The 919864-nt window shown below is 68.0% G+C and carries 777 protein-coding genes, 7 tRNA genes, 6 rRNA genes, 8 pseudogenes, 7 riboswitches and 1 other annotated feature (2 of these 806 running past the window's edge); of the genes and pseudogenes, 285 read left to right on the top strand and 513 right to left on the bottom strand.

Translation table 11 applies throughout. From position 1 onward, the window contains the following. Nucleotides 1–1478, top strand: partial view of a 3-hydroxyacyl-CoA dehydrogenase NAD-binding domain-containing protein gene (locus tag ACUYM2_RS07570; protein WP_481599519.1) — the 3' portion only. 688 nt of this gene lie to the left of the window's left edge; only the last 1478 of its 2166 coding nucleotides appear in the window; the start codon falls outside the window, past its left edge; it ends in the stop codon at nt 1476–1478. A gap of 112 nt (nt 1479–1590) precedes the next feature. Here ACUYM2_RS07570 and ACUYM2_RS07565 read toward each other — a convergent pair whose 3' ends face one another. From ACUYM2_RS07565 to ACUYM2_RS07510, 12 genes are all read right to left on the bottom strand, one after another. Further along, entirely contained in the window at nt 1591–1923 is a 333-nt protein-coding gene (locus tag ACUYM2_RS07565) for a VOC family protein (protein WP_481599518.1), read from the bottom strand. Nucleotides 1924–2017: 94 nt separating this feature from the next. Beyond that, the gene (locus ACUYM2_RS07560) at nt 2018–3613 is read right to left on the bottom strand and encodes an ABC transporter ATP-binding protein (protein ID WP_481599517.1); all 1596 of its coding nucleotides are present in this window, start codon (nt 3611–3613) and stop codon (nt 2018–2020) included. Next, nucleotides 3610–4362: an energy-coupling factor transporter transmembrane component T gene (locus tag ACUYM2_RS07555; RefSeq protein WP_481599516.1), complete on the bottom strand. Its 753-nt coding sequence runs from the start codon at nt 4360–4362 to the stop codon at nt 3610–3612. The genes ACUYM2_RS07560 and ACUYM2_RS07555 overlap by 4 nt, the downstream gene beginning before the upstream one ends. Before the next feature lie 3 nt (nt 4363–4365). After that, nucleotides 4366–5196, bottom strand: a complete 831-nt coding sequence (locus ACUYM2_RS07550; protein WP_481599515.1) for an ECF transporter S component — start codon at nt 5194–5196, stop codon at nt 4366–4368. A gap of 125 nt (nt 5197–5321) precedes the next feature. Further along, nucleotides 5322–6353, bottom strand: coding sequence for a nucleoside hydrolase (locus ACUYM2_RS07545; RefSeq protein ID WP_481599514.1), 1032 nt, complete (start codon nt 6351–6353; stop codon nt 5322–5324). 59 nt (nt 6354–6412) lie between these two features. After that, the gene (locus tag ACUYM2_RS07540) at nt 6413–7390 is read right to left on the bottom strand and encodes an aldo/keto reductase (RefSeq protein WP_481599513.1); all 978 of its coding nucleotides are present in this window, start codon (nt 7388–7390) and stop codon (nt 6413–6415) included. Nucleotides 7391–7470: 80 nt separating this feature from the next. After that, nucleotides 7471–7689, bottom strand: a complete 219-nt coding sequence (locus ACUYM2_RS07535) for a helix-hairpin-helix domain-containing protein (RefSeq protein ID WP_481599512.1) — start codon at nt 7687–7689, stop codon at nt 7471–7473. Between the two features lie 95 nt (nt 7690–7784). Beyond that, the gene (locus ACUYM2_RS07530; RefSeq protein WP_481599511.1) at nt 7785–8342 is read right to left on the bottom strand and encodes a hypothetical protein; all 558 of its coding nucleotides are present in this window, start codon (nt 8340–8342) and stop codon (nt 7785–7787) included. Nucleotides 8343–8439: 97 nt separating this feature from the next. Further along, a complete protein-coding gene (dxs, locus tag ACUYM2_RS07525; RefSeq protein ID WP_481601433.1) occupies nt 8440–10413 on the bottom strand; it encodes a 1-deoxy-D-xylulose-5-phosphate synthase in 1974 nt (657 codons plus the stop codon). A 144-nt stretch (nt 10414–10557) separates the two neighbouring features. Continuing rightward, nucleotides 10558–13371: an aconitate hydratase gene (locus ACUYM2_RS07520; RefSeq protein WP_481599510.1), complete on the bottom strand. Its 2814-nt coding sequence runs from the start codon at nt 13369–13371 to the stop codon at nt 10558–10560. A gap of 172 nt (nt 13372–13543) precedes the next feature. Beyond that, on the bottom strand, nt 13544–14896 hold the full coding sequence (locus ACUYM2_RS07515) for a class I SAM-dependent RNA methyltransferase (protein ID WP_481599509.1): 1353 nt from the start codon (nt 14894–14896) through the stop codon (nt 13544–13546). Then, complete coding sequence (locus tag ACUYM2_RS07510; RefSeq protein ID WP_481599508.1) at nt 14893–16869, bottom strand: APC family permease; 1977 nt, start codon at nt 16867–16869, stop codon at nt 14893–14895. The genes ACUYM2_RS07515 and ACUYM2_RS07510 overlap by 4 nt, the downstream gene beginning before the upstream one ends. Nucleotides 16870–17024: 155 nt before the next feature. Between ACUYM2_RS07510 and ACUYM2_RS07505 the strand changes: the two genes are divergently transcribed. Both ACUYM2_RS07505 and ACUYM2_RS07500 read left to right on the top strand, forming a co-directional pair. Next, nucleotides 17025–17696 carry a potassium channel family protein gene (locus ACUYM2_RS07505; RefSeq protein WP_481599507.1) on the top strand — a complete coding sequence of 224 codons (672 nt, stop codon included), beginning with the start codon at nt 17025–17027 and terminating at the stop codon, nt 17694–17696. Then, the gene (locus ACUYM2_RS07500; protein ID WP_481599506.1) at nt 17697–18464 is read left to right on the top strand and encodes a potassium channel family protein; all 768 of its coding nucleotides are present in this window, start codon (nt 17697–17699) and stop codon (nt 18462–18464) included. A 61-nt stretch (nt 18465–18525) separates the two neighbouring features. Here ACUYM2_RS07500 and ACUYM2_RS07495 read toward each other — a convergent pair whose 3' ends face one another. From ACUYM2_RS07495 to dut, 4 genes are all read right to left on the bottom strand, one after another. Then, nucleotides 18526–19230: a DUF3159 domain-containing protein gene (locus ACUYM2_RS07495; RefSeq protein ID WP_481599505.1), complete on the bottom strand. Its 705-nt coding sequence runs from the start codon at nt 19228–19230 to the stop codon at nt 18526–18528. Continuing rightward, on the bottom strand, nt 19227–19625 hold the full coding sequence (locus ACUYM2_RS07490; protein WP_481599504.1) for a single stranded DNA-binding domain-containing protein: 399 nt from the start codon (nt 19623–19625) through the stop codon (nt 19227–19229). Before ACUYM2_RS07490 ends, ACUYM2_RS07495 begins: the two co-directional genes overlap by 4 nt. Further along, entirely contained in the window at nt 19618–20334 is a 717-nt protein-coding gene (locus ACUYM2_RS07485) for a DUF3710 domain-containing protein (protein ID WP_481599503.1), read from the bottom strand. Before ACUYM2_RS07485 ends, ACUYM2_RS07490 begins: the two co-directional genes overlap by 8 nt. Nucleotides 20335–20414: 80 nt before the next feature. Then, a complete protein-coding gene (gene dut, locus ACUYM2_RS07480; RefSeq protein WP_481599502.1) occupies nt 20415–20945 on the bottom strand; it encodes a dUTP diphosphatase in 531 nt (176 codons plus the stop codon). 132 nt (nt 20946–21077) lie between these two features. Between dut and ACUYM2_RS07475 the strand changes: the two genes are divergently transcribed. Further along, nucleotides 21078–21563, top strand: coding sequence for a DUF3093 domain-containing protein (locus ACUYM2_RS07475; RefSeq protein WP_481599501.1), 486 nt, complete (start codon nt 21078–21080; stop codon nt 21561–21563). A 61-nt stretch (nt 21564–21624) separates the two neighbouring features. On the opposite strand, the gene ACUYM2_RS07470 is transcribed toward ACUYM2_RS07475, so the two are convergent. Then, nucleotides 21625–21924, bottom strand: coding sequence for a DUF4193 domain-containing protein (locus ACUYM2_RS07470; protein ID WP_138769577.1), 300 nt, complete (start codon nt 21922–21924; stop codon nt 21625–21627). Between the two features lie 324 nt (nt 21925–22248). On the opposite strand from ACUYM2_RS07470, the gene sepH reads away from it, so the two are divergent. Next, complete coding sequence (gene sepH, locus ACUYM2_RS07465) at nt 22249–23655, top strand: septation protein SepH (protein WP_481599500.1); 1407 nt, start codon at nt 22249–22251, stop codon at nt 23653–23655. A 27-nt stretch (nt 23656–23682) separates the two neighbouring features. On the opposite strand, the gene ACUYM2_RS07460 is transcribed toward sepH, so the two are convergent. Genes ACUYM2_RS07460 through ACUYM2_RS07450 form a run of 3 tightly spaced genes read right to left on the bottom strand, consistent with a single transcriptional unit; the run spans nt 23683 to nt 28462 of the window. Continuing rightward, on the bottom strand, nt 23683–24963 hold the full coding sequence (locus tag ACUYM2_RS07460; protein ID WP_481599499.1) for an alkaline phosphatase family protein: 1281 nt from the start codon (nt 24961–24963) through the stop codon (nt 23683–23685). Between the two features lies 1 nt (nt 24964). After that, entirely contained in the window at nt 24965–25708 is a 744-nt protein-coding gene (locus ACUYM2_RS07455) for a DUF5998 family protein (protein ID WP_481599498.1), read from the bottom strand. 45 nt (nt 25709–25753) lie between these two features. After that, nucleotides 25754–28462, bottom strand: coding sequence for a bifunctional acetate--CoA ligase family protein/GNAT family N-acetyltransferase (locus ACUYM2_RS07450; protein ID WP_481599497.1), 2709 nt, complete (start codon nt 28460–28462; stop codon nt 25754–25756). Nucleotides 28463–28561: 99 nt separating this feature from the next. Here ACUYM2_RS07450 and ACUYM2_RS07445 point away from each other — a divergent pair, with 99 nt between their 5' ends. Then, nucleotides 28562–31084, top strand: coding sequence for a DNA gyrase/topoisomerase IV subunit A (locus ACUYM2_RS07445; RefSeq protein ID WP_481599496.1), 2523 nt, complete (start codon nt 28562–28564; stop codon nt 31082–31084). A gap of 73 nt (nt 31085–31157) precedes the next feature. On the opposite strand, the gene ACUYM2_RS07440 is transcribed toward ACUYM2_RS07445, so the two are convergent. After that, on the bottom strand, nt 31158–31541 hold the full coding sequence (locus ACUYM2_RS07440; protein ID WP_481599495.1) for a VOC family protein: 384 nt from the start codon (nt 31539–31541) through the stop codon (nt 31158–31160). A 64-nt stretch (nt 31542–31605) separates the two neighbouring features. Here ACUYM2_RS07440 and ACUYM2_RS07435 point away from each other — a divergent pair, with 64 nt between their 5' ends. Then, complete coding sequence (locus ACUYM2_RS07435; RefSeq protein WP_481599494.1) at nt 31606–32124, top strand: DinB family protein; 519 nt, start codon at nt 31606–31608, stop codon at nt 32122–32124. Between the two features lie 64 nt (nt 32125–32188). Here the strand turns inward: ACUYM2_RS07435 and ACUYM2_RS07430 are convergent, their stop codons facing one another. The 5 genes from ACUYM2_RS07430 to ACUYM2_RS07410 form a co-directional block, all read right to left on the bottom strand. Then, complete coding sequence (locus ACUYM2_RS07430) at nt 32189–33103, bottom strand: glycine betaine ABC transporter substrate-binding protein (RefSeq protein WP_481599493.1); 915 nt, start codon at nt 33101–33103, stop codon at nt 32189–32191. 95 nt (nt 33104–33198) lie between these two features. Further along, the gene (locus ACUYM2_RS07425) at nt 33199–34047 is read right to left on the bottom strand and encodes an ABC transporter permease (protein ID WP_481599492.1); all 849 of its coding nucleotides are present in this window, start codon (nt 34045–34047) and stop codon (nt 33199–33201) included. Nucleotides 34048–34052: 5 nt separating this feature from the next. Next, nucleotides 34053–35387, bottom strand: coding sequence for a quaternary amine ABC transporter ATP-binding protein (locus ACUYM2_RS07420; protein ID WP_481599491.1), 1335 nt, complete (start codon nt 35385–35387; stop codon nt 34053–34055). 437 nt (nt 35388–35824) lie between these two features. After that, nucleotides 35825–37153 carry a DUF2254 domain-containing protein gene (locus ACUYM2_RS07415; protein ID WP_481599490.1) on the bottom strand — a complete coding sequence of 443 codons (1329 nt, stop codon included), beginning with the start codon at nt 37151–37153 and terminating at the stop codon, nt 35825–35827. Continuing rightward, complete coding sequence (locus ACUYM2_RS07410; RefSeq protein WP_481599489.1) at nt 37150–38475, bottom strand: APC family permease; 1326 nt, start codon at nt 38473–38475, stop codon at nt 37150–37152. The genes ACUYM2_RS07415 and ACUYM2_RS07410 overlap by 4 nt, the downstream gene beginning before the upstream one ends. Nucleotides 38476–38647: 172 nt before the next feature. Here ACUYM2_RS07410 and ACUYM2_RS07405 point away from each other — a divergent pair, with 172 nt between their 5' ends. Together ACUYM2_RS07405 and ACUYM2_RS07400 are read left to right on the top strand one after the other, a co-directional pair. Further along, entirely contained in the window at nt 38648–39838 is a 1191-nt protein-coding gene (locus tag ACUYM2_RS07405) for an FAD-dependent monooxygenase (protein ID WP_481599488.1), read from the top strand. A gap of 94 nt (nt 39839–39932) precedes the next feature. Next, a complete protein-coding gene (locus tag ACUYM2_RS07400; protein ID WP_481599487.1) occupies nt 39933–41141 on the top strand; it encodes a cation:proton antiporter domain-containing protein in 1209 nt (402 codons plus the stop codon). Here ACUYM2_RS07400 and ACUYM2_RS07395 read toward each other — a convergent pair. From ACUYM2_RS07395 to ACUYM2_RS07380, 4 genes are all read right to left on the bottom strand, one after another. Beyond that, the gene (locus ACUYM2_RS07395) at nt 41136–41615 is read right to left on the bottom strand and encodes a universal stress protein (protein ID WP_481599486.1); all 480 of its coding nucleotides are present in this window, start codon (nt 41613–41615) and stop codon (nt 41136–41138) included. The genes ACUYM2_RS07400 and ACUYM2_RS07395 overlap by 6 nt on opposite strands. Before the next feature lie 155 nt (nt 41616–41770). Further along, nucleotides 41771–45241, bottom strand: a complete 3471-nt coding sequence (gene cydD / locus ACUYM2_RS07390) for a thiol reductant ABC exporter subunit CydD (protein WP_481599485.1) — start codon at nt 45239–45241, stop codon at nt 41771–41773. Nucleotides 45242–45247: 6 nt separating this feature from the next. Continuing rightward, nucleotides 45248–46297, bottom strand: a complete 1050-nt coding sequence (gene cydB / locus ACUYM2_RS07385; protein ID WP_481599484.1) for a cytochrome d ubiquinol oxidase subunit II — start codon at nt 46295–46297, stop codon at nt 45248–45250. Between the two features lie 34 nt (nt 46298–46331). Next, nucleotides 46332–47930, bottom strand: coding sequence for a cytochrome ubiquinol oxidase subunit I (locus ACUYM2_RS07380; RefSeq protein WP_481599483.1), 1599 nt, complete (start codon nt 47928–47930; stop codon nt 46332–46334). A 314-nt stretch (nt 47931–48244) separates the two neighbouring features. Between ACUYM2_RS07380 and ACUYM2_RS07375 the strand changes: the two genes are divergently transcribed. Together ACUYM2_RS07375 and ACUYM2_RS07370 are read left to right on the top strand one after the other, a co-directional pair. After that, nucleotides 48245–48631, top strand: a complete 387-nt coding sequence (locus tag ACUYM2_RS07375) for a BlaI/MecI/CopY family transcriptional regulator (protein ID WP_346959021.1) — start codon at nt 48245–48247, stop codon at nt 48629–48631. Nucleotides 48632–48636: 5 nt separating this feature from the next. Next, on the top strand, nt 48637–49641 hold the full coding sequence (locus tag ACUYM2_RS07370; RefSeq protein ID WP_481599482.1) for a M56 family metallopeptidase: 1005 nt from the start codon (nt 48637–48639) through the stop codon (nt 49639–49641). Between the two features lie 36 nt (nt 49642–49677). Here ACUYM2_RS07370 and ACUYM2_RS07365 read toward each other — a convergent pair whose 3' ends face one another. Beyond that, on the bottom strand, nt 49678–51786 hold the full coding sequence (locus ACUYM2_RS07365) for a DNA gyrase/topoisomerase IV subunit B (protein ID WP_481599481.1): 2109 nt from the start codon (nt 51784–51786) through the stop codon (nt 49678–49680). Between the two features lie 226 nt (nt 51787–52012). On the opposite strand from ACUYM2_RS07365, the gene ACUYM2_RS07360 reads away from it, so the two are divergent. After that, nucleotides 52013–52234: a DUF7455 domain-containing protein gene (locus tag ACUYM2_RS07360; protein WP_175321658.1), complete on the top strand. Its 222-nt coding sequence runs from the start codon at nt 52013–52015 to the stop codon at nt 52232–52234. A gap of 184 nt (nt 52235–52418) precedes the next feature. Here the strand turns inward: ACUYM2_RS07360 and ACUYM2_RS07355 are convergent, their stop codons facing one another. The 4 genes from ACUYM2_RS07355 to ACUYM2_RS07340 form a co-directional block, all read right to left on the bottom strand. Further along, a complete protein-coding gene (locus tag ACUYM2_RS07355) occupies nt 52419–53744 on the bottom strand; it encodes an RNA polymerase sigma factor (RefSeq protein ID WP_481599480.1) in 1326 nt (441 codons plus the stop codon). Nucleotides 53745–54020: 276 nt separating this feature from the next. Continuing rightward, the gene (locus ACUYM2_RS07350; protein WP_481599479.1) at nt 54021–55388 is read right to left on the bottom strand and encodes a DUF4192 family protein; all 1368 of its coding nucleotides are present in this window, start codon (nt 55386–55388) and stop codon (nt 54021–54023) included. Between the two features lie 65 nt (nt 55389–55453). Beyond that, a complete protein-coding gene (locus ACUYM2_RS07345) occupies nt 55454–56785 on the bottom strand; it encodes an MFS transporter (protein WP_481599478.1) in 1332 nt (443 codons plus the stop codon). Between the two features lie 34 nt (nt 56786–56819). After that, entirely contained in the window at nt 56820–57758 is a 939-nt protein-coding gene (locus ACUYM2_RS07340; RefSeq protein ID WP_481599477.1) for a proteasome assembly chaperone family protein, read from the bottom strand. A gap of 331 nt (nt 57759–58089) precedes the next feature. Between ACUYM2_RS07340 and ACUYM2_RS07335 the strand changes: the two genes are divergently transcribed. The 5 genes from ACUYM2_RS07335 to ACUYM2_RS07315 all read left to right on the top strand — a co-directional run bounded on the left by ACUYM2_RS07335 (nt 58090) and on the right by ACUYM2_RS07315 (nt 64280). Then, nucleotides 58090–59616: a leucyl aminopeptidase gene (locus ACUYM2_RS07335; protein ID WP_481599476.1), complete on the top strand. Its 1527-nt coding sequence runs from the start codon at nt 58090–58092 to the stop codon at nt 59614–59616. Nucleotides 59617–59927: 311 nt separating this feature from the next. Next, nucleotides 59928–61313 carry a dihydrolipoyl dehydrogenase gene (lpdA, locus tag ACUYM2_RS07330; protein ID WP_481599475.1) on the top strand — a complete coding sequence of 462 codons (1386 nt, stop codon included), beginning with the start codon at nt 59928–59930 and terminating at the stop codon, nt 61311–61313. Between the two features lie 123 nt (nt 61314–61436). Continuing rightward, nucleotides 61437–63152, top strand: coding sequence for a 2-oxoglutarate dehydrogenase, E2 component, dihydrolipoamide succinyltransferase (gene sucB, locus ACUYM2_RS07325; protein ID WP_481599474.1), 1716 nt, complete (start codon nt 61437–61439; stop codon nt 63150–63152). A 96-nt stretch (nt 63153–63248) separates the two neighbouring features. Continuing rightward, a complete protein-coding gene (locus ACUYM2_RS07320) occupies nt 63249–63599 on the top strand; it encodes a hypothetical protein (RefSeq protein ID WP_481599473.1) in 351 nt (116 codons plus the stop codon). A 252-nt stretch (nt 63600–63851) separates the two neighbouring features. Next, the gene (locus ACUYM2_RS07315) at nt 63852–64280 is read left to right on the top strand and encodes an OsmC family protein (protein ID WP_481599472.1); all 429 of its coding nucleotides are present in this window, start codon (nt 63852–63854) and stop codon (nt 64278–64280) included. 72 nt (nt 64281–64352) lie between these two features. Here ACUYM2_RS07315 and ACUYM2_RS07310 read toward each other — a convergent pair whose 3' ends face one another. Beyond that, nucleotides 64353–67955, bottom strand: coding sequence for a S41 family peptidase (locus tag ACUYM2_RS07310; RefSeq protein ID WP_481599471.1), 3603 nt, complete (start codon nt 67953–67955; stop codon nt 64353–64355). A gap of 73 nt (nt 67956–68028) precedes the next feature. On the opposite strand from ACUYM2_RS07310, the gene ACUYM2_RS07305 reads away from it, so the two are divergent. After that, the gene (locus ACUYM2_RS07305; RefSeq protein ID WP_481599470.1) at nt 68029–68922 is read left to right on the top strand and encodes a TIGR01777 family oxidoreductase; all 894 of its coding nucleotides are present in this window, start codon (nt 68029–68031) and stop codon (nt 68920–68922) included. A gap of 24 nt (nt 68923–68946) precedes the next feature. Here the strand turns inward: ACUYM2_RS07305 and ACUYM2_RS07300 are convergent, their stop codons facing one another. Next, the gene (locus ACUYM2_RS07300) at nt 68947–70653 is read right to left on the bottom strand and encodes a serine/threonine-protein kinase (RefSeq protein ID WP_481599469.1); all 1707 of its coding nucleotides are present in this window, start codon (nt 70651–70653) and stop codon (nt 68947–68949) included. A 107-nt stretch (nt 70654–70760) separates the two neighbouring features. Here ACUYM2_RS07300 and lipB point away from each other — a divergent pair, with 107 nt between their 5' ends. The 4 genes from lipB to ACUYM2_RS07280 all read left to right on the top strand — a co-directional run bounded on the left by lipB (nt 70761) and on the right by ACUYM2_RS07280 (nt 73835). Further along, nucleotides 70761–71429: a lipoyl(octanoyl) transferase LipB gene (gene lipB / locus ACUYM2_RS07295; protein WP_481599468.1), complete on the top strand. Its 669-nt coding sequence runs from the start codon at nt 70761–70763 to the stop codon at nt 71427–71429. After that, nucleotides 71426–72433 carry a lipoyl synthase gene (gene lipA / locus ACUYM2_RS07290; protein WP_481599467.1) on the top strand — a complete coding sequence of 336 codons (1008 nt, stop codon included), beginning with the start codon at nt 71426–71428 and terminating at the stop codon, nt 72431–72433. The genes lipB and lipA overlap by 4 nt, the downstream gene beginning before the upstream one ends. Before the next feature lie 90 nt (nt 72434–72523). Beyond that, nucleotides 72524–73285: a DUF4191 domain-containing protein gene (locus ACUYM2_RS07285; RefSeq protein WP_481599466.1), complete on the top strand. Its 762-nt coding sequence runs from the start codon at nt 72524–72526 to the stop codon at nt 73283–73285. A 163-nt stretch (nt 73286–73448) separates the two neighbouring features. Beyond that, the gene (locus ACUYM2_RS07280) at nt 73449–73835 is read left to right on the top strand and encodes a DUF3817 domain-containing protein (RefSeq protein WP_481599465.1); all 387 of its coding nucleotides are present in this window, start codon (nt 73449–73451) and stop codon (nt 73833–73835) included. A gap of 29 nt (nt 73836–73864) precedes the next feature. On the opposite strand, the gene ACUYM2_RS07275 is transcribed toward ACUYM2_RS07280, so the two are convergent. Further along, nucleotides 73865–74302 (bottom strand): RDD family protein, encoded by a 438-nt coding sequence (locus tag ACUYM2_RS07275; protein ID WP_481599464.1) that lies wholly within the window; start codon nt 74300–74302, stop codon nt 73865–73867. A 298-nt stretch (nt 74303–74600) separates the two neighbouring features. Between ACUYM2_RS07275 and glnA (ACUYM2_RS07270) the strand changes: the two genes are divergently transcribed. The 5 genes from glnA (ACUYM2_RS07270) (at nt 74601) to ACUYM2_RS07250 (ending at nt 78977) form a co-directional block, all read left to right on the top strand. After that, nucleotides 74601–76025: a type I glutamate--ammonia ligase gene (gene glnA / locus ACUYM2_RS07270; protein ID WP_481599463.1), complete on the top strand. Its 1425-nt coding sequence runs from the start codon at nt 74601–74603 to the stop codon at nt 76023–76025. 811 nt (nt 76026–76836) lie between these two features. Beyond that, nucleotides 76837–77598 carry a hypothetical protein gene (locus ACUYM2_RS07265; RefSeq protein ID WP_481599462.1) on the top strand — a complete coding sequence of 254 codons (762 nt, stop codon included), beginning with the start codon at nt 76837–76839 and terminating at the stop codon, nt 77596–77598. Nucleotides 77599–77739: 141 nt separating this feature from the next. Next, a complete protein-coding gene (locus ACUYM2_RS07260; RefSeq protein WP_481599461.1) occupies nt 77740–77928 on the top strand; it encodes a hypothetical protein in 189 nt (62 codons plus the stop codon). 302 nt (nt 77929–78230) lie between these two features. Then, a complete protein-coding gene (locus tag ACUYM2_RS07255; RefSeq protein WP_481599460.1) occupies nt 78231–78662 on the top strand; it encodes a hypothetical protein in 432 nt (143 codons plus the stop codon). A 30-nt stretch (nt 78663–78692) separates the two neighbouring features. Continuing rightward, entirely contained in the window at nt 78693–78977 is a 285-nt protein-coding gene (locus tag ACUYM2_RS07250) for a DUF6221 family protein (protein ID WP_481599459.1), read from the top strand. A gap of 61 nt (nt 78978–79038) precedes the next feature. Here ACUYM2_RS07250 and ACUYM2_RS07245 read toward each other — a convergent pair whose 3' ends face one another. The 5 genes from ACUYM2_RS07245 to glnA (ACUYM2_RS07225) all read right to left on the bottom strand — a co-directional run bounded on the left by ACUYM2_RS07245 (nt 79039) and on the right by glnA (ACUYM2_RS07225) (nt 86366). After that, nucleotides 79039–79554: a GNAT family N-acetyltransferase gene (locus ACUYM2_RS07245; RefSeq protein ID WP_481599458.1), complete on the bottom strand. Its 516-nt coding sequence runs from the start codon at nt 79552–79554 to the stop codon at nt 79039–79041. 59 nt (nt 79555–79613) lie between these two features. Further along, the gene (locus tag ACUYM2_RS07240) at nt 79614–80363 is read right to left on the bottom strand and encodes an amino acid ABC transporter ATP-binding protein (RefSeq protein ID WP_481599457.1); all 750 of its coding nucleotides are present in this window, start codon (nt 80361–80363) and stop codon (nt 79614–79616) included. Next, on the bottom strand, nt 80360–81817 hold the full coding sequence (locus ACUYM2_RS07235; RefSeq protein WP_481601432.1) for an amino acid ABC transporter substrate-binding protein/permease: 1458 nt from the start codon (nt 81815–81817) through the stop codon (nt 80360–80362). Before ACUYM2_RS07235 ends, ACUYM2_RS07240 begins: the two co-directional genes overlap by 4 nt. Before the next feature lie 187 nt (nt 81818–82004). Further along, nucleotides 82005–85016 carry a bifunctional [glutamine synthetase] adenylyltransferase/[glutamine synthetase]-adenylyl-L-tyrosine phosphorylase gene (locus ACUYM2_RS07230; protein ID WP_481599456.1) on the bottom strand — a complete coding sequence of 1004 codons (3012 nt, stop codon included), beginning with the start codon at nt 85014–85016 and terminating at the stop codon, nt 82005–82007. A gap of 9 nt (nt 85017–85025) precedes the next feature. Continuing rightward, a complete protein-coding gene (gene glnA / locus ACUYM2_RS07225; protein ID WP_138769615.1) occupies nt 85026–86366 on the bottom strand; it encodes a type I glutamate--ammonia ligase in 1341 nt (446 codons plus the stop codon). 274 nt (nt 86367–86640) lie between these two features. Between glnA (ACUYM2_RS07225) and panB the strand changes: the two genes are divergently transcribed. After that, complete coding sequence (gene panB, locus ACUYM2_RS07220) at nt 86641–87570, top strand: 3-methyl-2-oxobutanoate hydroxymethyltransferase (protein WP_481599455.1); 930 nt, start codon at nt 86641–86643, stop codon at nt 87568–87570. 12 nt (nt 87571–87582) lie between these two features. Here panB and ACUYM2_RS07215 read toward each other — a convergent pair whose 3' ends face one another. Continuing rightward, on the bottom strand, nt 87583–87747 hold the full coding sequence (locus ACUYM2_RS07215; protein WP_346959047.1) for an SPOR domain-containing protein: 165 nt from the start codon (nt 87745–87747) through the stop codon (nt 87583–87585). Between the two features lie 88 nt (nt 87748–87835). Between ACUYM2_RS07215 and map the strand changes: the two genes are divergently transcribed. Both map and ppgK read left to right on the top strand, forming a co-directional pair. Continuing rightward, nucleotides 87836–88714, top strand: coding sequence for a type I methionyl aminopeptidase (map, locus tag ACUYM2_RS07210; protein WP_481599454.1), 879 nt, complete (start codon nt 87836–87838; stop codon nt 88712–88714). A gap of 64 nt (nt 88715–88778) precedes the next feature. Next, nucleotides 88779–89582, top strand: a complete 804-nt coding sequence (gene ppgK / locus ACUYM2_RS07205; protein ID WP_346959049.1) for a polyphosphate--glucose phosphotransferase — start codon at nt 88779–88781, stop codon at nt 89580–89582. Nucleotides 89583–89738: 156 nt separating this feature from the next. On the opposite strand, the gene nrdR is transcribed toward ppgK, so the two are convergent. From nrdR to ACUYM2_RS07190, 3 genes are all read right to left on the bottom strand, one after another. Continuing rightward, nucleotides 89739–90230: a transcriptional regulator NrdR gene (gene nrdR / locus ACUYM2_RS07200; protein ID WP_138769622.1), complete on the bottom strand. Its 492-nt coding sequence runs from the start codon at nt 90228–90230 to the stop codon at nt 89739–89741. Nucleotides 90231–90391: 161 nt separating this feature from the next. Further along, nucleotides 90392–91747, bottom strand: coding sequence for a histidinol dehydrogenase (gene hisD / locus ACUYM2_RS07195; RefSeq protein ID WP_481601431.1), 1356 nt, complete (start codon nt 91745–91747; stop codon nt 90392–90394). 144 nt (nt 91748–91891) lie between these two features. Continuing rightward, nucleotides 91892–92449, bottom strand: a complete 558-nt coding sequence (locus tag ACUYM2_RS07190) for a hypothetical protein (RefSeq protein ID WP_481599453.1) — start codon at nt 92447–92449, stop codon at nt 91892–91894. Nucleotides 92450–92661: 212 nt separating this feature from the next. Between ACUYM2_RS07190 and ACUYM2_RS07185 the strand changes: the two genes are divergently transcribed. Further along, nucleotides 92662–93120 carry a flavin reductase family protein gene (locus ACUYM2_RS07185; protein WP_481601430.1) on the top strand — a complete coding sequence of 153 codons (459 nt, stop codon included), beginning with the start codon at nt 92662–92664 and terminating at the stop codon, nt 93118–93120. A 39-nt stretch (nt 93121–93159) separates the two neighbouring features. On the opposite strand, the gene dnaE is transcribed toward ACUYM2_RS07185, so the two are convergent. The 23 genes from dnaE to dinB all read right to left on the bottom strand — a co-directional run bounded on the left by dnaE (nt 93160) and on the right by dinB (nt 121270). After that, complete coding sequence (gene dnaE, locus ACUYM2_RS07180; protein ID WP_481599452.1) at nt 93160–96723, bottom strand: DNA polymerase III subunit alpha; 3564 nt, start codon at nt 96721–96723, stop codon at nt 93160–93162. A 63-nt stretch (nt 96724–96786) separates the two neighbouring features. Further along, entirely contained in the window at nt 96787–97743 is a 957-nt protein-coding gene (locus tag ACUYM2_RS07175) for an RluA family pseudouridine synthase (RefSeq protein ID WP_481599451.1), read from the bottom strand. Further along, entirely contained in the window at nt 97736–98407 is a 672-nt protein-coding gene (gene lspA / locus ACUYM2_RS07170; protein WP_481599450.1) for a signal peptidase II, read from the bottom strand. The genes ACUYM2_RS07175 and lspA overlap by 8 nt, the downstream gene beginning before the upstream one ends. 142 nt (nt 98408–98549) lie before the next feature. Further along, on the bottom strand, nt 98550–99227 hold the full coding sequence (locus ACUYM2_RS07165; protein WP_481599449.1) for a DivIVA domain-containing protein: 678 nt from the start codon (nt 99225–99227) through the stop codon (nt 98550–98552). Nucleotides 99228–99377: 150 nt separating this feature from the next. Then, nucleotides 99378–99686 (bottom strand): YggT family protein, encoded by a 309-nt coding sequence (locus ACUYM2_RS07160; protein ID WP_481599448.1) that lies wholly within the window; start codon nt 99684–99686, stop codon nt 99378–99380. 151 nt (nt 99687–99837) lie between these two features. Then, on the bottom strand, nt 99838–100368 hold the full coding sequence (locus ACUYM2_RS07155; RefSeq protein ID WP_481599447.1) for a cell division protein SepF: 531 nt from the start codon (nt 100366–100368) through the stop codon (nt 99838–99840). Nucleotides 100369–100483: 115 nt separating this feature from the next. Continuing rightward, the gene (locus tag ACUYM2_RS07150; protein ID WP_481599446.1) at nt 100484–101227 is read right to left on the bottom strand and encodes a YggS family pyridoxal phosphate-dependent enzyme; all 744 of its coding nucleotides are present in this window, start codon (nt 101225–101227) and stop codon (nt 100484–100486) included. Next, nucleotides 101224–102042, bottom strand: coding sequence for a purine nucleoside phosphorylase YfiH/LACC1 family protein (locus tag ACUYM2_RS07145; RefSeq protein ID WP_481599445.1), 819 nt, complete (start codon nt 102040–102042; stop codon nt 101224–101226). Before ACUYM2_RS07145 ends, ACUYM2_RS07150 begins: the two co-directional genes overlap by 4 nt. A gap of 134 nt (nt 102043–102176) precedes the next feature. Then, nucleotides 102177–103391, bottom strand: coding sequence for a cell division protein FtsZ (ftsZ, locus tag ACUYM2_RS07140; protein ID WP_481599444.1), 1215 nt, complete (start codon nt 103389–103391; stop codon nt 102177–102179). A gap of 285 nt (nt 103392–103676) precedes the next feature. Then, complete coding sequence (locus ACUYM2_RS07135) at nt 103677–104582, bottom strand: cell division protein FtsQ/DivIB (protein ID WP_481599443.1); 906 nt, start codon at nt 104580–104582, stop codon at nt 103677–103679. Next, nucleotides 104575–105987, bottom strand: a complete 1413-nt coding sequence (murC, locus tag ACUYM2_RS07130) for a UDP-N-acetylmuramate--L-alanine ligase (protein WP_481599442.1) — start codon at nt 105985–105987, stop codon at nt 104575–104577. The genes ACUYM2_RS07135 and murC overlap by 8 nt, the downstream gene beginning before the upstream one ends. Before the next feature lie 70 nt (nt 105988–106057). Next, nucleotides 106058–107203: an undecaprenyldiphospho-muramoylpentapeptide beta-N-acetylglucosaminyltransferase gene (murG, locus tag ACUYM2_RS07125; RefSeq protein ID WP_481599441.1), complete on the bottom strand. Its 1146-nt coding sequence runs from the start codon at nt 107201–107203 to the stop codon at nt 106058–106060. Between the two features lie 6 nt (nt 107204–107209). Continuing rightward, entirely contained in the window at nt 107210–108775 is a 1566-nt protein-coding gene (gene ftsW / locus ACUYM2_RS07120; RefSeq protein WP_481599440.1) for a putative lipid II flippase FtsW, read from the bottom strand. Nucleotides 108776–108777: 2 nt separating this feature from the next. Continuing rightward, entirely contained in the window at nt 108778–110364 is a 1587-nt protein-coding gene (gene murD / locus ACUYM2_RS07115) for a UDP-N-acetylmuramoyl-L-alanine--D-glutamate ligase (protein ID WP_481599439.1), read from the bottom strand. After that, nucleotides 110361–111470 carry a phospho-N-acetylmuramoyl-pentapeptide-transferase gene (mraY, locus tag ACUYM2_RS07110; protein WP_481601429.1) on the bottom strand — a complete coding sequence of 370 codons (1110 nt, stop codon included), beginning with the start codon at nt 111468–111470 and terminating at the stop codon, nt 110361–110363. Before mraY ends, murD begins: the two co-directional genes overlap by 4 nt. Further along, entirely contained in the window at nt 111467–112990 is a 1524-nt protein-coding gene (locus tag ACUYM2_RS07105; protein ID WP_481599438.1) for a UDP-N-acetylmuramoyl-tripeptide--D-alanyl-D-alanine ligase, read from the bottom strand. Before ACUYM2_RS07105 ends, mraY begins: the two co-directional genes overlap by 4 nt. Before the next feature lie 6 nt (nt 112991–112996). Further along, a complete protein-coding gene (locus ACUYM2_RS07100; protein WP_481599437.1) occupies nt 112997–114658 on the bottom strand; it encodes a UDP-N-acetylmuramoyl-L-alanyl-D-glutamate--2,6-diaminopimelate ligase in 1662 nt (553 codons plus the stop codon). A gap of 112 nt (nt 114659–114770) precedes the next feature. Then, on the bottom strand, nt 114771–116573 hold the full coding sequence (locus ACUYM2_RS07095) for a peptidoglycan D,D-transpeptidase FtsI family protein (protein ID WP_481599436.1): 1803 nt from the start codon (nt 116571–116573) through the stop codon (nt 114771–114773). Between the two features lie 45 nt (nt 116574–116618). Then, a complete protein-coding gene (ftsL, locus tag ACUYM2_RS07090) occupies nt 116619–117278 on the bottom strand; it encodes a cell division protein FtsL (RefSeq protein WP_481599435.1) in 660 nt (219 codons plus the stop codon). Beyond that, the gene (gene rsmH / locus ACUYM2_RS07085) at nt 117275–118276 is read right to left on the bottom strand and encodes a 16S rRNA (cytosine(1402)-N(4))-methyltransferase RsmH (RefSeq protein ID WP_481599434.1); all 1002 of its coding nucleotides are present in this window, start codon (nt 118274–118276) and stop codon (nt 117275–117277) included. The genes ftsL and rsmH overlap by 4 nt, the downstream gene beginning before the upstream one ends. A gap of 211 nt (nt 118277–118487) precedes the next feature. Continuing rightward, on the bottom strand, nt 118488–118916 hold the full coding sequence (gene mraZ / locus ACUYM2_RS07080) for a division/cell wall cluster transcriptional repressor MraZ (protein ID WP_138769645.1): 429 nt from the start codon (nt 118914–118916) through the stop codon (nt 118488–118490). A gap of 412 nt (nt 118917–119328) precedes the next feature. After that, complete coding sequence (locus ACUYM2_RS07075; RefSeq protein WP_481599433.1) at nt 119329–119700, bottom strand: DUF3040 domain-containing protein; 372 nt, start codon at nt 119698–119700, stop codon at nt 119329–119331. 331 nt (nt 119701–120031) lie between these two features. Further along, the gene (dinB, locus tag ACUYM2_RS07070; protein WP_481599432.1) at nt 120032–121270 is read right to left on the bottom strand and encodes a DNA polymerase IV; all 1239 of its coding nucleotides are present in this window, start codon (nt 121268–121270) and stop codon (nt 120032–120034) included. A gap of 73 nt (nt 121271–121343) precedes the next feature. On the opposite strand from dinB, the gene ACUYM2_RS07065 reads away from it, so the two are divergent. Together ACUYM2_RS07065 and ACUYM2_RS07060 are read left to right on the top strand one after the other, a co-directional pair. After that, nucleotides 121344–121886 carry a hypothetical protein gene (locus ACUYM2_RS07065; RefSeq protein ID WP_481599431.1) on the top strand — a complete coding sequence of 181 codons (543 nt, stop codon included), beginning with the start codon at nt 121344–121346 and terminating at the stop codon, nt 121884–121886. Further along, nucleotides 121883–122977: a polyprenyl synthetase family protein gene (locus ACUYM2_RS07060; protein ID WP_481599430.1), complete on the top strand. Its 1095-nt coding sequence runs from the start codon at nt 121883–121885 to the stop codon at nt 122975–122977. Before ACUYM2_RS07065 ends, ACUYM2_RS07060 begins: the two co-directional genes overlap by 4 nt. Nucleotides 122978–123075: 98 nt before the next feature. Here ACUYM2_RS07060 and ACUYM2_RS07055 read toward each other — a convergent pair whose 3' ends face one another. Beyond that, nucleotides 123076–123429, bottom strand: coding sequence for an Rv2175c family DNA-binding protein (locus ACUYM2_RS07055; RefSeq protein WP_481599429.1), 354 nt, complete (start codon nt 123427–123429; stop codon nt 123076–123078). A gap of 358 nt (nt 123430–123787) precedes the next feature. Between ACUYM2_RS07055 and ACUYM2_RS07050 the strand changes: the two genes are divergently transcribed. Together ACUYM2_RS07050 and ACUYM2_RS07045 are read left to right on the top strand one after the other, a co-directional pair. Next, the gene (locus tag ACUYM2_RS07050; protein ID WP_481599428.1) at nt 123788–125185 is read left to right on the top strand and encodes a lytic transglycosylase; all 1398 of its coding nucleotides are present in this window, start codon (nt 123788–123790) and stop codon (nt 125183–125185) included. A gap of 98 nt (nt 125186–125283) precedes the next feature. Next, entirely contained in the window at nt 125284–127377 is a 2094-nt protein-coding gene (locus ACUYM2_RS07045; protein WP_481599427.1) for a protein kinase domain-containing protein, read from the top strand. A gap of 105 nt (nt 127378–127482) precedes the next feature. Here ACUYM2_RS07045 and ACUYM2_RS07040 read toward each other — a convergent pair whose 3' ends face one another. Continuing rightward, on the bottom strand, nt 127483–128850 hold the full coding sequence (locus ACUYM2_RS07040) for a class II 3-deoxy-7-phosphoheptulonate synthase (RefSeq protein ID WP_481601428.1): 1368 nt from the start codon (nt 128848–128850) through the stop codon (nt 127483–127485). A 140-nt stretch (nt 128851–128990) separates the two neighbouring features. Further along, complete coding sequence (locus ACUYM2_RS07035) at nt 128991–129731, bottom strand: lysophospholipid acyltransferase family protein (RefSeq protein WP_481599426.1); 741 nt, start codon at nt 129729–129731, stop codon at nt 128991–128993. 111 nt (nt 129732–129842) lie between these two features. Between ACUYM2_RS07035 and ACUYM2_RS07030 the strand changes: the two genes are divergently transcribed. From ACUYM2_RS07030 to ACUYM2_RS07020, 3 genes are read left to right on the top strand one after another with little or no spacing between them, the layout of a single operon-like run. Beyond that, the gene (locus ACUYM2_RS07030) at nt 129843–130697 is read left to right on the top strand and encodes an alpha/beta hydrolase (protein WP_481599425.1); all 855 of its coding nucleotides are present in this window, start codon (nt 129843–129845) and stop codon (nt 130695–130697) included. Next, nucleotides 130694–131497, top strand: a complete 804-nt coding sequence (locus ACUYM2_RS07025) for an alpha/beta hydrolase (RefSeq protein WP_481599424.1) — start codon at nt 130694–130696, stop codon at nt 131495–131497. The genes ACUYM2_RS07030 and ACUYM2_RS07025 overlap by 4 nt, the downstream gene beginning before the upstream one ends. Beyond that, nucleotides 131490–132023 carry a hypothetical protein gene (locus ACUYM2_RS07020; RefSeq protein ID WP_481599423.1) on the top strand — a complete coding sequence of 178 codons (534 nt, stop codon included), beginning with the start codon at nt 131490–131492 and terminating at the stop codon, nt 132021–132023. The genes ACUYM2_RS07025 and ACUYM2_RS07020 overlap by 8 nt, the downstream gene beginning before the upstream one ends. A gap of 42 nt (nt 132024–132065) precedes the next feature. Here the strand turns inward: ACUYM2_RS07020 and ACUYM2_RS07015 are convergent, their stop codons facing one another. Beyond that, complete coding sequence (locus ACUYM2_RS07015; protein ID WP_481599422.1) at nt 132066–133154, bottom strand: ROK family glucokinase; 1089 nt, start codon at nt 133152–133154, stop codon at nt 132066–132068. A gap of 187 nt (nt 133155–133341) precedes the next feature. On the opposite strand from ACUYM2_RS07015, the gene ACUYM2_RS07010 reads away from it, so the two are divergent. Continuing rightward, the gene (locus tag ACUYM2_RS07010) at nt 133342–135162 is read left to right on the top strand and encodes an AMP-dependent synthetase/ligase (protein ID WP_481599421.1); all 1821 of its coding nucleotides are present in this window, start codon (nt 133342–133344) and stop codon (nt 135160–135162) included. A gap of 84 nt (nt 135163–135246) precedes the next feature. Here ACUYM2_RS07010 and ACUYM2_RS07005 read toward each other — a convergent pair whose 3' ends face one another. Beyond that, nucleotides 135247–138642 (bottom strand): pyruvate carboxylase, encoded by a 3396-nt coding sequence (locus ACUYM2_RS07005; protein ID WP_481599420.1) that lies wholly within the window; start codon nt 138640–138642, stop codon nt 135247–135249. A 330-nt stretch (nt 138643–138972) separates the two neighbouring features. On the opposite strand from ACUYM2_RS07005, the gene ACUYM2_RS07000 reads away from it, so the two are divergent. Continuing rightward, entirely contained in the window at nt 138973–139827 is an 855-nt protein-coding gene (locus tag ACUYM2_RS07000; RefSeq protein WP_481599419.1) for a ParA family protein, read from the top strand. A 114-nt stretch (nt 139828–139941) separates the two neighbouring features. Here ACUYM2_RS07000 and ACUYM2_RS06995 read toward each other — a convergent pair whose 3' ends face one another. The 5 genes from ACUYM2_RS06995 to gcvH (ACUYM2_RS06975) form a co-directional block, all read right to left on the bottom strand. Further along, nucleotides 139942–140538 carry a MerR family transcriptional regulator gene (locus ACUYM2_RS06995; protein ID WP_481599418.1) on the bottom strand — a complete coding sequence of 199 codons (597 nt, stop codon included), beginning with the start codon at nt 140536–140538 and terminating at the stop codon, nt 139942–139944. Nucleotides 140539–140802: 264 nt separating this feature from the next. Then, nucleotides 140803–141306: a bifunctional nuclease family protein gene (locus ACUYM2_RS06990; protein WP_476863606.1), complete on the bottom strand. Its 504-nt coding sequence runs from the start codon at nt 141304–141306 to the stop codon at nt 140803–140805. Further along, a complete protein-coding gene (gene ftsR, locus ACUYM2_RS06985) occupies nt 141306–142022 on the bottom strand; it encodes a transcriptional regulator FtsR (RefSeq protein WP_481599417.1) in 717 nt (238 codons plus the stop codon). Before ftsR ends, ACUYM2_RS06990 begins: the two co-directional genes overlap by 1 nt. A gap of 23 nt (nt 142023–142045) precedes the next feature. Continuing rightward, nucleotides 142046–142519, bottom strand: coding sequence for an FHA domain-containing protein (locus ACUYM2_RS06980; protein WP_481599416.1), 474 nt, complete (start codon nt 142517–142519; stop codon nt 142046–142048). A gap of 147 nt (nt 142520–142666) precedes the next feature. Beyond that, nucleotides 142667–143053, bottom strand: coding sequence for a glycine cleavage system protein GcvH (gene gcvH / locus ACUYM2_RS06975; RefSeq protein WP_138769663.1), 387 nt, complete (start codon nt 143051–143053; stop codon nt 142667–142669). 153 nt (nt 143054–143206) lie between these two features. Between gcvH (ACUYM2_RS06975) and ACUYM2_RS06970 the strand changes: the two genes are divergently transcribed. Continuing rightward, nucleotides 143207–144076 carry an Fpg/Nei family DNA glycosylase gene (locus tag ACUYM2_RS06970; protein WP_481599415.1) on the top strand — a complete coding sequence of 290 codons (870 nt, stop codon included), beginning with the start codon at nt 143207–143209 and terminating at the stop codon, nt 144074–144076. Nucleotides 144077–144167: 91 nt separating this feature from the next. Here the strand turns inward: ACUYM2_RS06970 and ACUYM2_RS06965 are convergent. The 10 genes from ACUYM2_RS06965 to ACUYM2_RS06920 form a co-directional block, all read right to left on the bottom strand. Beyond that, nucleotides 144168–144244, bottom strand: a tRNA-Pro gene (locus ACUYM2_RS06965). A gap of 140 nt (nt 144245–144384) precedes the next feature. After that, a complete protein-coding gene (gene der, locus ACUYM2_RS06960; RefSeq protein WP_346959094.1) occupies nt 144385–145935 on the bottom strand; it encodes a ribosome biogenesis GTPase Der in 1551 nt (516 codons plus the stop codon). Further along, complete coding sequence (locus ACUYM2_RS06955; RefSeq protein ID WP_481601427.1) at nt 145932–146630, bottom strand: lysophospholipid acyltransferase family protein; 699 nt, start codon at nt 146628–146630, stop codon at nt 145932–145934. Before ACUYM2_RS06955 ends, der begins: the two co-directional genes overlap by 4 nt. 49 nt (nt 146631–146679) lie before the next feature. Further along, nucleotides 146680–147423: a (d)CMP kinase gene (gene cmk / locus ACUYM2_RS06950; RefSeq protein WP_481599414.1), complete on the bottom strand. Its 744-nt coding sequence runs from the start codon at nt 147421–147423 to the stop codon at nt 146680–146682. Further along, a complete protein-coding gene (locus tag ACUYM2_RS06945) occupies nt 147423–148532 on the bottom strand; it encodes a prephenate dehydrogenase (RefSeq protein WP_481599413.1) in 1110 nt (369 codons plus the stop codon). Before ACUYM2_RS06945 ends, cmk begins: the two co-directional genes overlap by 1 nt. Nucleotides 148533–148535: 3 nt before the next feature. Further along, nucleotides 148536–149732, bottom strand: coding sequence for a pseudouridine synthase (locus ACUYM2_RS06940; RefSeq protein ID WP_481599412.1), 1197 nt, complete (start codon nt 149730–149732; stop codon nt 148536–148538). A gap of 110 nt (nt 149733–149842) precedes the next feature. Next, nucleotides 149843–150424, bottom strand: a complete 582-nt coding sequence (gene scpB, locus ACUYM2_RS06935; RefSeq protein WP_481601426.1) for an SMC-Scp complex subunit ScpB — start codon at nt 150422–150424, stop codon at nt 149843–149845. A gap of 113 nt (nt 150425–150537) precedes the next feature. Continuing rightward, nucleotides 150538–151386, bottom strand: coding sequence for a segregation and condensation protein A (locus ACUYM2_RS06930; RefSeq protein ID WP_481599411.1), 849 nt, complete (start codon nt 151384–151386; stop codon nt 150538–150540). Between the two features lie 8 nt (nt 151387–151394). Next, complete coding sequence (locus ACUYM2_RS06925) at nt 151395–152294, bottom strand: ParA family protein (protein WP_481599410.1); 900 nt, start codon at nt 152292–152294, stop codon at nt 151395–151397. 311 nt (nt 152295–152605) lie between these two features. Next, a complete protein-coding gene (locus ACUYM2_RS06920; RefSeq protein ID WP_481599409.1) occupies nt 152606–153973 on the bottom strand; it encodes a cation:dicarboxylate symporter family transporter in 1368 nt (455 codons plus the stop codon). Nucleotides 153974–154107: 134 nt separating this feature from the next. Between ACUYM2_RS06920 and ACUYM2_RS06915 the strand changes: the two genes are divergently transcribed. Beyond that, nucleotides 154108–155841 carry a sensor histidine kinase gene (locus tag ACUYM2_RS06915; protein ID WP_481599408.1) on the top strand — a complete coding sequence of 578 codons (1734 nt, stop codon included), beginning with the start codon at nt 154108–154110 and terminating at the stop codon, nt 155839–155841. Next, the gene (locus ACUYM2_RS06910; RefSeq protein WP_481599407.1) at nt 155838–156557 is read left to right on the top strand and encodes a response regulator; all 720 of its coding nucleotides are present in this window, start codon (nt 155838–155840) and stop codon (nt 156555–156557) included. The genes ACUYM2_RS06915 and ACUYM2_RS06910 overlap by 4 nt, the downstream gene beginning before the upstream one ends. A 106-nt stretch (nt 156558–156663) precedes the next feature. On the opposite strand, the gene ACUYM2_RS06905 is transcribed toward ACUYM2_RS06910, so the two are convergent. Further along, nucleotides 156664–158580 carry a propionyl-CoA synthetase gene (locus tag ACUYM2_RS06905; RefSeq protein ID WP_481599406.1) on the bottom strand — a complete coding sequence of 639 codons (1917 nt, stop codon included), beginning with the start codon at nt 158578–158580 and terminating at the stop codon, nt 156664–156666. 173 nt (nt 158581–158753) lie between these two features. Here ACUYM2_RS06905 and ACUYM2_RS06900 point away from each other — a divergent pair, with 173 nt between their 5' ends. From ACUYM2_RS06900 to ACUYM2_RS06885, 4 genes are all read left to right on the top strand, one after another. After that, on the top strand, nt 158754–159395 hold the full coding sequence (locus ACUYM2_RS06900) for a GntR family transcriptional regulator (protein ID WP_481599405.1): 642 nt from the start codon (nt 158754–158756) through the stop codon (nt 159393–159395). A 10-nt stretch (nt 159396–159405) separates the two neighbouring features. Next, entirely contained in the window at nt 159406–160926 is a 1521-nt protein-coding gene (locus ACUYM2_RS06895) for an MmgE/PrpD family protein (RefSeq protein WP_481599404.1), read from the top strand. Further along, nucleotides 160926–161828 carry a methylisocitrate lyase gene (gene prpB, locus ACUYM2_RS06890; RefSeq protein WP_481599403.1) on the top strand — a complete coding sequence of 301 codons (903 nt, stop codon included), beginning with the start codon at nt 160926–160928 and terminating at the stop codon, nt 161826–161828. Before ACUYM2_RS06895 ends, prpB begins: the two co-directional genes overlap by 1 nt. Before the next feature lie 61 nt (nt 161829–161889). Beyond that, nucleotides 161890–163029 carry a bifunctional 2-methylcitrate synthase/citrate synthase gene (locus tag ACUYM2_RS06885; protein WP_481599402.1) on the top strand — a complete coding sequence of 380 codons (1140 nt, stop codon included), beginning with the start codon at nt 161890–161892 and terminating at the stop codon, nt 163027–163029. A 78-nt stretch (nt 163030–163107) separates the two neighbouring features. Here ACUYM2_RS06885 and ACUYM2_RS06880 read toward each other — a convergent pair whose 3' ends face one another. From ACUYM2_RS06880 to ACUYM2_RS06775, 22 genes are all read right to left on the bottom strand, one after another. Next, nucleotides 163108–164004 (bottom strand): hypothetical protein, encoded by an 897-nt coding sequence (locus ACUYM2_RS06880; RefSeq protein WP_481599401.1) that lies wholly within the window; start codon nt 164002–164004, stop codon nt 163108–163110. Nucleotides 164005–164163: 159 nt separating this feature from the next. Continuing rightward, complete coding sequence (locus ACUYM2_RS06875) at nt 164164–164652, bottom strand: 8-oxo-dGTP diphosphatase (protein WP_481599400.1); 489 nt, start codon at nt 164650–164652, stop codon at nt 164164–164166. A gap of 35 nt (nt 164653–164687) precedes the next feature. Further along, complete coding sequence (locus tag ACUYM2_RS06870) at nt 164688–165506, bottom strand: hypothetical protein (RefSeq protein WP_481599399.1); 819 nt, start codon at nt 165504–165506, stop codon at nt 164688–164690. A 2-nt stretch (nt 165507–165508) separates the two neighbouring features. Next, on the bottom strand, nt 165509–166147 hold the full coding sequence (locus tag ACUYM2_RS06865) for an RNA polymerase sigma factor (protein ID WP_481599398.1): 639 nt from the start codon (nt 166145–166147) through the stop codon (nt 165509–165511). A 35-nt stretch (nt 166148–166182) separates the two neighbouring features. Further along, nucleotides 166183–167871, bottom strand: a complete 1689-nt coding sequence (locus ACUYM2_RS06860) for an HNH endonuclease signature motif containing protein (protein ID WP_481599397.1) — start codon at nt 167869–167871, stop codon at nt 166183–166185. Nucleotides 167872–168161: 290 nt separating this feature from the next. After that, a complete protein-coding gene (gene xerD, locus ACUYM2_RS06855; RefSeq protein ID WP_481599396.1) occupies nt 168162–169223 on the bottom strand; it encodes a site-specific tyrosine recombinase XerD in 1062 nt (353 codons plus the stop codon). Continuing rightward, nucleotides 169223–169885, bottom strand: a complete 663-nt coding sequence (locus tag ACUYM2_RS06850; protein WP_481599395.1) for an NUDIX domain-containing protein — start codon at nt 169883–169885, stop codon at nt 169223–169225. Before ACUYM2_RS06850 ends, xerD begins: the two co-directional genes overlap by 1 nt. Nucleotides 169886–169912: 27 nt before the next feature. After that, a complete protein-coding gene (locus ACUYM2_RS06845; RefSeq protein ID WP_481599394.1) occupies nt 169913–171679 on the bottom strand; it encodes a CTP synthase in 1767 nt (588 codons plus the stop codon). Between the two features lie 72 nt (nt 171680–171751). Beyond that, the gene (recN, locus tag ACUYM2_RS06840) at nt 171752–173488 is read right to left on the bottom strand and encodes a DNA repair protein RecN (protein WP_481599393.1); all 1737 of its coding nucleotides are present in this window, start codon (nt 173486–173488) and stop codon (nt 171752–171754) included. Nucleotides 173489–173491: 3 nt separating this feature from the next. After that, complete coding sequence (locus ACUYM2_RS06835; RefSeq protein ID WP_481599392.1) at nt 173492–174529, bottom strand: NAD kinase; 1038 nt, start codon at nt 174527–174529, stop codon at nt 173492–173494. Between the two features lie 46 nt (nt 174530–174575). Beyond that, on the bottom strand, nt 174576–175382 hold the full coding sequence (locus ACUYM2_RS06830) for a TlyA family RNA methyltransferase (protein ID WP_481599391.1): 807 nt from the start codon (nt 175380–175382) through the stop codon (nt 174576–174578). Continuing rightward, nucleotides 175379–175627 carry a hypothetical protein gene (locus ACUYM2_RS06825; RefSeq protein WP_481599390.1) on the bottom strand — a complete coding sequence of 83 codons (249 nt, stop codon included), beginning with the start codon at nt 175625–175627 and terminating at the stop codon, nt 175379–175381. The genes ACUYM2_RS06830 and ACUYM2_RS06825 overlap by 4 nt, the downstream gene beginning before the upstream one ends. A 10-nt stretch (nt 175628–175637) precedes the next feature. Then, nucleotides 175638–176630: an HAD-IIA family hydrolase gene (locus tag ACUYM2_RS06820; RefSeq protein WP_481599389.1), complete on the bottom strand. Its 993-nt coding sequence runs from the start codon at nt 176628–176630 to the stop codon at nt 175638–175640. 6 nt (nt 176631–176636) lie between these two features. After that, nucleotides 176637–178664, bottom strand: coding sequence for a tetratricopeptide repeat protein (locus ACUYM2_RS06815; RefSeq protein WP_481599388.1), 2028 nt, complete (start codon nt 178662–178664; stop codon nt 176637–176639). Between the two features lie 403 nt (nt 178665–179067). Beyond that, nucleotides 179068–179184, bottom strand: a 5S ribosomal RNA gene (gene rrf / locus ACUYM2_RS06810). A gap of 249 nt (nt 179185–179433) precedes the next feature. Then, a 23S ribosomal RNA gene (locus ACUYM2_RS06805) occupies nt 179434–182567 on the bottom strand. 558 nt (nt 182568–183125) lie between these two features. Further along, nucleotides 183126–184650 (bottom strand): 16S ribosomal RNA (locus ACUYM2_RS06800). Together the 16S, 23S and 5S rRNA genes form the textbook arrangement of a ribosomal RNA operon. Nucleotides 184651–185163: 513 nt before the next feature. After that, complete coding sequence (gene tyrS / locus ACUYM2_RS06795) at nt 185164–186477, bottom strand: tyrosine--tRNA ligase (RefSeq protein WP_481599387.1); 1314 nt, start codon at nt 186475–186477, stop codon at nt 185164–185166. A gap of 105 nt (nt 186478–186582) precedes the next feature. Then, a complete protein-coding gene (locus ACUYM2_RS06790; protein WP_481599386.1) occupies nt 186583–188811 on the bottom strand; it encodes a HelD family protein in 2229 nt (742 codons plus the stop codon). A gap of 174 nt (nt 188812–188985) precedes the next feature. Continuing rightward, the gene (locus tag ACUYM2_RS06785) at nt 188986–189549 is read right to left on the bottom strand and encodes an adenine phosphoribosyltransferase (RefSeq protein ID WP_481599385.1); all 564 of its coding nucleotides are present in this window, start codon (nt 189547–189549) and stop codon (nt 188986–188988) included. A gap of 9 nt (nt 189550–189558) precedes the next feature. Next, nucleotides 189559–190251 carry a hypothetical protein gene (locus ACUYM2_RS06780; protein ID WP_481599384.1) on the bottom strand — a complete coding sequence of 231 codons (693 nt, stop codon included), beginning with the start codon at nt 190249–190251 and terminating at the stop codon, nt 189559–189561. A 61-nt stretch (nt 190252–190312) separates the two neighbouring features. Next, the gene (locus tag ACUYM2_RS06775; RefSeq protein ID WP_481599383.1) at nt 190313–190954 is read right to left on the bottom strand and encodes a DNA-3-methyladenine glycosylase; all 642 of its coding nucleotides are present in this window, start codon (nt 190952–190954) and stop codon (nt 190313–190315) included. A gap of 102 nt (nt 190955–191056) precedes the next feature. On the opposite strand from ACUYM2_RS06775, the gene ACUYM2_RS06770 reads away from it, so the two are divergent. Further along, entirely contained in the window at nt 191057–192640 is a 1584-nt protein-coding gene (locus tag ACUYM2_RS06770; protein WP_481599382.1) for a DNA-3-methyladenine glycosylase 2 family protein, read from the top strand. Continuing rightward, nucleotides 192637–193152, top strand: a complete 516-nt coding sequence (locus ACUYM2_RS06765) for a methylated-DNA--[protein]-cysteine S-methyltransferase (RefSeq protein WP_481599381.1) — start codon at nt 192637–192639, stop codon at nt 193150–193152. Before ACUYM2_RS06770 ends, ACUYM2_RS06765 begins: the two co-directional genes overlap by 4 nt. Nucleotides 193153–193160: 8 nt before the next feature. Here the strand turns inward: ACUYM2_RS06765 and ACUYM2_RS06760 are convergent, their stop codons facing one another. The 10 genes from ACUYM2_RS06760 to argC form a co-directional block, all read right to left on the bottom strand. Then, the gene (locus ACUYM2_RS06760; RefSeq protein ID WP_481599380.1) at nt 193161–193913 is read right to left on the bottom strand and encodes a maleylpyruvate isomerase family mycothiol-dependent enzyme; all 753 of its coding nucleotides are present in this window, start codon (nt 193911–193913) and stop codon (nt 193161–193163) included. A gap of 27 nt (nt 193914–193940) precedes the next feature. Next, complete coding sequence (locus tag ACUYM2_RS06755; protein WP_481599379.1) at nt 193941–194489, bottom strand: pyridoxine/pyridoxamine 5'-phosphate oxidase; 549 nt, start codon at nt 194487–194489, stop codon at nt 193941–193943. A 138-nt stretch (nt 194490–194627) separates the two neighbouring features. Continuing rightward, on the bottom strand, nt 194628–196055 hold the full coding sequence (gene argH, locus ACUYM2_RS06750; protein WP_481599378.1) for an argininosuccinate lyase: 1428 nt from the start codon (nt 196053–196055) through the stop codon (nt 194628–194630). Nucleotides 196056–196060: 5 nt separating this feature from the next. Beyond that, nucleotides 196061–197266: an argininosuccinate synthase gene (locus ACUYM2_RS06745; protein WP_481599377.1), complete on the bottom strand. Its 1206-nt coding sequence runs from the start codon at nt 197264–197266 to the stop codon at nt 196061–196063. A gap of 59 nt (nt 197267–197325) precedes the next feature. Continuing rightward, entirely contained in the window at nt 197326–197856 is a 531-nt protein-coding gene (locus ACUYM2_RS06740) for an arginine repressor (RefSeq protein WP_481599376.1), read from the bottom strand. Continuing rightward, nucleotides 197856–198866, bottom strand: coding sequence for an ornithine carbamoyltransferase (argF, locus tag ACUYM2_RS06735; RefSeq protein ID WP_481601425.1), 1011 nt, complete (start codon nt 198864–198866; stop codon nt 197856–197858). Before argF ends, ACUYM2_RS06740 begins: the two co-directional genes overlap by 1 nt. Before the next feature lie 8 nt (nt 198867–198874). Beyond that, nucleotides 198875–200089, bottom strand: coding sequence for an acetylornithine transaminase (locus tag ACUYM2_RS06730; RefSeq protein ID WP_481601424.1), 1215 nt, complete (start codon nt 200087–200089; stop codon nt 198875–198877). A 53-nt stretch (nt 200090–200142) separates the two neighbouring features. Beyond that, nucleotides 200143–201075, bottom strand: coding sequence for an acetylglutamate kinase (gene argB, locus ACUYM2_RS06725; RefSeq protein WP_481599375.1), 933 nt, complete (start codon nt 201073–201075; stop codon nt 200143–200145). Between the two features lie 36 nt (nt 201076–201111). Next, on the bottom strand, nt 201112–202278 hold the full coding sequence (gene argJ / locus ACUYM2_RS06720) for a bifunctional glutamate N-acetyltransferase/amino-acid acetyltransferase ArgJ (RefSeq protein ID WP_481599374.1): 1167 nt from the start codon (nt 202276–202278) through the stop codon (nt 201112–201114). Then, complete coding sequence (gene argC, locus ACUYM2_RS06715; protein WP_481599373.1) at nt 202275–203306, bottom strand: N-acetyl-gamma-glutamyl-phosphate reductase; 1032 nt, start codon at nt 203304–203306, stop codon at nt 202275–202277. The genes argJ and argC overlap by 4 nt, the downstream gene beginning before the upstream one ends. A gap of 173 nt (nt 203307–203479) precedes the next feature. Here argC and ACUYM2_RS06710 point away from each other — a divergent pair, with 173 nt between their 5' ends. The 4 genes from ACUYM2_RS06710 to ACUYM2_RS06695 all read left to right on the top strand — a co-directional run bounded on the left by ACUYM2_RS06710 (nt 203480) and on the right by ACUYM2_RS06695 (nt 211111). Beyond that, entirely contained in the window at nt 203480–204583 is a 1104-nt protein-coding gene (locus ACUYM2_RS06710) for a fatty acid desaturase family protein (protein ID WP_481601423.1), read from the top strand. A gap of 108 nt (nt 204584–204691) precedes the next feature. After that, nucleotides 204692–205657, top strand: a complete 966-nt coding sequence (locus ACUYM2_RS06705; RefSeq protein ID WP_481599372.1) for a quinone oxidoreductase family protein — start codon at nt 204692–204694, stop codon at nt 205655–205657. 93 nt (nt 205658–205750) lie between these two features. Then, complete coding sequence (locus tag ACUYM2_RS06700) at nt 205751–209683, top strand: Pls/PosA family non-ribosomal peptide synthetase (protein WP_481601422.1); 3933 nt, start codon at nt 205751–205753, stop codon at nt 209681–209683. A 66-nt stretch (nt 209684–209749) separates the two neighbouring features. Continuing rightward, nucleotides 209750–211111: a M1 family metallopeptidase gene (locus ACUYM2_RS06695; RefSeq protein WP_481599371.1), complete on the top strand. Its 1362-nt coding sequence runs from the start codon at nt 209750–209752 to the stop codon at nt 211109–211111. A gap of 43 nt (nt 211112–211154) precedes the next feature. On the opposite strand, the gene ACUYM2_RS06690 is transcribed toward ACUYM2_RS06695, so the two are convergent. Genes ACUYM2_RS06690 through pheS form a run of 3 tightly spaced genes read right to left on the bottom strand, consistent with a single transcriptional unit; the run spans nt 211155 to nt 215493 of the window. Beyond that, complete coding sequence (locus ACUYM2_RS06690; RefSeq protein ID WP_481599370.1) at nt 211155–211832, bottom strand: 4'-phosphopantetheinyl transferase family protein; 678 nt, start codon at nt 211830–211832, stop codon at nt 211155–211157. Nucleotides 211833–211885: 53 nt separating this feature from the next. Next, on the bottom strand, nt 211886–214429 hold the full coding sequence (gene pheT / locus ACUYM2_RS06685; RefSeq protein ID WP_481599369.1) for a phenylalanine--tRNA ligase subunit beta: 2544 nt from the start codon (nt 214427–214429) through the stop codon (nt 211886–211888). A gap of 2 nt (nt 214430–214431) precedes the next feature. Next, the gene (pheS, locus tag ACUYM2_RS06680) at nt 214432–215493 is read right to left on the bottom strand and encodes a phenylalanine--tRNA ligase subunit alpha (protein ID WP_481599368.1); all 1062 of its coding nucleotides are present in this window, start codon (nt 215491–215493) and stop codon (nt 214432–214434) included. A gap of 231 nt (nt 215494–215724) precedes the next feature. On the opposite strand from pheS, the gene ACUYM2_RS06675 reads away from it, so the two are divergent. Then, nucleotides 215725–216195, top strand: a complete 471-nt coding sequence (locus tag ACUYM2_RS06675) for a hypothetical protein (protein ID WP_481599367.1) — start codon at nt 215725–215727, stop codon at nt 216193–216195. Between the two features lies 1 nt (nt 216196). Continuing rightward, nucleotides 216197–216835 carry an SIMPL domain-containing protein gene (locus tag ACUYM2_RS06670; protein WP_481599366.1) on the top strand — a complete coding sequence of 213 codons (639 nt, stop codon included), beginning with the start codon at nt 216197–216199 and terminating at the stop codon, nt 216833–216835. Nucleotides 216836–216888: 53 nt separating this feature from the next. On the opposite strand, the gene pcp is transcribed toward ACUYM2_RS06670, so the two are convergent. Next, nucleotides 216889–217530 (bottom strand): pyroglutamyl-peptidase I, encoded by a 642-nt coding sequence (pcp, locus tag ACUYM2_RS06665; protein WP_481599365.1) that lies wholly within the window; start codon nt 217528–217530, stop codon nt 216889–216891. 91 nt (nt 217531–217621) lie between these two features. On the opposite strand from pcp, the gene ACUYM2_RS06660 reads away from it, so the two are divergent. Then, nucleotides 217622–218776: an Rv2578c family radical SAM protein gene (locus ACUYM2_RS06660; RefSeq protein ID WP_481599364.1), complete on the top strand. Its 1155-nt coding sequence runs from the start codon at nt 217622–217624 to the stop codon at nt 218774–218776. Between the two features lie 60 nt (nt 218777–218836). Here the strand turns inward: ACUYM2_RS06660 and ACUYM2_RS06655 are convergent, their stop codons facing one another. The 4 genes from ACUYM2_RS06655 to ACUYM2_RS06640 are packed head-to-tail and all read right to left on the bottom strand — an operon-like array spanning nt 218837 to nt 222188. After that, nucleotides 218837–220210 (bottom strand): NAD(P)(+) transhydrogenase (Re/Si-specific) subunit beta, encoded by a 1374-nt coding sequence (locus tag ACUYM2_RS06655; protein ID WP_481599363.1) that lies wholly within the window; start codon nt 220208–220210, stop codon nt 218837–218839. Then, nucleotides 220207–220545 carry an NAD(P) transhydrogenase subunit alpha part 2 gene (locus tag ACUYM2_RS06650; RefSeq protein ID WP_481599362.1) on the bottom strand — a complete coding sequence of 113 codons (339 nt, stop codon included), beginning with the start codon at nt 220543–220545 and terminating at the stop codon, nt 220207–220209. Before ACUYM2_RS06650 ends, ACUYM2_RS06655 begins: the two co-directional genes overlap by 4 nt. Then, nucleotides 220545–221702, bottom strand: coding sequence for an NAD(P) transhydrogenase subunit alpha (locus ACUYM2_RS06645; protein WP_481599361.1), 1158 nt, complete (start codon nt 221700–221702; stop codon nt 220545–220547). The genes ACUYM2_RS06650 and ACUYM2_RS06645 overlap by 1 nt, the downstream gene beginning before the upstream one ends. 42 nt (nt 221703–221744) lie before the next feature. Then, nucleotides 221745–222188, bottom strand: coding sequence for a (deoxy)nucleoside triphosphate pyrophosphohydrolase (locus tag ACUYM2_RS06640; RefSeq protein WP_481599360.1), 444 nt, complete (start codon nt 222186–222188; stop codon nt 221745–221747). Nucleotides 222189–222375: 187 nt separating this feature from the next. On the opposite strand from ACUYM2_RS06640, the gene ACUYM2_RS06635 reads away from it, so the two are divergent. Next, entirely contained in the window at nt 222376–223584 is a 1209-nt protein-coding gene (locus tag ACUYM2_RS06635) for an MFS transporter (protein ID WP_481599359.1), read from the top strand. A gap of 45 nt (nt 223585–223629) precedes the next feature. Here the strand turns inward: ACUYM2_RS06635 and ACUYM2_RS06630 are convergent, their stop codons facing one another. Next, nucleotides 223630–224550: a cation diffusion facilitator family transporter gene (locus tag ACUYM2_RS06630; protein WP_481599358.1), complete on the bottom strand. Its 921-nt coding sequence runs from the start codon at nt 224548–224550 to the stop codon at nt 223630–223632. A 230-nt stretch (nt 224551–224780) separates the two neighbouring features. Here ACUYM2_RS06630 and ACUYM2_RS06625 point away from each other — a divergent pair, with 230 nt between their 5' ends. Then, on the top strand, nt 224781–225047 hold the full coding sequence (locus ACUYM2_RS06625; RefSeq protein ID WP_479782660.1) for a GlsB/YeaQ/YmgE family stress response membrane protein: 267 nt from the start codon (nt 224781–224783) through the stop codon (nt 225045–225047). A gap of 112 nt (nt 225048–225159) precedes the next feature. Here the strand turns inward: ACUYM2_RS06625 and ACUYM2_RS06620 are convergent, their stop codons facing one another. From ACUYM2_RS06620 to infC, 4 genes are all read right to left on the bottom strand, one after another. Continuing rightward, nucleotides 225160–226056 carry a TrmH family RNA methyltransferase gene (locus ACUYM2_RS06620; RefSeq protein WP_481599357.1) on the bottom strand — a complete coding sequence of 299 codons (897 nt, stop codon included), beginning with the start codon at nt 226054–226056 and terminating at the stop codon, nt 225160–225162. Nucleotides 226057–226121: 65 nt separating this feature from the next. Then, nucleotides 226122–226592 carry a 50S ribosomal protein L20 gene (gene rplT, locus ACUYM2_RS06615; protein ID WP_175323251.1) on the bottom strand — a complete coding sequence of 157 codons (471 nt, stop codon included), beginning with the start codon at nt 226590–226592 and terminating at the stop codon, nt 226122–226124. 119 nt (nt 226593–226711) lie between these two features. Beyond that, nucleotides 226712–226906, bottom strand: coding sequence for a 50S ribosomal protein L35 (gene rpmI / locus ACUYM2_RS06610; protein ID WP_009358635.1), 195 nt, complete (start codon nt 226904–226906; stop codon nt 226712–226714). 114 nt (nt 226907–227020) lie between these two features. Beyond that, the gene (gene infC, locus ACUYM2_RS06605) at nt 227021–228091 is read right to left on the bottom strand and encodes a translation initiation factor IF-3 (protein WP_481599356.1); all 1071 of its coding nucleotides are present in this window, start codon (nt 228089–228091) and stop codon (nt 227021–227023) included. A 403-nt stretch (nt 228092–228494) separates the two neighbouring features. Between infC and ACUYM2_RS06600 the strand changes: the two genes are divergently transcribed. After that, nucleotides 228495–228881, top strand: a complete 387-nt coding sequence (locus tag ACUYM2_RS06600) for a DUF1844 domain-containing protein (protein WP_481599355.1) — start codon at nt 228495–228497, stop codon at nt 228879–228881. Between the two features lie 132 nt (nt 228882–229013). Here ACUYM2_RS06600 and ACUYM2_RS06595 read toward each other — a convergent pair whose 3' ends face one another. The 8 genes from ACUYM2_RS06595 to ACUYM2_RS06560 form a co-directional block, all read right to left on the bottom strand. Further along, on the bottom strand, nt 229014–230336 hold the full coding sequence (locus ACUYM2_RS06595; RefSeq protein WP_481599354.1) for an MFS transporter: 1323 nt from the start codon (nt 230334–230336) through the stop codon (nt 229014–229016). A 63-nt stretch (nt 230337–230399) separates the two neighbouring features. Further along, nucleotides 230400–231290, bottom strand: a complete 891-nt coding sequence (locus ACUYM2_RS06590) for an SseB family protein (protein WP_481599353.1) — start codon at nt 231288–231290, stop codon at nt 230400–230402. 13 nt (nt 231291–231303) lie between these two features. After that, on the bottom strand, nt 231304–232050 hold the full coding sequence (gene priA, locus ACUYM2_RS06585; RefSeq protein WP_481599352.1) for a bifunctional 1-(5-phosphoribosyl)-5-((5-phosphoribosylamino)methylideneamino)imidazole-4-carboxamide isomerase/phosphoribosylanthranilate isomerase PriA: 747 nt from the start codon (nt 232048–232050) through the stop codon (nt 231304–231306). Between the two features lie 76 nt (nt 232051–232126). Next, nucleotides 232127–232285 carry a hypothetical protein gene (locus tag ACUYM2_RS06580; RefSeq protein ID WP_481599351.1) on the bottom strand — a complete coding sequence of 53 codons (159 nt, stop codon included), beginning with the start codon at nt 232283–232285 and terminating at the stop codon, nt 232127–232129. Further along, on the bottom strand, nt 232286–233044 hold the full coding sequence (gene hisH / locus ACUYM2_RS06575) for an imidazole glycerol phosphate synthase subunit HisH (RefSeq protein ID WP_481599350.1): 759 nt from the start codon (nt 233042–233044) through the stop codon (nt 232286–232288). It abuts the gene before it with no gap. Continuing rightward, the gene (gene hisB / locus ACUYM2_RS06570) at nt 233041–233661 is read right to left on the bottom strand and encodes an imidazoleglycerol-phosphate dehydratase HisB (protein WP_481599349.1); all 621 of its coding nucleotides are present in this window, start codon (nt 233659–233661) and stop codon (nt 233041–233043) included. The genes hisH and hisB overlap by 4 nt, the downstream gene beginning before the upstream one ends. Before the next feature lie 67 nt (nt 233662–233728). Continuing rightward, complete coding sequence (locus ACUYM2_RS06565; RefSeq protein WP_481599348.1) at nt 233729–234847, bottom strand: histidinol-phosphate transaminase; 1119 nt, start codon at nt 234845–234847, stop codon at nt 233729–233731. A gap of 88 nt (nt 234848–234935) precedes the next feature. Further along, nucleotides 234936–235328 carry a LysM peptidoglycan-binding domain-containing protein gene (locus ACUYM2_RS06560; protein ID WP_481599347.1) on the bottom strand — a complete coding sequence of 131 codons (393 nt, stop codon included), beginning with the start codon at nt 235326–235328 and terminating at the stop codon, nt 234936–234938. Between the two features lie 389 nt (nt 235329–235717). Here ACUYM2_RS06560 and lexA point away from each other — a divergent pair, with 389 nt between their 5' ends. Then, nucleotides 235718–236467, top strand: coding sequence for a transcriptional repressor LexA (lexA, locus tag ACUYM2_RS06555; RefSeq protein WP_481599346.1), 750 nt, complete (start codon nt 235718–235720; stop codon nt 236465–236467). Between the two features lie 261 nt (nt 236468–236728). Here lexA and ACUYM2_RS06550 read toward each other — a convergent pair whose 3' ends face one another. After that, nucleotides 236729–238864 carry an ATP-dependent DNA helicase gene (locus ACUYM2_RS06550; protein WP_481599345.1) on the bottom strand — a complete coding sequence of 712 codons (2136 nt, stop codon included), beginning with the start codon at nt 238862–238864 and terminating at the stop codon, nt 236729–236731. Further along, the gene (hflX, locus tag ACUYM2_RS06545; RefSeq protein ID WP_481599344.1) at nt 238857–240440 is read right to left on the bottom strand and encodes a GTPase HflX; all 1584 of its coding nucleotides are present in this window, start codon (nt 240438–240440) and stop codon (nt 238857–238859) included. Before hflX ends, ACUYM2_RS06550 begins: the two co-directional genes overlap by 8 nt. Before the next feature lie 548 nt (nt 240441–240988). Between hflX and ACUYM2_RS06540 the strand changes: the two genes are divergently transcribed. Further along, complete coding sequence (locus ACUYM2_RS06540) at nt 240989–241603, top strand: class I SAM-dependent methyltransferase (protein WP_481599343.1); 615 nt, start codon at nt 240989–240991, stop codon at nt 241601–241603. Here ACUYM2_RS06540 and dapF read toward each other — a convergent pair. The 6 genes from dapF to ACUYM2_RS06510 form a co-directional block, all read right to left on the bottom strand. Then, nucleotides 241584–242540, bottom strand: a complete 957-nt coding sequence (gene dapF, locus ACUYM2_RS06535; protein ID WP_481599342.1) for a diaminopimelate epimerase — start codon at nt 242538–242540, stop codon at nt 241584–241586. The genes ACUYM2_RS06540 and dapF overlap by 20 nt on opposite strands. A 117-nt stretch (nt 242541–242657) precedes the next feature. After that, nucleotides 242658–243527: a tRNA (adenosine(37)-N6)-dimethylallyltransferase MiaA gene (miaA, locus tag ACUYM2_RS06530; protein ID WP_481601421.1), complete on the bottom strand. Its 870-nt coding sequence runs from the start codon at nt 243525–243527 to the stop codon at nt 242658–242660. Between the two features lie 115 nt (nt 243528–243642). Continuing rightward, the gene (miaB, locus tag ACUYM2_RS06525; RefSeq protein WP_481599341.1) at nt 243643–245184 is read right to left on the bottom strand and encodes a tRNA (N6-isopentenyl adenosine(37)-C2)-methylthiotransferase MiaB; all 1542 of its coding nucleotides are present in this window, start codon (nt 245182–245184) and stop codon (nt 243643–243645) included. 71 nt (nt 245185–245255) lie between these two features. After that, nucleotides 245256–245900: a regulatory protein RecX gene (locus ACUYM2_RS06520; protein ID WP_481599340.1), complete on the bottom strand. Its 645-nt coding sequence runs from the start codon at nt 245898–245900 to the stop codon at nt 245256–245258. Further along, a complete protein-coding gene (gene recA / locus ACUYM2_RS06515; RefSeq protein ID WP_138769744.1) occupies nt 245887–246936 on the bottom strand; it encodes a recombinase RecA in 1050 nt (349 codons plus the stop codon). The genes ACUYM2_RS06520 and recA overlap by 14 nt, the downstream gene beginning before the upstream one ends. Before the next feature lie 228 nt (nt 246937–247164). Further along, nucleotides 247165–247383 carry a DUF3046 domain-containing protein gene (locus ACUYM2_RS06510; protein WP_056740635.1) on the bottom strand — a complete coding sequence of 73 codons (219 nt, stop codon included), beginning with the start codon at nt 247381–247383 and terminating at the stop codon, nt 247165–247167. 41 nt (nt 247384–247424) lie between these two features. On the opposite strand from ACUYM2_RS06510, the gene ACUYM2_RS06505 reads away from it, so the two are divergent. Beyond that, entirely contained in the window at nt 247425–247946 is a 522-nt protein-coding gene (locus ACUYM2_RS06505; protein WP_481599339.1) for a MarR family winged helix-turn-helix transcriptional regulator, read from the top strand. 72 nt (nt 247947–248018) lie between these two features. Here ACUYM2_RS06505 and ACUYM2_RS06500 read toward each other — a convergent pair whose 3' ends face one another. The 7 genes from ACUYM2_RS06500 to ACUYM2_RS06470 form a co-directional block, all read right to left on the bottom strand. Further along, nucleotides 248019–248471, bottom strand: coding sequence for a helix-turn-helix domain-containing protein (locus tag ACUYM2_RS06500; protein ID WP_479779530.1), 453 nt, complete (start codon nt 248469–248471; stop codon nt 248019–248021). 137 nt (nt 248472–248608) lie between these two features. Further along, on the bottom strand, nt 248609–249139 hold the full coding sequence (locus ACUYM2_RS06495; RefSeq protein WP_481599338.1) for a CinA family protein: 531 nt from the start codon (nt 249137–249139) through the stop codon (nt 248609–248611). Further along, entirely contained in the window at nt 249136–249774 is a 639-nt protein-coding gene (gene pgsA, locus ACUYM2_RS06490; protein ID WP_481599337.1) for a CDP-diacylglycerol--glycerol-3-phosphate 3-phosphatidyltransferase, read from the bottom strand. The genes ACUYM2_RS06495 and pgsA overlap by 4 nt, the downstream gene beginning before the upstream one ends. Nucleotides 249775–249799: 25 nt before the next feature. Continuing rightward, nucleotides 249800–252739, bottom strand: coding sequence for an FtsK/SpoIIIE family DNA translocase (locus ACUYM2_RS06485; RefSeq protein ID WP_481599336.1), 2940 nt, complete (start codon nt 252737–252739; stop codon nt 249800–249802). Nucleotides 252740–252987: 248 nt separating this feature from the next. Continuing rightward, nucleotides 252988–254676, bottom strand: a complete 1689-nt coding sequence (locus ACUYM2_RS06480) for a ribonuclease J (protein ID WP_481599335.1) — start codon at nt 254674–254676, stop codon at nt 252988–252990. 60 nt (nt 254677–254736) lie between these two features. Continuing rightward, entirely contained in the window at nt 254737–255645 is a 909-nt protein-coding gene (gene dapA, locus ACUYM2_RS06475; RefSeq protein WP_481599334.1) for a 4-hydroxy-tetrahydrodipicolinate synthase, read from the bottom strand. A 58-nt stretch (nt 255646–255703) separates the two neighbouring features. After that, nucleotides 255704–256201 carry a hypothetical protein gene (locus tag ACUYM2_RS06470; protein ID WP_481599333.1) on the bottom strand — a complete coding sequence of 166 codons (498 nt, stop codon included), beginning with the start codon at nt 256199–256201 and terminating at the stop codon, nt 255704–255706. Nucleotides 256202–256374: 173 nt separating this feature from the next. On the opposite strand from ACUYM2_RS06470, the gene ACUYM2_RS06465 reads away from it, so the two are divergent. Beyond that, nucleotides 256375–257610, top strand: coding sequence for a heparan-alpha-glucosaminide N-acetyltransferase domain-containing protein (locus ACUYM2_RS06465; RefSeq protein ID WP_481599332.1), 1236 nt, complete (start codon nt 256375–256377; stop codon nt 257608–257610). Here ACUYM2_RS06465 and ACUYM2_RS06460 read toward each other — a convergent pair. The 7 genes from ACUYM2_RS06460 to ACUYM2_RS06430 form a co-directional block, all read right to left on the bottom strand. Beyond that, nucleotides 257607–258116, bottom strand: a complete 510-nt coding sequence (locus tag ACUYM2_RS06460) for a hypothetical protein (protein ID WP_481599331.1) — start codon at nt 258114–258116, stop codon at nt 257607–257609. The two genes, ACUYM2_RS06465 and ACUYM2_RS06460, sit on opposite strands and share 4 nt — an antisense overlap. Next, nucleotides 258116–258874 (bottom strand): 4-hydroxy-tetrahydrodipicolinate reductase, encoded by a 759-nt coding sequence (gene dapB / locus ACUYM2_RS06455; RefSeq protein ID WP_481599330.1) that lies wholly within the window; start codon nt 258872–258874, stop codon nt 258116–258118. Before dapB ends, ACUYM2_RS06460 begins: the two co-directional genes overlap by 1 nt. Before the next feature lie 77 nt (nt 258875–258951). Beyond that, nucleotides 258952–259419, bottom strand: coding sequence for a molybdenum cofactor biosynthesis protein MoaE (locus ACUYM2_RS06450; protein WP_481599329.1), 468 nt, complete (start codon nt 259417–259419; stop codon nt 258952–258954). Then, nucleotides 259409–259921, bottom strand: a complete 513-nt coding sequence (locus ACUYM2_RS06445) for a MogA/MoaB family molybdenum cofactor biosynthesis protein (RefSeq protein WP_481599328.1) — start codon at nt 259919–259921, stop codon at nt 259409–259411. The genes ACUYM2_RS06450 and ACUYM2_RS06445 overlap by 11 nt, the downstream gene beginning before the upstream one ends. Further along, a complete protein-coding gene (moaC, locus tag ACUYM2_RS06440) occupies nt 259918–260445 on the bottom strand; it encodes a cyclic pyranopterin monophosphate synthase MoaC (protein WP_481599327.1) in 528 nt (175 codons plus the stop codon). Before moaC ends, ACUYM2_RS06445 begins: the two co-directional genes overlap by 4 nt. Next, nucleotides 260433–261650 carry a molybdopterin molybdotransferase MoeA gene (locus tag ACUYM2_RS06435; protein ID WP_481599326.1) on the bottom strand — a complete coding sequence of 406 codons (1218 nt, stop codon included), beginning with the start codon at nt 261648–261650 and terminating at the stop codon, nt 260433–260435. Before ACUYM2_RS06435 ends, moaC begins: the two co-directional genes overlap by 13 nt. Nucleotides 261651–261676: 26 nt before the next feature. After that, nucleotides 261677–263338 carry a molybdopterin-dependent oxidoreductase gene (locus tag ACUYM2_RS06430; RefSeq protein ID WP_481599325.1) on the bottom strand — a complete coding sequence of 554 codons (1662 nt, stop codon included), beginning with the start codon at nt 263336–263338 and terminating at the stop codon, nt 261677–261679. 80 nt (nt 263339–263418) lie between these two features. Between ACUYM2_RS06430 and moaA the strand changes: the two genes are divergently transcribed. Both moaA and ACUYM2_RS06420 read left to right on the top strand, forming a co-directional pair. Further along, a complete protein-coding gene (moaA, locus tag ACUYM2_RS06425) occupies nt 263419–264555 on the top strand; it encodes a GTP 3',8-cyclase MoaA (RefSeq protein ID WP_481599324.1) in 1137 nt (378 codons plus the stop codon). Between the two features lie 7 nt (nt 264556–264562). Beyond that, on the top strand, nt 264563–264829 hold the full coding sequence (locus tag ACUYM2_RS06420; protein ID WP_481599323.1) for a MoaD/ThiS family protein: 267 nt from the start codon (nt 264563–264565) through the stop codon (nt 264827–264829). A 268-nt stretch (nt 264830–265097) separates the two neighbouring features. Here the strand turns inward: ACUYM2_RS06420 and ACUYM2_RS06415 are convergent, their stop codons facing one another. From ACUYM2_RS06415 to ACUYM2_RS06380, 8 genes are read right to left on the bottom strand one after another with little or no spacing between them, the layout of a single operon-like run. Beyond that, the gene (locus tag ACUYM2_RS06415) at nt 265098–266003 is read right to left on the bottom strand and encodes an alpha/beta hydrolase (RefSeq protein WP_481599322.1); all 906 of its coding nucleotides are present in this window, start codon (nt 266001–266003) and stop codon (nt 265098–265100) included. Then, nucleotides 266000–266677 carry a TetR/AcrR family transcriptional regulator gene (locus tag ACUYM2_RS06410; RefSeq protein WP_481599321.1) on the bottom strand — a complete coding sequence of 226 codons (678 nt, stop codon included), beginning with the start codon at nt 266675–266677 and terminating at the stop codon, nt 266000–266002. Before ACUYM2_RS06410 ends, ACUYM2_RS06415 begins: the two co-directional genes overlap by 4 nt. Next, nucleotides 266674–268281: a class I adenylate-forming enzyme family protein gene (locus tag ACUYM2_RS06405; RefSeq protein ID WP_481599320.1), complete on the bottom strand. Its 1608-nt coding sequence runs from the start codon at nt 268279–268281 to the stop codon at nt 266674–266676. Before ACUYM2_RS06405 ends, ACUYM2_RS06410 begins: the two co-directional genes overlap by 4 nt. Beyond that, nucleotides 268278–269561, bottom strand: coding sequence for a branched-chain amino acid ABC transporter permease (locus ACUYM2_RS06400; RefSeq protein WP_481599319.1), 1284 nt, complete (start codon nt 269559–269561; stop codon nt 268278–268280). Before ACUYM2_RS06400 ends, ACUYM2_RS06405 begins: the two co-directional genes overlap by 4 nt. Further along, nucleotides 269558–270433: a branched-chain amino acid ABC transporter permease gene (locus ACUYM2_RS06395; protein ID WP_481599318.1), complete on the bottom strand. Its 876-nt coding sequence runs from the start codon at nt 270431–270433 to the stop codon at nt 269558–269560. The genes ACUYM2_RS06400 and ACUYM2_RS06395 overlap by 4 nt, the downstream gene beginning before the upstream one ends. Next, entirely contained in the window at nt 270430–271227 is a 798-nt protein-coding gene (locus ACUYM2_RS06390; protein ID WP_481599317.1) for an ABC transporter ATP-binding protein, read from the bottom strand. Before ACUYM2_RS06390 ends, ACUYM2_RS06395 begins: the two co-directional genes overlap by 4 nt. After that, nucleotides 271224–271988, bottom strand: coding sequence for an ABC transporter ATP-binding protein (locus ACUYM2_RS06385; protein ID WP_481599316.1), 765 nt, complete (start codon nt 271986–271988; stop codon nt 271224–271226). The genes ACUYM2_RS06390 and ACUYM2_RS06385 overlap by 4 nt, the downstream gene beginning before the upstream one ends. 57 nt (nt 271989–272045) lie before the next feature. Continuing rightward, nucleotides 272046–273245, bottom strand: a complete 1200-nt coding sequence (locus tag ACUYM2_RS06380) for a substrate-binding domain-containing protein (protein ID WP_481599315.1) — start codon at nt 273243–273245, stop codon at nt 272046–272048. Between the two features lie 397 nt (nt 273246–273642). Between ACUYM2_RS06380 and ACUYM2_RS06375 the strand changes: the two genes are divergently transcribed. Continuing rightward, nucleotides 273643–274128, top strand: a complete 486-nt coding sequence (locus tag ACUYM2_RS06375) for a DUF1579 domain-containing protein (RefSeq protein ID WP_481599314.1) — start codon at nt 273643–273645, stop codon at nt 274126–274128. A gap of 118 nt (nt 274129–274246) precedes the next feature. Here the strand turns inward: ACUYM2_RS06375 and ACUYM2_RS06370 are convergent, their stop codons facing one another. The 6 genes from ACUYM2_RS06370 to ACUYM2_RS06345 form a co-directional block, all read right to left on the bottom strand. Continuing rightward, nucleotides 274247–275590, bottom strand: a complete 1344-nt coding sequence (locus tag ACUYM2_RS06370) for a M16 family metallopeptidase (protein WP_481599313.1) — start codon at nt 275588–275590, stop codon at nt 274247–274249. A gap of 119 nt (nt 275591–275709) precedes the next feature. Further along, complete coding sequence (locus tag ACUYM2_RS06365; RefSeq protein WP_481599312.1) at nt 275710–277959, bottom strand: polyribonucleotide nucleotidyltransferase; 2250 nt, start codon at nt 277957–277959, stop codon at nt 275710–275712. Nucleotides 277960–278204: 245 nt separating this feature from the next. Next, nucleotides 278205–278474, bottom strand: coding sequence for a 30S ribosomal protein S15 (gene rpsO, locus ACUYM2_RS06360; RefSeq protein ID WP_290258342.1), 270 nt, complete (start codon nt 278472–278474; stop codon nt 278205–278207). A 193-nt stretch (nt 278475–278667) separates the two neighbouring features. Then, entirely contained in the window at nt 278668–279924 is a 1257-nt protein-coding gene (gene kynU / locus ACUYM2_RS06355) for a kynureninase (RefSeq protein ID WP_481599311.1), read from the bottom strand. Continuing rightward, nucleotides 279921–280775 carry a tryptophan 2,3-dioxygenase gene (gene kynA, locus ACUYM2_RS06350; RefSeq protein ID WP_481599310.1) on the bottom strand — a complete coding sequence of 285 codons (855 nt, stop codon included), beginning with the start codon at nt 280773–280775 and terminating at the stop codon, nt 279921–279923. The genes kynU and kynA overlap by 4 nt, the downstream gene beginning before the upstream one ends. A 29-nt stretch (nt 280776–280804) precedes the next feature. Then, nucleotides 280805–281806, bottom strand: coding sequence for a bifunctional riboflavin kinase/FAD synthetase (locus ACUYM2_RS06345; protein WP_481599309.1), 1002 nt, complete (start codon nt 281804–281806; stop codon nt 280805–280807). 235 nt (nt 281807–282041) lie between these two features. On the opposite strand from ACUYM2_RS06345, the gene ACUYM2_RS06340 reads away from it, so the two are divergent. After that, nucleotides 282042–282863, top strand: a complete 822-nt coding sequence (locus ACUYM2_RS06340) for a DUF937 domain-containing protein (RefSeq protein ID WP_481599308.1) — start codon at nt 282042–282044, stop codon at nt 282861–282863. A gap of 164 nt (nt 282864–283027) precedes the next feature. Further along, nucleotides 283028–283459: a hypothetical protein gene (locus ACUYM2_RS06335; protein ID WP_481599307.1), complete on the top strand. Its 432-nt coding sequence runs from the start codon at nt 283028–283030 to the stop codon at nt 283457–283459. A gap of 35 nt (nt 283460–283494) precedes the next feature. Here the strand turns inward: ACUYM2_RS06335 and ACUYM2_RS06330 are convergent, their stop codons facing one another. After that, the gene (locus ACUYM2_RS06330) at nt 283495–284064 is read right to left on the bottom strand and encodes a P-loop NTPase family protein (protein ID WP_481599306.1); all 570 of its coding nucleotides are present in this window, start codon (nt 284062–284064) and stop codon (nt 283495–283497) included. Nucleotides 284065–284384: 320 nt separating this feature from the next. Here ACUYM2_RS06330 and ACUYM2_RS06325 point away from each other — a divergent pair, with 320 nt between their 5' ends. Next, nucleotides 284385–284714 carry a hypothetical protein gene (locus tag ACUYM2_RS06325; RefSeq protein WP_481599305.1) on the top strand — a complete coding sequence of 110 codons (330 nt, stop codon included), beginning with the start codon at nt 284385–284387 and terminating at the stop codon, nt 284712–284714. A gap of 355 nt (nt 284715–285069) precedes the next feature. On the opposite strand, the gene ACUYM2_RS06320 is transcribed toward ACUYM2_RS06325, so the two are convergent. Then, nucleotides 285070–286791 (bottom strand): HNH endonuclease signature motif containing protein, encoded by a 1722-nt coding sequence (locus tag ACUYM2_RS06320; RefSeq protein ID WP_481599304.1) that lies wholly within the window; start codon nt 286789–286791, stop codon nt 285070–285072. 261 nt (nt 286792–287052) lie between these two features. Between ACUYM2_RS06320 and ACUYM2_RS06315 the strand changes: the two genes are divergently transcribed. Then, complete coding sequence (locus ACUYM2_RS06315) at nt 287053–287661, top strand: NUDIX domain-containing protein (protein ID WP_481599303.1); 609 nt, start codon at nt 287053–287055, stop codon at nt 287659–287661. Nucleotides 287662–287774: 113 nt separating this feature from the next. Here the strand turns inward: ACUYM2_RS06315 and ACUYM2_RS06310 are convergent, their stop codons facing one another. From ACUYM2_RS06310 to truB, 4 genes are all read right to left on the bottom strand, one after another. Then, a complete protein-coding gene (locus ACUYM2_RS06310) occupies nt 287775–288155 on the bottom strand; it encodes a MarR family winged helix-turn-helix transcriptional regulator (RefSeq protein ID WP_481599302.1) in 381 nt (126 codons plus the stop codon). Nucleotides 288156–288477: 322 nt separating this feature from the next. After that, nucleotides 288478–288969, bottom strand: coding sequence for a hypothetical protein (locus tag ACUYM2_RS06305; RefSeq protein WP_481599301.1), 492 nt, complete (start codon nt 288967–288969; stop codon nt 288478–288480). A gap of 22 nt (nt 288970–288991) precedes the next feature. Next, the gene (locus ACUYM2_RS06300; protein ID WP_481599300.1) at nt 288992–289345 is read right to left on the bottom strand and encodes a hypothetical protein; all 354 of its coding nucleotides are present in this window, start codon (nt 289343–289345) and stop codon (nt 288992–288994) included. A gap of 2 nt (nt 289346–289347) precedes the next feature. After that, nucleotides 289348–290331, bottom strand: a complete 984-nt coding sequence (gene truB / locus ACUYM2_RS06295) for a tRNA pseudouridine(55) synthase TruB (RefSeq protein ID WP_481599299.1) — start codon at nt 290329–290331, stop codon at nt 289348–289350. A gap of 81 nt (nt 290332–290412) precedes the next feature. Here truB and ACUYM2_RS06290 point away from each other — a divergent pair, with 81 nt between their 5' ends. Both ACUYM2_RS06290 and ACUYM2_RS06285 read left to right on the top strand, forming a co-directional pair. After that, nucleotides 290413–291576, top strand: a complete 1164-nt coding sequence (locus ACUYM2_RS06290) for a pyridoxal phosphate-dependent aminotransferase (RefSeq protein ID WP_481599298.1) — start codon at nt 290413–290415, stop codon at nt 291574–291576. Between the two features lie 94 nt (nt 291577–291670). Next, nucleotides 291671–291868 (top strand): hypothetical protein, encoded by a 198-nt coding sequence (locus ACUYM2_RS06285; RefSeq protein WP_346959306.1) that lies wholly within the window; start codon nt 291671–291673, stop codon nt 291866–291868. A 79-nt stretch (nt 291869–291947) separates the two neighbouring features. Here the strand turns inward: ACUYM2_RS06285 and ACUYM2_RS06280 are convergent, their stop codons facing one another. From ACUYM2_RS06280 to ACUYM2_RS06255, 6 genes are all read right to left on the bottom strand, one after another. Then, nucleotides 291948–292295: a CU044_2847 family protein gene (locus ACUYM2_RS06280; protein WP_481599297.1), complete on the bottom strand. Its 348-nt coding sequence runs from the start codon at nt 292293–292295 to the stop codon at nt 291948–291950. A gap of 160 nt (nt 292296–292455) precedes the next feature. Beyond that, on the bottom strand, nt 292456–292980 hold the full coding sequence (gene rbfA, locus ACUYM2_RS06275) for a 30S ribosome-binding factor RbfA (protein WP_481599296.1): 525 nt from the start codon (nt 292978–292980) through the stop codon (nt 292456–292458). Nucleotides 292981–293227: 247 nt separating this feature from the next. Continuing rightward, nucleotides 293228–296101, bottom strand: a complete 2874-nt coding sequence (infB, locus tag ACUYM2_RS06270) for a translation initiation factor IF-2 (RefSeq protein WP_481599295.1) — start codon at nt 296099–296101, stop codon at nt 293228–293230. 152 nt (nt 296102–296253) lie between these two features. Further along, nucleotides 296254–296622: a YlxR family protein gene (locus tag ACUYM2_RS06265; protein ID WP_481599294.1), complete on the bottom strand. Its 369-nt coding sequence runs from the start codon at nt 296620–296622 to the stop codon at nt 296254–296256. A 178-nt stretch (nt 296623–296800) separates the two neighbouring features. Beyond that, nucleotides 296801–297781 carry a transcription termination factor NusA gene (nusA, locus tag ACUYM2_RS06260; RefSeq protein ID WP_346959300.1) on the bottom strand — a complete coding sequence of 327 codons (981 nt, stop codon included), beginning with the start codon at nt 297779–297781 and terminating at the stop codon, nt 296801–296803. Then, on the bottom strand, nt 297781–298395 hold the full coding sequence (locus ACUYM2_RS06255) for a ribosome maturation factor RimP (protein WP_481599293.1): 615 nt from the start codon (nt 298393–298395) through the stop codon (nt 297781–297783). The genes nusA and ACUYM2_RS06255 overlap by 1 nt, the downstream gene beginning before the upstream one ends. A 115-nt stretch (nt 298396–298510) precedes the next feature. Between ACUYM2_RS06255 and ACUYM2_RS06250 the strand changes: the two genes are divergently transcribed. The 3 genes from ACUYM2_RS06250 (at nt 298511) to ACUYM2_RS06240 (ending at nt 301575) form a co-directional block, all read left to right on the top strand. Then, nucleotides 298511–299650 carry a ferritin-like domain-containing protein gene (locus tag ACUYM2_RS06250; RefSeq protein WP_481599292.1) on the top strand — a complete coding sequence of 380 codons (1140 nt, stop codon included), beginning with the start codon at nt 298511–298513 and terminating at the stop codon, nt 299648–299650. Between the two features lie 93 nt (nt 299651–299743). Beyond that, nucleotides 299744–300475, top strand: a complete 732-nt coding sequence (locus ACUYM2_RS06245; RefSeq protein ID WP_481599291.1) for a VIT1/CCC1 transporter family protein — start codon at nt 299744–299746, stop codon at nt 300473–300475. A gap of 23 nt (nt 300476–300498) precedes the next feature. Further along, on the top strand, nt 300499–301575 hold the full coding sequence (locus tag ACUYM2_RS06240; RefSeq protein ID WP_481599290.1) for an aminoglycoside phosphotransferase family protein: 1077 nt from the start codon (nt 300499–300501) through the stop codon (nt 301573–301575). On the opposite strand, the gene ACUYM2_RS06235 is transcribed toward ACUYM2_RS06240, so the two are convergent. The 10 genes from ACUYM2_RS06235 to dxr all read right to left on the bottom strand — a co-directional run bounded on the left by ACUYM2_RS06235 (nt 301572) and on the right by dxr (nt 312581). After that, nucleotides 301572–303020, bottom strand: a complete 1449-nt coding sequence (locus tag ACUYM2_RS06235) for a pyridoxal phosphate-dependent decarboxylase family protein (protein WP_481599289.1) — start codon at nt 303018–303020, stop codon at nt 301572–301574. The two genes, ACUYM2_RS06240 and ACUYM2_RS06235, sit on opposite strands and share 4 nt — an antisense overlap. A gap of 92 nt (nt 303021–303112) precedes the next feature. Further along, on the bottom strand, nt 303113–303907 hold the full coding sequence (locus ACUYM2_RS06230; protein WP_481599288.1) for a sulfite exporter TauE/SafE family protein: 795 nt from the start codon (nt 303905–303907) through the stop codon (nt 303113–303115). A 21-nt stretch (nt 303908–303928) separates the two neighbouring features. Next, nucleotides 303929–305740: a proline--tRNA ligase gene (locus ACUYM2_RS06225; RefSeq protein ID WP_481599287.1), complete on the bottom strand. Its 1812-nt coding sequence runs from the start codon at nt 305738–305740 to the stop codon at nt 303929–303931. A gap of 377 nt (nt 305741–306117) precedes the next feature. Further along, nucleotides 306118–306999, bottom strand: a complete 882-nt coding sequence (locus ACUYM2_RS06220; RefSeq protein WP_481601420.1) for a GNAT family N-acetyltransferase — start codon at nt 306997–306999, stop codon at nt 306118–306120. After that, nucleotides 306962–308128, bottom strand: a complete 1167-nt coding sequence (gene ispG, locus ACUYM2_RS06215; protein WP_346959291.1) for a flavodoxin-dependent (E)-4-hydroxy-3-methylbut-2-enyl-diphosphate synthase — start codon at nt 308126–308128, stop codon at nt 306962–306964. The genes ACUYM2_RS06220 and ispG overlap by 38 nt, the downstream gene beginning before the upstream one ends. Before the next feature lie 60 nt (nt 308129–308188). Further along, nucleotides 308189–308482: a YciI family protein gene (locus ACUYM2_RS06210; RefSeq protein ID WP_481599286.1), complete on the bottom strand. Its 294-nt coding sequence runs from the start codon at nt 308480–308482 to the stop codon at nt 308189–308191. Nucleotides 308483–308510: 28 nt separating this feature from the next. Beyond that, nucleotides 308511–309020 carry a hypothetical protein gene (locus ACUYM2_RS06205; RefSeq protein WP_481599285.1) on the bottom strand — a complete coding sequence of 170 codons (510 nt, stop codon included), beginning with the start codon at nt 309018–309020 and terminating at the stop codon, nt 308511–308513. Beyond that, nucleotides 309017–309769 (bottom strand): MarR family transcriptional regulator, encoded by a 753-nt coding sequence (locus ACUYM2_RS06200; RefSeq protein ID WP_481599284.1) that lies wholly within the window; start codon nt 309767–309769, stop codon nt 309017–309019. Before ACUYM2_RS06200 ends, ACUYM2_RS06205 begins: the two co-directional genes overlap by 4 nt. Before the next feature lie 255 nt (nt 309770–310024). Beyond that, nucleotides 310025–311356, bottom strand: a complete 1332-nt coding sequence (locus ACUYM2_RS06195) for a M50 family metallopeptidase (protein WP_481599283.1) — start codon at nt 311354–311356, stop codon at nt 310025–310027. A gap of 40 nt (nt 311357–311396) precedes the next feature. Continuing rightward, nucleotides 311397–312581: a 1-deoxy-D-xylulose-5-phosphate reductoisomerase gene (gene dxr / locus ACUYM2_RS06190; RefSeq protein ID WP_481599282.1), complete on the bottom strand. Its 1185-nt coding sequence runs from the start codon at nt 312579–312581 to the stop codon at nt 311397–311399. Nucleotides 312582–312719: 138 nt separating this feature from the next. Here dxr and ACUYM2_RS06185 point away from each other — a divergent pair, with 138 nt between their 5' ends. Continuing rightward, a complete protein-coding gene (locus ACUYM2_RS06185; RefSeq protein WP_481599281.1) occupies nt 312720–314222 on the top strand; it encodes a lipase maturation factor family protein in 1503 nt (500 codons plus the stop codon). 74 nt (nt 314223–314296) lie between these two features. Here ACUYM2_RS06185 and ACUYM2_RS06180 read toward each other — a convergent pair whose 3' ends face one another. The 3 genes from ACUYM2_RS06180 to ACUYM2_RS06170 are packed head-to-tail and all read right to left on the bottom strand — an operon-like array spanning nt 314297 to nt 317350. Continuing rightward, nucleotides 314297–315829, bottom strand: coding sequence for a tripartite tricarboxylate transporter permease (locus ACUYM2_RS06180; RefSeq protein WP_481599280.1), 1533 nt, complete (start codon nt 315827–315829; stop codon nt 314297–314299). Next, entirely contained in the window at nt 315822–316343 is a 522-nt protein-coding gene (locus tag ACUYM2_RS06175) for a tripartite tricarboxylate transporter TctB family protein (RefSeq protein WP_481599279.1), read from the bottom strand. Before ACUYM2_RS06175 ends, ACUYM2_RS06180 begins: the two co-directional genes overlap by 8 nt. Nucleotides 316344–316345: 2 nt before the next feature. After that, the gene (locus ACUYM2_RS06170) at nt 316346–317350 is read right to left on the bottom strand and encodes a Bug family tripartite tricarboxylate transporter substrate binding protein (protein ID WP_481599278.1); all 1005 of its coding nucleotides are present in this window, start codon (nt 317348–317350) and stop codon (nt 316346–316348) included. Nucleotides 317351–317522: 172 nt separating this feature from the next. Here ACUYM2_RS06170 and ACUYM2_RS06165 point away from each other — a divergent pair, with 172 nt between their 5' ends. Beyond that, entirely contained in the window at nt 317523–319133 is a 1611-nt protein-coding gene (locus ACUYM2_RS06165; protein ID WP_481599277.1) for an ATP-binding protein, read from the top strand. After that, entirely contained in the window at nt 319130–319870 is a 741-nt protein-coding gene (locus tag ACUYM2_RS06160) for a response regulator transcription factor (protein WP_481599276.1), read from the top strand. The genes ACUYM2_RS06165 and ACUYM2_RS06160 overlap by 4 nt, the downstream gene beginning before the upstream one ends. 72 nt (nt 319871–319942) lie before the next feature. Here the strand turns inward: ACUYM2_RS06160 and ACUYM2_RS06155 are convergent, their stop codons facing one another. The 7 genes from ACUYM2_RS06155 to ACUYM2_RS06125 are packed head-to-tail and all read right to left on the bottom strand — an operon-like array spanning nt 319943 to nt 327966. Then, complete coding sequence (locus ACUYM2_RS06155) at nt 319943–320782, bottom strand: HpcH/HpaI aldolase/citrate lyase family protein (RefSeq protein WP_481599275.1); 840 nt, start codon at nt 320780–320782, stop codon at nt 319943–319945. After that, nucleotides 320779–321357, bottom strand: coding sequence for a MaoC family dehydratase (locus tag ACUYM2_RS06150; RefSeq protein ID WP_481599274.1), 579 nt, complete (start codon nt 321355–321357; stop codon nt 320779–320781). The genes ACUYM2_RS06155 and ACUYM2_RS06150 overlap by 4 nt, the downstream gene beginning before the upstream one ends. Continuing rightward, nucleotides 321354–322115 carry a CoA transferase subunit B gene (locus ACUYM2_RS06145; RefSeq protein WP_481599273.1) on the bottom strand — a complete coding sequence of 254 codons (762 nt, stop codon included), beginning with the start codon at nt 322113–322115 and terminating at the stop codon, nt 321354–321356. The genes ACUYM2_RS06150 and ACUYM2_RS06145 overlap by 4 nt, the downstream gene beginning before the upstream one ends. Nucleotides 322116–322117: 2 nt before the next feature. Beyond that, nucleotides 322118–322921, bottom strand: a complete 804-nt coding sequence (locus tag ACUYM2_RS06140; RefSeq protein WP_481599272.1) for a CoA transferase subunit A — start codon at nt 322919–322921, stop codon at nt 322118–322120. A gap of 20 nt (nt 322922–322941) precedes the next feature. Then, on the bottom strand, nt 322942–324105 hold the full coding sequence (locus ACUYM2_RS06135; protein WP_481599271.1) for an acyl-CoA dehydrogenase family protein: 1164 nt from the start codon (nt 324103–324105) through the stop codon (nt 322942–322944). A 56-nt stretch (nt 324106–324161) separates the two neighbouring features. After that, the gene (locus ACUYM2_RS06130) at nt 324162–326351 is read right to left on the bottom strand and encodes an acetyl/propionyl/methylcrotonyl-CoA carboxylase subunit alpha (protein WP_481599270.1); all 2190 of its coding nucleotides are present in this window, start codon (nt 326349–326351) and stop codon (nt 324162–324164) included. Nucleotides 326352–326358: 7 nt separating this feature from the next. Then, the gene (locus tag ACUYM2_RS06125; RefSeq protein ID WP_481599269.1) at nt 326359–327966 is read right to left on the bottom strand and encodes a carboxyl transferase domain-containing protein; all 1608 of its coding nucleotides are present in this window, start codon (nt 327964–327966) and stop codon (nt 326359–326361) included. 110 nt (nt 327967–328076) lie between these two features. On the opposite strand from ACUYM2_RS06125, the gene ACUYM2_RS06120 reads away from it, so the two are divergent. Next, nucleotides 328077–328757 (top strand): SACE_7040 family transcriptional regulator, encoded by a 681-nt coding sequence (locus ACUYM2_RS06120; protein ID WP_481599268.1) that lies wholly within the window; start codon nt 328077–328079, stop codon nt 328755–328757. Nucleotides 328758–328926: 169 nt separating this feature from the next. Here ACUYM2_RS06120 and ACUYM2_RS06115 read toward each other — a convergent pair whose 3' ends face one another. The 3 genes from ACUYM2_RS06115 to pdhA are packed head-to-tail and all read right to left on the bottom strand — an operon-like array spanning nt 328927 to nt 332512. Beyond that, on the bottom strand, nt 328927–330327 hold the full coding sequence (locus ACUYM2_RS06115; protein WP_481599267.1) for a dihydrolipoamide acetyltransferase family protein: 1401 nt from the start codon (nt 330325–330327) through the stop codon (nt 328927–328929). Beyond that, on the bottom strand, nt 330324–331334 hold the full coding sequence (locus ACUYM2_RS06110) for an alpha-ketoacid dehydrogenase subunit beta (protein ID WP_481599266.1): 1011 nt from the start codon (nt 331332–331334) through the stop codon (nt 330324–330326). Before ACUYM2_RS06110 ends, ACUYM2_RS06115 begins: the two co-directional genes overlap by 4 nt. After that, nucleotides 331334–332512, bottom strand: coding sequence for a pyruvate dehydrogenase (acetyl-transferring) E1 component subunit alpha (pdhA, locus tag ACUYM2_RS06105; RefSeq protein ID WP_481599265.1), 1179 nt, complete (start codon nt 332510–332512; stop codon nt 331334–331336). The genes ACUYM2_RS06110 and pdhA overlap by 1 nt, the downstream gene beginning before the upstream one ends. A 196-nt stretch (nt 332513–332708) precedes the next feature. Here pdhA and ACUYM2_RS06100 point away from each other — a divergent pair, with 196 nt between their 5' ends. Continuing rightward, the gene (locus tag ACUYM2_RS06100) at nt 332709–333182 is read left to right on the top strand and encodes an Lrp/AsnC family transcriptional regulator (protein WP_481599264.1); all 474 of its coding nucleotides are present in this window, start codon (nt 332709–332711) and stop codon (nt 333180–333182) included. A 126-nt stretch (nt 333183–333308) separates the two neighbouring features. On the opposite strand, the gene ACUYM2_RS06095 is transcribed toward ACUYM2_RS06100, so the two are convergent. Together ACUYM2_RS06095 and ACUYM2_RS06090 are read right to left on the bottom strand one after the other, a co-directional pair. Continuing rightward, a complete protein-coding gene (locus ACUYM2_RS06095) occupies nt 333309–334925 on the bottom strand; it encodes a solute symporter family protein (RefSeq protein WP_481599263.1) in 1617 nt (538 codons plus the stop codon). Next, entirely contained in the window at nt 334922–335302 is a 381-nt protein-coding gene (locus ACUYM2_RS06090; RefSeq protein WP_481599262.1) for a DUF485 domain-containing protein, read from the bottom strand. The genes ACUYM2_RS06095 and ACUYM2_RS06090 overlap by 4 nt, the downstream gene beginning before the upstream one ends. 241 nt (nt 335303–335543) lie before the next feature. Between ACUYM2_RS06090 and ACUYM2_RS06085 the strand changes: the two genes are divergently transcribed. The 4 genes from ACUYM2_RS06085 to ACUYM2_RS06070 all read left to right on the top strand — a co-directional run bounded on the left by ACUYM2_RS06085 (nt 335544) and on the right by ACUYM2_RS06070 (nt 339411). Then, nucleotides 335544–336761: a sensor histidine kinase gene (locus ACUYM2_RS06085; RefSeq protein WP_481599261.1), complete on the top strand. Its 1218-nt coding sequence runs from the start codon at nt 335544–335546 to the stop codon at nt 336759–336761. Nucleotides 336762–336864: 103 nt separating this feature from the next. After that, nucleotides 336865–337584 carry a LytR/AlgR family response regulator transcription factor gene (locus ACUYM2_RS06080; protein ID WP_481599260.1) on the top strand — a complete coding sequence of 240 codons (720 nt, stop codon included), beginning with the start codon at nt 336865–336867 and terminating at the stop codon, nt 337582–337584. Continuing rightward, nucleotides 337581–337937: a hypothetical protein gene (locus tag ACUYM2_RS06075; protein ID WP_481599259.1), complete on the top strand. Its 357-nt coding sequence runs from the start codon at nt 337581–337583 to the stop codon at nt 337935–337937. Before ACUYM2_RS06080 ends, ACUYM2_RS06075 begins: the two co-directional genes overlap by 4 nt. Before the next feature lie 7 nt (nt 337938–337944). Further along, nucleotides 337945–339411 carry a sodium/solute symporter gene (locus tag ACUYM2_RS06070; protein WP_481599258.1) on the top strand — a complete coding sequence of 489 codons (1467 nt, stop codon included), beginning with the start codon at nt 337945–337947 and terminating at the stop codon, nt 339409–339411. Between the two features lie 41 nt (nt 339412–339452). On the opposite strand, the gene ACUYM2_RS06065 is transcribed toward ACUYM2_RS06070, so the two are convergent. The 6 genes from ACUYM2_RS06065 to rpsB form a co-directional block, all read right to left on the bottom strand. Next, a complete protein-coding gene (locus ACUYM2_RS06065; RefSeq protein ID WP_481599257.1) occupies nt 339453–340031 on the bottom strand; it encodes a DivIVA domain-containing protein in 579 nt (192 codons plus the stop codon). Nucleotides 340032–340131: 100 nt separating this feature from the next. Beyond that, on the bottom strand, nt 340132–341052 hold the full coding sequence (locus ACUYM2_RS06060; RefSeq protein ID WP_481599256.1) for a phosphatidate cytidylyltransferase: 921 nt from the start codon (nt 341050–341052) through the stop codon (nt 340132–340134). Further along, the gene (frr, locus tag ACUYM2_RS06055; RefSeq protein WP_346959260.1) at nt 341052–341609 is read right to left on the bottom strand and encodes a ribosome recycling factor; all 558 of its coding nucleotides are present in this window, start codon (nt 341607–341609) and stop codon (nt 341052–341054) included. Before frr ends, ACUYM2_RS06060 begins: the two co-directional genes overlap by 1 nt. A 75-nt stretch (nt 341610–341684) precedes the next feature. Then, a complete protein-coding gene (pyrH, locus tag ACUYM2_RS06050; protein ID WP_146335261.1) occupies nt 341685–342422 on the bottom strand; it encodes a UMP kinase in 738 nt (245 codons plus the stop codon). A 139-nt stretch (nt 342423–342561) separates the two neighbouring features. Further along, the gene (tsf, locus tag ACUYM2_RS06045; protein ID WP_481599255.1) at nt 342562–343398 is read right to left on the bottom strand and encodes a translation elongation factor Ts; all 837 of its coding nucleotides are present in this window, start codon (nt 343396–343398) and stop codon (nt 342562–342564) included. Between the two features lie 135 nt (nt 343399–343533). After that, nucleotides 343534–344457: a 30S ribosomal protein S2 gene (gene rpsB / locus ACUYM2_RS06040; protein ID WP_481599254.1), complete on the bottom strand. Its 924-nt coding sequence runs from the start codon at nt 344455–344457 to the stop codon at nt 343534–343536. A gap of 509 nt (nt 344458–344966) precedes the next feature. Here rpsB and ACUYM2_RS06035 point away from each other — a divergent pair. Beyond that, entirely contained in the window at nt 344967–345509 is a 543-nt protein-coding gene (locus tag ACUYM2_RS06035) for a M23 family metallopeptidase (RefSeq protein ID WP_481599253.1), read from the top strand. Between the two features lie 58 nt (nt 345510–345567). On the opposite strand, the gene ACUYM2_RS06030 is transcribed toward ACUYM2_RS06035, so the two are convergent. Both ACUYM2_RS06030 and ACUYM2_RS06025 read right to left on the bottom strand, forming a co-directional pair. Further along, nucleotides 345568–346758 carry an acyl-CoA dehydrogenase family protein gene (locus ACUYM2_RS06030; RefSeq protein WP_481599252.1) on the bottom strand — a complete coding sequence of 397 codons (1191 nt, stop codon included), beginning with the start codon at nt 346756–346758 and terminating at the stop codon, nt 345568–345570. A 233-nt stretch (nt 346759–346991) separates the two neighbouring features. Further along, nucleotides 346992–348482 carry a molybdopterin-dependent oxidoreductase gene (locus ACUYM2_RS06025; protein ID WP_481599251.1) on the bottom strand — a complete coding sequence of 497 codons (1491 nt, stop codon included), beginning with the start codon at nt 348480–348482 and terminating at the stop codon, nt 346992–346994. Nucleotides 348483–349315: 833 nt separating this feature from the next. Between ACUYM2_RS06025 and ACUYM2_RS06020 the strand changes: the two genes are divergently transcribed. From ACUYM2_RS06020 to ACUYM2_RS05975, 10 genes are all read left to right on the top strand, one after another. After that, a complete protein-coding gene (locus ACUYM2_RS06020; RefSeq protein ID WP_481599250.1) occupies nt 349316–351034 on the top strand; it encodes a glycoside hydrolase family 15 protein in 1719 nt (572 codons plus the stop codon). Nucleotides 351035–351093: 59 nt separating this feature from the next. Continuing rightward, entirely contained in the window at nt 351094–352119 is a 1026-nt protein-coding gene (locus ACUYM2_RS06015; protein WP_481599249.1) for an SDR family oxidoreductase, read from the top strand. Between the two features lie 56 nt (nt 352120–352175). After that, on the top strand, nt 352176–352505 hold the full coding sequence (locus ACUYM2_RS06010) for a hypothetical protein (protein WP_481599248.1): 330 nt from the start codon (nt 352176–352178) through the stop codon (nt 352503–352505). 277 nt (nt 352506–352782) lie between these two features. Next, nucleotides 352783–353241, top strand: a complete 459-nt coding sequence (locus tag ACUYM2_RS06005; protein ID WP_481599247.1) for a hypothetical protein — start codon at nt 352783–352785, stop codon at nt 353239–353241. After that, nucleotides 353238–353939: a gluconate 2-dehydrogenase subunit 3 family protein gene (locus ACUYM2_RS06000; RefSeq protein WP_481599246.1), complete on the top strand. Its 702-nt coding sequence runs from the start codon at nt 353238–353240 to the stop codon at nt 353937–353939. Before ACUYM2_RS06005 ends, ACUYM2_RS06000 begins: the two co-directional genes overlap by 4 nt. A gap of 68 nt (nt 353940–354007) precedes the next feature. Further along, nucleotides 354008–355576: a GMC family oxidoreductase gene (locus tag ACUYM2_RS05995; protein ID WP_481599245.1), complete on the top strand. Its 1569-nt coding sequence runs from the start codon at nt 354008–354010 to the stop codon at nt 355574–355576. A 53-nt stretch (nt 355577–355629) separates the two neighbouring features. Continuing rightward, complete coding sequence (locus ACUYM2_RS05990; protein ID WP_481599244.1) at nt 355630–357423, top strand: thiamine pyrophosphate-requiring protein; 1794 nt, start codon at nt 355630–355632, stop codon at nt 357421–357423. A gap of 2 nt (nt 357424–357425) precedes the next feature. Next, entirely contained in the window at nt 357426–358547 is a 1122-nt protein-coding gene (locus tag ACUYM2_RS05985) for an enolase C-terminal domain-like protein (RefSeq protein ID WP_481599243.1), read from the top strand. Between the two features lie 36 nt (nt 358548–358583). After that, nucleotides 358584–358979 (top strand): low affinity iron permease family protein, encoded by a 396-nt coding sequence (locus ACUYM2_RS05980; protein ID WP_481599242.1) that lies wholly within the window; start codon nt 358584–358586, stop codon nt 358977–358979. 127 nt (nt 358980–359106) lie between these two features. Beyond that, nucleotides 359107–360486 (top strand): sensor histidine kinase, encoded by a 1380-nt coding sequence (locus ACUYM2_RS05975; RefSeq protein ID WP_481599241.1) that lies wholly within the window; start codon nt 359107–359109, stop codon nt 360484–360486. On the opposite strand, the gene ACUYM2_RS05970 is transcribed toward ACUYM2_RS05975, so the two are convergent. After that, on the bottom strand, nt 360426–361139 hold the full coding sequence (locus tag ACUYM2_RS05970; RefSeq protein WP_481601419.1) for a response regulator transcription factor: 714 nt from the start codon (nt 361137–361139) through the stop codon (nt 360426–360428). The genes ACUYM2_RS05975 and ACUYM2_RS05970 overlap by 61 nt on opposite strands. Nucleotides 361140–361314: 175 nt before the next feature. Here ACUYM2_RS05970 and ACUYM2_RS05965 point away from each other — a divergent pair, with 175 nt between their 5' ends. Then, entirely contained in the window at nt 361315–362382 is a 1068-nt protein-coding gene (locus ACUYM2_RS05965) for a S1C family serine protease (RefSeq protein WP_481599240.1), read from the top strand. Then, nucleotides 362382–364526 (top strand): transglycosylase domain-containing protein, encoded by a 2145-nt coding sequence (locus ACUYM2_RS05960; RefSeq protein WP_481599239.1) that lies wholly within the window; start codon nt 362382–362384, stop codon nt 364524–364526. The genes ACUYM2_RS05965 and ACUYM2_RS05960 overlap by 1 nt, the downstream gene beginning before the upstream one ends. A 62-nt stretch (nt 364527–364588) precedes the next feature. Here the strand turns inward: ACUYM2_RS05960 and ACUYM2_RS05955 are convergent. The 5 genes from ACUYM2_RS05955 to ACUYM2_RS05935 form a co-directional block, all read right to left on the bottom strand. After that, nucleotides 364589–364662 (bottom strand) — tRNA-Ile (locus tag ACUYM2_RS05955). Between the two features lie 101 nt (nt 364663–364763). After that, on the bottom strand, nt 364764–365963 hold the full coding sequence (locus tag ACUYM2_RS05950; protein ID WP_481601418.1) for a glycosyltransferase: 1200 nt from the start codon (nt 365961–365963) through the stop codon (nt 364764–364766). Nucleotides 365964–366071: 108 nt separating this feature from the next. Continuing rightward, complete coding sequence (locus tag ACUYM2_RS05945; protein ID WP_481599238.1) at nt 366072–366977, bottom strand: DMT family transporter; 906 nt, start codon at nt 366975–366977, stop codon at nt 366072–366074. After that, on the bottom strand, nt 366977–367681 hold the full coding sequence (locus ACUYM2_RS05940) for a CDP-alcohol phosphatidyltransferase family protein (protein WP_481599237.1): 705 nt from the start codon (nt 367679–367681) through the stop codon (nt 366977–366979). Before ACUYM2_RS05940 ends, ACUYM2_RS05945 begins: the two co-directional genes overlap by 1 nt. Before the next feature lie 55 nt (nt 367682–367736). After that, nucleotides 367737–368651 (bottom strand): phage holin family protein, encoded by a 915-nt coding sequence (locus ACUYM2_RS05935; RefSeq protein ID WP_481599236.1) that lies wholly within the window; start codon nt 368649–368651, stop codon nt 367737–367739. 228 nt (nt 368652–368879) lie between these two features. Here ACUYM2_RS05935 and ACUYM2_RS05930 point away from each other — a divergent pair, with 228 nt between their 5' ends. Beyond that, complete coding sequence (locus tag ACUYM2_RS05930; protein ID WP_481599235.1) at nt 368880–370103, top strand: multidrug effflux MFS transporter; 1224 nt, start codon at nt 368880–368882, stop codon at nt 370101–370103. Nucleotides 370104–370210: 107 nt separating this feature from the next. Continuing rightward, nucleotides 370211–370618, top strand: coding sequence for a hypothetical protein (locus ACUYM2_RS05925; protein ID WP_479779384.1), 408 nt, complete (start codon nt 370211–370213; stop codon nt 370616–370618). An 89-nt stretch (nt 370619–370707) separates the two neighbouring features. On the opposite strand, the gene ACUYM2_RS05920 is transcribed toward ACUYM2_RS05925, so the two are convergent. The 7 genes from ACUYM2_RS05920 to ACUYM2_RS05890 all read right to left on the bottom strand — a co-directional run bounded on the left by ACUYM2_RS05920 (nt 370708) and on the right by ACUYM2_RS05890 (nt 378522). Then, a tRNA-Asn gene (locus ACUYM2_RS05920) sits at nt 370708–370780 on the bottom strand. A gap of 148 nt (nt 370781–370928) precedes the next feature. Further along, nucleotides 370929–371001: transfer RNA gene (locus ACUYM2_RS05915), tRNA-Asn, on the bottom strand. A 75-nt stretch (nt 371002–371076) separates the two neighbouring features. After that, nucleotides 371077–373050, bottom strand: coding sequence for a DNA primase (dnaG, locus tag ACUYM2_RS05910; protein ID WP_481599234.1), 1974 nt, complete (start codon nt 373048–373050; stop codon nt 371077–371079). A gap of 52 nt (nt 373051–373102) precedes the next feature. Beyond that, complete coding sequence (locus ACUYM2_RS05905) at nt 373103–374392, bottom strand: deoxyguanosinetriphosphate triphosphohydrolase (RefSeq protein WP_481599233.1); 1290 nt, start codon at nt 374390–374392, stop codon at nt 373103–373105. Further along, nucleotides 374385–375563 carry a tRNA dihydrouridine synthase DusB gene (gene dusB / locus ACUYM2_RS05900; RefSeq protein ID WP_481599232.1) on the bottom strand — a complete coding sequence of 393 codons (1179 nt, stop codon included), beginning with the start codon at nt 375561–375563 and terminating at the stop codon, nt 374385–374387. Before dusB ends, ACUYM2_RS05905 begins: the two co-directional genes overlap by 8 nt. Before the next feature lie 93 nt (nt 375564–375656). Beyond that, on the bottom strand, nt 375657–377072 hold the full coding sequence (locus ACUYM2_RS05895) for a YibE/F family protein (RefSeq protein WP_481599231.1): 1416 nt from the start codon (nt 377070–377072) through the stop codon (nt 375657–375659). A 76-nt stretch (nt 377073–377148) separates the two neighbouring features. Next, on the bottom strand, nt 377149–378522 hold the full coding sequence (locus ACUYM2_RS05890; protein WP_481599230.1) for an FAD-binding oxidoreductase: 1374 nt from the start codon (nt 378520–378522) through the stop codon (nt 377149–377151). A 249-nt stretch (nt 378523–378771) separates the two neighbouring features. Here ACUYM2_RS05890 and ACUYM2_RS05885 point away from each other — a divergent pair, with 249 nt between their 5' ends. From ACUYM2_RS05885 to ACUYM2_RS05875, 3 genes are read left to right on the top strand one after another with little or no spacing between them, the layout of a single operon-like run. After that, nucleotides 378772–379557 (top strand): alpha/beta hydrolase, encoded by a 786-nt coding sequence (locus ACUYM2_RS05885; protein ID WP_481599229.1) that lies wholly within the window; start codon nt 378772–378774, stop codon nt 379555–379557. Beyond that, complete coding sequence (locus ACUYM2_RS05880) at nt 379557–380396, top strand: DUF1295 domain-containing protein (protein ID WP_481599228.1); 840 nt, start codon at nt 379557–379559, stop codon at nt 380394–380396. The genes ACUYM2_RS05885 and ACUYM2_RS05880 overlap by 1 nt, the downstream gene beginning before the upstream one ends. Nucleotide 380397: 1 nt before the next feature. Beyond that, complete coding sequence (locus ACUYM2_RS05875) at nt 380398–381276, top strand: lysophospholipid acyltransferase family protein (RefSeq protein WP_481599227.1); 879 nt, start codon at nt 380398–380400, stop codon at nt 381274–381276. Nucleotides 381277–381364: 88 nt separating this feature from the next. Here ACUYM2_RS05875 and ACUYM2_RS05870 read toward each other — a convergent pair whose 3' ends face one another. The 3 genes from ACUYM2_RS05870 to ACUYM2_RS05860 all read right to left on the bottom strand — a co-directional run bounded on the left by ACUYM2_RS05870 (nt 381365) and on the right by ACUYM2_RS05860 (nt 384883). After that, on the bottom strand, nt 381365–382372 hold the full coding sequence (locus ACUYM2_RS05870) for a GNAT family N-acetyltransferase (protein WP_481599226.1): 1008 nt from the start codon (nt 382370–382372) through the stop codon (nt 381365–381367). 2 nt (nt 382373–382374) lie between these two features. Next, nucleotides 382375–383760, bottom strand: coding sequence for a glycine--tRNA ligase (locus ACUYM2_RS05865; protein ID WP_481599225.1), 1386 nt, complete (start codon nt 383758–383760; stop codon nt 382375–382377). Between the two features lie 109 nt (nt 383761–383869). After that, on the bottom strand, nt 383870–384883 hold the full coding sequence (locus tag ACUYM2_RS05860; protein ID WP_481599224.1) for a DMT family transporter: 1014 nt from the start codon (nt 384881–384883) through the stop codon (nt 383870–383872). Between the two features lie 33 nt (nt 384884–384916). On the opposite strand from ACUYM2_RS05860, the gene ACUYM2_RS05855 reads away from it, so the two are divergent. Continuing rightward, the gene (locus ACUYM2_RS05855; protein ID WP_481599223.1) at nt 384917–385153 is read left to right on the top strand and encodes an RNA-binding S4 domain-containing protein; all 237 of its coding nucleotides are present in this window, start codon (nt 384917–384919) and stop codon (nt 385151–385153) included. A gap of 39 nt (nt 385154–385192) precedes the next feature. Here the strand turns inward: ACUYM2_RS05855 and ACUYM2_RS05850 are convergent, their stop codons facing one another. Then, entirely contained in the window at nt 385193–385855 is a 663-nt protein-coding gene (locus ACUYM2_RS05850) for an alpha/beta hydrolase (RefSeq protein WP_481599222.1), read from the bottom strand. 70 nt (nt 385856–385925) lie between these two features. On the opposite strand from ACUYM2_RS05850, the gene ACUYM2_RS05845 reads away from it, so the two are divergent. Together ACUYM2_RS05845 and ACUYM2_RS05840 are read left to right on the top strand one after the other, a co-directional pair. Beyond that, complete coding sequence (locus ACUYM2_RS05845; protein WP_481599221.1) at nt 385926–386801, top strand: SGNH/GDSL hydrolase family protein; 876 nt, start codon at nt 385926–385928, stop codon at nt 386799–386801. Between the two features lie 116 nt (nt 386802–386917). Further along, the gene (locus tag ACUYM2_RS05840) at nt 386918–387427 is read left to right on the top strand and encodes a hypothetical protein (protein WP_481599220.1); all 510 of its coding nucleotides are present in this window, start codon (nt 386918–386920) and stop codon (nt 387425–387427) included. 96 nt (nt 387428–387523) lie between these two features. On the opposite strand, the gene ACUYM2_RS05835 is transcribed toward ACUYM2_RS05840, so the two are convergent. Together ACUYM2_RS05835 and mmsB (ACUYM2_RS05830) are read right to left on the bottom strand one after the other, a co-directional pair. Beyond that, nucleotides 387524–389008: a CoA-acylating methylmalonate-semialdehyde dehydrogenase gene (locus ACUYM2_RS05835; RefSeq protein WP_481599219.1), complete on the bottom strand. Its 1485-nt coding sequence runs from the start codon at nt 389006–389008 to the stop codon at nt 387524–387526. A 32-nt stretch (nt 389009–389040) separates the two neighbouring features. Continuing rightward, complete coding sequence (gene mmsB, locus ACUYM2_RS05830; protein WP_481599218.1) at nt 389041–389943, bottom strand: 3-hydroxyisobutyrate dehydrogenase; 903 nt, start codon at nt 389941–389943, stop codon at nt 389041–389043. A gap of 166 nt (nt 389944–390109) precedes the next feature. On the opposite strand from mmsB (ACUYM2_RS05830), the gene ACUYM2_RS05825 reads away from it, so the two are divergent. Further along, nucleotides 390110–391009, top strand: coding sequence for a LysR family transcriptional regulator (locus ACUYM2_RS05825; RefSeq protein ID WP_481599217.1), 900 nt, complete (start codon nt 390110–390112; stop codon nt 391007–391009). 92 nt (nt 391010–391101) lie between these two features. Here the strand turns inward: ACUYM2_RS05825 and ACUYM2_RS05820 are convergent, their stop codons facing one another. From ACUYM2_RS05820 to ACUYM2_RS05810, 3 genes are all read right to left on the bottom strand, one after another. After that, complete coding sequence (locus ACUYM2_RS05820) at nt 391102–392484, bottom strand: MFS transporter (RefSeq protein ID WP_481599216.1); 1383 nt, start codon at nt 392482–392484, stop codon at nt 391102–391104. A gap of 172 nt (nt 392485–392656) precedes the next feature. After that, entirely contained in the window at nt 392657–393793 is a 1137-nt protein-coding gene (gene metX / locus ACUYM2_RS05815) for a homoserine O-acetyltransferase MetX (RefSeq protein WP_481599215.1), read from the bottom strand. An 11-nt stretch (nt 393794–393804) separates the two neighbouring features. After that, a riboswitch (SAM riboswitch) is annotated at nt 393805–393920 on the bottom strand. 59 nt (nt 393921–393979) lie between these two features. After that, the gene (locus tag ACUYM2_RS05810; protein ID WP_481599214.1) at nt 393980–395296 is read right to left on the bottom strand and encodes a bifunctional o-acetylhomoserine/o-acetylserine sulfhydrylase; all 1317 of its coding nucleotides are present in this window, start codon (nt 395294–395296) and stop codon (nt 393980–393982) included. Between the two features lie 63 nt (nt 395297–395359). Then, a riboswitch (SAM riboswitch) is annotated at nt 395360–395475 on the bottom strand. A gap of 158 nt (nt 395476–395633) precedes the next feature. Between ACUYM2_RS05810 and ACUYM2_RS05805 the strand changes: the two genes are divergently transcribed. Beyond that, nucleotides 395634–396272, top strand: a complete 639-nt coding sequence (locus tag ACUYM2_RS05805) for a VOC family protein (protein WP_481599213.1) — start codon at nt 395634–395636, stop codon at nt 396270–396272. Between the two features lie 101 nt (nt 396273–396373). Here the strand turns inward: ACUYM2_RS05805 and ACUYM2_RS05800 are convergent, their stop codons facing one another. Both ACUYM2_RS05800 and ACUYM2_RS05795 read right to left on the bottom strand, forming a co-directional pair. Next, nucleotides 396374–397387 (bottom strand): isopenicillin N synthase family dioxygenase, encoded by a 1014-nt coding sequence (locus ACUYM2_RS05800; RefSeq protein ID WP_481599212.1) that lies wholly within the window; start codon nt 397385–397387, stop codon nt 396374–396376. A 137-nt stretch (nt 397388–397524) separates the two neighbouring features. Continuing rightward, complete coding sequence (locus tag ACUYM2_RS05795; protein ID WP_481599211.1) at nt 397525–398301, bottom strand: CPBP family intramembrane glutamic endopeptidase; 777 nt, start codon at nt 398299–398301, stop codon at nt 397525–397527. 80 nt (nt 398302–398381) lie between these two features. On the opposite strand from ACUYM2_RS05795, the gene ACUYM2_RS05790 reads away from it, so the two are divergent. Beyond that, the gene (locus tag ACUYM2_RS05790) at nt 398382–399038 is read left to right on the top strand and encodes a histidine phosphatase family protein (protein WP_479786029.1); all 657 of its coding nucleotides are present in this window, start codon (nt 398382–398384) and stop codon (nt 399036–399038) included. Here the strand turns inward: ACUYM2_RS05790 and ACUYM2_RS05785 are convergent. The 5 genes from ACUYM2_RS05785 to tdh form a co-directional block, all read right to left on the bottom strand. Next, nucleotides 399035–400468 carry a phenylacetate--CoA ligase family protein gene (locus ACUYM2_RS05785; RefSeq protein ID WP_481599210.1) on the bottom strand — a complete coding sequence of 478 codons (1434 nt, stop codon included), beginning with the start codon at nt 400466–400468 and terminating at the stop codon, nt 399035–399037. The two genes, ACUYM2_RS05790 and ACUYM2_RS05785, sit on opposite strands and share 4 nt — an antisense overlap. Before the next feature lie 32 nt (nt 400469–400500). Continuing rightward, complete coding sequence (locus ACUYM2_RS05780; protein WP_481599209.1) at nt 400501–401712, bottom strand: amidohydrolase family protein; 1212 nt, start codon at nt 401710–401712, stop codon at nt 400501–400503. Between the two features lie 11 nt (nt 401713–401723). Next, the gene (locus ACUYM2_RS05775; RefSeq protein ID WP_481599208.1) at nt 401724–402839 is read right to left on the bottom strand and encodes an NAD(P)/FAD-dependent oxidoreductase; all 1116 of its coding nucleotides are present in this window, start codon (nt 402837–402839) and stop codon (nt 401724–401726) included. A 99-nt stretch (nt 402840–402938) separates the two neighbouring features. Continuing rightward, entirely contained in the window at nt 402939–404153 is a 1215-nt protein-coding gene (locus ACUYM2_RS05770; protein ID WP_481599207.1) for a glycine C-acetyltransferase, read from the bottom strand. Between the two features lie 56 nt (nt 404154–404209). Next, nucleotides 404210–405256: an L-threonine 3-dehydrogenase gene (gene tdh, locus ACUYM2_RS05765; RefSeq protein ID WP_481599206.1), complete on the bottom strand. Its 1047-nt coding sequence runs from the start codon at nt 405254–405256 to the stop codon at nt 404210–404212. Nucleotides 405257–405403: 147 nt separating this feature from the next. Between tdh and ACUYM2_RS05760 the strand changes: the two genes are divergently transcribed. Continuing rightward, nucleotides 405404–406333, top strand: a complete 930-nt coding sequence (locus tag ACUYM2_RS05760; protein WP_481599205.1) for a LysR family transcriptional regulator — start codon at nt 405404–405406, stop codon at nt 406331–406333. Here ACUYM2_RS05760 and gatB read toward each other — a convergent pair. The 4 genes from gatB to ACUYM2_RS05740 all read right to left on the bottom strand — a co-directional run bounded on the left by gatB (nt 406330) and on the right by ACUYM2_RS05740 (nt 411324). Then, complete coding sequence (gene gatB, locus ACUYM2_RS05755) at nt 406330–407835, bottom strand: Asp-tRNA(Asn)/Glu-tRNA(Gln) amidotransferase subunit GatB (RefSeq protein WP_481599204.1); 1506 nt, start codon at nt 407833–407835, stop codon at nt 406330–406332. The genes ACUYM2_RS05760 and gatB overlap by 4 nt on opposite strands. Beyond that, complete coding sequence (gene gatA, locus ACUYM2_RS05750) at nt 407835–409427, bottom strand: Asp-tRNA(Asn)/Glu-tRNA(Gln) amidotransferase subunit GatA (RefSeq protein WP_481599203.1); 1593 nt, start codon at nt 409425–409427, stop codon at nt 407835–407837. Before gatA ends, gatB begins: the two co-directional genes overlap by 1 nt. 4 nt (nt 409428–409431) lie before the next feature. Then, a complete protein-coding gene (gene gatC / locus ACUYM2_RS05745) occupies nt 409432–409728 on the bottom strand; it encodes an Asp-tRNA(Asn)/Glu-tRNA(Gln) amidotransferase subunit GatC (protein ID WP_481599202.1) in 297 nt (98 codons plus the stop codon). A 138-nt stretch (nt 409729–409866) separates the two neighbouring features. Beyond that, on the bottom strand, nt 409867–411324 hold the full coding sequence (locus ACUYM2_RS05740) for a CitMHS family transporter (RefSeq protein ID WP_481599201.1): 1458 nt from the start codon (nt 411322–411324) through the stop codon (nt 409867–409869). 180 nt (nt 411325–411504) lie between these two features. Between ACUYM2_RS05740 and ACUYM2_RS05735 the strand changes: the two genes are divergently transcribed. Both ACUYM2_RS05735 and ACUYM2_RS05730 read left to right on the top strand, forming a co-directional pair. Beyond that, nucleotides 411505–413244: a sensor histidine kinase gene (locus tag ACUYM2_RS05735; protein WP_481599200.1), complete on the top strand. Its 1740-nt coding sequence runs from the start codon at nt 411505–411507 to the stop codon at nt 413242–413244. Further along, nucleotides 413237–413908, top strand: coding sequence for a response regulator (locus ACUYM2_RS05730; protein ID WP_481599199.1), 672 nt, complete (start codon nt 413237–413239; stop codon nt 413906–413908). Before ACUYM2_RS05735 ends, ACUYM2_RS05730 begins: the two co-directional genes overlap by 8 nt. A 19-nt stretch (nt 413909–413927) precedes the next feature. Here the strand turns inward: ACUYM2_RS05730 and ACUYM2_RS05725 are convergent, their stop codons facing one another. The 21 genes from ACUYM2_RS05725 to ACUYM2_RS05625 form a co-directional block, all read right to left on the bottom strand. Next, on the bottom strand, nt 413928–414449 hold the full coding sequence (locus ACUYM2_RS05725; protein ID WP_481599198.1) for a hypothetical protein: 522 nt from the start codon (nt 414447–414449) through the stop codon (nt 413928–413930). A gap of 137 nt (nt 414450–414586) precedes the next feature. Beyond that, nucleotides 414587–415099 carry a GNAT family N-acetyltransferase gene (locus tag ACUYM2_RS05720; RefSeq protein ID WP_481599197.1) on the bottom strand — a complete coding sequence of 171 codons (513 nt, stop codon included), beginning with the start codon at nt 415097–415099 and terminating at the stop codon, nt 414587–414589. 127 nt (nt 415100–415226) lie between these two features. After that, nucleotides 415227–416057, bottom strand: coding sequence for an inositol monophosphatase family protein (locus tag ACUYM2_RS05715; RefSeq protein WP_481599196.1), 831 nt, complete (start codon nt 416055–416057; stop codon nt 415227–415229). Continuing rightward, entirely contained in the window at nt 416054–418357 is a 2304-nt protein-coding gene (ligA, locus tag ACUYM2_RS05710) for an NAD-dependent DNA ligase LigA (RefSeq protein ID WP_481599195.1), read from the bottom strand. Before ligA ends, ACUYM2_RS05715 begins: the two co-directional genes overlap by 4 nt. Nucleotides 418358–418516: 159 nt before the next feature. Further along, nucleotides 418517–418783, bottom strand: a complete 267-nt coding sequence (locus tag ACUYM2_RS05705; RefSeq protein ID WP_481599194.1) for a hypothetical protein — start codon at nt 418781–418783, stop codon at nt 418517–418519. A 165-nt stretch (nt 418784–418948) separates the two neighbouring features. Further along, nucleotides 418949–420214, bottom strand: coding sequence for an LssY C-terminal domain-containing protein (locus ACUYM2_RS05700; RefSeq protein WP_481599193.1), 1266 nt, complete (start codon nt 420212–420214; stop codon nt 418949–418951). Between the two features lie 105 nt (nt 420215–420319). After that, nucleotides 420320–424765, bottom strand: coding sequence for an FtsK/SpoIIIE domain-containing protein (locus ACUYM2_RS05695; RefSeq protein ID WP_481599192.1), 4446 nt, complete (start codon nt 424763–424765; stop codon nt 420320–420322). Then, complete coding sequence (locus ACUYM2_RS05690; RefSeq protein WP_481599191.1) at nt 424762–425466, bottom strand: hypothetical protein; 705 nt, start codon at nt 425464–425466, stop codon at nt 424762–424764. The genes ACUYM2_RS05695 and ACUYM2_RS05690 overlap by 4 nt, the downstream gene beginning before the upstream one ends. Before the next feature lie 71 nt (nt 425467–425537). After that, nucleotides 425538–427220, bottom strand: a complete 1683-nt coding sequence (locus ACUYM2_RS05685) for a serine/threonine-protein kinase (RefSeq protein WP_481599190.1) — start codon at nt 427218–427220, stop codon at nt 425538–425540. After that, nucleotides 427217–428986: an FHA domain-containing protein gene (locus ACUYM2_RS05680; protein ID WP_481599189.1), complete on the bottom strand. Its 1770-nt coding sequence runs from the start codon at nt 428984–428986 to the stop codon at nt 427217–427219. Before ACUYM2_RS05680 ends, ACUYM2_RS05685 begins: the two co-directional genes overlap by 4 nt. Next, entirely contained in the window at nt 428973–429986 is a 1014-nt protein-coding gene (locus tag ACUYM2_RS05675; protein WP_481599188.1) for a PP2C family protein-serine/threonine phosphatase, read from the bottom strand. Before ACUYM2_RS05675 ends, ACUYM2_RS05680 begins: the two co-directional genes overlap by 14 nt. Then, nucleotides 429983–431383: an RDD family protein gene (locus tag ACUYM2_RS05670; protein ID WP_481599187.1), complete on the bottom strand. Its 1401-nt coding sequence runs from the start codon at nt 431381–431383 to the stop codon at nt 429983–429985. The genes ACUYM2_RS05675 and ACUYM2_RS05670 overlap by 4 nt, the downstream gene beginning before the upstream one ends. Beyond that, a complete protein-coding gene (locus ACUYM2_RS05665) occupies nt 431380–433884 on the bottom strand; it encodes a transglutaminase-like domain-containing protein (RefSeq protein WP_481599186.1) in 2505 nt (834 codons plus the stop codon). The genes ACUYM2_RS05670 and ACUYM2_RS05665 overlap by 4 nt, the downstream gene beginning before the upstream one ends. Continuing rightward, nucleotides 433881–435212 (bottom strand): DUF58 domain-containing protein, encoded by a 1332-nt coding sequence (locus ACUYM2_RS05660; protein ID WP_481599185.1) that lies wholly within the window; start codon nt 435210–435212, stop codon nt 433881–433883. The genes ACUYM2_RS05665 and ACUYM2_RS05660 overlap by 4 nt, the downstream gene beginning before the upstream one ends. Before the next feature lie 67 nt (nt 435213–435279). After that, nucleotides 435280–436251: an AAA family ATPase gene (locus ACUYM2_RS05655; protein WP_481599184.1), complete on the bottom strand. Its 972-nt coding sequence runs from the start codon at nt 436249–436251 to the stop codon at nt 435280–435282. Between the two features lie 97 nt (nt 436252–436348). Further along, entirely contained in the window at nt 436349–442363 is a 6015-nt protein-coding gene (locus tag ACUYM2_RS05650; RefSeq protein ID WP_481601417.1) for an Ig-like domain-containing protein, read from the bottom strand. 261 nt (nt 442364–442624) lie between these two features. Next, the gene (locus tag ACUYM2_RS05645) at nt 442625–448834 is read right to left on the bottom strand and encodes an Ig-like domain-containing protein (protein WP_481599183.1); all 6210 of its coding nucleotides are present in this window, start codon (nt 448832–448834) and stop codon (nt 442625–442627) included. A gap of 149 nt (nt 448835–448983) precedes the next feature. Further along, a complete protein-coding gene (locus tag ACUYM2_RS05640; RefSeq protein WP_481599182.1) occupies nt 448984–450378 on the bottom strand; it encodes an adenylate/guanylate cyclase domain-containing protein in 1395 nt (464 codons plus the stop codon). Then, nucleotides 450368–450964 carry a PH domain-containing protein gene (locus ACUYM2_RS05635; protein ID WP_481599181.1) on the bottom strand — a complete coding sequence of 199 codons (597 nt, stop codon included), beginning with the start codon at nt 450962–450964 and terminating at the stop codon, nt 450368–450370. The genes ACUYM2_RS05640 and ACUYM2_RS05635 overlap by 11 nt, the downstream gene beginning before the upstream one ends. After that, the gene (locus ACUYM2_RS05630) at nt 450957–451874 is read right to left on the bottom strand and encodes a biotin--[acetyl-CoA-carboxylase] ligase (RefSeq protein ID WP_481599180.1); all 918 of its coding nucleotides are present in this window, start codon (nt 451872–451874) and stop codon (nt 450957–450959) included. Before ACUYM2_RS05630 ends, ACUYM2_RS05635 begins: the two co-directional genes overlap by 8 nt. 191 nt (nt 451875–452065) lie before the next feature. Then, complete coding sequence (locus ACUYM2_RS05625; RefSeq protein WP_481599179.1) at nt 452066–452971, bottom strand: SDR family oxidoreductase; 906 nt, start codon at nt 452969–452971, stop codon at nt 452066–452068. A gap of 392 nt (nt 452972–453363) precedes the next feature. On the opposite strand from ACUYM2_RS05625, the gene ACUYM2_RS05620 reads away from it, so the two are divergent. The 4 genes from ACUYM2_RS05620 (at nt 453364) to ACUYM2_RS05605 (ending at nt 458662) form a co-directional block, all read left to right on the top strand. Beyond that, on the top strand, nt 453364–454947 hold the full coding sequence (locus ACUYM2_RS05620; RefSeq protein ID WP_481599178.1) for an acyl-CoA carboxylase subunit beta: 1584 nt from the start codon (nt 453364–453366) through the stop codon (nt 454945–454947). Between the two features lie 5 nt (nt 454948–454952). Beyond that, nucleotides 454953–455192 carry an acyl-CoA carboxylase epsilon subunit gene (locus ACUYM2_RS05615; protein WP_481601416.1) on the top strand — a complete coding sequence of 80 codons (240 nt, stop codon included), beginning with the start codon at nt 454953–454955 and terminating at the stop codon, nt 455190–455192. 53 nt (nt 455193–455245) lie between these two features. Next, a complete protein-coding gene (locus ACUYM2_RS05610; RefSeq protein WP_481599177.1) occupies nt 455246–456955 on the top strand; it encodes a DUF885 domain-containing protein in 1710 nt (569 codons plus the stop codon). A 243-nt stretch (nt 456956–457198) separates the two neighbouring features. Continuing rightward, on the top strand, nt 457199–458662 hold the full coding sequence (locus tag ACUYM2_RS05605) for a dicarboxylate/amino acid:cation symporter (RefSeq protein WP_481599176.1): 1464 nt from the start codon (nt 457199–457201) through the stop codon (nt 458660–458662). 62 nt (nt 458663–458724) lie between these two features. Here ACUYM2_RS05605 and ACUYM2_RS05600 read toward each other — a convergent pair whose 3' ends face one another. Then, entirely contained in the window at nt 458725–459312 is a 588-nt protein-coding gene (locus tag ACUYM2_RS05600) for a hypothetical protein (RefSeq protein ID WP_481599175.1), read from the bottom strand. 182 nt (nt 459313–459494) lie between these two features. Between ACUYM2_RS05600 and ACUYM2_RS05595 the strand changes: the two genes are divergently transcribed. The 6 genes from ACUYM2_RS05595 (at nt 459495) to ACUYM2_RS05570 (ending at nt 466774) form a co-directional block, all read left to right on the top strand. After that, entirely contained in the window at nt 459495–459950 is a 456-nt protein-coding gene (locus ACUYM2_RS05595) for a YbjQ family protein (protein WP_481599174.1), read from the top strand. 38 nt (nt 459951–459988) lie between these two features. Continuing rightward, complete coding sequence (locus ACUYM2_RS05590) at nt 459989–460696, top strand: TetR/AcrR family transcriptional regulator (RefSeq protein ID WP_481599173.1); 708 nt, start codon at nt 459989–459991, stop codon at nt 460694–460696. 1 nt (nt 460697) lies between these two features. Next, nucleotides 460698–463247, top strand: coding sequence for an MMPL family transporter (locus ACUYM2_RS05585; RefSeq protein WP_481599172.1), 2550 nt, complete (start codon nt 460698–460700; stop codon nt 463245–463247). 106 nt (nt 463248–463353) lie between these two features. Beyond that, nucleotides 463354–464043, top strand: a complete 690-nt coding sequence (locus tag ACUYM2_RS05580) for a Maf family protein (protein ID WP_481599171.1) — start codon at nt 463354–463356, stop codon at nt 464041–464043. Nucleotides 464044–464167: 124 nt separating this feature from the next. Next, entirely contained in the window at nt 464168–466009 is a 1842-nt protein-coding gene (locus ACUYM2_RS05575) for an acetyl/propionyl/methylcrotonyl-CoA carboxylase subunit alpha (protein WP_481599170.1), read from the top strand. Between the two features lie 33 nt (nt 466010–466042). Beyond that, on the top strand, nt 466043–466774 hold the full coding sequence (locus ACUYM2_RS05570) for a glutamine amidotransferase (RefSeq protein ID WP_481599169.1): 732 nt from the start codon (nt 466043–466045) through the stop codon (nt 466772–466774). Nucleotides 466775–466914: 140 nt separating this feature from the next. On the opposite strand, the gene ACUYM2_RS05565 is transcribed toward ACUYM2_RS05570, so the two are convergent. Then, nucleotides 466915–468327, bottom strand: coding sequence for an MFS transporter (locus ACUYM2_RS05565; RefSeq protein WP_441418414.1), 1413 nt, complete (start codon nt 468325–468327; stop codon nt 466915–466917). A gap of 285 nt (nt 468328–468612) precedes the next feature. Between ACUYM2_RS05565 and ACUYM2_RS05560 the strand changes: the two genes are divergently transcribed. From ACUYM2_RS05560 to ACUYM2_RS05550, 3 genes are read left to right on the top strand one after another with little or no spacing between them, the layout of a single operon-like run. Next, entirely contained in the window at nt 468613–470076 is a 1464-nt protein-coding gene (locus ACUYM2_RS05560; protein ID WP_481599168.1) for an MFS transporter, read from the top strand. Continuing rightward, on the top strand, nt 470077–472266 hold the full coding sequence (locus ACUYM2_RS05555) for a molybdopterin oxidoreductase family protein (protein ID WP_481599167.1): 2190 nt from the start codon (nt 470077–470079) through the stop codon (nt 472264–472266). Beyond that, nucleotides 472263–473813, top strand: coding sequence for an FAD-dependent oxidoreductase (locus ACUYM2_RS05550; RefSeq protein ID WP_481599166.1), 1551 nt, complete (start codon nt 472263–472265; stop codon nt 473811–473813). Before ACUYM2_RS05555 ends, ACUYM2_RS05550 begins: the two co-directional genes overlap by 4 nt. 100 nt (nt 473814–473913) lie before the next feature. On the opposite strand, the gene ACUYM2_RS05545 is transcribed toward ACUYM2_RS05550, so the two are convergent. Continuing rightward, nucleotides 473914–474294, bottom strand: a complete 381-nt coding sequence (locus tag ACUYM2_RS05545; RefSeq protein WP_481599165.1) for a hypothetical protein — start codon at nt 474292–474294, stop codon at nt 473914–473916. A 78-nt stretch (nt 474295–474372) separates the two neighbouring features. Here ACUYM2_RS05545 and ACUYM2_RS05540 point away from each other — a divergent pair, with 78 nt between their 5' ends. After that, nucleotides 474373–474684 carry a hypothetical protein gene (locus tag ACUYM2_RS05540; RefSeq protein WP_481599164.1) on the top strand — a complete coding sequence of 104 codons (312 nt, stop codon included), beginning with the start codon at nt 474373–474375 and terminating at the stop codon, nt 474682–474684. Here ACUYM2_RS05540 and ACUYM2_RS05535 read toward each other — a convergent pair. Beyond that, nucleotides 474681–475220, bottom strand: a complete 540-nt coding sequence (locus tag ACUYM2_RS05535) for a flavodoxin domain-containing protein (RefSeq protein ID WP_481599163.1) — start codon at nt 475218–475220, stop codon at nt 474681–474683. The genes ACUYM2_RS05540 and ACUYM2_RS05535 overlap by 4 nt on opposite strands. 185 nt (nt 475221–475405) lie before the next feature. Here ACUYM2_RS05535 and ACUYM2_RS05530 point away from each other — a divergent pair, with 185 nt between their 5' ends. After that, on the top strand, nt 475406–476863 hold the full coding sequence (locus ACUYM2_RS05530) for a benzaldehyde dehydrogenase (protein WP_481599162.1): 1458 nt from the start codon (nt 475406–475408) through the stop codon (nt 476861–476863). An 85-nt stretch (nt 476864–476948) separates the two neighbouring features. Here the strand turns inward: ACUYM2_RS05530 and ACUYM2_RS05525 are convergent, their stop codons facing one another. Together ACUYM2_RS05525 and ACUYM2_RS05520 are read right to left on the bottom strand one after the other, a co-directional pair. Next, nucleotides 476949–477674 carry a hypothetical protein gene (locus tag ACUYM2_RS05525; protein WP_481599161.1) on the bottom strand — a complete coding sequence of 242 codons (726 nt, stop codon included), beginning with the start codon at nt 477672–477674 and terminating at the stop codon, nt 476949–476951. A gap of 21 nt (nt 477675–477695) precedes the next feature. After that, complete coding sequence (locus ACUYM2_RS05520) at nt 477696–479111, bottom strand: NAD(P)H-quinone dehydrogenase (protein WP_481599160.1); 1416 nt, start codon at nt 479109–479111, stop codon at nt 477696–477698. An 82-nt stretch (nt 479112–479193) separates the two neighbouring features. Between ACUYM2_RS05520 and ACUYM2_RS05515 the strand changes: the two genes are divergently transcribed. Next, complete coding sequence (locus tag ACUYM2_RS05515) at nt 479194–480012, top strand: purine-nucleoside phosphorylase (RefSeq protein ID WP_481599159.1); 819 nt, start codon at nt 479194–479196, stop codon at nt 480010–480012. Between the two features lie 40 nt (nt 480013–480052). On the opposite strand, the gene ACUYM2_RS05510 is transcribed toward ACUYM2_RS05515, so the two are convergent. After that, nucleotides 480053–480532 (bottom strand): RrF2 family transcriptional regulator, encoded by a 480-nt coding sequence (locus tag ACUYM2_RS05510; protein WP_481601415.1) that lies wholly within the window; start codon nt 480530–480532, stop codon nt 480053–480055. A 328-nt stretch (nt 480533–480860) separates the two neighbouring features. Between ACUYM2_RS05510 and ACUYM2_RS05505 the strand changes: the two genes are divergently transcribed. Further along, entirely contained in the window at nt 480861–482615 is a 1755-nt protein-coding gene (locus ACUYM2_RS05505; RefSeq protein ID WP_481599158.1) for a phospho-sugar mutase, read from the top strand. Here the strand turns inward: ACUYM2_RS05505 and nirD are convergent. Beyond that, nucleotides 482612–482995, bottom strand: coding sequence for a nitrite reductase small subunit NirD (gene nirD / locus ACUYM2_RS05500; protein WP_481599157.1), 384 nt, complete (start codon nt 482993–482995; stop codon nt 482612–482614). The two genes, ACUYM2_RS05505 and nirD, sit on opposite strands and share 4 nt — an antisense overlap. A 298-nt stretch (nt 482996–483293) precedes the next feature. On the opposite strand from nirD, the pseudogene nirB reads away from it, so the two are divergent. The 6 genes and pseudogenes from nirB (at nt 483294) to ACUYM2_RS05470 (ending at nt 490438) form a co-directional block, all read left to right on the top strand. After that, nucleotides 483294–486011, top strand: a pseudogene (gene nirB / locus ACUYM2_RS05495) (nitrite reductase large subunit NirB). A 1-nt stretch (nt 486012) separates the two neighbouring features. Then, nucleotides 486013–487047 (top strand): uroporphyrinogen-III C-methyltransferase, encoded by a 1035-nt coding sequence (gene cobA / locus ACUYM2_RS05490; protein WP_481599156.1) that lies wholly within the window; start codon nt 486013–486015, stop codon nt 487045–487047. A 101-nt stretch (nt 487048–487148) separates the two neighbouring features. Further along, nucleotides 487149–488285, top strand: coding sequence for a uroporphyrinogen-III synthase (locus ACUYM2_RS05485; protein WP_481601414.1), 1137 nt, complete (start codon nt 487149–487151; stop codon nt 488283–488285). 147 nt (nt 488286–488432) lie between these two features. Next, on the top strand, nt 488433–489308 hold the full coding sequence (locus ACUYM2_RS05480; protein ID WP_481599155.1) for an FAD-dependent oxidoreductase: 876 nt from the start codon (nt 488433–488435) through the stop codon (nt 489306–489308). A gap of 114 nt (nt 489309–489422) precedes the next feature. Beyond that, on the top strand, nt 489423–490151 hold the full coding sequence (gene deoC / locus ACUYM2_RS05475; RefSeq protein WP_481599154.1) for a deoxyribose-phosphate aldolase: 729 nt from the start codon (nt 489423–489425) through the stop codon (nt 490149–490151). Nucleotides 490152–490213: 62 nt separating this feature from the next. Then, nucleotides 490214–490438, top strand: a complete 225-nt coding sequence (locus tag ACUYM2_RS05470; RefSeq protein WP_481599153.1) for a hypothetical protein — start codon at nt 490214–490216, stop codon at nt 490436–490438. A gap of 165 nt (nt 490439–490603) precedes the next feature. On the opposite strand, the gene ACUYM2_RS05465 is transcribed toward ACUYM2_RS05470, so the two are convergent. Both ACUYM2_RS05465 and mfd read right to left on the bottom strand, forming a co-directional pair. Further along, on the bottom strand, nt 490604–491431 hold the full coding sequence (locus tag ACUYM2_RS05465) for a metal-dependent hydrolase (protein ID WP_481599152.1): 828 nt from the start codon (nt 491429–491431) through the stop codon (nt 490604–490606). Nucleotides 491432–491437: 6 nt separating this feature from the next. Beyond that, nucleotides 491438–495070: a transcription-repair coupling factor gene (gene mfd / locus ACUYM2_RS05460; RefSeq protein WP_481599151.1), complete on the bottom strand. Its 3633-nt coding sequence runs from the start codon at nt 495068–495070 to the stop codon at nt 491438–491440. 221 nt (nt 495071–495291) lie between these two features. Between mfd and ACUYM2_RS05455 the strand changes: the two genes are divergently transcribed. The 4 genes from ACUYM2_RS05455 (at nt 495292) to ACUYM2_RS05440 (ending at nt 498141) form a co-directional block, all read left to right on the top strand. Then, nucleotides 495292–496803, top strand: a complete 1512-nt coding sequence (locus tag ACUYM2_RS05455; RefSeq protein WP_481599150.1) for an SDR family oxidoreductase — start codon at nt 495292–495294, stop codon at nt 496801–496803. A gap of 49 nt (nt 496804–496852) precedes the next feature. Continuing rightward, nucleotides 496853–497350 (top strand): DUF2505 domain-containing protein, encoded by a 498-nt coding sequence (locus tag ACUYM2_RS05450; protein ID WP_481599149.1) that lies wholly within the window; start codon nt 496853–496855, stop codon nt 497348–497350. Nucleotides 497351–497353: 3 nt separating this feature from the next. Beyond that, on the top strand, nt 497354–497575 hold the full coding sequence (locus ACUYM2_RS05445; RefSeq protein WP_481599148.1) for an SCO4848 family membrane protein: 222 nt from the start codon (nt 497354–497356) through the stop codon (nt 497573–497575). Nucleotides 497576–497730: 155 nt separating this feature from the next. Beyond that, entirely contained in the window at nt 497731–498141 is a 411-nt protein-coding gene (locus ACUYM2_RS05440) for a VanZ family protein (RefSeq protein WP_481599147.1), read from the top strand. Nucleotides 498142–498163: 22 nt separating this feature from the next. Here the strand turns inward: ACUYM2_RS05440 and sufU are convergent, their stop codons facing one another. From sufU to ACUYM2_RS05385, 11 genes are all read right to left on the bottom strand, one after another. Then, on the bottom strand, nt 498164–498637 hold the full coding sequence (gene sufU, locus ACUYM2_RS05435) for a Fe-S cluster assembly sulfur transfer protein SufU (protein WP_481599146.1): 474 nt from the start codon (nt 498635–498637) through the stop codon (nt 498164–498166). 12 nt (nt 498638–498649) lie between these two features. Next, a complete protein-coding gene (locus tag ACUYM2_RS05430) occupies nt 498650–499963 on the bottom strand; it encodes a SufS family cysteine desulfurase (RefSeq protein ID WP_481601413.1) in 1314 nt (437 codons plus the stop codon). A 704-nt stretch (nt 499964–500667) separates the two neighbouring features. Further along, nucleotides 500668–503310 (bottom strand): helix-turn-helix transcriptional regulator, encoded by a 2643-nt coding sequence (locus tag ACUYM2_RS05425; protein ID WP_481599145.1) that lies wholly within the window; start codon nt 503308–503310, stop codon nt 500668–500670. 60 nt (nt 503311–503370) lie between these two features. Further along, a complete protein-coding gene (locus ACUYM2_RS05420) occupies nt 503371–506106 on the bottom strand; it encodes a helix-turn-helix transcriptional regulator (RefSeq protein WP_481599144.1) in 2736 nt (911 codons plus the stop codon). Between the two features lie 224 nt (nt 506107–506330). Continuing rightward, entirely contained in the window at nt 506331–509015 is a 2685-nt protein-coding gene (locus ACUYM2_RS05415) for a helix-turn-helix transcriptional regulator (protein WP_481599143.1), read from the bottom strand. 10 nt (nt 509016–509025) lie between these two features. Next, nucleotides 509026–511698, bottom strand: a complete 2673-nt coding sequence (locus ACUYM2_RS05410) for a helix-turn-helix transcriptional regulator (RefSeq protein ID WP_481599142.1) — start codon at nt 511696–511698, stop codon at nt 509026–509028. A gap of 266 nt (nt 511699–511964) precedes the next feature. Then, a complete protein-coding gene (pth, locus tag ACUYM2_RS05405; RefSeq protein WP_481599141.1) occupies nt 511965–512552 on the bottom strand; it encodes an aminoacyl-tRNA hydrolase in 588 nt (195 codons plus the stop codon). Between the two features lie 100 nt (nt 512553–512652). Then, on the bottom strand, nt 512653–513276 hold the full coding sequence (locus tag ACUYM2_RS05400) for a 50S ribosomal protein L25/general stress protein Ctc (protein WP_481599140.1): 624 nt from the start codon (nt 513274–513276) through the stop codon (nt 512653–512655). 310 nt (nt 513277–513586) lie between these two features. Then, a complete protein-coding gene (locus ACUYM2_RS05395; protein ID WP_481599139.1) occupies nt 513587–514567 on the bottom strand; it encodes a ribose-phosphate diphosphokinase in 981 nt (326 codons plus the stop codon). A 5-nt stretch (nt 514568–514572) separates the two neighbouring features. Continuing rightward, complete coding sequence (gene glmU / locus ACUYM2_RS05390) at nt 514573–516063, bottom strand: bifunctional UDP-N-acetylglucosamine diphosphorylase/glucosamine-1-phosphate N-acetyltransferase GlmU (protein ID WP_481599138.1); 1491 nt, start codon at nt 516061–516063, stop codon at nt 514573–514575. A gap of 209 nt (nt 516064–516272) precedes the next feature. Beyond that, a tRNA-Gln gene (locus ACUYM2_RS05385) sits at nt 516273–516344 on the bottom strand. Between the two features lie 198 nt (nt 516345–516542). Between ACUYM2_RS05385 and ACUYM2_RS05380 the strand changes: the two genes are divergently transcribed. Beyond that, the gene (locus ACUYM2_RS05380; protein WP_481601412.1) at nt 516543–517142 is read left to right on the top strand and encodes a TetR/AcrR family transcriptional regulator; all 600 of its coding nucleotides are present in this window, start codon (nt 516543–516545) and stop codon (nt 517140–517142) included. Nucleotides 517143–517244: 102 nt separating this feature from the next. Here the strand turns inward: ACUYM2_RS05380 and ACUYM2_RS05375 are convergent, their stop codons facing one another. From ACUYM2_RS05375 to ACUYM2_RS05355, 5 genes are all read right to left on the bottom strand, one after another. Next, complete coding sequence (locus ACUYM2_RS05375) at nt 517245–519074, bottom strand: ABC-F family ATP-binding cassette domain-containing protein (RefSeq protein ID WP_481599137.1); 1830 nt, start codon at nt 519072–519074, stop codon at nt 517245–517247. A 90-nt stretch (nt 519075–519164) separates the two neighbouring features. Beyond that, nucleotides 519165–520127 (bottom strand): 4-(cytidine 5'-diphospho)-2-C-methyl-D-erythritol kinase, encoded by a 963-nt coding sequence (locus tag ACUYM2_RS05370; protein WP_481599136.1) that lies wholly within the window; start codon nt 520125–520127, stop codon nt 519165–519167. A gap of 58 nt (nt 520128–520185) precedes the next feature. Then, nucleotides 520186–521097: a 16S rRNA (adenine(1518)-N(6)/adenine(1519)-N(6))-dimethyltransferase RsmA gene (gene rsmA, locus ACUYM2_RS05365; protein ID WP_481599135.1), complete on the bottom strand. Its 912-nt coding sequence runs from the start codon at nt 521095–521097 to the stop codon at nt 520186–520188. 140 nt (nt 521098–521237) lie between these two features. Further along, nucleotides 521238–522428 (bottom strand): ubiquitin-like domain-containing protein, encoded by a 1191-nt coding sequence (locus ACUYM2_RS05360; protein ID WP_481599134.1) that lies wholly within the window; start codon nt 522426–522428, stop codon nt 521238–521240. A 281-nt stretch (nt 522429–522709) separates the two neighbouring features. After that, on the bottom strand, nt 522710–523627 hold the full coding sequence (locus ACUYM2_RS05355; RefSeq protein ID WP_481599133.1) for a TatD family hydrolase: 918 nt from the start codon (nt 523625–523627) through the stop codon (nt 522710–522712). A gap of 161 nt (nt 523628–523788) precedes the next feature. Between ACUYM2_RS05355 and ACUYM2_RS05350 the strand changes: the two genes are divergently transcribed. Genes ACUYM2_RS05350 through ACUYM2_RS05340 form a run of 3 tightly spaced genes read left to right on the top strand, consistent with a single transcriptional unit; the run spans nt 523789 to nt 528823 of the window. Continuing rightward, nucleotides 523789–524952 carry an AAA family ATPase gene (locus tag ACUYM2_RS05350; protein ID WP_481599132.1) on the top strand — a complete coding sequence of 388 codons (1164 nt, stop codon included), beginning with the start codon at nt 523789–523791 and terminating at the stop codon, nt 524950–524952. Between the two features lie 14 nt (nt 524953–524966). Continuing rightward, complete coding sequence (locus ACUYM2_RS05345) at nt 524967–526367, top strand: DUF58 domain-containing protein (RefSeq protein ID WP_481599131.1); 1401 nt, start codon at nt 524967–524969, stop codon at nt 526365–526367. Beyond that, nucleotides 526364–528823, top strand: a complete 2460-nt coding sequence (locus ACUYM2_RS05340; RefSeq protein ID WP_481599130.1) for a transglutaminase TgpA family protein — start codon at nt 526364–526366, stop codon at nt 528821–528823. The genes ACUYM2_RS05345 and ACUYM2_RS05340 overlap by 4 nt, the downstream gene beginning before the upstream one ends. Here the strand turns inward: ACUYM2_RS05340 and ACUYM2_RS05335 are convergent. Beyond that, nucleotides 528820–530319, bottom strand: a complete 1500-nt coding sequence (locus ACUYM2_RS05335; RefSeq protein ID WP_481599129.1) for an NAD-dependent succinate-semialdehyde dehydrogenase — start codon at nt 530317–530319, stop codon at nt 528820–528822. The genes ACUYM2_RS05340 and ACUYM2_RS05335 overlap by 4 nt on opposite strands. 197 nt (nt 530320–530516) lie before the next feature. Next, entirely contained in the window at nt 530517–531434 is a 918-nt protein-coding gene (rsmI, locus tag ACUYM2_RS05330; protein ID WP_481599128.1) for a 16S rRNA (cytidine(1402)-2'-O)-methyltransferase, read from the bottom strand. Between the two features lie 68 nt (nt 531435–531502). Between rsmI and ACUYM2_RS05325 the strand changes: the two genes are divergently transcribed. Both ACUYM2_RS05325 and ACUYM2_RS05320 read left to right on the top strand, forming a co-directional pair. Continuing rightward, a complete protein-coding gene (locus ACUYM2_RS05325) occupies nt 531503–533257 on the top strand; it encodes a dolichyl-phosphate-mannose--protein mannosyltransferase (protein ID WP_481599127.1) in 1755 nt (584 codons plus the stop codon). A 61-nt stretch (nt 533258–533318) separates the two neighbouring features. Continuing rightward, nucleotides 533319–535148, top strand: coding sequence for an AMP-dependent synthetase/ligase (locus ACUYM2_RS05320; protein ID WP_481599126.1), 1830 nt, complete (start codon nt 533319–533321; stop codon nt 535146–535148). A 74-nt stretch (nt 535149–535222) separates the two neighbouring features. On the opposite strand, the gene ACUYM2_RS05315 is transcribed toward ACUYM2_RS05320, so the two are convergent. Both ACUYM2_RS05315 and ACUYM2_RS05310 read right to left on the bottom strand, forming a co-directional pair. Beyond that, nucleotides 535223–536599, bottom strand: a complete 1377-nt coding sequence (locus ACUYM2_RS05315) for a TIGR01906 family membrane protein (RefSeq protein ID WP_481599125.1) — start codon at nt 536597–536599, stop codon at nt 535223–535225. A 124-nt stretch (nt 536600–536723) separates the two neighbouring features. Beyond that, nucleotides 536724–537716: a stage II sporulation protein M gene (locus tag ACUYM2_RS05310; protein WP_481599124.1), complete on the bottom strand. Its 993-nt coding sequence runs from the start codon at nt 537714–537716 to the stop codon at nt 536724–536726. A gap of 244 nt (nt 537717–537960) precedes the next feature. Between ACUYM2_RS05310 and ACUYM2_RS05305 the strand changes: the two genes are divergently transcribed. After that, on the top strand, nt 537961–538767 hold the full coding sequence (locus ACUYM2_RS05305; protein WP_481599123.1) for an RDD family protein: 807 nt from the start codon (nt 537961–537963) through the stop codon (nt 538765–538767). Between the two features lie 27 nt (nt 538768–538794). On the opposite strand, the gene ACUYM2_RS05300 is transcribed toward ACUYM2_RS05305, so the two are convergent. From ACUYM2_RS05300 to ACUYM2_RS05280, 5 genes are all read right to left on the bottom strand, one after another. Continuing rightward, complete coding sequence (locus ACUYM2_RS05300) at nt 538795–540033, bottom strand: L,D-transpeptidase (RefSeq protein WP_481599122.1); 1239 nt, start codon at nt 540031–540033, stop codon at nt 538795–538797. Nucleotides 540034–540094: 61 nt separating this feature from the next. Continuing rightward, complete coding sequence (locus tag ACUYM2_RS05295) at nt 540095–541318, bottom strand: L,D-transpeptidase (RefSeq protein WP_481601411.1); 1224 nt, start codon at nt 541316–541318, stop codon at nt 540095–540097. Between the two features lie 142 nt (nt 541319–541460). Beyond that, entirely contained in the window at nt 541461–542948 is a 1488-nt protein-coding gene (gene ahcY / locus ACUYM2_RS05290; RefSeq protein WP_481599121.1) for an adenosylhomocysteinase, read from the bottom strand. Nucleotides 542949–543081: 133 nt separating this feature from the next. Beyond that, entirely contained in the window at nt 543082–543330 is a 249-nt protein-coding gene (locus ACUYM2_RS05285; protein ID WP_481599120.1) for a hypothetical protein, read from the bottom strand. Nucleotides 543331–543412: 82 nt separating this feature from the next. Beyond that, entirely contained in the window at nt 543413–543802 is a 390-nt protein-coding gene (locus tag ACUYM2_RS05280) for a DUF3499 domain-containing protein (RefSeq protein ID WP_481599119.1), read from the bottom strand. 198 nt (nt 543803–544000) lie between these two features. Between ACUYM2_RS05280 and ACUYM2_RS05275 the strand changes: the two genes are divergently transcribed. After that, nucleotides 544001–544504: a metallopeptidase family protein gene (locus tag ACUYM2_RS05275; protein ID WP_481599118.1), complete on the top strand. Its 504-nt coding sequence runs from the start codon at nt 544001–544003 to the stop codon at nt 544502–544504. Nucleotides 544505–544531: 27 nt separating this feature from the next. On the opposite strand, the gene ACUYM2_RS05270 is transcribed toward ACUYM2_RS05275, so the two are convergent. The 3 genes from ACUYM2_RS05270 to ACUYM2_RS05260 are packed head-to-tail and all read right to left on the bottom strand — an operon-like array spanning nt 544532 to nt 550243. Beyond that, on the bottom strand, nt 544532–546265 hold the full coding sequence (locus tag ACUYM2_RS05270; protein WP_481599117.1) for a DUF5719 family protein: 1734 nt from the start codon (nt 546263–546265) through the stop codon (nt 544532–544534). Next, nucleotides 546258–549668: a glycosyltransferase family 2 protein gene (locus ACUYM2_RS05265; RefSeq protein ID WP_481599116.1), complete on the bottom strand. Its 3411-nt coding sequence runs from the start codon at nt 549666–549668 to the stop codon at nt 546258–546260. The genes ACUYM2_RS05270 and ACUYM2_RS05265 overlap by 8 nt, the downstream gene beginning before the upstream one ends. 29 nt (nt 549669–549697) lie before the next feature. Continuing rightward, entirely contained in the window at nt 549698–550243 is a 546-nt protein-coding gene (locus tag ACUYM2_RS05260; protein WP_481599115.1) for a WhiB family transcriptional regulator, read from the bottom strand. A 373-nt stretch (nt 550244–550616) separates the two neighbouring features. Between ACUYM2_RS05260 and ACUYM2_RS05255 the strand changes: the two genes are divergently transcribed. Then, a complete protein-coding gene (locus ACUYM2_RS05255; RefSeq protein ID WP_481599114.1) occupies nt 550617–551348 on the top strand; it encodes a TIGR03089 family protein in 732 nt (243 codons plus the stop codon). Between the two features lie 29 nt (nt 551349–551377). On the opposite strand, the gene ACUYM2_RS05250 is transcribed toward ACUYM2_RS05255, so the two are convergent. After that, on the bottom strand, nt 551378–551950 hold the full coding sequence (locus ACUYM2_RS05250) for a GtrA family protein (protein WP_481599113.1): 573 nt from the start codon (nt 551948–551950) through the stop codon (nt 551378–551380). A gap of 252 nt (nt 551951–552202) precedes the next feature. Here ACUYM2_RS05250 and ACUYM2_RS05245 point away from each other — a divergent pair, with 252 nt between their 5' ends. From ACUYM2_RS05245 to ACUYM2_RS05220, 6 genes are all read left to right on the top strand, one after another. Then, nucleotides 552203–553351, top strand: a complete 1149-nt coding sequence (locus tag ACUYM2_RS05245; RefSeq protein WP_481601410.1) for a 5-(carboxyamino)imidazole ribonucleotide synthase — start codon at nt 552203–552205, stop codon at nt 553349–553351. Between the two features lie 74 nt (nt 553352–553425). Continuing rightward, on the top strand, nt 553426–553950 hold the full coding sequence (gene purE, locus ACUYM2_RS05240; RefSeq protein ID WP_481601409.1) for a 5-(carboxyamino)imidazole ribonucleotide mutase: 525 nt from the start codon (nt 553426–553428) through the stop codon (nt 553948–553950). 11 nt (nt 553951–553961) lie between these two features. Continuing rightward, nucleotides 553962–555599, top strand: a complete 1638-nt coding sequence (locus tag ACUYM2_RS05235) for an LCP family protein (RefSeq protein ID WP_481599112.1) — start codon at nt 553962–553964, stop codon at nt 555597–555599. Nucleotides 555600–555667: 68 nt separating this feature from the next. Next, complete coding sequence (manA, locus tag ACUYM2_RS05230) at nt 555668–556939, top strand: mannose-6-phosphate isomerase, class I (protein WP_481599111.1); 1272 nt, start codon at nt 555668–555670, stop codon at nt 556937–556939. Between the two features lie 3 nt (nt 556940–556942). Then, on the top strand, nt 556943–557914 hold the full coding sequence (locus tag ACUYM2_RS05225) for a lipid II:glycine glycyltransferase FemX (RefSeq protein WP_481599110.1): 972 nt from the start codon (nt 556943–556945) through the stop codon (nt 557912–557914). 158 nt (nt 557915–558072) lie between these two features. Beyond that, a complete protein-coding gene (locus tag ACUYM2_RS05220; RefSeq protein ID WP_481599109.1) occupies nt 558073–559062 on the top strand; it encodes a hypothetical protein in 990 nt (329 codons plus the stop codon). A 3-nt stretch (nt 559063–559065) separates the two neighbouring features. Here ACUYM2_RS05220 and glpX read toward each other — a convergent pair whose 3' ends face one another. Further along, a complete protein-coding gene (gene glpX, locus ACUYM2_RS05215; RefSeq protein ID WP_175322845.1) occupies nt 559066–560088 on the bottom strand; it encodes a class II fructose-bisphosphatase in 1023 nt (340 codons plus the stop codon). 212 nt (nt 560089–560300) lie between these two features. Here glpX and ACUYM2_RS05210 point away from each other — a divergent pair, with 212 nt between their 5' ends. The 3 genes from ACUYM2_RS05210 (at nt 560301) to ACUYM2_RS05200 (ending at nt 563115) form a co-directional block, all read left to right on the top strand. Next, complete coding sequence (locus ACUYM2_RS05210) at nt 560301–560990, top strand: DUF4245 domain-containing protein (RefSeq protein ID WP_481599108.1); 690 nt, start codon at nt 560301–560303, stop codon at nt 560988–560990. Nucleotides 560991–560999: 9 nt separating this feature from the next. After that, complete coding sequence (locus tag ACUYM2_RS05205) at nt 561000–561614, top strand: carbonic anhydrase (protein ID WP_481599107.1); 615 nt, start codon at nt 561000–561002, stop codon at nt 561612–561614. A gap of 64 nt (nt 561615–561678) precedes the next feature. Beyond that, a complete protein-coding gene (locus ACUYM2_RS05200; protein WP_479779204.1) occupies nt 561679–563115 on the top strand; it encodes a class II fumarate hydratase in 1437 nt (478 codons plus the stop codon). Nucleotides 563116–563250: 135 nt separating this feature from the next. On the opposite strand, the gene ACUYM2_RS05195 is transcribed toward ACUYM2_RS05200, so the two are convergent. The 3 genes from ACUYM2_RS05195 to ACUYM2_RS05185 all read right to left on the bottom strand — a co-directional run bounded on the left by ACUYM2_RS05195 (nt 563251) and on the right by ACUYM2_RS05185 (nt 565030). Next, entirely contained in the window at nt 563251–563919 is a 669-nt protein-coding gene (locus ACUYM2_RS05195; RefSeq protein ID WP_481599106.1) for a VWA domain-containing protein, read from the bottom strand. A 106-nt stretch (nt 563920–564025) separates the two neighbouring features. Next, nucleotides 564026–564496 (bottom strand): NUDIX hydrolase, encoded by a 471-nt coding sequence (locus ACUYM2_RS05190; protein ID WP_481599105.1) that lies wholly within the window; start codon nt 564494–564496, stop codon nt 564026–564028. Nucleotides 564497–564505: 9 nt separating this feature from the next. Continuing rightward, complete coding sequence (locus ACUYM2_RS05185) at nt 564506–565030, bottom strand: prepilin peptidase (protein ID WP_481599104.1); 525 nt, start codon at nt 565028–565030, stop codon at nt 564506–564508. Between the two features lie 94 nt (nt 565031–565124). On the opposite strand from ACUYM2_RS05185, the gene ACUYM2_RS05180 reads away from it, so the two are divergent. After that, the gene (locus ACUYM2_RS05180; protein WP_481599103.1) at nt 565125–565772 is read left to right on the top strand and encodes a GNAT family N-acetyltransferase; all 648 of its coding nucleotides are present in this window, start codon (nt 565125–565127) and stop codon (nt 565770–565772) included. A gap of 199 nt (nt 565773–565971) precedes the next feature. Here the strand turns inward: ACUYM2_RS05180 and ACUYM2_RS05175 are convergent, their stop codons facing one another. Further along, nucleotides 565972–567411 carry a PhoH family protein gene (locus ACUYM2_RS05175; RefSeq protein WP_481599102.1) on the bottom strand — a complete coding sequence of 480 codons (1440 nt, stop codon included), beginning with the start codon at nt 567409–567411 and terminating at the stop codon, nt 565972–565974. A 235-nt stretch (nt 567412–567646) separates the two neighbouring features. After that, the gene (locus tag ACUYM2_RS05170) at nt 567647–568408 is read right to left on the bottom strand and encodes an isoprenyl transferase (protein WP_346959534.1); all 762 of its coding nucleotides are present in this window, start codon (nt 568406–568408) and stop codon (nt 567647–567649) included. Nucleotides 568409–568560: 152 nt separating this feature from the next. Here ACUYM2_RS05170 and trhA point away from each other — a divergent pair, with 152 nt between their 5' ends. Then, nucleotides 568561–569304, top strand: coding sequence for a PAQR family membrane homeostasis protein TrhA (gene trhA, locus ACUYM2_RS05165; RefSeq protein WP_481599101.1), 744 nt, complete (start codon nt 568561–568563; stop codon nt 569302–569304). Between the two features lie 103 nt (nt 569305–569407). On the opposite strand, the pseudogene ACUYM2_RS05160 reads toward trhA, so the two are convergent. The 4 genes and pseudogenes from ACUYM2_RS05160 to mca all read right to left on the bottom strand — a co-directional run. Then, nucleotides 569408–569985 (bottom strand): annotated as a pseudogene (locus tag ACUYM2_RS05160) (HAD family hydrolase); the annotation flags it as partial. After that, nucleotides 569982–572189, bottom strand: coding sequence for a thioredoxin domain-containing protein (locus tag ACUYM2_RS05155; RefSeq protein WP_481599100.1), 2208 nt, complete (start codon nt 572187–572189; stop codon nt 569982–569984). The gene ACUYM2_RS05155 and the pseudogene ACUYM2_RS05160, both read right to left, overlap by 4 nt. Next, nucleotides 572164–572547, bottom strand: coding sequence for a hypothetical protein (locus ACUYM2_RS05150; RefSeq protein WP_481599099.1), 384 nt, complete (start codon nt 572545–572547; stop codon nt 572164–572166). Before ACUYM2_RS05150 ends, ACUYM2_RS05155 begins: the two co-directional genes overlap by 26 nt. 81 nt (nt 572548–572628) lie before the next feature. Then, nucleotides 572629–573534, bottom strand: coding sequence for a mycothiol conjugate amidase Mca (gene mca / locus ACUYM2_RS05145; RefSeq protein WP_481599098.1), 906 nt, complete (start codon nt 573532–573534; stop codon nt 572629–572631). Between the two features lie 96 nt (nt 573535–573630). On the opposite strand from mca, the gene ACUYM2_RS05140 reads away from it, so the two are divergent. Both ACUYM2_RS05140 and greA read left to right on the top strand, forming a co-directional pair. Further along, on the top strand, nt 573631–574089 hold the full coding sequence (locus tag ACUYM2_RS05140; protein ID WP_481599097.1) for a DUF4307 domain-containing protein: 459 nt from the start codon (nt 573631–573633) through the stop codon (nt 574087–574089). A 235-nt stretch (nt 574090–574324) separates the two neighbouring features. Beyond that, complete coding sequence (gene greA, locus ACUYM2_RS05135) at nt 574325–574819, top strand: transcription elongation factor GreA (RefSeq protein ID WP_346959484.1); 495 nt, start codon at nt 574325–574327, stop codon at nt 574817–574819. Between the two features lie 60 nt (nt 574820–574879). Here the strand turns inward: greA and ACUYM2_RS05130 are convergent, their stop codons facing one another. The 4 genes from ACUYM2_RS05130 to ACUYM2_RS05115 all read right to left on the bottom strand — a co-directional run bounded on the left by ACUYM2_RS05130 (nt 574880) and on the right by ACUYM2_RS05115 (nt 579155). Next, on the bottom strand, nt 574880–575473 hold the full coding sequence (locus ACUYM2_RS05130; RefSeq protein WP_481599096.1) for a rhomboid family intramembrane serine protease: 594 nt from the start codon (nt 575471–575473) through the stop codon (nt 574880–574882). A gap of 9 nt (nt 575474–575482) precedes the next feature. Then, complete coding sequence (gene ilvA / locus ACUYM2_RS05125) at nt 575483–576721, bottom strand: threonine ammonia-lyase (RefSeq protein WP_481599095.1); 1239 nt, start codon at nt 576719–576721, stop codon at nt 575483–575485. 3 nt (nt 576722–576724) lie between these two features. Continuing rightward, nucleotides 576725–577945 carry an AI-2E family transporter gene (locus ACUYM2_RS05120; RefSeq protein WP_481601408.1) on the bottom strand — a complete coding sequence of 407 codons (1221 nt, stop codon included), beginning with the start codon at nt 577943–577945 and terminating at the stop codon, nt 576725–576727. Between the two features lie 202 nt (nt 577946–578147). Further along, on the bottom strand, nt 578148–579155 hold the full coding sequence (locus ACUYM2_RS05115; RefSeq protein ID WP_481599094.1) for an aldose 1-epimerase family protein: 1008 nt from the start codon (nt 579153–579155) through the stop codon (nt 578148–578150). A gap of 83 nt (nt 579156–579238) precedes the next feature. Here ACUYM2_RS05115 and galT point away from each other — a divergent pair, with 83 nt between their 5' ends. Genes galT through ACUYM2_RS05100 form a run of 3 tightly spaced genes read left to right on the top strand, consistent with a single transcriptional unit; the run spans nt 579239 to nt 582913 of the window. Continuing rightward, nucleotides 579239–580468, top strand: a complete 1230-nt coding sequence (gene galT / locus ACUYM2_RS05110; RefSeq protein ID WP_481599093.1) for a galactose-1-phosphate uridylyltransferase — start codon at nt 579239–579241, stop codon at nt 580466–580468. Next, a complete protein-coding gene (gene galK / locus ACUYM2_RS05105; protein WP_481599092.1) occupies nt 580465–581625 on the top strand; it encodes a galactokinase in 1161 nt (386 codons plus the stop codon). Before galT ends, galK begins: the two co-directional genes overlap by 4 nt. 52 nt (nt 581626–581677) lie before the next feature. Further along, on the top strand, nt 581678–582913 hold the full coding sequence (locus ACUYM2_RS05100) for an acetyl-CoA C-acetyltransferase (RefSeq protein ID WP_481599091.1): 1236 nt from the start codon (nt 581678–581680) through the stop codon (nt 582911–582913). A gap of 76 nt (nt 582914–582989) precedes the next feature. On the opposite strand, the gene ACUYM2_RS05095 is transcribed toward ACUYM2_RS05100, so the two are convergent. Then, nucleotides 582990–583913, bottom strand: coding sequence for a Bax inhibitor-1/YccA family protein (locus ACUYM2_RS05095; RefSeq protein ID WP_481599090.1), 924 nt, complete (start codon nt 583911–583913; stop codon nt 582990–582992). Between the two features lie 522 nt (nt 583914–584435). Here ACUYM2_RS05095 and ACUYM2_RS05090 point away from each other — a divergent pair. Genes ACUYM2_RS05090 through ACUYM2_RS05075 form a run of 4 tightly spaced genes read left to right on the top strand, consistent with a single transcriptional unit; the run spans nt 584436 to nt 588560 of the window. Further along, nucleotides 584436–585710 (top strand): branched-chain amino acid ABC transporter permease, encoded by a 1275-nt coding sequence (locus ACUYM2_RS05090; protein WP_481601407.1) that lies wholly within the window; start codon nt 584436–584438, stop codon nt 585708–585710. Nucleotides 585711–585718: 8 nt separating this feature from the next. Then, entirely contained in the window at nt 585719–586687 is a 969-nt protein-coding gene (locus tag ACUYM2_RS05085; RefSeq protein WP_481599089.1) for a branched-chain amino acid ABC transporter permease, read from the top strand. Next, the gene (locus ACUYM2_RS05080) at nt 586684–587790 is read left to right on the top strand and encodes an ABC transporter ATP-binding protein (RefSeq protein WP_481599088.1); all 1107 of its coding nucleotides are present in this window, start codon (nt 586684–586686) and stop codon (nt 587788–587790) included. The genes ACUYM2_RS05085 and ACUYM2_RS05080 overlap by 4 nt, the downstream gene beginning before the upstream one ends. Next, the gene (locus tag ACUYM2_RS05075; RefSeq protein WP_481599087.1) at nt 587787–588560 is read left to right on the top strand and encodes an ABC transporter ATP-binding protein; all 774 of its coding nucleotides are present in this window, start codon (nt 587787–587789) and stop codon (nt 588558–588560) included. Before ACUYM2_RS05080 ends, ACUYM2_RS05075 begins: the two co-directional genes overlap by 4 nt. Before the next feature lie 490 nt (nt 588561–589050). On the opposite strand, the gene ACUYM2_RS05070 is transcribed toward ACUYM2_RS05075, so the two are convergent. From ACUYM2_RS05070 to ACUYM2_RS04955, 24 genes are all read right to left on the bottom strand, one after another. After that, nucleotides 589051–590403: an ABC transporter substrate-binding protein gene (locus tag ACUYM2_RS05070; protein WP_481599086.1), complete on the bottom strand. Its 1353-nt coding sequence runs from the start codon at nt 590401–590403 to the stop codon at nt 589051–589053. 280 nt (nt 590404–590683) lie between these two features. Then, nucleotides 590684–590757, bottom strand: a tRNA-Leu gene (locus tag ACUYM2_RS05065). 46 nt (nt 590758–590803) lie between these two features. Then, complete coding sequence (locus tag ACUYM2_RS05060; RefSeq protein ID WP_481599085.1) at nt 590804–591781, bottom strand: N-acetyltransferase; 978 nt, start codon at nt 591779–591781, stop codon at nt 590804–590806. 136 nt (nt 591782–591917) lie between these two features. Continuing rightward, the gene (locus ACUYM2_RS05055; protein WP_481599084.1) at nt 591918–593375 is read right to left on the bottom strand and encodes an NAD(P)/FAD-dependent oxidoreductase; all 1458 of its coding nucleotides are present in this window, start codon (nt 593373–593375) and stop codon (nt 591918–591920) included. A gap of 34 nt (nt 593376–593409) precedes the next feature. After that, the gene (locus ACUYM2_RS05050) at nt 593410–594861 is read right to left on the bottom strand and encodes a S8 family serine peptidase (protein WP_481599083.1); all 1452 of its coding nucleotides are present in this window, start codon (nt 594859–594861) and stop codon (nt 593410–593412) included. A 140-nt stretch (nt 594862–595001) separates the two neighbouring features. Then, nucleotides 595002–595952: a Ppx/GppA phosphatase family protein gene (locus tag ACUYM2_RS05045; RefSeq protein ID WP_481599082.1), complete on the bottom strand. Its 951-nt coding sequence runs from the start codon at nt 595950–595952 to the stop codon at nt 595002–595004. Then, nucleotides 595949–596575 (bottom strand): DUF501 domain-containing protein, encoded by a 627-nt coding sequence (locus ACUYM2_RS05040; protein ID WP_481601406.1) that lies wholly within the window; start codon nt 596573–596575, stop codon nt 595949–595951. Before ACUYM2_RS05040 ends, ACUYM2_RS05045 begins: the two co-directional genes overlap by 4 nt. 180 nt (nt 596576–596755) lie before the next feature. Further along, nucleotides 596756–597514, bottom strand: coding sequence for an FtsB family cell division protein (locus ACUYM2_RS05035; RefSeq protein ID WP_481599081.1), 759 nt, complete (start codon nt 597512–597514; stop codon nt 596756–596758). A gap of 112 nt (nt 597515–597626) precedes the next feature. Then, nucleotides 597627–598907, bottom strand: coding sequence for a phosphopyruvate hydratase (gene eno / locus ACUYM2_RS05030; protein ID WP_481599080.1), 1281 nt, complete (start codon nt 598905–598907; stop codon nt 597627–597629). A gap of 128 nt (nt 598908–599035) precedes the next feature. Then, on the bottom strand, nt 599036–599689 hold the full coding sequence (locus tag ACUYM2_RS05025) for a MazG nucleotide pyrophosphohydrolase domain-containing protein (protein WP_481601405.1): 654 nt from the start codon (nt 599687–599689) through the stop codon (nt 599036–599038). 76 nt (nt 599690–599765) lie between these two features. Next, nucleotides 599766–600941, bottom strand: a complete 1176-nt coding sequence (locus ACUYM2_RS05020) for an adenosine deaminase (RefSeq protein ID WP_481599079.1) — start codon at nt 600939–600941, stop codon at nt 599766–599768. 32 nt (nt 600942–600973) lie between these two features. Next, nucleotides 600974–601702 (bottom strand): DedA family protein, encoded by a 729-nt coding sequence (locus ACUYM2_RS05015; protein ID WP_481599078.1) that lies wholly within the window; start codon nt 601700–601702, stop codon nt 600974–600976. Nucleotides 601703–601883: 181 nt separating this feature from the next. Then, the gene (locus ACUYM2_RS05010) at nt 601884–602546 is read right to left on the bottom strand and encodes a DedA family protein (RefSeq protein WP_481599077.1); all 663 of its coding nucleotides are present in this window, start codon (nt 602544–602546) and stop codon (nt 601884–601886) included. Between the two features lie 169 nt (nt 602547–602715). Continuing rightward, complete coding sequence (locus ACUYM2_RS05005) at nt 602716–604053, bottom strand: thymidine phosphorylase (protein ID WP_481599076.1); 1338 nt, start codon at nt 604051–604053, stop codon at nt 602716–602718. Further along, nucleotides 604050–604481: a cytidine deaminase gene (locus ACUYM2_RS05000; RefSeq protein WP_481599075.1), complete on the bottom strand. Its 432-nt coding sequence runs from the start codon at nt 604479–604481 to the stop codon at nt 604050–604052. Before ACUYM2_RS05000 ends, ACUYM2_RS05005 begins: the two co-directional genes overlap by 4 nt. 14 nt (nt 604482–604495) lie before the next feature. Continuing rightward, the gene (locus ACUYM2_RS04995) at nt 604496–605836 is read right to left on the bottom strand and encodes an ABC transporter permease (protein ID WP_481599074.1); all 1341 of its coding nucleotides are present in this window, start codon (nt 605834–605836) and stop codon (nt 604496–604498) included. Next, entirely contained in the window at nt 605833–607248 is a 1416-nt protein-coding gene (locus tag ACUYM2_RS04990) for an ABC transporter permease (protein WP_481599073.1), read from the bottom strand. The genes ACUYM2_RS04995 and ACUYM2_RS04990 overlap by 4 nt, the downstream gene beginning before the upstream one ends. Beyond that, complete coding sequence (locus ACUYM2_RS04985; protein WP_481599072.1) at nt 607241–608854, bottom strand: ABC transporter ATP-binding protein; 1614 nt, start codon at nt 608852–608854, stop codon at nt 607241–607243. Before ACUYM2_RS04985 ends, ACUYM2_RS04990 begins: the two co-directional genes overlap by 8 nt. Nucleotides 608855–609024: 170 nt before the next feature. After that, entirely contained in the window at nt 609025–610134 is a 1110-nt protein-coding gene (locus tag ACUYM2_RS04980; RefSeq protein ID WP_481599071.1) for a BMP family lipoprotein, read from the bottom strand. A 307-nt stretch (nt 610135–610441) separates the two neighbouring features. After that, on the bottom strand, nt 610442–611467 hold the full coding sequence (locus ACUYM2_RS04975) for an NADP-dependent oxidoreductase (protein ID WP_481599070.1): 1026 nt from the start codon (nt 611465–611467) through the stop codon (nt 610442–610444). Next, a complete protein-coding gene (locus ACUYM2_RS04970) occupies nt 611464–611895 on the bottom strand; it encodes an organic hydroperoxide resistance protein (protein WP_481599069.1) in 432 nt (143 codons plus the stop codon). Before ACUYM2_RS04970 ends, ACUYM2_RS04975 begins: the two co-directional genes overlap by 4 nt. 69 nt (nt 611896–611964) lie before the next feature. Further along, on the bottom strand, nt 611965–612357 hold the full coding sequence (locus ACUYM2_RS04965; RefSeq protein ID WP_481601404.1) for a MarR family winged helix-turn-helix transcriptional regulator: 393 nt from the start codon (nt 612355–612357) through the stop codon (nt 611965–611967). Nucleotides 612358–612590: 233 nt separating this feature from the next. Further along, a complete protein-coding gene (locus ACUYM2_RS04960; RefSeq protein WP_481599068.1) occupies nt 612591–613790 on the bottom strand; it encodes an amidohydrolase in 1200 nt (399 codons plus the stop codon). A gap of 91 nt (nt 613791–613881) precedes the next feature. Next, nucleotides 613882–615039: a mannose-1-phosphate guanylyltransferase gene (locus ACUYM2_RS04955; protein WP_481599067.1), complete on the bottom strand. Its 1158-nt coding sequence runs from the start codon at nt 615037–615039 to the stop codon at nt 613882–613884. A gap of 306 nt (nt 615040–615345) precedes the next feature. Between ACUYM2_RS04955 and sdhC the strand changes: the two genes are divergently transcribed. The 5 genes from sdhC (at nt 615346) to ACUYM2_RS04930 (ending at nt 619838) form a co-directional block, all read left to right on the top strand. Continuing rightward, on the top strand, nt 615346–615726 hold the full coding sequence (sdhC, locus tag ACUYM2_RS04950; protein ID WP_082575171.1) for a succinate dehydrogenase, cytochrome b556 subunit: 381 nt from the start codon (nt 615346–615348) through the stop codon (nt 615724–615726). 3 nt (nt 615727–615729) lie between these two features. Then, entirely contained in the window at nt 615730–616212 is a 483-nt protein-coding gene (locus tag ACUYM2_RS04945) for a succinate dehydrogenase hydrophobic membrane anchor subunit (RefSeq protein ID WP_481599066.1), read from the top strand. Nucleotides 616213–616332: 120 nt separating this feature from the next. Next, complete coding sequence (sdhA, locus tag ACUYM2_RS04940) at nt 616333–618132, top strand: succinate dehydrogenase flavoprotein subunit (RefSeq protein WP_476861851.1); 1800 nt, start codon at nt 616333–616335, stop codon at nt 618130–618132. A gap of 1 nt (nt 618133) precedes the next feature. Then, nucleotides 618134–618916 carry a succinate dehydrogenase iron-sulfur subunit gene (locus ACUYM2_RS04935; protein ID WP_481599065.1) on the top strand — a complete coding sequence of 261 codons (783 nt, stop codon included), beginning with the start codon at nt 618134–618136 and terminating at the stop codon, nt 618914–618916. A gap of 151 nt (nt 618917–619067) precedes the next feature. Continuing rightward, nucleotides 619068–619838: an alpha/beta hydrolase family protein gene (locus ACUYM2_RS04930; protein WP_481599064.1), complete on the top strand. Its 771-nt coding sequence runs from the start codon at nt 619068–619070 to the stop codon at nt 619836–619838. On the opposite strand, the gene ACUYM2_RS04925 is transcribed toward ACUYM2_RS04930, so the two are convergent. From ACUYM2_RS04925 to glyA (ACUYM2_RS04880), 10 genes are all read right to left on the bottom strand, one after another. Further along, nucleotides 619795–620841, bottom strand: a complete 1047-nt coding sequence (locus tag ACUYM2_RS04925) for a YihY/virulence factor BrkB family protein (RefSeq protein WP_481601403.1) — start codon at nt 620839–620841, stop codon at nt 619795–619797. The genes ACUYM2_RS04930 and ACUYM2_RS04925 overlap by 44 nt on opposite strands. Nucleotides 620842–620896: 55 nt before the next feature. Beyond that, nucleotides 620897–621574 carry a 2'-5' RNA ligase family protein gene (locus ACUYM2_RS04920; protein WP_481599063.1) on the bottom strand — a complete coding sequence of 226 codons (678 nt, stop codon included), beginning with the start codon at nt 621572–621574 and terminating at the stop codon, nt 620897–620899. A gap of 4 nt (nt 621575–621578) precedes the next feature. Next, the gene (gene trpS / locus ACUYM2_RS04915) at nt 621579–622700 is read right to left on the bottom strand and encodes a tryptophan--tRNA ligase (protein WP_481599062.1); all 1122 of its coding nucleotides are present in this window, start codon (nt 622698–622700) and stop codon (nt 621579–621581) included. Nucleotides 622701–622716: 16 nt separating this feature from the next. Further along, entirely contained in the window at nt 622717–623550 is an 834-nt protein-coding gene (locus tag ACUYM2_RS04910) for an exodeoxyribonuclease III (RefSeq protein WP_481599061.1), read from the bottom strand. Nucleotides 623551–623560: 10 nt separating this feature from the next. Continuing rightward, nucleotides 623561–624133 carry a hypothetical protein gene (locus ACUYM2_RS04905; protein WP_481599060.1) on the bottom strand — a complete coding sequence of 191 codons (573 nt, stop codon included), beginning with the start codon at nt 624131–624133 and terminating at the stop codon, nt 623561–623563. Nucleotides 624134–624204: 71 nt separating this feature from the next. Continuing rightward, the gene (locus ACUYM2_RS04900) at nt 624205–625065 is read right to left on the bottom strand and encodes an ABC transporter permease (RefSeq protein ID WP_481599059.1); all 861 of its coding nucleotides are present in this window, start codon (nt 625063–625065) and stop codon (nt 624205–624207) included. Beyond that, nucleotides 625062–625925 carry an ABC transporter permease gene (locus tag ACUYM2_RS04895; protein WP_481599058.1) on the bottom strand — a complete coding sequence of 288 codons (864 nt, stop codon included), beginning with the start codon at nt 625923–625925 and terminating at the stop codon, nt 625062–625064. The genes ACUYM2_RS04900 and ACUYM2_RS04895 overlap by 4 nt, the downstream gene beginning before the upstream one ends. Further along, the gene (locus tag ACUYM2_RS04890; RefSeq protein ID WP_479779152.1) at nt 625918–626868 is read right to left on the bottom strand and encodes an ABC transporter ATP-binding protein; all 951 of its coding nucleotides are present in this window, start codon (nt 626866–626868) and stop codon (nt 625918–625920) included. The genes ACUYM2_RS04895 and ACUYM2_RS04890 overlap by 8 nt, the downstream gene beginning before the upstream one ends. A gap of 182 nt (nt 626869–627050) precedes the next feature. Continuing rightward, nucleotides 627051–627974 (bottom strand): bifunctional methylenetetrahydrofolate dehydrogenase/methenyltetrahydrofolate cyclohydrolase, encoded by a 924-nt coding sequence (locus ACUYM2_RS04885; RefSeq protein WP_481599057.1) that lies wholly within the window; start codon nt 627972–627974, stop codon nt 627051–627053. Between the two features lie 4 nt (nt 627975–627978). Further along, nucleotides 627979–629280 carry a serine hydroxymethyltransferase gene (glyA, locus tag ACUYM2_RS04880; protein WP_481599056.1) on the bottom strand — a complete coding sequence of 434 codons (1302 nt, stop codon included), beginning with the start codon at nt 629278–629280 and terminating at the stop codon, nt 627979–627981. A gap of 169 nt (nt 629281–629449) precedes the next feature. Next, a riboswitch (ZMP/ZTP riboswitch) is annotated at nt 629450–629535 on the bottom strand. 31 nt (nt 629536–629566) lie between these two features. Here glyA (ACUYM2_RS04880) and purU point away from each other — a divergent pair. Next, nucleotides 629567–630427: a formyltetrahydrofolate deformylase gene (gene purU, locus ACUYM2_RS04875; RefSeq protein WP_481599055.1), complete on the top strand. Its 861-nt coding sequence runs from the start codon at nt 629567–629569 to the stop codon at nt 630425–630427. A gap of 70 nt (nt 630428–630497) precedes the next feature. Next, nucleotides 630498–630911, top strand: a complete 414-nt coding sequence (locus ACUYM2_RS04870; protein WP_481599054.1) for a class I SAM-dependent methyltransferase — start codon at nt 630498–630500, stop codon at nt 630909–630911. A 169-nt stretch (nt 630912–631080) separates the two neighbouring features. On the opposite strand, the gene ACUYM2_RS04865 is transcribed toward ACUYM2_RS04870, so the two are convergent. Next, nucleotides 631081–631584: a DUF2231 domain-containing protein gene (locus tag ACUYM2_RS04865; protein ID WP_481599053.1), complete on the bottom strand. Its 504-nt coding sequence runs from the start codon at nt 631582–631584 to the stop codon at nt 631081–631083. Nucleotides 631585–631672: 88 nt separating this feature from the next. Here ACUYM2_RS04865 and ACUYM2_RS04860 point away from each other — a divergent pair, with 88 nt between their 5' ends. Next, nucleotides 631673–632191, top strand: a complete 519-nt coding sequence (locus ACUYM2_RS04860) for a gamma carbonic anhydrase family protein (protein ID WP_481599052.1) — start codon at nt 631673–631675, stop codon at nt 632189–632191. 197 nt (nt 632192–632388) lie between these two features. On the opposite strand, the gene ACUYM2_RS04855 is transcribed toward ACUYM2_RS04860, so the two are convergent. Further along, entirely contained in the window at nt 632389–634113 is a 1725-nt protein-coding gene (locus ACUYM2_RS04855; protein ID WP_481599051.1) for a flavin monoamine oxidase family protein, read from the bottom strand. Continuing rightward, a complete protein-coding gene (locus ACUYM2_RS04850; protein ID WP_481599050.1) occupies nt 634110–635648 on the bottom strand; it encodes an amino acid permease in 1539 nt (512 codons plus the stop codon). Before ACUYM2_RS04850 ends, ACUYM2_RS04855 begins: the two co-directional genes overlap by 4 nt. A gap of 160 nt (nt 635649–635808) precedes the next feature. Between ACUYM2_RS04850 and ACUYM2_RS04845 the strand changes: the two genes are divergently transcribed. Then, on the top strand, nt 635809–637563 hold the full coding sequence (locus ACUYM2_RS04845) for a PucR family transcriptional regulator (RefSeq protein WP_481599049.1): 1755 nt from the start codon (nt 635809–635811) through the stop codon (nt 637561–637563). On the opposite strand, the gene ACUYM2_RS04840 is transcribed toward ACUYM2_RS04845, so the two are convergent. Further along, nucleotides 637542–638357 (bottom strand): nitrilase-related carbon-nitrogen hydrolase, encoded by an 816-nt coding sequence (locus ACUYM2_RS04840; RefSeq protein WP_481601402.1) that lies wholly within the window; start codon nt 638355–638357, stop codon nt 637542–637544. The two genes, ACUYM2_RS04845 and ACUYM2_RS04840, sit on opposite strands and share 22 nt — an antisense overlap. Before the next feature lie 390 nt (nt 638358–638747). Between ACUYM2_RS04840 and ACUYM2_RS04835 the strand changes: the two genes are divergently transcribed. From ACUYM2_RS04835 to ACUYM2_RS04805, 7 genes are all read left to right on the top strand, one after another. Next, complete coding sequence (locus ACUYM2_RS04835; protein ID WP_481599048.1) at nt 638748–639938, top strand: ROK family transcriptional regulator; 1191 nt, start codon at nt 638748–638750, stop codon at nt 639936–639938. 130 nt (nt 639939–640068) lie between these two features. Beyond that, nucleotides 640069–641625 carry a multiple monosaccharide ABC transporter ATP-binding protein gene (mmsA, locus tag ACUYM2_RS04830; RefSeq protein WP_481599047.1) on the top strand — a complete coding sequence of 519 codons (1557 nt, stop codon included), beginning with the start codon at nt 640069–640071 and terminating at the stop codon, nt 641623–641625. A gap of 43 nt (nt 641626–641668) precedes the next feature. Beyond that, entirely contained in the window at nt 641669–642937 is a 1269-nt protein-coding gene (mmsB, locus tag ACUYM2_RS04825; protein WP_481599046.1) for a multiple monosaccharide ABC transporter permease, read from the top strand. Between the two features lie 62 nt (nt 642938–642999). Beyond that, nucleotides 643000–644100: a substrate-binding domain-containing protein gene (locus ACUYM2_RS04820; protein ID WP_481599045.1), complete on the top strand. Its 1101-nt coding sequence runs from the start codon at nt 643000–643002 to the stop codon at nt 644098–644100. Nucleotides 644101–644326: 226 nt separating this feature from the next. Continuing rightward, on the top strand, nt 644327–645736 hold the full coding sequence (locus ACUYM2_RS04815; protein WP_481599044.1) for an ABC transporter permease: 1410 nt from the start codon (nt 644327–644329) through the stop codon (nt 645734–645736). A 2-nt stretch (nt 645737–645738) separates the two neighbouring features. After that, nucleotides 645739–646446 carry an ABC transporter ATP-binding protein gene (locus ACUYM2_RS04810; protein ID WP_481599043.1) on the top strand — a complete coding sequence of 236 codons (708 nt, stop codon included), beginning with the start codon at nt 645739–645741 and terminating at the stop codon, nt 646444–646446. Between the two features lie 27 nt (nt 646447–646473). After that, entirely contained in the window at nt 646474–647544 is a 1071-nt protein-coding gene (locus ACUYM2_RS04805) for a Gfo/Idh/MocA family protein (RefSeq protein WP_481599042.1), read from the top strand. A gap of 1205 nt (nt 647545–648749) precedes the next feature. Here ACUYM2_RS04805 and ACUYM2_RS04800 read toward each other — a convergent pair. Next, a complete protein-coding gene (locus ACUYM2_RS04800) occupies nt 648750–648905 on the bottom strand; it encodes a hypothetical protein (RefSeq protein ID WP_481599041.1) in 156 nt (51 codons plus the stop codon). 552 nt (nt 648906–649457) lie between these two features. Between ACUYM2_RS04800 and ACUYM2_RS04795 the strand changes: the two genes are divergently transcribed. Both ACUYM2_RS04795 and ACUYM2_RS04790 read left to right on the top strand, forming a co-directional pair. Further along, complete coding sequence (locus tag ACUYM2_RS04795) at nt 649458–650768, top strand: serine/threonine-protein kinase (RefSeq protein ID WP_481601401.1); 1311 nt, start codon at nt 649458–649460, stop codon at nt 650766–650768. Next, nucleotides 650765–651319 (top strand): mucin-associated surface protein, encoded by a 555-nt coding sequence (locus ACUYM2_RS04790; protein ID WP_481599040.1) that lies wholly within the window; start codon nt 650765–650767, stop codon nt 651317–651319. The genes ACUYM2_RS04795 and ACUYM2_RS04790 overlap by 4 nt, the downstream gene beginning before the upstream one ends. An 80-nt stretch (nt 651320–651399) precedes the next feature. On the opposite strand, the gene ACUYM2_RS04785 is transcribed toward ACUYM2_RS04790, so the two are convergent. Then, nucleotides 651400–653613, bottom strand: a complete 2214-nt coding sequence (locus tag ACUYM2_RS04785) for a catalase (protein ID WP_481599039.1) — start codon at nt 653611–653613, stop codon at nt 651400–651402. Between the two features lie 282 nt (nt 653614–653895). Here ACUYM2_RS04785 and ACUYM2_RS04780 point away from each other — a divergent pair, with 282 nt between their 5' ends. Beyond that, complete coding sequence (locus tag ACUYM2_RS04780; protein ID WP_481599038.1) at nt 653896–654498, top strand: SRPBCC family protein; 603 nt, start codon at nt 653896–653898, stop codon at nt 654496–654498. Nucleotides 654499–654624: 126 nt separating this feature from the next. Here ACUYM2_RS04780 and ACUYM2_RS04775 read toward each other — a convergent pair whose 3' ends face one another. Then, the gene (locus ACUYM2_RS04775; protein ID WP_481599037.1) at nt 654625–656844 is read right to left on the bottom strand and encodes an NADP-dependent isocitrate dehydrogenase; all 2220 of its coding nucleotides are present in this window, start codon (nt 656842–656844) and stop codon (nt 654625–654627) included. Between the two features lie 272 nt (nt 656845–657116). Here ACUYM2_RS04775 and ACUYM2_RS04770 point away from each other — a divergent pair, with 272 nt between their 5' ends. Then, nucleotides 657117–658091 (top strand): trypsin-like serine peptidase, encoded by a 975-nt coding sequence (locus tag ACUYM2_RS04770; RefSeq protein WP_481599036.1) that lies wholly within the window; start codon nt 657117–657119, stop codon nt 658089–658091. Between the two features lie 360 nt (nt 658092–658451). Here the strand turns inward: ACUYM2_RS04770 and purH are convergent, their stop codons facing one another. After that, nucleotides 658452–660137, bottom strand: coding sequence for a bifunctional phosphoribosylaminoimidazolecarboxamide formyltransferase/IMP cyclohydrolase (purH, locus tag ACUYM2_RS04765; protein WP_481599035.1), 1686 nt, complete (start codon nt 660135–660137; stop codon nt 658452–658454). Between the two features lie 199 nt (nt 660138–660336). On the opposite strand from purH, the gene ACUYM2_RS04760 reads away from it, so the two are divergent. Continuing rightward, nucleotides 660337–661689: an MFS transporter gene (locus ACUYM2_RS04760; RefSeq protein WP_481599034.1), complete on the top strand. Its 1353-nt coding sequence runs from the start codon at nt 660337–660339 to the stop codon at nt 661687–661689. Between the two features lie 84 nt (nt 661690–661773). On the opposite strand, the gene ACUYM2_RS04755 is transcribed toward ACUYM2_RS04760, so the two are convergent. Both ACUYM2_RS04755 and purN read right to left on the bottom strand, forming a co-directional pair. Beyond that, nucleotides 661774–662706: a hypothetical protein gene (locus ACUYM2_RS04755; RefSeq protein WP_481599033.1), complete on the bottom strand. Its 933-nt coding sequence runs from the start codon at nt 662704–662706 to the stop codon at nt 661774–661776. A 129-nt stretch (nt 662707–662835) separates the two neighbouring features. Further along, on the bottom strand, nt 662836–663405 hold the full coding sequence (gene purN, locus ACUYM2_RS04750; RefSeq protein ID WP_481599032.1) for a phosphoribosylglycinamide formyltransferase: 570 nt from the start codon (nt 663403–663405) through the stop codon (nt 662836–662838). A 39-nt stretch (nt 663406–663444) separates the two neighbouring features. On the opposite strand from purN, the gene ACUYM2_RS04745 reads away from it, so the two are divergent. Further along, nucleotides 663445–663876, top strand: a complete 432-nt coding sequence (locus tag ACUYM2_RS04745) for a hypothetical protein (protein WP_481599031.1) — start codon at nt 663445–663447, stop codon at nt 663874–663876. Between the two features lie 31 nt (nt 663877–663907). Here ACUYM2_RS04745 and ACUYM2_RS04740 read toward each other — a convergent pair whose 3' ends face one another. Then, complete coding sequence (locus ACUYM2_RS04740; RefSeq protein WP_481599030.1) at nt 663908–665230, bottom strand: cell division protein PerM; 1323 nt, start codon at nt 665228–665230, stop codon at nt 663908–663910. 165 nt (nt 665231–665395) lie between these two features. Here ACUYM2_RS04740 and ACUYM2_RS04735 point away from each other — a divergent pair, with 165 nt between their 5' ends. From ACUYM2_RS04735 to ACUYM2_RS04705, 7 genes are all read left to right on the top strand, one after another. Continuing rightward, a complete protein-coding gene (locus ACUYM2_RS04735) occupies nt 665396–665863 on the top strand; it encodes a DUF4383 domain-containing protein (protein WP_481599029.1) in 468 nt (155 codons plus the stop codon). A 314-nt stretch (nt 665864–666177) separates the two neighbouring features. After that, nucleotides 666178–667614 (top strand): flotillin family protein, encoded by a 1437-nt coding sequence (locus ACUYM2_RS04730; protein WP_481599028.1) that lies wholly within the window; start codon nt 666178–666180, stop codon nt 667612–667614. Then, on the top strand, nt 667607–667855 hold the full coding sequence (locus ACUYM2_RS04725; RefSeq protein ID WP_481599027.1) for a hypothetical protein: 249 nt from the start codon (nt 667607–667609) through the stop codon (nt 667853–667855). Before ACUYM2_RS04730 ends, ACUYM2_RS04725 begins: the two co-directional genes overlap by 8 nt. 133 nt (nt 667856–667988) lie before the next feature. Next, the gene (locus ACUYM2_RS04720) at nt 667989–669200 is read left to right on the top strand and encodes a glycosyltransferase family 4 protein (RefSeq protein ID WP_481599026.1); all 1212 of its coding nucleotides are present in this window, start codon (nt 667989–667991) and stop codon (nt 669198–669200) included. Nucleotides 669201–669385: 185 nt separating this feature from the next. Beyond that, complete coding sequence (locus tag ACUYM2_RS04715; protein WP_481599025.1) at nt 669386–671173, top strand: putative bifunctional diguanylate cyclase/phosphodiesterase; 1788 nt, start codon at nt 669386–669388, stop codon at nt 671171–671173. A gap of 91 nt (nt 671174–671264) precedes the next feature. After that, on the top strand, nt 671265–673367 hold the full coding sequence (locus ACUYM2_RS04710; RefSeq protein ID WP_481599024.1) for a putative bifunctional diguanylate cyclase/phosphodiesterase: 2103 nt from the start codon (nt 671265–671267) through the stop codon (nt 673365–673367). A gap of 187 nt (nt 673368–673554) precedes the next feature. Beyond that, complete coding sequence (locus ACUYM2_RS04705) at nt 673555–675438, top strand: putative bifunctional diguanylate cyclase/phosphodiesterase (protein WP_481599023.1); 1884 nt, start codon at nt 673555–673557, stop codon at nt 675436–675438. Nucleotides 675439–675762: 324 nt separating this feature from the next. On the opposite strand, the gene ACUYM2_RS04700 is transcribed toward ACUYM2_RS04705, so the two are convergent. The 7 genes from ACUYM2_RS04700 to ACUYM2_RS04670 form a co-directional block, all read right to left on the bottom strand. Further along, entirely contained in the window at nt 675763–676065 is a 303-nt protein-coding gene (locus ACUYM2_RS04700; RefSeq protein ID WP_481599022.1) for an excalibur calcium-binding domain-containing protein, read from the bottom strand. A gap of 91 nt (nt 676066–676156) precedes the next feature. Then, nucleotides 676157–677005, bottom strand: a complete 849-nt coding sequence (locus tag ACUYM2_RS04695; RefSeq protein WP_481599021.1) for an SDR family NAD(P)-dependent oxidoreductase — start codon at nt 677003–677005, stop codon at nt 676157–676159. A gap of 488 nt (nt 677006–677493) precedes the next feature. Continuing rightward, nucleotides 677494–677610: ribosomal RNA gene (rrf, locus tag ACUYM2_RS04690) — 5S ribosomal RNA — on the bottom strand. A 248-nt stretch (nt 677611–677858) separates the two neighbouring features. Continuing rightward, nucleotides 677859–680992 (bottom strand): 23S ribosomal RNA (locus tag ACUYM2_RS04685). A gap of 519 nt (nt 680993–681511) precedes the next feature. Continuing rightward, nucleotides 681512–683036, bottom strand: a 16S ribosomal RNA gene (locus tag ACUYM2_RS04680). A gap of 670 nt (nt 683037–683706) precedes the next feature. Continuing rightward, nucleotides 683707–684081: a MarR family transcriptional regulator gene (locus ACUYM2_RS04675; RefSeq protein WP_481599020.1), complete on the bottom strand. Its 375-nt coding sequence runs from the start codon at nt 684079–684081 to the stop codon at nt 683707–683709. Then, entirely contained in the window at nt 684078–685250 is a 1173-nt protein-coding gene (locus ACUYM2_RS04670) for a TerC family protein (RefSeq protein WP_481599019.1), read from the bottom strand. Before ACUYM2_RS04670 ends, ACUYM2_RS04675 begins: the two co-directional genes overlap by 4 nt. Before the next feature lie 378 nt (nt 685251–685628). On the opposite strand from ACUYM2_RS04670, the gene ACUYM2_RS04665 reads away from it, so the two are divergent. Next, entirely contained in the window at nt 685629–686522 is an 894-nt protein-coding gene (locus ACUYM2_RS04665; RefSeq protein WP_481599018.1) for a glucose 1-dehydrogenase, read from the top strand. Nucleotides 686523–686646: 124 nt separating this feature from the next. Here ACUYM2_RS04665 and ACUYM2_RS04660 read toward each other — a convergent pair whose 3' ends face one another. Both ACUYM2_RS04660 and ACUYM2_RS04655 read right to left on the bottom strand, forming a co-directional pair. Further along, a complete protein-coding gene (locus ACUYM2_RS04660; RefSeq protein WP_481599017.1) occupies nt 686647–688266 on the bottom strand; it encodes an alkaline phosphatase D family protein in 1620 nt (539 codons plus the stop codon). 120 nt (nt 688267–688386) lie between these two features. After that, on the bottom strand, nt 688387–688581 hold the full coding sequence (locus ACUYM2_RS04655) for a hypothetical protein (RefSeq protein WP_481599016.1): 195 nt from the start codon (nt 688579–688581) through the stop codon (nt 688387–688389). A 99-nt stretch (nt 688582–688680) separates the two neighbouring features. Between ACUYM2_RS04655 and ACUYM2_RS04650 the strand changes: the two genes are divergently transcribed. After that, nucleotides 688681–690510 carry an AfsR/SARP family transcriptional regulator gene (locus tag ACUYM2_RS04650; protein WP_481599015.1) on the top strand — a complete coding sequence of 610 codons (1830 nt, stop codon included), beginning with the start codon at nt 688681–688683 and terminating at the stop codon, nt 690508–690510. A gap of 125 nt (nt 690511–690635) precedes the next feature. Here ACUYM2_RS04650 and ACUYM2_RS04645 read toward each other — a convergent pair whose 3' ends face one another. Further along, on the bottom strand, nt 690636–690839 hold the full coding sequence (locus tag ACUYM2_RS04645; protein ID WP_066274236.1) for a cold-shock protein: 204 nt from the start codon (nt 690837–690839) through the stop codon (nt 690636–690638). Between the two features lie 544 nt (nt 690840–691383). On the opposite strand from ACUYM2_RS04645, the gene ACUYM2_RS04640 reads away from it, so the two are divergent. Then, entirely contained in the window at nt 691384–692289 is a 906-nt protein-coding gene (locus tag ACUYM2_RS04640) for a hypothetical protein (RefSeq protein WP_481599014.1), read from the top strand. A 71-nt stretch (nt 692290–692360) separates the two neighbouring features. On the opposite strand, the gene ACUYM2_RS04635 is transcribed toward ACUYM2_RS04640, so the two are convergent. From ACUYM2_RS04635 to ACUYM2_RS04625, 3 genes are all read right to left on the bottom strand, one after another. Beyond that, complete coding sequence (locus tag ACUYM2_RS04635) at nt 692361–693641, bottom strand: acyltransferase family protein (RefSeq protein WP_481599013.1); 1281 nt, start codon at nt 693639–693641, stop codon at nt 692361–692363. Nucleotides 693642–693799: 158 nt separating this feature from the next. Beyond that, nucleotides 693800–694300, bottom strand: coding sequence for an SRPBCC family protein (locus ACUYM2_RS04630; protein ID WP_481599012.1), 501 nt, complete (start codon nt 694298–694300; stop codon nt 693800–693802). Between the two features lie 133 nt (nt 694301–694433). Continuing rightward, entirely contained in the window at nt 694434–695297 is an 864-nt protein-coding gene (locus ACUYM2_RS04625; RefSeq protein ID WP_481599011.1) for an SDR family oxidoreductase, read from the bottom strand. A 98-nt stretch (nt 695298–695395) separates the two neighbouring features. Here ACUYM2_RS04625 and ACUYM2_RS04620 point away from each other — a divergent pair, with 98 nt between their 5' ends. From ACUYM2_RS04620 to ACUYM2_RS04600, 5 genes are all read left to right on the top strand, one after another. Then, nucleotides 695396–695791: a winged helix-turn-helix transcriptional regulator gene (locus ACUYM2_RS04620; RefSeq protein ID WP_481599010.1), complete on the top strand. Its 396-nt coding sequence runs from the start codon at nt 695396–695398 to the stop codon at nt 695789–695791. A 175-nt stretch (nt 695792–695966) separates the two neighbouring features. Continuing rightward, complete coding sequence (locus ACUYM2_RS04615) at nt 695967–696344, top strand: TfoX/Sxy family protein (protein ID WP_481599009.1); 378 nt, start codon at nt 695967–695969, stop codon at nt 696342–696344. Nucleotides 696345–696526: 182 nt separating this feature from the next. Further along, on the top strand, nt 696527–696979 hold the full coding sequence (locus ACUYM2_RS04610) for a DUF4383 domain-containing protein (protein ID WP_481599008.1): 453 nt from the start codon (nt 696527–696529) through the stop codon (nt 696977–696979). A gap of 186 nt (nt 696980–697165) precedes the next feature. After that, on the top strand, nt 697166–698755 hold the full coding sequence (locus ACUYM2_RS04605; protein ID WP_481599007.1) for an alkaline phosphatase D family protein: 1590 nt from the start codon (nt 697166–697168) through the stop codon (nt 698753–698755). 170 nt (nt 698756–698925) lie between these two features. After that, nucleotides 698926–699120: a hypothetical protein gene (locus tag ACUYM2_RS04600; protein ID WP_481599006.1), complete on the top strand. Its 195-nt coding sequence runs from the start codon at nt 698926–698928 to the stop codon at nt 699118–699120. Nucleotides 699121–699182: 62 nt separating this feature from the next. Here the strand turns inward: ACUYM2_RS04600 and ACUYM2_RS04595 are convergent, their stop codons facing one another. From ACUYM2_RS04595 to ACUYM2_RS04585, 3 genes are all read right to left on the bottom strand, one after another. Next, on the bottom strand, nt 699183–699803 hold the full coding sequence (locus ACUYM2_RS04595) for a hypothetical protein (protein ID WP_481599005.1): 621 nt from the start codon (nt 699801–699803) through the stop codon (nt 699183–699185). Nucleotides 699804–699886: 83 nt separating this feature from the next. Continuing rightward, nucleotides 699887–700582 (bottom strand): class F sortase, encoded by a 696-nt coding sequence (locus ACUYM2_RS04590; RefSeq protein WP_481599004.1) that lies wholly within the window; start codon nt 700580–700582, stop codon nt 699887–699889. Nucleotides 700583–700605: 23 nt separating this feature from the next. After that, on the bottom strand, nt 700606–701379 hold the full coding sequence (locus ACUYM2_RS04585; RefSeq protein ID WP_481599003.1) for a hypothetical protein: 774 nt from the start codon (nt 701377–701379) through the stop codon (nt 700606–700608). Nucleotides 701380–701969: 590 nt separating this feature from the next. On the opposite strand from ACUYM2_RS04585, the gene ACUYM2_RS04580 reads away from it, so the two are divergent. Further along, on the top strand, nt 701970–702392 hold the full coding sequence (locus tag ACUYM2_RS04580; RefSeq protein ID WP_481599002.1) for a TfoX/Sxy family protein: 423 nt from the start codon (nt 701970–701972) through the stop codon (nt 702390–702392). Nucleotides 702393–702394: 2 nt separating this feature from the next. Next, the gene (locus tag ACUYM2_RS04575; RefSeq protein ID WP_481599001.1) at nt 702395–703660 is read left to right on the top strand and encodes a flavin-containing monooxygenase; all 1266 of its coding nucleotides are present in this window, start codon (nt 702395–702397) and stop codon (nt 703658–703660) included. Nucleotides 703661–703669: 9 nt separating this feature from the next. Here the strand turns inward: ACUYM2_RS04575 and ACUYM2_RS04570 are convergent, their stop codons facing one another. Next, complete coding sequence (locus ACUYM2_RS04570) at nt 703670–704026, bottom strand: hypothetical protein (protein ID WP_481599000.1); 357 nt, start codon at nt 704024–704026, stop codon at nt 703670–703672. Between the two features lie 179 nt (nt 704027–704205). Next, a complete protein-coding gene (locus ACUYM2_RS04565) occupies nt 704206–705261 on the bottom strand; it encodes a 2,3-butanediol dehydrogenase (RefSeq protein ID WP_481598999.1) in 1056 nt (351 codons plus the stop codon). A gap of 247 nt (nt 705262–705508) precedes the next feature. Here ACUYM2_RS04565 and ACUYM2_RS04560 point away from each other — a divergent pair, with 247 nt between their 5' ends. Then, nucleotides 705509–706084, top strand: coding sequence for an HNH endonuclease signature motif containing protein (locus ACUYM2_RS04560; protein ID WP_481598998.1), 576 nt, complete (start codon nt 705509–705511; stop codon nt 706082–706084). 182 nt (nt 706085–706266) lie between these two features. Here ACUYM2_RS04560 and ACUYM2_RS04555 read toward each other — a convergent pair whose 3' ends face one another. Next, on the bottom strand, nt 706267–707205 hold the full coding sequence (locus ACUYM2_RS04555; RefSeq protein ID WP_481598997.1) for a LysR substrate-binding domain-containing protein: 939 nt from the start codon (nt 707203–707205) through the stop codon (nt 706267–706269). Nucleotides 707206–707444: 239 nt separating this feature from the next. Between ACUYM2_RS04555 and ACUYM2_RS04550 the strand changes: the two genes are divergently transcribed. From ACUYM2_RS04550 to ACUYM2_RS04540, 3 genes and pseudogenes are all read left to right on the top strand, one after another. After that, complete coding sequence (locus ACUYM2_RS04550) at nt 707445–708563, top strand: PrpF domain-containing protein (protein ID WP_481598996.1); 1119 nt, start codon at nt 707445–707447, stop codon at nt 708561–708563. Nucleotides 708564–708806: 243 nt separating this feature from the next. Next, nucleotides 708807–710063 (top strand): annotated as a pseudogene (locus tag ACUYM2_RS04545) (SLC13 family permease). 216 nt (nt 710064–710279) lie between these two features. Further along, nucleotides 710280–710636, top strand: a complete 357-nt coding sequence (locus ACUYM2_RS04540) for a TDT family transporter (RefSeq protein ID WP_481598995.1) — start codon at nt 710280–710282, stop codon at nt 710634–710636. A gap of 359 nt (nt 710637–710995) precedes the next feature. Here ACUYM2_RS04540 and ACUYM2_RS04535 read toward each other — a convergent pair. The 6 genes from ACUYM2_RS04535 to ACUYM2_RS04510 form a co-directional block, all read right to left on the bottom strand. Continuing rightward, nucleotides 710996–712260 (bottom strand): IS3 family transposase gene (locus ACUYM2_RS04535; RefSeq protein ID WP_481598994.1). Its coding sequence is split into 2 segments (ribosomal slippage): nt 710996–711987 and nt 711987–712260, totalling 1266 coding nucleotides; the frame shifts between segments, so codons are not numbered across the junction. After that, nucleotides 711857–711991: a sequence feature (AL1L pseudoknot), on the bottom strand. (Overlaps the previous gene by 135 nt.) A 90-nt stretch (nt 712261–712350) precedes the next feature. Continuing rightward, nucleotides 712351–712665, bottom strand: a complete 315-nt coding sequence (locus ACUYM2_RS04530; protein ID WP_481601400.1) for a M48 metallopeptidase family protein — start codon at nt 712663–712665, stop codon at nt 712351–712353. Nucleotides 712666–712679: 14 nt separating this feature from the next. Continuing rightward, complete coding sequence (locus ACUYM2_RS04525) at nt 712680–715625, bottom strand: type I restriction endonuclease subunit R (protein WP_481598993.1); 2946 nt, start codon at nt 715623–715625, stop codon at nt 712680–712682. After that, nucleotides 715622–716860: a restriction endonuclease subunit S gene (locus tag ACUYM2_RS04520; RefSeq protein ID WP_481598992.1), complete on the bottom strand. Its 1239-nt coding sequence runs from the start codon at nt 716858–716860 to the stop codon at nt 715622–715624. The genes ACUYM2_RS04525 and ACUYM2_RS04520 overlap by 4 nt, the downstream gene beginning before the upstream one ends. Continuing rightward, nucleotides 716857–718692, bottom strand: coding sequence for an N-6 DNA methylase (locus ACUYM2_RS04515; RefSeq protein WP_481598991.1), 1836 nt, complete (start codon nt 718690–718692; stop codon nt 716857–716859). The genes ACUYM2_RS04520 and ACUYM2_RS04515 overlap by 4 nt, the downstream gene beginning before the upstream one ends. A gap of 868 nt (nt 718693–719560) precedes the next feature. Beyond that, nucleotides 719561–722716, bottom strand: coding sequence for a DEAD/DEAH box helicase (locus tag ACUYM2_RS04510; RefSeq protein WP_481598990.1), 3156 nt, complete (start codon nt 722714–722716; stop codon nt 719561–719563). Nucleotides 722717–722817: 101 nt separating this feature from the next. Between ACUYM2_RS04510 and ACUYM2_RS04505 the strand changes: the two genes are divergently transcribed. From ACUYM2_RS04505 to ACUYM2_RS04490, 4 genes are all read left to right on the top strand, one after another. Continuing rightward, nucleotides 722818–723591 carry a GIY-YIG nuclease family protein gene (locus ACUYM2_RS04505; protein WP_481598989.1) on the top strand — a complete coding sequence of 258 codons (774 nt, stop codon included), beginning with the start codon at nt 722818–722820 and terminating at the stop codon, nt 723589–723591. Nucleotides 723592–723938: 347 nt separating this feature from the next. Next, nucleotides 723939–724823 carry an HAD family hydrolase gene (locus tag ACUYM2_RS04500; protein ID WP_481598988.1) on the top strand — a complete coding sequence of 295 codons (885 nt, stop codon included), beginning with the start codon at nt 723939–723941 and terminating at the stop codon, nt 724821–724823. Continuing rightward, nucleotides 724789–725313, top strand: a complete 525-nt coding sequence (locus ACUYM2_RS04495) for a hypothetical protein (protein ID WP_481598987.1) — start codon at nt 724789–724791, stop codon at nt 725311–725313. Before ACUYM2_RS04500 ends, ACUYM2_RS04495 begins: the two co-directional genes overlap by 35 nt. A gap of 170 nt (nt 725314–725483) precedes the next feature. Beyond that, the gene (locus tag ACUYM2_RS04490) at nt 725484–725642 is read left to right on the top strand and encodes a hypothetical protein (protein WP_481598986.1); all 159 of its coding nucleotides are present in this window, start codon (nt 725484–725486) and stop codon (nt 725640–725642) included. A 211-nt stretch (nt 725643–725853) separates the two neighbouring features. Here the strand turns inward: ACUYM2_RS04490 and ACUYM2_RS04485 are convergent, their stop codons facing one another. Together ACUYM2_RS04485 and hisC are read right to left on the bottom strand one after the other, a co-directional pair. After that, complete coding sequence (locus ACUYM2_RS04485) at nt 725854–727266, bottom strand: amino acid permease (RefSeq protein WP_481598985.1); 1413 nt, start codon at nt 727264–727266, stop codon at nt 725854–725856. Nucleotides 727267–727321: 55 nt separating this feature from the next. Next, nucleotides 727322–728419 (bottom strand): histidinol-phosphate transaminase, encoded by a 1098-nt coding sequence (hisC, locus tag ACUYM2_RS04480; RefSeq protein ID WP_481598984.1) that lies wholly within the window; start codon nt 728417–728419, stop codon nt 727322–727324. Nucleotides 728420–728512: 93 nt separating this feature from the next. Between hisC and ACUYM2_RS04475 the strand changes: the two genes are divergently transcribed. The 4 genes from ACUYM2_RS04475 to ACUYM2_RS04460 all read left to right on the top strand — a co-directional run bounded on the left by ACUYM2_RS04475 (nt 728513) and on the right by ACUYM2_RS04460 (nt 733612). Continuing rightward, a complete protein-coding gene (locus ACUYM2_RS04475; protein ID WP_481598983.1) occupies nt 728513–729016 on the top strand; it encodes an Lrp/AsnC family transcriptional regulator in 504 nt (167 codons plus the stop codon). Nucleotides 729017–729136: 120 nt separating this feature from the next. After that, complete coding sequence (locus ACUYM2_RS04470) at nt 729137–730822, top strand: thiamine pyrophosphate-binding protein (RefSeq protein WP_481598982.1); 1686 nt, start codon at nt 729137–729139, stop codon at nt 730820–730822. Nucleotides 730823–730857: 35 nt separating this feature from the next. Next, entirely contained in the window at nt 730858–731823 is a 966-nt protein-coding gene (locus ACUYM2_RS04465) for a lipid kinase (RefSeq protein ID WP_481598981.1), read from the top strand. Nucleotides 731824–731941: 118 nt separating this feature from the next. After that, nucleotides 731942–733612: an alpha-amylase family glycosyl hydrolase gene (locus ACUYM2_RS04460; protein WP_481598980.1), complete on the top strand. Its 1671-nt coding sequence runs from the start codon at nt 731942–731944 to the stop codon at nt 733610–733612. A gap of 168 nt (nt 733613–733780) precedes the next feature. Here the strand turns inward: ACUYM2_RS04460 and ACUYM2_RS04455 are convergent, their stop codons facing one another. Beyond that, nucleotides 733781–734593 (bottom strand): hypothetical protein, encoded by an 813-nt coding sequence (locus ACUYM2_RS04455; protein ID WP_481598979.1) that lies wholly within the window; start codon nt 734591–734593, stop codon nt 733781–733783. A gap of 133 nt (nt 734594–734726) precedes the next feature. On the opposite strand from ACUYM2_RS04455, the gene ACUYM2_RS04450 reads away from it, so the two are divergent. The 3 genes from ACUYM2_RS04450 to ACUYM2_RS04440 all read left to right on the top strand — a co-directional run bounded on the left by ACUYM2_RS04450 (nt 734727) and on the right by ACUYM2_RS04440 (nt 737479). Further along, nucleotides 734727–735962, top strand: a complete 1236-nt coding sequence (locus tag ACUYM2_RS04450; protein ID WP_481598978.1) for a ScoMcrA-related endonuclease — start codon at nt 734727–734729, stop codon at nt 735960–735962. A 278-nt stretch (nt 735963–736240) separates the two neighbouring features. After that, on the top strand, nt 736241–736519 hold the full coding sequence (locus ACUYM2_RS04445) for a hypothetical protein (RefSeq protein WP_481598977.1): 279 nt from the start codon (nt 736241–736243) through the stop codon (nt 736517–736519). A 66-nt stretch (nt 736520–736585) separates the two neighbouring features. Further along, on the top strand, nt 736586–737479 hold the full coding sequence (locus tag ACUYM2_RS04440; protein ID WP_481598976.1) for a potassium channel family protein: 894 nt from the start codon (nt 736586–736588) through the stop codon (nt 737477–737479). Nucleotides 737480–737653: 174 nt separating this feature from the next. Here the strand turns inward: ACUYM2_RS04440 and ACUYM2_RS04435 are convergent, their stop codons facing one another. Further along, nucleotides 737654–738034 carry a VOC family protein gene (locus ACUYM2_RS04435; RefSeq protein WP_481601399.1) on the bottom strand — a complete coding sequence of 127 codons (381 nt, stop codon included), beginning with the start codon at nt 738032–738034 and terminating at the stop codon, nt 737654–737656. A 310-nt stretch (nt 738035–738344) separates the two neighbouring features. Between ACUYM2_RS04435 and ACUYM2_RS04430 the strand changes: the two genes are divergently transcribed. After that, entirely contained in the window at nt 738345–739103 is a 759-nt protein-coding gene (locus ACUYM2_RS04430) for a DinB family protein (protein ID WP_481598975.1), read from the top strand. 111 nt (nt 739104–739214) lie between these two features. On the opposite strand, the gene ACUYM2_RS04425 is transcribed toward ACUYM2_RS04430, so the two are convergent. Beyond that, on the bottom strand, nt 739215–739634 hold the full coding sequence (locus ACUYM2_RS04425) for an ester cyclase (RefSeq protein WP_476893073.1): 420 nt from the start codon (nt 739632–739634) through the stop codon (nt 739215–739217). Between the two features lie 296 nt (nt 739635–739930). Here ACUYM2_RS04425 and ACUYM2_RS04420 point away from each other — a divergent pair, with 296 nt between their 5' ends. After that, nucleotides 739931–741181, top strand: a complete 1251-nt coding sequence (locus ACUYM2_RS04420; RefSeq protein WP_481598974.1) for a DDE-type integrase/transposase/recombinase — start codon at nt 739931–739933, stop codon at nt 741179–741181. Here the strand turns inward: ACUYM2_RS04420 and ACUYM2_RS04415 are convergent. Further along, nucleotides 741175–742026 (bottom strand): SNF2-related protein, encoded by an 852-nt coding sequence (locus ACUYM2_RS04415; RefSeq protein ID WP_481598973.1) that lies wholly within the window; start codon nt 742024–742026, stop codon nt 741175–741177. The two genes, ACUYM2_RS04420 and ACUYM2_RS04415, sit on opposite strands and share 7 nt — an antisense overlap. Nucleotides 742027–742074: 48 nt before the next feature. Between ACUYM2_RS04415 and ACUYM2_RS04410 the strand changes: the two genes are divergently transcribed. Continuing rightward, complete coding sequence (locus ACUYM2_RS04410) at nt 742075–743163, top strand: ADP-ribosylglycohydrolase family protein (protein WP_481598972.1); 1089 nt, start codon at nt 742075–742077, stop codon at nt 743161–743163. Between the two features lie 278 nt (nt 743164–743441). Then, entirely contained in the window at nt 743442–744116 is a 675-nt protein-coding gene (locus ACUYM2_RS04405; protein WP_481598971.1) for an SDR family NAD(P)-dependent oxidoreductase, read from the top strand. A gap of 123 nt (nt 744117–744239) precedes the next feature. Here ACUYM2_RS04405 and ACUYM2_RS04400 read toward each other — a convergent pair whose 3' ends face one another. From ACUYM2_RS04400 to ACUYM2_RS04355, 10 genes are all read right to left on the bottom strand, one after another. Beyond that, complete coding sequence (locus ACUYM2_RS04400) at nt 744240–744452, bottom strand: hypothetical protein (protein ID WP_481598970.1); 213 nt, start codon at nt 744450–744452, stop codon at nt 744240–744242. Nucleotides 744453–744638: 186 nt separating this feature from the next. Next, nucleotides 744639–745526: an NAD-dependent epimerase/dehydratase family protein gene (locus ACUYM2_RS04395; protein WP_481598969.1), complete on the bottom strand. Its 888-nt coding sequence runs from the start codon at nt 745524–745526 to the stop codon at nt 744639–744641. Nucleotides 745527–745577: 51 nt separating this feature from the next. Then, nucleotides 745578–746624 (bottom strand): ABC transporter permease, encoded by a 1047-nt coding sequence (locus tag ACUYM2_RS04390; RefSeq protein ID WP_481598968.1) that lies wholly within the window; start codon nt 746622–746624, stop codon nt 745578–745580. Next, nucleotides 746621–748135, bottom strand: a complete 1515-nt coding sequence (locus tag ACUYM2_RS04385; RefSeq protein ID WP_481598967.1) for a sugar ABC transporter ATP-binding protein — start codon at nt 748133–748135, stop codon at nt 746621–746623. The genes ACUYM2_RS04390 and ACUYM2_RS04385 overlap by 4 nt, the downstream gene beginning before the upstream one ends. A gap of 76 nt (nt 748136–748211) precedes the next feature. Continuing rightward, nucleotides 748212–749192 carry a sugar-binding protein gene (locus tag ACUYM2_RS04380; protein ID WP_481598966.1) on the bottom strand — a complete coding sequence of 327 codons (981 nt, stop codon included), beginning with the start codon at nt 749190–749192 and terminating at the stop codon, nt 748212–748214. A gap of 134 nt (nt 749193–749326) precedes the next feature. Further along, nucleotides 749327–750847 carry a four-carbon acid sugar kinase family protein gene (locus ACUYM2_RS04375; protein ID WP_481598965.1) on the bottom strand — a complete coding sequence of 507 codons (1521 nt, stop codon included), beginning with the start codon at nt 750845–750847 and terminating at the stop codon, nt 749327–749329. Further along, on the bottom strand, nt 750844–751521 hold the full coding sequence (locus tag ACUYM2_RS04370) for an aspartate/glutamate racemase family protein (RefSeq protein WP_481598964.1): 678 nt from the start codon (nt 751519–751521) through the stop codon (nt 750844–750846). Before ACUYM2_RS04370 ends, ACUYM2_RS04375 begins: the two co-directional genes overlap by 4 nt. 122 nt (nt 751522–751643) lie before the next feature. Next, entirely contained in the window at nt 751644–752420 is a 777-nt protein-coding gene (locus ACUYM2_RS04365; protein ID WP_481598963.1) for a DeoR/GlpR family DNA-binding transcription regulator, read from the bottom strand. Between the two features lie 36 nt (nt 752421–752456). Next, a complete protein-coding gene (pdxA, locus tag ACUYM2_RS04360) occupies nt 752457–753479 on the bottom strand; it encodes a 4-hydroxythreonine-4-phosphate dehydrogenase PdxA (protein ID WP_481598962.1) in 1023 nt (340 codons plus the stop codon). Next, the gene (locus ACUYM2_RS04355; RefSeq protein WP_481598961.1) at nt 753476–754813 is read right to left on the bottom strand and encodes a four-carbon acid sugar kinase family protein; all 1338 of its coding nucleotides are present in this window, start codon (nt 754811–754813) and stop codon (nt 753476–753478) included. Before ACUYM2_RS04355 ends, pdxA begins: the two co-directional genes overlap by 4 nt. A 218-nt stretch (nt 754814–755031) precedes the next feature. Between ACUYM2_RS04355 and ACUYM2_RS04350 the strand changes: the two genes are divergently transcribed. Together ACUYM2_RS04350 and ACUYM2_RS04345 are read left to right on the top strand one after the other, a co-directional pair. Beyond that, entirely contained in the window at nt 755032–756009 is a 978-nt protein-coding gene (locus ACUYM2_RS04350) for an aldo/keto reductase (protein ID WP_481598960.1), read from the top strand. Nucleotides 756010–756075: 66 nt separating this feature from the next. Further along, a pseudogene (locus tag ACUYM2_RS04345) lies at nt 756076–756911 on the top strand (aldo/keto reductase). 150 nt (nt 756912–757061) lie between these two features. Here ACUYM2_RS04345 and ACUYM2_RS04340 read toward each other — a convergent pair. After that, on the bottom strand, nt 757062–757916 hold the full coding sequence (locus tag ACUYM2_RS04340) for a class II fructose-bisphosphate aldolase (RefSeq protein ID WP_481598959.1): 855 nt from the start codon (nt 757914–757916) through the stop codon (nt 757062–757064). Nucleotides 757917–757935: 19 nt separating this feature from the next. Next, complete coding sequence (locus ACUYM2_RS04335) at nt 757936–758847, bottom strand: NAD(P)-dependent oxidoreductase (protein WP_481598958.1); 912 nt, start codon at nt 758845–758847, stop codon at nt 757936–757938. A 159-nt stretch (nt 758848–759006) separates the two neighbouring features. Here ACUYM2_RS04335 and ACUYM2_RS04330 point away from each other — a divergent pair, with 159 nt between their 5' ends. Further along, the gene (locus ACUYM2_RS04330; protein ID WP_481598957.1) at nt 759007–759708 is read left to right on the top strand and encodes a FadR/GntR family transcriptional regulator; all 702 of its coding nucleotides are present in this window, start codon (nt 759007–759009) and stop codon (nt 759706–759708) included. Nucleotides 759709–760098: 390 nt separating this feature from the next. On the opposite strand, the gene ACUYM2_RS04325 is transcribed toward ACUYM2_RS04330, so the two are convergent. Continuing rightward, nucleotides 760099–760479, bottom strand: a complete 381-nt coding sequence (locus tag ACUYM2_RS04325) for a VOC family protein (protein ID WP_481601399.1) — start codon at nt 760477–760479, stop codon at nt 760099–760101. A gap of 310 nt (nt 760480–760789) precedes the next feature. Between ACUYM2_RS04325 and ACUYM2_RS04320 the strand changes: the two genes are divergently transcribed. From ACUYM2_RS04320 to ACUYM2_RS04310, 3 genes are all read left to right on the top strand, one after another. Next, the gene (locus tag ACUYM2_RS04320; protein WP_481598956.1) at nt 760790–761548 is read left to right on the top strand and encodes a DinB family protein; all 759 of its coding nucleotides are present in this window, start codon (nt 760790–760792) and stop codon (nt 761546–761548) included. Nucleotides 761549–761608: 60 nt separating this feature from the next. Then, nucleotides 761609–762082, top strand: a complete 474-nt coding sequence (locus tag ACUYM2_RS04315) for a hypothetical protein (RefSeq protein ID WP_481598955.1) — start codon at nt 761609–761611, stop codon at nt 762080–762082. A 147-nt stretch (nt 762083–762229) separates the two neighbouring features. Next, nucleotides 762230–763303, top strand: coding sequence for a glycerophosphodiester phosphodiesterase family protein (locus tag ACUYM2_RS04310; RefSeq protein ID WP_481598954.1), 1074 nt, complete (start codon nt 762230–762232; stop codon nt 763301–763303). Between the two features lie 167 nt (nt 763304–763470). Here ACUYM2_RS04310 and ACUYM2_RS04305 read toward each other — a convergent pair whose 3' ends face one another. Further along, entirely contained in the window at nt 763471–763890 is a 420-nt protein-coding gene (locus ACUYM2_RS04305) for an ester cyclase (protein ID WP_481598953.1), read from the bottom strand. A gap of 285 nt (nt 763891–764175) precedes the next feature. On the opposite strand from ACUYM2_RS04305, the pseudogene ACUYM2_RS04300 reads away from it, so the two are divergent. Beyond that, nucleotides 764176–764271 (top strand): annotated as a pseudogene (locus ACUYM2_RS04300) (sigma-70 factor domain-containing protein); the annotation flags it as partial. A gap of 88 nt (nt 764272–764359) precedes the next feature. Here ACUYM2_RS04300 and nagB read toward each other — a convergent pair. The 7 genes from nagB to ACUYM2_RS04265 form a co-directional block, all read right to left on the bottom strand. Then, on the bottom strand, nt 764360–765136 hold the full coding sequence (gene nagB / locus ACUYM2_RS04295; RefSeq protein ID WP_481598952.1) for a glucosamine-6-phosphate deaminase: 777 nt from the start codon (nt 765134–765136) through the stop codon (nt 764360–764362). 37 nt (nt 765137–765173) lie between these two features. After that, on the bottom strand, nt 765174–766361 hold the full coding sequence (locus tag ACUYM2_RS04290; RefSeq protein WP_481598951.1) for an ROK family transcriptional regulator: 1188 nt from the start codon (nt 766359–766361) through the stop codon (nt 765174–765176). 52 nt (nt 766362–766413) lie between these two features. Then, nucleotides 766414–767466 (bottom strand): SIS domain-containing protein, encoded by a 1053-nt coding sequence (locus ACUYM2_RS04285; RefSeq protein ID WP_481598950.1) that lies wholly within the window; start codon nt 767464–767466, stop codon nt 766414–766416. A gap of 5 nt (nt 767467–767471) precedes the next feature. Further along, complete coding sequence (locus tag ACUYM2_RS04280) at nt 767472–768320, bottom strand: carbohydrate ABC transporter permease (protein WP_481598949.1); 849 nt, start codon at nt 768318–768320, stop codon at nt 767472–767474. After that, nucleotides 768317–769075 (bottom strand): carbohydrate ABC transporter permease, encoded by a 759-nt coding sequence (locus tag ACUYM2_RS04275; RefSeq protein ID WP_481598948.1) that lies wholly within the window; start codon nt 769073–769075, stop codon nt 768317–768319. The genes ACUYM2_RS04280 and ACUYM2_RS04275 overlap by 4 nt, the downstream gene beginning before the upstream one ends. Before the next feature lie 196 nt (nt 769076–769271). Continuing rightward, on the bottom strand, nt 769272–770567 hold the full coding sequence (locus tag ACUYM2_RS04270; protein WP_481598947.1) for an extracellular solute-binding protein: 1296 nt from the start codon (nt 770565–770567) through the stop codon (nt 769272–769274). Beyond that, nucleotides 770542–771483 (bottom strand): BadF/BadG/BcrA/BcrD ATPase family protein, encoded by a 942-nt coding sequence (locus ACUYM2_RS04265; RefSeq protein WP_481598946.1) that lies wholly within the window; start codon nt 771481–771483, stop codon nt 770542–770544. The genes ACUYM2_RS04270 and ACUYM2_RS04265 overlap by 26 nt, the downstream gene beginning before the upstream one ends. Before the next feature lie 435 nt (nt 771484–771918). On the opposite strand from ACUYM2_RS04265, the gene ACUYM2_RS04260 reads away from it, so the two are divergent. The 6 genes from ACUYM2_RS04260 to ACUYM2_RS04235 all read left to right on the top strand — a co-directional run bounded on the left by ACUYM2_RS04260 (nt 771919) and on the right by ACUYM2_RS04235 (nt 778015). Continuing rightward, a complete protein-coding gene (locus ACUYM2_RS04260) occupies nt 771919–772431 on the top strand; it encodes an SRPBCC family protein (protein WP_481598945.1) in 513 nt (170 codons plus the stop codon). 164 nt (nt 772432–772595) lie between these two features. Then, entirely contained in the window at nt 772596–774377 is a 1782-nt protein-coding gene (locus ACUYM2_RS04255; RefSeq protein ID WP_481598944.1) for a hypothetical protein, read from the top strand. Nucleotides 774378–774592: 215 nt separating this feature from the next. Next, nucleotides 774593–775177, top strand: coding sequence for a histidine phosphatase family protein (locus ACUYM2_RS04250; RefSeq protein WP_481598943.1), 585 nt, complete (start codon nt 774593–774595; stop codon nt 775175–775177). Nucleotides 775178–775332: 155 nt separating this feature from the next. Further along, on the top strand, nt 775333–776436 hold the full coding sequence (locus ACUYM2_RS04245) for an oxidoreductase (RefSeq protein WP_481598942.1): 1104 nt from the start codon (nt 775333–775335) through the stop codon (nt 776434–776436). Nucleotides 776437–776553: 117 nt separating this feature from the next. After that, nucleotides 776554–777135, top strand: a complete 582-nt coding sequence (locus ACUYM2_RS04240; RefSeq protein ID WP_481598941.1) for a histidine phosphatase family protein — start codon at nt 776554–776556, stop codon at nt 777133–777135. A gap of 148 nt (nt 777136–777283) precedes the next feature. Next, complete coding sequence (locus ACUYM2_RS04235) at nt 777284–778015, top strand: YoaK family protein (protein ID WP_481598940.1); 732 nt, start codon at nt 777284–777286, stop codon at nt 778013–778015. A 57-nt stretch (nt 778016–778072) separates the two neighbouring features. On the opposite strand, the gene ACUYM2_RS04230 is transcribed toward ACUYM2_RS04235, so the two are convergent. The 7 genes from ACUYM2_RS04230 to ACUYM2_RS04200 form a co-directional block, all read right to left on the bottom strand. Next, entirely contained in the window at nt 778073–779965 is a 1893-nt protein-coding gene (locus ACUYM2_RS04230) for an FAD-binding monooxygenase (protein WP_481598939.1), read from the bottom strand. Between the two features lie 207 nt (nt 779966–780172). Next, a complete protein-coding gene (locus tag ACUYM2_RS04225; RefSeq protein ID WP_481598938.1) occupies nt 780173–781537 on the bottom strand; it encodes an MFS transporter in 1365 nt (454 codons plus the stop codon). A 111-nt stretch (nt 781538–781648) separates the two neighbouring features. Continuing rightward, nucleotides 781649–782416, bottom strand: coding sequence for an amino acid ABC transporter ATP-binding protein (locus tag ACUYM2_RS04220; protein WP_481598937.1), 768 nt, complete (start codon nt 782414–782416; stop codon nt 781649–781651). Next, nucleotides 782413–783459: an amino acid ABC transporter permease gene (locus tag ACUYM2_RS04215; protein ID WP_481598936.1), complete on the bottom strand. Its 1047-nt coding sequence runs from the start codon at nt 783457–783459 to the stop codon at nt 782413–782415. The genes ACUYM2_RS04220 and ACUYM2_RS04215 overlap by 4 nt, the downstream gene beginning before the upstream one ends. A gap of 30 nt (nt 783460–783489) precedes the next feature. Next, nucleotides 783490–784392 carry an ABC transporter substrate-binding protein gene (locus ACUYM2_RS04210; protein ID WP_346960383.1) on the bottom strand — a complete coding sequence of 301 codons (903 nt, stop codon included), beginning with the start codon at nt 784390–784392 and terminating at the stop codon, nt 783490–783492. Nucleotides 784393–784472: 80 nt separating this feature from the next. After that, a complete protein-coding gene (locus ACUYM2_RS04205; RefSeq protein ID WP_481598935.1) occupies nt 784473–785744 on the bottom strand; it encodes an alpha-hydroxy acid oxidase in 1272 nt (423 codons plus the stop codon). Nucleotides 785745–785790: 46 nt separating this feature from the next. Then, entirely contained in the window at nt 785791–786126 is a 336-nt protein-coding gene (locus ACUYM2_RS04200; protein WP_481598934.1) for a cupin domain-containing protein, read from the bottom strand. Nucleotides 786127–786374: 248 nt separating this feature from the next. On the opposite strand from ACUYM2_RS04200, the gene ACUYM2_RS04195 reads away from it, so the two are divergent. Beyond that, a complete protein-coding gene (locus ACUYM2_RS04195; RefSeq protein ID WP_481601398.1) occupies nt 786375–788093 on the top strand; it encodes a RecQ family ATP-dependent DNA helicase in 1719 nt (572 codons plus the stop codon). Nucleotides 788094–788109: 16 nt separating this feature from the next. Here the strand turns inward: ACUYM2_RS04195 and ACUYM2_RS04190 are convergent, their stop codons facing one another. Further along, nucleotides 788110–788427 (bottom strand): acylphosphatase, encoded by a 318-nt coding sequence (locus tag ACUYM2_RS04190; RefSeq protein ID WP_481598933.1) that lies wholly within the window; start codon nt 788425–788427, stop codon nt 788110–788112. Nucleotides 788428–788583: 156 nt separating this feature from the next. Between ACUYM2_RS04190 and ACUYM2_RS04185 the strand changes: the two genes are divergently transcribed. Then, nucleotides 788584–788850 carry a YegP family protein gene (locus ACUYM2_RS04185; protein ID WP_481598932.1) on the top strand — a complete coding sequence of 89 codons (267 nt, stop codon included), beginning with the start codon at nt 788584–788586 and terminating at the stop codon, nt 788848–788850. Nucleotides 788851–788934: 84 nt separating this feature from the next. On the opposite strand, the gene ACUYM2_RS04180 is transcribed toward ACUYM2_RS04185, so the two are convergent. Next, complete coding sequence (locus tag ACUYM2_RS04180) at nt 788935–789669, bottom strand: hypothetical protein (protein WP_481598931.1); 735 nt, start codon at nt 789667–789669, stop codon at nt 788935–788937. Between the two features lie 7 nt (nt 789670–789676). Continuing rightward, nucleotides 789677–790402, bottom strand: coding sequence for a hypothetical protein (locus tag ACUYM2_RS04175; protein ID WP_481598930.1), 726 nt, complete (start codon nt 790400–790402; stop codon nt 789677–789679). Between the two features lie 199 nt (nt 790403–790601). Here ACUYM2_RS04175 and ACUYM2_RS04170 point away from each other — a divergent pair, with 199 nt between their 5' ends. Next, entirely contained in the window at nt 790602–791837 is a 1236-nt protein-coding gene (locus ACUYM2_RS04170) for a mechanosensitive ion channel family protein (protein ID WP_481598929.1), read from the top strand. 391 nt (nt 791838–792228) lie between these two features. Here the strand turns inward: ACUYM2_RS04170 and ACUYM2_RS04165 are convergent, their stop codons facing one another. Both ACUYM2_RS04165 and ACUYM2_RS04160 read right to left on the bottom strand, forming a co-directional pair. Next, the gene (locus tag ACUYM2_RS04165) at nt 792229–793119 is read right to left on the bottom strand and encodes a pullulanase X25 domain-containing protein (RefSeq protein ID WP_481598928.1); all 891 of its coding nucleotides are present in this window, start codon (nt 793117–793119) and stop codon (nt 792229–792231) included. 136 nt (nt 793120–793255) lie between these two features. Next, nucleotides 793256–794122 (bottom strand): DUF1295 domain-containing protein, encoded by an 867-nt coding sequence (locus ACUYM2_RS04160; RefSeq protein ID WP_481598927.1) that lies wholly within the window; start codon nt 794120–794122, stop codon nt 793256–793258. A 159-nt stretch (nt 794123–794281) separates the two neighbouring features. Here ACUYM2_RS04160 and ACUYM2_RS04155 point away from each other — a divergent pair, with 159 nt between their 5' ends. Together ACUYM2_RS04155 and ACUYM2_RS04150 are read left to right on the top strand one after the other, a co-directional pair. Continuing rightward, nucleotides 794282–794722 carry a DUF2177 family protein gene (locus tag ACUYM2_RS04155; protein ID WP_481598926.1) on the top strand — a complete coding sequence of 147 codons (441 nt, stop codon included), beginning with the start codon at nt 794282–794284 and terminating at the stop codon, nt 794720–794722. Nucleotides 794723–794807: 85 nt separating this feature from the next. Next, complete coding sequence (locus ACUYM2_RS04150; protein ID WP_481598925.1) at nt 794808–795782, top strand: aldo/keto reductase; 975 nt, start codon at nt 794808–794810, stop codon at nt 795780–795782. A gap of 78 nt (nt 795783–795860) precedes the next feature. Here ACUYM2_RS04150 and ACUYM2_RS04145 read toward each other — a convergent pair whose 3' ends face one another. After that, complete coding sequence (locus ACUYM2_RS04145) at nt 795861–796961, bottom strand: adenosine deaminase (RefSeq protein ID WP_481598924.1); 1101 nt, start codon at nt 796959–796961, stop codon at nt 795861–795863. Nucleotides 796962–797009: 48 nt separating this feature from the next. Here ACUYM2_RS04145 and uvrA point away from each other — a divergent pair, with 48 nt between their 5' ends. Both uvrA and ACUYM2_RS04135 read left to right on the top strand, forming a co-directional pair. After that, nucleotides 797010–799583, top strand: a complete 2574-nt coding sequence (gene uvrA, locus ACUYM2_RS04140; RefSeq protein WP_481598923.1) for an excinuclease ABC subunit UvrA — start codon at nt 797010–797012, stop codon at nt 799581–799583. A gap of 276 nt (nt 799584–799859) precedes the next feature. Beyond that, entirely contained in the window at nt 799860–800540 is a 681-nt protein-coding gene (locus tag ACUYM2_RS04135; RefSeq protein ID WP_481598922.1) for a transglycosylase family protein, read from the top strand. 113 nt (nt 800541–800653) lie between these two features. Here ACUYM2_RS04135 and ACUYM2_RS04130 read toward each other — a convergent pair whose 3' ends face one another. Beyond that, on the bottom strand, nt 800654–801226 hold the full coding sequence (locus tag ACUYM2_RS04130) for a hypothetical protein (protein WP_481598921.1): 573 nt from the start codon (nt 801224–801226) through the stop codon (nt 800654–800656). 145 nt (nt 801227–801371) lie between these two features. Here ACUYM2_RS04130 and ACUYM2_RS04125 point away from each other — a divergent pair, with 145 nt between their 5' ends. The 6 genes from ACUYM2_RS04125 (at nt 801372) to ACUYM2_RS04100 (ending at nt 807196) form a co-directional block, all read left to right on the top strand. Next, nucleotides 801372–802277: an MSMEG_6728 family protein gene (locus ACUYM2_RS04125; protein WP_481598920.1), complete on the top strand. Its 906-nt coding sequence runs from the start codon at nt 801372–801374 to the stop codon at nt 802275–802277. Nucleotides 802278–802373: 96 nt separating this feature from the next. Beyond that, a complete protein-coding gene (locus ACUYM2_RS04120) occupies nt 802374–803321 on the top strand; it encodes an SDR family oxidoreductase (RefSeq protein ID WP_481598919.1) in 948 nt (315 codons plus the stop codon). A 42-nt stretch (nt 803322–803363) separates the two neighbouring features. Beyond that, nucleotides 803364–803798, top strand: a complete 435-nt coding sequence (locus ACUYM2_RS04115; RefSeq protein WP_481598918.1) for a DUF1622 domain-containing protein — start codon at nt 803364–803366, stop codon at nt 803796–803798. Nucleotides 803799–803859: 61 nt separating this feature from the next. Further along, nucleotides 803860–804639 (top strand): isocitrate lyase/PEP mutase family protein, encoded by a 780-nt coding sequence (locus tag ACUYM2_RS04110; protein WP_481598917.1) that lies wholly within the window; start codon nt 803860–803862, stop codon nt 804637–804639. Beyond that, a complete protein-coding gene (locus tag ACUYM2_RS04105) occupies nt 804639–805373 on the top strand; it encodes a YqjF family protein (RefSeq protein ID WP_481598916.1) in 735 nt (244 codons plus the stop codon). Before ACUYM2_RS04110 ends, ACUYM2_RS04105 begins: the two co-directional genes overlap by 1 nt. An 86-nt stretch (nt 805374–805459) precedes the next feature. Then, complete coding sequence (locus ACUYM2_RS04100) at nt 805460–807196, top strand: HNH endonuclease signature motif containing protein (protein ID WP_481598915.1); 1737 nt, start codon at nt 805460–805462, stop codon at nt 807194–807196. 855 nt (nt 807197–808051) lie between these two features. Here the strand turns inward: ACUYM2_RS04100 and ACUYM2_RS04095 are convergent. From ACUYM2_RS04095 to ACUYM2_RS04075, 5 genes are all read right to left on the bottom strand, one after another. Then, nucleotides 808052–809884, bottom strand: coding sequence for a gamma-glutamyltransferase family protein (locus ACUYM2_RS04095; RefSeq protein ID WP_481598914.1), 1833 nt, complete (start codon nt 809882–809884; stop codon nt 808052–808054). Between the two features lie 3 nt (nt 809885–809887). Then, entirely contained in the window at nt 809888–810031 is a 144-nt protein-coding gene (locus ACUYM2_RS04090) for an MFS transporter small subunit (protein ID WP_481598913.1), read from the bottom strand. Between the two features lies 1 nt (nt 810032). Further along, entirely contained in the window at nt 810033–811427 is a 1395-nt protein-coding gene (locus tag ACUYM2_RS04085) for an OFA family MFS transporter (protein ID WP_481598912.1), read from the bottom strand. A gap of 257 nt (nt 811428–811684) precedes the next feature. Then, nucleotides 811685–814183 (bottom strand): Tex family protein, encoded by a 2499-nt coding sequence (locus ACUYM2_RS04080; RefSeq protein WP_481598911.1) that lies wholly within the window; start codon nt 814181–814183, stop codon nt 811685–811687. Between the two features lie 23 nt (nt 814184–814206). After that, a complete protein-coding gene (locus ACUYM2_RS04075) occupies nt 814207–814851 on the bottom strand; it encodes an SOUL family heme-binding protein (protein ID WP_481598910.1) in 645 nt (214 codons plus the stop codon). Nucleotides 814852–815004: 153 nt separating this feature from the next. Here ACUYM2_RS04075 and ACUYM2_RS04070 point away from each other — a divergent pair, with 153 nt between their 5' ends. Beyond that, nucleotides 815005–818613 carry a TM0106 family RecB-like putative nuclease gene (locus ACUYM2_RS04070; RefSeq protein ID WP_481598909.1) on the top strand — a complete coding sequence of 1203 codons (3609 nt, stop codon included), beginning with the start codon at nt 815005–815007 and terminating at the stop codon, nt 818611–818613. A 170-nt stretch (nt 818614–818783) separates the two neighbouring features. Here the strand turns inward: ACUYM2_RS04070 and ACUYM2_RS04065 are convergent, their stop codons facing one another. From ACUYM2_RS04065 to ACUYM2_RS04050, 4 genes are all read right to left on the bottom strand, one after another. Further along, the gene (locus ACUYM2_RS04065; protein ID WP_481598908.1) at nt 818784–819854 is read right to left on the bottom strand and encodes an alkene reductase; all 1071 of its coding nucleotides are present in this window, start codon (nt 819852–819854) and stop codon (nt 818784–818786) included. A 90-nt stretch (nt 819855–819944) separates the two neighbouring features. Continuing rightward, the gene (locus ACUYM2_RS04060) at nt 819945–820490 is read right to left on the bottom strand and encodes a PKD domain-containing protein (RefSeq protein ID WP_481598907.1); all 546 of its coding nucleotides are present in this window, start codon (nt 820488–820490) and stop codon (nt 819945–819947) included. Between the two features lie 375 nt (nt 820491–820865). Further along, nucleotides 820866–821513 (bottom strand): DUF6318 family protein, encoded by a 648-nt coding sequence (locus ACUYM2_RS04055; protein WP_481598906.1) that lies wholly within the window; start codon nt 821511–821513, stop codon nt 820866–820868. A gap of 281 nt (nt 821514–821794) precedes the next feature. After that, on the bottom strand, nt 821795–822439 hold the full coding sequence (locus ACUYM2_RS04050) for a TrbL/VirB6 family protein (protein WP_481598905.1): 645 nt from the start codon (nt 822437–822439) through the stop codon (nt 821795–821797). A gap of 256 nt (nt 822440–822695) precedes the next feature. Here ACUYM2_RS04050 and ACUYM2_RS04045 point away from each other — a divergent pair, with 256 nt between their 5' ends. Further along, complete coding sequence (locus tag ACUYM2_RS04045; RefSeq protein ID WP_481598904.1) at nt 822696–823130, top strand: pyridoxamine 5'-phosphate oxidase family protein; 435 nt, start codon at nt 822696–822698, stop codon at nt 823128–823130. 41 nt (nt 823131–823171) lie between these two features. Continuing rightward, nucleotides 823172–823651: a very short patch repair endonuclease gene (locus ACUYM2_RS04040; RefSeq protein WP_481598903.1), complete on the top strand. Its 480-nt coding sequence runs from the start codon at nt 823172–823174 to the stop codon at nt 823649–823651. Nucleotides 823652–823664: 13 nt separating this feature from the next. Here the strand turns inward: ACUYM2_RS04040 and ACUYM2_RS04035 are convergent, their stop codons facing one another. Continuing rightward, complete coding sequence (locus ACUYM2_RS04035) at nt 823665–824327, bottom strand: TetR/AcrR family transcriptional regulator (protein ID WP_481598902.1); 663 nt, start codon at nt 824325–824327, stop codon at nt 823665–823667. Nucleotides 824328–824446: 119 nt separating this feature from the next. Here ACUYM2_RS04035 and ACUYM2_RS04030 point away from each other — a divergent pair, with 119 nt between their 5' ends. Beyond that, a complete protein-coding gene (locus ACUYM2_RS04030; RefSeq protein ID WP_481598901.1) occupies nt 824447–824704 on the top strand; it encodes a hypothetical protein in 258 nt (85 codons plus the stop codon). Nucleotides 824705–824712: 8 nt separating this feature from the next. Here the strand turns inward: ACUYM2_RS04030 and ACUYM2_RS04025 are convergent, their stop codons facing one another. The 10 genes from ACUYM2_RS04025 to speB form a co-directional block, all read right to left on the bottom strand. Next, the gene (locus ACUYM2_RS04025; protein WP_481598900.1) at nt 824713–825957 is read right to left on the bottom strand and encodes a 5-methylcytosine restriction system specificity protein McrC; all 1245 of its coding nucleotides are present in this window, start codon (nt 825955–825957) and stop codon (nt 824713–824715) included. Beyond that, a complete protein-coding gene (locus ACUYM2_RS04020; RefSeq protein ID WP_481598899.1) occupies nt 825944–828172 on the bottom strand; it encodes an McrB family protein in 2229 nt (742 codons plus the stop codon). Before ACUYM2_RS04020 ends, ACUYM2_RS04025 begins: the two co-directional genes overlap by 14 nt. Before the next feature lie 115 nt (nt 828173–828287). After that, nucleotides 828288–828542 carry a hypothetical protein gene (locus ACUYM2_RS04015; protein WP_481598898.1) on the bottom strand — a complete coding sequence of 85 codons (255 nt, stop codon included), beginning with the start codon at nt 828540–828542 and terminating at the stop codon, nt 828288–828290. 163 nt (nt 828543–828705) lie between these two features. Next, entirely contained in the window at nt 828706–829140 is a 435-nt protein-coding gene (locus tag ACUYM2_RS04010) for an acyl-CoA thioesterase (RefSeq protein ID WP_481601397.1), read from the bottom strand. A gap of 113 nt (nt 829141–829253) precedes the next feature. Beyond that, complete coding sequence (locus tag ACUYM2_RS04005) at nt 829254–831185, bottom strand: ABC transporter ATP-binding protein (protein WP_481601396.1); 1932 nt, start codon at nt 831183–831185, stop codon at nt 829254–829256. A 131-nt stretch (nt 831186–831316) separates the two neighbouring features. Beyond that, the gene (locus ACUYM2_RS04000) at nt 831317–833050 is read right to left on the bottom strand and encodes an ABC transporter ATP-binding protein (RefSeq protein WP_481598897.1); all 1734 of its coding nucleotides are present in this window, start codon (nt 833048–833050) and stop codon (nt 831317–831319) included. 224 nt (nt 833051–833274) lie between these two features. Beyond that, a complete protein-coding gene (locus tag ACUYM2_RS03995) occupies nt 833275–835353 on the bottom strand; it encodes an MDR family MFS transporter (RefSeq protein ID WP_481601395.1) in 2079 nt (692 codons plus the stop codon). A gap of 94 nt (nt 835354–835447) precedes the next feature. Next, entirely contained in the window at nt 835448–835933 is a 486-nt protein-coding gene (locus ACUYM2_RS03990; protein WP_481598896.1) for a MarR family winged helix-turn-helix transcriptional regulator, read from the bottom strand. 161 nt (nt 835934–836094) lie between these two features. After that, nucleotides 836095–837762, bottom strand: coding sequence for a thiamine pyrophosphate-binding protein (locus tag ACUYM2_RS03985; protein WP_481598895.1), 1668 nt, complete (start codon nt 837760–837762; stop codon nt 836095–836097). Continuing rightward, complete coding sequence (gene speB / locus ACUYM2_RS03980; RefSeq protein WP_481598894.1) at nt 837759–838847, bottom strand: agmatinase; 1089 nt, start codon at nt 838845–838847, stop codon at nt 837759–837761. The genes ACUYM2_RS03985 and speB overlap by 4 nt, the downstream gene beginning before the upstream one ends. A gap of 409 nt (nt 838848–839256) precedes the next feature. Here speB and ACUYM2_RS03975 point away from each other — a divergent pair, with 409 nt between their 5' ends. Continuing rightward, nucleotides 839257–840084: a DUF559 domain-containing protein gene (locus ACUYM2_RS03975; protein ID WP_481598893.1), complete on the top strand. Its 828-nt coding sequence runs from the start codon at nt 839257–839259 to the stop codon at nt 840082–840084. A 161-nt stretch (nt 840085–840245) separates the two neighbouring features. Here ACUYM2_RS03975 and ACUYM2_RS03970 read toward each other — a convergent pair whose 3' ends face one another. Beyond that, nucleotides 840246–840821, bottom strand: a complete 576-nt coding sequence (locus ACUYM2_RS03970; protein ID WP_481598892.1) for a helix-turn-helix domain-containing protein — start codon at nt 840819–840821, stop codon at nt 840246–840248. A 280-nt stretch (nt 840822–841101) separates the two neighbouring features. On the opposite strand from ACUYM2_RS03970, the gene ACUYM2_RS03965 reads away from it, so the two are divergent. Further along, complete coding sequence (locus tag ACUYM2_RS03965; protein WP_481598891.1) at nt 841102–842628, top strand: sodium:solute symporter family protein; 1527 nt, start codon at nt 841102–841104, stop codon at nt 842626–842628. A gap of 110 nt (nt 842629–842738) precedes the next feature. Here the strand turns inward: ACUYM2_RS03965 and ACUYM2_RS03960 are convergent, their stop codons facing one another. Then, nucleotides 842739–842972 (bottom strand): hypothetical protein, encoded by a 234-nt coding sequence (locus tag ACUYM2_RS03960; protein ID WP_481598890.1) that lies wholly within the window; start codon nt 842970–842972, stop codon nt 842739–842741. Nucleotides 842973–843296: 324 nt separating this feature from the next. On the opposite strand from ACUYM2_RS03960, the gene ACUYM2_RS03955 reads away from it, so the two are divergent. Then, a complete protein-coding gene (locus ACUYM2_RS03955; RefSeq protein WP_481598889.1) occupies nt 843297–844484 on the top strand; it encodes a VIT1/CCC1 transporter family protein in 1188 nt (395 codons plus the stop codon). Next, nucleotides 844484–845434, top strand: a complete 951-nt coding sequence (locus tag ACUYM2_RS03950; protein ID WP_481598888.1) for a matrixin family metalloprotease — start codon at nt 844484–844486, stop codon at nt 845432–845434. Before ACUYM2_RS03955 ends, ACUYM2_RS03950 begins: the two co-directional genes overlap by 1 nt. Before the next feature lie 21 nt (nt 845435–845455). Here the strand turns inward: ACUYM2_RS03950 and ACUYM2_RS03945 are convergent, their stop codons facing one another. Together ACUYM2_RS03945 and ACUYM2_RS03940 are read right to left on the bottom strand one after the other, a co-directional pair. Continuing rightward, on the bottom strand, nt 845456–846589 hold the full coding sequence (locus ACUYM2_RS03945; RefSeq protein ID WP_481598887.1) for an LOG family protein: 1134 nt from the start codon (nt 846587–846589) through the stop codon (nt 845456–845458). A gap of 9 nt (nt 846590–846598) precedes the next feature. Continuing rightward, on the bottom strand, nt 846599–847093 hold the full coding sequence (locus ACUYM2_RS03940; protein ID WP_481598886.1) for an SRPBCC family protein: 495 nt from the start codon (nt 847091–847093) through the stop codon (nt 846599–846601). A 53-nt stretch (nt 847094–847146) separates the two neighbouring features. On the opposite strand from ACUYM2_RS03940, the gene ACUYM2_RS03935 reads away from it, so the two are divergent. After that, on the top strand, nt 847147–847941 hold the full coding sequence (locus ACUYM2_RS03935; protein ID WP_481598885.1) for a gamma-glutamyl-gamma-aminobutyrate hydrolase family protein: 795 nt from the start codon (nt 847147–847149) through the stop codon (nt 847939–847941). On the opposite strand, the gene ACUYM2_RS03930 is transcribed toward ACUYM2_RS03935, so the two are convergent. After that, a complete protein-coding gene (locus tag ACUYM2_RS03930; protein ID WP_481598884.1) occupies nt 847938–849218 on the bottom strand; it encodes an MFS transporter in 1281 nt (426 codons plus the stop codon). The two genes, ACUYM2_RS03935 and ACUYM2_RS03930, sit on opposite strands and share 4 nt — an antisense overlap. A 172-nt stretch (nt 849219–849390) precedes the next feature. Between ACUYM2_RS03930 and ACUYM2_RS03925 the strand changes: the two genes are divergently transcribed. The 3 genes from ACUYM2_RS03925 (at nt 849391) to ACUYM2_RS03915 (ending at nt 850798) form a co-directional block, all read left to right on the top strand. Then, the gene (locus ACUYM2_RS03925; RefSeq protein ID WP_481598883.1) at nt 849391–849840 is read left to right on the top strand and encodes a MarR family winged helix-turn-helix transcriptional regulator; all 450 of its coding nucleotides are present in this window, start codon (nt 849391–849393) and stop codon (nt 849838–849840) included. Between the two features lie 119 nt (nt 849841–849959). After that, nucleotides 849960–850319, top strand: a complete 360-nt coding sequence (locus ACUYM2_RS03920) for an ArsR/SmtB family transcription factor (protein ID WP_481598882.1) — start codon at nt 849960–849962, stop codon at nt 850317–850319. Then, nucleotides 850316–850798, top strand: coding sequence for an SRPBCC family protein (locus tag ACUYM2_RS03915; RefSeq protein WP_481598881.1), 483 nt, complete (start codon nt 850316–850318; stop codon nt 850796–850798). Before ACUYM2_RS03920 ends, ACUYM2_RS03915 begins: the two co-directional genes overlap by 4 nt. Here the strand turns inward: ACUYM2_RS03915 and ACUYM2_RS03910 are convergent. From ACUYM2_RS03910 to ACUYM2_RS03900, 3 genes and pseudogenes are all read right to left on the bottom strand, one after another. Continuing rightward, a pseudogene (locus ACUYM2_RS03910) lies at nt 850756–850953 on the bottom strand (triosephosphate isomerase); the annotation flags it as partial. The gene ACUYM2_RS03915 and the pseudogene ACUYM2_RS03910 overlap by 43 nt on opposite strands. Next, nucleotides 850953–851051: pseudogene (locus ACUYM2_RS03905) on the bottom strand (GntR family transcriptional regulator); the annotation flags it as partial. The pseudogenes ACUYM2_RS03910 and ACUYM2_RS03905, both read right to left, overlap by 1 nt. Before the next feature lie 59 nt (nt 851052–851110). Beyond that, a complete protein-coding gene (locus ACUYM2_RS03900; RefSeq protein ID WP_481598880.1) occupies nt 851111–851413 on the bottom strand; it encodes a DUF4193 domain-containing protein in 303 nt (100 codons plus the stop codon). Nucleotides 851414–851640: 227 nt separating this feature from the next. On the opposite strand from ACUYM2_RS03900, the gene ACUYM2_RS03895 reads away from it, so the two are divergent. After that, on the top strand, nt 851641–852396 hold the full coding sequence (locus ACUYM2_RS03895; protein ID WP_481598879.1) for a ZIP family metal transporter: 756 nt from the start codon (nt 851641–851643) through the stop codon (nt 852394–852396). Nucleotides 852397–852744: 348 nt separating this feature from the next. Here ACUYM2_RS03895 and sucD read toward each other — a convergent pair whose 3' ends face one another. The 5 genes from sucD to ACUYM2_RS03870 all read right to left on the bottom strand — a co-directional run bounded on the left by sucD (nt 852745) and on the right by ACUYM2_RS03870 (nt 859538). Beyond that, nucleotides 852745–853647: a succinate--CoA ligase subunit alpha gene (gene sucD, locus ACUYM2_RS03890; protein WP_481598878.1), complete on the bottom strand. Its 903-nt coding sequence runs from the start codon at nt 853645–853647 to the stop codon at nt 852745–852747. Nucleotides 853648–853659: 12 nt separating this feature from the next. Further along, complete coding sequence (sucC, locus tag ACUYM2_RS03885) at nt 853660–854829, bottom strand: ADP-forming succinate--CoA ligase subunit beta (protein ID WP_481598877.1); 1170 nt, start codon at nt 854827–854829, stop codon at nt 853660–853662. A gap of 225 nt (nt 854830–855054) precedes the next feature. Beyond that, nucleotides 855055–855762: a hypothetical protein gene (locus ACUYM2_RS03880; RefSeq protein WP_481598876.1), complete on the bottom strand. Its 708-nt coding sequence runs from the start codon at nt 855760–855762 to the stop codon at nt 855055–855057. Between the two features lie 55 nt (nt 855763–855817). Continuing rightward, on the bottom strand, nt 855818–858403 hold the full coding sequence (gene pcrA / locus ACUYM2_RS03875) for a DNA helicase PcrA (RefSeq protein ID WP_481598875.1): 2586 nt from the start codon (nt 858401–858403) through the stop codon (nt 855818–855820). Between the two features lie 262 nt (nt 858404–858665). Further along, the gene (locus ACUYM2_RS03870; RefSeq protein ID WP_481598874.1) at nt 858666–859538 is read right to left on the bottom strand and encodes an inositol monophosphatase family protein; all 873 of its coding nucleotides are present in this window, start codon (nt 859536–859538) and stop codon (nt 858666–858668) included. Nucleotides 859539–859645: 107 nt separating this feature from the next. On the opposite strand from ACUYM2_RS03870, the gene ACUYM2_RS03865 reads away from it, so the two are divergent. Then, nucleotides 859646–860299 (top strand): hypothetical protein, encoded by a 654-nt coding sequence (locus ACUYM2_RS03865; RefSeq protein WP_481598873.1) that lies wholly within the window; start codon nt 859646–859648, stop codon nt 860297–860299. Nucleotides 860300–860496: 197 nt separating this feature from the next. On the opposite strand, the gene ACUYM2_RS03860 is transcribed toward ACUYM2_RS03865, so the two are convergent. Continuing rightward, on the bottom strand, nt 860497–861570 hold the full coding sequence (locus ACUYM2_RS03860; protein WP_481598872.1) for a hypothetical protein: 1074 nt from the start codon (nt 861568–861570) through the stop codon (nt 860497–860499). Between the two features lie 198 nt (nt 861571–861768). On the opposite strand from ACUYM2_RS03860, the gene ACUYM2_RS03855 reads away from it, so the two are divergent. Then, entirely contained in the window at nt 861769–861921 is a 153-nt protein-coding gene (locus ACUYM2_RS03855; RefSeq protein ID WP_481598871.1) for a hypothetical protein, read from the top strand. 122 nt (nt 861922–862043) lie between these two features. Here ACUYM2_RS03855 and ACUYM2_RS03850 read toward each other — a convergent pair whose 3' ends face one another. From ACUYM2_RS03850 to ACUYM2_RS03840, 3 genes are all read right to left on the bottom strand, one after another. Next, on the bottom strand, nt 862044–863579 hold the full coding sequence (locus ACUYM2_RS03850) for a putative bifunctional diguanylate cyclase/phosphodiesterase (protein ID WP_481598870.1): 1536 nt from the start codon (nt 863577–863579) through the stop codon (nt 862044–862046). After that, a complete protein-coding gene (locus ACUYM2_RS03845) occupies nt 863569–864105 on the bottom strand; it encodes a DUF7793 family protein (protein ID WP_481598869.1) in 537 nt (178 codons plus the stop codon). Before ACUYM2_RS03845 ends, ACUYM2_RS03850 begins: the two co-directional genes overlap by 11 nt. A 349-nt stretch (nt 864106–864454) precedes the next feature. Further along, nucleotides 864455–865234, bottom strand: a complete 780-nt coding sequence (locus ACUYM2_RS03840) for a DUF998 domain-containing protein (RefSeq protein ID WP_481598868.1) — start codon at nt 865232–865234, stop codon at nt 864455–864457. A gap of 85 nt (nt 865235–865319) precedes the next feature. Between ACUYM2_RS03840 and ACUYM2_RS03835 the strand changes: the two genes are divergently transcribed. From ACUYM2_RS03835 to ACUYM2_RS03825, 3 genes and pseudogenes are all read left to right on the top strand, one after another. Next, nucleotides 865320–865392 (top strand) — tRNA-Arg (locus tag ACUYM2_RS03835). 1 nt (nt 865393) lies between these two features. Continuing rightward, nucleotides 865394–865855, top strand: a pseudogene (locus ACUYM2_RS03830) (DUF6314 family protein); the annotation flags it as partial. Nucleotides 865856–865873: 18 nt separating this feature from the next. Beyond that, nucleotides 865874–866332, top strand: coding sequence for an NUDIX hydrolase (locus ACUYM2_RS03825; RefSeq protein ID WP_481601394.1), 459 nt, complete (start codon nt 865874–865876; stop codon nt 866330–866332). On the opposite strand, the gene ACUYM2_RS03820 is transcribed toward ACUYM2_RS03825, so the two are convergent. Then, nucleotides 866329–868242 (bottom strand): ABC transporter ATP-binding protein, encoded by a 1914-nt coding sequence (locus ACUYM2_RS03820; protein ID WP_481598867.1) that lies wholly within the window; start codon nt 868240–868242, stop codon nt 866329–866331. The genes ACUYM2_RS03825 and ACUYM2_RS03820 overlap by 4 nt on opposite strands. After that, entirely contained in the window at nt 868239–869909 is a 1671-nt protein-coding gene (locus ACUYM2_RS03815) for an ABC-F family ATP-binding cassette domain-containing protein (protein WP_481598866.1), read from the bottom strand. Before ACUYM2_RS03815 ends, ACUYM2_RS03820 begins: the two co-directional genes overlap by 4 nt. Nucleotides 869910–870141: 232 nt before the next feature. Here ACUYM2_RS03815 and ACUYM2_RS03810 point away from each other — a divergent pair, with 232 nt between their 5' ends. Genes ACUYM2_RS03810 through ACUYM2_RS03795 form a run of 4 tightly spaced genes read left to right on the top strand, consistent with a single transcriptional unit; the run spans nt 870142 to nt 873059 of the window. Next, the gene (locus tag ACUYM2_RS03810) at nt 870142–870870 is read left to right on the top strand and encodes a hypothetical protein (RefSeq protein WP_481598865.1); all 729 of its coding nucleotides are present in this window, start codon (nt 870142–870144) and stop codon (nt 870868–870870) included. Beyond that, entirely contained in the window at nt 870867–871607 is a 741-nt protein-coding gene (locus ACUYM2_RS03805) for a hypothetical protein (protein ID WP_481598864.1), read from the top strand. The genes ACUYM2_RS03810 and ACUYM2_RS03805 overlap by 4 nt, the downstream gene beginning before the upstream one ends. Next, nucleotides 871604–872347, top strand: a complete 744-nt coding sequence (locus ACUYM2_RS03800; protein WP_481598863.1) for a hypothetical protein — start codon at nt 871604–871606, stop codon at nt 872345–872347. Before ACUYM2_RS03805 ends, ACUYM2_RS03800 begins: the two co-directional genes overlap by 4 nt. Beyond that, the gene (locus ACUYM2_RS03795; RefSeq protein ID WP_481598862.1) at nt 872340–873059 is read left to right on the top strand and encodes a hypothetical protein; all 720 of its coding nucleotides are present in this window, start codon (nt 872340–872342) and stop codon (nt 873057–873059) included. Before ACUYM2_RS03800 ends, ACUYM2_RS03795 begins: the two co-directional genes overlap by 8 nt. A gap of 196 nt (nt 873060–873255) precedes the next feature. Here the strand turns inward: ACUYM2_RS03795 and ACUYM2_RS03790 are convergent, their stop codons facing one another. From ACUYM2_RS03790 to ACUYM2_RS03750, 9 genes are all read right to left on the bottom strand, one after another. Further along, complete coding sequence (locus tag ACUYM2_RS03790; protein ID WP_481598861.1) at nt 873256–876282, bottom strand: alpha-mannosidase; 3027 nt, start codon at nt 876280–876282, stop codon at nt 873256–873258. A 121-nt stretch (nt 876283–876403) separates the two neighbouring features. Then, nucleotides 876404–877273 (bottom strand): formate dehydrogenase accessory sulfurtransferase FdhD, encoded by an 870-nt coding sequence (gene fdhD, locus ACUYM2_RS03785; protein WP_481598860.1) that lies wholly within the window; start codon nt 877271–877273, stop codon nt 876404–876406. Nucleotides 877274–877357: 84 nt separating this feature from the next. Further along, nucleotides 877358–878878: a molybdopterin molybdotransferase MoeA gene (locus tag ACUYM2_RS03780; protein WP_481598859.1), complete on the bottom strand. Its 1521-nt coding sequence runs from the start codon at nt 878876–878878 to the stop codon at nt 877358–877360. Continuing rightward, a complete protein-coding gene (locus tag ACUYM2_RS03775; RefSeq protein ID WP_349627252.1) occupies nt 878875–879162 on the bottom strand; it encodes a DUF6457 domain-containing protein in 288 nt (95 codons plus the stop codon). The genes ACUYM2_RS03780 and ACUYM2_RS03775 overlap by 4 nt, the downstream gene beginning before the upstream one ends. After that, entirely contained in the window at nt 879146–879871 is a 726-nt protein-coding gene (gene mobA, locus ACUYM2_RS03770; RefSeq protein ID WP_481598858.1) for a molybdenum cofactor guanylyltransferase, read from the bottom strand. Before mobA ends, ACUYM2_RS03775 begins: the two co-directional genes overlap by 17 nt. Before the next feature lie 53 nt (nt 879872–879924). After that, nucleotides 879925–880425 (bottom strand): HNH endonuclease, encoded by a 501-nt coding sequence (locus ACUYM2_RS03765; protein ID WP_479778858.1) that lies wholly within the window; start codon nt 880423–880425, stop codon nt 879925–879927. A gap of 232 nt (nt 880426–880657) precedes the next feature. Then, entirely contained in the window at nt 880658–881431 is a 774-nt protein-coding gene (locus ACUYM2_RS03760; RefSeq protein WP_481598857.1) for an NlpC/P60 family protein, read from the bottom strand. Between the two features lie 264 nt (nt 881432–881695). Further along, a riboswitch (cyclic di-AMP (ydaO/yuaA leader) is annotated at nt 881696–881854 on the bottom strand. 147 nt (nt 881855–882001) lie between these two features. Next, on the bottom strand, nt 882002–882820 hold the full coding sequence (locus ACUYM2_RS03755; RefSeq protein WP_481598856.1) for a M23 family metallopeptidase: 819 nt from the start codon (nt 882818–882820) through the stop codon (nt 882002–882004). 4 nt (nt 882821–882824) lie between these two features. Beyond that, nucleotides 882825–883038: riboswitch (cyclic di-AMP (ydaO/yuaA leader) on the bottom strand. A gap of 150 nt (nt 883039–883188) precedes the next feature. Next, on the bottom strand, nt 883189–883881 hold the full coding sequence (locus ACUYM2_RS03750) for an iron-dependent transcriptional repressor DtxR (protein ID WP_481598855.1): 693 nt from the start codon (nt 883879–883881) through the stop codon (nt 883189–883191). 328 nt (nt 883882–884209) lie between these two features. Between ACUYM2_RS03750 and serC the strand changes: the two genes are divergently transcribed. Continuing rightward, nucleotides 884210–885340, top strand: coding sequence for a phosphoserine transaminase (gene serC, locus ACUYM2_RS03745; protein WP_481598854.1), 1131 nt, complete (start codon nt 884210–884212; stop codon nt 885338–885340). A 29-nt stretch (nt 885341–885369) separates the two neighbouring features. Here the strand turns inward: serC and ACUYM2_RS03740 are convergent, their stop codons facing one another. The 3 genes from ACUYM2_RS03740 to ACUYM2_RS03730 are packed head-to-tail and all read right to left on the bottom strand — an operon-like array spanning nt 885370 to nt 887751. Further along, complete coding sequence (locus ACUYM2_RS03740) at nt 885370–886725, bottom strand: MFS transporter (RefSeq protein ID WP_481598853.1); 1356 nt, start codon at nt 886723–886725, stop codon at nt 885370–885372. A gap of 42 nt (nt 886726–886767) precedes the next feature. Then, nucleotides 886768–887358, bottom strand: a complete 591-nt coding sequence (locus tag ACUYM2_RS03735; protein ID WP_481598852.1) for a DUF3027 domain-containing protein — start codon at nt 887356–887358, stop codon at nt 886768–886770. Nucleotides 887359–887367: 9 nt separating this feature from the next. Further along, the gene (locus tag ACUYM2_RS03730) at nt 887368–887751 is read right to left on the bottom strand and encodes a cold shock domain-containing protein (RefSeq protein WP_175322024.1); all 384 of its coding nucleotides are present in this window, start codon (nt 887749–887751) and stop codon (nt 887368–887370) included. A 176-nt stretch (nt 887752–887927) separates the two neighbouring features. On the opposite strand from ACUYM2_RS03730, the gene ACUYM2_RS03725 reads away from it, so the two are divergent. The 6 genes from ACUYM2_RS03725 to ACUYM2_RS03700 all read left to right on the top strand — a co-directional run bounded on the left by ACUYM2_RS03725 (nt 887928) and on the right by ACUYM2_RS03700 (nt 895120). Next, entirely contained in the window at nt 887928–888161 is a 234-nt protein-coding gene (locus tag ACUYM2_RS03725) for a hypothetical protein (RefSeq protein WP_481598851.1), read from the top strand. A 10-nt stretch (nt 888162–888171) separates the two neighbouring features. Beyond that, on the top strand, nt 888172–890670 hold the full coding sequence (locus ACUYM2_RS03720) for a helicase-associated domain-containing protein (protein ID WP_481598850.1): 2499 nt from the start codon (nt 888172–888174) through the stop codon (nt 890668–890670). After that, nucleotides 890667–892313, top strand: a complete 1647-nt coding sequence (locus tag ACUYM2_RS03715; RefSeq protein WP_481598849.1) for a DNA repair helicase XPB — start codon at nt 890667–890669, stop codon at nt 892311–892313. Before ACUYM2_RS03720 ends, ACUYM2_RS03715 begins: the two co-directional genes overlap by 4 nt. A gap of 67 nt (nt 892314–892380) precedes the next feature. Then, the gene (locus ACUYM2_RS03710; protein WP_175322020.1) at nt 892381–893091 is read left to right on the top strand and encodes a response regulator transcription factor; all 711 of its coding nucleotides are present in this window, start codon (nt 892381–892383) and stop codon (nt 893089–893091) included. 2 nt (nt 893092–893093) lie between these two features. After that, the gene (locus tag ACUYM2_RS03705; RefSeq protein WP_481598848.1) at nt 893094–894677 is read left to right on the top strand and encodes a sensor histidine kinase; all 1584 of its coding nucleotides are present in this window, start codon (nt 893094–893096) and stop codon (nt 894675–894677) included. A 155-nt stretch (nt 894678–894832) separates the two neighbouring features. After that, nucleotides 894833–895120 (top strand): WXG100 family type VII secretion target, encoded by a 288-nt coding sequence (locus ACUYM2_RS03700; protein ID WP_481598847.1) that lies wholly within the window; start codon nt 894833–894835, stop codon nt 895118–895120. 42 nt (nt 895121–895162) lie between these two features. Here the strand turns inward: ACUYM2_RS03700 and ACUYM2_RS03695 are convergent, their stop codons facing one another. From ACUYM2_RS03695 to ACUYM2_RS03670, 6 genes are all read right to left on the bottom strand, one after another. Continuing rightward, entirely contained in the window at nt 895163–896236 is a 1074-nt protein-coding gene (locus ACUYM2_RS03695; protein ID WP_481598846.1) for an RNase H family protein, read from the bottom strand. Nucleotides 896237–896599: 363 nt separating this feature from the next. Beyond that, nucleotides 896600–898237 (bottom strand): chaperonin GroEL, encoded by a 1638-nt coding sequence (gene groL / locus ACUYM2_RS03690; protein WP_346960625.1) that lies wholly within the window; start codon nt 898235–898237, stop codon nt 896600–896602. A 298-nt stretch (nt 898238–898535) separates the two neighbouring features. Continuing rightward, entirely contained in the window at nt 898536–899807 is a 1272-nt protein-coding gene (locus tag ACUYM2_RS03685) for an ABC transporter substrate-binding protein (protein WP_481601393.1), read from the bottom strand. Between the two features lie 47 nt (nt 899808–899854). Then, on the bottom strand, nt 899855–900058 hold the full coding sequence (locus ACUYM2_RS03680) for a cold-shock protein (protein WP_175322015.1): 204 nt from the start codon (nt 900056–900058) through the stop codon (nt 899855–899857). A gap of 173 nt (nt 900059–900231) precedes the next feature. Then, nucleotides 900232–900879, bottom strand: a complete 648-nt coding sequence (locus ACUYM2_RS03675; RefSeq protein ID WP_481598845.1) for a LytR C-terminal domain-containing protein — start codon at nt 900877–900879, stop codon at nt 900232–900234. A 91-nt stretch (nt 900880–900970) separates the two neighbouring features. Further along, nucleotides 900971–901294: a DUF3263 domain-containing protein gene (locus tag ACUYM2_RS03670; protein WP_481598844.1), complete on the bottom strand. Its 324-nt coding sequence runs from the start codon at nt 901292–901294 to the stop codon at nt 900971–900973. Nucleotides 901295–901406: 112 nt separating this feature from the next. Between ACUYM2_RS03670 and ACUYM2_RS03665 the strand changes: the two genes are divergently transcribed. Continuing rightward, the gene (locus ACUYM2_RS03665; RefSeq protein ID WP_481598843.1) at nt 901407–902186 is read left to right on the top strand and encodes a uracil-DNA glycosylase; all 780 of its coding nucleotides are present in this window, start codon (nt 901407–901409) and stop codon (nt 902184–902186) included. A 26-nt stretch (nt 902187–902212) separates the two neighbouring features. After that, nucleotides 902213–903052, top strand: coding sequence for a siderophore-interacting protein (locus tag ACUYM2_RS03660; protein WP_481598842.1), 840 nt, complete (start codon nt 902213–902215; stop codon nt 903050–903052). A gap of 18 nt (nt 903053–903070) precedes the next feature. Here the strand turns inward: ACUYM2_RS03660 and ACUYM2_RS03655 are convergent, their stop codons facing one another. Together ACUYM2_RS03655 and ACUYM2_RS03650 are read right to left on the bottom strand one after the other, a co-directional pair. Continuing rightward, the gene (locus ACUYM2_RS03655; RefSeq protein ID WP_481598841.1) at nt 903071–904567 is read right to left on the bottom strand and encodes a threonine/serine exporter family protein; all 1497 of its coding nucleotides are present in this window, start codon (nt 904565–904567) and stop codon (nt 903071–903073) included. Nucleotides 904568–904598: 31 nt separating this feature from the next. Continuing rightward, nucleotides 904599–905672 (bottom strand): lipid II:glycine glycyltransferase FemX, encoded by a 1074-nt coding sequence (locus ACUYM2_RS03650; protein WP_481598840.1) that lies wholly within the window; start codon nt 905670–905672, stop codon nt 904599–904601. A 137-nt stretch (nt 905673–905809) separates the two neighbouring features. Between ACUYM2_RS03650 and ACUYM2_RS03645 the strand changes: the two genes are divergently transcribed. Continuing rightward, entirely contained in the window at nt 905810–906364 is a 555-nt protein-coding gene (locus tag ACUYM2_RS03645; RefSeq protein ID WP_481598839.1) for a TspO/MBR family protein, read from the top strand. Nucleotides 906365–906374: 10 nt separating this feature from the next. Here ACUYM2_RS03645 and ACUYM2_RS03640 read toward each other — a convergent pair whose 3' ends face one another. From ACUYM2_RS03640 to ACUYM2_RS03615, 6 genes are all read right to left on the bottom strand, one after another. After that, the gene (locus ACUYM2_RS03640) at nt 906375–907787 is read right to left on the bottom strand and encodes an L-serine ammonia-lyase (protein ID WP_481598838.1); all 1413 of its coding nucleotides are present in this window, start codon (nt 907785–907787) and stop codon (nt 906375–906377) included. Nucleotides 907788–907885: 98 nt separating this feature from the next. Next, nucleotides 907886–909202 carry a serine hydroxymethyltransferase gene (gene glyA, locus ACUYM2_RS03635; protein ID WP_481598837.1) on the bottom strand — a complete coding sequence of 439 codons (1317 nt, stop codon included), beginning with the start codon at nt 909200–909202 and terminating at the stop codon, nt 907886–907888. Next, entirely contained in the window at nt 909199–909582 is a 384-nt protein-coding gene (gene gcvH / locus ACUYM2_RS03630; protein ID WP_346960096.1) for a glycine cleavage system protein GcvH, read from the bottom strand. The genes glyA (ACUYM2_RS03635) and gcvH (ACUYM2_RS03630) overlap by 4 nt, the downstream gene beginning before the upstream one ends. Before the next feature lie 454 nt (nt 909583–910036). After that, entirely contained in the window at nt 910037–911200 is a 1164-nt protein-coding gene (gene gcvT, locus ACUYM2_RS03625; protein WP_481598836.1) for a glycine cleavage system aminomethyltransferase GcvT, read from the bottom strand. 12 nt (nt 911201–911212) lie between these two features. Next, nucleotides 911213–914113: an aminomethyl-transferring glycine dehydrogenase gene (gene gcvP / locus ACUYM2_RS03620; protein WP_481598835.1), complete on the bottom strand. Its 2901-nt coding sequence runs from the start codon at nt 914111–914113 to the stop codon at nt 911213–911215. Nucleotides 914114–914152: 39 nt separating this feature from the next. Then, a riboswitch (glycine riboswitch) is annotated at nt 914153–914268 on the bottom strand. Nucleotide 914269: 1 nt separating this feature from the next. Then, nucleotides 914270–914368, bottom strand: a riboswitch (glycine riboswitch). A gap of 267 nt (nt 914369–914635) precedes the next feature. After that, a complete protein-coding gene (locus ACUYM2_RS03615; protein ID WP_481598834.1) occupies nt 914636–915175 on the bottom strand; it encodes a TetR/AcrR family transcriptional regulator in 540 nt (179 codons plus the stop codon). Between the two features lie 68 nt (nt 915176–915243). Here ACUYM2_RS03615 and ACUYM2_RS03610 point away from each other — a divergent pair, with 68 nt between their 5' ends. Further along, complete coding sequence (locus tag ACUYM2_RS03610; protein WP_481598833.1) at nt 915244–916812, top strand: MFS transporter; 1569 nt, start codon at nt 915244–915246, stop codon at nt 916810–916812. 9 nt (nt 916813–916821) lie between these two features. Here ACUYM2_RS03610 and ACUYM2_RS03605 read toward each other — a convergent pair whose 3' ends face one another. The 4 genes from ACUYM2_RS03605 to ACUYM2_RS03590 all read right to left on the bottom strand — a co-directional run bounded on the left by ACUYM2_RS03605 (nt 916822) and on the right by ACUYM2_RS03590 (nt 919209). Next, nucleotides 916822–917295, bottom strand: coding sequence for an SRPBCC family protein (locus tag ACUYM2_RS03605; RefSeq protein ID WP_481598832.1), 474 nt, complete (start codon nt 917293–917295; stop codon nt 916822–916824). 10 nt (nt 917296–917305) lie between these two features. Further along, complete coding sequence (locus ACUYM2_RS03600; protein ID WP_481598831.1) at nt 917306–917662, bottom strand: ArsR/SmtB family transcription factor; 357 nt, start codon at nt 917660–917662, stop codon at nt 917306–917308. 109 nt (nt 917663–917771) lie between these two features. Further along, entirely contained in the window at nt 917772–918254 is a 483-nt protein-coding gene (locus ACUYM2_RS03595) for a Dps family protein (RefSeq protein ID WP_479785536.1), read from the bottom strand. Nucleotides 918255–918390: 136 nt separating this feature from the next. Then, a complete protein-coding gene (locus ACUYM2_RS03590; RefSeq protein WP_481598830.1) occupies nt 918391–919209 on the bottom strand; it encodes a sigma-70 family RNA polymerase sigma factor in 819 nt (272 codons plus the stop codon). 223 nt (nt 919210–919432) lie between these two features. On the opposite strand from ACUYM2_RS03590, the gene ACUYM2_RS03585 reads away from it, so the two are divergent. After that, a protein-coding gene (locus ACUYM2_RS03585; protein WP_481598829.1) for a flagellar protein FlgN crosses the window boundary here: on the top strand, nt 919433–919864 show its 5' portion. It continues 84 nt past the right edge of the window; 432 of the gene's 516 nt are visible here — the first part of the coding sequence; the start codon lies at nt 919433–919435; the stop codon falls past the right edge of the window.

Genomic DNA, 919864 nt, shown 5'->3' with positions numbered 1-919864 from the left:
TCGCCTGGGCCGCCCGGGTAATCGCCGGCGCCGCCGTCCCCGAGCGCGCCAACGCCGTCGACCCCTCCGCGCCGGACGTTGCCGAACGCTGGGCCGGCGCCGTAGCAGCCGGCCGCGCCTTCGTGGAGGCGAAGACCTCCAACGCCTCCCCCGCCCCGGCCAAGGTGCTGGACGTACTGGAGGCCAACCGCACCATGACGCAGGCCGAATCGGCAGAACTGGAATGCCGGACGCTTGCTGACCTGATGCAGACCGACGAGTTCCGCTCCACGGTGTACGCCTTCCTGGACCTCGTGCAGCGCCGTTCCAAGCGCCCCGCCGGCGCCCCGGACCGCAAGCTCGCCCGCCCGGTCACAAAGATCGGCGTCGTTGGCGCCGGCCTGATGGCCAGCCAGCTCGCGCTGCTCTTCGCACGCCAGCTCAAGGTGCCCGTGGTCCTGACGGACATCGACCAGGCACGCGTGGACAAGGGCGTGGACTACGTGCACGCCGAGGTGGACAAGCTGCTGGCGAAGAAGCGGATCAGCGCGGACGCCGCCAACCGGACCAAGGCCCTGGTCAGCGGCTCCGTGTCCAAGGAAGCCTTCGCCGACGCCGACTTCGTGATCGAGGCCGTCTTCGAGGAGCTCAACGTCAAGAAGCAGGTGTTCAAGGAGGTCGAGGCGATCGTCTCACCCGAGTGCATCCTGGCGACCAACACGTCCTCGCTGTCCGTCACCGCCATGGCGGAGGACCTGCAGAACCCTGAACGGCTGGTGGGCTTCCACTTCTTCAACCCGGTGGCCGTGATGCCGCTGCTGGAGATTGTCCGTGCGCCGAAGACCGACGACGCCGTGCTGGCCACCGCGTTCGAGCTGGCCAAGGGCCTGAAGAAGTCCGCGGTGCTGGTCAAGGACGCCGCCGCGTTCGTGGTCAACCGGCTGCTGCTGCGGCTGATGGGTGAAGTGACGGCAGCCTTTGATGAGGGCACCCCTGCCGAGGTCGCGGACAACGCACTGCGCCCGATGGGCCTGCCGATGACGCCCTTCACCCTCGGAGCCATGGTGGGGCTCCCTGTCGCGCAGCACGTCCAGGAGTCGTTGCACGCCGCTTTCGGTGACCGATTCACGGTGTCCAAGAACCTGCAGGTCCTGATCGACAACGGGATCACCTCGCTCTGGGACCCGGCCTCAGTGAAAGCCGGCAAGCCGGTGATCCCGGCGGAGACCCTGGCCCTGATGTCCTTCGGCGATTCGCCCTCCACCGCCGAGGAAGTGCTGCGCCGCACGCAGGACGCCCTCGCCGAGGAAATCGGCCTGATGCTGGCCGAAGGCGTGGTGGCCGGGCCGGAGGACATTGACCTCTGCATGATCCTCGGTGCGGGCTGGCCGATGTTCCTGGGCGGCATCACCCCCTACCTGGACCGGGTGGGCGCCTCCGAGCGGATCAACGGCAAGAAATTCCTGGCACCCGGCGTGGCGTCGGAACCGGCCGCCTAGCAGCCCAGGACGAAGGCGCCGCCGTCCCCGCCGTTATGGCGCGGGCGCCGGCGCCTTCGTTCGTTGCGCTTGGTCCGACGGAACCCCCGCTGCCGTCAGCACTCGCAGATCATCAGCACGTTGCCATCCGGGTCCTTGAAGTTGAACCACTGCCGGTGCGGATCTCCGTGACCTCCGCACCGGCGCCCTGCAGGTGGACGTGCGCTGCCTGGATGTCCCCCGTGTTGAGATGGAACGCGGGCACCCGGAAGACCGCGTCAGCGGAGAAGATTTTGCTGTCCAGGACCAGGCTGGCACCGTTCATCGGCAGCACATAGAGGTGGCCGAAGAGGATGTCGCCGTCCGCCGGGAAACCGAGCAGGCCGCTGTACCAGTCCCGGGCCTTGGCAATGTCGCTGACCGGGACGAAGACCGTCCCAATCTCGCGGGCGATCGGGTTTACCATCGATTCCTCCTGGTTGACGGCTTGGCCGCCGGGATACGGGAAAACACCAAGGAATATACAGCGCCGGGCGGTATGTGGCCGGTAACCGGCACCGTCAGAGTTCCCGCAGGCTCCCGCCGTCGAGAGCCAGGACGCGGTGGGCGTTGGTGCGCGCGTAGGCGAGGTCGTGCGTGACCAGCACGATGCCGGCTCCTCGCGCCGCCGCCGCGGCAACGGCGTGCTGCAGGCGCTCAAGGCCTTGCCGGTCCAGTCCCACGGTGGGCTCGTCCAGCGCGATGACCGCGGGCCTGCGGGCCAGGACCGTGGCCAGGGCCAGGAGCCGCTGCCGGGATGAGGGCAGCTCGGCCGGGTGCTCCTGCGCGGCGTCGGCGAGCCCGACGGCGGCCAGGGCCTCCTGCGCCCGCACGTCCGCCGCTGCGCCGAGGAGCCGGCGCAGCCCGAAGCTGACTTCCCGCAGCACCGTTCGTTCGAAGAGCTGGTCGCGCGGGTGCTGGAACAGGAGGCCGACCGAGGCTGCGATGCGGCCGGTCGGGATCCCCTGGATGCTTCTTCCGCCGACCAGCACCTCCCCGGTCCGGGGTTGCAACAGCCCGTTCAGGTGGCGCAGCAGCGTGGATTTGCCGGCACCGTTGGGACCGGTCACGGCAACGATTTCACCGGCCCGGACGGTCAGGTCCAGGTCCTGCAGCAGGGCCGCCCGGGGCGCATCCCGTGCGGGACGGCCGGGTGTATTCCTGGCGGATGCCTGCGCCGGACCGTAGCCGAAGCCAATCCTCCGCAGTTCAAGGAGCGGGGCCGCGGCGGCAGACCGAGCGGGCAGGTGCGCCGGGGTTATGGATGCGGGGCGGGCCTCCGTCACGACGCCGGCGTCGCGGACTGCGGGGCCGCCGGCCAGCTCGGCGGGCTTCCCCTCCGCTGTGGCCGTGCCGCCGTCCAGGACGATCCAGTGCCCGGCACGGCGGGCCAGCGCGCCGGCCCGCTGGCTCAGGAGGACGACGGCGGTGCCGGCGTCCAGCAACTGCTCCACCAGCTCCTCCAGCTGGCCGGCCCCTGCCGGGTCCAGGGAGGCCAGCGGATCGTCGAGGACCAGCACTTCGGGCCCGGCGATCACCGCGCAGGCGACGGCCAGCCGGCGCAGCTCACCGCCGGAAAGTTCCGCCGGGTCCCGGCCGAGCATGCCGGACAAGCCGGTCCGTTCGGCGGCGCGGGCCACCTGCCGGGTCATTTCCGGGCGGGGTACACCCCGGTTTTCCAGGCCGAAGGCCAGCTCTTCCGCCACGGTGGAGCGCACCGAGGACAGCATGGCGCCGGCATCCTGCGGCACGTAGCCCACGCGGCCGGACCAGGCAGCGGGGTTGATCCGGGGGTCACCGGGGCCGCCGTGGAACTCCAGGCGGTCAGCGCCGAGGGCCAGGCTGCCGCGCAGGGACCCGGAGTGGCCGGCCCGGATCCAGCCGGCGAGCAGCTTGCCGAGGGTCGACTTGCCGCTGCCGGAGCCGCCCAGCACGGCGGTCAGGGACCCGGGCAGGACGGAGAGCTGCACGTCCCGCAACACCGCGCCGGCGTCCCCGTGGAAGCTGAAGCTGCCGATCCGGGCTGCGGCCGCCGGCACCGCCGCGGAACTGTACTGCCCGCTGCACCGGTGCTGCCCGGGACCGGATCCGGCGGCGGCGGGGCCGGTCCCGGTCATGAGGGCATCCCTGCCGGCCAGGACGTGACCAGCCGCAGGACCACGGCGGCTGCGGCGAGCAGCAGCGCCCCGGCCCGGAAGATCCGCTGCCCGACAGGGTCCTGCACCTGCCGGTAGCTGGTCCGTGGACCGGGGGCACCGAAACCGCGCGCGTCCAGGGCCTGTGCCCGGAGTCCGGCATCTTCAACCAGGCCCAGGACCAACGGAACCGCCTGCAGCCGGGCGGCCGCGAGGCGGGACAAAAGCCCGCGGCGGACCACCAGGCCCCGCGCTTCCTGGGCCTGCCGGATCCGGGCCAGCCGGCCGGCCACGGCGGGAACCAGGGTGAGCGTGGAGGCCAGCACAAAGCTGAACTGCGGCGGGAGGCGCCGCAGTGCCAACGCCGTCGTCAGGTCCGGGACGTTGACGGTGAAGGAAAAGAGCAGAAGCGACAGGACGCACGCGGCCGTCCGCGAGGCGAGCTCCAGGGCGAACCCGAGCCCCTCGGCGGTGACGCGGGCAGGCCCCCACTGTGCCAGCACCGTGTGGCCCTCGGGGAAGAACAATCCGTGCAGCACCAGCAGGGACAGGAACAGCGGCGCCAGGATGACCGCTGCGGCCCCCAGCACCCGCCCGGCCACGCCCGCGCGTGCGGCGAGCAGCACGGCGGCCAGCGCCACCGCGGCCGACAGCAGCCAGCTGCCGGCCGCGGTCGTCAGCACGGCTGCGCAGCCGGCGGCGGTCAAGGCGGTGAGCGGGTGCAGGCGCATGGATTAGTCTTCGTGCGCCGCCGGTGCCTGGCCGGCGAGCACCCGGAAGCGGCGGACAAAGGCGAACTGGAACGTGGTGCGCCGCGGCAGGGCGTAGGCCAGCAGCGCGGCGATCGTGAAGACGATCGCCTTGTCCATCGGGTCAGAGATGAGGGCCTGCTTGGTGATGGCGGCCAGCAGGGTGTCGCCCATGGCGCGGAAGGCGCTGACGATCGCGCCGGTGCCCAGCCCCGCGGTTCCCCCGTAGACGAACGCCGCGATCGGGGCGGAGACGACGCCGGCGAGGATGCCGGTGAGGAAGCCTGCCACGGGAGCGAAGTAGAAGCGGCGGAAGAGTCCGGCGCGGGCGGCCAGCCCGGCGAGGAAGCCGATCAGCGCCGCTCCGGCAGCGAAGGGCAGCACGGTTGGGTTGAAGAAAGACCAGACGATGCTGCCGAGCACTCCGGTGGCGGCGCCGGCGGCCGGTCCGGCGAGGACGGCGATCAGGACCGTGCCGATCGCGTCGAGGTAGAAGGGCAACCCGGTGCTGCCCATCAGCTGGCCGAGAACCACGTTGAGCACGATTGCCACCGGCATCAGCACCAGGGTGGAGGTGGGCAGGACGGGCAGCACGGCCACGAGCAGCAGCACCGCGCCAAGCAGGAAGCCGCCAAGCGCCACCAGGGCGGAGAAGCTGGCCGGACCGTTGGCGATGTCCGCAGGCTGGCCGAGGACGAGGAAAACGTAGGTGGCGGCGATGGCCGCGGCACCGGCAAGTTCGAGCAGCCGGCGGCGGCCCGGAGCCATGCCGGAGCGGGCGTCGGCGTCGGGCAGGGTCAGGGGTTGCTGTGACACGGGAGAAGTCCTTCGGCTGGGGTTTGCTTTCGTCCGCCTCATGTCACCTCGGCGCAGCTATCATCTTAGCGATCCGGCGGGCCCGCCTGGACCACGGGCGCCCCGGGCGCGGCCGGCGGCCGCCGCTAGCGGGCGGCGAGGGAGCGCGCCAGCTTGCCCACGGAGGAGATCAGCTCGTCGAAGCATTGCCCGGGGTCGTTGCCGGTGACGATCCTGGCGTTCGGCGGCAGTCCCCAGAGGCCGCGGAAGTCGGCCACCGTGGTGCCGGCCAACAGCGGGGACTCTGTCTCGACGTCGACCGTCGCCAGCCGGGTGCTGAAGGGGGTGCGTCCGACGGCGGCGCAGGCGGCGAACGCGTCGTGCATGTGCGCCACATAGCCCTGGTCGTAGAGCCGGTGGAACTCCATGTAGAAACGGATCGCGTCCGACAGGCACGCGACCAGCGGGCTGCTGGAGCGGCTGCGCAGCCCTTCGGGCTGGTCCGGGAGCACCAGTTCGGGTTCCGGCGCCCCGGCGGCCTTGCCGAGCCGCCGCAGGTGCTCCGGCAGCATCTCGATCCGCTCCGTGGTCTCCAACGCGCAGACCACCGGCAGCTTGTCCTCGGGCAACCCGCGGTAGGCCGCGTAGACCTCCTTGGCGGCGTGCGGGTCCACGGCGGTGTTCCACTCCGCCGTCGGCGTGGTGTTGCCCTGGTAGTAGAAGCTGCCGCCCATGATCACCAGGCCCTTGAGCAGCCTCGGCAGCTCAGGTTCGCGGCGCAGGGCCAGGGCAAAGTTGGTCAAAGGTCCGGTGATCAGTCCGGTGATTTCCCCCGGATGCGCCCTGGCTTCCTCCACCCAGACGTCCACGGCGTGCCGGGCCGAGATCGCCTGGCCGGGTGCCGGCAATTCGGCGTGACCAATCCCCTGCGGGCCGTGGGTTTCCTCGGTCGTGACGAGCGGAATCTGCAGCGGGACCTCGGCGCCGACGGCGACCTCGACTCCTTCCCGCCTGCACAGCTCCAGCAGGGACAGGCTGTTCAGCGCCACCTGGCGGGCCCCGACGTTGCCGGCGGTGCAGGTAATGGCCTGCAACCGGACCTCGGGCCGGGACAGCAGGTACACGATGGCCAGGGCGTCGTCGATTCCGGTATCGACGTCCATCAGGACGCGTTGCATGGCGGCCCCCGCCCCGGGCGGTGAAGCGTTCAACACGGTAGGGCTCACAGCAGTGCGGCTCAGAACAGGGCGACCTTCGGCGTGCGCGGGAAGATCTCATCGAGTTCTGCCAGCTCTGCGGCGTCCGGCACCCAGGCGACGGCGGCGGCGTTCTGGCGGACCTGTTCGGGACGTGTGGCGCCGGCGATCACGCTGCTGACGGAGGGCTGGGCGGCGAGCCAGGAGAACGCGACCTGGATCTCGGTGAGGTTCCGTTCGGCGGCGAAGGCGGAGAAGGCGCCCAGCTGTTTCCAGTCGGCGTCGTGGACAAGGTTGGTCCGGGTGTGGCTCAGCCGGGATCCTTCCGGCGCCTCCCCCTCGGAGTACTTGCCGGTGAGCAGGCCGTTGGCCAGCGGGAAGTAGGGCAGCACGCCCAGGCCGTACGCCTCGGCGGCCGGGGTGACCTCCAGCTCGGCGCGGCGGTCCAGCAGGTTGTAGTGGTTCTGGCTCGAGATGAAGCGTGCTCCGCCGCGGCTGCGGGCGACGAACTCGGCCTCCGCTATCTGCCAGCCGGCCCGGTTGGAGTGGCCGATGTAGCGGACCTTGCCGCTGGTCACGAGCTCGTCGAGGGCGGCGAGGGTCTCGTCGATGGGCGTCATCGGATCCGGCGTGTGGAACTGGTAGAGGTCGATCCAGTCCGTTCCCAGGCGGCGCAAGGAGGCCTCGGCAGCCTTGATGATGTAGCGGCGTGAGCCGCGGGCACCGAAGTCGTTGCCGTTGGAGCCGCGCATGTCCATGCCGAACTTGGTGCCGATCACGGCGTCACCCCGGCGCCCGCCGAGCGCCTTCCCCAGCATGGTTTCGCTGAGCCCGGGCTCCCGGCCGTAGGCGTCGGCGACGTCGAAGAAGGTGATCCCGGCGTCCAGGGCCGCATGCACGACGGCGTCGGTCCCCTCCTGCGTCTCGGTGGCCGTGTTGGCCCGGCCCAGATTGTTGCAGCCAAGCCCCACCACGGAGACGGTCAGTCCGGAATTTCCTACGCGTCGGTATTCAGTCATGGGAAGTAGCCTACAACGGCCCGGGACTGCTCCCGGTCAGGCTCCCTGGCGCCGCTACCGGACGCCGCTACCTGGCGTTGCTATCCCGCGGGCAGTTCCAGCCCGTGTTCGTCCATGGCGTCCTGGAGTTGCGCTAGGGTGCGCGGGCAGACGCCCGGCATCCCGGCCAGCCGGCGGCGGCCCAGCTGCACCAGGTGCTCCAGGGTTTCCACCCCCGCGTGCGCCAGGGACTTGCGTGCCGGCGCCGCCAGCCCTGCGGGAAGTGGAGTGCTGCCTGGTCGAGGAGATTTACGCGTCATTGCTTTACCTTCCAGTCGCTTGCCCCCAAAACTGATGTGAGCCGTGCCCGGCTCCTAACAGGTGGTGCCCGGAGCAGGTGGTGCCTGCCAGGTGCCTAGAGCGTGAAGCTGTTGGCCGGTTTGGCCGAGTGCTTGAGCGCGAAGTCAGTGCTGCCGAACGGGGCGGCGCCGATGCTCAGCTTGGTGAAGTCGAGGTCCTCACCGCGGATGCAGACCTTGATCGCATTGACGGTCTTGTTGACGTCCGGAGTGAGGCAGAAAATGTTGAGCTTGGCGTCGGCGAACTCGGAGCGGTCCACCACGCCGAGGCCGCGCCAGGCAAGGTGGCTGATCAAGGCGTCCTTGGCTTTTTCCTCAAGGTAGCGGTCGCGGCTGGTGCCGTCCTTGGTCTTCAGCGCGTACTGCGCCACCACCCAGAACTGTTCCTCGTCCGGGATCTCCGCGTAGCCGTCCTCGGCGCACTGCGCCGCGAAGGCCTCCATCAGTCCCTCCCCCGCGGCGGCGTCGGCAGCCTCGGTCTCCTCGGTTTTGCTCTGGTGGCCGACGACGCCGTGGTTCATCACGAACTCGTGGTAGTCCTCGTCGATCCAGGCCTCCCTGAAGTGCAGGACTCCTTCTTCGTCGCGCTTGTAGACCCGGATGATGCCGCTCATGCTAAATCCCTTCGTAAACCGTCCGCGGTCAGTGCCGTCGAAGGGTGGTTGCTGTGCCTTGACGGCCTGGTCAAGCTCTTGGGGCGCCGCGTCCCGATCACAGGATTGGCAGGCTGCCGGTGCTGGGGTGCTGCTGGCCGGGCAGCGGCCGCGCGAACGGCACCTTGGTCCCGAGGACCTGCGCGACGACGTCGTGGGTGATTTGCTGGGCGGTCAGCCCGACCCGCTCCAGCACCTGGCTGCGGGTGCCATGGTCGAGGAACTCCACCGGCAGGCCCACCTCGTTGAGCGCGGTGTCCACTCCGGCGCCCCGCATTTCCTGCCGGATGCGGGAGCCGACGCCGCCGGCCCGGACGCCGTCCTCGATGCAGATCACGAGGCGGTGGTGTGAGGCGAGGGCGATGACGGACTTGGGCACCGGGAGGACCCAGCGCGGGTCCACCACCGTGGAGCTGATGCCCTGGGCGCCGAGCCGGTTGGAGACGTCCAGCGCGAGTTCGGACATGGCGCCGACGCTGACGATCAGCACATCGTTGTCGCTTGATCCGGCCGGGCGGCGGGCCAGCACATCCACGCCGTCGCTGAGCCGTTCGAGGGCTTCGACTTCCGCGCCGACGGTGCCCTTCGAGTAGCGGATCACGGTGGGGGCGTCTTCGACGGCGACGGCCTCGCGCAGTTCCTCGCGCAGCCGGGAGGCGTCGCGCGGCGCTGCCAGGTGCAGGCCGGGAACGATCTGGACCATCGCCATGTCCCACATGCCGTGGTGGCTGGCGCCGTCGGGCCCGGTAACCCCGGCCCGGTCCAGCACCACGGTGACGCCGGCCTTGTGCAGGGCGACGTCCATCAGCAGCTGGTCGAACGCGCGGTTCAGGAAGGTCGCGTAGACGGCCACCACCGGGTGCAGTCCCCCGAACGCCATGCCGGCCGCGGAGGTGAGGGCGTGCTGCTCGGCGATGCCGACGTCGAATACACGCTCCGGGTGGCGGGCGGCGAACTTGTGCAGTCCCACCGGGATCAGCATGGCCCCGGTGATGCCGACAATGTCCTTGCGTTCATCGGCGATGTCGGCAATCTCGTCCGCGAAGACGGCGGTCCAGGACTTCGCGCCGCCGGCCTCGGTGGGTTCGCCGGTTTCCGGATCGATGATCCCGACGGCGTGGAACTGGTCCGCCTCGTGGGCGCGGGCAGGGGCGTAGCCGTGGCCCTTTTCGGTCATGGCGTGGACGATCACGGGTCCGGCGTAATTCTTGGCCGTGGCCAGCGCATTTTCCATGGCCTGGAGGTTGTGGCCGTCCACCGGGCCGATGTACTTCATGCCCAGGTCCTCGAACATGCCCTGGGGCGCCCACCAGTCCTTGATGCCCTTCTTCATGGCATGCAGGCTCTTGTAGGTGAACTGCCCGGCGGGGCCGCCGCTCTGCAGCCGCTTCTTCCACCAGTCCAGGGCGCCTTCGTAGGCCGGCGCGGCCCGGAGCGAATCGATCGTGGGGCGCAGGGACGCGAGATAGTCGGCGACGCCGCCCACGGTCGGGGCGTAGGAGCGGCCGTTGTCGTTCACCACGATCACGACGCGGCGCTTCTTGTCAGCGGCGATGTTGTTGATGGCTTCCCAGGCCATGCCGCCGGTCAGCGCGCCGTCCCCGACGACGGCGATCACGTAGCGGTCCCCGTCGCCGGTCAGCTGCCGGGCACGGGAGATGCCGTCGGCCCAAGACAGTGAGGACGAGGCGTGCGAACTTTCGACGATGTCGTGCTCGGACTCTGCCCGGTCCGGGTAGCCGGACATGCCGCCCTGCTGGCGGAGCGTGCTGAAGTCCTGGCGCCCGGTGAGGAGCTTGTGCACGTAGGACTGGTGGCCGGTATCGAAGACGATGCTGTCGCGGGGGGAATCGAAGATCCGGTGCACCGCAATGGTCAGTTCAACGACGCCGAGGTTCGGCCCGAGGTGTCCTCCCGTCTGGGAGACGTTGCCGATCAGGAACTCCCTGACCTCGGCTGCCAGCTGGTCCAGCTGCGCCGGTGACAACTTGCTCAGGTCCTGCGGATTCCGGATGGTCTCCAAAATTCCCAACGGCCCCTCCTTGCGGGTAGTAGACATGCCTTTTAACTCTAACGCCTCTTCGGCGCGGCCTGGTGCCGGGCGGGTGCGGTAAAACGAAAGCCCCGGTCCGTCAGGGACGGACCGGGGCTTTCGCGGGATGCTGCCGGAAGGCCGTTAGTTAGCGGAGATCTGGCGCAGCACGTACTGCAGGATGCCACCGTTGCGGTAGTAGTCGGCTTCGCCCGGAGTATCGATGCGGAGGACCGCATCGAAGGACGTGACGGTGCCGTCTTCGGCCGTGGCGGTGACCTTGAGGGTCTTCGGCGTGGTGCCTTCGTTGAGGGCGGTAACGCCCTCGACTGCGAAGGTTTCCGTGCCGGTCAGGCCCAGGCTGGCGGCGTTCTGGCCGGCCGGGTACTGCAGCGGCAGGACGCCCATGCCGATCAGGTTGGAGCGGTGGATGCGCTCGTAGCTCTCCGCGATGACAGCCTTGACACCCAGCAGTGCGGTGCCCTTGGCGGCCCAGTCACGGGACGAGCCGGAGCCGTACTCCTTGCCGGCCAGGACGACCAGGGGGGTGCCGGCGGCCTGGTAGTTCTGCGCGGCGTCGTAGACGTAGGCCTGCGGGCCGTCGGCCTGGGTGAAGTCACGGGTGAAGCCGCCCTCGACGCCGTCGAGGAGCTGGTTCTTGATCCGGATGTTGGCGAAGGTGCCGCGGATCATGACTTCGTGGTTGCCACGGCGCGAGCCGTAGGAGTTGAAGTCCTTGCGTTCCACACCGTTGGCCAGCAGGTACTGGCCGGCCGGGGTGTCCGACTTGAACGATCCGGCCGGGGAAATGTGGTCGGTGGTGACCGAATCGCCGAGCTTCAGCAGCACACGGGCCGCGGTGATGTCCTGGACGGGCTCCGGCTTCGCTTTCATGCCCTCGAAGTACGGGGGCTTCCGGACGTAGGTGGACTTCTCGTCCCAGGCGAAGGTGTCGCCGGCCGGGGTGTCGAGCGCCTTCCAGCGGTCGTCGCCTTCGAAGACACCCTCGTAGCCGCGGGCGAACATGCCCTTGTCAATCGAGGAGTCGATGACCTGCTGGACCTCGACCGGGTTCGGCCAAATGTCCTTCAGGAAGACGTCGTTGCCGGCCTCGTCCTGGCCCAGGGCGTCGTTCTCGAAATCGAAGTCCATCGTGCCGGCCAGGGCGTACGCGATGACCAGCGGCGGGGAAGCCAAGTAGTTCATCTTGACGTCCGGGTTGATCCGGCCTTCGAAGTTGCGGTTGCCGGAGAGCACGGCAGTGACGGAAAGGTCGTTGGCCTGGATGGCCTCGGAAATCTCCGCGTCGAGCGGACCGGAGTTGCCGATGCAGGTCGCACAGCCGTAGCCGACGATGTAGAAGCCGAGCTTCTCCAGGTACGGGGTCAGGCCCGACTTGTTGTAGTAGTCCGTGACGACCTTGGAACCCGGGGCCACGGAGGTCTTGACCCACGGCTTCGAGGTGAGGCCCTTGTCCACGGCGTTGCGGGCCAGTAGTGCGGCGGCCAGCATCACGGACGGGTTGGACGTGTTGGTGCAGGAGGTGATCGATGCGATCGAAACCGCGCCGTGGTCCAGCTCGAACTCGCGGCCGTCGGCGGTCTTGACGGTCACCGTCTTGGACGGCCGGCCGTTGGACTTGGGACCGTGGCCGTGCGGGGCCTGCTCCGTGAGGTGGGTCGCGGAGGCGGTGAACGAGGGCGAATCCGAGGCCGGGAAGCTTTCGTCGATTGCTTCGTCCAGGCTGCCGTCCGGGAGCTCTTCCTTCACGTAGTTCCGCAGGTCCTCGCGGAACTGGGCCTTGGATTCGGTGAGGATGATGCGGTCCTGCGGGCGCTTCGGGCCGGAGATCGACGGGACGACCGTCGACAGGTCCAGCTCGAGGTACTCGGAGAACTTGATCTCGCGGGAGGGATCGTGCCAGAGGCCCTGTTCCTTCGCGTAGGCCTCCACGAGGGCCACGTTCTCGTCCGAGCGGCCGGTGAGGCGCAGGTAGTCGAGGGTGACGTCGTCGATCGGGAACATCGCGGCGGTGGAGCCGAACTCGGGGCTCATGTTGCCGATGGTGGCGCGGTTCGCCAGCGGCACTGCCGCGACGCCCTCGCCGTAGAACTCCACGAACTTGCCGACCACGCCGTGCTGGCGCAGCTGCTCGGTGATGGTGAGCACAACGTCGGTGGCGGTGGCGCCGGCCGGGATGGACCCGGTCAGCTTGAAGCCGACCACGCGCGGGATCAGCATGGAGACGGGCTGGCCCAGCATGGCCGCCTCGGCTTCGATGCCGCCGACGCCCCAGCCGAGCACGCCCAGGCCGTTGACCATCGTGGTGTGCGAGTCGGTGCCGACGCAGGTGTCCGGGTAGGCGCGGAGCGCGCCGTCGATTTCGCGGGTCATGACCGTGCGGGCCAGGTACTCGATGTTGACCTGGTGCACGATGCCGGTGCCCGGCGGAACGACCTTGAAGTCATCGAACGCGGTCTGGCCCCAACGCAGGAACTGGTACCGCTCCCCGTTGCGCTGGTATTCGATCTCCATGTTGCGCTCCAGTGCGCCGGAGTTACCGAAGGCGTCGATCTGGACGGAGTGGTCGATGACCATTTCCGCCGGCGCCAGCGGGTTGACCCGCTTGGGGTCGCCGCCGAGTTCCTTGACGGCCTCACGCATGGTGGCCAGGTCGACAACGCAGGGCACGCCAGTGAAGTCCTGCATGATCACGCGCGCCGGCGTGAACTGGATTTCAGTGTCGGGCTCGGCGTTGGGATCCCAACCGGCCAATGCGCGGACGTGATCGGCCGTGATGTTGGCGCCGTCCTCGGTCCTCAACAGGTTTTCAAGCAATACCTTGAGGCTGAACGGAAGGTTTTCTGCACCTTCAACGGAGTTCAACCGGAAAATTTCGTATTCGGTACCGGCTACATTAAGTTTGCCTTTTGAACCGAAGCTGTCCACAATGCTCATCGCAGGACTCCTCTCGCAACAGTTTCATCTTTGTCGCGCCGCAGACCCCTTGCTAGTTAGGTCAACCTAACTAGCACTTTTCCTTGTTCGCACAAGGATCGGTACTTGGGTGCAGGAGGTCAGCCGTAATTACGGAGCGCGACGTCGGACTACTCCGCCCATCCTAGTGGCCTCAGCCCCGGGGAGTCAGTAACGCCACAGTCTCCATGTGGTGGGTGTGCGGGTACAGGTCGAAGGCGCGCAACTCCTGAAGCCCCCAGCCGGCCTGCTGGAAGTAGCCCACGTCGCGGGCGAAGGACGCCGGATCGCAGGAAACGTAAGCGATCGCGCGGGGTCCGGCCGCGACCAGCTGGTTCACGACCGCCTTGCCGGCGCCTGCCCGGGGCGGGTCCAGGACGAGGGCGTCGAAGTTGCGCGGTTTCTGCCGCAGTACCCGCTCCACTTTCCCCTGGATGATTTCAACCTGGGCGGCGCCGTGCAGGTTCTTGCGGGCGTCCCGGCTGGTGCCGGGTGCGCCCTCCACGGACAGGACAGAGCCGGTGACGCCGACGGCGTCGGCGAGCGGTGCGGTGAAGAGTCCGGCGCCGGCGTAGAGGTCCGCCACCACGGACCCGGCGGCGAGGTAGCCGCCGTCGTGCAGCAAGCCGGTGACGGCCCCCACCAGGGTGTCCGGGGCGTCGCGGTGGATCTGCCAGAACCCGTCGCCGGTGACGCGGTAGTCGTGGCCGGCCGCGGTTTCCTGCACCCAGGTGCGGCCGCGCAGCTGGGTCACGGCGCCGGTACCGGGGTCCGCCTGCGCCACCGAGACGTCGCCGGGCAGCTGGGCGACGATGGCGCTGAGCCGTTTGGCACGGGTGCCGGCGGCCGGGACCAGGAGCACCAGCGGCCGCGAGCCGTTGGCCGGAGCCGCGACCTCCACCCGCTCGATCCCCTGCAAGTCGATGTCCCAGAGCCTCAGCGCGTTGATGCCCTCGACGGCCAGCGGCATCTCGCGGACCGGGAAGACCGCGTCGGAGCGGTGGGCGTGCATGCCGAGTTTTCCCCCGGGCGTCACGGCGAATCCGGCGCGGGTCCGCCAGGCCAGTCCGGTCGCGGTGCCGCCGGTGCCGGCCGCTTCCCCCACGGCTTCGACCGTGATGGGCATGTCGATCCCGGCCAGCCGGCGCAGTTGTTCGGCCAGGACGTCGGCCTTGAGGCCGCGCTGGCGCTCCAGCGTGATGTGGCCCAGTTCGGCGCCGCCCACGGGCGGATGGCCGTGGGACCAAGAGCGCTGCGCGTCGGCCGCGTGCCAGAAGTGGTCCACCCGGTCCGGGGAGGGCTCCAGGACCTCGACGACGTCGGCGCGCCAGAACTTGGCAGACTCGCCGTCGTCGGTTAGCCGGATCCGGACCTTTTCGCCGGGGATGGCGTGCCGGACAAAGATCACCCGGCCCTCGTGCCGGGCCACGCAGTGGCCGCCGTGGGCGACGGGGCCGACGTCGACGACGAGCTCGGTGCGGGCGGGGGTCCGGGTGTCGGTGCTCATTGGATATCCTGCAGTTTCTTGGCTTCTTCGGACGATTTCAGCTGCCACGGCACGCTGGCGACCATAACGCCGGGTTCAAAGTGCAGCCGGGTCTTGATCCGCAGCGCCGTCTGGTTGTGGACCAGCTGCTCCCACCACTTGCCGACGACGTATTCGGGGATGTACACGACGATCAGGTCGCGCGGCGAGTCGCGCCGCATGTTCTTGATGTACTCCATGATCGGCGTGACCGTCTCACGGAACGGGCTGGCCAGCACCGTCAGCGGCACCGGGATCTCCAGTTTTTCCCAGTCCGCCAGCGTCTGCTCGGTCTCCTCCGGGCTGATGTCCACCGTGATGGCGTCCAGCCGGGAGGGCCGGGAGGCGCGGGCGTAGGCCAGCGCCCGGAGCACGGGCTTGCGCACGTGCGAGACGAGCAGCACGGCGTGCACCCGGGTGGGCAGCGCTCGGGGCGAGGAGTCCTCGTCGACGGCGAGCTCCTTGGCCACGTTGTCGTAGTGCGCGCGGATGCTCCACATGATCAGGAAGAGGATGAACATGGCCAGCAGGGCGATCCAGGCGCCCTGCTCGAACTTGGTGATCAGCACAATCACAAGGACCAGCGCCGTCATGCCGAAGCCGATCGTGTTGATGGTGCGCGATTTGATCATCCGCAGTTTCGCTGCCGGGTCCTTGGCGAGCTTCAGCTCGCGGCCCCAGTGCCGGACCATACCCAGCTGGCTGAGGGTAAAGGAGATGAAGACGCCCACGATGTAGAGCTGGATGAGCTTGGTGACGTCGGCGTCGAACGCGATGATCAGTACCAGCGCGCCGGCGGCCAGCGCCAGCACACCATTGCTGAACGCGAGCCGGTCACCGCGGGTGCGGAGCTGGCGCGGCAGGTAACCGTCCTGGGCGAGGATCGAGCCGAGGACCGGGAAGCCGTTGAACGCGGTGTTGGAGGCGAACACCAGGATCACGCCGGTGGCGGCGACCACGATGTAGAACGGGATGGAACCGGCGCCGAAGACCGTCTGCGCGATCTGGCTGATGGCCGGGTTCTGGATGTAGCCCTCGTCCAGCGGCTTCCCGTTGAGCAGGAATTCGGTCGCCGGGTCCTGCACAATGTGCACCTTGGTGGCGTTGGCGAGGTAGATGATGCCGGCCAGCATGCTGGCGGCAATCACCCCGAGCAGCAGCAGCGTGGTGGCCGCGTTCTTGCTCTTGGGCTTCTGGAAATTCGGCACGCCGTTGCTGATGGCCTCGACACCGGTCAGGGCGGCTGCACCGGAGGAGAACGCGCGCAGCAGCAGGAACGCCCCCGCCAGACCCACCAGCCCCTCGTCGAAACCGGCAGCAGGGACAATCTCAAACGCCGCCGAGGGCGCCCGGCCGAGCTGGCCGGTGACGGCCTGGAAAATGCCCACGGCGGTCATGCCGAGGATCGAGAACATAAAGATATAGGTAGGGACTGCGAAGACGCTGCCGGCCTCGCGGATGCCGCGCAGGTTCACGAGGGCCAGGATCACGACGCCGATCGTGGCGATCGCGGCCTGCTGGCCGTGCAGCGACGGGACGGCGGTGGTGAGGTACGCGGCGGCCGAGGACATCGACACCGCGACGGTCAGCACATAGTCCACCAGCAGCGCCGAGGCTACCGTGAGGCCGGCGTACTTGCCGAGGTTGACGTTGGCGATCTCGTAGTCGCCGCCGCCGGAGGGGTAGGCGTGGACGTTCTGGCGGTACGAGGCCACCACGGTGAGCAGCACCACCATCACGGCGAGCCCCACCCAGGGCGAGAACGCCACAGCGCTCACGCCGGCCAGCGCCAGGGTCAGCAGGATTTCATCCGGGGCGTATGCCACCGAGGAGAGCGCGTCGGAGGCGAAAATGGGGAGCGCAATCCGCTTGGGCAGCAGGGTGTGGGCCAGACGGTCGTTCCGGAAGGGCCTGCCTACCAGCACCCGCTTCACGGCGTTGAAAATTGTCAGCACCAGACAAAGCTAGTCTGATTCGGACGCGATGTCATGACGACAGAACAGGCCTGACGGCCGCCGCCTTGCCGCGCCGCCGCCGGACCGGCTCCGGACCCCCGGTGGCCGGTAGAGTTTTACGCAGCAACAGACACAGAAAGCTTGAGGAGGCACGGGTGGCGCACTTCGTGATCATGGGTTGTGGCCGCGTTGGGGCAACCCTGGCGCACACACTGGAGGACGCCGGCCATTCGGTCGCGATCATCGACCAGGACGACCGTGCCTTCCGACGGCTCCGGACCGGCTTCTCCGGCCGCAAAGTCACCGGCGTCGGCTTCGACCGGGAGACGCTCAAGCAGGCCGGGGTCGAAGAGGCCTACGCCTTCGCCGCCGTGTCCAGCGGCGACAACTCGAATATCCTGGCCACCCGCGTGGCCCGCGAGACCTTCCATGTGCCGCACGTCGTGGCGCGGATCTACGATCCGGGGCGCGCCGAGATCTACCAGCGCCTGGGCATTCCCACGGTCGCGGCGGTGCGCTGGAGCGCGGACCAGGTGCTGCGCAGGATCCTCCCGGAGCAGCACCTCGCCGGCGACTTCCGCGACCCTTCCGGCCGGCTGGTGCTGGCCGAGGTGGACGTGGAGTCCGGCTGGATCGGGCACCCGGTCACCGCACTCGAAAAGGCCGCCGACATCCGCGTCGCTTACCTCACCCGTTTCGGCGAGGGCATCCTCCCGGGCCCCGGAACGTTGTACCAGGACGGTGACACCGTGCACGCCATGCTCAGCGTGGACCGCACCTCCGAGGTCGCCCACATTCTTGCCCAGTCCCCCGCCAAGGAGTCCTAAGTGAAAGTTGTTATCGTCGGGGCGGGCAGTGTCGGTTCCTCGATCGCCCGTGAGCTGCTGGCCCACAAACACGAGATCCTGTTGATCGACCTCAAGCCCGAGGTGATCGGCCGCAGCGGGCTGCGCGGCGCGCACTGGCTGGTCGGCGACGCCTGCGAGCTCAGCACGCTCAAGGACGCCCGGCTGGAGGACGCCGACGTCGTGGTCTCCGCCACGGGCGACGACAAGGTGAACCTGGTGGTGTCGCTGCTCGCCAAGACCGAGTTCGGCGTGGGACGGACCGTGGGCCGGGTCAACAACCCGAAGAACGACTGGATGTTCGACGATTCCTGGGGCGTCGACGTCGCGGTGAACACCCCGCAGCTAATGACCGCCCTGGTCGAGGAAGCCGTGGAGATCGGTGACCTGGTCCGGCTGCTGACCCTGCAGACCGGGGTGTCCTCGCTGGTTGAGTTCACCGTTCCGCACGATTCGCATGTGATCGGCCTGACCGTGGGTGATATCGACTGGCCTGAGGACGCGACGCTGGTCGCGATCCTGCGGGACCAGGCGCCCATCACGCCCAGCCGGGACGACGTGATCGACGGCGGCGACGAGCTCTTCTTCGTCACCACGATCGCCGCGGAGGACGGGCTGCGGGCACTGCTCTCGGCGCCGGATTCCGGCATCGACGCTGCCAGCGAGTCAACCGGGGCCGGGCAACTGGCCGGCGCGGACCAACACGGCCGCGAGACCCAGCCCGCCGGCGACGACGGTTTCGACGGCTGATCCGCCCAAACCAGCTCGCAGTTGTTGTCGTTTTGAGCCTCAAAGCGACAACAACTGCGAGTTAGTTGGGCCCGGCAGACCCCTCAGCCGACGCCGGGGCCGGGCGGGTGAGCAGCCACGCCACCCACATGCCAAGGATGTACAGCGGCGCGCCCATGATGAGCCGGGTGGTCGCGAGGCCGGCGAGGCCCTGTTCCCCCATCAGGTACAGCGGTACCTGGACGAGCAGGCGCAGGGCGAGGACCGAGATGATCACCCAGGTGCCGATACGGTACGCCTTCACCCGGGACGGGTGCTTGCGCCAGTCCAGGCCTTCGTTCCGGATAAATCCGAACAGCAGCCCGGCGAAAGGCCAGCGCACGGCGATCGAGACGGACATCGCGAGGATGTAGCCGAGGTTGGTGAAGAACCCCAGGACGTAGAAGTCCTCCGCCTTGCCGGTGGAGTTCGCCAGCCAGGCTGACAGCCCGACGCCGACGATGCCGGCCAGCGCCTGTGTCAGCGGCTTGCGCTGGACCAGCCGCGCGACGGTGAACGCCGCGGCCACGGCCAGCGCGCCGATCAGGGCCAGCGGGAGCTCCCGGGTGAGCGTGAACGCAATCAGGAACACCAGGCCGGGGAGGATACTTTCGGCGATGCCCTGGACACCGCCGGCGCTCTTGAGCACGTCGATATTTCCGTTGCTGGAGCGGTGCAGGCCCGCCTTGGCCGCGTAGCCTTCGGCGAGCTGGGCCACGGTGGGCTGCGGGTCTTCGGGCGTGCTCATTGCTCCTCCTTGCGGGAGAGTATTTCGTAGCGCGGGTTGAACATGGTGGGCAGACCGTCCCGGACCGTGACCATGCCCTCAAGCCGGACCTCCAGTCCGGCGTTGACGCCGGGGATGCGGCGCCGTCCCAGCCAGACCACCCGGAGCCGGTCAGCGGCCACGGCGGGCCGTTTGCGGCCGGCCCGGGGCTGGGCGGTCTGGACGGAGGACGCCGCCGGCCGCGCCTTGGCAGGCGGGGCGTCGTGGTCGGTCACGATCGCGGTGAAGGCGGCCACCTCACTGGCCGGGGCGTACGTCACGGACTCAATGAAGCCGCGGCACAGCACCCGTCCGCGCTCCGGCAGCCCCCGCACGGGGACGGCGTCGGCGGGCTTCCTGCCGGGGGCATCAACCAATCTGGGTAGTCTCCGGTCCGCGCTCGGGCTGTTCGAACTCCGGGGCGCCCTGCGGCGCCGAGACGCCGGAATCCCGGGGAAGGCGGAGCTGGAGCAGGTCGCGCGGCGGCATGGGGTTCTCGCCCCGCACCACAACGATCTGGCGGAAAAGCTCTTCAAGGCCGGCGGCGGCAGCACGGTCCAGTGCCGCGTCGCCGCCGAGCACACCGCGGAGGAACCAGCGGGGGCCGTCGACGCCGATGAAGCGGGCCACCCGGTAGCTGTCGCTGCCGTCACCGGCGGGCAGCTTGGCTACGAGCTCGATGCCGAAGTGGCCCTCGATCTCTTCAACCTGTCCGCCCTGGCTGCCGACGGACTGGCCGATCTGCTCGCGGATTTCGTCCCAGAGGCCCTCGGAACGGGGCGCGGCGAACGCCTGAAGCTGGAGGCTTGAGCTGTCCAGGTCCATGGTCACGGCCACCACGCGCTGGGTGGCCTCCTCGACCTCCAGCCGGAGCTGCAGTCCTTCGCGCGGGGCAATCAGCAGGGCGCCGAGGTCCACGTAGCCGTCCTGGTTGTCAATTTCCGAGACGTCGTAGGGACCGGCGCTGCGGAGTGCGCCGTCGTTTGCCTCGTCCGACGCAGCGGTTCCCACAATTGCGTCGTCCGGGGTCTCCCCGGTGTCCGTCATCTGCTCCTGCTTGGCTTTTCTGCCACGCCCAAAAACCATGGGGTTTGTCTCCTTAGTTGTGATCCTGCGCGAAAGGCCCGACGGCCGCGCAGGGAACAGCTGCGTCAAGCGGACGGGGCTCAGGCCCCGGGGGCGCCGAACCCGCCGGTGGAGCCGAAACCGCCGCCGCCGCGGACTGAGTCGCCGAGCTCCTGGACGGGCACAAACTCCGCGTACTCCACCCGCTGGATGACCATTTGTGCAATTCTATCGCCGCGCCGCAGTTCAATCGCCTCGTCGCGGTCGGTATTCAGCAGTGTCACGGCGATCTCTCCGCGGTAACCCGCGTCCACCGTGCCTGGCGCGTTGACCACGGTCAGTCCGTGCTTGGTGGCGAGGCCGGAGCGCGGGTGGATGAGGGCAACGAAACCGTCGGGCAGTGCGATGGACACACCGGTCGGCACCAGCCGCCGCTCCCCCGGCGCGAGGACCACGTCCTCGCGGGCGCGAAGGTCCGCGCCGGCGTCGCCCGGGTGGGCATACGACGGCGGCTGCAGGCCGTCGTCGAGCATTTTCAGCTGCACGGTCAGGGTGGGGGCTCCGTACGCGGGAAGGTGGCCGGCTGCGGGCTCTGCCGGCGCGGTGTTCACGGCAGTGGTTTCTTCAATCACAGTTCCCCACTGTAACGCCCGCGGGGAGGATAGGCCTACCGCACGGCCCTCCCCGGGCGGCCGGGCGACGGCGGGCTGGCCACGGCGAACGGCGAAGGTGAAATGGCCCGGGAAAAGTGGAAAGCTGGGCTCATGCCCGAATCCACTGCAGCCGTGCCTGCCTCCAACAGCACCCCCAACGACGCCACCGTCCTGTTCAGCGAAAAGCTGTGGCCGAATTTCTGGATCTGGCTGGTGGCTGCCGGGCTGGCCGGAGCCGGGATCCTGGTGTTCGCGCCGATCAGTATCGCCGCCGGTATCACCGCGGCCGTGGTGCTCTTTGCGATTCAGGCGGTGTTGCTGGTCGTGTCCACGCCGTCCATCTCGGTCACGGCCGCCACCTTGCGCGTCGGGCGGGCGACAATCGAGCGCCGCTTCGTCGGCACCGCCCGGGCTTTCCGCGGCGCCGAGGCCACGGCGGAGCGCGGCACCCGGCTCAACGGGCTCGCCTTTATGTGCATCCGCGGCTGGATCGACCCGGTGGTCCGGATCGAAATCACCGACCCCTCGGACCGGACCCCTTACTGGCTGACGTCCACCCGGCACCCGGACGAACTCGTCGCCGCTCTGTCCCGCTGATCGCCGAGCTGCCCGCGCTGACCGCAAGCCCTTACCGGGCTCAGGGCCCCCTGCGGAGCCGTCAGCCCTCGCAATCCTTGCAGTACTTCAGGCCGTCCTTTTCGCGGGCGATCTGCGAACGGTGGCGGACGAGGAAGCAGGAGGCACAGGTGAATTCGTCTGCCTGGGCGGGCAGCACCCGCACCAGCAGCTCCTCGCCGGACAGGTCGGCGCCCGGGAGTTCGTAGCCTTCAGCGAGGTCGGTCTCGTCTTCATCGACCACCGCGGAGGGCTTGTCCGTACGCCGCGACTTCAGCTCCTCGATGGAATCCTCGTTGAGGTCTTCCTCGGTCTTGCGCGGCGCATCGTAGTCTGTCGCCATTAGTAGTTGCTCACACTCCGCATTCGTTGGGTTGGATCGCCGCCTCCGCGCCGGCGGGGCTGGTAGCCCCGGTGCGGCCCGGGTTTGGTTCACCGATGTCAACGCCGGACAAGTGCTTTTTGTGCCCGATGTCGGGTCATTTTTGCGCACATCCCCTGCCAAACACCAGAGGCCAGTGGTCCGGCGGCAGCCCGGCCGGGCCGGGACGGGACAAATGGGCCGGAAAGTCGCGGAAAATCACGGCGCGCCCTCCCTCCTAACCCGAATTGCGGCCCATCGGTGGCAGAGTTTCGAATGTTAGTAATGCCAGGGTGGAGGATTTGTATGCAGGATCTACGGCTTGTAGGCGTCCACGACGACGGAGAGCATCTCCTGTTGAGTGGCACCGGCGGCGAGATGTTCCAGCTGCCGATCGATGAGGCACTTCGGGCGGCTGCCAGCCGGACGCCGGCGAGGGCCGCTTCCGGCGTGGGCGCCGAACCCATTGCCATGTCCCCCCGCGATATCCAGGCCAGGATACGCAACGGCGCCACCGCGGCCGAGGTGGCTGAGCTCTCCGGCATTCCGCTGGCCAAGGTGCAGCGCTACGAGGGCCCCGTGCTCGCCGAGCGCGAATACGTGGCCCAGCAGGCCCGCAAGGTCGAGGTGGCGGCCCCGTCCGCAGGCCATGACAGCTACCGTTCCTTCTTCGGCGACCAGCCTGCCAGCCTGGATGACATGGTCACGCACAGGCTCCGGGCGCACGGGATCGAGCCCTCCTCCGTGGAGTGGGATTCCTGGCGCCGGCCGGACGGAAGCTGGAATGTGGTGGCGCGGTTCGAAACGCAGCCCGGCGCCCACGCGGCTATCGGTGAAGAGCCGCCGGCCATGTGGACGTTCAGCCCGGCGCGCAAGTCGTTGCAGAACGCCAACCGCTGGGCGCAACAGCTCAGCGAACTTGAACCGATGGACGGCCCGGTCCCGGCCCGCCGCCTCTCGGCCGTTTCGGACCGACCCTTTGACTTCGAAACTGACGCGGACGCAGCCGCGCGCAGCGCCACCGCGCAACTGAGCGTCGTCCAGCAAAACGGCATCCAGCAGGAAAACGACGCCGACGGGCTGCTGGACATGCTCCGTACCCGCCGCGGCCAGCGCCTCGGCCTGGACGAAGACGCCGACGACGCCCTGGCGCTGTTGCTGACCAACGGGGTGCCCGCAGCCCACCCTCGGCCCTCCGAAGTCCCGTCGCTTGACGAGGCCGGGGATGACGCGGCGGAGATTGAAGCGACCGCCGAGGACGCCCCGGCGGAGAAAGCTGCCCCGCCCGCGGCGTCAGCCGAACCGCACTCGATTCCCAACCCCGACGTCCTTTCCCGTCGCAGGGATGCGCGGCCGTCCATGCTGTCCCGCCTGAGCCTTGCGCCGCGGCACCAGGACACCAGCGACGACGATGCGCTGAAGCTTCACGACGGGGTCAGCACCGAAACCCGTGAAATCACCATCGCTGCCTCACAATTGCGACCGGTGCGGACCGGCCCCACGTCCAGTCCTGGATTGGATGAACTCCTGGGCGGTGGACCGTCGCGGCGCGCGCAGCACGACTCCGTGGCGGCTCCCGGCCCGGACGCATCCCGCGCCGAATTATCCCGCGCCGACCGGGAGCCCGAAACGCCGGAACGCCAGCCGTCCAAGCCCAAGCGCTCCAGCGTGCCCAGCTGGGATGAAATCGTCTTCGGGACCCGCAGCGACTAAGGCCGCTGCCCGCCGGGACGATCCGGCTTAGCGGCGCGCAGCCTTCCCGGCAGCTTTTCCGCCGGCGGCCCTGGCGCCCGATTTCCCCTCGGCTTTGAAGCACAACAGCGGCACCTCCCGCTCCGCTTTGGTCAGCGAGCCGTGCTGCCCAACCACCTCGAGCGCCCTGGCCTGGACCCGGCGGGTGTCGTAGAAAGCCATCGCGTCACGCGCGGCGATCATCACATCACCGATCCGCGGTCCAACCCCGCTACGGAGCTCACCGAACAGTCCGGCGGCCACGGCTTCGTCCCGGGTGAAGGCCCAGATCCGGTCGCCGAAGCGCGACCGCCAGGCCTCCAGCAGCCGGTGCCGGGCGGCGTCGTCCGCTCCGTCAAGGTAGAGATGCACCATGCGCGGCTCCCCCGCCGTGTGCCGGACCCCTGCGATAAGGTCCGCCTCGGCGGAATAGTCGATCCGCTGGGATGCCGGCACATCCAGCATGCCGTGGTCTCCCGTGACCAGCACGGTGGTGCCGGCCGGCAGGGTGGCATTGAGCCGGCGTACGGTGGCGTCGAGCTCTTCGAGCTGGTGTTCCCACTGAGGCGACTGGCAGCCGTACCGGTGCCCGGCCTTGTCCAGTTCGTGGACGTAGAAGTACATCAGCGATCGCTCCGCGCCGGCCATGGCTTCCGCGGCCGCCGCGGTCCGGGCGTGCGAGGTGGTGCCGGCCACGAACCGGCCGCCCCTCAGCGCTGCCCGGGTCATGGCCGAATCACTGAACCGCGGCAGGGCGACGGTGCTGACATCGACGTGCCTGGCGGCCCGTTCGAAGACGGTGGGCAGGGGCTGCCATCGCAGCGGGTCGACGCCGTCGTCCCAGTTGCCCAGCATGTTGACCACCCGGTCCTGGTCCGGGTCCAGGACGTCGTAGCCGACCATCCCGTGTTGCCCGGCCGGCTGCCCGGTTCCGAAACTGGCCAGCGACGCGGCCGTGGTGGAAGGGAAGGCCGCGTCGAGCCAGACCGGCACGGCGCCCTGGCCGGCTTGCAGCACGGTGCGCAGGAACGGGGTGTGCGCGGTCTTCTGCTTGAGCAGCTGGCGGCCCAGGCCGTCGGCCAGCACGACGCAGACGTGCTTCGCGGCGGGTAGGTTCAGCCGGTTGTCGAAACCGGGGACGCCCAGGCTGGCCGCGGCACTGCTAAGCACCTCCGCGATGGAACGTTCCCCGTAGGCCGGGGGCGAGGGCAGCCCGGCCGGGGCGCCGGTCGGCGGGGCAGGCGGCTGCGGGGAGGCTACCGGGGACTCTGCGGCTCGGTCCGGCCCCATCTCAGCGCTGGTGGCCGCGGCTGAGGCGGTTGCCGAAAACGCCGCTGCGGGGGCGCTGAGGAAGGGCGGAGACCCCATGCGGGACGGCAGCGGTCGATCCAGTGTTCACGGCACGGAGCGCCCGGGCGAAGAGCTTGGCGTCCTGGACAGCCTGCAGGCCGTCCGCTTCGGCGCTGATCCGCAGGACGATGTCCTCTTGCGCGATCGTACCGCTGTAACCGTGGTCGGCCTCGCATTGCGGATCGCCGCAGCTGGCGGGGCCCATGTCGAGGCGCTGCCCGCCGGACCAGGCGATCGAGAGGGTCAACTCACGCACCGGGTCCGAGGGCTTATAGTCCTGCGGCTGGGCGTACACGTAACTGAGCACCACCGAACGGATTTGCGTCACGGGAACGGATTCGGTGGAGACCTGGGCGACGATCTGCTCACCGGCTTCGTCAAGCTGTTGGTCGTCGACGTGGGTGATGACCAGCATGTCCTCGGTCAGCACCAGCACGGTGATGTGCCGGCGCACCTCGGCCCGGTCGAAGTGCGTCTCCAGGTGGACCAGGTGGGCGACGCAGTCGCGGCCGTCCAGGGCGTCGGCGACGACATCGGCCACCAGGCGGGGGTAGAAGCCTGCCTGCTGGAGGGCGCCTTCCAGGCTCTGGCCCTGCGCGCTGTGGTCGTGCAGGCCGTGGTGCGGCGAGCCGTGGCGGCCGGGGACGGACGCCTGGGGCTTGGATGCTGGAGGCTGGGAACTCATGGCTTCCATTTTCACAGATCGGCCGGGGACATGCTAACTGCGCCGCTAGCTGCGCATCGCGCGGCGGGCCGTGTCGGTGCGCTGCGCGGCGTTGGCAATCCGGACGTCGGCAGCGAGGATGACCGCACCGTCGGGGCCGGCCAGGACCGGGTTGAACTCGACCAAAACGATCTCCGGGTGGTTGTCCTTGAGCCGGGTCAGCCGGGCCGCGAGGTCCTCGAGCGCGCCGGCGTCGACGGCGGGCAGGCCCTGGTAGCCGAAGAGCTTGCGGGAGGCGCGTGGCGCGCGGATGAAGTCGTGGACATCGGAGCCGGAGAGCGGGGGGACGCGGTGCGCCCAATCATCGAGAAGGTTGACGGCGTCGCCGGCCAGCCCGAACGACACCACCGGGCCCAGCAGCGGGTCCTCGATGGCGCGGAAGGTACAGGCCTGGCCCACCGGGGCCATGGACTGGACCTCCAGCGACGGCGAGCCGTAGCGCTGCAGCGATTTCCGCATCTGGGCGATGTTGCGGCGGAGCGAGTCGGCGTCCTGGATGTCCAGGCGCACCCCGCCGAGGTCCAGCCGGTGCCGCAGCGCCGGGTCTGTGGTCTTGAGCGCCACCGGCCAGCCGAACCGGTCCGCTGCCGCGACGGCGTCGTCCTCACTCTCGAAGCCCTCGGAGGGCAGCACGCGGATGCCGTAGCGGCCCAGCAGCTTCGCGGCGGAGCCGGGGTCCAGCCGGACCAGCTGCTCGCCGCCCACGGGCCGGAGCAGTTCCTCGAGGTCCTCGTGGGCGCCCTCTGGGTCGCAGCCCTCCGGTTCCACGAAGAGCCCCTGGTCGCGGACCACCCACTGCGCGTAGCGGACCACGGCCGCGAGGGCGGCGACGGCGGCCCCCGGGTTTGAGTAGCAGGGCACGCCGGGGGCGGCCTCCGGCGCGGCGTCGTCGGCCGCTGCCCCGACCATGCCCTCCACGTAGATGGAGGGGTCAAGGAGGCCGGTGAACGCCGCGACCACCGGTTTCCCCGCCGCCGCCGAACACTCGGCCAGCACCGCGCCGATCTTTTCGACGGTGAGTCCGCGGGCCGGCAGCAGGGCCACCACGACGGCGTGGACCGACTCGACGGTCAGCGTTTCCTGCAGGCTGCGCCGCAGCGCCGGCAGCGCCCGGGACATGCCGGCATCCAGGTCGACGTCGGCGACAACGCGTTCCACGCCCAGGCCGGCCGCGGCGGCGCTGTCCGCCACCACCTTGCCCAGCGCGCGGGAGTTGCTGAACACGGCCACGCCCGGGCCCTGGGGCAGCGGCTGGCTGGAGACAATCTGCGCCACGTCCATCAGCTGTTCGATCGTTTCCACCCGGATCACCCCGGCCTGGCGCATCATGGCGTCCAGGGCTTCGGGAGGCGCCTGCGTGGTGCGCACGGCGTGCCCTGGGGGCAGGTTCAGGCCCATGGCGTCCGACTTGGCCACGATCACCGGTTTGGTCCGCGCCAGCCGCCGGGCCAGCCGGGAGAATTTGCGCGGGTTGCCGATGGATTCGAGGTAGAGCCCGACGGCGGTCGTGTCGGCGTCGTCTTCCCAGAACTGCATCATGTCGTTGCCGGACACGTCGGCGCGGTTGCCGGCCGAGAGGAAGGTCGAGATGCCCACCCGGCGGCGGCTGGAGGCTGCGTAGAGCGAGATGCCGATCGCCGCGGACTGGCTGAACAAGCCGAGGCCGCCGCGGCGCGCCAGCGACGGCGCCATCGAGGCGTTAAGGGACACGGCGGGGTTGGTGTTGACGATGCCCAGCGAGGCAGGGCCGATCACGCGCATGCCGTTGGAGCGGGCCTGGCGGACCAGGTCGCGCTGCCGGGCGAGGCCGCGTTCGCCGTCGTCCGCGTAGCCGGCGGTGGCCACCACAATTCCCTTGACCCCGGCCTCCCCGCACTCCTGGACCACCTTGGGCACCTCGTCGTACGGGACCGCGATGATGGCGAGCTTGACCGGGCCAGGGACCTCCGAGAGTTTGGCGAAGGACAGCATGCCGGCGAGTTCGAGTGCCTCGGGGTTGATCGCGTAGACCGGGCCGGTGAAGCCGCCTTCGATGATGTGTTCCAGCAGCTGGTAGCCGACGGTGCCCCATTTACGGCTGGCGCCGATCACGGCCACGGAGGACGGGGCCAGCAATTCCTGGATGCTGCGCGCCTCGGCGCGGTGCTCGCGGGATTCCATCACGGCCCGCGACTTGTCCGTGGGGTCGATGTTGAACTCAAGGCTGACGACGCCGTCGTCGAAGTGCCGCTTGACGTCGTAGCCGGCGTCCGAGAAGACCATCAGCATCTTGCGGTTCTCCGGCAGCACCTCGGCGCTGAACTTGCGGATGCCGTTTTCCCGGGCCGCGGCGGCCAGGTGTTCGAGCAGGATCGAGCCGATGCCGCGCCCCTGGTGCGCGTCGGCGATGTTGAAGGCGACCTCCGCCTCTTCGGGGTCGTCGAGCCGGTCGTAGCGGCCGATGCCCATGATTTCGCCGCCGATGGTGATCACCAGGGCAACCCGGTCCTTGTAGTCGACCTCGGTGAAGCGCTTGAGTTCCTTGGCGGAGAGCTTGGACTTGAACGCGAAGAAGCGCATGTAGATGGACTTCTGCGACTGGCCCACGTGGAAGGCCTGTACCGCGTCGGAGTCGGCAGGGTGGATGGGGCGCAGGTGCGCTGTCCCGCCGTCGCGCAGCACGACATCGGCTTCCCAATGTTCCGGATATACGCCGTCCGCGGGCTGATCCACCATAGGCTTAGCCTAGCCATAAACTTGAGCTGCCCGCCGTCATCGCGCCTCAACAGCCACGCAACATCAACTGAGTAACCCGTAGAAGGACCCACCAGCCTCATGGCACGCCGCCAAACCACGCCCCCGGCAGGGGAAGCCAGCCCGGATTTCACCGAAAATATCGTCGACATCGACGTCACTTCCGAAATGGAAGGCTCGTTCCTGGAGTACGCCTACTCGGTGATCTACTCCCGGGCCCTCCCCGACGCCCGCGACGGCCTCAAGCCCGTGCAGCGGCGCATCCTGTACATGATGAGTGAGATGGGCCTGCGCCCGGACCGCGGCCATGTCAAGAGCGCCCGCGTGGTGGGCGAAGTGATGGGCAAGCTACACCCGCACGGCGATACCGCGATCTACGACGCCATGGTGCGGATGGCGCAGGACTTCTCCCTGCGGCTGCCACTGATCGACGGGCACGGCAACTTCGGCTCGCTCGACGACGGCCCGGCCGCGCCGCGGTACACCGAGGCCCGGCTGGCGGCGGCGGCGCTGACCCTGACGGACCACCTCGACGAGGACGTGGTGGACTTCGTCCCGAACTACGACAATCAGCTCACCCAGCCGGACGTGCTCCCGGCCGCGTTCCCGAACCTCTTGGTCAATGGCGCCACCGGCATCGCCGTCGGCATGGCCACCAACATGGCCCCGCACAACCTCGGTGAAGTGGTGGCGGCGGCCCGGCACCTGATTGCGCACCCGGACGCCTCACTCGAGGACATCATGAAGTTCGTCCCCGGCCCCGACCTGCCCACCGGCGGCCGGATCGTCGGCCTGGACGGCATCCGTGACGCGTACGCCACCGGCCGCGGATCCTTCAAGACCCGGGCCAAGGTCGAGGTCGAACAGCTTTCGGCACGCCGCACCGGCCTGGTGGTCACCGAACTGCCGTACATGGTGGGCCCGGAAAAGGTGATCGAGAAGATCAAGGACGCGGTCAACGGCAAGAAGCTGACTGGCATTAGTGACATCGTGGACCTCACCGACCGCAAGCACGGCCTGCGGCTCGTTATCGAGCTGAAGAACGGCTTCAACCCGAACGCCGTGCTCCAGCAGCTCTACCGCTTCACGCCGATGGAGGACTCGTTCGGCATCAACAACGTCACGCTCGTCGACGGGCAGCCGCAGACCCTGGGCCTGCTGGAACTGCTCTCCGTCTACGTCAACCACCGCATCAACGTGGTGCGCCGCCGCACCGCTTTCCGCCTGGGCAAGAAGAAGGACCGCCTGCACCTGGTCGAGGGTATGCTCATCGCGATCGTGGACATCGACGAGGTGATCCAGATCATCCGGTCCTCTGACGAGGCCGCCGCCGCCCGCACCCGGCTGATGTCCATCTACGACCTGTCGGAGATCCAGGCCAATTACATCCTGGAACTCCGGCTGCGGCAGCTGACCAAGTATTCCCGGATCGAGCTGGAGAAGGAACAGGACGAGCTGCGCCGCGAGATCGCGGAGCTCCAGGCCATCCTGGACTCCCCCGAGCTGCTGCGCGGGCTGGTCTCCGACGAGCTCGGCGAGCTCGCGGACAAATACGGCACCCCGCGCCGGACTGTGCTGCTCGAATCCGAGGCCGTCTCCCCCACAATCGCCGCGGCCCTCACCGCCGCGCCGGGTGCCAAGGGCAAGGCGGCGCCGCTGGCCCTGGAGATCGCGGATGACCCCTGCTGGGCGATCCTGACGGCGTCAGGGCAGATCGCGCGCACGGCCAACCAGGACAGCCTCGCCGAATCCGGCCCGCGGGCCAAACACGATGTCTTCCGTTCGGTGGTCAAGACCTCGGCGCGCGGCGAGATCGCCGCGATCACGTCCCAGGGCCGGATGCTGCGGCTCCAGGTGATGGACATGCCGGTGCTTCCGCCCACGTCCGGGACGCCCAACATGGCCGGCGGCGTCCCGGCCAAGGACTTCATCACGCTGCTCAAGAACGAGTCGCTCGTGGCGTTCGCGCCGCTGGACCAGGTCCTCGCGATCGGAACCGCGCAGGGTGTGGTCAAGCGCGTCCAGCCGGACTACCCGTTGAACCGCGAGGACTGGGAAGTGATCGCGCTCAAGGACAAGGACACCGTGGTGGGCGTCGAGCCCGCCGCCGCCGATGACGTAGAGCTGGTCTTTGTGACGCGCCAGGCCCAGCTGCTGCACTTCAGCGCCTCGGCGGTCCGCCCGCAGGGCCGCACCGCTGGCGGCATGGCCGGGATCAAACTGGCCGCCGGCGACAGGGTGCTGCACTTCGGCACGGCACGCTCCGACGACGCCGCCGCCGTGGTGGTCACCATCGCCGGCACCGAAGGGGCACTGCCCGGCACCGCTCCCGGCGCGGCCAAGGTCACCGCGCTGGCTGAGTACCCGGCCAAGGGCCGCGGCACCGCCGGCGTCCGCGCGCACCGCTTCCTCAAGGGCGAGGACACGCTGCTGCTCGCCTGGGCCGGGCACGGCCCGGCGAAGGCGTCCTCGCTGGCCGGGGTGGCGCGCTCGCTGCCGGGCGAGCACGGCCGCCGCGACGGCTCAGGCATCCCGCTCTCCCAGGCCATCGACGCGGTCGGCCCGAGCATGGCCTGGTCCGCGGAGGATGCCTCGGACAGCTGACCATGCGGTACCCGGCCCGCAACGAATCCCGGGCCGCCGCTCCTACGCGGCCGCCCGGGATCAGTTCAGAACGCTACATCCCGGAGTTGATGTTCAGGATGTTGCCCTCACTGTCCAGGAACCACGCCGCGGTGCTTCCGTCCGGCAGGGTGGCAATGCCGTCCTCGGTCTTCAGGCCCGGGAAATCGTAGTCCTCGAAGACGACCCCGGCGGCGCGGAGCTCGGCGACGGCGGCCCGAACGTCGGGAACCATCCAGCCCATCTGGGTATTTTTGGCAGATCCCGCGTTGGGCGTCAGGTACACCAGGAATCTGCTGCCGGATCCGCAGGTGTACTGCAGGTTGTCCTCGGCACCCGGATTATCCGGTTCGAGTCCGAGTTTGTCGCGGTAGAAACCGCGTGCGCGGGCGATGTCCGCGGCCGGCAAGACGGCGCCGACCGGCTGGTCCTTGAGCATGGCAATGTCCCTTTCCAGGCCCTTCCCCCGGATCGAATTTTACTCCTTCGCTTAGACTGCTCACATGCCTATCGTGCCCGATCAAAAGGACTGGACCTGGGTGCTGTCACGGCCGTGCCCCGAGTGCGGTTTTGACATCTCCGCCTGCACCCCCGCCACGGCCCCGGGACGGGTGACAAGTATGCTGCCGCGCTGGCGCGCCGTGCTGCGTCGCCCGGATGCGGCGGTCCGCCCGGACGAGGACACCTGGTCGGCGCTGGAGTACGCCTGCCACGTCCGGGACGTCTTCACCCTTTTCGACCACCGGCTCAATCTGATGCTCAGCCACGACGACGCCCGCTTCGAGGACTGGGACCAGGACCGGGCCGCGGTCGAGCTGGACTACGCCGGCGCCGACCCCGCCGAGGTGAGCGCCGCGCTGACGGCCGAGGGCGAGCAAATCGCCGCGTCCTTCGTCCGCGTCCCGGAGCAGGACTGGGGCCGCAAGGGCACCCGCAGCAACGGCTCGGAGTTCACGGTGCTGAGCTTCGCGCAGTATTTCCTGCACGACGTCGTGCACCACCTCCACGATGTGGATGGCTAGCGCGTAGTCCGCTGGCGCGTCGACGGACAGGCGGGTTGTCCGTCGACGCGCCGAGCGCTGGAGCCTAGTCAGTCATCGATGCGACGAAGTCCTCGTTCTCAGCCATCCACTTTTTCACGGCCGGACCGTAGTTATCCGTCTTCTCACCGTTGAACATGGCGTTCTCAAGCGAGTAGAGCTCCTTGGAATCCATCTTGAACTCCTTGAGCCAGCCGGAGAGCGCAGGGAAGTCCTTGTCGAAGGACTTGCTGGCGTAGCTGTGGATCCCTTCAGCCTTGCCGAGGGCTCCCTTCGGATCTGCGAGATCCTTGAGCGGGAAGGCGTCGTAGGCCCAGTGCGGCCGCCAGAGCGTTACCGCGATGTTCTCGCCGTCGGCGGTGGCCGCTTTCAGCTCGGAGAGCATGGCGGGCGTGGACGACGTGAGGTAGTCCATCTTCTGCAGGCCGTATTCGGGGATGACCTTCTTGGTGGTGGCTTCAGTCAGTCCGGCGCCGGGCTCAATTCCGACCAGCCGGTTTCCGAACTTGTCCGCGTTTGCCGCGAGCTCGTCCAGGGAATCCACCGGTGCATCTTTGTTGACCGCAATGGTCAGCTTCGCTTCGTCGTTCCAAGCGCCGAGGTCGACCATGTCGGCGCCGTACTTGTCGATGTAGCTCTTGTGCGTGATGGGCAGCCACGTGTCCAGGGTGACGTCGTAGTCGCCCGTTGACAGCCCGGAATACACCGGTGCGGGCGCTGCGTACTCAAGGGAGACGTTGTAGCCCTTCTTTTCGAGCGCCGCTTTCCACAGCTCGGAGGCGGCGATTCCCTCGTCCCAGCCATTGAAAACGGCGATTTTGAGGTCTTTTTTGTCGCCGTTGTCGGGTCCGTCGGCGGAGTCGGCCGACGCGTTCGATGAACCTCCGGTACCGCAGCCGGAGAGGGTCAGCAGCGCGGCTGCGCTGAAGGCGGTGAGAAGCATCAGGGGTGATGATTTCATGATTTCCTTTCGATCCTGCGCCGGGGCGCAGTCTGGCAACCCGCAGCAGAGTGTCTGCGGCGGATGGACGGATTATGGGTCAAACGGGACGGCGCTCAGCGGCCGGTGGTCTCGGACCGGCGTCCGAGGCTGGCGGTCACCCGGTCCAGGAAGATGGCCAGGATGACCACCGAGATGCCGGCTTCGAAGCCGAGCGCCGCGTCGATCCGGCTCAGGCTCTTGACGACGTCGCCGCCGAGCCCGCCGGCGCCGACCATGCCCGCGATGACAACCATGGACAGGGAGAGCATGATGACTTGGTTGATCCCCGCCATGATTGTCGGAGTGGCGAGCGGCAGTTGGATCTGGGTGAGGATTTTTCCTGGGCTGGCTCCGAAGGCGTGGCCGGCCTCGACGACTTCGCGGTCAACACCGCGGATGCCGAGTTCGGTGAAACGGACGCCGGGTGCCATGGCGAAGATGATGGTGGCGACGATCCCGGGGACAACGCCGACCCGGAACAACAGCAGTGCGGGGATGAGATAGACAAAGGCCGGCATGGTCTGCATGAAGTCGAGCACGGGCTTTATCCCGGCTGACGCGGCAGCTGACCTGGCCGCCAGGATACCGAGCGGGACGCTGACTGCGATGGCAACGGCGCTGGCCACGAGTACGAGCGCCAGCGAGGCCATCGCGTTCTCCCACTGCCCCACCCCGTAGATCACCAGGAAACCGAGCGCCGCCCCGGCGGCCAGCTTCCATCCGCGGGCGAAAAAGGCGATGGCACACAGGACCAGAATCACTGCCCAAAACGGCGGGGAAACGAGCAGCCAGCTGACGCCGTCGAAAAATGCCAGGAACATCGACCGCAGGACGGAAAAGAATCCGCCAAAGGACTCGATGATCCATTCCAGGCCGCTGTCCACCCAGGCGCCCAGGGGAATTCTGAAGAGCGTTGAGTCCATGGTTGTTATTCGCCTCCGAGTGTTGCGGCAGTATCGGCCGACGTCGATTCAAGCGTGGCTGTGACGATCTGTTCCGGGATCGGGGCCGGGGTGCCCTCAACGAGCGGGATCCCCGTGGTGCTGGACGGCACATTGCCCAGTGCGGCAAGCAAGGTCACCCGCGGGATGGCGCCTACCAGCCGGCCGTCGTCGCCGACAACGGCAAGCGGGATCGGGCTCTCGACAGCCAGCCCGAACAGATCCGCCAGGGCGGTCTCAGGAGAGACGAAGTCGGAGGAGTTTCGGACGACGGAGGAGAGCTCGGGGCTCCGGTTTTCTACCAGCTTCATCACGTCCCGGTCGCGGATGGTGCCGTGGTACTTGCGCTTCTTGTCCACGACGAACGCGGCGGAGGTCTGCAGGTCCCGCATGGTCCGCAGGGCGTTACGCGGACCGCCGGTGAGGTTCACGACCGCCCGGGCAGGTTCCATGACGGAGCCCGCCGTGAGGACCCGGGTACGGTCGACGTCCTTGACGAAGTGCGCAACGTAGTCGTTGGCTGGATGCGTCAGGATCTCGTCGGGCGTTCCGATCTGGACAATCTCGCCATCACGCATCACCGCGACCCTGTCGCCAAGGAACATGGCTTCGTTCAGGTCATGGGTGATGAAGATGATGGTTTTACCGAGATCTGCCTGAAGGCCCAGCAGTTGCTCCTGCATTTCCCGGCGGATCAGCGGATCGAGCGCGGAAAAGGCCTCGTCCATGAGGAGGATATCCGTCTCGGCGCAGAGCGCCCGTGCCAGTCCGACGCGCTGCTGCATGCCCCCGGAGAGCTGGGACGGGTACTTGTCTTCCCAGCCCGCCAGGCCGACAAGGGAGAGGGTGTGTTCGGCTTTTGCCTGCCGGTCATTCTTGGCGACTCCCTGGACCTCCAGGCCGTAGGCGGCGTTCTCAAGAATTGTGCGGTGCGGCATCAGCGCGAAATGCTGGAATACCATGGAGATTTTCTTTTGCCGGACGTTGCGGAGGGCCGCGCCGGACAATTCCGATATGTCTGTGCCGTCCACCACAACGGAACCGGCCGAGGGCGGCAAAAGCCCGTTCAACATTCGAATTAGCGTCGATTTGCCGGAGCCTGAAAGGCCCATCACAACAAAGATCTCGCCGGTCTTGACCTCGAATGAGGCATCAACCACGGCGGCTGTGCCCAAGGTTGCCACATCGTCCCGGGTCTGACCTGATTTAAGGCGCCTTACGGCTTCGAGGGACTTCTTGCCGAAAACTTTGTAGACGCCCTTGGCGCTTACTGCTATTGAATCGCTCACTTTTGACCTGTCTACGCCGCCCTGCCCGGTCATGCGGCAGGCAGTGGCGCGTGTGGATGCTTCGTTGGCGGTGGCTGGTCGAAGCGTCCGGTGCCGGCCTCTGGCGCCAGCGAAATCGCAGGCCCCGCGCCTGTCCGGCGGTTCTGCCAGGCATGGGGAGGCTTCCCGACTTTCCGGGATCCGGGCTGTCGTCCGGGCCGGCATCGACGGATGCGCTTCGACTCATTCACACTAACAACGGCGTGTTCGCTAAGCGCGTAATTCGGCAGCTATTGCCCTAATCCAGCGTGGTTCTGAACCCTCTGTGGCCTGCAACGGCGCGGTGGAAACGGAGTTATGGCATTGTGACTCAAGGCCACCGAATCCGGCCTGTTGCAGGTCAAAGGCAGGTTTATCCGACGCTGCGGGATTTTATTTAGCCCGCGCAGCCTGCCTGGATACCGCGCGGGCAACGGAAATGCCGAGGCGGATTAGGAAAAGTGCGGCATCGACGTGACAGCCAAACGGACGTGCTCATACTTTTCGGCCAGCGCCCGTTGTTCTGCGCTGCTGTATTCGTGGTGTTCGATACTCTCCCGCAGTTCCGAGAGCCGGGTTTCCAGGGCGGCGCGCAGGGCACCCCGGCGGTCGCACCAGCTGACTTCTTCGAAGAGCGCCAGCAGACGTTTCCCGACGTCGGCGTCCTGCATGCCGTAGTGCCGGATCTGGGAAACGGCCAGGGAGAGGAAATGCTCGAAGCCGGGCTTGGCGAGGATGGCGCGGACCACGCCGTCGCCGTCTGTGGCCGCCTCGTCGCTCAGTTCCCGCTCCGCCAGCACGCAGAGCAGGCTGGAGAGGTGGCCTATGACGTGCACCGCCGTCGTCGGGTCGTTCGTCCCGGGCGACAGGGCGCGGGCCCCCACGTCGGCCAACTGACGGAACCCGAAGGCCGGGTCCTGCTCGTTCGTGCGCTCAAATCCAATCGTAACGGCGCCGCCTATAAGTCCGGCGAGTTCCTTGAGTTCGGCAGCCGTAAATGTTCTGCGCTCCCCGGCGGCCCAGACCGTGGCAAAGGGGACACCGGCAATAAGTGACTCCCCCGGCCATGCATCGATCCGGACCACGGCGCCTGCTTCCCGTGCGGCCCGGACCAGCCGTGAACTGTCGACCGAATTGAGGAATCCGGAGGAGACCGCCGCCACCCGTTGCCCGTCCGGCGGCGCGGTGTGGTCCGGCTGCGGGGACCGGTCCCGCGGGATCAGCCGCTCAATCGTGGCGGCGGTCTCCGCGTGCACATTCTTCATCATGGTCTCGACCCGGATTTCCCGGGTTAGGTGGGCGAGGAACAGCACAAGACCGATGACGCTGGCCAAGGCAAGCGCCAAGGCCACAGTGACCGCAAGGGCCGGTACAAACTCGTGGTTGCCCGCCGCGTCGCTCCGGACGCTCCGGAGGACCGTGAGGGCGTAGGAGAAGGTTCCCAGGAACAACGCCAGGGTCCAGTGGACAAAGCGGTCGCTGGTAAAGGTCCGGAGCAACCGGGGGGAAAACTGGCTGCTTGCCAGCTGCAGGGTTACGACCGTGAGCGAGAAAGTCAGCGAAGTGACCGTGATAAGGGATCCGGAAATGGCCTGCAGGACAGCCCGCGCCGCGTCCGGGCCGCCGCTGAAGACGTAAACCTGCAGCAGGCCGGGGACGCGCCGGTCCAGGAAGTCATCGAGCGCGGGCAACCCGACACCCAGCGCCACGGCCACTACCACCGCCAGTACCGGCAGGGGCCACAGGCGGGCGCGGAAAGCGGCCCGGAGTCGTGAAATCATGCTCTGGAGGCCTCCGGTTTGGCGGTGTCCCCGCTGCCGTCGCGGCGTTTCACAGCCCACCACTGGGTCCCGAAGATCGCCGCGGCCAGGGCTGCGGCAACGCCCAGCGTCAGCAAATCCTGCCCGGCCTTGACGGTCACAAACGCGGCCAGCACCACGACGTCGAGGATGATCGCGACAACGGGGACCCACCGGCGCGCTTCGATATCGTGGTGCAGGTGCCGGATGACGCCCAAGTGGACGGCGATGTCCATGCTGATATACAGCAGGGCGCCGAGGGACGCTATCTGGCTCAGGTCGAAGAACACGGTAACCAGGATCGCCAGGCCGGCAGTGATGAGCAGGGGCTGGTGTTTGACCTTTCCCGGAAGCGCCGGAGCCTGCTTCATGTCCTGGAGCATCGCATAGAGCCTGGACACCGAATAGAGGCTGGCGAGCAGGCCGGAGAGCGTGGCGACAACGGCCAATGCGATAGTCAGCCCAACCCCCCAGGTGCCGAAGAGCGGCTCAGCGGCCCGTGCCAGGGCGTAATCCCGCGCCTTCAGGATCTCCGGGACGCTCAGGCTGCCCGTGACCGACACCGTGAGCAGCAGGTAAATGACCGTGCACAGCACGAGGGAAATGATGATGGACCTGCCGATATTCTTTTTCGGCTTCTTGATGTCACCGCCCTGGTTGGTGATGGTGGTGAACCCCTTGTACGCCAGGATGCAGAGCGTTGTGCCGGCCAGGAAGCCGAGGATGCCCTGCTGGGGAGGTTCACCCGATCCGCCGGTGAGCGCACTCCCCAGCGATGACCAGCCCGAGGCCAGCAGGCCCGCGATCGCCAGCGCAGCTATGCCGATGATCTTGGCCGCGGCCGTGACGGTCGCCGACCGCTCCACCAAGGTATTGCCGAACACGTTGACCAGGGCGGCGGCGGCAATCGCCGCCACACCCAGGGCCGGCACCAGCAGCGCGGAGCCCTGCAGGCCGAAGGGCCGAAGCATGTAGGTGCCAAAGGTCCGGGCCAGGAGACTCTCCGCAACCACCATGGACACGTACATAAACATGGAGAACGCCCCTGCAATGACCCCTGGACCGTAAGCGGCCTTGAGCAGCATGGCGATACCGCCGGAGGACGGGTTGGCTCCGGAGTATTTCACGTAGGAGTAGGAACTGAAGGCGACCACGACTGCTCCGGCAAGAAACGCCGCCGGCACCAGCCCGCCCGCGAGGCCGGCGACCTGGCCAACCAGGGCGAAAATCCCTGCGCCCACCATCACCCCCGTCCCTAGGGAGACGGAACCGGCGAGGGACAACTTCTTGGAATCATCAGCCATGACGACGAGTCTAGCCGCGGCGGTGGAACCGCCGCCCGCACCGGGCCTGGCCCGGATGGTTGCCAGGCGAGGTCTTTGGAGCAAAGAATGAACCAGCGGGTCCCGGAAATCGACGGCGCTGCCTGTGCCGCTTCCCGGGCCCGGCCGAACCGGTTCGCGGTGGAGGCGCGCCATGAAGGCTGTGGTTGTAGGGGCTGGCATTGCGGGCCTCGTCGTGGCGCGCCAGCTGGGTATGGCCGGCTGGGACGTCGAGGTCCTCGAAAAATCGGCCGCTCCGCGTCCCGACGGCTACATGATGGACTTCTTTGGTCCGGGCGTGGAGGCCGCGGAGAGGATCGGCCTGTACCCGCGCCTCGCCGCCGTCGCCTACCACGTCCAGGCGGCTGAATATGTCGATGTGGCGGGACGCCCCACGGCCAGCCTCGACTTCGACCAGTTCGCCCGGCTCGCCGGCGGCAAAGTACTCAGCCTGCTGCGCCCCGACATGGAGCGCGCCGCGCTCGCCGCGCTCGACGACGTACCCGCCGGCCGGGTACAGCTGCGGTACGGGGCGCCGGTTTCCCGGGCGTGGGAGGACGACGACGGCGGGGTGGGCGTCGCCGTCGGAGGCCAGCCGGAACAGACCCTCAGCGCGGACGTCCTCATCGGGGCGGACGGAATCCACTCCAGCGTCCGGGCCCTCATGTTCGGGCCGGAAGACGGGTACCTGCACCCGTTGGGCATGCGCGCCGCCGCCTTCATCGTGACCGACCCGGCCCTGAATGCCCGGTTCCGGAACCGGTTCGTCCTCACCGACAGCATCGGCCGGCTCGCCGGGCTCTACGGCCTTCGCTCGGACGAGATGGCAGCGTTCCTGGTTTACCGGCATGTCGCGGGGGCGGCAGGGCAACTGCGGTCCGAGTCTCCGAGGGAGCGGCTGCGTCGTGAGTTCACCGGACTGGGCTATGCGGTGGAGAGGCTACTGGAACTCTGCCCCGAACACCCGTACGACGATCTCGTGGCACAGATTGTGATGCCGGGCTGGACGCGTGGACGTACCGTCTTGGTAGGAGACGCCTGCGGGGCGGTGTCGCTGCTGGCGGGCCAGGGCGGTTCGCTCGCCATCGCCGGATCGGCGTTGCTGGCTGACCTGCTAGGGCCGGTGACCGCGCCAGGGGGAATCAGTCCTGCCCTTGCTCGCTTCGAACGGCGCTGGAGGCCGGTGGTCGAGGAAGCCCAGGCCGCCGGCAGGCGCGCCGCCGCCTCGTTCCTGCCCGCGAACCGGGCCCAGCGCCTGTTGCGTCGCTGGATCATCCGGGCCAGCCATCTGCCCGCTATCGATCGGCTGGTGGCCCGCCAGATCGTGGGCCGGATCGCCAAGTGAGCCGTTCTTGACCGCTCACCTATGACGGGACAGACTGGGCCTGCGCGGCTCCGCACCTGCGGCCAGGCTCCGGCGTACCGATAGGGTGGTGGCGATGGTCCCGATGCTGACGCTCGTTTTTGCCTTGCTCCTGCTTGCAGGTGTGCTTATTTCCGAACGTGCCAGCCGGACCGTGCTCTCCACGGCCGTGCTGTTTCTCCTCGGCGGATTTGTCATCGGCCAAGGCGTGACCGGCCTCGTTCCCCTGCAACCCCGCGATCAGGTCGTTGGAGTGTTGGCGCAGCTGGCGCTGTTTTCCGTCCTGTTCACAGACGGAATGAAAGTGGGCTGGTCCGACCTGCGAAGCGCCTGGCGGCTGCCCGGCCGGGCGCTCGTGCTGGGGCTGCCGCTGACACTCATCGTCACGGCTCTCCTGGCCCGCTATGTTGCCGGGCTCCCCTGGCTGCAGTGCTTCTTGATCGGAGCCGTACTTGCACCGACCGATCCGGTGTTCGCGGCAGCCATTGTGGGGCGTAAGGAAGTCCCCGGGCGCCTGCGGCATTTGCTGAATGTCGAATCCGGACTCAATGACGGGCTGGCGCTCCCCCTGGTCCTCGTGTTGCTGGCCCTGGGCGGCGGAACGGACGTTGGAGCCACGGTTCTTGCCGAGGAAATCGTCCTGGGCCTGCTCGTCGGCGTGTTCGTACCGCTGCTGGTCATCTGGCTGGAACGCCTGCCGTTCCTGAAGGCGACGAAGGGCCTCCAACCCCTGGTTGCGGTTTCCATCGGTCTGCTCGTGCTCTCGATCTGCCTGGTCACGGGTGCCAACCTCTTCCTCGCCGCGTTTTCTGCCGGCATCACGGTAGCGACCGCGGGCCCGGGCTTCCGGGAAGAGTTCGAACAATTCGGCGAACTGGTCTCAGAGCTGCTCAAGCTGGCGGCCATTCTGGTCTTCGGGGCCTTGATCACGCCGACATTCCTCTTTGGCGAGATCGCCTGGACGGGCTGGGTTTTCGCCGTCCTCGCCATCGTGGCAGCCCGCCCGTTGGCGTTGCTCCTCTCTTTCCTCGGCACGGGGCTCCCGGCCAAGGAACAACTGGCAGCCATGTGGTTCGGCCCGAAAGGTTTTGCCTCCGTGGTCTATGGGCTTCTTGTCCTTGAATCAGGAATTGAGCGCTCTGATGAGCTCTTTCATCTCATCGCCCTGGTCATACTGCTGTCCATCTTGGCCCACTCGTCGACGGATGTTCTGGTCGCCAGGCAATTTGAGAAAATGCCGCGCGCCGGGCGTCGGGCTTCGGCTGCTGCCGACGAGCCCCTATGACCCGTGCCGGGCATCCGGGCCCGCAGCGGAATTGACCACAAGGACGGGACACGGTGCGTGGTTAACGATCTGAGTGGAGACCGAACCGAGGCTCAAACCCGAAAATCCGCCGTGCCCGCGGGAACCAACGACGACGAGATCGGCATCCGAGGCAGCGTCGAGGATGGCCGATGCCGGTGAATCGCTGTGCACAACCTGCCCGCTGGCGGCAATCCCCTCCGCGGAGACGGACTCCAGTGCCTGGGCCTGGACAGCGGCCGCCATTTGCTCCGGAGACTCCTCGGTGGCAATTTCACCCGCCGCCGTTTCCAGCACAGCCGGGAACCACGCCATCAAGGGCTTGCTCCAGGCCGTCACCAGCCTGAGCTGTCCGTTGCGTTGGCGGGCCTCGTCGACGGCCCAGTTCAGTGCCCACTGGGAATGCTCGGAACCGTCAAAACCCACCACGATGATGAATGCGCCGTTGTTCGTCATTGGACTTTCCTTCCCTCGCCTTACGGGCATCCTAGACCTCAGCACCTGTGCCAATCAGGGCCAGTTGCCCTACAGTGACGGCGACCGCGCGGCTATTTCAGATTCACTCAGATCCCCGGTGCCTTGCGGGACAGCAACGTCTCCGACTGCCGGCCCTACCTCCGCGCCGTAACCGGCACGGCCTGCCGGAGCCCGGCCAGGTCCAGGTCCAGCCGGCTGTCCTCCGGACTGATGTCCTCAGGGTTGTGTGTCACCAGGATTACAGTGCGGCTGGCCAGCCCGCGCCGCAGCTCGGCCAGCATGCTCCGGCCCGCCTCCGCATCCAGGTGGGCTGTGGGCTCGTCGAGCAGGATGACGTCGGCGCCGGTCAGCAACGTGCGGGCCACCGCCAGGCGTTGCCGCTCGCCGCCGCTGAGGAACGCTCCGCCGGGCCCGATGGGCGTGTCCAGGCCGCGGTCGAGCCGCTGCAGCAGCGGTTCCAGGCCGACGGCGGACAGCGCAACAGCCAGCTGCCGGTCGAGCCCGGCGGCCGCGGCCACGTCCGTTGCTCCGTCCGAGGGGCGACCGCCCTGGGGCAGGCCCAGCATCAGGTTGCCGCGGATGGTGGAGTCAAAGAGGTGCGCCTCCTGCGGGCACCAGGCGGCCCGGCCGGTCAGGAAGAGCTGGCCCCCCGAGGGTGGCAGGAAGCCGAGCATCACTGCCAGCAGGGTGGACTTACCGGATCCGGAGGCTCCGGTCACGGCCAGCCAGCGGCCGGGTTCGGCGCTGCCGGTCAGCGAGCTGAACACCTCTTCGCCGCCGGGCCAGGCGGCGGCTAAGTGATCGAGTTTCACGCCGGGCTCCCTGCCCGGCCGCGCCGCCACGGGCACGGGTCCGCCGGACGCTTCGGGCGCCTCCGCATCCAGGACCCCGGACACGTTGATGCGCCGCAGCACGGAGCGCAGCGCCGGGTACTGGCGGACCGCCGTCGTGATGGCCGAGTAGGGTTCCACGAGCGCCAGTTGGAGCAGCACCACGACGGCGACGGTCGCCGGCTCGGCGGCGCCGCCGAGGGCCAGGGGTGCGGCGAGGACCGTGCTGGCCAGGGCAGCGGAGCCGCACGCCAGCACGGTGAGCGCCTGCCCGAGCCCCTCGGCCAGGGCCGAACGCTGCGACGCCGCTGTCGCGGCGCGGTCGGCCGCGTGGATGCCGGCCAGGACCGGGGAGCCCACGCCATTGGCGTGGAGTTCTGCACGAGCATCCAGGGCCGCGGCGACCCTGCGCAGCACACCGGAGCGCAGTTGCTGTTCGGTTCCGGCGGACATCCGGTCCGCGAGCAGCGCCAGTGCCGGCGCGGCTGCGAGGCTGACGAATGCGGCGGCGATCACGGCCGGCAGCGCTGCCGGGAGCAGCAGCCCGGTGGCTGTGACCGCGGCAGCGCCCACGGCCACGGCGGTGAGCGGCGGCAGCACGACGCGCGGCAGCAGCTCCCGGACGGTGTCGACGTCATCCACCACCGCGCCCAGCACGTTCCCGCCCTGCAGGAGCCGCCGTAGCGACAGTGCCCGCCGGCTCAACGACTCCCACAACCGGCCGCGGAGGCGCGTCAGCGCGGTGAAAATGGCGTCGTGCAGGAGCAGGCGTTCGGTGTAGCGCAGTGCGGCGCGGCCGACGCCGAAGAAGCGCACCCCCACGATGGCGGTGAGCAGGTACAGGATGGGCGGCTGCTCGCTGGCGCGGATAATGAGCCAGCCGGACAGCCCGGCCAGGGCGACGGCGAACAGCGCGGCCAGGACTCCGACCGCGCCGGCGGCGGCAAACTTCCCGGCGACCGGCGCGAGCAGCCGCCGCAACAGGGCGGCAGCAGTTCCAAAGTGCGCAGTTCCGGCGGCCGAAGTCACGGCCACGGCAGGAGTGCCCGCGGCGTCGAGAGCAGCCGCGTCGGCTGATACCGGCGGGAAGTCTTGCCCGTCCGGGGTGCGGTGTCCGCTAGCCGAAGACGGCGCAACGTCTGTGACGGCCGGCGCGACGCTGGCGTCGGTGCGGCCGCCGACGCTCACCAGCCGGTCCGCAAGTTCGCGGGTTTGCCGGTCGTGGGCAACCAACAGCACGGTGACCTTGCCCCGGAGCCCGGCGATGGTGCGGCTGACCGCGTCCGCGGACGACCGGTCCAGGTGCGCCGTGGGCTCGTCCAGCAGTAGTACCGTGGCGCCGGCGGCAATCCGGGCCAGTCCGCGGGCGACGGCCACCCGGCGCAGCTCCCCCGGGCTGAGCTCGGCAGGATGCTTTGCGGCGAGGTGTTCCGCGGCGCACGCGGCAAGGCAACGCCGGGCCTCGGCGTCGTTCTGTGCCGGGGACCGGTCCGGGGGCGTGCCCAGGTACAGCAGGACTTCCGCGAGCACCGTGGGTTCGACCAGCACGGGGTGCTGCGGCACCCAGGCGAGGTCATCCCTGCTGAACCCCTTCAGCTGCCCGGTGAGCTCCGTGCCGCCGCCGGCGCCGATGGTGCCGGCCAGCACACCCAGGACACTGCTCTTGCCGGCCCCGCTGGGGCCGGCAAGGGCAGTGACCTGACCTGGGGCGGCGGTGAAACTCAGCGGCCCGACGGCGGGTTCCGCGCGGCCGGCGTAGCGCACCGCCAGTCCGTGAACCGTGACGGCCGGCGGGACGGACGCGCCGTCCCGGCGGTCCGGGGCGGGGACGAGCGGCAGGGACTCGGCGGCGTCGAGGACGTCCGTGGTGTCCGCGAGCGCGGCGCGGCCTTCGTCGCTGGCGTGGTGGGCGGTGCCGAGTTCGCGCAGCGGGAGGTAGCAGTCCGGGGCCAGGATCAGGGCCAGGAGCCCCGCCTCGAGGGCCATGTCCCCGTGCACCAGCCGGACGCCGATGAAGACGGCGACCACGGCGACCGAGATCGTGGCGATGAGCTCCAGTGCCAGGGCGGAGAGGAAGGCGGTGCGCAGGGTCCCCATGGTCTTGGCGCGGTATTCCTCCGAGATATCCTCGAGGGCCTTGCGCTGGGCGGCGGCGCGGCCCAGGCCCACCAGTACGGGCAGGCCTTTGGCGAGTTCCAGCATGTGCCCCGAGAGCCGGGACAGCGCCGACTGGGCTTCCCGGACCCGGTCCTCGGTGTAGCGGCCGATCAGGACCATGAACAGCGGCACGAGCGGGACGGTCAGGACGATCACCACGGCGCTGATCCAGTCTGCGAAGAGGATTCTGGCCCCCAGCAGCAGCGGGATGGCGGCGCAGTTCACCAGCGCGGGCAAGAACTGCGTGTAGTAGTTGTCCAGGGCGTCCAGTCCCCGCGTCGCCAGGACCGCGAGTCCGCCGTCGGCCGGCCCGGCGGTGCGGGTGCCGGTGTGCAGGGCCCGGTCCAGCAGCCGTGAGCGCAGCTCCTCCTTGACCCCCAGCGCGGCGCGGCGGGATGCCACGGCCTGCGCCCACACGGTGAGCGAGCGCAGCACCACCCCGGCCAGGCCCCAGCCGAGCTGCTCGGCCCAGGCGGGGTTGTGCCCCATCAGACCGGCCAGCATGGCGGCGACAGCCTGACCCATCAGCACGAGGGACAGCGCCTTGAGGGCGGCCAGCAGCCCCAGCAGGTAGAGCGCCGAGCGGGTAGCCGCTCCCGTCGGGAACTGCGGTCTCATGGCCGGCTAGTCCTTCGGCGCCAGGGCCTTGGCGGCAATCGCGGGCAGGAAGCTGTGCGCCTCGGGGATGTGGGCCGCACTCACCCGGCGGCGGAACACCCAGTAGGTCCAGGCTTGGTAGGCGAGGACGAGCGGGAGCCCGATGCAGGCCACGATCGTCATCAGGCCCAGGGTGTAGTCCGAGGATGAGGCGTTGCTGACCGTCAGGTTGAAGGCCGGATTGAGGGTCGAGGGCAGCACCACCGGGAAGGCGGCGCCGAAGATTGAGGCGCTGCCCAGCAGCAGGAAAACGCCCAGGGACAGGAAGGCCCTGCCTTCCGCCCCGCCGCGGGCAAAGTTCCACGCCAGGGCGGCGGCCACGACGGCGGCGGCGACGGCGGCCACGGTCCAGGCCTTTCCGCTCTGCAGCTGCAGCGCAATCGCCCAGCCGGCAATCGGCAGGAGCAGCGCCGGCAGCAGCCGGACGAACCACTGCCGCGCGCGGTGCCGGACCTCGCCGTCTGTCTTCAGGGCCAGGAACGCCAGCGCGTGCAGCAGCGAAAAGCCAACGACGGCGAGTCCGCCCAGCACGGCGTAGGCGCTGAACCAGGCGAACGGGCCGCCCTCGCGGTCACCGTTGGCGTTCAGCGGAAGCCCCGTGGTGGTCAGTGCCAGGGCCGCGCCGACACCGAACGCGGCCACCAGGGAGCCCAGCGCGATGGCCCAGTCCCAGCGCGCACGCCATTGCGGGGTGTCCACCTTGCCCCGGTACTCGAAGGCCACGGCGCGGAAGATCAGCGCCACCAGGACCAGCAGCAGCGGCAGGTAGAGGGCGGAGAACAGGGAGGCGTACCAGAGCGGGAACGCCGCGAAGGTGGCGCCGCCCGCGGTGAGCAGCCACACCTCATTGCCGTCCCAGACCGGGCCGATCGTGTTGAGCAGGACCCTGCGTTCGGTGTTGTTCCTGGCGAAGCCCTTCATGAGCATGCCGACGCCGAGGTCGAAGCCCTCCAGGAAGAGGTAGCCCGTCCACAGCACCGCGATGGCAATGAACCAGATGGTGGGTAACAGTTCCATACTGAATATCCTCTGCAGCTTGTTTTCGGGGCCGTTAGTAGGCGAAGGCCAGGACGTCGTCCGCTTCGGGCTTGCCGGGGGTACCGCCGGGCGGGGTCTGATCCTCGTTTTCTTCCGCCGCTGCGTGGGCCAGCTCGGGCATCGCGGAGACGACGCCGCCGCGGACGTACTTCACCAGCAGCTTCACCTCGACCACCAGCAGCACCGCGTAGACGGCGGTCAGCACCACCAGGGAGGTCAGCAGCTCCCCGGCAGAGACCCCCGGGGAGACCGCCGCGGCGGTGAACATAAAGACCTGGTCGATGCCGCTGGGGTCCGGGTTGGGGGCGACCACGAAGGGCTGGCGGCCCATTTCGGTGAAGATCCAGCCGGCGGCGTTCGCGCCGAAGGGAGCCAGGATGCCGAAGACGGCGAGCCGCATCAGGCCGCGGGAGGCCGGGACCGTGCCCTTGCGGGTGATCCAGAGCGCCACGAGGGCGGCCAGGGCTGCCACACCGCCGAAGCCGATCATCATCCGGAAGCCCCAGTAGGTGACTTCCATGACCGGGACGTACTGGATTTCCTGGCCGGCGCGCTCCCCGTAGATCGGGTTGTCCGGCAGGTGCGTGCCGTAATCGGCTTTGTACTGATCCAGCAGGCTGTTGACGCCCTTGATCTCGGTGGTGAAGTCGCCCTTGGCCAGGAAGGACAGGATGCCGGGGACCTCGATCACGGCAACGACGTCGTCGCAGTTCTTGGAGCCGATGTTGCCCACGCTCAGGATGGAAAAACCGGTGCCGTCGTGGCAGGCGGCCTCGGCGGCGGCCATCTTCATGGGCTGCTGTTCGAACATCAGCTTGCCCTGCAGGTCGCCCGTGATGGCGGTGCCGGCGAAGGAGATCATCGCGACGACGGCGCCGATCCGCAGCGAGCGGATCCAGACGGCGTGGTCCGCACGGTCGCGGCCGGGAATCCGGGACTCGCCCGGAACGACGTTGCCGTCCGCCCCCACCGTGTCGATGCCGTCGTGGCGGCGGCGCCACAGGTGGTACCAGGCGATGCCGAGGAGGAAGGACCCGGCGACGGCGAGGGCGCCGAAGAGGGTGTGCGGCACGGCCACGAGGGCGGTGTTGTTGGTGAAAACGGCCCAGGCGTCGGTCATCACCGGCCGCCCGTCAATCATCTCGACGCCCACCGGGTGCTGCATCCAGCTGTTGGCCACAATGATGAAGTAGGCGGAGAAGACCGAGCCGATCACGGCAATCCAGAGGCAGGCCAGGTGCACGCCGCGTTTGAGCTGCTTCCAGCCGAAGATCCAGAGGCCAAGGAAGGTGGACTCCACGAAGAAGGCCAGCAGCGCCTCCATGGCGAGCGGGGCGCCGAAGACGTCGCCGACGAAGCGGCTGTACTCGCTCCAGGCCATGCCGAACTGGAACTCCTGCACAATGCCGGTGGCGACGCCCATGATGAAGTTGATCAGGAAGAGCTTGCCCCAGAACTTGGTCATCCGGAGGTATTCGGGCTTGCCGGTCCGGTACCAGAGCGTCTGGATCACTGCCACCACCAGGCCCAGGCCGATGGTGAGCGGCACCATCATGAAGTGGTAGACGGTGGTGATACCGAATTGCCAGCGTGCGATTTCCAAGGCGTCCAAGGCAGTCCCTTTGGCTAGGTTCCCGAGAGTTTTCTACGATGCGTAGAACTACTACTTCTACAGAGTGTAGAACAAGTCCGCACCCTCCCGCACCCAGCGTGGCACGGCACGCAGCACCCCGCAATGGAGCAGCCGTCCGCCGCCGGTCCCACCGCGCACACCTCGGGGGCGCCGCGGCCGACACGCCGTGGCGCCCATGTTCTACCTCATGTAGAAACTGCGCGCAAAACGCGGTAAATTTAAGGCTGAAGCAATCGGCACACCATCCCCCGCGGAACAACCGCCTCAAGGGGCACTCACGAAGGATGTACGGAATGGCAAGTCTCGGCGAACTGGAACGGGCAGTGATGGACCTGCTCTGGGCGGGCCAGGAGGCTGCGACGGCGAACACCCTGCGGGACCTGCTAGCGCAGAGCACCCGAGCGGCGGGCGGCACGGCCGGCCACGAGGGCAAGGACCTGGCCGTCACCACTGTGCTGACCGTCCTGTCCCGGCTTGAGCGCAAGGGCCTCGTGGAGCGTGAACGCGGCACCCGTCCGCACCGCTACCAGGCCGTTTCCAGCCGCGCGGACCACACTGCGGAATTGATGCACGAGGTGCTGGGCTCCGCGCCCGACCGCGAGGCCGTGCTGGCCCGCTTCATTGGCTCCGTGTCCGCCACCGAGGCGGAGACGCTGCGCAAACTGCTGGGCCACAGCTAACACCGGTGTTCTGGACCTCATATTTTCTGGCGGTCCTGGCGATAGCACTGGCATGGCCGGTGCCTATCCTTCTTTCCCGCGCCCAATGGCCGGCGAGCTCCCCCTCGACGGCGATGCTGCTCTGGCAGGCAATCGCCCTTGCCGGCGGCCTGTCCATGATCGGAGCCATGCTGGTGTACGGCCTGGAGCCGGCCGGGGACAACCTCCTGGCGGGCCTGCGGTCACTGGCCGGGATGGTCTTCCGCGATGAGCCCACCACCGCGCTGGGCTTCTGGCACATCTTCGCACTCTCGGCCGCGGCGTTGCTGAGCGCCCATCTGGTCTTCACCCTGCTGCTCACGTATTACAAGATCCAGCGCCAGCGGCGGCGGCACCGCGAGCTGCTCGCCCTCCTTGCCTCCCCCTCGGCCGACGGCCCCCGGACCATGGTGATCAGCCACGACTCGCCCGTGGCCTACTGCCTGCCCGGCGGCGCCCGCTCCGTCACCGTGCTCTCGGACGGGCTGATGGCGGCGCTCGAGCCGGACGAACTGCGCGCGGTGCTGATACACGAAAACGCCCACCTGAGCCAGCGCCACCACCTGCTGCTGTGGGCGTTCGCGGCGTGGCGGCAGGCCTTGCCCTGGCTGCCGACCACCCGGCTGGCGCAGGAGGCGGTGAATTCGCTGATCGAGATGCTGGCCGACGACGTCGCCCTGAAGACCGAAAGCAAAGCCACGCTGATCAAGGCGATCGCGATCGTCGCGAGCGGTTCCGCCGGCCCTGCCAACACCACGGCGGCGCCGGCGGCCCGGATGGCGTTCGGCGACGCCGGCACCGAGGCCGACGCCGGCCAGCCCGGCGCCACCGGAGGTGCCGGTTCGGCGGTGACGACAGCCTCGCGGGTCAGCCGGCTGCTCTCCCCACAGCCGCCGCTGCCGGAGGTCCTTCGCTACGCCGTGCTGGGCGCCTGCGTGCTGCTGCTGGCGGTGCCGACGGCGCTGCTGATCGTGCCGGGCCTGCTCGGCTGAGCCGGCTTCCCTTCCCGCGGGACGGGTTGCGCCCGGTCAGGCGTCGATGCGTTCCCGGTCCAGGCTCGCCGCCCCGGCGATGATGAAGTCCTTGCGCGGCGCGACGTCGGAGCCCATCAGCAGGTCGAAGGTCTCCTCGGCCTGCTTCGCGTTTTCGATCCCGACCTTGCGCAGGGTGCGGTGCCGCGGGTCCATCGTGGTCTCCGCGAGCTGCTCCGCGTCCATTTCACCCAGGCCCTTGTAGCGCTGGATCGGTTCCTTGTACCGCTTGCCTTCCTTGGCGAGGCGGTCCAGCAGCACGTGCAGCTCCGCCTCGGAGTACGTGTAGATCATCTCGTTGGCCTTCTGCCCCGCGTTGATGACCTCCACCCGGTGCAGCGGCGGGACGGCGGCGAAGACGCGGCCCTCGTCAATCATCGGGCGCATGTAGCGGAAGAACAGCGTCAGCAGCAGGGTCCGAATGTGGGCGCCGTCGACGTCGGCGTCGGTCATCAGGATCACCTTGCCGTAGCGGGCGGCGCCGATGTCGAAGCTGCGGCCCGAGCCGGCACCGACCACCTGGATCAGGGCTGCACATTCGGCGTTGGAGAGCATGTCCCCTACCGAGGCCTTCTGGACGTTCAGGATCTTGCCACGGATCGGCAGCAGCGCCTGGAAGTCCGAGGAACGGGCCAGCTTGGCGGTGCCGAGGGCGGAGTCGCCTTCCACGATGAACAGTTCGGACCGCGCGACGTCGTCGGTGCGGCAGTCCGCGAGCTTGGTGGGCATCGAGGAGGTCTCCAGGGCGTTCTTGCGCCGCTGGGTCTCCTTGTGCACGCGCGCCGAGATGCGCGACTTCATCTCGCTGACGACCTTTTCCAGCAGCAGTGCCGACTGGGCCTTGTCGTTCCGGTTGGATGAGGTGAGCTTGGCGTTGATCTCCCGTTCGACCACCTTCGCCACGATGGCGCGGACGGCGGAGGTCCCCAGGATCTCCTTGGTCTGGCCCTCGAACTGCGGTTCGGCGAGGCGGACCGTCAGCACGGCCGTGAGCCCGGCGAAGATGTCGTCCTTTTCGATCTTGTCGTTGCCGGCCTTGAGCTTGCGGGCGTTGGTTTCCACGGCCTTGCGGAACGTCTTGACCAGGGCCTGCTCGAAGCCGGACTGGTGCGTCCCGCCCTTGGGGGTGGAGATGATGTTCACAAAGCTGCGCACGGTGCTGTCATAGCCGATGCCCCAGCGCAGGGCGACGTCCACCTCGCAGTCGCGTTCCACTTCGGCCAGCTGGCTGTGGCCGCGCTCGTCCAGGACGGGGACCGTTTCCTTGAACTTGCCGGCGCCGTGCAGCCGCCAGACGTCGGTGACGGCCGGATCGGCGGCGAGGAATTCGACGAACTCGGAGATGCCGCCGTCGTGGTGGAAGACCTCCTCGTGCGGGCCCGACTCCCCCGGGGTGCCGGCGACCCTGCGTTCGTCCCGGACAGTGAGCTTCAGCCCGGGGACCAGGAACGAGGTCTGCCGGGCGCGGGCCGCGAGCTCGTCATAGGAGAACTTCGCGTCCGGGGTAAAGATCTGCCGGTCGGCCCAGTAGCGGATCCGGGTGCCGGTGACGCCGCGCTTGGCCTTGCCGACGACGTCGAGCACGGACCCGTCGACAAAAGGCTCGAACACGGCAGCCGGGTCCGGCTTGGTGCCGGGGTCCTTGAAGCGGCCGGGCTCCCCGCGGCGGAAGGACATTTTGTACGTCTTGCCGCCACGGTCCACCTCGACGTCCAGGCGGGAGGACAGGGCGTTGACCACGGAGGCGCCGACGCCGTGCAGGCCGCCCGAGGCCGTGTAGGAACCCCCGCCGAACTTGCCGCCGGCGTGCAGTTTGGTGAAGACCACCTCGACGCCGGTGAGCCCGGTCTTGGGCTCGACGTCGATCGGGATGCCTCGGCCGTCGTCGTGGATCTCGACCGAATTATCCGCGTGCAGGATGATCTTGATGTCGTGGCCGAAGCCGGCGAGGGCTTCGTCCACGGAGTTGTCGATGATCTCCCAGAGGCAGTGCATCAGGCCGCGCGAGTCGGTGGATCCGATGTACATGCCCGGGCGCTTGCGGACGGCCTCGAGGCCTTCCAGCACGGAGAGATGCCGGGCTGTGTAATCAGAACTTGGTGCCACGGGTCGGAAACTCCTTAGGGATGGATCGTAAAGACGCTCTTCCTAGGTTAGTCGTCCTGCCGCCCGAAGCCGGGTTGCCACTCCCCCGGAGGGACAAGCCGCCGGCCAAGACCTGGGCGCCGTTACTGAGCCGTGATACGCGGACAGCGAAAGTGTCCCATCCTTGCCATGGAACGGCGGCGAATGCTGGTTATATAGATGTATCGATCTACCAAGGAGGCCGAACATGACAACAGCAGTTGCGGACCGCACACTCACCACCGTTGACCGGTGCGACCGTTGCGGAGCCCAGGCATACGTCCGGGTTGTTCTCGGAGCCTCCGGCGGTGAGCTTCTCTTCTGCGCTCACCACGCACGCGCCGTAGAACCGAACCTTCGCCCGCTCAGTTCCGACTGGCACGACGAGACGGGCCGCCTTCACGAGAAGGCGCCGGTTCCGGTCGACTAGACGTCCACACAAGAAGGGCTCCTCCGTTGCGGAGGGGCCCTTCTGCGTTAACCGCCGGGGTGACACACACCCGGGCTTGCGCTGGCGCTTAAAACTGCGGCTTAAACAGGAACGCGGGGCGTTTCCCGCCCGTGAAATCCGAAGATCACGGGCGGGAAACGCCCCGCGTTGCCTGAACCGGTGCTTAGTCCAGGTAGTCGCGCAGGACCTGGGAGCGGGACGGGTGGCGCAGCTTGGACATCGTCTTCGATTCGATCTGGCGGATGCGTTCGCGCGTCACGCCGTAGACCTTTCCGATTTCGTCTAAAGTCTTCGGCTGTCCGTCGGTCAGCCCGAAGCGCATCGCCACGACACCGGCCTCGCGCTCGGAGAGCGTGTCCAGGACCGAGTGCAGCTGTTCCTGCAGCAGCGTGAAGCTCACCGCGTCGGCCGGAACCACCGCTTCGGAGTCCTCGATCAGGTCGCCGAACTCGGAGTCGCCATCCTCGCCGAGCGGGGTGTGCAGCGAGATCGGTTCGCGGCCGTACTTCTGGACCTCGACGACCTTTTCCGGAGTCATGTCCAGCTCGAGTGCCAGCTCTTCCGGGGTGGGTTCGCGCCCGAGGTCCTGCAGCATCTGGCGCTGGACACGAGCCAGCTTGTTGATGACTTCCACCATGTGCACCGGGATACGGATGGTGCGGGCCTGGTCGGCCATGGCGCGGGTGATGGCCTGGCGGATCCACCAGGTGGCGTAGGTGGAGAACTTGAAGCCCTTGGTGTAGTCGAACTTCTCGACCGCACGGATCAGGCCCAGGTTGCCTTCCTGGATGAGGTCCAGGAACAGCATGCCGCGGCCGGTGTAACGCTTGGCCAGCGAGACGACGAGGCGGAGGTTGGCCTCCAGCAGGTGGTTCTTGGCGCGCTTGCCGTCGTGGATGACGAACTCGAGTTCGCGCTTGAGCTTCGGATCCATGGAGCCGTCGTCCGCCGCGATCTTCTCCTCGGCGAACAGCCCGGCCTCGATCCGCAGGGCCAGGTCGACTTCCTGCTCGGCGTTCAGCAGGGCGACCTTGCCGATCTGCTTCAGGTAGTCCTTAACCGGGTCGGCGGTGGCGCCGGCGGACATGACTTGCTGCACGGGGGCGTCATCGTCGTCGGCATCGGAGTAGACGAAGCCGGAGCCGGTAGTGGCTGCTGCCGCCTTGGCTACCTCTTCTCCGTCTTCACCGAGCTCGACGGCGTCGGGGGTCACCTCATCGAGGTCCTCTTCGACCTCGACGTCGTCGGAATCTTCGTCCCGGGACTTGCTTGCGGCTTCGGCCGCGGCTTTGGCGCCGGGCTTGGGCCCGCGCTTCTTGGGCTCAGGCTTGGCGACTGCCGAGGCGGTCTCATCACCCGAAGCTGCGTCTTTTGCAGCCTTGTTGGCTGCACGCGTGGCGGCACGCTTGGCGTTAGCCGCCGCCTTCTTCTCCTCGGGGGACAATACGGCCTGGTCGGCGGGTTCCTTCTTCGCGGAAGACGGGGTCACAGAAAACCTTTCTAGCGGCGGTCTGTGGAATCACCATACGGGCAACACCACTATGACCCTGTCAAGTCCGTGTTTTACATCAGGCGCAATCACGTCCAGCAGAGCCACTTAGTAGAACTGCCGGGGCGACCGTAATGTTCCCCGTTTCCAAGGTTCGCTACACGCACTCGATACACGGACCCAACCGGGTCTCGCCAACCATTGTCTCACGATTTTTGCGGATCGGGGCCCCGAGCCCGTGCCTCCGCGCAATGTGGCGGCGCCCGCCGCCGGGGTTCAGGCTGCATCCGGACCGAACTTTTGCCAGGCGGCCTCCTTCCTGCGCGCCCAGCCGCAGAGCGTGCCGCGGCGCCCCAGCTCGGCCAACAGCTCCGCGAGCCGGTAGCCCGGATGTTCCGCCGCGGCGGCGGTAAACAGGGCGTCAGCGAACGACCCGCGGCCACGGCACCATTCGATCCAGCCCCGGGCTGTGAGCGCCGCGGCCCGGGCTTCGCCGCCGCCGCAGTCGCCCAGGCGGGCAAGGACCCGGTCGAGTTGGGCCAGGCGGACCCAGTCGGGCACCGGGGGTTCGAGGCCCAGGAGCACGTCCCCGTAGCCCGGGGTGCCGCCGGTTGCGGCCCGGGTGGTCCCGGCTGCCGGTGCCGGTGCCGTTTCTGGCGCCACGGCCGGGAGCCTGTCCAGTTCCGGCAGCGGGGCAGGCCTGCCCGGACCGCCGTCAAACATGCCGAACTCCTCGGCACCGGCAACGGCTGCGTCCCGGCCGGCGGCCGCCATCACGAGAACCGCGTCGCGCCACGCCGCCACGCACAGCGTGGCCCGCGGGTAGCCGGCGAGGCGTACCGGCAGGGCGGCCGGCGTGTTCCCTGCCGCGGATGCCGCCCCGCCCGGCGGGGGCGTTGCCTGGGGGCCGGCGGCCACGGGCCTGGCAGCGGAAAGCACACGCTCCCAGATGTCCAACACCGCGTCGAACTGCGCCCGGTTCCGCCACCGGCCGGAGAATTCCCGGGCCCAGGCTTGCTGGGCTTCCAGTACCTCCGGCCCGCGCTGGTCCGGCGGTACGGCCGGTGCGGACACCCCCGGGGCGGCGCCGACGCTGCTGCCGCGGAAGACGAGCTCGGCATTCAGGCGGCTGTTCCTGATCTCTTCGACCGGCCGGCCGGGCGGCGCGCAGCATGCGGGGTCCAAGCAATGGGCGTTGCGCCAGTACCGTTCCCCGACCAGCCAGGCGTCCCGCACCGGCAGTCCCGCTTCACCGAGGGTGCGCTCCAGTTCGCCCAGCAGCCTGGCCAGCGCGGCGCCGTCCGGGTCAATACCGCCCGGGTCAGGGCCGCCAGGGTCCGCGCCGTCGTCTGCCGCGCCCCCGGCGGTCTCCTCCGCAGGGGGGCCGGCGAAAAGGGCGAGCAGTGTGCCGTCCGCCTCCTCGTCTGCCTCGAGGTAATCGCGGACAGTCCGGGCGAAGGCCGCCAGCGCGGACCCGCGGCAGCGGGACGCGTCCGGAAGATCGATGCGCAAGGTGGCTCCAAGCCGGTTCCCCTGCATGGTCATTACTACGAGGCTGTTGGCCGGCCAATAGCCCAGCGAGTGCGGGATGAAGCCGAGGATGTCTTCAGGGCCGGTGATTGTCAGGTGGTCGGGAGCTGTCATAGTGCAAGCTTCATCCGCGCCGGGCCCAGGGTGTCAGCCCCTGGTGCTCCTATGTGGATAAGCGGTCAGGGCGTGCGGCGGCGCTGCGCAACGACCCTGCGCTGCTGGGCCAGCGCCTTGAGCAGCGGCGGCACGACAACTCCCTGCGCCGCCATCTGCCGGCGCACCTTCCGCCGCGTGATGAGGATGGCGGCGGCGCCGAAAGCCAGCAGCACGAACTGCACGCTCAGCGCGATCCGGAAAGCGCCGAGGCTGTACAGGCCGCCCGGCGAGGCCCCGGCCAGGTGCAGCGCGTCCAGGGCCAGCCCGATCAGGTAGATGGACAACAGCGCGGCGATGAAGCCGCCCACATTCACGATTCCGGTTGCCGTCCCGATCCGGTGGGCCGGGTTGAAGGTCCGGGCGAAGTCGAAGCCGATCATCGAGCCTGGGCCGCCGATCGCCAGGACCACCACGAGGCCGGCCAGCAACCAGAGGGGCGACCGGTCCGGCTGGAGCAGCACCGCGGCCCAGGCTGCCGCCGTGGCCCCGGAGATCAGCAGCACCATGGTGGACCGGCGCAGGGGGTGGCGGGCCACGAAGCTGCCCATCAGCGGCCCGGCGGCGATCGCAGCTGCCACGTAGAGGGCCATCAGGGCCGACACGGTGCCGGGGTCCAGCCCCTGGGCTGAGATCAGGAACGGGTAGCCCCAGGTCATCGCGAAGACGGTCCCGCTGAACTGCACGGTGAAATGGCTCCACAGCCCCAGCCGGGTGCCCGGCTGCTGCCAGGCCCGGGACAGTGAAACGCCGGTGGCGCGCAGCCCCTGGGACGGCTCCGGTGCCGGGTGGCCCGGCGGCAGGTCCTGCAGCAACAGCACGGTCAGCACGACGGCGAGCCCGGACATGCCGGCCAGGGTCAGGAACGCCGGGGTCCAGCCGGCCGAGTGCAGGATCATCGCGAACGGCACCACGGAAAAGAGCTGGCCCAGCTGGCCGGACATGCCGGTCAGCTGGGTCAGCAGCGGCACCCGGGACGGGGCAAACCACAACGGGATCAGGCGGATAACGGAGATGAAGGTCATGGCGTCGCCGGCCCCCACGAGCACGCGGCCCAGGACACCGCCCGGGATGCTCTCGGCGAACGCGAGCTGGAGCTGGCCCAGGCCCATCAGCAGGGCACCGCCGGCAATCATGGCCCGCGAGCCGAAGCGGTCCACGAGGACCCCGACCGGGATCTGCAGGCCCGCGTAGACCAGCAGCTGCAGCACGGTAAAGAAGGAGATTTCGGCGGCGCTGGCGTGGAACCTTGCGGTGGCTTCCAGACCCACGACGCCGAAGGAGGTGCGCTGGCTGACCGCCACCAGATACGCGAAGATCCCGATGATCCAGATCAGCCAGGCGCGGGGGGATGTCACTCCCCCATTATGCCCCGGCCGTCATAAATAGTATTTATTCGCCGGGTTCTTTACGGGCGAGGTAGGCCTCGACGGCGGCGCCGAGCGCGTCCGCGTTCGGCAACTGGTCGTTCTCGTCGGCGAGCAGCGAGCGGCGCACCGTACCTTCAGCCTTCTCGTCGTACCGCGTTTCCAGCCGGGAAACGACCTGCTGGACCTCCTCGGAGGCATCGATCTGCTCTGCGATCTGCCTGCCGACCTCCCGGCCGGCCTCGCGGAGCCGGTCCGTGGGCAGCATCAGCGAGGTGGCCGCGCCCAGGTATTCCAGTCCCGCGACGGCGGCTGTCGGGTATTCGGCCTCGGCCAGGTAGTGCGGGACATGGATCACGTAACCGGCGATGTTCCGGCCGGCCTCAACGAGGCGGAGTTCCAGGATGTGGCCGACGGCGGCGGGCACTTCCACAGTAGGTTTCCAGACCGAGATGCCCTCGATCAGCTCCGGCCTGTTGCCGTGCACGGTGACGCCGACCGGCCGGGTGTGCGGCACCGGCATCGGAATGGAGTGGATCCAGGCCGCCAGGTTGACGTCCAGTTCCTCCACGATTCCCACCACGGCGCGGGCGAACCGCTCCCACTGCAGGTCCGGCTCGAACCCGGCCAGCAGTAGAAACGGGTTTCCCAGTCCGTCGCTGAGCCGGTAGAGGGCCAGGCGCGGGGCCTGGTAGTCCTGCAGGTGGTCCTCGACGAAGCTCACCTGCGGACGCCGGGAGCGGTAGTCGATCAGCTGGTCGGCGTCGAACTCGGCCACCAGCTCGTGGTCCAGGGTGTCGAGCAGTTCCGTGGTGATCTGCCTGACGACGTGGCCGGCGTCGGCGAAACCGGTGAAGCCCATCAACAGGTTCAGCCCGCGCAGTTCAGGACTGCGGAACAGCGCGTCATCACGGACGTAAAGAGTTTCGGGGTCCAGCAGGGAGCCGGAAATCCGTTCCATCACGGCATGTTCCTTTCGCAGTAGCAGGACGGGTGGGGCGGCGGTGCCCGCGGCCAACCACCGGGCGGGACCGTCGGGACCCAACGCGGGGCGCCGGAGTGCCGATACCAGCTACAACGCACCGCCGGCCGGGGTAATTCCTGCCCCGGGTGTGTGCCAGCTCTCATTAAATTGAACTCCGGCGCCGGGGAGAGACTACGATCGGAACTGGCCTCATAGATGGCCTTGCAGACACCAGGTTGCATGCAATACCGATGGTGGCTCAGGTACCCGTGGCAGGGCGCCGAACATGCAGTTCCTGCCGAAAAATCACAGAGAATTGAGGATTGTCCTCGTGGTCAAGAATACCGAAGTCAAACTGAGTGCGGTCGCCGGAGACTTGAAGAAGTCCCCGTCCGACGCCCTCGTCGTGGGCGTGGGACAGGGCACCGATGGCCCCGTGCTGCTGGAGAACCCGCTGACGGCCAAGGCGGCCGAGGCGCTGGCCGAGTCACTGGGCGTTCTGGGCCTCACCGGCGCCGCGGACCAGGCGCACCGCCTGCCCGGCCTGCCCGAAGCCGGCGCCTCCGTCCTGGTGCTCGCCGGCGTCGGCAAGGTTACCGCGGGCACCCCCCTCTCCGGGGAGGCGCTGCGCCGCGCGGCCGGCTCGGCAGTCCGCCAGCTCGCCGGGGTCAGCACCGTCACCCTGGCCCTCCCGACGCCGGACCTCGCCGCGGTGGCTGCCGTCGCCGAGGGCGCCGCGATGGGCGCCTACTCCTTCAGCGAGTACCGCTCCGCCAAGGACGGGCTCAAGGACCCGGTCAAGAACGTCCGCATCCTCACCGACTTCGCGACCGACAAGGCGCTGGCGCCCGTGCTGGAGCGCGCCGCCCTGGTCGGCAAGGCCGTCAACGCCACCCGTACCCTGGTCAACCAGCCGCCGAGCCACCTCTACCCCGAAACGTTCGCCGACGCAGCCAGGGATCTGGCTAAAGGCCTGCCGGTCAAGGTGACTGTCTGGGACGAGAAGCGCCTCGAGAAGGACGGCTTCGGCGGTATCCTGGGCGTCGGTAAAGGCTCCACCCGGCAGCCGCGCCTGGTCAAGGTCGAATACGCCCCCGCCAAGGCCACCGCGAAGATCGCCCTGGTCGGCAAGGGCATCACCTTCGACACCGGCGGAATCTCGCTCAAGCCGCACCTGGGCATGGGCGACATGAAGAGCGACATGGCCGGTGCCGCCGTCGTCCTTAACACCGTCCTTGCCCTCGCCGAGCTGGGCCTGCCGGTGAAGGCGACCGCCTGGCTCTGCATCGCGGAAAACATGCCCTCCGGTGCCGCCCAGCGGCCCGCCGACGTGCTCACCATCTTCGGCGGCAAGACCGTCGAGGTCCTGAACACCGACGCAGAGGGCCGCCTGGTCATGGCCGACGGCATCGTCGCCGCCAGCCAGGAGTATCCGGACGCAATCATCGACGTCGCCACCCTCACCGGGGCACAGCTGATCGCCCTGGGCGACCGGACCGCCGGCGTGATGGGCTCCGACTCCGTTACCGGGGCGCTCAAGGCCGCGGCGGACCGCGCCGGTGAACTCGTCTGGCCGATGCCGCTGCCTGAGGAGCTGCGCCCCAGCCTGGACTCGCAGGTCGCGGATATCGCCAACATCGGCGAACGCCACGGCGGCATGATGACCGCGGCCGTGTTCCTGCGCGAGTTCGTGGGCAAGGGCAAGGACGGCGAGCAGATCCCGTGGGCCCACATCGACATCGCCGGGCCGTCCTTCAACAACGGCAGCCCCTACGGCTACAACCACAAGCAGGGCACCGGCTGCACCGTGCGCACCCTGGTGGCCTATGTGGAGGACATCCTCGCCAAGGCCGTCTGACCGCGCACTCCTTAAGTACTGTCTTCGGCAGCCACTTAAGGACCGTCCGTTGTCGCGCGGCCCTGCGGCCCGGGGCTGATACCCCGGCCACAAGGCCGCGTGACACTGGACACAAGCGCTCCACAAACGCCACGGCAAGGTGGAGCATGTATTAGTGGTTCGCTAAGGTGAACCGTAGTTTCAAAGCAAACAGCTTCACGGAAGTAATTCCAAACGAAAGGGAACCTGCCTGCTGGCACAATCACGGCAGACAGTTCCAAGACCAGATGATGCGTACTCCCGTGTCATCGTTCACGCGAGGGAGCGTTTTAGTGGCCGATCAGGCAACTGCGCAAGAATTCGACATCCTGGTACTCGGCGGCGGCAGCGGCGGCTACGCAACTGCGCTCCGTGCCGTCCAGCTTGGCCTTACCGTCGGCCTCATCGAAAAGGGAAAGCTCGGCGGCACCTGCCTGCACAACGGCTGCATCCCCACCAAGGCCCTGCTGCACTCGGCGGAACTGGCCGACCACGCCCGGGACTCCGCGAAGTACGGCGTCAACGTGACCCTGGACGGCATCGACATCAACGCCGTCAACGCCTACAAGGACGGCATCGTCGCCGGCAAGTTCAAGGGCCTCCAGGGACTCATCAAGGCCAAGAAGGGCATCACCGTCATCGAGGGTGAGGGCAAGCTCCAGGGCACCGACACCGTCGTCGTCAACGGCACCGCCTACAAGGGCAAGAACATCGTCCTCGCGACCGGCTCCTACTCCCGCACGCTGCCGGGGCTGGAAATCGGCGGCAAGGTCATCACCTCCGACGAAGCCCTCACCATGGACTTCATCCCCAAGAGCGCGATCATCCTTGGCGGCGGCGTCATTGGCGTCGAGTTCGCCTCGGTGTGGAAGTCCTTCGGCGTTGACGTCACCATCATCGAAGGCCTGCCGTCGCTCGTCCCGAACGAGGACGCGACCATCGTCAAGGCCTTCGAGCGTGCCTTCAAGAAGCGCGGCATCAAATTCTCCACCGGCACCTTCTTCCAGGGCGTTGAGCAGAACAACGACGGCGTCAAGGTCACCCTTGTCGACGGCAAGACCTTTGAGGCGGACCTCATGCTGGTCGCCGTCGGCCGCGGCCCGGTCACGGCCAACCTCGGCTACGAGGAAGCCGGCCTGACGATCGACCGCGGCTTCGTCATCACCAACGAGCGCCTCCACACCGGTATCGGCAACATCTACGCCGTGGGCGACATTGTCCCCGGCGTCCAGCTCGCACACCGCGGCTACCAGCAGGGCATCTTTGTGGCCGAGGAAATCGCCGGCCTCAAGCCGGTCGTCGTCGAAGACGTCAACATCCCCAAGGTCACCTATTCCGAGCCGGAAATCGCGACCGTCGGCTACTCGGAGAAGGCCGCCAAGGCCAAGTTCGGTGACGACCAGATCGAAACCCAGGAATACAACCTCGCCGGCAACGGCAAGAGCTCCATCCTGGGAACCAGCGGCCTGGTCAAGCTGGTCCGCCAGAAGGACGGCCCCGTCGTCGGCGTCCACATGATCGGCGCCCGCATGGGCGAGCAGATCGGCGAGGCCCAGCTGATCGTGAACTGGGAAGCCTACCCGGAGGACGTGGCCCAGCTGGTCCACGCGCACCCGACGCAGAACGAGTCCCTGGGCGAAGCGCACCTCGCCCTAGCCGGGAAGCCCCTGCACGGCTAACAGCCCCGCATCACCGCAAGAACCTCCGTGCTTAGTGCGCCCGGCCCCAAATCCCGGGTGCACTAAGCTCGAACAAGGCAGCAACCATCCGCACTAAAGATCAATAAGGAGAACGGGGACGACATGTCTGAATCCGTTAACTTGCCCGCCCTCGGTGAGAGCGTCACCGAAGGAACCGTCACCCGCTGGCTCAAGCAGGTAGGTGACCGGGTAGAGGTGGACGAGCCCCTGCTCGAAGTTTCCACCGACAAAGTAGACACCGAGATCCCCTCTCCGATCGCCGGCGTGATCGAGGAAATCCTCGTCGCCGAAGACGAGACCGCTGAAGTCGGCGCCCCGCTGGTCCGCATCGGCGACGGCTCCGGCTCCGCAGAGGCTGCCGCCCCGGCCGCCGAAGAGGCCCCCGCACAGGAGGCGCCCGCCGAGTCGCCGTCCGGTGCCGAGGCTCCGGCGCCCGAAGCTGAGACCCCCGCCGCCGAGCCGGCCGCCGCGGCCCCCGCCGCCGAGGCTGCGCCCGCCGGTGAGAGCCACGAAGTCACCCTCCCGGCCCTGGGTGAGAGCGTCACCGAGGGCACCGTCACCCGCTGGCTGAAGAGCGTCGGTGACACCGTCGAGGTGGACGAGCCGCTGCTGGAGGTTTCCACCGACAAGGTCGACACCGAGATCCCGTCCCCGGTTGCGGGCACGCTGCAGGAAATCCGCGTTGCCGAGGATGAAACGGCCGAGGTGGGCTCCGTCCTCGCCGTGATCGGCGCCGGCGCGGCCGCGCCCGCCGCCGCTCCGGCCCCCGAGGCGCCCAAGCAGGAAGCTCCGAAGCAGGAAGCACCGGCTCCGGCCCAGGCTCCCCAGCAGGAGTCCCCGAAGCAGGAAGCACCCGCGCAGGAAGCTGCCCCGGCCGAGTCCGGCTACGTCACTCCCCTGGTCCGCAAGCTCGCGAACCAGCAGGGCGTGGACATCTCTTCGCTGACCGGCACCGGCGTCGGCGGCCGGATCCGCAAGCAGGACGTGCTGGCCGCGGCCGAGGCCAAGGCCGCTCCGGCAGCCGCAGCCGCACCGGCTGCGTCCCCCGCCGCCCCGGCAGCAGCCCCGGCAGCCGTGTCGGACGCGGCCGCCTCGCTGCGCGGCACCGTGCAGAAGGCTCCTCGGATCCGCCAGGTCATCGCCCGCCGGATGCGCGAGTCGCTGGATATCTCCACCCAGCTGACCCAGGTGCACGAGGTCGACATGACCAAGGTCGCCAAGCTCCGTGCCAAGGCCAAGAACTCCTTCCAGGCGCAGAACGGCTCCAAGCTGACTTTCCTGCCCTTCATTGCCAAGGCTGTTGCCGAAGCCCTGAAGCAGCACCCGAAGGTCAACGCCTCCTACGATGAGGACAAGCAGGAGATCACCTACCACAACGCCGAGCACCTGGCGATTGCGGTGGACACCGACAAGGGCCTGCTGGTTCCGGTCATCGCCGACGCGGGCAACCTGAACCTGGCCGGCCTGGCCGGCAAGATCGCCGACGTCGCCGACCGCACCCGCAACGGCAAGATCGGTCCGGACGAGCTCTCCGGCGGAACCTTCAGCATCACCAACATCGGTTCCGTGGGCGCCCTCTTCGATACCCCGATCATCAACCAGCCGCAGGTCGCCATCCTGGGCACCGGCGCCATCGTCAAGCGCGCCGTGGTCGTCTCGGACGAAAACGGCGACGACTCGATCGCGATCCGTTCGATGATGTACCTCTCGCTGACGTACGACCACCGCCTGGTGGACGGCGCCGACGCGGGACGCTTCCTGCAGACGCTCAAGGCGCGCCTTGAAGAAGGCGCGTTCGAGGCCGACCTCGGTCTCTAGCCGCTAGCTCATCCGATCGGGTGAGAGAAGGGCACCTCCCCGTAGGGGAAGGTGCCCTTCGCTATTTGTGGACACTTTGTCGCTAAGCTAGGTCTCATGAACATCGTCTATAACATCATGGTTTTCCTGCACATCATCGGCGCCGCCATGATCGTGGGTATCTGGATCGTCCAGATGAAGCAGCCCACCGTCCACCCCCGCCAGTTCGATGGTGCTGCCCTGCAGCTCATCACCGGCATTGTCATGATGGGCCTGATCCCGGCCCTCGACCTGGACGCCAATTACACCAAGCTCGGCATCAAGTTTGGGATCGCCGCCGTGGTGGCTGTGCTCGCGTTTATCGGCAGCCGCAAGTACAAGAAGGACCAGCCGGTCAGCAAGGGTCTCGCCCATGCGGTCGGCGGCCTCGCACTGCTCAACGTGGCCATCGCCACCCTCTGGCAGTAAGTCCAGAACTCCCCAACGACGACGGCGACGCACCCCGCGCGGGTGCGTCGCCGTCGTCGTTTCGCATCAGGTCTCCGCGCCGGCCGCGTTCGGGTGCTGAACCCGCAGGCGGCGCGCCCATCGGTGGATGTCCGGAGAAATCCTCTGACAGCGGACACCGGGTGCGGCGGCCGGACCGAGTCCCTAGGATGGGACTCGGCAGGATCGGCTTACCTGGCCGGATCGCTGACTCAACGACGCTGAGGAGTGGACATGGCAACAACACGCACCGCACACACTGTATGGAACGGCGACCTGATGTCGGGGGCGGGCAACACCAGCCTGGACAGCTCCGGGCTCGGCAACTTCGACGTCACTTGGAAGGCCCGCGCCGAAGCGGCCGAGGGCAAGACCAGCCCGGAAGAACTGATTGCCGCCGCGCACTCGGCATGTTTCTCGATGGCCTTCAGCCACGCCCTGGCGCAGGCCGGCCACACGCCGGAGGAAGTCAACACCAAGGCCGACGTCACGTTTGAACCCGGTACCGGCATCACCGGCAGCCACCTCACCCTGAATGCCCGGGTGCCCGGCATCTCCGAGGAGGACTTCCAGCGCATCGCCGGGGAAGCCAAGACCGGCTGCCCGGTCTCCGCGGCCCTGACCGGCATCAAGATCACCCTGGACGCCACCCTGGCCGCCTAGCAGCCAGTACCCGCCGACCACGCGAAGGCCCCCGCTCCGGATCTTCCGGGGCGGGGGCCTCCTTGCTGGTCGCTAGTTGCCCGTCCCGCGGGCCGGCAGCGGGGCGGGCCGCACCGTCCGGTACCCCTCGCGGAGCGGCGGACGGTCGGTGGGGAGCTCCTGGATCATTTCTTTGAGCGCGCCGATGCCGTACTCCAGCTGCGGGTCCACCCCGGCCGCATAGGCGTGCGGCGGGAAGGCCACCTCGATGTCGGGTGCAACACCATAGTTTTCAACGCCCCAACCCACGCCGCCGGTAAACCAGGTGGCGTAGCGCGGCTGGGTGACCCCGGTGCCGTCCGCCAGTGCGAACCGGTTGTCGATGCCGACGACCCCGCCCCAGGTCCGGGTGCCGATGACCGGCCCGATCCCGCGGAGCTTGGAGACCTGGGTGATGATGTCGCCGTCGGAGCCGGCGAATTCATCGGTAAGGATGATGACCGGGCCGCGCGGCGCGTGGTGCGGGTAGGTGCGCGGACGCTCGCCCCGGGGCATGCTCCAGCCGGTCACCTTGCGACCGATCAGCTCCGCCACTAGCTGTGAGGTGTGGCCGCCGCGGTTGCGGCGGACATCCACGATCAGGCCGTCGAGGGACGTCTCGGTATCCAGGTCGCGGTGCAGCTGCGCCCAGCCGTTGGCCATCATGTCCGGGATATGCAAGTAACCAAAGGTCCCCTGCGAGGCTTCCCGCACGGTGCGGCGGTTCGACGCGACCCATTCCTGGTAGCGCAGCCGTTCCTCGTCCTTGACCGGCACGACGGCGACGCGGCGCTGCTTGCCTGCGGCGGAGCCGTGCCCGGCGCCGTTGCGCAGGGTCAGCTCGACGGCGCGGCCGGCGGCTCCGGCCAGCTGGACCGCCGGCGTCAGCGACGCCGAAAGTTCGACGCCGTCAATGGCCAGCAGTACGTCCCCGGGCCGTGCGTCCACGCCCGGCCGGGTCAGCGGCGAGGTGGCCAGCGGATCGGAGGATTCGCCGGCCAGGATGCGGGTGATTTCCCAGCCCTCACCGGTGAACGCGAGGTCGGCGCCGAGGCGGCCCTGGCCGTTGCTGCCGTTCTCCGTCACCATGGCGGGGCGGACGTAGGCGTGCGAGGTTCCCAGCTCGCCGTGGAGTTCCCAGAGCAGGTCCACGAGGTCATCGTGCGAGCCGAGCCGGTCCACGATCGGCCGGTACCGGGCGTGCACGGAATCCCAGTCCTGGCCGGCCATGTCCGCGGTCCAGAAGAAGTCGCGCTGCAGGCGCCAGGCCTCGTCGAAGGCCTGGCCCCAGACGCTGACCGGATCCAGCCGGACCCGGATCCGGTTCAGGTCCACTTTGACCAGCTGCCCGGATTCTTCGTCGGCTTTCGACGCGGCGGGCGCAACGCGGATCTGCTTGTCCTGGAGCAGGACCACCTTTTCGCCGTCGCCGGTAAGCCGGTAGCTGTCCAGCGCGTCAACAATGGTGGTGGTTCGGCATTTGGCCAGGTCGAAGCGGACCAGGCTCGGGGCCGCGTCCTTGTCCTCCAGGCTGGCCCGGCCGTCACCGGTCACCCCGGCCAGTTCGTGGTCGAGCCAGAGCAGGGCGCCGGCGGTGGCAGCAAGGTGCGAGTAGTTGCCCTGCGGGACCGGGACGCTGATGACCCGGTGCGCAAGGCCCTCGGCGTCAACCTTGACCGTCACGGCCTTTTCGGTGCCGGAACCATCCCCGGCATCGTCGGCTGCCACGGTGTCTTCGGGGAGCGCGACGCTGGGGCCAAACGGGGACGGCGTGTCCGCAGCCAGTGCCACGAGGTAGGGCTTAATCGGGCTCGGGAAGGACAGGTCGAAGGAGTGTCCGTCGTAGACCGGGTCGAAGCTGCGGTTGGACAGGAAGGCCAGGAATTTGCCGTCCGGGGTGAACGCGGGGGAATCATCCCGGAAGCGGCCGTCGGTGACGTCGATGATCGTGGCCCCGCCGGCCGGGTCCGCGGCCGGGGAGTCCGTGGCCGCGGACCCGGAGATCCGGGCCAGCCGCAGCCGGGTGCGGGAACCGAAGGAGGTCACCGGCTCGGCCCAGCCCAACCACGCCGAGTCGGGCGACCAGCTGAAGCCGTCGATGCTGCCCTCGCCGATGCTGCTCAGCAGGGTCAGGGTACCGGCGCGCGTGTCTGCCAGGTAGATATCACCGAAGGAGGTGCCGACGGCCAGCCAGTTGCCGTCCGGGCTGGCTTCCATGGCGCTGGCACGGCTCGGCTTCGGGAAGTCAATCCGGGTCGTGTCCCCGGCGCCGGCACGCTCCGGTGCGGAGGCGGCACCGGAAGGGGCGCTGCCGGACCCGGCCTGGCCTGCGCCGGTCTGGCCTGCACCAGCACCAGCACCGGCGCCGGGCGCCGCATCCGCGGCAGTGACGGAGGCCGGCGCGGGGACGGGGGCGGAGGCAGCGTCCTGCCGGGTCAGGGCGGCTGCCGAGACGGGGCTGGGCAGCGGCGTTCCGCCGTCGGCGTCCTGGGGTGCCTTAATGTTCGCCGGCGCGGCCGCTGCCGTTTCGGCGCTGCGCGGCTGACCGGACCCGTGGCCGCCCTGCAGCGGCGCGGCGATGGCCTTCAGGTAGAGCGCCTCGGCGCCTTCGTGGTCCGCGACGTAGGCGATCCGGCCGGCACCGAAGGGGCGCGGCAGCCGTGCCCGGACCCCCGGGGTTGCCTCGAGGATGCGGGACGGTCCGTCCTTGTGACGCAGCCAGTGCAGGGTGCCGTGGGCCTCCACGGCACTGGAGTCACCGGTGTGGTCCGGGACGACGTCGCCGAGGTGCCGGGAGGGCTTCAGCGCCGACGAGCGCCGCGCCTGCGAGGCGGAACCCAGCGTGATGTCGAGTTTGACCGCATCGGCGTCAAGCCCGGCGAGGAGCCAGAGTTCGCCGGCGGATTCGAAGACCACCCGTTCGCCGTCGGTGGCCGCGTGCCGGACGTAGAAGTCCTCGTGGTCCGTGTGGCGGCGAAGATCGGTGCCGTTAGGCAGGACGGAATAAAGGTTGCCGTAGCCCTCGTGGTCGGAGAGGAAGGCGATCCGGCCCTCGACCCACATGGGGTCGGTGAGGTTGCCGTCGAGTTCGGGCGCGAGCCGCTCGAACTCGCCGTTGCCGTCCGCGTCGATCCACAGCTTACCGGCGGTGCCGCCGCGGTAGCGCTTCCACCAGGCCGGTTCGCGGGAGAGCACACTGGCCAGGACCACGGGCCGTTCGTCCCCGACGACGGTGCCGAAGGCAACGGACTCGACCGGCCCGAACGGAAGCTCCTCGGCCCAGCCGCCGCCGACCGGCAGACTGTAGGCGTGCGTCAGGCGGCTGTCCGCCTGCCGGAAGGCGCTCGTGACCACCACGTCGCCGTCGGGCGTGAAACCCTTGACCCGGGTGGAGCTGTGGCCGAAGTAGCTGAGCTGGCGGTACCCGCCGCCGTCAACGTCCGCCGTGACAACCTCCGGCGCCGTGCCCTGGATGACCGTCCAGACCAGGCGTTGCCCGTCGGGGGTGAAACGGGGGTTGCGGGCGGGCAGCTGCAGCGAGGAAACCCGCCAGGCGCGGCCTCCGGCGAGGGGCGCGATCCACACGTCGTCCTCGGCCACGAAGGTGACCAGGTCGCCGTGCAGATGCGGGAAACGGAGGTAACTCGAAGAGGTCATCGTTCGATCATAGTCAAAACCGCCCGGGCGCCGGGGAGGTTTCCCTGCCGTGCCGGGCGTGGTGAGATGGATCATGCGAATCCTCCTTGCCGGCGCCTCCGGGCTGATCGGAACCGCCCTTTCCAGCACGCTGCGCGGCAGCGGCCACGACGTCGCCAGCCTGGTCCGGCGGCCGCCGGCCTCCGCCGACGAGTTCCGCTGGGATCCCGCCGAGGGACGCATCGACGACACGGCCCTTAAGGGCGCCAGCGCCGTCATCAACCTTTCCGGTGCAGGGATCGGCGACCGGCCCTGGACGCGGCGCCGGATCAACGAGCTCACCGCCTCGCGCCTGGGCCCGACGCGGACCCTGACAGCGGCGATGGCCCGGATGGACACCCCGCCGCCGGTTTTCCTGAGCCAGTCCGCCTCCGGCTACTACGGCAACGCCGGGCCTGCGGTGCTGCGCGAAGGCGCCCCGGCCGGCAGCGGTGTCCTGGCCCGGATCTGCGTCGATTGGGAAGCTGCCGCCCACGAGGCGCCGGCCGGGGTCCGTGTGGTCACTACCCGGACCGGCGTCGTCCTGAGCCGCAGCGGGGGCGCCCTTGGCAGGCTCCTGCCGCTGCTGCGCCTGGGGGTTGGCGGCCCGCTGGGCAACGGCCGGCAGTTCTGGCCGTGGATCACGCTTCCGGACGTGGCAGGCGCGTTTGAATTCCTGCTGACGGCGCCGCTGGCCGGACCGGTCAATGTCTGCGCCCCGGAGAGCGCGGACGTGAACTCGCTGATCGCCCGGCTGGCCGAGGCACTCCACCGGCCGGCGCTGCTGCGGGTACCCGCGCCCGTGCTGCGCCTCGTGATGGGGAAATTGGCCAACGAACTGCTGCTCGCGAGCCAGCGGATGGAGCCCGCGGCCCTGGCCGGGGCCGGGTTCCAGTGGCAGCACCCCTCGCTCGCCCAGGCCGCGGCCTGGGTAGTGGACCGCAGCTAAGCGGCACCGCAGGTCGCCGTCGGGTTAGCCCCCGGCGGCGGGCAGGATCTCCTGGATGCGCCATTTGCCGTCCACCGGCACCAGCACAAGGCGAAGCCGCTGCTCCCCGACGGCGGCCGCCTCGGCGACCACTGTTCCCGCGGCGTCCCTTTCGCGGTACGGCGGCGAGGCCACACTGAGCGAGACGACCGCCCGCGCCGCAGTGCTTTCGGGCTGGCGCTCCACCAGGCTCAGGCGCGCTTCGAAGCCGTCCAGCACGTGCCCGGTCTCCGCCAGCCGGGAACCGACGCCGGCGTCGGCGGCGGCCGCCGGCGACGCCGGCGCGTTGACCTGGTCGAGAAGCCCGAGGTTCCCGGTGGAGAGCGCGTAGGAGCGCAACCCTGCGAGCCCGCGGACGGCGTCTTCCGGCTCCGCTGCGGCGAGCAGCTCCTGCAATCCTGCCGGCACGGCCCCGGCCGTGCCGGAACCCGGAGACTCTGCGGGAACCGAAGTCCTGGCGGGAACTGAAGCCGTCGCGGGGACCGAAGCCGTCGCGTGCCGGGCTGACGGTACGGACGGCGGCCGGACCTCCGGCGCCCATTCCCCGGCCGCCAGCCGCCCGGCCAGCAGCAGCGTCCCGAAAATGCCTGCCGCCGCTACTCCCACGGTTGTGACAAGCGCGGCGGCCGCCCGCCGGAGGCCCGGGCGGGTCGGGCCACGGTCAGGCCACGCGCCGTGCCGCGCACGTCGGGCCGCCGGTGCCGGGGGTGCACTCCGGCGTTTCCGGTCCCGCTGCCGTGCTGCCCGGCGTTCCCGTGGACTCGCGGGGACGGAGCGCCGGGTCAATAGCTGCGGCACCACGGTCGGATGCACGGACACAGAGAGGTCTACGGGCACCGGCGATGCGCTGCGGAATATTGCAGCGGCCAACTCCCCCGCGGAGGGACGCTGGCGGCGGTCGGCACGAAGTCCCGCTTCGAGCGCGTCGGCGAGCCCGGCCGGAACCGTCGGGACCAGCAGCGGCAGCGGCGGACGTTGCGGCTCCGGCTCGGGTGCCCTGCCGGTGAGGCAGAACCAGCCCAGCGCGGCCAGGGAGTAGACGTCGCGTTCAGGCTGGAGGCCGGCGCGGACGGCGTCAACCGGGGCAGGGTCATGGAACCCGTCCGTGCCGGCCCGCCCGGACTCCTGCGGGTCCGCCAGCATCCGTGCCACGCCCAAGTCGGCCAGCAGCGGCTTGCCCTGGCCGGTGAACAGCACGTTTCCCGGTGACACATCGCCGTGGGTGAAGCCGCTGGCATGCAGGTAGGCCAGGGCCTGCGCGAGCGGGGTCAGGATGGTGACGGCCTCTCCCGCTGCCAGGCTGCCGCGGGCCAGGAGGAGCTGGCCCAGCGATCCCCCTGCGGCGTAGTCCAGCACGAGCCCCAGCCCGGCGCACCCGTCCGGGTAGCCCACCCGCACCACGGTGTGCGCCTTGACGAGGTGCTCGTGGTCGAGGGCGGAGAGGACGCGCACTTCGCGCCGCAGGGCTTCCTCGGCATCCGCAGCCCGCCGCGGATCCGCCGGCTCCTCCCCCGGCGGCCCGACGAAGCACTTCAACGCGACGTCACGTTGCGTGGTCCGGTCCGTGGCGAGCCAGACGGCGGCGCTGCCGCCGCGTCCCAGCAGCCGTCCGACGTCGTAACCGGCGACCTCCGGCGCCGGTGCGTAACCAGATGCGGAATTAGGGTATGCGGACCGTTCGTCATCATCCATGGTTCAGGAATAGCGGATCTTCGGAATCCCCGCAGAAGTTATCCACAGGCATGAGAGGTTCACCACAGAATCGGTGAGCGCGACGGCCGAGGACTAAGCTGGATGCCATGACTCTTGAGTTCTCCCAGCTGGGTCTGGCTCCCGAATTCGTCGACTACGCCCGCGGCTGGGACATCCAGCGCGAACTCCACGGGAACGTCGTCGCCGGAACCGCCCCCAGTACCGTTCTGCTGCTCGAACATTCCCCGGTCTACACCGCAGGTAAACGCACCGAGGACCACGAACGCCCCTTCGACGGGACCCCCGTGGTACCCGTGGACCGCGGCGGAAAGCTGACCTGGCACGGCCCCGGCCAGCTGGTGGGCTATCCCATCATCAAACTGAAGAACCCGGCCGGCATCCGCGACTACGTCGAGCGCCTCGAAGCCGTCATCATCGCCGTCCTGGCCGACTACGGCATCGACGCCGTCCGGATCAAGGGCCGGGCCGGCGTCTGGATCGACCAGGATGCCAAGGGCCCGGCGCGCAAGATTGCCGCGATCGGCATCCGGGTACACGAAGGCGTGACCATGCACGGCTTCGCCATCAACTGCAACAACGACCTGGCGCCGTACGGCCAGATCATTGCGTGCGGCATCACCGACGCCGGCGTCACCACGATCGCGCAGGAGACCGGCCGCGACGTCACCCCGGCGGACCTCGTGTCGCGGATCACCGAGGAACTGCGCAACAATGAAGAAGCCCTAGTTGCAACCCATGAAGGAGCCCTACTGTGACACTGGCACCAGAAGGCCGGAAGATGCTGCGCATTGAGCAGCGAAATGCGGCCACCCCGGTGGAACGTAAGCCCGAATGGATCAAGGCCAAGGTCCAGATGGGGCCGGAGTTCGTCCAGCTCAAGAACCTGGTCAAGAAGGAAGGCCTCCACACGGTGTGTGAGGAGGCCGGCTGCCCCAACATCTTCGAGTGCTGGGAAGACAAGGAAGCGACGTTCCTGATCGGCGGCTCCGAGTGCACCCGGCGCTGCGACTTCTGCCAGATCGACACCGGCAAGCCCTCCCCCGTGGACATGTTCGAGCCCACCAAGGTGGCCCGCTCGGTCCAGGCCATGCAGCTTCGCTACGCCACCGTCACCGGTGTGGCCCGCGATGACCTCGCCGACGAGGGCGTCTGGCTCTACGCCGAAACGGTCCGCAAGATCCACGAACTGAACCCGGGTACCGGCGTCGAACTCCTGATCCCGGACTTCTCCGGCAAGCCCGAGCACATCGCCGCGATCTGCGACTCCAAGCCCGAAGTCTTCGCGCACAACGTCGAGACGGTGCCCCGGATCTTCAAGCGCATCCGGCCCGCCTTCCGCTACGAGCGCTCGCTGGACGTCATCACGCAGGGCCGCAAGCTTGGCATGGTCACCAAGTCCAACCTGATCCTGGGCATGGGCGAAACGCGTGAGGAGATCTCCGAGGCCCTGCGCGACCTGCACGAAGCCGGATGTGACCTGATCACCATCACCCAGTACCTGCGCCCGTCCGAACGCCACCTCCCGGTGGACCGCTGGGTCAAGCCCCAGGAATTCGTGGACCTGCAGCACGAAGCTGACGAAATCGGTTTCCTCGGCGTCATGTCCGGACCGCTGGTGCGCTCGTCCTACCGCGCCGGCCGGCTCTGGGCCACTGCGATGCGCAAGAAGGGCTGGCAAATCCCCGCAGCCCTCGCGCACATCGAAAGCTCCGGCAGTACCCGGCAGGAAGCCAGCTCGCTGCTCGCAGCGCATTCCTGAATCACCCCGCACCCCCTTGCCGCCCAGGGCCGGCACCGGAGCAATCCGGTGTCCGGCCCTGAGCCGTGCATCACGTAGAATTAAGGCACTATGGCGAATTTCCCTGACTCCAGCACGTCCCCTTCTTCAGCCGGTGAGCCGAAGCGTGGCCTTTTCTCCCGCAAGCCCAAGGAAGCAAAGGCCAAGAAGCCAAGCCGGCTGAAGCAAATCAGGGAAGTCTTCCAGATGACCCGGCGTCACGATCCGATGGTGCCGTGGCTCATGCTGTTGGCCTTCCTCGGCGTCGTCGCGGTCAGCTTCCTGGTCGGTTTCCTGCTGGATAACTGGATCACCGGCCTGATCATCGGCATTCCGCTGGGCATCTTGGCCGCCACACTGATCCTGTCCCGCCGCGCCGAGCGTGCCGCGTTCGCGCAGATCGAGAACCAGCCGGGCGCCTCCGGCGCCGCGCTGGGCACCCTGCGCCGCGGCTGGATCACCGAGGACCAGCCTGTCGCCGTGAACCCGCGCACGCAGGACGCCGTCTTCCGCGCCATCGGACGCCCCGGCGTCGTGCTGGTAAGCGAGGGCCCCAGCCACCGGGTCAAGCCGCTGCTCGACGCCGAACGCAAGCGCCTCGCCCGTATCCTGCCCAACGTCACCATCCACGTGATCGAGAGCGGACGGGGCGAGGGCCAGGTGCCGATCAGCCAGGTCGCTAAGAAGATGGGCAAGATGAAGAACGAACTGACCAAGACTGAGGTCAGCACCGTTTCGAAGCGCATTTCCTCGCTCGGCAACCGCCTGCCGATCCCGAAGGGCATCGATCCGTATAAGGCTCGCCCGGACCGCAAGGCGGCCCGCGGCCGCTAGGCGCCCGAGCCTGGCGATAAGTTTTCCGGGACGCCCCGGTTACCGGCTCTCCGCCGGCAGCCGGGGCGTTCCACTTTAAGCCGCGCCGGCGCCACCGCTCTGACTAACACCGCGACGCCGACGCACGAGCCGCCCCGACGACCTACACCGGAGGACTACCCCCATGAGAATTCCCTCGAAGACCGCCGTGACCAGGATTTTCCGGATCCTGGCAGTAGCCGAAGCCTGCAGTTGGGCGGCCCTGCTGGTGGGGATGTTCCTCAAGTGGGTGCTACGGACCACCGAGCTGGGCGTGGAGATTGCCGGGCCGGTGCACGGGGCGTTCTTCATCGGCTACGGCCTGGCCGCCCTCTCGCTGTGGCGGCTGCAACGCTGGCCGTTCCGGGTGGCATTCTTCGCCGGGCTCGCAGCGGTCCTGCCGTTTGCCACCATCTGGTTCGAACGCTGGGCCGGCCGCCGCGGGTACCTCAGCATCCGGGGTGATGGGGTCGCGTCGGCGCCGGCGGAGCCGGCAGTGGGGAAGGCGTCCGGCGAGAGGGCCCGGGTCTAGCCCCCACGGGCCGACCAGGGCCGCGGGGTCTACATCCGGACGAGGACTGTATTCATGGCCTTGTCATGCAGGCCGCGGTGGTCCGGATCGAAGATGACCGCAGGGACCACCAGGCAAAGCAGCACGCTGCGGACCAGGGCCGGTAGCGGGCCGGCCGGACCGCCGTCGAGCCGGACGACGTGGATCCCCATGATGCGATGGCCGATGCTGTAGCCCAGTGTTCCGACCAGCAGGGCCTGTTCGACGGCGAAGACCGCAAGGTTCGCCCAGGGGTTTCCGGCGAAGGCGAAGTTGCTGATCAGCAGGGCAATCCCCCAGTCGATGCAGATGGCCAGGATCCGGCGGCCTGCCCGGGCGATGGAGCCCGGTCCGGACTCGGGCAGGCCCAGCCGCTCCCCCGGGTACTTGGAGATGCCGGACGTGTCCGGTCCGCTGAGCCAGGAGCCAATATCTTTGCGATCAACCACCCACCAAGCCTATCGGCTCCGGGGCCAGGCCATGAGCTGTTCACCATATGGACGCTTCCCGGTCACAGAGCGGACCCGGATAGGCCACACTGTGGACAGCGACTAGCGTTAACAGGTCAGCGCATTCTGTAACCTGCCCGAAACAAAGCGGACACCGTGGGGAAATCCCGTGTCCCTAGGGTGGTAACAGTTGCTAGCGGCATCGTGGGCGGGGTGGACACTGCGTTTTCCCCGCCGTTGGACTGCGCTGGACCACACGGCCTGACGGCCAGATCTTTCATATGCGTAAGGAGCATAGATGTTCAAGACTGCGGACGAAGTCCTCAAGTTCATCAAAGACGAAGACATCAAATTCGTTGATATCCGCTTCACCGACCTCCCGGGCGTTCAGCAGCACTTCAACGTCCCTGCCAAGAGCGTTGACGCGGACTTCTTCGTCAACGGCCAGCTCTTCGACGGATCCTCGATCCGCGGCTTCCAGGGCATCGCCGAGTCGGACATGCAGCTCATCCCGGACGTCACGACGGCGTTCGTCGACACCTTCCGCATCGAGAAGACGCTCGCGCTGAACTTCTCCATCGTGAACCCCCGTACGGGTGACCCGTACCACCGCGATCCCCGCGGCGTGGCCGAGAAGGCCGAGGCTTACCTGGCCTCCACCGGCATTGCCGACACCGCGTTCTTCGCCCCGGAGGCCGAGTTCTTCGTCTTCGACAACGTCCAGTACCAGTCCTCCCCGCAGGGCAGCTTCTACAAGATCGACTCCGAGGAAGCCCACTGGAACACCGGCCGCGAGGAAGAGGGCGGAAACCTCGGCTACAAGACCCCGGTCAAGGGCGGTTACTTCCCGGTCTCCCCGACCGACAAGCAGGCCGACCTGCGCGACGCCATGTGCATCGCGCTGGACGAGGCCGGCCTTGAGGTCGAGCGCAGCCACCACGAGGTCGGTTCGGCCGGCCAGGCGGAGATCAACTACAAGTTCACCACGCTGACCCACGCGGCTGATGACCTGCAGAAGTTCAAGTACGTCATCAAGAACACGGCGGACGCATGGGGCAAGTCGGTCACCTTCATGCCGAAGCCGGTCTTCGGTGACAACGGCTCGGGCATGCACTGCCACCAGTCGCTGTGGACCGGTGGCGAGCCGCTGTTCTACGACGAGAAGGGCTACGCCGGCCTGTCCGACACCGCGCGCTGGTACATCGGCGGCCTGCTGAAGCACTCCTCCGCCGTCCTGGCCTTCACTAACCCGACGGTCAACTCCTACCGCCGCCTGGTCAAGGGCTTCGAAGCTCCGGTCAACATGGTCTACTCGCAGGGCAACCGCTCCGCCGGTATCCGCATCCCGATCACGGGCTCGAACCCGAAGGCCAAGCGTATTGAGTTCCGCGCGCCGGACCCCTCCTCCAACCCGTACCTGGCATTCGCTGCCCAGCTGATGGCCGGCATCGACGGCATCCGCAACCGTATCGAACCCCCGGCTCCGATCGACAAGGACCTCTACGAGCTCCCCGCCGAGGAAGCCAAGGACATCCCCAAGGCCCCGGGCACGCTCGAGGAAGCCTTGGAGGCCCTGGCCGAGGACAACGAGTTCCTGCAGGCCGGCGGGGTCTTCACCCAGGACCTGATCGACACCTGGATCGAGTACAAGTACGAGAACGAGATCCGTCCGCTCTCGCTGCGCCCGAACCCGTACGAGTTCGAGCTCTACTACGGCGTCTAACTAGATCACTGGGCTAAACGGGGTTTAGTCCGCAGAGAGTCCGCACGAGCAGCCAGCACTTCGGCAATGGCAGCTCGTGCGGACTCTTCTTTGTCTGGCTACATGTGCCCGTAAACGTCGAGCGTCGCAGGCCAGGCCGAACGCTACCAAACGTGGGCACAAGCCAACTTCCTACTGGCATGCGGATGGCAACACGGGCGATGAGTACGCGATGCTGACCGCCAGGCCATCTACGAACGCGATGCATGGACCTGCCTTTTCTGCGTCCCAGCAACCTGCGCACTGGCCACATGTGGTGCAATGCGGTCCGCGGGGACGAGAGACTCACTGCATCCTGTGGAAATCCGGAATAGGGCTTTTCCTTATCCCAGACCCCATGCCAAAGGGGTGGGGGAACACCACTCCCGCCCCTCCGCCCCTAGCCCTCCCCGAGCATAGGGCAAAAATATCACCCCGAACTCCCCACCGCGAAGCGCTGGGCCCCTTTGCCCGTACGCTGGAGTTGCCGTGACGGATGCACTGCTTGCCTGGCAGTGCTTTCGACCGTCAAAGCATCTGGTTCCGTCGCCATCGTGGCTGGTCGGGTCCCCAAGTAGGAGTCCCGTGTTTGTGTGAGTTTCGTGTCCGAGAATGCACACAGGAGCAGACTCACGAATCATGGCGCACAGACCCACCCCCGAGCAGGTCACCGCCAGGGTCCGGCAGGGCCAGAAAGTGCTCAAGCAGGAGCTCTTGACGACGCTCACGGCGCGGACAGACAATAAATAACCTTAACAACGGTCTCAGTCTGGCAGCACTAGGAGGCTGGCCTGTGACCATCATTCGACGCAGCATCGTGGGTATGTTGACGGTAGCTCTCATGCTCGCCCCCACGGTCACCGCATCAGCGGCTGGCCGTACGACCTACGGGCCCATGACCGCACCCAACCATATAGGTCAGCCGGCATGGTACACCGCCTCGGAGTGGAACGGAATGAAGCCCGCGCAGTACGGGACGACCGACTGGTGGATCACCGGCGCACCCGCTGACGCGACGCCTGACCTAAAGCGCCGCAGCGAGATCAAGGTCGGAGCGTCGCAAGCGGCTGCGACGCTGTCTGCGCCCGGGAAGACGACGCAGTGGAAGGGCTGGCTCAAGCCGGTCCTTGGCCCTGCGAAGAACGACGGGAGGTCATGGCACTCCCTGGTCCAGCTGCACGGTCCCGACAAGGATGGTGGTTGGCGCTACGCCCAGGTCGCGCTCCGCGTGGAGAACGGATACTGGCGCCTGTGGGGCGACGACGGCTCCAATGTCAACGCATGGAGCATTCCACTCATGCCGTACGTGGACGGCTCCGCAACGTACGCGATGGTGACGTACCGTGCTGGCGCAGTACAGTCCCTTGCGTGCGTCAGCCTCGACCCTGCGGGCGTTGAGATCGGCAAGCAGACGTGGTGTCACGACGCCGAAGCGTGGGACTCCCAGTGGGTCGTCTGGCACAGCGGGCTCTACCGCGGCTCGGGTAGCAGCACGCTCCAGCCGACGTACGAGCAGCGCGTGTATATCAAGGAACCGGTGGTTACCATCTACTGACCTCAGTCCGAGGCGCCCAGGGCATCGTCCGCCGGCGCAGGTCTCGGCTTTGTCCTGCATCACGGCATCGGCTGCATCGAGTTTGGCCATTGCTTCGACGGCCGGGTGCTGGCCGGCTGGGCTTCCGAGTGCATCCGGTTGGTGACTGAACTGGTGGTCGACGAAGAGGTGAACACCTTCCCCGGACTCGGACACCTCGGCGAAGATCGAACGATAAGCGGCCGGCTCGCTGATGTGCCGTCGGGCCATGACCGCTTCCCCGACGAGGATCCAGAAGCCGACCATAAGTTCCGGGAACAAGCGGACTACTGGCCAAGCTCTTGCCACTGATCAACAGGGTTGGCATTTCGGCTGTCATGGAGAATAACTGAATGGAAGCTGACGAGATTTGGGCCTACCGCACGCCCAATAATGTCTGTTTAGTTCGAGCTCTACTACGGCGTCTGACCAGGCAACAAGGCCGGTCCGAGGTTTCAAGCCTCGGGCCGGCCTATTGCTGTGCCAGGATCCGCTTGGCCGCGCTGTCCGTTCCGCGGGTCACGCCGCTGCGTGCCACTATTGGAGTTAATGAGCCGACCGTCTCCCGCGTTCGAGACTACGCTTGGTTCTAGGAGCTACATCGAGGAGCGGTGATGTCCCGGTTCCGAAGCTTTATACGCCAACACCTTGTGGCCGACGACCCGGCACCCGGGTACTCCCGCCTGGACCGCTTCGATGGCCTGGGGGAAACGTCGGCCGGCGGGGCCGCGCCGGGCAGTGAAGCAGGACCAGCACCCAGCGGCGCGGACTCCCACGACGCGGCTCTCGCCTCCATTGAGGAGAGGCTCGCGGCCGACGAGAACGAATTTGCCGGCGGCGTGGCCGACCAGTCTGCCCGGGACAGGCGCTACCTCCTCAACCTCGTAGAGGAGCAGCAGGCCCGGAGTGAGCGGGTGGAGGAACTGGCTTCCTACCTGGACCGCCTCGCTCCCCATGACCGGCACTACTCCCGGCTCATCCGGGCAGCCCTCGCCTCGGCGGATGATAATGGGCCCCCGGACGACGAAATCTCCCATCCGGCATAGGGGCGTGGCACAATCCGAAGTGTGGATATTGTGGAGTTTCTGGAAGCTCGAATCGACGAAGAAGAAGCAGAGCTCCGGCACGCCCCTTTTCCGGACCACTCGGCGTCTCCCCCGCTTGCCGCGCCCATGCGCGCAGAGTGTGCCCAAAAGCGGGAGATCCTTGCGCGCTGGAAGCGGGCCGCCGCGGGCCTCTTTGACAGTACGGACGCCCAGGGCGAGCTGGCCATGGCCCGCCGCGCCATGCTCAACATCCTCGCCGCAGGCTACGAAGACCATCCGGACTTCGAGCCGGAGTGGGCCACGGCCCAGGCGTGAGCGGCGCGCCCTTCAGGCGCCTCCCGCCCACGACAGTCCGGCGGACTCGTTCGTGCGCCGGTCAAAACTCCCGGTACATGATCCGCTGCGGGCCGGCGTCTCCGCCCAGGTATTGCCCGCGGTCCTCGAAGCCGGCCTTGAGGTAGGCAGCCTGCCCGGCGGGATTGGCTTCATTGACGGACAGGACGACGCCGCGCTGCCCGCCGCCCAGCGCGGCCGTCAGCCGGGCGGCCTCCCGCACGGCCGCAGCCGCCGCGGCGGCACCGAATCCCTTGCCCTGCTGCCGCCGGTCGACAAGGAAGCCGCGGAGCAGCCAGACCGATTCGTCGTCGGCCCAGCCGGCGGCGCGTGCAGCCCCGGTTTGCAACGTGGCCACGCCGACAGCCGAGCCGTTGGAATCCATCACGTAGGGGAAGCGGGAGTCCTCTTCGAGGCCCGTCAGCATCATCCGGAGCGGATCACCGACGAACATCCGCTGCCCCTCGCCCAGCTCCAGGCCGGCGACCTCCGCCAGCTTGATGGCCCGGGCGTCGTCGTCGAGGTTCTTCAAGGCGATCAGCCACACGTGTTCAGACATGTCAGAAGCGTACCCAAAGCCGGGCTGCCCCGGCGTCGGGACAGCCCGGGGGCAGACGCCTAGAGCACCTTGGAGAGGAACTCCCGGGTCCGCGGCTGCTGCGGGTTGCCGAACAGCTCCTCCGGGGCGCCCTGCTCGCAAATCACGCCGTCTGCCATGAACAGCACCCGGTCGGCCACTTCACGGGCGAAGCCCATCTCGTGGGTCACCAGCACCATCGTCATGCCATCGCGGGCGAGGTCCTTGATCACCTGCAGCACCTCGCCCACCATTTCCGGGTCCAGCGCGGACGTGGCCTCGTCGAAGAGCATGATGTCCGGGTTCATAGCCAACGCCCGGGCAATGGCGACGCGCTGCTTCTGGCCGCCGGAGAGCGAGGCGGGCCGGGCATCGGCCTTCTCGGCAAGTCCGACGCGGTCCAGCAGTTTCAGGGCGCTGGCACGTGCTTCGTCCTTGCCCTGCTTCTTGGACTCCACCGGCGCCAGCATGATGTTCTCGATCACCGACATGTGCGGGAACAGGTTGAAGTGCTGGAAGACCATGCCGATGTGCCGGCGGACCTCGTTGATGTCCACCTTGGGGTCCGTCACGTCGAAGCCGTCCACCGTTACGTGGCCGGCGGTGATCTCCTCGAGCTTGTTCAGGCAGCGCAGGAAGGTGGATTTGCCGGAACCCGAGGGCCCGATGACGCACACCACCTCGCCTTCGGCGACCTCGGCGTTGATGCCCTTGAGGACCTCGTTGGAGCCAAAGGACTTCTTCAGTTCCCGGACGGAAATCTTGCTGGGTGCAGTGACTGCCGTGCTCATTTGTTGAACCTCTTATCCGCAACGTTGGCCAGCTTGGTCAGCAGCATGATCACCACGAAGTACAGGACCGCGACGATCAGCAGGGTTTCAGTGATCCGGAAGTTCCCGGCGTAAATCTGCTGGCCCTGGTAGAGCAGTTCGGCGAAGCCGATGGCGAGCAGCAGCGAGCTGTCCTTGAGCATGATGATCAGCTGGTTTATCAGCGACGGCGTCATGATCTTGAAAGCCTGCGGGACCACGACTTTCTGCATGGACTTGGAGTAGCCCAGTCCCAGGCTGCGGCTGGCTTCGAGCTGGCCAGGGTCCACGGACTGGATGGAGCCCCGGACGATTTCAGTGATGTACGCGCCGGCGTTGAGGCTGAGGGTCAGCACGCCGGCCACCCAGATGTCGATCGGCTGCCCGGTCAGCTGCGGGATGCCGAAGTAGAAGAAGAAGGCCCAGACCAGCAGCGGGGTTCCGCGGAAGATGCTGACGAAGGTGGTGGCGATCCCGCGCAGCAGCGCGCTCGTGGAGATCTTCAGGAACCCCATGAAAAGGCCGATCAGCATGGCGAGGGCGAAGGAGATCGCGGTGACCAGCACGGTGTTCCCGAGGCCCTTCATCAGGGCGGGGAAGCTGGTGGCCAGAAGGTCCCAGAAGCTGGACGTGGCAGCCTGCGTGGGGTCCTTGAGGTATTTGTCCAGGATTTCCTGGTATTTGCCGTTGGACTTCAGTTCGGCCAGTCCGGTGTTGAACGCCTTGAGCAGTTCCGGGTTCTTGCCCTTGTTCACGGCGAAGCCGTAGGAGCCGCCTTTTTCCTTCTCGGACACGGCCTTGAGGCCGTTGTTTTGGCTGATGCCGTATGCCAGCACCGGGTAGTCGTCAAAGACGGCGACGGCGTTCCCGGACTTGACGAGCTCGTACATGGTGGCGGACTGGTCCAGGGACTTGACCGTGAAGCCGTACTTGCCGGCGATCGACTTGGCGAACGCTTCGCCCTCGCTGCCGGTCTTGGCGGTGACCGTCTTGCCCCGCAGGTCCTCGTAACCCTTGATCTCCGTGTTGGACTTGGCGACGGCCATCTGGACGCCCGACTCGAAGTAGGGGTCGGAGAAGTCGTAGATCTTCTTGCGCGGTTCCGTGATGGACATACCGGCGATCACGCCGTCCACCTGGTTGGAGGACAGCGCCTGCAGGGCGGCGTTGAAGCCGAGCGACTTGATCTCGACGGAGAAGCCCTGGTTCTTGGCGATCTCGCGGATAAGGTCCATGTCGATGCCGGTCAGCTCGCCGCCGGCGTCACGGAATTCGAACGGGGCGAACGTGGTGTCCGTGCCGATGACGAAGGTTTTTCCGGACAGGCTCGACGGCGCGGCGGCTGGCTGCGCTGCCCCGGCGGACTGGACCTTGGCGCCTGGGGCGGGCGGCGCGTCCGCGGGGGCCGCGGCAGCGCCTGAGGCACCGAGGAACATCGCGGCGAAGGCAAGCAACGCTCCGATGACCGTGGCCGTCCGCGGCCGGGCGGCCCCGGTCTGCTGGAGTCTGGGCAAGGTAAACAACCCCTAGGTGAGTGCGGTAGCCGGCCTCGAGGACCGGCAAAGTACCCCTCGAGGCTACCCGCATTTCCGCGTTGGTACCCAGAGCGGCCGCAGAGTCCGGCTATTGGCCGTAAAAGACACGCTCGAAGACGGCGCGTGCCCGCCGGCTGAGCCGCAGGTAGTCCTCCTCAAGCTCGGCGGCGTTCCCGTGGCCGTAGCCGCACCAGCGGGCCACGGCTTCCAGGTCGCGGCGTGAGGACGGCAGCAGGTCCGAGGCGCGCCCGGTCCAGATCACGTTGGCCGAACGGATCCGGCTCGCGAGCCGCCAGGCCCGGAGCAGCAGTACCACTTCCCCGGCCTCCAGCAGTTCCAGGCCGGCCGCCGCCTCGAGGGCCTGGACGGTGGAGGTGGTCCGCAGTTCCGGATGCCGGCCGGCGTGCCGCAGCTGCAGCAGCTGGGCGAGCCATTCGACGTCACTCAGGCCCCCGCGGCCCAGTTTGAGGTGCCGCGCCGGGTCCGCGCCGCGGGGCAGCCGCTCGGCTTCCATCCGGGCCTTGATGCGCCGGACCTCGCGGACGTCCTGGTCCGCCACGGTGTCCGGGTAGCGGATGGGATCGATCAGCGCCAGGAAGTCGGCGGCGAGTTCGTCGTCGCCGGCCATCGGGCGGGCCCGCAGCAGCGCCTGGGCCTCCCAAATCAGGGACCAGCGCCGGTAGTACTCGGCGTAGGACTCCAGCGACCGCACCATCGGTCCGTTCTTGCCCTCCGGTCGCAGGTCGGCATCCACCGCCAGCACCCGTTCGGCGAGGATCGCGGGTTTCAGCGGCTGGGTCAGCAGGCTGGAGAGTTTGCCGACGATCCGGGCGGCCTGCTGCTGCGCCTCGTCTTCCGGCACGCCGGGCAGGCCGCGGTGCACGTACATGACGTCGGCATCGGAGCCGTAGCCGATCTCCCGGCCGCCCTGCCGCCCCATCGCCACCACCAGGACCTTGGTCTTGAGCGGCTCCCGGGCCGTGACCACCGTCTCGGCCACCCGGAGTGCGCCGAGCATGGCGGCGCGGTCCGTGTCGGCCAGGGCGGCACCCACCTGGTCCTGGTCCAGCAGTCCGGCGCTGTCCGCGATGGCGATCCGCAGGATTTCGCGCCGCCGGATCAGCCGGATCAGGCGCATGGCGCTTTCCGGGTCCGAGTGCCGGGACATCTTGGAGGTGATCTCCAGCCACTGCGCCTCGTAGCTGAGCGGGACCAGGTCCTTGTCCGAGCCGAGCCAGGCCACCGATTCCGGCGAGACCTCCAGCAGGTCTGAGATGAGCCGGGAATTGGAGAGCACGTGGCAGAGCCGTTCGGCTGCCGCCGTCGAATCCCGCAGCAGGCCCAGGTACCAGTGCGTGGTGCCCAGCGCCTCGCTGACCCGGCGGAACGCGAGCAGCCCGCCGTCGGGGTCCACCCCGTCGGCGAGCCAGCCGAGCAGGATGGGCAGCAGCTGGCGCTGCAGCGCGGCGCGGCGGCTGACCCCGCCGGTGAGCGCCTCGATGTGCCGCATGGCGCCGGGCGGATCGAGGTAGCCGAGGGCGGCGAGCCGTCCCTGCGCGGCCTCCGGGGTGAGCTTCGCCTCCTCGCTGCTCAGCGCGGCTGCGGTGTTCAGCAGCGGCCGGTAAAAGATGCGTTCGTGGAGTTCCCGCACCGAGCGCTTGGTCTTGCGCCATGCCGCCAGCAGCGCGTCGGGGTGCGGGCGCTCGTCCGAGAACGGTCCCAGCACGGCCTTGGCCAGGGAACGCAGCGAGGCTTCCTTAACCGGCATGAGGTGGGTGCGGCGCAGCTGGAAGAGCTGGATCCGGTGCTCAAGCAGCCGCAGGTACCGGTAGTCACGGTCGAATTCCTTGGCGTCGGCGCGTCCGATGTAGCCGCCGGCGGAAAGCGCCGCGATCGCCGAGGTGGTGTCCCGGCATCGGAGCGTTTCATCGGACTTGCCGTGCACCAGCTGGAGCAGCTGGACGGTGAACTCGACGTCGCGCAGGCCGCCGCGGCCCAGTTTGATCTGCCGCTGCTCCTCCTCCGCCGGGATGTGTTCGGTAACCCGGCGGCGCATCGACCGCACCGACTCGACAAACCCTTCCCGCCCTGCCGAGGACCAGATCAGCGGCGCAACGGCGGCCTCGTACAGGGCGCCGAGCGCGGCGTCGCCGGCAATGGTGCGGGCCTTCAGCAGCGCCTGGAATTCCCAGCTCTCGGCCCAGCGCGCGTAGTAGCTCTCGTGCGAGGCCAGGGTGCGCACCAGCGGCCCGGATTTCCCCTCGGGGCGGAGGTTGGCGTCGACCTCCCACAGTCCCGGCTCACGGCAAGTGGACATGATGGCGCGCGAAATCCCCGAGGCCAGGGCCGTCCCAATAGTGTTCGCCCGGGAGTCCTCCAGCGCGCCGGGATCGATCACATAAATGACATCGACGTCCGAGATGTAGTTGAGCTCGCGGGCGCCGCACTTGCCCATCCCGATCACGGCCAGTCCGACGTCGGCGACGTCCGCGGCGCTGAACTGCTCCGCCGCTTCGGCTCGGGACACGGCCAGGGCGGCTTCGATCGCGGCGCCGGCCAAGTCCGCCAGTTCGGCTCCGACGGCGGGCATGAAGTCCAGCGGGTCGGCGGCGCAGAGGTCCTTGACGGCGAGCTCCACCAGGCCGCGCCGGTAGGCGGTGCGGAGGGCGGCGTAGCCCTCCTGCCCGGTGAGGGCCGCGACCGGCCGGGCAGCTTTGGGATCGGCGCGGACGGACTGCAGCAGCCGGGTGCGCAGCTCACCGGCGTCGGCAGCCTGCGGCTCCGGACTGGCGGTCGCGTGCAAGGCATCCAGGTGTTCGGGGTGCCGGATGAGGAACTCACCCAGCGCCTCGGACGCGCCCAGTACCCGGTACAACGGTTCGCTGCGGTCCGGCTCGGCCTTGGCCAGCGTCCGGAGGTCCGGGTGCTTCTCAATCAGCCGGACCAGCGACTGCAGCGCCGTGTCCGGGTTGGCGGCCAGCTGCAGCCCGGCGAACAGGGCGTCCTCATCCAGGCCCGCGAGTTCCGGGGCAGCGAGGAACCGCTCGCCCTTCTCGAGGTCATTGAAACCTGCGGCGATGAGGCGCCGTGCCAGGCTCACCGCAGCCGCCTAAAGGATGGCCAGGTTGCGCTGCAGCTCGTAGGGCGTCACCTGGAGGCGGTAGTCCTGCCACTCGGCGCGCTTGTTGCGCAGGAAGTGCTCGAAAACCTGCTCGCCCAGGATCTGCGGCATCAGCTCGGAATCCTCCATGGTGCGGATCGCGTCGTGCAGGCTGGCCGGCAGCGGATCGTGGCCCATGGCGCGGCGCTCGGCCGAGCTCAGCGACCAGATGTCATCCTCGGCGGCGGCGGGCAGCTGGTAGCCCTCCTCGATGCCCTTCAGCCCGGCACCCAGCAGCACGGCGTAGGCGAGGTACGGGTTGGCGGCGGAGTCGATGCCGCGGTACTCGATCCGCGCGGACTGGCCCTTGCCGGGCTTGTAGAGCGGGACCCGGACCAGGGCCGATCGGTTGTTGTGGCCCCAGCTCAGGTAGCTGGGGGCTTCTCCCCCGCCCCAGAGGCGCTTGTAGGAGTTCACGAACTGGTTGGTCACGGCGGTGAACTCGGGGGCGTGCTTGAGGATGCCGGCGATGAACTGCCGGGCGGTTTCGGAGAGCTGGAACTCGGCGCCGGCCTCGTAGAAGGCGTTGGTGTCGCCCTCGAACAGCGAGAAGTGGGTGTGCATGCCGGAGCCGGGGTGCGCTGTGAACGGCTTCGGCATAAAGGTCGCGTAGGTTCCCTGCTGCAGCGCGACCTCCTTGATCACGGTGCGGAAAGTCATGATGTTGTCCGCTGTCTGCAGGGCATCCGCGTAGCGGAGGTCGATCTCGTTCTGGCCCGGCCCGGCCTCGTGGTGGCTGAACTCGACCGAGATGCCCACGGATTCCAGCATGGTCACGGCGGTCCGCCGGAAGTCCTGCGCCACGCCGCCGGGCACATGATCGAAGTAGCCGCCCTCGTCCACCGGAACCGGGGCACCGTCCGGGCCGGGCTGCTGGGACTTGAGCAGGTAGAACTCGATTTCGGGGTGGGTGTAGCAGGTGAAGCCCATGTCCGCGGCCTTGGCGAGGTTGCGCTTGAGGACGTTGCGCGGATCCGCCGCGGAGGGCTCACCGTCGGGCGTCAGGATGTCGCAGAACATCCGCGACGTCGCTTCCGTCTCACCGCGCCACGGCAGGATCTGGAAGGTGGAGGGGTCCGGCTGGGCCAGCATGTCGGATTCGAAGACGCGGGCCAGGCCCTCGATCGAGGAGCCGTCGAAGCCCAGGCCCTCCTCGAACGCGCCTTCCACTTCGGCCGGGGCGAGCGCCACAGACTTTAGCGATCCCACGACGTCGGTGAACCACAGGCGCACAAAGCGCACGTCACGCTCTTCGATCGTCCGCAGGACAAACTCTTGCTGGCGGTCCATGGTGCCTCTTTCCGGGTTTACGTCCATGCCCCGGACCCGTCCCGACTACTCGTCTTGGCTGGCGCCCGCAGCTGCTCTCGAATCACTCTACTAAGCATTCGGGGCGATTGCTGGCGTAGCGCACGTGCGTAACACGCCGTTAACACAACGGCCGCCGAACCGGCCTCCTGGCGGCAACCCGGCCCTGTACGGCGGCCTTGTTTGTGACGGCTTTCACCGGGCCGCCGGGCCCGCCCGGTAGCTAGGACCCCGGGTATCGCACTACGCTCGTGGCATGGCCCCCAGCAACAGCCCCGATTCCAGCATGTCCGCAGAACTCGCCGCCCCGTATGGCAGCGGCCCCGCGTCCGGCGTCGCGGCGGAGTCCGGCGCAGCCCAGGTTCCGGCGCCGGACCGCGCCGCCAAACCGGCCGCCCGGATCCGCACGCACCACCTGCGGCAGGCCAAGCTCAACGGTGAGCGCTTCGCCATGCTGACGGCCTACGACCAATACACCGCCGAGATCTTCGATCAGGCCGGCATTGAGGTGCTCCTGGTGGGAGACTCCGCGTCCAACAATGTGTTCGGCAACGAAACGAGCTTGCCCGTCACCGTGGACGAGCTGATCCCGCTGTGCCGGGCGGTGACGCGTTCCGCGCGGCGCGCGCTGGTGGTGGCAGACCTGCCGTTTGGCAGCTACGAGGTGTCCGCCCAGCAAGCGGTCGCTACGGGCGTGCGGTTCCTCAAGGAGGGGCTTGCGCATGCGGTCAAGATCGAAGGTGGCAAATTCTACGCGGAGACCGTCCGGGCCATGGTCCAGGCCGGCATCCCGGTGATGGCGCACATCGGCTTCACCCCGCAAAGCGAACACGCCCTCGGCGGTTACCGCGTCCAGGGCCGCGGCGACGACGCCGAACGGCTCATCGAGGACGCCGTCGCGCTGGCCGACGCCGGCGCGTTCTGCGTGCTGATGGAAATGGTTCCCGCGGCGACGGCGGCAGCCGTGGACGCCGCCGTCGAGGTCCCGACCATCGGTATCGGCGCCGGCAAGGCGACCACCGGCCAGGTGCTGGTCTGGCAGGACATGGCTGGGCTGCGGGGCGGAAAGATGGCCAAATTCGTCAAGCAGTACGCCGATCTGCGGACCACGCTGAGCGACGCCGCGAAAGCCTACCGCGACGACGTCCGCTCCGGCCACTTCCCAGGCCCGGAGCATTCCTTCTAGCGGGCGTCTGCGCTAGTCCTCGTCGCCCTTTTCCCAGGCCTCGTTGCGGGCCTTGACCTTTTCAAGGGCGTGTTCGGCTTCCTCGCGGGTCTTGTAGGGGCCGATCAGCTGGCTCCAGTCGGACATCGCGTCTTCCTCGATCTCGTGGGTGTTGACGTTGTACCAGTATTCGGTCATCGGTGATTCCTTCCAGGTGTGTCCGGTTGCCGGCTGTATTTCCAGCGGCATTTTCCGGCGTTCGGCCGGGTACTTATAGAATCAATCTATGCCTTCCCTCACCTCGACTGCACCCATCGGCACCCTCGTCCCGGGAACAGTCAGCCCCCAACTTGCCGTGCCGGCGTCCATCCCGCGCCCCGAATACGTCGGCAAGCCCGCACCGGCCAAGTTCACCGGCTCAGAGGTCAAGTCCGCAGAGACTATCGAGAAGATCCGGATCGCGTCGCGGATCGCAGCCCAGGCGATCGTCGAGGTCGGCAAGCACATTGCCCCCGGCGTGACAACGGACGAGCTGGACAGGGTGGGGCACGAATTCCTGCTTGATCACCACGCCTACCCGTCCACCCTGGGCTACCGCGGGTTCCCCAAATCCCTGTGCTCCTCGCTCAACGAGGTCATCTGCCACGGCATCCCGGACAGCACCGTGGTTCAGGACGGCGACATCCTCAACATCGACATCACCGCCTTCATCGGCGGCGTGCACGGCGACACCAACTACACCTTCCTGGTGGGCGACGTCGATGAGGAGTCCCGGCTGCTGGTCGAACGCACCGAAGAGTCGCTCCGCCGCGCCATCCGGGCAGTGGCCCCGGGCCGCCAAATCAATGTGATCGGCCGGACCATCGAGTCCTACGCCAAGCGCTTCGGCTACGGCGTCGTCCGGGACTTCACCGGCCATGGGGTCGGCGAGGCCTTCCACACCGGCCTGATCATCCCGCACTACGATGCCGCTCCGGCCTACAACACCGTCATTGAGGCCGGCATGGTCTTCACGATCGAGCCCATGCTGACGCTGGGCACGGTCGACTGGGACATGTGGGCCGACGACTGGACAGTCGTGACACGGGACCGCAAACGGACCGCACAGTTCGAGCACACGCTGCTGGTCACGGAGTCCGGCGCTGAGGTCCTGACCCTCCCCTGATCCCCGCAACATCTCCGCAAGATCCCAGAAGACCCACCCCGCCCCTGCCACGAACGGAAGCCCATTGGCCAAGAAGGACGAGAAGTCGAAGAAGAACGCACCGCTGATCGGCATCGACATCGGTGGCACCGGCATCAAGGGCGGAATTGTTGATCTGAAAAAGGGCAAACTCGTGGGCGACCGGCTCCGCGTGCCCACCCCGCAGCCGTCCACCCCGGAAGCCGTGGCTGAAGTTGTCGCGCAGGTCGTCACGGAGCTCTCCAAACGTCCCGACGCCCCGGCGCCGGACTCGCCGGTCGGTGTGACCTTCCCGGGAATCATCCAGCACGGCGTCGTCCACTCGACGGCGAACGTGGATAACTCCTGGCTGAACCTGGACATCGACGCCCTGCTGACTGCCCGGCTCGGGCGCCCGGTCGAAGTTATCAATGACGCCGACGCCGCAGGCCTGGCCGAAGCCCGCTACGGTGCCGGCGAAGGCATCTCCGGCACCGTCCTGGTCATCACCTTGGGTACCGGCATCGGCTCCGCCTTCATCTTCGACGGCAAGCTCGTTCCGAACGCCGAACTGGGCCACCTCGAAATCGACGGCTTCGACGCCGAAAGCAAGGCCTCCGCCGTCGCCCGGGAACGTGACGGCCTGAGCTGGGCCGAATACAGCGTGCTGCTGCAGCGCTACTTCTCCCACGTCGAGTTCCTGTTCTCCCCGGAACTGTTCATCGTGGGGGGCGGCATCTCCAAGCGCGCGGACGAGTACCTGCCGCACATGTCGCTGCGCACGCCCATCGTCCCGGCCGAACTGAAGAACGACGCCGGCATCGTGGGCGCGGCCATCGAGGTCGCCCTGACACACAAACTGGCCAAGTAGTCCCGGACGTGAAATAACCCAACTGACTGGCAGCACTTGTCGTCTTGAGCGGGCGGTTTCAGGCGGTCAAAGCGACAACAACTGCGAGTCAGTTGGGTTGGAGCCGGTGGTGGCCGCGGCTTCCCCTCCGCTGCCACCACCGGAGCTTGGCTGAGCCTAGAGCGGGCTCTTCTGCGAGTTCTTGCCTTCCAGCCCCTTGGACTCCGCCTCGTGGCGAAGCAGGGCGATGGCGGACTCGAAGTCTTCCAGCGATTCGAAGGCCTGGTACACGCTCGCGAAGCGCAGGTAGGCCACCTCGTCAAGGCGCTGCAGGGGGTTGAGGATCGCCAGGCCCACCTCGTGGGCGTCGATTTCGGCCGCGCCAGAGGCCCGGATGGTCTCCTCGACTTCCTGGGCCAGCATGGCCAGGTCGTCTTCCGTGACGGGGCGGCCCTGGCAGGCCTTGCGCACGCCGTTGATGACCTTGCTGCGGCTGAACGGTTCGCCGACGCCGGAGCGCTTGATCACCGTCAGGCTGGTGGTCTCCACGGTGGTGAAGCGGCGCCCGCATTCGGGGCACTGCCGGCGGCGCCGGATGGCGGAACCGTCGTCGGCGATGCGGCTGTCCACCACACGCGAATCAGGGTTACGACAGAACGGGCAATACACGTCGGTTCCTCCCTGCCGCAAGCCTGGTCATCATCACAGCGCCGGAGCGCCGCAATAGTGCTCCCGGAATCAGTTTACGACTAGATGTTGCTGAATAACAAGCCTGTAATTACTACATGTTGTGGTCAGACGCTGTTCCGGCCGGGTGCCCGCCGCGCGGTTTATGCCCCTGGGGCGAACCGTGCCGTGACGGCCTCGCCGTGGGCCGGCAGGTCCTCGGCCCGGGAGAGGCTGACAATGTGCCCGCTGACCTCCTCCAGCGCGCTCCGACTGTAGTTGATCACCTGGATGGCGCGCAGGAAGGTGGTCACGTTCAACCCGGAGGAGAACGCGGCCGTCCCGCTGGTGGGCAGCACGTGGTTGGAGCCCGCGCAATAGTCCCCCAGGCTGACCGGGCTGTAGTCGCCTACGAAGATGGCGCCGGCGTTCCGGATCCGGGCGGCCACGGCGGCGGCGTCCGCGGTCATGATTTCAAGGTGCTCGGCGGCATAGGCGTCGCAGGCGGCGATGCCCTGCTCCAGGCCCTCGACCAGGACGACGCCGGATTGCGGACCGGACAGGGCCTGGCACACGCGGTCGCTGTGCTTGGTCGCGGCCGCCTGGACGCCGAGTTCGCGGCGGACGGCGGCTGCCAACTCCTCGGAGTCGGTGATCAGCACGGACGCGGCCTGCGGATCGTGCTCGGCCTGGCTGATCAGGTCGGCCGCGACCAGACCGGGCCGGGCCGTGGCGTCGGCCAGGATGGCGATCTCGGTGGTTCCGGCCTCGGAGTCGATGCCCACGACGCCCTTGACCAGCCGCTTGGCGGTGGCCACGAAGATGTTTCCGGGCCCGGTGACGACGTCGACCGGATCGAGGCCCCGCGAGCCCCCGGCCTCGCCGGGGATGCCGTAGGCGAACGCGGCAATGGCCTGGGCGCCGCCGATGGCATAAACCTCCTCGATACCCAGCAGGCACGCGGCTGCCAGGATCGTGGGGTGCGGCATGCCGGCAAAGTCCTTCTGCGGCGGCGAGGCCAGGGCGATGGACTGCACGCCGGCGGCCAGCGCCGGGACGACGTTCATGATGACGGACGAGGGATAGACGGCCAGGCCGCCCGGGACGTACAGCCCCACCCGGGCCACCGGGACCCAGTTCTGGCTGACCACGGCGCCTTCGCCGAGTTCGACGTCGGTATTGGCCGGCCGCTGCGCGTCGGCGAAGCGGCGTGCCCGGCGGATGGACTCCTCCAGGGCGGCGCGCACGTCCGGGTCCAGCCCGTCCAGCGCGGCCTTGAGCGCCTCGGCCGGGACCCGGGGGTGGTCCTGGTCGACGCCGTCGAAGGTCAGCGCCAGCTCACGCAACGCCTCGAAGCCGCGCGTCCGGACCGCCGAAATGATGTCCAGGACCTTCTGCTCGGCGTCGGCCACGGTGCCGTGCTGCGCCCGCGGGACGGCTGCGCGGAGCCCGGCGAGGGAAAGCCGCTGTCCGCGCACGTCCACGGTGCGGAAGTTGAGGGTGGCGGGTGCGGGGGCCATGGGCAGGAAGGTGGACGGTACGGGGCTGTCAGCAGTGGGGGTCACGCGTCCATTTTACTCGCCGGCAGGACCGGCCCCGGACGCTGTTGCGCCGCGCCCCGCACGGGGCACCTGGAGCGTCCGGAGCGTCCGGGGCGCGTGGGGTTAGGCGTGCGGCCCGGGTGCCCGGTCCGGCTCGGAGTGGCCGAAGACCGTGGCGAAGAAGATCGCCAGCGCCACGGCGGCCGGCCAGATGGCCAGCATGGCGTAGGCGCGCAGCGAAAAGGCGATGCTGGTGCTGGCCGAGGTGTCCACCGCGGCGCCCCACACGCTGCCCGCGAACACGCCGGTCCCCCACGCCAGCAGGGCAGCCGCGGCACCTGCGGCGACGGCCAGGACCACCGTCGCGGTCCCCAGCCGCGCGGGCCGGTTGCCGGCAATGAGGACGCCGGAAAGGCAGCCGGCCAGCAGGAACAGCCCGGCCAGGACGAGGTCCCGGGGCAGCCAGGTCTCGGGGTTGCTGCCGGCGGCGAGGGCGGGGTCCCGGGTGAGGAGGTTAAGCCCGGTCGGCGCCAGGAGCCACCACAGCAGCCCGACGGGAAGGCCTGCCGCCGCGATCACGGCCAGTCCCCTCCACGGCACCGCGGGCCCGGGCCGCCGGGGGTCGGCGTGCGCTGGGCCGCCGTTATGGTCAACGGGCAGGTGCACCGCGGGTTGTGTCATGCAACAAACCTTAACAAAGGATCGGGCGCCGACGGACATGACGCCGCGCGACACGTGACGCCGGGATGACCAATTGGCGGGGTGCGAATACCGCGGGCCGGGCCTGCGGGAATACGCTGGCTGTAAGCCCCAGGTAAGTACCAGACGCAACAGCAGGGAGATGACCCACCTTGGCCTCAGCCGAAGACGCATTCGAAGGAACGTTCAAGGAGATGTTCCGCCGGCACGCAGCCGGCGTCGCGATCATCACCGCGAACTACAACGGTGTTCCCTACGGTTTCACCGCCACTTCCGTGGCGTCGCTGTCGGCCAAGCCGCCGCGGTTCACCTTCAACATGGCCCGCACCTCCCGGTCGTGGCCGGCCGTGGCCAACACCGGCTACATCGGCGTGCACATGCTGGGGCTGGCTAACCAGGGGCTGGCGGACCGCTTCGCCCGCGGCCAGGACCGCTTCGAGGGTGACCACTGGGAGCTCGGTCCGCACGAGGTCCCAATCCTCAGGGACGTCTCGGGCTGGCTGATCGGCAAGATCCAGATGCGGCTCTCCTTCGAGAACAACGCGGTGGTGGTCGTGGAGGTCATCGACGGCGCCATCGGCGGCGAGGGCGCGCCGCTGCTCTACCACGGCGGCAGTTACGGCCAACCGGTGCCGCTCGACTACGAGATCTAGCCAGCCGACGGCCGGGCCCTGGCCGGCCCGGCACCGGTGCTAGACCTGGCTGTCCAGGCAGGTCGGGCCCAGCAGCACCTTGAGATCCCCGAACAGGGACGGGCTGGGATTGACGCGCAGGTGCACCGGCAGCCCCATGACCTCCACCCGTGAATCTCCGTGCAGGTGCAGCCGCACCTCGGACTTGCCGCGGTGCGTCTTGAGCACTTCGCCGAGTTCGTTGACGACGGCCTCGGTGGCCTTGTGCGTCGGCATGGTGATCACCAGCGGCCCGTCCAGGCCCTCGCTGAGGTCGGGGACTGAGAGTTCCATGCAATTCAGCGCCACGGCACCGTCGTCGCGGCGCTGCAGCCGGCCCTTGACGACCACAATGAGGTCCTCGGCGAGCACTGAGGCAATCGGTCCGTAGACCTGGCCGAAGAACATCACTTCCACCGAGCCGCCAAGGTCCTCGATCTCGGCGCGGGCATAAGCGTTGCCGCTGGCCTTGGCGATCCGCCGGCTGAGCGAGGTGATCATGCCCGCGATGGTGATGATCGCGCCGTCGTGGGGCCCGTCCTCGGCGATGATCGAGGTAATGGACTGGTCCGCGTGCTGGGTCAGCACGCCTTCCAGGCCCTGCAGCGGGTGGTCCGAGACGTACAGCCCCAGCATGTCCCGTTCGAAGGAGAGCTTGTCCTTCTTCTCCCATTCGGGCAGATCGGGGATCTCGATGCTCAGCGAGGACTCCGACTCGGTGTCATCGATGCCGGCGAACAGATCGAACTGTCCGATCGCCTCGTTGCGCTTAAGCGTGATGACCGAGTCGATGGCTTCTTCGTGGATCATGGCCAGGGCGCGGCGGTGGTGGCCCAGCGAGTCGAAGGCGCCGGCCTTGATCAGGGATTCGATGGTGCGCTTGTTGCAGACCACCGCCGGGACCTTCATCAGGTAGTCCTTGAAGGACGTGTAGGCGCCTTCGCGTTCGCGTGCGGCCACCATCGCGTCGACCGCATTCGCGCCGACGTTGCGGATGGCACCCATGCCGAAGCGGATGTCGTTGCCGACCGGGGTGAAGTTGAGCGCTGACTCATTGACGTCCGGCGGCAGCACCGTGATGCCCATGCGGCGACATTCGTTGAGGTAGATCGCCGACTTGTCCTTATCGTCGCCCACGCTGGTCAGCAGCGCGGCCATGTATTCCGGCGCGTAGTGCGCCTTCAGGTAGGCGGTCCAGTAGGAAATCACGCCGTACGCTGCGGAGTGCGCCTTGTTGAAGGCGTAGTCGGAGAAGGGCAGCAGGATGTCCCAGAGGGTCTTGACCGCGGCCATCGAGTAGCCGTTGTCCTGCATGCCTTGGGAGAAGCCGGCGAACTGCTTGTCCAGCTCTGATTTCTTCTTCTTGCCCATGGCGCGGCGCAGGATGTCGGCCTGGCCCAGGGTGTAGCCGGCGAGCTTCTGCGCCACGGCCATCACCTGCTCCTGGTACACGATCAGGCCGTAGGTGCCGCCGAGGATCTCGGCGAGCGGCTCCTCGAGTTCGGGGTGGATCGGGATGACGTCCTGGATCTTGTTCTTGCGCAGCGCGTAGTCTGTGTGCGCGTTGGCGCCCATCGGTCCCGGACGGTAGAGCGCCAGCACGGCGGAGATGTCCTCGAAGTTGTCAGGCTTCATGAGCTTGAGCAGGGACCGCATGGGGCCGCCGTCGAGCTGGAACACACCGAGCGTATCGCCCCGGGCCAGCAGCTCGTAGGAGGCGGCGTCGTCGAGGGCGAGGGATTCGAGGTCCAGGTCGATCCCGCGGTTCATTTTGATGTTTTCCAGGGCGTCGGAAATGATCGTCAGGTTCCGCAGGCCCAGGAAGTCCATCTTGATCAGGCCGAGGCCCTCGGAGGTCGGGTAGTCGAACTGGGTGATGACCTGGCCGTCCTGGAAGCGGCGCATGATCGGGATGACGTCGATGATGGGGTCCGAGGACATGATGACGCCGGCGGCGTGGACGCCCCACTGCCGCTTCAGGCCCTCAATGCCCAGGGCGGTTTCGAAGACTTTCGCGGCTTCCGGGTCGGTACTGATCAGTTGCCGGAAGTCCCCGGCCTCGCCGTAGCGCTTGGCCTCGGGGTTCTGGATGTCCGCCAGCGGGATGTCCTTGGCCATCACGGCCGGCGGCAGGGCCTTGGTCAGCTGCTCGCCCATGCTGAAGGGGTAGCCCAGCACGCGGGAGGAGTCCTTGAGGGCCTGCTTGGTCTTGATGGTGCCGTAGGTGACGATCATGGCGACGCGTTCGTCGCCGTACTTGCGTGTCACGTAGTCGATCACTTCCGAGCGGCGCCGGTCATCGAAGTCGACGTCGAAGTCGGGCATGGAGACGCGGTCCGGGTTCAGGAAGCGCTCGAAGATCAGGCCGTGGTGCAGCGGGTCCAGGTCGGTGATGCGCATGGCGTACGCCACCATGGAGCCTGCACCCGAGCCACGTCCGGGACCCACCCGGATGCCATTGTTCTTGGCCCAGTTGATGAAGTCGGCCACCACCAGGAAGTAGCCCGGGAAGCCCATCGAGGTGATGACTTCCAGCTCGTAATCGGCCTGTTGGCGGACCTTGTCCGGGATCCCCGCGGGGTACCGGTATTGGAGGCCCTTGTCCACTTCCTTGACCAACCAGGATGTTTCGTCCTCCCCCTCCGGGCAGGGGAACCGGGGCATGTAGTTCGCGCCGGTGTTGAAGGACACCTCGCAGCGTTCGGCGATCAGCAGTGTGTTGTCGCAGGCCTCCGGATGGTCGCGGAACAGTTCCCGCATTTCCTGCGGGGACTTCAGGTAGTAGCCGCTGCCGGAGAACGCGAAGCGCGACCCGCCGTTGTCGTAGGTGGGCTCCAGCAGGGTAGAACCGGACTGGATCGCCAGCAGCGCCTCGTGCGCCTTGGCGTCGTGCTCGTGCGTGTAGTGCAGGTCGTTCGTCGCCACCAGCGGGAGGTTCAGTTCCTTGGCCAGGCGCAGCAGGTCGCCGGTAACGCGGCGTTCGATGTCCAGGCCGTGGTCCATGAGTTCGCAGAAGTAGTTCTCGGCGCCGAAGATGTCGCGGAACTCGGCCGCGGCTTCGAGGGCTTCGCGGTACTGCCCGAGCCGCAGCCTCGTCTGGACTTCGCCGGAGGGGCACCCGGTGGTGGCGATGAGCCCTTCCGAGTAGGTGTTCAGCAGCTCGCGGTCCAGGCGGGGCCACTTGCCGAAAACCGAGTCCAGGGAGGCGATCGAGGAGGCGCGGAACAGGTTGCGCATGCCCACGTTGTTGTAGCTGAGCAGGGTCATGTGGGTGTAGGCGCCGCCGCCGGAGATGTCGTCCTTGCGCTGGTTCTCTTCGCCCCAGCGCACCCTGGTCTTGTCGGTGCGCGCGGTGCCCGGCGTGACATAAGCCTCGACGCCGATGATTGGTTTGATGCCCTTGTCCGTGGCCCGCTTCCAAAAGTCGAACGCCCCGAAGAGGTAGCCGTGGTCAGTGGTAGCCAGGGCCGGCATGCCCAGCCGCTCGGTCTCATCGAAGAGTTCCCCGAGGCGCGCCGCACCGTCCAACATGGAGTATTCGGTGTGGTTGTGGAGGTGGACGAACGAGTTGTTGCTGGAAGTCACCGAATCATTCTAGTGCCGGGCACGGACACAGACGTGCCCGGCACGACGGCGGCGGACCTCCGCTTAGGCGTTGCCGGACTCCAGCACCTCGAGGGCGTACTTGAGGTCCTGCGGGTACTCGCTGGTCACGGTCACCCGTTCACCCGTCCGCGGGTGGTCGAAGGACAACTGCCTGGCGTGCAGCCACTGGCGGGTGAGGCCCAGGGTGGCGGCCAGCCGGGGATCGGCCCCGTAGGTCAGGTCGCCGGCGCAGGGGTGGCGCAGCGCGGAGAAATGCACCCGGATCTGGTGGGTGCGGCCGGTTTCCAGGTGCACCTCCACGAGCGAGGCCTTACCGAAGGCTTCGAGCACCTCGTAGTGGGTCACGGAGTCGCGGCCGTCCTCGATCACGGCGAAACGCCAGTCGTGGCCGGGATGCCGGCCGATCGGTGCATCGATGGTACCGGCCAGCGGGTCGGGCAGGCCCTGTACGACGGCGTGGTAGACCTTGTCCACGGTGCGTTCTTTGAAGGCCCGCTTGAGCGCCGTGTAGGCGTTCTCGGTCTTCGCGACCACCATCACGCCGGAGGTGCCGACGTCGAGCCGGTGCACGATCCCGGCGCGTTCGGGTGACCCCGAAGTGGAGATCCGGTAGCCGGCGCCGGCGAGGCCGCCGACGACGGTGGGCCCGACCCAGCCGGGCGAGGGGTGGGCGGCCACCCCGACGGGTTTGTCGACGACGACGAACTCGTCGTCGTCGAGCAGGATCTTCAGACCTTCCACAACTTCCTCCACAACTTCCAGCGGGTCCCGGCGTTCCGGGACGACGACGTCGAGCTCGCCGCCGGCGCTGAGCTTGAGGGACTTCCCCACGGGTTTGCCGTGGCTGCTGACGTTGCCCTCGGCGATCAGAGTCGCAGCCTGCGACCGCGAGATCTCCATCAGTTGCGCCAGGCCCGCGTCCACCCGGGTGCCGGCGAGTTCGGCCGGGACGGTGAAGTGCCGGGGCGCCTGCTCCCCTGCCGGACCGGGCTCAGACATTGTGGCCGTTCCCGGTGTGGTCCCGTTCGGTAGGATCCGGCGCGGCCGCGCCGGCAGCTGCCGTGTCCCGACGCTGGTTCAGGTGGGAGCCGTCGAGGGCGATGCCGCGAAGCGTGAGCAGGCAAATGATCACCACCGAGGACACCACGGCCGAATCGGCAATGTTGAAGATCGCGAAGTTGGGCAACTGGATGAAGTCCACCACGTGGCCCATCGCGAACGAGGGTTCGCGGAACAGCCGGTCGGTCAGGTTGCCCAGCGCGCCGCCGAGCAGCAGTCCGAGCGCCAGCGCCCACCAAAGCGACCCGAGCTTACGCAGCTGGAGCAGGATCGCGATGGATACGGCCGCCATGATGATGGTGAACACCCAGGTGACGTTTTCGCCGATCGAGAAAGCGGCGCCGGAGTTCCGGATGTAGTACCAGTGCAGCAGAGGCGGCAGCACCGGGATGCGTTCACCCTCGGTCATGGTGGCCGTGACCCAGAGTTTGGTCAGCTGGTCGAACACGTAGGCGAACACCGCGAATCCGGCGAACAGGGTCAGCAGCAGGGCGCGCCGCGGTTTGCCCGCCCGCGGCCGCACGGCGGCCGCGGGCTGGGCGGTGTGGGCGGCCTGCACGGCGTCCGCGGGCTGGGCGGCGTCTGGGGTTGGTGCGTCAGTCATAGTGCTTTCGTTCCGGTACCGGTGGTGGCGGGGGCTTACTGGCCGGGCGCGCCCGGGTGACAGCGACGGAGGGGACTTAATGCCAAAAGCCGGCGGCCGAGGAGTCCTCAGCCACCGGCTTTCAGAATACGTGCAAAACGTCCTAGCTGGCTTCGACCTCGGGGGCCGCCACCGAACCACGGGCATCCAGGTCACGCAGCTGGCCTTCGATGTAGGCCTTCAGGCGGGACCGGTAGTCGCGCTCGAAGCCGCGCAGCTGCTCGACCTTGCGTTCCAGCACGGAGCGCTGCTGCTCGAGGGCACCGAGGATCTTGCGGGACTTTTCCTGCGCGTCGTTGACGAGGCTGCTGGCTTCGATCTGCGCCTCGGCGATGATCTTGTCGCGCTGCTGTTCACCGTCGGCGACGTGCTTGTCATGCATCTGCTGCGCCATGGCCAGCAGGCCGGCGGCGGACTCGGCGGAAGCGGTGGGGGCGACGGGTGCCGGGGCGGGTGCCGGAGCGGGAGCCTTTTCGGCTTCCTTCTTCTTGGCAGCTTCGGCGGCTTTGGCCTCGGCTTCTGCCTTGGCGCGGTCTTCCTTCTCGGCCTTGACGGGTGCCGGCACCTTCTCCACGACGGGAGCGCCAGCAGCGGAGCTGGCGGCCGTGCCGGAACCGGCTTCGGCGAGCTTCTTGCGCAGCTCGTCGTTCTCCTGGTTCAGGCGTCGCAGTTCGACGACGATCTCGTCCAGGAAGTCATCAACTTCGTCCTGGTCGTAGCCTTCGCGGAACTTGGTCGGCTGAAAGCGCTTGTTGACAACGTCTTCTGGCGTCAAAGCCATCTGGTCACCTCGTTGGTCTAGTTAGTCAGGAGGCCTTCCGGCCGTCAAAACTACGGTACCTAAATATGGTCTGGTTCCTCTAATTCAACACCGCAGTGTCAAACCGGAGTTTTTATCTTTTGGGCGGCGGAACTGGTCCGGCCGCGCGGGTTATGCGGCGATCGGCTGCGCGTAGGTGAAGTACCTGGCAATGCCCATGGCCACCGAGACGGCAAGGAACAGCACCAGGAACGCGAGGTCCAGCGAGATTCCGCCGAGCCGCAGCGGCGGGAGGACCCGGCCGAGCAGTTTGAGGGGCTTATCTGTGACGGAGTACACAGCATGCGCGGTGACAAGCGCCACGCCGTGGGGACGCCAGCTGCGGGCGAACATCTGCACCCAGTCGAAGATCAGGCGGATGATCAGCGCGACAAAAAAGAGCAGCAGGGCGATATAGACAAGTCCGAAAACAATTCCCATGAGTTAACCCATATCTCCATGATCATTCCGGATACCGCAGTAGCCTGGCAGGTGGTGGCGCATCTAATCCAATACGTCTATTCCAACACGGATTCCCCAGCACGGATGCCAGGCAGGTGTTCCCTGCCTGGCATCCGTGAGGTCTCCTGGATTAGCTCTGGTTGAAGAAGCTGGCCTGCGTCTCGCTGACCTTCTTGTCGTCGCCGATCACTTCGACATACGACGGCGAGAGCAGGAATACCTTGTTGGTCACCCGTTCGATGCTGCCGCGCAGGCCGAACACCAGGCCGGCGGAGAAGTCAACGAGGCGCTTGGCATCCGCTTCGCCCATGTCGGTGACGTTCATGATGACGGGGATGCCGTCACGGAAGCTTTCGCCGATGAGCTTGGCGTCGTTGTAGGACCGCGGGTGGATCGTCGTGATCTGCCGCAGGCCTGTGGTTTCTTCGCGGCTCGAGGCCGCTCGCTTAATGGGTGTCACGGGTGCGCGGTATTCCTCTTCAGCGGCGTAGGGCTCTTCCCTGGGGACTTCGCGGACAGGCGCCGGGCCGCGGCGCTCCTCGCGGTCGTGCTCCATGGATTCGTCCTCATCCTTGTGCGGTGTGTGATGCTCGGACTCGTAGTGTTCGTCGCCGTCAGCGAGCCCAAGATAGATCATTGTCTTGCGCAGAGCGCCAGCCATGGTCGACTCCTAATCGTGTCCGTATGCGGGCCGCTCAGTGACGTGACCGTGTTGGAGTCACTGCTTTGGATTCACTGCATTGGAATCCCCGCCATTACCTTCCAATACGTTGAACCTACCGCAACGCCGGGCGCGGACCGAGAATATCGGAGCCAATTCGAAGGTGTGTCGCCCCGAACCGGATGGCTGCTTCCAGGTCCTGGCTCATTCCGGCGGAAATGCCCGTAGCGTGCGGGTGGTCGGCGCGGAGCCGGGCGGAGATCTCCGCCAGTTTTTGGAACGCCGCCTCCGGAGCCGCACCAAGGGGCGCCACCGCCATCACGCCGGCCAGCCGGAGTCCGGCGGCCGCTGAGAGCTGTGCGGCCAGTTCCGGGACGTCTGCCGGCAGGGCGCCGCCGCGGTGGCCGTCGGCGTCGTCGTCGAGGCTGACCTGGATAAAGCATTCGAGGTCCGCGCGGGCGGCACGCTCCTGCTCCGCGCGTACTGCTTTGGCCAGGGCAGCGATCAGCTGGGGCCGGTCCACGGAGTGCACGGCGTGGGCGTACTTCACGACGGATTTGGCTTTGTTGCTTTGCAGCTGGCCGATGAAGTGCCAGCGCAGCTGCAGCCCCTGCAGCCCGGCAGCTTTTTCGGCCGCTTCCTGGTCCCGGTTTTCGCCGACATCGGTGACGCCGAGCGCAGCCAGCCGCGCGATGTCCTCGGCCGGGTGGAATTTAGTGACCACGATCAGCTCCGGCGTGGATGCGCGCCCGGCGGCGGACACGGCCTGGTCGATCCGGTGCCGGACCGCGGCCAGTCGTTCGCCGAGCTGGGCGGCCCTGGGGTCCGGCGACGCACCGGCCGCTGCGGGCACCGTCATTTGGCTGCCCCGGCGGCGGCCGGCGACGCTGCAGGGGTCAACGTCGCGTCGCATGCGGGGCCGGCGGTCCAGACCAGGCCCGCAAACCGGCCGGTACGGTTGTCGCGCCGGTATGAGTACAGCTCCATGTCCTCCCGGGTGCAACCGCCGGAGTACTCGACGGGGACACCCTCGGCCTCAAGCTGGCTGCGGACGCCGGCCGGCAGGTCCAGCCCGGGCGTTCCCTGGGCCGTGGTGCACCAGGCCGCCGGAACAGACTCCGCCACCTCCGCACGCATGCTGTCCGGGACCTCGTAGCACTTCCCGCAGATGGACGGGCCGATCCACGCGCTGATCCCGGTGGCTCCGTGTGCACGCAGCTGCGCCACTGCGGCGGGAACCACCCCGGCGGCCAGGCCCGGCCGGCCGGCGTGGACGACGCCGAATACCGGCGTCTCGGTACCGTCCGCGGCGCGCTCCCCCACCAGTACGATCGGCACGCAGTCCGCCACCATGACCGCCAGCGCCCCGCCGGCAGACACCATGGCATCGGCGGTGGGAGCATCGGCGGTGGGCGCGTCAGTGGGCCGCTCGTCCGGGTCCCCCGCCGATGCGGCGGCCGGGGCGCCGTCGCCAACGACTGCTACGTCCTTGCCGTGCACCTGGTTCATGAACTGGAAGCTCCGGGGGCTGAGCCCGGCGGCTTGTTCGAGCAGTTCCCGGCGGCGGCGCACCGCGGCCGGATCGTCGCCGACATGGAGCGCCAGATTGCCCGCCGCTACGTTGGTGAACGCCACCCAAATGCCGGGCCGCACCTCAGCTCGCCAGGAAAACACTCAGCACACCGCCACTTCGGGAAACGCAACCATTGAAAAACCCATAACAACTACCGTAGGCCCCGCCAAAGCACCATGGCACCGCCGTCAAGGCAGTGCCATGGTGCTTAGTGCTGGTTTGTGACAGCGACGGCCTACTTCAAGAAGTCCGGCACGTCGAGGTCGTCGGTGTGGCGGCCGGACAGGTCCGGCTCGACGACGGAGGGCAGATCCACATCAAAACCCGAGTCCGCCGGCACGGCGGACGGGCGCTGCTGGCCCCAGTTGCTGAGCCCGGATGCGCCGACCCCGGCGTGCAGCGGCTGGACCGGCGCCGAGGCGGGAGCCTGGGCCGGAGCCGGCGCGGGTGCGGCAGGACGGGCCGGGACCGGCTGGGACTGGTCCATCGAGGGCGAGGTGGCCTTGACGTCGTCGAATCCGGCGGCGATCACGGTCACGCGGGCCTCGTCACCGAGGGCGTCGTCAATCACGGCGCCGAAGATGATGTTGGCCTCGGGGTGGGCCACTTCCTGCACCAGGCGGGCGGCCTCGTTGATTTCGAAGAGCCCGAGGTCCGAGCCGCCCTGGATGGAGAGCAGGACGCCATGGGCGCCGTCGATGGAAGCTTCCAGCAGCGGCGAGGCGATGGCCAGTTCCGCAGCCTTGACGGCGCGGTCTTCACCGCGGGCCGAGCCGATACCCATCAGCGCCGAGCCGGCGCCCTGCATCACGGACTTGACGTCCGCGAAGTCGAGGTTGATCAGGCCCGGGGTGGTGATCAGGTCGGTGATGCCCTGGACGCCGGACAGCAGGACCTGGTCGGCCGAGCGGAAGGCGTCCAGTACGGAGACGTTGCGGTCGCTGATGGACAGCAGCCGGTCGTTCGGGATGACGATGAGGGTGTCGACCTCGTCGCGCAGGGCGTCGATGCCGGCTTCGGCGGAGCCGGCGCGGCGGCGCCCCTCGAAGGTGAAGGGGCGGGTGACGACGCCGATGGTCAGCGCACCCAGCGAGCGGGCGATGCGTGCCACGACGGGCGCGCCGCCGGTGCCGGTGCCGCCGCCTTCGCCGGCGGTGACGAAGACCATGTCAGCGCCACGGATGACCTCTTCGATCTCGTCTGCGTGGTCCTCCGCCGCCTGCCGGCCGACCTCAGGATTCGCACCGGCTCCCAGGCCGCGGGTCAGCTCCCGTCCGACGTCGAGCTTGACGTCTGCGTCGGACATCAACAGCGCCTGGGCGTCCGTGTTGATGGCGATGAATTCGACGCCGCGAAGACCCACCTCGATCATGCGGTTGACTGCGTTCACGCCACCGCCGCCGATGCCGACGACCTTGATGACGGCCAAGTAATTCTGCGGAGCTGCCACGTTACGTGTCCCTTGTTCGTGTTCTATTGCGAAAACTGATGGAGTCGAGCTTGAGGCTTTGAACCTTAACCTTCCAGTTGAAGGTTATAGTTATGTCAAGTAACTCATGTCTGTGACGCTATTTCCTATGCAGAGGACATTCAATAACCGGCTCCGCGTGTCGCGGGAATACCGGGGAAATGCCGCCTGTTTCGACTTTTTTGCTGCTGATCGGCACCGCCGCGTCCCCGCGGAGGCACCATCTTGACTATCGCCCGTGCCCTGCCCGGGGTAAGTGATGGGGAGCTACCGGGTAACCGGGTGGCGCGGCACGCTGACGTCGTAGACCGCCACCGGATTCTTCGGATCCGCGGGTGCTTTCAGCAGGGCCGAGAGCACCCTGGCCTTGAGCTCCTTGTCCCCGGCGTTGCCCCAGACAATCGTCCGGCCGTCCACGAGCTTGAGTTCGACCGCGTCCGCCGATTTGGCCGAGGCATCGGAAAGCCGGGCCAGGACATCGGGCGGGAGCGCTCCGAGCACCGCGGTGACGGCGTGGAACAGGTCCTTGGGCAGCGCGCCCCGGCCGCCGTCGATCACTGGAAGTTTGATCGACGCGGGGTCCTTGGTGGTGCTGAGCTGGACGCCGTCGACGTCTACCAGCTGGTAGACCGTTCCCTGCTTGACCAGCGCCACCGGCACCCGCTCGGTGATCCGCACCTGCAGCGTTGAGGGCGGCCTGGCCTGCGTGGTGACCGCCTTGACCTGCACCAGCGGCCGCAACAGCCGGTCCACCTCGTCGTCGCTGATCTGCGGCAGGGGCTTGCCTTGCAGCGGCGCCAGGGCCGTCTTGACCTGGTCCGCGGTGAGCATCCGGGTGCCCTGCACGGTGACAGTGTGGACCGCGAGCCACGGCGAGTAGATGGCCGCCGCCACGATCGCTGCGGTCAGCGCAGCGATCACCGCGACCGTGCTGAGGATGATCCGGCGCCGCCGCTTCGCCTTCGGTTCGGGGAATGCGAGGACGTTGCCGCGCTGCGGGTCTGTTGGGCCAGCCGCGGCCTGGTCGGCGGCCGAGGGTGCCGGGGCCGACGGGTTGGGAGCCAACGGATCTGCCTTGGACGCCGAGATGACGTCATCCTGCCCGGCTGCCTGCTGCCCGGAGGAGGATCCGCCCGGGCCGGAGGGATAGGTGGGTCGGCGCGTGCTAGACATCCGGCATCCCGAGGGCCAACGCTTCGACGATGCGCGGGCCGTAGGCGGTCACGTCGCCCGCGCCGGCCGTGAGCACGATGTCCCCCGGCGAGGCGGCCTCGAGCACGGCGCGGACGGCCTCCTCGCCGGGGCCGACCAGCCGTCCGCCGGAGCCCAAATGGTCGGCGATGAGCTGGCTGGTAACGCCGGGAAGGGGGTCCTCGCGGGCCGGGTAGATGTCGAGCAGCAGGGCTGTGTCCGCAGCGTTCAGGGCGTCAGCGAACTCGTGCGCGAATTCCCGGGTCCGGGAAAACAGGTGCGGCTGGAAGAGCACGTGGACCCGGTGGTCGCCGGCCACCGAGCGGGCCGCGGCGAGGGCCGCCCGCACCTCGGTGGGGTGGTGGGCGTAATCGTCGTAGACGCGCACGCCGCGTCCGGCACCCTTGAATTCGAAGCGGCGCGAGGCGCCGGAGAAGTTGGCCAGCGCGCCGGCGGCAGTTTCAGGGGCGACGCCGAGCTCCAGCGCCACCGCGAACGCCGCGGCGGCATTCAGTGCGTTGTGCCGGCCAGGGACCTGGAGTTCGACGGCGAACTTCCCCGCCGCGGTGGAGATCCAGACGTCGCCCGGGCCGCCGTCGTGCAGCGCCACGTCCGCGTCCGCCGCCGTGCCGTACAGGACCACCCGGGTGTTGCCCCGTTGCCGGGTGCGCAGGGCAAGCGCGCGGGCGCCGTCGTCGTCCGCGCAGGCGACCAACAAGCCGTCCGCGGGGAGGAGTTCGGTGAAGCGGTCGAAGGAGGCGTAGACGGCCTCGGCCGTGCCGTAGAAGTCCAGGTGGTCCGGCTCGACGTTGGTCACGACCGCGATCTGCGGGCGGTAGTTCAGGAAGGAGCCGTCTGATTCGTCGGCCTCCGCAATGAAGACCGGGGATGTTCCGGAGGCCGCGTTGACGCCCAGGGCCGGGACGTTGGCGCCGATCGCGAACGACGGGTCCAGGCCGGCGCCCTGCAGGAGCACCGTGATCATTGATGTCGTGGTGGACTTGCCGTGCGTGCCGGCGACCGTGACGGCCGTGTCCTGCGCCATGGTGGCGGCGAGGGCTTCGGAGCGGTGCAGCACCGGCAGCCCGGCGGAGCGCGCCGCGGCAAGCTCGGGGTTGTCCGGGCGGATGGCTGAGCCGGCGACGACGGTCTGGGCGTCGGCCAGGTTGGCCGCGTCGTAGCCCACTGCGATCCGTGCGCCGGCCGCGGCGAGCTCGGCCATGACCGGGAGGTCCTTGGCGTCGGAGCCGCTCACCGACATACCGCGGGCCACCATGATGCGGGCCACTGCGGACATTCCCACCCCGCCGATGCCGATGAAGTGCACGCGGCCCAGGGAGTCCTGGGTTCGGGCCGCCGCCGTGGTGCCGTTGTGGGCCTGGGTCATTGCTTTACCGCTTCCTGCCTGATGTTCAGTGTCGCTGCTGGGTCCTTGCCCTGGGGCTGCGCCTCCCTGGTCATGGCTGCTCGGTCGTTGAGGGCCCGGGTGTGCGGCCGGTCGTGGTGTGCGCGGCTTCGAGGACCAGTGCGGCCATCCGCCGGTCCGCGTCCCGGATGCCGAGCTGTTCGGCGGCAGCGGCCATCGCATCAAGCCGGGCGCTGTCGCGCAGCAGCGCGATGATGTGGCCGCTGACCCAGGCGGCGTCGAACGCGCTGTCCTCGACCAGGAGAGCCGCGCCGGCGTTGACCAGGCCGGCCGCGTTGAGCGCCTGTTCACCGTTGCCGATCGGGAGCGGGACAAAGACGGCGGGTAGGCCGACGGCGGCGACTTCGCAGACGGTCGCGGCGCCGGAGCGGGCCAGGAGCAGGTCGGCGGCGGCGTAAACCAGCTCCATTCCGTCCACGTACTCGACCTGCCGGTAGCCCGGCGCTGCCAGTGGCTTGCCTTGGGCGTCGTGGACGGTCTTGCCGCGCCCGGTGATGTGCAGGGTCTGGATCCCGGCTGCGGCCAGGGCGGCGACCGAGGCGGCGATGGCGCGGTTGATGCTCTGCGCACCGGACGAGCCGCCGGTGACGATCAGGGTGGGCTTGTCCTGGTCGAGGCCGAGCGCGGTGCGCGCGGCCGCCCGGGCAGCGGCCCGGTCCAGGCCCGAGATTTCGCGGCGCATTGGCATGCCGACGTGCCGTGCCCCGCGCAGCTTGGTCTCAGCGAACGCCACGGCCACGTGACGGCTCAGCCGGGCGCCGACGCGGTTGGCGAGCCCGGGCCGGGTGTTGGCCTCGTGCACCACGATCGGGATCCTGCGGCGCCACGCGGCAAGGTAGAGCGGGGTGCAGACGTAGCCGCCGACGCCGACGAGCACATCAGCCCGGGCGTCGTCGAGGATGGAGCCGGCCTGCCGGACGGCGGCGGCGAGCTTGCCCGGGAGCCGCAGCAGCTCCATCGAGGGCTTACGCGGAAACGGCACCCGGCTGACCGTGGCCAGTTCCAGCCCGGCGGCGGGCACCAGCCGGGCCTCCATGCCGCCCGGGGTCCCAACGGCGAGCAGCCGCGCGCCGGGGCTGACCTCACGCAGGGCGTTGGCGATGGCGAGGAGCGGGCTGATGTGCCCGGCGGTGCCGCCGCCGGCAAGGACGACGGACAGGGGGGACTCGGTCTTCATGGCGGGCTAGGTACGCTTTCGTGCGGGGTTCTTGGGGGCGGGTGTCCGGGTGCCGGGCCGCCGGACGGCAGTGCTGCCGGCGGGGGGCCGGGCCGCAGGGGCCCGGTCGTTGGGTGCCTGGGCTGTGGGCGCGTGGGCGGTGGGCGCGTGGGCTGTGGGCGCCTGGGCCTTCGGGGATTGGGGGCGGGTACCGGCCGGCCGCTTGGCGTCCCGCCGCGCGGCCGCCTGCTTGCGGAGTACCTTGGCGAAGCCGGCGGGCCCGAACCTGAACATCCCCTTCGGCTGCATGTCCGGTTCCATTTGGGCCCGGGCCAAGGACAACACTACTCCGATGGCACACAGCGACATGAGCAGGGCCGAGCCGCCGTAGGAAATGAAGGGCAGCGGGATGCCGACCACGGGGAGCAGTCCGGTGACCACCGCCATGTTGACGGAGGCCTGGCCGAGCAGCCACACCATGATCGCCCCGGCGAGGACCCGGTGGAACAGGCCCTGCTGCGCCACCACAACGCGGTAGATGGCCGTGCCCAGGATCGCGAACAGGACCAGGACGACGATGGTGCCGATCAGGCCGAGCTCCTCGCCGATGATGGCGAAGATGAAGTCGTTGTGGGCTTCCGGGATCCAGCTGTATTTCTGCCGGCTCTGGCCCAGTCCCACGCCGAACCAGCCGCCGGACGCCAGGGCGTAGAGGCCGTTGGTGGACTGGTAGTTGACGTCCGAGCCGTCCGCGCAGGTCTGGCCGGTCCAGGACAGGATGCGGCAGACCCGGTTGGGGCTGGTGATGGCGAGCACCGCGGTGCCGACGGCCAGGACCACCCCGGCGATGCCGAACAGGTAGAGCCGAACCCCGGCGAAGTAAAGCGCGGCGGCCGTGATCAGCATAACGATCATCGCCGTACCAAGGTCGTTACCCATCAGGATCAGGCCGATCACCCCGGCCGCTCCCGGGATCACGACCGGGATCAGGGCGTGTTTGGCTTGGTGCAGGAGCTTGGCCTTGGCGTTCAACACCGTCGCCATCCAGAGGGCAAGTGCCAGCTTGGCCGCCTCGGAAGGCTGGAAGGTAAAGGGTCCGACGTCGATCCAGTTCTGGTTGCCGAGCGCGCTGCGGCCCACCAGGAGCACCAGGACCAGCAGGACAAAGGCAACCAGGATCGCAGCCCAGGCGCCGCGCTTAAGCCAGACGACGTTGACACGGGAGAGCACGAACATGCAGAACAGGCCGATGCCGGCGAAGAGGCTCTGCTTGCCGGCCGCAGTGTAGGCCGACTCCCCCGCGGCGATCGCCTCCACGCTTGAGGCGGACAGCACCATCAGGATCCCGATCGCTGTCAACGCGAGGGTCGAACCCAGGATCAGGTAATAGGTGGAGCCGTTCCGCGACCTGCCGGTCCCCTCCAGCGCGGACCAGAACCCGCGGTACCATCCGCGGACCTTGGCTACTGGCCCCGCATCGGCTGGCGTGCCGTCTGCCGTGCTGCCTACTTTGCTGCCGGGTTTTCGTGCTGGCTTTCCACCTGCGGCGGGGGTCGTCCGTGCCGCGGCGGGACGGGTGGGCGTGCTGACCATTGCTACTCCTCGGTGGTCTGAGCCTGCCCTTCCACGAGCTCGCGGACAGCTTCGATGAAGGCGTCGCCACGGTGAGCATAGGAAGAGAACTGATCCATGGATGCAGCTGCCGGGGCCAGCAGCACAGTGTCCCCCGGGGCGGCCAGCTGCGCCGCCGATGCTACGGCCCGTGCCATCACAGTCTCACCGAAGATCGGTGAGGGGCCTGCGTGGGCGGAGGCCGTTTCGGCAGTCTGCACGTCTTCAGTTTCGCCCTTGGCCGGGCCGATCACGGGGACATCCGGCGCGTGTCGCTGGAGCGAGGCCAGCAGGTCCGACGAGTCCGCGCCGATCAGCACCACGGCCTTGAGCCGGGCGGCGTTGTCCCGGACCAGTGAGTCGTAATTCACACCCTTGGACAGCCCTCCGGCGATCCAGACCACGTGCTGGAACGCCGACAGCGAGGCCGCGGCGGCGTGCGGGTTGGTGGCCTTGGAGTCGTTGATCCAGAGCACACCCTCGTGCCGGGCGACCGGCTGGATGCGGTGGTCTCCGGGCAGGTAGTTCTGCAGCCCCTGGCGGACGGCGGACGGTTCCACGCCGTAGGCCCGCACCAGGGCGGCCGCGGCCAGGGCGTTGGCGACCATGTGCCGGGGCGCTACCGGACCCAGGTCGGACATCGCGGCCAGTTCGGCGGCCCTGTCCTTGCGCTCGGGGATGAACGCCCGGTCCACCAGCAGGCCCTCGACGACGCCCAGCATGCTGATCGCCGGGGTGACCGTGGTGAAGCCCACCGCGCGGCAGCCCTCCACCACGTCGGCGTCTTCGACCATCCGCTCGGTTTCGATCTGCTCGGCGTTGTAAATGCACGCCTTCTGCGTACGCTCGTAGACCTTGGCCTTGTCCGCCAGGTAGGAGTCGTAGGAGCCGTGCCAGTCCACGTGGTCTTCGGCGACGTTGAGGCACACGCTGGCGACCGGTGACACGGAGTGGCTCCAGTGCAGCTGGAAGCTGGAAAGTTCGACGGCGAAGACGTCGTAGTCCACCGGGTCGCGGAGGGCGTCCAGGATCGGGGTGCCGACGTTGCCGACCGCGATCGCCTTGAGGCCCGCGGCCTGAAGCATCGATTCGGTGAGGCCGACGGTGGTGGTCTTGCCGTTGGTTCCGGTGATCGTGAGCCAGTCCGCGGTCTTGCGGCCCTTGCGTTCGCGCACCCGCCAGGCGAGTTCGACGTCGCCCCAGACCGGGATGTGCGCCCGGGCGGCAGCGGCGAGGAGGGCCTGATCGGGCCGCCAGCCGGGTGAGGTGACGATCAGGTCGGGCTTTTCGCCGTCGACCCTGGGCACCGTGATCACGGCGTCCTCGCCGAGGAGCACCTCGGCGGCGCCGACAATCCGGAGGGTGTCCGCCTGGGCGCGCGCCTTGGCGCTGTCCGCGGCGTCCACCACAACTACACAGGCGCCCAGCTCGATCAGGGTGTCGGCGGCCGCGAAGCCGGAGATGCCGATGCCGGTGACGACCACGCGGAGCCCCGCCCAGTCCGAGTCCCAGCTGGTGAGGTGCTCCAGCCGCGGGGAGCTGGACAGCGGTTCGGGAATGGTGCCGCTCACAGCAGCACCACCCACTCGGCGTAGAAGATGCCCAGGCCGGCGGCGACGAAGAGCCCGCAGAGGATCCAGAACCGGACCACGACAGTGACTTCCGCCCAGCCCTTGAGCTCGAAGTGGTGCTGCAAAGGGGCCATCTTGAAGAAGCGCTTTCCCTTGGTGATCTTGAAGTAGCCGACCTGGATGATCACCGAGAGGGTGATCAGCACGAAGAGGCCGCCGATGAAGGCGAGCAGCAGTTCGGTCCGGGACAGGATCGCGAAGCCGGCGACGGCGCCGCCGATGGCCAGTGACCCGGTGTCGCCCATGAAGATCTTCGCCGGGGACGTGTTCCACCAGAGGAAGCCGACCAGCGCGGCGCTGAGGATGGCCGCAAGGAGCGCGAGGTCGAGGGGATCGCGGACGGTGTAGCAGCCGCTGCCGGCCTGGCGCGGCGAGCCGCAGGCCTGGTTGCTCTGCCAGATCCCGATGATCGTGTAGGCGCCGAACACCATCACGGACGCGCCGGCGGCCAGGCCGTCAAGGCCGTCCGTGAGGTTCACCCCGTTGGTCGCGGCGGTAACGATCAGGTTGGACCAGAGCACGAACAGGATGGCGCCCAGCACGGTGCCGCCGAACGCGAGGTTCAGCCACGGGATGTCGCGGACCAGGGAGATCTGGTAGGACGCCGGCGTGACGTTGTTCTCGTCCGGGAAGTTCAGCGCGAGGACGGCGAAGATGATGCCGACCGCGGCCTGCAGGATCAGTTTGGCCTTGGCGTTGAGGCCCAGGCTGCGCTGGGCGGAAATCTTGATGAAGTCGTCCAGGAAGCCGACAAGGCCCATGCCGACCATCAGGAAGAGCAGCAGCAGCGCGGAGGCGGACGGGCCCGGCGAACGGGGGTTCATCATCCACATCACGAGGTGCGTGATGCCGTAGCTGACCAGTACCGCGACCACGACCACGGTGCCGCCCATGGTGGGCGTGCCGCGCTTGGTGTGGTGCGACGTGGGTCCGTCGTCCCGGATGAACTGTCCGTAGCTCTTGCGGACCAGGAAGCGGATAAAGAGCGGGGTGCCCAGGAAGGAGAGCAGCAGGGCCAGGCCGGAGCCCATCAGCAGTGCGATCACGGCAGCGTGCTCCATTCAGCGGCGGTCCCCGCGGTGGATTCAGCAGGGTTCCCGGCGGGATCCCCGGCAGCCGCGTCCGGCGCCAGTGGGGGTAATGCTATCCGATCCCCCAAATGGCGCAGGCCGATGCTGTTGGAGGACTTGAAGAGGACAAGGTCGCCGGGCTCGAGTTCGGAGCGCAGGATCTCGTAGGCCTCGTCCGCGGTTTCGGCGAAAAGGCATTCGTCGCCCCAGGATCCCTCGTTGACCGCGGAGACGTAGAGGGCGCGGGCCTGGCGCCCGATCACCAGCAGCCGGGAGATGTTGAGCCGGACCACCTGGGTTCCCACGGCGGTGTGCTCGCGGATGGAATCCTCGCCAAGTTCCAGCATGGCGCCGAGCACGGCCCAAGTCCGGCGGCCGCGGCCCAGGTCCGCGAGCGTCCGCAGGGCGGCGCGCATGGACTCCGGGTTTGCGTTGTAAGCGTCGTTGATGATGGTCACGCCGTCGGGCCGCTCGGTGCGTTCCATCCGCCAGCGGCTCGCCGCTGCCTGGGCGCTCAGCGACGCGGCGATCTGCGCGCCGGGAATTCCGGCGGCGTGTGCCGCGCCCGCCGCGGCCAGCAGGTTGCCCACGTGGTGGGCCCCGATCAGCTTCGCTGCGACGTGGTGGCCGGCGCCGTCGCCGGCAAGCACGAGGTCGAATTCCGGGTTGCCTGCGGCGTTTAACTCGACGTCCGTGGCCTGGATGGCGGCGTCCTGTCCGGCCCGCGCGGGCTGCGCGGAGAAGCCGAGGACGGTTGCGGACGTGCGGACGGCCATGGCGGCCACCCGGGCGTCATCCAGGTTCAGCACGGCCGTGCCGTCGGCGGGCAGGGCTTCGACCAGTTCGCCCTTGGCCAGGGCGATGTTCTCGACTCCGCCGAACTCGCCGGCGTGCGCGGTGCCGACGCAGAGCACAACGCCGATCTCCGGGCGGACCATGTCCGCGAGGTAGCGGATGTGGCCGATGCCGGTGGCGCCCATCTCGATCACGAGGTAGCGGGTCTCGAACCCGGCCTTGAAGACGGTCAGCGGGACGCCGACTTCGCCGTTGTAGGAACCCTGCGGCGCGACCGTTTCGCCGTCTTCGGCGAGGATTCCGGCCAGCAGGTCCTTGGTGGTGGTCTTGCCCGCGGACCCGGTGATGCCGATCACGGTGAACGCCGCTCCCCCGGCTGCGCGGCGGGCGCGGATCCGGCGGACGGCCTCGGCGGCAAGGGCGCCCATGGCCAGCACGGAGTCCTCGACGACGACGGCCGGGTAGTTGCGCCCGTCGGCGGCGGCGACATCCCGCTGCACGAGGGCCAGCACGGCTCCGCGGTCGAACGCGGCGGCCACGAAATCGTGCCCGTCGGCGGCTTCGCCCGGCTTGGCCACATAGAGGGAACCCGCCGTGGCTTCGCGGGAGTCGGTCACCACGGAGCCGGGCGTGATCCCCGGTTCGGCGGCCAGCCGGCCGTTGGTTATTTCGGCGATTTCCGCCGCGGTAAATGCAATCATCTCGGTTTAGGACTCTATCCGCTGGTCATCGAGAACGGTGAATCCTCGTGCTGTCAAGGAGGAACGCAGCTCCACCCGGTCATCGAGCGCCAGGTTGACGCCCTTCACCTCCTGCCAGACCTCGTGGCCGCGGCCGGCAACCAGGATGGTGTCCTCCGGTCCGGCCAGTTCCACCGCCTTGCGGATGGCTGCGTCGCGGGGGAAAACCTCCAGGACGGTGCAGTCAAGGTGTTCGCTGGCCTTGGCCTCGAGGGCTCCAGCCAGCACGTCGGCGCGGATCGCCGCCGCGTCCTCATCGTGCGGGTCATCGTCGCTGACAATCACCACGTCCGCGAGCCGGGCCGCGATGGCCCCCATCGCGGGGCGCTTGCCCTGGTCGCGCTGGCCGGTGGCGCCAAAGACGATAATCACTTTCGAGCCCGGCTGCGCGGGGCGGACGGCCTCAAGCGCACGGGCGAGGGCGTCCGGGTTGTGGGCGAAATCGACCACGGCGGCCGGAGCCGTGGCCACGAGCTGCATGCGGCCGGGGACGGCCACGGTGAAGGGGTCCGCACTGTCAAGGGCGGCCTGCACCTCGGCCGGAGCGGCGCCGCCGGCCAGGACCATGGCGGTGGCCAGGGCGGCGTTGGCCACGTTGAAGCTTCCGGGCAGGCCGGTGTGCACGCGCAGTTCGGTGCCGCCCCGGTGCCGCAGGCCGAACTCGGTGCCGAGTCCGCGCTGCCGCGGATGGACCACAGTCCAGTCAGCGGCCAGGTCCGCAGCGTCGCCGGAGGCCGCGGCCGTGTTCGTGGCGAGGGTTGTGACGGGGATACCGGCGCCGTCGGCGAGCTTCCGGCCCCACTCGTCGTCGACCGTCACGACGGCGGCGCGGGCGCGCTGCGCCGTGAAGAGCCGGGCCTTGGTCTCGAAGTACTCGTCCATGGTCCCGTGCAGGTCCAGATGGTCCTGCGTCAGGTTGGTGAAGCCGGCCACGTCGAACACTACGCCGTCGACCCGGTGGAAGGAGATGGCGTGCGAGGACACCTCCATCGACGCGGTATCCAGGCCGCGTTCGCGCATGAGCGCCAGCAGGGCGTGCACGTCCGTCGATTCAGGGGTGGTGAGCAGGCTCGGGATTGCTTCGGCGCCGGCGAGGATCTCGATGGTTCCGATCAGCCCGGTCTTCTGGCCCAGCGCCTGCAGCAGGGAGTTGATGAAGTAGGTAGTCGTGGTCTTGCCGTTGGTCCCGGTGACGCCGAAGAGGGCCGGCGACGCCCCGTCCTCCGGCCGGTTCCGGTAGATCAGTGCGGAGAGCCGCCCCACGAGGCTGCGCGGCTCCGCGGCCAGCAGCACGGGCACCGGGATGTCGCTGGAGAGCGCCAGCAGGCGCGCCCCGGCGTCGTCGGTCAGGACGGCGACGGCGCCGGCGTCCACCGCCTGGGAGACGAAATCCGCGCCGTGCCGGGTGGCGCCGGGGAGCGCTACGTACAGGTCCCCCGGCAGGACCGCCCGGGAGTTCAGCGAGATCCCGGTCACCGGGACGGCGGCGGAGGCGCCGGGAACGACGACGCCGATCCACTCGCCGATGGTTTCGAGCGGCACCGCGGCGACCGCCGTGGGCCGGAACGCCGAGGTGGAGTCCTGGCCGGACGGTGCGGCTGCCGCGTCCTGGGCATTGAGCTCTGACAAGGGGATCTCCGTTGCGGTGCTGGGGCATCGGGCGCCGCGCACGGGAAAGGACCCCGCACGCAGGCCGTGCTGCGTGGAACTGGTTGGTGCTGCTGACTCGTGGTGCTGGGTGCTATTTGGCGTACTGCGGCAGCCTGACCGGCTTCCCGGTGGACGGCTCGACGTTGTAGGTGCGCAGCGTCTGGCTCATCACCGAACGGAAGACGGGCCCGTTGGTAATGCCGTAGATGCTGCCCTTGGGCCGTTGCAGGACCACTTCAACAATAAACCGCGGATCGTCCATCGGCGCCATCCCCACCATTGAGGCGGTGTAGCCGCAGAAGCCGGACTTGCCGTCGTCGCACGGTGATTCGGAGGTGCCGGTCTTGGCTCCCACGCGGTAGCCGTCAATTGCGGCGTCCTTGATTTCGCCCTCGGTGACTGCGCTTTCCAGGATGTCGCGCACCTGCCGTGCGGTGTCCTTGGACACAATCTGCCGGCTGGGCTTGGCCGGGACCTTCTCCTCGGTGCCGTCGGGGCTGATGTAGCTGTCGATCAGGCGCGGCTGGAGCATCACGCCGCCGTTGGCGATGCTCTGGTAGGCGCGGACGGTTTGCAGGGTCGACTGCGCAACGCCCTGGCCGAACAGCACGGTGTACTGCTGGCGGCCGTCCCACTGGTCGGCGGGCGTCAGGATGCCCTTGGACTCGGCCGGCAGGCCGATGTCCGGCGCTTCGCCGATGCCGAACTTCTGCAGCCAGTCGTGCCGCTTTTGCTTGCTGAGCCGCTGGCCCACCATGACCGTGCCCGTGTTCATCGAATAGCCGACGATGCCCGCCAGGGTGCGCTGCTCGGTGCCATGCTCGAAGGCATCGGTAAACGTCTGGCCATCCACGGTGTACGTCGGCGGAATGGTGAATTTGTCCAGCGGGCGGGCGGTGCCTTCCTCGATCGCGGACGCGGCGGTGATCATCTTCTCCACCGAGCCCGGCTCATAGGCTGCCGTCACTGCACGCACGCCGCGGTCCTTGGCGGCCACCTTGCCGGGGTCATTGGGGTCCGGCGCGTCAGTGTCCGCCATCGCGATGATGTTGCCGTTCTTCACGTCGGCGACGATGATGATGCCCCACTCGGCGCTGAGTTTGTCCTTCTGGCTCTGGATGGCTTGCTGGGCGAAGTACTGCAGGTCCGAGTTCAGGGTGAGCTTGATGTCCTTGCCGTTGACGGCCGGGGTGAACTGGTCCACGCCCACAGGGATCCGCAGCCCGTCGGCGCCGATTTCGAAGAGCCGCTTACCCGCGGTGCCCCTGAGCACCTCGTCCTGGGTTTGTTCGAGGCCGGCCTGGCCGGTGGTGCCGTCCTTGAGGAAGCCGACGATCCCGCCGGCGACGGAGCCGTTGGGATAGACACGCTTGCTGGTGCCCTCAGTCACGATGCCGGGGATCTGGAGTTTGGAAATGCGGTCCTCAACGTCGGGCCGGATGTCCTTGGCCACGATGTAGTAGCGCTGCGTGCCGGTCAGCGCCGCCTTGAGGTCGTCCTTTTTCATGCCCAGCACGGCGGCGAGTTCTTCGATGCCCTGCTCGCGCGGGATTTTGACGACGGTGTCCTTGCCGTCGACCTTTTCGAGCCGCGGGAAGGATTCCGTGTTGGTATTCACGGTCTGGTCCACCACGACGTTGTAACGGATCACGCTGCTGGCCAGGACAGTGCCACGGGAGTCCAGGATGCTGCCGCGTTCCGCGGGCAGCTCGATCGGCTTGAGCCGGTTCTGCAGTGCCGCCTCGGCCATACCGCCGACGTCGAGGCCCTGGACCAGGAAGAGCTTCCCCCCGACCACCAGCAGGAGCGAGAGCATAATGCCCAGCCCTAGCCGCAGCCGCCGCGTGGCGCTCGGCGTCTTGCCTGTCCGTGCCTTGCCGGTGTTCTGCGCCACGATGATTCCTTGCTGCTTGCCGGGCTGGTCGTTTGGTCCCCTCTGCTACTTACCGGGGGCCTTCTGCGCAGGGGCGGGGACGGATCCGCCGTGCAGGTCCACGGCCGGCGCGGGCGCCTTGGCGGCCGGGGACGGTGCAGCCGGTGCAGCGGCGGGGGCCGTGGTGGGCTCGGCCGGCTTGCGGTTGAGCAACGGCTCGTCCTCCGACACGGAGGGGACCACGTTGACCTGGCCCGCAACTGCCGGCGCGGCAATGACGGCGCCGGGGGCGTCGCCCTTGACTGCCGGTTTGGCCTGCCCGGTGACGGACAAGGTGGACAGGTCGATCTGGCCCTTGCCTGCGGAGGCCACCATGCCCAGTTCCGTGGCCTTGGCGGCCAGGTTCTGCGGGGCGTCGAAGTTCTGTACCTGCTGGGTGAGGTCCTGGTTCTGCTTGGTCAGCGTGGACTGTTTGGCCCTCAGCTCCACCAGCTGGTACTGCGCCGACGAGACGGAGATGTTGAGGACCAGCACGGCCATCAGCGCCAATGCCAGGATTCCGAAGCACATCACGACGAACGGTGCCCGGCGTTTGCGCGGGACCGTCCGGACCACGGAGAGCGGGGTGCGGGACTTGCGGACAGGCGCAGCCGGGTGCAGGTCCGGGAGGGCACGGGCCGTGGCAGCGGTGGCAACGGGGAAGCTGTTGACGGCGGCGGTGCTCATGCGACTCTCCTGGCTTTGATGCGTTCCACGGCGCGGAGCCTGGCGGAAGCGGCGCGTGGGTTTTCTGCGATTTCTGCGGCGGTGGGCACCTCGGTGCCCTTTGTCAGGGTCTTGAGTTCGGCCTTGTGTTCCTCGAGTTCCACCGGGAAGCCGAGCGGCGCCGAGGACCTGGAGCCGGCCTGGAAGACCCCTTTGACGATCTTGTCTTCCAGCGAGTGGTAGGACATCACCACGACGCGGCCACCCAGGGCGATCGCGGCCACGGCCGCCGGGATCGCACGCTCCAGGACTTCGAGTTCCTCATTGACCTCGATCCGGAGAGCCTGGAAGGTCCGCTTCGCGGGGTGCCCGCCGCTCTTGGCAGCACCGGCGGGCACGACAGCGCGGATGGTCTCGACGAGTTCCCCGGTGGTGGTGAAAGGCTTCTCCGCCCGGGCCGCCACAATCCGGTTGGCGATCCGGCCGGCGAACTTCTCCTCGCCCCACTTCCGGATGATCCGGACGAGGTCCTCTTCGCTGTAGTTGTTGACGACGTCGGCGGCGGTCTGGCCGCGGCTGGTGTCCATCCGCATGTCCAGCGGCGCGTCGAACGAATAGGCGAAGCCGCGTTCCCGCTCATCCAGCTGCAGCGAGGAGACGCCAAGGTCCATCAGGATGCCGTGGACCTCGCGGAAGCCCAGGTCCTCCAGGACGTCGGGGATCTCGTCGTACACCGCGTGGACCAGATCGATCCGGTCGGCGAAGGGCGCCAGGCGTTCCCCGGCCAGGGCGAGCGCCTCCTCGTCACGGTCGATGCCGATCAGGTGCAGGTCCGGGAACCGCTGCAGCATGGCCTCGGAATGTCCGCCCATGCCGAGCGTGGCGTCGACGACGACGGGCGTCTCGCCGCGGCGTCGGGCTTCTTCGAAAGCCGGTGCCAACAAATTGATGCACCGGTCCTTGAGGACCGGTACATGGCGTTCGGACGTAGGCTTCGCCTGGTTGGAGTCGTCACTCATGCCTGCGTCCTTTCATTTGCTGGAGTGGCTGTCGGTCCTGCTGCGGGATCGTGCTGTGCGGCTTTACTGCTTCTTGATCCAGATCCCCATCCGCGCCTACCCTGCGGTCCGCCTGGCTCCGGGGAAGTGAGCCAGGTGAACTGCCGGATGGGCGGCTGGAGATCTCGGTCAAGAAACGGGTGGTGCTGGTGGTGCGGGCGCCTGCCGGGTTTCAGAGAATTCCCGGGATGGCGTCGTCGGTTTCCGAGAAGGCGGTTTCCTTTTCGGCCAGGTACTCGTTCCAGGCCTGGGCGTCCCAGATCTCAGCCCGGGTGCCGGCGCCGATGACGGCCAACTCCCTGCCGAGACCTGCGTACTCCCGGAGCGCCGGCGGAATCGTCACGCGCCCCTGCTTGTCAGGTACCTCGTCGGATGCTCCAGAGAGGAAAACGCGGATGTAGTCGCGAGCCTGCTTGGAGGAGATTGGAGCCTCCCGCATTTGCTCGTGAACCCGGCCGAATTCCGCCTCACTGAAGACGTAGATGCAACGTTCCTGGCCCCGTGTGAGAACCAGGCCGCTGGCAAGTTCCTCACGGAACTTCGCTGGGAGGATGATGCGACCCTTCTCATCCAGACGCGGCGAATGTGTGCCGAGAAACACGGCCCACCGCCTGTCTGTTGTAGGAAGTCCAACGTCCCCTGTGCTGCCACTACCCTCTTACGTCCTCCACATTACTCCACTTCGCTCCCCCGTCAACGACATCCGGTGTTTTTTTGACCAATTTCGGGTGCTTTTTCGGCCGGATGTTCCTTGGAAATAAAGGGAAGCGGGAAAAGTGGGGCGCAGTGGAGGGACCCGCGCCGAACCGGCCGCGCGTCGGCTGCTCCATAACCGCCGTTTAGGCACGCCAAAAGGGCCGCAACGGAGCAACCGATCCGGTGAACCCGGGTGACGGACGGCTTATAACGGCACAAACGGCAAAAGACCCGCCGAAGCGGGTCTTTTGTGGCCTTAGGAAGTCTTAGTGGTGCGGAATGGAGGATCAGGGGCGGCTGCGGAAGCAGTCGGGGCCTCAGGAGTCCCCGCGGTGCCGTTCCTCCCAGCGCTCCTCAAGGTTGCTCATAAACGAACTGCGCGGTTTGCCGGGTTTTCCGCCGGCGGCACCTGCCCTGGCCTTGCCGCCCGAGCTGCGCATCGTGGCGAAGTACACCCCGGCGCCCATAACGACGAAGCCAAGCACACCCACCAGGATGCTCTGCAACGAGACGCCCAGCAACAGCAGCAGGATGCCCCCGAGGGCGCCGAGGACGCCGATGACCAGATGACGGGTGGACCAGGAACGACCCGGATCCGATCCCATCGAGCTGGCAAACTTGGGATCGTCCTCGTGCAGCTGCTTCTCAAGTTGCTCCAGCAACTTCTGTTCGTGCTCCGAGAGCGGCATCACGACCTCCTTAAGTCGGCCAACGTCCGGACTTGACGCGGCCCTTGTCCCTAAACCCCTAACGACCGGGCTTCCCGGCTGGTTCCCAGTTCCCGGTCCCATTTCCCGCCATTGGTGAAATGTGGATCCGCGGTTCCCCGTGAGGTGTTTAGTTGGCTGGCCGGCAATCCGAACGTTTGATCCGGTCGTTCGAAAACTACGTATATCTAAGGATAGTTTGTTGCGCCCTGTTCTGAAAGACGCCAGCCCGGCTCCGAGGGGGTCGGCGGGCCCTTCACCGCAGCCGGATGCGCACCCCACCCGCAACGGCCTGGTTCCGCAGGACGGCGGCTCAGCCGGGACCGGGTCCCGGGTCCAGCAACCGGGCCGGAAGGACCGATTTGTTGCCGAACTTGCGGGTCACGCGGTCCAGCGCCTGCTCGGCCGCGCGCCAGTTGTCGTCCCGGCGGTCCAGGCTGAGCTGCAGCGGCGCCTGGGCGGCTTCCTCGAGCTGCTCCGCGCGGATTCCGACGAGGCGCACGGTCATGGGCCGCTGGCCCACGGACTCCAGCAATTGGACCGCGACGCCGTAGAGCAGCTGGGCGCTGTCTATCGGGGTGCTGACGGTGCGGCTGCGGGTGATCGTGGAGAAATCCGCGTAGCGCAGCTTCAGCGCCACGGTCCGGGCGTGCATGCCGGCGCTCCGCAACCGTTCCGCCGTGCGGTGCGAGAGCCGCAGCAACTCGCGGTGCAGCAGTGCGTCATCGGCCGTGTCCACCGCAAAGGTCTCTTCCGCTCCGATGCTCTTTTCCAGCCGGACGGGGGTCACCGGGCGGGGATCGATCCCCCAGGACAGTCGGTAGACGTGCTCCCCCGTGGCGCCGAGGATCTTCCGCAGGGACGGCAGCGGCGTCGCGGCGACATCGGCGACGGTCCGGATGCCCATCCGGGCGAGCACCTCCACGGTCTTGGCGCCGACGCCCCACAGCGCGTTGACCGGCAGGGTGTGCAGGTACGGCACCGTCTCGTCCGGACCAATCAACAGCAGGCCGTCCGGTTTGCACCGGGTCGACGCGATCTTGGCGACGAACTTACTGGCTGCGATCCCCACCGACGCCGTGATGCCCAGTTCACCCTCCACCCTGCGGCGGATCAGTTCGCCGATTTCCCGCGGCGGTCCGAGGCGCCGGATGGCACCGCCGACGTCGAGGAAGGCCTCGTCGACGCTTAGCGGTTCCACAAGGTCGGTGATGGATCCGAAGATGGCCATAATCTGGCCGGAAACCTCGTAGTAGAGCTTGTGGCGGGGTTCGATGATGATCGCCGACGGGCACATCCGCGACGCGACCGCCATCGGCATCGCGGATTTAACGCCGAACTTGCGGGCTTCGTAGGAGGCCGACAGCACCACGGACCGGTCCGCGGGGTAACCGACGATCACGGGCCGTCCCTTGAGCCCGGGCCGGCTGCGGAGTTCCACCGAGACAAAGAAGGCGTCCATGTCCACGTGCAGGATGCTGCTGCGGCGGAGTTCGCGAAGCCTGGCTTCGCTGTCTTGTTCCCCTCGCTGATTTTCGCTGTCCGGCCCCACGCATCAATCCTATCCGCAGCGACTGACTAAACTGGAGGCTGAATCCGGCGTCAACACCAGGAGGAATACCCCCGTGAAGGTTATTGGAGAGCGCAACCGCGCCGTGGCGGCCTTGGCCGCCGCCGGCGCTTTGCTGGCCCTGGCCGCGTGTACCCCCGCCCCCGGAGCCACGGCGGCATCGTCGCCTACGGCCTCGGAGTCAACGTCCGCGGCACAGTCCACCGCCCAGGCCTCCACCACGGCCCCTCCCAGCCCCTCAGCCGAACCCGGCACTTCCGCCACCGTGGGCGCCCTGGTGGAGGGTTTCCCGAAGACCCTGCTGCCGGTCATGCCGGGCGCCCAGGTGGAATCCAGCAGTTTCGACAAGACCGGCACCCCGGCCACGGTTGCCCTGGTGGCAAAGATCACCTCGCCGGCTGCCGGTGTCGTGGCGTTCTACAGCAAGAAGTTGGAGAGCCAGGGATTCAAAGCCGTCCCAGGCGAGAAGGTCGGATCGGTGGCGTCCAAGGACTTCCTGCGAGGCGGCACTGAAACCGTGAACCTCGCCGTCGTGGAGACTGCCGGCGTCTCCACCTACACCATCGGCGCCAACGTCGCCGCAAAGTCCGTCAAGTGAGCCTGGCCGAACAACTCCGGGTGGAGCAGACCGGCTTCGTGGCCGCCGTCGCCGGTAAGCTGACCGATTTCCTGGCCGCGCGCACCACTGTCATGTCCGCCATTTCCCCGGACATTGATCCCCTGATGGGGTCTATTTCCAACCTTGTCACCGGCGGCAAGCGCCTTCGCGCCCTGATGTGCTACTGGGGCTGGCGCGGCGCGGGCGGCGACGCCGGCGCCGGTGAAGTGGTCACGGCCGGCTCGGCGCTGGAGCTGTTCCAGGCCGCCGCCCTGATCCACGACGACATCATTGACCGGTCGGACACCCGCCGGGGCGGCCCCAGCGTGCACCGCCGCTTCACCGAGCTGCACGCGAGCCAGGGCTGGGCCCTGGATCCGGAACGCTTCGGCCACGCTGCCGCAATCCTGACCGGCGACCTCTGCCTGTCCTTCAGCGAGGAATCGTTTACCGAAATCGGCGATCGGGCGGCTTCCGGCAGCCAGGCCCGGCTCATCTTCAACCTGATGCGCGCCGAGGTCATGGCCGGCCAGTACCTGGACATCCTCGAAGAGGTGGCCGGGCCGCACCGCGACCGCGCCGGCGCGGTCAGCCGGGCCCAGTCCATCATCCGCTTCAAGTCTGCCAAGTACTCCACCGAGCACCCGCTCGCATTGGGCGGTGCCCTGGCCGGCGCCTCGGACGAGCTGCTGCGCGGCTACTCGGCCTTCGCTCTGCCTCTCGGCGAGGCCTTCCAGCTTCGCGACGACGTGCTGGGGGTCTTCGGTGACCCGGTCACCACCGGCAAGCCGGCCGGCGACGACCTACGGGAGGGCAAGCGCACGGTGCTGGTGGCCTTCGCCCTCGACCAGGCCGCGCCGGCGGAATCGAGCTTCATTGACGCCAGGCTCGGCAGCCCGGACCTGACCACCGGGGAGGTCGAGGAAATCCGCCGGATCATCGTCGACTGCGGTGCGCTGCAGGCCACCGAGGTCCTGATCGAGGAATTCGGCCGGGCCGCTTTCGAGGCCCTGGACCTGCTGCCGCTGGATGAACTGCCCAAGACAGCCCTGCGCAAGCTGGCCGAGGCCGCGGTCAGCCGGACTGCTTAGCCGATCCGCATAGCCGGCCGGCGGCGGACCCGGGTACAGAAAGGCCGTGCACAGCGCCAAGCGCCGTGCACGGCCTTCATCGTGCCATCAGGAAGGGCCTACCAGGCCATGGTCTGCGCGCGCCGCCGGATTTCCGTCTTGCGTCCTTCGCGCAGCGCGTCGATCGGACGCCCGCGCAGGGACTCGTCCGGGGTGAACAGCCAGGTGATAAGTTCTTCGTCCGAATAGCCGGCGTCGGAGAGGACAACGATCGTGCCCTTCAGGCTCTCCACGGCGTGGCCATCCTGGATGAACGCCGCCGGCACGGAGCGGATCCGCCGGTCACCGACCCGGATAGCCGCCAACGCGCGCTCGTCCAGCAGGGCATGAACCTTGGTGATGGAAACGTTCAGCAGCTGGGCTACGTCGGGCAGGGGCAGCCATTCGCCTACAAGGCTTTCTACAGTACTCACGGATCAAGATTGCCATGCCGGACCGGAATGCGCCTAGTCGGCAACGACCTGCAACCGCGGCCTCCTCATGAACCCGTCCTTATATACCTCCCTACCTTCCCGAAATGGCCCCCCGGGGTTCCACCATGGCCGTCCCGGCCCTCCCCGCCGTCGCGCCGGCCCGGGCGGGCCGTCATGCCCCGGCGACACGCACCGATGTCGCCGATTGCAGAATGTCAAACAGTTCTTGTGCTAATTCGCAATTCATGAGACATTCGCTTAGATCACATTTGTAACTGCAGTACCTTTAGTCACACTGTTAACACCAGTAACACCGGCCTGAACTGCAGCGTCCGCCGCTGAGAAGAGGATTTTTCCCATGACGACGTCACGTTCGCCAAAAACCAACCCGAGGCACGGCCTCCCGCTGATTGCGGCGACGACGGCGGCGCTGCCCGCCGTCGTGCTTTCCTCTCTGGCGATCGCCCAGCCGGCCGCTGCGGAGCCCCGCCCCCGGGCGATCCCGGCGACGCTTGCGGCAGCCATGAAGGCCCAGGGCCAGGCCGCCGCCTCCCAGCCGTCCGCGCTGATTCCGTCCGGTTCCGTCCCCGCCGCCCTTCCCAGCGGGCTCCGTCCGGCGAAAGTCTCGGCCCCGGCGCAGTACACGATTGTGCGCGGCGATACGATCAGCGCGATCGCCGCCAGGTACGGCCTGAACTCCCAGTCCGTCCTGACGCTGAACAAGCTGCGGGCGAATTCGGTGATCTACCCGGGCCAGAAGATCAGGCTCACCGGCACGGCAACCGCCCCGGCCAAAGCGGTGACGGCAAAGCCCGCGCCCGTCCGGGCCAGCGTCAGCGGCGGCAGCGTTTACACGGTCAAGTCCGGCGACACCCTGAGCGGCATCGCAGCCCGTCACGGCGTCAAGCTGTCCGACGTCTTCAGCCGTAACGGGCTGAACATGCGCTCCATCATCTACCCCGGCCAGAAGATCAAGATCGGCGCCGGAGCAGCCGCACCTGCCCCTACCGCTGCACCGAAGCCCGCACCGGCCCGGCCCGCGGCTCCGAAGCCCGCCAGCTCTGGTTCCTACACGATCAAGTCCGGCGACACTCTCTCCGGCATCGCTGCCCGGCACGGGGTGAAGCTCTCGGCCGTCCTGTCGGCGAACCGGCTGACCATGAGCAGCATCATCTACCCCGGCAACAAGCTCGTCATTCCTGGCGCCGGAACCGGGACCATCAAGCCGGCCTCCAGCAAGCCGGTCACCCCGGTGACCCCCGCCGCCCCGCTGGTGCCCAGCTCGTTCCTGGGCTTCCACTACCCGAAGGCTGTCGTCAGCTCCGCCAACCAGAACAAGGCGCTGCTCAACGCTGCACCGGTTCCCACGCGCGAGCAGATGAAGCAGATTGTGGCTGACACCGCGCGCCGGATGGGCGTGGAACCGTCACTGGCCTTGGCCTTCGCCTACCAGGAGTCCGGCTTCAACCACCGCTCCGTGTCCCCGGCGAACGCCATCGGCACCATGCAGGTCATCCCCTCCTCCGGCGGGTGGGCCTCTGACCTTGTGGGCCGCAAGCTGAACCTGCTGGACCCGTACGACAACGCCACAGCAGGCGTTGCCATCATCCGCCAGCTGGTCAGCACCAGCAAGAACCTGGACTACGCGATCGCTGGCTACTACCAGGGCCAGTACTCGGTCAACACCCGGGGCATGTACGAGGATACAAAGGCCTACGTGGCTTCGATCAAGAGCCTGAAGAAGAGCTTCAGCTAGAACAGCCGCGCGGGGGCAAAGCCTCCGCCGCGTAACGATACGGGCCCGGGTTGCATGTCGATCCGGGCCCGTTTCCGTGCAGAGCTTAGGATCAAAGGGTGCAGGAATACACATCGGACGCTCTCGTCGGGACCCTGGTGGACAACCGGTACCTGATTCGCTCAAAGCTGGCCCGCGGCGGGATGTCCACCGTCTACCTCGCCACCGACCGGCGGCTCGAGCGGGATGTGGCCCTCAAAGTCCTGCACCCGCACATGGCCGGAGACCCGCAGTTCCTGGACCGGCTGGGCCGCGAAGCCAAGGCGGCCGCCCGGCTCTCGCACCCGCACGTCGTTGGGGTCCTGGACCAGGGTGACGACGGCCCGCTGGCCTACCTGGTGATGGAATTCATCAAGGGGCACACCCTGCGGGATGTGATCAAGGAAAAGGGCGCCCTCACCCCCCGGCTTGCCCTGGCGCTGATCGATCCCGTCGTCGAAGGCCTCGGAGCCGCCCACGCCGCCGGCCTCATCCACCGGGACGTCAAGCCGGAAAACGTGCTGATCGCCGAGGACGGCCGGATCAAGATCGGGGACTTTGGACTGGCCCGGGCGATCACCACGACCACCAGTACCGGCGCGCTGATCGGGACCGTCGCCTACCTCTCCCCCGAGCTCGTGATGGGTAAGCAGGCGGATGCCCGCAGCGACATCTACTCGCTCGGGATCATGCTCTACGAGATGCTCACCGGACGGCAGCCGTTCGACGGCGAAGTGCCCATCCAAGTGGCCTACCAGCATGTGAACTCCACCGTGGGACCGCCGTCGGCGCTGGTCCCGGGGCTGGCCGAAGAGCTCGACGAGCTCGTCCAATGGTGCACCGCCAACGACCCCGACAAGCGTCCCGTCGACGGCAACGCACTGCTCTCGGAGCTCCGGCATATCCGGACTAACCTCAACGACGCCGAGCTGGACCTGCGGCCCCCGGCCGCACTGCCTTCATCCGCCGCCGCCGTTGCGGCGGCCGGAGCCGGGCCCGCAGCCGGGGAAGGACACACCGAACTGCTCGGCGGCCTCCAGCAGCCCACCGAAGTCATCAGCCGCGGCAGCAACCCGACCACCGTGCTTTCCGGCCCGCCGCGGCCGGGCGCCTACGGCCCGCTCGCTGCTCCCGGGGAACACGAGGTCAGCGCCTACTCGGAGGACGCAGAGGACGACCGGCAGGAACCCGCCAGCAAGCGGGCCCGGCGCAAGCAGGACCGCGACGAGGAAAAGGCGCGGCAGCGCGCGGCAGCGACTCCCAGCCGCAGCCTGCGGACCGGCAACCCGCGGCGGCGAGGCCTGGCCTGGATCCTGGTGCTGGTCCTGGTAGCGCTGCTCGCGGCCGGCGCCGGCTGGTTCTTCGGCATGGGGCCCGGGTCCCCCGGGACCATTCCGCAGCTGGCCAATAAGACCGTGGCCGAGGCGCAGCAGTTGCTCCGGACGGCCGGGTTCGAGTCGACCACCCGTGATGTCTTCGATGACAACGTGTCGCCGGGGCTGGTGGTGGGCTCGGAGCCGCCCGCCGGTCAGGTGGTCCGCAAGTTCCAGACGGTCTCGCTCGCCGTTTCCAAAGGCCCGGAACTGTTTCCCCTCCCGGACCTGAGCGGCAAAGCGCTTGACGTGGCGAAGACTGCCCTCAACGGCGCCGGGATGGCACTTGGCCCCGTCACGGAACGCTACGACGAGGCCGCCAAAGCCGGAACCGTGCTGGCGCAGAAGCCCGGGAAAGGCACTCCGGCCAAGCACGGCACGCCCGTCGCGTTGACGGTCTCCAAGGGGCCGCAGCCTATCCCGGTGCCCGATCTGCGCGGCAAAGACCAGGAGACCGCGGTGAAAACGCTAGAAGCAGCCGGGCTCAAAGCCGTCGTCGCTCCGGAACCCGTTTTCGACCGGGACGTGCCCAAGGGAGCGGTCGCCAGCCAGGAACCGGCCACCGGGAACCTCACCAAGGGCGGTGCCGTGGCGCTGACGATCTCCAAGGGGCCGAAATTCGTCCAGGTCCCGGACGTGTTCCGCAAGTCGGAGGAGGAGGCGGTGAAGGCCCTCAAGGATGCCGGCTTCGAGGTGAAGGTCAACTACGCCTTCGGCTCATCGGTGCTGGGCCTGGTCGCCGGCCAGGACAAGACCGGGCAGCAGCCCGAAGGCTCGCTCGTCACAATCACCGTCACCTGAGGCCGGCGCGGCCGCCGGCCTGCACGTCCTCCAAAAACAGCACCGCCCCGGCTGGACCCAGCCGGGGCGGTGCCGTTTTTGCCGGCCGAGGTGGCCGGCCGACGCCTAGCGCTTGGAGAGGGCGCCCGCCACCAGGAACGCCATTTCGAGGGACTGCATGTGGTTCAGGCGCGGATCGCAGACCGACTCGTAGCGGTCGAGGAATGCGTCCTGGTCGATCGGGTCGGCGCCGCCAAGGCATTCGGCCACGTCGTCGCCGGTCATTTCCACGTGCAGGCCGCCCGGGACGGTGCCGAGGCCGTGGTGGACCTCGAAGAAGCCGCGCACCTCGTCAATGACGTCGTCGAAGTTGCGGGTCTTGTAGCCGTTCGGCGAGGTGACCGTGTTGCCGTGCATCGGGTCCGTGACCCAGAGGACCTGCGCGCCGGAGTCGGTGACCCGTTCGACGATGGGCGGCAGCTTCTCGCGGATGTTGCCGGCACCCATCCGGGTGATGAAGGTCAGCCGGCCCGGCTCCCGGTTCGGATCCAGCTTGTCGATCAGGCGCAGGGCGTCCTCGCCCGTCGTTGACGGGCCCAGCTTGACGCCGATCGGGTTGCGGACGCGGGAGAGGAAGTCGACGTGTGCGTGGTCCAGTTCCCGGGTGCGCTCCCCGATCCAGAGGAAGTGCGCCGAGGTGTCATACGGCAGCCCGGTCCGCGAGTCGATGCGGGTCAGGGCGCGTTCGTAGTCCAGCAGCAGGGCCTCGTGGCTGGCGTAGAACTCCACACGCTTGAGCGCTTCGAAGTCCGCCCCGCAGGAGGCCATGAACTTGATGGCCCGGTCGATGTCGCGCGCCAGCGACTCGTAGCGTGCGTGCGCCGGGTTCTCCGTGAAGCCCTTGTTCCACTGGTGGACGAGGCGCAGGTCGGCGAAGCCGCCCTGCGTAAAGGCACGGATCAGGTTCAGGGTCGACGCCGAGGTGTGGTACGCCTTGAGCATCCGGCTGGCGTCGTGGGCGCGGGACTCCGGGGTGAAGTCGTAGCCGTTGACGATGTCGCCGCGGTAGGCCGGCAGCGTGACGCCTTCGCGCGTTTCATCGTTGGAGGAGCGGGGCTTGGCGAACTGCCCCGCCATCCGGCCCATTTTGATCACGGGCATCGCCGCGCCGTAGGTCAGGACAACGGCCATCTGCAGGATCGTCTTGACCCGGGCGCTGATCTTGTCCGCCGTCGCCGCTTCAAAGGTTTCCGCGCAGTCACCGCCCTGGAGCAGGAAGGCCTTGCCTTGCGCCGCAGCGGCGAGCCGTTCGCGCAGGATGTCCACCTCGCCGGCGAAAACGAGCGGCGGCAGGACCGAGAGTTCCTTCACCGAGGCTTCAAAGACTGCGGGATCGGACCAGCTGGGCTGTTGCGAGGCCGGCAGTTCCCGCCAGTGGTCCAGCCCCGGATAATTCGCGGCACCGCTCTGGGCCGTGCTGGTCAGCGAGCCCAGGGAGGAGCCGGTCAGGGCAGAACCGGCCAGCTTGGAGTTGTTGAGGGACGTTGAAGGCGCAGATAGCTCAGTCACCCTCTAAGGATAGTTGCCCCGGCAGTGAACGGCGGCCCCCGGCGTCATTGACCGCCGGCGTCCCGTCACACAGTTCCGGGCGTCTCCGGACCCTGGCCGGTGCCGGCTTCCGGCTGCCCGCTGGCTTTCCCGGCGAGCCGAAGTTTGACCACGGCAGCATACTCGTCGACGTACTCCTGGCCGGAGAGCCGCATCAGTTCGTACATGATTTCATCGGTCACGGAGCGCTGGATCAGGCGGTCATCTTCCATGCCGTAGTAGCGGCTGAAGTCCAGCGGTTCCCCGAAGATCATCCCGATCCGCCGGATATTGGGCATCCGCTTGCCGATGGGCTGGACCTTGTCGGTGCCGATCATCGCGACCGGGATCACCGGAACCCGGGCCTGCAGGGCGAGCCTGGCGACCCCGACCTTCCCGCGGTACAGGCGGGAATCCGGGCTGCGGGTACCCTCGGGGTAGATGCCCAGGAGCGAGCCGTTCTTCAGCACGTCCATCCCGGCGTCGAGCGAGCGGGCGGACGCCGCTCCCCCGGACCGGTCCATCGGCAGCTGGTTGGTCAGGCGGAAAAAGGCGGCGGTCAGTTTGCCTTTGACTCCCTTGCCGGTGAAGTACTCGGACTTGGCCAGGAACACCACGGGCCGCGGCACCATCAGCGGCATGAAGATGGAGTCGGAGAACGAGAGGTGGTTGGAGGCAAGGATCGCGGCGCCCTCTGCCGGAACATTGTCCAGCCCCTTGACCCAGGGCCGGAACAGCGACTTCAGGACCGGCCCAAGAACGAACGTCTTCATGAACCAATAAAACACGTGGTGTACCTCTCCGGCAGGCGTCCGGCCGGCCCTTCCTCGGGCCCGGCCGGGACTTCAATGACACCCTACTCTAGTGAGTTTTGCCACGAACAGTGACACGATGGGCTCATGAGCGAAAGCAGCACTCCGATGACGCCTGCCGCTTTCAGCTACCCCGGCCACGGCGCCAACGCGGGCACCGGAGTCGCCATCTGCCACGGCTTCACGGGCAGCCCCCTCAGCGTCCTGCCCTGGGCAGACCACCTGGCCGCCCTCGGCTTTGCGGTCTCCGTGCCGCTGCTGCCCGGACACGGCACCGACTGGCGGGACCTCGCCCGGCACGGCTGGCAGGACTGGTACGGCGCCTTCGAGTCCGCCTACCTGGACCTGGCCGCCGGAACCCGCTCCTGCTTCGTGGCCGGACTTTCCATGGGCGGGACCATCGCGCTGCGGACCGCGGCCCGGCACCGCGTCGCCGGCGTCGCCGTCGTCAATCCCGGGCTCAGCTTCTACGACCGCCGGGTGCGCTACATCGGGCTGCTTAAATACCTGCAGCGCACCACGGTCCCGCTCCGGGAGGCGGAGTCCACGGCGGCAACAACCCAGGACGGCGACTATTCGCTGACCCCGCTGGCGGCCGTCCACCAGCTGCGCAAGCTTTTCACCGCGACCCTGCGCGAGCTGCCCGCCGTCGCCGCACCGGCGCTGGTGTTCAAGTCCGACGCCGACTCGGTGGTGCCGCCGTCCTCGCTGGCGCTGCTCCGCGAACGCCTTGGATCGCGGGACCTCTCCGTAGTGCCGCTGCCGGACAGCGGCCACGTCGCAACCCTCGACGTCGACGCCCCCACGATTTTCTCGCAGTCCGCCCACTTCTTCCAGCAGCACGCAGCCGGGTCCGCAGTCCAGTACCCCGTCCGGTCCACCGTCCCTTCCGGCCGTGGGCCGGGAGACACAGAGCAACCACGAAAGCCGGAGCACCCATGAGCGCAGCCCCCGACCACTCGCCGTTCAGCAGCCCGTTCACCGGATCCGGCCCCCGGACCGGAGTGGTGGTATCGCACGGTTTCACCGGCAGCCCGCACGGCGTCCGGGCGTGGGCCGAGTTCCTTGCCGGGGCCGGCTACGCCGTACGGATGCCGCTTCTGCCCGGGCACGGCACCAGCTGGCAGGAGCTGGCCCGGACGCGCTGGCAGGACTGGCACGCGGGCATCGACGCCGCCTACCAGGAACTGGCCGCCGAGTGCGACCACGTTTTCGTGGCCGGGCTTTCCATGGGTGGGGCCCTGGCGCTGCGGCTCGCCGCCACCCGCCCGGTGGCGGGGGCAGTACTGGTGAATCCCGGGCTGGTCATTGACGACCCTCGAGCGCCGCTTGCGGGGATCCTGAAGTTCGTGCTCAAGAGCACCCCGGCCATTGCCAACGACATCCTCAAGGAAGGCGTGGATGAAGGCGCCTACCCGCGGACTCCGGTCGCGGCCGCCCACGAGCTGAACAAGATGTTCAAGGACACCGTGCGGCTGCTGCCCAGGGTCACCGCCCCGGTCCGGGTCTACCGCTCCGCGGTGGACCACGTCGTCTCCGACACCAGCGTGGCCGCGCTGCGCCGCGGACTGAGCAACGCCCCGCTGGAGGTCATCCGGCTGGAGAACAGCTACCACGTGGCTACCATGGACAACGACGCGCCCCGGATCTTCCGCGGCACGGCCGAATTCATCCGGTCGGTGGTGGAAGGCCACAACCCGGGTGCCCCCAGCGCCAGCCAGAAAGAAACGGCAGATGACTAGATCCGATCCCGGCTCCCCCGATCCTGAGTCCCCGGACCCGGGCGCCAACCAGGACGACGCCGTCTGGCTGGATCTGGTCGCCCGGCTCGAGGGCACCGATGCCGGCCCCGTTGCCGGAGTCCCTGACTCCCGGTCCTTCCGCGACTTCGACCCGCTGGGCCTCGCCGCTCCGCAGCCGCCGGAACCCCCGGCCGCGCGTCGGCCGGGCCCCCCGGACGTCGCGGGCGACGCCGCGGCGGGCCGGAATCCCCCGGCCGGCCCGCGGGACTACGAGCCCGATGACGACGACGGCGCATTCGTCCCCGAGGAACCGCCCAGCCTGGCCGGGTCCGATCCCCTGACGGTGCTGGCCTGGCTGGGCGCCGTCGGCGGCCCGATCGCGCTGTTGCTCTGCGTCATCTTCTGGCGGTCCGCACCGCTGCTGGCAATCGTCGGCATGGTGGCCGCATTCGCGGCCTCGGTGGTCTTCCTGATCACGAAGCTGCCGCAGGAAAAGGACGAGGACGACGACGGGGCCCGCGTCTAGCTGTACTGAGCCGGCACGTGTCCAGCCAGCCGCGGGCCGGCGCTAGCTGCGCATCCGGCTGCTGACCCGGGAGAGGTCCGCGGCGCCGATCAATCCGGCGTTCGGACCCAGGGCCGCAAGCTCGATCTTGGCTGCCGGGCGGAAACCGCGGCCGGTCAGGTTGCGGGCGAACGCCTTCCGCGCCGGGGCCACGAGCAGTTCGCCGGCGTCGCAGAGTCCGCCGCCGATCACGAAGGTGCCCGGGTCCAGGGCCGCTGCCAGGTTCGCGAGCCCAAGCCCCAGCCACTCCCCTACCTCTTCGAGCAATTCACGGGCGGTGGGGTCGCCGGCCTTGGCGAGCTCGGTGACGGTCACGCCGGTGATCCGTTCGGCGTGGCCGTCCACTGCCTTCAGCAGCTCCTGCGCCACCGGCGAGTTCGCCGCCGCCAGTTCCCGGGCCTCCCGTCCGAGCGCGTTGCCTGAGGCGTACTGTTCCCAGCAGCCGCGGTTGCCGCACTCGCAGCGGTGCCCGCCGGGCATGATGATCTGGTGGCCGAATTCGCCGGCGACGCCGAAACGTCCGCGCTCCAGCCGGCCGTCCATCACCATGGCCCCGCCAATGCCGGTGCCCAGGGTGATGCAGACCAGCCGGCTCTCGCCCCGGCCGGCGCCAAAGCGCCACTCCGCCCAGCCGGCAGCATCAGCGTCGTTGGTCAGCAACACCGGCCGGCGGAGCAGCCGCTGCAGGTTTTCCCGCAGCGGCTCATTGCGCCAGGCCAGGTGCGGGCTGAACAGCACGGTGGCGCCGTCCAGGTCCATCCAGCCGGCCGCGCCGATCCCGACCGACCAGATGCGGTGGCCGCGGCCCAGCTCCGCTACGAGCTCAACGATCACCTGCTCGACGGCACGCGGATCGTTACCGGGAGTTGACCGCCTGGCCTGGCTGAGGATGCGACCTTCGGCGTCCACCACACCGGCCGCCACCTTGGTGCCGCCAATGTCGACGCCGATCGCCAGGCCCTTGCGTCCGAGCCGCAGGTGTCCGCGGAAGGCGCCTGCCTCCGCCGCGCCGGGGAAGGCCCGCGCCCTGCGCCGCCAGGCGGCCGTCCTGCGCTGCGGTGCGGGCTGCTGCCCGGGTGTTGGTGTTTGCATCGTGTCCCATTCTAGGGCCCGCAGATGGAGGCTCGGCCGGGCTTCCGGCACCGCCGCGAAGTGGCGCAAGCGGGCCCCTGACCGTAAAGTTACTCGCCAGTAGGTGAAGTGCAACACACCCCGCGGGGGCCACATACTACTGTTAGTCGTACCCCCTTGCGGGTCTATGGATATCAAAGGAGCTATCGTGCGAGAAATCAGTGTCCCGCCCCTGGTCACCGTCCCACCGGAAACGAACATCACCGACCTGGTGCTGCGCCAAGCCGCCAAGGCGTCCAACCCGGCCCTGTTCTCACGGCTCGACGCCACAGGACAGTGGCAGGACGTCCGGGCCACCGCTTTCCTCGCCGACGTTTCCCTGCTCGCCAAGGGCCTGATGGCCAGCGGCGTGGCGGCCGGCGACCGCGTCGGCATCATGTCCCGCACCCGGTACGAATGGGCCCTGATCGACTTCGCGATTTGGTTCGCCGGGGGCGTCTCGGTCCCGATCTACGAGACGTCCTCCCCCTCGCAGGTGGCCTGGAACCTCGGTGACTCTGGCGCGGTCGCCGCGTTCGGCGAATCAGCCCACCACGAGGACATCATCCGGCAGGCAGCGAGCTCGGAGGGCCTGACCGGCCTGAGGCACGTCTGGCAGCTGGAAGGCGACGCCCTCGACGAGGTACGCGCCGCCGGCGCCGGCATCAGCGACGAAGAGCTCGAGGAACGCCGCCGCCAGGCCTCACTCAAGGACCTGGCCACGATCATCTACACCTCCGGCACCACCGGCCGGCCCAAGGGTTGCGAACTCACGCACGGCAATTTCGTCGAGCTCTCCGACAACGTGCTGGCCACGTCCCTGGGCCAGATCGTCCACGAGCAGGCCAGGACCATCATGTTCCTCCCGCTGGCACACGTCTTCGCCCGGTTCATCTCGGTGCTGGCGGTGGCCGCCGGCGTTACCGTCGCGCACACCCCGGACATCAAGAATCTGCTGCCTGACCTGCAGAGCTACAAGCCGACTTTCATCCTCGCAGTGCCGCGGGTCTTCGAAAAGGTCTACAACTCCGCCCTGACCAAGGCCGAGGACGGCGGCAAGGGTGCCATCTTCCACCGCGCCGCGGAAACCGCCATCGCCTATTCGCGGGCACGGCAGGCCGGCAAGGTGGGGCTGGGCCTGCGGCTCAAGCACACATTGTTCGACAAGCTGGTCTACGGCAAACTCCGTGACGCCATGGGCGGCCAGGTCGCGCACGCGGTGTCCGGCGGCGGCCCGCTCGGCGCCCGTCTCGGCCACTTCTTCCAGGGCATCGGCTTGCAGATCCTCGAAGGCTACGGCCTGACCGAAACCACCGCCCCGATCACGGTCAACACGCCTTCGCTGATCAAGATCGGCACCGTCGGCGCACCGATCCCCGGCAACGCCGTGAAAATCGCCGACGACGGCGAGATCCTCGCCAAGGGAGTCTGCGTGATGCGGGGCTACTTCAACCGCGAGGACCTCACGGCCGAGACCTTCGAGGACGGCTGGTTCCGCACCGGCGACATCGGCCAGCTGGACGAGCAGGGATTCCTGACCATCACCGGCCGGAAGAAGGAAATCATCGTCACCGCCGGCGGCAAGAACGTGGTGCCGGCGCTGCTCGAGGACCAGATCCGCGCCGACGCGCTGGTCTCGCAGGTCCTCGTGGTGGGCGACAACCGCCCCTTCATCGGCGCGCTCGTCACGCTCGATGAGGAGGCACTGCCGGGCTGGCTACAGCGCCACGGCCTCCCGGCATCGACCACCGTCGCCGAGGCAACCGGGAACCCGGCCGTCACCGCCGCGGTCCAGGAGCTCATCAACCGCGCGAACCAGTCCGTGTCGCAGGCCGAGGCCATCAAGTCCTTCCGGATCGTGGCCTCCGACTTCACCGAAGCGTCCGGCCACCTGACGCCGTCCATGAAGGTCAAGCGCGCCCAGGTGATGAAGGACTTCGAGAACGTGATCGAGGAGATGTACTCCGCGAAGCGAACCACCCACGCCTAACTCCCGGCGCTACAAAGCAACGCAGAAAGGGCTCCCCCGGCCGAAGCCGGAGGAGCCCTTTCTGCTATGACTTAACCAGCCGCGCTATTCGACGACCAGCAGCAGGTCCCCGCCCTGGACCTGTTCGACCGCGCCGACGGCGAGCCGCGACACGGTGCCGGCCACCGGCGTCGTGATGGAGGCTTCCATCTTCATGGCCTCGATGGTTGCGACCGTGTCCCCGGCCTTGACCGCGTCGCCGGCCTTGACGGTCAGGGTGACGGCGCCGGCGAACGGCGCCGCGACCTGGCCCGGCTGGGAGGAATCGGCCCGCTCGGCGGCCTTGACGTTGCTGACGACGGACCGGTCACGGACCACCACAGGCCTTGACTGTCCGTTGAGCGTGCACATCACGGTGCGCATGCCCTTCTCGTCCGGTTCCGAGACGGCCTCCAGCGAGGCGATCAGACGGACGCCCTTCTCCAGTTCGATCTCGTGTTCGGCACCGCGCTGCAGGCCGAAGAGGTAGTCGCGGGTGTCCAGCACGGAGAGGTTGCCGTAGGTCTCGACACTCTTCTGGTAGTCCTTGGTGGGCCCGGCGAAGAGCAGGCGGTTGAGGGTCTGCTGGACCGTCCTGGAGTCGCCCTTGAGCGCCGCGCTGTCCTCGGCGCTGAGCTCGACGTCGCGGACCTTGACGCTGCGGCCCTGCAGGGCCTTGGTCCGGAACGGTTCCGGCCAGCCGCCGGGAGGGTCGCCCAGTTCGCCGGAGAGGAATCCGATCACGGAGTCCGGGATGTCGTACTTCTGCGGGTTCTCGTTGAAGTCCGCCGGGTCCGCGTTGAGTCCCACCAGGTGCAGCGCCAGGTCGCCCACCACCTTGGAAGAGGGGGTGACCTTCACCAGCCGGCCGAGGATGCGGTCCGCGGCGGTGTACATGTCCTCGATGGCTTCGAAACGTTCGCCCAGTCCCAGCGCGATCGCCTGCTGGCGAAGGTTGGAGAGCTGGCCGCCGGGGATCTCGTGCTGGTACACCCGGCCGGTGGGGCCCGGCAGTCCCGACTCGAACGGGGCGTAGACGCGGCGCACCGCCTCCCAGTAAGGCTCCAGGGCGCACACATGGGCCAGGTTCAGTCCGGTGTCGCGCGGGGTGTGCGCCAGCGCCGCGACGAGTGCCGATGCGGACGGCTGGCTTGTGGTGCCTGCCAGCGAGGCGGACGCCACGTCGACGGCGTCCACGCCGGCGTCCACGGCAGCCAGCAGGGTGGCCAGCTGGCCGCCTGCGGTGTCGTGGGTGTGCAGGTGGACCGGCAGGTCGAACTTCTCCCGCAGGGCCGCGACAAGGCGGGCGGCGGCCGCGGGGCGCAGCAGGCCTGCCATGTCCTTGATCGCGAGGATGTGCGCGCCGGCGTCGACGATCTTCTGGGCGAGGTCCAGGTAGTACTCGAGGGTGTACAGCTTTTCGTCCGGATCGAGCATGTCCGCGGTGTAGCAGAGGGCGACCTCGGCCACGGCGGTGCCCGTTTCGCGGACGGCGCGGATCGCCGGGGCCATCTGGTTGACGTCGTTGAGGGCGTCGAAGATGCGGAAGATGTCGATGCCGGTCGCGGCGGCCTCGTTGACGAAGGCCACCGTGACCTCCTCCGGGTACGGCGTGTAGCCCACGGTGTTCCGGCCGCGGAGCAGCATCTGCAGGCAGGTGTTCGGCAGCGCCTTGCGCAGCGCAGCCAGGCGGTCCCACGGGTCCTCGCCCAGGAAGCGCAGGGCGACGTCGTACGTCGCGCCGCCCCAGGCCTCGACCGAGAGCAGTTCCGGGAGCAGCTTGGACACGGCCGGCCCGGCCGCCACGAGGTCGCGGGTCCGGACCCGGGTGGCCAGGAGGGACTGGTGCGCGTCGCGGAAGGTGGTGTCGGTGACAGCGACGGCGTCCTGGCCACGGAGCGCCTTGGCAAAGCCCTCCGGCCCGAGCTCGAGCAGCCGCTGCCGGGAGCCGGCGGGAGCCTCGCCCTCCGGCAGGGGCGGCAGCTTGTCGGCCGGGTCGGTGTGCACCGTGAGCTCGCCGTTGGGCTTGTTGACCGTGACCTCGGCGAGCCAGGTCAACAGCTTGGTACCGCGGTCCGCGGAGACGCGTGCCTTGAGCAGTTCGGGGCGTTCGTCGATGAACGAGGTGGCCACGTCGCCGGCAATGAAGTCCGGATCGTCCAGGACGGCCTGGAGGAAGGAGATGTTGGTGGACACGCCGCGGATCCGGAACTCCGCGAGGGCGCGCCGGGCACGGGCGACGGCGGTCGGGTAGTCGCGCCCGCGGCAGGTCAACTTGACCAGCATCGAGTCGAAGTGGGGGCTGATCTCGGCGCCGGAGTACACGGTGCCGCCGTCGAGCCGGACGCCGGCGCCGCCGGCGGAACGGTAGCCGGTGATCTTTCCGACGTCGGGCCGGAAACCGTTGGCGGGATCCTCGGTGGTGATGCGGGACTGCAGCGCGGCGCCGTTGAGCTTGACGGTCTCCTGCGACAGGCCCAGGTCGGCGAGAGTCTCCCCCGAGGCGATGCGCAGCTGCGCCTGGACGAGGTCGACGTCGGTGACTTCCTCGGTGACAGTGTGCTCGACCTGGATGCGCGGGTTCATCTCGATGAAGACGTGTTGGCCGGCCCGCTCGCCCACGGTGTCCACCAGGAACTCCACGGTGCCGGCGTTGACGTAGTTCAGCGCCTTCGCGAATTTCACGGCGTCCCGGTACAGCGCCTGGCGGATGCCCTCGTCGAGGTTCGGAGCGGGGGCGATCTCGATCACCTTCTGGTGCCGGCGCTGGATGGAGCAGTCGCGCTCGAAGAGGTGCATGACATTGCCCTCGGCGTCGGCGAGGATCTGAACTTCGATGTGGCGCGGGCGCAGTACTGCCTGCTCCAGGAACATGGTGGGATCGCCGAAGGCGGCGTCAGCCTCGCGCATGGCGGCCTGCAGGGCCTCCGGCAGCGCCTCCCGGGTGTCCACCCGCCGCATGCCGCGGCCGCCTCCGCCGGCGACAGCCTTTGCGAAGATGGGGAAGCCGATCTCGTCCGCGGCGGCGATGAGTTCGTCCAGGTCCTTGGACGGCTGGCTGGACCTGAGCACCGGGACGCCGGCCTTGCGGGCGGCCTCGAGCGCGGCGACCTTGTTGCCGGCGAGCTCCAGGACCTCGGCCGGCGGCCCGACGAAGGTGATGCCGGCCGCAGCGGCGGCGCGGGCCAGGTCGGGGTTCTCCGAGAGGAAGCCGTACCCGGGGTAGATCGCGTCGGCGCCGGCCTCCTTCGCCACCCGGACGACCTCGTTGACATCGAGGTACGCCCGGACCGGGTGGCCCTCTTCGCCGATCAGGTACGCCTCATCCGCCTTCTGGCGGTGGATCGAGTTACGGTCCTCGGTAGGGAACACGGCAACGGTCTTGGCGCCCAGCTCGTAGCTGGCGCGGAAGGCGCGGATCGCGATTTCGCCGCGGTTGGCCACCAGAATCTTGGAAAACATACTTCTCCTGCATCATTGCGGGTGGTTCGGTAAGTCGTCACAGTTTCTAAGACCGGTGTGCGCAAACACAAATCATTGTGGCGCCCGTCACAGCATTATGCGTCATTTCGCCCGCAATAGGCAGATCACTGCGGTTGCGGCGGCGGTGCGGCGGTCCGGGCGGCCGCCGCGCGGCCGCCGGGCCGGACGGGACGGGTCGATGAGAAAGGTTTCGGCGGCGCATCAACATATGATGAGTTGGTGGGTGGCGCACGCACGCCCCGGCCCGAAGGAACGCACGGGCCGGCACGACCCAGTCCCGGCAACCGGCGTTAGGTATTGGTTTTTCAAGTGCAAGTAGTCAGCATCAGCAGCCTCAAAGGCGGTGTCGGCAAGACCTCGGTGACAACCGGGCTGGCCTCGGCAGCCCTCGCAGCCGGAATTCCCACCCTCGTGGTCGATCTTGACCCGCACGCGGACGCGAGCACGGCCCTCGGCGTCCGGCCCGGCGACCAGCTGGACATCGGCCGCATGCTCAAGGCCCCGCGCCGGGCCCGCCTGGCCGAGAACGTCGTGCCCAGCGGCTGGGTGGATCGTGCCGACGGCACGTCCTCCCGCGCTGCCTCGGTACCAGTTCTGGACGTGGCCGTCGGCTCCGCGTACACCGGGATCTACGACCGGCCCGACCTTGGCCGCCGCGACCTGCGCAGGCTTTCCACGGTGCTGGCTGGTGCCGGTCACTATGAGCTCGTGCTCGTCGACTGCCCGCCCTCGCTTAACGGGCTGACCCGGATGGCTTGGTCGGCCAGCGACAAGGTGGCCCTGGTTGCCGAGCCCGGGCTATTCTCCGTCGCGGGCACTGAGCGCACCATGCGGGCGATCCAGCTCTTCCGGCAGGAATTCGCACCCGGCCTTTCGCCCGCCGGCATCGTGGCCAACCGGGTGCGCAGCGGCTCCGCGGAGCACAGCTTCCGCCTCGCCGAGATGCAGTCCATGTTCGGCGAACTGCTGCTGAGCCCGCACATCCCGGAGCAGGCCAACTGGCAGCAGATCCAAGGCGCGGCCCATTCGGTTCATCACTGGCCCGGCGACTCGGCGAAGAATGCCGCAGCGCTGTTCGACTCCCTGCTGGCCAACCTGATGGGGAGCGGCCGCACCGGGGAGCTGGTGTCCGCCGGAATGGTCCGCAACCGCAACCAGCGCTAGCCGGCCGGCGCGCCCGGGTTCGGGAGCCCGGCAAAGAAAAACAACGCGGGGCCACGTCGTGGCCCCGCGTTGTGTGTTTAGGTCTGATTGCTTGTTGGATCTGCCCGTGCCCTGCTAGCCGATCTTGCGGGCCGCGCGGCGTTTGCTGAGTTCATCGTCCGGGAAGGACTGGTCCGCGGCGTGTTCGCTCGGAAGGGACGCGAGGCTTCCTTCCACTTCGCGCCAGACCCGGCCGACGGCGATGCCGAAGACACCCTGGCCGCCCTGGACCAGGTCAATGACCTCATCCGCCGAGGTGCACTCGTAGACGCTGGCGCCGTCGCTCATGAGGGTGATCTGGGCGAGGTCCTCGACCCCGCGCTCGCGGAGGTGTTCCACTGCGGAGCGGATCTGCTGCAACGAGACGCCGGTGTCGAGGAGCCGCTTGACCACTTTGAGGACAAGGATGTCGCGGAAGCCGTAGAGACGCTGTGAGCCGGAACCGGCGGCACCGCGCACGGCAGGCTCCACGAGCCCGGTGCGTGCCCAGTAGTCCAGCTGGCGGTAGGTGATCCCGGCCGCCTTGCAGGCCGTCGGGCCGCGGTAGCCCGCGTCTTCGTCCAGGACAGGAAGATCCTCGGTGAAGAGCAGGCCCTGCGCACCGCTAGCGGGCACGGCAACGCTTGCCGTCGAGGCCTGCTTGAGCTCGCCTGCTTCGCCTTTCGGACTCACGTGGATCCTCCTTGTCATGAGTTCCCGCGGGAACTTGCAGCAACAACACGCGGTCCGGGACCGGCCTTGGACCGAGAAGGCACGAAAATCATTCGTGTAATTTCGGATCCGGCTGCACTGTCCAGTGTGACTTGCGCTGGTGTTGTATGCAATGGGAACTTGTACCTCCGACGTTAGGCCTGCCAGGGCCCAAGGTCAAAGACGTTGGGGGTATTGCCAGGGCGTGTCGAAACTTTCGACCACAACTTTAAGCTTGGGCCGCTCTCAGCCGGCAAAATCCTCGGGTTCGACGTCGTCCAGGAACTCCCGGAAGCGGCGCAGCTCGCCCTCTTCGTCGACGGCGGGCCCGGGCTGGGCCTCCTCGCCGTCGTCGTGCTCGGTGATCCGCACGCCGGCTTCTTCCATGACGGAATCCGCGCACCAGATCCGGCATTTTGCCCGCAGGGCAAGGGCCAGCGCGTCCGAGGCCCGGGAGCTGACCGTGGTGCCGTCCTCGAACTGCAACTGGCCGTAGAAGATGTTGTCCTCGACCGCCACGATGTTCACGCTGACGATCGTGTGGCCCAGTGCCTCGACGACGTCCACGAGCAGATCGTGCGTCATCGGCCGCGGCGGGACGACGCCCTGCTGGGCCAGGGCGATGGCGCTGGCCTCCGGGGTGCCGATCCAGATCGGGACGTGGCGCTCACCGTGCATCTCCTTGAGCAGCACTAGCGGCTGGTTGGACGGCAGTTCAATCCGCACGCCTACGATCTCCACCTCAATCATCAGATGTCCATCCTCGAGATACGGTCCTGGACCAGGGCGCGGTGCAGCGACAGGCACAGTTCGCTGATTTCGCGGGCGGCCTCTGCGGCGCGGGCGTGCGAGGCGGCGTCCTTGCGCGAGGTCAGGGTGGCCACGGCGCGTTCCACCAACCCGAATTCGCGCTCCGCGGCGGCCTGGAAGGGCCGCAGGTGGCGCGGTTCCAGGCCGTGACCCTCCAGTTGCACACAGGCGCGGGCAACCTGCAGGGCGTGTTCGTCGAATTTGCCGTTGACGTGGCCGATCAGGCCAAAGCTCAGCAGGGACTCGAGCAACGGGATGCTGGCCCCGGACTCAGTGCGGAGCTGTTCCTCGCTGAGCAGGCGCACCCGGTTGTTCAGTTCCGCGGCGAGCTGATCCGAGACGATCCGCGGCGAGACCGTGACGCCGGGCGGCAGGTTGTCCGGCCGTTCGCCGCGGTCGATCGCATCGAGGTAGTCCTTGATGACTTTCAGCGGCAGGTACTGGTCCCGCTGCAGGGCCAGCACGAAGCGGAGCCGTTCGACGTCGCTCTCCGAGTACTGCCGGTAGCCCGCGGGGGTCCGCTGCGGATTGATGAGTCCCTTTTCTTCAAGGAACCTGATTTTCGACGCGGTCATGTTGGGGAAGTCGTCGCTCAGTTGAGCCAGGACCTCCCCGATGTTCAGGACCTGGGGTCCGCGCCGTTCGGCTTGTGCCATGGCCACAGGCAACTACCCCGAAATCAGACGTTGCCTGCGGTACGGGCGGGGCTGAGGTAGAAGGTCAGCCGGAACTTGCCGATCTGCACCTCGTTACCGGACTTCAGCTCCACGCTGTCGACACGGTCGTGGTTGACGTAGGTGCCGTTCAGGCTCCCGGTGTCCACCACCTCGAAGCTGCGCGCCGTGCGGCGGAATTCGACGTGGCGGCGCGAGACCGTCACGTCGTCAAGGAAAATGTCGGCGTCGGGGTGGCGGCCCGCCGTCGTGACGTCCGAGTCGAGCAGGAAACGGGCGCCGGCGTTGGGGCCGCTGTGCGCCACCAGCAGGGCGGAGCCGGCCGGCAGCGACTCGATCGCCGAACGTTCCTCGACCGAGACCTTCGGGGTGATGGCGGGTTCATCGCGCACGGGAGTGAGATGGATCGATGTGGTCTCCGAGGCTTTCACTCCACCCGTGCCGTAGTCACCGGTGTCGTTCTGTCCGTGCCGAACCATTGAGTCCTCCTCATTCGTTGCAGGTGTCCCCCCTGCAAACAACGCATGCCGTCCGGAAAAGCCTGGCAGATCCGGTAGTCAGTCCACCCGGCCGGCCACTGTGTCCAACATTGCTGTGTCCAGTGACACGGCCCGGAGACCTTCCCTTTAGCCTACCTGTTGTTCGTACTCCGATGCACTGAGCAATGACTCCACGGCATCGGCTTCGGCGAGCTTGATTTCGATCAGCCAGCCCTCGCCGTAAGGATCGGAGTTGATCAGCGCGGAATCGGTGTCCAGCGCCTCGTTGCGGGCCACGACTTCGCCGCTGACCGGCGCGTAGATGTCGCTGACGCTTTTGGTGGATTCGACTTCCCCGACGACGTCGTTGGCCTTGATGTCGGTGCCGACTTCCGGCATCTGGGCGTAAACAACGTCCCCCAGCGCGTCCTGGGCAAAATCCGTGATCCCCACGCGCACGACGCCGTCGGCATTCGGGGCGGAAACCCATTCGTGTTCGGCGGTGTAGGACAGCTCTTCGGGAATGATGCTCATGACGGGCCTTTCGTCGGGTCAATCACCAAGGTCGACGGCGGCCGATCGGACAGGCCGCCGCTGAAAGTATAGGCATATCCGGCCGGGCCCCGGGAGGACTCTGGCATGATGGGGCCATGGCAGCACATGCACCCGTTCCGGTCGGATTTGGCCATGCCTGAGCTACCCGAAGTGGCGGCCTTGGCGGACTTCCTGGACACGCGCCTGCGCGGCGCGGTCCTAACGAAAGTCCAGATCGTCTCCTTCGCAGTGCTGAAAACGGCGGATCCTCCCCTCGCCGAACTCGAGGGCAGGACCGTGACCGGGGTGCGCCGGCACGGCAAGTTCGTGGACCTGGAGGCCGGCGGGCTGCATCTCGTTTTCCACCTGGCCCGGGCCGGCTGGGTACGGTTCACGGACGCGCCCACCGGTGCGGTGCTGAAAATGGGCAGCGGCCATCTCGCAGCCCGGCTTTCGTTTTCCAGCGGGGCCGGACCGCTCGACCTGGACCTGACCGAGGCCGGCACGAAGAAGAGCCTGGCGGTCTACCTGGTCCGCAGCCCCTCCGACGTGCCCGGAATCGCAGCTCTTGGTCCGGATCCCTTCAGCTCCGGTTTCGACGTCGACGCACTGGCCGGGATCCTGGCGGCCAGCAACCAGCAGATCAAGGGGCTGCTGCGCAGCCAGAGCGTGATCGCCGGGATCGGCAACGCCTACAGCGATGAGATTCTGCACGCGGCCCGGACGTCCCCGTTCGCTATCGCCGGTTCCCTGGACCGGCCAGCAGTGCAGCGCCTCTATGACGCGATCCATGAGGTGCTGGGGACGGCAGTGGCGGAGGCCAGCGGCAAACCGCCCAGCGAACTGAAGGATACGAAGCGGAGCCACATGCGGGTGCATGGCCGGACGGGCGAAGCGTGCCCGGTCTGCGGAGCCACGGTTCGCGAGGTTTCCTTTGCCGATACCGCGCTGCAGTACTGCCCGGGCTGCCAGACGAAGGGCAAGATCCTGGCCGACCGCCGGACGTCGCGCTTTCTGAAGTGAGCGGCTTCCACCGCGGGCCGGCGGGCAGCGCCTGCGGGTTAAAACAGAAAACCCCGCCATTCCGTTGCCGGAAGGGCGGGGTACTTTCTGTTGGTCGGGCTGACAGGATTTGAACCTGCGACCCCTTGACCCCCAGTCAAGTGCGCTACCAAGCTGCGCTACAGCCCGCTGGTTCTGCCGTTCTCCGCTCTTGATGATCTCTTGCGAGTCCATCCGAGCAGTCCGGCCGAACCACCTCCAAAAGCTTACACGATTCCGGAGGGTGCCCGTGACACTTCGACTCGCGCCACGGGCCACATGTGTCGAAATTAACGCTTCTTGCCGCGCTTTTCCCGGACCCGCATGTTGACCTCGATCGGGGTGCCCTCGAAGCCGAAGGTTTCGCGCAGCCGGCGGGTGATGAAGCGGCGGTAGCCGGGGTCCAGGAAGCCGGTGGTGAAGAGCACGAACTTCGGCGGCCGGCTCGAGGCCTGGGTGCCGAAGAGGATGCGGGGCTGCTTGCCGCCGCGGACCGGGTGCGGGTGCGCCGCGACCAGTTCGCCGAGGAACGCGTTAAGGCGTCCGGTGGGAATGCGCTTGTCCCAGCTCTCCAGCGCGGTGTCCAGGGCCGGGACCAGCCGGTCCTTGTGCCAGCCGGTCTTGGCCGAGATGTTCACCCGCGGTGCCCACGCCACGTGGGCGAGGTCCTGCTCGATCTCGCGTTCCAGGTAGGTGCGGCGTTCGTCGTCGAGCAGGTCCCACTTGTTGAACGCGAGTACCAGCGCGCGGCCGGACTCGATCGCCAGCTGCAGGATGCGGACGTCTTGCTCGCTGAGCACCTCGTCCACGGCGAGGAGCACGACGGCGACTTCGGCCTTTTCGAGCGCGCTCTGGGTGCGCAGTGAGGCGTAGAAGTCCGCGCCCTGGGCCATGTGCTGGCGGCGGCGGATGCCTGCCGTGTCCACGAAGCGCCAGGTGCGGCCGCCGAGTTCGATGAATTCATCGACCGGGTCGCGGGTGGTACCGGCGGTGTTGTCCACGACGACGCGTTCGGAGCCGGCGAGCTTGTTCAGCAGCGAGGACTTGCCGACGTTCGGCCGGCCGATCAGCGCGATCCGGCGGGGTCCGCCGCTGCGCTCGAGGCCTTCGATGGTGGAGAACTCCGGCAGCGTGTCCATTACGTGGTCGAGCAGGTCGGCCACGCCGCGGCCGTGCAGGGCCGAGACCGGGTAGGGCTCGCCGAAGCCAAGGCCCCAGAGCGCGGCCGAATCGGCTTCCTGGGCGAAGTCGTCGACCTTGTTGGCCACCATGATGACCGGCTTCTTGGACTTGCGCAGCATCTTCATGACGCCCTCGTCCGTGGCGGTCGCGCCGACGGCGGAGTCCACCACGAAAAGCACGGCGTCGGCGAGTTCCACGGCCATCTCGGCCTGCTCGGCGACGCGGGCGTGGATGCCGCGGGCGTCGTGCTCCCAGCCGCCGGTGTCGACGACGGTGAAGTTCCGGCCGTTCCAGTGCGCCGAGTACATGACGCGGTCACGGGTGACGCCGGGGGTGTCCTCGACGACGGCCTCACGGCGGCCCAGGATGCGGTTGACCAGGGTGGACTTGCCGACGTTCGGGCGGCCGATGATGGCCAGCACCGGGTCAAGCTTGACCGGGCCGTCGAAGTCCTCGTCCTCGTAGCGGCCGCTCAGCAGGGCCGCGTCTTCCTCGTCCAGCTCGTAGTCGTCCAGGCCGGCCCGGAGCGAGGCCGCGCGGAGCTCGGCTTCCTCGTCGTCCAGGGCGGCAAGATTCTCCGCCACCTGGTCCGTGCCGGTGGGCGTGTATTCGTCTTCGCCGGCGCCAAAATGGCCGGGGGTTTGAGTCGTATCGCTCATTGCACTTTCCTTTGGTGGTGATCTGCCGGCGTCCCGGCTACTGCTGTTTGTCGTTCTTGCGGGGAATCCGCGTCGGGCAGTCCCTGCCCGCTGTACTGAATTGTGTCCTGGACGTGGCGCGCCAGTGCGGCACGGATCTCGGTTCCCACCCTGTCCATTGAAGCACGCCCGGTCTCCCCGGGCCTGCGGCTGACGGTAAGGGCACCGCCGAAGCTGACCTGCAGCCGCCGGCCCGGGCGGGGAACGGCGTCGAGGTGCTCGCCGCTGACCCTGGTCCCCAGGATGGCCACCGGGATGACGGTCGCCCCCGAGTTCAGCGCGAGCCAGGCCACGCCGTTGTTGATCGTCGCGGCCTCTCCGCTCCCCCGCGTTCCTTCGGGCAGGATCCCGACGCACCGTCCGGCGTCGAGGACTCTTTTTGCCCGCTCCAGCGCCGTCCGGTCCCCCGAGCGGTCCACCGGCAGCTGGCCGGAGGCCCGCAGGACCAGGCCCAGGAACCCCTTGAACATCTCCTTCTTGACGAAGATGTGCATGGGCCGGGGCGCGGCGCCGAACATGACCGGGCCGTCCAGGAAACTGATGTGGTTCCCGGCGAAGATCACCGGGCCTGCTGCCGGAACGTTGGCGCGGCCCCTGACCGTGGTCCGGTAGACCAGGTGGTCCAGCAGCCAGCCGACCGGACGGCTCCAGGCCATGGTCCCGAACAGGTACCAGCGGCCGGGAAGCTGCGCCCCGGCTGCGGCCTCAGTCACGGTTGCCGGCCGGGGGGTTGATGGCGGTGTGGTTGATGACCCGGTGCACGATCCCGAGGGCCGCGTCGACGGTCTGGGCGAAGTCCAGGTCCGAGGAGTCCAGGGTGACCACGCCGTCGGCGGCCTGGGTGAAGTTCACCACGGTGGAGTCCTTGGCGTCCCGCGCCGTGACCTGCGCCGCGAGCTGTTCGGCGTTCTGGCTGCCGCCGAGCTGGATGCCGCGGCGGCGAAGCCGGGCCTCCTCGCTGGCGGTGAGCAGCATCCGGACCTCAGCGGCCGGCGCGACGACGGTGGTGATGTCGCGGCCCTCCACCACCATGCGGCGGTGGTGCTTTTCGATCAGTTCGCGCTGTCGGCGGATCAGCTCGGTCCGGGCGCCGAGGGTGGTGGCGACGGCGCTGACGGCCGCGGAGATGGCGGGTTCGCGGATCGCCTCGGTGATGTCGGCGCCCGCAACCCGGACATACTCTTCCTGCGGGCTGGTGCTGATCTCCAGCTGGAGGGCCTCGGCAGCGGCTTCGATGGCTTCGCCGTCGGCGAGGTCCATGCCGCTGTCGAGGCAGAACCAGGTCAGCGCACGGTACATGGCGCCGGTGTCGAGGTAGGCCAGCCGGAGCCGGCGCGCCACCTCTTTGCTGACGCTGGACTTGCCGGAGCCGGAGGGGCCGTCGATTGCGACGACAAGGCTCTTGCCGGGGCGGACGACGTCCACCGTTTCAATTAATTCCTGGGTCATTACTGGAGTACCCGCCATCCACGGTCGTTGAGGGCTTCGATGAGCAGTTCATGCTTGTTGGGCAGCACGGAGATTTCCACCATGCCGACATTCTGTCCTGAAGAGTGGTCCAGGCGGAGGTCCTCGAGGTTAACGCCGATCTCGCCGATCTCCGTCAGGAGCTTGGCGATCTGTCCGGGCGTGTCGTCCACCAGGACGGTCAGCCACGAGTAGGCCTGCGGCGGCCCGCCGTGCTTGCCCGGAATCCGGGACTGGCCGGCGTTGCCTTCGCTGATCAGCTGGGCCAGGTCCAGCCGGGCGCCCGGCGCTGTCGGGTCCTCAAGGGTTCCGATCAGCCGGTTGAGGTCATCGCGGACGCCGTAGAGGATCTCGACGACCTTGTCCGCGTTGGCGCCCAGGATCTGCACCCAAAGCGTGGGGTCGCTTGCGGCGATCCTGGTCACGTCCCGCAGCCCGTTGCCGGCCAGCGACAGCGCGTGCAGCGGCGTTCCCTGCAGGCGGCTGGCCACCAGCGAGGACATGACCTGCGGCAGGTGCGAGACCAGCGCCACGGCTTCGTCGTGTTCCTCGGCCCCGAATTCGGAGACAACGGCGCCCAGGTCCCCGGCCAGCGACCGTGCCGCCTGCAGGGCCTCGGGCCGGGTTTCCGGTGAGGGGCACAGCACCCACGGCATCGAGGTGAACAGTTCGCCGCGGGCGGCGACCGGCCCGGATTTCTCCCGGCCCGCCATCGGGTGGGTGCCCACGTAGCGGCCCAGGTCGGCGCCGCGCCCGCGCAGCTCCGCCTGGATGCCGGCCTTGACGCTGGCGATGTCCACGACGACAGCCTGCGGGTAGTCCGCAAGGGCCCGGGCGACGACGTCGGCCGTGACGTCCGGCGGCGCGGCGACCACCACGAGTTCCGGCCTTTCGCCGTCCAGGCGCGCCAAGGGCAGGCCGGCACCGATGTCGACGGCGACGGCCTGGTTGGTGGGCGAGGGATCGGAAAGGAACACGGCGACGCCGCGGCCCCGCAGCCCCAGCCCGATGCTGGTGCCCAGCAGCCCGGTGCCGACCACCACAACCGGCCCGTTCAGGTGGCCGCGGCCGTGGGTGCGAAATGCGGACATGCCTTACAGCCCCACGGATGCCAGCAGGTGGCCGACTTCCTGCTTGCCGAGGTTGCGGATGCTGCCCTGGCGCTGGTCGCCCAGGCCGATGGGGCCGACCTTGACGCGGACCAGGCGCAGCACCGGGAAGCCAACGGCGTCAAAGAGGCGCCGCACAATGCGGTTTTTGCCCGAGTGCAGCACGACCTCGATCAGCACGTGGCCCGGGGTCGAGTCGACGAGCTTGAAGGAGTCGACCGAGGCGATGCCGTCTTCGAGTTCGACGCCGGCCTTGAGCTGCGCGCCGACGCCCTGCGGGAACGGCCCGCGGACTTGGACGAGGTAGGTCTTGGGCACCTCGTAGGACGGGTGCGTCAGCCGGTTGGCGAGTTCGCCGTCGTTGGTCAGCAGCAGCAGGCCCTCGGTGGCGACGTCAAGCCGGCCGACGTGGAAGAGTCGTTCGCCGTGGTGGTTGCGGACGAAGTCGCTGATGCACGGGCGACCGTCCGGGTCCTCCATCGTGGAGACGACACCCTTGGGCTTGTTGAACACCATGTAGACCATGTTCTCGTCCAGCTGGATGCGCAGGCCGTCCACGTGGATCACCGAGGTCTTGGGGTCGACGCGGACGCCGAGCTCCGTGACGACCTGGCCGTCGACCTCGACGCGGCCCTCGGCGATCATTTCCTCGCAGACACGCCGTGAGGCGACGCCGGCGGAGGCCATGACCTTCTGCAGCCGGATGCCGTCGGCGTCGTGCAGCTCAGACTGCGGCACCTCGGCACGCGGGCCGCGCTTGCGGGCAGGCTTGCGGACCGGGCCAAGGTTTTGGCCGAAGCGCTCGCTGCCGAAGGCGCGGGAGCCGGTGGCCTTAGCGGCTCCGGCGCCGATGCGCGGCTTGGGCTTGAGTGCGCCCGGCGTGCCGGGAACCTTGCCGGCGCCGGGCTTGCGTGCTGCCGGCTTGCGTGCGGCCGGCTTGGCGCCCTTCCGGTCGCCCTGGTCCGGGGCTTCGCCGCTGGCGGTGCCCGGGTTGAGGTCCGGATCGACGAATGCTTCTTCGCGCGGCTTGGGCCGCTTGAACGGGCGGTCGCCGCCACCCTTGGTGAAGTCGCGCTGGCCCCGGCCGGCGCCGCCCGCACCCTGGGTGCGAGCTGATTGGTGTCCGGCGCTGGTGCGTCCCGAACCGTTACGTGGTGAACCCTGGCGTCCCGCCTGTGTCATGACCCGTCCTTCGTTTGTTGGCCGGTGACGGCTGCCCCACGGCAGTCCCCCACCGGCCGGGCAAATGGTTCTGCCCTGGTGGATACTCGTTACGCAGGCAGCATTCCTGCCTACATTCTTCCTGCGTCGTAAAACTCTGCTATGCCTTCAAGCCCTGGAAGATGGGGTGAAAGCTGAGGCAACTCAGCCACCGAGCCGATTCCCATGCGTTCAAGGAAATACGACGTCGTGCGGTACAGGATGGCCCCGGAGTCGGGATCGTGTCCCGAATCCTCGATCAGTCCGCGCTGGGTCAGCGTCCGCACGACAGAGTCAACATTGACCCCTCGAATTGCAGACACCCGCGCCCTAGAGACGGGCTGGCGGTAGGCGATGACGGCGAGCGTTTCCAGCGCCGCCTGCGTCAGCCTGGTTGTCTGTCCTTCCAGCACGAATCCGCCAACGACGTCGGCGAACTCAGCGCGGGAATAGATCCGCCAGCCTCCGGCGATATTCCGCAATTCAAAACCCCGGGGGGCGGCACTGAAAGCAGTATTTTCAGGTGTACTGCCGGCGTCGTCCGCATCCGGGGCATTAACAGTATAGCCGTTATACTCCCGCTGCAGTTCCCCGAGCAGGCGCTCGACGACGTCGACGGTCAGGTTCAGTCCGCTGGCCAGCTCCGTGGCAGTCGCCGGTTCATCAATCACCATCAGCACGGCTTCGAGGGCGGTGCGGGCACCGCCGGGCAGGTCCGCGACGTCCGGACCGGTGTCAGACCCGGCCTCCGGCGCGGTGTCAGGCGCGGTGTCAGGCAATCGTTCGGTCACGGCTGTTCCTCGTATTCTTCGCTGAGATTCTCGCTGCTCCAGTCCGTGTCGTCGGCGGTCCAGTGCACGGACAGCTCGCCAAGGGGCAGCAGCTGGTCGAAGGCCACCGCCTTGTCCCGGAACATTTCCAGCAGGGCCAGGAAACGGGCCACCACCACAAGGGTGGATTCGGCGTCGGCGATCAGGGCCCGGAAGGTGAGCGCCTTGCCGAGCCGCAGCCGGTGGCCGATGATTTCGGCCTGTTCCTTCACGCTCACCGGCGTCCCGTGCAGGTGCGCCAGGCCCACCTCGGTGGGGGCCGCCGCCTTGGGTTTCAGGGCCGCTTCAGCCAGGGCCGCGAACTGCTGCGGGGTGTGCTTCCAGACCAGTTCCGGCAGCAGGGCCGCGAAGTGGCTTTCCAGCGCGACCTGCCGTGGGTAGCGCCGGGCTTCCAGTTCCAGGGTTGAGCCGATGAGACCGGCAACCTGCTTGAAAGCCTTGTACTGCAGCAGCCGGGCGAAGAGCAGATCGCGGGCCTCAAGCAGCGCAATGTCCTCGTCGTCCTCGACCTCGCCGGCGGGCAGCAGCCGTGCGGCCTTGAGGTCCAGCAGGGTGGCGGCGATCACCAGGAACTCGCTGGCCTCGTCCAGCGCCCAGTCTTCGCCCAGCCGCTGCAGACCCTTGATGTACTTGATGAACTCATCGGTGACCGTGGCCAGGGCCACCTCGGTGATGTCCAGCTGGTGCTTGGAGATCAGGCCCAGCAGCAGGTCGAACGGCCCGGTGAAGTTGGCGAGCCGGACCTCGAAGCCGGGCTTTTTCCCGGCTGGCGATACCTCCGCCGTCGGGGTCCCTGTGGCCGCCATAGCCCTGGCTAGGGCGCGCCGCCGCGCGAAATCAGCTCTTTGGCCAGGCGGCGGTAGGCATCGGCGCCGGCGTGGCTGCCGGCGTAGCTGGTGATGGGTTCGGCCGCCACGGTGGCGTCCGCGAACTTGATGGAGCGCTTGATGACGGTCTCGAAGACTTTGTCGCCGAATGCTTCCACGAGCCGGGCGATGACTTCGCGGCCGTGCAGGGTGCGGGCGTCGTACATTGTGGCCAGCACCCCGTCGACCTGCAGGCGCGGGTTGAGCCGGTCCTGGACCTTGTCGATCGTCTCGACCAGCAGCGCGACGGCGCGCAGGGCGAAGAATTCGCAGATCAGCGGGATGATCACGCCGTGCGCTGCGGTCAGCGCATTGACCGTGAGCAGGCCAAGGGAGGGCTGGCAGTCGATCAGGACGACATCGTAGTCGTCCTCGACTTTCTTCAGTGCCCGGTCCAGGACCTGTTCACGGGCGACCTCGTTCACCAGCTGGACTTCCGCGGCGGAGAGGTCGATGTTGGCCGGCAGCAGGTCCACGTTCTCGACGCCGGTCTTCTGGATAGCGTCGCGGATGTCGACCTTGCGGTCCATCAGCACGTTGTAGACCGTGAGGTCGAGTTCGTGCGGGTTGGTGCCCAGGCCGGCGGACAGGGCGCCCTGCGGGTCGAAGTCGACCAGCAGCACGCGGCGGCCGTATTCGGCCAGGGCGGCGGCCAAGTTGATGGTGGACGTGGTCTTGCCCACGCCGCCCTTCTGGTTGACCATGGCGATGACCCGGGCCGGACCGTGGGATGACAGCGGCGCGGGCTCCGGGAAGTCGCGTAGGGGGCGTCCGGTGGGGCCCATGATGGCGTCGTCCAAGTCGAGTTCGGTGCCTTCCAGAGTGGCTGAACCCTGTTCGCTGCTCACGTATCTATCCACACTTTCGATGACGGTGATTTAGTGCTTGATCCGGCTGGCTTGGTGTCGCTGGTTGGTACTGCCGGCTTGCTGCTGTTGACTGCTTTTCCTGCTGGCGGCCCGCCAGACGCGGATCGCCGTTCCTCCCAAGGTTACAGCGCCCGACACGGTATTCGACGGACCTTGACAACCGCCGTTCCGCGCGCCTTGACCCTCTGGTAGAGGTCGAGGGTTGCCCCGGCGGCGACGCCCACGTGCACACGAAACCGCCCGGACGCGGGGGGCGCGTCCGGGCGGTTTCAGGGCGTTCGGGGTGGTGCTCAGGCGTTGGCCGGCACCGGTTGGGCGGTCTGGCCGCCCGGTTCAACTGCGGTCTCGTGCACGGTGTGGCCGGCGATCATCGTCTGCTCGTCGAAGGGCTCGGCGCCGGAGAGGACACGCTCAACCTGTCCGCCGTCGATCTCCTTGACCCAGGTACCGATCAGGACCGTCGCCACGGCATTGCCGGTGAAGTTGGTCAGTGCGCGGGCCTCGGACATGAAGCGGTCGATGCCCACGATCATGCCTACGCCGCCGAGCAGTTCCGGACGGTGTGCCTGCAGGCCGGCAGCCAGGGTGGCGAGGCCGGCGCCGGTGACACCGGCAGCGCCCTTGGAGGCGATGATCATGAAGATCAGCAGCGAGATCTGTGCGCCCAGGTCCAGCGGGGTGCCCATTGCGTTGGCAACGAACAGGGAGGCCATGGTCAGGTAGATGGCCGTGCCGTCGAGGTTGAAGGAGTAGCCGGTGGGGACGGTGACGCCGACGACGGGCTTGGACACACCGAGGTGTTCCATCTTCGCGATCAGGCGGGGCAGGGCCGACTCCGAGGACGAGGTGGAGAAGATCAGCAGGTATTCGCGGCCCAGGTACTTCATCAGGCGGAAGATGCTGACGCCGGTGACCACCTTGAGCACACCACCCAGGATCACGACGATGAACACGGCGCAGGTGATGTAAAAAGCGACCATGAGGGTGGCCATGCTGATGATGGCCTGCACCCCGGTGGCACCGACGACGGTGGCGATCGCACCGAATGCACCCACCGGCGCAAGCCACATGATCATGATGAGCAGGCGGAACACGAGGACCTGGCCGTGGCCGACGGCCTTGAGGATCGGGGTCCCCTGCGGGCCCATCTTCTGCAGCGCGAAACCAATGAGGATGGCCGCAAAGAGTGTGGGCAGCACGGGGATGTCACCCGGGATGATGCCTAGCAGGAAGTCGACGGTGCTGTCCGTCGCGGCCTTCTTGTTCGGATCGTAGGGGGCGAGCTTGAGGCCCTCGCCCGGGTGGATCAGGTTGCCGACGACGAGGCCGACGGCCAGGGCAAAGGTCGACATGACGATGAAGTAGCCGAGGGCCAGGCCGCCGACCTTACCGACCGTGGCCGCCTTGGCGATGGAGCCGATGCCCAGCACGATGGTGCAGAAAATGACGGGGGCGATCAACATCTTGATGAGCTTGATGAAACCGTCGCCCAGCGGCTTGAGGGACTTGCCGAACTCGGGGAAGATCAACCCGACCAGGGCCCCGAGAACTACAGCGATAATGACGGCCATGTACAGGTAGTGGGACTTGTCCAGCCCCTTGCGCTTCTTGACCGGCGCAGCGGCCTGTGCCGCTGACTCTCCTCTTTGAGAGGCCATGGTGTTCTCCTTGGATAGGCTGGACTTCGATGCGGCTTGGGGTGCGCATCACGTCCGTTCTGCGTGTTCCTCCATCATTGGGGATGAAGTGATGCGCATCACCGTTGCGTTCATATTGGTCATGGAAGGCGCAGTTGATCCATCACTGGAGCATTGCCCGCAGGCTGTTTGTGGCCCATTTGCTGTTCATGCTGGCCCTGACGGCCATTGTTGGTACGGCCACTTTCGTGGACGCGCGCGACCACGCTTACGAGGAGGCCGGACGGCGGATGGCCGGAATCGCCACGGCGGTTGCGGACAACCCCCTGGTCCTGCAGGCGGCGAGCGCCCCGGATCCGTCCGCGCAGCTTCAGCCCTACGCCCAAAAGGTGATGCGGGATGCCCGGGCGGACTTCATCACCATCATGGCGCCGGACCGGACCCGGTGGACCCATCCCCGCGACGAGGAGCTGGGCAAGCCGTACATCGGTTCCATCGACGCCGCCCTGAAAGGCGAGGTCTTCACCGAGATCATGGCCGGCACCCTCGGCCCGTCGGTGCGCACGATCGCCCCGGTCAAGGACGCGGACGGCAAGGTCCGGGCCCTGGTGGCCGCCGGCGTGACCGTGGGGACGGTGGATGTCGCGTTTTCCGGCCGCCTGCCCGCCCTGCTCGCGATCGCTGTGGCGTTGCTGGCGGCCGGCTCGGTGGCCTCGTGGCTACTGGGGCGCTATCTCCGCCGGGTGACCCGCGGCTGGGGTCCGGAGCAGCTGGCGCAGCTGTTCGCCTACTACGAGTCGGTGCTCCACTCGGTCCGCGAGGGCGTGATCCTCATTGACCCGCGCGGCAAGGTGGTGATATACAACGACCAGGCGGCGGCGCTGATGGGGGTGCCGCCCCGCACGGTCGACGGCGGTTCCTCCGACGGCCGGGCCGGGGAGTCGCCGTCGCTGGCGGAACTGCCGCTGGCGCCCAGCCTGAAGGAGCTTTTTGAATCCGGCCGGACCGCCCAGGACGAGATCCACCTGACGGGCGCACGGGTGCTGGTGGTGAACCAGGGCCCGGCAGTGGGTCCCCGCTCCGCCGCGGGCCGCCAGCGGCTGGCGCCGTCCGGCGCCCCGGTCTACGGCACCGTGGCCACCATCCGGGACCGCACCGAGATCGAGTCGCTCGGCAGTGAGCTCGAAACCATGCGGACGCTCTCCGACGCTCTCCGCGCGCAGACCCATGAGCACGCCAACCGGCTGCACACGATGGTGTCCTTGATGGAGCTGGGCCGGAGCGCCGAGGCGCTGGACTTCGCCACCAGGGACCTGGAGCTGAGCCAGCGGCTGACGGACGACCTGGTCAGCTCGCTTGAGGAGCCGGTGCTCGGCGCCCTGGTCATGGGTAAGGCGGCCGAAGCGCACGAACGCGGCGTCGAACTCATCCTCTCCGCGGGCGGCTCCGCGGGCGTGACCGGGCTGGCCGTCCAGGATCTCGTCACTATCCTGGGGAACCTGCTGGACAACGCGATCGACGCCGCGGCCGACGCCCCGCCGCCACGGCTGGTGGAGCTCTCCGTTGCGGCAGAGGGCGGAGCCCTGGTGATCTCGGTGGAAGACAGCGGCCCGGGCATCGATCCGGACGCGGTGGAGGACGTGTTCCGGCACGGCTTCAGCACCAAGGCGGCGGGGCGCTTCGGGCGCGGGCTCGGGCTGGCGCTGGTCCGCCAGGCAGTGCAGCGCCTGGGCGGTAGCATGACAATCACCAGCCCGGCCGGGGCACTGTTCCGGGTCATCCTGCCGGCGGTTCCGGCTGCAGCGACAGGCACGCCGGCAGGGACCGCCGAAGGCTCCAAGGAAGACTCCCCGGTGGAAGCAGCCCGGACAGCAGAGGAACAGCAATGAGCGACATCCGCGTACTCGTCGTCGAGGACGAGCCCATCGCGGCCGCGGCCCACGCCGCGTACATCGGCCGGCTGGACGGCTTCACCCTGGCCGGGTCCGCCCCGGACGGGCAGTCCGCCTTGCGCCTGATGACGGAGCTGGCAGCCGCCGGCCAGCCCGTGGAACTGGTGTTGCTGGATATGAACCTGCCGGACCTACACGGGCTGGACATCGCCCGCCGGATGCGGGCCGCCGGCCTTTTTGCCGACATCATCGCGATCACGGCCGTGCGCGAACTGACCATTGTCCGCAGCGCCGTGGCAACCGGCGTCGTGCAGTACCTGATCAAACCGTTCACCTATGCGACGTTTGCGGACAAATTGCGCAGCTACCGGCTGTTCCGTGAGCAGCTGGCCTCCCCCGGTCCGGGCGGCGCCGGGACCGGCGCGTCGCAGAGCGATGTGGACCAGGCCTTTGCAAGCCTGCGGGCACCCTCCGAGCTGCCGCTGCCCAAGGGCCTGTCCGCCTCCACCCTGGACTCGGTGCAGGACTTCATGAAGCTGCAAACCGGGGCGGTGTCGGCCAGCGAGGTGATGGAGGCGCTGGGCATGTCCCGGGTCACCGCGCGCCGCTACCTGGAGTACCTCGCCGACGCCGGCACGGTCACCCGGACCGCCCGCTACGGCGCGCCGGGCCGGCCGGAAAACGAATACCGCTGGGGCAGGCCGGGGTCCTAGCTGTACACCGGGCCAGGCCTCTCCCCCGCGGCGTCACCTCATCGAGTTGGCACTTCGCGGCAATGATTCCGCGGAACATTGCCGCGACGTGTCACCCCGGCGCGGATCAGGACGACGTTGACGGGCCGGTGCCCACGGCGCCGGGGCGGAGCACACCCACCAGCTGGTCGATCACCCCGGCGTCCTCGATCGTGGACGGCACCACGTAATCGTCGCCGTCCGCGATCTGGCGCATGGTCTTGCGCAGGATCTTGCCGGACCGGGTCTTCGGCAGAGCCTCCACGACCGTCACGTGCTTGAAGTCCGCCACCGCGCCGATGTCGCGCCGGACCAGGGCGATCAGGTCCTTGACCAGGATCTCCTCCGGCACGTCCACCCCGGACTTGAGGACCACGTAGCCGCTGGGGCGCTGGCCCTTCAACGGATCCGCGAGTCCGATCACAGCGCATTCGGCGACGGCCGGGTGCTGGCCGATCACCTGCTCCATGGCGCCGGTGGAGAGCCGGTGGCCGGCCACGTTGATGATGTCGTCGGTGCGGCCCATCACGAAGAGGTAGCCGTCCTCGTCCCGGTAGCCGGAGTCGCCGGTGGCGTAGCTGCCCTCGAAGGCCTGCAGGTAGGAGGAGATGTAGCGTTCGTCGTTGCGCCAGAGGGTGGCCAGGGTGCCCGGTGGCAGCGGCAGGTCCAGGACAATGTTGCCCTCCGTGCCGGGCTCCACCTCGTCGCCCGCGCCGTCGAGGATCCGCAGTCTGAAGCCGGGCATCGGCACACTCGGCGAGCCGGCCTTGATCGGCAGCGCGTCCAGGCCGCGCGGGTTGGCGCAGATGGCCCAGCCGGTCTCGGTCTGCCACCAGTGGTCCACCACCGGGACGCCCAGGATCCGGGAGGCCCAGTGGAAGGTGTCCGTGTCCAGCCGTTCGCCCGCGGCAAAGAGCGTGCGGAGGCTGGAAATGTCGTACCGTTCGAGCAGCTTCGCCTCGGGGTCGGCCTTCCGGATGGCCCGCAGCGCCGTCGGTGCAGTGAACAGCACGTTGACCTTGTGGTCCTGGACGACCCGCCAGAAGGCGCCCGCGTCCGGGGTGCCCACCGGCTTGCCCTCATAGATCACGGTAGTGGCGCCGGCCAGCAGCGGGCCGTACACGATGTAGGAGTGGCCCACCACCCAGCCGACGTCGGATGCGGTCCACATGACGTCGCCGGGGCCGACGTCGTAGATGTTTTCCAGCGTCCAGCGCAGGGCGACGGCGTGGCCGCCGTTGTCCCGCACCACGCCCTTGGGCGCCCCGGTGGTACCCGAGGTGTAGAGGATGTACAGCGGGTCCGTGGCCTTGACGTCGACCGGGGCGGCCGGTTCGGCGGACGCCATCGCCGTGTCCCAGTCCAGCCAGCCGTGGTCGGCCGCCGATGCCGTGAAGCCGTCCCGCGCCTTAACCAGGACGGGTGTCTCCTGGGCGCCGGCCAGCTCCAGCGCCTCGGCGACGGCGGGCAGGTACTCGATCCGGCGGGAGGGTTCGATTCCGCCGGATGCGGTAACCACCGCTGCGGGGGCAGCGTCCCGGATGCGGGCGGCGAGTTCCTTGGGCGCGAAGCCGCCGAACACCACCGAATGGATGGCGCCGAGCCGGGCGGTGGCCAGCATGGCGATGGCGGCCTCCGGGATCATCGGCATGTAGATCACCACACGGTCGCCCTTGCCCACGCCGTTGCTGCGCAGCACCCCGGCGAAGTGGGAGACAAGGTTGGTGAGCTCGGCATAGCTGAAGCGCTGCTGCGTGCCCAGCATGGCGGAGTCGTAGATCAGGGCGTCCTGGTCGCCGCGGCCTGCCGCCACGTGGCGGTCCAAGGCGTTGTAGCAGGTGTTCAGCACACCCTCGGGAAACCAGCCGTACAGCGGTGCCCGGCTGGAGTCGAGGGCCCGGCCGGGTGGCGTGCTCCAGGCCACCTTTTCCGCCGCCTCGAGCCAGAAGTCCTCCGGCTGCTCAACGCTGCGCTGGTAGCTGTCCCGGTAGGTTTTGGTGACCATGAAGTAATCCCGTCCACGACGTTGTGATGCAGCTCATGGTAGTCCGCGGCGGGTCCCACCACAAGGGCTCTGTATACAGAGGAACCTAAGGGAAGCCCCTTTTTGCCGAATTTGCTAGCCCAAGTGCAGTCCTGTGTATACACTGATGACGTCAGCAGAGGAGGGAGAGCAGCATGCGCGCCAGCGACAAGGCCTACGCGGCCCTGCGTGAGGACATCATCGAATGGCGCCTGCTGCCCGGTACGGTGCTCGCGGAGGTCGAACAGTCCGAGCGCCTGGGCATCTCGCGCACCCCGCTCCGGGAGGCGCTCAGCCGACTCACCGCTGAGGGGCTGACGACGACGGCCGGCGGCCGCGGCGTCGTCGTCACCGACATCTCGCTCGAGGACATCGACGAGCTCTTCGAACTGCGCGAAACCCTGGAAGGCAGGGCCGCGGCGTTGGCCGCCGAACGAGGCGACGCCGGGACGTTCGAGCAGCTGCGGCATGAACTCCTGCGCGCGCCCGAGCTGATCAACGGCGCCGACCCCGCACGGCATGACTACTACAGCCTGGTTGGCCGGCTGGACTCGGCCATTGACGCCGCGATCTCCAACTCCTACCTGGCCCAGGCCATGCGCAGCCTGCGCGTGCATCTGGTTCGGGTGCGCCGGCTCGCGGCCGACGACGCCGAGCGCCTCACCGCGGCCGCTGCCGAGCACGCCGCCATCGCCGAGGCGATCGCCGCCGGCAACCCGCGGCTGGCCGAGGCCGCCACCACGCTGCATCTGCACCGAAGTCTTTCCCACGTCAAAGCAACCCACGTACCTCACTAAAAGGAGCAACATGGTCAAGGAACACCACGTCCGCGTTTACAAGAGCGAAGAAAACCTGGCCCGCGAGGACCAGCTTGCCTACAAGATCGCCAAGGTCGCCGCGGATCCGGTCGCGGTCTCAGACGAGGTCACCGACATGGTGATCAACCGTGTCATCGACAACGCATCAGTGGCCATCGCCTCGCTGAACCGTGCCCCCATCGTCGCGGCCCGCGCGCAGGCGCTCACCCACGGCCCCAGCACCGGCGGCAAGGGCTCGAAGGTCTTCGGCATCGAGGAACGCGTCGCACCGGAGTGGGCTGCCTGGGCCAACGGCGTCGCCGTCCGCGAACTCGACTACCACGACACCTTCCTCGCCGCGGACTACTCCCACCCGGGCGACAACATCCCGCCGATCCTCGCCGTCGCCCAGCACGTCGGTTCCAGCGGCAAGGACCTGATCCGCGGCATCGCGACCGGCTACGAGATCCAGGTCAACCTGGTCAAGGCCATCTGCCTGCACAAGCACAAGATCGACCACGTGGCCCACCTGGGCCCATCCGCCGCCGCCGGCATCGGCACACTGCTGGGCCTCGACGTCGAGACCATCTTCCAGTCCGTCGGCCAGGCGCTGCACACCACCACCGCCACCCGCCAGTCCCGCAAGGGCGAGATCTCCACCTGGAAGGCCCACGCCCCCGCCTTCGCGGGCAAGATGGCCGTCGAATCCGCAGACCGGGCCATGCGCGGCCAGACCTCCCCGGTGCCGATCTACGAAGGTGAAGACGGCGTCATCGCCTGGATGCTCGACGGCCCCGACGCCGACTACACGGTGCCGCTGCCCGAGGACGGCGAAGCCAAACGCGCCATCCTGGACACCTATACCAAGGAACACTCCGCCGAGTACCAGGCCCAGGCGTGGATCGACCTGGCCCGCAAGCTGCACGGCGAGCACCCGGAGGTCACCGACCCGGCCAACGTCGAATCCGTACTGATCAAGACCAGCCACCACACGCACTACGTGATCGGCTCCGGCGCCAACGACCCGCAGAAGTACAGCCCCACGGCGAGCCGGGAAACCCTGGACCATTCCATCCCGTACATCTTCACCGTGGCTCTGCAGGACGGGGCCTGGCACCACGTCGATTCCTACGCTCCGGAACGTGCCGGCCGGCCCGACACGGTGGAACTCTGGCACAAGGTGACCACCGTCGAGGACCCGGAATGGACCCGCCGCTACCACTCGCTGGACATCGCGGAGAAGGCGTTCGGCGGCTCGGTGGAAATCACGCTCAAGAACGGCACCGTCATCACCGACCAGATCGCCGTCGCCGACGCGCACCCCCTGGGCGCCCGACCGTTCGCCCGCGAGCAGTACGTGAACAAGTTCCGCACCCTCGCCGCCGGCCTCGTGGCCGAGGACGAGATCGAGCGCTTCCTCGCCGCCGCCGCGCGGCTTCCCGAGCTGGCTGCCGGCGAGCTGGACCAGCTGAACATCAAGGCAGCCGACGGCGTGATCGACCTGGCGGCCGCACCGAAGGGACTCTTCTAATGCTGTATTCGAAGACCACGCCGGAGCAGAAGCGGATCCGGTTCCGGGAACTGCTTGCCTCCGGCACCATCGCGCAGTTCCCCGGTGCGTTCAATCCGCTCTCCGCCCGGCTGATCGAGGAAAAGGGATTCGCCGGGGTCTACATCTCCGGCGCCGTCCTCGCGAACGACCTCGGCCTGCCGGATATCGGGTTGACCACGCTCACCGAGGTGGCCACCCGGGCCGGGCAGATCGCCCGGATGACGGACCTGCCCTCGATCGTCGACGCCGACACCGGCTTCGGCGAGCCGATGAACGTGGCGCGCACCGTGCAGGAACTCGAGAACGCCGGCCTGGCCGGCTTGCACATCGAGGACCAGTTCAACCCAAAGCGCTGCGGCCACCTCGACGGCAAGAACGTCGTGGACCTGGAGACCGCCACCAAGCGGATCCGGGCCGCGGCCGACGCACGCCGGGACCCCAACTTCCTGATCATGGCCCGGACCGACATCCGGGCCACGGATGGCCTCGAGGCGGCACAGCAGCGCGCCAAGGCCCTCGTGGAAGCGGGCGCAGACGCGATTTTCCCGGAAGCCATGAAGGACCTCAGCGAATTCCAGGCCATCCGCGACGCCGTCGACGTGCCGATCCTCGCGAACATGACCGAGTTCGGCAAGAGCGCGCTGTTCACGGTGGACGAGCTGGCCGGCGTCGGGGTCAACATGATCATCTACCCGGTGACGCTGCTCCGTAGTGCCATGGGCGCTGCTGAGCGTACTCTGGAATCGATCAAATCCGACGGCACCCAGGAGGCCCAGGTTTCGAGCATGCTGACCCGTGCGCGTCTCTACGACCTCGTCGACTACGAGGCCTACAACCGCTTTGACACCGGGGTCTTCAACTTCCAGATCCTCGGTATCTGACACCCCACCGGACTGCCGGCCCCGGCCGGTCAACAGGCGTTAGGAACAAAGGAGTTTCAGCATGGCTGAAAATGAGATCAAAAAGGGCCTTGCCGGCGTCGTGGTGGACTACACCGCGGTGTCCAAGGTCAACCCGGACACCAATTCCCTGCTGTACCGCGGCTACCCCGTCCAGGAGCTGGCCGCCAAGTGCAGTTTCGAGGAAGTGGCCTACCTGCTCTGGAACGGTGAGCTGCCGACGCCGGAGCAACTGGCGGAGCTAACCGCCGCCGAGCGCGCGGGACGTACCCTGGATCCGGTGGTCAAGCAGGTCATCGACGCACTGCCCGTGACCTCGCACCCGATGGATGTCTGCCGGACGGCGGCTTCAGTAATGGGTGCCCGGCACCCGCTCGCCGAGGACTCCTCGCGCGAGGCCAACATGGCCAAGGCCCTGGACCTGTTCGCGGCGATGCCGGCGGTGGTGGCCTACGACCAGCGCCGCCGCCATGGGCAGGAGCTCGTGGATCCGCGGGAGGACCTGGGCTATTCGGCAAACTTCCTCTGGATGGCCTTCGGCGAGGAGCAGGTTCCGGAAGTCGTCGAGGCCTTCAACGTCTCGATGATCCTGTACGCGGAGCACTCCTTCAACGCCTCGACCTTCACGGCCCGCGTGATCACCTCGACGCTCTCGGACCTGCACTCGGCCGTGACCGGGGCGATCGGAGCGCTGAAGGGACCGCTGCACGGCGGTGCGAACGAGGCCGTGATGCACACCTTTGACGAGATCGGCATCCGGCAGGAGGAGTCGCTCGAGGAGGCGGCGGTGCGGGCGAAGGCTTGGATGGAAGACGCCCTGGCGCAGAAGAAAAAGGTCATGGGCTTCGGCCACCGTGTGTACAAGCACGGCGACTCCCGGGTTCCGACCATGAAGGCCGCCCTGGACAAGATGATTGCGCACTACGGCCGTCCGGAACTGCTGGGGCTCTACAACGGACTCGAGGCGGCCATGGACGAGGCGAAGGCCATCAAGCCGAACCTCGACTACCCGGCCGGACCCACGTACCACCTGATGGGCTTCGACACCCCCACCTTCACTCCCCTGTTCGTGGCCAGCCGGATCACCGGCTGGACCGCGCACATCATGGAGCAGCTGGCCTCGAACTCGCTGATCCGCCCGCTGAGCGAATACAACGGCGTTGAGGAACGGCACGTGCCGTAAGCCTTTCGCGGCGACAAAAAGCGCGGGCCGGCCACCTTTTCGAAGGTGGCCGGCCCGCGCTTTTTGTTGTTCTCGTTGCTAGCCTTCGTCGATCTTCAGCGAGGTGATCATGCGCTTCGCCTTCAAGTACTCCGGGGTCTGCATGTAGGCCCGGGCCGCGTCCATCGAGGGGAACGTCTTGGCACCCTTGTGGCCCGGGGCTGACTCCGTGCTCCCCGCGGTGATCTGGAACGCGTCCGCGAAGGAGAACAGCGGCGATTCCTCCGGCCCGGTTACGACGTTGTAGAACATGCATGTCATGTTGTTTGGCACGGCCGGGGAGTCCGTCAGCCCGAACGACGCCGTCACTTTGTCTGATTCCTGGAGCGCCCGGAAGGCGAATCTTGGCGTGACGGAGCCCTTGGCGGGCCGGTGCGGAAGATTGACTTCGACTGAATCGAGCACGGTGTAGGGAACGGGGCCTTGGCACGCGCCGCCAATGCCGCCCGAAGGACCGAAGGACAGGGTCGCGATTACCACACCGGTTTCGTCCGCCACATCGACGAGGATCCCCTCGAAGTCTGTGCTTACCGGGGCCTTTTGAGTGGCTTGCCAATCGGCCGGATAGTCGAAACTGATTTTCGAATTGGAAGTGGTGAAGGTTCTCCAGGCGCCGGCGGATGGAGCCGCGGTGGAGGTTGCGGCCGACGCCGACGCGGACGGGCCTGCCGCTTCAGATGTCGCATCGGTGGGCGACGGCGTCGTCGCCAGGGAAGCGGACTCGGTTGGCGCCACCACAGCAGCTGTCGAGGCTGCAACCGGTACGGGGTCTGCGGACCGGAAGTTGCCGGCCACGGCAATACCCCCGGCGACGGCCGCCAGGGCGACTATAACGACGGCAGCCGCCAGCGGCCAGCGCCGGCGTGCGCCGGGTCCGGCCGGCGGCTCCTCGTCGTGCAGCGCCACGCCGTTCAGGTCGTGATTGTTTGAGTCCATGCCGTTCCCCCAAGTTGGTCCGTCTGCCGCTTGCTGGTGAGCTACAGCAGTGCCCCGATCACCGCTGGGCACTGCTCGAAGCTTAGGCTACCGGGCGCAAGCCGGCATCGACCGCAGCTCGGGTTCGAGTCGCCGACTTATTCGGGCGGGGGCGCGGACTCAGCCCTGGGTGGAGGGATAGCGGATCGACGCCACCGTCTCGTTGTCCTCATTGAGGACAACAACGACGTCGATCGTCTCGCCTGCCAGCGCCGGCGGAAGCCAGTGCTCAGCGTCCTGCCACATACGATGCAGCGGGAGCGCTTCGACGCTGAACCACTCGGGCGTGATTTCCCGGCTCTCAGCGGCTTCGCCGCGCCATTGCCGGGCGGTAAAGAGGCGGCAGGACATGTTCCATTCGGGCCGGGCGGGAAAGATGAATTCGACGACGCCGGCGTGGTCCAGGTCCTCCCGGTCCACCTCCAGGCCGACTTCTTCCCACACCTCGCGAACGACGGCTTCCGCGTCGGTTTCCCCCGGCTCCACGTGACCGCCAATGCCGACAATCTTCCCGATGCCGAAGCCGGTCCGCTTCAGGCCCAGCAGCACCTCGGTGCTGCCGGGGCGGTCGCGGAGCAGGAAGCAGAGAGTGACCGGCGTAAGCTGCATGTGCTCCAGCCTATAGCCGGCACCGGACGCTCCGGCTACTTGGCTGCCGGTCCGTCGCCGACCAGCTTGGGCCGGAGTTTGGCCGGGATGCCTTTGGCGGCGAGTTCTTTGTCCATGGCTTGCTGGGGCGTAAGTCCCTGGTTGTTCGTTGCTTGGAACTCCCAGTTGAAGACGCTGGACCAGGCTTGCCGGTAGTCGCAGAGGAAACGCCCGTTCTGCAGTTTCGCGATGTTGTACCAGGCGTTGCCGCCGTCGAGGTGGAGAGCCTTAGCCCCCTCATCGGAGGTGGAGTATGCGAGCCAGCCGTCGGCGCAGCCCAGCACCGTGTAATAGCGCTGCTCGGCGGCGGGGATGGACTTGATTTCCCGGACCTGGTCGTTGCGCTGCTGGTCCACGTTGGCCATGGTGCAGGCGACGCCACCGGTGGTCAAGGCCCCGGCTGCGGTCCCGGACTGGGAGGGGGTGGCACTTGGAGTTGCGGGCGTCGCAGCAGTGGAGGGACTGGAGGGGGTTGGTAACGCCGGCGAGGCGCTGGCGGAGACTGTCGGAACCGCGCTGCCCGACTGCGCAGGTCCGGGCGAGGGCGGCGGCATCAGGTTGCCGCCGACAACCACTGCAGCGGCAACAGCGGCGACCGCCAGGACCGTCGCGGCTGCTGTCCGAGCGGCACTGCGCCGTGGAGCGTGACTTGGAGTGCGTCCAGGAGCACGTCGTGCCGGCGTGCGCTCCGCCAGGTGGACGACGTTCGGATCCGTGGACGAGACGATCGAGCCGGCGGAGTGGCTTTCGGTGGCTGCACCTGGCGCTCCGACCCGTGGCTTGGCATTCTTCATGAGCTGTTCGATGCGGTCCATGGCTAGTCCTTCCGTTCGTTCATGAGATGGGAGGGTGCGGCTTTCGCGAATGCCCGACGCGCCCGGTGCAGGCGGACCGCGGCGGCTGACGTGGAACATCCGAGCACCTGTGCCAGTTCAGCGGTGGGGAGTTCATCCCAGTAGCTGAGCATAAGCACCTCGCGGTCCCGCTCCCTGAGCTGGACCAGGACATCCGCCACTGCCGACCGCTCTTCAGTGTCCGGACCGGGGAGTTGGCTGCGGGCCTCGTCCTGGAGCCGCTCGAGAAGTTCTTGTCGGCGCCGTCGGCCTTTGTACTCATTGCCAAGCACATTCCGGGCCGTCGCTAACAGCCAGCCGATGCCCGGCGGTTCCGAGAGCTGCTTTTCCCACGCAATCCTGAAGACGTCAGCGGCCAGCTCTTCGGCGCGGTGCCGGTCGGCTATCCGATAGGCAATATAGCGGTAGACCTGCGCGGAGTGCTGAGTGTGCAGGTCAATAAACGCTTGTTCTTTAGCCGCCAACATAGTGCTCCCCCGGACATCGGATGACTTCTTTCTGATCTTCTTCCTGAAGACTAAGTGTCCCGTGAAGGGTCTTTTCTTACCCGGACCGACAAGGAAACCTCCCGGATGCGGGGACGCTTGGGCCATCGAAACCATTGGGGCATGAACCGGCAGGACTCCCAGTACGCCGGTCAGGCGTATTCATGGCGGAGCGGATCCGGGAACGGAGCCGGGGGCGTGTCCGACCGGGTGTGGTCGTCCGGGTCTTGGTCTGTTGGTTCGTCCAGGGCGGTGAAGTGGTACCAGTCCGGGAAGGGGTCCGGGGGCAGGTCCGGGTCGGGGTTGCCGCCGGGGTCCCGGGGGTGGGGGTGGTCCGGGCCGGTCCTGGTCGAGGTGGTGCCCGGGGGCGGGTTGGTGTCGGTGAAGGGGAGGCCGTTGGGCCAGTGGGGTGGTTCCCAGTCCTGTTGTTCGCTGGCGTAGTGCCGGCCGGTAGGTGATGTCCAGCCGGGTGGGCCGGTGGTGGTGGCCGGGGTGGGGGTCCAGGCGGTGGTGTGTTTGAGGTAGTGGTGTTTGTGGCAGGGCTGGCCCAGGTTGCTGATCCCGGTGGTGCCGCCGTCGGCCCAGGCCAGGAGGTGGTCCGCGTCGTTGTCCAGTGACGGGTTGTTACAGCCCGGGAACGGGCATTTCCCGTCCCGCAGCCGCAGCCATTGCCGCATTGCTTTGGGGAGCCGGTAGCTGGTCCGGCCGATCTCCAGCGGGGCCCCGTCGCGCGGGTCGGTCAGGACCCGGTAGAACGACCCGGCCCCCTCGGCGACCAGCCGCCGGGCCATCGAGGGCGGGATCGGCCCGTACCCGTCCAGCATCGCCGGCTCTTCACTCACACCCAGCAACGACAGCACCGGGACGGTGACCAGGACCTGCGCCCGCGGAACCGGCACACCCCCGGACAAGCCAACGCCGGTAGCGTCGCCGCTGGCGTCGTCGCGGGTGCCTTGGCGGCTGGTGTTGGTGGCGGTGGCGGGGAGGTTGTTGGTCAGGAGCAGGGTCGCGGCGATGTCGGCGCGGAGCTGGGTGAGGGTCCGGGTCTCGGCCGGGCCCTGCAGCGCCCGGGCCGCCGTGGTGGTCCGTTCCCAGATCCCGGCCGCGGTGTCCGCGGGCAGGTACGCGCGCAGCCAGGCCATACCGTCCCGGTCCGGGACAAACTCCACCCGCCGGTCCGTCGCGCACTTGACGTGGCGTGTTTCGATGCTGACCGGGTGGTGGCGTTCGCGCCAGGTGCGCGCTTTCGCCCGGAACCGGCCCGGCACGAGTTCCCCGGCCGGGCAGCCGCGGGCCGGGGCCGGTGCGTCCGGGTCCAGGAAATGCGCTTCCAGCGCCGCCGCGCCGGCCGCATCCAGGTTCGCGACCTCATCGACCATGACCCGGGCGTGCTGCCACGACAGCCCACCTGCACCCAGCGCGGCGAGGGTCAGCGGGAGTACCTCCGTCAGGGCCAGGGCATCGCAGATCAACGCCCCGGCGGCGCGTTCACTGACCGTCAACACACACGCGATTTCCGCGACCGTTGACATCTCCTGCACCGCAGCGTCCCGCAGGTTCGCCGCCGGCCCCGCCAGGGCCTGGGAGGAGCGCACGTATCCGGCGGTCAGCAAAGCCTTCAACGCCGCGAGCCGGGACTCACACCGGGCCACCTCCGCCAACCCGTCCAGGCACGCATCCGCCACCTCACGCAACGGATCAACACCGCGGAGCCCGCCCAGACCAGCCGAATCACCGCCCGTCCCGATGCCCTCCAACAGGGCAGCCAACACGGCAGAAGACGCCGCGACAGCCGCCGCCGCCGCACCAATCTCCGCACTCAAAGCCACCCCGCTGCTCATACCCAAACCCTAAAGGCGGGCACCGACAATATAGGTGAGATAGTCGCACTTGACATGGTTACATGGCCGGTCGGAGCAGTGGTGGCGGTCGGAGCACCGGACACGGCAACGCCAGCTGCCGCCCCGCCATCCGCCTTCCACGCCGCAACGCTTTCATACCCATATGGCATCACCAACCACCGACAATCTTGGTGTCGCCAGGTTGATGAGGCCGCGATGGGGTTCCACGCTCCGGCAGTCCAGCGCCGCCAGCCCAGCTGCCTCAGTCCAGCGCCGCCACCCCAGCTACCTCAGCCCAGTGCCCTCGGATGAGCGGCGGCGTAGATTTCACGCAGGGTGTCGGCGGTGACCAGGGTGTACACCTGCGTGGTGGTCACAGAAGCGTGCCCCAACAGTTCCTGCACCACGCGCACATCCGCACCGCCCTCCAGCAGGTGCGTGGCGAAGGAGTGCCGCAGGGTGTGGGGCGACACATCCTTGGTGATGTTGGCCTTCTCGGCGGCGGCCTTGAGGATAGTCCAAGCGCTTTGCCGGCTGATCCGGCCGCCGCGGGCGTTCAGGAAGAGCGCAGGAGTTCCTTTGCCTTTGGCCGCCAGCAGCGGCCGGCCGCGGACCAGGTAGGCGTCCAGGGCGCGGGCCCCGTAGGACCCCAGCGGTACCAGCCGTTCCTTGGAGCCCTTGCCGAAGAGCCGAACGATCGCCGGGCCGTCGGCGCCTGGCCCGGCGGCCCCTGGCTCGTCGCCGCCGGGTTCATCGTCACCCTGCAATGAGATGTCGTCGACGTCGAGGCCCACGGCTTCGCTGATGCGCGCCCCGGTGGAGTAGAGGAACTCGAGCAGGGCACGGTCGCGGAGCCCGGTGGCGGTATCCGTTCCGGCTGCTTCCAGGATGCGGGTCACCTCGTCAACGCTGATCGCTTTGGGTAGCCGCTTTCCGGGCATCGGCGGGTGCACATCGCTGGCGGGGTCGGTGGGCGTTATGCCTTCCAACGCCCAGAATTTGTGCAGTCCGCGGACCGCCACCACGGTCCGGGCTGCCGAGCGCACGCCCAGGGCGGAACCGCCGTCGGACCCGTCCGAGAGGGCCTGAACGAAGCCGGTCACGTCGCGCCGGGTGATCTCCTCCGGCCGCCGGCGCCCGGCGTTGGCGAGGTGCCGCGCGTAGCGGGCGAGGTCGCGCCGGTACGCGGAGAGAGTGTTGGCGGCCAGTCCGCGCTCCACCCCCATGTGCTGCAGATAGTCGGTGATGGCCCGGTCGACGGCGGTCAGCGGGCGGGCGGGCACGGCCTCGGCGGGAGGTTCGACGGCGGAAGGTTCGACGGCGGGTGGCTCGGCCGCCAGCAGTCCGGTCATCAGCGCTGGCTGGGGTGCGCCGGCCACGGGGCATTGGCCGGACGGAGTCCTTGGAACCCGTCCCCGCGGGCCGCGGCGGCGGCGAGGATCCCGACGACGGCGGAGGGGTTGTGCAGGCGCCCCTCCAGCACCGCCGCGACAGCCGCGTCGAGCGGGATCCAGTGCAGCTCGATTTCCGCTTCCTCGTCGGTGCGGACGTGCAGTTCGTGGCCGGGCACGTCGCTCAGGTCCCGGGCCAGATAAATGCGGATGGCCTCGCTGGAGGACCCGGGCGAGTTGAAGAAGTCGGCCAGCACGTTCCACGTGCCCGCCACGAGGTCCGCTTCTTCTGCGAGCTCCCGGGCCGCGCCGGCCACGAAGTCCTCGCCCTCGACGTCGAGCAGTCCGGCCGGGATTTCCCAGAGGGCCATCCCGACCGGGTGGCGGTACTGCTTGATCAGCAGGATCTCGCCGTCCTCGTTCATCGGCAGCACGGCCACTGCCCCGGGGTGGTCGATATAGTCGCGGACCAGGGGCTCGCCGTCGTCGCTCAGTTGAAAACTGTCGCTGACCACGTCCCAGATCCGGCCTTCGTAGACCTTCTCGGAAGACAAAAGACGGCGCGGGCTCGGCTCATCCGAAACCTGCCGTGCAGCATTGGGGGTCTCAGACTTACCGGGCATCGCGCCGTCCTTTGATTCAGTTGGGAGTTACTTTGACTCTGCCGGAGTCGACTTGGCAGCAACAGCCTTGCCCGTAGCCGCGGCCGGCTGGCCGGAGCCGTGCTGGTGATCCAAGGCGGCCTTGACCAGGCCCGCGAACAGCGGGTGCGGGCGGGTGGGCCGTGAGCTGAGCTCCGGGTGCGCCTGCGTGGCCACATAGTACGGGTGGACTTCACGGGGAAGCTCGACGTATTCGACCAGCTTGCCGTCCGGCGAGGTACCGGAGAACACCAGGCCCTGGGCTGCGATCTGCTCGCGGTACTTGTTGTTGACCTCGTAGCGGTGCCGGTGCCGTTCGCTGACCGTGGTGGTGCCGTAGGTCTCGGCGACGACCGACCCCTCGTCCAGCTTCGCCTCGTACAGGCCCAGGCGCATGGTGCCGCCCAGGTCGCCCTTGCCGTCAACGATGTCGAGCTGTTCTTCCATCGTGGCGATGACCGGGTACTTGGAGTCCGGTTCGAACTCGGACGAGGACGCGCCCTCGAGGCCGACCACGTTCCGGGCATACTCGATCACCATGCACTGCAGGCCCAGGCAGAGGCCCAGGACCGGAAGCTTGGATTCGCGGGCGTACTTCAGGGCGCCGAGCTTGCCCTCGAGGCCGCGGATACCGAAGCCACCGGGGACGCAGATCGCGTCCACGCCGGCCAGGGCCTTAACGGCACCCTCGTGGGTTTCACATTCGTCCGAGGGGACCCAGCGGATCTTGACCTTGGTGTCGTTGGCGAAGCCGCCGGCACGCAGTGCCTCGGTCACGGAAAGGTAGGCGTCCGGCAGGTCGATGTACTTGCCGACGAGGGCGATCTCAACCTCGTGCTTGGGGTTGTGGACGGCTTCGAGGAGCTTGTCCCAGCTGGTCCAGTCGACGTCCTTGAACGGCAGGTCCAGGGCGCGGACGATGTAGGAGTCCAGTCCCTGGGAATGCAGCGTCTTGGGGATGTCGTAGATGCTCGGTGCGTCGGGGCAGCCGATCACGGCGTCGATGTCGACGTCGCACATCCGGCCGATCTTGTCGCGCATGGCCTGCGGCACTTCGCGGTCCGAGCGGATCACGATCGCCTCGGGCTGGATGCCGATGGAGCGCAACGCGGCGACTGAGTGCTGCGTCGGCTTGGTCTTGAGCTCCTGGGAAGGCCCGATGTACGGCACCAGCGACACGTGCAGGAAGAACACGTTGTTCCGGCCGACGTCCTGGCGGACCTGGCGGGCGGATTCGAGGAACGGCTGGGACTCGATGTCGCCGACGGTGCCGCCGATTTCGGTGATGATGACGTCGGGGGCGTTTTTGCCCTCGGCGGGAAGCCGCATGCGCCGCTTGATCTCATCCGTGATGTGCGGGATGACCTGGACGGTGTCACCGAGGTACTCGCCGCGGCGCTCCTTGGCGATGACCGTGGAGTAGACCTGGCCGGTCGTGACGTTGGCCGAACCCTCGAGGTTTTCATCGAGGAAGCGCTCGTAGTGGCCGACGTCGAGGTCCGTCTCGGCGCCGTCGTCGGTCACGAAGACTTCGCCGTGCTGGAAGGGGTTCATCGTGCCCGGATCCACGTTCAGATAGGGATCGAGCTTTTGCATAGTTACAGACAGGCCGCGTGCCCGCAGGAGGTGACCGAGGCTCGAAGCCGTCAGTCCCTTACCGAGCGAGGACGCCACACCACCGGTTACGAAGATGTGTTTGGTCGTCTTGGACGAGCCCGGGAACCGGGAATTTACACGGGAATTTGATCGCTGCACCACGGAATTTGAGCCTATCATCTATTCGGTCTCTCTAGGATCGGTAAAACGCCGCTGTGATGGTCATCCCAGTGCCCTGCGCCGGAAGGCCGTTCAAGCCTGCGGCAGCAGCTTGGCGTCGTCCAACAGCTCCTGGGCGTGTGCCCGTGCGGATTCGGAGTCTTCCTGCCCGGCCAGCATGCGGGCCAGCTCGCGGACCCGTTCCGCCTCGTCGAGCAGCTGGACGTCGCTGGAAGTGAAGCCGGTCGCCGTCGCGCCGTCGGAACCACGCACCGAGGTCTTGGTGACGCGGATGTGCTGGTCGGCGAAGGCCGCCACCTGCGGCAGGTGCGTGACCACGAGGACCTGGACGTGCCGGGCGAGCATGGCCAGCCGGCGGCCGATCTCGACGGCGGCACGGCCGCCGACACCGGCGTCGACCTCGTCGAAGACGAACGTCGGCACCGGGTCGACGGCGGCCAGCACCACTTCTATGGCGAGCATCACACGGGAGAGTTCACCGCCGGAGGCACCCTTGCCCAGCGGCCGGGCCGGCGCTCCGGAGTGGGGTTGCAGCAGGAAGGAAATCTCGTCGGTGCCGAACGGGCCCAACTGCTCGCCGGGGTCCACGTTGATGACCAGGGTCGCGTCCGCCATCGCCAGCGCGGTCAGCTCGGCGCTGACCCGGGCGGAAAGGTCCTTGGCGGCCTTCTTCCGCGTCTTGCTGATGGCCGCGGCCTGCTTGCGAAGGTCCGTCTCGGCGCGGGCTACCTCGGCCTCCAGCGCCTCGATCCGGGTGGAGTCGTCCTGGAGTTCCTCGTAGCGTCCCCGGGCCTGGTCCGCCCAGACCAGCACCTCGTCGATGCTGGGCGCGTATTTGCGCACGAGCTTGGCCAGCGCGGCGCGACGGTCCTCAATCTCTGCCAACCGTTCCGGGCCCTCGGTGTCGAGGGAGGCCTGGTAGCTGGCCAGATCGCCGGCAATGTCGTTCAGCAGGAAGCCGACTTCGGCCAGCCGGGCGGCGGCGGAACCCAGTTCGCCGTCGTGTTCGGCGACGTGCTCCAGGGTGCGCTTTGCGGCGTCCACCAGTGTGGTGGCGTCGGCGTCCTCGCCGAAGTCCTCGGAGATGAGGGCCTGATGCGCGGTGCTGGCGGCGATCCGGAGCTCTTCGACGTTGGCGAGCTTGACGGCCTCAGCCTTGAGTGATTCGTCCTCGCCCGGCTGCGGGTCGACGGCGTCAATCTCGGCGAGGGCGGCTTCGAGGGATTCCGCCTCGCGCAGCCGTTCGCGGGCGGCGCTGCGGAGTTCGTCCAGTTCGGTCTGGCTGGCCTTCCAGTGCCCGTGCAGTTCCTGATAGGCGGCCAGCGAACCGGCGAGGCCCTCCCCCGCGAACTTGTCCAGGGCTTCGCGCTGGGCGACGGGGCTCTTGAGCCGGATCTGGTCCGACTGTCCGTGGACCACCACCAACGTCCCGCCGATCTCGGCAAGGACTCCGACCGGCGCGGCGCGTCCGCCGAGGTAGGCGCGGCTGCGTCCGTCGGAACCGACGCTGCGGGCGAGGAGCAGTTCGGCGCCGCCGTCGAACTCCTCCACCTCCGCGCCGGCCTCGCGGGCACGGGTCACCGCGGCGTGCCCGGAATCGAGCTTCAGCACGGCTTCCGCGGAGGCGCTTTTCGCGCCGCTGCGGACGGCACCGGCGTCGGACCGTGCGCCCAGCAGCAGCCCGACGGCGGTGACCACCATCGTCTTGCCGGCGCCGGTCTCGCCGGTCACCACGCTCAGGCCGGGGCCCAGCGGCAGCGTCGCGTCGGTAATGACGCCAAGGTCGCGGATTCTCAGTTCTTCAAGCATGGGTCACTTCGCAGTCGAGGGATCAGTTGGCGCACCCGGGCCCGCGCCCGGATCCGCATGGCGGGGTGCGGGCAGCGGCGGCATAGGTCGCGGGGTGCGCACCACCGGCAGGGGCCCGGTGTGGATGGCGTCGGTCTGCGGAACGGGTCCGCGCCAGCCCTGGATGGGGAGTTCAAATTTGCGGACCAGGCGGCCGGAGAACGGGGTCTGGTGGGTACGCGCCAGTCGGACCGGGGTGGCCGAGCGGGTGACTTCCACGCGGGCACCGGGCGGCAGGTCCACCGAGCGACGGCCGTCGCACCACAACACGCCCTGGGCGTCGGTGCGATTCAGGATTTCGACGGCCAGCCGGGACCGCGGCGAGACCACGAGCGGCTTGGCGAAGAGGGCGTGGGCGCTGATCGGCACGATCAGCAGCGCCTCGACCTCCGGCCACACCACGGGCCCGCCGGCGGAAAACGCGTAGGCGGTGGAGCCGGTGGGAGTGGCGAGAACGACGCCGTCGCAGCCGAAAGACGTGAGCGGGCGTTCGTCGACCTCGGTGACCACCTCAAGCATCCGTTCCCGATTGCCCTTTTCAATTGCGGCCTCGTTCAGCGCCCAGGTGTGCCAGATCTTCTGCCCGCGGACCCACACCTGCACGTCGATGGTCATCCGCTCCTCCACCGTGTACTGGCGGCTGGCGATCCACTCCACGGTCTGGGCAAGGTCCGCCCGTTCGCTCTCGGCGAGGAAGCCGACGTGGCCGAGGTTGACGCCGAGCAGCGGCACGTCCACCTCGCGCACCAGCTCCGCAGCGCGCAGGATGGTGCCGTCGCCGCCGAGCACCATGACGAGTTCAACGTCCGGCAGTTTGACGTGGTCGTGCAGGACTTCGACGGGCTGATCCAGCCGGCCAAAGAACCTGACCATGTCGCTGAGCTCGGATTTCTGCATCACGGCGACAAGGCCGGAGTCGTGCAGCTGGGCGCACGCTTCCCAGGCGGCCTTGAGGGACTCCTCGCGGCCGGTGTGGGCAAGGATGAGGACACGCCTGCTCATCGGTTTCCACCTTCTAGTGCTTCTCGTGCTGCTTGTGCTTTCAGGGCTACGACCAGATCGTTCCGAGTAACGCAGCAACGGCTGCGTCCCGCTCCTCGATCTTAGGCAGGTCTGTCCGGATCCCGCGTTTTATCCACAGGAAGTACTCCACGTTTCCGTCCTGGCCGGGCAGCGGGCTCTGCGCCAGGCCCGCCAGGTCCAGGCCTGCGTCCATCGCGGCGGACGCTACCTTGGCGACGGCCAGGCGGCGTTCCCGCTCGGAGGTGACCACGCCGGTGCGGCCCAGCCGGTCCTTGCCGATCTCGAATTGCGGCTTGACCATCAGGACCAGGTCCCCGCCCGGCTCGGTGCATGCCGCCAGCGAAGCCACCACGAGGGTCAGCGAGATAAAGGACAGGTCCGCCACGGTCACCGCCGCAGGGCCGCCGATCAGGTCAGGGGTCATGTACCGGACGTTGAGCCCTTCGTGGACCGAGACCCGCGCGTCGTTGCGGATTTGCGGTACCAGCTGGTCATGCCCGACGTCGACAGCTACGACATGCGCGGCGCCGCGCCGCAACAGCACCTCGGTGAAGCCGCCGGTGGAGGCTCCGGCGTCGAGGCAGCGTTTGCCGGCCACGCCGACGGCGGGAAAGGCGTCCAGGGCGCCGGCCAGTTTGTGGGCGGCGCGGCTGACGTAGTCGTCCTCGGCCCCGGCGGCGACGTCCAGGGCCATGCTGTCCTGGACCTGCACCGAGGCCTTGGCCAGCACCTCACCTCCGGAACTGACTTTGCCTTCGCCGATCAGGCGCGCGGCATGTGTGCGTGACCTCGCCAGCCCGCGGCTGACCAGGGCCTGGTCAAGCCTGGTCATCGTGGCGGGTCCCCCGCAGGTTGCCCGGCCACGTCCTCGTTGAGGGCCGCCACCAGCCCGTCGTGCAGGCCGGCATAGACCTCGCCGTGGTGCGCGACCGGCAGCTCCGGCAACGTGCCGAGCTGTGCCAGCAGCGCGTCAACGGCAGGGTCTCCAACGGGGGTTTCCGCCGGGGGCTCGGGCCAGTCAACCCGCGCGGCGTCGCTGTCCGGGCGGGCGTCAAGGGAAGCGTTTGGCTCGGTCATGCTTCCCAGTCTAGTGATCCAACCATTCAAGGCCGGGTGCCTGGGCGCGGGAGGCCTCCGGGTTCGCGGCCCACCACGCGGCGCAGGCTGCCCGCCAGGCGTCGAGGTCCGCGGGGTCTCCGCTCACGCGCACTGTCGAGCCGTCCACGATGGCGGAGGCGGCACCGCAGCGGTAGCGTCCCCCGCCGTCGTGCTCCACCGCGGGGTATGGGCGGTAGAGGTCGGTGAGGTCATTGATCAGGAAAGTGGGCCGTTCCAAGGTACGCGCGGCGAGGATGGATTCGCGGGTGTCGACGCCGGTCAGCACGGCCACGGTGGCGAAGCCGGCGTTGTTGCCGCCGAGGATGTCGGTATCCAGCCGGTCGCCGACCACCAGCGGGCGGTCGGCGGCCAGCCGCTTGGCGGCGGCGTGGAACAGGGGAGCTTCCGGTTTGCCCGCGACCTGCGGCTGCCGGCCCGTTGCGGCCGCGACGGCGGCGACAAGGGTGCCGTTGCCGGGCGCCATGCCGCGGGCCTGCGGAATGGACATGTCCGTGTTCGTGGCCACCCATAGGGCGCCGGCGGCGACGACGTAGGACGCCTCCGCGAGGTCCTTCCAGCCCAGTTCGGGGTGGAATCCCTGCACGACGGCGACGGGGTCCTCGGCTTCACTGCGGACCGGCACCAGCCCGGCGAGTTCGATTTCGCGGGCCAGGGCGTCACCGCCAGTGATCAGGACCCGGGCACCGGCAGGCAGCAACGAGGCAAGCAGCTCACCGGCGGCCTGTGAGGAGCTCACCACCTGCTGGTCTTCGGCGGGGGCGCCGAGGTCACGAAGGTGCTGCGCCACCTCGGCCGGCGTGCGTGAGGCGTTGTTGGTCACGTAGCCCAGTCCGACGCCGATGCCGGCGAGCCGGCGGAGGGACTCCACCGCGCCGGGAATGGCGTGCGGACCGGCGTAGACGACACCGTCCAAATCGGACAGGAGCGCGTCGAACCGGGAAATCAGCTCAGCTTCGGCCATGAGCGACTAGTCCTCAGCGCGTTCCGGACGGTGGGACTCATCGGCGTGGGCGTCCCCGGCTTCGAGATCGTCGGCTTCCACCCCGTCGCTTTCCAACTCGTCGGCTTCCACGGAGTCCTCGTCGGACTCGGCGTCGTCGGATTCAAAGAAGTCCGGCTCTTCGTCGTCGGTGCCGGCTTCCAGATCGTGAGCCGAAGACTGCGCAGCGGCGGCTTCCGGCAGGCCGGCTACGGCTTCGGCGCCGGCGGCTCGGGGCGCGGACTCGCCGGACGCTGCGGCCGCCTGCTGCTCGGACTGCTGCTGCAGGACCCGGCGGCGCTGCGCTTCCTCGCGGGCTTCTTCTTCCTCGTCCCAGCCGAGGTCGATGATGTCCGGTTCCTCGTCGATGCCCAGGCCCAGTGCCTTCTCGGCGACGACGGCCTGCCGCTGCCATTTTCCGGCTTCGGCTTCGCGGCCGGCTGCGGTCAGGGCATCTGCGTAGGCGCGGAAGAGCCGCGGGCTGTAGGAGAAGGCACGGTTGATGTCCAGCTGCGCGATTTCCAGTTCGGAGACCGCGGCGTCGAACTGTCCCAGGTCGGTGCGGGCGCCTGCCGCGACGATCGCCAGTTCCACCTTGCCCGGAGCATCGAGGTCCTTGGCTTCTTCGGAGCGGGCCATGTCCAGAGCGCGGTCCGGGCGTCCGAGGCCACGCTCGCAGTCGGCCATCATCGGCAGATGCATGTTGGATCCGCTGATCCGGCGGTAGGTGCGGAATTCACGCAGCGCCTCGCCGTAGTGACCTGCCGCGTACGCGGTCAGGCCAACGGCTTCGCGGACCGCTGCGAGGCGGCCGCCGCGGCGGCTGGCCGCCAGCGCATGCTGGAAAGCGAGTTCCGGCTCTTCATCGAGGAGGCGGCCGGCCATGACAAGGTGGCGCGCCACCCATTCCGCGCTGTTGTCCTCGAGCGTCTTGATCTGGTGCTGCGTGGCGCGGTCGAGTTCCTTGCCGGTGACGTCCTCGTCGATCTGCGGTGAACGCTCGCGGTCCGGGCGGTTGGCGCTGCGCAAATCCCTGGCGTTCGGTTCGCGCACGGGACGGTCTTCGGCGCGGTCGCGGCCAAAGGTGCGGGCGCCCGAGTCGCTGCGGTCAAAGCTGCGGGCCGGACGATCGTCCCGGTTGCCGAACGGCTTGCGGTCACGATCGCCACCGAAGCTACGACGCTCCCCACCCTCACGCGACGGACGGTCACCAAACGGCTTACGATCCCGATCCCCACCACCGGCGAACGGCTTGCGGTCACGATCGCCACCGAAGCTACGACGCTCCCCACCCTCACGCGACGGACGGTCACCAAACGGCTTACGATCCCGATCCCCACCACCGGCGAACGGCTTGCGGTCACGATCGCCACCGAAGCTACGACGCTCCCCACCCTCACGCGACGGACGGTCACCAAACGGCTTACGATCCCGATCCCCACCACCGCTGAACGGCTTGCGGTCACGATCGCCACCACCGCTGAACGGCTTACGGTCACGATCGCCGCCGAAGCTACGACGCTCCCCGCCCTCACGCGACGGACGGTCACCAAACGGCTTACGATCCCGATCCCCACCACCGGCGAACGGCTTGCGGTCACGATCGCCACCACCGCTGAACGGCTTACGGTCACGATCGCCGCCGAAGCTACGACGCTCCCCGCCCTCACGTGACGGACGGTCACCAAACGGCTTACGATCCCGATCCCCACCACCGGCGAACGGCTTGCGGTCACGATCGCCACCACCGCTGAACGGCTTACGGTCACGATCGCCACCACCGGCGAACGGCTTACGGTCACGATCCCCACCACCAGCGAACGGCTTACGATCCCGATCAGCGCCCTCACGTGACGGACGATCACCAAACGGCTTGCGATCATCCCTGGCCCGGAACCCACGAGGGTCTCCCCCGGAGTTATTCGTGCCGCGGAAACCGCCGCCGCCGGAATTACGTCCCCCGCCGAAGTTGCCGCGGTCGTTGCCGCCGCGGTTGCCGTCATTGTGCTCAGCCATGGTGGATTCCTCCTGTTATGAGCTGACCACTGGCGCAATCGCAGCCGCTCTGTTTCCGTGTTTCGTTCCCTACGCAACCCGAAATCAAGCGCTTCGAAGTCCGTACATCTCAATCAATTCTAGGCGAGACGCCCCCGCCCGGCTAACGGCGGGGACGCTGCCGGCGGCCGCGGTGGCGAGTCTCACAAGCCGGCCCGGAACGACTGCGGGAGGGTTCCCGTTTTGGGCGGCTCTGCTGCGGGAGGGTTGCGGTGGTGGGCGCCGGTGGTGCGGGAGGGTTCCGGTTTTGGGCGTCTCTTGTGCGGGAGGGTGTGGGCGCGGGTGCCGGGGGTTTGGTGGTGGTGTGGGTGGTTAAAGAGCTCAGGCCCCGACACGTGTGTGTCGGGGCCTGGCTGTAATGGTTGTCCGGCGGTGACCTACTCTCCCACACCCTCCCGGGTGCAGTACCATCGGCGCTGTGGGTCTTAGCTTCCGGGTTCGGAATGGGACCGGGCGTTTCCCCCACGCTATGACCGCCGTAACCCTGTGTCCGCGCCCTGGTCCGGCCCGTGTAAGGGGCGTTTCCGGGGTGGGAAATCTGGTGGTTACAACATGTTCGCTGCACTTGGTGGTGCAGTTGTGGTGTTGTTATTCAGTTGTGGGTTTCCGTGCAACGTGCCCGTGGCGGGTTTGTTGGTTGGGAACCACATAGTGGACGCAAGCAGTCTTGTTTCTTTGTACTTCTCCGCTGGTGTGAACGTCTTTTGAATCCGTTCACGCGGGGAAGTGTGTGGTGTAAGTTATCGGCCTATTAGTACCGGTCAGCTTCACGAGTCGTTAGTCCTCGCTTCCACATCCGGCCTATCAACCCAGTGGTCTGGCTGGGGGCCTCTCACACACAAGGTGTATGGAAATCTCATCTCGAAGCGAGCTTCCCGCTTAGATGCTTTCAGCGGTTATCCCATCCGAACGTAGCTAATCAGCGGTGCACTTGGCAGTACAACTGACACACCAGAGGTTCGTCCGTCCCGGTCCTCTCGTACTAAGGACAGCCCTTCTCAAATTTCCTGCGCGCGCAGCGGATAGGGACCGAACTGTCTCACGACGTTCTAAACCCAGCTCGCGTACCGCTTTAATGGGCGAACAGCCCAACCCTTGGGACCTACTCCAGCCCCAGGATGCGACGAGCCGACATCGAGGTGCCAAACCATGCCGTCGATATGGACTCTTGGGCAAGATCAGCCTGTTATCCCCGAGGTACCTTTTATCCGTTGAGCGACGGCCATTCCACAATGTACCGCCGGATCACTAGTCCCGACTTTCGTCCCTGCTCGAGATGTCTCTCTCACAGTCAAGCTCCCTTGTGCACTTACACTCGACACCTGATTGCCAACCAGGCTGAGGGAACCTTTGGGCGCCTCCGTTACTTTTTAGGAGGCAACCGCCCCAGTTAAACTACCCATCAGGCACTGTCCCTGACCCGGATTACGGGCCGAAGTTAGATGTCCAAAGTGACCAGAGTGGTATTTCAACGATGACTCCACCCGAACTGGCGTCCGGGCTTCAACGTCTCCCACCTATCCTACACAAGCCACTCCGAACACCAATACCAAACTATAGTAAAGGTCTCGGGGTCTTTCCGTCCTGCTGCGCGTAACGAGCATCTTTACTCGTACTGCAATTTCGCCGAGTTTATGGTTGAGACAGCGGGGAAGTCGTTACTCCATTCGTGCAGGTCGGAACTTACCCGACAAGGAATTTCGCTACCTTAGGATGGTTATAGTTACCACCGCCGTTTACTGGGGCTTAAATTCTCAGCTTCGCCTTGCGGCTAACCGGTCCTCTTAACCTTCCAGCACCGGGCAGGAGTCAGTCCGTATACATCGTCTTGCGACTTCGCACGGACCTGTGTTTTTAGTAAACAGTCGCTTCCCCCTGGTCTCTGCGGCCCCTGCACGCTCCGGACAGCTAGTGTCCATCACGATGGGGGCCCCCCTTCTCCCGAAGTTACGGGGGCATTTTGCCGAGTTCCTTAACCATAATTCTCTCGATCGCCTTAGTATTCTCTACCTGATCACCTGTGTCGGTTTGGGGTACGGGCGGCTAAAACCTCGCGTCGATGCTTTTCTAGGCAGCATAGGATCACCGAATCCCCCCATACGGGGGTCCCGTCGGGTCTCAGGCATCATGAACGGCGGATTTGCCTACCGTTCGCCCTACATCCTTAGACCGGGACAACCATCGCCCGGCTCGGCTACCTTCCTGCGTCACACCTGTTAATACGCTTGCCTCCCAGGATCAGGTCCCGCGCTCCACCAAAACCCTCACACCACAAGGGTGATCGGGCAGGTCTCGGGCGGTTAGTATCCCCTGTTCAGCATGGGCGGTTTTTCGCCGGTACGGGAATATCAACCCGTTGTCCATCGACTACGCCTGTCGGCCTCGCCTTAGGTCCCGACTTACCCAGGGCAGATTAGCTTGACCCTGGAACCCTTGATCATTCGGCGGACGGGTTTCTCACCCGTCTTTCGCTACTCATGCCTGCATTCTCACTCGTGTAGGCTCCACCGCTGGTTTACACCGCGACTTCACTGCCCACACGACGCTCCCCTACCCATCCAGACGCCTGAACCACAAGGGCTTAGCTAATATCTGAATGCCACAACTTCGGCGGTGTACTTGAGCCCCGCTACATTGTCGGCGCGGAATCACTTGACCAGTGAGCTATTACGCACTCTTTTAAGGATGGCTGCTTCTAAGCCAACCTCCTGGTTGTCTTCGCAACTCCACATCCTTTCCCACTTAGCACACGCTTAGGGGCCTTAGTTGGTGGTCTGGGCTGTTTCCCTCTCGACTATGAAGCTTATCCCCCACAGTCTCACTGCTGCGCTCTCACTTACCGGCATTCGGAGTTTGGCTGACGTCAGTAACCTTGTAGGGCCCATTAGCCATCCAGTAGCTCTACCTCCGGTAAGAAACACGCAACGCTGCACCTAAATGCATTTCGGGGAGAACCAGCTATCACGAAGTTTGATTGGCCTTTCACCCCTACCCACAGCTCATCCCCTCCATTTTCAACTGAAGTGGGTTCGGTCCTCCACGACGTCTTACCGTCGCTTCAACCTGGCCATGGGTAGATCACTTCGCTTCGGGTCTAGATCACGCCACTGCAACGCCCTGTTCAGACTCGCTTTCGCTACGGCTTCCCCACACGGGTTAACCTCGCGACGTAACACTAACTCGCAGGCTCATTCTTCAAAAGGCACGCCGTCACAACTACACAGCAAGCTGCGGTTGCTCCGACGGATTGTAAGCACACGGTTTCAGGTACTGTTTCACTCCCCTCCCGGGGTACTTTTCACCTTTCCCTCACGGTACTGGTCCGCTATCGGTCATTAGGGAGTATTTAGGCTTATCAGGTGGTCCTGACAGATTCGCACGGGATTTCTCGGGCCCCGTGCTACTTGGGATACTTCCCAGGCGGCACACTACATTTCGGTTACGGGGCTCACACCCTCTCTGGCCGGCCTTTCAAGACCGTTCACCTATGCACATGCTCTCACCCCACTGTCCCGGCAGAGACAGAACGGAAAGTCCCACAACCCCGACCATGCAACGCCCGCCGGCTATCACACATGGAACGGTTTAGCCTGATCCGCGTTCGCTCGCCACTACTAACGGAATCACTATTGTTTTCTCTTCCTGCGGGTACTGAGATGTTTCACTTCCCCGCGTTCCCTCCACGCACCCTATGTGTTCAGATGCGGGTCACCAGATCACTCGCGCGTCTGGCGGGGTTTCCCCATTCGGACACCCTGGGATCACAGTCCGGTTATCGACTCCCCCAGGCTTATCGCAGATTCCTACGTCCTTCTTCGGCTCCTAATGCCAAGGCATCCACCGTGTGCTCTTAAAAACTTGACCACAAAAGATCAAGGAGTAATTTTCGAGAAAACCACGGAAACCACACCATCACCACAACAACACCCAAACAGGGCACCACCGCAGCAACAGCACAGATCCAGGTTCATATTTCTTGGAAATTGCTTCTTATAAAAGATGCTCGCGTCCACTATGTAGTTCTCAAACAACAACCCCATACCACACACCCCACACACCCGGACCCCCGAAAGGACCCACCAGTGCATGCTCGCTGCAGCCGGGAAACCAGAAACACAAGTCCCACACCCCGCACCCCGGACACCCTCCCCAAAGGGAAGAACACCCGGAACGCCGGCCATGGTCCTGTTGCCTCAGGACCCAACAGTGTGCCAAACACTAAACCGCACAACCCCCGCCCCCGCCGTTCCAGGACACTCAAGAGCATCCGTACTGGGCAAGAACAAAACCATGCGGCCGCTATTTGCTGATATTCCACCCGTGAGCACCCGCCGCAGAACAAACGCCTGCGCAACGGGCCTACTCCTGACAACACCACCACACCCGCATACACGGGGCAGGGTTGCTGTAGGTGCTCCTTAGAAAGGAGGTGATCCAGCCGCACCTTCCGGTACGGCTACCTTGTTACGACTTAGTCCCAATCGCCAGTCCCACCTTCGACAGCTCCCTCCCACAAGGGGTTAGGCCACCGGCTTCGGGTGTTACCAACTTTCGTGACTTGACGGGCGGTGTGTACAAGGCCCGGGAACGTATTCACCGCAGCGTTGCTGATCTGCGATTACTAGCGACTCCGACTTCATGGGGTCGAGTTGCAGACCCCAATCCGAACTGAGACCGGCTTTTTGGGATTAGCTCCACCTCACAGTATCGCAACCCTTTGTACCGGCCATTGTAGCATGCGTGAAGCCCAAGACATAAGGGGCATGATGATTTGACGTCGTCCCCACCTTCCTCCGAGTTGACCCCGGCAGTCTCCCATGAGTCCCCGCCATTACGCGCTGGCAACATGGAACGAGGGTTGCGCTCGTTGCGGGACTTAACCCAACATCTCACGACACGAGCTGACGACAACCATGCACCACCTGTGAACCGGCCCCAAAGGGGAAGGACTGTTTCCAGCCCGGTCCGGTCCATGTCAAGCCTTGGTAAGGTTCTTCGCGTTGCATCGAATTAATCCGCATGCTCCGCCGCTTGTGCGGGCCCCCGTCAATTCCTTTGAGTTTTAGCCTTGCGGCCGTACTCCCCAGGCGGGGCACTTAATGCGTTAGCTACGGCGCGGAAAACGTGGAATGTCCCCCACACCTAGTGCCCAACGTTTACGGCATGGACTACCAGGGTATCTAATCCTGTTCGCTCCCCATGCTTTCGCTCCTCAGCGTCAGTTAATGCCCAGAGACCTGCCTTCGCCATCGGTGTTCCTCCTGATATCTGCGCATTTCACCGCTACACCAGGAATTCCAGTCTCCCCTACATCACTCTAGTCTGCCCGTACCCACCGCAGATCCGGAGTTGAGCCCCGGACTTTCACGGCAGACGCGACAAACCGCCTACGAGCTCTTTACGCCCAATAATTCCGGATAACGCTTGCGCCCTACGTATTACCGCGGCTGCTGGCACGTAGTTAGCCGGCGCTTCTTCTGCAGGTACCGTCACTTTCGCTTCTTCCCTACTGAAAGAGGTTTACAACCCGAAGGCCGTCATCCCTCACGCGGCGTCGCTGCATCAGGCTTGCGCCCATTGTGCAATATTCCCCACTGCTGCCTCCCGTAGGAGTCTGGGCCGTGTCTCAGTCCCAGTGTGGCCGGTCACCCTCTCAGGCCGGCTACCCGTCGTCGCCTTGGTGAGCCATTACCTCACCAACAAGCTGATAGGCCGCGAGTCCATCCAAAACCACAATAAAGCTTTCCACCCCCCACCATGCGATGAGGAGTCATATCCGGTATTAGACCCAGTTTCCCAGGCTTATCCCAGAGTTAAGGGCAGGTTACTCACGTGTTACTCACCCGTTCGCCACTAATCCCCCAGCAAGCTGGGATCATCGTTCGACTTGCATGTGTTAAGCACGCCGCCAGCGTTCATCCTGAGCCAGGATCAAACTCTCCGTTGAAGAAAAACAGACACAACCAGGCACCACGGGAAAACGCGGAACCAGGCTGCACAAAATTTGAAACCAGCTAAAAACACCGAACCCAACCACGGGGTGGCAGATCCGGCACAATCAACCAATTCAATACAAAATTGGTATCAACAAACTTGGCACACTATTGAGTTCTCAAACAACAGACACATTCGAATACTTCTCGAAACAATTCACTCGGTGAATTTCTTTTTGTTCCGCATTTCTTCGCTGCGATGTATTTAGCTTATTTCATTCATTTCCACTTTGCAAACCCGGAAGTTCTTCCGGAATTCACTCCGAGGAAGCGAATCCGCCCAGCAAAATGTGAAGCAATTTCGCTTTCCCACGCCTTGCGCAGGAAGAATCGCTTCTTTTTGTTGGGGGTTGGTCACCACTCAACGGCGGCGACTCAGAAAACAATACACGCTCCCCTGCGGCCGTGCAAATCGGCCGGAGGGGAGCGTGCAGGAGGCCGAGGGCCGGCCCAGGTAGAGGAGCCGGCTAGCCTCCCGAAACCTCCACGGTTGCCAGGTTCTTCTTGCCGCGGCGCAGCAACAGGTAGCGCCCGTGCAGCAGTTCGTCGGGCGCTATGACGGCGTCGGGGTCGGAGATCTTCGTGTTGTTCACGTAAGCCCCGCCCTCCCCCACGGTCCGCCGGGCGGCGGACTTGCTGTCGGAGAGCCCGGTAGCCACGAGCAGGTCAATAATGCCGAGTCCAGAGCCGTCCACAGTGGCGGAAGGAAGTTCCGCCGTCGCGGCCCGGAGACTCTCGGCATCCAGGGCGGTCAGGTCTCCGCCGCCGAACACGGCTGCCGAGGCGGCGATAACCTTCTCCGTGGCCTCGACGCCGTGCACCAGTGAGGTGACCTCGTAGGCAAGCTTGCGCTGGCCTTCCCGGGCAAACGGCCGTTCGGAGACCGAGGTTTCGAGGGCTTCGATTTCGGCGCGGCTGAGGAAGGTGAAGACCTTAAGCCGGGCGGCGACGTCGGCGTCGGCGGTGTTGAGCCAGAACTGGTAGAAGGCGTAAGGGCTGCACATCTCTGCGTCCAGCCAGATGGCGTTGCCCTCGCTCTTGCCGAACTTGGTGCCGTCCGAATTGGTGATCAGCGGTGTGCCCAGCGCATGGACGTGCTTGCCCTCCACCTTGCGGATCAGATCGGTGCCGCTGGTGAGGTTGCCCCACTGGTCGGATCCGCCGGTCTGCAGCACGCAGCCGTAGTCGCGGAACAGCTGCAGGTAGTCCATGCCCTGCAGGATCTGGTAGCTGAATTCGGTGTAGCTGATTCCCTCGTCAGAGTTCAGGCGGGTGGCGACAATGTCCTTCTTGATCATCGTGCCGACGCGGAAGTGCTTTCCAATGCCGCGCAGGAAATCGATGGCGCTCAGCGGGGCGGTCCAGTCGAGGTTGTTGACCATCCGTGCCGCGTTGTCGCCATCGAAGCTGAGGAAGCGCTGGACCTGGCCCTGCAGCCGGCCGACCCATTCCGCCACGGTCTCCGGGGTGTTGAGCACCCGTTCGGCGGTCTGCCGGGGGTCTCCGATCAGTCCGGTGGACCCTCCCACCAGGCCGAGGGGCTTGTGGCCTGCCAGCTGGAGCCGGCGCATCAGCAGCAGCTGCACGAGGTTGCCGAGGTGCAGGCTGGGCGCGGTGGGATCGAAGCCGCAATAGTACGTCGCCGGAGCGCCGGCAAGCAGTTTCTCCAGCTCTGCCTCATCCGTGGAGACGTGGACGAGGCCGCGCCATTTCAGCTCCTGCCAGATGTTGGCGAAGCCGGGGTCGTTCTGCTGGGACTGAAGATCATTTAGCTGGGACACGGAATCTAAGTTAGCAGGATCGCCGGTGCCGGACCGCCCCGCAGCTGCGCGTGACGGAACCGCACCCGCCGCCGTGTCACGGCGGCACGGCGGCGGCCCGCGGTCCTACTCTTCGATGCCGGCCGGCACGGGGGCGGCGGCGATGAGACGCAGACGCTGGGTGGGGCGGGTCATCGCGACGTACAGGTCGCCCACCCGGCCGTGCTCATGGTTGAGCATGGCGGACGGTTCCAGCACTACGACGCCGTCGAACTCCAGCCCCTTGGCCTCGCGGGGGCTGATCACCACAATGTCCTGCTCGTAGCTGCCGGCGCCGGTGCCGACGCGGCGGCCGTACGCAGCGCGCAGCGCTGCGGTGGCCTCCGGCAGGAGCCCGCCGTCGGCAATCACGGCCAGCAGGCCGCCGTCGAGCGCGTCCAGTTCCTCGGGGAGGACCTCGAGGAGCCGGCCGACGATCGCGCCGGGCTCGACCCGGTCAATGACCGGCGACCAGCGGCCCTCACGGACGGCCTTGGGCGCCGAGACCACGAGTCCTGCCGCGTTGGCCATGCGCGCTGCCGCCTCGGCGATCTGCGACGGAGTGCGGTAGTTGACGGTGAGTTCCTCAAGCTGCCAGCGGTCCCCGAACATCGGGGCCAGGGCGCTCTGCCAGGACTTCGCCCCGGCGACCGAGCTGGTCTGGGCGATGTCACCGACGATCGTGAAGGACTTCAGCGGGCAGCGCCGGACCAGTAGCCGCCACTGCATGGGCGAGAGTTCCTGCGCCTCGTCCACCACAATGTGCCCGAAGGCCCAGGTGCGGTCGCTGGTGGCGCGCTCGGCTGCGGTCAGCCGCGCCTCGCGTTCCTGGTTCTGATCCACCAACTCCTCGGCCGAGATGAGGACATCCACACCGGCCGTTTCCATGTTGACCAGCGTCTGTTTCGCGTTGGCCAGGTCGCGTGCGCGGTCATGCTCCTGCTGGGCCAGTCCCCGGCCGGCGGCCGGATCCAGTTCGCCAAGCAGTTCGGCGGCCTCGTCCAGCAGCGGGACGTCGGCCTCGGTCCACGGCGATCCGGCAGGCCGGAGCAGCAGGGCGCGTTCGGCGTCACTGAGGTTCGGGGTGCACGCTGCCAGGATGGCGGGCTTGCTGAGCAGCTCCCCTACCAGTTTTTCCGGGGTCATCGGCATCCAGCACAGGTTCAGGGCAACCCGGACGTCCCTCGCCGAGCGGACGTCCTCGGCGAGGTAGGAGCGGTCCGCGTTGTTTCCGATGCTGCCGGCCTCGACGAGTTCGGTCATCTGCTCGGTCAATTCGCGCAGCAGGATCTTAACGAAGGAGACCCGTGCCTCGTTGTGCGGCTTCCCGGTGGCGCGCGCCTTCTCCCGGGCCCGGCGGACCTGCCGCGGGGTCAGGACGAGCTTGCGGCCGTCCACTTCGAGGATGCGGTTCTCGGCCGGGACCCGCTGCCGGTTGGCGACGGCGTTCGCCACCACCTCGGCCATGTCGAGCCGGCCCTTGATGGCCGCGACGTCGGAGTCGTCTTCGGCGACAGCGTGGATGCCGGGCATCAGGCGGCCCAGGCTGGCCATCACCACGCCGGTTTCGCCCAGGGACGGCAGCACCCGCTCGATGTAGTTCATGAAGGACGACGACGGTCCCACCAGCAGCACACCGGCGGTCTTGAGCCGGTCGCGGTGGGTGTAGAGCAGGTAGGCGGCACGGTGCAGGGCAACCGCGGTCTTGCCGGTGCCGGGTCCGCCCTGGACCACGAGGGCGCCGGACATGGACGAGCGGATGATCCGGTCCTGTTCGGACTGGATGGTTCCCACGATGTCCGACATCCGGCCGGTGCGCTTGGAATTCAGCGCGGCCAGCAGTGCACCCTCGCCCTGCAGCGAGTCGTTGTCGGCCAGCAGGTCGGCGTCGAGCACGTCATCCTCGATCGCCTTTACCTGGCGGCCCTGCAGGATCAGGTGCCGGCGGCGGCGGACGCCCTGCCGGTCGAAGGCAGTGGCCTGGTAGAAGTGGCCCGCTTCGGGCGCCCGCCAGTCCACCATCAGCCGCTGCAGGTCCTCGGTGGTCAGGCCGATGCGGCCGATGTACTGGGCCTCTCCAGAGTCGAGGTCGAGGCGGCCGAACACGAGGCGGTCATCGACGGCGTCGAGCTGGGCGAGGCGGTCCTCGTAAAGTGCGGCAAAGGCGTCCCGCTCGGAGACATTCTGCATGGTGCCCACGGCACCTGCGCGGCGGACCTGGGCGAGCTGGGCGCGCTTTTCCGCCCGCAGCTCATCCAGCCGGGCATAAAGTCCGGCTACATAGTCGCGTTCATGGGCCAAATCAGCGTCGTGCATCGAACGTTCCCCTATCGAAAAAGACAGACCAACCATTCTACAGCGATTTCGCGTATCGCTCCCCAAATATGTCGGTTTTCTTCGGGCCTCGCTTTTGTCAGGCATTCTACCGAGGCCGCCACCACCGTCCAGCCTGCGGCACAGCCGCCGGCTCATCTGCCGGCGACGGGATCCCTACAGGTTCAACAGCGAGTGGATGCGGTGTCCGGCGAGGGCCGCCCGGCCGTTCAAATCGCCCAGTTCCATCACCACGCCGACGCCGGCCACCTCGACGCCGCAGCGTTCGAACAGCCGTGCGGCCGCGCCCAGGGTGCCGCCGGTGGCGAGGACGTCGTCGAGAAGGAGCACCCGGGTACCCGGGACCAGATCCGCGCTGTGCAGCTCCAGGGTGGCAGTACCGTACTCCAGCGAGTAGTGCTCCGAAACCACTTCGCGGGGCAGCTTGCCGGCCTTGCGGACGGTGACGACGCCGGTGTCTGTGGCGTAGGCGGCAGCCGCGGCCAGCAGGAACCCGCGGGCTTCCACCCCGGCGACGGCGTCGAACCGGCCGCGGAACGGCTCCACCAGCGCGTCGACCACGGCCTTGAGGGCGGCCCCGTCGGCGAAGACGGGGGTCAGGTCCTTGAAGACAATCCCCGGCTTGGGGTAGTCCGGGACGGTGGCACACAGGCTGGTGATCAGCTCGTCCACCGGAACGGTGTTCTTCGTCTGGGGCAGGTCCTGCTCGCTTTGTTTCACCGGTCAATCTTACTGGCTGGTACCAAACGGGTGGTCCCGGTTACCGGCCGGCCCCGGCGGCCCGGAGCCCCCGCCCTCCGCGTGCGGGGACTGCAAAAGGTTATTGGCGAATCCGTACCGGACCAGCTCCAGTGCTTTTCCGAGCGCGCGCTCCGCGTCGAACCGGCCCGCTGCCGCAGCACTCAGACGGAGGGCGTCGTTGGCCCACGCGGAGCGGTGAAAGCGGTCCGCGTCGCCATGCAGGAGCCGTCCGTAGAGCACGTCCTCGACGCGGTCCGTCCAGGTGCCCGCCACGTCGTCCGGGCCGTCGACCGGGTCAGGTTCGTTGTCCGGGCCAGGGACTTCGTCCGGCGCCGGTCCCGGCACATGCTGGCGGCCTCGGACCATCTCCGCGGTGAACAGCGCGACCACGCCGTCGGCCCCTTCTGCGAGGCGGCGGTCCGCCGAGTAGTTGCAGAGGCGGAGTGCCCGCACCACGAGTTTGAGCGAAACGTGTTCATCGCGGACGATGAACTTGCGCAGCAGGGCCGCCCTGAAGAGCTCGAGCCAGCGCCTGCGCTGCGCCTCTGCGGAGTGCACCGGAGGTTGCTCCCCGTCGGGCTCAAAAAGGGCCACCATCGAAAAGTAGTCGGTGGCCAGCTCCTGGAAGATCTCCAGCCTCTCGAGCTCACTGCCCGGTTTCCCGCGTTTGCCTTCGCCCATGAGCTGTCATCCCTTCCACCGCCGGTGCCACGCCTCGGATTGCCGTGTCCCGGATTGCCGGTTATGCCGTCCGCACCTTCGCCGCCTTGTAGCGGGAGACAGTCGGGTCGCCGCTGAGCCAGAAGCGCCACGGGTAGTCGTCGGTGCCGCCCGCGCCGGAGACGCCCACCCGCGGCCCGGAACTGATCGCCGTTGCCGGCTCGGCCGGGAGCTCGAGCCGGAACGGCGCACTGAGCGCGTCGCGGCCGCTATCCGCCGTCGTCAGCCCCAGGGCGGTGGCGAAGCGGGCCGGACCGCTGGCGAGGTCCTTCGGGGCTTTCGACGTGGGCCGCCGCGCGAGGGCCAGTTCCTCGCCGGCCACCACCTCGCCGGCGCGCAGCAGGAGGGCGCAGGCCACTCCCTCGGGACCGCAGACAATGTTGGCGCAGTGGTGCATGCCGTAGGTGAAGTAGACGTAGAGGTGCCCGGCCGGGCCGAACATCGGCGCGTTCCGCCGGGTCTGGCCGCGGAACGTGTGCGAGCCGGGATCCGGGTGCAGTGAGTCCTCCGGCCCCAGGTAGGCCTCGACCTCGGTAATGCGCACGGCTACCGGCCCGGCGTGGCTGCTGTGCGTCAGCACGGCGCCGAGCAGCAGCGGTGCAACGGTGCGCGCATCGGCGGACAGCAGCCCGCGCAGGGCCTCGGGCGTCACGCTGGAATCCATCCCCCGACTTTAACAAACCCTTCCATCACCGGGGTAGCGGCCCGCACGGCGGTGTCCGATTTCCGCTAGCGGCGGGCGGCGGCAAGCTGGCAGGATGGAGCCATGGACTTCTGGCAGCGCTACCGGGCAATCGATGCCCGGGACCCCCGTTTCGACGGGCAGTTCTACACCGCTGTCCGCACCACCGGCATCTACTGCCGGCCTTCCTGCCCGGCGCGGACGCCCAAGGCCGGCAACGTCACCTTTTACGAGACGTCCGCCGCCGCGCATGACGCGGGCTACCGGGCGTGCAAGCGCTGCCTGCCCGAGGCGGTGCCGGGCACTCCGGCATGGAATGTCCGCTCCGACGTCGCCGGCCGGGCCATGCGGCTGATCAACGACGGGGTGATTGACCGCGACGGCGTGCAGGGGCTCGCCGCACGGCTCGGCTATTCCTCGCGCCAGCTCAACCGGATCCTCAGCCACGAACTCGGCGCCGGTCCCCTGTCGCTGGCACGGGCCAGCCGCGCCCAGACCGCCCGGACGCTGCTGGTCTCCACCACGATGAAGGCCGCCGACATCGCGTTCGCTGCGGGCTTCAGCAGCGTCCGCCAGTTCAACGAGACCATCGCCGAGGTCTTCGCCATGACCCCGTCGGCGCTGCGGGCCACGGCGCGGCACCAGCAGGCGCCGGCCCGCACCGCGGTGTCCTCCGCGGCGCTGACGTTGAACCTGCCGTACCGGGAGCCGTTCGATCCGGGGGTGTTTGCGTTCCTGGCAGTCCGCGCCATCCCCGGCATCGAGGAAGGAACCTCCGTTTCGTACGCACGGACCCTGCGGCTGTCCCACGGGGACGCGCGCTTCCGGGTGGACTACGACGTCGACTCCCCGGGCCGGCCCCTGAGACTGACGATCGGTGCCGTGGACCTGCGGGACCTGGCCTCGCTGCTCAGCCGGGTCCGGCGCCTGCTGGATCTCGACGCCGACCCGGTCGCCATCGATACGTCCCTCGCCGCCGATGCGCGGCTGGCGTCCAGCGTTGCAGCCGCCCCCGGCATGCGGATGCCCGGGGCCGTGGACCCGCGGGAGCTGCTGATCCGCGCCATGATCGGCCAACAGATCACCGTCTCGGCTGCGAGGACAACCCTGGTCCAGCTTTCCGCGTGCGGCAACGAGAGCCTGGTCCCGGCGGACGGCCTGCACCGGCTCTTCCCGACGGCGGCGGACATCGCGGACACCGGGTTCCAGTTGCTGCGCGGACCTCAGCGACGCATCGACTCCATCCGCGCCGCCGCCGCGGCAATGGCCGCGGGTGAACTGGATTTTGGCTACGGCGACGACCTGGCCGGGCTGCAGGCCAAGCTCTTGCCGCTGGCCGGCGTCGGGCCCTGGACCGTGGGCTATGTCGCGATGCGCGTGATCGGCGCCCCGGACGTTTTCCTGGCCAACGACGCCGCGGTCCGCAACGGTATCCGCTCGCTGGCGCAGGAACCGGACGATAACGCCGGTGGCGCCGCCGCGGCTGCGGATGGCCTGTCCCCTGACCCGATCTCCCGCGATTCGCTCTCTCCCGATTTTCGGGAGGTCAGTCCCTGGCGCTCCTACGCCACCATGCACCTCTGGCGTGCGGCCGCAGCGGCCCAGTCCGCAGCGCGGACCGAGTCGGCCGGCATCAAAACAACAGCCTCGAAGAAAGTGACGCAATGAAAGCGCAGCTCCTCACCCTGTCCACCCCGGATGGTCCGTTCACCATCATTGCCCGTGACGGCGCCGTCCTGGCGTCGGGCTGGACCGCGATGCCCGGCGAACTCACCGGCCAGATCCACCCTGACCTGCTGCCCGAGGGTTACGAAAAGGTCCCGGACCTGGGCAGGATCTCAGCCGCGGTCGAGCACTTCTATGCCGGCGATCCCGGGGCTGTGATGGAGGTGCCGGTGCTGCAGAAATCCGGCCCCTTCCGCAGCCATGCCTGGGACATGCTCCGGACCGTGGCCCCGGGCCATCCGGTGACCTACACCGAATACGCGGAACTCTCCGGCAACGCCAAAGCGGTCCGGGCGGCCGCCAGCGCCTGCGCCTTCAACGCGGCCGCCCTGTTCGTGCCTTGTCACCGGGTGATCCGCACCGACGGGAGCCTGGGCGGCTTCCGCTGGGGGCTCGCCATCAAGGAAAGCCTGCTGAACCGCGAGCGGCAGCTCGCCCTGGCGGTACAGGCTTAGGTGTCCTGCTAGTTCGTCGCCTCGTTCGTCACCGGCACGCCCGCGGGCCAGGGCAGCAGTGCGGGCAGTTCGACGCCGTCGGCCGCTGCGGTGGCACGCAGGCTCCCCAGGGTGGGCGTGCGGCCGGCCAGCCACGCCGCGATGTCGGTGAGCATGCCGTTGATGGCCGTCGAGCGGCCGCCCGCAGCGCCGATCGCGACGGAGGGCAGTCCCAGCGGCTGCAGCACGAACCGCTCCCCCTCGGGCACCCGGGCAGCCAGGAAGTCGAAGAGGTGTTCGCAGAACGGCCTGCTCCATGTTTCGGGGCCGCGTCCGGTGCCGAGGTCGCTGGCGTGGATCGTCAGTTCGCGCCAGAGCGCCAGCCCGCCGTCCAGGACGACGCCGCCGCGGTAGCTGATGGGTTCCTGCCAACCTGCGGGAGCAAGTGCCCCGAACGCCTTGAGTGCGCGCTTGAACGCGGCGGCCACGGCCGTGCGGTGCTCCTCGGCGCTGTGGCCGGCCGCCAAGTCGATGGCGCGGGTGCGCCCCTCGAAGCCGCCGTCGTAGAGTTCGATGCTTTCGCCGCGGGCGGCGTATTCGGCCTGGCGGGCCATCGCATTGCCGATTCCGGCAAGGTGGGCCAGCACGTGTCCCCGGGTCCAGCCTGGGAGTTCGGACGGGGCCTGGACATCCTGGTCGTTGAGTTTGGCGGCGATTCCGGTCACGACGTCGGCGGCGCGGCGGAGTTCCTCCAGCAGGTCTTCAGGGGTGATTGAGGTCATGGCGCCCATCCTAACGGAGCGACCGGATTAACCGCGGCTAACTGGACCGCCGCCCTGGCCGGGCCCGTAGCGGTGCCGGATGTGCCGGCGGTCGTGCCGGGCCTGCCAGAATTCGAGTTCGCGGGGGCGGAGCGCGTAGAGCTGCCAGCTGTTGTTCGCGCTGCCGTCGGCGCCAGGCCGATCGTGCCAATCGGCGGCGGAAGCTTCCGCGGAGAGCTCCACCACGTCGCCGGCCACGCGGACCTGGCGGCCCTGCTGCTGCCAGAAGAAGTTCAGGGCGGCGCTCGGGTTCTCCGCCAGTTCCCGGCCTTTGCGCGACTGGCGGGACGTGGCGAAGTGCCAGCCGTCGTCGTCGATGTCCTTGAGGATCAGCATCCGCGCGGACGGCCGGCCCTGCCCGTCCGCTGTGGCCAGGCTGCAGGCGTTCGGCTGCGGAACTCCGGCTGCAAGGGCCTCCGCGAGCCACTTCCGGAAGAGCTCGGCGGGATCCGCGGGGGCCAGCTTCGGGTCGAAGTCCGGAAGGTCGTCGGGGAAGTCGGGCAGGGCGCGCAAGAGTTGGCGGAACGATTCGCTCATGCCGCCATGCTATCGAGGACTGTTCGGCGGCCAACGCCCAACGCTCCCCCACTTCTGGCGGAAAATCCGCCGACGCTCCTGCAACGAGTGCAGGAGCGTCGGCAGAATCAGTGCCAGATGTGAGGGAGCGTCTGGTTGCTAGACGGCGTACGCGCGCACGCCCACAACCTCCGCCTCGAGCGCCAGCAGCTGGCGCTCGACGGCGGCCGGTGCGGTGCCGCCCTGCGAGTTTCGGCTGTTGAGCGAGCCTTCGGTGGACAGTACGGTGCGGACCTCCGGCGTCAGGTGCTCCGAGATGGCGGCGTATTCCTCGTCGGTCAAGTCCCAAAGTTCGACGTCGCGGCTTTCGGCCTGCTTCACCGCGGCGCCGGACAGCTCATGCGCCTCGCGGAACGGAACGCCCTGCCGGACCAGCCATTCGGCGATGTCCGTGGCCAGCGCGAATCCCTGGGGTGCCAGTGATTCCATCCGTTCGGTGTTGAACTTCAGCGTCGCGATCATGCCGGAGACGGCCGGGAGCAGCAGCTCCAGGGTGTCGGCGGCGTCGAACACCGGTTCCTTGTCCTCCTGCAGGTCGCGGTTGTACGCGAGCGGCAGGCCCTTGAGCGTGGCGAGCAGACCGGTGAGGTCGCCGATCAGCCGGCCGGCCTTGCCACGGGCCAGCTCGGCCACATCAGGGTTCTTCTTCTGCGGCATGATCGAGGAGCCGGTGGAGTAGGAATCGTGCAGGGTCACGAAGGAGAACTCCTTGGTGGCCCACAGGATCACTTCCTCGGACACCCGGGACAGGTCCACGCCGATCATGGCCGATACCCAGGCGAACTCGGCAAAGACATCGCGGGAAGCGGTGCCGTCGATCGAGTTGTGCGTGGCCGAGAAGAAGCCAAGGTCTGCCGCGACTGCCTCCGGGTCCAGGCCCAGCGAAGAGCCGGCGAGGGCGCCGGAGCCGTAGGGGGAAACGCCGGCACGCTTGTCCCAGTCCTGGAGCCGCTGCACATCGCGCAGCAGCGCCCAGGCGTGGGCCAGCAGGTGGTGGCTGAGCAGGACCGGCTGGGCGTGCTGGAGGTGGGTGCGGCCTGGCATGGCCACCCCGCGGTGGGCCTTGGCCTGGCCGACCAGCGCGTCGATCGTGGCGAGCACGCCGCGGGCGATGATCCGGGCGTGATCACGCAGGAACATCCTGCCCAGGGTGGCGACCTGGTCGTTGCGGGACCGGCCGGCGCGGAGTTTGCCGCCCAGCTGGGTGCCGGCGCGTTCGATCAGGCCGCGTTCCAGCGAGCCGTGCACGTCCTCGTCGGACTCCGCCGGGGTGTACGCCCCCGATGCCACGTCCGCATCCAGCCGGTCCAGGGCGTCCAGCATGCCCTCCAGCTCGGCGTCGTCGAGCAGGCCGGCCTTGTGCAGCACGCGGGCGTGCGCCTTGGACCCGGCAATGTCATAGCGGGCCAGCCGCCAGTCAAAGTGCGTGGATTTGCTCAGGGCGGCCAGGGCGTCCGCGGGACCGCCGGCGAACCGGCCGCCCCACAGCGCACCCGTATTGGTAGCTTCGGACTTTTGCTCAGCCACAGAGGCTACTTTCCGTCGACGCGGATGTCGCGGCGGGCCGCGACCTTAGCGGACATGCCCCACAGCTCGATGAAGCCGCGCGCCATCGACTGGTCGAAGGTGTCGCCTGTGTCGTAGGTGGCGAGGTCGAAGTCGTAGAGCGAGGTCTCGGAGCGGCGCCCGTTGACGATCGCCTGGCCGCCGTGCAGGACCATACGGATGTCGCCGGAGACGTAGCGCTGGGTGTCCTCGATGAAGGCGTCCAGGGAGCGCTTGAGCGGGGAGAACCACTGGCCGTCGTAGACCAGCTCGGACCAGCGCTGGCCAACCGTGGCCTTGAAGCGGGCCTGCTCGCGCTCGATCGTGATGTCCTCGAGGTGCTTGTGCGCGGTGAGCAGAGCCATCGCGCCCGGGGCCTCGTAGATTTCGCGGGACTTGATGCCGACGAGGCGGTCTTCGACGACGTCGATCCGGCCCACGCCCTGGGCGCCGGCGCGGCGGTTCAGTTCCTTGATGGCCTGCAGCGGGGTGACCTTGACGCCGTCGATCGCGACCGGCACGCCGGCTTCGAAGGAGATGGTGACCTCGTCCGGGGCCGGCGGGAATTCCGGGGTGGCGGTGTAGTCGTAGATGTCCTTGGTGGGGGCGTTCCAGATGTCCTCGAGGTAGCCGGTCTCGACGGCGCGGCCCCAGACGTTCTGGTCGATCGAGTACGGGTTCTTCTTGGTGGTCTCGATCGGCAGTCCCTTTTCCTCGGCGAAGGCGATGGCCTTGTCGCGGGTCAGGGCGAGGTCGCGGACCGGGGCGATGCACTTCAGGTCCGGGCCGAGGGTCTGGATGCCGACCTCAAAGCGGACCTGGTCGTTGCCCTTGCCGGTGCAGCCGTGGGCCACGGTGGTGGCGCCGAATTCGCGGGCGGCCTTGACCAGGTGCTTGACGATCACCGGGCGGGAGATCGCGGAAACCAGCGGGTAGTGGCCCTGGTAGAGGGCATTGGCCTTCAGGGTGGGCATGCAGTATTCGTTCGCGAACTCATCCGACGCGTCGGCCACGTAGGCTTCGACGGCGCCGCAGCCGAGGGCGCGCTGGCGGATGGTTTCCAGCGACTCGCCACCCTGTCCGACGTCGACCGCCACGGCAATAACCTCGGCGCCGGTCGCTTCGCCGATCCAGCCGATGGCTACGGAAGTATCCAGGCCACCGGAGTAGGCCAGCACAATACGCTCAGTCACTTCAAATGCTCCTTAGTTGTTGGTTCTTGGGGTCTCTGGTGAAAGTTCATGGGTTGGTCTTACTGGCCGGCTTCTTCGGCCAGCTGCAGGAAGCGGGCGGCGACGGCGGCCCCGCCGGCCGGGTCGCGGGTGACCAGCAGCACGGTGTCGTCGCCGGCGATGGTGCCGAGGATCGAGGGCATCACCGAGTGGTCGATCGCGAGGGCCAGGAAGTTCGCGGCGCCCGGCGGGGTCCGGAGCACCACCAGGTTTGCGGACGCCTCCGCCGTGACCAGCAGTTCGCCGCAGAGCCGCGCGAGCCGGGCGTCGAGGATTTCCTGGGTGACACCGCTTTTGGCCGCGCGTTCCCCGCCCTCCCCCGGCACGGCGTACACCAGCACGCCGTCCTTGCCTCGGACCCGGACGGCGCCGAGTTCCACGAGGTCGCGGGACAGCGTGGCCTGGGTGACCTGGACGCCGTCGTCCGCGAGCAGGGCGGCCAGCTCGGCCTGCGAGCGGACGGATTCTCCGGTGAGGATTGCGGTGATCCGCGCCTGCCGGGCCGTTTTGGTGGCCGGGCTGGCCCCCTGGGCGGCGGGCTGGACGGACACTATCCGAGAGCCTTTGGTGTCAGCGCCGGATTCGGCGCCAGCCCGTCAACCACAGCCAGGCCGGAGCGGTGCATAAGCCAGGCCATCAGGGCCTTCTGCGCGTGCAGCCGGTTCTCGGCCTCGTCCCAGACCACGGACTGCGGTCCGTCGATCACGCCGGCGGAGATTTCGTAGCCCCGGTAGGCCGGGAGGCAGTGCAGCACGACGGCGTCCGGCGCGGCGAGCTGCATCGCGGCCTCGTCTACGGAGTAGTCGCGGAACAGCTGCAGCCGGGCTTCCTTTTCGTCTTCCTGGCCCATCGACACCCAGGTGTCGGTGGCGACGACGTCGGCTCCGCGGAGCGCCTCGGCCGCGTCAACCGTGACCAGCACGGAGCCGCCGGTTTCCGCGGCGCGCTCTTCCGCGGCGGCAACGATCTCCGCGGCGGGGAGGTAGCCCTCCGGGCCGGAGATGCGCACGTGCATGCCGGCCGTCACGCCGGCCAGCAGGTAGGAGTTGGCCATGTTGTTGGCGGAGTCGCCGAGGTAGCTCATGGTAAGGCCCGCCAGCGTGCCCTTGTGCTCCTTGACGGTCAGCAGGTCGGCGAGGAGCTGGCAGGGGTGGTAGTCGTCGCACAGGGCGTTAATGACCGGAACGTGCGCGTTGTCGGCCATCGCGACGAGGCCGGCGTGCGCGCCGGTCCGCCACACGATGGTGGAGACCATGCGTTCGAGCACCCTGGCGGTGTCCTCGACCGACTCCTTGTGGCCGATCTGGGCCTCACCCGGGTTGATGATCAAAGCGTTGCCGCCCATGTCCGCGATGCCGGTGGCGAAGGAGACCCGGGTGCGGGTGGAGGTCTTGTCGAAGATCACGGCTACGGTTTTGCGTCCGCTGCCCTCCGCGGCGAAGGGCTGGACGCTGTACGGGGCAGCTTTCATCCGGAGTGCGAGGTCCAGGACCTCGGCCTGCTCGGCCGGGCTGAGGTCCGTGTCCTTGAGGAAGTGGCGGGTGGCCACGGATGGAGTCATGGGGGCGGTCACTGGGCGTCCTTTGCGGTCTGGAGGAGGGCCGGCAGCGCGGCGAGGAAGCGGTCGGCCTGGGCTGCGGTCAGGATCAGCGGGGGTGCGAGGCGGATGGTGTGCGGGCCGGGGCTGTTGACGATGAACCCTGCGTCGAGTCCGGCGCCGACGACGGCGGGGGCCACGTCGGCGTCGAGGTCGAAACCGATCAGCAGTCCTTCGCCGCGGACGTCAGTGACGCCGTCGATTCCGGCGAGGCCGGAGCGCAGGTGCTCCCCCACCTCCCGGACGTGGGCCAGCACGTGCTGGTTTTCCAGCACGTGCAGGGTGGCCAGGGCCGCGGCGGTGGCGACCGGGTTCCCGCCGAAGGTCGTGCCGTGCTGGCCGGCGGACAGCAGCGAGGAAACCTCGGGGCCGAAGGTGAGCAGGGCGCCGATCGGGAAGCCACCGCCCAGGCCCTTGGCGAGGGTCACGGCGTCGGGGACGATCCCGGCGTCTTCGCAGGCCAGCCACTTGCCGGTGCGGCCGATGCCGGTCTGGACCTCGTCCAGGATCAGCAGGGCGCCGGCGGCGCTGGTGGCTTCGCGGGCCGCCCGGAGGTAGCCGGCCGGCAGCGGCCGGACGCCCGCCTCACCCTGGATCGGTTCGAGGAAGACGGCGGCGGTGGTGTCGTCAACCGCGGCGCGGAGGGCGTCGATGTCACCGAAGGGCACGTGCACGACGCCGCCGGGCAGCGGCGCGAACGGCGCCCGGTAGGCCTCCTTCGAGGTCAGCGCCAAGGCCCCCATGGTGCGGCCGTGGAAGGCGCCTTCGAGGGCGATGATCTTGGTTCGCGGCGACTCCTGCGACCCGGCATTCCGCCGGGCCAACTTGAACGCTGCCTCGACGGCCTCGGTTCCGGAGTTGGCGAAAAACACCTTGGAACCGGCCGGCGCCTTGGAAAGTTCCAACAGTTTCTCGGCCAGGGCAATCTGGGTGGGGCTGGTGAAGAAGTTGGAGACGTGGCCCAGGGTGGAGAGCTGGCTGGAGATCACCGAGGTGACGAAGGGGTGGGCGTGGCCCAGTGCGTTGACCGCGATGCCGCCGAGCAGGTCCAGGTATTCTTTCCCGTCGGCGTCCCAGACGAGGCAGCCGGCGCCGCGCACCAGCACCCGCTGCGGCGTGCCGAAGACGCCCAGCAGCGACGACGAGTAGCGGGACAGCCAGTCGGCTCCGCTGCCCATTCCGGTCATAACAGAAGCTGTGGGGGCCCCATCGCCGGCCGGACTCACGCCTACGGTTTCGTTCATGCGTTCACTTCCTCGTCGGGGACGACCTGGGTGCCGATGCCGGCGGTCGTAAAGGTCTCCAGCAGCATCGAGTGCGGCAGCCTGCCGTCCACGATGTGTGCCCGTTCCACGCCGCCGTCGACGGCTTTCAGGCACGCTTCCATTTTGGGGATCATGCCCGACTGCAGGCTCGGCAGCAGTTCGCGCAGTTCCGAAGCCGTCAGCGACGAGATGAGCGACGAGCGGTCCGGCCAGTTGGCATAGAGGCCCTCAACGTCGGTCAGGATCACGAGTTTGGAGGCAGTGAGCGCTTCAGCGAGGGCAGCTGCAGCGGTGTCCGCGTTGACGTTGAGTACCTGCCCGGTGGTGGAACCGTCTGGGGAGATCTCCGGCGCGACGGTGGAGATCACCGGGATCCGGCCGGCCGCCACGATGTCCAGGATGCCTTCCGGGTTCACCCCCACCACTTCACCGACCAGGCCCAGGTCCACCTCTTCGCCGTCCACCACGGTGCCGGTGCGGACGGCCCGCAGCAGCCCACCGTCTTCGCCGGACATCCCGACGGCGTAGGGGCCGTGCGAGTTGATCAGGCCCACGAGTTCACGGCCCACCTGGCCGGTGAGGACCATCCGGACCACGTCCATGGCCTCTGGCGTGGTGACGCGCAGGCCGCCCTTGAACTCGGATTCGATGCCGAGCCGGCTGAGCATGGCGTTGATCTGCGGGCCGCCGCCATGAACCACCACGGGGTGGATGCCGACGTGGTGCAGGAAGACGACGTCTTCCGCGAAGGCGCGGCGGAGCTCGTCGTTAACCATCGCGTTGCCGCCGTACTTGATCACCATGGTCGTGCCGGCGAAGCGCTGGATCCAGGGCAGCGCCTCGATCAGCGTGCCGGCTTTGCTCTGCGCGTCGGCCGTGGAAGTGGTCTCGCGGGTCTGGGTGTTCATGGTGTGCGTCTTTCTGTTCGTCCCTTACCAGCAGGCCTAGCTGGAGTAGGCACTGTTTTCGTGGACGTACTCGTGCGTCAGGTCGTTGGTCCAGATCGTGGCCTCGGCGGCGCCCGCCTGCAGGTCAATCTCGACCAGGACCTCGCGCGGCTCGAGGTCCACCAGGCCGCGGTCCTCGCCGATGCTGCCGTTACGGCAGATCTGCACGCCGTTCATCGCAACGTTGAGCTGGTCCGGTTCGAAGGCAGCGTCGGTGGTGCCGACGGCGGACAGCACCCGGCCCCAGTTCGGGTCCTTGCCGAAGATGGCGGTCTTGAAGAGGTTGGAGCGCGCGACGGCGCGGCTGACCACTTCGGCGTCCTTTTCGCTTGCGGCGTTGAAAGTGCGGATGGCGATGTCGTGGCTGGCCCCTTCGGCGTCGCCGATCAGTTTGCGGGCCAGTTCCGCGCACACCCGCGTGAGGCCCTTGCCGAAGTCGACGGCGGACGGGACGGCGCCCGAGGCGCCGGAGGCGAGCAGCACCACGGTGTCGTTGGTGGACATGCAGCCGTCCGAGTCGGCCCGGTCGAAGGTGACGCGGGTGGCGTCGCGGAGTGCGACGTCGAGCAGTTCGGGCTGGACCTCCGCGTCCGTGGTGAGGACCACGAGCATGGTGGCCAGGCCCGGGGCGAGCATGCCGGCGCCCTTGGCCATGCCGCCGATGGTGAACTCCTTACCCTCGGCGTCGGTGCCGGTGAAGACCGCCTGCTTGGAGACCGAGTCGGTGGTCATGATCGCGGTGGCCGCTGCCGGGCCGCCGTCGGCGTCCAGCGCCGCCGCAGCAGCACCGATCGCCGGGAGCAGCTTGTCCATCGGAAGCTGCTCGCCGATCAGCCCGGTGGAGCAGACGAAGACGTCCGTCGCGGATGCCCCGAGTGCTTCGGCGGTCTTCTCCGCGGTGGTGTGCGTGTTTTGGAAGCCCTGCGGCCCGGTGCAGGCGTTGGCGCCGCCGGAATTGAGAATGACGGCGTCTACCCGGCCGTCCTTGATGACCTCGCGGGACCAGTGCACCGGTGCTGCGGCCACCCGGTTGGAGGTGAAGACGGCGGCGGCTGCCTTGTTGGGCCCGTCGTTGACAACGAGGGCCAGGTCAGGGTTTCCGGAGGCCTTGAGGCCGGCCTTGACGCCGGCAGCCCGAAATCCTTGGGGTGCGGTGATGCTCACGGAGCGACTCCCTGCAGGTCGAGGCCGGCGGTTTCCGCCAGGCCGAGGGCAATGTTCATGGACTGCACGGCGCCGCCGGCCGTCCCCTTGGTGAGGTTGTCGATGGCGCAGGTGACGATCACGCGGCCCGTGTGCCCGTCCAGGGCCAGTTGCATGACGGCGTGGTTGGAACCCTGCACGGACTTGGTGGAGGGCCACTGGCCCTCCGGCAGCAGGTGGACGAACGGTTCCTCGTCGTACGTCCCGGCCCAGGCGTGGCGCAGTTCCTCAGCCGTCACACCCGGCCGGATCTTCGCGGTCGCCGTGGTGAGGATACCGCGGCTCATCGGCGCCAGCGTGGGGGTGAAGGACACGGTGACGGGCGCGTTGAGCGCCTTGGACAGTCCCTGTTCGATCTCCGGGGTGTGCCGGTGTCCGCCGCCGACGCCGTAGGGGCTCATCGAGCCCATCACTTCGGCGCCGATCAGGTTCACCTTCGCGGCCTTGCCGGCCCCGGAGGTACCGGAGGCAGAGACGATCACGACGTCGTCGGCCTGGAGCAGGTGGTTGCTGAAGCCCGGGGTAAGGGCCAGCAGGGCCGACGTCGGGTAGCAGCCCGGCACCGCGATCCGGGTGGCGCCGCGCAGTGCCTCGCGCTGGCCGGGAAGCTCCGGCAGGCCGTACGGCCAGGTGCCGGCGTGCGGCGAGCCGTAGAACTTCTCCCAGGCCGCCGGGTCCTCGAGCCGGTGGTCCGCGCCGGCGTCGATCACGACCGTGCCGGCGGGCAGCTGCGCCGCGATTTCCGCGGATGCCCCGTGCGGCAGCGCGAGGAATACGACGTCGTGGCCGGCGAGGTTCTCCACGGTGGTGTCTTCAAGGATGCGTCCGGCCAGGCCATGGAGATGCGGCTGCAATTCCCCTAGTCTGGAACCGGCGTTGCTGTGCGCGGTGATGGCGCCGATCGTAACGTCGGGATGACCGGCCAGGAGCCTCAGCACCTCGCCGCCGGCGTAGCCGCTAGCGCCGGAGACGGCAACAGAAATAGTCATAGCCACGAGTATACAGCAAGACTATGCATAGATCCCGATATTTATGCATAGATCTGCCCGTGTCCGGAAGCGGCTGGACGGGTCAGCGTATGCTGGATAGAGGGTGATCCAGACCGTGCCGCTGCAAATGCCAGCTGCAGCGTTGCCCGTAACAGTTTCGAGGCATGCGTTTCATGACCCCCACCACCACACTTTCCGCGGAAACGCCGGCGCGCCCGCAAGCGCGCGTCCGTCAGCCCAACGCCGTCGTCCTGAGCTACTCGGAGCTGCTGAAGAGCGTCAAGGCCGCCGGCCTGCTGGAACGCCGCACCGGGTTCTACATCACGGTGTTCTCCGTTCTGGTCCTGCTCATGGCCGCCACCTGGTTCGGCTTCGCACTGATCGGCGACAGCTGGTTCCAGCTACTCATTGCCGCCGCGCTGGGCATTCTCTGCACCCAGTTGAGCTTCCTGGCCCACGAGGCCGGGCACCGCCAGATCTTCGCCTCGCGCCGCGCCAACGACTGGGCAGCGCGGCTGCTTGCAACCTCCGTGGCCGGCATCAGCTACTCCTGGTGGGAGCAGAAGCACGGCGCGCACCACAACCACCCGAACGTCATCTCCAAGGACCCGGACATCGCCACCGGCGCGATTGCCTTCTTCCCCGAAGCCGCGGCCACCCGGCAGGGACGGTTCTCCTTCCTGACCCGCAAGCAGGGCTGGTTCTTCTTCCCGCTGCTGTTCCTCGTGGGCCTGGGCCTGCAGATCGATTCGGTCAAGTTCATCGTCCGCCGCGCCAAGGTCACGCACCGCTGGGTGGAGATCCCGATCCTCGCGGCCCGGCTGAGCCTGTTGCCCGTGCTCGCCTTCGCGTTCCTGCCCTGGGGCATGGCACTGGCGTTTATCGGCGTGCAGCTCGCCGTCTTCGGCTTCTACATGGGCGCCTCGTTCGCGCCGAACCACAAGGGCATGCCCGTCCTGCCCGCGGACAGCCGGGTGGACTTCTTCAGCCGACAGGTCCTGACCTCCCGGAACATTTCCGGCGGCCGCTTTATGGACATCCTGCTCGGCGGCCTCAACCGCCAGGCCGAGCACCACCTCTTCCCGGACATGGCCCGGCCCCAGCTGGACAAGGCTGCCGTGATCGTCCGCGAGTTCTGCGCCAAGCACCAGGTTCCGTACACGGAAACCACCCTGCTGCAGTCGTACGGCATCATCGTGCGCTACCTCAACGACGTCGGCCTCGCCGCGGGCCGCCACTTCGAATGCCCGATGGCCACCGTGACCCGCCGTTACTAGCGGCACGCCCGGCACGCTGCGCCCTCCGCGCCGGTGTCCCTAGGATGGTCTCAGGATCCGGGCCAGGAATTCTCCTCCCCGGAGCGGAGACCTTTCAGAAGGAGACACATGACGCACGCAATCCTCGCCCGGCAGTCCGGCGGACCCGAGGTCCTCGAGCTGGCCGAAGTCGACCGCCCGGTCCCGGGTCCCGGCCAGCTGTTGATCAAGGTCGCCGCCGTGGGCGTGAACTTCATTGACACCTACAAGCGCAGCGGCGCCTACAAGGTGCAGTACCCGTTCATCCCGGGCTCCGAAGCCTCCGGAACCGTGGAGGATCTCGGCGACGGCGTGACCGGATTCTCCGCCGGGGACCGGATCGCCACGGCAGAGGGCGTCAACTGCTACGCCGGCTACGCCCTCGTGGACGCGGACAAGGCCCTGCCGGTGCCCCGCGGCGTCGACGACTTCACCGCGGCCGCGCTCCCCCTGCAGGGCATCACCGCGCACTACCTGATCAACTCCTGCTTCAAGGTGGAAGAGGGCCAGACCGTGCTGCTGCACGCGGGCGCCGGCGGAGTGGGCCTGCTGCTGATCCAGCTGCTCAAGGCCAGGGGCGCGCACGTCATCACCACCGTCTCCACCGAGGAGAAGGAGGCGCTGGCCCGCGGCGCCGGCGCGGACCACGTGCTGCGCTACGACGGCTTCGCCGCAAAGGTGCGCGAGCTGACCGACGGTGCGGGCGCGCACGTGGTGTACGACGGCGTCGGAAAAGATACCTTCGACGGTTCGCTGGCAGCGCTCCGGATCCGCGGCACCCTGGTGCTCTTCGGCGCCGCGTCCGGTCCCGTGCCGCCGTTCGATCCGCAGCGGCTCAACGCCGGCGGTTCGCTCTACCTGACCCGGCCGACCATCAACCACTTCCTCCGGGACGCGCAGGAGCGCCGCTGGCGCTCCGACGAGCTCTTCGCCGCCGTGGCGGACGGCAGCCTGAAGGTCCGGATCGGGGCCCGCTACGACCTCGCCGACGCCGCCGCGGCCCACACCGACCTGGAGCAGCGCCGCACCACCGGCAAGGTCATCCTGGTCCCCTGATCCGCGCTGGAGCGGCACCGATGTCTTCCGTTCATCTGCTGCGAGGAGAATCACCAGGTGATTGAGCAGCAACCGCAGGCTGACGGCGTTCCCTTGGCCGGCGGTCCCCCGTTCGGACCCGTCTATCAGCCGCAGCTGCCGGGCGCCTTCGCCGCGCCGCCGGTGCGGACGCTGATCGACGTCCTGCAGGACACCGCCGCCCGCTTCCCGGACGCGTCCGCGCTCGACGACGGCCATCGTTCGCTCAGCTACGCCCAGCTGATGGACGAGGTCCGCGCCGCTGCCCGGACGCTGCACCTGGCCGGGCTGGGCGCCGGGGACAAAATCGGCGTCCGGATCCCGTCGGGCACCAACGAGCTGTATATCTCCATCCTGGCCGTGCTGTTCGTCGGAGCCGCTTACGTGCCGGTGGATGCGGACGACCCGGATGAGCGGGCCAAGCTGGTGTTCAGCGAGGCCCGGGTTTCCGGGATCCTGCGCGCGGGCGGCACCATCGTCACGGATTCCGGCCGGCCCCGGCCCTTCCCGGCCGCCCGGCCGCCGGTCCCCGGCGACGATGCCTGGGTGATCTTCACCTCCGGCTCCACCGGCACGCCCAAGGGCGTCGCGGTCCGGCACCGCTCGGCGGCGGCCTTCGTGGACGCCGAGGCGCGGATCTTCCTCCAGGCCGACCCGGTCGGTCCACAGGACCGGGTGCTGGCCGGACTCTCGGTGGCCTTCGACGCGTCCTGCGAGGAAATCTGGCTGGCCTGGCGGCACGGCGCGTGCCTGGTCCCGGCGCCCCGCGCCCTGGTCCGGACCGGCATGGACCTAGGACCCTGGCTCATCAACCACGGCATCACGGTGGTCTCCACGGTGCCCACCCTCGCAGCGCTGTGGCCCGTCGAGTCGCTGGAAAGCGTCCGGCTGCTGATTTTCGGCGGCGAGGCCTGCCCTCCCGAGCTGGCCGGACGCCTCGCCGTCGACGGACGGGAAGTCTGGAACACCTACGGGCCCACGGAGGCCACCGTCGTCGCCTGCGCGGCGCCGCTGGGCGGCCCGGGCCCGGTCCGGATCGGACTGCCGCTCGACGGCTGGGACCTCGCCGTCGTGGGCTCCGACGGGGTGCCGGTCGCCGAAGGCGGGATCGGGGAGCTGATCATCGGCGGGGTCGGGCTCGCCCGCTATCTTGATCCGGTCAAGGACGCGGAAAAGTACGCTCCGCTGCCGGCGCTGGGCTGGTCGCGCGCCTACCGCTCCGGCGACCTGGTCCGGTACGAGCGGGCCGGCCTGCTCTTTGTGGGCCGCGCCGACGAACAGGTCAAACTGGGCGGCCGCCGGATCGAGCTCGGCGAAATCGACGCCGCACTCCAGTCGCTGCCCGACGTCGCCGGCGCGGCGGCGGCGGTACGGACGACGGCGGCCGGGAACCAGGTGTTGGTCGGCTACCTCGCGCCGGCCGACGGCAGGACACTGGACCTTGCGGCCGCGCGGGAGATGCTCGGGGCGAGCCTGCCCGCGCCGCTGATTCCGCTCCTCACCGTGGTGGACGCCATGCCGACGAAGACCAGCGGCAAGGTGGACCGGCACGCCCTGCCGTGGCCGCTGGCCGGAACGGGCGCCGCCGATGCCGCGGCGGCGCCGTTGAACCTGCCCGATGACGCACGCTGGATCGTGGAACAGTGGAGCGCGGTGCTCGGCGGCAGCGTCGCGGACCTCGACGCCGACTTCTTTGCCTTCGGCGGCGGCTCGCTGGCCGCGGCCCAGCTAGTCTCCGCCCTGCGGGTCCGCTACCCCACGATCACGGTGGCGGACATCTATGCCACGCCCCGGATCGGGGCCCTGATCGACACGGCGCGACAGTCCCTGCCGGACGGTGCCGCCCCCGAGGCCGGCGAGCGTTCCGTGCGCCCCACCTCCCGCCGGGCCCAGTGGGTGCAGACACTGCTGGGTGTCCCGCTGCACATCCTCGTCGGGATGCGCTGGCTGACCTACCTGATGGTAGCGAACAACCTGCTGGCTTCCCTGGCCGGTTTCACCGCGGCCCCGACGGTGTCGTGGTGGTGGGTGGGCGCGTCATGGCTGGTGTTCGTCAGCCCGGCCGGCCGGATGGCGATCTCAGTGGCCGCCGCGCGGTTGCTGCTGCGCAACGTGGCCCCGGGAAGCTACCCGCGCTCCGGCCGGGTGCATCTGCGCCTGTGGCTGGCCGAACAGATCCAGGACCTGGCCGGTGCCGTCAGCCTCGCCAGCGCCCCGTGGGTGCCGTACTACGCCAGGGCCCTCGGCGCCAGGATCGGCCACAACGTCCAGCTCCACTCGCTGCCGCCGGTCACGGGACTGCTCTCGCTCGGCAGCGGTTGCAACATCGAGCCCGAAGTGGATCTCTCCGGCTGGTGGATCGACGGCGACGCTGTCCACATCGGCGCGGTCCACATCGGCGCCGGGGCAGTCGTCGGCGCCCGCAGCACGCTCATGCCCGGGGCCAGCGTCGGCGCCGGCGCGCAGGTGGAACCGGGCTCCGCCGTGCTCGGACGGGTCAAATCCGGCCACCTGGTGGCCGGATCGCCGGCAGAACGGCGGGGCAAGGCCAAACACGGCTGGCCCGACACCCCGGCGGAGCACCACCTGATCGGCAGGCTGTGGTTTGCCGGCTTCGCCTTCGCCTCGGCCGTCCTGGCCCTGATCCCCTACCTGTCCGCCGCGGCGGCAGCCCTGGTGATGTTCCTGTTCATCCAGGGACGCGACTCCCTGCTCGACGCCGTGCCGCAGCTGGCCGTCTCCCTCCCGCTGGCCGCCCTCGCGTGGTTCGGCACCAACCTGCTGCTCATCCTCGGTACCACGCGTCTGCTTGGCGTAGGGCTGCGCGCCGGCTACTACCGGGTGCGCAGCCGGATCGGCTGGCAGGTCTGGGCAACCGAACGTGTCCTCGACCTGGCCCGCGACCTGCTCTTCCCCGTCTATGCCAGCCTCTTCACGCCCGTCTGGCTGCGCCTGCTCGGCGCCAGGATCGGCCGGAACGTGGAGGCGTCCACGGTGCTGCTGATCCCGAAGATGACGACCGTGGGCGAGGGCGCCTTCCTGGCCGACGACACCATGATCGCCTCCTACGAACTCGGCGGCGGCTGGATGAAGATCGCACCGGCCAAGGTGGGCAAACGCTCGTTCCTGGGCAACTCCGGCATGACCGCCGCGGGCCGCAGCGTTCCCAAGAACTCCCTCGTCGCGGTGCTCTCCGCGACGCCGGCCAAGGCGAAAGCCGGCACTTCCTGGCTGGGCAGCCCGCCGGTGCGGCTGCGCCGGACCGCCATCGCCTCCGACGACACCCGCACCTTCCAGCCGCCACTGCGGCTCAAACTGGCCCGGGCGCTGTGGGAGCTTTGCCGCTTCGTGCCGGTGGTGCTGACCGTGGCCGTTGCCGCCGGCGTGCTGGTGGCGCTCGACTGGCTGGCAGGCCGCTTCAATTACGCGGTGGCGGCCCTGGCGTGCGGCGTCGTGGTCCTGCTGGCCGGTGCGGCTGCCGCCGGCATCTCCGTCGTCGCCAAGTGGCTCCTGGTGGGCCGCATCCGCCCGGGTGAACACCCGCTCTGGAGCTCGTTCATCTGGCGGAACGAAGTGGTGGACACGTTCATCGAGATGGTCAGCGCCCCCTGGTTCGCGCGCGCGGCGTCCGGCACCCCTGCCCTCGTCTGGTGGCTGCGCGCCCTGGGAGCCCGGATCGGGGCCGGCACCTGGTGCGAAAGCTACTGGCTGCCGGAGGCGGACCTCGTCGCCCTGGGCCGCAGCGCCACGGTCAACCGCGGCTGCGTGGTCCAGACCCATCTGTTCCACGACCGGGTCATGAGCATCGACACTGTTACGCTCGAGGACGGGGCCACGATGGGCCCGCACGGGGTCATCCTGCCGCGGGCCCGGATCGGCAACGGAGGCACGGTGGGGCCGGCATCACTCGTGATGAGGGGTGAAACGGTACCCGCCGCGACGTATTGGATGGGAAATCCGGTCAGCCCGTGGGGCGGCCCGGATGTTCCGGCGCCCAAGCCGAAGTAGTCCCGCACCGTCCGTCTGCCGCCCGGAAGGCGCAGCCCGCCAACCGCAACCCCCGAAGGCCGTCCCATGAGTCGTACCGCATCCGCCGCCGGAGAGCTGCCTGCCGAAGCGCCTCCGGCTGCCCCGGACCCCTACATGCCCGGCCACGGCACCGACGTCTACCGTGTCACCCGCTACGAGCTGGACCTCGACTACCGGATCAACAGCAACCACTTGAGCGGCAGGGCGACGCTGCAGGCGGTCGCCCTGCGCCAGAGCTCCGCCATCGTCCTGGACCTGACCGGGCTGCGCGCCACGAAGGTGCTGATGCCAGGGAAGAAGGTGCGCAAGTTCAACCAGCGGGCCGAGCGGCTGGTCGTGGTGCCGGACACGGCGCTGCGGCCCGGTGACGAGTTCACCCTGGACATCCGCTACGAGGGCAACCCGGCGCCCCGGCGCGGGCTCTGGGGAGAGGTGGGCTGGGAGGAACTGAGCGACGGCGTCCTGGTCGCCGGGCAGCCCAACGGCGCGGCGTCGTGGTTCCCGTGCAACGACCATCCGCGGGACAAGGCCAGCTACCGCATCGCGGTCACCACCGACGCAAACTACCGGGCCGTCTGCAACGGCGTGCTGGTCTCGCACCAGGCCCGCTCCAGCCGCGAAACTTGGGTCTACGAGCAGGCCGAGCCGATGGCCAGCTACCTCGCCACGGTCCAGATTGGCCGGTACGAACTGTTGCAGCTCAACCCGGACCGGGGGCCCGGCGACGTCGCCCAGACCGCCGCGGTGCCGGCCGAGCTGTCGGCCGAGGCCCGCGCCGGGCTCGCCGGCCAGCCGCAGATGATGCGTACCTTCACCAGCTGCTTCGGGCCCTATCCGTTCGCCGGCTACACCGTGGTGGTGACCGAGGACGTCCTGGAGATCCCGCTGGAGGCCCAGTCCCTGTCCATCTTCGGCCGCAACCACCTGGCGCCGGACTGGGAATCACAGCGGCTGATCGCGCACGAGCTCTCCCACCAATGGTTCGGGAATTCGCTGACGGCATCCTCGTGGAAGGACATTTGGCTGCACGAAGGCTTCGCCTGCTACGCGGAGTGGATCTGGTCCGAGGAGGCCGGCATCATGAGTGTGGCCGACCGCGCCCGGGCGGCCTGGCGGATGCTCGACCGCGAGGGCCAGGACCTGCTGGTCGGTGACCCCGGCCCGGAATTGATGTTCGATGACCGCGTCTACAAGCGCGGCGCCCTCGCCCTGCACGCCGTGCGCCTGCGCTGCGGCGATCCCGCCTTCTTCGCCCTCCTGCACGAGTGGACCGGCAGCCACCGGCACGGCTCCGTCACCACGGAGGACTTCATCCTGGCAGCGGTCCGGGTGACCGGAATCGACGCCGAAGCCGTGTTGCACCCCTGGCTTTATCAAGAGGCGCTGCCGCCGCTGCCGGCCAGCTGACCGCCGGAAAGCTGACCGCCTGAAAGCTGACCCTGGGACCGCGCTAGTCCCGGTCCGGGAGCGCGGAAAGGGCGACGGCGGCAGCGAACTGCGCGGGCAGTCCGGATTCATCGGGTGGCAGGTCCCGGATGCCGGGCTGGTGCAGCACCTCCACGGCCTCGGGCGCGGTGCGCAACCCGGTGCCGCACAGCTTGAGCCAGGCCTCCTTGCGGGCCCAGAGCCGGGCACGTTCGTGCAGCAGGGCACCGCCGGAAAGACCGCGAAGACTCCCCCGTTCCGCCGGGCCCAGCGCCACCTGATCGAAGCCGTCAAAATCAGCACCCGCCGGGTCCTGCACGTCGACGCCAAGGCGCAGCCCCGCGTCAGGATCCAGCACGGCGGCCAGCAGGACCCAGCCCGCGCTGCGGGACAGGCTGAGTAGCAGCGGAGCCGGCGCGCCGGCCAGGGTGTAGCCGGGCCTGCCGTGCGGGCTTCCGGGACCGCACTGCGGACAGTCGTAGGCGGCCGTGAGCTCCGACGGCGGCACCTCCAGCAGTTCGGCGGCAAGCTGCCGCTGTGCCAGCCGGCCGGCGAGGAACGCCGCCCGCGGACGGGGCTCCAGGCCCAAGGCACGCCCGAGCTCGACGTCGTCCAGCTGTTCGCGGGCGGCGGCGTCCGGTAACCCGGGTGCGTCAGGTACGCCAAAGGGCGGGACCGACCGCACAATCAGCTGTGATGCCATGGTCCCGCCCTCCTGTATTTCCGGCTCTCCCGCCAGGGGCTTCCCTCCGGGCGCTAGCGCTGCACGGCGCCGAAACGCTCGTGGGCGGCAGCGACAGCGCTGTCGCGGGCGGCCGAGGCCTCGTCCGCGGTCAGCGTCCGGTCGTCGGCCCGGAAGCGCAGGTTGAAGGCGAGCGACTTCTTGCCCTCCTCGATGCCCTTGCCGGCGTAGACGTCGAACAAGGACACCTCCTCGAGCAACTCCCCCGCGCCCTCGCGCAGGGCGGCCAGCACCTCGTCCGCCGCAACGTCTGCCGCGACGACGAGGGCGACGTCCTGGGTCGCCACGGGGTAGCTGGAGATGTGCCGGGCGACGATCACGTCGGCGGCGGCTTCGAAGAGCGCATCGGCGTTCAGCTCCAGCGCCACCGAGCGGGCCGGCATGTCCTGCGCCGCGAGCAGCTTCGGGTGCAGTTCGCCGGCGTAGCCCACGACCTCGCCGCTGCGGAGCGCCAGCTGCGCGGCACGGCCCGGGTGGAATGCCTGGTGCTGGCCCTTGCTGGCCACGAGTTCGACGCCGAGCACATCGCCGGCGAGCCGGGCGATGTCCAGCGCGTCGGCCCAGTCCCAGGCGCGGGGCGTGTGTGCCGGCGCGGCGGGGGAATCGTGGCCGGTCAGCACGGCGGCGAGGTGCAGCGGCTGGTCGGGAACGCCGTCGTACAGGGCGTCCAGCACCTCATCGGAGGGCTTGGCACCCAGCGGCGGAATCGAGGCGGTTCCCAGCGTGTCGCCGGGCAGGAAGACCAGCCCGGATTCGAAGAGCGCGAGGTCGCGGAAACCGCGGGAGTGGTTGCGCTTGGCGACCTCGATCAGGCCCGGCAGGATGGAGGTCCGCAGGTAGCCGTGCTCTTCGCTGATCGGGTTGGCCAGTTTGAGCGCCTTGCGCTCCGCGCCGGCTACGGGGACCCCGAAGGTGTCGTTGGCGGCCTTGGAGACGAACGGGTACGCCATCACCTCGGTGAGGCCGGCATCGGCCAGGGCCTGCACGAGCCGGCGGCGCTGCTGCTGGACTCGGGTCAGGCCGCGTCCAGGGGGCGCCACCGGGAGGGTCGCGGGGATCTTGTCGTAGCCGACCAGCCGGGCGATTTCCTCGGAAAGGTCTTCCTTCGTTTCCAGGTCGTTGCGCCAGCTCGGGGCCGTGACGCTGTAGCCGGTGGCGGTCTTTTCGACGATGGCGCCGAGGTCCTGGAGCGAGGTCAGGATCTGTTCCTCGGTGAAGTCGATGCCGATCCGCTCGGCGGCGAAGGCCGCCGGCAACTGCACGGTCACCGGAGCGGGCGCGATGCCGACGTCGGTGCCGGCCTCGTCCGCCGTGCCTCCGGCGAGTTCAACGAGGAGATCGACGGCGCGCTGGGCGGCCACGTGGGCGACGTGCCAGTCCACGCCGCGCTCGAAGCGCTTGGACGCCTCGGAGGGCAGCTTGTGGCGGCGGCGCGAACGGGCAATCGAGACTTCCTCGAAGTGCGCGGCCTCGATCAGGATGGTCGAGGTCGCGTCGCTGACCTCAGTGGCGGCGCCGCCCATCACGCCGGCGACGCCGATCGGGCCGGAGCCATCCGTGATCAGGAGGTCTTCGGCGTCGAGCGTGCGCTCCTTCCCGTCCAGGGTCTTGAGCTTTTCGCCGGCAACGGCGCGGCGGACCACGATCCCGCCGGAGAGCTTGTCCTGGTCGTAGAAGTGCAGCGGCTGGCCGAGCTCCAGCATGACGTAGTTGGAGATGTCCACCGGCAGCGAGATGGAGCGGATGCCGGCGAGCCGGAGCCGGGCGGCCATCCACGGCGGGGTGGGGCGGGCGGCGTCCACGCCGTGCACGGTGCGGGCCACGAAGCGGTCGCAGCCCGGCTTGCCGTAAATCGGGGCGTCGTCGTTGAGCTTGACCGGGTATCGCCCGGACAACTCGGCGGGGGCCTGGACCTTGGACGCCGGGTCGGTGAAGGGCGTGCCGGTGGCGTGGGCGTACTCGCGGGCGACGCCGCGGATCGAGAACGCGTAGCCGCGGTCCGGGGTGACGTTGATTTCCGCGGCCTCGTCGTAGAGGCCGAGCAGCTCCATGGCGTCGGTGCCGATTTCCGGGTCCAGCCCGATCCGGGACAGCACCAGGATGCCGTCGTGGTCTTCGCCGATGCCCAGTTCGCGGACGGAGGCGATCATGCCGGCGGAGAGGTGCCCGTAGGTTTTGCGGGCGGAGATCCGGAAGTCGCCGGGCAGGACGGCGCCCGGAAGCGTGACCACCACCTTGTCGCCCTCCACGAAGTTGTGCGCGCCGCAGATGATGCCTTGCACGCCGGAGGGGTCGATGCCCTCGCCGGTGAGCGTCTGCGCCTGGCCTTCGGGGACCACCCGGACCTGGCACCAGTTGATGGTCTTGCCGTTGGTCTGGGCTTCCTTTTCGATGCTCAGGACCTGGCCCACCACGATCGGGCCCTGGAGGGCATCCGTCGGACGGTGGACTGCTTCCTCTTCAAAACCGACCTTGACCAGGTCCGCCATGACGTCTTCGGCCGTCGCTCCGGCCGGTACCGCCGCGAATTCACGCAGCCAGGAAAGTGGGATACGCACTGTTAGATCTCCATCCCGAAGTGCTCGCTGAAACGTACATCGCCTTCGATCATGTCGCGCATGTCGCCAACCTCATTACGGAACATGAGGGTGCGTTCGATGCCCATGCCGAAGGCAAAACCTGAATAGACGTCCGGATCGATGCCGGCGGCGCGCAGCACGTTGGGGTTGACCATGCCGCAGCCGCCCCACTCGATCCAGCGCGGGCCACCCTTGGCCCCAGGGTGCCAGATGTCCAGCTCCGCGGACGGCTCGGTGAACGGGAAGTAGTTGGGGCGCAACCGGATCTGGGCCTCGTCGCCAAACATCTGGCGGGCGAAGTGCTCCAGGGTTCCGCGCAGGTCCGCCATGGACAGGCCCTTGTCGATCGCGAGGCCCTCGAACTGGTGGAAGACCGGGGTGTGCGTGGCGTCCAGTTCGTCGGTGCGGAACACCTTGCCCGGGCACAGCACGTAGATCGGCACTTCGCGTTCCAGCATGGAGCGGACCTGCACCGGGGAGGTGTGGGTGCGCATCAGCAGGTGGGCCTCGGGCGGCTCCACGAAGAAGGTGTCCTGCATCTCGCGGGCCGGGTGGTCCGGCTTGAAGTTCAGCGCATCGAAGTTGAACCACTCCGACTCGACCTCGGGGCCCTCGGCGATCTCCCAGCCCATACCGACGAAGATGTCCGCGACGCGGTCCTGCAGCGTGGACAGCGGGTGGCGGGCACCGGCACGACGGCGGCGCGGAGCGGCCGTGACGTCCACGGTTTCCTCGACCAGGATGCGGGCGTCGTTCTCCGCCTCGAGTTCGGCGGTGCGGTCCGCGAGCGCCTTGTTGACGCGTCCACGGGAGGCACCCATGAGCTTGCCGGCGGCCGCCTTCTGGTCCTTGGGCAGGGCGCCAATCTCACGGTTGGCCAGGCTCAGCGCGGATTTTTCCCCCGTGTGGGCGAGGCGCACGGCCTTGAGCTCATCGAGCGTCGAGGCCGCGGCAATGGCGGCGACGGCCTGGTCTACGGCGGCGGTGATGGCGGCTTCATCCAGAGGGTTCGGGACGGCGGCGCCCGGCAAAGTTTCAGTCATCTACTGTTCTTAGCTACGAGTCGGGTGATGCCAACGCACGCAGGGCCTCAACGGGTGCAGGGACCGGTGCATTGACAAAGGGCAGGGCTCGCCAAAATGGCTCCGGCGGGCACTCCCGTCCAGTCTAGTTGAACCCGTCCGGCCGCCCGAACGTGACGGGCGGTCCTCTCCAGGCAGGACGGCTGTCACGGGCGGCCTCCCGGCAGCACGGCTCCCGGCTAGCATGGCCTCATGACGTCCGGACAGCGGCTGCGGCAGCTCGCCAACGTAGTGAATGCCTCAACCCCACTGGGGTTGCTGCTGGCTGTCTGCGCCCGGGCCAGGATCCGCCGCGGCCCCCGCGGCCTCATCCTCGCCACGAGCTACCGCTGGCGCCTGCCGTGGGCAGCGGCATTCACCGTGGGCAACGTGGTGCTGTTCCGCGCGGGCCCGGCGGAGGCCCTGGGCAACCCGGTACTGCTGGGGCACGAGGAACGCCACAGCACCCAGTACGCCTGGTGCCTGGGGGTTCCGTTCCTGCCGCTGTATTTCCTAGCGGCCGGCTGGTCCCAGTGGCGCACGGGCAACCCCGGATCGGCCAACCCCTTTGAACGCCACGCCGGGCTCCAGGCCGGCGGCTACCCGCCGGCCTGGACCGGGCCCCCTCCCGGGACCTCCCGACCGACCACGGCCGGCACAGCCCCCAAGCAGAACGAGGCATGACATGACGGAACATCCCAGGTCGATTGCGGTCACCGGATCCGGAACCGCGGAAGCGGTCCCTGACCTGCTGACGCTTAGCATCGGCGTCGAATGCCGGCGCGCCGGCGTGGAAGCGGCGTACGGGGACGCCGCCCGCGCCTCGTCCGCGATCACGGAGGTGCTGCGCGGGCACGGTGTGGCGAACGCGGACATCACTACCTCGGGGCTGGACGTCCGGGCAGAGCTCAGTTGGCAGGAGGGCCGCGGGCAACTGGTCTCCGGCTATCTGGCGTCCGGCACGCTGCGTGTGCGGCTCCGCGACCTGGCCGCGTCCTCCGGCCTAATCGCCGCCGCGGTCGCGGCCGGCGGGGACGATGTCCGCCTCAACGGCCTGGAGCTGGGATTCGCGGACCCCGCCGCGGTCGAAGCCGCCGCCCGGGAGGCGGCGTGGAACGATGCCCGCGGCACGGCCGAACACTTTGCCTCGCTGGCCGGCGCCCGGCTGGGCAAGGCCCTCTCAGTCAGCCGGCGGCCGGGCTCCGCCCCGCCCATCCCGCTGGCCGGGATGCAGCGCGCCGTGGCGTCCGAGCCGTTGACCGTCGAAGCCGGCAGCACCAGCGTCAGCGCCGACGTGGACGTGGTCTGGGAGCTGCTCGACTGACCCTGCCTGCGCCAGGCTCCGCCGACGGACGCCCGGGATGGCGCTGACCGGCGCTAGTGGGTGGCGCCGGCGGCGAGCTTGGCGTCCGCCGTCGTCGCCAGCGCGGTCCGGACGACGACGGCGAGCGCCTGCGTCATCTGTTCCAGCGGCAGCGAGGCGAGCCCGCTTCCGGCCGGGACCTGGTCCGGCCCGTAGGGGACGTGGACAAAGCCGCCGCGAACCCCGGGGCTAAGCCGCAAGGCGTGCATCAGGCCGTAAAAGACGTGGTTGCAGACGTAGGTCCCGGCCGTCTGGGACACTTCGGCGGGGATCCCGGCTGTTCCCAGTGCCGCCAGCGCCGCCTTCACCGGCAGGGTGCTGAAGTAGGCGGCCGGAGCGCCGGGAACCACAGGCTCATCGACGGGGGCGTTCCCGGCGTTATCCGTGATCCGGGCGTCATCGCAGTTGATGGCAATCCGCTCCAGCGAGACAGCGCGCCTGCCGCCGGCCTGGCCTGCACAGACCACCAGCGCCGGGCGGTGCTCTGCCAGCGCCGCGTGCAGGACCCCGATGGCGTCGCCGAAGACGCAGGGCAGCTCAACGGCAGCCACCTCGTACCCCTCGGCCTTCAGTAGGTCGGCCGCAGCGCGCGCCGCGGTCCAGGACGGATTGGTGCTCTCGCCGCCAAACGGTTCGAAGCCGGTCAGGAGAATCATGGGCCCAGCCTAGCAACGCCGCGGGGGCGCCAGCCCTGTGTTTGGGCCTGCGGTCCTTGACTTAAGATCGAACATATATTCGAATGTATCCATGAGGTGGGACGCGCAAGCACTTAAGCCAACCGGCGGGGCAGCCGCCGGCCAGGCCGCGGCCGGGGGCGCAACCGGCGGTGCCCCGGTCGGCGCCGGCCCGGCTGTCGAGGCCCTACTGCCGCTGGCGGGCCTGGTGCGGTCCGTCTCCACCCCCGAGTTTGCCGGAGTCACTTTCCACGAGGTCACCGCCAAATCGGTGCTCAACAAGGTGGTCGCCGGGTCCCGCATGCCGTTCGACTGGACCGTCAATCCCTACCGCGGCTGCAGCCACGCCTGCGTCTACTGCTTCGCCCGCAAGAGCCACACCTACCTGGACTTCGACGCCGGCCTGGACTTTGACAGCCAGGTGGTGGTCAAGATCAACGCCGCCGAGGTGCTGCGCAAGGAGCTGGCCAAACCCTCCTGGCAGCGCCAGCACGTAGCGCTGGGCACCAACACGGACCCTTACCAGCGCGCCGAGGGCCGGTACCAGCTGATGCCCGGCATCATTGGCGCCCTTGCCGACTCCGGCACCCCCCTGTCCATCCTCACCAAGGGCACGCTGCTGGCCCGGGACATCCCGCTGCTCAAGCACGCCGCCGCCCAGGTACCGGTGGGCGTCGGTATCTCGCTGGCCATGACGGACGAGCGGCTCTCCGAGGCTGTCGAGCCGGGTACCCCCGGCCCGCGGGCCCGGCTCAAGCTCGTGTCCCGGCTGCGGGACGCAGGGCTTCCCTGCGGCGTGATGGCGATGCCCATCCTGCCTTGGCTCTCCGACTCCGACGAAGCCCTCGATTCCCTCTTCGGCTCGCTCGCGGCGGCCGGTGCCACCGGTGTCACCGCGGGGGCGCTCTACCTCAAGCCGGGCACCCGCGAGTGGTTCATGCAATGGCTCGCCCGGGAGCACCCCCAGCTCGCCGGCAAATATCGCCGGCTGTACGGCAGCGGCTCCTACGCTTCCAAGGATTACCGGGCCTGGCTGGCCGGCCGGATCCGGTATTTCAAGTCCCGGCACGGCTTCCTCGGCTCCTCGGGCTTCAGCCACCGGGACCTCAACGAGGACCCGCGGGAAGAGGAAGCCCAGTACCCGGCGGGCAGCATCCCCGAGCCGGTTGCTCCGCGGGCCACAACTGTCGCTGCGGGGGCGGAGGCAGCCCAGCCCACGCTCTTCTGACGGACACCGTTCCGACAGGGACCGTTTTGACAGACCCTGTTCCTCACCTGTTCCCGCGCCCTAGAGAATCTTGACAGCGCCAAGGACCTTGGAGAGCGAATCCTTGGCGTCGCCGAAGAGCAGGGTTGTCTTGGGGTCGTGCAGGAGTTCATTCTCGATGCCGGCGAAGCCCGGGCGCATCGAGCGCTTCAGGAAGACCACCTGCTGGGCCTGGACCACCTCGAGGATCGGCATCCCGTAGATCGGCGAGCCCGGGGACGACTTCGCCGCCGGGTTGACGACGTCGTTTGCCCCCACCACCAGGGCGATGTCCGTGTTGGCGAATTCGGGGTTGACCTCTTCCAGTTCGCGCAGTGATTCATAGGGCACATTCGCTTCCGCCAGCAGTACGTTCATGTGTCCGGGCATCCGGCCGGCGACGGGGTGGATGGCGAACACGACGTCGACTCCCCTGGCGGTGAGGGCGGTGGCGAGTTCAGCCACGGTGTGCTGGCCCTGGGCGACGGCGAGGCCGTAGCCGGGCACGATCACGACGCGCTGGGCGTAGCCGAGCTGGACGGCGACGTCCTCGGCCGAGGAGGAGCGCACAGGCCGGTCGCTGAGGGTGGTTGAACCGGCCGTGGACCCGCCCCGGAAGGCGCCGAACATGATGCCGGCGACGCCGCGGCCCATCGCGGAGGCCATCACCTTGGTGAGGATGGTACCGCTCGCCCCCACCAGCGTCCCGGCGACGAGCAGCAGCACGTTGCCCAGCACGATCCCGGATGCCGCTACGGCGAGGCCGGTGAACGCGTTCAGCAGCGAGATCACGATCGGCACGTCCGCGCCCCCGACCGGGAGCACCAGCAGCAGCCCGGCGGCCAGGCCCAGCACCAGCAGGGCGCCGGCCCAGCCGGGCGAACCGGTCAGCACCACGAGGCCGCCGGCGGTGAGCGCGCCCGCCAGGACGAGCACCATCACGGCCGGCATGCCCGGGAACAGCAACGGGCGGGTGCTGATCAGCTCCTGCAGCTTCCCCACCGTAACGGCCGACCCGGCAAAGGACACGGCGCCGACCAGCATCGTGAACACAACGGCCAACCGGACCCAGGACTCCCCGCTGTGGCCGAGTTCCAACACCGCGACCAGGGCGGCCGCGCCGCCGCCGACGCCGTTGAACAGTGCCACGAGTTGCGGCATCTGGGTCATTTGCACACGCCGGGCGACCGGAACGGCGAGTCCGGCGCCGACGGCGATCGCGGCAAGGATCAGCGGTATGTTCTCCAGCCGGGCGGAGAGGAACACGGTCAGTACCGCCACCGCGGCTCCGGCGGCGCCGATGGCGTTGCCGCGCCGGGCCGTCCGGGGCGAGCTGAGGCCCTTCAGGGCGAGGATGAAGCAGATGGCCGCCACGAGGTAGAGCAGCGCGGTCCAGGCCGGGGCAAGGATGCTCATGCGCGCTCCTCCGGTGCGTTGCCGGGACCGGCGCCGGGCGGGGCGGCGGGAGGGGCGGCCCTGCGCGGGCCGAACATTTCCAGCATCCGGTCGGTGACGACGAAGCCGCCGACCAGGTTGACGGTCGCGAGGACCACCGCGAGCAGGGCGACCGCGAGCAGCCAGGGGTCGCCGGCCTGGCCTGCCACAATGACCGCACCGACCAGGATGATGCCGTGGATGGCGTTGGCGCCGGACATCAGCGGGGTGTGCAGCTTGCTGGTGACCTTGGAGACCACTTCGAAGCCGACGAAGACGGCGAGCACCACCACCGTGAGTAACGTAACCGGATCCATTAGTTGTGGGCCTCCATAGCTGCCGCGGTGCCGGCGTGACGAACGGCGCCGTCATGGGTCAGGCACGCTCCGGCGACGACGTCGTCAGTAAAGTCCGGGGTTACCGTGCCGTCCGTGGTCATCAGGGCGAGCAGGTTGGCGACATTCTTCGCGTACAGGCGGGACGCGTCGGAGGCGAGGGCCGAGGCCGCGTCCTGCATCCCGACCAGCGTCACGGCGCCTCCCGGGACCGGAACCAGGACGTCCCGCCCGGCGATGACGCCCTCGACGTTGCCGCCGGATTCCGCGGCGAGGTCCACGACGACGGACCCGGCCCGCATCCCGGCCACCATGTCGGTGGTGACCAGCAGGGGGGCGGCGCGGCCCGGGATCGCCGCGGTCGTGATGAGCACGTCCGCGGCGGCGACGTGCGGCGCCAGCAGGGCCCGCTGCCGGGCGGCACGGTCCTCGCCGAGCTCGCGGGCGTAGCCGCCGGTGCCCTCGGCGGACGTGCCCGCAGCCCGGCTGTCGAGTTCCAGGTTGATGAAGCTGCCGCCCATCGAGGCGACCTCGTCGGCGGAGGCGGCGCGGATGTCGTTGGCCGAGACCCGGGCACCGAGCCGTTTCGCGGTGCCGATGGCCTGCAGGCCCGCGACGCCGGCGCCGAGGACCAGTACCCGGGCGGGCGGGATGGTTCCTGCAGCTGTCATGTACAGCGGGAAAAACCTCGGGTAGCGCAAAGCCGCCTCCAGCACGGCGCGGTAGCCGGCGACCAGGGACTGGGAGCTCAGAGCGTCCATGGACTGGGCGCGGGAGATCCGCGGCACGAGTTCCAGTGCGAAGGACGTCACGCCCGCGGCGGCGAGGGCGCCGACGGCGGCCAGTTCCGAGGCGGGCGAGGCGAAACCGATGGTGATGGTGCCCGGCCGCAGCGCGGCGGCGGTCTCCGGCGTGAGCGGGCGGACGTGCAACAGGACATCCAGGGCGTCCAGGGGCAGTTCCGGGGTGAGGCCGGCACCAGCCTCCGCATAGTCGGCGTCGCCGTAGCCGGATTCGACGCCGGCACCGGATTCGACCAGCAGCGACAGGCCAAGGCCCGTGAGCTGCCGCACCGTCTCGGGGGTGGCCGCGACCCTGCGCTCCCCCGCACGCTCTTCCCGCCTGACCCCGACCTGCACGCCCAGCTCCTCCCGGTTGGCCCCAGCGTAGCCACACCGGGCTCAGTTTGGCGAGGGTTCCGCCGCGACAGCCGCCAGGAGCGCTTCGACGATCGGCAGGTCCGCCGGGATCCACGGCAGCGCCAGGACTTCCGCCGGGTCCGCCAGCGCCACCCAGCGCAGTTCGTCATGGTCTTCGAGCGGCTGCGGCGTACCGGCCGCCAGTTCGGCGAACCAGACCCGCATCGCGGCCCGGTTGTTGAGCGGCCAGCCGGACGGTGCCGACCCGGGCAGTTCCAGCCCCAGCCGGACCTCCACCCCCAGTTCCTCCAGCAGTTCACGGTGCAGGGCGCGTTCCGGCGTCTCGCCGGGATCCACCTTTCCGCCGGGAAACTCCCACATGCCGGCAAACTGCGGCGGCGCCGTCCGCCTCGCCACCAGGAGGGTCCGGGGGGCGGACAGGGAATCAACTACTGCGCCGCCGACGACGTTGATGAGTTCAGTCACGTCCACCAGTCTAGGGGCGCCGGGGCGTCCCTTCCGGGGGACAATGATGACAGACCCGGCGTCCGGCGCGGGAATACCAGGGCAGGCGCCCCGCGTTCCCTGCCCCGGAGACCTCAAACGGCCAAGCGCCTCATCAGTAGGCCCATTCCCCTGGCTTCCGCCGGGATCAATTCCGAAAAGCAGGCAGATGACAACCACCAAAGACGCCCCCGCGACGGCGAAAACCGGCTCCCGCCACCTTGCCCTCGCCATCATTTCCCTGGCCATGGGCGGATTCGGCATCGGCACCACCGAATTCACCATGATGGGCCTGCTCAAGGAGGTGGAGCAGGGGCTCGGCGTCAGCACCCCGGAGGCCGGGCACCTGATCTCCGCCTACGCCCTGGGTGTGGTGGTCGGCGCGCCGGCGCTGGCCGCCGTCGGGGCCAAACTGCCGCGCAAGTACCTGGCGTTGGGACTGATGCTGTTCTTCAGCCTCGCGAACCTCAGCTCCTTTATCGCCCCCGACTACGGCACCATGCTGGTCTCCCGCTTTGCTGCGGGGCTGCCGCACGGCGCCTTCTTCGGGGTCGCCGCGGTCATTGCCTCCTCCCTGGTCGCGCCGACCAAACGCGGCTGGGCCATCTCAATGGTGATGGCCGGACTCACGGTCGCCAATGTGATCGGGGTGCCGTTCGGGACCTGGCTGGGACAGGCCTTCGGCTGGCGCCTGCTCTTCCTGCTGGTCGGCCTGATTGGAATAGCCACCATGGTGATGCTCTGGAAATTCGTGCCGTTCCAGAAACCCCATGCCGACGCCAGCATCCGCCGTGAACTCGGTGCGCTTAAGCGGCTGCAGGTCTGGCTCGCCCTCCTGATCGGCGTTGTCGGCTTCGGCGGGTTCTTCGCCACGTACACCTACATCGCGCACACCATGACCTCCGTGGCCGGCATCGCCTCGGAATGGCTGCCGCTGGTCGTCGCCCTCTACGGCGTGGGCATGGTGGTAGGCAACATCGTCGGCGGGCGGATCGCGGACAGATCCGTAATGGGCACCATCTACTGGGTGCTGCCCGGCGTTGCTGTGGCGCTGGTGGTCTACGCGGTGGCCGTGCACTGGCCGTGGTCCGCCTACGTGATGGTGTTCGTGGTGGGCGCAGCCGGCTCCATGCTGGTGCCGGCACTGCAGACCCGGCTCCTCGACGCCTCCCCGGACGCGCCGTCCCTGGCGTCCTCGCTGAACCATGCCGCCCTCAACGTGGCAAACGCCCTCGGCGCATTCCTCGGCGGCCTCGTCATCGCCTGGGGCTGGGGCTACGTGGCCCCCGCCCTGGTAGGGGCGGCGCTGGCCATCCTGGGCCTGGGCGTCGCGGCCCTGAGCGGGGCGGTGGAACGCAGGAGGCCGCTGGTCCGGTAGCCGCGCAAGGCGGTACCGGCCCAGCGGCCCCGGCGTCCCGCCGCTTTAGCGGGCGCTGACGCGTTGCACGTCCGGTTCCAGGTAGATCACCCGTGCGGTCGGCACCGCCTCCCGGATGCGGACTTCGGCGGAGTCAATGGCCGCCGCGATGTCCCGGCCCGAATCGGCCGCGCCGACGCTGATCTTGGCTGCCACCAGTAGTTCCTCCGGACCCAGGTGCATGGTCTTGATGTGGATGATGCTGGTGCCGTCCGCCTCGATGGCGCCGCGGATCTTAGCGACGTCGGCCTTGGTCGCGGATTCGCCCAGCAGCAGGGACTTGGTTTCCACCGCCAGGACCCCCGCGATCGCCACCAGCAGCAGGCCGATCATGGCGGTTCCGAGGGCGTCCCAGATGCCGTTGCCGGTGACCAGCGTCAGGCTGACGCCGAAGAGGGCGAAAAGCAAGCCCAGCAGGGCGCCGAAGTCCTCCAGCAGGATGACGGGCAGTTCGGGCTGCTTGGCGTTGCGGATGAAGTGGACCCAGCTCTGCTTGCCGCGCAGCGGGTTGGACTCGCGGATGGCTGTCCGGAAGGAGAAAGACTCGGCGACGGCGGCGCCGATCAGCACAGCCAGCGGAACCCACCAAAAGTCCCCCTCGATGCCGTGCGGGTGCTGGATTTTGCCCCAGGCCTCGTAGAGGGCGAACAGGCCGCCGACGGAGAAGAGCACGATCGAGACGATGAAGGCGTATATGTAACGTTCCCGGCCGTAGCCGAAGGGGTGTTCGGGGCTCGCCTTCTTCTTGGCACGCTTGCCGCCGACCAGCAGGAGCAGCTGGTTCCCGGAGTCGGCGAGCGAGTGGATGGCCTCCGCGAGCATCGACGAGGAGAGCGTCAGAATGAACGCGATGAACTTGAGGACTGCGATCGTCAGGTTGGCGGCCAACGCCGCGACGATCGCCTTGGTACCGCCGTTTGCAGCCAAGAGAGCTTCTCCTTTGGAGGTTTTTCTTCGGTGGACGCGCGAACCGCCGGGTGCCCGTGTCCGGAAGGAACACCGTACCTGTTTTAGGGCCCGCTGCCGCACCGCAGCGGGGCCGCCGGCGGTACGTAACGATTGAGTGTGATGCTGCTGACACGGGAACACGCCTGTGTTAGCTTGAAGCCATAATCGGGATTCCTAAGGTGAATGCCGACGAATATGTAGGAGGAGACATGGGCTTTCTAGGCTGGATCATTCTCGGACTCATTGTAGGTGCAATCGTTAAGGCAATCATGCCTGGCAAAGTCGGCGGCGGCTGGGTCACCAGCCTCGTGCTCGGCGTCGTCGGGGCCATTGTCGGCGGCTGGATCGGCGACCTGCTGTTCGGCGGCGGCAAGATGGAATTCTGGAACCTCGGTTCCTGGATCCTGGCCATTGTCGGCGGCCTCGTCGTGGCCGGCATTTACGGTGCGGTCACGGGCCGCAACCGGACCACTTAATTCTCTCAAGTCAGCGCCCCGGCAGCAGTGCCGCAGCGCTGAAAGCACGACGGCGGGGGCTCACCGATAGGTGGGCCCCCGCCGTCGTTGGTTCTCCAGGAGGTTTTGCAGACTAGGCGCCGTGCTGCGACCGCGCGCTCGCGTACAGGCAGACCGTGGCCGCGGTGCCGAGGTTGAGGCTCTCGGCCGCGCCGTAGACCGGGACGGCGACCCGGTGGTCCGCCAGGGCGAGTTCGTCCTCGGACAGCCCCTGGGCCTCGTTGCCGAACAGCCAGGCCGTGGGGTTCTCCAGCGAATAGACCGATTCGGCCGCGGATGCCCCCAGGCGGCGGGCCGCATTCTCGTCTTGCAGCCGGTCCAGGTTCAGCTGGCCCTGGCCGTCCGCCGCGAGGACTCCGACGCCGCGTTCCTTGCAGCGGGCCACCAGGTCCTCGACGTCGGCGCCGAGCACCACTGGCAGGTGGAAAAGGGACCCGGCCGTGGACCGCACGGCTTTGGGGTTGTAGATGTCAACGCTCGACGCGGTCAGGATGACCGCGTCCGCGCCGGCCGCGTCGGCTGCCCGCAGCACGGTTCCGGCGTTGCCGGGGTCGCGGACCTGGCAGAGGACGGCGACCAGACGCGGAGCCGCGTCGAGGACCTGGTCGAGGCCGACGTCCAGGAATCCGCAGACCGCGAGGATGCCCTGCGGGGTGACGGTGTCCGCCATCGCGGCCAGGACTTCATCAGTGGCAAGGTAGGCGGCGGTGCCCTCGGCGAGTGCCTCCAGGTCCGGGTGGCGGTCGAGGCAGGACTCGCTGGCGTAGACCTCGTAGACGATGCCGGGCTCCCCCGCGGCGATCCGCTTCCGGTGCAGCAGCAGGGCCTCACGGACCGCCTGGGGGCCCTCGGCCAGGAACTCGCTGCGCTTTAAACGGGCCGGGCGCCCGGCAAGCTGTGCCACCTTCCTCACTCGATCGGCTCGAGGATTGGAAAGTGGAAAGTCTTGCGGGCGCCCGGTTTCGTTCATATAAGAACCTTAGTTGCTCTCGCGAGCAGTTCTCGAACGACGCTGTCTTTCGACGGCGGCAGGAACTACTTTGCGGCCTCGGCGTCAGCCTTCTTGGCAGCAGGCTTCTTCGCGGCAGGCTTCTTCGCAGCCTTCGGGGCCGCAGCAGCCTCGACCTGGACGGCCGGAGCGGACGTGTCGGCGGGCAGCGAGTCCTTGGCGACCTTGACCAGCGCGGCGAACGCGTTGGCGTCGGAGACGGCCAGCTCGGCCAGCATACGGCGGTCAACCTCGACCTCAGCGGCCTTAAGGCCCTGGATCAGACGGTTGTAGGTCAGGCCGTTGGCGCGGGATGCAGCGTTGATGCGCTGGATCCAGAGGCGGCGGAAGTCGCCCTTCTTCTTCTTGCGGTCACCGTAGCTGTACACAAACGAGTGCAGCAGCTGCTCTTTGGCCTTGCGGTACAGGCGTGAACGCTGTCCACGGTAGCCCTTTGCGCGTTCGAGGATAACCCTGCGCTTCTTGTGGGCGTTGACCGCCCTCTTCACACGTGCCACGTGCGTACTCCTTCGAAAATTCTGATCCCAAGCATCTACTGCCGGAAAACCGGCCGGCCTGAGAAGCCTTTTTGGTAGTGGACCGCCGCCAGGTGGCTATCGGTCCGTGAACTTGGAACTTAGATGCCGAGCATCTTCCGGATGACCTTGGCGTCGCCCTTGAAGACGATCTTGTCGCCGGCAAGGCGGCGGGTCAGCCTGGAGGACTTGTGCTCGAGGTAGTGACGGCGGTTGGCCTGCTGGCGGCGCAGCTTGCCGCTACCGGTCAGCTTGAAGCGCTTCTTAGCACCGCTGTGGGTCTTCATCTTCGGCATGGGAACCGATCTCCTTACGTATCCGCAGACGGGTCTGCAGTCTTTCGTGCAGCCACCCCTGCGGGCGGCGTGCTGGTTGCCTGCTGCCGGACATTGCGGTCCGGCAGCCGTGAACTAGTTGGTCTTCTTGCTGCCCGGCTTGGCGGCGGCCTTAGGCGCGGCCGGCCGAGCGGCAGGCTTCGGCGCCGCTGGACGCGGAACCGGCTTCGGGGCAGCAACGGGCTTCGGCGCCGCGGCGGGGGCGGCCTTTTCAGCCTCGGGGGCCTGAGCGGCAACCGGGGCCTTGTCAGCGGCCTTCGGCGCTGCGGGCGCCTTGGCTGTTGCCGGCCTGGCAGCGGCCTTGGGCGCCTCAGCCTTGGCGGCTTCACGCTTCGGAGCGGCCTTGGGCGCCTTGGCGGCTTCCTGCTTCGGCTCTTCCTGGACGGGAGCCTTCGCAGCCGGGGCGTCCGCGGCAACGGCTGCTTCGGCGGGAGCCTCCGTGGCGGGAGCTTCCGTTGCCGGAGCCTCCGTCGCCGGAGCCTCCGTCGCCGGAGCCTCCGTTGCGGGTGCTTCGGTCCGGACCTGGTAGCCCTCCGGAAGAAGATCGGCGAGCGACTGCGTCAGGGGCGCCTCGGGGCCGGACGTGTCCACGCGGCCTCCGCCCGAAGCCTTGGCTTCGTTCTCGGCCTTGGCGTCGGCACGCTGCGATGCGCGGCGCGCCTCTGCCTTGGCTTCTGCCTTGTTCTTCAGGGGACCGACCACCATGACCATGTTGCGGCCGTCGATCCGCGGGCTGGACTCCACGACGCCAACTTCGGCGACGTCGTCCGCGAAGCGCTGGAGCAGGCGGATGCCCATCTCCGGACGCTGCTGCTCACGGCCGCGGAACTGGATCATGGCCTTGACCTTGTCACCGGCGCCGAGGAAGCGGAGCGCGTGGCCGCGCTTCGTCTCGTAGTCGTGGGTGTCGATCTTCAGACGGAAGCGGATTTCCTTCAGGACCGTGTTGGTCTGGTTCTTCCGGGCTTCGCGTGCTTTGACGGCAGCTTCGTACTTGTACTTGCCGAAGTCCATCAGCTTGCACACCGGAGGCTTGGCCTGCGGTGCAACTTCAACGAGATCAAGGTCGGACTCGGCAGCCAAACGCAGGGCATCCTCAATACGGACAACGCCTACCTGTTCGCCTGCAGGGCCGACCAGCCGCACCTCGGGGACGCGGATACGCTCATTGATTCTTGGCTCGCTAATGTTAAAGCTCCTGTGTTCGTGAGGGGTATTCCACCGGCAAAAAGAGAAGGCCCCCAATTGCCGGAGCAATCGAAGGCCTCGAAGATCGGAGCTGCGCGCCTCTGACAAGAGACGGCATACACCCTACCGGGCTGGCGCCCGGGAGAATGCCCGACCAGGTACCCGGCAACCTTGCTTCTTGCGAAGCTTCCCGAAGGAGAGCGGCTGACGCGGGTGGGAGAGAACTCCGCTTGCAAACTGAAAGCCTATTCTACAGAAAGATACCCGTTACAGCGCACATGGGCGCCGGCGGGTTTCCGTGCTGTTTCTCAACATCTGCAGAAATAACGGCATTCAGTCGGTCTGTGACAAGCTTACCAGCATGAGCACATCAGATAGTAATTCACACGTTTACCAGCCGGCGGGCGCCCAGGGCGACGTCTCCCAGCAGATCCGCGACATCTCAGAGGTCCCCGCGATCGAAGTCATCACGACCGCCGCCGTTCACCTCATGAGCGCCGCCGCAGTGAAGCTTGGCCTCGCCGCCGAGGACAACGCCGAAGAGCTCAAGGATCTGGACGAGGCGCGCAAACTCATCACTGCCCTGGCCGGACTGGTCACGGCCGCAGCCCCCGAGATCGGCTCCCAGCACGCCGGACCGTTGCGTGACGGGCTGCGTTCCCTGCAGCTTGCGTTCCGCGAGGAATCAGTTATCCCGGACGCGCCGGGCAAGGGTCCGGGCGAGAAGTACACCGGCGCCGTCAACTAGACCCCCACCTCACGGGACACGCCGGGCATCCACGGCCAGCAGGCAACGACGACGACGACGGCGGCGGCGGGCGGACCACATCAGTCCGCCCGCCGCCGTCGTTAACTCTTCCGTTGTCAGGGTTGCGGCAGGTCAGGCTGCGGCGAGCCGGCGCCGGCGGCGGTGCTGCAGGACCAGGCCGATGAGGCACAGCATTACGCCGGCCAAACCCACGGCGACGAACCCCGCGCCCGGACCCACACCGTCGATGAAGAGTCCGGCCAGCGGGGCGCCCAGTGCCACGCCGCCGGTAAGCGCCGAACCGTACCAGCCCATCGCCTCGCCACGGCGGCCTTCCTCGACCAGTTCGGCCACCTTCTCCGACGCGGCCGAGAGCACCGGCGCGCAGAGCAGCCCCGGGAGCAGCGACAGCAGGGCCAGCGTCCACGTGTCCTGCGCGAACGCCATCGGAAGCGTCAGCGCGGACATCCCCAAAAGGAGCAGGATCGGTGACACGGGCCGGTGCATGGCGCCGTAGACGAGGCCGCCCAGCACCGACGCGGCGCACCAGAACAAAAAGACGATGCCGATTTCGGCCTGGTGGCCGCCCGTCTGCAGAGCGGCGACGATTCCGACGTCGGTCCCGCTGAGCACCATGCCGGCACCGGCCGCGACGGCGAAGACGGCCGCCACGGCGGCGGTGAACCAGGCGAAGCTGTGGCGGACCTTGTGCCGCAAGCCAGGGCGGCCCTGCCGCCGCTGTTCAGCGGCCGCCAGGGGTGCCAGCTCGGACGCGGCCTCCTGCAGGTGGGCGGGTGCCGCGGCCACCAGGGCGGTTTCCGCACCCTCCTGCTGGCATGCCTCGAATGCCGGATCCGGGGCCAGGCCGGACACAGCGCTGCGGGTGGGCGGGTTGATCCACATCAGGAACAGGCCGGAGAGGGATGTCGCGACGCCCACAACCGTCAGGCCCAGCACGGAGAAACCAGCGGTGGCGACCAGGGCGCCGGCGGCGGGCCCGATCATAAAGACCAGTTCGGTGCTGATCGCGTCCAGGGCGAACGCCGTCCGGCGCTGCTCCCCGGTAGCGAGGATGCCCAGCGACTGACGAACGACGCTGAAGATCGGCAGGGTGAGCAGGCCGCCCACGAAGACCAAAGGCAGCAGCAGCTGGTAGCCGACGTGCGGCACGATCGACCAGATGACTGTCTCGGAGACGACGGACGGGATCAGCGCCCGGCGGAGGCCGACGGTGTCCACGCGGCGGCCGCGCCACGGGGCGCCCACGGCGATGCCGATCGTCATGACCGCGGCGGCCGCCCCCGCGGCGGCATAGCCCTGCCCCAGGGTCAGGACGATGTGCAGGGTGAGCAACACACCGGCGGCGGAGTGCGGGATGCGGGCGACCATGCCCACGAGCAGGAGATTCCTGATGGGCCTCACGGCCAGCAGGTCCCGGTAAAGCGCGAAATTCACGAAACTGGATTCCTTTGTGTACTGCCCTCGGCAGCACCGGAAGGTCTCCGTGCCGGTCCCCGGCTACTGTGCTGCGCGCTGCAACTTGATTTCGATCGAGTCAACCCGCTCGGCAAACGTTTCATTCCGGGCCCAGGCGTGGTTGAGTCCGCCCACGATGGCCTGCACCGCGGCGGGGTCGAGCCCGTCTTCAAGGTACAGCACCACCCGCAGCTCCGGGCCCGCACCACCGCCGGGAAGCCTCCCGCCGCCAGCCTGCGCCGAGGCAACACCGCCGCCGGGATGGATCTCCACCCGGCGCAGTGCCGGAATGCCGGCCGCAGCCGCGCCCACCGCTTCCGCCACCGCCTGGTCGCTGTAGCTGGGTATCCAGGCCTGCTGCCGGGCCAGCGCCCAGACGGCGGGGCGGCGCACCACGAAGGTGGTCGCCGAGCCGGGATCCAGCACCAGCAGTTCGGCGCCCTCGGCGACGGCGGACAGGGCGGCGCGGGCGGCGTACACCGCCACGGGCCGCGCCCCGGAGTGCCAGGCGGCGAGGGCCCCGGCGGAGGTGAAGACCGGCAGCGCCGTCCTGCCGTCGGCTGCCTTGAGGGTCACCAGGGCCATGTCCGCCTGCTTGTCGCCATGCACTTCGCCGCCGTGCGCGCCCGCCACGGCGTCTCCTTCTACGGCAAGGCTCGCGAGGATGGGCACAAAGACCCGCGCCGCCGCCAGGGACGCCACGACGGCTGCCTCGTTGACTTCGCCGGCCGCCAGGGCGGCAAGCGCCGCGAGGTAGCCGGCGTCCGCCGTGCCGTCGTCGTCCTCGAAGTTGTGGATCCTGGCGTCGTCACCGCTAAGGCTGCGCCCGGCCCAGGGCTGTCCCGCGGAGTCCGTCGCTCCGCCGGCGCCGGCGAGAGCGGCAGCGATATGGCCGGGCAGAGGGCGCCCGCCGGGCTGGGTGGTGTGCTCCATCGCTGGGACGTGCCTAGCGGCGGCCGGCGACATCGAGGGCCTCGGGCAGCGTGAAGTTGCCGTTGTAGAGGGCCTTGCCAACGATCGCGCCCTCGACGCCGAGCGGCACGAGGGAGCGCAGGACTTTGAGGTCTTCGAGGCTGGAGATGCCGCCGGAGGCCACGACGGGCTTGCCGGTCTTTTCCACCATCTGGCGCAGCAGCTCGACGTTGGGGCCCTGCAGGGTGCCGTCCTTGGTGACGTCGGTGACGACGTAGCGTGCGCAGCCGGCTTCTTCGAGGCGGCCCAGCACCTCCCAGAGATCGCCGCCTTCCTTGGTCCAGCCGCGGCCGGCGAGGGTGGTGCCGCGGACGTCGAGGCCGACGGCGATCTTGTCGCCGAAGCGCTCGATCACCCGGCGCGTCCACTCGGGGTTCTCCAGCGCCGCGGTGCCCAGGTTCACCCGGGCGACGCCGAGGTCCAGGGCTTTTTCAAGGGACTCGTCGTCTCGCAAGCCGCCGGAAAGTTCGACCTTGATGTCCAGCCGGCCGACGACCTCGCGCAGCAGGTCGGCGTTGGACCCGCGACCGAAGGCTGCATCCAGGTCGACGAGGTGGACCCATTCGGCGCCCTGTTGCTGCCAGTTCAGCGCGGCCTCCAGCGGCGTGCCGTAGCTGGTTTCGCTGCCGGCCTCGCCCTGGACCAGGCGCACGGCCTGGCCGTTCACGACGTCGACGGCGGGGAGCAGCTCGAGTACCGGCAGCGGGGTTTCGGTGGTCATCGGAAAGTCCTCACGGTGTTGGGGCGGCGGGTCGGGAAAGGTGCGCGTTTACGGTCCGGCCGGTTGCCGGGCAGGGTCAGGTGCCGGGCAGGGTCAGGAGCCAGGCGGCCAGCAGTGCCATGCCGGCCAGGAAGTAGAACACGACCTGGACCCACAGAGGACTCTTCTGCTGCCGGAAGGAGAGGCCGCCGCCAACCAGCAGGCCGGCGAGGCCCATCAGCACTATGGACCACATCTAGGCGGTCTGTTCCGGTGTGGCGGTCTGGCCGGCTCCGGCTTGGGCGCCGCCGCGGAGGCTGTCCACCCAGTTGCGGAGCAGGCGCGCACCGGCGTCGCCGGACTTTTCGGGGTGGAACTGGGTGGCGCACAACGGGCCGTTTTCGACCGCGGCGATAAACGGGGCGCCGTGCTCGGACCAGGTCACGAGCGGGGCCGCCATCCGCGGCTGGATCACGTCGAAGTCCCAGTGCTGGACGCCGTAGGAGTGCACGAAGTAGAAGCGCTCGTTTTCGATGCCGGCGAAGAGCCGGGAGCCCTCCGGCACGGCGACCGTGTTCCAGCCCATGTGCGGCACGACCTCGGCAGGCAGGAGTTCGACCTTGCCGGGCCACTCCCCCATGCCTTCGGCGACGGTGCCGTGTTCCACGCCGGCTTCGAACAGGACCTGCAGCCCGACGCAGATCGCAAGGACGGGCCGGCCGCCGGCGACACGGCGGCCGATCATGCGGACGGCGTCAACGGCCTTGAGCTCGTTCATGACGGTTTCGAAGGCGCCGACGCCGGGGACTACCAGGCCGTCCGCGTTGAGGACATCCTCGGGCTTGGAGCTGAGGATGACCTCGGCCCCGGCGCGTTCGAGGGCGCGGACGGCGGAACGGACATTTCCGGAACCGTAGTCGAGCACGGTGACGGTCGGCTTACCCTCGGGCGACACCGGCTTCCTGGCGGCGTCGGGGTTGATAATGGCCCCGTCCCGGAGCACCTTGCCGGTCACAGCGCGCCCTTGGTGGAGGGGATGCCTTCGACCCGAGGGTCCGGCTCCACGGCGGCCCGGAGCGCGCGCGCGAAGGCCTTGAACTGGGCCTCGACGATGTGGTGCGGGTCGCGGCCGGCAGTGACGTTCATGTGCAGGCAGATCCCGGCGTGCAGTGTGATCGCCTCGAAGACGTGCCGGGTCAGGGATCCGGTGAAGTGTCCGCCGATGAGGTGGTATTCCTGCCCGGCAGGTTCGCCGGCGTGCACCAGGTAGGGCCGGCCGGACACGTCGACGACGGCCTGTGCCAGCGCCTCATCGAGCGGGACGGTTGCCTCGCCGAAGCGGCGGATGCCGGCCTTGGTGCCCAACGCCGTGCGAAGGACCTCGCCGAAGGTGATGGCGACGTCTTCCACGGTGTGGTGGACGTCGATGTGGGTGTCGCCGGTGGCCTTGACCGTCATGTCGATCAGGGAGTGCTTGCTCAGTGCCGTCAGCATGTGGTCGTAGAACGGTACCGAGGTGCTGATGTCCGAGACGCCGGTGCCGTCCAGGTTGATCTCGACCAGGACGGAGGATTCGCTGGTGGTCCGCTCCAGGCGTGCGGTCCGGGCAGCGGCTGATCCGGTGTTGCTCATGTGGGGGTCCTTTGGATGAGGCGGGCGCCCGGCGAACGGGGCGGTGTGCGTGGGTCCTGGCTTAAGTCTAGGCGGACTGCACTTCGTGGCCGGTCAGGATCCGTTCGAGGGCTTCGAGAAACGCTGTGGTTTCCGTCTCAGTTCCGGCGGTCACGCGCAGGTGGCCCGGAATGCCGACGTCACGGATGAGCACGCCGGCGTCCAGCAGCCCCTGCCAGGTCTCGTGCGGGTTGTCGAGGCCGCCGAAGAAGACATAGTCCGAATCGGAGGCGGCGGGCTTAAGGCCCATCCGGGTTAACTCCGTCACGATCCGGTCGCGCTGGCGCTTGATGTCCTCCACGTCGGCCATCAGTGCCACGCGGTGGCGCAGGGCGGCCAGCGCCGTCGCCTGGGTGATGGCGGAGAGGTGGTACGGCAGCCGGACCAGGCGCAGGGCGTCGGTGACCTCCGGGGCCGCCGCCATGTACCCGAGCCGGGCGCCGGCCAGGGCGAAGGCCTTGCTCATGGTGCGCGAAACGATCAGCCGCTCCCGGCCGGGCAGCAGCGTCAGGGCGCTGGGTGTGCCGTCGTGGGCGAACTCGTGGTAGGCCTCGTCGACGATGACCACGGTCTGGCTTTCTTCGCCGGCTTCATAGACGGCCTCGACGACGTCGAGGCCCAGGCCGGTGCCGGTGGGGTTGTTCGGCGAGCAGAGGAAAACGACGTTGGGCTTCAGTTCCCGGACCTGGCCGGCCGCCGATTCGGCAGTGAGTCCGTAGTCCCCGGCGCGCACTCCGACGATGTATTCGGTGTCCGTGCCGGCGGCCAGCAAGGGGTACATCGAGTACGTCGGAGGGAAGCCGAGTGCGGTTCGGCCAGGGCCGCCGAAGGCCTGGAGGATCTGCTGCAGCACTTCGTTTGAGCCGTTGGCCGCCCAGATATTGCCGGCGTCCAATCCGTGGCCGAGGTACTCGGCGAGGGCTTCGCGCAATTCGGTGAACTCGCGGTCCGGGTAGCGGTTTAGTCCCGCCGCGGCCTCCGTCACGGCCTCGGCGATGGCCGCACGGACATCGTCCGGCACCCCATGGGTGTTCTCGTTGACGTTCAGCAGGATCGGGACATCCAGCTGGGGAGCGCCGTAGGGGCGCAACCCCCGCAAATTCGTCCGGAGGGGCAGTCGGTTGAGGCGCTCTAGCTGGTCAGTCACTTGTCCAGTTTAAGTGAGACCGGGCCCGGCCCCGAAACTGTGACCGCGGGGGGCGCCTAGACGGAACCGTCCGCCCGGCGTGCGCCGCCTATTTGGTGGGTACGTAGAGCTGCTGGCCGGGGATGACGCGCGGGGCTTCGAGGTTGTTCAGCTGCACGATGTCGGCGACCACGTCGCGGGGGTCCCGTTTCGGGTCGACGGCACCGGCGATGGCCCAGAGCGACTCCCCCGGCTGGACCGTGACCGAGACAGTGGGTGTGAGCGAGAGCTCCGCGGCCGAGTCGGCGGCTTTGGCTGGAGCGTTCAGGAAGCCCGCCAGCGAGAGGACCAGGGCGGCCAGCAGGATCAGCGGCAGTCCGAAGAAGACGAACCGTCCGCGGCGGGTCAGCCTCAGCGGAGCCTGCCGGGTGGCAGCAGCGGGTGCCGCCTCCCGATCGGGAGCGGAAACCAACGAACCGGAAATAGCGCTTACTGCTGACATGAGCTGAGCCCTCCTGGACTTATCTGTGCCGCCCGGCGTACTCCACGTACCTGCCGCCAACCGGCCGAACCATCGAACGCATTACCTTCGATCGCGAACCCTCGAACACGAAACTTCGAACATAAGACCGAGCCCGGCAATCCGACCCGCCCCCAAAGCTTCGAACACATATTCGAACTTTGCTCTTCCTGTTTTAGCACTTATGAACGAACATTGTCGAGACTCGCTAGAACAAATGTTTGAAAAACCCTGTTGGCTGCCCTACTTTTGAAGCACAGGACAACCACTTGGGTTGGTCAGCAACAGTTGATCAGCGGGGTCTGACATTGTTCGGACCGAAGGGTCCCGGCAGCTACGGCGGCCGGGCGGAATGGAAAGGCATGGCGAACATGGCAGCACAAGCCGCCGGCGGGAGGGCCGCGCAGCGGAGCCCCCAGACCGGCCGGGCGCCGAGAAGCCTTACCGTCCGTCAGAAGAAAATCCTGGAGACCATCCAGCGTTCCGTGACGGACAACGGTTACCCGCCCTCGATGCGTGAGATCGGCGACACTGTCGGGCTCGCCAGCCTATCCAGCGTCACCCACCAGCTTTCGCAGCTGGAAAAGCTCGGCTACCTGCGGCGGGACCCCAAACGTCCCCGCGCCATGGAAGTTCTGATGCCGCTGACCCTCGATGAGGGTGCGACCACGATATCCGGCGTGGAGAAGTCCAGCGGCCTGCGGGCCGTTGGCGGCCAGGCCGTCTCTGAGCTCGCCAGCGCCACGGACACCGCGATGGTCCCGTTTGTCGGCCGCATCGCCGCCGGCGGCCCGATCCTGGCCGACCAGGTTGTGGAGGACGTGATGCCGCTGCCGCGCCAGCTGGTGGGCCACGGCGAACTGTTTATGCTCCGGGTGGCCGGTGATTCGATGATCGACGCCGCCATCTGCGACGGCGACTGGGTCGTCGTGCGGCGCCAGAACGATGCCGTCAACGGGGACATTGTTGCCGCACTGCTCGATGACGAGGCAACGGTCAAGACGTTCCGCCAGCGCGACGGCCACACCTGGCTGCTGCCGCAAAACACCCAGTACGAGCCGATCCTCGGCGACCATGCCGTCATTATGGGCAAGGTCGTGTCGGTGCTGCGCTCCCTGTAGCCCCGGCCGGGCTCCCCACTGGCCCGCCTCCCGGCAGCACCCCACCGGCAGCCCGAAGGCCCCCTCCGCAGTCCCGGACGGGGCTTTCGGCGTTCCAGCCCGGTTATCGGCGCCATGACGGCGAGTGCGTCCGCCTAAGCCGCGGGAACAGGGCACCGCCGACACCGGTGAGCGGAAGAACCGGGCGGGAATGCCAGGCACGTCGTTGCCCGGCCGGCCCCGCGGCAGCCCACGCGGCGGACTGCTTGGCCGGGGCGCCTGTTACTTGGCCGGCGGCTCTTTGGCGAGGCGTTCGAGGGCAGCCAGCGCCACGGACGGGTCGGTGGTAGGCCAGAACGGCGGCAGCGCGGCCCGGAGGAACGCGCCGTACCGTTCGGTGGACAGCCTGGAATCCAGGACCGCCACCACCCCCTTGTCCGACGTCGAACGGATCAGCCGGCCGGCGCCCTGGGCGAGTCGGATCGCTGCGTGGGTCGCCGATACGCTCATAAAACCGTTGCCGCCGGACTGGGCCACAGCCCGGGAACGGGCCGTCATCAGCGGATCATCGGGCCGCGGGAACGGGATCCGGTCGATCACCACAAGCCGGCAGGAGTTTCCGGGCACGTCGACGCCCTGCCAGAGCGACATGGTGCCGAAGAGGCAGGTGTCCGGCTCATCGGCGAATTGCTTCACGAGCGCGGTCATGGTTGATTCGCCCTGGCAGAGAATGCTCAACCCCAGCCGGGGCCGCATCGCCTCGGCTGCCTCTTCGGCCGCGCGCCGGGACGAGAAGAGGCACAGGGCGCCGCCGCCGGAGGCGCGGATCAGCTTCTCGAGTTCGTCGAGGGCTTCCGGGGAGGTCCCCCGGCCCGGCTTGGGCAGGTGCTTGGCAACGTAGAGGATGCCTTGTTTGGGATATTCGAACGGGGATCCGACGTCGACGCCGGTCCAGCTGGGCGCGCCGGGGCCCACCAGGCCGAGGCCTCCCGCCGCCGGCTCGAAGGCCGAACCGATCGCCAGGGTTGCCGAGGTCAGGACAACTGTGTGGTCGGCGAACAGTCCCTCGCGGAGCCGTCCGGCGACGCTGAGCGGGGCGATGTTGATCAGGGCGGGCGCGGAGTCGTCCGGCTGCGAGTAGCCCTGCTGCGGGTCGAAGCTGCTGTTGCGGGAGAACCAGACTACTTCCCGGTTCTCCTTGGCGGCCAGGAGCCGTTCGCAGAGCTCCAGGATCACCATCAGCCGGGACCGCGCGAGCTGCCGGCCGCCGTCGGCCGTGTTGGCGCTGTCGCCCTTGGAGTCCGAGAGCGCTGCGCGGCAGGCGTCGCGCAGCTGGTCCACGCAGTCGAGCTGTTCGCTGTTCAGCCCGTTCGGCATCAGCCCACTGGGGACGCCCTCAATGGCGAGCTCGAGGTTGGACGCGGCGTTGTTGAGCGCGTCCACGGTGATCCCGGTGTTCTTGCGGGCGCCGGAGGCGGCGGCGTGCACCATGGCCACGGACAGCTGGCCGGACACGGCACCCGTGACCCGGTCTTGGAGTTCGTGCGCCTCATCCACCACCACTACGTCGTATTCGGGCAGCACGGCGAGGCCCTCGAAGGCGCTGACTGCCAGCATGGCGTGGTTGGTGACCACCACATCGGCGTCGGCGGCATTTTGCCGGGCCAGTTCGCTGAAGCATTCCGCGGCGAGCGGGCACTTCTGCGCGCCGAGGCACTCCATCGAGGTGACGGAGACCTGCCGCCAGGCGCGGTCGGTCACGCCGGGCAGCAGCTCGTCACGGTCCCCGGTCTGGGTGTCCTCGGCCCATTCGCGGAGCCGGACGACCTCCTTGCCCAGCTGCGAGGAAGGGCCGCCCATCGCGGCGGCAAAGTGCGGCACGGAGGTGTCCTCGCCGAGGGAGAACAACTGGCCCTCGGACGGTTCCTCGGAAGGGAAGCCGCCTTCGAGTTTGTGGCGGCAGACATAGTTGGAGCGGCCCTTGACCAGCGCGACCTTCACCGGCCGCTCCAGGGCCGGGGTGATGGTCTTGAGCAGCCGGGGCAGGTCCCTGCCGACGATCTGGGTCTGCAGTGCCAGGGTTGCGGTGGAGACCAAGGTGGGTTTGTCGCTGACCAGCGAGTGCGCAATGAGCGGGATCAGGTAGGCCAGCGACTTGCCGGTGCCGGTGCCGGCCTGGACCAGCAGGTGGTCGCCGGTGTCGATCGCGCGCGCCACCTGCCGGGCCATTTCGTGCTGGCCGTCGCGGCTCTGGCCGCCCATGCCGGCGACCGCCCGGTCGAGCAGTTCAACCACGAACTGCTCGCCGGACGGGCCGCTTCGAGGCTTGCTTTTGGCCTTGCTTTTTGCCGGGCTGCTTTCGGACGGGCCGCTGTCCGACGGCGCGGCCGCCCCCTCGGCCACCGCTGGTTCAGTCATTGCTGACGAAGGCATCCAGTTCGGCCGCGAGCCCCTCGCGGACCATCACCACGGCACGGGTGCCGGTCTCCTCATGGTCGAGGCTGAGGATCTCGGCGTCGGTCTCGTGCAGCTTGCTGAGCAGGTCTCCGCGGTTGTACGGGATCATCAATTCCAGCTTCACGCTGGGCCGCGGGATGCCCTCGCTGATGGCCTTGAGCAGCTCCGGGATGCCTTCCCCGGTGCGGGCCGAGACCACGACGTGGCGCGGTTCGCGCTGCTTGAGCCGTTCGATCACAAACGGGTCGGCGGCGTCGGCCTTGTTCAGAACGATGATTTCCGGCACCTTGCGGGCATCGACTTCGCTGAACACGGCGCGGACGGCCGCGATCTGGCCCTCCGGATCGGGGTGGGAGACGTCGACGACGTGCAGGATCAGGTCCGAATCGGCGACCTCTTCCAGGGTGGAGCGGAACGCCTCCACCAGCTGGGTCGGCAGCGAGCGGACAAAACCCACTGTGTCGGCGAGTGTGTAACCCAGCCCGTCCGAGGTTTCGGCCCTGCGGACCGTCGGGTCCAGCGTGGCGAACAGCGCGTTCTCCACCAGGACGCCGGCGTCGGTCAGGCGGTTCAGCAGCGAAGACTTGCCGGCGTTGGTGTAGCCGGCGATCGCCACGGACGGCACGGCATTACGACGGCGGTTGGCCCGCTTGGTTTCCCGGGCCGGCTTCATGGCGGCGATTTCGCGCCGCAGCTTGGCCATCCGGGTGCGGATCCGGCGTCGGTCCAGCTCGATTTTGGTCTCGCCGGGGCCGCGCGAACCCATGCCCGCTCCGGCGCCGCCAACCTGGCCGCCGGCCTGCCGGGACATCGACTCACCCCAGCCGCGCAGGCGCGGTAGCAGGTATTCGAGCTGGGCCAGTTCCACTTGGGCCTTGCCTTCGCGGCTCTTGGCGTGCTGGGCGAAGATGTCCAGGATCAGGGCCGTACGGTCGATGACCTTGACCTTGACGATGTCTTCGAGGCCGCGCCGTTGGGACGGGGCGAGCTCGGCGTCGACCACCACGGTGTCCGCGCCGGTGGACATGACGATGTCCTTGAGCTCCTGGGCCTTGCCGGAGCCCAGGAAGGTGCCGGGGTCCGGCTTCGCTCGGCGCTGGACGAGCCCGTCCAGCACCTCGGACCCGGCGGTTTCGGCCAGGGCCGCCAGCTCGCGCAGGGAGTTCTCGGCGTCGGCCAGGGTGCCTTCGGTCCAGAGCCCCGCGAGCACCACGCGCTCAAGGCGCAGCTGCCGGTATTCGACTTCGGTGACGTCCTCAAGTTCGGTCGACAGACCCGCGGTGCGGCGCAGGGCGTGGCGTTCCTCGAGGTCCTGCTGGTCGCCGTCGTAGCTGCTGTGTTCCTCATCCAGCCGTGAAATGGCCTGGGCCTTGCCGAACACGGCCCTGGGTTCACCGGTGGGCCCGGTGCCGGTACTGCGTCCGGACTTCGGAGCGGGAGCGTCTTTGGAGAGGATCCGGTCGATGACAGCCTGGATTTCCGCAGGGCTCATGTCCTGGGCGGCTGAATCGGGTCCGGTGTTGGGCTGACTGGTCATGGTCTCCTTTGAAGGGTCTACATCTTCAGAATAGTGCTGATCGGTGTTTCGTGGCGCGGTATTCGCGCTGGGCTGACGACTGGTGGTCATCCGTGCCTCCTGGGATGCCTGGCGGCTGCGGTGCCGCGGGCAGGACGGGCTCCGTGCGGGAGCGGTGAATGAGGGAGGGGTCCGGCGATGGGCGCCGTGGGGCGGGAGGTACGTTCCGTCCAGCGCTCCCCGGCGGCTGCTGCCGGGCAGTGTTGGGTTTAAGGCCCTGTGGCTTGATGCCTTGACTCCAAGTGGATCTGGCGCCGGCGGGCGATGCATGGCATCACGGAGGGGGCGCACTGAGCGGAAGGTAACAACCTGCGTCGCTGCGGGGACGGGACTTTCGCCAAAGATAACGAAGGCCCGTGCCGGCTACTTGAAGTTCAAGATCATGTCTTTAAGACTAGCAGACCGTTCCCCCGCCCCGGCGCTGCCTGGCGGCACCGGTTGCAGACGCGTCCGGGCAGTACCCCGGCCGGTTTCCCATAGCGCCTGGCCGCCAACTAATCTGGCCAGTTATGGAGTCTGCACACTATTTCAGCGCCCAGCCGGCCGGGCCGTTCACCCGCAAGCCACTGACCGTGGAGCTTGCCGGCGAACGCCGGCAGCTGCAGACGTCCTCCGGGATTTTCAGCCCGGACGGGATCGACAAGGGGACCGCCGTGCTGCTGGCGGACGTCCCTGCCCCGGCGCCGCAGGGGAACCTGCTGGACATCGGGTGCGGTTGGGGGCCGATCGCCTTGACCATGGCCCTGCGGGCGCCGCACGCCCGGGTCTTCGCCGTGGATGTCAATGAGCGCTGCGTGGCGCTGACGAACGAAAATGCAGCCCTGCTGGGGCTGGAGAATGTCACCGCCAGCACACCCGGGGACGTCGACCCGGAGCTGCGCTTCGACACGATCTGGTCCAACCCGCCCATCCGGATCGGCAAGGACGAACTCCACGCCCTGCTGCTGCTGTGGCTGCCCCGGCTCGCCCCGGGCGGGTCGGCCTGGCTGGTGGTGCAGAAAAACCTGGGTTCGGATTCGCTTCAGCGCTGGCTTGCGGCGGAACTGGACGCCAGCTTTGCCGTCACGCGCGAGAGCACCTCGAAGGCGTTCCGAATCCTGAAGGTCAGGAAAGCGTCCCGCTAGCGACGATCACGGCGGGTCCGCTGAGCTCCACGTGCTCGTGGCCGTCCGCTGAGAGGAAGAACTTCACGCCAACGACTCCGCCGGGCACCGTCACGTTCCAGGCGTCCGGCGCGCCCTGGCCGGCCCAGTGCCGGATCGCGACGGCGGCAGCACAGGCGCCGGTCCCGCAGGACAGCGTCTCCCCCACTCCCCTCTCGTGCACGCGCATGGTGATGGTTCCGACGCCGTCGTGAACGAGCGGTTCTGACGGCACGACGAACTCGACGTTGGTGCCGTGCGGCGGTGTCGGGTCGACCCGGGGCGCCGTGAACAGTTGGGTGGCGTCGAGTTCCGCGAGTTCGGCCAGCGCGACGACGGTGTGCGGGTTGCCCATGCTGACGGACAGCGCCGGCCTGGCCACCTCCAACCCTTCGGCGCTGACCAGTGAATCCATGGCGCGCGCGGTGGCTTCGCCCGGGAAGATGAACTCCCACGGCCCCATGTCCACGGCATAGCCGCCGGCAGTGCGGACGATCGTCTTCACGCCGCCGCGGGTTCCGATGGCCAGCGATTCGCCGGCCGGAAGGTCGACGAGTCCCTCATTGATGAGGAAGTGGACGAAAACCCGGACGCCGTTGCCGCACATCTCCGAAAGGGAGCCGTCAGCGTTGTGGTAGTCCATAAACCATTCGGCCGCGGGGTGCTCGGCGAGCAGCCGTTGGCCTTCCGGGAGCAGCCGCGAGGGTACGGCCCGGATCAGTCCGTCGCCTCCGATGCCGCGGTGCCGGTCGCAGAGGGCCGCCACCTGCTCCGGGGTGACGGAGAGCGCGCCGTTCGGGTCCGCGATCAGGACAAAGTCGTTGCCCGTTCCATGGCCCTTCGAGAACTTCAGGCCGGCGAGGGCGGCGGTGACTGAAGCAGCGGGGTGGTCAACGGCTGCGGCAAGGGTTTCGTCCATGCTCCAAGGTTACCGTTCCGTCCGGGCCGGGACGGAACCCGCGGCTTAGGTGAAACGGGAATGCGGCAGGGCAGGCTCAGCGGGGTTCAGCGGCGGGCGCCTGTTGGCGGCGGACCTTTAGCGGCACAGAGCGGCGGCCTTGGCCGGCAGCCCGGGGTCCTGCCAGTCAAGCCAGTTGATCCGGGGGTCGGCGCGGAACCAGGTGAGCTGGCGCCGGGCGAACCGCCGGGTCGCGACAATGGTCTCTTCAGCCGCCTGTTCCAGATCCGCTTCGCCGTCGAGAACCTTGAGGAACTGCGCATAGCCCAGGGCACGGGACGCGGTCCTGCCGCGGCGCAGTCCTTGGCCGTCGAGTCGCTGCACTTCCGCCAGCAGTCCGCGCTCCACCATCGCGTGGACGCGGGCGGCGAGCCGCTCCCGCAGTTGGTCGCGGTCCACTTCGAGCCCGATCTGGACCGCTGGCTGGAAGTACTCACGGATGGGCATGAAGGAGCTGAAGGGACGTCCCGTCAGTTCAAAGACCTCCAGGGCGCGGATGACACGGCGCGCGTCACCCAGGCGCCCGGCGGAGACCGGATCCACGAGCTCCAGCCGCGCCCGCAGCGGGGCAAGGCCCGCCGCTTCCTCCTCGGCTTCGAGGCGGCGCCGGATGGCCGGGTCGGTGCCGGGAAATTCAAGTACGTCCAGGGCGGCTCGGACGTACAGGCCTGAACCGCCGGCGAGGATGGCCCGTTTCCCCCGGGCGTGGATATCCGCGATCACGGCCCGCGCCTGCTGCTGGAAGTCCGAAACGCTGGCTTCCTCGGTCACCTCGAGAACGTCCAGGAGATGGTGGGGCACTCCCCTGCGCTCGGCCAGCGTGATCTTGGCCGTGCCGATGTCCATGCCGCGGTAGAACTGCATGGCATCGGCGTTCACGACCTCGCCGTCGAGGGCCAGCGCCAGCGAGACGGCCAGGTCCGACTTCCCGGATCCCGTGGGCCCCACGACGGCGACGACCGGCGGGGCGGATCCGGCGGCACCGGGACTTCCCGGCGCCGCGGAAGCGTCAGGTGTGCCGGCGGCGCCGGGGCCGTCGTACGGGGCGCGGGCGGCCACGGCGCTAGCGGGCGCGGACGGGAAGGGGTGGCATGCCCAGTGAGACACCGGTCGTGCCGCCACCCCTGGCCGGGGCCGGGGCGCCGCAGGAATCGGCCTGGGAACGGTCCCAGGCGTCGCCGGCGCGGGAACGGCGCAGGCTGTAATCGTCCGCGGTCGCCGGGTCGGCGACGAGGTGGAATGCCGCGGCTTCGGTGATCGTCACCGTGACGAGGTCTCCGGGGCGCGGCGTCTCGGCACCGGCGGGCACGGAGAAGTGCACCAGGCGCTGGTCCTGTGCCCGGCCCGAGAGGCGGTGCGTTTCCCCTGCTTTCCGGCCCGGCTGTGCGGTCACCATGACCTCGACGCGGCGGCCGAGCTGGCGTGCGTTCTCCTCGGCGGCGATCCGGTCCTGCAGGGCGGTAAGCCGTTCGAAGCGTTCCTGGACCACGGCTTTGGGGAGCTGGTCCGGGAGTTCAGCGGCAGGCGTGCCGGGCCGCTTGGAGTACTGGAAAGTGAAGGCGGTGGCGAAGCGGGACTTTTCCACGACGTCGAGGGTGGCCTGGAAGTCTTCCTCGGTCTCGCCCGGGAAGCCCACGATGATGTCGGTGGAGATGGCGGCGTGCGGGATCTTTTCACGGACCTTGTCCAGGATGCCGAGGAATTTGGCGGAACGGTAGGACCGTTTCATCTCCCGGAGGACCTTGTCCGAGCCTGACTGCAGCGGCATGTGCAGTTGCGGCATCACATTGGGCGTCTCCGCCATGGCGTCGATGACGTCGTCGGTGAAGGCGGCCGGGTGCGGGCTGGTGAACCGGACGCGCTCCAGGCCGGGGATGTCGCCACAGGCGCGCAGCAGTTTAGAGAAGGCCTGCCGGTCACCGAACTCGACGCCGTAGGAGTTCACGTTCTGGCCCAGCAGCGTGACCTCGATGGCGCCGTCGTCGACGAGGGCCTGGATTTCGGCGAGGATGTCGCCGGGCCGGCGGTCCTTTTCCTTGCCGCGCAGGGCGGGGACGATGCAGAACGTGCAGGTGTTGTTGCAGCCGACCGAGATGGAGACCCAGCCGGAATAGACGGAGTCCCGTTTGGTGGGCAGCGTCGAAGGGAACACGTCGAGCGATTCCAGGATTTCCAGCTGCGCCTCGTCGTTGTGCCGTGCGCGGTCCAGCAGGGCGGGCAGTGCACCGACGTTGTGAGTTCCAAAGACCGCGTCGACCCAGGGCGCCTTCTTGAGGATGGTCTCGCGGTCTTTCTGCGCCAGGCAGCCGCCAACGGCGATCTGCATGCCCGGGTTGGCTTCCTTGACCGGGCGGAGGATGCCGAGGTTGCCGTAGAGCTTGTTGTCGGCGTTTTCCCGCACCGCGCAGGTGTTGAAGACGACGACGTCGGCCAGTTCGCCTTCGGAGCGGACGTAGCCGGCGGCTTCGAGCATGCCGGACATCCGCTCGGAGTCATGCACGTTCATTTGGCAGCCGAAGGTCCGCACCTGGTAGGTGCGGGCAGCGGCCGTCTCGTCCGGATAGGGGGCTCCGCCGGCGGCGGGGGAAGGAATGGTCAAACTCACGTGTTAAGGGTACCGGCTTGGCGCGGCTGCGTTCGCAGAGGCAGCGTTTCCGGGGCGGGACTGGCCTCGCGTCAGGCTTCGCTGTCCTGCACATCGAGGGCTGCGTCCAGGACCTCGCCAACGATGCGGAAGGCCTGCGAGGGCTGGTAGCCCTTGCGCGCGAGCATTGCGGCCAGCCGGCGGACCGTCTTGTCCCGCTCGGCACGGTCCTGAAATTCCCGCACGTTCCGCAGCCTGCGTCCCACGAGTTCCCGCGCGGCGGTTTCCTCGTCCTGGTCACTGAGTTGTTCGAGGGCGCCGGCCGCGGTCTGCTCATCGATGCCCTTCTCGGCCAGCTCCCGGCGCAGGGCGCCCTTGGCCAGCTTCCGGGTCTGGGACCGGCTCCGCACCCACATGTCGGCGAACTCGGCGTCGTCGATGAGGCGGACCTCTTCGAAGCGGTCGAGGACGGCTTCGGCGACGTCGTCCGGAATGTTCCGCTCGGCCAGCTTGCGCGCCAGCTGCAGCCGGCTCTTGGGCGAGTTGGTCAGCTGCCGCAGTACTACGGCGCGTGCGACGGCGGCGGGATCAGCGTCCGGGTCGACCTCCGGCGCGGGCGGCGCGGACCGTCCGGGGTCTCCAGTGCCGTCAACGACGCCGGGGCCAGGATTCCGGGACGGGAATCCTGACCCCTTGCGGCGTCGTGCGGCGGAGGCCCGGCTGTTAGAAGCCGTCAACGGCCTTCAGCTTCGGTGATTCCTCCGGGTCGGCTGCCTTGACGCCGACGCCGAGCTTTTCCTTGATCAGGCGCTCGAGTTCGGCGGCGAGTTCCGGGTTGTCGCGCAGGAAGCGGCGGGAGTTCTCCATGCCCTGGCCCAGCTGGTCGCCGTCATACGTGAACCACGAGCCGGACTTCTTGATCAGGCCGTGCTCGACACCCATGTCGATGATGCCGCCTTCGCGGGAAATGCCCTGGCCGTAGATGATGTCGAATTCGGCGATCTTGAAGGGCGGGGCCATCTTGTTCTTGACGATCTTCGCCTTGGTCCGGTTGCCGACGGAATCTGCGCCCTCCTTGAGGGTCTGGATACGGCGGACGTCGATGCGGATCGAGGCGTAGAACTTCAGCGCCTTACCGCCGGTGGTGGTTTCCGGGGAGCCGAAGAACACACCGATCTTCTCGCGCAGCTGGTTGATGAAGATGGCGGTGGTCTTGGTCTGGCTCAGCCGGCCGGTGATCTTACGCAGCGCCTGGCTCATCAACCGGGCCTGCAGGCCAACGTGGCTGTCGCCCATGTCGCCTTCGATTTCGGCACGGGGTACCAGTGCGGCGACGGAGTCGATGACGATGACATCAAGTGAGCCGGAGCCGATCAGCATGTCCATGATTTCGAGCGCTTGCTCGCCGGTGTCCGGCTGGGAGACCAGGAGCGCGTCGGTGTCGACGCCGAGCTTGGCGGCGTACTCGGGATCGAGGGCGTGTTCGGCGTCGATGAAGGCGGCGATGCCGCCCTGGCGCTGGGCGTTGGCCACGGCGTGCAGCGCGACCGTGGTCTTACCGGAAGATTCAGGGCCGTAAATCTCAACGACGCGGCCGCGGGGCAGGCCGCCAATGCCGAGGGCCACGTCCAGCGCGATGGAGCCGGTCGGGATGACCTCGATGGGCGCGCGGACTTCGTCGCCCAGGCGCATGACCGAGCCTTTGCCGAACTGCTTGTCAATCTGGGCAAGCGCTGCGTCGAGCGCCTTCTGGCGATCCGGGGCTGCGGCCATGATTCACACCTCTAATACTTTCTCGCTGGAGAGTGGCCGTCGTGGCCGTTGTTATGTCATCACTGACGCTAGTGGGAGGCACTGACAAAGTTGGCGCCGCCGCCGCGTATGTGGAAAACGCTCTGCAAAAAGCATAGCCCGACCCGAACAGATATTCGAACAATCGGACGGCGTGTCAGGGCCGGATACGGTCCCGGGACCGGGCCGGGCACTGCCCGTGACCGCCTGTCAGCGGGGCTTGACGTCGCGGCCAAGCCGCCGTTCGGCGGGGACATCCTGGACATCGCAGAGTGCCAGCCAGACCTGCTTGGGCGGCACCCCGGCGGAGAGGGCCTGGTCCGCGGTGCGGCCGCCCACACCGGCCAGCACCAGGGAACTACTGAGCACGCGGGAGTATCCCGCGCCGAACTCGTCGTCCATAAGCCGCCAGAAGTCACTGATTCTCACGGATAAAGTCTCTCACGGGCACGGCCCCTAGAATGGTTGCTATGAGCAACCCACGCGACGCCGCCCCGGATCCGGCGCCAATTTCCGGGACCGGTGACCCGTCCGCGGAGGAGGCGCTGGCCGCCGTCGAGCGCCAGTTGAGCCTGCTCTGGCGGCGGGCCCGCTCCATGTCGCAGCAGCTTTCCCGCCAGGTCCATCCCGAGATGGAACCGGCCGCCTACGGACTGCTGTCCGTGGTCCGGGCGAAGGGGCCCATCCGGCTGACCGAACTGGCGTCGTGCATCGGCGTCGGCAAGCCCTCGGTGAGCCGCCAGATCGCATTCCTCGAGGGCCTGGGGCTGGTAGCGAAGGAAGCCGACCCGTTGGACGGCCGGGCCCAGGCCATCAGCCTGACAGCCAAGGGCGAGGAGAAAATGCACCTGGTCCAGGATGCGCGGCGCGAGGTCTTCCGCGAACGGCTGGCGGAGTGGCCGGCCGGGGAACTGGAAGCCTTCGCCGGCTACATGGCGAAGCTCAATGCCACGTACGAGCGTGACGGTTTCCCCCGCGACGAAGGCCTCTAGGCCGCTGCTCCGGGGCACGAAAAAGGTCCCCGGCACCGCCGGGGACCTTTTCCTTGACTTGGAAGCTTGGGACTAACGCGCCCCGGAGAGCAGGCCGGTGGCCAGCTCATCGTTCAGATCGGTGTTGAGCTCACGGTCAAGGTCGCGACCGTAGCGCTGGGCGAATTCCTGGGGGACGGTGTCCGGTACCGCGACGCCCTCGGCCACGGCGACCCGGTCGCTGACTTCGCGGAGCATGCTGGACAACGGGACGTCAAGGGCCGAGCAGATCGAGGAGAGCAGCTCCGAGGAGGCTTCCTTCTGGCCGCGTTCCACTTCACTCAGGTAGCCCAGGGACACACGGGCGCTGTGCGAAACTTCGCGGAGGGTACGGCCTTGGCGTTGGCGGACATCGCGCAGGACATCACCAATTTCGTGACGAAGTACAACCATCTTGCGCTCCTTCTGTTCGCTCTTTGCCTGATCGGCGAGGCCCACATCCTTCCAGCGGACAACGCCGTTTACGGATACGGGCTGCTTTACCATCTGTATCGCCTTGCTCCCTCGTATGTCTAGTTCGCAGTGGACTGCGAACGTTGTGATGATTTCATCCTAGGCGCCACCCTTATTCCGGGCGACACAATGTAACAACTATTCGGAATCAACTTTTGTTCCCGGCAACTTTACCCGCGGTAGCTTGTCGCGGACAGGGCTTCGAGCAGGCGTTCCAGGGCCGCACCGCAGGCCAGCGCCCGGATCTCCTGGCGGCTTCCGTCGAAGTGGTAAGCGAACGACGTCGCGCCTTCTGCCGTGGAGAGGCCGATGTAGACCGTGCCCACAGCCTTGCCGTCGTGCGGCTCCGGGCCGGCCACCCCGGTGGTGGCGACGCCGACGGCGGCGCCGCACGCGGCGCGCGCACCTGAGGCCATGGCCGCGGCGACCTGCCCGTCCACCGAACCCACGGCGTCGAGGACGTCCCGGGACACGCCGAGGATGTCCGCCTTGACCGTGTTCGCGTAGGCGACCACGCCGCCCTGCAGCATGGCGGACGCGCCGGGGGTATCGGCCAGCACGGCCGCCACCATCCCGGCGGTGAGGGACTCCGCGGTGGCCACGGTCAGTCCGCGCTCAATGGCACGGCCCACGGCCTGTTCGGCGAGGCGGTGCAGGTTCGGGTGCAGCCCCGGGTGGGTGGTGGGCTGGACGTTGCTCATGGTGTTCCCTCCTGGACCTGCTGTTTCCTGGCCCGGATGCCGCTGGCGCGCAGCTTGAGGGCCGCCACGACGTATTCGACGCCGGTCCAGACCGTAATCGCCAGGGCGGCCATCATGACCGCGAAGGCCACGAATCCCAGCCACGGTGCGATCGAGGCGAGCGGCATGACGTAAAGGAAGATCGCCGCGGTCTGCACCACGGTCTTGAGCTTGCCGCCGCGGGACGCGGGGATCACCCCGTAGCGGATGACGAAGAAGCGCAGCGCCGTGACGCCCCACTCGCGGACCAGGATCAGGACGGTGACCCACCATGGCAGTTCGTCGAGCAGTGAGAGCATGACCAGGGCGGAACCGATCAGGAGCTTGTCCGCGATCGGGTCCGCGATCTTGCCGAAGTCGGTGATGAGGCCGCGACTGCGGGCAATGTCGCCGTCGAGCTTGTCCGTGTAGATTGCCACCGCGAAGACGACGACGGCGGCCCAGCGCCAGGGGCCGTTCTGCGCGTCCAGGCCCGGGGCGTCGGCGACGAGGCACCAGACGAAGAAAGGCACCAGCGCGATCCGCAGCATCGTCAGGATGTTGGGCAGGTTCCAGATCCGCGGGGCGGACCCGGCGTTGGTTTCGGCGCTAGTCACCTTCCTAGGCTACCGTCTCCGCCGGCTACCGTCCGGTGAGCGACCAGGCGTCCTCGGAGCCGTCCTCGCCGTCCGAACCGCCGTCGGCGCCGTCGTGGTACTCGATGGCCTGGGTGCGGTTGTCGAGGTCGGCGGCTACCAGGTCCTCGGCGTAGCCGCCCTGGCCGATGTTGGCGTTGGCGTTGTCGCTAAGCGCGGCCGTCTGTGAATCGATGGCGACCGGTCCGTCCTGGCCCTTCATCGCGGCCAGCACCGCGGCCAGGTCGTCCGGCTTGACCAGCACGTCGCGGGCCTTGGAACCTTCAGACGGGCCCACCACTCCCCTGGACTCCAGCAGGTCCATCAGCCGGCCGGCCTTGGCGAAGCCGACCCGCAACTTGCGCTGCAGCATCGAGGTCGAGCCGAACTGCGTGGTGACAACGAGCTCGGTGGCCTGCAGCAGGACCTCAAGGTCGTCTCCGATGTCGTCGTCGATCTGCTTCTTTTGCGTCTCGGGGGCGACGTCGTCACGGTAGACGGCCTTGAGCTGGCCCTTGACGTGTTCAACAACCCTGTGGATCTCGGACTCGGTGACCCAGGCTCCCTGCACGCGCATCGCCTTGGAGGCGCCCATCGGCAGGAAGAGCGCGTCGCCCTGGCCGATCAGCTTTTCAGCTCCCGGCTGGTCCAGGACCACGCGGGAGTCGGTCACCGAGGACGTTGCGAACGCCATCCGGGACGGGACGTTGGCCTTGATCAGGCCGGTGACGACGTCGACGGAGGGCCGCTGCGTGGCGAGCACCAGGTGGATGCCGGCCGCGCGGGCCAGCTGGGTGATGCGCACGATGGAGTCTTCGACGTCGCGCGGGGCCACCATCATGAGGTCGGCGAGTTCGTCCACGATCACCAGCAGGTACGGGTACGGGCGGATGACGCGCTTGGAATCGACGGGAGGGTGGACCTTGCCGGCCCGGACGGCCTTGTTGAAGTCGTCGATGTGCTTGAAGCCGTAATTCGCAAGGTCGTCGTAGCGGGCGTCCATTTCGCGGACCACCCACTGCAGTGCCTCGGCGGCCTTTTTGGGGTTGGTGATGATCGGGGTGATCAGGTGCGGGACACCTTCGTAGGCGGTGAGCTCTACGCGTTTGGGGTCCACCATGACCATCCGGACCTCGTCCGGGGTGGCGCGCATCAGGATCGAGGTGATCATCGAGTTCACGAAGGAGGACTTGCCGGCGCCGGTGGCGCCGGCGACAAGCAGGTGCGGCATCTTCGCGAGGTTGGCCACGACGTAGCCGCCTTCGACGTCCTTGCCGACGCCCATGACCATGGGGTGGTCGGTGCGGCGGGCGTTCTGGCTGCGCAGCACGTCCCCGAGCGAGACGGTTTCACGGTCCGTGTTGGGGATTTCGATGCCGATGGCCGATTTGCCCGGAATGGGGCTCAGGATGCGTACATCGGAGCTCGCGACGGCGTAGGAGATGTTCTTGGACAGGGCGGTGACGCGTTCCACCTTGGTGCCCGGGGACAGCTCGATCTCGTAGCGGGTCACGGTCGGCCCGCGGCTGAACCCGGTGACCTGCGCGTCCACGTTGAACTGGGTCAGTGTCTCGGTCAGCGAAGCGACGATCGCGTCATTGGCCTCGGTGCGTTCCTTGGGGATGGAGCCGGGGGTGAGCATGTCCGAGGACGGCAGCGTGTAGGTGACGTCGCCGGCGAGCGAAAGCTGTTCGGTGCGCTGCGGGATCGGCGTAGGCAGCGGCGCCGGGGCGACCGGGTTCGCAGGGACCTTGGGAGCGGCCGCGCCGGGGTTCGGGGCCGGGTTCAGCGATCCTGCGGCGACCATGCCAGGGGTGACGAGCGGGATCGCCTCGGTGGCGTTCTCCGCCGCGGCGCCGGCCGTGGTGCTGCCCAGCCCCTGGGCGGCTTTGATCTTCTCGACGGCAATCTCGGCCTGGGTGGGCCGCCGCACGCCCGGTGCCACGGCCTTGGACCCTTTGCCGGATCCCTTGGTGCCGGCAGCGCCGGCGGCTGTTTCGGCATCGTCGTCGACGACGGCGTGCTCGAAAGCTTCGTCGCCGACATAGCCTTCCAGCCGGGCGTCGGCGTCGTCGTCCTTGCCGAAGAGGCGCTTGCGCTTCTTCTTCGGCGCGGGGCCGTCATTCTCGTACAGGTAGCTGCGGTCGTGGGAGTCCTGGCCGGCCTGGGTGTCGTGGTCCTGCAGGTCGACGCCCATCAGGTGTTCATAGGCGCCGCGCAGCCGGGACGGGATGGCGCCGAAGGGGGTGGCCGTGACGATGAGGAGCGAGGTGAAGGCCAGCAGGCTGTAGAGGGCGATCGGAACGGCGGCATGGATGGTTGCCAGCGGCGCGGCGGCGAGGTAGCCGAGCATGCCGCCGGCGCGCCGGAGCCCGTCGAAGCCGTCGGCGACCGTGGGCTGGCCGCCGATGATGTGGGCCAGGCCGGAGCCGGCGAAGGTCATGATCAAAAAGCCGATGCCGATGCGGTTGTTGCCGCGGCCATCGACCGGCTGGCGGAACAGCCGGAAAGCACAGACAAACAGCATGAGCGGCAGCAGCAGGGACATCCAGCCGAAGGTGCCGTTGACGATTGCGAAGACAGTGTCCGGGAACCAGCCCTGGAAGCCCCACCAGGCGAAGGTGGCGATAAAGACGCCGAGCGCGAGGTTGAACAGGGCGGCTCCGTCGCGGCGGTCCGCCGGGTCGAGGTCACTGACGTCATGGCCGATCCGGCGGACGCCCGCGCCCACCACATGGCCGATTCCCAGCCACGCACCAGCCACCACCCGCACCAGCCAGGGCTGCCGGGGTTCGACGGCGGGAAGCTGCCGGGTACGCGCGGTCCCCTGGGAGCGTCCGGTCTTGGACGCAGCTGCGCCGGAGCCCCTGCCCGGAGAGCTGCCGGTGTTGCCCTTTGAGCTGCCGCTTGAGTTGCCTCTAGGCGCGGAGGAGATGCGTGTCGCCATACCCGCAACGGTACCCGACGCCGGTCGGAAAACCGCGGATTTCCGGGCCGGGCGGGGATCATGTTCGGCGACGGCGGCCGCCCGGGTACGGCGTGGACGGCCGCGTTGCGGCTGCGAGACGGAGTCCTTTGCGGGGAACGGAAGAGGCCTCCCCCGCCGGCCGCCTGGAGGCGGGTCCGGCGGGGAAGGCCCCTTCGGTGCAGCTGGTGTGCTGGCTCGTGGCCGGGGCGTGCTGCCCTGGTGCGGGCCTACGCTTCCAGGACCACCGGGATAATCATGGGCTTGCGGCGCAGTTTGCGGTTGACCCAGGTGCCGACGACGCGGCGGACAACCTGCTGGAGCTGCTGCGAGGTGTGGTCCCGGTTCTGCACGGCTTCCTCGAGCGCGGCGTTGATCTTCGGGATGATCTCGTCGAAGACCGAGTCGTCCTCCGCCACGCCGCGGGCGTGGATTTCCGGCCCGGAGACCACCTTGCCGGTGGCGCGGTGGATGACCGTGATGATGGAGATAAAGCCCTCGTCGCCGAGGGTCTGGCGGTCCTTGAGGTCGGCTTCGGTCACTTCGCCGACGCTGGAGCCGTCCACATAGACAAAGCCGACTTCAACCTGGCCCACGACATCGGCCTGGTGGTCGTGGAGGTCGATGACGGTGCCGTTGTCCGCCAGCAGGATGCTCTCCTCGGGAACGCCCGATTCGAGGGCGATCTTGCCGTTGGCAATGAGGTGGCGCGTCTCGCCGTGCACCGGCATGGCGTTGAGCGGCTCGAGGATGTTGTAGCAGTACAGGAGCTCGCCGGCGGCCGCGTGGCCGGAGACGTGGACCTTGGCGTTGCCCTTGTGGATGACGTCGGCGCCAAGCTTGAGCAAGCCGTTGATGATGCGGAAGACGGCGTTCTCATTGCCCGGGATAAGGCTCGAAGCGAGGATCACGGTGTCGCCCTGGCCGACGATGACGCGGTGGTCCCCGTTGGCCATGCGCGACAGCGCCGCCATCGGTTCGCCCTGGGAGCCGGTGGACATCAGGACCACGCGGTTGTCCGGCAGGTTGTCGATGTTCTTGATGTCGACGAGGATGCCCGCCGGAACTTCGAGGTAGCCGAGTTTCGCGGCGATGGCCATGTTGCGGACCATCGAGCGGCCGACGAAGGCCACCTTGCGGTTGTGGTTGGCGGCGGCGTCGAGGACCTGCTGGACGCGGTGCACATGCGAGGAGAAGGAGGCCACGATGATGCGCTTGGAAGCCTGGCCGAAAAGCCGGTCCAGGGTGGGGCCGATTTCCTTTTCCGCGGTGGTGAAGCCGGGGACGTCGGCGTTCGTGGAGTCGGACATGAACAGATCCACGCCTTCTTCGCCGAGCTTGGCGAAGTGGCGCAGGTCGGTGATCCGCCCGTCGAGGGGAAGCTGGTCCATCTTGAAGTCGCCGGTGTGCAGCACGGTGCCGCCGGACGTGCGCAGGAAGACGGCCAGGGCGTCGGGGATCGAGTGGTTGACGGCCACGAATTCGCATTCGAAGGGACCGAGCTTCTGGACTTGGCCCTCGCTCACGATCTGGGTGTTCGGCTTGATCCGGTGTTCCTGGAGCTTCGCTTCGATCAGGGCCAGCGTCAGCTGGGAGCCGACGACGGGGATGTCGTTGCGCAGGCGCAGCAGGTACGGGACGGCACCAATGTGGTCCTCGTGGCCGTGGGTGAGGATGACGGCGACGATGTCGTCCATACGGTTCTCGATGTAGGAGAAATCGGGCAGGATCAGGTCGACGCCGGGCTGGGTCTCCTCCGGGAAGAGGACACCGCAGTCAACGATCAGTAGCTTGCCGTCGATTTCGAAGACGGTCATGTTGCGGCCGATCTCCCCGAGGCCGCCGAGCGGAACGATCCGCAGGGTGTTCTTGGGCAGTTTCGGGGGCGTGACAAGGCCGGGAAGGGCGGTTTGGGTCATAGTGCACTACTTTCCAGGCGGAGCAGGAGGGGTCTTCTGTTCGATCGGGCGGGGGCCGGATCAGGAGAAGACGAGTCCTGCTTCCGCCAAGTCCTCGCGGATCGTTTCGATCTCGGCGTCGCCCGGCTCCACGAGGGGCAAACGGACAACCGAGTTGGGCAGGACTCCCTGCCACTTAAGAACTTGCTTCGCAGCAACAGCACCCTGGATATGGGTCATCACTGCACGGACCACTGGGTCCAGTTCGAAATGTATGGTGCGGGCGGTAGCAAAATCGCCTGCAAGTGCGGCATCGATCATCGCACGAAACCGCTTGCTGGCCACGTGCGCCGAGACGCTGACCAGGCCAACGGCGCCGGCCGCCATCCACGGAAGGGTCAGCCCGTCGTCCCCGGAGTAGACATCCAGGTCGGTGTTCGCCATCACGCGGGTGACGGCGGCGAAGTCTGCCTTGGCGTCCTTGAGTGCGATCACGCGGGGGTGGTCCGCGAGCCGGATCATGGTTTCGGGCAGGATCGGAACACCGGCACGGCCCGGAATGTCGTAGACCATGACTGGCAGGTCCGCGGCGTCGGCAACGGCTTCGATGTGGGCCTGGATTCCGGCCTGGCTCGGCTTGTTGTAGTACGGGGTGACGATCAGCTGGCCGTGGGCGCCTGCTTTTGCGGCGCGCTTGGCCATCTCGATCGAGTGCGAGGTGTGGTTGGTGCCGGTCCCGGCGATGACCTTGGCGCGGTCCCCCACGGCCTCGACGATGACACGGAAAAGCTTTTCCTTTTCGTCGTCTTCCAGAGTGGAAGTTTCGCCGGTGGTGCCGGAGATAACGAGGGCGTCGTTGCCGTCGTCGACGAGCTTGTTGGCCAGCTCTGCGGACTGCTGATAGTCGACCTCACCGTCGTTGGTGAACGGAGTGACCATGGCGGTCACAAGGGTTCCAAACGTGTAAGAGCGAATGTCAGAGTCAGCCATAGGAAAAACGTTACCCTGTCCCCGGCTTGTTAGGACAATGGCGAGGCAGTGATGCGCGTCAAATTAGGCCCTCACGTGTGGTGTCGGCCGACGTTCCGGGTCGGTCCGGCGGCCCGGCACAATAGCGGCCCAGGGCGTCCTCGCGCAGCCCCTCTGCCCAGGCGGACAGCCGCTGCGCCGCCCGGACGTAGTGGAAGAGTTCGGTGGGGGTGAGCGCCTCGAGGTCCGTCTCCGCCAGCCGGCGGGCCAACTCGGCGCCGGGTGCCTGCGCAGACAGTGAGGTGCCCTCCTGGTGCCACTGGACGTCCTCCGCCGACTCCCTGGCGACCAGCCGCCGGAAGAGGAAGTCCACCACGCCCGGGCTCATGGCCTTGAGGACACCGGCCGGGTTGAGCCCGCTGGCCACCGCATCAGCTGCCCCGCCGGTTGTCGGGCCGGCCGCCCGCCCGACGGCCCTGCCGGCCGCCCCGCCCGGTGTCGAACAGGCTGCCCGGCCGACGGCCCGGTCGGCTGGAAGGGAAGGAGCGGATCGAACCGGCTCTGATGCGTTGTTCATGCCGTTCATGTTATTCGAACATATATTCGAATACAAGGTCTAGGCGGATGCTGCCTGCACCAGAGGGTCCGGCAGCGGCGAACCCGGCGGACACCCGGCGGCCAGCCGGGCGGACCCCGCGGCCTGCCGTTCTTCGGCGGCCCTGGGCCGGCCGGACGTGAGACGATCTGAGAATGACCTCGCGCGGTATGGCAACGACTTCAAAGACCGCCGGGAACAGGGCGGTCCCGCCCCGGTTGACCGGCGTGGACGCGGCCCGCGGACTGGCGCTGCTGGGCATGATGGCGACCCATGTGCTCCCCACCTTTGGATCCGACGCGCAGCTCACCCCCACCTGGGTAGGCCTGGCGTTCTCCGGCCGCGCGGCCGCGCTCTTTGCCGTGCTGGCGGGGATCGGCCTGGCGCTGTCCACCGGGAAGGAGCGGCCGCTGGAGGGTCAGGAATTATGGGCCGCCCGCCGGGGGGTCGCACTCCGGGCACTGGTGGTGGCCGCGGTGGGGCTCAGCCTCGGCGGCCTGGAAGTCAATATCGCGGTCATCCTGGTCCACTACGCCGTGCTGTTTCTGTGCGTGCTGCCCTTCCTGGGACTTCCCGCGAAACGCCTCTGGGGGCTGGCGGCGGCGTGGCTGCTGGCCACCCCGGCCCTGGCCTATCTCCTGCGTCCGTGGCTGTTGGCGGCAGAGCCGCCGCTCCGGCTCGGCCACAACCCCGGCTGGGAGGACCTGGCCACGCCGGCCCGGCTGCTCGGCGACGTGTTCCTGACCGGCTACTACCCGGTGCTGCAGTGGCTCGCCTACCTGCTCATCGGCCTGGCGATCGGCCGGCTGGCGCTGGCTAAGGCTGCCGCTCCCTGGCTGCTGCTGGCCGCCGGGACCGTCGCCGCGGTGCTCGCCAGGTGGCTGAGCCTGGTCCTGATGGAGGACTGGGGCGGCCGGGCAGCGCTGCAGGAGCAGCTGGGCGATCCGGCGTACCCGCTGGCGAGCCTGCTGCAGGTAAACCTCGCGGGCATTGACCAGTCCGGTTCCGCGTGGTGGTTGGCCTCAAGTGCCCCGCATTCGGGGACCACGCTGGACCTGCTGCACACCTCCGGGGTCGCTGCCGCGGTGGTGGGTCTCTGCCTGCTGCTGGGGCGGCTCGCCGACTGGGTGCAGCTGGACCTGCTGCTCCCGTTGCGCGGCGCCGGCGCCCTTACCCTGAGCCTGTACACAGCGCACGTGTGGCTGATGGCTTCCCTGCACGGCCGCCCGCTCCCTGCCGGCTGGAGCGTGGAAGGCGTGTACTGGGCGCAGGCGGTAGCCGCACTGGCCATCGGCGGCGTCTTCGCGGCACTGTCATGGCGCGGGCCGCTGGAGTGGGCGGGCCACAGTGCTAACCAGCTGGGCCGCGGCCGGCGGTACCGGTCCCGCTAAGCGCCAGGCGCTGAGCGCTGGTCGCCGGCGTCGGGCGAATCGGCGCGGAACAGGCGGACGGCGTCGCGCATCGAGGCGCGGGCGCGCTTGCGGTCCCCGGCGGCGTCGTACGCGCAGCTGAGCCGGAACCAGGAGCGCCAGTCCCCGGGGGCGGCCTCCGCTTCCGCCCGATACTTCTCAAACTCCAGATCCGCGGCCTCGCGGATGATCCGGCCCGCGGGCGTGCGCGGCAAGGTGTCCTCCGGCAGGCCGCCTTCGGCTTCCAGGATCCTGGCCAGCCGTTCGGTCCGGGCGCCGAACAGCAGCTCCCGCACCAGCGCCCAGGCCCCCACCACGGGCAGCACCAGGTAGGCCAGGCCAAGGGCTTTGGCCACCGGGTTGGGATCGGAGAGCAACAAGACCGAACGCTGCAGGGACACCACCAGGTAGAACACCAGCAACAGCGTCACCGCGCCCACCCAGATCTTGGTCCGGTTGGCCTTTAAGGCAGCCAGGAGGTTGGTCATCAGAGGCCCAGGTCCAGATAACCGTCCAGGCCCACAGTGAGCCCCGGATGCGCGGCGATGTTGCGCACGCCCAGCAGGACGCCGGGCATAAAGGAGGCGCGGTCGAACGAATCGTGCCGGAAGGTCAGCTGCTCCCCCGGCCCGCCCAGCAGGACCTCCTGGTGCGCCACGAGGCCGCGGAGACGGACGCTGTGGACGCGGACGCCGTCGACCTCGCAGCCGCGCGCTCCGGGGCGCTCGCTGGTGGTGGCATCCGGACTGGCCGCGACGCCGGCGCCGGCCCGCTCCGCGGCGATCAGCTGGGCGGTGCGCACGGCGGTACCGGAGGGAGCGTCCACCTTGTCCGGGTGGTGCAGCTCAATAATTTCGACCGATTCGAAGTAGCGGGACGCTTTCGCGGCGAAAGCCGACGCCAGGACCGAGCCGAGGGCGAAGTTGGGGGCGATGAGGACGCCGACGCCGGGCTGTCCGGCGAGGTGCTCCTCAAGCCGTTCCAGCCGTTCCGCATCCCAGCCGGTGGTGCCGACGACGGCGTGCATGCCGTGCTCGACGGCGAAGCGGACATTCGCTTCGGTGCTTCCAGGTACCGTCAGGTCCACCACGATACGGGCGCCGGAGTCCACCAAGGTGTCGAGGGAATCGCCCCGGCCCAGGGCCGCAACGAGGGACAGGTCTTCGGCGGCTTCCACGGCTTTAACGGCCTCGGCGCCCATGCGCCCGTTGGCGCCCAGGACGGCGACGGCGAGTTGTTCGGTCATGGCATCAACCCTACCGCCGGGGCGCGTCCGGGCTGGAACCGGGGCCCCTTGCGTTACCCTGCCCGCAGGGGCGGTGCCTACTCCCCCGCCCCCACCCACTCGACCGTGCCGTCGGCGAAGAATTGTTCCTTCCAGATCGGAACCTGGTCCTTGATCCGGTCCACCAGCTCGGAGCACACCGCGAAGGCCTGCCCGCGGTGTGCGGCCGAAACTGCGCAGACCAGGGCGGGATCGCCGATCTCCAGCGGCCCGGTGCGGTGCGCGGCCCAGATCCGTACCGGCTGGTCCGGCCCGTCCGCCCCGGCCTTCGTGTGCTCGGCAACCAGCTGCGCGACGACGTCGGCCAGCACCTGGTGCGCCGTGGGGTGCGCGCTGTAGCTGAGCCGTTGCACCGGTTTGCCGCCGTCGTGGTTGCGGACGACGCCGCTGAAGCTCACCACGGCGCCGGCCGTGTCGGATTCGACCGCGGCGATGGCTTGGTCCACCGAGATGGGCTCGGCGCTGAGGACGGCGTGTACGACTTCAAATGCGGATTCAGTGCCCATGGCTGCCTTCCAGCTGGTCGCAGAGGTGTCCAATGATCGGATCCAGTACGCCCAGGCCGTCCATGACGCCTTTCGGGGATCCGGGGAGGTTGACGATGAAGGTACTGCCGGCGGCGCCGGCGTGGCCGCGGCTCAGCATCGCCGTCGGGGTCTTGGCCGTGCCCGCGCTGCGCAGGCCTTCCATGATGCCGGGGATTTCGCGGTCCAGCAGCGGCAGCGTCTGTTCGGGGGTGGCGTCGGTGGGGCTGAGGCCGGTGCCGCCGCTGGTGATGATCACGGCGGGGTGCTGGGTCAGCAGCGCGCGCAGGGCGGAACCGACCGGCTCGCCGTCGGGAACCACCAGGGCGGGAAATGGCTCGAAACCGTGCTCGGTCAGCCAGTCAGCGATGACGGGGCCGGTGAGGTCTTCATACACCCCGGCGGCGGCGCGGGTGGAGGCGATCACGATGCCGGCCTTCCGGCCGGTGGCTTCGCCATGGCGGTGCGGTTCGGTGACGCTCACAGTGTCCAGTCCCCGCTCTTGCCGCCGCTTTTGGCCAGCACTTTGATGTCCGTCAGCACCGCGTGCTTGTCCACGGCCTTGATCATGTCGTACACGCTCAGGGCCGCCACGGACGCCGCGGTGAGCGCCTCCATCTCCACCCCGGTCACGCCGCGGGTCTTGACGGTGGCGAAGACCGTGACCGACTCGGCATCGAGCTCGAAGTCGACCGTGACCTTGGTGATCGGCAGCGGGTGGCAGAGCGGAATGAGGTCCGGGGTCTTCTTGGCTGCCAGGATGCCGGCGACCCGCGCGACGGCCAGCGCGTCGCCCTTGGGCAGTTCGCCGGCACCGAGCAGGGCCAGGACCTCGGCGGTGCTGTTCACGGTGGCGGTGGCGGTGGCTTCCCGGGTGGTCTCGGCCTTGTTGGACACGTCGACCATCTGGGCGGTGCCGTCTTGCCGGAGATGGGTCAGCACGGGCTTGTCCGGCTCTGCTGTTTGGTTCTCTGCTGTTTGGTTCTCTGCTGCGTTCACAGGATCCATACTTCCACCTCGTCGCCCCCGGCGAGCGCCGCTGTTCCCACCGGGATATGCACCAAGGCGTTGGAGTGCGCCAGGGCGTGCATCAGATGGGATCCCGCGCCGCCCTCCAGCCGGACGGTGCCGTCCGGGCCGAGGCTACCGCGCCGGACCTGGTGTTTGGCTTCCGGGGAGGCCAGGGCTTCGGCCAGCCGGCCGCGGACCACGGTACGCGGCGCCGGCGAGCCGAACAGGTCCGCCAGCACGGGCCTGAGGAACATTTCGAAGGAGACAAGGCAACTGACCGGGTTCCCGGGGAAGCCGAGGACCGGTACGCCGTCGAAGGTGCCGATGCCCTGCGGGCCGCCCGGCTGCATGGCCACCCCGCCGAACTCGACGTCGTGGCCCGCCAGTGCCTGCCGGACCACCTCGTAGGCGCCCTTGCTGACTCCCCCGGTGGTGACGATCAGGTCCACATCGGGCGCGTGGCGGCGCAACAGTTGCTCCAGTTCCCCGGGGTTGTCGGCCGAAATGCCGGAGCGGGTGACGTGGAGGCCGGCCTGGCGCAGGGCGGATTCGAGCAGGGTGCCGTTGGCGTCGTAGATCTTGCCGGGCCGCAGCGGACTGCCGGGTTCCACCACCTCGTCCCCGGTGGTGACCAGCAGGACCCTCGGCACGGCGTGCACCGGCACCCGCGCCAGGCCCAGCGCAGCCAGCAGCCCCAGCTGGCCGGGCCCAAGGAAGGTGCCGGCGTCGAGAGCGGTTTCCCCGGCCGCGATGTCGCTGCCGGCCTCCCGCACGTAGCTGCCCGCCGCAGTGGCGGGCAGCCGGACGGTGGCCGCCGCCCCGGGCGCCGGGAAGGAATCGGGGAGAGCCCGTTCAATGGGGACGACGGCGTCGGCCCCGGCCGGGATCATGGCGCCGGTCATGATGGGCGCGGCGGTGCCGGGAGCCAGTCCGGCGGGCTCCGCGCCGGCCGGAACGGGCGCTGCGACCCGGAGTTCAGCGCCGCCGTCGGGCACTTCGGCGCTGCGGATCGCGAAGCCGTCCATTTGCGAGTTGGCGAAGGGCGGGAGGTCCAGCGGGGCCACGACGTCGGAGGCCAGTCCGCGGCCCAGGGCTTCACCGAGCGGCACCGTCTCGATGCGGGCGGCGAGCGGTGCCAGCAGTGCGCGGACCTTGTCCCGGTGCGCTTCCACGGTGACGGGCCTGTTCGCGGTGCGGTGCATGGGTTCTTGACCTTCGACTCGGCGGGCTAGGACTTCACGTCCACTGTAACCGTGTGGTAGCCGGTGGCCCCGCTTGGCGCCGCGGGGGCGCGGTCCTCCACCTGCGGGACGCCGGCGAGGTCGGTGGCCCGGACCTGCACCTCGTACCGTCCCGGGCCCAGCGGCAGGGTGAGCCGCCATTGGCGCCAGGTGTCCGTGGAGATCGCGGGCGCCAGCTCGGCCCGTCTCCAGTCGCCGCGGTTGACACGCACCTCCACCGCGCCGATGCCGCGGTGCTGGGCCCAGGCCACACCGCCGAAGTCCACCGCTCCCGCGTTCACGCTCCGGCCGGCCCGCGGCACGTCGATCCGCGACGACGTCTTAATCGGTCCGCGCTCGCTCCAGCCCCGCGGCGTCCAGTAGGCGACGTCGTCCGCGAACCGGGTGACCTTCAGTTCGGTGACCCACTTGGTCGCCGAGACGTAGCCGTAAAGCCCCGGCACGACTAGCCGGACCGGGAAACCGTGTTCCAGCGGCAGCGGCTCGCCGTTCATGCCCACCGCCAGCAGGGCGTCCCGGGTGTCCGTGAGCACTTCCAGCGGGGTTCCCGCGGTCCAGCCGTCGGCGCTGCGCGAGAGCACCATGTCCGCTCCCGGCTGCGGGCCGGCCTGGGCCAGCAGCTCCCGGACCGGCCACCCGAGCCAGCGGGCGTTGCCGATCAGGTCGCCGCCCACGTCATTGGAGACGCAGGCGATGGTGATGTACCGCTCGGTCAGGGGCTTCGCCAGCAGGGCGTTGAAGTCGAGTTCGATTTCGCGCTCCACCAGGCCCGTGACTTTGACCTTCCACTCGCGCGGATCCACCAGCGGGACGCGCAGGGCGGTGTCGATCCGGTAGAAGTCTTTGTTCGGGGTGACCAGGGGATCCATTCCAGCGAGCCCAAGCTCGGCTCCGGCGGGTACCGGCTGCGCACGGGACGACGGGACGGGCAGGACCAGCTTGCCGCGCAGCTCCACCACGGCCGCCGCCGCGCCGCGCAGGGTAGACGCCAGCACCCCGCCGACGCCCGCGATGGCCGCCGTAACCGCAAGGGACTGCAAGAAGCGGCGGCGGGCAGGGCGGCCGGGCGGTTGGCCCATGCTGCCCTTGGCCGGTTCGCCCTCTGCGGCGCTTGCCTCTGCGGGGGCTGCCGGGGCCGGTGCTGCGGAGCCTGCGTCGAACCAGTCTTTGAGCCGGCGGACCAGCCAGCGCAGCAGCACCATGCCCAGCGTGGCGGCCAGCAGCGACCCGGGGACGGCGTTGGCAGCCCCCTCGGCCCTGGTCAGCACGGCGGCGACGCCGACCAGCCCGAAGACGGCGATCACGGCCAGCCCGGCGAAGCGGCGGCGCCATTCCAGCACGCCTGCCATTGCGGCCAGCGCCGCGATCACCAGTGCCATGCCGCCGAGCAGGGCCAGTTTGTCCGCCGTGCCGAAAAGCGAAATTGCCCAGTCTTTGACTCCCGGCGGGACGGCGTCGATCACCGCTCCGCCGACGGCCGTCACTGGAGACACCGACGGACTCAGCAGCCCGGCGGCCAGTTCGCCGGCGACGACGCCGGCACCCACGGCCGCCACCCCGGCCGCGGCAGCCCACCGCACGGGGCGTCGCGTGACGTGATGCGGTGTTCCGCCGGGAGCCGCTGCCGGAGCGGCCGGAGACGTGTTCACGCCTCCAGCATAAGTTCGTTGGGGCCGGTTCGCTGTCGCCGGGGCGTGATGCCCGGCCCGCAGTGGCGTAGCCTGACAGTATGAGTGTTCAGCTTGGCATGCCCCAGCCCCGCGCGGAAGGCGGCCCCGGCGCGGGCGTCCCGGCGCCGCAGCCGGCCGGGCGCCCGGCCGGAATGCCCGCCGGGCTGGTGGACCGCTACGGCCGCCGCGCCACCGACATGCGGCTTTCACTGACGGACAAGTGCAACCTGCGCTGCACCTACTGCATGCCGGCTGAGGGCCTCGAGTGGCTGGCCAAGCAGGCTGTTATGTCCGCAGCGGAAATCGTACGGATCGTGCGGATCGGTGTCGAGCAGCTGGGCGTCCGCGAGCTCCGTCTTACCGGCGGCGAGCCGCTGGTCCGGGCAGACCTGCTGGACATCATCTCCGCCCTCCGCCAGGCGCACCCTGACCTGCCGATCTCGATGACCACCAACGCCGTCGGCCTGGATAAAAAAGCGGCCGGCCTGAAGGCCGCCGGCCTCACCCGGATCAACGTCTCACTGGATTCGCTACACGAGGAAACCTTCACCAAGCTGACCCGGCGCCCTTTCCTGGACCGCGTCCTCGCCGGCGTGGACGCTGCCTGGGCCGCCGGGCTAGGGCCGGTGAAGCTGAACGCGGTGCTGATGCGCGGCATCAACGACGCCGAGTCCCCCTCCCTGCTGGCCTGGGCCCTGGACCGCGGCTACGAATTGCGCTTCATTGAACAGATGCCACTCGACGCCGACCATGGCTGGACCCGCCGGAACATGATCACCGCCGCGGAAATCCGGGGGCTGCTCTCCGTCGACTACGTCCTCAGCGCCGATCCGCGGGAGCGCGACGGCGCCCCGGCCGAACGTTTTGAGGTCCGTGCCCGGGTGCCCGGCACGGACCAGGCCGCCGGCCCCGTGCTGGGCACGGTGGGAATCATCGCCTCGGTCACGGAACCGTTCTGCGCAGACTGCCGCCGGACGCGGATCACCGCGGAAGGCAAGATCATGAGCTGCCTGTTCTCGCGCGAGGAGACCGACCTGCTGGGGCTGCTGCGCGGCGGTGCCACGGACGAACAGCTGGCCGAACGCTGGCAGGACGCCATGTGGCTCAAGCCCAAGGCGCACGGTATGGACCACGTCGGACTGGACGCCCCGGACTTCGTCCAGCCGGACCGCAGCATGAGCGCCATCGGAGGCTGAACCACCCGTGAACGTACGTTACTTCGCTGCCGCGCGCGCAGCCGCCGGCGTCGACGAGGAAAAGTTCGAGCTGCCCGACGGCGCCACGCTCGCGGAGCTGCTGGCGGCGATCCTCGCCGTCGAACGCCCCGAGCCGCCGGCCGGCACCCCGCCGCTGGCCCGCCTCCTGTCCCGCTCCAGCTTCCTGCTCAACGAAGTGGCGGTGCGGAACTCCTCGCCGGTGCTGACCGCGGACGACGTCGTCGACGTGCTGCCGCCGTTCGCCGGCGGCTAGGCACTCCGGCTGGTCCTCACCGCCCTCAGATGCTGCTGCGGCGGGAGGCGACACGGCCGCGGCTCCAAGAGCCGGCCCAGCAGCGCGCCCCGGCTCCGTACACCGCAGGCCACGAAGAGAGCCTTGAATATGTCTTGAACGGTGTAGGGGCGGATCTGCAGGTCAGCTGCCAGCTCAGAGGTGCTGAGCCGCCGACGGAGAGCCCCAGCAGCCCCAGCCAGTCGGCGGCCGTCGCGGTCTGGCTCGTCACGGCGGGCCAGCACTTCCCTCACCTGCCCGCCAGGGCCTCCCGTACGCTGTCCGCCACGGCGCCGGCCCCGGCCGCGCCCATCACGATCGTGTAGTGGTTCACGTCCGGCACCTCACGGACCCGCAGGGACGGAAGTCTCGCGGCCCAGTCGTCCAGGTAGCCGGGGGCGTAGAGGGCGGCCGGCTCGTTGAGCAGCCCGCGCGGTGCCCGCAGGACCACGGTGTCTACCGCGAGCTCCTCCAGCGCCTTCAGCAGCGAGGCACCGCGGTGCAGCTCGGCGGTGTCCTCGGCCATGGCCTGGTAACGCGTGGCGGGCCGCAGTTCCGGCTCGTCGCCAGTGAGGTCATAGTCCACGTAGGCCTCCACGAACGGTCCCCAGTCGGCGCTGAACGCAGGATGCTGCCGCCAGAACGAGCGGTACACCTCACGGCTGGGGAATGTGGCGTTGAGTCGCTCGGCGGCCGGGCCCAGCACCGAGGAGATGACCTCCGCGTCGGAGATCCCCTCCGGGACCTGGAGCGGCAGGCCGCCGTCCACCAACACGAGCGAGCGGACACGTTCCGGGAACAGGTTCGCGAGGACGAGCGAGGCGAAGGCGCCCATCGAGTGCCCCACCACGACCACCGGCGCCGGGGCCAGCGCCGCGAGCACCGCGGCGAGGTCTTCGGCGTGTGAGGGCATCCCGTACGGGGCGGGCAGGGCGTTGCTCCGGCCGCGTCCGCGCAGGTCCGGGGCGATGATCCGGACGTCCGGCAGCGCCTCGGCCAGGTACGGCCAGGCCTTGTGCGAGGCGGTGACCCCGTGGACGGCGAGGATGGTCGGGGCGCCGGGGTCGTCCGGACCCCAGATCGCGGTGTGCAGCCTGCCGCCGCGGACCTCCACTTCGGTGGTGCGGTACGTGTCCTTGCTGGCTGTCTGGGTCATGGGGCTGTCCCTTCCTGGGGCGGGGTGGGGTCCGCGGTGGTTGCCGGGGTGGAACCGGGGGCGGGCGCAAGCGCCCGTTCGATGAACTGCATCATTTCCTCAAAGACCTCTTCGGGCACGTCGGGCCGGGCGCCGGCGGCGGGTTCGGCGCCTTCCTCGTCCCAGAGGACCCAGCGCATGCCGATCAGCTCGCCAATGCCCATCAGCGCCCAGGCCGCCACGGTGGGGTCCATCTCCCGAACCTCTCCGCTGAGCTGGGCCGCCTTCAGGCCCTCGATGTAGCCGTTGACGATCCGGGTGTAGTGCAGCCGCAGCGCGCCGGGCGAGACGAACTCGGCCTGCCGGATGATCCGGTACAGTGCGGGGTGCTCGGCGGTGAAGCGGAAGAAGGCCCGGAAGCCGGCCCGTTCCGCCTCAAGCCGGGTGCCGGCGCTCCTGGCGGCGTCGGTCATGGCGTGCCGGACCCGCCGGTTCAGGTCCTCGACCACTTCGTCGAAGATGGCCTGCTTGCCGTCGAAGTACAGGTAGAAGGTGCCGAGGCCAACGCCGGCCGCTTCGGTGATCTTGACGATCGAAGCCTCGTGATAGCCCACCGAGGCGAAGACCGACTCCGCGGCCTCGAGCAGTTTGGCCCGGGTGCGCGTTCCCCGGGCGGTGCGCGGCGCGGTGCTCATGCCCGGCCCCCTGCCGCAGGAGCGGCCGCAGGCGCCGGCCGTCCGGCGAGTTCCTGGCGCAGCTTGGCGCGGAGCACCTTGTTCAGTGCCGTGCGGGGCAGCGCCGCGACCATTTCGACCCGGGCCGGGACCTTGAAGCGGGCCAGCTGGGAGGCGCAGTGCTCCAGCAGTTCCTGTTCGTCGGTGGCCATGCCGGGGCGGACCACCACGAACGCCAAGCCGCTTTCGCCCCAGTGCGCGTCCTCCACCCCGACGACGGCGGCCTGCGCCACTGCGGGATGGGCCAGCAGGGCGGCCTCGACCTCGGCCGGGGCCACGTTCTCGCCGCCGGAGATGTAGATGTCCTTGAGCCGGTCCACCACCTTGATGTATCCCTCGGCGTCGCGCTCCACGAGGTCGCCGGTGCGCAGCCAGCCGCCGGTGAGGACGGCCGCCGTGGCGGCCGGGTCGCGGAAGTAGCCGGCAAACACGCCCGGGCCGCCCACCAGCAGCTCGCCGCTGGCGGCGCCGTCGAGGATTTCACCGGTGGCCGGATCCGCCACCGCGACGGCGACATGCGGATAGGGCTTGCCGGAATAGCCCACCATCCTTTCGGCGTCCTCGTTCGGCAGGCACAGCACATTCGGCGAGGCCTCGGTCAGCCCGTACCCCTGGCTCAGCGCGACTCCCCGCCGATGCCAGATCCGCAGCAGGGGTGCCGGCATGGGCGCCCCGCCGACCACCGCGTGGCGCAGGCTGCCCAGCTCGGCGTGGGCAAAGTCGGGGTGTTCGGCCAGCATCAGGTACTGGGTAGGCACGCCCATCAGCATGGTCACGCCGCGCTCGGCGATGAGCTGGAGGACGCGGCCCGGATCGAATCCGCGCTCCAGCACCACGGTGGCCCCGACCCACCAGGCCAGCAGCGGCTGGATGTTCCAGCCGCCCACGTGGAACTGTGGCAGTACGGCCAGCACGACGTCGCTGCTGCCCATGTCCAGGGTCCGAGAGAGCGAGAGGTTGTTCCAGAAGCAGTTGGCGTGGGTCAGGATGGCGGCCTTGCTGGCGCCCTCGGTGCCGGAGGTGAAAATCATCAGCAGGGCGTCGTCGTCGCGCACTTCCCGGCGGGACGTGCCGGCTGCGGCGGGCGCTGCCGGGTGCAGGTGCGAGGGCAGCGGTACCGACCTTTCGACGCCGCCGGGGCCCAGGGCAGCCGTCCGCGGCCGGTGCGGCAGCAGGGCGCACGCTGCGGCGGCAAGGGCATCGAGGTCGCCTTCCACCAGCAGCAGCTGCGGTTCGGCTAGCCCGAGCTGGGCCGCGAGCTCCTTGGGCGAGAGCCGCCAGGACAGCGGCACCAGGACCAGCCCTGCCTTGGCGCAGGCGAAGAACGCCACCACGTGGTCCGAACTGTTGCCGGTCAGGCTGGCGATCCGGTCCCCGACCCGGTAGCCGGCGGTACGGAACCCGTCGGCCAAGGCGGAGGCGCGGCGTTCCAGCTCGCTGTACAGCAGGGTGCAGCCGCGGTCGTCGATCGCGACCCGATGCGGGGTCGTAAGGCTGCGGTCAGTGGACCAGCGGCCCAGGGTGTGCAGGCCGTCGGCCTGGTGCCCGCCCGTTGTGCTGCTCATGCGGCTTCCTCCAGTATGTCGCGCGACGTTTCCGTGCGATGGCCACCGGCGCGCTGCCCCCGCCGGTTGCGGCGCTGCGCCAGCCGCTCGGCTGTTCCGGTGAGGCCGCCGGGCAGGAAGAGCACCACCAGGACGAAGAGCGTGCCGAGGATGAACAACGGTTCGGACAACGGTACACGCAGGACGTCCGGAAGTGACTTGATCGCCTCGGAGTTGGCCAGCGTGGTGAGCCGCTGGTCGAGAATCGTGTAAAACGCGCCGCCGATCACGGCACCCCAGCGCGAGCCGACACCGCCGAGGACCACCATCACGAGCAAGGTGACCGTGAGGTCAGCGGAAACCGCCCGGGGTACGGCGCCGCTCTGCAACAGCAGGAAGACCATGCCGATGATGCAGACCAGCACGGCGGAGACCACGAAGATCAGCAGCTTCACGAGGTAGGGCTGCAGGCCCAGGACGCGGACCCGCAATTCGTTCTCTCGCACGGCCGCCGCGGTATGGCCGGCCCGCGAGGACTGAACCCAGGTGACGATGACAAAAACGGCCACGAGCACGGCCAGGGCCAGCCAGTACAGGTTGCGGGTGTTGACCACTCCCACGAGGAACTCGGGCAGGTTGTCGGTGCGCAGGGTCAGGCCTTCGTCGCCGCCGGTTTTGCCCTCGGGGTTCCGGCCCACGATCACCGACCCGGCCTGCGCGAAGGCGAGCGTGACCATGGCGAAGGGGATACCGCTGACGCGCAGGCTGATGCTGCCCACCACGTGGGCCAGCACGACCACGATCAGCAGGGTCAGGCCCATCGCCGGCAGCAGCGGGATGTCGAAGTTCTGCAGGATGATCGCGAGCCCGTAGACGCCGGCGCCGAAGTAGAGGGCGTGCCCGAAGGACAGCAGTCCGGCCACGCCCAGCAGCAGGTGGTAGGTCAGGGCCGCGGCTGCCATCAGCATGGACATGGCCAGCAGCTGCAGCGACCCTGGGGTGTAGCTGGGGCCGGGCAGCACGCCGGGCAGCGAGATGTCCAGCAGCGGGAGCAGGACCAGGAGCAGGACCCCTGCCACGCCTGCGGCCAGCACCGCGGGCCCGCGGCCCGCCGGGCGGGCACGTGCACCGTGCGGGGCGCTGCCGGGCACCGCTCGCGCGGCGTCTTTCCGGCGCCGGGCGGTGTTCCCGCCGTCGACCGCCGGCTGGTCGGCGTTGGTGCCGTCGGCGTTGGTGCCGTCGGCGTTGGTGTCGTCGGCGTTGGTGTCGTCGGCGTTGGAGGTGTCGGTGTCGGTGGTCATGAGGTTCTCCCGAGCAGGCCGGTGGGACGGAGCAGCAGCACGAGCGCCAGGGCCAGCACGACGACGAAGTCGCCGGTGCCGCCGAGGTAGAAATTGGCGAACTGCTGCAGGACGGCGACGGCGACGGCGGCGATGGCCGCTCCGGTCAGCGAACCGAGCCCGCCGATCACCGTGACGATGAAGGCGAAGATCAGCAGCGAGCCGCCGAGCATGGGCGAGACGTAGCCGAAGTAGTGCGAAGCGAGAACCCCGCCGAGGCCGGCCGCCGCCCCGCCGATGGTGAAGACGAGGGTGAAGGCCTTGCGCACGTCGATCCCCAGGGCTGTAACCATGGATCGGTTTTCCACGCCGGCGCGGATGATCATGCCGTAGCGGGTTTTCTTCAGGAAGAACACCAGGGCCAGCAGCACCAGGAGCGCGGCGATGATACAGATGAAGCGGTCGTTGGGGATCCGGGCGCCGAGGATTTCGGTGGTGTCCTTGAACCAGGCCGGCCCCTTGATGAACACCGGGTCGGTGCCCCAGATGCCGTCGAAGAGCGCCACGGCGGCGAGCGAGAGGCCCACGGTGACGAGCACTTGTTCGATGTGGCGCTGGTAGAGGCGGCGGATCAGCACGAGTTCGGTGAAGGCGGCGAAGGCAGCTCCGGCGGCGGCACCGATCACTAGGGACAGCAGGAAGGTCCCCCAGCTTTCGGAGCCGGTGCGGCGGGCAATTTCCCAGCCGGTGAAGGCGCCCAGGGTCAGGAAGGCGCCGTGCGCGAAGTTGAGCACGCCCATCAGCCCGTAGATCAGGGACAGCCCCGCGGCGACGAGGAAGTACAGTGCACCGAGGCCGAGTCCGGTGAACATCAGCAGGACGAGGGTGCTCACAGGGCGGCGCCTTTCTCGGCTGGATTCCCGGCCGGCGTTCCGGTCGGATTCCCGGCGGGGACCGGGTCGCTGGACACACCCAGATGCCGCTGGATCAGGGCCGCGTCGTCGAGCAAGTCAAGCGCACGCCCGGTATGGACCACCCGCCCGCCGGAGAGCACAACGGCGCCCCCGGCCAGCTGGCGGACGACTTGCAGGTTCTGCTCGACGAGCAGGATCGGGACGGTCCTGGCTGCCTCGGCAAGGGTCTCCGCCACCTCGCCGACGATCTTGGGCGCAAGGCCCTTGGTGGGCTCGTCGACCAGCAGGATCTTGTTCGTGTTCAGCAGGGCACGGGCGAGCGACACCATCTGCTGCTGCCCGCCGGAGAGCGTTCCGGCCATCTGACCGGAGCGCGCCAGCAGGTCCGGGAAGAGCTCCTCGACGAGCTGGCGGCGGGGCGCGGCATCGCGTTCCGCGAGCCGGAGGTTCTCCGCGACGGTCAGCTTGGAAAAGACCTCGCGGTCTTCAGGGACGTAGCCCACGCCGCTGCGGATGATTTTGTAGGTGGCTTCCTTCTCGATCCGTTCCCCGTCCAGTTCCACGGTGCCGGCGCGGTCGATCAGGCCGATGATGGCTCTGATGGTGCTGGTCTTACCGACGCCGTTGCGGCCCAGCAGCGCAGTGATCCCGGTGGCGGGGACCGTGAAGGAGACATCTTCCACCACCTGCTGGCCGGCGATAGACGCGAACAGGGACTCGACCCGCAGGATGGGACGGGCTTCGGTGGCGCGGTTGTCCGCTGCGGTGCTCATACGGGTTCTCCGAGGTAGGCGCTTTGCACGGTGGGATCGGCCATAACGGCGTCCGGACTGTCCAGAGCCAGCAGGCTGCCGTGGTGCATCACGGCGACCCGGTCGACCAGGCCCAGGACGACGTCCATGTGGTGCTCCACCATCAGGACGGTGCAGCCGCGGTCCCGGTGCATACTGCGGATGATGGACGTGAGGGACGGGACGTCCCCCGACGCCACCCCGGCCATCGGTTCGTCGAGCAGTACGACGGCGGGGTCCGTCGCCAGCAGCACGGCGATTTCCACCTTGCGCTTCTCCCCGTGCGAGAGGTCTCCCGCCGCCGTCGTGAGTTTGTCGGTGAGCCCGACTTCCGCAAGGGTGCCGCGGGCGATTCGGGTGGCCTCGTCCGAGGCCGACGGGAAGCGCAAGAGGCTGAAGCTGCCGCCAAGTTTCGCCTGCGCGGCGAGCCGGACGTTTTCCAGCACGCTGAGCCGGGGAAACAGGTTGGAGGTCTGGAAGGTCCGTCCCAGCCCTGCCCGGGACCGGCGGTGGATGGGCGCGGCCGTGATCTCCCTGCCGTTCAGCGTGATGCTGCCCGCGGTGGGTCGCAGCACGCCGGAAATCAGGTTGAACAAGGTGGTCTTGCCGGCCCCGTTGGGGCCGATCACGCCGATCATTTCGCCGGCGCCGACCGCGAAGCCCACACCCTGCAGGATGCGCGCACCACCGATCTGCAAGCTGAGGCCGTCCACCGCAAGGGCGGGCAGGGCTGGGGTCTTCATACGGGTCCTTCGTTCGCTGGCTGGTCCGGGTGGCGTGCCTGGCGAAGCGCCTGGCGGCTACTTCTTTTCCGGTGGGGCGACGGTGTCGCCGGGAACCACCTTGACGAGCTCGGGAGCCCAGGTGCCGCCCTTCTGGACCAGCTTGGCCTGGTACATGTCCTGGATCAGGGCGTGGTCCGAAGCGCGGACCGTTTCCTTGCCCTTGGGACCGTCGAAGCTGAAGCCCTCGAGGGCCTTGACCATGGCATCGGGGTCGGAGCCGCCCTCCTTGACCGCCTGGACGATGAGCTGGCCGGCGACGAAGCCGTCCGGGGTGAAGAGGTCCGCCTTGTGCCCGGCCTTCTCGACGGCGGCAATCATCTTCTTTTCCACCTCGTTGCCGGCGGCGCCGGGGAAATAGTGGTTGAGAAAGCTGATCTTGGAGCTTGCCGCGCCGTAGGCACCGAAGCTGGCCGCGTCCCCGAGGCCTGTGACGACGGGGGCGGCATCGAAGACGCCCTGCTGGCTCAGCGCCTGCCACATACTGCCGGTCGTGGCGCCGGCCCAGGCCACGAAGACCATATCCGGCTTCGCGTCGAGCAGCTGCCGGGCGAAGGGGGTGAGCTCCTGGCCTTCCGCTACAAGGATGGATTCCACCGTGGCGCCCTTGGCGCCGAGGACGGCCTTGACCGCGGCGACGTTGCCCTGGCCGAAGGCGTTGTCCTGCGCGAACACCATGACCTTCTTGCCCTTGATGTCGATGAAGGTACCCGCGGTGGCGACGTCCTGCAGGCTCTGCCGGCCGGAACGGAAGGTGTACTTGTTGATGCCCTGGATCGCGTCGGTCGCGGCCGGCCCGGAGATGTACAGGACCTTGTTCTGCTGGGCCTGCTCGGCGAGCTTCAGGGCGATGCCGGAGGAAGCGGTGCCGCCGATGACCTTATAGCCCTTGCCGATCAGGTCCTTGGCGGCGGTGACGGCTTTATCAGGGTCGCCTCCGTCGTCGGCGTACGTGAGGTTGATCTTGGCGCCGTTGATCTCGCCGGTGCCGCCGGTGGCGTAGTCGATGCCGGCCTGGAGGCCCTCGTAGTAGGTGGCGCCGTAGGCCGCGAGCGGTCCGGTCTTGGAATAGATGATGCCGACGTTGACGGGCTCGGCACCCTTGCCGGCACCGCCGGAGCCCGCCGGCGCAGCCGACCCGGCGGTGGGGGCGCAGGCGCTGAGGGCGAGCCCGGTGGCCATCACGGCGGCCATCAGGTACTTCTTTGTATCCTTCACGGGATGCCTTTCGTTGAGTCCGCGGAATCCGGGCAGGAGATCCGGCAGGAGATCTGACAGGAAATTGCAGCTGAACCTGAAAGGTGATTCAGATTACGGCAAACCTATGACGCAGCTCACACGGTGTCAACGGGATTCGATGGCCGCCCGGTAACGAAACGGCAACTTTCCGGCGCTGCGAACGCCCGCGGCCTAACCGATGCTCCCCCAAATCCGGAGCGGCACCAACCAGCCCTCCCTCAGATCCGGAGCGGCACCAACCAGCCCTCCCTGAGATCCGGAGCGGCACCAACCAGCCCTCCCCCGGATCCGGACGAGACCCCCTCCTTTACAGCCGCGGGACAGGGCGTGATGATGGTGCCAGCCCCACACGGAGGGAATCCCACTCGGAGGAAGCATGGATCGACCGCTGCCAGGCAGCGCACACGAGGCCCTTGAGTCATTTCTGGGGCGATGGAGCGGCACGACCCGGTGGGAAGCCACCGCCTGGGGCCCGGCCCGGGCCGCCGCGGCCGAGGTCGTTTTCGCCCGCGCCGCAGCCGGCCTGGCCGTGACCATGAGCTACCGCCACACCGACGCCGACGGCGTCAAGACCGAGGGTGTCGGCGTTTTTACTATGGACCCGGACCATCCCGACACGCTCTGGTACCACGTCAACAGCATGGGCCTGCCCCCGGAGGCGCCCGCCCGCGCCAGCTGGCAGGATGGCACCCTGACCATCGAACGGCGCAGCGACCGGGGTACCGCCCGGCACACACTGCGCGTTGCGGACGGCCAGCTAACCCACGCCGCCGGGCTGAGGCTAGGGAGCGCGAGCGAGTTCAGCCCTTTCATGACCACGGTGTGCCGCCGCGTCCCCGAGCCGGCGCCCGTCGCTGCATGATCTGAGGGAGGATCAGCAGTTCCCGCCCCCTGATCTGAGGGAGGATCAGCAGTTCCCACCCCTGACCTGAGGGAGGATCAGCAGTTCCCGCCCCTGACCTGAGGGAGGACTGCGGGGGTCAGAGGCCGAAAGTCTCGGCTTCCTCGAAGGGACCTACCACGGTGACAGTCCGCGGGGCCGCCGCAAGCTCGCGCGCCAGCTCCTGGACCTCGGCCGCGGTGACGGCCTTGATCTGCCGCAGCGTCTCGTCGATGTCCTGGTATTCGCCGGACACCAGCTCGGCGCGGCCCAGCCGGGACATCCGCGAACCGGTGTCCTCGAGCGCCAGGACAATGCCGCCGCTGAGCTGGCCCACGGCCTTGCGCAGCTCCTCCTCGGAGATGCCGCCCTCGGCCAGCTTGTCCAGCTCGGCACCCAGGAGCTCCAGGACCTGCCGGACCTTCGACGGAGTGCAGCCGGCGTACATGCCGAAGTATCCGGCGTCCGCGTAGGAAGATGCGAAGGAGTAGGTCGAGTAGACGAGGCCGCGCTTCTCGCGGACCTCCTGGAACAGCCGGGAAGACATGCCGCCGCCCAGGACGGCATTGAGCACGCTCATGACGAAGCGCCGGTCATCGGTGGCAACCAGGGACGGGCAGCCCATGATGATGTTGGCCTGTTCCACCGGGCGCTTGACCACGTGCAGCCCCGCGGTCCCGGTGATGGCGGCGCGTTCGGTGGAGCGGCGCTGCACCGGGGCGGCGTCGTGCTCCAGCTCCCAGCCAGCGGAGTCCAGGGCTCCCACCACGAGCTCGCAGACGACGTCGTGGTCCAGTCCCCCGGCGGCGGTGATAACGAGCTCGTCCGGGCGGTAGTAGCGGCGGTAGTGGTCCCAGACCGAATCGCGGGCCACGGCACGGATGGCATCCGGTGTGCCGCCGATCGGGCGGCCCAGCGGGTGTGTGCCCAGCACGGCGGCGACAAAGTGTTCGTGGGCGACGTCGGTGGGGTCATCGCTGTCCATGGCGATTTCCTCGAGGATGACGTCGCGCTCCTGCTCCATCTCCTGCGGGTCCAGCACGGCGCCGGTGATCATGTCCGCGATCACGTCGATTGCCATCGGCAGGTCCGTGTCCAGCACCCGGGCGAAGTAGCAGGTGCTCTCCTTGGCGGTGGCGGCGTTCGATTCTCCGCCCACCTCGTCGAACGCAGAGGCAATTTCCAGCGCGGTGCGCCGCTTGGTGCCCTTGAACAGCAGGTGCTCCAGGAAGTGGGTGGAGCCGTGCTGCCCCGGGGCCTCGTCGCGCGAGCCGACGCCCACCCAGAAACCGATCGTTGCGGAGCGCTGCCCCGGCATCGCCTCGGTCAGCACCCGGACACCGCCGGGCAGCACCGAGCGCCGCACCTGCGAGCCCCCGTCGGCGCCATGGATGAGGGTGTCAGCGTGCTGGTTCTGCTCAAGCGGCAGGGGTACGACAGTCATTAAGGCCTTTCCATCAAACCGTTCCAAAAACGTGCCAAATCTGCCTGCAATCCTACCTGCCTTTAACGGCAGCGGGGCCGGTGGACGAATCCACCGGCCCCGCTGCGCGAGTCAGGAAACTACTCTGCGGACTCCTCGGAGACCTCAGTGTCGGCAGCGTCAGCAGGCGCTTCCTCGTCGGCCACGACGGGCGAGAGGGAGAGCTTTCCGCGGTCGTCGATCTTGGTGATTTCCACCTGGATCTTCTGGCCCACGGAGACGACGTCGTCGACGTTGTCCACGCGCTTGCCGCCGGCGATCTTGCGCAGCTCGGAGATGTGCAGCAGACCGTCCTTGCCCGGGGTCAGGGAAACGAAGGCGCCGAAGGTCGTGGTCTTGACGACCGTGCCCAAATAGCGCTCGCCGATTTCCGGCACCTGCGGGTTGGCGATGGCGTTGATCGCGGACCGTGCTGCGTCGGCAGACGGGCCGTTGGTGGCGCCAATGTAAACGGTGCCGTCGTCCTCGATCGAGATGTCCGCTCCGGTGTCTTCCTGGATCTGGTTGATCATCTTGCCCTTCGGGCCGATGACCTCGCCGATCTTGTCTACCGGGATCTTGACCGCGATGACGCGCGGAGCGAACTCGGAGAGCTCGTCCGGGGTGTCGATCGCGGAGTTCAGCACGTCCAGGATGTGCAGGCGGGCTTCGCGGGCCTGCTTCAGGGCCGCGGCCAGGACCGAAGCCGGGATACCGTCGAGCTTGGTGTCCAGCTGGATGGCCGTGACGAACTCGGAGGTACCGGCAACCTTGAAGTCCATGTCGCCGAAGGCGTCTTCGGCGCCAAGGATGTCGGTCAGCGCCGCGTAGCGGGTCTGGCCGTCAACCTGGTCGGAGACCAGGCCCATGGCGATACCGGCAACGGCGGCCTTCAGCGGCACGCCTGCGTTGAGCAGGGACAGCGTGGAGGCGCAGACGGAACCCATCGACGTCGAACCGTTGGAGCTGAGGGCTTCAGACACCTGGCGGATGGCGTAGGGGAATTCCTCGCGGGACGGCAGCACCGGCATGATGGCGCGCTCTGCAAGGGCGCCGTGACCGATTTCGCGACGCTTCGGGGAGCCGACGCGGCCGGTCTCGCCGGTGGAGTACGGCGGGAAGTTGTAGTTGTGCATGTAGCGCTTGCGCGTCACGGGAGACAGCGAGTCGATCTGCTGTTCCATCTTGAGCATGTTCAGCGTGGTGACACCCATGATCTGGGTCTCGCCGCGTTCGAAGATGGCCGAGCCGTGGACGCGGGGCAGGACTTCGACCTCGGCGGTGAGCTGGCGGATGTCCGTCAGGCCACGGCCGTCGATGCGGATCTGGTCCTTGAGGATGCGCTGGCGCACGACCTGCTTGGTGACGGAGCGGAAGGCTGCGGACAGTTCCTTCTCGCGGCCTTCGAACTGGCCGGCCAGGGAAGAGGTGACCTCGGCCTTGAGCTCGTCGGAGGCGGTGTCGCGCTCCTGCTTGTCGGCGATCTGGAAGACAGCGGCCAGCTTATCGGCGGCAGCGGACTCAACCGCGGCGTAGACGTCGTCCTGGTAGTCCAGGAAGACCGGGAACTCGACGGTCGGCTTGGCGGCGCGCGCTGCCAGGTCCGACTGCGCTTCGCAGAGGGCCTTGATGAACGGCTTGGCAGCCTCGAGGCCTTCGGACACAACCTCTTCGGTGGGGGCTGTGGCGCCCTGTTCCTTGATCAGGTTCCAGGAGTTGTCCGTGGCTTCGGCTTCGACCATCATGATGGCGACGTCATCGCCGGCGATGCGGCCGGCAACGACCATGTTGAAGACGGCGTTCTCCAGCTGCGAGTGCTTCGGGAACGCAACCCACTGGGAGCCGTGCTCATCGGCGACGAGGGCAACGCGGACGCCGCCGATCGGGCCGGAGAAGGGCAGGCCGGAGAGCTGGGTGGACATCGAGGACGCGTTGATCGCGACGACGTCGTAGAGCTCGTCCGGGTTGATGGAGAGCACGGTGACGACGATCTGGACCTCGTTGCGGAGGCCCTTCACGAAGGCGGGGCGCAGCGGACGGTCCATCAGGCGGCAGGCCAGGATGGCTTCCGTCGAGGGGCGGCCTTCGCGGCGGAAGAACGAGCCCGGGATGCGGCCCGCGGCGTACATGCGCTCTTCGACGTCGACCGTCAGCGGGAAGAAGTCGAAGCCTTCACGCGGGTGCTTGCCTGCGGTCGTGGCGGACAGCAGCGCGGTCTCTTCATCGATGTAGACCATGGCTGCGCCGGCTGCCTGCTTGGCAAGACGGCCGGTTTCAAAGCGGATAACGCGCTTGCCGAAGCGGCCATTGTCAATGACGGCTTCTGAGAACTGGATTTCGGGACCCTCCATAGAGAGTCACCTCCGTTTCTTGTTTCACGGAGTCCAGCCGCATCAACCCAGTCCAGCATCTGTCTACTGGCCTGCACTGCACCCGGTCATCGATCGAGACCCACGGGCTAAGGCTTCACTCGTTGAAGCCGTTCCCGGAGATCACTACCGAAGACCGCGAATGCGTGATGCGGTTGATCCTCCTGTTGAGTTTTTTTGAAGAAGGCGGCCCTTTCCCGTTGGAAAGGGCCGCCCCTTAAAGCTGACTAGCGGCGCAGGCCGAGGCGCTCGATGAGCGCACGGTAGCGGTTGATGTCAGTGTTCTTGAGGTAGGTGAGCATACGCTTGCGACGACCAACCATGGCCAGCAGACCGCGCTGGGTGTGGTAATCGTGCTTGTGCACCTTCATGTGCTCAGTCAGATCCTTGATCCGCTGGGTCAGGACTGCAACCTGGACCTCCGGCGAACCGGTGTCGCCCTCGGACGTTGCGAAATCCTTCATGATGGACTGCTTTACAGCGGCTTCAAGTGCCACGTTAACTCCTAGAGATGTGCCGTGAGGCCCGAAACAGTAATTCACTGCCGGGGGTGCCGCGCCGGAATCCTTATCCCAGTGGGACGAGATTCCTACACAACAAGAGCCAGCCGCCACGGACTGCAGCCGGATCCAACGTTTAGTTTACTGGCACGCCGCGGAAGTTGTCTAAACCGCCCGGCGCGGCGGCCGCTTACCCGGCATCGGCCAACAGCCCGCGGATCGCCGCGACGCCCCGGTACAGCTCCGCAAAGGAGGTGCTCAGCGGCGACAGGCCGATCCGGATGCCTTCCGGCGCCCGGAAGTCCGGGATCACATCCTGCTCCCACAGAGCCGCCGTCATTTCGCGGAACGCCGGGTGGTCCACCGTGATGTGGCTGCCGCGCCGCTCCGGGTCCCGCGGAGTTGACAGCCGCACCCCGGCCGGGCCGAGCCAGGCATCGTGGAGTTCGACGGCGAATGCGGTCAGCAGCCGGGACTTCTCCCGGACGGCGGCCATGCCGACTTCCTCCAGCAGGTCCAGCGTGCCGCGCATGGCGAGCATGCCGAAGACGGCGGGGGTGCCGCTGAGAAACCCGCGGATGCCGGGAGCGGGCTCGTAGCCCGGCCCCATTTCGAAGGCGTCCTTGCGCCCCATCCAGCCCCAGATCGGCTGCTGCAGGCCGGGCAGATGGCGGGTGTTGACGTAGGCGAAAGCGGGCGAGCCCGGTCCCCCGTTGAGGTATTTGTAGGTGCAGCCGGCGGCGAAGTCCACGTCCGCGGCGTCCAGGCCGATCTCCACTGAACCGGCGGAGTGGCACAGGTCCCACACCACCAGGGCACCGGCGTCGTGCACGGCGGCGGTGATAGCGGGAAGGTCCGCGAGGAATCCGGAGCGGTAGGCGATCTGGCTCAGGACCACGACGGCGGTGGCCGGGCCGGTAGCGGCGCGCACCTGTTCCACTGTCACGCCGGAGGCCGGGTCGGCGTCGATCCATCGCAGCGTGAGGCCCTCTTCGCGGGCGATGCCCTCGACAAGGTAGCGGTCGGTCGGGAAGTTGTCGGTATCCAGCACGATCTCGGTGCGGTCCGGGTCGGTTACGGCGGCCAGTGCGGCGCGGATCAGCTTGTAGAGCACCACGGTGGTGGAATCCGCGATGATGGTCTGGCCCGCGGCAGCGCCGAGCACGGCGCGGCCCAGCTGGTCGCCGATGGCCTGCGGCAGTTCCAGCCATTCCTCGTCCCAGCCGCGGATCAGGCGCCCGCCCCAGCTGTCCTGGATGAAGCTGCTGATGTCCGTGACCGTGCGTTTGAGCGGGCGGCCGAGTGAGTTGCCGTCGAGGTAGGACAGGTCCGTGTCGGTGCCGACGAAGTGGCCGCGGTAGGAAGCGAGAGGGTCCGCGGCGTCGAGGTCGAGGGCACGCTGCCAGAGGACGTCAGTGCCCGCCTGGGCCGCCGGTTCGGCGCTCACTGGCCGATCTCCGTACGGACCGCGAACAGCTCGGGGAAGAAGGTCAGCTCGAGGGCCTTCTGCAGGAAGGCGGCGCCGCTGGATCCACCGGTGCCGGCCTTCATGCCGATGGTGCGCTGCACGGTCCGCAGATGGCGGAAACGCCAAAGCTGGAAGTTGTCCTCCAGGTCCACAAGTTCCTCGCAGGCCTCGTAGGCGCCCCAGTTGGCGGCCGCGTTTTCGTAGATGTACTTGAAGACCGGGACCAGTTCCGGGCAAAACTCGTGGGCCTGGCTCACGTCGCGGTTCAGAACCGAAGCCGGCACGTCGAAGCCCTGGCGCTTGAGGTAGGCGAGGAAGTCGTCGTAGATGCTCGGGGATTCGAGCAGCTCCAGCAGCATCCCGTGGGCTTCGGGGTCCGACTCGAACACCGGGAGCATCTTGCGGTTCTTGTTGCCGAGCAGGAATTCCACCGCCCGGTACTGGCTGGACTGGAAGCCGGAGGAGTTGCCGAGGAAGCCGCGGAACTGGGAGTACTCGGTGGGCGTCAGAGTGGCCAGCACGGACCACTGCTCGGTCAGGGTCTTTTGGATGTGCTTGACCCGGGCGATCGCCTTGAGCGCGGAGCCGAGGTCGTCGGTGCGGAGCCAGGCGGCCGCGCTGCGGAGTTCGTGCAACACGAGCTTGAGCCACAGTTCCGTGGTCTGGTGCTGGATGATGAACAGCATCTCGTCGTGGTGCTCCGGTGCGCTGACCGGCTGCTGGGCGCTGAGCAGGGTCGGCAACTGCAGGTACGAGGCGTAGCTCATCCGGGAGCTGAAGTCGCGGACAATTTCCTTGTCCAGCTCCCGCGTGTTCTTCTCAATCGTCACTACTGGCCTTCCTTGCCAAACGCTGCAGCCTAACCGGCGAACAGGATGTCGTGCGCCTGGACGACGTCCAGCCGCATCTGCTCAACCAGTGCTTCAGGGCCACGGTACGCGACCATACCGCGCAAACGGGCCACGAATTCGACAACGACTGTCTGGCCGTACAGATCGAAGTCCTCGACGGCCTCTTCCGGGCGGTCGATCACGTGGGCTTCGACCTGCCGGCTGACGCCGTCGAAGGTCGGGTTGGAACCGACGGAGATGGCGGCCGGCCAGCGCGTGCCGGCCTGGTCCACGAGCCAGCCGGCGTAGATGCCGTCCGCCGGGATGTAGCCGCTCGCGGCGGAGGAGAGATTGGCCGTGGGGAAGCCGAGATCGCGGCCGCGGGCAGCCCCGTGGACCACTTCGCCGCGCATTCGGTGCGGCCGGCCCAGGACGGCGGCGGCGGTGGCGACATCGCCCTCCCGCAGTGCTTCGCGGACCCAAGTTGAGGAGCAGCGCCGGTCCCCCGCACCGCCGTCGTCGGTGTCGTCGCTGCGGTGCAGCGGGTAGCCCTCGGAACCAAACTCGCTGATGACCTGAACCTCGAAGCCGAACTTCTCCCCCAGCTCCTTCATGGTGTCCAGATCTCCGGAATTTCCGCGGCCAAAGCGGGCGTCGTGGCCGATCACCACGTGGCTGGCCTTGAGCGCATCGACGAGCACGGAGGAAACAAATTCCTCGGGGGTGAGGCTGGCCAGTTCCAGCGAATACTTCATCACCAGGACGGCGTCCAGGCCCACCTCGCCGAGGGCAACGAGCTTGTCCTCCAGGCCCATGATCAGCTCGGGGGCCGATTCGGGGCGGTGGACCTGCGCCGGGTGCGGGTCAAAGGTAATGGCAACGGCGCGGGCATGATTCAGGCGGGCGGTGCGGATGAGCTGCGAGAGTACCTGCTGGTGGCCGCGGTGCACGCCGTCGAAGTTGCCGAACGTGACCACGGACGGGCCGAAGTCCGCCGGGACTTCGGACGGATCGTTCCAGATGTGGACCATCTACCTCGCCTTTTGCTGCCTGCCATGAACTCCTCCGGAGGGTTGGGCCGGCTCCGGAACTCTCTAAGATTACCCGCTATCTGCCCTGTTCCTGGACGGCACCCAGGGCCTCGGCCGCGGCCTTTCCGGCTCCGACGCCCCGGGCTACGATGCTAGGGCACCAGTTCGGCGACGGCCAGGCGGCCGCCGCCGCCATCAATGCACGCCGCGCGGCCCGCGGCTGAAGGAGAACGCCATGACTGAGCTTCAGGACATCCTCAGGCAGATCCCGGTAGACCAGATCGCCGACATGCTCGGGACCGACCGGAAGACGGCCCAAACCGCGGTGGAAGCCGCCGTGCCCGCACTCCTTGCCGGGATGCACAGCAACTCACAGGCGCCGGAGGGTGCAGCCTCGCTGGAATCGGCCCTCGGCCAGCACCACGACGGGCTGGTCGACGGCGGAGTGGATGCTGCGCAGGTAGATACTGCCGACGGCGAAAAAATCGTGAACCATGTCTTCGGCGGCCAGCAGGACCAGGTCGCCAATCAGCTGGCGGGTACCGCACAGCTGGGCGGGGTGGGTGGGGACCTGGTCCGCAAGCTCCTCCCCCTGCTCGCACCGATCGTCATGTCCTACCTCGCCAACAAGGTTCTGGGCGGACGCAGCCAGGCGGACGGCCAGGGTGGTGCCGGCGGCGGCGCACTCGGGGGCGGCCAGGGCGGCGGGGGCATCGACCTCGGCGGCATCCTCGGAGGAATTCTTGGCGGCGCGGGCGGTGCCGGGGGCGGCCTGGGCGACATCCTCGGCGGCATGCTTGGCGGCGGGCAGCAGCGAACGGCTCATGAGGCGGTAGCCCCCGACGCCGGCGGTCCGAACAATGCCGGCGAGCCTGAGCTGCAGCCCCAGGCTGTCCCGCAGGGCCAGCCGTCCGGCAACGAACCACGCCCGGGCGAGCTGATCGACATCGACCTCCCCGGACAGCAGGAAGACGTTCCGCAGGACACGCAGGGCGATGCGCAGAAGAACGACGGCGGCCTCGGCGGCCTGCTGGGCGGACTGTTCGGGAAGAAATAGCGTCCGCGTACCCGCGGTCCGGCGGTCCGGCGTCGGGCCGTTGACGACGGGGCAGCAGCCGTCTGACTGGCGGCAGCCGGCCCGGCGGCAGGCTGCCGTCCAAGCCGGAGCCGGAGCAGGCTGGACCTTGGTGACCTGCTACAGTCGGCGGAAAGTTCGGACCGATGTTGGGGGACATTATCAAGAACAAACTCATAGCCGCAGTCGGGCTGGCCCTGTTGACTGCCGTAGCGCCAGGCGTTGCTGCCGCTCAGTCCGTCCCCGCGGATCACACCCGGCCATCCCTGCCCGGGACGTCGCGGTCCGAAGGGCCGGTCGGCGGTTACGAAGGCTGGTGGAACGCGACGCCGAGAACAGGCGACAGCGCGGCGCTGCCGCAGGAAACCGTCGCCGTCAATACGGAAACGCACAAGCTGGTGGACGCCTTTAGCCGCGCAATCAACGACGCGGGCAGGTCTACGGAACTCACCGACGTGAACTATACGGTCGAGCCTGACCCGGGGTGGTCGGATCACTCCGTGGTCATCATCGACACGGCCACGAATCGTGTGATTGCCGACTTCCGGGTAGACGAGCGGGGTGAACCGATCCGCTGACGCGGGCCGGCGACGTCCGGAGCTGCACGCCGGCCCTACCGGGCAGGCTGCGGGTCCCCGTCCGGGAGGCCCCGGAGCCACGCGTCGAGTTCGCGGGGATGGCGGAAGATGAGGACCTCAGCGGTGCCCGGAGAGCTCTCCAGTTCCCGCATGACCCTCCGTTTGCGGCTGAACGAGCGGAAATGCCAGCCGATAATCGAGTCGGGAGCGAACAGGCGGCCGAGCGTTTCCCGGTTTCCGTTGCAGACTTCCTCCCGGGCGACGATCCGGCGAAGTGAGCGCCGGATCAACCGAAGAAGTGAAAGCCACCGCGGATAGTCCAGGCCTACGATCAGCTCCGCACGCGGGACAACGAGGTCGCGCCAGACTCCGTAGGCACTGTCGAGGACCCACTGATCCTGGCCGGCGATGCGCGCCGCGAGCTCCCGCTGCTCGGCGGTGTCCGGCTGCCGCCAGCCCGGGAGCCAGCCGATGTCGTCGTCGGCGGAGAACTCCGGGAGCCCCGTTCTCGCAGCATAGGCTCGGGCAGCGGAGGACTTGCCGCTGCCGGTGACGCCGTAGAACAGGACCCGCGACGGTGCAGTGGTTGAGTTTCGGGGAGGCACGAAATTCAGCATGCCACACTGGTCCGATACCGCAGTTCTCTATCGTGGCCAGCGCAGAGGTGTCCGACCCCGAGGTCCTGCCCCCCCCTACGCTTAGATCGGGTGGGCCGCCTGCACCCGGGACCCCGCACTGCTGGTGCGGGCCATCCGGAGTTCGTGGTCACCGCTCGCAGTGCCGGCGGGCCTTCTACGAGGACCTTGGTTTCACGGAGGGCGCTGACTTGAGGCTTGGACCGCTGCACGCTTTCCCGCTGTTCCGCTGCCGCACCGCCGGCCGTTCCCCGTAGACCTTGTTCCCAGACGGCGGTTAGGGTCTGAGCATGCGCAGAATGGCGGGGACAGCAGGGCTGGTAGTGCTGCTGGCCGTGCTGCTTTGCGGCTGCTGGCTGGTGCCGGTTGCGCGCACGGAGGTTTGCGTCGACTGGGTCCGCTTCGAGACAATGCAGCAGCGCTTTGACCATGCCAGTGCGGTACTGGTCGGCAAGCCGCTGAAGAAGGACGGCGAGGTCCGGATCTACGGTTACCAGGCCAACGTCCACGTGGTGGAAATAGAGAAAGTACTCAAGGGCAACGTCGGACACGGTACCGTCCGCATCGCGTTCCATGCCGGTCACCTGCGGAAACGCCTACCCCGACGGCGATCCACTTGACGTCGGGAACAGGTTGCTTTTCTTCCTGACGGAGCAGAACGACCAGTGGTTCACGATGACCCCGGAGCAGGGCGCCGTCCCGTTCCCGGCTGGTACGCCGCTTCCGTTCAGTGACAGGTGAGCCGGGCGCCAGCGAGCGGTCAGCCGGTACACCGACACATGGCGCTGGGATTCCCCGGTGACTTTGCTCTCGTCACTGGCCTCCCCACTGGATTCCAGCTCAAAACCGACCGTCCGCGGCCGCCCCATGGAATACTGCAGCCCCGTCGTCGCCGGAGTCACGACCGGCCGCGGCCGTCCTGCACGACTCCGCCGCCTCATATCCGCTGGGATTCCGGTCAGTGGGCGTGGTGGTTCAGCATTTGAAGTAGTGGTTTCTTTGGGGTGTTTGGCGGGGGTCGAGGTGGGGTGGCGGGATGAACCAGGGGATTCCGGCGCGGTTGTGGATGGTCCATTGTTCTTTGTGGATGAGGTGGTGGTGGTGGGAGCAGAGGAGGACGCCGTTGTCGGTGCTGGTGGTGCCGCCGCGGGACCAGTAGGTGATGTGGTGGGCTTCGCACCAGGTGGCGGGGATGGTGCAGTTGGGGAAGGCGCAGCCTTGGTCGCGGGCGGTGATGGCTTTGCGGATGTGGGGCGGGAAGATCCGGGTGGTGCGGCCGATGTCGAGGATGCGGCCCTGGCTGCCGAGCAGGACGGGGATGATGTCGGCGTCGCAGGCGATTTTGCGGATGGTCCCGGCGGTGACGGGGCCGGTGAAGGCCAGGGTCCCGGTGCCGGTGAACCCGAACGGGCCGGTCCCGGCGCCGGGGGTGCGTCTGCCGGCGCTTGCGTCCCCGGCCCGGGTGCCCCCGGCGCCGCCGGTGTCCCCGCTGTCGAATCCGTAGGGGCGGGCGCCGTCCCTGGTTCGTCCGCCGGCGTTCCCGGTCCCGGACGGGCCTGCCTGGGTGTCCGTATCCGTGTCGGTGTTGGTGGCGTTTAGGAGGTGTTCGAGGAGGTCGCGGTGGTCGATGGTGACCATGATCTGGGGCCGGAGGCCTCCGGTGGCGGGCAGCCCGCCGGATGCGAGGGCTATTGTGCAGGCGCCGACCAGGCCGTCGAGGGATTTCTGCGGCCGGGACCGCCAGTCCAGCCCGCCCGGCACGAACCCGCCCGCCCCGTCACCGTCGCCGGGCCCGGCCTCTTCGCCGGGGCCGGCGGTTGCGGACAAGGCTCCTCCGCCGACTCCGGTACCCGCGCTCCCGGTACCCGCGTCGCCGGTGGCCGTGTCAGCGGGGTCTTGGGTGCCGGGGGTGGTGCCGGGGGTGTTGCGGGGGTTGGTGGCGGTGTTCATCACGGTGAGGAGGTGTTCGAATTGTTCGGTGGTGGCGAAGATTTCCAGGTGGTGCAGGCCGTGGCGGGGGCGGCGGATGAACGCGCCCTGTAACTGGCGCAGGACTTCCTCGGAAGGTTCGGCGCCGTCCTGGTCGATGGCGTCCATCCAGCGCCGGGCGATCCGGGCCAGGAAGTCCGGGTCGTGCCCGGCCGCGGTGGCCGTGAGGGAGTGTTCCATCCGGGCGGTCGTGTCCGCGCCGCACAGGGGCCGGACCCGGTCCAGGGCCTGGGCGATGATGGTCGCGGACCGGGACGGGACACTCCCGGCGGCCACGGCGGCGGCGAGTTCCTCGTGCAGGGGCGGGAGGGCCTGGCCGGTGATCCCGGTGCGCGGCAGGACCGCGGTGGTCAGTGACAGGCGGCGGTGGGCTTCGGTGCCGGTGATCTGCAGCCGGTCACGCAGGAAGTCCCCGCTCTTGCGGTAGCCGTCATCCAGGGCCGGGGAGTTGCCGGCGGCGGCTTCCTTGCGGGTGCGGTCCACCGCGGCGGCGCCGACGAGCTGCAGGTACTCCACGGCCCGGGCGAGTTCCTCGATCCCGGCGGCGTACTCCGCGGCCTCTCCGACCCCGAACAGCGCCGCGTCCCCCACCGCCGTCGCGCACAACTCCCGCAACTTCCCCAGAACACCCCCCAGCGACGGAACCCCGCGCGCAGCACCCCCGGCCCGGGCCGCCGGAGAAACGCTGAGAGCTGCGCTGGTTCCCATGAATCAATCCTGCCGCGGACCTACGACACTATTGCCCGCACCGCCGGCCTCGACGGAACAGCCGGCACCATCGCCGCACTGGAGCAGCACGCCCCGCCCCACCGACTTCCGGCAGACAGCACCACCAAGCCGGATGACCGGAGAAAAGGTGACTGCTCCACGGGTTCCCATGAACCTATCCAAGCAGGCGGGTATGACACTTTGAGAAACAGGCTGGACGCGGCCGGGATCCCCCAGACGACGGCATGACAGACTATCCAGATGGACAGCTCAGTCTCCCCGCAGCCAGCTCAAGTGAACCCAGCCGACGATCCGACGAGCGCGGACTCACAGCCGGAAGGGCAGGAAGCGGCGCTACGGAGCCCCTATCACGATCCCCGCCGGCCTCTTGGGCCGCGGGATCCCGGCGATGCCTGGGTGGAAGGCGAGCACGGCCGCTTCTGGGGCCGCTTCGGCTCCGCGGGCCTGCTGGTGCATGATGCCGCAAAAGGCGTGCTGCTGCAGCACCGCGCCACGTGGAGCGACCACGGTGGAACGTGGGGGCTTCCCGGCGGCGCCCTGCACCAGGGCGAAGATGCCGTCAACGGCGCTCTCCGCGAAGCCAAAGAAGAGGCCGCTGTCCCGCCCGGATCCGTCCGCGTACTCTTCACGACGGTGTTCGACGTCGGGTACTGGTCCTATACGACGGTGGCCGCGCAAGTCGTGGAGCCGTTTGAACCCGCCATCAGTGATCCGGAAAGTCTCGAGCTGCAATGGGTCAGCCTTGAGGGCGTCAGTGACAAGGAGCTGCATCCGGGCTTCGCCGCCGCTTGGCCCGCCCTGCGACGCAGGCTACAGACTCCGGACGCGCGGCACGCAAGCGGCGAATAACCAACACGACGTCGACGTCGCCTGCGCCCCTCGCGTCGGCGACGAGAGTCGCGACGGACGTCGAGCTGGGCCCCATGGGCGCCCGCTGTGCCGGATCTATGACGGTTCGGGGCTCAGGAGCTTCCGGGGACCTCGAATGCGGCCAGTATCCTGGCCAGGTCGTGTTGCAGGTGGGTCCAGCCTTCCAGGTCCTCGGGCAGCGCATTGCGTTCGATCTCATGCGCAGTTGCCAGCGCCGCGCTGCCGGAAGCTGTCAGGGCCACCGAAAATTGCCGGCGGTCATGCTCGTCTTTGGTTCGTGTGACGAGTCCCGACTCTTCAAGCCGGCCCAGGACCTTCCCTAAGGACTGGCTCTGCACGGCGATCCGGCGCGCCAGCTGCTCCTGATTTAGCGGCCCGGTGGCAAGCCCCTGCAGGGCGATGACGCCGGCATGGGTCAGGCCCAACGCCGCCAGTGCCTGGTCCTTGCGGCGCTCGACCACTCGCGCGGCCATGGACAAAAGCTGATCAGTCCGCCACTTCTTTGACTCCCGGCCTGGGCTCATCCGCGGCACCCGGTCCGGCGCCCCTCGCCTGCTGTTTTCGGTTCCCATGTTGCTCGGGGAACGGCGTTCACAATGCTCATGATGCCTCCCTCGCTCCGGTGGACAAACGGTGGGAGCAGGCTGTCGCTGGCTGCACCCTGATACTACAATAAGCATGCTTACTATACGTTTGGCAAGTTTGCTTACTATTGGGCCCCGCGGGGCACGCCAAAGGGCCCCGTCGGGGCTGAGGGGGCGTAGAGTGGCCGGGTTGGTTGACCGGGAGGCGGAGTCAGGCCTGCCGGGGCGCCGGGCGCCGGCGATACAGCCAGATCAGGCCAAGGACGGGCAGCAACAGCGGGATGAAGCCGTAGCCGCGTCCGAACAAGGACCAAACAGTCTCGTGCGGGAAGTTGACCGCATCGAAAAGGCTAAGCGCGCCGACCACCAGGACCCCGACGAGCTCAACCAGAACCGCCGTTACCGACACCTTGAACCAGGTGCGGCCGGCCTTCGCGAGGGAGATAGTCGCCACGATGTAGACGACCGCGGCGAAAGCGGACAGCAGGTACGCGAGCGGCGCCTCGGAGAACTTGGTGAGGATTTGGTAGCCGGCCCGAGCGGTGGCTGAGAGGGCGAACACAGCGTAGACAGCAATCAGCAGCCGGCCGGGCCCGGTGTTGCGGGTGTCCTTCGACGCCGGGCGGTCCTGCCTTGTGGTCCCGGCGGCGCTGTGCCCTGTGGTCCCGGCGGCGTCGCCGGTGTCCTGCTGTGAAGCCGTCATGTTCTTCTTTGCCTCTTCCACTTCAGTACCAGATCTGGTTCATTCGGGCCGCCATCACCAGCGCGGTGACGCCGACGGCCGCCAGCACGAAATTGCTCCACCGGGTGCGTTCCAGGATGGCCCAGTACACCGCGCCTATCGGCAGCATCAGGGCAGTGACGAGGTAACCCCAAAACTCCCAGGGTTCCCCCGCGATCTGCTCCCCCGACGCGATCCGGACGATGGATCCGACGAGATAGACCAACAGGGACAGCTCGACGGCGGCCACGGACAGGATGGTGGCATCGTTAGGCGCCTTCTTCAGCACGCCGGCGCCAACGCAAAGGAGCGTAGAGAGCAGGCCCACCACCAGGATGATGTAGAAATACGCGTCCACGGCTAGCTTTCCGGCTCTGCGGCGGCAGGCTTTGCGGCGGCAGGCTTTGCGACGGCGGACGGCTTCCCGGCAGCAGGCTTCTCGTTGTCCGGCGCGAAGACCAGCACCGGTTTCGCGTAGCTTCCGGCGTCGGCCAGCAAGGCCACGAGTGAGCCATCCGGCGCGAAGGCTGCCGCAGGCTGCTCCGCCGTCGCCGCATCCGGCGTGCCGGCGGCGGCGCCCGCCGCGATCCGGCGGCCGAAGGACAGTTCCGTGGTTTCCTCCGGGGTGAGCTCGCGATTGGGCATCAGCGCCCGGGCAGCCTGTGACATCTCCAGGACCTCCAGCTCTTCGGCCAGCTGCTCCAGGGTCCGGGCCTGATCCAGGGTATAGGGCCCCACCTGGGTCCGGCGCAGCGCAGTCAAGTGGCCGCCCACGCCCAGGGCGTCGCCAAGATCGCGGGCAAGAGCGCGGATGTAGGTTCCGGAGGAGCACTCCACGGTCACATCCAAATCCAGGGCCTCCCCGTCCTTCGAGCGGCGGAGTTCGTGGATTTCGAAGCGGTGGATCGTCACCGGCCGTGCGGCAAGTTTCACGTCCTCGCCGGAGCGGACCCGGGCGTAGGCACGTTCGCCGTTGACCTTGATGGCGCTGACGCTGCTGGGCACCTGCTGGATCTCGCCGGTGAGGGCGGCGACGCCGGCCCGGACGCCGGCCTCGGTGACCGCGGCGGCACTGCGGGTGGCAGTGACCTCGCCCTCGGCGTCGTCCGTGACGGTCGACTCGCCAAGGCGGATGGTGGCGGTGTAGGTCTTGGAGGTGCCCACGATGTAGGTCAGAAGGCGGGTGGCCTTGTTGATACCAAGCACCAGCACCCCCGTTGCCATGGGGTCCAGGGTGCCGGCGTGGCCCACCTTTCGGGTACCGGCGATCCGCCGCATCCGTCCAACCACATCGTGGCTGGTCCAGCCTTGCGGCTTGTCCACTATCACCAGTCCAGAAAGCACGCCTCCCAGTATATCCGCGACGGGACCGGCCCCGGCGCGGATGCCCGGGCCCGGACACCGCCGGCGGCTAGGATGGCAGACATGCCTGAGCTTGCCGCCCACGTCCGCAACGTTCCCGTCAACCAGATCCGCGAGATCACCGAAGCCGCCTGGCACACCCCCGGCGCCATCGTGTTGAGCATCGGCGAGCCGGGCTTCGCCCTCCCCCGCCACATCCTCGAGGCGGGAATGGCGTGCCTTGACCGGGACGAGACCAATTACACCCCCAACGCCGGCATCCCGGCGCTGCGGGAAGCCTTCGCGGCCAGGTTCCGGGAGCACAACGCGACGCCGGTCGGCGCAGACCGCGTCTACGTCGTCGACGGCGCCCAGCAGGGATTGCACTTCGCGATGACCTTGTTGCTCTCCCCCGGCGACGAGATCCTGATTCCCAATCCCGGCTATCCGACGTTTGCGATGACCAGCCGGCTGCTGCACGCCGTGCCCGTCGAGTACCCGCTCTACCCGGACCACGACTTCCAGCCGCGGATCCAGGACATCGAGGCGCTGATCACGCCGCGGACCAAGGTCCTGATGCTGAACTCTCCATCCAACCCGCTCGGCGCCGTGCTGGGCGCGGAACTCACCCGCAGCCTCGTGGAACTGGCCCGGCGGCACGACCTGTGGATCGTCTCGGACGAATGCTACGAGGCCTTCACCTACGACGTCCCGCACGTCAGCCCGGTACGCTTCGACAGCGATGTTCCCGGCGAGGCCCGCGTGTTCACGTCGCTGACCCTGTCCAAGACCTATGGGCTCACCGGGCTGCGGATCGGGGCGCTGATTTGCCCGCCCGGCCTCGAGCAGCAGATGAACAACGTGATGGAGGCGATCGTTTCCTGTGTCGCGTCGCCCTCGCAATACGCGGCCCTGGCGGCCTTGACCGGTCCGCAGGACTACGTCAGCCACGCCCGCGCCCACTACCGCGCCAACCGCGACGCCGCCTCCGCCGTGCTGGAATCCAAAAGCATCCCCTTCCTCAGCGCGCAGGGCGCCTTCTACCTCTGGGCGGACGTCTCGCACGTCAGCGGCGGCGACGTCCGTGCCTGGGTACGGCGCTTCCTCGCCGACTCCGGGGTGTCCTTCGCCCCGGGCACCGCCTTCGGCTCGATCGGCGAGGGCTGGATCCGGGTTGCCCTGTGCGGCAGCCAAGTGGACCTCGTGGAAGGCCTGGGCCGGCTTCCCGCCCGCGCCGGGGACCTTTAGTCCTACCGCCCGCCCGCGCCAGGCAGTAGCCTGACCGGACGCGGGTGCGGGCGGATCCATTGCGGGTGCGCGGCCGGCCCTGGAGGAGGACCTCATGTGGTGGCAGGACTTGTTGTGGGGCATCTGGAACGGGCTCACGGCCTGGATCGTGCTGATTGCCCACGTCTTCGGAGCCTGGCGGGAGTTTCCTTTTTACAACACGGGACGGGCCGGCAACTGGTATGACTTCGGCTTCCTGTTGGGGATGGGTTCCCCGTTGCTGGGTGGTTTGGGCGCCCGACGGCGGCGCTAGGCAGTGGTGCGGGCAGCGCCCCCGGAGCGGGGCGCGGGCCGGGCGGCCCGGATTGGCTGACTGATTGTGCGGAACGGGTTCAGAGCTGTATTTCGTCATCCGGCAGCGCCGGCTGAGACACCGGCGCGGTGAAGGACATCTTGACGATGAAGTGCCCTTCGGAGCAGTTCCTCGCGATGATGGCTCCAGCCTCGCCAGCCAACTTCACGCCGAACTGGAGTTCCAAGTGCTCCGGAGCGAGTTCCCGCATGACATCGGCGGCTGCCCTGGCGGCCGGCCGCACGGCGGCCAGCGCGTCCTCCAGCCGACGCCCCGCGTCGAGGATACCCAGCTCATTGCGGGCCGGCCGTTCGACCCCGAAGCTGCCTTCGTCGACCTCGACCAGAACCGTTCCGGACCCCACTTCGTAGCGCAGGATTTCAGTCATTGCCTGACCTGGCCCGCCCGTTCGCCGCCATTCCGCTCGCCCGCAGTCATGCCTCCATGGGACGCTTCCCGGCCTCCCTGGCATAGAGTCCAAAGTCCCCGGAGCCCTGATACAAAACTGGCCGGCCCCTTCCCGGGGTCCGGCCAGTTTTGCTCGAGACTTATTTGTTGCGGTCCTCGTCGATGTCCTTATCGGCGCTGAGGTCCTTGTTTTCTTCGTCAAAGTCGTCTTCGTCGAAGTCGTCATCATCGAGCTCGACGTCCTCGGGGATGTCGCTCTTGTACGGATCTGCATCACCGGCGTGCTTGGCGCTGGCAGCCAGCGCCGCAACCTCGGCGTCGCGCTTCTTGGCCTCGCGCAGCAGTTCCTCAAGGTTCGAGGCCACCACGGGGATCTGGTCGGCCACGAATTCCAGCGTCGGCGTCAGCCGGACGGTGACGTTGCGGCCGACTTCCTGGCGCAGCACGCCCTTGGCCTTCTCCAGGCCCTTGGCCGCGTCGGCCTGGGCCACCTGGTCGCCGAAGACGGTGTAGTAGACCGTGGCATGCTGCAGGTCATTGGTCACGCGCGCGTCGGTCACCGTCACGCCTTCCAACCGGGGATCCTTCACCCTCCGGCCCAAGGCCTCAGCGACGACAACCTTAATCCGCTGCGCCAACTTGGCAGCCCGTGCGGGATCAGCCATTTCCACTCCTAAAAAATTTGGATGTACGACGACGCGCTAGCGGTCCACATACACCTTGGGTTTTGGTGCCACACGCCTAAGGCGAGTCTACGACGGACTCCCGTTGGATTTTTTCCGGCGGCCAGGGAGTGGCATCGGGCCTGCCGGAGCGGGGCGGCTGACGTCGTCAGACGTTGGCCGCCCAGCGCAGGGGCGGGGCCGCCGGAAAAAATCCAACGGCCCCGCACACCTGTAACGCTAAACCGACTTAGACGCGCGGCTTTTCGCGCATCTCGAAGGTCTCGATGATGTCACCTTCGTTGATGTCGTTGAAGGAGCCAAGACCGATACCACACTCGAAGTCCGTGCGGACCTCGGTGACGTCGTCCTTGAAGCGCTTAAGCGTCTCAACGGTGAGGTTGTCGCCGATGATCTTGCCGTCGCGGCTGACGCGTGCCTTGGCGTTGCGCCGGATAACACCGGAGCGGACGATCGAGCCTGCAATGTTGCCGAACTTGGAAGAACGGAACACTTCACGGACCTCGGCGGTACCAAGCTGGACCTCTTCGTACTCCGGCTTGAGCATGCCCTTGAGGGCTGCTTCGATGTCATCGATTGCTGCGTAGATGACGGAGTAGAAGCGCATGTCCACGCCTTCGCGGTCTGCCAGTTCGGCAACACGCTCGGCGGGCTTGACGTTGAAGCCGATGATGACGGCGGAGTCGACCGTTGCCAGGTTGACGTCGTTCTGCGTGATCGCACCGACACCGCGGTGGATAACGCGGAGCTGGACACCCTCGCCGACGTCGATCTTGAGCAGCGCGTCCTCGAGGGCTTCCACGGCACCGGACACGTCACCCTTGAGGATGAGGTTGAGGGTGTCGATCTTTCCATCGGCGACGGCCTGATCGAAGTCTTCCAGGCTGATGCGCTTGCGGCGCTTGGCCAGGGCGGCGTTGCGGTCTGCGGCTTCACGCTTCTCGGCGATCTGGCGGGCGGTGCGCTCGTCAGCGGTCACGAAGAAGGTGTCACCGGCGCGCGGGACGTTGGACAGACCCAGCACCTGCACGGGGCGGGACGGGCCAGCCTCGGTCAGCGCACTGCCGTCGTCGTCGAACATGGCGCGGACGCGGCCGTGGGCCGTGCCTGCCACAATCGTGTCGCCGACGTGGAGCGTACCGGACTGGACCAGGACGGTAGCGACCGCGCCGCGGCCCTTGTCCAGGTTGGCTTCAATCGCGATACCGCGGGCGTCCTTGTTCGGGTTGGCTCGCATGTCCAGGGCTGCGTCTGCGGTGAGCAGGACAGCCTCGAGCAGCTCGTCGATGTTGAGGTTCTGGCGGGCAGAGACCTCCACGAACATGGTGTCGCCACCGTACTCTTCCGGAACCAGGCCGTACTCGGTCAGCTGGCCGCGGACCTTCTCCGGGTTGGCGCCTTCCTTGTCGATCTTGTTCACGGCCACGACGATCGGCACGTTGGCCGCCTGGGCGTGGTTGAGGGCTTCAATGGTCTGCGGCATAACGCCGTCGTCGGCCGCCACCACGAGGATGGCGATGTCGGTGACCTTCGCACCACGGGCACGCATGGCGGTGAACGCCTCGTGGCCCGGGGTATCGATGAAGGTGATCTTGCGATCGGTGCCCTCGTGGTTGTGCGTGACCTGGTAAGCACCGATGTGCTGCGTGATGCCGCCGTGCTCGCCCGCCATAACGTCGGACTTGCGGATGGCATCGAGCAGCCGGGTCTTACCGTGGTCAACGTGACCCATGACGGTGACGACCGGAGGACGCGCCTCGAGCTCTTCGTCGCCTTCGGCTTCCAGCTCTGCTTCGAAGTCAATGTCGAAGCCGGAGAGCAGCTCGCGCTCCTCGTCCTCCGGCGAGACGACCTGGAGCTTGTAGCCAAGCTCCTCGCCCAGCAGGGCAAAGGTTTCCTCGTCCAGCGACTGCGTGGCCGTAGCCATTTCGCCGAGGTGGAACAGAACCGTCACCAGCGCTGCGGGGTTTGCCTCGATCTTGTCGGCGAAGTCCGTAATGGACGAGCCGCGGCGGAGCCGGACAATGGTGTTGCCGTCGCCGCGGGGTACGCTCACGCCACCCAGCGACGGGGCACTCATCTGCTCAAGTTCCTGGCGCTTGGCACGCTTCGACTTGCGCTGCTTGCCGCGGCCTGCGCCGCCCTTGCCGAAGGCACCCTGGGTGCCGCCGCGTCCGCGGCCACCCTTGCCGAAGCCACCGCCGGCCGGAGCACCGCCGCCGGCGCCGGGACCACCGGTGCCGGGAGCGCCACCCGGACGGCCCGGGCCACGGCCGCCGCCGCCGGGACGGCCTGCACCAGCGGGTGCGGGACGTTCGGTGCGGTTGGGCATCATGCCCGGAGTCGGACGGTTTCCGCCGGCTCCCGGACGGGCACCGGGAGCGCCTGCCGGACGCGGAGCGCCCGGACGGGCACCGGCCGCGCCTGCCGGACGCGGTGCGCCCGGACGGGGACCACCGGCGCCTGCTGCGGGACGGGGGCCGCCGGGGCGTTCGCCCTCGGTGCGGCTTCCGCCCGGACGAGGCATGCCCTGGGAGGGAGCGAACGGGTTGTTGCCCGGACGGGAGGTGCGTTCGTTGTCGCCGCCGCGGCCGCGGGGCATGCCCTGGGACGGGGCGAACGGGTTGTTGCCCGGACGCGGGCCGCCCGGACGAGGTGCCGAGCCGCCCTGGCGTGCCGGAGCAGCCGGGGTTTCAGCCTTCGGTGCCGGACGTGCGCCGGGCTTGGCGCCGGCGGACGGAGCCGCCGGGGCCTCGGCAACCGGAGCAGGAGCCGGAGCGGCGGGTGCCTGCTCGGCGGCAGGTGCCGGAGCCGACGGAGCCGGAGCTTCAGTCTTGGTTTCAGCGGCCTTCGGCGCAGCCGGAGCCGGCGCGGGCGCCGGACGAGTCGCTGCGGGGCTGGCCTTGGGGACGGACGCGGGCGCTTCGGACTTCGGAGCGGCAGCTGCGTCGGGGTAGGCGTTGCGGAGTTTTCGCACAACGGGGGCCTCAATGGTGGAAGAGGCGGAGCGAACGAATTCGCCCAGTTCCTGCAGTTTGGTTACTGCATCTTTGGAAGTAATACCGAGCTCTTTAGCAAGCTCGTGTACGCGGACCTTGGCCACATTTCTCCTGTCTCGGTCCGCACCGAGCCAGGCACGAACCGTCTACTTCTTACTGCGGGCCTCCGCCGCGAGTGCAGCTGAAAGGCCCATTGCAGAGCGCAACAAAGTTGTCATCGTTGCGCACTCATCGCTGGGAACTCATCGGGTTTCCATCAGTTTTCTGACCCGCTTTCAGGTTGGACGGTTGTTGCTGCGGCCACCGGGGCGCCCGCTGCTTGCGTGCCTGCCGTGATCCGGCGTTCGACGTCGGCGGTCCCGGCTGCGCCGTTGAGGGCGCGTCCGAATGCACGGCGTTTGACCGCCAGTGCCAGGCACTGTTCGCTGGGGTGCAGCCATGCTCCCCGGCCGGCCATCCGGCGTCGTTCATCCACTACGACAGCGGATGAACCACTGGCGTCGGCGACGAGCCGGAGTAGCACCGACCGCGGACCCTTCTTCCGGCATCCGATGCAGGTGCGCTGCGGCTGATTCCCGAGGTGTTGCACTTCTGCCACTACGAGTATCTTCCTGCCAGTACGCATCTGCGGGCCCCGTGGCGTCCGGCTCAAAACCGGATGTGCCGGGGGCACGCGGATACCGGCCGTTAGGCGCGGTCATGTCTATTCTAGCCCCTCCGGCGCCCGGTGCCCGAAACGGGGCATGAATCGGGGAATTGGACGGCCCGGGGCGAGGACGCCGCGGGCCTGGCCCGCGGCGAGGCTATTTGTCGCGGTTCTCCGCGGCGTCGGAGACGATGTCGATCCGCCAACCGGTGAGCTTGGCGGCCAGACGCGCGTTCTGGCCTTCCTTGCCGATCGCGAGGGACAACTGGTAGTCCGGCACAACCACCCGTGCGGACCGTGTGGCCTCGTCCGTGATGGTGACGGAATTCACGCGCGACGGCGAGAGTGCACTGGCGATGAAGGTTGCCGGATCGTCGCTGTAGTCGACGATGTCGATCTTTTCGTCGTTCAACTCAGTCATCACGGCGCGGACGCGCGAACCCATTTCGCCGATGCAGGCGCCTTTGGCGTTGATGCCGGGGGTGTTCGCCTTTACCGCGATCTTGGTGCGGTGGCCGGCCTCGCGGGCCAGTGCCACGATCTCGACCGAACGGTCCGCGATCTCCGGGACTTCCAGTTCGAACAGCTTCCTGACCAGCCCCGGGTGGGATCGGGACAGCGTGATGGAGGGACCCTTGGTGCCGCGGTGCACGTCGATCACGAAAGCGCGCAGCCGGTTGCCATGGGTGTACTTCTCGCCGGGAACCTGCTCGGGCGGCGGCAGCAGTGCCTCCACCGTCCCGAGGTTGACCTGGATCATGTGCGGGTTGTTGCCCTGCTGGATGGTGCCCGCGACGAGTTCGCCCTCACGCCCCTTGAACTGGCCCAGCACGTTGTCGTCCTCGGCGTCGCGGAGGCGCTGCAGGATGATCTGCCGCGCGGTGCTCGCCGCAATGCGGCCGAAGCCGGCAGGGGTGTCCTCGAACTCGCCGATCGGCGCGCCGTCGTCGTCGATTTCGGTGGCCCAGATGGTCACGTGGCCGCTCTTGCGGTCCAGCTCCGCGCGGGCCTTTTCGAAGGCCCCCGGCGTCTTGTGGTAGGCCACCAGCAGGGCCTGCTCGATGGTCGGAATCAGGAGATCCAGCGGGATTTCACGCTCACGCTCCAGGAGTCTCAGTGCGCTCATGTCAATATCCATTAGGCCTCCTCGGAAGGTCCATTGTCGTTCTCCAGACCGGCCTCTTCGAGGTGGCTGAACTCTATCTCGACTTTTCCACTACGGATCCTGTCGAAAGGAAGCTTCACGGGATCGCCCTGCTTGGGCTTCATTCCCTTTTTGACCGTCAATTCCGGGACCAGGGTCACGCCGCCGTCGTCCACGGACTGGATGCGGCCGGTGACGTTGTCGCCCTGGATCACGTTGACCGTGACGAGGCGTCCCCGGGCACGGTGCCAGTGCCGTTCCTCGGTGAGCGGCCGCCCGACGCCGGGCGAGGACACCTCGAGGTCGTAGGGGCGCGAGTCGGTGCTGGGATCGTTGTCCAGAATGTCCGAGAGGGTCTTGGAAATTTCGGCGATGACGTCAAGGCTGACGCCGCCGGTCTCCTCCTGCGGCAGGTCCACCACTACGTGGACCACCCGGTTGGCGCCGGCGATGTGGATGGAAACGTCCTCCAGGTACAGCCGGTTCGCCAGGACTGCAGGCTCAAGAAGCGCGTGCAGGCGCTCGGCCTCCAGATTGTGAGCGGGCGCGGCGTCAGCCTTCCCCGTTCCGGTCCGGTCTGTCGAAGTCGTGGCTTCTGCGTTGGTCATGATGCCGCCCGCCTCCCGCTAGATGATGTTGTGTGTACTAGCCTAGCGATATTCCCGGCGCCGTGGTGCACTTCAGTTCCCGGCTGGCATGCCAACCATGACAACATGGTCTGTTGTGAAAGACGACAGCGGGGAAGAACGGCGGCGGGTCCGGGCGCCCCGACACCTCTCCCGGCTTGCCCTCCTCGTCTGCCTGGCCGTCGTGGTGGTGAGCCTGGGCATTGCGTTTAAGCCCGGAGCTCCGCCGAAACCCCCGGAACCGCCCTTTTCGGAGCAGGCGCGCTCCGCTGCCCTGGCCGCTGCCCTGCAGTTGCGGACGGCCGGCGAACAGCTAGGCGCCGCCCCCTCCGGCACCGCGGGCGCCGCTGCAACGGCCGCCGTCCGGCCCGCCGTGACACGTACTGTGAGTTTGCTGACAACGCAGGCCCGGGCCTTGCTGCGCCCCGGCCGGACGCCTTCTGCCACGCCGTCTCCGACGGATTCACCGACGCGCCCCGTCCCGGGCTCCGCCGCCGGGCTCGCCGCGGACCTCGCAGCAAGCGGCCGGCAACGGCTTGCCGATGCTGCCGCGGCCGACGGCGGAATGGCCAGGCTGCTGGCCGCCGTCGGGACCGCCCAGCTGGTTCAGTCATCCTCCCTCGCCGCCGCTGCCGGCGCCCCCGACCCTGCCGCGGCGTCCGCTGGCCCGGTCCCGGCGGTCCAGTCCCCCGCAGTCGGGTCCTGTCCCGCCGTGCCCGCGTCGCCGTCGGCCGCTCCCTTCCGCAGCAGCGCATCCGCCGCGGCGGACGCTGGCCGGCCGGACTCCGGCCTGCCGGGCGCCGACCTTCCGGACGCCCTGGCCGCCCTGATCCGCACCGAGCTGGAAGCTGTCTACGGCTACCAGGTCGCGCTGACCCGCTTGGACGGCGCAGCGGCAAAATCGGCCGCCGCCCAATTGATCCGGCACGAAGCCCTTCTCGCAGGAGCCGAAGCCCTCAGCCGGTCGCACTGCGCCCCCGTGCCGCACCGGGAACCCGGGTACGCCCTTGACCCGTCCTTCCTGGCCGCCCCGGGGCCCGGACTGGCAGCGCTGGAGGCCGCGTCGCTGCCCGCGTACGGGGATCTGGTCTCCCTCAGCGACGGCGAAACCCGGAAATGGGCCATCTCGGGGCTGCTCGGTGCCGCCCGCCGGTCCGTCCTCTGGGGCGCAAATCCCGGGCCGGTGCCGGGGCTGGCCGCCGATCCTGCGTCGTTCCCCACCCTGCCGCCGGACTGACGCCCGCCGCCCCGCTGGCCCGGCAAGGGCGGACTTACCTTGCTTAGCCTTCCAATACTGGTCAGCCGCGGCCGCCGGTGATTTGCTGTAGGCATGGAAACCAGCAGCGCAGCAGCCCTTCATGACAACGAGCCCCACCGCAACGACATCGCGCACCGCCTCAACTGGCTCCGCGCCGGCGTCCTGGGCGCGAACGACGGCATCGTCTCGGTCGCCGCGATCGTTGTCGGCGTCGCCGGTGTCACCACGGATTCCGGTCCGATCCTCATCGCGGGCGCCGCGGGCGTCGTGGGCGGCGCCATCTCCATGGCCCTGGGCGAGTACGTCTCGGTCAGCAGCCAGAAGGACAGCCAGCAGGCGCTGATCGAAAAGGAACGCCGCGAACTGGCCGAACAGCCGGAGGAAGAACTGGCCGAACTCGCCGCCATCTACCAGGGCAAGGGCCTCAGCGCGGATACCGCCCACCGGGTTGCCACCGAGCTGACCGCCCATGACGCCCTGGGCGCGCACCTGTCGGCCGAGCTGCACATTGACGAGACGGATATCGTCAGCCCCTGGCACGCCGCATTCGCCTCCGCCATTGCTTTCCTGGTCGGCGCCATCCTGCCGATGCTGGCCATCCTGCTGCCGCCGGAAAACATCCGCGTCCCGCTGACGTTCGCGGCCGTCCTCGTGGCGCTGGCCGCGACCGGAGCCATCGGCGCCTGGATCGGCGGAGGATCCAAGGCCCAGGCCGCGATCCGGGTGGTCATCGGCGGCGCCGCGGCACTTGTGGCGACCTTCCTGATCGGCAGCTGGCTGGGCGCCAGCGGCATCACCGCCTAAGCCCGGCAACTAGGCTGGAGGCGATGAGAAGCCCAGCAGCCGTCCCGATTCCGCCCGGACTCACCCGCCGCTACGGCAACAGTGCCGGGGGCCGCGCCTGGTTGGCGTCGCTCCCCCGGCTGATCGAGCAGTCCCTCGGCCAATGGCAGCTCAAGCCTGGCCTCGCTCCCGGCGCGCTGCCGTGGAACGGCCACGGCGCCGTCGTGATTCCGGTCTGCCGGGACGCCGGCCCCGGACCCGGGGAAGCTGCCGGGACAGCTGCCGTCCTCAAAATTGCCTATCCGCACGACGAAGCGCTCGTGGAACCGCAGGCCCTTGCCCTCTGGAACGGGCACGGGGCGGTCCGGCTGCTGGCCAACGACCCCGAGGCCGGTGCCTTGCTGCTGGAGCGGCTCGACGCCGGACGCTCCTTGCAGGATGTGCCGCTGGACGCCGCGGCCGCGGTGTGGGGCTCGGTGGTCCGCCAGCTGAGCCTGGCGCCGGACGCACGGCCGGAGTGGCGGAAATTCGAGCACGTGGCGGCCCGCGCCGAGCAATGGAGCGACGAGCTCCCGGAACGCTGGGAGCTGCTGGGCCGGCCCTTCCCGCGCTGGCTGTTGGAAGCAGCCCTGGAGGTCTGCCAGACCCGCGGCGCCGTCGGCCGGCGCTCCGGGACGGACGTACTGGTCCACACCGACCTGCATTTTCTCAACATCCTCGCCCGCTACGGCGCTCCGGCGCTGTCCAGTTCAGGAGGCGTCATGGCAGGCGGATTCAAGGCGATAGACCCTCAGCCCGCGGTCGGCGAAGCAGAGTTCGCGGTGGCCCCGCTGTTGTGGAACCGGCTGGCCGAGCTGCCCCGATCCGGCGCCGGAGAGGCCCTGCTGGAGCGCTGCTTCGACTTCAGCGCCGCCGCCGGCCTCGACGGCGAGACCGCCCGGCAGTGGACGGTGGCCCGCGAAGTGGAGAATGCCTTGGGGTACGCAGCCAAACGCAACCACGGCGGTGACGTCGCCCGCTCGCTCTGGGTCGCCAGCACCCTCGCCGGGAGGACCCTCGCCGGGCTGCCGGCCCCGCAGGAGCTGCCCGCGCCCGGGCAGGCCGTCAACCCCGCAGACTAGCCGTTCTGCCCTGCCCGGACGGCAGCCACGGCATCCCGCACGGCGTCGACGGCTGCTGCGACGTCGGCGTCGTCCGTGCTCCAGTTGCTCACGGAGATCCGCAGGATGTCGCGGTCCTGCCAGCGTGAGCCGGACATCCAGACCCGTCCCTCCGCGATGATCCGGGCCGTCACCGCACGGGTGGTGGCGTCGTCGCCAAATGCCAGCGAAACCTGGGTGTAGTCGACGTCGTTGAGCACTTCCACGCCGTCGAGGGCCGCCAGCCGCTCCGCCAGTTGCCTAGCGTTCAGTACGAGCCCCCGGACCTGGCCGGCGACCCCTTCCCGGCCCAGCGATTTCAGCGCGGCCCACACCGGCACGCCCCGCGCCCGGCGGGACAGCTCCGGAACGGACTCGAACGGATCGGCCGCGCCGTCCGCGTCCTGGATCAGGTAGCTGGTGTGCACGCCCATGGCCGAGCGCAGGGCCTGCGTATCGCGGACGACCGCGATCCCGCAGTCGTAGGGCACGTTGAGGGTTTTGTGCGCGTCGGTGCCCCAGGAGTCGGCGCCCGCTACCCCCGCGGTCAGGGCGGCGAGCTCCGGCACCGCGGCGGCCCAGAGTCCGAAGGCGCCGTCCACGTGGACCCAGGCGCCGTGGGCCTTTGCGACGGCGATGGCTTCCTTGAAGGGGTCAAACGCGCCGGAGTGCAGGTTCCCGGCCTGCAGGCAGACCAGCAGCGGGGCCCGGGCCGGTCCTCCGGCACCGTCTGGGGCGCCTCCTGGGGCGCCGGCCAGGGCGCGGTCGAGGGCGCAGTCGAGTTCGGCCGGGTCAATCCGGCCCTGCCGGTCCGCGGGGACCACCATGGGCCGGCCCAGCCCCAGGTACCGCAGGCCGAGGTCGATCGTGTCATGCCGTTCCTGGCCCACAAAGCAGTGGATGCGGGGTGCGCCGGCGAGGCCGTCGGCGTCGAGGTCCCAGCCGGCGTCGGCCATTAGCCGCCACCGCGCGGCGGCCAGGCCGGTGAAGTTGGCCATGGTGGCGCCGGTGGCGAAGCCGACGTCGGCCTCTTTGGGAAGGCCCAGCAGTTCGAGCAGCCAGTTGCCGGCGGCTTCCTCGATGGCTGCCGTGGCGGGGGTGGCGAACCGCAACCCGGCGTTCTGGTCCCAGGCGCTGACCAGCCAGTCCGCGGCCAGCGCGGCCGGCAGGGTGCCGCCGATGACCCAGCCGAAGAACCTCCCGGAGGGCATGGCCATCAGCCCGGGTTCGGCTTTCGTCGCGAGGTAGTCCACCACGTCGGCGGCCGGCGTCCCGGTCTCCGGCAGCGGGCCGCCGAAGTCGGAGGCCAGGCCGGCCGCGGTCAGCCGGGGGCCGACATGCCGTGTTTGCTGGCTCTCCAGCCACTGGCGTGCGTGCCGGGACGCGGCTGCCAGGGCATCACCGTAGCGTTCAACAGGTGCTGACATAGCTGCATGCTACGCCGGCTGCCGGTCAAGGGGCAGCCCCTCCGGGCAGTCCTTCGGGTCCGGCGCCGGGCGGGATCGGGCAGGACCGGCCCTCAGGCGAACGCGTCGTGCCAGACGTCGGAGCCGAGCTTGATGATCAGCGCTCCCACCACCACTAGGAACACGATCCGGATGAACTTGCTGCCCCGGCTCACGGCGGTCCGGGCACCGAGGTAGCCGCCGGCCATGTTAGCGGCGCCCAGGACCAGCCCCAGGCCCCACAGCAGCGAGCCATGCGGCAGGAAGAAGAGCAGGGCGCCTGCGTTGGTGGCCATGTTGACAATTTTGGCCTTGGCGCTGGCTTCCAGGAAGGCGTAGCCCATCGCGGACACCAGCGCGATGATCAGGAAGGATCCAGTGCCCGGGCCGATCATGCCGTCGTAAAAGCCGATTACGGCCCCGATCAGGCAGGCCACGACGTAGTGCCGGTGCCCGTCGTGCCGGAGTTTGGTCAGCTCCCCCACGTTGGGACGGAACGCGGTGAAGAGCGCGACGGCGACCAGCGCCGCCACGATGATCGGCTTGAACACGCTGGCCGGCAGGGATGCTGCCAGCACCGCCCCGCCGAAGCTGCCGGTCAGCGCGATTACCGCCATCGGCACCGCGGTGCGCAGGTCCGGGTGGACCCGCCGGTAGAAGGTGACGGCGCTGGTGGTGGTGCCGAAGATGGATCCCATCTTGTTCGTCGCCAGCGCCTGCACCGGGCTGATCCCGGGGATCAGCAACATGACCGGGAGCTGGATCAATCCGCCGCCGCCCACCACGGCATCCACCCAGCCGGCGGCGAACCCGGCCACCACCACCAGGATCAGCGTGGCGAGCTGGATCGACTCAAGTCCGGAGACCATCCCCTGCAACGCCGGCCGCGGTCAGTTGTTGCGGACGGCGTTGACCACGTAATCAACAGCCTTGTCCACGGGCACGTTCTCGGCGTTGCCGCTGCGGCGGTCCTTGATCTCCACGACGCCGTCCACCAGTCCGCGCCCGACGGCGAGGATGGTGGGGACGCCCACGAGCTCGGCGTCACCGAACTTGACGCCCGGGGACACCTTGGGGCGGTCGTCGTAGATGACCTCAAGGCCTGCGGCCTCCAGCTCAAGGGACAGCCGCTCGGCAGCCGCAAAGATCTCCTCGCCGCGGCCCACCGCGACGACGTGGACGTCCGCCGGCGCGACGGCGCGCGGCCAGACCAGGCCCTTGTCATCGTGGTTGGATTCGGCCAGGGCGGCCACCGCGCGGGTGACGCCGACGCCGTAGGAACCCATGGTCACGACGACCTGCTTGCCGTTCTGGTCCAGGACCTTCAAGTCCAGTGCCTCGGCGTACTTGCGGCCCAGCTGGAAGATATGCCCCATCTCGATGCCGCGGGCGGTTTCCAGCGGGCCGGAACCGTCCGGGGCCTCGTCGCCTGCGCGCACCTCGGTGCACTCGATCACGCCGTCCCAGCCGAAGTCGCGGCCGGCGACGAGGCCGAAAACGTGCTTGCCGGCCTCATTCGCGCCGGTGACCCAGGCGGAGCCGCTGACGACGCGGGGGTCAACCAGGAACAGCAGCTTCGAGGCACCTTCGGCACCGAGCAGCGGCTTGTCCAGGGACAAACCCGGGCCGATGTAGCCCTTGACCAGCAGGGGCTGCTTCTTGAGGTCTTCCTCGTTGGCTGCCTCGAGCGTGATTTCGCCGCCCATGGGCAGGAAGGCGCCGATGTTCGCTTCGACGCGCTTGAGGTCCACGCCGCGGTCGCCGGGCACGCCGATGACGACGAGCTGGCGTTCGCCGGTGGGCAGGGTGACGGCAAGGACCACGTTCTTGAGCGTGTCGGCGGCGGTCCAGGCGCCGCCGTCGGCGTCGCTGCGGGGCGCCAGCGTGTTGGCGGCGTCGACGAGCGTTTCGATCGTGGGTGTGTCCGGGGTGTCCCGCACCTCGGCGGCGGGGGCATTGGAAAAGTCGATGTCCGCGGGCACCACCGTGGTGACGGCCTCGACGTTGGCGGCGTAGCCTCCGGCGGAGCGCACGAAGGTGTCCTCGCCGATCTCGGTCGGGTGCAGGAATTCCTCGCTCTTGGATCCGCCCATGGCCCCGGCGGTGGCGGTGACCGGGACGACTTCGAGGCCGAGGCGCTCAAAGATCTTCAGGTACGCGCTGCGGTGCGCGGCGTAGCTGGCGTCCAGTCCGGCGTCGTCGACGTCGAAGGAGTAGGAGTCCTTCATGATGAATTCGCGGCCGCGCAGCAGGCCGGCCCGGGGACGGGCCTCGTCGCGGTACTTGTTCTGGATCTGGTAGATGCTCAGCGGCAGGTCCTTGTACGAGGAGTACAGGTCCTTGACCAGGAGGGTGAACATTTCCTCGTGCGTGGGGGCCAGCAGGTAGTCGTTGCCTTTGCGGTCCTTGAGCCGGAAGATGCCCTCGCCGTACTCGGTCCAGCGGTTGGTCGCCTCATAGGGCTCCTTGGGCAGCAGCGCCGGGAAGTGGACTTCCTGGGCACCGATCGCGGTCATTTCCTCGCGGATGATCTGCTCCACCCGGCGCAGCACGCTCAGCCCCAGCGGCAGCCAGGTGTAGATGCCCGGGGCCGCGCGGCGGATGTAGCCGGCCCGGACCAGCAGCCGGTGGCTGGCGACCTCGGCGTCGGCGGGGTCTTCACGCAGGGTGCGCAGGAACAGCTTGGAAAGTCGAAGGACCACTGGAAGGTATCCGTTTCTGAGGAAGTGCGGTGCGAACTGGGCATGACGAAAAATGTCCAGACACTAATCTACCGCCAAGCCGCGGGCCGGATTCCCGGCCGGCATGGGAAGAGCCACGCCATGACACGGAAGCCCCTGGCCGTTTCCGGCTGGTCATCCTGTGATGGCGTGGCCCCCGCGACCCCAGTGCCGCTAAATCCAGTGCTGCTGGTATACCTGATCCTGCCCTCTCGGGCGGTACCGGCAGCCACTGGTTGGTTCACCCCTGAGACCGCTCGCGCCTGCTCGGCGCGGCTAGCTAGAACCTATGTGATCCACGTCGCCAAAACAAGAGTCTGCAACCAGTTTTCTGTCAAAACTGCCTGTCAAGATCGTGTCTAGTAGAGCACGGTCGCGAAAGTTCCCACCTGGTGGAAACCGACGCGTTCGTAGCTGGCGCGGGCCCGGGTATTGAAGTCGTTCACGTACAGGCTGGTGACCGGCGCCAGGGTCTGGGCATGGACCACAACGGCGGCCATGTACCCGGCGCTCAGGCCCAGCCCGCGGTACGCGGGATTCATCCAGACCCCCTGGACCTGGGTAACGTCCGCTGTGACCGCCCCGAGCTCGGCCTTGAACACCACCTCGCCGTCCGTGCCCAAATGGACCAGCGAGTGGCCCGCCCGGATCAGTCCCCTAACCCGGCGGCTGTAGTAGTCGCGGCCGCCGAGGTACGGCGAGTAGCCGACTTCTTCCTCAAACATGGCTGCGCAGGCGGGGAGGATCCGGTCGAAGTCCGCGAGGTGGCCGAAGCCGAGGGCGGGGTTGGGCTCAATGTCAGGGGGGCCGTCGATGGTTAGGAGCGGCTGGTCCCCGCGGATTTCCTGGGCGGAGTGGCCCAGGTGTTCCAGCGCTGCGTGGAGCGCCAGGACCGTTCCGGCCGGGCCGAAGATCGATGCGAAGCGGCGCCCTGTCCGGTGCGCGGCGCCGGCCACCACGGCCGCCAGGTCCGGATCCAGCTGCACAGGCACGAGGTTGGCGCCGGCCCAGCACGCGCCCAGCAGCGCATCGCCGTCGAACACTCCGAAGATGCTGGCGCCGCCCGCGGTGGGCGACGCCGTTCCGGCGGTCTCGAGGTGGGAGAGGATGAAGACGTTGGCGACGGCGTCCTGCCGCGCCAGGTCCAGCAGGCCAGTTGTGTCCGCACCCGTGAGGACCCGGACAGTGGTGCCGGCGCCGTCCCTACGAGACGCTAACCACGGGGCTACCCGGGACAGCATCTTCGCCATCGGACTCCCCCATCTCTTCAGCGAGACGCATGGCCTCTTCGATCAGTGTCTCAACAATCTGGTCTTCCGGGACAGTCTTGATGACCTCGCCCTTGACGAAGATCTGGCCCTTGCCGTTGCCGGAGGCCACGCCAAGATCTGCCTCCCGCGCCTCGCCGGGGCCGTTCACCACGCAGCCCATCACGGCGACGCGCAGCGGGACCTCCATGCCCTCCAGGCCCGCAGTAACCTGCTCGGCCAGCGTGTAGACGTCCACCTGGGCGCGGCCGCAGGACGGGCAGGAGACAATCTCGAGCTTGCGCGGGCGCAGGTTCAGCGACTGCAGGATCTGGTTCCCCACCTTGATCTCCTCCACCGGCGGGGCGGAGAGGGAGACCCTGATGGTGTCGCCGATGCCGCGGGAAAGCAACGCGCCGAAGGCGGTGGCGGACTTGATGGTGCCCTGGAACGCCGGACCTGCCTCGGTCACGCCGAGGTGCAGCGGCCAGTCGCCCTTTTCGGCCAGCATCTCGTAGGCGGCCACCATGATGACGGGGTCGTTGTGCTTGACCGAGATCTTGAAGTCGTGGAAGCCGTGCTCTTCGAACAGCGAGGCTTCCCAGACGGCGGATTCCACCAGGGCTTCCGGGGTCGCCTTGCCGTACTTCTTGAGGATGCCCGGCTCCAGCGAGCCGGCATTGACGCCGATCCGGATCGAGGTGCCGTGGTCCTTGGCTGCGCGGGCGATTTCCTTGACCTGGTCATCGAACTTGCGGATGTTGCCCGGGTTGACGCGGACCGCGGCACATCCGGCCTCGATCGCTGCGAAGACGTACTTCGGCTGGAAGTGGATGTCGGCGATCACCGGGATCTGCGACTTCCTGGCGATGATCGGCAGGGCCTCGGCGTCGTCGGCGGAGGGGCACGCCACCCGGACAATGTCGCAGCCGGAGGCCGTCAGTTCGGCGATCTGCTGCAGGGTGGCGTTGATGTCCGTGGTCGGAGTGGTGGTCATCGACTGCACGCTGATCGGCGAGTCGGATCCGACCCCGACCGAGCCGACCTTGATCTGGCGGGTCTTCCGGCGCGGGGCGAGAACGGGGGGCGGTGCCGACGGCATTCCCAGGCTGACCGAGGTCACGTGGACTCCTCTGTGTGTGTAATTCTAAGTCGAACGATCGATGGGGGCAGGCGGTGCGGGCTAGGCGGAGTGCCCGGCGAGCAGGCCGGTCACCGGCGCCCAGACCATCGTGCGGGTGCCGGAGATGGCGCCGGCGCCGGCGAAGGGGTCCTGCTTGAGGAGGTCGTTCAGGGCCTGCTCGTCGGCCGCCTTGAAGATGAGCAGGGCGCCGGCACCGTCCGTGTAGGGGCCGCTGGCGAGGAGTGTGCCGTTCTGCGCAAGTTCCGCGGTCCATTCGCGGTGGGCCGGGCGGGCGGCGTCGCGGGTTTCGGCGGATTCGGCGTCGTATACGTACTCAACAGCAAAAACAGTCATACGGATACCCTATCCCCTGTCCGGCGCGTCAGCCGAGCAGGAGCACCTTGACCAGGGCCGCGACGCCGGCCGCCCACAGCAGCGAGGTGAGGGTGCCGATGATGAACCGTTCCGCGGCCACCGGCGTTTCCTTCAGTTCGGCGAAGCGTCCGAGGCCTTTGATGGCGACGACGTAGGCGATGGCGACGGGCTGGCCGGTCAGGATGGCCAGGCAGACGGCCAGCCGTTCGAGCACGCCGATGATCGCGCCGCCGCGCAGGATGCGGGTACCGGCTTCCGGCGCCGCCGGAACCTGCCCCGGCCCGCCGGCACCGGCTTCGACGGGGGCCGCCGGCCGGGTGATTTCGCCGTCGACCGTTCCGTCCGGCGTTGCGTCGGCCGCGGGGCCGCCGCCGGCGGTACTGGCGGCGCCTGCGGCGTCGGCCCGGGTGTCCGAGCGGTCATCGATGGTCCGGGCGAGCCGGAACACCAGGGCGGTGACCGGCCAGCCGACGAACCCGGCGACCAGCAGGGCCAGCGTGATCCAGAGGGCGTTCACCGGTCTCCTTCGTTACGTTTCTGCCCGGCGGCGTTCTGCCGGGCGGCGTTGTCCGGCCCGGCGGCCAGGCCGTGGGCCAGGTCCAGCAGCATTTCCGCCGCGGGCCTCGCCGCCCATTCTTCCTGCCAGCCCGAGCGGAGCAGCGCACGGCTCACCGATTGTTCTGTGATTCCCAGTTGCCGGGCGGCGATCTTCTGCGTCCCGTGGGCAGCGGCGTGCCCCTTCCGGAGGCCGCGCAGCACGTCGACCACCTTCCATTGCGCAGCGGTCCGGTCCTGGACGAGGCGTCCGATCAGCCGCAGCACTGCTTCGGCGGCAGAACATTCCCGGGCTCCCGGCGGACCCCCGGCCGGGTTGTTGTCCGGGTTGGCGGCCGGGGCTCCGGCGCCCGGCCCTCGCTGGCTGCCGGCGGCGACCACCGCGAGCGGCACGTGCGGGGCAGCGGATTTGGCTCTTTCCACCGCGAGGCGGGCCGCAACGAAAGCCGGTCCCGACCCCTCCCGCGGGCTGGCCGGCAGCGGGAGGTCCACCGGGCCCACCCCAATGCCCACGTACCAGCGGCCGCTGCGGAGGGCGTGCAGGGCGATCGCCACGACGTCTTCCGGGTGCTCCGGCACACCCTGGAGCTCGTCGCCCACGGTGCGCTCGAAGCGCGTGCGGGGGCACAGCTCCGCCAGTTCCGCCAGCAGCGCCGGAACGCGGTCGACGTCGGCGGTGCTGCCGCGCTGGTCGATGGTCATTACGTACATAGACCAACCCTAGGCGGCTGATTCCCATAGATCAACCATTTATAACTGATTATTGAAAATCAGCCGAAATAAGCTAAATCACGATGGTCAGCCCGTTCCGGTTAACTGGACCGGATCCGGCGTCGTCCACGGGCGACGTTCCCGCCCGGTTGTTGCGAACCGGGACGCCCGGCGCCCCCGGAGTTCCGCGGCTCAATGGCGCGGAGCCGACGTCCTGCCGGGTTTAACCGGGCGGGAACGTCTACCCGGCGGGGCCTAGCCGAAGAGGTCGACCGGTTTGACGATGTCCGCATAGATCAGCAGCGCGCCCATCCCCATCAGCAGCGCGGCCACCACGTAGGTCACCGGCAGCAGCTTGGCGATGTCGAACGCGCCCGGGTCCGGCCGGCCCAACAGCTTGGCGATCCGGCGTCGGGCGCCCTCGTAAAGTGCCCCGGCAACGTGGCCGCCGTCGAGCGGCAACAGCGGGACGAGGTTGAAGACGGCCAGCGCGAAATTGAGCCCGGCGAGCAGCCCGACCAGGGCGGCCAGGCGGCTCTGCAGCGGAATTTGTTCCATGGCGGCGACTTCGCCGGCCACCCGGCCCACCCCGACAACGCTGATGGGGCCGTTGGGGTCGCGGGGCTCTTCGCTGAAGGCGGCCTGCGCCACCCCGGCCACCCGGGCCGGGAGGTTCAGGACGACGCCGGCGATCTGCTGGATGTTCTCTCCGGCCATGGGCAGCACGGCCGACGCCGGCTGCTGCACCAGGGCGGTCTGGGCACCGATGCCGAGGAATCCGACGTCCTGGTACTGGAGCTTGCCCTCGGCATCCTTGGCCTGCCGGCCGTCCGCGCCGACGACCGGGCGCGCGGACAGCACCGGGGTGACGGTGGTGGTGACCGGCGAGCCGTCGCGCTCCACCGTGATGCTGACCTGCCTGCCGGCGGAGGAGCGGATCCAGCCGGTCAGTTCTTCCCAGCTGGTGACGGCCTTGCCGTCAAAGGACGTGATGCGGTCGTTGGGCTTGAGCCCGGCGGCGGCCGCGGGGGTGGGCTTGCAGTCGGCGGAGTTGGGATCCACCGTCTCGCCTGCTTTGACCTGGCACTTGGACACGTCGGCGATGGTGGTGGTGGACGCGGACACGCCGAACCCCATCAACAGCACGGCGGTCAGGATGACGCCGATCAGCAGGTTCATCGCCGGGCCGCCGAGCATGATGATGATCTTTTTCCAGACCGGGAGCCGGTAGAAGACCCGGTTTCCGTCCTCGGGGCCGATTTCCTCATGCGCCAGGGAACGGGCGTCGGCCGCGAGGGACTGGAACATCCCGGTGCTGGAGGGCCGGACGCTGCCGTCGGTCTTGTTGGGCGGGTACATGCCGATCATGGATACAAAGCCGCCCAGCGGGATCGCCTTGATGCCGTACTCGGTCTCGCCCCGGCGCTTGGACCAGAGGGTGGGGCCGAAGCCGATCATGTACTTGGTGACACGCACCTTGAAGAGCTTGGCCGGGACGAGATGCCCCACCTCGTGCAGGGCGATGGACACGGCAATGCCGATCACGACGAAGACGACGCCGAGGATAAAGAGGACAACGGGGCTCATGCTGGGTTTTGCTACTTCCTGGGCATTGGTCGGCTACTTCTTAGGCACTTCCCACGGCCAAACGCTCGAGGGTCCGCGCGCGTGCCCACTGTTCAGCATCCAGCACGGATTCGACCGTCAACCCGGAGGATCCTGAGTGCTCGCTGAGGACGGCTTCGATCGTATCGACAATATCGGTGAAGCGGATCCGGCCGGCATGGAAGGCCGTCACGGCTTCCTCGTTGGCGGCGTTGAAGACGGCCGGGAACGTGCTCCCCCGCCGGGCCGCTTCCTTGGCGAGGCCGACGGCGGGGAACGCCCGGGTGTCCAGCGGTTCAAAGGTCCAGCTGGTGGCCTGGCTCCAGTCGCAGGGCCGCGCGGCCCCGGCCACCCGGTCCGGCCAGCCCAGGCCCAAGGCGATAGGCAGGCGCATGTCCGGCGGCGAGGCCTGGGCGATGGTGGACCCGTCCACGAACTGGACCATGGAGTGCACCACCGACTGCGGATGGACCACGACGTCGATCCGCTCCAGCGGGATATCGAAGAGCAGGTGGGCCTCGATGACTTCCAGGCCCTTGTTGACCAGGCTCGCCGAGTTGGTGGTGACCATCAGGCCCATGTCCCAGGTGGGGTGCGCCAAGGCATCGCGGGGCGTGACGTCGCGGAGCTGTTCGCGCGTCATGCCGCGGAAGGGGCCGCCGGAGGCTGTCAGCACCAGTCGGTCCACCTCGGCGGCGGTGCCGGAGCGCAGGCACTGCGCAATGGCGGAGTGTTCGGAGTCGACCGGGACGATCTGGCCTTCGCGGGCGGCCGCCTTGACCAGGGCGCCGCCCACGATCAGGGATTCCTTGTTCGCCAGGGCCAGGGTGGCACCGGACTTCAGCGCGGCGAGGGTGGGGGCGAGTCCGATCGAGCCGGTGATGCCGTTGAGCACCACGTCGGCGGGGATTTCCGCGATCCGGGTGGAGGCGTCCGGACCGGTGATGATCTCCGGACGGTAGCCGGAGACACCGGCCGCACGGGCAGCGTCGTCGATCAGCTGCTGGAGGGTCGCCGCGTCCCCGCTGGCGACGCCGACGGCCCGGGCCCGGGTGTGCACGGCCTGCCCGGCGAGGAGTTCGAGGTTGCCGCCGCCGGCACTGAGGGCCACGATCTCAAAGAGGTGCGGGGCGCCGTCGACGACGTCGATGGCCTGGGTGCCGATGGACCCCGTGGATCCGAGGAGGACGATTGTGCGCGGCTGCATGGCTTAAGTATCCCGCACCGCGGACCCTGCCCGGGGCGGTGCCCGAGGCGGCAGCTCGCGGCAGTGTGGGGGCTGCGCATCCCCGCGAAGTGCCACTTCGACGCCCGCGGCCCGGAGCGCAGGCGTAACGTGGTGACCGTGGAGTGGACGGCCTGGTTTGACGCGCCGGAGTATGAGTTCGCCCGGCAGGTGCTTCAGCGCGGCGTCGCCGCCGTGTACTTCGTGGCGTTTCTGTCCTCGCTCAACCAGTTTCCGGCTCTCCTCGGCGAGCGCGGGCTGCTGCCTGTCCCGGACTTCCTGGCGCGTTCGCGCCGCCTGCGCCGGCCGACCCTGTTCAGCTGGCGCTATTCGGACCGGCTGCTGCGGGCGGTCTGCGTGGCCGGCCTGCTGATGGCCGCCGCGCTCGTGGCTGGCCTGCCGCAGCAGGGGCCGCCGTGGGTTCCCCTGCTGGCGTTCCTGGCGCTGTGGCTGCTGTACATGTCAATCGTCAACGTGGGACAGACGTTCTACGGCTTCGGCTGGGAGATGCTGCTGCTGGAGGCCGGCTTCATCGTGGCGTTCCTCGGCTCCGACCAGATTCCTCCGCCAAGGACCATCCTGATCATGCTGGCGTGGCTGCTCTTCCGGCTTGAGTTCGGCGCGGGCATGATCAAAATCCGCGGCGGCCAGGAATGGCGCGACCTGACAGCCCTGTACTACCACCACGAGACCCAGCCGATGCCCGGCCCGCTCAGCAGGCAGGCCCACCTGCTGCCCAAGGCCTGGCACCGGCTCGAGGTCCTCGGCAACCATTTCGCCCAGCTGGTGGTGCCGTTCTTCCTCTTTGCACCGCAGCCGCTGGCCAGCGCGGCGGCGGCCATCATTATCTTCACCCAGCTCTGGCTGGTGGCGAGCGGAAATTTCGCGTGGCTCAACTGGATGGCGATCCTGCTCGCCTTCGCCGCGGTCAGCGACCCGGTGGCGCACGCCCTGGTCCCCGCCCTTCCGCTCGACCGGCCATGGCCCGTGGTGGCCGGCGCTGGCCCGGGCGGCGGCAGCCAGGCGCCGGTGGCGTGGCTAGTGGCCGTCCTCCTGGCCACCGTCTTGTTGCTGGTACTCAGCTACCGCCCGGCCGCGAACCTTTTCTCCCGCGACCAGCTGATGAATGCGGCCTTCAACCGGTGGCAGCTCGGGAACACCTACGGCGCGTTCGGCTCGGTCACCCGGCACCGGATCGAGATCGTGGTGGAAGGAACTCTCGCCCCGGAGCCGGACTCGGCTGCGGACTGGCGGGAATACGGCTTCCGGGGCAAGCCGGGCGATGTCCGCCGGATTCCCCGGCAGTGGGCCCCCTACCACCTGCGCCTTGACTGGCTGATGTGGTTCCTCCCGCTGCGGACCGTCCACGAGCAGTGGTTTTACGCCTTCCTGGCGAAGCTGCTGGAGGCGGACCGCGCCACCCTGAAGCTGTTGCGGCACGATCCATTCGCCGGAGCCCGTCCGCACTGGGTCCGTGCCGTCAGCTATCTGTACCGTTTCGCGACCCGGGCCGAGTTCCGGGAAACGGGCCAGCGCTGGATCCGGATCCCGCTGGGAGAGTCCATTCCGCCGCTGGCGCTGCCCCCGGAGGGCCGGGGTGGGCAGGACAGCCCAGGACGCTGACACCCCGTCGGACGCCATTGGCCGAATGGTGGTTCCCATTCCGGCCAATGGCGTCGAATCAATACGGACCCCGCCTAAACGGAGAGGGATTCCCTTTCCGGAGCCGCTTCCAGGGCGGCCTGCCGGCGGCGCAGCCACCAGGATGCCAGGAAGATCAGCGCCATGGTCGTGTAGACCACAACGGCGAACGGCGTGGAGAACAGGGCCGAGGGGTCGTTCTGGGAGAGCTGCAGCGAGCGCCGCAGCTGTACCTCGAACATCGGCCCGAGGATCATCGCCACCACCATGGGCGCCACCGGGTACCCGTAGCGGCGCATGAAGTAGCCCAGGATGCCCACCACCAGCAGGACGCCGACGTCGCTCGGCGAGAAGTTCACCGAGAACGCGCCCAGCGCGGCGAAGACCAGGATGCCGGAGTAAAGGTAGGGCCGCGGGATCTGCAGGATCTTCACCCAGAGGCCCACTAGGGGCAGGTTGAGCACCAGCAGCATCAGGTTGCCCACGTACAACGAGGCGATCAGCGTCCAGACCAGGGCCCCCTGGTTTTCAAACAGGAGCGGCCCGGGCTGGATCTGGTAACGCTGGAAAGCCGTCAGCATCATGGCTGCGGTGGCCGTCGTCGGGATGCCCAGGGTCAGCAGCGGCACCAGGACGCCGGCGGCGGCAGCGTTGTTGGCCGCCTCCGGTCCGGCGACGCCCTCAATCGCGCCCTTGCCGAACTGCGCCTTGTTGGCGCCCTTCGCGAGCTTCCGCTCGGCCGCGTAGGACAGGAAGGTGGACACGTCCGCGCCGCCGGCCGGCACGGTACCGATGGGGAAGCCGATGAAGGTTCCGCGCAGCCACGGCTTCCAGGACCGCTTCCAGTCCTCCTTGGACAGCCAGGCGTTCTTGCCCTTGCTGACCGGGATGACTTCGACCGGGCCGTGCCGCAGCTTGGACGCGACGTACAGCGCCTCGCCGAGGGCGAAGAGGCCCACCGCCACCAGGACCATATCGATGCCGTCCACCAGGTTGGGATTGTCGAAGGTGAACCGCTGCTGGGCCGTGCTGTCATCGATGCCGATCAGGCCGATGAAAAGCCCGAGGGCCAGGGACGCCAGTCCGCGGAGCACCGAGGCCCCCAGCAGCGCGCCCACGGTCAAAAAGGCCACCACCATCAGCGCGACGTAGTCCACCGGGCCGAGTCCGACGGCGAGTTCGGCCACCACCGGGGCGAGGAAGGACAGCAGCACGGTGGCGATGGTGCCGGCGATGAACGAGCCAATCGCCGCCGTCGCCAGCGCCGCAGCACCCCTGCCGGCCTTCGCCATCTTGTTGCCCTCGAGCGCGGTGACGATCGAGGAGGACTCGCCCGGGGTGTTGAGCAGGATGGACGTGGTGGAGCCGCCGTACATGCCGCCGTAGTAGATTCCGGCGAAGACGATCAGGGCCGCCGCAGGGTCCAGGGCGTAGGTGATCGGCATCAGCAGGGCCACCGTCATGGCGGGGCCGATGCCAGGCAGCACGCCGACGGCGGTGCCGACGAAGACGCCGCCCAGCGCGTACAGCAGGTAGACCGGCTGGAGCGCCGTCGCGAACCCTTCGAGCAGGAGCATAAAACTATCCATGGAAGAAGGGCACCTCCTCGAGCAGCGGGCCCGGCGGAAGCGAGACGCCCAACAGGCCGCCGAAAACGTACTGCAGCACGAGGGCCATGATCAACGAGACCATGATGGCCTTCCACAGCGGCTTCGCTTCCAGGGTCCAGGCGGCACCGCTGAACAGCACGGCCGCTGCCACGGGCCAGCCCGCAGGTTCGATCAGGAAGATATGCAGCACCACAAAGCCGACGAGCTTGGCCAGGGCGGTCCAGTCCGTCTTGGCCGTGACGTCGAGGTCTTCGCCTTCCTCGGCCTGCCCGACCTTGCCGCGCAGGACCTGGACGACGATTCCGGCGCCGACCAGCACCAGCATGCTGCAGACGATGTAAGGGAAGGCCCGCGGGCCGATGCCGGTCTCCGACGGCGGGATCGGGATGGATCCCGCCGTCAGGAGCCCTGCCGCGCCCACGCTGACGAACAACAGGGCGAAGAGGATCTCCCCCGTCGGCCGCCTGGCGGGCGTAACAACGTGCGAAGACATTGTTACTTGACCAGGCCGATCTGCGTCAGGGTGGTCTTGACCTTGGTGATGTCGTCGGTCAGGAAGGTCTTGAAGCCATCGCCGGCGAGGAACGCGTCGTCCCAGTTGTTCTTCTTCAGCGTGGACTTCCAGGCTTCGGACTCGTGCAGCTTGGTGACGAGTTCGGTCAGCTTGGTGCGCTGCGCATCATCGATCGAGCCGGGCGCCACGACACCGCGCCAGTTGGTCAGCACGACGTCGACCCCCTGGTCCTTGAGCGGCTTGACGCCGGGCAGCGCGGGAGCCTCGGCCTTGCCCGAGACGGCGAGCGCCCGGACCTTGCCGGCCTTGACCTGCTCGGCGTACTCGCCGACGCCGGAGATGCCGGCCTGGACCTTGTTGCCGAGCAGCGCCGCGAGGGATTCGCCGCCGCCGGAGTAGCCGATGTAGTTCAGCTTGTCCGGCTCGACGCCCTGGGACTTCAGGATCTGGCCGGCCAGGATGTGATCGGCTCCGCCGGCGGAGCCGCCGGTGATGGAAACGCCCTTGCCGTTGGCCTTGATGTCCGCCACGAGGTCCTGTACGGACTGGTACTTCGACGACGCCGGCACCACCAGCACCAGCGGCTCTTCGGTCAGGCGTGCGATCGGGGTGGTGTCTTCGAGCCGGGTCTTCGCGCCGTTGGTCTCCACGGCGCCGACCATGACGTAGCCCATCACCATGAGCGTGTTGGCGTCCTTTTCGGTGGCGAGCTTGGCAAGGCCGTTGGTTCCGCCGCCGCCGCCGATGTTGGTGACCTGGGCCGAGGAGACGAGCTTGTTGGATTGCAGGTCCGCCTGGATGGCGCGGCCGGTCTGGTCCCATCCGCCGCCGGGATTGGCGGGAACGATGATGCTGAGCTTCTTGATCGAGTCCGCGCTGGGCCCGGCAGCGGCGCCGCCGCCGGCACAGGCGGACATGGCGAGCACAAGGCCGGCTGCCCCGGCGGTGAGCGCGGCCCGGCGGGTGAAGTTGAGGTGGGACGACATTATCTCTCCTTGAACGAATGTGATGCACATCATTGGAATCACTTCCCCGACCCTAGGAGCGGGCACCGGCCGCGAACAGTATTCGGACGTAGAGGTAGTAGTGGTCATATTGGTCACGGCGGGAAGCCCGAATCCGTCCGGGCCGCGCGCCGCCAAATGGGACACTTGTGACATGGTTCACAGGATTCCGCTGCGCTTCCAGCTGGTCGCCCTCCAGCTCGCCATTGTCCTGGCCGTGCTCACGGTCGTGGGCGCCGTCACCATCCGGATGCAGGAACAGCAGCTTCGCGACGCCTACAAGGGACGCCTGATCGGCGTGGCCGAAAGCGTGGCGCGGCTGCCGTCCGTGGTCGACGCCTTCGGCACCGGATCCCCCGCGCAGACCATCCAGCCGATCGCCGAAGTCATCCGCCAGGCCTCGAACGTCACCTACGTGGTGGTGACGGACCGCAACGGCGTCCGGCAGTCCCACCCGAACCCGGAGGAGATCGGCAAGCACGTTTCCACCGACCCCTCGGTGCCCCTCTCCGGCGACATCTACGTGGGCACCCAGACAGGGACGCTCGGCGAGTCCTGGCGGGTGAAAGTCCCAATCTTTGACCGCGCCGGCACGGTGATCGGCTCCGCGTCGGTGGGGGTGCTGGAAAGTACCCTGGCGGCGGACCTGAATGAAGACCTCCCGCTCCTGTTCGGCTGGCTGCTCGGGGCCGCGCTGCTGAGTTCCCTGGGCGCCATGTACGTTTCAAAACTCGTCTGGCGCCGGATCTACAAACTCGAGCCCGAGGACATCGCCGCCCTGCTCGAAACCCGCGACGCCATGCTCCACGGCCTCGGTGAAGGCCTTGTGGCGGTCGACGCCGAAGGCAAGGTGGCGCTCGTGAACGACGAGGCCCGCCGGCTGCTCGGCGTCGGCGAGGAGATCACCGGATCGCTGGCGACGGCGTCGCTGGAACCGGGCATCCACCGCCTGCTCTCGGCTGGCTCCAGCACCGAGGAACTGGTGCTGTCCGGTGAGCGGATCCTGCTGGGCAAGGTCAACGCGGCCACCGTGGACGGGCGGGAAGTGGGCAAGGTCCTGATCCTGCGCGATCGGACGGAGCTGCACACCATGCTGCGCGACCGCGACGGCGCCCTGGACGTCACCCAGGCGCTCCGGGCACAGGCCCACGAGTTCGCCAACAAACTGCATGTGATTTCGGGCCTGCTGGAGTTGGGTGAGCAGTCGAAGGCGGTGGAGTACCTGGGCCGCAGCCACAGCGACGCGGCCTTCGTCAACCGGCCCCTCGCCCCGGGGATCACCGACGACGGCGTCCGCGCGCTGCTGATCGCGAAGTCCACGGTGTGCGCCGAGCGCGGCATCGACATCGTGGTGGCGGAAGACTCCGCCTGCTCACCCGATGGCACCGACGACGTCCTCACCGTGCTGGGCAACCTGATCGACAACGCCGTGGACGCCGCCGGTTACGACAGCACGATCGCCGTCGTCCTGGCCGAGGGCCCGGGAGGCCAGCGGACCCTGACCGTGGACGACGACGGGCCCGGGGTTCCGGAAGCGGACGGGGAGGCGGTATTCGAGGCCGGGGTGACCAGCAAGAAGCCGGACGGGATCAACACCCGCGGCCTTGGCCTGGCGCTGGTCCGGCGGGTGGCCCGGCGCCGGGAAGGCACCGCCACTGTCACCCGTTCGGAGCTCGGCGGCGCCTGCTTTACCGTTGTTTTCAGGACAGCGGGGCAACCGGCGGCCGGGCCCAACACGACAAAGGCGGTACTGGAACGACTATGAGCGGCATACGCACCCTCATCATTGACGATGACGTGGCAGTAGCGGGCATCCACCACGGCTTCCTGCTGGCCCGCGGCGGCTTCGACGTCGTCGGCACAGCCCACACCGGGCAGCAGGGCCTGGACCTCGCGGCCGAGCTGCTGCCGGAGCTGGTCCTGCTGGACATCCACCTGCCGGACATGTCCGGGCTGGACGTGCTCCAGGGGCTTCGCAACCGGCCGAGCCAGACCGTGGATGTTCTCGTCATTACGGCGTCGCGGGAACTGGAGACGGTGCGCTCGGCGATGGCCGGCGGTGTGCTGCACTACCTCGTCAAGCCTTTCACGTCGCAGGCCCTGAACGAGCGGCTGGACGGCTACGTCGCGCTGCGCGACGAGTTGGCCGCCGGGTCATCGGCCGGCCCGCTGGACCAGGAACGGATCGACCGGCTGGTGGCACCGCCCCGCCGGGCCGTGCAGGCGGACTCCGTCCCGGAGGGGCCCGGGGCACGCCGGGCGGGCGAGCCCGTAGCCAGGTTGCCCAAGGGGCTCTCGCGCCCCACCCTCGACGCGGTCATGGAGGCGTTGCAGGCCAGCCCGGGGGACGTTTCCGCGGCCGGCATGGCGCTGCGGCTGGGCCTGTCCAGGGTCAGCGCCCGCCGCTACCTGGAGTACCTGGTGGTCAACGGGTTTGCCCGCCTGACCCCGCGGTACGGAGCCGCCGGCCGGCCAGAGAACAGGTACCTGTGGCTCCACTGAGCCCGAGATGACACTTGGCGGCAGTGCCAGGGTAAAACACTGCCGCGACCTGCCTTCCCGCGAGGGCCGGGGTCAGGAGCGGGCCGCGCGGCGCAGCGTGGCCTCAGCGTGCCTGAGGATGGGCCCGTCGATCATCTTTCCCTGGTACTGGAACACCCCGGAGCCGGCGGCAGCGGCGGCCTCGAGCAGCTCGTTGGCCGCGGCGACCTCGGTCTCGGACGGGGCGTAGGCGTCGCGGACCACGGCGACCTGGTTCGGGTGGATGCAGGCCTTGGAGCCGAACCCGGAGGCAACGGCGTCCCGGGCCTCGGCGGCGAGGCCGTCCAGATCGGGGATATTGACATAGACGGAGTCGATCGCCTCCTTGCCGAACGCCCGGGCGGCCAGCAGCACGGTGGAGCGGGCGTGCAGTGCGACGGCGCGGTAGCCGCCGTCGTCGTCGCCCCGGCTGGAGGTGCCCCCCAGTGAAGCGAGCAGGTCCTCGGCGCCCCACATCAGGCCCACCACATTGGGCTCCGCGGCGATGGCTGCGGCGTTGACGATGCCGGCGGCCGTCTCGCACAACGCGATGACGCTGTAGCCCTCAAGCTCCTTGAGCTGGGCGGCACCTTCGGCCTTGGCGAGCATCACGTGCCGGTACGGGGTGTGCTTGAGGCAGTGCAGGTCCTTGTCGAACTCCTCCGTGCCGGCCGGGTTGATCCGGACGATCGTGCGGCTCGGGTCCAGCTCGGGGACGTCCCCGGCGGAGCCCAGCTGGGCGAGGATCGCGCCGCGGGCGCGTTGCTTGTCCGCGGGTGCGACGGCGTCCTCGAGGTCCACGATCACGGCGTCCGAGCGCTCGGCAGCCTTCTGGTAGCGCTCGGGGCGGTCGGCAGGGCAAAACAGCAGGGCGGGGCCCATCAGGAAACTCATGCTTCGATTGTCCCCTTTTCGGCGGTTCCGTGCCGCCCGGGTTCCTGGTGCCCGGGTTGCTGCTGAAGGGCATGCGCCTCCTGCGTCCACATCAGGCAGCTGCGGGTTGCCAGCGCCACGACGGCGCCGTCCTGGTTCCGGCCGGTGTGCTGCATGGTCACGATTCCCTGGCCGGGCCGGGAGGAGGAGAGCCGCTTACCGGTCACCACGGTCTCTGTGTACAGCGTGTCCCCGTGGTACAGCGGGTGCGGGAAGGACACGTCCGTCAGCCCCAGCTGCGCGATGATAGTGCCCTGGGTCAGCTGCGCGACGGACTGGCCCACCAGGGTCGCGAGGGTGAACATGGAGTTCACCAGCCGCTGGCCGAACGGCTGCCCGGCGCTCCAAGCCGCGTCCAGGTGCAGCGCCTGGGTGTTCATGGTCATGGTGGTGAAGAGGACGTTGTCCGTCTCCGTGACGGTCCGGCCCGGCCGGTGCGCGTAAACGACCTCCTCTTCGAGTTCGTCGAAGTAGAGGCCGCGCTGCTCGATGACCCGGCGGCTGCTTCCCGGCCCGGGCGTCGCATTCGTGGTCATACGGTGAGTTCCTGGTCTTCCTCGAAGAGTTCGGCGCCGGTGGCCGCGGCCACTTCCTCCGCGGTGACGTTGGGGGCCAGTTCCCGCAGCACGAGCCGGGAGCTGCCGCCGTCGGTCACCACGTCGATCACGGCCAGGTCGGTGATGATCCGGTCGACGCAGGCCTTGCCGGTGAGCGGCAGGGTGCAGCGCTCCACGATTTTCGGGTTGCCGTTGCGGTCCACATGCTCCATCATCACGATCACCTTCTTGGCCCCGAAGACCAGGTCCATTGCCCCGCCCATGCCCTTGACCATCTTGCCGGGAATCATCCAGTTGGCGAGGTCCCCGTTCTGTGCCACTTCCATGGCTCCGAGGACCGCCACGTCGACGTGGCCGCCGCGGATCATGCCGAAGGAGGCTGCGGAGTCGAAGAACGCGGCGCCCTTGTTGACAGTGACGGTTTCCTTGCCCGCGTTGATCAGGTCCGGGTCCACCTGGTCCTCGGCCGGGTACGGCCCGACGCCGAGGATGCCGTTCTCCGAGTGCAGCACCACTTCGACGCCGGCCGGAATGTAGTTGGGGATCAAGGTGGGCATCCCGATGCCGAGGTTGACGTACTGGCCGTTGTGCAGTTCCTGCGCCACCCGGGCGGCCAGCTCGTTGCGGGTCCAGCCCTTGCCGCCTTCACCGCCGGCGTGCCCGACGGCGGAGCGCCGGTATTCGTGGCGGACCGCTTCGGGCCGGGGCGGCGAGCCCTGCGAGTTGTTCGTCTCCACGGCTAGGCTCCTGGCTGCTCGGTGATGGTGGTGGACGTGGAAGCAGGTCCGGCGGCGGGCACGGCGACGGTGCGCTTTTCGATGCGTTTTTCCGCCTGCGGCGCGAGGACCACCCGCTGGACGAAGATCCCGGGGACGTGGACGTGCTCCGGGTCCAGCTCCCCCGGCTCCACGAGCTCCTCCACCTCGGCGATCGTGATCCTGCCGGCCATGGCGCAAAGCGGATTGAAGTTCATCGCGGTGGCGTGGAACACGAGGTTGCCGTGCCGGTCGCCCTTCCAGGCGTGCACCAGCCCGAAGTCCGGGGTCAGGGCCTCCTCCAGCACATAGTCGGTGCCGTGGAAGCTGCGGACCTCCTTGGCCGCGGAGGCGACCGCAACGTTCCCGTCGGCGTCGTATTTCTGCGGCAGGCCACCGTCGGAGACCTGGGTGCCGACGCCGGCGGGCGTGTAGAAGGCGGGAATGCCGGCCCCGCCGGCCCGCAGCTTCTCGGCCAGCGTGCCCTGCGGGGTGAGGACGACCTCGAGTTCCCCGGCCAGGTACTGGCGCGCGAATTCCTTGTTCTCCCCCACGTAGGAGCTGATGGTGCGGCGGATCCGGCCGTCCTTGAGCAGGATGCCGAGCCCCCAGTCGTCCACGCCGCAGTTGTTGCTCACAGTTTCCAAGTCTGCCGCACCGCCCTCGTGCAGGGCATCGATCAGGGCCACCGGGATGCCGCACAGCCCGAAACCGCCGACGGCGAGCGAGGCGCCGTCGTGGATGTCCGCGACGGCCTCGGCGGCGCTGGCAACAACTTTGTTGATCATCTGGGAATCCTTCCGGCCGGCTACAGTCCCAGTTCGCGGGCGATCAGCATCAGCTGGACCTCCGTGGTGCCCTCGCCGACTTCAAGGATCTTGGAGTCGCGGTAGTGGCGCGCCACGGTGAATTCGTTGATGAAGCCATAGCCGCCGAACACCTGGGTGGCGTCCCGCGCGTTGTCCATGGCTGCCTCGCCTGCGACCATCTTAGCGATGGCGGCCTGGGTCTTGAACGGCTTGCCGGCGAGCATCCGGGCGGCCGCGTCGTAGTAGGCCAGCCGGGCCGTGTGGGCGCGTGCTTCCATCCGGGCGATCTTGAACGCGATGGCCTGGTACTTGCCGATGTTTTGGCCGAAGGCGCTGCGCTCCTTGGCGTATTTGACGGCCTGGTCCACGCAGCCCTGAGCGGCACCCACTGCCAGCGCGGCGATCGCGATCCGGCCCTCGTCCAGGATGGAGAGGAAGTTCGCGTAGCCGCGGCCCCGGCTGCCGAGCAGGTTCGCTTCCGGAACGCGTACATCCGCAAGGGTCAGCGGGTGCGTGTCCGAAGCGTTCCAGCCGACCTTGTTGTAGGCCTTCTCCGCCGTGAAGCCGGGTGTGTTCGTGGGCACCAGGATGGTGGATATTTCCTTCTTGATGCTGCCGTCCGCGCGTTCCTCCTGGCCGGTCACCGCAGTGACCGTGACGAGCCTGGTGATGTCGGTGCCGGAGTTGGTGATGAACTCCTTGTTGCCGTTGATGACCCACTCCCCGCCTTCCAGGCGGGCGGTGGTCTTGGTGCCGCCGGCGTCGGAGCCGGCTTCCGGCTCGGTCAGGCCAAAGCCGGCGAGCGCCTTTCCGGAGGCCAGCAGCGGCAGCCATTCCTGCTTCTGCGCGTCGGTGCCGAAGCGGTGGATCGGCATGGCGCCAAGGGAGACGCCGGCCTCGAGGGTGATGGCGACCGACTGGTCCACGCGGCCGAGCTGTTCGAGCGCCAGGGCGAGGGCGAAGTAATCCCCGCCCATGCCGCCGACCTCTTCCGGGAACGGCAGGCCGAACAGGCCCATATCCGCCATCTGGGAGACGACGTCGTAGGGGAAGCTGTGCTCTTCGTCGTGCTTGGCGGAGACCGGGGCCACCACCTGGTCGGCGAATTCGCGGACGGTGTCGCTGAGGTCCTGGTAGTCCTCGCTGAGTTCAAAATCTGGCATGGTGGTGGCTCCTGTGTCTGGGGTGGCTGTGGTGAGGTGCTGAAGCGGTGGGGGTGCTAGTCCGCCGCGCCCATGGCGATGACGGCTTCTTCGATGGTGTCTTCGGCCTTTGAGGGTTCGGCGGGAACGGCGGGGTGGATGGTGGCGAGGACCTGGTCCGCCTTGACGAGATCTCCGGTGCCGGCGCTGATGTGGACGGTGCCGTCCAGCGGCGCCACGAGCTGGTGCTCCATCTTCATGGCCTCCACCGAGAGCAGGACCTGGCCGGCTGTCACGGTGTCGCCGTTTTCGACAGACACGGACACCACGGTGCCGGGCATCGGCGAGCGCACCGCCGGGTCGGCGGCGCCTTCTTCGCGTTCGACGGCGGCCAGCATCCGGGCGAGCCGGGCTTCGCGGCTGAGCACCTCGAGCCGGCAGGACCAGCCCCCGCTGCCAAGGAATATGTCGGTGGGTGCCGGGCTGTCGGGCCCCGGGCGGTGGGGTCCGGCGGACACCTGTGCGAGTGAGAACCGTCGGGATTCGCCGCCGAGGGTGACCTCGGCCTGATTGCGCCGGGCGGAGCCGAACGAGACCGGGCGTCGAGGACCGCCATTGACTGCCACCTCCGCACTCCCCTGCGCCAACGAGCCAAATACCTCAACCGTGGCGATACCGCCGTCGGGCATGCCCAGGCTGATCCGGCGCGGGGCTGCTGCGCCGAGCCTCCAGCCGTCACGCAGCTGCCATGGTCCTTTTCCGGCTTCCTGCGGTTCAGTTTCCTGCATCGCGGCGGTGAAGACGGCGGCAGCGGCCACCTCGAAGTCGCCCGCATGCCGGAACGTGAACTCGGGCATCTTGCGTTCGATCAGGCCGGTGTCGAGCCGCCCGGCGCGGACATCGGCGTCATTGATCAGCAGCCGCAGGTACTCGACGTTGGTGTCGATGCCCAGCGCGGTGTACCCGGCGAGCGCCCGGTCCAGGGTGTCCAGGGCCTCCGCCCGGTCCTCGCCCCACGCGATGACCTTGGAGACCATCGGGTCGTAGCTGCTGGAGATTTGGAGGCCCTCCAGCAGGGCCGAGTCGACACGGACGCGGCCCGCTGCGGTGTCCGGCATTTCGTCCAGCAGCACGACCCGTCCGATGGAGGGGAGGAAGTTCTTCTCCGGTACCTCGGCGTACACCCGGGCCTCCACCGCGTGTCCGGTGAGCGCGACGTCGTCCTGGCGGACGGTGAGTTCTTCGCCGGCGGCGATCCGGACCTGCCATTCGACCAGGTCGACGCCGGTGACCATCTCGGTGACCGGGTGCTCGACCTGCAGGCGGGTGTTCATCTCCATAAAGAAGAACTTGTCCGGGGCGTTGTCCGAGACGAGGAACTCCACGGTTCCGGCGCCGCTGTACTTGACGCTGCGCGCGGCCTGGCAGGCGGCCTCGCCTATCCGGGCCCGGATCTCCGCGCCGTCGGGCAGGGACTCCAGCAGCGGCGAGGGGGCTTCCTCGATGACCTTCTGGTGGCGGCGCTGCAGCGAGCACTCGCGCTCACCCAGGTGGATGACGTTGCCGTGGTTGTCCGCGAGGACCTGGACCTCGATGTGCCGGGGCGTGGTGACGAGCCGTTCCAGGAAGAGGGTGTCGTCACCGAACGCACTGGCCGCGACCCGGCGGGCGGTGGCCAGGGTCGCTTCCAGGTCCTCGGGGCGTTCGACGATGTGCATGCCCTTCCCGCCGCCGCCGGCGGAGGGCTTGATCAGCAGCGGGAAGCCGACGCCGGCCGCTGCCTGGATCAGCTGCGCGTCGCTCATGCCGGGTTCCGCGATACCCGGCACGACCGGGACGCCGTAGCCGGTGACGTGGTTCTTGGAGCGGATCTTGTCGCCCATGACGTTCAGGGATTCGACGCCGGGGCCAATGAAGGTGATCCCCGCCTTTTCCAGGGCGCGGGCGAAGTCGACGTTTTCGCTCAGGAAACCGTACCCGGGGTGCACGGCTTCGGCGCCGGTGTCGCGGCAGGCCCGGATGATGGCGTCGATCTTGAGGTAGCTCTCGGTCGCGGCCGCGGGGCCGATCCTGACGGCGACGTCGGCCTCGCGCACATGGCGGGCGTCGGCGTCGGCGTCGGAATAGACGGCGACGGAACGGATGCCGAGGGCGCGCAGGGTGCGGATCACGCGGCAGGCGATCTCGCCGCGGTTGGCGACCAGGACGGTGCGGAACAACGGCTTGGAGGGTGCTGCAGGAGCAGTAGTCGAGGAAGAAGGAATCATGGGTGGCTCACATCCGGAACAGGCCGAAGGAGGTCTCCGGCAGCGGGGTGCGGGAGACGACGTCGAGCGCCAGCCCCAGAACGGTGCGGGTGTCCGCGGGGTCGATCACGCCGTCGTCCCAGAGGCGGGCGGTGGAGTAGTAGGGGCTGCCCTGGTCCTCATATTGCTGCTTGATGGGGGCCTTGAAGGCTTCCTCGTCCGCGGCGGACCACTCCTCGCCGCGGGCCTCGTACTGGTCCCGCTTCACCGTGGCGAGCACGCTGGAGGCCTGGTTGCCGCCCATCACCGAGATCCGGGAGGCCGGCCACATCCAGAGAAAGCGCGGCGAATAGGCCCGGCCGCACATCGAGTAGTTCCCCGCGCCGAAGGACCCGCCGATCACCACGGTCAGCTTGGGCACGCGGGCGGTGGCGACGGCAGTGACCATCTTGGCGCCGTTCTTGGCGATGCCGCCCTGCTCGTAGTCCTTACCGACCATAAAGCCGGAGAGGTTCTGCAGGAAGATCAGCGGAATGCCGCGCTGGTCGCAGAGTTCAATGAAGTGCGCGCCCTTGAGCGAGGACTCGCTGAACAGCACGCCGTTGTTCGCCACGATGCCCACGGGGTGGCCGTGCAGCGTCGCGAAGCCGGTGACCAGGGTGGTCCCGTAGTTCTTCTTGAACTCATGGAAGCGGCTGCCGTCCACCAGCCGGGCGATGACCTCGCGGACGTCGTACTGGGCGTTGACGTCGGTGGGCACCGCTCCGTACAGCTCGTCCGGGTCGGCCAGGGGTTCGACGGCGGTGTCCACGTCCCAGACGGGGGCTGCCGGCTTCGGCAGGGTGGAGACGATGTCCCGGACAATCTGCAGGGCGTGTTCATCGTTCTCGGCGAGGTGGTCGGTGACGCCGGAGATCCTGGAGTGCACGTCCCCGCCGCCGAGTTCCTCGGCCGTGACGATCTCGCCGATCGCGGCCTTCACCAGGGGCGGCCCGCCGAGGAAGATGGTGCCCTGGTTGCGGACGATCACGGTCTCGTCGCTCATCGCGGGAACGTAGGCGCCGCCGGCGGTGCAGGAGCCCATCACCGAGGCGATCTGCGGGATCTTGGCTGCGGACATCCTGGCCTGGTTGAAGAAGATCCGGCCGAAGTGCTCCTTGTCCGGGAAGACCTCGTCCTGCTTTGGCAGGAAGGCGCCGCCGGAGTCCACGAGGTAGATGCAGGGCAGCCGGTTCTCCAGCGCGATTTCCTGCGCCCGGAGGTGCTTCTTCACCGTCATCGGATAGTAGGTGCCGCCCTTGACGGTGGCGTCGTTGGAGATGACCAGGACCTGGCGGCCGTGGACCAGGCCGATCCCGGCAATCACCCCGGCGCCCGGCGAGTCGCCGTCGTACATGCCCTCGGCCGCCAATGGGGCGATCTCCAGGAAGGGGCTGCCGTCGTCGAGCAGCCGGTCGATGCGCTCGCGCGGCAGCAGCTTGCCGCGGGCGACGTGGCGTTCCCGGGACTTCGCCGGGCCGCCCAGCGCCGCGGCGGCGAGGCGTTCTTTCAGCTCCCGGGCCAGCCGGAGCTGCGCCTCGCGGTTCGCCGCGAAGCCGGGGCTGCCGGCATCCACCTGGCTGGCGATTGTCTCCATTGACTGTTTCCGTCCTCGGTCCGTAGCGCCGGCGCACGCCCTGACGGGGAGCCCGGCCATTTCGGTTAGTACCGCATAACTGAGATTTAGGTTAGTCTCTATTAACTGTGATGTCCAACACAGGACAGCGTCAGCACGGGACATTCGAAAAGAGGGACGCGCCGGTGACCGAGTCCAGCCAGACAACCCAGCGAAGCCAGGCCAAGGAGAACCGCCGCAAAGCGCTGCTTACTGCGGCCGCCGCCCTCTTCGCCGCCGAGGGTTTCAACCGTGTCTCGCTGGAGGACCTGGGTGCCGCCGCTGGCGTCAGCGGCCCCGCCGTTTACCGCCACTTCGCCGGCAAGCAGGCCGTCCTGGGCGCCCTGCTGCTCAGCGTCAGCCAGGACCTGCTGGAAGGCGGCCGCAACGTGGTGGAAGGGTCCGACGGCGCCGCAGCGGCCCTCGCTGGCCTGGTCGAGTTCCACGTGGACTTTGCCCTGAGCAACCCGGATGTCATCCGGGTCCAGGACCAGGACTTCAGCAACCTTGAGGCCGAGGACGAGGCCGAGGTCCGCACCCTCCAGCGCAACTATGTGGAGCTCTGGGTGGACGTCCTGGCCGGGGTGCATCCGGACACCGATCCGGCCGAGTTGCGGATGCGCGCACACGCCACCTTCGGCCTGATCAACTCCACGCCGCACTCGGTGCGGAACCACGGCCGCCGGATGGCCCTCAAGCGGGCCCGGCCGCTGCTCGAAAGCATGGCCCGGGCCGCCCTGATGGCACCGGCGGCTCCCCCGCCCCTCGGCTGACGGCCTGGCACCTGCCCGTCCGCGGCTCACACCCGCGGCGCTCCGGGGGCACTTTGGCGCGGACACGCCGACCCCCAGCGCCCCGGCGTCGAATATTGGTACCAAAGTGCCCCCGGACGGCAGACGGCCGGGTACCCACAACGTGGATGCCCGGCCTTCTCTCCGCCGGCTAAACCATGGCCAGCGCCATTCCGGGGTCGGCGAGGATGGCGCCCAGGTCCTGCAGGAAGCGGGAGCCCTGTTCGCCGTCGACCAGCCGGTGGTCGAAGGACAGGCTCAGCGTCATGACCTGGCGCAGCGCCACTTCGTCCTGGTATTCCCACGGCATCTTCCGCACCGCGCCGAGCGCCAGGATGGCGGCCTCGCCCGGGTTGAGGATGGGCGTGCCGGCGTCGATGCCGAAGACGCCGATGTTTGTGATGGACATGGTCCCGCCGGAAAGGTCCGCCGGGGCCGTCTTGCCCGCCCGCGCGGTCTCGGTGAGCTCCGTCAGCGCCGTGGACAGCTGCAAAAGGGACATCCGGTCCGCGTCCTTGATGTTCGGCACGGTCAGCCCCCGCGGCGTGGCGGCCGCGATGCCGAGGTTGACGTAGTTGAACTGGACGATCTCCTGGTTGGCCTCGTCCCACCGGGCGTTGAGCGTCGGGTGGTTGCGCAGCGCGATCAGCACGGCCTTGGACACCAGCGTCAGCGGCGTCAGCTTATAGCCGGCAAAGGGGCGGCTGGCCCTGAGCCGGCCCAGCAGTTCCATGGTGGGTGTGACATCGAGGGTCAGGAACTCGGTGACGTGCGGCGCCGTGAAGGCGCTGGACACCATGGCCGCCGCGGTGAACTTCCGCACGCCCTTGATCGGGGTCCGGGTTTCCCGCCCGCCCTGCGCGGGTGCCGGTGCAAAGGTCTGGCCGCCGGCCAGTTCCTGGGGTGCCACCGGGAGGTCGCCGCCGCCAACGAAGTTCCGCACGTCGTCGCGGGTGATGAGCCCGCGCTCCCCTGTTCCGGTGATGGCCGCGAGGTCAACGCCGAGGTCCTTGGCCAGTTTGCGCACCGGCGGCGTGGAGCGCGGACGCTCGGCCGGATGGGCGACGGCGGACTTTGGGGCAGCCGGGGTCTCGGCCGGAACGGTCGCCGGAGCCGGAGCCGGGGCATGCTCGACGACGGGCGCGACTGCCGCTGCCTCGGCCGGAGCCGGGGCAGTCGCAGCGGCGAAGCTGCGGGCGCGGCGGGCCGGACGGCCGGAGCCTTCCAGCACCGCGCCGTAGCCGACCAGGTTCGGTTCCCGCTTCGCGGGGGGTTCACCGGAATCAGCGGCGCCGGCGTCGCCCTCGATCTCGAAGGAAACGATCGGCTTGCCGACCTCCACCACGGTGCCCGGCTGCTCATGCAGCGCCGTCACGACGCCGGCGAACGGCGAGGGCAGTTCGACGACGGCCTTGGCGGTTTCCACCTCGGCGATGATCTGGTTGAGCGTAACGGTGTCCCCGACGCCGACCTTCCAGGCGACGATTTCTGATTCCGTCAGGCCTTCGCCGAGGTCCGGGAGCCGGAATTCCTTGATCATGGTGGCGCTCATCCTTCCAGCCCGCTCAGGGAGTTGGGGCGGCCCAGGGCCCGGTCGACGCCGTCGAGGATCCTGTCCAGGCCCGGCAGGTGGTGCATTTCAAGCTTTGAGTACGGGTACGGAACGTCGAAGCCGGTCACCCGGACGGGGGCGGCTTCAAGGTGGTAGAAGCAGCGCTCGGTGATGCTGGCGGCCACCTCGGCGCCGAGGCCGCCGGACTGGCTGGCTTCGTGCGTGATGACCAGCCGGCCGGTCTTCCGGACCGAGGCCTCCAGGGTCGCGAAGTCCAGCGGGGCCAGCGAGCGCAGGTCGATCACCTCGACGGAGACGCCTTCATCCGCGGCAGCGAGCGCGGCGTCGCGGGCGGTCTTCACCAGCGGACCGTAGGCGACCAGCGTCACGTCGGTGCCCTCCGTGACCACGCGCGCCTTCTCCATGGACAGGGCGGCGGCGAGGTCGAGCGACTCGTCGACTTCGCCCTTGTCGTGGTAGCGGCGCTTGGGCTCGAAGTAGAGCACCGGATCGTCCGAGGCGATGGCCTGCTGGATCATGGTGTGGGCGTCCTGCGGGTTGGACACGCTGACCACGCGCAGGCCCGAGGTGTGGGTGAAGTAGGCCTCAGGCGATTCGGAGTGGTGTTCCGGTGAGCCGATACCGCCGCCGAAGGGGACGCGGATGGTGATGGGCATCGTCACCGCGCCCTGCGTGCGGTAGTGCATCTTGGCGACCTGGCTGACGATCTGGTCGAACGCCGGGTAGATGAAGCCGTCGAACTGGATCTCCACCACCGGGCGGTAGCCGCGGTAGGCGAGGCCGACTGCGGTGCCGAGGATGCCGGATTCGGCGAGCGGGGTGTCCACCACGCGGTGCTTTCCGAAGTCTTTTTGCAGGCCGTCGGTGACGCGGAAGACACCGCCGAGGGTGCCGATGTCCTCGCCCATCAGGATCACCTTGGGATCGTTTTCCAGGGACTTGCGCAGGCCCGAATTAATGGCTCGGGCAAAGGTCATCTGCGTCATCAGCGTGCACCTTCTTCGGAAGCGGCCTCTGCGGGATCGCCGAAGGAAGCCAGGTAACGGGCGTAGTGGTCCTGCTGGCGCTCCAGCGAGGAGTTGGGCGTGCTGTAGACGTGCTTGAAGATGTCCAGCGGCTGCGGTTCGGGCATGTTAATCGTGCCGGAACGCAGTTCCTTGGCCACGGCGTCGGCCGTGGCGGCGACGGCGGCTTCCAGCTCTGCGGTCAGCAGCCCCTTGCGGTCCAGCAGGGTCTTGAGCCTGGCGATCGGGTCTTTCGCGGCCCAGTCCTCGAGTTCGTTGGCATCCCGGTAGCGGGTGGGGTCGTCCGCCGTCGTGTGCGGGCCCATCCGGTAGGTGACGGCCTCGATGAAGGTGGGTCCGCCGCCGTGGCGGGCCCGGTCGATGGCGATCCGGGTGGCGGCCATGACGGCCAGCACGTCGTTGCCGTCCACGCGCATGCTCGGAATGCCGAAGCCGGAGGCGCGGTCCGCGATCTGGATGTGGGACTGCAGCATCACGGGCTCGGAGATGGCCCAGTGGTTGTTCTGGCAGATGAACACCACCGGCGCCTGGAAACTCGCCGCGAAGACCATGGCTTCGTTGACGTCACCTTCGCTGGTGGCACCGTCCCCGAAGTAGGCCACGGCCACCGAGTCGGCACCGTCGTTCTGGATTCCCATCGCGTACCCGGTGGCGTGCAGCGACTGGGCGCCGATGATGATCTGCTGCGTCGCCACGTTCACCGTGTAGGGATCCCAGCCGGCCAGGGCGTTGCCGCGCCAGGCTTTCACGAGGTCCGCGGGCCGTACCCCGCGGCAGAAGGCGACGCCGTTGTCCCGGTAGCTGGGAAAAACGAAGTCGTCGTCGCGGAGCGCGCGCGCCGAGCCGATCTGGGACGCTTCCTGCCCCAACAGCGGGGGCCAGAGGGCGAGTTCGCCCTGGCGCTGCAGGGCGGTGGCCTCGGCGTCGATCCGGCGGATGGCGACCATGTCCTCGTAGAGCGAGGCGAGCTGTTCGTCGCTGACGTCCTGGACCCAGGAGTCGAACTCCGGATGGCTTATGCGTTCACCCCCCGGGGTGATGAGCTGGACGAGATCGCCGCCCGAGCGCCTGTTTGATTCTGCACTGTTCCCGGGGCCGCCGGCGGCAATGCCGCCCTTGCCCGCGTCGTCGGTAAACACAGTTTGTCCGCAACCTTCTGACGTCGTCTGACCCTGCCCGCGGGACTCGTGATCCCTACGCGCGACGGCCACCCGGGCGCCGTTGCCCCGGATAATTGTGACCCTACTCACAACTGCCATTGGGTACAACCACTAGCTATAAAGTTGAGCATTCTGCCCTGCCGCTGGTTCTGTGACCGTGCTAACGTTGCGCATTATGCAAGCTTTGGATGGCACTGACACCCGCCTGCTCTCGGCCATGGCGCGGGATCCCCGCCGCACCGTGGTGGCCCTGGCGCAGAAGCTGGGCCTGTCCCGCAATACGGTGCAGGCCCGGATGGCCCAGCTGGAGAAAAAGCACGTCTTCCTCTCCTTCGAACGCCGGATCAACCCGGCCGCCCTCGGCTATCCCCTGATGGCCTTCATCTCCGTCCACGTCCAGCAGCAGAAGCTGGGCCAGCTGGCGGTGGAACTGGCCGGTATCCCGGAGATCCTGGAGGGCTACGGCCTCACCGGTTCGGCCGACCTGCTGCTCCGCGTGGTCGCCCTCGACGCCGAGGACCTGTTCCGGATCAACGGCAAGATCCTTGCCTGCGACGGGGTGGACCGCACCGACACCGCGCTGGCCATGGGCGAACTGATCCCGTTCCGGATCCAGCCGCTGCTCGAACGAGGCCCCTCGGATTCCTGAGCAGCTGACCCGGCGACGCGGGAACCCCGGGTACACACAAGGAACCCCCGTGCTGATGCACAGGGGTTCCTCTTCATTGCGGCCGACCGGGCCGGCAGGATTTTCTTTCCCTGCTGGCGCGGGCGGTTAGTGGTTGGTGGCCTTTTCGGCGCCCACCCCGGTCAGGGAGCGGACCTCCATCTCGGCCTGCTTCGTGGTGTCTTCGAGCTTCTTGTCCAGGACCGTGCCCAGCCAGCCCAGGAAGAAGGCGAGCGGGATGGAGACGATGCCGGGGTTGCTCAGCGGGAAGATCGCGAAGTTGGCTCCCGGGATCATCGACGTCTTGGCGCCGGAGACCACCGGGGAGAGCGCGATCAGGAGGATGGCGGAGCCGAGGCCGCCGTACATGCTCCAGATTGCGCCCTGGGTGGTGAACTTCCGCCAGAACAGCGAGTAGATGATGGTCGGAAGGTTGGCCGAGGCCGCCACCGCGAACGCCAGCGCAACGAGGAACGCGACGTTCTGGCCATTGGCGAAGATACCGCCGATGATCGCGAGGATCCCGATCACGACGACCGTGCGGCGGGCAACCTTGACCTCGGTGTTGGCGTCTGCCTTGCCCTTCGCGATGACGCTTGCGTAGATGTCATGAGCGAAGGACGCCGCCGCGGTGATGGTGAGGCCGGCGACCACGGCCAGGATGGTAGCGAACGCCACCGCCGAGATGAAGCCAAGCAGCAGCGGACCGCCCAAGTGGAAGGCCAGCAGCGGCGCCGCCGAGTTGACCCCGCCCGGAGCTCCCTTGATCGTGTCGGCACCAACGAGCGCCGCGGCGCCGTAGCCCAGGACCAGGGTGAACAGGTAGAAGATGCCGATCAGCCAGATGGACCACACCACGGATTTGCGGGCTTCCTTGGCGGTCGGAACCGTGTAGAAGCGCATCAGCACGTGCGGCAGTGCCGCCGTGCCGAGGACGAGCGCCAGGCCCAGGGACATGAAGTCGAGCTTCGAGGTCTCGGTCTTGCCATACTGCAGGCCCGGGTTCAAGATGCTCGGGTTTTTGGAGGTTTCCACCGCGCCGCCGAGCAGATCGGAGAGGTTGAAGCCGTAGATGGCCAGGACCCAGAAGGTCATCACGGCCGCGCCGGCAATGAGCAGCATGGCCTTGATGATCTGGACCCAGGTGGTGCCCTTCATGCCGCCGATCAGTACATACATGATCATCAGTGCGCCGACGACGATGATCACCAGCGCCTGTCCGCCCCAGTCGCTGATGCCCAGCAGCAGCGAGATCAGGCTGCCGGCTCCCGCCATCTGGGCCAGCAGGTAGAAGAAGCAGACGGCCAGAGTCGAGATGGCCGCGGCGATGCGCACGGGACGCTGCTTGAGCCGGAAGGACAGCACGTCGGCCATGGTGAACTTGCCCGTGTTGCGGAGCAGCTCGGCCACCAGGAGCAGCGCGACGAGCCAGGCCACAAGGAAGCCGATGGAGTACATGAAGCCGTCGTAGCCGTTAATGGCGATGGCCCCGGTGATGCCGAGGAAGGAAGCAGCGGAGAGGTAGTCGCCGGCGATCGCGGTACCGTTTTGCGGGCCGGTGAAGGAACGGCCGGCGGCGTAGTAGTCCGCCGCGGTCTTATTGTTTCGGCTGGCCCTGATGACGATCACCATGGTGATCGCGACGAACAAGGCGAAGATGCCCATGTTCAGTGCGGTGGTGTCCTTGAGATCCGCAACGTTGACTGCGGGAACCATAAAACTCATTTTGTTTCTCCGCTCACTCGGTTGCCGTGCTTGTCGAACTCGTGGCCTTCGATTCCGTGGCGGATGTCGGAGGCGATCGGGTCCAGTTTCCGGTTCGAGTAGCTGACGTACCAGCCCGTGATGGCGAACGTGGTGACGAACTGCAGCAGGCCCAGGATCAGGCCGATATTGATGTTGCCCCAGACTTTCGTGGACATGAAGCCCACCGCGTAGTCGGCCAGCAGGACGTAGGCGAAGTACCACAGCAGGAATGCGATGGCCATCGGAAAGACAAAGCTGCGGTGACGTTTGCGCAGTTCCTGGAACTGCTCCGTGGATTGGACTTCCTTGAAGTCCACGAACGCCGGTGCGTCCGTTTCTTGGGCTTCGTGACCCATCGTTCCTCCTCATTGAGACTGGCGAGCCACCGCCGGTTACCCGGGCTCCGGTAAGCATGCGTCCGGCACGTGTGACTGCAATCACTGTGCACCGTGATGCGTGTTACATTCCACCACCGCCGTGTTTCCTGTCGCTCAACGGTGGAAATGCTGCGCCCAACGGCACCGTGCGGCCGTTCGCCGCGGCTGCCCCGCCGACGACGGGCCGCCGACGGGCGGGCCGCCGCGCTACGCTGGCAGCATGCCGGACTCTCCCCTGTTCACCGCCGCGGCCATCGCCCTGATTGCCCTGGCGATCGCCGTCGTCGTGGCCGTTGGCCTGAAGGTCCTGCGCTCCTTCCGCGAGCTGGGGACCGACGTGGAACGCGCCACGTACAAGACGCTGCACGCCGCTTCGCGCGCCGGCCAGTATCTGCGCACCGGGCTAAACCCGGCCGGCGCGGCCAAGGCCAGCCGCCAGCTCCGCAGCCTGCTGGGCTGTGACGCCCTGGCGATCACCGACACCACCGGCGTGCTGGCGTGGGACGGGGCCGCGGAAGAGCTGAAACCGGCCCTGATGGGCCTTGCCGCCAAGGTGCTGGAGGGCGGCCATACCGCCGTGATCCCGGCGGGCGAGCTGCAGCTGCTCGCCAACGGAAAGGCAGCCGGGCCGCTGGTTGCGGGGACGGAGCGGGCCGTGGTGATCGCCCCGATCAAGGCCAGCACCCGGGTGGTGGGAGTGGTGGCGGCCTTCGCCCCGGCGGCCGGCGCCGGACTGGTCCGGGCCACCAGCGAGGTTGCCGACTGGGTGGCGACGCAGGTGGAACTGGCCGAGCTCGATGCCTCCCGGACGCTGCTGATGGAGGCCGAAGTCCGTGCGCTGCGGGCGCAGATCAGCCCGCACTTCATCTACAACTCGCTGAATGCGATCGCCTCGTTCATCAACACCGACCCGGTCCGGGCCCGTGAACTGGTGGTGGAGTTCGCCGACTTCACCCGCTACTCCTTCCGCCGGCACGGCGACTTCACCACCCTGGCCGAGGAACTGCGCTGCATTGACCGCTACCTGCTCCTGGAGCGCGCGCGCTTCGGCGACCGGGTCCAGGTGAGCCTGCGGATCGCCCCGGAGGTGCTCAGCACCGTCATCCCGTTCCTGAGCCTGCAGCCGCTGGTGGAGAACGCGGTCCGGCACGGGCTGGAAGCCAAGGAGGGGCCGGGGCACATCAGCATCACTGCCAACGATTCCGGCGCCTTCGCCGAGGTGACAATCGAGGACGACGGCGTCGGCATGGATCCGGAGAACCTCCGCGCCGTGCTGGCCGGGCACAGCGACGGCGAACACGTCGGCCTGCACAACGTCGATGCACGGCTGCGGCAGGTCTACGGCGAAGACAACGGCCTGGTCATCGAGACCGCTCCCGGCGAGGGCACCCTGATCACCATGCGGGTGCCCAAGTCACAGCCGCGGCACGACGCCTAAACCCGGTGCGGGGCCTGAACCCCGCGCGGCGCCTGGCGGGGCGCGCCGGGCCGCACAGTGGCCCCCTCGCCGCCGATTTCTGGCGCGGCAGTACGCTAGAACCATGATTAACGTCCTCGTCGCCGATGACGAGCTGCCCGCTGTCGAGGAGTTGGCCTTCCTGCTCGGCCGGGACGAACGGATCGGGGCCATCCACCGCGCGTCCTCCGGCGCAGAGGCGCTGCGCGCCCTGGAAGCCGAGGAGGTCGACGCCGTTTTCCTGGACATCCACATGCCGGCCCTCTCCGGGCTGGACATCGCCCGGGTCATCTCCCGCAGCGCCAAGCCGCCCGCCGTCGTCTTTGTCACCGCCGACGAGGACTGCGCGCTGGAAGCGTTCGAGCTGGCAGCCGTCGATTACCTGCTCAAGCCCGTCCGCGCCGAGCGGCTGGCCCGGTCGATCGGCCGGATCAGCGAGCTGATCCGCGAGGGCGCGCCGGCTCCGGAGATGATTACGGTGGATCTGGGCGGGACCACCAAGATGATCCGGCGCGACGACGTCACCTACGTCCAGGCGCAGGGCGACTACGCCCGGTTGCACACCGCGGACGCGAGCTACCTCATCCGCGTGCCGCTGGCGGACCTGGAACAGCAGTGGGCCGACGCCGGTTTCCTCCGCATCCACCGCTCCTACCTGATCGCCCTGAGCCACGTCAGCCACCTGAAGCTGGCTGCCGCCCGCCCCAGCGTGACCGTGGCGGGCGCGGAATTGCCGATTAGCCGCCGGCACCTGCCGCCGGTCCGGGAGAAGCTCGAGGCGACCCGGATCCGGCCGCAGGCATGACCCGGGTCCGTGTCACAGCACCGCGCAGCGTGGCCGCCGGACGTTCCGCCGCCGACACCCGCGAGGCTGCCGAGGAGTCCGACGCCGGGCAGGTGTTCGTCCGCTCACTGATCCGTTCCCAACTGCGGCTCGGCATTGTAGTGGCCGCCGGGTTCCTGCTGATCCTGCTCGCCTTCGCACTGATGCTCGGACTGGTGCCGGGCCTGGCCGAACTGCGGATCGCCGGGCTGCCCTTCGACTGGGTGTTGCTGGGCGCCGGGATCTACCCGGTGATCGGTCTGAGTGCCTGGCTGTACGTCCGGACGGCGGCTCGGAACGAATCCCGCTACCGTGACCTGGCCGGGGACAAGTGAGGCGCAGGTGAATCCTGTCGTCGGTGTCGCGGCCTTCGCGGCCGTCTCGCTGGCCACCGCGGTGATCGGTTTCTACGGGTTGCGGGTCTCGCGGACCACCGGCGACTTCTACGTCGCCTCCCGCACGGTGCGGCCTTGGTGGAACGCTTCGGCGATCGGCGGGGAGTACCTGTCGGCTGCCAGTTTCCTTGGCGTTGCCGGGCTCATCCTGCTCTCCGGCACCGACGCCCTGTGGTACCCGGTCGGCTACACAGCCGGGTACCTGATGCTGCTGTTGTTCGTCGCCGCCCCGCTGCGGCGTTCCGGCGCGTACACGATTCCCGATTTCACCGAGGCCCGGCTGGATTCCCGGGCGGTGCGCCGGGTCACGAGCTTCGTGGTGGTGGTGGTCGGTTGGCTCTACATCGTCCCGCAGCTCCACGGCGCGGCGCTGGCCATCCGGATCACCACCGGCCTGCCGGCCTGGGTGGGGCAGGTAGCGGTGGTCGCCGTCGTCTGTGTGACCGTGGTGTCCGGCGGGATGCGGTCCATCACCTTCGTCCAGGCGTTCCAGTACTGGCTGAAACTGACCGCACTGGCCATGCCTGCGCTGTTCATCCTGTTCGTCCTGGCGGGCACCGGGTCCCCCGCCGTCGCCGAGCCAGCCGTGAACCCGACGGCCCTGGCGCCGGCGGGCCCGTACCAGAACATCTCACTGCTGGTGGCGCTGCTGTTCGGGACGCTGGGGCTGCCGCACGTGCTGGTGCGTTTCTATACCAACCCGGACGGCCAGTCGGCGCGCCGCACCACGCTGATTGTGCTGGGACTGCTCTCGGTGTTCTACCTCTTCCCCACGGCGTACGGCCTGATTGGGCGGACGTTTGCCCCCGGCCTGGCGAAAAGCGGCCAGGCCGACGCCCTGGTGCTGCTGCTGCCGGGACGGATGGTCGGCGGCACCGCCGGGGACCTGCTCTCGGCCCTGGTGGTGGCAGGGGCCTTCGCGGCCTTCCTGTCGACCACCTCGGGCCTGGTGGTGTCACTGGCGGGAGTCATCAGCCAGGACGTCCTGGGTGGCAGCGTCCGCGGCTTCCGGCTCGCCGCCGTGATCTCGGCGGTAGTGCCGCTGGGAATTGCGACCATGACGGACTCCACGGCCCTGGCCGGGAGCGTGGGCCTGGTGTTCGCCTTTACGGCCTCGACCATCTGCCCGGTGCTGCTGCTGGGCATCTGGTGGCGGGGGCTGACTGACACCGGCGCCATCGCAGGGATGCTGACCGGGGCGGTGTTCTGCGGCGGTTCCATGATGGTCGGCGCGGTGCTGGGCGCCGCCGGCACACCGCCGTGGCTCGCGCAGCCGGCCGCGTGGACGGTGCCGGCCGCCTTCACGGTGATGGTGCTGGTGTCCCGGGCCACCCAGGGCCGCGTTCCGCGGACCATCACCCGGCTGATGACCAGGCTGCACACCCCCGAGCGGCCGCTCGCGACCGAACGGTGACGCTCCGTCGCCGAAGGCGCTGCGCGCCGGTATAGGGCGCGTCAGTCGATGGCGGCCATGAGTTCGACGACGCGGTCCAGGAACGCGTCGACCTGGTTTTCCTCGTAGCCTTCGCGTCCGACGGCGGGGCGGAAGACGGCGCGGCGGATGTTGTCCACGCTGAGCGGCTGGTCCTCTTCGAGGTAGCCGATCAGCTCGTGGCACAGCTCGTCGACGTCGGCGGTGTTGTAGCTGCGCACCTTTGCCTTGGCAGGGCGGCGGAAGCGTTCCCCGTCGGGGCGGTGCAGGCGGCCCCGGAGCAGGCCGGCGAGCCGGCCGATCTCCCGCAGCCAGGCCTCCTCGCCACGCTCCCCGATCAGTTCGTCGCGTTCCCGCCGGGCCAGGGCGTCCTCGAGTCGGTCCAGGGCGGCGTCCACACCGGCGGCCGCGTACCCGCCCTTAACCGGGTCGAAGGAGACGGCCCGGACGTCGGCGCTCTTGACCGACCGGCCCGCACCGTCCGGCGACTCGAACGACACCCGCGCGCGCTGCAGGAACTGGTCCACCTGCTTGGCGTTGTAGCCGTACTGGTTCCGCTCTACGCGGTCAAAGGAGGCCGGAATCTGCCGTTGAATGTCCACTGTAACTATGTTTCCTTCGATGCCGTTCGGCTCTGGTTGCGCCAACTTCAGGCGTAGTTGCCCGGCACCATTCTAGGCACCGAGGGGGCGGGGCGCTGCTTTAGCCGCCGGCGCCGGCGGAGAAGATCATGAAGGCCACCGGGGACGCGAACACGATGGAGTCCAGGCGGTCCATCACTCCCCCGTGGCCGGGAAGGATGCTGCTCATGTCCTTGATGCCGAGTTCGCGCTTGACCATGGATTCGGCCAGGTCGCCGGCGGTTGCCGCGGCGACCATGCCCACCGCGAGGGCGGCGCCGAACCACCAGGGTTCGCCCAGCACGTAGATGCTGGCGAGGATGCCGACCAGCACGGCGCCGGCGATCGATCCGCCGAAGCCCTCCCAGGATTTCTTCGGACTGATCTTCGGGGCCATCGGGTGTTTACCCAGGGAGGCACCCACGAGGTAGCCGAAGGTGTCGTTGGAGACCACCAGCAGCAGCAGGGTGCCGATCTGCCAGGCCCCGAGCGGCACCACGCCGCCGGGCCAGGGGCCGATCGGGGTGACGCCGCCGGAGGCATGCAGCGGCAGCACGGCGAAGCTGATCAGGAAAGGAACCCAGGCCATGGTGAAGACGCCGGCGAAGATGCTGCGGGCGGATCCGGCCGCGCCTTCCAGGGAGCGCCACAGCAGCACCGCGACGCTGCTGAGCAGCAGGGTAAACAGCAGGCTCTCTGGGCCGCCGAAGTAGGCCGCGGCCGGCATCGCCACGGTGCCCGTCATTGTGGGGATGATGGGCAGCCGGGTGCCGGAGGCCTCCAGCGCCCGGAACACCTCCCAGACGCCGAAAACGGCGAAGGCGGTGACGATCAGCACGAAGGCCAGGGGCAGGAACAGCAGGCCGCCGAGCACGGCGAAGAGCATGGCAAGGCCAACCGCCGTGGCGGCAGGAAGATTCCTGCCGGCTTTGGGCGTCGGGTTGTTCCGCTCTTTCCCCCGCACCCGGACACGCGGTCCGGGGGCCTGCTGTTCGTCCGCCATCAGACCTCGAGCAGCTCGGCTTCCTTGCGTTTGAGCAGCTCGTCAATGCCGTCGACGTGGGCCTTGGTGAGCGCGTCCAGTTCCTTTTCGCCGCGGGTTCCCTCATCCTCGCCGGCTTCGCCGTCCTTGACCAGCTTGTCCAGGGTTTCCTTGGCCTTGCGGCGGATGTTGCGGATGGACACCTTGGCGTCCTCGCCCTTGGCCTTGACGATCTTGACGTATTCCTTGCGGCGTTCCTTGGTCAGTTCCGGGATGGTGATCCGGATGACGTTGCCGTCGTTGGAGGGGTTCGCGCCGACCTCGGAGTCACTCAGGGCGCGTTCGATGTCCCGCAGTGCGGTCTTGTCGAACGGGGTGATGAGGATGGTGCGGGCGTCCGGCACAGCGAAAGAGGCCAGCTGCTGGAGCGGCGTCGGCGAACCGTAATAGTCCACCAGGACCTTGTTGTACAGGCCCGGGGTGGCACGTCCGGTGCGGATCGAGGCGAAGTCTTCCTTGGCTACCTCAACCGCCTTGTCCATCTTGTCCCCGGCTTCGAGCAAGGTTTCTTCGATCACGTTCTCTCCTCAGAAATTGGTGCGCACCCCATGACCCGGGGAACGGAACTGTCCTAAAAAATATCCTAGCCGCAGCTAGGGGGTGACCACGGTGCCGAGGTCCTCGCCGCGGATGGCCCGGGTGACGTTGCCTTCGCCTTCCATGCCGAACACCACCATGGTCAGGTTGTTGTCCTTGCACATGGTCATCGCCGTCTGGTCCATGACGCGGATATCGCGGCGCAGCGCCTCGTCGTAGCTGAGCCGGTGCAGCTTCTCGGCCGAGGGATCCTTCTTCGGGTCGGCGGTGTAGACGCCGTCGACCCCGCTCTTGGCCATCAGGACGACGTCGGCGTGCACCTCCATGGCGCGCTGCGCGGCGACGGTGTCGGTGGAGAAGTACGGCAGTCCGGCGCCGGCGCCGAAGATCACGACGCGGCCCTTCTCCATGTGGCGGATGGCGCGGCGCGGGATGTAGGCTTCCGCGACCTGGCCCATGGTGATGGCGCTCTGGACCCGGGTCTCCACGCCGGCCTGCTCCAGGAAGTCCTGGAGGGCCAGGCAGTTCATCACGGTGCCGAGCATGCCCATGTAGTCGGCGCGGGAGCGGTCCATGCCGCTCTGCGACAGTTCAGCACCGCGGAAGAAGTTTCCGCCGCCGACCACGATGGCAACCTCGACGTCGGGCACGGCGGCCGCGATCTGCTTGGCTACCCCGCGCACGGTGTCCGGGTCAACGCCGAGTTTGCCGCCGCCGAAGACCTCGCCGGAAAGTTTCAGGAGTACGCGGCGCCTGGTCTTCTTTGGCTGGGCTGAATTGTTGACGGTATCCATGGTGCCTTCCCGTTGGTGAGCTCTGAAAAAGGTTATCGTGCCGGGGGCCAAAGGATGCATTCCGCCCCGGGGCCCGCGTCCTGCGGGTGCATGCAAAAGGGGTGGCCACCGCAGTGACCACCCCCTCAGCGTGTCTTACTTAGGAACCGACGCGGAAACGCGTGAAAGCGGTTGCCTTGACGCCAGCCTCTTCGAGGACCTGCGCCACGGACTTCTTGGCATCCTTGGCGAATGCCTGGTCGACGAGGACCTCGCCCTTGTAGAAGCCGGTAACGCGGCCTTCCACAATCTTGGTCATCGCTGCCTCGGGCTTGCCCTCGGCCTTCGCGGTTTCCTCGGCGATGCGGCGCTCGGACTCGACCAGGTCGGACGGGACGTCCTCGCGGGTCAGGTAGTTCGGGGCCATCGCGGCGATGTGCACGGCGACGTCGTGGGCTGCGGTGGCCGCAGCTTCGCCTTCGCCGTCAACGGCGAACAGCACGCCGACCTGGGCAGGGAGGTCCTTGGAGGTCTTGTGCAGGTACGCGTCGACCGTCGGGGCCTCGATGCGGGCAATGCGGCGGACGACGACCTTCTCGCCCAGGATGGCGCCTTCTTCGACGACGACCTCGGAGAGCGGCTTGCCGTCAACGTCGGTGGCCAGCAGGGCGTCGAGGTCGGCAGCGCCGGACTCAACAGCAACAGCGAGCACCTTGTCGGCGAGCTGAATGAACTTGTCAGCCTTGGCGACGAAGTCGGTCTCGCAGTTGACCTCGATCATCACGCCGACGCCGCCGTCGACCTTGGCAGCAACCAGGCCTTCTGCGGTGGAGCGGCCTTCACGCTTGGTAGCGCCCTTGAGGCCCTTGATGCGGATGATTTCGATGGCCTTCTCGGCGTCACCGTTGGCTTCGTCAAGAGCCTTCTTGACATCCATCATGCCGGCGCCGGTGCGCTCGCGCAGAGCCTTGATATCAGCGGCAGTGTAGTTCGCCATGTGAACCCCTCTGTCTAGAAATTTGTGTGGTGTACGGACCGACAGGACGGCTGCTCACCTTCAGTGAGCGGCCATCCTGTCAGTACCCCTTACGCAGCGGACTGCGCGCGGGGAGATCCAGATTTACTTGTCTGACTACTTGGCTTCGTCGGCGGCCGGAGCAGCTTCGGCAGCTTCAGCGGCCGGAGCGGCTTCAGCAGCTTCAGCGGCCGGAGCGGCTTCAGCGGCGGGAGCCTCTGCGGCTTCCGGGGCAGCAGCCTCGGCGGCGGCCGGAGCGGCAGCCTCTTCAGCCTTGCTGCCTTCGAGGAGCTCGCGCTCCCACTCGGCCAGCGGCTCTTCCGGAGCTTCCGTGGTGCCGGTGGCGCGCTGGTTGCGGGCGATCAGGCCCTCAGCGACGGCGTCGGCGACAACGCGGGTCAGCAGGTTGACGGAGCGGATGGCGTCGTCGTTGCCCGGGATCGGGAAGTCGACTTCGTCCGGATCGCAGTTGGTGTCCAGGATGGCCACCACCGGGATGTTCAGCTTCTTGGCCTCGTCAACGGCGAGGTGTTCCTTCTTGGTGTCGACAACCCAGAGGAGCGAAGGCGCCTTGGTCAGGTTGCGGATACCGCCGAGGTTGGTCTCCAGCTTGGTCAGCTCGCGGCGAAGGAGCAGCAGTTCCTTCTTCGTGTAAGCGGAACCGGCGACGTCGTCGAAGTCGATCTCTTCGAGTTCCTTCATGCGCTGGATGCGCTTGGAAACCGTCTGGAAGTTGGTCAGCATGCCGCCGAGCCAACGCTGGTTGACGTACGGCTGGCCAACGCGGGTGGCCTGCTCGGCAATGGCTTCCTGTGCCTGCTTCTTGGTGCCGACGAAGAGTACGGTGCCGCCGTGTGCAACGGTAGCCTTCACGAACTCGTAGGCACGGTCGATGTAGGACAGCGACTGCTGCAGGTCGATGATGTAGATGCCGTTGCGCTCCGTGAAGATGAAACGCTTCATCTTCGGGTTCCAACGACGGGTCTGGTGTCCAAAGTGGACGCCGCTGTCAAGCAGCTGGCGCATAGTTACGACGGGCATGCCGACGCTCCTTCCGGCAGGTCATTCATGAGAGAGCCCTGGGCTCTCTTACCCTGCCAATAGTTGACGGTTATTTAGCAACACCCAGGCGGGTGTTCCTCCTGGTATCCACCGCACCACTCATCCGGACCCTGGGGCCGGACCGTAAGAGGCGCAGTCCTCCGCACCCGGAAGCCGGGCTTCGGACAGGGAGGGCTGGATACGCGTAGTCAGCCGCTGCACCCGCACTCCTGAATGAGACGTGCTGCCCGGCCAGGGACCTGCCGCATACATCGGCAAATACTTGGAACTGGGCATGAGGGCACAGCAAACTGCTCCACCAAGTGTACTACAGCGGACCCCCGGGAATGGACCGGTTCCGGGCAGGCGTCCCGACCGTAATCCAAGGGAAAACCGGGCGGAAAGCCCGGCTGGAACTTGGCGTGAAAGCCGGCCCGGTATCCGGGCAGATATCCACATAGCCGCCCCGGGGACTTCCGCGGTCCGGCAGGCCGGCGGAGGCTGGCGGCATGAAGGTTTCCAACGCGCCAGCCGCAACCTCGATGGCACAATTGACGGCGCTGCTGATCGCCCTGGTTCCAATTCCGGGGGCGGCGCCGGCGGCGGCGGCCGGCAGCTGGAGCTGGCCGCTCTCCCCCAGACCGGCCGTGCTGCGTGTGTTCGACCCGCCGGACCGGCCCTGGCTCAGCGGCCACCGCGGCGTGGACCTCCAGGCGGCGTCCGACGGCGTGCCGGTCAGGGCGCCGGCTGCAGGCAAGGTCAGTTTCGTAGGCTTTGTGGTGGACCGCCCGGTGGTCACCATCGATCATGGCAACGGCCTGCGCAGCAGCTTCGAGCCTGTCGAGAGTGTGCTGCGGACCGGCGATGCCATCGGCGAGGGGGCGGTGCTGGGGCGAGCGCTGCCCGGCCATTGCGGCGGAACGCCGTGCATCCACTGGGGCGTGCGGCGCGGCGACCAGTACCTCAATCCGCTGGCCTTCGTGATGGACCTGCGGCCCTCCATCCTGCTTCCGCCCGTGAATCCCGGTTCGGGACAGGGCGGCTCCGGTTGAAGGGCCGCTGCGATGCTGCGCGGCAGGTTCCTTGCGTGCAGGGCCTGTCGCGGAGCGGCTAGACGATGGCCGAGATCCCGGTGATCGCCCGGCCGGTGACGAGCGTGTTGATCTCGTGGGTGCCCTCGTAGGAGTAGACCGCCTCGGCGTCGGAGAAGATCTTGGCCATCTCGTAGTCCGTGACAATGCCGTTGCCGCCCAGCAGGCTGCGGCCGATGGCGACGCTTTCGCGCATCCGCGCCGTGGTGAAGGCTTTGGCCAGGGCCGACTGCTCGTCCTTGGCCTCGCCGGCATCCTCGAGCTGGGACAGGCGGACCATCATGCCCATCGAGCTGACGGCGTTGCCGAGGATCTGCACGAGCTGGTGCTGGACCAGCTGGAAGGAGGCGATCGGGCGGCCGAACTGGCTGCGCTCGACGGCGTAGCGGCGGGCGACGTCAAACGCCGCCAGCTGCTGGCCGACGGCCTGCCAGGCGACGGACAGGCGGGTGACCCTGAGGACCTTGTTGGTGTCCCGGAAGCTGTTGGCGTTGGCCAGCTTGAAGAAGTCGGGTACCACGACGTTCTCAAGGGTGATGTCGGCGTTCTGCACGGTGCGAAGCGAAATCTTGTTCTCGATCTTGGTGGCGGTGTAGCCCTCGGTCTTGGTATCCACGAGGAAACCCTTGACCTGGTTGTCGGCCAGGTCGCGGGCGTAGATGACAACCCAGTCGGAGAAGGTGGCGTTGCCGATCCAGCGCTTCGCGCCGTTGAGGACCCAGCTGTCGCCCTCGCGCCGGGCCGTGGTGCGCGTGCCACCGGCGACATCGGAGCCGCCCAGCGGCTCGGTCAGGCCGAAGGCACCGATCTTCTTCAACGAGTAGATGTCCGGCAGCCACGCGTCTTGCTGCTCCTGCGACGCGAGCGCCTCGATGGAGCCGGTGAATAGCCCGTCGTGCACGCCCAGGAACGTGGCGATCGAGGTGTCGGCGCGGGTCGCCTCGGCGTGCAGGATGCCGGCGAAGAGATTGGAGTAGCCCTGGCGCCTGACCGGACTGACCAGGTCGATCTCCGCCAGTTTGGGTATCAGCTCCATCGGGAATTCGCCGCGGTTCCAGCAATCCACCGCGATCGGCTTGACCTCGCGGTCCAGGAACTCGCGTACCTCCGCCAGCCGGTCCCGTTCCTTGCCGCTGAGCAGCTGCTCGAAGGCGAAGAAGTCGCCGTCGGCGTAAGGGAGATCGTTGATGTCGATTGCAGCTTTAGACATGTTGTTCCTTTACTTGTGGTCGGCAGCGACCAAAAGGGCGAAGTCTTCGCGCCACTCGGAAATGTTACTCATGAGTAACATATCGCAGCCGTTTACCCGCTGGCAAGTATCCGGAGACTCTGTACGCCCCCTGCGTCAGTCCGGGCCTCAACGCAAACGGGCCGTAAACGGGCCGCAGCCGACGCAGACGGCTGGTGGGCGCCCGAGGGGGTGCGGCGGATGCCGGCTGCCTTCTAGATGCCTGCGGCGTTGGCGTAGAACTGTTGGTCCTCACGCCATCCGCCCATGCCGAGGCCGACCTCCTCGACGTCGGTGACGAATTCGATGCCCTGGATCCACTTGACCATTTTGAAACCGAGCTGGGTTTCAAGCCGGAGCCGCAGTGGGGCGCCGTGTTCGATGGGCAGCGGGGCGCCGTTCATCTCCAGGGCCAAAAGAGTCTGCTGGTGTCCCGCCAGGTGGATCGGGATGGAACCATAGAAGAAGCCGTAGCGGCCTTCGCCTTCTGTCAGGCCCTTGTCGTCCATACCGTAAAACACAACATATTTGGCCTCCGCATGGGGCTTGACTCTTTGCATCACGTCGGCAAGCGGAATCCCCGCCCATTCCGCGATCGCGGTCCAGCCTTGGATGCAGTTGTGTTTGGTGATCTGCCGCTGCTCGCCCAGCTCCCGCAATTCGGCCAACGAGAACGTCATCGGTTCTGCTACCAGGCCGCCGACGGCGAGCCTGTAGTCACGGAAGTTATCCGCCGCCATCTGCCTGTAGGCCTCGCTGGGCGGCGGGAAACCGTTGACACGGAAGTAGGGGGAAATGTCCTTGCGGGCGAAGCTCTGGCGGGAAGTGAAGACGCGGGAGATGGCGCATTCAAAGGGGTTCACCATCCGGCCCAGGAGCCGCTGGGTGCGGCGGCGGTAACGCAGCGAGAACCAGGTGATTACCACGTGGAAAATCACGATGGCCAGAAGCCCTGCCAGACCGATGCCGGTGGCCAGCCGCCGGTCCCCGCCTGGGTCTCCGAGAACGATGGCGGCGAACTCCTGCGGCAAGCCGTGGATGATGACCATGAACACGTGGACGACGATAAACGCTGCGAAGGCGCACATAATCAAGAAGTGCAGGCTGCGCGCTCCCTGCTTACCGCCGAAAAGCTTTCCGTAACGCGGGAAGCGGGCAAGCACGGATGGCGACATGGCCGCACCGGTCAGAATCTGCAGCGGTGCCAGCACGAAAATCACCCCGAAATAGGCAAGTTTCTGGGCCGGTTCGAATGGTTGGCCAGGGATCTTGGCCGGAAACTGGAACTGCAGATAGGTTCCGATCGCGTTGATTGAGTCGGGGATGATGGACCAACGGGTGGGCACGATGTACTGCCAGTAGCCGGTGGCGAACATCGTGACGATATAGACCACCCCGGTGAGGATCCAGAACTGGATCGTCATGAAGTGCCAGTGCCGTCCCAGGCCAAGATTCTTCCTGCCTGGCAGGGCAATCACCGGAGACCACGACTCCTCCTCATCCAGTGAAGACCAGGGTTTTCGCGGGTCTGCGCCGAAATTCTTCTTGGACAAGAGCAGCCATTGACGGCCCGGCGGGCAGTCATCATTCCAGTACAGCTTCGGAAATGCCGCCAGCACCTCGATGCCGGACCGGAAGAGCATCAGCATCAGGGCAAGATTTAGGAAGTGGGTAATCACGACCCAGAACGGAAAAAATTCAGGCATCGGTACTCCTCACGAAATCCGCGGCCGAGCGCATGATTGGCCTCGGCTGGCGAAAATGCTGCGCCGCGAGGAGACTGTGGCCATGGCCGGCCAGAGGGCAAACGCAACCCAACAGGAACTTGCGCGCCTGCGCAACGGGCTCATGAGCGGCCGTGGGCCCGGAGCGTCCAGCAGCGAGGTCGATGCCCGCACCCGCGACCGAGCGTGGCTGGGAGGAGTACCAACTCCTGCTGCGCCGGAATCCGCAGCCAAACAGGCGCAGCTCGCAAGAAGCAGCGCGACGCTCCGATCGCCCCGGGTCCCCGGACGGAACGCCGGACGGCGCCCCGGGCACTGGGCTGGCCTTGCCGCCTCCGCCTGCGCTGCTCTCGTAGCCGTGGCACTGCTCCGTAAGATACGCCACCGCATGCGGTCCACATCCGGCATGTGAGGCCTGCCCGATGAGGCTCGGCGGATCAAACAGGTGCATCTTTACCTCGGCTTCTCTTAGGGCCAGGTTTTTCTGGGCTGCAAGGTCGCTTCCCCGATCTCGGCGTCGATCCGTTGGCGGCTCGGCCATGGCCCCTGCGGCCAGGCCGAAAGCGGTCAAGGAGGCGACGCCCCCGGATTGTGACGACCGGCGAAGGAAAACGCAGGCCGCGCTGCCGAATTAGGTCACTTGACCAAAAGCTACCATTGCGACGAAGCAATGAAAAGAGGCCACAAGCCCCTCCGGGCAATCAGGCTTCTTTCAGATATTTCATTGCGTAGTCGCAATTGTTGCACTTAAAGTAGCTAGTATGTTGAACCCTTCACCTACGGACTTTCCTCCCCACGTTTTGAGGGAGTACGCGATGGTTGCCGATGGGGCCCGCGCAGCGCTGGTCGGACCGGGCGGAGACGTGGTGTGGATGTGCGCACCGCAATGGCAGGATGATGCCGTGTTCTCGGGCCTGTTGGGCGGTCCTGGAACTTTTGCCGTGACGCCGACCGATCCAGGCAACGTCTGGGGCGGCCAATACGAAGACGGAACACTGATCTGGGTGAGCCGGTGGGTGACCGGATCGGGGATCGTTGAATGCCGGGAAGCTCTGGCTTATCCGGGGGATCCCCAGCGTGCTGTGTTGCTGCGCCGGATCCGGGCTGTGCGGGGCAGCGCCTCGGTGCGGGTGACATTGGACGCGAGAGCGAACTTCGGCAAGCACAAGATGGGCAGGCTCTCCTGCCACGGCGGCGTCTGGACCGCCAGCTCCGGAGACCTCAAGATACGGCTGGGCGGCGCGGCGCAGGCGAAGGCCGGGGAACGGGGACTCGTAGCGGTTCTCGAGCTGTCCCAAGGTGAACACCACGATCTGGTGCTGGAAATCTCCAACTGTCAACTGCCCGATGAGCCGGTGCAGGCCGCCCTGGCCTGGAGCGCAACAGAGAATGCGTGGCATTCGGCGGTCCCCCGCTTCGACAACACCATCTCCGCTGACGACTGCCGGCAGTCCTACGCCGTTCTTCGAGGCATGACGGGAGTGGGAGGAGCCATGGTAGCTGCGTCGACCATGGGCTTGCCGGAGCGGGCCGGGCAGAAAAGGAACTACGACTACCGGTACGCGTGGATCCGGGATCAGTGCTTTGTCGGCCAGGCCGTGGCGGCCTGCAAGACGTTTCCGCTCCTGGATGACGCGGTCAGTTTCGTTGCAGCGAGGCTGCTTTCGGACGGCCCGGACATGAGGCCTGCCTACACCACGGACGGAGGCCGGGTCCCGTATGAGTGGGATGTCGGGCTGCCCGGCTACCCGGGCGGATCCGGCAAAGCCGGGAACTGGGTCAACGACCAGTTCCAACTGGACGCGTTCGGGGAGTCGCTGCTGCTCTTCGCCGCCGCCGCCGAGAATGACCGGTTGAACCTTGAGCATTGGAAGGCAGCGGAGGTCTGCGCGGACGCCATCATGGCACGTTGGCAGGAACCAGACGCAGGCATGTGGGAACTGGACAACAAAAGATGGGCGCATTCCCGGCTCATTTGCGCTGCCGGATTGCGGGCCATAGGCCGCAATGCCCCGTCCCAGCAGGGAGCCAGGTGGACCTCGCAGGCGGACACCCTGATCACCGACGTAGCAAACGACTGCCTGCACTCCACCGGGCGGTGGCAGCGGGCCCCCGACGACGGGCGGGTCGACGCGTCCCTGCTGCTCCCGGTGATCCGGGGGGCGCTTCCGGCCGACGACCCGCGATCCCAGGCTACTCTCAAAGCCGTCCGCGACGACCTGGCCCGGGACGGGTACCTGTACCGCTTCCGCCAGGACGGACGTCCCCTGGACAAGTCTGAGGGTGCCTTCCTGCTGTGCGGTTTCGACATGGCCATGGCCCTGCATCAAACCGGCGAGACAACTGAAGCGGCCCGCTGGTTCGAAAGGAACCGGGCGGCCTGCGGCTCCCCGGGACTCTTCACCGAGGAGTACGACATTGAGCAGCGCCAGCTCCGGGGCAACTTTCCCCAGGCCTTTGTGCACGCCGCCATGTTGGAAACATCCCGGCGGCTGGCCGACCCCCCGCCCCCGTGGCGCGGACTGAATTCTTAGCACTGAGCACCGCCATCACCTATCTCCCGGGCGAACCCGGGCCAAGACGAGGAGCACGGATGAACAGCTTTAAGGACAAGACGATCGTTGTAACGGGCGCCAGCGGCGGCATCGGCCGGGCGACCGCCATTGGCTTCGGCCGGCATGGGGCCGGGGTCGCCCTGCTGGCCCGCGGCGAAGCAGGGCTTGCGAGCGCGGCCAAAGAAGTCGAAGACGCGGGAGGGCGGGCTTTGACCATAGCGGTGGACACCTCCGACCATGGGGCCCTCGAAGCGGCAGCAACCCGCGTCGAACAAGAACTGGGACCGATTGATGTCTGGGTCAACGTCGCCTTCACTTCCGTTTTCTCCCCCCTCACTGAGATCAAGCCGGAGGAGTACAAACGCGTCACCGACGTCAGCTACCTCGGCTACGTCTACGGGACCATGATTGCGCTGGACCGGATGAAGCAACGCAACCGCGGCACCATCGTCCAGGTCGGCTCTGCCCTGGCCTACCGGGGCATCCCCCTCCAGTCCGCCTACTGCGGCGCCAAACACGCGATCCAGGGCTTCAATGAATCGCTGCGCTGCGAATTGCTCCACGACAGAAGTCCGATCAAAACGACTATGGTGCAAATGCCCGCAGTCAATACGCCGCAGTTCAGCTGGGTGCTGTCCCGCCTGCCGAACAAGGCCCAGCCGGTACCGCCGATTTACCAGCCGGAGGTCGCCGCCCGCGGCGTGCTCTTTGCCGCAGCCCACCCGCAGCGCCGGGAGTACTGGGTAGGGGGCAGCACCGCTGCCACCCTCATGGCCAACGCCGTCGCCCCCGGGCTTCTTGACCGGTACCTGGCCCGGACAGGGTTCTCGGCCCAGCAAAGACCGCAGCCCCGCGACCCCGAACAGCCCGTGAACCTCTGGGAACCGGCTGACATTGACCGCGACTTCGGCACGCACGGCGCATTTGATGGGCGCTCCGCAACACGAAGCCCTCAGCTGTGGGCCTCCCACCACCACGGACCCGTCTTTGCGGCAGCCGGAGCGACCGCACTGGGCCTGCTGGCATTCGGCGCTTCCATGCTGGGAAAGTCGAGGCAGCGGTGAGGGCGGTGGAAGCCACCCGGGCAGCCTACGGACTGTGCCAGCTGGCTTTTCCGAGCTTGATCTTCCGTGCGGCCCTCGGACATGAGCCGGACCGCCGCGTCCGCGTCGTCGCCCGCATTCTCGGCGCCAGGCACCTCCTGCAGGCCCTGGTGACCGGCGCGGCACCCGGCTCCCGCACCCTGCACCTCGGCGGCGGGTTGGTGGACTCATTGCACTCCGCCAGCATGGCCGGGCTTGCGTTTACGGATCGCCGCCGCCGCAGGGCCGCCGCTCTGGACGCCGTGGTTGCAGGCGTGTTCGCCGGCACCGAATTCAGCCGGAGCAGCCGGAGCAAGCCTCTTCGGCCCTCAACGGTTCCGCCGCCGGGCCACGGGAAACGGGGGTGAACTCATGCGGATTCAGCGTGCAGCGTCAGCGCGACGCGCCCGTCTTCGGTTTCTGCTTCCCGGAGGCGGAGGCCCACGCGACCGTGTCCATGGCCTCAGTCGGCCGAAGCCCGGGTGCGGCGGCGGCCGCTCCAGCACGGCCGCTGCTGCTTCACGGCGGTGCTCCACGACCTGGTCCACAACCGGCGGCCCGTCTCGGTGAGGACCCATCCATCCACAGGTGGCGCAAATGCAGTGTTTGCGTCATGGCCGAAGCAGTTTGATGACAAGGAGCGGCATGAAGACACCAATTACGCCCGAGGCAACGGTTCACGGGATAGACCGGATGATCCGCAACGTGGAGACCGGGCGCTTTGAGCGGTCCCTTTCCGGGCTGACGGCAATCGGTGCGCTGGTGACGGCGGCGGAAATCTACTTCGAACACGACAAGGCAAGCTTTGGCAACAAGCTGATGTGGATTCCGGTTGCCCTGGGCCCGGTCGGAGCGGCTGCCGGGGTCGCCGGAGTGTTCAGCAAGCGAATGGCCAAAACCGCGCTCCCTGTTGCCTCTGCAGCGATTGTCGCCAACGGCCTGCAGGGAACTTACCTCCACGCCCGGGGCATCGCGCAGAAGCCCGGCGGGTTTTCCAACCTGATGTACAACATGGAGATGGGTCCGCCGCTGCTGGCCCCCCTGCTGGTGACCTTGGTCGGCGGGATGGGTCTGCTCGCAGCAGTGCTGAGGAGGGAAAAGTGACGGCGCTGCCGCTGCCCGCGAAGGACGGCGGCGGGCGCTTCCCGGCCTTCGATGCGCAGGGGCAGTCCCGCCACTGGGACCAGGTGACCCAGGGGGTCGTCCTGGCACGCCTGGGCCGGCCGGCAGACCTGCGGTTCTTCACCGTAGCCGAGGAAGCAGCGGCGAGGGCGCTATTTGATCAGCTGCTGAACCAGCGACAAGAGCCCAGGGTCCCGGTGGTCAACATGGTGGACTCACGCCTCGCCGAGGGCCAGACCGACGGCTGGCACTACGAGGACATGGAAGCGGACCCGGTGGCCTGGCGCAGCACACTCGCGGAGCTGGACGCCGAATCCCGGGCACGGAAGGGAAGCCCGTTCGCCGAACTTCCCTGGCAGGAGCAGAAGGACCTTCTGACGGACATTCACGACGCCGAGATCTGGCGCGGGCTGAAGGCATCCCAGGTTTGGAGTCTCTGGACCCGGTACGCGTGCACCGCCTTCTACTCTCACCCTTCGGCCTGGAACGAAATAGGTTTTGCCGGGCCTGCGTATCCGCGCGGATACAAGAATCTAGGGCTGGACGCTCGGGAGCCCTTCGAGGTGGCAGATGCCCGTCCCGGCCAGGACCCCGCCACCCCCAAGACAATGCCCGGTAAAGACAGGGCCGCCGGAGACAAGCCAGCGAGAGACAAGCTAAGTAAAGGGAGGCGGCACTGATGACGCGGGTAAAGGATCGGAATGCCTCTGCTTGGCTGCTGCCTCCGGTGCCCGGAACGAACCATGCCATGCGCACCGACATGGCGCAGTTCCGGGATGAGGAAGAGGTGGACATAGTGATCGTCGGCTGCGGCGCCGGGGGTTCCACTCTGTTGCAGCGTCTGGCCAGGGCCGGCTGGAAGGCCGTTGCCTTGGACGCGGGCCCGTTTTGGGACCCGGAACGCGACTGGGTCAGCGACGAGGCCGGCTCCCATCATTTGTACTGGACCGAACCGCGCGTGGTTTCCGGGGATGATCCGGTGCCGCTGGGCTCGAACAACTCGGGCCGGGGCGTGGGCGGATCGATGGTGCATTACGCTGGCTACACGCCCAGGTTCCACCCAAGTGACTTCCACACCCAACGCACGGACGGCGTGGGTGCCGATTGGCCCTTCGAATACGAGGACCTCAAGTCCTACTACGAGGACATCGAGGGAGAACTGCCGGTAGCCGGGGAACACTGGCCGTGGGGTGATCCGCATTCCTATCCGCACAGCCCGCACCCCGTCTCCGGCAACGGCGAACTCTTCCTGCGCGGCGCACTGGCTGCCGGGATCACGGCCAAGGTCGGCCCGGTCGCGATCTCCAACGGCCGCTTCGGCAACCGGCCACACTGCATCTACCGCGGTTTCTGCCTGCAGGGCTGCAAGGTGAACGCAAAAGCTTCCCCGCTGATCACCCACATCCCGGATGCCCTGCACCATGGCGGGGAAGTTCGGGCCGACTCGATGGTGACCAGGATCGAAGTCGACGACAAGACGGGCAAAGCCACCGGCGTGCATTATGTCCGCCATGGCCGGGCACGTTTCCAGCGCGCCCGGATCGTCGCCGTCGCCGGCTATTCCATCGAAACTCCCCGCCTGCTGCTCAATTCCACGTCTCAGCGTTTCCCGCAGGGGCTGTGCAATGACTTCGACCAGGTGGGCCGGTACCTGATGGTCCAGGGAGCACCCCAGACGGCCGGCAGGTTCGACTCCGAGGTGCGGATGTGGAAGGCGCCGCCGCCGGAGGTCAGCTCGGAGGAGTTTTACGAGACAGACCCGACCAAGCCCTACAAACGCGGGTTCTCCGTGCAGACGGTGTCGCCGCTGCCGATCACCTGGGCCGAACACGTTGCTGCCCAGGGCCACTGGGGGGCGAAGCTGCGCGAATACATGAGCGACTACGTGCACTGGGCCTGCCTGGGGGCGCTCTGCGAATTCCTGCCGCAGGCCGAAAACCGCGTCACGCTGGCGCAGGAGAAGGACCGGAACGGGATGCCGATTGCGCATTTCCATTACTCCCAGTGCGACAACGACCGCCAGCTCATGGGCGCCGCGCAGACAGTGATGGAAAAGATCTTGAAGGGCGCCGGCGCCGACGAGGTCATCACCATCAAGCGCTACGCCCACTTGGTGGGCGGCGCCCGGATGTCCGCCGACGAACGGCACGGCGTCGTTGACGCCGATTGCCGAAGCTTCGCCGTGCCCAATCTCTACATCACCGACGGCAGCGTGCTGCCCACCCAGGGAAGCGCCAACCCGGCACTGACCATCATGGCCGTCGCGGCCCGCGCCGCTGACCGGCTGATCGCAGGCGGTGCCAGCACGGCCGCCTGAGCCTACCCAACCACGGGCCACGTATCCGGCCCCAGCTACCAAAGGAACGAGCCATGGCAAAAGAACTTATCTCGGATTACCTCCTGAACCGGCTCCGGGACTGGGGCGTGGAGAACGTCTTCGCCTTCCCTGGCGACGGCATCAACGGCATCATCTCCGCCTTCGGCCGGGCCAACAACGAGCCTAAGTTCGTCCAGGCAAGACACGAGGAGATGGCAGCGTTCGAGGCAGTCGGCTTCGCCAAGTTCACCGGCCGCACGGCAGTCTGCCTGGCCACTTCCGGCCCCGGCGCCATCCACCTGCTCAACGGTCTTTACGACGCCAAAATGGACCACGTTCCGGTCGTCGCCATCGTCGGCCAGACGGCCCAGAGCGCGATGGGAGGCTCCTATCAGCAGGAAGTGGATTTGGTAACCCTCTTCAAGGATGTTGCCAGCGAGTACCTCCAGACCGTCACGGTCCCGCAGCAACTGCCCAATGTCCTGGACCGGGCCATCCGCATCGCCACCGCCAATCGCACCGTGACAGCCATCATCATCCCCTCCGACGTCCAGGAAATGGAATACGCGCCTCCGACCCATGCCTTCAAGATGGTGCCCTCCAGCATTGGTGTGCAGTGGCCCACGGTGTCTCCCGACGACGCTGCGGTTCGCCGGGCCGCCGACCTGCTCAATGCCGGCCGCAAAGTCGCCATCCTGGTCGGCCAGGGGGCCCGGGGGGCGAAGGCCGAAGTGGAACAGGTAGCCGGACTGCTGGGAGCCGGCGTGGCCAAAGCGCTGCTGGGTAAGGACGCCTTGTCCGACGAACTGCCTTTCGTCACAGGGTCCATCGGTCTGCTGGGGACGCGGCCCAGCTACGAGATGATGATGGACTGCGATACGTTGCTGACCGTCGGCTCAAGTTTCCCGTACACACAGTTCATGCCCGAACCCGGACAGGCCAGGGCGGTGCAGATCGACATCGATCCGAACATGATCGGCATGCGCTATGACTATGAGCTCAACATCGTCGGGGACGCCGCCGCCACCCTGCGCGCGCTGATCCCGCTGCTGCAACACAAGGAGGACCGGAGCTGGCAGGAGAAGATCGAAGCCAATGTGGCCCGGTGGTGGAAGACGATGAAGATGGAGGCCATGGTCGAGGCCAAACCGATCAACCCGCAGCGACTTTTCCACGAGCTCTCACCGTTACTGCCTGAAAACGCCATGCTGATGGCAGACTCGGGGTCCTCTGCCGACTGGTACGCCCGCCAGCTGAAGTTCCGCGGAAACATCCGCGGCTCCCTCTCCGGGAATCTGGCCACCATGGGCCCGGGGGTGCCCTACGCCATCGGAGCGAAGTTCGGCTGCCCCGACCGGCCCGCCATCGCGTTCGTCGGCGACGGCGCCATGCAGATGAACGGCCTGGCCGAACTCATCACCATCAAGCACTACTGGCAGGAATGGTCGGATCCGCGCCTGATCGTTGCTGTGCTGCACAACAACGACCTGAACCAGGTCACCTGGGAGTTGCGTGCAATGGCAGGCAGCCCCGTCTTCACGGAATCCCAAACGCTGCCCGACGTTGACTACGCCGCGTTTGCCCGGAGCCTTGGCCTGCAAGGAATCGCCGTCACTGACCCGGACGACGTGGCAGGGGCGTGGACCAGCGCCCTGGCCGCCGACAGGCCCACCGTGCTGGACTTCCACACCAATGCGGACGTGCCTCCGATCCCGCCGCACGCCACCTTCGAGCAGGCGAAGAAATCAGCGGAGGCGATGCTCAAGGGCGACCCGGATGCCCTGGGCATTATTGCCGAGGGAGCCAAAACCAAAGTGCAAGAATTCCTGCCGCACAGGAAGGGCTGACCATGGCCGCCACGTCAACCTCCTCCGATCCGGTCGTCAGCGGCCTGGATGTCAGCACGTACACGATTCCCACCGACAGCCCGGAGGCGGACGGGACCTTCGCCTGGGACGCGACGACAATGGTGCTGGTCCGGGCCCGCGCCGGCGACCGGGAGGGCATCGGCTGGACCTACGCCCCGTCCTCCTGTGCCCAGCTGATCGCAGGGACGCTGGGGCCGGCTGTTTCCGGACGCTGCGCGTGGGACACTGCCGGCGCGGCGCTGTCGATGCTGCAGGCCGTTCGCAATACCGGCCGCAGCGGGCTGGCCGGGTACGCCATTTCCGCGGTGGACTGCGCCCTGTGGGACCTGAAGGCTCGCCTGCTCGACCTCCCGTTGTACAGGCTCCTGGGCGCGGTGCGCGGCGAGGTCGCCATTTACGGCAGCGGCGGGTTCACCACCTACTCCCGCCAGCAGCTGGAGGACCAGCTGGGAGGCTGGGTCCACGACCAGCACATTCCGCGAGTCAAGATAAAGATCGGGCAGGACCGCGGAGCCGGTGTCCCCCGGGATGTGGAACGCATCGGTCAGGCGCGGGCCGTCATCGGTGACAGCGCCGAGCTGTACGTCGACGCCAACGGCGCCTACACGGCCAAACAAGCCGTCAGGGCATTCGAAGCAGCCCAGGAACTGCGGCCCGCATGGTTCGAAGAGCCTGTCTCGGCCGACCACCTGGACGGGCTGCGGACTGTCAGGGAGGCAGTATCCGCCGATGTCGCCGCGGGTGAATACGGCACCGACCTGTTCTACTTCCAGCGCCTGTGCCAGGCCGACGCCGTCGACTGCGTGCAGGTGGACGTCTCCCGCTGCGGTGGCATCACCCAATGGCTGCGCATCGCGGCCCTGGTGGCAGCCTACGGGCTCCAAGTGTCCGGCCACTGCGCGCCGCACTTGAGCGCGCATGCCGCCGCCGCGACGGAAAACTTTCGGCATCTGGAGTGGTTCCACGACCACGTCCGGATCGAACGGAAGTTTTTCGACGGGACCCTGGACCCGGCCGGCGGGGCGATTGCGCCGGACGCCCATACGCCAGGTAACGGTCTCAGCCTTCGCACAGCTGACACGGAAAAGTACCGGGTCGGCTAGGCCCCGGACATCAGGTCGGAAGAGAGGATCATCGCCATGAGTAACGTCCAAGCAAGACCGGATGTCTTTACCCGGTTCACCAGCAAAGCGTCCAAGGTCCTAGGCCACGCCTGGGTGTTTGCGGGCGCCATCAGCATCCTTGTCCTCTGGGCTATTAGCGGCCCGTTCCTGGGCTTTTCCAATAGATGGCAGCTGGTCATCAACACGGGAACGACCATCATCACGTTCCTGATGGTCTTCATAATCCAGAACACGCAAAACCGTGATTCAGCTGCCCTGCACCTAAAGATCGATGCCCTCATGCTTGAACTGCAAGTCAGCAACGCCAAGCTCTACGCCGCCGAGGACGAAGGTGAGCAGCAGCTTGAAAGCCAGCGCCACAGCATCAAACACCAGGCCGACCAGGCCGGCCAAAACGGCCCGGCGCACTGAACCCGGCAAGGAAAGACGCCCCCGCATGCAGCTGGGGTCCCGGGCCTCTGAGCCGTGCGCTGCGAAAGTTTGCCAGCGGCCCGCCTGGGGCGTCCGTAAGCGTGCGACGGCGGTCACGGTTGTTGTCGTGGCCGCGGCTCTGCTGATTGGAGCGTTCCTGCTGCTGGTGCTGCTGCACCACTCGCTCATTTCCGCCACCGAGGCCGCCGCCCGCCGCCGGGCGTCGGACGTCGCGGCGGTCATCAGCAGCCGGGGCCTGTCCGAGGCCGGCCAGTCGCTGAGCACGACGGCGCACGTCGGACAGTACGTGCAGATTATCGCTCCGGGCGGTGCGGTATCCGCCTCTTCTGTGCCGTCGGCGTCCGGCTCCGCACTGTCTGCGCTCACGCCGGCAGCGGGCCACGTGCTCACCGAAACTGTCTCCGGGCTTACGAAGGTGGCCGATCCCGACGCTTTCCTTGTGGTGGCACTCGGCGCCGAGGTCGGCGGCAAACCATATACGGTCCTTGTTGCCTCCACCATCCAGGTGCAGCTGGACACCGTCATGACCGTCGCCTCCTTCGCTCTGGGCGCAGGGCCGGTACTCCTCGTTGTCGTTGGTGTGAGCGCCTGGATCCTGGTCGGAAGGTCGCTTCGGCAGGTGGAAAGGATCCGCGGCCAGGTGGCACGGATCAACGCGTCACGCCTCGGCGACCGGGTCGAGGTGCCGCCCACGAACGACGAGATCGAGGAGCTGGCCCGGACCATGAACGGCATGCTCGACCGGCTGGAACAGTCCGGCCATGAGCAGCGCCGTTTCCTTTCCGATGCCAGCCATGAGCTGCGCAGTCCGCTGGCTACCCTGAACGCCGGGCTGGAAATTGCGTCTTCGGACCCGACCGGCGACACGTGGACGCAACTGCGGGACCTCTTGACGGAGGAAGCGTCCCGGATGGGATATCTGGTCGATGACCTGCTGACGCTGGCAAAGTCCGATGACGAAGGGATCCGGGTCCACGCCACAGACGTCGATCTGGACGACGTCCTCGATGCCGAGGTCCGCCGCCTCCGCGCGTTCACGGCCCGTCGGGTGCTGGCCCGGCTGGCGCCAGTGCGGATCACCGGTGATCCGCACCGGTTGAGCCAGGTGGTGCGGAACGTGCTGGACAATTCGAACAGGCATGCGCGGTCATCGGTCCGGGTGAGCCTGTCGACGTTGCCTGGCGGTGCACTGATCGTCATAGAAAACGACGGCGACCCGGTGGCGGAGGACGACCGGGCACGTATTTTCGACCGGTTTGTTCGCCTGGACGAAAGCAGGTCGCGGGAGAGCGGCGGCAGTGGCTTGGGGCTGGCGATCGCCGCCCGAATCATGCAGGCACACCGCGGGACGATTACCGCCACGGAGTCCGACGACGGCTGGTGCCGCTTCGAGTTGCGTCTGCCTGCTGCACCCGTGGAGGTGGATCAGATCAGCTCCGGAGCAGCCGCTGCGCCGCCGTCCTCGGGGCGGTCCGCGCTGAGTTGATAGCCCATCCCCCGGACGGTCGTAAGCGTCTGCAAACCGAACGGAGCGTCGATTTTCCGGCGCAGATATCCGATGTAAACCTCGACGACGTTGTCCCCGCCTTCGAAGTCCGGATCCCACACGTTTTCCAGGATTTCCGCTTTGGATACCACCTGACCCTGCCGTCGCATCAGGAACTGCAGCAAACCGTACTCTCGTGCGGTGAGGGTGACCGGGGTGCCCGCCCGTGCCACCCTCCGCTTGAGCGGATCCAGAGTCAGCGTGCCCAGCCGGAGCACGACGGGGCGTTCCGGGGCGCCGCGCCGGATTAGCGCACGCAACCGGGCGACCAGGACCAGGAAACTAAAGGGCTTGGTCAGATAATCGTCCGCCCCCAGGTCGAGTGCGTCGGTCTGGTCATATTCCCCGTCCTTGGCGGTCAGCATCATGACAGGCGTCCAGATCCGCCGGCACCGCAGTTCCCTGAGGACGTCGTAGCCGTTCTTCAGCGGCAGCATCAGATCCAGAATGATGACGTCGTAGAGGTTCTCCGTCGCCGCGCTCAGCCCGCTCACGCCGTCAGCGGCCAGATCAACAACGAAACCCTGGTTGGACAGCCCGCGCCGCACGGTCTCAGCCAACAGCTTTTCGTCCTCGACAATCAGAACCCGCATCCGCACCACCTCCTGATCAGGGCCCATTGAGCCACCCTCGGCATTATCACTGCGCGCTCGGACCCGCAGCGCCTTCCTGAGACGAACCTGAGGGCCGGTGGGTCACGGCGCCTGACAGATTTATCGTTGAAAAGAGCCCGCTCCCCGGCGGACCGCCTCAAGGAGGAGACATCATATGAAGTTTTTCCGACTCTACACGGCGGCCGGAGTGACCGCAGCGGCACTGACGCTGACGGGCTGCACAGGCAGCCCGGCGACGGGATCCGGTTCATCCACGGCGTCCCCGGGCGCTTCGGCTCCCGCAACAGCCCTCCCCGCGGGAGCCGGGCTGCCCGCGGTCCCCGGCGTCGTCAAGAATGTGGAACCGTCCGTCGTCACGATCCTGACACCCGTTGGTCTCGGCAGCGGGGTGGTCTATCGCAGCGATGGCACCATCGTCACTGACGCGCACGTGGTGGAGGACCAGCAGAAGCAGGCCTTCAAGAACGTGCAGGTCCAGTTTGCGGACGGCTCGCAGAGCCGGGCCGATGTCATCGGCGTCGACGACGTCACCGACGTGGCCGTCCTGAAGTCCGACCGGACGGGCCTCCCGGCCGCAAAGTTTGCCTCATCCGCGCCGGAGGTCGGATCGATGACTGTGGTGATTGGCAGCCCGCTCGGGCTGAAGGAGACCGTCACCGCCGGGATCGTGTCCAGCCTGCACCGGAACATGCCGCCCTCCAAGGAGTCACCGCACGGCGCCATCGACCTGCTCCAGACGGATGCGCCGATTTCCCCCGGCAACTCCGGCGGCGCGGTGGCCGACTCCTCCGGGCAGATCATCGGACTCTCGGAGGCTTACCTCCCGCCCAGTTCCGGGGCTGTGGCGATCGGCTTCGTCACGCCCTCGTCCACAGTCACCGAAGTTGCCGACCAGTTGCTGAAGAACGGGTCGGTGAAACACGCCGCCCTCGGCGTGGTTCCCACCGACATTACCCCGCAGATCGCCCAGCGCTTCTCCGTGCCGACGACCTCCGGCGCGTTGGTCATCAATGTCGCAGCGAACAGCCCCGCCGAGAAGGCTGGCATGAAAGCCGGGGACATCATCACCAAGTTCGCCGGAACGCCGGTGGCAAACGTCACGGACCTTCTCGCCGCCCTCCGGAAGCAGGATCCGGGCCAGCAGGTCGACGTCGAGGTGCAGCGCGATAAGACTTCGCAGACCCTGCACGTCACCCTCGGTGACTTGGCCACGCAACAGTGATGCGGCGTCCGCTGGTTGCCTTCGTCCTGGCAGGGGTTATCTGCGGGGTGCTGCTGGCCGGCCTGCTGATGCCAGCCGTGGCGGTAGCAGGCACCACGGCCGCCGGCTCTCTCACCTTCTTCGACCGCCTCCCGGCACAGCTTGACATCAATGCGCCGGCGCAGAAGACCAGCGTGGTGGCCAACGACGGCTCACTCATCGCCACCTTCTACGCAGAAGACCGGGTCAAGGTCAACCTGGACCAGATGTCGCCCTTCATGAAGGACAGCATCATCGCCATCGAGGATGCCCGGTTCTACCAGCACGGAGGCATCGATCCGGTGGGCATCCTGCGGGCCCTGGCGGCCACCGCCCGCGGCGGACGGCAGGGCGCCTCCACTATCACGCAGCAATACGTCAACAACGTCATCATTGAGGCCCAGGTCGCCAACGGCAACGCAGACCAAGTGAAACTGGGGGCCGAAAAAACGGTCGGAGACAAGCTCCGCGAGGTAAAGCTGGCCATCGCGCTGGAAAAGAAATACTCCAAGGACGACATCCTCAAGGGGTACCTGAACATCGTCTATTTCGACAACAACGTCTATGGAGTCGAGGCGGCGTCGAACTTCTATTTCGGTGTCCATGCCAAGGAACTCTCCCTGTCGCAGGCGGCGACGCTCGCCGCCGTCGTGAACGACCCCGCCTACTACGACCCGATCGCGCACCCGGACCACGCCGTCAGCAGGCGGAACACGGTGCTGGATAAAATGCTCGAACAAAGCATGATCAGCCGGACCCAGCACGACGCCGCCACTAAAGCGCCCATCGGGCTCAAGATCCACGACACCGCCCAGGGCTGTGTGGCGGCGAAAACCGCCCCGTACTTCTGCGATTACGTGCAACGGCTGATCCTGAACAACGCCCACTACGGCGCCACCGAAAAGGAACGGCGACAGTTCCTCTACCGCGGCGGCCTCACCATCAAGACCACACTCGATCCGCACCTGCAGCGGGTGGCGCAGGATCAGGTCAACGCCTCCATCTCCGGAGCCGACCCGCTTCAGCGAGGTAGCGACGTGACCAGCATCCAGCCGGGGACCGGTCACGTGCTCACCATGGCCCAAAACACCACATACAGTCCGGACGACCGGCCAGGCAACTACATGGGCAACTTCGCCCTCCCCGAAACGGACCTCAACGGGAACCCGCTCCACGGCGCCGGCGGTTTCCAGATCGGTTCCACCATGAAGCCCTTCGTCTTCGCCCAATGGCTGAATTCAGGCAGATCCATGAACACCGTGCTGGACGGCGCTGTGCGGATTTACAAAGCGGGGTTCCCCTGGAAGAACTCCTGCGGGACGACCACCGGATCGTACGACCCGGCGCTGGGCCAGGAACCGCTGCCCAACGACGACAGCCACCACTACTATCCGATGACCGTGCTCCAGGGCCTGTACCACTCGATCAACACGATGACCTTCCAGTCAGCTGTGCCACTGGACTTCTGCAAAATCCAGCAAATGACCAGCGCGGCGGGGATACGCGACGGCCACACTAACAAGCCCTACGACCTCTCCAAGATTTCAAACCTGATCGGCTCGGTCGACGTCGCACCCCTCACCATGGCCAACGCCTACGCCACGTTCGCCAGCGGCGGAACCTACTGCACCCCCACCGCCATCCTGTCGGTCACCGACAGCCAGGGCAGGCAATATCCCGTCCCCGGCGCAGATTGCCACCAGGCCATCAGCCCGGACGTGGCCGCCGGCGTCGTCTATGCCCTCAAGCGTGTGCTGACCAGGGGCTCGGGTTACTACATTCCGGTCAGCAAGGGAAACCCCGACATCTTCGCCAAAACCGGCACCACCGACTACAACGTCAACACCTGGACGGTGGGCGCGACGTCCGCCATTGCGACTGCCTCATGGTTCGGCAGCTACAAGGGAACCGGCCCCGTCTGGGCCAACCAGAACATCACCGTCAATGGCCGCTACTACCCCGTCGTCAATGGCGCCGACCTGGCCGGGACCCAGTGGGCAACGGTGATGAACGCGGCCACGGCGGATTACCCGCCCCACGGCTTCCCCGCGCCGCCGGCCTGGATGCTTGCGGCCGACCCTCAGCACGGCCCGGGGACCTCGGGCCGGGTCGGTCCGCCGTCGTAACCAGCATCAGAAACACCGGAGGACCTGGCCTGCATTGCTGCAGCTCAGGTCCTCTTGTCGGGTAGGGCTACTCGGACTTGAACCGAGGACCTTAGGATTATGAGTCCCGCGCTCTAACCAGCTGAGCTATAGCCCCGAGGGCCCGGACGGCCGGGCCCGGGCGGGGCCGGACCGTTCCGGGCAAAAACACTCTAACAATAGTAGTCGCCCCGGCTCAGGCAACTGGCGCCGGGCGCCTTAGACGACGAGGTCGTCGTAGCTGGCCCCCCGGTAGATGTCCTCAAAGGTCTGGAGCGTGCGCTCAATGCTGTGGCTTTCCACCATGCTCCGGCTTGCCTTGCCCATGGCCGCCCGCTCGTCGGCGGGCAGCGTCAGCACGCGTTCGATCTTGGCGGCCAGGTCGTCGCTGTCGTTGGGCGTGAACAGGTAACCGTTCTCGCCCTCGTGCACCAGGTGCGGGAGGGCCATCGCGTCGGCCAGCACCACCGGGGTGGACGCGGACATCGCCTCAAGCGTCACGAGCGACTGGAGCTCGGCCGTGCCGGGCATGCAGAACAGGTCGGCGCTCAAGTAGGCCCGGCGCAATTCCTCGTCGCTGGCCAGGCCAAGGAACTTCACCCGGTCCTGCAGGCCGAGGCGTTGGACCTGCGCCTCGAGTGCGGGACGCACCTCGCCTCCGCCGACGATTTCCAGATGGATGTCCAGCCCGGCCGGGGTCTTGGAGACGGCGTCGATCAGCACATCGATGTGCTTTTCCTCGGCCAGGCGTCCCACGAACAGCACCGTGGGGCTGGCATGGTGCACCGCTTCCTCGCCAGGCTTCAGCTCGTAGGCTGCGGCATCAATGCCGTTGGACAGCGGCAATACTTTGCGCAGGAAGGCGTGTTGGTGCATGGCCTTGGCGGCGAGCGGAGTCGGCGTCGTGACGACGTCGGCCTGGCCCATGACCTTGCCCATGTCGCGCCAGGACACGCGGCCCACAATGTCCTTGAACCACTGCGGGAAGGGCAGGAACGGGTTGAGGTTCTCCGGCATGAAATGGTTGGTCGCGACGATCCTGATCCCGCGTTTCACCGCCTCGTAGAGGACGTGCTCACCGATCATGTAGTGGCTCTGGATGTGCACGACGTCCGGCTGGATCCGGTCGAACAGCAGGCTGATTTCCTTCTTGATCTCCCACGGGAAGGTGATCCTGAAGTACTCGTGGGTCGGCACAGAGTGTGAGCGCAGGCGGTGCACGGTGGCCTCGTCACGGAATTCGCTGAAGCTCTTGCCCTTCCCGGGCCGGCACGCCAGGACGTGGACATCGTGCCCGCGCCCCGTCATGCCCTTGGCCAGGCGGTAGCCGAACTGCGCGGCACCGTTGACGTGCGGCGGGTATGTGTCCGCCGCAACGAGGATGGTCAGCTTTTTGTCGGGTTGGGCGTTCTGGGGCATGGTCACGGGGATAGCTCCTGGTGGTCACGGTGCGGTCAGCGGGGCTGTGGTGGCCGGCTGGCCGTCGGCGCTGGCGCGGTGCCTGTGCCTGAAGTCTGCGGCGCCGCCCTAGGACAGCCGTCCCGCGGCCTTCCGCGCATCCTTCTTGCGCTTGGTGACCTCGGGGTGGTGCCGGGAAAGAGCGATCACTCCCACGATAGCAAGGAGTGCAGCCGTGGCCATGGCAATTGCCGTCACGGCGTGGACGTCGGACCGCAGTTCCCCCAGGATCACGATGCCGATCGCGATGCCGATAATCGGGTCGATGACGGTGAGGCCGGCGATCACGAGGTCAGGCGGTCCCCCGGAGTACGCGCTCTGTACAAACCAGGAGCCCAGGCCGCCGGCGGCCAGGATCGCGACCAGCGTGTACCACTGGACATTGAGCAGGAACTGTCCGTTCGGGTCCAGCAGGTGCTTGCCGATGATGCGGGTCAGGACGGCCACGAAGCCGAACAGCACACCGGCGCCAAGGATGTACACAAAGGCGCTCATCCGGTGTCTGAAGAGCAGCGCCAGCGTGCCGAACAGGCCCACGGCCAGGGCCAGCAACAGCACGATGGTCAGTTCGTCCGAGCCGCTGACGTGGTGGTTCTCCTGGGTGACGTTGACGGCGAGCACGACGAAAAGTGCCGAGCCGGTGACGCAGGCGCTGATGGCCACGACGGTGGCCCGGTTCATGCTGAGCCCCTGGTCCTTGGCATTGATGATCGTGGTGATCACCAGGGCGATCGCCCCGATCGGCTGAACTACGGTGAGGGGCGCCGAGACCAGCGCCACGGCATTCATCGCCGTACCGATGCCGAGCAGCAGCAGGCCGAGGACCCAGCGCGGGTTGCGGATCAGGCGGAGCAAACCGTGCGAGCTGAGCGCCAGCCCTCCGGTGTCCGCCTTGACGGCACTGCCCTGCCGTTGGGCGCCGAAGGCCAGGAAGAAGGCGCCAAGGACCGCCAGTACAACTGCCAACCAGACCATCAGCGCAGGCCGCCGTCGTCAGTGCCGCCGTCGCCGGTTCCGCTTGCGGTGCTGCCGCCGTCGTCAACGGGCTGTCCGCCGGGATTCGCGGTGGCGGTGCGGGACCTGAGCTCCGTGCCCTTGCGGATGATGGCCCAGAAGTAGTTGTAGGCGGCGATCCAGTGCCCCACCAGGCCCAGCCCGAGGAAGATCCAGGCTGCCACGAAGTAGCTATCTGTCCCCGGAAGAGGCAGCTTGGAAAGCACCAGCAGCGGCGTTCCCACCAGCAGCAATGCGGTGCGGATCTTGCCAACCCGGCTCACGGGCAGGTCCGGGTGGCTGTGGAAATAGAAGAGAGACATGGAGAGCAGCACCAGGTCCGGAACGAGCAGGGCCGTGAGGTACCACCATTCGACGACGCCGGCGATCACAAGCGTCACGGCGACGGCAATGAGGGACAGCCGGTCCGCGATCGGATCCATGATGCGGCCCAGCTTTGACATCTGGTTGAAGCGGCGGGCGATGTAGCCGTCCACCCAGTCTGTGCTGCCCATGATGGCCAGCACCAGCGCGGCGGTGCCGTACTCCTGCTCGGCAAGGACCAGCCAGATAAACAGAGGGACGCCAAGAAACCGGACCACGGTCAGCAGGTTGGGAACGGTAAAGACCAGGTCATGATGGATCTGGGGCTGCCCCGGCCGCGTGCCAGCGCCGATGAACCTCATCCGTTCCCCCTTTCCACAGCCGGCAACGAGTTAGCGTCGGAGTTCAGGGTGCGGCCTAGCCCTTGAGCAGTCGGCGCAGCATGACGACGAGGGCAGCCGTCGAGGCAGCGAGCGCCGCCAGGGGCCTCCAGCGCTTGCCGAGCTCGGCCGCCACGGCGGATACGCCCGTGTTAACGGTCGCTCCCGGCGATCCGGCGGGGGCGGCTGCACCGGGCGTGCCGGCGGCCTTGGCGTGGCTGCGGAAACTGGCGATTTTGTCGTCCATGAGCTCCTTGCCTTCCTCCAGCTTGTGCTGGGTGGCGGCGAGGAGGATCTGGGCCTGGGTCTTGACGTCGAGTTCCTGCCCAAGCTCGTCGCGGACGCCGGTGAGGTGCTGGCGGCGCTGATCGAGGCGGCGGCGCAGCTCTGCCTCGGTGGGGGCAGGGCCGAGATCGGGCTGTTCGGCTGCTTTCTTGGCTTCCTTCTCGGCCTTGGCCTTGGCCGCGGCTTCGTCCTTGGCTGCCTTCGCTGCCTTGGCCTGGGGGGAATTGGGGTCCAGGACGGCGGCGTCGAAGGACGAACCTTCCTTCGCGATGCCAAGATCGTACTTAAGGCCGCGGATCGTCTCCTCGGGGAGCAGCGGCATCGCCTTCTTGAACCGGCTATAGCCAATCAAGCCCACGATCAGGGCAATCACCAGGAAGGCGGCGCAGACCAGCAGGGCCGCGAGCCAGGCCGGCATGACCGTGGCCAGGCCCATGATGGCAGCTACGATGAGCCCGATCACCAGGAACACGACAAAGACGAGCGCGACGGCCAGGAAAGCCGCCGCGACGCCGAGCTGGATGCCCTTGCGCTTGAGCTCTGCCTTGGCAAAGGCAATCTCGTCATTGAGCTGCCGGGGCGCCAGTTTGAAGATCAGCTTCACGGTCTTGGGCAGCGCGGATAGGCGCAGTCCCCCGTTTGTCCTGCCGGTGTGCCGTCCGCTCATCGGTTCCGCCTAACTGGTTCCATCTGTGATTCCGCTTCCGCTGGATTGCCGGGCCGGCGCGGTTTCCCGCACGCCCTGGTGTCAAAACTACCATTCAGGGTCCTGACGGCGCGGCGCGGGTGGCCGCAGCGGGGTGTGGCGTGCTGGCGCACCGCGTTTACGGGGCCGCGGTGCGCGACGGCGGGTGGGCGGCTTGTATTGCACGGCGCGGGCCTAGGATTGACCTCTGTGCAGACACCCAGCAATCCCGGCGATTCCCTGACCCGTCGTCGCAAGCTCCTCTACATCCTGATGCTCGGCGCTTTGACGGCGCTTGGGCCGTTCACGGTGGACCTCTACCTCCCGGCGTTTCCAGCCCTGGAGGCGAGCCTTGGCGTCACCGAGGCTGCGGTGCAGCTGACGCTGACCGGCACAACCGTCGGCTTCGCCCTGGGCCAGCTGGTGGTGGGTCCGTTGAGCGACAAGTTCGGGCGGCGGAGTCCGCTGATCCTGGCCACGGCAGTGCACATCGGCGCCTCGCTCGGCGCTGCCCTGTCCACGGACATCGCCACGCTGGGCCTGTTCCGGGTGCTGATGGGAATCGGCGCCGCCGGCGGAGGCGTGGTGGCGATGGCGATGGTGCGCGACCTCTTCAGTGGCTACGCGATGGTCCGGATGTTTTCCCGGATGGCGCTGGTGAACGGGCTGGCCCCCATTTTGGCTCCGGTGATCGGATCCCAGTTGCTGCTGCTCATGCCCTGGCCCGGCATCTTCTTCTTCCTCGCCGGCTACGGTACCTGCGTGATCATCGCGGCCCTCTTCGTGGTGCGCGAGACCTTGCCGCGTGAACTGCGGGGCACCACCGGCCTGACAGTCCGCCAACGTTACGGCGTCCTCTTCGCCGACCGGATCTTCGTGGGCATGCTGTTGCTGGGCGGCATGAACTTTGGCGGCCTCTTTACCTACCTCTCGGCTTCGCCGTTCCTCTTCCAGGACGTGTACGGCTTCTCGCCGCAACAGTACGGCCTGCTGTTCGGTATCAACTCGCTCGGGATCGTGGCCGGTGTCCAGACCAGTTCCCGGCTGATCAAGCGTGTCCCGCCGCAGTGGATCCTCGCCTGCTCAACGGCGTGGATGTTCATGATGGCGCTGCTGATCGTAATCTTCGACCAGCTTGGCTTCGGCCTGTGGGGCGTCATGGTGCCGCTCTGGTTCTACATCCTGGGCGCCGGGTTCACCTTCCCCTGCGTCCAGGTGCTGGCCCTCGCCAACCACGGCGCGCAGGCGGGAACCGCGGCCTCCCTGCTCGGCGCCGCGACCTTCCTGATGGCCGGCATCATTTCGCCCGTGGTCGGCTGGCTTGGCCTGGGCTCAGCAACACCGATGGGAGCCGTCCAGGCCGGCTGCATCCTGTTGGCTGCAGCGTCCCTCTGGTTCGTGGTCCGGCCGCGGACCGTGCCCTCGATCCACTAGCGCGGTCCGCTGGCGCCGGGGCATGCACGGGGCATGTCCCGTGGAGCAGGAGTGCGTGGGGCCCTGCTGCCCTGTTCGCGGCCCATGGCTGGCGATAAAGTTGTTGTGTGCCTGACTGGCAGGACCCTCCTCCCCTACCGGCCACGTGGCAGCGGTGCGACGACGGTATTCTGCCTCTGTGGTGGGAGCGGCTGTGCTCCCAGACCAGCCCCCAGTCCGCGGCCCTCTATGCGGCCGGACTTTTCACCGAGGACCGGCGTCGACCGATCGCCCAGTGGTACAACCCCGCCTACGATTCAGCCCTCCTGGTCGCCCCCGAGACGTCCCCCGAGTGGCCCGTGCAGCGTTTCGGCATCTTCTACGCGCCGCCGCGCGGCGGGTTCACCCGCGTGCACTCCTCCGCCCACGAGTGGCATCCGCGGGAACCCCGGCAGTCCCCTACCGAGGACGAGGCCTTCCAAGCGGCGGTCACCGAGGCGGAGCGATTCCTGCAGGTCGAGATGTTCTTCGTCTGACGTGCCGTGCCGGGTCCCGGTGGACACAAGAAATGCAGCAAGAAAAAAGGCCCCGCAGCCGGTTGTTCACCGGCCGCGGGGCCCGTCCGCTCCTCCTGCTGGACTTGAACCAGCAACCCTTCGATTAACAGTCGAATGCTCTGCCAATTGAGCTAAGGAGGAATGAAGCAGGTACGACATTAGCAAAGGTTTTACCGCTAAGGAAATCGGGGGCGCCGGTGGCAGGGCACCCGCACCCCGAACCGCCCGCATACCCCCGCCGGGTATAGAAAAAGTCCCCGTCCCGGTGACCCGGAACGGGGACTGCGCGCTCCTCCTGCTGGACTTGAACCAGCAACCCTTCGATTAACAGTCGAATGCTCTGCCAATTGAGCTAAGGAGGAATGAAGCGGATATAAGCCTAGCAAACACCGCGCCGGGAAGTGAAATTGGCCCCGGCGGGACGCTGCGAAAAAGACTCAGGAGTCCATCCGGAGGGAACGCCGCTGCATCTCCAGCTCCATCAGCTCCCGGTTCAGCCGCTGGAACTCCTCGGGGTCCGCCGAGGCGTCCAGGCGCTGCAACTGGCCCATCTTGTCGGCCTTCACCCTGGTGATCTGCAGCTCGAACAGCCGCGCCAGAATGTCGCGGCAGTACCGCTGGACCGCTTCGGCGGTGCTTGCGGGCAGCGGCACGACGGCGAGTTCGGACACCAGCGGCCGGAGTGGCTCGGGGACTTCCTGACGCAGCTGTTCGACCCAGCGCAAGGGGTCGCCGGTGAAACCAAGTCCGGTAGCCCGGATGGCTTCGTGGATGGCCAGGTAGGCAGGGGTGGAGAACCGCGCCTCGGAGAAGCGCTGCCAGGTTGCCCCTTCGAGGATTGCCGGCTCCTGCAGGACCACTTCGAGCGCCTGGCGCTCCATCGCGGCTACCGGATCGCGCGGGTCCGGCCGGTTGAAGGCCGGGAGCATGGCCGACGGCGGCAGCGGCGCCACGCCGGGCGCGGCCCCGGGGCCCGGTCCGCCCCCGTGGCCCATCCCGACGGCCCTGGTGTGGTTCTGGCCAGAGCCCTGGCCAGAACCCTGGCCATAGCCCTGCCCGGAGCTCCCGGGCGGGGCCTGGGCGGCACGCTTGGCTGCGGCGCCAACGGCCCGGCTGACTTCTTCGACCGGCATGCCGAGCCAGCCGGCCAGCTCGCGGGCATAGGCGGGCCGGATGCCGGCGTCCCGGATCTGCGCGACCACGGGAGCCGATTCCCGCAGCGCCGCGATGCGTCCCTCCACGGTGTCCAGGTTGTGCCGCTTCAGGGCGGCACGGATGGCGAACTCGAACAGCGGCCGCCGGGTAGAAATGAGGTCACGGACAGCGGAGTCGCCCTTGGCCTGGCGCAGCTCGCACGGGTCGGACCCGCCGGGTTCCACCGCGACATAGGTCTGCGCCACGAAGCGCTGGTCTTCTTCGAAGGCGCGCAGCGCCGCCTTCTGGCCGGCGGCGTCGCCGTCGAAGGTGAAGATGACTTCTCCCCCGCTGCCGTCGTCGGAGAGCAGCCGGCGGGCGATCTTGATGTGTTCGGTGCCGAACGCCGTGCCGCAGGTGGCGACCGCCGTCGGGATCCCGGCCAGGTGGCAGGCCATCACGTCGGTGTAGCCCTCGACCACCACCAGCTGGCGGTCCTTGGCGATGTTCCGTTTGGCGAGGTCGATTCCGTAGAGGACCTGCGACTTCTTATAGAGCGCGGTCTCCGGGGTGTTCAGGTACTTGGGGCCCTGGTCGTCCTCGTAGAGCTTGCGCGCGCCGAAGCCGATGGTGTCCCCGGCAATGTCGCGGATGGGCCAGATCAGCCGGCCGCGGAAACGGTCGTAGATCCCCCGGCCGCCTTCGGAAAACATGCCGGTGAGCTTGAGTTCCGCGTCGGTGTAGCCGCGGCCCCTGAGGTGCTTGAGCAGCGAGTCCCAGCCCTGGGGTGCGTAGCCGACGCCGAACTGTTCTGCCGCGGCCCGGTCGAAGCCGCGGCCGTAAAGGAAGTTCCGGCCCTCGGTGGCGCCGGGGGTCAGCAGTTGGGCGCGGAAGAATTCATCGGCGATCTTGTGCGCGTCGAGCAGGCGCTGGCGGCGGCCGATTTCCTCGCGGTTCGGGCCCGAGCCGCCGTCCTCGTAGCGAAGTTCGTAGCCGATCCGGGCCGCGAGCTTCTCCACTGCCTCGTGGAAGGTGGTGTGGTCCAGTTTCTGCACAAAGGAGATGACGTCGCCGTCTTCGCCGCAACCGAAGCAGTGGTAGCGGCCCACCTGGGGGCGCACGGTGAACGAGGGCGATCGTTCGTCATGGAAGGGGCACAGGCCCTTGTAGGACCCCAGGCCGGCACCCTTGAGGGTCACATAGCCGTCGACGACTTCCTTGATGTCGGTGCGCTGGCGTACTTCGTCGATATCTTCACGTTTGATCAGGCCGGCCACAGTGACATCCTAGTCCGCGGATGCGGCGCCGGGACGCGGCTGGTGGTGCCCGTCACCACAGCGACGGCAGGCTGCCGACGAGGCGTTCGTACATGGCCAGCGCGGAGCCGTCGGTCAGCGAGGCGACCTGGTCGATGACGACGCGCAGCCGTGCGCCGTCATCCGGGGCGGCCCGCCAGTCGGCGGCGAACATGGGCTCCAGGTGGCGGTCGCCGCTGGCGCTGAGCGCGGTCACCAGCGCGTGCAGCACCTCGCGCTGGCGTTCGTAAATGGGCTGCCGGTGTTCGGTGGTCATCACAAATGTGGTGGCCAGGCCCTTCATCACGGCGATCTCCATGACGGTCTCGTCCGGGACGATCAGTTCGGCGTTGTACCGGGTCAGGTTCTCCGGGCCGTAGACGGCACGGGTGGTCTCGAGCGCGCTCTGGCAGAACCGGCCGATCAGCTGGCTGGTCATGTCCTTCAGCGCGGCCATGGACTTGCGGCTCCCGTCGGCCTCGCGGACCCACACGCTGGTGGCTTCGAGCCGGGCCAGGGCGGCGTCGATGGCGGCGGGATCATTGTGCGGCAGGTACCACTGCTTGGCGTAGCCCACCACCCGGGCCCGGTGGTCCGGGTTGTCCATCCAGCGCAGCTGGAAGTGCCCGGCGACAATCGCGTCCTCGACGTCGTGCACCGAGTAGGAGATGTCGTCCGCCAAGTCCATGACCTGGGCCTCGAGGCAGGAGCGGCGCTCGGGCGCGCCTTCGCGGATCCAGTCGAAGATCGGCAGGTCGTCCTCATAGGCGCCGAACTTGCTGGTCCGCTGGCCATGGATCACCGGGGCGTCCTCCGCCGACCACGGGTATTTCGCGGCGGCGTCGAGACTGGCGCGGGTCAGGTTGAGGCCTGCAGGGCGGCCGTCCGGGGCCAGGACCTTGGGTTCCAGCCGGGTCAGCAGGCGCAGGGTCTGGGCATTGCCTTCGAAGCCGCCGATCGCGTGCGCCACCTCGTTCAGGGCCGACTCGCCGTTGTGGCCGAACGGCGGGTGCCCGAGGTCGTGGCTCAGGCACGCCGTGTCCACCACGTCCGGGTCGCAGCCCAGGGCGCGGCCCAGTTCACGGCCCACCTGCGCGACCTCGAGGCTGTGGGTCAGCCGGGTTCGGACGAAATCATCCGTGTCCGGGGCGACCACCTGAGTCTTGGCGCCCAGCCGGCGCAGCGCCGAGGAGTGCAGCACCCGGGCGCGGTCCCGTTCGAAGTCGGACCGGTAGGTGCTCTTGGGCGGTTCCTCGACCCAGCGGGCGCAGTCGCGGTCCACGTAGCCGTCCAGCACGGGCGCGGAGGTCCTGGTTTCAGCCACCGGAGACGTCCAGTTCGGCGAAGGAGATGTCCCGGGACTGCTCCGAGTCCAGGCTGCGGTTGAGCAGCCAGTCCTTGGGCAGTGCGGGCTTCTTGGGTGAACCGGCTCGACCGCGGGGGCCCTCGGCGTCGGCGCCCGGGTAGGGCGAATCGAGGTCCAGTTCGTCGAGGGTTCCGCGGAGCACTTCAAGGCTGGTCACGAGTGCCAGCCGGTTGCGCAGTTCGCTGCCCACGACGTAGCCCTTGAGGTACCAGGCCATGTGCTTGCGGATCTCGCGCAGGGCCTTGCCCTCGTCGCCGAAGGTCTCCACCATGAGCTCGGCGTGGCGGTAAATGCTTTCGGCCACCTGGCGCAGCGCCGGCGTGTGCCGGGCGTCGCTGCCCTCGAAGGCCGCCATAAGGTCCCCGAACAGCCACGGCCGGCCCTGGCAGCCGCGGCCCACCACCACGCCGTCCACGCCGGTTTCGCGGACCATCCGCACCGCGTCTTCGGCGGACCAGATGTCGCCGTTGCCGAGGACCGGGATGTCCGGGAGCGCTTCGCGCAGCCGTGCGATGGCGGACCAGTCGGCCTTGCCGGAGTAGAACTGCGCGGCGGTGCGGCCGTGCAGGGCGACGGCGGCGACGCCGGAATCGCGGGCGATGCGCCCGGCGTCGAGGTAGGTGAGGTGGTCGTCGTCGATGCCCTTGCGCATCTTGATGGTCAGCGGGATGTTGCCCTTCGACGCTTCCTTGACCGCAGTCTGGACGATCGAGGTGAAGAGGTCGGTCTTCCAGGGCAGCGCGGAGCCGCCGCCGCGCCGGGTCACCTTGGGCACCGGGCAGCCGAAGTTGAGGTCGATGTGGTCGGCGCGGTCCTCCTCGACCAGCATCCGGACGGCTTGGCCGACCGTGACGGGATCCACGCCGTAGAGCTGGACGGATCGGACCGACTCGTCCTCGTCGTGCGAAATGATGCGCAGCGACTCGGGCGTGCGCTCCACGAGGGCACGGGACGTGACCATCTCCGCCACGTACAGGCCGCCGCCGTATTCACGGCAGAGCCTGCGGAAGGCAGAGTTGGTGATACCCGCCATCGGGGCCAGGATCACGGGGGTGTCCACCGTGAGGGGGCCCAGTTTCAGGGGCGGGAGTTCCAGCTTGGGGGCGGGAGGCGTTGCTACAACAGTCACCCGTCTATTGTCTCAAAGCCGGGCAAATCGGCCGGATCCCGGCCCTGCTATGTGGAAATCGCCGCGTGCACCGGACGGCGCGGAGCGGCCCGGTCAGCCGGGCACGGCGGCCCGCCGGCCGCGGCGGGCCACCGGCGCGGGCCCGGCTCCGCCGTCTGGGGCGCCGCCGTCTGGGGCGCCGTGGTCGTCCGCAGCGGCGGCGATGTCGGCGGTTGCCTGGCCGCCGTCGTCCGCCACAGCCCGGGGGCCCTTGGGTGCGCCGCCCGCGTCGCCCTTCAGCCCGGTGGCTTTGACCACGAGGACGGCAATCAGCGTGGTGACCGGAATCGCCAGGACCAGGCCGATGGAGCCGACGAGCGTGCGGATCACTTCCTCGGAGAGCTCCGCGCTGGTGAGCGTGTCGCCCAAGGGCCGCTCGTAGAGCATCACGATGATCAGGATCGGCAGGGCCGCCCCGGCGTAGGCGAAGGCAATGGTGTACACGGTGGAGGCAATGTGATCCCGGCCGATCCGCATCGCCGCGGCGAAGAGCTTCCGCGCCGGCGTCCCGGGGGCGAGTTCCCAGAGCTCCCACACCGCGGAGGACTGGGTGATCGTGACGTCGTTGAGCACGCCGAGGCCGGAGATGATGAGCCCGCACAGGATGATTCCCGAGATGGAAATGTGGTCGGAGACGTTCGCGAGCGTGGCGGCGTCGTGGCTGCCCACCCCGGCCAGGTTCGCCGCATCGGTAGCCCAGGCCGCGAGCGCGGCGGTGATGCCCAGGCCGAACATGGTTCCCAGCAGCGCCGTCGAGGTGCGGGCGGTGAAGCCGTGGGCGAAGTACAGCACGCCGATCATGATCACCGTGGACCCGACGAGCGCCAGCAGCAGCGGCGGTTTGCCTTCGACCAGGCCGGGGAGCATAAACGAGACCAGCACCGCGTACGCGCCGACAAGCCCGATGAGGGCGCGCAGCCCGCGCCAGCGCGCCACCGCGATCACCACGACGGCGTAGAGCACGGCGAGCAGGATGATCGGGAGTGTCCGGACGAAGTCGACGAACACGTAGGCCGGTGTGCCCTGCGCGGCGGCGCCCTGGGCCTTGGAGAGGTTCAGGTAGCGGATATTGTCGCCGACCTTGACGCCGTGGGACTTGGCGACGTCGGGGTTGATCACCACCTTGACCGGGTTCCCCCCTTTGTCCGGTTCGGTGTAGGCGAAGGTGCACTGCGAACCCTGCCCCGCACCGGCGGCGGCGTCCGGCTGGGCGCCCATGCAGCCTTCGACGACGACGCGCTGGATCCTTCCGGTGTCGAAGCTCACGCCCGGCGCGGCAGCATAGGGGCTGGACAGCTTGATGCCGTCCTTGCTGCCGGACGGCCAGAGGGACACCATCGCGGCAAGCGTCAGCAGGGTCAGCGGAACCAGGACGGCGGCGAGGATCCAGTTGGCCTTCTTCCGTGCCGCGAGCGCCCGGGGCGTGGGGTCGAGGTGCCCGCCGGTGGTGTGTGAATGTCCGGCGCCCATCAGCAGTTCAACCTCATGCCGAAAACTTTACGGCGTCGGCGGCGTCGGCGGTGTCAGGGGACTCTGCGGCGTCAGCTTAGGCCGGGGCGATGTTTTGGTTGACGTGGAAGAGGTTCTGCGGATCGTACTTGGCCTTGACCTCCCTCAGCCTGGCGTAGTTCGGGCCGTAATTATCCGGGACCCGGTTCAGGTCATCGCCGTCCATGAAGTTGATGTAGCCGGCGGTCTCGGAGAAGGGCTGCAGCGCCGCTGCGTAGTCCCGCACCCAGGCGATGTTTGCTTCGCTGTCCGCCGGGTCCTCCCAGTGGCAGGCGATCACCGGGGAGAACTTGGCTTTCCGGTTCGGAAACGCCGTGTCCGTGACGCCCACCCGGTGCACCGCCCCGTCGATCGGGTAGATGTGCACGGCGGTCTGCAGGCTGGGTACCCGGCGCCCGTACTCCAGATGGGCGTCGATGGCTCCGTCGTTGAGCTCGGACAGGAAAGCCGCCTTCCAGTAGGCCAGGAGCCCCTTGGGATACATCCCGTCGAAGGCCGAGTTCAAGGCCGGATACGGCATCGGCCCCACCATGGATCCGGCCACCGGCGCCGCGTCGAGGAACGGCTGCCACCGGGCCGGGCCCTCGGCGGGGTCACCGGTCCACATGCCGACCACAATGCAGACCGGCTTCCCGTGCCACTGCTCAGGGAGGAACGGTACGGGCGGACCCTGGTGGAAGGCGAGGAAGGCACCGAACTCTTCCGGGGCTGCCGCCAGTTGCTCCCGGTAGAACTTCGCGACGGTTTCGGCGTGCTCCGCCGGGAAGATGATGATGCCGGCGTGGACCATGTCCACGGGGTGCATGCGGAATTCCAGCGAGGTCACGACGCCGAAATTCCCCCCGCCGCCGCGCAGCGCCCAGAAGAGATCAGCATGCTCGGTTTCGCTCGCCGTGACGAACTTGCCTTCCGCGGTGACGACGTCGGCCGAGAGGAGGTTGTCGCAGCTAAGCCCGTATTTCCGGTCGAGGTACCCGATGCCTCCGCCGAGGGTCAGCCCCGACACCCCGGTGGAGCCGACGACGCCGCCGGTGGTCGCCAGCCCGAAGGCATGGGTGGCGTGGTTAAAGTCCGCCCAGGTTGCGCCGGCCTCGGTCCGGGCCGTTTTGGCCCCAGGATCAACCCGCACACCCCGGGTGTTGGCAAAATCAATGACCAGCGCGTCATCCGCCGTGCCAAAGCCCGGTCCGCTGTGGCCGCCGCCGCGGACTGCCAGCGCCAGGCTGTTGTCCCGGGCGAAGTTGACGGCCGCGATGACGTCCGCCACCTGGGAGACGCGGACCACTGCTGCGGGCCGCTTGTTGATCATGCCGTTCTGCACCGCCCGCGCCTCGTCATAACCCGCGTCGCCGGCCGTGATGACTTGCCCGCGGACTAGCCCGCGCAGGCTGTCGAAGTCGGTTCCATCCATTTTTTGTACCGCCGATTTCGTCGTGGTTTCCGACCCGGACGGTGATCTGTGCTCCCAGCCGGCATGGCGTCCGGAGGTTTACGAGCACAGGCCTACTCCTCCGCCCGGACCGCGTCAAGGGGTCCGGCGGCGTCCGTCGGTGCAGGGCCCATCCCGCGGCGGCACCGCTGCGAATGTCCTGAGGGAAGACGTGTACAACCAGCGGGTAAACGCTGACGGGAACGCCGGCGGGCAACTTATTGTTGGTAAGTGCAGGGACCAAACGAGGTGGAGGGCACAAACGTGGCCAGACGCAAGACAGACGACCGGGAGCACCAGGCGGCCGGAGCCGGCCCGGCGGCCCGGGCCGAGATCAGCATTGCCGACGCGTCCGGGCAGACCCGGGGCGTCGCCTTGGTGCTGCACGGCGGCCGCGCGGACAGTTTTGAGGCGGTCCGTGCACGTCACCTCAGCCCCGCCAGGATGCTGCCCTTTGCGCAGGCTCTCCGGAACGAAGGCGGACCGCACGGCCTGGCCGTCTGGACGCTGAGAAACCGATACCGGGGCTGGAACGGGCCGGACATGTCACCGGTCCAGGACGCCCGTTGGGCACTCGCCCAGATCAGCCGCGAGCACCCCGGCGTGCCTGTCTACCTGCTGGGCCACTCGATGGGCGGCCTCACGGCGCTCTGTGTCGCTGATGACCCGCAGGTGCAAGCCGTCGTCGCCCTGGCCCCGTGGCTGGACCGGTCCACCCCGGTGGAACCCGTCGCCGGGCGCCGCGTGCTGATTGTGCACGGCAGCGAGGACCGCTGGACCAGCCCCACGAACTCGCTGGCCTTTGCCCGGCGCGCGGAGGGCGTGGCCGGCTCAATCGACTACGTGTCACTCACCGGCGCCGGCCACTTCATGTTCCGCCGGGTCCGGCTCTGGAACTCACTCGCCAACGGGTTCATCCTCGACTCCTTCGCCAGCAGTGCCGGCACCGCGCTCCGCGGCACGGACACCCTCCGCCAGGTCCTCCCCGCGGCGGCCGACCTCCCGGTGGTGCTCTGATGCCGGCCTTCCCGCTGGACGCTTTCCTGGCCAGCCTGCCCTGGGTCGTCCTGGGACTAGTGGCAATGCTGGCCGTGACTTTCGCCATCGCCGTGCGCCAGAGCCGCCACTCGGTCATCGACACGGTGTGGGGCCTGGGCTTCGTGGTGGCAGCCGCCGTGTCCTGGCTGCTGTCCGCGGGCTACGGCGACGGCGGCCGCCGCCTGCTGCTGCTGGCCCTCGTGGCGGTGTGGGGCATGAGGCTGGCCGTCCACATCGGCCTCCGAGCCCGCGGCGGCCATGAGGACCCGCGCTACGTGGACATGCTCTCCTCGGCGCCGGGCTCCCGCAACACCTACGCCCTGCGCCGCGTGTACCTCCCGCAGGGCATCGTGATGTTCTTCGTTTCGCTCACCATCCAGGTCGGTATGTTCAGCACCGGCGCCCTGGGCTGGCTGGCGCTGTTGGGCGTGGTGCTGTGGATTGTCGGCTTCGTCTTCGAGACGGTCGGCGACTGGCAGCTGGCACAGTTCAAGGCGGATCCGGCCAGGCGCGGCACCGTCCTGGACACCGGGCTCTGGCGTTACACGCGGCATCCGAACTACTTCGGCGACGCCGCCGTGTGGGCCGGGCTGTTCCTCGTTGCCGCAGACTCCTGGCCCGGTGTGCTGACCATCCTCTCCCCCGCCCTGATGATCTGGACACTGGCCGGCAAGACCGGCAAGCCGCTGACTGAAAAGGCCATGTCCGCCCGGCCCGGCTATAAGGAGTACATCGAATCGACGTCCGGCTTCCTGCCCTGGCCGCCGCGCCAGCCCAGCGCGCAGAAGCCGGGCCGGCAGCACTCCGGCGGCCGCTGACATGCCCGCGGCCGGACGCGCCTGGCGGCCGCAGCCGAACGACCGCTTCTACCGGCTGATCGTCCGCACCGGCCAGGCGCTGCGCTGGCTGTTCCGGATCCGGGTCATCGTCACCGGCGCCGAACACCTTCCCCCGGCGCAGTCGGACGCCCGGCAGGGCAGCCGGCCGGACGCCCTGCCCGGCAACCTGCCGCGCAGGGCCTCGCGGCGCCCCACTCCGGGGACGGGCGCCGTCGTCGCGGTCACCCATTTCGGCTACCTCGATTTCGCCGTCGCCGAGCTGCTGCTGTGGTGGCACAACAAAGCCCAGATGCGGTTCCTGATCACCCAGGGCGCGGCCGACCACTGGTTCGCCGGACCGGCCGTCAGCGCCGCCGGGCACGTCGTCGTGGGCTACGACACCGGGGCGCACGCCTACGACGCTGCCGTGCAGAAGCTCCGCGACGGGGAATACATCGCGATCCTGCCCGAGGCCGGGGTCAGCCGCAGCTTCACCGTGCGCGAGTGCAAAACCGGTGCCGTCCGGATGGCCGCAGAGGCCGGGGTACCCATCATCCCTGTCTCGGTCTGGGGAGCCCACCGGATCATGACCCGGCACCACGGCTTCTCGCCGCTGCGCGCCTGGCGCGCGCCGGTCCGGGTCCACGTCGGCGAGCCTTTCACGCCGGGCCCCGGACTGGACGTCCAGGCGGCCACCGAGGCGTTGCGCGAAGCGCTCCAGCGCGGGATCGACGTCGGCATCGCCGACTTCCCGCTCACGCCCGGACGTGGCGCATGGTGGATGCCCGCCGCGCTCGGCGGCGGCGCCCCCACCGAGGAGGAACGGCAGCGGCTGGACCGGGCCGAGGGCCCGCGGCGGGCGCGCAGCCGGCGCCGATGAGCCCGTTCTCCGCCCGTTAAAACGGACTGACCCGCAGTTGTTGTCGCGTCCGGATGACAACAGCTGCGGGTCAGTTGCGTTGTAAGGCTTAGGCGGGGTCCGAGACGATCAGCGTGTCCGCGCCGGCCTGCCGGGCCTTGCCGCTGTCCAGCAGCGGTTCGACGACGGCGCGCAGGGCGGTCATGGAATCGTCCAGTTCCAGCAGCACCGGGTACTGGTACGCAATCAGCGCCAGCAGGTCCCGGACCGCGGCCTGTGCCTCGTCGTCGGACAGCTCCGGGTCGTGGCCCACGAACACGTCCGACGGATCGCCGGCTTTCGTGGCGTGGCCCTCTTCGGGACCGCCCATGTCCGGGCCGCCCTGTGCGTAGCTGACGGCGAAGGCCTGGAGCCGGCCTTTCTTGCTGGCGGGCACGCCCGCGCCGAAGGCACTGGCCCTGGGGGCGCGCAGCACGATCGCGCCATGGGCTCCGCTCAGGTCGTCCAGGAAGAGCCGCTGCACGGTGGCGATGCTGAGCTCGCCGGGGCTGTCCCAGCCGTGCACGGCCGTGTAGTACCGGCCCACGACGTCGCTCAGCTCCACCGAGCCGGTGGCCAGGTCCTCCACCTGCTCCGACGCCGCGGCCTCGGAGCCGTCGCCGAAGACCGGAAGCTTCAGCGCACCGGGCTCAACGACCACGAGGCGGGAACGCTGGATCGGGGCCAGGCCCGCCGACTCGGCGAAGGCGGCGCCGGGTGTGCCCGGCTCCACCTTGGTCCGGAGCCGGGAAACGCCCGACGGCGCCCGCCCGGCCTCGTGCCGGAGCATGGCCAGCAGCGTGGAGCCGATGCCGGTGCGGCGGTGGTCGCGGGCGACCTCGACGTACGCCCAGAGGCGTTCGGGGTGCAGCGAGGCCTCGTGGACCACGCCGGCCGCGACGGGGATGGCGACGCCGTCAACGACGTCCTCGGCCACGATGCAGCGGCGCCACGGGGCGTTGCCCGAGGGTGCGAGGGTGCCGCGGAACTGCCGGGCCAGCTCCGTTTCCGGTCCGCCCCAGATCTCCAGCAGTGCGAGGTCGTCGCCCTCGCGCCACTCGCGGTATTCGATCGCCATGCTCAGGCGCCGATCAGCCGTGTGGCCAGGTAGCCCTCCACCTTGTCCAGGGAGACGCGTTCCTGGCTCATGGTGTCGCGTTCGCGGATGGTGACGGCCTGGTCCTCGAGCGTGTCGAAGTCCACCGTGATGCAGAACGGCGTGCCGATCTCGTCCTGCCGGCGGTAGCGGCGGCCGATCGCGCCGGCGTCGTCGAACTCGATGTTCCAGTTCTTGCGCAGCTGCGCTGCGAGGTCCTTGGCCTTCGGGGACAGGTCCTCGTTGCGGCTCAACGGGAGGACCGCCGCCTTGACCGGCGCCAGCCGGGGATCGAGCTTGAGCACGGTGCGGACGTCGACGCCGCCCTTGGCGTTGGGTGCCTCATCCTCGGTGTACGCGTCGATCATGAACGCCATGAAGGAACGGGTGAGGCCGGCGGCGGGCTCGATCACGTACGGGGTGTAGCGCTCGTTGGTGGCCTGGTTGAAGTAGCTCAGGTCCTGTCCGGAGGCCTTCGAGTGCGTGGAGAGGTCGAAGTCGGTGCGGTTGGCTATGCCCTCAAGCTCGCCCCACTCGGAGCCGTGGAAGCCGAAGCGGTACTCGATGTCCGTGGTGCCCTTGGAGTAGTGGCTGAGCTTCTCCAGCGGGTGCTCGAAGAACCGCAGGTTCTCCTCACGGATGCCCAGGCCGGTGTACCAGGCCATGCGCTCCTTCATCCAGTACTGGTGCCACTGCTCGTCGGTGCCGGGTTCGACGAAGAATTCCATCTCCATCTGTTCGAACTCGCGGGTGCGGAAGATGAAGTTGCCCGGCGTGATCTCGTTGCGGAAGGACTTGCCGATCTGGCCGATGCCGAACGGCGGCTTCTTCCGCGAGGTGGTGAGCACGTTGTTGAAGTTCACGAAGATGCCCTGCGCGGTTTCGGGGCGCAGGTAGTGCAGGCCCTCTTCGCTGGCCACCGGGCCCAGGTAGGTCTTGAGCAGGCCGGAGAATTCCTGCGGCTCGGTCCACTGGCCGCGGGTGCCGCAGTTGGCACAGACAATGTCCTTGAGGCCGTTCTCGGCGGGGCGGCCCTTCTTCTCCTCGTACTCTTCCTCGAGGTGGTCGGCGCGGTAGCGCTTGTGGCAGGAGAGGCACTCGACCAGCGGGTCGGAGAAGACCTCGACGTGGCCGGAGGCTTCCCAGACCTGGCGGGGAAGGATCACCGAGGAGTCAAGGCCGACGACGTCTTCACGGCCGCGGACCACGGACTGCCACCACTGGCGCTTGATGTTTTCCTTCAGCTCGGCACCGAGGGGACCGTAGTCCCAGGCAGAACGGGAGCCACCGTAGATTTCACCGGCCTGGAAGACGAAACCCCGTCGCTTCGCGAGGGAAATGATCTGGTCGAGTACGGATTTTGCTGCCATGGGAACTCCAATTTCTACAGGGCCGCTGGGTGCGGTCCGTGCTGTCAGCCCCGGTCACCGGCTGGTTGCCGGGCGGGGTAGTGCGGACGGTGTGATGCAAACTCCTAGCCTACCCGCGCTGCTGCCTCTTCAGGGCGCCGCGGGACCAGGGCAGGCTGGCCAGCACAATGGCGGCCAGCGTCAACAATGTGCCCAGCACGGTGGGCAGCGCGATGACGGTGCCGGGCGCAGGCAGCACCAGGTCAAGGCCGAGCGAGCCCAGCAGCTGCCCCGCGATCATGCCAAGCCCGGTGACCAGGACCCCCAGGCTGCGGACCAGGAGGGCTGCGACGCCGATGAAAATGCAGCCCATGGGGCCGCCCAGGTAGTACCACCACTCGCCGGGCAAGGCGTGGCCGGGCCCGGCGACGGCCAGTTTGATAAGCCAGGCGAGCCACAGCACCACGCTGCCGGCAATGAAGTTCACCAAGGTGGCGGTGATGGGCGTGCGGTAGCTCACGGTGGCCGTGCCGTTCATCGCCTGCTGGAAACTCATCAGGAACCCGGCCAGGACCGGCAATAGCACCGGAACCAGCAGTTGCAGCGGGCTGGCCTCCGCTCCGGAAGAGGCGCCTGCGCCGCCCGCCGCGCTGCCGTCGAAACGTGGCGATACGGCCCAGGCGACGGCTGCGACGGTCAGCACGCTGCCGAGCACCCGGATGCCGGTGACCGGACGCTTACCCGCCGGGCCGATCCCCATCCGGTCCACCAGCAAGCCGCTGAGGGTCTGCCCGGTAACCGCCGCGACCGTGAACAAGGCGACGCCAAGCAGCCCGACCGTGAAGGACTGGGCGAAGACGAAGAACGCGCCGATGGCTCCGGCCAGCACGTAATAGCGCGGGAAACGGCGCTCCCGCAGCGCCGGGAGGACTTGGGCGAACCCGGCGCGCCCCTTCGGCAGCACCAGCGAGACCACGATCATCAGCGCAAGCCCAACACTGAAGCTGACCACCGCGGCGGCGAGGCCGTCGGCCAGGACGGTTCCCAGGGCGCCGTTGATCCGGCCCTGGACGGGGACGAAGAGTCCGGCCGAAACGGCAAGGAGCAGTCCGACGGGCAGTGGAATCCGCGGTGCGTGGGTCATTGGTGCCACCTTTGGTCAGGCATTATTGCTTGTATGAGCAACCCGGAAATTGAAGACATTCCCATCCGCGACGACATGATCCGGCTGGGCCAGCTGCTGAAGCTGGCCAACCTGGTCGAGGACGGGGTGGAGGCCGCGGAACTGGTTAAGAACGGCCTGGTCAAGGTCAACGGCGAGATCGACGACCGCCGCGGACGCCAGCTCCACCACGGCGACACCGTCACCGTGAACGGGCGGACCGTGCGGATCGTCACCCCGAACGGAGCCTAACAGCCCCTGGCAGCGCCGCGCGGCGCCGTCCCGTCCGGCTTACTTGTTGAGTACCTCATGGGTCAGGAACTCGCCGACGTGGCCGACCTCCTGCTGGTTGATGCCATGCCACATGCCGGTGTAAAGCACCTTGGTGAGCTTGACGTGCTTGCGGACCCAGCCCATGGTGAACTCGATTTTGTCCGGCGTGATCACGGGATCCTGCTGGTCCCGGCCCCAGAACATCGGCACGGTTCCGTCCAGTTCCGCGTCGCGGAAGCTGGGGTCCCCGCCGGCGTCGACGGCGAACCCGGAGAGGCCGACGACGGCGGCGTAGCCGTCCGGCCGCTGCCGCAGCAGTGTGGTGGCCATGGCCATGCCCATCGAGAAGCCGAGCAGGGTGACCGAGGGGTGGTTCGCCCTGACCGAGTCGACCCAGTCCTGCACGTAGGCGGCGGCGTGCTTGACGGCATCGAGCGAATACTCAATGGATGCGGTCAGCGGGAACCACGTGAAGCCCGGCCCGGAAACCAGCGGGGCCCGCAGCGAGGCGACCACAAACTCCTCCGGCAGCATGTCCGCCAGGCTGAGCAGGTCCTGCTCATTGGCTCCGTAGCCGTGCAGCAGCACCAGCAGAGGCTTGCCGGCGCGCGCCTCCTCGGGCCGGGACCACAGGACAACGGGGGCGGGAAAGGCAGCAGGAAAAGACGGGGCTTCAGTCATGGCTCCATTCTTACAGTTACCTAGGAGTAACAAGGTACGGTGGCGCAGCTTCACGGGAACGGTGCAGGATATGAAGGTGAGCGAAACAGAAGCGATGGAGAATTACCCGGACCGGACCGTCAACCACCCCTGGACCCGCTACGTCGCCATGGGCGACTCCTTCACGGAAGGCATCGGCGATCCGGAACCGGCCAGCCCGGGCGGGCACCGCGGCTGGGCCGACCGGGTGGCCGAGGAACTGAGCCGCGGCCACGACGGTTTTGCCTACGCCAACCTCGCCGTCCGCGGCCGGCTGCTGCAGCAGATCGTGGACCAGCAACTGGCCCATTGCCTGTCGCTGAAGCCGGACCTGGTGACCCTGTCCGCGGGCGGGAACGACTTGATCCGGCCCGGCGGGGACCCCGATGTCCTCGCCGAGCGGCTGGACTCCGTGGTGCAGATCCTGAGCATGGGCGGCGCCACCGTGGTCCTGTTCAACGGCCCCGACACGGGCTCGTCGGTGCTGGGCCGGATCCGCAGCAAGGTGGCCATCTACAACGAGAACCTGCGCACCGTGGCGGCCCGGCACGACGCAGTCATCGCGGACATGTGGTCACTGCGGCAGCTCAACGACCCGCAGATGTGGGACGCCGACCGGCTGCACTTCTCGCCGCTGGGCCACCACACGATCGCGGCCATGGTGCTGGATTCGCTGAATGTGCAGCACACCCTGGAGCCCCTCTCCCCCAAGCCGCTGCCGCAGCGCAGCTGGCGGGAGGCCCGCACGGGGGATCTGATCTGGGCCCGGGAGCACTTTGTCCCGTGGGTGGTCCGCCGGCTCCGGCACCGATCCTCGGGCGACGGGATCACGGCCAAGCGCCCGCTGGCCGGACCGGTGTTCGGCCCCGGAGTGCCGCTCGGCTCGGGCGAGGGCCCGCCCGGCGCCGAGGACGCGCTGCGGCCCTGAACGGCCGGGACCGATGCCGGTCCCGGCACCCGGCCGGCGGCCCTCCAACCCTTTCGGCACCCGGGGCTGGCCCTGCGCGTTAAGCTGGGAAGACACCTTTTGAGAGGCCCGGTACCGTGAGTATTTTCTTTTGGATCATCCTGTTGTCCTTCCTGGTTCCGGCGGCGATGCGCCTGTACCGGAAATCCGTCCGCGGACGAAACCAGGACCCGGGCATGCCGGGCCGGTTCCCGGGACAGTTTCCCGGCCAGCAGAGCAACCAGCCCCGGGACGGTTTCACGCAGCGGGACTACTTCGGCGGATTCGGCCAGCTGGGCGCCCCGCAGCCCCCGGCCAACCAGCCGCCCGCGAACCCGCAGTACCCCGTCCCCTACGAGGACAGTCCGGAGTACCTGGACAACCCGCCGCAGCCCACCGGGCAGCAGTGGCAGCAGCCGTGGCAGCCGCCGGCCCGGGCCCAGGCCCCTGCTCCTTCGCCGGCCCCCGTCCCGGAGGTTCCGCCGGCGCCGTCGGGGCCCCAGGGCTACCGCGCACGCAAGCTCGCCGAGCTGGACCAGAAGTACAGCAACGGCGAGCTCGCCATGGAGGACTACATGGCCCAGCGCGCGGAGATCATGAAGGGTTAAGCACCGAAATAAGAGCAACGCGGGGCCACTTGCCGCCCATCATCGATGGGCCGCAAGTGACCCCGCGTTGCCGTTGTCGCGGAGGGTGCGGCAGCCCTAGTCGACCTGCGGGAAGCCGAGGTCGATCACCGAGGTGGACGGATCCGGCCAGCGGGTGGTGACCACCTTGCCGCGGGTGTAGAAGCGGATGCTTTCCGGTCCGTACATGTGCGTGTCGCCGAAGAGCGAGTTCTTCCAGCCGCCGAAGGAGAAGGTGCCCACCGGCACCGGGATCGGCACGTTGACGCCCACCATGCCGGCCTCGACGTCGAACTCGAACTGCCGGGCAGCGCCGCCGTCGCGGGTGAAGATCGCCACGCCGTTGCCGAACTCGTTGTCGTTGACCAGCTTCACGGCGTCGGCGTAGCTCTCAACGCGGACCACCGAGAGCACGGGGCCGAAGATCTCATCGTCGTAGACCTTCATACCCGGCTTGACGTGGTCGATCAGGCTGACGCCGATGAAGAAGCCGTTGGAGTCGAACTCCTGCTCCCGGCCGTCGACCACCACGGAGGCGCCCTCGTCCGCGGCGCCCGCCACATAGGAGGCGACCTTGTCGCGGTGCTCGGCCGTGATCAGCGGACCCATCTGGGAGGCCGGGTCCGTGCCGGGGCCGATCTTGAGAGTGGCCATCCGGGTCTTGATCGCGTCCACGAGCCCGTCCGCGATGTTCCCGACCGCCACCAGGACGCTGACAGCCATGCAGCGCTCGCCCGCGGAGCCGTAGGCGGCGGAGATGGCGGCGTCGGCGGCCATGTCCAAGTCCGCGTCCGGGAGCACCACCATGTGGTTCTTGGCCCCGCCGAGGGCCTGGACACGCTTGCCGTGGTCGGCGGCGCGCTTGTAGATGGACTGGGCAATCGGCGTCGAGCCAACAAAGCTGACAGCCTTCACGTCCGGGTGCTCAAGCAGCACGTCCACTGCTTCCTTGTCGCCGTGGACGACGTTGAGGACGCCGGCGGGCAGGCCTGCCTCGGCGAAGACCTGGGCGATGAGGACCGCGGAGGAGGGGTCCTTCTCGCTCGGCTTGAGCAGCACGGTGTTGCCGCAGGCCAGGGCGCTGCCGATCATCCACAGCGGCACCATGGCCGGGAAGTTGAACGGCGTGATGCAGGCGACGACGCCGACCGGCTGGCGGACGGAGTGGACGTCGACGCCGCCGGAGACCTGCTCGGAGCGTTCGCCCTTGAGCGCGTGGGACAGGCCGGTGGCGAACTCGATATTCTCCAGGCCGCGGGTGATCTCGCCCTCGGCGTCGGAGAGGACCTTGCCGTGTTCGCTGGTCAGCAGGGCGGCCAGCTCGGGCCGGCGCTGCATCAGCAATTCGCGGACCTTGAAGAAGATGGCGGTGCGCTTGGCCAGGCTGGTGGCGCGCCAGCCGGGCAGCGCGGCGCGGGCGGCGGCGACGGCTTCCTCAACGCGGGCGGCGGAGGCGAGGGCCACTTCCTTTTCCTGTTCGCCGGTGGCGGGGTTGAAGACAGGGCCGTAGCGTTCGGCGTCGGGCACCAGGGCGCCGTTGATGAAGTGCGGGATGCGTTCCATGGGGAGGATCTCTCTCTAAAAGGGTTTGGCTGCTAGTTGGCGGACTCGAACGAGCCGTCAACCAGCTTGACGATGGCGGAGCAGTCCGTGCCGGACTGGCCGCCGTCGATGAGCCGCTGGAAAAGCTGCTGGACGTGCTCGCCGATCTCCAGCGGCGTGCCGGTGTCCCGGGCGGCGCTGATGGCCAGGCCGATGTCCTTGTTGGCGAGCTCGGCGGTGAACGTCGGTGCGAAGTCGTTGTTCGAGGCGGCGGTGGGCACCACCCCGGCTACCGGGTACCAGGTGCGCAGCGCCCAGCTGTCACCGGAGGAGACGGAGGCGATGTCCCAAAAGACCTGCTTGTCCAGGCCGAGGCGGTCTGCGAGCACCGCGCCTTCTGCGGTGGACGCAAGGTTGATGAAGAGCATCAAGTTGTTGCAGATTTTGGCGGCCTGCCCGGTGGTGGCGCCGCCGGTGGGGATGGTATTTCCGGCCATCGGGCGGATGTATTCGGTGGCGTCGGCGACGGCGCCGGCTTCCCCGCCGATCATGAAGGTCAAGGTGGCGGCCTTGGCACCGCTCATGCCGCCCGAGACGGGCGCGTCGACAAAGCGGAAACCGGCCTCCGCGGCGGCGTCGTGCAGGGCCTGGGCCGAGGCGATATCGATAGTGGAGGAGTCCACCAGCAGGGTCTTCGTGTCGGCGTGCGCCAGGACGCCGTCTTCGCCCAGGTAGACGGCACGGGCATGTTCGCCCTTGGGGAGCATGGTGAAGACGACGTCGGCGCCATTGACTGCTTCAGCAATGCTGCCGGCGGGCTTGACTCCCCCGGCCTCGGCTGCCGCCACGGCCTCGGGGTTGAGGTCGAAGCCGCGGACCTCGTTTCCGGCTTTGGCGAGGTTCACGGACATGGACCCGCCCATGTTTCCCAGTCCAATCCAGGCGACAACTGCCATGGCGTAAGCTCCTTTGCTTTGCATTGTGTCCGGCGCAATTGCCGGAGGTTCCGTGTCAACCATCACACCCTGTTACAGTGCAATCAAGGGGAAAAAGTGAAGATGCCATGTGCAGCGATGCACATTGATCCGAAGAATGCGCTGCTACGAAAGGCCAACGGTGGACTTGAAACGGCTCCCCAGTCCGGACGACCTGCTGATCCTGCTGACGGTTGCCCGGCTCGGCCGGTTCAACGCTGTCGCGGAGACCCTGGGCACCACGCACACCACGATCTCGCGCCGGATCCTCGCCCTGGACAAGCAGCTGGGCGGACGGACGCTGGAACGCAGCCCGCACGGCTGGGAGCTCACCGAGCTTGGGTCCCAGGCGGTAACGGCCGCCGAGGCCATCGAGAACACCCTCGGGGCGCTGTCCGGCCGGATCGCGCGGACCGAGGACGTGCTCTCCGGCCTGGTCCGGATCAGCACCCCGGACGGCTTCGGCGCGGAATTCGTCGCCCCGGCCCTGGTACGGCTGCAGCAGGACCATCCGTTGCTGAACGTGGAGATGCTCAGCGCCACCCGCAAGGTCAGCCAAAACCGCTCCGGTGTGGACCTGGAGGTGGTGGTCGGCAATCTGGAGGTCAGCAACGCACAGACCATCTTCCTGTCCAACTACTTCCTGCGGCTATACGCCAGCCCGGAGTACGCGCGCGACCACGGGCTGCCCGAGACGCTCGACGACGTCCGGCAGCACGGCTTCGTCTCCTACGTGGAATCGGCACTGCAGGTCGCCGAACTCGGCCACCGCTCCACCCAGCTGCCGATGCCGCGGTCCAGCTTCCAGGCCACCAGCATTTTCGCCCAGCTTGAGGCCGTCCGCCGGGCCGCCGGGATCGGGTTGCTGCCCAACTTCCTCGTGGTCGGGAAGCCCGGGTTCCTGCCGGTGCTGCCGGACGACTTCCAGCGGCAGCTCCCGATCTGGGCCGTAGCCAGGGCGGAATCGCTGCGCTCCGCGCCGGTGCAGGCGGTAATGGCTGCGGTCCGGGCTGAGGTCGCCGAGCGCCAGGACGTGCTCGCCGGCTGATGGGGTTCGTTGCGGTTACGGCGGTCCCGCCTTAACGCACGCTGCCCGTGCCCGCAGGAATGCGGGCACGGGCAGCGTGGTAACGGTGGAGCTTACTTCTTTCCGGCGGCGAGCAGGTCGGCAGTTCCCTGGGCGTCGGCGGCGTCGACGTCGTGGAGCGAGATGCCCCGGGTTTCCTTCAGGAAGTAGACCGCCACCATGGTGACCAGGCAGGCGCCCAACAGGTAGATGGCCACCGGGGTGGAGGACTTGTACTGGCCCAGCAGCGAACTGGCGATGATCGGGGCAAGCGATCCGGCCACGATCGAGGTGACCTGGTAGCCCAGGGAAACACCGGAGTAGCGCATCCGGGTCGGGAACATCTCGGCCATGATGGCCGGCTGGCCGGCATACATCAGGGCGTGGAAGAGAAGGCCGATGGTGATGGCGGCCAGGATGATGAAGTCGTTCTTGGTGTCCATCATCGGGAAGGCGAAGAAGCCCCACGTTCCGCCGAGCACAGCGCCGGCCATGTAGACCGGCTTGCGGCCCAGGCGGTCGGACAGCCGGCCGACCATCGGCACCACGGAGAAGTGGATGGCGTGGGCGACGAGCAGCAGCAGCAGGATGCGCGAGGTGTCCGTCTGGACAACCACCTTCAGGTAGGTGATGGAGAAAGTGACCACGAGGTAGTACAGGACGTTTTCAGCGAAACGCAGGCCCATGGCGGTGAAGACTCCGCGGGGGTAGCGGCGGAAAACCTCGGCCACGCCGTAGCCTTTGTTCTCAACGACAACTTCCTTCTGGGCCTCGAGGAAGATCGGGGCGTCCTGGACCTTGGTGCGGATGTAGTAGCCAATGACCACGATGACGGCGGAGAGCCAGAACGCGATGCGCCAGCCCCAGCCCAGGAAGTCTGCGGAGGACAGTACCGATGACAGGATGAACAGCACGGCAGTGGCGAGCAGGTTGCCCATCGGGACCGCCGACTGCGGCCAGCTGGCCCAGAAGCCACGGGACTTGCTGGGGCTGTGCTCAGCGACGAGCAGGACGGCGCCGCCCCACTCACCGCCGACGGCGAAGCCCTGGGCGAAGCGCAGGAACACCAGCAGCGCCGGAGCCCAGTAGCCGATCTGCTGGAAGCTCGGCAGGCAGCCCATCAGGAAGGTGGACACGCCGACCAGGATGATGCTGAGTTGCAACAGCTGTTTGCGGCCGAACTTGTCGCCGAAGTGGCCAAAGACAATGCCGCCGATGGGGCGGGCAACGAAGCCCACCGCGTAGGTGAGGAACGCGGCGATGATGCCGTCCAGTTCCGTTCCGGAGTTGGGGAAGAACATCTTGCCAAAGACCAGCGTCGCCGCTGAGGCGTAGAGGAAGAATTCATACCACTCCACTACCGTGCCGGCCATCGAGGCGGCCACTACTTTCTTGAGACCCGAGGACTTGACGTCCGTCTCCTCTGCGCGCCTCGCGGCGGCGTTTTCCGTGCTCATGCGAACTCCTTCGATGTCGCCTTCGACACCCTGTGGACCATTGGGCTGACTAACGTGTGTGTGAGTTGGGACACACGGCGTCATTCTCCACGAGTATGGACTGCGGGCGGGCGAGGCTCAACGACCAATCGCGCAGAGGGCGTCTGCAAAAATGCACACAGCTCGGTCCCGGCTAGGCGAAGAAGTTGCCTCTGAGCTGCTCACTGAGCTGGCCGATTTCGGTCAGGAAGCCGTCGTGGCCGATCGGGGCTTCAATGAGGTGCACCGGCACCTCCCCCGGCAGGGCGCCGGCGAGTTCGCGGGACTGGGCCGGGAAGTACAAGCGGTCCGAGTCCACGGCCGCCACGAAGAATTCCGCGGTGGCCAGCGCAACAGCCTGTTCCAGGCTTCCCCGGCCGCGGCTGACGTCGTGGCTCATCAAAGCCTCGGTGATGGCGATGTAGCTGTTGGCATCGAAGCGGCGCACCAGCTTGTTGCCCTGGTGGTCCAGATAGCTCTCCACCTGGTAGCGGCCCCTGCCGGCCAGCGACCCGGCTTCCAGCGTGGCCTCGGCCGCCTGGGCCTTCCGGCCAAAGCGGCCGTCCAGCTCGGCGGCGGAACGGTAGGTGATGTGGGCGATCCGTCGGGCAAGGGCCAGGCCGGCGTCCGGTTCCGGGCCGCCGTAGTAGTCGCCGCCGTTGAAGTTGGGGTCCTGGCGGATCGCCAGGGTCTGGGCCTGGGCGAACGCGATCTGCTCGGCAGTGCTGCTGGCGCCTACCGAAATCACGGCGCAGCGCCGGACCCGGTCCGGGTAGCTGACCGCCCACTCGAGCGCACGTGCTCCCCCCAGCGAGCCGCCCAGCACGGCATACCAGCTGCTGATCCCCAGGGCGTCGGCGAGCCGCGCCTCGGCGGCAGTGCTGTCGCGGAGGGTGACCAGCGGGAAGCGCGAGCCCCAGGGCCGTCCGTCCGGGGCCGGCGTCGACGGTCCGGTGGAGCCGTAGCAGCCGCCGAGGATGTTGATCGACACCACGAAGTACTTGTCCGTGTCCACCGGGGCGCCCGGGCCGGCCAGCTGTTCCCACCAGCCCGGCTCCTCGCCGGCGCCGCGGGTGACGTGGGTGTCCCCGGTCAGGGCGTGCTCGATCAGCACGGCATTGGACGCGTCGGCGTTCAGCGTGCCCCAGGTCTCGTAGGCGAGGGTGACCTCCGGCAGGGTGGCGCCGGATTCAAGGGCCAGCGAACCGATGGGGAGGTACTGCACCGTCCCATCGGGAACAGCGGAGGTTTTGCTTTCGGGGACACCTGTACGGGTGACGGCAATCGTCATGTGAGGACCTAACTTCGCGCTTGCCCGCCGTCAGCTGACCGGCAGGCCAGGTCTTCACCCGGGGCACCCCGCCGCAAATGGAGGGTTGCCGGCCAGCAAGCCGGGGCTGTCACTGGCACTCATGACCTGCCTCGATTCTACGAAACCTGGCGGCGCAAGCGCGAAGATTGTGACGGCTGTGTGACCTCAGGCGTTTTTGGCTGCCCGGAAGCCGGCGTCGAGGTCCGCGATGATGTCGTCGATGTGTTCGAGTCCCACCGAGAGCCGGACCAGGCCGGGGTTGACGCCGGCCACGGTCTGCTGTTCCGGCGAGAGCTGGCTGTGCGTGGTCGACGCCGGGTGGATGACCAGGGACCGCACGTCGCCGATGTTCGCCACGTGCGAGTGCAGCTCGAGGGCGTCGACGAAACGCTTGCCGGCCTCCGCTCCCCCGGCCAGGTTGAAGGAAACGACGGCGCCGGTACCCTTCGGACCGTACTTGCGGCCACGCTCGTACCAGGGGCTGGAGGGCAGCCCGGCGTAGGCGACGGATTCGACGTCGGCCCTGGCCTCCAGCCATTCGGCGACCCTGAGGGCGTTGGCGACGTGCCGTTCCATCCGCAGGCTCAGTGTCTCGATGCCCTGGGCGATCAGGAAAGCGTTGAACGGCGAGACGGCGGAGCCGAGGTCGCGCAGCAGCTGGACCCGGGCCTTGAGGATGAAGGAGAGGTTGGCGCCCAGCGCCCCGTCCGCCCCGAGGTCCCGGGCGTAGACCAGGCCGTTGTAGGTGGGGTCCGGGGTGTTGAAGCCAGGGAAGCGCTCCGGGTCCTTGCCGAAGTCGAAGTTGCCGGAGTCGACAATCACGCCGGCGATCGCGGTGCCGTGCCCGCCGAGGTACTTGGTGGCCGAGTGGACCACAATGTCGGCACCCCACTCGATCGGCCGGATCAGGAACGGGGTGGAGAGCGTGTTGTCCACGATCAGCGGCACCCCGGCCCGGTGCGCCACTTCCGCGACGCCCTCGATGTCCAGCACGTCCTGCCGGGGGTTGGACACGACCTCGCCGAAGAACAGCTTGGTATTCGGCTGCACGGCATCGCGCCACTGCTCCAGGTCGTCCGGATCCGCGACGAAGGTCACCGAGATGCCGAATTTCTTCAGCGTGTGGGCCAGCAGGTTGTACGTGCCGCCATAGAGGCTGGGGCTGGCCACCACATGGTCCCCGGCCTCGGCGATGTTGAGGATCGCCAAGGTTTCGGCGGCCTGCCCGGAGCTGAGCAGGAGCGCCCCGAGGCCGCCCTCGAGGCTGGCAACCCGCTGCTCCACCGCGTCCTGGGTGGGGTTGCCGATCCGGGTGTAGATGGGGGCGAGCTCGGCGAGCGCGAAGCGGTTGGCGGCGCTTTCCGCGCTGGGGAAGACGAACGACGTCGTCTGGTAGATCGGCAGCGACCGCGCGCCGGTCGCGGAATCCGGCTCCTGGCCGGCGTGGATCTGGCGGGTTTCAAAGGACCAGGCGTTGGACATCGGAAGACTCCTGAATGACTGGGCACAGGCCGTTCCCGTCCTTCCGGGACCGGAACGGCTCTGGCGCCGCGCTTGCCTCCCGGCGGGCGCCGGAGGGCCAGGTCTTCACCCGGGGCACCCCACCGCGCAAGGAGGGTTGCCGGCCAGCAAGCCGGGGCTTGGTGCTGGCACTCATGACCTTGCTCCAGTTTAGGAAGGTTCGACGGCGGCTGGGTAGCTTTGTGACGAATATGAATTGTGGCCCGTCGGCCGGCCGTGCAGCCCTGGAAAATGACATCCCTTGTGGGTTAGGACACCCTAAGCTGAGAGCTCCATCACAAAGTGCCAAGATGAGGGCATGCGCATGGATCACGTCTCTTACGCCTGTGAACAAGATGGCCTCGCTGCCACCACCGAACGTATCGCGTCCGCCCTCGGGGTCGAAGCCGTCAAGGGCGGAGTACACCCCCGATTCGGGACCCGCAACATGATTATCCCGCTCGCCGGGCACAAGTACCTGGAGGTCGTGGAGGTCCTGGACCACCCTGCCTCGGACAAGGCGCCGTTCGGTCAGGCCGTCCGGGCCCGTTCTGCTGCCGGCGGCGGCTGGATGGGCTGGTGCGTCGAGGTTGACGACCTGGCACCCTTCGAGGAGCGCCTGGGCCGTTCGGCCGTCAACGGCAACCGCAAGTTCCCCGACGGCCGCGAACTGGTCTGGAAGCAGATCGGCATCCTGGGCCTGATCGCGGATCCGCAGGTCCCCTACATGCTCAAGTGGGAGGGCGACCCCGCCCTGCACCCGTCCAACGCCTACGAGAGCAGCGTCAAAATGTCTGCCCTCACCATCGCTGGCTCCGCCGAGCGTGTCACCGAGTGGCTGGGCGAACCGGTGGAGAAACCGTTGGAGGATGTGGACGTGAACTGGCTGGCCCCGCACGGGACGCCGGGCATCCTGTCCGTTACCTTCGAAACCGATTCCGGAGCCGTCACCATCTGACGCTTCCTGCCCGAAAAACTTCGGCCGCCAGCAGCGGGTGCCAACGATGCCACCTACCGCCGGCGGCCGAAACCCTTTAAACCGGTCGGCCGGCCGGCCCGTCAGCCCTTCAGCAGGTCCGGGTGGTGGACTTCGGCGACGTTGGGGTGCGCCCGGATCCGGTAGCGCAGGGCGTTGTCCCCATAAGTTTCCAGGATGGGGCTGTTAGTCGGGTCCACCGACAGGCCGCGGGCCTTGGCCTGGAAATCCTGGCTCACCGCGAGCCGGGGCATGGTCGCATCCAGTGCAGGGTTGTAGAAGAACGGCAAGGAAATCCTGTCAGTGCCGCGGAGCGGCGAGATCACCCGGTGCAAGGTGGCCTTGAGGTAACCGTTGGTGGCCAGCTCCAGCATCTCCCCGATATTCACAACGAAGGTTCCGGGCACCTGAGGCGCGTCGATCCACTTGCCTTGGTATTCGACCTGCAGCCCGCCCTTGCCGGGTTCGACAAGGAGAAGTGTCAGGACCCCGCCGTCGCGGTGGGATCCGACGCCCTGCATCGGTTCCGGATCTGACTCCCCCGGGTACCGCACGATCTTGAGAAGCGGGAAGGCCTGGTCGGCAAACGCCGCGTCGAAGGTATCCTCGGGCGCACCGAGGGACACCGCGAGTGCCCTCAGGAGGTCCAGGGAGATGGCGCTGAGGCGCTCGGTCCATTCGGTGACGATCTTCCGCATCTCAGGCAGGCATTCCGGCCACAGGTTGGGCCCCTCCAGCCGCCAGAAGTCAGCGACGCCCGGGCCGGGCTCCACGGTGTCGCGCTCGACGCCGATGTCGATCTGTTCGCGCCAGTCGACGGCGCCGTCCGTTATTTCGCCGCCAACGCGGGTGTAACCGCGGAACTGCGGGCTGTGGATGTTTTCGATCGCGAGCTTCTGGCTCTCGGGCAGCTCGAAGAAGCGGCGGGAGATATCGAGCATGGCGTCCGTGAGCTGCTGCGGGACGCCGTGACCGGCCAGATAGATGAATCCGACCTCGTGCATGGCGTCGCGCAACTCGTCCCGGAACCGGGAGGCCTTCTCAGGGCCCGCAGCCAGAAGCGAGATATCCAAAATGGGCAATGATTCGAGCGACAACTTCACATAATCCTTTGCAGCGAGTCTGGCAAGCCGAAGCCTGGACTAGCTCCAATGTTACGGACATGGCTTCGGCGGTGGTGAGTCTCGTGTCGAAATAAGTCACTTGGCTTGCGGCACCCGCGCAAGCGTCGGTCTCAGCCGAGGCCGATTGCCTTACCGAAGAGGCTGAAGCCGACGAAGGCCACGATGTCCAGCAGCGCGTGGGCGATCACCAGCGGCATCACGCGGCGCGTCTTCGTGTAGACCAGGGCGAAGATGACGCCCATGATGGCGTTGCCGATGAAGGGCCCGAAGCCCTGGTAGAGGTGGTAGCTGCCCCGCAGCATGGAACTGGCGAAGATGGCCAGCGGCATTCCCCAGCCGAACTTGCCGAGCCGGTCCAGCAGGTAGCCCACCACGATGACTTCCTCCACGATCCCGTGCCGGATCGCGGAAAGAATCAGCACCGGAACGGTCCACCAGTAGGAGTCCAGCGCGCTGGGAATGATCGCCGTCGTGATCCCCAGCGCCCGGCCGGCCGCGTACAGCCCCAGCGACGGTATGCCGATCAGCGCGGCGAGTCCGACGCCCTGGAGCAGGTCCTTGGCGGGCCGGGCGAAGTTGAAGCCCAGCTTCCGGAACGCCGAGGTCCCGGTGCCGGCGGCCAGGCCGGCGGGCCGGTGCTCGGTCAGGAAATAGATCACCAGCACCACGGGAACCAGGGCAAAGATAATGTCCAGCAGCTGGTAGGTGAGGTCGAAGTACTCGCGGCTGCTCTGCGAGCGGTTCAGCGTCGAGGTGCCCTGCGCCAGCGGCGCACGGGTCAGTTTGTCCAGCAACTGCACCACCGAGTACACCGCCGACTGCCCAAGCGACAGTCCCAGGACAATCCAAACTTCTAGCCGCAGCCGACGGCGGGAGGGAACCAACATGTTCCTATCTTGCCTGCCGTTGCCGGGAGTTGACTGCACGTGCCTATGCTGGGGCTGTGAGTGCGCCCGGGAGAATTTTTATGATCCGGCATGGCCAGTCCGCCGCCAACGCCGACACCTCGATCTACAACCGGGTGCCCGATTACCGGATCCCGCTGACGCCGCTGGGCGTCGAGCAGGCCACGGCCGCCGGCGAGCAGCTGCGCCGGCAGCTGGACGGGCAGCGGGTGTGCGTGTATGTCTCCCCATATTTGCGGGCCTACCAGACCCTGGAGGCACTGCAGCTGGGCTCGCTCACCGAACGCGTCATCGAAGAGCCGCGGCTGCGGGAGCAGGACTGGGCGAACTTCCAGATCGCCGGCGACATCGAGGACCAGAAGGAGCTTCGCAACGCCTACGGGCACTTCTTCTACCGGTTCCGGGAAGGCGAGTCCGGCTCGGACGTCTATGACCGGATCTCCTCGTTCATGGAGACCCTGTACCGGCACTGGTCCAAGCCGAACTACGCACCGAACGCGCTGTTCGTGACGCACGGGCTGACCATGCGGCTGTTCTGTATGCGCTGGTTCCACTGGTCGGTGGAGTACTTCGAGTCGCTGAACAACCCGGACAATGCCGAGATCCGCACCCTGCTGCGGACCAGGCAGGGCAAGTACGAGCTGGACAAGCCGTTTAGCCAGTGGGAGGACCGCCGGGTGGATGAGACCGTGCTGGACGCCCCGCCGATGTTTTTCTAAGCGCCGTCCGGGGCGCGCTTGAGCGCGATGACCTGGTGGAACTTGCCGCTCGGTCCGGTCTGTTCCGGCGCCTCACCGGCCCGGACCAGGTCCACGTTCGCCAGGCCCTGGCCGGCCAGGAACCCGGCGAGCTTGGCTGCCACGTCCTGCCACACCTCGTCCGCCCCGGCGCCGGGCTCCAGCTGCAGCCGGACCCGCAGTTCCGCCGGGCCGGACTGGACCAGCTGGCAACGGTGCATTCCGGGCGCGTCGTCGATCGGGGCGGTGATGGCCAGCGGCAGGACATTCACCGTTCCGCCGCGGGCGTTATCCAGGTGCAGCACGTCGTCGTGCCGGCCGGCGACCCGGACCGCCGGCAGCGGGTTGCCGCATTCGCAGGGGCCGGGCTTGGCGAGGACGGAATCGCCCAGGTCGTAGCGGATCAGCGGCTGGACCCGGTTGGCGAGGTTGGTCAACAGCACCGTGTGGGATGCCTTCCCTGGAGGCGTGGGCCGGTAGTCATCCTCCACCGGTTCCAGGATGACCCAGTCGCTGTTGACATGCAGCCAGCCGCGGGGACAGTCCAGGGCGATCGGACTGAACTCCGAAGCGGCGTACACGTTGTGCACCCTGCAGCCCAGCGCAGCGGCCAGCCGGGCCTGGTCGCCGAGGGACTCGCCGCTGGACTCCACCACCACGGGCCGGATTCGCAGGCGTCCCGCGTCCTGCTCCCCGGCCAGGAGTTCGAGCGCGCTGGGATAGCCCACAACAAGGGCCGGGTCGAAGTCGTTGAGCGCCTGCACCAGCGCCTCCAGCGGCTGCTGCACGGGAAACAGGCGGTAGGCGCGGCGGCGGCCCCGGCTGCGGCGCCGTTCGGACTCGAGCCACACGGCGCCGGCGAAATGGCCGCCGGCGCCGACCACCACGGCGGCACGGATTCCGCGCCGCAGCACGGCCAGCAGCACAGCCAGCGGCCGGCTGTCGGCCAGGGCGGTCCCGAAGGCCCGGATGCCCAGCGCCCGGTAGCAGGCGACGGCGGCGGGGTCGTGCACGAACAGTCCCGGATGCCCGGTGGTCCCGGAGCTGGTGCAGGCCAGATACCGGCCGCGGTAGCGGCTGCCGACCAGGGATGGGTCGGCCACGAAGGCTTCAAGGTCCGCCCGGGTCACGGCCGGATCGGTGACCCAGTCGTCGAACCGGGCCATCAGTTGCGGTTTGGTGACCGTCGGCAGGTCCCCCAGCGGGACATCCCCGAGCAGGAGGTCCCCGCGCAGGACGTCCCCGGCGGGCAGACCGCGGTAGAGCTCGCGGTAGAACGGGGAGCTGGTGCGGGCGTGGGCCACGAGGGCTGCGAGCCGGGCGTCCCGGCGACGGGACAGGGCGCGGGGGCCGCCGCGTTTGGCCAGCAGCAGATCGAGCACGATGCCCAGCTCCCTGGCGAACCCGGCCATGCTGTTTCCCCTCGCCCTCGGACGGTGGTCCGTCAGCGGGCGCGCACCCCGGCGCGCCAGACCGCGTGGGTGAGCGGCATGCCAGGCCGGTAGGCCAGGTGGGTTGCCGAGGGGGCGTTGAGCAGCTGCAGGTCAGCCCGGTGCCCGACGGCGATCGAGCCGACCGCGCGCTGCCCGTCGACGTCGTTGCCGGACTCCCGGCCCAGCGCCAGCGCACCGCCGAACGTCGCGGCGCGGACAGCCTCGTGCACGCTGAGCCGCATCTGCAGCACCGCGGTGGTGACGCAGAACGCCATCGAGCTCGTGTAGGAGGTGCCGGGGTTGCAGTTGGAGGCGAGGGCCACCTGCACCCCGGCGTCGAGCAGTTCCCGGGCCGGGGCCAACGGCTGCCGGGTGGACAGGTCGCAGGCCGGCAGGCAGGTCGCGACGGTGCCGCGCTCGCCCGCGCCGGCCGCCGATTCCCAGCCGGACCAGCTGTCGGCGAGGGCGTGGACGTCGTCGCGGGAGAGGTAGTTCACGTGGTCAACGCTCGCGGCCCCGAACTCGACCGCCAGCCGCACGCCGGGGCCCTCGCCGAGTTGGTTGCCGTGCACGCGCAGGCCCAGCCCCGCGTCCCGGCAGGCCGTCAGCACGCGGCGGGACTGGTCCTCGTTGAAGGCGCCGCGCTCGCAGAAGACGTCGGCCCAGCGGACATAGGGCAGGACGGCGGACAGCATCGGTCCGCAGACCAGGTCCGTGTACTCCTCGGCGTCCAGGCCCCCGGGGACCAGGTGCGCGCCGAGGTAGGTCACCTCATCTGCGACGGTGGAGGCGATCCGGGCGCTGCGGGCTTCGTTCTCCACATCCAGTCCGTAGCCGGTTTTGGTTTCAAGATAAGTGGTGCCCTGGGAGACCGCCTCGGCGACGCGTCCGAGCGCGAGCCGGGTGAGGTCGAAGTCGCCGGTGGTCCGGGTGGCGCCGGTGGTGACGGCGATGCCGCCGGCGCTGTAGTCCTCCCCCGCCATCCTGGCCTCGAACTCCGCGGTCCGGTCGCCGGCGAAGATCAGGTGCGTGTGCGAGTCCACCCAGCCGGGCAGGAGCGCGCGGCCGGCGGCGTCTACAGCGTCGTCGGCCGCCGGGGCGTCCGCGGCAGCACCGAGCCAGGCGATGCGTTCGCCCTCGATCACCACGGCCGCGTCCATCAGAACCCGGTGCTCCGCGTCCTGGGTCATCAGTTCGGCGATGTTGGTGATGAGGGTGCTCATGGGTCCATTCTTCAGCCCCGGATCGACATCCGGGTCGCTGCCAGGGCCGCGGCTGTCCGGGATGCCGGACTGTCGGCCGGAAACGGCTCCGCGGAGCCCTGGCCGGCGAGGATCAACCCGGCGGCCAGTTCGGCGATGCCCGAGGAGGTCTGGAAGCCGTAGCCGCCCTGGCCGGCGAGCCAGAAGAAGCCGGTGGCCTCGGCGTCGAACCCCACCACCGGGACGCCGTCGGAGGCCTCGGTCCGCAGGCCGGTCCAGGCCCGGCGGACGTCACCGATGCCCATCGTGGTGACGGCATTCAGCCGGGTGATCAGCGCCTCGATGTCGCCCGGGTGCGGCCGGGCGTCCTCCGGGCCGCTGGGCACGGTTTCGGACGGCGAGATCAGGACCTGCCGCCGCCCGTCCGGCCGGAAGTAGAAGCTGCCGGCCGACGCCACCATAGGGCAGCCCGGCGGGAGCGGGTGTTCGACGTCGACGATTGCGGCGGTCCGGCGGTAGGGCTGGAGGCCGAGCTTCTCGACGCCGCTGAGCACCGCGAATTCGTCGGCCCAGGCGCCGGCGGCATTGACCACGACGGCGGCTTCGAACCCTTCCTGCCCGGCGCCGAGTTCCCAGCCGGAGCCGAGGCGCTGCGCCGAGTGGACCCTGGCGCCGGTGATGATGTCCACGCCGCCCTCGACCGCCCGCTCCCGGTGGTCCTCCAGCAGCAGGGACGCATTACAGGCGAAGGATCCGGAGTCGAGGCCGGCGGCCTCGAACGAATCCGGCTTGAGCGCGGGGCAGATGTCCAGGGCCTCGGCGTGGCTGATCCGGTGCATAAAGCCGCTGGCCTGTTCCTGGACGTCTTCCTCGCTGCCGATCAGCATGAAGCGGCGCGGCGAGAGCACGGGCTCGGGCCGTGTGCCCTCCTTGGTGCCGATAAGCTCCAGCGTGCGCATGGTGAGCTCCTGGACCACGGGCGGCCCGTAGCTGGGGATCAGCTGGCGGGCCGAGCGCGCGGACGTGTGGTAGCCCAGCGACTGCTCGGCTTCGACCAGGGCCACGCTGCATCTGCCGGCAAGGGCGGAGGCAAGGGACAGGCCGGCTATGCCGCCGCCCACAATCACGACATCGTATTTAGCTGACATGCCTCCATCCTTGCACCCGGCAGGAGGCCGCGTCAGCACTTTCCGCTGTCCCGCTCTCCGCACACGCCGCCGGCGGTCGGGCCGCGGGCGGATCCGCCGCTACGCGGCCGCGGCCACCGTCTCGCGGCTGCGCACGAAGGCCTGGACGCAGCTTTCGACGTCGTCGGCGCTGTGCGCGGCGGAGAGCTGGACGCGGATGCGCGCGGCGCCCTTCGGCACGACGGGGTAGCTGAACGCGGTGACGAAGACGCCGTTGGCGAGCATCGCGTCCGCCACCCTGGCCGCCATCACGGCGTCGCCGAACATGACCGGGACAATCGCGTGTTCGCCGTCGAGCAGTTCGAAGCCTTCCTCGGCCATCCGGCGGCGGAAGAGCTCCGCGTTGGCGAAGAGCTTGCTGCGCAGTTCGCCGGAGTTTTCCACCAGGTCCAGGGCCTTCAGCGTGGCGGCGACGATGGCCGGGGCCAGCGAGTTGGAGAACAGGTAGGGGCGCGCCTTCTGCCGGAGCATGGCGATGACCTCACGCCGTCCCGAGACGTAGCCGCCGGACGCGCCGCCCAGGGCCTTGCCGAAAGTGCCGGTGTAGATGTCCACGCGGTCCGAGACGCCGGCGTGTTCCGGGGTGCCGGCACCGGTGGCGCCCATAAAGCCGACCGCGTGCGAATCGTCCACCATGACCATGGCGTCATACTTCTCGGCGAGGTCGCAGATTGCCTCCAGCGGGGCGAGGAAGCCGTCCATCGAGAAGACGCCGTCGGTGACGATGATCTTGCGGCGGGCCGGGTTCTCCTGGGTGCTGGCCTCGATCAGCCGGGATTCGAGGTCGGCCATGTCCTGGTTGGCGTAGCGGAAGCGCTGGGCCTTGCACAGCCGGATGCCGTCGATGATCGAGGCGTGGTTCAGCGCGTCGGAGATGACCGCGTCTTCCGGGCCGAAGAGCGATTCGAAGACGCCGCCGTTGGCGTCGAAGCAGCTGGAGAACAGGATGGTGTCCTCGGTGCCGAGGAACTTCGACACGCGTTCCTCAAGGGCCAGGTGCAGGTCCTGGGTGCCGCAGATGAAGCGGACGCTGGCCATGCCGAAGCCGCGGGAGTCCATGGCTTCCTTGGCGGCGGCGATGATTTCGGGGTGGTCCGCGAGCCCCAGGTAGTTGTTGGCGCAGAAGTTCAGCACGTCCGCGCTGCCCTGTCCGAGCTGGCCGGCCTTGATGTGGCTGGCCTGCGGGGAATCGATGTGCCGTTCGGTCTTGAACAGGCCGGCGGCGCGGATCTCGTCGAGTTCGTGCTGCAGCTGGTCCTTGATGGCTGAATACATGGGTTGGGCTCCTCAGCAGGGTCGAATTTTTGTACGGTACCGGAAACGGGCGGGGGCTAGAAGCCGGTCCAGTCGAGGACCACCTTGCCGCCGACGCCGGCGCGGGCGATGTCGAAGCCCTTTTCCCAGTCGGAGGCGGGCAGGGTGTCGGTGACGACGGCGGAGATGTTGGCGTGCAGCACCGGATTGGAGGAGAGCATGGCGCTCATGGCGTACCAGGTTTCGAACATCTCTCGGCCGTAGATGCCCTTCATGGTCAGCATGTGGGTGACGACCTTGCCCCAGTCGATGTCGATCGACTGGCTGGGCAGCCCCAGCATCGCGATCCGGCCGCCGTGGTTCATGTTGTCGATCATCTCAGGCAGCGCCGTGGGGTGCCCGGACATCTCCATCCCGATGTCGAAGCCTTCGCGCATGCCCAGTTCGCGCTGTGCGTCCTTGACCCGCGTGGTGGAGACGTCGATCGCGAGGTCGACGCCAAGCCGGCGGGCCAGGTCCAGGCGCGGGGCGGAGACGTCGGTTATGGCGATTTTCCGGGCCCCGGCGTGGCGGGCGACGGCGATCGCCATCAGGCCGATGGGTCCGGCTCCGGTGATGAGCACGTCCTCGCCGACCAGCGGGAAGCTCAGCGCGGTGTGCACGGCGTTGCCGAACGGGTCGAAGATGGCGCCGAGTTCCGGGGTCACGGACTCATCGTGGTGGACCCAGACGTTGGTTTCCGGGATGACGACATACTCGGCAAAGGCGCCGTCGCGCTGGACACCGACGCTGACGGTGTTGATGCACATCTGTTTGCGGCCGGCGCGGCAGTTGCGGCAGATCCCGCAGACGATGTGGCCCTCGCCGGAGACGCGGTCGCCGACCTTGACGTCCATCACGTCCTCGCCGGTCTCCACGACTTCACCGTAGAACTCATGGCCGGCGATCAGCGGTGCAGTGATGATGCCCTGCGCCCAGGCGTCCCACGACTGGATGTGCAGGTCCGTGCCGCAGATGCCGGTGGTCATGACGCGGATCTTCACGTCCCCGGGCCCGGTTTCCGGCTCCGGGCGGTCGACCAGTTCGAATCCCGCGTGGGCGCCGGACTTGTAGAGAGCCTTCATGGGCCTGCCTAACTGTGCTGGCCGCTCCCTGGCTGCGGAGCGGTGGTGTGGGACAACTCACCTCATTAGACCGGGCGGAAAGCATTAGCACAACCGGATTCTTCTCAATCGACGATTTAGATTCCGCTTAGCTCTAGGATGGTGGTCATGGAAATCCACCAGCTCGAAATGCTCCGCGAACTCGGGGCCCTGGGCAGCGTTAAAGCCGTCGCTGAAACGCTGCTGGTCACGCCGTCCGCGGTGTCCCAGCAGCTGGCTGCCCTGCAGAAGTCCGTGGAGGTCCCGCTGACCCGGAAGGAGGGCCGGAACCTGGTCCTGACCGAGGCCGGCCAGGTGCTCGCGGACGCCGGGGCCGCGGTCGTGAGCGCGATGGCGGATGCGAGGACGGCGATCGGCGCCTACCACGGCTCGCCGGTGGCGCCGGTGACGCTGAGCGGTTTCCACAGCGCCGGCCAGGCCTTGTTCGCACCGCTGGCCCGGCTGCTGGCCGGGCCGGGGCAGCCGCGGATCCAGCTCTCCGACGAGGACGTCGCCCAGCAGGACTTCCCTGCACTGACCGCCCGTTACGACCTGGTTCTCGCGCACCGGATGGATCACAGTCCGCGGTGGCCGGAGGAACGGGTGGCGGTGATCCCGCTGGCGCATGAGCCGCTGGACGTGGCGCTGCCGGTCGGGCACCCGCTGGCCGGCCAGCGGGCGGTGACGGCTGACGATGTCGTCGGCGAACCCTGGGTGACCAGCCACACCGGCTACTCCCCCGCGGACGTGCTCTCCGCCGTCGCCGCGGTGTCCAGCCGCGAGCTGAACATCGTGCACCGGATCAACGACTACTCCACGGTGGCGGCGCTGGTGGCGACCGGGAGCGTGATCGGGCTGCTGCCGCGGCACACCGCGCGGCCGGTGCTGAACCCGGAGATTGTGTTGAGGCCGCTGGAGGGAATCAGCACCCGGCGCCGGATCGACATCCTGGCCCGGCCGGAGAACCTTAAACGCAGATCGGTCATGATGGTCTGCGAGGCGCTGCAGACCATCATGACCGATCTCATCCGTAACCCAGTTGGGCTTGGTGGGACCTAGCCTTCGACGCCGAGGCGCTGCAGGATCAGCTCCTTGACGCGGCCGGCGTCGGCCTGCCCGCGGGTAGCCTTCATCACGCCGCCGACGATCGCGCCGATCGCCTGGACCTTGCCGGCACGGATCTTGTCCGCGACGCCGGGCTGCGCGGCCAGGACCGCGTCGATGGCTTCGAGCAGCGGGCCGTCGTCGGAGACCACGGCGAGGCCGCGCTTCTCGACGATTTCCGCCGGGGTGCCCTCGCCGGCGAGCACGCCGTCCAGGACCTCGGAGGCCATCTTGTTGTTGATCTTGCCGTCCTCGACCATCGTGTTCAGTTCCACGATGGTGGCCGGGTCGACGCCGAGCTGGCCGGGGTCGACGTCGGCGTTCTTGGCGCGCCCGACGATCTCGCCCATCCACCACTTGCGGGCCACCGTGGCGGTGGCGCCGGCGGCAATGGTTTCCTCGATCTCGTCCATCACGCCGGCGTTGACGACGTCGCGGAACTCGAGGTCGGAATAGCCCCAGTCGGCCTGCAGGCGCTTGCGGCGGGCGGCCGGCGGCTCGGGCAGCGTGGCCCGGAGCTCCTCGACCCACTCGCGCGAGGCGACGATCGGCACCAGGTCCGGTTCCGGGAAGTAGCGGTAGTCGTCGGCGTCGGACTTCGGCCGTCCCGAGGTGGTGGAGCGGGTGTCCTCGTGCCAGTGCCGGGTTTCCTGGGTGACCGGCTGGCCGGACTCCAGCACGGCGGCGTGCCGCTGGATCTCGTAGCGGACGGCGTGTTCGACGGCGCGCAGCGAGTTGACGTTCTTGGTTTCCGAGCGGATGCCGAAGCGTTCGCGGCCGTGCGGGCGCAGCGAGACGTTGGCGTCGCAGCGGACGTTGCCGCGTTCCATCTTGGCATCCGAGACGCCAAGGTTCTTGACGATCTCGCGGACTGCGGCAACGTAGGCCTTGGCCAGCTCGGGCGCGCGGCTGCCGGCGCCCTCGATCGGCTTGGTCACGATCTCGACCAGCGGCACACCGGAACGGTTGTAGTCGACGAGGGAGTACTCCGCGCCCTGGATCCGGCCGGCGGCGCCGCCCATGTGGGTGAGCTTTCCGGCGTCCTCCTCCATGTGGGCGCGTTCGATCTCGACGCGGAACACGGTGCCGTCGGAGAGCTCGATGTCCAGGTAGCCGTCATACGCGATCGGCTCGTCGTACTGGGAGGTCTGGAAGTTCTTCGGGGTGTCCGGGTAGAAGTAGTTCTTCCGGGCGAAGCGGCAGGTCTCGGCGATCTTGCAGTTCAGCGCCAGGCCGATCTTGATCGAGGACTCGATCGCGGTCTTGTTCACCACGGGCAGCACGCCGGGCATCCCCAGGTCCACCTCGTTGACGTTCGTGTTCGGCTCGTCGCCAAAGACGTTCGGCGCGGAAGAGAACATCTTTGTCTTGGTGTTGAGCTCCACGTGGACCTCGAAACCCAGGACGGGGTCGTACTTCTCCATCGCCTCTTCGAAGCTGAGGGTTGCGTCAGTCATTAGTGTGAACCTCCGTGGCTCGCGGGGGCGCCGGCAGCGACGGCCGGTGCGGAATCAGTCAGGGAAGGATCCGTCAGGGAGGGGGCACGGTCCAGCAGCGGCCCGCCCCACTGCGCCTCGAGGAGCGACTCGAGCACGGCGCCGACACGGTAGAGCCGGGCGTCCTGGCGGGCCGGGGCGAGCAGCTGGACGCCCACCGGCAGTCCGTCCTCGTCGGCGAGGCCGCCGGGCAGCGAGAGCCCGGGAACCCCTGCCATGTTGGCCGGGATGGTCGCGACGTCGTTGAGGTACATCGCCAGCGGGTCGTTGAGCTTCTCGCCGAGCTTGAACGCCGTGGTCGGCGCCGTCGGGGAGATCAGCACGTCGGCCTGGGCGAAGGCGGCGTCGAAGTCGCGCTGGATCAGGGTGCGGACCTTCTGGGCCGAGCCGTAGTAGGCGTCGTAGTAGCCGGCGCTGAGCGCGTAGGTGCCCAGGATGATGCGGCGCTTGACCTCGTCGCCGAAGCCGGCGGCACGGGTGGCTCCCATCACGCGCTCGATCGTCAGCGGGCCTTCTTCGGGCAGTACCCGGAGGCCGAACCGGACGCCGTCGAACTTGGCCAGGTTGGAGGAGGCCTCGGAGGGCATGATCAGGTAGTAGGCGCCCAGGGCGTACTTGAAGTTGGGGCAGGAGACCTCAACGATCTCGGCGCCGGCGCCCTTGAGCAGCTCGAGGGCTTCGTTGAAGCGGTTCTCGACGCCGGCCTGGTAGCCCTCGCCGTGGAGCTCCTTGATGATGCCGATCTTCATGCCCTCGACGTTGCCGGTCCGCGCCGCCGCAACGAGGTCTTCCAGCGGGTCCGGCAGTGAGGTGGAGTCGCGCGGATCGTGGCCGCCGATGACCTGGTGCAGCAGGGCCGAGTCCAGCACGGTGCGGGAGACCGGGCCGATCTGGTCCAGCGAGGAGGCCATGGCGATGGCGCCGTAGCGGGAGACGCCGCCGTAGGTGGGCTTCACGCCGACGGTGCCGGTGACGGCGCCGGGCTGGCGGATGGACCCGCCGGTGTCCGTGCCGAGCGCGAGCGGGGCTTCGAAGGCCGCGACGGCGGCAGCGGAACCGCCGCCCGAGCCGCCGGGGATGCGGTCCAGGTCCCAGGGGTTGTGGGTGGGGCCGAAGGCGGAGTGCTCGGTGGAGGAGCCCATGGCGAACTCGTCCAGGTTGGTCTTGCCCAGGATCGGCATCTTGGCGGCGCGGAGGCGCTCCACCACGGTGGCGTCGTAGGGGCTGTGCCAGCCCTCGAGGATCTTGGAACCGGCTGTGGTGGGCTGGCCGACCGTGACGATCAGGTCCTTGACGGCGATCGGGACGCCGGCGAGAACGTGCAGTTCCTCGGCAGCGGCGCCGCCGGCGGCGCGGATCGCGTCCACCTCGGCGGCGACGGCGAGGGCTTCCTCGGCGTTGATGTGCAGGAAGGCGTTGACCTTGCCGTCGACGGCGGCGATCCGGTCCAGGTGCGCCTGGGTGACCTCGACTGCGGTGATCTCGCGCGCGGCGAGCTTCTCGGCGAGCGCGGCTGCGGAGAGGCGGAAGAGTTCGGGGTGGGTTTCAGTCATGGTCTTAGTCCTCATCCAGGATTGCCGGGACCTTGAAGCGGCCCTCATACGCGTCGGGGGCTCCGGAAAGCGCCTGTTCGGCCGTGAAGGTGTGGCCGACAACGTCCTCGCGGAACACGTTGGTCAGCGGGATCGGGTGGGACGTGGCCGGGACGTCATCACCGGCAGCTTCACTGACGGACTTAACCGACTCCACGATGACGGCGAGTTCGCCGGCCATCCTGTCCAGCTCTTCAGCACTCATCTCGATGTGCGCGAGACTCGCGAGATGCGCGACGTCGTCGCGGTTGATCGCAGCCATGGATCTCCCCTGCAAAGTTCGGATTATTTTCCGTCCCAGTCTACGTGTCCCAGTGTGTTGCTACCGTCCGGCGGCGGGATGACAGGTCGCGGCAATGTTTTGTGCAAACACTGCCGCGAACTGTCATCTCGTGGGTTGTCAGCCGATGCCGATGGCTCCGGTGAGGACGCCTACTCCCAGCATGACGAGGGAGATCACGGCCGTGCGCCAGAGGACCTTCTTGTGGTGGTCGCCCAGGTCCACCTTGGCGAGGGAGACGAGCAGCAGGATGGCCGGCACCAGCGGGCTCTGCAGGTGGAACGGCTGGCCGGTGATCGAGGCGCGGGCCATGTCCGCGGCGCCGACGCCGTAGTGGGCCGCCGTCTCGCTGAGGACGGGCAGGACGCCGAAGTAGAAGGCGTCGTTGCTCATGAAGAACGTCATCGGGATGCTCAGCACGCCGGTGATGACGGCCATGAACGGGCCCATGTCTGCCGGGATGATCGCCACGAGCCATTCGGACATGGCCTTGACCATGCCGGTGCCGTTGAGGACGCCGGTCAGGACGGCGGCGGCCATGACCATGCTGACCACGGCCACGATCGACGGGGCGTGCGCAACCAGCTGGGCGCTCTGGTCCTTGACCTTGGGGAAGTTGACCAGCAGGGCAATGGCGGCGCCCACCATAAAGACGAACGGCAGCGGGATGATGTTGGCGACGAGCGTCACCATGACGGCCACCGTCAGGCCGAGGTTGAACCAGAACAGCTGGGGGCGCAGGGTCTTGCGGTTGGGATCCAGCGCGGTGTCCGCCATCGCGGAATCGTGCTCGTCGACGAGGTCTTCGGTGCGTTCCAGGACCGCGACGGAGGACCCTCCGCCGGCGGCGGTCGCGCCGCCCGTCGGGGCGGTGCCCTTGCGTCCGAAGCCGAAGCGGCCGGTGCCGCCGTCGCCGGCGCCGCCGTCGAACTCAACACCCTCGGCCCAGATTTCCGGGGCGACGGCGCGCAGCCGGTTGCGTTCCTGCAGGCCCAGCAGCCAGGCGAAGGCAAACACGACGACGAGGCCGGCGACCAGCGAGGGGATCATCGGGACAAAGACGTCGGAGACGCTGATCTTCAGCGCGGAGGCGGCGCGGGCGGTGGGGCCGCCCCACGGCAGGATGTTCATGGTCCCGTTGGCCAGGCCGGCCACGCAGGTGAGGACCACGGGGCTCATCTTCAGCCGCAGGTAGACCGGGAGCAGGGCCGCGGTGGTGAGGATGAAGGTGGTGGAGCCGTCGCCGTCGAGCGAAACCGCCGCGGCGAGGATCGCGGTGCCCAGGACCACCTTGGCCGGGTCGTTCCCGAGTTTGCGCAGGATGTACCGGACCAGCGGGTCGAAGAGCCCGACGTCGATCATCAGGCCGAAGTAGATGATGGCGAACATCAGCAGCGCGGCCGTGGACGTCATCGACTTCATCGAGTCGAGGACCATGGGGCCGATGCCGAGCCCGGCGCCGGCGAACAGTCCAAAAACGGTGGGGACGATGATGAGCGCCAGCACCGGCGTCAGCTTCTTCGTCATGATCAGCACCATGAAGACCGCAATCATGGCGAATCCAAGTAATACCAGCACGGCCGGCTCCTTCTTCTGTGTTCCGCACCACTCCGCTGTGATGCGCACTACAGACGTTAGGGTGGCCTGCGTCACCGGAGTGCCTTTGGCTCAATTGATTGGCATACTGCTTGTTGGACGCATTTTGCGCATTTAGCTCACAGGCTGTTTGAGCCGCCGGATCACCAAAGGAGGGCCGCCGTGAAAGCCCTCCAACGCCGTGCTCCCCTGAGGTTCACGACCCAGACGCTGCTGCTGCAGCTGGGGGTGGTGGCCCTCGTGGTGCTGCTCAGCAGCGCCGTCCACGCGTGGCTGACCTACGAGCGGCTGGGCCGGGAGGCGGAGAACCAGGCCCTGACCCTGGCCCGGACGGTGGCCTCGGACCCGGCGGTCCGGGCCGAGGTGCAGCAGATCAGCGCCCAGCCCGGCACTCCCCCGCCCGCGGAATTGCTCGCCGGTCCGCTGATGGCCGCCGCGGAGGGTGCCCGGGCCCGCACCGGCGCGCTGTTCGTCGTCGTCACCGACGAGACCGGACTGCGGCTGGCCCACCCCGACGCCGACCGGCTGGGTGAACGGGTCAGCACCGACCCCTCCGAGGCCCTTTCCGGCCGGGAGGTCACCACCCGGAACACCGGAACCCTGGGGCCCTCGGCCGGGGCCAAGGTGCCCGTGTTCGCGCCGGGTTCCGCCACGGTGGTGGGTGAGGTCAGCGTGGGCTATTCCACCGAGACGATCGGCCAGAGCCTTGCCCGGGACATCGTCCCGATCGCCCTGACCGCGGCCGGCGCGCTGCTGGCCGGCGTCCTGGTCTCCTTCCTGCTGCGGCACCGGCTCCGGCGGCTGACTCTCGGGCTGGAGCCGGAGGAAATCAGCACCCTGGTGCACGACCAGGTGGCGGTACTGCAGGGCGTGGACGATGGCGTGATCGGCGTGTCCGCCGACGGCCGGATCAGCGTTTTCAACGCCGCGGCCCGGCGGATGCTGGAGCAGCCGGACCTGGCCGGAACCCCTTGGTCAGCGGCGCCGGTGCCGGCCCCGCTGACGGCCCTGACCCGGCCCGACGCCACCGAGGGTGACGCCGTGGAGTTCCTGGCCGGCGGCCGGGTGCTGGTGGCGAGCGCCCGCAAGGCCCTGCACGGCCGGGAGGACCTGGGTTGGGTGGTCATGCTGCGGGACCGCACCGAGCTCCAGCAGCTCACCCGCCAGCTCGACGCCGTCGGAACCATGTCCACGGCCCTGCGCGCCCAGCGCCACGAGTTCGCCAACCAGCTGCACACGATCGCCGGGTTCATGAGCATCGGGCAGCACCAGCAGGCGCGCGACTATCTGGCCCGGCTGGCCGCCACCGGGCCCTTGAAGTTCCCGGTGGACCAGGCCGAGCTGCTGCAGGACCCCTATCTCCAGGCCTTCCTCGGCGCCAAGGGGGTGGAGGCCGACGAACGCGGGGTCAGCCTGCGGCTCGGGCCCGAAACCCTGGTCCGCGGCCACGTCGTCGAGCCGCAGGAGGTGACCACCGTGCTGGGCAACCTGATCGACAACGCCGTGAACGCCGCCGTCGCCGGCGCCGCAACCGACCGCTGGGTGGAGGTCGAGGTGTTGGACGCACCTGGCGACGGCGGCGCCCCGGGCACCCTGCACATCATTGTGGGCGATTCCGGTGACGGCCTGCCCGCCGCGGAGGACGCCGCCGCCGGCACGGAGGGCGTCTTTGCAGAGGGGTTCACCACCGCCGGGCAGCCGGCCCGGGCCGGCGGCGGGCAAGGCCTGGGGCTGGCCCTGGCACGTCAGCTGGCACGGCGGCGCGGCGGCGACGTGACGGTGCTGGAACGGGGTGCACCCGGCGGGCCGGGCGCCGTGTTCATGGTGACGCTTCCCGGGACCATCGCCGGTGGAGTCGGGGACATGGCAGCAGACGTGGCAGAAGGAGACACCGATGCCTGAAGATTTCCGGGTGCTGATTGTGGACGACGACTTCCATGTCGCCAAGCTCCACGCCGCCTATGTGGACTCCGTGGCGGGGTTCCTGGCCCTGGCGCCGGCCGGCTCGGCGTCGCAGGCCCTGCAGTCCGTCCACAGCCTTCGCCCGGACCTGGTCCTGCTGGATGTCTATCTGCCGGATGCCTCCGGACTGGACCTGCTGCACCAGCTGGACGTGGACACCATGATCCTCAGCGCCGCCTCCGACGCGGCGTCGATCCGGGTCGCTTTCCGGCGCGGCGCCCTCGGGTACCTGCTCAAACCGTTCACGGCCGAGTCCCTGTCCCAGCAGCTGCGCTCGTACGCGCGTTACCGCCGGATCCTGGCCCAGCCCGGGAACTTCACGCAGGAGACGGTGGAACGGGCCAAACGGGCCCTGATCCCCGGGGACGTCACGGCCTCGGCACGGCCGCGCTCCGCCACGGAGGCGGCGGTGCTGGATTCGCTGGAACCGGGGCAGCAGTACTCGGCGGCGGAGGTGGCGGCCCGGGTGGGGGTTTCCCGGGCCACGGCGCAGCGGTACCTGTCCTCATTGGCGGACGACGGCGCCGTCGACATCCAGCTGCGCTACGGCAGCACCGGCCGGCCGGAACACCGTTACGGGGTGCCGGCGGGCGCCGGAGGGTAGGCAGTGCACGCGTTCGCGGCTAGCCGGCGATGTCGCGGCTCTTACGGAAGGCGTTGCTGCGGGCGTGCTCGTGGACGCGGTCCAGCGCTGCGATCTGGGACCGCCCGTCGGCCGTGAGTTCGGCGAACCGTGACGGATCGAGCCCGAGTTCCGGCGCCAGTTCCTCCAGCGTCTGCCAGCCGCCGATCTTGCCAAGGATCGCCGCGCGCATCAGTTCGGCTTCCAGGACCAGGGTCATGGGCGACCGGCTCAGCACCCGGCCGTTGAGCTTCAGGCGGCCGGCGCGTTCCGCCAGCCAGGCGGCGGCCTGGCGGTGCGGGCGCTGGCGGATGCCGAGCTGCCGGATCAGATCCTTGAGCAGCTCGCGCTCCCGGCCGATCTCCGCCGCCACGGTGGCCAGTTCGGCGTGGACCGGGGTGTCGGTGAAGTCCTTCGCCATCCGTTCGATCCTGCCCAGCCCGGCAGTGGAGCCGGTCAGGTGGTCCGACAGATAAAGTCCGAGCAGTTTTTCGTCAATGGTGTCGGGGATGTGCGGGGCCATGCTTCCTCCGGCTGTACTCGTGCTGTTCCCAGCGTGGGTCAGGGTGGTGCCCTGGTTGCAAACCCTACCGCAGTGCGTCACGGAAGCGGCGGCCCCGCCGCCGCCGGGGCTACGGGCCGGCCCCGTCCGGGCCGGGGCTAGCGGTCTTCGAGGTCCAGGCGGTAGACCAGCAACTTGATGTCCGTCTCAGGGACGAACCAATCGCGCTCCGGGGCGCGCTGGAAGCCGGTCTTCCGGTAGAGGCCGTGGGCGCTCTCCCAGGTCACGCCGGTGGTCAGCGCCACGCCGGAAATCCCCGGAAGCGACCGGGCGTGCTCGATGATGGCGTGCACCATGGCCTTGCCGGCGCCGCTGCGCTGCACCGCCGGGTCTACCACGAGCATCCGGAACTCCAGCTCGTCCGGCCGGGCAATGTCCGCGTAGGGCTCCCCCGCGACGGCGAGCGTCACCGAACCCACGATCCGGCCGGCGCGCTCCGCGACCCAGATGGTGGCGTCCTCGTGCCGCTGCGCGACCTTCTGGATCTGCTGCATGTACGGGTGGTCCGCGTCCTCGAAGTGGCCGGCGGCCAGGTAGGCGTCCCTGGTGATGCGGGCGACGGCGTCGTAGTCGGCCGGGACGGCGGGTCGGATAAGGATCTGCGGATTCACCTGTCCATGGTACGGGCGCACCCGCCGGGACACACGCCAAGGGGAGGTTTCCGTGACCGAACTATCAGGGGACGATCAGGAGCCGGCCGCGCGCGTGCTGCCGGAGTCCGGCCCCGGGCGCCCATCGTCAGAGCGGGAACTTGCCGGAGAGCTCCAGGGGTCCGGCGCAGGTCCAGGCCGCGAGCCGTTCCTCGTCGGAGGGCCCGCCGTCGAGCACGCTGGTCAGCCGGGGACGGCGCACCCAGCAGCCGGCCTCTTCGGCGATCAGCGCGCCGGCCGCGAAATCGTGTTCGTTGAGCCCGCGTTCGCCGTAGGCATCGTGGGTGCCGTCCGCCACGAGGCAGAGATCCAGCGCGGCGGATCCCAGCCGGCGCATATCGGCGAAGCCGTCCATGAGCCCGCCCAGCCCGGTGGCCTGCTCGGCGCGGACCGCGGGATCGTAGCTGAAGCCCGTCGCCAGGATCTGGCCGGTCCGGCCGGGGACCGGCCCGTTCAGCGGCGTACGCCGCCCGTGCTCCTCGAGCCAGGCGCCGCGGCCGCGGGCGGCGTAGTAGACCCGTCCCAGCGCCGGGGCGTGGACGACGCCGGCCAGCCAGGCGCCGTCGGGTCCGGCCACCGCCACCGAGGTTCCGTAGTAGACGATGTTGCGGATGAAGTTGGTGGTGCCGTCGAGCGGATCAATCGACCAGCGGAAGCCGCTTGGGCTGCCGGGCAGCACAGTGCCGCCCTCCTCGCCGGTGATGGTGTCCTGCGGCCGGGCCCGGGTGATGACCTCGCGGACCGCCGCCTCGGACGCGAGGTCAAAGGACGTCACCCAATCCCCCGAGTCGCCCTTGTTGCTCACGCCCAGCTCGGCCGCGCTCCGGCCGGCCAGCACCGCGGCGCCGGCGGCGGCAGCCTCGCGGGCCAGGCCCAGGAACGCGGCCGGCGCGGGGAAATCTGCGGGGCCGGAGGTCACTCGGCTGCCTCCTGGTGGTCTTCGGCGTCGTCGTCGGCCGGTGCGCCCGGCGCTTCGCCGCCGCCGCTCGCTCCGTCGCCGCTGACGGCGCCCAGGCCGGCCGGCCCGTGGGCGAGCAGCGCGCGGAAGCCGTCCTCATCCAGGACCGGCAGGCCCAGCTGTTCTGCCTTGTCCAGTTTGGTCCCGGCGTTCTCGCCTGCCACCACGTAACTGGTGTTCTTGGAGACGGAGCCTGCGGCTTTGCCGCCCCGGACCAGGATCGCTTCCTTGGCCTCGTCCCGGCTGAACCCTTCCAGGCTGCCGGTGACCACCACGGTCAGTCCCTCCAGGGTCCGCGGCGTGGACTCGTCGCGCTCGTCCTCCATCCGGACGCCGTCGGCCGCCCAGCTGTCCACGATGTCCCGGTGCCAGTCCTCGGCGAACCATTCCTTGAGCGCCACCGCGATCACCGGGCCCACGCCGTCGACGCTGGCCAGTTCCTCCTCGGACGCCTGCCGGATGGCGTCCATGGTGCCGAAGGCGGTGGCGAGGGCGCGAGAAGCCCGCGGCCCCACGTGCCGGATGGACAGCGCCACGAGCACGCGCCAGAGCGGCTGGGTCTTGGCCTTTTCGAGTTCGCTGAAGAGTTTCTCGGTGCTGGCGGTGGGCTTGGACGGGGCCTTGGCCGTGCCCTTGGTATAGAAGTAGGGCACGAGCTCAAACTCGCCGGTGGCCACGCCCTTGCTGCGCTTTTCACGGCGGATCCGCACCCCTGCAAGGTCCTCGGGCTTGAGCCGGAACAGGTTCGCTTCGGTCGTGAGCGGCGCGACGTCGGGCTCGGCCGGCTGGGTCAGGGCGATCGCCGCTTCCCAGCCGAGCGCCTCGATGTCGAAGGCGCCGCGACCGGCCAGGTGGAAGACGCGTTCGCGCAGCTGCGCCGGGCAGGAACGGGCGTTGGGGCAGCGGATGTCCACGTCGCCTTCCTTCGCCGGGGCCAGCGGCGTGCCGCAGGCGGGGCATTCGGTGGGCATCACGAAGTCGCGCACCGGCGGGTCCTGGGCGTCGCGGAGCGCCAGAACGGGTCCGACAATTTCCGGGATCACGTCCCCGGCCTTCCGCAGCACCACAATGTCACCGATTTTGACGCCCTTGGCCTTGACGACTTCCTGGTTGTGCAGGGTGGCCATTTCCACGGTGGAGCCTGCCACCTTGACCGGCTCCATCACCCCGTAGGGGGTGACGCGGCCGGTGCGGCCCACGTTGACGGCGATGTCCAGCAGCTTGGTGTTGACCTCTTCCGGCGGGTATTTGTAGGCCACAGCCCAGCGCGGCACCCGGGAGGTGTAACCGAGGGCGCGCTGGGTGGCGAAGTCGTCTACCTTGACCACGATGCCGTCGATCTCATGGCTGAGGCTGTGCCGTTTGTCGCCGTAGCGCCGGATGAACTCCAGCACCTCCGCCAGACCGGGCAGCACCTCGAAATACGGGCTGGTGGGCAGCCCCCAGTCGGCGAGCTGGCGGTAGGTGTCCGACTGGCTGGCGGTTTCCAGGCCCTCGCGGGCGCCGATGCCGTGCACGTACATCTTGAGCGGCCTCTTCGCGGTCTCCGCCGGGTCCTTCTGCCGCAGCGAGCCGGCGGCGGCGTTGCGCGGGTTGGCCAGCGGCGCCTTGCCCGCGGCGATCAGCGCGTCGTTGAATTCCGCGAATGCCTTGGACGGGATGAAGACTTCGCCGCGGATCTCCATTTCGGCCGGGAAGCTGTCCCCCTTGAGCTGCTGCGGGATTTCCTTGATGGTCAGCACGTTGTGGGTGATGTCCTCCCCTGTGGTGCCGTCCCCGCGGGTGGCCGCCCGAATGAGCAGGCCGTCGCGGTAGAGCAGGTTCACGGCGAGGCCGTCGATCTTCAGTTCGGTGAGCCACGACGGCGGGTTGCCGCCGTTGCCCAGTTTCGCGATGCCGGCCTCGGCCTTGGCGATCCAGGCCTCGAGTTCCTCCAGCGAGAACACGTCCTCGAGGCTGTACATCCGGGTCAGGTGTTCGACGGCGGCGAAGGCGGCGGAGACCTCGCCGCCCACCTCCTGGGTGGGGGAATCGTTGGCCACCAGTTCCGGGTGCATGGCCTCGATGGTTTCCAGCCGCCGGAAGAGCTCGTCGAACTCGGCGTCGGAGATGATCGGGGCGTCCTCCTGGTAGTACGCAAAGCGGTGCTTGCGGACCGCTTCGACCAGCTCCTCGTACTCTTCGCGGACGGCCTCGGAGGGGACAAGTTCCCCGGCGGGGCTGTGGGTGTCGGTGTCTGTTGAAGTCTTCCCTGTGCTCACAGACCTATCCTGCCCTAGATCCCTGACGTTGTCCGGTCAGCAGCGCGGCCTGTCCGCACCGCCTGTTGGCAGCGCAGGTTCTGCCCGGTTACTCTCCGGTTGCTCAATCGGAAGGCCCGGACGCGGCTGCGTCCGGGCCTTCCGTGATCATGCTCCGGCTTAGTTGGAGGAGGCGCTTTCCTGGTCGGAGGCGTTGCGGCTGGCCTGCTGGCTGGCCTGCTGCAGCGCCTGGGCCGCCCGGGTGAGGTTGGCCGCGTGCTCGCCGTTCCACTCGTTGCGGAACTTCGTCGCGTCCGGCCCCATCCATTCGGTCGACGCCAGCGCCTTCGTCAGGAGCGACCTCTGGTTATCGATCTCCTGCGAACCCGCCAGCAGCTTCGACCCCAGTGCCTTGAGCTGAGTAACATCCGCGCCCCACATAGCCATTGAAAAAACTCCTTAGTTCATCGGACCCGAATACTCTCGGCATCCCCAGCGGCCCCCGGCTGTTCCGGAAGATCCAATGCCTCGAACCTACCCTGCCCCGCGAAAACCTGTCGATGGGCAGCCCTCCCCATCCCCGCACCGCGGAAAGGACCGTCAGGTGCGGTTCTACGGCGGCACGGCGCGGGCAAAGCTGCGGGAGCGCTGGCTGGAGAGCGCGATGATGAGCAGGATATCCAGCGACAAGCCCACCAGGTTGGTCTGGAAGCTGACCCCCGGGCCCCCGTTGAGGACGTCGGCCGCCTGGCTGGTGATGGCGACCGCACTCATCAGCATCGTCGCCACCCGCGACCGGTTCCCGCCGCGCAGGACAAACCAGGCCAGGACCAGTTCGGCCAGGCCGAAGACCGCGACGACGGCCACCACCGCGGGCAGCAGGTCACCGGCCCGTTCCGCCGTCGCAGCCGTGCCGGGGGCTCCGCTGAACAGGAGAGCCGCCAGGATGAGGGCGGCCAGGCCGCGCAGGCAGACCAGGAGACCGCCGAAGACGGTGGGTGCCGGCGGCCGGGCACCGCGCGCCGCGGCCGGCGGGGTCGCCCCGGCGTCGGGAATGACCCCGGTGAGGTCGACGACGGGCAGGTGGCCGTCGGTGGAGATGCTGTCTCCCCCGCCGTTGCGGGAGTGGTAGCCGGTGGAAAAATCCCGGATCATCCGGACCCCGATGCCCGGGTCTGACGCCGCCAGGGATCCCACCACAAAGTCCCGCTCCTTGTCGATGTCTTCTTCGATCTTGTGCGTGATCTGCAGGGTGAACAGGGACAACCCCACGGAACGGTCGTAGGTCCCGGCGGCAACCCAGTCCACCCTGGCCCCGCCGGGGAGGACCCAGCCCGGCGGGCACTGCCAGAAGCGGATGTGGTGGCGTTTGCCCGGGTTGCCGTCCACTTCCTGCTGGTACGCGAAATCCTGCTGGCGGCCAAAGAGGAACAACGGGCTGACCGGCGCCTCGTCGTAGCTGCGCCGGGTGAGGGTGGCCAGCACGATCCGCCGGCTGCTGGCCAGGTCGACGTCGTCGGCGAGGGTCCAGCCCGCCCGGCGCATGGCCGTATGGACCTGCGCCGGGGAGCCGAGCAGCGCCGCGTTCACCGGGTCCCCCAGCAGGCCGTCGCTGGTGCGGGCCCGCCCAATGAAGTAGTCCGGAAGGTAGATGCGCGTCAGGATCCGGTGCAACCGGGGCAAGACCAGATACGCCAGGACGACCCAGAAGACGACGGAGAACCAGAGACGGTCCCAGCGCAGGCTTTCCTCGAAGAGGATGGTGGCAAGCCAGACGGCTGCGGCCCCGCTGAAGGCAAACAGGGCGTTGTCCAGGACCGTGTCTCGGCGCGGGGTTACGTCACGGGCCGCTGCTACCCGATTCGTCACACGGGTCATGGACAAACACTACAACGGGACCCGGCACAACTGACTGGCAGTAGGTGTCGTTCTGTGGGCGCAAAACGCCACCTATTGCCAGTTAGTTGGGCGGGAGGCCGGGGGCTAGCTGCGGTTCTCCGGCGGCAGGGCGACCTGAAGTTTGCGGACCTTGCCGCGGCCCACAATGTAGCCGCGGCCCGGGATGAAGTCGCCGCTGATGCGGCCCAGCGAGGTGCTGAGCAGGCTGTCGCCCTCGATGTCGCCCGGATTGAGCAGCAGCCCGCGGCGGCCGGACTTGAACGGCTGCGCCAGCGACCAGGCCGAGGACCAGGTGGAGGTCTCGGATTCGCCCACCACCCACTGCTCGGCCTTGATGGACGCCGTGACCAGCCGGCCGATGCCGGACTCGGCCAGGGTGTCGGTGAAGTCGGTCAGGCCTTCGATGAAGATCGCCAGCTTGCCCGGCGTGCCGGTGGAGTAGTCCACCAGTTCGTCGATGGCTTCCTCGACGTCGTCCGCGCCCGCTACGGAGCGGTCCCAGAGTTTGAGCGACGCCGCCGCGGAGCGCCGCGAGCCGAGGTAGATCAGCTCCATGCCCGGGTTGGAACGGCGCAGCGCGTAGGCGAGGGTCACCAGCGCCACGGTGCGTCCGGATCCCGGCGGCCCGGCCAGCAGCAGCGGGCCCTTCGCCAGGATCTCGGCCGGCTGCAGCGTTTCGTCGTCGACGCCGATCACCGGAAGGTCCGGGCTGCCCGCGGGGAGCAGGTCCAGGTCCACCGAGTCTGGCAGGCGTTCGATCTGCGGTGCCCGCTCGACGCCCTGGCGCAGCATGGCCTCGCGGAGCTTGTGCACCTCGCGGGCCTGTACGGCCAGGTTGGAGTTGCCGCCGAGCACCGCCAGCTGCACCTCGAGGTTGCCCAGCAGTCCGCGGCCCGGCGGCGTGCCGGCCCCGAGCACGTCCTTGGGCACGTCGAGGGACAGGTAGTCGTCCTCGGAGGAGAGCCGCAGCACCAGCCGTCGCTGGATCGAGGCGAGCAGCGACGCCGGGACGGCGTTGGGCCGGTCGCCGCTGACCACGAGGTGGATGCCGAGCGGCCGGCCGTCGGTGGCCAGCTGCAGGAAGATGTCCCAGAGCGCCGACAGCTTGCTGTACTCGTAGCCCTCGCGGAACGCGGACATGCCGTCCACCAGGACGAAGATGCGCTTCTCGTCCGGCATGTTGGCCAGCTGCCGGTACTCCACGATAGTGGCGGCGCGGACCTCGGCGTAGCGGGCCGAACGGTCGTCGGCGAGGTCCCGCAGCCAGCGCAGCAGCCGGCCGACCCGTTCGACGTCGTCGCCGTTGATGATCTCTCCGACGTGCGGCAGCTCGTCGAGCATCTTCAGGCCCGAGGAGCCGCAGTCGATGCCGTAGACGTTGACCGGGCCGCCGCGCGGGGTGACGGCGGCGGCGATCGCGATGCCGCGCAGCGCGGCCGACTTGCCCGAGCCGCCGGTGCCGTAGATGGCCATGTTGCCGTCGCGGTCGGGTTCGTAGAAGACCGTCGGCTGGTCCTGGTGCGCGGGGTCATCCGCCACGCCGAGGAGAAGCCGCTCGTCGGTGCGCGGGTTCGGCAGCCGGGAGAAGTCGTAGGTGGTGGCCAGCTCATCCAGCCACGGCTTGCGCGGCGGCTCGATGGCGAGCACGTCCGCGGCGTTGATGATGTTGGCCGTCATCCGGGCGATGTCGTTAGGCCCGGCGGGTTCCTCCCGCACCGGTGCCGCGGCGGCCGGCGCGGCCCAGGCTGCGCCGGAACCGAACGCCATCTCCACGACGTCGATCCGCGGCCGCTGCGGCTTCTCCGTGGTCCAGCCGCCGGCGTAGCCGGTCTGGAAGCCCTGGATCCGGCCCGGTCCCGTCTTGGCAGCACCGCGTCCGGGGATGGAGGGGTCGAAGTACGCCGCGGTGGGAACGCCGAGGATGTCCACCGCGTCGTCCACGTCGGCCATGCGCAGTGCCACGCGCAGGTTGGTGTTGGCGCGCAGGCTGTCCTTGATGACGCCGGCGGGGCGCTGGGTGGCGAGAATCAGGTGCAGGCCCAGCGAACGGCCACGGGCGGCGACGTCCACTACCCCGTCGACGAACTCCGGCACCTCGGTGGCGAGGGCCGCGAACTCGTCCACGATGATGACCAGGTAGGGCGGCGCTTCCGGGTCCGCCTGGCGCTGGAGTTCGAGCAGGTCCTTGGCCTTCTTGCGGTTCAGCAGCCGCTCGCGGTGGTGCAGCTCGGCCCGGAGTGAGGTCAGGGCGCGGCGGACCAGGTGCTGGGAGAGGTCCGTGACCAGGCCGACCGTGTGCGGCAGGCGCAGGCAGTCCGCGAACGCGGCCCCGCCCTTGTAGTCCACGAACAGGAAGCTCACCCGGTCCGGGCTGTAGGCCGCGGCCATGCCCATCACCCAGGACTGCAGGAACTCGGACTTGCCGGCACCGGTGGTGCCGCCGACCAGGGCGTGCGGGCCCTCGTTCTTCAGGTCCAGGTAGAGCGGTTCGATGCCCTTGGACCCCACCAGGGCCCGGAGCGTGCCGTTGTCCTTGCGGTTCGGTTTGGCGGTGGCATGCACGGAGTTGTTCTCGCTCCAGCGGTCCGCGACCGCCTGCGGGTTGTCCAGGAAGTCCTTGCCGATCAGCGTCGCGTAGGACACCGCGCGGGGCAGGTCCGAATCGTCCTCGAGCGGCTTGCCGACGTCGACCACCGGGGCGAGCATGCGCGCCAGCTGCGCGGCGAGCCCGGCGTCGAGGCTTTCGCAGCTGACCGGGAAGGTGTGCCGGCCCAGCCGGACCTGGCCGGTGGTGGTCCCGTGTTCGCCGTCGACCGCCATGAAATCGCGGCAGGCAGCCGGGAGCTGCTGGACGGAGGTGGCGACCCACATGACGTGGACGCCGGAGTCCGGTCCGCGCTCCAGGACCCGGGTGAGCCGCCCGCGGTCCACCGGGGCGTCATCCTCGACCACCAGCAGCACGGTGGGCAGCTGCGGACCGGGCACGTCGGCGCCCTCGAGTTTGAGCGCGGGGCGCAGTTCCGGGCGCGGCGACTGGGCCGCGGCCTCGCGCTGGTCGATCAGGTCTTCGAGCCGGGACAGCAGGGCCGAACCGCCGGCGGGACCGGCGGCGAGGTGGTCGCCGCTGAGCGGGCTGTGCCCGGAACCTGCGTGCGGCAGCCACTGCAGCCATTCCCAGCGGTCCTTGGACTGCGCCGAGGTGATGGCCGTGAGCACCACCTCGGCCGGCGAATGCAGCCCCACGAGCTGGAGCACCATGCCGCGGGCCACGTCATCGACGAGGCCCCGGGCGCCGGCGAGGCCGAACGAGCCGGAGCTGCGCAGCTGGGAGACGACCGGCACACCCTCAATGCTGCCGAACTGGGCCATACAGTGCTGGATTTCGGCCATGTACTCGGGCTCGGTCTCGTTGCTTTGCGGCTCCTCGAACTGGATCCGGGACGGTGCCGTGCCGAGGCCGAACCGCAGCCCCAGGAAGCCGGCGTGCTCGGGCCGGTGGGTCCAGAGCAGCGGGCCGAGTTTGTAGATGGCATCCACGGTGTCGCTGACCGAGGGTGCCTCCTGCAGCCGGACGGAGCGTTCCACCTTCTGCAGCGCGGTGATGTCGGTGCGGAAAGCGGCCATGGCGGCGCGGAACGCTTTGAGCTGTTCCTTGCGTTCCCGCTTGGACTGCATTTTCTGGTCCACGTAGTGGCCCACGATGAACAGCGGCATCATCATCATGAAGATCACTGACATCATGTTCTGCGTGACGGCGAAGAGGACGGCGCCCATCATCAGCGGGGCCACCAGCATGATGTACGGGAACGGGTGGTGCTCCTGGCGTTTGGGACCGGCCGGCAGGGTTCGTTTGTGCGGTTCGAAGCGGGGCACCACGCGGGGCGAGCGGTTGAAATTGATCAGCGGCGAATTCGGCGCCGCCCCCTGGCTGCCGCCCAGGGACACCACGGACACGGTGGTGTCGCCAAGCGTGACCGCGTCCGAGGAGTTCAGCGTGGCCCGGCTGACCGGCAGGCCGTCCATCAGCAGGCCGTTGGCGGAGTTCGTGTCCACGATCTCCACGTTTTCGCCCACCGTGATGCGCGCGTGCCGCTTGGAGGTGAGCGGGTCGGTCAGCCGGATGTCCACATCACGGTCCCGGCCGATGTAGCTGGTCCCGGAGGGCAGCGAGAATTCGCGGCCGACGTCGGGGCCGGAGAGGACACGCAAGGTCGCCGCCGCGGGCCCCCGGTTCGCCCCGGGGAGGTCGAAGTGCTCGCTGACTTCGGTCAGCGAGACGATCGAGCCGGGCCGCAGCCCGGATTCGAGCAGGTTGTCCTCCCGGTTCAGGACGGTGCCGTTCAGGCCGCCGGCGGCGAAGGCCTCCTCGATGCCCAGCGAGAGGTTCGACGGCGGGGCGGTTCCGCGCCGCGCAGGGTCTGCCGCCCAGAGTTCGGTGGCGATGTCCGCCACGGTAGCGAGGCCGTCCACGGTGACGGCGAGGTCCTTGGCCTCGGCGGGCTCGCGCCGCAGGGTCAGCCGGATCCTCATGCGTTATCCCCTCCGCGCTGCGTTTCCAGCAGCACCAGGTCGGCCGCGGTGACGAGGTGGGTGGTCACGGCGTGTTCCACCAGCCGGGCGCGGCGGTTCGTTGCGAGCTTGCCGCTGCCGCCACGCAGGCCCGCGACGCCTACCCGGTCGAGTTTGTCACACACATTGTCCAGCTTTCTGTTGAACCGGGTCAGCGCCCAGCCCAGGGTCTTGGCCGCTTCTGCGGAGGAGGGGATGGCGCTGAAGCCGGTTCCTTCGCGCCGCAGCATCGGTTCGGCGAGGGCCACAATCAGCGCCTTCTGCGAGTCGGTGAAGACCACCGGGCCGATCGTGGTATCGCCGCCGCTGTCCTCGCTGCGGGACTCCTGCCGGAACGCCGGCGTCCTGAGATGGACGGCGAACTCGTAGGTGGTGGGGCCGGCAGTGAAAATGACGTTCGTCTGGCTGAAGACCAGCGGGATCCGGGCACCCGGCGCGAGCCAGGCCTGCATGCCGCCGGAGGCGTCGGCAACGGTGGCGCAGAGCATGCTGCCGACGTTGCTGAGCCACCAGATGCCGTCATAGCGGGCAATCTGCAGAAACTGCCGGTGCAGGTACGGGTTGTCGTCTACTTCGAGGTCGCCCTCGCGGCCGATGCTGAAGATGTCCTCGTCGGATGGCTCGTGCCATTCGCCGCAGAAATCTATCGCCAGGTCCCCCATTGTCCGTGTCTCCTTGTTGGGCGTTAAGCCGTGCTGTTCATGGGCCGGGCAGGGCGCCCGGGGTGTGGTGCTCAGGGGTTCCCGGCGCAGGCGATGGAGTCCTGCTCCATCGGCGAGGACGCGCCGTCGGAGCGGACGATCATCACCTGGATGCAGGTCTGCCCCTCCGGTCGGGGCTTCACGCGGACGGGCGCCTGCTTGGCGGCTTGGAATTCCCCGTTGCCGGTCGGTGAGTAGGTCCGCCACTTGTATTTATCGCCTGATTTGGGCTGCGGGTTGGTCCAGGTGAAGTAGGCGTAACCGTCTTTGTCCACTCGCCCGGCCAGGCCTTCCACATCCGGGACGGTGCCCTCATCGATGGCGTCCGCGGGCGGCCTGCTGACCTGCTCGGACGCCCTGGGGGCCGGCTCGGGCCTGGTGGTGCCCGCAATGATGCCGACGACGACGGCGACGGCCAGGACCGCGCCGCCTACGATCGAGAGCACCAGGTTCCGGCGGCCGTGGCCGGCCGGAGCGGCGTCGGCCGGTTCGGCAGGGGTTCCGCTGCCTGCCCCGTCGCGTGGCGCGACGCTGGAGCGGTTGACGGTGGCTGCGACGTCGTCGTCCGCGGCAGGGGGCGCCGCGGCAGGGAAGGATGGCGTGGCGAAGCCGGGTACGGCCGCGGGCCGCTGGACAGTGTCCCTGCCGGCGTCCCTGCCGGTCGCCCGGGTGTGCCTGTTAGCCCCGTTGTTGAAGGTCGTCGAGTCGTCTGGCACGGCTGCGCCCGGCAGCCGGGACGGGAAGGTCGGGGCGTGCCCGGTGGCGTCCGGGTCGATCGCGGCGACGCTGCGGACCCGGGTTTCCTCGAAGCTGTCATCCGGGTGCGGCTCGTCGGCGCGGGGCTCCTCGAGGACCTCGAACGGCGTCACGGAGAGGTTCAGCTCGGCCTGGATGCGCTGCATGGCGAGGGCGAACGCGTGGGCGGACGCGTACCGGGAGGCGGGCGACTTGGCCATCGCCGTGGCCAGGGCCAGTTCGAGGGACTCCGGGACGTCGGCGCGGCCCAGCTTGGGCACCGGCAGGCTGGTGATGCGAGAGATCAGCTCACGCTGGGAGTTGTCCGCGCCCGGCAGCACGAACGGGGACCGGCCGGCCAGCAGCGTGTAGAGCGTGGCGCCGAGCGCCCAGACGTCCACCAGGACGCCGTCGACCTGCCGGTCGCTGAACTGCTCCGGCGGGGACCACGGGATGGACATGCCCGCGTCCTCGTCCTGGTCCCCCGCCAGGGTGCCGGAGATGCCAAAGTCGGTCAGGGCCGGCCGGTTGTAGTCCGTGACGAGGATGTTCGCCGGCTTGATGTCGCGGTGCGCAATCCCGGCGCGGTGCGCGGTTTCAACGGCGGAGGCCACCTGGATGCCCACGGCCAGGACCTCGTCCACGCTGAAGCGCTGGCGCCGGTAGCGGACGTCCAGGCTGGGCCGGGAGCAGTACTCCATGGCCAGGTAGGAGTGGCCTGAATCGGTGATCTCCGCTTCGAAGATCGTCACGATGTACGGGTGCGAGGACAGCTGCGCCATCAGGTTCGCCTCGGATTCGAAGCGGCGGCGGGCCCCCTCGGTTTTGAGGTCCGAGAGCAGCACCTTCACCGCCACCTTGCGGCGCGGCCGGTCCTGTTCGTAGAGGTAGACGTCCGAGAATCCGCCGGAGCCGAGCAGGCTGATGTAGGTGAACCCCGGGATGCTGGGCGGCGGGGCAACAGGGCGTTTGGCGTTCATAGGAGCTCCTCAAAGCGCAGCTGGATGCCGTCGCCCAGTTCGGCGATGTCGCCGTCGAACAGGATCGCCATTTCGCCCTGGGCAAGCCGGCGCGGGGCCTGGCCCTCGCGCAGCAGCACCGTGCCGTTGGTGGCCTTGAGGTCGCACAGCATCACGTGCCAGCCCTCGAGCCGGACCTCCACGTGCGAGCGGGAGATGTCGCCGCCGGGGCTCGCAACCTGGACCAGTTTGGGCATTACCGCGCCCTGGACGCGGGACACCGAGGGTTGCCGGCCCACGATGAGCGACTGGTCAAGGTCGATCAGCTCGCCGGTGGACAGCCGCATCCGGCCCAGCCTCGGCCGCCGGACCTGGACGCCGTCGCCGGGGAGCGCCTGGCCGCAGTAGGCGCACTGGGCGTTGGTGGGCGGGTTCGCGTGGCCCTGCGGGCAGACCCTGGCCAGCACCATGGGACCGGTGCCGGGATTCCGGGCATCCGATGGCGGCGCGGCGCGCCGCCCGGCAACGCCGGGGCCGTCGAGGTCGGTTTTCATGATCGTCTGGCCGTCATGGTCCGCGTCATCGGGCGGCGGCCGGTGCGGGGCGGGGGTGTTCGGCGCTGGCGGCACCGGCGGCGGGGTAAACAGCGACGGCGGAGCATCGGGAGCGTTGCGCGGCGGGACGGGGTTTTCCGGCCGCTCACCGCCGGTCTGCCAGGGCACCGAGTCGATCAGGCCGGTGGGGACCGCCGGGCCGCGCACGGGTTCAGCCGCCGGAGCCGCGGCCGGCTCTTCCTCCGGCTCCCCGGCCGGAGCCGCCGCGGCGGCAGGCTCGGATTCTTCCGCACCGGCGGGCTCCGGCACGGCGGAAGCCGGGCCCGGTTCCGGTTCCGCTTCGGGGTCCTCGCGCACGGCTGCATCTTCGATGCTCCGCATCACCGTCTGTTCCCAGAGGTGGTCGTAGCTGCCGGTCGGCTCCTGCTCGGCGGTGTCCGGCGTTAGGGTGCCAGACGCCGGGGCCTCTACATCAGCCGGCAGGTCCGTTTCAGGGGCTCCAGCTGCAGGGGCGTCGGCCCCTGGGTCGTCGGCTCCGGGAGGATCGTCGTCCGCGGGGGCCTGCATGGTGCCCGCGAGGTCGGGCCCGGCGTCGGGGTCCTCTTGCGGGAAGTCCAGCACCGTCTCCGCGGAGCTCTCGTGGTCCGCATCCTCGGCGGCGATGTCCGCCTCGGCCGCGGCCAGCAGTTGCTCGTCCCCGGCGGCAACGGGTGCCGCGGCCACGGGCATGGCAGCGGAGGTCCCGTCGCCGGCCAGCGCGCAGTGCAGCCCCTGCAGCAGGACCACGCCCTCGCCGAGCGGCAGCGGCGCCGCGGGGGCAAACGCTGCGGTGCCCGCAGCAAAAGCGGCCTCGGGGACGGCAATGCTGAAGCCGTCCGGGGCCGCGAACCGCCGCTCGGTCCATGTGGTGACGTCACGGCCGCTGAGGGCGATGGATTCCCCGCCGTCCAGCCGGACGTCAAGGTCGATCCCGCCGCGGAGGAAGACCTGCAGGGAACCGCGGAGTCCCACGATCCCGAACCAGGGCAGCCGCGCGAGCGAACCGCCCGAGGCCGACGTCACCGCGTCCAGGACCTCAGGGATCTCCGGGTTTCCGGCCAGCAGCGTCCAGAGCGACTCGACCAGGGCGCGGTCCGTGTCCGGACGCAGCAGCACCACAATTCCGGAGCGGACCACGCCCAGCCAGGTCCCCGGCGTGTAGCTGACGGTGGCAGTGCGGCTAGCGGGCGCCATGGCGCCCCTCGCCGGGTCCGGCCGCGGACCCGCCGTCGTTCCCGCCTGCGGCGCCGGCTTCGTTCCCGCTGACGGCCCCGTCCGGGGCGACGTCCAGGACCCCGGTGCGCGGCAGGGTGTTTTCGTCTTCGGCCTCCCCCGGCGTGCGCGGTGCGGTCTGGGTCCCGTCCTCGTTGGCGACGTTGCTCGCGTCCACCACAATGCAGGTCACGTTGTCGCGGCCGCCGCTGCGCAGGGCCGCCTGGATCAGCTGGTCCACGGCGGCCTGCGGATCCGGCTCCGAAACCAGGATGCAGGCGATCTGCTCGTCGTCGAGTTCGCCGTTGAGCCCGTCCGAGCAAACCAGGATCCGGTCGCCTTCCACAACGGGCAACAGCCAGTAGTCAGCCTCCGTCTCGTCGCCGGTGCCGAGCGCCCGGGTGACGACGTGCCGGCGCGGGTGCACCGCGGCCTCGGCCGGGGTGATCTCGCCGGCGTCCACCAGCTCCTGCACCTCGGAGTGGTCCACGCTGACCTGGCTGAGCTTGCCCTGGCTGAGCCGGTAGGTGCGGGAGTCGCCGATGTTCAGCACCAACCAGTACGGGATCCCCATCTGTTCCACCACCACGACGCCGGAGAGCGTGGTGCCGGCCCGGGAGCCGGTCTCCTCGCGGATGCTGGCGTCGGCCTGCAGGAGGTACTGCTGGACGACGGCGGCGGTGGCGTCCCGCTCCCCCGTGGCGAGCTGGGGGATCTCGGACAGGGTGCGCACGCAGATGCCGCTCGCGATCTCACCGGCCTCGTGGCCGCCCATGCCGTCGGCGACCGCGAAGACCGGGTCGGCTGCGATGAAGGAGTCCTCGTTCATCTCACGGCGCAGGCCGCGGTCGGTCCCGTAGCCGCAGTTGAGCCGCAGGCTCGGAACGCTGCTGGAAGCACCGCTCGGAACGCTGCTGGGGGCGGTTCCGGGGGAAGCTGCGGAAGCCTTGGCGGGAGGAACGGAAGCCGGCTGGGATGTCATGCCTGTCCTAGGTAGAAGGAGCGGTCACCGAAGTGCACGGTGGATCCGGGGCGTACGTGAGTGGGTTCCCCGGCCGCCAGTGCGGTGCGGATGCCGTCCGGCGTCGTGACGGCGCTTCCGTTGGTGGAGTTGCGGTCCGTCACCCAGATGCCGCCGTTTCCGGCCAGCACATGGAGGTGGGTCTTGGAGATGGAGCGTCCCGGATCGGCCACGGGCAGCAGCTGGACCGCTTCCTCGCCAGGGTGGCCGGCAGGGTTGCGCCCGATCAACATGGAGCGGTCCAGTTCGACTTCCCGGCCGTCGTCGATCCTGATCCGCAGGATCGCGACGGTGACCGGGGCTGAGCTGTCGCCTTTGACCTGGGTGCGGTCGTGGTCGTCGTCCGGGTGCGGGCTGAACGCCCTGCTGTTCACGGCCTGGCTGCGGGCCGCTTCGATCGGCGCGGGGACCGGGGCCGGGCCGGGAGCGGGAGCCGGTGCGGCGGGCGCAGGCTGCGGCTGGAGCCGGGCGGCGCCCGCCACCGGCGAGGCGACCTGCTGCACCGGAGGAAGGTCCAGCGGGGCAAAGCTGTACGGTCCCTCGATGCCGCCGGTGGTGACCGGGTTCCGGCCGGCCTTGATATCGAAGACAAGGGTCTTGGCGGCCGTATCGTGCCAGCCGCGCAGCCTGCTGTTGCTGTCCCAGGTGTTGGATATCACCACCAGGACGGCCCAGCCGGCACCCAGCAGGGCGAGCGGCGCCAGGAGCACCAGTGCGGCTCCGAACCACTGGAAAACCACCACCAGCACGGCGGCGAGGGCGGCGAGCAGCACACCGGCTCCGGTGATTAGGCCGCGGAGGAAGACGGCTCCCCCGCCGGGCGCGTACCCGTCGGCGTCGGCGCTGCGGATCCCCACGATGCGGTTGCCGATCGTGGCGCCGGACCGGCCCTCAAGGACGGTCTGGACCAGGATATACACCAGTGTGGCGCCGAGCCCGATGCCCCCGTAGAGGACCAGCGAGGAGGTGTTGTAGATGATGGAGCCGCCGCTGCGTGTCTGCGTGACCCCGGCGAAGCCGACAGCGAAGAGCACCACGAGGAGCGCCACGGGACCGGTCCAGTCCAGCACCGCGGCCCCGAGCCGCTTTCCGGCGTCTGCGGGAACCAGCTCAAGCTTGTTCGGCAAAACGGTACCTCCCCCTTGTCCGCGGACCCCCTGTCCGGCGCCCGCAGGCCCCGGCGCGGACGGACCGTCCGGCCCTGGAGGCGCTACCGGGATAGTACCGGGTGTTCCGTCCGGCCGCCGGGTGCTGCGCGCCGATCGGTTGCCCAGCGGCACCCCGCAGGAGGTGCAGAACGCGGCACCCGGGCGGATCGGCTGCTGGCAGCGCGGGCAGCGCTCGACGTCGTCGGTCATGGCTCGTTCCGGTTCTTCCTGGCTGTTCCCTGCGGTTCCTCGTTCGGACCGGGCTCCACTGTACTAGCTGGAGCGTTCCGGCCCCGGCCGGGCACCACAAGGCGGAACCCGCCCAGCTTCAGCGCGGCCCGGCCGTCGGCCAGCAGCGAGCGCGGCGAGAAGCGGGCCTGCTGGCGGCGCCAGAAACCCACCGTCCCGGTCATCTCCTTCAGCGAGCCGTCCACGATCTCCCAGTATTCACGCACCTGGGCCTCGCTCGGCTGGCCCGCGCCGAAGATCGCGGCGTCCGCCCGGTGTGCGAGCAGCGTGGTGCTGCCCCGGCTTGCCGGGAAAGCCTCGCCGAGCACGGCGGCAGACTCCCGCCGGGTGGCGCGGTGGTCCACCCCGGCGCCGAGGTCGGTCGCCAGGCTCAGGACTTCGTTCCAGCCGCCGCCGACGCGCTGCGCAGGGTGCCCGTCGGTGAGGCGGGCCTTCCGGCGTCGGGCTTTCAGCAGGGCAATCAGCAGCAGCGGCAGCGCGAGGACCGCTACCGGGATCAATGCCGTGCCGATCGCAGCGAGCAGGGGCCCCCAGAACAGCCAGGGGTTGTCCTTCTTCTCGTCGGCGTCCAGTGCATCCGGCGAGGAGTCCGGCGGCAGTTCGGCCGGCTCCTGCGGCGGGGGCGGCGGTTGCAGGACCTGCGGCTTGGGCTTGGACTTGTTCTCCGGGTCCGGCGGGATCGGCACGTTGTCCTTGGGCGGGGTGGGGTCGAAGGACACCCAGCCCACCCGGTCAAACGCCACCTCGACCCAGGCGTGGACGTCCTTGCCGGTGATCTGCACCTCGCCTGCGCCGTTCCCGGGGCTCTTGGGATCCGGATAGAACCCCATCACCACCCGGGACGGGATGCCCAGGTGGCGCAGCATCAAGGACATGACCACGGCGTACTGCTCGTCGTCGCCGAGCATCTGCTTGGCCGTGAGCAGGCTGCGGATCCGGTTGGCGCTGTGGCCGGAGACGCTGGGCAGCTGCCCGTCGGCGATCAGGCCATTGCTGAACGCGCCCTGCTTTTGGAAGTGCGCCTCGATCTGGCGCACGCGGTCGATCGCGGTGGGAGCGTCCGCGGCGAGGTCGTTGGCCTGCGAGCCGACCACCGGCGGGACCTCGGCCGGGTCCGGCAGCGACACCTTGGCGAAGTCGTACTGGGTCAGCTGCCCGTGTTCGAGCATGGCCGGGTCGGCCACCTGCACGGAGTAGGCGTCGCCCTTGCCCAGCCCGCGGGTGGTCACGGCCGTGTCCGTGCCCGAGTTGAAGTACAGTCCGGACGCCGCGCCGGAGCCGTCCCGGGCAAAGCTGATGCCTGTGGTCTTGCGGCCGCCCGGGAGGAAGTACCCCTGGTAGTCCTCGATCGTGATGTCCAGCGTGTAGTTGGTGGTCGGCACAATCCCGCTGGTGTCTGCGAGGGTGTTGATGGACTTCGCATCGCCCACCTTGCTGAAGCTGCCGGAACCGTTCGGGTCCATGGCGTAGTTGGTGCCGTTGAAGGAGTCCAGGGCGGCGAGGCGGACCCGGCCGTCCTTGGGCAGGCCTTTGACCAGGAAGAGCTTGTCGTCCTTTTTGTCCTTGACGAAGTTGCGGAAGCTCGCCAGCGGGGTGACGTAGTCCTTCGGGTCGAACGGGGGCACGATCGTGTTGCGCAGTACCTTCCGGTCGTCGTCGGCGGTCACCAGCGGGGATGCGACGGCGGTGATACCGACGGCGACGGCGATCACAGCGGCGGCGGTGCCCAGCCGGCGGAGCCGCGCGGCGCCGGCCGCGGCCTGGCCGGTGTCCGGCCGGTTCACCGACACCTTGCGGGTGTCGCCGCTGCGCAGGGCGTCGCGGCGGAACGTGGCCCAGGCGATCGCGGCCACGGTCAGCGAGATGCCGCGTTCGACGGTGAGGAACCCGGCGTTGGTGCTGAACGCGATGCCGGTGATGAACAGCACCAGCACCGGCAGCAGCGGCCAGTAGGGGCTCCTGAGCCGCCAGGTCAGCAGTCCGGCCGCCAGGGCGGTCAGCAGCGAGCTCAGGAAGGGGACAATCAGGGTGCCGCCGGCGGTGCCGACCGGCACGCCGACGGTGAGCATGTCCTTCCAGGCGAACACCACGCCCGCCAGCAGCGTCCGGAGCGATTCGAGGGTGGGAAGGACCCCGGCGATCGAGGCCTCCGGGACAGCCAGGGCGGTGCCGAAGACGAGGTAGGCCCCCACCGCCAGCGCGGTGGTGATCAGCACGCCGAGCCGGAAGTGCACCTTCGCAGCGGCGACGCCCAGGCCCAGCAGGATCCCGCCAAAGCCGGCGGCCAGGTAGTACGGGTCGCCGCCGAAGCTGAGGCTGAAGCCGAGCACGCCAAGGCCCAGCAGCACGGTGAGGGCGCCGGCGTCGAGCGCGTAGTGCCAGGCCGGCTGGGTGCCCGCGAAGCCGGAACGGCCGCGGCCGGGTGCGTTGCTGCGGGGACGGAGGTCCGTGGCGGTGCTCATGCGGCCGCCTTCCTCAGCACGATGGCCAGTTCGGAGAGGTCGCCCAGGGTGAGCACGGTCAGGTCAGCGATGTTCGCGCGGGCCGGGGCGGCGCCGGCCTGGATCCGGACCGCAAGGCTGCGCACCCCCGGCGGCACCGAAGCGGAGGCGGAGCGCAGCTGGGTGGGGGTCACGTTGCTGCCCACCACGAAGAACACCACGGAGGCGTTGGGGACGGTGTCGGCGAGGGTCCGGGCCAGGTCGACGGCGTTTTTGCGCTCCGGCGCGCCGACCACCCGGGTCAGGTCATCGAGCAAGTTCCGGCCGGTCTCGCAGCGCAGCGGCCCCTTCTGGGTGAGGACGTCGAGGTTGCGCTGCTCCCGGATGGCCTGCAGGCCGATCGAGGCGGCGGCGGAGACTGCCAGCTCGAATTCCTCCTCGGAGGCGAACTCGTCCGTGTTGGTGGAGAGCGAGATGGCCAGGTGCGCCCGGCGGGTCTCCTCGAACTGGCGCACCATGAGTTTGTTGGTGCGGGCCGTGGTCTTCCAGTGGATGTGCCGCCGGTCGTCTCCAGGCAAGTAGTCGCGCAGTGCGTGGAAGGAGACGTCGGCGCTGGAAAGGTCCGTGGTGGGCATGCCCTCCAGGTCGCGGATGAAGCCGGCGGCGGAACCGGCCAGGGCCACGGTCTTCGGGTGCACAAAGAGGTCCTGCGGTTCGGTCCAGAGCACCTGGCGGCGGAGCAGGTGCAGCGGGTCGGCGCGCACCGAGCGGACCGGCCCCACAGCGATCACGGCCCGCCGGGCGGTGGGGATGGTGAAGAGGTCCTCGTGGACCTGCCCGGGCTTCATCCGGGGCAGGTGGAACACGGCCGTGGCGGCGCCCACCGGGAGTTCCAGCGCGGCGGGCAGTAGTGGGCGCGCCGAGGTGTTGGACACCGCGATGCTTCCGACGGCGCTGTCCCCCACGGCCACCCGGGTCCGGGCGAGATCCAGCAGCACGCCGTACGAAGAACGGCCCAGGATGAAGCCGACCGCCAGCACCAGCAGCACGAAACCGGCGATCGCGGCGGCCTTGGCCTCCTGCCAGCCGTAGGCCTGGCCGGCGGTCCAGAGCAGCGCCGCGGCCGCCAGCACGGACCAGCCGAGCACGCTCACCACCGAGAGCGCGGGCCAGAGGTACCGGCGGAAGCGCTCCCGGACGGCGTGACCGGCCGGCGCAAGCGCCAGGGCAACGGTACTGCGGGCTTCGGCCCAGACGGCGGACGGGTGCAGCCGGGCGGGCCTGCCGCCCCGGGAAAGGGGCTGCTTCAGGCGTTCAGCAAGCCGGGTCAACGGTGTGCTGGTGGACATAGGGTGGCCTTTGTTCGTGCATGGTCCGGGGCGCTGGGTGGGCCCGGGGGTTGGACGTGGTCGGAGCCTAGACGGCGGCCCGCTGCTGCGGGGCGGCGACGTCGGCGAGCACCCGGGCCAGGACAGCGTCGGCGGTGGCGCCGGAGAACTCGGCTTCCGGGTCCATCACCAGGCGGTGGGTCCAGACGACGGCGGCGAGGTCCTTGACGTCGTCGGGCAGGACGAAGTTCCGGCCCTGGCTGGCTGCCCAGACCTTGGCGGCGCGGACCATCGCAAGGGCGCCACGGACGGACACGCCGAGGCGGGTCTCCGGAGCGCTGCGGGTCTCCTCGCAGAGCCGGGAGATGTATTCGAGCACCGCCGTGTCCACGTGGGTGGTGGCGGCAAGGTCGGCCATGTCCGCAACGGCCTGGGTGGTAATCACGGCCGTGATGTCCTTGGAGCGGTCCCTGAGGTTGGCGCCGCCGAGCAGTTGGACGGTGGACGCGTGGTCCGGGTAGCCGATGGAGGTCTTGATCAGGAAGCGGTCCAGCTGGGCCTCGGGCAGGCGGTAGGTGCCGGCCTGCTCGATCGGGTTCTGGGTGGCCATCACCATAAAGGGGCGGCCGGCCTCGTAGGTGGCGCCGTCGACGGTGACGCGGGATTCCTCCATGACCTCCAGCAGCGCCGACTGGGTCTTCGGCGAGGCGCGGTTGATTTCGTCAGCGAGGACGATGTTGTTGAAGATCGGGCCCTTGTGGAACTCGAACTTCTGCGTCTTCTGGTCGTAGATGGTCACGCCGGTGACGTCCGAGGGGAGCAGGTCCGGGGTGAACTGGATGCGGTTGTTGGAGCCCTGGACGGTGGCAGCGAGGGCCCGGGCCAACGAGGTTTTGCCGGTGCCGGGGGCATCCTCGAAGAGGACATGTCCCTCGGCCAGCATCGCCGTGAAGGTCAGCCGGATGACGTGGGACTTGCCCAGCACGGCCTGCCCCACGTTGGCAACGAGCTTCTCAAAGGTGCCGGCAAACCATTCGGCCTGCTCAGTGGTCATAGTCATACGGTGGTTCCTCTTCCATTCGGGTAAAGCTTCAGGGGGTCCGCCGGCAGGGAGTCCCCGCGTTGTCCGGCGTTTAGTCTAGGCGACGGGATTGCGCTCACCGCTGGGGCATTCCCGGCGGCGGGGTGGAACCCAGGCTGGTGGTGTCGCCCCGGGCAAAGTTTCCGGCGGCCGGCCCGGAGGTCAGGTGGTACCAGAGCCGGCCGGACGAGCCCCAGCGGACGTAGTAGTCCGTCTGCGCCGTGATCCCGGTGTCGAACCACTTGCCCGGACCGATGCACTGGTCCGGATTGCTGTTCCGGTAGCTGTCGGTGCGGCTGTTGGGCTCGGTGCAGGTGCGCACCGGGGTGGCCCGGATCGACCAGGACGTGGGCGGCGGCGGGGTGGGGTTCTTGCCACTGGTGGCATTGGCGGAATCCGCCGGTCCGCAGACCACCGTGCAGGCCCGGACCTTGAGGTTCTTCGTGGCGCTCCAGGCGTTGGTGTCCCGGTCGTAGCGGTTGGCCAGGCCCACGCTGGTCCACCCGCCGCCCTCGTAGCTGACTTCGAAGCGCTGGAGCGGGCGGCCGTTGTTGGCCGGGTTGTTCCAGGTCCAGTGCACCTGCTGCGTGGTGGAACTTTGGGCCGAGAGGCTGGGCGCGTTGGGCGGGCCGTACGGGTTCGCCGTGCCGATGGCGGCGGCGTCGCCGGAGATGTTGTTCTTGGTGGAGGTGGCGATGATGTTGATCGTCACGTCCTGGCCGTTGGGCAGGCCCCCGATCGTGGCGCCGCCGGCGGCGATGCCCCCGGTCTTGACCACGCCGCCGGACGTGGCAGCCCGGAAGCTGTACTGGATTTCACTGGCCTGCGAGCCGTTGCGCTGGGCCGCGGTGAGCGGGGAGAACGTGGCCTTCAACTGGCCGCTGGTTCCGGTTTCCTTGACCGTCCCGCCGGAGACCGGCCCGGGCTTCCCGGCGGCCCGGATGGCAGCGGAACGGGCGCTGACGCCCGAGGTTCCGGCCTTGTTCGTGGCCGAAACCGTGAAGGTGTAATCCGCCTCCGAGTTGTCCACGGTGACGTTCTGCGAGGTTCCGGCGACCTTTTGGGTGGCCACCGCGGAGCCACCGCGCAGGGTGGTCAGGGTGTAGGAGGAGACGGCGTCGCCGTTGTTCTCCGGAGCCGTCCAGTTCACCCGGAGCTGGCTCTGGCTGCCGACAGAGGGAGCCGACGTGGCGCTCGGCGCCGCGGGGGTGGCGGGCACGCCGGCCGGGGTTTCTGCCGCCGAGTAGGCACTCCACTCCGAGGGGTCCCTGGCGTCATTGCGGGCCAGGACACGCACCTTGTACGCCACGCCGTTCTTCAGGCCCTTCCAGACGTAGCTGACTGACGTGAGGTTCTGGAGCTGGGCGTTTTGCCCGGGCGGCGCCGGGGAGATTTCCAGGTCATAGGACTTGACCGGTGAACCCTTGGAGGCCGGGGCGGTCCACGCAATGGCAAGTTGCCGGTCGCCGAACTTCACCGACGGCGCGGCAGGCGTCTCCGGCTTGACGTCCGGGCGTACCTCGGCCGACGCCGGCGACCGGTCGGATTCGTCGATGGCATTGGTGGCCGTGACCTGGAAGTGGTATTTGGTGTTGTTGGTCAGCCCGGTCAGGGTGCAGCTGTTCGCCGGGCAGTCCTGCCGGAAACCGCCGTCGCCGTAGACCGTGTACTTCGTGATGGGGGATCCCCGGTCCGCCGGCGCCGTCCAGTTCAGCAGGGCGGTGCCGTCCCCCACGCTGGCCGCCAGCGGCGTGGTGGGGGCCTGCGGGCGGTCCTTGACGGTCAGCCGGATCCGGGCGGTGGCCTGCCGGGACGGGTCGCCGGTCTTGTCCGCGACGGTGTAGGCCACCACCATGGTCCCGGAGAAGCCCGTGGCCGGGGTGACCACCACGTTGCCGCCGTCGACGGCGACGTTGCCGGAGCCGGTTTCCGTGGTCGCGGCCACGATTGTCAGCGGCGTTTCGGGGAACGGGTTGGCGTCGTTGGCGGTGGCTGGCACGGTGACGGGTTTTCCCGCGGCGGCGTTCGGTTCCAGGTCATCGTTCGCCACCGGTTTGGGCCGGTTGGAGGCGGTGACGGTGAAGCGGTAGGTGGCGGTGGATTCGAGCCCGCGTGGATCCCTGGCCTTGACCTGCACGGCGCCGTTGGTGCCGGCGGCCGTGCCGTCCCGGGCCGCGAGCTTGAGGGTCTGCCCCTCGAGGCCGGCGGTGAAGCCTGCGGGGACCTCGCCCACCAGTTCGTATTTCATGTTCTGCACGTCCCCGTCGTCCGGGTCTGTGGTGAGCCGGGCGAGGTCAATGCTGGCGGCGTCGCCGGTGGGCACGTCCACCTCGCTGCCCAGCAGTTCGGGCGGGTTGTTCCGGTTGGGGTCCGGGAGCACTCGGGTGCGGATGCTGAGCGTGGATTTCAGGCCTGCCGGGTCGTCCGGTCCGGTACCGTCGGTGACCTCGAAGCTGAGCGAGCCGGGGCCGGCGTAGTCCTTGCCGGCTGTGTAGTTCAGCGCGGTACCGCCGCTGGCCACAGGGTCCGAGCCGTCGGCGCCGATCAGCTTGATCCGGTCGGCCTGGGTGATCCGCGGCGAGCGGCCCTCGCGGACCTTGACCCACTCCTTCAGGTCCACGGTGGCGGACTGCCCGGCGATGACTTCCACGACGTCGTCCTTGGCCAGGGTGGGGACCTGCTGCCCGAGCCCGGGGACCCAGACGATCGCGGTGGACTTCTGCCCGTCGACGTCCTCCACGGTGTACGGGACCAACTGCGGCTGCTCGGTGAGTTCCACGATCAGGTTGCCGTCGGTGCCGGGCCGGGCAGTCTTCTCCTCGGTGCCGACCTTGAGGTTTTCGCCGACACCGTCGGGGTCCTCGTCGTTTTTGAGCACCGGGACGTCGACGGCAGTCTTGCCGAGCGTCTGCGCCGAGGTGACCCGGTCATCCCGGGCGATCGGCGCCCGCAGCGGCACGTCCTTTTGCACCTTGACGGCGACGGCGGCCTGCGCCGTGGCGCCGCGGTCGTCGGCGATTTTGTAGCGGACGTTGACGGTGCCTTCCTGGCCGGGGGCCAGCAGGATGATCCGGCCGCTTTGCTTGCTGACGGTGGCCTGCAGCCCGGGGGCGGCGTCAAGCCCGTTGGCCAGGATCCGGATCGGGTCTCCATCGGGGTCGGTGTCGTTGCCGGCGGCGTCGACGGCGATCTGGCGGCCGGGACGGACGGCGACGGCGTCGTCCACGGGCGTGGGTTTCTGGTTGGTCCCGCCACGCGGCGCGATGCCGATGGTGACGGTGCCGGTGTTCACGGCGCCCTGCCGGTCCACGACCTTGTAGCGGAAGGTGTCGGTTCCGGCGCCGTCGCCGGCGGCGGTGAAGTCGATGAAGGTGCTCCCGGCCGTGGCGGTGCCCATCGCGGGGGTGCTGTCGATGCCGGTGAGCTGGACCGAGTCGCCGTCCGGGTCGATTCCGTCCAGTTCCACGGGGATCCGGACCGTGCCGCCGGCCACCACGCGGGCGGTGAGGTTTTTGGGCTGCGGCCGCGAGTTCTCGGCGCCCTCCAGCGGCAGGATGTGGATGGTGACGGCGGCGGCGCTCTTTTGGCCTTGCGGGTCCACGGCGTTGTAGATCGCCCGGACGGTCTTGGGCGCGGCGCCGGCGATAAAGCGCAGCGTGTTCTCGGAGACGAAGCTCTTGCCGTCCGCGGCCGGGACGGGCTGCGGCAGCACCGGGTCCACGGTCAGTTTGGCGCCCTGCGGGTGCGTGTCGTTGGCCAGCACCGGGATGGTCACGACGTCGCCGGCACGCACGTTCACTTCGTCCGGTTTGGGCTGCGGGGCCTCGACGACGGCGGGCGCCGGGACGGGGACCACGGAGACGCTGCCGGTGGCGGACTTGGTTCCGTTGGACATGGTGTAGCGGAAGATGAACGGTTCTTTGCTGCCGCGGATGTCGGTGATCCGCAGCACGGCGTGGTCGATCACGCTGACGGAGGCGGTGGGGTTCTCCGGCAGTTGCACGGACTGCAGCACCAGCACTCCCCCGGCCGGGTCCGAGTCGTTTGCGAGCGGGTCCACGAGTACGCTGCCGCCGGCCGGGAGCAGGGCGACGTCGTGCACGGCCACGGGGTCGCCGGTGTCCTTGCCGGACTCGACGTCCACCCGGATCAGGCCCTGGGTGCTTTGCGGGCCGTTGCTGGCGATGTAGGTCAGGTACACCGGCCCCGGGGTGGCGCTGCGGAACGTGAAGGTTCCGCCGTCGGTTACGGGCCCCAGCTCGGCGGTCCCGGCGGCTTCCACCTGGGCGAGGCGCAGCGCGCCGCCGTTGGGGTCGACGTCGTTCTTCAGCGGGGCGATGACCAGGTCCTGGCCGACGACGGCGGTCACGTGGTCGGCGTTGACCACCGGCTGCAGGGCTCCGGGGGGCTGGACGTTGACGGTCACCCTGCCGGTGGTGGTGGCGCGCCCGTCCCAGACGGTGACCGTGACGGTCTTCTTGCCGGGGGCGGCGCCGGAGTCCTGGTAGCTGAGCAGGCCGTCGCGGCGGACCTTGACCTGGTCCTGGTTGTTGTCCGCCGTGGCGTCCAGCAGGACCAGGTCGTCGCCGTCGGGGTCGGTCCAGTCGGTGAGGATGTTCTGGCTGACCGATTTGCCCTGCTCCACCAGCATGGTGGTGGGCTCGCCCCGTTTGAAGAGGGGCGGTTTGTTCTCGTCCGGACCGACGACGTTGAGGGTGATGCTGCCGCCGGCGGAGAGCCCGCGGCCGTCCGCGGCGTTGTAGCCGAAGGTTTCCGTGCCGGGTTTCGCGTCGGCCGGGACGGTGACCTGGAAGGCAGTGCCGCCGTAGATGTTCTGCAGGCTGCCGGCCCGGGGGCCCGCGCCGGCGACGGAGGCGGTCAGCACGTCGCCGTCGGGGTCGGAGTCGTTGTCCAGCACGCTGAGCACCGTGGTGCGGCCCGGGCGGACGCCGACGGCGTCGGGCTTGGTTTCCGGCGGCCGGTTCGGTTTGGTGCGGTCCGGGAGGATGTTGATGGTGTTGTTGTCCGCGGACTCCTGGTCCTGGTCATCGGACTGGTTTTTGGGCGGGACGACGTCGTCCCAGTTGTTCACCAGCTGCATGTTCTGGTTCACCAGCCACACATTGCCCGAATTCACATCATTCAGGACCACCAGATCCCGGTTCACCCGAAACACATATGACGGCGACGCCGACGCCTTCGGCACCGCAACATCCCTGTCATCAGCATCATCGACGCAGTCCCGGACATACCTATTCGCCCCCGACCACGCCCCATGCACACACCCGCCCAACTGCACCGGCGCCGCAGGAACCCCCTGCCCGCCAAACGTGACCGACTTCACCGCCGCACCATCCAACGGCACCTCAACCAACGCCCCCGGCGTCGCGACCGCCACCGCATCCGCCCCCGGACCAGGCTGCTGCAGCTTCGCATCCTTCGCGTTCTCCAGCGCCACCTCACGCCCGCCCGGCAAAAACAACGTCCCCGCGCCCGCATCCAACACCACCGGCCGGTCCCCCACCACACTCAGCTGCAGATCCCCCGCACCCTTCAAACCCTCCCAGGTGCCCGCCTGCGAATCCGTCACCCGGCCCTCGGCATCCACCGCGGTCACCGTCACCAGCCCCGACCGAGGATCAGCACTATAAATCCGGTCATCAGACCCCACCACCGACACCAGCCCCGGCGCCCCCGACAGCACCGGCTCGGCACTCTCCTCATCAAAACCATTCACCGTCGACGGCGACAACGCCCACACCCGGCCCCGCGCAGCATCCGTCACCGCAATCACCTGCGACCCGAAACTCACCACCGCCGACCCCGGCAACTTCTTATCCCCACCCAACCGCATCTGCGCCGCCGACACCTGATTCAACGACCCCCCGGACGCATCATCAACAAACACCGTCCCCGCATCCTGCAACACATCAAACGACGTCGACGCCGGCGTCACCGCACCATCCAACACCCGCGACGGATAGTTCAACCGCCCCACCGCGTTCTTCGCCTTCGACACCACCCACACCCCACCGTCATTCAACTCCACCTCAGTGGTCTTGAACCCCGGATAAATCACCGCCCCCGCCACCAACACCGCCGCCACCACCGCAAACGACGTGCCGGTGACGACTTTGCGGCGCGTGTGTGAGCGCGGCTTTGTCAAACCCGGCTTCCTGGCACCCAGCGTGGCGAAAAGTCGTGTCACAGCGTTAAATTTCCTTCAAAATGGTGGTTCCCCGGGTGGATCCGAGACCGGTCCCCCACTTCCCGCGACAGCCTACCCAACCGTCCCCGGGAGTGCGATGGGGAGGACTGCCCGCCGGCACCTGCCGGCCCGGGCCTGCGCCGTCTACGGCGTGGCTCCGGTCGGGAAGGTGCACAGCGGCACGCCGCTTTGCGCCGGGGAGCCGAGGGTGGTGTGCAGCGACTGGATCCAGCGGGTCTCGTTCGGTGAGCCGCGCATGATGTAGTACCACTGTCCGTCGCCGCTGTAGGTGGTGCCGTGCGGCTTCCAGCACATGACGTCGAAGCTGTCGAAGTGCGACATCCAGGGCCGGTCGTAGCCGCCCTTGCCGTCGCAGGTGAACTTCTTCGGGTCATAGGAAGTAGCGCCGGGCAGGTCGGTGCAGCTGCGGTCCATGCCCGAGTTGAGCCGGGTGGACCAGCGCGTTTTCTCCGCCCCGGACTGGGCGGACGCCGAGGCAACCGGCCCGCCGGTACCGCGCGAGTTGACGGTCTGGACCTGGATGGTGTGCCGCTCGTTGAAGCCGCTGGTGTTCACGGTGCGGCTGCCGGAGGCGGCCACCCGTTCCCAGCCGCCGTTGTCGATCTTGATCTGGGTGTAGGCGATGTCGTGGCTTCCGGCGTCCGGAGACGCCCAGTTCAATGTCAGGTTCCGCTGGTTTTCCGCCCCGTCGCTGCCGGACGCGGACGGTGTGCCGGGCGAGCCGTACGGGTTCGCGTTGGCCCCGGCGCTGGCGTCGGAACTGGGTGCGACGGACGAGTTGGCCGTCACCGTGATGGTGGTGGCGGCACCGTTGGCGAAGCCGCCGACGGTCTGGCCCGGCTTGATCGGGCCGGTCTGGCCGGTGCTGGCACGGTAGGTGTAGCCCACCTCGGAGTAGGCCGAGCCGTTGCGTTCTGCGGCGCTGAGCTCCCGGAAGTTGACGGTGACGGCCCGCCCGGCGCCGCCGGTGTTGGCCTCGGTGGCGCTTACGCCTGAGACCTGGCTGAGTTTGCCGGTGGCGCGGCGCGGGGCGGAAGCGGCGCTGACGGCGCTCTTTCCGGCCTTGTTCTCGGCCTGGACGGTGAAGGTGTAGGAGGCTTCGGAGTTGTTGGCCGTGAAGTTCGCTGTCCGCACGGTGCCGGCGACCTTCTGGGTCTGGTCCGCCCCGCCGCCGCCGCTCATGGTGATGTAGTAGTTCTTGATCGCGTCACCGTTTGTGTACGGCTCGTCCCAGGCCACCTTGAGCTGGTTGGAGGTGCCGACGGCGGACGCCACCGACGTCGTCGGCGCGCCCGGGCCGGCCGGGACGCCTGCCGGATTGTCCTCGGCGGAGTACTGTCCCCAGTCGGAGGGGCCCAGTTCGTTGACGGCCTGGGCGCGGACCTTGTACCGCACGCCGTTGCTCAGGCCCGGCCAGGTGTAGTTCAGTCCGGCCACACCGTTCTTCACGGCGACCCCGCTGGCCGGCGGCGGCGAGATTTCCAGGTTGTAGTTCTTCACCGCGGAACCCTCGGACTTCGCCGCGGGCCAGGCGATCACCATGTTCTTGTCGCCGGCCTTGACCGTGGGGGCCTCCGGCGGCGACGGTTTTTCATCCGGCCGGATCTCGTTGGAGGCCGGCGAGGGATCGGATTCGTTGACCTCGTTCGTGGCGGTGACGGTGAAGACGTATTTCACGTCATTGGTCAGTCCGCTCAAGGTGCAGGTGGTGGTGGCGCAGTCCTGGCTGAAGCCGTTGCTGGAACGCACCGTGTACTTGGTGATGGCAGCCCCGTTGTCCGACGGCGGCGTCCATTTGAGCACCGCTGTGCGGCTGCGGACATCCGTGGCGGCCGGGGCCGACGGTGCGTCGGGCTTGTCCCGGACGGTGATCCGGACCCGGCCGTCGGTCTGCCGGGACAGGTCCCCGGTCTTGTCCATCACGGTGTAGCGCACCACCATCACGCCCTTGAAGCCGGCGGCCGGGGTGACGGTGATGGAGCCGCCGGAGACCGCCGGCTGGCCGGCTGCCGAACCGGTCTCCACTGTGGCGGAGACGACCCGCAGCGGCGTCTCCGCGAAGGGGTTGAAATCGTTGGCGAGGACGTTGACAGTCTCCGCCTTGCCGGCGTTGGCCTTCTCCACCACGTCCTCGTTGGCGACCGGAAGCGGCCGGTTGGAGGCCGTGACGGTGGCCGTGACGGTGGCGCGGACCGGCTCGGAGCGGCCGTCGGTGACCTTGAGCGGGATACTCCCCTTCCAGCCGGCGGCCTTGGCGGAGTCCGCCGTCACGGTGAGGGTGGCGCCGTTAATGCCGGCCTTAAAGCCCTCGGGCAGGGTGCCGTCGAGTTCGAACCGGAGTTTGTCCTGGTCCCCGGAGTCCACGTCCTTGGCCAGGTTGGCGAGTTCCAGGCTCGCGGACTCGGCCTTGGGCACGTCCAGGGTGGCGCCGCTGAAGGTGGGCGGGTGGTTGGCGTTGGGGTCCGGGATGACTTTGGTGATGATGCTGAGGGTGGACTTGAGTCCCGCCGGATCGTCCGGCCCGGTGCCGTCGGTGACCTCGAAGGTGACCGAGCCGGGTCCCACGTAGTCCTTGAGTGCGGCGTAGCGCAGGGCGTTGCCGCTGCCGGCCACGACGTTCTCCGGCTCCGCGCCCTGGACATTGACCTTGTCCACCTGGGTGATCCGCGGAGTGCGGCCTTCCCGGACGCGGACGTAGTCGGCCAGGTCCAGGGTGATGTCCTTGCCGGCCATCACTTCGACGGCGTCGGTCCTGGCCAGGGTGGGGTGCTGTTCGCCCTGGCCAGGGACCCAGATGACGGCGGTCGCGCTTTGGCCGTCCAGGTCGGTGACGGTGTAGGGAACCAGTTGGTCCTTCGGCGCCAGGGCCACCCGGACGGTCCCGTCGCCGGCCACCCGGGCGTTCGGATTGCCGTCGGGCAGGCCGATCTTAAGATCGGCGGCGACCCCGTCAGGGTCGGCGTCGTTCTTCAGCACGGGGACGTCGACGGCGGATTTGCCCAGCGTTTCCGCGGGGGTGACCACATCGTCCTTCGCGATCGGGCGCTTGAGCGCGGCATCCGGGCTCACCCGGACCCGGATCACGGCGCTGCCCTGGGCTTTTTTGTCGTCCTGGATCTTGTAGCTGATGCTCTCATTTCCGGCGGCGTCCGGCGCGGTGAGCAGCACCTTGCCGCCGTCGGCGGGTTCGACGGCGAGGTCCGGCCGGGCCTGGAAGCCGTTGCCCACCAGGCTGATCGGGTCCCCGTCGGGGTCCGAGTCGTTGGTGAGGGCGTCGACGGCGACCTTGCGTCCGGGCCGGACGTCCACGGCGTCATCCACCGCGATGGGCTTCTGGTTGTTCGTTTCCTGCGGCGCGATGCCGACGATCACGGTGCCGGTGTTCTCGGCGCCGATCCGGTCCCGGATCCGGTAGCTGAAGGTGTCGGTTCCGGCGGCGGTGCCGGCGGCGGTGAATTCGAGGTAGCCGTCCTTGACCACGGCCGTCCCCATGGCGGGGGCCTTGTCCACCCCCGTCAGCTGGACCGAATCGCCGTCAGTGTCCACGCCGTCGAGCGGCACCGGGATGCGGACCGTCATGCCGGCCACCACCCGGGCGGTCAGGTTCTTCGGTTCGGGACGGGTGTTGCGTTCATCGTCGCGGGCACGGATCCGGATGGAGACCTGTTGTGAGTCGGACTGGCCGGAGGCGTTGGTGACCTTGTAGATGGCGTAGACCGTTTTGGGGGTCTCGCCGGCGATGAAGCGCAGGGTCTGGCCGGAGGTGAAGATGCGGCCGTCGGCGGCATCCGGTTTTTGTGCCAGTTCCGGTTCGAGGGTGAGCTTGCCGCCGTTGGGGTCGGTGTCGTTTTCCAGGACGGGAATGGTGACGACGTCGCCCGCGCGGACGGTGGCCTCGTCGGGTTTGGCCTGCGGGGCTTGCAGCTTGGACGGCGCGGGGACCACCAGGACGGCGATCTCGCCGCTCGCGGAGGACTTGCCGTTGGAGATCGTGTACTTGACGTTGAGCTGGCCCTGGGCGCGGATATCGGTGATCCGGATGACGGAGTGGTCCAGGACGGCAACGCTCAGCGGCAGGCCGTCCGCCGCGGTCACGGACTGGACCACCAGGACGCCGCCGGAGGGATCGGAGTCGTTGCCGAGCACGTCCACCAGGACGCTGCCGCCGGAGGGCAGCAGGGCGGTGTCGCGGACTGCCACCGGAGCGCCGTCCCCGCCGCCGGGGACGACGTCGACGCGGACCAGCTGCTGGGCGCTGGCCGGCCCGTTGGTGACGAGGTAGGAGACGTAGTGGGCGCCCTGGGCGGTGGAATTGAAGGTGAACGTCTGCTGGTCAGCGCCCATGGTGGCCGTGGAGTTGCCGTCCGGGGTGACCTGCGCCAGGCGCAGCGCGCCGCCCTGCGGGTCGGAGTCATTCTTCAGCGGTGCAACCACCGTGTTCACGCCGGCGACGGCCACGAGGTGGTCCGCGTTCGCGATCGGCGGCAGGGCCCCCGGCGGGCGCACCTCGACGGTGACCTTGCCCTCGGACGTGGACCGGCCGTCCGAGACCGTGACGGTAATGGTTTTGCGGCCCGGTTCGGAGCCGGAGTCCTGGAAGCTGAGCAGGCCGTCGGGCCGGACCTTCACCTGGTCACGTGGGTCGCTGCCGGTCGCGCCGACGACAAACAGGTCGTCGCCGTCGGGGTCGGTCCAGTCCGTAAGGACGTTCTGGCTGACCGCCTTGCCGGCCTGGACCACCAGGGTGGTGTTCCGGTTGGGTTTTTGCCGCGGCGCGGAGTTTTCCCCCGGCGGGACGATGGTGAGCGTGACGTCGGCTGAGGCGGACAGGCCCCGGCCGTCGTCGACCGTGTATTTGAAGGTTTCGGTCCCGGTCTTGTCCGCGCCGACGCTGACCTGGTAGCCGGTGGCGCCGTAGATCGGCGCGAGCAGCCCGGATTTGAGCGGCTCCGGGGTGCGGACAGTGAGGATGTCGCCGTCGGGGTCGGAGTCGTTGTCCAGCACGGGAAGGATGGTGGTCTTGCCGGCGCGGACCCCGAAGGTGTCCGGTTTGGCGACGGGAGGACTGTTGGGTTTGGTGCGGTCCGGGAGGACGGTCTGCTGCACCTCGTCGGCGGAATCCTTGTCCGCGTCGTCCGAGGTCTGCTTGGGCGGGATGACGTCGTCCCAGTTGTTCACCAGCTGCATGTTCTGGTTCACCAGCCACACATTGCCCGAATTCACATCATTCAGGACCACCAGATCCCGGTTCACCCGAAACACATACGACGGCGACGCCGACGCCTTCGGCACCGCAACATCCCTGTCATCAGCATCATCGACGCAGTCCCGGACATACCTATTCGCCCCCGACCACGCCCCATGCACACACCCGCCCAACTGCACCGGCGCCGCAGGAACCCCCTGCCCGCCAAACGTGACCGACTTCACCGCCGCACCATCCAACGGCACCTCAACCAACGCCCCCGGCGTCGCGACCGCCACCGCATCCGCCCCCGGACCAGGCTGCTGCAGCTTCGCATCCTTCGCGTTCTCCAGCGCCACCTCACGCCCGCCCGGCAAAAACAACGTCCCCGCGCCCGCATCCAACACCACCGGCCGGTCCCCCACCACACTCAGCTGCAGATCCCCCGCACCCTTCAAACCCTCCCAGGTGCCCGCCTGCGAATCCGTCACCCGGCCCTCGGCATCCACCGCGGTCACCGTCACCAGCCCCGACCGAGGATCAGCACTATAAATCCGGTCATCAGACCCCACCACCGACACCAGCCCCGGCGCCCCCGACAGCACCGGCTCGGCACTCTCCTCATCAAAACCATTCACCGTCGACGGCGACAACGCCCACACCCGGCCCCGCGCAGCATCCGTCACCGCAATCACCTGCGACCCGAAACTCACCACCGCCGACCCCGGCAACTTCTTATCCCCACCCAACCGCATCTGCGCCGCCGACACCTGATTCAACGACCCCCCGGACGCATCATCAACAAACACCGTCCCCGCATCCTGCAACACATCAAACGACGTCGACGCCGGCGTCACCGCACCATCCAACACCCGCGACGGATAATTCAACCGCCCCACCGCGTTCTTCGCCTTCGACACCACCCACACCCCACCGTCATTCAACTCCACCTCAGTGGTCTTGAACCCCGGATAAATCACCGCCCCCGCCACCAACACCGCCGCCACCACCGCAAACGACGTGCCGGTCAGGTACTTCTTCCGGTCCCGGGCCTGGGCGCCGGTCCGGTTTTTGGTGGGGTTGTTTTTCCAGGCAGGGCGGAAGCCGGGGCGTGTTTTTGCCCGCACGGCATCGAGGATGCGTTTCATGTGTCCTGCTGTCCCCCAGGTGTCACGCCCGCCAGGCGTGGTGAAGTGCTTTGGCGTGGCCGGATAACCACGACTATGACATATTGACCATCGAGTTGAGAAACCCTGCCCGGCCGGCTGACGTGGGAGGCAGCGCCGTTGCCGGATCCTTAGTCCAGGACCAGGCCCTTTCCGCTGCCGCGCTGCAGCTCCACGGGGTGGATCTCGCCGAAGCCGCGGACGTTTTCTGCGTCCCGGGGCAGCAGCACAAAGCGTTCGTCGTGTTCCAGGGCGGCCGCCGTCGTGGAGTCGACCAGCACGGTGCCCGGGTCGGCCAGCGCCGTAAGGCGGGCGGCCAGGTTGACGGTGGGGCCATAGATGTCGCCCAGCCGGGAGAGGATGCGGCCCCACACCATCGCCACCCGGGCCTGCGGCAGGATTTCGTCCTCGTTGAAGGCGTGGGAGAGGGCCAGCGAGATTTCGGCGCCGGCGGCGGGTGTCTCGGCAATGTAGAGCACCTCGTCGCCGACCGTCTTGACGAGGCGTCCGCCGCCGACGGAGATGATTTCGGCGCACTTGTTCTCAAAGCGCTGCACCAGTTGCGCGAGGGTCTTTTCGTTCATCCGGCGGGACAGGCTGGTGTAGGAGACCAGGTCCGCGAAGCCGACGGCGCGCGCGAGCGGCAGCGGGGCGTCGTCCTCGTCCCCCTCGCGGCCCTCCTCGCTGGAGGCCAGGCCGGCTTCGGCGCGCACGGCGAGTCGCTGCACCCCGGCGTTGAGCTGGCGGCGCCAGGAGTAGACCAGCATTTCCTCGAGCGCGTCCACGAGGGAGGGCAGTTCGTTGACCAGCCGTTTACGGGCGACGGCGTCGGTGACACCTTGCTGGTGGACCATGTCCTCCACGAGGGCCTCGATCTGCCAGACCACCATGCGGTCCGTCATCTGGCCGATGGCGCGGGTGACGGAGATGGCGGCTTCCTCGGTGAGCTTGCCGGTGCGGACCAGGTCCACAATCGTGTTCAGCGCGGCCTGGTCCTTCTCGGTGAACGCCACGTCGTCATCGCCGAGGTTGGGAAACCCGAGGGCGCGCCAGAGTTTCCGGGCGGACAGCAGCGACAATCCGGCGCCGGCAGCCACCTCGCGGCGGCGCAGCTTGCGTTCGCCGCCGAGCAGCCGCTGTTCCAGGGCCTTGGCGGCGACGCGTTCCGCGGACATGGTGCCGGTGGGAGGAGCGGACGGCGGCTCTGGCGCAACGTCCGGGCCGGCGTCGTCCACGTCGGCCCCGTCCTCCGCCGGGTTGGCGTCGGCGCCGGCAGCGCCGGCGGGGTCGTCGTCGCCGGCAGGATCGTCGGCGCCGGCGGGGTCGTCGTCGTCGGAACCACCGGCGTCGACGTCGGAAACACCGGCGCCGGCGGCAGCGACGTCGTTGGAGGCATCCGCGTCGGAAGCGGCGACAGAGTCCAGCACGGCGGCTTCCAGGGAGGCGGTGTCGAGGACCGCTTCCGCGACGTCCGAAGGTTCGGCCGCCAGGAGTCCGGTGTCAGGGTGCACGTACTCAGCGTTCATCTCTTCCACCTTCTCTCATTTCCCATGGCCACCCGCCGGAGCCGGGCATCGTGTCGTCGGCCTCAAACAGTTCGCCCTCCGGAAGTTCGTCTATCGCGTCCAGGATGAAGTTCCGGAACGTCATGACCTCGGGGACGTCCGGAATCACCGAGCTCGAGGGGTACCCGGTATCCAAGGATATATTCCCCGAGCGCAAGGACCGTTGGAGCAGCGTCTGTTCGATGAACACATTACGGACTGCGGCCAGCGGAACCTGTTGGTCGCGCCGCCGCAACATGCCGTAACGGACAACCAGGCGCCGGCTGGTCAGCGTGTAGCGGCTGGCGTGCCAGGTCACCGCTTTGGGCAGGCAGGCGGCCAGCAACACCCACGCCGCGAGCGCCAGGCAACTGCCGATCAGCCACGGCGTCCACTCCGGGGTGACGAGCGGGAGGAGCCGGGCCGGGCCGCCTTTCAGGATCCAGGCGCAGGCGAAAGCGGTGAGGGCGCAGACCAGGATGAACAGCAGGCCCGGGACAATCAGTGTCCGCGGTTGCGGGCGGGTCATCACAATGACTTGCTCGCCCGGGAGGAGCTCCTTACGCATAGCCGCTTTCGCCGGCGGCCTCGCCGGGAGGGGTCCAGGGACGCAGGTGCACAACGTCGCCGGCGGTCACGACGTGCTCGTGCCCGGCGGAGTCGACCACCAGCAAGGAGCCGTAGTCGTCCAGCCGGGTGGCGTGGCCGATGATCTCATGGTCGCCCGGGAGCTGGGCCCGGACCTGCTTGCCGAGGGTCGTCAGCACGTGTTCCACCCGCTTGTGCAGCGACGGACCGCCGGCCATACCGGCGGCCGGGTCGCCGTCGGCGTTGCAGAAGCTGCGGTAGAGCGTGGCGAACCGGGAGAGGTAGCTCTTCAACAGCACGGTCCGGTCCAGTGTCGCGGGGTGTTCGAGCAGCACGGAGGTGGCTGTGGGCACGGGAAGCTCGGCCTCCGTGAGGGTGACGTTCAGGCCGGTGCCGAGCACCACGGGCGGCACGGCGCCGTCGCCCGTCGGGCCCAGCTGGGCGAGGATCCCGGCGATCTTCTTGCCCCGGACCAGGACGTCGTTGGGCCATTTGAGCTCGGCGGGGATCCCGGCGGTTTCCAGCAACGCCTCCCGCAGTGCGAGGGCGGCAAGCAGCGAGAGCCAGGAATAGCTTTGGGTGGGCAACGGGCGGCCCTCGGCGTTGACCGGCCGGAGCACGATCGAGACGGAAACAGAGCTGCGGGCGGGGGCTTCCCAGTGCCGGTCCAGGCGGCCGCGGGCGGCGCTTTGGTATTCGGCGGCAAGCACGGACAGATCCGGCCAGGCGCCGGGGTCGACAGTCACGCCGCGCAGCAGGTCCGCATTGGTGGAGCCGGTGGACTCCACCACGGTCAGCTGCGGGATGCCGTGGGCCGAGAGGAACACGGCGTCGCCCAGCGCCTCCTGGTCCAGGGGTGGACGGTCCGGTGTCTCGTGCGGGGCGTGCATGCTTGAATCCTACCGAGTAACCGGCTCCGCGGCGTCGCGCCCGGCGCCGGCCGGGGCGGAACGCCCCCAACTGTGGGCGCCGCTGCCGGCACGTCGGGCCGAAACGCCGCGGCATAACGGCGCCGGACCCGCAGAGGTGGGGAAAGTCGGCGGCCAGGTCCGCCCCTGAGCGGTGGGAAACCGCCGGAAACTCAGAGGAAAATGTCAGGAACGAGTTGGTCTTCCGGCGCACCCAGGCTGTATGGCGTGAAGTCCGTGACGCCCGCCGCGGCCAGCACCTGCTCGTCGGTGTAGAAGTTGCCGCTCCAGCTGCCGGATTCGGGGATGGCGTTACCGGCCGTCAGCACGGCGTGGGCGGCGTCGGCCATGATCTGCGGGCCGCGCGCGCCGCGGACAATCTGCTCGCCGCCGGGCATGTTGCGGATCGCCGCGGTGTCGATCAGGGTGCACGGCCAGAGCGAGTTCACGCTGATGCCGTCCACCTTGAGTTCCTCGGCCAGGCCCAGCGTGGTCAGGCTCATGCCGTACTTGGCCATGGTGTAGGCCAGGTGCAGACCGGCCCATTTGGGATCCAGGTTCAGCGGCGGGGAGAGCGTAAGGATCTGCCCGGCCGACGATTCGCGCAGCGCCGGCAGGGCGAGCTTGCTGAGCAGGAAGGTGCCGCGGACGTTGATGTCCTGCATCAGGTCGTAGCGCTTCATGTCCACGGCGTCGGTCTTGGACAGGTCGATCGCGGAGGCATTGTTGACCACGATATCGATCCCGCCGAAGCGTTCGACGGCGGCGGCAACCGCGCCGGCGACGTCGTCGTCGTTGCGCACATCGCCGACCAGCGGCAGCGCCTGTCCCCCGGCCGCCTCGATCTGTTCGGCGGCGGAGTAGACGGTGCCCTCGAGTTTGGCGTGCGGCTGGCCGGTCTTGGCCAGCAGTGCGATGTTGGCGCCGTCCCGGGCGGCGCGGGTGGCGATCGCCAGGCCGATGCCGCGGCTGCCGCCGGACATCAGGATGGTGCGGCCCGCCAGGGAACCCGAGGCCTGGTACGGCCCCTGCAGGCGGGTGTGCGGGGACGTGGCCGAAGCGTCGTTGCTTGAAGTCATAGCCCCACCTTAGCCGATGTTACTGGCCAGTAACATCCCTGTCGGCGCGCGGCGCGCGGCGTTCCCGCCCGGTTGTTGCCGGACTCGGAGTGGAAATACGACCCGCGGCCGCGGAAATCCGGGGTTCTGGCCGGGTGCCGCGGGGGTGCCCGGGGGAAGAACCGGGCGGGAACGCAACAGCTGAAGCCGGGCCGAAGCCGGGGCCGGAGGCGGGCGGTCCGGCGAGGGTCGGGGCGAAAATTGTAGGTTTTCTACAGCAGCGCGGGCGAATACCGTCACTAGACTTGCCAGCACGGCCATGTTTTTGTGTGGAATCCACTTAAGCGCCACCGCACGGGCCAGCGACAGCCGCAACGAAGAACAGCAGAGCACAACAGAGCCGGAGACATTTGATGAGCCACGATCTGACCACGACCGCGGGAAAGATTGCCGATTTCCGCGACCGCCAGGCCCGTGCCGAGCAGCCCTCCGGCCCGGAAGCGATTGAGAAACAGCACGCGCGCGGCAAAAACACCGCCCGCGAGCGCATCGACCTGCTGCTGGACGCCGGGTCCTTCGTCGAGTTCGACGCCCTCGCCGTGCACCGCTCCACCGCCTTCGGCATGGAGAAGAAAAAGCCGCTGGGCGACGGCCTGGTCTCCGGCTACGGCACGGTGGACGGGCGGCCCGTGGCCGTCTATAGCCAGGACTTCTCCGTCTACGGCGGGTCGCTGAGCCAGGTCAACGGCGAGAAGATCGTCAAGGTCCAGGAGTTCGCGCTGCGCAATGGCTGCCCCGTGGTGGGCATGCTCGACGGCGGCGGCGCCCGCATCCAGGAAGGCGTCGCCTCGCTGGCCATGTTCGCGGACATCTTCCGCAATAACGTCCACGCATCCGGCGTCGTCCCGCAGATTTCACTGATTATGGGGCCCTCCGCCGGCGGCGCGGCCTACTCCCCCGCCCTGACCGATTATGTGGTCATGGTGGACAAGACCTCGCACATGTTCATCACCGGCCCGGACGTGATCAAGACGGTCACGGGCGAAGACGTCGACATGGAGACCCTCGGCGGGGCGCGGCAGCACAACGCGAACACCGGCACCTCCACCTACCTCGCCGCCGACGAGGCGGACGCGGTGGAGTTCGTCCGTGAACTGCTGGACTTCCTGCCCTCCAACAACCTCGCCGAGGCCCCGGTGCTGGAGCACAGCCAGCAGCCGGAGCTCGACGACGACGACCTCGCCCTCGATGTGCTCATCCCCGACTCCGCCAACCAGCCGTACGACATGCGCAAGGTGATCGAGCAGATCGTCGACGACGCGCATTTCCTGGAGATGCAGTCGCTCTATGCGCCGAACGTGATCATCGGCTACGGCCGCGTCGAGGGCCACACCGTGGGGATTGTGGCCAACCAGCCGATGCAGTTCGCGGGCACCCTGGACATCGCCGCCTCGGAGAAGGCCGCCCGCTTTGTCCGGCACTGCGACGCCTTCAACATCCCCATCATCACGCTGGTGGACGTGCCGGGCTTCCTGCCGGGCAAGGACCAGGAGTTCCAGGGCATCATCCGCCGCGGCGCCAAGCTGCTCTACGCCTATGCCGAGGCCACCGTGCCGAAGCTGACCGTGATCACCCGCAAGGCCTACGGCGGGGCCTACATCGTGATGGGCTCCAAGAAGCTCGGCGCGGACCTCAACCTGGCCTGGCCCACCGCGCAGATCGGCGTGATGGGCGCCCAGGGCGCGGTCAACATCCTGTACCGCCGCGAACTCGCCGCGGTCGCGGAGGCCGGCGGCGACGTCGAGGCCAAGCGTGCCGAGGTTATCCGGCAGTACGAGGAGGAGCTGCTCAACCCGTACCAGGCCGCCCAGCTCGGCTACGTGGATGCGGTCATCGCCCCGTCCGAGACCCGGCTGCAGATCGTCAAGGGCCTGCGCGCCCTGCGCGACAAACGGGCCAGCCTGCCCGCCAAGAAGCACGGGAACATCCCGCTGTGACGCCCTTGATCGAACCCGGGACCGGGCCGGAGGCCACGCCACAGGAACAGCCGCTGCTGGCCGTCGTCAAGGGCGAGCCGACGGCGGAGGAGCTCGCGGCGCTGACCGCCGCCGTCGTCCTGTCCCTCGGCAGCGGTGAATCCGCCGCCCCGGAGAAGCCGGGCGTACGGCACTGGCTCCGCCGGCAGCAGCTGCAGCTGGCGCCGCAGCCCGGCCCCGGCTCGTGGAAGCGCAGCCGCGGCTAAGAAAAGTTCAGTAACCCTTTCATAACCGCCGCGGCCGGGCTAGTCTCGTTCGGGTGACTACCGAAACAACTGAGAACACCGCACCCGACAACCCGGCTCCGGCACGCCCGCGGACCGCGATCGACGCCGTCGCCGACGCCTTCACGGACACGCTGATCCGGCTCAACCCGAGCTTCGCCACCGAACTCGGCCTGCCCGGGCACGAGACGGAGTACCAGGACTTCTCCCCCGCCGGGCACGGGGAGTTCGCCGCCGCGGCGCGCGAAACCCTCGCCGCGCTGGAAGGGCTGGAGCCGGCCGACGACGTCGATGCCGTCACGCTGGACGCGATGCGCGAACGCCTGGGCCTGCAGCTGGAAATCCACGACTCCGGCTGGGACCTGGCCGAGCTGAACAACATCGCCTCGCCGGCCCAGGAGATCCGCGCGATCTTTGACCTGATGCCGACGGACACCGCCGCGCAGTGGGAGCACATCGCGGGCCGCGCGCACAACGTTCCGGCCGCCCTGGACGGCTACATTGATTCGCTGCGCACGGCGCGGGACGCCGGCCGCGTCTCCGCCGCCCGCCAGGTGCGGATTGTGATCGAGCAGACCACCAAGCACGCCGCAGAGGACGGGTTCTTCGCCAAGCTGGCCGCCGAGGCCAAGACCGCCGGGGGTCCGCTGCCCGAGGACGTGCAGTCCACGCTCGACGCCGGCGCTGCCACCGCCCGCGCGGCCTACGCCCGGCTGGCCGGCTTCCTGGAAGCGGAACTGCTGCCGGCAGCCCCGGAGAAGGACGCCGTGGGCCGCGAACGCTACGCCCTGGCCTCCCGCTCCTTCCTCGGCGCCTCCGTGGACCTTGAGGAGACCTACGCCTGGGGAGTCCAGGAGCTTGACCGCCTGATCGCTGAACAGGAACGGGTGGCCGAGCAGATCCGCCCCGGCGCCACGGTTGAAGAGGCCAAGGAGATCCTGGACAACGATCCGTCCCGCCAGCTCAAGGGCACCGACGCGCTCCGCGCCTGGATGCAGGAGCTGTCCGACAAGGCAGTAGCCGACCTCGCCGGCGTGCACTTCGACATCCCGGACGCGATGAAGACGCTCGAATGCAAGATCGCCCCCACCCAGGAGGGCGGCATCTACTACACCGGCCCGTCGGACGACTTCAGCCGGCCGGGCCGCATGTGGTGGTCCGTGCCGCCGGGCGAGGACACCTTCACCACCTGGGCCGAGACCACCACGGTCTACCACGAGGGCGTGCCGGGCCACCACCTGCAGGTCGCCACCGCCACCTACCGCCGCGAACTGCTGAACAAGTGGCGCCGGAACGTCTGCTGGACCTCCGGCCACGGCGAAGGGTGGGCACTGTATGCCGAGAAGCTGATGCAGGAACTCGGCTATTTGAAGGATCCGGGCGACCACATGGGCATGCTGGACATGCAGCGCATGCGGGCGGCCCGGGTGGTGTTCGACATCGGCGTGCACCTGGAGTTGGAGGTGCCCGAGCGTTGGGGGTCGGGCACCTGGACGCCGGACACGGGGTACGAATTCCTGAAGCAGAACCTCGCCATCAGCGAGGGGCAGCTGAAGTTCGAGTTCACCCGGTACCTCGGCTGGCCGGGGCAGGCGCCGTCGTACAAGGTGGGCCAGCGGCTCTGGGAACAGATCCGCGCCGAGCTCGAATCCCGTCCGGGCTTCGACCTCAAGGCCTTCCACACCAAGGCCCTCAACATGGGCTCGGTGGGGTTGGACACGCTGAAGCGGGCGCTGCTGGGGTAAGCGCACGCGCCAAGTGACAGTTCGCGGCAGTGTTCCTCGGAAACATTGCCGCGAACTGTCATTTCGACCGCCGGTCCCCCGGGCCGGGCGAGACTATCGCCACACCGCAAGCTGGAATAACTTCACACTTGGCCTGTCTGCGGCGTGATTCCGCGGTTTTCACAGACGCGGAGGAAATCAGGCCGCGTAACATTTCTCAACATCCGTTCGTCGTGTTATGTAGACCGGTCCTAGCGTATTTGGGTGACCACTCAGACAAGCACCCCCGCAACCGCAGGCAAGCCCGGTTTCCGGCTGCCCAGATGGGCCGGCTCTTTCGGCTTCCAGATCATCGCCGCCCTGATCGTCGGCCTGGGCCTCGGCCTGCTCGCGAAGTACACGGGCAGCACCAAGGCGAACCCCAACGCCCTCGGCGCGACGCTGCAGACCATCGGCTCGAGCTACGTCTCGCTGCTGCAGACCGCCGTTGTTCCCCTCATCTTCACCGCCGTCGTCAGCTCCATCTCCAACCTGCGCGCCGTCTCCAACGCGGCACGGCTGGCCTGGAACACACTGCTCTGGTTCGCGATCACCTCGCTGATCGCTGTCCTGATCGGCATGGGCCTGGGCGTATTGCTGCAGCCCGGAGCAGGCACCGGCATCACCAAGCAGGCCGAGTACACCGGCAAGTCCGGTGACTGGTGGGCTTTCCTGGTCGGTCTGTTCCCGAAGAACTTCCTGGGCCTGGGCGCCAGCACCACTGTCACTGACGGCGTCGCCACCACCGCGGTGAGCTTCAACGTGCTGCAGATCCTGGTGATCGCGATCGCCGTCGGCATCGCCGCGCTCAAGGTCGGCAAGGCTGCCGAGCCCTTCCTTAACCTCAACGCCTCGGCCCTCGCCGTGATCCAGAAGGTCCTTTGGTGGATCATCCGGATCGCCCCGCTCGGCACCGTCGGCTTGATCGGCAACGCCGTGGCCGTCTACGGCTGGGACACCATCGGCTCGCTCGGCAAGTTCACCTTCGCCATCTACGTCGGCCTGGCCCTCGTGCTGTTCGTCGTCTACCCGGTCCTGATCCGCAGCCACGGCCTGTCGATCAAGCAGTACTTCTCCGGCGTCTGGCCGGCCGTGCAGCTGGCCTTCGTTTCCCGCTCCTCGGTGGGAACCCTGCCGCTGACCCAGCGCGTGACCGAACGCTCCCTGGGCGTCCCCCGCGCCTACGCCTCCTTCGCCGTGCCGCTGGGCGCCACCACCAAGATGGACGGCTGCGCCGCGATCTACCCCGCCGTGTCCGCGATCTTCGTGGCCCAGTTCTTCGGCGTCCAGCTGGACTTCAGCCAGTACCTGCTGATCGCCCTCGTCTCCGTGCTGGGCTCCGCGGCGACCGCCGGCACTACCGGCGCCGTCGTCATGCTAACCCTGACGCTCTCCACGCTGGGACTGCCGCTGGCCGGCGTCGGCCTCCTGCTGGCGATCGACCCGATCCTGGACATGGGCCGCACCGCGGTCAACGTCGCCGGACAGGCCCTGGTCCCGACCATCGTGGCCAGGCGCCAAGGCATCCTTGACGAGTCCCTCTACAACGCCCCGCGCAACGGCGACCCGTTCAGCGACGACGTTGTGAACACCGATGTTGTGGACGCCGACGGCGACGCCCCGGCTGCCGCCGGCCGCCCGGCATCCGGGGCTTCCGACGCCCGCGAGCTGGCGGGCGCGAAGGCGTAGGCACCACTCACCGCAAAAGTAGTCCCCGGGATCATCCTCCCGGGGACTACTTTTGTGTGGCGTCAGTGCTGCGGACCCTGGTGGCCGCCGCCGATGACGCCCTTCTCAACGGCCTTGGCCACCGCGTCGGCCTCCGCCCGGGTCAGGGTGCCGTCGCTGACGGCCTTGTCCAGCCTCGTCTTCAGCTCGGCGGCGCGGTCCGCCTCTTCCGCGGTGCGGAGTTCCGTCAGGGCCGCGGTGACCTTGGCTTCGTCGATGCCCAGCGACGCTGCGAGGGACTTGGCCAGTTCCGCCTCCATCGCCGTGCGGTCCGGCCTGGTGCCTTCGGCCGGCGGGGCGGCGGGCTTGTGGGCGTCGCGGAAGGCCTTCAGCGCGTCGGTGACCTTGGCCTCGTCGACGCCGAGCTTGGCGGCGAGTTCGGACGCCTTCGCCCCGCCGAAGCCGCCGCGTTCGCCTCCGTGGCCGTGGCCGCCGCGCATGCCCATCCCCATGCCGTCACCCTGTGTGGCGCTGCCGTCCGTGGAGGCGGTGGAGCTCGGGCTGGGGGTCGGCGTCGTCGTGGCGGAAGCCATCCCGGCGACTCCGACGCCGGCACCCAGGGCCAGGGCGGCGGCCGAGATGCCGAGCGTTATTCTCTTCGTTCGTGACATGTGCTGTCTCCTGGATCTGCCGTACGGCGACGGCCTGCGTGGTCGGGAGTCTTTTTCAAGACGTGACTCCAGTGTGTGCCGCCGGCTTCGGCGGGAGCTGTTCAAAACCTTTCATCTTCCTGTGAGTGCTTCCGGCCGAACCGTTCCCTTGTCCGGGGCCGCAAAGTGGCTAGGCTCAGGTCATGCTGATCGTCACCTCGAACGACATTCCCGGCCACCGGATCGACGCCGTCTTCGGCGAAGTCATGGGACTCACTGTCCGCTCGCGGGACGTCGGCGCCCAAGTCGTGGCCGGACTCCGCTCACTGGCCGGCGGCGAGCTGCGCGAACTCACCCAGGTTCTCTACGAAAGCCGGCAGGAAGTCATGGCGCGGATGGTCGCCGAGGCCTCCCAGCGGGGCGCGAACGCGATTGTGGCGATGCGGTTCGATACCGCGCACATGGCCAACAACTGGACGGAAATCTGCGCCTACGGCACGGCGGTGTACGCCATCCCGCTGGGAGAAGGCGAGATTGGCGCCACCGGGCAGTCCATCCAGCTGACCGGCGCACGGACCGCCGACGCCGCAACTGGAGGGGGCCCTGGCGGCCCGGGTCCCGGCCGCACCGGCGGCGGCGCTGGCGCCTTCGCGACCTAAATTTGCCCGGAGTGCAAACATGCACATAGTGTAAGGACATGCCCACTCCATCCCTCTCCGGTTCCGATGACGGGGCGGCGGCGCCGTCGCGGCGCGAGCTGAACAAGGCCGCCACCCGGCAGGCCATCACCGATGCCGCGCTGGGCCTGCTCCGCGCCCAAGGGCCCGGCAACTTCACGGTGGAAGACATCGCCGAAGCAGCCGGCATCTCCCGGCGGACGTTCTTCAACTACTTCAGCAGCACCGAGGTGGTCATTGCCTCGGTAACCCACGGGTTCCTGGACACCGCGCTCCAGCAGTTCCGCCTCCGGCCCGCCGGCGAGCCCGTACTGGAATCGGCGCGAGCGGCCCTGGTGGCACTTGCCGACCCGATGACGATCGCCCCGCTGGCCGAGCTCTACAGCCTCGGCCAGTCCAACCCGCAGCTCAACCGCTCCGAGCTGGAAGCCTGGGACCACTGCACCGCCGAGATCATCGATGCGGCCCGCGAACGCTTCGCCCAGGGTTCCGGCGTCGAGATCGACGAACTGTACCTGCGCGCCCTCGCCGGCTCCGTCATCTCCTGCGGCAAGGCCGCGATGGACGTCTGGTTCGCGCGCTGCGAGGGCTCCCTCTCCCCCGAATCACTCTCCACCCTGCGCCAACTACTGATCGACTCCATGAGCCTGCTGGGCTCCGGATTCGCGTCGCCGTCGGCCGTTCCGGCCGCCAGCCCCACCGCCGCCCCTTCCCCAGATCGGTTCTGACATGGCCCTGTTGCTCTATCGTCTCGGCAAGTTCTCCTACCGCCACCGCTGGCTGGTCATCTCCCTCTGGCTCGCCGTGATGGTGGCCGTCGGCGGTGCCGCCGCGGCGTTCCACGGCACTCTGTCCAACAACTTCCAGATCCCGGGCACCGAAACCCAGCAAATGGCGGACAAGCTCAAGAAGGAACTCCCGTCCTCCTCCGGCGGCTCGGCGAGCATCGTCTTCGAAGCCAACGACGCTCAGTTCAGCCCGGCCGGCAAGGACGCGGTGTCCGCTGCGCTGGCCAAGCTGAAGACCCTCCCGGACGTCCAGGGCACGGTGGACCCGTTTGCCACCCAGGCCCAGATGGACAAGGCCGTGACGGACCTCGCCGCCGGTGAACAGAAGGCCGCCGCGGGCAAGTCCCAGCTGGACAAGGCCGCCGCGGACCTCGCCGCCGGCAAGGCCCAGCTGGCCGACGCCGAGCAGCAGATGGCCGCAGCGGGGCTCCCGCCCGCGGCCATCGAGGCCCAGCTGGGCCAGCAGAAGGCCGCCCTCGCCGCCGGGCAGGCGAAGCTCGACGCCGGCACCAAGGAACTCGACGCCGGAAACGCCAAGCTCGCGCTCGGCAAACGCCAGCTTGAGGCGTCCAAGGGCCTGCGATTTGTTTCCGAGGACGGCAAAGCCGCCATCGCCCAGGTGCAGTTCAAAACCTCGATCAACGGACTCAAGCCGGAGGTGCGGCAGGAAGTCCAGGACATCGTCAAGGAGGTCTCCGCCGCCAACGTGACCGCCCTGCCCAGTAAGGAAATCAGCGAAGACATCTCCGAGATCTTCGGCACCGCGGAGATCATCGGCATCGCCGTCGCCGCGCTGGTGCTGATCCTTATGCTCGGCACCCTCGTCGCTGCCGGACTCCCCCTGCTGATGGCCATCGTCGGCGTGGCCGTCGGCGTCGGCGGCACCTTCGCGCTCAGCAGCGCCGTGGACATGAGTTCCATTTCCCCGATGCTGGCCCTCATGCTGGGCCTGGCCGTCGGGATCGACTACTCGCTGTTCATCGTGAACCGGCACCGCGGCCAGCTGCTCGCCGGCATGGATCCCGAGGAATCGGTGGCCCTGGCCACCGGCACGTCCGGCAACGCGGTACTTTTCGCCGGCCTTACGGTGATCATCGCCCTCGCCGCCCTCGTCGTGCCGGGGCTGCCGTTCCTGGCCGTGATGGGCCTGTCCGCCGCCGCCACGGTGGCCGTCGCCGTCGTCGTCGCCCTGACCCTGACGCCGGCAGTGCTGTCTCTGGTGGGCCGCAAACTGATTTCCAAGCGGGCCTGGGCCAAGGCGGACCTGCACAACGCGGCGCCCGGCCACGAGACCGAGGACCGCGCCCGGGACGAATACCGCAGCAGCCACGGCTGGGGCGGCGTCGTCACCCGGCACCCCTGGCTGTCGCTGGTGGCCGGCGTGCTGCTGCTGGGCGTGGTGGCCCTGCCCGCCAGCCAGCTCCGGCTCGCCTTGCCGGATGCCAGTTCCGAGCCCGTCGCCTCGCAGGCGTTCAAGGCCTACGACGTCACGAAGCGGAGCTTTGGCGAGGGCATGACCGGGCCGATCATCGTGGTCGGAGATCTCCCTGCCGGGCTCAGCGCCGGGGAGGCCCAGGCCAAGCAGTTCGACGTCGCGGACATCCTGCGCAGGACGGACAACGTCACCGCCGCCGTGCCGCTGGCACTGAGCGAGGACCGCCGCACCGCCGTCTTCCAGGTCCTGCCGAAGGAGGGCCCGGCCAGCGCCAGCACCGTCGACGTGGTTTCCGAACTCCGCGCCGAAAAGGCCCGGATCAACGACACCACCGGGGTCAGCATCGGCCTCACCGGCCAGACCGCCGGCAACGTGGACGTCTCGACCAAGCTGGGCGACGCCCTGCCGCCGTACCTCGCGATCGTCGTCGGGCTCTCCCTGGTCCTGCTGCTGCTGGTGTTCCGTTCCATCGTGGTTCCGCTGCTGGCCACCGGCGGCTTCCTGCTCTCGCTTGCTGCCGCGTTCGGCGGCGTCGTGGCGGTGTACCAGTGGGGCTGGCTGGGGACCGTGTTCGGCGTCGAGAACCCCGGCGCGGTGCTGAGCTTCCTGCCTATCATCCTGATCGGCGTGCTGTTCGGCCTGGCCATGGATTACCAGGTGTTCATCGCCTCCGGCATGCGCGAGGCCTACATGCACGGCGAGACGGCCAGGCACGCGGTCCGCTCCGGCTTCAGCCACGCGGCGGCCGTGGTCACCGCGGCCGCGATCATCATGGTCAGCGTGTTCTCCGGCTTCATCTTCTCGCACCTGAACATGGTCCGGCCGCTGGGCTTCGCGATGGCCTTCGGCGTGCTGGTGGACGCCTTCGTGGTGCGCATGACGATCGTCCCGGCCGTGATGTACCTGCTTGGCCGCAGGGCCTGGTGGCTGCCGCGGTGGCTGGACCGCATCCTGCCGGACGTCGACGTCGAGGGCGCCAAGTTGCGCAAGCCCGATGCCGACGGCGGCGCGGCCGCGGCGGACGCCGGCGAGCCCGAGGAAGTCGCCGCGCGCTAAGCAGGGCAGCGCACAGCAGCGCGGGGTCACTTCGGGCCGGTTAATCCACTCCGAATGGGCGTGAAGTGGCCCGCGTTGCCGTGCCGCGTTGAACTAGGCTGAAACCGTGACCCGCCTCATTCTTGCCTCCCAGTCCCCCGCCCGCACCAAGCTGCTCAGCAACGCCGGCATCGCCCACGACGTGCTCGTCTCGGATGTCGACGAAGACGCCGTGCAGGCCCGCTACGGCGTGACCGACCCGCACGACACGGCCCTGCTGCTGGCGCGCGCCAAGGCCGAGGCGGTCGCCTCGCTGCCGGAGGCCGACGGCGCCCTGGTGATCGGCTGCGACTCGGTCTTCGAGTTCGACGGCGAGGCGCACGGTAAGCCGTACACCGCCGACGTCGCCAAGGAACGGATGCTCCGGATGAGCGGCAGCATGGGCGTGCTGCACACCGGCCACTGGCTGGTGGACTGCCGCGACACCGACCCCGGCTCCGACGCCGACCCCGGTTCCCCGGACGCCGGCACGGGCGCGACGCTCGGCGCCGTTTCCTCCGCCGAGGTGCACTTCATGGAGATGAGCGAGTGGGAGATCGACACGTACATCGCCACCGGCGAGCCGCTCCAGTGCGCCGGCTCCTTCACGATCGACGGCTACGGCGGGGCCTTCATCCGCAAGGTCGACGGCGACCCGCACACCGTCGTCGGGCTCTCCATCTCCACCCTGCGCGGCCTGCTGGGCCAGGCCAAAGTGAACGTCACCGAACTCTGGACCGGCGGCGCCGCCGACCCCTCCGACATCCGCGCCGAGTGAGCCATTTCGCACCACCTTGTAGGAACCCCACAAAGGATCGGCTGTTTACGCGCGGGATCCGCAAGTAATATCGGCGGAACCCACAAAACCGCGCTAGGCTCCCTGAAGGAAAGAAGGAGACGCCTTGTCAGCAAATTCGGAGCAGTCCGCAACGCAAGTGCCCGCAGCCACCACGCCGGGCACCCATCCCCTGAGCAAGGTGCTGATCGCCAACCGCGGCGAAATCGCCGTGCGCATCATCCGCGCCGCGCGCGATGAGGGCATCGCCTCCGTGGCGGTCTACGCGGATCCGGACCGCGACGCCCTGCACGTCAAGCTCGCCGACGAGGCCTACGCCCTGGGCGGCAACACCGCCGCCGAGTCCTACCTCGTGATGGACAAGCTGATCGAGGTCGCCCGGCGTTCGGGCGCCGACGCGATCCACCCCGGCTACGGCTTCCTCGCCGAGAACGCCGACTTTGCTTCCCAGGTGATCGCCGCCGGCATCACCTGGATCGGCCCCTCCCCCGCGGCCATCGCCGCCCTGGGCGACAAGGTCCAGGCCCGCCACATCGCCGAAAAGGTCGGCGCCCCGCAGGTCCCCGGCACCGCCGACCCCGTGCAGTCCGCCGAGGAAATCCTGGAGTTCGTCGACAAGTTCGGCCTGCCGGTCGCCATCAAGGCTGCCTTTGGCGGCGGCGGGCGCGGCATCAAGGTGGCCCGGACCCGCGAGGAAATCCCCGAACTCTTCGAATCCGCCGTCCGCGAAGCCACCGCGGCCTTCGGCCGCGGCGAGTGCTTCATCGAACGCTTCCTGGACGCCCCGCGCCACGTCGAGACCCAGTGCCTCGCCGACGCGCACGGCAACGTCGTCGTCGTGTCCACCCGCGACTGCTCGCTGCAGCGCCGCAACCAGAAGCTGGTGGAAGAGGCCCCCGCCCCGTTCCTTACCGAGGAGCAGAACCGTCGGCTCTACGAATCCTCCAAGGCCATCCTCAAGGAGGCCGGCTACCTTGGCGCCGGCACCTGCGAATTCCTCGTGGGCCAGGACGGCACCATCTCCTTCCTCGAGGTCAACACCCGCCTCCAGGTGGAGCACTGCGTCTCCGAGGAAGTCACCGGGATCGACCTGGTCCGCGAGCAGTTCCGGCTGGCCCGCGGCGAGGAGCTCGGCTACAGCGACCCCGAAGTCCGCGGCCACTCGATCGAATTCCGCATCACCGGCGAGGACCCGGGCCGGAACTTCATGCCCGCCCCTGGCACCATCACTCTGCTCAAGAACCCCACCGGCCCCGGCGTGCGGATCGACTCCGGCGTGGAGCAGGGCGACGTTATCAGCGGCAATTTCGACTCCATGCTCTCCAAGCTGATCGTCACCGGTGCCACCCGCGCCCAGGCCCTGCAGCGCTCCCGCCGCGCCCTTGAGGAAATGGTGGTGGAGGGCATCCCCACCGTCATCCCGTTCGACCTCGCCGTCGTCACCAACCCCGACTTCGCCCCCGCCGAAGGCCCGTTCAAGGTCCACACCCGCTGGATCGAGACCGCCTTCGTCAACGACATCCCCGCCTGGACTCCCACCGGCACCGCAGCGGAAGCGGCCGACGCCGGCGAACGCCAGCGCGTCGTCGTCGAGGTCGGCGGCAAGCGCCTCGAAGTGGTGCTGCCGGCCTCGCTCGGAACTATGTCCGGTGGCGGCGGCAAGCCCGCCAAGGCCAAGAAGCGCGCCCGCACCGCAGGAACGGCGGCACCGGCCGGCGGCAACGCCCTCACCTCCCCCATGCAGGGCACCATCGTGAAGGTGGCCGTCGCGGAGGGTGAGCGGGTGGCCGAAGGCGACCTGGTCGTCGTGCTCGAAGCCATGAAGATGGAACAGCCGCTCACCGCGCACCGGGCCGGCATCGTGATCGGGCTCTCCGCGTCGGCCGGCGAGACTGTCTCAGCGGGCGCCATCATCGCCATGATCGAGGACGGCGAAGCGGCCGAATAGCGGCAACGCCAGCGGCGGGGCAGACTTAGTTACGTGAAGCCATTCCTGCTCCTCGCCTCCCGCGCCGAGGACGCCGCCGCCGACGACGAATACCTCGCCTACCTGCGCTACACCGGCCTGGCCGAGGCCCAGCTGCACCGGATCCGGATGGAGGCCGCGCCGCTGCCCCGGCTGGAGCTCAGCGAATATTCCGGCGTAATTGTCGGCGGAAGCCCCTTTACTTCCAGCGACCCGGCTGAGCACAAGAGCGACATCCAGCACCGGGTGGAGCGCGAACTGTTCGCCCTGCTGGACCGGATTGTGGCGCAGGACTTTCCGTTCCTGGGCGCCTGCTACGGCGTCGGCACCCTGGGCCTGCACCAGGGCGCCGTAATCGACCGGACCTACGGCGAGGGGCTCGGCGGCGTCACCGTCAGCATGACCTCCGCCGGGCAGCAGGACCCGCTGCTGCGCGGGCTGCCGGAGCAGTTCACGGCGTTCGTGGGCCACAAGGAAGCGTGCACCGTGCTGCCCGGCGGGGCGGTGCTGCTGGCGAGTTCCGAGACCTGCCCGGTGCAGATGTTCCGGATCCGGTCCAACCTTTATGCGACCCAGTTCCACCCCGAGCTCGACGTCCAGGGCCTCACCACGCGGATCGACATCTACCGGCACGCCGGCTACTTCCCGCCGGACTCCGCCGAGGAGCTGATGGCGCAGGCCAGGCAACACACTGTGACCGAGCCGATGGCCATCCTGCGCAACTTCGTCGAGCGCTACGCCCGTTAAGGGCCCCGCCGCAGGCCCGTCGCGGGCCCCGTCGTCGCGCTCCTGCCCAGTTATTCATCCGCCACCTCCCCGGGACACGGAAAAGCCCGGCGTGTCCACAGAACACGCCGGGCTTTTCGGCCAAGAACCGGGCTGGAGCGTCAGGCTACGTTGTTCTCGTAATCCAGGTCGCGGGTTTCCTTGCTGACGAACAGGGCGATCAGCGTTAGCACGGCCATGGCGGTGAGATAGACACCCACCAGCACCGGGCTGCCCTTCGCCAGTTCCCAGAGCCAGACGGCGATGAACGGTGCCACGGCCGCGCCCAGGATGCTGGAGACGTTGTAGCTGATGGCCGAGCCCGTGTACCGGACGTTGGTCGGGAACAGCTCGGGCAGCAGCGCGCCCATCGGGCCGAAGGTCAGGCCCATCAGCGAGAAGCCGATGATCAGCAGAGCCATGGTGCCGACGAAGCCGCCGCTGAACAGCGGAACAAACAGCAGGCCGAAAACGAAAATGCCCGCGGTGACGGCAATCAGCATCTTGCGGCGGCCGTACTTCTCGGCCAGCGGGCCGGAGACCAGGGTGAAGATGCCGAAGAACACGACGCCGGCAATGAGCATCCAGAGGAAGTCGTTGCGGGTGAAGCCCAGGCCCGGGACAAACGCGGCGGCTGCCGCTTCGGTCATCGGCTTGCCGGCCTTCTCGGCGGCGGCCTTGGCGGCGTCCAGGCTGGACGCGCGGGTGCCGTAGGTCAGCGTGAACGTGGTCATCAGGTAGAAGAGCACGTACGTGGCGAGCATGATGAAGGTGCCCAGAATCAGCTGGCGCCAGCTGCTCTTGAAGACGCGGCCCAGCGGCAGCTTGGCGACCTCGTTGGACTCGATGACCTTGGTGAAGGCCGGGGTTTCGATCAGCTTGAGCCGGACGTACAGGCCGATGATGACCATCACGGCGCTGAGCAGGAACGGCACGCGCCAGCCCCAGGCCTCGAAGGCCGCCGGGGACAGGGTGTAGCTGAAGACCAGGAAGATGACGTTGGCGATGATGAAGCCGATCGGGGCGCCCAGCTGCGGGAACGTGCCGTAGATGGCGCGCTTGTTCGCCGGCGCGTTCTCGGTGGCCAGCAGGGCTGCTCCGCTCCATTCGCCGCCGAGGGCGAGGCCCTGGGCGAAGCGCATCACGACGAGCAGCGCCGGCGCCCAGAAGGTCCAGCCGGGAACGGTCGCCGTCGGGAGGCAGCCGATCAGGAAGGTCGCGATTCCCATGGTGAGCAGCGAGGCGACCAGGGTGCCCTTGCGGCCGAACTTGTCACCGAAGTGGCCGAAGACGATCGAGCCGAGCGGGCGGGCGATGAAGGCAACGCCGAAGACGGCGAAAGAGCTCAGCAGCTGGGTGGTTTCGTTCTGGCCCGGGAAGAAGAGCTTCGGGAAGACCAGGACGGCGGCCGTGGCGTAGACGTAGAAGTCGTAGAACTCAACGGTGGTGCCGATCAAGCTGGCGACGATCACGCGGCCGCGCGAGTTCACCTGCTTGGCAGACCCATGCTCCGTCGAAGTGGCAGTGGATGACATGTAGTGACGCTTTCATGAAGACCGGCCCGACCTGCGGAGAGACGACCGGCAAAGGAATGGATATACCTCTGATAATAGTTCCCCGCGTCCACACAATGGACAAATGTTCCACTATTTGGACGCTTTGAGTCGTCCCACGGACTGGTCAGGTCCGGCGCGGCCCCGATGCCGCCTCACATCCTCACACAAGCGCCGATAGGCAAACGTCACAGCACGTTAACAAAGCGCGAGCGTCCCGGAAACGCGGCGTCCCTAGTTTTGAGGGACACCCCGAAGGAGGTCCACATGACTGCTGAACGCATTGCAGACGCCGCAACCGGCATTTCCCCGAACCACGACGCCGACTACGCACCTGCCGCCGGAGCCGGCCGCACCGCCGAGCGCACCGCCGTCGGCGGCCCCGCGCTGGAATACCGCCCGGGCCGCTGGATTGCGAACTGGGATGCCGAAAACAAAGTCCAGTGGGAGTCGCTGGGCCGGCACATCGCGCGCCGGAACCTGAACTGGTCCATCTTCGCCGAGTTCCAGGGCTTTGTGGTCTGGCAGCTCTGGTCGATCGTGGTGGTCCAGCTCCCCGCGGCCGGCTTCCGCTTCTCCAGCAACGAAATCTTCTGGCTGATCTCGATGCCCAGCCTGGTGGGTGCGACGCTCCGGATCCCCTACACCTTTATGGTTCCGCGCTTCGGCGGCCGGAACTGGACCATCGTCTCGGCCTTGCTGCTGCTGATCCCCTCGACCGGGCTGGCCCTCTGCGTCGGCAACCCCGGCACCCCGTTCGGTGTCATGCTGCTCGTCGCCGCCCTGGCCGGGTTCGGCGGCGGAAACTTCGCCAGCTCGATGGCCAACATCACCTTCTTCTACCCGGCCCGGGAAAAGGGCTGGGCGCTGGGGCTGAACGCCGCGGGCGGAAACCTGGGCGCCGCCGTCGCCCAGCTCGCCGTGCCGGTCGCCATCACGGTGCTGGCCGCCGGCGCCGTGAACCTGCCGGTGGCCGGGCTGATGTGGATCCCGCTGATCCTGCTCGCGGTGTTCGGCGCCTGGAAGTACATGGACAACCTGACCAGCGCCAAGGGCGACGTCGCCGGTTCGCTCGCCGCGGTCAAGGAACCGCACCTGTGGGTCATGGCGCTGCTCTACATCGGCACTTTCGGCTCCTTCATCGGCTTCGCCGGTGTCTTCCCCAAACTCATCAAGGACTACTTCCCGGCGTTCTCCTCGATCGGCGTCGGCACCGTGGCGCTGTCCCTGGCGTTCCTCGGCCCGCTCGTCGGCTCGCTGGCCCGGCCCTACGGCGGCAGGATGGCGGACCGGCTGGGCGGGGCGCGGATGACCGTGACCGCGTTCGCCGCGATGGCCGTCGTCACCCTGACCATGGTCTGGACCCTGCCGCTGGGCAACTTCTGGCTCTTCCTGGCCCTGTTCCTGGCGTTGTTCACGGCCAGCGGCTTCGGCAACGGGGCCACCTACCGGATGATCCCGGTGATCTTCGCCCTGCACAGCCGGGCAGCCCTCTCCGGTGCCAGCACGGTGAACACCCAGCGGCTGGCGTCCTCCGCGCTGGGCCTGATCTCCGCGATCGGCGCCTACGGCGGGTTCGTGATCCCGCAGGTCCTCAACGCCTCCAACACCGCCAGCGGCTCCTACACCCCGGCCTTCTACGGCTTCGTCGCGGCCTACCTGGTAATGCTGGCCGTCTGCTGGGCCTGCTACCTGCGTCCTGCTGCACGCCACGGAAAAGGACACGTCTAGATGGCCGACGGCGCCGCCACCCACTGCCCGTACTGCGCGCTTCAGTGCGCCATGACGCTGGCCGCTCCGGCGGTGCCGGCGGCCGCCGCTCCGGCTGACGCACCGGCGCCGTCGGCGGCTCCGCTGGAGGTGGCCAGCCGGGACTTTCCCACCAACCGCGGCGGGCTGTGCCGCAAGGGCTGGACCTCGGCGTCGCTGCTGGAGCACCCGGGGCGTGTCACCGAGCCGCTGCTCAAGGGTGCCGACGGCGTGCACCGCCCGATCAGTTGGGACACCGCGCTGGAGCTCGCCGCCGCAGCGGTCAGGGACACCCGCGCCGCGCACGGGCCGGACGCCGTCGGGGTGTTCGGCGGCGGCGGCCTCACCAACGAGAAGGCCTACCAGCTGGGGAAATTCGCGCGGCTGGCGCTGGGCACCTCACGGATCGACTACAACGGCAGGTTCTGCATGTCCTCGGCCGCCGCGGCCGGGATGCGCGCCTTCGGCCTGGACCGTGGCCTGCCGTTCCCGCTGGCGGACCTTGATACCGCCAGCACCATCCTGCTGCTCGGTTCCAACGTCGCCGAGACCATGCCGCCCTTCGTCCAGCACCTGCAGGGCGCCCGCGACGCCGGCGGGCTGATCGTCGTCGACCCCCGGCGCTCCGCCACCGCGGCATTCACCGCCGACGGCGGCGGCCTGCACCTGCAGCCCCTGCCGGGCACGGACCTCGCCCTGCTGCTGGGCCTGGCCCACGTGGTGGTCCACGAACGCCTCGCGGACAGCGGCTACATCGCTGACCGGACTACCGGCTACGACGCCCTGGCACGCAGCCTCGCCGCCTATTGGCCCGAGCGCGTGCAGTCCCTCACCGGGGTCCCGGCCGGGCTGGTCCGCGACACCGCCCGGCGGCTGGCCGAGGGGGCGCAGCAGGGCGGCAGCTACATCCTCACCGGCCGCGGTGTGGAACAGCACGTGGACGGCACGGACACGGCCACCGCCGCCATCAACCTCGCCCTGCTGCTGGGCCTGCCGGGCTCGGCGCGCAGCGGCTACGGCACCCTCACCGGCCAGGGCAACGGCCAGGGCGGCCGCGAGCACGGCCAGAAGGCGGACCAGCTCCCCGGCTACCGCAAGATCACCGACCCCGCTGCCCGCGCCCACGTCGCCGGCGTGTGGGGCGTCCCGGAAGCGTCGATCCCCGGGCCGGGCATCCCCGCGGTCGAACTGCTGAAGTCCATGGGGCAGCCCGGCGGCGTCCGCTGCCTCTTCGTGCACGGCGCCAACGTGGCCGTCTCCGCCCCGGATGCGAACGCCGTGATAGCCGGCCTGCGCGGCCTGGACTTCCTGGTGGTCTGTGACTTCTTTATGTCCGAGACCGCGGCCGAGGCGGACCTGGTCCTGCCGGTCACCCAGTGGGCGGAGGAGGAGGGCACGCTGACGAACCTCGAGGGGCGGGTGCTGCGCCGCCGCCGGGCCATCGCTCCCCCGCCCGGGGTGCGCAGCGAGCTTTGGATCATGACGCGGCTGGCCGGGCTGCTGGATGCCCCGTCGAAGTTCAGCGAGGATCCGGAGACCGTGTTCGAGGAGCTCCGGCTCGCCTCCGCGGGCGGTGCGGCCGACTACTCCGGGATCGACTACGCCTTGCTGGACCGCGGCGGGGAAGCCTACTGGCCCTACCCGGCCGGGAGCACCGGGACGCCGCGGCTGTTCCTGGGCTCCTTCGCCCATCCGCACGGCCGGGCGGTGTTCACTCCGGTGGCGCCCCGCCGTCGCACACCTTGGCCTGCCGAGGCGGGCGCCGGCCCGGCGGGCACGCCGATGACCCTGATCACCGGGCGCCTGCTGGAGCACTACCAGTCCGGCGCCCAGACCCGCCGGGTGGCCGCCCTCGCCGCCGCCCGGCCCGAGGCCCGCCTGCAGATCCACCCGGCCGCCGCCGCGGCGCAGGGCATCGCCGAGGGCGACGCCGTCGTGATCGCCAACGAGCGCGGCGAGGTCCTGTGCCGGGCGGAGCTGACCGCGGGGATCCGGCCGGAAACCGTGTTCCTGCCGTTCCACTTCCCGGGCCTGGGGAGCGCCAACCGCCTCACCGAGGCGGCCACGGATCCGGTCTCCGGGATGCCGGAGTTCAAGACCAGCGAGGTGTGGGTGCGGCCTGCCGTGTCCGGTTCCCGCGCCGACGTCCTGCAGATGGAAGGTGCCCCATGACGGAGCGGATTGTGGTGGTGGGCTTCGGCCCGGTGGCGGCGCGGCTGATCGATGAGCTGCTGCCCGCAGTTCGCGACGGCCTGGTGGAACTGACCGTAGCCGGCGAGGAGGCGGAGGCCGCCTACAACCGCGTGCTGGTGGCTGACCTGGGCGTCGGCCGCACCACGGCGGGCGCCCTGGCGCTGGCCGACGCGGCCGCCCTGGTGGCCGACGGCGTGGACGTGCGGCTGGGCGTCCGGGTCCGCCGGGTGGACCGTGCCCGGCAGCGGGTTGTGCTCAGCGACGGCAGCTCCCCCGGCTACGACCGGCTGGTCTTCGCCACCGGCTCGCGTCCGGTGATCCCCAACCTCACCGGCCTCAACCCGGACCCGGCCGCCCCGGTGTTGCCCGCCGGCGTGACCGCCCTGCGGGACCTGGCGGATGCGTCCGCGCTGCAGGCTGCGGTGGCCGGCGGCAAGCGGGTGGTGGTCCTCGGGGGCGGTGTGCTCGGCCTGGAGACGGCGCTGGCAGCGGCCGAGGAAGGCGCCGCCGTGACCGTCGTGCACAACGGCCCGCACCCGCTGGGCCGGAACATCGACCGCGGCGGCGGCGCGGTGCTCGCCGCTTCGCTGCGCAACTGCGGCGTGAAGGTGGCCGGCAACGCGCGTTCGGTTGCAGTGGAAACCGGGGCCGACGGCGGCTTCTCGGCGCTGCTGCTGGAGGATGGTTCCGCGATCGACGGCGACCTGCTGGTGCTCTCCTGCGGCGTCCGGCCACGGACCGAACTCGCGGAGGGGTGCGGACTGTCGACCGGAGCCGGAATCCTGGTGGACCACCGGCTGCGCGCGCACCACGAACCCCACATCTTCGCGATCGGGGACTGCGCGGAAGTACGCTGCCCCGACCCGGAGTGCGTGGCCTGCCGGAACGTCCGCGGACCGTCAGGGCTGGTGGGGCCGGGCTGGCGGCAGGCCGAATGGCTCGCCGGGTACCTGACGCTGCTGGCCTCCGGCGCTGCTGCCGAGACGGACACCGTGCCGCCGCTGCCGGCGGAGCAGCCGGGCGTGCTGGTGCTAAAAGCACGGGGCCTGACCATGGCCGTGGCCGGGGTTGTTACTGCCGACCCTTGGGACGAGGAAGCGCTATGTGCGGGGGCGGCCGCGGGCCGGGCCCGGTTGCAGGTCGCGCAGTGGGCGGATCCCGAGCACGGCCGCTACGTCAAGATGGTCACACGCGCCGGGGTGCTCGAAGGCCTGGTGGCCGTGGGCATGCCGCGCACGGCGGCCGAGCTGGTGCAGCTGTTTGAGCGCGGCGCGGAGCTTCCTGCCGACCGGTCGCTGCTGCTGCGCCTGGACGGGCCGGACCGGACGGCGGCTGCGGCTGATCCGGAGCGCACGGTGTGCCGGTGCGCCGGTGTGAGCGGAACATCCATCGCCTCCGCGGTGTCCTCCGGTTGCGAGACGGTGGCCGAGGTCTCCGCCTCCACCCGCGCGGGCACCGGCTGCGGCGGCTGCCACGAGGACATCAAGGGGCTCATCGAGAAGCACTTCCAGGGGGCAGTGGTTTGAAGGCCTAACTGCACCGACGTCAGGCAGGCCGACCTATACCGAAGCAAAGGTCAGGTTCAGGACCGATCACTCCTGTGCGCGCGCCCCCGGCGGAGCTTCGCTAAGCCGCGCTGTCGAACCGCTTCTGCCAATCTTCATGCTCGCGATCAGTGTAAATCCGGCGGGTGGTGGTCCATCGGGGCAGGTAGTCTGGTGCCGGAAACTCACGCGCCGGCATGGGCTTCGGCTTGGCAGCGGACTCCAGGACACCCTTGGGTGCCGGCTTGGACCGGAAGGGGCCGGACGTGGGTGGCCGCCGCATTTGACGCTCCGGATACGGGTCAGCGTCCTTGCTGACATGGACCTTCCACAGGACCCTGACGAGTATCCAAAGGATGAACCCCAGCAGGATCCATTGCCAGAACGTGACCACCAGCGCAACGGCGATTAGCGCGACTATAAAGCCGGCAGACGATCCGTCTTTTTTGCGGGATTTTCCCATGGCGGACACTATGGCATAGGCGTCCCGGCCGCAGATAGAGGACTTAATCCCTGGTCGACCGCACCGGAATTGTCCTCCGTGTGGTCCAACGCCCATCAGGTCTTCCCCTGGCCGCACTTCCCCGCAAGGATTCAATGGGCACAGGCTTCCACCGCCCCAGGAGGCACCGATGTCCGTCCCATCATCCTGGAGGTGGCCCTGGGGCGGTGGCTCCCGCTGGCGCTGGGGGCGCTGCCGCTGCTGATCACCGCCCTGGGCAGGTCCGGTCCGGCGGCCTCGCTCGCCGCGGCAAGCCTGATCCCGCTGATCACAGTAATCGTCTACCTGCTGGCCGCCCGGATGGCCCGGGGCAGTTCGACGTCGGGGAGCGTCCGGGCCGCGACCGTCTAAGCGCCGGTTGGCGGCAGCCCGGCCAGGAAGTCCTCCGCGAAGCGCCGGACGCCGTCCCACTCGGTGTAGACGTAGTCACGGGACATGTCGGTGTCCGGGGAGCCCTGGCCGCTCACGATCTTCTTCATCATGTGCCGCTTAAGGAACCCGTACTGGCTGTAGAGCAGCGCCCCGCCGAACAAGCCGACGTGCGCCGGACGCCACCCTGTTTCCTCCTCGAACTTCTCCACGTAGCTCTCCGCCCGTTCCTCGTCCCCGACCACGGCGAGGCTGACCGAGAACAGCGCCGAGGGGAGCCGTTCCAGTGCCGCCTTGTTCGCGCGGACGAAGTCGGTGACGACCCCCTCGTGCTTGCCCATGTGGACCGAGGCGCCGACGATGACGGCGTCGTAGTCGTCCGGGAGAACGCTGCCGGAACTCTGGAGGTCGGCGGTCCGGGCTTCGTGGCCGTGTTCACGGATGACGTAGGCGATGTACTCGGCGATCCGGGCGGTCTGGCCCTCGACGGTCCCGAACGGAAGGTAGATGTTGGCCATGATCCACTGTGCGAGCGCCCATCAGCGCCGGGCTAGGGCCGAATGTCACCGTGCGTAGCCCGGGGGCTGCGCCGAAGGTAGGCGCCGTCCGGTCCGGTTTCGGAAGGTTTCGGTAGGCTTCGGTAGGCTTCGGTAGGCTTCGGTAGGCTTCGGTCAAGCGACATCCCACGATGAAAGGACACGATATGTCCCTGCTCGATTCCTCCCTCTGGGAGGGCAAGATCTACCTCAACGGCTGGCGCACCGGCGGCGGCGGCACCGCTGACGCCGTCGAACCAGCCACCGGAGAGACCCTGGGCAGCTACGGCGTCGCCTCCGTGGACGACGTCCGCGAGGCGGCCACCGCCGCCGCCAAGGCGCAAAAGGAGTGGGCCGCCCGCAACCCCGAGGACCGGGCCGCCGTGCTGCGCCGCGCCGGCCAGCTCTGGGAGGAGCACGCCGCGGAGATCCAGGACTGGATTGTCCGCGAATCCGGCGGCATCCCGCCCAAAGCCGGGCTGGAAACGCACATCGCCGCGAACGAATGCTACGACGCGTCCGCGCTGCCCTCGCTCCCGGCCGGCGACGTGCTCACCTCCAACGAAAACCGCTGGTCCTTCGCCCGGCGCCGGCCGGTGGGCGTGGTCTCCGTGATCGCGCCGTTCAACTTCCCGCTGATCCTTTCGATCCGCGCCGTCGCCCCGGCCCTGGCCCTTGGCAACGCCGTGCTGCTCAAGCCGGACCCCCGCACGGCGGTCTGCGGCGGTGTGACCTTGATGCGGATCTTCGAGGAGGCCGGACTTCCACCGGGGCTGCTCTCGCTGCTGCCGGGCGGCGCGGACATCGGCGCCGCCGTCGTCGAGGCCCCCGAAGTCCGGGTGATCGCCTTTACCGGCTCGACGGCGGCCGGCCGCAAGATCGGCGAAACCGCCGGTCGGCTCCTCAAACGCGCGCACCTCGAGCTGGGCGGCAACAACGCGCTGATCGTGCTGCCCGGCGCCGACCTAGCCAAGGCGGCCTCCGCGGCGGCGTTCGGATCCTTCATGCACCAGGGCCAGATCTGCATGGCGGCCGGGCGGCACATCGTGCACGAGGACATCTACGACGACTACGTCGCAGCCCTCGCCGAGAAGGCCGGGCACCTGCCGGTGGGAGATCCGAAGAGCGGCACCGTGGCCCTGGGTCCGGTGATCGATGAACGGCAGCTGCAGCGAGTGGACGGGATCGTCCAGGACGCGGTGCAGGCCGGTGCCCGGCTGGCCGCGGGGGGCACCCACGACGGACGCTTCTACCAGCCCACCGTGCTGGTGGACCTGCAGCAGGACAGCCCGGCGTGGAAGGACGAGATCTTCGGCCCCGTGGCCCCGGTGATGAAGTTCTCCACCCTGGACGAGGCGGTGGCACTGGCCAACGACAATGAATACGGCCTGTCCATCGGAATCCTGGGCGACGTCGGCATGGCCATGACCATCGCGGACCGGCTGGACTCCGGCAAGGTCCACATCAACGAGCAGACCGTCTCGGACGAGGCGAACTCCCCCTTCGGCGGGACGAAGAACTCCGGCAACGGCTCCCGGATTGGCGGGCACCACGCCAACATGGAATCCTTCACCGAGATCCAGTGGCTCACCATGCGCCCGGACATCGCACCGTACCCGTTCTAAGACGTATTCGTTCTCCACGGAGCGAGGCAGGGGCGTGGGCGGCAGCTGCCTCCCACGCCCCTGCCTCGTTCAGCGCCCGCCTCGTTCAGTGTTCCGCGGCGAGATGCGTGGACGGGTCGAAGGGCTCGAACACCGACGAGCCGATCATAAAGATGCCGCGCTGGGGAATCCAGAAGTCCCCCAGCCGGTCCTGGACCGGCAGCGCCGAAGCCTGCCCCAAGCTATGCCCCTGCAAGTTCGCTGTGCTCTCGCGGACGAACCACATGTGGCGAGGACGCGCACCAAACGTCTGGCCGTTGGGCACCCGGCCCGTCAGCCCGATGTGCCCGGCACCCAGCACCGGGCCGGCAACAGCCCCCATGGCCCGCAGGAACGCCACGTTGCGCCACAGCCGTTCCGGGACCGACCCCGCCACGGCCGACATCAGCCGGGTGACCGGCGTTGCGGCAAGTGTCACGTCCCAGGCCAGGTCCACGCCCTCCCCGACCTCCACGCTGAAGGAGAAATCGTCGTGCCACCGGATGGTCATCCCGACGGTGGACGCGGACCCGAGGGCGCTGCCGAAGTAGCGGGGACAGGACGACGCGGGGGCGGTGGTGCTGTGCATCGCCCAGACGCCGGCGGGGTCACGGATCCAGACCGAGCTGTAGCCCGGGCCGACGGAGGAAGCGGCAAAACGCCGCAGAGCCAGGATGTAGCCGGAGCTGAACGGAACACCCATCAGGCCGAAGCCGGCAAAGCGCTCCTCCGGGCCGGAGGGCAGCGCGGGATGGTGTTCCACGGACTCAACCAAGCTGCGGGGACTCTGCATGGCTACTGCCTCCGTTGTCTACTACATGTGGACGTGCAGCCGCCGTGCCGCCTCGGAGATGGAACCGCTCAGCGACGGGTAGACGGTAAAGGTGCTGGCGACGTCGTCGACGTGCAGCTTCTGCGTCACCGCCAGGGAGATCGCGAAGATCAGTTCGGAGGCGTTCGGTCCCACTACGACGCCGCCGATCACGGTGCCGGAGCCCTTGCGGGCGAAGATCTTGATGAAGCCGTCCTTGTGGTTGCGCATCTTGGCGCGAGCGTTGCTGCGCAGCGAGAGCTTGACGACGTCGCCCTGGTACTTGCCGGAGTCAATCTCGGCCTCGGAGACGCCCACGTTGGCGATCTCCGGGGAGGTGAAGATGTTCGACGCCACCTGGTGGAGCTTGAGCGGGGTGACGCTGTCGCCGAGGAGGTGCGCGATCGCGATCCGTCCCTGCATGGCTGCGACCGAGGCGAGGGCCAGCACGCCGGTGCAGTCGCCTGCGGCGTAGATGTTCGGCGCGGTGGTGCGCGAGACGCCGTCGACCTTGATGTGGCCGCTTTCGGTCAGCGCGACGCCGGCCTCCGCCAGGCCGATCCCTGCAGTATTCGGGATGGAACCCACGGCCACCAGGCAATGGCTGCCGGTGATCCTGGAGCCGTCGCCGAGGGTCACCACGACGCCGTCGTCCGTGCGCTCCACGGTCTCCGCGCGCGCCCGGGACAGCACTTTCACGCCGCGGCGTTCGAAGACACCCTCCAGCACTTCCGCCGCGTCTGTGTCCGAGCCGGGCAGCACCCGGTCGCGGGACGAAATCAGGGTGACCTTGGAGCCCAGGCCGTTGTACGCGGAGGCGAACTCGGCGCCGGTGACACCGGAACCCACCACAATCAGTTCCTCCGGGAGCTCGTCCAGGTTGTAGATCTGTGCCCAGTTCAGGATGCGTTCGCCGTCCGGCCGGGCCGTGGGCAGTTCGCGCGGGTGGGCGCCGACGGCAAGCAGGATGGCGTCGGCTTCAATGGTCTCGGTGCCCTCGGCGGTGAGGACTTCAATGGTGTGGTTGTCCAGCATCTTGCCGGAGCCGAGCAGGATGCGGACGCCCTGGCCCTCCAGGCCTTTCTGGATGTCGGAGGACTGCTGCCGGGCCAGCCCCAGCAGGCGGTCGTTGATGTGCTTGAGGTCCGCGCGCATCGTCGGGCTGCAGTCGCCGCCGTCGAGGTCGAACTTCACGCCCAGTTCACCGGCCTCGCCCACGCGGGTCATCAGGTCCGCCGTCGCGATCAGCGTCTTGGACGGTACGACGTCGGTCAGCACCGCGGATCCGCCGAGCCCGGCTCGCTCAATAATGGTGACCTGCGCTCCCAGTGAGGCCGCGACCATGGCGGCTTCATAACCGCCGGGCCCTCCGCCAAGAATCGCGATACGGGGTGCACTGAAATCGGGATGCGTAGTCACAATCATCCATTGTCCATCATCCGGACCGGCGCCACCAATAAAGATGCTGGGCTGGGCGGTGGCGGCACGGTAGCTTGTACCAGTGAGTAATACAGAATTCCTGAACACGGACCCCTTCGACGCCGCCCGCGCCGCCGCCGACTACATCGCCGAAGAGACCGGCGTCGACAGCCACGACGTGGCGCTGGTGCTCGGCTCCGGCTGGGGTGACGCCGCCGAACTGATCGGCGAGACCACCGCCACGCTCTCCGCGGACGAGGTCCCCGGCTTTTCCTCCCCCTCCGTGGTGGGCCACGTCGGCACTATCCGCTCGGTGCTGACCCGCGAGGGCAAGCGCGCCCTGGTGCTGGGCGCCCGCACGCACTACTACGAGGGCAAGGGCGTCCGCGCGGTGGTGCACGGTGTGCGCACCGCGGCCGCCGCCGGCTGCAAGACGCTGGTGCTCACCAACGGCTGCGGCGGCTTGAACGAGGACTGGGCGCCGGGCACGCCCGTGCTGATCAGCGACCACATCAACCTCACCGCCACTTCCCCGCTGGAAGGCGCCACCTTCGTGGACCTGACCGACCTGTACTCTTCGCGGATCCGCGGCCTGGCCCGCGAAGTTGATCCGTCCCTGGACGAGGGCGTCTACGCCCAGTTCACCGGTCCGCACTACGAGACCCCGGCCGAGGTGCAGTACGCAAGGCGGATCGGCGCGTCGCTGGTTGGCATGTCCACCGCGCTCGAAGCCATCGCCGGCCGCCACGCGGGCATGGAGGTCTTCGGCATCTCGCTGGTGACCAACCTTGCCGCCGGCATCAGCCCGGTGCCGTTGAGCCACACCGAGGTCCTCGAGGCCGGCCAGGCTGCCGGCCCGCGCATCTCCAAGCTGCTCGCGGAGATTATCGCCAAGCTCTAGCCAGGCTTTTGAGTTATCCCTTGCGGCGCCGGGGCTGCGCTCAGCTGCCGGGGGCGGTCAGCTGCCGGACGGCCTCGGCCCGGTCCCCGGGGAACCGGCGCTCCATGGAGTCGGCGATGCCGGCAATGGTCTGCCGCGCCAGCGCCTGCCGCCAGGCCAGCTCCGCCTGCCGCATGGTCTGGGAAATCAGGCAGGTGCGGACGAAGTTCTCCTGCCGGTCCGCGTCCGGCACGTCGCCAAGGATGGCCTCGCAGCGGAAGGCCGGCTCCGTTCCCTCCAGGGCCAGCACCACGTCCAGCACGGTGATGTTCTCCGGCCGCCGCGCCAAATGGAAGCCGCCGCGCGGGCCGGAGACCGAGGCCAGGATGCCGGCCCGGACCAGGGCCTGGAGCTGCTTGTTCAGGTACGCCGCAGGCAGCTTGTAGAAGGCCGCCAGCCGGGCACTGTTCACGGCCTCCCCCGGCGGCGTCCACGACATGTTGACGCAAGAGTGCAAAGCCCATTCCACCCCACGGCCCATTTTCATATTCCAGACGTTACGTGTCCGCAAAATCAGGTGTCAACGAGCTGCCGCGCCGGCGCCCCGCTCCTGCGCGGATCTTTCGCTGACCCTGCGCCGAGCTGACAGTTCGCGGCAGTGCCGGCCGGAGACACTGCCGCCAAGTGCCACCTCGGTGGCCCCTTCGGCGGGCTTTTGGCAGCCCCTTCGCCGGGCGCCGGGTTGGACGGGCGCGGGCACCGGACGGGACCGGACGGGACTTCCGGGGGCCAGGGCGTGATGGAACTGTAAGCCCGGCCCGCGCTTGTCGGGACGCACCGCGCCGCAGTTTGACGCTAGTTTGGTACCCATGACGTCTTCCGATGCCGCATTGGCCCAACTGTTGAGCGACGCCCGTACGTGGGCGGCCCAGGACCCGGATCCCGCGACCGCCGCCGCGCTGACCGAGCTGGTCCGCCTCTCCGACGAGGGAGCCGCGGCAGCCCGGCAGGAACTCGCCGACAGCTTCAACGGCACGCTCCAGTTCGGCACCGCGGGACTGCGGGCGGCCCTCGGGGCCGGACCGAACCGGATGAACCGCGTCGTGGTGCGCCGCGCCGCCGCCGGCCTCGCCGCCTTCCTCGGCACCGCCGTCGCGCAGACCGCGCCGGGAACCCGGCCGCGCGCCGTCGTCGGCTTCGATGCCCGCCACAACTCGGACATCTTCGCCGAGGAGACCGCGGCGATCTTCACCGCCGCCGGCTTCGAAACGTTCCTGATGCCCGCCGCGCTGCCCACACCGCTGCTCGCCTACGCGGTCCGCGCCCTGAACTGCGACGGCGGCGTGATGGTCACGGCCAGCCACAACCCGCCGCAGGACAACGGCTACAAGGTCTACCTGGGCCGGCACGCCGTCGAGGAGAGCGGCCGCGGCGCCCAGATCGTGGCGCCGTACGATGCGCTGATCGCGGCGGAGATCGACGCCGTAGGGACGCTGGATTCGATCGCGTTGGCCCGCAACGGCTGGACGGTGCTGGCTCCCTCCATCGCCGCCGACTATGAGGCCGCCGTCGCCGCCCTGGCGGTCCCGGAGCGCTTCCCGGCCCGCGGGCTGAAGATCGTGCTGACCCCCATGCACGGGGTGGGCGGCGAGACCGCCGTCGCCGTGCTCAAGGCCGCGGGGTTCTCTGACGTCACGCTGGTGGCCGAGCAGGCGGAGCCGGACCCCGACTTCCCCACCGTGAATTTCCCCAACCCCGAGGAGCCCGGCGCGCTGGACCTCGCGCTGGAAACCGCCGCCCGGGTGGACGCCGACATTGTGATTGCCAACGACCCCGACGCCGACCGCGCCGCGGTGGCGGCAAAAGATCCGGACACCGGCGCCTGGCGGATGCTGCGCGGCGACGAGGTGGGCGCCCTGTTGGGGGCCCACATGGTGGCCCGGCTGGCGGCCGCCGGTGACGGGGCCGCGGGGGGCACCGCAGCCGGTGTCTTCGCCAACTCGATCGTTTCCTCCCGGCTGCTGGCCCGCATCGCCGCCGCTGCGGGCTACGCCCATGAAGAAACCCTCACCGGGTTCAAGTGGATCGCCCGTGTGCCGGGCCTGCTCTACGGCTACGAGGAGGCCTTGGGCTACTGCGTCGCGCCGTCGCTGGTGCGGGACAAGGACGGGATCTCGGCCGCCGTGCTGATCGCCGAGCTAGCGGCCGCCGCGAAGGCAGAGGGCAAGACCATCTTCGACACACTCGACGAGCTCTACCTGGTGCACGGCCTGCACGCCAGCGACCAGCTCAGCATCCGGGTGGCGGATCTGGGGCTGCTGGATGCCATGATGAACCGGCTGCGGGTCAGCCCGCCGGACTCGTTCGGCGGATCCGCTGTCGAAACCGCCGCGGACCTGGCCGAAGGCAGCGAACAGCTCCCGCCCACCGACGGACTGCTCTACCTGACAAAGGACCGCAGCCGTGTCATCATCCGCCCCAGCGGCACCGAACCGAAGCTCAAGTGCTATCTCGAGGTGATCCGCAGCGTCGGGTCCGCCGCCGAATTGCCAGAGGCGCGGCTCGAGGCCCGGGCGGCCCTGGACGGCGTCCTCGCCGATGTGCGCGAGGCACTGGGCCTCTAGAGCTCCACCTCCACGAAGCCGTCCGTGACCCGGACGGCGTAGGTGCCCAGGCGCAGCTCCGGGCTGCCGAGGCACTCCCCTGTTCCGAGGTCGTAGACCTCCTTGTGCAGCGGCGACGCCAGCGTGGGGCGGGCACCGCGGGAGCCCGTGATGCCGCGGGCCATGACGTGGGCGCCGGTGGCCGGATCGGCGTGCTCGACGGCGAAAACCTCACCGGCGGCGGTCCGGATCAGGGCCACCTGGCGTCCTGCGATCAGCGCGGCCTCGCCCCAGCCCGGCTCCAGGTCCTCGACGGAGCAGATCCGGTGCCAGCCGGTTCCGCGTTCCGCTGCGATGCGCTCCACGAAGCTGCGGGCTGCGGTTTCCAGTACGGCAGTCATGTTGGCCCCTCTCAAAGTCCTTACGGCCACTGCTGCGGCCATAACCCCACGCTAGGACCGTGGTGTTTCAACGGCGTGCGGCGAATGTGTCCGGCCGGTAAAAGAGACCTCACGCGGCCCGAAATGCGTCCGTGATGCAGAAGTTAAGATCACGAAACAAAAGGGAAACTGAAGCGAAACTGCCGGTCCCTAGGCTGAACGGACCAGCCGATCGATGCTGCTGAGAGCACGGGTCGATCGAAGCAGCTGGATCGAACCGTTGCAGCGCACCGCCCTGCGGCCCAACGAAAGGCCACCCGTGACCGGACAGACCGCCAGCCCCGAAAACGCTTCTTCCCCGACGGCATCCGGGCAGACCCCGCGCCGGGTCGTCGTCGCCGGCGGCGGGCCCGCCGCGCACCGCTTCGCCGACGCCATGCACGCGCGCGGCCTCGACGGCTGGCAGGTCACCGTCCTCACCGAGGAAGCCCACCTGCCCTACGACCGCGTCGCGCTCAGCAAGGCGCTCACCGACGCGGATGTGGACCTCACCCTCGGCAGCGCCTCGATGTGGGAGCACGAGGCCCTCACGCTCAGGACCGGCGAGCGCGTTACCGGCATCAACACCGCCGCCAGGACCGTGGAAACCGCTGCCGGCACCGTCTACCCGTACGACGAGCTGGTGGTCGCGACCGGCTCGGACGCGGCCCGCCTGCCCATTCCCGGCGCCGAACTCACCCACGTCTACCGCACCCTCGAAGACGTCTGGTCCATCAACCGGGCCATCACGGCACTTACCGCCAAGCTGGGCCGCAAGGTCAACGCCGTCACGATCGGCGGCGGCCTGCTGGGCCTCGAATCCGCGGCCGGCACCGAACAGCTCGGCGCCACCCCGATCGTTATCAACGGCTCCCCCTGGCTGATGAACACCCAGCTGGATGAGGGCGCCGGCCAGGCCCTCGGCCGACTGATTGCGGCCAAGGGCTTCACCGTCCACGGCGGCGTCTTTCCGGCGGAGGTCCTCTCCGACGACGACGGTCAGGTCACCGGCGTGCTGATGGCCGACGGCCGGAGAATCGACGCCGACATCGTGATCGTCGCGATCGGCGTGCGGCCCCGCGACGAGCTCTTCCGGGCCAAAGAGGGCGGAGAACAGCTGTTCGAGCTCGGCCCGCGCGGCGGCGTCGTCATCTCCGACGGCTGTGAAACGCAGGTCCCGGGCGTCTGGGCGATCGGCGAGGTCGCCAACTTCGGCGGCATGTGCCTTGGCCTGGTGGCCCCGGCCAACACCATGGCGGAGATCGTGGCGGACCGGCTGCACGGCGGGGTCGCGACCTTCCCTGGCTTTGACACCGCCACCAAGCTCAAGCTCTCCGGCGTCGACGTGGCCAGCTTCGGCGACGCCTTCGCCAAAACCGAACACGCGCTCGAAATTGTCTACGCCGACCCGGCACGCGGCGTCTACCAGAAGATCGTCACCACCGACGACGCCAAGACACTGCTGGGCGGCATCTTCGTCGGCGACGCCACGCCGTACACCTCGCTGCGCCCCATGCTCGGCCGCGAACTTGCCGCCGAACCCGGCGCCTACCTCACCGCGGCCGGCGGCGGCGGGGCCCCGGACACCGAGCTGCCGGACGACGCCGTCCTGTGCTCCTGCAACAACGTCGCCGCCGGCGCCATCCGCGACGCAGTCAACGGCTGCGGCGCTTGCGAGGGCAGCGCCCCGGTCCAGGAACTCGGCGAGCTCAAGGGCTGCACCCGCGCCGGCACCCAGTGCGGCTCCTGCGTGCCGATGCTGAAGAAGCTGCTCGAAGGCGAACTCGCCAAGTCCGGCGTCGCCGTCTCCAAGGCCCTCTGCGAGCACTTCGAACTCTCCCGGCAGGAACTCTTCGATGCCATCAGGGTCCTGGAACTGGCCTCCTTCGAGGACATCCTGGCCCGGTACGGCACCGGCACCGGCTGCGACATCTGCAAGCCCACCATCGCCAACATCCTCGCCAGCCAGCACAGCGCCTACGTGCTCGACGCCGGCCGCGGCACCTTGCAGGACACCAATGACCGCGCCCTCGCCAACATGCAAAAGGACGGCAGCTACTCCGTGGTCCCGCGGATCGCAGGCGGTGAGATCACCCCGAGGAAGCTCGGCGTGATCGCCGCCGTCGCCGAAAAATACGGGCTGTACACAAAAATCACCGGCGGACAGCGGATCGACATGTTCGGCGCCCGGCTGGAGCAGCTCCCGGAGATCTGGAAGGAACTGGTGGACGCCGGCTTCGAGTCCGGCCAGGCGTAAGGCAAGAGTCTGCGGACCGTGAAGTCCTGCGTCGGCTCGACCTGGTGCCGCTTCGGGGTGCAGGACGCCGTCGCCCTCGCGATCACGCTGGAACTGCGCTACCGCGGCCTGCGCAGCCCGCACAAACTGAAGATGGGCGTCTCCGGCTGCGCCCGCGAATGCGCCGAGGCCCGGGGCAAGGACGTCGGCGTGATCGCCACGGACAAGGGCTGGAACCTCTACGTCGGCGGCAACGGCGGCTTCCAGCCGGCGCACGCCCAGCTCCTCGCCCAGGACCTGGACGAGGAGACCCTGCTGAGGTACATCGACCGCTACCTGATGTACTACATCCGCACCGCGGACCGGCTGCAGCGCACCGCGCGCTGGCAGGAGGACCTCGACGGCGGCCTGAAGCACGTCGAGGACGTGGTGGTGCGCGATTCGCTCGGCATCGCCGCAGACCTTGAGGCGGCCATGGCCAACCACGTGGATACGTACCAGGACGAGTGGGCGGAGACGCTCAAGGATCCCGAACGGCTGCGCCGGTTCCGCTCCTTCGTCAACGCCCCGGACCAAAAGGACGACTCGATCTCCTTCGTCCCGGAGCGCGGCCAGATGCGCCCCGCCACCGCCGGGGAAAAGGTGCAGGCCGGACGGCAGCCGGTGCTGATCGCCGCCAGCATCCCGGTCCGCCCAGCCGATGCCGACGCCGCCACCGGCGCGCCCGCCGCCACCTCTGCTCCTACCGAAAGCCAGGCCTAACATGCAGCTCAGCGTCGATCTCACCGGCCGCGAAGTCCTCGTCACCGGCTCGGACACCGCCGCGCGGCAGGCCGTCCGGCGCTACCGGGCCGCCGGCGCCGTGGTGTCCCGGCTCAGCAGCCCCGACGGCGGAACGCACGACGGCCCGCTGCCGGAGCGGCCCTTCCTGGTTGCCGCCGTCGACGACGGCCAGCCGGGCTGGGCCGCGCTGCTGGAGCGCTGCCGCGCGACCGGCCTCCTGGTGGCCGCAGAGCCCGCCGCCGGCCCCGCCGGCCACGTCACCCTGGTGGGCGGCGGGCCGGGAACAGCCGAATTGCTGACCCTCGCTGCGGTCAGGGCACTGCGGGACGCCGACGTCGTCTTCTACGACCGCCTCGCGCCGTACCAGGAACTTCCCGGCCTCACGACGGCGGAGCTCGTGGACGTGGGCAAGCGTCCCGGACACCACCCGGTCAGCCAGGCCGGCATCGAAGACCTCATGGTGGAAGCCGCGCTGGCCGGGAGGAACGTGGTCCGGCTCAAAGGCGGTGACCCGTACGTCTTCGGGCGCGGCGGCGAGGAAGTGGCCGCCTGCGTGCAGGCCGGCGTGCCGGTCCGGGTGATTTCGGGGGTCACCAGCGCCATCTCCGTTCCCGCCGCCGCCGGGATCCCGGTCACGCACCGCGAGGTCAGCCACCTGTTCACCGTGGTCTCCGGCCACGCCCCGCTGACCGAGAAGGAACACACGCACCTCGCCGGGCTGGGCGGCACCATCGTGGTGCTGATGGGCATCGGTACCTTGCACCACCTGGCCGCCGGATTGCGCCGCGCCGGGATGCGGGCGGACATGCCGATGGCCGTCGTCGAACGCGGTTACCGCCCGGGCCAGCGGACCACCATCGCCGAGCTGGGCAGCATCACCACAGCGGCCGCGGGCTGCAGCAACCCCGCGGTGCTGGTGATCGGCGAGGTGGTCAGGGTGGCAGAAGCCAACCGGGGCTGCGCGGAAGCCGAAGCCGAGCTGGACCGCCTTGCCGCGTCCCTGACGGGAGCGTGAGCGCCGTGAGCGCCGTGAGCGCGCTGAGCGCGCTGGAAGCCCTCGCTGGCACTGCCGCGGACCGCACCGGGCGCCCGGACCGCACCGGGTACCCCGGGGGGATGCCGAACGGGACGCCGGCCGGGGACGAGGCTCCGGAGAAAGCGGAGCTGCCGCTGGAGGGCTTCCGGATCGGGGTGACCTCACACCGGCGTTCCCAGGACCTGATCGAAGCCCTGGAGCGGCGCGGCGCCGAGGTGCTGCACGCCCCCGCGCTGAAGATCGCCCCGGTCCAGGAGGACCTTCGGCTGATCGAGGACACCCGCGCCATCATCGAAGCCCGGCCCGAACTCTGCATTGCCACCACCGCCTACGGCATGCGCCGCTGGTGCGAAGCGGCGGACACCTTCGGGATCGGCGAGCAGTTGCTGGAAACCCTGGGCGCCACCCGGATGTTCGTCCGCGGCCCCAAGGCCCGCGGCGCGGTCCGCGCGGCCGGGCTGGCCGACGTCGGGATCAGCAGCGACGAAACCACCGCCACCCTGGTGAACATGCTGCTGGCCGAGGGCGTGCGCGGAAAGACCGTAGCCGTGCAGCTGCACGGCTACACCGATGTCCGCCAGCTGGAGCGGCTGCGGCTGTCCGGCGCCCATGTCATGACGGTCACGCCCTACCGCTGGGTCAAGCCCGACGGCGCCGACCGGCTGCCCCGCCTGATCGAGGCGGCCTGCAGCGGCAACCTGGACGTACTGACCTTCACGAGTGCGCCCGCCGTCGACGCGCTGTGGAGCACCGCGCATGAGATGGGCCTCTACAAACAGCTGGTGGAAAGCCTTAAGACCACGGTGGCCACAGCCGTCGTCGGCCCCATCACCGCCCAGCCGCTGATCGACGCCGGGGTGCAGCCGCTCATCCCGGAACGGTTCCGGATGGGCGCCCTGATCCGGCTGGTCTGCGAGCACCTGGCCCTGAACCATGTGCGGCGCCTGGACACGGCCTCGGGCGCAGTGGAGCTGCGCGGCCGGTCGCTGCGGATCGACGGCGAGGCCGTGGAACTGGCCCCGGCACCGCTGCTGTTGCTGCGGGCGTTGCTGGGCGCCGGCGGGGCCGTGCTCTCCCGCGAAGCGCTCTCCGAGCTGCTGGAACTGCGCGGGTCGGTGCACGCCCTGGACATGACGGTCAGCCGGCTCCGGTCCGCCCTGCCGGATGGAAGCCTGGTGGAAACGGTGGTTAAGCGCGGCTACCGGATCCGGGTGTGACCCACGGCATTACCGGCTGGTAACGGTTGGCGAACAAACCGGGAAAATACTGCAACAGGGCGGTAACCTCCGCGAAAAATCGGCCCCCTACGCTGGGGAACATCAAGAGCAGGGCCACATCCGGCCCACCAGCGAAAGGGCCAGCACATGTCCGTCACGGAAGCGTCCGCCATCCCCACCGAGTCCGCCACGTCCCAGACCCGGCCGCGGATTGTCATTGCCGGCGCCGGCCCGGCGGCGCAGTCGCTGGTCCGCCAGCTCACCCGCACCCCGTTCGCCGGCGGCATCACGGTGCTCAGCAACCGCGATGACGCCCCGGAGGAGCTGCTGGACCTCGCCGCCCTGCCCCAGGTGTCGGTCCGCTTCGGGCAGCCGGCCAGCTTCATCGACGCCGCGGAGCAGCGGGTCACGACGGCGGACGGGATGGAGTTCAGTTACGACCAGCTGGTGATCGCCACCGGCGCGGCGCCGGCGCTGGCGCCGGTCGAGGGCGCGGGGCGCTGCCTGAGCTACTCCACGATCGATGATGCCACCCGCCTCGGCGACGCCGTCAAGGACGTCACCCGGGTCCTGGGCCGCCGGCCGCTGGGCATTCTGGTGGGCACCGGCACCGCCGCGGGCCAGGCCGAAGCCGTGCTTCGGGCCCGCGGCGTCCGGCCGGTGCGCACCACGCTGCGCCCGTCCGCCGTCGTCCCCACCCCCGCCGGCTCCGCGCTGCCTGCCGCCGGGGTCGTCTTCGAGGACGGCTCCAGCATGAGCGGGGACCTGGTGTTCCTCGCCGAAGAACGCATCTCCCGCGACGGCCTCGCCCGCACCGCCGGCCTGTCCACCGCGGCGCAGGGCGGGATCGTGGTGGACAAGGACTACCGCACCTCGGTGCCGGGGATCTGGGCGATCGGCGACGCGGCAGCGTACGACGGCGTGCGGCTGGGCCTGCTGGTCGCCGCCGGTTCTGCCGCGGGCGTCTGCGCCGCCGGGTTGCTCCAGGCGTCCCTGTCCGGGCCCCTCGCGCAGGCGGCGTAGGGCCCGCGCCTGTCGGTCCCGTTATGGCAAGATGGTGCATTGAGAAGCCACGACACACGCCGTGTCAGCAGGCCAGGCCGGGCACCGCCCAGGGCCGGCAGGAAAGGGACCACCATGAGCAACGAAGCCACCACGGCTGCCGGCGCGGCCGGCACCGACCACCAAGTCGCCGCGGGCAACATTGCCTCCTACATCGACCACACCCTGCTCAAGCCGGAAGCCAGTGAGGCCGAGGTCCTGAAGGTCTGCGCCGAGGCGGCCGAGTACCACTTCAAATCCGTGTGCGTGAACCCCATCTGGGTCAAGACCGTCAAGACCGCGCTCAAGGGCTCCGACGTGCTGACCTGCTCCGTGATCGGCTTCCCGCTCGGCGCCACGCCGACCGACGTCAAGGCCTTCGAGGCTCGCGGCGCGGTGCTCGACGGCGCCGACGAGATCGACATGGTGATCAACATCGCCGCGGCACGCGCCAACGACAAGGGCGCGCTGGTCGATGACATCCGCGCCGTCGCCGAGGCCGTCCACTCCGGCGGCGCCATCCTGAAGGTCATCATCGAGACCGCGCTGCTCGACGACGTCCAGAAGGTCCTCGCCTGCGAGGCCTCGGTCGAGGCCGGGGCGGACTTCGTGAAGACCTCCACCGGCTTCAACGGCGGCGGCGCCACGGCGGAGGACGTCGCCCTGATGCGGCGCACCGTGGGTCCGGGACTCGGCGTCAAGGCCTCGGGCGGCGTGCGTTCCCTGGCCGACGCGCAGGCTATGATTGCTGCAGGTGCAACACGTATTGGCGCCAGCTCCGGCATCGCGATCGTCAAGGGTGAACAGGGTTCATCCGCGTACTGACCGCACCGAACACCGCCGCAGCCGCCACAGTTTTTAAGCCCCGCGGGGCCGAGGAGGAACGAATGTCCAGCAACACCACCAAGACCCCGCAGGGCGAGAACAGCCTGGCATCCAGCGTCGTGCTGTTTGTCCTGATGATGGCTCTGTTCTTCGGCGCCCTGTACTCGCTGTCCTTCCTCAGCCTGGGCAACCCGTGGCCGATGGCCGCCTGCCTGATCCTCTTCGCCCTCGCGTTCTGGATCCCGCAGACCATCACGGGCCGCTCCGACTCCGCGGGCGAGAGCTAGACCCGCTTCGTTTTGGCTTCCTGTTGCCCCGGCTGTCCGGGGCAACAGGCGTTTAAGCGGCGGATCTGCAAAAAGCGCGGCGGTTTCGGACACGGGCACCCCGGATCCGGGCCGCGCCCGTCCGGAACCGTAGCGTAAAGCGCGGGAGGGCCCGGAGCGCTGGCCTTAGGCTCCGACGCCAGCCAGGAGGCGGTTGACCAGTGCAGTCCCCAGCGCGAGCGCGGCCGGGAAATGCCCCTTGGCGACGGCGAGGGCGGCGGAGAACATCCCCACCATGGCATAGCCGCTGACCGGGATCAGCACAAACCACTCCCGCCGCGAACCGGCCCGGCCCAGCAGCGGGATGGAAAACGCCCCGTTGGCCTTCCAGACGTCCTTGACCAGCGGCAGCTTCCGCAGAAACTTCGGCGGCTTGACCACGAGCGGCCAAAGCAGCGGCACTCCCCCGGTGGTAATCATGTCGCCCACGATATGCACCAGGACCCCGGTCAGCATCGACACCGGCAGCCAGGTCCACTGGTCCGGCGCGAACCAGGTCACCAGCCCGGCCATGGTGAGGGCGAAGACCCAGTTGCTGATCCAGCCGTACCTGGGAAAGAGCTTCAGCGCCTTCGCGGCGATGTTGATCATGAACATGCACAGCAGGCCGGCCCCCACGGACAGCAGGCCCCAGTCAGTCTGCAGCTGCAGCTGCCCGGCAAGCGCCGCGAGCAGCACGAAGAACGCCGCGCCCAGCACCGAATGGGTGCCTTGGCGGTGGCCGCCGGAGGCGTTCTCGATCCCCACGGCGATGAGGTTGGACAGCGGCGGCAGGGCATGCGCCACGGTGCTGGAGCGGTGGTCCCAATCGCAGACCAGGGCCGTGCCCGCCGTCGCCATCCCGCCGATCACGATGCCGGTGGCGTCCAGCGGATACCAGCCCAGCGCGTACGGCCCGGTCGAGGCAATAGCCACCCACGCCGCGGCCCCGGACGCGGCGTGGTGTCCTCCCATCACGTTCTAGCCGACCGAGAGCGGGACGTCGGAGAAGATCGCCTCGATCACGCCGTTGGCCCAGGCCAGGATCTCGGCGTCCTGCAGGTCGCGGCCGCCGATCCGGGCCGTCTTCGGCTTGGGGATCAGCACCGCGTCCAGGGCCGGCTTCGCTTGCGAGCCCGGGTACATCCGCGCCAGCCGCATCAGCTTGGATTCCGGCAACTGCGCGGGCGAGAACTTGATGAAGTTGCCCTGCAGGGCGACGTCGGTCAGCCCGGCTTCGCGCGCGCCGACCCGGAAGCGGGCCACCGCGACCAGGTTCTGCGCCGGCAGCGGCAGCTCGCCGTAGCGGTCCACGAGCTCCGCCTCGACCTCGTCGATCGCCTCGTTGCTGAGCGCGGCGGCCAGCTTCCGATACGCCTCCAGGCGCAGCCGTTCGCCGGGCACGTAGTCATGCGGGAGGTGCGCGTTGACCGGCAGCTCAATCTTCATCTCCGCTGCCTTCTCCTCGGCCTCGCCGCGGTAGTCCGCCACGGCCTCGCCCACCAGCCGGATGTAGAGGTCGAACCCGACGCCCTGGATGTGGCCGGACTGTTCTCCGCCGAGCAGGTTGCCGGCGCCGCGGATCTCGAGGTCCTTCATGGCCAGCTGCATGCCGGCACCAAGTTCGTTGTGCGTCGCGACGGCCTTGAGGCGTTCCAGCGCCACCTCGCCCAGGGGCTTTTCCGAGGGGTACAGGAAGTAGGCGTAGGCCCGTTCCCGGCCGCGGCCCACCCGCCCGCGCAGCTGGTGCAGCTGGGAAAGCCCGTACTTGTCCGCGCCGTCCACGATCAGGGTGTTGGCGTTGGAGATGTCCAGCCCGGTCTCGATGATGGTGGTGCAGACCAGCACATCGAAGCGCTTCTCCCAGAAGTCCACGATGATCTGTTCCAGCCGGCTTTCGGACATCTTGCCGTGCGCCACCTCGACGCGCGCCTCGGGAACGAGTTCACGGATCTTCGCGGCGGTGCGCTCGATCGTGGAGACCCGGTTGTGCACGAAGAAGACCTGTCCCTCGCGCATCAGCTCGCGGCGGATCGCGGCCGAGGTCTGCTTGTCCGTGTACGGGCCGACATAGGTCAGCACCGGGTGCCGCTCTTCCGGCGGGGTGGCCAGGGTGGAGGTCTCGCGGATGCCGGTCAGGGACATCTCCAGGGTGCGCGGGATGGGGGTGGCGCTCATGGCCAGGACATCCACGTTGGTGCGCATCTTCTTCAGCGCTTCCTTGTGTTCGACGCCGAAGCGCTGCTCCTCGTCCACGATCACAAGGCCGAGGTCCTTGAAGGCGAAGTCCTTGGACAGCAGCCGGTGCGTGCCGATGACGACGTCCACCGAGCCGTTCTTCACGCCCTCGGCCGTCTCCTTGGCCTCTTTGGCGCCCTGGAAGCGGGACAGCGGCTTGACCCGCAGCGGGAAGCCGGAGAAGCGTTCGGTGAAGGTTTCGTAGTGCTGCTGCGCCAGCAGCGTGGTGGGCACCAGTACGGCCACCTGTTTGCCGTCCTGGACGGCCTTGAACGCGGCCCGGACCGCGATCTCGGTCTTGCCGTAGCCGACGTCGCCGGAGACCAGGCGGTCCATCGGGATCTCCCGTTCCATATCCGCCTTGACCTCGTTGATGGTGGTCAGCTGGTCCGGGGTCTCCACGTAGGGGAAGGCTTCTTCGAGTTCGCGCTGCCACGGGGTGTCGGGGCCGAAGGCGTGACCGCGGGAGGCCATCCGGGCCGAGTACAGCCGGATCAGTTCGCCGGCGATTTCCTTGACGGCCTTGCGCGCCTTGGACTTGGTGCTGGCCCAGTCCGAGCCGCCCATCTTGCTCAGCACCGGGGTGTCGCCGCCGACGTAGCGGGTGACCTGGTCCAGCTGGTCGGTGGGGACGAAGAGCCGGTCACCCGGGGCACCGCGCTTGGAGGGCGCGTATTCGAGCACCAGGTATTCGCGCACGCCGTCTCCACCGCCCGCGACCTTGCGCTGGATCAGCTCCACGAACCGGCCGATGCCGTGCTGTTCGTGCACCACGAAGTCGCCGGCCAGCAGTTGCAGCGGGTCCACGGCGTTGCGCCGCTTGGACGGCATCCGGCGCATGTCCTTGGTGGACCCGGCGGAGGTGCGGCCCAGCAGGTCGGCCTCGGTCAGCAAGGCCACCTTGAGCGTGTCCAGCACAAAGCCGCGGCCGACGGCGGCCGTGGTCACCTCGATCAGGCCCGGTTCCGGGTCGGCGTCGAGGGTTTCGACCCGGGCGCACGGGATGTCGTTGTCGTGGAAGAGCTCGGCGAGGCGCTGCGCCGGGCCGGGGCCCTCGGTGGCGACCACAATCCGCCACTGCTCCCGCACGTGCGAGCCGATGAAGTCCATCATCTCCGCCACGTCGCCCTGGTAGCCGCGCGGTTCGCGGGCGTGCAGGTTCAGCACGTCGACGTCGGGCAGCAGTTCCTCGTCGCTGGCGAGCGAGCTGATGGACCACCAGGACACGCCGTGCGCGAGGGCCGTGCTGCGGGTCTCGCCCAGCGAGCGAAAGCTCGCCGAGTGCAGGGCCGCCGAGGCCGCGGAGCTCAAGTCCAGCGGGGCTGCGCCGCCGTCGGACGCCGTGGACCACGCAGCCTCAAGGAATTCCTCGTTGGTGGCGGCGAGGTCGTGGGCGCGGGTGCGGACCTTTTCCGGTTCGATCACGACCGAGATGGAGCCCGCCGGGAACTGGTCCAGGAACGGCACCATGGAGTCGACCAGCACCGGGGCCAGGGATTCCATGCCTTCGACGGCGATGCCGCCGGCGATCTTCTCCAGCATGTCCGCCGCGGCCGGCAGCTGCGCCTTCAGCGTCGCGGCCCGGGACATCACCGAGGGCGTGATCAGGATTTCGCGGCACGGCGGGGCGTGCAGTTCGGTGGGGTGGTGCACGCCCGGCGCGGTCAGCGAGCGCTGGTCGGCGACGGCGAACCAGCGCATCTGCTCCACCTCGTCGCCGAAGAACTCCACCCGGATCGGGTGGTCCTCGGTGGGCGGGAAGACGTCCAGCATGCCGCCGCGGACCGCGAATTCGCCGCGCCGGGTGACCATGTCCACCCGGGCGTAGGCGGCGTCGGCGAGGTTCTTCACGACGTCGCCGAACGGGACGTCCTGGCCGACCTTCAGGGTCACCGGGACCAGCTCGCCGAGCCCGGCCACGATCGGCTGGACCACGGCCCGGACCGGGGCGACGACGACGCGCAGGGCGCCGCCGGCCTCGGGGTGCGCGAGCCGGCGCAGCACCGAGAGCCTGCGGCCGACGGTGTCCGAGCGCGGCGAGAGCCGCTCGTGCGGCAGGGTCTCCCAGCTGGGGAATTCCGCCACCGTGTCCGCCGGCAGGAAGGCGCCCAGCGCGGCGGCGAGGTCTTCGGCTTCGCGGCCGGTGGCGGTGACGGCGAGCACCACCGGGGCAGCGCCGTCGGGCGCGGATCCCGACGCGAGCCCGTCAGCCATCTCCGCCAGCAGTGCAGCGCGCAACCCGGCCGGGGCGCTGATCTGGTAGTCCTCGCTGCGGGCCGTGACCGGCCGGGATGCTTCGGCCTGCACCCGGGCGAAGGTCTTGTCCCCGGCGAGGACACGCCGCAGACCGGTGAGAGAGGGGCCGTTGAGGCTCATGGCGGAACTCCTGACGTGATCACGGGCATGCAGGCAACACGAATACCCGAAATTCGCAAGAATCCCGGGTTCGTCCAGCCTACCGCGACGCGGCGATGGCCCGGCACCCGGGGCTAAGCTGGCAGGACGGGCGCAGGCCGCTCCGGCTGCCGTCCGGCGGGGCCCGCGCTCCGAATGGCTTATAGCCGCTGGCTGATGTCCCCGACGAGAAGGAGCCACCCATGAACGGCACCCCCCAGGCTGCGAACCCTAAAACCGTGCTGGTGACTGGCGCCACCGGGTACATCGGCGGCCGGCTGGTCCCCCGGCTGCTGGAGGCCGGGCACCGGGTGAAGGTCCTGGTCCGCACGCCGGCGAAGATCGCCGGGGTGCCGTGGCTGGAGGACGTCGAAGTGGTCCAGAGCAGCCTCGACGACGGTGCGAAGCTGCGGGAGGCGCTGGACGGCGTCGACGTGTTCTACTACCTGGTCCACTCGATGGCTGGCGGCGCCGGGTTTGAGGCCAAGGAGAAGGCGATGGCCGAGACCGCCGCGCAGGCGGCCGCGGCGGCCGGCGTCGGCCGGATCGTCTACCTTGGCGGCCTGCACCCCTCCGGCGCCGAGCTCTCCACCCACATGCGTTCCCGTGAGGCCGTCGGCAAGATCTTCCTCGACGGCGCGGTGGACGCGGTGGTGTTCCAGGCCGGCGTCGTGATCGGTTCCGGCTCCGCGTCCTTTGAGATGATCCGGCACCTGTCCGAGACGCTGCCGGTGATGCCCGCCCCCAGCTGGGTGCGGAACAAGATCGAGGCCATCGCCGTGCGGGACGTGCTGCATTACCTCGTCGGCGCAGCGTCGCTGGAGGGAAGGATCAACCGCACCTTCGACATCGGTTCCCGGCAGGTGCTCAGCTACGCCGGCATGATGCAGGAATACGCGGCCGAGGCCGGGCTGCCGCACCGGGTGGTGCTGGCCCTGCCCATTCCCGCGCCGAAGCTCGCGGGCATGTGGGTCGCGTTGACCACCCCGATCCCGCTGTCCATGTCCCTGCCGCTGGTGGAGTCGCTGCAGCACGACGCCGTCTCCCGTGAGCATGACGTCGACTCCTACATCCCGCTGCCCGACGGCGGCCTGACCCCATACCGGCGCGCGGTCGCCCTGGCCCTGGGCAGGGAACGGGACGGGCAGGTGGAGACGACCTGGGCCAACGCCGGAGCCGACGCCGATCCGCTGCCCAGCGACCCGGACTGGGCCGGGCACCGCGTCTATGTCGACGAGCGCAGCTACTCCAGCGCGGTGGACCCGAAACACGTCTGGACCATCATCGAAGGCATCGGCGGCCGCAACGGCTGGTATTCGCTGCCGCTGGCCTGGAGCGTGCGCGGCTGGCTGGACAAGCTCACCGGCGGGGCGGGGCTGGCGCGGGGCCGGCGGCATCCGCACCTGCTGGCGGACGGCGAGGTGGTCGACTGGTGGCGGGTTGAGCGGATCGACCGGGGCCGGCTGCTCCGGCTGCGCGCGGAGATGCGCGCCCCCGGCCGGGCCTGGCTGGAGCTCTCGGTGGAACCGGAGGGCACCGGCAGCCGCTACCGGCAGCGGGCCATCTTCTTCCCGAAGGGACTCAGCGGGAAGCTGTACTGGCTCGCCGTGCTGCCGTTCCACAGCCTGATCTTCCCGGCGATGTCGCGGAATATCACCGCCGCGGCGCAACGGCTGGAGGCTGCCGAATCGGAACCGACGGGGCCAACCGCGTAGGATGTTGGGAGCCCGAAACGACCAGCCAGACCCCATGGAGGACCCCCCAATGGCCCTGAGTGCATCCACCACCCTGCCGCACAGCGTCGAGAGCGTCACGGCAGTCTTCGTCAACGAGGACTTCCTGCGCCACACCAGCGAACTCGTCGGCGGGACCCTGGAATCGTTTGCCGTCGACGGCGATCCCGCCGGCGCTTTCAATACCACGACGGTCCGCACCATCCCCACGACCCGGATGCCCGACCTGGCCCGCAAGTTTGTCGGCGAGAGCCTGAAGGTGACGCAGCTGGAGAGCTGGGGCGCCCCGGAGGCCGACGGTTCGCGGCAGAGCAACATCTCGCTGAAGGTCGCCGGCGCCCCGCTGGACGTCAACGCCGTGCAGCGCCTCGTCGCCGACGGCGGCAGCACCCGGATCGAGCTGGAAGGCACGGTCACCTCGTCCGTGCCGCTGCTGGGCGGCAAGATCGCCGATGCGGCCGAGCCGATGGTTGGAAAGGCCCTCAACATCCAGTCCAGCCAGGCCCGGGCCTGGCTCGAGAGCCACTAGCCGATGGAACTTCCCGCTGCACTCGCCGTCGTCCTGGTGGTGGCCGGCATCTGGTCCCTGGCCGTCTGGCCGCAGTTCTTGCGCCGGGTCTTGAAGGACCCGCGGGCACGCGACGCCGGCGGCAAGGCCACCCGCTTCCTCACCGTGCACGTCGTGCTGGTCAGCATCTCGATGCTGCTCGGCGCGGCGACGGCGGCGATCGGGATTGCGGGCCTGTTCTCCTAGGCCGGGGCCTTTCCCCCTGCCCAACTGGCTCGCAGTTGTTGCCGTATTGAGCGCTCAAAACGGCAACAACTGCGAGCCAGCTTGGGTTAACCCGGCGGCGGCACCGGGGGCTAGAATCAGGCCATTGCCAGTCCGCTGCCGAAGGGAAGATGCCAGTGCGGCCCCACCGTGTGGCCCTCTGGGCACTCCTGGCCTACCTCGGCGTGCTCGCCGCGGTGGCGCTCTGGCCGCAGCCGGTGGACCGGCCCGTGGCCGGGCTGCTGCGGTCGACGCTCCGCTGGCTGCACCACAGCGGCGTCCCGGGCTGGGTCGACTACGGCTTCGCCGAGTCCGCCGCCAACGTGCTGCTCTTCGTCCCGCTGGGCGTCCTCGTGACCCGGCTCGCGGGCCGGGGCTTCTGGTGGCTGGGGACGGCGGCCGGGCTGCTGACCTCCTGCGCCATCGAAGCCGCGCAGTTCCTTTTCCTGCCGGCCCGCTACCCCACTGCCGCCGACATTCTGGCGAACACCCTTGGCGCCCTGCTGGGGACCCTGCTCGCCGCGCTCCTGGGACGACGGCGGCCCTGACGGCCCGCTTCCCGGGCCGGGGCTAGGCCGGGTTGCCCTGCTGGCCGGCGACCGCCTGGCCGAGCGCGTCTTCGGCGGCCACCCAGGAGAGCATGGCGCACTTCACCCGGGCGGCATACCGGGACACGCCTTCAAAGGCAGCCGCGTCGCCCAGGATTTCCGGGTCCGCCTGCACCTTGCCGCGCGAGCGCAGCACCTCCCGGAAGCTGTCGATCACGCTGTGCAGCTCCTCCGGGTCCAGGCCTTCAGCGAGCTCTGTCAGCACGGAGGCAGATGCCATCGAAATCGAGCAGCCGTCCCCGTCCCAGCGCAGCTCGCTGACCTTGCCGCCGGACACCGAGACCCGGAGGGTGATTTCGTCGCCGCAGACCGGGTTGAGCTGGTGCGACTGGCCGCTGCTGGCCCCCTCGGGCACGGCGGCGGCGGCGAGGCCGCTGCCGTGCCGGGCTTTGGAGTGCTCCAGGATGATTTGTTGGTACAACTGGTCAAGGCTCATGCAGTGCCGTCCTCAGGCTTGGAAGTATCCGCGGACACCGGCGACGGCGTCGAGGAACGCGTCGACGTCGTCCGTGGTGTTGTAAAGGTAGGTGCTCGCCCGGGTGCTCGCCGTGATCCCGAGGCGGCGGTGCAACGGCTGGGCGCAGTGGTGCCCCACCCGCACCGCGATGCCGCGGCTGTCGAGGAATTGCCCGACGTCGTGCGCGTGGACCCCGGCGACGTCGAACGCGGCCAGGCCGATCCGCTCCTGCCCGGCGGCCGGTCCCAGTACGCGGATCCCGGGGATGCCGGCGAGGCCCTGCACGAGGCGCTGTCCCAGTTCCGCCTCCCAGGCGTGGATCCGGTCAAGGCCGGTTTCGCTCAGGTAGTTGGCGGCAGCGGCGAGGGCCACCGCCTGCGAAATTTTCTGGGTTCCGGCCTCGAAACGCTGCGGGCTGGGCAGGAACCCGGCGCGCTCCATGGTGACGGTGGTGATCATGGAACCGCCGGTCAGGAAGGGCGGCATGGCGTTGAGCAGTTCCGAGCGCCCGAAGAGGCCGCCGATCCCGGTGGGGCCGAGCATTTTGTGCCCGGAGAAGACGGCGAAGTCCACGTCGAGCGCCTTGACGTCGAGGGCGAGGTGAGGGGCGGACTGGCAGGCGTCCAGCACCACGAGGGCACCGGCGGCCCGGGCGAGCGCCACCAGCGAGGCCACCGGGTTGATGGTTCCCAGGACGTTGGAGGCGTGGGTGAAGGCCAGCACGCGGGTGCGGGCGCCGATCAGGCGGGCTGCGGCGTCGAGGTCCAGGGCCCCGGCGTCGTCGACCGGGATGAACTTCAGGGTGGCGCCGGTCCGTTCCGCCAACTGCTGCCAGGGAATCAGGTTGGCGTGGTGCTCCATCTCGGTGACCACGATCTCGTCGCCGGCGGCGAGCGCGAAGCGGGCGGCCTCGGCCGGGGCGCCGGGCAGGGAGGCGTTCAAGAACGAGTAGCTGAGCAGGTTCAGGCCCTCGGTGGCGTTGGAGGTCCAGATCAGTTCATCCGCCTCCGCGCCGATGAAGGCCGCCACGGTTTCGCGCGCGTCCTCGAACGCTTCGGTGGCTTCCACCGCGAGGTAGTGCGCGCCGCGGTGCACCGCCGAGTTCCGCTGCTCGTAAAACTCCTGCTCGGCTTCCAGCACGCTGAGCGGGTTCTGCGAGGTGGCCCCGGAGTCCAGGTAGACCAGCGGGTGCCCGTTGACGGGCCGGTGCAGGATGGGGAAGTCGTTGCGGATCCTCATGACCTCTTCATTGCCCAGCGCCGTGGCGGAGCGGAGGAGGTGGGCTGGTGTGGCAACCATGGGCAGGAACTCCTGGGTCGGTCTTCGCTGCGGCGTAGAGCGGAGGTCCGCCGGGCGGGCTCCTATTACGTCACACGGATTAGACCTAATTGTCCCACGTTCCGACGGCACCGGGTGGCGGGCCCCTGCTCATGTCCCGGGCACCAGGACCCGGGACGCCGAAACGCCCCGCCGGCGGGCCGTCTGACCCGGGCGGGGCGTCGATTCAAGCGACTGCCTCTTGCTGCCTCTTCTGGCGCGCCGGTCCGGTGTTCACTCCGGGCTCCTGCAGTTCCACATCTCTCAGTGGTGCAGACCGTTTAAGGGAGCCGGCGGCGGCTGGGGGGAGAGCCTCGGTCTCAGAAGGCTCTGACGCCGCCGGCTCCGTCTTTGGGGTACGGCTGCCGGTGAGGGCACCGTACGGTTTCCAATGAAGGAAGTCGGGGTGGGAGGTGTCGACGCGGCCATGGTGTCCCCTGGCTGCTGCGGTTTGCCCGCAGTCGGTTCCTGCCCTTGGTTACTCTGTTTTCAGTTCCAGGGTTCTGTAACTGGGTTTTGATCCGGGGTTCACTTCTTGCTGATTCGTTCCCGGGACTGACTCAAGTCAATCGTGGGGGCCGGGTCTGCACACGAGTAGGGTTTACCCCACTTCTGCAGCACCAGCGGGGCTGCACTACTTGGGCATACTCGCGCGGCGTCCGAGTACTGCTCGGGATACGCAGGTCCATGCATCACGGTGTCTGGAGATTCTTCTGGATCTCCAGGAGTTCGCCGCGCCGGCTGATGCCGAGCTTTCCGAAAATCCGGTACAGGTGCCCCTCAACGGTCCGCTGTGAAACGGTGAGCTTGGCGGCGATTTCCGCGTTCGTGTCACCGCCCGCCACCAGCTTGACGATCTCGGACTCCCGGGGGGTGAGAGCGGCATGACGTTCGCCGTGGACAATGTTCAAATGGCCGGACATGCCCGCTGCAACCATCCGGTGGTGCACCTTGCGCTGCACGGCGGTAAGCTTCCACTTTTCCGGGTCGTTTTCCAGCAGCCGTTCGGCCTGCTGGGCGGCCTCGAGCGCTAATAGCAGGTGCCCGGCGCTCGCGGCCTGGTCGCTGAGTGCCATGAGTCCGCTCGAATCGGCGGCAGTGACGGCGAGCGCGTAGGCCCCCAGCAGAGGCCCCTCCGGCACGTCGACGGCGCTGGCGCTGGCCGCCAGCCCCGCGGCAGCCGCAGTGTCCCCGCCGCGTAGGGCGATCCGGCGGATGTCGGTTTCAATGGCCGTCAGCCCCTGGCGCTGCGCCTCGTCCGCGAGCCGGGCCAGCTCACGCCGCGCGTCGTCGGTGTCCCTGCCGGAGCCCTGTTCGGCGGCGGTGCAGTAGGCCTCTGCGAGGAGCCGAAGTGTCTCCGGGGCCCGGTAGTCGGCCCTGCGGAAGGCTTGTGCCTGCTCCGCCGCATCACCTGAATGCCCGACGGCGGAGGCGGCGTACGCCGTGACCGCGCGGGCGAAGGCGGCCAGTTGCCAAGGATCGGCGATCAGAAGTTCTTCGACGCCGAGCAGCAGCTCCGCCAAACTTTCCGGGACCCGCCCCTGCCGCAGCCTCGAGTAGCCGCGCATCACATGCAGCAGTCCACCGCTGTACAGCAGCCGCGATGGCAACTTCGAGGAATAGTCGTCCAGGACCGACGCGAGCTCTTCCCATTCTCCGGCCCGGATCAGGCTCAGGCAGTACCGGGCCAGCACGTCCTCGTAGACGAGCGGAAGTGCCAGTCCGTCCTCATGCAGCCCGCGCCATGCCTCCCGGCTGAGACCGAGTCCTGCCAGCACCCTTCCCTGGGCGTTCCAGATGGCGGCAAGTCGGGACACCGCCGGGATCCTGATGTCCGGCTCGCTTTCGGCGGCGGTAACGAGCTGCTGGAGCCTGCCCTCCAGCTCGGCCAGCCGGCCCTCCCAGCCCTCCAACAGGAGGGCGGAGGCGAGGCCAACGGTTACTTCCGCCCCTGCCTGCCGATCAGCGCCGCCGCGGGCCGGTTCGCCGGTGCCCGGAGCGCGCGGCACCTCGACGCCAGCGGCCAGGGGCGTGAGCCGGGCGGCCAGGAGTGCGGCAAGATATGACCCGCGGCCAAAGCGTATCGGCTGCGCAGCCTCCAGGTCGGCCGCCGCGTCTTCCCGACGCCCCAGGATGTAATGGGCGTAAGCCAGTTGGATTCTGGCCTCCGACAGGAACGGCCCCTCCCCCACGGCAGCCGCGGCGCGGAGTGCGGTCGCGGCGTCCAGGTGCACGTTGGCCTGGTTAGCTGCCTCCAGCAGCTCCGGGGCTGCCGGCTCCGCGCCGGAATCCAGCGACCAGCGAAGCTGGTTCAGGAAGGCCTCCGGGAGCACCGCACCTGCCCGGGGAAGGGCCAGCAGGCTCGCCCTGAGGCTCGCGCTGCGCCCCGCCGGGACCCGGCGTCGGATGATCTCGCCAATCAGCGGGCTGGCGGGCCGGACGATGCGGTCCAGGTCCCTGGAGACGGTGATGATCCCGGCCATTTCGAGGGCGTCGACGGCCTTAGGGCTGCTGAACCTGAGTATCTGCCCCAGCGACAGCGGCCCGGCCAGGGCAACCACGGCGGCGGTAGTTTTTTCCTCCGGTGCCATGGCGCGGACCTGGTGGTCCACCAGGTCTGCGGCCGGAACCTCGCCGAGCTCCGGCGGAGCCAGCAGGAACCAGGTTCCGCGGCGCTGTCCGATGGCGCCGGTGGTCCGGGCGTGCTCGATCAGGGACATCAGCATAAACGGATTGCCCGCGGTCATCTTCGCGAACAATTCGCTCACCCACGGGGATACATCGGACCGCAGCACCTGTTCGCAAAGCTGGTGCACCTCGGCCCGGCTCAGCGGTGCCAGGTCGAATTTCGAGATGAGGCCATCGCCCCACAGGGCAAGGAACTCCTCCGGGACCAGCGGACCGGGCCGGGAGGCGGCGAGCAGGCGCGCCGCGCCGGTAGCCACCGCCTGGGCAATCAGTTGGATGGTCCCCCGGTCCAGGTTTTGCGCGTCGTCGATCACGAACAAGGCAAGGGCAGGCTCCGACCTGAGGCTAGTGGTCACCGCTCCAAGTACGGCCGCATAGGAATCGAGGTCGTGGTCCGGAAGGCTCGCCAGGTACGGTGTGAGCGCCCCGAACCGGACCGACGCGAGCGCCGGAGTCGCCGCGAGCCGGATCACGGTTCCCGGCGGTCGAAGCTCCGCCAGCGCGGCTTTGACGACGACCGTTTTTCCCGACCCCGCGCCGCCGATGATCAGTGCGCCGGCCCTGCCTTCGTCACGCAGGCAGTGGACCACATCCTTGACGACGCCGGATCGGCCGATCAGTGCGGCGGCATCAATCAGGCTTTCCACGCAGGGCTCCTCCCGCCGGCGGCGGCCCCATCCGGCACACCGGGTCTGTCGCTTTCCCGGTCAGCCGATGCGGGCGCTCGCCGCGGGTGCCGAGATGACATCTTTGAGCTCCGACCGGCTCGCGACGTGGAGTTTTGAGTAGACCTGGTACAGGTGGCCTTCCACCGTGCGGACCGAGACGTGCATCTGTTCAGCGATCTTGCGGTTGGAGGTTCCGGCCGCGGCCCGGACAGCCACTTCGCATTCGCGCGCGGTCAGGGTGGAAGTGGTCAGCGAATGCAGGCCGTTTCCCGGGCTTCCGAACCTGTCGTCGAGGGACTGTTCGGTTCGCTGCGAGATGCGGAGCGCGATCCGGTTACCGGCTTCGTTGGCGCAGTAAACCGCCCGGCGGGCGACGTCGCGGGCAAAAACAGCGTTCCCGGCGGCGTCGGCGTCCTTGGCAACGGCCAGCAGCTGCTCGCTGGCGCCGTCCCTTACCCCGTCCGCCAGCCGCAGGCACAGCTGGGCGAACTGCCCGGTGACCTGGGCGGCGAGGCCGGCAAGCTTCTGGCACAGCTGGCGGTCCCCGAGCCGGGCCGCCGCGGACAGGAAGAGCAGCCCCATGGCCGGGGCGCCCGCGTCCGCCTCGCTGCCCGCTTCGGCGGCGAGGGTGCGGATGGCAGCAGCGCGCTGGCCGAGTTCGGCCAGCGCACAAAGCTCAAAGTAACGTGTCACCCGGTCCACCAGCCAGGAGCTATGGCGCTGCGGCTGCGCTACTTCGGCGAGCAGCAGGCTGGCTTTTTCCTCATCGCCGGCCAGCCCGGCGGCGTAGGCACACGCGGCCGTGGCCAGGCCCGCCAGGCCCTCGGGGTCGTGGCCCCGGAGCTGCCACATCCCTGCCTCCAGCAACGGAACAGCGCTGTCCAGGTGCCCGGCATGGAGGTCAATGACACCCTGCCCGATTTCGAACATCCCGCCAAGCCGGGCCGGCGGCTCGGCGGTGCCGGACGCGGCCGCAATGAAGGCGGACGCCTCCCGGAACTTCGCGGAAAGCAGCAGGAGGAGCAGGAAGCGGCCCCTGATGTCGCGCACGGTGCGGTCGGCCAGCGGGACGGCCGCGGCCGCGGCGATGATCTGCTTGCCCAGCGCCATGGCGCCGAGGACATTTCCGCCGACCGCCATGGTCTCGCAGAGCAGGCTCGCGGTGAGGATCCCGGTTTCGGTGTCCAGGTCGGGCTCAAGATCGGCCCTCAATGCGGAAACCTCGCCATAGCGGCCTTCGAAGGCCGCCAGTTTGATCTCGGCCAAGCGCACCTGTCCGAGGGCCTGTTCCACCGCGGCCGAGTCGTCCGCAGGCTGTGCGGCGAGGCGCTCCCGGACGAACTCCAGCCGGGTCCGGGCCTGGGCTGCGGTGGCCGGGCTGCGGTGGTCCATTTCAACCCGGAGCAGCTGCAGGGTGACCCACTCGGCCAGCGGATAATCCCCAACGGCGGTCCCGTCCAGGCCCTGGAGGATGCGCCGCGCGGACTCCTTGTTGTTGATGGCGAGATGGGCCCGCACCGTTTCGACGGCCGCTCCGGCGAGTGCCGCGCAGCCGTCGATTTCGTGGATGAACCTCAACGCCGAGGTGGGATCTGAGGCATCGTTCGCCAGATGCGCGGCAGCCAGCGCGGTTTCGGCACTGATCCGTTCCCCGCAGTCCAGTGCCCAGGCGATGTCCGTCGCCCGGCCCGGTTCCGTCTGCTCGGTATCCGGCAGCACGGCCGTGAGCCGGCGCCGGAGTTCCGCGCTGCGGCCCGGCGGGACCACGCTGGCCACGATGGCCGCGGTGACCGAGTTGACGACGCTGACCATCGGCGGGTGATCGTGGCTGACCTGGATGAGGGCGCGCTCCTGCAGGTTGTCCATGTCCTGCGGATTGAAAATCCTCATCAGCGTCTGCAGCGGAACGGCCCCGGCGAGCGCCAGGAGTTCAAAGACGTCGCGCTGGCCCGGGCTAAGCCGGTTCAGCCGCGCTTTGACGACGTCACGCACCTCGCCGGTCAGGGCAACGGGACGCCCGTCCAGGATCCACGCGCCGTCCTGCCGGACCACCGTGCCGAGCTTGATCTGTTCCCGCGCCAGCGAGTGCAGGAAGAGGGCGTTACCGCCGCTGGCACTCCAGAGCGCCCGGACAGCCGCATGCGAGAAGTGTCCGCGGTACTCCTGGTTGAGCGTGGCAGCTGTCTCGGCGAAGTCGAAGGGTTCCAGGTCCACCCGGCGGAGCAGGTCATCCTTCCAGAGCCCCATGATGTCGCCGCCGACATGGTGGAGGTCGACGCAGGCGGCGAGCAGCGTCACGTGCCCTCCCGCGCTGAGCTGGGCCACCATCATGCAGGACAGGTCATCAAGGTCGTTGACGTTGTCCACAAACAGGACGATGGCGCGTCCCTGGGCCTTGCTGTGGAGCAAGTGCGTCAGCCCGCGCAGCACCATGAGGGGGTGCTCCAAGTGGGAGGCGTCAAGGTCGTTAAGCAGGACGCTCAGCGCCCCGTAGGGGAGTTTCGAGGCAATGGAACTGCCCCGTACCTGCACCACCAGGTAGTCGTCGCCCAGCCGTTCCAAGGCACGTTGGGCGATGAAGGACTTTCCGGCCCCGTGCTCGCCCACGAGAATGACACCGCAGCCGGCCCCTGAGGTCAGCGTTTCGACAATGTCCGAAACGGTCTGCTGCCGGGTGAATGGTTCATCCCGCCGCCCCTGGGACGGCCGGTGTGCTGGTGAAATCGCGTCCGTTTTACCGCTGCCAGCAGGCACGCCGGCTTCTTGCTGAAACATGGGAGAGACCTTCGCAATCAATGTTTGACCAGTGATAGCTCCACGCTATGGACTAACCCCCGCGACGGCATCCGTAGGTAGTACTCGAATACGTGCGGGTATCGTTCCGGTCTCTACGTGGCTGTACTCGGAAACCATCGAGGGCCCCGGGGTGGCAAACCAAGTAGTCGCCAGGGATCTCCGAGTGCCGCCGGGGTGTTTCGCTGTGGCGCTACGGGAACTACCTACTCCGCGGCCACGTTTCGGAGCTCATCGCGTCCCTTGATGTTCAGCTTGGCGTAGCTGCGGTAAAGGTGGCCCTCTACCGTCCGGACCGAGACCTGCAGCTCGGCAGCGATCTGGCGGTCGCTCAGCCCGCGCAGGGCCAGCGCCACGATGTCACGTTCCCGGCGGGTCAGCAGTCCGAGGCTGTCATCCTGGGCCGCCGGTTCCTGGCCGGGGAGGCTCTCGGCACGGTCACGGCAGCGCTGCCGCTGCGACAGTGCCACGCGTTCCCGCAACGTGTCGCCGGCCGCGCGGAAGGCGCTGGCAGCGGAGTCGTAAGCCAGCGCCGCGAAGCCCCAGAGCTCGGCCGCCTCGCAGCCCTTGGCTGCGTCGTTCAGTTCGGCGGGCTGCCCCGTCTCCAGTGCGGCGGCGTAGCCGCAGACGGCCGCCGCCCGTCGGCCCTCCAGCACCGGACTGAGTTCGCGCAGCCTTCCGGCTGCGTCGTGGTCGCCGAGGGCCAGCCTGAAGCAGAGCGCGTCGAACTCCAGCCCGGCTGTGTTCCGGCCGACGTCGGGCCGTCCCAGCTGCTCGAGCTCTTTGGACGCACTGCCGTGGCCGTCCAGCCGGGCCTTGCCGTACACCACCGCCATCTCGGCGAGCGTGCGCAAGTATCGGGAAACCGCCGGCCGGGCCGATTCGTAGTCCGACAAGAACTCCGCGGCTTTCTCCCTGGCGCCGGCATCGGCGGCGGCGGCAAAAGCCATCGCCGCCGTCAGCGAAAACAGCTGCTGGGGGTCGGCGACCCGCAGCGCTTCAAGCGCCGCGCGCAGCGTCCTTTTGGCCTCGGCAGCCCTGCCCTGGTACAGCAGAATGATGCCGGTGGCCGCGTGGACCCCGCCGCCGAAGGAGATCAGGCTTGGGCCGAATGCCGCCACGAACCCGCCCAGCGTGGTTTCTGCCGTGCTCCAGTCACCGCCGTGGATCAGCGCGGTGACGGCACGGACGGCCAGGAAGTCCGAGACAAAGTACAGCTCGTCGTGTTCGGCTCCGGCCAAGTCAAGGGCTGCGGCGGCCGCTGCGGAGGCGCTGTCCGGTTTGCCCTGAACCAGCAGCTGCTCCGCTTCAAGGGCCAGCCGGAAGGCCTTTTCAAGGGTGTTGGCCGGCCGGTCATCCTCCTCGCTGGCAACGCCGTCGCCGTCAGCGGCCCCGCCGGCGCCGCCGGCGAGTGCCAGGACCATGCTGCGGATGGTCCGCACCCGGTCCCTCGTGGCGGCAAGGATTCCTTCGGCGTCACCGGGGTTCTCCCCGGCCAAACGCTCACCGGCGCGCAGCAGTTCGGCAGCCCGCTGCATGATCTCGTCCGGTGAGTGGCCCAGCGCGGACAGGACCGCAGCCCACAGCAGGGACCCGGTGAGCAGGCCGGAGACCGTCCGTCCCTGGGCGAAATCCGCCTCCAGGATGTCCCGCGCGGCCGCATGGTTCGAGGTGTTGTAGTACGTCCGCGCTATCACCGCACGCGCCGCGATCTGCAGCTCCGGATCCTTGACCTGGGAAGCGGCCTTGCGGGCCAGGTCGTCTTCGAAGAGCCGGCTGGCCAGCACCGCGGCCCGGAGCAGCTGCCGGTCCTCAACCTCGACTCCACATTCCATGGACCAGCTCACGTGGCGCAGGAGCCCCTCGGCCGAGGCCGGCTCCCGGTCCATCAGCCGCAGCAGGCTTTGCCGGAGCTGGAGGCTGCGGGCAGGGGAAATCAGGTTCCGGAGGGTGTCGCCGTACACGGAATGCCACAGCCGCAGATCGGGTTCGGGTGCGTCGGAGACCCGGATGAGTTCCTGTTCAATCAGCCCGGAAACGGTGGCTTCGTCCACCATGGCCTCAATCAGGCGTCTGGACACCGGTTCGGCCAGCGCCACGAGGTTTAGCGCCTTTCGTTCCTGTGCCGAGCGCCGGAGCAGTTGCCGGCGGACGACGTCGGTCAGCCGTTCGCCGTGGCTGTTCAGTTGCCGGGTGAGCAGCCACACCCCGTTGCGCTGCAGCAGCGTTCCGTCACTTTTCGCGTCGTCGACCAGGCAGTTGAGCAGCAGCGGGTTCCCGGCGGAGGCTTCCCAGAGGACCTCGGCGACGGTCGGCAGGACCTGGGGTCCCAGCTCGAGTGCCAGCAGTTCGGTCGTTTGTTCCTTGGTGAGCGGGCGCAGGTCGTGCCTTTCGGCAATCCCCTCGAACCAGAGTTGCAGGAGCGGCTCCGGCAGGCCGGGCCGGGCCGCCGCACTGACGAGCAGTTTGGCCCAGCCCGCGGCGGCGAGTTCCACGAGGACACCGGCCGTCGCGTCGTCCAGGTCCTGGGCGTCGTCGACGATCAGCAGGAGCGGCTTCTGGGTCGCCCGCCTCTCACCTTCGAGGTAGCTCCAGAAGATCCGCAGCACCGCCAGCTGGGAGGTCGCGTCCTCCACCGGCAGGTCCACGATGAACGGTGCCAGCACGCCGTACGGCACGTTGCTCAGGGCCGGGCTGCCGTGCAGGCGCACCGGCGTCACCTGGCCGTGGAGCTCCGCGGCGACAGCCTCCATCAGTGTCGACTTGCCGATCCCGTGGTCACCGAGCAGTAAGACGGCGACGTGGGTGCCTCCCTGGAGGGCCTCCACCGCCGAACTGACGTCCTCGGTGCGGCCGGTCAGGGCGCGGTGCTCCTCATCGGCGGGGGCCACCGCGCGGACCCTAGATGAGTCCAAGCAGATCACTCCGCGACGATACCCCGAGCTTGGTGAATACCTGGTACAAATGCCCCTCCACCGTTCGAACCGAAATACCCACTTCCAGGGCGATGTCCTTGTTGGTCACTCCGTTCCCTGCGAGGGCCGCAATTTGCCGTTCCCGCTCCGTCAGCAGCGGCCCCTTGCTCCTGGGCACGATCGGCAGTGCCGGCACCGATTCGGACAGGGATTCCAACATGGTGTGGGCCGCGGTCGCGCTTCCTGCCAGACCGGCGGACTTGGCAAAATCGAACGCGAGTGCCGCGCACCGGGCCTGCACGGCGTCGAGCTCCAAGGCGGCAGCGAGGCCGGCGGCTTCGAGCATCGTGGCGGCGTCCTTTTTCCGGCTCCCCACCGCCACCACCCGGGAGAGTTCCGCGAGGGGACCCTGACGGTGGGCGGCGATATCTTCCATGAACTGGAAGTCCTTCACGGTGCCGTTGACGGTGGCGCCCAGCATGCAGATGCCGGCCAGCGTGTAGCGGCCGTTCCGGAAGTGCCCCTCGGCGGCGCGGACAAGCCGGTCCTTCGCCTCCGGATCGCCCAGCCACCGGGAAGCCATGTCCATACAAAACTCGGCGGAGCTGCTGACCACAAAGCGGGCCGGACCGTCCGCGGACCGTGCGCGGTCCAGGTAGACGGTGGCCTGCACCGAGTTCCCCATCTGTGCGTAGGCGAAGGCCGTCGCGGCGTAGGCCTGCCGTAGCGCGTGCAGGCTGGTCCTGACTTCCAGCTGGGCGACCGCGGCCAGGAGCGGGTCCAGGGCCAGGTGTCCGCGGCCCGCGTAAACATAGGCAAGCCCGATGGCGAGGTCGGTGGCCGCGCTGCCCGAATGCAGGCCGTGCCCGGCCCGCCCGCTGGCGTCCTTGAGCATGTCGATGCTCTGCCGCCACTGGCCGGAAAGCAGCAGGACGTTGAAGGCCCGCCAGGCGAAGTTTTCGCGGATCCGAGGGACGTTGGACCACTCGCCCAGCTTGCCGCCGATCTCGCGCATCAGCTCGCGGGCCTCGAGTTCCTTGCCCGTCACGCACAGGGCTTCCATCAGGATGATGGAAGCCCGAAGCCGGTGGACCGGGTCGATGGCGTCGGCGTCGACGGCGGTGGCGGCCGCCCTGAGCCGGTCCATCATCGGCTCATAGTCGCCGATGAACGACAGGTAGTTGAACTCAGCCAGGTCCAGGCAGAGCCCTGCCCGGTCCAGTGCTTCCGTGCCGGGCTGCTCCCCGCCGCCCCCGCGGAATTCCTGCAGCCTCAGCCGGGCCTGCCGGATGAGTTCGGGGACCTTCCCGCGGCGGTCCTCCAGCCATGCCATGCAGTCGGCCTTGGCCGCGACCAGCTCGGCGAAGGCCTCCGGCCCGAGCCCATTGATCTGCGCCTCGGAGATATCGTCAAGGGAGGACATCGCCTGGAGCGGAAGACCCAGCTGCAGGTACGCGGCGGCCTTCTGCAGCTGTCCTTCCGCCCATTCGCTGTCGCCGGGGCTGATGCTGCCGGCGCATTTAAGCGCGAATTTCGGGTCGAACAGGCGGACGGCGGCCTGGGCCGCGGCCAGCGCGTGGGCCGGCGCCAGCTCGGCATGGCAGTCGTGCGTCCACGCCGCGTAGGCAAGCAGGTCCTCGACCGTGAGCTCCGCCAGCTGGTCTTCCTGGTGGCCGGGGACCTTGTCGCGCAGTTCCAGCCGGCGCTCCACGCTGAGCCAGTTCCGGACGATGTCCCCCAGGTACCGGTCCCCGAGCGTGACGAAGTGCCGGTCGGTGCGGTCGACGACAATCTGCCCCGCGTCTTCCATATCCGCGATCAGCCCTGGGCCGTACATCCTCGCGAGCCGGGACAGGGACATCGAGCGCGCGCAGGAGAGCACTTCGATGACTTCGCGCGCCTCGGGCGACTCCCTGGCGTACCGCGCCCTGACAATGTCCTCCAGGGCGGTCCGGCCATCCAGGACGACCTCGTCGACCAGGGTCCACACGGAGCCGGACAGCACCAGGTTGCCCCGTTCGATCTGCTCGGAGACCACGGCTTGGAGGAGGGTGGGGCTGCCGCCGACAAGTTCGTGCAGCTGCGTTGCCAAGGCCGTGGAGACCCGGTGCCCGAGTGCGGCCTGCAGCACTTGCTGGGTTTCGATCCCGGTCATGTTCGCGAGCCGCACCTCGGCCAGCTGCCCGGAGGTGATGAGCCAGTAGAAGTCCGGCGGCAGGTCGGTGGTGCGCTGCGCGGTGGCGACCAGCCTGGCGGTGCCGGTCTGCAGCAGGTTCAGCAGGACCCCGGTGCTTTGTTCGTCGAGGGAACCCGCGTTGTCCAGCAGGATGATGCATTTTCGTCCCGCGGCGTCGTTGCGGATCAGCGAGGTGATGCCGTGCAGGATTGCGGTCGGTGATCCGAGGGCGCTTTGCGGCAGCCGGGCCAGCGTAAACGCCAGGCATCCGTACGGCGTGGCGGAGCCGGAGCCGGTGCTTCGCAGCTGCAGCGTGTAGACGTCGGGACCGAAGCCCGCGAGGGCACTGCGGCCGACGAGGGATTTTCCTACGCCCCGGTCCCCCGTGATGACCACGCCCATGCTGTCAGGAGCGGTGAGGGCATTCCGGACACGGTCAGCGTCGGCACCACGTGCCAGTCCCGACCACGCGTGTCTACTCACCGCCCCCGCGGCCTCTTGGACTTCTGCAGGTGCCAATGCAATGGAAACATTCCCCCAGCCCAGTGAATCCCTCGACATACAGTTTCCTCTTACCGCTCTGCGGACGGCAAACCCCAGCCCGTCCGCCTAGAAGTAGCGTAACCCTATCCCCCGACAACAGAGTAGACAGATCATAACGGCATGGCCGGACGCTTGGAAAGGAATCCGGTCGGTGAGACGGGGCGGGCGGCGTCCGGGTCCCCGTCGTCGGGGCGCGGTGGCGGGAGTTACTGGGCCTTCGCGGGGTGGAACCGTTGCTGAGCGGACTGGAGTCCGTCGCGCACCAGCGCCTCGACGGCGTCGGCCGCCGCGTCGATCAGGAACGGGAGTTCTTTCTTCTCCGGCGTGGCGAAATCCCGCAACACGAAATCAGCCGTGTCCATCCGGCCGGGCGGCCGCCCGACGCCCACCCGCACCCGCAGGTAGTCCTTCGTGGCCAGCGCCTTGGAGATGTCGCGGAGTCCGTTGTGGCCGCCCTCGCCGCCGCCGATCTTGAGTTTGAGCGTGTTGAAAGGAATGTCGATCTCGTCGTGGACGGCAATGACGTGGTCCGGCTGGATGTCGAAGAACTTCGCGAGCGCGGACACCGGGCCGCCGGAGACGTTCATGTAGCTCATCGGCTTGGCCAGCACCACCCGGGGGCCGCCGATGCCCAGCCGGCCTTCGAGGACCTGCGCCCGCGCCTTGTGCGACTTAAAGCCGCCGCCGACCCGGTGCGCCAGTTCGTCGAGCACCATCTGGCCGACGTTGTGCCGGTTGTGGGCGTACTCGGAACCCGGATTGCCGAGGCCTACGATCAGCCAGGTGTCAGTCATGGATCCATCCTTCTTAGGGGCGTCGGGCGCGGGGGTGCGGGAGCGGAAACGACGGTGGCCGGGCCCCGTAGGGACCCGGCCACCTGAGAATACGCCGGAATTACTCGGCAGCAGCCTCGGAAGACTCTCCGGCTGCAGTGCCACCGGCAGCCGGGGCCTCGGCGCCGGCTTCTTCTTCGACGGCGTTTTCGACGGCTTCGGAGATGTTGACGACCAGGGCTTCGGGGTCAGTCAGCAGCACGGTGCCCTTCGGCAGTACCAGGTCGGACGCGTGGATGTGCTCGCCGGCGGTGCGGCCCTCAACGCTGATCTCCACGGCGGTCGGCACGTGGGTGGCCTCGGCCTCGAGCGAAATGGTCGTCATCTCGAGGTTCTGGACATTGCCGGGGGCAACTTCGCCGGAGACGTGGACGCTGACGTCCACGGTGACCTTCTCACCCTGGCGGACGGTCAGCAGGTCGAGGTGCTCGATGATCTGCTTGATCGGGTTGCGCTGGATGTCCTTGACCAGGGCCAGGTGCTCTTCGCCGTTGATGTCCAGGGACAGCAGGGCGTTGGCGGTGCGGACGGCCAGGGTGGTGGCCTTTGCCGGGAGGGTGATGTGGATCGGCTCGGCGCCGTGGCCGTAGATGACGGCCGGGATCTGGTTGGCCATACGGGCGCGGCGGGCAAAGCCCTTGCCGAATTCGGTACGTACTTCTGCTGCGAGCTTCTGCTCAGCCATGGGTGTCTCCTCTGGGACTAGCGGTGTTCAGCAAGGGCGGAGGTCTGTCAGCGACCTTCAACGCCGGGCGGCCGGGCCGCCCTTCCGAAGGGAGATTCAGACCCAGTCGATAACGGAGACCAGCAGTCCGGCAAGCCGTGCACGTTGTCCGTGCCTGCGGGCTACCGGCGCTCTCCCTCGCCAAGGTATCGGATCGAGTTTAGCAGTGCCGGGCCCCGTTTAGCGAAAACGGGACCCGGCACCGGGTGGCCGGGCACCCCGTGGGGCGCCCGGCTGGGATCTTTGCTGCTGTCTTCTCCTGCTGCGGAATCTACGCGTTGCCGTCGAAGAGGCTCGTGACGGAGCCGTCGTCGAATACTTCACGGATGGCCCGGGCGATCAGCGGTGCGATGGACAGCACAGTGAGTTGCGGGAAGTGCTTGCTCGCGGCGATCGGCAGGGTGTTGGTGACCACCACTTCGCGGGCCCCGGATTCGGCGAGGCGCTGCGAGGCCGGGTCCGAGAACACGGCGTGGGTGGCCGCGATGATGACGTCCTTGGCGCCGGCGTTCTTGAGCACCTGGACGGCACCGGAGATGGTTCCACCGGTGTCGATCATGTCGTCGATCAGCACGCAGGTGCGGCCCTCGATCTGGCCCACGACGGTCTTGGAGACCGCCTGGTTGGGCACCGTGAGGTCGCGGCTCTTGTGTACGAAGGCCAGCGGCGCACCGCCGAGGCGTTCGGCCCACTGCTCCGCCACGCGGACGCGGCCGGTGTCCGGGGACACGACCGTGATCTTGTCAGCGCCGACGCGGGTGCGGATATAGTCCGCGAGGAGCGGGATCGCCATCAGGTGGTCCACGGGGCCGTCGAAGAAGCCCTGGATCTGCGAGGTGTGCAGGTCCACGCTCATGATGCGGTCGGCGCCGGCGGTCTTGTACAGGTCCGCGACCAGGCGCGCCGAGATCGGCTCGCGGCCGCGGCCCTTTTTGTCCTGGCGGGCGTAGGGGTAGAACGGCGAGACCACGGTGATGCGCTTGGCGGAAGCCCGCTTGAGCGAATCGATCATGATCAGCTGCTCCATCAGCCAGTTGTTCAGCGGGGCGGGGTGCGCCTGGATGACGAAGGCGTCGGTACCGCGGACACTTTCGCCGGCCCGGACGTAGATCTCGCCGTTGGCGAAGTCGTAGGCGTCCAGGGGCAGCAGTTCGGTGCCCAGCTCCTTGGCGATCTCGCGCGCCAGCTCCGGGTGCGCGCGCCCTGCGGCCAGCACCAGCTTCTTCTCGCCGTGTGCCGTAATTTCGCTCATTTTTGCTAGCCCTCTTCTGTCGATGCCGGAGTACTGGAGGATGATGGGGTGGCGCCGGCGGCTTCGGCCAGCGCGGCGGAGATGGAGCCCGGGCGGTGCGACACGACCCAGCCCTCGGTGTTCCGCTGCTTGGCCAGGGACAGGGCCAGGGCGCCCGCCGGCACGTCGCTGCGGATCACGGCGCCCGCTCCGCTGTACGCGCCGTCGCCGACCTGGACCGGGGCCACGAACACGGTGTTGGAACCGGTCCGGACGCCGGAGCCGATGACCGTGCGGTGCTTCTTCTCGCCGTCGTAGTTGGCGGTGATGTTGCCGCAGCCGATATTGGTGTCCTCGCCGATCTCCGCGTCGCCGGCGTAACCGAGGTGGGAGAGCTTCGAGCCGCGGCCGATCGTGACGTTCTTGGTTTCGTAGAACGCGCCGATTTTGCCAGTTTCGCCCAGGACGGTGCCGGGGCGCAGGTACGTGAAGGGGCCAACGCTGGAGTCGGCGCCGATAACGGCACCGGAACCGTGGGTGCGGACCACCTTGGCGCCCTCACCGATCCGGACGTCGGTCAGCGTTGTGTCGGGGCCGACGACGGCGTCGCGCGCCACGGTCGTGGCGCCATGCAGCTGGGTGTTCGGCAGCAGGCGGACATCCTCGTCGAGGGTCACCGTGGCGTCGATCCAGGTGGTGGCCGGGTCGACGACGGTAACGCCGGCGCGCATCCAGGCCTCGACAATGCGCCGGTTGTGTTCGGCGCCGAGGGCGGAGAGCTGCACGCGGTCGTTCGCGCCTTCGACCTGCCAGCGGTCTTCGGTCACGACCGCGGCGACCCGGCCGCCGGCGGCGAGCGCCAGCGAGAGGACGTCGGTGAGGTACTTCTCGCCTTGGGCGTTGTCGGTGGTGACGTGCGCCAGGGAGTCGCGCAGCGCCGCGGCGTCGAAGGCGTAGATACCGGAGTTGATCTCCCGGATTTCCCGCTCGGAGTCGCTGGCGTCCTTGTGTTCGCGGATGCCGGTCACGGTTCCGTCGTCGCCCCGCAGGATGCGGCCGTAGCCGGTGGCGTCGTCCAGGACGGCGGTGAGCACGGTGACGGCGTTGCCGTCCGCCTCGTGCACGGCGACGAGTTGGGAAAGGAGTTCGCCGGTGAGGAGGGGAACGTCGCCGTAGGTGACGACGACGGTTCCGCTCAGCCGACGTTCGGGGTGGAGCGCGTCGAGGGCCTCGAGGGCGGCTTCGACGGCGCGGCCGGTGCCGGGGACGTCGTCCTGGTCGACGATCAGGGCCTGCGGATCGATTTCGGCGATGTGCGAGGCCACCCGGTCGCGTTCGTGGCGGACCACAAGGGCCAGCTCCCGCGGCCGGAGGGCGCGGGCGGCGTTGAGGGCGTGGCCAACAAGGGAGCGTCCGCCGATTTCGTGGAGGATCTTGGGGGTACGGGACTTCATCCGGGTACCGGCACCTGCAGCTAGGACAATGACGGCGGCGGGGCCGGTGTTCTCGGGGCTCACGTACGGGCTCTCCTTGCTCAGCGGCCTGACTCAGTGCCACTGCTCGGTCGATCTCAGTTGACCCGTGGACGGCAGCCAGGTGGTCCACCTCGTTGCCGGCGCCGCGCGTCCGTGCCGGACCGCATTCCGATCGCGGCACCGTCTTCATCCTACTGGACGGCTGCCGGACCGTGTCCGCCGGGACCGGTCCTGCCGGCCGCGCGCGGCAGTTCCGCCCATAGGACTCGAACCTATACTCCACGGCTCCAAAGGCCGGGGTGCTGCCATTACACCAGAGCGGACCGTGCCAACCGGCAAGCCGGTGGCACAAGAGACAATTCTGCCACGAAGGATGATGCTCATGCGACTCAGCGCCCGGGCGGGTGGAGAGCACCGTGAGGCATGATGGTGCTGTGAGCAACAGCGCAGGCATGTCCGGAGGGGCGGACCACCGCACCGGCAGGCCGGTGCGGGCGCCGGGCTACATCCCCAGGCCGCGGATGACCGGGCCGCAGCGCCGCATCCAGCTGATCGGCATTGGGCGGGCACTCTTTGCCCTCCGAGGCCTGGACGGGACCACCCTCGAAGAGATCGCCGCTGCAGCCGGCGTCTCCAAGCCGGTAATCTACGAGCACTTCGGCTCCAAGGAGGGCCTTTACACCCAGGTGGTGGACTACGAGTTCCGGATCCTGCTCAGTTCCATCAGTGACGCGCTGTCCGGGGAGGCCAAGCCGCGCGTCCAGGTCGAACGGGCCGCCCTGGCCTTGCTGGGTTACATCGAGGACCGGACCGACGGTTTCCGGATCCTGATGCGCGATGCCCCGCCGTCGCAACCCGAGGGTGCGTTCTCGACCCTGCTCTCGCAAGTGGCACATCGGGTGGAGTACATTCTGGCCGACGAGTTCGCGCGCCGCGGCTTCGGTTCCGCCGACGGCGCCATGTACGCCCAGATGCTCGTCGGAATGGTCGCGATGACCGGCCAGTGGTGGCAGGAGAGCCGCACCCCGGACAAGCACGAAGTTGCCGCGCACCTGGTCAACCTCGCCTGGAACGGCCTCACCGGGCTGCAAAAGGACCCGGAACTCCGCAGCGAAGACTAACCTGCGCGGCCAGTGGTCACCTACGCGGCGCAGTGGCCCCTTCGCCGTCGCTGAGACACGGCACAACGTGCCCCTGCGGTCGCTGGGCGACCTAAGGGGTGCTTACTCGCCGAGGACCTCAAGGGCCTCGAGCCATTCGAGTTCGAGGGCCTCGCGTTCGGCGGCGAGCCCCTGGAGTTTAGCGTTCAGGGCGGCGAGCTCGTCGAACTTGGAGGCGTCCCCGGCTCCGGCCGTCATCTGGGCGTGGATCTTGTCCTCCTGCTGCTGCAACTTGCCCAGCTGGCGGTCGATCCGGTTCTTCGCCTTGCGGGCGTCGCGCTTCTCGGCCTCGGACGGGCCTGCTGCCGCCGGGGCCGACGCTCCGCCCGCCGCGGTGACCGGGTTGCCGCCGCCGGTGATGGTGGATCCGGCCAGCGCTGCCTCCCGCAGCTCCAGGTACTGGTCCACGCCGCGCGGCAGCGCCCGGATCTTGCCGTCGCCCAGCAGGGCCATCTGGTGGTCCGTGACGCGTTCGAGCAGGTAGCGGTCGTGGCTGACGACGACAAGGGTGCCCGGCCAGCCGTCCAGCACGTCTTCGACGGCGGCCAGGGTGTCGGTGTCGAGGTCGTTGGTGGGCTCGTCGAGCATCAGCACATTGGGCTCCCCCACCAGCAGGCGCAGGAGCTGCAGGCGGCGCCGCTCGCCGCCGGAAAGGTCCTTGACCGGGGTCCACTGCTTCTCGTTGGTGAAACCGAGCTGCTCCACGAGCTGCCCGGCGGTGAATTCCTTGCCGCCGACGTTGAACGAGCGCTTTTCCCGCTCGATCACCTCGATGACCCGCAGGTCGGAGACGTCATCGAGTTCCTTGACCTCCTGGGTGAGGACCGCGGTAACGACCGTCTTGCCCCGCTTCACCTTTCCGGAGCTGGGCTGGATCTCGCCGTTGAGCAGTTTCAGCAGCGTGGTCTTGCCGGCGCCGTTGACGCCCACCAGACCCAGCCGCTCACCGGGGGCGAGCCGCAGGGTGATGTTGTCGAACAGCTTCTGGCCCGGCTCCCCGCCACGGAAGTCGAGGGAGACGTTTTCCAGGTCCAGCACGTCCTTGCCGAGCCGGGCAGTGGCCATCTTGCTCAGCGCCGTCGAGTCGCGCGGCTCCGGAACGTCGGCGATCAGGGCATTCGCCGCCTCGATCCGGAACTTCGGCTTCGCCGTCCGGGCCGGGGCGCCGCGGCGCAGCCAGGCGAGCTCCTTCTTGACGAGCTGCTGGCGCTTGCTTTCCATCACCGACGCCGAACGGTCACGCTCGGCGCGGGCCAGCACATAGGCGGCGTAGCCGCCGTCGAACGGGTCCATGATCCCGTCGTGGATCTCCCAGGTCTTGGTACAGACTTCATCGAGGAACCAGCGGTCGTGGGTGACGACCAGGAAGGCACCCTGGTTCGGCCGCCAGCGGGTCTTCAGGTGCCGGGACAGCCAGGCGACGCCCTCGACGTCGAGGTGGTTGGTCGGTTCGTCGAGCATGATGACGTCGTGGTCCTCGATCAGCAGCTTGGCCAGCGCCACCCGGCGCTTCTGCCCGCCGGAGAGGGCATGGACATTGGCGTGCCAGTCGACGTCGGACACCAGGCCGCCCATGACTTCGCGGATCTGCGGGTTGCGGGCCCATTCATAATCGGCCTGGTCCCCGACGATCGCCGCACCGACCGTGAGGTCGCCGTCGAGCACGTCGCTCTGGTCAAGGTAGCCGATGTTGACCTCGCTGCGCTTGGTCACACGGCCGGAGTCCGGGGTGGCGCGCATCGCCAGCAGCCGCATCAACGTCGACTTGCCGTCGCCGTTGCGGCCCACCATGCCGATCCGGTCGCCTTCTTCAAGGCCGAGGGTGATGCCGTTGAGGACGGTACGGGTTGCGTACGAGACCGTGAGGTTCTCGCCGCCGAGCAGGTGTGCCACTGGGAACTGCTTTCCTAGAGAAAAATACTGTTGAGCAAGGACAGGTGGGCCCAGGCCCGGAGCGCCGGGCGGATCACGACCACAATCCTATTAAAGGAGCGTATCGGAGATGATGCGTGCGCCGTGCACCGGGCCGTGGACGGCCAGGGCGTCGAGGCCATGGTGGCGCAGGTCTTCAGCGAGCCCCTCGGCCGCGGCCGGGCTGTGCGCCAGCAGCGCCACGGTGGGGCCGGAGCCGGAGACGATTCCCGCGATCGCGCCGCAGGATTCACCCAGGCCCAAAACGTCGCGCAGCCCGGGTGCCAGCTCGATCGAGGCGCGCTGCAGGTCGTTGACCAGGACCCGGCTGAGCGCGTCGGCGTCGCCGCTGCGGAGGGCGGCGAGGACGCGGGGATCGACGGCGGTGGGCTCCTCGACCTCCACCCCTTCGTCCGCGCGCAGCCGGTCAAGGGTTTTGTAGACCCCTGGGGTGGAAAGGCCGAAGTCCGCGGTGACGAGCACCCAGTCCGTCTGCGCTTTGACCAGCGCCGGGGAAAGCTCGTCGCCCAGGCCCAGTCCGACGGCGGTCCCTCCCAGCAGGGAGAACGGCACATCGGCCCCCAGCTCGGCGGCGAGGTGGGCCAGTTCGTCCCGTGAGAGCCCGCTGTTCCACAGGGCGTCGCAGGCCAGCAGGGTGGCCGCGGCGTCGGCCGAGCCGCCGCCCATGCCCCCGGCAACCGGAACCCGCTTGGTGATTTCGAGGTGGACGCCGGTGGAGTGCTCCGAGACATCGGCCATGATGGCCGCGGCCTTGTACGCCAGGTTGCGCTCGTCGAGCGGGATGTCCACGCCGTCCAGGTCCAGGGTGCTGGCCGGGCTGATGCTGACCGTGATCTCGCCGGTGTCCGTGCTGGTGGCGGCAACCTCTTCATAGAGGGACACGGCCAGGTACACGCTCGCCACCGAGTGGTAGCCGTCCGCGCGCAGCGGTCCGACATCCAGTGAGACGTTTACTTTGCCCGGCGCCTTAACCCGGACAGTCCTCGCGGAAAAGCGCCCTCTCACTGCGTTCATGGCTCCACGCTATGGCATGGCGGGCTGTGGCTCCAAGCAGGCAACGTGGGAACGCCGGTCAGGAACCGGGCTGTGCGTGCGCTTCGGCGATGCGGGCGAAGGCTGCGACATCAAGCACTTCGCCCCGCGCGGTGGGGTCGACCCCGGCGGCCCGGAGGCAGCGTTCGGCCTCGGCGGCGCTGCCGGCCCAGCCGGCCAGCGCGGCCCGGAGGGTCTTGCGCCGCTGCGCGAAGGCCGCGTCGATCACGGCGAAGACCTCTTCCCGGGTGGCCGAGGTGGCCGGCGGTTCCCGGCGGGCGAAGGCGACGAGCCCGGAGTGGATCTTGGGCGCCGGCCAGAAGACGTTCATTCCGATCACACCGGCTTTGCGCATGCCGCTATACCAGGCCGCCTTGACCGAGGGCACACCGTAGGTCTTGGAACCCGGGCCGGCCGCGAGCCGGTCGGCAACCTCGTCCTGGACCATGACCAGTCCGTGCCGCAGGCTCGGGAAGTGCTGCAGCAGGTGCAGGACCACGGGGACGGCCACGTTGTAGGGGAGGTTGGCGACCAGCGCCGTCGGCTGGACCGGCAGCTCGGTCACCTTCATCGCATCGGCAAGGACCAGGTGGAAGTCCGCGACGGCGTCGGGCCGCCACCGGGCGACGGTGGCGGGGAGCTTGGCGGCGAGGACCGGGTCGATCTCGACAGCGACGACCGATTTGGCGGCGTCCAGAAGGCCCAGGGTCAGCGAGCCGAGGCCCGGGCCGACCTCCAGGACGGTCTCGTCCGCGCCGATGTCCGCGGCGGCGACGATCCGCCGAATGGTGTTGCCGTCGATGACGAAGTTCTGGCCCAGCGTCTTGGTGGGGCGGACCCCGATTTCCTCGGCCAGCCTGCGGATGTCGGAGGCTCCCAGGAGCTGCGCGGGGGCTCCGGAGGGGAGGTTCCGGGCAGGCCCGGCGGGGGCGGAGGGGGTCGGTTCAGTCACCTAGGTATCCTATCCCGCGGCGGCAACGGCGAAGGCCGGCCCCGGATTCGGGACCGGCCTTCCGGTGCACTCCGCGGCGGTGGTCAGCCGGTGCGGGAACCGCGGGTGCGTGGCCCGGCCTCGCGGGCCGGGGCGCGGTGTCAGCTGGAAGCTGCCCAGCCGCAGCCCCAGGGCTGCAGGCCGCGCTGGGCGTACACGCGGTTGGCGACAGCGATCTGCTGGGCCTTGCTGGCCTGGCTGGCGTTGGGTGCGTAAGCGCCGCCGCCGGAACCGAGCCAGGTCTGGACGTCGAACTGGAGTCCGCCGTAGTACCCGTTGCCGGAGTTGATGGACCAGTTGCCGCCGGACTCGCACTGCGCGATCTTGTCCCACATGCCCTGGTTCATCATCGCCGGGGCAGCGGCGCCGGTGTTGCCGCCGCCGGTGCTGGCGGCTGCCTCCACCTTGGGCTTTTCCTTGGTGCCGATGCTGACCTTTTCGGTCACCGGTTCGCGGGTGACTTTCTGGGCCACGAGGGTCTTCGAGGCGACACGGCCGTCCACGAGGACCAGCTTGAAGCTCTTGCTGATGCTGCCGGCCACACCGGCCTGGACGACTTTCTGCTCGCCCTTGGGCAGGGCGGCGTCCTCGGCGGTCAGCGTCTCGAACGGGACGGCTTCGGTCGTGGCCGCGGTCTTGGTCACGTCGACGCGGGAGACCTTGACCACCATGTTGTTCACAACCGGGGCGTTGCCGGGCTGCGAGGTGCGGTCGCTGGCGCCGAGCTTGACGCCGGCGTCGGCGAGGACGCCGCCGACGGTGGCCGCCGTCGTCGTGGTCTTGCTGGCCTTGCCATCCGCCACGAGCGTTACGGCCTTCGGTGTCGTGATGCTGACGAAGGAACCGGAGACGGCCAGCCGGGCGTCCTTGGGAACCGAAATCTCCGAGGCGGGCGCGACGCCGAGTTCCGTCACGAGCCCTTCGACGGTCGGGGAGGTGGTGTTGATGGTCCGCTCCGCGCCGTCCAGGCTGACCTTGACGGCCTTGGCGAGGTTCACTTTGATGACGGATCCGTCCTGCACATGCGACTCGGCCGAGGGCGACACCTTGTCCGCCGCCTGCAGCTCCACCTTGGCGCCGCGGACCACCTGGCCGACGGTGCCGCCGAAAGTCTGGACGGAGCTCACTTTTCCGTCCACGTTGAGGGTGACCGTCTTGTTGTTGCCAACGAAGGCGACCAGGCCCAGCACGAGTGCCACCAGCACCACCAGCTGCGCCCCGACCTTGACGAAGCTGAACTTGCCATCCGATGTGAAGAACTTGACCACGATTGCCCATATCTTTCGGACCATCCGGGCACGGGGAAAAGCGCGCACGTCTCCCCGGCGCAAACACCCCGAGGGCAGCTCCGGACCAGGTCCGATTGTTTGCGGAAAACGCGGGCACTGCCACACTTCCAAATGAGAGCGCACACGTGGATTCGTTGCCACGGTGCGCGCCCTGAGGTAGTGAAATTCTCCGAAGGCCTTCCCCGACCCCGGCTAATAGTTGACCACTGTAACCGTAGCGTTATAAACCAACCAAGAATTTGTGCATACTCAGTATGTTGCCAGTGTGACAGCAGATGGGGGTTTTAGTCCCAGGATCCGTACGCCCGCACGGTATTTTCGGCCAGCCCGGCGCAGAGCTCGGAGAGCTCCCGGCCTGTCAATTCGGCCATGGCCCGGACCGTGTACGGGACCATGTAACTGGCGTTCGGCCTCCCCCGGTGCGGGTGCGGAGTGAGGAACGGGGCGTCGGTCTCGACCAGGATCCGCTCGGGGTCGGCGATGGCCAGTGCGGCGCGCAGGTTCGCCGCGTTTTTGAAGGTCACCGTGCCCGCGAAAGACATGTACCAGCCCGCGCTGTTGCAGGTCCGGGCGAGCTCCTCGCCGCCGGAGAAGCAGTGGAACACCACACGCTCCGGAGCGCCCTCCTCGCGGAGCACCTGCACCACGTCGTCGTGGGCGTCGCGGTCATGGATTTGCAGCGTCAGGCCAAGCCGTTTGGCGATATCGATGTGGCGGCGGAAAGAGTATCGCTGGTGGGCCAGCCCTTCCCCTTCGGTGCGGAAAAAATCCAGGCCCGTCTCGCCGATGGCACGGATCCGCGGGTGCGCGGCCAGCGCCTCGATCTCCGCCAGCGCTTCCTCCAGCCCGCCGCGGGCGGCGTAGGCCGGGGCGTCGTTGGGATGCAGCGCTACGGCGCCCAGCAGCCGGGCATCCTGCTCCACCGCCTGCACGGTGAAACGGGACGATTCCAGGTCACACCCCACCTGCACCGCACCCCGGACCCCGACAGCCTCCGCGGCGTCGAGGGCGTCCTTGATGCTGACCGCCGTCCCGGCGTCCGGAAAGTCCAGGTGCGTGTGGTTGTCCATCACCGGCACGGGCAGCGGCTCCGGGGCCGGCGGATACGGCTTCCGGCCCGACGGGACGGTTCCGGACGAAGCGCCGCCGGTTCCGTTGCTGCCGGTCTCGCGGTAGGGGGCGGGGGTCAGCGGGTTGCACATCCTTCCAGCGTAGCCGCGGGCCGGACACAGAATTACCTTGGAACTCTCTGTCTGCTTTGTCAGTTGTGTTAGTACGCTGATACCAAGACAGGCGCGTACCAGGGGCGGGACCGGCTTTCCTGCCGCTCCGGCCGTGACGCACCAGGGCTGAAAGGCTGCCGATGGACTACCACCGACGCACTTCCGTGGACGAAGCATTGCCCGAGCCGCAGGGCTTTCCTGCGCGGGCAGGTGAGCCACGGGCCGCCGCGGTGGGGTCCGGCGCCCGGAAGCACGGGGCCGCACTGCCCGCGCCGATGGAGGCTGCGGCGTTCCACGCTGCCAGCGAGCGGATCCTGCGCGCCATCAACACCGTGATCGACGGCAAGGCCGAAGCCGCCAAGCTGGCCCTGACCGTGCTGCTCGCCCAGGGGCACCTGCTCCTGGAGGACGTGCCGGGGGTCGGCAAGACCCTGCTGGCAAAAACCCTGGCGCGCACCATCGACTGCTCGGTCAGCCGGATCCAGTTCACCCCGGACCTGCTGCCCTCGGATGTCACGGGCGTGTCCATCTACAACCAGGCGTCCCGGATGTTCGAGTTCCGCCCTGGCGCGGTGTTCGCCAACATCGTGATCGGCGACGAGATCAACCGCGCCTCGGCCAAGACCCAGTCGGCCCTGCTGGAATGCATGGAAGAACACCAGGTCACGGTGGACGGGAACTCCTACCAGCTGGACGAACCCTTCATGGTGGTGGCGACCCAGAATCCGATCGAGATGGAGGGCACCTATCCGCTCCCTGAAGCGCAGCGCGACCGCTTTATGGCCCGTATCTCGATGGGCTACCCGGACCGGGACGCCGAGATGGAGATGCTCGAGACCCACCAGGCCACGTCCCCGCTGACCCGGGTCACGGCAGTGGTCACCGCGGACGAGGTGGCCTCCATGATTGCCACCGTGCAGCAGGTTTACGTTTCCCGCTCGATCAAGGAGTACACGGTCGCGCTGGGCCGTGCCACCAGGGAGAGCACCATGCTCCGGCTGGGCGCGAGTCCCCGGTCCATGCTCCAGCTGCTCCGCGCGGCGAAGGCCACCGCCGCCCTGGAGGGCCGGGACTTCGTGCTGCCGGACGACGTCGTGAGTGTCGCCGAATCGGTGCTGGCCCACCGGATCATCCTGGACCGCAAGGCAGCCAGCACCGGGGAGACCCCGCAGAGCGTGATCCGCTCGATCCTGGCGAAGGTGCCGGTGGGCCAGGACGCGGCGCGGCCCCGGGCCGGCCGCGACGATGGCCGCGACGACGGCCGCATCCCTGCCCAGCCTTCGACCCAACCCACCGGACACTAGGGGCTGACGCTGCCGTGGCGTTGCTGGACCTGTTCCCGAGGCACATCTTCAGCTCGCGCGGCTGGGGCCTGCTGGGAGCCGGCGTGCTGTCGCTGCTGGCCGCGCAGGTAATGGGACGCCGCGACCTGCTGGCGCTGGCGCTCCTGCTGCTGGTGCTGCCGCTGTTGTCCCTCGCCGGGACCCGTGTGCTGAAGCCGCGGTTCCGGGTCTACCGCGAATTCAGTCCCTCCCCGGTGGAGACATCGGCAACGACGACGGTCCGGCTGGCGGTGGCCCGCACCGGCCCCGGATCCGGCCAGGCACTGATGGAGGAACAACTCCCGGACCGGTTCGGACACTCCCCGGTGTTTCGCTTCCCGGCGCGGACCGCCGCCGCGGGGACCAGCCGCTACGAATACCAGCTGCGGAGCGCCAAACGCGGACAGTTCCTGATCGGACCGGTCACCGCAGAATTCAGTGACCCCTTCGGGCTCTCCGTCCACCGCCACGCGATCGACGACGGCGAGCTGCTCACGGTGACCCCCGCCGCCGTCGAACTCCCCGTCACCGGGCTGGCCGGCGCGCGCGGCAGCGACGGCGTCACCGCGACCCGGATCCGCGCCAACCCCAGCGACGACGACATCATGACCCGCGAATACCGGCACGGCGATCCGATGCGCCGGGTGCACTGGGCCGCGACAGCCCGCCACGGTGCCCTGATGGTGCGGCAGGAGGAATCCGTCACCACGCCGGAGGCCACGATCATCCTGGACCAGCGGTTCCACGCCTTTGCCCAGGGTGCCGGGTACGTCTCCGGCGGCGCCGCGGACGGGCACGAACTGGTCACCAGCGACACCTTCGAATGGGCCGTCACCGCCGCCATGTCCATCAGCACCCACCTCGGTGAACGCAACTACGCGCTGCGCTGCCTGGACCCCGCCGGCGAGCCCGCCTTCCTGAATTCGCCCTCGGCGCCGGAACCGGACGCCGACGAGTTCACCGGGGCCGGCGGCCTGCAGTCCATTGCCGAGAGCCTGGCCGCCATCGCGCTCAGCGGTCCCCGGCACGCACCGTCCGACGCCGGGCTTCAGCCTTTCGACGACCGGCTGATGGACAAGCTCTCCGCGCACCGGCTGCGCGGGCCAATCCTCGCTATCCTTGGGCGTCTCACCCCGGCGGAGGCCCGGGCGCTGGCGCCGGCGGCAGGCTTCGGCGCGAACGCCTTTGCCCTGCTGGTCTCCGACCGTCCGTCCGACGCCGGCCCGGTCCTGGAGATCCTGCGCCGCGGGGGCTGGCGCGCGGTGGTCGTCACCGCGGCAACCCCGCTGCCTGCCGCCTGGGCAGCCTTCGACCAGGGCAGTGCCACCGGGCTTCAGGCTGCGGCCGGGCTCCAGGCCGCCGCTGAGGTCCGGCGCGCCGCGGGAGGCCGGCGATGACCCTGACACCGCAGCGCAGCGTGGCCACGGAATCGTCCGCGCCCGGCCCCGGGACACCGTCCGTGCCCGGCAGCGGCGCGGGCGGGCCAGGGGCCGAACCATGGGCCATGGGGGTCGCGGTCGCGCTGGCCGTCGCCGGGGCGGCGCTGGGCCTCAACGGCGTGCTGCGCGGCTGGGCGTGGTACCCGTCGGCGCTCACCACGGTGTTCACTGTCGCGCTGGCCATGGCGGGGCTCCGTGCCCTGCGGCTGCGCGGGTTCCTGGTGGGCGCCGGCGGCTTCGTGGCACTGGCCGTCGTCCTCACGTCGACGTTCTTCCGGCAGCACAGCATCGCCGGCTTCATCCCGTCCGCGGACACCATGGCCCAGCTGCAGCGGTACCTGCGGCGGGCCAGCGAGACGGTGCTGGCCGAGAGCTCCCCGGTGGCGCCAAACGCCGGGATCGTGCTGCTGATCTGCGGGGTGCTCGGCCTGGTGGTCATCCTGGTCGACGCCCTCGCCGTCCCGCTTGCCTTGCCGGCAACCAGCGGCCTGGGAGTCCTGGCCGTCCTGGTCGTTCCCGCCATGGTCAAACCACAGAGCGTCGGTTGGCTGGGGTTCGCTGGTGCGGCGGCAGGTTACCTGATGATCCTGGCCTGCAGCCACTGGTTCCATCCGGCCTCCCGGACCCGGGTGGACACGGCACGCAACCCCGGCCAGCTCAAACGCGCCACCCTCACCGGCGCCATGGCACTGGCCCTGACGCTGCTGTTCCAGCTGGTCATCCCAGGCTTTGACCAAGGCACCTTCCCGCAAGGTTCCCGGCTGAATCCCTGGGGCCCGGCCAGCGGCCTGAACCCGATGATCAGCCTCGGCAACAACCTGCGCAGCCCCACGGGCGACGGTAGGATCACCTACGCCACCAGCGCTGCCCAGGCGCCCTACCTCCGCTCCGTCACCGTGGACAACTTCGACGGCGACGCGTGGTCCCCGGACGACCGTGACTCCAGCCGGAGGCCGGGGACCGGGCGGATCGACCAGGGTACCGACTCCGGCGTCGAGGAGCAGCTCCGGGTGGTCACGGCCGTGAACGCAGGCCAGTTCACCAGCCCCTACCTGCCGGTCCCCTACGCGCCCCAGACGGTGAGCGGCCTGAGCGGCCGGTGGAGCTGGGACCCGGCAACGCTGAGCATCAAGGGCGTGGACACCAACTCCCGCAACCAGCAGTATGTGGTGACATCGGTGGCTCCCAAGCTGAACCGGGCCGTGCTGGCGGAATCCCCGGACCGGGCGCAGGGGGTGCCGGACACGTTCACCCGGATCCCCGCCAACGTTCCGCAGATCGTGCGGCAGACCGCCGAGAACGTCACCGCGGGAAGGAGCAGCAACTACGCCAAGGCCATGGCGATTCAGAATTACCTGCGCTCCGCAGAGTTCAGCTACTCGCTCCAGTCCCCTGTGCAGGGCGGCTACGACGGCAACGGGTTGTCCGTGCTCGCGGACTTCCTGGCCCAAAAGAGCGGCTACTGCATCCATTTCTCCTCGGCCATGGCCGTGATGGCTCGGCTGGAGGGCATTCCAAGCCGGATCGCCGTCGGCTACGCCCCGGGCCGCGCCACCGGAGCCACCGTGTCGATCGCCGGCCAGGGGGCGCTGCCCGAATACGAGGTCGACGCCCGCGACGCGCATGCCTGGCCCGAACTCTACTTCCAGGGTGTGGGCTGGGTGGCCTTCGAGCCGACACCGTCCCGCGGCGTGGTGCCGGCTTATGCCACCGAGCCGGCGGCGCCCAGCGGGGCCAGCACCAACGAGAACAACGACGGTCTAATCCCCGAGAATGACCCGAAGCCCACGTCGGCCCCCGCCCCGGCCCCGCTGCCGTTGCCCTCCACCGAGGGCGGGGACGTGTCCGGCAGCCCGCTGCCGGCGCTGCTGTACGGCGGCGGCGGGGTGATGCTGGTCCTGCTGCTGCTGGCGGCCCCGGCGTTGCTCCGCGGCGGCGTCCGGCGGCGGCGGCTCAAAGCGGCCGGCACCGGCGCGGGCGGCTCCGCGGCGCCGGCCTGGGAGGAACTGCGGGACCTCGCCGCGGACTTCCGTGTCCCGCCGCACAGCAGCGAAACACCGCGGCACTTCTCGGCGCGGCTGCGTGCTTCTGCGGCGCTTGGCGAGGCGGGCGGGGTGGACGCGCCGGCCCATGCTGCGGTCGACTCCCTGACAGGCGACTACGAACGCCAGCAGTATGGCCGCCCGGACACGGACTCGCCGTTCGGTGACTCCCCGCCCGGCGACGCCGCGGCGGACAGGATCGCAGCGGTGCACGACGCGTTCCGGGCGCACGCGTCGTGGTGGACCCGGGCCCGCGCCACCTGGCTGCCGCCCTCGCTGACGGCCCGCTGGCGGAGCCGGGTGTCAACGCCGCGCGCCGCGGAGTCCTGGCCCGGGCTCCGCAGCGCCGTCCGCCGGCTCCGCCGGAACTAGCCGGCGTAGGGGTCGGCGATGCCGATGTACTGGGTGTAGAGGTATTCCTCGATCCCTTCGAGGCCGCCCTCGCGTCCCAGCCCGGACTGCTTGACTCCGCCGAACGGGGCGGCCGCGTTGGAAACGACGCCGGCGTTCAGGCCCAGCATGCCGGTCTCCAGGCGTTCGCCCATCCGGATGCCCCGGTTGAGGTCCTTGGTGAAGACGTAGGCCACCAGGCCGTATTCGGTGTTGTTGGCGAGCCGGACGGCCTCGTCCTCGGTGTCGAAGGTGATGATCGGGGCGACGGGGCCGAAGATTTCCTCGGTCAGGATCCGGGTGCCCTCGGTGACGCCCTTGAGGATCGTGGGCTGGTAGAAGTAGCCGGGGCCCTCGACGGCGGAGCCGCCGAGCACCGTGACGGCACCGGCGGACAGCGCGTCGGTGACCAGTTCGTGGACCTTGTCGCGGCTCTTGGCGTCGATCAGCGGGCCGACCTTGGAATCCGCCTCGGTGCCGCGGGCCGTCGTCATGTCCTTCATCTTCGCGGCGAACTTCTCCGCGAACTCATCGGCCACGGACTCGTGCACGATAAACCGGTTCGCGGCGGTGCAGGCCTCGCCCATATTCCGCAGCTTCGCCAGCATCGCCCCGGCCACGGCCGCGTCGACGTCGGCGTCCTCGAACACCACAAACGGCGCGTTGCCGCCAAGCTCCATCGAGGTCCGCAGCACAGTCTCCGAAGCGTCCGCCAGCAACCGCCGGCCGACCTCCGTGGAACCGGTGAAGGAGAGCTTGCGCAGCCTCGAATCCTTGATCAGCGGCCCGGTCGTGGCACCGGCGGTGGAGGTGGGGATCAGGTTCAGCACACCGGCGGGCAGGCCGGCTTCGACCATCACGGCGGCGAACAGCTGCGAGGTCAGCGGCGTCAGGTTCGCGGACTTCAGCACCATCGTGCAGCCGGCCGCGACAGCCGGGGCGACCTTGCGGGTCGCCATGGCCAGCGGGAAATTCCACGGCGTGATCAGCAGGCAGGGCCCCACCGGCTTCTTCGTCACCAGGAGCCGGGACTTGCCGTCCGGGGACACCGAGTAACGCCCGAACGCACGAACGGCCTCCTCGGAGAACCAGCGCAGGAACTCCGCCCCGTACGTCACTTCACCCCGGGCCTCGGCCAGCGGCTTGCCCATCTCCAGGGTCATCAGCAGCGCGAAGTCCTCAGCCCGTTCAGTGACGAGCCCGAAGGCCCGGCGCAGGATCTCGCCGCGCTCCCGCGGCGGGACCTTGGCCCAGGACTCCTGCGCCGCGGCGGCAGCATCCAGGGCGGCAGCACCATCCTCCGGACCGGCGTCCGCAAGGCTCAGCAGGACCTTACCGGTCGCGGGATCCTCGACGTCGAACGTCTTGCCGGACGCGGCCGGACGCCACTGCCCGTCAATCAGCAGGCCTGTCGGCACGGTGGCCAGCAGCGCGGCCTCACGCTCCGCGGTAACGGTGGGCTGGGCAGTTACAGTCACGATGACTCCCTCGTCGGCAATGGGTTGGAAAAATCTCTGAGCGGCGCCCGCACCGGCGTGCGCCGCGGGGCTGGGCTACTGCCACGGTACTGCCGGATTCTCCGGAGTGTCTACGCTTGCGCGCACTAGCCCCCGCCGGCTTTGCTGTGCAGCTGCACAAGGGAGTTCCGCGTTCCGCCGCGGCCTCGGAGTCCGGGTCAGCGCGCGGCGAGCACCGCCGAATACAGTTCGCGTTTGCTGACCCGGGCGTCCTCCGCGACGGCGGCGACGGCTTCCTTGAGCCGGATGCCCTGGGCGATCAGCGCGTTCACGGCAGCGACCTGGTCTTCCGGTTTGCCGGGCTCCCGTTCCGGCGCTCCGCCCACGACGACGGCGATCTCGCCCCGGACCTCATTCGCTTCGGTCCATTCGAGGAGGTCGCGCAGGGTTCCGCGGATGACCTCCTCGTAGGTCTTGGTGAGCTCCCGGCAGACGGCCACACGGCGGTCGGCGCCGAAGCGTTCGTGCAGGGCACGGAGCATGGGCTGCAGCCGGTGCGGGGCCTCGAAGAACACCATGGTGCGTCGTTCGGCGTCGAGTTCCGCGAGCCGGGAGGCGCGTTCACCGGCTTTGCGCGGCAGGAATCCCTCGAAGCAGAAGCGGTCGGTCGGCAGGCCGGAGAGGGCGAGCGCGGTCAGCACGGCCGAGGGGCCGGGGACGGCGGTGACGGTGAGGCCGGCGGCGACGGCGCCCTCCACCAGGCGGAAGCCCGGGTCCGAGACCGAGGGCATGCCGGCATCGGTCACCATCACCAGCGTCTTCCCGGACCGCACCTGGTCCAGGAGCTCGCCGGTCTTCGCCGCCTCGTTGTGTTCGTGGTAGCTGATCACCCGGCCGGCCACGGTGATGCCGAGGCTTTGCACCAGCCGGTGCAGCCGCCGGGTGTCCTCGGCGGCGACGATGTCAGCCGTCTCCAGGAGTCCGATCAGCCGGGCGGAGGCGTCGCCGACGTTGCCGATCGGCGTGGCGGCCAGCACGATCCGGCCCGGACCGGCGGCTGTCCCCGTTGCCGGGGCGGTGTCGGCGGCGGCAGGGGCCGGTGAAGTACTCGGTGACGTGCGCTGTTCTGGATCCACCCCACCAGCCTACTGCCGGGGCGGCGCGCGGGACCGACGATCACGGCCGCAAAAGGTAGCATGGCAACGTGACGCAGACCCCGATGCGGCCTGCCGAGGCCGGTTCAGCCGCGTCGGTGCCCGCCGATGCCAGCCCGGACAGCCCCCGCCCCGCCGGCAGAGCCGGCACACCGGACCCTGCTGGTGGCGGGCGCAACCTCGAGGGGCACCGCTGGATCAGCCGCCCCGCAGAGGCGTTCACCGCCGAGGCGCTGACAGAGCGGCTGGTCGGCAACATCCGCGGCTGGCGCGATTATCCGCCGTCGCTGCGCCTCTGGTTCTGGCTCATCCCCGCCCTCACCGCGCTGCTCGGCGGCATCCTGCGCTTTGTCCGGCTGGATTCCCCGCACAACCTGGTGTTCGACGAAACCTATTACGTCAAGGACGCGTACTCCCTCCTGGTCAGCGGCTATGAGCGCGCCTGGCCGGACAAGGCCAACGATTCCTTCATCGCAGGCAACCCCGGGGTGCTGCTGGACGGCCCGGAGTACGTAGTCCACCCGCCGGTCGGCAAGTGGATGATCGCCGCCGGCATGTGGCTCTTCGGCCCGGAAAACCCCTTCGGCTGGCGCTTCGGCGCGGCCCTGACAGGCACCCTCTCCATCTTCCTGCTCGCCCTGATCGCGCAAAAGCTCTTCCGCTCGCTCACCCTGGGCGCGGTGGCCGGGGTGCTGCTGGCGGTGGACGGGCACCACCTCGTGATGTCCCGCACCTCGCTGCTGGACATCTTCCTGATGTTCTGGATCCTTGCCGCCTTCGGTGCGCTGCTGATGGACCGCGACGACGGCCGGCGCCGGCTCGCGGCCCGGCTCGGCAGGCAGGCGGCCGCCTCCGCGGACGGCCGGCCGTCCCGGTTGCAGCTCGCCGCCGGACCGTGGCTGGGGATCCGCTGGTGGCGGCTGGCCGCCGGCGTCTGCCTCGGCCTGGCGGTCGGAACCAAGTGGTCCGCCCTGTTCTTCCTGGCCGGCTTCGGGCTGATGACGGTGCTCTGGGACCTGAGCGCGCGCCGGATCGCCGGCGTCCACGGCTGGATCACCGGCGGCATCCTCAAGGACGGCATCGGCGCCTTCCTGAGCATCGTCCCGGTCGCCGCCCTGGTCTACCTGGCCACCTGGGCCGGCTGGTTCCGCTCCAGCAACGCATATTTCCGGCACTGGGCCGAGACCAACCCCTCGGCGGAATGGGGCTGGCTGCCCGATTCGCTCCGTTCGCTGGCCCACTACCACCTCGAGGCCTACAAGTTCCATCAGGGCCTCAGCGCCGAGCACCCCTACGAGGCGAGCGCCTGGAGCTGGCTGGTGATGGGTCGGCCCACCTCGTTCTTCTACGAATCATCCAAGCAGGGCACCGCAGGCTGCGAGCTGCCCAGCTGCACCTCGGCCATCCTCTCGGTCGGCAACCCGCTGATCTGGTGGAGCGCGGCGGCATGCCTGGGCATCCTGCTCTTCTGGTGGGCCGGCCGCCGGGACTGGCGGGCCGGGGCCATCCTGGCCGGCGTTGGTGCCGGCTACCTGCCCTGGTTCATGTACCCGGAACGCACCATGTTCTTCTTCTACGCTGTCTCCTTCGAACCGTTCCTGGTGCTCGCCCTGGTGTACTGCCTGGGGCTGGTCCTGGGCCGGAGCAGCGACCCGCTCTGGCGGCGGCGCTCCGGCCTCTACCTCGTCGCGGTGTTCGTCGTCGCGGCCGTATTGCTCTCGGCCTTCTTCTACCCGGTCTGGACCGCGGAGCTGATTTCGTACCAGGACTGGCGGCTGCGGATGTGGATGCCGTCCTGGATCTAGGGCAGGATAACTATCGGAGCCCGCGTCCGCCGGGCCGGGGACCGGAACGGGAGACGTGGTTGTGAGAGAAGCTAGCACCGGACTGCTCGTCGAGCTGGACCCCGCGAGCAACGTGACGGACCTGCTGCTGGAGCAGCACGACAAGGACCCGGTACACGCCCTCTACTCCCGCAAAGGCCCCTCCGGCTGGACCGACGTTCCGGCCCGGCAGTTCCTGGATCAGGTCAAGGCCCTGGCCCGGGGCCTGATCGCCGGCGGCCTCACGCCGGGTGAGACGGTCGCCGTCATGTCCGCCACCCGGTACGAATGGACCGTGGTGGACTTCGCCATCTGGTTCGCCGGCGGCGTCACCGTCCCCATCTACGAAACCTCCTCCGGCAGCCAGGTCGAATGGATCCTGCACGACTCCGGCGCCCGCCGCGTCTTCGTCGAAGACCAGGTGAAGGCCACGCTGGTCCAGGGCGTCCTGGACGGCTCCGGCCTGCTGGCCGGCCGGGTGCTCGGCGTCGTCCGGATGGACTACGACGGCGCCGCCCCGAACCTCGCCAGCCTCGCGGCGGCCGGCGCCGGGGTTGGCGACGCCGAACTGGAACGGCAGCGCTCCGCTGCCGGCCTTGCCGACGTGGCTTCGCTCGTCTACACCTCGGGCACCACCGGACGGCCCAAGGGGTGCGAAATCACGCACGGCAACTTCGCTCTCGTCGCGAAGAACATCGTGCGCTTCCTGCCGGAAATCCTGCTCCAGCCACACACCCGCACTCTGATGTTCCTCCCGCTGGCGCACGTGCTGGCCCGCGCCGTCCAGGTGATCTGCCTGACCGCCGGCACCACGCTGGGCCACACCTCCAACGCCAAGGACCTGCTGGAGGATCTTGGCACCTTCCAGCCCACCTTCCTGCTGGTGGTGCCCCGGATCTTTGAGAAGGTGTACGCCGGAGCCGAGCACAAAGCCGCGCTGGCCGGCAAGGACCGTCTCTTCCAGGCGGCTGCCGCCGTCGCGATCGACTACTCCAAAGCCCTTGATGCTGCGGCCCGCGGCGAGGGCGCCGGCCCCGGCTGGGTGCTGCGTGCCAAGCACGCCGTCTTCGACCGGCTGCTGTACCCGAAACTGCGGCAGGCGTTCGGCGGCAGCCTCGGCTACACCGTCTCCGGGGCGAGCCCGCTCAGTTCCCACGACGCGCACTTCTTCCGCGGCGCCGGCGTGCCCGTCCTAGAAGGCTACGGCCTGACCGAGACCACGGCGCCGTGCACCGCCAACACACCGACCCGCACCAAGGTAGGCACCGTGGGCATCCCGGTGCCGGGCACCACCATCAGGATTGCCGACGACGGCGAGATCCTGGTCAAGGGCATCGGCGTGTTCAAGGGCTACCACGCCAACGCGGCAGCCAACGCGGAAGCGTTCGTGGACGGGTTTTTCCGCACCGGCGACCTCGGCTCCCTCGATGCGGACGGTTTCCTCACCATCACAGGGCGGAAGAAGGACCTGCTGGTCACCGCTGGCGGGAAGAACGTGGCGCCCGGACCGCTGGAGGAGAAGATCCGCGAGCACCAGCTGGTGGCGCAGGCGGTGGTGGTCGGTGACGGGCGGCCGTTCGTCTCGGCATTGGTCAACCTGGATCCGGAAGGCCTGGAGAACTGGTGCGCCGCGCAGCGTGTTCCCGTGATGGGGGCCGCCGAGGCGGCGTCCAACGAACAGGTGCGAGCGGCCATCCAGGCAGCCGTCGACGCGGCCAATACCCTGGTGTCCAAGGCCGAGTCGATCCGCAGCTTCGTGGTGCTCGACGCCGATTTCACGATCGAGTCCGGGCATCTGACGCCGTCCCTCAAGCTCAAGCGCTCCGCCGTCGTGCGCGACTTCGAGGCGCAGATCAATCGGATCTACGGCTAAGGCCGGCACTTCCCGGGCGGCACACGCAAAAGCGGCCGGCACCGTAGTGCCGGCCGCTTTTTGCTGTGCCGTTCCTAGTTTGAGTTCTGCTGTTTCGGGTCCGGCTGCTTCTGCTCCGGCTTCGGATCCTGCGCCGCCCCGGTCCCGGTGTCCGCGCCGCTGCCGGCCGGGCTGTCCGGGGCGCCGTTACGGTTGCGCTTGAAGCGGCGGCCCTTGGGCTCGGCCGGGTCCGCTGCGCTGTCCGCGCTGTCCGCGGGATCTGAAGCGTCCGAGCTGTCTTCGGCGGCCGTGGCAGCACTCCGCCGGGGCGGCAGTCCGCGGCGTTTGCGCGTCGGCCAGGTAAGGATCAGGGTGAGGAGGGCGGCGAGGAGGACGAGGGCGCCGATCACGATCCCGGCGTCCACCCAGAACTGGCCGGGGAACAGCCGGATCAGCGTGTCCTCCAGGGAGAAGGTCCAGGTGCCGTTGGCAAAGAAGATCCGGTGAAACTCGGTGAAGAACTGTTCCCAGCCCAGCACCGCGAGCACACCGAGGCCGACAATGATCACCAGCGTGACGATCGACCCGGAGAACAGTCCGCGGCGGACTCCCCCGGTGCTGCGGCGGCGCAGGTAGAGGATGGCGACCAGGCTGAGCAGGATGAGCAGGGCACCAGCGCCGAAAGCGGACAGAATGACGAGCTTGACGTCGGCCATGTGGCTGACCTCGCCTTGCTTGAACAGTGGTTCCCCGGCGCGGTTGACGAGCTCGCCGAGGTAACGCGGACCGGACCAGTTGCTCAGGTAGTCCACCGCGTAGGAACCGTAGGTCATCCGGTCGTCGGTGCTGAAGCCGTAGCCGTCCCCCGGGAAGCCCGGGCGGTTGTACTCGACCCAAAGGAACAGCGGGCTGGTCACGGCGCGGACCGCCAGGACCAGCAGGATGACCGGGTAGCAGATCGCGAGCAGGACCTGCATCGCCCGGGGGGCGACGGGCTTGGCGTTGGCGGCATGTTCCCGCTCGGCATTGCGCCGCTCCACCTCTTCCTGGGGCGGGCGGACCTGCAGTGCGGACGTGGGCAGTGACTCGTTGAAGTGGTCCCCTGCGGCCCCGGCCGGCCCCTCGGTTGCGGCTGTACCGGTTGCGGTGGTCGCGCCCGCGGTGCCGGCTGCGCCGGCGTCGGCGGCCTTCCGCTCGGCGCGGCGGCCCTGGCGTTCGCCCGCGATCGGGGTCCCTGCGGGCTCCACCGGTCCGGGCGCTGTGCTCCCCGCCGCGGCGTCCGGGGCCGTAACGCCCGGCTCAGCGTCCGGCGTCGGGCTGGTCCGCCCAGCGTCCGGGCTCCCGGAGGCGGCGTCCGCCCGCTTGCCCGCGGCGGCCGGCTTCATCCACTCGAAAGCGGGCTCGCCGGCGTCATCGGCAGGGTCCAGGTTCGGATCCTGCCGGTTCGGAGGGGTGGGGCTTTTTTCCGTCACTGCAGCTTCACTTCCGTAGGCTTCCGCGCCGCCGTGCCTTGGGCCAGGCAGCGCCACATCTCTGACTCCGAGCCTACCGTCAGGGCCTCAACCCCGGCGAGGTGCCACCCCGTGGCCCGCCGATTCAGGCGGAAATTTCGGCGTAACCGGCATCAGGGCCGTCTAGGTCCCCGCTGGCGCCGGCACGGTGGGCCATGCCGCCGAACCTCAGGACGTAGCCCCAGTAGGCGGCGAGGACCGCTGCGCCGATGGTGATCTTGGCCCAGACCGGTAGATCGCTGGGCGTCACGAAGCCTTCGACCACGCCCGACACCAGCAGCACCAGGACGAGTCCAAGGGCCACCGTGATGAGCGAGCGGCCCTCCGCGGCGAGTGCCTGCGAGCGTCTGCGCGGCCCCGGGGCCACAACGGCCCAAAAGATCCGCAGCCCCGCCGCGCCGGCCACAAAGACGGCCGTCAGTTCCATCAGTCCGTGCGGCAGGATGTAGCTGAAGAACACGTCGAGTTTCCCGGCTCCGGCGAAGACCCCGGCGGCGACGCCGACACCCTGGGCGTTGCCGATCAGGATCATCGGGACCCAGAATCCCGTAATGCCCAGGGCCACGGCCTGCGCGGCGATCCAGGCATTGTTGGTCCAGACCAGCCCGGCGAAGGATGCGGCGGGGTTCTCGGAGTAGTAGTTGACGAAGTCCTGCTCCACGTAGCTGCGGACTGCGGCGTCGGAGCCCAGGGCGCGCAGGGCCTCCGGGGAGTTGCCGATCCAGACGGCGTACGCGGCGGCGACCAGGCAGAACGCGAGCCCGCAGCAGAGCGTCAGCCAGCGGATCCGGTACAAGGCCGCGGGCAGGGCGATGACGAAGAACCGGGCGAGGTCCTCCATAGAGTTGGACCGCGCCCCGGTGAACCTGGTCCGGGCCTGCGCGAGGCTGGCCGACAGCGCCGCCGAGAGGCCGCTCTCGGGCGCCACGGAGCGCAGCAGCGAGAGGTCCGCCGACGCGCTCTGGTAGAGCCGCAGCAGCTCGTCCGCGTCGGGGCCGCTGAGCCTGCGCTGGTGCGCCAGCGCGTGCAGCCGCGCCCACTTCTCCCCGTTCACCAGGGAGAACGCCTCGATGTCCACGGCACCACCCTAGCCCCACCACCCGCGCGAACGGGCACTTGCGGCCCCCGCCACCGCGCGAACGGGCACTTGCGGCCCCCGCCACCGCGCGAACGGGCACTTGCGGCCCCCGCCACCGCGCGAACGGGCACTTGCGGCCCTGGTCGCGCGGCAAAAGAGGGCCCCAAGTGTCCGTTCGCGCTCAGGACCGGTGCGGGATGCTGGCTAGACTGTGCCTCACTGGCACGGAAGCGGGGGGTCCGGTTTGAGTTCCATCATCACAGGCGAGGCCGTCGTCCTGGAGTTGCGTGCGGCATCGTTCGCCGCCCGGGCGCTGGGCCTGCTGCTGGACGTGCTGGTACACGGTGCCGCATTGTGGGGCCTTCTCGCGATGGTCGGCGCCGCCGCCGCCGAGCTGGACGGCGCTGCGCTGGGCGCCCTGGTTACCGTCACCGTCGTCTTCAGCTTTGTGGTCCTGCCCGTAACGGTGGAGACTCTCAGCCGCGGCCTGTCCCTGGGCAAGCTGGCCGCCGGGCTGCGCATTGTGCGCGACGACGGCGGTGCCATCCGCTTTCGGCACGCCCTGATCCGGGGCCTGATCGGTTTCCTCGAAATTTACGCGACGCTGGGCGGACTGGCGGTCGCCGTCGCCCTGTTCAACGGAAAGTCCAAGCGGCTCGGCGACCTGGTGGCCGGCACGTACGCGCTCCGGCGCCGGGTGCGGGCCGAGGCACCGGTGATGCACAGCGTCCCGTTCCAGCTGCAGCCCTGGGTGTCCCTGGCGGATATCGGCCGGATCCCGGACGCCGGTGCCCGCCGCGCCTCGCTCTTTCTCCGCCAGGCCGGGCGCATGGCACCCGCTTCGAGGGCGGAAATGGCGCAATCGCTGGCCACGGAGCTTGCGGCGCACGTCGCTCCCCCGCCGCCGGCCGGAACCGGACCGGAGGAGTACCTGGCCGCGGTGCTCGGCGAGCGGAGCCGCCGCGAACTGGACCGGCTGCGGCTCGCCCGGGAACGCAGCGCCCGGCTCGGCGCACGGCTGGGCCGGCTGCCACACCAACGGGAACACTGACGGCTGACTTGGGGGCCGGGAGCGTACTCAACGCTGGGCGTACTGGGCCCAGGGGATATTCCAATCGCCGAAGCCTTCCAGCGGCTCCACCGGCGCTGCGCCGGTGTTCAGGGTCTGCACAATGTCCCCGGTTTTCATGTTGCTGAAGAACCACTGGGCGTCCGCCGGGAGCAGCCCGACGCAGCCGTGCGAGACGTTGAACCTGCCCACCGCACCCCACGCGGATTCCAGTGCCTGGTGCACGTAGACGCCCGACGTCGTCAGCCGGTTGGCATACTCCACGGTCAGCGGCGGGTAGTAGCCTTTGTCGCCGGGTTTAAGGCCGATGCTGCCGGCGTTGAACTTGGAACGGCGCTCCTGCTCCATAATGACCGCGTAGCCGGAGGGCGAAAGCCAGTCCTCGCCGCCGAGGGTGACCGGCGCGGTTTTGACCAGCTGCCCGTCAAAGTAGACCTTCATGGTTTTCGTCACGTCATCCACGACGGCGATGCGCTGCGGCCCCACCGTGAAGGACACCGGGACATTCGAGTTGCCGACCATGCCGTTGCCGAAGTCGACGCCGAACAGTTTCAGGTCCACGGTGATCCGGCTGTTGGCCGCCCAGAACTTTTCCGGCCGGATCCGCACGCGGCGGTCCGAGTACCAGCGCCAGGCGACGGCCTGGCCGGAGGAGACCTTGACCGTGACGGCCTTCTCCATGGCCGCCTTGTTGAGCACCGGCTCGCTGAAGACGATTTCTACGGGCTGCCCGGCGCCGATCGTGCTTCCGTTGAGCGGATAGACGGCGGCGTCCGCCTCGTTGGCCGTGCCGACCGTCGTGAAGCTTCGGTCCTGCCTCGTCTCCCTGCCGGCACCGTCAACAATCGTGAAGCTGTACCGGTACCGGGTGTTGAACGCGAGCGGGTCCCCGGCGGTCCAGGTGGAACCGTCCGCACTGATGCTCCCGGCAACGGGGTCGCCACCGGCTTCGGGCTGCAACAGCACGTCCTTGACCAGCCCGTTGACGGCCTTGACCGAGGGCAGCGCAGCCGGGTTGACGTCCGTGGCACCGTCCAGCGGTGTCACCCCGAGTTCGACGGCTTTCGCGACGGGCGCGGCCAGGCCCGGGACGTTGCGCATCGGCGACGCCGACTCCGAGGGCAGGTCGCTGTCCGCCCAGACCGGGCCCGTGGCGACGCCGATCCCGCCGGCGCCGATGGCAAGGCAGATCCCGGCCACGGCCAGCATCTTCCCGGTACTCTTCCCGCCGCTCCTACCGGTGCTCATCGGCTCGTCCATCCGGCGTCCCCCCACAACCCTGTCCCCCAACTACAATTCTCCGCGGCTTTTAGTTGGCGTACTTCGCCCAGGGGATGTTCCAGTCCCCGTAGCCGTCGTCGTTGGCCGCATAGTCCCCGTCGGTGTTGACCACCTGGACCACGTCGCCGGTCGTCATGTTGTCGAAAACCCACTTGGCGCCGTCCGGGCCCAGCCCGATGCAGCCATGGGAGAGGTTTACCTTGCCGATGAAGGGCATAGCGGATTCCGTCGCCTGGTGGATGAACTCGCCACTGGTCGTCAACCGGGTGGCGTAATTGACGTCGAGCTGCCCGTAGTAGGCCGGGTCGCCCGGCTTCAGCCCGATGGTGGAGGCGTCCATGTGCTCAACCCGGTACTTTTCCATCAGGACGAGGTAGCCGCGCGCCGACGGGAAGCGGGTGTCGCCCAGTGTCGCCGGCCAGCTGCCGACCTGGCGGCCGTTGACCGAGGCCGTGAACGTATGCGTCTTGGCGTCGGCGATGGCGACCTTCTTGTCACCGATGTGCACCGTGACCTTCTTATTGAAATTACCGATCTGGCCCTTGCCGAGGTCAACGCCGAAGAGCTTGATGTCCATCGTGACCGTGCTGTTGGCCGCCCAGAAATTCTGCGGCCGGTACCGGACCATGGTGTTGCTGTACCAGTGGAAGTCGCCGGCCTGCCCCGAGGTGGAGCTGACCTTGATGGCTTTTTCAACGGCGGCGCGGTTCAGCACCGGTTCGCTGAAGGTGAGTTGGAGCGGCTGCGCGACGCCGACCTTCATGCCGTCCAGCGGATAGATGGCCGCATCCGCCTCGTTGGCGGTGCTCACCGTTGTGAAGCTGCGGGTGGCGTCCGTGCTGCGGCCCGCGCCGTCGACGACGGAGTAGCTGTAGGTATACCGGGTGTTGAACTGCAGCGGCCCGGCGGCGGCCCAGCTGGAACCGTCGGCGCTGAGCTTTCCGTCCACGGCGTCGCCCGAATCACTGGTGAGGGCCGCGCGTTCGATCCGGCCGTTGCCCACCTTCAGGGTGACCGGCGCGGCCGGGTTGACCTGGACGGCGGCGTCGGCGGGCGCGGCCGCGAGCTTCAGCGGCGGCACGACCGGGAATGCCAGCCCCTGGGTCGACCGTTCCGGGGAGCCGGCTTCGGAGGCGAAGGAGGGGTGGGCCAGGGGTCCTGCCGCGGCGAACACTCCGCCGCCGGCCGCCAGCGCGCACGCCGCGGCCAGCACGGCGGCCTTCCGGCCGGTGCTCCAGCTCTTGGGGGCGATCACTATACTCGGGTCCTTCCAGAGGTTACCTTGACAGCATAAGTGAATTTCGGGTGCGGCCCGCTCTTGGCTGCGCCACGATCCGGTCACAAAAGAGGCCCCGGACGCATGGTCCGGGGCCGCTTCTGCAGCCGGGCCGCGCTCAGTAGCGGTAGTGCTCCGGCTTGTAGGGGCCGGCGACGTCGAGGTCCAGGTAGGCGGCCTGTTCCTTTGTCAGCTCAGTCAATGTCGCGCCGAGGGCGTCGAGGTGCAGCCTGGCGACCTTTTCGTCGAGGATCTTGGGCAGCACGTAGACCTGCTTCTCGTACTCCCGTTCCCCCTCCGGCTGGCCCGCCTTGGTGAACAGCTCGATCTGGGCGATCGTCTGGTTGGCGAAGGAGTTGCTCATCACGAAGGAGGGGTGCCCGGTAGCGTTGCCGAGGTTCAGCAGGCGCCCTTCGGACAAGACGATGATGGAGCGGCTGTCCTTGCCCGTGGCCGGGTCGGCTTCGAAGACCCATTCGTGCACCTGCGGCTTGATCTCGACCTTCTTGATGCCGGGGATCCGGGCCAGCCCGGCCATGTCGATCTCGTTGTCGAAGTGGCCGATGTTGCCCACAATCGCCTTGTCGCGCATCCCGGCCATGTGCTCGGCCATGATGACGTCCTTGTTTCCGGTCGTGGTGATGAAGATGTGGCCTTCCTCCAGGACGCTCTCCAGCGTGGCCACCTGGTAGCCGTCCATCGCGGCCTGCAGCGCGCAGATCGGATCGATTTCGGTCACGATCACCCGTGAACCCTGGCCGCGGAACGCCTCCGCCGCGCCCTTGCCGACGTCGCCATAGCCGCAGACGACGGCGACCTTGCCGCCCATCAGCACGTCCGTGGCGCGGTTGATGCCGTCCGGCAGCGAGTGGCGGATGCCGTACTTGTTGTCGAATTTGCTCTTGGTGACGGAGTCGTTGACGTTGATCGCCGGGAACAGCAGCTTGCCCTGCTCGGCGAGCTGGTACAGGCGGTGAACACCCGTGGTGGTCTCCTCGGTCACGCCGAGCAGGCGCGAGCCGATCCGGGTCCACTTCTGCGGGTCCTGCCGCAGCGAGGCGCGCAGCACCTCAAGGAAGACGCGGCCTTCGTCCGATTCGTCGTCCCCGGCGGCCGGGACGGCGCCCAGGGCTTCGAATTCGGCACCCTTGTGCACCAGCATGGTGGCGTCGCCGCCGTCATCGAGGATCATGTTCGGGCCCAGGTCCGGGTTGCTGTCCGCCCCCGGCCAGGTCAGGATCTGTTCGGCCGTCCACCAGTATTCCTCGAGGGTCTCGCCCTTCCAGGCGAACACCGGAACACCCTGCGGGTCCTCGATGGTGCCCTGGCCGACGACGACGGCGGCCGCCGCCTCGTTCTGGGTGGAAAAGATGTTGCAGGAGGCCCAGCGGACTTCGGCGCCGAGGGCGGTGAGGGTCTCGATCAATACGGCCGTCTGGACTGTCATGTGCAGGGAACCCGCGATCCGGGCGCCCTTCAGCGGCTGGCTGGCACCGAATTCCTCGCGCAGGGACATCAGACCGGGCATCTCGTGCTCGGCCAGGCGGATCTGGTGCCGGCCGGCCTCCGCCAGCGAGATGTCCGCAATTTTGTAATCGAAAGTCATGGGGATCCTTTGGGTAGCCGGGATGTACTGAAGGGACTGGAAGTGGTTCGACGCCGGAGCGCCCGATGATGGGCCGGCCTGCGGACTTTCCCGCCGGCTTCCGGCGGCTGCTGCCGGGGCTGCTGTATCGGGGCTATTCCGCCGCGTGGCGGGGCGCGCCGTCGGGCCGGCCGCCGTCATGTTGGTCGGAGGGGGCAGCGGTGGCCGCGGCCAGCAGTTCCGGCGGCAGCAGCAGCGGGATGCCGTCCTCAATCGCGTAACGCAACTTCTGCCCGTCGGCGCCGGGTGTTGCGGCGACAAGTTCGTCGCCCTCCTGCACCAGGGCCGAGCCCGTCACGGGGCAGCGCAGGACAGACAGGAGTTCGGGACTGATCAGTGGCATGGTGAAGGCTCCCTGGGGGCGACGCCGCTGGCGCCGGTGGCGTACGGAAATTTCAGTTCCCAGCCTACCGCCAGTTCGCGGCTCAGGAGGGTTCGCGCAGGACGCGCAGGTGCCCCCGCCGGGTTCCTTCGGCGGCGGCCGGCGCTTCGAGGGCCGGATGTGCGGCGCGCCGGCCCTGTGCGGGATCCGCCGCAGCGGGACGGGCCGCGGCTTCGCGGACCGCATTGGCGAGGGCGAGCAGGTCATCGGGTCCGGGGCCGGCAGGGGTGGCCGGCATGGCGAGCCGCAGGACTTCCCAGCCCCGCGGCACCGTCAGGGTACCTGCGTGCTGTTCGCAGAGATCGTAACAATGCGGTTCGGCGTAGGTGGCCAGCGGACCAAGGACCGCCGTGGAGTCGGCATACACATACGTCAAAGTCGCTACCGCCGAATTGCGGCAGGCTGACCTTGAACACTGACGAATTGCACCCACGACATCACAGACTACTCCCCCCGGCCCGTGCCTCCGCGCATTGAAACGCCCCGCCGGCCCGGGAGCGCGCGCCGCTGCCTGCGCACCGGCCGCAACGGACGGCGCTGGGGCGCGCAGCCGGATCTCCGGCGATGCCGGACGGCGGGTCGCGGCGGCCGCCATATCGCAGAATTCAGGCGCCGGGTTTAGAGTCAAGATATGCAGTCATCGCACCATGATCCCGGCTTTACGGTCCGGTTGGCTGACCCCGGCGCCGGCGGCGCCGCCGCCAAGGGGAAGAGCTTTCGTCAGCGCCGCAGGAACCGGCACGGCCGGGGGCTGCGCGGCGAGCTGATGCTCCCTACGCTGCCCGGATACCGGACGCGTTCGGACGGCTTCGACGATTTTGTCCTCGATTCGGCGCAACGCCTGCACGATATCTGGGGCAAACCGCTGGACGGCGTCCGTTTCGCGGTGGAGGAGATCCCGCCGGGGCTGGAGCAGCTTGTGGCCGACGGCACCCCGGCGCCGATGGGATCCTACGCTCCGGCGACGGCGGACGATGGTCCCGTCATCACGCTCTACCGGCGTGTGGTGGAACAGGCCTGCGGCAGCCGCGAGGAACTCCAGGACCTCGTGCACGACGTGGTCGTGGAGCGCACGGCCGAGATGCTCGGGGTACCGCCGGAGTCACTGGACCCGGTGTACCGCCGCCGCTACTAGGCCGCCGCAAACCGCCGGCCGCCCCGGCTAGTACCCGAGGGTGACCGGGACCTGTTCCTGGCCGGCCGCCCCGGGGGTGACCGGGATGCTCGAAATGTCAGCCCTGCCGTCCTGCTCCAGCAGCACGGCCCCATAGGCCGCGTCCCCCGACGCGGATACAAGGTACCCCACCAGCGGCGAACCGCCCACATCACCGGGGATCTTGACCGAGGCCGTGGTTCCGCCGGCGATGTCCGCGGTGGCCGCGGCGCGGATCTTGCCGTCGGCGGTGATCGGCGTGTAGGAAATCTTGGCACGGCCTTCCGGTGCGCCGAACATCAGGAACCGCTCGCCCGTCCGCGGCACCGGGACCACGTGCTGGCTTCCGAGCCGCGCCGAGGCAGGCGCCCAGGCGAAGTCCGCGGCATCCTCGGCCTTGAACCCGCGAGTGACCCGGGCCGCGGCGACGAAGGAAACGTCCGAACTGGCAGCCAGGGTGTAGTGGCCAGCCGGCACCGCCGCGAGGGAGACTTCCGTGACCGCGCCCGCCTTGGCGGTGACCACGCCGCCCGGCAGGGCTTTTTGGCCGTCCCGTCCGAACAGCTTCACTTCAACCACGGCGTCCGCGGCCCCCGGGACAGCGATCTGCAGGGCTGGTTTGGCATCAGCGAAGCCAGGTTTCGCGCCCAGAGAGGCCAGCGCGGCCGGGCCCTGAAGGTCGATGCCGGAAATGACCTGACCGGTGGCGGGAACCGTTCCCGGCGAAATAAAGTCCACCCCGCCCGGGGTCAGACCGCGGAGCACGCTCTGCTGGATGACGGCTGAGACCGGGCCGCCGGTGCTGCGCACCCGCACGCTGAGCCGTTCCTGCCCCGGCGCCAGCCCGGCGAGGATGATGGACCGGGTGCTGCCCGGCGCCACCAGCAGTCCGCGGCTTCCGGGAGCCTGGATGGCGCCCTTGGCGCCGAACAGCTCCAGGCTCACGGTGGCGGGTGTGCCGGATGAGTTACTGATTTTCAAGACCGCGGTCCGGCCGAGGGCGGTGTTCGCCCCGACCAGCCACAGATCGTTGGCCGGCCGCCGGCAGGCGGCGGCAGCCGCGCCGCGCAAGTCCCCGTCGGCGGCGGTGTAGCTCATCACTGCGCCGGCTGAAGGTTGTTGGTTTCCCTGCGCGTCCGCGCTGAGCACGCTGACGGCGTCGACGCCGCGCTCCGGTATGACTCCGGCGCGCAGTGCGGTCGCGGCCGCCGGGGCTGACGGCGTCGCGGCTGCGGTCGCCGGGGCGGCCTTGGCCAGTTGCACCAGCGGGGCGCCGGTGAGCGCGGCAAGCCGGCTTCCGGGAAGCACCCCGGTGTTGGAACTCAGCACGACCGCGCTGACCGTGCTCCGGGCTGTGGCCGATTCCGGGCTGAACTGCGGATCCGTGCCGACGGGGGTGCCTTGGAGCAGCCGTGCCGGTCCGGGGCAAATGCCCACGCTGCTGCCGGCCGGCACCGCGGCCAGCGGCGCTTCAAGCTGCCTGCTGCCGGGGCTGTGCGGGGAGAGGGCGGACGCCGCCACCAGGCCGCCGCCTGCCGCGACCAGCACCAGGGCGGAAAGAATCCCGCCCACGGTCCCGGAAATGCTCTTCAGCCGGGCCGGGAGCGGAACCCCGCCCGCAGCGCGGCGCGTTGTTCCGCCCCGTCCGCCCCTGTCCCGCTTGTCCTCGGTTGCCGGGGCCTGCGGCAGCCCGGCGGGTGCGGACCGTTCCGGGGGCGTTGCGCCCTCGTTGTCGTCATGCATGCTGGTGTTCCTTACGCAGGGAGCCTTCGTCCCTGGAGAGCCCGGTGTTCGGCCGGCGGGCAGGCATGGGGATGGCCAGGAGGACCGTCAGGCCGATGACGACGGCCTGGGCGATGCCGGTCCAGAGTGCCCACGGGTTTTCGTAGCGGATGCTGAGCCGGCCTCCCTCGGCCGGGAGGGTGAAGGCCTGCGCCCAGTCCGCGGTGGTGGCGGTCAGCCGGCGGCCGTCGAGCCAGGCGCTCCAGCCCGGATCCGCCCGGTCGGCGAGGACCACCAGCCGGCCTTCCGGTCCGGCCGGCACGGTGGCGTCGGCGGAGACCGGCCCGGCCGGCAGCAGCCCGACGGTCGTTCCGGCGCGGTCCACGATCCGGAGGCGGTGCGCGACGTCGGCGGCCTTGGCTTCTTTCTGGTTCAGCGGGCTGATCCGCCACAACCAGCCGACGTCGGTGCGGCCGACCGCGACGAGGCCGGGGACGGCGTCCATCCGGCTGGCCGTCAGTTCGGCCGAGCTGTCGCTGGCTTCGAGCACGACAAAGCCGACGCCGAGCTGCTCCAGCTGCCGGCGCGGGTCCACCCCTTGACCGGCGGCGATCGTGGCGACCACGCTGCGCAGGGAGGCGGCAACCGCGTCGTCGTCGCGGACTGTTTCCTTCCCCGGGGCGCCGGTCACCGGGCGGGCGGCGGCGACGGCGGAGAGGGCGTCCAGCCGGGTGCCGTCACCGCGCATCAGCGCGGCGTCAAAGCCTCGGTCCTCCTTGGCGGAGATAACCAGCGTCCGGGTCTGTTCCGGCCCCTCCCCCCGGTCGATCGCCGTCGTCGGGAGCAGGCGGGGCGTGCCGGCCTGGACCAGGCGGCGGACGCCGAGCGCGGCGCCGCCGTCCGGCTCGGCGCCGGTGCCTGCTTCGGCGGAACCGATGCTTCCGGCTGCAGCCGGGGCACCGTCCGGATCGATGGCAGCGGCCGCGGGCGGGTCCGGCTGCAACACATTGTGGGATGCCCACGCAGCCAGGCCGGCCAGCGGACCGGCGAGCAGGAGCACCATTGCGGTGACGGCGGTGCCGCGGACCAGGATTTTGCGGCCAAGACCGCCCGTGGCGGAAGCATCGGCGGCGTCGACCAGGGCCTCGGCACCGATCAGCGCCGCGCCCAGCAGCGCGAAGGCCGCAGCAGAGACTGCCGGGCCGGTGAACGGCGTGACCAAGACCTCGGCACTGGCGCCGGTGGCAATGTGCCCGGCCAGCCAGCCGCCGGCCAGCATCAGCACCGCCGCGGCCCAGAGGCAGCGGGCCAGCCAGGGCCGGCGCCCCGCGGCACGCCGGCCCGGGAGGAAGAGGGCGGCAACCGCCAGCAGGAGGACAGGCAGGCCGATCAGCAGGGCGAGCAGCAGCGCCCACGGCACGGCACCGGGACCGAAGGCGGACAGACCGGAGAGGCCGGCAGCGCCCTCGAAGCGCAGCGGCTGGCCCAGCCCCTGCTGCCAGAGCGGCGCCGCGTCAAAGCCGAGCGGCAGGCCCGGATCGGCGAGCAGGGCCCGGGGCCGGTCCAGGACCGGGAGGGCAAAGGGAAGGAACAGGGCGAGGCTGGGAAGCAGCGCCCACCAGATAGTGCGTCCCCGGCGCCGCAGCAGCACCCCGCACAGCGTCACGACGACGGCGGCCGGCAGCAGCAGCGACGGGGCGGCCGCGGTGATGACGGCCAGCGCGAGCCCCGCCGCGGCTGCCGCGGTCCAGGACGGTGTGCCGTTGACCCCGGGCTTGGTGGGAGGCTTTTCGGTGAAGCGCCGGTCCCCCGGCACCGGGACCGCGAAGCGCCCGCGGCCCGGGACGGACCCGGTGGCCCGGAGCAGGGCCAGGACAAGCAGCGGCATCATGACGTGCGCTAGGAGCGCACCGAGGCGGCCCTGGTTCAGGGCGACCTGGAGGGCGGGCGCGCCGGCCCAGATGAATGCGGCCGCGAGACGAAGCCTGCGCCGGCGGGTCAGGGCTCCAGCGGCAAACCAGGCCCCCAGCGCGGACAGCGGCATGGCCAGGATCAGCAGCCAGGCCACGGCCCCGTTGGCGTTGCCCGCGCCGAGCACGCCGAGCACCCAGAGCACGTAACCGAACGGGTCACCGTGGCCAGGAAGTCCGGCCCCGAGTTCAACCCACCAGCTCGAGGCATGGTTCCAGATGTCGCCCAACCGGCCCGAGACCGGGATGAGCGCCCCGCCGGTGACCGCGTCGGCGCGGAACAGCCCCAGCAGGCCGACCAGCGATGCCGCGGCGGTAACCAGCAACGCCAGGAGGGCGCCGTTACCCACCCAGCCGCGCTCGGTGGTGCCCAGTGCCGCGAAGTCGTCGGCGGAATCGCCGCTGGGCTGGTCGGCAAGCAGGTCGTGGCTGGCGGCGTCGCTGGTATCGTCCGAGCCGAGCGCCTCCATCAGCGAGCGGCGGTGCGCCCAGACCTCTCGCCGGGGAGTTTGCAGCCCCTTGATGACGGAGCGGCGGATCCGTCGGGTGCGGGCGGCGTTGCGGCGGCCGCGGAACACGGCGGCGGGACGTCCGAGGGCGCCGAGGGTTGCCAGCAGCTGGGAGAACCCGTGGCCGGGATCCTTGACGGCGATGCTGAGGACCAGTTTGAACAGACTGCCCAGCAGGGCACCGACGGCGTGCACGGGGACTTTCCAGGCCGAGGCATGCTTGAGCCGCAGGTGGACCTGCGCCTTGCGGGCCGCCGCCGCGTTGCCCTGGGCGTGCGGCCGGTGCGACACGTGGAACATGCGGGCGCTCGGGACCACCACCACCCGGTGGCCGGCGAGCCGGTTGCGCCAGCAGAAGTCGACGTCGTCGCCGCTGCCCGGAAGGGCCGGGTCGAAGCCGCGGAGGTCTTCCCAGACGTCGCGGCGGACCAGCATGCCCGCCGAGTTAACGGCGAAGGTGTCGCTGCGGCCGTCGTACTGGCCCTGGTCGAGTTCGTCGGCCTCGATCAGCGTCAGGCGCTCCGCCCAGCGGCTGGTGGAGAGGCCCACATCGATCAGCCGGCGCCCGGCGTGCCAGTCCAGCTGCTTGCAGCCGGCCACGGTGACGGAGGGGGCTCGCTCCACTGCGTGCAGCAGTTCGGCGAGGGCTTCGGGGGCCGGTGCGGCGTCGTCATGCAGCAGCCAGATCCATTCGGCGGCCGCGGGTGCGGCCTCCCCGCGCCAGGGCGCGAGTGCCTTGAGTCCGGCCTGGACGGCGCCGCCCATGCCGCTCCTGCCCGGCTCGACGACGGTTACGTTGGCCTGGCCAAGGGCCTGGCCAAGCAGGGCCGCCGAGTGGTCGCGGGAGCCGGCGTCGATCCCGAGGGCCGCATCCGCCGGTCGCGTCTGCGCCGCCAATGCCGCCAGGGTCCTGGGGAGATAGTCACCGCCGTTGTGGGCTACCACAACGGCGGTGACTCGTACTTCTTGAAGAATTAGACTGCCCGCTTCCTAAGCCGGCGGCGTTCCCGCTCGGAGAGGCCGCCCCAGATACCGAAGCGCTCATCGTTGGACAAGGCGTACTCCAGGCACTGTGAACGGACGTTGCACGCACCGCACACCTTCTTGGCGTCGCGGGTGGAGCCGCCCTTTTCAGGAAAGAAGGCCTCCGGGTCGGTCTGCGCGCACAGCGCGTCGGTCTGCCATCCCAGTTCGCCTTCGTCATCGAAGTCCTGCCGGGAGGGCAACCCGATCCACACCGGCTGGGCGGTGGTTCCGGAGTGCAGGGTCTGCAGTTCCATGGGCGGGTCGAGCGGATCGTTGTCCTGCTCCGGGTTCCCCGCCAGAAGTGCTTCGTGGGCTGCCAGGAAGGCCGTGGCCTGGTCCTGCAGCGAATCCTGGGTGTGTTCGTTGTACCGCTGCGCGGCGTCCGGATCGGCGGGATCTACGTACCAATCACTCGGCACCCCGCGTGAACGGTATTTTGCCGTCGCTTGGCCGGCGACGACTTCATCGTCATGGATACGCTCTGCAAGCCCCATTGGCGTTCCCTCTCTGATTTTGCAGCCTTTGCCTGACCCCCGGACACTCGGTTGTGTGCCGCCTGATGCGCATTGGCTTTCGATACCTAATTACACGCGTGTAAGTATCCGGGAGTCAAGCCGCGGCGGAGATAATAATCAATTTCCGTCGGATTGGCCGTGCACGCCACGCCCGGGAGTTTTCCGGCCGCCGCCGCAGGCTGGCACGGAGTTGGCAGGTTGCTGAGTACTTTCCTGCGCTTTTCCTGGGATTTTCCTGCGTTTACGGTGGTTTTGCTCCGGCGCCTCACCTCGGACCGCGGCCGGACGGGGCCCGCCGAAGGGCGCCGGCGTGACAGAGATCACGTGGGTGCGGCCGTGGCAAGATGAGGGCATGAGTATCCCGGTAATGGACCTGATGTCAGCCCTGCGTTCCGGCCAGTCCACCTCGCCACGCCTGACCTGGTACGGACCCGCCGGTGAGCGGGTGGAACTATCCGGCCGGGTGCTGGACAACTGGGTGGCGAAGACCAGCAACCTGTTGCAGGACGAGCTGGACGCGGAACCCGGAACGCGGCTGCGGCTGGACCTACCGGCGCACTGGAAGTCGCTGGTGCTGGCGCTGGCCGCGTGGCAGCTCGGCATGGAGGTGGTGCTGGACGCTGCGGAAGCCGAGCTGCTCGCCACGGCCGAGCCCGGGCCGGCGGCCGCCCAAGGAGCGTTCGACGCCGTCATGGCGGTCGCGCTGCCGGCTCTGGCGATGCGGTGGCTGGGCGAGCTGCCCTCCGGCGTCGTGGACTACGCCGCCGAAGTGCGCTCCCACGGCGATTTCTTCATGCCGCAGGTGGAGCCGGAGGCGGTCCGCCCGGCTCTCCGGAGCGCCGGGGGCGCCGTGCACGCGCACGCCGATCTGCTGGCGGGGTTTGCCGCCCCGGCGGCGGCTACGCCGGGCGGGGCGTCTGCCGATGGCGGCGAACGGGTGCTGGTCCGGGCCGCCGAGGGACTCGAATCCGTCCTGGCGCAGTCCCTGGGAACGTGGCAGCGGGACGGTTCCGTCGTGCTGGTGCATCCGGATGTCGCGGTGACCGAGCGGCTGCTCAGTGACGAGCGCGTCAGCCGGAACTGACCCGGTCCGGCAGGCTCAGCGGGAGCGGCTCAGCGGCGCCCGGGTGTGGACCCGGGAACGTCCGGTTCCTGGCCGGCCTGGCCGGGAACCCCGACGGCTTCTTGGCCGTGCGGGTGGCGTTCGATGATCTCGTGGTCGTGCAAGAACTCCGGCTCGTCGTCCAGTTCCTTGTTGAAGACCAGGAAGCGGTAAGCGAAGAACCGCACCACCGTGGCAACGAGGATGCCGACAATGCCGGCGGAGAAGAGCATGTTCTTGTCCGTGATGCCCATGCCGTACTTGGCGAGGGCCGTGAGCCCGGTGGAAATGCCGATGCCGATGCCGTTGATCAGGACGAACATCGCGAACTCGCGCAACACGTTTTCCTGACGGCGGTGGCGGAACGTCCAGAAGCGGTTCGCGATCCAGGAGAAAATCGTGGCGACGGTCGCCCCGACGAAGCGGGCCTTCGCCTCGCTGTCGGACATTGGGCCGTGCATCAGGTAGTACGTCAGGCCGTTGTCGATGATGAAGGCCACACCGCCGACGGCGCCGAACTTGGCCACTTCGCGCCAGAAGAGCGAGGCAAGCCCGCGCGCTCGATCTGCAAGTGTGTTAATCATGACCCTCCGTGGCCTTTGAATCTGGGGGAAGCTGGCGGCCAAACGGCCAACGGCCCATTTTAGCGCCGTTTTCCGGGTACGCGCCCCCGGCCGGCGCTGGTCCGGGCGGCCAGGACGCGTAATCCGCGCCCGAAAACGGCGCTGTTTCGGCGGGCTGGGCGGGCAAGGGCCGGTTCCGCGCAGGTTTTCGGTAGGCTGGGAGATGTGACTTTTCCAGTAATCGGCGTCGTTGGCGGCGGCCAGCTTGCCCGCATGATGGCCCCCGCCGCGACCGCGCTCGGCTTTGAACTCCGTGTCCTCGCCGAGGCTGAGGACGTTTCCGCCGTCGCCGCTGTGGCCAAGGCCCCCGTCGGCGACTACACGGACCTTGACCACCTGCTCGAGTTCTCCCGGGGGCTGGACGTGCTGACTTTCGACCACGAACACGTCCCCACCGGGCACCTGCGCGCCCTGATCGAGGCCGGCGTCAACGTCCACCCGGGCCCCGACGCCCTGGTCAATGCCCAGGACAAGCTGGTGATGCGCGCCGCGATCGACCGGCTGGAGCTGCCCAATCCCCACTGGGCCGCCGTCGCCGACGTCGGGGAACTCGTGGCGTTTGGCGATGACACCGGCTGGCCGGTGGTGCTCAAGACCCCGCGGGGCGGCTACGACGGCAAGGGCGTGCGGATCGTCGCCTCCGCCCAGGACGCCGCGGAGTCGGCGGACTGGTTCGAGGCCATGTCCCCGCTGCTGGCCGAAGCCAAGGTGGAATTCAGCCGGGAACTCTCGGCGATGGTCGCCCGCACCCCCGACGGTGAATGCCGCGCGTGGCCGGTGGTGCACACCATCCAGGTCGACGGCGTCTGCGACGAAGTCATCGCCCCCGCACTGGACATCCCGATCGAGGTTGCCGCGGCGGCCGAGGACGCCGCCATCCGGATCGCCCACGAGCTGGGTGTCACGGGCGTCATGGCCGTAGAGATGTTCGAGACCCCCGGCGTCGGCGCCGGCTTCCTGATTAACGAACTCGCGATGCGCCCGCACAACACGGGCCACTGGACACAGGACGGGGCGGTCACGAGCCAGTTTGAACAGCACCTGCGCGCCATCTTGAACCTACCGCTCGGGGCCACCGACCTGCTCGGGCCCGTGGTGGTCATGAAGAACTTCCTCGGCGGCGCGAACCAGAACCTGTTCTCCGCCTACCCCGCGGCCCTCGCCAGCGAACCGGCCGCGAAGGTCCACTGCTACGGCAAGGCAGTGCGGCCGGGCCGGAAGATCGGCCACGTCAACCTGGTCGGCACGTCGGCCGCCGACGTCGATTCCATCCGGCAACGGGCGGGCACCGTCGCCAACATCATCCGGGACGGACGGGCGCACGCCGTTTCCGCCGCGGGGACCTCCGAGGAGAACGCGTGAACACCAGCATCGAAGCCCAAGACGCCGCCTCCCGGGCCGCCGGCCGCGGGGCCGCCCCGCTGGTGGGGCTCTTGATGGGGTCGGACTCCGACTGGCCCGTCATGGAGGCCGCCGCCGAGGCGCTGGCCGAATTCGGCATCCCGTTCGAGGCCGACGTTGTCTCGGCCCACCGCATGCCCACCGAGATGATCCGCTACGGGCAGACCGCCCACGAGCGCGGCCTGCGCGTGATCATTGCCGGCGCCGGCGGCGCGGCGCATCTTCCAGGTATGCTCGCCTCCGTGACCCCGCTTCCGGTGATCGGCGTCCCCGTGCCCCTGAAGACCCTCGACGGGATGGATTCGCTGCTGTCCATCGTGCAGATGCCCGCCGGTGTCCCGGTTGCCACGGTCTCGATCGCAGGAGCCCGCAACGCCGGCCTGCTCGCGGTCCGGATGCTGGCCTCGGGCACGGATGCCCTCGCGGAGAAGCTGCGGGCCGATCTGCTGCGGTTCGCCCATGAGCTCAACGACGCCGCCACCCGCAAGGGCGCGAACCTGCGCAGCAAGGTTGCCGAAGTCTTCTCCGACGAAAACAACGTTCCGCGGGGCGGCCGGTAGGGATTGCGCAGATGAGCCAAGGTTTCGCTGCTGCGCGGGAAAAATCGCAGCCACCGCGGGGTACCCTGACGGACCCGGTCCGCTACCCCGCCGGAGCGGCGTCGCCCGTGCTGGCCAAGCGCGCCTTCCTGCTGATCCTGATGACGTTGCTGGTCCCGGGCAGTGCCCAGATTGTCGCGGGCAACCGCCGGCTGGGTCGCTTCGCCCTCCGGATCACCCTCGCGGCCTGGCTCCTGCTGGCCGCGGCGCTTGTCCTGCTGGTGGTGTCCCGGCCAACGCTTATCAACCTCATAGCCAACCCCGCCACCGCGCTGGTGCTGGTCCTCGTGCTCGCCACGCTTGCCCTCGGCTGGGCGGCGCTGTTCATCAACACCCTCCGTTTGGTCCGCCCGGTCCTGCTCGAGACCGGGACGCGCGCCGCCGTCGTCGTCGCCCTGATCCTGGCCATGCTGCTCAGCAGCGGCAGCCTGGGCTACGCGGCGTACCTGCTGAACGTCGGCAGGGACGCGATCGGCACGATCTTCGCAAACGGCCCGGCGATGGAGCCGTCCGAGGGCCGCTACAACTTCCTGATGATGGGCGGCGACGCCGGGGCGGACCGCACCGGCCGCCGGCCGGACAGCCTGTCCGTGATCAGCGTGGACGCCAAGACCGGCAAGGCCGCCATCATTTCCATCCCCCGCAACCTGCAGAACGCCCAGTTCAGCGCGGACTCGCCGATGCGCAAGATCTACCCCGACGGCTACGACTGCGGCAACGAGTGCCTCATCAACGCCATCAACACCGAGGTCACCAATAAGTACGAGGACCTCTATCCCGGGGTGCAGGATCCTGGCGCGCAGGCCACGCTGGAGGCGGTGTCCGGCACCCTCGGCATCAAGGTCCAGGCCTACGTCCTGGTCGACATGGACGGCTTCGCCAAGCTCATTGATGCGATGGGCGGCATCCGGATCAAGGCCGGGGGCTGGGTCCCGATCAGCGGCGAGACCATCGACGAAGCCAACGGCATCCACGGCATGCCGCTGGGCTGGATCCCGGCCGGCGACAACAAGCTGGACGGCTACCACGCCCTCTGGTACGGCCGCTCCCGCGAATTCGTGGACGACTACGCCCGTATCGCACGCCAGCAGTGCGTGCAGCAGGCGATGCTCAAGCAAATGGATCCGGCGACGCTGCTCTCAAAATTCGAGGGCATCGTCAAGGCCGGCACCAAGGTGGTCGATTCCAACATTTCCGCCAGCCAGCTCGGCAGTTTCGTGGATCTGGCGATGAAGTCCAAGGGCCAGCCGGTGAGCCGGCTGACGATCGGTCCGCCTGACTTCGACGCCTCCTTCCCCACGGTGCCGGACTTCACCAAGATCCACCAGGCGGTGGACAAGCTGCTGGGTCCCGCTCCCGCGGCGGGACCGGCCGACGACTCCATCCGCCAGCCGGCCGCGGCGCCCGGTCCGCTCTCGGCCGCCGGCGGCGTGGCCCAGGCAGAGCCCGGCACGCAGCCCGCGCCGTCGCCGTCGGACTTCACGCCCGTGACCACCACGCCCGAGGGCGAGCCGATCACGGAGAAGATGCTCAACGACTTCAAGCGCAACGGTGATGAGCAGTCCATCCGCAACCTGGTGGCGACCAACGGGCAGTGTGCCCCGCTCTAGGACCGGGCGCCCTGCCCTTCTTTCCAGCACGCTCCAGTCCCGGCCCGCCCCGAGCAGATAGGTATTCCGTGTACGAACTTGAGAACGTCCTCCGGCCCTACGCCTGGGGGTCCAGCACCGCGATCGCCGGCCTGCTCGGCCGGCCGGCATCCGGCGGCCCGGAGGCCGAGCTGTGGATCGGCGCCCACCCGGATTCCCCCTCCCTGGTCCGGACCGGAGCGGACGGGCCCGCGGCGGACGACGGCGGACGGCTGGCCCTGGACGGGCTGATCGCCGGTGACCCGGAGCACTATCTGGGCGGCGACAGTGTCGCCGAGTTCGGTCCGCGGCTGCCCTTCCTGCTCAAGGTCCTGGCCGCGGAGCGCCCGCTGTCCCTGCAGGTGCACCCCACGCTGGAGCAGGCGCGGGCCGGGTTCGCCCGCGAGGAGGCGGCCGGCGTCGACCGGGCCGCCGCCACGCGGAACTACAAGGACGACAACCACAAGCCGGAAATGATCTTTGCCCTGACCCCGTTCGAGGCGCTGTGCGGCTTCCGAACGGCGGTGGAGTCGAGGGCCGTGTTCGCACACGTGGCGGAGTGCTTTGACCTTGCCGGGCTGGAGTTGCCGGCCCTGCTCCCCCGGCTGCTGGATGACCTGGCGCAGCCGGACGAGCCTGCCGCCCTCCGGGCGGCTTTCGAGCGGCTGATCACCGGCGGCGCGGACGTTGCCGCGGCGACGGACGCCGTCGTCGCCGCGCTGGTGTCCGGCGCGCCGACGGGTCCGCACACGGCGGAACTGACCACGGTGGTGGACCTCAACCAGGAGTACCCCGGTGATCCCGGGGTGTTGATCTCGCTGCTGCTGAACCGGATCTCGCTGGCGCCCGGCGAGGCCGTATACCTGCCAGCCGGCAACGTGCATGCCTACCTGCACGGCCTGGGCATCGAGGTGATGGCCTCCTCGGACAACGTGCTCCGCGGCGGCCTGACGCCGAAGTTCGTGGACGTGCCGGAGCTGCTGGCCACGGTCGCGTTCGAAGCCGCCGGCGTGCCGGCGCTCAGCGCCGAGACCACCATGCTCGGCCAGGAGCTCTACCGCCCGCCGTTCCGCGAATTTGCGCTGCAGCGGGTGGAACTGCACCCGGGCGCGGAGCCGGTCCCGCTGGCGCAGTCCGGAGCCGCGGTCATCATTGTGGTCTCCGGCGCGGTCCTGCTGGACTCCCCCAAGGGCGACCTGCAGCTGGAACGCGGCGCCTCAGCGTTCCTGCCGGCCGCCGAGGCGCCGGTCAACGTGCACCCCGTCGCCGGCGCCACCGGGCCCGCCGTGGCCTTTGCCGTCACTACCGGAATGAAGGCCTGAACCGTGGATTACTTCCTGCAGGGCCCGCACTGGGCAGACGTCCAGCGCGCCCTGGGCCGCACCGTCCACGAACAGTCCGGCGACGGCTGGCGCTTCCTGGCCGTCGAGGAAAGCAACCCGGCCGGCAAACTGCTCTACGTCCCGTACGGGCCGCTGGCCGATTCGCTTGCGGCCTTCGACGCCGCCCTCGAGTCCCTGACGGCACTGGCCCGCCGGTGCGGGGCGGTGTTTGTCCGGCTGGAACCGGTCGACGCCGGAATTGCGGCTGCCGATGCCGAAACCGTGCTGGGCAGCCGCGGCCTGCGCCCCGCGCCGGCGAACCTGCAGCCCGAACTGAGCTGGATCGTGGACCTGGACCGCGACTTCAAGGACGTCCTGGCGGACATGAAGCCGGTAAACCGCAACCTCTACCGCAACATCCACAAGAAGGGCGTGACCTTCCGGTCCAGCCAGGATCCGGCGGAGATTTCGGTGCTGCTGAAATTCCTGCACCTGACCGCGGCGCGCAATGGCTTCAAGCCGCAAAGTGACGAGTACCTGAGCCAGGTTGCGCGTTCGCTGATGCCGTCCGGCGCGGCCACGCTGTTCATCGCGGAACTGGAGGGCGAACCGATCGCCGCAGCCCTGGCCTATGATTCCGCTGACACCCGCACCTATGCACATGCCGCCCTGGACGACACGCACCGGAAACTCAGCGCCGGCATCCCGCTGCTCGTGACCCTGATGTCCGATGCCAAGGACAAGGGCCTGGCGCACGTGGACCTCTGGGGTGTGGCGCCTGCGGACCAGCCCGACCACAAGTGGGCCGGTTTCACGTCGTTCAAGAAGTCCTTCGGCGGCCGCGAAATCTCCTACCCGGGGACCTGGGACCTGCCGGTGAAGAAGTTCCGCTACGGCGCGTACCAGCTCGCCCGCAAGGCCGCCCAGTCCGGGAAGAAGCTCGTCACCGGCCTGCGCACCAAGCTCCGGAAGTAGCGCGAACGGACACTTGAGGCCCCACCCCACCGCGCGAACGGACACTTAAGGCCCCACCCCTGGGAAATTTTGGGGCCTCAAGTGTCCGTTCGCGCAGTCCGCCGCAACCAAGCTGTGGATAACCCGATTGACCCGTTGCCGCCGGCGCACACTGAAGCATGGCCCGACTTCCGTTGCCGCCGGAACTGCTTGCCGGCTCGTTCACCGCCCGGGACGCCCAGGCTGCGGGCGTCTCCCGCAAGCGGACCCGCCGCCCCGATGTTTACGTGCCCTCGCGCGGGATCAGGATTCCCTCGGCGGCCCCGGACGGTCCAGCGTCCAGCCTGCGTGCCTTCTCCGCGCTCGACGACGAGTCGACGATCACGCATCACTCCGGCGGAAGGTTCTGGGCCATGGGCCTTCCGGGCTGGCTTGAGGAGGACTGGCGGATCCACGTTGCCCGGGAGCGCGACAGCAGTAAACCGCGACGGCGGAACGTCGTCGGCCACCGCCTCACGTTCCTGCCGGGCGAGGTTGTGGTGGTCAACGGCGTGCGGGTCACCTCGCCGGCCCGCACCTGGCTGGACCTGGCCGCGATCCTGACACCGGACGAACTGGTGGCGGCCGGCGACTCGATCGTCGTCGCCCACGGACCGGAGTTTCCGGTCCCCCGCGTCGCGCTGGCAACGCTGGCGGAGCTTGAACGCATGGTCGCGGCGCATCCCGGTATGCGCGGGGTGCGCACCGCACGGGCAGCCCTGCAGGACATCCGGGTGGGCGCGGACTCGCCCCAGGAAACGAAGATGCGCCTGATCCTCAGCCGGACCGGTCTGGGCGAGCCGCTGCTGAACCAGGTTATCCGCGATACCTGGGGCCGGGCCCGGGTCTGGCCCGACGCCGCCTATCCGAGCCACCGGGTAGCCCTGCAGTACGACGGCGCGCACCACGCAGACCCGCGGCAGCTCCAACTCGACGCGCGCCGGCTGGCTGTCACCGAGGGTCTCGGCTGGAAAGAGGTACGGGTCTTCAAAGAGGACCTCGAGGGCGAGCGGCCCTTCGTCGTGGAAAAGGTCCGGGCTACCCTGGGCCGCCACAACGCGGGCGAGCGGACACTTGGGGCCCCGATCCGGGTGGATTCGGGGCCCCAAGTGTACGTTCGCGCGATGTGAAGACTAGCTCTTGCGGGCGTAGCCCTCCCACTTGCTGGCCTGGTGCTCGCCGTCCACAAACCGGATGGTGCCGGACTTGGACCGCATCACGATGGACTGCGTGAGGACCTTGTCCTTGGAGTAGCGGACGCCCTTGAGCAGGTCGCCGTCGGTGATGCCGGTGGCCGCGAAGTAGCAGTTGTCGCTGGAGACCAGGTCGTTGGTGGAGAGCACCCGGTCCAGGTCGTGTCCGGCGTCGATCGCCTTCTGCTTCTCCTCGTCGCTGGTCGGCCACAGGCGGCCCTGGATCACGCCGCCGAGGGACTTGATCGCGCAGGCCGCGACGATGCCTTCCGGGGTTCCGCCGATGCCCATCAGGGCGTCGACGCCGGTACCGGCACGGGCCGCGGCGATGGCGCCGGCGACGTCGCCGTCCATGATGAACTTCGTGCGGGCGCCGGCCTCGCGGATTTCCTCGACCAGCGGGCGGTGCCGGTCACGGTCCAGGATCATCACGTTGAGCTGGTTGACCTTGACGCCCTTGGCCTTGGCGATGAGGTGCAGGTTCTGCTTGACCGGCAGGCGCAGGTCGACCATGTCGGCAGCTTCCGGGCCGGTGACGAGCTTCTCCATGTAGAACACCGCGGAGGGGTCGAACATGGAACCGCGCTCGGCCACGGCCAGCACCGCGAGGGCGTTGTTGATGCCGAGGGCGGTCAGCCGGGTTCCGTCGATCGGGTCGACGGCCACATCGCACTCCGGGCCGGTGCCGTCGCCGACACGCTCGCCGTTGAACAGCATGGGGGCTTCGTCTTTTTCGCCTTCGCCGATGACCACAACGCCGTTGAAGTGGACGGTCTGCAGGAAGGAGCGCATGGCGTCGACGGCGGCGCCGTCGGCCTTGTTCTTGTCGCCGAACCCGACCCAGTGGCCGCCGGCGATGGCCGCGGCCTCGGTGACGCGGACCAGTTCCAGGGCAAGGTTGCGGTCAGGCTCGTCGATGCCGACGGCGAGCGACGGGGAAAGCGTGGAGTACTTCTGGGTCATGGACGCTGGTGACACGTGAACCTCTTCTTCGAGTGGCGATCATTGAACCCGCGGCAGCCCGTCTCCGGCGGCCGCGGTGATTCGTCTGTTACTGATCATAGTCGCGGCGGCCTCCATCGGTCATGGAATGGCCAAACAGTGAAACGGCCCGCATCCGCCCGGCACCCTTGGGCCGAATGTGAGATCGGTCCGAAATGGGCGACTATAGAGGGGTGAATGAATTGCAGGACACGCCGCCCGAGGCCCCCGGATCGCCCTCCGGCGGAGCAGGACCCGACGCCAGCAGCGCCTCCAGCGGGCAGCCCGTCAAGCCCGTCATCCGCGCCGCCGCGGCAAAGCGGGCCAACGCCTCGGTGATCGGCATGATCATCGCGCTGGCGCTGAGCATCGGCGCCTTCCTGCCGGTGGTCTTGATGAACCCTTCGCCGAAGAGCGACGGCTACCGCCCCGACGTCAACGTCAGCGCCATCGCCCGGAACGCCGAAGGTGTGGCGGGATTCACACCGGTCGCCCCGGCAACCGGCGACACATTCCGGTCAAATTACGCCCGCTGGGAGTCCGGCTCCGGCAGCGGCGTGGCCACCTGGGAGGTCGGCTACCTGACACCCAAGGAATCTTTCATCGGCCTGGTCCAGACCCGGCAGGCGAACCCGACCTGGCTGCTGCAGCAGACCAGGAACGCCCCGGTGACCGGGACCCGCAGCGCCGGCGGCCGCGACTGGGAGCTGCGCGACACGGGCAAGGGCGAGAAGAGCATGGTGCTGGACTACCGCGGGACCACCGTCGTCCTGACCGGGCCCGCGCAGCTGGAGGAGTTCTCCGAGCTCGCCGCCGCGGTCGTGAAGTCGCTGGAAAGTAACCCGCCAGCAACCGTTTCCCCTTCGGCCACCACTGCGCCGTAAGGTAGACCCGTGGCTACTTACCTGACTCCCGCCCTCGCCTGGCGCCGCCTGCGCGAAGGCAATGAACGTTTCGTCGCCGGCGAATCCTCGCACCCGAACCAGGACGCCTCGCGGCGGTCCTCGCTCGTGGAGAACCAGCACCCGTTCGCCGTCATCTTCGGCTGCGCCGACTCGCGCCTGGCCGCCGAAATCATCTTCGACCTGGGGCTCGGGGACGCGTTCGTCGTCCGCACGGCCGGCCAGGTCATGGACGACGCCGTTCTCGGCTCGCTCGAATACAGCATCAGTGTGCTCGGCGTGCCGCTGATCGTGGTGCTTGGCCACGACAACTGCGGCGCGGTCACGGCCACCAAGAACGCGGTGGAGACCGGGGCGATGCCGGTCGGGTTCATGCGCAGCCTGGTCGAGCGCATCACTCCCTCCGTGCTGACGTCCCTGCGCAACGACCAGCACGAGGTCAACGACATGGTGGTGGAGAACGTCAAGCAGACGTCGCAGCGCCTGGTGGACAGCTCCCGGGTGATTTCCGACGCCGTCGGAAGCGGCCGCGCCGCGGTGATCGGACTGGCCTACCGCCTGGCCGAGGGCCGGGCGGACCTCGTCTCAGGAATCGGCGAACTCTAGGAGCTTCGTTTCAGCGCGGGTTCACGGTTTTCGGTGGGACGCTTGGGCCGAATAAGCTAGCCCCATGACTTCCACAGCAGATTTGAACACTGAAGAGTTCCGCATTGAACACGACACGATGGGCGAAGTCCGCGTTCCCGTGAACGCCCTGTACCGCGCCCAGACGCAGCGTGCAGTCGAAAACTTCCCGATCTCCGGCAAGACCCTGGAGCGCGCCCACATTGAGGCCCTCGCCCGGGTCAAGAAGGCTGCCGCCCAGGCCAACGCAGAACTGGGAGTGCTCGACGGCGAGCTGGCCCAGGCGATTGCGGATGCCGCCGACGAGGTTGCTGCCGGCAAGTACGACGGCGACTTCCCGATCGACGTTTTCCAGACCGGCTCCGGAACCTCCTCGAACATGAACACCAACGAGGTCATCGCCGAGCTCGCCTCCCGGGCGCTCAAGGCCGCCGGCAGCGAGAAGGTCGTCCACCCGAACGACCACGTCAACGCCTCGCAGTCCTCCAACGATGTCTTCCCGACGTCGGTGCACGTCGCCGCGACGTCCGCCCTGATCAACGACCTGATCCCGGCGCTCGGCTACCTCGCCGACTCGCTGGACCGCAAGGCCGTCGAGTTCAAGGACGTCGTCAAGTCCGGCCGCACGCACCTGATGGACGCCACTCCCGTCACCCTCGGCCAGGAGTTCGGCGGCTACGCCGCGCAGGTCCGCTACGGCATCGAGCGCATCAACGCTTCCCTCCCCCGCGTCGCCGAGGTCCCGCTGGGCGGCACCGCTGTGGGCACCGGCATCAACACCCCGGCCGGCTTCCCGGAGCGAGTCATCGAACTCCTCGCCGCCGACACCGGCCTCCCGCTGACCGAGGCCCGCGACCACTTCGAGGCGCAGGCCAACCGTGACGGGCTGATCGAGGCCTCCAGCCAGCTGCGCAACATCGCGATCTCCTTCATGAAGATCAACAACGACCTGCGCTGGATGGGCTCAGGCCCCAACACCGGCCTCGGCGAAATCGCCATCCCGGACCTGCAGCCCGGCTCCTCGATCATGCCCGGCAAGGTCAACCCGGTCATCTGCGAGGCCTCCATCATGGTCTGCGCCCAGGTCATCGGCAACGACACGGCCATCGCTTGGTCCGGCACCAACGGCGCTTTCGAGCTCAACGTCGGCATCCCCGTGATGGCCGCCAACCTGCTCGAATCCGTCCGGCTCCTGGCCAACACCAGCCGCGTGATGGCGGACAAGATGATCGATGGCATCACCGCCAACGTCGAGCGCGCCCGCTTCCTCGCCGAGGCCTCGCCCTCCATCGTCACGCCGCTGAACAAGTTCATTGGCTACGAGAACGCCGCCAAGATCGCCAAGAAGGCAGTCGCCGAGGGTCTCACCATCCGCGAGACGGTGGTCGCCATGGGCTTCCTGGAGCGCGGCGAACTGACCGAAGAGCAGCTCGACACCGCCCTGGACGTCATGTCCATGACGCGTCCGCCGCACAAGGCCTAGTCAGGCCCGGCCCCGGGGCCCGCGCGGCGCAACGTCCGACGGCGGCAGGCACCCTTCCAGCGGAAGGTGCCTGCCGCCGTCGTGCGTTGTACCCGCCCGCCCAGCTGGCCCTGCCCCGACGCCCGGATGGCCCTGCTAATTGAGGGGGACCTCGCCACCTGCCGCACGGCGCTCCTCCGGTGTGTAGGCCGAGTAGGCGGCGGCCTCGTCCAGGCTGGCGCCCGCCATGCGGGCTTCCCGCAGCCGCCGGGTTTTCGCAGACTGGCCGGAGAAGGCAGCGTCCACGTTGCCGGCCGCGTACGTCAGGGCGTCTTCTGCCCGGATGCCCAGCCCGTGCGCCGTCAGCACGGCGTCCTGGTTCGCTCCGAGGTAGGTGAACTGCCAGCCCCACTCGTGCTGCTGGCGTTCAACCAGCGCTTTGACCATGGCCCCGCCGGCCTCGCGGGAGGAATTTTCGTGGCCGTCGGTCAACACGGCAACAAGCACCGTGCCCGGGCGTTCGTGTTCGGGCAGCGCCGCCAACTCTGCGCCGGCCTCCCCGATCAGCCGCACCATGGCGTCGTGCAGGGCCGTGCTCCCGCGGGGCTGGAGCACCAGGGACGGCACATCCTGGATGTCCACCGCGGCGTAGACCCGCTCGTAGGCGTCGTCAAACTGCGCCAGCGAGAGCTTGCACCGGCCCGCCACCGCCTGCTGCTCGCGCACGAACGCCGCGAAGCCACCCACGGTGTCGTCGGCGATGGAGCTCATGGAACCGGAACGGTCCAGGAGCACGTACACGTGCGTCAGTGCTGAATCTGTCATGCTTCCCCATTTCCGGCCCGGGGGCGCGCCCCGGGCCCACTGTCGCCAGCTAAAGGGCTGGATAGCAGCAGGCTACGGCGGGGCTGCGACAATATTGCCGGAGCGGTCAGCCCCGGAAGTGCGCTGCGCCGTCCGGGTCCCTGGCCTGGTCAATTGACTCCAGGTGGCCCGGCATCAGCTCGGGGAACTCGTCCGGCCGGAACCAGCCCACGGCGAGGGATTCGTCGTCGTTGACGTGCGCCTCCCCGGAGACGTAGCGGCACCGGAACACGAGGGTCAGGAAGTGGCAGACGTCCCCGTTGGGATAGATGGTGGGGCCCACGGCGTCCACCGAGACCAGCCGCTCGGCGACGGCGACGACACCGGTTTCCTCAAGCACCTCGCGCAGCAGGCCCGGCGCCGGTTCCTCGCCCGGTTCCAGGATCCCGGTGATCAGCCCCCACTGGCCGTTGTCGGCCCGCCGGCCGAGCAGGACCCGGCCGGCGTCGTCGAACACTACGGCGCGGGCGCCGGGGATCCACAGGCTTTCGTGGCCAATCTTTTCGCGCAGTTTCAGGATGAATTCCGGGGTGGCCATGCCGCCAGCCTAACCCGCAGGCAGCAGCAGCATCGCAGCCGCGGACCCGGCCAGCATAAAGGGGCCGAAGGGGATGTCCGACTTCAGCGTTCCGCGCCGCGAGACAAGCAGGGCCACGCTCCAGAGTCCGCCGAACAGGAAAGCCGCAAAGGTTCCGGCAAAGACGTGCCCCCAGCCGAGGAACCCGAGGTACATGCCGAGCACCCCGGCGAGCTTGACGTCGCCAAAGCCCATTCCCGGCGGGTAGGCGGCCAGCAGGAGGAAATAGAACAGCCAGAGGACGGCCCCGCCGGCCACAACCCGGAGCCCCGGCACGCCGAACAGACCGGCTCCCGCATCGGCCGCGGCCGCGCCGACCAGGAGCACGCCGGCGACCGCGTAGGAGGGAAAAATGATCCGGTTGGGCAGCAGGTGGTGCCTGACGTCGATGACCGTTAGCCGCGCAGCCATCACCGTGAAGTACGCGCACGCCAGCAGCACCAGCCAGAAGGCCAGCGGGGCGGCTCCCCCGAGTTCGCCGAGTCGATGGATCATCCCTCGGATGCTACTGGATACTGCCGCCCCCGCGCCGCTCCCCCGCGCGGCTGTGTGACTGGCGGCCGCGGGGACCCGCCGCTAGGCTTCCGGGATGACTGTCCCTGACTCCTACTGGCCCCCGTTCGCCCTCTCGCTGGCCACGCCCCGCCTGACGCTGCGGCCCATCCGGGATGAGGACATCCCGGCGGCGATGCAGGCGGCCCTGGAGGGCGTCCACGAACCCGGCCGCAGCCCGTTCAGCCGGCCCTGGGCGGAAATGCCGGCCGAGGAGCTGGGCCCGAACATGGCGCAGTGGTACTGGCGCTGCCGCGGAAATATGTCGCCGCAGGAATGGACCCTGCTGCTCGGCATCTGGCACGACGGCGAGTTCATCGGCTGCCAGGACGTCGAAGCCAAGGACTTCGCCACCCTGAAGACGGTCGGCACCGGCTCCTGGCTCACCCGAAGCGTGCAGGGCCGGGGGCTGGGCAAGGAGATGCGCGCCGCCGTCGCCCTCTACGCCTTCGACTGGCTCGGCGCCGAAGTCGCCGAATCCGAGGCGGCCGCCTGGAACCAGCAGTCCCTGGGCGTCTCCCGTTCCCTCGGCTACGAGCTCAACGGCGTCACCCGCGCCAACTGGGGCGGCAAACGCCAGGACGCGCAGCGGGTCCGCCTCACGCCCGCCACCTTCAAGCGCCCGGACTGGACCCTGGAAGTCGAAGGCCACGGGCCCACGGCAAAGTACCTGGGGATCGGATAACGGGGCCACGGCGTCCCGCCTGGGAAAAGAGGTTCAGCAAGCCGGTCCGCGGATCCTTCGCGTAGTCGCACATCGGCCCCAGAGGTCGCCCCGCGACCGGCGGGGGCCGATGGGACGTGTCTAAGCGACGGCGAAGGTGCCGCGGCCCGGCGAACCCGACCACGGCCCCGGACCGAAGCGGGCTGAAGGGGACAGGGCCTTAGATCTCCGCCCCCTCAAGCATGTCCGTCACCAACGCAGCGATCGGCGAGCGCTCGGAGCGGGTGAGGGTGATGTGGCCAAAGAGCGGGTGGCCCTTGAGGGTCTCGACGACGGCGGCCACGCCGTCGTGCCGTCCCACCCGCAGGTTGTCGCGCTGGGCGACGTCGTGGGTCAGGACGATCTTGGAGTTCTGGCCGATCCGGCTCATCACCGTCAGCAGCACGTTCTTTTCGAGCGACTGCGCCTCGTCCACGATCACGAAGGCGTCGTGGAGTGAACGGCCGCGGATGTGCGTGAGCGGCATGACCTCCAGCATGCCGCGGTCCATGACCTCCTCGACCACTTCCTGGCTCACCAGCGCGCCGAGCGTGTCGAAGACGGCTTGGGCCCACGGGTTCATCTTTTCGGACTCGGAGCCGGGCAGGTAGCCGAGCTCCTGGCCGCCGACGGCGTAGAGCGGCCGGAAGACGATCACCTTGCGGTGCTCCCGGCGTTCCAGGACGGCTTCGAGCCCGGCGCACAGGGCCAGCGCGGACTTGCCGGTGCCGGCCCGGCCGCCCAGGGACACGATGCCCACGGACGGGTCCATCAGGAGGTCGATCGCGAGCCGCTGCTCGGCCGAGCGTCCGTGCAGGCCGAAGACGTCCCGGTCGCCCTTGACCAGGCGGACCTGCTTGTCGGCTCCGACGCGGCCCAGGCCGGAGCCGCGGTTGGAGAGCAGCACCAGCCCGGTGTTGACCGGAAGTTCGGCCGCGGCGGGGATAAAGACGGGTTCGTGGCCGTAGAGGGTGGCCACCTCGTCCTCGGTGGCGTCGATCTCCGCGATGCCGGTCCAGCCGGAATCCTTGACGAGCTCGTTGCGGTACTCGTCGGCCATCAGGCCCATGGCGGAAGCCTTGACCCGCATTGGCAGGTCCTTGGACACCACGGTCACGTCGCGGCCCTCGTTGGCGAGGTTCTTGGCGACCGCGAGGATCCGGCTGTCGTTGTCGCCGCCGCGGAATCCGGCCGGCAGGACCTCGGCGGAAACGTGGTTCATCTCGACCATCAGGGTGCCTCCGTCGCGGCCCAGCGGGATGGGGCGGTCCAGGCCGCCATGCTCGACTCGGAGGTCGTCGAGCAGCCGCAGCGCCTTACGGGCGAAGTAACCCAGTTCCGGGTCGTGCCGTTTGCTTTCAAGCTCGGTGATGACGACGATCGGCACAATGACTTCGTGTTCGGCGAAGCGCAGCAGCGCCCGTGGATCCGAAAGCAGCACGGAGGTGTCGATCACGTAGCTTCGGGCAGTCTCCCCCGCTATTCCTTCCCCGGAAACAGCGGGACCGGCCGCAGCGTCGACATGCGCTGTGCCGGTCTGTGAGGTGGCTCGCTTGGCGCGAGAGGTAGCTTTCCCGCCCTGGTCAGAGATGACGCCGGGCAGTTTTCCAGAAATAGCCACATCGACTCCAGCCCCGGGCCGCCGGCCCGGAATTGTTATTGGTGAGGCGGCTCGGCCGTGAGGCCGGACGCGGCCTCCCGTACACCCGGTGCGAACTTCCGCTCCATGTACTGGCCTCCCCGATCAGCCGGCGGTTTGCCCGCTGATGGGATTAACGTACGTCCGCGCCGAGGACATTGCCCGCCTATTTTTCGGCGATTCCTGTGGCCATCGGGTGAAGCCCGGATGAACCGCGTCAGGAGCCGAAGCGGCGCTGCCGGCCGGCGTAGTCGCGCAGGGCACGGAGGAAGTCCACCTTGCGGAACGCGGGCCACAGTGCTTCACAGAAGTAGAACTCGCTGTAGGCGCTTTGCCACATCAAGAAACCGGAGAGCCGCTGCTCCCCGGAGGTGCGGATCACGAGGTCCGGGTCGGGCTGGCCGCGGGTGTAGAGGAAGCGGGAGATGTCGTCGACGCTGAGTTCGTCGGCCAGCTTGCCGATGTCGGCGCCGCGGGCGACGGCGTCGTGCAGCAGTTCGCGGACGGCGTCGACAATCTCCCGGCGGCCGCCGTAGCCGACGGCGACGTTGACGTGGATCTTTTCGTGCACGGGGGTGCGGGCGGTGAGTTTGTTGAGCCGCTCGGCGAGGTAGTCCGGCAGCAGCTCCGGGGCGCCCATGGCGTGGACCGAGATGTCGGCGTCCTCGTCGAGGCGGTCCAGGGTGTTGGCGATGATGCCCATCAGCAGGTCCAGCTCTTCGCCGGAGCGGTTCATGTTGTCCGTGGAGAGCATGTACAGCGTGACGACCTTGATCCCGAGCTCCTGGCACCAGCCGAGGAATTCGTGGATCTTGTCCGCGCCGGCCTGGTGGCCCTGGCTGGTGGGGGCATTGAATTGCCGGGCCCAGCGCCGGTTGCCGTCAACCATCACGCCGATGTGTTTGGGGACGCGCTCCGGGTCGAGGGACCGCTGGAGGCTGCGCTCGTAGAAGCCATACAGGAACCCGGGCAGTTCCATCCGGAGATTCACCTGGCTTCCTTGGGGTCTGACGGCAGTGCATTCCTAGGCTACCCGGCAGACGGCTCCTCCCGCGCGCACCGGGTGCGATTTGCACCCGACAGCTTTGTTACTCATGGGTAACTTACCGGACCGTAGGTTATTATGGCGGGATGGAGAGCACCAGTCCCGAGCCCGGACCCGAGCGGTCCGCGGACAGCGGCACCCGCCCCGCGCGCCAGGACAACAGCCCGGTGGACGACGCGGCCGCCAGGATTGCCGAACTCATGATGATCAAGCCGAAATGGCGGGGTTGGATCCACACCGTGACGGCGCCGCTGGCCTTCGCCGCCGGCCTGGCCCTGGTGCTTCTGGCCCCCACCACCGAGCTGAAAATCGCCTCGGCAGTCTATGCGCTCACCGGCGTGCTGCTCTTCGGGGTCAGCGCCGTCTACCACCGCGGGAACTGGTCCCCCGGCGTAAAAATCGTACTGAAACGGCTGGACCACACGAACATCATGCTGGTCATCGCCGGCAGCTACACGCCGCTGGCCTGGGCGCTCCTGGCCCGGCCCACGGCCGTCACCCTGCTGTGGGTGATCTGGTCCGGCGCCGTGCTGGGCGTTCTCTTCCGCCTGCTCTGGACACACGCTCCGCGCTGGCTCTACGTGCCGATCTACATCGCCCTGGGCTGCGGCGCCCTGTTCTACCTGCCGGATTTCTTTGCCGCCAGCGTTCCCGCCGCGGTGCTCATCTGCGTCGGCGGCGCCCTCTACATTGCCGGCGCCGTCTTTTACGCGCTGAAAAAACCCAACTTCAGCTACGAACACTTCGGCTTCCACGAGCTGTTCCACGCCTTTACCGTCTTTGCCTTTGCCGCGCACTACATAGCGATCGCGATCGCCGTCCTCGGCTGATCGCTCAGCCCGGCCGGCCCGCGGCGATGAGTTCCGGGAGCTGGCGCATGTCGTGGAAGATCGTGGTGCCGGGGCCAGCCAGCCATTCCGCCGGGGTCACGCCGCCCGCATAGGCGAACACGTGCATCCCCGCGGCCCGCGCCGCCTGCACGCCGTAGGCGCTGTCCTCGACGACGGCGCAGCGGTACGGCGCCGTCCCGAGCGTCCCGGCCGCGTGCAGGAAGAGGTCCGGGGCGGGTTGCCGTTGGCGACTTCGGTGGCGCTGAAGATGCGGCCGGCGAAGCGGTCCAGCAGGCCGGTCCGGCCCAGGGTGCGCTGCATCTTGGCGTGGCTGCCGCTGGAGGCTACGCAGTGCGGAAGCCGGATCCGGTCCAAGGCCTCCTCCACGCCGTCGACGGCGGTGAGGTCCCGTTCGAAGGCCTCGTGGTACCACGGCTCGTAGCTCCGGTCCCAGCCTTCAGCCAGTTCGATGCCCAGCTCCCGTTCCACGGTGGCGATGAAGTTGGCCTCGCTCCGGCCGACAAAGCGCCGCACGATCTCCTCGATCTCCAGCTCCCAGCCGAGATCGGCCAGCACCCGCTGGTCCACCCGGACGGAGAGTACCTCGGAGTCCACCAGGACGCCGTCGCAGTCGAAAACCACCAGTTCGAAGGGGTGCGGGGCCACCGGGGTGTGAGTCATTCAGCCATGCTAGCCAGCCGGTCCCGGATCGCCGCGACAGACCGCGCCGGGAGCGTGCACACCATGCCGCGGCACAGGTAGGCCAGCGGCGCCCCGTCCGGTGCCGCCGCCCGGTCTCGCAGCAGGGGTACCTGCGCGCCCTCGCCCTCCGCGGCCGGATCCTGCAGCGCAATCACCAGCCCGGGGCTGGGCGAGCGCAGCAGCGCGCGGTGCAGTGCCGCCCGCTGCGGCGTGTCGGCCCCGACCACGGCGGCCTCCACCGGGCCGGCGAGCGCGGCCTGCGCCGTCGCCAGCAGCCACCCGGCCACCCGTGGCGCGGTGCCTGCCAGCGGCGGCAGCAGGGTCAGGATGTTACCGGCCATGGCGCGGTGTTCCGCGGATCCGGAGAGGGCCGCGGAGGACAGCAATGCCCCGGCAAACGCGGCCGCGCCGCTGGGGGTTGCGTTGTCGAACGGGTCCATTCCCGCCCGGCGGCCCTGGGCGTTGAAGACCTGCGCTGACTCGCCGGCAGCATCGCGCAACACCCCGCCGGCAGCGAACCGCGTGCAGGCCGCCGCCAGGATGGCACCGGCCAGGGCGTACCGGCGGGTCCGCCCGGTCACCGCGTAGAGCGCGAACAAGCCGTCCGCGCAGAAGGCATAGTCCTCCAGCAGGCCGCCGATGCCGCGGGCGGCCCCGTCGTGGGACACCCGGACCAGCCGGCCCGGCTCCGCCCCGGCGCCCGGGCTCCAGTGCACCCGCTCGAGGTAGCCCGCGATCCGTTCGGCGGCGCCCACCAGCTCCGGCCGGTCCAGCACGGCGCCGGCCTCCGCCAGGGCCGCGACGGCCAGTCCGTTCCAGCCGGCCACCACTTTGTCGTCCCGGGCAGGCTGCGGCCGCGCCGCGCGGGCCCGGCGCAGCACTGGCCGCACCCGCTGCCACAACCCGGTTTCCGGGCCGTCCAGCGCACGGCCGGGATGCAGCGGCGAACCGGCTTCGGAGACGGTGCCCGCCTCGTGGACATGCATCAGCCGGGCCACGGCCGGGCCGTCCGCAGGCCCCAGCAGCGCCGTCAGTTCCGCGGGGGTCCACAGGTAGCTGGCACCCTCGGAGTGTTCCCCGTCCACCACGGTGTCCGCATCGAGGGAGGACGCCAGCGCCGCGGCGCCGCCGTCACTGCCGTGGGCCGCCCGGGCCTGCGGGGCGTCCGTGTCCGCGAGCCCCAGCGCGGACAGCATCCAGTCCGCGGTGCTGCCGGCGACGGCGGCGGCCTCACCGGCCGGGTAGACGTCCGTGCCGCCCAGCCGCACCCAGTGGATGTAGCAGCGCAACAGCTGGGCGTTGTCGTAGAGCATCTTCTCGAAGTGCGGAACCGACCAGTCGCGGGTCACGGAGTAGCGGGCGAAGCCGCCGTCGAGCTGGTCGAAAAGGGCCGAACGCGCCATCGCTGCGAGCGTGCGGCCGGCCAGGTCCCTGGCCGCCTCCGCGGTCCCGGAGCCCGCGGCCGCGTGCCGGAGCAGGAATTCCAGGACGGCCGACGGCGGGAATTTGGGGGCGGCGCCGAAGCCCCCTGCGGCATCTTCGGTTCGTGCCAGCGCACGCACCGCCTCGGAGAGCAGCGCCGGGTCAAGGGCTGGCGGGGGCACGTCGAGCCGAACGGCGGAACCGGACTGGGCCGCGGCGATGCCGCGCGCCAGGGACTCGGCGTTCTGTTCGAGGGCGCTGCGGCGTTCCAGCCAGGCTTCGCGGACCGCCTCCAGCACCTGGCGGAAGGAGGGCCGGCCGGGCATCGGCCGGGGCGGGTAGTAGGTGCCCGCGTGGAACGCGCGGCCGTCGGGCAGGAGGAAAACGGACATCGGCCAGCCGCCTTCGCCGCTGATGGCCTGGGTGGCGGCCATGTAGACGGCGTCGACGTCGGGACGTTCCTCCCGGTCCACCTTCACGGCGACGAAATGGGCGTTCAGGTAGTCGGCGGTGTCCTGGTCTTCGAAGGACTCGCGGGCCATGACATGGCACCAGTGGCACGCCGCGTAGCCGATTGACAGGAACACCGGGACGTCGCGGGCGGCGGCGAGGGCGAAGGCCTCGTCGCCGAAGGGTTGCCAGTGCACGGGGTTGCCGGCGTGCTGGCGAAGGTACGCAGAGGGTTCCCGGCCCAGGGCGTTGGCTGCCCCGGGCCGGGCCTCGGCGGGGCCGCGGTCAGCGGTTCCCGGATCCTGCGTCACCGTTGGGCTCCGGCCGGGTGTCGGCCTCGCGGGCCGGCGGGCGGGCAGCAGGGCTGCCGCTTCCCGGCATCCCGGCGTCGTTGTGCCAGTCGGTTCCGATCTGCCGGACGCCGGATTCCCGGCCCTGGCCGGCTTCCTCGGCAGCGGCGCGCTCTTCCTCCACCTGGGCGCGGTACCTGACCCGACGGATCCGGCGCACCATGTCCACAATCAGCAGCGCCGTGAGCACCACGATGAACGCAGTCAGCAGGAAGCCCAGCAGCCCCGGGGTGACCTGGTCCTGGTTGAGCCCCGGGCGCAGCGACGGCGTCGGCGTGGGCGCCGGGGATGTCGCCAGGGCGGTGAGCAAGGAATGCACGGTGGAAACCTTCTGTGGGGAGCGTCTTCTGCGGGTCTTCCACTGCCACTCTTCTACGCGGCATAGAAGTCCCTGCTGGATCTATCTTAGCCCGGCGAAGAAGTCGGTTTCGGGCAGGTCCGCGGGGACCCGGGACTGGATCAGCGAGTAGTCTTCCCATGGCCAGGTCTGCCGCTGCATCGCCGGCGACACGGCGAAGAAGAATCCCTCCGGATCGATCTGGGTCCGGTGCGAGCGGAGGGCGTCGTCGCGGGCTTCAAAGAAGTCCCCGCACTCAATCTGCGTCGTGGTGGGGTGCGTGGGCGCCGGCGGGGTGTGCCCCTCGGCGTCGGCCTCCAGCCACGCCGCGAGCCGCTCGGCATATGGCGACTGCAGCCCGGCTTCTTCCAGGGCGTAGTGCAGGGCGCGGAACCGTTCGGGGCTGAAAGCCCGGTCGTAGTAGAGCTTGCTGGGTTCCCAGGCTTCGCCGGTTCCGGGGTACCGGGCCGGGTCGCCGGCGGCCTCGAAGGCCTCGACGGCGATGCGGTGCGCCATGATGTGGTCCGGGTGCGGATAGCCGCCGTTTTCGTCGTAGCTGAGGATAACCTGGGGCTTGAACGCGCGGACCAGCCGGACCAGCGGCGCGGCGGCCCGCTCCAGCGGCAACGTGGCGAACGAGCCGACGGGCAGCGGCGGCAGCGGGTCGCCTTCCGGCAGGCCGGAGTCGACGAAGCCCAGCCAGCGTTGGCGGATTCCGAGGACCTTGGCCGCGTTGTCCATCTCCAGCCGGCGGGCGCCCGCCATGTCCCGTCTGGGGTGCGGCGCGCTTTCCATGGCCGGGTTCTGGATGTCGCCGCGGGACCCGTCGGTGCAGGTGGCCACCATTACGTCGATGCCGGAGGCGGCGTACATGGCCATCGTCGCGGCGCCCTTGCTGGACTCGTCGTCGGGGTGGGCGTGGACGGCGAGCAGCCGAAGCGGGGCTGACGGGCTGGGGGACGCTGTCATCGTGGGACGGCTCCTCTTTCTTCTGCGGGTTCGGTGCTGTACGGGCGGAACAGCGGTGCGGCGATTCCTCCGCCCGATCCACACTAAGCTGGACTGGTGACTTCCGAGGAGCAGCCCGCCGCGCCCGCGCCGGCATCTACCAGCCTAGCCAATCGCTACGGCGGCCAAAAGCGCGCGCTGGGCGGCCGGATGAAGCGGAACATCCTCATTGTCGCCCTCACCGCCGGGATCGGCTTCATCGCCTGGATTTCGACGTCGGCGGCCACCGAATCCGTCAGTTTCAAGGACATCGGCTACAGCACCCCCGACGCCACCGTGGCAGAGGTCGATTTCCAGGTCACCAAGAACCCGGAAACCGCCGCCAAATGCGCCGTCAAGGCCCTGGACTCCAAGTTCGCCGTGGTCGGCTGGAAAGTCGTCGACGTCGGCCCCAACGCTGCCGACGCCGGCGCCGACGGCGGCCGCACCACCGTGCACCGGGTGAACGTCCGCACCGAATCGCAGTCCGTATCCGCCGTCGTCGACAACTGCTGGATTCCGGACGCCGCAAAGTAGTTGTCCGCCGGCGGAAGCGTCGGCGGCACCGTCCCGCCCGCGCGGCGCCGGAGCAGCCCGCGGCGTAACACAGTGTGATCTGCGCCGCAGGAGTTCTTGGGTTTATCCACAGCATTGACTACAATGGATCAATACCTCTGCCCCGCTGAGCTGGTTACTGAGATCCATAAGTGGCCACCGTGGCGGGGTCTTTGCTTGTTTGACCAGCTTGTTTGACCACCAAAAGGAGAAGTCCGTGTCGACCACCAACAGCGCAACTGCAGCTTGGCTTACCCAGGAAGCTTTTGACCGCCTGAAGGCAGAGCTGGACCACCTCTCCGGCGCCGGCCGTGCAGACATCGTTCAGAAGATCGAAGCTGCCCGCCAGGAAGGCGACCTCAAGGAGAACGGCGGTTACCACGCTGCCAAGGAAGAGCAGGGCAAGATCGAGGCCCGCATCCGCCAGCTGACCGTGCTGCTCCGCGATGCCCACGTCGGCGAAGCCGCTGCCGACGACGGAATCGTCGAGCCGGGCATGATTGTCGTGGCGAAGATCGCCGGGGACGAAGAGACGTTCCTGCTGGGCTCCCGCGAAATCGCCGGCGATTCGGATCTGGACGTCTTCAGCGAGAAGTCCCCGCTGGGTTCCGCCATCGTCGGCCACAAGGAAGGCGACAAGCTCAGCTACACCGCCCCGAACGGCAAGGACATCACCGTGGAGATCATCTCCGCGAAGCCGTACGTCGGCTGACCCAAGCAGCGCCCGACGCCGGCCCTCCCCCGCAGCGGGATGGCTGGCGTCGGCATTTAACTACCGTTTGCGGCGCAGCAGCAGGGCCGCAATCACGCCGCCGGCGGCCCCGCCCAGGTGGGCCTGCCAGGACACGTAGCCCGCCACGATGGGGAGCATGCCGAAGAGGATGCCGCCGTAGGCCAGGAAGAGCACCACGGAGAGCAGGATCTGGCCCCAGTGCCGGTTGAAGAAGCCGCGCACCAGCAGGAACGCGAAGAGCCCGAAGACCAGCCCGGATGCCCCGACCGTGACGTTGTGGCCGCCGATCAGCCACACCGTCGCGCCGGAGCCCACCCAGCTCGAGGCGAGCGCGGTGGCAAAGACCCGTACGCCGGACAGGAAGACCAGGAACCCGAAGATGATCAGCGGCAGGGTGTTGGAAAGCAGGTGCGCGAGGTTGGCGTGCAGCAGCGGAAAGGTCAGGATGTCCAGCAGCCCGTCAGCGGAGCGCGGCCGCAGCCCGAAGGTGCCGTTGAGCGAGTGCAGCATCAGGGTGTTGAGGACCTCGATCGCGTAGAGCAGCAGCACGAAGGAGCCCACCACGAGCAGGCCCCGGCGGGCCCGAAACGCGGGAGTGTCACGGCCCCGTTCCCCCTCGGACGCTTCGAGCACCGCGGCCGCCTAGTGCACCACGATCGGCTGGAAACCTTCGGCCCGGAGCGCGCCCAGGACCTGCTCGCAGTGCTCGTGGCCCTTGGTTTCCAGGTTGACGGTGATGGAGACGTCGCCCATGCTGATCGAGCCGCCCACCCGGGTGTGGTCCAGGCCGGTCACGTTCGCATCATTTTCGGCGATGATCCGGGCGATGGTCGCGAGCGAGCCGGGCCGGTCATCGAGCATCATCCGCACGGTCATGTAGCGCCCCGCGGCGGAGAGGCCGCGCTGGATGACTTTGAGCATCAGCATCGGGTCGATGTTGCCGCCGGAGAGCACGACGGCGGTGGTCCCGGGGTTCTCGATCTTGCCTTCCATCAGCGCGGCGACGCCCACGGCGCCAGCCGGTTCGACCACCATCTTGGCCCGTTCCAGCAGGAAGATCAGCGCCCTGGCCAGCGCGTCCTCGCTGACCGTGACGACGTCGTCGACGAGTTCGCGGATGATGCTGAAGGGCAGCTGCCCCGGCCGGCCCACGGCGATGCCGTCGGCCATTGTGGAGACGCGCTTGAGCGGCACGAGGGCGTCGGCGGCGAGCGAGGGCGGGTAGGCGGCGGCGTTTTCGGCCTGCACGCCGATGATCCGGATTTCCCGGCCGAGTTCCTTGGCCCTGGCCTTCACGGCCACGGCGACGCCGGCCAGCAGCCCGCCGCCGCCGACGCCCATCAGGATGGTGTCCACGTTGGGGATCTGCTCGAGGATTTCCAGTCCGACGGTGCCCTGTCCGGCCACGACGTCGACGTCGTCGAACGGGTGGACAAAGACGGCACCCGTTTCGTCCGCGTAGCGCTTGGCCTCGGCCAGCGCCTCGTCGACGTTGTGCCCGTGCAGCACCACCTCGGCGCCGTGGCTGCGCGTCGCGGCGAGCTTGGGCAGTGCGACGCCCAGCGGCATGTAGATGCGGGCCTTGATGCCGAGGGCCCTCGCGGCGACGGCCACGCCCTGGGCGTGGTTGCCGGCCGAGGCCGCGACGACGCCGCGCTTCTTCTCTTCGGCGGAGAGCTTGGCCATCCGGACGTAGGCGCCGCGCACCTTAAAGGAGCCTGCGCGCTGCAGATTCTCGCATTTGAAGTAGACCTCGCCGCCGGCGATGCTGCCCAGCGCCCGGGATGACTCCACCGGGGTCCGCGTAATAATCCCGTCGAGCAGCTTCTGCGCCTCCAGGACATCGTCCAGCGTGACGGGCAGGCTCTCGAGGGTATTCACGAACTAGTCTCCTTTAGGGGTTCCGGCGTCGGCGCCAGGGTGGCGGACCTCCCCGTCGCCCGGGTCCTGGCTGGCGCCGGCAAGTGCAGGGGCTCCCTGCCGGCTCGCGGCTGCCAGGTCTCCATCATGTTCCCACGTTCTGGCCGCGATGTACCGAACGGCCGAGTTTGCTACGGCGAGGATCGGCACGGAGAACAGGGCGCCCGGGATGCCGGCGAGGTAGGAGCCGGCGGCGACGGACAGGATGACGGCGACCGGGTGGAGCGAGACTGCTTTGCCCATCACGAGGGGCTGCAGGATGTGGCCTTCCAGCTGCTGGACCAGCAGCACGATGGCCACCATGATGAGCGCGTTGACCAGGCCGTTGGCCACCAAGGCCAGTAGCACGGCGACGGCACCGGTGACGAGTGCGCCGACCAGGGGGATGAACGAACCTATGAACACCAGCACGCCGAGCGGCAGGGCCAGCGGGACGCCGATGATCGCGGCGCCGACGCCGATTCCGAGTGCGTCCACGAAGGCGACGAACATCTGGATCCGGGTGTAGCTGACCATGGAAGTCCAGCCGCGCCGGCCGGCGCCGTTGACGGCCGGGCGGGCCTTCCGCGGCATCAGCCGGACCAGGAATCCCCAGATCCGTTCGCCTTCGAGCAGGAAGAAGATCGTCACGAACAAGGCGATCAGGAGCCCGGCGGCGAAGTGCCCGGCGGTGCTGCCGAAGGTCAGCGCGCCGCTGAGGATGCTGCTGCTGTTCTTCTGCAGCGCGTCGGCGCCTTCCTTGACGTAGGTGTCAATCTGGGCGGCCGTCAGGTGCAGCGGGCCTTCGGCGAGCCAGGTCTGGACCTGCTGTAGGCCCGTCAGCGCCTGGCTCCAGAGTTCGCCGAAGCCGGCGGTGAGCTGGCGGCCCACGAGGGCGAGCGCGCCGGCAATGAACCCGATGAAGCCGAGCAGCGTGATGGCGACGGCGGCGCCGTTAGGCACCCGCCGCCGGCGCAGCCAGCGGGTGACGGGGCTGAGCAGACCGGCCAGCAGGGCGGCGACCATCACCGGGATGATCAGGAAGCTGATCTTACTGAGCAGCCAGACGAGCACCCCGGTCACGAGCAGGATCAGACCAATCCGCCACGCCCACGACGCCGCGATCCGCACGCCGTAAGGTATGTCTTCGTCCAGTTCCCGGTCGCTGCGGGCCCGGGGAGCGGCGTTCGGCACACCGGCGGGCATGGTGCCGGCGGGCATGGTGCCGGCGGGCGTGGTGCCGGCGGGCTGGGCGGCTGGCACACGGGCGGGCGTGCCGGCAGCAGGGGCGGAAAGCCCGGGGGCGGCGTACCCGGGGAGCTCGGCATCCGAATGGGGGGTGGCGTGCTCAGCTGGCGTCATAGCCCAATAATTCCCCAGTGCGGCCCACAAGGGAAACTCCCGGCGGCTAGATGCCCAGTGCGGCGGTGATTCCCCAGCTCATCGTGAAGGACTCCCCCGCCGGCAGCCAGCGCAGCCCGTCTCCGGTGTTGAACGCGTTGGCCGGCCCCGTCATGGGCTCAAGGGCCACTGCCTTGCGCCGTCCGGGGTACTGGTCCGTGACGAAAACGTGGACGTAGCGGCAATGCTCGTCCTGCCAGAGACTCACGCTGCGGCCGTCCGCCGCACGCAGCGTGCTGCGGGCCACACCGCTTTCGAAGTCCAGGTCAGTGTAGGCGCTGTCCAGGTCCAGGTCCCCGGCCAGCCGCCCGGCCCGGAGGTCGAAGTCCCCGGCGGCCGGCTCAGTGCTGCGCGGAATCAGCCGGTCATCCGTCACCAGCCGGGTGCGGCCGCCGACGGTTACGGTCAGTTCCTCGCTGGGTACCTCGCCGAGCCGCAGGTAGGGGTGTGCACCGAGGACGAAGGGGGCCGCGTCGTCGGAGTCGTTGACCAGCGTCTGCCGGACGGTGAGCCCCAGGGCCTCGTCCAGCCCGTAGCGCACCCGGTGCCGCAGCAGGAACGGATAGCCATGCTGCGGAAACACGGCCGCCTCCAGGGTCACGGAGAATTCCGATTCGTCCACCAGTTCGTAGGAAGAATTGCGCAGCAGCCCGTGACTGGCGTTGTTCCTGGCCACTTCGGTGATGTCGAGTTGCTGCTTTTTCCCGTTGAGGTGCCAGACGCCGTCCTCGACCCGGTTTGCCCACGGCGCCAGGGTGATGCCGGTGGCGCCCGGCGGGATCTCGGCGTCCCCGTAGCTCTCCGTCAGCTGCACGCCGGCACGGCTGTAGAGCCGCAGGCCGGCCGCGAGTTCGGTCACCACGGCCAGGGCGTCGCCACGGCGCAGCTCGTATTGCCGGCCGGTCGCGTAGCGCCGGGCGGAGGAATCCGCCCCCGTGCTGGAAGGCAGGGCGGCGGACGGGTCGGCGGCGGAGCCGCCGGAGGAAGCGGATGCCGGGGAAGCGGTGAGGTCCATGGGCACCACCGTACCGAACCGTGCGGCCACCCGTACACGGCGGGGCTTTGCCGGAAACTCCTGAAGTCTGATCGAATGATGGAATGTGCGCCAACAGCATCACCCGGGGAATTCTCGCCGACGGCCGGGAGCTCTTCTACTTCGCCGACGCCGGCGGGGACGGCGGCGCCGGTGGTAGTGCGGGTGGTAGTGCGGGTGGTGGCGCCCCGCGGGCGCCCGCCGACGGCAGGACCCTTGACGGACGCGGTCCCGCCGGCGAGCTGCGCTTCGACGCACTGACCGGTGAGTGGGTCGCCATCGCCGCGCACCGCCAGTCCCGGACGCACCTCCCGCCGGCAGAGGACTGCCCGCTGTGCCCCAGCACCCCGGAGCGCCGCTCGGAAATCCCGGCGCCGGACTACGACGTCGTCGTGTTCGAAAACCGTTTCCCCTCCCTGGGTCCCGGGCTGGGGCAGTTGCCGGATCAACCGGCGTGGGGAACCAGGGTGCCGTCCTACGGACGCTGCGAGGTAGTTTCGTTCACCCCGGACCATGCCGGTTCCTTCGCCGGCCTCAGCGAGGCCCGGGCCCGCACCGTGGTGGAGGCTTGGGCCGTCCGGACTGCGGCGCTCGGGGCACTGCCCGGGATCCGCCAGGTCTTCCCGTTCGAGAACCGCGGCGCGGAAATTGGCGTCACCCTGCACCACCCGCACGGCCAGATCTACGCCTACCCCTACCTTCCGCCGCGGGCCGCGGTGCTCGCCGCCGCCGCGCGGAAGTACTACGACGACGCCGGGAGCCGGGACACGCTGACCGGCTCGCTGCTGCGGGCCGAACGCACGGACGGCAGCCGGATGGTGCTCGAGGGCCGGCATTTCAGTGCGTATGTGCCCTTCGCCGCCCGCTGGCCGTTGGAGGTCCACCTCGTCCCGCACCGGCAGGTCCCCGACCTCGCCGCCCTGCACGGCGAGGAGCGGGACGAACTGGCGCAGCTGTACCTGGACCTGTTGCGGCGCCTGGACACCCTCTACCCCACCCCCATGCCCTACATCGCCGCGTGGCAGCAGGCGCCGCTGGATAAGCTGCTGCGTCCCGCCGGCTACCTGCACCTGCAGCTGACCTCGCCGCGCCGCGCCGCGGACAAGCTAAAGTACCTGGCCGGGTCCGAGGCCGCCATGGGGGCCTTCATCAACGACACCACGCCGGAGGCGGTAGCGGCCCGGCTCCGCGGCGCGGCCCCGGCACCCGACAGACCCTCCACATCCGGCACATCCTCCACATCCGGCTCTTTCGCCGGGAGCGGCACGGCCAGCACGGAAGGCAGCACACGATGAGCGTCCCGCTGGGCACCAGTGAACTCCAGTCCCGGTTTGCGGACGTCTTCGGGGCGGACCCCGACGGCGTCTGGCAGGCCCCCGGCCGGGTCAACCTGATCGGCGAACACACGGACTACAACGAGGGTTTCGTACTGCCGTTCGCCATTGACCGGACCGCCCGGGTGGCCGTCCGCCTCCGGCCCGACTCCACACTGCGGATGCTGTCCACGTTCGGGAACCAGGGGTTGACGACGGCGGACGCCGCGGCCCTGGACCCCGCGACGGCCCGGGGCTGGACCAAGTATCCGCTCGGCGTGCTCTGGGCCCTGCAGCAGCGCGGCCTGGCCGTCCCCGGCCTGGACCTGTTGCTGGATTCGGATGTGCCACGGGGAGCCGGGCTCTCCTCCTCGCATGCCATTGAATGCGCAGTCGTCCTGGCCGTCAACGAGCTGACCGGCGCCGGCCTCAGCGCCCAGGACATGGTGCTGGCCACCCAGCGCGCGGAGAATGACTTCGTCGGTGCGCCCACCGGGATCATGGACCAGTCGGCCTCGCTCCGGGGGGCCGCAGGCCGCGCCGTGTTCCTCGACTGCCGCGACCAGGCCGTCCGTCTGGTGCCGTTCGACGCCGAGGCCGCCGGCCTGGTGCTGCTCGTGATCGACACCAAGGTCTCGCATTCGCACGCCGGCGGCGGCTACGCGGCACGGCGGGCGTCCTGCGAGCTGGGCGCCGATGTGCTCGGCGTCCGGGCGTTGCGCGACGTCGGACTCGCGGATCTTGAGGAGGCCGCCGGGCTGCTGGACACGGAAACGTTCCATCGGGTCCGGCACGTCGTCACGGAGAACGACCGCGTGCTGCGGACCGTGGAACTGCTCGAGGGCACCGGCCCGCAGGCGATCGGCGTGCTGCTGGACGCCTCCCACGCCTCCATGCGGGACGACTTCGACATCTCCTGCCCCGAACTGGACCTCGCGGTCGACACGGCCCGCACCGCGGGCGCCATCGGCGCCCGGATGACCGGCGGCGGGTTCGGCGGCTCCGCGATTGCCCTCACCCCCGCGGACTCGGAGCAGCGGGTACGGGCCGACGTCGGACGCGCCTTCGCCCGCGCCGGCTACGCCGCCCCGGACGTCTTCCGGGTGCGCCCCGCGGCGGGAGCGCTGCGGCTGGCCTGACCGGTTCCTGCCGGTACTGCCGGTCCGGGCGGTCCGGGCGTAGGCTGGGCGCATGCCGGAAGCCGTCATCGTTGCCACCGCCCGGAGCCCCATCGGCCGCGCCTTCAAAGGATCGTTGAAGGACGAGCGGCCCGACGATCTTGCCGCCGCCATGGTCTCCGCCGCCCTCGCCAAAGTGCCCGCCTTCGACCCGCGCGAGACCGGCCGCGGCCTCGATGACCTCTATCTGGGCTGCGCCGAGCCCAGCGGCGAGGCCGGGTCCAACATGGCCCGGGTGGTGGCCATCCTGGCCGGCCTCGACAACGTCCCGGCCGCCACCATCAACCGCTTCTGCGCCTCCAGCCTGCAGACCATCAGGATGGCCTTCCACGCCATCAAGGCCGGCGAGGGTGACGCCTTCGTCGCGGCCGGGGTGGAAGCGGTCTCCCGGTACCGCGACTGGGCCGGCGCCGGGGAGACCGACGCCGCCACCCACAACCCGCGCTTCGACGCCGCCGGGAAGCGCACCGCCGCCAGGGCAGCGTCCAACACGCCCTGGACCGACCCCCGGCTCGGCGGCAGGATGCCGGACATCTATACGTCCATGGGCCAGACCGCGGAGAACGTCGCCACCAGCTACGGCATCAGCCGCGCGGAGCAGGACGCCTGGGCGGTGCAGAGCCAGAACCGGGCCGAGGTGGCCATCGCCTCCGGGTTCTACGCCCGTGAAATCACCCCGTACACGCGCCGGGACGGCACCGTGATCGACCGGGACGACTCGCCCCGGGCAGGGGTCACGCCCGACGCGGTGGGCGCCCTGCAGCCGGTCTTCCGCAGCGCCGGAACCGTGACGGCAGGCAACGCCTGCCCGCTCAACGACGGCGCCGCCGCCGTCGTCGTCATGAACGATTCCCGCGCCCGGGAACTCGGGCTGGAGCCGCTGGCCCGCATCGTCTCCACCGGGGTCAGCGCCCTGTCCCCCGAACTGATGGGCATGGGTCCGGTCGAGGCGACCCGGCGGGCGCTGAAGCTCGCCGGCCTCTCGATTGGCGACCTTGACCTCGTCGAGCTCAATGAGGCCTTCGCGGTCCAGGTGGTCGCCAGCGCCCGGGAACTGGGGATCGACCCGGACCGGCTCAACGTCCACGGCGGAGCCATCGCCCTGGGCCACCCGTTCGGCATGACCGGCGCCCGGATGGCCACCACGCTGCTCAACGGGCTGCGCGAGCGGGACGGCACCCTTGGCCTGGCCACCTTGTGCGTCGGCGGCGGCCAGGGCATGGCCGTCATCTTCGAGCGGCTCGGCTGAGGGCCGACAACGCAAAAAGCGGGTCCCGCCATCCGGCGGGACCCGCTTCGTTCGCTACGCGGTGGTTCGGCTGCGCCTAGTCGTCGCCGCGGAGGATGGCCAGCAGGCGGATGATCTCGACGTAGAGCCAGACGAGGGTGACCGTAAGGCCGAACGCCGCCGTCCAGGAGAAGCGCTGCGGGGCGCCGCTGCGGACGCCGGCTTCGATGCTGGTGAAGTCCATGATCAGCGAGAAGGCGGCCAGGCCGATCGCGAGCAGGCCGATGAAGACACCCAGCGGGATCCCGAAGATCTCGACCTGGGTACGCAGACCGAAGGGGGTCTGCACCGCGCCGGTCCACATCATGACCATGTTGATGAGCGCGAAGACGGCGTAGCCGATCATGGCGATCATGAAGAAGCGCATCGCCTTGGGGGTGGCGCGGACCTTGCCACTCTTGAACAGGACCAGGGTCACTGCGAAGACGGAGAGCGTGCCGATCACGGCCTGGAGTCCGACGCCGGGGAACATCCCGTCCAGGATCCGGGTCAGGCCGCCGAGGAACAGGCCCTCGAGGGCGGCGTAGGCCAGGATCAGCGCCGGCGAGGGCTGCTTTTTGAAGGTGTTGACGAGGGCCAGGACGAAGCCGCCCAGCGCACCGACGATCATCAGCATCGAGGCCAGGCCCTGTGCCACCACGAGGGTGACGGCGGCGCCCGCGATAACGGCCGCGAGGCAGGCCGCAGTTTTCACGATGACGTCGTCAAAGGTCATGCGGCCGCTGTCGGCCGGTCCCGCGGCAGGGCGGTTGTACATGTCCTGCAGCTGGTCGCTGCTCATCGCCTGCTGCGCCGGGTTCCAGCCGGCCTGCGCCTGGCCGTACTGCGGCTGGCCGTAGCCGCTCTGGCCATACGGGGCCTGGCCGTAGCCCTGCCCGTACGGTGCCGGCGGGGCAGGCGGCGCCTGGGTGGCTCCACGGAAGTTCTTTCCGTTGAAGATCGGGTTTCCGCCAAGTGCCATTGCTGGTGTCCTCCAAATAAGGGGGTAAGTGATGATCGGTGGTGAAGATCGTTATGACTCACGCTACCAATTCCCACGCCCGGCGGGCAGGGATAGTTCCCGGCCGGTTCCGGCCGCAACCCAACCGTGATGTGCGGGGCCCAATCCGCGCGCCGCCGGCCCGACTGTTTAGGAATCCTCGGGAACAACAAAAGTTTTCTTTAGCCGCGCTAAATCTAATCCCCGGTCCGGCTTCACGGTTGTTACGCGATCGCGACGTTATCCCTGCTCGCGGCGGCAATAGTTGGCCTTCGCTGGCTGTAACATTGGGCCAACAGGGTGACGAACGTCACAAGGACGACTGTCGAAAGGCAGCCCGCTCCATCGCATCGCAGTATCCGCACCACCCAGTCCCCTGACCGTTCGCAGCGGTTGCAATGGCGCAACCCAGACCACCCCCATGTGGAGGTTTTCAATTTGAGAAGCACACCGAAAGGCCTGTCGCAGAGACGGCGCGGCAAACTGCTGAAAGCTGTGGGGGCCATGTTCGCCGCCGTGGCCGCCCTTCTGCTCATCGTCGCCCCGGCATCCCAGGCCGCGACACCGTCGCCGACACCATCCCCGTCGAGCACCACGTTCCAGAACAGCATCAGCGGCTTCCTGCGCGGCGGTGACCGAACTCCGCTGGCCGGGGTTGAAATCACGGCCACCGGCGAAGGTTTTACCGGGTCGACGAAATCTTCCGCAAACGGCTCCTGGTCCATCGGCGTCCCCAAGCAGGGAACGTACGAGGTCAAACTCAACGAAGCCACGGTTCCCGACGGCCGCAAGCTCGCAGAAGGTCAGGAAAACCCCCGCAAGGTCACCTTTAGCCAGACCTCCAACCTCTCCGTGATCTTCGCGTTCGGCGAAGGCATCGTTGTCCAGCAGCAGGACTTCGGCAAGAACCTGATCAACCGCCTCGTCGCCGGGCTGAGCTTCGGCCTGCTCCTGGCTCTCGCCTCGGTGGGACTCTCACTGATCTTCGGCACCACTGGCCTGACCAACTTCGCGCACGGCGAGATGGTCACCCTGGGCGCCGTGCTGGTCTTCGCCTTCAACGCCATGAATCTCCCGTTCTGGCTGGCGATACTGCTTGCGCTCCTCGGCGGTGGCCTCTTCGGCTACGTCCAGGACGCCGGGTTGTGGAAGCCGCTCCGCCGCCGCGGTACCGGGCTGGTGCCGATGATGATCGTCAGCATCGGCCTGGCCCTCGCCGTCCGCTACGTGATCCAGTTCTTCTTCGGCGGCGCCACCCAGCAGCTGCCCTACGCTCAGAGCGCGGAAATCGAGATCGGGCCGGTGTCCATCTCGCCCAACAACCTCTGGTCCCTGCTCATCAGCGTCGTCGTCATTGCCATCCTCGGCGTCGTCCTGCTTAAGACCCGGCTCGGCAAAGCCACCCGCGCAGTGGCCGATAACCCGGCACTGGCCGCGGCCTCCGGCATCGACGTTGACTCGGTCATCCGGATTGTCTGGGTCACCGGCGGCATGCTCGCCTCGCTCGGCGGCATCCTCTGGGCTTATTACCGTCCCGGCGTGACCTTCGACATGGGCTCACAGATCCTGCTGCTCATCTTCGCCGGCGTCACCCTGGGCGGCCTCGGCACGGTGTGGGGCGCCCTGTTGGGATCTATCATCGTCGGCATCTTCGTGGAGCTGACCACCGTCTTCGGCCTCGCCGCCGACCTCAAATATGTGGGAGCCCTGTTCATCATGATTATTGTCCTCTTGTTCCGGCCCCAGGGCATCCTGGGCCGCCGCGAGCGCGTGGGTTAGGAGACGACATGGACTTCGGATTTATTCTCTCCAGTGCCGCCGGCGAACTGTTCAGCCCGACGACGGCGGCGTACGCGCTCGCGGCGCTCGGCCTGGCGGTCCACTTCGGCTACTCGGGCCTGCTGAACTTCGGCCAGGCAGGCTTTATGGCGGTGGGGGCCTATGGCTTCGCCATCTCCACCCTGACGTTCCACGTGCCGTTCTTCGTAGGCCTGCTGATCGCCGTCGTCTGCTCGGCAATCTTCGCCCTGCTGCTCGGCATCCCCACGCTCCGGCTGCGGGCCGACTACCTCGCCATCGTCACGATCGCGTCGGCAGAAATCGTCCGCTATATCGTCACGACAAACCAGCTGACCGACATAACCGGTTCCGCCAACGGCCTGGCCGCCTTCGAAGGCGACTTCTACGCGATGAACCCGTTCCCCGACGGGTCTTACTTCGGCATGAACAACCGCGACTTCTTCATCCGTGTGGTCGGCTGGGCCCTGGTGATCGTCTGCTGCCTGCTGGTCTGGCTCCTGATGCGCAGCCCGTGGGGCCGCGTCCTCAAGGGCATCCGCGAGGACGAGAACGCTGTCCGCTCCCTCGGCAAGAACGTCTACTCCTACAAGATGCAGGCCCTCGTCATTGGCGGCGTGCTCGGAGCCCTCGCGGGGATGGTGTTCACCCTCCCCCGCGGCGCGGTGCAGCCGGCGAACTACGGCACCGAGCTGACGTTCTTCCTCTACACCTGCCTGCTGCTCGGCGGACTCGGCACCGTGCTGGGGCCCGTCGTCGGGGCAATGATCTTCTGGGTCGTCCTGTCCCTCACCCAGGGGGTGCTGTACGGCCTGATCGAATCGGGCGCCGTCACGTGGCTGAACACGGTTCAGGCCGGCCAGCTGCGCTACATCCTGGTCGGCATCGCACTGATGCTGCTGATGATCTTCAGGCCCCAGGGCGTCTTCGGCAACAAGAAGGAGCTGGCGTTCGCATGAGCATGCACAGCGAAGAACCACAGGCGGGCGCCGGGACCTCCGGCGCGGCCGAGACCATCGACTACATGACGGACTCGCGTCCGATTGCCGCGGGCGAGATCGCCCCCGGCTGCAAGAAGCGCGACCCGATCCTGGTGGCGGAAAACGTCACCCGCAGCTTCGGCGGCATCAACGCCGTCGACGTCGAATACCTGGAAATCCCGCGGCACAAGATCACGGCCCTGATCGGTCCCAACGGCGCCGGCAAGACCACCCTGTTCAACCTGCTGACGGGCTTTGATACGCCTAATACGGGCAAGTGGCAGTTTGAGGGCAACGGCCTGGCCGGCGTCTCCTCCTACAAGGTGGCGCGGATGGGCATGGTCCGCACCTTCCAGCTGACCAAGGTCATGGGCAAGCTCACCGTCATGGAGAACATGCGGCTGGGCGCCTCGCACCAGTCCGGCGAGAAGCTCTCCAAGGCCCTGTTCAAGGGGATCTGGGGCGGCCAGGAAAAGAAGATCACCGAAGAAGCCAACGTGCTGCTGGAGAAGTTCAAGCTCGACGCCAAGAAGGACGACTACGCGGCGTCCCTCTCCGGCGGCCAGCGCAAGCTTCTCGAAATGGCCCGCTCGCTCATGGTCCGGCCCAAGCTCGTGATGCTCGACGAGCCGATGGCAGGCGTCAACCCGGCGCTGACCCAGTCCCTGCTGGACCACATCAAGAACCTCAAGGCCGAGGGCATGACAGTGTTGTTCGTCGAGCACGACATGCACATGGTCCGCCACATTGCCGACTGGGTTGTGGTGATGGCCGAGGGCAAGATCGTGGCCGAGGGGCCGCCCGCCGAGGTCATGAAGAACCCGGCCGTGATCGACGCCTACCTGGGAGCCCACCACGATGTGGACCTGGGCGACTCGGAAGGCATTAAGGTACTCGCGGCCGAACTCGAGGCCGACGATGAATCAATCGTCGGCACCGAGAACGCGGGCGTCATCTCCACCGACGTCCTCATGACGGAGGCATCCCGGCCCAACACGGCCAACGGCGCACCACACGGCCGGCGGAGCGCCGAGGAGCCGCACCACGGCGAGCCGAACCGGACAGAGAAGGACACAGAATGAGTGCCACGAGGGCGGCAGCCGCCGCCAAGAACGCATACGAGGGCGATTCGGTCGTCAAGGTCACCGACCTGGTGGCCGGCTACATCCCGGGCGTCAACATTCTCAATGGCTGCAGCATCGAGGCCCGCAAGGGTGAGCTGATCGGCATCATCGGACCCAACGGCGCCGGCAAGTCGACCCTGCTGAAGGCCATGTTCGGCCTCGTCAAGGTCCACTCCGGCTCCGTGGTGGTCCGCGGCCAGGACATCACCGGGCTGAAGGCCAACAAGCTGGTGAGCCGCGGCGTTGGGTTCGTCCCGCAGACCAACAACGTCTTCGCCGCCCTGACCATCGAAGAGAACCTCCAGATGGGGATGTTCCAGCGGCCGAAGGACTTCGCCGAACGGTTCGACTTCGTCTCGGAACTGTTCCCGGAGCTGGCTAAGCGCCGGGCCCAGCGCGCAGGTTCCCTCTCCGGCGGTGAACGCCAGATGGTTGCCATGGGACGGGCCCTGATGATGGACCCGGCCGTGCTGCTGCTCGACGAGCCGTCCGCAGGCCTCTCCCCCGTCAAGCAGGACGAGACCTTCCTGCGGGTGCATGAAATCAACCGGGCCGGCGTCTCCGTGATCATGGTGGAACAGAACGCACGGCGCTGCCTGCAGATCTGTGACCGCGGCTACGTCCTGGACCAGGGCAAGGACGCGTACACGGGCACCGGCCGGGAACTCATGAAGGACCCCAAGGTCATCCAGCTGTACCTGGGCACCTTGGCCGACACGGTCGACTAGCTGTACCGCCAGCCCCACAGCACGGGCTGCCAGAAGGGCCGTCACCACCGGTGGCGGCCCTTCTGCGTACCCCGCGGGTGTGCGGGGCTCCGTGTACCCTCCGGGCGTCTCCGCAGCTGGCCACGTTTCCGCACCGGTTCCGGACCGGCGCACCCCGGATCCGCGGCGCCGTCGTCCGATTCAGTAGCGAAAATCCGGTGCCGCAGCCTCCAGCGCCCACGCCCGGCACCGACGCCCGTCCATTCCCGCGCCCCACCCCCGGCGCCGTCTTCCCCTTCCAGACCCCGACGTCGTCACGCTACGCAAAGTCTTGGGTCGGCTTTCAGTGGGCGGGCGGTTTTCCGGCGTCGGGCGGCTACCCGGCGACCGAAAGTCAGGCGGCCGTAATGCAGGGCCCTTGACCGACCGCACTTCCGGCGGCACCACCCGCCAACGCAAGAGACCCCCGTCCGGAGAGGATGGGGGTCTCTTGGTTGTCTGGGAAGCGGCTTTACAGCTTGCCGAATTCTTCCTTGACGGGCTTGTAGCTGTTGTCATCCTGGAACTCGTAGATGCCGATGTAGGCTTCCGTCGGGTCGCCTGCGTCGGAGAACGTTACGGGGCCGGACTGGCCGTCGTAGTCGATGTCCTTGCCGTTGCGGAGCAGGGTGACGCAGGAGGCGTAGTTGTTGCACTTCTCGCCGCCTTCAGAGACTGCCTTGAGTTGCTTGGCGATGTCTACGCCCTTGGTGCTCTTGGCCGCTTCGGAGGCCAGTGCGATCAGGTTCACAGCGTCGTAGGACTCGCCTGCGTAGCTGTAATCCTTGAGCGCCGGGTCAATCGCGAGGAGCTTCTTCTTGAAGTCATCCTTGGCGAACGTGCCCGGGATGGTGCCCTGGGCGCCCTTCAGGGTGCCAGGCTTGAAGTCCTTGCTGTAGTCGGACATGTTGCCGTCCACCATGAAGATCTGGGTGGGCTTGATGCCCTTGCCCGTCATGAGCGGAACGATGCTCTTGGCCTGGTCGAAGGTGATCAGGGCGATGGCATCCGGCTTGGCCGCAAGGACCTTGTCCACCTGGCTGCTGAACTGGGAGTCGCCTTCGTTGAAGAGCTCTTCCGCCACAACCTTGCCGCCGGCGGCCTCCACCGCGGACTTGACGTTCTTCGCCAGACCCGTGCCGTAAGCGTCGTTCAGTACGATCATGCCAACGGTCTGGGCGCCGCAGGTGGCCATGTAGTTGCCGAGGACCTTGCCCTGCAGCACGTCAGAGGGTGCGGTGCGCCAGTAGAGGCCCTTGTCGTCCCACGTGGTGAAGTCCGGCGAGGTGTTGGCCGGCGAGAACTGGATGACGCCGGCGCCGGTGATCTGGTTGATCACGGTCTTGGAGACGCCCGAGGAGGCGGCACCGATGATGGCGCTGACGCCCTGGCCCAGCAGGGCAGTGGTGGACTGCGTGGCGATGTCCGTCTTGGTGTCACCGGAGTCGCGGTGGATGACCTGGACGGGCTTGCCGAGGACGCCGCCGGCGTCGTTGACTTCCTTGATGCCAAGGTTGACGCCCGCGATTTCGGGCGGGCCGAGGAAGGCCAGGGACCCGGTGGTCGGCAACAGGGAGCCGATCTTGAGCGGGGTGTCCGTGGTGGTCGAGGAGGCGGGCACGGAACCTTCCGCGCTGGCCGAGCTGGTGGCCCCGCCGGTTGCGCTCGGAGCCGGGCAAGCGATGCCGGCCGCCTGGGCGGATGCAGAACCGGTGGTTGCCGACGGCGTGGACGAACCGCCACAAGCCGTAGCCAGAAGGGCGACGCCGAGGCTAAGCGCTGTGAGCTTAGCGATGCGCGGCGCCACCTGGGGGAGTGAAGTCATAGAGAAATCTCCTCGATCTAAAGGTGCGAACGGCCTTTGATGCGAAAGATCAGGTGTTCCTGATTTAGCTTCAAGCTAATGCAATTTCCGCCCGGACAGAAGTGACTACGGTCACATCCTTATAACACTCGTTGCATGGAGGAAATCAGGCAGCGGAAAACATGCCAAAGAGGACCCTCGGCCGCTGGAAACCGGGCATTCGCCGTGGGACCGCCGGCCGGCCCGGGGCGCTAAGGGGCGCGGGACAGCAATTGTGGCGCACGACGCGGCAATTGTGAAGTGCCCCAGGTGGGACTCGAACCCACAACACGCGGATTTTAAGTCCGCTGCCTCTGCCAATTGGGCTACTGGGGCGCCCGGTCAATGGTATCCCGCCGGAGGGCATCCCGCCGGGCGGCCGCTACGACGTGGCCGACGGTTCGTCGAAGGGCGTTGCGTAGCGGAACACCCCGCTGACGCCGCCCGGCCAGAGCGCGAGCGGCAGCAGCTGGAAATGCTCGCCCCAGGCAGGATCCGGTGCCTGCACGCCAAGCGAGGTGGAGGGAACAAAGCCGAAGCGGGCGTAGTAATCGGGACTGCCGAGCAGCGCGATGCCCCGCTCCCCCGCAGCGTTGGCCCGGTCGATGGTTTCCTTCATCAGCGCCGAGCCGATGCCGTGCCGCTGCAGCCGCGGCAGCACCCCGATCGGGCCCAGCCCCAACAGCTCCAGCTCATCCGCCCAGCCCCGGGTACTGATGACGTGGCCAACGATCTCGCCGTCGAGCTCAGCGACAATACTGAAGTCCGGCAAGTACTCCCCGCATTCGAAGAGCCGCCGCAGCAGGTCCACTTCTTCCGGCTCCCCTTCCACCGGCAGGCCCGTGACCGGCGAGATGGAGAAGGCCGCGGCGGTAAGGGCCAGGAGCGCCGGCCGGTCCTCGGGCAGCTCGGAGCGCAGGACCAGTTGTGGCGCCTGCTGCTGCCCTCCGCCGTTCGCCGAGCGGCTGTTCAGGGATAGTTCATGGAGGACTTCAAGGGCGCGCTCGGCTTCAGCCACCGGAACGAGCAGATGGTCGTGGTGGAAGCCGGCCAGCACGTTGCAGCTGATCTTCGCCTCGGTCAGGGCGGCGCTGACGGCGGCAGTGAGCCCCAAAGCCTCCAGCGAGGAATGCACCTGCAGGGTGATCCACGCGGCCACGAAGTCGTACTTCAGGCCGAGGGCGTCGGCGTCGGCCCGCGGCAGCACCACGGTCAGGCCCTCCGCTTCCCGGACCGCGGCCGCGATGTGACCGCCCAGTGGCTTGCCGTGCGGCCACAGGGCGTAGACGTACTCGCCCTCGCGGATCACGGGCCGCATGGTCGCGAGCAGGGTGTGCAGGTCCTTTTCAGCGGGAGTCATGGGCCCAGTCTAGGCAGGTCGGCCCACCCCCCGGCCAATCCGTCCGGCAATCCACGCGGGGGCGGCTGGCGTCACCAACGACGACGGCGGCCGCTCCCCCGGAAGGGAACGGCCGCCGTCATGGGGCAGCTGCGGGCTACTTGGCGTCGGCCGCGACAGCTTCCCTGGCAGGTGCCTGGGCAGGCTTGTCGGCTGCCGGAGCCGCGGGTGCGGCGGCCGGCTTGGGAGCCGGAGTCGCGGCGGCCACGAACGCCCCGCGCGGGTTGTCCAGGTCGATCAGCTGGGCGGTGTCGCGGCCCAGGAAGAGTGCCCAGAACCAGCCGGAGATCACGCGGATCTTGCGCTCCACCGTCGGCATGGCCAGGCCGTGGTAGCCGCGGTGCGCGAGCCAGGCCAGCGGGCCCTTGAGGCCGATGCGACCGATGAGGTTGATATTGGCAACGCCCTTCCATTCGCCGAAGCCGGCGACGGCGCCCAGATTCTTGTGCTTGTAGTCCTTGAGCTCCTTGTCCCAGCGGGAGGCCCACAGGTTCTTGGCAAGGCGCTTGGCCTGGCGCAGCGCGTGCTGGGCGTTCGGGACGCAGGTGCCGTCCGGCAGGCCGCTGCCGGTGAGGTCCGGCACGGCCGCGATGTCGCCGGCGGCCCAGGCGTTTTCGATGATGCCTTCGTCGCCGGAGATGCGCAGGTCCGGGAGGACCCGGACGCGGCCGCGGGGTTCCAGCGGGAAGTCGGTGGAGCGGACCATCGGGTTGGCCTGCACGCCGGCAGTCCAGACGAGGGTGTCGGATTCGAATTCCTGTGCGGGGGTCTTGTCCGGCAGGTTGATCAGCTTCAGGGGGCCCTCAGCGTTGTCCAGCGAGGTGTTCAGCAGTACCTCGATGCCGCGGCTGCGCAGGTGCTCGACGACCCACTCGGCCTGCTTGGCCGTGACCTCGGGCATGATCCGTCCCATGGCCTCGACCAGGACGAAGCGGACTTCCTCCTGCTTCACGCGCGGGTTGTTCTTGACCGCGGCGCGGGCCAGGTCTTCCATTTCGGTGATGCACTCGATGCCGGCGAAGCCGCCGCCGACGACGACGAACGTCAGGGCGCGGGCACGCTCGACCGGGTCGGTCATCAGCGAGCCGGTTTCGATGCGCTCGAGGACACCGTTGCGCAGGGCGACGGCTTCCTCGATTGTCTTGAGGCCGATGCCCTTGTCCGCGAGGCCCTTGATCGGGAAGGTGCGGGTGATGGCGCCGGCGGCCAGCACGACGTCGAAGTACGGGATCTCGAAGTTCTCGCCACCGTCAGCCGGTGCGACCACGGCCGTGCGGTTGGCGTGGTCGATCGAGGTGACGCGGCCCTGGATCAGTTCGGTCTGCTTGAGGTGCTTGCGGTGCGAGACGACGGCGTGCCGGGCCTCGATGTTTCCGCCGGCCACTTCCGGCAGGAAGGGCTGGTAGGTCATGTAGGGCAGCGGATCAACGAGGGTGACGATGCCACCGGCATTCGCGATCTTTTTCTGCAGTTTGAGGGCTACGTACAGGCCGACGTACCCGCCGCCGACGACGAGTACCCTGGGACGGTCCTGGAGCTGAGGGGTGGATGCCATGGTTCAAGAATACCGTAGTTTGTGAAAAACTTCACTAACTCCCGGAGGTCCGGGTTTCCGTGGAATCGGGGCTGCCTTGTGGAGGTCCGCCGGGCGCCGCGTCCGGGCCTGCGTCCGGGTCTGCGCCTGGGTCCGCCGCAGGCCCCGGGCCGGGGGCTGCCCCTGAGCCGGCCCCGGGCCCGCGGAGCGCGCGCCGCAGCTGGATGACGGCGGCCGCGATGATGCAGACGAAGAGTCCGCCGAAGCCGAGCACCACCATGGCCGGGACGGCGCTGTCGGCCGGTGAGGGGGCCGCCGCAACCGGCACGGTGGGTTCGGGCAGGGTCGGCGCCGCGCTCGACGGGGCGGGTACGGCGGGGGCCGCGGAACTCACCGGGTTGCCGCGCCGGTGGACCCGGATCCAGTCGGAGATCGAACCCAGCGGGTTGGCCTTGGTTTCCGGAACATCGGCCTTGAGTGCAGCCTCGGCGTTGAGCACGCCAAAGCCGTACAGCGGGTCCTTGCCCGGCAGCCCGGCGTCCTTCGCGGTGCTGACAATCCGGTTGATGACCTGGCTGGCGGACATGTCCGGCCACTTGGAGCGGATCAGGGCAGCGACGCCGGCGACGATGGGGGTCGCGCCCGAGGTGCCCGCCCACTCGGCGTAGCCGCCGCCGGGCATGCCGCCCACCAGGTTCTCGGCCGGTGCCGCGACGCCAATGCTGATGCCCTGCGACGAGGAGTCGATGCTGGCCACACCCTTGCGGTTCAGGCCGGCCACGGTCAGCACGCCAGGAATGGTGGCCGGTGCGCCCACCTGGATGTTGCCGCCCACCCGGTTGCCGGCGGCGCAGACTATGACCACGTCCTTTTGCTCGGCGTACAGGAAGGCGGCGTCCCAGCTCTGCGGCCACTCCGGTGAGGTGCTGCCGAGGGAGATGTTGATGACCTGGGCGCCGTTGTCGACGGCCCAGCGGACCGCCTCGGGGATCTGGTCCTGGTCGCTCTTTCCGCCGGGGTTGGCCGATCCCAGCCAGGTGGAGACGGAGAGGATCTGGGCTTCGGGGGCGACGCCCACGATCCCGTCGGGACCGATCCCGGCGGGGGCCGAGGGGCGGGGGCTCGCCGTGGACTTCGAGGGCTGGTGGCCGCGGCCGGCGAGCATGGTCGCGACGAGGGTGCCGTGTTCGGGTTTGGCGCCGATGCTCTTCAGGCCGTCGGCGCCCCCGGCCCCGGAGACGTCCGTTCCCCCGGACAACACGCCCTTGAGGTCCGGATGCTTGCCGTCCACGCCGCTGTCGATCACGGCGACTTTGACGTTGGCGCCCTTCGACACTTCCCAGGCCTTCTTGATTCCGGAGCCCGCCAGCCAGTATTCCTTGTCCCGCGTGGAGTCCGCGTGGGCCGGCGGTGCCTCCGCCAGGGTTCCGGCGACGCTGCCGCCGGCAAGTGCCAGGGCCATCAACGCCGAGGCGGTCCGGCGGTGCCGGGCTGTTGCTCTGGTCATTCGGGTCCAATCGGCGGTTTGTCTGCGGGCGCCGCAGTGTACGGCGCCGTAGTCGGTGGAGGCGGGCCCGGCGCCGGTGCTGCCCTTGCGGGACGATGCCGGTACCGGGCGGTGCCGGGCAGTGCCGTTGCGGCGCTGGGCTAGCTGATGCTCAGGGCAATTCCGTCAAGAATATCGTGTTCGCTGGTGATGACCGTGGTGATGCGCCCGTCTGTGACGTCCGCCATGCGTTCCAGCACGCGGCGCCAGACGAGGCCGCCGGCACCGATCACGTCCACCCGGCCGGGATGCATGTACGGCAGGGCGGCGCGGTCCTCCCGGGTCATGTTCAGCAGCGAGGTGCAGGCGTCGCGGGCGGTGTCCAGGTCCAGTTCCGTGCCGTGGATGGCGGCGGCCGAGTACTCGGCCAGTTTCAAGGCATGGGCGGTGATGGTGGTGACCGACCCCGCGACGCCGATCACGGCGGTGGCGCGGTCGAGCGGTACGGTCAGTGCGGCATGGCTGATGGCCGCGTCGACGTCGGCCTCCGCGGCGGCGATCTGTTCCGCCGTGGGCGGGTCGGCCTTCAGGTGCCGTTCGGTCATCCGGACGCACCCGACGTCGACGGACTTGGCGGCGATGACGCCGTCGGCGTCGCCCAGCACGAACTCGGTGCTGCCGCCGCCCAGGTCCACCACCAGCACCGGGTCCTTGCCCCGCGAGGGCAGCACGCTGCTGGCGCCGGCGAAGGACAGCGCGGCTTCCTCGTCGCCGCTGATCACCTCGGGTTCGACGCCGAGCAGTTCGCGGACGCCGTCGATGAAGACCTGCCGGTTGCGGGCGTCCCGGGTGGCGGAGGTGGCCACGAAGCGGACCTTCCCGGCGCCGTGGTGGCGGATCAGCTCGGCGTAGTCGCGGGTGGCCTCGAGGGTGCGGTCCAGCGCCTCCTGGGCAAATTTGCCGGTGGCGTCGACGCCCTGCCCGAGCCGGACCACGCGCATCTCACGCACGATGTCGGTCAGCTTCGGCGAGGTGCCGCCGGCGGCGCCGACGTCGGCGATGAGCAAGCGGATGGAGTTGGTGCCGCAATCGATGGTGGCCACCCGGGTCACTGGCCCGCTCCGGTGCCGCCGTGTGCCGCGTCAGCGGCGCGGGACTTGCGTACCGGGGCGGGCCGGCCGACGATTTCCGGCAGGCCCTGCGGGCCGTGGCGGCTCAGGTCCCGAGAGGGGGCCTCCCCTCCGGTGTCCCACGCGCCGTCGCAGTAGCAGCGGTCGCGGGTCCACCACTCGCTGATGGCATCGACGGCTTCGTCACCGAGCGGGTTGACGCCGGGGCCGGCCGCGAGCGAGTGCCCCACCAAAACGTGCAGGCATTTGACGCGGGTGGGCATGCCTCCGGCGGAGATCCCGTCGATCTCCGGGACGGCTCCGATGCCGGAGCGGGCGCCGATCTCGTCGCGGGAGCGCAGGTATGCTTCGTGCGCGGCTCGGTAATCCGCGGCCAGGGCGCCGTCGGCTGCGAGCCGTTCGTTCATCTCGTTCATCAGTCCGGCTGCCTCGAGCCGGGACACGGCCGAGGTGATGACCGGGTGGGTCAGGTAGAAGGTGGTGGGGAACGGTGTGCCGTTGCTGAGCCGCGGCGAGGTCGCGGCCACCAGCGGGTTGCCGCAGACGCAGCGGGCGGGGATTTCGACGACGTCGCGCACCGGCCGCCCCAGCTGCCGGCTGAGCACGTCGAGGTCGCGGGCCGACGGCTGCCGGGACTCGACCGGCGTCGCGGGCGCGTCCGTCGGGGGCGCGTCGTTGGGGTTCCCTGCCGGGGATTCGTCCACTCGGTTCTCGTCCACTGGCGCGGCACCTTCCTGCCCTGTTGGAATCACCGGGTGGCGGTGATCCGGCGGCGGGCGCCGCTCCTAGTCTGTTGCCGAACGCCGGATGGACTCCCAGAGGGAATCCACCCACGGCAGATTGGCCGGGTCTGTGGCTGTTCCTGCTGCGGCGCCGGCACCCGAGGTTGCGGCAGGAAGATCGCTGCCGTAAACCCAGTAGCCGGTTTCGCCGGGCATAACCATGTTAATGCGGTCGCGGGCCTGTTGCTTCACGTAGTTCGGGTCCTGCCAGCGCGAGACCTGGCGTTTGAGGTCCGTCTGCTTCGCCTGCTTGGCCGAGATGTCCGCTTCTAGAGCCGCGATTTCTGCTCGTTTTTCGAGGAAGATCCGGACCGTGGGCGCGAGCATGATGGTGATGGCGATCATCACGACGCCGAGGGCCAGCAGCCGTCCGGAGAAGGCCTTGGCCGGAACAGGATCGAGCCCGTCGGGCTCCCCTGCCTGTCCCGGCTTCGCTGCCGCCCCCTTGGCCGGGCCGGCGCTGCCCGCGGAAGGCTTTGCCGTGGGCCTGGCGGGCGTGCCGCTGCCGGCGGTTGTCCTGGCTGCCGCGGAAGCTCCCAGGGCCGGGCCGCGCATGCCGGCTTGCGCCGCTCCGGGAGCCGGCCGTCCGGCGTCGTGGCTGACCGCCGGGCCCGCGTCGTGGTTGACGGCCGGGCCGGTGCCGGGCCGCGGGCCGCCGAAGTCGGCCCGGATGACGTCGCCGCCCGCTTCCCCCCGGCCGGTGGCCGAAGATTTCGGGGCCGCAGCGGCGGCCCGGGGAACCTTGGGACGGCGGGTTGCCATGTCACTCCTTCAAACAGGCCGAAAAAAGACCGGCCAAAACAGAACCGGCCAAAACAGAACCGGTGGCCATGGTCTTTCCACCATAGCCACCGGTTCCTGGTTTTTGCGGGTACTAGCCCTTGAAACGCGGGAACGCGCTGCGCCCGGCGTAGCGTGCGGCGTCGTCGAGTTCCTCTTCGATGCGCAGCAGCTGGTTGTACTTCGCGACGCGCTCGGAGCGGGCCGGGGCGCCGGTCTTGATCTGGCCGGCGTTGGTGGCCACCGCGATGTCGGCAATCGTGGTGTCCTCGGTTTCGCCGGAACGGTGCGAGGTGATGGTCGTGTAACCGGCGCGCTGGGCGAGGGACACGGCGTCGAGCGTTTCGGTCAGTGAACCGATCTGGTTGACCTTGACCAGCAGCGAGTTGGCGGTCTTGGAGTCGATGCCGGTCTGCAGGCGCTCCGGGTTCGTGACGAAGAGGTCGTCGCCGACAATCTGGACCTTGTCGCCGATGGCGTCGGTGAGGGTCTTCCAGCCTTCCCAGTCGTTCTCGTCCAGCGGGTCCTCGATGGAGACCAGCGGGTAGTCGGCGACCAGTTCGGCGTAATAGGCGCTCATCTCGGCGGAGCTGAGGGTCTTGCCTTCGAACTGGTAGGCGCCGTCCTTGAAGAACTCGGAGGAGGCGACGTCGAGGGCCAGGGCGATGTCCTTGCCCGGGGTGTAGCCGGCGTTCTTGATGGCTTCCTGGATCAGGTCCAGGGCGGCGCGGTTGGACGGCAGGTTCGGGGCGAAGCCGCCCTCGTCGCCGAGGCCGGTGGCCAGGCCCTTGGACTGCAGCACCGCTTTGAGCGCGTGGTAGACCTCGACGCCCCAGCGCAGGCCCTCGGAGAAGGTCTCGGCGCCGAGCGGGACAACCATGAATTCCTGGATATCCACGTCGGAGTCGGCGTGCGAGCCGCCGTTGAGGATGTTCATCAGCGGCACCGGCAGGACGTGCGCGTTCGGGCCGCCCAGGTACTTGTAGAGCGGCAGGTCAGCCGAGGCGGCCGCGGCGTTGGCGACGGCCAGGGAGACGCCCAGGATCGCGTTGGCGCCAAGCTTGCTCTTGTTGGCGGTGCCGTCCAGGTCGATCATGGACTGGTCGATGCTGCGCTGGTCAGTGGCGTCGAAGCCGATCAGGGCGGGGGCGATCTGGTCGATGACCGCGTCCACGGCCTTCTGGACGCCCTTGCCGAGGTAGCGGCCCTTGTCGCCGTCACGGAGTTCTACGGCCTCGTGTTCGCCGGTGGAGGCGCCGGAGGGAACTGCTGCCCGGCCGATCTGGCCATCGGAGAGCAGGACTTCAACTTCTACGGTCGGGTTGCCACGGGAATCGAGGATCTCGCGGGCGTGGATGGCATCGATAAGCGCCATGAATATGCTCCTTTGGGTGAAGCGATCTGCTGGGAATCTGACTGCTGGAAATCTAGCGGTGGATCAAGCTGGAAACCGACGTCCTCGTCGCCCCTAGCCTAGTCGAGAGTGGGATAAGTTACGGAAAGCTATCCAGTCCCCGGACGAGGCGCTTCGGCGCCGACGCCGCCGGGCCGGGTGTCCTGGAAGCGGCGGTTGGCCCCGCGCAGGGCGCGTTCGGCGTCGAGTCCGTTCCGCCGGGCCGCCGCGACTATGCCGAACAGCAGTTCACCGAGCTCCTCCTCGGTCGCCGGGACGGGCGGCGCGACGGCGGTTGCTGCGGCGGCGGTTGCTGCGGCGTGCGGGGCGGCCTCCGGTCCTGCCGGGAGTCCCGCGCGTTCGGCCCGGTCCAGGAGCTTCTGCGCCCGTGCCAGGGCCGGCAGCGCGGCGGGCACGCCGTCGAAGGCGTGGCCCCGGCCGGGCTTCTCGGCCTGCTTGACGGCGTCCCACGTCAGCACGATCTCCTGCACCGTGGCCGGGAAGGAGTCCTGCAGGGTCCCGTCGGGCCGGAAGACGTGCGGGTTGCGCCGGATCATCTTGTCCCGCAGGCCGCGGGCGACGTCGTCGAAGGTGAAGGCGCCGCGTTCCTCGGCGAGCCGGGCATGCAGCACCACCTGCAGCAGGACGTCGCCGAGTTCAGCCTGCAGATCGGCGTCGCCGCCGCCGGCCTCGATGGTCTCGGCCACCTCGTGGGCCTCCTCGAGGAGGTACTCCACGAGTGATTCGTGGCTCAGGGCGCCCATCCAGGGGCAGTGGGCGCGCAGCTCGGCGATGGTTTGCAACAAATCCCCGAGCTGCCCGTCCACGGCGCCGGCGTCCTTAGCCAAGATCGGCGTAGGCCTCGTTGATGTATTCGACCAGGGCTTCCTTCTCCTCCAGCGGCAGGAACGCGGCCTCGGCGGCGTTCAGGGTCAGCTCGAGCAGGTCGTCCAGGTCGTAGTCGAACGTCTCCACGAGCAGTTCGAATTCGTCGGTGAGGGTCACACCGCTCATCAGCCGGTTGTCCGTGTTGATCGTGACGTTGAAGCCCAGCTGGTAGAGCATGTCCACCGGGTGGCTGTCGATGCCCTCGCCGAAGCCGGCGATGGCGCCGGTCTGCAGGTTGGAGGAGGGGCAGATTTCCAGCGCGATGCCGCGGTCCCGGACCCAGCTGGCGAGTTCGCCCAGGGTCACGAGGCCGATGTTGTCATCAACTTCGTCGCTGTCAGAGTCGACGTCGGCAGTGCCGGCCGCCTCATCGGCTTCCTCGAATTCGACGGTGACGTCTTCGGCGATCCGCACGCCGTGGCCCAGGCGCAGCGCCCGTCCGTCGACCAGGGCGGACTGGATGCTCTCCAGCCCGGCAGCCTCGCCGGCGTGGATCGTGGCCGGGAAGTTGTGCTGGGCCAGGTAGGTGAAGGCGTCCTTGAAGCGGGAGGGCAGGAAGCCGTCCTCGGCGCCGGCGATGTCGAAGCCGACGGCACCCTTGTAGCGGTGGCGGACGGCAAGTTCCGCGATTTCCTGGCCGCGGTCGGCGTGGCGCATGGCGGTAATGAGCTGGCCGACCTGGATGTCGCGGCCGGTCTCGGCGACGGCGTCGACGCCGGCATCGAGGCCGGCCTGGACGGCCTCGACGGCGTCGTCCAGGGACAGGCCCTGCTGCAGGTGCTGTTCCGGGGCCCAGCGCACCTCGCCGTACACGACGCCGTCGTCCGCGAGGTCTTCAACGAACTCCTTGGCGACGCGGAACAGGCCTTCCTTGGTCTGCATGACGGCGATGGTGTGGTCGAACGTCTCAAGGTAGCGGACCAGCGAGCCGGAGTCGGCGGATTCGCGGAACCACTCCCCCAGTGCGACCGGGTCGGTGGACGGCAGGGTGTGGCCAACCGCGTCGGCAAGTTCAATGATGGTGGCCGGACGCAGTCCGCCGTCCAGGTGGTCGTGAAGGGAAACCTTGGGAAGGCCCTTCAGGTCGAATTCGAGGTCAGGGGCAGCGTCAAGAATAGTCTCAGTCACGTTCCAACCATAGGGTCGGACGGCGCCACGCGCTACTTGCGGGAGGGGCCGGCCTCGGAGGACCGGGCGGTGAGCACGGACTCGGCCCCGGGAACCGCGGTGGGCTCCGCCGCGGTGTCCTCCGCCGGCTCAGTCTCCCCCGCCGGCTCGTCGTGCCGGCCGAGGCGTTTGTGCCACCAGCGCAGCAGGTGGTCGACGGCGATGCCCAGGACGATCGCGAAGACGACGGCGATGCCGGCGCTCAGGAGCGGGTTGTGGTGCAGCCAGGGGAAGGAACTGGCCAGGAGGCCGATCCCGATCGAGTAAAGGACCCAGGTGACGCAGGCGAACGCGTCGAGGAGGAAAAACCTGCGGTGCGGGAATCCCGTGGTGCCCGCGACGTAGTTCACGGCCACCCGGCCCCAGGGGATGTAGCGGGCCGTAAAAATCAGGACGGCGCCCCGCTTTTCCAGTTCGTAGCGGGCCCAGGCGAAGACGCGCTGGACTTTGGGCTTGCGCATCCAGCGGAACCGCTCGATGCCGATTTTGCTGCCCAGCAGGTAGGCCATGTTGTCTCCGGCGATGGCGCCGATCAGCGCGGTGGCGCCGAGAATCCAGAGGTTGGGCTGGCCGCTCTGCCGGGAGTACGCGGCGAGGGCCACAATGAGTGTCTCGCTGGGGACCACCATGGCGAAGCCGTCGACGAAGAAGAACACCAGCAGGAGCGGATAGATCCACCACTGGCCCGCTGCATGGAGCACGGCCTCATTAATGAACTCCACGCGGGCTGTGCTCCTAGAAAACTGGGGGGGACGTACCCGGGACGGACAGGACTTACGGCAAAGCTCACACGGCACAGAGGTGACGTGAATCGCACCTAAGTGTCCCACGGGCGGGGCATTTTGCGCTACGCGCCGGGGGCCATGAATGCGGTGGCGGCGCAAGCTTTTCGGGGCGCAGGCCTTAGCCGTCCGCCGGCGGCACGGCCCGCCCCTGGCCCCGGTCCCGGTTCTCCGGGAGCAGCTCCCCCGGCCCCCGGCCGCGCAGCCGGCTGAGGACCAGGTCGACTGCGATGCCGAGGATGACCGCGCAGATGATCGCAATAGTGGCGCCGAGCAGGTGGTTCTCCTCGAACCATTGCCCGAAGAACAGCCCGATGCCCACCGAATAGCCGGCCCACAGTACTGCGGACAGCACCGTGAGCCCTACGAACCGGGAATGGGGGTAGTTGGTTGCGCCGGCGGTCAGGTTGACGGCCACCCGGCCGATCGGGACGAACCGGGCGACCATGATCAGGGATGCCGGCCGTTTCCGGAGCTCGTTGCCGGCCCAGAGGAACGCCCGCTGCGCCCGGTAGCCGCGCATCCAGGCCCAGCGCCCGGTTCCGGTGCCCCGGCCGATCAAGTAAGCGATGTTATCCCCGGAGAATGCGCCGGCGGCTGCCACTGCGATCAGCAGCAGCGGGTTGGGCAGATCGGCCGATGCGGCGACGGCGGCCAGGCCCACCACCACCGACTCGCTGGGAACCGGCGGGAAGAAGCCATCGATCAGGCAGCAGGCGAACACGAGGACCAGGACCCAGGGTTGGCCTGCGGCTGCCAGGATGAAGTCGTTGATTGCCTGCACGGTTTCCTAACGCACGGCGGTGCCCGGTTTCTCCCGGAAATACTGTGGTGCCAGTGTACTGCCCGGCCCCGGTTGCCCGTCCGCAGCCCGTTGCCCTATCACGTACGGCCGGTAACCCGGCGGCTAAGCAGCCATAAGTGATAGGGCAACGCGGCGGCCGGAGGAGGCCTTAGGCGATGCGGTCGATGATGAGCTGCTGCGCCGGACGGGACCCCTCGGGGGCGATCACGGCGGCGTGTTCCAGGGCTTCCTTGGCCCGCTCGAACTTCTCCGGCGTGTCCGTCAGCAGGGTCATCAGCGGCTCGCCGGCACGGACCGTGGCGCCCGGCTTGGCGTGCATCCGCACACCGGCCCCGGCCTGGACCTGGTCCTCCTTGCGGGCACGTCCGGCGCCGAGGCGCCAGGCTGCGACGCCGACGGCCATCGCGTCGAGTTCCACCAGCACGCCGTCGGCTGGCGCGTAGATCACTTCGGATTCCCGGGCGACCGGCAGCTTGGCGCGCGGGTCGCCGCCCTGCGCCTGGATCATCCGGTTCCAGACGTCCATGGCACGGCCGTCCTTGAGCGCGGCGCGCGGGTCGGCGTCGTGCACGCCTGCGCAGGCGAGCATCTCCTCCGCGAGCCGGACGGTAAGTTCGACGACGTCTTCCGGGCCGCCGCCGGCGAGGACCTCCACGGATTCCTCCACTTCGATGGCGTTGCCGGCGGTGAGGCCCAGGGGTGTGTTCATGTTGGTCAGCAGCGCCACCGTGTTGACCCCGGCGTCCTTGCCCAGGGCGACCATGGTCTCGGCCAGCTCCCGGGCGCGGGCTTCGTCCTTCATGAACGCGCCGCTGCCCACCTTGACGTCAAGGACCAGCGATCCGGTGCCCTCGGCGATTTTCTTGCTCATGATCGAGGAGGCGATCAGCGGGATGGCCTCCACCGTTCCGGTCACGTCGCGCAGGGCGTAGAGCTTCTTGTCCGCCGGGGCAAGTCCCGCTCCCGCCGCGCAGATGACGGCGCCCACGTCCTGCAGCTGCGCCAGCATTTCCTCGTTGCTCAGCGCCGCGCGCCAGCCCGGGATGGACTCGAGCTTGTCCAGGGTCCCGCCGGTGTGGCCGAGGCCGCGGCCGGAGAGCTGCGGCACGGCGACGCCGAACACGGCCACCAGCGGGGCCAGCGGCAGGGTGATCTTGTCTCCGACGCCGCCGGTGGAGTGCTTGTCCGAGGTGGGCTTCACGCCGCCGTCGGGCCGGCGCAGGCTGGAGAAGTCCATCCGCTCGCCGGAGGCGATCATCGCCGCGGTCCAGCGCGAAATCTCGGCCCGGTCCATTCCGTTGAGCAGGATGGCCATGTTGAGCGCAGCCATCTGCTCATCAGCGATGGCGCCGCGGGTATAGGCGTCGATCGTCCAGTCGATCTGGGCGGCGCTGAGCACACCCTTGTCCCGCTTGATGCGGATGATGTCGACGGCGTCGAACGCGTTGGCGTTATCGCCGGCGGTGTTGTTGGTGGTCTGTGTCACCGGGTCTCCTCCAGGTGTTGGGGGCCAAATGCATCGGGCAGCACCTGGTCCATCGTCTTGATGCCCTGTGTGGTCATGAGTTCCATGTCCGGGGCCCGGAATTCGTAAAGCAGTTGCCGGCAGCGTCCGCACGGCATCAGCACGTTGCCGTCGGCATCAACGCAGTAGAAGGCGCGCAGCAGGCCGCCGCCGGTCATGTGCAGGTTGCCGACCAGCGCGCACTCGGCACACAGCGTGAGGCCGTAGCTGGCGTTTTCAACGTTGCAGCCGCTGACGATCCGGCCGTCCGCCGTGAGGGCAGCAGCCCCCACGGCGAACTTGGAATACGGCGCGTAGGCGTTGTTCATGGCGGCGACGGCGGCGGCTTCCAGCGCTGCCCAGTCAACGCCGGAAGCCGGGATGGGTGCCGGGACGCCGGTATTGGTCATGTTGTCCGCCACGGTCAGCCCTTGACGTAAGGGATGCCGCTGGCCGCCGGCGGCCGTGAGCGTCCGACGAGGCCGGCGACGGCGAGCACCGTCACGAGGTAGGGCAGCATTGCCATGAACTGGCTCGGTACCGGGGTGCCGATGATGGTGACGATGCTCTGCAGGTTGTCCGCGAAGCCGAACAGCAGCGCCGCGAAGAAGGCCCCGATCGGGTTCCAGCGGCCGAAGATCAGTGCGGCCAGGGCGATGAAGCCGCGTCCGCCGGAGATCTCCTTGGTAAAGCTGTCAATTGCGACCAGGGTGAAGAAGGACCCGCCGATGCCGGCGACGGCGCCGCCGAGGGTCACGTTCCAGAAGCGGGTCGCGTTGACCTTGATGCCCATGGTGTCGGCGGCCTGCGGGTGCTCGCCGACGGCGCGGACGCGCAGGCCCCACTTGGTCTTGAACAGCCCGACCCAGACCACGATCACGGCGATGTACATCAGGTACCCGATCAGGGACTGCTTGAACAGGATCGGCCCGATCAGCGGAATGTCGCCCAGCACCGGGATGGTGATCGGGTCCAGGTGCGCCGGGGAGTTGAACTTGTCCTTGTCCGCCTGCATGACGGTGCTGAACAGGAAGCCGGTGACGCCGGAGACCAGGACGTTGAGCACCACGCCGACGATGATCTGGTTGACCACGTACTTGATGCTGAACAGGGCCAGGATCATGGACACGAGCGCGCCGGCGACCGCGGCTGCGAGCAGGCCGAGGAAGGGGTTGTGCGTCAGCGTGGCGATGATCGCAGCGGTGAAGGCGCCGCCCAGCAGCTGGCCTTCGATCGCGATGTTTACGACGCCGACGCGTTCGCAGAGCACGCCGGAGAGGGAGCCGAACACCAGCGGCACGGCCAGTGTGACGGATCCGGCGATCAGCCCGGCAAGGGAGATGCTGGTGGTCCGGGCCCCGCCGACCACCCAGATCAGGAACGCAGCGACGAACAGCACGATGAAGGCGACGGTGACCCAGCCCGGGACCTTGCGGTCGCGGGTCTTGAGGAACACGGCATAGCCGGCCAGCGCCAGCATGATCACGGACAGGACGACTCCGCCCAGGAACGCCGGAATCTCCAGGGCCGGCAGCTGGAAGAAGTCACTGCCGGTGGAAATCCCGAATTTGGCGGTCTGGTGCGGGCCCATGAGGCCGAAGAAGATGAACGCGACCACGGCGAGCACCAGCAGCGTGACCGGGAGCTTCCAGGTCACGGGCTTGGCGGTCACGGCCGTCTTGTGGTGCTTCGGCGGCTCGGATCCCCCCTCGAGCGGCGCAGGCTGCGGCTTTCCCGGCTGGGGCGACGTTGCTGTTGTGCTCATGCTGCTACTCCGGTGGTTGCTGCCTTTTTGGATTTGGCGGCCGTGGCGGCCTTCTTTTTGCGCGGGTTCAGGCCGAACACCGCGCGGACCAGCGGCGGAGCGGCGATGAAGAGCACGATCAGCGACTGGACCACAAGCACGATGTCGATCGGGGTGCCGGTCTGGATCTGCATCTGGACGGCGCCGGCGCGGAAGGCGCCGAACAGCAGGCCGGCGGCGAAGGTGCCCCACGGCGTCGAGCGTCCCAGCAGCGCCACGGTGATGGCGTCAAAGCCGTAGGTAGCCGCGACGCCGTCGGTGAGGACCTTTTCGGTGCCGGCCACCTGGGCCACGCCGGACATGCCGGCCAGGGCGCCCGCGATCGCCATCACCAGGATGGTGGCGCGCGGCACGTTGATGCCGGCGGTCAGGGCGGCTTTCGGGTTGGCGCCGACGGCCCGGAATTCGAAGCCGATCGTGGAGCGGTTCAGCACCCACCAGACGAAGACGGTCGCGGCGATGGCCAGGATGAAGCCCAGGTGCAGCCGGTACTGGGTGCCCAGGATCTGCGGGTAGACGGCGCTGGGATCCAGGATCGGGGAAATCGGGTTGGTTTCGCCGGGCCGCTGGAAGGCGGGGGTGTTGAGCAGGTACCGCAGGAAGTACAGCGCGATGTAGTTGAACATGATCGTCAGGATCACCTCGTGCGCGCCGGTGCGGGCCTTGAGGAAGCCGACCAGGCCGGCCCAGAGGGCGCCGCCGAGGATGCCGGCCACGAGGACCAGCAGCAGGTGCAGGCCCATCGGAAGGTGCAGCGCGAAGCCGACCCAGGACGCGAGGATGCCGGCCATGATGATCTGGCCCTGCGCACCGATGTTGAAGAGGCCGGCACGGAACGCCAGGGCGACGCCGAGGCCTGCGGTAATCAGCGGGGTGGCGATCGTGAGGGTTTCCATCAGCGGAGCGAACTGCCCGGCGGCGCCGCTGCCCCGAGGGTTGAACACGGAGCCTTGGAAGAGCGCGACGTAGGAGCGGGTGGCGGCGGACCAGACGGCGGAGAAGAAGTCGCTGGGCCGGGCGAACAGGTAGCCGGCGGTGGCGCCGACGTTCTTGTCCGTGCTGGCGATCAGCAGGCCGCCGAGGATGAGTGCGAGCAGCACGGCGAGCACGGAGACCATGCCGCTTCCGGTGAAGATCTTCCGCAGCAGGGAGTCGGCGCCGCCGGGGACGGTGCCGCTCTGGCCGGAGACCGGGACGGCGGAGGGGCGCATTGCCCCGCCGGCGGTGTCCAGCGAGGTCGAGGTGGCGGCGTCGGCGGTTTCCGGGGTTTCGGGCGCCGGGGGCGCCGTTTCGGCGTCGGGGGTTTCCGGGGTTTCCGGGGTTTCCACCGGATCCGGCCCGGCCGCGTGGCGGGGGTGGTTGGTTTCAGTCATGGTGCTCTCCTACGGCGCCGGAGCGGGACTCCTGCGCGGGCTGGGCGGCGGGCGCCGGGGCGGCGGCAGCGGCCGCCGGGGTCTTGGTGGTGTCGGCGTGGGCCTCGTCGGGCGACAGGCCGGCCATCATGAGGCCCAGGACGTCGCGTCCGGTACCGGCGGGAACAATGCCCACCAGCCGGCCCTTGTAAAGCACGGCGATCCGGTCCGCCAGCTCGATCACTTCGTCGAGTTCGGTGGAGATGATCATCACGGGTGTGCCGTGGTCGCGCTCGGCCACGATCCGCTTGTGCAGGAACTCGATGGAGCCGACGTCGACGCCGCGGGTCGGCTGGGAGGCGATGAAGAGGCGCAGCGGACGCGACAGCTCTCGTGCCATGACCACCTTTTGCTGGTTGCCGCCGGACAAGGTTCCCGCTGCGAGCGAGCCGGACGGGGTGCGCACGTCGAACTCGTCGATCCTGGTCTTCGCGTTTTCCAGTACCTTGGCCGGGCTCATGCTGATGCCCTTCGCGAACGGTTCCTGGTCGTAGCGGTCCAGGATCAGGTTCTCGGCGATCGAGAACGTCCCGATCAGCCCGTCTACCGAGCGGTCTTCTGGCACGAAGCCGACGCCGGCCTTTAGCACGTCCTTGACGCTGCGGCCCAGGAGCTCCTCGCCGTCGAGCAGGATGGAGCCGTGGACCCGGTCCTGCAGGCCGAGGATGGCCTCGGTCAGCTCGGTCTGGCCGTTGCCTTGGACACCGGCGACGGCGAGGATCTCGCCGCGGGCAATGTCGAAGCTGATGCCGTCCACGACGTGCTGGCCGCTGGGCGCGATCACGGTGAGGTTCTTGACCTGGAACGTGGTTTCCTGGGGCTTGGCGGGGGCCTTGTCCAGGGTGAGGTTGACGGCGCGGCCGACCATCATCGAGGCCAGTTCCGTCGTCGAGGCCGTGGGGCTGGCGGTGCCGACGACCTTGCCGCGCCGGATGACCGTGATGGTGTCCGAGACGGCTTTGACCTCGCGGAGCTTGTGCGAGATGAACACGATCGAGGTGCCGTGGCTCTTGAGCTGGCGCATGATGTCCAGCAGCTCGTCGGTGTCCTGCGGGGTGAGCACGGCGGTGGGCTCATCCAGGATGAGCACCTTCGCGTCGCGGACCAGGGCCTTGATGATCTCGACGCGCTGCTGCACGCCGACCGGCAGGTCCTCGATCAGGGCGTCGGGGTCGACGTCGAAGCCGTACCGGTCGGAGATCTCCTGGATCTTCCGGCGGGTGTCATCGAGATTGAGGAATCCGCCCGCTTTGGTGGTTTCCGCCCCCAGGGCGACGTTCTCGGCGACGGTGAAGACCGGGACCAGCATGAAGTGCTGGTGCACCATGCCGATGCCGGCGGCCATCGCGTCCCCGGGGCCGCGGAAGCTGACGGGTTTGTCGTCGATGAGGATTTCGCCCTCGGAGGGTTCGTAGAGCCCGTAGAGGACGTTCATCAGCGTGGACTTGCCGGCGCCGTTCTCGCCGAGCAGACAGTGGATCTGCCCGGGTTCAACCACCACGTCAATGTGGTCGTTGGCTACCAGGGAGCCGAAGCGTTTGGTGATCCCCTTGAGTTCAAGTTTCAAAACTCTGACCAATCTCGAAGTATGTCCGGGTCACGGCCCGGATGCCGATGATGGGGCTGCAGAACCAGCCTAGTGCCTGCGGCTATGGCCCGGGCGGGGCGGCCGCAACGAAAAGCGCCACAGCCCGTGCGGTCTGGGACCGTCCGGGCCGTGGCGCTTAGCGGCGGAAGTTAGGCCTTCGGGCTGGCTGCGGACTCAACCTTCAGCTTGCCGTCGGCGATGTCCTTCTTGATCTGCTCCAGCTCGGACTTCAGTTCGGCCGGAACCTGGGAATCCATGTCGTGGAACGGAGCCAGCTGGACGCCGTCGTTCGCGAGGGTGCCGACGTACGGCGCGTTGGTGAACTTGCCGTCCTTGTCTTCCTTCACAACGGTCTCAACGGCCTCGCCCATCTGCTTCATGACGGAGGAGAGCATGATGTCCTTGTAATCCGGGGCGGTGAGGAAACCGTCGGAGTCAACCCAGATGAGCTTGACGTCCTTGCCGGCAGCCTTGGCCTCCTTCAGTGCGGCGCCTGCACCCTTGCCGACCGGACCGGCGACGGGCATCACGATATCCGCGCCCTGGTCCAGGAAGTTCTGGGTGAACTGCTTGCCCTTGTCCTGCTTCTCGAAGTCACCGGTGAAGGAGCCGTCCTGCTTGGCCTTGTCCCAGCCAAGAACCTTGACGTTCTTGCCCTTCTTCTCGTTGTAGTACTTCACGCCGTCGGCGTAGCCGTCCATGAAGATGGTGACGGTGGGGATCTTGATGCCGCCGAAGGTCGCGACGGTGCCGGTCTTGGTGGTGCCGGCTGCGAGGTAGCCGGCCAGGAAGGCGGCCTGGGCCGTGTCGTAGATGATCGGCTTGACGTTGGCGATCGGCTTGTCGTAGCCGAAGTCGATGATCGCGAAGTGCTTGTCCGGGTTCGCGGTGGCCTGCGCCTTGGTGGCGTCGCCGAGCAGGAAGCCGACCGTGACGGTCAGGTCGCAGCCGGCCGTGACCATGGCGCGCAGGTTCGGCTCGAAGTCGTTGTTGGTCTTCGATTCGACCTGGTTGACCTTGATGCCCAGGTCCTTTTCGGCCTTCTTCAGGCCCTCGTAGGAGGACTGGTTGAACGACTGGTCGTCGAATCCACCGGAGTCGGACACGATGCAGCCCGTGTAGTCGGTGGCGCTGGCGCTGGCGCTGCTGCTGGCGGTCGGGGCAGCGCCGCAGCCGGTGAGCAGCAGGGCGGCCGCACCTGCGGTGGCGACGCCGGCCATTGAACCGCGCTTGAAGTTTGCGCGCAGTGAGTTCTTCAAAGTTCCTCCAGGAAGAAAGAGATAGGCGCTACGACGGAAGTTCAATGAGTGTCTGCTTCCGGTTTTCCCCCGAAACACTGTTGTCACTGACGGATTCGCAGCACTGCGCCGAGGCGCACTGATGGAAGCTACTTTAGTGTCATGGAACACGTCGAGTAACACACTTCACAGCCGTTTCCCAGATTGTTGAGAACTTGTTACCAACCGGTACCTCCCACCCTGCGCGAACGTACACTTGGGGCCCCGAAATCTTACGAAATCGGGGCCCCAAGTGTCCGTTCGCGCCCTGTTCTTCAGGGCGGCCAGGTCAGATGCGGACGAGCATCTTTCCGGTGTTGGCGCCGTCCAGCAGGTCCATGAAGGCCTGCGGTGCATTCTCCAGCCCGTCCACCACAGTCTCGTCGTAGCGGACGGTGCCGTCGGCCAGCCAGCCGGAGAGCTTCTCGACGAACTCGCCCATGTACTGCCAGTAACCGCCGACCAGGAAGCCCTTGAGGGTGAGCTGCTTGCCGATGGCCAGCATCAGGTTCCGCGGGGCCGGCGTCGGCTCGGTGGAGTTGTACTGGGCGATGGCGCCGCACATGGCGACGCGGCCGCCGACGTTGAGCACGGACAGCGCGGCCTCAAGGTGCTCGCCGCCGACGTTGTCGAAGTAGACGTCGATACCCTTCTCCCCCGCGGCCTCCTTCAGCAGGTCGCGGACCGGGCCGTCGTGGTAGTTGAAGGCGGCGTCGAAGCCGAGCTCCAGCAGGCGGGCCACCTTCTCCGGGGTGCCGGCGCTGCCGATCACCCGGGAAGCACCCATGGCCTTGGCAATCTGCCCCACCAGGGAGCCGACGGCGCCGGCTGCGCCGGAGACGAAGACGGCCTCGCCGGGCTTAAACTCGGCGACCTTGAGCAGTCCGGCGTAGGCGGTCAGGCCTGTCATGCCGAGGGCGCCCAGGAAGGCCGACGCCGGGGCCAGGTCGGTGCGGGCCGGCGTCGTCGCGGCGGCGTCCAGGACGGCGTACTCACGCCAACCGAGGCTGTGCACCACAGTGTCCCCCACCGCGCGGTCGGTTGAGCGGGAAGCGATGACCTCGCCGACGGCTCCGCCCTCCATGGCGGTGTCCAGGGCGAACGGCGCGGAGTAGGACTTAACGTCATTCATCCGGCCGCGCATGTACGGGTCTACCGAGATGAAGAGGTTGCGGACCAGGACCTGGCCGTCCTGCAGCTCCGGCAGCGCAGACTCGGCCAGCCGGAAGTTCTCCGGCACGGGACGGCCGTGCGGGCGGGACGCCAGCTGGATCTCGCGGGTGATGGCGGGGAGGGTGGTGGTTTCGGTGCTCATGCGGCGACCTCCAGGATCGTGATGTCTACGGTGATGTTGCCTCGGGTGGCGTTGGAGTACGGGCAGACTTCGTGTGCCTTCGCGACGAGGGCCTCGGCGGTTTCGCGGTCCACAGCGGGAAGGGCGATCTCAAGTTCGGCGGCGATACCGTAGCCGGTACCGCCGTCGAGGGCGCCCAGGTGGATCTTGGCGGCGACGGCGGAATCCGTCAGGTCCGCTTTTTGCTGGCGTCCGACCAGGCGCAGCGCCGAGTGGAAGCAGGCGGCGTAGCCGGCGGCGAAGAGCTGCTCGGGATTGGTGCCTTCGCCGTTGCCGCCCAGTTCCACCGGGCTGGCCAGGGTGAGGTTGAGTTTGCCGTCGGACGTCTGCGCGGTGCCGTCGCGGCCTTCGCCGGAGGCCAGCGCTTCGGCCGTATAGAGAGTCTTCATAGGATTCCGATCTGTTGGGAAGTCAGGGGCGTTTTATGAGGCGAGGGTTTTTGGAGCGAGGGGCGGCGCTCAGCGGCCGGCGTGCAGCGCGGCGGTGAGCCGGCCCAGCGTTTCGCGGAGCTGGTCGAGTTCCGCGGCGGAGAGCCCTGCGGCCTCGGCGAGCCGCTGCGGGATTCCGGTCGCGCGGGCGCTCAGGGCGGCGCCGTCCTCGGTGAGGAACACCTCCACGCGCCGCTCGTCCGCGGCGGACCGCCGTCGTTCCACGAGCCCCAGCGCCTCGAGCCGCTTCAGCAGCGGCGAGAGCGTCCCGGAGTCCAGGCCGAGCTCCTCGCCGAGTTCGCGGACGCTGCGGGGGTGGCCTTCCCAGAGCACCATCATCACGAGGTATTGCGGGTAGGTCAGCCCGAGTTCCTCCAGCATTGGACGGTACGCAGCGGTGGCGGCCCGGGAGGCGGAGTACATGGCGAAGCACACCTGCCGATCAAGGCGGGGCGCGTCAAGGCCGGGAGCGTCGAGGGGATCGTTTTTAGCCACCCAAGAACGGTAGCCCACAATTGAATTGTGCACAACTTAATAGGCGCGGGTTAGAGGCCGAACGGACACTTGAGGCCCCGAAATCGCGGATTTCAGGGCCTCAAGTGTACGTTCGCGCTAGGGCGGGGGCCTCAAGTGTCCGTTCGCGCGGAGGGCGGGGGTTAGAGGTCGCGGAGGGTGCGGAGGGCCGCGGCCGCGAGCACCTGGATGCCGAGGCCCAGGGCCCGTTCGTCCAGGATGTAATCGCCGCGGTGCAGGTCATACTCTTCGCCGCCCGGCGTCTTCGTGCCGAGCCGCATCATGGCACCCGGCAAATCCGCCAGGAACCAGGCGAAGTCCTCGCCGCCCATGGACTGCGGCGTCAGCACCACCGAGCTCTCGCCGATTTCGGCACGGGCCGCGGCCTCGATCAGTGCTGTCTCGTGTTCGGAGTTGACCACCGGCGGCACGCCGCGGGTGTGCTCCAGGTGCACGTCGACGCCGTAGGGCGCGGCGATCTGCTGGACCACCTCGTCGAGGATCTCCCCCGCGCTGTGCCAGGCGTCGCGGTCCAGGCAGCGCATGGTGCCGGCCATGTAACCGCTCGCGGGAATGGCGTTCGGCGCCGAGCCGGCGGAGATGTGTCCCCACACTACGGACACGCCGCTGCGCACATCCACGCGGCGGGACAGGACGGCCGGGACGTTGACGGCGATCTGCGCGAGGGCGAAGACGAGTTCCTCGGTCAGGTGCGGGCGCGAGGTGTGGCCGCCGCGGCCGGTCAGTTCGATCTTGATGGTGTCCGACGCGGAGGTGATGGCGCCGATCCGGGTGCCGATCTTGCCGACCTCAATCCGTGGGTCGCAGTGCAGTGCCAGGATCCGCGGCACCCCTTCCAGCACACCCTGCTCGATGCATGCGTGCGCTCCGCCGGGCATGGTCTCCTCGGCCGGCTGGAAGATGATCCGCACCGTGCCGCCCAGCGGCGAGGACTCGTGCATGCGCTGCAGGATCAGGGCGATGCCCAGCATGGTGGTGGTGTGGACGTCGTGGCCGCAGGCGTGCGTCACCCCGTGGTTTTTGGACGCGAACGGCAGCCCGGTTTCCTCGATGATGGGCAGGGCGTCGATGTCGCCCCGGAGCGCCGCGGCGATGGGCCCCTCGCCGACGTCGACCGTGAGCCCTGTGCCCTCGAGCCGGCGCGGCGCCAGGCCGGCGGCTTCGAGCCGCTGGGCCAGCTTGTCCGTGGTGCGGAACTCCTTGAAGGACAGTTCCGGGTGCGCGTGCAGGTCGCGGCGGAAGGCGATCAGCTCCGGCAGGAGTGGCTCCAGCCACGGCCCCACAAGGGTGGTTGGCTCAGCTTCAGTAGTGTAATTGCGCACACAATTACTCTAGCGAGAGTCGGAAAAATAGCGGCATCGCGGTCGGAGGGTTACGCCGTAGCGGTGCGGAGCCGGGCCCAGCCAGGTCAGCCTAGAGCACGTCCGTGTCGCCGCTGGCCTTCAGCGCGTCCACCGCCGCCTTGACCCGCTGGGAATGCGCCTTTGTGGTGACGAGCAGCGCATCCGGCGTGTCCACGATCACCACGTCCTTGATGCCGATCAGGGCGATCACCCGCTTGGTGTCGGTGACGACCACGCCGCTGGCGTTCTCGGTGAACACCCGGGCGCCCTCGCCGATCACGGTGACGTCGTCGACTTCCTTGGCGCTGTTGAGCCGGCCCACCGAGGCAAAGTCTCCGACGTCGTCCCAGCGGAACGTGCCGGGCACGACGGCGACGTCCCCGGCCGCCGCGGCTGGCTCGGCGACCGCGTAGTCGATGGCGATCTTGGGCAGGGTGGGCCAGACACGGGCGGTGACCTCGTCGCGCAGCGGGGTGTCCCAGGCCTTGGCGATCTCCTGCAGGCCGGCGAAAAGCTCCGGCTGGTTGGCTTCCAGGTGCTTGAGCATCAGCGAGACCGGGGCGACGAACATGCCGGCGTTCCAGACGTATTCGCCGCTGTCCAAGTACTGCTGGGCGACTTCCTCGCTGGGCTTTTCGACGAATTCGACGACGGTGTGGGCGCTGGGGGCGCCGGGCACACTCAGCTTGTCGCCGGCCCGGATGTAGCCGAAGCCGGTGGACGGGTGCGTGGGCTTGATGCCGATGGTGACGATCTTGCCGGCGGCCGCGGTGTAGATGGCCTCGCGGACGGCATCCTGGAACAGCGAGTCGGGGCTGATGACCTGGTCCGCGGCGAAGGAACCCATGATGGTCTCCGGATTGCGCCCGTGCAGGATGGCCGCGGCGAGGCCGATGGCGGCGCCCGAATCCTTCGGCTCGCTCTCCAGCACGAGGTCCGCTTCGTCCACCTCAGGCAGCTGCCGGCACACGGCCTCCCGGTGCGCCGTCCCGGTGACGACCAGCACGTGGCTGCCCGCAAGGGGCTCCAGCCGGTCGTACGTGGCACGCAGCAAGGTGCTGCCGGACCCGGTGAGGTCGTGCAGGAACTTCGGGGCGGCGGCCCGGGACAGCGGCCAGAGCCGGGTTCCCACACCGCCTGCCGGAATCACCGCGATGAAGCGCGTCAGCGGGGAGTCCGCCGCAGCGCCCTCGGGTGAAACGTGGCTGTCCATATTATCTGTAGTCATCACGGGCTACTTTAGCCGAACCCCGCCTATTGGCCCCGGGGCACGCACGCGGGGCGGGAAGAATGGCCGCTCGTGCTGTATACGCACTGCCCCGTTACGGAATGGTCCGCGGCCACCGGCAAATGTGGCGTTCGTCTCAAAACCGGCCGAAAACCGCGCCGGGCGCCGTCACCATCGATCCGCTGAATTGAATAAGCTGACAGCGAAGCCTAGATTTAGGCTTGAGCTTACGAGTGCTCTCGCAGCAGGCGTTCCCCCCGCGTGGATCCCATGCCAGCGCCGCTGTGTTGCAGGGAGGTTTATTCAGTGCCGACAAAACCAGCTGGCACCTTGTACCGCGGCCGTGAAGGCATGTGGTCCTGGGTTGGACACCGCGTTACCGGTGTAGTGATCTTTTTCTTCTTGTTGGTCCACGTGCTGGACACCTCATTGGTGCGTGTGTCCCCCGAGGCCTACACCGCCGTGATCGGTGCCTACAAGAACCCCCTTATGGCCCTGGGTGAAACGGGCCTTGTCGCAGCGATCGTCTTCCACGCCTTCAACGGCCTGCGGATCATCGCCGTCGACTTCTGGAAGAAGGGCGCGAAGTACCAGCGCCAGATGCTGTGGACGGTCCTGGCCCTCTGGGTCGTCGTCATGGTCGGCTTCTCCATCCGCCACCTGTCCCTCGCCCTCGGAGGTCACTAAGCCATGAGTGCAACGCAGATCCAGAGCCCGCGCAGCGGTAAAGGCACCGGCGGCAAGATTGCTCCGCAGTACCGCCGCAGCGGCTCCTCCAAGGGCAACTTCGAAATGCTGGCATGGCTCTTCATGCGGCTTTCCGGCGTCGTCCTCGTGGTCCTCATCTTTGGCCACCTGACCGTCAACCTGCTGGTGGGCGAAGGCATCCACGCAATCGACTTCGGTTTCGTCGCCGGCAAGTGGGCCGATCCGTTCTGGCAGGTCTGGGACCTGGCCATGCTGTGGCTCGCCATGCTGCACGGCACCAACGGCGTGCGCACCATCATCAACGACTACGCCGAAAAGGACGCGACGCGTCTCTGGCTGAAGATCGTGCTCTACGCGGCCGCCGCGGCCATCATCATCCTCGGCACCCTGGTGATCTTCACCTTCAACCCGTGCCCCGTGGTCGACGGCGTGCAGCTGCCCGGCGGGTTCTGCCCCGCCCCGTAGCGGCCCGGTCCCCCGGGCGCTGATCCCTGCCTGCCCGCGCGGGCCTAGGATCGCAAGACTTCACTGCGCAGGCTCCGCCGGCGGTGTTTACAGCGAATTTTGAGAGAAAGAGCATCTGGTATGCAGGTCCATAAGTACGACGTCGTCATTGTCGGTGCCGGTGGCGCTGGCATGCGCGCCGCGATCGAATCCGGTCAGCGTGCGCGAACAGCAGTACTGACCAAGCTTTACCCCACGCGCTCCCACACCGGCGCGGCGCAGGGCGGCATGTGTGCGGCCCTCGCCAACGTCGAGGAAGACAACTGGGAGTGGCACACCTTCGACACCATCAAGGGCGGCGACTACCTGGTGGACCAGGACGCCGCCGAGGTCATGGCGAAGGAAGCAATCGACGCCGTCCTGGACCTTGAGAAGATGGGCCTGCCGTTCAACCGCACGCCCGAGGGCCGGATCGACCAGCGCCGCTTCGGCGGCCACACCCGCGACCACGGCAAGGCCCCGGTCCGCCGCGCCTGCTACGCCGCTGACCGCACCGGCCACATGATCCTGCAGACGCTCTACCAAAACTGCGTCAAGCACAACGTCGAGTTCTACAACGAGTACTACGTCCTGGACCTCCTGACCGTCGAGGAAGACGCGGTCCGCGAGGACGGCACCCCGTACAAGCAGAAGCGCGTCGCCGGCGTCGTCTCCTACGACCTCGCCTCCGGCGAGCTGCACGTCTTCCAGGCCAAGTCCGTGGTGTTCGCCTCGGGCGGCGCCGGCAAGGTCTTCAAGACCACCTCCAACGCCCACACCCTGACCGGTGACGGGATGGGCATCGCGTTCCGCCGCGGTATCCCGCTGGAGGACATGGAATTCTTCCAGTTCCACCCGACCGGCCTGGCCGGGCTGGGCATCCTGCTCTCCGAGGCCGCCCGCGGCGAGGGCGCGATCCTGCGCAACTCCGAGGGTGAGCGCTTCATGGAGCGTTACGCCCCCACCATCAAGGACCTCGCCCCGCGCGACATCGTGGCCCGGTCCATGGCCAACGAAGTCCGGGAAGGCCGCGGCTGCGGCCCGAACAAGGACTACGTGCTGCTGGACCTGACCCACCTGGAGCCTGCGCACATCGACGCCAAGCTGCCGGACATCACCGAGTTCGCCCGCACCTACCTGGGTGTGGAGCCGTACACAGAGCCGGTGCCGGTCTTCCCGACGGCGCACTACGCCATGGGCGGCATCCCCACCAACATCAGCGCCGAGGTCCTCCAGGACAACGACACCGTCGTCCCGGGTCTCTACGCCGCCGGTGAGGTTGCCTGCGTTTCGGTGCACGGTTCCAACCGCCTGGGCACCAACTCGCTGCTGGACATCAACGTCTTCGGCAAGCGGGCCGGCATTGCCGCCGCGGAATACGCCAAGACCGCCGACTTCGTGGAACTGCCCGCGGATCCGGAGGCGTACACGCTGAACCTGCTGGAGCACGTCCGCACCGCCGACGGCACCGAGAAGGTGGCCCAGATCCGCAAGGAACTGCAGGACACCATGGACGCCAACATGCAGGTGTTCCGCACCGCCGAGACGCTGAACCAGGTCCTGAAGGACATCGCGTCCTTCGAGGAGCGGTACCAGCGGATCAGCGTCCAGGACAAGGGCAAGCGCTTCAACCTGGACCTGCTCGAGGCCGTGGAGCTGGGCTTCCTGCTGGAGCTCGCCAAGGTCATGACCGTGGCGGCCCTGCACCGCGAGGAATCCCGCGGCGGGCACTTCCGCGAGGACTTCCCCGAGCGCGACGACGAAAAATTCATGAAGCACTCCATGGCGTACAAGGATGACCACGCCCCGGCGGACGGTTCCGCCGAGGCGATTGCCGGCATCCGGCTGGCCACCAAACCGGTGGTCTTTACGCGCTACGAGCCGATGGTGAGGAAGTACTAAGATGACCGCTGAACTCGCTGAGCCAGCCTCCAAGATCGAACTGCCCGCCGGCGTCGGCGGCGGCGGGGACATCCCCTCCTTCGACGTCCACCTGCGCGTGCGCCGTTACAACCCGGAGGTCTCCGATGAGTCCACCTGGGACGACTTCCACGTCACCATGTACGGCACGGACCGTGTCCTGGACGCCCTGCACAAGATCAAATGGGAAATCGACGGCAGCGTCTCCTTCCGCCGGTCCTGCGCCCATGGCGTCTGCGGCTCCGATGCGATGCGCATCAACGGCCGCAACCGCCTCGCCTGCAAGACCCTGCTGAAGGACCTGGACACCACCAAGCCCATCACGGTCGAGCCGATCAAGGGCCTGCCGGTGGAAAAGGACCTGATCGTGGACATGGAGCCGTTCTTCCAGTCCTTCCGCGAAGTCATGCCCTTCCTGATCAACCGCGGCCACGAGCCCACCAAGGAACGCCTGCAGTCCGCCGAGGACCGCGAGCGGTTCGACGACACCACCAAGTGCATCCTGTGCGCCGCGTGCACCTCGTCCTGCCCGGTGTTCTGGACCGACGGCCAGTACTTCGGCCCGGCCGCGATCGTCAACGCGCACCGCTTCATCTTCGATTCCCGCGATGATGCCGGCGACATGCGCCTGGAGATCCTCAACGACAAGGAAGGCGTGTGGCGCTGCCGCACCACCTTCAACTGCACCGAGGCGTGCCCCCGCGGCATCCAGGTCACGCAGGCCATCGCCGAGGTCAAGCAGGCCATCTTGTCCCGCAAGATCTAGCACCCGCACCACAGCACCAGCCCTAACGACGACGGCGGCGCCTCCCACCTTCCGGTGGGGGCGCCGCCGTCGTTTCCCGGCCACGCACCCGCCGGCACAACCGGCGCGCACGACCCGCCCGCACGACCCGCCCAGATGAAAGGGGACGAACGTGTCCCGCTCCGAAAAAGTCAGCTTCGAAGGTTCCACCGGGGAGCTGCTCTCCGGCATCCTCGACGTCCCCGAGGGCCCGGTGAAGGGCTGGGGCGTGTTCTCGCACGGCTTCACGCTGGGCAAGGACAGCCCTTCGGCCTCCCGGATGTGCAAGGCGCTGGCGGACAACGGGGTGGGCATGCTCCGCTTCGACAACCTCGGCCTGGGCGAGTCCGCGGGGCTCTGGTCCGAGGGGTCCTTCAGCCACAAGGTTGCGGATACAGTCAAGGCCGCCGAGTTCATGCGCGACTCCGGCCGGCCCGTCTCGCTCCTCGTGGGGCACTCCTTCGGTGGCGCCGCGGTGCTGGCGGCCGCCGGGAGCATCCCGGAGCTCGACGCCGTCGCCACGGTCGGTGCGCCGTTCTCGCCCAAGCACGTCGCGCACGTCTTCGACGCCGCGCTGGACCGGATCCTGAGCGAGGGCAGCGCCGAGGTGGACCTGGGCGGCAAACGCGTGGAGATCCGTCGGCATTTCGTCGAGGACCTGGAGAACGCGGACCTGACCGACTGCATCCGGCGGCTGCACAAGCCCCTGATGGTGCTGCACTCCCCTACCGACAACACGGTGGGGATCGACAATGCCAGCAGCATCTTCCAGACCGCGCGGCACCCGCGCAGCTTCGTCTCGCTTGAGGGCTCCGACCATCTGCTCACCGGCAAGGGACAGGCGGCCCGCGCGGCGAAGATTATTTCGGCGTGGGCCGACCAGTACCTCGACGCCGGAAGCTAGCCGCCGGGCGGCGGTGTTCCCGCGGCTCTACCGGGGTCTTCCCCGGCTGCACCCGGCGGGCACCCCAGCCGGTCGTGGCCACGGCCGTTCCGGTGCTGAGGTCCTCTTCACGCACCGCGGACCACGCGGCCGAGACGAGGTAGACCTGGCTGACCAGGTTGAACCAGATGAGCAGGCCGATGATGATGGCAAAAGGCGCCAGGATGGGGTTCCGGCCGGCGCTGGCGAGCAGCTCGGCGCTGAAGATCTGCAGCACACTGGTGCCCACTGCAGCCAGGATAGTGCCTTCCAGCAGGGCGCGGCGCCGCAGTTTCAGGCCGCCGGCGAGCCGGAACATAATCAGCGCCGTCACCCAGCCCAGCACCAGCGGCACCGCGATTTTGATGGAGGTGGTCAGCGGACCGGCCAACAGCGGGTCGAGGTGGAGCTGCTCGGCCACCCATCCGGCGGCGGTGCCGAAGACCAGCGAGGCGCCGGCGCTGATCACCAGGGCGACGCCGAGCAGCAGGAGGGTGCCGGCGTCGTGCAGTTTCAACAGGACCGGGTTCGTCTTGAGCGGCCCGAGCCGCATGACGCCGCGCAGGCCGTCGCGCAGGCCGCCGATCCAGCCCAGCGAGGTCACCACGGTGACGACAGCGGCTATCACGGCCGTCCAGCCGAGGCCGTTCGGGTTCAGCAGTTGCTGCGGGTCCACCAGCCCGTCCCGACCGCCGACCTTCAGGAGGCCGGGGGCCGCCCTCGCGACGCTCTTGATGATCTGGCCCACGAGCACGGGCTGGGCGCTCAGGAAGAGCCCCGCCACGGAGAATCCGGTGGCCAGCAAACCGGTGATGGAGAAGAACATCCGGAATCCGATGCCTGCACTCAGCAGCGGGCCGTGCTGCAGGTTGTAGTGCTGGAAGGCGCGCAGCGGACGGAGGGTATTGAGCCGGGCCAGCAGCCAGGGCACCATCGCCATTAGCCGCGCCGGTCCGGCGGACCGCCGCGCTTTGCCCCATTCCACCCGTTTGCGGATGACTTCCAGTTTCAAGCCGGCAAGATCAGTGGGAAGAGGAGGGTCAGCGGGTGCCTGCTGCACCGGCCGCGCCTCGGTGGTCGTCAGGTTCGGTGCCAAAATCAAGCTCTTCCCGTAGCTGCCAGATGCCGTTGTCGTCGTGCTCGTAGAGTCCCATGCTAGCCACCGGGAAGCTGGCCCTGTAATCCTTGAGCGCCGTTTCGGCCTCGTCGAGGCTTTCCGGGGCCACGTCGTGGGCGACCGTGACGTGCGGGTGGTAGGCGAACGGGAGTTCGCGGTCCAGCGGCCCGGCCTGGAGCTGCCGGTGCAGGTTGACGCACTCGCCGAAGCCGTCTTCGACGTTCAGGAAGACCACCGGCGAGACCGGCCGGAAGGAACCGGTACCGGCGATCGTCACGGTGAACGGTTCCTGGTGGCGCGCCACCTCGCGGACGTGGCTGCGTGTGGCCTCCCAATCCTGTGTCACGGTCGTGGTGACGAGCGTGATGTGCGCCGGGATGGTCGCGGCCATCGGGTCGCCGAACGAGGCCCGCCAGCGCTGCAGTTCCTCGGCGATCTCCGGCGGGAAGCCCAGGATGACGCCGATGCTGATGCCTTCATCCGGGGTTCCTCCGTTGTCCGTTGCCGCAGGCTCGTGGGGTGCTGCGGCGGGACTGTTGCGCGCGCCGTGGTGGCTGCCGCGCCCGGTGTCGCTGGCGGTGACTTTGCTGGCGGAGGACATTGCGCTAGTGGACTCCCCGTGCTCCGGCGTAGGGAAGGAAGCCAACCTTGGCGTAGACGTCCCGGAGGGTCACCGAGGCGATCTCCCGGGCCTTGTCCGCGCCCAGGGCGAGCAGCCGGTCCAGCTCCGCGGGATCGTCCAGCAGCTCGTTCGCCCGGTCCCGGATCGGACTCAGGTGCTCCGTGACCACCTGAGCGAGGTCCACCTTGAGGTGGCCGTACATTTTGCCCTCGTACGCGGCGACGAGCTGCTCCACGGTGCGGCCGCTGATGGCCGAGTAGATGGTCAGCAGGTTGGAGACGCCGGGCTTGTTGTCCCGGTCGAAGCGGATTTCGGTTTCCGCGTCGGTCACGGCGGATTTGATCCGCTTGGCGATCACTTTGGGCTCGTCCAGCAGGTTGATCAGGCCGGCCGGCGACTCCGCGGACTTCGACATCTTCGCCGTCGGGTTCTGCAGGTCGTAAATCTTGGCCGACTCCTTCTGGATGAAGGGCCGGGGCACCGTGAACGTCTCACCGAAGCGGGAGTTGAAGCGCTGCGCGAGGTCCCGGCTCAGCTCCACGTGCTGGCGCTGGTCCTCCCCCACCGGAACGCCCTGCGGCTGGTACAGCAGAATGTCCGCGGCCTGCAGGATCGGGTAGGTGAAAAGTCCCACGCTGGCCTGGTCCGAGCCCTGCTTCAGGGCCTTGTCCTTGAACTGGGTCATCCGGGAGGCCTCGCCGAAGCCGGTGATGCAGTTCAGCACCCAGGCCAGCTGGGCGTGCTCCGGGACCTGGGACTGGACGAAGAGCGTGCATTTGTCCACGTCGACGCCGCCGGCAATATACTGCGCGGCGGTGACGCGGGTGCGGTGGGCCAGCTCGGCAGGATCCTGCGGCACCGTGATGGCGTGCAGGTCCGGGATGAAGAAGACGGCGTCGTATTCGTCCTGCATCCGGACCCAGTTCACCAGGGCGCCCAGGTAGTTGCCGAGGTGCAGCGAGTCTGCGGAGGGCTGCATGCCGGAAAGGATGCGGTGCCTGGCTCCGGGGACCGCCGCAGCGTGTCCGGCGGGTGAGACGGCCGCGTCAAGTGCGACGCCGGCGTCGGCGCCAGTCAGGGTCGACGCGTTTGAAGGAGAGGTCATGGGAAAAACCTTAAGACTAGAGCCGGTAGTCCACTACCAGCGGGGCATGGTCGGAGAAGCGTGTGTCCCAGGACGGCGCCCGGTCAACAACTGCTGACACCGCGGCGGCGGCGAGAGCGGGCGTGGCCATGTGGTAGTCAATGCGCCAGCCGGTGTCGTTGTCGAAGGCCTGTCCCCTCTGCGACCACCAAGTGTAGGGGCCGTCGACGGTACCCGCCAGGCCCCTGTGAACATCCTTCCAGCCGATTTCCTCGCCGAAGAAGCGGTCAAAGTAGGCACGCTCCTCTGGCAGGAAGCCGGCACGTTTGACGTTGCCTTTCCAGTTCCTGATGTCCAGCTCGGTGTGGCCGACGTTGAGGTCGCCCACCACCAGGGCATGGTCGCTGTGCTTGGCCAGTTCCGGCAGCCGGGTGGACATCACGTCCAGGAAGCGGAACTTGTCGTCCTGCTTGGGGGTGACGGCCTCGCCGGAGTGCACATACGCGCTCGCTACGGTCAGCTGCGAGGCCTGGCCCCCGGCGTCACGGACGATGTAGTCGGCCTCGACCCAGCGGCCGGCCGTGGCGAAGTAGTCATCGCCGATGCCGTTGCGGGTGGCGACGGGTTCGGTGCGCGAGGCGATGGCGACGCCGGCGCGGCCCTTGGCTTCGGCCTCGGCGTGCAGGATGTGCCAGCCGCCGCCGAGCAGTTCACGGACGACCGCGTCAGGCGCGCGCACCTCCTGGAGGCAAAGGATATCCACGTCCCGCGGCGCCAGCCATTCCGCCATGCCCTTTTTGTAGGCGGCGCGGAGGCCGTTGACGTTTACCGATGCGATGCGAAGGTGGTCCTTCTTCAATGCCGAGCTCACCCGCTCCACTCTAGTCGATGATGGTTCCGCGGACCGGCTCGTCGGTGCCGCCCGCGGACTTGATCATGTCCCGCGCGTTGGTGGCCGTGATCTCTATGGTTTCGAGTGCGCGGCGGATGGTGTCCTGGTCCGCGGCGCCGCCCTTGGCGCGTTCCTGCTCCACCACACGGACCTGCACCTGGACAATTTTAAAGGAGTGGTCCAGCTTCATGTCGCGGATGTCGTCGGTTTCGCGGCGGTCACCAACGAGGCGCGTGCCGCCGTGGTCGGCGCTGCCCGACGACGGCGCCCGGCCCACCGCGGAGTTGAACGCGTTCTGCGCCTCGTTCAGCTTGGCGCCGGCCTTCTTGGCAGCGCGCTGGATGCTGAACACCACAAAGGCAGCCAGCGCGAGCCAGAAGGCGGCGATGACCGCGACAACCCAGCCCACGACGTCGTTCTGGTTCGCCGCGAAGATGACGGCCACCAGGAAGGCGATGATGAAGACCGTCATCCCGAGTCCGCTGAGGCGGAACATCGAGAACTTTCCGGTGGCGGCGTTGAACGCGGAGGGCTTGGCAGAAGGGTTGTCCAGAGATCGCATGCGCCCATTATCGCAAACCGGACCGGCCCGGGGCGGCGCTTCCACCCCGGGCGAACGGCGGGCCCGCACCGTCACTTCAGGAACAGTTTGCGGAGCCGTCCGGTGGTGAGCGCGACGCCGAGCACGATCATGGCGAGGTAGTAGCCGATGTGAACCGCGGTGGCAGGGGTGAAGACGCCGACGCTGATCTGCCGCAGCAGCTCCACCCCGTGCCACAGCGGCATCGCCTGGATCAGCCACTGGATCCACTGCGGATACACGCTCAGCGGGTAGAAGGTGGCGCTGAAGAGGAACATCGGCAGCATCACGAAGTTGATCCAGTCCATTTGCTGGAAGGTCTTCATGAAGCTGGTAATGCCCATGCCGAAGCTCGCGAAACCGAACGCGATCAGCACCGAAGCCGGGATCATCAGGATGGCCCACGGCGTGGTGATCAGGCCCATCACACCCATCACGGCGGTGAAGCCGGTCGCGTACATCAGCCCGCGCAGCAGGGCGAGGAAGATTTCGCCCATCGCGACGTCGATCGGCCCCAGCGAGGTGTACAGCATGCCCTGGTAGAGCTTCGCGAAGTTCATCTTGAAGAAGACGTTCCAGGTGGAGTCGTAGACGGCGCCGTTCATCGCCGAGACCGCCAGCAGGGCCGGGGCGATGTACGCCGCGTACGAGATCTGCTGCCCGCCCGGGCCCTGCACCTCGCCGACGATTGCGCCCAGGCCCACCCCCATCGAGATCAGGTAAAGCACCGGTTCGAAGAACCCGGAGAGCATGACCATCCAGTTGCTGCTCTTGGTGGCCATCAGGCCGCGGGCGACGACGGCGCGCACGTTGCGCGAGTAGAGCGGTCCGAAGCGGCGGTTGCGGGCGGCGTCGGTGACGCTCCGGCCGGCGTGCTGGTTTCCCGAATCGTGGTGTCCAGCAAGCACGCTCATGATGCCATCCTTGTGGCGAACTGGCGCCGGGTCAGGACCCAGCCGAGGACGGCGAGGCCGAGCAGGAAGACGACGTGGACCAGGGTGAGCAGCGGCGCTTCCTGGTAGCCGTAGCTGAACACGCGGCCCAGTTCGGTGCCGTGCCAGATCGGCGAGATCCAGCCGATCCAGCGGACCGCCAGGGGCAGGGTGTCCAGTGGGAAGAAGGTGCCGGAGAACAGGAACAGCGGCATGACGATGAAGCGCATCACCATGGCGAACTGGCCTTTGTCGTTCTTAATGGTGGCCGCGTAGGCCATCAGCGGCAGGCCGAAGGACAACCCGGCCAGTGTGGCCACCAGGATCGAGACCCAGCCCCAGCCGCCCGGGGACGCCCCGAACAGTGCCACGACGCCGAAGTAGATCGCGGACTGCAGCACGAACCGCACCGTCACGGCGATGATTTGGCCGGCGGCGATCTGTTCGGGGGTCAGCGGCGAGGCGTGCGGGCCGTAGTAGACCCGGCGCCATTTGAAGCCGTCCATCACCGGGAAGGTGAACTCGTTGGCGGCGGTCATCACGGCGGCGGAGATCAGCAGCGCGGGGGCGATGAAGGCCAGGTAGCTGACGCCGCCGAAGGCCGCGGTGGAGTTGGTGTCCACCAGCGTGGCGAGGCCCACGCCCATGGCGAAGAGGTAGGCGACCGGCTGCCCGACGCCGTACATCACGATGGTCCAGCCGTAGCCTTTCATCACCCGCAGGACCTGCTCGGCGTAGTAGAAAGCGCCCCAGCGTCGGGCCCGGGCGGCCGACACGGCCGGCGAGTGCGCGCGCAGGGCGGGCGCCGCCGTCGTACCCGCCGCGTTGATCGAGTTAGTCAACGAGGCTCCGTCCGGTCAGGCGCAGGAAGACATCTTCCAGCGAGGAGCGGCGCACCAGTGAGGTGACCGGGTGCAGGCCCCGGGCGGAGACCTGCTCCAGGGCGGCTTCGCCGTCGTGGGCGTAGATGAGGACGCGGTCCGGCAGCGTTTCGATCCGCTCGCCGATGCCCTCGAGCTCCGCACCGACCGTGGCGTTGCGTTCGGAGCCGAAGCGCAGTTCGAGGACTTCGCGGGTGGAGTATTCGCGGATCAGGCTGGCGGGGGAACCTTCGGCCATGATCTTGCCCTTGTCCACCACGATCAGGCGGTCGCAGAGCTGCTCGGCCTCGTCCATGTAGTGGGTGGTGAGGATCAAGGTGACGCCTTGTTCCTTGAGCCGGAACAGCCGGTCCCAGAGGATGTGGCGGGCCTGCGGGTCGAGCCCGGTGGTGGGTTCGTCCAGCAGCAGGATCCGCGGCTCGTTGATCAGGGACCGGGCGATCGTCAGGCGCCGCTTCATGCCGCCGGAGAGCGCGTCCACCTTGGACTTGGCCTTGTCCGTCAGCTGCGCGAACTCCAGCAGTTCGTCCGCCTTGGGCTTGAGGTAGCTCATCGGCAGGCCGAAGTAGCGGCCGTAGACCAGCAGGTTGTCGCGGACCTTCAGTTCCTCGTCCAGGTTGTCCTGCTGCGGGACGACACCAAGGTGGGCGCGGACCTCGGGGCCGTGCTGCTCCGGGTCCAGCCCCATGATGCTCAGGCTGCCGGAGGTCCGCTGCGAGACGCCGCCGATCATCTTCATCGTGGTGGACTTGCCGGCGCCGTTGGGCCCGAGCAGGCCGAAGGCTTCGCCGGCGGGCACGCGGAAGGAGATACCGTCCACGGCGGTGACGTCGCCGTAGCTTTTGGTGAGGTTTTCTGCGGTGATGACGTACTGGGGAGAACCGGTCTCCTCGGGGTTGCTCACGGGAGACTCTTTCGACACAAGTTCAGGCACCCGGAACACGGTAGTCGATCCCGGCAAACTATGAAAGAGTCTTTTCGTAAAAAGTTCGGACTTTTTCCGCGCCACCGCCCGGCTGCCGGCGGCAGGGCCGCAAAAGGGCGCCCGCTCCGGTCAGGAGGGGCGCCCTCGCGGCGTGATGTGTCCTAGGCGGGAGCTTGCTCCGCTTCGAGGTGGCGTTCGGCGGTTTCCACCACGTTGGCCAGCAGCATGGCGCGGGTCATCGGGCCCACTCCCCCGGGGTTGGGCGACAGCCAGGCGGCGACGTCGGCCGCGGCCGGCTCGACGTCTCCGGTGACCACGGCCTTGCCGGAGCCGTCGTCGACGCGGCTGACGCCGACGTCGAGCACGATGGCGCCCGGCTTGAGGTCCGCCGCCTTGATCATGTGCGGCTGGCCGGCCGCAGCAATCACGACGTCGGCCTGCCGGAGTTCGGCGGGCAGGTCCACGGTGCCGGTGTGGGCCAGGATGACCGTGGCGTTGACGTCCTTGCGGGTGAGCAGCAGCCCCACCGGGCGGCCGATCGTGACGCCGCGGCCCACCACCAGCACGCGTTTGCCGTTGAGGTCGATACCGTGCCGGGTCAGCAGCTCCACGCAGCCCTTGGGCGTGCAAGGCAGCGGGGACTTCATAGGTCCGCTGACGTTCGCCACGAGCCGGCCCAGGTTCATCGGGTGCAGGCCGTCGGCGTCCTTGTCCGGATCCATGGCCTCAAGGATAGTGTCCTGGTCGATGTGCTTGGGCAGCGGCAGCTGGACGATGTAGCCGGTGCAGTCCGGGTTCTCGTTCAGTTCCCGGACCACGGCCAGCAGTTCGTCCTGGGTGGTCTCTTCCGGCAGGTCGCGGCGGATGGAGGTGATGCCCACTTCGGCGCAGTCCTTGTGCTTGCCGCCCACGTACCAGGTGCTGCCGGGGTCGGAGCCCACCAGGATGGTGCCGAGACCCGGGACGATCCCGCGTGCCTTGAGCGCGGCGACGCGTTCGGTCAGTTCGGCCTTGATCGCCGCGGCGGTGGCCTTGCCGTCTAGGATCCGGGCGGTGTGCGCCGGTGCGGAGTTGGTGGCGGTCATCGGATCACCACTGCTCGTGCTGCGGGTACAGCGGGAAGTCCTCGGCAAGCTTGTCGACGCGGGCCTGGAGGGCCTCGACGTCGGTGCCGGAACCCGACTTCAGCGCGGTTGCGATGATCTCAGCGACCTCGGTGAACTCCGCGGCGCCGAAGCCGCGGGTCGCCAGCGCCGGGGTTCCGATGCGCAGCCCCGAGGTGACCATCGGCGGGCGCGGGTCGAAGGGCACGGCGTTGCGGTTGACCGTGATGCCGACCGAATGCAGGAGGTCCTCGGCCTGCTGGCCGTCCAGCTGGGAGTTGCGCAGGTCCACCAGCACCAGGTGCACGTCGGTCCCGCCGGTCAGGACGGAGACGCCGGCGTCGGACACATCCGCCTGGTTGAGGCGGTCGGCGATGATCCGGGCGCCCTCAAGCACACGCTCCTGGCGTTCCTTGAATTCCTCGGTGCCGGCGATCTTGAAAGCGACGGCCTTGGCGGCGATGACGTGCATCAGCGGTCCGCCCTGCTGGCCCGGGAAGACGTTGGAGTTGATCTTCTTGGCCCACTCCTGCTTGGCCAGGATCACGCCGGAGCGGGGTCCGGCGAGGGTCTTGTGCACGGTGGAGGTGACGACGTCGGAGTGCGGGACCGGGCTGGGGTGCAGCCCGGCGGCGACGAGGCCGGCGAAGTGCGCCATGTCGGTCCAGAGCAGGGCGCCGACTTCGTCGGCGATCGAGCGGAAGGCGGCGAAATCAAGGTGCCGCGGGTAGGCGGACCAGCCGGCGATGATGACCTGTGGCTTCTCGGCGAGCGCCTGGGCGCGCAGCTTGTCCATGTCGATCCGGAAGTTGCCTTCTTCGACCTGGTAGGCGGCCACCTCGTAGAGCTTGCCGGAGAAGTTCAGCTTCATGCCGTGGGTCAGGTGGCCGCCGTGGGCCAGCGAGAGGCCCAGAATCTTGTCCCCCGGCGTGATCATGGCGGACAGCGCGGCGGCGTTGGCCTGCGCGCCGGAGTGCGGCTGGACGTTGGCGAATTCGGCGCCGAACAGGTCCTTGACCCGGTCGATCGCGAGCTGCTCGGCGATGTCCACGTATTCGCAGCCGCCGTAGTACCGGCGGCCCGGGTAACCCTCTGCGTACTTGTTGGTCAGGACGGAACCCTGCGCCTCCATCACGGCGCGCGGCGCGAAGTTCTCGGAGGCGATCATTTCCAGGGTGCCGCGCTGGCGGCCGAGCTCCTGGGTCAGGACGGCGGCGATTTCGGGATCGAGTTCAGCGAGCGGCTGGTTGCTCACGGCTGCTGAGGTAAGGCGTACGGAAGTAGTCACGAAGAACTCCTGGCTTGGCAACGGTCACTGCTTTAAGGTCAGGTTACCGGCTGGCCCGCCGCGGCGCCCTTAAATTACGGGGCCCGGAACGGGACCCGTAAGGCGGGGACGGCACCCGCGAGGAGTGCCGACGGCGGGCCGGCAGCGCGGCTGCCGGCCGGAAAACATGACCCTCGGCCCAGGCGTACGATCCGTGGTCTGCGTGCGTGCCGCTCCCTGGTGGTTAGCCACCCAACGCCAGTTGCGACACGTCAAGACTATCCCAGCCGCGGGTAGGCTGTCTTTCGTGACTGAAGACCAGCTGAACGCCTCCTATATCCTCACCCTTTCCTGCCCTGACCGGCCCGGGATCGTGCACGCCGTGGCCGGTGCCCTCCTGGTGGCCGGCTGCAATATTACGGACTCGCAGCAGTACGGCAGCCAGGGCACCGGAACCTTCTTTATGCGGGTGGAGGCGACGACGGCGGCCCCGGCGGCCGAACTGCACGCCGCGCTTGAACCCGTGGCCCAGGCGTTCGGCATGCGGTGGAGCCTCAACCCGGCCGGCCGGAAGCTCCGCACCCTGCTGATGGCGAGCACCTCCGCGCACTGCCTCAACGACCTGCTGTTCCTGCAGCGTTCCGGCACCCTGCCGATCGAAATTCCTGCCATTGTCTCCAACCACCGGGACCTCGCCGGCCTGGCCGAGTTCTACGGCATCCCGTTCCACCACATTCCCGTCACGCGGGATACCAAGGTGGAGGCCGAGGACGAGCTGCGCAAGCTCATGGCCGAGCACGACATCGAGCTCACGGTGCTGGCCCGGTACATGCAGATCCTCTCCGACGAGCTCTGCACGGAGCTCACCGGCAAGGCCATCAACATCCACCACTCCTTCCTGCCGTCCTTCAAGGGCGCCAAGCCCTACCACCAGGCCCATGCCCGGGGCGTTAAGCTCATCGGCGCCACCGCGCACTACGTCACCGCGGCCCTGGACGAGGGCCCGATCATCGAGCAGGAAGTCATCCGGGTGGACCACCGGCGCACCGCCGAGCAGTTCGTCCAGATGGGCCGCGACGTCGAAGGCCGCACACTCGCGCAGGCTGTGCAGTGGCACGCCGAGCACCGGGTGCTGCTGGACGGCAACCGGACCGTGGTCTTCAGCTAAGGAGCGTTCGCCCGGGACTTGTCTTCTGCCGGGGCTTGTCTTGGACGCGGCGCCGCCCTTAACTGGAGCCATGGCAACCACGCGGCAGGACGAACTCACCGGCTTCCTTGCCCTGCTCAAGGCCGAGGGCCGGCGCGGCGTGCTGGGCCTGGACTGCGGACCGGGCGCGGACGGACTCCTCTTTGTCCGCGCCGGCATCCACTTCACCGGCGTGGACCCCTCAGAGGAGAACATCCACGCCGCCCGCGCCCGGGGCCTCTCCGCCTCAGTTGCGGCCGGGCGGGCGCTGCCGTTCGCCGACGCCGCGTTCCCCGCCGTGTGGGCGGTGGACGCACTGGCGGGACTGCCGCCCGCGGAGTGGGACGACGTCGTCCGCGAACTGCGGCGCGTGGCCGAACCCGGCGCGCCGATCGCCGTCGTCCTCCCCGGCCCCGGACAGCCGGACCTTGGGCGGGGCTTTACGGTCCTCCGCTCCCCCGGGTAGGCCCTCCCCACACGCTCCCGCACATCCGGCCGGCTTCCCCCCAACGCTCCCGCACATCCGGGCGGAGGGTCACGTCCGTAACCGCCACATCTGCGGGAGGGTCACGTCCGTAACCGCCACATCTGCGGGAGGGTCACGTCCGTAACCGCCTCATCTGCGGGAGGGTCTGTCAGGGGCGCTGGACGCTGCGCATGTAACCGCCGAGGAATCCGCCAGCCACCAGCAGGACTGCGCCCACCCGGGCCAGGCCGACGCCCAGCCGGTGGCGGTCCTTCCGCCGGGCGCGCCAGGATGCCAGGAAGATCAGCGTTGCGGTGAAATTTGCGACGGCATGGACAACGCCGACGCGCCGCGTGGCGGGATCGGCCCGCGCCCACTCGGCCCAGCCGCTGAGCCCGGTCGGCGCCGCCGCGAGAACGCCGAGGCCCACCAGTCGGCGGGCCGCGCGGCGGCTGCCCTCGTCCGGAAACAGATCCAGGAACATCGCCATGAACCAGGCGCCGAAGGGCACATCGGTGAGGATTGCGTGCGTCGGGATGCCGGTCGCATCGCCGTGGAAGAAGCGCCTGAGCCGCGCGTCGGCAATCAGCCGGGCGGCCAGCGGCTCCGCGGTCCGCACGGCCGGATCGAGCACCTCGGCGTCCTCCAAACGATTCATCAACTGCAGGAACATGACGGCCTCCTGGGGTGTGCGTTGGGATGGCCCCGATCCTACTCAGCGCCGCCCGGCCCGCAAGGATCCCGTGTCCTAGGCTGGAGGCATGAGCCCCGTATACGCTTTCGCCGGTGACACCCCGGCCATCCACGAATCCGCCTTCGTTGCCCCGAGCGCCTCTGTGATCGGCAAGGCCACGCTGGCCGAGAACTCCAGCGCCTTCTACGGCGTCTCCGTCCGCGCCGACACCGCCGCGATCACCGTGGGCGCCGGCACCAACCTGCAGGACAACGTTGTGCTGCACGCGGACCCGGATTTCCCCTGCACTATTGGCGACCGGGTGAGCGTGGGCCACAGCGCCGTGGTGCACGGCTGCACGGTCGAGGACGACTGCCTGATCGGCATGAGCGCCACCATCCTCAACGGAGCCGTGATCGGCGCCGGCTCACTCGTTGCCGCCGGCGCCGTGGTCCTGGAGGGAACCGTGGTGCCGCCCCGCTCGCTCGTCGCCGGGGTGCCGGCGAAGGTCCGCCGGGAACTGAGCGATGAGGAGTTCGAGGGCGTCAAGCACAACGCCGCGCATTACCAGGACCTCGCTCGCGCCCACCGCGAGCTGCACGCCTAACCGCCAAACCCCCAAGCACCGCAAGCACCCCTGCCCGCTTCCCGGAGGCCGAACGTACACTTGGGGCCCCGAATTTATCGCCTTCCGGGGCCCCAAGTGTCCGTTCGCGCCCGGGGTGCCGCGCGGGCGGGGCCCCAAGTGTACGTTCGCGCCCGGGGGTGCCACGCAGGACGGGCCCCAAGTGTCCGTTCGCGCGGTCAGTCCAGGGCGATCGGGCCCAGCTCGGAGAGCAGTTCGCCAGGTCCCGGGTTCCCCGGCGCGCTCCGGCCGCCGAGATGGTTGACCACGCCCCAGACCGCGTTCAGACCGGTGGTGACGGCACCCTCCGCCCAGCCGGCGGTGAAGGAAATGTCGTCGCCGGCGAGGAAGATGCCGCGCTGCTCGGCGGCCAGGGCATCCTGCCTGAAGTGCGTGAAGAGCCGCTGCTGGTAGCGGTAGTGCCCCGGCAGGTTCGCCTTGAACGCGCCCATGAAGTTGGGGTCGGCTTCCCACGAGACCGTGATCGGCTGGCCCACGATGTGGCTGGCAATGTCCACGCCGGGGTAGATCTGCTCAAGCGAGTGCAGCATGAGCTTCACCCGTTCTTCGGCATCGAGTGCCAGCCACTTCAGCGCGTCGTCGTTCCAGGTATAGGACAGCAGGATCACGGCCGGCTGGTCCGGGCCGTTGTCCAGCAGGTACGTGGCCCGGTTCAGCCGGTCGGTCAGCGTCATGGACAGGACCTCACGGCCGCTCTGGGCGTCGATGTCCTTCCAGAACGGCCGGTCAACCATGACGAAGGTCTTGGAGGACTGCATGTAGTGCGAGCGCTCAATCGCCGTCCACAGCTCGGCCGGAAACAAGGACTCGTCGGTGTGGATCCGCGTCGACAGCAGCCAGGACTGGCACGTTGTCACCACTGCCGGATACGCGGCCTCGCGTCCCCAGCGTTCCCGGATCCGGAAGTCGCCGTCGCCGTCCCGGGCAATGCGGTCCACGGCGCCCCGCGGGGCGCCCGCATGCAGGGACGCCAGGGAGGTGCCGTCCGGCCAGTGGGCCATGCCCAACGGCGCGTGCTCCCACAGCGCCTCGGGGAGCCGCTGCGCGCCGCCGGCGATGAGCCGGTGCTGGTCATCGGCGTCGGTGTAGACGACCCGAAGGATTTCGAGGATGGAGTTGGGGAAGTCGGTGTCCCAGCCTCCGGTGCCGAATCCCACCTGGCCGAACGCCTCGCGGTGGGCGAAGCCGGCCTCCTTGAAGGCGTCGCTGCCGGCGATGAAGCCGTAGAACGTCTGCTCGTCCAGTTCGGGGAGCAGGGCGTTCCACAGTTCCTTGATCCGGCCCGTGTCCCGGGCCCGGATGGCGTCCTGCATCTCGGCGAACCGGGCGCCGTCGTTCACCGCCGCCTTCCAGGCGTCCGCCACCTCAAGGAAGAACGGCGGCAGGTCCGCCGCAGTCTCGGCGTAGTACTTCTGGCCCGCGAGCTCAATCACGGTGCTCGAGGTCGCCGGCGCCAGCGGATTGGGGAATTCCTGGGTCTGCAGCCCGAGGAGGTCCACGTAGTGGTAGAAAGCCTTACCTGAGACCGGAAAACGCATGCCGCCGAGGTCCGCCACGACGCCCGGTGCGGAGGGGAAACTGGCGGTCCTCAGCCGTCCGCCGATCCGGTCGGCCTCATAGACCACCGGCCGCAGGCCCAGCTTCATGAGCTCGTAGGCGGTCACCAGCCCGGACAGGCCGGCACCGACGACGGCGACTTCGGTCCCGTACAGTTCGGGCGGCACGGATCCCAGGCCCTCCGGGTGGGCCAGGTAGTGGTCGTAGCTGAACGGGAAATCCGGATTCAGCATGGTGATGGGCGCCGCGGACGTCCCGTCCCCGGCCGGGACATGGGCCGGGGTGGAAACCGGACCGGGGGGCGGCAGTTCGGTGGCGGTGGTCATGAGATCTCTGCCTTTACTTCCTGGGCTGGGGTGGCGTTTGCGGGTTGGCGGCCGGATAGTTCACGGTATTCCTCCTGGCTCAGGGCTGCCACCCTGGAGTTCTTCCGGCCGTAGCCGAAGTAGGCGGCGAGCCCCACGAGCATCCAGGCAGCGAAGACCGCCCAGGTCTCGGCGCCGAGGTTGGCCATGAGGTAGGCGCACATGGCGGCGCCGAGGACCGGTGTCAGGGGAAAGAGCGGGACGCGGAAGCTGCGCGTGAGCTCCGGCCGGCTGCGCCGCAGGTGGATGACGGCCACGTTGACCAGCGCGAACGCGAAGAGGGTGCCGATGCTGGTGGCATCCGCGAGGGCACCGAGCGGCACGAGGCCGGCGGTCAGCGCGACGGCGGTGCCCACGATCAGGGTTCCGGCAACCGGGGTGCCGGTGCGGGCCGAGACCCGGCCGAAGACCCTGGGTACGAGGCCGTCGCGGGACATGGACAGCAGGATCCGGGTCTGTCCGTAGAGGACGGTCAGCACGATGCTGGCGATGGCGAGCACGGCGCCGACGGCGAACAGCACACCAACCCACGGCTGGCCGGTGATTTCCTCGAGGATTTTCACGAGGGCCGCTTCGGTGCCGTCGAACCAGCCCCAGGGGCGGGCGCCGATCGCGGCGACGGCCACCAGTACGTAGATGGTGGTGACGATCAGCATGGAGAGCAGGATGGCCCGCGGAAGGTCGCGCTTGGGATTGCGGGCTTCCTCGCCGGCCGTGGAGGCGGCGTCGAAGCCGATGTAGGAGAAGAACACCCGGGAGGCAGCGGCCGAGACTCCGGCGGCGCCCATTGGCATGAGCGGCTCGAAGTGTCCGCCGTTGAACGCGGTGAAGGCCACGGCGCAGAAGAACAGCAGGATGCCGACCTTGACCAGGACGATTGCGGTGTTGATCCAGGCGCTTTCCTTGGCGCCGCGGACCAGAAGCACCATGGCGAGGACGACGATGACGATCGCAGGCATGTTCAGCACGCCACCGGCTCCGGGCGGCTGCGAGATGGTGTCCGGAAGCGTCAGGCCGAAGACGGCCAGGGCCTCGTTGACGTACTGGCCTGCACCGACCGCGACGGCGGCTACGGAGACAGCGTATTCGAGCACCAGGCACCAGCCGCAGATCCAGGCCATGCCCTCGCCCATCGTGGCGTACGTGTAGGAGTAGCTGGACCCGGCGGCGGGCACCAGGCCGGCCATCTCCGCATATGACACGGCCGAGAGCAAGGCGGCCAAGCCGGCAATGGCAAAGGAGATCCAGATGGCCGGGCCGGCCAGCGGGACCGATTCGCCAAGGATCACCAGGATGCCCGTGCCGAGCGTGGCGCCGACGCTGATCATGGTCAGCTGCAACACGCCGAAGCTGCGGACCAGCCGCGTTCCGCCGTGCCCGGTTTCGGCCTCGCGGACCAGTTGCCCGATCGGCTTGCGGCGCAGGAGCTGGGCGGCGAGCCCGGGACGGCTGGCGGCGGCCGGTGGTCGGTCCCCGAGCAGAGTTGGCGCAGTCATCGTTGACGTCCTTATCTTCAGTAGTGGTCGGTTTCCCCAGCCCAACCCTAGGGCTGTGAGCCACCTCTCACGGTTGTGCAAAAGAACCTATAGTCTTCAGTCATGAGACATATTGCACCGAGGGAAGCAGGACCGGGATGGCGCCGGGAAGGCCCCGGCCGTGGCTGCTGAGGACGCCGAGCGCTTCGGCTTCGTCACACTGGCGCAGTTCCTGCGCCAGCTCCCTGCGCTGCACGTCCTGCACGACGCCGGCAACGGGGACGAGCGCTTGCGCTGGGTCGAGCCGAGCGAGCTGGCCGACCCGACCCCCTACCTGCTCGACGGCGAGTTCCTGCTCACTGCCGGCCTTCCCTTCGAGGGTGAAGGCGGCCGCGAGGCGGTGGTGGATGCCTACGTGCAGCGCTTGGTCCGGGCCCGGGTCGGAGCGCTCGGCTTCGGCCTGGAGCCCTATTTCGAGGCCGTGCCGGACGCTGTGCTCCGGGCCTGCCGGCGGCATGGGGTGACGCTGGTGTCCATCCCGGGCAACCTGCCCTTCGCCGCCCTGGGGCTCGAATTCTCCCGGCTCCTCGAGTCCGACAACGCCAAGACTTTCCGCCAACTGGCCGACACCAACCGGCAACTGATGCGCGCGGTACTGTCGGCGCGCCCCGAACATGAACTCCTCGCGGCCCTCGTGCAGCGTGTCCCGGTCTGGTCCGTGTTGTTCGGGGCCGACGGACGGGTGCGGGCCCGCGGCGCGGCCGGCTCCCCCGGGCCCCAGGCCGGCCCCGGCACCGCCGCGGGAGTCGATTCCGCCGCCTTGCAGCCGTTGCTGACCCGGCTGCTCGCCGGCAGCGGTCCCCGGGTGGAGATGGATTCGTTCGACGCCGCCGGCTCTTCGCTGGTCTTCGGGTATCCGTTGCGCAGCACCCGGGACGCCAACCTCGGCGCACTTGTCCTCGGCACGGACGCACCGCTGACCCCGGCGCAGAACAGTGTGGTCTCCACCGCCGTCGGGCTGCTGGAGCTGCTGGTCCGCCAGCGCACGAGCGGTTCCCTGGCCCCGAGCCAGCTGGCCACGGCGTTGCTGCTGCATCCAGAGAGCGTGGCCTCCGGAACGGCACGGCAGGTCACCGGTTTGAAAGACCTGCTGGCGCAGAGCATTTCCTCCACCCGGTCCGGTCAACTGCGCGTCGTCCAAGGCGTCAAGGTTGGCGCCCCCGCCGGCAGCCGGCAAGCGGACGGCACGCGCCGCACCGGCGAAGGCCCGGTGCGGGAGTTGCTCGAATGGCGCCGGCTCTTCGACACCAAACTCGTGGAGCTCACCGACTACGGCTTTGCCGCGATTACCCGGCTCAGGGTCGACGATGCCCTCCTCGCCGAGGTAGAACGTCTCGGCTGGCGCCTGGTGATTGGCGGCGGCACCGAGTTCGAAGGCCTGCCGGACGCCCACCAGCGCGCCTCCTCGCTGCGAAACCAGGTCCTCACCGGCCGCCGGAGCGTGCGGGAGGACGACGTCACCTGGTCCGTGACGGGACTGCTCGGGCCCGAGGCCGGCACCTTGCTGGCCGGGCGGCTGCTGGCACCCTTGCTTGCGCTCGAACCGGAGCGCCGCGACAACCTGCTCGGCGTCCTGCGCGCGTGGCTTGGCGAGAACGGGAGCTGGGACGCCACGGCGAAGGCCACAGGACTGCATCGCAACAGCGTCCGGCGGCAGCTTGGCGTCATCGCCGAACTGCTGGGCCTCGATCTCAACCAGGCCCAGGCCCGCGCGGAGCTCTGGGTTGCGCTGCAGTACTTGGGCGGGCCGGAGCTGCCCGACGCCGGGGCAGGCGCCACGGTCCCGGCTGTGTCCACGGCCGCCGCTGCAGGCTCCCCCGCAGCCCCAGGGTCCGCCGGCCGGCGGTCTGCCGCTCAGATTCCCCAGGCGCGGTAGAGCTCCGGGCGGCGGTCGCGCAGATAGGCCACCGCAGTGTCCGTGCCGGCAGGGTTCTCCGCGGCGGCCTCCGCAGGTACACGGACGTCGGCGAACAGCAGTTCGACGCCGGTTCCGGCCGCGGCCAGGACGGCACCGTCCGGGCCGGCCACGATGCTGCCGCCCTGGAACTCGCACCCCGCCTCCACGCCGGTGTGGTTGGCGTAGGCCACGGTGAGCTGGTTCTCCAGCGCCCTGGCCCGGACCAGCACGTTCGGCACGGCGTCGAAACCGCCGGCGAGGGCCGTGGGCACCAGCAGCAGTTGCGCCCCGCGCAGGGCGGCGGCCCGGGCGGACTCGGGAAACTCGATGTCGTAGCAAATGATCAGCGAGGTCTGGAGGCCGTGGAACTGCACGACACCGGGGGCGTCGGTGGCGGCCGCAAACGCTTCCCGCTCATCGGGGCCGAACAAGTGCACCTTTTCGTAACCGAGCAACTCCTCGCCGGACTCGTCCACCAGGGCCGCGGATATTCGCCACTCCCCTGCCGGCGTCACGGCGGGCAGGCTGTACACCAGCGCGATCTTGTGCCGCCGGGCCACCTCGGCCAGGGCCGCGCGGAGCGCTGGCAGCGTGCCGGGATCGAAGGCCGCACGCAGCCGGATCGGCGCGTAACCGACGGGGAAGAGCTCCGGTGTCAGCAGCAGTTGCGCGCCCTCCTCGGCCGCTGCGCGCGCCGCCTCCTCGACGGCCGCCAAGTTCGCCGCCACGTCGAGCACGGCCGAGTTCGCTTGCATCAGGGCCAGCAGCACCATTACCACCTCGGGATTCCTCGGACACCTCCGCAGGAACGCTGCGGACTCTCTTCCAGCCTAACTTCGGCCCGGACCGGCCGGGCTGGTGCATTTCCGCCCGGCCGGCAGCCGGGCAGGGCGGAACGTCCCTGCGCCGGGGCGCCGGCCCGGCAACGGCCCGCGGTCCCGCCGGAACTCCGGACCCGCCCGCTTCCCAAAGGCCGAACGGACACTTGGGGCCCCAACGCGGCGATTTTGTGGGCCCCAAGTGTACGTTCGCGCCGGTGTGCGGGCGGGAAGGGGCCCCAAGTGTCCGTTCGCGCTTCCCGGCCGGGCGGAGCGGAGGGGCACGGATCCGGCGGTTGCGTTAACTTCTTGACTACAAGCCCGGGATGCGGCACTCTTCATTGCATGCCCTCACCAACGCGCTCAACGAGGAGCCGCACCAAAAACCCCGGATCGCAGTCCGCGCTCCGGCACCTGAACCAGCAGCGGATCATCGAATGCCTGCTGGCCGGGCCGTCCACCCAGGCGGAGCTGGCCCGACAGACCGGCCTCTCCACGGCCACGGTCTCCAACATCGTCAAGATCATGCAGGACGCCGGGCTGGCGTCCACCGAGCCGATCACCAGCTCCGGACGCCGCGCCCTGAACGTCCGGCTCAACAGCAACGGCGCCGTCGCCGTCGGCATCGACTTCGGCCGCCGCCACCTGCGGGTGGTCCTCGCCTCCCTCAGCTACCACGTGATCGCCGAGGAATCGGTGCTGCTGCCGCTGGGCCACCACGCCGAGGAAGGCATCACGGCCGCCGTCGGGGTACTGAACCGGCTGCTGGCCGACAGCGGCGTGGAACGCAGCGCCCTGGTGGGCGCCGGCGTCGGAATCCCGGGTCCCATCGACCGCCGCACCGGCACCGTGGCGCAGGGCGCCATCCTGCCCGAGTGGGTGGGCATCAACATCCTCGAACGGCTCGAGGATGCGCTGGATCTCCCGGTGTTCGTCGACAACGACGCCAACCTCGGAGCCCTGTCCGAGGTGACCTGGGGCCCGCACACCGGCATCAGCAACCTGCTCTTCCTGAAGATCGGCTCGGGCATCGGCGCCGGGCTGATCCTGAACGGAATGCCGTACTACGGGAACGTCGGCATCACCGGCGAAATCGGCCACGCCACCATCCACGAGCACGGCCTCGTCTGCCGCTGCGGCAACCGCGGCTGCCTGGAAACGATCGCCTCGACCTCCACCATGATCGAGCTCCTGGGCCGCGGCGAGGACAGGCCGCTGACCCCCGAAGACATCGTGCGCAAGGCCCTCGCCCGGGACTCGGCAACGCTCCGGGTGGTGGACGACGCCGGGCTCGCCGCGGGCCGCGCGCTGGGCAACGTCGCAAACCTCATCAACCCCGAGGTGATCGTCGTGGGAGGTCCGCTGGCGGGGCTCGGCGAGGTCCTGCTGGACCCGATCCGGCGCGGCCTGGTACGCCACGCGGTCCCCGTCATCGGCGAAACCACCACCCTGACGATGTCCTCGCTCGGAGACCGGGCCGAAGCCCTGGGCGCCACGGCCCTGGTCTTCCAACACGCCGGAATCCGGCGAAACTAAAGCAGCCGTTACCAGGCCGTTGCGTTAAAGACTTGACGACAACGGCGTGATCCAGTTTACTTTTCCATCAGACGGCCCTGCGGTTTGCAGGGGCGGACAACGAAGTCATGCATTGGAGGCGTAAGGGCAGATGACGTCCCTCAACACGCACAGCGATCCGATAATTCTCGAGATGCGCTCCATCACCAAAGAGTTCCCCGGCGTTAAAGCATTGGCCGAGGTGAACCTGCGGGTGAAGGCCGGCGAAATCCACGCCATCTGCGGTGAAAACGGCGCAGGAAAATCCACCCTCATGAAGGTGCTCTCGGGCGTTTACCCCTACGGCAGCTACACCGGCGACATCGTCTACCAGAGCGAAGTCCAGCAGTTCAAGGACATCCGGGCCAGCGAGCACGCCGGCATCGTGATCATCCACCAGGAACTGGCGCTCATCCCCGAGCTGTCCATCATGGAGAACATCTTCCTGGGCAACGAGCCCACGCGGCGCGGGGTGATCGACTGGGCCGAGGCACGGATCCGCTCCACCGAACTGCTCGCCCGGGTCGGCCTCCGCGAGGACCCGGACACCCCGGTCAAGGAAATCGGCGTCGGCAAGCAGCAGCTGGTCGAAATCGCCAAGGCGCTGAACAAGAAGGTCAAGCTCCTCATCCTGGACGAGCCCACCGCGGCGCTGAACGAATCCGACTCCCAGCACCTGCTGGATTTGATCCTGGGCCTGAAGGGCCGCGGCATCACCTCGATCATCATTTCGCACAAGCTCAACGAGATTGAGCAGATCGCCGATTCCATCACGATCATCCGCGACGGCAAGTCGATCGAGACCCTCGACGTCAAGGCCGACGGCGTCGACGAGGACCGCATCATCAAGGGCATGGTGGGCCGGACCCTGGAATCCCGGTTCCCGGAGCACGAGCCCAAGATCGGCGAGAAGTTCTTCGAGGTCAAAAACTGGAATGTGGGCCACCCGCAGATCCAGGACCGCCTGGTCTGCAAGAACTCCAACTTCTTCGTCCGCCGCGGCGAGATCGTCGGCTTCGCCGGCCTGATGGGCGCCGGGCGCACCGAGCTCGCACGGTCCCTCTTCGGCCGCTCCTACGGCCGCTTCATCTCCGGCCAGGTCTACAAGGACGGCAAGGAACTGCACCTCAAGACCGTCAAGCAGGCCATCGACGCCGGCCTCGGCTACGTCACCGAGGACCGTAAGTCCCTCGGCCTGAACCTGCTCGACGACATCAAGGCCACCACGGTCTCGGCGGCGCTGAAGAAAATCAGCAAGCACAACGTCGTCGACGCGGACAAGGAATTCACCGTCGCCGAGCAGTACCGCAAGTCGCTGCGCACCAAGACGCCGTCCGTGGAGGAAGGCGTGGCCAAGCTGTCCGGCGGCAACCAGCAGAAAGTGGTGCTGGCGAAGTGGATGTTCACCGACCCGGACCTGCTGATCCTGGACGAGCCCACCCGCGGGATCGACGTCGGCGCCAAATACGAGATCTACGGCATCATCCAGGAACTGGCCAACCAGGGGAAGGGCGTGATCGTGATCTCCTCGGAGCTTCCCGAACTGCTGGGACTCTCCGACCGCATCTACACCATCTTCGAAGGCGCCATCACCGGCGTGCTGAACAAAGACGAAGCCAGCCAGGAAAGCCTCATGAAACTCATGACGTCCGCCCGCACGGCCGCCTGACCCACGGGACCTCCCCAACATTCCGGACACAAGGATCTAAACAATGAACGCGCTCAAGAAGCTCTTTGGCGGCAACACCCGCCAATTCGGCATGATCTTCGCCCTGGTTGCGCTGATCGTGTTCTTCCAAATCGCCACCGGGGGTAACACTCTCACCTCGGGCAACGTCATCAACCTCTTCAACGGCAACTCCTACATCCTGATCCTTGCCATCGGCATGGTGCTGGTGATCATCGCCGGCCACATCGACCTCTCGGTGGGATCGGTCGCGGCGTTCGTCGGCGTCAGCGTCGCCCTGATGATCCGGGACTGGGGCATCCCGTGGTACCTGGGCATCCTGTTCGGGCTGCTGCTCGGCGCCCTGATCGGCGCCTGGCAGGGCTTCTGGACCGCCTACGTCGGCATCCCGGCCTTCATCGTGACGCTGGCCGGCATGCTGCTGTTCCGCGGCTTCAACCAGTTTGTCGGGAAGTCCAACACCATTCCGGTGCCGGCCGACTTCCAGTACATCGGTTCCGGCTACCTGCCCGAGGTTGGCCCGTCCACCGGTTATAACAACCTCACCCTGCTGCTGGGGCTCGCCGGTGTGGCGTTCGTCATCGTCAGCGAGATCCGCTCCCGCCGGAAGGCGATGGCCCTGGGCGCCGAGGTCCCCGAGTCCTGGGTAATGATCCTCAAGCTCGTCCTGATCTGCGGCGCCATCCTTTATGCCACGTACCTGTTCGCGACGGGCCGCCAGGGCACTTCATTCCCCATCCCGGGCCTGATCCTGGCCGTCCTTGTCCTCATCTACGGCTTCATCTCCTCCAAGACCATCGTCGGCCGCCACGTCTACGCCGTCGGCGGCAACCGGCACGCCGCCGAGCTGTCCGGCGTGCAGTCCAAGAAGGTCAACTTCCTGGTGATGATGAACATGTCCATCCTGGCCGGCCTGGCCGGCATGATCTTCGTCGGCCGCTCCACCGCCTCGGGTCCGTTCGACGGCGTGGGCTGGGAACTTGACGCCATCGCCGCCGTCTTCATCGGCGGCGCCGCGGTGACCGGCGGCGTCGGCACCGTGATCGGCTCGATCGTCGGTGGCCTCGTGATGGCCGTGCTGAACAACGGCCTGCAGCTCCTCGGCGTCGGCGCCGACCTGACCCAGATCATCAAGGGCCTCGTCCTCCTGATCGCCGTGGCCTTCGACGTCTACAACAAGTCCCAGGGCAAGCGGTCGATCATCGGCATGATGATGAAGAACTTCGGCCGCAGCAGCGAAAACCGGCCCGACGAGACCACCTCCACCAAAGAGGTCATTGCCAAGGAATCCTGAACGGCTTCCTGGCTCCCGAACCCTGATTCTCCGAACACCATCTATAGAAAGTGAACCAAGCAATGCAAATGATTGGTAAAGCAGGAAAGGCAGCAGCGATCGCTGCTATTGCGGCACTGGCGCTGACAGCCTGCGGCCGTTCCGACAGCGGAACTTCCGGTGGCGCTAGCGGCGGCGGCGAGGCGTTCCCCAAGGACTCCTCGATCGGCGTCGCGCTCCCCCAGAAGACCAGTGAAAACTGGGTGCTGGCAGAGAAACTGTTCAACGACGGCCTCAAGGGTGCCGGCTTCAAGGCAGATGTGCAGTTCGCCAACGGCGGCGTCTCGGAGCAGCAGAACCAGATCAGCGCCATGGTCACCAAGGGTGCGAAGGTCATCATCGTGGGTGCCATCGACGGCGCCCAGCTGGGAACCCAGCTCAAGCAGGCCAAGGACAGCGGCGCCACCATCATCGCGTACGACCGCCTGCTCCTGAACACCCCCAACGTGGACTACTACGTGGCGTACGACAACTTCAAGGTTGGCGAGCTGCAGGGCCAGGCACTGCTGGACGGCATGAAGGCCAAGAAGCCCTCGGGTCCGTACAACATCGAACTGTTCGCCGGTTCCCCCGATGACGCCAACGCGAAGGTCTTCTTCGACGGCGCCATGAAGGTGCTCCAGCCGAAGATCGACGACGGCACCCTCGTGGTCAAGTCGGGCCAGAAGACCTTCGAACAGGCCGTTACCCAGGGCTGGAAGGCTGAGAACGCCCAGCGCCGCATGGACACCCTGCTCGCCGGTACCTACGGCAGCGCCGCGGTGGACGGCGTCCTGTCCCCGAACGACACGCTGGCCCGCGCCATCCTGACCTCGGTCAAGGCGGCCGGCAAGCCGTTGCCGGTAGTCACCGGGCAGGACTCCGAAGTTGAGTCCGTCAAGTCGATCATGGCGGGTGAGCAGTACTCCACCATCAACAAGGACACCCGCAAGCTCGTCGAGCACGCGATCACCATGGTCAAGGACATCCAGGCCGGCAAGACGCCTGAGATCAACGATGACAAGTCCTACAACAACAAGGTCAAGACCGTCCCGGCCTACCTGCTGGAGCCGGTCATCGTGACCAAGGAGAACGTTAAGACGGCCTACGTCGACGATCCGGTACTCGGACCGATCACCAAGTAGCCTGACCCTCCTACACCAGGGCCCCGGCTCCCCCGCAAGGGAGGGCCGGGGCCCTTTTGTGTGCCCGGGCGGCGGTGGTGCAGACGGGCTTTGGGGGAAGACGGCGGCCGCTCCGGCGGGCTTCACAGCGGATCCACAGGTCCGAGCGGAGACGCGCACAGCAGCCCGTACGAGTGTGGGACCAGCCGCCGGCCATTCCGTCCGGCCAAAGATCCCTAGGAGTACCGTGAGCGTCCTTGCCCGAAGTGTCGGCAATGCCTTTCGAAACAAGGTCAGGACCGCCGCCGTCGTGGCCGTCCTGGCCGTTGCCATCGGCCTTGCGCTGTCCATGCTCGTCGCTAACCAGGCCGTCGCCGGCAAGGTCGCCGAGCTGAATGCCTCGGTCGGTACCGTCCTGACGGTAAATCCGGCCGGCGGACAAGGCTTCGAAGGCGGCGGAGAGCCTTTGACCGCCGCGCAGGCGGCGACGGCGGCCGCCGTACCCAACGTCGCCAGCGTCGTCGGCACCAAGACCCTCCGGCTCCGGAACGCGGCCGCAACCGCCGCCCCAGCGGGCGGCCCCGGCGGCCAGTCCGCGACCTCCGTCACGACCAGCCTTACGGCAGCCGTCGACGCCGGGACGCTGGGCAACCGCAACCAGTCCTCCGCCGGCGGCTCGGGCAACACCGCCCAGGGCGCACGCACGTTTTCGCTGCCGGTGACCGCGACCGGCGTCGGGGCCCAGGTGGACTCCACCGGCAAGGCCCTGGAGCTGGCGCAGGGCACGGGCCTGGGCAATTACGGCGCCGCATCCACCGGCGCTCTGCTCGGCACCACCCTGGCCGAGAAGAACAACCTCAAGGTGGGGTCGACGTTCACCATCGCGGACAAGACCTTCACCGTCCGCGGCCTGTTCGATGCCGGCACCGCGTTCGGCAACAACGCCCTGTACCTGACCCTGCCGACGGCACAGACCATCGCGGCCCTGCCGGGCGAGCTGTCCAGCATGATCGTCACAGTCAACAGCATGGAGAACGTCGAGGCAGCCAAGACCGCCCTGCAGTCCGCGCTCGGCGCCGACAAGGCGGACGTCAGCCAGGGCCAGCGCAACCTGCAGACCGCGGTCAGCTCCTTAGACAGCGTCAAGAACATCTCCTTCATCGCCTTTGCCGCCGCGCTGGCAACAGCTGGACTGATCATCCTGCTGATCATGGTCATGCTGGTCCGCGAGCGCCGCCGCGAAATCGGCGTCCTGAAAGCCATCGGTGCCCCCAACCGCACCATCGGCCTGCAGTTCGTGCTCGAGGCCCTGGTACTCGTTGCGCTCGGCAGCGCCGTCGGCGCCGTCGTCGCATCCCTTGCCAGCGGCAGCATTGCCTCAGCGTTGATCAGCTCCAACAGCACCACCGCGGCGACCACCGGCCAGCGCGGCCCCGGCGGCGTCGGGTTCCCCGTCGGCGGCGGGTTCCCCGGCGGCGGCGCCGGGAACCCGCTCGGCGGAGCCAACCAGCTGCTGACCTCCGTCACCGCGAGCGCCTCGCCCGGCGTCATCGCCGGCGGCATCGCGGCGGTGTTCGGCGTCGCCATCCTCGGGGCGCTCGTCCCGGCCCTGCTCACCGCCCGCATCCGCCCCATCGAAGTCCTCAGAGGAGAATAGCCATGATTGAAGTCAAGAACCTGGTCCGCACCTTCAAGTCCGGCGACCGCACCATCAAGCCAGTCAATGACGTCAGCTTCGCCCTTGAACAAGGCACCCTGGCCTCGATCGTGGGCAAGAGCGGCAGCGGCAAGAGCACCCTGCTGTCGCTGCTGGGAGCCCTCGACAAGCCCACCAGCGGCGACGTGCTGGTGGATGGCGTCAGCCTGGCCGGCATGCCGGACGGGAAGCTGACCCAGTACCGGCGCCGGGGCATCGGTTTCGTCTTCCAGCAGTTCAACCTCATCCCCAACCTGTCGGCCGTGGACAACGTCATGCTGCCGATGGAATTTGCCGGCATCCGCAAGGCAGCACGGCTGGAGCGGGCGAGTCAGCTGCTGGAGCAGGTGCAGCTGGACCCGGAAAAGCATGTGCGGCGGATCAACCGGCTCTCCGGCGGCGAACAGCAGCGAGTGGCCATTGCCCGGGCCCTGGCCAACGAGCCCACCCTGATCCTGGCGGACGAACCCACCGGGAACCTGGACGAGCAGACCGGCGAGCACATCATCGAGCTGCTCAGTGCCTTGAGCCGGGACCACAACACCACCATCCTCGTGGTCACCCACGACCGGGCCCTGGCCAACAAGACGGACCGGCGCTTCCGTCTCCAGCAGGGCCGGCTCACCGAGGAGACCGCACGGACCCGCGCGACGGCGGGAACCGCGGGGTAGGCCGGGCGCGGGTGAGAAGATGGCACCATGACTGCCCCCATCGCCAAGCCCTGGCTGTCCAGCCAACCCGACCAGGATCCGCGGACCGCCACCGGCGCCAGGCTGCGGTGGGGCGTGATCGCCACCGGCGGGATCGCGGCCGCCGTGACCCGGGACCTGGAGCTGCTCTCCGACGCCGAGCTGTACGCAGTGAGTTCGCGCAGCCAGGCCGCGGCGGATGCGTTCGCGTCGGACTACGGCTTCGCCAGGGCGTACGGCGACCGGGACGGCGTGGCCGGATACGAACGGCTGCTCGCCAACGACGCCGTCGACGCCGTCTATGTCGCCACGCCGCACGCCCACCATCACGAAATCGCCCTCGCGGCGCTGCACGCCGGCAAGCATGTCTTGTGCGAGAAAGCCCTCACGGTCAATGCCCGGGAGGCCGCGGAACTCGTGGAACTGGCGCGGGACAAGGGCCTGTTCCTGATGGAAGCCATGTGGAGCCGGTTCCTGCCCAGCATGCAGCGGGCCTTCGAGATTGCCGCCTCGGGTGAGATTGGCGAGGTCAAGTGGGTCGGGGCGGACCTGGGATTCCCGGCCCCGTACTCCCCCACGTCCCGGCTCTGGGCGCCGAGGGACGGCGGCGGCGCCCTGCTGGACATCACCATCTATCCGCTGCTGTGGGCGCTGGGCACGCTGGGTTTCCCGCAGACGGTCAGCGCCACCGGCTGGATCAACGACGACGGCGTGGACGCCCAGAACGCGCTCACCCTGGGCTACCACCATGGTGCGCAGGCGCAATTGACCTCATCGCTGCTGGCCCACGGTCCGCGCGCCGCCACCGTGGCCGGCAGCCAGGGGTTCCTGCAAAGCCTGGGGTCCGTCAACAACCCCAAGGAACTTGTGGTCCGGGTCGGTTTCGAGGAGCCGCGCACCGAGCAGTTCAGTGTGGTGGGGCGCGGCTACAGCTACGAACTGCGCGAGGTCACCCGCTGCATCCAGCAGGGGCTCACCGAGAGCCCGGTCATGCCGCTGGAGGATTCCCTGAACACCATGCGGTTGTTCGACGGCGTCCGCGCGCAGCTCGGAGTGAGCTACCCGAACGACGTGCGCTGAGCGCCAGAACCCCGGCCGGGCCGGCCGAATTCGTGGTGCGCTATGGACTCGCCCCGGCCCCCGGACTTACGCTGTAGACCAATCGTCGATAGTTTTCGGGGAGGTGTGTTGCGCATGGAGTTTGCAGCAAGCCCTCTCCGCGCGCACTCTCTCCACACCCGTCGCTCTCTGCAGCGCGGGCTTCTGGCGTTGGGGGCCGGGCTGGCCTGGCTGGCCCTTTCTGCGGCCCCGGCCAGCGCCGGGGAACCCACGGTTGCCACCTCGGTTCCTGTGCCTGGCTCGGCCGTTGTGACGATGATCCAGCTGCCGAAATCCGATGACCCGCTGGCGCCCAGCCCGGTGGCCCAGCCGCCGGACGCCACGTCCCAGCCGGCCGCCGGCACCGCCCCTGATCCTGTTGCGGTTCCTGCGGCTGATCCTGTCCTTTCCCCGGCGTCACCCGTTGCCCCCGCCCTGGACCCGCTGCCGCTCCTGCCCGTCGCGCAGGTGGATCCGGTCCCCCAGGTTGTGGATCCTCCCGCCCCCGTTCCCCTGGCCTCGGAGCCGGTGGCCGTGCCTCCTGCCGCACAACCCGAGCCGGTCCCGCAGGTCGTTGAGCCGCCAGCCCCCGCTCCCCCCACAGCGGAGCCGGCGGCAGAGCCCGCCCCGGATCCCGGACCCGTCCCGGCCGGCGACCCTTCCCCGCCGGCCGTTGATCCCGCGATTCCGGTAACGAGTTCCGGTCCGGACTCCGACCACTTGCCTGGCGCGGAACCCGGCACGCAGCCAGCTCCCGAGCCAACGCTTCCGGCGGGCGACCCCGTTCCCGGTACGGTGCCGCCGGCGACGCCGCCAGCGGTGGTCCCGCCCGTCCCCGGCCCGGTAGCCAGTCCGGTTGCCAGTCCCGTTCCCGGTCCAATCGCTCCCGCAGCTGCCCCGGCGCCGCGCGTCCTGCCTCGGAGCGCCGTGGTGAATGCTTCCCCGGCGGCTGATCCTGCGAAGGCGCGCAGTGCGGACGCCGGAGTACAGCTCCTCCGCCTTGCAGTCCTGGACGTTCAGCCTGCAGCGCTGCCCGGCGACGTTCCCTTCCTCGTCCTGTCGGAACAGCGGGGGCCGCTGAGTCCGCCCGTAGACGTGGCCACAGGCGGAAACCGCGCTCCGGCCCACCCCCGTTCCTCGGGAGACGGCGCCCCTGCGGCGCCGACCCGCGGCGACGGGCCCCGCCCCTACGGCGGCGATCCCGGCTTGCCGGCACCGAACGCCCTGCCTGCGGCGCCCGGGTCGGCGTCCGGCAGCGGGTCCGCGTCCAGCGGGCCCTCCGGCGCGGCTGCGTTGACACCCAGCGCGTTTTTCCTCATTCCGCCGATGGGCACCGATCCCATCAGTGGCCCTTTGCAGCACGTCCATCCCGCCGATTCCGCCGATCCCGGGTCTTCTCCTGACTAGTCGGGCCGTTCTCTGCCATTTCCCTGCGCAGAGCACGGTCCTTCGGGCTGCCATGTGCACCCGCCACCAGTCATTCAGGAGTTTTCCCCATGGACACCACCGTCAGCGTCCGGCCAACCGCCACCCCCACCCCAGCTAGGCGAACCGTCTCAGTGCCCCCGGCGGTGGCCCTGGCGGCCGCGAGCCGCGCGATCCTGCTGCTGCACCCCATCCCCGCGATAGCCCCGGCTGCGGGACGCCCGCCTTAACCGCGGGCGCTCCCGTCCAGGTCCCTTACCGCCGGAGCGAAGTCGTTGGGTCCGCTGGGGGATTCAACGGCTCCGCGGACTCCGGTGAGAACCGCTCCCTCCCGTGAAAGGTGGAATTGCCACCACAGACGACAGTGATGAGAGTCGGGTGCTGTGCTGCACCCGGTGCCGGAGCCCGATACCCGCACCCGTATTATTCTTTAGGGACGCCACGGAGGCGCCAGGAAAAAGACGGGGAATATCGTGGACGTTTCACCCAGTAAGGTCACGACCGAGATCCTCGGCGGCCGCTACCGTCTGGGCGATGTGATCGGCCGGGGCGGCATGGCGTCCGTTTACGCGGCCCGGGACGAGAATCTGGGCCGGGTCGTCGCGCTCAAGCTATTCGCGCCGCAGTCCCCGGATGCCGACGAACTCAAACGCCAGCAGGCCGAGATCGAGCTGCTGGCCACGCTCAACCATCCGAGCCTGGTCACGCTTTTTGATGCGGGCACTGACGCCCGGATCCCGGACGAGCCCAGGCCGTTCCTGACCATGGAGTTGGTGGAAGGCCAGGACCTGCGGAGCCGGATCCGGCACAGCGCGGTCCCGTTCGATGAGCTTGCCGTCATCGGCGCAGGCCTCGCGGACGCCCTTGCCTATGTCCACTCGCTCGGCATCATCCACCGCGACATCAAACCGGCCAACGTCCTGCTGGTGCAGGTCCGGCCCGGCGAACCGCTGCGGCCGAAGCTGACCGACTTCGGGATCGCCCGGATTGTGGACGGGACCAGGCTCACCGCCACCGGCACGATGGTGGGAACCGCGGCCTATCTCAGTCCCGAGCAGGCCCGCGGCGCGGATATGGGTCCGGCGAGCGATATCTACTCGTTGGGCCTGGTGCTGCTGGAATGCATCAAGGGCTCCGTGGAGTACCCCGGGAGCGCCGTCGAGTCAGCGGTCGCCCGGCTGCACCGGGCCCCGGTGGTGCCGGACGGCGTTCCGGCCGAATGGGCGCAGCTGATCCGGGCCATGACGGCATTGGACCCGCTGGACCGCCCCGCCGCCGCTGACCTTGAAGGTGCCCTGCGCCAGGCCCTAGTGTCGCCTGACTCGCTGCCGGGCCGCCTGGCCGAGGATCGGACCCGGGTGTTGCCTGCTCCGCCCGCCAGGCCGCCGCTTTCAGCGTCCGCCGCGGGAGTCTCAGCGCCGGTGACCTCGCCGGATGCCTTGCACCACACGGCGCAGGACGCCGCGCAGGACACGGCTCAGGAGCCAAAGCGAATCGCAGGCACCGCACCCGGCACGCCCGGCCGGCGCGCCTTGGCCCAAGGCACCCCCGTGCGCCGGTCCGGCCGCACCGGCGTGCTGGCCCGCACGGCCGCAAGCTTCCGTCGGTCCCGTCGCCGCACTAAGGTCGCCGTGGTCCTGGCCCTGGTAGCCCTCGTGGCGGCGGTCGCCGTCGCCGTTTCCTTCGCCGCACCGAAGCCGCCCGCCGTCGTGCCCTACCCGGCCGTCACCGGCAACCTGGGTGAGCACCTGAAGCAACTGCAGAAGAGTGTGGAACCATGAGCATCATCAAACGCCGTCGTCGCCTTACCACTGCGGGCGCCCTGGTCGCGGCAGCCCTGGTCGCGGGCTCCCTGTCCGGATGCGCCGGGGCAGTCCCGGACCTGGAAGATGCCGCGGCACGCCAGCTCCAGTCCCAGGTGCTGGCCGTGACCGAAGCGGCCGCCACGGAGGACACCGCGGGCGCGCTGAAACTGCTGGACGACCTGGCAGCCGGGCTCGATACAGCCGCCGCGGACGGACAGGTCTCCTTCAAACGGCACCAAAGCATCAAGGCCGCCATCGATGCCGTCCGCGCCGATCTCACAGCCAAACAGGCGGCGGCCGCTAAGGCAGCGCGGGATGCCGCGGCGGCGAAGCAGGCCGCAGCCGACAAGGCTGCGGCGGCCGCCAAGGCCGCAGCCGCCGCCAAGGCCGCAGCCGCCGCCAAGGCGGCCGCCGAAGCCCGGGCCGCCGCCGCGGCTGCAGTGGCGCCCGCGCCCGCCCCGGCGCCCGTGCGCAACGCTCCGGGCGGAAAAGCCAAGGGCAAGGACAAAGGCAAGGGCGGAGGCTAAGCGCCCCCGCCCTGCGGATTCCCCGGATGCCGGAAGCCCGGCCTCCGGCTGAGTCCCAACTCCCTGAGGCCCCTGCCCTCCTAGGCGCCCATGGCCGGGAACCGATCCCAGGCCCGGTGCGCCGCCAGCAGCTCGGTGAGCCGGGGGACCACATCCGCCGGCGCCTGCCCCAGTGCAAGTCCGGCGGCACCCTGCGGGATGCTCGCCGCGTCCAGGACGCTGCCGGCGTCCGCCCAGCCGCCGATTGCCTTGGAGTGCCGGAACAGTTCGGCCAGGAGCAGCACCAGCCGCGGATCGACGGCGGCCCCCGGCTCGCCTGCCTTGGCGTCCCGCCCCGCCGCCGCGTCCTTCGCCGGAGCGCCCGAACCCGCCAGCAGGACGGCGTCGAACTCGGTGGAGCGGGCGGTGAGGTAACTGCGCTGGACCGGGATCCCGCCGTCGGGCCCGCCCAGCACCCCGCCGGCCGGGGCGATCACGAGCGGCACAATGCCGGCGGCGCTCAACGCTTCCCGGGCCGCCTGGACGGATTCGAGGTCGCTGTCCGCGTCCGCGACGATCCCGACCACCCGGCCTGCCACCGGCCAGCTGCCGCCCAGCTGCGAAACCGCCGGGCTCGGCGCCGTGTCCGGGACCTCTTCGCTGGCTGCGGGCGCGTCCATTCCCAGCCCTGCGGCCACCGCCGCGCACAGGCCGGCGTCGATGTTCGCGAGCGCCAGCAGTTGCCGCTCACGGATCGCCTGCTCACGGCATTTGCCCAGTTCAAAGGTGTACGCCTGGATGACGTGGTCCTGCTCCACGGGTGCCAGGCTGCGGAAGAAGAGGCGGGCCTGGCTGTAGTGGTCGTCGAACGAAGCCGGTGACTTCCGTTCCTTCACGGCCGCCGCGAGTTCCTCCGGCACATCGATGAAGGCGCCGACGTCGGCCCCGGCCAGGAAGGGGCAGCCGCCGTCCAGGGAGTTCGGGTGGTACGGCGCGGCGCCGCCGTGAACCGCCGTCTGATGCATCCCGTCGCGCAGCATGTCGTTGACCGGTGCCTGCGGGCGGTTGATCGGCAGCTGGCTGAAGTTGGGGCCGCCCAGCCGGCTGATCTGCGTGTCAATGTAGGAGAAGAGTCGCACCTGCAGCAGCGGGTCGTTCGTCACGTCGATGCCGGGTACGAGGTGGCCGGGGTGGAAGGCGACCTGCTCGGTCTCGGCGAAGTAGTTCACCGGGTTGGCATTGAGGGTCATCAGACCGATCGGCTGCACGGGGGCGAGCTCCTCGGGGATGAATTTGGTGGGGTCCAGCAGGTCGATGCCTTCGAAGAACTCCTCCTCGGTGTCCGGGAAGACCTGCACGCCCAGTTCCCATTCCGGAAAGGCGCCGGCCTCGATGGCATCGGCAAGGTCGCGCCGGTGGAAGTCCGGGTCCATGCCGTTGATGAGCTGGGCTTCTTCCCAGACGAGCGAGTGCACAGCCTGCTTAGGCTTCCAGTGGAACTTCACCAGGCTGGTCTTGCCCTCGGCGTTGACGAAACGGAAGGTGTGGACGCCGAAGCCCTCCATGGTGCGGAAGGAGCGCGGCAGGGCACGATCGGACATGTTCCACATGGTGTGCGCCTGCGCCTCGGTGTGCAGCGAGACGAAATCCCAGAAGGTGTCGTGCGCGCTCTGGGCCTGCGGGATTTCCCGGTCCGGGTGGGGTTTGCCGGCGTGGATGATGTCCGGGAATTTGATGCCGTCCTGGATGAAGAACACCGGGATGTTGTTCCCGACGAGGTCGAAGGTGCCTTCGTCGGTATAGAACTTGGTGGCGAAGCCGCGGGTGTCCCGGACCGTGTCCGCGGAGCCCCGGGAGCCGAGCACCGTGGAGAAACGGACGAAGACCGGGGTCTCGACGTCCTTGGCCAGGAAGCCCGCGCGGCTGATCTTGGCGGCCGTACCGTAGGAGCGGAAGACGCCGTGGGCGCCGGCCCCGCGCGCGTGGACCACCCGCTCCGGGATTCGTTCGTGGTCGAAGTGGGTGATCTTTTCGCGCAGGTGGTGGTCCTGCAGCAGCACCGGACCCCGGCGGCCCGCCTTCAGCGAGTGGTCCGTGTCGTTGAGCCGGAGCCCCTGGGCGGTGGTCAGATAAGGCCCGGACTGGGCGCGTGAATGGACCGGGGCGCCGGTGGGGGTGCCCGTGGGGGACACGGCTTCGGGGCCCTGCTGGTCAGGTTTGGGGGGCAACGGCTCGCGCGGCGTGGTGGGTTCCTGCACGGCCGGCGGCTCGGCCGACACGGCGCCCGGAATGTTGATGTTGCTCTCTTCGCGCATGGGGTTGCTCCTCGGGGTAGGCAGTCTTGGCCCGGCCGTCCGGGGCAAAGGGCACCCCGGGGCAGAAGCTAAGCTTGCTTAGCACCCTAGGTGAGATAGTGGCGGCTGACAACCGCTGTCCGGCGGCTTTCCCTATCCCCCGGATCCGGCTAGCTTGGTCAGTCAGGCAGGAAACCGCCCGACGTGGTCGAAAAGCGCGCGCCCGACCACTCGTACCACCTTGCACCGTCCCAGACACGAGGCGCAGGCAGCAACCTGCCAGCCGAAGGAGTGAAAGCAAGCATGGCAACAGTCCAGGAATCCATCGCCGTGAACGTCCCCTTGAGCCAGGCCTACAACCAGTGGACCCAGTTCGAGGATTTTCCGCAGTTCATGAGCGGTGTCGACGCCGTCCGGCAACTCGATGACACCACCGTCCACTTCCAGACCAGCATCGGCGGGGTCAAGCGCGAATACGACGCCCGGATCACCAGTCAGGATCCCGACCGGCAGGTGTCCTGGGAAAGCCTGGACAGTCCCCGCAACGCGGGCACCGTGCGCTTCGCGGAGCTCGGCCCCGCGGAGACCAGGGTCGACGTCGAACTCAGCTGGGAGCCTGACTCCGCCGCCGAGAAGATCGGCGCAGCGGTCGGGCTGGACTCCCGGCAGGTGGGCGCAGACCTGCAGCGGTTCAAGAAGTTCATTGAGGCCCGCGACTTCGAGACCGGCGCGTGGCGCGAGCGGGTGAAGGACGGGGAAGCGGAGGGGCAGCCCGGCGGCCTGACACCGGTGACTGACCCGGACTACGACGTGCTGGGGACCGGCGCGCCGCTGGACGCGGACCCGGACCTGGCCACCGAACCGGCCAGTGAGGCGGGCGGCGACCGCAGGATCTCCGACCGCTAGGCAACTGCTTGACCGCCACGGCCGACGACGGCGGCGCGCACCGCCGTCGTCGTCCGGCGGCTGCGGCGGCGGTTAAACGCGAACGGCGCACCGGGAAATCCCGGTGCGCCGTTCGCGTTGTGCGGGCTAGCCCAGCAGGGACAGCACTTCGCTGAACTTGGCCGAGGGCCGCATCACGGCGGAGACCTTGGCGTCATCCGGACGGTAGTAGCCGCCGATGTCCACCGGGGAGCCCTGGACGGCCAGCAGTTCGCCGACGATGGTCTCCTCGTTGGAGGCCAGGGCGTCGGACACGGCGGCGAAGGCCGCAGCCAGCTCGGCGTCGTCGTTCTGGCGGGCCAGCTCGTCGGCCCAGAACTTGGCCAGGTAGAAGTGGCTGCCGCGGTTGTCCAGCTCGCCGGCCTTGCGCTTCGGGGACTTGTTCTCGAGCAGGAACGTGCCGGTGGCGCGGTCCAGGGTGTCCGCGAGGATCTGGGCGCGGGCGTTGCCGGTGGTGGTTGCGAGGTGCTCGAAGCTCACGGCGAGGGCCAGGAATTCGCCCAGGCTGTCCCAGCGCAGGTGGTTTTCCTTGAGCAGCTGCTGGACGTGCTTCGGGGCGGAGCCGCCGGCGCCGGTCTCGAACAGGCCGCCGCCGTTGATCAGCGGGACGATCGAGAGCATCTTGGCGCTGGTGCCCAGCTCCAGGATCGGGAACAGGTCCGTGAGGTAGTCGCGGAGCACGTTGCCGGTGACCGAGATGGTGTCCTCGCCCTTGCGCAGGCGGGCCAGGGTGAAGGCCGTGGCCTCGTCCGGGGCCATGATTTCGATCTGCAGGCCGTCGGTGTCGTGGTCCTTGAGGTATTCCTCGACCTTGGCGATCATCCGGGCGTCGTGGGCGCGGCCCTTGTCCAGCCAGAACACGGCCGGGGTGGCGGAGGCGCGGGCGCGGGTCACGGCGAGCTTGACCCAGTCGCGGATCGGCACGTCCTTGGTCTGGCAGGCGCGCCAGATGTCGCCCGGGGCCACCTGGTGTTCGATCAGCACGGTGCCGGCGTCGTCGACGACCTGGACGGTGCCGGCGGACTGGATCTCGAAGGTCTTGTCGTGGCTGCCGTATTCCTCGGCGGCCTGGGCCATCAGGCCGACGTTCGGGACCGTGCCCATGGTGGTCGGGTCGAAGGCGCCGTTGGCGCGGCAGTCGTCGATGACGACCTGGTAGATGCCGGCGTAGCTGCTGTCCGGCAGGACGGCGAGGGTGTCGGCTTCCTGGCCGTCGCGGCCCCACATGTGGCCGGAGCTGCGGATCATGGCCGGCATCGAGGCATCGACGATGACGTCGGAGGGCACGTGCAGGTTGGTGATGCCCTTGTCCGAGTCGACCATGGCCAGTTCGGGGCCCTCGTTGAGGCCCTTCTGGATGGCCGCTTCGACGTCACCGCGGATCTCTTCGGGGAGGTCCCCGAGGCCGTTCAGGATTGACGCGAGGCCGTTGTTGGGGCTCAGGCCGGCCGCGGCGATCTGCTCGCCGTAAGTGGCGAAGAGCTCGGAGAAGTACGCCTTGACGACGTGGCCGAAGATGATCGGGTCGGAGACCTTCATCATGGTGGCCTTCAGGTGGGCGGAGAAGAGCACGCCCTCTTCCTTGGCCCGGGCGACCTGGGCGGCGAGGAACGCGTCCAGGGCGGCGGCACGCATGACGGTGCCGTCGATGACTTCGCCGGCCAGTACGGGGAAGGCCCGCTTGAGGACCTTGACCGTGCCGTCCTCCTTGACCAGCTGGATCTTGACGTTGGTGTCCGCCTCGATCACCACTGATTTTTCGTTGGAGCGGAAGTCATCGGCATCCATGTGGGCGACGTTGGTCTTGGAGTCCGGGCTCCAGGCGCCCATGGTGTGCGGGTTCTTGCGGGCATAGTTCTTGACCGAGAGCGGCGCGCGGCGGTCGGAGTTGCCTTCGCGCAGCACCGGGTTCACGGCGGAGCCCTTGATCTTGTCGTAGCGTGAGCGGACGTCCGTCTCCTCGTCCGAGGCAGGGTTGTCCGGGTAGTCCGGCAGGGCGTAGCCCTGGCCCTGGAGCTCGGCGATGGCGGCCTTCAGCTGCGGCACGGACGCACTGATGTTGGGCAGCTTGATGATGTTGGCTTCGGGCTTCTTGGCGAGCGCGCCCAGTTCGGCCAGGGCGTCGCTGACGCGCTGCTCTTCGGTGAGGTAGTCGCCGAAGACGGCGATGATGCGGCCGGCTAGCGAAATGTCGCGGGTCTCCACTTCCACACCGGCCGTCGACGCGAACGCCTCGACAATCGGCAAGAACGAATAGGTGGCCAGCATCGGCGCTTCGTCGGTGTGGGTATAGATAATCTTGGCCATTGCTCGGGCGTCTCCCTGAAAGTCTGCGGATATCCGGAAATCTTGTGTTATCTCAACGGCTCTAACTTACCCGAGGTGGTCGGGTTGGCGCCTATCCGGGACGGGCGGAGACGGCCCCGTGACTTCCGCGTTCCGCAGTTTTCGCCCCTGGGACTGCTGTGACAGATGTTGACAAAGTGCTTTACATGTCCGTCAAGTTGACGTAGTTTCTATCCATCACAGCGGCCCGCCCGGCTGGCCGTCCCGCAGCATTCCTCCCGGTTAGGACACCCATGAGAACACCCAAGACTCTGGCCACCAGCCTGCTCAGCCTCTCGGCCGCGACACTCCTGGCCGTCTGCGCGGCCGGCGCGGCCACCGCCTCGCCCGCTGCGGCGCAGGACAAGAAGGCGCCGCAGGTGACCAGCCAGTCCGTCGACGGCTCGAAGGCCGCCGACTACTGGACGCCCGAACGCATGAAGTCGGCAATCCCGGGCGACGTGCTGGCGGACAAGGCACTGGCCCGCGGCAACAAGTCCCCTGCCGCCGCCGTGCAGAAGGGTTCGACCACCCAGATCTCCGGCAAGGCCGCCAGGGGCAAGACCACCCTGCATGCCTCCGAGTCGCCGGTGTCCAACATCGGCAAGGTGTTTTTTACGATGGGCGGCAGCAACTATGTCTGCTCCGGCAATTCGGTGAGCTCCAGCAATAAGAGCACCGTCTCCACCGCAGGACACTGCGTCAACGAGGGGCCGGGGGCGTTCGCCACCAACTTCGTCTTCGTTCCCGCTTACCTCAACGGCGCCGCCCCCTACGGCAAGTGGGCCGCCAACGCGCTCTACGCCCCCACCCAGTGGAGCGCGGCCGGGGACATGCAGTACGACACCGGGTTCGCCGTCGTTGCCCCGCTGAACGGGCAGAACCTGTCCGACGTCGTCGGTGCTTCCGGTGTCCAGTTCAATGCCGCCCGCGGCCTCACCTACAAGTCCTACGGCTACCCGGCCGCGTCCCCGTTCGACGGCCAGTCGCTGATCAGCTGCACCGGACCGGCCTCGGATGACCCCAACAACCCGCAGTTCAACTCCCAAGGCATCCCCTGCGACATGACCGGCGGCTCCTCCGGCGGTCCCTGGTTCATCGGCACCAGCTCCTCCGGCTACCAGAACTCCATCAACAGCTACGGCTACGGCAGCCGCTCCACCGTGATGTACGGACCGTACTGGGGCTCGGTGATCCAGCAGGCGTACAGCACCGCCGCAGCCTCCTAGGAACTCCACCCCCCCCCAACGAAACCCCACCCCCGAGGAAACCCCACCCTAGAAAGGAAAAGGGCAACGCGGGGTCACTTGCCACCTATCCCCCTCGACAGGGCGGCAAGTGACCCCGCGTTGCTGTGTGCGCAGCCGGCTGCGGTGCGTTGGCCCACGGGACATGTCCTCCGCAGGTGGCAGCCCGTGGACATACTCCCCATATGCCCACCCCTTGCCGCGAGGAATGAGCATGTCCCTCGCAACCTCTGGACCGTCCGTCCCCGCAGTCCGAAGCGGCCCGAGGGGCACACGAAATGGACATGCCCTCCCGGGAAAGGAGGGCATGTCCATTCTTGGCGGCAAGCGCTGCGCAGGATCCTAGTGGAAGAAGTGGCGCGCGCCGGTGAAGTACATCGTGATTCCGGCGGCGTTGGCCGCGGCGATCACTTCCTCGTCCCGGACGGATCCGCCGGGCTGCACGACGGCGCGGACGCCGGCGTCGATCAGGATCTGCAGGCCGTCGGCGAACGGGAAGAACGCGTCCGAGGCCGCAACGGCGCCGCGGGCCCGTTCCGGAGCGCCGGCGGCATCAGTGTTAGACGCCCCGCCGGCACCTTCTACATCGGACTCCACTGTGACACCCAGGGTGTTGGCCCGCTCGACGGCGAGACGGCAGGAGTCGAGCCGGTTGACCTGACCCATGCCGATGCCGACGGCGGCGCCGTTGGCGGCGAGCAGGATCGCGTTGGACTTGGCCGCGCGGCACGCCGTCCAGGCGAAGGCCAGGTCCGCCAGGGTCCCGGCGTCGGCAGCTTCGCCGGCGGCGAGGGTCCAGTTGGCCGGGTTGTCGCCCTCGGCGTCGACCTTGTCCGTGGCCTGGACCAGCATGCCGCCGGAGACCTGGCGGAACTCGGTCGGGTAGCGGCCGTAGCCCTCGGGCAGGGTGAGGAGGCGGATGTTCTTCTTCTTGGAGAGGATCTCCACGGCCTCGTCCTCGAAGCCGGGGGCGATCACCACCTCGGTGAAGATCCCGGCCACGGTCCGGGCCATGCCGGCGGTGACGGTGCGGTTGGCCGCAATCACGCCGCCGAACGCGGAGACCGGGTCGCAGGCGTGGGCCTTGGCGTGGGCGTCGGCGATCGGGTCCGCCGCGGAGGAGGAGCCCACAGCCACGCCGCAGGGGTTGGCGTGCTTGATGATCGCGACGGCGGGCTCGGCGAAGTCGAACGCGGCGCGCAGGGCGGCGTCGGCGTCGACGAAGTTGTTGTAGCTCATCGCCTTGCCGTGCAGCTGGTCGGCCTGGGCGATGCCGGCCGGGGCAGCCTTGTCCACGTACAGCGCGGCCTGCTGGTGCGGGTTTTCACCGTAGCGCAGCACCTCGGAGCGTTCCAGGGCGAGGCCGGCGTAGGCGGGCCAGTCGATCACGCCGTCGCCGTCCTCGTCGAGGAACTGGCTGGCGGTCCAGGTTGCCACGGCCGTGTCGTAGGAAGCGGTGTGCGCGAACGCCTTGGCGGCGAGCTGGCGTCGTGTTTTCAGGTCAAACCCGCCGGAGGAGGCCGCCTCCACCACGGAGCCGTAGGAGGCCGGGTCCACCACGATCGCAACGGCGGCGTGGTTTTTCGCGGCGGAGCGCACCATCGCGGGTCCGCCGATGTCGATCTGCTCGACGACGTCGTCCTGCGCGGCGCCGGACTTCACGGTCTCCACGAAGGGGTAGAGGTTCACGACGACGAGGTCGAACGGCTCGATCGCCATGTCCTCGAGGGTCTTCATGTGGGCCGGGACGCGGCGGTCGGCGAGGATGCCGCCGTGCACGCGCGGATGCAGGGTCTTGACGCGGCCGTCCAGCATCTCCGGGGACCCGGTGACTTCCTCGACCTCCTGCACCGGGATTCCGGCGGCGGCAATCTTCTTGGCGGTGGAACCGGTGGAGACGATTTTGACGCCGGCTTCATGCAGGCCCTTCGCGAGTTCCTCCAGACCGGTCTTGTCGTAAACCGAGATGAGGGCCCGGCGGATGGGAACACGGTCGATGGATACACGCTCAAGCTGCGTAAAGCTCACAAAAGTCTCCGTCTTATATCGCGGCGCGGCCGCGGGTGGTGGGGATGCGGCCAGTTTATCGCGTCGCGGCTCCGGCGGTCCCCGCCGGGTGCCCGCGCGCCGGAGTGTGAAGCTTCCCCGCTGGCGCGCCCCGCGCGCCGGAGTGTGCAGCTTCCCCGCTGGAGCGCCCCGCCACGTAGAGTTTTCCCAGGAGGCCGAGATGAATACTTACACCACTGTGCCCAGCGGCGAACAGGTGGTCCAGGAACTGCCGTGGCGGTGGAAGGTCCAGGGCCGGATTTTCCTGATCGGCGGCCTGGGCTTTATGTTCGACGCGTGGGACGTGACCCTCAACGGCATCCTCATTCCGCTGCTGTCCACACACTGGTCCCTGAGCCCGGGCGACGCGGCCTGGATCGGCACGTCGAACCTGATCGGCATGGCCCTGGGCGCGTTCGTCTGGGGCACCATCGCGGACACGATCGGCCGGACGAAGGCCTTCACCGCCACGCTGTTGATCTTCTCGATCTTCACGGTGCTGGGCGCCTTCTCCCCCGATTTCCTCTGGTTCGTCGCGTTCCGGTTCATGGCGGGCTTCGGCCTGGGCGGCTGCATCCCGGTGGATTACGCGCTGGTGGGCGAGTTTACGCCCCGCAAGCAGCGCGGCCGGGTCCTCACGGCGATGGACGGCTGGTGGCCGATCGGCGCGGCGTTGTGCGGCTTCGTCTCGGCCGGACTCATCGCCGTCTACGCCGACTGGCGGCTGACCATGCTGATCATGGTGCTGCCCGCGCTGCTGGTGTTCTGGATCCGGCGCAGCGTCCCGGAGTCCCCGTTGTTCCTGATCCGCAAGGGCCGCCGGGAGGAAGCCGCCTCGGTGATCGACGACCTCGTCGCGGCCACCGGCGCCGAGGCCCGGGTCTACAGCCTGCCCGAGCCCCAGGGCGCGCCCCGGCTTTCCGCCGGCAGCGCCTGGACGCAGTTGCGCGCACTCTGGCAGTTCAACTGGAAGATTACGACGGCGGCCTGGGCCTTGTTCTTCAGCATCCTGCTGGTCTACTACCTGTCGCTGACCTGGATGCCCCGGATCCTGATCGGCGCCGGCTTCGAGGAGTACAAGGCGTTCCTCACGACGGCGTCGATGGCCGCCGTCGGCCTGCTGGGTGTGGTGGTCGCCGCGCTGCTGGTGGAGCGGACGGGCCGCAAGTGGATCCTGGCCGTCACCGGCCCGCTGTCGGCGCTGACCCTCGTGATCGTCGCCGTCGTCGTGGACATCCCGACGGCGGCCGTGTTCTGGCTGCTGGTGTTCGGTTTCGTGGTGCAGGTGGCCATCCCCGTGCTGTACGCCTACGTGTCCGAGCTGTACCCGACCGAGCTGCGCGGCTCAGGCTTCGGCTGGGCCTCGACGTTCTCCCGGCTCGGCGCCGGCTTCGGACCGCTGGTCTTCGCGGCGTTCCTGTGGCCCGAGTTGGGGCTGGCGACGTCCTTCGCGCTAGCCGGCGGCCTGGTGTTGATCTCGGTGCTCTGGATGGCGTTCTTCGCCCCGGAGACCAAGCAGCGCCGCCTGGAATAGCTCCCCACGGGCCCGCCGGCCCGCCAGCCCAAGTAACTGGCAGCAGGGGACGTTCTGAGCCTTCAAAACGTCCCCTGCTGCCAGTTACTTGGGTTGCCATCCGCGGCCGGTGAGCGCGGCACGGACCTTCGCGACGGCGGCGCGTGCGTCGTCCTCCATGTGCCGTCTCGAGATCCGCACCAGGATCCAGCCAGCGCTACTGAAGTCCTCTTCCCGCGTGATGTCGCGGACCACCTGGGCAGTCTCGGAATGCCCATCGCCCTCGTACTCGACGGCAACCCTGCACTCCGGATAGGCGAGGTCCGGCTGGCGTAGGACGCCGGGGCGCAGGGCCGTGAGCAGGTTCAGATTCGGCTCCGGCAGTCCAGCACGGCACAGCGCGAGCCGGAGCCTGGTTTCAGGGGCGGAATCCGCGCCGATCCGGGCCTGCTCCAAAGCGAGGCGGGCCTTTCGAATGCCGGGTGTGCCCTTGTGCCTGTCCAGCATCTCGGCCAGCTCAGCCGGGCTGGCATACGGATCCACCCGGGATTCAAACTGCGGCCGCGGACGGCGCAGCAGGTGGTCCGCCACCACGGTAAGTTCGTCCACACTCATCTTCCGGGCACAGTCCAACCACGTCCTGGTCCGTGTGGTGACCAGAACGCCGTCGATGGTGGTGATTTCGTCGGCGAAGAACTGCCCAACGTGGCCGATAACACCCCTGCGCCGCGGTATGGCCATTGAGTCCGGCCGGGAAATATGGATACCCGGAGCGTCAGAGCCCGGCAGGAAACCAGGGAATTCCCAGATCAAGAAAGCCGTCGCATGGGAGGCTGCCGAAAATTGCGTTACCAAGGTCAGCGGCCGGGCACGAAGCTTCACTGCGATGGGACCGGCGGGCGGCGTCCGAATCCCGCGGCTCGGTACGTGCAGCGAACGATGCTTGAGCCGGCGCCGGCTGACACCGGCGTCGGCGGCCTCTCGCACGGTAAACGGCGCCTCGCCAAGCGGCGCCGGGAGCGCCCGGGGTGTTTTCATCCACCCATCGTCGCAAAACCCCGTTGCGTCCTGGAGAGTTATCCACAGGCCTCGGCCCATGCACCCAACTGACTCACAGCAGGGGCCGTTTTGAGCGCCCAGAACGGCCCCTGCTGCTAGTCAGCTGGGTTAGTCGGCAGCGGCGGCGAGCGACTTCAGCGTCGACACCAGCAACCGGCGCTCCACGATCTTGATCCGTTCGTGCAGGGTCTCCTCGGTGTCGTCCTCCGCCACGCTCACGGCCTCCTGGGCGATGATCGGGCCGGTGTCGACGCCGGCGTCGGCCCAGTGCACCGTGCACCCGGTAACCTTCACGCCGTAGGCCAGGGCATCGCGGACACCGTGCGCGCCCGGGAAGGCCGGCAGCAGTGCCGGGTGGGTGTTCAGGTACTTGCCGCCGAACGCGCCGATGAAGTCCGCGCTGACAATCCGCATGAACCCGGAGGAGACGACGACGTCGGGCCGGTACGCGGCGACGGCGTCGGTGAGGGCGGCGTTCCAGGCGGCGCGGTTCGGGTAGGCCTTGAAGTCCACTACGAAGGTCGGGATCCCGGCGGCCGCGGAGCGCTCCACCCCGTACGTCCCGGGCCGGTCCGCGCCGACGGCGGCGAGCTCCACGTCCAGTTCGCCGGACTTGACGGCGTCGATGACCGCCTGGAGGTTGGAGCCGGTGCCGGAGACAAGGACAACTATGCGCATTGACTTAGCTTAGGGGGCCGCTCGCGTACGCTGGAAAACATGAATTCCCCCCAAGAGCCCCGCGGACCCCAGCAGGGCCGGAACCCACGGAGCGAGGCGGCCAAAGAGTCGCTGCTGCGCACCCACAATCTGTTCCGCATGTTCATCGTGGTGGTGCTCGGGGCGTTCTTTGTGTACCAGCTGGACATCAATTACCTCTGGCTCACCGCCATCCTCACCGCGGCCGCCCTGGTGCTCGGCGTGGTGCTGATCGTGCGGGCGCTGAAGCTCAAGGAATCCCGCCTGGTGCTGTTCGGGACCCTCTCCGGGCTGGTGGTCTCCGTGGTGATGGTGCTGATCATCCTGGCCTCGGCCGTCTTCTTCACCCAGATCCGGGACTACCAGCAGTGCGCCCGCCACGCTCTCACCGAACAGGCCGCCTCGGCCTGCCGGACGGAGCTGGAGAAGTCCCTGCCCGCCCAGCTGCGCTAAGCGGCCCAGGCGTCCGGCTCAATCCACCGGTTCAGTCGGCGTCGGCCACAGGTTGCAGTTCCGCCTCGTGCAGCTTCTGCCGGCGTTCCAGCCAGGGGCCGGCGGCATAACCGATCACGACGCCGACGCCGGTTTCCACCGCCACGAACAGGCCCGTCGTGAGCGGGTCCGGGCCGATGTCCGTGAGCCGTCCGATGCCGGCGGAGCCGCGCGCAAGCCAGGCCAGTGCCGCCGCGAGCAGCCCCGCCACGGCGCCGATCATGGCGCCCAGGACCAGGGTGGAGACGGTGGCGGTGAACCAGCGCGCCTTGACTTTGATGGAGAGCCATTCATCGAAGTGGTTTTCCCCCTCGCGCAGGAACCACCAGCCGGCCAGGAGCCCGGCGAGGGCCGGGACCACCAGGGCCACGAACCCGTAGTCGAGTGCGCCGGAGGGCAGCGCCGCGAACACCGGAATGGACGGCAGCGGCCCGACGGCGGTGGCCAGCGGCCCGGCCTGCGATCCGGCGCCGAGCGCGAACCCCGAACCGGAGGTCCAGGCGAGCGCGAACACCACCAGGTTCGGCAGGTAGCCCAGTTGCGCGATGGTGAGCGCCGAGCCGCCCACCGGGCCGGCGTCGAGCGCTTCATAGACGGCAATAACCAGGTTCCAGTGGATCAGGAGGTCCACGGCCAGCAGGCCGGCCGCCATCGCCAGGGCGGCCATGGCTGCCACGAAGCCGGCCTTGGCGGCGGAGCCGAGGTAGGAGCCGGCCCAGCGCGAATGCTGGCTGGTGCGCGAGAGCCACGCGACGGCGTCGACGCCGATCAGCCGGCTCCAGGAGCCTGCTTCCCGGCGGGCGCCGATCACCATGCCCAGGGCGACGGGGATCAGCGGAACGATAGAGGCTGCCCAGAGGCTCACGCCGACCTCGGAGGTGCGGCAGACAAAGCCGGTGGCGAACCCGAACGCGCCGTACATCAGCCAGGAGCCGAGCAGCGCCTGCCAGAGCTGGTCCGTGTAGGACGCCCGGGCCAGCCGACGCCCGGCCCGCCAGGCAAGCAGGAACGGGATGAGTGTCAGCCCGAGCGGGATCAGCGACAGGGTGCCGGACTCCGCCCGGACCGCGGTACCGCCCCCGACCGTTTCCAGCAGCAGCGGAACGCCGTGGATCAGCAGCCAGGCCTGGCCGGACAGCCGGGCGAGGAATTCAAAGCCGCCGTCGCGGAATCCGGCCGTGGCCCAGACCGCGACGATCGGGGCAATCACGGCGAGCGCGGAGATCACGGCGGCCTGCGCGGACTCCAGCACCCCTTGCAGCCATAACGGCATCGGAAGGCCACGGTTCCCGGTCTGATCAGCGCGCAGTTTCATCGTGTTCCATGGTGCCACGCGGGCGCCCCCGCGCCGGGTTCCGACAGGCTCAATCCCCCGGATTTCCGGCCGCCAGGAACGCTGAAGCAGGCCCCGGGGCGGCGCTTTTTCCGCTACCCCGCCGTAAAATTTTAAGTGTCCGCAATCAGTGGTTGGAGGCAGAAAATGACTACCGCATCCCCACATGCGCACGGCGTGCATTTCGGACGGACAGATGTCCAGAACGTCGGCATGGGTGTGGGTATCGTCCTTATCGTGGTGGGCGTCCTGGGGTTCATCCCGGGCATCACCACGCAGTACAGCGAACTGAGGTTCCTCGGGCCTGATTCCAGGGCACTGTTCCTTGGCCTGTTCCAGGTGTCCATGCTGCTGAACATCGTTCAGCTGGCCATCGGCGCCACCGGCTGGGCCATGTCCCGCAACGGCATGGGAGCCCGGAACTTCCTGATGGGCTTCGGGCTGCTGTACATCGTCCTCAGCGTGTACGGGCTGATCGTCGGCGTGGGGTCGGCGGCCAACTTCCTGTCGTTCAACACCATGGACAACTGGACCCACATGGTGCTGGGCGTGGCAATGATTGGCGCCGGCTGGCTGCTTTCGCGGCATCTGGCCGATGACGCACAAACCCGGTAAGCGAACCGGGAAAAGGGAGCCGCGAATGAGGACAGATTCTCAGTAATCCAACAAATTCGTACTACCTGCTGGTGCGGGCACCTGGAGCTTTGTGGGGTCCGCACCAGCTTCCTTTTGCCCCTCCGGTTGCCGTGCGTCGTGCGTACGACGCCGGGGTCCCGGCCGCCGCGGTTCCCGCTGCTGTTCCTACCAGCTGTTCCGGCCAGCTGTTCCGGCCGCCTGTTCCGGCCAGCTAAAGCTGAGTCACCAAATGCTGGACTTATTCAGCGGCGGCGGCTCACACTGGCCTGACCCACCGACGTGAAAGGGTTGCCATGCCGGACTTGTCAGCGTTTATCCCGTTCCTCGCGGTCCTCGCCGGGGCGCTCGTCGTCGTCGCCGTCATCTGGGTGGCGGTCAAGCTGATGTGGAAGGTGGCGGAACCGAACGAGGCCCTGATCATTTCCGGCCTGACCCGCGGAACCCTCGAGACGCGGGACGGCATGGACTTCAAGATCGTCACCGGCAAGGGGGCGCTGGTGTTCCCCGGGCTGCAAACCGTGCGGACGCTGTCCCTGACCCTGAACGAGACGGAACTCAAGGTCTCCTGCGTCACCTCCCAGGGCATCCAGGTGATCGTGGAGGGCGTGGTGATCTACAAGATCGGGGACGCGCCGCCGTTCATCGCGAACGCCGCGCGCCGGTTCCTCGGCCAGCAGCCCAAGATGCAGAGCCAGGTCTACAACGTCTTCGAAGGACACCTGCGCTCCATCATCGGCAGCATGACCGTGGAGGAGATCATCCGCGAGCGCGACAAGCTCGGCTCGCAGGTCCGCAGCGCCAGCGGGGTGGAGATGGAAAAGCTCGGTTTGGTGGTGGACTCGCTCCAGATCAAGGACCTCCAGGACCCCACCGGCTACATCCAGAACATCGCCAAGCCGCACATCGCCCAGGTGAAGATGGAAGCCCGAATCGCCGAGGCCACCCGGAACCGCGAGGCTGCCGAGCGGGAGGCGGAGGCGGCCGCGCAAATCGCCGACGCCCAGAGCCTGTCCGCGATCAAACAGTCGGAGGCGCAGGCCAACGCCGAACGGGCCCGGGCCAACGCCGCCCAGGCCGGACCGCTCGCCGAAGCCACCGCGCGGCAGCAGGTGGTGGTGCAGGAAACCGAGGTGGCCAAACTTGAGGCCGACCGCGAGGAACAAAAGCTCCAGACCACGATCCGCAAGCCCGCGGACGCCAAGGCCTACGCCAAGCGCACCGAGGCCGAGGGGCAGAAATCCGCAGACATCAGCGCGGCCGAAGCGCTGGCCCGCCGCACCGAACTCGAGGCGCAGGTCAACGCCCGCCGCACCGAACTCCAGGCGCAGGCCAACGCGACGGCGGCCGCGGCTGCCGCGGGCGCCACCCGTGTCACCGGTGAAGCGGAGGCCGCCGCCACGAAAGCGCGCGGTGACGCGACGGCGTCGTCGATCAAGGCCAAAGCGCTGGCCGAGGCCGAGGGCATCAAGGCCCGCGGCGAGGCCCTCGGCACCAACCAGGACGCCGTCATTTCGCAGCAGCTGGCCGAAAACATGCCCGCCATCATCGCGGCGGCCGCCGAGCCGTTCGCCCACGTCGGGCAGCTCACCGTCCTCAACGGCGGAGAGGGCATCAACCGGATGATTGGCGGCATTCTGGCGCAGGTCGGCGACTACCTCCCTGCGCTGCGGACGGCGTTGAAGGACGGCCGGCAGCCAGCCAAGCAGCCGCCGAAAGCCCCGGATGCCTAGGAACGTCGACCGGAGCCTGACCGGCAGGATCGGCCGGGTGACCGGGAGGGTGGCGCCGGGCATCATCGGGGAGGTCATGCTGCCGTTCCGCGGCGGGACGAGTGCCTTCCACGCCCACCCGTTCGACAAGGAGAGCGTCTTCGCCGTCGGGGACGAGGTGCTGGTGATCTACTACGAGCCGCCGCAGACGGTCTACGTGGACGAACTCCCGGACGTGTTGCGGCACGAACCGCGCCGCTGACGCCGGCCCTTCCGCATGAACCGCGCGGGGCAGCCGCGGGACCCAGCCCCCGTACCTGCCTGTTCACCCACGCTTCCCCCGTTCGCCACACCGGAGACCCCGCACCGTCAGCCGCCGGGACCACGGTGGAGGCGTGAGGATCGCACTAGTCGCCGAATCATTCCTGCCGCAGATGAACGGGGTCACGCACTCCATCCTGAGGGTCCTGGAGCACCTGCAGACCCGCGGCGACGAGGTTTTGGTGATCGCACCGTCCACGCAGGACACCGCTGTGCCCGCCGAGGTCCATGGCGCCCAAGTCCACCGGCTGCCTTCCGTACCGTTGGCCGGCTACAGCAACGTACGGGTGGCGTTGGGCGGTGTGGCCCGGGTCAAGCGAATCCTTGCCGACTACGCCCCCGACGTCGTCCACCTCGCGTCGCCATTCGTGCTCGGCTGGCGGGCAGCCCAGGCCGCGCACCAGCTGGGCATCCCCATCGTTGCCATCTACCAGACCGAGGTCCCTGGCTACGCGGCGCGCTACGGCGTCCCGTTCCTGGAAAACTGGGCCTGGAACCGGGTGGAGCAGATCCACCTGCTCGCGACGCGCACCCTGGTTCCGTCCACCTTTGCGCGGCACCAGTTCCTGGGCCGCGGCATTCCGCGGGTCCACATGTGGCGGCGCGGCGTGGACACCCGGCAGTTCAGTCCCGGGAAGCGCGACGACGCGTGGCGGGCCTCCGTGGCCCCCGGCGGCGAGCGCATCATCGGCTACGTCGGCCGGCTCGCGGTCGAGAAGCAGGTTGAGGACCTGGCGGTACTCGCCGATCTGCCCGGCACGCGGCTGGTGATCGTCGGCGGCGGGCCGCAGCGGGAGGCGCTCGAGGCCGCGCTCCCGGACGCAGTCTTCACCGGGTTCCTCGGCGGCGAGGAACTGGCCCGGGCCGTCGCGTCGTTTGACCTCTTCGTCCACCCCGGCGAGTTCGAGACCTTCTGCCAGACCATCCAGGAAGCCATGGCGTCGGGGGTCCCGGTGGTCGCTACCGGCCGCGGCGGCCCGCTGGACCTGGTGAAGAATTCACGGACCGGCTGGCTTTATGAACCGGGCGACCTCGCCGCGCTGCGGTCCCGGGTGGCGGACCTGACCGGCGACGACGCCAAGCGCCGCGCTTTCGCCGCCGCGGCACACGCCTCGGTCCAGGGCCGGACCTGGCACGCGCTGGGCGAGGAACTGGTGCGGCACTACGAAGCCGTCCTGGCCGGTTCAACAAGCCCAGGCGCAACCAACGCCCGCTCAACCGGCCGCGGCGCCACCAGCCCCGGTGCCACCGCCCCCGGCATTGCCAGCAGAGGAGCAACCCTGTGAAAATCTCCGTGATCGGCTGCGGCTACCTCGGCGCCGCCGACTGAGCAGGCGGGCCCAGCGGGAGCGCCGTAACCCGCCGGGCCGCCGCCCCGTGGCGTTCGGGCCGCGCCACGCCCCCTATGATTTCTGAGGGGAGGATTCACCATGCACCAACGTTGGTCTCAGATTTGTTCGGTTTCGGCCGCGTGAGCACTTCCGCGCGCGCCGAAGAGGACAGCCGGCTCCGCGAAGCGCTGTCCCTGCTCTCCGCCACGCTGGAGTCCACGGCGGACGGCATCCTGGTGGTCAGTGCCGAGGGCCGGATCTCCTCCGTCAACAACCAGTTCCTCACCATGTGGGGCATCCCGCGCGAGCTCGTGGACACCGGCGACGACGATTCCGTCATGGGCTCCGTGCTGGGCCAACTGCAAGACCCCGAGCCGTTCCTGGCCAAGGTCACGGCCCTCTACGCCGAACCGGAAGCAGAGAGCCACGACGTGCTGCAGTTCCGCGACGGACGCACCTTTGAACGGTATTCGCGCCCGCAGAAGGTCGGAGACCAGGTGGTGGGCCGCGTCTGGAGCTTCCGCGACGTCACCGGAGCCCGGCGCGCCCAGGAGCAGATTAGCCAGGCGATGGCCGACCTCGCGCAACAGGCCAGCCAGCTGAAAGCCCTCGCATTCCAGGATCCGCTGACCGGGCTTTCCAACCGCCAGCTCTTCAACGACTCCCTGGAGCACGCCCTCGCCGGACCGTTCGGGACCGCCGTTGATGTCCTGCTGCTGGACCTGGACGACTTCAAGGAGGTCAACGACGTCCACGGCCACCATGCCGGCGACCAGATGCTGATCGAAGTGGGCCGCCGGCTACGCGCCTGCGTCCGGCCCAGCGACGTTGTAGCACGGCTGGGCGGCGACGAGTTCGTGGTCCTGCTGGTCGGTTCGCTCGACGCCGACGCAGCTGCCGAACGGATCGTCGAATCCCTCAAGCTCCCGGTCTGGATCGACGGCACCATGCTGAGGCCCGGCCTGAGCCTGGGCCTGGCGTCCATCAGCGAGGACGCCGTCGACGCCTCCGAGTTGCTCCGCCGCGCCGACATCGCCATGTACGCGGCGAAGACCGCCGGCAAGAACCGCTACCTGCGCTTCCGCCCGGAAATGATGACCGCCCTGCTTGAACGCACCGACCTCGAAGCCGGGCTGCGGGCTGCCGTCGACAGCGGGGAGATCGCGGTGCACTACCAGCCGATCGTCTCCACGGGGCTGGGCACGGTGGTCAAGGTCGAGGCGCTGGCGCGCTGGAAGCGCGACGGTGTCCTGGTCCCCCCGCACCAGTTCATCCCCGCGGCGGAGCGCAGCGGCCTGATCGTCGACATCGGCGCCGAGGTTCTGCTGCGCGGCTGCACCGAGCTGGAGCCCTGGCTCTCCGCGGATCCCATCCGCTCCCTCGCCGTCAACGTCTCCGGCGTGCAGCTGCAGCAGGGAAATTTTCCCGAGTTGCTGCTCGCCACCGCCGGCTCCTGCGGGGTGGATCCGCACCAGCTGGTCCTGGAGGTCACCGAGAGTGTCTTCTTCGACGACGACTGCCAGGTCCAGCGCCAGCTCGTGCAACTCCGCCGCGCCGGCGTCCGGGTGGCGCTGGACGACTTCGGCACCGGCTACTCCTCGCTGGGCCGGTTGCAGGATCTTCCGGTGGACACGCTCAAGATCGACCAGTCCTTCGTCGCCATGATCCACAAAGACACCGAGCGGCTTCCTATCCTGGATTGCATGATCGACATGGCGCACGGCCTGGGACTGACCGTCACCGCCGAAGGCGTCGAGACCCGGGAACAGGCCGAATACCTGATAGGCCGCAGCTGCGATTCCCTGCAAGGATTCCTGTTTTCCCGGCCCCAGCCTGCGGACCGGCTGCCCGCCGCGATCTCCGCATCGGCCGGGACCATCACCGGCCTGCGCCACGACACCTCCGCCCGAACACAGCCGGTGCTGTGATTTGGGTCTCATGCCCTATGATGCTTGAAGCTTACTGACCACCGCCCTGCCGGTGGCTTCGAATACCGTACGCCGGGGGGGTGGCATCGACGTGGAACAAGGATTGGCGGAAATCCTGCTGACGCAGGGTCCTGACGCGTTGCTGCAGCTCACCACCGACGGGATCATCTCCTACCTCAATCCCGCGGCGGAGCGCCTGTTCGGTTACTCCAAGGAGGAGTTGATTGGCGCCGCGCACCACCGATTGCTGGTGGAAGACGAACGCGGCGGCTTCCTTCGGGTCCTGAGCCGGCTGGGCCGTGCCGGCACATCGGGGACGGGGCCCTTCCCCGCGGTCGGGCTGCACCGTGACGGACGGGAAATCCCGCTGGAGGTCACCTGTTCGCTGGTCATGACGCCGGCCGGGACATCGATGGCGGTGGCGGTCCGCGACACCACCCACCGCCAGGACGACGACGCCGGCCGCCGCCACGCCGTCTCGCTGCTGGACGCGACGCTGGAGACGACGGCGGACGCCATTGTGGTGGTGTCCAACAGCGGCCAGATCACCGGCGTCAACGAACAATATCTGCGCTTGTGGGGCATGCCGCGGGAAATCCTGGCGGAGGAGGACGCCTACGCCCTGGTCAAATTCATCGCCAAGCAGCTGGTTGCCCCGGACTGCTTTAAGGCCAAGGTTGCCGAGCTCTACGCCAACCATGAGCTGCACAGCCACGACCTGCTCGAGTTCCAGGACGGCCGAACCGTGGAACTGAACTCACGCCCACAGAAGGTCGCCGACGAAGTGGTGGGCCGGATCTGGAATTTCCGGGATGTGACGTCCCGGACGGTGGCGCAGGACCAGGCCCGCCGGGCCCTCGACGAGCTGGCCCAGCAGGCTGACCAGCTCAAGGCCCTCGCGTTCCAGGACCCGCTGACCGGGCTGGCCAACCGCATGCTGTTCAACGAGCGGGCCACAGCCGCGCTGGAGTCCCCCGGCCCGGTGGCGGTGCTCCTGCTGGACCTGGACGATTTCAAGGAAGTCAACGACATTCTGGGCCACCACGCCGGGGACCAGATGCTGGTGGAGATTTCCCGCCGGTTGCAGAACTGTGTGGGCCCGCACGGAACCGTGGCCCGGCTGGGCGGCGACGAGTTCGTGGTGCTGCTGGTGGGCTGCAACGACTCGGACGCGGTGGCGCAGCGGATCGTGGCCACGCTGAACGCCCCGGTCTCCATCGAGGGCACCCTGATGCGCCCGGGCCTGAGCCTGGGAGTGGCGGCCCGCGGAACGGAGGGTGTGTCCTCCTCCGAGCTGCTCCGCCAGGCGGACGTGGCCATGTACGCCGCCAAGGAAGCCGGCAAGAACTGCTACGTGCACTTCCAGCCGGAAATGCTGACCACCCTGCTGGAACGCACCCAGCTGACCGCAGGGCTGCGCCGCGCCGTCGAACTGGGCCAGATCAAGGTGTTCTACCAGCCGGTGATCTCCACGAACCGGCGCGAAGTGGTGCAGTACGAGGCGCTGGCCCGGTGGGAACGCGACGGGGTGCTGATGGCACCGGACAGCTTCATCCAGACCGCGGAACGCAGCGGCCTGATCCGCGGCATCGGGTCTGAGGTGCTCCGGCAGAGCTGCACCGAGCTGCGGCCCTGGCTGGCCGAGGATCCGGGGCGGACCCTGGCTGTGAACGTCTCCGGCGTGCAACTGCAGCACAAGGACTTCGCCGAACGGGTGCTGGACATCGCGGCGTGGAGCCGGGTGGATCCGCACCAGCTGGTCCTGGAAGTCACCGAGAGCGTGTTCTTCGACGCCGCCTCGCACGTGATCCAGCAGCTGATCAGCCTGCGCGCGGCGGGTATCCGGGTGGCGCTGGACGACTTCGGTACCGGATATTCCTCGCTGGGCCGGCTGCAGGAGCTGCCGGTGGACGCGGTGAAGATCGACAAGTCTTTTGTGTCCATGCTGCACACCGGCGAGGAGCGGCTCCCGATCCTGACCTCGATGATCCACATGGCCCACAGCCTGGGCCTGAGGGTAACCGCGGAGGGCATCGAGACGCCCGTCCAAGCCCGGTACCTGATGGATCACGAGTGCGATGCCCTGCAGGGCTACCTGTTCTCCCGGCCGGTGCCGGCGGCTGACCTAATGACAGCCGTTGCGCAGTCCCGAGAGGCCATGGAGGCGTTGCAGGAAGCCGCGGTGGCCCCCTGACAGCACGGGTGTCTGGACACCCGGACGACACATTCGCACGCTTTCGGGAATACCGTCCGGGCGGCACGGAACTGTGCTACCGAGCACATATGATTTCAGCAGGCGCGGCCCGCGGCGAACCTCAACCCGGTTCCCGACGGTGCCCGCCCACATTCACAAAACCATCGCTTTGGGGGCAGCACACATCATGGACGCAGCGTTCGCACAGACAGTGCTGGAGCACAGCCCCGACGCCCTCTTGCTGCTGGCCCCTGACGGGTCCATCACCTTCCTGAACACTGCCGCGGAGCAGCTGTTCGGCTACTCCCGGGCGCAGCTGCTGGGCGCGGACTACAGGTTGCTGCTGACCGAAGCTTCCCGGGAGGGCTTCCACCAGGTCCTGGCCGGACTTGAGCGTCCGGCGGACGCCGCGCGGACGCCTTTCACCGGCGCTGGCCGCCGCGGCGATGCTTCCGAGTTCCCGCTGGAAATCACCTGCTCTGCGCTTCCCCCCGCGCCCGGTGCGGGGGGTGCCGCCGCTCCGGCCGGCACCATCGCCGTCGCCATCCGCCCCGCTGTGGGCCGGGGTCAGCACGCCCTGGCCGCACAGTCGGGCGCCGCGCAGTCTGCTGCTAATCGGTCCCCAGTCCTGCCCGACGGCGGCACGCCGGCGGGGGCCGCCGCAGCGGGAGCCGCTCCGCGCCGTCGGACGTTCAGCGAACTGGAGGCCGAACTGGTGCCCGGTACCACGGGCGTCCTTCCCCGGCTCTCGCCCGCCGAGCAGGACGACCAGCTCAAGGCGGCCGTGCTGCGGGACACGCTGACCGGACTGCCCAACGGGACGCTGTTCAACGAACGCCTCGGAGCGGCACTGCGCCGGCCGGAACCGGTGGACGTGCTGCTCCTGAACGTGGACGACTTCAAGAGCTACAACGACATGCTGGGCCGCTCCGCCGCGGACGAGCTGCTGGTGGAGGTCGCCAGCCGGCTGCGCAATTGCGTCCGGCCGCACGACACCGTGGCCCGGCTGGGCGGCGACGAGTTCGTGGTGCTGCTGACCGAGTGCCTGAACGCCGGCGCCGTGGCGAAGCGGATCTCCGAGTCCCTGTACGTCCCGGCACGGGTCGGCGGCTCGCTGGTGCGGCCCGGGGTGAGCATGGGACTGGCGTCCAAGACGCCGCAGACGCTTGACGGCGCGGAACTGCTGCGGCAGGCGGACTCGGCCATGACGGCTGCCAAGGCGGCGGGGAAGAACACCTGGCTGCAGTTCCGCCCGGAGATGCTGAACACGGCCGCGCACAAGGCCCAGGGCGAGACCGGGCTCCGGCAGGCGGTGGAGCTGGGCCAGATCTCGGTCCACTACCAGCCGGTGGTGTCCCCCGGACTCGGCGCCGTGGTGCAGTTCGAGGCGTTCGCGCGCTGGGAACGGCACGGCAAGCTGGTACCGCCCAACCAGTTCCTGCCGGTGGCCGAGCAAAGCGGCCTGATCCGTGAGATCGGGGACGAGGTCATGCGCCGGGCCTGCGCCGAGATCCGGCCCTGGCTGGCCGGCGACGCCGCATACAGCGTGGCCGTAAACGTCTCCGGCCTACAGTTCCAGCAGCGCGACTTCGCTACCGACGTGCTGGGCATCGTCGCCTCCACCGGGGTGAACCCGCGCCAGCTGATGCTCGAGCTGACCGAAAGCGTGTTCTTCGACGCCGACTCGGACGTGCTGCGCCAGCTGGCGCAGCTGCGCGAGGCCGGCGTCCGGATCGCGATGGACGACTTCGGTACGGGTTACTCAACGCTGGGCCGGCTGAAGGAACTGCCGCTGGACAACGTCAAAATCGACCGGTCCTTTGTCGCGATGATCAAGACCGGCAAGGAGCACCTGCCGTTCTTCCGCACCATGATCAGCGCCGCGCAGAACCTGGGCCTGAAGGTCACGGCCGAGGGCATCGAGACCCCGGCGCAGGCCAAGTACCTGATGGACCTGGGCTGCGACTCGCTGCAGGGCTACCTGTTCGCCAAGCCCGCCCCGGCCAGCGACTTGGCCGGCACCATGGAAAGCGCCCTGACGGCCATCGACAAGGTCGAAGCCGCGGGTTAGCCAGCCCTGACACTCCCGCAGCTCCTGAGCCTTCAGGCGCGACGCTCCCGCAGCTCCCGCAGACGTGGGCGCATCGCTCCCGCAGCTCCCGCGGACGTGGGCGCATCGCTCCCGCAGCTCCCGCAGACGCAGGCGTGACGCTCCCGCAGCTCCCGCAGACGTGGGCGTGACGCTCCCGCCCAGTTCTCCGCCGCCGCAGCCCTTCAACTGGAGGCTGCGGCCCGGGCTGGCACGGATCCTTCGGCCAGCCCGTCCTAAGAACCGGGCGGGAACGTCAGGAGCGGGACCCCAACCGCCTGGCCGGGGCTGTGCGCCCGGCTCGGGTTAGCGCTTCTCGCAGGCGATGCCGTCGTTGTCACGGTCGAGGTCGTACTCGCCGCGGTGCCGGACGGCGCCGCCGTCGTTGTAGCTGTACAGGGTGTTGTCCACGCGGAAGGTAGTGACCCGCGTGGCGCTAGTTTTGTCCCGCGCACCCTTGCGGCCGACCCCGTGCGGATACACCTTGTTGAGCTCGGTGCAGTTCTTGTATGACTTCGGCGCTGGCGCGGCAGAAGCCGGCACGGCCGTGCCGCTCAGGACGACGGCACTGGCCGCCAGCGAGGCAATAATCAGTTTCTTCAGGCGCACCTTCGAGCACTCCCCCAATAGAAGCCCTCGGCCGCGTGTCGGCGAGGGGCAGGGAAATGCTATCCCACGATTCCTTTGATCGGGGCCAGGCTTAGCCGCGGGGGTCGAGCCTGTCAGAGTCCTGGGCCACCATTGCGGCGCTGCGCTCCCACAACTCCCGGGCCAGCTCCGCGTCGTAGGCCTGCTTGTTGGCCTTCGCCAGCGCCCGTTTGGCGTAGTAGGCGCCGGGTACCCAGTCCTGCCCCGGGACGGCCGTGGTAAGCCACACCAGGGTGTCTGCGCCCTGCTCCGGGGACAGCATGAACCTGTTGAGAAAACTCCGGTACATAAAGCGGAAGGGGCTGGTGGTGTCTGCGGCGAAGTTGGTAGCCACCACGCCGGGGTGAAACGCCGCCGTCGAGATGCCTGCCGCGTGGTAACGGTTGTGCAGTTCGGCCGTGAAGAGGATGTTCTCCAGCTTCGCGTTGCCGTAGGCGAGGTTGGCGGAGTACTTGTTCGCGAGCTCCAAGTCGTCGATGTCCAGCCGCCCGTAGAGCGAGTTGGCGGCGCTGGAGGTGTTGATGACCGTGGCCTTGCTGGCGGTGAGAGTGTCCAGCAACTCGGTGGTCAGCAGGAACGGTGCTAGGTGGTTGATCTGGAAGGTCTTCTCGTGGCCGTCCACGGTGAGCTGCCGGGCACCCATGATGCCGCCGGCGTTGTTCGCCAGGACGTCGATCCGCGGGTATTTCTCCTTCAGTTGCGCGGCGAGCCGGCGCACCTGCGCCAGGTCGGCGAAGTCGCTGACGAAATAGTCCGCCCCGGTCTCCGTCGCGATGCGCTCGGTTTTCTCTGCGGAACGCCCGACGACGACGACGTGCTCGCCTTGCGCGGCGAGGGTCCGGGCCGCGGCCGCGCCGATCCCGTCGCTGGCGCCGGTGATGACAATGGTCCGTGCAGTCATGGGGTCTCCCGAGTTGGTTGGTTCAAGCTACTCAAGGGTAATCAACGTTGGAGGGCCAGCCGGTGTTCCGTCCCTCCCCGACGCTCCCGCAGTCGTGGCACGCCCCTGACCGACGCTCCCGCAGACGTGGCACGCCCCTGACCGACGCTCCCGCACTTTTGACCGGCTTTAGCGCGACGCTCCGGCAATTGCTGCGTGCCGGCGGCGGCAGCCATCGTCTGCAGGGCCCGTGCAGGAGTCTTGGTCTCCGGCAGCGCTCCTTGATCGGATGCCGTTTCTGCGGGAGCGTCGCGATGATGGGTACCGGTGCTGCGGGAGGGTTGGTGGCTTGCGGGCAGGTTCGGCGGGAGGGTGTGGGTGGTGGGCGTCTCTGGTGTGGGAGGGTGCCGGTTTTGGGCGTCTCTTGTGCGGGAGGGTTTGGTGGTGGTGTGGGTGTTTAAAGAGCTCAGGCCCCGACACGTGTGTGTCGGGGCCTGGCTGTAATGGTTGTCCGGCGGTGACCTACTCTCCCACACCCTCCCGGGTGCAGTACCATCGGCGCTGTGGGTCTTAGCTTCCGGGTTCGGAATGGGACCGGGCGTTTCCCCCACGCTATGACCGCCGTAACCCTGTGTCCGCGCCCTGGTCCGGCCCTTGTTCGGGGCGTTTCCGGGGTGGGAAATCTGGTGGTTACAACATGTTCGCTGCATTGGTGGTGCAGTTGTGGTGTTGTTATTCAGCTGTGGGTTTCCGTGCAACGTGCCCGTGGCGGGTTTGTTGGTTGGGAACCACATAGTGGACGCAAGCAGTCTTGTTTCTTTGTACTTCTCCGCTGGTGTGAACGTCTTTTGAATCCGTTCACGCGGGGAAGTGTGTGGTGTAAGTTATCGGCCTATTAGTACCGGTCAGCTTCACGAGTCGTTAGTCCTCGCTTCCACATCCGGCCTATCAACCCAGTGGTCTGGCTGGGGGCCTCTCACACACAAGGTGTATGGAAATCTCATCTCGAAGCGAGCTTCCCGCTTAGATGCTTTCAGCGGTTATCCCATCCGAACGTAGCTAATCAGCGGTGCACTTGGCAGTACAACTGACACACCAGAGGTTCGTCCGTCCCGGTCCTCTCGTACTAAGGACAGCCCTTCTCAAATTTCCTGCGCGCGCAGCGGATAGGGACCGAACTGTCTCACGACGTTCTAAACCCAGCTCGCGTACCGCTTTAATGGGCGAACAGCCCAACCCTTGGGACCTACTCCAGCCCCAGGATGCGACGAGCCGACATCGAGGTGCCAAACCATGCCGTCGATATGGACTCTTGGGCAAGATCAGCCTGTTATCCCCGAGGTACCTTTTATCCGTTGAGCGACGGCCATTCCACAATGTACCGCCGGATCACTAGTCCCGACTTTCGTCCCTGCTCGAGATGTCTCTCTCACAGTCAAGCTCCCTTGTGCACTTACACTCGACACCTGATTGCCAACCAGGCTGAGGGAACCTTTGGGCGCCTCCGTTACTTTTTAGGAGGCAACCGCCCCAGTTAAACTACCCATCAGGCACTGTCCCTGACCCGGATTACGGGCCGAAGTTAGATGTCCAAAGTGACCAGAGTGGTATTTCAACGATGACTCCACCCGAACTGGCGTCCGGGCTTCAACGTCTCCCACCTATCCTACACAAGCCACTCCGAACACCAATACCAAACTATAGTAAAGGTCTCGGGGTCTTTCCGTCCTGCTGCGCGTAACGAGCATCTTTACTCGTACTGCAATTTCGCCGAGTTTATGGTTGAGACAGCGGGGAAGTCGTTACTCCATTCGTGCAGGTCGGAACTTACCCGACAAGGAATTTCGCTACCTTAGGATGGTTATAGTTACCACCGCCGTTTACTGGGGCTTAAATTCTCAGCTTCGCCTTGCGGCTAACCGGTCCTCTTAACCTTCCAGCACCGGGCAGGAGTCAGTCCGTATACATCGTCTTGCGACTTCGCACGGACCTGTGTTTTTAGTAAACAGTCGCTTCCCCCTGGTCTCTGCGGCCCCTGCACGCTCCGGACAGCTAGTGTCCATCACGATGGGGGCCCCCCTTCTCCCGAAGTTACGGGGGCATTTTGCCGAGTTCCTTAACCATAATTCTCTCGATCGCCTTAGTATTCTCTACCTGATCACCTGTGTCGGTTTGGGGTACGGGCGGCTAAAACCTCGCGTCGATGCTTTTCTAGGCAGCATAGGATCACCGAATCCCCCCATACGGGGGTCCCGTCGGGTCTCAGGCATCATGAACGGCGGATTTGCCTACCGTTCGCCCTACATCCTTAGACCGGGACAACCATCGCCCGGCTCGGCTACCTTCCTGCGTCACACCTGTTAATACGCTTGCCTCCCAGGATCAGGTCCCGCGCTCCACCAAAACCCTCACACCACAAGGGTGATCGGGCAGGTCTCGGGCGGTTAGTATCCCCTGTTCAGCATGGGCGGTTTTTCGCCGGTACGGGAATATCAACCCGTTGTCCATCGACTACGCCTGTCGGCCTCGCCTTAGGTCCCGACTTACCCAGGGCAGATTAGCTTGACCCTGGAACCCTTGATCATTCGGCGGACGGGTTTCTCACCCGTCTTTCGCTACTCATGCCTGCATTCTCACTCGTGTAGGCTCCACCGCTGGTTTACACCGCGACTTCACTGCCCACACGACGCTCCCCTACCCATCCAGACGCCTGAACCACAAGGGCTTAGCTAATATCTGAATGCCACAACTTCGGCGGTGTACTTGAGCCCCGCTACATTGTCGGCGCGGAATCACTTGACCAGTGAGCTATTACGCACTCTTTTAAGGATGGCTGCTTCTAAGCCAACCTCCTGGTTGTCTTCGCAACTCCACATCCTTTCCCACTTAGCACACGCTTAGGGGCCTTAGTTGGTGGTCTGGGCTGTTTCCCTCTCGACTATGAAGCTTATCCCCCACAGTCTCACTGCTGCGCTCTCACTTACCGGCATTCGGAGTTTGGCTGACGTCAGTAACCTTGTAGGGCCCATTAGCCATCCAGTAGCTCTACCTCCGGTAAGAAACACGCAACGCTGCACCTAAATGCATTTCGGGGAGAACCAGCTATCACGAAGTTTGATTGGCCTTTCACCCCTACCCACAGCTCATCCCCTCCATTTTCAACTGAAGTGGGTTCGGTCCTCCACGACGTCTTACCGTCGCTTCAACCTGGCCATGGGTAGATCACTTCGCTTCGGGTCTAGATCACGCCACTGCAACGCCCTGTTCAGACTCGCTTTCGCTACGGCTTCCCCACACGGGTTAACCTCGCGACGTAACACTAACTCGCAGGCTCATTCTTCAAAAGGCACGCCGTCACAACTACACAGCAAGCTGCGGTTGCTCCGACGGATTGTAAGCACACGGTTTCAGGTACTGTTTCACTCCCCTCCCGGGGTACTTTTCACCTTTCCCTCACGGTACTGGTCCGCTATCGGTCATTAGGGAGTATTTAGGCTTATCAGGTGGTCCTGACAGATTCGCACGGGATTTCTCGGGCCCCGTGCTACTTGGGATACTTCCCAGGCGGCACACTACATTTCGGTTACGGGGCTCACACCCTCTCTGGCCGGCCTTTCAAGACCGTTCACCTATGCACATGCTCTCACCCCACTGTCCCGGCAGAGACAGAACGGAAAGTCCCACAACCCCGACCATGCAACGCCCGCCGGCTATCACACATGGAACGGTTTAGCCTGATCCGCGTTCGCTCGCCACTACTAACGGAATCACTATTGTTTTCTCTTCCTGCGGGTACTGAGATGTTTCACTTCCCCGCGTTCCCTCCACGCACCCTATGTGTTCAGATGCGGGTCACCAGATCACTCGCGCGTCTGGCGGGGTTTCCCCATTCGGACACCCTGGGATCACAGTCCGGTTATCGACTCCCCCAGGCTTATCGCAGATTCCTACGTCCTTCTTCGGCTCCTAATGCCAAGGCATCCACCGTGTGCTCTTAAAAACTTGACCACAAAAGATCAAGGAGTAATTTTCGAGAAAACCACGGAAACCACACCATCACCACAACAACACCCAAACAGGGCACCACCGCAGCAACAGCACAGATCCAGGTTCATATTTCTTGGAAATTGCTTCTTATAAAAGATGCTCGCGTCCACTATGTAGTTCTCAAACAACAACCCCATACCACACACCCCACACACCCGGACCCCCGAAAGGACCCACCAGTGCATGCTCGCTGCAGCCGGGAAACCAGAAACACAAGTCCCGGGAACTTTTCAATCCCCGGTCCTGTTGCCTCAGGACCCAACAGTGTGCCAAACACTAAACCGCACAACCCCCGCCCCCGCCGTTCCAGGACACTCAAGAGCATCCGTACTGGGCAAGAACAAAACCACGCGGCCGCTATTTGCTGATATTCCACCCGTGAGCACCCGCCGCAGAACAAACGCCTGCGCAACGGGCCTACTCCTGACAACACCACCACACCCGCATACACGGGGCAGGGTTGCTGTAGGTGCTCCTTAGAAAGGAGGTGATCCAGCCGCACCTTCCGGTACGGCTACCTTGTTACGACTTAGTCCCAATCGCCAGTCCCACCTTCGACAGCTCCCTCCCACAAGGGGTTAGGCCACCGGCTTCGGGTGTTACCAACTTTCGTGACTTGACGGGCGGTGTGTACAAGGCCCGGGAACGTATTCACCGCAGCGTTGCTGATCTGCGATTACTAGCGACTCCGACTTCATGGGGTCGAGTTGCAGACCCCAATCCGAACTGAGACCGGCTTTTTGGGATTAGCTCCACCTCACAGTATCGCAACCCTTTGTACCGGCCATTGTAGCATGCGTGAAGCCCAAGACATAAGGGGCATGATGATTTGACGTCGTCCCCACCTTCCTCCGAGTTGACCCCGGCAGTCTCCCATGAGTCCCCGCCATTACGCGCTGGCAACATGGAACGAGGGTTGCGCTCGTTGCGGGACTTAACCCAACATCTCACGACACGAGCTGACGACAACCATGCACCACCTGTGAACCGGCCCCAAAGGGGAAGGACTGTTTCCAGCCCGGTCCGGTCCATGTCAAGCCTTGGTAAGGTTCTTCGCGTTGCATCGAATTAATCCGCATGCTCCGCCGCTTGTGCGGGCCCCCGTCAATTCCTTTGAGTTTTAGCCTTGCGGCCGTACTCCCCAGGCGGGGCACTTAATGCGTTAGCTACGGCGCGGAAAACGTGGAATGTCCCCCACACCTAGTGCCCAACGTTTACGGCATGGACTACCAGGGTATCTAATCCTGTTCGCTCCCCATGCTTTCGCTCCTCAGCGTCAGTTAATGCCCAGAGACCTGCCTTCGCCATCGGTGTTCCTCCTGATATCTGCGCATTTCACCGCTACACCAGGAATTCCAGTCTCCCCTACATCACTCTAGTCTGCCCGTACCCACCGCAGATCCGGAGTTGAGCCCCGGACTTTCACGGCAGACGCGACAAACCGCCTACGAGCTCTTTACGCCCAATAATTCCGGATAACGCTTGCGCCCTACGTATTACCGCGGCTGCTGGCACGTAGTTAGCCGGCGCTTCTTCTGCAGGTACCGTCACTTTCGCTTCTTCCCTACTGAAAGAGGTTTACAACCCGAAGGCCGTCATCCCTCACGCGGCGTCGCTGCATCAGGCTTGCGCCCATTGTGCAATATTCCCCACTGCTGCCTCCCGTAGGAGTCTGGGCCGTGTCTCAGTCCCAGTGTGGCCGGTCACCCTCTCAGGCCGGCTACCCGTCGTCGCCTTGGTGAGCCATTACCTCACCAACAAGCTGATAGGCCGCGAGTCCATCCAAAACCACAATAAAGCTTTCCACCCCCCACCATGCGATGAGGAGTCATATCCGGTATTAGACCCAGTTTCCCAGGCTTATCCCAGAGTTAAGGGCAGGTTACTCACGTGTTACTCACCCGTTCGCCACTAATCCCCCAGCAAGCTGGGATCATCGTTCGACTTGCATGTGTTAAGCACGCCGCCAGCGTTCATCCTGAGCCAGGATCAAACTCTCCGTTGAAGAAAAACAGACACAACCAGGCACCACGGGAAAACGCGGAACCAGGCTGCACAAAATTTGAAACCAGCTAAAAACACCGAACCCAACCACGGGGTGGCAGATCCGGCACAATCAACCAATTCAATACAAAATTGGTATCAACAAACTTGGCACACTATTGAGTTCTCAAACAACAGACACACCCGGCACCACCCAAACCCAACGGTCCAGGATCGCTCCGGAGCAACTTTTCAAACTTACCCGAGTCCCTGACACTTTGCAAACCAGCGTTACCGCGATTCCCAAACCCACGAACAGGGCCCCCACCATGAATCAGCGCGCAACATTCCACGCCATTTCCAGGCCGTTTATCAGGGGGTCGGTCGCTATCTTTCCGCTTCAGCGGCGGCGACTCGAACTACTTTACACACGAACCTGACCGGGAACAAATCGGCCTCCGGGGGTGCCTGCGGGGCGTCATAATCCCCGGAATGGCACGGATTTCAGCCGCCGGAACGCAGCCAAAGCACCCGGCCGGCCGGCGTCGAGCCTGTATGGAGTAGATCACAGTCCGCGCAGGCAACGCCGGGCCGCCGGGGACGCGTGCGTCCCCGCGGGGACGCCGCGAGCCTCCCCGGCGGATCGACGTGCACCGGCCGGTGGACCCGCCGAGCGCCGGCCTGCCTCAGGTTCACGAATCCCCCGGGGCCGGCGGGACGCCTTTCGCCCGCCCCGCCACGGCGGACGGTGAAAACAGGCCGATCAGTCCGTCGATTTCCCCACCTGCCACAGCGGGGTGGCGGAAGTGCTGGTGGGGTTCGATGGCATAGCGCGTCCGCCGCCCGTCCCGCCTCCGGTGCAGGTAGCCCGTGTCTTCGAGGTCCTTGAGGATCTGCAGGGTGGAGCGGGTGGTGATCCCGACCCTGGCAGCGATGTCGGTGACGCGGGCTTCCGGGTCCGCCGCCACGGCCAGCAGGACGTGCCCGTGGTTCGTGAGGAAGGTCCAGGCCGGGCGCAAAGATGCGGACGGCGTCGGGGGCAGCGGAGGTTGCACGCCGTCGTTCACCTGCGCTCACTTTCCGCGGACGCGTTCGTGCCGCTCCCGGATTCCCCTGCACCGGATTCGTCGGTGCGGCGCTCTCCGGCGTCGGCCGGGACGACGTCGGACGCCTCAGCGCCGCGCTCCCCCGCGTCCCCGCCCCGCGCCGTCGTGGGGTTGCTCCCAACTCGGCCCCGCCGCCACAGTGGTTCCAACTCGGCGATTTCCGCGGCCGTCGCCGTCCCGAACGGAGCGTGCACCGGCCCCGCCGGAGCCTTGCGCTCCTGGCCGCGGGTGGCCCAAAGGCTCGCACCGATGGACACCCCGAGGATCGTCGCGATGACGCCCAGGGACAGCGGGGTGGGGATGTAGTAGATGTCGATCTTGAGCAGCATCTTGATGCCGACCCAGACCAGCACGAGCGCCAGGCCGATCTTGAGGTAGATGAACCGGTGCATCAGGTCGGCGAGCAGGAAGTACATGGCGCGGAGGCCAAGGATCGCGAAGGCGTTGGCGGTGAAGACCAGGAACACCTCGTCGGTGACCGCAAAGATCGCGGGGATCGAGTCGACGGCGAAGATGATGTCCGTGACCTCGACCAGGGCCAGGACGGCCAGCAGCGGGGTAGCCAGCACCAGCCCGTCCTTTCGGACCAGGAATTTCTGTCCGTGGAACTTGTCGGTCATGGGCACGTACCGGCGGAAGAGCTTCAGCGCCCGGGATTTCTCCGGTTCGGGGTGGTCGTTGCGCTGGCGGATCATCCGGTAGCCGGTGAAGAGCAGGAACGCCGCGAAGAGGTACAGCACCCACCCGGCGCTGGCGATGATGGCGGAGCCCGCGGCGATGAAGATGCCGCGGAAGACCAGGGCGCCCAGGACACCGAGGAACAGCACCCGGTGCTGGTACTCGCGGGGTACCGCGAAATACGTGAAGACGATGGCCCAGATGAAGACGTTGTCCACGGCCAGGGATTTTTCGATCAGGTAGCCGGCGAAGTACTGCTGGCCGAACTCGGCCCCGTACAGCTGCCACACCAGCACGCCGAAGCCGACGCCGAACGCGACCCAGACGGCGGACCACAGGGCCGCTTCACGGACGCCGATCACGTGCGCTTTGCGGTGGGCGAACAGGTCTACCGCCAGCATCAGGACGATCACGCCAAGGACGGCCAACCAGGCCCACAAAGGAACATTCATCGAAGAGCACCCGCTTCCAGTCAGTGAATACCAACCGGAGGTCTCTCCCGGCCCCAAAGGGCCTGCCCGCCGGGCCGCTCAGGGGCGGCCGTACTGACGACGGAACATTTAGGGGATACTCCCCTCCACCCAATAAGTGAAGCACACTTCACCTATACCGACAATGGTGAACTGCAGGGCACTCCTGCCGGGCCAAGGCAGCAGGGCTAATCTCCAGCTCCCGCTCGGGACGGCACCGGGAGCCACTGTCGTTGCATCCACTCCCCCGATCTGACTAGGGTAATTACTAAGCATGCTTAGCGTGTTGTGGGATCCACCCGCCGCCTGCACCCCGGCCAAGAAAAGACCGGGCGCGACGCACCTATCCGGAGGAGAACTATGACTGACCAGTACACGTTCAGGAACCCCGTTACGGCGTACGAACAGATCGAGCCGCCCGAGCAGAGCCAGCCGGAACCCGGCCTGGACGCCAAGCTGACGCCCAAGGCCGACCTGGGCGAGGACAGCTACCGCGGCACCGGCCGGCTGGAGGGCCGCAAGGCGCTCGTCACCGGCGCGGACTCCGGGATCGGTGCCGCGACGGCGATTGCCTTCGCCCGCGAGGGCGCCGACGTCGTGATGTCCTACCTGCCGGAGGAGGAAGAGGACGCCAGCCGGATCGCGGGCCTGATCGAGAAGGCCGGCCGCAAGGCGGTCAAGGTCCCGGGCGACCTGAAGGATTCGGCGGTGTGCCGTGAGCTCGTGGAGACTGCCGTGCGGGAACTTGGCGGCCTGGACATCCTGGTCAACAACGCCGGCAAGCAGGTGGCACAGAAGGAACTCGGCGACATCACCGACGTCGAGTTTGACCACACTTACAAGACGAACGTCTACGCGATGTTCTGGCTCACCAAGGAAGCCCTGCCGCACCTGCCGGCGGGTTCCAGCATCATCAACACCACCTCTATCCAGGCCTACAGCCCCTCGGAAACCCTGGTGGATTACGCCTCCACCAAGGCCGCGATCAACAACTTCACCAAGGGCCTGGCCCAGCAGCTGGCGCCCAAGGGCATCCGGGTCAACGCGGTGGCGCCCGGCCCCATCTGGACCCCGCTGCAGGCCAGCGGCGGCCAGCCCACCGAGGACCTGCCCGAGTTCGGCAAGGAAACCCCGCTGGGCCGCGCCGGCCAGCCGGCCGAGCTGGCCCCGGCCTACGTGTTCCTCGCCTCCGCCGAGTCCAGCTACGTAATCGGTGAGACGCTCAACGTCAACGGCGGCTTGCCGACGCCTTAAGCGCCGTCTCCGTTCCCGCGAGTGGGCCCTCCCGGACTTTCCGGGGGGGCCCACTCGTGTTTGCGACGCTCCCCGCGGCGGATAGAGTCCGACGGCGGAGCAGCCGCCGCTCCCGCCGGCAGCGCTACCGCTCCGGCTGCAGGGCCTTGCTCCACAGCACAACACCGTTGGCGTTGCGCAGGCTGACGGTAAAGACGTCGTCGGCGCCCAGGTTCACGTGGCCGAAGTACTGGCTTTCGCCGCTGCGCGGAGATTCGTTGGCGTAGGCGCCGGCCTTGAAGAACCTCACCTCCGGCCCGAACGTGCCGTCCAGGGCGTTGGGCCCGAAGCTGCCGGCGTTGATGGGCCCGGCGACGAATTCCCAGAACGGATCGAAGTCGGTGAACGCGGCGCGTTCCGGCGCGTAGTGGTGCGCGGCGCAGTAGTGCACGTCGGCCGTCAGCCAGACCACATTCTTAACCCGGTTGCGCTTGAACGCGGCGAGCACCCCGGCGAGCTCCAGCTCCTTACCCAAGGGGGCGCCGGGGTCGCGGTTGGAGAGCGATTCCTGGTTGACCGTGCCGTCCGGCACCACGAGCCCCAGCGGGAGGTCGTTGGCAATAACTTTCCAGGTGGCCTTGGACTTGCTCACCTCGCGGATTAGCCAGTCGGCCTGCTCCTGGCCGAGGATGTGCGTCAGCTGCGGTTCCAAGCCGGGCGTGTTGGCGTCCTTGTAGGTGCGCATGTCCAGGCAGAAGATGTCCAGCTGTGGGCCGCGGCTGATTTTGCGGTAGATCCGGGCCGGTTCGAAGCCGGTGCCGCCGGTGTTGACGCCGGCGATGGGCTGGTACTCCTGCCAGGCCTGCCGGCCGCGGGCGGCGAGCACGTCTACCCGGCGTTCAGTGTAGCGGCTGTCGGTGAGGATCTGGCCCGGGTACCAGTTGTTGTGCGTCTCGTGGTCGTCCCACTGCGCGATCACCGGGACCTCCGCGTAGAGGGCGCGGATGTTCCTGTCCATCATGTTGTAGCGGTGCCGGCCGCGGTACTCGTTAAGCGTTTCGGCCACCTTCGACACTTCCTCGGTGACGAGGTTGCGCCAGATTTTGCCGTCCGGCTCGGTCACCTGCGCGCTGATCGGCCCGTCGGCATAGATCGTGTCGCCGGAGTGGATGAAAAAGTCCGGCGCTGTGGCATGCATGGCCGCGTAGCCGCGCATCCCGCCGATCTCCTCGTTGATGCCCCAGCCTTGGCCGGCGGTGTCGCCGCTCCAGACGAAGCTCTGGCCGCGGGCGGCGCGGCCGCTGCGGAGCAGCCCGGCCTCCGGTGCGGTGCTGAACGATCCCTGCGCGGTCTCGCCAGCGTTGCCGTCGGCGTCCTCGAAGTGCAGGCTCACCGCGAACCGGGTGCCGGCGGGCAGGTGTTCGGCGTTGATCCTGGCGGTGAAATCGGTCGCCTCACTGGCGGTGCTCCCCCGTAGCACCCGCCGGAAGGCGCGGCCGCCGCGGAGCGGGGACCCGTCGTCGTCGACGGCCAGCAGGTTCGCCACCAGCCGGCCCGGGCCCGACGCGCGGGACCACAGCACGCCGGAGCCGGTGGTGACATCGCCGGTAGCGATGCCCGAGGGCAGGGTCAGGCGGTTACGGACCAGTGCGACGCCGGCGGGCCGGGCAGCGCTGGCCCCTCCGGCGGTTGCGGGGACGACGGCGGCTGCGCCGGCGGCGGCCAGGGCACCCTTGAGGACATTGCGGCGGGTGAAATCAGTCATGGTGCCATCCTTGACCGCCCGCGTAAACCGTTAGCGGCGGGAGCATGAACAGCGCCGGGCCAGTGCGTACGCCCGGCGCTAGCGGGCTCCCGGCGCTAGTGGGCTCGCGGAACTAGGCGGCTACCGGAACCAGAGGGCGGGCGGGAGACTCCGGTTCGCCGACGCGTAGGGTTCGCTGGGCAGGTTGCCGGCTTTCCACGGTTCGTCGGACCGCACCTCGGGGGTGTGGCCGTGGCCGTCCCGCAGGATGGCGACGAACGTGCCGGGGATCGCGACCAGTGCGGATCCGGCGAGCAGGACTGCGAGTACTTCCATGGTGATGCACCTCGGTGGTGGGTGGTGAGTGGATGACTTCAGTGTCTTCGGGCACCGTGTGAGCCTGCGTGTGAGGGCGTTCCGGCGGTAAAATTCGGTATGGCCGACACCTGGATTCGGCTCATCGGCCCGCCCCGGATCGAGCCCCCTGACCCAGCACCCCCGGACGCCACGCACGCGGGCGCGGCTCCCCCGCAGCCCCGCGGCCGCAAGGCGTGGGCGGTCCTGGCCTACCTCGCGCTGAGCCCCGCGGGCGCTGGCCGCGCCCGGACCGCAGCCCTGCTCTTTCCCGACGCCGCGGACCCCCTGGGCGCCCTGCGCTGGAACCTGTCCGAGCTGCGCCGGGTCCTCGGCCGGGCCGCGATCGCCGGCGATCCCCTCCGGCTGGAGCTGCAGCTGGGTTGGCGGTGCGACGTGCTGGAACTTGGCTCCGCTGCGGCCCGGGACGTTGATCCGCTCCGGTTCGAGGGCCAGTTGCTGGAGGGCCTGAACTTTTCCGACAGCCCGGTGTTCGAGGTCTGGCTCGCGGACCAGCGGTACCGGCTGGAGAACGCCGTGCAGTCGCTGCTCTCCGACGCCGCGCTGGCCTCGCTGGCGGCCGGCGCCCCGGCGGACGCGGCCGCCCTCGCGTCCCGGGCGTTGCAGCGGGATCCGTTCAACGCCGACTGCGCTGCCGTGCTGGTGAAGGCGCTGGTGGCCCTGGGCGACCAGCGCCGGGCCCGCGACCAGGTCACCAAGTTCGGCGAGCTGTACCGCGCCGAGCTGGGCCTGCCGCTGCCCGAGGAGGTCCGGCGGGCGCTCTCGGAACCGGGGACCGCCGCGGATTCCGGCACCCCGGCGAACGCCGCCACCGTACGTTCCTACCTCGACGCCGGCGCCGCCTCACTCTCTGCCGGCGCAGTGGACCGCGGGCTCGCGCAGTTGCGCCTCGCCGTCGAACTCGCCCAGCGGGCCGGTGAGCGGCACCTGCTCGCCGAGTCGCTGGTGACGCTGGCGGGGGCGGTGATCCACCAGGCGGGCGGCCGCGGTGCTGAGGTGGCGGACTTCCTGCACCGTGCGCTGATGGCGGAAGCGCCCGACGGCGGCTCCCGCACCGCCGCTGCCGCCTACCGGGAACTGGGCTACCTGGCCGTGCAGCGCGGCGTCCCGGACCGGGCCGCCGGTTGGCTGGAGCGCGCGATGCGGGCCGCGAAGGGATTCCCGGACGAGCAGTCGAGGATCCTGGCGATCCAGGGCATGCTCGCCTCGGACACTGCCCGCTACGCAGATGCGGCGTCCGCGCTGACCCAGTCGGTGCGGCTGGCCGCGGAGGCCGGGAACCGCCGGCAGCAGGCGTTCGGTGAGGCGCTGCTCGGCCGGGTCCACCTGATCCGCGGCGAACTCGACCTGGCCGGGGAATGCCTGGACAGGGCACTGGCCGGGGTGGCCGCGGAGCACTGGACGGCGTTCGAACCATTCGTGGCCGGGCTGCGCGGCGAGACGTACCTGGCGGCGGGCCGGCTCGAGGAGGCCGCGGAGCTGATCGACCGGTCCTGGGTGATGGCCGAGCTGGCCGGCGACCACTGCTACATGGCCCTCGCCGCCGGGGCCGAGGCGCGGCTGTTCCTGGCGCACGGCGACCTGGCCGCCGCCGAACACTGGGTGGGCCGGGGCATGGCGCCGAAGCCGTGGTACCTCTGGTACTCGGCCCGGCTGCTGGACGTGGCGGCGGAGGTGGCGTTGGCTGCGGGTTCGCCGCGGGCATCCGAGTTCGCGGACCGGCTGGGCGCGCTGGCCAGCCGGTCCGGGATGCGGGAGTTCGCGGTGCGGGCGCAATCACACCGCGCGGCACTGGGCGACGCCGGCGCCGCGGAGTCCGCGCAGTGGCTGGCAAAGGAGATCGACAACCCGGTGCTGGCCGGCTGGGTGGCGCAACGGCAGGTTGGCTGAGGCGGCCGACGTCGGGCGGTTGCGGTGCGGATGCTCCCTTGCCGGGCACATCCGGGTTAAACAAAAGCAGGGCCCGTCCGAAGACGGGCCCTGCTCGAACCTAACGGTCCAGAGTCTCTAAAGAATTAGAGGGACTGGATGTTTACGGCCTGGGGACCCTTGGGGCCCTGCTCGGTTTCGAAGGAGACCTTCTGGTTCTCTTCGAGGGAGCGGAAGCCGGAGGAGGCGATCGCGGAGTAGTGAGCGAAAACGTCCTGTGAGGAGTCATCGGGGGAAATGAAGCCGAAGCCCTTTTCAGCGTTAAACCATTTGACGGTACCAGTAGCCATTATTTTTGTCCTTCGTGAAGGTGGAGGAAAAGTCCCGACTTTCGGGTCCTCCAGTGTGGGGTGCTCAAAACCGCTGCTTCAGAAGAACACGGACTTTCGACCGTGCGTACTGCCTGAACTACGAACTGCATAAACACAACAACAAGATCAACTGTACAGGAGATTTTCGGGGCGGATTACCACGCGTAGTTTTAGGCGACGACGGCGGACGGGTCCCGGCTCTCGCTTCATCCCGCCTGGCCCGGCGACGCCCTTGCCCGGCACCGCGATTGTCGCGTCCTAGGATGGGCCAATGCATGCACCGTCTCGATCAGACCCTCCTGCCGCGCTGTCCAGCAGGCTCCGCACCCGATACGGACATGAGGTCCTGAGCCAGAAAGCCATGGTCGCAAGGGCCGAAAGCGCCGTGGCAGCCGATGGCCCAGGCATCCTCCGGGTCGTACCTCTCCTGCGTGTCTTCGGCCCTAAGGGTGAACGAGTCGTCCTCGTGGGCCACACCTGCTTGGCTGTCCGGGCCTTCGATAAGGTAGCCGTGGAGTCGGTGGTGGGAAACGCCTGGGTTGAGGGCCCGGCCGAAGGCGAATTCGTGCGGCTGGACATCGACGAGGACACAACGCCTGGCGATGGTGAGGTCGTCACAAAAGCTGTCCGTCAGTTTGAACGCGAGCTGCCCGGCTGGCCGGTAGCACTCCCGGCCGTGGACTTGCAGATGTTCATCGCGCAGTACGCAAAGAACCTCGCGGAGATCTCGCGAAACTCGGTGGCCCAGGTACGGGAGGTCCGCTATGACCTCGAACACCGGCTTGCGGTGTTCAGTGCCAAGGGCCATTCCACCGCCAGCAACACACCAATTGTCGCTTCGCTGCTCGAGCTGAACATTATCTGCGGGCGCGCCGCAGATGAGGCACGGGAAGCGGTCCGCGAAGGTCTCTGGCTGCATCTATCGGATTCGGAGGCGTATCACTCGTACCGGCGACTTCAGGATCCGTCAATCATCAACGAAGCAGAGCCGGCAACGCCGGGCACCCGAACCTGGATGAGACTCCACGACGCCGCGGTCCGCCAATGCCTGGAGATGCGCAAGCAACTCGACGCCGAGTCCGACTCCGCGCGGGCGCTCATGGCGGCGGCGGCCAGCATCTCCAACTCCCGGGAGGCCGACGCGCAGTCTGCCTTCAACACGCTGGCCGCCGTAGCTTCTCTCGGCCTCGGTATTCCCGCTTTGGTCTTGGCTCTGTACGGTGCGGACCGGCTGCTTCCGCTGAACACCGAGCCCCGGCAACTCGCCTTCATTCCTGTTGCCGCCGGGTTGTTTTTTGCGGCCGTGATCGCGATCTGGCGGGCGCCGAAGGGGAAATCCAGCAGAGTCTGGATCATCGCGGCCATGGGGATCATTGTCATCCTGCTAGGCCTTTTGGTCGCCGCAGGACTTCTCGCTCCGTCGAATTAGCGGCACGCGCCCAGCGACTGCAGCGCGCGCTCACCGGGCGTGGCTGCCCGCCACCAGGACTGTCCCCCGCTCTAACCGACGCTCTGCCCGTGCCGGACCGAAGCACCGTTCGCCGACGGCGACGCACCACGGGGGCGCAGGGGGTCGTTCAGGCTGCCGCGCGTCCTATCAGTACCGGCGGCCGACTGCGGTGCCCCAGGGGCGGCCTGCTCCGCCGGCCTTTCCCCGCGGTCGCCGCGGCGAAGACGCCTCTCCACGGCACGTCCCGCGGCGACCGAGAGCCGCTGGGCGGGGCGTTCCACGAAACGGTAGAACAGCTCGGCGGCGCCGAACGAGGCCGCCGCCGAGACGGCGAGCGCCAGCGGAAGCGACACGGACCGCAGCAGGGTGACGCCGGCCAGGATGATCGGCAGGTGCACCAGGTAGAGGCTGAAGGAAACGCGGCCCAGCCACTGTGCCACGCGGGTGTCGCCGAGCTTCTTCGCCGAGCCGCAGAGCAGGAACACCAGGACGAGTAGCGTCGCGCCGATCGTCACCAGCGCCTCAACACCAGTGACCGGTTTGGCGGGGCTGAACCATTCCGCGTTGGCCAGCAGCAGGCCGGCGGCGGTCACCGGGAGCCAGACGAGCCGCGGCCAGGACCGGGTCAGCTCGCGGATCCGGTCACGCTCGGCGCCTATGATCGCGCCGATGGCGAAGATCGGCAGATAAATCAGCCAGTCGATGTGCTGCACCGCGCCCACCGCGGCCAGGGCCACGACGAGGCCCAGCTTCAGGTGCCAGAAGCGCCGCCAACGGAGGGCGACGACGACGTACACCGGAAGGAGCAGGGAGAACAGGACCTCCCACCTCAGGGTCCACAGCGGGGTGTTGATGGTGCTCGCGCCCATAAGCAGCGCGGCGTCCTTGGCGATTTGGACCGCTCCCGGGTTGGTGACGTACATGTCCGCCCAGGTGCTCTGCAATGGCGATGCAGTGCGGGGGACAGCCGCAATCAACGCGAGCGCGAGGGCAAGCGCCGCTAAGGCCGGCAGGTAGAGGCGGAGCAGACGCTTGGCGTAGTAGGGGACCCAACTCTTGCCAGGCCCAGCCTTCGTGAAAGGCAGGATCAGGACGAAGCCGGAGAGCACAAAGAAGACGTGGACCGCCGGGGTGCCGTTCCAGAGCAGGTGCAGCGGGGAGAACACCGCCCAAGTCTCCGCCGGGCTGAGCGCCACGGAGCGTTGTTCAAATACGGCGTCGCCGATTCCCGGGAGCGTGGAGAGCAGATGGCAGGCGACCACCACCAGGGCGGCGATCCCGCGAAGGCCGTCCAATTGGGTGACTCGTGTTTGACCAGACTGATTCGCCATCAGCCCCATGTTACCAGTTCGTTATATTTGGGGACGGCGCGGGCTGCGCCGAAGTCCCCTTGCCAGCGGACGACGGCGGCCTAGTGCCGTTTCCCTCTGCTGGCCACGTGCCGGACCCCGGCGTGTGCCGAACCTTTCAATGTTGGGCAGTCCCAGTCCTAGGACCTGGCGTCCTCAGTCACAGCGATGGACTCGGCGATCCGCTTGATCGCGGCGAGGGTCTTCGGGATGCCGTCCAGGGCCTGCTGGGTGCGATCGGCGATTTGGGCGGGCGCCCCGTCCCCGAATTTCTCGCCGAACATGGCTATCCCCTCGGGCAGGAATTCCCACGACTCGCTCAGGACGGTGCCGCCGTCGGCCGGGGTGAGGGTGAAGCCCCAACGGACGTACTTGCCGCCCACCACCCAGGCGAACTCGCAGCCGCGCTCGGCCGCCACCACCTGCGACCGGGTCTCCCACGTCCGCTCCGGGAGCTCGTTCCGGCCGGTGAACCAGGCACCGGCGCGGCCGGCGTTGTCCTCGTCGTCCCACCAGCATGACGTACACACCGGGCTCCACTCGCCCGTGCGGGTGATGTCCGAGACTAGGTCGTAGAGCGTCTCGACTGATGCGTTGACCGTAACCGATTCCTGATACTGGCGGATGCTGCTCTGAGTCATGGAGTCCATCCTTACAGACGCTTCCCTCTTCCGGGCGGCGGATGGTTCCGGAGCGTCCCCACGGCGGCCTGCACCGCGTTCACCCTCAGGCATAGCCGGCAAGAGAACCCGTTCGTCGACGCTCGGCTGCAGATCAGGCGGAGGCAGTTGCTGAGCGGACAGCTTCGGCCAGGGACGTGGCGGGGCGTCCGATCAGCGTCTTCAGGTCTCCGGTGCTGACCAAGAGGTCGCCGCGGGCAATCCCCAGGTCAGAGTCGGCCAGGACTTCCGCGAAGGCCTCCGGCACTCCAACACCGGCCAGCATTCCGGCGTACTCCTGCGCAGGGAGGTCCTCGTAGGAGATTTCCCTGCCGGTCGCCTCGCTGATCTCCGCCGCGAGTTCAGCCATGGTGAACGGTTCGTCGCCGCCCAGCTCATAGATCTTGCCGGCCTGGTCCTCGGCAACCAACACAGCAGCGGCAGCGTGGGCGTAGTCTGCCCGGGAAGCTGCGCTGACGCGGCCCTCCCCTGCGCTTCCAGCGATCCCGCCCTGTGCGAGCGTGCCAGGCAGCTGGTCGGTGTAGTTCTCCAGGTACCAGCTGTTGCGAAGGAGAGCGAAAGGAACGCCCGCTTCCTGCAGGATGGCCTCGGTTTCCTGATGCTCCACTGCCAGCTTCATCTTTGTGGTGTCCGCGTTGGCGATGCTCGTGTAGGCGAGCAGTTCAACACCTTCTGCCTTCGCGGCTTCGATGACGGTTCGGTGCTGCTCTACACGCTGCCCCACCTCGCTGCCGGAAATCAGGAGCACCTTCCGCGCCCCTTGCAACGCCTCCTTTACGGAGGCCGGATCGGTGTAGTCCATGGACTTGACCTGGACGCCGCGGGCGGCGAAGTCTGCGAGCTTTTCGATGGAGCGGCCCGCGGCCACGATGTCCTCCGCAGGAACGTTGCGCTCCAGCAGGGCCTCGACTACATGGCGGCCCAGCTGGCCGGTTGCGCCGGTGATGACGATGCTCATGGGTTTCCTTTCGATGGGGTGTCTACCACCGATCACAACCAAGGCATCTTCGACTTACTTCCCGAAAGAGAGTACACACTTTGAGGTAAGGTACTGGCATGGAAGTTAGTACGGTCGATCCGGTCCCTGCCACGCGCCTCCCCGCCGCCCTGGCCGGCGGCATTTTCCCGGCCGGCTGCCCCAGCCGCACTGTGCTCGACCACATCACCAGTAAGTGGGGTGTGCTGATTCTGCTTGCTTTGTCCGAGGGCGAGCAGCGCTGGAGCGAATTGCGACGGCGCGCCGAGGGTATCAGTGAGAAAATGCTGGCCCAGACCCTGAAGACCCTCGAGCGCGACGGCCTGGTCAGCCGGAAAGCCCAGCCGGTCATTCCGCCCCGGGTGGACTACAGCCTCACGGAGCGCGGACATGAGTTGAGCGCCCTGCTGGTTCCGCTGGTTTCCTGGGCCTTCGAGAACGCTGACGACATCATCAACGGGGCGCGCACCGACTGACGGTGGGGTCAGTCATCGGGCAGCCCGGCAAGGCCGGCTGGTAACCGGAAGAGGTCCCGGCGGGTGCACGCTGCGGGTTCCAGGGCGGCTCGACCCGCAGCCTGTACCGGTGCCCCGCTACGGGCATATCCTGCAGACAGACCGTCCCTGATCCGCGACCCTCCGGAGGTGCACCATGGACATGCCCAAAGCGTCCGACGCCGACAAGGAACACTTCCGCTCGGTGATGCCGAACCACCCCGGGGTGGTCATCAAGCCGATGTTCGGAAACCTTGGGGCGTTCGTGAACGGCAACATGTTCGCCGGCCTGTTCGGCCCCACAGTCGGCGTGAAGCTCTCCGAGGCGGACAAGGAGGCGCTCGAAAGTACCGAGCGGACCGTTCCGTTCGGTCCGGCCGAGCGTCCCATGGGCGGCTACACCGGGCTGCCGGGGATCTGGAACGGCGAGGGCGACGGCGATGAGGCGCGCGCCAAAGCCTGGGTGGAAAAGGCGTTCGAGCACGTTGCCGCCCTGCCGCCGAAAGAACCCAAGGCGCACAGTCGGAAGGCCTGATTCTGCCCCGGCCTCCTGCTTCCGCCCCGGCCTCGCCCCGTCGTCGGCGAGAAAGAATTTGCGGAGAGGAGTCCCCGGCGAGCAATCCACAGCCCAGCGCCCTCCGAATTGCTGGCATAAGCACCGGAGCGGCCACACCATCGGCCGCTCCATCACTCGAAGCCCGCACCCAAGGAGCCAGCATGACCACCACGAACCACGCCCGAACCACAGCCCGCACCACTGTCCAGAAGGCCAGCCTCGCCGTCGGCGCTGTCTTCCTGCTGGTCGGCATCCTGGGCTTCGTCCCGGGCATCACCACCAACTACGAGACGCTGCAGTTCGCCGGCCACCACTCCGAGGCGATGCTCCTGGGCCTGTTCCAGGTCTCGGTCCTGCACAACATCGTCCACCTGCTCTTCGGCGCCGCCGGACTGTTCCTGGCCCGCACGGCCACCGGCGCCCGCTCCTTCCTGCTCTACGGCGGCGTCATCTACCTGGTCCTGTTCGTGTACGGCCTGGTGGTCCCCGAAGATTCAGCCGGCGACTTCGTGCCGCTGAACAGCCTGGACAACATCCTGCACCTGGTGCTCGGCGCCGGCATGATCGCCTTGGCAATGATCCTCACCAAGGGCCGCGCCAAGGCACGCGCCTAAGCCAGCGCCGCACGGAGAACCGCACCTCCCCAACGACCGCGCCCACCCGAACCCGGTGGGCGCGGTTGTTTTCCGTTGACTGGTGCGCGGCCAGCTGCCCCGAGCCCGCAGGTTTTGTCATGCAGTTAATTGGACATTCATATCGCCAATGCAAGCTGTCAATCCGGCGTGAATAGCGTGGCGGGCATGGACAACATTTCGCGCAGATCCGTTCTTTCCGCCGGCCTCGGGGCCGGGCTGGTCGCCGCCTGGCCGGGTGCCGCCGTCGCCGTTTCCACCGCGGACGACGCCGGCCTCCGCACCGATCCGTTCCAGCTCGGCATCGCCTCCGGCGAGCCGTGGCCGGACGGCTTCGTGATCTGGACCCGGCTGGCCGTGGATCCGGTGGCCGGCGACGGCCTGGGCGGAATGCCCGCCCGCAACGTCGCGGTGGCATGGGAAGTGGCGGAGGACGCCGGCATGCGCACCGTGGTGGCCCGCGGCGTCGAGCACGCCCGGATGGAGACCGCGCACTCCGTGCACGTGGAGCTGAAAGGCCTGCGGCCGGGCCGCGAATACTTCTACCGTTTCCGCACCGGCCGGCACCTCAGCCCGGTGGGCCGGACGCTGACCAGCCCGGCGCCGCACGAGACGCCGGCGGCGCTGGCCATGGCGTTCGCCAGCTGCGCGCAGTACGAGCACGGCTACTTCACCGCCTACGCCCGGCTGGCCCAGGACCACCCGGACCTGGTGCTGCACCTGGGCGACTACCTCTACGAGTACAAAAAGGACAGCTACGTGATCGGCGGCGGCAACCCGCGCGGCCACGCAGGTCCGGAGACGGTGAACCTGGCCGGCTACCGGCAGCGGCACGCGCAGTACAAGGCCGACGCCGATCTGCAGGCCGCGCACGCGGTGGCGCCGTGGCTGGTGGTGTGGGATGACCACGAGGTGGACAACAACTGGGCGGACGACGTCCCGGAGAACCGCGATGCCGGGCAGCTGAACGACACCACCGAGCACTTCCGGCAGCGCCGGGCCGCTGCGTTCCAGGCCTACTTCGAGAACATGCCGCTCCGGCGCTCGTCGGTCCCGGCGGGCGCCGACATGAAGATCTACCGGAAGCTGCAGTGGGGCCAGCTGGCCAACTTCCACATGATGGACACCCGGCAATACCGCGACGACCAGCTCGCCGGGGACGGCTGGAGGAAGAACGTCGCCGAGCGCTTGACCGAGGACCGCACCATCACCGGCGTGGAGCAGGAAAAGTGGCTGCTGGACGGGTTCCAGAACTCCACCCAGCGCTGGGACATCCTGGGCCAGCAGGTGTTCTTCGCCGAACGGGACCGGAACCAGGCCCCGGAGATCGACGACGTCTCCATGGACGGCTGGGACGGCTACGCCGCGTCCCGCCGCCGCATCACCCAGGGCTGGGTGGACGCCAAGGTGCGCAACGCCGTCGTCCTGACCGGCGACGTGCACCGCAACTGGGCCAACGACGTCAAGGTGGACTACAAGGACCCGGCGTCGCCCGTGGTGGGCTCGGAGCTGGTCTGCACGTCCATCTCCTCCACCGGCAACGGCACCGGCTCCACCACGGACGCCACGATGGCCTGGAACCCGCACCTGAAGTTCTACAACGACAACCGCGGCTACGTGAACACCCGCATCACCAGGGACACCATGACCGCGGACTTCCGGACGCTGGACTACGTCACGACGCCGGGGGCACCGGTGAGCACGAAGGCGTCGTTTGAGATCAACGACGGGGTACCGGGGCTGGCGCCGCGGGGGTAGAACCGGGAGGAGCCGCGGCAGGACCGCTGGGATTCGAATTTTTCATTGCTGTTGCCGAGGCTGAGCTACGACGGTCCCGGGCCGGACGCTTTCCTCCTCCGGGACGAAGGTTTCTTCCCCCCCGGGACGAGGTGATCGGGCTCTTTCGAAGCTCGCGTTGCTAAGGCAACTTGCTTGAACTCTTCATGCATCATGACGGGCTCTCCTGCACCCCTCAGCGGCACTTTCGCGGCCCTTTCCTGTTGCCTCTCACCCCGTCCCCTGGCGCAGTGGCCGCCATGGGCCTGACGGCGCTGCGCTTCACGCCCGGGCTCGGCGGCCGCGAAGGAGGCCACCACGGAAACGGCGAGCGCCAGCGGCAGTGACACCGAGCGCAGCAAAGTGGACGCTCCCGGGCGATGGACACTCCGGCCGCGAGACGGGCGTCTTAGCGGTGTTCTGTCCAGCAGGCCAGGATGGTGGTGGAGATTTGGTACGCGAAAGCCGTGGGCGTGACGCCGTTCGGTCCGACGGCGCCGGGCAAGTCGGTGGCGTCCACGGTCAGGGTCATGTTGTCTTTGAGGAAGACGACTGACCCGCCGGCTGTCTCGTAGGCGGGGAATCCAAGGTTGGCAAGGCCCTTGATCGACACGGCCGCCCCTGCCTTGCTTTGCTGCGCGTCAAAGTATTGGCGCGCCGCTGCCGGATCGGCTGATTCCTTCACGGAGAGCACGAGGCTTCCTTCGGCGAGGTGGTAGGTACAGGTAAAGAGTTTGTCGGCCCAGCTGCTCACGCTGTGCGGGGCGGCCGTGAGAGACAGGCTCGTGGAAATATTGTCCTGCGTCTCCTTCCCGCAGACCATGAGGGCAGCCTCAGTGGGTCCTTCTCCTGCGGATGTGGCCTGGGCAGCGGGGCCAGAGTCGTGGTGCTCCCCTGCGTGCCCGGCAGCGTGGGTCTCCGACGCGGCGGGCGTCGCGGAGCCCGGTGCGGCTGCACCGGCGGCGGCGCAGCCGGACAGCAACAGCGATGCCACGGCCAGTGATCCCAGCCAGGAATTGCGGTGTTTCATGTCGGTTCCCCTACCTCGTGCGGTGATTCTCGTGGTGTGTTTTGGCGGGTGCGTCCGCCAGGACGGCTGCGCCTGCCCGGCGGTCAGGGTTGGAGCTTGGCGTACACGACGTAGTTGTCGTCGAACAGACCCGTGGCCGGATCGTAGCCATCGCAGGTGATCAGGCGCAGTTCGGCCGCGGCGGTGTTGCCGTAAACCTCCAGGGTCGGAAACGTGTCCTTGCCGTAGGCGGCGGCGCGCTCAACGGTGAACGTTGCGGTGGAGCCGTCGGTCCGCTGGATGGTGACCGGTGTCCCGGGGGTGAGGCTGCGGAGGTTGGCGAACACTCCGGGTCCGCCGCCGACCGCGTTGACGTGGCCCAGCAGGACGGCCGGTCCGCGTTCACCGGGGGTGGGTGATCCGGCATACCACCCTGCCGGTGCGCCGGGGCCGTCCGGCGGCACCTGAAGAGATTTGTTTTCCCGCAGGCCCAGGCGGAGGAGTTCAGTCCGGACACCGATTGCCGGGATGGATAGCGCGAGCGGGTCCGATTTTGGCAGTACCGCGGGAAGTGTCTCGGCAGGAACTGCCGACGGCGCAGGGCTGAGCGCCGTCGCTGAGGACGCGGATGCGCTGGGGGTCGGCGACGCCGGCGAAGCGGACTGCGCAGCGGCGCCGCCGGCACCGGAGCCGCCGTCGGATGTTTCCGCGTTGCCTGCCGAGCAGCCGGCAAGGAGCAGAACTCCGACCGCCGCGGAAGCCAGGACGCCTCCGCGGCGGCCGAAATTCGTTTTCGTCATAATGACAGTCCGGGCAACTGTGCTTAGGCTACTGAACCGGCATTGCGGCGGCGAACAACGTAGGCTCCGCCTGCCACGGCTGCGAGCACGAGGCCGCCACCGAGCGCCAGCGTTCCGGCGTCCGTTCCGGTGGTGCTCTGTGCGACGCCCGTGTCAGCGCCACCCACCGGCATGGACATTTGGCCGACGGCCAAGGTTCCACACAGGGCGGGCGACGTTGCTGCCAGCGGCAGGGTGGGAGCCAGATCGCTCTTGGCTGCCTGGCCGGCGGCGCTCAGTGTTGCGGGGTCGAGTCCGTGGACCACCACAACCGCTGTTCCGGCTTTCAGGGCAGCCTTCGTTTCCGCGTTCAGTTCGAAAGTGCGGTCAATCGTGTAGCTGGCACCCTGACCGGCGACCTTGAGGTCCAGCCCGGCGGCCGGGCTGGTATCTCCGCTGGTGGAAAGGGTGGTCACGATGCCGCCATAGGACGGGGCTCCCTCTGTGGTGCTGACCACACCGTCGCCGTCCTTGTCGGCACCCGGGGCCGGGCACGCACCCTTGGCCCCGCCGTGGATGTGCTGAACGTGCGGGTACGGCGCGTCCATAAATGTCTTGGCAAGACCTGAAACCTTCAGAACGGCGTGGGCCTGGTTTCCGGTGACATCGACGGTGACGGTTCCGGAAGCGGAGCTGCCGTTAATCTGGCGCAGCGTGGACTGGTAGGACTCATCGGCCGCCATGGCCGGAGCACCTGAAAGGGCAAGTGCGCCCAGGGCGAGGGTCGGTACGGCCAGGAATCGCAGTGCTTTGTTCATCGGGCAGTCTCCTTGTGCAAATGATGGTGGTGTCTCTCTTTGAGGACAGTGGTACTTCGCAGTCGATCGGGATCCGGATGGGTATAAATGTGATCTAAATAACGAGGGTGGGCCCGGTGGGCGCTTGGACGTTCGTCTCATTGGAGATACGACTGGCCCGAGACGGGCCCCGTGGGCCATCCTGGTCATCGGATCAGCGGACCCTGCCGATGCCGCCGTGGCGCGGGGACGGTCGCGGGATTTCCTTCTGTCGCAGGAGGACGTAGCCGGCGGCGGACAGTGCACCGGCGGTTCCCTCGACGACTGTCGCCACGACCTTTCCGCGTATCAGACAGGTTCATACATGGACGGGATCGGCCCGATCTCCGGCAGCGGAACATAGCGGTAGCCGTGGTCCCGGCCGCGCACCGGCCCGAGGCTCGCTCGGAGGACCGCACGACGCCGGGGGCACCCTGGTCCACGAAAGCGTCCTTTGAGATCCGGGACGGGGTGCCGGGGCTGGCGCCGCGGGTGGGGGTGGAACCGGGAGGAGTCGCGGGCATATCCTGCAGGAAGACCCGCTGCTGGCCATCAAGCTCCGGAGGCACCCCATGGAAATGCCGAAAGCGTCCGACGCCGACAAGGAACACTTCCGCTCCGTGCTCCCGGACCTGCCCGAGGTGGTGGTCAAGCCGATGTTCGGAAACCTCGGGGCGTTCGTGAACGGCAACATGTTCGCCGGCCTGTTCGGCTCCACCATTGGCGTGAAGCTTTCCACGGCAGACCAGGCGGCGCTCGAAAGTACGGAGCGGACCGTGCCGTTCGGCCCGGCCGAGCGCCCTATGGGCGGCTACACCGGATTGCCGGAGGCCTGGAACGGCGACGGCGGCGGCGCTGGTGGCGACACCGGCGAGGAGCGCGCCAGGGCCTGGGTGGAAAGGGCGTTCGAGTATGTGGCCGGGCAGCCGCCCAAGGCGCCCAAAGCCTCCAAGGCGGCCAAGGCCTCCAAGGCACCGAAAGTGCCGAGGAAGTAGCCATGCCCTCCCCCGGCGCGGGACCCGTCCAGTCGGCCGACACCCTGGTGGTCGGCGCGGGACAGGCGGGCCTGGCGACCAGCTGCTGGCTGAGCCGCTTCGGCGTCGACCACCACGTGCTGGAGCAGCGGGCGGAGCTTGGCGGCGGCTGGCAGGACCGCTGGGATTCGTTCTTCCTGAACACCCCGAATTTTTCCTTCCTGCTGCCGGAGCTGAGCTACGACGGGCCCGAGCCGGACGCCTTCCTCCCCCGGGATGAGGTGATCAGACTGTTCCGCGACTACGCCGCGCGGATCAAGGCGCCGGTGCGGCTCGGCACGGAGGTGACCCGGGTCGGCGTCGTCGACGGCCGCTTCACGGTCGAGACCAACCAGGGCCGCTGGGACGCACGGAACGTCGTCCTCGCGAACGGCGCCTTCCAGCGTCCGCGGGTTCCGGCGTCGGCCGCCAAACTCCCCGGGCACATCCGGCAGCTGCACAGCCACGACTACCGCAACGCGCAGCAGCTTCCCGACGGCGCCGTGCTGGTGGTGGGCACCGGGCAGTCGGGCGGGCAGATCACCGAGGACCTGCTCGACGCCGGCCGGGAAGTCCATCTGTCCGTCTCCACCTGCCCCGAGGCCCCGCGGCGGTACCGCGGCCAGGACGTTTTCCACTGGATCCTGCAGATCAACCTCCACGGCCCCGAGTTCGGCATCAACGGCCTCCAGGCGGACCAACTGCCCTCGCCCGCCGCACGCTTTATGTGCAATCCGCTGATCTCCGGCAACGGCGGCGGCCACAGCATCCACCTGCGGGACCTCGGGCGCCGGGGAGTGCGGCTGCACGGCCGGTATGAGGGAACGGACGACGGCGGCCTCGACTTCAGCGACGACCTCCCCGCGCGCTTCGCCCTGGTGGAGGCGGGGTTCGCTGCGCGGCTGGGGCGGATGGCCGACGCCTACATCGCCGCGGCCGGCATTGACGCGCCGCCAGCGGAGCCCGCGCCGGCGGACGACTGGCTGCCGGCGGACACGGGGGCGCGGCTCGATCTGGCGGCCGAGGGCGTCACCTCGGTCATCTGGTGCACCGGTTACGGCCTGGACTTCGGCTTCCTCGACATGCCGGTCCTCGACGAGTGGAACTACCCGCGGCACAGCCGCGGGGTCACCGAGGTCCCGGGACTTTACGCCGTGGGCCTACCCTGGCTCACGAAGCACCTGTCCGCCACGCTGTCCGTGGTGGGCGACGACGCGGAGTACGTGGCGGGGCACATCGCGGGGCGGTGACGCGGCGTGCTACGTCCGGGAGGCCCCCGGTAAGGCAGCGCAGACCTGCGCCCGAAGCTCGACGTCCCGGAAGGCCTGGTCCCAGTCGTCCTTGTCGCCGGCGACGACCCAACGGCGCTGGACCGACCACCGGGACAGATAGGCCGGCGCCGGAGCCGGGGCGGGGCTCGGGATAGCGCGCGGGACGGCTGGAGCGTTGTGGTGGAGCTTGGCTGCCGGGGCGGCCCGCGGGGCGACGCGGTGTCGGGTGCGTACATGTTTGACGATCGCCACGGTCACCACCAGCGCGAGGACGAACAGCCACGTTGCGGCGATCACGTAGACCACCACGGCCAGGAACAACAGGAACCCAAGAATTCGTGCCATGGCAGCATTGTTCCAACCAAGACCCGAGATGGGAACAGCCGACCGCTACCCGGCGCAGAGGCTCTCCGCCGAACCAGCTTCAACCGGCGCCATGGGCCCCCGGAGCCGTGCAACCCGCAGCGCTGCCGGGGACCGCAGACCCCCGGCAACGTACAGCGCAACCCCCGGCGCTCCGGCCGCTACGGATGCACCAGCACCTTCACGGCGGTGTCCTTGTGGTTGATGAGGGTGTCGAAGCCCTGCTCCACCAAGTCGTCCAGCGCGATCCTGCCGGTAATGAAGGGCTTGAGGTCCACCTTGCCCTCCTGCACCATCTTGATGACGGCGGGATGGTCCCGGACGTAGGCGATGGTGCCGCGCAGGTCGATCTCCTTGAGAACCAGCTTCTGCATGTCCACGGTGGCGGGAGCGCCCCAGATGGAGACGTTGACCACCACTCCCCCGGGCCGGACGGCGTCGAGCATGGTGTCCAGCACCGCGTTCACGCCGGCGCATTCGAAGGCGACGTCGGCGCCGGTCCCGCCGGTGAGTTCCAGCACCCGGGCCGGAACGTTTTCCAGGCTGGGGTCCAGCACGTGGTCCGCCACCCCGCTGGAGACGGCCTTTTCCTTCCGGGCCTGGGTCAGTTCGCTGATGATCGTCGTCACGCCCATGCCTTCGAGGACGGCCGCGGTCAGCAGCCCGATCGGGCCCGAGCCGCCCACCAAGGCCACGTCGCCGGCCTTGGCGCCGCTGCGCGCCACCGCGTGGTGCGCCACGGAGAGCGGCTCGATCAGGGCCGCCTCATCCAGGGGAATGTCGCCGATCGGGTGCACCCACCGCTGGTCCACCACGATCTTCTCGCTCAGCCCGCCTCCGCCGCCGGAGAGCCCGATGAAACCCATCTGCCGGCACAGGTGGTAGCTGCCGGCCTGGCACATGTCGCAGTCGCCGTCCACAAAATAGGGTTCGACGACGACGTTGTCCTCCACCGCGAGCCCGTCCACGCCTTCGCCGACCTCGGAGACGGTCCCGGAAAACTCGTGGCCCAGGGTCACCGGCGACTCCTCGTGCGAGAGCGGATGCGGATGCCCCGGCGCGGGGCAGAAGATGGGGCCTTCCAGGTATTCGTGCAGGTCAGTGCCGCAGATCCCGCACCACGCGACGTCGATCTTCACCGCGCCGGCCCGGAGCTCCGGCTCCGGGATGTCCTCGATCCGGATGTCCTTGCGGCCATGGAAACGTGCTGCCTTCATGATGGTCCTTCCAATCAGTGGATGCGGCGGTCTTTCGACACCAGGGGCTGCGGTGTACCCGGGCGCCCTGCTGATCCTCGCACCGTCGCGGCGTGAACGTTAGGGACTACGGACCCTGAACGGCGTGTGCTTCCCAGGGCGTCTACGGCAGCCCGGACAGCTTGCCTGTCGCGAGCGGTACGATCTGTTTTGTTCGCAGCCCAGCAAAACGCTGGCGGGGCCGAAACTCATTTGGGGGAATGAACCGATGGTGGAACTGAAGCGCATCTATTGGAGCCGGCAGGTTCTGCGTCTCGCTTACGCGGTTGTGGTTGTGTGGTTGGCTGTCTCAGTGGTCCTGGCGCTGATGCCGAAGGGGAAAGCCGCCGCACCGAACGGTGCCCCAACCGTCAGCGGTGTCCTTCGCAGTTTTGTCGACAGCGTTCTGGCCGCGGTTGTTCTCCCAGGGCTGCTCCTCGTGGTTCTGATCATTGTTGCGGCGGTGGTCCACAGCCGCGACGTTCGACGCCGGGACCCGGTCCGGCGTTTCAGCCGCCAGCACCGCAGGGACGGCATGGCGCGGGCCGGTGGCCAGTGCGAGATGGAGGCTGGATTTCGGGGTCGGTGCTCGCGGCCCGCAGAACACGGCGACCACTTCTTCCCCTGGTCCAAGGGCGGATCCACCAACCTGCAGAACTTCGTCGCCGCCTGCGCTAGATGCAACCGGGCGAAAGGCGCGAGGGTTCCTTCCCCCGGTCAGCAGGCACGGTTAGAACGACGACGGCGGGAGTACGTTACGCCGTCCGGTTGCGTCAGCGTCGGCGCCCGTCAGGCGCTGTCTTGAGCGTCGCGAGTCGAGAAGAAAGCGGCTCCCTGAGCTCCTACCGCAGCAGAGGTCACCGGCTCGGCCGCTGCCCCACTGGAACTCGGGTCCCAGGAATCAGCGACTGAGACATCTCCCAGCGGCCGTCAAAGTCGCAGGAAGTACCCGCTGTCCCCAAGCGCAGATCTTCGCCGTCGTCGCCCTTACAGGTAGTCCCCGGCCCGTTCGCGTGCGATTTCCAGCAGCGTGGAATGGAAGGCGACCTCCGCCGGGGCGTAGACCTTGTCCTGGCGTTGGGCCAGGAGTACCCGCCGCAGCGGCGCGGCGGAACCGAGGCTGATGACCCTGACGTCCGGGTGCTGCAGGGCCACGGCCGTCTTCGGCACCATGGCCACGCCCATGCCGACACTCACCATTGCCTGCGCCTCCTGGTAGTCGTTGGCCAGGAAGCCTATGGTCGGTTCGAAGCCGGCTTCATGGGCGGAGCGCTGCAGCACCTCGACGACGGGGTGCGCCTCGGCTCGCACGATCCATGATTCCTTGCGGAGCTCCTCCATCCGGATCTCCTCGCGGTCGGCCAGCGGATGGCTGCGGGAGACCAGCAGGACCGTGCTTTCCTGGAAGACCTCCGTGATCCGGATGGAATCGTCATGAAAGCGGTTCCAGGGGTAGTCCCAGAGCAGGCACAGCCCGGTCACGCCGGACTGCAGCTCGCTCACCAGGTCATAGAAGCGCGCGCTGCGGACGGACAGGCCAATCGCCGGGTACCTCTTCTTGAAGGCCCGGATGACCACCGGCAGGAACGAGCCGGCGAGCGTCGGAAAGGTCCCAACAGTCAGCGAGCCCCGCTTGAGGCCGGCGATCTGGTCCAGGTCGGACTGGGCGGCCCGCATCTGGCCGATGACCTTGCGCGCGTGGCCGGCGAGGACCTGCCCCGCCTCGGTGGGCACCACCCCGCGGGAGCGGCGGTTCAGGAGCGGCTGCCCGACTTCCTGCTCGAGTTTCCGCAGCTGCTGCGAGACGGCGGAGGGCGTGTACATCATCAGCTCGGCCGCGGCGGTGATGGACCCCTGCTCCACCACCTCCACCAGCAGGGCAAGGCGCCGGATGTCGAACAATTCCTGCTCAGGATCGTTAAGCAACGCTTGGCCCTTCTGTTGAATCCGTTAATTCTATACATCCTCCGCTTGTAAAGTGTCAAAAAGCCGGCGGTTTCCGACGTCGGCGCCGCCAGAGGCGGGCACTAAAGGACCGCCAGCAAAGTGACTTAAGCATCACTACACTCCCTTGCAGAAATCCAACCTTGTCTTCATTTGTGATCTGGATCAATCTCGAATCAAGCCCTTGAACACCTGGGCAGAACCGAAGCAAGGAACAGACCATGAAGATCGAAGCGGAGTGGATGCGCGGAGGCACCAGCAAATGCTGGGTCTTCGAAACCGGCCAGCTGGACGAGACCGGGACCAGCCCGGACGTCGTGCTGCCCCGGCTGTTCGGCAGCCCCGACCACCGGCAGATCGACGGCGTGGGCGGCGCCACCTCCACCACCAGCAAGGCGATGATCCTGCACCGCCCCGTCGACGCCGGCGTCGACGTCGAATTCACCTTCGCCCAGGTGGGCATCGAAGAGGCCACCGTGGACTGGGGCAGCAACTGCGGCAACTGCTCGGCAGTCGTTGGCCTGTACGCGATCGAAAAGGGCTGGGTGGTCCCCACCGGAGACGTCACCCGGATCGTCACCCGGAACACCAACACCGGCCAGGTCATCATCCAGCGGGTGTCGACGCCGGCCGGCGCCCTGCCGATCGTCCCGCAGGCCGAGATGCCCGGCGTTCCGTTCCCCGGTTACCGGGTGGGGCTCGGCTTCCTGGACCCGGCCGGCAAGACCACGGGCCGGCTGCTTCCCACGGGATCAGCCTCGGACACCATCACCGCCGGCGGGACCCGCTGGACCGTTTCCATGGTCGACGCCGGAGCTCCCGTCGTGATGCTCCGCGCCAAGGACCTGGGCCTGGACCCGGAGCGCTACGGCAGCTGGCCCGCCGGGCTGGAACTGCAGCTGGACACCCTGGAACACATCCGGCGCCAGGCAGCCGTGCGGATGGGTCTCGCATCGGCTCCCGGCGAAGCCGCCCGCGCCGTCCCCAAGGTCGCCGTCGTGGGGGCCCCTGCCCCGTCCGACGCCGACAGCGACGTCGCCGTCATCATGCTTTCGATGGGCAAGCCGCACCCTGCCCTGGCCATCACCGGCAGCATCGCCCTGACCCTCGCGGCCCGCACCCCGGGCACGCTGTTGGCGGACATCACCGGCGGCACCGTAGGCCCGACGCTGCGGCTGCGCACCCCGGCCGGGGTGATCGAAACCTGGAGCGAGGAACGGGACGGGTCGCTGCTGGTCGGCGTCGACCGCACAGCCCGCACGATCGCCACCACCACCATCCACCTTCCCGAGGCCCTCGGCACCGCCGTCGACGCCTCCTTTGCCAGCGCTACTCGATGAGGAGAAAGCATCATGACTAACATCGCAGAAAAGACTGCAGAACAGACCACAGAAGAGACGGCCGTACAGACCGCTCTACGGACCGCACCCGGCGACACCCGGGTCGAGCATTCCCGGCGTCCCGACCGCCGTCGCCGTATCCTGCTGGTGACGGCAGCCGCGATCGCTGTCCTGGGTCTGCTGGCCCTCCTGTTCGGAGGTGGCCTGTTCAACCCCGCGGCCGCCTCTGAATCGGAGCCGACCATGACCGCCACCCAGATCATCCCGCTCGTCATCCTCGTGGTGATGTTCGTCGTCGCCACGAAATGGCCGCTGAACATCGGCGTCATGGGGCTGGTGGCGTCCTTCGGCGTCGGCTATTTCATGCTCGGTATGAGCGACAAGGAAATCCTGGAGGACTTCCCGGCCAGCATCGTCCTGACGATCATCGGCGTGACCTACTTCTTCAGCATGGCCCAGCGGAACGGGTCGATCGACATCATCGTCCAGACCTCCGTGCGGCTGGTCCGGGGCAAGACCATGCTGCTGCCCTGGGTGTTCTTCCTCCTGGCCGCCGCACTGACGGCACTGGGCACCTTCTCCCCGGCAGCGGTGGCGCTGCTGGCACCGGCGGCCCTGGGACTGGCCTACGAGTCACGCATCCACCCGGTCCTGATGGGCGCCTTCGTGATCAACGGAGCCCATGCCGGCGGCTTCTCCCCGCTGTCCGTCGCCGGCGTCCTGGTGCACGACATCGCGCTGAAGAACGGCTTCCCCATCTCCCAGGGCGGACTCTTCACCGCCAGCTTCGCCCTCAACTTCATCCTTTCCGCGCTGACCATCGTGCTGTTCGCCCTGCTGGGCAAGCTGCGCGACAAGCACGCCAACGAGTATGCCGGCCTCGAGACGCCCCGCACCGGCCGCCCCGGGGGCCAGCAGATCTTCACCCTGGTTCTCATCGCGGCGATCCTGGTGGGCACGCTGGGCTTCCACCTGCCGATCGGCTTCGTGGCCCTCTCCGCCGGCCTGCTGCTGGCGTTCGTCAACATCAAGGAACACAAGACCTTCATCGGCGGCGTGTCCTAGTCCACCGTGCTGCTCGTGGCCGGCATGATCACCTACGTCTCGCTGCTCCAGCACGTGGGCGTCATCGACACCCTCGCCGAGATGGCGCTGGCCCTGGGAGCGCCGCTGCTGATCGCCCTGGTGCTCTGCTACGTCATCGGCGTCGGATCCGCGTTCGCGTCCTCGACGGCGCTGCTCACCGCGTTCATCCCGATGGCCGGGCCGCTGCTGGCCACGAGCTCGCTGAGCGCCTCCGGCACGGTGGCAGCCCTGGCCATCGCGGCCACCGTGGTGGACGTCTCCCCCTTCTCCACCGACGGCGCCCTGGTGGTGGCCAACGCCCGCGACAACGACCGCCAGCGCGTCTACCGCCAGCTCATGATGTACGCCGGGGCGGTCGTCCTCGTGGCACCCGCGCTGGCCTGGGTGCTGCTGGTGCCGACCGGGGTTATGTAGGCGCCGGGGGGCGACGCACGGCGCACCGAAGGCAGGGCGGCTTCCACAGCCGCCCTGCCTTCGGCTTGCCGGGAAGCGATGATCCGTCCGTCCTAAGCTGGGTGGCATGAATACGACCGCTGACCCTGCCAACTCACTCGGCTCGCGCGCCTCGCAGGCGGTGCAGATCCTCACCCCGGGATACTTCGCCCTCACCATGGCCAGTGGATCGTCTCGGTGGGACTCGAGCTCGAAGGCTTCCACGACCTGTCAGCGGCACTCCTTGTGGTGTGCGCGCTCTCCTACGCAGTGATCCTGGTGCCCAGCGTAGTCCGGCTGGTCCGGCTTCCCGCCGACATGCGCCGCGACTTTACGGGCCCGGGCCGGGCGTTCGACTCCTTCACCTTTATTGCCGGAACGAACGTGCTTGGCGCCCGGCTTGGCATGGCGGGGTGGCCAGGTGCGACGGCGGCGCTCCTCGTGGTTGCGGTGCTCGCCCGGGTAGTGCTTGGCTACGTCGTGCCGTGGACGGCTCTGCTTGGGCGGGCGGAGCGGCGGGTGGTCAAGGATGTCAACGGCAGCTGGTTCATCTGATGCGTAGCGAGCCACTCCGTGGCGGTCGCGGGGCGTCCCTCGAAACCCTTGCGGTCCGATCACGGCCCTAACCACAGGCTCACCATGCGAGTACCGAATTACCCGCTTCATGCTCTAGGAGCAGACCGTCGTCGAGGATCGTTCGGAAAATGCCGATCTTGGGACTTCGGGCCCCATGCTCTCTGGAACCACCTGCCACATGTCATCGCTGACAAACACAACGGAACCCCGACGAAGGTCGGCCGCCCGCTGACCATCTGATAACCGCGCGGTGCCGTGGTCCTCGTGCGGCCAAGGAGCGCTATACCCCGCCGTCCAACCTCTCAAGAACCCATGATCAGATTGAACCGTACCGGGTTTTAGGCCGTCTTCTTGCTGGTGGCCTCGTCGTCTGATGAGGCGTCTATTTGAGCATAGTAGTTCTGCTCGAACTCGTCGGGCGGGATCATGGACAAGGTGCTGTGAAGCCGCTTGGTGTTGTACCAGTGGACCCAGTTCATGGTTGCCTTCTCCACATCCGCCAACTGCTTTAGCGGGCCTGTCATGAAGGGACTGCCTTTGCGGACGCATTCGTTCTTGTACAGACCGATCGTGGATTCCGCGAGGGCGTTGTCGTACGCGTCGCCGACGCTGCCGACGGAAGCCGCCAAGCCTTCAAGCAGCAGTGCCTCTCCGAACCGGATCGAGGTGTACTGGGAGCCGGCGTCACTGTGATGAACCATGCCAGCAGGGACCGGCGTTCCGGCATGATCCCGGCGCCAGAGCGCCATCTTCAAGGTGGTGAGCACCATGTCCGTGTCCTTGATCGTCGAGCCGTGCCACCCCACGATCGCCCGGGAGAAGACATCAATCGCGAAGGCCACGTACGCAAAGCCGGCCCACGTTCTGACATAAGTGAAGTCGGTGACCCACACGGCGTTCGGCCGGGCCGCGGTGAAGTCCCTGTTCAGCAGATCCGGGGCCCGCTGGGAGTCCTTCGCTGGCGCACCGGCTCTGGGTTTCCGGCCCCGGACGAGGCCGTTCATGGCTTCATCCCGCATGAGCCGGTCGACGGTACATCTGGCCACTTCGTGGCCCTCTCTGCGCAGCCAGGCTGTCATTTTCCGCCGTCCGTACAGGGACTCGGGTTTCTCTGCGGTGTCTTTCAGCGCGTTGACGATAGCAGCGTCCGTGACAGTCCGGGCAGCGGGTGCTTTGGATTTCCAGGACCGGTAAGTCCGCGGGGCGACCTGAACGCCCTGCTCACGCAGGACCTTGCAGGCCGGCTCGACCCCGTGGCCATCGGCACGCATTTCGTCGATGAATCCGGCTATTTGCGGCGGCGAGGGTCGAGCTCCCTCGCGAAGAAAATCGAGGCTTTCTTCAGGATCTCGTTGGCCTCCCGCAGTTCCCGGTTCTCACTTTCCAGCTCCCTGAGCCGGGTCTGCTCGGCACTGGTGACGCCGGGACGTTCGTCGGCGTCGATCTGGGCCTGGAGAACCCACCGGCGCAGGGACTCCCTGCCGATATTGAGCTTGGGTCCGATGGCGGAGCAGGCGGCGAAAACGGAGTCGTACTCACTGAGGTGGTCCAGGACCATCCGCACGGCACGCTCACGCTGGTCCTGGGGGTATCGCTTGGGCATGATCGCCATCCTTCACAAAAAAGGAAGCGGCATCAAACCCGGTACGGTTCAGATTCTCGTCCAACCGCGCTGCACGGTTTCCAGAGTCGGTCACTTGCGCACCTCCCTGACCTGACTCGAATCCTCAAGCTCGCGCCAACGGGGTACAAGAGCGGTCATCATGGCGGTGAAGGCCTTGCCGTGGGAGCGGTAGCGCAGGTGGAGAAGCTCGTGAACGACGACGTAGTCCTGGAACTCCTTGGGCATGTCGACGAGGTCGGCAGCCAAGGTGACCACGCCGTCGGAGGCGCACGAGCCCCACTTTGTCTTCAGATCGGCAATCACAATTAGCGAGGGGTTCACGCGAATCCTAGTCGCCCAGGCCATCGCCCTGCGAGTCAGGATCTGGTCGGCGGTCAAGACCATCTTGAGGCGTGCCATTAGACCTTCTCCAACACATTCATGACGTTCTCGATGATTTCGTTGCACTCCTTGACGGGAACCTTGTTGTCCAGCAGGGGCTTGTAGAGGCCGCTGCGCAGGCGACGACGCTCGTCAACATTCTGCTTCCAGTGTGGGAACTGATCGACAGCGATCTCGATAGTCGTAGCTATCCCCTGGATGTCCGCTGTCGACCCCGCCAGTGCCGTCGCCTTGCTGAGCGTCGCATAGATACCGAAGGCACGATCGGACAGGCCGCTCCTCTTTGCGAATTCGCGCAGCTTGTCCTTCTCCTCGGCTATAGCCTTCAGTTCGTCGAGAGCGGCGAGGCCGCTGACCTTGCGTTGCTCGAGGCCCTCGATAACGCGGTCTGCCTTCTCCTTGATACTCTGAAGCACCACTGCGGCAGCGGGGTTGTCCTCCATTTCCTTCCGCAAGCCGCGTAGGAGGTTGTAGATCTTCTCCTCCGGTGGCCCGTCGTCCTGGACAAGCGCCTGGAGAGTCTGCACGTCGAAGGTGGCCACCTTGGTGAAACGGCCCAGGCCGTCCTGGGTGGCACTCTCCTCGATCAGGCGCTTGGTCTTGTGCTCAAGGTCAGCAGTGAAGCTGGCCGCTTCGGAGTAGGCGTTGCGAACCGCCGCGTACAGAACAGAAAGCCGCTTGTACGTCGCGATGTGATCACGCAGCTCCGCTGATGGCGAGATTATCTCCCACAGCGCCTCGATGTCGCGGTAGTCGTCGAAGAACTTCTTGCGTTCCTCCTCCGGAATGAACTTGCCGTAGACCAAGCTCTCAAGCTGCTGGTCGGCACCCTGTCCACTCTCGACCTGGAGGTACTCGTTCGACGCGGCGCCGATCTTAAGCAGCAGATCCGCTGTGAGCACGCCGAGGTCCTGAAGTGCCCCCTCTACATCCGCGGAGTCGAAGCGCAAGGCCTTGTTCAACTCCTTAAGGATGCCGACGAAGTCAATGACCAGCCCGATCTTCTTCTGCACGCCCTCGCTGTCGATGTATGGTCGGTTCACCCGGGCGAGCGCCTGCAGCAAGACGTGGTCACGCATCGGCTTATCGAGGTACATGGCGTATAACACGGGCGCGTCGTAGCCGGTGAGCAGCTTGTCCGTGACGATGAGAATCTTGGGCTGCTGGTTGGCCTTCTTGAACTGTCGACGTACCTCCTTCTCCCGGTCATCAGACAACTGGAGTTCGTACACATCGGGGCGGTCGACCACGTCGTTGACGTTCTTGCTGTAGACCACCTCAGACCACTCAGCCGGCAACAGCTCGTCGAGCGCTCGCTTATACTTCGCGCACGTCTCGCGATCGACGGCGACGAGGAATGCCTTGTACCCGAGCGGGTCGACGTTCTCCTTGAAGTGATTGGCGACGAACTCGGCTACTTGCTTCACACGGCTGTCGGCCCCAAGGAAGGTACGTAGCCCAACGGCTCGCTGCAGGACCTGGTTGAGTTCGTCGATGTCGGTGACGTCCTCGTCCGATGCGAGGGCATAGAACTGTTCGTCGAGGTCCTCGGGCTCCATCGACATCGAGGAGGGCGCCAGCATGTACTTGATTGGCAGCGTCGTCTCGTCGTCGATCGACTCGATGATCGAGTACTTGTGCAAGTAGCCCTTCTCGTCCTGAGAGCCGAAGATCTGGAACGAGCCGGAGCCGCCTCCCTGCGTCGCGCCGACCGGTGTGCCAGTAAAGCCGATGATGGTGGAGTTGGGCACGGCAGCCATCAAATACGAGCCGAGATCGGCCGCCACGGAGCGGTGCGCCTCATCGATGAAGACGTAGACGTTGTCGCGGTCGGAGCTGTCCTTCCGGATGGTTTCGAACTTGTGAATCATCGACACGACGAGCCCCCGGAAGTCTGAGTCGAAGACGTCCTGAAGGTCGTCCCTGCTGTTGGCTCGCCGTACCGGGATGTCATTCGCCTGCATCTCACCAAGCAGCCTGTCGACCCACTCCTTGAGTTGGCCCTCCAGCTCCGTCCGGTCGACGACAAGGATGACGGTCGCGTTCTTGAAGCGGTCCTTCTGGCTCAGAATCAACTGAGCGGCGGTCAGCAAAGTGAAGGTCTTGCCCGAGCCCTGGGTGTGCCAGATCAGTCCGCGGTTCTTCGTCGAGTCGGCGCAGCGTTCGACGACGGCATCGACAGCTCCCCGCTGGTGCTCGCGGAGAACGGACTTCCTGGTCTCGCCGTCCTCGACATAGAAGAGCACCCATTCACTGAGCGTGCGCAGGAAGTCCCGCGGCTCGAAGAACGCCTGCACTGCGTCGCGATAGGACTCATCACTCGTGTGTTTCCATTTGAAGAGCATGCGACGGTTGACGTTCCACGTGACGCCGTACCAGTAGTCGATCAGGTGAGTCTCGTTATGGAGTTGCGCGTGGGCGAGGAGCTCGGGGGTCTCCTTCTCGTAGCGTCGGAGTTGGGTAACCGCCTTGGCCAGGGCGTCGCGGTCCTTTGGGTTCTTGTGCTCAACGATCGTGACCGGAATTCCGTTGAGAACAAACATGACGTCGGCTCGGTTGCCCTTGGCACGGGCCGGCGGCTCGATCTTCCACTCCCACGTAACGTGCAGCGCGTTCTGGTCAGGGGAGACTAAGTCGACGACTTGCACTGCGCGATGGCGCTCTTCGTTCTCGTCGTTCCACTGACGCTCGCCACGCAGCCAGCGCAGCACCTCGCGGTTGCCCTCGATCGTAGCGGGGAGGGCATCGATGCTCTCCACGATCGCACGCGCCTGGTCCTCGGTAAGCCACGAATTGAATTCCTGGAGCTTGTCCTCCAGCACCTTGGGAAACAGCATGTTGGCGCGCCCCCGACGCATGCCCTCGGCCTCGTCAGGGGTCAGCTGATCCCAACCGACAGCGGACGCGTGTTTGACCATCGGGAACTGCACTGACTTGGCCTCGGATATCTTGATCTGGCTCATGCGGCACTTCTTTCTACTTTGGGCAGACCGTTGAGGTCCAGATCATCAACTGTGACCTCTCCCGTCATCAGCTTCTGCAGCAGCGACTTGAAGAGCTGGTCGAGTGCGTCGCGCTTACGACGATGCAGGCCGATCTTACGATCGAGCGCATCCAGCACATCGACAATCTCCTGCTGTTCCACGCGCGTTGGCGGTACAGGGACATCTATCTTTCGAACGATGTCGAGGTTGAGGTTCTGCTGCTGGCCGCCATGGGCCAGCGAGCGGATCGCTTCATACCTCGAGGTCAGGTACTGGTAGAGGTACTGCGGAACGACAACGTCATCGGCCGGGGTCATGGCCGCACACGCCTGATTGCAGGATGCTTCGATGCCAAGAACCCCGACCTTCCCGCGAGTGACGCCCTGGCCGTACATAGCCATGAGGAGCGTGCCAGGCTGCAACATCTTTGCGGCCGACCGATCGAGCCCAGCCTGAGTGATATGCTCCTCCGTCGCATTGATGACGGAGTAGTTCACTTCAGTTGTCTTGACCCATGGGATGGTGCCTTCGGACCAGTAAGCAGCGTTTCCTCGCGAAGGCGTACCGCCTGAGACGACTGAGAAATGTTCGCCGACGGTGGCCAGCGCCCAACTCTCTGGAATCGGACCGATCTCGGTCTCCTGCAGCGCTTCTCCTCGGAGGCCTCGCGTGAACAGCTGGCGCATCGCAGCCCGCTTCAACGCGGAGGCGCTGAGGATGCCTCGTTCCGTTGCTGTGCGCAGGTCAAAAAGACTCCACATGAGTGTCGCGACGGACGCCTGCGCGAATCGATCGAGGGGGGGCAACTCGTATGTCTTGATGTGCGACCAAGAGGTTCGGGGGTGCTGGGCCCCTGTCACACCTTGCATTGCGAACTCGATGAAGGACGGCGAGTGAACAACACAGGCGAGGTACTCGGGGTTCACCCCTTGCTTGGGGCGCAGAACTAGCAACTCCGTGGTCGCAAGTCCAGCCCGGTCCGCGAGGACGGCCTTATCGAGGTAGGGCCGAAGCTTTCCGTAGAGAACGTCGTTCGACTCGAAGGCGAACTTCTGGCTCGTTGCATCACTCGCGACCCCAAAGCCCATCGGTCGAAGACGGCCCGGCTCAAGGTGCTCCAAGCCCAAATAGGGGGCAGCCGGCGTCACGGCTGGGTCGACCTGCCGACTGATCAAGTCACAGATGTCACTTAGGCAGATGGGTGACTCGATCATGCGAGCTTCCTCAAGCTTGCGAGCGCACCCTGCAATTGCCCCTCAAGCTCAGTCTCTGCATTCAGGCACTGTTCGAGCTCGTCCAGCAAGTCCACGAGAGCACCAGTAGCATCCTCGCTGATAGTAGAAGCCCAGCGGCTCGGGCTAAGGTTGTAGTCAGCCTCGGCGACTTGTGCACAGTCCACGATCGCCACCTCGCCATCAAATGGCTTGCCCGCGTTGTAGAGGGTTGCGAGGTCGGCTACGTCCTCGTCGGCCAGGTGGTTCTTGGGCTTGCCCTTCGTGAAGCGTTTGCTGGCGTTGACGAGAGTGATTTTGCCCTTCTTCGGCTCAGGCTTCCGCTTGTTGATTACCACGATGACGCCAGCAGCAGTCGTGTTATAGAAGAGGTTCTCCGGCAGTAAGATGACACCCTCGACGAGGTCGTGGTCGACGAACCACTTGCGGATGTTGCGTTCTTTGTCCTCGTTCTTCGAGCCCGATCCACGGGTGATTGCTCCAGTGTCAAGTACGACTGCCGCGCGACCGGTATCCTTGAGCACCGAGAGCGTGTGCTGCAGCCAGGCCCAGTCCCCTCTCCCCGATGTTGCACCTCCGTTCCTGAGGAAGCGGTCGTAAGGGTCATCCTCGAAGAGGCTCGCGCTGAGGGGCTGGTTCCACATGGGATTGGCGACAACCAAGTCGAATTGGTCGAGCGAACCTGACGGCATGCGAAATTTCGGGTTGATCATGGTGTCGCCGCGCCGGAGGTCGACGTCCATGTCGTGGATGATCGCGTTCATCCGCGCGACTGCGTAGCTCTCGGCCTGGAGCTCCTGCCCGTAAAGCTTCAGAGGCACCCTTGCTGTCGGATCGAGCTCGTTGGCGACGAGCTGGAGCTTGATCAGGAGCCCGGCCGATCCGCAGGCATAGTCGTGACACGTCTGCCCCGGCTTGGGGCGAAGGATGCGCGCCATCAGGAAGCCGACCTCAGTCGGGGTGAAGAACTCACCGGCGCTCTGGCCGGAGCCCTCCGCGAACTTGCGGAGCAGGTACTCGTAGGCGCGACCGAGGAAGTCGGGCTGCACGTCGGCGAGACCCAAGCGATAGCGCGGGTCCGAGAAAGTTTCCACAACGCCGTTGAGCTTGGCCGGGTTGATATCGCGCTCACCGTTGCGCTCGGCAGCGAAGTCGATCACGTCGATGGCACCAGCGAGGCTTGGGTTGTAGCGAACTACGGCGCGCACCGCCTTGGTGAGGTGCTCGCCGACGTCGCGGGGCCGAGTTGAGCGGCCACGCTCGTCGTCGGGCCAGTCGTGCTGTGCCCGGCCGTTAATGACGGCCCATCGCGCCTCGGCAGGGAGGTAGAAGCGGAGAAGATCATGATCGTTGTCCGCGATCTCAAGGGCGACATCGCGGGCGCCGTACTCCTCAGCGAGTCGATCGATCTCATCGTCGAAGACATCGGATAAACGCTTGAGGAAGAGCAGCGGCAGCAAATAGTCCTTGAACTTAGGCGCATCCTTCTCCCCTCGGATCGAGCAGGCCGCATCCCATAACATCTGCTCCATCGGTTTAGTGGTAGGCGTGGCGGGCTTGGCGTGGCGACCGCGACTGCGGGTGATGACCGTGCCACCAGTGACGGGAGGGGCAGCGCCGAGATCAACGCCCGCCTCCACAGCCAAGGCCACAATCCTGGTCAACTGGGCCTTCTGGGGCTTGTTGACACCTCCCTCCCACCGGTTGACCGTGGCGAACGAGACACCGAGCCGCTCAGCCAATTCGGCCTGAGTAAGGTCTAGGTTGGCACGTATCGATTGTAGGAGCGGCGGAGCAACGGCTAGTTCTGTCATGTCTGTTATGTTTGCACAGTGATATAGCAGAATTCAACTGCGAGCAAGGTGTCTAACCACAACGGCATAGTTCTCCTCGGACAGCCTTTGACGTCGGGGGCCGCGCCGTCTCCTCGATTCGACGCCAACCCAGCAGGCACTGCGGACCCCGGAATGGATCACCGACGAGACAATTTCGTTCTCCGGGGCCCACGAGGCACAGGTAAGACGTTCCTTTTCCAAGCTCTCTACCAGCGTGCCGTGGAGGTCAGCTGGCAGTTCTTCTGGCCGCCGGCGAGCCGATTTAGCTGGCCCCCGGTGGGCAGAAACTATGGTCGTTGAGAGGTGCTCACCGCGCTAAAGCCGCCGCGGTCGCGAAGACGTCAGCCGGCATTGGCCGATGCAGCTCCCACGTAATCGCGGTCGGCTTCTCACCCACATGCGGCACCTGTTGCGTATATTGCTTAAGGTCACCAGCGAAAGGCCCAGGAGGGCGTATCGCGGGCGGGTGGACCCATGGCTACGCGCGCTCTTGAAGCGCTCTGAGGACCGCACCCGAAAAACAGTCGCCACCGCCGAACTATGTTGGCTGTCGCATTGTCGCTTGCTGTTTTCTCACGCCGTAGTCTCGACCCCACGCCCGTGCCGTGCTGGGCGGCATAGTGCAGCAAGCTTCCTCTTGGCATTGGACGCGAAGGCCTTCAGCTCCACGGTCTTGAGATGTCCGGGTGTAGAAGCAGACTCGCCGATTCACGATTCTATTCTGTAATGTGCTTCAACGAATCCCGGGAAAGCCAGAGTTCAGGGCCTTCGACGCTGAAAAGGTCGTAGAGCTATATTGATGTCTGCAGGGAATGCCATCGCATCGAAATGAGCTGTTAGTGGTGACTCACTGTGCCACAGCAGCAGCCGTCGCGAACACATCCGCCGGCATCGGCCGGTGCAGTTTCCAGGTAATCGCGAGCGGTTTCTCCCCCTTGTGCTGGACGTAGTCCACCTGGCCAAGGCAGGTGTACGGAACGGTCAGCCCGGTCTCGTCCTCTGACGTGTCCCGGGTGAAGATTAGGATCTTCGAGCCGTGCGCGGCCCGGTCCAGGTAGCGCTTGCCAGTCGGGCTTCCCGGAGAGGTCGCGTTCTGCGATTCCCAGTGGAACAGCTCCGGGCTGATGGCGTAGTCCTTGTACATCGTGGTGGCCGAGTGCTTCTTGTCGTCCTTGTTGAGCGTGACGAAGAAGGCGTCCGTGGATGTCGCGGGGCACCAGGCCACGCCCTCCCGATGCTGTACGTTCTTGCCGAGCTCCAGCGATCCGTACTGCAGCGCCGCCAGGACCTCTTCGCGCCGGTACGTCGCGTGCGAGAGCAGCGGAACGTGCTGCAGCCCCGCACCCAAACCCTTTGCAGCATGCTTTGACGCGGCCACTCCGAGCTTCACGACCTGGCGGATCTCGCTGCAGACAAACTGGTAGCCGCGCAGGTAGTCCAGGCCTGCGTCGTACGAGTGGAAACCGCCGCCGTCGTCCCAGAGCGTGTAGAAGAGCATGCGGGCGAACGTCTGCTCGCGCATTCCGAGCTCCGAGTAGCGGGGCGCGTCGGGGCAGACGAGCATCGAGTACGCCGCGGCACGTTCCGGGTCATCCACGTGGATCAGCGCGGCCATCCGGCCCAGAAGCCCCTTCTCGTCGGCGTCGGAGAGCTCCCGGATCCTTCCGCTGAGGACCGACTCCAACGGCGAGAATCCTTCGATCAGCCCGGCCTGGCGCAGGTAACCGGTCCACGAATCCCTGGTCGAGCGGTAGATCGACTTCACGTCGTTCCCGGACCGCTGCAGGTAGGTCTCCAGTTCCGTCTCGGCGTACGAGGCGATGTCGCGGACCAGCTGGGCCCGGTTGAACCGCAGCTGGGCCTTGATGTTGTCCAGCACGACTTTCTGCGCCACCCGGTCCAGCACGATCTGCGAGCCCGACGGAAGGTACGGGAACTCGTCCTCGATGGCCTTTTCCAATTCCTTGCGCCCGTAGCCGGTAAGCGCCCGGTAGCGCAGATCGAAACGGAATTCACGGCGCTGCTGGCCGATGAAGTCCATGACGGTCAGCACCGCCTTACCTTCGGCGCGGCGCAGCCCGCGCCCCAGTTGCTGGAGGAAGATCGTGGCGCTCTGCGTGGGCCGGAGCATCAGGATGGTGTCTACCTGCGGCAGGTCAAGGCCTTCGTTGAAGAGGTCGACGGCGAAGATGCAGTTGATTTCGCGTGCGGCGAGACGTTTCAGCGCCGCCGCACGGTCGGCGTCGTCGGTGCTGCCGTCGACGGCGACGGAGGCGATCCCGGCGCGGTTGAAGACCTCGGCCATGTAGTGTGCGTGCTGGACCGAGACGCAGAAGCCGATGGCCCGCATCTGCTCGGCGCTGGTGACTTTGTCGCGGAGCTCGCGGATCACCTTGGCGGCGCGGGCGTCGTTGCCGGTGTAGAGGTTGTTCAGCTGGGCGGTGTCGTAGTTGCCGCGCTTCCATTCCAGCTGGCTGAGGTCGACGTCGTCCGAGACGCCGAAGTAGTGGAAGGGCACCAACAAATCGGCGTCCAAGGCGTCCCAGAGGCGCAGTTCGCTGGCGGTGCGGCCGTCGAAGAACTGCTGGGCGACGTCGACGCCGTCGCCGCGTTCCGGCGTCGCCGTCAGCCCGAGGAGCTGCTGCGGCTGCAGGTGATCCAGCAGCCGGCGGTAGGTGGGGGCCATGGCGTGGTGGAACTCGTCGATGACGACGACGTCGAAGAAGTCGGGTGCCAGCTGTTCGATGCCGAGGGAGGACAACGACTGGACCGAGGCGAAGATGTGCTTCCACTGCCGGGGTTTGTGTTCCCCGACGTAGAGTTCGCCGAAGGCGCCGTCCTGCATGACGTCGCGGTAGGTGCGCATGGCCTGCTTGAGGATTTCCTGGCGGTGCGCCACGAAGAGCAACTTCAGGTCCTTGCCGGCCGCCTCGCAGAGACGCTTGTAGTCCAGGGCGGCAATGACGGTCTTGCCGGTGCCGGTGGCGGCGACCAGGAGGTTGTGGTTGAAGCCCTTGAGCCGCTCGGCCTCGAGGTCTTCGAGCATCTCCTCCTGGTGGAGGAAGGGTTGGAGCTCGAGGCCGGTGGCTGCCCCGGGGACGGCTGTACGGCGGCCGCCGTTGCGTTCCAGTGCGGCGTCCAGCTTTTCGCCGTCGCGTTCGGGGTCGTAGCTCTGGAAGGCGCGCTGTTCCCAGTAGCTGTCGAAGGTGACCTCGAACTTTTGCAGCAGGGTGGGCGTGCCGACGGAGCTGAGCCGGACGTTCCATTCGAGGCCGTCGAGCAACGCCGCCTGGCTGAGGTTGGAACTGCCGACGTAGGCGGTGTCGAAGCCGGAGTTGCGGCGGAACAGCCAGGCCTTGGCGTGCAGGCGCGTGGCCTGGGTTTCGTAGTTGATCTTCACCTCGGCGCCGTAGCGGTTGACGAGTTCGTCGATGGCGCGGCGTTCCGTGGCGCCCATGTAGGTGGTGGTGATGACCCGAAGCTTGGCGCCGCGCTCCTTGAGCTGCGCGAGGGCTGGTTGGAGGAGCCTCAGTCCGGTCCAGCGGACGAACGCGCAGAGCAGGTCAACTGTGTCGGCCGACTCGATCTCGGTTCTGAGTTCCGCAGCGAGGTTCGGATCGTCCTTGCTGTTGGTGAGCAGGGCGGAGTCGCTCAGCTTGGTGGTGGGGCGGCGCAGGTTGCGGCGCTTTAGCGTGTCCGGGCGGTGGAGGGAGTGGAGCTGGGTGGGACCTGGGGCGATTCGGTCTCCGGTGTTCAGTTCCTGGAGGATCTTGTTCGCGAGCGTTACGCGGTCGTTGGGTTTAGCTGCGGCGAGGGCCCGCCGGACTGCTTCTGCGACGTGGCGGGAGAGGATATCCGGGGAGTCTTCGTCTTTGATTTCTGCGAAGACTGGCTGGAGTTCCGCCTCACCGTGCAGCAGATCGCCCAGAGCGGCCGTGCTGAGTAGTTCGTACAAGCCCTCGGGCAGCTGCTCCGCGGCCACTCCCCCAATAGAATTAGTCACTGCGCCAGGGTACTTCAAAGACGAGTGGCATTCTCCGAAGGGATCTACCTTATTCTGACAGCCCGGCTGGCAGGTTCTGTGGAGTTCGCTACCATGCAACAATGGAAGCAGAACATGAAGCTCACAAATGGACGATACCTGAGCCCTGCGAAAGGGCCTGGACAGCCACTCCATTATCTCCCGGAGTTTATAAATGGTTCCTTCATGGCGATCTCCCTGTAGATTTCTATTGGCCTCCGGGACTGGCTCCTATAAAACAAGGTGACTTGATCTACATCGGACGGGCGACTTCTCTCCGCGCTCGCGCGAAGCATCACAAACTCCTGGCGTCTAAGTCAACACTTCGGAGGGCGCTCGCAGCGCTAATGGGCATGCAGGCCGAATGGCGAGGAAAGTCGGCTCACCCGGGCCTGATTCAGGACCATGAGGCGAGGCTAACAAGGTGGATGACCGAGAACCTGTCCATGTCCTTTGTGACAATCGATTCAGCGCCACTTGTGGAAAACACAGAGAAGTCACTACGCGCTTCGCTGAAGCCCCCACTGAATCGCGACGGATTGACGGCAGAACAGCGGCACACCAGTAGCACGGCTGCTGCGATGCAACGCAAAGCTTTAGGTGGCCGGGGCTCAACAACCGGCGGTTCCGAAATGAAGACCGAACGCGGAGCCTCCACCCTCAGTCCGCAATCTACGCCCACAAAAAGGGAACTGATAGCCGAACGAATGGCCACTGCAAAAGCACTACATGAGGAAGGATGGACGCGTTCGCAGATAGCCGAGCGAGTGGGCGTCCACACGAGAACGATTGATGGCTATGTCGCCAAGCTGCGGTCTCGCGGAGAGATCGGCCCCGGTCAATCTCGGATTCGCTGATCGTGGGCGGAAAGCAAGTATCAACTGTGGAAGCCTGACGTCTCGGGCCCGAATCCACTGTCTGTCGCCACGACCCTGACAGGGACCGGCGCTTGAGGTTCCCTGCGAACGTTCCTCGAAAGCACGACGTGGGTCGAAACTTACTCGTTAGTCGCCGCTCATCGCCGACAAGAGGGACAGACCCGCGACTGAGTTAATCTCATACCTCTGAAGGGGAGGGAAGTCCGCGTTGGCGCACGCCAAGTGTGCGAAGGGTTCACGCGTGTCGGCAAGTCCACAAGTTCTTAATCCACCGTCACATCACGCGCAGCACTTCGTTGTCATAGGTGCTGGATATACTCCGATGCATGCCTTCACAAGAGACGAAGCCCTCTGTATCCCTGCTCGTGACAGACCTAGACAACACACTCTGGGACTGGTTCCATGCCTGGTATGCATCCTTCGGGGCGCTACTCGACGGCGTTGTCCAGGAAACCGGGGTCCCGAGGGAGCAGCTAGAGGAGGAAATCCGAGCAGTCCACCAGCGGCGGGGCACCTCCGAGTATTCCTGGCTGCTTTATGAACTTCCCTCCGTGACTAAGTTTTGCGGCGACAAGGATCCTTTCAAAGTTTTTCGGAATGTGCTCCATCAGCAGAACTCCGCGCGACTTCACGAAACGCGCCTGTACGACGGTGTATTGGAAACGTTGCAATTTGTCCAGGAGGCAGGCGTTCCGATAGTCGCGTATACGGAGTCACAGTCTTACTGGACCAAGTGGCGGATGACGAAACTTGGACTGGACGGAATTATCGATTGCCTCTATTCGTCACCCGACCATGACTCACCGAACGGTTTGTCACCCGAGGAAAAGCGCTTTGACCCCGCCGAGGATATGGCTTTAAAAAGGACAGATCACCGTCACGTGCAGGGAGGGATCCTTAAGCCGAACCCCGCCATTCTTAGAGACATTCTCAGTAGGTACGATGTCCCACTGGATGAGGTGCTGTACGTAGGCGACAGTCTCATGAAGGACGTCGCCATGGGCCAGGCAGTCGGGGTCATGGACGCGCACGCGCTATACGGGGTGGCGCATGAGAAACCAGCGTACGATCAGTTGCGGAGAGTTTCACATTGGACTCAGGAGGACGTTGAACGTGAACGACTTGCTGCCCCCGAAACGACACCAGAGCCGACATACATCATAACCAAGGGATTCGATGAGATTCTTCAACAGTTCACCTTCCGTGCCTAGCCCAGGCGCTCTCAGCGATGATGAGAAGAAGCTTCTTATGGATGCGTGGAAGAAGGCCATTGATGTTCAACAGCATTTCAACGACCTAAGTTGGAGAATCCGGGCCCTCTGGCTCACCGCTCTTACCTTCACCCTCGGCGCCACCTTCTTGGCATACAAGGACTCGAAGGTTGTGGCCATGGGATTCCTGGGTGATAAGTCGCCAAGTCTGGTCATTCCAGTGTTGGGATTGTTCTTGTGGGTAGCCTTTTGGTTCGTAGATGCGGCCTGGTACCACCGGCTTCTTGTAGGCTCAGTTAAGGAAGGCGCTCGGCTGGAAGGAGTCCTCACGAGTGGCGGCACAGACGTAGCTCTCACGAAGGCCATTGGCGATAGCAGCCCGGTCTCGACAGCATTCGGCGTTATGCATTCCAAGCACAAACTTAATGTTTTTTACCTTCTCGGAGGGCTGCCCTTGCTGATCACCATTGTGTTTCTGCTCTGGCGGTGACCGGACCGATCTAGCATCGGTGTCATGAACCAGACACTTGACTCCTTGATCAGCCAACTTGAGAGGTTTAGGCGGGCACGCGACCCTGGCTATCTGAGGCAGGCGAGCTTGCGGCGGAGCTTCAATGGTCCGACCCGGCCGACTTGTCCCAGGAAACAATCAGCAGGGCGATGGACGAAGCCGCAGCTCTCTTGCTCTACCAGCTGAACGCGCTGCCTGATGAATCGATTTTCCTCGACGAGCTTGATCTTCTTGTTGATCTCTATGACCGGGCAGTAGCACGCCGGGAACACCCATCACCCCAATATCCCGGCAGCTCGTCACTCTAGTCCGAGGTGATCCTGAAGTGAAGGATCGCGAACCAGTCTTTGCCCCGATGAGCAGTGAGGAAAATCTGGTTAAAGCCTTTTCGCGCGTTGACCCTCAACGCCGGCAGCCACGCCCCGGCTCGGCGCCACAGGACGGAGGGACGCGCCCCGCCAAAGCCGGACGCGCCCTCCGAACGCATGGGACCCACCATGCGTGTCCGCCGCACGTGACTTAGTCGATCAGCACCGGTTCCTTGGCACGCTCCGGGGATTCCGCGACCAGCGCAACCTTCTTGTTCCGCTGGTTCAGCCAGCAACCCACCGCAAGAAGCGCCACCAGGGCGAACGTGCTCAGCAGCTGCGGACGGGAATCCTCGCCGATGAAGCCCACCGTGAAGATCGCCGCGAGAATCACCAGGCCAAACACCGTGAGCCCGGGGAAGCCGGGCATCCGCAGGGGCAGCTCCGTGCCCGCACGGTCGGCGCGGAGGCGCAGCGCGAGCTGGGCCAGCAGGGCGGACGTCCACACCAGCAGGCACGTCGAGCCCACGATGTTGAGCAGGATGGGAAGGACCGTTTCCGGGAAGGCCAGCTCCAGCACCACCGTGACCACGCCGAAAGCGACGCTGGCCAGGACGGCCACCACCGGCACCCGGGCCTTGGACACCGAGGCAAGCAGGCGGGGTGCTTCACCGCGCTCCGCGAGGGAGTAGGCCATTCGCGAGGCACCGTAGAGGTTGGCGTTGAGGGCCGAGAGCAGCGCGGCGACGGCCACCAGGGTGATGGCGGTGGCCGCACCGGGCATGCCGGCGGCGTCCAGCACCGCGGCGAACGGGCTCTTCAGCCCGTCCGATCCCACGGGGACCACGGCCGCGATAATGAAGATCGCACCGATGTAGAAGATCAGGATGCGCCACAGCACCGTCCGGACGGCCTTCTTCACGCTGCGGGCCGGCTCGGCGGTCTCGGCCGCGGCCACGGAGACAATCTCGGTGCCGCCGAACGCGAACGCCACCACGAACAGCGCCGTCGCAATCCCGGCAAAGCCGCTGGGAGCGAACCCGGCGCCCGTGAAGTTGGACAGGCCCGGCGACTGCACGCCCGGCAGCCAGCCGAAGAGCAGCGCAGCGCCCACCAGCAGGAACCCGATGATCGCCGCCACTTTGAGCAGCGCGAACCAGAACTCGAACTCGCCGAAGTTCTTGACGCTGGTGAGGTTCACGGCGGTGAGCACCACGATGAAGACGAAGGCCATCAGCCACACCGGCAGGGCCGGAAAGATGGTGGCCAGCAGGCCGGCCGCACCGAGCGCCTCGGCCGCGATGACCACCACCAGCTGGATCCACCACAGCCAGCCGACGGTAGCGCCGGCCACCGGCCCGTAGGCCTTGGCGGTGTAGACGGAGAAGGCGCCGCTGTCCGGGTTGGCGGCGGCCATCTCGCCGAGCGCCCACATCACCAGGATGATCAGGGTGCCGGCGACGAGGTAGGAGAGCAGCACGGCCGGGCCGGCGGCCTGGATGCCGGCGCCGGAGCCGATGAAGAGGCCGGCGCCGATGGCGCTGCCCAGGCCCATCATGGTGAGCTGGCGGGGTTTTAGGGCCGCGCCGAGCGCGCGGGCAGACGTCTCTGTCTGTTGTTCCATGGGGATTCCTCTGGTTGTAGGCGGGACGGAGTTGGGGGTTGGGGTAAGTCAGTTGTCAGCCGGCGTGGGCGGCCAGGAGCCGGAGCACGCGGTCGTTGGCGGCGGGGTCGGCCACGGTGATCCGAACGCCGTCGCCCTGGTATCCGCGGACCAGGATGTCGGCGCGGTCGAACGCGTCCACCAGCGCCTCCCGGAGGGTGTCATCCGCGCGGATCCACAGGAAATTGCCCTGGCTTGGCTGCAGTTTCCAGCCCTGCGCTTCCAGCTGCGCGGCCATCCGGGCGCGCTCCTGCTTGACCGCTGCCACCCGCGCTTCCATCTCGTCCCCGGCGTCCAGCGACGCGATGGCCGCCTTCTGGGCCAGCGCGCTCACCGAAAAGGGCAGGGCGGTGCGGCGCAGTCCCTCGGCGATGTCCGGGGCGGCCACGGCGTAGCCCACGCGCAGGCCGGCGAGTCCGTAGGCCTTCGAGAAGGTGCGCAGGATGCAAACGTTCGGGTACCGGCGGTAGAGCGACAGGGAATCGGGGCCGCTGCCGGCGTCGGCGTACTCCACGTAGGCCTCATCGACCACGACGAGGATGTCCGACCGCACGGACTGCAGGAAGGCCTCGATGCGCTCGTGGCGGATCGGCACGCCCGTGGGGTTGTTGGGGGTGCAGAGCAGGATGACCTTGGTGCGGTCGGTGACGGCCGCAGCCATGGCCTCGAGGTCGTGGCCCTCGGCGTCGTCCAGCGGGATGCGGACCGGCCGGGCGCCGGCCAGCTCAACCAGGATGGGGTACGCCTCGAAGGAGCGCCAGGCGAAGATCACTTCGTCGCCGGCGTCGCACAGTCCGGTGATGATCTGCTGGAGGACCCCCACACTGCCGGGTCCCACGGCGACTTCCGCTGCGGTGACGCCCAGGTGCCGGGCCAGCCGTTCGCGGAGTTCGACGGCGGCGCTGTCCGGGTAGCGGTTCATGGTGCCGGCCGCTTCGGTCACGGCAGCGGCGGCCGCGGGCAGCGGCTCGTAGTGGCTTTCGTTGCTGGCGAGGGCGGCAATGTCCAGGCCGGCACCCTTCCGTCCCGGAACGTAGGCCGGCAGTCCGGCCACGGCGCCGCGAAGAGCGGGAAGAACGGTGTCCGGCGCGGTCAGGAGTTGATCATGGCTCATGAGGTCCGATGATGATTGTGACTCGCCACACAATGCAAGATACCCTCATCACATTGGGACTTCTGCTCAACTTCTACAGTCTGCGGTGAAAATATGACCACGCCGAACCCTCGTGCCCTGGATTCCCTCGACGGCAGGATCATCCTGGCCATGGACCAGGATCCCGAAGCCAGCGCCCTGGCCCTCTCGCGGACCCTCGGCGTCGCGCGGAACACTGTCCACGCCCGGCTGGCGCGGCTGGAACGGAGCGGCGCCCTCCGGTCCTTCAGCCGCCGGCTGGACCCCGCCGCGCTGGGCTATGAGCTCATGGCCTTCCTCTCGTTGTCCATCAGCCAGACCCGGACCGGGGCGGTGGAAGACGGGCTCGCCGCGATCCCGGAGGTCATCGAGGTGCACGCCACCACCGGGGATGCGGACCTTATGGCCAAGGTGGTGGCCCGCGGCACGGCCGACCTCTACCGCATCACCAACCAGATCCTGGAAATCGACGGCATCCAACGGACCAGCACCGCCATTTCCGTGCTGGAACTTATGCCCCCGCGCTACGACGGCCTCCTGGCTAGGCTCTCGGAGCAGGAATCCCGCCCCGCCGACTAAGGCGCAATGACCCGCACCACAGGTGAGCAGATTTTCACTCCGTACGGCTCATTAGTGCCAAAAGTCCCAGCCAAAAGCAGCGCTCTTGCCGGTTCGTGACCCAGCCCACAAGCTTTCAGCATGACCACTCTCACCGTTTCCGGCCGCGTGGCACAGGTTCTCAGCAGCTACCTCACCGATCTGTTTGGTGTCATGGGCAACGGAAACGTCTACTTCCTGGATGCCGCTGAGCAGCTGGGCCTCCGCTTCTCCGCCGTCCGGCACGAGGGCGCCGCCATCGCCGCAGCCGACGCGTACTACCGGACGTCAGGACGCCTCGCCGCGGGCACCACCACCTACGGCCCCGGCTACACCAACGCGCTCACCGCACTGGCCGAAGCGGTCCAGGCGCAAATCCCCGTCGTGCTGGTCACCGGGGACGCACCGAGCACCGGCGCCCGCCCCCAGGACGTGGACCAGGCAGCCATCGCCGCAGGCCTCGGCGCGGCCACCTTCACCGTCACCCGCGACGCCGCTGGCGCCATCACGCAGCAGGCGGTGGAGTACGCGCTCACCAAGCGCACCGCCGTCGTGATTGCCATCCCCTACGACCTCGCGGCACTCGAGGCGTCAGAGGAAGAGCTCCCGGCGCCGTTGGCACCGGCCGTGCGCGACGATGTCGACGGCGGCGGCCACAGCGACCTTGCGCAGGTAGCCCGCCTGCTCGCCGGGGCGCAGCGGCCGCTAATCCTCGCCGGCCGCGGCGCGCACCTCGCCGGCGCTGGCCCGGAGCTCCGCGAACTCGCCGACCGCCTCGGCGCACTGACCGCTGGAACCGCGCTGGCGCTCAACCTCCTCGAAGGCGACGGGTATCTCGGCGTCGCGGGCGGCTTCGGTACTGACACCGCGGCCGGGCTCATGGGCGAGGCCGATGTGGTCCTCGTAGCCGGGGCAAGCCTGAGCCCCTTCACCATGCGGTTCGGGCACCTGCTCGGCCCCGACAGCACGGTCATCCAGATCGACGCCGCCCTGCAGCCGACGCACCCCCGGGTGGACACGTTCGTCAGCGGGGACGTGAAGGCCGCTGCGGAACGCCTCCTGACGCTGCTGGATGAACCGGCCGCGCCCGCCGCCGGCCCCTCCGGAGCCTGGCGCGCGGAAGCCCGCAAACGCCTGGCCGAGGGACCGGGCCGCCACCCCGGCGCAGCGGAGACCCCGGACGGCCGGCTGGACCCGCGCTCCCTCGCTAAGGAACTGGACGCGGTGCTGCCGGAGCGCCGCACGGTGGTCCAGGACGGAGGGCACTTCGTCGGCTGGGCACCCATGTACTGGCGCATCCCCAGGCCGCAGGACCTGGTCATGGTGGGGACCGCCTACCAGACCATCGGACTGGGCCTCGCCAGCGCCGTCGGGGCGGCCCGCGCGGTGGAGGACGGCCGCACCCTGGTGCTGGCCTCCGGCGACGGCGGTTTCCTGATGGGCCTCTCCGACCTCGAGTCGCTGATCGGCGCCGCCCGCAGCGCCGTCGTCGTGATCTACAACGACGCCGCCTACGGGGCCGAAATCCACCAGTACGGATCCCAAGGCCTGACCGAGAGGCCCATGCTGATCCCCGAGGTGGATTTCAGCGGCGTCGCCCGGGCGTTGGGGGCCCAATCGGCGATTATCCGCTCGCTGGACGACCTGTCCGCGCTCACGTTCTGGATCGACGGCGGGGCCAAGGGAACCTTCGTGGCTGACTGCCGGATCACCGCCAGCGTCCGGGCCCCGTGGCTGAGCGAGTGGATGGCGGCCTCGCAGGCCGCGAAGGCGGCGGTGGCCGGCTAACGGACTTCACAGGTCCGCGGGCTACCCTGATCCCCATGAAGGCAGCCCGGGACGCACGCTCCGCCGCCGTGGTGATCAACGCCGGATCACGCCGCGGGGCGGCGTCCGAGCAGGCCGTGGACGCGATGCGCGCGGCAGGCGTGCCCGTTACCGCCGTGCACCGTATGCGGTCCGGGGCAGACCTGGCCGCGACGCTTGACCTGGTGCTTGCGGACGGGCACGACCTGGTTGTAGTCGGTGGCGGCGACGGGACCGTCTCCTACGCCGCCGGCCGGGTGGCCGGCACCAACGTGGTGCTCGGCATCCTCCCACTGGGCACCGCCAACGACTTCGCCCGCACGCTGGAGATCCCAAACAACCTCGCCGAGGCTTGCGCCACCGTCGCCGACGGCAAGGTGGTGGACATCGACCTCGGCCGGGCCAACGGTGAGTCGTTCCTCAACGTCGCCTCCGTGGGCCTCTCGGTGGCGGTTACCGAGGCGCTTACTCCCCGCTTGAAGCGGCACCTCGGGCCACTGGCCTACAGCATCGCCACCCTGCGCGCTTATACCCGGCACAAGCCGTTCCGGGCCCGCCTCGAGTTCCCGGAGGGGGACCACCAGCCGCTGGAGCTCGGGGATCTGCTGCAGGTGGCGGTGGGCAACGGCCGGCACTACGGCGGCGGCAACACGGTCTCCCCCACCGCAGGGATCGATGACCACCTCCTTGATATCTACGCCATCCTGGCAGGGCCTCTGCGGGAGCACGTGAGCATCGCCCGGCTGCTCAAGGACGGCAGCTTCATCAAGCACGACCGGGTGTACCACCTGACCACCAGGCGGGTCCGGCTGGTCACCGACCAGCCGCTGCCGGTGAACCTCGACGGCGAGATTGCCACCGCCACGCCCGCCGATTTCACGGTCCAGCGCAACGCCGTCCACGTGGTGGTGCCCCAGGCCAGCACCAGCGCCGTATTCGACGGGCCGGGCACCGCAGGCCCTCCTGAGGGCGTTGTTTCCTAAACAGTCACGCCCTGGCCGCCTCTCCCCTTAGTGTTGGTGCAGCCAACGAAACAGTTTGCCTTAGGCTTCCGTAGTGCGTTCGCGCAGCACCCGCAGGCACACTCAGGGAGGAGAAACAGTGGTCACCATCCGCGATGTCGCCAAGTACGCCAACGTCTCCCCCGCCACTCTCCCTGCTGCAGAGGAAACCGCTCTCACGCCGGACGTGCAGTGGTGGGAATCCGCGGTGATCTATCAGGTCTATCCGCGCTCCTTCGCCGACGGGGACGGCGACGGCGTGGGCGACCTCGCCGGACTCGCCGCCCGGCTGCCGTACATCGCCTCCCTGGGGGTAGACGGGATCTGGATGACCCCGTTCCAGCCCTCCCCGCAGGTGGACCAAGGCTACGACGTGTCCGACTACTGCGGCGTGGACCCGCTGTTCGGAACTCTTGCGGAGTTCGAGTCTTTGTTGGAGCGGGCGCACTCTTTGGGGTTGCGGATCCTGCTCGACGTCGTCCCCAACCACTGCTCCTCCGAGCACCCGCTGTTCCAGGCAGCGTTGGCGGCTGGGCCGGGCTCCCCGGAGCGGGAGATATTCCACTTCGTCCGCGGTCCTGGGGGTGACGTTCCCCCGAACAACTGGCAGAGCGTGTTCGGCGGCCGGGCGTGGAGCCGCGCCAACCCCTCGTCCGGGACAGACACCGACTGGTATCTGCACCTCTTCTCCGCCGGCCAACCGGACTGGAACTGGCGCAACCCCGCCGTCGGCGACTACTTCGACGGCGTGCTGCGCTTCTGGTTCGACAAGGGCGTGGACGGGCTGCGCATCGACGTCGCCCACGCGCTGTTCAAGGCCGAGGGGCTGCCGGATTCGCCGTCGGAGGGCGGCGTGGTGGACGGGCTGCGGTCCAACCCGCAGGTCTCGGACCAGGAGGAGGTCCACGAGGTGTACCGTCGCTGGCGTGCCCTGGCCGAGCAGTACGAGCCGCACCGCCTGCTGGTGGGCGAGGTGAACCTGGAGCCGGCCCGCGCTGCCCGCTACACCAGGGCCGATGAGATGCAGCAGGCCTTCGCCTTCGCTTTCGTGAAGCTCGGCTGGGACCCGGAGGCCTGGGCCGCCGTCGGCAACGACCTCGAGGCCGCGCGCAAGCTGCACGGGGCGACGCCCACGTGGGCGCTGGAGAACCACGACATTGTCCGCACTGCGACCCGCTTCGGCGGCGGCCACGTCGGTGCCCAGCGTGCGCGTGCGGCGCTGGTGGCCCTGCTGGGGTTGCCCGGCCCGGCGTACCTGTACCAGGGCCAGGAGCTCGGGTTGCCCGAGGTCGACGTGCCGGTCGAGGCCCGGGTGGACCCGATGTGGGCCCGCGGCGGCGTCTGCCGCGACGGCGCCCGGGTGCCGCTGCCATGGACCGAGGATCCAGCGCTGCACCACGGCTTTGCACTCGGCACCGCTGAAGGGCCATTCTCCGAGCCCTGGTTGCCGCTCCCCGCCGGCTGGGGCAGGCACGCCGTCGAACGGCAGGAGCAGGACGCTGAGTCCGTCCTGAACCTCACCAAAGCGGCGCTGGCCCTCCGCCGGAAGCTGTGGAAGAACGAGGTCTTCACCGCAAACGACGGCGGCTCCTGGCGGGTCGAGGCCGGGAACCTGTTGATCTGCGAACGCAGCACCGACTTCTTCGTCGCCGTCGCGATGGGCACCGAGCCGGTGCAACTGCCGGCCGGTTCCGTGCTGCTCAGCGCCGCGCCCCTGACGGAGGAAGGCTGGCTGCAGCCGAACAACGCCGTGTGGGTATTGAAGGGCTGAGCACGTTGCAGGGTTGCGGAGGCCTGCCATACGAAAGGGCCGGCGCGCGTTTCTAAAGGCGAGGTGGCTGTGGGCCAAACGCTAAAGTGCTGGGCGGTTGCGCCGGGTCGCGTTGCCGGCGTCAGCTGGACTCATGGTTTGGGTCAGCTCTGGCGGCTCGGCCTCTCGCTATTTCCCGACAACCTCCAGATCGATTACTTCGGCGTCAATGATCTCGGCGTCGTCGGTTCGGTGTCCTGGCTTGGTCAGCTCCAGGCTAGCGAGGTGCTTCTGCAGCCGTTTGGACATGGGAAGGAATGTGCCCAAGGTGAGGCCTCCGGAGAGAACTGCTCCGACGATGGGGATAGCCTTTGCGACTCCGCTGGCGAAAAGCTTCTTGGTCATGCTCACACCGAGATAGCCGGCCACCTTTTTCACGATCGGATAGATGACACCCTGAGTAAGTGCCTTCTGCGGCAGTTTCTTGGCAACGGTGGCGGCGACCATGCCCGCGACTCTTGCCACTCCACTCTGGGCGATCTGCACGCCGAACATCACGCCCACGAACAGGATCAGCATGCTCTCGGTGGCTTCATCGATTTCGTCGTCATCATCGGCGAATAGGTCAGGCCAACTGTAGATATACGCCAGCTTCTGGGCGATCCGAAGCATGTGACTCAAGTACTGCGCGAGGTCGGCTGGGACAGTGCCGATCATTGCCAGACCGCCGGGGATACCTGCGACGGTTGATATGCCTGTGACCTTGCTCGTCTCATAAGCGATCGAGGTGTTTGCGATCTCAGCGATGACCTTGAGTGGAATGCCCGCTGCCGCGGGACTTTCGGCGATTGCCCTCTTGATCTGTTCCTCGGTGCAGTGGCGCTTGAGTGCCGTTCGGAGATAGGCGGCCCTACTGATCCTCACGCCTGGCAGCTTCGCCGCCGCGTCCAGCACCTGGGTGAAATTCGATCCAGGGTTATCAATCTCTTGGGTTTCGGTCATGAGGTAGATCGTATCTGTGGGCTCCGACCTACACCGGTATTTGCCCGTCCGAAAATGTTACTCTCCCGTTCCTTCCACTTCCAAGGTTCTTTTGAACTCATGGGCAAGTCATAAATCAGGTATGAATGGGGATATGAAGAGATCATGGGCCGATTTGGAGCCTCGAAGCATCGACCGCGCAATTGAGCTGTGGCATGAGCTCGGAAGCGAGGAGTTCATTGCCCGGACCCGATTTAAGGAGTCTCACCGGTACGTAGTGATCGACCGAGGGCAGTCGATTGCAAGCAAGCCACTGGTCGCCATGGCCTTCCAACTGCAATTCGGCTGCGGCAAGGACGGGCCTCCGCGGCTGTCCGGGGGAGAACAGACACGGTCCATCTTGAATCGACTGGGATACGAGCTGGTGGACATTCACGGAGAGAGTCTCGAAGGCACAGCCGAACCTCTCAGGATCGAAGTCAGTCCGAGCACGAATTTCTGGTGGGCGAACCAGTCGGTGAACTTCGACCCCGTCTTTAACGACGGTACCCTGTGGGCTCCCCTGAAGGATCGCCGTGGCCAACAGGTTGACCACTGGCGCACTCTTGACGGTGTGTCCCCAGGGGATCTCGTCTTCCACTATGCCAGCCCCGAGATCCGGGGCGTCAGCCGCGTGGCAACTATGCCGCGACCGGCCTATCCGCCTCGCGGCTATGACGATGTGCCTGCCGACACGAAGGGCACATTGGTTCTCACGGAGCCGGTGTATGAGATCCGTGTTTCACGGGGTCGGGCTCTGAACGCGCTCGACGTCGGCCAGGGTCCGATCACCGCAAGCGGGTCCCTTAGGAACGGCTATTTCTTTCCCCTCGACCCTGGCCGCGCACTGGAGGTGTTGCGGCTCGCAGGCATTGAGCCCGTCACCGGAGCAGCCGAGGAGCGAGGGGAACACGCTGAACCGTTCGAAGGCTATGTCGGCGGTCCTAGTGACAGGTTGGCAGTAGTGGCAATCCGGGCAGAGCAGCGGTTTCTGCGGGACCAGCAGCTGCTGCGCTGGGGTAGCTCGTGCGCACTTTGTGGACGCTCGCTCCCCGAAGAACTAGTTGTCGCGGCGCATATCAAGCCCCGCTGGGCATGCTCGGAGAACGAGCGCATGGACACACGAAACGTGTCCATGCTCGCTTGCCTGTTCGGCTGCGATGCGCTCTTTGAGCTCGGCTATGTTGTCATCGGTGATCAGGGAATCATCGAACACGGCAGCCGCGGTTCCGAGCAAGCTGCGGACCGGATACGGGACATCATCGGCCGGAGATGCACGGCCTTTGGCGAAAAGTCCCGGCAGTACTTCGCTTGGCACCGACAGCACAATTCGGCCAAACGCGGCAAATAGCGGTTGAGGGAACGCTGCCTTTTTTCTCCGCTAAGTGCCCACGTCCAACCTAACCAGATCGTGCCGCTGAATACCCTCGGAATGGGCCTGCAGATGACCCCGTCTTTCTATAGGCGGGTGCCTCACGGCGGAACCGCCTGGCCTTCACGGGCCTCGTATATAGACCGCTCGGGTGCGTGTCCCTCGACTATTAGGAGAAGTTCACGAGCTACAGCGGAAGTCCGTCCGAGAAGCCGGTCGCAGCCAGCGACCTGGACCGCAGCCATATCGGTCAGACTGTGAGCTTTGAACCCAACGACTTCACAGTTGTCTTCGGAACACTCTCCGGCGTCGCCCGGACCGACGCCATGGTCTACCTGTCTCTTCAGGGTGTGGGCGGCAGCACCCACCTGAAGGACGAGTACGACTTGCCTGTCGGCCACAACGTCTACGTTCAGATGGATCCCCTGAGCAGTGCCAGCAAAACCCTCTCGGAGGCCGAACGGGTCATCAAGGAGAAGTTCGACGAGATCAAGAAGAACCTCCGGGACCGGGAACAGAAACCCGGCTCCGAGTAACCTGCATCCAGACCCGGGGTTCCCCTGTCTGTCACTGTGCCCGGGGCGCCGCCCATAAGATGAGGCATGGACTTTGAGGACACGCTCTGGACAGTCTTAGGGGCCGGGCTGGTTCTGCTGATGCTCGTCGACGTCTTTCGGGCGCTGCTTTATCCCCACGGTTCCGGTCCCGTGGGCCGGGCGATCATGCGGGGGTTCTGGCTGGCGTCAAGAAAACTGCGCGGCCGGGGCTCCTTCATCGCAGCGCCGTTGGCCATGGCGGCTGTCATCGGCGCCTGGGCGGGCCTCGCGGCCATCGGCTGGGCCCTGCTCTACTTGCCGCACCTGACGGACGGTTTTGTATACGGAGCCGGGGTTCCCCTGCGGGCCGACTTCGCCGAAGCCCTCTACATCTCCCTGGTCACTCTTTCCACCGTGGGGTTTGGCGATATCGTGGCAACGCATCCGCTGCTCAGGCTGGTTGTGGCCCTCCAGGCCGTCACCGGTTTCGGTTTGCTGACAGCAACGGTCACCTGGATCCTGCAGATGTACCCGGCCCTTAACCGCCGCCGGGCCCTTGCCCACGAGCTGAACTTGTTCAGGGAGGCTGCAGGTCCTGCGGGTGTAATGTCCGTGGAACCCACGCATGCCGCCGCGTTGTTGGAGTCAATGGCCGGAAACGTAGCTCTCGTGAGCATCGATCTCCTTGCCTTCCATGAAACCTACTATTTCCGTGAAGTCGAGCAACGCGGCTCCTTGCCGGCCACAGTCGCCTACGCCCAGGAACTGGCATCCCAGGCCCAACGCAGCGACAACCCTGAACTCCAGTTCGCCGGACGGATGCTCCACGCCGCGCTGGATGGACTCGCCGACGTTCTTCGCGGCAAGTTCGGCCACTCAGGAACCACCTCTTCTGACGTGTTCGACAGCTACGAGCTACACCACCGACACCTGCGGGGCAGGAAACCCGACGCTAACTAGCGTGCGGGTAGTCGCTGCTGCGAACGCTGCTCTTCTGGACGCGCTCGTTGCCCTGTCCAGGGGCGACGTCAGGCTCGAAACCGGCTCCCGCCTTGAAGGCGGGCTCCGGTTCCCTCCGGCTCCGTTGCCGGGGGTAGCGATGTTGTGAGTCGTTGATCGGTGTCAGCCTCCGGCCTACGAGCGCTGGGCGATGTTGAGGATGTTGCCCTCGCTGTCCAGGAACCAGGCAGCCTTCCCCCAGGACGCCGTGGCCACGCCGTTCTCCGTCTTCAGGCCGGGAAAGTCGTACTCCTCAAAGACGACGCCGCGGCCCCGCAGCTCCTCCATCTCGCGTTCCAGGTTGTCCGTTTCCCAGCCCATCTGGGTGTTCTTGGCCGTCCCCGCATTGTCCGTCTGGTACACGAGGAAGCGGGTTCCCTGGCCGCAGCTGTACATCACGCTGCCCTCCTCCATGGACTCTGAGGGTTCGATGCCCAGCTTGTCCCGGTAGAACTCCTTCGCCCTGTTGATGTCCTTCGCGGGGAGGACAGCCATGATGTTTGAATCCTTGAACATGATGAATCCCTTCAGTGCGTCGATGACCGCAGTGATGGCGTCGCTCCCCCCGGTTTCGGTCCCCGGAATCATGGTCCGGAGCCCGTGACCGCCCCTCGCGCCTAGCCGGGACAGCCACCTGGGACTCGTCCACGCCGCGCCACCCATCACCGGCGCAAGGGGTCCCCGAAGCTTATGTGGCCATTATGGACCGATCCTGCCCTGCGGAAAATGGGGTACCGGCATCCCCAATGGGTCCGCGGACCGCCGGCTGCAGCCTCTAACCCGCCCGGGTGCTGCGCGCCCGACGCAGCCGTGGCAGAGTGCTCGCATGGCAGCTTTCACCCAGTCCGATGACCTCCAAGGCGCACACTTCACCGACGTGAACCTGCGCGGCGCCCGGTTCCTCCGGTCCGACCTCTCCGGCGCGGTGATGCGCGCGGTCGACGCGGCCGGGGCGGACATCGACGCCCCGTGGCTGCTCGAGGCCGAGAACACCCTGTACGTCAACGGCGTCGACGTCGTCCCCTTCGTCGAGGCCGAACTCAACCGCCGCTTCCCCGGCCGGGAGCAGAGGCGCGCCCAGGACCCGGACGGGCTACGTGCCGCGTGGGCCGTGCTGGAGCGGACCTGGCAGGCGACGCTGGACCGGGTTGCAGCGATGCCGCCCGGCACGGTCGATATCTCGGCGGACGGCGAGTGGTCCTTCGCGCAGACACTGCGCCACCTGGTCATGGCCACGGACACCTGGCTCGGCCGGGGAATCCTCGAACTGGAACAGCCGTACCATCCCATCGGCCAACCCAACGCCGAGTACGAGACCGACGGATACGATCTGGCCGTCTTCTCGAACCTCACACCGTCCTATGCTCAGGTGCTTGAGGTCCGGGCAGCGAAGGCCGCCATGGTGCGGGACTACCTCGCCACCCTCACCGCGGCGGACCTGTCCGCGGCCCGCCGAAATCCGTGGGCCCCCGAACAACCGGTGACCGTCCGCTCCTGCCTGCACACCATCCTCAACGAGGAATGGGAGCACCACCGCTACGCCGTCCGCGACCTGGACGCGATCGAGGCCGGGCTCGGCAGGTAGACCTGGACCAACACGCAAAAGGGGCTGTCCGCGTCTCGATGGAAACGTGGGCAGCCCTGCTGTCTGATCCCGACGGCGGCCGGTCCGCCCGCCGTCGTGGGTGGGTGCCGCTCAGCCAACGGCCACCGCGCCGATCTGCTGCATGAGGGCCAGGTTGTCGGTGGTGCCCCAGTGCTCGGCCACCTTGCCGTCCTCCACCCGGATGATGTCCGTGCAGTCGAACTCGACGCTCTTGCCCGTGGCCGGGATGCCGGCCATCTCGCCACGGTGGGTCCCGGTCAGGATCACGTGGCATGCTTCCATGTTGCCGGCGGTCATCGAGGGCTCAATCGCCTTGACCTTGATGTCCGGGAAAGCGGACCGCATGGTGTTCACGAAGAATTTCACGCCGTCCTTGCCGGACGGCTGCCCGGGAAGGCCTTCCTCGTGATCGACATAACTGTCCGTCGCCAGCTCATCGATGAGGGCAAGATTTCCGCTCTCCACGACGTCCTTGTAAAACCGCTCTATCAGTCCAATACCCTCCGACATTTCCTGCTCCTTGTAGGCGAGAGACCGAATTGGATCCCCCAGGCATGTGGCCCGGCGCGGCCCGCTCAGCCGACGCAGCCGGGGTTCCGTGCCGGGAGCGCCCGGGCACGCGGCACCGGGAAAACCTGTGCCTCAGTAGTGGAGAAGGGGCGAATCGCCTCGTTAAGGCTGAAGTTAATCCGGGGCCTCGAAGGTGTCAAGATGCCGCGTTGACTCATGGGAAAGGTCCGCGGAGGCCGATACGTTGCCTCATCTGAAAAGGTCCGGGAAGTTCCTGGCGCGGACATCCTTGAGGGATGGGACTGACGATGGGCCAGCGGAAGGCTGTCACGCTGATCAAGGCCCGGGCGTATGCCCGGGAGGGGCGTGCCGGGAAGGCTCGGATCCTGGATGAGCTGGTGGAGCTCACGGGCTGGAACCGGGATTATGCGCGGCGGGCGCTGCGGCAGGCGCTGGAGCTGCGGCCGGTGCGTCCGCGTCCGGCGCGGGACCCGGTATACGGGCCGGCGGTCATCGACGCGCTCGTCGTGTGCTGGGCCGTTCTCAGGGCGCCGGCGGGCAAGCGTCTGGCGCCGATGTTGCCGGTGCTGGTGCCGTTGCTGCGGCGCGACGGCGAACTGGTCCTCACTGACGGGGACGCCGCGTTGCTGATGCGGATGAGCGTGGCCACGATTGACCGGCGGCTCGCCCCGGAGCGGGCGAAGCTGGTGTTGCGGGGCCGGTCCCATACCAAGCCGGGGTCCTTGCTGAAGTCCCAGATCCCGGTCCGGACCTGGGCGGACTGGGATGACGCGGTGCCCGGGTTTGTGGAAATCGATCTCGTCGGCCATGAAGGCGGCACCGCGTCCGGGGAGTACTGCTTCACGCTGACCGTCACAGATATCGCCACCGGCTGGACGGTGAACCGCCCCGTGCCGAACAAGGCCCAGAAGTGGGTGCTCGCGGCGCTGCAGCACGCGCTGGGCCGGTTCCCGTTCCCGATTCTCGGGATCGACTCGGACAATGGAACCGAGTTCATTAACGCGGACCTGCTCGCCTACTGCCACGCCCGGCAGATCACGTTTACCCGGTCCCGGCCCGGGAACAAGAACGACGGGGCCCATGTGGAGCAGAAGAACTGGTCCCGGGTCCGCGAGCTCGTGGGTTACTACCGTTACGACACGGCCGCAGAGCTCGAGAAACTCAATGCGATCTGGGACCTCGACGCGGTCTTCACGAACTACCTGCTGCCCCAGCAGAAGCTAATCTCGAAGGAACGCCGCGGAGCGAAAGTGATCAAGAAGCACGACGTGGCGCTGACGCCCCACCAGCGCGCCGCGATCCACCCCGGGACCCGCAAACGCCCCGTGATCGCGATGAACGCCCAGTTCAAACGCCTCCAGCCCGCGGCCCTGTCCCGGCACATCCTGGCCCTGACCGGGGAACTGGAAGTCCTCGCCCAGGCCAAAGCCGCACCCCGGATCCGCCGGATCAACACCTCGTTCAACCCCGTCCCAAAACGGACCTTTTCAACTGAGGCAACGACTCAACACTCCCGGACCTATTGACATGAGGCAACAGGCAAGTGATCGGCCCAATCGGACAGCAACCCGCCTAGCAGGTTCGACCTCGTTCCGGCATTGCGCAACACATGGGCCTCGTCGACGATGACCAGATCAAATCTCGGTCGGATCCGGGTCAGCTGCTCGAGCACGTCGCTGGCACTGCGGAGGGACTCCACCGAGATGATCGCGTGGATTTCAGGGTCCATACCGGCCAGGAGATCTTCGGCGAGGTCAGCCAGCTTGCGAGGCTTAATAGCCTCGAGGTCACGATCGAAACGCCGCCTCATCTCCAGGCGCCATTTGTGAGTCAAGGACGAAGGCGTGACCACAAGCGTGCGACGAAGCGGTGACCTTTGCTCCAGCTCGCTCCACACCAGTCCCGCCTCGATCGTCTTTCCGAGGCCCACCTCGTCCGCCAGAAGTAGCCGCCCGGTCGGAGAGTTGAGGATCTTGAGCGCAGGGATGAACTGGTAGGCACGAAAGACCGTTTTTGTCGCTCGGTAGGAGTACAGGGTGTTCGAGAGCGGCTCGCGCAACTTCGTCCACGTCAGTGTCATTGCGATCTCCCGTGCCGTAGCGGGTGCCGAGGATACCCAGAACGCTGGGTCGCGTGGGTCTCCATCCACCTTCTGGAGGGACTCGGGCGCGACGTGGTGAAGCTCCCCGTCGATGCTCACTTCAATCACGTAGCCCGCGCCCGTGCGAGTTATCCGCCGCACCCGACCAATGCGATCGCGCCCAAGCACTTTTACGACGTCCTCGGGCGCGAATGAACTTGTGCCGATGAAGGGCAGACCGTCCTCCCACTGCTCAACCAGGTCTTCTCGAGCCTCTGCGAGGTGACGCATCCCTCCGTCCGCAGTGAATCGATGGCGGGCGGTCGCGTTTGGCCTTTCTTGGCCCTCTCCACGGATGACGAGGGCCTCCCATCGACCCTTGCGGTAGACCCCGTACACACCGTTGAAGAGATTGCCGAGATTGCCGCCGGAATATCCGGGCGGGAGCTGACGGACGAGGCCTTCCAGGGCGCCTGGAGCGCCATCCACTGCGCCGGCCTGACCTCGTCCGGTCCGGCGCACCTGCGGGCTGCACTGGAGGAAGCGGTGCGCGGAGGCCGCGACACTGACACCGTCGCGGCCATCGCCGGCGGCCTGCTCGGCGCGGCCTACGGCTACACGGCGGTGCCGTTCGAATGGCGGCGGCGCCTGCATGGCTGGCCCGGTCTCCGGGCCCGCGACCTCATGATGCTCGGCATGGAGCTAGGACGGGGCGAGGGGCACCGGCCCGATGCTTGGCCGCGGGCCGAGCGCCAGGACTACAGCATGTGGGGCCGCACCGACGCGCTGGTCCGGCACCCGCACGACGACGGCGTCTGGTTGGGCGGCGTCGGTTCGCTTGGCCGGATGGCCGAGCTGGGGATCGCCGCCGTAGTGTCTCAGGGACACCACAGGGCCCTGTGGGTGCCCTTTCCGACGCCGGCCTGTTGGACGACCTCAAGAAGGCCAGGGAAGCGATCGTCTGCTCATGATTTTCATTGCCGGGCTCAGGGACCCGGAGTCGCGACACTTTTTAACGTCGTTTTCGCCGTGGCGTTGACAGCGTTCTTGGTCCGGGCAAAAGCGTCCAGCGAGAAGAAGTTTCTTACCGGGATCAGTCAGCGGGTCAACGACACCGTCGTCGAACTGACCGGCAACCCGAACGACCAACTGTCGATCCGTGACTTCAGGGAGTTCATCGAGAACGAGCGCCGCATTCCCCGGCTCGTCCACGGCGTGCCGGGCCTGGAGCTTCGGGCGGTCCGGCATGGCGGATCTCCAGCGGTCCGACCGAAGCAGCCGGCACCGGCCCGCATGGCACCGAAGAGCAGTCCGCCCACCGGCGCGCCCGTGGTGACTACCACCCAGGTCTTCATCTCGATCACGCCACCCGAGTACGGAACCGCCAGTTTTGACCGGCTGCTTCAGGCCGCACTCGACGCCGACTGACAAGGCGGATGCCGCCTGGGGCATGTTCTGCGATGACGGCCCCGCTGTCTGGCTCGACTAATCCGCATTCGAAGCACCTTGACGACCGCGGGTGAGTCGGTTCACCTGGGCTCGGCACCGATCGGCCAAACTCTCCAGCTATGGCGCGCGCTCGCGGGGACTGATGGCGTGAACTAGACTCACAGGGGTCCGGGTGTGTCGAGGGTGATGCCGACAAACTGTCGCCCGAACCGGACGGCGCTTTTGTCAAGACAATTAATCAATCGAAGGAACCCACCGTGCCTGTCATCGCTATCATCGGAGCTGGACCGGGACTCGGAGCGGCAGTTGCGCGAAGGTTTGGGCGCGAAGGCTTCTCCATAGCCCTGATCTCGAGGAACCAGTCGAAGCTTGACGTCCTGGCCGCGGAGCTCGAGGCCGGCGGCTTGACCGCTCGTGGTTACGCCGCGGACGTGCTGGTACCTGCAGCGCTTGAGGACGCCCTTGCCCGTGCCGCAGCAGAGCTGGGACCCATCACCACGTTGCAGTACAGCCCGCTCCCGTCGCGTGAATACCTGAAACCGGTGCTCGACATGACTCCCGAGCTGGCGCTGGAAGCATTGCGGTTCTCGGCTCTCGGGCTCATTCACGCGGTGCGGACGGTGCTCCCGGCGATGCGTCAGGCAGGAGGCGGCAGCGTGCTCCTGGTCAACGGCGGAACCTCGGTGAAGGCGCGCGCCGACTTCGCAGGCACCTCGGTCGCGTTCCCGGCCGAGAGCGCCTACGGTGAGATGCTCCACGACGCACTCGAGGTTGAGGGCATCCGTGTCGCGCAACTCGTGATCCCCGGCGGCATTCCCAAGCTTCAGCTTGCCAATGGCATCGACGACGTCGCCGATCGTATTTGGGGCCTCCATGCCGTTGCGGGTCCGTTCCGCACTATGCTCATCCCGCTCGGGGAGGGCAGGGAGTAGTGGTGCTAGCGGCGTCGGCCATGTTCCTTGTTGGCTTCGAGGCCAGGACGTAGAACCGGACGTCGCGACGCCGGCACAGCCTGCCACACAAACCCCCGAGATCCACGCGGGGCCCAACCAGCCTCACATGCTGATTTCGCGCGTCAGGCCAAAAGGAACGCTCGGATGGACATCCGCGGTATATAGCTCGTGGCTGTGGCGTGTTACGAGAATGCCGCATTTGTTGGCCACTGCTGCGCGGAAGAGGATGTCAACGGCCTTGTTAAGGGTCTCTTCCAGGTTGGCTGCCGAGGAGACACTGACATTGACAGAGTGGGGGCTGGTCTTTACGAGCATTGGTTCCTTCCTGAAGGGTCCTGGATTGCGGCTCCTGGACGGAGCGAGGGAGACGCATCGATCAGCAGCAGCGCGACGCCTTCGGTAGTTCCGAGGACGCGCCGGCTGACGAGGTCGTCATCCGTTGCCGGGAAGCGCGGGCCGTCTAGCTCGGCCCGCGCTTCCCAGGTAACGGGGCGGACTGTCTCAGCCTCGCGGAAGGGCCTTGCCGTCGGAATCCAGGTAGTCGCGCCAGGACCGCTTCGGGCTCCACCCGAGCATGCGCTGGGCCTTGGCGCTGGAAATTCCTGAGGCGTCCGGGCGTGCGGTGGGGCGGAGCTCGATCTTGTCCCCGTAGTAGGTGTGCAGGATCTCACCGAAGTTTCGCCCACCGACGTTGTCGGGTGATGCGATGTAGAAGACCTCATGACCGGGCAGGTCGGACTCCGTTGCAAGCACAATTGCGTCCGCAAGGTCGTAGGCGTCGATGTAGCTCCACAGATTGGGGCTGAGGACCGAGGCGTCGCGAACCTGGGGGCCGAGGTTCTGCTCATAATTGCCCTCGTACTGTACCCAGCTTGGCCGCAGCGAGATGCAGCTGATGTCGGAGCGTCGGACTGCAGCGTCCATCAACTGCTCGCCGAAGTGCTTCGAGATCGCGTACGGATCCTGCGGGTGGATGGGGTGCTCCTCGTCAACGGGAGCGTAGTCCGGCAGGAAGTCGCGCTCCGGGAAGAAGAAGCCGGGGACGGTCTCGCTCGAGATGTTTACGAAGCGCTTCACGCCGAACCTGACTGCGGCCTCAAGTACGTTGAAAGTTGCCATCAGGTTCGTGTGGAACACGACTTGGGCCGGGTTTCCGGTGGGCTCGGGAATCGCGGCGGTGTGCACGACGGCGTCTGCGCCTCGCACAACGGCGTACGCCTCGCCGGCGTCAGTGAGGTCCGCCATCTGGTACGTCGCGGTTCCCTCTGCCCGGCGTTCAAATCCCGGTCGGGTCAAGTCCACTGCGAGGACATCGTGGCCGGCATCCAACAGCGCCTGGGTCGCTGCGCGACCGACTTTTCCGTGGGCTCCAGTGATTACTACCTTCATGATTGCTCCTTGTTTGATGTGCGCCCCTAGCGAGGCGCTGGTCTTCGCGTTCTAGTTTTGTTTTCTACGCCACATGTTCAGTGCAACGGCTCCGACGATGATGACGCCGCTGAATGCTTGCTGCCAGTAGGCGGAGATGCCCAAGAGGATCAGAGCGTTCTGGATAAGCAGGAGCAGGGAAGTTCCCAGTGCGGTTCCCAGGATCCCGCCCACACCGCCGAACAGGCTCGTTCCACCAATGACGGCTGCCCCGATGGCCAAGAGTTCGTAGCCGTTTCCTGCAGCCGGTTGGCCGACGCTCAGCCGCGCGGTCTCCAGGATGCCTGCTACCGCGGCGAGGGTGGAGGAAATAACGAATACGGATATTTTCACCCGGCGCACTCGGATGCCCGATAGTTTGGCCGCTTCTTCATTTGAGCCTACGAAATAGACGTGGCGGCCGAATGTAGTGCGTGTCAGCACCAAGTGGCTCACAACCGCAACGACCGCTGCGATCCAGATGGGGACGGGGATACCGAGGAATGCTCCCTGCCCGATGTAGAGGAAGCCTGGCGGGAAGCCGCTGATCGTCGAACCGCCGGTAATACCGAGCGACAATCCGCGCGCCACGGCAAGCATGCCCAGGGTCACGACAAACGACGGTATCCCCGCAAAGGCATTGATCGAGCCGTTCACCAGACCCACAAGCGCACCAGCGGCCAGCGCCAGAATCACAGACACGACCGGCGGCAGCCCGGCGTTGACCATGGCCTCACCTGACAGGACACTCACCAACGCGACTACGGAGCCGACAGAAAGGTCAATCCCGCCGATCAGGATGACGAACGTCATGCCCACGCTGATCAGCAGTGCCAGAGCAATCTGCCGTCCCACGACCGTAAGGTTCCCGGCAGTAAAGAAGTACGGCGATGCCCACGACAGGTAGATAACCAGGAGAATCACAACGCCACCGAGGGTGGACTCTCGTGCAGTGATGATCTTCAACAACCTGTGGCGGATCTTCTCGCCCAACGATGTTTGAGCGGCCGCCGGCAGGGCGGGAACACCGTCTGGCGTCGTTTGCTTTTCTCGTTTCACGGTCTCTCCATTGATTGTCATGAGACGTCTTCCTGTACTCCCGTTGCCATAGCCATAACGCGCTTTTCACTTGCTTCCGCGGCGGCCAGTTCGCCTACGCCGTGGCCCTCTCGCATGACGAGGATGCGATCGGCGATACCCAGAACTTCCGTTAGCTCCGATGAGATGACCAAAATGGCGACACCTTCGCTGGCGATCTTGCGGATCAGTTGGTAGATCTCAGCCTTTGCACCAACATCAACGCCCCGAGTCGGCTCATCGAGAATGAGGAGCTTGGGGGCCCGCGCCAGCCATCGGGCGAGCACCACCTTTTGCTGGTTTCCACCGCTTAGGGTGCCTGCGGCGACTTCGATCGCGGACTCCCGAAGTCCCAGCTGCTTCGCATACTGGCGTGCAAGGTCCCGATCGCGGCGTCGCGACACGAAGGACAGGCGACTGATCTTGGACAAAGATGCCGAAGACATGTTTTCCCGGACCGGCAGTCCGAGAAATAAGCCCTGGTGTTTACGGTCCTCGGGCACAAGACCGATTCCCGCGTCCATCGCTTCACGCGGCGTGCGCAACGCCATCGGCTGTCCGTCTATGAGGATTTCGCCACCACGGCGTTTCGCCGCGCCGAATATGGTCATTGCCGCGTCGCTACGACCGGCACCGATTAGCCCTGCCAGGGCAAGGATTTCTCCGGGGCGTACCGAGAAGCTCACGTCGTGCAGGAGCTTTCCGGAGCTGAGCCCGCGGACTTCCAGGGTCGGGGTCGCGGCGGTATCCACGGGCGATGTCCGCGCTCCGTAGAGATCCTCGAGCTCGCGTCCGACCATCATATGAACGAGATCATTCGGGGTGGTGGTCTTGGCGTCACGCACGCCCACTACCGCCCCGTCCCGCATGACGGTAATGCGGTCTGCGATCTCGAAAATCTCACGCATACGGTGTGAAACGTAGATAACGCTCACGCCATTGGACCGGAGCTGACGGACGAGCTTGAGAAGGGTTTCGACCTCCTCCTCGGTCAACGACGATGTTGGCTCATCCATCACGACGACGCGCGCGTCGATCAGCAATGCCTTGGCGATCTCGACCATCTGACGCAGTGCGATGTTCAGGTTTCCCACGATTTCGGTCGGCGCGATGTCGATGCCCAGGCTGGACAGCAGCTCACCTGCGCCTCGCTCCATCGCACGGAAATCGACGCTTCCCAGCCGGGTTTTCGGCTCGCGGCCGACGTAGATGTTCTCGGCTACGCTCAGATCGTTTGCGAGATTCAGCTCCTGATAGATGACCGCAATTCCGCGTGCCTGGGACTCCCGGGGCGAATGTGCCTGAACGGTTTCTCCGGAAACCTCAATGACGCCTTCGTCGGCACGTGCAGCGCCGGCGAGGATCTTCAACAAAGTGCTCTTGCCCGCGCCGTTCTCACCGACGAGAGCCATAACTTCGCCGGACTCGACCGACAAGCTAACGTCGCGGAGTGCGGTGACCCCGGGGTACCTTTTGACGATACCGCGCATGGCAATGAGCGGATGCGTAACCATTGCTACTCCTTAGGAACGGTTGTGGGGTGGCGGGGCCGGCGTGATTCCATGCCGGCCCCGCACGCGTGCTGGCGGCTTAGTGGGCGGTCTTCTGGAACTCCGCCAACGTGTCCGGAGTGACCGTCACGACGCCGGTGTCGACGACGAAGTTCTGCTCAAGCTTCGATTTGTTGTTGTGGAAGTCCGCCAGAATCTGGAGAGCCTGTGCGGTCATTCCGAACGGCTTCTGTGAGATGAGCGCGTCCACACATCCTCCGTTCATGCCTTCAACGCCCTGCGGGACGACGTCGAAGCCGACCGCCTTGACCTTCCCGCACTTATTGGCCGACTTCAGCGCCCCGGCGATGCCGGGCAAGTCTGAACCGCCGATACCGATGAATCCCGCCAGGTCAGGGTTGGCCTGAAGGATGGTCTCAGAGCTCGTCTGTGCGGTAGCAATGGACTCGCCGGAGACCTCGGTGGCAACAAGCTTGACGTCCGGGTGGCCGGCCAGCGCCTTCTTGACGCCCTCCAGGCGCTGGTTGAGGTTCACCGCGCTCAGGCTGCCGATCACGACGGCGACCTTGCCCTTGTTCCCGATGCTCTTGGCGAGCGCTTCGCCGGCCTGGACGCCGGCTGCGACGTTGTCCGTCCCGATGTAGCCCAGGACTTCGCTGTTCGGAACGGGTCCGTCCCATGCGATAACCGGAATGCCAGCCGCTTTCGCCTTGGCGATGTCGTCGACGACGCTCGCGGGGTCGTTCGGTGAGATGGCGATACCTGCGGGGTGGGTGGCGAGGATGGAATCAAAGATGGCGACCTGCGCAGCCGCGTTATCCGTGTCCGGGCCCAGGAACTTCGCCGTTACGCCCAGCTTCTTGGCCGCGTCTTCCATCCCCTTGCGGGCGTCAACCCAGTAAGGGTTGTTGAGCGACTTCGGCAGGAAGACGTACGCCCCCTGCGCATCAGATGCCCCGGAAGCCCCGGAGGAGCCGCCCGAGGGGGTTCCTCCGCCGCAAGCGGTGAGGGCAAACGCCGCCGTGGCCAACATTGCAGTTACGGCTGTGATCTTACGCATTACTACTCCTTTGTAATTATTGCAAAGCGACTCTGGTGTAAAACTGTGAGATTTTGGCTTGGTTCGATTTCCTAATTGCCGTCAGAAACAGCTGGAAACCTTCATGCCGCTGGCAGGCGTATTCCCGGTTCCCGTCAGAAAGTCCGAGGAGGGCCATGGTCGAGGGCCCCGTTTCTGCTATCGGTCAGTGCGGCGGCCCCGCGCAGAATCCTGACCGCGTCGGCGAGAGTCGATTCATCTCCAACGTTCCCGGCGAAGACGACATAGGGAAGGCCCTTAAGTCCCTGGCTGCCGCCACCTTCGTTGACCCAAACGGAAACGATTCCGGGGAACAGTTGCCCCACCACCGTCGCCCGCCGAATCTCGAGCCCTTCAGTGGCGACATCGCTTGAGGTGATCCCTCCCTTGGCGAGCACCCACTTGGTTGCTACCTCATGGACCGCCCGGGCCGTAAGGGTGACCAGGGCGTGGGAGACCGCCTGGGCGATCAGCAGGCTTGAATGGCCCGTGTCTCCGACGATTTGATCTCTGCTCGAGACAAGCAGCGCGTCCGTTTTCGACAGTGCTGCTACAAGCGCGTCACCGCATCGGGCCATTTCGCCCGCGCGGTGAGCAGGATCGAGCAGTTTCGGGACATCCAGTTCGACGGTCTCCATGTCCGGGAATTCGTTCTGCAACCGCGCTACCTGGCGGGTAGTCAGCTCAACGTGCGAACCCACAACCACCAATCCGTTACCGGCGCGCTCCCCGGAAGCGAAGACTTCGTCATGGGATAGCGGCGCGCGATCCTTGATGCCCAGCCGCGCCGCCACGAAGGAGGGTCCGGTCCGGCTCAGGACCCGGGCGCCAGCCTCTTCCGCCAGGATGAGGCCCAAAACGAGTACGTCAAGGTCGGCCTCATCAACCGCGTTCACCACTACGGGAGTAGCGTTCTTGCAGGAGAGGATGACGTCGCGCACCCGATTGGCGCCACCTATCCTGATCTCTTCGAGGCTGAGGCTCACAACTTCATCGGCGGAGATGGCCCCCTGTGTCTTTTCCTCGACGTAGTGCCGGACGTTTGAGCTGGCGAATCCGAATGTGGCGTCGTTTGCGTAGTTTGTCTGGCCAACCGGAACAAACGAGTCTCCACTGCCGACGTAGTGCACGTCATCTACGGTCACCCTTCCCGCCGCGATGTACGCGGGGGCAAGGAGAAGGGCGTCATAGGGTTCGCCGGAAGAACGGGCCATGTCGCTGAGGACATCGGTTTCGAGAGGGTAATGCCCGCGGAGGGTGGAGTCGCTGCGAGTGATCAGTGTGTAGCGGGCACCCAATTCGGCGCTGGCACGCCTGATGGCCTCTGCGACATCCGTGACCGTGGACCGCGCTTCCTCGTTGTTGAGTCCTCTGGTGTTGGTGAGGATGAAGAAACCGTTGCCAGGCTGTTTGAATGCCCAGTTCAGATCTTCATCATCCCATCTGGTAAGCACCGGGACTCCCTGGACCGACTGGCTTCCGGTGGGGTCGTCGTCGAGCACGATCACCCAGATCTTGTCGGCAGCGTTTGCTTCCCGAATGCGGAGCCGGGAGTCCGGAATGCGCAGGACTGCTGGCCCAGAGGAAAGCAACTCTGCTGCATTTCTGGTTTCCAAGTTCAGATCCGGCTTTTTCACGCAGGGAGTTCCGCGACACGTCGAGCCAGGTACTCGACACCGATGCGGGGGCTCGACAGAACCGGCATGTTGGTCTTCTCCTGGAGAGCGCCGGCGAGACGGGACATGGATGCCTGCGCCAGGACGATCATGTCAACATTCCTGGCGAGGTCGGTGGCCTGTTCAGTGACCATCGTGTCGTGCTTTTCGCGGTCTCCCGACATGAGGACATCGAACGCGCCTTCGCATAGCCTCTTCTCAAGCGTGATGCTGCGCCCGATTTCGTCTGCTTTTTCCTGGATGAGATCCGACGTCGGACCGAGCGTGGTGGGCACGGTGGCCAGGACACCGATGCGCGTTCCTTCGCGGGCGGCCCGCATGGCCATCGCGTCGTCAATCTTCACCACCGGCGTGTGAACGTTGCGGGCCGCGACGTCCAGGGCCGGTCCCAACGATGAGCACGCGGAGAAGATGATGTCGGCTCCGGCCGCTTCCGCTGCCTGCGCAAGATGCGTCATTCGAGCCTCGCTTTTGGTCGATATCCCTTGCTCGCGCACGACCGTGGCCAAAACGTCTGAGTCCACAAAATGGATGACTTCAGCGTCGGGGATGAGCTCGGCAATGAGGTCATTGATCACAGGCTCGACAGAAACAAATACGAAGCTGGTATGCAGAATCGCGATCTTCTTTGACACGATAATCGTCTCCTTCTTGGTAAGACGCCGGATGTCTGATGACTTACAACTTATCTTTCAGCAGCGGTTCGGGCTTGTCAATACCCTGGGGTCCCAATTTGGAATCGACGCTTGGCCGGGCCTCAGGGTTCGGCGCGGGGCGCGACAAAGACTTCGATCCCCTCGGCCGTGAAGGGTTCGATGTCTTCCCCAGTCGCGGAATCGTCCGTGACGAGGCTCCACGGCATTGGGAGGTGAGCCCACGCGTGGAAGGGGCTCTTGCCCAGCTTGCTTGCATGCGCAAGCACATAGACTTTCTCGGCTCTCTGAGCCATGAGTTCTTTCAGCCTGGTTTGTTCTAGGTCTGCTTCGCAGATGCCTCTGCCTGCCATGACGGCGTCGGCGCTTAGAAAGGCGCGATCAAAGGTCATTCGTTCCAGTGCGGCTTCTGTCAGTGGACCGAGGAGGCTCTGGCTCAGCCGGCGAACTCGCCCCCCGAGGCAGTCAAGTTGGATACCTCCGGCGTCGGCGAGTTCCTCGAGCACCGTGAGCCCGACGGATGCCACGCGAAGGTCTTTGGCGGAACGTAGCTCACGCGCGACGGCGGCGACAGTGGAGCCGGCATCCAGCAGCAGACTTTCGCCGAGCCTCACCTGGGCCGCGGCCCAGCGTGCGATGGCTTGCTTTTCCTCGTACGCCACCCCCATGCGCTGGCGTAGTGAGGATTCGGGATGCGGGGTCAGGCCGAGCGCGCCACCGTAGGTTCGAGCCAGCCTGCCCTGTGCGTCCAGCGCGGCTAGATCCCGGCGAATTGTTGAAGGGGTGACGCCGAAATGGCTGGACAGGTCCTCAACGTTGGCCGTGCCAGCCCTGGTGGCCAAGCTAACGATTTCCTCCCGGCGAATGTCCGAGGATCTCATGCCATCTTTCCTTTCCGGTACGGCATTCCGGCGTGTCTAGTCATCGGCCGGCGGCCGGGTGGCCATTTCGGTGGCCTGATGCAACGCTTCGACCATGCTCCGCGGGTCCGCGACGCCCTTGCCGGCGATGTCGAAGGCGGTACCGTGATCGACCGATGTCCGGATGACGGGCATCCCCACGGTAATGTTCACGCCGGCTTCGATACCCAGAACCTTGACAGGGCCATGACCCTGGTCGTGGTACATCGCTACTACAAGGTCATAGTCGCCGCGACCTGCCAAGAAGAAGAGTGTGTCTGCCGGCAGCGGACCGTAGACATCGATACCGGCTTCACGCGCGGCCCGGACACCTGGTTCGATTTTTTCCGCTTCTTCCCCCTGACCGAATAGTCCGCCCTCGCCGGCGTGCGGGTTGATAGCACAGACACCGATTTTCGGGTTGGGGATGCCCGCCCGCACAAGTGCCTCATGCCCCCGCCGAATCGTGCGTTCCACGAGCCCTGGGTTGATCTTCTTTACTGCGTCTACCAAACCGATGTGCGTGGTCACGTGGATGACTCTGATCTTGCTGGTCGATAGCATCATGGAGACCTCGTCTGTGCCGGTGAGGCGGGCCAGGAGCTCTGTGTGGCCAGGGTAGATGTGGCCGGCCGCGTGCAGTGCCTCCTTGTTCAAGGGAGCGGTGCAGATTGCCTGGACGTCGCCGGACATGGCCAACTCTGCAGCGACTCTGATGTATTCGTATGCCGCGTTGCCGGCGAGCGCGGAAAGCTGCCCCCAGGGAAGATCTTCCGGGAGCAATGCAAGGTCAATGACGTTAATGCGGCCCGGCGCGAATGAAGCGTCGCTGACGCTGTCGACCCGCACGATGGTGGACTCGACGCCAAGGAGATCAGCGGCTTGCCGCAGCCGGAGGGCATCGCCGATGACGACGGGCCGGCATTCCGCCATCACCTGCGGGTCCAGGAGAGCAGCGACCACAACTTCAGGTCCTACGCCTGCGCCGTCGCCCATTGTGACAGCGATGAAGGGAACGTCGTGCGGATCACGGGTTTTCATGCGTGTGCCTTTCCTGGCATGTGTGGACTTGCCGTCTCGGACGCCAGATGTGAGTGAATGTAGCCAAGAATGGTGCGCAGGCTGTCAGGGCCGCCGAATGTGCCGGGTCTCGTGACGACAATCGTGTCGTGGTCGGTCCGTGACAGCACCGCACCGTGTTCGATTTCCGCGATTGGTTCGAGCCACCGGATGTACAGGGCGTTCAAGACGGCACGAGCCGTTTCGCCACCGGTGAGCACCAGGGGAAGCCGTTCGGCAATCGGAGCGATGAATCGTGCGAGGGCTGCGGTCAGGAGCGTGGAGCTCTCAATGGCGGTCTCCGTCGCGCTGATACTCACTGCGACCGGACCGGCCAGCAATGCCGTGCGCAGGGCGGTGGAATCGGCGGTGCCGGCGAGAAGCTCAGCCGGGGTCACTGAAAACAGTGAGACTCCAAAGGAGGCCAGGGCCTGCAATTGAATTCGGCTCTGCGCTGACGCTGTCCCGACAACCAGGAGTACCGGCTTCGGTGCCGAGGTCCGGCGCAAACTGGCCTCGCTGGCCGGGGACGAGTTCGGCTGTTGCCTCCGATCCCGACCGGACGTCCGGACTGTAAGGGGCCGCGTTGAGTCCACGACGCGGAAGAGTGCCGCCGCGAGGGCCGAAGCGCCGACTAGCTGGATTCCCTGCCGCCTCAGAGCTGCCGCGGCGATAATGTCGAGATCTTCCGTGGTTTCGGCATCGCAAACTGCGATTGCGTGCCGATCTGCCAGCTCATTGAGAACCCGGTCCAGTTCTCTTGCGTCGCCGCGGACGGTGTTCAACCCGACCAATCCGGAGGCCAGGGGTGCCAATGCGTCCGCAATGGTTGCCGGTGCCGCTTTCCTTTCGGCAGACCAGAGCGAGGACTCGTTTAAGGGAATGCCGGCGCTGTGAACGACTCCGCCAACCGTGCTGCGACCCAGCACCGGGAGTGCAGGAGCGAATATAATCGGGCCTCGCTTGAGCAGCACTCCGATCTCCGCGGACATGTGACCGCGCAGAAGGGAGTCAACCTTGAGGAAGACGAGGGGATCACCTCCGCTGCTTTCATAGATGCCCCGCAAGAGCGTTTCCAGCCGCACGGACGCTTGGTGGGCATCCAACCTGCGGCTGTCCGAATCAAAGACCACGCACGAACGCCCGGGGTGCTCGAACCCGGCGGCCTCGGGATCTTCCGGAACCAGCACGATATGTGCCTTGTAGCAGCGCTCATCGCCCCCGGGTTGCGGCACCCGCGCAGCGAGCCGCGTGAGGGCCGCTGCTGTCTCGGCGGCGCCTGAAAGATCATCCGCGATAGCAATAATGCGCTTCATTCCGACCTCTTCGCACTTCTCGGTCTCGGTTTTGGGAAACCGTGCTGTCACCGGCCGACACGCCGCCGGAACGATTCCTTCCACGACGACACCCGCAGGCAGCATAACGACAGCGCCCATACCCTGCGCGAAACACGCTACATCGTATTGCGCGTTTCGCGCAATACTGGCAGGATGATAGTCCGATCAGAGGACGCCCTGCTAAAGGAAGAGTCGCAATGCACGGAACGCGTATTGAGGGCCTTGGTCTACCCATCTCGCAAATGGTTCTCGGCACCATGGCTTTTGGAGACACCGTCGACGCGCACGAGGCTGCTTCGATGGTGGATGCTGCGCTGGATGCGGGGGTGACCGTCATTGACACGGCCAACGGCTATGCGGGCGGAGCGAGCGAAGAGATACTCGCGTCCCTCCTGCCAAAGCGCCGGAACTCCTTTCTGCTCGCGTCCAAGGCAGGCATCCCGCATGCTGACGCGGGCGGTTATCCGCCGCTCTCGGCTGCCGGCCTGTCGCGGTCCGTGCAAGGCAGTCTTCGCCGGATGGGCGTGGACCGCATTGACGTGTTCTACCTGCACCAGCCGGACCGTGCCACGCCCCTGGAGGAGACAATGGGTGCCATCGCGGAGTTGGTGCAGCAGGGCACGATCGGCGCCCTGGGCGTCTCAAATTTCGCAGCATGGCAGATCAGCGAACTGAACCACGTAGCGGACGCCATCGGCACACCGCGTCCCGTTGTAGCTCAGCAGCTCTTCAACCTGGTGGCCAGACGAGTCGAAGAAGAGTACGTCGAGTTCGCTGCGACAACCGGCCTGCTGACCATGGTCTACAACCCGCTGGGCGGCGGCTTGCTCACGGGAAAGCACCGTTTCACGGAGATGCCCGCTGAAGGGCGGTTCGGCAGTTCAAAACTGGCCGACATGTACAAGAAGAGGTACTGGGACCAACGGCTTTTCGCCGCAATCGATTTGCTCAAGGAAATCTCCAACAGTCACGGCATCACGCTCGTCGAACTCTCGCTGCGTTGGCTGCTAAGCCAGCGGGCTGTGGGCGCCATCCTGCTGGGCGCTTCCCGCGTCGAACAACTGCAATTCAACCTCCGGGTTGCGCAAGAGGGCCCGCTTCCTGCCGAAATTGTGGCTGCCTGCGATGACGTCGGAAAGATGCTGCGCGGCCCCATGTCTAGCTACAACCGGTAGAACCTTTCCCTCAGGGAGCCCTGACGGTCCTGACGAAGAACACCGACCCAACCGAAAAGAGAACCAGTGTCCACCGTTCCATCGATTGTCCTTAACAACGCCGTAAAGGTTCCGCAGCTCGGCTTCGGTGTCTACCAGATCGAACCGGACGAAGTTCGAGGTGCCACTGAACTGGCTCTGGATGCCGGCTACCGCCATATCGACACCGCAGCGGCCTACGCCAACGAAGCGGGCGTCGGCCAGGCAGTCCGGGAGAGCGGAATCCCCCGAAGCGAGATCTTCATCACGACCAAGCTACGCAACGCCGATCAGGGCTATGAAGCGCCCTGGCCGCTTTCGAGAACAGCCGTGGGGAGTTGGGAGTCGACGTCGTCGACCTGTATCTAATCCACTGGCCCAACCCGCGCCAGAATCGCTTCGTCGACAGCTGGAAGGCACTCGAGAAGCTCTACGCGGAGGGTGCCGTTCGGGCCATTGGCGTGTCCAACTTCCTGGAACCGCACCTCGACCGCATCCTGGCCGAGGGCGAAATCGTCCCGGCCGTAAACCAGATCGAGCTCCACCCGAGCTTCCAGCAGGCGGACCTGACCCGCTACTCGGCCGAATGCGGTATTGCCGTTGAGGCCTACAGCCCTCTCGGCCAAGGAGAGGATCTGAACAGTGCCGTCGTACGGAGGCTCGCCGAAACGCATGGAGTCACGCCCGCCCAGATCATCCTGCGGTGGCATCTGCAGCTTGGACACATCGTGATTCCCAAGTCGGTCGCTGCTGAACGCATACAGGAAAACATCGACGTCTTCGATTTCTCCCTGAGTGAGCAGGAGGTTGCCTCGATCTCGGGGCTCGAGTCCGGTCTGCGCACCAGCGGGGATCCCGCAACCTTCGATTTTCCGCAGATTTGAGGACTTTTGGCGCCGGGATATCACGGGCGGAGTAAACGGACTTAGGCGTGCCTGGCGCTCCGTATTCTGAAGACCGACGCGCCTGCGATCGTAGCTTCCTGCCCATTGCGTTCGCCTCGTCAGGTAGTCATCGCCGAAAATGAGCGATGACTACCTGATGCCCACGCGTCCCGACAGCGTATCCAGGGACGCCCCGGTGAAGTCCCGCACTGTCGCCTGCCATAGTCCCAACAAACCGAGTAGATTCTCGCCGTCGCTGCGGTGGGTCAAGATTTGCTCCTCCAGAACAGATAAAACGCCGGTGCGGAGCTCAGTATTAAAGTTGACCTTCCCCACCCCCATTTTGGGAGTCCCGGCCAGGTCTTCTGCAGGCACCCCGGATGCTCCGTGAAGAACCAAAGGAGTGTTGGTCCTGGTTGCGATGGCCTGCAGGAGACCCCAGCGGAGCTCGGGCGTGCCCACATATTTCCCGTGCACGTTACCGACGGCAACGGCGAGCAACTGAGCACCACTGCGGGTCACAAAGTCAGCCACCTTGCCGGGATCGGTTAGTCCGGCGGCTTTCGTGGCGAAAGCTCTGTCCTCATCCCCGGCCAGGCCGCCAAGCTCAGCCTCCAGCACAATGCTGGAATCGCCGATAGCATCCCGTGTGGACCGGACCAGTTGGATGTTCGCTTCATATTCCAAGGCCGACCCGTCCACCAAAACCGCGTCCGCGCCAGCCGCCACGGCAGCCCTAATACTGTCGACGTTGCTTGCATGGTCAAGCTGCACGCAGACCGGAACCGCGGCAGAGTCGGCGAGGCCACGCAGGGCTCGGACCAGCCGAAGCCCGGATCTCGATGCTGCGGTCTTGGGAGCAACGAGCAAAATGACCCCTGCGCCGGCAGCTTCGGCGGCCTCCACGATGGCCAGTGCCGTGGTGAAGTCGTAGCAAGTGAAAGCCGGCACGGCTGCTCCGCGGGCCAGTGAAGAAGTGACTAGAACGTCGAGTTGAGTGCGCATCGGTTCTCCCTTTTGTTGGTCAGGAATGCTTGGCTGGTGCTACGACCCTGATGACTGCGGAATCATCCGCAGTCCCGAGGCCCTGAGCCTGACCCAGCAGGTAGAGCTGCTCGGCAGCAGCAGCCACTGGTGACGGCAGTCCGGCGGTACGCGTCGCCCGGCCCACAATTCCCATGTCCTTGACGAAGATGTCCAGACGGCTCAACACTTCGGCGCCGTCACCGTCATAGGCCTGAATCATTCGCGGACCCCGGTTGGACAACATGAAGGACCCTGCCGCCCCCGCCTGAAGTGCCCCGAGCGTCTTGTCCAGATCAAGGCCGAGAGCATCTGCCAGCGCCAGAGCCTCGGCCGCCGCTGCAATGTGCACCCCGCAGAGCAGTTGGTTTACAGTCTTCAGGGCCTGGCCGTCCCCGGGCCTATCTCCGACCACCGTGATAGTGGACCCGAGCAGTTCCAAGACAGGGCGGACCTGCTGCAATGGCTTCGGCTCTGCGCCCACAACGATCAGCAGATCTCCTGCAGCCGCGCGCAGAGGGCCTCCGGACAGCGGGGCATCCACCAGTGCGATGCCGTACCTGGCCAGCCCGTCCACCGCGGCGGGGATGGAATCCGTGCCGACGGTGCTGGTCAGGATCACGACGGAGTCAGGGGTGAGGGTCTCGGCGACCCCTCTCGGGCCAAAAAGTACGTTGTTGAGTTGGTCACCGTTACGCACGGCGACCAGAACCACGCTCGCTCCGGCCGCTGTTTTACGGGCGGAATCAAAGGTTTCTATACCGGCGTCGTTGCCCAGCCTCCGGCGGTCTTCATTAATATCGAAGCCGCGAACAGCTAACTGACCGGCTAGGCGGGCTGCCATCGGCAGGCCCATGGCGCCGAGCCCCAGCACTGCGATAGTTGAAACGCCGGTTTGGTTTGTAGGTGCCATGGTTTGCCTTCCAGAGTAATTTCTTCGGTCGACGGATGCTTCTTTCCCGGCCGGTTGTCTCCTAGATCATACATCTGACATCGTATATATGGCCGGGGAAGAAGGTCCGCTCCCCAGCCGTCACCGTATGATGAACAGACAACAGTCAGGAAGGTCAACGTGGCACGTCAGTCCCTGGTCGGCATGGTCTACGATGACCTGTTAAACCGAATTCTGTCCGGCGAGTTCCCCCCGGGATCAACCCTCCCCGGAGAGTTGGAGCTCACGACGCAACAAGAAGTCAGCCGGTTGACCATCCGCGAAGCGGTCAAGACCCTGGAAGCGCAGGGTGTGGTGCGCATTGAGCGTGGCCGCGGAACGTTTGTGAATCCGCTAAACCGCTGGACGACAATGGAGGCTGTGTTACGCGCAGTTTCCGAGGGCGAAAATGATGCTTTGGCCTCCATCCAATTGATCGAACTGCGGCGGATGCTCGAAACGGGAGCGGCCGAACTTGCCGCCGAGCGCATGTCTGCTGAGGATCTCGAGAGCATCCGCAGGCACCTTGCTGCGATGCGTTCAGCCCATCAAGCCAATGACGTAGCCCGCTTCGTTGAAGCGGATCTTGCGTTCCACGACGTGATCCATCATGCCTCCGGAAATGTTTTTCTGGCGGTCCTCTTCAAGCCCCTGTCCGTTGTGCTTGCTGCCCGGCGCGCAGAGACGTCCAAAGTGGTGCAGATTCAAGCCAACGCGATTGAGGAACATGGCCACATCGTGGAGGCCTTCGAATCCGGAGATCCCGAACGGGCACGCCAGGCGATGGACAGCCACATGACGCAGACCATGAATGACCTAAAGACATATGTCCTGCACGTCTGACCCTTCCCCGCCCCGCTTACCGCCCGGCGCTTCGCATCGGATACGCCGCTAGTTCCGCACGTGGCGGGTGGATCGGGGAACCTGCTGATCTGCGCGCGCAACGGACACTTCCTGGTCCCCTTAGCGATGGACTCCGAGCCCTTGCCACGGCCAGCCCTGACCTTCCTGCTCAGTGCCGCGCCCTTGGAAGTGGGCGGCTGGCTCCGGCCGAACGACCCTTCCGGGCCAGCCAGGCTAGGGCCGCAAGCTCGATCGGGACGGCGACGGCGTCGGGGGCGCGTAGAAACGGCGTTTAGACGAAGGTGGAGCCGTCCCTCCGAACGCCTGTGCCGCTGGCACCCCGGACCGTTCTCAGCCCTGAGAACGACCAAAGAGGTGTCAGCCTCCGGCCTACGAGCGCTGGGCGATGTTGAGGATGTTGCCCTCGCTGTCCAGGAACCAGGCAGCCTTCCCCCAGGACGCCGTGGCCACGCCGTTCTCCGTCTTCAGGCCGGGAAAGTCGTACTCTTCAAAGACGACGCCGCGGCCCCGCAGCTCCTCCATCTCGCGTTCCAGGTTGTCCGTTTCCCAGCCCATCTGGGTGTTCTTGGCCGTCCCCGCATTGTCCGTCTGGTACACGAGGAAGCGGGTTCCCTGGCCGCAGCTGTACATCACGCTGCCCTCCTCCATGGACTCTGAGGGTTCGATGCCCAGCTTGTCCCGGTAGAACTCCTTCGCCCTGTTGATGTCCTTCGCGGGGAGGACAGCCATGATGTTTGAATCCTTGAACATGATGATTCCCTTCAGTGCGTCGATGACCGCAGTGATGGCGTTGCTCCCCCCGGTTTCGGTCCCCGGAATCGTGGTCCGGAGCCGTGACCGCCCCTCGCGCCGAGCCGGGGCAGCCACCTGGGACTCTTCAACGCCGCGCCTCCATCGCCGGCGCAAGGGGTCCCCGAAGCTTATGTGGTCATTATGGACCGATCCGGCCCTGCGGAAAATGGGTGCCGGGTGTCCGGTTTCAGGCTCAGAGGACCGCCGGCTGCAGCCATGTACCGCCTAAGTGCTGCGCGGCCGACGCAGCCGTGGCAGAGTAGCCGGCATGGCAGCTTTCACCCAGTCCGATGACCTCCGGGGCGCACACTTCACCGACGTGAACCTGCGCGGCGCCCGGTTCGTCCGGTCCGACCTCTCCGGCGCGGTGATGCGCGCCGTCGACGCGGCCGGGGCGGACATCGACGCTCCGTGGCTGCTCGCAGCCGGGAACACCCTGCACATTAACGGCGTCGACGTCGTCCCCTTCGTCGAGGCGGAACTCAACCGCCGCTTCCCCGGCCGCGCCGAGAGGCGCGCCAAGGACCCGGACGGGCTCCGACAAGCCTGGGCCATCGTGGAGCGGACCTGGCAGGCGACGCTCCAGCGGGTTGCTTCGATGCCGCCCGGCACCGTCGATACCTCAGTCGACGGCGAGTGGTCCTTCGCCCAGACCCTGCGCCACCTGGTCATGGCCACGGACACGTGGCTGGGCCGGGGAATCCTCGAGCTGGAACAGCCGTACCACCCCATCGGTCAGCCCAACGCCGAGTATGAGACCGACGGGTACGATCCGGCCGTCTTCTCAAACGTCTCGCCGTCGTATGCCGAGGTGCTTGCGGTCCGGGCCGAGAAGGCAGCCATGGTGCGGGACTACCTCGCCACACTCACCGCGGCAGACCTGACCGCGGGCCGCCGCAATCCCTGGGCCCCGGACCAACCGGTGACCGTCCGCTCCTGCCTGCACACCATCCTCAACGAGGAATGGGAGCACCACCGCTACGCCGTCCGGGACCTGGACGCGATCGAGGCAGGGACCGCCACCTAAAAACCCCCTCCTGGCTGACGCGAACGCACACTCTCCACCGGCACGTGGAAGTATTCACTTATGACTATCGACAATGATCCCGCCAACCTTCCGGCGCTCGCCGCCTCGCCCGGCACCGACGCCTCGACCGACGTCGGCCGCGGCTGGGATCACATCGGGGCCATCATTGTTGACGCCACGTTGCAGCGGCGGCAGAACTACCACGAGACCGTCAAACCACGGGTCGACGCCCTCATTGCGGCCTGGCCGGACGCCGCCACGACCAGCGGATTCCGCCAGCGCCTCGATACCGGGAAGCTCTCCGACGTTATCGACTGGCCCTCTCCGGGGCGTCTCGCCCAGATGGAGGAAATCACGGGCGTGTTCGAGCGCCAGGGCATCGACACCGTGATGGAACTCCGGGACGCCCTGGGTGACCCGGCCAGGAGAACCGTACTCCGTGAGGCCCTCGCGGCGGTGCGGCACGTCAGCCCCAAAACGCTGGATTACATCGACACCCTGAGTGGAACCGACACGGGAGCCTCCGGCATCTAGCCACCCGAGAAACCGGGCCATCGGCAGCCGGCGCGCACAATTCACCCAGAGTCCAGCTTCCGGAACACGGCGGTCCACCTGCGTTCCCTAGCGTGGACGGGTCTTCGGCTCAACGCCGGTATCCGTACCCCGGAAGGAACCATCACCATGCGCACAGTCCTGACTGCCGCGGCCGCCGCCGCGCTCATCGCGTCGCTGGCCAGCCCCGCCGTCGCCGCCGCTCCCAACGACGACGCCGGCTCCGCGCCGTCGTCGAACGCTGCGGGAACCGCCACCTCTGAAGTCAGGACCAACGAGCGCAACGGCTCCTTCGACCTCCAGGCGCACCGCGGAGGCCGCGGCGAGTGGACCGAAGAATCCCTGGCCGCCTTCGCCAACGCACTGAAGCTGGGCGTAAGCACCCTGGAACTGGACACCCACCTGACCACCGACGGCAAGATCATCGTCTGGCACGACGACACCATCCAGGCCGACAAGTGCCAGGACACCGCGCCTGCCGCGCCGGGCGATCCCGCCTTCCCGTATGTCGGGGACCGGGTGGCGGACCTGTCGCTCGCGCAGATCAAGACGCTGGACTGCGGTTTCACCCAGCTGAAAGGCTTCCCCGAGCAGGACGTGATCGAGGGGAACCGGATCGCCGAGCTCACGGACGTCTTCAAGCTGGGGCACGACGCCGAGGCCAACAAGGTCCGCTTCAACATCGAGACCAAGGTCGAGGACGGCAAGGCCGGCGGCCCGGGCATGGTGGCCCTGTCCAAGGCCGTGGTCGCCGAGATCCAGGCCTCCGGCATGGCGGAGCGCTCCACGGTGCAGTCGTTCGACTGGTCCTCGCTGAACCTCACTAAACAGCTCGCCCCGGAGCTGCCGCTCGTCGCCCTCTCCAGCGGAGACGCGTGGCTCGAGGTCGGCCAGCCCGGCGCCAGCCCCAACCTCGGCGGCATCGACATCGACAGCTACGGCGGATCCCTCGCCAAGGCCGCGGCCGCCCAAGGCTACGACGCCATCTCCCCTACCTTCCGCTCCGTCACGCCGGGAATGATCGCCGACGCCCACAACCTCGGCCTGCCGGTGATCCCCTGGACCGTCAACACCAGCGCGGACATGAACCGGCTGATGGACCTCGGCGTGGACGGCCTCATCAGCGACTACCCCACCCGGCTGCGCACCGTGATGGACGAGCGCGGCCTGAAACTCCCGAAGGCGTACGCGCCCAGGGCCTGAGCTACCGCTGACACGATAGGCTGTCCACGATTCCCGAGGGGAACGTGGGCAGCCTTTTCTGTTTCGACGGTTCTGATCCCGACGGTTCTGATCCCAACGGTTCTGATCCCGACGGCGGCCGGTCCGGTCGCCGTCGTGGTTGGTGCCGCCGTGGGTGGTGGCGCCGCTCAGCCAACGGCCACCGCGCCGATCTGCTGCATGAGGGCCAGGTTGTCGGTGGTGCCCCAGTGCTCGGCCACCTTGCCGTCCTCCACCCGGATGATGTCCGTGCAGTCGAACTCGACGCTCTTGCCCGTGGCCGGGATGCCGGCCATCTCGCCACGGTGGGTCCCGGTCAGGATCACGTGGCATGCTTCCATGTTGCCGGCGGTCATTGAGGGCTCAATCGCCTTGACCTTGATGTCCGGGAAAGCGGACCGCATGGTGTTCACGAAGAATTTCACGCCGTCCTTGCCGGCCGGCTGCCCGGGAAGGCCTTCCTCGTGATCGACGTAACTGTCCGTCGCCAGCTCATCAATGAGGGCAAGATTTCCGCTCTCCACGACGTCCTTGTAAAACCGCTCTATCAGTCCAATACCCTCCGACATTTCCTGCTCCTTGTAGGCGAGAGACCGAATTGGATCCCCCAGGCATGTGGCCCGGCGCGGCCCGCTCAGCCGACGCAGCCGAGGTTCCGTTCCGGGAGCGCCCGGGCACACGGCACCGGGAAAACCTGCGCCCAAAGTAGTGGAGAAGGGGCGAATCGCCTCGTTAAAGCTGAAGTTAATCCGGGGCTTCGAAGGTGTCAAGACGCACTCGCTTGGGGCCCGTTCAATGTCACACCGGCCCCCTAGTCTGCCGTTAGCAGCTTGATCCGTCCGGCAGTGGATGACATGGCTGAACTGGTTAACGACGACGGCGTCGCGGGCTACCTGCGCCGGCTGAGCCGCTACTGCCTGCTCACCGCCGAGCAGGAGGTGGACCTGGCGCAGGGCAACACGGTCGATTTCACACATTCGGTCCGAGGGCTCTACACCCCGTCAAGCTCCGCCAACACCTGGCGCAGCGCCGCCCCGCTCACAACAGTTGATCGTGCAGCTCCTGCGCCTCACGGTAGTAGTCGGCCAACGCCAGGTCCGCCGCTGCCGCCGGATCCAGCACCACCGTGGCATGGGGATGCAGTTGGAGGGCCGATGCTGGACAGAGAGCACTGATGGGACCTTCAACCATGGCCCGGACGGCCGCCGCCTTGTTGCTTCCAAGGGCCACGAGCACCACTTGCCGCGCCTCCCCTATGGTTCCCAGGCCCTGTGTCAGGCACAAACGGGGTACGTCTTCTGCCTCGTCCTCGAAGAAACGCGCGTTGTCGGCCCGTGTCCGGCTTGCCAGCATTTTGACCCGAGTCCGGGATTGAAGTGATGACGTCGGCTCGTTGAACCCGATATGCCCATTCGTGCCGATACCGAGTACCTGTACGTCTACTCCGCCCGCGGCACTGATGGCCTGGTCATACCGGACGGCTTCGTCGTTCAAATCAGCGGCATCGCCCTGAGGTGTGTAGAGCCGCTCCAGCGGCATATCGACGTGATCCACAAATTCTCTCCGGATTGTGGAGTAGTAGGACTGGACATGGGCGGGCGGCAACCCTGCGTATTCGTCGAGCGTAAATGCGCTGACGCGGCTAAAACTCAAGCCTTCTTCGCGGTGCCGACGAATCAGCTCCTGGTAGGTGAGGGCTGGAGAGCCGCCTGTGGCCAGTCCCAACACGGTTGGCCCTTGCCGGAGCCGGGCCTCGATGATGTCCGCGGCGCGTCGGCCTACATCATAGGTTGATTTGCACAGAATGATTTGCACAGTATTGCGCCTCGCTAAAATTGTGGTTCCGGGCGGATTACCCGCCGTGGTGTGCCAAGTAGGTCAAACCGCTCACGGAGTTCATGGCCAGTTCAGCGGCGCCCATGATCACGGCGTCGGCGCCCAAGGCGGGCGGCACCAGATGGGGCACCTCGAGGATTCTCCCCTCCAGGCGCTCCCGTATGCCCGGAATGATCAGGTCTGAGTTAGTGGCAAGGCCACTGCCAACCACGATCACTTCGGGGTCGAGGATGATCGCCATGGCTGCAATCGCCATGGAGATCATGTCCAGGATCCCGTCCGCCAATTCGCTCGCCGCAGGTTCGGACCCTTGGGCCGCAAGCAGCAGGATGTCATGGGCCGTAAGGAGTGTGCCGGCAGGAACGTTGATGCCCTTTTTCCTGGCCTCGCGGGTCAGCGCCTGGGAGCCCACTCTGTCTTCCAGGTCGCCAAGCTCACCGAACGAACGCCGGAGCGAGGACCGTTCCATCAGCATGTAGCCGACTTCACCGGCGGCGGACCGCGCACCGCGGTGCAGTACGCCGTCGGTCACAATACCGGCACCCAGGCCGTTGCCCAGCAGCAGTGCCACCAAGTTGGAAGTGTGCTGCCCCGCACCGCGTTGGAGTTCGCCGAAGGCCATCGCGTTTGCATCGTTTTCCAGGAAGACTGGAACGTTTGTCCGCTCCCGCAGGATCTTTCCCAACGGCAGCTTGGACCACCCTAGTTCGGGGATGCTGTTAACGATGCCGTCAGGCCCGCTCACCACGCCGGGGACTGAGACACCGACGCCGAGGCATGGCCTGCCTTGTGCCTCGGCGGCAGCGAGCAGGGCATCGAGCAGTCCGAGCGTCACGGTCAGGCGCGCTCCCCCGGCGCCCCCTTCCGCGCTGGCACCCCCCACTTCCTCACTTCCAAACTCCGCTTGGTGCCGTTCCACCACTTCGCCGTCGAAGTCCACCAGGATTCCGGTCGCTTTATCGGCGGCCAGCTGGATTGCCGCCACGAGCCTGGCCCGTCCCGTGTAGCGGATGATGAGGGGAGGGCGGCCGCCAGTCGATTCCTTCTGGCCCTCGACTTCGACCAGGCGCTCCTTGATAAGGTTCCCGGTCAACCGGTTGACTGTTGCCGGGCTTAGCCCCGTAAGCTCACCTATCCCGGCGCGCGAGAGCGGACCATGGGCTTTGAGGGTCTCAATGATGGCCGTGCGGTTGACTTTGGACACCGTACTTGTGGTTGCGGTGCTCCCGTTGGCTTTCGACACTTTCCGATCTGTCCTAAGCGGTGCGGTTGACGGGTTGCAGCTTCGTATCGTCCTGGTGGTACCGGAAGCCTTGGATGGCCAGGCCAGCGTTTTCCGCGACGGCACCTACAATAAGGTGCACGATAACTGCTTCGACAATAGCGCGGGCGAAGTCCGTTGCTTCAGCCGGAATCTCGACGACCATCAGGTTGGGGTGTTGAGGCCGGGCGATGGCCTCCCCTGGCGCCGCCGTAATCAATACGACCTTGACGCCGGCGTCGAGGACGGAGTCTGCCAGGGAAAGTTCCCGTCCGTCACCGAAGATCACCAGCCCGGAAGAGGGTCCCAAGGGTTCCATAGGGCCGTGCAGGTACTGGTAGGTATCGAAAGCTGCCGTTGGTAGTTGAAGGGCTTCGCGGAACATCAGGGCCCCTTCCCCCGCTGATGCCAAGGAGTACCCGCGGCCCACAAAATCCACCGTCAGTGCCTCGCGCAGATGTTCGGCGGCCTTCGGCCCGGCACCGGAGTAGTTAGCGAGGACCGCGGACACCAGCGCCGGAATGCGTTCGCTGTCGAAGAATCCCGGCTGGCCTTCGTCGCCAGCTGTAAGGGCGCGCAGCAGTCGGGAATAGGCCAGCAGCGTAGCCGTGTACCCGATGGTGTAGACAGCCGAATCATCGAATCCACCAAGGGGAAGGACATGGTCCACCACTGCGGAAAGCGGCGCATCGGGAACATTCGTGATGCCAATCCGGCGGCCGGGGGCCAGTTTTTCCGCCGCGCTGATCGGTTCAGGACTCAGTCCCGATTCGGAGACCACCACGTAGTGGTCGGCAGGCTCAAACCCTTCACGCATAAGCGCCAGGTCCGATGCCGTGATGTTTACTCCGCGGAGGCCTGCTTGGCCGAGTGCGGTCAAGAGCGCTTGGCCTGAATGAGTGGAAGCCCCCATGGCGACGACGCCCACAGTTTCACCGGGCAGCCAGCGCTGCTCGAGGCCGGCCAGGACTTCCAGTTGGCCGGAGAGTGAACGCCGAAGGTTTTCAGGCTGCGAAGACACAGCATCCGCGTACGAAATCTTTCTCAACTGTATTAACCTTTCACTGCGCCGGCGGCCATGCCGCTGACGATGTATCGCTGGAAAATGACGGCAATGATGACGGGCGGCAGGGCGGCGAGTATGCCTCCGGCTGCTACCAGTCCGAAGTCCGTGGTGTACCGGCCCGCAAACTCGGAAATGGCGACTGTCAGGGTCTTGGACGCATCCGACGACGTGAAGATCAGCGCATACATAAACTCGTCCCAGGCCAGCAGGAAAGAGAACATCAGTGCGGCGAAGATACCGGGCTTCGCGCTTGGCAGCACCACCCGGAAGAGGGCCCCCATGCGGCCGCACCCGTCAATCAGGGCAGCTTCTTCCAGCTCTTCGGGGATCGTGACGAAGTAGTTGCTCAGGATCCACAGCGTGAACGGGATGACAAGCGAACAGTCAACGATGATCAGTCCGAGTTTCGTGTCAAGCAGCTGCAGGGAGCTCAGTGCCAGGTACAGCGGGATCAGCAACGCGATCTGCGGCAGCATATAGGTTGCCAGGAAGATCATCAGCACGGTTCCGCGGAAACGGAACCGCAACCGGGCGAATGCATAGGCGCCGAGGATGGACACGACCATGGAGATGGCGACGGTTCCACTGGCAACGATCACCGTGTTGGCGAAGGCGCTCCGAAATGCGGAGCCGACGCTGTTTGCCCCGCCGGTGAATATTTCCTGGTAGCGGTCCAGATAGAGCGTGGATGGTATCCATTGCAGCGGGCGCGAAATGAGGTTGCTCTGGGGTGAAATGCTGGCGATCACCATGAGCGCGAAGGGCGCGATGATGGCGAGCCCCACCACGATGGCAGCCAGGTGGATCAGGACGGAGTTGCGGCGCCCGTTTCTCATACCAGGCTCATTCCGGACCGCCGCAGAACGCGGAGATAAATAGTGGACAAGATGAGGATCACCATCACAATGAGGTAGGACAGCGCGGACCCGACGCCGTAATTTTGGTCGGAGAAGGCGGTGACATAGGTGTAGTAGGCAATGGTCTGGGTACCGTTTGCCGGCCCGCCCCGCGTCATGCCGTAGATGATGTCGAAGACTTTGAAGGCTTCTACTGTCCTCAGGACGACGACGATGGAGATTGAAGGCACCAGCAGGGGAAGAACGATGGACCGGAACATCCGCGGCCAGCCGGCCCGGTCCAGGCGTGCAGCCTCGTAAAGCTCCTTGGGAATGGACGTCAGGCCTGCCAGCAGGAAGAAAGCCACCAGAGGCGTCGTCTTCCACACATCGGCAACGATGACCATGTTCAATGAGGTAAACGGATCCCCCAACCAGGCCTGGTAGTGGTCAATCAGGCCCAGCTGAAGGAGAACCGCGTTGAAGGCCCCGTACTCTGCGTTGAAGATGCCTTTCCACATGGCGGCGTTCACAATCGTGGGAACTGCCCACGGGACAACGACAACAGCACGGAAGAGCCAGCGGAACTTCATCGGCGCATTGAGCAGCGCAGCGAGCCCAAGGCCTAGGACCAACTCCAGCGCCGTCGATGTCAGCGTGAAGTACAGGGTGCGCCCCATCGAAGCCCAGAAGCCCGGGCTTGCCAGTGCCGAGGCGTAGTTCCCAAAACCCACGAAGGGGGTGTCAACTGCCAAGACCGAGTCCACCTGGAAAAACGAGATCAGCAGGGTGCGGAGGATCGGGTAGACAATTACCCCGAAAACCGCGACGGCAGCCGGCAGGAGAAGCCAAAAGGCCAGTTTTCCGTGATTCTCAAGTCGCCTCCGCCTCCTGCCTACTGGCGGAGCGGTGACGGCGGGCACGGGTGTTTTCGTGACAGTTGACACCGCTTTATTCCTTGTTTGCAGCGGCTACGGCGTCGTCCATTGCCTGCTGGGCAGATTTTTTGCCGAGCAGGGCGTTCTGGAGTTCGACCTGGAGCGCCTGCGAAGCACGGTTGTAGTCCTTCATGGCAGGGCGGGAGATGAGGTTATCGAACTGCGCGCCGGCGGCCTTGAATACCTCAGGGTTCGTCTTGGTGACCTCGGGCTTGTCGTAGCTCGATTTCCAGCTCGGCATGGAGCTGGCAGCATACTTTTCCTGGTTTTCCTGGCTGCTCATGAATTCGATGAACTTCCAGGCCGCGTCCTGGTTCTTTGAGTGCGAGCCAATTGACAGTGCCATGGATCCGTTGACGCCGGGACGGTCGCCCGAGGGGCCAGCCGGAGTCTGCATGACGCCGATCTTGCCCACCACCTTGGAGATGCTCGGGTCATCGAGGTCCCGAAGGGTCGATTCCCAGTTCAGGGCAAAGGCAGTCTGCCCCTGTGCAAGGGACTTGGTGACGTCGTCCTCCAGGAACGTCGTTGAGGACGGGTTGCTCAATCCGCCGTGGATGCTGTCCATCATCCACTGCAGCGCTGCAACGCCTTCGGGGCTGTTGACGGCTAGCTTGCCGTCGTCGGCGGTGAAACGGCCTCCGAAAGCGCCCAGCAGCTGGGCGTAGTCACAGACCAGCGCTTCAGCCTGGGACCAGCTCCAGGACAACGGGAATTCGACCTTGCCCTTGGCCTTGATCTTCTCGGCAACCTTGAGGACTCCGTCCCAGGTCTGCAAGTCCTTCTCGCTGGCTCCGACGCTCGCTACGAGGTCCTTGTTGTAGTAGAAGAGCTTGGTGGAGGGGAACAGGGGAACACCGTAGTACTTGTCCTCGTACTTCGCCGTGTCGAGGGCGCCGCCCAAAACGTCCGTCTTCCAGCTCCCAGGGATGCGGCCGGTGAGGTCTGCCGCGATTCCCTTGGAGGCGAACTCGGCAGGCCAGATGACGTCTGTGAGGAATACATCATAGGTGCCTGCCGGGGCGGCCGTGACGATCTTGTCGTGGAGTGCTTCGTAGGACACGAACGTGGGCTCCACATCGATGTCCGGGTTCTTCTTTTCGAATTCGCCGACCATTTTGGCGACGTCGTCCTCGGAGTAGCCGGCCTGCTTCATGAACAGGGCATGTACAGTTCCGGTGCCCTTGCCGGTGGCTCCACCGGACGGTCCGGCGCCGGTCACGCTGCATCCCGAGAGCGCCAGCGCCCCCGCGAGCAGGCCGGCCCCGATGGCCAGCGGTTTCCTAACCAATAGGCTGGTGATGTTCATTGCTCTCCTTCATTCTTATTGTTGACGTCTCTGTCAGGTGTTTGGCACGCTCTAGGGCACCCCAAACAGGAGGAATAGTCAGTAGTTCTACGTTGAGTTCGGGGTGGTCTGCCGTCACGTGGCGTTGAAACGCTTGGAGCAGGAGCGGCTGGTTCACAGCAACGCCCCCGGCCAAGACCACAGTGTTCCCTTGGGCGCCCCGCCTCCGGACCCGCGCCACGTCGGCGGCCAATGCCACGGCTGCGGCATCGACGATGGCCATTGCCAGGGGCGAGCCTTCCTTGGCACATTCGAAGATGAGTGGCGCCATGCTCCCCCACCGGGTGATCCGCAGGTCGCTGGCGAAAAAGTAGGAAAGCTCCGTCTCATCGGCGGCCTGGCAGTGGGCCAGGAGCCGTTCTGCCAGAATGTCCCTCTCCATGCCCTCGTCACGGGCCTGCAGGAGGGCGCGGACCGCCTCACGGGCGAGCCCGGGAGCACTTCCCGGGTCGCCGAGAAGCCAGCCATGCCCGCCCGCGGTGACCTTTCCGCCGTCGGCCGTTGTCCCCACCACGATGGATCCCGTCCCGACTATCACGGCCAGGACCGGGTTCTGCGTGCCGGCGGCGGGGCCAAGCAGTTCTGCATCGTTGACCACGTCCACCGGGCCGGGGTGCACCAGTTCCAGCTGGGCGCGGAAAGCCTCGCACTGGGCAGCCGTGTCGCACCCGTGCGCCCCCACTGCCAGCGGAACTCCGGAACGGGCACCAATGTGCCTGGCGTAAAGGGCAACAAGGCGTTCCGCATTGGCACTGTCCCCCAGAAGATAGCTGCGCTGCCACTCGGCAGTGGGCACCACGATGTGCACGTCCTCGATACCCGGCGCTGCCACAAGGATGTGGGTCTTGGTGCCGCCAATGTCGATTCCTACGAGCACTTGCTTGCCGGTCCTTACAGTCGAGAGATACTTTTTTATCTGATCGATAAGAAGTAGAGCTAAGCTAACTGGCAAGGGGATTCGGTGTCAATAGCCCCCGCGCAAGAAGCGCCGGTCATCTTGGAACGGACAACCGCTGCGGCCATCAGAAGCCTGTAGCAACGGCTGAGTGCGAGCCCACTGACCGCCCGTCAGACCAGATGTACGAGACACCCATCCAGCAACCCGAACAACCGGCTCCGATTTTAGCCTGACGGCTGGCTCGGAGAATCGAATGCGTGTCTCGTTTCCAGGTTTTGCTGATGGTCAATGGGCCCGCGTTGATCCATTGTTGCCCCGCTCCTATGGCCAGCGCGGCCGTCCATTCCGGAACCACCGGCATGTCGTTGAAGGCATCCGCTTCCGCCAGCGCGCTCGGGGTGCCAGAGTTGAAGGATGGACGAGGAAGGCAGGTACGGCGAAGCCAGGCCTGAAGCAACCGGGAGTGGAGAAACCGGCAGTTCGCAGCGCGGCGGGCTGGTCCTGAACCTGGAGTTCACGCTCGACGCCGGCCCGGCGGAAGTCTTCGGGATGCTCACCGAACCGGCCGAACTGGTGAGGTGGTGGGGCCCGCACGGCTTCACCATCCCCGTGGCGGATCTGAACCTGACCGTCGGCGGCCGGTACCGGTTCCGCATGACACCACCGGACGGCGAACCGTTCCACCTCTCGGGCGAGTTCCTAGAGATCGACCCTCCGTGGCGCCTGGTCTACACCTTCAGCTGGGACGAACCGGCGCCGGACGACCGGGAAACCGTCGTCGACCTCTCCATCTTGAGCGCCGGCAACGGCACTCGCCTCGTCCTTTCGCAGGGACCGTTCCTGACGGAGGAACGAGTGGCCCTGCACCGCAACGGATGGAGCGAGTCGTTCGAGAAATTGCAGGCGGTCTTGGCTAGCCGCAGCTGAGTTGTCTGGGGAGGGGATATGCCTCTCCCCTCCTGAAGTTCTCAGTGCTCAGACGCGCTGGCGGGTAGACCCCGACAGTTGAAGCTTCATGTGTAAGATTCACATACCTGCCGTTCTTGCAGGATCACGAAGCCCGGCAAGGGCGACTCAATTGGGGGAAAGCCATGCTTGTCTTCAACCGTGCCCGGACTTTGGTGATGGTGATGGCCCTTGTAGCCATGTTCGTATCCATGGGCACCATCTTCGCCGCCCCGGCCCGCGCGTCCGACATGTCAGGGCCAGCGCTCGTTAGTCAGTCCGTCACTTGGACAAACCTCAATCTGTACAACGGCCCGGCCACGATTACCACCACCATCCGCTTGGTCGATGCGACGGGCGTCGAAGCCCCGGTCATGACTTCCAGCTGGGTCAACCCCGACCCGTGGGCCTGGGGCGGTGGCCAAAGCCAGGGCTTTGGCCGCATGACTCTGGTGTCCGGAACCATGCAGGACGGCATTTGGAAACACACCATAACGATTCCGCAGGGCGCCGCGACAGGACAGTGGGACGTGACGCTGTACCCGCTGAGTGACACCTGGGGGAACAACTCCACCTTTTTCAAGACGCTGGCCACCGTCACGGTGACCGATGAAGCTCCTGCGATCTTAGTGACACCAGCTGCAGTGACCTTCACCGACAAGGACGGCATCACCGGCGACACTTTCACAGTCCCCGCCACGACCGGAGTCCAGTACCTGATCCAGGGTCAAGAACTTTCCGCTGGCACGCACGCTGGCTCAGGCGCCGTCACCGTTACCGCGAAGGCGGCCCCCGGCTATGCGCTGACTCCCACTGCCATCTCCTCGTGGACGACGACGTTCAGGGGTCTTCTGATTGCATCCGCTCCTACGATTTCCGGCACCGGACGGGTCGGCTCCGTGCTCACGGCCAACGCCGGCAGCTGGAGTCCTTCCGCGATCGCATTGGGATACCAGTGGTGCCGCTCAGGAGTCGCAATCGCCGCTGCAAACGCGCCGACGTACGCCTTGACCGCCGCCGACGTCGGATGGACCATCACCGTGAACGTCACCGGCGCCAAGGCCGGCTATTTGACAGTCATAGTGAAATCGACACCCACCGCGGCTATTACCAAGGGCCTTTTGACGGGTCCGGCACCAACAATTGCTGGTACGCCTCAGGTCGGTAAGCCACTCACCGCGAATGCCGGTATTTGGGGACCTTCACCGGTTTCGCTCAGGTACCAGTGGTTCCGCTCCGGCGTGCCCATCACAGGCGCAACTGCCGCGATGTACACACCCAGCGCCTCCGACCTCGCGGTGACCCTCAGCGTCAAGGTAACCGGGTCCAAGCCCGGCTACAGCACCCTCGCCAAAAGGTCCGCCCCCACGGCGGCGATCGCCAAGGGTGCGCTGACGCGATCCACTCCCACGGTCACGGGAACCCCCAGGGTCGGAACCACCCTCACTGCCGCCCCCGGCGCGTGGGGACCCACTCCAGTTACGCTTCGATACCAGTGGTACCGCTCCGGTGTGATGATCACTGGAGCCGGCTCCTCCACATACATTCCCGGGCCACAGGACCTGGGTGCGATCCTGACGGTAAAAGTCACCGGCTCCAAGGCGGGTTACACAAGCCTCTCCCGAATCTCCGCACCGACGGCTGCAGTCGGCAAGGGAACGCTGGTTAGGGCCATGCCCACCATCACCGGCACCGCAAAGGTGGCATTCAGTCTCACTGCTAAGCCCGGCACTTGGGGGCCAGCACCGGTCATGCTCCGCTACCAGTGGTACCGATCCGGCTTTGCCATCACCGGAGCCAACGCTGCGACGTACAAACTCACCGCAGCGGACGCCGCCAAGACGATGACCGTCAAGGTCACCGGGTCCAAAACCGGATTCACGACCGTCTCCAGAACCTCAGCGCCCACAGCAGCCGTGGCTAAATAGCAATCCGTCCCCACCACCAGAACTGCTCCGATAACGAGGAACCCCGCCAGCCAACCACGCTGGCGGGGTTACTCGTCTCCTGGGAAGCGGCCAAATACCGGGACGCCCCAGACAGCACCCGGGAGAGGGCAGCTGCACCTCCTGCTCGGGATCTCTTGGTGCGGGCACTCATTCTGCGGAACCGGCTCCACACCAGCTCAAGGCACAATGGAAACATGCCCCTGACAACTTTTGCGCTCATCCGCCACGGCCAGACCGACTGGAACGCGCAGCGCCGGCTGCAGGGATCCACCGACATCCCGCTGAACGACATCGGCCGCAGCCAAGCGCGGGACACCGCCGCCGCCCTGTCCGGCGACGCGTGGGACGCGATCGTCTCCTCGCCGCTGGGCCGTGCGGCTGAGACCGCCGAGCTGATCGCCGCCGGGCTGGGGCTCAGCGTGGACCGGCACGTTCCGGAGCTCACCGAACGCTCCTTCGGACCCGCCGAGGGGCTGCAGGACGGCCCGGAGCTGGACGCCCTGCGCATCCCCGGCGGTTTCCGCGGCGCCGAAAGCGAGGACGAAGCCGCTGACCGCGGGCTGGGCGCGCTGGAAGCGCTGGCGGCGGAGTTCCGCGGCGGCCGTGTCCTGGTGGTGGCGCACGGCTCGTTGCTCCGGGTGAGCCTCAGCCGTATGGCCGGCCGCCCGCTGCAGCGGGTCGACAACGCCGTGCTCAACCTGGCCCACCACCACGCCGTCGACGGCTGGCGGCTTGAATACTTCAACGGCGAACGCCTGACCGCCGACGCTCTCGCCTGACCGCCCCCGGGCCTACGGTTGTCCGGTCCTTCGGCCCACAGCCAGCGAGACGGCACGCGGGAAATATCCCCCGGCCATGTGTCGTTGACACTTACGGGAGCAGGTTCCGATGCGGAACCGGCTCCCCTGCATTAGACAACTTGAAGGAGCTATACATGCCCGATTACACCCCGCTTTGGTCCACTGTTCAGATCGGATCCACCACACTGGCCAATCGAGTCGCCTTGGCGCCCATGACGCGAGTCAGTGCAAGCGAGGACGGACATGCAACGGAGAGAATGGCCTCTTACTACGAGAGGTTTGCCCGGGGAGGCTTCGGCCTGCTGATCACCGAGGGCATTTATCCGGACACCAGCTACAGCCAGGGCTACCTGTTCCAGCCGGGCATCGCCACCAAGGAACAGGAGCAGTCCTGGGTCAAGGTGGTCGAACGCGTCCATGCCGCCGGGGCGCGGATTTTCGCCCAGCTCATGCATGCAGGGGCGCAGGCCCAGGGCAACCGATTCGTGGAGTCCTCGGTGGGTCCGTCGGCGATCGCCCCCAAGGGCGAACAGCTGGCTTTCTACCGTGGAGAAGGGCCCTTCCCGGTTCCTTCGGAAATCACCGCCGCCCAAATGGACGAGGTCCGGCAAGGGTTCGTCACCGCGGCGCTCCACGCCAAGGCCGCGGGATTCGACGGCGTCGAGATTCACGGCGCCAACGGCTACCTCCTCGACCAGTTCCTCACCGACTACCTGAACAAGAGGACCGACAACTATGGCGGCTCCCCCGAAAACAGGGTGCGTTTCGCCGCGGAAGTTTGCCAGGCAGTCCGCGAGGCCGTCGGCCCGGACATGACCGTGGGGATCCGTATCTCCCAGGGCAAGGTCAGCGACAACGACCACCGGTGGAGCGGAGGCGCGGAGGAAGCAAAGGTCATCTTTGCCGCCCTCGGGGCCACCGGCATCGACTTCATCCACACCACCGAATACAAGGCCGCCGCTCCGGCGTTCGAGGACGGCCCGGAGTCCCTGGCAACTCTGGCCAAGCGGCACTCCGGAGTAACCGTCATCGCCAACGGCAACCTCGACGACCCGGAAACGGCCGTGTCCCTGCTTCAGGAAGGCGCCGCCGACGTCGTCGCCTTGGGCAAGGCAGCCTTGGCCACCCGGGACTGGCCGCACCGCGTCCGGAACAACCAGGCGCTCGACGAGCTCGACGGCAGCCTGTTCGCTCCGGTCGCGGACGTTAAGGACTGGGAGCTGGAACTGCCCGCGTAACGGCGCAATGACAAAGGGCCAGGCCAGGCGGACACCGCCTGGCTTGGCCTTTTGTCAGCCCGGGGGGGTGAAGCGCCGGTTTCCGGGGTCGGCCCCCTCTCAGGGCAGAATGGAGGCATGACCCTCACAACCTTCGCGCTCATCCGCCATGGCCAGACCGACTGGAATGCGGAGCGCAGGCTCCAGGGATCCACCGACATTCCGCTGAACGACGTCGGCCGCGCGCAAGCCCGGGACGCCGTCGCCGCCCTGTCCGGCTACGACTGGGATGCCATCGTCTCCTCGCCGCTCAGCCGCGCCGCGGAAACGGCCGACCTGATCGCCGCCGGTCTGGGCCGCAGCGTGGCCCGCCGCGTGCCGCAACTCGTCGAGCGCTCCTACGGCCCGGCGGAGGGCATGCAGGACGGCCCCGAGCTCGACGCCCTGCGCATCCCCGGCGGATTCCGCGGGGCAGAGGGCGAAGACGACGCCGCGGACCGCGGCCTGGCCGGGCTGGAAGCGCTGGCGGAGGAGTTCCGCGGCGGCCGGGTTCTCGTGGTGGCGCACGGTTCGTTGCTCCGGGTGAGCCTGAGCCGGGTAGCTGGCAGGCCGCTGCAGGCCGTCGACAACGCCGTCCTGAACCTCGCCCACCATCACCCGGTCCAGGGCTGGACGCTGGAGTACTACAACGGCGAACCGCTGGCCGCCGTCGTCGGCTAAGCCCGACATCCCGCGGTCCAGCTCAGCCGCGCTGCCCTGCGGCGTGAGTATTGTGGGTCCGGTACACCGCGACGCCGACTTCCTCCGCCTGGCCTGCCAGCTCAGAACGCCCGCGGCCCGGCCCGGCCCCAGCTACGAAAGATGACCCATGCTTAGACGATTGAAGTCCGCCGACCAGGCCCGGCTGCACCTGATCCTGATGCTCGTGCTGACTTTCTCCACCGGCGTCATCGACGCCGTGGGCTACCTCGGCCTGGACCGGGTCTTCACCGGCAACATGACCGGCAACGTCGTGATTCTGGGCATGGCACTCATCGGCGCGGACAACCTGCCGGTGGTGGGCCCCTTGATCGCGTTGGCCTGCTTTATGCTCGGCGCCGTCGTGGGCGGCCGCGCCCTCCGTCCCGAAGCCGCGGGCTGGAGCCGCCGGACCACGGGACTGCTCACCGCCGTCGGGGTCACCATGGCCGCGGTCGCCGTCGTCCTGTTCTTCCACGCCCCGCACGCGGGCGACCCCGTCACCCTGGCGATCACCGGCGCGCTCGCGGTCGCGATGGGAATACAGGCGGCCACCGCCCGGCACCTGGCCGTCAAGGACGTCACCACCGTGGTGGTCACCTCGACGCTGACCGGGCTGGCCGCGGATTCCCGGCTGGGCGGCGGCACCGGCACCCACACCGGCCGCCGGCTGGGCGCCGTCGTGCTGATCCTGTGCGGCGCCACCGTCGGCGCGGCCCTGCTGCACGTGCACCCGGGGTTCGGGGTGCTGCTGACCGCACTGCTCAGCCTCATCGTCGCGGTGGCCGGCGGGATCGCGCGGAACCGTTCTGACGCCACCGACGCCGCAGCGCCGGCGGCGTCAGTGTCAGCCAGCCGCTAGACCCGGCGCCGCCTTGGCCCGGGTTGGTCGGGTCCGGTTACGCCTGTCCAACCCCGTTTAGACCGACGAACGATCCCCCAGCAGCGGCGCGAAGAAGGCGGCTAGCTCCGCCGTCGCCGTCAGGGGCAGGACGGCGGCCACGTACTGGTCCGGCCGCACCACCACCACGACACCGCCGCGGTCCAGGCCGCGCGATTCGAAGATGTCCGCACGCGGATCCGCGGCGTAGACCTTCTCGAGGTAGTTCAGCTGGAACGGCCCCACCCGCGGCTTGAAGACCGCCGGCACGGCGCCGATGTCGACGCTCGTGTGCTCCTGCTGGTAGATGACCTTGACGTCGAACCACGCGTCCGGGTCGGCGCCGGCGGGGGTGGCGGCGAGCGGCGAATCCGGCGCCTCCGCCAGCCACGCGGCCAGGTCCGTGGTGGGCGACTCGGCACCGGGCACGGCCGGGTCCGCGAAGACGTAGATCCGCCACCGGCCGTCCGCCGTGGCCTGGTGGCCCAGATGCAGCGGGTTGGTGTCGCAGACCCGCACCACCGGCGCGGACTTGAACCGCTTGCCGACGGGGAAACCGGTGGCCAGCTCCTGGTGCGTGGCCTCGCCGATCAGCATCGACGGGGTGTACTGGGTCATGAAGCCGGCCGGGAACTCCGCGGTGCTGACGTAGAAGTCCTCCAGCTGGGAGGGGCTGTCGAACTCCTCCGGCTTCTTGGCCATCAGCGTCGACCATTCCTTGTCGAAGTCGATGAGGTTCTTCGCGACCACCTGCCGCTCGGCCGAGTAGGTGGCCAGCAGGCTCTCCGGGCTGCGGCCTTCCAGCACGTGCCCCAGCTTCCAGCCGATGTTGAAGCCGTCCTGCATGGAGACGTTCATGCCCTGGCCGGCCTTGGCGCTGTGGGTGTGGCAGGCGTCGCCGGTGATGAACACGCGCGGTGTGCGGGTGCCGAGCTGCTCCGGGGGGACGTCGTCGAACCGGTCGGTGAGGCGGTGGCCCACCTCGTACACGCTGTGCCATGCCACGTTGCGCACGTCGAGCGTGTAGGGGTGGATGATGGCGTTCGCCTTGGCGATGATCTGCTCGATGCTGGTGCTGCGCACCGCGCCGGCGTCGCCCTCCGGGACCACCCCTAGGTCCACGTACATCCGGAAGAGGTGGCCGCCCTCGCGCGGGATCAGCAGGATGCTGCCGCCGGCGCCGGAAGTGATGGCGCACTTGGTGCGGATGTCCGGGAAGTCGGTGTTGGCCAGCACGTCCATCACGCCCCAGGCGTGGTTGGCCTTGTCGCCGGCCATGGTGCAGCCGATCGCGTCCCGCACCTTGCTGCGTGCACCGTCAGCGCCCACCACGTACTTGGCCCGGACGATGCGTTCCGTGCCCGCATCCGGGCCGGAGGTGTGCGCGAGCGTCACGGTGACGGGGTACTCCCCCTCGCCGACCTCCAGCCCATGGAATTCGTAGCCGTAGTCCGGTTTCATCCGGCTGGGAGCGTTGGCCATGACCTCGGCGAAGTAGTCCAGGACGCGGGCCTGGTTCACGATCAGGTGCGGGAACTCGCTGATCCCGGCCGGGTCGTCGAGGGTGCGGGCGGCGCGGACAATGCGGGACGGGTCCGCGGGGTCCGGCTTCCAGAACGCCATTTCGGTGATCCGGTACGCCTCGGCGGTGATGCGCTCGGCGAAGCCGAAGGCCTGGAACGTCTCGACGCTCCGGGCCTGGATGCCGTCCGCCTGGCCGATGGCGAGCCGGCCCGGCCGGCGCTCCACGATCCGGGTCGTGATGTCGGGGAACTGCGAGAGCTGGGCGGCGGCGACCATGCCCGCGGGCCCGGTGCCGACAATCAGCACGTCGACGACGTCGGGAAGCTCTGCCGGGCGGTCGACGCCGACGCCGGCGGCGGGCTGGACCCGCGGGTCCCCGGATACATAGCCGTGGTGGTGGAAGTGCACGGGATTTCCTTACGTCGTTGTAGGGCTGGCTGTCGCCGTCAAAATATAGTTTGTTCGATAATAGAACTTGGTGTTCTATTATCGAACCACTAAGTTGACTATAGGCGTCCCGAAGGTGCTCAGGCAAATTTTTTGTGGCTCTGCTCACACATAGGCTTAAGGCGGCACGGGCGTCAAGGATGGTCGGGCGTGCCCGGCCCGCCCGTCCTAGGCTGGCCGGCGCTCCCGCCAGAGCAGCGAGACGACAAACACCACCGCGCCGAGGCCGAGCATGACAAAGACCATCAACCCCCAGTTCGCCTGGGTGACCCCGGTGCCGTAGAAGATGCCGATCAGCACGGTCGCGGTGATGGCGCCGAGGTAGCGGCAGGTCTGGTAGATCCCGGCGGCCACGCCGCGCTCCTCCAGCCGGGTGGACAGGTACATGCCCTGGCTCGAGGCGATGCTGACCACGCAGTACGGCACCCCCAGCAGCGCCGTCATCGCCAGCACCAGTGGCGCGGCGAGGGAAGCGGTGAGCAGCCACATGGTGCCGGACGCCGCGATCAGCAATACGACGCCGGCGATCAGCACCCGCCGCACGCCGAACCTGTCGATGGCGCGGACCGCGAAGGGCGTCCCGACCACCGAGATGGCGGCGAGCGGCAGCATCAGCAGGCCCACGATTCCCGGGTCGTAGCCGCCGGCGGTCTGCAGCAGCTGCGGCAGGCCGAAAAAGGCGAAGTAGTACACGCCGCTGAAGAGCGCGAAACCCAGGTACACCAGCAGCAGCGGCCGGTTCCGGCCCAGCAGCCGCAGGTCCAGGAACGGCGGGCTGAACCTCAGCTCCCGTACCGCGAACAGCACGGCGAGCAGCAGTCCGCCGCCCAGCAGCCACCACCGGTAGCCGGGCAGCACGTTCAGCAGCGCCATCATCACCAGCACCAGCGCGCCGATGAACGCCCCGATGCCCGGCAGGTCCGAGTCGCGGAGCAGCTCGACCACCCGGCCGCGTTCGCGCCGCTGGTCCGCGGGGGCGAAGCGGCGAACGATCAGGATCGAGGCCACGGCGAGCGGAACGTTGATCAGGAACAGCGCCTGCCAGCCCACCAGGCTCACCAGCAGGCCGCCCACCACGGGGCCGACGGCCGCGGCGGAGGTGTTGGCCATCTGGATCCGGCCCAGCGGCCGGGTGGAGGGCACCTTGGCCTGCTTGGCCAGCGCCGCGACCATGACGACGGCGCTGGGATACGCGGACGCGGTACCGAGCGCCATGAAGGCCCGGGCCACGCACAGCAGCGCGAAGTTCGGCGCAAACGGGGCGAACGCGCAGGTCACGGCCACGAGGACCATGCCCAGCAGGAACAGCCGGCGCGGGCCGAAGCGGTCCGCGAACCTGCCCATCAGCGGCTGGCCCGCCGCCGAGGTGAGGTAGAACGAGGTGACCACCCAGGTGACGGTGGCGACGTCGAGCGAGAAATCCGCGCGGAGCACCACCAGGGCGACGGCGATCATCGAGGAGTTCAAAGGGTTCAGCGCCGTGCCGAGGCTGAGTCCTGCGATGGCCAAACCGGTCCGGGGAGAGTTGCTCACGGCAACAGTCTGTCCTACGGCGCGGGCCGAATCGAACTCTCCGGCGTTACCTGCCCGGCTGACGCGTCACACAATGCGGCGGCTACCGGCCCTACTGACCGGGCTGACGTGTCAGAGGACCTTGGAAAGGAACGCCTTGGTCCGGTCGTGCTGCGGGTCGCTGAGGAGCTGCCGGGGAGGTCCGGCTTCCACCACCACACCTTCATCCATAAAGACCAGGGTGTCCGCGACTTCCCGGGCGAACCCCATCTCGTGGGTCACGACGATCATGGTCATGCCGCTCTTGGCCAGCCCCTTCATGACGTCCAGGACCTCGCCCACCAGCTCCGGGTCCAGGGCGCTGGTCGGTTCGTCGAAGAGCATCAGTTTCGGGTCCATGGCCAGGGCCCGGGCGATGGCCACCCGCTGCTGTTGGCCGCCGGACAGGTGCGCGGGGTAGGCGTCGCCCTTGTCCTCCAGCCCCACACGCTCCAGCAGTTCCATGGCCCTGGCCGTCGCCGCTGCCTTGGACTGTTTTTTCACCCGCATGGGCGCAAGGGTGATGTTTTCCAACGCGGTGAGATGCGGGAACAGGTTGAACCTTTGGAAGACCATTCCGATGTCCTGCCGTTGGTGCGCTGCTTCACTGAGCTTGAGCTCGTAGAGCTTGTCGCCCTTTTGACGGTAGCCAACCAGCTGGCCCTCCACCGACAGCCTGCCGCCGTCGACGCGCTCCAGGTGGTTGATGCAGCGCAGGAAGGTCGATTTGCCTGAGCCGCTGGGGCCCACGATGCAGAGCACCTCGCCGCGGTCCACTTCCAGGCTGATCCCGCGCAGCACCTTGTTGGAGCCAAAGTTCTTGGAGACCTTTTCCGCCAGGACCATGGGCACGCCGGTCATCCTTTTCCTCCGAAGTCGTTGCCGGCCGGGGCGGCAGGCGCCCCTGGAGCAGCTGGCGCGCCGGGTCCCGTTGACGCCACCGGCCCGGGCTCCGCGGGTCCCTTGCTGGTCTTCATCCGTCCGGTCCCGCGCGAGAACCGCTTTTCAATGAAGTGTTGGCCGACCATCAGCACCGAGGTGAAGAACAGGTACCAGAGGGACGCGACGATCAGCAGCGGCACCGGAGTGAACGTCACCGCGGAGATGCCCCGGGAGACGCCGTAGAGGTCAATGCTCAACGGGATCGCGGCAACCAGGGAGGTGGTCTTGAGCATCGAGATGACTTCGTTGCCGGTGGGCGGAATGATGATTTTCATCGCCTGCGGAACCACGACATACCGCATCGTCTGCCCCCAGGACATGGCCAACGCCGTCGAAGCCTCGGCCTGGCCCTCGTCCACGGACAGCAGGCCGGCGCGCACAATCTCGGACATGTAGGACGCCTCGTTCAGGCCCAGTCCGATGACGGCGGTGATGAAAAGGTTGGTGAAGACCTCGTTCGGGATGGTGACCCACGGCGTCATGAACGGAATCCCCAGGGTGAACACCGGATAGATCAGCGACACGATGCCCCAGAACACCAGCTGGACGTAGACGGGCGTGCCCCGGAAAATCCAGATGTAGAGCCACGCGATGCTCTTCAGCACCGGGTTCGGGGAGAGCCGCATGATGGCCAGCAGGAGCCCGATGACGATCGCGCCGATCATCGCGTAGATGGTCAGCCACAACGTCACCCAGGCGGCCTGGCTGATCCGGCGGTCGAAAATGTACTTGCCCACATCCGCCCAGCCGTAGTCCGGCCGCTGGGCGGCGTCGAGCACAAACACCGCCAGGCCCAGCACCAAGAGCACGGCGATCACGTTCCGCCAGGGGTGGCGCAGCGGGATCGCGACAATCGCCTCCGCCGGGGCGTCGTCCGGCTCCCCGCTTGCCCCGGCCCGCGGCTTGCTGGCCGGCCGCGCTTTGCCGGCGGGCAGCGGCTTGGCCGGGTCCGAGTCAGTCATCCTGTCGGGTTCCCGCTCGCTCATCTGATGTCACCCTTTGGCGGCCACGTTGAGTTCGGCCGTCTTGATGCCGCCGGCTTCCACTCCCCACTTGGCCAGGATCTTGGTGTAGGAACCGTCGTCGATCAGTGACTGGAGCGCCTTCTGCAGGACCGGGGTGAAGGCGCTGCCCTTGGCCACCGGGATCCCGTACGGTGCCACCTCGAACGCGTCACCGGCGGTCTGCAGCTTGTCCTTGGTCTTGGAGATCGCATACAGGGTGACGGGCGAATCGGCGCTCATCGCGTCCACCTGCCCCACCACCAGGGCGTTCGTCGCCTGATCCTGCGCGTCGTAGCGGAAAATAGTGATGGCCGGCTTCCCGGCATCGGTGCAGGCCTTCGACTTGGCCGGGACCTCGTGGGTGTCCTCGTAGGTGGTGGCCTGGACAGCGACCTTGAGTCCGCAGGCGTTCTTGGGATCCACGGTCTTGCCCTTGGGCGCGGCCCACTGAATACCGGCGGAATAGTAGTTCACGAAATCCACCTGCTTTTCGCGTTCCACGGTGTCGGTAAAGGAGGACATCCCCATGTCGTCCTTGCCCGCCCTGACCGCCGGAAGGATGTTATCGAAGGTGCCAATATCGAAATTGACCTTCAGCCCCATCACTTTGCCCAGCGCATTGGTGAGATCCACGGACCAGCCGGCCGGGGCGCCGTTATCGTCCTTGAACTCGTTGGGCGGGTAATTGTTGGCCATGCCGACATTGAGCACGCCGGCGTTCTTGATTTTCTCCGGCAGGGCCGCAGCGATGGCGTCGTTCTTTTTCACGTCGACGGCGTCGGAGCTCGCGTTCGCTCCACCGGTGGCGGCGGGTTCGCTGTTGTTGACACAGCCGGAAAGGGAGAGCGCTGTAGCGATCGTGAGAACGGGAAAAAGGTATCGAGTACGCATGGTTTCCTTAGCTGTTCAGGGATTCGTTGGCCTCCCGCGGCGCTGCGGGAGAACTTTGGGTGCCTGCTGGATCAGAGTGATCACTTTGTGTCGCCTGACGACGTCGATTCAAGGATGACCCCGGAATAACGAATGTCCCGGAGAATTTCTCCACCCCGGGCTTTCAACTCGGGAATGCTGGAAACGCCTACTAACGTCATGGTACGCCGGAGTTCATCCGCGAGGATCTCGATGATGCGTCCGACGCCGGGCGACCCCGCGGCGACCAAGCCGTAGAGGTAGGCGCGGCCAATGGAGCACGCGTCGGCGCCCAGCGCGAGGGCTTTAAGGATGTCGCTGCCCCGGCGGATGCCGGAATCCACGTAGATCTCGATCGAGTCCCCCACGCGCTGCCGCGATTCCTGCAGGACGTCCATGGGGCTGAGCATGTGGTCGAGCTGGCGTCCGCCGTGGTTGCTCAGCTGAACGGCGTCCAGGCCGATCCGCGCGGCCTTCGCGACGTCGGCCGGATTAACGCAGCCTTTGAGGACGATCTTTCCCTGCCACGCCTGCCGCAGGGCCTCCAGTTCTTTCCATCCGCTGGTCGCATCCGAGTGGCCAAGGATGTGCTGCCACATGGCGGGCGTGATCACGGACGTGGCGGCGGCACTGCGGGGGTCCAGGTTGGGGAAACTGATGCCGTCCGATTTCAGGAAGTTGATCCACCAGGACGGACGCCGGGCGATGTCGGCGACGGTCGACAGCGTCAACGCGGGAGGCGCGGTGAAGCCGTTGTGCAGATCCCGCTCCCGGGAGCCCAGCGCGCGCGTATCGACGCCGACAATAAGCGTGGTGAAGCCCGCGGCGTCGCAGCGGGCCAGCTTGTCCTTCAGCGCCTGCGCGTCGGAGGTGAGGCCGAAATTAAACCAGCGGTCAAGGTTCGGCTGGCGCTCGGCAATCTTTTCCATCGACACGGTACTCAGCCCGGCCAGCCCGTACGGAATCCGCGCCCGCTCTGCTGCCGCGGCGACGGCCAACTCACCCTCGGGATGGAACAGCCGCGTGGCCCCGGTGGGGGTCAGGGTGAGCGGCAGGGCGCTTTCCTTCCCCAGCACGGCGGTGGCCGTGTCGGGCCCGAACACCGGGCCCCAGCTGGGCATCAGCGCCCAGGCGTCAAAGACGGCGCGGTTGCGGCGCAGCGTCACTTCGTCCTCGGACCCGCCGTCGAGGTAGTCGAAAATCCCGGCGGGCAGCACTTTCTGCGCCGCCTTCCGGTACTCCTCGACGTTGAAGGCGTTGGCCAGCACCCGGCGCTGGCGCGACAAGACGGGGGCCTTGATCTGGATGAGCTGCCTGGCTTCGCTGACTTTCAAGGAGGGCCTTCCCGTTGCGGGCGTGCGTTGTGGTTCAGAGGCCTGGTCAGCCCTTGACCTTCGCTACCGTCATCAGGATCGCCGAGTCCTCTTCGGCCACCAGGCTGTGCAGCCCGTCCGGCACGATCAGCAGGTCGCCGGCCTTGCCCTGCCAGGATTCGTCCCCGGCCTGCAGCCGCACGCAGCCGCGGATCACATAGACCGTCGCCTCTCCGGGGTTCTGGTGCTCGCTCAGCTGGGTCCCGGCCTTGAATGCCATCACGGTCTGCCGGAGGACCTTCTCGTGCCCGCCGTAGGCGGTGTCTGCTGCCCGGCCGCTGGGGGCCGCGAGCGCCGCCGTGACCTGCTGACGGGCCAGGGCCTCGATCGATATCTTCTGCATGCGGTCACGGTAGCGGGTTTATCCGCCGGCGCCGAGGGTCTTTGGCCCTGCCGGTGCCCCTGGCCCATCCACCGGTGGGCTGCCAGGCTGGGCCTGCCGCCGCAGGCGTCCGGGAGGGAGAGGCGCTAGGCTGGAGAGGCGGCTGAAGCAGACGGCCCACCGATCGTCCCAGCGGAGCAACAATCATGACAAAGGCCACCGCAGCCCATCCTGCCAACGACCACACCCAGGCTCCCGCCGAGACGGTGATGATCGAGCCGGTCGACGCCGGCACGACCGCCGGGACTGAGAAGGGCCTCCGCCGGCTCGCCGCGGACTCGTTCGGTCTTCCGAACCTTCGCGAAGGCCAGCTCGACGGTATGCGCGCCCTGGCCTCGGGCCGGGACGTTCTTGCGGTCATGCCCACCGGTTACGGAAAATCCGCCATCTATCAGGTGCCCGCGCTGCTGATGCACCGCGAGAGCAGGCGTCCCACCGTGGTCGTGTCCCCGCTGATCTCGTTGCAGGAAGACCAGCTGGACCGGCTGTCCGCTGCCGCCGGGCCGCAAACGGCGGCGGCCATCAACTCTTCCCACGGGCCGGCGGAGCAGGAGCGTGCCTGGCGGGCGGCGGAGAGCGGCGAAATCGCCTTCTTGTTCTTGGCGCCGGAGCAATTGGCCAAGGACAGTACGGTTGAGCGGCTGGCCGCCTTGGACATTGCCCTCTTCGTCGTTGACGAGGCCCACTGCGTCACCTCCTGGGGGCACGACTTCCGTCCGGATTACCTCCGGCTCGGCGAAGTCCGCGAGCGGCTCGGCCACCCCACGACGGCGGCGCTCACCGCCACCGCTGCTCCCCCGGTCCGCGAGGAGATCCTGGAGCGCCTGGGGATGAGAGACCCGCTGGTGCTGGTCCGCGGCTTCGACCGGCCCAACATCAGCCTTGACGTGATCCGGCACCACGAAGACAAGGACAAGCGCCGCGCCGTCGTCGGCCAGGCTGCCGAACTCGCCGCCGGGCTGCACGGTCCGGGGCTGGTCTATGCGGCCAAGCGCAAGGACACGGAGAAGTACGCCGAAAAGCTGGTGCGAAAGGGCCTCCGGGCTACCGCGTACCACGCCGGTATGGCAGCTGCGGATCGTGCCTCCGTCCACGAACGTTTCCTCGACGGTGAGCTGGACGTCGTCGTCGCGACCACCGCGTTCGGGATGGGGATCGATAAGCCGGACGTGCGGTTCGTCCTCCATGCGGACATTCCCGAGTCCCTCGACAGCTACTACCAGCAGTTCGGCCGCGCCGGTCGCGACGGGGAGCCCGCCGTCGCCGTATTGCACTACCGCTCGGAGGATCTGGGGCTGCGCCGGTTCTTTACCGCGCACGCCCCGGATGAAGCATCGTTGCGGGTGGTGCTGGCGGTCCTGCAGGCGGCGCCCGGGCCGCTGCGGCGCAAACTCCTGGCCGCGCAGACGGGCATGCCGCCGCGCCGGCTCACCGGCCTGCTGAACCAGCTGCAGGACACCGGGGCCGTCACCGCGGACTCGGACGGAATCCGGCTGGACGACGTGTCGGACCCGAACCGCGTGGTCGCGTGCGCGGTCGAACTCGGCGAGGCACGCGGGCGGGTGGACCAGTCCCGGGTGGAGATGATGCGCGGGTACGCCGAGACGCGCCGCTGCCGGCGGCAGTTCCTGCTGGGTTATTTCGGCGAGAACCTTCCGCAGCCTTGCGGCAATTGCGACAACTGCACCTCCAGATCCGCCGCGGAGGACGCGACTGCCGCTGGGAACGCCGGAGCGGGCGCCCAGGAGATCTCCGGCGACGGCGGCTTCCCGCTCAACGCGGCGGTGACCCACACCGAGTGGGGGCCGGGCATCATCATGCAGAACGACGACGACGTCCTCACCGTCTTGTTCGAGAATGAGGGTTACAGGACGCTGTCCCTGAAAGCCGTCCAAGAGCGCGGCCTGCTCACCCTGGCTGGGGACTAGACCCGGCCTGGGGTGGTCAGTACACCACTTGGAAGTCCCTGAACTCCCCAGTGGCGTTCGACAGGGATTCGTTGACGTGGTCCACCCGTCCCGGCGCCTCCGGCGAGCGCAGCCAGCTGCGGAACTGCAGCACCACCGCCTGCGGCCCCTCGACGACGACGCCGACGGTGCCGTCGTCGTTGTTCCGCACGGTGCCGCGCAGGGCAAGTTCTTCGGCCTTGCGCACGGTCCAGTACCGGAAGCCGACCGCCTGCACCATGCCCTGCACCGTGGCCGTCAACCGCACGTCAGCTCCCGCATCCACTGCCTCCGCACCATCTGCAAAATCAGCCATGCCTCCAATGTAATCCCGGTCCAGTGCCGCCCACATCCGGGACCTTTGCCCCTTTCAGCCCCGTCGCGGGCCAAGGAAGGTGGAAGAAGACCTCCGGCACAGGACCCTCAGCGGACACCCCGCGGCGCCCGCCGGAACGCCTGAAAGGAAAAGACAATGGCAGGACAATTCGAAATCTTCACCGACGCAGAATCGAACGTCCGGTTCCGGCTGCTGGGGGCTGACGGCACAGTGCTCGCTGTCTCAAAAGCCTTCGAGGACAAGCGTTCCGCGGCCGATGGCATCATGGCTGTGCGCGAGTGCGCCGGCACCGGGCTGATCCGGGAGACGCATTCAACCCCCTGGGGCGGCACCACCTGGACCAAGAGCAGCACTGCCGCCCGCCCCCACAGCCACCAGCGGCGGCACTTCCCGGCCGTGTAAGTTCCATGGGTAAAATCCGTTTGCCCCGCCTCGCCGAGGTGCCGTACCCAGTGTCACCGGGGAACGCGCCGCGGCGGGGTGCGGCTAGCCCGGCGCCTTCGCCGGCCGCAGCGACGTGATCATCTTCCGGATTAATGGGTACTCCGGCGTGGCCGCGTAGCGCTTGGCTTTCTCCAGGTAGGGCAATCCCGCCGGGCCTGGAGTCAGATTATTGGCAGGGACATAGGTGGCGCCGAACAGTGCCCCGCTGGGCGGCCACAAGAAGAGATGGAACATCGGGCAGGCAAGCGGGCCGGTCTCTTCGGGCATCATGGTGATGCCGTACGCGGCCGTGGTGTTCGGCGTGGGTCCCGGTCCGGTGCCGTCACCGCGGGATTCAAAGACGTAGCGGGGCATTCCCCGGTCGGCGCTGCCCGGTTCCACCAGGGCCTGGAGCGGTTCTGAATCGTAAACCTGGTATGGATACTGCTCGGTGCACTCCGCGCCGGTGACGATGTTGGTACGCAGTTCGGCCATCGGCTTCCCGGCCGCGTTCGTAACATCCACGAAGGCCCCACCCAGATCACCGCCCGGATCCCGGGCGGTCCAGTCCGGCGGATAGTCGAAGGACAGCCCGTCCGACGTCGTAAACGTCTGCCAGCCCGACGGCGCTGCTTCCGACGGCGTGCCGGTCCCGGCGCTTATGCTGCCCGACGGGTCGCTTGCGGAGGGCGTGCCCTGTCCCTGCGGCCCCTCCTGCTTCGCGGCCGGGGCAGCGCAGCCGCCGAGCAGCAGGAGCAGACCCAGCGCGGTACCCGCCGCCTGCCCAGCACGTGCCACCGGCAGGCTACTTCCCTGCCGGCCGGAGGGACATCATCGCTTGCTTGATGTACTTGTACTCGGTGGTGTCCTTGTACACCTCGGGAGTGTCCACGTGCATCGGCTTGCCGGGGGTGGTGTCGAACGGGTCGTAGATGCCGCCAAAGGACGCCGAGCGTGGCGGCCAGGGGAAGACGTGCGAGATGGGACAGGCCTCGGTCCCGGTCGGTTCGGGCGCCGCAGTGATGCCGTAGGCGAAGGTATTGGGCTTTGACGGATCCGCCGCGGTGGCGTTGACCCGGGCCTCATAAGTGAACCTGGGAGTCGTCCCGGATTGCGCCAAAGCCGGAATCGGCGCCGAGTCGTAGACCATGAACTGGGACTTCGTGGTGCACGCCGGGCCCGGCCCGACCTGCGTCCGCAGCCGCGCCATCGTTTTGCCGTAGTCGCTCACCAGCGCGGCCGCGCCGTCGACCTCCTTGACCGACCAGGTGGCCGGGTAGTCAAAGGTCAGGGTCCCGTCCGACGTCGTATACGACTTCCAGCCCGCCGGTGCCGTCGTCGTGGAACTGGGGGCGGTGGTGCTGGAGGGAGACGGCGATGCGGCCGTCGGCGAGGCGCTCGCCGTGGCGGACGCCGTCGCACCCGGCGCGGTGGTGGCCGGGGCCGCCGCGGGCGAGCCGCACGCGGACAAGAAAAGCGCCGCGCAGAACGCGGCGGAACTGGCTGTGCCCAATGACACCCTATGGCTCATGTCACCCTCCCCCTCAGATGCAAGTGGTGGCACTATTCTGGGGCTTTGCGCCGCGGATCCTAGGGACTTAGGTCCCGAATCGGTCCCCGGTAAGGCCCCGGCAGGGCGCGGTTACGGCAAGCGAGCCTTGGGGTGACCAGACCCACGTTGACATTCCACCGATTTCAGTTGATCAGCGAAGCTTGCTAGACCTTGAAGGATGCAAGACTTTCTGACCTCCGCCATGCCCTTCCTCGCCGTGGCCCTCGCCGTCGCCGCCGGCCTGATCGCCTCCTGGCTGGTGCGCCGGGTGGTCCTCCAGCTCAACCGCAAGCAGGAAGCCCTCCGTGAGACCTCGCGGGTGGCGCGGCTGCCGCTGCGCTTCGCGTTGTGCCTGATCGCAGTCCGGATTGCGCTGGCCCTGACCACCGACGACGCCGAATGGCGCCGCAACGTGGACCACGCCCTGCTGATCGCGCTGATCGGGTCCGTGGCTTGGCTGGCAATCGCGGTGCTGCTGATCATCGAGACCATGCTCCTGACCCGCTACCGGGTGGACGTGGCGGACAACCGGCGTGCCCGGCGGCTCCGCACGCAGGTGATCCTGGCCCGGCGGATCGGTGTCGCGCTGATCGCGATCGTGGCGCTGGGCAGCATCATGCTGACGTTCCCCGCCATCCAGGCCCTCGGCGCGGGGCTGCTGGCCTCCGCCGGCGTGATCTCGATAGTCGCCGGCCTCGCGGCGCAGACCTCCCTGGTGAACGTCTTCGCCGGCATCCAGCTGGCTTTCACCGACGCGATCCGGGTGGACGACGTGGTGGTGGTGCAGAAGGAATGGGGCCGGATCGAGGAGATCACGCTGACCTACGTGGTGGTCCACATCTGGGACGACCGCCGGCTGATCCTGCCGTCCACGTACTTCACCACCACCCCGTTCGAGAACTGGACGCGCCGCCAGTCCGAGGTGATGGGCACCGTGGAGTTCGACCTTGACTGGCGCGCACCGGTGGAAGCCATGCGGGCCGAGCTGAAGAAGGTCCTCGCCACCACCGAACTGTGGGACAAGCGCGTCGGCATCCTGCAGATCACCGACGCGACGGCGGGCTTTGTCCGGGTGCGCATCCTGGTCAGCGCCGGGGACAGCGCCTCGCTCTTTGACCTGCGCTGCCTGATCCGCGAAGAGCTGGTGCTCTTCCTGCAGCAGGAATACCCGACGGCGCTGCCGCACGTCCGGCTCGAATCCATGCCGTCCACCGCGGACCCGGCCCGGCCCGCGGCCCGGCGCCCGGGCAAGCTTTCCGCGGCCGACGAGACCGCCGCGCGGCTGCCCTCCGACCCGCACGACTCGCAGCTCTTCACCGGCTCGATCGAGGCCGTGCAGCGCTCCCGCGCCTTCTCCGGCCCCGGCGAGGACGTGTTCGAGGACCGGGACAAGTCGATCGCGGCGCAGAACTAGGCACGCTCTTCCCTGCCAGCCTTCCTTCTCCGGTGTGACGGGTCGATAATCGGAGCCATGACCATTCCACCAGCGCCCGAGCCGTCCCCGTTCCCGCCCGAGCCCGGTCCGACGTCGCCGGAGCCGCAGCCCGGCGATCCGTTCCCGCCGGATCCGGGCCCCGTTCCGCCGCCGGGGCCGGGTCCCGCGCCAACACCAAGCCCGCAGCCCGGACCGGCGCCTGGTCCGTTGCCGATCCCTGATCCGGGCCCGGTTCCGCCGCCGCCCGTTCTGCCGACACCGGACCCGACGAGGTTCTGAACACACAGCGGCGCGCAAATGACCCTGCGCCACCGGAATTCCGGTGGCGCAGGGTCATTTGCGCGCCGACAGGCTGTTTGGGTATCGGAGCCTAGTCGATAACGATGTCGCGGGTCCGGTGGTCGTAATGGATGACGAGCAGGCCGCCGCGGTGGTGTACCTCGTGGTTGGCGCCGTCGAAGTGCCCGAACGCGCCGTAGTTTTCCTCCCAGGAGCGGTTAATCGCGATCTTGAAGCTGTAGGAACCTGCCGGGAGTTCCGCGGCGATCTTCCAAAGCTGGTCCACCGCGTCCAGCTGCATCTGGGCCTCGTCGTACTGCGGGGCCCAGTTGGCGGGCGCGCCGAGCAGGACGTTGAAATCGCCGGCGACGGCCACGGCTTCGGGCTGCTCGATGGTCTCAGGTGCGGCGGGGGCGGCGGCCGTGGGGGCTACGGCGGCGGGTGCCTCGGCAGCAGCAGCGGACTTGTCTGCCGACTTGCGCTTCCGGACCGCCTTGGCGACCGGAGCCACGGCCTCTTCGACCAGCTTGGCAGCCTTGTCGGCCACCTTTTCCGCGACCTTGACGGCCTTCGGGGCCTCCTTGGGTGCCGGCTTCCCGGTTGCTGCCCCAGCGGGGGCCGCCGGAAGCGGGGTGTCGGCCGGAACCGGGGTACCGGCGTCGAGCGCTGCCGTGAAGGCTGCGGGGTCGGCGAAGGCGACCGTGGCGCGCTGGCCGTCCTCGGTGATGGTCCAGCCGGAACGGCCCTTGACCAGCCAGCCGGCCTTGACCAGCTTGGCCGTCGCGCTGGTGAGCGTCTTATGGCCGCGGGGGATGCCGCCGCTGAGCAGCTCACGCTCATGATCATTGAGCGGCACCCGTGCGATGGCCTCGCCCAGCACGACGCCGGCGTTCAGTTTTTCGCCCGACCAGACCCCCTCGGCCAGGACGTCCAGCACAGCCTTAAGCCGAAGGTTCGTGTTTTCCGCAGCGTTCGCGCCCATGGGTCTCCTTTAGAAGCAATTGATCCACCTGCATTTTGCCAAGGTTCGGCGGCTATGGCGACCGGACCGGGTTAACTCCCGGTGTCGTGACCCACTATGACGGCCCGGAAGGCCGCCGCCGGGCCCAGTTCCACGGTTACAGCCGGGGAATCAGCACCGGGGTGTTCTTCTTGTAGGCCTCATAGTCAGCCTGGCCGCCCCATTTGGTGTCGGCCTTCTTCTCAAGATGCGGCACGCCACTGACCTTGGTGATCAACAGGGCCACGAACACCGGGGAAATGAGGGCAATCCACTGCCACCCCTGCAATACGGGCAAGGCAATGATGGCGACACCGATCCAGAGCAGGATTTCGCCAAAGTAGTTCGGGTGCCGGGACTTAGCCCACAAACCTGTCGAAATGAACTTCCCCTTGTTGGCGGGGTCCGCACTGAACCGGGACTTCTGGGAGTCAGCCAAAACCTCGCAGCCGAAGCCCGCCACCCAGACCAGGAGCCCGGCCACCGCGTAGCCATCCAGCGCGACCTGGTGCGCCGACGTCATTGCCACCCAGGCGGCGGCAGCGGTGAATGCCACCCAAATGCCCTGCATGGTCCACACGCTGAGGAAGCGGACGAAGGAGGGCTTGATGTCGTCGAAGCGGTCATCCTTGCCGGCCCGGCTGATCCGCCGAAACAGAAACGTACCCAGGCGGGCCGCCCAGACAAGCACCAAGCCCGCGAGCAACAATCCCCGCGCGCCGATGCCCGGGGTGAGCAGAACGAGCAGCAGCGTGACGGCGATATAGGTCAGCGACCCGGTCAGGTCATAGAACTTCTCCGTCTGCGCCAGGAACGCCGGGATGAACGCCAGCCACTGGATCAGGAAGGCGGCCCCGACGGCCAGCGCGAAGACGGGAATCCCGCCGGCCACGGCGCCGCCCTGGCTGCCGGCAACCGCCAGAACGGCCCCAACCAGGACGACGACGGGAATGGCGGCAAGGGCTTTGCGGTCAGAGTCTTGCATCGTGATGTTCCTTTCACAGGCGTCGCCGGAAGCTGGCGCGCAAGCCGGGTTCGTTCCCCGCCACCACCAGTATTGTTCACTGCCCGAAAAACGCGGCTCTGACGGGCCGCCGCCTATACTTCGGGGAACGCCCGCACATTGCTGACACGAGGAGCCACCATGACCGGTCCTACCAAAAAGTGGCTGCTCGCCTACGCGGTGGCCGCCGTCATCTTCGCCGGCATCGACGCCCTTTGGATCAGCACGGTGGCGAACCAGCAGTACCGCAGCCAGATCGGACACCTGCTCCCCGCCAGCTTCAACCTTCCGGGCGCCGTGCTGTTCTATGTCATCTACGTCGTGGGCATCGTGCACTACGGCGTCCGGCCCAATGACCCCGGCGCCAGGCTGCGGAGCCGGGTGGCCGGAGCGGCCCTGTTCGGTTTCTTCACTTACGCCACTTGGGCGCTGACCGCGTTCGCCATCCTCAAGGACTTCCCGGCCGTGGTGGCTGTGACCGACATCCTGTGGGGAACCGCGGTGTGTGCGGCCGTCACCGCCCTCACCGCCGTGACCCTGCGGCTGGGGAAAACCGTTGCCCGCGGCAAGCAAGCTGGCTAGAGTGGGTTGACCGCCGCCTCCCCCGGTCCCACGGGTCTGGAGGCCGATCCGCGGCATCCCATCCCCTCTGGTTCAGGAGATCCCCATGGAATCACGTACCCTCGGCTCCCTCACCGTCTCGGCCCTCGGCCTTGGCTGCATGGGCATGAGCGAGTTTTACGGCCAGGGCGACGAGCAGGAGTCCGTCGCCACCATCCATGCCTTCCTCGACGCTGGCGGAACGCTGCTGGACACCGCCGACATGTACGGCCCGTTCACCAACGAGTTGCTCGTGGGCCGTGCGATCGCCGGCCGCCGCGACGACGTCGTGCTGGCCACCAAGTTCGGCAACGAGCGCCGCGAGGACGGATCGTGGGTGGGCATCAACGGCAAGCCCGAGTACGTCCGCGCCGCGTGCGACGCGAGCCTGCAGCGCCTCGGCGTCGACCACATCGACCTGTACTACCAGCACCGGGTGGACAAGACCGTGCCAATCGAGGAGACCGTCGGCGCCATGGCCGAGCTGGTCCAGGCCGGCAAAGTCAGGCATCTGGGACTCTCCGAAGCCAGCGCCGACACGGTCCGCCGTGCCCACGCCGTGCACCCCATCGCCGCCCTGCAGACCGAGTACTCGCTGTGGGAGCGCGAGCCGGAGACCAAGATCTTCCCGGTGCTCGCCGAACTCGGCATCGGCTTTGTCCCGTACAGCCCGCTGGGCCGCGGCTTCCTCACCGGCCAGCTGCGCAGCGAGGACGACTTTGCCGAGGACGACTTCCGCCGCCACTCGCCCCGCTTCCAGGGCGAGAACTTCACCCGCAACCTGGCACTCGTGGACCGGGTGACGGAACTCGCCACCGAGAAGGGCTGCACCCCGGCGCAGCTGGCCCTCGCCTGGCTGCTGGCCCAGGGCGAACACATCGTGCCGATCCCCGGGACTAAGAAGCGCGAACGGTTGCGCGAGAACCTGGGCGCCGTCGACGTCGTGCTCTCCGCGGACGACCTCGCCCGGCTGGACGAGCTGGCTCCCGCCGGCGTCGCGGCCGGCGCGCGCTACCCGAACATGGGCACCATCGACGTCTAAGCCCCACCCGCCGTTGCCCTATCAGTTATGGCTGCTATCCCGCCGGGTTAGCAGCCATAGGTGATAGGGCAACGGGGGTTAGCGGCCGGAGGCGGCCAGGTCGGCCAGCAGCTCGGCCTTGCGTTCCTCGCTCGCGAAGGAGGACCGGATGGAGTTGGCAGCCAGGCGCACGCAGTCGAACTCGGAGAGCCCGATCACGGACTTGAGCTGGGCGAAGTTGTCATCCACGTACCCGCCGAAGTAGGCCGGGTCGTCCGAGTTCACGCTGACATTGAGCCCGGCCGCCAGCATGCCCGGCAGCGGGTGCTCGGCCAGCGTGTCGACCGCGCGGAGCCGGACGTTGGAGAGCGGGCAGACGGTCAGCGGCATCAGTTCGTTAACCAGGCGCTCCACCAGTTCCGGGTCCTCCATACAGCGGATACCGTGATCGATCCGCTCCACGCCCAGCAGGTCCAGTGCCTCGATGATGTACGACGGCGGGCCCTCCTCCCCTGCGTGCGCGATCCGCCGCAGCCCGGCGTCCTTGGCCCGGGCGAAGAGCCGTTCGAACTTCGACGGCGGGTTGCCCACCTCCGCCGAGTCCAGGCCGATCCCGGCGATCGGGGCCTTCATCGCCAGCAGCTGGTCCAGCACCTCCAGCGCCGATTCCTCGGACAGGTCCCGAAGGAACGCGGCGATGAGCAGGGTCGAGACGCCGAACTCCTGCTGCGAGGTGGCCAGCACGGAGGCCACGCCATTGACGCAGGTCGCCAAGGAGACCCCGCGGGACAGGTGCGCCTGCGGGTCCAGCATGATCTCGGCGTGCCGCACCCCGGCCGCCGCGGCGCGCGAAAGGTACCCGCGGGTCATGTCGGCGAAGTCCTGCTCTGTCTGCAGCACGGCCATATTCGCGTAATACAGGTCCAGGAATGACTGCAGGTCCGTGAACTCGTACCGGGCGCGCAGCTCGTCCAGGTCCGCGTAGGGCAGTGTGATTCCGTTGCGCTCCGCGAGCGCGAAGATCAGTTCCGGCTCCAGCGTGCCCTCGATGTGCAGGTGCAGCTCGGCGGTCGGCAGTGCCGCGTGGACTCCTTCGGGCACCTCGGCGAACTCCGGGACGCCCTCAGCCTGTGGCTCAGCGTCCTGCTCCGCCTTCTGCTCTGCCTGCGGCGCGTCGGGGCCGCCGTCGTAAGTTTCCATTCGGTAAGGATATGCCCGCTGGAAGCAAGGACGGATAGAGTCGAACAGATGCACAATACACAGCAGGCTTCCGATCCCGCCGGCCTGGCGCCGGACCACTCCACGGACGGCTTCGTCCGGGTCCGAGGCGCGCGGGAAAACAACCTGCGCAACGTGGACGTGGACGTGCCCCGTGACGCGATCGTCGCCTTCACCGGCGTCTCCGGCTCCGGCAAGTCCTCCCTGGCCTTCGGCACCATCTACGCCGAGGCCCAGCGCCGCTACTTCGAATCCGTGGCGCCCTACGCCCGGCGCCTGATCCAGCAGGGCCACAATCCGAAGGTGGAGCTGATCACCGGCCTGCCGCCCGCCGTCGCTCTCCAGCAGCGCCGCGGCACCCCCAGCTCCCGGTCCACCGTGGGCACGGTCACCACCTTGTCCAACTCGCTGCGCATGCTCTTCTCCCGCGCCGGCAGCTATCCCGACGGCGCGGCGCCACTGGACTCGGACGCTTTCTCCCCCAACACCGCGGCCGGCGCCTGCCCGGAGTGCCACGGCCTTGGCATCGCGCACACGGTCAGCGAATCCTCCCTGGTCCCGGACACGTCACTGAGCATCCGCGACGGCGCGATCGCCGCCTGGCCCGGCGCCTGGCAGGGGAAGAACCTGCGCGACATCCTCACCCACCTGGGCTACGACGTCGACACCCCCTGGCGGAAGCTGCCCAAGAAAGACCGCGACTGGATCCTCTTCACTGAGGAGCAACCCGTGGTGGAGGTGACGCCGCAGCGCGACCGCGTCGCCAAGCCGTACAAGGGCCGCTTCTGGAGCGCGAGGAGCTACGTCCTGCACACCCTCGCCGATTCCAAGAGCACCACCATGCGCGAGAAGGTCCTGCGCTTCATGGAGTCCGGCCCGTGCCCGCGCTGCGGCGGCAGCGGGCTGCGGCCCGAGGCGCTCGCCGTGACGTTCGCGGGGAAGACCATCGCCGAGCTAAACGCGGTGCCGATGACCGAACTGGCCGCGATTATCCGCCCCACCACCGAGCTCACGTCCGCGGGGACGGCCTCGCGCAAACAGTCTTCTGGCGAGTCCAACGAGGTGGCCGTCGCCATCACCCGCGACCTGTTGCAGCGCGTCACCGTGCTCCTGGACCTCGGCTTGGGCTACCTCGCCCTGGGCCGCTCCACCCCCACGCTCTCCCCCGGCGAGATGCAGCGCCTGAGGATCGCCACCCAGCTGCGTTCCGGTCTGTTCGGCGTCATTTACGTGCTCGACGAGCCCTCCGCCGGCCTGCACCCGGCCGACGCCGAACCCCTGCTCGCGGTGCTGGACCAGCTGAAATCCTCCGGCAACTCGGTGTTCGTCGTCGAGCACAACATGGACGTGGTGCGCCGCGCCGACTGGCTGGTGGACGTGGGTCCGCGCGCCGGCGAGGGCGGCGGCGAGGTGCTTTACAGCGGCCCGGTGGCCGGACTCGCCGAGGTGGAAGCCTCCGTCACGCGGCCGTACCTGTTCCCGGAGAGCGCCGGGGCCGGTGACGGGGACGGCACTGCGCCCGGAGCCCGCTCCCGGGCCGGGGTACGCCGGGAGGCGGCCGGTTGGCTGGAACTGCGCGACATCAGCCGCCACAACCTGCAAGACCTCGACGCGAATTTCCCGCTCGGTGTGCTGACCGCCGTCACCGGCGTTTCCGGCTCGGGCAAGTCGACGCTGGTCAGCCAGGTCCTCGCCGAGGTGGCCAACACCTGGCTGCACCCCGACTCCGACGCCGCGGTCACCCCGGAAGACGCGGCCGACGACGCCGGGGAGCCCACCGCTCCGCTGAGCGTGGGTCCGGTGTCAGGGCTGGAGCAGATCGACCGGCTCGTGAAGGTGGACCAGAAGCCGATCGGCCGCACCCCGCGGTCCAACCTGGCCACCTACACCGGGTTGTTCGACGCCGTCCGCAAGGAGTTCGCTGCCACGGACGAGGCCAAGGCCCGGGGCTTCGGCGCCGGACGCTTCTCGTTCAACGTGGCCGGCGGACGCTGCGAAACCTGCCAGGGTGAGGGCTTTGTGGCCGTGGAACTGCTCTTCCTGCCCGGCAGCTACGGCCCGTGCCCGGAATGCCACGGCTCCCGCTACAACCCCGAAACCCTGGAGGTCAGCTACCGCGGCAAGAACGTGGCAGACGTGCTGGGCATGACGGTCAACACGGCCGCCGATTTCCTCACCGACGTCCCCGCCGCCGCACGCGCCCTGCAGACCCTGCGCGAGGTGGGCCTGGGCTACCTCCGGCTGGGCCAGCCCGCCACCGAACTCTCCGGCGGCGAAGCCCAGCGGATCAAGCTCGCCACCGAACTGCAGCGTGCCCAGCGCGGCCACTCGCTCTACCTGCTGGATGAACCCACCACCGGGCTGCACCCGGCCGACGTCGAACTCCTGATGGCGCAGTTGCACCGGCTGGTGGACGCCGGCAACACCGTGGTGGTCGTGGAGCACGAGATGGATGTGGTGGCCGCCGCGGACTGGGTCATCGATCTGGGCCCTGCCGGAGGCGACGCCGGCGGCAAGATTATCGCCGCTGGCGAACCCGCCGTCGTCGCGCGCTCCAAGAAGAGCCGCACCGCTCCCTACCTGGCGGCGGTGCTGGGCGGCTGAGCGTTGGGCCAGGGCGGGCCTCGACGCGCTCCTCCGGGCCCGCAGGGCCGGACCCCGGGGCTGCAGGGCAAGCGCGCGGGCTTGCCCTGCAGCCCCGGGCTGTTCTACCGTGGTCGGACGCCCGCAATCGGGCGATTGCATGCCCGGTGCTGCCTCCACCATGAACTGCCCGACCGGCAGACACCGCAGATGACCTCTATTGTCAGGGGCGGGCAGTGGCGCGTTAACGTCCGGGGACGGACCGAGCGCCGGTGGCCCTCAGGAGCAGCTGAATCCATGAAGACTTCATCACTCACTACTGTCGCGCGCCGTGGAGCCACCCTGGCTGCCATCTCGGTCGCCGGCGTTGCCCTCTCCGCCACGGCAGCGACCGCGGCCACCCCCACCGCGACGACCACCTCCACCTGGGATGCCTTGGCCCAGTGCGAGAGCGGCGGCAACTGGGGCATCAATACCGGCAACGGCTTTTCCGGCGGGCTGCAGTTCACCCAGAGCACGTGGGCTGCCCACGGCGGCACAGGCTCGGCGGCCAACGCCAGCCGTGAACAGCAGATCGCCGTGGCCCAGAAAGTCCAGGCCAGTCAGGGCTGGGGCGCATGGCCTGCGTGCTCTGCCAAGCTGGGCCTGAGCGGCGGCGCAGCAGCGGCTCCGGCTTCTGTACCAGTAGCGCAGGCGCCGGTCCGGTCGGTTCCGGTGCAGCAGTCGATCCCGGTCCAGGCGGCACCCGTCCAGGCCGCACCCGTGCAGGCCGCACCTGTTCAGGCCGCACCGCGGCACGCCGCCCCGGTGGCCCTGAGCGGCGAGACTTACACGGTCAAGAGCGGCGACAGCCTGAGCAAGATCGCCGAGAAGCTCGACATCCACGGCGGCTGGCAGGCCCTGGCCGACGCCAATGCGGACAGCATCAGCGACCCGGACCTCGTGCTGGCGGGACAGGTCCTGCAGCTCCCCGCCTAAGGCAGGGCCAACTGATTAAACGACGACGCCGGGGCGCCCTTGGGGGACGCGCCGGCGTCGTCGTTTAAGTTTGAGACGGTTCGCTTCAGACGTTCCGCTTCAGACGGCTCGGTTCACACGGTGCGCGGCAGTTCGCGCACGATGCGAACCTTCCACGCGGCGTCGTCGCTGGTGTCCAGCAGGGCTACGGTGCCCTGCGCGAGGTGCAGCGCGACGCGCTTGGCGGCGAGCAGTTCGAGGTAGAGCTGTTCGTTCATCCGGGCGGGGGTGTCGATGACGTACTTCACCGCGTCGCGGACCTTGCGGTAATTGTCGCTGCGTTCCCGGTGCAGGTGGAGTTCAAGCATCCGGCGCTGCCGCAACCGGGGTTCATGCCGGTTCAGCCAGGACACGGCCGCGTGGACGGCCACCACGAGCGTCAGCGAGACCGCATAGATTTCCCAGCCGCTCGAGAGCAGGAAGAGCGGCAGGTTGGCGATCGCCACGAGGGCAATAAGAAGCCGGAACGCCAGCAGGCGGCGCATGGTCAGGGCGACCGAGGCCAGGGCCGCGCGGAAACCACTCTGTTCCTTGCGGGCCTCGGCAGGGTCCAGGGTGAATTCCTCGAGGACCAGGATGCCATTGGCTTCCGGGCCGAGCATTTGTCCGTACTTTGGCGCAAAGGGCGCCGTTGATTCAAGGGTCATGGCGGGTCTTCCGTGCGGCTGGGGTGCTTGCCGGTAATGATAGATCTCCGGGCTGGGAACTGTCTGTACGTATCCGTCATGTGAACACGCTCACCCGGGAGGCCCAGCAATTGGCGTTGGGGGCCCGTGGCCCCAAACTGGAGAGATGCAGACTTTCCTCCCCTTCCCCGATTTCCAGCAGAGCGCCGCGGCCCTTGATCGCGTGCGGCTCGGCAAGCAGCGCGTTGAAGCGCTGCAAATGCTGCGCGCGCTGGTGATTCCCGAGTACGGCTGGCAGTCCCACCCGGCCGTCCGGATGTGGATGGGCCACGTCCCGGCGCTGACCATGTACGGCCTGGCCATGGTGGACGAATGGACCGCCCGCGGCGGCGAGGACACCACGCGCGAGAAGATCATGGAGTTCGCTCCGCAGGCCGCGCACCCGGACTACGCCGCTAAGATCCCGATGCCGTACTGGCTGGGGAACCCGGAGTTCCACCTCAGCCACCGTTCCCGGCTGCTCGCCAAGGACCAGCGGTTCTACGGTTCGGTGTTCCCCGGCACGGACCCGGACCTGGAGTACGTGTGGCCCGAACCCAAGCACGAGCTGATGCCGGAAGATCCCGCCGGCGACCGCATGTGGGTCCTCCGCCTTCCGCTGGGCGACACCGATCCGCAGCAACTGGACACCATCAGCCTGCCGCCGGTCCGCAGCAAGGCAGCGGACGCTGCCGGGGACGACGAGTACCAGTTCGTCTACGCGGACAACGGATCGCGCCGGCCGGACAAGAACGCCCGCAAGCGCCCGGCCAAGCCGCTGGTGAAGAAGCCCACCCGCAAGCGCCAGGCGCAGGAAGAGGCCTTCACCACACTGCCCGGGAAGTCCGTGGTGGCGATCCCGTTCGACGGCGGCCAGTCCTTCGCCGTCGGCGAGGTCCAGGGCCGTCCGATCACGGTGGACGGCGTTTTTGCCCGCAACTTCCAGGTCAACGAAATCCTGCCGCGCCGGGAGTTCGACTACCCGGCCCTGTTGCAGGATCCCCGGGTCTTCTTCCCCATTCCGGCACGGTAGCCGGAGCGGCCGTCGAGGGCGCCGGCGGCTCGACGGCCCTCGGCCAGCGGCGTCCCCGCTCCGCGCCGCCCCGTATTTACTGGCAGACTGGCCCGTATGACTGTACTGCTGGCCGGTTGCGGCGATCTGGGTACCGAAGCCGGCTTGCGCTTTGCCGCAGCCGGCCACCGCGTAGTGGGCTGGCGGCGCTCGCCGGAAAAACTGCCGGCGGAAATCGAAGGCGCCGCGGCTGACCTAACCTCCGGCGAACTGCCGCCGGTCCCGGCGGACACCACCGCCGTCGTCGTCGCCATCGCCGCGGACTCTCCCACCGAGGAGGCCTACCGGGCGGCCTACGTGGAGGGCCTGGCGCATGTGCTCGACGCCGTCGCGGCGTCCGGGGCGCCGGTCCGCCGGATATTGTTTGTCTCCTCCACCGCCGTCTACGGCGACGCCGACGGCGGCTGGGTGGACGAAACGACGACGCCGAATCCCGCCGGATTCTCCGGCCGCATCATCTGCGAGGCCGAGGAACTGCTCCTCGACCGCCTCCGCGGTACCGGAATGTCGCCCGTGGTGCTGCGGCTTGGCGGCATCTACGGACCGGGCCGGACCCGGCTGATCGACCAGGTCCGCGGCGGGGACGCTACGATCCCGGCGGAGTCCCGGTTCACCAACCGGATCCACCGCGACGACGCCGCAGCAGCCATCGTGCACTTGTGCAGCATGGCTCCCGAGCCCGCACCGCTGTACCTGGGCGTGGATGACGAACCTGCCGAGCTGGGCGACGTGTTGCGGTTCCTGGCCGCCGAACTGGGTCTTCCGGAGCCCCGACCGGCCGAACCTGCGTCGGGGGCTGCAGGCCCAGGCGGCGGCGGCAGCTCAGGCGGAGGCGAGCCGTCGCGGGGTGGCCGCCGGGGTTCCAACAGCGGCGAGCCGTCGCGTGGCGGCAACAAGCGCGTCAGCAATGCGCTGCTGCGCGGCACCGGCTTTAAGTTCGAGTATCCGAGCTTCCGCGAGGGTTACCGCGCCGTCCTGGCCGGCGTCGGCGAGCGGCACCCCTGATGCACCCGCAAGACTGCACACCCACCATTTCCGAGGGACTGTATGGATTTTCAGCACATCATTGAGACGGTCGGCCGGTTCATGGATTTCGCCGGCGTGGCCGTGATGGTCATCGGCGCCCTGGTGTCCCTGCCGATGGCTTTGCGCGGCTACCAACCGCGGCAGCGGCCCGCCGGCTCGGAACCTCTTTCGGTGTACCGCTCCTACCGTCAACTGCTGGGCCGGTCCATCCTGCTTGGCCTCGAATTGCTGGTGGCTGCCGACATCATCCGGACCGTCGCCGTCACCCCCACCTTCGAGAGTGTGGGCGTGCTGGCCATCATCGTGCTGATCCGGACCTTCCTGAGCTTCTCCCTCGAGCTCGAAATTACCGGGCGCTGGCCTTGGCAGAAGCAGGCCGCGGGCGAGCAGTCGGGCGCGCCATCGGCCGATGCCCAACCGGCCTCGGCGGCCTCGACGGCCTCAACGTCCGGCTGAGCCGTTCCCCCAGAGCGGAATCCCCTTCACGGGTCTCCCCGGCTCGGGCTAGGCTCGCAAAATGACTGATTCCCTTCCCTCCAAAGCCACCGAGCTGCTTCGTCTCCACCAGGCGCCCGAGATCCTACAGGTCGTCAACGTGTGGGATGCGATCACCGCAAAAGTAGTCGCTGACCTGCCCGCCACCACAGCCCTCGCCACGGCCAGCCACTCCATTGCCGCCTCGCTCGGATATGAAGACGGCGAGAATATCCCGCTGGACGAAATGATCACCGCCGTCGGACGCATTGCCGCCGCGACCTCCCTTCCAGTGAGCGCCGACCTCGAGGCGGGATACGGCAATCCGGGCGAGGCAACTCGCAAGGCGATCGGCGTCGGGATTGTCGGTGCCAACATCGAGGATCAGATGCGCCCCCTCGGTGACGCCGTCACCCAGATGAGTTCAGTGGTGCGGGCGGCCGAGGCCGAGGGCATCGACTTCGTCCTTAACGCCCGCACGGACGCTTTCCTGAAGGGCAAGGACAGGGACCCTGAAGCGGTGCTGGCTGACGCGATTGAGCGCGGCCGGGCCTTCCTCGAGGCCGGCGCGACAGCGGTCTTTGTGCCGGGCCTATTGGACGAGGCCACCGTGAAGGCACTCGTTGACGGCATCGGCTGGAACAAGGTGTCCGTGATCAACGTGCCGGGATCGTTGGCACCCGCGAAGCTCCAGGAACTCGGCGTGGCCCGTATCTCCTACGGCCCGTGGACGCAGCGTGTGGCGCTCACTGCTTTGGCGGATACCGCGTCTGAGCTCCTGGCCGGTGGTGCCCTTCCTGACGGGACCCGGGCCCTGAACTAATGGAGGCAAACTCCTGGCCAGCGGCGCCGGAGCTGCCCCGACCGGTCATCATGGACCAGCGGTGGACGGACGCGGTGTTCCTGCACTGGCGCATCCCCGAGGCAGTTGCTGCGCCGTTTATGCCTCACGGCGTGGCGCCGGACGTGTTCGACGGATCGGCCTGGGTGGGGCTTATCGGCTTCCGCATGCAGGCTGCCGGCCTGGGCCGCGGACCCGGAATCCCCTATTTCGGAAGTTTCAATGAGATCAACGTTCGGCTCTACTCCCGGGAGCCGGACGGCACGAGGGGCGTTGTTTTCCTCAGCCTGGACGCATCCCGGCTGGCGGTGGTCCTCGCGGCGCGCGCCGCGGGAATCCCCTACGTCTGGTCCCGGGACCGCTTCCGGGCAGCAAACCCGGTGGACCCGTCCACCGGTTATTCGGTGCGCCGATTTGGAGGCGGGGCGCGGAGCGACTTCGCGGTGGCGCCGCGGTTCGACGCCGAAGCCACCGATCCGCTGTCCGTCCACCTCACAGCGCGGTTCGGTTTACATACCCGTGTCCGAGGCCAAACGCTCTATGTTCCCAACACCCACGGCCCCTGGCCGCTGTTCCGCGCCCGGTTGATGGCGTTGGAGGACCAACTCGTCGCAGCAGCGGGCATCACGGTGTCCGGCCCGCCCGAGTCGGTGTTGTATTCGCCCGGCGTCCGGACACAGTTTGGCCGGCCGCGGGTGCTGGCGAGCGGGACCTGAGGCTCTTACCGTTTGACCACGGCCAATAACTCGGTGCGCGTTCCGCAAGGGCCAAAACTGTCAGAGGTCAGTGATGAACTTAGTCCATGGGAACCAGCGCAGCTCTCAGCGTTTCTCCGGCGGCCCGGGCCGGGGGTGCTGCGCGCGGGGTTCCGTCGCTGGGGGGTGTTCTGGGGCAGTTGCGGGAGTTGTGCGCGACGGCGGTGGGGGACGCGGCGCTGTTCGGGGTCGGGGAGGCCGCGGAGTACGCCGCCGGGGTCGAGGAACTCGCCCGGGCCGTGGAGTACCTGCAGCTCGTCGGCGCCGCCGCGGTGGACCGCACCCGCAAGGAAGCCGCCGGCAACTCCCCGGCCCTGGATGACGGCTACCGCAAGAGCGGGGACTTCCTGCGTGACCGGCTGCAGATCACCGGCACCGAAGCCCACCGCCGCCTGTCACTGACCACCGCGGTCCTGCCGCGCACCGGGATCACCGGCCAGCTCCTCCCGCCCCTGCACGAGGAACTCGCCGCCGCCGTGGCCGCCGGGAGTGTCCCGTCCCGGTCCGCGACCATCATCGCCCAGGCCCTGGACCGGGTCCGGGCCCTGTGCGGCGCGGACACGACCGCCCGGATGGAACACTCCCTCACGGCCACCGCGGCCGGGCACGACCCGGACTTCCTGGCCCGGATCGCCCGGCGCTGGATGGACGCCATCGACCAGGACGGCGCCGAACCTTCCGAGGAAGTCCTGCGCCAGTTACAGGGCGCGTTCATCCGCCGCCCCCGCCACGGCCTGCACCACCTGGAAATCTTCGCCACCACCGAACAATTCGAACACCTCCTCACCGTGATGAACACCGCCACCAACCCCCGCACCAGCCCCGGCACCGGCACCCAAGACCCCGGTGACACGGCCACCGGTGACGCGGCCACCGGGAGCGCGGGCACCGGCGACGCGGCCACCGGTGACACGGCCACCGGAGTCGGCGGAGGAGCCTTGTCCGCAACCGCCGGCACCGGCGAAGAGGCAGGGCCCGGCGGAGAGGCAGGGCCCGGCGGAGAGGCCGGGCCCGGTGACGGGGCGGGCGGGTTCGTGCCGGGCGGGCTGGACTGGCGGTCCCGGCCGCAGAAATCCCTCGACGGCCTGGTCGGCGCCTGCAAAATAGCCCTCGCCTCCGGCGGGCTGCCCGCCACCGGAGGCCTCCGGCCCCAGATCATGGTCACCATCGACCACCGCGACCTCCTCGAACACCTCCTAAACGCCACCAACACCGACACGGATACGGACACCCGGACAGACCTGTTGTCCGGGACCGGGGACGCCGGCGGACGAACCCGGGACGGCGCCCGCCCCTACGGATTCGACAGCGGCGCGGACCTGCTCGACTTCCGTGGCGCCGGGACCGGCCCGTTCGGGTTCACCGGCACCGGGACCCTGGCCCTCACCGGCCCCGTCACCGCCACGACCATCCGCAAACTCGCCTGCGACGCCGACATCATCCCCGTCCTGCTCGGCAGCCAGGGCCGCATCCTCGACATCGGCCGCACCACCCGGATCTTCCCGCCCCACATCCGCAAAGCCATCACCGCCCGCGACCAAGGCTGCGCCTTCCCCAACTGCACCATCCCCGCCACCTGGTGCGAAGCCCACCACATCACCTACTGGTCCCGCGGCGGCACCACCAGCACCGACAACGGCGTCCTCCTCTGCTCCCACCACCACCACCTCATCCACAAAGAACAATGGACCATCCACAACCACGCCGGAATCCCCTGGTTCATCCCGCCACCCCACCTCGACCCCCGCCAAACACCCCAAAGAAACCACTACTTCAGATACTGAACCACCACGCCCGGCATAGGCAGTGACGAAGGGCAGGCGGGCGTGAAGCAGCCGATGGATCGTTCTCGCGCCCATCAGCAAGGGGAAGGGTCGACGTGAATCAAAGGAACCGCCCCCAGGCTGCCGGTGGGGTCTCGTCAACGTCAGTGATCCGTGCTGTGATGTTTTGCACGCAGCAAACCTAGCTTTGCCAACAACCCGTCGAGGGAGAGATAGCCATGGCGCACACGGACAATCTCGGTTCCACAGCAGTCGGTCGCTACGGCGGAAGGAATTTCGCTGCGTTGCTTTGCGGGTTCGCGGCCGCTCTGGGCTGGTGGATCGGGCTGACTGGCTACGTGGTCGTCGGCAGTCCGGCAAGCGGAGGCAGTGGACTGCCCGTGTTTCTCGGGGTTCCGGTGTTGTTGTCTGCGGGTACGTACCTTCTTGCCGTCCACGGCAGGCGATCTGACGTCGACGGCACGCGGCCAGTTGTCGGACTTCCCGCCCGCAGCTCACCCCAACATCGCCTCCAGGCGGGTCTCCCGCCGGGGATTCCGCCCAATTCCAGCGGGCGCACCCCGGGCCGCCATTCCCTGGCCGGTCAGCAGGGAACCGGCGGCTCCCTGCTAGTCCTAACCGCGTTCGCGGCCGCTTTGTTCTGGTGGATCGGCATAACCGGGTACCTGGTCGTCGGCGGCGCCGCGGGTGGGGCTGCCGGGCTTGGCGTGTTCCTCGGCCTTCCTGCCGTCGCGACCGCGGGAACGTATCTGGCAGTTCGCCGTCGCGGGATCTCCGCATCCTTCGGGCGGGGACGCACTAGTCCGTGGCGCCGCGCCTGATCCCCGTCTCCGTCGCCGCCCTGATCCGCAAGGGCTACCGGCCGGCGGCGTATCCCTGGGCGCCCCGGGGGTTGGCCGCGGCCTGCAGCACACCGGTCGCGGGGTCCCGGACGACGGCGGAAAGTCGGCCGAGGGTCCAGCCGCCGGCCACAGTCACAACATGCCCCCGGCGTTTGAGCCCCTCGATAACATCCTCTCCCAGTCGTTCCTCGACCACGGCGCCGCCTGGTTCCCAGGTGCGCGGCCAGAACGAGCCGGGCATCGACGTCGTATGGAACGTCGGTGCGTCGACGGCCTGCTGCGGCGCGTAGCCGCCCACGATCGTCCGCAGCAGGTACGGCAGCTGCCACTGGTCCTGTTGGTCACCGCCCGGCGAACCCAACGCTGTCACCGCGCGTCCGTCCCGGAGCACCAGCGTCGGCGTCAGGGTGGTTCGGGGCCGCTGGCCCGGTGTGAGGGTGGACGGCGTGCCCGGCTCCAGCCAGGTCATCTGCAGTCGGGTGCCGAGGCAGAAACCCAACTCAGGAATCGCGGGCGAGGACTGCAACCAGCCGCCGGACGGGGTGGCGGAAACCATGTTCCCCCAACGATCCACGACGTCGATATGGCAGGTATCGCCGCGGGTCTCCCCGCTCGGCGCGACAGTCGGCTCGCCGACACCCAGTCCTGCCGGGCCGGACTGCGCACCGCTCCGGGCCAGGGCCGGCGGCGTGTATTCGGTCCGCAGCTTCGGCACGTAAGGCTCGCGCCCCGGGACTGTCCCCGGGCGGAATTCGTGCGAAGCCTGCTCGGTGATCAAGTCCCGGCGGCTCGCGCAGTACTCCTCGGACAGCAGGTACGCCAGCGGCACGTCCGTGTCCCCGTAATACGCCTCGCGGTCTGCCAGCGCCAGTTTCTGGGCCTCCAGGATGGTGTGCGCCCCGAGCTCGGTGGACGGATCGAGATACCGGTCCTCGAACCCGGCGAGGATGGCCAGGGTCTGCAGCAGCGCCGGACCCTGGCCCCATGGCCCGGTCTTGGCAATCGTGTGCCCGCGGAACTCCACCGTGGCAGCCGCCTCATAGCCGGCCTCGAAGCCGGCTAAGTCGGACAACGCCAGCACGCCCCGGTGATCGGTGCCGGAGGAATGCCGGTGCGGGGCCTGCACGGATTCCACCATCGCCTGGGCGACAAAGCCCTCGCGCCATTCCCGGCGGGCGGCATCGATCCGTGCCTCCCGGGACCCGCCAGATCCCAACGCCGTCCCCGCTTCGATGAGCCTTTCCAGGGTCCGGGCGTAGGCCGGGTTACGGATGAGTTCGCCCTCGGCGGGGATCCTGCCACCAGGCATCCAGAGCTCGGCCGAACTGGGCCAGTGCTCCTGGAACAGCTCCGCCACCGCGGCAATCGTGGTGCCGACGCGGCCCAGCACCGGGTGCCCCTCACGGGCGTAGCCGATCGCGAACTCCAGGACCGCGTCCAGCTCCCAGGTGCCGTGGTCACGCAGCAGCAGGAACCAGGCGTCGACGGCGGCGGGTACCGCAGCGGCCAGCGCCCCAGAGCCCGGCACCAGGTCCAGCCCTTCGGCGCGGTAATGCTCAACCGTCGCTGCGGCCGGCGCTGGCCCCTGGCCCATCAGGACCACCGGTTTGCCGGGCTCTGCCGCCGTCACGAAGACACCGGTCATGTCCCCGCCGGGGCCGTTGAGATGCGGCTCGACGACGTGCAGCACGAAGGCGCCGGCCGTGGCGGCGTCGAACGCGTTACCGCCGCGTTCAAGCACCGCCTGGGCCGCCGCCGTCGCGATCCAATGCGTGGACGCACTCATCCCAAAGGTGCCCTGCAGGGTGGGGCGGGTGGTGAACTGATCAGGCGCGGTGAAGGTCATGGATCAGCCGAACAGCGCCGCCACGCGGGTCAGGGTCTCGTAGACCCCATAGGCCAGCGGTACGCCGACGAGCGCCCATGCCACGGCCAGTCTGCCGGTGGACGCTTTGACGGCGGCCTGTGCTCCGGGGTTGTGTGCAGTGCTCATCTCAAGCCTCCATGGCGGGTTCGGCGGACCGATCGCGGTCAGCGCGGGGTTCGTGGAATCGTGCGTCGACCGGCTTGACCAACAGGTTGGCCACAAAGCCGATCACCAGCAGCGCCACCATGGTCAGCAGTGCCGGCTGGTACGACGCGGCATTCAGCTGGCCGGGCTTGCCCTGGGCGTCCAGGAAAGCGTTGACGATCAGCGGCCCTGCGACGCCGGCAGCGGACCACGCGGTCAGCAGCCGGCCGTGGATGGCGCCGACCTGGAACGTGCCGAAGAGGTCCCGCAGGTAGGCCGGAGCCGTCGAGAAGCCGCCACCGTAGAAGGAGATGATCACGAACGCGAGCACCACATAGAGGAACGTGGTGGAGGAACCGGCCAGCGCCAGCACCGTGTAGAGCACCGCGCCGACGCCGAGGTACACCATGTAGATGCGCTTGCGGCCGGTTACATCCGAGGTCGCGGACCAGGCAAAGCGCCCGGCCATGTTGCCGATCGAGAGCAGTCCCACGAAGCCGGCGGCGACGCCGGCACTGACCAGGGAAACGCCGTCGGACTTCCGGAAGAAGTCCTGGATCATTGGGGCAGCCTGCTCCAGGATGCCGATGCCGGCGGTGACGTTGCAGAACAGTGCGATCCAGACGAGCCAGAACTGCCTGGTCTTGACGGCGTTCTTCGCCGAGACGTTATCCGTGGTGACCAGCTTGGACGCTTTGACCTTGGCCGGGTCGAAGCCGACGGGCTTCCAGCCGTCGGCGGGCACCTTGATGGTGAAGGCGCCGAAAAGCATGTAAGCAAGATAGACGACGGCGAGGGTCAGGAAGAGCTTGCCGACCGAGTCGCCGCTGGCAATCCAGCCCTTGGCGCCGGAGTTGGGGTCGTACATCTTCAGCAGCGCGGTGGAGACGGGGCTGGCGATCAAGGCGCCGCCGCCGAAGCCCATGATGGCCATGCCGGTGGCGAGTCCCGGGCGGTCCGGGAACCACTTGATCAGGGTGGAAACCGGCGAGATGTAACCGATGCCCAGGCCTATGCCGCCGACCACGCCGTAGCCGAGGTAGACGAGCCACAGCTGGTGCGTGAAGATGCCCAGCGAGCCGATCACGAAGCCGCTGGCCCAGAACATGGCCGAGGTGAACATCGCCTTGCGCGGGCCGTTCTTGTCCACCCAGGTGCCCATGATGGCGGCGGACAGGCCGAGCATCACGATCGCGATCGAGAAGATCACACCGATTTCGGTCAGGCTGGCACCGAAGTGCTTGACCAGCGCCGTCTTGTACACGCTCGTCGCGTACGCCTGGCCGATGCACAGGTGGACGGCGAGCGCCGCGGGCGGTACGAGCCACCGGTTGAACCCCGGCGGGGCGATTGTTCGTTCTCGGTCCAGCCAACCCATAACTGCTCCCCTTGCTTGTCGAAAGACGTCGCTGTCTTGGCGCTCCCCAAGCACCTGCCCCAGCGGAATAGAGGCAAAAGGCCTCTGTGAAGGTCCGTTGCCTCCGGCAATCATGGTGCAGATCACAGTCGCGCGGCGGACTTCCGGGCCAAATCGGGCGGATTTCACGACGAACGGTAGTTTATTCGCGATAAGCGGTAGGTGAGCGGGTGGACCTCGCCTGCTTCGCCAGACCGGCCAGCCGGCCGGGGCCGTTCCTACTTCGCCAGCCCGGCCCGGCGGAGTGCCTCTGCCATCGCCGTGTTGGCCGGCGCCGGTTTGGCTGCCGATTTCCTTGGCGCCGGCGCCGCTTTCCCGGCGGATTGCAGATCTGCGGGCTTCGGCTGCGAAGGCTTGGACTGCTTTGACGTGGGCTGCGGAGACGCCGGCTGGCCCTGCCGGGCCCGGTCATGCGAACCCGCCGGCCGCCCAGGAGCCCCGGGGCGTCCAGGAGCTCCGGGCCGCCCTGCGGACGTCGGCCGCCCACCGGAGGCGGCCGGTTCGTCGTCGAGCCTTAGCGTCAGCGAGATGCGCTTCCGCTCCGGGTCCGCTTCCAGCACCTTGACCCGGACCACCTGGCCGGACTTGACCACCTCGCGCGGGTCGGAGACGAACCGGTTGGCCAACGCGGAGACGTGCACCAGCCCGTCCTGGTGCACCCCGACGTCAACGAACGCGCCGAACGCCGCCACGTTGGTGACCGTTCCCTCCAGCACCATCCCGGGTTTGAGGTCGGCGATCTTCTCGATTCCCTCCCGGAAGGTCGCCGCAGCGAACGCGGGCCGCGGATCCCGGCCGGGTTTTTCCAGCTCGGCGATGATGTCCCGCACGGTGGGCAGGCCGAACGAGCCGTCCACGAAGTCCTGCGGGTTGAGCGCGGACAGGTTCCCGCCTCCGCTGCCGGCCCCGGGACCGGCGCCGGCCGCGGCCTTGATCTTCCGCGCCAGCGGATACGCTTCCGGGTGCACGCTGGAGGCGTCCAGCGGCTCCGCTCCCCCGCTGATCCGCAGGAAGCCGGCGCACTGTTCAAAGGCCTTCGCGCCCAGCCGGGGCACCTTTTTCAGCTCGCTGCGCTTGCCGAACGGACCATGCTCGTTCCGGTACGCCACAATGTTCTCGCTCAGCAGCGGCCCGACGCCGGCCACCCGGCTCAGCAGCGCAGGCGACGCGGTGTTAACGTCCACCCCGACGGCGTTGACACAGTCCTCCACGACGGCGTCGAGGCTGCGGTCCAGCTTCGCCGCGGTGACGTCGTGCTGGTACTGCCCGACGCCGATCGACTTCGGCTCGATCTTGACCAGTTCCGCGAGCGGATCCTGCAGCCGCCGGGCGATCGACACCGCGCCGCGCAGCGACACATCCATGCCGGGCAGTTCGGCCGCGGCGAGCGCCGAGGCCGAGTACACGGACGCGCCGGCCTCGGAGACGACGAGTTTCTGCGGCGCGCTGCCGGCGTCCGCGCCGAGCTGCTTGATCAGCCCCGCAGCGAGCTTGTCCGTCTCCCGCGAGGCGGTGCCGTTGCCGATCGCCACGAGTTCAACGCCGTGCTTCCGGGCGAGGGCCAGGAGCGTATGCAGCGCCTCGTCCCATTTCCGCGCCGGGGCGTGCGGGTAGACCGTGTCCGTCGCGACCACCTTGCCGGTCCCGTCCACCACAGCAACTTTCACGCCGGTGCGCAGCCCCGGGTCCAGGCCCAGGTTGGCGCGGTTGCCGGCGGGCGCGGCGAGCAGCACGTCCCGGAGGTTGGCGGCAAACACCCGGACGGCCTCGTCCTCGGCCGCGGCGAACATCCGGCTGCGCAGGTCGCCGCTCAGGCGGCTGAGCACCCGGGAGCGCCACGCCTGCTGCGCGGTCTGCAGCAGCCAGGCATCGGCAGGCCGGCCGCGGTCGGCGACCCCGAGGAACCTGGCCACGGCGGCTTCGTAGCGGGCGCGGGCGGCGGCCAGGGCGGCGTCGTCGTCCGGTTCCGCTTCGCTGAGGTCCAGTTCCAGCACCCCGTCCTTTTCACCGCGCAGCAGCGCGAGGACCCGGTGCGAGGGCATCCCGGAGGGCGCCTGGGAGAACTCGAAGTAGTCCTTGAACTTCTGCCCCTCGGCCTCCTTGCCTTTCTTGACCCGCGACACCATCCGGCCCTGGGTCCAGAGCCGCTCCCGCAGCGTGGCGGCCAGGTCAGCGTCCTGGGCGACCCGCTCGACGAGGATGGACCGGGCCCCGGCCAGGGCCGCGGCGGCGTCCCCGATGGCATGTTCAGCATTGAGGTAGCGGCCGGCCTCGCGTTCCGGGTCCAGCTCCGGCCGCTTCAGCAACGTGTCCGCGAGCGGTTCCAGGCCGGCCTCCCGGGCGATCTGGGCCTTGGTGCGCCGCTTCGACTTGAACGGCAGGTAGATGTCCTCCAGCCGCGACTTGGTGTCGGCCCCGACGACGGCAGCCTGCAGCTCCGGAGTCAGCGCCCCCTGGGCGGCGAGGGCGTCCAGCACGGTCCGACGGCGGTCCTCCAGTTCACGGAGGTAGCGCAGTCGCTCTTCGAGGCCGCGGAGCTGGGTGTCATCCAGGGTCCCGGTGGCTTCCTTGCGGTACCGGGCGATGAACGGCACCGTGGACCCGGCGTCGAGCAGCTCCACGGCCGCCTTCACCTGCCACGGTTTCACGCCGAGCTCGGCGGCAATCTGGGTTTCAATCGGGGTGGTCACGGCTGGGTGCTGCGGGAGTTGGCTCACCCAGCCATTTTGCCTTACCGGGGTCAGGTGCCGGGCGTTCCCGCAGCGTCGGAGGTCTCCTCGACGTCCTGGACGACCTCGTTGCGGCGCAGGAACCACGGCTTGAACGGCGGATCAAAGCGGGCGAACCTCGGCGGCCCCACTGCTGTCAGCCCGGCGAGGGTCAGCGCCGACTGCAGCCCGTCGTTGCGCCGCGCAAAGGCGGTTTCCGAGCCGCTGCCGGAGAAACGAAGCGCCGCGGCCAGGGAGCCGGGAAGGGCCCGGATCCTCACCTCGGGGTCCGTCGGGACCGGAGCGGTTTCGGCGCTCATACCCGCGGGAAGTACAAAGGCAACCACAAAGTCGGCTGGCGCATCCATCCCGGGCAGCGGGCCGCTTTGAAGGACCGGGGCGGTCATCGCCAGCTTCTGCGAGGTCCCCTTGCCCCGGCCCCCGTCTCCTCCGGCCCCGGCGCTTCCCGTCCCCTGGATGACCGGAGAGGTCATCGCCAGCTTCTGCGACGCGCTGTTGCTGCCGCTGATGTAGTTGAACAGGTGGCGGAAGGCCGCATTCCCGGCGCGGTCGAAGCTCGCGTTGACCCGGATTTCGGCGACGACGTGCGCCGGATAGCGGCGTAACTCGAAGTGGGGGTAGCTGCGGACCAGCTCATAGGGTTGTTGTTCGGTCATGGTCTTGCTGACCTTACGCCACCCCTGCGACGGCGGCCAGTGCCTTAGTGTCAGGGGGCTTTGGTAGCTTGGCAGAAGAGAGATCGACGGCGCGGGACCGGGCCGGGCGGTCAGATGGAGTCGATCGGCCAGAGCCAAGCAAAGCGGGGCGCAGTGTTTTTCCTTGAACCGGCAGTACCGGGCGCGGCGCCGGACCTGGTCTATTCCGCGAGTGACCTCGTGGTGGCCGTGGGCTGCGAGTACCAGCTGCTCCGGAAGCTCGATGAGAAGCTGGGCCGCACCGCTGCCGCCGAGTTCGGCACCGACGAGATGCTCCGGCATGCGGCCGCGCTGGGCGACGTCCACGAGCACAAGGTCCTCGACGGGTTTGTCAGCGAGTTCGGAGCCTGGGACCCCGCCCGCGGGCGGGGCGTGTACGACGTCGTTCCCGCCACTGCCATGGACCGCGCCACCCTGGCGGCCAAGCACCACGAATCCATCCAGGCGCTGCGGGCGGGCGCGGACGTCGTCTTCCAGGCCGCGTTCTTCGACGGCCAGTTCCACGGCCGCTCCGACTTCCTGGTGCGGCAGGCCGACGGCGGCTACGCCGTGTTCGACACGAAGCTGGCCCGCCATGCCAAGGTGACCGCCCTGCTGCAGCTCGCCGCCTACGGTGACCAGATGCTCAAGGCGGGCATCCCGGTGGACCCATCGGTGACGCTCGTTCTCGGCGCCACGGTGCTACTGGCCGACGGCGGCTTCGATTACGTCCGGACCCACCACAAACTCGCCGAAATCCTGCCGGTCTTCCGGGAACGGCGCGAGCGTTTCCTCGCCCTGACCGCGGCACACATGGCCCAGACTGACCCGGTTCGCTGGGGTGCGGAGGGTGTTACCGCCTGCGGCCGCTGCGATTACTGCCAGGAACAGGTCAAGGCCACCGACGATCTGCTCCTGGTGGCACGGATGAATTCGGTGCAGCGCAAAAACCTCCACGAACTCGGCATTCACACGGTCACGGAACTGGCCCAAACGCTGCTCGCCAAGCCCACGCTCCTGCGGCTGCAGGAACAGGCCCGGATGCAAAGCGGCGTTGGCGCTGCCGACGGGGAGGTCCGGTACCGCAAGGAGGGCGAGGAGCACACGCTGCGCTACGCCGTCCTGGCGCACAACGCCTTGGCTGAACTGCCGCCGCCCAGTCCGGGCGACATTTTCTTCGACTTTGAGGGCGATCCGCTGTGGCAGGACAGCGCCACCGGGGTGTGGGGGCTTGAGTATCTTTTCGGGGTCATCGAGGCACCCGCCGGGCCTGGCGTTCCTGGCGTGTTCCGGCCGTTCTGGGCGCACAGCCGGGCGGCGGAAAAACGGGCGTTCCTGGACTTCCTGGACTACGTGGAACAGCGCCGGCGCACGTACCCCGCCATGCACGTCTACCATTACGCACCGTACGAAAAGACGGCGCTCCGCAAGCTCTCGGTGCTGCACGTGGCCGGCGAAGACATTGTGGACGAGTGGCTCCGCGAGGGACTGCTGGTGGACCTCTACCAGACGGTCCGGAACAGCATCCGCATCTCGGAGAACTCGTACAGCATTAAGAAGCTTGAACCGCTCTACATGGGCACGAACCTCCGCACCGGCGAGGTGAAGGACGCCGGCGCCTCCGTGGTGGCTTACGCCGACTATTGCGAGGCGCGCGACGACGGCCGCGCCGAGGAGGCCGCGGACATCCTCGCCGGTATCTCCGACTACAACGAATACGACTGCCTCTCGACGCTGGAGTTGCGGAACTGGCTGCTGCAGCGGGCCAAGGAACGCGGAATCGAGCCCGGCGGCACGGGGTCCGGGCCGGACGACGCGGAATCCCCCGCCGGCCTGGACGACGTCGGCTCCCCCGACGCGGATGCCGGGCTTAGCGCGGCGGAGCGGGCCTTGATCGATTTCGCCGAGCCCCGGACCGGCCTGCCCGAGGAGGACCGCAAGGCAATGGCCATGCTGGCCGCCGCGGTGAGCTACCACCGGCGGGAGCGGAAATCTTTCTGGTGGGCGCACTTCGACCGGTGCGAGCAGGGCCCGGAGACCCATGAGCGGGACCGGAACGTGTTCCTTGTTGATTCCGCCGAGATCCTTGACGACTGGCAGCAAGATGGCCGGAAACTGCCGGAGCGGCGGGTCCGGCTGACCGGAACGGTGAGCCCCGGTTCGGATTTGCGCGAGGGCAGCAAGTGGTTCCGTATGTACGGGATTCCGCTTCCCGAGGGGCTCGAGGGCACCGGCAAGAACGGTGCCGGCCGGAACGGATGGTTCGGCACGGAGGTCCTCGAACTCGGTCACGACGACGGCAAGGACACCGTCGTCATCCGCGACCGCCTGCACCGGAACGTCCCTCCCCACAGTGAGCTGCCGATCGCGCTGACCGAGGACCAGCCGCTCGCCACCAAAAGCCTGGAGCAGTCCCTGGAGTCACTCGCTGACCTGGTGGCGGCTGGGCTGCGGTCCGGTTCCATCCCCCGCCACCCGGCCCTCGACCTGGTCCGGCGCCTCCCGCCCCGGCTGGTGGGCGGCGGCTCACTGCCGCAGCCGGGCGAGGGCCCTGACCGTTTCATCGACGCCATCACGACGGCGGTCCTGGGACTCGACCACTCCTACTTGGCGGTCCAGGGTCCCCCGGGCACCGGTAAGACTCATGTGGGTTCCCACGTCATCGCCAGGCTCGTGGCCCGTGGCTGGAAGGTTGGGGTCGTTGGCCAATCCCACGCCGTGGTGGAGAACCTGCTCACGACTGCGGTCATCAAGGCGGGGGTCAGCCCGGACCTGGTGGCGAAGGATGTGAAGCACGACAATCCCTTGCCGTGGCAGTCGCGTACTGCCAAGGACGTTGCGGCGCTGCTGGGCTCGCGCGGCGGTGCCTTGGTCGGCGGCACGGCGTGGACCCTGACCGGCGCCACCGTTCCGGCGGGCTCACTGGATCTGCTGGTTATCGACGAAGCCGGCCAGTTTTCCCTGGCCAACACGCTCGCGGTCGCCCAAGCCAGCAGCCGACTGCTCCTGCTCGGCGACCCGCAGCAGCTCCCGCAGGTCAGCCAAGGCAAGCATCCCGAGCCGGTCGACGAGTCGGCCCTGGGCTGGATCTCCGCCGGGCACGCCACCCTGCCGCCGGAGCTTGGCTACTTCCTGGCCGACTCGTGGCGGATGAATTCCGAGCTGTGCCTGGCCGTTTCCGAGCTGTCCTATGAGGGCCGGCTCCGGTCCGCGCCCTCGGCGGACCTTCGGCACCTGGAGGGCGTTCCGGCCGGGATCGAGACGGTGATGGTGCCGCACACCGGCAACACGACGTCGTCCCCGGAAGAGGCAGGCGAGGTTGTCAGGCAGGTGCGGCGTCACCTGGGACTGGCGTGGCACACCGCGGACGGGACGCGCCCCCTCGATGCCGCCGACATCCTCGTCGTCGCTGCCTACAACGCCCAAGTGAACCTCATCCGCGAAGCCCTGGACCGGACCGGCCTCTCCGGTGTTCGGGTGGGGACCGTGGACAAGTTCCAGGGGCAGGAAGCCGCGGTGGTGATCGTGTCCATGGCGTGTTCGGCAGTGGCCGAGGCGCCGCGGGGCATGGAATTCCTTTTGTCCCGGAACCGTATCAACGTGGCCGTCTCGCGCGGTCAGTGGCGCGCCGTCGTCGTCCGGGCGCCGGAACTGACGAACTACCTGCCAGCGCATCCGGAAGGCTTGGAACAGCTGGGCGGCTTCATCGGGCTCTGCCAGCGGTCGGTGCCCGCTGCCCCGTAGGGGGACATGCCCATTCTTAGTACCCGCCACGGGACATGGCCCTCGCTTGCGAACCGCTCCGAGGTTCATGCCCATCCTTAAACGCGAACAGTGGACAGAAGGGGATTCTGTCCACTGTTCGCGCTGGGCACAGGGCATGCCCCGGCAATGGTTAGGCCGGTGCCCTGTTCCTAGTTTTGGTAGGCCGGGTAATCTGTGTAACCCTCGGCGCCGTCTGTGTAAAAGGTGCTCCCGTCGGGCTCGTTGACCGGGAGGCCTTCGCGCCAGCGACGAACCAAATCCGGGTTGGCGATGGCCGGGCGTCCTACAACCACAGCATCTGCGTGGCCGTCTGAGACGAGAGCCTTCGCTTCTTCGGTGGTCGTGATAACGCCGAAGCCGGTGTTCAACAGGAACGTTCCGTTGAAGCGCGAGCGCAGTTCCTGGACCAGGTCGCTCGTGGGCTCCTTGTGAAGCACGCTGAGGTAGGCCAGCTTCAGCGGAGCGAGGGCATCCACCAGGAACCCATAGGTTTCGCGGACGTCGGCGGCGTCCAGCTCCGAGGCGCCCTGCACGTTGTGTTCGGGCGAAATTCGGATGCCAACGCGGTCTGCGCCAATGGCGTCCACGACAGCCTGCACAACCTCGATGACGAAGCGGGCGCGGTTTTCGGGTGAACCGCCGTAGTTGTCCTCGCGCTGGTTCGCGGCCGGCGTCAGGAACTCGTGGAGCAGGTAGCCGTTTGCGGAGTGAAGTTCGACGCCGTCAAAGCCGGCCTCGATCGCGTTACGGGAGGCCTGGACAAACTCTTCACGGATCGCGGGCAGCTCGTCTGCGGTGAGAGCGCGGGGAACCGGGAACGCCTGCTTGCCCTCGTACGTGCGGGTCACGCCGTCGATAGCAATGGCGCTCGGGGCGACGACCTCGTGGCCACCGGTGGTTGCCTCATGCGTGACCCGGCCGGCGTGCATCACCTGCGCGAAGATCCGCCCGCCCTCGGCGTGTACGGCGGCGGTGACCTCTGACCAGCCTTTGAGCTGTTCCTCGGTGACCAGGCCGGGCTGGCCCGGGAAGCCCTGTCCGGCCGGGCTGGGGTAGGTACCTTCGCTGACAATCAAGCCGAGCGAGGCGCGCTGCCGGTAGTACTCCACAACCAGCGGTCCGGGAACGCCTTCCTTGCCCGAACGGAGGCGGGTGAGTGGCGCCATCACGAGCCGGTTAGGTAGTTCCAGCTTGCCGAGGGTCATTTGGGAAAACAGCATGCGCAGTTCCTTTCGCGGTGGATTCTGTTCACTGGCGGAAGCAATCCAGCGCCTGCAACTATTCCGCGTGAGACCCGAATCACGCTGTAATCAACGCGAACTCGGTGGCGCGCCGGGGCAGCCCTGACCTCGCGGATTCCGGAGACAATCGTCTGCATAGTTGCGGGTGATCGACCGCCAGACGCTGACGGTTTGCGGCGGGGCGCTGAATTGTCCTTGGCCGGGGATCGGCAACGGCGGGCCGCCATTGACGGAATACGTCCCTCGGAAGTAAGTGGTCAGCACCACCGGGAAGTCGCCGGTCCGGGTATAAACGTGGCTGGTGGCCGTCTTCTCGCCCCACCGTTCCTGCGGTAGCGGTCCCCCGGCCGAATTCTGTGGGCCAAGAGACGTGCCGTCTCCGTAGTTCCAGCTGTACTGCAGTGGTTTGGCGGTAATCGCAACGCTTTGACCCAGCATGTCAACTCTAAAGGCCTGCTCCGCGGCCACGGCATAGAAGTTGGTCTGCGCCCCTTTGAGAGTGTGGGGACTGGGCTGGGCTGCAGCGCGTCCTGCTTCGACTGGGAGCTGCCGAAACTTAGTCTGGATTTGTGCGGCGATTTTTCCCAGGATGTCCTCGGGTTCTTCGACGTACACGCACCGGTCAGGTCGAAGCGCAGACCAAATTGGGGGCGAGAACACTCTCAGTGAAGCAAACCACCTAACAGGGCGGCCCTCGTTGGCTTCATTGCATCGAACGGCTCCGCCGAGGCAGGCGATATCGAAGTCGTTTCTAGCCTCGTCTAAGCAAAGATATTCGAACTTGTAGACATTCGGGTCTTCGGGCAGGGAGCTTGGAGAGTCGACCCATACGCCCGCGCCCGAATCGTAGCGCCATACTCCGAGCCCGTTTTTGCTCCATGAAACGTCCGAGTCAGCCGCCTGTGCCACCGTGGAGCTAGTTATCGGGATAGCCAGGCCCACCAGCAAAATGCCAAGAAGTCGCAATAACAGCCGGGTTGATCTCATTGACTAGCCGCCGAGCCGGTCGACGTTTTGGGCACTCCAACTTCCATCCTTGTATTTGGCAATCATGAGATCGCCAAGCATTGCTGATTCGGCCACAATCTGCGCATCAGAACCGTCCGCGTTCTTCAACGCCCCTGAGCGTTGTTGCGACTGTATGGCCACCTGAAAGGTGTCGTCCGCTGTCTTGACGAAAGTCGATTGAACCGCGTAGACCTTTATCGTCGCGCCCACAATCCACCGTCCGTCAGAGTGCCACTTTTTGACACCGGGAAAGACTTTTGAGCAGAGCGCGCACGTTGAGCTCGAGATAGAGCTGATACGAGAGAGGTCGCCCGTCTCGTAAGAGTAGTTCAAGAGTTGATACCAGTACCTCGCGAATGCTTCAAGCCCTTCCTTCGTCTTCGCTTTGGCAGCCTCCGGAAGCACCGGCACCGGGACGTTCTGTGCCCGGCCCTTGGCGTCGGCCGGTTTGTAGCTGGCGGTGGCGGTGGGTGTCGGGGTGGACGCGGATTGGCTCGTCGACGCGTTGCTCGGTGCTGCGCTCGGGGGCGACTGGCCGCCAGTGCAGGCCGTTCCGAGAAGGGCGAACGCGGTGAGCAGGGCGGCGGCGGTGGTGAGCCGGCGGTTGGAGGTTGGAGTGCGAGATGTCATGTTCAGCTAATCCCCCGATAGAAATCAAGACGCCTGAATCCAAACAATGCCTAAGGGTAACTGACACCGCACTCTCGCCGTAAGGTTTATCCACAGGCAGCCCAGGCCACTTCCGAAACACACACCCCTAGGGAATCAGGCGGCTCAAGAGCCCCATCTGCCTCCCCCCGAAATTCACCGATACCGCCCAAATGGGACCACCCAAATGCAGCAGGGCGTTGCCGGAGTTCCACTCCAGCAAGGCCCCGCCGCCGGGCAGACTCTAAGCCCGGCTCAAACTCCTACTTCTTCTTGTCGGCCCCGAGCCCCGACCCGCTGCAGGTTGCCATGGCGCCCTGGCCGGATCCCGAGTTCTTCGAGATGGACTTGCCGTCAAACAGAATTTCGCAGCCAACCTTTGCCGCAGCATTCGAAAAATCCCCGGTGACAACCAGGGAGAGCAGATCCGAATTCTTCACCGTTTGCTCCTTTTTCCAGCCACCGCTGACGTCCTCCTTGGACGTCCCGCCGCTGGTCCAGTAACTGACCGAGGCCTTGCCGTTTGTGGTCACCACATACTGGACCTTATGCTCCGAGTTGAGTGCCTGGTCGGCCGAGGAGACAGCAGCGGACAGCACGGCCATCCAGATGGCAGCGATGACAATGCTCAAGATCCCCAGCACGAGGCCCGCGATCGCGGCCCCCTTCTTGGCGAACTTGCGGGTAGCGCCGATGATGCCGAACAGGACGGCCAGCGGGCCCAGGACAAAGGCGACCATGCCCATGACCGGGATGAATGAAAAGATGACGGCCACAATGCCGAGCACCAGCGCGGTAATGCCCCATCCATTACCCCTCGAAGCCGGCGCCGGGGCGCCTCCCGCGGACGGAACGGTGGACGCCGGCGCGTCCGCGGGTGCAGTGCCGTGTGAATTGAAAGTACTCATGATTCCCCAAATTCATGGCCAGGCAGCGCCTGGCGGTGCGAGTGTCCGGGCCCAAGCGCCCCCATGGCGCGGAGGCGCATCCCCCGCCAATGGCCAAATACCCTCACGGGCGGCCTTTGACTGCGATGCAATCCGGACAAAATGAAACGTTAGGGAGGGGGTCGGACAATTTAGTGGCGGGAGCCCGGCCGTCGACCCGGAAAATCACTTCCGATAGCCTCTGGCATTTTTCTACACGGGACAGAACAATGAGCCCATGATGTTCGAACACGCAGACAACAGCCCCATCTTGAACCTGTCCGAGGACGAGACCTGGAAACTCATCGAAGGAACAAAACACGGCAGGCTCGTCGTCACCGTGGGCGGTGAACCGGACATTTTTCCGGTGAATTATGCCGTCAATAACCGCAAGCTCTACCTGCGCACCGCCCCCGGCAACAAGCTGGCCGAGCTCACCATCAACGCCAAGGTGCTGTTCGAAACTGACGGCATCCTCTCCGAGGAGGCCTGGTCGGTGGTGCTGCGCGGCACCGCCCGGGTCCTGGAGCAGTCGGTGGACATTGCCGCGGCGGAGGCGCTGGGGCTCAAGCCATGGGTACCTACCTTGAAGGACTTCTACGTCGAGATCGATCCGACGTCGGTCAGCGGCCGGCACTTCCAGTTCGGTGAGCATCCCGAACGGGAGATTTAGGCTAAGTCCGCGGCCCGGGCACCGCCGCCTAGACTTAAACCATGGCGGGCAGTCTGACCCCGGAGCGGCGCAGTTGGAACATGTCCCGCATCAGGGGAAAGAACACCAAGCCCGAACTGCTGGTCCGCCGGATGCTGCACGCCAAGGGCTACCGCTACCGGCTGCACGGCACAGCCCGCGGCGGCAGGCTGCCCGGGAACCCCGATCTGGTATTTGCCGCACGCCACAAGGTCATCTTCGTCAACGGCTGCTTTTGGCACTTCCACGACTGCCGGGTGGGCCGGCATGCGCCAAAGTCCAACGCGGAGTTCTGGGAGGCCAAGCGGAGCCGGACCCGGACCCGCGACGCAGAACAGCGCCGCCTGCTCGAAAGCTCGGGCTGGGAAGTGCTCACCGTCTGGGAATGCGACCTCAAGGACCTCACTGCCCTGGAACACCACCTCGAGGCCTTCCTGGCCGCGGAACCTGACCCACAAGCGCTGACGGCCCGCGGAGCCCGGCCCGCTAAGCTAACCCGCTAAGCAGAAGCGGCCACTACGCCTGATGGGCCGCTATCAGCCACTCGGCCATTTGCCTCGCCCGGCCGGCAGCCGCACGGTCTCCCCCGGCGGCGGCGACGATCGAGCCTTTCATCAGGATGTACCAGGACCGGGCGAAGGACTCAGGGTCAACCAGGTCAGCCTCCTCGGCGAGCTGCTGCACGTGGCCCCGGATCTTGTCGAGGTAATCGATGCTTGCCCGGCCCAGCGGATGCGTTGGCCCCATCTCCAGCAGGATGTTGACGAAGGAGCAGGCTTCGAAGTCTTCCCGCGCGAACCAGTCGGCAAACACATCGAAGATGGCGAGCAGCTGCTCCACCGGAGTGTTCCCCCGGCGTCGGGCCTCGGAAATAATGGTGGACACCGTCCATTGCCGGTCGCGGCGCTCCAGGAAGGCGAGCACCAGATCGTCCTTGGAAGCGAAGTGACGGTAGAAACTGGCTTTCGCCACCCCGGAGCGGGCAATCAATTCATTGATCCCCACATCCCGCACGCCACGACGCGAAAATAATTCGTACGCAACGTCCAAAATGCGTTCCCGGATCCCGGTAATCTCAGCAGCACCGACGGTGGTTTCACCGCCGGCCGCAGGAATGCCACCGCCGCCCGCGCGAGGGGGCTGTGGGGGCGTTGCCTGGGAATTGGTTGAAACAGACATCAAAATTATCTTACCGCTACGCGAGACAGACTGGTCTACCTGGGCTAAGATCGAAACTCGGGGACTAGGACTCTATTGGTCAGTATGTGGGGATACTACTCACTCCGCAGGAGAGCACCATGCCACACTTGTTGTTGTCTACCGGGACCCGCACGCGGCACGCCGCCCGGAGCCTCGAAACACCTGAGGATCCGGAGCCCCTGCGTCGTCAGGTTTCCGCCATCATTGACGCGATTCTCTCCGATGACAAGCCGGAAGAAGCCGCCGTCCGGGACCAGCTCCGCGGGCACGTCGCCAACAATCCCGGCGAGCCGGAAAAGGCCCTTTTGGCCCACCTGCTGTCTGTCTCCTCATGCCTGCAGGACGGCACCGCCTAGGTTCCCCGTCAGCGGCTGATGGTTGCCTGCCGCACGACTTCGCCCCAGGACTGCTGCGCCAGGTCTGCCACCGAAGCCAGTATTTCCGAGGGCGGCAGGGAAAGATCCAGCGGGAACTCCACCACGTCGATGTCCGTATTCAGGATCCGCCGCAGCTTGATCTCGCCGGCGCCCGCGTACACCAGCCACGCCGTGGGAACCCGCAGCGAGGTGCAGTACGCCAGCATCCGGTAGTGGTCCGCGGACAGCGAGGCGCCGACATCGGACGCCGCCTTGTACTTTGCGTCGTACACCATCACCGGCCGGCCGCCGAGCAAATGCACCGCGCCCGGCTGGACCATGATCCGGTCGGAGTCCCGCACCGCCTCGTTCAGCATCGCGTTGTAGCGCAGCCGCATCTCGCCCGGGTACGCCGCCATGGCTTCCCGCAGCGCGGTCCCGACGAAGTCCTCGAAGACCTTGGACATGTCCACCACAAACGACGCCGAGTGCTGCCTGCCGTCCCCCGCCTCGGCCGAGGCGTTGCGCAGGATAACCTCCGCGAGCCGCAAGGCGGCGTGGTAGCGCGCGTTCATCCGGCTGGCACGCCACGGCGGCAGCGGGGCGCCGGACTGCAGCCGCGTCACGGCGTCGAGCTTTCCCTTTAGCCGGCGCAACCGGCTGAGCACGTCCGCCCGGACCCCCGGCACCTGCGCCATGCGTTCGAGGGCCGCGCGGAGGATGCGGTTTTCCGGGATGTCCTCGGTGAACTCGTCATAAGACACCTCCAGCGGCACCAGCATGCCGGGGCGGCGCGAGATCTGGTCCGACATCCGGATCCGGCCCTTGACGGTGCGGAGCGACTCGTCGACGTTCAGGTAGCCCTGCAGCACGCCCCGGCTGAGGGCCCGGTCGGTGAGCTGCGCCAGCGATTCGGCGAGGGCGCTCCAGAGATCGGTACCCTCGACGGCGGCCACGGCGTCGTCCCGGAAGCCTTGGTGCTCCGTGTAGCCGAGCAGGAACAGCAGCCGGTGCAGGCCCAGGCGTTCCTTGGGCCGCACCTCCAGCTGCACCGACGGGGTGCGCACGGAGCCCACCTTGCCGGCCGGTTCTATCCGGAACAGGCCCATGCCCAGGGGTGACGCCTTGGCCAGCCCGCTGCCGTTGATGAAGGCCGCGCTGCCGGCGTCGATCCGTTCCACCACTCCCCCGGACAGCTCGTCCAGGACGATGTGGCGGACGGAGCTGCCTGGGGCAAGGCTAGACGCGCGCAAGGCGCGCCAACAGTTGCTCCAGGCCGAACCGCTCCTCCAACTGGGCCCGGTTGAGCTGGCCGTGGTAGTGCTCTTCGAGCAGCGGCATCAGCTCGTACTTCCAGATTCGGCGCAGCCCGGTGGGGGTCTGGGCGGCCTTCTTCATGAAGTAGGACGGACCGATCATCAGGTCCCGGTCCCACTCGTCGATGGCATTGTTCAGCTCGTCGAGCAGCAGCGCCGGCGTCGTGTCCAGGTCGCGGGCCTGCAGGAAGCGCAGCAGCGTACCCTTCACCGGTTCGGTCTTCGGGTGCAGTTCGATGAACGAGAACCGGCGGCGGATGGCCGCGTCCATCATCGCGATGGAGCGGTCCGCGGTGTTCATGGTGCCGATGATGTACAGGTTGTCCGGCAGCGAGAACGGCTCGGTGGGGCTGTACTGCAGGTAGATCCGGTCGTCGCGGTATTCCAGCAGGAAGTACAGCTCGCCAAAGACCTTCGCCAGGTTGGCCCGGTTCATCTCATCGATGATCAGGAAGTACGGCTTGCTCTCGTTGCCCGGTTTGGCGGCTTCCTCGGCCAGCCTGCGCAGCGGTCCGGCGACGAGCTTGAAGGAGACCTGGCCCTCGTCGGTCTTGTCCGGCCGGTAGCCCTCGAAGAAGTCCTCGTAGGCGTAGGAGGGGTGGAACTGGACCAGCTTGACCCGTTCGTCACTGGTGTCCCCGGCCAGTTCGGCGGCGAGGTGCTTGGCCAGGTAGGTTTTGCCGGTGCCGGGCGGCCCGTAGAGCACCAGCTGGCGGTTTTCCTCCAGCAGTTCGGCAATTTCCTGCAGCGGCTCCAGGTCCATATGCAGCGATGCGGCGAATTCCGCCGTCAGCGGCCGGAACCCCTCGCAGGGTTCGACGACGGCGTCCGGCTCGGCGCCGTCGCCGGCGTCGGCCTCGGCTTCGGCGGGAAGCAGGGACTCGAGCGCCTGGATCACCCGGGTGACGTCCACGATGAGCCCGGAACTGGCCAGCTGCCGCTGCACGTGCCGGGGCAGTTCCGTCATCGAGTGGACCTCGTCGAACCAGCGGACCTTGCGGCGGAGCCGGCGGTTGTCCTCGTGGTGTTCGGGTTCGCCCAGCACCACGCCCACGCTGACGGCCCCCGAGGTCTGGTAAAGGGTGAGGTCGCCCGGTTTCATCACGGTCAGGAAGGCGAAGACGGCGGTTTTGGTGTCCTCGCGCTCCACATAGCTGAGGTGTTTATAGTCCTCGTCCACGGCGTGCTGGACCAGGCCGGCGGTCACGCCGGAATCGAGCAGGCGGAGGTGTTCGACGTCGAGCGTCACCGCTTCCTCGTCCTGCCAGGCGGCGAGGACGTCGGCGTTGTCGTGGTGGCTGCGCAGCAGCCAGGCGCGGCGGCCGGGGTCCCCCACCTTCCGCCACTGGCTGACCAGCTGCCGGGAGTACCAGTCAATCCGCTGCCCGGCCTGCTCGTCGAGGTGCAGCCGGATCCGGTGGATGTCAGCGGAGACTTCCTCGTCGGAGTCGCCCTTGGCGCCGCCCACCAGGGAGGCGAACGCGTCCCGGATCTCCTGGCGTTCGACGTCCGCTACGACGGGTTCGAAGTAGCCGGGCCAGACCAGGAACTCGATGCTGCGCCGAATGGCGGGCTGGTCTTCCGGAGTGCCGGCGGTGAGCTCGTGGAAAACCAGCGGATCCTTGATGGCGGCCTGGACGACGCCCGCCGGGCGCTGGGCGACGTGCCGCACGAAGCGGCAGAGCCACTTCAGGTGGTCCCAGATGGTCCAGTTGAATTCGGCGGTGCGGTCCCGGATCACGCCGTGGTCCGTCATGCCCGCGTACAGTTCGTCGGGGAGCTCCAGCGGCGGCTCCAGCCAGGACGCCGCCTCGGCCACGCGGGCCCGTTTGACCTTGAGCGACTTGACCTCGTGCGCCAGCGGCAGCGACTGCAGGAACAACAGCTCCACTGCCAGCTGCTTCGCGCCGCGGGTGGCGCCCTCCAGGTTTTCGCGGAGGTTGGTCATCATGGGCGCCTTGGGGTCCGGGATGCCCCGTTCCAGGCGTTCCAGCAACTCCGAGGCCGCCGGAACGGACCACGTCCTGGTCCGGCCGTCCAGCGGCGACGCCTTGCCAAGCAGACCCGGGCCAAGCACAAACCACGCCGCATCTTCGATCTCCTTGGAGATGCCGAGGGCGCGGTGCATGGCGGGCTTTTTGTTGGGGGTCATGCCTTCAATTTACAGGCTTAAGCTGAACGCCCGCATCATGCAGCAGATCGGAACTACCGGTGGGTAAGCATTCCTCCGCGGATTTGCCGGAGCCCGCCGGGCGGTGGCCGGGGCCTTACTTGGCGGCCGGGCGGCGTTTGACGCCGAAGGTGAAATAGCTTCCGGGACCGACGAAGTTGATGAGGGTGGCTGCCCGCCAGAGCGCCTTGCTGCCGCGGATTTCCTCCGCCGGGCGGCGCGAAATGTCGCGCTGGGCGGCGATCAGGAGGGAGAGCTGGACGACGGCCGCCGTGATGGTGCCGAACTTCGCCATGGGCGAGAGTTCCTTCCAGGTCTTCTTCCGTGCCTTCGTCTTGCTTCGCTTGGACATGATCCGTACTCCTAAGGTTTTCATCCTGCCGGCTGCCGCGGGCCTGTTCAGTCTAGGACCGATCCCGGCTGGGAGGTAGGGGCTAGTGGGTCTGGCGGGCCGCCGGCCCAACTACCTCGCATTAGTTGTCGTGTAGCGGGCTCAAAACGACTACTACTGCCAGTCAGTTGGGTTCGTGGCGGGCCGCGGTGAAGGGGGCAAGCTTGGCCTTCTGCCCCGGGGTAAGCCGCAGGACCCTCCCGGTGGCCTCGTCCACGAACGCCAGGTGGCTGCTCGCCTTGACGCAGTCCTCGCCCGTGACGGGGTCCTGGACGAGGTAGTGGATGTCGAAGCTGGCGCCCTTGACCGCGCCGACCCACAGCTGCACCACGGCCGGCACGTTGCGGTACTCGAGGGTTCGGACGTAGCGGATCTTGTGCTCCACGACCAGCGCCAGGGTGCCCTCCGGGATGTCGTTGAAGAGCGACACGACGGGTTCTACGCCGGGCAGCCCCGCGCCGCGGGGCGGCCCGAAGGCCGCGATCCGGGCCTCCTCCAGGATCCGGACGATCTGCACGTTGTTGATGTGGCCGTAGGCGTCCATGTCGCCCCAGCGCATCGGCACCTGCACCTGGATCCGCCGCGGTTCGACGGCGCCGGGTGCGGCGGTGGCCGCCGCGGGCACGTCGCTGGCCCTGGCCGCGGGCGCGCTGCCGGGGGCCACCCCGGCGCTCAACTGCGCACCGCCGTCGGCTCTTCCAGGACAGACGCATCGGCGTCTTCCCCGGCGAACTGGGACATGTACAGGCGGTAATAGGCGCCCTGCAGTTCCAGAAGCTCCGCGTGCCGGCCCTGTTCGACGATCCGCCCGGCTTCCATCACCAGGATGGTGTCCGCGTCCCGGATGGTGGAGAGGCGGTGGGCGATCACGAAGCTGGTGCGCTCGGTGCGCAGCGCGGCCATGGCTTTCTGGACCAGGACCTCGGTGCGGGTGTCCACCGAGCTGGTGGCTTCGTCCAGGATCAGCAGCGACGGGTTGGCCACAAAGGCCCGGGCAATGGTGATGAGCTGCTTCTCGCCGGCGCTGACGTTGTTGCCTTCCTCGTCGATCACCGTGTTGTAGCCCTCCGGCAGTGCGCGCACAAAGCGGTCCACGAAGGTTGCTTTCGCGGCCGCCATGACCTGGTCCTCGGTGGCGTCCAGCTTGCCATAGCGGATGTTCTCGTAAATCGTGCCGCCGAACAGCCACGCGTCCTGCAGCACCATGCCCACCTTGGAGCGCAGCTCGGCGCGGCTGAGGCGGGTGACGTCGACGCCGTCGAGCGTGATGGCCCCGGCGTTGAGCTCGTAAAAGCGCATCACCAGGTTCACCAGGGTGGTCTTGCCTGCGCCGGTCGGGCCCACGATGGCCACCGTGTGCCCGGGCTCGGCGGTGAAGGACAGGTCCTCGATCAACGGCTTGTCCGGCGTGTAGCTGAAGGTGACGTGCTTGAACTCGACGTGCCCGTCGGTTTTGGCCGGCAGGTGCTCGACGGCGGTCTCGGCGTCCTGTTCGTCGGCGTCGAGGAATTCGAAGACCCGCTCTGCGGAGGCCACACCGGACTGCAGCATGTTGGCCATGCCGGCCATTTGCCCCAGCGGCTGGGTGAACTCGCGCGAGTACTGGATGAACGCCGTGGCGTCGCCCAGGCTCATCCCGCCGGAGGCCACCCGGAGCCCGCCGACAACGGCGATCCCCACGTAGCTGAGGTAGGAGACGAACTGCATGACCGGCATGATCATGCCGGAGACGAACTGGGCGCCGAAGCTGGCCTTGTAGAGCTCCTCGTTCCGTTCGTCGAAGCGGGCCAGCATGTCGGCGTCGCGGCCAAAGACGCGGACCAGGTCATGGCCGGAGAAGGATTCCTCGATCTGGCCATTGAGTTCGCCGGTGTTCTTCCACTGCGCGGCGAACAGCTTCTGGCTGCGGGCACCGATGATGCCGGCGGCCACGCCGGAGAGCGGGAGGGCGATGAGCGCGATCAGGGCCAGCTGCCAGGACACGATGAACATCATGATCACGATGCCGATCACGGTCAGGGCGGAGTTCACCAGCTGCGCGAACGCCTGCTGCAGGGCCTGCTGGATGTTGTCCACGTCGTTGGTGACGCGCGAAAGGACGTCGCCGCGCTGGCGGGTGTCGAAGTAGTTCAGCGGGAGCTTGTTGAGTTTCTTCTCGGTGTCGTCGCGCAGCCGGCGGACCACGCGCATCACGAGCACGTTCAGGACATAGCCCTGCAGCCACAGGAAAATGTTCGCGACGAAGTACATCACCAGCACCACGCTGATCAGGAAAGCGAGCTTCTGGAAGTCGATGCCTGCGCCCGGAACGACGTCCATTCTGGCCAGCATGTCCGCGAAGTTGTCCTGGCCCTGGGAGCGCAGTCCGGCGATGAACTGGTCCTTGGTGGCGCCGGCCGGCAGCTGCTTGCCGACCACGCCGCTGAAGATCACATCCATTGCCTGGCCCAGGATGCGGGGTGCAATGACGTTGAGGACGACGGCGACCGTCACCATCGCGAGGACGGCGGCGATACCGGCCCGCTCGGGTTTGAGCAGGCCCATGAGCCGTTTCGCCGAGGGCCAGAAATGCTGGGCCTTCTTCGCCGGCACGGCGCCGAACATCCCGCCGTCGGCCTCGCCGGGGGTGAATTCCTCCTCGTAGAAGTGCTCTTCGGGCGCTTCGACGGCGGTTTCAACGGACGTTTCTCGGGGCGTGCTGCCGGCGGTGTCGGGGCTGAGCTTTTCGTTGGTGCTCATGCGATGGCCTCCGCGGTCAGCTGGGATTCGACGATTTCCTGGTAGGTGCTGGAGCTTGCGAGGAGCTCCTCATGGGTTCCGCGGTCCACGATCCGGCCGTTGTCCAGCACCAGGATCTGGTCCGCATCCGCGATGGTGGAGACGCGCTGGCCCACGATGATGACGGTGGCGTCCGCGGTCTTGGCCTTGAGCGCCTTCCGCAGCCGGGCATCGGTGGCGACATCCAGGGCGGAGAAGGAATCGTCGAACAGGAAGACCTTCGGTTCGGTGACCAGCGCGCGGGCGATGCAGAGCCTCTGGCGCTGGCCGCCGGAGACGTTGGTGCCGCCCTGGGAAATCCGGGCGCCGAGGCCGTTCTTCTTCTCGCGGACGAAGTCGGCGGCCTGGGCCACGGTGAGGGCGTCCCAAAGTTCCGCATCCGTGGCGTCGGACTTGCCGAAGCGCAGGTTGTGCTCGATGGTCCCGGAGAACAGGTACGGCCGCTGCGGCACCATGGCCACGCGCCCGGTGATCTCGGCGCGGTCCAGCTGGGTGACCGGGACGCCGTCGAGCAGCACCTCGCCCGAGGCGGCGTCGAAGAGCCGCGGCAGCAGGGCCAGCAGGGTGGTCTTGCCGGCACCGGTGGACCCGATGATCGCCACGGTCTGGCCGGGTTCGGCGGTGAAGCTGATGTCGCTGAGCACCGGCGCCTCCGCGCCGGGGTAGGCGAAGGAGACGTTGCGGAATTCCACCCGGCCCGCCTTGGCTGCCGGGGCGACGGGGGTGAGCGGTTCGTGGATGGAGGGTTCGACGTCGAGCACCTCACCGATGCGGTCCGCGCAGACCGAGGCGCGCGGGATCATCATGGCCATGAAGGTGCCCATCATGACGGCCATCAGGATCTGCAGCAGGTATTGCAGGAACGCGGTCAGCGAGCCCACCTGCATCTCCCCGGCGTCCACGCGCTGGCCGCCGAACCAGAGCACGGCGGCAGTGGAGACGTGCAGGATCATGCCGATCGCCGGGAACATCAGCACGAACAAGGCGCCGATCTTCAGCGAGACGTCGGTGAGTTCCTTGTTGGCGGCGCCGAAACGCTTCGCTTCGTGCGGCTCGCGGACGAACGCGCGGACCACGCGGATGCCGATGATCTGCTCGCGCAGGATGCCGTTGAGCCGGTCGATCTTGGCCTGCATGGAGCGGAAAAGCGGCATCAGGCGGACCACGAGGTAGCCCACCACGACCACCAGGAGCGGGACGGAGACCCAGACCAGCCAGGACAGGTTGAGGTCTTCGCGGAGGGCCATAACAATGCCGCCAATGCACATGATGGGCGTGGCCACCATGAAGTTCAGTCCCATCAGCATGAGCATCTGGACCTGCTGGACGTCGTTGGTGCCGCGGGTGATCAACGTCGGGGCGCCGAAGACGTTGACGTCGCGGGCAGAGAAGCTGCTGACCTTGCGGAAGACGCCGCGGCGCAGGTCCCGGCCGAAGGCCATGGCGGCCTTGGAACCGAAGTAGACGCCGGCGATCGCGGTGACGACCTGGACCAGCGCGACCCCGAGCATCAGCCCGCCGGTGCGCCAGATGTAGTCCGTGTCGCCGCGGGAGACCCCCTCGTCGATGATCTGGGCGTTGAGGCTGGGCAAGTATAGGGCCGCGATGGTGGAGGCCAGTTGGAAGACGACGACAGCCGCAATATACGGCAGATACGGCTTGGAATAGCGCCGTATGAGGGTGACAAGCATGCCCACGGATCCTTCGGAATGGTTCATGAATCGCAGAAGAGGATAAAGCATAAGACGAGCAAGGAAAGTAGTAGCAGATGGGGCCGACAGCCTCAGCTGTCCCACTCTACGAAATCCCCTGCCGGGGTGAAACCTTTGGCGTCGAAGGTGCTCGCTTGCCGCCGGGAAAAACGGCCCCGCAACCACCCTCGTCGGGTGGCCGCGGGGCCGCGTCCGTTCTTTGGCTACTCGCCGCGGTGCCGGCCGTGCGTGGCGATGTAGTCGGCGGCCGCGCGCTGCAGCTTGCGTTCCTTGGAGAGCTGGCGCCGCAGTGTTGTGAGCTGCTCGGCGACCCGGGCCTGCTCGGCGGCAATCGCGCGTTGGTCCGCGGCCTGCTCGTGGACGGCGCGCAGGGCCTCCGCCAGCTGCACCTGCTGCTCGGCGAGCAGCCGCTGGGTCTGCAGCAGCAGCGGCACGATGTCCGCGTCGTCGGCGCGGGCCTCCGCCACCATGGTACGGGCCCGAAGCCTGGCACCTTCGCGCTCGGCCCTGGCCGCGCCGTCGCCGTTCTGGCGACCGTCCAGGTCCTGCCGGGCCGCGTCCGGGAACCTGGACCCGTTGGCGCGCTGCCGGCTCAGGACCTCGATGAACTCGCGGTCAAGGTCGACGATGCCGGTCGCTGGGGCATCGCGCCCCGCCGCCGGACCGGCGTCGTGTCCCGTGGCAGGCCCCGCTGCGGGAGCGGAAGCGGCGGCGGCGTGGGCGGCTGCCCCGGCGTCGACGTCGGCCCCGGAACCCGTGATGGCCGCCGAGGCGGAAGCTTCCGGCCGGATGTCGACGGTGCGGCGCAGCGGCTTTTCCTTGATGAACAGGATGGCCACCAGCGCCACGAGCGCGACGATGGCGGAGATCAGGAAGACCTCTGCGATCGCGTCACCGTAGGCGGCCCGCATGATGTCTCGGATCGGGGCGGGCATGTCCTTGAGGTCCATGCTGGAACCGGCCGAGCCGCCCGGGACCTTGATTTTGGCGGCAGCGAGGCCTTCGGTGGCCAGGTCCTTGACCCGGTTGCCCAGCACGGCGCCGAGCACCGAGACGCCGATGGCGCCGCCGACGGACCGGAAGAAGGCTACCGAGGCGCTGGCCGTGCCGATGTCCTTGGCCTGGACCGTGTTCTGGACGGCGAGGACGAGGTTTTGCATCAGCAAGCCCAGGCCGACGCCGAGGATGGCGGTGTAGATCCCGGTCAGCCAAAGGTCCGTGGTGTGGTCCATGCTGCCGGCGAGACCGAGGCCGCCGACCAGCGCGACGGCACCCGCGATCAGGTAGCGCTTCCACTTGCCGGTTCGGCTGATCAGCTGGCCGGAGAGCACCGAGCCGATCAGGTTGCCCGCGATCATGGGCAGCGTGAGCAGGCCGGCTTCGGTGGGGGTTGCACCGCGGGCCACCTGGAAGTACTGGCCCAGGAACGTCGAGGAGCCGAACATGCCCACGCCGACGGCCACGGAGGCGAGGATTGCCAGGGCGGTGGTGCGCTCGGAGATGATCTTGAGCGGGATGATGGGCTGGGCAACCTTGGATTCCACCAGCACCAGCAGGCCAAGGAGCACCACGCCGCCGCCCACCATGGCGACCGTCTGCCAGGACCACCAGTCGTAGTAGTCGGGGTTGCCGGCGAAGGAAACCCAGATCAGCAGCAGGCTGACGCCGGAGGTCAGCAGGATGGAGCCGAGCCAGTCGATCTTCGCGGGGCGCTTGACGTGCTGGATCTTCAGCGTGACCTGCAGCAGGATCAGGGCGACGACGGCGAGCGGGACGCAGACGAAGAAGGTCCAGCGCCAGCCGAGCGGGCTGTCGACGATGAAGCCGCCCAGCAGCGGACCGCCGGCAGTGCCGACGGCCATGACGCCGCCCATGTAGCCGGAGTACTTGCCGCGGTCGCGCGGCGGGATCATCGAACCGATGATGGCCTGGGCCAGGGCGGTGAGGCCGCCCATCGCGATGCCCTGGATGACACGGGCGGTCAGCAGCAGCGGGATGGTCTCGGACAGGCCCGCCATGACGGAGCCGGCCACGAAGATCACGATGCTGAGCTGGACCAGGACCTTCTTGTTGAAGAGGTCAGCCAGCTTGCCCCAGATCGGGGTGGTGGCCGCGTTGGCCAGCAGCGCCGCGGTGATCACCCAGGCGAAATCCGTCTGGGTGCCCTTGAGCTCGGACATGATGGTGGGCAGCGCGTTGGCCACGATGGTGCTGCTCAGGATGGCAGTGAAGAACGCCGCCAGCAGGCCGGTCAGCGCTTCCATAATCTGCCGGTGGCTCATTTCCGCCTGCGGTTCGGGGTGGGATGGCGGGGTGGGGGCCGCTTGCGGGGTGGCCGGGGACGGCCCGGCGGCGGCAGCATGGCTGGCCATGGATTTACTCCTCAACAAAGTTGGTCGTGTCGGTGGGTCCGGCCGTCTTTGCCCACGCTGAAGTCCTGAGGGATTCAGCTAGTTTCTTCAGGGTGCGCGAGGTAGCTTCGACGTCGTCCTCGCTCCAGTCCTGCAGGAAGCCCTGCAAGGTGGCGGCGCGCTGCGCCTCGATGAAGCGCAGCTTCTCGACGCCGGCCGGCGAGAGCGCGATGAGCTGCGCCCGGCCGTCTTCGGGATCCGGCCGGCGGACCACATAGCCCTGCTCGAGCAGTTCGGCGAGGTGCCGGCTGAGCACGGGCGCGCTGACGCCGAGCCGCTCCGCGAGCTGCGTGGCACGGGTTTCACCCTCCCCCACAAAGCGCAGCACGCCTTGAAGCGCGACGCCGGTATCGTCGCCGCGGAGGTTGGCCGCGGCGACGCACCGGACGGCGCGTTGGAGATCGAAGATTTGGTGGACCAGCTTGGCTGCAGTGGTCGATGCGACTGACATAGGTGGAAGCCCCTTACTTACTTGCCCGAAGCAACAATACTATATATTGATTGCTTTGGGAAACTAAGAAGCCCCACAAAAAAGCGCGAACGTACACTTGAGGCCCCGAATCCGAGCAGATTCGGGGCCTCAAGTGTACGTTCGCGCTATGGGAGGCGGGTTTAGACGTCCAGGTGCGTGGGGGCGAACATCTTGAGCAGGGTCTCGACGACGACGACGTTCGGCCCGTCCGCCGCGAAGCCCGCCTTGAGCGCGTCCCCCACGTTCTCCGGGGCCACCCGGACGGCCGGGACACCGAACGCCTCGGCCAGCTTCACGAAGTCCGGGCGGGCCAGTTCCGTGGCCGTGGCCTTGCCGAACGCGCCCACCATGTACTCGCGCAGGATGCCGTAGCCGCCGTCGTCGACAATCAGCCAGGTGACCGGGACGTTGTGCTGCTTGGCGGTGGCGAGTTCCGAAATCGAGTACATCGCCGAGCCGTCGCCGGACACCGCGAGCACCCGCGCCGAACCGGCGGGTGTGCCGGTGGTTTCCAGGCCCACCGCGCCGCCGATTGCCGCCGGGAAGCCAAAGCCGAGGCCGCCGGCACCCTGGGCGGAGTGGAACTGGCCCTCGCGGGCGTCCCAGCAGCTCCAGGCCCAGTAGGCGGAGATCGTCATGTCCCAGAACGTCTGCATCTGCGCGGGGACGGCCTCGCGGATGTCCGCCATGAACTTCAGTTCCTTGGCGAGGTCCTGGGATTCCAGCCGTGCCTTGACCTTGGCCAGGGTGTCCTTGACCAGTGCCTCGGGTGAGTTGCCGTGCCAGTCCGGGCGGGCGTCAGCCGGCGTCGGGGCCAGGGCTTCGTCGAGGGCGGCAAGCGCCTGGCCGGCGTCGGCCCGGATGCCCAGGCCGGGCCGGTTGGACTCCAGCACGCGCGGTTCGGCGTCGATCTGGATGATCCGGCCGCGGGGCTCGAAGGTGAAGTAGTTCGAGGTCACCTCGCCCAGCGAGGAGCCGATGACGATCAGCACGTCAGCATCCTCGAGCAGCTCCGTCATGTACTGGTCCTCGATCCAGGACTGGAGCGACAGTTCATGGTTCCAGGGGAACGCGCCGTTGCCGCCGGGGGTGCAGATCACCGGCGCCCGCAGCTTTTCCGCGAGGGACAGCAGCGACTTCTCCGCCCGGCCGCGCCGGGTGCCGCCGCCGGCGATGATGGCCGGCCGCTTCGCCTCGGAGAGCCACTTCGCGGCTTCGCGGACCAGCTCTATACGGGGCGGATTGTCCGCGGCTTCGGCGAGCGCGTCCTCCACCGGCGGGACCATGATCGGATCCAGCAGCACGTTTTGCGGGACCTCGATCCACACCGGGCCCTGCGGCGAGGAGATGGCCTCGGTCCAGGCGTCCTGGATGGCCGAGGGGATGCCGGAGGCGTGCTGGATCAGGCGCTGGCTCTTGGTGACGTTGGCGGCCGAGGCCTTCTGGTCATCCAGCTGGTGCAGCATGCCCTTGCGCCGCGCGCCGAGGCCCTCCAGCGGAATCTGGCTCGCGATGACCACCATGGGCACTCCCGTGGCGTAGGCCTCCTGTAGTCCGGCCAGCGAGGTCAGCGCTCCGGGGCCGGTGGAGAGGAAGAGGACGCCGACTTCGCCGGTGGCACGGGAGTAGCCGTCGGCGGCGAAGGCGGAGTTGTTCTCCACCCGCGAGGACACGAAGTGCAGGTTTCCGCGGCCCATCGCGTCGAACAGGCCCAGGGCGTGCTGCCCGGGGATGCCAAATACAGTCTTCGCGCCAAGTGCCTCAAGGGTCTCGACGACGAGGTCCCCGCCGTTGCGCACCCCGGTCACTGCGCGGCTCCGCTCTCCAGCGGCTGGGCCGCTGTCGCGGCGAAGCCTGCGGGACGGCGGGACTCGCGGCCGAGGGCCTGCGCCGCATAGCCGCTGGGGGCGCCGGTGCGGTCGCCGTCGGCGGCGCTGTCGGCCATCAGGGTGACGAGTTCGTAGGCGACGTGGCTTGCCGCCACGCCGGTGATGTCGGCGTGGTCGTACGCGGGGGCGACCTCGACGACGTCGGCCCCCACCAGGTTCATGCCGCGGAAGCCACGGATGATCTCCAGCAGTTCCCGGCTGGTGATGCCGCCGGCTTCCGGGGTTCCGGTGCCGGGGGCGTGCGCGGGGTCAAGGACGTCGATGTCGACGGAGATGTAGAGCGGGCGGTTGCCGATCCGGTCGCGGACCTTGGCGACGGTTTCCAGCACACCCTGGTAGTAGACGTCCGCCGAGGTGACGATGCCGAAGCCGAAGCGGTGGTCGTCGTCGAGGTCCTTTTTGCCGTAGAGCGGGCCGCGGGTGCCGATGTGGCTGATCGCCTCGGTGTCCAGGATGCCTTCTTCGACGGCGCGGCGGAAGGGGGTGCCGTGGGTGTATTCGGCGCCGAAGTAAGTGTCCCAGGTGTCCAGGTGCGCGTCGAAGTGGAGCATGGCAACGGGCTGCCCGGCGCGTTCGGCCGCGGCACGCAGCAGGGGCAGCGCAATGGTGTGGTCCCCGCCCAGGGTCAGCAGTTTGCTGCCGGCGGCGGTGAGGTCCAGCGCGTTCTGCTGGATGGTTTCGATGGCCTCGTTGATGTTGAACGGGTTGACGGCCATGTCCCCGGCGTCGGCAACCTGGATGTTCTCGAAGGGGCTGACGTCCCAGGCCGGGTTGTAGGGCCGCAGCAGCCGGCTGGCCTCACGCACGTGGTTGGCACCGAAGCGCGCGCCCGGGCGGTAGGACACTCCGGAGTCGAAGGGCACGCCAACCACCGTGACGTCCGCCTTGGCCACCTGGTCCAGCCGCGGCAGGCGGGCATAGGTCGCGGCGCCGGCGTAGCGCGGGATGCGGGAGGAATCGATGGGGCCAAGGTTGCCATTGGCCTCGATGCGCAGCTCTTCCAAGGGAGGAGTCTCCTTCGAGGGTTGTCCGACGGGTGTGACTGCCATCATACACTCGAAAGTTGCCCGTCGCGCATCAGTTGTTTACCGGACAACCCGCCAAGCCTCTCCGCTCACCGCCGCATCCCGAGGCTTCCCGGTTCGCCGCCGCTCCGGCGAGCGCTCCCGCCCAGTTCTTGGGTGGCGGCGCGTGTGCAGCCCGGGCCGGGGCGCGGTTTTCCGGGCTTTGGGCGGCCGCCGGGGCCGGCCGACCGCGGACAACTGGGCGGGAGCGCAGGCGCACGGCGGCCCGGGGGCCGGGCTACGGTGGGGCCGGGGGTCCGGGGGTCCGGGGCCGGGGCGGCCTTGGAGGTTGTCCAGATAGCCCGCTTGCCGGGTTCCGCTGGACCCGCAGCGCTCCTGTACTGGCCTGATGGACCTCCTTGACTACCTCGGCCGGGTGGGCGGCGTCGTCCGCACCGGCCAACTCCTGTCCGCCGGCTTTACCCGCACTGACGTCGCCCGCCTGGCCGACATTGGAGTGCAGCAGCTCCGGCGTGGCGTGTTCGTCCTCCCCGGTTGCGCGCCCGAGCTCGTAGCCGCAGTCCGGCACAATGCCCGGGTCAGCTGCGCCAGCGCCGCCGGGCACTACGGACTGTGGCTGCGTGAACCGCCGGACCGGCACCACCTCGCCTGCAACCACGGTCACGGCAGCGGCTTCGTCAGGCACCGGACGGTCAGGTTCGAGGGTCACCCAGCACTGCCACTGGCGGCGGTCGAGGACGTGGTGCTGCAGGCCCTGGGGTGCTTGGCACCCCCGGCGTCGACGGCGATGGCGACCTCGGCGATACGGCTGCACGGTGTGCCCCTGGAGTTGCTGAAGGACGAGCTACCGGGCAAAAGATCCGGGCCGGTGCGCACGGCACTGCGTCTCCTGGACTTGCGGGCCGAATCCATTGTTGAGGTCGACGCCCAGCATCTCTTCAAAACCAACGGAATCGGCTATGACGCCCAGGTGTACCTGCCCGGGATCGGCCGGGTGGACTTCCTGCTCGACGGATTCCTGATCGTGGAGGTGGACGGATTCGCCTTCCATTCCAGCCGCGACGCGCTCCGCCGCGACCTGGGCAGGAATAACGCCTCGACGCTGACCGGTTTTGCCGTGCTCCGGTACATGCCCGAGCACATCTGGTACGAGCCGGACCGCGTCCTGGCTGAGATCCGGGCCGTCCTGGCCCGGGGTCCCCGGCCGGCCGGCTGACGATCCCGCCGGCCGACTGACGATCCCGCCCAGTTCTACGACGGCGGACTCCCGCGCTGCCGCGTCGGCCCGCGGAATTCCGGGGCCCGTCGCGGCCAGGCTGGTGCCGGGGCGCCAACAACCGGGCAGGAATGCAGCAGGGCCGGCGCGGCCACCAGGACCTACCGGCTGGCGGCGGGAACCAGCACCCAGAGCACCTCGACCGGCTCGTTGGTGGGGTTGATCCAGGTGTGCGGCTCCCGGCCGGGGAAGGTGACGGTGTCACCGGTTTCCAGCTCAAATTCCTCGTTGGTGAGGATAAGCCGGATGCTGCCCTTGACCACGTGCAGCACGTCCACGTCGCAGTCGACGGCGTACAGCTCGGATTCGCCGCGCCCTCGGGGCTCGATCACGGCCTGGATGATCTGGACCCGGCGCTCGGAGCGTGCGGTCAGCAGGCGTTCGACGATTCCCTCGCCGCCGAGCGAGATCCGGGGCCCTTCCCCCTTCTTGGTGAGGTGGGTTTCCGGCGCGGCAAACAACTCGCCGATCGAGATCGAGAGGACCTGGCACAGCGTGACCAGCGAGCTCACCGAGGGCGAGGTGAGATCCCGTTCCACCCTGCTGAGGAAGCCCTTGGTCAGGCCGGTGGCATCCGCGACCTGTTCGATGGTGAGCCGCTGGGATTGCCGGGCGGCACGGATCCTGGAACCGATAGCAACCGGAACGTTGCTCGGTTCAACGGGTAGAGCCTTCATAAGGGAACCTTTCACGGCCGGCCGCGCGGCCCCATCATTGGAGCCAATCCTAGCCGCAGACCGGTCCTGGGGTCCCCGCAAGGACACGCCGCGGTCACACCTTGACTGTTACCGGAGTCACACCCTAGTGTTTGGCAACAAGTGTTGCCTATTAGGCAATGGGAGGGCAATTCAGCCGAAGCCCTCCCGCCAACTCCCCTCAAGCAGCAAAGGACACCGGCCGCAACGATGCGGGCCGGGGTTCCGGTACTGCTTCCGAACAGCTCCAAGGAGCCCCCTTATGGACGCAAGTTTCGTCAATATCGCCATCGTGGTGGTGTACCTCGTCGCCATGCTGGCCTTCGGCTGGTGGGGCAAGTCCCGCACGAAGAACAACAGCGACTTCCTGGTGGCGGGCCGCCGGCTCGGACCCTTCCTCTACACCGGCACCATGGCCGCCGTCGTGCTCGGCGGCGCTTCGACGGTGGGCGGCGTCGGGCTGGGCTACAAGTTCGGCATTTCCGGCATGTGGCTCGTCGTCGCGATCGGCGCCGGTGTGCTGCTGCTCAGCCTGCTCTTCGCCGGCACCATCCAAAAGCTCAAGATCTACACGGTGTCCCAGATGCTGACCCTGCGCTACGGCAGCCGGGCCACCCAGACCTCCGGCATCGTGATGCTCGCCTACACGCTGATGCTCTGCGCCACCTCCACCGGCGCCTACGCCACGATCTTCGTGGTCCTCTTCGGCTGGGACCGGGCACTGGCCATCGCCATCGGCGGCGCCATCGTCCTGATCTACTCGACCATCGGCGGCATGTGGTCCATCACCCTGGCCGACCAGGTCCAGTTCGTGATCAAGACGGTCGGCATCTTCCTGCTGATGCTGCCGTTCACCCTTAACGCCGCCGGCGGCCTCGACGGAATCCGCAGCCGCGTCGACGCCAGCTTCTTCCAGATTGACGGCATCGGCATCCAGACGATCATCACCTACTTCGTCGTCTACACCCTGGGACTGCTGATCGGCCAGGACATCTGGCAGCGCGTGTTCACCGCCAAGACCCCGACGGTTGCCCGCTGGGGCGGCGCGACGGCGGGCATCTACTGCATCCTCTACGGTGCCGCCGGGGCGCTGATCGGCCTGGGCGCCCGCGTGGCGCTGCCCGACATCGACGTCAAGGCCCTCGGCAAGGACGTGGTCTACGCCGAGGTCGCCACCAACCTGCTGCCGATCGGCATCGGCGGCCTGGTGCTCGCCGCGGCCGTGGCCGCCATGATGTCCACCGCCTCCGGCGCCCTGATCGCTGCCGCCACCGTAGCCCGCGCCGACGTCCTGCCCTTCGTTGCCGGCTGGTTCGGCATGAACATCAACACCGACGACACGGACAACCCGGAGCATGACGTCAAGGCCAACCGTTTGTGGGTGCTGGGTCTGGGCGTCGTCGCGATCGTCATCGCCATCATCACCAAGGACGTCGTCGCGGCGCTCACCATCGCCTACGACATCCTTGTGGGCGGCCTGCTGGTCGCGATCCTGGGCGGCCTGGTGTGGAAGCGCGGCACCGGAGTGGCCGCGGCTGCCTCGATGGCCGTCGGATCCGTCCTGACCCTCGGCACCATGATCGTGCTGGAGATCAACGCCGAGGTCCCACTGGACGGCATCTACGCCAACGAACCGATCTACTACGGCCTGCTGGCCTCCGCGGTGGTCTACGTCGCCGTGTCGCTGCTGACCAGGCCGACGGATCCCGCAGTGATGAAGAACTGGCAGGACCGGGTGGCCGGCGACGCCACGGCAGAAGCTGACAGGGTGCCGGCCCTGAGCCACTAGCTCCGCTCCAACGGCTGATGGAGATAGCTTCCATCACGCACGACGGCGGCGCCTCCCCGCGGGGAAGCGCCGCCGTTGTGCTGCCCGGCTCCGGGCGGAAACGGCGTTGACTATTCTTCTTCCTCGGGTTCGCGGAACTCGTCGGCGTCGACGGGAACGATCGGTTGCTCGTCTCCGAGGAAATCCTCCGCGTCGAGCGGGACGTTCCGGTCGGCTTCTTCCAGCAGTTCCTCGTCCACGGTCTCCGCGTCGCCGACCGGGGCGTCCTCGGCAAAATCGTAGGCCGGGTCCGATTCGACGGAGTCCCTGGCCGGCTGGGGGGCCGGTGATCCGGTGTTGTCCATGGTGCAACCTCCGTGCGCTCGGGCTGCGGCAGTGGTGTGCGAACCGTCCGGGGCCTACGGCCGGCACCCGGAAATCGGCCGGACGGGCCTGCCGGAAAACCCGCCGTGGCCTTTATTCGAACACCACTGGTGGTGGGGGTCAAGGGCCGTCGGGCCCGGCCGGCGCCCGGCCGCCGGCAGGCCACCGTCGGGCCGTAAGGGTACTTACTTTACGGCAGGCCGAAACTTTCCACTGAGGATTGCCAGCCGAAAATCCGCGGAATTACGGGGTACGCTGGATTCGCAATGGGGCCGAACCATGCCCTATCAAGCCCAGGAGTTTACGTGTCTCAGCACGCCCCATCTGATCCCTTCCCTTCTGATCGCAGCCCTGCAGGGGCCTCCCCCGCGGCCCCCGGCGCAGCGTCTGCCGCCGGACCCGCGGCCAGTCCCGCCGCCACTTCGGCGGACATCAAGCGCTGGCGGCAGTACCTCGCCGACGAACGCGCCGAGGCTTCCGTCTACCGCGACCTCGCGGAAAACCGCAGCGGCGAGGAGCGCGACATCCTGCTCGCCCTGGCCGAAGCGGAAGGTCGCCATGAGGCGCACTGGCTGCAGCTCCTCGGCGAACACGCCGGCCGGCCGCGCCCCGCCTCGCTCCGCAGCCAGTTCCTGGGCTTCCTCGCCCGGCACTTCGGCTCCGTGTTTGTGCTGGCCCTGGCGCAGCGTGCCGAGAGCCGCTCGCCGTACGCCAACGACCCCAACGCCACTCCGGCCATGGTCGCCGACGAGCAGATCCACGAGGAAGTCGTCCGCGGCCTGGCCACGCGCGGCCGCAACCGGCTCGCCGGAAGCTTCCGGGCCGCGGTGTTCGGCGCCAACGACGGGCTGGTCAGCAACCTGTCCCTCGTCATGGGCATGGCCGCGTCCGGCGTCGGCAGCTCCGTGGTGCTGCTCAGCGGCGTGGCCGGGCTGCTGGCCGGCGCGCTGTCGATGGGGGCCGGCGAGTTCATCTCCGTTCGGTCCCAGCGTGAACTGCTGGCTGCAACCCGCCCCACCCAGATCACCCTCGCGGCAGCACCGTCGCTGGACATCGAACACAACGAACTCCTGCTCGTCTACCTGGCCCGCGGCATGTCCCGCGAGGCCGCCGAGCACCGCGTCGCCGAGCGGATGGGGCTGCTGGACTGCGACTGCGATCCCAGCCTGTCCCTGCGGCCCGAACTCCCGGAAACCGAGGACCAGCACGAGGCCGTCGGGACGGCGTGGAGCGCCGCGGCGTCGAGCTTCTGCTTCTTCGCCTCCGGCGCGATCGTTCCGATCGTCCCGTTCCTACTGGGCATGACCGGCATTGCCGCGCTGGTGGTATCCGCCGCCCTGGTGGGGATCGCCCTGCTGCTGACCGGCGGCGTTGTCGGCCTGCTTTCCGGCACCTCGCCCGCCAGCCGCGCCTTCCGCCAACTGGCCATCGGCATGGGCGCCGCCGCTGTTACCTACCTGCTTGGCATGGCGTTTGGCGCGGTGGTCGCCTAGTGGACGATCCCGGACTCCGGGACCGCTCCCCGCGGCACAGCCGAGGCCGCAGTGCGGCCCGGTTGGTCCGGAACCTCGCAGCCGTGGTCCTGATCGCCGGGGCCGCCTTCCTGACCGCAGGGCTGGCCTACGGCGACCCCCGCTTCGTCGGACTGTTCGAATTCAACGGCGGGGCCGGCGCCAAAGCCACCGGCGCCAACGCCGCGGGCGCCCCGACGAGCCGCCCCACGGCCAGCCCGGCGGACCGGCAGGCAGGCGTTCCCGACGACGGGTCGCAGATGGCGGTTCCGCCGCCGGGGCTCGAAGAGCAGGACCAGCCGTTGGGACAGCCGCTGGCGCCGTCGTCCGACAGCACGTCCTATAAGTTCCTGGCCACGAACGCCGACGGCACCCCGGTGGGCTACTCCCCCTGCCGGCCCCTGCATTACGTGGTCAATGCGCTGCTCGCTCCCGAGGGCGCCGGCCAGCTGGTGGACAACGCGATCCGGACGGTCTCCGAGGCGACCGGGATCAAGTTCGTCAACGACGGTCCCACCACCGAGGCCCCGTCCCCGTCACGGGCACCGTACCAAAAGGAGCGGTACGGCGAGCGCTGGGCCCCCCTGCTGATCGCCTGGACCACCCCGGAGCAGGCGCCGCAGCTCAAGGGCGCCGTGATCGGCACCGGCGGCAGCACCCACTTCAGCTTCGGCGCCGGCCCCAAAAGCTTCGTCACCGGCAGCCTGGAACTGGACGCGCCGCAAATCGGCGACGACCTGGGCCGCGGGGACGGCTCGGCCTACGCGACGGCCGTGATCCTGCACGAACTCGGCCACGTGATGGGCCTGGAACACGTCGATGACCCGACGCAGCTGATGTACCCGGAGATCGGGGCGCCGGACGGGCTGGCAGCCGGCGACCTGAACGGCCTGCGGGAACTGGGCCGCGCTCCCTGCCGCAAGGACCTCTAGTCCGCCCACAAACCGCAGGTCTTAGCGTTCCAGCACCGCCAGGGCTTCCTCGACGCCGTCCACCAGGAAGATCCGGTTTTCCATCCGCCGGCCCGCGGCGAGGCTCTGCAGCAGGGGCCAAGCCGGGAACCTGCGCAGCCAGTGCTCCTTGCCCACCAGCACCATGGGCGTGATGGTCTCCGGGGCGCCGTAGTAGTTTTCGCAGGCATCCTGGAAGATCTCCTGGACGGTGCCGCCGGAGCCGGGCAGGAAGATGATTCCGCCGTTGCACAGCTCCAGCAGGACCGCCTCGCGGATGGCGTTGGCGAAGTATTTGGCGATGTGGGTGGCGAAGAAGTTGGGCGGCTCGTGGCCGTAAAACCAGGTGGGGATGCCCAGCGACGGCGTGCCGTCAGGATGGCGTCCGACGACGGCGGCCGCGGTCCGCGCCCACGCGGACACCGAGGGCCGGAAGCCGGGCACGGCGGCAAGGTCCGCCAGTGCCTGCCGGAAATCCGCTTCGTCCGCCCCGCTGAGATAGGCGCCCAGGTTGGCCGCCTCCATGGTCCCCGGCCCGCCGCCGGTGGCGACCACCCGGCCGTTCCGCGCCAGCAGGCGGCCCAGCAACGCCGCCTCGGTGAAGCCTGCCGAACCGCGGCTCGCGGCGTGCCCGCCCATCACGCCCACCATGGTGCGCCCACGGCACAGCTCCGAGCGGGTCAGCTCCTCAAGCGCATCACCGATCGAGTGGTCGTGCAGGGCCGCGGCCAGCGTCGCGTCCAGCCGGCGCCGCTGGCCCGGCCGGATGCTCCACTGGTACACCCGGGCGTCCAGGGTGTCCTCGTACCGGGTCTCCGCCACGCCCGCGTACAGCTCCTGCGGGGTGTAAAGCCGGCCGCGGTAAGGGTTGAACGGGACCTTTTCCAGCTTGGGAAAGATCAGGGCGCCGCGGCCGCGCAGCGAATCCTCCACCCCGTCGTCGAACGTGCAGCCCAGGAATATGGCACCCTGCGCGTCGAGTGACTCCAACGGCTCCCGGCGGCCGCGCAGGTCCAGGGACTGCACGTGCCAGCCGTGCATGGACCGCGCGCCGTCCGCCACCAGCCGGTCGAAACTGCCCAGGCTTTCGACCTCCAGGGTGCGCGGGCTCGGGTGCAGGCTGCGGGCAGCGCTCATCCGGCGCGCCTAGCGATGGCGGTCCGGGGCGGCGCCGGACCCTGCTGCTGCTTCCGAGGCCATGTAGGCATCGAGCTTGGCGAGGGTCTGCTCGATGCTGGCCGGATGGCGGCGGAGGTAGCCGGCCAAGCGGAGCAGGATCCTGGCCCGCACGTTCCGCGCATCCCATTGTTCCGTGACGAGGGTGCCCGGTGTTCCGTCGGCGTCGTTGACGGGGTTCAGCAGGTAGCGCCAGACGTGGCCGCCGAAGTGCCGCCACGCGATCCGCCGGCCCTCCTCGAACTCGCAGACCGTGTTGAGGATCTTGTAATCCATCTTGATGTTCATTTCCATGCCGAACTTCGCGCCGAGGGCGAGCCGTTCGGGACCGCGCGGCTGGGCGCCCTTCACGGTCCCCGAGCCGTCGATCACGCTGTGCAGTGCGGGCCTGGCAAGCACTTCGAAGATGGCTTCCGGGGCGGCCGCGATGAAGCGGCTGCGGGACACGAGGTATCTGTTGGTCATCCGGCAATCCTAGTCCTGCGTGCTGACGCGGAAGTCGTGATGCAAAATGAGTCATGCAGAATCCAGCACGGCCGTTCGGCGGCCGCCCCCGCATCGGCATTCCGGTCCGGCTCAGCAGCTCCTCGGACCCCGATCCGCGGGTGGGCGAGGCCAACGCGCTCTTCGACTACATCGTTGACTTGGTGCGCGACGGCGGCGGTGAGCCGGTGCTGCTCGCCGCGGCCGAGACACTCGCGGAACTCGACGGCGTCGTGCTCCCAGGCGGCGGCGACCTGGACCCGCGGCTCTACGGAGAAGACCCGGGCGGCGCCTGCTACGACGTCAACGCGGAGCAGGACGCCCTGGATCTCGCGGTGGCCCGGCAGTCCATCGCCGCCGGCCTTCCGGTGCTGGGCATCTGCCGCGGGCACCAACTCCTGAACGTGCTCTACGGCGGAACCCTGATCCAGGACATGGATCCGGGCGTGGTGGCCCACCGGGAACCGGCACCCGCCCACGGCGCCGGCCCCTGGGCCTGGCACGAGGTCGGGATTACCGGGGGCTCCAAGGTAGCCGGGCTGTACGGGACCGCGGGGCCGGGCACGGGGTCCGGCTCGGCTTCCGGCGTCGCGGCCGCGCTGACGGTCAAGATTGCCTCCGGCCACCACCAGGCCGTAGCCCGCGTGGCCAACGGGCTCGTGGTGACCGGGGTGGCCGATGACGGGAACGTGGAGGCGCTCGAAGACCCGGAGCGCTGGGTGGCCTCGGTGCAGTGGCATCCGGAGGCCCTGGAGCTTCCCGCCGAGGAGCGGCTGGCCCCGTTCCGGGCCTTCGTGGAGGTCTGCCGGGACCGCGTACCGGCCCGCTAGAGCCGCTGCAGTTCGGCGTCGTCCGTGGCAGCCTCCGCTGCGGTGCCCGCGGGAGCGGCGGCGGCCACGGGTCGTCCGGCGTCGTTCCCGGCATCGGTGGCGGCACCCTTCCCGGCGTCCTTTTTGGCGGCGGTGGCGGCGAAGGCCATCGCCACCAGGCCCAGCAGGGTGATGCCCGCGCCCGCCCAGATCGGCGAGGTGTAGCCGAGGCCGGCGGTGATGGTCACACCGCCCATCCAGGCGCCGAGCGCGTTGCCGACGTTGAAGGCGCCAATGTTGGCGCCGGAGGCGAGGGTGGGCGCGCCGTCGGCGTACTTCATGACGCGCATCTGCAGGCCGGGCACGGTGGCGAAGCCGAAGCCGCCCAGCAGCACCATGGAGGCGATGGTCATCGGCTGGTTGGCCGAGGTGAGGGCGAAGACCACCAGCACCACAACGAGGGCTCCCAGCACGACGAGCAGGGTGCGGTCCACGTTCCGGTCCGCCGCCTTGCCGCCGACGGTGTTGCCGATGAAGAGGCCGACGCCGAAGATGATCAGCAGCCACGGCACGGTGGCGGCGGCAAAGCCGGTGACCTCGGTCAGGGTGAACGCGATATAGGTGAAGGCACCGAACATCCCGCCGTAGCCGAGGATCGTGACAACGATGGACAGCCAGACCTGGCCGGAGCGGAAGGCGCGGAGTTCGCCGCGCAATCCGCCGGCGGCAGAACCGGTGGCAGCTTCGCCGGCGCCGGTCTTCGGCACGAGGGCCAGGATGCCGGCCAGGGCGAGGACGCCGATGCCGGTGATGGCCCAGAAGGTGGAGCGCCAGCCGGCGGCCTGGCCGAGCATGGTGCCGAACGGCACGCCCAAGACGTTCGCCGCGGTCAGCCCGGTGAACATGATGGCGATGGCGCCGGCCTTTTTAGTGGGGGCGACCATGCCGGCGGCCACTACCGCGCCGATTCCAAAGAACGCTCCGTGCGCCAGCGCGGCGATGATCCGGCCGGCCATCATCAGGGCGTAGTCGGGGGCCACCGCGGAGACGAGGTTGCCGGCGATAAACAGCACCATCAGCACGGCGAGCACCGGTTTGCGCTCGAAGCGCGTCACGGCAGCGGTCAGGAGCAGCGCCCCGACAACGACGGCGAGCGCGTAGCCGGAGATCAGCCAGCCGGCGGTGGCCTCGCTGACGCGGAAGTCTGCGGCCACTTGCGGCAGCAGGCCCATGATGACGAACTCGGTGAGTCCGATTCCGAACCCGCCGAGGGCGAGTGCTATCAGGCCGATAGGCATGGATGAGCTCCTTCAAAACTGTACGGGGGGGGTTGCCGAAGCGTAGGCTATTAGTTGCAGACGCGTTATTTATTGTTGCACAAGCAGATATAGCGCGCAAGCAACTATTTAACGGCTGCCCGCGTTCCGCTGTCCGGAGCGCGGTAGCCCGAGCTGGAAGGGAGCACAAGGTATGGGCATCAAGGACGACGCCGTCGAGGTCCGGGCACAAGGCTGGCGGACGCTGGCGGCACTGCACGGGCTGATCGAAACCGAACTGGAGCGCTCGTTGCAATCCGAAGCGCAGCTCTCCGTGGTGGAGTTCACGGTGCTGGATGCGCTGAGCCGGCAGGACGGCTGGCACATGCGGATGCAGCAGCTTGCCCGGGCCACGGCCCTGAGCCCCAGTGCCACCACCCGGCTGGTCAACCGGCTTGAGGAGCGCGGGCTGCTGACCCGGATCCTGTGCTCGGACGACCGCCGCGGGATCTACACCGAGCTCACGCCCAGTGGAATCGAACTGCTGGAACAGGCGCGCCCGGTCCACGACCACACCCTGGAGCGCGCGCTGGCCCAGGCGCAGGAGACCCCGGAGCTCGCTCCGCTGGTGGACGCGCTCCCCCGGCTGCACGCGGGCGTCTAAACCTCTTGCCAGCCGCCAGGGGCGGACGTACGCTTAAACAACCAAAGGGTTGATCAACATATACGTTGATTAGCCTGGTGCTGGGTAACACCGCAGTTGTATAACGGGAGCTTGACCCCATGGCTGACGACGACGAACTTCTCGACTCTGCCTTCCTGGCGCTGGCAGATCCCGTCCGCCGCCGCATCATCGCCCGGCTCAGCCGCGGCCCGGCCACGGTCAACGAATTGGCGGAACCCTTCGTGATCTCCAAGCAGGCGGTCTCGAAGCACATCCAGGTCCTCGAGCAGGCCCGGCTCGTCACGCGCACGCGGGACGCCCAACGCCGGCCCGTCCACCTGAACCCCGCACGGCTGGAGGCGCTCACCGCCTGGATCGACCAGTACCGGCTGGTCCGCGAGGAGCAGTTCCGCAGCCTCGACGCCGTGCTCCAATCCCAGGCCGCCGCGCGCGGCACCCAGGCAAAGGACTCATCATGAGCAATGCCCTGAAACTCACGGTTCCGGAAGGACTGCCCTTCATCGACTTCGAGCGGGAGTTCGACTTTCCCGTGGCCGACGTCTTCCGGGCCCACAAGGAGCCGGAACTCATCGCCCAGTGGCTCGGCCCGCGGCGGATCACCATGGACGTGGACCACTACGACTTCCGCACCGGCGGCAGCTACCGCTACACGCACACGGGGCCCGACGGCGTCGCGCACCGTTTCAGCGGGGTCTTCCACACCGTGCGGGACAACGACTTCGCAATCCAGACCTTCGAATACGGCGGCTACCCGGACGTGGTGAGCATCGAGTTCCTCACCTTCCAGGACCTCGGTGGCGGCCGCACCCGGTTGACCGCCCACGCCGTCTATCCCAGCATGGAGGCCCGTGACGGCATGGCGCAGTCCGGGATGGAGGGCGGCCTGACCGAAGGCTACGAGCGGCTCGAGGAACTGCTGGCCGGCGCGAAGGCCTGAAGGGCTTCGTCCAGCACCCGGCCGAAGTTCGCGGCGTCGTGGGCAAAGCGGCCCAGGAACAGCCCGTCCGCCGCCGCCAGCTCCGGCAGCAGCCCGGGGCCGGCGCTGCCGCCGTAGATGATGGGACAGGCGGCGCCGAGCCCCTCGCGGATCAGCGGACCATGCCGGTAGCCTCCAGCCGGGCGAGCGCCTCCCGCACGGGCGTCGGCGAGACGTCCAGCTCGCAGGCCATGCCGTCAATGCTGATCGGCGCGACGACGCCGGCGGCGCCCAGACAGACGCTGCAGGGCCCGCCTCACCGGAAGCCGGGCACTAGCCTTTGCACTCGAGGCAGTACAAGTGCCCGTTTTTCTCGGAGGCGAGCTGGGAACGGTGCCGGACCAGGAAGCAGGAGTAGCAGGTGAACTCGTCCTCGGCCTGCGGGATCACCTGCACGATCAGTTCCTCGGCGACGAACTCTCCGCCGGGGGTCATCGCGTCATCGAGCGCATCGGCCTCGTCGAGGTCCCGGATGACACTTCTGGCGTCCGGAGCGTTCGCGGACTGCAGCGCTTCCAAGGAGCGCTCCTGTGATTCTTTGACGTCGGAACGTACTTCGTCGTAATCGGTTGCCACTAAGGTTATTCTCTTTTCTGGCGATATTGGCTGACGGAACTGCAACCTACACCAGGTCCCAGGTATTCCCGAAGCTGGGACCTGCGACGGCCCAACTTAGAAAGCATGCTTATAGTGTCATGATCGGGGCACGTCCGCGATCACGACCGGGTCGCCTCCCGCGGCGCCGGGCGCCGGGCCGCAGGCCCTGGTGCCGTTGTGCTGGAAGAAACGGAAGGTGGAACAAGATGCCGACATGGGTGCAGGCCCTTTTATGGGGAACGGTAGCGGGCGCAGCACTGGTCCTGGGCTCGGCCATTGCCTGGAAGTGGACCATCGCCCCGAAAATCGTCTCCTCCATCATGTCGTTCGGCGCCGGAGTCCTTATCTCCGCCCTGTCGTTTGACCTCGTTGACGAGGCCGAACAGGGCGGCGGTCTCTGGCCGACCGTGGCGGGATTCCTTGCCGGAGCACTGGTCTATGTCGGGGCGAACGCCCTGCTGGCCCGGCGGGGTGCCAAACACAGGAAACGCTCCGGTGGGAAGCAACCCTCCGAAAAGGACAAGCCGGGCAGCGGCACCGCCATTGCCATCGGAGCCCTAATGGACGGCATCCCAGAATCCGTCGTTCTGGGGCTCGGCCTCGTCTCGGGGGGATCGGTCAGCACGGCCGTGCTCGCGGCCGTATTCATCTCCAACGTTCCCGAAGGGCTCTCCAGCACCGCGGGAATGAAGAAGTCCGGCCGCAGCGCCGGCTACGTCTTTGGCGTGTGGGGAGGCATTGCCCTCATCTCGGGGCTGGCTTCGCTGATCGGCTACGCCAGCCTGCAAAACGCTCCGGCCGAAATGGTCGCGTTTATCACCGCGATCGCCGCCGGCGCGATTCTGGCCATGCTTGCGGACACCATGATCCCGGAAGCCTTCGAGGAACACCACGTCCTGACGGGTCTCATTGCAGCGGTCGGCTTCCTGGCGGCCTTCACCATCAGCCAGGCCGGGGGCTGAAGGCTCCCCCGGCCCCAGGGCGACGCGGCGCGGGACAGCACCTACCCAGCGACATGGATGGCGTGCCGCTGCACGTCCGGAACGCCGAGGTCGCCCGGTGCCCGTCTCGACCTTCCTGCGGACCTCAAGCAGGCGCAGCGTCACCTGGGCGCAGGCCAATTCCGCGACGCGGCGCATCATCAAAGCCGGTCCGGGCCCGGGCGGATTGACGAAGGTACTAAGGCCGCGTTACACGTAGACGACGTTTTACGCGTTGAGCGCCTTCATCAAGAAACGCGGGGCCACATCGCGGCCATCCCGGTGAGGGATGGGCCCGACGTGACCCCGCGTTGCTGTCGTGCTGTGGACCTAGAGGGTCGCGAAGACCTCGCGCAGCAGCTTCGCCGTCTCGGACGGCGTCTTGCCGACCTTGACGCCGGCAGCTTCGAGGGCTTCCTTCTTGGCCTGGGCGGTGCCCGCGGAACCGGAGACGATGGCGCCGGCGTGGCCCATGGTCTTGCCTTCCGGGGCGGTGAAGCCGGCCACGTAGCCGACGACCGGCTTGGTGACATGGGCCTTGATGTAGTCGGCGGCACGTTCTTCGGCGTCGCCGCCGATTTCGCCGATCATGACGATCGCCTTGGTCTCGGGGTCAGCTTCGAAGGCTTCGAGGGCGTCGATGTGGGTGGTGCCGATGACCGGGTCGCCGCCGATGCCGATGGCGGTGGAGAAGCCCAGGTCGCGCAGCTCGTACATCATCTGGTAGGTCAGGGTGCCCGACTTGGAGACGAGGCCGATGGGGCCCTTGCCCGTGATGTTGGCCGGGGTGATGCCGACGAGGGCCTCACCCGGGGTGATGATGCCGGGGCAGTTCGGTCCGATGATGCGGGTGACCTGCTTGCCGTCGGCGTCGACCTTGGACTGGGCCAGTGCCCAGAACTCTGCGGAGTCCTGGACCGGCACGCCTTCGGTGATGACGACGACCAGGCCGATGCCGGCCTCGATGGCTTCGACGACGGCGTCCTTGGTGAAGGCCGGCGGCACGAAGACGATGGAAACGTCGGCGCCGGTTTCGGCCATGGCTTCCTTGACGGTGCCGAAGACGGTGATTTCATTATCGCCGTGCAGGACGGTGGTGCCGGCCTTGCGGGCGTTGACGCCGCCCACGATGTTAGTGCCGGCCTTGAGCATCAGGGCGGTGTGCTTGGTGCCTTCGCCGCCGGTGATGCCCTGGACGATGACCTTGGAGTCCTTGTTCAGATAAATAGACATAGTCGGGTCCCTTTACTTCGCTGCGTTGGCGAGCTCGGCAGCCTTGTCGGCGCCCTCGTCCATGGTGGCGGCCAGGGTAACCAGCGGGTGGTTGGCCTCGGCCAGGATGCGGCGGCCTTCCTCGACGTTGTTGCCGTCGAGGCGGACGACCAGCGGCTTGTTCGCGGAGTGGCCCAGTTCGGCGAGTGCGCCGACGATGCCCTTGGCGACAGCGTCACAGGCGGTGATGCCGCCGAAGACGTTGACGAAGACGGACTTGACCTGCTCATCCCCCAGGATGACGTCGAGGCCTGCTGCCATGACCTCGGCGGAAGCTCCGCCGCCGATGTCCAGGAAGTTGGCGGGCTTGACGTTGCCGTGGTTTTCGCCGGCGTAGGCGACGACGTCGAGCGTGGACATAACCAGGCCGGCACCGTTACCGATGATGCCCACCTCGCCGTCGAGCTTGACGTAGTTGAGGTCCTGGGCCTTGGCCTTGGCCTCGAGCGGGTCCGCGGCGTCCTTGTCTTCAAGGGCGGAGTGCTTCGGGTGGCGGAAGCCGGCGTTCTCGTCCAGCGTGACCTTGCCGTCCAGGGCGACGATGTCGCCTGCGCCGGTCTTGACCAGCGGGTTGACCTCCACGAGGGTGGCGTCTTCCTTCTTGAAGACGTCCCAGAGCTTGAGGATCACGGCGGCGACCTTGCCGCGCAGTTCCTCGGCGAAGCCTGCGGTGGCGACGATCTCGTCGGCCTTGGCCTGGTCGATGCCGACGGCCGGGTCGATCGCAACCTTGGCCAGGGCTTCCGGGCGCTCGACGGCGAGCTGCTCGATTTCCATGCCGCCTTCAACCGAACACATGGCCAGGTAGTTGCGGTTGGCCCGGTCCAGCAGGACGGAGAAGTAGTATTCCTCGGCGATGTCGGCACCCTGGGCAATCATCACCTTGTTGACGGTGTGGCCCTTGATGTCCATGCCGAGGATGTTGGTGGCGTGCTCGAGTGCCTCATCGGCAGTCTTGGCGACCTTAACGCCGCCGGCCTTGCCGCGGCCACCGACCTTAACCTGTGCCTTGACGACAGTTACGCCGCCGATCTTCTCGGCAGCTGCCTTTGCTTCTTCAGGGGTGTGCGCCACGATGCCAGCAAGCACGGGTACACCGTGCGCCTCGAACATATCGCGCGCCTGATATTCAAACAGGTCCACGGTTTAGTGTCCTTCTACGTCGAAGTAGTTTCTGTACAGCCGGACCCCACGTTCTCGCGGTTACCGGGCTGCGGAATAAACGCACCCTGCGACAAGCTTGGAAACGAGCCACACGGCGCAATGCTCCTCTTTCGAACTCTAGTCCTTCGTTTGGACCAGCCCGACCCAGACTACCTGTTATGTGAGTAAGGACACTATTCTATTGAGCGTAGAAAAACCGCTAGATTACGGGGTTTTTGGGGCCTCCGACGGTGCCGCGGAGGCCTTTTTGGCGGCCGGCAAGATCAGCTCGTAACGGTCGCGCGCAACGAAGAATGCGACGCCGGCGGAGACGTTTCCGCAGGCGACACCGCCGTTGTACGCGGAGCAGCGCAGGCCGTTGCGCTCGACGTTCTTCCCGTCCTCGAGGACGGGAAGCTGCGAGAGCGGACCGTTGCGGGTGCCTTTGGGGCCGAACTCGGTTTCCTGCTGCGTGACGCCGGAGCGGCATTCGCCGTAGACGGCACGCTCCGGGGTCAGCAGGGCCGTGCCGCCCAGGTAGCCGAGGCCGGTGCCGGCGCAGTCGTCCCGGATGTCCTCGGCGTCGGGCTTCGGGTAGACGGCGAGCTCACAGTGGGCTACCGGGACGGTCGCGAACTTGCCGTTCCCGGTGCCGCTGAAGCCGTTCTGTTCATAGGGCAGGTTGACGTGGTCGCCCCGGGCCGAGGTGAGTGAGCAGACGACGTTGCGGTCCGCGGTGACGAAGCTCAGCGAGTCAGGCCCGGCGCTCAGTGTCGCCGGGTCCGTCAGGGACGCCTGCTTGAGCTGCTCCAGGGCGGGCAGCGGGGCCGGCGGGACGTAGTCCGGGTCCTTCTGCGTGACGGTGCACGCCGTGGACACCGCCAGGATAAGGGCGGCCAGGATCCCCAGAGAAGTCCGACGCATGCGCTCCATTATGCCGGTCGGCGCGCGCTGCCCGGCCTACCCGCGGGGCGGGTGAGCGGCCCGGTCACGCGTCGATCTTGGTGAGCGGCGCGTACCGCAGCAGCAGCCGCTTTTCGCCGACGCCGAACTTCACCTTCGCGACCGTCTTGTCCCCCGCGCCTTCGACGGCCAGCACGGTGCCGTTGCCGAAGCTGGTGTGGTTGACCTTGTCCCCCACACTGACGGCGACGATTTCCTTCTGCGGCTGGACCCGGTTCTTGGCGATGGCGGCCGGGACGTCGGCGTTGAAGCCTGCCGAGGCGTCCGCCCCGGCGCCGCGGGCGGTGCCGGCGCCCCAGAAGGACCCGCCGTAGCGGCTGGATCCGATCGATCCGCCGCTCCCCCAGCTGCTGGCCTGGCGGGTGGACCCTTCGCGTTTCCACTCGACCAGTTCGGTGGGGATCTCCTCGATGAACTGGCTGGCGGGGTTGTACTGGCTCTGGCCCCACATGCTGCGGACCTCGGACCGGGTCAGGTAGAGCCGTTTCCGGGCTCGGGTCAGGCCTACGTAGGCCAGCCGGCGCTCCTCGGCCAGTTCCTTGGGGTCGGTGGCCGAGCGCTGGTGCGGGAACAGCCCGTGCTCCATGCCGGTGAGGAAGACCACCGGGAACTCCAGGCCCTTGGCCGTGTGCAGGGTCATCAGGGTGACGACGCCGAGCCGCTTGGCTTCGGCGACGGCGGCGGCTGTGTCTTGGGCGTCACCGCCCGGCGCGTCCGGGATCTGGTCGGCGTCGGCCACGAGGGAGACCTGTTCCAGGAAGGCGCCGAGGGACCCTTCGGGGTTGTCCCGTTCGTATTCGCGCACGACGGCGACGAGTTCGGCGAGGTTTTCCACCCGGGATTCGTCCTGCGGGTCGGTGCTGGAGCGCAGGGTGGCGAGGTAGCCGGTCTGCTCCAGGACGGCTTCCAGGGCGGCGGCCGCGCCGGAGCCGGAGGCGACCTCGGCGAGGTCGTCGAGGAGCTTCACGAAGCCCAGGACGGCGTTCACGGAGCGGGTGGCCATGCCGGGTGCTTCCTCGGCGCGGCGGGCGGCGGCCATGAAGGAGGTCCGGTCGCGCTGCGCGAGCGAGGCGATGGCGCCCTCGGCCCGGTCGCCGATGCCGCGCTTGGGCTCGTTAAGGATGCGGCGCAGGTTGACGTCGTCGTCCGGGTTGACCAGCACGCGCAGGTATGCGAGGGCGTCCTTGATTTCCTTGCGCTCGTAGAAGCGGGTGCCGCCGACCACCTTGTAGGGCAGCCCGACGCGGACCAGCACGTCTTCGATGGACCGGGACTGGGCGTTGGTGCGGTAGAAGATCGCGACGTCGCCGGGGCGGAGGTTGCCCTCGTCCTGCAGCCGGTCGATTTCCTTGGCGATGAACTGGGCCTCGTCGTGCTCGTTTTCGCCGACGTAGCCGACGATCTTCTCGCCGTCGCCCTCGGCCGTCCAGAGCCGCTTCTCCGGCCGGTTAGGGTTCCGGGAGATCACCGAGTTGGCGGCGCTGAGGATCGTCTGGGTGGAGCGGTAGTTCTGCTCGAGCTTGATGGTCCGGGCATCCGGGTAGTCCTTTTCGAACTCCACGATGTTTCGGATGTCCGCGCCGCGGAAGGCGTAGATGGACTGGTCGGAGTCGCCGACGACCGTGAGTTCGGCCGCGCCGGGGCCTTCGCCGACGATCTCGCGCACCAGCGCGTACTGGGCGTGGTTGGTGTCTTGGTACTCGTCCACGAGCACGTGCCGGAAGCGGCGCCGGTACGAGTCGGCGAGCGCCGGGAAGGCGCGGAACATGTAAACGGTTTCGGCGATCAGGTCATCGAAGTCCATTGCGTTAGCCTGGCGCAGGCGCTGCGTGTAGCCCTTGAAGACCTCGGCGACTGCTTGTTCGAAGGGGTCGCTGTGGTTGGCGCTGGAGGAGTAGCTGTCCGCGTCGATCAGTTCGTTCTTGAGCGCGGAGATCTTGTGCTGGATGGCCTTGGGCGCGAAGCGCTTGGGGTCCAGGTCCAAGTTCTTGGCCACCAGTGTGATTAGCCGGAGCGAGTCGGCGGAGTCGTAGATGGAGAAGTTGGAGTTCAGGCCGACGTTGGCCGCCTCGCGCCGCAGGATCCGGACGCAGGAGGAGTGGAAGGTGGAGATCCACATAGTCTTGGCCCGGCCGCCGACCAGCAGTTCGATCCGCTCCCGCATCTCAGCGGCGGCCTTATTGGTGAAGGTGATGGCCAGGATCTCGCCGTGGTGGGCCCGCCGGGTGGCAATCAGGTAGGCGATGCGGTTACTGAGCACGCGGGTCTTGCCGGAGCCGGCGCCGGCGACAATCAGCAGCGCTCCGCCGGCGTGCTTGACTGCTTCCTCCTGCTGCGGGTTCAGTCCCTGCAACAGCTCAACCGCATTGGGAAGCTTGGGTCGGTCCCAGTCCTCGTGTCCGGTGTGGTTCCCACCGCCGTGGCTTCCGCCGTGGCCGCCGGGCTGGCTTCCGCTCGCCTGGTTTCCGCCCGGGGAGCCGAACCCGGGGGCAGATCCCATGTCCGGCAGGCCGCTGCCGGCCCCCGGGTTTCCGGACGCTTTGGCGGGCGCGGCCGGGGTGGAGGCAGCTTGAAGGGGTCCGTCGGCATAGGGGTCAAACAACATATCCATGGTGTTAACAAGTCTAGGCGGTGCCACTGACGCCACGATCCGCGGCGCTTCCCACCCCGCGGGACATGCCCTCCCCCGGCGCCGGCGGATGGACATAGCGGCATTATGTCCACGCTTAGCGCTGAAAACTGGGCATGCTCCTCATGCGGCGGCGTGAAGAATGGGCATGCTCCTCGTGCGGCGGCGTCGAGAATGGGCATGCTCCTCGTGCGGCGGCGTCAAGAATGAGCATGCTCCACTTTCGCCCGGGCGAGGGAGCGGGCTAGCCTACGGAGCCGGACTCCAGCGCGGCGCGGAGCTGCCGGACCGCCGTCGTACCTCCGGCGACGAACCACTCCAGGCCGTTGACGCGGACGACGTCGGTGGCGCCGCCGGCCGCGAGCACGATCGCCTGCCCCGGCAGCCAGTCCCATTCCGGGGAGCTGTGCTGGAACCAGCAGTCCAGCTCGCCGTCGGCCACCCGGCCCAGGTCGCACGACCCCGAGCCGAACATCCGCAGTGCCGCTGCCGAGGTCGCCGCGGCGTGCCAGGGCATGGCACACATCGGGTCCGCGAGCCAGGTGGGATGGATGTAGGTGGCAGCGCCCAGCTCGGCCAGGGGCGTTTCCGCGCGTCCCCTGCCGCCTGCGGCGCTGGGCCGGAAGCTTGTCAGCGACTCGCCGTTCAGCATGGCCGCGCGCGTGGTGCCGCCGAGCCAGAGTTTGTCCTCCTCCGGCTGGAAAATGGCACCGAGCAGCGGGCCGGAGGAGTCCTTCAAGGCGATCGCGGAGCACCAGTAGCTGGAGCCGTGCAGGAAGTTGTAGGTGCCGTCCACCGGGTCGATTACCCAGGTCCGGCCGCTAGTGCCCTGCTCGGAGGCACCTTCCTCGCCGAGGATGCCGTCCTCGGGCCGGCAGCGCTGCAGCTGTTCGAGCACGTAGGCCTCGGCGGCGTGGTCGGCCGCCGTCACAACGTCCGAGACCGAGGTCTTCCGCTGACCCTCCAGCCCTGCCTGCCGCATCAGCAGGGCGAGGGTGCCGGCCTCCCGCACCAAGGCCTCGGCGAGCTGGTAGTCATCCAGTTCGGGGCTGAGTTCCGCGGTGCTGTGCCGGCCGAGCCGGTGCCTGCCAAGTTCGTTGCTGCCTGATTCGCTCACGCGTTCAGCCTATCGGGCGCTCAGGGCAACTGACAGGCACGCCGGAGCAACGGCCCTTCTGCCGGAACCCGGCCGGTGCGGACCGGGCAAGGGGCGATAATGGAGCCATGGCCAAGACACCCGCGCAGCGGATCAAGAAACACGGCGCTAGCGCTGCCGTTCCCCAGCACCATCTGCCCGCGGTGATCAATCCCAGCACCACCCGAACCCCTCAGAAGGCGCAGAGCAACAGCAGCCTGATCCTGATCGCGGGTGTCGTGGCGAGCCTGTTCCTGTTCTGGTACGTGCACCTGCTGACCCTGAACCAGCTCACGCAGCTGACCGGCGGACTCCCGATGCCCGATTCGCTGATTGGCGGTTTCGACCGGGGATTCGTGGAGCAGCTGCGCTCAGCCATGGACGGCGACGCCCGCGGACAGCTCAACTACGTCCACAAGACGGCCGGCACCCTGTTCCCGCTGATCTTCGGCTTCACCTGGCTGCTGCTCATCGGCACGAACGTGGCCCGTAAGCCGCTCCGCTGGGCCCTGTGGGCGGTCCCGCTGCTCTTTGCCGGGGTGCGGCTGTGGGCTAACTCGGCCATCGACGCCATGATGTCCGCAGACACGCTCGACGGCGGCCAGGTTGCCCTGGCGTCGGGACTCACCGTCGCCGGCTGGATCCTGCTGGTGTTGAGCCTGGTGGTCGGCGGCGCTGCAGTCTTCCTGGGCCGCAAGGCCTCCTCCGCCCGGGCTGCCGCCGCAGGCCCCGCCCCGGTTTAGGGTTACCGAGCCCGGGGTCGCAATCGGCGCGCGGTCGCGGTGGCTCCTGGGCGTCGCTACGTCCCCCCGGGACATGCCCATCCCTGGCGGAATTCAGCGGGCATAGAGCCACTATGTGCAATGCTCCGCGGGTGCGAGGGGCGCGCGCCGGAAAACCGGTCAAAGCCTCACGGGAAGGAAATCCTGAGGACGCGGGATCAGTTGCGGTCGAAGCCGGTGACACGAAGCAACCAGGACCGGACGGATTCCCGCCGAAGCTCCGCCTTGAGGAATTCGCGAGCCTGCTGGGCACGGTCCGGAGCCTCGGCGCCATCGAAAAGGGTTACGGCTTCAAGGAGAGCCTCCCTCGCTGAGGCCTTGTCTCCAGATGCCAAGTATGCCTTCCCCAACAACATGCAGATATCCCCCAACACCTGCGGGGACACGTAGCCGTGGGTTGCGCGGATTTCCTCAAGTAGCACAACGGCGGACCTTGAGTCGCCGGCCAAATAACTCCAATGAGCGCGGTTTCGACGCAAAAGGAGTAGGTCGTTCTCGGTTCCGCCGATAACGTCGGTGGCTAGCTCGGCCCGCTCAATGCACCGAAGGGTGTCGGCGTCTGCCACATTGGCCGCAAGGCGCATGGCCGCTGACGCCTTGTTGAATTTAGCCCAGACATCAAGATTTTTGGTGGGCGAAAACGTCGCGGCCGCGAGTTCGTGGTAGCGCAAACCTTCCTCAACGTTGTCGCAGAGGAACGCTACGTTTCCGACGACCCAGTAAGCCTTACCGGCGAGCTGATCATCGACATCGTCTGAGATCACTCCAGCGAGGGCTCGGCTCTCCTTCCACGCGTCCGCGAGTTTTCCGCCGTCAGCCAAGGTGGCGATCAGCGCTTGCCTTGCCTTGATATTGATCTCGACGTCTAGTTCTTCTGCTGTCAGCTCGGTGGCGACACGTGCGGATTCGGCCGCTTGCTCCAGCATGCCGGCGCCCTGCTGGGCCTTGGCCAACAGGATGAACGTACGGGCGTGGTCGCGAGTATTCGGAGCGATGGCGCCATCGGCAACCAAAGTGGCCGCCAAAGCAGCGCAGTCTTCAAACCGTTCCGCGTCCAAGAGGTTCTCCGCTTGGAGGAACGTCATGTTCCACCAAGAAGCGGAATCCCCATCCCGTAAAGCGATTTCGGCCGCCTGCTCCGCACTGCCGGCCGCCTCCGCGAAGGCATGGTTGCTGCGGTGCTCGTGTGCTTGGAGCTCAGCGACTGCATACAGCGGCGAAACAGAGTGCATGGACTAATTATCGGGGCTTCCTGGATGAATCGTTACACGGCGCGCAAGGCAGAGCATGCTGAAAACGCAAGGCATCGCACCAGTAGCACAGGCTTCAAGCATTAGGGACAAATTGTTACCTAACGGCGTGTCCGTAACCCCTATACTAAATCTGCAATATACGAGTCACATTAGCCCCTCACGTAACAGGAGCAATAAATGAAGAAAACCCTTGCAACCCTGCTCGTAGCTGGTGCACTGGCCGCGGCAGGCCTTTCGGCGGCCTCCGCCGTTTCCGCCAACGGTGGCAGCGCCGGTCAGGGCTCCGTTCTGGCCGTCAACTACTGGCCGAACTCCACCCCGAAGAACTAACGGAGTCAGCAACAGCAAAGGGCGGGAACCGGAGTCACCTCCGGTCCCCGCCCTTTGTCATACTCAGCAATACCAGCCCAACCGCCGTCGCTCGCCACTGCGGCAACCGCGCTAACACCGCCCTACTGCGAAACCGCGCGGCCCTCGCTGATGAGGGATTCCAAGGCCGCGGCGGGCGCGGGCCGGCCGAAGTAGTAGCCCTGGCCGCTGCCGCAACCCAGCCGGACCAGTTCCTCGGCCTGCTCGGCCGTCTCGATTCCCTCCGCCACAGCCTTCAGCCCGCAGGCGTGGATCAAATGGAGTACGGCCTCGACAAAGCCGCCCTGCTCCTCGTCCGTTCCCAGTCCGTCGATGAGGCTCTTATCGATTTTGACCACGTTGACCGGGAGCCGGCGCAGGTAGCTGATGGAGGAGTATCCCGTGCCGAAGTCGTCGATTTCGAGTTGCACGCCGATCTGCCGCAGCCCGCTGAGCGAGTACTTGTCCACGTCGCCGCCGGTGACAGCCATGGATTCCGTCAGCTCGATGATGAGGTTCGCCGCATCCACACCCGTCTCGCGGAGGATGTCCTGGACGTGTTCGATCAGCTCGAGGTTCTGCAGCTCGGTGGTGGAGATATTGACCCGGACGGAGAACTCGCCGTCCAGCGGCAGCCGGTCCTGCCAGTCCCGGAGCTGGCGGACCGCATTGCGCAGGACCCAGTGCCCCAGCTCCACGATCATCCCGGTCTCCTCCGCCAGCGGAATGAACTGGTCCGGCATCAGGAGCCCGCGCTCGGGGTGGTTCCAGCGGACCAGCGCCTCGACGCCCTCGATCCGCCCGGTAGCGAGCTCCACCACCGGCTGGAAATGCAGCGTCAGCTGGTCCTGGCGGATCGCCTCGCGCATTTCCGTGACCATCAGGCTCTGCAGCCTGCGGGCATACAGCAACGCCGGTTCAAAGACCTTGATCCCGCTGTGCGGCTGGGCCTTCGCCGCGTACATGGCCGTGTCGGCTTCCATCACCAGGTCGTCGGCGGACTGGCCGGGTTCCGCCACGCGCACGCCGATGCTGGTGCCGCAGGTGACCCGCAGGTCGCCGATCTCCAGAGGCTCGCTGAGCGCCTTGAGGATCCTGTTGGCCACCCGCCGGGCGCGTACGAGGTTGGATTTGGGCAGCATGACGGCGAATTCGTCGCCGCCGAGCCTCGCCACGCTATCCGTCACCCGCACGGCGTCCTGCAGCCGCCGGGCGATCACACGCAGCACGTCGTCGCCCGCACTGTGGCCCAGCGTGTCGTTGATGCCCTTGAAGGAGTCAAGATCAAGAATCAGCAGGGCCGGCGGCATCTCACCGCGGGACGTCTCAGCGAGCGCGTGGCTGAGCACCGAGTTCAGAGCGGTCCGGTTGGCCAGCTGGGTCAGGGGGTCCGTCAGCGCCATCCGCTCCAGCTCGACCTGGGCCTGGCGCAGCATCGCGGTACGGCTTTCGACGCGCTCCTCAAGCTCTTGGTAGATAGTCTGCAGATCGTCCGCCATCAGGTTGATGCCCGCAATGACCGCGGCGACGTCATCGCGCGCGCCGGAGTGCGGAATCCGGGTGCTTAGATCGCCGCTGGCGATCCTGACGATTCCCTCCACGAGGCTATGGAGCCGGGGGTCTGGTACTTCACTTTTCACTCGTATAAGGCCTTAACCACTTGAGGGCGTCTGCGCGCGAAGTGAAGAACTCCGCCGGAATGGTTTCCGTCCTTGAGCGCAGCAGGTAATGGGCAATAACGCGGTCCACGGGACTTCCCCCCACCAGCGCGAACGCCGAGGCGGCGAAGGAACCGGAGTACACCTGGCGTGCTTCCACACTGACGCCGACGACGCCGGAAATGACCAGGAGCACCGGCATCCGCTTGCCGTCGGCGAGCGCCCGGACTGCGGCGCCTGCCTCGCGCGCCTCCGGCCCCTTGGTCTCCCGGTTAGGCGGGAGCGTGACTTCAAGGATGCCACCCTCGAGCATCCGGACGCCGATGATTGGCTCCGCGGCAGCTTCAGGCTCAGGCTCCGCGGCTGCTTCAGGCTCGGCCAGGCCTAGTCCCGCGAGGCTGAGCTCCGTAAGCGTCGACGGCGGCGTGCCCACGCCGGGCGCGCCAGCGACAGCCGGGGTTTCCTCGGGGACTTGCCCGTCCGGCGCGATGGGGGCCTCGACCGTCACAGAACAGCAACCCGACGCACAACAACCACGTGGGCGGGGCGGTCGCCAAAGGCAGTCGCTGCCAGGCGCGGCGCAACCAGCTGATCAGACATGTGCCCCCACAGACTACAAGTCGGCTATTTGGCGTGCGCTGGAACTGGGCTCCCGCACGAGGCACCGGAGCGTTCCGGCGAATGCCCCCATAATAGTGCAACCACCGCCCGGATGAGACATAAGACACCCTGCGACACAGATTGGCCCAACGCGTCGAAGACCAGGAGTCCAGGGCAGGTCCGAAAATGAAGCGCGAGGTGTTCAAGCGGGCTTGATACGTGCCCGGTCCGCCGGTCGGGTGCCCGCTTCCGCCCCGTCAGCGGGGAGAACTCCCCTGCATGCGCGCCAGCTTCCGCGTGACCAGTTCCTGCCGGACGCGCTGCGCGACCACCAGCCCCAGCGCCGCCGTGCCAACGGTGATGGGGTATCCCATCAGCCGCTCCAGGGTGCCGGGTTCGGGCACCCGCATGCCCGTCGCCCCGCCGGTGGCGAGTGCGGCCAGCGAGACCGCACCGCAGGCAAAGATGAACCAGCCCAGCGGCGTCTGTTTTCGCCACAGCCAGCCGACCAACAGCAGGGCCACGCCGCCGGCGGCGAAGTACATCAGCGCCCCGGCCAGATGCCAGCCGGAACCGGCGTCTTCGGGCACCAGCCCCACGATCACGGTCCCGGCGCCGGCGGCCACGCTGAGCAACCGGGCGGCAAAGGCGGCCGTCGACGGCGAGCGCCGTCCCGGGGCCACGGCGAGCCGTGCCCCGGCCCGCGCCGCTACACCGATCACGGCGGAGCTGAGCAGCAGCGCCCCGACCATCATGCCGATCCCCTGCACCACAAACGAGGCGTTCATCAGCAGGTGCGCCGGCGAACAGACATCGCGGCCCGAGAATTCGCCGCAGCGCAGGGCGCCAAGGTCACTGATGTAGCCGGCGCGCCGGCTGTACGGGTCCCGGCCCGCCCACGCCCCGATCACCGCCGCCTCGGCGACGAAATACTGCAGCACGCTCAGTTTCGCGAGCGCCCCGAGGTAGAACCGCGTGGCGGCCACGTCGGGGAGATAGATAAGTTCCCGGGAAACCGTCCGGGCTGAGGCTGTCATGCCAAGAGCGTAGTACGGGCGCTCACCTTGTATGCTTGTATCCGTGTCCGGACGGGCCGGCCGATCGCCACCCGCCTGCATGCCCGCCCTCGTAGCTCAGTGGATAGAGCACGGCTCTCCTAAAGCCGGTGTCGTTGGTTCGATTCCAATCGAGGGCACTTGAATTCCCATACGCCGGCCGCCGGCGAAGACAATGAACGGCACTTCGAACTGCGCTCCTACCTGCTGGGCAGCTGGACGGTGGCCCGCACCCTGCTGGACCGGGCCACCGGCAGCCGCGGCACCTTCACCGGCGTCGTCCGCTTCACGGAAACCGACGACGGCGGCCTCCGCTTCCGCGAAGAGGGCACCGTGCACTGGAATCCTCCCGGCGCCGCACCCTTTACCGGGCCGGCGAGCCGCGAGTACCTCCTGAAGCCCTCGGCCACACCGGAGACGATGGACATGTACTTCCCGGACGGCCGGCCATTCCACCGCATCGGCTTCGGCGGCCACGACAGCCGCGATACGCACTGGTGCGATCCGGACACCTACCGGGTCGACTACACCAAACTCGGGCCGGCCGAGTTCCGCTACGGCTGGGATGTCACCGGTCCGGCCAAGGACCTGCTGCTCGAATCCGTGCTCACCAGGACAGGTGTGAACCCCCGCATTGTCGTCTCCGCCGTCTGCGTCTTTGATGCCGCCGGCCGCCTGCTGACCGTCCGCAAACGCGGCACGGACAAGTTCATGCATCCCGGCGGCAAGCCCGAAGCCGGCGAAACCGCGGCGCAGGCTGCCTCACGCGAACTTGAAGAGGAAGTTGGCATCGTGGTCGCAGCCGAGGACCTGGAACCCTTAGGCAGCTGGCTGGCCGAGGCCGCCAACGAGGCCGCGACGCAGATCGAGGCCACGGTCTTTACCGCGCCCACTTTGACTAATGCAGCAGGCAGCTGGACCGCGCACCCCTCGGCGGAGATCGCCGAAATCCGCTGGCTGGATCTGGCCGGCCCGCTGCCCGAGGACCTGGCGCCCCTGCTTACGGAGCACGTGCTGCCCGTCCTCGCCGCGCAGGCCGACCGGCGGACCATAAGCCGGCGCGCCCCAAACCGGGGCTAAAGCTCCGGCACCGCCTCCGCGGCCACCGCGGTGGCCTCGGCGAACTGGGTCCGGTACAGCTCCGCGTAGCGCCCCTCGGCGGCGAGCAGTTCGTTGTGCGTCCCGCGCTCCACGATCACACCGTCCTCGACCACCAGGATGGCGTCGGCGGCGCGGATCGTGGAAAGCCGGTGCGCGATCACAACGGCGGTCCGGCCCTCCAGCGCCGCGCCCAGCGCTTCCTGCACCGCGGCCTCGTTCGTCGAGTCCAGCGCGGCCGTGGCCTCGTCCAGGATCACGACCCTCGGCTGGGCGATGAGCAGCCGGGCGATGGTGAGCCGCTGCCGTTCGCCTCCCGAGAGCCGGTAGCCGCGCTCCCCCACCACGGTGTCCAGACCGTCCGGCAGCGAGCGGATCATGTCCTCGAGCCGGGCCTGGCGCAGTACGTCCCACATCAGCTCCTCGCTGGCGCCCGGGCGGGCCAGGCGCAGGTTGGAGGCGATGCTCTCGTGGAACAGGTGCCCGTCCTGGGTGACCATGCCCAGGGTTTCGCGCATCGAATCGAAGGTGAGGTCGCGGACGTCCACGCCGGCGCCGGACCCCGCACCGCCGAAGCGGACGGCGCCCGAATCGACGTCGTACAGCCGCGAAAGCAACTGGGCGATGGTGGACTTGCCGGCTCCCGAGGAACCCACCAGGGCCACGGTCTGGCCTGGTTCCACCCGGAAACTGATGCCGTGCAGCACTTCCTCGCCGCCGCGGGTATCCAGCGTGGAGACGTCCTCGAGGGAGGCCAGCGAGACCTTGTCCGCGGACGGGTAGGAGAAGCGGACGTCGTCGAACTCCACCGACAGCGGGCCGCGCGGCGATTCCACCGCGTCCGGCTTCTGCTGGATGAGCGGCTTGAGGTCCAGGATCTCGAAGACCCGCTCGAAGCTGACCAGGGCGCTCATGATTTCCACCCGGGCGTTGGAGAGCGCGGTGAGCGGCGCGTAGAGGCGGGTGAGCAGCAGCGCCAGCACGACGACGTCGCCGGCGGCGAGCTGCCCGCCCAGGGCCAGCCAGCCGCCCAGGCCGTACACCAGTGCCAGAGCCAGGGCCGAAACCAGGGTCAGTGCCGTAACGAAGGTGAACTGGAGCATGGCGGTGCGGACGCCGATGTCCCGGACGCGGCCGGCGCGGAGCGCGAACTCGCGGGATTCTTCGTCCGGCCGGCCGAAGAGCTTCACCAGGGTGGCGCCGGGGGCGGAGAAGCGTTCCGTCATCTGGGTGCCCATGGCGGCGTTGTGCTCGGCGGCCTCGCGGCGCAGCTCGGCCAGCTTGGAGCCCATCCGGCGGGCCGGGATGAGGAAGATCGGCAGCAGGATCATGGCCAGCACGGTCACCAGCCACGACTTGTTCAGCATGACCACGAGCGTGAGCGCCAGCGCCACCACGTTGCTGACGACGCCGGAAAGCGTGCCGGCGAAGGCCGACTGCGCGCCGATCACGTCATTGTTGAGCCGGCTGACCAGCGCCCCTGTCCGGGTCCGGGTGAAGAACGCGATGGGCATCTTCTGCACGTGGTCGAAGACCTTGGTGCGCAGGTCCACGATCACGCCCTCGCCGATGGTCGAGGACAGCCAGCGCGTCACCAGCCCGATGCCGGCCTCGGCGACCGCCACGATCGCGATCAGCACGGCGAGCCAGATCACCGTTCCGGCGTCCGCCTTCGCGATGATCGCGTCCACCACCTGGCCGGCGAGCACCGGCGTGGCGACCGCGAGGACGGCCATCACGATGGACAGCAGCACGAAGGCGATCAGCCGGCTGCGGTGCGGCCGGGCGAAGCCGAACACACGCTTGAGCAGCTCCTTGGAGAACGGCTTGGAGCCGGAGGAGGCTCGGGTGATGTTGTACAGGGAGCTCCAGGCCACCCGGTCCATGCTCATGAGTTGGTACCTTTCGGGGCGCTCGCGCCCAACAGTTCAGTGACGACGCCGTCGACGACGTTCCAGCGCACGTCCAGGCGCACGTTTTCCAGCAGGCGGCGGTCGTGCGTGACGAGCAGCAGGGCGCCGTCGTAGCTGTCGAGGGCCTCCTCGAGCTGTTCGATCGCGGGGAGGTCCAGGTGGTTGGTCGGCTCGTCGAGGACCAGCAGGTTCACGCCGCGGGCCTGCAGCAGCGCCAGCGCGGCCCGGGTCCGTTCGCCGGGCGAGAGCGAATCAACGGGCCGGGACGTGTGGTCGGCCTTGAGGCCGAACTTGGCCAGCAGGGTCCGGACCTCCGCGGGGGTCCGGTCCGTCAGCACGGCTTCGACGGCGTCGGCAAGTTTGAGGTGTCCGGCCAGCAGCCCGCGGGCCTGGTCGATTTCCCCGACCGCCACGGAGGCGCCCATCGAGGCGTCGCCGGCGTCGGGCCGCTGCACGCCCAGCAACAGGCGCAGCAGGGTGGACTTGCCCGCGCCGTTGGGGCCGGTGATGCCGATCCGCTCGCCGGCGTTGAGCTGCAGGTTGACCGGCCCCAGCGTGAAGTCCCCCTGGCGCACGACGGCGTCCCGCAGCGTCGCGACGACGGCGCTGGAGCGCGGCGCCGCGCCGATGCTGAACTGCAGCTGCCATTCCTTCCGCGGTTCCTCGACTTCCTCCAGCCGGGCGATCCGGGATTCCATCTGCCGGACCTTCTGGCCCTGCTTCTCGGAGGACTCGGTGTTCGCTGCCCGCCGGATCTTGTCATTGTCCGGGCTCTTTTTCATCGCGTTGCGCACGCCCTGGGAGCTCCACTCCCGCTGGGTGCGGGCCCGGGAGACCAGGTCCGCCTTGGTGGAGGCAAACTCCTCGAAGCGTTCCCGGGCGTGCCGGCGGGCCACGGCGCGTTCCTCCAGATACGCCTCGTAGCCGCCGTCGTAGACCGCGACGGCGTTTTGGGCGAGGTCCAGCTCCACGACGGTGGTGACACAGCGGGCCAGGAATTCCCGGTCATGCGAGACCAGGACGACGCCGCCGCGCAGGCCCTGGACGAAGGCCTCCAGCTTGGCCAGCCCGTTGAGGTCCAGGTCGTTGGTGGGTTCGTCCAGCAGGACGATGTCGAAACGGCTCAGCAGCAGGGCCGCGAGCGCCACCCGGGCGGCCTGGCCGCCGGAGAGCCCGGTCATCGCGGCGTCGGGGCCGACCTCGAGGCCCAGGTCCGCCAGCACCGGCGGAATCCGCTCCTCCAGGTCCGCGGCGCCGGAGGCCATCCAGCGGTCAAATGCCGCCGAGTACGCGTCCTCGGAGCCCGGGGCTCCGGTCCCCAGCGCCTCCGCGGTGGATTCCATGTCCGCCGTCGCCTGGCCGCAGCCGGTGCGCCGGGCAATGTAGCCGGCCACCGTTTCGCCGTCGATCCGTTCGTGTTCCTGCGGCAGCCAGCCGACGAAGGCGTCGGCCGGGGCAAGGCTGACCGTGCCCTCCTGCGGCTGGTCGACGCCGGCGAGCAGCCGCAGCAGCGTGGACTTGCCCGCCCCGTTGGCACCCACGACGCCGACGACGTCGCCGGGAGCGACAGTGAGGGAGAGTTTTGCAAAGAGTGTGCGGTGGTCGTGCCCACCGGAAAGGTCCTTGGCAACAAGGGTTGCAGTCATTAGTCCATTCTCTCACCGAGGCCCAAAACGGGCGGCCGCGACGGCGCCCTGCCGGGGCCGGAAACCCGCCCGAATCGGCGCAGATTCCGCCGGGCATAGAAGAACCCGCTGGTCCGGACTTGGGGGGTGTACGGACCAGCGGGTTCGAGCATCTAGCATAGTTGAAGAAGGCGAGCAGGTAAAATCGCTAGCCAGTCCCGCCCGCCGGCTCAACGACGCAGAAAGCCCCTAGATGCCCTTACCCGCCAAGGCGTTCCAGCACTGGCTGCACAGTGTCGCGCCGGCGATGAGCACCGCGGACATTTGCCGGATCTCCGGTGTGAAGCGCACCACCCTCGCGCAGCAACTGGTGCGCGGCAAGGTCGCCGAAACCACCGTGGTCAGCATCAGCCGGGCACTCGGCCTGAACCCCGCGCAGTCCCTCGCCACCTTCGACACCTATGCGGACCTGACCCGGCTGGCACAGCCTCCCACCACGGCGGAGCTCGTCAGCCAGGTCGCCACCATGGATCTGCTGCAGGCCGTCATCGCCCGTTCCGCCGCGGAGCGCGGGGCCGGGACGCCGCGTGCGCTCAGCCCCGCGCCGCACGCCACCTCGGTGCGGAACTGGGTGGATGCCATCGACGACGGCGAACTCCGCCACCGGGTTTCCGCCGCCACCGGCGTGGCCCCGCAGAACTACTCGGCCCAGTTGACGGCCAACCGGCTCTCGCCGGAACTCGCCGTGGCAACCTCGCGCGCCGCCGGCGTCGGCTTCTCCGGCGGCCTCGTGGCGACGGGGCTCATCACCGAAGCGGAAGCCGGCTGGTCCGCGGATGCCCGGCAATCGGCACTGGACACACTCTCCGACGGCGAGCTGGCCGCCCTGGCCGGGGAGCGGCTGCAAACACTCGGCAAGGCGCTCCGCCGCCAAGAGCAGGAGCAGGCGCAAACGGAAAAGATCTGGGAGAACCTCGGATGATCGTCACGGCCCTGCAATGGAGCACCTTCGCGGTCTGCACCCTGGTGGCAATCGCCCGGGTTCCCAGCGCGCTGCGCGGCGAAAACCGGCCGGTTTTCTACGTGCTGGTGCTCATGATGGCGGGGATCCTGCTGAGCATCGAAGAACCGTATGCGGCCATCGACAGCCTCCTGGGCGGCTTCAACATAGCGAACGTGGTGCTCCGTTTCGTTGGATTTGCCGCGGTCTTCTTCCTGGGCCTGCAGATCGCGAAAGGCTTCGGCGCCGAGGATGGCCGCCGCCTACTGACCGGTCCGGTGGGAATCGCCATGGCGGTGCTGTCCTCCGCCGTGGTCATCATCCTGTTCCTGATGATGGAGAGGACCGGGTCATCAGCCGGCCTGGTAGAGGTCGCGGCCAAGAGCAGCCGCAACCGCGTCCTGGTGGAGTATTACGGCGCCGCGGGCCGGCTGTATCCGGCCTTCGTCCTGCTGGCACTGCTTCCCGCGATGATCCGGACTGCCCGCAGCCGGCTGCCGCTGATAATCCGCGGCAGCGCCGTCGCCTTGGCGGTCGGGTCCGTCGCCATAACCCTGACGTTGGCGTTCCCGCTCATTCCGCCGGGACTGGCGCTCTGGCGGTTCGTCATCAATTACACCGGGATCCTCTTCCTCGTCCTCGGGCTCGTCCTGGTCTGGGTGGGGCGGCTGGCAGCACGGCGGCAGCCGAAGCCGGGGGCCGCAGGAGCACCCCAATGATCCAGGCCCTGCAGTGGTCCGCTCTGGTGATCTGCGGGGCCGTGACGCTGGCCCGCCTCCCCGACGCGGTCAGGGGCCGTAACCGCACGATCTTCGGCGCTTTCCTCCTCTCCGCCTGCGCCATCCTGCTGAGCACCGACGCCCCGTATCTGGCCGTTGATGCGTGGCTCGGCGGCACCAATTACGCGAACCTCATTCTGCGGTTCCTGGTGTACGGGGCGGTCATGCTCGCCGGCTACCGCACCGCCAAGGCCTTCGGCGATGGCAGCGGCACCCGGTGGATCGCCGGGCCGGCAGGGCTTGCAGTGCTGGCCGGCATCGCCGCGGTGACCACAGTGACTTTTCTGTTGGCCGACACTGCAGGCTCCGCCACCGGCCTTGCCGGGCTGCCCCTGCGCAGCGAGGCGAACGCCCAGCTGATCGGGGTGTACGCGACGGCCGGCAGGGTTTACCCCGCCTTCGTGGCCGCCTGCCTGCTGCCGGCCACCGTGCGCGCGGTGGGCGGACGGTTCCCGCGTGCGCTCCGGACCGGGGCGCTTCTCCTGTCGGCGGGGTATGCCGCCATGGTTGCCGGCGCACTGTATCCACTCGTGCCAGCAGGGCGGGCGTGGGGCCAGCAGATCATCAGTTTCACGGCCGTGCTCGGCGCAAGCCTCGGCCTGACGGTCATCTGGCTGGCCAGGCTGGCCGCCAACCGCAGCCAGGCAAGGACCGGGGGGCGGAGAGCCTCCAATGCTTGAATGGGGCACCCTGATCGTCTGCGGCGTGGCCCTGTTGCTTCGCGTGCCGGATGCCCTCCGCGGCCGCAACCGGGCCGTGTTCGGGATCCTGTTCCTTGCCACGCTATGCAGCCTGCTCAGCATCCCCGGACCCTACGCTGCGGTCGACCGCGCGCTGGGGGGCTGGAACCTCACCAACCTGGTCCTGCGCTTCATCGTCTTCGGGATGGTTTTCTTGGTGGGGGTGCGTCTGGCCAAGGGACTGGGGGCCGCCCCCGCCCGGGACGTGATCACCGGCCGCGCGGGACGCTGGGGACTGGCAGCTGCCTGCTTGGCGGTGACCGCGACGTTCCTGCTGATGGACACCCGGGTATCATCGGCGGGGCTGCAGGACCTGGCAGACAACGGCCGGAACGCCGTTCTTGCACCGCTCTACGCGGCAGCCGGCCGCAGCTATCCCGCGTTTGTTTCGCTCGTCCTGCTGCCCCCGCTGCTCGCTACCGTCGCAGCGGCGCTGCCAAGGCTGGTGCGGGCCGGAGCCGCCCTGACCCTCATGGGGGCGGTCGCGGCAGTCGCCAGTGTTCCGGCGTCGTTCGCGCCGGAGCCCTGGGACCCCGTGCGGCTGGTCGTCAACTATGCGGCGGTGCTGGGCTACGTCCTGGGGCTGCTGTTTTTCTGGTTTTCCGGACGAATCGCCCGGCCGCCGGATAACGCTCCTGCAACGTTACGTTAGGAAGTAATGGCAGGCATTCACAAAATCATTAGAGCATGAGAGAATCATAAATGTGTGAAAGCGACAGCCGGCTTCGTGAATGGGGATTCAGTCTTACGTAGCCTGGCGGGTCGTCCAAGCGCCATTGGGGGGATGAGTGGTAGCGGTCCGCAAGGACCGCTCCCACTCAGCCTGTTTAAGCCCTACTAGCTCGGTGTCAGCGCTGGAATCTGAGCGTCACCAGCTGGAACGGCCGCAGCGAGAGCATGGCAGTGCCCCCGGGACCGGCCCCCACGCCGGGCGCGTCCGCCGGCCGCTCCAGCAAGTCCACGGTCCGCACCCCCACGCAGCCAAAATTCGCCACCATCGTTCCGGACGTGCGTTCCCCGAGGGACTCGTAGAGCCGGACGACGATGTCGCCGGAGCCGTCCTCGGCGAGCTTGACCGCCTCGATCACGAGGCCGGGGTTGGACACAGTGAACAGCGGCTCCACGCCGCGGGCTCCCCTGACCACACGCGGGGCGAGGTTGGTCCGGTAGCCCTCCTCGACGGCGTCGGCGATGCTGGCGCCTGGCCGCACGGTCACCGTCAGTTCATGCAGGCCGCGGTCGGCGTCCGGGTCCGGGAACTTGGGCGACCGCAGCAGCGAGACCCGGACGGTGGTGGTGGTGCCCCCGTCGTGCCCGCGGACATTGCGGGTGACGTCGTGGCCGTAGCTGGCGGCGTTCGAGACCGCGACCCCGTAGCCGGGCTCCGCCACGTGGATCCACCGGTGCGCGCAGATCTCGAATTTGGCCGCCTCCCACGAGGTGTTCAGGTGGGTGGGCCGGAACACGTGGCCAAACTGCGTCTCCGAGGCGGAACGGTCGGCCCGGACGTCGAAGGCGAAGCCGAGCTTGAGCAGCTTCTCGCGCTCCTGCCAGTCCACCGTGGTGGAGATCGCCAGCGACGGCGCGCCGGGTTCCAGCCGAATCCGCTGTGTCACGGCGGAGGTTCCGGCCAGCCGCTCCACCACCACGACGGCGGCTCCGCCGTCGCGTTCCAGCGTCACGGAGCGGGCCGCGGTCAGCGGGGTGACGTTGCGGCGGTAGAACGCGTCGATGTCCCACGCGTCCCATTCGTTGGGGGTGTCCCGGTGCAGTTCGAGGAGGTTGCCGAACTCGCCCGGGGCGATCGCCTCGCGGGCGCTGGCGTAGTCGCGCAGCGAAACCAGGAGGCCGTCGGCGTTCACCACGGCGCGGATTATCCCGTTGTCCAGCACGTGGCCGCCCTCGGCGTCCGTCGACTCCACGGGTGCGTCCGCGCGGACCGGGCGCGCGGCGCCGAGGGCCGGCACTCCGTGGCGGGGATGCGGGGCGGCGTTGAGCAGGAGCTCCTGGTCGCCCTCTCCCAGCACGGCGGCCGCGGCGTCGGCGATGATCGCCTCCAGCTGGCGGGCCACGGCGTCGTAGTTCCGCTCGGCGTCCTGGTGCACCCAGGCGATCGAGCTGCCGGGCAGGATGTCGTGGAATTGCTGCAGCAGCACCAGCCGCCAGAGCCGTTTGAGCTCCGCCGCCGGGTAGGGTGCGCCGGACCGGACCGCCGCGGTGGCGCACCACAGTTCCGCTTCCCGGAGGAGGTGCTCGCTGCGCCGGTTGCCCCGCTTGGTGTTCGCCTGGCTGGTGTACGTGCCGCGGTGGAGTTCGAGGTACATCTCGCCCACCCAGACCGGCAGGGCCTCGTATTCCTCTTCCGCCCTGGCGAAGAAGTCCGCGGCAGCGCCCAGCCGCACCTTGGGGGACCCTTCCAGGTCCGCGGTGCGCCGGGCCGCCGCCAGCATTTCGCGGGTGGGTCCGCCGCCGCCGTCGCCGTAGCCGAACGGGAGCAGCGACATGGTGCCGCGGCCGTGGTCCCGGTAGTTGCGCTCGGCGTGCGCGAGCTCCCGGGCGCTGATTTCGGAGCTGTAGGTGTCCACCGGCGGGAAGTGCGTAAAGAGCCGGGTGCCGTCGATCCCTTCCCAGTTAAAGGTGTGGTGCGGCATCCGGTTGACCTGGTTCCAGGAGATCTTCTGGGTCAGGAACCAACGGCTGCCAGCAGCCTTGACGATCTGCGGCAACGCGGCGGAGTAACCAAAAGTATCCGGCAGCCAGGCTTCCTGGCATTCGACGCCGAACTCCGCCAGGAAGAAGCTTTTGCCCTCCAGGAACTGGCGCGCCATGGCTTCGCCGCCGGGCATGTTGCTGTCCGATTCAACCCACATGCCGCCGACGGGGACAAACTGGCCGGTCTTGACCTTTTCCCGGATGCGCGCAAACAGCTCGGGGTAGTACTCCTTGATCCAGGCCAGCTGCTGCGCGGAGGAGCAGGAGAACACAAATCCGGGATCCTCGTCCATCAGCGCCACGACGTTGGAGAACGTCCGCACGCACTTCCGGATGGTTTCCCGGACGGGCCACAGCCAGGCGGAGTCGATGTGCGCATGGCCGGTGGCGACGAGCTGGTGGGCGGAGGCGTAGGCGGGCCGGGCCAGGACTTCCGCGAGCGCCGCACGGCCCGCGGCCGCCGTCCCGGGCACATCGTCGGGATCCATGATGTCCAGCATCCGCTCCAGCGCGCGGAGGATCTCGTGCCGGCGCGGCAGCTCCATCGGCAGTTCATGCATCAGTCCGCTGAGCGTGCCGATGTCCTGGCTCAGTTCCCAGACGGCCTGGTTCAGCTCGGCGATGACGATCGGGCCCAGCCGGTACTGCGGCTCGGCGCCGGCGGTCGCCTTGTCCCCGTAGGGGGTGGCGGCGAAGGTCCAGCCCTGTGACAGGTCGGGATTCGCAGCGGCTTCGACATAGAAGTCCACTGCCATGCCGCTGCCCAGCAGCTTCAGCGGGATGTACTGGTTCCGCGGGGAGATCGCCTTGATGACCGTTCCGTCGGGCCGCCAGGCGGTGCCTTCGCACTGGAAGCCCGGAAGGTCGGCGCTGAAGCCCAGGTCCACCAGGATTTCCACGGCGGTGTCCGGGCTGCTCCCCCACGCAGCGGGGACGTCGCCCTGCAGGCGCAGCCACTTGGTGCTCCAGGGCTGGCCCCAGGCGGCCTCCTGCTCCTGGGGGGCATACTCCTGCCGGAGCGCCTCGGTCGCCGGGACGGGTTCGCCCGGGACGTCCCAGCTGCTCAGCGCGAGCGGCACGCGGCGCGGGTAGACGGCGGGGATGATGCGTTCGCGCAGAAAGCGGTCCAGCCGGACTTCCGTGAGACGGCGGTCGTCGTGCAATGTGATCCTCTTAGCGCTGGTGCGGGTGATGCGACGTCGTGTCCGAGCCTTGTGTCCAGTCGATGGATAAAATCTACTGGGCCCGCCGCGGTTTGGCCAACGGTTTAAGGCCGGCGCCGCCTCACCCGATGGCTGCCGGCGCGGCCACGCGTTCGTGGCCGGCGTAGACGTTCAAGGTGGTGCCCCGGCTGAACCCGGCGAGCGTCATCCCGCCGGCCTCGGCCAGCTCCACGGCCAGGCTTGAGGGCGCACTGACGGCGGCCAGCACCGGGATCCCGGCCAGCGACGCTTTTTGCACCAGCTCGAAGGACGCCCGGCCCGAGACCTGCAGGACGGTTCCGCTCAGGGGCAGCAGGCCTTCCCGCAGCGCCCAGCCCACCACCTTATCCACCGCGTTGTGCCGGCCCACGTCTTCGCGCAAGCAGAGCAGCTCAGCCGAGCCGTCGTCGGCGATCCGGAACAGCCCTGCCGCGTGGACGCCGCCGGTGACGTCGAAGACTGCCTGGGCTTCCCGCAGCCGGTCCGGCAACGAGGCCAGGGTTTCCACCGGCACGGTCAGCGGGTCCGCGGCCGGGCTGTAGTGCGAGGACTTGCGCACCGCGTCGATCGAGTCGGTGCCGCAGATTCCGCAGGAGCTGGAGGTGAAGAAGTTGCGGCCGGTGTCCGGCCGGACGACGTCGGGACGCAGCTGCGCCTCCACGACGTTGAACGTCTGGACACCGTCCTCGTCCTCGCCGGCACAGAAGCGCAGCGAGACGAGTTGCTCCGGCGACCAGATGACGCCCTCCGAGACGAGGAACCCGGCGACCAGGTCGAAATCGTTGCCCGGGGTCCGCATCGTGACGGAAAAGGACAGGCTGCCCAGCCGGATTTCGAGCGGCTCCTCGACCGCCAGCACGTCTTCCCGGTAGCGGACCGGGAATTCCTGCGCCTGCGGCGAGCCGTCCAGGACAAATTTGTGCACCTTGCGGCGCTGTGTCACGCGGCCCATCGGATACTCCTCATCAGTATTGCGTACGGGGTCGGCCGCCGGCGGCGGCACACCCTTTGATCCATCATGAACTCTGGCCGCGGGTCAGCCAAGCAGCCCGCTCCAGTCAACAGGTCCGTCGGCGGCCGGCTTCCGGGCGGGCCGTTTGGTGGGCGGCTTCGCGGCGGGCTTTGAGGCGGCCGGCTCCGGAAGGGCCGCGCTCCAGGGCAGCCCAAACGCCGGCACCGGTTCGCCCAGCTGGACGCCGTGCGGCGGGACCACCAGGACGCCGTCGGCTGCGGCCAGTCCGCGCATCATGCCCGGACCGGTATGTTGCGCCGGCGATGCCATGCCGTACAACATTCGGAACGGCATCAGCCGGGTCCGGCCGGGGTCCGCCTCGATCATGGTCCCGCAGGGCACCTCGGTCAGCGGTGGCGGCGGCCGGTGGCCGAGGGCGGCGAGCAGCGGGGCGCCGATGGTGGACAGTGCCATCATGGCGGCGAGCGGATTGCCGGGCAGCCCAATGACAAACCGTCCGTCCGGCAGCTCGGCCAGCACCGCGGGATGGCCCGGGCGCATGGCGATGCCGTCTATCAGCAGCCGGCCCCCCAGTTCCGCCACCGTGCGCCGGAGGTGGTCGGTGCCGGAGCGGCCCGTGCCGCCGGTGGTGATGACGACGTCGGCCGGCAGCGCCTCGCCGGGCGGCTCCGCGGCGCTGCCCGGATCCTGGCCCGCGCCGGTGTCGTCGGTGTCTTCGAGCGCGGCGAGCCATTCGGCGTCACTGTCCCCGATCTTCACCTCCCCCGCACAAATCCCGCCGAGCATTTCCACGACGGCGGCCAGCTGCGGCCCGAAGGTGTCCCGCACCTCCCCCGGAGCAGGGACACCGGCGCTGACGACTTCGGACCCGGTGAACACCAGCCGCACCACGGGTTTGCCAAGGACCGGCAGGGCGTCGTGGCCGGCGAGGGCGGCCAAAGCCAGGTGGGCAGGGTTGAGCACAGCGCCTGCCTTGATCAGCAGCTCGCCGTCGGCGGCCTCCTCCGCGGCCTTGCGGATATGTTCACCGTTGCGTGGTTCCCCGGGCTTGGCGCGTCCGCCCAGTTTAAGCACCGGCAGCCCGTCCTCGTCGGGGGCGATGACGCCGCTCTCGCTGCGGAGTACGGCCTTCGCGCCCGGCGGAATGAGCCCTCCGGTATTGACCGGGCTGGCCTGGTGCGGGGCCAGCCGCTGGCCCGGCTCGGCGAGGATCCAGGGGCCGCTGCCGTTGACGGCCCAGCCGTCCATGGCGGAGGAGGCGTAGTGGGGCATGTCATGCAGTGACGTCAAGTCCTCTGCCAGGGTCCGGCCCAGGGCGCGCCGGAGCGGAACGGGAGCAGCCGGGATCGGCGCGGCGCAGTCAAAGGCCAGCTGCCGGGCCTCCTGCCAACTGTGGGCGAGGTGATGGTGCGGGATCTCCACGGCGCGGGCCGCAGCGCCCTCGCCGCCGGCCGCAACGTCCTCGGCGCCGGCGTCGGGGCTGCCGTCGGGGCCGACTTCGGCCGGCTGGCCGGCACCCGCCCCTTCCGGGACGGAGTCATCCTTGCCAGCGCTGCTTTCGCCGTGAGGGGGCGCGGGCGTCATGCCCCGGAAGCCTCGGCGGCGGCGTACTCCTTGGCGAGTTTCCGGGCCACGCCCATGGCTGCCTGCATCGATACGCTGTCGGGAGCCTGGCCGGAACCGGATGCCAGGCCGGCCGCGAAACCTGCGATGAAGGTCGTCAGCGGCGCGGCGGGGCGCACGACCGAGTGCGCGGCCACACCGGCCAGTCCCAGTACTTCATTGATGTCGATCTCAACATCTTCGAGTTCAAGGGCCTGGAGCAGCGCGCGGCACCAGTCTTCAAGCGTTTCATCCTGGCTCTTCACCGTTTGCCTCCAAAGTCGAATTCGGCCGGAGCGCCCCGGACGTGCCCGGGCCCGGTCTGGCGGCCCCGAGTGCGGAAGCGTCATCCCAGGTGTCCACATCGTCCGTGGAACCGGGCGGAACCGGAATCGTCCGCAGCTCAAGACTAGCAAGGAGGGCGAAGACGGAGCCCCCCTCAAGGGTGTTCCGCCGGGCCGCGTCGGCGACCGCCCGTTGTAGCGCGGCCGTGCCATAAAGTCCAACGAGGGGTTGCGTGCGGCCGTCCGCGGAGACCGCCACCAGGCCGTCACCCGCTCCTGCCGGGGCTGCGCCGGGATTCCCGGACGCCGTGTCCAGCAATGCCGTCACGGCGCCGGCGACGCGGGGCATATCGCAGGCGAGCACCAGAGTCAGCGGCGCCGGACTTTCGGCAGCAGCTTCCCCGGGCCGGCCGGCGGAGCCTTGCGCGCCGGGGCCTTGCGCGGTGAGGGCGGTGAGGCCGGCGGCGATTGCTGCGGCCGGCCCTGCAAACGGCGGGTGCTCGCGGCAGCCAAGCACCCCCGGCGGAAGGTCTCCGGAATCCGGGCCGACGACGACTATCCGTCGGGCGTCCCGGGCAGCATGCAACGACCGCTCCAGCAGCGTGGCACCCTCGACCATCAGCCCGGCCTTGGGCACACCACCCAGCCGGGAGGACCGGCCCCCGGCGAGGATTACGGCGTCGAATTCCACCAGCCCAGCCTAGCCGCATCGGGCCGCGGGAGGGTGCCGTCAGCCGGAGAGGCTCAGTGCGCCTTTTCGGGGAGCAGGAACGGGTCCCAGGCCGGGGTTGGCTTCTCCAGTTCCTTGATCTGCCAGATGGTGCCCTTGGGGGGGCCGGGAACGAACCCGAGCTTCCAACCCATTTCGGCCGGGGTGTGGTCTCCCTTGGCGTTGTTGCAGCGCAGGCAGGCCGCGACAAGGTTTTCCCACGAGTCGGCGCCGCCCCGCGATTTGGGCTGGACATGGTCGATGGTGTGGGCGGCCTTGCCGCAGTAGGCGCAGCGGTGGCTGTCTCGGCGGAGCACTCCCCTGCGGCTGACGGCCGTCAAGGTGTTGTAGCGCGGCCTGATGTAGCGGTTCAGCAGGATCACCGACGGGCGGCCGAGGATGTCCTGTGGGCCCACCACGGGGTCGTCCCCTTCGGCCACCACACTGGCCTTTCCGGTCAATACAAGGACCAGCGCCCGGCGGAAGGTGACTACCGCCAGCGGTTCATATCCAGCATTCAGAACGAGAGTGCGCATCCGCATACCTCTTCACGGCCGCACCCGCCAGGGGCACTAGGGCCGGCTGCCCTGTGCATGGTCGGGCTATGGATCGACACCACAAGAGTAAACACCCAAGGCCCGGATTGCCGAATTTTTCTGCGCTTCGTCCCCCGCGCCGCGCCGCGGCGGCTGGTTTCTTAACGTGAAGGACCCCTGCCGCGGGGCAGGGGTCCTTCACGATGCTTCGGGCTAATGCCCGGACCGGGTCCTAGCCGCCGACGCGGATGAAGACCGGGCCGGAGCCGACGTTGACGCTGTACAGCGCGGTGGTTCCACCGTTCCAGCCGCCGTGGACGGCCATGCCGTTGCCGACGTAAACGGCGATGTGGGCCATGCCCATGCCGCCGTTCTGGTAGTAAGCGAGATCGCCCGGCTGTGCCTCGGCGGCACTCACGGTGCGGCCCAGGGACAGGTAACCTGCCGGCCAGCCGTGGTAGTTGACGCCGACGGCGGCCAGCGCGTTGGTGGCCAGCATGGTGCAGTCCTGCGAGACGCCGATCTGTGCGTAGGCAGCAGCGGCAATCGATGCGCCCATGCCGCTGACGGCGGCCGGAGCCTTCGTGGCCACGGAGGCGGTGGTCGCGCCGGTGGTCGCGGTGGAGCCCGCTTCCGTTGCGGTGGCGCCCGTGTTGGATTCCTGGACCTGGACGACGGGCTTGGGAGCCTCGACGAGGGGGCCCGGCGCGGTCTTGACCGCGGGCTTCTCGTAGGAGATCGCGATGGTGGAGGCCGCGGAGATCGTGGCCGGAGCGTTGGACTGAACTTCCATGGCGGAAGCGGAGGTCGATTCGCGCTGAACGTTGGTCTCGGCAGCGTTGGCTGCGATACCGCTGGTCAGAACCAGGCCGGAGGCTGCAGCGATAACCGCGGCCTGGCGACCCATACCACCGGCGTTGTCGCCGACGGCCTTAGCAATGACAGCCAGCGAGTTGGTCTTGGTGACCTCCGCGCGGTGGCGTGCAATGTTTGCACGAGTAGTCATTTAGTTCTCTCTTTCGTGATCCTAAGTGTCCGCGCTGCATGCAGGCGGGACTGAGGACGCTCCGGCATCTTGGGGGTACGCCGGATCGCCCCGAAACGGGTTTCTTAGCGAAGGGTGTACTGCGAAGACGCGCCAAAAGCGGGAACTGCGTTATGTGATCCAGTCCGGGCGCCGGCAAGGGCGACGCGGAGCATGGAGTTCAGCGGGCTCAACTGAGCCTCGCCAGCGCGGAAACGCGCAGCATTGTGGCGTGAAGACACGAAAGTAGCCTCTCCCAATGCCTACGAGGTGAGCTGTCGGATTCGGATGGGAGTCACCCGGCCGCGCCGCTTCCTGGGAAGCTTTGCGACTTAACCCCAAGGTCTTCTTGCGAAGACCAAAATTGGTTCCCCCGCCCCTGCCAGACGATGTCATGCGAACGGACCTTGAGCGGTGGCAGAGTTAGGCAATCCACTCAAGAGCGCCAACTTCGGAGAAGTTGGCGTGCTTCATACGGTACAACAGTTGGGACTCAATGTCACATTCAGATCACGGCGTGTCATAGAAATGCGAGTCGTCCCTCGGGTCGGCTTAAAGCCAGCCCAGCGGATCAACGACTTCCCCGTTGACCATCACCTCGAAGTGGAGGTGGCAGCCGGTGGAGGCGCCGGTGGTTCCGCTCATCGCCACCACATCGCCGCGCGAGACCTGCTGGCCCACGTGGACGTTGGAGGACGACAAGTGGTTGTACGTGGTCTCCAGGCCGTTGCCATGGTCGATCACGACCCGGTTGCCGCCCCCGTAGGGGTGCCAGCCGGAAAAAGTCACGGTGCCGCTCGCAGCGGCGTGCACGGCGGTGCCGCACTGTGCGGCGTAGTCCTGGCCGCGGTGGAACTCGCCCACGGCGCCCGTGATGGGGCTCACCCGGTAGCCGAACGGCGACGCGGTGACCATGGCGTCCAGCGGGGCCCCGAGGCTCCCGGCCGAGGCGGCCCGGGTGATGGTGCCCACGGACTGGGCGCTCAGCAGCTGCTTGAGCTTGCTGTCCGGGTCGCCCTTGGTGGTGACCGCCGTGCGGTTGAAGTTGATTTCGGCGGCCGCCGCCTTGACCTCAGGCTGGGCTGCGGCGGAAACCGCGCCGGTGCGGGCTGCTTCGGTGGCCATCACGGGCCCGGTGGCCGGAACGGCGACGGTGAGGACCAGCCCGGTGGCCGCGAGGGCGATGCCGGCCTTCTGACCCACGCCGCTGACGGCGGCGAAGTCGGTTACCTGGCGGAACGGGCTGCGCCGGCCACGGCGTTCGTCGCGGTGCGCGTCGCGCGGGCGCTCGGTGAGAACGACGGCGGCCGGGCGCGGCTCCGGAGCGGGACCGGTCGCACGACGGCGGCCCCTGACGGTCTGGGTGGTCAAGAAGGGTTCCTCTCTGGATAGCCTGCGAAGTTAGCTGTCGGATTCGGGTCAGAGAGATCAAAGACCCGGTCCGCCGGTGCAAGCATCCAGACACAGGGGCATCCACAGCGGATCCCTCATGGAGTTTGCTTGCCGCTAGCGGACTTCACCCCAAGGCTGCTGGATCAGCAGCCGGTTGTGGTTCCCCCGCCTCTGCCAGAAGGTGACTCGCTGACTGATCCGCTGGCAGAGCTCGGCTTCGGATCAGGTAACGCTTTAGTATCAGTGCTAGTCATCAACTATAGGGGATTAAGGCAAGCAGTAATAATTCCGTTATCTCGCCTGTGCATAACTTGCCGGCGGGTCCGCGGACGCAGCAGGATCCGAGGTTACCCGAGCGTAACGAAGACGTGGGCGGCAACCTCGGGCGGCAGCTCAAGCGCGCCTTCAATGTCCGGCACCCGGACCGAGATGTACTCCCCCACACGCTCCAGCGACACCCTGGCTCCGGGACGGATTCCGCCCTCATCCAGCTGGACCAGCAGCTCCGGCTCCACCTGGATCGGCTCGGCCAGCCGGTTCACGGTGATCCGTGAATCCGCGCCGTAGCCGGCCATCGCCTCGAGCAGGGTGACCACCCCGCCGCGTTCCGCCGTCGGGAGCCCGCCGAGTTCGGCAAGGCCGGGGATGGGGTTCCCGTAGGGGGACACGGTCGGATGGTTCAGCATTTCGAAGATGCGGCGTTCGACCCGTTCGCTCATTACGTGCTCCCAGCGGCACGCTTCCTCGTGCACGTAGGCCCAGTCGAGTCCGATCACATCGGCGAGCAGCCTTTCGGCGAGGCGGTGCTTGCGCATGACTTCGATGGCACGTTTCCGGCCCGTGTCGGTCAGTTCAAGGTGTCGGTCCCCGGACACAACCACGAGGCCGTCCCGTTCCATCCGTCCGACGGTCTGGGAAACGGTGGGGCCGGAATGACGGAGCCGTTCGGCGATGCGGGCGCGGAGGGCGACGATGTTCTCTTCTTCAAGTTCCAGGATGGTCCGCAGATACATCTCGGTGGTATCGATCAGATCCGTCATTCAGCTCAGCTCCTCGAGCGCCGTCCTTGCGTCATTCCCACCGTACAGCGTGCAGGTTGCGCCCCGGCGAGATCCACCGTACGTCACCGAACAGCCTAGCCTATTTTGAATTACTCCGGATAATCTGTCGGCCCCTCCGCGGACCCGCCCCGGGGCCGGGACCGGCCGCGTGTCCGCCCCGGCATCGTCCGCCTCAATGACCGGACTATGACGGACGGATTTCCCGCCCGGCCGTGGCCGTCGGGCAGAATATAGAGCGGGTCCGGCCGTATCCGGCGGGGGACCCGTCCAAGCCACGCCACGCACCCAGCCGAAAATTGGAGCCACTGTGAGCGACACCAGCATCACCATCCCTGCGAACCTCCTTCCCAAGGACGGCCGGTTTGGCGCCGGACCGTCAAAGGTACGGCCGGAGCAGATGGAGGCCCTGTCCGCGGCGTCGGCGAAGCTGCTCGGCACCTCGCACCGCCAGGCGCCGGTGAAGAACCTCGTGGGGTCGGTCCGGACCGGCCTGGGCGACTTCTTCCGCGCTCCCGAAGGCTACGAGGTCATCCTCGGCGTCGGCGGCTCCACGGCCTTCTGGGACATCGCCAGCTTCGGCCTGGTGGAGAACAAGGCGCAGCACCTGTCCTTCGGCGAGTTCGGTTCGAAGTTCGCCTCGGCCACCAACAAGGCGCCGTTCCTCGCCGAATCCTCGATCATCAAGTCCGAGCCCGGCACCCGCCCCGAAGCGCAGGCCGAGGCCGGCGTCGATGCCTACGCCTGGCCGCAGAATGAGACCTCCACCGGGGTCGCCGCGCCGGTGAAGCGCGTGCCCGGTGCCGACGCAGGGTCCCTTGTCCTCGTGGACGCCACCTCCGCGGCCGGCGGCCTGGACGTGGACGTCGCCGAGTCCGATGTCTACTACTTTGCCCCGCAGAAGAACTTCGCGTCCGACGGCGGCCTGTGGTTGGGGCTGTTCTCCCCGGCAGCCCTGGAGCGCGCCGCCCGGATCAAAGCCAGCGGCCGCTGGATCCCGGACTTCCTGGACCTGCAGACCGCGATTGACAACTCGCGGCTGAACCAGACCTACAACACACCGGCGCTGGCCACCCTGGTGACGCTGGACGCGCAGGTGCAGTGGCTCAACGCCAACGGCGGCCTCGACTTCGCCGCCGCGCGGACCGCCGACTCGGCCGGCCGTATCTACCGCTGGGCCGAGGCCTCCTCCTATGCCACGCCCTTCGTGGCCAGGGCCGAGGACAGGTCCAACGTGATTGCCACGATCGACTTTGACGATTCGATCGATGCCGCGGCCATCGCCAAGGTGCTGCGCGCCAACGGCGTGGTGGACACCGAGCCGTACCGCAAGCTGGGCCGGAACCAGCTGCGCATCGCCACCTTCGTGGCGATAGAGCCCGACGACGTCTCCGCACTGCTCGGGTGCATCGACTTCGTCGTCGGCGAGCTCAAGAAGTAGCGCGGGGGCCGTCCCCTGCCAAGGACGCCTCAGCGGTCAACGGCGTCGTCCGGGTTCTTTTCCCGGACGACGCCGTTCGGGTTTTCCTTCGGGTTTTCCGCCGGGTCTTCCGCCGGGAGGGAATTGCCGGGGACGACCCGGAAGTAACGCAGGCCCCGTGCCCGGCGGTTGAAGCCGATCCGCAGCTGTTGCGCGCGGACGATCCAGACCATACCGATCAGGGCCGCGATCACGCCGGCCGCCGCCGCGACGCCCATGGACCAGCGAGCGCCGGCTACGTTTGCCACCCAGCCGACCAGCGGCGCGCCGATGGGGGTGCCGCCCATGAAGATCGCCATGTACAGGGCCATCACCCGGCCGCGCATCACCGGGTCGGTAGTGGTCTGGACGTAGCCGTTGGCGCTGGTCATCATGGTGATCGCGAAGAGCCCGACCGGCACCAGCGCGACGCCGAACCAGAAGTAGTTCGGCGCCAGCGCAGCGAGCCCCGAGGTCAGGCCAAAGGCGCCGGCCGCGCCGAAGATCACACGCATCCGTGGCCGGCCCCGCCCGGCGGAAAGCAGCGCGCCGGCAACGGAACCGATCGCCATGATCGAGTTCATCAGGCCGAAGGCACCGGCATCCAGGCCGAATTCGGTGCCGACCATGGCGGCGATGAAGAGGACAAAGTTCAGTCCGAGGGTGCCCACAATGGACACGGCCACCAGCACCACCACGATGTCGGGGCGGTAGCGCACGTAGCGCAGGCCCTCCCGGATCCTGCCCTTCCCGGCCGCAGCCCGCGGCAGCTGCCGGAGCGAGGCGGCGGGGATTTTGGCCAGGCTCAGCAGCAGCGCCAGGAAGGTAACGGTGTTGACCAGGAAGACCCAGCCGGGGCCGATGGCCACGGTGAGCATCCCGGCGACCGCGGGCCCGATCATCCGCGCCACGTTGAACGAGGCGCTGTTGAGGGCGACGGCGTTGGGCAGGTAGTCGTCGCGCACCAGTTCGGAGACGAAGGTCTGGCGAACGGGCGCATCGAGTGCGGACACCACGCCCAGCAACAGGGCGAAGACGTAGACGTGCCAGAGCTGCGCGGCCCCGGACAGCACCAGTAGGCCGAGGGCCGCGCTCAGCAGCGCCATGGCGGACTGCGTCAGGACCAGCAGCTGTTTGCGGTTGAAGCGGTCGGCGACCAGGCCGGCGACGGGGGCAAGGAAAAGCTGCGGACCCAGCTGCAGGGCCATCGTCACGCCCATGGCTCCGGCGTCCTGCGCAGTCAGGTGGTCAAAGACCAGCCAGTCCTGCGCGGTGCGCTGCATCCAGGTCCCGATATTGGAGACGAGGGCGCCGATGAACCAGATCCGGTAGTTCAGGATGTGCAGCGATTTGAAGGTGGACCTCATGTCCTTGCCCTCCGTCGCATTCCCCCGAACAGTTCCAAACCGCTAGTCGGCCTCGGCGGCGGACGCGGCCTGCCCCGGCTCGGTACCGGCATCGCCGGCAGCGGGTCCGGCAGCGTCGTCGTTGTCGGCGTCAGCGTCGTCGGGGTCGGCGTCAGCGTCGGCAGAGGGCTCTTCCGGCGACGCTTCGGCGGCGGGGGCTTCGGCGGCGTCCTCCTGCTGCGCGTCCTCCGGACGCACGCGCTCCGCCCACGGAACCCACTCCGGGGCCAGGATGGAATCGTCTGAAGGCAGCAGGCCCAGCTCATCCACCGTCACGGTCTTGGAACGCGAGTTGCGCGTCAGCACCGCATACCACTGCCAGCCGCCGTAGCCGGGCAGCTTGGACTCGAAAAGGTGCGTGACCAGGCGGTCGCCCTCGCTCTTGGCAGCCAGGTGCCGGCCGATCTGTTCCGCCGGGGCGATGCCCTCCACAGCGGCACGGGCGACGTCGACCGAGGCTGCCAGGAAGGCGTCGGGCTTGCCGATGCGCCAGACGGGCACGCCGTAGCGCGGCTTGGATCCTGCTTTGGCGCCGGCGGCCTTGGTGGCCGCACCGGCCGCCGCGGCGGCGTTCTGTTCAGGTTCCGGAGTCATCGCAGAGCCTTACGCGTCCAGCTCATCGGCGACCTTACGAAGCGCGACAGCGATCGCCTTGGCCTTGTTGCCTTCCGGGTACTTCCCGGCGGACAGCGTTCCGGAGAGGTTGTCCAGCACGCTGACGAGGTCCTGGACCAGCGGCGCGAGATCCTTTGCGCTCGGACGCTTGGCTTTCGCGATCGACGGGGTCTTGTCCAGGACCCGCAGGCCCAGTGCCTGGGCTCCCTTGCGGCCGTCGGCCACACCGAACTCCACCCGGGTTCCGGCCTTGAGTTCCGTTACGCCCTCGGGCAGCGCCGACTTCGGCAGGAAGACCTCCTGGCCGTCCTCGCCTGCGAGGAATCCGAAGCCTTTTTCCTTGTCATACCACTTGACCTTGCCGGTGGGCACGTAATCAACCTTCTTCGTTCTGGGGGACGCGGCCGGCGGCCACCGCATCCGCATGGTTATGCGGGTTCAGGGTGTGACTGCCTGGACCGTGTTGGTCTGTTCCTCCAAGGTTATCCTGCCTTGGCCACTTTGACGGCTTGAGGCGCAGGCGAAGCCGGGCTGTTAGCGTTGCCTCCATGACTGAACAGCGCTTCCGGCGGCCCCTCTTGATTCTTGCGGCCGCCGTCGCCGCGCTCTCGCTGGCTGCCGTCGGAGCCGTCATGGTCATGGCCTTCAACAACGCCGTTGCCCCGGCGTGGGTGACGTCCACCGCGCTGTACGGGCTGCCGGTGGCGTTCCTGCTGATGCTCGCCCTGGTAATCGATGCCGTCGCAGCCCGGCGCCGGGCGCCCGGCCACGGCGAAAGGTAACGTTGGACTGATGTCCCTTATCCGCGCGCTCAGCAAGGAACTGCAGGCACGCAGCGACGACTCGTTGCGGGCCCTGTTCGCCGCGCGGCCGGACTTGATTTCCCCCGCGGTGCCGGACTTCTCCGCCCTCGCCGCCCGGGCCAGTGCCCGGGTCAGCGTGCAGCGGGCGCTGGAACGGCTGAACCGCCCCGAAATGCAGGTCCTCGAAACCCTGCATCTGTGCACCAACACGGACACCGGACACAGCGCGTCCGCCGCAACACTCAAGCGGCTGATCAACGGTTCCACGGTCACCGCGCTGGAACGGGTTCTGCATTCCTTGCAGGAACTGGCCCTGGTGCACCGGGCCGAGCCGCCGCACGGCGTGGCCCCGGCGGCGGGCAGGCAGCGCTACTACCTCCCGGTCGGCAGCCTCAAGGACGTCATCGGCATTTACCCTGCAGGGCTGGGGCGAAGCTACACCGAGCTCGTCCGGCTCCAGCCCGCCTTCGCGCAGCGCGTGGTGCAGCTGGTCGGAGAACTGCACCACAGCGGCGCCGACATCGCCCCCGCCACCACCCCGATGGAGGCGGCGCTGTCGCTGCAGCACTGGACCGCGTCGCCGGAGGCCCTCCAGGCCCTCCTTGCCACCGCGCCGGAACGCACGACGGCGCTGCTCGCCCGGTTCGGCAACTGGGCCATGGGTGCCGTGCCCCAGGCGCAGCGCCGCGCGTCGGTGCTGAACGAGGGCTCCGACGTCGGGCCGGTCGACTGGCTGCTGGCCCGCGGGCTGCTGGTGCCGCTGGACGCCGCCCACGTGGAACTGCCGCACAGCGTGGGGGTTGCGCTCCGCGGCGGCTTTGTGATCGAGCACTTCGCCCTCAACCCTCCGCCGCCGCGGCTGCGGCTGACCACTGCAGCGCTACGCCGCAATGCCGCGCTCGGCGCCATCGCCGAAACGCTGCGGCTGGCCGGTGAGCTGCTCAACGCGGTACGCGAACAACCCCTTGTCACGCTGCGCAGCGGCGGTGTGGGGGTCCGGGAAATGAAGCGCCTGGCCGACGCCCTGCGGATCGGGCTGCACGAGGCCGGCGTGCTGGCCGAACTGTGCGCCCTCTCCGGGCTGCTGCGCCTGGACGTGGACAGCTCCGCCTGGGTGCAGGCACCGCAGCTGGAATGGCTGACGCTGCCCCGCCAGGAGCAGTGGCTCTGGCTGGTCAACGCCTGGCTCGCCAGCGAGCGGGTCCCGTCCCTGGTCGGCCAGCCGGTCAGCGGCGTCGCCACCGCGCAGGCCCACCGCGGTCCGGCCGGCAGCACCATCAACGCCCTCTCCGCGGAGGCGCAGCGGCCGGACGCGCCGGTGGTCCGGAAGCGGATCCTGGAAATCCTCAACGAACTCACCCTGGAGGCCGCCGCGGCGGACGGCGAAGCGCCGGTGCTGGACGCCGCCGCCGTGCTGGAGCGGGCCGACTGGTCGCAGCCGCGGATGGCGCGCCGCTTCAGTTCGCTGATCCAGGGGGTCCTCGCGGAGGCCGAAATGCTGGGCCTGGTGGGTTCCGGCGCCCTGAGCCAGATTGGCGCGGCGATCGCCGTCGAACACCCCGACGAAGCGCTGGCCATCCTCGGCGAGCACCTGCCCGCGGCGCTCAACCACGTGCTGCTCCAGGCGGACCTGACCGCCGTCGCCCCCGGCTACCTGGACCCGGAGCTAAGCGTGAGGCTCCTGACCATGGCCGACGCCGAGGGCCAGGGCCCGGCCACCATCTACCGTTTCTCCGTGTCCTCGGTCCGGCGCGCCCTCGACGCCGGACAGGACGCCGGTGCGCTGCTGGACTTCCTGCGCGAGCACTCAGCTACCGCCGTGCCGCAGCCCCTGCAGTACCTCATCGAAGACACCGCCGCGCGCCACGCCCGGCTCCGGGTGGGACCGGCCGCGAGCTTTATCCACAGCGAGGACGAAACCGCCCTGCTGGAGCTGCTCAACACCGCGGCAGCCTCCGGCCTGGGCCTGGTCCGGATCGCGCCGACCGTGCTGATCTCGCATGCCGCGCCCCGGGATGCGGCGCAGCTGCTGCGCAGCCTGGGCCTGTCCCCCGCGGTGGAGGAACCCGGGTCCGCGGGCGTCCGGCTGCGCCGCAGCACCGCGGTACCGGGCAGCGTCCGGCCGGTCTACACGGCCCCGCGCTCCGCTCCCGCGGACGCCGACGTCGACGCCCAGCTCGCGGTGCTGCGCGACGGCGGGGCTTCCTCCGGCGCCGCTGCGCCGGGAAGCCGCGGCGCCGCCGGGGCGCCAGGCGGCGAGGCCGCGACACAGCTGGGCCTGGAGACCCTGCAGAAGGCGATCCGGCTCAAGCAGCGGGTGGTGATGAACGTCGTGGACAGCCTGGGGAATGCCACCCGCGAAACCGTTGTTCCGGTAGCAGTGAATGGCGGGCGTGTGCGTGTGTTTGATCCGGCCAAGGAAACCGAGCGGGTCCTGTCCATCCACCGGATCATTGATGTTGAAGCCACAGAGGAACTGCTCCAGTGAATGACGGACCGCTGATCGTCCAGAGTGACAAGACCATCCTGCTGGAAGTGGACCACGAGCAGGCCACCGAGGCGCGCCACGCGATCGCGGCGTTCGCGGAGCTGGAACGCGCCCCGGAACACGTCCACAGCTACCGCCTCACGCCGCTGGGACTGTGGAACGCCCGGGCCGCAGGGCTCGACGCCGAGAAGGTGCTCGACACCCTGCTCAAGTACTCCCGGTTCCCGGTGCCGCATTCGCTGCTGGTCGACATCGAAGAGACCATGTCCCGCTATGGCCGGCTGCGCCTCGAGAAGGACCCGCAGCACGGCCTGGTGATGCGCACCTCCGACTATCCGGTCCTTGAGGAAGTCAGCCGCGCCAAGAAGATCGCTCCCCTGCTGGGGCCGCGGATCGACGCCGACACCGTGGTGGTGCATTCCTCCCAGCGCGGCCAGCTCAAGCAGCTGCTGCTCAAAATCGGATGGCCCGCGGAGGACTTCGCCGGCTACGTGGACGGCACGCCGCACCCCATCATGCTCAACGAATCCGGCTGGAAACTCCGGCCCTACCAGCAGCTGGCGATGGAGAACTTCTGGGCCGGCGGCAGCGGCGTCGTCGTGCTCCCCTGCGGTGCCGGCAAGACGCTGGTGGGTGCCGCCGCGATGGCCACGAGTTCCACCACCACTCTGATCCTGGTCACCAACACCGTCTCCGCCCGGCAATGGAAGGACGAGCTGCTCAAGCGGACCTCCCTGACCGAGGAGGAGATCGGTGAATACTCCGGCTCCGTCAAGGAAGTCCGCCCCGTCACGATCGCCACCTACCAGGTGCTCACCACCAAGCGCGGCGGGCTCTACCCGCACCTGGAACTGGTGGACGGCAATGACTGGGGCCTCATCATCTACGACGAGGTCCACCTGCTGCCGGCACCGATCTTCCGGATGACCGCGGACCTGCAGGCCCGCCGCCGGCTGGGCCTGACCGCCACCCTGGTCCGCGAGGACGGCCGCGAGGGCGAGGTCTTCAGCCTGATCGGGCCCAAGCGCTACGACGCCCCCTGGAAGGACATCGAGGCGCAGGGCTACATCGCGCCCGCGGACTGCGTGGAGGTCCGGGTGGACCTCCCCCGCGACGAACGGGTGGCCTATGCCATGGCCGAGGACGCGGACAAGTACCGGCTCTGCGCCACCTCGGAGACTAAGACCGGGATCGTGGAGCGGCTCGTGGCCGAGCACGCCGGCGAGCAGCTGCTCGTGATCGGGCAGTACATCGACCAGCTGGACGAGATCGGCGAGCGCCTCCAGGCGCCGGTGATCAAGGGCGACACCTCGGTGAACGAGCGCCAGCGGCTCTTCGACGCGTTCCGCGCCGGCGAGGTGCAGACCCTGGTGGTGTCCAAGGTCGCCAACTTCTCAATCGACCTGCCGGAGGCCTCGGTGGCGATCCAGGTCTCCGGCTCCTTCGGCTCTCGCCAGGAGGAAGCCCAGCGGCTGGGGCGGCTGCTCCGACCCAAGCAGGACGGCCGCGCCGCACGCTTCTACTCCCTGGTGGCCCGGGACACCCTGGACCAGGACTTCGCCGCAAAGCGCCAGCGCTTCCTGGCTGAGCAGGGCTACGCCTACCGGATCATGGACGCGAAGGACGTCGGCGCCGGCCACTAGCGGGCGCCCACTCAACACACATCCGGCTTTCAGAAAACTCACAGAGTCTGGGAGCATCATGGGAACCATGAAAAAGAACGGTCCCGAAGCCAAGCTGCTCGTCGTCGATGACGAACCCAACATCCGCGAGCTGCTCTCCACCTCGCTGCGCTTCGCCGGGTTCGAAGTTGTTTCCGCCGGCACCGGCCGCGATGCCCTCGCCGCCGCAGAACTCCACTCCCCGGACCTCGCCGTCCTGGACGTGATGCTGCCGGACATGGACGGATTTACGGTCACCCGCCGGCTGCGCGCCGCGGGCAAGCACTTCCCGGTGCTGTTCCTGACCGCCAAGGACGACACCGAGGACAAGGTCACCGGCCTCACCGTCGGCGGCGACGACTACGTCACCAAACCCTTCAGCCTCGACGAGGTGGTGGCGCGCATCCGCGCCGTGCTGCGCCGGACCCAGCCGCTTCAGGACGACGACGCCGTCATCCGTGTCGACGACCTGGAGCTCGACGACGACGCGCACGAGGTCCGCCGCGGCGGCACCGTGATCGAGCTGTCCCCCACCGAGTTCAAGCTGCTGCGCTACCTCATGCTCAACCCCAACCGGGTGCTGTCCAAGGCCCAGATCCTTGACCACGTCTGGGAGTACGACTTCAACGGGGACGCCTCGATCGTGGAGTCCTACATCTCCTACCTGCGGCGCAAGGTGGACATCGACCCCGCGGCACCGGCCCTGATCCAGACCAAACGGGGCGTCGGCTACGTGCTGCGGACGGCTGAGAAGCGCTGACCTTGCTGCACCGTTGGAGGGCGGCGTCGCTGCGGTCGCAGCTGGTCGCCATCATGATGGCCCTGATGCTCGTAGCGCTCACTGCCACCGGCGCCGGCACGCTTGCCCTGCTGCACAGCTACCTGCAGGGCCAGGTCGATGACAAGCTCAAGGCCGCCGTCGACACGGCCCGCCAGCAGCAGTCCTTCAGCCAGTTGCAGGACCAGAATCCGAACGTCCCCACCGACTATTCGCTGATGCTCTTCAGCCCGGGCCAGCCGTCCTACGTCTTCGGCGGCAGCAAGGGCTCGCGCCCAGCCATCACCAGCATCACGCCGCAGGAGGCCCACGACCGCGGCGAGGTGCCGTTCCAGGTCCGCGGCACCGATGGCCGCAACTGGCGGGTGGTGGCCGTCACCGTGCTGGACGGCAACCAGCACGCCGCCGTCGTCGTGATCGGTCTGCCGCTCTACCCGGTGGATTCGGTGATGGAGCACGCGGTCCTGGTGGTCGTCGGCGTCGGGCTGCTGACCCTGGTGCTGGCCTTTTTCATCGCCACCTGGACTGTCACGCGGTCCTTCCGCCCACTGGGGCGGGTGGAGAAGACCGCGGCCGCGATTGCTGCCGGGGACCTGTCCCGCCGCGTGGAAGTCGAAAATCCCGACACGGAGGTCGGCCGGCTCAGCCGGTCCCTCAACGCCATGCTGGCGCACATCGAGTCGGCCTTCGCCGCCCGGATGGCGTCGGAAGCCAGGATGCGCCGCTTCGCCGCCGACGCCTCCCACGAGCTGCGCACCCCGCTGGTCACCATCCGCGGTTTCTCGGAGCTGTACCGGCACGGCGCCCTGGCCACACCCGAGGACGTGGCCACCGCGATGGGACGGATCGAGAGCGAAGCCAAGCGGATGGGCGCCATGGTGGAGGACCTGCTGCTGCTGGCCCGGATCGATGAACAGCGCCCCTTGCAGCAAAAGCCCGTGGATCTGCTGCTGCTGGCCCACGACGCCGTGGTGGACACCCAGGCCAGCGACCGCAGCCGGGTGATCTCGCTCCGCGGCCTCGACGGCGGCGCCGGCGCCGCCGCCCCGGTGATGGGCGACGAGGCGAAGCTGCGCCAGGTGGTCAGCAACCTTGTGGGCAATGCCCTGCGCTATACCCCGGAGGGCACCCCGATCGAAATTGCCGTGGGGGTGCGGACCGATGCCGACGGGACACGCCGCTCGGTCATCGAGGTCCGCGACCACGGCCCCGGCGTCTCCGAGGACGAGGCGGCCCGGATCTTTGAACGCTTCTACCGGGCGGACACCTCCCGGACCCGGGAAACCGGCGGCAGCGGCCTGGGCCTGGCGATCGTGGCCGCCATCGTCGGTTCACACTCGGGCACAGTCCGGGTCGAGCCGACCGAGGGCGGCGGCGCCACCTTGGTGGTCAGCCTCCCGTTCCTGGCGGACGCTGAGCCCCCGGAGGCCGAGTTGGCCGGCCCCGAGCACGGCACCGATGCAGCTGCTGACCCCGGCCCGCGTCCCGGCCCCGGTTCCGACGTGGAGTCCGGAGCTGACTCCGGCGTGGGGTCCGGAGCCGAACCAGGCGGCCAGGCGCGCGGCTAGCGTTTTTCGGCGAGCGGCTAGCGGAGTGCGGCTAGCGGAGCGCCGCTAGCGTTTTCCACATAGGGGGCCTGCGTACTGCGACCGTCTCGGGCAGCCGCCTAAGCTCAAAGGGTCCGGAAGGTCCGGGCATCCCCAGCCGTCGAAAGGCCACCGAAGTGAGCATCATTTCCGTCGATACTGAACTGCTGCAGCTCAAGTCCGCCAACGTCCAAGCCACGGTCGAAAGAATCAGCGCCGACGTGCAGGCGATGCGGCACGGGCTGGACGAACTGCAGGCAAGCTGGCGCGGCTCGGCCGCCACGAACTTCCAGGCCCTGCTCGCCGAATGGGCGCTGACCCAGGGCAAGGTCGAGGCCTCCCTGGCCTCGATCAACCTCGCACTCAACTCGGCCGCGGCCAGCTATGCCCAGGCCGAGCTGAACAACACCCAGCGGTTCAGTTAGCCGGCGCCTCCCTGCATGGCCAGCCGCGGCCTTGTGCGGCTGCTAGGCCTCCGGGGTGCCCTGGTGGAAACGCAGGCGCCACTGGGCGCCGTCGAGGACCCACAGGGAGCTCCTCAGCACCGTCCCGGCGCGCGTATGGCTGCGGTAGGTCAGGAGCACCGCAGTATCGCCGACCCGGTCGGCGGCCAGGAGCTCGAGTTCGGCAGTGCTGCCGGGATTTTCCTCCAGTTCCATCATCAGCTCGTCACGGGTCCAGAGGCGCCCCGAGTTGCCGATCTCGGTGAAGTCGGGGTGCAGCAGCACACCCAGGCGTCCGAGGTCCGAACGGGTTGCGGGGAGCAGCAGTTCGCGCTCCAGCGACTCAACGATGGCCTCCGGGCTTTGGTCCGGGCCGGCCGTGGCCGCCCGGGATTCCTCTTCCAGTTCGCTGAAGAGGTCCGGTTCGGCAAACAGGCCGGATCCGCCGAACAGGGTAGGTTCCGCGAGCACCTCACGGATCCCGGCGCGGGCAGCCAGCGGCTGCCGCGACTCCGTCCGGGCCTGCCCGGCCGCGGCTTGCTCAACGCCCGGACCCTGCGGCGCGGGGGCGGCAGCGTCGCCGGCGGGAGCGTCGCCAGCGGGGGTGCGAGTCTGAGCGGGAGCGTCGCCGGCGCGGACGAACCCGGGGCCCTGCCGGGCCGCGACGCCCTGCTGGTAGGCGGTGGCGGCGGCCCGGGCGCGATCATCGGCCGCCTCGTTGAGGTCGTGGCCGGCGTGCCCGCGGACCCACTCGAAGGTGTATTTGCGTCCGGTGAGCGCCTGGTCGATTTCCTTGAGCAGCTCGACGTTGAGCACGGGCTTTCCGTCGGACTTACGCCAGCCCTTCCGCTTCCAGCCCGGCATCCACTTGGTCACCGAGTTGATGACGTATTGGCTATCGCACAGGATGTGCAGGTCCTCGCCGGGGAGGTGCGCGGTGGCCCGGAAGAGGTCCAGGACCGCCATCAGCTCGCCCTGGTTGTTGGTGCCGTGCGGCCACCCCCCGGCACGCCAGCAGTCATCGTTCACGTACCAGGCCCATCCGGCCGGGCCGGGATTTCCTAAAGCCGAACCGTCGGCCGCTGCTGTAATCGTCACTGCACTATCCTGCCAGACCTCCGCCACCCAACGCTCCCGCACCATCGGCGTCAACTCCCCCAACCCTCTCCCACCACCTGAGGGAGCGTCCGGCCAACCACCGCACCACCTGCGGGAGCGTCCGGCCAACCACCGCACCACCTGCGGGAGCGTCCGGCCAACCACCGCACCATCGGCGTCAACTCCCCCAACCCTCCCCCACCACCTGAGGGAGCGTCCGGCCAACCACCACACCACCTGAGGGAGCGTCCGGGACGGGTTAACGACGACGGCGGCCCCACCAAAGGTGGGACCGCCGTCGTCGAACGCGCTGCGCTGACGGAAAACCGTCAGGCCGGGCGTTCAGGGCTGGAAAGCCGGGGGTTAGAAGCCGCCCATGCCGCCCATGCCGCCCATGTCGTCGCCGCCGCCCATAGCCGGAGCGTTCTTCTCCGGCTTGTCGGCCACAACGGCCTCGGTGGTGAGGAACAGGCCAGCGATGGAAGCCGCGTTCTGCAGGGCAGAGCGGGTGACCTTGACCGGGTCGTTGATGCCGGCAGCGAGCAGGTCGACGTACTCGCCGGTTGCTGCGTTCAGGCCATGGCCTGCGGGCAGGCCGCGGACCTTGTCCACCACGACGCCGGGCTCAAGGCCTGCGTTGAAGGCGATCTGCTTCAGCGGGGCGTCGATGGCTACGCGGACGATGTTCGCGCCGGTTGCCTCGTCACCTTCGAGCTGCAGGTTGGCGAACGCCTTGGCGCCGGCCTGGATCAGGGCCACGCCGCCGCCGGCGACGATGCCCTCTTCGACAGCAGCCTTGGCGTTGCGGACGGCGTCCTCAATGCGGTGCTTGCGTTCCTTGAGCTCAACCTCGGTTGCGGCACCGGCCTTGATGACTGCAACGCCGCCGGCCAGCTTGGCCAGGCGTTCCTGCAGCTTCTCGCGGTCGTAGTCGGAATCGGAGTTCTCGATCTCGGCACGGATCTGGGAGACGCGGCCTGCGATCTGGTCGGCGTCGCCGGCACCTTCGACGATGGTGGTCTCGTCCTTGGTGACAACAACCTTGCGGGCCTTGCCGAGCAGCTCGAGGCCGGCGGTCTCAAGCTTGAGGCCGACTTCCTCGGAGATGACCTGGCCGCCGGTGAGGATGGCGATGTCAGCCAGCTGCGCCTTACGGCGGTCGCCGAAGCCCGGAGCCTTGACGGCGACGGACTTGAAGGTGCCGCGGATCTTGTTGACGATCAGGGTGGCCAGGGCCTCGCCCTCGATGTCCTCGGCAATGATCAGCAGCGGCTTGTTGGACTGCATGACCTTTTCGAGGACCGCAACCAGTTCCTTGACGTTGGAGATCTTGGAGTTGACGATCAGGATGTACGGGTCCTCAAGGACCGTTTCCTGGCGCTCAGCGTCGGTGACGAAGTAAGCCGAGATGTAGCCCTTGTCGAAGCGCATGCCCTCGGTGAGCTCCAGCTCGAGGCCGAAGGTGTTCGACTCCTCGACGGTGATGACGCCTTCCTTGCCGACCTTGTCCAGGGCTTCGGCAATCAGGGCGCCAATTTCGTTGTCGCCGGCGGAGATGGATGCGGTGGCCGCGATCTCTTCCTTGGTCTCGATTTCCTTGGCGGAGGCCAGGAGCTCGCGGGTGACGGCGTCAACAGCCTTTTCGATGCCGCGCTTCAGCGAGAGCGGGTCGGCTCCGGCCGCGACGTTGCGCAGGCCTTCCTTGACGAGGGCCTGAGCCAGCACGGTGGCCGTGGTGGTACCGTCGCCGGCGACGTCGTCGGTCTTCTTGGCAACTTCCTTGACCAGCTCGGCGCCGATCTTCTCGTACGGGTCGTCCAGTTCGATCTCCTTGGCGATGGAAACACCATCGTTGGTGATCGTGGGGGCGCCCCACTTCTTTTCGAGGACGACGTTGCGTCCACGCGGGCCGAGGGTGACCTTGACGGCGTCGGCGAGGATGTTCAGGCCCCGCTCAAGACCGCGGCGTGCCTCTTCATCAAATGCAATGATCTTGGCCATAACGGCAGTAGTCCTTTCGGGACAGTCGTTAAGAATGAACCTGGGCTTTGGTGCCCGCGACGGACGATTCCTGCCCGGCAGCCTCTGTATGCCGCCGGGCCGGGGATCTCACCCCAGCCAGGTATTTCTCTCGCTCCCGGACCGCCCGCTTCCACGGTCGCAGCCGGCCGAAACCGGGCGTCGTGTTAGCAGTCAATACGCGGGAGTGCTAACTCAATAATTAGCACTCCACCGGGGAGAGTGCAAGCAGTGGCGGCGGATGGACGCGCCACTGCCCGGGGCTATTCGCTACCAGCGATCAGGACCCGGTGCTCCGGGCGGTTTCGCTGCCGGTCATCCTGGCGGTGTTGTCCGCGCCGTAGCTGTAGACCATGTAGGCGGCGGCAGTGACGTCGCCGTTGCTGTCGAAGTTGATCGGGCCGGAGGCACCGTCGTAATCGGGGCGTTTGCCGGCCCGCTGGGCGGCCACACATTCCCGGTAGGACGTGCACACCGCAGCCCCGGCCGAGGGGGCGCCAGCCTCGCCGTTCGTCGCCGAACCGCCGGATACGGAGACCAGCTTCGAGGCGATCGAGGTGCCGGCGTCGTCCTCCGCTGCGGCGGCGGCGACGGCGGCAAGGTTGACGGCGTCATAGGTTTCAGCGGCGAAGGCCATGTCCTTGAGGCCGGGATCAACGGCCACGAGTTCCGCCTGGAAGTGCGCCGACGGGAAGGTCCCGGGCAGGACTCCGCGGGCGCCATCCAGGGCCTTGGCGCCGAGGCCGGCACCGTACTGGTTGACCGCCCCGTCGCTGAGGATGAGCTTCTTTCCGGCCAGGCCGGCGTTGTTGAGCTCGGCGATGGCGCCCTGGGCGCCGTCGCGGGCCACCAGCACAACGGCGTCCGGCGCGGCTGCCTTGGCGGCTGCCGCCGCTTGTTGCGCCTGGCCGGCCTTGAACCCGGCGTCGACCGCCGTGCCCAGGCCCGCGGCCTTCGCGGCTGCCGAGACGGCGACGGAGACGTCCTTGCCGTAGTCGTCGTCCTCGTGCACGACGGCGATGGTCCTGGCACCGCCGTCCTTGGCGAGCTTGACGAGGACCGACGCCTGCGCGACGTCGGCGGCGGCGGTGCGGAAGTAGTAGCCGCCGCTCTTGTAGGTGCTCAGCCCGGGGGCGGTGTTCGCCGGGGAGATGATCGCGACCTTGGCCCGTGCGAGCACGTCGATGGCGTCCGCGGCCCGGCTGGAGTCGGTGGGTCCGATGACGACGTCGGCTTTGGCGGCCACCAGGTCCTTGGCCTGGGCGGCGGTGTCCGTGCCCACGGCTGACGGCAGCAGCTCCACCGGTTTGCCCTTGTGGCCGCCCGCCGCGTTGATTTCCTTGACGGCCAGCTGTGCTGCCGCCAGCTGCGGCGCATTGAGGAAGGCCTGCGTGCCGGTGTTGTCCAGGATCAGGCCGATCCGCAGCGTGCCGTCCCCGCTTGCTTCGGCGGGATCCAGCCGGGCGTTCCCGGTGGGCCCGGCGCAGGCTGCCAGCGCCAGGGCGGCGGCCAGGCCGGTGGCCGCGGCGCGGCCGACGCGCCGGGCGCTCAGCCCGTGGTCAATGTTTGTGGGGTCAGCTTCCGCAGCGGAGGAAGCCACTAGGCGGGCCGGACGCTTTCGGCCTGCGGGCCCTTTTCGCCCTCGCCGACTTCCAGCTCCACCCGCTGGCCCTCGGCCAGGGCGCGGTAGCCTTCCCCGGCAATCGCAGACCAATGCACGAAGACGTCCGCTCCGGAGCTGTCGACGGTGATGAAGCCGTAGCCCTTCTCGGCGTTGAACCACTTGACGGTCCCCAGTGCCATGTTCTCCACACTTTCAGCTAGCTTGCTAACGGCCTACCCCGATGTGCGCCGCGGTATGCGAAACGAAGTCCGCAGACACTGTACCCACAGCCCTTCACACGGGGGCTGGCACCAGCACGCGTCCGCGCTGAATAGTTATTCAGGCGTAACCGAAGCCGGTTGCCCCACGGTCCTTACTGGAACCCGGGGCCCAGCACCACAACCAGCGGCATCTGGAATTCTGCCGAATCCACCAGGGTGACGATTCCGAGGAGCGAGCCCAGTTCTTCGGCGTTGGCCTTCTGGGCGGCGCCGTTGTAAAAGACCACCGAGGTCTGCTGCGGTGCACCGCCCCAGTTGCCGAGCGGGCCGGCGGCCCAGCCGGCAGCGGTGACCGTGGAGCCGACCCGGCCGGCCAGGCCCGCCGTCGCGGTCCCGTTGTAGATGGCCACCGGTTGCGTCTTGTCCACGGCGCCGGCCGGCGTCGCCGAGGGCGTTGCCGAGGGTGTTGCCGAGGCGGTCGGTTTGGAGACTGCCGGCGCGAGGCTGCCGGTCGGCGTGCTGCTGGCGGACGGTGTGCTGCCCGCCGCGGCGGTGGTGGGTGCCTGCGAGGCCGCCGAGTTGCTGCCGGCCTGCTCCGCCGTCACGGCGGAGGCGCCGGCGCCGAAGCCCAGTTTGGGCAGCAGGAGGAACGCGACAAGGCCGATCGCCAGAGCCGCGGCCCCGACGGCCAGGATGGCACCCAGGCGGCGGGTGCCGGGGGCGGAGACTGCGCGGTGGACACCCTGGCGCGTGGAGGTCTCCGGGATCCGATCAAATTCATCCCGAGCGTATTTGGTCATGGTAAAACGACGTCCTTGCTGATTTCTGGCTGGCGGTCCGGCGCCGGAAGGCCCGCGGAATACCGCGTCTCCGGCGGGACTTTACGCGCGTTTACGCGTCCGAGCCCAAACGGCGTGCCGTGCGGGCACGTTGGCGTGACGTACGTAGTCTACGCAATCTCTTGACCAGCATGGGATCGTGGGCCAGCGCCGCCTCGGTATCGATCAGGGCGTTGAGGATCTGGTAATAGTGCGTGGCGGAGAGGTCAAAAAGCTCCCGGATGGCCTGTTCCTTGGCGCCGGCGTACTTCCACCACTGCCGCTCCAGGGCGAGCATCTGCTGGTCCCGGCTGCTCAGCGGCGAGTCGTCGCAGGCCGCCGCGGGCCCGGCGGCGGCGTCTTCCGCGGGCAGGTGCTCCCGTGCTGCTTCGGCCACTGCACACTCCCTGGCTCGGTCGGATAAGTCTCCCCACATGTTACGGCCGAATAACAGGCTTGTCATTTGGCCGGCCCCGCCGGGGCCGCGGGTGTCCTGCGAGAATGGGACCGTGTTTGATTCATTTGATTCCGAGGCTCTCTTCCAGCTCGAACCCGCGGCCGGCGGGGCCGAGGACTTCGCGGCGCTGGCGCGGCTGCCGCTGGAGGCACTGGTCGCTGCGGACTGGGCCGCGGCGCTGGCCCCCGTCGAGGGGCAGCTGCGGGCGGCCCTGGAGTTCGTCGCCGCCGAGGCTGCCGCCGGCCACGAGGTGCTTCCGGCACCGTCGAACCTGCTGCGGGCTTTCCGGCAGCCGCTGGCCCGCGTCCGGGTGCTGATCGTGGGCCAGGACCCGTATCCGACGCCGGGCCACGCCGTCGGGCTGTCCTTCGCGGCGGAGGGCGGCACCCGTCCGATTCCGCGCAGCCTCGCCAACATCTACAAGGAGCTCGACGCCGACCTGGGGCTGCCGCCGCGCGTGCACGGCGACCTTGGCCGCTGGTCGGAACAGGGGGTGCTGCTGCTCAACCGGGTCCTCAGTGTGCGGGCCGGAGCCGCCGGATCGCACCGCAACAAGGGCTGGGAAGCCGTCACGGCGGCCGCCATCACCGCCGTCGCGCAGCGGCGCGGCGACGACGGCGGGCCCGTGCCGCTCGTCGCGATCCTTTGGGGCAAGGATGCCGAGGCCGTGCGGCCGCTGCTGGGCACGGCCGCCGTCATCGCCAGCGCCCATCCCAGCCCGCTTTCCGCCGCCCGCGGCTTCTTCGGCTCGCGCCCCTTCAGCCGGGCCAACGAGCTGCTCGCCGCCCAGGGTGACGGGACCGTGGACTGGGAACTGCCGCCGCTGCCCTGACGCGGTTCTTGGCTAGGCTTAGCTGCATGACTTCCGTCCCCGCTGCCACCACCGCCAACCGGAACTCCCGGCCCCAGACCAATCTCACGGTCCTGCGCCGCGAGCAGCTCTCGCCGCACATGGTCCGGATTGTCGCCGGCGGTCCCGGCTTCGCCGCCTACGTCAACAACGATTACGTGGACCGGTACATCAAGATCGCCTTCCCGCAGCCCGGGGTCGACTATCCGGAGCCGCTGGATTTGTGGGCCGTCCGGGAGTCCCACCCGCGGGAGCAGTGGCCGCACACGCGGACCTACACCGTGCGCTGGGTGGATCCGGCCGCGGCCGAACTCGCCATCGACTTTGTCATCCACGGCGATGAAGGCCTGGCCGGACCCTGGGCCGCCACCGCCCAGGCCGGCGACGCCCTCGTGTTCACCGGTCCCGGCGGGGGCTACAACCCCGACCCCGCGGCCGACTGGCATCTGTTTGCCGGCGACGAGTCCGCCCTGCCGGCGATTAGCGCCGCGATCGAGTCCCTCCCCAGGGACGCCCGCGGCCTGGCCTTCCTGGAGGTGGACGGCGACGCCGATGTCCTGTCGATCGACTCCCCTGCCGGGGTTGAGCTGCGTTGGTTGCTGCGCCGCGGCGCTCCGGCTGGCGGCAGCGGACTGCTGGTGGAGGCGGTCCGCGACGCGCAATGGCCCGAGGGCCGGGTCCACGTCTTCGCGCACGGGGAACGCGGCTCCATGAAGGGCCTGCGCGAGGTGTTCTTTGCCCAGCGCGGCCTGGAACGGGGCCAGGTGTCGCTCTCCGGCTACTGGGCCAGGGGCCGGGTGGAAGACGAGTTCCAGGCCGAGAAGAAACTGCCCGTCGGCAAGATCTAGTTCCTCCACGGCGCCGGGCTAGCGGCGCCGGGCCCGGCGCCGTTCGTTGCTGGCCAGGCTCCGGGTCAGCGGCCGTGCGAGCGTATCGCCAAGCACAATCCCGGCCGCAACGCCGAGCACGATCGCCCCGGCGTTGAGCATCCCGCCGGCGCCCACCAGGATCTCGGATTCCTCGATCGTCAATACATACATGGACCGGAATATAGTCAGTCCGGGCAGCAGGATCAAGGCGGCGGGTACGGCCACGACCAGCTGCGGGGCGCCCATCCGCAGCGCCACCACCCGGGCCAGGAGGCCGATGACAACGGCGGCGAGGGCGGGTGCGAACCGGGGACCGATGCCGGCGGCTGTCCCGCCGATCAGCACCAGATGGCCGACCACACCGACGGCCGCCGTCGGGAGCAGCAGCTTCAGTGACGTCTGTTCGGTGACGCCGATCGCGACGACGGCGATCGCCACCAGCGGTACGAGCACCCACAAGGGATACCTCGGCGGGAATGTTTCGGTGACGTCGATCGCCTCCATCCCGGTCATCGCGCCGACGACAAAGCCGACCGCGATCCCGGAGACGAGCGCCCCGAACGTAAGCATGGTGGAGAGGAAACGGCCCGCCGCGGTGACCGGGAAGCCGTTGATCGCATCCTGGACCGAGGAGACGAGGCGCCCGGTGGGCAGGAGCAGCAGGATACCGCCGACTACCACGATGGCGGGGGCGATGTTGATCCCCAGCGGGCTGCCGAATCGCCACAGCAGCAGCGCGATCAGGGTGACCACAAAGGAGCACGACGCCGTGATGAAGAAGTCCGGCGTCCGCCAGCGGCCCAGTTGCCGCGCCAGCAGGCTGACCAGCAGGTTGGACAGGAACGCGATCCCGGAGGCGGCCAGCCCACCGCCCAGGACACCGACGAAGACCGCGGAGAAGACGCCGAACGCCACAGTGACCATCCAGCGCGGGAAGGGCTTCGAGCTGTGCGTGATTTCCTCGAGCCGCCGCACTGCTTCCTCGCGGCCCACGCCCCCGGCCACGATGTCCGTGACCAGCTGGTGGACCTGGGCGAGTCCGGCGTAGTTGTTGGTCCAGGACCGCACAACACGCAGCAGCGAGATGGGGGTCTGGTCCCGTGGGGCGTAGTTGATGGCCACCGACTGGTTGGTGATGTCCACTTCGATGTTCTTCAGCCCCAGCGCGGCAGTGATGGCGATGATGCTGGTCTCCACCTCCAGGGCGCCGGCACCGTAACGGAACATCGATTCGGCCAGCTTGAGGGCGAAGTCGATCGTCTTGCGGGCGGAGGTGTCCACACCGCCGACCTGGATCATCGGGTTGGCGTAGGGACTGCCGGCCAGCCGGTCGACAATACTCAGCGGCGCGGTAGGCGGGTTCTCGCCCTGGACCAGCCTGCGGAGCATGCGTTTGGCGGCGGCGTTCTGGCGCACCTGCATGGGCGACATCGGCTCGGTCCGGGGCAGGCCGTCCGTCTGCGGCCCGCGGCGGCCGTCGGGTGGTTTGGTCATTGCGGCCTCCTCAGTTCACCTTGCGGGCGGTTTAGTAGAATTGCTGGCCCGTGCGCCGCGTGTACAGCTGGCGCGCCACGCGCTCCCCGGCGGCCATCCAGGCCTTGTACTTCAGCGGGCTCAGGACTTGGTCGTAGCAGCCGACGAAGTCCGTGACGGTCTTGCTGAAGCTGGTCTTGAACAGGCCGAGGCCGTGGAAGGGGTTGGAGGTGTCCTTGAGCTTGTCGCTGGGCGGGGTGCCGCAGAAGTCGTATTCGGTGCAGCCGAGTTCCTTGAGCTGGTTGATGGCCGTCCACTGGACCAGGTGCGAGTCCCCGTACTGGCTGCGCTTTTGCAGCGAGCCGCCGTCCTTGTAGGTGCCCTTCCGCCCGTAGTTGATCACGAAGGCGCCGACGGAGGGCACACCGTTTTCATAGACAAAGAGCAGGCGGCCCTGGCCGCGCCCCAGGAAGTTGGTCCAGAACTGGCGGTAGTAATCGTATTCGCGGACCCGGACCTGGGACTTTGCCTCCACGGTGGTGGTCATCAGCGCGTACATGGCCCGGAAGTTCTCTTCGGTCGGCTCCACGTTGCGGACCTCGACCCCCTCTCGGATGGCCCGCCGGACGGCGTTGCGGCCGCGGGAGTGCAGGTTGCGCAGCAGCTGGTTTTCCTGCGGCGAGATGTCCAGCAGCGCGGTGGAGTCGTTGGGCTGCAGGTTGTGGGTCTTGACCAGGCCTGCGCCTTCGATGACGCGGCGGCCGTCCTCGGACAGGACGATGTCGGGCTCGATCTTAATGGCGAAGACTCCGAGCCGGGCGCGTTTGACGAATTCGGCGTTGGCCGCCGCGATGCCGGGGATGTCCTCCACCGACGCGACGTCCGGTCCCTTGATGAGGTACCAGAGTTTGCCGAGGACGGGGAAGGATTTCTCCAGGACGAGGTTGTAGCTGGTGTAGTCAGCCGTCTCATAGACCAGGTGGAGGGGCTTCCAGCCGAAGTGTTGTTTGACCTCGGCGAAGGCCTCGGATTGAAGCAGATTCCCGCCGTTGGGGTTCGCGGTGACGTGGGCGTCCCAGTTGGCGACCTCTTCGGCGGAGGCAAAGCGGGCAGTGAATTCTCGCAAGGGTGCGGTATCCAATCTTTGCGGAACGAGCTTCGGCGGCATGGCTGACATGCAGCCTCAAGTCTATCCGGCGGCCGGGGCGGTCAAGGTCCCGCGGCCCCTGGGCCGGCCGCCTGCACCGGGATTAGGCTGGAGGTATGCAAGCGCAGCCGGAACCGTCCGTCGCCCGCCCGCCATCCGGCCCGGGCGGTGCAGGCAAGCGCCGGCCCGGTGCCCAGGCGCTGGGCCTGCTCGTGTTGCTCGGCGCTTCGGCGGTGGTGGCAGCGCTCGGCGGCCTCGCTTCGGCCAGCAACGTCGACGGCTGGTACGCCGCCGCGGACAAGGCTCCCTGGTCCCCGCCGAACTGGCTCTTCGGACCGGTCTGGACCCTCCTGTACACCGCGATGGCCGTGGCGGCGTGGCTGGTCTGGCGCAGCCGGGCGGCAGGCAGCAGGGCGGCGCTCACCGCGTACGCCATCCAGCTGGTGCTGAACCTGTTGTGGACGCCGGTGTTCTTCGGCCTGTACCCGGTGCTGGGTTCGGCCGCCCTCTGGATCGGCTTCGCCATCATCGCCGCGCTGGCCGTCGCCGTCGCGGTCACAGTGCTGCGCTTCGGCCCGATCAGCCGGCCAGCGGGGCTGCTGATGCTCCCCTACCTGTCCTGGGTCGTGTTCGCCGCGTCGCTGAATCTGTGGGCGGCGCTGCACAACTGAGTCGGGCTGATCAGCACTCCACCACGTTGACGGCCAGGCCGCCCATCGCGGTTTCCTTGTATTTGGAGCTCATGTCCCGGCCGGTTTCGCGCATGGTGACGATAACCTCGTCCAGGGAGACCCGGTGTGAGCCGTCGCCCCAGAGGGCCATCTTGGCGGCATTGATGGCTTTGGCCGCGGCGATGGCGTTGCGCTCGATACAGGGGATCTGCACGAGCCCGCCGATCGGATCGCAGGTCAGGCCGAGGTTGTGCTCCATCGCGATCTCGGCGGCGTTCTCCACCTGCTGTGGCGTGCCGCCCATGACCTCGGCCAGCCCGGCGGCCGCCATTGACGACGCCGAGCCGACCTCGCCCTGGCAGCCGACCTCGGCGCCGGAGATGGAGGCCTGTTCCTTGTAGAGCACCCCGATGGCACCGGCGGTCAGCAGGAACTTGACCACCACGTCGTCGCGGTCCTGCTGGGTGGCCTTGTCCATGCCGGGGGCAAAGTGCAGCGCGTAGTAGAGCACCGCGGGGATGATTCCGGCGGCGCCGTTGGTGGGCGCGGTGACAACCCGGCCGCCGGAGGCGTTCTCCTCGTTCACCGCCAGCGCGATCAGGTTCACCCACTCCTGCCAGTATTTGGGGTCCCGGTAGTCAGGGTCCTGGCCGCGGTTTTCCTTCATCAGGCGTTCGTGCCAGTCGGGGGCCCGACGGCGGACCTTCAGCCCGCCGGGAAGCAGGCCCTCGCGCTTGAGGGAGGTTTCAACGCATTCGGCCATGACGGAGTAGATGTGCAGCAGCCCTTCGCGGATCTCCTCGTCGCTGCGTGCTGCGCGCTCGTTGACCAGCATGATGTCGCCGATCGAGAGGCCCTTGGACTGGCAGCGGCCCAGCAGTTCCGCGGCGGTGCGGAATGGCAGCGGGAGCTCCTTCTTGGACTCGTCGAGTTCCTTCAGCGCCGCGTCTTCCTCGCCCTCGCGGACGATGAAGCCCCCGCCGACGGAGAAGAATGTGGCGCTGTGCAGGACGGCGCCGTCGGCATCGGACACCGTGAACGTCATGCCGTTGGTGTGCCGGGGCAGGATCGTCAGCGGGCGCAGCACCATGTCCTTCACCCCGTAGGGCAACGCGACGGATCCGGCCAGCTGCAGGGTGCCCGTCTGGGCAATCGCGGCCAGCCGTTCCTCCACTTCGGCCGGCAGGATCTTCTCCGGGTGGAAGCCCTCGAGTCCGAGCAGGATGGCCGTCATGGTGCCGTGCCCGTGCCCGGTGGCGGCGAGCGAACCATAAAGGTCAACCCGCAGCGACGCCACCCGTGCCAGGTCCCCCGCGGCCGTGAGTTCCTCTGCAAACACCGCAGCAGCCCGCATCGGCCCCACGGTGTGCGAACTCGAAGGCCCGATCCCAATCGAGAAGAGGTCAAAGACGCCAACAGCCATGTGCGTTTCCTAACTAGAAATTCGTGCCGAGATGGCAGTTCAAGCTCATGTTGTTTTGAAACACTGCCGCGAACTGCCACCTCGATGCGTAGTTGGGGCTACAGCCCCGGGTAGAGCGGGTGGGCGGCGGCGAGGGCTTCGACCCGAGCGCGGAGTCCGGAAAGGTCGGCACCGGCGTCGGCGGTCAGCGCCTCGGCGATGATGTCAGCCACCTCGGCGAAGGCGGCCTCGCCGAAGCCGCGGGTGGCCAGCGCCGGGGTGCCGATCCGCAGGCCCGAAGTGACCATCGGTGGGCGCGGGTCGAACGGCACGGCGTTGCGGTTGACGGTGATGTCGATTTCCGCGAGGCGGTCCTCGGCTTCCTGCCCGTTGAGCTCGCAGTTGCGCAGGTCCACCAGGACCAGGTGCACGTCGGTGCCGCCGGAGATCACGGAGATGCCCTTGGCGGTGACGTCCGGCTGGACCAGACGCTCGGCGAGGATCCGGGCACCGGCCAGCACGCGTTCCTGGCGTTCCTTGAACTCGGGCGAGGCGGCAATCTTGAACGCCACTGCCTTGCCCGCGATGACGTGCTCGAGCGGTCCGCCCTGCTGGCCCGGGAACACGGCCGAGTTGATCTTCTTGGCGATGTCGGCGTCGTTGCTCAGGATGATGCCGCCGCGCGGACCGGCGAGGGTCTTGTGCGTTGTGGAGGTGGTCACATGCGCGTGCGGCACCGGTGAGGGGTGCAGCCCGGCGGCGACGAGCCCGGCGAAGTGGGCCATGTCCACCATCAGGTAGGCCCCCACCGTGTCGGCGATCCGGCGGAATTCCGCGAAGTCGAGCTGGCGGGCGTATGCGGACCAGCCGGCCACGATGAGCTGCGGCTTGTGTTCCTGGGCGAGGCGCTCCACCTCGGCCATGTCGATCCGGTGGTCATCTTCCCGGACCTGGTACGGGACCACGTTGTACAGCCGGCCGGAGAAGTTGATCTTCATGCCGTGGGTCAGGTGCCCGCCGTGCGCCAGGTTCAGGCCCATGATGGTGTCGCCCGGACGGATCAGGGCATGCATGACCGAGGCGTTCGCCTGCGCACCGGAGTGCGGCTGGACGTTCGCGTATTCTGCGCCGAACAGGGCCTTGACCCGGTCGATCGCGAGCTGTTCGACGACGTCGACGTGCTCGCAGCCGCCGTAGTAGCGCTTGCCCGGGTAGCCTTCGGCGTACTTGTTGGTCAGCACCGAGCCCTGCGCCTGCATCACGGCCTTCGCCGTGTGGTTCTCCGAGGCGATCATTTCCAGCCCGTCGCGCTGGCGGCCCAGCTCGGCGTCGATCTTCGCTGCGATCTCCGGATCCAGTGCGGACAGCTCAGCGTCCAGGCTTGAGGAAACGACCTGCTCGAACACCGTCGAGGTCCCCGTCACTGCGCCGCTCACAGTTCGCCGCCGTTCTTGGATGCGTAGTCCTGCGCGGAAAGCAGCGGGCCGTCGGATTCCGCGGCCACCTTGAAGAGCCAGCCGGCGCCGTAGGGATCGCTGTTGATCAGCGCGGGGTCATCGACGACGGCGGGGTTGATTTCGGTCACTTCGCCGGTCACCGGGGCGTACAGGTCGGAGACGGACTTGGTCGATTCGACCTCGCCGCAGGTCTCCCCCGCGGTCACCGCAGCGCCGACCTCGGGCAGGTCAACGTAGACGATGTCGCCCAGGGCGTCCGTGGCTACTGCGGAGATGCCGATGGACACAACGTTCCCGGCCTCCCGCGCAACCCACTCGTGCTCGTCGGAGTACTGCAGTTCAGGGGCAACTTTTGCCATGTGTTTTTCCTTTACGTTTGAAAAGTCGTGAGCTAACTCAATTGTGGCTGGGTTTAAGTGGCGGATGAGCCGATTCCTCCGCGTGCTCGCTCGTTCCTCGCTTAGACGCACGCTTTCGGAAGCCCCCCACCCGCAGCTATTCAGTTCAGTTTTCGGGGCCAACAGTTCTTCGGAAAGAAACAGTGCCAGTCGAATTCTCTGGAGCCGAGCCGCGGTAGGCGGTTCATCCTCCAGCACCCTTGGCTTTCGAAGGCGCTGGCTCCTGTTGGTTTTGGTGTGGCGGGTTGTCCTAAAAGGTGAGCTGTCCACGAGGGGCCGGCTGGACGCGGTTTTCGAAAGCGTGCGTCTAAGCGAGGAACGAGCGAGCACGCGTGAAAACCGGGGCCTGCCGGTCCCGAAGCCGTGGACCTCTCGGCCGGTCCCGGAGCCAACCACGGCTCCGGGACGGCAGGGGCTACTTTTGGCGCTTGTAGAAAGGCAGTGCGACAACTTCGAACGGCTCGGTCTTGCCGCGCAGGTCGATGTCCAGCGCTGTGCCGGGTTCGGTGAATTCGACGTCGACATAGGCCATGGCGACCGGGTAGCCCAGGGTGGGGCTGGGCTGGCCGGAGGTGACTTCGCCGACAACGTTGCCGTCCTTGAGGACCGGGTAGTGCCCGCGGCCGGCGCGGCGGCCAAGCCCCTTGAGCCCGACGAGCCTGCGGCCGGTGCTGGTGCCGGCGCCGGCTTCCTTCTTGGCAGCCAAGGCCGCCTTGCCGACGAAGTCGCCTTCCTTGGACAGCGCGACGACGGGGCCCAGTCCGGCAGCGAACGGGTCGCGTTCGAGGGAGAGCTCGTTGCCGTAGAGCGGCATGCCGGCCTCAAGCCGGAGCGAGTCGCGGGAGGCGAGGCCGGCGGGCGTCAACTCACCCTCCTCGGCGATGGCGATGAGCGCCTGCCAAAGGGCGGCGGCGTCGTCGTTGGACACGAAGATCTCAAAACCGTCCTCACCGGTGTAGCCGGTGCGGGCCAGCAGCAGGTCCTTACCTGCGCCGCCGACCATGAAGGGGACCTCGACGGCGGCGTAATACTTCAGGCCGGTGACGAGTTCGTGGTCCGCGGCGGGGACCAGGCGGAGCAGGATGGCCTCGGCCCTGGGTCCCTGGACTGCGATCAGCGAGATCTCATCGGAGGCGTCCCGGACCGTGACGTCGAACCCGCCTTCTTGGGCAGAACCAGCCCGCTCGGCGAGCGCCGCGGCGACGACCTTGGCGTTGCCGGCGTTGGGGACGACGAGGAACGTGTCCGTGCCGTCGGCCGCGGCGGGCCGGCGGTAGGTGATGAGGTCGTCGATGATCCCGCCGTCCTCGTTGCAGATCAGCGAGTACTTGGCCTTGCCGACGGCCATCGCGGAGATCTTGCCCACCAGGGCGTAGTCCAGGAAGGCTGCGGCGTCCGGACCGGTAACCCAGACCTCGCCCATGTGGGAGAGGTCGAACAGGCCCGCGGACGTGCGGACGGCGTGGTGTTCGGCGAGTTCGGAGCTGTACTTGAGCGGCATCTGCCAGCCGCCGAAGTCCGTAAAGGAGGCGCCGAGCTTCTTGTGCTCTTCGTACAGTGCCGTGTAGTTCTCAGTCATCGTTGGCTGTCCCTAGTCGTTGGAGGCGGAGGTGGCGGAGTGGTCTGCTGCGTCGTCTTCGAAGGCTTCGAGGGGAGGGCAGGAGCAGATCAGGTTGCGGTCGCCGGCGGCGCCGTCGATCCGGCCGACCGGCGGGAAGTACTTATCCTGCTTGAGCGTGTGGACCGGGAAGACGGCCTGTTCGCGCGGGTAGCTGCGCTCCCAGTGAGTGCTGATGACGGCCGCCGCGGTGTGCGGGGCGTTGCGCAGCGGGCTGTGCTCCACGCTGAAGTCGCCCTGCGCCACCTGGTCGATCTCGGCGCGGATGGCGATCATGGCGGTGATGAACCGGTCGATTTCGCCGAGGTCCTCGGATTCGGTGGGCTCCACCATCAGGGTCCCGGCCACCGGGAACGCCAGCGTGGGGGCGTGGAAGCCGTAGTCGATCAGGCGCTTGGCCACGTCCTCGGCTGTGACACCGGTCTTGGCCGTGAGTTCGCGCAGGTCCAGGATGCACTCGTGCGCCACGAGGCCGCCCTCGCCGGTGTAGAGCACCGGGAAGTAGTCGTTGAGCCGGGCCGCGATGTAGTTGGCCGCGAGCAGGGCCGACTTGGTGGCCTCGGTCAGGCCCGCACCGCCCATCAGCTTCACATAGGCCCAGGAGATCGGCAGGACGCCGGCCGAGCCGTAGCGTGAGGCGGATATCGGGGTGCCGCTTTCGCCATTGGCCGGATCCGCCGCGTTGCCGGGCATGAACGGGGCCAGGTGAGCCTTGGCCGCGACCGGGCCCACGCCCGGTCCGCCGCCGCCGTGCGGGATGCAGAAGGTTTTGTGCAGGTTCAGGTGCGAGACGTCGCCGCCGAACTGGCCCGGCTGGGCCAGGCCGACGAGGGCGTTGAGGTTGGCGCCGTCGATGTAAACCTGGCCGCCGGCGGCGTGGATGGCGTCGCAGACCTCGCGGACATCGGCGTCGTACACCCCGTGGGTGGAGGGGTAGGTGATCATGATCGCGGAGAGCGCGTCCTTGTGCTGCTCGATCTTGGCCTGCAGGTCGGCGTGGTCGATGGTGCCGTCCGAGGCGGTGGCCACGACGACGACCTTCATGCCGGCCAGCACGGCCGAGGCTGCGTTGGTGCCGTGCGCGGAGGCCGGGATGAGGCAGACGTTGCGCTGGTCGTCGCCGCGGGAGAGGTGGTAGCCGCGGATGGCGAGCAGTCCGGCCAGCTCGCCCTGGGAGCCGGCGTTGGGCTGGATGGAGACCTGGTCGTAGCCGGTGATCTCGGTCAGCTGGGCTTCGAGGTCCTCGATCAGTTCGCGCCAGCCGGCGGTCTGGGATTCGGGCGCGAAGGGGTGGATGGACGCGAACTCCGGCCAGGAGATGGCTTCCATCTCGGCTGTGGCGTTCAGCTTCATGGTGCAGGAGCCCAGCGGGATCATGGTGCGGTCCAGCGCGAGGTCGCGGTCGGCGAGACGGCGGATGTAGCGCAGCAGCTGGGTCTCGGAGCGGTGGGTATTGAAGACCGGGTGCTGGAGGTAGTTGGAGGTGCGCTCGACGGCGGAGTCCAGGCCAAAGCCGGCGTCACTGTCTGCGAAGCTGGCGCCGAAGGCCGCGACGACGTCGGCGACGATCGCCGTCGTCGTGGCCTCATCGGCGGAGATGCCGACCGTGTCGGCGTCGATGGCGCGCAGGTTGATGCCCTTGGCGTCCGCGGCGGCGACGATGTCCGCGGCCTTGCCGGGCACGGACACGGACACGGTGTCGAAGAAGGAGCTGTGCAGCACGTCGAGGCCGGCGGTCTTCAGTGAGGCGGCAATGGTCCGCGCGTGGCGGTGGACCGTCTCGGCAATGGCCTTCAGCCCGTCCGGGCCGTGGTAGACGGCGTAGAAGGAGGCCACGATGGCCAGCAGCGCCTGCGCGGTGCAGATGTTCGAGGTGGCCTTCTCACGGCGGATGTGCTGTTCGCGCGTCTGCAGCGCCAGGCGGTAGGCGGGGACGCCGGCGTTGTCCTTGGAGACGCCCACCAGGCGGCCGGGCATGGAGCGTTCGAGGCCCTTCTGGACGGCCATGTAGGCGGCGTGCGGGCCGCCGAAGAACAGCGGCACGCCAAAGCGCTGGGCGGAGCCGACCGCGATGTCCGCGCCCTGTTCCCCCGGGGAGGTGATCAGGGTCAGGGACAGCAGGTCCGCGGCGACTGTGACGAGCGCGCCGCGTTCCTTGGCGTCAGCGATCACGGCGGAGTGGTCGAGGACGCGGCCGGAGGCACCGGGCTGCTGCAGCACGACGCCGTTGATGACTCCCTCGGGCAGGCCCTTGGACAGGTCCGCGACCTCGACCTCGAAGCCGAGGGCTTCGGCGCGGCCCTTGACGATGGCGATGGTCTGCGGGAGGCAGTCGGCGTCGAGGACGGTCTTGCCGTCGTGGGCCGTCTTGTTCTTGTTGGCGCGGCGCATCATCAGCACGGCCTCGGCGACGGCGGTGGCTTCGTCCAGCAGCGAGGCGTTGGCGATCGGCAGGCCGACGAGGTCCTGGACCATGGTCTGGAAGTTCAGCAGGGCCTCGAGCCGGCCTTGGGAGATTTCCGGCTGGTACGGGGTGTACGCGGTGTACCAGGCCGGGGCCTCGAGGATGTTGCGGCGGATCACGGCCGGGGTGACGGTGTCGTAGTAGCCCTGGCCGATCATCTGCACAGCGGTCTTGTTCTTCGATGCCAGCTTGCGCAGTTCGGCGAGGACTTCCACTTCGCTCAGTGCCCCAGCGAGCGCGAGGTCGGAGTCCTGCCGGATGTCCTTCGGCACGGCGGTATCCACCAGTGCGTCGACGGTGTCGTGGCCGACAGCCTTCAGCATGGCATCGACATCGGCTTGGCGGCGCGCGCCGATATGCCGGTCAACGAAGGACGTGGAGGCTGAGGTAACAGTCACAAGGAACTCCATAACTAAGGCGGCGCAGGGTACGCCACATTGATTCGGGTTCCTCCCCGCTCTGTATTGGACCTGAGAGTTTCCGCGCAGCCGCTTTCGCGAGGCTCCGCTTGCACCGTCGGTGAGCACGGCATGTTCGAGGACATGCCTGCTGCTTTCCAGAGTTGCCTTGCCGCGGCGGTACATGGGCCTGAGAGATTCCTGGGGAGGGTTTGCTCCTACGGCGCCTGCTTGTACCTACTGGCAGGGCTCTCCCGCCGCAGATCAAAGGCTTATTCAATTGCTCGTGACCGTAGTCACAGGTTCCATTGTCCTATGCCGGGCACGCGTCCGCAAACTCCTTCCGGCGCGTGCGTGAGAGTTACGCTCCGGGACGACTTTCGCCAACGCCCGCCGCACATCCGGCACAACTTTCGCCAACGCTCCCGCACCGCCGGACCTGCAGGAGCGTTAGGTTCAAACCCGCCGGAACTGCAGGAGCGTTAGGTTCAAACCCGCCGGAGCTGCGGGGGCGACCTTTGGGTGGGGCAGGGCTCAGCCGCGCAGCCGTTCGACGGCAGCCAGCAGGCTCTCAACGTCGCCGGCCACGTCCGGTGCCGCTCCGGCGGGTCCGCGGGCCAGCATGGCATTGAAGTACAGCCCGTCCCCCATATACAGCACGGGTTTGGCCATGGCCGGGCCCACATCGGCCGCGAGCAGCGCCAGCCAGCTCTCCTGGACACCGGCCATCCGCCGCAGGGTCTCGGCGTGCGCCACCTCGGCCAGCCGGGTGGCGGCCACGAACACCCGGTCAAGCGGCGTATCGGCCCACACCGAGGACTTGATGAAATACGCCGCGGCCCCTTCCGGCGCCGCGGCCATGGCGTCGAGGTCCTCCGCGAGGAGCCGATCCAGGCGCTCCAGCAGCGCCGCGATCATCGCGTCTTTGGTGGGGAAGTGGTAGAGCAGGCCGCCCTTGGAGACGCCTGCCGTCCTGGCCACAGCGTCCAGCGTCGCGGCCCGCTCACCCTCCGTGATGAGCAGGGACTCGAAGGCATCAAGGACGGCTTCGCGGGCGACGGGTTTTCTGGCCATGGCTCCCATCATGCCCTTCCGGTCGGATATTTCTTAACTGTACCGTCCAGACGGTATAGTTAACGCTTATGAGCACCACATCCGTGTCCGCAGCCGCCTGCCCAGCCCCGGCCCCGCGCGCACCTTGGCGCGACTGGGTGGCGCTGTCCCTGCTGATGTTCCCGGTGCTGCTCGTGGCCGTGGACAACACCGCCCTCACCTTCGCACTGCCTGCCATCGCCCGCAGCCTGGATGCCACCGGGGTGGAGTTGCTGTGGATTGTCGACGCCTATCCACTGGTCCTGGCCGGCCTCCTGGTGGCGATGGGCAGCCTGGGCGACCGGATCGGCCGGCGCCGGCTGCTGTTCGTTGGCAGCGCCGGCTTCGCGGCCGTCTCCGCGGTGACGGCCTTTGCGCCCGGCGCGGAGTGGCTGATCGCGGGCCGGGCCGGCCTGGGGTTCTTCGGCGCCATGCTGATGCCGTCCACGCTGTCCCTGATCCGCAACATCTTTCCGGAGCCCAACCGGCGGCGGCTCGCGGTGGCGATCTGGGCCGCGGGGTTCTCCGGCGGCGCCGCACTCGGCCCGATTTTCGGCGGCTGGCTCGTGGAGCACCTCTGGTGGGGCGCGGTCCTGTTGGTCGCGGTACCGATCATCGCGCCGCTGCTGGCCCTGGGGCCCGCGCTGATCCCGGAATCCCGGGATCCCAACCCGGGCAGGGTGGACCTGCCCAGCATCGTCCTGTCCCTGCTGGCCATGGCGCCGGCGGTCTACGGCATCAAGATCCTCGCCACCGACGGCGTGGCGCCGGAACCGTTTGCCGCCCTCGGCACCGGGCTGCTGATGGGCTACGCCTTCGTCCGCCGCCAGCGCCGGCTGGCCGCCTCGGACTCGGCCACTCCCCTGCTGGACCTCAGCCTCTTCGGCAACCCGGTGTTCAGCACCGCGATCACCGCCAACGTCCTGGCGCTGTTTTCCTACAACGGCTTCATCCTGTTCCTCGCCCAGCACCTGCAGCTGCTCGAGGGCCAGTCACCGTCGGAGTCCGGCATGGCGATGGTCCCGGCACTGGTCGCCACCGTCGTCGCCGGCCTGCTCGTGGTCCCGCTGGTGCGCAGGATCCGGCCCGGTTATGTGGTTGCGGGCGGGCTGCTGCTGAGCGCGACCGGTTACGGCCTCGTGGCTCTGGGCGACCACAGTGCCGGGCCCGGCGTGCTGCTGGCCGCCCTGCTGGTGCTCTGCCTGGGCGTCGGCGCAGCCGAGACCATCTCCAATGATTTGATCCTGGGGGCGGTCCCGGCGGCGAAGTCGGGCGCGGCAGCCGCCATTTCGGAAACCGGCTACGAGATCGGCTCCCTGCTCGGCACTGCCATCCTTGGTTCCATCCTGACTGCCTCCTACCAGCGCAATCTCCAGCTGCCAGCCGGCGTTGCCGGGGCGGCGCCGCCGGAATCCACGGCCCAGGCCGGCGAGACCCTGGCCGGAGCCGCCGAGCTGGCACATGCCCTCCCGGCCCCGCTGGCAGAGGCCGTCATGGCCGCCGCCCGCGCGGCGTTCGACTCCGGCGTCCACATCACGGCCGCGATCGCGCTCGTGCTGATGGCCGGGGCCGCCGTGCTTGCCGGGGTTGTCCTGCGCAAGGTCCCTACGGCGAACTAGACGCCGGCATCAGCCCGCCTCCACGGAGGCCTTCAGCGCGTCCAGCAAACCTGCGGTTCCTTCCTCGCGCCCGGCCACCTGCTCGGCATCGCTCGCGGCCGTCCCGGTGAAGAACGCGCCCTGCTCGGTCAGGGTCAGGACGGTGCCGTCGCCGTCGGGCTCCAGTTCGATGGTGCTCAGCGACACGGACATACGCCGTCCGTCGAGCAGCATTTCGTAGCTGTAGACAATCCGTTCGTTCTCGACGATGTCGTGGTAGATGGCATGCATGGTCGAGACCCAGCTGCCCACCGGGCCGCCGACGTCGGTCTCCCGGCCGCCCTCCCGGAAGTCGAGGCTGGATTCGCCCTGGTACCACTCCGGCGGCCCGCCGAACCATTTTTTCTTGCTGGCGTGGTCGGCAAACGCGGCGAAGACGCGTGCCGGCGGTGCGTTCAGCCGGCGTTCCAGGCTGAAGCTTGCGTGCGTAACGGGGACACTCATGACGTACTCCTCATTGATCAGTGCGGGGCTGGGGATCCAGGAATTGCTCCAGCCGGTCAAGGCGGCGCTCTTCCGGTGTCCGGCGCAGGCCCAGCCAGTCCTCGGCGCGCCGTACCGCGGCAGGGACAATGCTGCAGCTGCGCACCCTGCCGATTTTCTCGCTGCGGATCAGGCCGCTGGCTTCCAGGACCCGGAGGTGCTGAACAATCCCGGGCAGGCTGATCCGGAACGGTTCCGCCAGCTGGGAGACCGTCGCCGGCCCCTCGCACAGGTGGACCACGATGGCCCGCCGGGTGGGATCCGCGAGGGCGTGGAAAACGCCGTTGAGCTCCCGTTCCTCGTCCGGACTGCCTTGATTGTTAAGCACATACTTAAGTATTGCGCGGCGGCGGCGGCTGTCAAGGGTTAAAAAGAAGCGTCCGACGCCGGGTGGGAACCCGGCGTCGGACGCGTGGAAGGCGCGTGGAAAGCGGCGCTTACTTCTTGCTATCCGGCGTGGTGACGCTGGCGGTGGCACGCATGGTTTCGGCGTTCACCATCCAGGCGTACTGCTCCAACTTGGCGATGAATGCATGCAGCAAGTCGGCGGTGGTGGGGTCTTCCTCGTCCACCTCGTCGTGCACCTTGCGCATGGTGCCGACGGCGGCCTCGAGCGCGGCAACGATCTTGTCGATCGCATCCTTGGTGTTGATCAGGCCGGTCGGGAATTCCGCTAGGGCCGTGGTCTTGGAAACGGTGGAGCTGCGGCCGTCCGGCAGTGCATGCAGGGCGCGCATCCGTTCGGCCAGATCGTCGGCAAAGCCGCGGGCAGCTTCGATGATCTCATCCAGCTGCAGGTGAAGGTCGCGGAAGTTCGTACCCACAATGTTCCAGTGGGCCTGCTTGCCCTGTACGTGGAGCTCAATCAGGTCCACGAGAACGGCCTGCAGGTTGCTCGTCAGGGTGGGTGTAGCTTTCATGCATCCTCCTTGGTAGGAACGGCTGGTCCGGCGTTATGCCTCAGACGCTACCCCAGGGAGCAGACGGCACGCGATGGTCGCGGCGGAATTTCACGATAAGCTTACTAAGTGAGCTTACTAACCGTCCGGGGTGGGGTCAGACGGCCTGGTTCAGCACCGGTCCCTGCGGGAAAATGGCCCGGGTGATTCCCCCGGTCGTGGCCTCGGAGAGCTGGGCGAGGTAGTCGTTCCGGCGGCGCGGCGTAATCCGGGACTGTGGTTCGAAGCCCTGCTCCGGGTCGTCCGCATAGTGGGCGGTCAGGCCGTCGCGCATGAGGCGGATCGCCTCGGCGCGCTGCTGAGACACCGCTGCGTGCGTGGAGCCCAGCTCGGCTGCGAGTTCCTTGACGGTCCGGTCGCCGAAGTAGATCTCCTCGACCACGTAGCGCATCCGCTCCGGCAGCGACTTCACAGCGGCCCTGAGGTACTGGAGCCGTTCGTCCGCGAGGACGGAGCTTTCCGGGGACAGGGTCTCCGCCGCGAGCGTGTCGACGACGGCGTCGTCGAGTGGCGTGAGGGTACGGGACGCGTCGGCGAGGGCCGCTTCCACGACGCTTTGCTGGACGCCGAGCGCAGAGGCGATCTCGTCCACGGAGGGGGCGCGCCCGAGTGCCGCCGCCAGGGTTTCCTGGACGGACATGGTCTCTTTGATCCGGCGGCGCGCGGAGCGGGTGGCCCAGTCGCTGGCGCGCATCTCGTCGGCGAAGGCGCCGAGGATGCGGCGGCGCGCGAAGGCGCCGAAGGGTACGCCAAGGTCCGGGTCGAAGGAATCGGCCGAGGTAATCAGGGCAACGGCGCCAGCCGACGCCAGGTCATCGCGCGAGAGGTGGGACGCCTTCGAGCACAAATCTGAGACGAGATAGCCGACCAGCGGAAGGTGCTGGGTGACCATCTCGTTGCGTTCCACGCGATTCAATAGTGTGTCCCCCCATGAGACGGATCAGGAGCTTTAAAACCCTGAGAGCCGCACCCGCAAACGGTTCCGCGCTCCCCCCATGGGAGGCGGTGTTCGAAGCCCGGGCGCAGCACCCAGAACGAAACCTATCACCTGATCCGGAATCTGCGTGTACCCTCAGGGAAAAGCTTGGCGGAAAATGCGGAAAGCCGTAATTTGGCCGGGATGGCAGGGAATGGGGCCCATGGGTGCAGGGGATCTTTCGGCGGCGCTGTGGCAGGAACGGCGGCAGTTGGAGCTGCTCCTGTTCAGGCTGGAAACCCAGCGGTTGCACGTGGCGGCCGGTAACACCCACTGGCTGACGTTTACCGCTTCCGAGGTGGAAGGCGTGCTGGACCGCCTGCGTTTTGAGGCGCTGGCCCGGAATGTCGAGTCCGCGGCGGTAGCGGCCGAATGGGGCCTGCCGGCGCAAGCGACGCTGGTGGAACTGGTTGCCGCCGCGCCGCAAGGTTCCTGGCCCACCGTCCTGCAGGAGCATTTGGATGGCCTCCACAGCTTGATGGACCGGCTCGGCGACGCCGCCCGCGCCAACGAGGCATCGCTCCGGGGCCTGCAACGGCCCGCCGCGCCAGCCGACCCGACCGGAATGCTGGAGCAGTTGACAGTGGCGGGGAAC

The sequence above is a fragment of the Arthrobacter sp. SD1074B genome (genome assembly GCF_056780195.1).
The sequence above is the reverse complement of the archived record's forward strand: the minus strand, read 5'-3'. Positions and strand labels throughout refer to the sequence as shown.

Excerpts from the sequence above, each read along its gene's own strand:
- ACUYM2_RS05680 (WP_481599189.1), bottom strand. The coding sequence starts at position 428,986 with ATGGCGCCCGCTAGCCGCACTGCCACCGTCAGCTACACGCCGGGGACC.
- ACUYM2_RS05560 (WP_481599168.1), top strand. The coding sequence starts at position 468,613 with ATGACTGCTGAACGCATTGCAGACGCCGCAACCGGCATTTCCCCGAAC.
- ACUYM2_RS05980 (WP_481599242.1), top strand. The coding sequence starts at position 358,584 with ATGAGTAACGTCCAAGCAAGACCGGATGTCTTTACCCGGTTCACCAGC.
- pdxA (WP_481598962.1), bottom strand. The coding sequence starts at position 753,479 with ATGAAAACCCGTGATCCGCACGACGTTCCCTTCATCGCTGTCACAATG.
- ACUYM2_RS07305 (WP_481599470.1), top strand. The coding sequence starts at position 68,029 with ATGCGAATCCTCCTTGCCGGCGCCTCCGGGCTGATCGGAACCGCCCTT.
- ACUYM2_RS06240 (WP_481599290.1), top strand. The coding sequence starts at position 300,499 with ATGAGAAGCCCAGCAGCCGTCCCGATTCCGCCCGGACTCACCCGCCGC.
- ACUYM2_RS05725 (WP_481599198.1), bottom strand. The coding sequence starts at position 414,449 with ATGGCCCCGCACATCCCCGACACCATTGACGAAAAACTGCTCGGACTT.
- ACUYM2_RS03860 (WP_481598872.1), bottom strand. The coding sequence starts at position 861,570 with ATGCACTCTGTTTCGCCGCTGTATGCAGTCGCTGAGCTCCAAGCACAC.
- ACUYM2_RS06195 (WP_481599283.1), bottom strand. The coding sequence starts at position 311,356 with ATGAGCCCCGTTGTCCTCTTTATCCTCGGCGTCGTCTTCGTCGTGATC.
- ACUYM2_RS05300 (WP_481599122.1), bottom strand. The coding sequence starts at position 540,033 with ATGAGCACCGGTAGGAGCGGCGGGAAGAGTACCGGGAAGATGCTGGCC.
- pcp (WP_481599365.1), bottom strand. The coding sequence starts at position 217,530 with ATGATTCTCCTGACCGGCTTCGAACCGTTTGGCGGCGAGAGCACCAAT.
- ACUYM2_RS06865 (WP_481599398.1), bottom strand. The coding sequence starts at position 166,147 with ATGGTTTCGATGGCCCAAGCGTCCCCGCATCCGGGAGGTTTCCTTGTC.
- ACUYM2_RS04440 (WP_481598976.1), top strand. The coding sequence starts at position 736,586 with ATGGACTTTGAGGACACGCTCTGGACAGTCTTAGGGGCCGGGCTGGTT.
- ACUYM2_RS04525 (WP_481598993.1), bottom strand. The coding sequence starts at position 715,625 with ATGAGCCAGATCAAGATATCCGAGGCCAAGTCAGTGCAGTTCCCGATG.
- ACUYM2_RS05185 (WP_481599104.1), bottom strand. The coding sequence starts at position 565,030 with ATGATCCATCGACTCGGCGAACTCGGGGGAGCCGCCCCGCTGGCCTTC.
- ACUYM2_RS04840 (WP_481601402.1), bottom strand. The coding sequence starts at position 638,357 with ATGGTGCTGCTGGCCCTGATGCAAGCGAACTCGGCCGTGCTCGACGTG.
- ACUYM2_RS05100 (WP_481599091.1), top strand. The coding sequence starts at position 581,678 with ATGCCGGAAGCCGTCATCGTTGCCACCGCCCGGAGCCCCATCGGCCGC.
- ACUYM2_RS04365 (WP_481598963.1), bottom strand. The coding sequence starts at position 752,420 with ATGAGATCCTCGGACATTCGCCGGGAGGAAATCGTTAGCTTGGCCACC.
- ACUYM2_RS05470 (WP_481599153.1), top strand. The coding sequence starts at position 490,214 with ATGTCCAGCAACACCACCAAGACCCCGCAGGGCGAGAACAGCCTGGCA.
- ACUYM2_RS04660 (WP_481599017.1), bottom strand. The coding sequence starts at position 688,266 with ATGACTGATTTCACCCGCCGCAATGTCCTCAAGGGTGCCCTGGCCGCC.
- ACUYM2_RS04865 (WP_481599053.1), bottom strand. The coding sequence starts at position 631,584 with ATGTTCCTGCAGTTGATGAATCGTTTGGAGGACGCCGAGGTGCTCGAT.
- ACUYM2_RS07135 (WP_481599443.1), bottom strand. The coding sequence starts at position 104,582 with ATGTCTAGCACGCGCCGACCCACCTATCCCTCCGGCCCGGGCGGATCC.
- rbfA (WP_481599296.1), bottom strand. The coding sequence starts at position 292,980 with ATGGCTGATCCCGCACGGGCTGCCAAGTTGGCGCAGCGGATTAAGGTT.
- ACUYM2_RS04175 (WP_481598930.1), bottom strand. The coding sequence starts at position 790,402 with ATGAGCCATAGGGTGTCATTGGGCACAGCCAGTTCCGCCGCGTTCTGC.
- ACUYM2_RS04325 (WP_481601399.1), bottom strand. The coding sequence starts at position 760,479 with ATGTTCAAGGATTCAAACATCATGGCTGTCCTCCCCGCGAAGGACATC.
- ACUYM2_RS05350 (WP_481599132.1), top strand. The coding sequence starts at position 523,789 with ATGGACTACCACCGACGCACTTCCGTGGACGAAGCATTGCCCGAGCCG.
- ACUYM2_RS05190 (WP_481599105.1), bottom strand. The coding sequence starts at position 564,496 with ATGGCCACCCCGGAATTCATCCTGAAACTGCGCGAAAAGATTGGCCAC.
- ACUYM2_RS06035 (WP_481599253.1), top strand. The coding sequence starts at position 344,967 with ATGAAGGTTTCCAACGCGCCAGCCGCAACCTCGATGGCACAATTGACG.
- ACUYM2_RS07430 (WP_481599493.1), bottom strand. The coding sequence starts at position 33,103 with ATGAAATCATCACCCCTGATGCTTCTCACCGCCTTCAGCGCAGCCGCG.
- ACUYM2_RS06690 (WP_481599370.1), bottom strand. The coding sequence starts at position 211,832 with ATGGCATCACAGCTGATTGTGCGGTCGGTCCCGCCCTTTGGCGTACCT.
- ACUYM2_RS05455 (WP_481599150.1), top strand. The coding sequence starts at position 495,292 with ATGAACGGCACCCCCCAGGCTGCGAACCCTAAAACCGTGCTGGTGACT.
- ACUYM2_RS03725 (WP_481598851.1), top strand. The coding sequence starts at position 887,928 with ATGACTGAACAGCGCTTCCGGCGGCCCCTCTTGATTCTTGCGGCCGCC.
- ACUYM2_RS05075 (WP_481599087.1), top strand. The coding sequence starts at position 587,787 with ATGAGTGCCACGAGGGCGGCAGCCGCCGCCAAGAACGCATACGAGGGC.
- ACUYM2_RS04570 (WP_481599000.1), bottom strand. The coding sequence starts at position 704,026 with ATGGCACGAATTCTTGGGTTCCTGTTGTTCCTGGCCGTGGTGGTCTAC.
- nusA (WP_346959300.1), bottom strand. The coding sequence starts at position 297,781 with ATGGATATTGACATGAGCGCACTGAGACTCCTGGAGCGTGAGCGTGAA.
- ACUYM2_RS06670 (WP_481599366.1), top strand. The coding sequence starts at position 216,197 with ATGACGGAACATCCCAGGTCGATTGCGGTCACCGGATCCGGAACCGCG.
- ACUYM2_RS04565 (WP_481598999.1), bottom strand. The coding sequence starts at position 705,261 with ATGAAGGCAGCACGTTTCCATGGCCGCAAGGACATCCGGATCGAGGAC.
- ACUYM2_RS05220 (WP_481599109.1), top strand. The coding sequence starts at position 558,073 with ATGGCCCGACTTCCGTTGCCGCCGGAACTGCTTGCCGGCTCGTTCACC.
- ACUYM2_RS03840 (WP_481598868.1), bottom strand. The coding sequence starts at position 865,234 with ATGACAGCCTCAGCCCGGACGGTTTCCCGGGAACTTATCTATCTCCCC.
- galT (WP_481599093.1), top strand. The coding sequence starts at position 579,239 with ATGTGCGCCAACAGCATCACCCGGGGAATTCTCGCCGACGGCCGGGAG.
- ACUYM2_RS04755 (WP_481599033.1), bottom strand. The coding sequence starts at position 662,706 with ATGAAAACACCCCGGGCGCTCCCGGCGCCGCTTGGCGAGGCGCCGTTT.
- ACUYM2_RS05660 (WP_481599185.1), bottom strand. The coding sequence starts at position 435,212 with ATGTCCACCAGCACACCGTTGACCCGGCTTGCTGAACGCCTGAAGCAG.
- ACUYM2_RS07555 (WP_481599516.1), bottom strand. The coding sequence starts at position 4,362 with ATGCGCCTGCACCCGCTCACCGCCTTGACCGCCGCCGGCTGCGCAGCC.
- ACUYM2_RS04160 (WP_481598927.1), bottom strand. The coding sequence starts at position 794,122 with ATGCAAGACTCTGACCGCAAAGCCCTTGCCGCCATTCCCGTCGTCGTC.
- ACUYM2_RS04725 (WP_481599027.1), top strand. The coding sequence starts at position 667,607 with ATGCCTAGGAACGTCGACCGGAGCCTGACCGGCAGGATCGGCCGGGTG.
- priA (WP_481599352.1), bottom strand. The coding sequence starts at position 232,050 with ATGACCACCGAAACCCCGCTGCCGGTACTCGAGCTGCTCCCCGCCGTC.
- ACUYM2_RS07190 (WP_481599453.1), bottom strand. The coding sequence starts at position 92,449 with ATGACACAACCCGCGGTGCACCTGCCCGTTGACCATAACGGCGGCCCA.
- ACUYM2_RS05200 (WP_479779204.1), top strand. The coding sequence starts at position 561,679 with ATGACTTCCACAGCAGATTTGAACACTGAAGAGTTCCGCATTGAACAC.
- ACUYM2_RS05170 (WP_346959534.1), bottom strand. The coding sequence starts at position 568,408 with ATGGAACTGCCCGGGTTCCTGTATGGCTTCTACGAGCGCAGCCTCCAG.
- hisC (WP_481598984.1), bottom strand. The coding sequence starts at position 728,419 with ATGAGCCATGATCAACTCCTGACCGCGCCGGACACCGTTCTTCCCGCT.
- ACUYM2_RS04155 (WP_481598926.1), top strand. The coding sequence starts at position 794,282 with ATGACCGGTCCTACCAAAAAGTGGCTGCTCGCCTACGCGGTGGCCGCC.
- ACUYM2_RS04105 (WP_481598916.1), top strand. The coding sequence starts at position 804,639 with ATGGAGGCAAACTCCTGGCCAGCGGCGCCGGAGCTGCCCCGACCGGTC.
- rpsB (WP_481599254.1), bottom strand. The coding sequence starts at position 344,457 with ATGCCCGTCGTAACTATGCGCCAGCTGCTTGACAGCGGCGTCCACTTT.
- ACUYM2_RS07545 (WP_481599514.1), bottom strand. The coding sequence starts at position 6,353 with ATGCAACGCGTCCTGATGGACGTCGATACCGGAATCGACGACGCCCTG.
- ACUYM2_RS04130 (WP_481598921.1), bottom strand. The coding sequence starts at position 801,226 with ATGACCCTTGAATCAACGGCGCCCTTTGCGCCAAAGTACGGACAAATG.
- ACUYM2_RS04005 (WP_481601396.1), bottom strand. The coding sequence starts at position 831,185 with ATGTTCGGCGCCGTGCCGGCGAAGAAGGCCCAGCATTTCTGGCCCTCG.
- ACUYM2_RS05895 (WP_481599231.1), bottom strand. The coding sequence starts at position 377,072 with ATGGGCGCCGGACATTCACACACCACCGGCGGGCACCTCGACCCCACG.
- recA (WP_138769744.1), bottom strand. The coding sequence starts at position 246,936 with ATGGCCGCAGCCCCGGATCGCCAGAAGGCGCTCGACGCAGCGCTTGCC.
- ahcY (WP_481599121.1), bottom strand. The coding sequence starts at position 542,948 with ATGACTTTCGATTACAAAATTGCGGACATCTCGCTGGCGGAGGCCGGC.
- ACUYM2_RS06280 (WP_481599297.1), bottom strand. The coding sequence starts at position 292,295 with ATGACTGAAATCCTGCGCTACGAAGTGGGGTCCGGAACGGTTCTGGTC.
- mmsA (WP_481599047.1), top strand. The coding sequence starts at position 640,069 with ATGACGTCCCTCAACACGCACAGCGATCCGATAATTCTCGAGATGCGC.
- sucD (WP_481598878.1), bottom strand. The coding sequence starts at position 853,647 with ATGTCTATTTATCTGAACAAGGACTCCAAGGTCATCGTCCAGGGCATC.
- ACUYM2_RS04090 (WP_481598913.1), bottom strand. The coding sequence starts at position 810,031 with ATGAGCACTGCACACAACCCCGGAGCACAGGCCGCCGTCAAAGCGTCC.
- ACUYM2_RS03675 (WP_481598845.1), bottom strand. The coding sequence starts at position 900,879 with ATGACCAAATACGCTCGGGATGAATTTGATCGGATCCCGGAGACCTCC.
- ACUYM2_RS06155 (WP_481599275.1), bottom strand. The coding sequence starts at position 320,782 with ATGAGTTTCCTGATGGGCCCCGCCCTGCTGTTTTGCCCTGCCGACCGC.
- ACUYM2_RS06940 (WP_481599412.1), bottom strand. The coding sequence starts at position 149,732 with ATGACACAGGCGGGACGCCAGGGTTCACCACGTAACGGTTCGGGACGC.
- ACUYM2_RS04850 (WP_481599050.1), bottom strand. The coding sequence starts at position 635,648 with ATGACTGCGCCAACTCTGCTCGGGGACCGACCACCGGCCGCCGCCAGC.
- ACUYM2_RS07460 (WP_481599499.1), bottom strand. The coding sequence starts at position 24,963 with ATGGGGCCGGACCGAGCCGCAGAGTCCCCGGTAGCCTCCCCGCAGCCG.
- ACUYM2_RS04380 (WP_481598966.1), bottom strand. The coding sequence starts at position 749,192 with ATGCGTAAGATCACAGCCGTAACTGCAATGTTGGCCACGGCGGCGTTT.
- ACUYM2_RS04390 (WP_481598968.1), bottom strand. The coding sequence starts at position 746,624 with ATGACAATCAATGGAGAGACCGTGAAACGAGAAAAGCAAACGACGCCA.
- ACUYM2_RS05445 (WP_481599148.1), top strand. The coding sequence starts at position 497,354 with ATGGAACTTCCCGCTGCACTCGCCGTCGTCCTGGTGGTGGCCGGCATC.
- prpB (WP_481599403.1), top strand. The coding sequence starts at position 160,926 with ATGCTGTATTCGAAGACCACGCCGGAGCAGAAGCGGATCCGGTTCCGG.
- ACUYM2_RS05550 (WP_481599166.1), top strand. The coding sequence starts at position 472,263 with ATGACGGAGCGGATTGTGGTGGTGGGCTTCGGCCCGGTGGCGGCGCGG.
- ACUYM2_RS07155 (WP_481599447.1), bottom strand. The coding sequence starts at position 100,368 with ATGGCTGGCGCTCTGCGCAAGACAATGATCTATCTTGGGCTCGCTGAC.
- ACUYM2_RS04430 (WP_481598975.1), top strand. The coding sequence starts at position 738,345 with ATGGCAGCTTTCACCCAGTCCGATGACCTCCAAGGCGCACACTTCACC.
- ACUYM2_RS03960 (WP_481598890.1), bottom strand. The coding sequence starts at position 842,972 with ATGGACAACACCGGATCACCGGCCCCCCAGCCGGCCAGGGACTCCGTC.
- ACUYM2_RS04280 (WP_481598949.1), bottom strand. The coding sequence starts at position 768,320 with ATGAGAAACGGGCGCCGCAACTCCGTCCTGATCCACCTGGCTGCCATC.
- ACUYM2_RS05820 (WP_481599216.1), bottom strand. The coding sequence starts at position 392,484 with ATGAGCACGGAAAACGCCGCCGCGAGGCGCGCAGAGGAGACGGACGTC.
- ACUYM2_RS05480 (WP_481599155.1), top strand. The coding sequence starts at position 488,433 with ATGTCCGTCACGGAAGCGTCCGCCATCCCCACCGAGTCCGCCACGTCC.
- ACUYM2_RS06285 (WP_346959306.1), top strand. The coding sequence starts at position 291,671 with ATGTGGTGGCAGGACTTGTTGTGGGGCATCTGGAACGGGCTCACGGCC.
- uvrA (WP_481598923.1), top strand. The coding sequence starts at position 797,010 with ATGCACAATACACAGCAGGCTTCCGATCCCGCCGGCCTGGCGCCGGAC.
- ACUYM2_RS04095 (WP_481598914.1), bottom strand. The coding sequence starts at position 809,884 with ATGACCTTCACCGCGCCTGATCAGTTCACCACCCGCCCCACCCTGCAG.
- ACUYM2_RS06120 (WP_481599268.1), top strand. The coding sequence starts at position 328,077 with ATGTCCAACACAGGACAGCGTCAGCACGGGACATTCGAAAAGAGGGAC.
- eno (WP_481599080.1), bottom strand. The coding sequence starts at position 598,907 with ATGGCGCTTATCGATGCCATCCACGCCCGCGAGATCCTCGATTCCCGT.
- ACUYM2_RS06090 (WP_481599262.1), bottom strand. The coding sequence starts at position 335,302 with ATGGGTCACGAAGCCCAAGAAACGGACGCACCGGCGTTCGTGGACTTC.
- ACUYM2_RS03640 (WP_481598838.1), bottom strand. The coding sequence starts at position 907,787 with ATGGCTGTTGGCGTCTTTGACCTCTTCTCGATTGGGATCGGGCCTTCG.
- glpX (WP_175322845.1), bottom strand. The coding sequence starts at position 560,088 with ATGACCCAGAAGTACTCCACGCTTTCCCCGTCGCTCGCCGTCGGCATC.
- ACUYM2_RS07395 (WP_481599486.1), bottom strand. The coding sequence starts at position 41,615 with ATGACGAACAACGGCGCATTCATCATCGTGGTGGGTTTTGACGGTTCC.
- ACUYM2_RS05070 (WP_481599086.1), bottom strand. The coding sequence starts at position 590,403 with ATGACTTCACTCCCCCAGGTGGCGCCGCGCATCGCTAAGCTCACAGCG.
- ACUYM2_RS04575 (WP_481599001.1), top strand. The coding sequence starts at position 702,395 with ATGCCCTCCCCCGGCGCGGGACCCGTCCAGTCGGCCGACACCCTGGTG.
- ACUYM2_RS06770 (WP_481599382.1), top strand. The coding sequence starts at position 191,057 with ATGGACTTCTGGCAGCGCTACCGGGCAATCGATGCCCGGGACCCCCGT.
- sepH (WP_481599500.1), top strand. The coding sequence starts at position 22,249 with ATGCAGGATCTACGGCTTGTAGGCGTCCACGACGACGGAGAGCATCTC.
- ACUYM2_RS06085 (WP_481599261.1), top strand. The coding sequence starts at position 335,544 with ATGCCGGACTCTCCCCTGTTCACCGCCGCGGCCATCGCCCTGATTGCC.
- ACUYM2_RS04245 (WP_481598942.1), top strand. The coding sequence starts at position 775,333 with ATGCCCGATTACACCCCGCTTTGGTCCACTGTTCAGATCGGATCCACC.
- moaC (WP_481599327.1), bottom strand. The coding sequence starts at position 260,445 with ATGGATCCTGTGAACGCAGCAGAGAACCAAACAGCAGAGAACCAAACA.
- ACUYM2_RS04170 (WP_481598929.1), top strand. The coding sequence starts at position 790,602 with ATGCAAGACTTTCTGACCTCCGCCATGCCCTTCCTCGCCGTGGCCCTC.
- argC (WP_481599373.1), bottom strand. The coding sequence starts at position 203,306 with ATGACTATTTCTGTTGCCGTCTCCGGCGCTAGCGGCTACGCCGGCGGC.
- ACUYM2_RS05630 (WP_481599180.1), bottom strand. The coding sequence starts at position 451,874 with ATGCACGCCCCGCACGAGACACCGGACCGTCCACCCCTGGACCAGGAG.
- ACUYM2_RS07315 (WP_481599472.1), top strand. The coding sequence starts at position 63,852 with ATGGCAACAACACGCACCGCACACACTGTATGGAACGGCGACCTGATG.
- ACUYM2_RS05035 (WP_481599081.1), bottom strand. The coding sequence starts at position 597,514 with ATGGCAACCCGCCGTCCCAAGGTTCCCCGGGCCGCCGCTGCGGCCCCG.
- ACUYM2_RS04190 (WP_481598933.1), bottom strand. The coding sequence starts at position 788,427 with ATGGCTGATTTTGCAGATGGTGCGGAGGCAGTGGATGCGGGAGCTGAC.
- ACUYM2_RS03750 (WP_481598855.1), bottom strand. The coding sequence starts at position 883,881 with ATGACGGATCTGATCGATACCACCGAGATGTATCTGCGGACCATCCTG.
- ACUYM2_RS05805 (WP_481599213.1), top strand. The coding sequence starts at position 395,634 with ATGCGCATGGATCACGTCTCTTACGCCTGTGAACAAGATGGCCTCGCT.
- ACUYM2_RS04625 (WP_481599011.1), bottom strand. The coding sequence starts at position 695,297 with ATGAGCATCGTCATCACCGGCGCAACCGGCCAGCTGGGCCGCCATGTA.
- ACUYM2_RS07515 (WP_481599509.1), bottom strand. The coding sequence starts at position 14,896 with ATGAGCACCGACACCCGGACCCCCGCCCGCACCGAGCTCGTCGTCGAC.
- ACUYM2_RS04495 (WP_481598987.1), top strand. The coding sequence starts at position 724,789 with ATGAGATTCTTCAACAGTTCACCTTCCGTGCCTAGCCCAGGCGCTCTC.
- ACUYM2_RS06560 (WP_481599347.1), bottom strand. The coding sequence starts at position 235,328 with ATGTCAGCAGTAAGCGCTATTTCCGGTTCGTTGGTTTCCGCTCCCGAT.
- ACUYM2_RS05635 (WP_481599181.1), bottom strand. The coding sequence starts at position 450,964 with ATGCGTAAGGAGCTCCTCCCGGGCGAGCAAGTCATTGTGATGACCCGC.
- ACUYM2_RS06170 (WP_481599278.1), bottom strand. The coding sequence starts at position 317,350 with ATGTCGTCCCACCTCAACTTCACCCGCCGGGCCGCGCTCACCGCCGGG.
- rpmI (WP_009358635.1), bottom strand. The coding sequence starts at position 226,906 with ATGCCGAAGATGAAGACCCACAGCGGTGCTAAGAAGCGCTTCAAGCTG.
- ACUYM2_RS03645 (WP_481598839.1), top strand. The coding sequence starts at position 905,810 with ATGCAAGCGCAGCCGGAACCGTCCGTCGCCCGCCCGCCATCCGGCCCG.
- ACUYM2_RS04970 (WP_481599069.1), bottom strand. The coding sequence starts at position 611,895 with ATGAAGACTCTCTATACGGCCGAAGCGCTGGCCTCCGGCGAAGGCCGC.
- ACUYM2_RS06335 (WP_481599307.1), top strand. The coding sequence starts at position 283,028 with ATGTTGGGGGACATTATCAAGAACAAACTCATAGCCGCAGTCGGGCTG.
- ACUYM2_RS05120 (WP_481601408.1), bottom strand. The coding sequence starts at position 577,945 with ATGCCCGCCGGTGTGCCGAACGCCGCTCCCCGGGCCCGCAGCGACCGG.
- ACUYM2_RS04085 (WP_481598912.1), bottom strand. The coding sequence starts at position 811,427 with ATGGGTTGGCTGGACCGAGAACGAACAATCGCCCCGCCGGGGTTCAAC.
- glnA (WP_481599463.1), top strand. The coding sequence starts at position 74,601 with ATGTTCAAGACTGCGGACGAAGTCCTCAAGTTCATCAAAGACGAAGAC.
- ACUYM2_RS03680 (WP_175322015.1), bottom strand. The coding sequence starts at position 900,058 with ATGGCACTGGGGACCGTCAAGTGGTTCAACGCCGAGAAGGGCTACGGC.
- ACUYM2_RS06200 (WP_481599284.1), bottom strand. The coding sequence starts at position 309,769 with ATGTACGTAATGACCATCGACCAGCGCGGCAGCACCGCCGACGTCGAC.
- ACUYM2_RS03780 (WP_481598859.1), bottom strand. The coding sequence starts at position 878,878 with ATGACGCCCGCGCCCCCTCACGGCGAAAGCAGCGCTGGCAAGGATGAC.
- ACUYM2_RS04355 (WP_481598961.1), bottom strand. The coding sequence starts at position 754,813 with ATGAAGCGCATTATTGCTATCGCGGATGATCTTTCAGGCGCCGCCGAG.
- ACUYM2_RS04730 (WP_481599028.1), top strand. The coding sequence starts at position 666,178 with ATGCCGGACTTGTCAGCGTTTATCCCGTTCCTCGCGGTCCTCGCCGGG.
- ACUYM2_RS06020 (WP_481599250.1), top strand. The coding sequence starts at position 349,316 with ATGGTTGCCGATGGGGCCCGCGCAGCGCTGGTCGGACCGGGCGGAGAC.
- ACUYM2_RS06305 (WP_481599301.1), bottom strand. The coding sequence starts at position 288,969 with ATGACGGCTTCACAGCAGGACACCGGCGACGCCGCCGGGACCACAGGG.
- ACUYM2_RS05870 (WP_481599226.1), bottom strand. The coding sequence starts at position 382,372 with ATGGCGATCGAATACCGCGAGTGGCGCGAGGGCGACGACCTCGCACTG.
- ACUYM2_RS05620 (WP_481599178.1), top strand. The coding sequence starts at position 453,364 with ATGAGCCACGATCTGACCACGACCGCGGGAAAGATTGCCGATTTCCGC.
- ACUYM2_RS06705 (WP_481599372.1), top strand. The coding sequence starts at position 204,692 with ATGACGCACGCAATCCTCGCCCGGCAGTCCGGCGGACCCGAGGTCCTC.
- ACUYM2_RS06895 (WP_481599404.1), top strand. The coding sequence starts at position 159,406 with ATGGTCAAGGAACACCACGTCCGCGTTTACAAGAGCGAAGAAAACCTG.
- ACUYM2_RS05095 (WP_481599090.1), bottom strand. The coding sequence starts at position 583,913 with ATGGCACTTGGCGGAAACCCGATCTTCAACGGAAAGAACTTCCGTGGA.
- ACUYM2_RS06400 (WP_481599319.1), bottom strand. The coding sequence starts at position 269,561 with ATGACCACCGACACCGACACCTCCAACGCCGACGACACCAACGCCGAC.
- ACUYM2_RS04590 (WP_481599004.1), bottom strand. The coding sequence starts at position 700,582 with ATGACGAAAACGAATTTCGGCCGCCGCGGAGGCGTCCTGGCTTCCGCG.
- ACUYM2_RS06480 (WP_481599335.1), bottom strand. The coding sequence starts at position 254,676 with ATGACCCAAACCGCCCTTCCCGGCCTTGTCACGCCCCCGAAACTGCCC.
- ACUYM2_RS06835 (WP_481599392.1), bottom strand. The coding sequence starts at position 174,529 with ATGAGCAGGCGTGTCCTCATCCTTGCCCACACCGGCCGCGAGGAGTCC.
- ACUYM2_RS04630 (WP_481599012.1), bottom strand. The coding sequence starts at position 694,300 with ATGACTCAGAGCAGCATCCGCCAGTATCAGGAATCGGTTACGGTCAAC.
- ACUYM2_RS03975 (WP_481598893.1), top strand. The coding sequence starts at position 839,257 with ATGGACCTCCTTGACTACCTCGGCCGGGTGGGCGGCGTCGTCCGCACC.
- ACUYM2_RS05535 (WP_481599163.1), bottom strand. The coding sequence starts at position 475,220 with ATGGCCAACATCTACCTTCCGTTCGGGACCGTCGAGGGCCAGACCGCC.
- ACUYM2_RS04075 (WP_481598910.1), bottom strand. The coding sequence starts at position 814,851 with ATGACCGAACAACAACCCTATGAGCTGGTCCGCAGCTACCCCCACTTC.
- ACUYM2_RS04705 (WP_481599023.1), top strand. The coding sequence starts at position 673,555 with ATGGACGCAGCGTTCGCACAGACAGTGCTGGAGCACAGCCCCGACGCC.
- ACUYM2_RS04065 (WP_481598908.1), bottom strand. The coding sequence starts at position 819,854 with ATGCTGTTTTCCCAAATGACCCTCGGCAAGCTGGAACTACCTAACCGG.
- ACUYM2_RS05420 (WP_481599144.1), bottom strand. The coding sequence starts at position 506,106 with ATGTTTCAGCAAGAAGCCGGCGTGCCTGCTGGCAGCGGTAAAACGGAC.
- ACUYM2_RS07530 (WP_481599511.1), bottom strand. The coding sequence starts at position 8,342 with ATGAGCGGCATCATCCGGGTCTACAAGCGCGACGAAGAAGGAGTCCTG.
- ACUYM2_RS06550 (WP_481599345.1), bottom strand. The coding sequence starts at position 238,864 with ATGACTGAACCAGCGGTGGCCGAGGGGGCGGCCGCGCCGTCGGACAGC.
- ACUYM2_RS03930 (WP_481598884.1), bottom strand. The coding sequence starts at position 849,218 with ATGCCTATCGGCCTGATAGCACTCGCCCTCGGCGGGTTCGGAATCGGA.
- ACUYM2_RS05700 (WP_481599193.1), bottom strand. The coding sequence starts at position 420,214 with ATGACCCGTGTGACGAATCGGGTAGCAGCGGCCCGTGACGTAACCCCG.
- ACUYM2_RS04255 (WP_481598944.1), top strand. The coding sequence starts at position 772,596 with ATGCTTGTCTTCAACCGTGCCCGGACTTTGGTGATGGTGATGGCCCTT.
- ACUYM2_RS04520 (WP_481598992.1), bottom strand. The coding sequence starts at position 716,860 with ATGATCGAGTCACCCATCTGCCTAAGTGACATCTGTGACTTGATCAGT.
- ACUYM2_RS05670 (WP_481599187.1), bottom strand. The coding sequence starts at position 431,383 with ATGACCGACGACGTCGAGCGCTGCCCGCGCTGCCAGCAGCCGATCCGC.
- ACUYM2_RS05935 (WP_481599236.1), bottom strand. The coding sequence starts at position 368,651 with ATGAGCGGACGGCACACCGGCAGGACAAACGGGGGACTGCGCCTATCC.
- ACUYM2_RS06955 (WP_481601427.1), bottom strand. The coding sequence starts at position 146,630 with ATGGCCTGGAGCCGTCCGGTCGGCTGGCTGCTGGACCACCTGGTCTAC.
- gcvT (WP_481598836.1), bottom strand. The coding sequence starts at position 911,200 with ATGACTGAGAACTACACGGCACTGTACGAAGAGCACAAGAAGCTCGGC.
- ACUYM2_RS07470 (WP_138769577.1), bottom strand. The coding sequence starts at position 21,924 with ATGGCGACAGACTACGATGCGCCGCGCAAGACCGAGGAAGACCTCAAC.
- ACUYM2_RS06505 (WP_481599339.1), top strand. The coding sequence starts at position 247,425 with ATGAGCAACCCACGCGACGCCGCCCCGGATCCGGCGCCAATTTCCGGG.
- ACUYM2_RS04150 (WP_481598925.1), top strand. The coding sequence starts at position 794,808 with ATGGAATCACGTACCCTCGGCTCCCTCACCGTCTCGGCCCTCGGCCTT.
- xerD (WP_481599396.1), bottom strand. The coding sequence starts at position 169,223 with ATGACCGGACTGCTGGCGGCCGAGCCACCCGCCGTCGAACCTTCCGCC.
- ACUYM2_RS04210 (WP_346960383.1), bottom strand. The coding sequence starts at position 784,392 with ATGCGTACTCGATACCTTTTTCCCGTTCTCACGATCGCTACAGCGCTC.
- ACUYM2_RS07215 (WP_346959047.1), bottom strand. The coding sequence starts at position 87,747 with ATGACCGAATACTGGTACAACGTCAACACCCACGAGATCGAGGAAGAC.
- ACUYM2_RS04120 (WP_481598919.1), top strand. The coding sequence starts at position 802,374 with ATGACTGTACTGCTGGCCGGTTGCGGCGATCTGGGTACCGAAGCCGGC.
- ACUYM2_RS05505 (WP_481599158.1), top strand. The coding sequence starts at position 480,861 with ATGACGTCTTCCGATGCCGCATTGGCCCAACTGTTGAGCGACGCCCGT.
- ACUYM2_RS04485 (WP_481598985.1), bottom strand. The coding sequence starts at position 727,266 with ATGGAACAACAGACAGAGACGTCTGCCCGCGCGCTCGGCGCGGCCCTA.
- trpS (WP_481599062.1), bottom strand. The coding sequence starts at position 622,700 with ATGACCTCTCCTTCAAACGCGTCGACCCTGACTGGCGCCGACGCCGGC.
- ACUYM2_RS06540 (WP_481599343.1), top strand. The coding sequence starts at position 240,989 with ATGGAGTCTGCACACTATTTCAGCGCCCAGCCGGCCGGGCCGTTCACC.
- ACUYM2_RS04315 (WP_481598955.1), top strand. The coding sequence starts at position 761,609 with ATGACTATCGACAATGATCCCGCCAACCTTCCGGCGCTCGCCGCCTCG.
- ACUYM2_RS04165 (WP_481598928.1), bottom strand. The coding sequence starts at position 793,119 with ATGGGCGCGAACGCTGCGGAAAACACGAACCTTCGGCTTAAGGCTGTG.
- ACUYM2_RS06235 (WP_481599289.1), bottom strand. The coding sequence starts at position 303,020 with ATGTCAGCACCTGTTGAACGCTACGGTGATGCCCTGGCAGCCGCGTCC.
- ACUYM2_RS07175 (WP_481599451.1), bottom strand. The coding sequence starts at position 97,743 with ATGTCTGAGCCCGGTCCGGCAGGGGAGCAGGCGCCCCGGCACTTCACC.
- ACUYM2_RS05690 (WP_481599191.1), bottom strand. The coding sequence starts at position 425,466 with ATGGGGGACCTGGCGATAGATTTCTGCGGCGAATGGCACGAGCCATCC.
- ACUYM2_RS06165 (WP_481599277.1), top strand. The coding sequence starts at position 317,523 with ATGGTTCACAGGATTCCGCTGCGCTTCCAGCTGGTCGCCCTCCAGCTC.
- ACUYM2_RS04620 (WP_481599010.1), top strand. The coding sequence starts at position 695,396 with ATGGAAGTTAGTACGGTCGATCCGGTCCCTGCCACGCGCCTCCCCGCC.
- recN (WP_481599393.1), bottom strand. The coding sequence starts at position 173,488 with ATGCTTGAAGAACTGAGAATCCGCGACCTTGGCGTCATTACCGACGCG.
- ACUYM2_RS07435 (WP_481599494.1), top strand. The coding sequence starts at position 31,606 with ATGCCTATCGTGCCCGATCAAAAGGACTGGACCTGGGTGCTGTCACGG.
- murG (WP_481599441.1), bottom strand. The coding sequence starts at position 107,203 with ATGAAGACCGAGTCCCCCCTGTCCGTCGTCCTTGCCGGCGGCGGCACC.
- ACUYM2_RS05595 (WP_481599174.1), top strand. The coding sequence starts at position 459,495 with ATGCTGATCGTCACCTCGAACGACATTCCCGGCCACCGGATCGACGCC.
- ACUYM2_RS07280 (WP_481599465.1), top strand. The coding sequence starts at position 73,449 with ATGAGAATTCCCTCGAAGACCGCCGTGACCAGGATTTTCCGGATCCTG.
- ACUYM2_RS06435 (WP_481599326.1), bottom strand. The coding sequence starts at position 261,650 with ATGCACCGCACCGCGAACAGGCCCGTCACCGTGGAAGCGCACCGGGAC.
- ACUYM2_RS04455 (WP_481598979.1), bottom strand. The coding sequence starts at position 734,593 with ATGACCGAAACCCAAGAGATTGATAACCCTGGATCGAATTTCACCCAG.
- ACUYM2_RS04800 (WP_481599041.1), bottom strand. The coding sequence starts at position 648,905 with ATGGGATCGGTGCCCATCGGCGGAATGAGGAAAAACGCGCTGGGTGTC.
- ACUYM2_RS03855 (WP_481598871.1), top strand. The coding sequence starts at position 861,769 with ATGAAGAAAACCCTTGCAACCCTGCTCGTAGCTGGTGCACTGGCCGCG.
- ACUYM2_RS05555 (WP_481599167.1), top strand. The coding sequence starts at position 470,077 with ATGGCCGACGGCGCCGCCACCCACTGCCCGTACTGCGCGCTTCAGTGC.
- gatC (WP_481599202.1), bottom strand. The coding sequence starts at position 409,728 with ATGGCTGCGATCAACCGCGACGACGTCGCGCATCTCGCGAGTCTCGCG.
- ACUYM2_RS05585 (WP_481599172.1), top strand. The coding sequence starts at position 460,698 with ATGGCCCTGTTGCTCTATCGTCTCGGCAAGTTCTCCTACCGCCACCGC.
- ACUYM2_RS06500 (WP_479779530.1), bottom strand. The coding sequence starts at position 248,471 with ATGGTAAAGCAGCCCGTATCCGTAAACGGCGTTGTCCGCTGGAAGGAT.
- ACUYM2_RS07540 (WP_481599513.1), bottom strand. The coding sequence starts at position 7,390 with ATGACTGAATACCGACGCGTAGGAAATTCCGGACTGACCGTCTCCGTG.
- argB (WP_481599375.1), bottom strand. The coding sequence starts at position 201,075 with ATGAACACCCAGACCCGCGAGACCACTTCCACGGCCGACGCGCAGAGC.
- ACUYM2_RS06460 (WP_481599331.1), bottom strand. The coding sequence starts at position 258,116 with ATGACCAACCTCCTGGCTGCCTTAAAGGCCAACCGGACCAAGATCTGG.
- ACUYM2_RS06880 (WP_481599401.1), bottom strand. The coding sequence starts at position 164,004 with ATGGACTCAAACAATCACGACCTGAACGGCGTGGCGCTGCACGACGAG.
- ACUYM2_RS06875 (WP_481599400.1), bottom strand. The coding sequence starts at position 164,652 with ATGCAGCTTACGCCGGTCACTCTCTGCTTCCTGCTCCGCGACCGCCCC.
- ACUYM2_RS05665 (WP_481599186.1), bottom strand. The coding sequence starts at position 433,884 with ATGAGCACCGCCACGGACCTCCGTCCCCGCAGCAACGCACCCGGCCGC.
- ACUYM2_RS06580 (WP_481599351.1), bottom strand. The coding sequence starts at position 232,285 with ATGTGGTCCATAGTGCTGATGGGCCTCGCCGGCCTGCTGGTTGGCGGC.
- ACUYM2_RS04965 (WP_481601404.1), bottom strand. The coding sequence starts at position 612,357 with ATGTACTCCGCCTCCCGGGCCGCCACCGCTGCGTACCGTCCAATGCTG.
- ACUYM2_RS07450 (WP_481599497.1), bottom strand. The coding sequence starts at position 28,462 with ATGGTGGATCAGCCCGCGGACGGCGTATATCCGGAACATTGGGAAGCC.
- ACUYM2_RS05370 (WP_481599136.1), bottom strand. The coding sequence starts at position 520,127 with ATGAACGCAGTGAGAGGGCGCTTTTCCGCGAGGACTGTCCGGGTTAAG.
- ACUYM2_RS04770 (WP_481599036.1), top strand. The coding sequence starts at position 657,117 with ATGAGAACACCCAAGACTCTGGCCACCAGCCTGCTCAGCCTCTCGGCC.
- ACUYM2_RS04145 (WP_481598924.1), bottom strand. The coding sequence starts at position 796,961 with ATGGAAACTTACGACGGCGGCCCCGACGCGCCGCAGGCAGAGCAGAAG.
- ACUYM2_RS06245 (WP_481599291.1), top strand. The coding sequence starts at position 299,744 with ATGGAAACCAGCAGCGCAGCAGCCCTTCATGACAACGAGCCCCACCGC.
- ACUYM2_RS06655 (WP_481599363.1), bottom strand. The coding sequence starts at position 220,210 with ATGAGCATCCTTGCCCCGGCCTGGACCGCGCTGCTCTACCTCGTGGCG.
- ACUYM2_RS03740 (WP_481598853.1), bottom strand. The coding sequence starts at position 886,725 with ATGAGGTCCACCTTCAAATCGCTGCACATCCTGAACTACCGGATCTGG.
- ACUYM2_RS05380 (WP_481601412.1), top strand. The coding sequence starts at position 516,543 with ATGACCGGGCCGCAGCGCCGCATCCAGCTGATCGGCATTGGGCGGGCA.
- ACUYM2_RS04975 (WP_481599070.1), bottom strand. The coding sequence starts at position 611,467 with ATGAGCACCGAAACCACCACCCTCCCCGCCATCACCCGCGAGATCCAG.
- ACUYM2_RS04735 (WP_481599029.1), top strand. The coding sequence starts at position 665,396 with ATGACTACCGCATCCCCACATGCGCACGGCGTGCATTTCGGACGGACA.
- ACUYM2_RS04550 (WP_481598996.1), top strand. The coding sequence starts at position 707,445 with ATGAAGATCGAAGCGGAGTGGATGCGCGGAGGCACCAGCAAATGCTGG.
- ACUYM2_RS06845 (WP_481599394.1), bottom strand. The coding sequence starts at position 171,679 with ATGATAGGCTCAAATTCCGTGGTGCAGCGATCAAATTCCCGTGTAAAT.
- ACUYM2_RS07025 (WP_481599424.1), top strand. The coding sequence starts at position 130,694 with ATGAGCGCAGCCCCCGACCACTCGCCGTTCAGCAGCCCGTTCACCGGA.
- ACUYM2_RS06030 (WP_481599252.1), bottom strand. The coding sequence starts at position 346,758 with ATGTCTAAAGCTGCAATCGACATCAACGATCTCCCTTACGCCGACGGC.
- lspA (WP_481599450.1), bottom strand. The coding sequence starts at position 98,407 with ATGACTGACGCACCAACCCCAGACGCCGCCCAGCCCGCGGACGCCGTG.
- ACUYM2_RS03765 (WP_479778858.1), bottom strand. The coding sequence starts at position 880,425 with ATGCGCACTCTCGTTCTGAATGCTGGATATGAACCGCTGGCGGTAGTC.
- moaA (WP_481599324.1), top strand. The coding sequence starts at position 263,419 with ATGAGTGTTCAGCTTGGCATGCCCCAGCCCCGCGCGGAAGGCGGCCCC.
- ACUYM2_RS04050 (WP_481598905.1), bottom strand. The coding sequence starts at position 822,439 with ATGAGTACTTTCAATTCACACGGCACTGCACCCGCGGACGCGCCGGCG.
- ACUYM2_RS05775 (WP_481599208.1), bottom strand. The coding sequence starts at position 402,839 with ATGTCAGCTAAATACGATGTCGTGATTGTGGGCGGCGGCATAGCCGGC.
- ACUYM2_RS04220 (WP_481598937.1), bottom strand. The coding sequence starts at position 782,416 with ATGACCGGCGTGCCCATGGTCCTGGCGGAAAAGGTCTCCAAGAACTTT.
- ftsL (WP_481599435.1), bottom strand. The coding sequence starts at position 117,278 with ATGAGCACCGCCGCCGTCAACAGCTTCCCCGTTGCCACCGCTGCCACG.
- ACUYM2_RS04475 (WP_481598983.1), top strand. The coding sequence starts at position 728,513 with ATGACCACGCCGAACCCTCGTGCCCTGGATTCCCTCGACGGCAGGATC.
- ACUYM2_RS04740 (WP_481599030.1), bottom strand. The coding sequence starts at position 665,230 with ATGAAACTGCGCGCTGATCAGACCGGGAACCGTGGCCTTCCGATGCCG.
- ACUYM2_RS06320 (WP_481599304.1), bottom strand. The coding sequence starts at position 286,791 with ATGGGAACCAGCGCAGCTCTCAGCGTTTCTCCGGCGGCCCGGGCCGGG.
- ACUYM2_RS04310 (WP_481598954.1), top strand. The coding sequence starts at position 762,230 with ATGCGCACAGTCCTGACTGCCGCGGCCGCCGCCGCGCTCATCGCGTCG.
- ACUYM2_RS06765 (WP_481599381.1), top strand. The coding sequence starts at position 192,637 with ATGAAAGCGCAGCTCCTCACCCTGTCCACCCCGGATGGTCCGTTCACC.
- ACUYM2_RS07240 (WP_481599457.1), bottom strand. The coding sequence starts at position 80,363 with ATGAGCACGGCAGTCACTGCACCCAGCAAGATTTCCGTCCGGGAACTG.
- ACUYM2_RS06060 (WP_481599256.1), bottom strand. The coding sequence starts at position 341,052 with ATGGCGGACGAACAGCAGGCCCCCGGACCGCGTGTCCGGGTGCGGGGG.
- ACUYM2_RS07485 (WP_481599503.1), bottom strand. The coding sequence starts at position 20,334 with ATGGTTTTTGGGCGTGGCAGAAAAGCCAAGCAGGAGCAGATGACGGAC.
- ACUYM2_RS07475 (WP_481599501.1), top strand. The coding sequence starts at position 21,078 with ATGCCCGAATCCACTGCAGCCGTGCCTGCCTCCAACAGCACCCCCAAC.
- ACUYM2_RS04785 (WP_481599039.1), bottom strand. The coding sequence starts at position 653,613 with ATGCGCGAAGAGAGCAACATCAACATTCCGGGCGCCGTGTCGGCCGAG.
- ACUYM2_RS05770 (WP_481599207.1), bottom strand. The coding sequence starts at position 404,153 with ATGTATTCAGCCATCAAGGACCAGCTGCAGCACGAACTCGACGAGATC.
- purE (WP_481601409.1), top strand. The coding sequence starts at position 553,426 with ATGGGGTCGGACTCCGACTGGCCCGTCATGGAGGCCGCCGCCGAGGCG.
- ACUYM2_RS06075 (WP_481599259.1), top strand. The coding sequence starts at position 337,581 with ATGACCCGGGTCCGTGTCACAGCACCGCGCAGCGTGGCCGCCGGACGT.
- ACUYM2_RS05115 (WP_481599094.1), bottom strand. The coding sequence starts at position 579,155 with ATGGACCTCACCGCTTCCCCGGCATCCGCTTCCTCCGGCGGCTCCGCC.
- ACUYM2_RS05600 (WP_481599175.1), bottom strand. The coding sequence starts at position 459,312 with ATGTCACGAACGAAGAGAATAACGCTCGGCATCTCGGCCGCCGCCCTG.
- ACUYM2_RS05355 (WP_481599133.1), bottom strand. The coding sequence starts at position 523,627 with ATGTGCAACCCGCTGACCCCCGCCCCCTACCGCGAGACCGGCAGCAAC.
- hisB (WP_481599349.1), bottom strand. The coding sequence starts at position 233,661 with ATGAGCAACACCGGATCAGCCGCTGCCCGGACCGCACGCCTGGAGCGG.
- ACUYM2_RS07405 (WP_481599488.1), top strand. The coding sequence starts at position 38,648 with ATGAAGGCTGTGGTTGTAGGGGCTGGCATTGCGGGCCTCGTCGTGGCG.
- ACUYM2_RS04215 (WP_481598936.1), bottom strand. The coding sequence starts at position 783,459 with ATGACTGACTCGGACCCGGCCAAGCCGCTGCCCGCCGGCAAAGCGCGG.
- ACUYM2_RS03810 (WP_481598865.1), top strand. The coding sequence starts at position 870,142 with ATGCCCTTACCCGCCAAGGCGTTCCAGCACTGGCTGCACAGTGTCGCG.
- ACUYM2_RS05255 (WP_481599114.1), top strand. The coding sequence starts at position 550,617 with ATGAGTATCCCGGTAATGGACCTGATGTCAGCCCTGCGTTCCGGCCAG.
- nirD (WP_481599157.1), bottom strand. The coding sequence starts at position 482,995 with ATGACTGCCGTACTGGAAACCGCAGCCCGCAGCTTCGTGGAGCGCATC.
- galK (WP_481599092.1), top strand. The coding sequence starts at position 580,465 with ATGAGCGTCCCGCTGGGCACCAGTGAACTCCAGTCCCGGTTTGCGGAC.
- ACUYM2_RS06970 (WP_481599415.1), top strand. The coding sequence starts at position 143,207 with ATGCCTGAGCTACCCGAAGTGGCGGCCTTGGCGGACTTCCTGGACACG.
- ACUYM2_RS04110 (WP_481598917.1), top strand. The coding sequence starts at position 803,860 with ATGACTGATTCCCTTCCCTCCAAAGCCACCGAGCTGCTTCGTCTCCAC.
- ACUYM2_RS03935 (WP_481598885.1), top strand. The coding sequence starts at position 847,147 with ATGCAGAATCCAGCACGGCCGTTCGGCGGCCGCCCCCGCATCGGCATT.
- pyrH (WP_146335261.1), bottom strand. The coding sequence starts at position 342,422 with ATGGATACCGTCAACAATTCAGCCCAGCCAAAGAAGACCAGGCGCCGC.
- ACUYM2_RS04490 (WP_481598986.1), top strand. The coding sequence starts at position 725,484 with ATGGACGAAGCCGCAGCTCTCTTGCTCTACCAGCTGAACGCGCTGCCT.
- ACUYM2_RS05545 (WP_481599165.1), bottom strand. The coding sequence starts at position 474,294 with ATGGGAAAATCCCGCAAAAAAGACGGATCGTCTGCCGGCTTTATAGTC.
- ACUYM2_RS04115 (WP_481598918.1), top strand. The coding sequence starts at position 803,364 with ATGGATTTTCAGCACATCATTGAGACGGTCGGCCGGTTCATGGATTTC.
- ACUYM2_RS06310 (WP_481599302.1), bottom strand. The coding sequence starts at position 288,155 with ATGGCCGCGCGAGTGGTCGAGCGCCGCAAGGACCAGGCACTGGCGGCG.
- ACUYM2_RS06635 (WP_481599359.1), top strand. The coding sequence starts at position 222,376 with ATGACAACCACCAAAGACGCCCCCGCGACGGCGAAAACCGGCTCCCGC.
- ACUYM2_RS05705 (WP_481599194.1), bottom strand. The coding sequence starts at position 418,783 with ATGGCTATGTGGGGCGCGGATGTTACTCAGCTCAAGGCACTGGGGTCG.
- dxr (WP_481599282.1), bottom strand. The coding sequence starts at position 312,581 with ATGCAGCCGCGCACAATCGTCCTCCTCGGATCCACGGGGTCCATCGGC.
- ACUYM2_RS06815 (WP_481599388.1), bottom strand. The coding sequence starts at position 178,664 with ATGGCTGAGCACAATGACGGCAACCGCGGCGGCAACGACCGCGGCAAC.
- ACUYM2_RS06850 (WP_481599395.1), bottom strand. The coding sequence starts at position 169,885 with ATGCCCGGTAAGTCTGAGACCCCCAATGCTGCACGGCAGGTTTCGGAT.
- der (WP_346959094.1), bottom strand. The coding sequence starts at position 145,935 with ATGAGCGATACGACTCAAACCCCCGGCCATTTTGGCGCCGGCGAAGAC.
- ACUYM2_RS04670 (WP_481599019.1), bottom strand. The coding sequence starts at position 685,250 with ATGAATGTTCCTTTGTGGGCCTGGTTGGCCGTCCTTGGCGTGATCGTC.
- ACUYM2_RS07445 (WP_481599496.1), top strand. The coding sequence starts at position 28,562 with ATGGCACGCCGCCAAACCACGCCCCCGGCAGGGGAAGCCAGCCCGGAT.
- ACUYM2_RS04645 (WP_066274236.1), bottom strand. The coding sequence starts at position 690,839 with ATGGCTACTGGTACCGTCAAATGGTTTAACGCTGAAAAGGGCTTCGGC.
- ACUYM2_RS04870 (WP_481599054.1), top strand. The coding sequence starts at position 630,498 with ATGGCAACCACGCGGCAGGACGAACTCACCGGCTTCCTTGCCCTGCTC.
- ACUYM2_RS07285 (WP_481599466.1), top strand. The coding sequence starts at position 72,524 with ATGGCGAATTTCCCTGACTCCAGCACGTCCCCTTCTTCAGCCGGTGAG.
- ACUYM2_RS05990 (WP_481599244.1), top strand. The coding sequence starts at position 355,630 with ATGGCAAAAGAACTTATCTCGGATTACCTCCTGAACCGGCTCCGGGAC.
- ACUYM2_RS06410 (WP_481599321.1), bottom strand. The coding sequence starts at position 266,677 with ATGAGCACCGCGCCGCGCACCGCCCGGGGAACGCGCACCCGGGCCAAA.
- ACUYM2_RS05860 (WP_481599224.1), bottom strand. The coding sequence starts at position 384,883 with ATGACCCACGCACCGCGGATTCCACTGCCCGTCGGACTGCTCCTTGCC.
- ACUYM2_RS06115 (WP_481599267.1), bottom strand. The coding sequence starts at position 330,327 with ATGAGCGCCACCATGATCAAGGAATTCCGGCTCCCGGACCTCGGCGAA.
- ACUYM2_RS04855 (WP_481599051.1), bottom strand. The coding sequence starts at position 634,113 with ATGACCACCGCCACCGAACTGCCGCCCCCCGGTCCGGTTTCCACCCCG.
- ACUYM2_RS04530 (WP_481601400.1), bottom strand. The coding sequence starts at position 712,665 with ATGGTCTTGACCGCCGACCAGATCCTGACTCGCAGGGCGATGGCCTGG.
- ACUYM2_RS03615 (WP_481598834.1), bottom strand. The coding sequence starts at position 915,175 with ATGGCCAGAAAACCCGTCGCCCGCGAAGCCGTCCTTGATGCCTTCGAG.
- ACUYM2_RS05940 (WP_481599237.1), bottom strand. The coding sequence starts at position 367,681 with ATGAGGTTCATCGGCGCTGGCACGCGGCCGGGGCAGCCCCAGATCCAT.
- ACUYM2_RS05835 (WP_481599219.1), bottom strand. The coding sequence starts at position 389,008 with ATGGAACGCATCCCGCACTTCATCAACGGCGCCCTGGTGCCCGACGCC.
- ACUYM2_RS07005 (WP_481599420.1), bottom strand. The coding sequence starts at position 138,642 with ATGTTTTCCAAGATTCTGGTGGCCAACCGCGGCGAAATCGCGATCCGC.
- ACUYM2_RS03880 (WP_481598876.1), bottom strand. The coding sequence starts at position 855,762 with ATGGAGCGCATGCGTCGGACTTCTCTGGGGATCCTGGCCGCCCTTATC.
- ACUYM2_RS07535 (WP_481599512.1), bottom strand. The coding sequence starts at position 7,689 with ATGACGCGTAAATCTCCTCGACCAGGCAGCACTCCACTTCCCGCAGGG.
- ACUYM2_RS06760 (WP_481599380.1), bottom strand. The coding sequence starts at position 193,913 with ATGACCTCAATCACCCCTGAAGACCTGCTGGAGGAACTCCGCCGCGCC.
- ACUYM2_RS04195 (WP_481601398.1), top strand. The coding sequence starts at position 786,375 with ATGATCGAGCCGGTCGACGCCGGCACGACCGCCGGGACTGAGAAGGGC.
- ACUYM2_RS04885 (WP_481599057.1), bottom strand. The coding sequence starts at position 627,974 with ATGACCGCCACCAACTCCGCACCGGCGCACACCGCCCGGATCCTAGAC.
- ACUYM2_RS07420 (WP_481599491.1), bottom strand. The coding sequence starts at position 35,387 with ATGACCGGGCAGGGCGGCGTAGACAGGTCAAAAGTGAGCGATTCAATA.
- tdh (WP_481599206.1), bottom strand. The coding sequence starts at position 405,256 with ATGAAGGCTCTCTACAAGTCCGGCGCCCACGCGGGATTCGAACTGGTC.
- gcvP (WP_481598835.1), bottom strand. The coding sequence starts at position 914,113 with ATGGAGTTCCTTGTGACTGTTACCTCAGCCTCCACGTCCTTCGTTGAC.
- ACUYM2_RS06230 (WP_481599288.1), bottom strand. The coding sequence starts at position 303,907 with ATGGTCTCCGGACTTGAGTCGATCCAGCTCGCCACGCTGATCCTGGTG.
- ACUYM2_RS03895 (WP_481598879.1), top strand. The coding sequence starts at position 851,641 with ATGCCGACATGGGTGCAGGCCCTTTTATGGGGAACGGTAGCGGGCGCA.
- ACUYM2_RS05675 (WP_481599188.1), bottom strand. The coding sequence starts at position 429,986 with ATGACATCCCAGCCGGCTTCCGTTCCTCCCGCCAAGGCTTCCGCAGCT.
- ACUYM2_RS03605 (WP_481598832.1), bottom strand. The coding sequence starts at position 917,295 with ATGAGTGTCCCCGTTACGCACGCAAGCTTCAGCCTGGAACGCCGGCTG.
- ACUYM2_RS04200 (WP_481598934.1), bottom strand. The coding sequence starts at position 786,126 with ATGCAGAAGATATCGATCGAGGCCCTGGCCCGTCAGCAGGTCACGGCG.
- ACUYM2_RS04860 (WP_481599052.1), top strand. The coding sequence starts at position 631,673 with ATGAGCCCCGTATACGCTTTCGCCGGTGACACCCCGGCCATCCACGAA.
- rsmH (WP_481599434.1), bottom strand. The coding sequence starts at position 118,276 with ATGAGTGACGACTCCAACCAGGCGAAGCCTACGTCCGAACGCCATGTA.
- ACUYM2_RS03940 (WP_481598886.1), bottom strand. The coding sequence starts at position 847,093 with ATGACCAACAGATACCTCGTGTCCCGCAGCCGCTTCATCGCGGCCGCC.
- ACUYM2_RS04515 (WP_481598991.1), bottom strand. The coding sequence starts at position 718,692 with ATGACAGAACTAGCCGTTGCTCCGCCGCTCCTACAATCGATACGTGCC.
- ACUYM2_RS05850 (WP_481599222.1), bottom strand. The coding sequence starts at position 385,855 with ATGACTGAAGCCCCGTCTTTTCCTGCTGCCTTTCCCGCCCCCGTTGTC.
- ACUYM2_RS04935 (WP_481599065.1), top strand. The coding sequence starts at position 618,134 with ATGACCGCTGAACTCGCTGAGCCAGCCTCCAAGATCGAACTGCCCGCC.
- ACUYM2_RS05000 (WP_481599075.1), bottom strand. The coding sequence starts at position 604,481 with ATGACCAATACCGGCGTCCCGGCACCCATCCCGGCTTCCGGCGTTGAC.
- cobA (WP_481599156.1), top strand. The coding sequence starts at position 486,013 with ATGCAGCTCAGCGTCGATCTCACCGGCCGCGAAGTCCTCGTCACCGGC.
- lipB (WP_481599468.1), top strand. The coding sequence starts at position 70,761 with ATGACTCTTGAGTTCTCCCAGCTGGGTCTGGCTCCCGAATTCGTCGAC.
- ACUYM2_RS03595 (WP_479785536.1), bottom strand. The coding sequence starts at position 918,254 with ATGAAAGCTACACCCACCCTGACGAGCAACCTGCAGGCCGTTCTCGTG.
- ACUYM2_RS06755 (WP_481599379.1), bottom strand. The coding sequence starts at position 194,489 with ATGAGCGAATCGTTCCGCCAACTCTTGCGCGCCCTGCCCGACTTCCCC.
- ACUYM2_RS05760 (WP_481599205.1), top strand. The coding sequence starts at position 405,404 with ATGGAAATCCACCAGCTCGAAATGCTCCGCGAACTCGGGGCCCTGGGC.
- ACUYM2_RS06945 (WP_481599413.1), bottom strand. The coding sequence starts at position 148,532 with ATGTCCGCATTTCGCACCCACGGCCGCGGCCACCTGAACGGGCCGGTT.
- ACUYM2_RS05880 (WP_481599228.1), top strand. The coding sequence starts at position 379,557 with ATGCCGGCCTTCCCGCTGGACGCTTTCCTGGCCAGCCTGCCCTGGGTC.
- ACUYM2_RS06220 (WP_481601420.1), bottom strand. The coding sequence starts at position 306,999 with ATGCTGTCCCGGGTAGCCCCGTGGTTAGCGTCTCGTAGGGACGGCGCC.
- murC (WP_481599442.1), bottom strand. The coding sequence starts at position 105,987 with ATGACCCAGGCCCACAACGGCACCACGGCGGCGGCCCGAACCCAGGAC.
- ACUYM2_RS05245 (WP_481601410.1), top strand. The coding sequence starts at position 552,203 with ATGATGGCCCCCGCCGCGACCGCGCTCGGCTTTGAACTCCGTGTCCTC.
- ACUYM2_RS06625 (WP_479782660.1), top strand. The coding sequence starts at position 224,781 with ATGGGCTTTCTAGGCTGGATCATTCTCGGACTCATTGTAGGTGCAATC.
- ACUYM2_RS05080 (WP_481599088.1), top strand. The coding sequence starts at position 586,684 with ATGAGCATGCACAGCGAAGAACCACAGGCGGGCGCCGGGACCTCCGGC.
- ACUYM2_RS04185 (WP_481598932.1), top strand. The coding sequence starts at position 788,584 with ATGGCAGGACAATTCGAAATCTTCACCGACGCAGAATCGAACGTCCGG.
- ACUYM2_RS04810 (WP_481599043.1), top strand. The coding sequence starts at position 645,739 with ATGATTGAAGTCAAGAACCTGGTCCGCACCTTCAAGTCCGGCGACCGC.
- ACUYM2_RS05995 (WP_481599245.1), top strand. The coding sequence starts at position 354,008 with ATGCGCACCGACATGGCGCAGTTCCGGGATGAGGAAGAGGTGGACATA.
- ACUYM2_RS03820 (WP_481598867.1), bottom strand. The coding sequence starts at position 868,242 with ATGAGCATGGACCGGGTGGCCTGGAGCTCCCTGTACAACATCACCCGA.
- gatB (WP_481599204.1), bottom strand. The coding sequence starts at position 407,835 with ATGACTGACGCAACCCTCAGCTTCGAAGAGGCGATGGAGAAGTACGAC.
- glnA (WP_138769615.1), bottom strand. The coding sequence starts at position 86,366 with ATGGACCGCCAGCAAGAGTTTGTCCTGCGGACGATCGAAGAGCGTGAC.
- ACUYM2_RS04605 (WP_481599007.1), top strand. The coding sequence starts at position 697,166 with ATGGACAACATTTCGCGCAGATCCGTTCTTTCCGCCGGCCTCGGGGCC.
- ACUYM2_RS04665 (WP_481599018.1), top strand. The coding sequence starts at position 685,629 with ATGACTGACCAGTACACGTTCAGGAACCCCGTTACGGCGTACGAACAG.
- ACUYM2_RS07375 (WP_346959021.1), top strand. The coding sequence starts at position 48,245 with ATGGCAAGTCTCGGCGAACTGGAACGGGCAGTGATGGACCTGCTCTGG.
- ACUYM2_RS06080 (WP_481599260.1), top strand. The coding sequence starts at position 336,865 with ATGATTAACGTCCTCGTCGCCGATGACGAGCTGCCCGCTGTCGAGGAG.
- ACUYM2_RS06345 (WP_481599309.1), bottom strand. The coding sequence starts at position 281,806 with ATGGTCCACATCTGGAACGATCCGTCCGAAGTCCCGGCGGACTTCGGC.
- ACUYM2_RS03970 (WP_481598892.1), bottom strand. The coding sequence starts at position 840,821 with ATGAAGGCTCTACCCGTTGAACCGAGCAACGTTCCGGTTGCTATCGGT.
- ACUYM2_RS05890 (WP_481599230.1), bottom strand. The coding sequence starts at position 378,522 with ATGGATGGAACCGACTTCGACAGCCTGCGCGGGCTAGTCCGCGGGCAA.
- purN (WP_481599032.1), bottom strand. The coding sequence starts at position 663,405 with ATGCGCATAGTTGTCCTTGTCTCCGGCACCGGCTCCAACCTCCAGGCG.
- ACUYM2_RS06025 (WP_481599251.1), bottom strand. The coding sequence starts at position 348,482 with ATGCCTGAATTTTTTCCGTTCTGGGTCGTGATTACCCACTTCCTAAAT.
- ACUYM2_RS03655 (WP_481598841.1), bottom strand. The coding sequence starts at position 904,567 with ATGACCAAACCACCCGACGGCCGCCGCGGGCCGCAGACGGACGGCCTG.
- ACUYM2_RS06160 (WP_481599276.1), top strand. The coding sequence starts at position 319,130 with ATGAGCGGCATACGCACCCTCATCATTGACGATGACGTGGCAGTAGCG.
- ACUYM2_RS06210 (WP_481599286.1), bottom strand. The coding sequence starts at position 308,482 with ATGACTGTTTTTGCTGTTGAGTACGTATACGACGCCGAATCCGCCGAA.
- ACUYM2_RS04955 (WP_481599067.1), bottom strand. The coding sequence starts at position 615,039 with ATGACTACAGATAATATGGACAGCCACGTTTCACCCGAGGGCGCTGCG.
- dapB (WP_481599330.1), bottom strand. The coding sequence starts at position 258,874 with ATGACCGAACAACTCGCCGTCGCCGTCCTGGGCGCCAACGGGCGCATG.
- ACUYM2_RS06265 (WP_481599294.1), bottom strand. The coding sequence starts at position 296,622 with ATGCGTACTGGCAGGAAGATACTCGTAGTGGCAGAAGTGCAACACCTC.
- ACUYM2_RS04995 (WP_481599074.1), bottom strand. The coding sequence starts at position 605,836 with ATGAGCACAACAGCAACGTCGCCCCAGCCGGGAAAGCCGCAGCCTGCG.
- ACUYM2_RS04015 (WP_481598898.1), bottom strand. The coding sequence starts at position 828,542 with ATGTCCAAGCGAAGCAAGACGAAGGCACGGAAGAAGACCTGGAAGGAA.
- ACUYM2_RS04335 (WP_481598958.1), bottom strand. The coding sequence starts at position 758,847 with ATGGCACCTACAAACCAAACCGGCGTTTCAACTATCGCAGTGCTGGGG.
- ACUYM2_RS04990 (WP_481599073.1), bottom strand. The coding sequence starts at position 607,248 with ATGACTGAAACCAACCACCCCCGCCACGCGGCCGGGCCGGATCCGGTG.
- ACUYM2_RS06140 (WP_481599272.1), bottom strand. The coding sequence starts at position 322,921 with ATGATCAACAAAGTTGTTGCCAGCGCCGCCGAGGCCGTCGCGGACATC.
- ACUYM2_RS06255 (WP_481599293.1), bottom strand. The coding sequence starts at position 298,395 with ATGACCAACGCAGAAGCCACGACTTCGACAGACCGGACCGGAACGGGG.
- ACUYM2_RS07050 (WP_481599428.1), top strand. The coding sequence starts at position 123,788 with ATGACGACGTCACGTTCGCCAAAAACCAACCCGAGGCACGGCCTCCCG.
- ACUYM2_RS06710 (WP_481601423.1), top strand. The coding sequence starts at position 203,480 with ATGACCCCCACCACCACACTTTCCGCGGAAACGCCGGCGCGCCCGCAA.
- ACUYM2_RS06340 (WP_481599308.1), top strand. The coding sequence starts at position 282,042 with ATGACTGAGCTTCAGGACATCCTCAGGCAGATCCCGGTAGACCAGATC.
- sucB (WP_481599474.1), top strand. The coding sequence starts at position 61,437 with ATGTCTGAATCCGTTAACTTGCCCGCCCTCGGTGAGAGCGTCACCGAA.
- ACUYM2_RS04760 (WP_481599034.1), top strand. The coding sequence starts at position 660,337 with ATGAATACTTACACCACTGTGCCCAGCGGCGAACAGGTGGTCCAGGAA.
- ACUYM2_RS05845 (WP_481599221.1), top strand. The coding sequence starts at position 385,926 with ATGAAGGTGAGCGAAACAGAAGCGATGGAGAATTACCCGGACCGGACC.
- ACUYM2_RS06820 (WP_481599389.1), bottom strand. The coding sequence starts at position 176,630 with ATGGCCGAAGCTGAGCTGATTTCCCGGTTCGACGCGCTCCTGTCCGAT.
- groL (WP_346960625.1), bottom strand. The coding sequence starts at position 898,237 with ATGGCCAAGATCATTGCATTTGATGAAGAGGCACGCCGCGGTCTTGAG.
- ACUYM2_RS07075 (WP_481599433.1), bottom strand. The coding sequence starts at position 119,700 with ATGCCGCTCTCGGAGCACGAACAGAAGTTGCTGGAGCAACTTGAGAAG.
- ACUYM2_RS06385 (WP_481599316.1), bottom strand. The coding sequence starts at position 271,988 with ATGAAGACCCCAGCCCTGCCCGCCCTTGCGGTGGACGGCCTCAGCTTG.
- ACUYM2_RS04610 (WP_481599008.1), top strand. The coding sequence starts at position 696,527 with ATGACCACCACGAACCACGCCCGAACCACAGCCCGCACCACTGTCCAG.
- ACUYM2_RS05530 (WP_481599162.1), top strand. The coding sequence starts at position 475,406 with ATGTCCCTGCTCGATTCCTCCCTCTGGGAGGGCAAGATCTACCTCAAC.
- ACUYM2_RS05050 (WP_481599083.1), bottom strand. The coding sequence starts at position 594,861 with ATGACCAGAGCAACAGCCCGGCACCGCCGGACCGCCTCGGCGTTGATG.
- ACUYM2_RS05510 (WP_481601415.1), bottom strand. The coding sequence starts at position 480,532 with ATGGGCCGTGGGGTGGAATGGGCTTTGCACTCTTGCGTCAACATGTCG.
- ACUYM2_RS06600 (WP_481599355.1), top strand. The coding sequence starts at position 228,495 with ATGAGCACATCAGATAGTAATTCACACGTTTACCAGCCGGCGGGCGCC.
- ACUYM2_RS03925 (WP_481598883.1), top strand. The coding sequence starts at position 849,391 with ATGGGCATCAAGGACGACGCCGTCGAGGTCCGGGCACAAGGCTGGCGG.
- ACUYM2_RS07495 (WP_481599505.1), bottom strand. The coding sequence starts at position 19,230 with ATGAGCACGCCCGAAGACCCGCAGCCCACCGTGGCCCAGCTCGCCGAA.
- ACUYM2_RS04900 (WP_481599059.1), bottom strand. The coding sequence starts at position 625,065 with ATGAGCGTGCTTGCTGGACACCACGATTCGGGAAACCAGCACGCCGGC.
- cmk (WP_481599414.1), bottom strand. The coding sequence starts at position 147,423 with ATGACCCAGGAATTAATTGAAACGGTGGACGTCGTCCGCCCCGGCAAG.
- ACUYM2_RS06130 (WP_481599270.1), bottom strand. The coding sequence starts at position 326,351 with ATGATTCCTTCTTCCTCGACTACTGCTCCTGCAGCACCCTCCAAGCCG.
- ACUYM2_RS06870 (WP_481599399.1), bottom strand. The coding sequence starts at position 165,506 with ATGGACCGCATCGAACAGCTCATGAAGAATGCCAAGCCACGGGTCGGA.
- mfd (WP_481599151.1), bottom strand. The coding sequence starts at position 495,070 with ATGAGCCTCAACGGCCCCTCTCTCACCGGTCTGCGGCGTGTCCTCGCC.
- ACUYM2_RS07560 (WP_481599517.1), bottom strand. The coding sequence starts at position 3,613 with ATGACCGGGACCGGCCCCGCCGCCGCCGGATCCGGTCCCGGGCAGCAC.
- ACUYM2_RS04920 (WP_481599063.1), bottom strand. The coding sequence starts at position 621,574 with ATGTCCTCCGCCAGCAAAGTCACCGCCAGCGACACCGGGCGCGGCAGC.
- ACUYM2_RS05275 (WP_481599118.1), top strand. The coding sequence starts at position 544,001 with ATGCAGTCATCGCACCATGATCCCGGCTTTACGGTCCGGTTGGCTGAC.
- ACUYM2_RS04020 (WP_481598899.1), bottom strand. The coding sequence starts at position 828,172 with ATGACCCCCAACAAAAAGCCCGCCATGCACCGCGCCCTCGGCATCTCC.
- ACUYM2_RS05485 (WP_481601414.1), top strand. The coding sequence starts at position 487,149 with ATGCCGAACGGGACGCCGGCCGGGGACGAGGCTCCGGAGAAAGCGGAG.
- ACUYM2_RS04635 (WP_481599013.1), bottom strand. The coding sequence starts at position 693,641 with ATGGCGAATCAGTCTGGTCAAACACGAGTCACCCAATTGGACGGCCTT.
- ACUYM2_RS03915 (WP_481598881.1), top strand. The coding sequence starts at position 850,316 with ATGAGCAATGCCCTGAAACTCACGGTTCCGGAAGGACTGCCCTTCATC.
- ACUYM2_RS04695 (WP_481599021.1), bottom strand. The coding sequence starts at position 677,005 with ATGACTGCACGGACCATTGTCATCACCGGCGCCAGCGACGGGATCGGC.
- ACUYM2_RS06465 (WP_481599332.1), top strand. The coding sequence starts at position 256,375 with ATGACCTCGCGCGGTATGGCAACGACTTCAAAGACCGCCGGGAACAGG.
- ACUYM2_RS04100 (WP_481598915.1), top strand. The coding sequence starts at position 805,460 with ATGGGAACCAGCGCAGCTCTCAGCGTTTCTCCGGCGGCCCGGGCCGGG.
- ACUYM2_RS04235 (WP_481598940.1), top strand. The coding sequence starts at position 777,284 with ATGCTTAGACGATTGAAGTCCGCCGACCAGGCCCGGCTGCACCTGATC.
- ACUYM2_RS04260 (WP_481598945.1), top strand. The coding sequence starts at position 771,919 with ATGGACGAGGAAGGCAGGTACGGCGAAGCCAGGCCTGAAGCAACCGGG.
- ACUYM2_RS06470 (WP_481599333.1), bottom strand. The coding sequence starts at position 256,201 with ATGAACAACGCATCAGAGCCGGTTCGATCCGCTCCTTCCCTTCCAGCC.
- ACUYM2_RS03990 (WP_481598896.1), bottom strand. The coding sequence starts at position 835,933 with ATGTCAGTCGCATCGACCACTGCAGCCAAGCTGGTCCACCAAATCTTC.
- ACUYM2_RS05180 (WP_481599103.1), top strand. The coding sequence starts at position 565,125 with ATGACTGTCCCTGACTCCTACTGGCCCCCGTTCGCCCTCTCGCTGGCC.
- ACUYM2_RS07245 (WP_481599458.1), bottom strand. The coding sequence starts at position 79,554 with ATGTCTGAACACGTGTGGCTGATCGCCTTGAAGAACCTCGACGACGAC.
- tsf (WP_481599255.1), bottom strand. The coding sequence starts at position 343,398 with ATGGCGAACTACACTGCCGCTGATATCAAGGCTCTGCGCGAGCGCACC.
- mmsB (WP_481599218.1), bottom strand. The coding sequence starts at position 389,943 with ATGGCAGTTGTCGCCTGGATTGGACTGGGAAACATGGGCGGGTCCATG.
- ACUYM2_RS04400 (WP_481598970.1), bottom strand. The coding sequence starts at position 744,452 with ATGCTCGTAAAGACCAGCCCCCACTCTGTCAATGTCAGTGTCTCCTCG.
- ACUYM2_RS06695 (WP_481599371.1), top strand. The coding sequence starts at position 209,750 with ATGAGTCGTACCGCATCCGCCGCCGGAGAGCTGCCTGCCGAAGCGCCT.
- ACUYM2_RS06180 (WP_481599280.1), bottom strand. The coding sequence starts at position 315,829 with ATGGATAGTTTTATGCTCCTGCTCGAAGGGTTCGCGACGGCGCTCCAG.
- ACUYM2_RS05235 (WP_481599112.1), top strand. The coding sequence starts at position 553,962 with ATGAGCCAAGGTTTCGCTGCTGCGCGGGAAAAATCGCAGCCACCGCGG.
- ACUYM2_RS05465 (WP_481599152.1), bottom strand. The coding sequence starts at position 491,431 with ATGGGAGGACACCACGCCGCGTCCGGGGCCGCGGCGTGGGTGGCTATT.
- ACUYM2_RS03800 (WP_481598863.1), top strand. The coding sequence starts at position 871,604 with ATGATCCAGGCCCTGCAGTGGTCCGCTCTGGTGATCTGCGGGGCCGTG.
- ACUYM2_RS05985 (WP_481599243.1), top strand. The coding sequence starts at position 357,426 with ATGGCCGCCACGTCAACCTCCTCCGATCCGGTCGTCAGCGGCCTGGAT.
- ACUYM2_RS04650 (WP_481599015.1), top strand. The coding sequence starts at position 688,681 with ATGGCCGACACCTGGATTCGGCTCATCGGCCCGCCCCGGATCGAGCCC.
- ACUYM2_RS04585 (WP_481599003.1), bottom strand. The coding sequence starts at position 701,379 with ATGAACAAAGCACTGCGATTCCTGGCCGTACCGACCCTCGCCCTGGGC.
- ACUYM2_RS07165 (WP_481599449.1), bottom strand. The coding sequence starts at position 99,227 with ATGGCTTTGACGCCAGAAGACGTTGTCAACAAGCGCTTTCAGCCGACC.
- ACUYM2_RS07360 (WP_175321658.1), top strand. The coding sequence starts at position 52,013 with ATGACAACAGCAGTTGCGGACCGCACACTCACCACCGTTGACCGGTGC.
- ACUYM2_RS04125 (WP_481598920.1), top strand. The coding sequence starts at position 801,372 with ATGCAGACTTTCCTCCCCTTCCCCGATTTCCAGCAGAGCGCCGCGGCC.
- ACUYM2_RS04350 (WP_481598960.1), top strand. The coding sequence starts at position 755,032 with ATGCACGGAACGCGTATTGAGGGCCTTGGTCTACCCATCTCGCAAATG.
- ACUYM2_RS04010 (WP_481601397.1), bottom strand. The coding sequence starts at position 829,140 with ATGCGCTGGGGCGACATGGACGCCTACGGCCACATCAACAACGTGCAG.
- ACUYM2_RS06370 (WP_481599313.1), bottom strand. The coding sequence starts at position 275,590 with ATGACTGTCGTACCCCTGCCGCTTGAGCAGAACCAGCACGCTGACACC.
- ACUYM2_RS04835 (WP_481599048.1), top strand. The coding sequence starts at position 638,748 with ATGCCCTCACCAACGCGCTCAACGAGGAGCCGCACCAAAAACCCCGGA.
- ACUYM2_RS07310 (WP_481599471.1), bottom strand. The coding sequence starts at position 67,955 with ATGACCTCTTCGAGTTACCTCCGTTTCCCGCATCTGCACGGCGACCTG.
- ACUYM2_RS05640 (WP_481599182.1), bottom strand. The coding sequence starts at position 450,378 with ATGAACGCTGAGTACGTGCACCCTGACACCGGACTCCTGGCGGCCGAA.
- ACUYM2_RS07185 (WP_481601430.1), top strand. The coding sequence starts at position 92,662 with ATGTTCCGCCGGCACGCAGCCGGCGTCGCGATCATCACCGCGAACTAC.
- ACUYM2_RS04820 (WP_481599045.1), top strand. The coding sequence starts at position 643,000 with ATGCAAATGATTGGTAAAGCAGGAAAGGCAGCAGCGATCGCTGCTATT.
- ACUYM2_RS05960 (WP_481599239.1), top strand. The coding sequence starts at position 362,382 with ATGCGGCGTCCGCTGGTTGCCTTCGTCCTGGCAGGGGTTATCTGCGGG.
- ACUYM2_RS06590 (WP_481599353.1), bottom strand. The coding sequence starts at position 231,290 with ATGGAGCACACCACCCAGCCCGGCGGGCGCCCTCTGCCCGGCCATATC.
- ACUYM2_RS06405 (WP_481599320.1), bottom strand. The coding sequence starts at position 268,281 with ATGAGCAGCACAACGGGCGGGCACCAGGCCGACGGCCTGCACACCCTG.
- ACUYM2_RS05260 (WP_481599115.1), bottom strand. The coding sequence starts at position 550,243 with ATGGGGCTTGCAGAGCGTATCCATGACGATGAAGTCGTCGCCGGCCAA.
- ACUYM2_RS05525 (WP_481599161.1), bottom strand. The coding sequence starts at position 477,674 with ATGCAGAGTCCCCGCAGCTTGGTTGAGTCCGTGGAACACCATCCCGCG.
- dapA (WP_481599334.1), bottom strand. The coding sequence starts at position 255,645 with ATGGCTGACTCTGACATTCGCTCTTACACGTTTGGAACCCTTGTGACC.
- ftsR (WP_481599417.1), bottom strand. The coding sequence starts at position 142,022 with ATGGCACAAGCCGAACGGCGCGGACCCCAGGTCCTGAACATCGGGGAG.
- ACUYM2_RS04615 (WP_481599009.1), top strand. The coding sequence starts at position 695,967 with ATGGACATGCCCAAAGCGTCCGACGCCGACAAGGAACACTTCCGCTCG.
- ACUYM2_RS04595 (WP_481599005.1), bottom strand. The coding sequence starts at position 699,803 with ATGAAACACCGCAATTCCTGGCTGGGATCACTGGCCGTGGCATCGCTG.
- scpB (WP_481601426.1), bottom strand. The coding sequence starts at position 150,424 with ATGGTGATTGATGAACCGGCGACTGCCACGGAGCTGGCCAGCGGACTG.
- metX (WP_481599215.1), bottom strand. The coding sequence starts at position 393,793 with ATGACGATTGCCGTCACCCGTACAGGTGTCCCCGAAAGCAAAACCTCC.
- ACUYM2_RS07160 (WP_481599448.1), bottom strand. The coding sequence starts at position 99,686 with ATGGGAATTGTTTTCGGACTTGTCTATATCGCCCTGCTGCTCTTTTTT.
- fdhD (WP_481598860.1), bottom strand. The coding sequence starts at position 877,273 with ATGGGCCGCGTGACACAGCGCCGCAAGGTGCACAAATTTGTCCTGGAC.
- ACUYM2_RS07440 (WP_481599495.1), bottom strand. The coding sequence starts at position 31,541 with ATGCTCAAGGACCAGCCGGTCGGCGCCGTCTTGCCGGCCGCGGACATC.
- ACUYM2_RS04945 (WP_481599066.1), top strand. The coding sequence starts at position 615,730 with ATGAGTGCAACGCAGATCCAGAGCCCGCGCAGCGGTAAAGGCACCGGC.
- ACUYM2_RS06675 (WP_481599367.1), top strand. The coding sequence starts at position 215,725 with ATGACGTCCGGACAGCGGCTGCGGCAGCTCGCCAACGTAGTGAATGCC.
- ACUYM2_RS07030 (WP_481599425.1), top strand. The coding sequence starts at position 129,843 with ATGAGCGAAAGCAGCACTCCGATGACGCCTGCCGCTTTCAGCTACCCC.
- ACUYM2_RS05285 (WP_481599120.1), bottom strand. The coding sequence starts at position 543,330 with ATGCCACTGATCAGTCCCGAACTCCTGTCTGTCCTGCGCTGCCCCGTG.
- ACUYM2_RS05795 (WP_481599211.1), bottom strand. The coding sequence starts at position 398,301 with ATGTTGGTTCCCTCCCGCCGTCGGCTGCGGCTAGAAGTTTGGATTGTC.
- ACUYM2_RS04655 (WP_481599016.1), bottom strand. The coding sequence starts at position 688,581 with ATGGAAGTACTCGCAGTCCTGCTCGCCGGATCCGCACTGGTCGCGATC.
- ACUYM2_RS07300 (WP_481599469.1), bottom strand. The coding sequence starts at position 70,653 with ATGGATGATGACGAACGGTCCGCATACCCTAATTCCGCATCTGGTTAC.
- ACUYM2_RS06175 (WP_481599279.1), bottom strand. The coding sequence starts at position 316,343 with ATGTCTTCGCACGTTGTTACGCCCGCCAGGCGGCCGACGGGGGAGATC.
- ACUYM2_RS07320 (WP_481599473.1), top strand. The coding sequence starts at position 63,249 with ATGAACATCGTCTATAACATCATGGTTTTCCTGCACATCATCGGCGCC.
- ACUYM2_RS04135 (WP_481598922.1), top strand. The coding sequence starts at position 799,860 with ATGAAGACTTCATCACTCACTACTGTCGCGCGCCGTGGAGCCACCCTG.
- ACUYM2_RS03760 (WP_481598857.1), bottom strand. The coding sequence starts at position 881,431 with ATGACTACTCGTGCAAACATTGCACGCCACCGCGCGGAGGTCACCAAG.
- ACUYM2_RS06900 (WP_481599405.1), top strand. The coding sequence starts at position 158,754 with ATGCGCGCCAGCGACAAGGCCTACGCGGCCCTGCGTGAGGACATCATC.
- ACUYM2_RS04240 (WP_481598941.1), top strand. The coding sequence starts at position 776,554 with ATGACCCTCACAACCTTCGCGCTCATCCGCCATGGCCAGACCGACTGG.
- cydB (WP_481599484.1), bottom strand. The coding sequence starts at position 46,297 with ATGGAACTGTTACCCACCATCTGGTTCATTGCCATCGCGGTGCTGTGG.
- ACUYM2_RS03720 (WP_481598850.1), top strand. The coding sequence starts at position 888,172 with ATGTCCCTTATCCGCGCGCTCAGCAAGGAACTGCAGGCACGCAGCGAC.
- ACUYM2_RS03965 (WP_481598891.1), top strand. The coding sequence starts at position 841,102 with ATGGACGCAAGTTTCGTCAATATCGCCATCGTGGTGGTGTACCTCGTC.
- pheS (WP_481599368.1), bottom strand. The coding sequence starts at position 215,493 with ATGACTGAAACTTTGCCGGGCGCCGCCGTCCCGAACCCTCTGGATGAA.
- ACUYM2_RS06375 (WP_481599314.1), top strand. The coding sequence starts at position 273,643 with ATGGATCGACCGCTGCCAGGCAGCGCACACGAGGCCCTTGAGTCATTT.
- ACUYM2_RS06135 (WP_481599271.1), bottom strand. The coding sequence starts at position 324,105 with ATGCCAGATTTTGAACTCAGCGAGGACTACCAGGACCTCAGCGACACC.
- ACUYM2_RS04250 (WP_481598943.1), top strand. The coding sequence starts at position 774,593 with ATGCCCCTGACAACTTTTGCGCTCATCCGCCACGGCCAGACCGACTGG.
- ACUYM2_RS04790 (WP_481599040.1), top strand. The coding sequence starts at position 650,765 with ATGAGCATCATCAAACGCCGTCGTCGCCTTACCACTGCGGGCGCCCTG.
- ACUYM2_RS05090 (WP_481601407.1), top strand. The coding sequence starts at position 584,436 with ATGTTCGCCGCCGTGGCCGCCCTTCTGCTCATCGTCGCCCCGGCATCC.
- ACUYM2_RS03815 (WP_481598866.1), bottom strand. The coding sequence starts at position 869,909 with ATGACTGCAACCCTTGTTGCCAAGGACCTTTCCGGTGGGCACGACCAC.
- ACUYM2_RS07255 (WP_481599460.1), top strand. The coding sequence starts at position 78,231 with ATGTCCCGGTTCCGAAGCTTTATACGCCAACACCTTGTGGCCGACGAC.
- ACUYM2_RS05400 (WP_481599140.1), bottom strand. The coding sequence starts at position 513,276 with ATGGCTGAGCAGAAGCTCGCAGCAGAAGTACGTACCGAATTCGGCAAG.
- ACUYM2_RS06790 (WP_481599386.1), bottom strand. The coding sequence starts at position 188,811 with ATGCACGACGCTGATTTGGCCCATGAACGCGACTATGTAGCCGGACTT.
- ACUYM2_RS05360 (WP_481599134.1), bottom strand. The coding sequence starts at position 522,428 with ATGGTCCGAAAGATATGGGCAATCGTGGTCAAGTTCTTCACATCGGAT.
- ACUYM2_RS04425 (WP_476893073.1), bottom strand. The coding sequence starts at position 739,634 with ATGTCGGAGGGTATTGGACTGATAGAGCGGTTTTACAAGGACGTCGTG.
- ACUYM2_RS05025 (WP_481601405.1), bottom strand. The coding sequence starts at position 599,689 with ATGGGCGCCCTGAGCCACGAATCACTCGTGGAGTACCTCCTCGAGGAG.
- ACUYM2_RS04000 (WP_481598897.1), bottom strand. The coding sequence starts at position 833,050 with ATGCTTGTCACCCTCATACGGCGCTATTCCAAGCCGTATCTGCCGTAT.
- ACUYM2_RS04045 (WP_481598904.1), top strand. The coding sequence starts at position 822,696 with ATGATGTTCGAACACGCAGACAACAGCCCCATCTTGAACCTGTCCGAG.
- ACUYM2_RS04745 (WP_481599031.1), top strand. The coding sequence starts at position 663,445 with ATGAATTCCCCCCAAGAGCCCCGCGGACCCCAGCAGGGCCGGAACCCA.
- ACUYM2_RS06450 (WP_481599329.1), bottom strand. The coding sequence starts at position 259,419 with ATGGGCACTGAATCCGCATTTGAAGTCGTACACGCCGTCCTCAGCGCC.
- ACUYM2_RS05730 (WP_481599199.1), top strand. The coding sequence starts at position 413,237 with ATGCCTGAAGATTTCCGGGTGCTGATTGTGGACGACGACTTCCATGTC.
- ftsW (WP_481599440.1), bottom strand. The coding sequence starts at position 108,775 with ATGGTCAGCACGCCCACCCGTCCCGCCGCGGCACGGACGACCCCCGCC.
- ACUYM2_RS04780 (WP_481599038.1), top strand. The coding sequence starts at position 653,896 with ATGGCAACAGTCCAGGAATCCATCGCCGTGAACGTCCCCTTGAGCCAG.
- ACUYM2_RS04465 (WP_481598981.1), top strand. The coding sequence starts at position 730,858 with ATGAAGGCAGCCCGGGACGCACGCTCCGCCGCCGTGGTGATCAACGCC.
- ACUYM2_RS05875 (WP_481599227.1), top strand. The coding sequence starts at position 380,398 with ATGCCCGCGGCCGGACGCGCCTGGCGGCCGCAGCCGAACGACCGCTTC.
- ACUYM2_RS04320 (WP_481598956.1), top strand. The coding sequence starts at position 760,790 with ATGGCAGCTTTCACCCAGTCCGATGACCTCCGGGGCGCACACTTCACC.
- dapF (WP_481599342.1), bottom strand. The coding sequence starts at position 242,540 with ATGGACGAAACCCTTGCCGCAGCCGTTGACCACCCCGCTGCTTCAGTC.
- ACUYM2_RS05250 (WP_481599113.1), bottom strand. The coding sequence starts at position 551,950 with ATGATTAACACACTTGCAGATCGAGCGCGCGGGCTTGCCTCGCTCTTC.
- ACUYM2_RS07415 (WP_481599490.1), bottom strand. The coding sequence starts at position 37,153 with ATGATTTCACGACTCCGGGCCGCTTTCCGCGCCCGCCTGTGGCCCCTG.
- ACUYM2_RS07105 (WP_481599438.1), bottom strand. The coding sequence starts at position 112,990 with ATGATTGCATTTACCGCGGCGGAAATCGCCGAAATAACCAACGGCCGG.
- ACUYM2_RS06390 (WP_481599317.1), bottom strand. The coding sequence starts at position 271,227 with ATGAGCACCGCAGCGGACAACCGCGCCACCGAAGCCCGTCCCATCCTG.
- hflX (WP_481599344.1), bottom strand. The coding sequence starts at position 240,440 with ATGACCAGTCAGCCCAACACCGGACCCGATTCAGCCGCCCAGGACATG.
- ACUYM2_RS06860 (WP_481599397.1), bottom strand. The coding sequence starts at position 167,871 with ATGAGCAGCGGGGTGGCTTTGAGTGCGGAGATTGGTGCGGCGGCGGCG.
- ACUYM2_RS06980 (WP_481599416.1), bottom strand. The coding sequence starts at position 142,519 with ATGGTTCGGCACGGACAGAACGACACCGGTGACTACGGCACGGGTGGA.
- mmsB (WP_481599046.1), top strand. The coding sequence starts at position 641,669 with ATGAACGCGCTCAAGAAGCTCTTTGGCGGCAACACCCGCCAATTCGGC.
- ACUYM2_RS06315 (WP_481599303.1), top strand. The coding sequence starts at position 287,053 with ATGGACAGCTCAGTCTCCCCGCAGCCAGCTCAAGTGAACCCAGCCGAC.
- ACUYM2_RS03865 (WP_481598873.1), top strand. The coding sequence starts at position 859,646 with ATGGCCAAGACACCCGCGCAGCGGATCAAGAAACACGGCGCTAGCGCT.
- ACUYM2_RS05695 (WP_481599192.1), bottom strand. The coding sequence starts at position 424,765 with ATGAGGATCCGGCTGACCCTGCGGCGCGAGCCCGCCGAGGCCAAGGAC.
- ACUYM2_RS04340 (WP_481598959.1), bottom strand. The coding sequence starts at position 757,916 with ATGCGCACTCAACTCGACGTTCTAGTCACTTCTTCACTGGCCCGCGGA.
- ACUYM2_RS06485 (WP_481599336.1), bottom strand. The coding sequence starts at position 252,739 with ATGGCGACACGCATCTCCTCCGCGCCTAGAGGCAACTCAAGCGGCAGC.
- ACUYM2_RS05950 (WP_481601418.1), bottom strand. The coding sequence starts at position 365,963 with ATGCCCCAGAACGCCCAACCCGACAAAAAGCTGACCATCCTCGTTGCG.
- ACUYM2_RS03945 (WP_481598887.1), bottom strand. The coding sequence starts at position 846,589 with ATGAGCGCTGCCCGCAGCCTGCACCCGAGCCCGCGCACCCTGGAGGTC.
- ACUYM2_RS04385 (WP_481598967.1), bottom strand. The coding sequence starts at position 748,135 with ATGGTTACGCATCCGCTCATTGCCATGCGCGGTATCGTCAAAAGGTAC.
- ACUYM2_RS04420 (WP_481598974.1), top strand. The coding sequence starts at position 739,931 with ATGGGACTGACGATGGGCCAGCGGAAGGCTGTCACGCTGATCAAGGCC.
- lexA (WP_481599346.1), top strand. The coding sequence starts at position 235,718 with ATGGCAGCACAAGCCGCCGGCGGGAGGGCCGCGCAGCGGAGCCCCCAG.
- ACUYM2_RS06910 (WP_481599407.1), top strand. The coding sequence starts at position 155,838 with ATGAGCGACATCCGCGTACTCGTCGTCGAGGACGAGCCCATCGCGGCC.
- ACUYM2_RS06365 (WP_481599312.1), bottom strand. The coding sequence starts at position 277,959 with ATGGAGGGTCCCGAAATCCAGTTCTCAGAAGCCGTCATTGACAATGGC.
- ACUYM2_RS04505 (WP_481598989.1), top strand. The coding sequence starts at position 722,818 with ATGGAAGCAGAACATGAAGCTCACAAATGGACGATACCTGAGCCCTGC.
- ACUYM2_RS03610 (WP_481598833.1), top strand. The coding sequence starts at position 915,244 with ATGAGCACCACATCCGTGTCCGCAGCCGCCTGCCCAGCCCCGGCCCCG.
- ACUYM2_RS06110 (WP_481599266.1), bottom strand. The coding sequence starts at position 331,334 with ATGACGCAGATGACCTTTGCCCGAGCCATTAATTCGGGCCTGCGCAAG.
- ACUYM2_RS06775 (WP_481599383.1), bottom strand. The coding sequence starts at position 190,954 with ATGGATTCCAGCGTGACGCCCGAGGCCCTGCGCGGGCTGCTGTCCGCC.
- ACUYM2_RS06100 (WP_481599264.1), top strand. The coding sequence starts at position 332,709 with ATGCAAGCTTTGGATGGCACTGACACCCGCCTGCTCTCGGCCATGGCG.
- ACUYM2_RS03660 (WP_481598842.1), top strand. The coding sequence starts at position 902,213 with ATGACTTCCGTCCCCGCTGCCACCACCGCCAACCGGAACTCCCGGCCC.
- ACUYM2_RS06920 (WP_481599409.1), bottom strand. The coding sequence starts at position 153,973 with ATGGCCTCTCAAAGAGGAGAGTCAGCGGCACAGGCCGCTGCGCCGGTC.
- ACUYM2_RS05395 (WP_481599139.1), bottom strand. The coding sequence starts at position 514,567 with ATGAGCGAAATTACGGCACACGGCGAGAAGAAGCTGGTGCTGGCCGCA.
- ACUYM2_RS06620 (WP_481599357.1), bottom strand. The coding sequence starts at position 226,056 with ATGAACGAAACCGGGCGCCCGCAAGACTTTCCACTTTCCAATCCTCGA.
- ACUYM2_RS06005 (WP_481599247.1), top strand. The coding sequence starts at position 352,783 with ATGAAGACACCAATTACGCCCGAGGCAACGGTTCACGGGATAGACCGG.
- ACUYM2_RS05645 (WP_481599183.1), bottom strand. The coding sequence starts at position 448,834 with ATGAAACGCATCCTCGATGCCGTGCGGGCAAAAACACGCCCCGGCTTC.
- ACUYM2_RS07455 (WP_481599498.1), bottom strand. The coding sequence starts at position 25,708 with ATGAGTTCCCAGCCTCCAGCATCCAAGCCCCAGGCGTCCGTCCCCGGC.
- ACUYM2_RS06325 (WP_481599305.1), top strand. The coding sequence starts at position 284,385 with ATGCGCAGAATGGCGGGGACAGCAGGGCTGGTAGTGCTGCTGGCCGTG.
- pcrA (WP_481598875.1), bottom strand. The coding sequence starts at position 858,403 with ATGGATATGTTGTTTGACCCCTATGCCGACGGACCCCTTCAAGCTGCC.
- ACUYM2_RS05195 (WP_481599106.1), bottom strand. The coding sequence starts at position 563,919 with ATGACAGATTCAGCACTGACGCACGTGTACGTGCTCCTGGACCGTTCC.
- ACUYM2_RS06290 (WP_481599298.1), top strand. The coding sequence starts at position 290,413 with ATGCCTGAGCTTGCCGCCCACGTCCGCAACGTTCCCGTCAACCAGATC.
- ACUYM2_RS07410 (WP_481599489.1), bottom strand. The coding sequence starts at position 38,475 with ATGGCTGATGATTCCAAGAAGTTGTCCCTCGCCGGTTCCGTCTCCCTA.
- ACUYM2_RS05340 (WP_481599130.1), top strand. The coding sequence starts at position 526,364 with ATGACCCTGACACCGCAGCGCAGCGTGGCCACGGAATCGTCCGCGCCC.
- ACUYM2_RS05685 (WP_481599190.1), bottom strand. The coding sequence starts at position 427,220 with ATGAACGCCAAACGCCCTGTTGCCCCGCCGCCCAGCATCCCGGGGTTC.
- pth (WP_481599141.1), bottom strand. The coding sequence starts at position 512,552 with ATGACTGACACCTGGCTGATCGTAGGCCTCGGCAATCCGGGTTCCGAG.
- ACUYM2_RS05970 (WP_481601419.1), bottom strand. The coding sequence starts at position 361,139 with ATGCGGGTTCTGATTGTCGAGGACGAAAAGCTGTTGGCTGAGACCGTG.
- ACUYM2_RS06015 (WP_481599249.1), top strand. The coding sequence starts at position 351,094 with ATGAACAGCTTTAAGGACAAGACGATCGTTGTAACGGGCGCCAGCGGC.
- panB (WP_481599455.1), top strand. The coding sequence starts at position 86,641 with ATGGCCCCCAGCAACAGCCCCGATTCCAGCATGTCCGCAGAACTCGCC.
- ACUYM2_RS05270 (WP_481599117.1), bottom strand. The coding sequence starts at position 546,265 with ATGCATGACGACAACGAGGGCGCAACGCCCCCGGAACGGTCCGCACCC.
- ACUYM2_RS06495 (WP_481599338.1), bottom strand. The coding sequence starts at position 249,139 with ATGAGCAACGTCCAGCCCACCACCCACCCGGGGCTGCACCCGAACCTG.
- ACUYM2_RS05785 (WP_481599210.1), bottom strand. The coding sequence starts at position 400,468 with ATGGCCGGGTTCGCCAGGGAGCTGGGCATCGTGCTCGATCTGCTGCTG.
- ACUYM2_RS06830 (WP_481599391.1), bottom strand. The coding sequence starts at position 175,382 with ATGACCAGGCTTGACCAGGCCCTGGTCAGCCGCGGGCTGGCGAGGTCA.
- ACUYM2_RS03995 (WP_481601395.1), bottom strand. The coding sequence starts at position 835,353 with ATGAGCCACCGGCAGATTATGGAAGCGCTGACCGGCCTGCTGGCGGCG.
- ACUYM2_RS06990 (WP_476863606.1), bottom strand. The coding sequence starts at position 141,306 with ATGATTGAGGTGGAGATCGTAGGCGTGCGGATTGAACTGCCGTCCAAC.
- ACUYM2_RS05060 (WP_481599085.1), bottom strand. The coding sequence starts at position 591,781 with ATGACTCCCGCTGAAAAGGACCTGCACACCCTGCTCGCGACCATGCGG.
- ACUYM2_RS04560 (WP_481598998.1), top strand. The coding sequence starts at position 705,509 with ATGGTGGAACTGAAGCGCATCTATTGGAGCCGGCAGGTTCTGCGTCTC.
- ACUYM2_RS06650 (WP_481599362.1), bottom strand. The coding sequence starts at position 220,545 with ATGGATCCGGTTACGTTACTCACGGTGGTGGTGCTCGCCGTCTTCGTC.
- map (WP_481599454.1), top strand. The coding sequence starts at position 87,836 with ATGCCTTCCCTCACCTCGACTGCACCCATCGGCACCCTCGTCCCGGGA.
- ACUYM2_RS04905 (WP_481599060.1), bottom strand. The coding sequence starts at position 624,133 with ATGCGATCTCTGGACAACCCTTCTGCCAAGCCCTCCGCGTTCAACGCC.
- ACUYM2_RS05855 (WP_481599223.1), top strand. The coding sequence starts at position 384,917 with ATGAGCAACCCGGAAATTGAAGACATTCCCATCCGCGACGACATGATC.
- ACUYM2_RS07350 (WP_481599479.1), bottom strand. The coding sequence starts at position 55,388 with ATGACAGCTCCCGACCACCTGACAATCACCGGCCCTGAAGACATCCTC.
- ACUYM2_RS07015 (WP_481599422.1), bottom strand. The coding sequence starts at position 133,154 with ATGCAAACACCAACACCCGGGCAGCAGCCCGCACCGCAGCGCAGGACG.
- ACUYM2_RS05590 (WP_481599173.1), top strand. The coding sequence starts at position 459,989 with ATGCCCACTCCATCCCTCTCCGGTTCCGATGACGGGGCGGCGGCGCCG.
- mca (WP_481599098.1), bottom strand. The coding sequence starts at position 573,534 with ATGACAGCGTCCCCCAGCCCGTCAGCCCCGCTTCGGCTGCTCGCCGTC.
- ACUYM2_RS07020 (WP_481599423.1), top strand. The coding sequence starts at position 131,490 with ATGACTAGATCCGATCCCGGCTCCCCCGATCCTGAGTCCCCGGACCCG.
- argF (WP_481601425.1), bottom strand. The coding sequence starts at position 198,866 with ATGACTCCATCCGTGGCCACCCGCCACTTCCTCAAGGACACGGACCTC.
- ACUYM2_RS05625 (WP_481599179.1), bottom strand. The coding sequence starts at position 452,971 with ATGACTTCAAGCAACGACGCTTCGGCCACGTCCCCGCACACCCGCCTG.
- ACUYM2_RS06780 (WP_481599384.1), bottom strand. The coding sequence starts at position 190,251 with ATGGGCGAAGGCAAACGCGGGAAACCGGGCAGTGAGCTCGAGAGGCTG.
- ACUYM2_RS06930 (WP_481599411.1), bottom strand. The coding sequence starts at position 151,386 with ATGGCGGCCACAGGGACCCCGACGGCGGAGGTATCGCCAGCCGGGAAA.
- ACUYM2_RS04775 (WP_481599037.1), bottom strand. The coding sequence starts at position 656,844 with ATGGCCAAGATTATCTATACCCACACCGACGAAGCGCCGATGCTGGCC.
- ACUYM2_RS05780 (WP_481599209.1), bottom strand. The coding sequence starts at position 401,712 with ATGAGCACCCTCATCACCAACATCGCCGAACTGATGACCCAGGACGCG.
- ACUYM2_RS04395 (WP_481598969.1), bottom strand. The coding sequence starts at position 745,526 with ATGAAGGTAGTAATCACTGGAGCCCACGGAAAAGTCGGTCGCGCAGCG.
- ACUYM2_RS05655 (WP_481599184.1), bottom strand. The coding sequence starts at position 436,251 with ATGACTATGACCACTGAGCAGGCCGAATGGTTTGCCGGCACCTTTGAG.
- ACUYM2_RS07425 (WP_481599492.1), bottom strand. The coding sequence starts at position 34,047 with ATGGACTCAACGCTCTTCAGAATTCCCCTGGGCGCCTGGGTGGACAGC.
- ACUYM2_RS04470 (WP_481598982.1), top strand. The coding sequence starts at position 729,137 with ATGACCACTCTCACCGTTTCCGGCCGCGTGGCACAGGTTCTCAGCAGC.
- ACUYM2_RS05790 (WP_479786029.1), top strand. The coding sequence starts at position 398,382 with ATGATCCGGCATGGCCAGTCCGCCGCCAACGCCGACACCTCGATCTAC.
- ACUYM2_RS07150 (WP_481599446.1), bottom strand. The coding sequence starts at position 101,227 with ATGACGGTGCCCGCAGCGGCCGGTGCGTCGCCGGACCCCAGGGCCGCC.
- ACUYM2_RS04805 (WP_481599042.1), top strand. The coding sequence starts at position 646,474 with ATGACTGCCCCCATCGCCAAGCCCTGGCTGTCCAGCCAACCCGACCAG.
- ACUYM2_RS06150 (WP_481599274.1), bottom strand. The coding sequence starts at position 321,357 with ATGACCACGAATGCGACGCCCGGGCCGGGAAGCAGCCGCCGGGTCATC.
- gatA (WP_481599203.1), bottom strand. The coding sequence starts at position 409,427 with ATGACTGAAACCCACCCCGAACTCTTCCGCCTCTCCGCAGCCGCGCTC.
- gcvH (WP_346960096.1), bottom strand. The coding sequence starts at position 909,582 with ATGGCAAAAGTTGCCCCTGAACTGCAGTACTCCGACGAGCACGAGTGG.
- ACUYM2_RS03735 (WP_481598852.1), bottom strand. The coding sequence starts at position 887,358 with ATGACTCCGGAACCTGAACAGAACGCCGCCGCGGCGGCCGGTGCGGCC.
- ACUYM2_RS04500 (WP_481598988.1), top strand. The coding sequence starts at position 723,939 with ATGCCTTCACAAGAGACGAAGCCCTCTGTATCCCTGCTCGTGACAGAC.
- deoC (WP_481599154.1), top strand. The coding sequence starts at position 489,423 with ATGAGCAACGAAGCCACCACGGCTGCCGGCGCGGCCGGCACCGACCAC.
- ACUYM2_RS03920 (WP_481598882.1), top strand. The coding sequence starts at position 849,960 with ATGGCTGACGACGACGAACTTCTCGACTCTGCCTTCCTGGCGCTGGCA.
- ACUYM2_RS04035 (WP_481598902.1), bottom strand. The coding sequence starts at position 824,327 with ATGTCTGTTTCAACCAATTCCCAGGCAACGCCCCCACAGCCCCCTCGC.
- ACUYM2_RS05085 (WP_481599089.1), top strand. The coding sequence starts at position 585,719 with ATGGACTTCGGATTTATTCTCTCCAGTGCCGCCGGCGAACTGTTCAGC.
- ACUYM2_RS04415 (WP_481598973.1), bottom strand. The coding sequence starts at position 742,026 with ATGCGTCACCTCGCAGAGGCTCGAGAAGACCTGGTTGAGCAGTGGGAG.
- cydD (WP_481599485.1), bottom strand. The coding sequence starts at position 45,241 with ATGAGACCGCAGTTCCCGACGGGAGCGGCTACCCGCTCGGCGCTCTAC.
- ACUYM2_RS04040 (WP_481598903.1), top strand. The coding sequence starts at position 823,172 with ATGGCGGGCAGTCTGACCCCGGAGCGGCGCAGTTGGAACATGTCCCGC.
- trhA (WP_481599101.1), top strand. The coding sequence starts at position 568,561 with ATGGAGAGCACCAGTCCCGAGCCCGGACCCGAGCGGTCCGCGGACAGC.
- ACUYM2_RS04270 (WP_481598947.1), bottom strand. The coding sequence starts at position 770,567 with ATGAACATCACCAGCCTATTGGTTAGGAAACCGCTGGCCATCGGGGCC.
- ACUYM2_RS06905 (WP_481599406.1), bottom strand. The coding sequence starts at position 158,580 with ATGGTCACCAAAACCTACCGGGACAGCTACCAGCGCAGCGTTGAGCAG.
- ACUYM2_RS05965 (WP_481599240.1), top strand. The coding sequence starts at position 361,315 with ATGAAGTTTTTCCGACTCTACACGGCGGCCGGAGTGACCGCAGCGGCA.
- ACUYM2_RS04580 (WP_481599002.1), top strand. The coding sequence starts at position 701,970 with ATGGAAATGCCGAAAGCGTCCGACGCCGACAAGGAACACTTCCGCTCC.
- ACUYM2_RS06415 (WP_481599322.1), bottom strand. The coding sequence starts at position 266,003 with ATGACCCAGACAGCCAGCAAGGACACGTACCGCACCACCGAAGTGGAG.
- hisD (WP_481601431.1), bottom strand. The coding sequence starts at position 91,747 with ATGGCCCCCGCACCCGCCACCCTCAACTTCCGCACCGTGGACGTGCGC.
- ACUYM2_RS06730 (WP_481601424.1), bottom strand. The coding sequence starts at position 200,089 with ATGACCGGAATGGGCAGCGGAGCCGACTGGCTGTCCCGCTACTCGTCG.
- ACUYM2_RS05565 (WP_441418414.1), bottom strand. The coding sequence starts at position 468,327 with ATGTCATCCACTGCCACTTCGACGGAGCATGGGTCTGCCAAGCAGGTG.
- ACUYM2_RS06125 (WP_481599269.1), bottom strand. The coding sequence starts at position 327,966 with ATGGAGACAATCGCCAGCCAGGTGGATGCCGGCAGCCCCGGCTTCGCG.
- ACUYM2_RS05810 (WP_481599214.1), bottom strand. The coding sequence starts at position 395,296 with ATGTCCAACGCCTGGTCCTTTGAAACCCGCCAGATCCACGCCGGCCAG.
- ACUYM2_RS05945 (WP_481599238.1), bottom strand. The coding sequence starts at position 366,977 with ATGGTCTGGTTGGCAGTTGTACTGGCGGTCCTTGGCGCCTTCTTCCTG.
- ACUYM2_RS05450 (WP_481599149.1), top strand. The coding sequence starts at position 496,853 with ATGGCCCTGAGTGCATCCACCACCCTGCCGCACAGCGTCGAGAGCGTC.
- ACUYM2_RS04030 (WP_481598901.1), top strand. The coding sequence starts at position 824,447 with ATGCCACACTTGTTGTTGTCTACCGGGACCCGCACGCGGCACGCCGCC.
- ACUYM2_RS06095 (WP_481599263.1), bottom strand. The coding sequence starts at position 334,925 with ATGAGTTTTATGGTTCCCGCAGTCAACGTTGCGGATCTCAAGGACACC.
- ACUYM2_RS03795 (WP_481598862.1), top strand. The coding sequence starts at position 872,340 with ATGCTTGAATGGGGCACCCTGATCGTCTGCGGCGTGGCCCTGTTGCTT.
- sdhA (WP_476861851.1), top strand. The coding sequence starts at position 616,333 with ATGCAGGTCCATAAGTACGACGTCGTCATTGTCGGTGCCGGTGGCGCT.
- ACUYM2_RS03805 (WP_481598864.1), top strand. The coding sequence starts at position 870,867 with ATGATCGTCACGGCCCTGCAATGGAGCACCTTCGCGGTCTGCACCCTG.
- ACUYM2_RS04055 (WP_481598906.1), bottom strand. The coding sequence starts at position 821,513 with ATGACATCTCGCACTCCAACCTCCAACCGCCGGCTCACCACCGCCGCC.
- ACUYM2_RS07400 (WP_481599487.1), top strand. The coding sequence starts at position 39,933 with ATGGTCCCGATGCTGACGCTCGTTTTTGCCTTGCTCCTGCTTGCAGGT.
- ACUYM2_RS04450 (WP_481598978.1), top strand. The coding sequence starts at position 734,727 with ATGAAGAGATCATGGGCCGATTTGGAGCCTCGAAGCATCGACCGCGCA.
- ACUYM2_RS05055 (WP_481599084.1), bottom strand. The coding sequence starts at position 593,375 with ATGGCATCCACCCCTCAGCTCCAGGACCGTCCCAGGGTACTCGTCGTC.
- ACUYM2_RS05865 (WP_481599225.1), bottom strand. The coding sequence starts at position 383,760 with ATGGCAGCAAAATCCGTACTCGACCAGATCATTTCCCTCGCGAAGCGA.
- ACUYM2_RS04305 (WP_481598953.1), bottom strand. The coding sequence starts at position 763,890 with ATGTCGGAGGGTATTGGACTGATAGAGCGGTTTTACAAGGACGTCGTG.
- sufU (WP_481599146.1), bottom strand. The coding sequence starts at position 498,637 with ATGAGCCTTGACCAGTTGTACCAACAAATCATCCTGGAGCACTCCAAA.
- ACUYM2_RS06825 (WP_481599390.1), bottom strand. The coding sequence starts at position 175,627 with ATGACCGAGCCAAACGCTTCCCTTGACGCCCGCCCGGACAGCGACGCC.
- ACUYM2_RS06885 (WP_481599402.1), top strand. The coding sequence starts at position 161,890 with ATGGCTGAAAATGAGATCAAAAAGGGCCTTGCCGGCGTCGTGGTGGAC.
- ACUYM2_RS07235 (WP_481601432.1), bottom strand. The coding sequence starts at position 81,817 with ATGTTCCTCGGTGCCTCAGGCGCTGCCGCGGCCCCCGCGGACGCGCCG.
- ACUYM2_RS07520 (WP_481599510.1), bottom strand. The coding sequence starts at position 13,371 with ATGAGCATTGTGGACAGCTTCGGTTCAAAAGGCAAACTTAATGTAGCC.
- gcvH (WP_138769663.1), bottom strand. The coding sequence starts at position 143,053 with ATGAGCATCATTCCCGAAGAGCTGTCCTACACCGCCGAACACGAATGG.
- ACUYM2_RS03710 (WP_175322020.1), top strand. The coding sequence starts at position 892,381 with ATGAAAAAGAACGGTCCCGAAGCCAAGCTGCTCGTCGTCGATGACGAA.
- ACUYM2_RS07565 (WP_481599518.1), bottom strand. The coding sequence starts at position 1,923 with ATGGTAAACCCGATCGCCCGCGAGATTGGGACGGTCTTCGTCCCGGTC.
- ACUYM2_RS06660 (WP_481599364.1), top strand. The coding sequence starts at position 217,622 with ATGAGGTGGGACGCGCAAGCACTTAAGCCAACCGGCGGGGCAGCCGCC.
- ACUYM2_RS04435 (WP_481601399.1), bottom strand. The coding sequence starts at position 738,034 with ATGTTCAAGGATTCAAACATCATGGCTGTCCTCCCCGCGAAGGACATC.